Annotated in this window: 824 protein-coding genes, 23 tRNA genes, 1 other RNA gene, 6 pseudogenes and 2 riboswitches (2 of these 856 cut by a window edge); of the genes and pseudogenes, 388 read left to right on the forward strand and 466 right to left on the reverse strand. The window is 66.8% G+C overall.

What is annotated here, in order from left to right; all coding sequences use genetic code 11:
* On the reverse strand, positions 1-1,554 hold the 5' portion of the coding sequence (gene parC / locus P7644_RS13090) for a DNA topoisomerase IV subunit A (protein ID WP_404299706.1). It extends 792 nt beyond the left edge of the window; the window shows 1,554 of its 2,346 coding nt (coding positions 1-1,554); the start codon lies at positions 1,552-1,554; the stop codon falls past the left edge of the window.
* A gap of 295 nt (positions 1,555-1,849) precedes the next feature.
* Between parC and mutS the strand changes: the two genes are divergently transcribed.
* From mutS to P7644_RS13195, 21 genes and pseudogenes are all read left to right on the forward strand, one after another.
* Complete coding sequence (gene mutS / locus P7644_RS13095; RefSeq protein WP_404299707.1) at positions 1,850-4,465, forward strand: DNA mismatch repair protein MutS; 2,616 nt, start codon at positions 1,850-1,852, stop codon at positions 4,463-4,465.
* Between the two features lie 191 nt (positions 4,466-4,656).
* Positions 4,657-6,546, forward strand: coding sequence for a phage tail sheath family protein (locus P7644_RS13100; RefSeq protein WP_404299708.1), 1,890 nt, complete (start codon positions 4,657-4,659; stop codon positions 6,544-6,546).
* Positions 6,547-6,561: 15 nt separating this feature from the next.
* The gene (locus P7644_RS13105) at positions 6,562-7,086 is read left to right on the forward strand and encodes a phage tail protein (RefSeq protein WP_404299709.1); all 525 of its coding nucleotides are present in this window, start codon (positions 6,562-6,564) and stop codon (positions 7,084-7,086) included.
* 16 nt (positions 7,087-7,102) lie between these two features.
* Positions 7,103-7,822 carry a hypothetical protein gene (locus tag P7644_RS13110; RefSeq protein WP_404299710.1) on the forward strand — a complete coding sequence of 240 codons (720 nt, stop codon included), beginning with the start codon at positions 7,103-7,105 and terminating at the stop codon, positions 7,820-7,822.
* Positions 7,819-8,553: a hypothetical protein gene (locus P7644_RS13115; RefSeq protein WP_404299711.1), complete on the forward strand. Its 735-nt coding sequence runs from the start codon at positions 7,819-7,821 to the stop codon at positions 8,551-8,553. Before P7644_RS13110 ends, P7644_RS13115 begins: the two co-directional genes overlap by 4 nt.
* Entirely contained in the window at positions 8,550-9,887 is a 1,338-nt protein-coding gene (locus tag P7644_RS13120; protein WP_404299712.1) for a DUF4255 domain-containing protein, read from the forward strand. Before P7644_RS13115 ends, P7644_RS13120 begins: the two co-directional genes overlap by 4 nt.
* The gene (locus tag P7644_RS13125) at positions 9,884-11,860 is read left to right on the forward strand and encodes an ATP-binding protein (protein WP_404299713.1); all 1,977 of its coding nucleotides are present in this window, start codon (positions 9,884-9,886) and stop codon (positions 11,858-11,860) included. Before P7644_RS13120 ends, P7644_RS13125 begins: the two co-directional genes overlap by 4 nt.
* Positions 11,857-12,105 carry a hypothetical protein gene (locus tag P7644_RS13130; RefSeq protein WP_404299714.1) on the forward strand — a complete coding sequence of 83 codons (249 nt, stop codon included), beginning with the start codon at positions 11,857-11,859 and terminating at the stop codon, positions 12,103-12,105. The genes P7644_RS13125 and P7644_RS13130 overlap by 4 nt, the downstream gene beginning before the upstream one ends.
* 14 nt (positions 12,106-12,119) lie before the next feature.
* Positions 12,120-12,872: a hypothetical protein gene (locus P7644_RS13135; RefSeq protein ID WP_404299715.1), complete on the forward strand. Its 753-nt coding sequence runs from the start codon at positions 12,120-12,122 to the stop codon at positions 12,870-12,872.
* A 26-nt stretch (positions 12,873-12,898) separates the two neighbouring features.
* Positions 12,899-13,126: a hypothetical protein gene (locus P7644_RS13140; protein WP_404299716.1), complete on the forward strand. Its 228-nt coding sequence runs from the start codon at positions 12,899-12,901 to the stop codon at positions 13,124-13,126.
* Between the two features lies 1 nt (position 13,127).
* Positions 13,128-13,781, forward strand: coding sequence for a hypothetical protein (locus P7644_RS13145; RefSeq protein WP_404299717.1), 654 nt, complete (start codon positions 13,128-13,130; stop codon positions 13,779-13,781).
* 2 nt (positions 13,782-13,783) lie between these two features.
* Positions 13,784-14,146: a LysM domain-containing protein gene (locus P7644_RS13150; protein WP_404299718.1), complete on the forward strand. Its 363-nt coding sequence runs from the start codon at positions 13,784-13,786 to the stop codon at positions 14,144-14,146.
* A 2-nt stretch (positions 14,147-14,148) separates the two neighbouring features.
* Positions 14,149-15,291: a hypothetical protein gene (locus tag P7644_RS13155; RefSeq protein WP_404299719.1), complete on the forward strand. Its 1,143-nt coding sequence runs from the start codon at positions 14,149-14,151 to the stop codon at positions 15,289-15,291.
* A gap of 18 nt (positions 15,292-15,309) precedes the next feature.
* Positions 15,310-15,819 carry a phage baseplate assembly protein V gene (locus tag P7644_RS13160; RefSeq protein ID WP_404299720.1) on the forward strand — a complete coding sequence of 170 codons (510 nt, stop codon included), beginning with the start codon at positions 15,310-15,312 and terminating at the stop codon, positions 15,817-15,819.
* A 1-nt stretch (position 15,820) separates the two neighbouring features.
* A complete protein-coding gene (locus P7644_RS13165; protein WP_404299721.1) occupies positions 15,821-16,141 on the forward strand; it encodes a hypothetical protein in 321 nt (106 codons plus the stop codon).
* Positions 16,142-16,144: 3 nt separating this feature from the next.
* Positions 16,145-16,513 carry a GPW/gp25 family protein gene (locus P7644_RS13170; RefSeq protein WP_404299722.1) on the forward strand — a complete coding sequence of 123 codons (369 nt, stop codon included), beginning with the start codon at positions 16,145-16,147 and terminating at the stop codon, positions 16,511-16,513.
* Positions 16,510-18,993 carry a putative baseplate assembly protein gene (locus P7644_RS13175; protein ID WP_404299723.1) on the forward strand — a complete coding sequence of 828 codons (2,484 nt, stop codon included), beginning with the start codon at positions 16,510-16,512 and terminating at the stop codon, positions 18,991-18,993. Before P7644_RS13170 ends, P7644_RS13175 begins: the two co-directional genes overlap by 4 nt.
* Positions 18,990-21,923 carry a putative baseplate assembly protein gene (locus P7644_RS13180; RefSeq protein ID WP_404299724.1) on the forward strand — a complete coding sequence of 978 codons (2,934 nt, stop codon included), beginning with the start codon at positions 18,990-18,992 and terminating at the stop codon, positions 21,921-21,923. Before P7644_RS13175 ends, P7644_RS13180 begins: the two co-directional genes overlap by 4 nt.
* Positions 21,920-24,229, forward strand: a complete 2,310-nt coding sequence (locus tag P7644_RS13185) for a hypothetical protein (RefSeq protein ID WP_404299725.1) — start codon at positions 21,920-21,922, stop codon at positions 24,227-24,229. The genes P7644_RS13180 and P7644_RS13185 overlap by 4 nt, the downstream gene beginning before the upstream one ends.
* Positions 24,230-24,244: 15 nt before the next feature.
* On the forward strand, positions 24,245-27,664 hold the full coding sequence (locus P7644_RS13190) for a DUF6519 domain-containing protein (RefSeq protein ID WP_404299726.1): 3,420 nt from the start codon (positions 24,245-24,247) through the stop codon (positions 27,662-27,664).
* A gap of 204 nt (positions 27,665-27,868) precedes the next feature.
* Positions 27,869-27,983: pseudogene (locus tag P7644_RS13195) on the forward strand (IS5/IS1182 family transposase); the annotation flags it as partial.
* A 92-nt stretch (positions 27,984-28,075) separates the two neighbouring features.
* On the opposite strand, the gene P7644_RS13200 reads toward P7644_RS13195, so the two are convergent.
* Positions 28,076-28,984, reverse strand: a complete 909-nt coding sequence (locus P7644_RS13200) for a LysR substrate-binding domain-containing protein (RefSeq protein ID WP_404299727.1) — start codon at positions 28,982-28,984, stop codon at positions 28,076-28,078.
* 132 nt (positions 28,985-29,116) lie between these two features.
* Between P7644_RS13200 and P7644_RS13205 the strand changes: the two genes are divergently transcribed.
* The 5 genes from P7644_RS13205 to P7644_RS13225 all read left to right on the forward strand — a co-directional run bounded on the left by P7644_RS13205 (position 29,117) and on the right by P7644_RS13225 (position 34,333).
* Complete coding sequence (locus P7644_RS13205) at positions 29,117-29,500, forward strand: VOC family protein (RefSeq protein ID WP_404299728.1); 384 nt, start codon at positions 29,117-29,119, stop codon at positions 29,498-29,500.
* Complete coding sequence (locus P7644_RS13210) at positions 29,497-30,420, forward strand: NAD(P)-dependent oxidoreductase (protein ID WP_404299729.1); 924 nt, start codon at positions 29,497-29,499, stop codon at positions 30,418-30,420. The genes P7644_RS13205 and P7644_RS13210 overlap by 4 nt, the downstream gene beginning before the upstream one ends.
* Complete coding sequence (locus P7644_RS13215) at positions 30,413-32,119, forward strand: IlvD/Edd family dehydratase (protein WP_404299730.1); 1,707 nt, start codon at positions 30,413-30,415, stop codon at positions 32,117-32,119. The genes P7644_RS13210 and P7644_RS13215 overlap by 8 nt, the downstream gene beginning before the upstream one ends.
* A 22-nt stretch (positions 32,120-32,141) precedes the next feature.
* A complete protein-coding gene (locus tag P7644_RS13220) occupies positions 32,142-33,491 on the forward strand; it encodes an NAD(P)H-dependent oxidoreductase (protein ID WP_404299731.1) in 1,350 nt (449 codons plus the stop codon).
* Positions 33,492-33,577: 86 nt separating this feature from the next.
* On the forward strand, positions 33,578-34,333 hold the full coding sequence (locus tag P7644_RS13225) for a Bug family tripartite tricarboxylate transporter substrate binding protein (RefSeq protein WP_404299732.1): 756 nt from the start codon (positions 33,578-33,580) through the stop codon (positions 34,331-34,333).
* Here P7644_RS13225 and P7644_RS13230 read toward each other — a convergent pair.
* A protein-coding gene (locus P7644_RS13230) for an IS3 family transposase (RefSeq protein WP_404299148.1) occupies positions 34,305-35,401 on the reverse strand; the annotation gives its coding sequence in 2 pieces (ribosomal slippage) (positions 34,305-35,149 and positions 35,149-35,401; 1,098 coding nt in all). The two genes, P7644_RS13225 and P7644_RS13230, sit on opposite strands and share 29 nt — an antisense overlap.
* Positions 35,402-35,494: 93 nt before the next feature.
* On the opposite strand from P7644_RS13230, the gene P7644_RS13235 reads away from it, so the two are divergent.
* The 3 genes and pseudogenes from P7644_RS13235 to P7644_RS13245 all read left to right on the forward strand — a co-directional run.
* Positions 35,495-35,740 carry a tripartite tricarboxylate transporter substrate-binding protein gene (locus tag P7644_RS13235; RefSeq protein WP_404299733.1) on the forward strand — a complete coding sequence of 82 codons (246 nt, stop codon included), beginning with the start codon at positions 35,495-35,497 and terminating at the stop codon, positions 35,738-35,740.
* 157 nt (positions 35,741-35,897) lie between these two features.
* Positions 35,898-36,668: pseudogene (locus tag P7644_RS13240) on the forward strand (esterase); the annotation flags it as partial.
* A 93-nt stretch (positions 36,669-36,761) separates the two neighbouring features.
* Positions 36,762-36,855, forward strand: a pseudogene (locus tag P7644_RS13245) (LysR family transcriptional regulator); the annotation flags it as partial.
* Between the two features lies 1 nt (position 36,856).
* Here P7644_RS13245 and P7644_RS13250 read toward each other — a convergent pair.
* From P7644_RS13250 to P7644_RS13265, 4 genes are all read right to left on the reverse strand, one after another.
* A complete protein-coding gene (locus P7644_RS13250; RefSeq protein WP_404299734.1) occupies positions 36,857-38,281 on the reverse strand; it encodes an efflux transporter outer membrane subunit in 1,425 nt (474 codons plus the stop codon).
* 33 nt (positions 38,282-38,314) lie between these two features.
* The gene (locus P7644_RS13255) at positions 38,315-41,374 is read right to left on the reverse strand and encodes an efflux RND transporter permease subunit (RefSeq protein ID WP_404303199.1); all 3,060 of its coding nucleotides are present in this window, start codon (positions 41,372-41,374) and stop codon (positions 38,315-38,317) included.
* 474 nt (positions 41,375-41,848) lie between these two features.
* Positions 41,849-45,049 carry an efflux RND transporter permease subunit gene (locus P7644_RS13260; protein WP_404299735.1) on the reverse strand — a complete coding sequence of 1,067 codons (3,201 nt, stop codon included), beginning with the start codon at positions 45,047-45,049 and terminating at the stop codon, positions 41,849-41,851.
* Positions 45,050-45,073: 24 nt separating this feature from the next.
* On the reverse strand, positions 45,074-46,393 hold the full coding sequence (locus tag P7644_RS13265; RefSeq protein ID WP_404299736.1) for an efflux RND transporter periplasmic adaptor subunit: 1,320 nt from the start codon (positions 46,391-46,393) through the stop codon (positions 45,074-45,076).
* Between the two features lie 444 nt (positions 46,394-46,837).
* Between P7644_RS13265 and P7644_RS13270 the strand changes: the two genes are divergently transcribed.
* Complete coding sequence (locus P7644_RS13270; protein WP_404299737.1) at positions 46,838-47,644, forward strand: alpha/beta hydrolase; 807 nt, start codon at positions 46,838-46,840, stop codon at positions 47,642-47,644.
* Positions 47,645-48,239: 595 nt separating this feature from the next.
* On the opposite strand, the gene P7644_RS13275 is transcribed toward P7644_RS13270, so the two are convergent.
* Both P7644_RS13275 and P7644_RS13280 read right to left on the reverse strand, forming a co-directional pair.
* Positions 48,240-48,467: a hypothetical protein gene (locus P7644_RS13275; protein WP_404299738.1), complete on the reverse strand. Its 228-nt coding sequence runs from the start codon at positions 48,465-48,467 to the stop codon at positions 48,240-48,242.
* 194 nt (positions 48,468-48,661) lie between these two features.
* The gene (locus tag P7644_RS13280) at positions 48,662-49,615 is read right to left on the reverse strand and encodes a LysR substrate-binding domain-containing protein (protein WP_404299739.1); all 954 of its coding nucleotides are present in this window, start codon (positions 49,613-49,615) and stop codon (positions 48,662-48,664) included.
* A 159-nt stretch (positions 49,616-49,774) separates the two neighbouring features.
* Here P7644_RS13280 and P7644_RS13285 point away from each other — a divergent pair, with 159 nt between their 5' ends.
* From P7644_RS13285 to P7644_RS13305, 5 genes are all read left to right on the forward strand, one after another.
* Positions 49,775-50,971, forward strand: a complete 1,197-nt coding sequence (locus P7644_RS13285; RefSeq protein WP_404299740.1) for an acyl-CoA dehydrogenase — start codon at positions 49,775-49,777, stop codon at positions 50,969-50,971.
* A 60-nt stretch (positions 50,972-51,031) separates the two neighbouring features.
* Positions 51,032-52,273, forward strand: a complete 1,242-nt coding sequence (locus P7644_RS13290; protein ID WP_404299741.1) for a CaiB/BaiF CoA transferase family protein — start codon at positions 51,032-51,034, stop codon at positions 52,271-52,273.
* Positions 52,274-52,355: 82 nt separating this feature from the next.
* Positions 52,356-53,324, forward strand: coding sequence for a tripartite tricarboxylate transporter substrate binding protein BugE (locus P7644_RS13295; RefSeq protein ID WP_404299742.1), 969 nt, complete (start codon positions 52,356-52,358; stop codon positions 53,322-53,324).
* A gap of 208 nt (positions 53,325-53,532) precedes the next feature.
* Positions 53,533-54,135, forward strand: coding sequence for a hypothetical protein (locus tag P7644_RS13300; protein WP_404299743.1), 603 nt, complete (start codon positions 53,533-53,535; stop codon positions 54,133-54,135).
* 18 nt (positions 54,136-54,153) lie between these two features.
* A complete protein-coding gene (locus P7644_RS13305) occupies positions 54,154-54,798 on the forward strand; it encodes a DUF4124 domain-containing protein (protein WP_404299744.1) in 645 nt (214 codons plus the stop codon).
* On the opposite strand, the gene P7644_RS13310 is transcribed toward P7644_RS13305, so the two are convergent.
* Positions 54,786-55,733 (reverse strand): NAD-dependent epimerase/dehydratase family protein, encoded by a 948-nt coding sequence (locus P7644_RS13310; RefSeq protein ID WP_404299745.1) that lies wholly within the window; start codon positions 55,731-55,733, stop codon positions 54,786-54,788. The genes P7644_RS13305 and P7644_RS13310 overlap by 13 nt on opposite strands.
* Positions 55,734-55,803: 70 nt before the next feature.
* On the opposite strand from P7644_RS13310, the gene P7644_RS13315 reads away from it, so the two are divergent.
* Both P7644_RS13315 and P7644_RS13320 read left to right on the forward strand, forming a co-directional pair.
* Positions 55,804-56,865: a CDP-6-deoxy-delta-3,4-glucoseen reductase gene (locus tag P7644_RS13315; protein WP_404299746.1), complete on the forward strand. Its 1,062-nt coding sequence runs from the start codon at positions 55,804-55,806 to the stop codon at positions 56,863-56,865.
* Between the two features lie 64 nt (positions 56,866-56,929).
* Positions 56,930-57,901 carry a Bug family tripartite tricarboxylate transporter substrate binding protein gene (locus tag P7644_RS13320; protein WP_404299747.1) on the forward strand — a complete coding sequence of 324 codons (972 nt, stop codon included), beginning with the start codon at positions 56,930-56,932 and terminating at the stop codon, positions 57,899-57,901.
* A gap of 85 nt (positions 57,902-57,986) precedes the next feature.
* Here the strand turns inward: P7644_RS13320 and P7644_RS13325 are convergent, their stop codons facing one another.
* The 7 genes from P7644_RS13325 to P7644_RS13355 all read right to left on the reverse strand — a co-directional run bounded on the left by P7644_RS13325 (position 57,987) and on the right by P7644_RS13355 (position 65,840).
* Positions 57,987-58,811 (reverse strand): undecaprenyl-diphosphate phosphatase, encoded by an 825-nt coding sequence (locus P7644_RS13325; RefSeq protein WP_404299748.1) that lies wholly within the window; start codon positions 58,809-58,811, stop codon positions 57,987-57,989.
* Positions 58,812-58,863: 52 nt separating this feature from the next.
* Entirely contained in the window at positions 58,864-59,616 is a 753-nt protein-coding gene (locus tag P7644_RS13330; protein WP_404299749.1) for an aspartate/glutamate racemase family protein, read from the reverse strand.
* Positions 59,613-61,061, reverse strand: coding sequence for an amidase (locus P7644_RS13335; protein WP_404299750.1), 1,449 nt, complete (start codon positions 61,059-61,061; stop codon positions 59,613-59,615). Before P7644_RS13335 ends, P7644_RS13330 begins: the two co-directional genes overlap by 4 nt.
* Positions 61,058-62,506 (reverse strand): dihydropyrimidinase, encoded by a 1,449-nt coding sequence (gene hydA, locus P7644_RS13340; RefSeq protein WP_404299751.1) that lies wholly within the window; start codon positions 62,504-62,506, stop codon positions 61,058-61,060. The genes P7644_RS13335 and hydA overlap by 4 nt, the downstream gene beginning before the upstream one ends.
* Positions 62,507-62,516: 10 nt before the next feature.
* Complete coding sequence (locus P7644_RS13345; RefSeq protein ID WP_404299752.1) at positions 62,517-63,347, reverse strand: polysaccharide deacetylase family protein; 831 nt, start codon at positions 63,345-63,347, stop codon at positions 62,517-62,519.
* A gap of 65 nt (positions 63,348-63,412) precedes the next feature.
* Entirely contained in the window at positions 63,413-64,414 is a 1,002-nt protein-coding gene (locus tag P7644_RS13350) for a tripartite tricarboxylate transporter substrate binding protein (RefSeq protein ID WP_404299753.1), read from the reverse strand.
* Positions 64,415-64,469: 55 nt separating this feature from the next.
* Entirely contained in the window at positions 64,470-65,840 is a 1,371-nt protein-coding gene (locus P7644_RS13355) for an amidohydrolase family protein (RefSeq protein WP_404299754.1), read from the reverse strand.
* Positions 65,841-65,984: 144 nt separating this feature from the next.
* Between P7644_RS13355 and P7644_RS13360 the strand changes: the two genes are divergently transcribed.
* The 7 genes from P7644_RS13360 to P7644_RS13390 all read left to right on the forward strand — a co-directional run bounded on the left by P7644_RS13360 (position 65,985) and on the right by P7644_RS13390 (position 72,116).
* Positions 65,985-66,728: a GntR family transcriptional regulator gene (locus P7644_RS13360; protein WP_404299755.1), complete on the forward strand. Its 744-nt coding sequence runs from the start codon at positions 65,985-65,987 to the stop codon at positions 66,726-66,728.
* Between the two features lie 47 nt (positions 66,729-66,775).
* Complete coding sequence (locus P7644_RS13365) at positions 66,776-67,474, forward strand: aspartate/glutamate racemase family protein (RefSeq protein WP_404303201.1); 699 nt, start codon at positions 66,776-66,778, stop codon at positions 67,472-67,474.
* Positions 67,431-68,168 carry a DUF6622 family protein gene (locus P7644_RS13370; protein ID WP_404303202.1) on the forward strand — a complete coding sequence of 246 codons (738 nt, stop codon included), beginning with the start codon at positions 67,431-67,433 and terminating at the stop codon, positions 68,166-68,168. Before P7644_RS13365 ends, P7644_RS13370 begins: the two co-directional genes overlap by 44 nt.
* Before the next feature lie 23 nt (positions 68,169-68,191).
* On the forward strand, positions 68,192-69,262 hold the full coding sequence (locus P7644_RS13375; protein WP_404299756.1) for a sensor histidine kinase: 1,071 nt from the start codon (positions 68,192-68,194) through the stop codon (positions 69,260-69,262).
* Positions 69,234-70,043 carry a LytR/AlgR family response regulator transcription factor gene (locus P7644_RS13380; protein ID WP_404299757.1) on the forward strand — a complete coding sequence of 270 codons (810 nt, stop codon included), beginning with the start codon at positions 69,234-69,236 and terminating at the stop codon, positions 70,041-70,043. The genes P7644_RS13375 and P7644_RS13380 overlap by 29 nt, the downstream gene beginning before the upstream one ends.
* Positions 70,044-70,064: 21 nt before the next feature.
* Positions 70,065-71,336, forward strand: coding sequence for an MFS transporter (locus tag P7644_RS13385; protein WP_404299758.1), 1,272 nt, complete (start codon positions 70,065-70,067; stop codon positions 71,334-71,336).
* Between the two features lie 165 nt (positions 71,337-71,501).
* Positions 71,502-72,116, forward strand: a complete 615-nt coding sequence (locus P7644_RS13390; RefSeq protein WP_404299759.1) for a c-type cytochrome — start codon at positions 71,502-71,504, stop codon at positions 72,114-72,116.
* Positions 72,117-72,300: 184 nt separating this feature from the next.
* Here the strand turns inward: P7644_RS13390 and P7644_RS13395 are convergent, their stop codons facing one another.
* The gene (locus P7644_RS13395; protein ID WP_404299760.1) at positions 72,301-72,729 is read right to left on the reverse strand and encodes an Hsp20/alpha crystallin family protein; all 429 of its coding nucleotides are present in this window, start codon (positions 72,727-72,729) and stop codon (positions 72,301-72,303) included.
* Positions 72,730-72,910: 181 nt separating this feature from the next.
* Between P7644_RS13395 and P7644_RS13400 the strand changes: the two genes are divergently transcribed.
* Positions 72,911-75,502 carry an FtsX-like permease family protein gene (locus P7644_RS13400; RefSeq protein WP_404299761.1) on the forward strand — a complete coding sequence of 864 codons (2,592 nt, stop codon included), beginning with the start codon at positions 72,911-72,913 and terminating at the stop codon, positions 75,500-75,502.
* 2 nt (positions 75,503-75,504) lie between these two features.
* Complete coding sequence (locus P7644_RS13405) at positions 75,505-76,626, forward strand: lipocalin-like domain-containing protein (RefSeq protein WP_404299762.1); 1,122 nt, start codon at positions 75,505-75,507, stop codon at positions 76,624-76,626.
* A gap of 77 nt (positions 76,627-76,703) precedes the next feature.
* Here P7644_RS13405 and P7644_RS13410 read toward each other — a convergent pair whose 3' ends face one another.
* The 7 genes from P7644_RS13410 to P7644_RS13440 all read right to left on the reverse strand — a co-directional run bounded on the left by P7644_RS13410 (position 76,704) and on the right by P7644_RS13440 (position 83,637).
* A complete protein-coding gene (locus tag P7644_RS13410; RefSeq protein ID WP_404299763.1) occupies positions 76,704-77,705 on the reverse strand; it encodes a branched-chain amino acid ABC transporter permease in 1,002 nt (333 codons plus the stop codon).
* A gap of 18 nt (positions 77,706-77,723) precedes the next feature.
* Complete coding sequence (locus P7644_RS13415; RefSeq protein ID WP_404299764.1) at positions 77,724-78,608, reverse strand: branched-chain amino acid ABC transporter permease; 885 nt, start codon at positions 78,606-78,608, stop codon at positions 77,724-77,726.
* A gap of 48 nt (positions 78,609-78,656) precedes the next feature.
* Positions 78,657-79,853: an ABC transporter substrate-binding protein gene (locus tag P7644_RS13420; RefSeq protein WP_404299765.1), complete on the reverse strand. Its 1,197-nt coding sequence runs from the start codon at positions 79,851-79,853 to the stop codon at positions 78,657-78,659.
* A gap of 87 nt (positions 79,854-79,940) precedes the next feature.
* The gene (locus P7644_RS13425; protein WP_404299766.1) at positions 79,941-81,143 is read right to left on the reverse strand and encodes an ABC transporter substrate-binding protein; all 1,203 of its coding nucleotides are present in this window, start codon (positions 81,141-81,143) and stop codon (positions 79,941-79,943) included.
* 55 nt (positions 81,144-81,198) lie between these two features.
* Entirely contained in the window at positions 81,199-81,912 is a 714-nt protein-coding gene (locus P7644_RS13430) for an ABC transporter ATP-binding protein (RefSeq protein ID WP_404299767.1), read from the reverse strand.
* 1 nt (position 81,913) lies between these two features.
* Positions 81,914-82,684, reverse strand: coding sequence for an ABC transporter ATP-binding protein (locus tag P7644_RS13435; RefSeq protein ID WP_404299768.1), 771 nt, complete (start codon positions 82,682-82,684; stop codon positions 81,914-81,916).
* A gap of 164 nt (positions 82,685-82,848) precedes the next feature.
* On the reverse strand, positions 82,849-83,637 hold the full coding sequence (locus P7644_RS13440; protein ID WP_404303203.1) for a TOBE domain-containing protein: 789 nt from the start codon (positions 83,635-83,637) through the stop codon (positions 82,849-82,851).
* Positions 83,638-83,703: 66 nt separating this feature from the next.
* Between P7644_RS13440 and modA the strand changes: the two genes are divergently transcribed.
* From modA to modC, 3 genes are all read left to right on the forward strand, one after another.
* Complete coding sequence (gene modA / locus P7644_RS13445; protein ID WP_404299769.1) at positions 83,704-84,471, forward strand: molybdate ABC transporter substrate-binding protein; 768 nt, start codon at positions 83,704-83,706, stop codon at positions 84,469-84,471.
* 91 nt (positions 84,472-84,562) lie between these two features.
* Positions 84,563-85,246, forward strand: a complete 684-nt coding sequence (gene modB, locus P7644_RS13450) for a molybdate ABC transporter permease subunit (protein WP_404299770.1) — start codon at positions 84,563-84,565, stop codon at positions 85,244-85,246.
* Positions 85,243-86,319: a molybdenum ABC transporter ATP-binding protein gene (gene modC, locus P7644_RS13455; RefSeq protein ID WP_404299771.1), complete on the forward strand. Its 1,077-nt coding sequence runs from the start codon at positions 85,243-85,245 to the stop codon at positions 86,317-86,319. The genes modB and modC overlap by 4 nt, the downstream gene beginning before the upstream one ends.
* Positions 86,320-86,428: 109 nt before the next feature.
* Here the strand turns inward: modC and P7644_RS13460 are convergent, their stop codons facing one another.
* The 3 genes from P7644_RS13460 to P7644_RS13470 all read right to left on the reverse strand — a co-directional run bounded on the left by P7644_RS13460 (position 86,429) and on the right by P7644_RS13470 (position 90,276).
* Positions 86,429-88,429 carry a TRAP transporter large permease subunit gene (locus P7644_RS13460; RefSeq protein WP_404299772.1) on the reverse strand — a complete coding sequence of 667 codons (2,001 nt, stop codon included), beginning with the start codon at positions 88,427-88,429 and terminating at the stop codon, positions 86,429-86,431.
* Positions 88,426-89,046 carry a TRAP transporter small permease subunit gene (locus P7644_RS13465; protein ID WP_404299773.1) on the reverse strand — a complete coding sequence of 207 codons (621 nt, stop codon included), beginning with the start codon at positions 89,044-89,046 and terminating at the stop codon, positions 88,426-88,428. Before P7644_RS13465 ends, P7644_RS13460 begins: the two co-directional genes overlap by 4 nt.
* 114 nt (positions 89,047-89,160) lie before the next feature.
* Positions 89,161-90,276: a TRAP transporter substrate-binding protein gene (locus P7644_RS13470; protein WP_404299774.1), complete on the reverse strand. Its 1,116-nt coding sequence runs from the start codon at positions 90,274-90,276 to the stop codon at positions 89,161-89,163.
* A gap of 423 nt (positions 90,277-90,699) precedes the next feature.
* On the opposite strand from P7644_RS13470, the gene P7644_RS13475 reads away from it, so the two are divergent.
* Positions 90,700-91,752 (forward strand): Ldh family oxidoreductase, encoded by a 1,053-nt coding sequence (locus P7644_RS13475; protein ID WP_404299775.1) that lies wholly within the window; start codon positions 90,700-90,702, stop codon positions 91,750-91,752.
* 63 nt (positions 91,753-91,815) lie between these two features.
* Here the strand turns inward: P7644_RS13475 and P7644_RS13480 are convergent, their stop codons facing one another.
* Positions 91,816-93,024, reverse strand: coding sequence for a Bcr/CflA family efflux MFS transporter (locus P7644_RS13480; RefSeq protein ID WP_404299776.1), 1,209 nt, complete (start codon positions 93,022-93,024; stop codon positions 91,816-91,818).
* 49 nt (positions 93,025-93,073) lie between these two features.
* Positions 93,074-94,726, reverse strand: coding sequence for an acyl-CoA synthetase (locus tag P7644_RS13485; protein WP_404299777.1), 1,653 nt, complete (start codon positions 94,724-94,726; stop codon positions 93,074-93,076).
* A gap of 84 nt (positions 94,727-94,810) precedes the next feature.
* Between P7644_RS13485 and dnaG the strand changes: the two genes are divergently transcribed.
* The 3 genes from dnaG (at position 94,811) to P7644_RS13500 (ending at position 100,574) form a co-directional block, all read left to right on the forward strand.
* Positions 94,811-96,763, forward strand: a complete 1,953-nt coding sequence (dnaG, locus tag P7644_RS13490; protein ID WP_404299778.1) for a DNA primase — start codon at positions 94,811-94,813, stop codon at positions 96,761-96,763.
* Positions 96,764-97,022: 259 nt separating this feature from the next.
* Positions 97,023-99,431, forward strand: coding sequence for an RNA polymerase sigma factor RpoD (rpoD, locus tag P7644_RS13495; RefSeq protein ID WP_404299779.1), 2,409 nt, complete (start codon positions 97,023-97,025; stop codon positions 99,429-99,431).
* Between the two features lie 201 nt (positions 99,432-99,632).
* Positions 99,633-100,574 (forward strand): ketopantoate reductase family protein, encoded by a 942-nt coding sequence (locus P7644_RS13500; RefSeq protein ID WP_404303205.1) that lies wholly within the window; start codon positions 99,633-99,635, stop codon positions 100,572-100,574.
* A 12-nt stretch (positions 100,575-100,586) separates the two neighbouring features.
* Here the strand turns inward: P7644_RS13500 and P7644_RS13505 are convergent, their stop codons facing one another.
* On the reverse strand, positions 100,587-101,795 hold the full coding sequence (locus P7644_RS13505) for a CaiB/BaiF CoA transferase family protein (protein WP_404299780.1): 1,209 nt from the start codon (positions 101,793-101,795) through the stop codon (positions 100,587-100,589).
* A 285-nt stretch (positions 101,796-102,080) separates the two neighbouring features.
* Between P7644_RS13505 and P7644_RS13510 the strand changes: the two genes are divergently transcribed.
* Positions 102,081-102,386, forward strand: a complete 306-nt coding sequence (locus P7644_RS13510) for a winged helix-turn-helix transcriptional regulator (protein ID WP_404299781.1) — start codon at positions 102,081-102,083, stop codon at positions 102,384-102,386.
* 115 nt (positions 102,387-102,501) lie between these two features.
* Positions 102,502-102,861 carry an FKBP-type peptidyl-prolyl cis-trans isomerase gene (locus P7644_RS13515; RefSeq protein WP_404299782.1) on the forward strand — a complete coding sequence of 120 codons (360 nt, stop codon included), beginning with the start codon at positions 102,502-102,504 and terminating at the stop codon, positions 102,859-102,861.
* A 79-nt stretch (positions 102,862-102,940) separates the two neighbouring features.
* Here the strand turns inward: P7644_RS13515 and rimO are convergent, their stop codons facing one another.
* Entirely contained in the window at positions 102,941-104,332 is a 1,392-nt protein-coding gene (rimO, locus tag P7644_RS13520; protein ID WP_404299783.1) for a 30S ribosomal protein S12 methylthiotransferase RimO, read from the reverse strand.
* A 39-nt stretch (positions 104,333-104,371) separates the two neighbouring features.
* Positions 104,372-104,911 (reverse strand): polyhydroxyalkanoate synthesis repressor PhaR, encoded by a 540-nt coding sequence (phaR, locus tag P7644_RS13525; protein ID WP_404299784.1) that lies wholly within the window; start codon positions 104,909-104,911, stop codon positions 104,372-104,374.
* Positions 104,912-105,385: 474 nt separating this feature from the next.
* Here phaR and P7644_RS13530 point away from each other — a divergent pair, with 474 nt between their 5' ends.
* Entirely contained in the window at positions 105,386-105,898 is a 513-nt protein-coding gene (locus P7644_RS13530; protein ID WP_404299785.1) for a GNAT family N-acetyltransferase, read from the forward strand.
* Between the two features lie 120 nt (positions 105,899-106,018).
* Here the strand turns inward: P7644_RS13530 and P7644_RS13535 are convergent, their stop codons facing one another.
* From P7644_RS13535 to P7644_RS13545, 3 genes are all read right to left on the reverse strand, one after another.
* A complete protein-coding gene (locus tag P7644_RS13535) occupies positions 106,019-106,516 on the reverse strand; it encodes a hypothetical protein (RefSeq protein WP_404299786.1) in 498 nt (165 codons plus the stop codon).
* A complete protein-coding gene (locus tag P7644_RS13540) occupies positions 106,516-106,947 on the reverse strand; it encodes a Panacea domain-containing protein (RefSeq protein WP_404299787.1) in 432 nt (143 codons plus the stop codon). Before P7644_RS13540 ends, P7644_RS13535 begins: the two co-directional genes overlap by 1 nt.
* A 133-nt stretch (positions 106,948-107,080) precedes the next feature.
* Entirely contained in the window at positions 107,081-114,742 is a 7,662-nt protein-coding gene (locus P7644_RS13545; protein WP_404299788.1) for a PLxRFG domain-containing protein, read from the reverse strand.
* A 102-nt stretch (positions 114,743-114,844) separates the two neighbouring features.
* On the opposite strand from P7644_RS13545, the gene P7644_RS13550 reads away from it, so the two are divergent.
* Both P7644_RS13550 and P7644_RS13555 read left to right on the forward strand, forming a co-directional pair.
* Positions 114,845-115,183, forward strand: coding sequence for a toxin (locus tag P7644_RS13550; protein WP_404299789.1), 339 nt, complete (start codon positions 114,845-114,847; stop codon positions 115,181-115,183).
* Complete coding sequence (locus tag P7644_RS13555) at positions 115,180-115,494, forward strand: helix-turn-helix domain-containing protein (RefSeq protein WP_404299790.1); 315 nt, start codon at positions 115,180-115,182, stop codon at positions 115,492-115,494. Before P7644_RS13550 ends, P7644_RS13555 begins: the two co-directional genes overlap by 4 nt.
* Before the next feature lie 46 nt (positions 115,495-115,540).
* Here the strand turns inward: P7644_RS13555 and P7644_RS13560 are convergent, their stop codons facing one another.
* Positions 115,541-115,819, reverse strand: coding sequence for a hypothetical protein (locus P7644_RS13560; RefSeq protein WP_404299791.1), 279 nt, complete (start codon positions 115,817-115,819; stop codon positions 115,541-115,543).
* A 120-nt stretch (positions 115,820-115,939) separates the two neighbouring features.
* Between P7644_RS13560 and P7644_RS13565 the strand changes: the two genes are divergently transcribed.
* Complete coding sequence (locus P7644_RS13565; protein WP_404299792.1) at positions 115,940-116,119, forward strand: hypothetical protein; 180 nt, start codon at positions 115,940-115,942, stop codon at positions 116,117-116,119.
* A gap of 109 nt (positions 116,120-116,228) precedes the next feature.
* Here P7644_RS13565 and P7644_RS13570 read toward each other — a convergent pair whose 3' ends face one another.
* The 18 genes from P7644_RS13570 to P7644_RS13655 all read right to left on the reverse strand — a co-directional run bounded on the left by P7644_RS13570 (position 116,229) and on the right by P7644_RS13655 (position 132,512).
* Positions 116,229-118,250: a hypothetical protein gene (locus P7644_RS13570; RefSeq protein WP_404299793.1), complete on the reverse strand. Its 2,022-nt coding sequence runs from the start codon at positions 118,248-118,250 to the stop codon at positions 116,229-116,231.
* 18 nt (positions 118,251-118,268) lie between these two features.
* Positions 118,269-118,928 carry a DUF6682 family protein gene (locus P7644_RS13575; protein ID WP_404299794.1) on the reverse strand — a complete coding sequence of 220 codons (660 nt, stop codon included), beginning with the start codon at positions 118,926-118,928 and terminating at the stop codon, positions 118,269-118,271.
* Between the two features lie 6 nt (positions 118,929-118,934).
* Entirely contained in the window at positions 118,935-119,288 is a 354-nt protein-coding gene (locus tag P7644_RS13580) for a hypothetical protein (RefSeq protein WP_404299795.1), read from the reverse strand.
* Positions 119,289-119,368: 80 nt separating this feature from the next.
* Positions 119,369-119,770 (reverse strand): hypothetical protein, encoded by a 402-nt coding sequence (locus P7644_RS13585; protein ID WP_404299796.1) that lies wholly within the window; start codon positions 119,768-119,770, stop codon positions 119,369-119,371.
* A 66-nt stretch (positions 119,771-119,836) separates the two neighbouring features.
* A complete protein-coding gene (locus P7644_RS13590; protein ID WP_404299797.1) occupies positions 119,837-120,937 on the reverse strand; it encodes a N4-gp56 family major capsid protein in 1,101 nt (366 codons plus the stop codon).
* A gap of 168 nt (positions 120,938-121,105) precedes the next feature.
* A complete protein-coding gene (locus tag P7644_RS13595; protein ID WP_404299798.1) occupies positions 121,106-122,095 on the reverse strand; it encodes a hypothetical protein in 990 nt (329 codons plus the stop codon).
* A 31-nt stretch (positions 122,096-122,126) separates the two neighbouring features.
* Positions 122,127-122,303, reverse strand: coding sequence for a hypothetical protein (locus P7644_RS13600; RefSeq protein WP_404299799.1), 177 nt, complete (start codon positions 122,301-122,303; stop codon positions 122,127-122,129).
* A gap of 10 nt (positions 122,304-122,313) precedes the next feature.
* Positions 122,314-124,419 carry a genomic island protein gene (locus P7644_RS13605; RefSeq protein ID WP_404299800.1) on the reverse strand — a complete coding sequence of 702 codons (2,106 nt, stop codon included), beginning with the start codon at positions 124,417-124,419 and terminating at the stop codon, positions 122,314-122,316.
* A 2-nt stretch (positions 124,420-124,421) separates the two neighbouring features.
* Entirely contained in the window at positions 124,422-125,930 is a 1,509-nt protein-coding gene (locus P7644_RS13610; RefSeq protein ID WP_404299801.1) for a terminase, read from the reverse strand.
* Complete coding sequence (locus P7644_RS13615; RefSeq protein WP_404299802.1) at positions 125,902-126,549, reverse strand: hypothetical protein; 648 nt, start codon at positions 126,547-126,549, stop codon at positions 125,902-125,904. The genes P7644_RS13610 and P7644_RS13615 overlap by 29 nt, the downstream gene beginning before the upstream one ends.
* A 50-nt stretch (positions 126,550-126,599) precedes the next feature.
* Positions 126,600-127,124: a YfbU family protein gene (locus P7644_RS13620; RefSeq protein ID WP_404299803.1), complete on the reverse strand. Its 525-nt coding sequence runs from the start codon at positions 127,122-127,124 to the stop codon at positions 126,600-126,602.
* A gap of 159 nt (positions 127,125-127,283) precedes the next feature.
* Positions 127,284-127,859: a hypothetical protein gene (locus tag P7644_RS13625; protein WP_404299804.1), complete on the reverse strand. Its 576-nt coding sequence runs from the start codon at positions 127,857-127,859 to the stop codon at positions 127,284-127,286.
* 305 nt (positions 127,860-128,164) lie between these two features.
* Entirely contained in the window at positions 128,165-128,464 is a 300-nt protein-coding gene (locus P7644_RS13630) for a hypothetical protein (protein ID WP_404299805.1), read from the reverse strand.
* On the reverse strand, positions 128,433-130,295 hold the full coding sequence (locus tag P7644_RS13635) for a toprim domain-containing protein (RefSeq protein ID WP_404299806.1): 1,863 nt from the start codon (positions 130,293-130,295) through the stop codon (positions 128,433-128,435). The genes P7644_RS13630 and P7644_RS13635 overlap by 32 nt, the downstream gene beginning before the upstream one ends.
* The gene (locus P7644_RS13640; protein ID WP_404299807.1) at positions 130,292-131,248 is read right to left on the reverse strand and encodes a DUF1376 domain-containing protein; all 957 of its coding nucleotides are present in this window, start codon (positions 131,246-131,248) and stop codon (positions 130,292-130,294) included. Before P7644_RS13640 ends, P7644_RS13635 begins: the two co-directional genes overlap by 4 nt.
* Positions 131,245-131,802: a hypothetical protein gene (locus P7644_RS13645; protein ID WP_404299808.1), complete on the reverse strand. Its 558-nt coding sequence runs from the start codon at positions 131,800-131,802 to the stop codon at positions 131,245-131,247. Before P7644_RS13645 ends, P7644_RS13640 begins: the two co-directional genes overlap by 4 nt.
* Before the next feature lie 111 nt (positions 131,803-131,913).
* On the reverse strand, positions 131,914-132,042 hold the full coding sequence (locus P7644_RS13650) for a hypothetical protein (RefSeq protein ID WP_404299809.1): 129 nt from the start codon (positions 132,040-132,042) through the stop codon (positions 131,914-131,916).
* Entirely contained in the window at positions 132,039-132,512 is a 474-nt protein-coding gene (locus P7644_RS13655) for a transcriptional regulator (protein ID WP_404303206.1), read from the reverse strand. Before P7644_RS13655 ends, P7644_RS13650 begins: the two co-directional genes overlap by 4 nt.
* A 37-nt stretch (positions 132,513-132,549) precedes the next feature.
* On the opposite strand from P7644_RS13655, the gene P7644_RS13660 reads away from it, so the two are divergent.
* Positions 132,550-132,762 carry a hypothetical protein gene (locus tag P7644_RS13660; protein WP_404299810.1) on the forward strand — a complete coding sequence of 71 codons (213 nt, stop codon included), beginning with the start codon at positions 132,550-132,552 and terminating at the stop codon, positions 132,760-132,762.
* 81 nt (positions 132,763-132,843) lie between these two features.
* Complete coding sequence (locus P7644_RS13665; RefSeq protein WP_404299811.1) at positions 132,844-133,089, forward strand: KTSC domain-containing protein; 246 nt, start codon at positions 132,844-132,846, stop codon at positions 133,087-133,089.
* Between the two features lie 148 nt (positions 133,090-133,237).
* Here P7644_RS13665 and P7644_RS13670 read toward each other — a convergent pair whose 3' ends face one another.
* Together P7644_RS13670 and P7644_RS13675 are read right to left on the reverse strand one after the other, a co-directional pair.
* Positions 133,238-133,510 (reverse strand): hypothetical protein, encoded by a 273-nt coding sequence (locus P7644_RS13670; RefSeq protein ID WP_404299812.1) that lies wholly within the window; start codon positions 133,508-133,510, stop codon positions 133,238-133,240.
* A 181-nt stretch (positions 133,511-133,691) separates the two neighbouring features.
* A complete protein-coding gene (locus P7644_RS13675) occupies positions 133,692-133,904 on the reverse strand; it encodes a hypothetical protein (protein WP_404299813.1) in 213 nt (70 codons plus the stop codon).
* 83 nt (positions 133,905-133,987) lie between these two features.
* Between P7644_RS13675 and P7644_RS13680 the strand changes: the two genes are divergently transcribed.
* The 6 genes from P7644_RS13680 to P7644_RS13705 all read left to right on the forward strand — a co-directional run bounded on the left by P7644_RS13680 (position 133,988) and on the right by P7644_RS13705 (position 137,813).
* Positions 133,988-134,434: a hypothetical protein gene (locus tag P7644_RS13680; protein WP_404299814.1), complete on the forward strand. Its 447-nt coding sequence runs from the start codon at positions 133,988-133,990 to the stop codon at positions 134,432-134,434.
* A 263-nt stretch (positions 134,435-134,697) separates the two neighbouring features.
* Entirely contained in the window at positions 134,698-135,120 is a 423-nt protein-coding gene (locus P7644_RS13685) for a hypothetical protein (protein ID WP_404299815.1), read from the forward strand.
* Between the two features lie 54 nt (positions 135,121-135,174).
* Complete coding sequence (gene tnpA / locus P7644_RS13690; RefSeq protein ID WP_404299151.1) at positions 135,175-135,603, forward strand: IS66-like element accessory protein TnpA; 429 nt, start codon at positions 135,175-135,177, stop codon at positions 135,601-135,603.
* 7 nt (positions 135,604-135,610) lie between these two features.
* Entirely contained in the window at positions 135,611-135,943 is a 333-nt protein-coding gene (gene tnpB / locus P7644_RS13695; RefSeq protein WP_404299152.1) for an IS66 family insertion sequence element accessory protein TnpB, read from the forward strand.
* Between the two features lie 82 nt (positions 135,944-136,025).
* Positions 136,026-137,540 carry an IS66 family transposase gene (gene tnpC / locus P7644_RS13700; RefSeq protein ID WP_404299153.1) on the forward strand — a complete coding sequence of 505 codons (1,515 nt, stop codon included), beginning with the start codon at positions 136,026-136,028 and terminating at the stop codon, positions 137,538-137,540.
* 9 nt (positions 137,541-137,549) lie between these two features.
* Positions 137,550-137,813, forward strand: coding sequence for a hypothetical protein (locus P7644_RS13705; protein WP_404299816.1), 264 nt, complete (start codon positions 137,550-137,552; stop codon positions 137,811-137,813).
* Positions 137,814-137,869: 56 nt separating this feature from the next.
* Here the strand turns inward: P7644_RS13705 and P7644_RS13710 are convergent, their stop codons facing one another.
* From P7644_RS13710 to P7644_RS13730, 5 genes are all read right to left on the reverse strand, one after another.
* Entirely contained in the window at positions 137,870-138,181 is a 312-nt protein-coding gene (locus P7644_RS13710; RefSeq protein WP_404299817.1) for an addiction module antidote protein, read from the reverse strand.
* A gap of 3 nt (positions 138,182-138,184) precedes the next feature.
* The gene (locus P7644_RS13715; RefSeq protein WP_404299818.1) at positions 138,185-138,499 is read right to left on the reverse strand and encodes a type II toxin-antitoxin system RelE/ParE family toxin; all 315 of its coding nucleotides are present in this window, start codon (positions 138,497-138,499) and stop codon (positions 138,185-138,187) included.
* Between the two features lie 99 nt (positions 138,500-138,598).
* Positions 138,599-138,796, reverse strand: a complete 198-nt coding sequence (locus tag P7644_RS13720) for a hypothetical protein (RefSeq protein WP_404299819.1) — start codon at positions 138,794-138,796, stop codon at positions 138,599-138,601.
* Between the two features lie 15 nt (positions 138,797-138,811).
* Positions 138,812-139,267: a hypothetical protein gene (locus P7644_RS13725; RefSeq protein WP_404299820.1), complete on the reverse strand. Its 456-nt coding sequence runs from the start codon at positions 139,265-139,267 to the stop codon at positions 138,812-138,814.
* Positions 139,268-139,339: 72 nt separating this feature from the next.
* Complete coding sequence (locus P7644_RS13730; protein WP_404299821.1) at positions 139,340-139,768, reverse strand: Arc family DNA-binding protein; 429 nt, start codon at positions 139,766-139,768, stop codon at positions 139,340-139,342.
* A gap of 83 nt (positions 139,769-139,851) precedes the next feature.
* Between P7644_RS13730 and P7644_RS13735 the strand changes: the two genes are divergently transcribed.
* The 6 genes from P7644_RS13735 to P7644_RS13760 all read left to right on the forward strand — a co-directional run bounded on the left by P7644_RS13735 (position 139,852) and on the right by P7644_RS13760 (position 143,509).
* Complete coding sequence (locus P7644_RS13735) at positions 139,852-140,040, forward strand: Arc family DNA-binding protein (RefSeq protein WP_404299822.1); 189 nt, start codon at positions 139,852-139,854, stop codon at positions 140,038-140,040.
* Between the two features lie 150 nt (positions 140,041-140,190).
* A complete protein-coding gene (locus tag P7644_RS13740; protein WP_404299823.1) occupies positions 140,191-141,027 on the forward strand; it encodes a hypothetical protein in 837 nt (278 codons plus the stop codon).
* Positions 141,024-141,446 (forward strand): hypothetical protein, encoded by a 423-nt coding sequence (locus P7644_RS13745; RefSeq protein WP_404299824.1) that lies wholly within the window; start codon positions 141,024-141,026, stop codon positions 141,444-141,446. The genes P7644_RS13740 and P7644_RS13745 overlap by 4 nt, the downstream gene beginning before the upstream one ends.
* Positions 141,439-142,119 carry a hypothetical protein gene (locus P7644_RS13750; protein WP_404299825.1) on the forward strand — a complete coding sequence of 227 codons (681 nt, stop codon included), beginning with the start codon at positions 141,439-141,441 and terminating at the stop codon, positions 142,117-142,119. The genes P7644_RS13745 and P7644_RS13750 overlap by 8 nt, the downstream gene beginning before the upstream one ends.
* Positions 142,116-142,334: an excisionase gene (locus P7644_RS13755; protein WP_404299826.1), complete on the forward strand. Its 219-nt coding sequence runs from the start codon at positions 142,116-142,118 to the stop codon at positions 142,332-142,334. The genes P7644_RS13750 and P7644_RS13755 overlap by 4 nt, the downstream gene beginning before the upstream one ends.
* On the forward strand, positions 142,310-143,509 hold the full coding sequence (locus tag P7644_RS13760; protein ID WP_404299827.1) for an Arm DNA-binding domain-containing protein: 1,200 nt from the start codon (positions 142,310-142,312) through the stop codon (positions 143,507-143,509). The genes P7644_RS13755 and P7644_RS13760 overlap by 25 nt, the downstream gene beginning before the upstream one ends.
* A gap of 75 nt (positions 143,510-143,584) precedes the next feature.
* Here the strand turns inward: P7644_RS13760 and P7644_RS13765 are convergent.
* The 3 genes from P7644_RS13765 to P7644_RS13775 all read right to left on the reverse strand — a co-directional run bounded on the left by P7644_RS13765 (position 143,585) and on the right by P7644_RS13775 (position 146,903).
* Positions 143,585-143,661 (reverse strand) — tRNA-Val (locus tag P7644_RS13765).
* Positions 143,662-143,718: 57 nt separating this feature from the next.
* Positions 143,719-145,932, reverse strand: a complete 2,214-nt coding sequence (locus P7644_RS13770; RefSeq protein WP_404303207.1) for a RelA/SpoT family protein — start codon at positions 145,930-145,932, stop codon at positions 143,719-143,721.
* A 29-nt stretch (positions 145,933-145,961) separates the two neighbouring features.
* Positions 145,962-146,903: an alpha/beta fold hydrolase gene (locus tag P7644_RS13775; protein ID WP_404299828.1), complete on the reverse strand. Its 942-nt coding sequence runs from the start codon at positions 146,901-146,903 to the stop codon at positions 145,962-145,964.
* A 69-nt stretch (positions 146,904-146,972) separates the two neighbouring features.
* On the opposite strand from P7644_RS13775, the gene P7644_RS13780 reads away from it, so the two are divergent.
* Positions 146,973-147,755: a 3-hydroxybutyrate dehydrogenase gene (locus P7644_RS13780; protein ID WP_404299829.1), complete on the forward strand. Its 783-nt coding sequence runs from the start codon at positions 146,973-146,975 to the stop codon at positions 147,753-147,755.
* 69 nt (positions 147,756-147,824) lie between these two features.
* On the opposite strand, the gene P7644_RS13785 is transcribed toward P7644_RS13780, so the two are convergent.
* Positions 147,825-148,499 carry an SIMPL domain-containing protein gene (locus tag P7644_RS13785; protein ID WP_404299830.1) on the reverse strand — a complete coding sequence of 225 codons (675 nt, stop codon included), beginning with the start codon at positions 148,497-148,499 and terminating at the stop codon, positions 147,825-147,827.
* Between the two features lie 252 nt (positions 148,500-148,751).
* Between P7644_RS13785 and ompR the strand changes: the two genes are divergently transcribed.
* The 4 genes from ompR (at position 148,752) to P7644_RS13805 (ending at position 152,894) form a co-directional block, all read left to right on the forward strand.
* Positions 148,752-149,483, forward strand: a complete 732-nt coding sequence (ompR, locus tag P7644_RS13790) for a two-component system response regulator OmpR (protein WP_404299831.1) — start codon at positions 148,752-148,754, stop codon at positions 149,481-149,483.
* Positions 149,484-149,568: 85 nt separating this feature from the next.
* Positions 149,569-151,071: an ATP-binding protein gene (locus tag P7644_RS13795; RefSeq protein WP_404299832.1), complete on the forward strand. Its 1,503-nt coding sequence runs from the start codon at positions 149,569-149,571 to the stop codon at positions 151,069-151,071.
* 262 nt (positions 151,072-151,333) lie between these two features.
* Complete coding sequence (locus P7644_RS13800) at positions 151,334-151,717, forward strand: Zn-ribbon domain-containing OB-fold protein (protein ID WP_404299833.1); 384 nt, start codon at positions 151,334-151,336, stop codon at positions 151,715-151,717.
* Between the two features lie 19 nt (positions 151,718-151,736).
* Positions 151,737-152,894 (forward strand): thiolase, encoded by a 1,158-nt coding sequence (locus tag P7644_RS13805; protein ID WP_404299834.1) that lies wholly within the window; start codon positions 151,737-151,739, stop codon positions 152,892-152,894.
* A 10-nt stretch (positions 152,895-152,904) separates the two neighbouring features.
* Here the strand turns inward: P7644_RS13805 and P7644_RS13810 are convergent, their stop codons facing one another.
* The gene (locus tag P7644_RS13810) at positions 152,905-153,867 is read right to left on the reverse strand and encodes a LysR substrate-binding domain-containing protein (protein ID WP_404299835.1); all 963 of its coding nucleotides are present in this window, start codon (positions 153,865-153,867) and stop codon (positions 152,905-152,907) included.
* Positions 153,868-154,098: 231 nt separating this feature from the next.
* Between P7644_RS13810 and P7644_RS13815 the strand changes: the two genes are divergently transcribed.
* Genes P7644_RS13815 through P7644_RS13835 form a run of 5 tightly spaced genes read left to right on the forward strand, consistent with a single transcriptional unit; the run spans position 154,099 to position 158,762 of the window.
* A complete protein-coding gene (locus tag P7644_RS13815; protein WP_404299836.1) occupies positions 154,099-155,286 on the forward strand; it encodes an acyl-CoA dehydrogenase family protein in 1,188 nt (395 codons plus the stop codon).
* Positions 155,287-155,293: 7 nt separating this feature from the next.
* Positions 155,294-156,385 (forward strand): acyl-CoA dehydrogenase family protein, encoded by a 1,092-nt coding sequence (locus P7644_RS13820; protein WP_404299837.1) that lies wholly within the window; start codon positions 155,294-155,296, stop codon positions 156,383-156,385.
* 44 nt (positions 156,386-156,429) lie between these two features.
* Positions 156,430-156,891, forward strand: coding sequence for a MaoC family dehydratase (locus tag P7644_RS13825; RefSeq protein WP_404299838.1), 462 nt, complete (start codon positions 156,430-156,432; stop codon positions 156,889-156,891).
* Between the two features lie 43 nt (positions 156,892-156,934).
* Complete coding sequence (locus P7644_RS13830) at positions 156,935-157,711, forward strand: SDR family NAD(P)-dependent oxidoreductase (RefSeq protein ID WP_404303209.1); 777 nt, start codon at positions 156,935-156,937, stop codon at positions 157,709-157,711.
* 40 nt (positions 157,712-157,751) lie between these two features.
* Positions 157,752-158,762, forward strand: coding sequence for a Bug family tripartite tricarboxylate transporter substrate binding protein (locus tag P7644_RS13835; RefSeq protein ID WP_404299839.1), 1,011 nt, complete (start codon positions 157,752-157,754; stop codon positions 158,760-158,762).
* Positions 158,763-158,764: 2 nt separating this feature from the next.
* Here P7644_RS13835 and ispF read toward each other — a convergent pair whose 3' ends face one another.
* Together ispF and ispD are read right to left on the reverse strand one after the other, a co-directional pair.
* Entirely contained in the window at positions 158,765-159,250 is a 486-nt protein-coding gene (gene ispF, locus P7644_RS13840) for a 2-C-methyl-D-erythritol 2,4-cyclodiphosphate synthase (protein WP_404303210.1), read from the reverse strand.
* Between the two features lie 17 nt (positions 159,251-159,267).
* Positions 159,268-160,110, reverse strand: coding sequence for a 2-C-methyl-D-erythritol 4-phosphate cytidylyltransferase (gene ispD / locus P7644_RS13845; RefSeq protein ID WP_404299840.1), 843 nt, complete (start codon positions 160,108-160,110; stop codon positions 159,268-159,270).
* Positions 160,111-160,191: 81 nt separating this feature from the next.
* Here ispD and mfd point away from each other — a divergent pair, with 81 nt between their 5' ends.
* From mfd to kdpE, 10 genes are all read left to right on the forward strand, one after another.
* On the forward strand, positions 160,192-163,665 hold the full coding sequence (mfd, locus tag P7644_RS13850) for a transcription-repair coupling factor (protein ID WP_404299841.1): 3,474 nt from the start codon (positions 160,192-160,194) through the stop codon (positions 163,663-163,665).
* A gap of 7 nt (positions 163,666-163,672) precedes the next feature.
* Positions 163,673-164,347 carry a hypothetical protein gene (locus tag P7644_RS13855; protein ID WP_404299842.1) on the forward strand — a complete coding sequence of 225 codons (675 nt, stop codon included), beginning with the start codon at positions 163,673-163,675 and terminating at the stop codon, positions 164,345-164,347.
* Between the two features lie 41 nt (positions 164,348-164,388).
* Positions 164,389-165,114: a phosphoserine phosphatase SerB gene (serB, locus tag P7644_RS13860; protein ID WP_404299843.1), complete on the forward strand. Its 726-nt coding sequence runs from the start codon at positions 164,389-164,391 to the stop codon at positions 165,112-165,114.
* Between the two features lie 142 nt (positions 165,115-165,256).
* A complete protein-coding gene (locus tag P7644_RS13865) occupies positions 165,257-166,042 on the forward strand; it encodes a MetQ/NlpA family ABC transporter substrate-binding protein (protein ID WP_404299844.1) in 786 nt (261 codons plus the stop codon).
* Between the two features lie 336 nt (positions 166,043-166,378).
* Positions 166,379-166,471 (forward strand): K(+)-transporting ATPase subunit F, encoded by a 93-nt coding sequence (gene kdpF / locus P7644_RS13870; protein ID WP_404299845.1) that lies wholly within the window; start codon positions 166,379-166,381, stop codon positions 166,469-166,471.
* Positions 166,468-168,261: a potassium-transporting ATPase subunit KdpA gene (kdpA, locus tag P7644_RS13875; RefSeq protein ID WP_404299846.1), complete on the forward strand. Its 1,794-nt coding sequence runs from the start codon at positions 166,468-166,470 to the stop codon at positions 168,259-168,261. The genes kdpF and kdpA overlap by 4 nt, the downstream gene beginning before the upstream one ends.
* A gap of 10 nt (positions 168,262-168,271) precedes the next feature.
* Complete coding sequence (kdpB, locus tag P7644_RS13880) at positions 168,272-170,350, forward strand: potassium-transporting ATPase subunit KdpB (RefSeq protein WP_404299847.1); 2,079 nt, start codon at positions 168,272-168,274, stop codon at positions 170,348-170,350.
* Positions 170,351-170,374: 24 nt separating this feature from the next.
* Positions 170,375-170,992 (forward strand): potassium-transporting ATPase subunit KdpC, encoded by a 618-nt coding sequence (gene kdpC / locus P7644_RS13885; protein ID WP_404299848.1) that lies wholly within the window; start codon positions 170,375-170,377, stop codon positions 170,990-170,992.
* A gap of 54 nt (positions 170,993-171,046) precedes the next feature.
* Positions 171,047-173,740 carry a DUF4118 domain-containing protein gene (locus P7644_RS13890; protein WP_404299849.1) on the forward strand — a complete coding sequence of 898 codons (2,694 nt, stop codon included), beginning with the start codon at positions 171,047-171,049 and terminating at the stop codon, positions 173,738-173,740.
* Positions 173,741-173,757: 17 nt separating this feature from the next.
* Complete coding sequence (kdpE, locus tag P7644_RS13895) at positions 173,758-174,456, forward strand: two-component system response regulator KdpE (protein ID WP_404299850.1); 699 nt, start codon at positions 173,758-173,760, stop codon at positions 174,454-174,456.
* A gap of 86 nt (positions 174,457-174,542) precedes the next feature.
* Here kdpE and P7644_RS13900 read toward each other — a convergent pair whose 3' ends face one another.
* Genes P7644_RS13900 through P7644_RS13910 form a run of 3 tightly spaced genes read right to left on the reverse strand, consistent with a single transcriptional unit; the run spans position 174,543 to position 179,402 of the window.
* Entirely contained in the window at positions 174,543-176,171 is a 1,629-nt protein-coding gene (locus tag P7644_RS13900; protein ID WP_404299851.1) for a SpoVR family protein, read from the reverse strand.
* Positions 176,168-177,436 carry a YeaH/YhbH family protein gene (locus P7644_RS13905; protein WP_404299852.1) on the reverse strand — a complete coding sequence of 423 codons (1,269 nt, stop codon included), beginning with the start codon at positions 177,434-177,436 and terminating at the stop codon, positions 176,168-176,170. Before P7644_RS13905 ends, P7644_RS13900 begins: the two co-directional genes overlap by 4 nt.
* 43 nt (positions 177,437-177,479) lie before the next feature.
* A complete protein-coding gene (locus P7644_RS13910; protein ID WP_404299853.1) occupies positions 177,480-179,402 on the reverse strand; it encodes a PrkA family serine protein kinase in 1,923 nt (640 codons plus the stop codon).
* 155 nt (positions 179,403-179,557) lie between these two features.
* Here P7644_RS13910 and P7644_RS13915 point away from each other — a divergent pair, with 155 nt between their 5' ends.
* Positions 179,558-179,707, forward strand: coding sequence for a hypothetical protein (locus P7644_RS13915; protein WP_404299854.1), 150 nt, complete (start codon positions 179,558-179,560; stop codon positions 179,705-179,707).
* A gap of 64 nt (positions 179,708-179,771) precedes the next feature.
* On the opposite strand, the gene P7644_RS13920 is transcribed toward P7644_RS13915, so the two are convergent.
* Complete coding sequence (locus tag P7644_RS13920) at positions 179,772-180,245, reverse strand: RrF2 family transcriptional regulator (RefSeq protein ID WP_404299855.1); 474 nt, start codon at positions 180,243-180,245, stop codon at positions 179,772-179,774.
* Between the two features lie 91 nt (positions 180,246-180,336).
* On the opposite strand from P7644_RS13920, the gene ytfE reads away from it, so the two are divergent.
* The gene (gene ytfE / locus P7644_RS13925; RefSeq protein ID WP_404299856.1) at positions 180,337-181,038 is read left to right on the forward strand and encodes an iron-sulfur cluster repair protein YtfE; all 702 of its coding nucleotides are present in this window, start codon (positions 180,337-180,339) and stop codon (positions 181,036-181,038) included.
* A 212-nt stretch (positions 181,039-181,250) separates the two neighbouring features.
* Here the strand turns inward: ytfE and P7644_RS13930 are convergent, their stop codons facing one another.
* The 6 genes from P7644_RS13930 to P7644_RS13955 form a co-directional block, all read right to left on the reverse strand.
* On the reverse strand, positions 181,251-181,505 hold the full coding sequence (locus P7644_RS13930; protein ID WP_404299857.1) for a DUF3820 family protein: 255 nt from the start codon (positions 181,503-181,505) through the stop codon (positions 181,251-181,253).
* 70 nt (positions 181,506-181,575) lie between these two features.
* On the reverse strand, positions 181,576-182,577 hold the full coding sequence (locus tag P7644_RS13935; RefSeq protein ID WP_404299858.1) for an aldo/keto reductase: 1,002 nt from the start codon (positions 182,575-182,577) through the stop codon (positions 181,576-181,578).
* Between the two features lie 121 nt (positions 182,578-182,698).
* Positions 182,699-182,911 carry a SlyX family protein gene (locus P7644_RS13940; RefSeq protein ID WP_404299859.1) on the reverse strand — a complete coding sequence of 71 codons (213 nt, stop codon included), beginning with the start codon at positions 182,909-182,911 and terminating at the stop codon, positions 182,699-182,701.
* A complete protein-coding gene (locus P7644_RS13945) occupies positions 182,908-184,107 on the reverse strand; it encodes a PLP-dependent aminotransferase family protein (RefSeq protein WP_404299860.1) in 1,200 nt (399 codons plus the stop codon). Before P7644_RS13945 ends, P7644_RS13940 begins: the two co-directional genes overlap by 4 nt.
* Before the next feature lie 64 nt (positions 184,108-184,171).
* On the reverse strand, positions 184,172-185,158 hold the full coding sequence (locus P7644_RS13950; RefSeq protein ID WP_404299861.1) for a Bug family tripartite tricarboxylate transporter substrate binding protein: 987 nt from the start codon (positions 185,156-185,158) through the stop codon (positions 184,172-184,174).
* A 35-nt stretch (positions 185,159-185,193) separates the two neighbouring features.
* A complete protein-coding gene (locus P7644_RS13955) occupies positions 185,194-186,657 on the reverse strand; it encodes an amidase (RefSeq protein ID WP_404299862.1) in 1,464 nt (487 codons plus the stop codon).
* 110 nt (positions 186,658-186,767) lie between these two features.
* On the opposite strand from P7644_RS13955, the gene P7644_RS13960 reads away from it, so the two are divergent.
* Positions 186,768-187,730, forward strand: coding sequence for a LysR family transcriptional regulator (locus P7644_RS13960; RefSeq protein WP_404299863.1), 963 nt, complete (start codon positions 186,768-186,770; stop codon positions 187,728-187,730).
* Positions 187,727-188,365 (forward strand): endonuclease III, encoded by a 639-nt coding sequence (gene nth, locus P7644_RS13965; RefSeq protein WP_404299864.1) that lies wholly within the window; start codon positions 187,727-187,729, stop codon positions 188,363-188,365. The genes P7644_RS13960 and nth overlap by 4 nt, the downstream gene beginning before the upstream one ends.
* A 370-nt stretch (positions 188,366-188,735) precedes the next feature.
* Here the strand turns inward: nth and cobT are convergent, their stop codons facing one another.
* The 5 genes from cobT to cbiB form a co-directional block, all read right to left on the reverse strand.
* Positions 188,736-189,797: a nicotinate-nucleotide--dimethylbenzimidazole phosphoribosyltransferase gene (gene cobT, locus P7644_RS13970; RefSeq protein WP_404299865.1), complete on the reverse strand. Its 1,062-nt coding sequence runs from the start codon at positions 189,795-189,797 to the stop codon at positions 188,736-188,738.
* Between the two features lie 101 nt (positions 189,798-189,898).
* Positions 189,899-190,660 (reverse strand): 5,6-dimethylbenzimidazole synthase, encoded by a 762-nt coding sequence (gene bluB, locus P7644_RS13975; RefSeq protein WP_404299866.1) that lies wholly within the window; start codon positions 190,658-190,660, stop codon positions 189,899-189,901.
* Between the two features lie 45 nt (positions 190,661-190,705).
* Positions 190,706-190,897, reverse strand: a riboswitch (cobalamin riboswitch).
* Positions 190,898-190,918: 21 nt separating this feature from the next.
* Complete coding sequence (locus P7644_RS13980) at positions 190,919-192,409, reverse strand: cobyric acid synthase (RefSeq protein WP_404299867.1); 1,491 nt, start codon at positions 192,407-192,409, stop codon at positions 190,919-190,921.
* Positions 192,406-193,404, reverse strand: coding sequence for an aminotransferase class I/II-fold pyridoxal phosphate-dependent enzyme (locus P7644_RS13985; RefSeq protein WP_404299868.1), 999 nt, complete (start codon positions 193,402-193,404; stop codon positions 192,406-192,408). Before P7644_RS13985 ends, P7644_RS13980 begins: the two co-directional genes overlap by 4 nt.
* On the reverse strand, positions 193,397-194,371 hold the full coding sequence (gene cbiB, locus P7644_RS13990; protein ID WP_404299869.1) for an adenosylcobinamide-phosphate synthase CbiB: 975 nt from the start codon (positions 194,369-194,371) through the stop codon (positions 193,397-193,399). Before cbiB ends, P7644_RS13985 begins: the two co-directional genes overlap by 8 nt.
* A gap of 130 nt (positions 194,372-194,501) precedes the next feature.
* Between cbiB and P7644_RS13995 the strand changes: the two genes are divergently transcribed.
* The 6 genes from P7644_RS13995 to P7644_RS14020 all read left to right on the forward strand — a co-directional run bounded on the left by P7644_RS13995 (position 194,502) and on the right by P7644_RS14020 (position 201,789).
* Positions 194,502-195,104 (forward strand): GspH/FimT family pseudopilin, encoded by a 603-nt coding sequence (locus P7644_RS13995; protein ID WP_404299870.1) that lies wholly within the window; start codon positions 194,502-194,504, stop codon positions 195,102-195,104.
* Positions 195,095-195,745: a type IV pilus modification protein PilV gene (gene pilV / locus P7644_RS14000; RefSeq protein WP_404299871.1), complete on the forward strand. Its 651-nt coding sequence runs from the start codon at positions 195,095-195,097 to the stop codon at positions 195,743-195,745. The genes P7644_RS13995 and pilV overlap by 10 nt, the downstream gene beginning before the upstream one ends.
* Before the next feature lie 62 nt (positions 195,746-195,807).
* A complete protein-coding gene (locus tag P7644_RS14005) occupies positions 195,808-196,677 on the forward strand; it encodes a PilW family protein (protein ID WP_404299872.1) in 870 nt (289 codons plus the stop codon).
* Positions 196,678-196,835: 158 nt separating this feature from the next.
* Positions 196,836-197,528: a pilus assembly protein gene (locus P7644_RS14010; protein WP_404303211.1), complete on the forward strand. Its 693-nt coding sequence runs from the start codon at positions 196,836-196,838 to the stop codon at positions 197,526-197,528.
* Between the two features lie 106 nt (positions 197,529-197,634).
* A complete protein-coding gene (locus P7644_RS14015; RefSeq protein WP_404299873.1) occupies positions 197,635-201,333 on the forward strand; it encodes a pilus assembly protein in 3,699 nt (1,232 codons plus the stop codon).
* A 30-nt stretch (positions 201,334-201,363) separates the two neighbouring features.
* On the forward strand, positions 201,364-201,789 hold the full coding sequence (locus tag P7644_RS14020) for a type IV pilin protein (RefSeq protein ID WP_404299874.1): 426 nt from the start codon (positions 201,364-201,366) through the stop codon (positions 201,787-201,789).
* 93 nt (positions 201,790-201,882) lie between these two features.
* On the opposite strand, the gene P7644_RS14025 is transcribed toward P7644_RS14020, so the two are convergent.
* From P7644_RS14025 to P7644_RS14045, 5 genes are all read right to left on the reverse strand, one after another.
* The gene (locus P7644_RS14025; protein ID WP_404299875.1) at positions 201,883-203,793 is read right to left on the reverse strand and encodes a polysaccharide biosynthesis protein; all 1,911 of its coding nucleotides are present in this window, start codon (positions 203,791-203,793) and stop codon (positions 201,883-201,885) included.
* Between the two features lie 221 nt (positions 203,794-204,014).
* Complete coding sequence (locus P7644_RS14030) at positions 204,015-205,259, reverse strand: DegT/DnrJ/EryC1/StrS family aminotransferase (RefSeq protein WP_404299876.1); 1,245 nt, start codon at positions 205,257-205,259, stop codon at positions 204,015-204,017.
* A 111-nt stretch (positions 205,260-205,370) separates the two neighbouring features.
* Positions 205,371-207,632, reverse strand: a complete 2,262-nt coding sequence (locus P7644_RS14035) for a polysaccharide biosynthesis tyrosine autokinase (protein WP_404299877.1) — start codon at positions 207,630-207,632, stop codon at positions 205,371-205,373.
* A gap of 52 nt (positions 207,633-207,684) precedes the next feature.
* Positions 207,685-208,125, reverse strand: coding sequence for a low molecular weight protein-tyrosine-phosphatase (locus P7644_RS14040; protein WP_404299878.1), 441 nt, complete (start codon positions 208,123-208,125; stop codon positions 207,685-207,687).
* A 3-nt stretch (positions 208,126-208,128) separates the two neighbouring features.
* A complete protein-coding gene (locus P7644_RS14045; RefSeq protein WP_404299879.1) occupies positions 208,129-209,229 on the reverse strand; it encodes a polysaccharide biosynthesis/export family protein in 1,101 nt (366 codons plus the stop codon).
* Between the two features lie 302 nt (positions 209,230-209,531).
* Between P7644_RS14045 and P7644_RS14050 the strand changes: the two genes are divergently transcribed.
* Positions 209,532-211,823, forward strand: coding sequence for a YjbH domain-containing protein (locus P7644_RS14050; protein ID WP_404299880.1), 2,292 nt, complete (start codon positions 209,532-209,534; stop codon positions 211,821-211,823).
* A 137-nt stretch (positions 211,824-211,960) separates the two neighbouring features.
* On the forward strand, positions 211,961-212,593 hold the full coding sequence (locus P7644_RS14055; protein ID WP_404299881.1) for a hypothetical protein: 633 nt from the start codon (positions 211,961-211,963) through the stop codon (positions 212,591-212,593).
* A gap of 261 nt (positions 212,594-212,854) precedes the next feature.
* Here the strand turns inward: P7644_RS14055 and P7644_RS14060 are convergent, their stop codons facing one another.
* The 8 genes from P7644_RS14060 to ahpC all read right to left on the reverse strand — a co-directional run bounded on the left by P7644_RS14060 (position 212,855) and on the right by ahpC (position 222,192).
* Complete coding sequence (locus tag P7644_RS14060; protein ID WP_404299882.1) at positions 212,855-213,250, reverse strand: hypothetical protein; 396 nt, start codon at positions 213,248-213,250, stop codon at positions 212,855-212,857.
* A gap of 31 nt (positions 213,251-213,281) precedes the next feature.
* Positions 213,282-216,401 (reverse strand): efflux RND transporter permease subunit, encoded by a 3,120-nt coding sequence (locus P7644_RS14065; protein ID WP_404299883.1) that lies wholly within the window; start codon positions 216,399-216,401, stop codon positions 213,282-213,284.
* Positions 216,402-216,411: 10 nt separating this feature from the next.
* Positions 216,412-217,530 carry an efflux RND transporter periplasmic adaptor subunit gene (locus P7644_RS14070; protein ID WP_404299884.1) on the reverse strand — a complete coding sequence of 373 codons (1,119 nt, stop codon included), beginning with the start codon at positions 217,528-217,530 and terminating at the stop codon, positions 216,412-216,414.
* Positions 217,527-218,069, reverse strand: coding sequence for a hypothetical protein (locus tag P7644_RS14075; RefSeq protein ID WP_404299885.1), 543 nt, complete (start codon positions 218,067-218,069; stop codon positions 217,527-217,529). The genes P7644_RS14070 and P7644_RS14075 overlap by 4 nt, the downstream gene beginning before the upstream one ends.
* A gap of 90 nt (positions 218,070-218,159) precedes the next feature.
* Positions 218,160-219,386 carry a TolC family protein gene (locus P7644_RS14080; protein WP_404299886.1) on the reverse strand — a complete coding sequence of 409 codons (1,227 nt, stop codon included), beginning with the start codon at positions 219,384-219,386 and terminating at the stop codon, positions 218,160-218,162.
* 160 nt (positions 219,387-219,546) lie between these two features.
* A complete protein-coding gene (locus P7644_RS14085) occupies positions 219,547-219,900 on the reverse strand; it encodes a hypothetical protein (protein WP_404299887.1) in 354 nt (117 codons plus the stop codon).
* Between the two features lie 47 nt (positions 219,901-219,947).
* Positions 219,948-221,510 (reverse strand): alkyl hydroperoxide reductase subunit F, encoded by a 1,563-nt coding sequence (gene ahpF / locus P7644_RS14090; protein WP_404299888.1) that lies wholly within the window; start codon positions 221,508-221,510, stop codon positions 219,948-219,950.
* Between the two features lie 106 nt (positions 221,511-221,616).
* Entirely contained in the window at positions 221,617-222,192 is a 576-nt protein-coding gene (gene ahpC / locus P7644_RS14095) for an alkyl hydroperoxide reductase subunit C (RefSeq protein WP_404299889.1), read from the reverse strand.
* A 195-nt stretch (positions 222,193-222,387) separates the two neighbouring features.
* On the opposite strand from ahpC, the gene bfr reads away from it, so the two are divergent.
* The 3 genes from bfr (at position 222,388) to flhC (ending at position 224,014) form a co-directional block, all read left to right on the forward strand.
* Positions 222,388-222,864: a bacterioferritin gene (gene bfr / locus P7644_RS14100; protein WP_404299890.1), complete on the forward strand. Its 477-nt coding sequence runs from the start codon at positions 222,388-222,390 to the stop codon at positions 222,862-222,864.
* A gap of 232 nt (positions 222,865-223,096) precedes the next feature.
* Entirely contained in the window at positions 223,097-223,426 is a 330-nt protein-coding gene (gene flhD, locus P7644_RS14105; protein WP_404299891.1) for a flagellar transcriptional regulator FlhD, read from the forward strand.
* A gap of 48 nt (positions 223,427-223,474) precedes the next feature.
* On the forward strand, positions 223,475-224,014 hold the full coding sequence (flhC, locus tag P7644_RS14110) for a flagellar transcriptional regulator FlhC (protein ID WP_404299892.1): 540 nt from the start codon (positions 223,475-223,477) through the stop codon (positions 224,012-224,014).
* An 83-nt stretch (positions 224,015-224,097) separates the two neighbouring features.
* On the opposite strand, the gene P7644_RS14115 is transcribed toward flhC, so the two are convergent.
* On the reverse strand, positions 224,098-224,640 hold the full coding sequence (locus P7644_RS14115; protein ID WP_404299893.1) for a FlgO family outer membrane protein: 543 nt from the start codon (positions 224,638-224,640) through the stop codon (positions 224,098-224,100).
* Complete coding sequence (locus P7644_RS14120) at positions 224,637-225,365, reverse strand: hypothetical protein (protein ID WP_404299894.1); 729 nt, start codon at positions 225,363-225,365, stop codon at positions 224,637-224,639. The genes P7644_RS14115 and P7644_RS14120 overlap by 4 nt, the downstream gene beginning before the upstream one ends.
* Positions 225,366-225,502: 137 nt before the next feature.
* Here P7644_RS14120 and P7644_RS14125 point away from each other — a divergent pair, with 137 nt between their 5' ends.
* Positions 225,503-226,723 carry a spherulation-specific family 4 protein gene (locus tag P7644_RS14125; protein ID WP_404299895.1) on the forward strand — a complete coding sequence of 407 codons (1,221 nt, stop codon included), beginning with the start codon at positions 225,503-225,505 and terminating at the stop codon, positions 226,721-226,723.
* A gap of 36 nt (positions 226,724-226,759) precedes the next feature.
* Here P7644_RS14125 and ppc read toward each other — a convergent pair whose 3' ends face one another.
* The gene (gene ppc, locus P7644_RS14130) at positions 226,760-229,609 is read right to left on the reverse strand and encodes a phosphoenolpyruvate carboxylase (protein WP_404299896.1); all 2,850 of its coding nucleotides are present in this window, start codon (positions 229,607-229,609) and stop codon (positions 226,760-226,762) included.
* Positions 229,610-229,724: 115 nt separating this feature from the next.
* On the opposite strand from ppc, the gene hemC reads away from it, so the two are divergent.
* The 11 genes from hemC to galU all read left to right on the forward strand — a co-directional run bounded on the left by hemC (position 229,725) and on the right by galU (position 242,312).
* Complete coding sequence (gene hemC, locus P7644_RS14135; protein ID WP_404299897.1) at positions 229,725-230,654, forward strand: hydroxymethylbilane synthase; 930 nt, start codon at positions 229,725-229,727, stop codon at positions 230,652-230,654.
* 8 nt (positions 230,655-230,662) lie between these two features.
* A complete protein-coding gene (locus P7644_RS14140) occupies positions 230,663-231,472 on the forward strand; it encodes a uroporphyrinogen-III synthase (protein WP_404303212.1) in 810 nt (269 codons plus the stop codon).
* Positions 231,462-232,547 carry a uroporphyrinogen-III C-methyltransferase gene (locus P7644_RS14145; protein WP_404299898.1) on the forward strand — a complete coding sequence of 362 codons (1,086 nt, stop codon included), beginning with the start codon at positions 231,462-231,464 and terminating at the stop codon, positions 232,545-232,547. Before P7644_RS14140 ends, P7644_RS14145 begins: the two co-directional genes overlap by 11 nt.
* Before the next feature lie 24 nt (positions 232,548-232,571).
* Positions 232,572-233,834: a heme biosynthesis HemY N-terminal domain-containing protein gene (locus P7644_RS14150; RefSeq protein ID WP_404299899.1), complete on the forward strand. Its 1,263-nt coding sequence runs from the start codon at positions 232,572-232,574 to the stop codon at positions 233,832-233,834.
* Positions 233,835-234,132: 298 nt separating this feature from the next.
* Entirely contained in the window at positions 234,133-235,788 is a 1,656-nt protein-coding gene (locus tag P7644_RS14155; protein ID WP_404299900.1) for a cbb3-type cytochrome c oxidase subunit I, read from the forward strand.
* Positions 235,778-236,425, forward strand: a complete 648-nt coding sequence (locus tag P7644_RS14160) for a cbb3-type cytochrome c oxidase subunit II (protein ID WP_404299901.1) — start codon at positions 235,778-235,780, stop codon at positions 236,423-236,425. Before P7644_RS14155 ends, P7644_RS14160 begins: the two co-directional genes overlap by 11 nt.
* A gap of 13 nt (positions 236,426-236,438) precedes the next feature.
* A complete protein-coding gene (locus P7644_RS14165) occupies positions 236,439-237,035 on the forward strand; it encodes a c-type cytochrome (RefSeq protein ID WP_404299902.1) in 597 nt (198 codons plus the stop codon).
* A 7-nt stretch (positions 237,036-237,042) separates the two neighbouring features.
* Positions 237,043-237,675, forward strand: a complete 633-nt coding sequence (locus tag P7644_RS14170; RefSeq protein WP_404299903.1) for an SCO family protein — start codon at positions 237,043-237,045, stop codon at positions 237,673-237,675.
* Positions 237,672-238,271 (forward strand): hypothetical protein, encoded by a 600-nt coding sequence (locus P7644_RS14175; protein ID WP_404299904.1) that lies wholly within the window; start codon positions 237,672-237,674, stop codon positions 238,269-238,271. The genes P7644_RS14170 and P7644_RS14175 overlap by 4 nt, the downstream gene beginning before the upstream one ends.
* Before the next feature lie 192 nt (positions 238,272-238,463).
* On the forward strand, positions 238,464-241,334 hold the full coding sequence (locus tag P7644_RS14180; RefSeq protein WP_404299905.1) for a valine--tRNA ligase: 2,871 nt from the start codon (positions 238,464-238,466) through the stop codon (positions 241,332-241,334).
* A gap of 93 nt (positions 241,335-241,427) precedes the next feature.
* Positions 241,428-242,312: a UTP--glucose-1-phosphate uridylyltransferase GalU gene (gene galU / locus P7644_RS14185; RefSeq protein WP_404299906.1), complete on the forward strand. Its 885-nt coding sequence runs from the start codon at positions 241,428-241,430 to the stop codon at positions 242,310-242,312.
* 612 nt (positions 242,313-242,924) lie between these two features.
* Here the strand turns inward: galU and P7644_RS14190 are convergent.
* The 3 genes from P7644_RS14190 to P7644_RS14200 all read right to left on the reverse strand — a co-directional run bounded on the left by P7644_RS14190 (position 242,925) and on the right by P7644_RS14200 (position 245,254).
* Entirely contained in the window at positions 242,925-243,239 is a 315-nt protein-coding gene (locus P7644_RS14190; protein WP_404299907.1) for a single-stranded DNA-binding protein, read from the reverse strand.
* A gap of 76 nt (positions 243,240-243,315) precedes the next feature.
* The gene (locus P7644_RS14195) at positions 243,316-243,990 is read right to left on the reverse strand and encodes a hypothetical protein (RefSeq protein WP_404299908.1); all 675 of its coding nucleotides are present in this window, start codon (positions 243,988-243,990) and stop codon (positions 243,316-243,318) included.
* Positions 243,991-244,066: 76 nt separating this feature from the next.
* A complete protein-coding gene (locus P7644_RS14200; protein WP_404299909.1) occupies positions 244,067-245,254 on the reverse strand; it encodes a hypothetical protein in 1,188 nt (395 codons plus the stop codon).
* 877 nt (positions 245,255-246,131) lie between these two features.
* Between P7644_RS14200 and P7644_RS14205 the strand changes: the two genes are divergently transcribed.
* Together P7644_RS14205 and P7644_RS14210 are read left to right on the forward strand one after the other, a co-directional pair.
* Positions 246,132-246,755 (forward strand): hypothetical protein, encoded by a 624-nt coding sequence (locus tag P7644_RS14205; protein WP_404299910.1) that lies wholly within the window; start codon positions 246,132-246,134, stop codon positions 246,753-246,755.
* 532 nt (positions 246,756-247,287) lie between these two features.
* Positions 247,288-248,384 (forward strand): IS3 family transposase gene (locus P7644_RS14210; RefSeq protein WP_404299148.1). Its coding sequence is split into 2 segments (ribosomal slippage): positions 247,288-247,540 and positions 247,540-248,384, totalling 1,098 coding nucleotides; the frame shifts between segments, so codons are not numbered across the junction.
* A 753-nt stretch (positions 248,385-249,137) separates the two neighbouring features.
* Here P7644_RS14210 and P7644_RS14215 read toward each other — a convergent pair.
* Positions 249,138-249,782: a hypothetical protein gene (locus P7644_RS14215; RefSeq protein WP_404299911.1), complete on the reverse strand. Its 645-nt coding sequence runs from the start codon at positions 249,780-249,782 to the stop codon at positions 249,138-249,140.
* Between the two features lie 477 nt (positions 249,783-250,259).
* Between P7644_RS14215 and P7644_RS14220 the strand changes: the two genes are divergently transcribed.
* Complete coding sequence (locus P7644_RS14220) at positions 250,260-250,415, forward strand: zincin-like metallopeptidase domain-containing protein (protein WP_404303214.1); 156 nt, start codon at positions 250,260-250,262, stop codon at positions 250,413-250,415.
* Between the two features lie 19 nt (positions 250,416-250,434).
* Here P7644_RS14220 and P7644_RS14225 read toward each other — a convergent pair whose 3' ends face one another.
* Positions 250,435-251,649 carry a site-specific integrase gene (locus P7644_RS14225; protein ID WP_404299912.1) on the reverse strand — a complete coding sequence of 405 codons (1,215 nt, stop codon included), beginning with the start codon at positions 251,647-251,649 and terminating at the stop codon, positions 250,435-250,437.
* A gap of 59 nt (positions 251,650-251,708) precedes the next feature.
* On the opposite strand from P7644_RS14225, the gene tnpA (P7644_RS14230) reads away from it, so the two are divergent.
* The 3 genes from tnpA (P7644_RS14230) (at position 251,709) to tnpC (P7644_RS14240) (ending at position 254,074) form a co-directional block, all read left to right on the forward strand.
* Positions 251,709-252,137: an IS66-like element accessory protein TnpA gene (tnpA, locus tag P7644_RS14230; protein ID WP_404299151.1), complete on the forward strand. Its 429-nt coding sequence runs from the start codon at positions 251,709-251,711 to the stop codon at positions 252,135-252,137.
* Between the two features lie 7 nt (positions 252,138-252,144).
* The gene (gene tnpB, locus P7644_RS14235; protein WP_404299152.1) at positions 252,145-252,477 is read left to right on the forward strand and encodes an IS66 family insertion sequence element accessory protein TnpB; all 333 of its coding nucleotides are present in this window, start codon (positions 252,145-252,147) and stop codon (positions 252,475-252,477) included.
* A gap of 82 nt (positions 252,478-252,559) precedes the next feature.
* The gene (gene tnpC, locus P7644_RS14240; protein WP_404299153.1) at positions 252,560-254,074 is read left to right on the forward strand and encodes an IS66 family transposase; all 1,515 of its coding nucleotides are present in this window, start codon (positions 252,560-252,562) and stop codon (positions 254,072-254,074) included.
* Between the two features lie 48 nt (positions 254,075-254,122).
* On the opposite strand, the gene P7644_RS14245 is transcribed toward tnpC (P7644_RS14240), so the two are convergent.
* The 19 genes from P7644_RS14245 to P7644_RS14335 all read right to left on the reverse strand — a co-directional run bounded on the left by P7644_RS14245 (position 254,123) and on the right by P7644_RS14335 (position 272,233).
* On the reverse strand, positions 254,123-254,722 hold the full coding sequence (locus P7644_RS14245) for a DUF6538 domain-containing protein (protein ID WP_404299914.1): 600 nt from the start codon (positions 254,720-254,722) through the stop codon (positions 254,123-254,125).
* Positions 254,723-254,836: 114 nt separating this feature from the next.
* Positions 254,837-254,912, reverse strand: a tRNA-His gene (locus P7644_RS14250).
* A gap of 46 nt (positions 254,913-254,958) precedes the next feature.
* Positions 254,959-256,881, reverse strand: a complete 1,923-nt coding sequence (locus tag P7644_RS14255; protein ID WP_404299915.1) for a SurA N-terminal domain-containing protein — start codon at positions 256,879-256,881, stop codon at positions 254,959-254,961.
* A gap of 59 nt (positions 256,882-256,940) precedes the next feature.
* Positions 256,941-257,016: transfer RNA gene (locus P7644_RS14260), tRNA-Val, on the reverse strand.
* Between the two features lie 14 nt (positions 257,017-257,030).
* Positions 257,031-257,303, reverse strand: a complete 273-nt coding sequence (locus P7644_RS14265; protein ID WP_404299916.1) for an HU family DNA-binding protein — start codon at positions 257,301-257,303, stop codon at positions 257,031-257,033.
* 352 nt (positions 257,304-257,655) lie between these two features.
* The gene (pgsA, locus tag P7644_RS14270) at positions 257,656-258,225 is read right to left on the reverse strand and encodes a CDP-diacylglycerol--glycerol-3-phosphate 3-phosphatidyltransferase (protein WP_404299917.1); all 570 of its coding nucleotides are present in this window, start codon (positions 258,223-258,225) and stop codon (positions 257,656-257,658) included.
* 47 nt (positions 258,226-258,272) lie between these two features.
* Positions 258,273-260,222 carry an excinuclease ABC subunit UvrC gene (gene uvrC, locus P7644_RS14275; RefSeq protein WP_404299918.1) on the reverse strand — a complete coding sequence of 650 codons (1,950 nt, stop codon included), beginning with the start codon at positions 260,220-260,222 and terminating at the stop codon, positions 258,273-258,275.
* Between the two features lie 116 nt (positions 260,223-260,338).
* Positions 260,339-260,968 (reverse strand): DUF6806 family protein, encoded by a 630-nt coding sequence (locus P7644_RS14280; protein ID WP_404299919.1) that lies wholly within the window; start codon positions 260,966-260,968, stop codon positions 260,339-260,341.
* 13 nt (positions 260,969-260,981) lie between these two features.
* Positions 260,982-261,074: transfer RNA gene (locus tag P7644_RS14285), tRNA-Leu, on the reverse strand.
* A 123-nt stretch (positions 261,075-261,197) separates the two neighbouring features.
* A tRNA-Gly gene (locus tag P7644_RS14290) sits at positions 261,198-261,273 on the reverse strand.
* A 125-nt stretch (positions 261,274-261,398) separates the two neighbouring features.
* Positions 261,399-261,472: transfer RNA gene (locus tag P7644_RS14295), tRNA-Cys, on the reverse strand.
* A gap of 53 nt (positions 261,473-261,525) precedes the next feature.
* A tRNA-Gly gene (locus tag P7644_RS14300) sits at positions 261,526-261,601 on the reverse strand.
* Positions 261,602-261,696: 95 nt separating this feature from the next.
* Entirely contained in the window at positions 261,697-264,117 is a 2,421-nt protein-coding gene (lon, locus tag P7644_RS14305; protein WP_404299920.1) for an endopeptidase La, read from the reverse strand.
* Between the two features lie 129 nt (positions 264,118-264,246).
* Positions 264,247-265,512: an ATP-dependent Clp protease ATP-binding subunit ClpX gene (gene clpX / locus P7644_RS14310; RefSeq protein ID WP_404299921.1), complete on the reverse strand. Its 1,266-nt coding sequence runs from the start codon at positions 265,510-265,512 to the stop codon at positions 264,247-264,249.
* Positions 265,513-265,612: 100 nt separating this feature from the next.
* Complete coding sequence (clpP, locus tag P7644_RS14315) at positions 265,613-266,221, reverse strand: ATP-dependent Clp endopeptidase proteolytic subunit ClpP (protein ID WP_404299922.1); 609 nt, start codon at positions 266,219-266,221, stop codon at positions 265,613-265,615.
* Positions 266,222-266,346: 125 nt separating this feature from the next.
* Positions 266,347-267,657, reverse strand: coding sequence for a trigger factor (gene tig / locus P7644_RS14320; RefSeq protein ID WP_404299923.1), 1,311 nt, complete (start codon positions 267,655-267,657; stop codon positions 266,347-266,349).
* A gap of 54 nt (positions 267,658-267,711) precedes the next feature.
* Positions 267,712-267,798, reverse strand: a tRNA-Leu gene (locus tag P7644_RS14325).
* Between the two features lie 103 nt (positions 267,799-267,901).
* A complete protein-coding gene (locus tag P7644_RS14330; protein ID WP_404299924.1) occupies positions 267,902-271,036 on the reverse strand; it encodes an efflux RND transporter permease subunit in 3,135 nt (1,044 codons plus the stop codon).
* Positions 271,037-271,045: 9 nt separating this feature from the next.
* The gene (locus P7644_RS14335; protein ID WP_404299925.1) at positions 271,046-272,233 is read right to left on the reverse strand and encodes an efflux RND transporter periplasmic adaptor subunit; all 1,188 of its coding nucleotides are present in this window, start codon (positions 272,231-272,233) and stop codon (positions 271,046-271,048) included.
* A gap of 85 nt (positions 272,234-272,318) precedes the next feature.
* On the opposite strand from P7644_RS14335, the gene hpnC reads away from it, so the two are divergent.
* The 4 genes from hpnC to P7644_RS14355 all read left to right on the forward strand — a co-directional run bounded on the left by hpnC (position 272,319) and on the right by P7644_RS14355 (position 277,482).
* Positions 272,319-273,197, forward strand: a complete 879-nt coding sequence (gene hpnC, locus P7644_RS14340; RefSeq protein ID WP_404299926.1) for a squalene synthase HpnC — start codon at positions 272,319-272,321, stop codon at positions 273,195-273,197.
* 115 nt (positions 273,198-273,312) lie between these two features.
* Complete coding sequence (gene hpnD / locus P7644_RS14345) at positions 273,313-274,152, forward strand: presqualene diphosphate synthase HpnD (protein ID WP_404299927.1); 840 nt, start codon at positions 273,313-273,315, stop codon at positions 274,150-274,152.
* On the forward strand, positions 274,149-275,438 hold the full coding sequence (gene hpnE, locus P7644_RS14350; RefSeq protein ID WP_404299928.1) for a hydroxysqualene dehydroxylase HpnE: 1,290 nt from the start codon (positions 274,149-274,151) through the stop codon (positions 275,436-275,438). The genes hpnD and hpnE overlap by 4 nt, the downstream gene beginning before the upstream one ends.
* 10 nt (positions 275,439-275,448) lie before the next feature.
* Entirely contained in the window at positions 275,449-277,482 is a 2,034-nt protein-coding gene (locus P7644_RS14355) for a DUF2868 domain-containing protein (RefSeq protein ID WP_404299929.1), read from the forward strand.
* A 17-nt stretch (positions 277,483-277,499) separates the two neighbouring features.
* On the opposite strand, the gene P7644_RS14360 is transcribed toward P7644_RS14355, so the two are convergent.
* Positions 277,500-278,789, reverse strand: coding sequence for a YihY family inner membrane protein (locus tag P7644_RS14360; protein ID WP_404299930.1), 1,290 nt, complete (start codon positions 278,787-278,789; stop codon positions 277,500-277,502).
* 21 nt (positions 278,790-278,810) lie between these two features.
* Between P7644_RS14360 and P7644_RS14365 the strand changes: the two genes are divergently transcribed.
* The 6 genes from P7644_RS14365 (at position 278,811) to P7644_RS14390 (ending at position 284,472) form a co-directional block, all read left to right on the forward strand.
* Entirely contained in the window at positions 278,811-279,230 is a 420-nt protein-coding gene (locus tag P7644_RS14365; protein WP_404299931.1) for a DUF2069 domain-containing protein, read from the forward strand.
* Entirely contained in the window at positions 279,227-280,651 is a 1,425-nt protein-coding gene (locus tag P7644_RS14370; protein WP_404299932.1) for an FAD-binding oxidoreductase, read from the forward strand. Before P7644_RS14365 ends, P7644_RS14370 begins: the two co-directional genes overlap by 4 nt.
* Before the next feature lie 51 nt (positions 280,652-280,702).
* Positions 280,703-281,518: a thymidylate synthase gene (locus tag P7644_RS14375; RefSeq protein WP_404299933.1), complete on the forward strand. Its 816-nt coding sequence runs from the start codon at positions 280,703-280,705 to the stop codon at positions 281,516-281,518.
* A 76-nt stretch (positions 281,519-281,594) separates the two neighbouring features.
* The gene (gene fusA / locus P7644_RS14380; protein ID WP_404299934.1) at positions 281,595-283,643 is read left to right on the forward strand and encodes an elongation factor G; all 2,049 of its coding nucleotides are present in this window, start codon (positions 281,595-281,597) and stop codon (positions 283,641-283,643) included.
* Between the two features lie 92 nt (positions 283,644-283,735).
* On the forward strand, positions 283,736-284,227 hold the full coding sequence (locus tag P7644_RS14385) for a dihydrofolate reductase (RefSeq protein ID WP_404299935.1): 492 nt from the start codon (positions 283,736-283,738) through the stop codon (positions 284,225-284,227).
* 17 nt (positions 284,228-284,244) lie between these two features.
* Positions 284,245-284,472, forward strand: coding sequence for a hypothetical protein (locus P7644_RS14390; protein ID WP_404299936.1), 228 nt, complete (start codon positions 284,245-284,247; stop codon positions 284,470-284,472).
* A gap of 1 nt (position 284,473) precedes the next feature.
* On the opposite strand, the gene lipA is transcribed toward P7644_RS14390, so the two are convergent.
* Positions 284,474-285,523, reverse strand: coding sequence for a lipoyl synthase (gene lipA, locus P7644_RS14395; protein ID WP_404299937.1), 1,050 nt, complete (start codon positions 285,521-285,523; stop codon positions 284,474-284,476).
* A gap of 318 nt (positions 285,524-285,841) precedes the next feature.
* Between lipA and P7644_RS14400 the strand changes: the two genes are divergently transcribed.
* The 3 genes from P7644_RS14400 (at position 285,842) to xth (ending at position 288,547) form a co-directional block, all read left to right on the forward strand.
* Positions 285,842-287,170 carry an NAD(P)/FAD-dependent oxidoreductase gene (locus P7644_RS14400; RefSeq protein WP_404299938.1) on the forward strand — a complete coding sequence of 443 codons (1,329 nt, stop codon included), beginning with the start codon at positions 285,842-285,844 and terminating at the stop codon, positions 287,168-287,170.
* 13 nt (positions 287,171-287,183) lie between these two features.
* Complete coding sequence (locus P7644_RS14405; protein ID WP_404299939.1) at positions 287,184-287,540, forward strand: DUF5368 domain-containing protein; 357 nt, start codon at positions 287,184-287,186, stop codon at positions 287,538-287,540.
* A 230-nt stretch (positions 287,541-287,770) separates the two neighbouring features.
* The gene (gene xth, locus P7644_RS14410) at positions 287,771-288,547 is read left to right on the forward strand and encodes an exodeoxyribonuclease III (protein ID WP_404299940.1); all 777 of its coding nucleotides are present in this window, start codon (positions 287,771-287,773) and stop codon (positions 288,545-288,547) included.
* Positions 288,548-288,658: 111 nt separating this feature from the next.
* Here the strand turns inward: xth and ntrC are convergent, their stop codons facing one another.
* The 9 genes from ntrC to P7644_RS14455 form a co-directional block, all read right to left on the reverse strand.
* Entirely contained in the window at positions 288,659-290,077 is a 1,419-nt protein-coding gene (gene ntrC / locus P7644_RS14415; RefSeq protein WP_404299941.1) for a nitrogen regulation protein NR(I), read from the reverse strand.
* A gap of 28 nt (positions 290,078-290,105) precedes the next feature.
* Positions 290,106-291,128 carry a nitrogen regulation protein NR(II) gene (gene glnL / locus P7644_RS14420; RefSeq protein ID WP_404303215.1) on the reverse strand — a complete coding sequence of 341 codons (1,023 nt, stop codon included), beginning with the start codon at positions 291,126-291,128 and terminating at the stop codon, positions 290,106-290,108.
* 87 nt (positions 291,129-291,215) lie between these two features.
* The gene (locus P7644_RS14425; RefSeq protein WP_404299942.1) at positions 291,216-291,725 is read right to left on the reverse strand and encodes a hypothetical protein; all 510 of its coding nucleotides are present in this window, start codon (positions 291,723-291,725) and stop codon (positions 291,216-291,218) included.
* 166 nt (positions 291,726-291,891) lie between these two features.
* A complete protein-coding gene (glnA, locus tag P7644_RS14430) occupies positions 291,892-293,307 on the reverse strand; it encodes a type I glutamate--ammonia ligase (RefSeq protein ID WP_404299943.1) in 1,416 nt (471 codons plus the stop codon).
* A gap of 117 nt (positions 293,308-293,424) precedes the next feature.
* Entirely contained in the window at positions 293,425-294,246 is an 822-nt protein-coding gene (locus P7644_RS14435; protein WP_404299944.1) for a competence/damage-inducible protein A, read from the reverse strand.
* Positions 294,243-295,142 carry an EI24 domain-containing protein gene (locus tag P7644_RS14440; protein ID WP_404299945.1) on the reverse strand — a complete coding sequence of 300 codons (900 nt, stop codon included), beginning with the start codon at positions 295,140-295,142 and terminating at the stop codon, positions 294,243-294,245. Before P7644_RS14440 ends, P7644_RS14435 begins: the two co-directional genes overlap by 4 nt.
* A 27-nt stretch (positions 295,143-295,169) precedes the next feature.
* A complete protein-coding gene (locus tag P7644_RS14445; protein WP_404299946.1) occupies positions 295,170-296,168 on the reverse strand; it encodes a sterol desaturase family protein in 999 nt (332 codons plus the stop codon).
* Positions 296,169-296,189: 21 nt separating this feature from the next.
* Positions 296,190-297,002 carry a polysaccharide deacetylase family protein gene (locus tag P7644_RS14450; protein ID WP_404299947.1) on the reverse strand — a complete coding sequence of 271 codons (813 nt, stop codon included), beginning with the start codon at positions 297,000-297,002 and terminating at the stop codon, positions 296,190-296,192.
* Positions 296,989-297,957 carry a YncE family protein gene (locus tag P7644_RS14455; RefSeq protein WP_404303216.1) on the reverse strand — a complete coding sequence of 323 codons (969 nt, stop codon included), beginning with the start codon at positions 297,955-297,957 and terminating at the stop codon, positions 296,989-296,991. Before P7644_RS14455 ends, P7644_RS14450 begins: the two co-directional genes overlap by 14 nt.
* 274 nt (positions 297,958-298,231) lie before the next feature.
* Here P7644_RS14455 and ribD point away from each other — a divergent pair, with 274 nt between their 5' ends.
* Positions 298,232-299,347, forward strand: coding sequence for a bifunctional diaminohydroxyphosphoribosylaminopyrimidine deaminase/5-amino-6-(5-phosphoribosylamino)uracil reductase RibD (ribD, locus tag P7644_RS14460; RefSeq protein ID WP_404299948.1), 1,116 nt, complete (start codon positions 298,232-298,234; stop codon positions 299,345-299,347).
* On the opposite strand, the gene P7644_RS14465 is transcribed toward ribD, so the two are convergent.
* The 7 genes from P7644_RS14465 to moaE all read right to left on the reverse strand — a co-directional run bounded on the left by P7644_RS14465 (position 299,344) and on the right by moaE (position 307,252).
* The gene (locus tag P7644_RS14465; protein WP_404303218.1) at positions 299,344-300,282 is read right to left on the reverse strand and encodes a tRNA dihydrouridine synthase; all 939 of its coding nucleotides are present in this window, start codon (positions 300,280-300,282) and stop codon (positions 299,344-299,346) included. The two genes, ribD and P7644_RS14465, sit on opposite strands and share 4 nt — an antisense overlap.
* Positions 300,283-300,379: 97 nt before the next feature.
* The gene (locus P7644_RS14470) at positions 300,380-301,534 is read right to left on the reverse strand and encodes a methyltransferase (protein WP_404299949.1); all 1,155 of its coding nucleotides are present in this window, start codon (positions 301,532-301,534) and stop codon (positions 300,380-300,382) included.
* Between the two features lie 23 nt (positions 301,535-301,557).
* Positions 301,558-302,079: a GNAT family N-acetyltransferase gene (locus tag P7644_RS14475; RefSeq protein WP_404299950.1), complete on the reverse strand. Its 522-nt coding sequence runs from the start codon at positions 302,077-302,079 to the stop codon at positions 301,558-301,560.
* Positions 302,080-302,220: 141 nt separating this feature from the next.
* Entirely contained in the window at positions 302,221-303,666 is a 1,446-nt protein-coding gene (locus tag P7644_RS14480; RefSeq protein WP_404299951.1) for an aldehyde dehydrogenase family protein, read from the reverse strand.
* A gap of 53 nt (positions 303,667-303,719) precedes the next feature.
* Complete coding sequence (locus P7644_RS14485; protein WP_404299952.1) at positions 303,720-304,034, reverse strand: hypothetical protein; 315 nt, start codon at positions 304,032-304,034, stop codon at positions 303,720-303,722.
* Between the two features lie 70 nt (positions 304,035-304,104).
* Entirely contained in the window at positions 304,105-306,708 is a 2,604-nt protein-coding gene (gene clpB / locus P7644_RS14490; protein ID WP_404299953.1) for an ATP-dependent chaperone ClpB, read from the reverse strand.
* A 67-nt stretch (positions 306,709-306,775) separates the two neighbouring features.
* Positions 306,776-307,252, reverse strand: a complete 477-nt coding sequence (gene moaE / locus P7644_RS14495) for a molybdopterin synthase catalytic subunit MoaE (RefSeq protein WP_404299954.1) — start codon at positions 307,250-307,252, stop codon at positions 306,776-306,778.
* A 54-nt stretch (positions 307,253-307,306) separates the two neighbouring features.
* Between moaE and P7644_RS14500 the strand changes: the two genes are divergently transcribed.
* The 3 genes from P7644_RS14500 to P7644_RS14510 all read left to right on the forward strand — a co-directional run bounded on the left by P7644_RS14500 (position 307,307) and on the right by P7644_RS14510 (position 308,224).
* A complete protein-coding gene (locus tag P7644_RS14500; protein WP_404299955.1) occupies positions 307,307-307,561 on the forward strand; it encodes a hypothetical protein in 255 nt (84 codons plus the stop codon).
* A 135-nt stretch (positions 307,562-307,696) separates the two neighbouring features.
* Positions 307,697-307,840 carry a DUF3149 domain-containing protein gene (locus P7644_RS14505; RefSeq protein ID WP_404299956.1) on the forward strand — a complete coding sequence of 48 codons (144 nt, stop codon included), beginning with the start codon at positions 307,697-307,699 and terminating at the stop codon, positions 307,838-307,840.
* Positions 307,841-307,906: 66 nt separating this feature from the next.
* Complete coding sequence (locus P7644_RS14510) at positions 307,907-308,224, forward strand: hypothetical protein (protein WP_404299957.1); 318 nt, start codon at positions 307,907-307,909, stop codon at positions 308,222-308,224.
* Positions 308,225-308,230: 6 nt separating this feature from the next.
* On the opposite strand, the gene P7644_RS14515 is transcribed toward P7644_RS14510, so the two are convergent.
* From P7644_RS14515 to P7644_RS14540, 6 genes are all read right to left on the reverse strand, one after another.
* Entirely contained in the window at positions 308,231-308,494 is a 264-nt protein-coding gene (locus P7644_RS14515; protein WP_404299958.1) for a MoaD/ThiS family protein, read from the reverse strand.
* The gene (gene glp / locus P7644_RS14520; RefSeq protein WP_404299959.1) at positions 308,491-309,723 is read right to left on the reverse strand and encodes a gephyrin-like molybdotransferase Glp; all 1,233 of its coding nucleotides are present in this window, start codon (positions 309,721-309,723) and stop codon (positions 308,491-308,493) included. Before glp ends, P7644_RS14515 begins: the two co-directional genes overlap by 4 nt.
* On the reverse strand, positions 309,720-310,271 hold the full coding sequence (gene mobB / locus P7644_RS14525) for a molybdopterin-guanine dinucleotide biosynthesis protein B (RefSeq protein WP_404299960.1): 552 nt from the start codon (positions 310,269-310,271) through the stop codon (positions 309,720-309,722). Before mobB ends, glp begins: the two co-directional genes overlap by 4 nt.
* Positions 310,272-310,350: 79 nt before the next feature.
* Entirely contained in the window at positions 310,351-311,781 is a 1,431-nt protein-coding gene (gene thrC, locus P7644_RS14530; protein WP_404299961.1) for a threonine synthase, read from the reverse strand.
* Positions 311,782-311,795: 14 nt separating this feature from the next.
* A complete protein-coding gene (locus P7644_RS14535) occupies positions 311,796-313,133 on the reverse strand; it encodes a homoserine dehydrogenase (protein ID WP_404299962.1) in 1,338 nt (445 codons plus the stop codon).
* A gap of 71 nt (positions 313,134-313,204) precedes the next feature.
* Positions 313,205-314,437 carry a pyridoxal phosphate-dependent aminotransferase gene (locus P7644_RS14540; protein ID WP_404299963.1) on the reverse strand — a complete coding sequence of 411 codons (1,233 nt, stop codon included), beginning with the start codon at positions 314,435-314,437 and terminating at the stop codon, positions 313,205-313,207.
* A gap of 119 nt (positions 314,438-314,556) precedes the next feature.
* Here P7644_RS14540 and P7644_RS14545 point away from each other — a divergent pair, with 119 nt between their 5' ends.
* A complete protein-coding gene (locus P7644_RS14545) occupies positions 314,557-314,928 on the forward strand; it encodes an Mth938-like domain-containing protein (protein WP_404299964.1) in 372 nt (123 codons plus the stop codon).
* 113 nt (positions 314,929-315,041) lie between these two features.
* Positions 315,042-315,129, forward strand: a tRNA-Ser gene (locus P7644_RS14550).
* 178 nt (positions 315,130-315,307) lie between these two features.
* Here P7644_RS14550 and P7644_RS14555 read toward each other — a convergent pair.
* Positions 315,308-316,222, reverse strand: coding sequence for an SDR family NAD(P)-dependent oxidoreductase (locus tag P7644_RS14555; RefSeq protein WP_404299965.1), 915 nt, complete (start codon positions 316,220-316,222; stop codon positions 315,308-315,310).
* A gap of 172 nt (positions 316,223-316,394) precedes the next feature.
* Here P7644_RS14555 and P7644_RS14560 point away from each other — a divergent pair, with 172 nt between their 5' ends.
* Together P7644_RS14560 and P7644_RS14565 are read left to right on the forward strand one after the other, a co-directional pair.
* Entirely contained in the window at positions 316,395-318,182 is a 1,788-nt protein-coding gene (locus P7644_RS14560; protein ID WP_404299966.1) for a peptidase M14, read from the forward strand.
* A 230-nt stretch (positions 318,183-318,412) separates the two neighbouring features.
* The gene (locus P7644_RS14565; protein ID WP_404299967.1) at positions 318,413-319,276 is read left to right on the forward strand and encodes a TIGR00730 family Rossman fold protein; all 864 of its coding nucleotides are present in this window, start codon (positions 318,413-318,415) and stop codon (positions 319,274-319,276) included.
* 230 nt (positions 319,277-319,506) lie between these two features.
* Here P7644_RS14565 and P7644_RS14570 read toward each other — a convergent pair whose 3' ends face one another.
* The 6 genes from P7644_RS14570 to P7644_RS14595 form a co-directional block, all read right to left on the reverse strand.
* Complete coding sequence (locus P7644_RS14570) at positions 319,507-320,688, reverse strand: MFS transporter (RefSeq protein WP_404299968.1); 1,182 nt, start codon at positions 320,686-320,688, stop codon at positions 319,507-319,509.
* 173 nt (positions 320,689-320,861) lie between these two features.
* Positions 320,862-322,403 (reverse strand): DNA recombination protein RmuC, encoded by a 1,542-nt coding sequence (rmuC, locus tag P7644_RS14575; protein WP_404299969.1) that lies wholly within the window; start codon positions 322,401-322,403, stop codon positions 320,862-320,864.
* A 61-nt stretch (positions 322,404-322,464) separates the two neighbouring features.
* Positions 322,465-323,445: a 2-hydroxyacid dehydrogenase gene (locus P7644_RS14580; protein ID WP_404299970.1), complete on the reverse strand. Its 981-nt coding sequence runs from the start codon at positions 323,443-323,445 to the stop codon at positions 322,465-322,467.
* Between the two features lie 17 nt (positions 323,446-323,462).
* On the reverse strand, positions 323,463-324,878 hold the full coding sequence (locus P7644_RS14585; protein ID WP_404299971.1) for a sodium:proton antiporter: 1,416 nt from the start codon (positions 324,876-324,878) through the stop codon (positions 323,463-323,465).
* Between the two features lie 61 nt (positions 324,879-324,939).
* Positions 324,940-326,139 (reverse strand): nicotinate phosphoribosyltransferase, encoded by a 1,200-nt coding sequence (gene pncB, locus P7644_RS14590; protein WP_404299972.1) that lies wholly within the window; start codon positions 326,137-326,139, stop codon positions 324,940-324,942.
* A gap of 119 nt (positions 326,140-326,258) precedes the next feature.
* The gene (locus P7644_RS14595) at positions 326,259-326,735 is read right to left on the reverse strand and encodes an acyl-CoA thioesterase (RefSeq protein WP_404299973.1); all 477 of its coding nucleotides are present in this window, start codon (positions 326,733-326,735) and stop codon (positions 326,259-326,261) included.
* Between the two features lie 223 nt (positions 326,736-326,958).
* Here P7644_RS14595 and P7644_RS14600 point away from each other — a divergent pair, with 223 nt between their 5' ends.
* The 3 genes from P7644_RS14600 (at position 326,959) to P7644_RS14610 (ending at position 329,704) form a co-directional block, all read left to right on the forward strand.
* Complete coding sequence (locus P7644_RS14600; protein ID WP_404299974.1) at positions 326,959-327,513, forward strand: phasin family protein; 555 nt, start codon at positions 326,959-326,961, stop codon at positions 327,511-327,513.
* A gap of 273 nt (positions 327,514-327,786) precedes the next feature.
* Entirely contained in the window at positions 327,787-328,836 is a 1,050-nt protein-coding gene (locus P7644_RS14605; RefSeq protein WP_404299975.1) for an extracellular solute-binding protein, read from the forward strand.
* A gap of 109 nt (positions 328,837-328,945) precedes the next feature.
* The gene (locus P7644_RS14610) at positions 328,946-329,704 is read left to right on the forward strand and encodes a 3-hydroxyacyl-CoA dehydrogenase (protein ID WP_404299976.1); all 759 of its coding nucleotides are present in this window, start codon (positions 328,946-328,948) and stop codon (positions 329,702-329,704) included.
* Between the two features lie 113 nt (positions 329,705-329,817).
* Here P7644_RS14610 and P7644_RS14615 read toward each other — a convergent pair.
* From P7644_RS14615 to folC, 12 genes are all read right to left on the reverse strand, one after another.
* A tRNA-Asp gene (locus P7644_RS14615) sits at positions 329,818-329,894 on the reverse strand.
* 49 nt (positions 329,895-329,943) lie between these two features.
* Positions 329,944-330,019: transfer RNA gene (locus P7644_RS14620), tRNA-Glu, on the reverse strand.
* Between the two features lie 22 nt (positions 330,020-330,041).
* Positions 330,042-330,117, reverse strand: a tRNA-Ala gene (locus tag P7644_RS14625).
* A 17-nt stretch (positions 330,118-330,134) separates the two neighbouring features.
* Positions 330,135-330,211, reverse strand: a tRNA-Asp gene (locus P7644_RS14630).
* Between the two features lie 49 nt (positions 330,212-330,260).
* A tRNA-Glu gene (locus tag P7644_RS14635) sits at positions 330,261-330,336 on the reverse strand.
* A 17-nt stretch (positions 330,337-330,353) separates the two neighbouring features.
* Positions 330,354-330,429, reverse strand: a tRNA-Ala gene (locus P7644_RS14640).
* 64 nt (positions 330,430-330,493) lie between these two features.
* Positions 330,494-331,894 (reverse strand): glutamate--tRNA ligase, encoded by a 1,401-nt coding sequence (gltX, locus tag P7644_RS14645; RefSeq protein WP_404299977.1) that lies wholly within the window; start codon positions 331,892-331,894, stop codon positions 330,494-330,496.
* Positions 331,891-333,105: an O-succinylhomoserine sulfhydrylase gene (locus P7644_RS14650; RefSeq protein ID WP_404299978.1), complete on the reverse strand. Its 1,215-nt coding sequence runs from the start codon at positions 333,103-333,105 to the stop codon at positions 331,891-331,893. Before P7644_RS14650 ends, gltX begins: the two co-directional genes overlap by 4 nt.
* Positions 333,106-333,234: 129 nt before the next feature.
* On the reverse strand, positions 333,235-334,743 hold the full coding sequence (purF, locus tag P7644_RS14655; protein WP_404299979.1) for an amidophosphoribosyltransferase: 1,509 nt from the start codon (positions 334,741-334,743) through the stop codon (positions 333,235-333,237).
* A gap of 82 nt (positions 334,744-334,825) precedes the next feature.
* Positions 334,826-335,314: a CvpA family protein gene (locus tag P7644_RS14660; RefSeq protein ID WP_404303220.1), complete on the reverse strand. Its 489-nt coding sequence runs from the start codon at positions 335,312-335,314 to the stop codon at positions 334,826-334,828.
* Between the two features lie 36 nt (positions 335,315-335,350).
* Positions 335,351-336,193: an SPOR domain-containing protein gene (locus tag P7644_RS14665; protein WP_404299981.1), complete on the reverse strand. Its 843-nt coding sequence runs from the start codon at positions 336,191-336,193 to the stop codon at positions 335,351-335,353.
* 13 nt (positions 336,194-336,206) lie between these two features.
* Positions 336,207-337,532: a bifunctional tetrahydrofolate synthase/dihydrofolate synthase gene (folC, locus tag P7644_RS14670; RefSeq protein WP_404299982.1), complete on the reverse strand. Its 1,326-nt coding sequence runs from the start codon at positions 337,530-337,532 to the stop codon at positions 336,207-336,209.
* 48 nt (positions 337,533-337,580) lie between these two features.
* On the opposite strand from folC, the gene P7644_RS14675 reads away from it, so the two are divergent.
* The 5 genes from P7644_RS14675 (at position 337,581) to P7644_RS14695 (ending at position 341,182) form a co-directional block, all read left to right on the forward strand.
* Positions 337,581-337,973 (forward strand): ArsC family reductase, encoded by a 393-nt coding sequence (locus tag P7644_RS14675; protein WP_404299983.1) that lies wholly within the window; start codon positions 337,581-337,583, stop codon positions 337,971-337,973.
* A gap of 113 nt (positions 337,974-338,086) precedes the next feature.
* Positions 338,087-338,758: a glycine zipper 2TM domain-containing protein gene (locus P7644_RS14680; RefSeq protein WP_404299984.1), complete on the forward strand. Its 672-nt coding sequence runs from the start codon at positions 338,087-338,089 to the stop codon at positions 338,756-338,758.
* A 117-nt stretch (positions 338,759-338,875) separates the two neighbouring features.
* Positions 338,876-339,193 carry a pyrimidine/purine nucleoside phosphorylase gene (locus tag P7644_RS14685; RefSeq protein ID WP_404299985.1) on the forward strand — a complete coding sequence of 106 codons (318 nt, stop codon included), beginning with the start codon at positions 338,876-338,878 and terminating at the stop codon, positions 339,191-339,193.
* A 27-nt stretch (positions 339,194-339,220) separates the two neighbouring features.
* Positions 339,221-340,564, forward strand: coding sequence for an argininosuccinate synthase (gene argG / locus P7644_RS14690; protein ID WP_404299986.1), 1,344 nt, complete (start codon positions 339,221-339,223; stop codon positions 340,562-340,564).
* 252 nt (positions 340,565-340,816) lie between these two features.
* Positions 340,817-341,182 carry an SPW repeat protein gene (locus P7644_RS14695; RefSeq protein WP_404299987.1) on the forward strand — a complete coding sequence of 122 codons (366 nt, stop codon included), beginning with the start codon at positions 340,817-340,819 and terminating at the stop codon, positions 341,180-341,182.
* Between the two features lie 68 nt (positions 341,183-341,250).
* On the opposite strand, the gene P7644_RS14700 is transcribed toward P7644_RS14695, so the two are convergent.
* The 8 genes from P7644_RS14700 to P7644_RS14735 all read right to left on the reverse strand — a co-directional run bounded on the left by P7644_RS14700 (position 341,251) and on the right by P7644_RS14735 (position 351,478).
* Positions 341,251-342,303: an adenosine deaminase gene (locus tag P7644_RS14700; protein WP_404299988.1), complete on the reverse strand. Its 1,053-nt coding sequence runs from the start codon at positions 342,301-342,303 to the stop codon at positions 341,251-341,253.
* A 57-nt stretch (positions 342,304-342,360) separates the two neighbouring features.
* Complete coding sequence (locus P7644_RS14705) at positions 342,361-343,521, reverse strand: BMP family ABC transporter substrate-binding protein (RefSeq protein WP_404299989.1); 1,161 nt, start codon at positions 343,519-343,521, stop codon at positions 342,361-342,363.
* A 37-nt stretch (positions 343,522-343,558) separates the two neighbouring features.
* Positions 343,559-344,710, reverse strand: coding sequence for a BMP family ABC transporter substrate-binding protein (locus P7644_RS14710; RefSeq protein ID WP_404299990.1), 1,152 nt, complete (start codon positions 344,708-344,710; stop codon positions 343,559-343,561).
* A 20-nt stretch (positions 344,711-344,730) separates the two neighbouring features.
* The gene (locus tag P7644_RS14715; RefSeq protein WP_404299991.1) at positions 344,731-345,651 is read right to left on the reverse strand and encodes an ABC transporter permease; all 921 of its coding nucleotides are present in this window, start codon (positions 345,649-345,651) and stop codon (positions 344,731-344,733) included.
* Positions 345,651-346,724, reverse strand: coding sequence for an ABC transporter permease (locus P7644_RS14720; RefSeq protein WP_404299992.1), 1,074 nt, complete (start codon positions 346,722-346,724; stop codon positions 345,651-345,653). The genes P7644_RS14715 and P7644_RS14720 overlap by 1 nt, the downstream gene beginning before the upstream one ends.
* Entirely contained in the window at positions 346,711-348,312 is a 1,602-nt protein-coding gene (locus P7644_RS14725; RefSeq protein WP_404299993.1) for an ABC transporter ATP-binding protein, read from the reverse strand. Before P7644_RS14725 ends, P7644_RS14720 begins: the two co-directional genes overlap by 14 nt.
* Positions 348,313-348,488: 176 nt before the next feature.
* Positions 348,489-350,597, reverse strand: coding sequence for a diguanylate cyclase domain-containing protein (locus tag P7644_RS14730; protein WP_404299994.1), 2,109 nt, complete (start codon positions 350,595-350,597; stop codon positions 348,489-348,491).
* A gap of 257 nt (positions 350,598-350,854) precedes the next feature.
* Complete coding sequence (locus P7644_RS14735; protein WP_404299995.1) at positions 350,855-351,478, reverse strand: Crp/Fnr family transcriptional regulator; 624 nt, start codon at positions 351,476-351,478, stop codon at positions 350,855-350,857.
* Positions 351,479-351,718: 240 nt separating this feature from the next.
* Between P7644_RS14735 and P7644_RS14740 the strand changes: the two genes are divergently transcribed.
* The 5 genes from P7644_RS14740 (at position 351,719) to P7644_RS14760 (ending at position 357,199) form a co-directional block, all read left to right on the forward strand.
* Entirely contained in the window at positions 351,719-352,741 is a 1,023-nt protein-coding gene (locus tag P7644_RS14740; RefSeq protein ID WP_404299996.1) for a porin, read from the forward strand.
* Between the two features lie 220 nt (positions 352,742-352,961).
* Positions 352,962-354,830 carry an EAL domain-containing protein gene (locus P7644_RS14745; RefSeq protein ID WP_404299997.1) on the forward strand — a complete coding sequence of 623 codons (1,869 nt, stop codon included), beginning with the start codon at positions 352,962-352,964 and terminating at the stop codon, positions 354,828-354,830.
* 116 nt (positions 354,831-354,946) lie between these two features.
* Complete coding sequence (locus tag P7644_RS14750; protein WP_404299998.1) at positions 354,947-355,384, forward strand: HIT family protein; 438 nt, start codon at positions 354,947-354,949, stop codon at positions 355,382-355,384.
* Positions 355,385-355,526: 142 nt separating this feature from the next.
* Positions 355,527-356,498, forward strand: coding sequence for a tRNA (adenosine(37)-N6)-dimethylallyltransferase MiaA (gene miaA, locus P7644_RS14755; protein ID WP_404299999.1), 972 nt, complete (start codon positions 355,527-355,529; stop codon positions 356,496-356,498).
* Complete coding sequence (locus P7644_RS14760) at positions 356,495-357,199, forward strand: ABC transporter ATP-binding protein (protein ID WP_404300000.1); 705 nt, start codon at positions 356,495-356,497, stop codon at positions 357,197-357,199. The genes miaA and P7644_RS14760 overlap by 4 nt, the downstream gene beginning before the upstream one ends.
* A gap of 47 nt (positions 357,200-357,246) precedes the next feature.
* Here P7644_RS14760 and P7644_RS14765 read toward each other — a convergent pair whose 3' ends face one another.
* The 3 genes from P7644_RS14765 to P7644_RS14775 form a co-directional block, all read right to left on the reverse strand.
* Complete coding sequence (locus P7644_RS14765; RefSeq protein WP_404300001.1) at positions 357,247-358,443, reverse strand: FAD-dependent monooxygenase; 1,197 nt, start codon at positions 358,441-358,443, stop codon at positions 357,247-357,249.
* A gap of 18 nt (positions 358,444-358,461) precedes the next feature.
* Positions 358,462-361,374: an aconitate hydratase gene (locus P7644_RS14770; protein WP_404300002.1), complete on the reverse strand. Its 2,913-nt coding sequence runs from the start codon at positions 361,372-361,374 to the stop codon at positions 358,462-358,464.
* Between the two features lie 303 nt (positions 361,375-361,677).
* Entirely contained in the window at positions 361,678-361,974 is a 297-nt protein-coding gene (locus P7644_RS14775; RefSeq protein ID WP_404300003.1) for an H-NS histone family protein, read from the reverse strand.
* 329 nt (positions 361,975-362,303) lie between these two features.
* On the opposite strand from P7644_RS14775, the gene P7644_RS14780 reads away from it, so the two are divergent.
* Entirely contained in the window at positions 362,304-363,149 is an 846-nt protein-coding gene (locus P7644_RS14780; RefSeq protein ID WP_404300004.1) for a symmetrical bis(5'-nucleosyl)-tetraphosphatase, read from the forward strand.
* Positions 363,150-363,247: 98 nt separating this feature from the next.
* On the opposite strand, the gene P7644_RS14785 is transcribed toward P7644_RS14780, so the two are convergent.
* Together P7644_RS14785 and P7644_RS14790 are read right to left on the reverse strand one after the other, a co-directional pair.
* Positions 363,248-364,288, reverse strand: a complete 1,041-nt coding sequence (locus tag P7644_RS14785) for an FAD:protein FMN transferase (protein ID WP_404300005.1) — start codon at positions 364,286-364,288, stop codon at positions 363,248-363,250.
* Positions 364,289-364,305: 17 nt separating this feature from the next.
* Positions 364,306-364,713 carry a c-type cytochrome gene (locus P7644_RS14790; RefSeq protein ID WP_404300006.1) on the reverse strand — a complete coding sequence of 136 codons (408 nt, stop codon included), beginning with the start codon at positions 364,711-364,713 and terminating at the stop codon, positions 364,306-364,308.
* A 225-nt stretch (positions 364,714-364,938) separates the two neighbouring features.
* Here P7644_RS14790 and P7644_RS14795 point away from each other — a divergent pair, with 225 nt between their 5' ends.
* The 8 genes from P7644_RS14795 to P7644_RS14830 all read left to right on the forward strand — a co-directional run bounded on the left by P7644_RS14795 (position 364,939) and on the right by P7644_RS14830 (position 374,192).
* Positions 364,939-365,307 (forward strand): DUF2946 family protein, encoded by a 369-nt coding sequence (locus tag P7644_RS14795; RefSeq protein WP_404300007.1) that lies wholly within the window; start codon positions 364,939-364,941, stop codon positions 365,305-365,307.
* Between the two features lie 11 nt (positions 365,308-365,318).
* Positions 365,319-367,250: a TAT-dependent nitrous-oxide reductase gene (gene nosZ, locus P7644_RS14800; protein WP_404300008.1), complete on the forward strand. Its 1,932-nt coding sequence runs from the start codon at positions 365,319-365,321 to the stop codon at positions 367,248-367,250.
* 65 nt (positions 367,251-367,315) lie between these two features.
* Positions 367,316-369,937 carry a 4Fe-4S binding protein gene (locus P7644_RS14805; RefSeq protein ID WP_404300009.1) on the forward strand — a complete coding sequence of 874 codons (2,622 nt, stop codon included), beginning with the start codon at positions 367,316-367,318 and terminating at the stop codon, positions 369,935-369,937.
* The gene (locus P7644_RS14810; protein ID WP_404300010.1) at positions 369,934-371,202 is read left to right on the forward strand and encodes a nitrous oxide reductase family maturation protein NosD; all 1,269 of its coding nucleotides are present in this window, start codon (positions 369,934-369,936) and stop codon (positions 371,200-371,202) included. Before P7644_RS14805 ends, P7644_RS14810 begins: the two co-directional genes overlap by 4 nt.
* On the forward strand, positions 371,177-372,112 hold the full coding sequence (locus P7644_RS14815; RefSeq protein ID WP_404300011.1) for an ABC transporter ATP-binding protein: 936 nt from the start codon (positions 371,177-371,179) through the stop codon (positions 372,110-372,112). The genes P7644_RS14810 and P7644_RS14815 overlap by 26 nt, the downstream gene beginning before the upstream one ends.
* A 25-nt stretch (positions 372,113-372,137) precedes the next feature.
* Positions 372,138-372,953 carry an ABC transporter permease gene (locus P7644_RS14820; RefSeq protein ID WP_404300012.1) on the forward strand — a complete coding sequence of 272 codons (816 nt, stop codon included), beginning with the start codon at positions 372,138-372,140 and terminating at the stop codon, positions 372,951-372,953.
* A complete protein-coding gene (locus P7644_RS14825; protein ID WP_404300014.1) occupies positions 372,950-373,498 on the forward strand; it encodes a nitrous oxide reductase accessory protein NosL in 549 nt (182 codons plus the stop codon). The genes P7644_RS14820 and P7644_RS14825 overlap by 4 nt, the downstream gene beginning before the upstream one ends.
* 73 nt (positions 373,499-373,571) lie before the next feature.
* Positions 373,572-374,192 carry a nitrous oxide reductase accessory protein NosL gene (locus P7644_RS14830; RefSeq protein ID WP_404303221.1) on the forward strand — a complete coding sequence of 207 codons (621 nt, stop codon included), beginning with the start codon at positions 373,572-373,574 and terminating at the stop codon, positions 374,190-374,192.
* Positions 374,193-374,266: 74 nt separating this feature from the next.
* Here P7644_RS14830 and P7644_RS14835 read toward each other — a convergent pair whose 3' ends face one another.
* From P7644_RS14835 to xdhC, 5 genes are all read right to left on the reverse strand, one after another.
* Positions 374,267-375,712, reverse strand: coding sequence for a DEAD/DEAH box helicase (locus P7644_RS14835; protein ID WP_404300016.1), 1,446 nt, complete (start codon positions 375,710-375,712; stop codon positions 374,267-374,269).
* An 80-nt stretch (positions 375,713-375,792) separates the two neighbouring features.
* Positions 375,793-376,659: a neutral zinc metallopeptidase gene (locus tag P7644_RS14840; RefSeq protein WP_404300017.1), complete on the reverse strand. Its 867-nt coding sequence runs from the start codon at positions 376,657-376,659 to the stop codon at positions 375,793-375,795.
* A 153-nt stretch (positions 376,660-376,812) separates the two neighbouring features.
* Entirely contained in the window at positions 376,813-377,379 is a 567-nt protein-coding gene (gene dcd, locus P7644_RS14845; protein WP_404300018.1) for a dCTP deaminase, read from the reverse strand.
* 113 nt (positions 377,380-377,492) lie between these two features.
* Positions 377,493-378,701 (reverse strand): urate hydroxylase PuuD, encoded by a 1,209-nt coding sequence (locus tag P7644_RS14850; RefSeq protein WP_404300019.1) that lies wholly within the window; start codon positions 378,699-378,701, stop codon positions 377,493-377,495.
* Between the two features lie 203 nt (positions 378,702-378,904).
* Positions 378,905-379,732 carry a xanthine dehydrogenase accessory protein XdhC gene (gene xdhC, locus P7644_RS14855; protein WP_404300020.1) on the reverse strand — a complete coding sequence of 276 codons (828 nt, stop codon included), beginning with the start codon at positions 379,730-379,732 and terminating at the stop codon, positions 378,905-378,907.
* A gap of 131 nt (positions 379,733-379,863) precedes the next feature.
* Between xdhC and P7644_RS14860 the strand changes: the two genes are divergently transcribed.
* The gene (locus P7644_RS14860; protein ID WP_404303222.1) at positions 379,864-380,328 is read left to right on the forward strand and encodes a hypothetical protein; all 465 of its coding nucleotides are present in this window, start codon (positions 379,864-379,866) and stop codon (positions 380,326-380,328) included.
* Between the two features lie 3 nt (positions 380,329-380,331).
* Here P7644_RS14860 and uraH read toward each other — a convergent pair whose 3' ends face one another.
* Positions 380,332-380,682 carry a hydroxyisourate hydrolase gene (gene uraH, locus P7644_RS14865; protein WP_404300021.1) on the reverse strand — a complete coding sequence of 117 codons (351 nt, stop codon included), beginning with the start codon at positions 380,680-380,682 and terminating at the stop codon, positions 380,332-380,334.
* 135 nt (positions 380,683-380,817) lie between these two features.
* Between uraH and ggt the strand changes: the two genes are divergently transcribed.
* Positions 380,818-382,590 (forward strand): gamma-glutamyltransferase, encoded by a 1,773-nt coding sequence (ggt, locus tag P7644_RS14870; RefSeq protein WP_404300022.1) that lies wholly within the window; start codon positions 380,818-380,820, stop codon positions 382,588-382,590.
* Positions 382,591-382,656: 66 nt separating this feature from the next.
* Here the strand turns inward: ggt and glxR are convergent, their stop codons facing one another.
* From glxR to gcl, 3 genes are read right to left on the reverse strand one after another with little or no spacing between them, the layout of a single operon-like run.
* Entirely contained in the window at positions 382,657-383,571 is a 915-nt protein-coding gene (glxR, locus tag P7644_RS14875) for a 2-hydroxy-3-oxopropionate reductase (protein WP_404300023.1), read from the reverse strand.
* Positions 383,572-383,625: 54 nt separating this feature from the next.
* The gene (gene hyi / locus P7644_RS14880) at positions 383,626-384,426 is read right to left on the reverse strand and encodes a hydroxypyruvate isomerase (RefSeq protein WP_404300024.1); all 801 of its coding nucleotides are present in this window, start codon (positions 384,424-384,426) and stop codon (positions 383,626-383,628) included.
* A 29-nt stretch (positions 384,427-384,455) separates the two neighbouring features.
* Positions 384,456-386,246, reverse strand: coding sequence for a glyoxylate carboligase (gene gcl, locus P7644_RS14885; protein WP_404300025.1), 1,791 nt, complete (start codon positions 386,244-386,246; stop codon positions 384,456-384,458).
* Between the two features lie 109 nt (positions 386,247-386,355).
* Between gcl and P7644_RS14890 the strand changes: the two genes are divergently transcribed.
* On the forward strand, positions 386,356-387,273 hold the full coding sequence (locus tag P7644_RS14890; protein ID WP_404300026.1) for a LysR substrate-binding domain-containing protein: 918 nt from the start codon (positions 386,356-386,358) through the stop codon (positions 387,271-387,273).
* Between the two features lie 103 nt (positions 387,274-387,376).
* Here P7644_RS14890 and P7644_RS14895 read toward each other — a convergent pair whose 3' ends face one another.
* Positions 387,377-388,699: a glycerate kinase gene (locus P7644_RS14895; protein WP_404300027.1), complete on the reverse strand. Its 1,323-nt coding sequence runs from the start codon at positions 388,697-388,699 to the stop codon at positions 387,377-387,379.
* Between the two features lie 117 nt (positions 388,700-388,816).
* On the opposite strand from P7644_RS14895, the gene P7644_RS14900 reads away from it, so the two are divergent.
* The 6 genes from P7644_RS14900 to P7644_RS14925 all read left to right on the forward strand — a co-directional run bounded on the left by P7644_RS14900 (position 388,817) and on the right by P7644_RS14925 (position 397,867).
* Positions 388,817-389,497, forward strand: coding sequence for a GntR family transcriptional regulator (locus P7644_RS14900; protein ID WP_404300029.1), 681 nt, complete (start codon positions 388,817-388,819; stop codon positions 389,495-389,497).
* Positions 389,494-390,453, forward strand: a complete 960-nt coding sequence (puuE, locus tag P7644_RS14905) for an allantoinase PuuE (protein ID WP_404300030.1) — start codon at positions 389,494-389,496, stop codon at positions 390,451-390,453. Before P7644_RS14900 ends, puuE begins: the two co-directional genes overlap by 4 nt.
* Positions 390,454-390,517: 64 nt before the next feature.
* Positions 390,518-392,290 (forward strand): 2-oxo-4-hydroxy-4-carboxy-5-ureidoimidazoline decarboxylase, encoded by a 1,773-nt coding sequence (uraD, locus tag P7644_RS14910; RefSeq protein ID WP_404300031.1) that lies wholly within the window; start codon positions 390,518-390,520, stop codon positions 392,288-392,290.
* A gap of 9 nt (positions 392,291-392,299) precedes the next feature.
* Positions 392,300-393,553 (forward strand): M20 family metallopeptidase, encoded by a 1,254-nt coding sequence (locus P7644_RS14915; protein WP_404300032.1) that lies wholly within the window; start codon positions 392,300-392,302, stop codon positions 393,551-393,553.
* Positions 393,554-393,867: 314 nt separating this feature from the next.
* Complete coding sequence (locus P7644_RS14920) at positions 393,868-395,355, forward strand: nucleobase:cation symporter-2 family protein (protein WP_404300033.1); 1,488 nt, start codon at positions 393,868-393,870, stop codon at positions 395,353-395,355.
* Between the two features lie 202 nt (positions 395,356-395,557).
* Positions 395,558-397,867, forward strand: coding sequence for an NADP-dependent malic enzyme (locus tag P7644_RS14925; RefSeq protein ID WP_404300034.1), 2,310 nt, complete (start codon positions 395,558-395,560; stop codon positions 397,865-397,867).
* Between the two features lie 244 nt (positions 397,868-398,111).
* On the opposite strand, the gene P7644_RS14930 is transcribed toward P7644_RS14925, so the two are convergent.
* Genes P7644_RS14930 through P7644_RS14940 form a run of 3 tightly spaced genes read right to left on the reverse strand, consistent with a single transcriptional unit; the run spans position 398,112 to position 399,934 of the window.
* The gene (locus tag P7644_RS14930) at positions 398,112-398,687 is read right to left on the reverse strand and encodes a YceI family protein (RefSeq protein ID WP_404300035.1); all 576 of its coding nucleotides are present in this window, start codon (positions 398,685-398,687) and stop codon (positions 398,112-398,114) included.
* Positions 398,688-398,731: 44 nt separating this feature from the next.
* The gene (locus tag P7644_RS14935) at positions 398,732-399,313 is read right to left on the reverse strand and encodes a YceI family protein (protein WP_404300036.1); all 582 of its coding nucleotides are present in this window, start codon (positions 399,311-399,313) and stop codon (positions 398,732-398,734) included.
* Between the two features lie 54 nt (positions 399,314-399,367).
* Positions 399,368-399,934, reverse strand: a complete 567-nt coding sequence (locus tag P7644_RS14940) for a cytochrome b (protein WP_404300037.1) — start codon at positions 399,932-399,934, stop codon at positions 399,368-399,370.
* A gap of 222 nt (positions 399,935-400,156) precedes the next feature.
* On the opposite strand from P7644_RS14940, the gene P7644_RS14945 reads away from it, so the two are divergent.
* The 3 genes from P7644_RS14945 (at position 400,157) to P7644_RS14955 (ending at position 403,441) form a co-directional block, all read left to right on the forward strand.
* Entirely contained in the window at positions 400,157-400,846 is a 690-nt protein-coding gene (locus tag P7644_RS14945; protein WP_404300038.1) for a DUF3334 family protein, read from the forward strand.
* Between the two features lie 166 nt (positions 400,847-401,012).
* Positions 401,013-401,501 (forward strand): peroxiredoxin, encoded by a 489-nt coding sequence (locus tag P7644_RS14950; RefSeq protein ID WP_404300039.1) that lies wholly within the window; start codon positions 401,013-401,015, stop codon positions 401,499-401,501.
* A gap of 155 nt (positions 401,502-401,656) precedes the next feature.
* Positions 401,657-403,441 (forward strand): PhoH family protein, encoded by a 1,785-nt coding sequence (locus P7644_RS14955; protein ID WP_404300040.1) that lies wholly within the window; start codon positions 401,657-401,659, stop codon positions 403,439-403,441.
* Between the two features lie 214 nt (positions 403,442-403,655).
* Here the strand turns inward: P7644_RS14955 and P7644_RS14960 are convergent, their stop codons facing one another.
* The 6 genes from P7644_RS14960 to rpsF form a co-directional block, all read right to left on the reverse strand.
* Positions 403,656-405,188, reverse strand: a complete 1,533-nt coding sequence (locus P7644_RS14960) for an aldehyde dehydrogenase family protein (RefSeq protein ID WP_404300041.1) — start codon at positions 405,186-405,188, stop codon at positions 403,656-403,658.
* A gap of 81 nt (positions 405,189-405,269) precedes the next feature.
* A complete protein-coding gene (gene dnaB, locus P7644_RS14965; RefSeq protein ID WP_404300042.1) occupies positions 405,270-406,682 on the reverse strand; it encodes a replicative DNA helicase in 1,413 nt (470 codons plus the stop codon).
* 187 nt (positions 406,683-406,869) lie between these two features.
* Complete coding sequence (gene rplI, locus P7644_RS14970; protein WP_404300043.1) at positions 406,870-407,322, reverse strand: 50S ribosomal protein L9; 453 nt, start codon at positions 407,320-407,322, stop codon at positions 406,870-406,872.
* 14 nt (positions 407,323-407,336) lie between these two features.
* Positions 407,337-407,618, reverse strand: coding sequence for a 30S ribosomal protein S18 (rpsR, locus tag P7644_RS14975; protein ID WP_011794373.1), 282 nt, complete (start codon positions 407,616-407,618; stop codon positions 407,337-407,339).
* A gap of 19 nt (positions 407,619-407,637) precedes the next feature.
* Positions 407,638-407,928 (reverse strand): primosomal replication protein N, encoded by a 291-nt coding sequence (priB, locus tag P7644_RS14980; RefSeq protein ID WP_404300044.1) that lies wholly within the window; start codon positions 407,926-407,928, stop codon positions 407,638-407,640.
* A 25-nt stretch (positions 407,929-407,953) separates the two neighbouring features.
* The gene (rpsF, locus tag P7644_RS14985) at positions 407,954-408,328 is read right to left on the reverse strand and encodes a 30S ribosomal protein S6 (protein ID WP_317703211.1); all 375 of its coding nucleotides are present in this window, start codon (positions 408,326-408,328) and stop codon (positions 407,954-407,956) included.
* A 231-nt stretch (positions 408,329-408,559) separates the two neighbouring features.
* On the opposite strand from rpsF, the gene grpE reads away from it, so the two are divergent.
* The 3 genes from grpE (at position 408,560) to dnaJ (ending at position 412,349) form a co-directional block, all read left to right on the forward strand.
* Positions 408,560-409,096: a nucleotide exchange factor GrpE gene (grpE, locus tag P7644_RS14990; protein ID WP_404300045.1), complete on the forward strand. Its 537-nt coding sequence runs from the start codon at positions 408,560-408,562 to the stop codon at positions 409,094-409,096.
* 75 nt (positions 409,097-409,171) lie between these two features.
* The gene (gene dnaK, locus P7644_RS14995) at positions 409,172-411,115 is read left to right on the forward strand and encodes a molecular chaperone DnaK (protein ID WP_404300046.1); all 1,944 of its coding nucleotides are present in this window, start codon (positions 409,172-409,174) and stop codon (positions 411,113-411,115) included.
* A 100-nt stretch (positions 411,116-411,215) separates the two neighbouring features.
* Positions 411,216-412,349 (forward strand): molecular chaperone DnaJ, encoded by a 1,134-nt coding sequence (gene dnaJ / locus P7644_RS15000; RefSeq protein WP_404300047.1) that lies wholly within the window; start codon positions 411,216-411,218, stop codon positions 412,347-412,349.
* Between the two features lie 49 nt (positions 412,350-412,398).
* On the opposite strand, the gene P7644_RS15005 is transcribed toward dnaJ, so the two are convergent.
* A complete protein-coding gene (locus P7644_RS15005) occupies positions 412,399-413,769 on the reverse strand; it encodes a tryptophanase (protein WP_404300048.1) in 1,371 nt (456 codons plus the stop codon).
* Positions 413,770-414,110: 341 nt separating this feature from the next.
* Here P7644_RS15005 and P7644_RS15010 point away from each other — a divergent pair, with 341 nt between their 5' ends.
* The 28 genes from P7644_RS15010 to P7644_RS15145 all read left to right on the forward strand — a co-directional run bounded on the left by P7644_RS15010 (position 414,111) and on the right by P7644_RS15145 (position 441,350).
* Positions 414,111-415,103 (forward strand): peptidase U32 family protein, encoded by a 993-nt coding sequence (locus P7644_RS15010; protein WP_404303223.1) that lies wholly within the window; start codon positions 414,111-414,113, stop codon positions 415,101-415,103.
* Positions 415,104-415,120: 17 nt separating this feature from the next.
* Positions 415,121-416,020, forward strand: a complete 900-nt coding sequence (locus tag P7644_RS15015; protein ID WP_404300049.1) for a U32 family peptidase — start codon at positions 415,121-415,123, stop codon at positions 416,018-416,020.
* Between the two features lie 21 nt (positions 416,021-416,041).
* On the forward strand, positions 416,042-416,560 hold the full coding sequence (locus P7644_RS15020) for an SCP2 domain-containing protein (RefSeq protein WP_404300050.1): 519 nt from the start codon (positions 416,042-416,044) through the stop codon (positions 416,558-416,560).
* On the forward strand, positions 416,557-416,955 hold the full coding sequence (locus tag P7644_RS15025) for a putative zinc-binding protein (protein ID WP_404300051.1): 399 nt from the start codon (positions 416,557-416,559) through the stop codon (positions 416,953-416,955). The genes P7644_RS15020 and P7644_RS15025 overlap by 4 nt, the downstream gene beginning before the upstream one ends.
* Positions 416,952-417,539: a UbiX family flavin prenyltransferase gene (locus tag P7644_RS15030; RefSeq protein ID WP_404300052.1), complete on the forward strand. Its 588-nt coding sequence runs from the start codon at positions 416,952-416,954 to the stop codon at positions 417,537-417,539. Before P7644_RS15025 ends, P7644_RS15030 begins: the two co-directional genes overlap by 4 nt.
* 85 nt (positions 417,540-417,624) lie before the next feature.
* Complete coding sequence (ubiD, locus tag P7644_RS15035) at positions 417,625-419,109, forward strand: 4-hydroxy-3-polyprenylbenzoate decarboxylase (RefSeq protein WP_404300053.1); 1,485 nt, start codon at positions 417,625-417,627, stop codon at positions 419,107-419,109.
* 17 nt (positions 419,110-419,126) lie between these two features.
* Positions 419,127-420,278 (forward strand): cytochrome P450, encoded by a 1,152-nt coding sequence (locus P7644_RS15040; RefSeq protein ID WP_404300054.1) that lies wholly within the window; start codon positions 419,127-419,129, stop codon positions 420,276-420,278.
* Between the two features lie 62 nt (positions 420,279-420,340).
* Positions 420,341-421,705, forward strand: a complete 1,365-nt coding sequence (locus tag P7644_RS15045; RefSeq protein ID WP_404300055.1) for an MBL fold metallo-hydrolase — start codon at positions 420,341-420,343, stop codon at positions 421,703-421,705.
* A gap of 185 nt (positions 421,706-421,890) precedes the next feature.
* Positions 421,891-422,838 carry a LysR family transcriptional regulator gene (locus P7644_RS15050; RefSeq protein ID WP_404300056.1) on the forward strand — a complete coding sequence of 316 codons (948 nt, stop codon included), beginning with the start codon at positions 421,891-421,893 and terminating at the stop codon, positions 422,836-422,838.
* A 37-nt stretch (positions 422,839-422,875) separates the two neighbouring features.
* Positions 422,876-424,297, forward strand: coding sequence for a 3-isopropylmalate dehydratase large subunit (gene leuC, locus P7644_RS15055; RefSeq protein ID WP_404300057.1), 1,422 nt, complete (start codon positions 422,876-422,878; stop codon positions 424,295-424,297).
* 24 nt (positions 424,298-424,321) lie between these two features.
* Positions 424,322-424,447, forward strand: a complete 126-nt coding sequence (locus P7644_RS15060; RefSeq protein ID WP_404300058.1) for an entericidin A/B family lipoprotein — start codon at positions 424,322-424,324, stop codon at positions 424,445-424,447.
* 20 nt (positions 424,448-424,467) lie between these two features.
* Positions 424,468-425,121: a 3-isopropylmalate dehydratase small subunit gene (gene leuD / locus P7644_RS15065; RefSeq protein WP_404300059.1), complete on the forward strand. Its 654-nt coding sequence runs from the start codon at positions 424,468-424,470 to the stop codon at positions 425,119-425,121.
* Positions 425,122-425,260: 139 nt separating this feature from the next.
* Positions 425,261-426,331 (forward strand): 3-isopropylmalate dehydrogenase, encoded by a 1,071-nt coding sequence (gene leuB / locus P7644_RS15070; protein ID WP_404300060.1) that lies wholly within the window; start codon positions 425,261-425,263, stop codon positions 426,329-426,331.
* 265 nt (positions 426,332-426,596) lie between these two features.
* Positions 426,597-427,727, forward strand: coding sequence for an aspartate-semialdehyde dehydrogenase (asd, locus tag P7644_RS15075; RefSeq protein WP_404300061.1), 1,131 nt, complete (start codon positions 426,597-426,599; stop codon positions 427,725-427,727).
* A 271-nt stretch (positions 427,728-427,998) separates the two neighbouring features.
* A complete protein-coding gene (locus tag P7644_RS15080; RefSeq protein ID WP_404300062.1) occupies positions 427,999-430,674 on the forward strand; it encodes a FimV/HubP family polar landmark protein in 2,676 nt (891 codons plus the stop codon).
* A 70-nt stretch (positions 430,675-430,744) separates the two neighbouring features.
* Positions 430,745-431,569: a tRNA pseudouridine(38-40) synthase TruA gene (gene truA / locus P7644_RS15085; RefSeq protein WP_404300063.1), complete on the forward strand. Its 825-nt coding sequence runs from the start codon at positions 430,745-430,747 to the stop codon at positions 431,567-431,569.
* Entirely contained in the window at positions 431,566-432,300 is a 735-nt protein-coding gene (locus P7644_RS15090) for a phosphoribosylanthranilate isomerase (RefSeq protein WP_404300064.1), read from the forward strand. Before truA ends, P7644_RS15090 begins: the two co-directional genes overlap by 4 nt.
* Positions 432,293-433,561: a tryptophan synthase subunit beta gene (trpB, locus tag P7644_RS15095; protein ID WP_404300065.1), complete on the forward strand. Its 1,269-nt coding sequence runs from the start codon at positions 432,293-432,295 to the stop codon at positions 433,559-433,561. The genes P7644_RS15090 and trpB overlap by 8 nt, the downstream gene beginning before the upstream one ends.
* Complete coding sequence (gene trpA, locus P7644_RS15100) at positions 433,558-434,367, forward strand: tryptophan synthase subunit alpha (protein ID WP_404300066.1); 810 nt, start codon at positions 433,558-433,560, stop codon at positions 434,365-434,367. Before trpB ends, trpA begins: the two co-directional genes overlap by 4 nt.
* A 56-nt stretch (positions 434,368-434,423) precedes the next feature.
* The gene (accD, locus tag P7644_RS15105) at positions 434,424-435,296 is read left to right on the forward strand and encodes an acetyl-CoA carboxylase, carboxyltransferase subunit beta (protein WP_404300067.1); all 873 of its coding nucleotides are present in this window, start codon (positions 434,424-434,426) and stop codon (positions 435,294-435,296) included.
* A 192-nt stretch (positions 435,297-435,488) separates the two neighbouring features.
* Positions 435,489-435,857 carry a hypothetical protein gene (locus tag P7644_RS15110; RefSeq protein WP_404300068.1) on the forward strand — a complete coding sequence of 123 codons (369 nt, stop codon included), beginning with the start codon at positions 435,489-435,491 and terminating at the stop codon, positions 435,855-435,857.
* Positions 435,858-435,965: 108 nt separating this feature from the next.
* Positions 435,966-436,880: a helix-turn-helix transcriptional regulator gene (locus tag P7644_RS15115; RefSeq protein ID WP_404300069.1), complete on the forward strand. Its 915-nt coding sequence runs from the start codon at positions 435,966-435,968 to the stop codon at positions 436,878-436,880.
* Positions 436,881-436,921: 41 nt separating this feature from the next.
* On the forward strand, positions 436,922-437,260 hold the full coding sequence (locus P7644_RS15120) for an SHOCT domain-containing protein (protein WP_404300070.1): 339 nt from the start codon (positions 436,922-436,924) through the stop codon (positions 437,258-437,260).
* Positions 437,257-438,825, forward strand: coding sequence for a hypothetical protein (locus P7644_RS15125; RefSeq protein ID WP_404300071.1), 1,569 nt, complete (start codon positions 437,257-437,259; stop codon positions 438,823-438,825). The genes P7644_RS15120 and P7644_RS15125 overlap by 4 nt, the downstream gene beginning before the upstream one ends.
* A gap of 44 nt (positions 438,826-438,869) precedes the next feature.
* Positions 438,870-439,487 (forward strand): hypothetical protein, encoded by a 618-nt coding sequence (locus tag P7644_RS15130; RefSeq protein ID WP_404300072.1) that lies wholly within the window; start codon positions 438,870-438,872, stop codon positions 439,485-439,487.
* A 12-nt stretch (positions 439,488-439,499) separates the two neighbouring features.
* Positions 439,500-440,495, forward strand: a complete 996-nt coding sequence (locus tag P7644_RS15135; RefSeq protein WP_404300073.1) for a hypothetical protein — start codon at positions 439,500-439,502, stop codon at positions 440,493-440,495.
* A gap of 60 nt (positions 440,496-440,555) precedes the next feature.
* The gene (locus tag P7644_RS15140) at positions 440,556-440,825 is read left to right on the forward strand and encodes a YkgJ family cysteine cluster protein (RefSeq protein ID WP_404300074.1); all 270 of its coding nucleotides are present in this window, start codon (positions 440,556-440,558) and stop codon (positions 440,823-440,825) included.
* 213 nt (positions 440,826-441,038) lie between these two features.
* The gene (locus P7644_RS15145) at positions 441,039-441,350 is read left to right on the forward strand and encodes a hypothetical protein (protein ID WP_404300075.1); all 312 of its coding nucleotides are present in this window, start codon (positions 441,039-441,041) and stop codon (positions 441,348-441,350) included.
* Positions 441,351-441,452: 102 nt separating this feature from the next.
* On the opposite strand, the gene P7644_RS15150 is transcribed toward P7644_RS15145, so the two are convergent.
* Entirely contained in the window at positions 441,453-442,001 is a 549-nt protein-coding gene (locus tag P7644_RS15150; protein ID WP_404300076.1) for a YggT family protein, read from the reverse strand.
* Positions 442,002-442,073: 72 nt separating this feature from the next.
* Between P7644_RS15150 and P7644_RS15155 the strand changes: the two genes are divergently transcribed.
* From P7644_RS15155 to P7644_RS15190, 8 genes are all read left to right on the forward strand, one after another.
* Entirely contained in the window at positions 442,074-442,244 is a 171-nt protein-coding gene (locus P7644_RS15155) for a hypothetical protein (protein ID WP_404300077.1), read from the forward strand.
* Positions 442,245-442,349: 105 nt separating this feature from the next.
* Positions 442,350-443,897 (forward strand): lysine--tRNA ligase, encoded by a 1,548-nt coding sequence (gene lysS / locus P7644_RS15160; protein ID WP_404300078.1) that lies wholly within the window; start codon positions 442,350-442,352, stop codon positions 443,895-443,897.
* 7 nt (positions 443,898-443,904) lie between these two features.
* Positions 443,905-444,561, forward strand: coding sequence for a mechanosensitive ion channel domain-containing protein (locus tag P7644_RS15165; RefSeq protein ID WP_404300079.1), 657 nt, complete (start codon positions 443,905-443,907; stop codon positions 444,559-444,561).
* A 197-nt stretch (positions 444,562-444,758) separates the two neighbouring features.
* Positions 444,759-445,877: a branched-chain amino acid ABC transporter substrate-binding protein gene (locus P7644_RS15170; protein ID WP_404300080.1), complete on the forward strand. Its 1,119-nt coding sequence runs from the start codon at positions 444,759-444,761 to the stop codon at positions 445,875-445,877.
* A 165-nt stretch (positions 445,878-446,042) separates the two neighbouring features.
* Complete coding sequence (gene livH / locus P7644_RS15175; RefSeq protein ID WP_404300081.1) at positions 446,043-446,969, forward strand: high-affinity branched-chain amino acid ABC transporter permease LivH; 927 nt, start codon at positions 446,043-446,045, stop codon at positions 446,967-446,969.
* The gene (locus P7644_RS15180) at positions 446,969-448,228 is read left to right on the forward strand and encodes a high-affinity branched-chain amino acid ABC transporter permease LivM (RefSeq protein ID WP_404300082.1); all 1,260 of its coding nucleotides are present in this window, start codon (positions 446,969-446,971) and stop codon (positions 448,226-448,228) included. The genes livH and P7644_RS15180 overlap by 1 nt, the downstream gene beginning before the upstream one ends.
* Entirely contained in the window at positions 448,228-449,004 is a 777-nt protein-coding gene (gene livG / locus P7644_RS15185; RefSeq protein ID WP_404300083.1) for a high-affinity branched-chain amino acid ABC transporter ATP-binding protein LivG, read from the forward strand. Before P7644_RS15180 ends, livG begins: the two co-directional genes overlap by 1 nt.
* A complete protein-coding gene (locus tag P7644_RS15190) occupies positions 449,004-449,714 on the forward strand; it encodes an ABC transporter ATP-binding protein (RefSeq protein WP_404300084.1) in 711 nt (236 codons plus the stop codon). Before livG ends, P7644_RS15190 begins: the two co-directional genes overlap by 1 nt.
* A 91-nt stretch (positions 449,715-449,805) precedes the next feature.
* Here P7644_RS15190 and P7644_RS15195 read toward each other — a convergent pair whose 3' ends face one another.
* The 24 genes from P7644_RS15195 to P7644_RS15310 form a co-directional block, all read right to left on the reverse strand.
* The gene (locus tag P7644_RS15195; RefSeq protein ID WP_404300085.1) at positions 449,806-450,096 is read right to left on the reverse strand and encodes a DUF2249 domain-containing protein; all 291 of its coding nucleotides are present in this window, start codon (positions 450,094-450,096) and stop codon (positions 449,806-449,808) included.
* Between the two features lie 49 nt (positions 450,097-450,145).
* The gene (locus P7644_RS15200; protein WP_404300086.1) at positions 450,146-451,342 is read right to left on the reverse strand and encodes an NnrS family protein; all 1,197 of its coding nucleotides are present in this window, start codon (positions 451,340-451,342) and stop codon (positions 450,146-450,148) included.
* A 130-nt stretch (positions 451,343-451,472) separates the two neighbouring features.
* On the reverse strand, positions 451,473-452,525 hold the full coding sequence (locus P7644_RS15205) for a 6-phosphofructokinase (protein ID WP_404300087.1): 1,053 nt from the start codon (positions 452,523-452,525) through the stop codon (positions 451,473-451,475).
* 17 nt (positions 452,526-452,542) lie between these two features.
* A complete protein-coding gene (gene nagZ / locus P7644_RS15210; RefSeq protein ID WP_404300088.1) occupies positions 452,543-453,625 on the reverse strand; it encodes a beta-N-acetylhexosaminidase in 1,083 nt (360 codons plus the stop codon).
* 67 nt (positions 453,626-453,692) lie between these two features.
* Positions 453,693-454,085, reverse strand: a complete 393-nt coding sequence (gene acpS, locus P7644_RS15215; protein WP_404300089.1) for a holo-ACP synthase — start codon at positions 454,083-454,085, stop codon at positions 453,693-453,695.
* A 57-nt stretch (positions 454,086-454,142) separates the two neighbouring features.
* The gene (locus P7644_RS15220) at positions 454,143-454,910 is read right to left on the reverse strand and encodes a pyridoxine 5'-phosphate synthase (RefSeq protein WP_404300090.1); all 768 of its coding nucleotides are present in this window, start codon (positions 454,908-454,910) and stop codon (positions 454,143-454,145) included.
* Positions 454,907-455,686: a DNA repair protein RecO gene (gene recO / locus P7644_RS15225; protein ID WP_404300091.1), complete on the reverse strand. Its 780-nt coding sequence runs from the start codon at positions 455,684-455,686 to the stop codon at positions 454,907-454,909. Before recO ends, P7644_RS15220 begins: the two co-directional genes overlap by 4 nt.
* Positions 455,687-455,745: 59 nt before the next feature.
* On the reverse strand, positions 455,746-456,678 hold the full coding sequence (era, locus tag P7644_RS15230) for a GTPase Era (protein ID WP_404303224.1): 933 nt from the start codon (positions 456,676-456,678) through the stop codon (positions 455,746-455,748).
* Positions 456,679-456,755: 77 nt separating this feature from the next.
* Complete coding sequence (gene rnc, locus P7644_RS15235) at positions 456,756-457,442, reverse strand: ribonuclease III (RefSeq protein ID WP_404300092.1); 687 nt, start codon at positions 457,440-457,442, stop codon at positions 456,756-456,758.
* Positions 457,442-457,807, reverse strand: a complete 366-nt coding sequence (locus P7644_RS15240; RefSeq protein WP_404300093.1) for a DUF4845 domain-containing protein — start codon at positions 457,805-457,807, stop codon at positions 457,442-457,444. The genes rnc and P7644_RS15240 overlap by 1 nt, the downstream gene beginning before the upstream one ends.
* Positions 457,808-457,821: 14 nt before the next feature.
* Positions 457,822-458,799, reverse strand: a complete 978-nt coding sequence (gene lepB / locus P7644_RS15245; RefSeq protein WP_404300094.1) for a signal peptidase I — start codon at positions 458,797-458,799, stop codon at positions 457,822-457,824.
* A 6-nt stretch (positions 458,800-458,805) separates the two neighbouring features.
* Positions 458,806-460,614: a translation elongation factor 4 gene (gene lepA / locus P7644_RS15250; protein ID WP_404300095.1), complete on the reverse strand. Its 1,809-nt coding sequence runs from the start codon at positions 460,612-460,614 to the stop codon at positions 458,806-458,808.
* A 422-nt stretch (positions 460,615-461,036) separates the two neighbouring features.
* Positions 461,037-462,461 carry a DegQ family serine endoprotease gene (locus tag P7644_RS15255; protein ID WP_404303225.1) on the reverse strand — a complete coding sequence of 475 codons (1,425 nt, stop codon included), beginning with the start codon at positions 462,459-462,461 and terminating at the stop codon, positions 461,037-461,039.
* 158 nt (positions 462,462-462,619) lie between these two features.
* Complete coding sequence (locus P7644_RS15260) at positions 462,620-463,246, reverse strand: sigma-E factor negative regulatory protein (protein WP_404300096.1); 627 nt, start codon at positions 463,244-463,246, stop codon at positions 462,620-462,622.
* A gap of 38 nt (positions 463,247-463,284) precedes the next feature.
* Positions 463,285-463,920 (reverse strand): RNA polymerase sigma factor RpoE, encoded by a 636-nt coding sequence (rpoE, locus tag P7644_RS15265; RefSeq protein WP_404300097.1) that lies wholly within the window; start codon positions 463,918-463,920, stop codon positions 463,285-463,287.
* Positions 463,917-464,441 (reverse strand): hypothetical protein, encoded by a 525-nt coding sequence (locus P7644_RS15270; protein ID WP_404300098.1) that lies wholly within the window; start codon positions 464,439-464,441, stop codon positions 463,917-463,919. Before P7644_RS15270 ends, rpoE begins: the two co-directional genes overlap by 4 nt.
* Before the next feature lie 48 nt (positions 464,442-464,489).
* A complete protein-coding gene (fabF, locus tag P7644_RS15275; protein ID WP_404300099.1) occupies positions 464,490-465,734 on the reverse strand; it encodes a beta-ketoacyl-ACP synthase II in 1,245 nt (414 codons plus the stop codon).
* Positions 465,735-465,798: 64 nt separating this feature from the next.
* Positions 465,799-466,038 carry an acyl carrier protein gene (gene acpP, locus P7644_RS15280; protein ID WP_003058049.1) on the reverse strand — a complete coding sequence of 80 codons (240 nt, stop codon included), beginning with the start codon at positions 466,036-466,038 and terminating at the stop codon, positions 465,799-465,801.
* Between the two features lie 104 nt (positions 466,039-466,142).
* Positions 466,143-466,883 (reverse strand): 3-oxoacyl-ACP reductase FabG, encoded by a 741-nt coding sequence (gene fabG, locus P7644_RS15285; RefSeq protein WP_404300100.1) that lies wholly within the window; start codon positions 466,881-466,883, stop codon positions 466,143-466,145.
* Entirely contained in the window at positions 466,880-467,833 is a 954-nt protein-coding gene (gene fabD / locus P7644_RS15290; RefSeq protein WP_404300101.1) for an ACP S-malonyltransferase, read from the reverse strand. The genes fabG and fabD overlap by 4 nt, the downstream gene beginning before the upstream one ends.
* A gap of 55 nt (positions 467,834-467,888) precedes the next feature.
* Positions 467,889-468,866: a beta-ketoacyl-ACP synthase III gene (locus P7644_RS15295; RefSeq protein WP_404300102.1), complete on the reverse strand. Its 978-nt coding sequence runs from the start codon at positions 468,864-468,866 to the stop codon at positions 467,889-467,891.
* Between the two features lie 20 nt (positions 468,867-468,886).
* Positions 468,887-469,918: a phosphate acyltransferase PlsX gene (gene plsX, locus P7644_RS15300; RefSeq protein WP_404300103.1), complete on the reverse strand. Its 1,032-nt coding sequence runs from the start codon at positions 469,916-469,918 to the stop codon at positions 468,887-468,889.
* A gap of 113 nt (positions 469,919-470,031) precedes the next feature.
* Positions 470,032-470,214 (reverse strand): 50S ribosomal protein L32, encoded by a 183-nt coding sequence (gene rpmF, locus P7644_RS15305; RefSeq protein ID WP_011794326.1) that lies wholly within the window; start codon positions 470,212-470,214, stop codon positions 470,032-470,034.
* A 132-nt stretch (positions 470,215-470,346) separates the two neighbouring features.
* Positions 470,347-470,898 (reverse strand): YceD family protein, encoded by a 552-nt coding sequence (locus P7644_RS15310; RefSeq protein ID WP_404300104.1) that lies wholly within the window; start codon positions 470,896-470,898, stop codon positions 470,347-470,349.
* A gap of 26 nt (positions 470,899-470,924) precedes the next feature.
* Here P7644_RS15310 and P7644_RS15315 point away from each other — a divergent pair, with 26 nt between their 5' ends.
* Entirely contained in the window at positions 470,925-471,524 is a 600-nt protein-coding gene (locus tag P7644_RS15315; protein ID WP_404300105.1) for a Maf family protein, read from the forward strand.
* A complete protein-coding gene (locus P7644_RS15320; RefSeq protein ID WP_404300106.1) occupies positions 471,521-472,303 on the forward strand; it encodes an SAM-dependent methyltransferase in 783 nt (260 codons plus the stop codon). Before P7644_RS15315 ends, P7644_RS15320 begins: the two co-directional genes overlap by 4 nt.
* A 2-nt stretch (positions 472,304-472,305) precedes the next feature.
* On the opposite strand, the gene P7644_RS15325 is transcribed toward P7644_RS15320, so the two are convergent.
* The 7 genes from P7644_RS15325 to P7644_RS15355 all read right to left on the reverse strand — a co-directional run bounded on the left by P7644_RS15325 (position 472,306) and on the right by P7644_RS15355 (position 477,327).
* Complete coding sequence (locus P7644_RS15325; RefSeq protein ID WP_404300107.1) at positions 472,306-472,740, reverse strand: hypothetical protein; 435 nt, start codon at positions 472,738-472,740, stop codon at positions 472,306-472,308.
* A complete protein-coding gene (locus P7644_RS15330; protein ID WP_404300108.1) occupies positions 472,740-473,162 on the reverse strand; it encodes an SNF2-related protein in 423 nt (140 codons plus the stop codon). The genes P7644_RS15325 and P7644_RS15330 overlap by 1 nt, the downstream gene beginning before the upstream one ends.
* The gene (locus tag P7644_RS15335) at positions 473,105-474,133 is read right to left on the reverse strand and encodes an SNF2 helicase-associated domain-containing protein (RefSeq protein WP_404300109.1); all 1,029 of its coding nucleotides are present in this window, start codon (positions 474,131-474,133) and stop codon (positions 473,105-473,107) included. The genes P7644_RS15330 and P7644_RS15335 overlap by 58 nt, the downstream gene beginning before the upstream one ends.
* 106 nt (positions 474,134-474,239) lie before the next feature.
* Positions 474,240-475,280 (reverse strand): S49 family peptidase, encoded by a 1,041-nt coding sequence (locus P7644_RS15340; RefSeq protein ID WP_404300110.1) that lies wholly within the window; start codon positions 475,278-475,280, stop codon positions 474,240-474,242.
* A 4-nt stretch (positions 475,281-475,284) separates the two neighbouring features.
* A complete protein-coding gene (locus tag P7644_RS15345) occupies positions 475,285-475,662 on the reverse strand; it encodes a Rieske (2Fe-2S) protein (RefSeq protein WP_404300111.1) in 378 nt (125 codons plus the stop codon).
* The gene (locus P7644_RS15350; RefSeq protein WP_404300112.1) at positions 475,662-476,330 is read right to left on the reverse strand and encodes an HAD family hydrolase; all 669 of its coding nucleotides are present in this window, start codon (positions 476,328-476,330) and stop codon (positions 475,662-475,664) included. Before P7644_RS15350 ends, P7644_RS15345 begins: the two co-directional genes overlap by 1 nt.
* Positions 476,323-477,327 (reverse strand): RluA family pseudouridine synthase, encoded by a 1,005-nt coding sequence (locus P7644_RS15355; RefSeq protein ID WP_404300113.1) that lies wholly within the window; start codon positions 477,325-477,327, stop codon positions 476,323-476,325. Before P7644_RS15355 ends, P7644_RS15350 begins: the two co-directional genes overlap by 8 nt.
* 557 nt (positions 477,328-477,884) lie before the next feature.
* On the opposite strand from P7644_RS15355, the gene P7644_RS15360 reads away from it, so the two are divergent.
* The 4 genes from P7644_RS15360 (at position 477,885) to queF (ending at position 483,617) form a co-directional block, all read left to right on the forward strand.
* Positions 477,885-480,905, forward strand: coding sequence for an Rne/Rng family ribonuclease (locus tag P7644_RS15360; RefSeq protein ID WP_404300114.1), 3,021 nt, complete (start codon positions 477,885-477,887; stop codon positions 480,903-480,905).
* 156 nt (positions 480,906-481,061) lie between these two features.
* Complete coding sequence (gene yaaA, locus P7644_RS15365; RefSeq protein ID WP_404300115.1) at positions 481,062-481,838, forward strand: peroxide stress protein YaaA; 777 nt, start codon at positions 481,062-481,064, stop codon at positions 481,836-481,838.
* Positions 481,839-481,856: 18 nt separating this feature from the next.
* A complete protein-coding gene (locus tag P7644_RS15370) occupies positions 481,857-482,711 on the forward strand; it encodes a 2OG-Fe(II) oxygenase (protein ID WP_404300116.1) in 855 nt (284 codons plus the stop codon).
* 60 nt (positions 482,712-482,771) lie between these two features.
* Positions 482,772-483,617 (forward strand): NADPH-dependent 7-cyano-7-deazaguanine reductase QueF, encoded by an 846-nt coding sequence (gene queF, locus P7644_RS15375; RefSeq protein WP_404300117.1) that lies wholly within the window; start codon positions 482,772-482,774, stop codon positions 483,615-483,617.
* Between the two features lie 15 nt (positions 483,618-483,632).
* On the opposite strand, the gene P7644_RS15380 is transcribed toward queF, so the two are convergent.
* The 5 genes from P7644_RS15380 to pbpC form a co-directional block, all read right to left on the reverse strand.
* A complete protein-coding gene (locus P7644_RS15380) occupies positions 483,633-485,192 on the reverse strand; it encodes a methyl-accepting chemotaxis protein (RefSeq protein WP_404300118.1) in 1,560 nt (519 codons plus the stop codon).
* Between the two features lie 150 nt (positions 485,193-485,342).
* Positions 485,343-486,551, reverse strand: a complete 1,209-nt coding sequence (dinB, locus tag P7644_RS15385) for a DNA polymerase IV (RefSeq protein ID WP_404300119.1) — start codon at positions 486,549-486,551, stop codon at positions 485,343-485,345.
* Positions 486,552-486,564: 13 nt separating this feature from the next.
* Entirely contained in the window at positions 486,565-487,497 is a 933-nt protein-coding gene (locus P7644_RS15390) for a DMT family transporter (protein WP_404300120.1), read from the reverse strand.
* A gap of 171 nt (positions 487,498-487,668) precedes the next feature.
* Positions 487,669-488,841 (reverse strand): L-lactate dehydrogenase, encoded by a 1,173-nt coding sequence (locus P7644_RS15395; RefSeq protein WP_404300121.1) that lies wholly within the window; start codon positions 488,839-488,841, stop codon positions 487,669-487,671.
* Between the two features lie 119 nt (positions 488,842-488,960).
* On the reverse strand, positions 488,961-491,180 hold the full coding sequence (pbpC, locus tag P7644_RS15400) for a penicillin-binding protein 1C (RefSeq protein WP_404300122.1): 2,220 nt from the start codon (positions 491,178-491,180) through the stop codon (positions 488,961-488,963).
* A 128-nt stretch (positions 491,181-491,308) separates the two neighbouring features.
* On the opposite strand from pbpC, the gene P7644_RS15405 reads away from it, so the two are divergent.
* On the forward strand, positions 491,309-491,725 hold the full coding sequence (locus P7644_RS15405; RefSeq protein ID WP_404300123.1) for a hypothetical protein: 417 nt from the start codon (positions 491,309-491,311) through the stop codon (positions 491,723-491,725).
* 270 nt (positions 491,726-491,995) lie between these two features.
* On the opposite strand, the gene P7644_RS15410 is transcribed toward P7644_RS15405, so the two are convergent.
* From P7644_RS15410 to argH, 4 genes are all read right to left on the reverse strand, one after another.
* Positions 491,996-493,102 (reverse strand): metallophosphoesterase, encoded by a 1,107-nt coding sequence (locus P7644_RS15410; RefSeq protein WP_404300124.1) that lies wholly within the window; start codon positions 493,100-493,102, stop codon positions 491,996-491,998.
* 70 nt (positions 493,103-493,172) lie between these two features.
* Complete coding sequence (locus P7644_RS15415; protein ID WP_404303226.1) at positions 493,173-499,088, reverse strand: MG2 domain-containing protein; 5,916 nt, start codon at positions 499,086-499,088, stop codon at positions 493,173-493,175.
* A 37-nt stretch (positions 499,089-499,125) separates the two neighbouring features.
* Positions 499,126-500,100, reverse strand: coding sequence for a Bug family tripartite tricarboxylate transporter substrate binding protein (locus P7644_RS15420; RefSeq protein WP_404300125.1), 975 nt, complete (start codon positions 500,098-500,100; stop codon positions 499,126-499,128).
* 23 nt (positions 500,101-500,123) lie between these two features.
* Complete coding sequence (argH, locus tag P7644_RS15425; RefSeq protein ID WP_404300126.1) at positions 500,124-501,584, reverse strand: argininosuccinate lyase; 1,461 nt, start codon at positions 501,582-501,584, stop codon at positions 500,124-500,126.
* 48 nt (positions 501,585-501,632) lie between these two features.
* Here argH and P7644_RS15430 point away from each other — a divergent pair, with 48 nt between their 5' ends.
* Positions 501,633-502,694 (forward strand): sensor histidine kinase, encoded by a 1,062-nt coding sequence (locus P7644_RS15430; RefSeq protein ID WP_404300127.1) that lies wholly within the window; start codon positions 501,633-501,635, stop codon positions 502,692-502,694.
* Positions 502,695-502,703: 9 nt separating this feature from the next.
* Positions 502,704-503,447, forward strand: coding sequence for a LytR/AlgR family response regulator transcription factor (locus P7644_RS15435; protein ID WP_404300128.1), 744 nt, complete (start codon positions 502,704-502,706; stop codon positions 503,445-503,447).
* 11 nt (positions 503,448-503,458) lie between these two features.
* Here the strand turns inward: P7644_RS15435 and P7644_RS15440 are convergent, their stop codons facing one another.
* A complete protein-coding gene (locus P7644_RS15440) occupies positions 503,459-504,280 on the reverse strand; it encodes a ZIP family metal transporter (RefSeq protein ID WP_404300129.1) in 822 nt (273 codons plus the stop codon).
* A gap of 229 nt (positions 504,281-504,509) precedes the next feature.
* On the opposite strand from P7644_RS15440, the gene P7644_RS15445 reads away from it, so the two are divergent.
* Positions 504,510-506,843 (forward strand): xanthine dehydrogenase family protein molybdopterin-binding subunit, encoded by a 2,334-nt coding sequence (locus P7644_RS15445; RefSeq protein WP_404300130.1) that lies wholly within the window; start codon positions 504,510-504,512, stop codon positions 506,841-506,843.
* A 3-nt stretch (positions 506,844-506,846) separates the two neighbouring features.
* On the opposite strand, the gene P7644_RS15450 is transcribed toward P7644_RS15445, so the two are convergent.
* Genes P7644_RS15450 through P7644_RS15460 form a run of 3 tightly spaced genes read right to left on the reverse strand, consistent with a single transcriptional unit; the run spans position 506,847 to position 509,841 of the window.
* Positions 506,847-507,611: an enoyl-CoA hydratase/isomerase family protein gene (locus P7644_RS15450; RefSeq protein ID WP_404300131.1), complete on the reverse strand. Its 765-nt coding sequence runs from the start codon at positions 507,609-507,611 to the stop codon at positions 506,847-506,849.
* A 19-nt stretch (positions 507,612-507,630) separates the two neighbouring features.
* Entirely contained in the window at positions 507,631-508,839 is a 1,209-nt protein-coding gene (locus P7644_RS15455) for a CaiB/BaiF CoA transferase family protein (RefSeq protein ID WP_404300132.1), read from the reverse strand.
* Positions 508,840-508,866: 27 nt separating this feature from the next.
* Positions 508,867-509,841, reverse strand: coding sequence for a Bug family tripartite tricarboxylate transporter substrate binding protein (locus P7644_RS15460; RefSeq protein WP_404300133.1), 975 nt, complete (start codon positions 509,839-509,841; stop codon positions 508,867-508,869).
* Between the two features lie 134 nt (positions 509,842-509,975).
* On the opposite strand from P7644_RS15460, the gene P7644_RS15465 reads away from it, so the two are divergent.
* The 5 genes from P7644_RS15465 (at position 509,976) to P7644_RS15485 (ending at position 514,936) form a co-directional block, all read left to right on the forward strand.
* On the forward strand, positions 509,976-510,938 hold the full coding sequence (locus P7644_RS15465; RefSeq protein WP_404300134.1) for a LysR family transcriptional regulator: 963 nt from the start codon (positions 509,976-509,978) through the stop codon (positions 510,936-510,938).
* Positions 510,939-511,079: 141 nt separating this feature from the next.
* Positions 511,080-511,568 carry a hypothetical protein gene (locus P7644_RS15470; RefSeq protein WP_404300135.1) on the forward strand — a complete coding sequence of 163 codons (489 nt, stop codon included), beginning with the start codon at positions 511,080-511,082 and terminating at the stop codon, positions 511,566-511,568.
* Positions 511,550-512,191 (forward strand): helix-turn-helix transcriptional regulator, encoded by a 642-nt coding sequence (locus P7644_RS15475; RefSeq protein WP_404300136.1) that lies wholly within the window; start codon positions 511,550-511,552, stop codon positions 512,189-512,191. Before P7644_RS15470 ends, P7644_RS15475 begins: the two co-directional genes overlap by 19 nt.
* A 135-nt stretch (positions 512,192-512,326) precedes the next feature.
* On the forward strand, positions 512,327-513,457 hold the full coding sequence (locus P7644_RS15480) for a PEP-CTERM sorting domain-containing protein (RefSeq protein WP_404300137.1): 1,131 nt from the start codon (positions 512,327-512,329) through the stop codon (positions 513,455-513,457).
* An 87-nt stretch (positions 513,458-513,544) separates the two neighbouring features.
* On the forward strand, positions 513,545-514,936 hold the full coding sequence (locus tag P7644_RS15485; RefSeq protein ID WP_404300138.1) for a hypothetical protein: 1,392 nt from the start codon (positions 513,545-513,547) through the stop codon (positions 514,934-514,936).
* Positions 514,937-515,176: 240 nt separating this feature from the next.
* Here P7644_RS15485 and P7644_RS15490 read toward each other — a convergent pair whose 3' ends face one another.
* The 5 genes from P7644_RS15490 to polA all read right to left on the reverse strand — a co-directional run bounded on the left by P7644_RS15490 (position 515,177) and on the right by polA (position 519,634).
* Positions 515,177-515,482 (reverse strand): AzlD domain-containing protein, encoded by a 306-nt coding sequence (locus tag P7644_RS15490; RefSeq protein WP_404300139.1) that lies wholly within the window; start codon positions 515,480-515,482, stop codon positions 515,177-515,179.
* Positions 515,479-516,195 (reverse strand): AzlC family ABC transporter permease, encoded by a 717-nt coding sequence (locus tag P7644_RS15495; RefSeq protein ID WP_404300140.1) that lies wholly within the window; start codon positions 516,193-516,195, stop codon positions 515,479-515,481. The genes P7644_RS15490 and P7644_RS15495 overlap by 4 nt, the downstream gene beginning before the upstream one ends.
* A 35-nt stretch (positions 516,196-516,230) precedes the next feature.
* On the reverse strand, positions 516,231-516,551 hold the full coding sequence (locus tag P7644_RS15500) for a BrnA antitoxin family protein (protein ID WP_404300141.1): 321 nt from the start codon (positions 516,549-516,551) through the stop codon (positions 516,231-516,233).
* Positions 516,511-516,789: a BrnT family toxin gene (locus tag P7644_RS15505; RefSeq protein WP_404300142.1), complete on the reverse strand. Its 279-nt coding sequence runs from the start codon at positions 516,787-516,789 to the stop codon at positions 516,511-516,513. The genes P7644_RS15500 and P7644_RS15505 overlap by 41 nt, the downstream gene beginning before the upstream one ends.
* An 85-nt stretch (positions 516,790-516,874) precedes the next feature.
* The gene (polA, locus tag P7644_RS15510; protein ID WP_404300143.1) at positions 516,875-519,634 is read right to left on the reverse strand and encodes a DNA polymerase I; all 2,760 of its coding nucleotides are present in this window, start codon (positions 519,632-519,634) and stop codon (positions 516,875-516,877) included.
* A 104-nt stretch (positions 519,635-519,738) separates the two neighbouring features.
* On the opposite strand from polA, the gene P7644_RS15515 reads away from it, so the two are divergent.
* The 4 genes from P7644_RS15515 to P7644_RS15530 all read left to right on the forward strand — a co-directional run bounded on the left by P7644_RS15515 (position 519,739) and on the right by P7644_RS15530 (position 522,447).
* Positions 519,739-520,158 carry a hypothetical protein gene (locus tag P7644_RS15515; RefSeq protein WP_404300144.1) on the forward strand — a complete coding sequence of 140 codons (420 nt, stop codon included), beginning with the start codon at positions 519,739-519,741 and terminating at the stop codon, positions 520,156-520,158.
* Positions 520,159-520,191: 33 nt separating this feature from the next.
* Positions 520,192-520,557 carry a hypothetical protein gene (locus P7644_RS15520; RefSeq protein WP_404300145.1) on the forward strand — a complete coding sequence of 122 codons (366 nt, stop codon included), beginning with the start codon at positions 520,192-520,194 and terminating at the stop codon, positions 520,555-520,557.
* A gap of 68 nt (positions 520,558-520,625) precedes the next feature.
* Positions 520,626-521,576, forward strand: a complete 951-nt coding sequence (locus P7644_RS15525) for a homoserine kinase (RefSeq protein WP_404300146.1) — start codon at positions 520,626-520,628, stop codon at positions 521,574-521,576.
* Between the two features lie 49 nt (positions 521,577-521,625).
* Positions 521,626-522,447, forward strand: a complete 822-nt coding sequence (locus P7644_RS15530; RefSeq protein WP_404300147.1) for a BPSS1780 family membrane protein — start codon at positions 521,626-521,628, stop codon at positions 522,445-522,447.
* Between the two features lie 32 nt (positions 522,448-522,479).
* On the opposite strand, the gene P7644_RS15535 is transcribed toward P7644_RS15530, so the two are convergent.
* From P7644_RS15535 to P7644_RS15545, 3 genes are all read right to left on the reverse strand, one after another.
* On the reverse strand, positions 522,480-524,012 hold the full coding sequence (locus tag P7644_RS15535) for a diguanylate cyclase (protein WP_404300148.1): 1,533 nt from the start codon (positions 524,010-524,012) through the stop codon (positions 522,480-522,482).
* 213 nt (positions 524,013-524,225) lie between these two features.
* A complete protein-coding gene (locus P7644_RS15540; protein ID WP_404300149.1) occupies positions 524,226-526,370 on the reverse strand; it encodes a PhoX family protein in 2,145 nt (714 codons plus the stop codon).
* A 151-nt stretch (positions 526,371-526,521) separates the two neighbouring features.
* The gene (locus tag P7644_RS15545; RefSeq protein WP_404300150.1) at positions 526,522-528,900 is read right to left on the reverse strand and encodes a UvrD-helicase domain-containing protein; all 2,379 of its coding nucleotides are present in this window, start codon (positions 528,898-528,900) and stop codon (positions 526,522-526,524) included.
* A gap of 228 nt (positions 528,901-529,128) precedes the next feature.
* On the opposite strand from P7644_RS15545, the gene P7644_RS15550 reads away from it, so the two are divergent.
* Together P7644_RS15550 and P7644_RS15555 are read left to right on the forward strand one after the other, a co-directional pair.
* Positions 529,129-530,106: a GMP reductase gene (locus P7644_RS15550; RefSeq protein ID WP_404300151.1), complete on the forward strand. Its 978-nt coding sequence runs from the start codon at positions 529,129-529,131 to the stop codon at positions 530,104-530,106.
* Between the two features lie 84 nt (positions 530,107-530,190).
* Positions 530,191-530,266, forward strand: a tRNA-Lys gene (locus P7644_RS15555).
* A 226-nt stretch (positions 530,267-530,492) separates the two neighbouring features.
* Here the strand turns inward: P7644_RS15555 and P7644_RS15560 are convergent.
* On the reverse strand, positions 530,493-532,469 hold the full coding sequence (locus P7644_RS15560) for a DNA topoisomerase IV subunit B (RefSeq protein WP_404300152.1): 1,977 nt from the start codon (positions 532,467-532,469) through the stop codon (positions 530,493-530,495).
* 94 nt (positions 532,470-532,563) lie between these two features.
* Between P7644_RS15560 and P7644_RS15565 the strand changes: the two genes are divergently transcribed.
* From P7644_RS15565 to bamC, 5 genes are all read left to right on the forward strand, one after another.
* Positions 532,564-533,781 carry an MFS transporter gene (locus P7644_RS15565; protein WP_404300153.1) on the forward strand — a complete coding sequence of 406 codons (1,218 nt, stop codon included), beginning with the start codon at positions 532,564-532,566 and terminating at the stop codon, positions 533,779-533,781.
* A 2-nt stretch (positions 533,782-533,783) separates the two neighbouring features.
* Positions 533,784-533,912: a hypothetical protein gene (locus P7644_RS15570; protein WP_404300154.1), complete on the forward strand. Its 129-nt coding sequence runs from the start codon at positions 533,784-533,786 to the stop codon at positions 533,910-533,912.
* The gene (locus P7644_RS15575; protein ID WP_404300155.1) at positions 533,912-534,463 is read left to right on the forward strand and encodes a class I SAM-dependent methyltransferase; all 552 of its coding nucleotides are present in this window, start codon (positions 533,912-533,914) and stop codon (positions 534,461-534,463) included. Before P7644_RS15570 ends, P7644_RS15575 begins: the two co-directional genes overlap by 1 nt.
* A gap of 34 nt (positions 534,464-534,497) precedes the next feature.
* Positions 534,498-535,409: a 4-hydroxy-tetrahydrodipicolinate synthase gene (gene dapA, locus P7644_RS15580; protein ID WP_404300156.1), complete on the forward strand. Its 912-nt coding sequence runs from the start codon at positions 534,498-534,500 to the stop codon at positions 535,407-535,409.
* Between the two features lie 62 nt (positions 535,410-535,471).
* Positions 535,472-536,560: an outer membrane protein assembly factor BamC gene (gene bamC, locus P7644_RS15585; RefSeq protein WP_404300157.1), complete on the forward strand. Its 1,089-nt coding sequence runs from the start codon at positions 535,472-535,474 to the stop codon at positions 536,558-536,560.
* 149 nt (positions 536,561-536,709) lie between these two features.
* Here bamC and P7644_RS15590 read toward each other — a convergent pair whose 3' ends face one another.
* From P7644_RS15590 to P7644_RS15600, 3 genes are all read right to left on the reverse strand, one after another.
* On the reverse strand, positions 536,710-536,952 hold the full coding sequence (locus P7644_RS15590; protein WP_404300158.1) for a hypothetical protein: 243 nt from the start codon (positions 536,950-536,952) through the stop codon (positions 536,710-536,712).
* A gap of 201 nt (positions 536,953-537,153) precedes the next feature.
* Positions 537,154-537,666 (reverse strand): hypothetical protein, encoded by a 513-nt coding sequence (locus tag P7644_RS15595; RefSeq protein ID WP_404300159.1) that lies wholly within the window; start codon positions 537,664-537,666, stop codon positions 537,154-537,156.
* A 1-nt stretch (position 537,667) separates the two neighbouring features.
* Positions 537,668-538,792 (reverse strand): JmjC domain-containing protein, encoded by a 1,125-nt coding sequence (locus P7644_RS15600; protein WP_404300160.1) that lies wholly within the window; start codon positions 538,790-538,792, stop codon positions 537,668-537,670.
* A 52-nt stretch (positions 538,793-538,844) separates the two neighbouring features.
* Between P7644_RS15600 and P7644_RS15605 the strand changes: the two genes are divergently transcribed.
* On the forward strand, positions 538,845-539,369 hold the full coding sequence (locus P7644_RS15605) for a peptidylprolyl isomerase (protein WP_404300161.1): 525 nt from the start codon (positions 538,845-538,847) through the stop codon (positions 539,367-539,369).
* A 31-nt stretch (positions 539,370-539,400) separates the two neighbouring features.
* Here P7644_RS15605 and dut read toward each other — a convergent pair whose 3' ends face one another.
* The 8 genes from dut to P7644_RS15645 all read right to left on the reverse strand — a co-directional run bounded on the left by dut (position 539,401) and on the right by P7644_RS15645 (position 547,599).
* Entirely contained in the window at positions 539,401-539,847 is a 447-nt protein-coding gene (gene dut, locus P7644_RS15610) for a dUTP diphosphatase (protein ID WP_404300162.1), read from the reverse strand.
* Between the two features lie 18 nt (positions 539,848-539,865).
* Positions 539,866-540,261, reverse strand: coding sequence for a hypothetical protein (locus tag P7644_RS15615; RefSeq protein ID WP_404300163.1), 396 nt, complete (start codon positions 540,259-540,261; stop codon positions 539,866-539,868).
* Positions 540,258-541,490, reverse strand: a complete 1,233-nt coding sequence (coaBC, locus tag P7644_RS15620) for a bifunctional phosphopantothenoylcysteine decarboxylase/phosphopantothenate--cysteine ligase CoaBC (protein ID WP_404300164.1) — start codon at positions 541,488-541,490, stop codon at positions 540,258-540,260. Before coaBC ends, P7644_RS15615 begins: the two co-directional genes overlap by 4 nt.
* 137 nt (positions 541,491-541,627) lie before the next feature.
* Positions 541,628-541,852: a formate dehydrogenase subunit delta gene (locus P7644_RS15625; RefSeq protein WP_404300165.1), complete on the reverse strand. Its 225-nt coding sequence runs from the start codon at positions 541,850-541,852 to the stop codon at positions 541,628-541,630.
* Positions 541,834-542,685, reverse strand: a complete 852-nt coding sequence (gene fdhD, locus P7644_RS15630) for a formate dehydrogenase accessory sulfurtransferase FdhD (protein WP_404300166.1) — start codon at positions 542,683-542,685, stop codon at positions 541,834-541,836. The genes P7644_RS15625 and fdhD overlap by 19 nt, the downstream gene beginning before the upstream one ends.
* A complete protein-coding gene (fdhF, locus tag P7644_RS15635) occupies positions 542,682-545,540 on the reverse strand; it encodes a formate dehydrogenase subunit alpha (protein ID WP_404300167.1) in 2,859 nt (952 codons plus the stop codon). The genes fdhD and fdhF overlap by 4 nt, the downstream gene beginning before the upstream one ends.
* A gap of 8 nt (positions 545,541-545,548) precedes the next feature.
* Entirely contained in the window at positions 545,549-547,105 is a 1,557-nt protein-coding gene (locus P7644_RS15640; protein WP_404300168.1) for a formate dehydrogenase beta subunit, read from the reverse strand.
* Positions 547,102-547,599 (reverse strand): formate dehydrogenase subunit gamma, encoded by a 498-nt coding sequence (locus tag P7644_RS15645; RefSeq protein ID WP_404300169.1) that lies wholly within the window; start codon positions 547,597-547,599, stop codon positions 547,102-547,104. The genes P7644_RS15640 and P7644_RS15645 overlap by 4 nt, the downstream gene beginning before the upstream one ends.
* Before the next feature lie 240 nt (positions 547,600-547,839).
* Here P7644_RS15645 and P7644_RS15650 point away from each other — a divergent pair, with 240 nt between their 5' ends.
* From P7644_RS15650 to ftsB, 4 genes are all read left to right on the forward strand, one after another.
* The gene (locus P7644_RS15650; RefSeq protein WP_404300170.1) at positions 547,840-549,486 is read left to right on the forward strand and encodes a CTP synthase; all 1,647 of its coding nucleotides are present in this window, start codon (positions 547,840-547,842) and stop codon (positions 549,484-549,486) included.
* Between the two features lie 5 nt (positions 549,487-549,491).
* A complete protein-coding gene (gene kdsA, locus P7644_RS15655; RefSeq protein WP_404300171.1) occupies positions 549,492-550,349 on the forward strand; it encodes a 3-deoxy-8-phosphooctulonate synthase in 858 nt (285 codons plus the stop codon).
* Between the two features lie 101 nt (positions 550,350-550,450).
* On the forward strand, positions 550,451-551,737 hold the full coding sequence (eno, locus tag P7644_RS15660) for a phosphopyruvate hydratase (protein WP_404300172.1): 1,287 nt from the start codon (positions 550,451-550,453) through the stop codon (positions 551,735-551,737).
* 24 nt (positions 551,738-551,761) lie between these two features.
* Entirely contained in the window at positions 551,762-552,049 is a 288-nt protein-coding gene (gene ftsB / locus P7644_RS15665; protein WP_404300173.1) for a cell division protein FtsB, read from the forward strand.
* A 239-nt stretch (positions 552,050-552,288) separates the two neighbouring features.
* On the opposite strand, the gene P7644_RS15670 is transcribed toward ftsB, so the two are convergent.
* From P7644_RS15670 to P7644_RS15695, 6 genes are all read right to left on the reverse strand, one after another.
* Positions 552,289-553,068, reverse strand: a complete 780-nt coding sequence (locus tag P7644_RS15670) for an ABC transporter ATP-binding protein (protein ID WP_404300174.1) — start codon at positions 553,066-553,068, stop codon at positions 552,289-552,291.
* Positions 553,069-553,076: 8 nt separating this feature from the next.
* Positions 553,077-553,790, reverse strand: coding sequence for an ABC transporter permease (locus tag P7644_RS15675; RefSeq protein ID WP_404300175.1), 714 nt, complete (start codon positions 553,788-553,790; stop codon positions 553,077-553,079).
* Positions 553,787-554,476, reverse strand: coding sequence for an ABC transporter permease (locus P7644_RS15680; RefSeq protein ID WP_404300176.1), 690 nt, complete (start codon positions 554,474-554,476; stop codon positions 553,787-553,789). Before P7644_RS15680 ends, P7644_RS15675 begins: the two co-directional genes overlap by 4 nt.
* Before the next feature lie 58 nt (positions 554,477-554,534).
* Positions 554,535-555,296, reverse strand: a complete 762-nt coding sequence (locus P7644_RS15685; RefSeq protein ID WP_404300177.1) for a transporter substrate-binding domain-containing protein — start codon at positions 555,294-555,296, stop codon at positions 554,535-554,537.
* Between the two features lie 105 nt (positions 555,297-555,401).
* Positions 555,402-556,388 (reverse strand): Hsp33 family molecular chaperone HslO, encoded by a 987-nt coding sequence (locus P7644_RS15690; RefSeq protein WP_404300178.1) that lies wholly within the window; start codon positions 556,386-556,388, stop codon positions 555,402-555,404.
* Positions 556,389-556,397: 9 nt separating this feature from the next.
* Positions 556,398-556,922 (reverse strand): gamma carbonic anhydrase family protein, encoded by a 525-nt coding sequence (locus P7644_RS15695; RefSeq protein WP_404300179.1) that lies wholly within the window; start codon positions 556,920-556,922, stop codon positions 556,398-556,400.
* 40 nt (positions 556,923-556,962) lie between these two features.
* Here P7644_RS15695 and P7644_RS15700 point away from each other — a divergent pair, with 40 nt between their 5' ends.
* From P7644_RS15700 to P7644_RS15710, 3 genes are all read left to right on the forward strand, one after another.
* A complete protein-coding gene (locus P7644_RS15700; protein WP_404300180.1) occupies positions 556,963-557,775 on the forward strand; it encodes a ferritin-like domain-containing protein in 813 nt (270 codons plus the stop codon).
* Positions 557,776-557,855: 80 nt separating this feature from the next.
* The gene (locus tag P7644_RS15705) at positions 557,856-559,124 is read left to right on the forward strand and encodes an EAL and HDOD domain-containing protein (RefSeq protein WP_404300181.1); all 1,269 of its coding nucleotides are present in this window, start codon (positions 557,856-557,858) and stop codon (positions 559,122-559,124) included.
* A gap of 205 nt (positions 559,125-559,329) precedes the next feature.
* Positions 559,330-560,604 carry an EAL and HDOD domain-containing protein gene (locus P7644_RS15710; protein WP_404300182.1) on the forward strand — a complete coding sequence of 425 codons (1,275 nt, stop codon included), beginning with the start codon at positions 559,330-559,332 and terminating at the stop codon, positions 560,602-560,604.
* 11 nt (positions 560,605-560,615) lie between these two features.
* Here P7644_RS15710 and xerD read toward each other — a convergent pair whose 3' ends face one another.
* On the reverse strand, positions 560,616-561,515 hold the full coding sequence (gene xerD, locus P7644_RS15715; RefSeq protein WP_404300183.1) for a site-specific tyrosine recombinase XerD: 900 nt from the start codon (positions 561,513-561,515) through the stop codon (positions 560,616-560,618).
* Between the two features lie 88 nt (positions 561,516-561,603).
* On the opposite strand from xerD, the gene P7644_RS15720 reads away from it, so the two are divergent.
* Positions 561,604-562,521, forward strand: a complete 918-nt coding sequence (locus tag P7644_RS15720) for an AEC family transporter (RefSeq protein ID WP_404300184.1) — start codon at positions 561,604-561,606, stop codon at positions 562,519-562,521.
* 57 nt (positions 562,522-562,578) lie between these two features.
* Here the strand turns inward: P7644_RS15720 and queG are convergent, their stop codons facing one another.
* Positions 562,579-563,643 (reverse strand): tRNA epoxyqueuosine(34) reductase QueG, encoded by a 1,065-nt coding sequence (queG, locus tag P7644_RS15725; protein WP_404303228.1) that lies wholly within the window; start codon positions 563,641-563,643, stop codon positions 562,579-562,581.
* 12 nt (positions 563,644-563,655) lie between these two features.
* Between queG and tsaE the strand changes: the two genes are divergently transcribed.
* The 7 genes from tsaE to guaD all read left to right on the forward strand — a co-directional run bounded on the left by tsaE (position 563,656) and on the right by guaD (position 573,388).
* Positions 563,656-564,165 (forward strand): tRNA (adenosine(37)-N6)-threonylcarbamoyltransferase complex ATPase subunit type 1 TsaE, encoded by a 510-nt coding sequence (tsaE, locus tag P7644_RS15730; protein ID WP_404300185.1) that lies wholly within the window; start codon positions 563,656-563,658, stop codon positions 564,163-564,165.
* Complete coding sequence (locus tag P7644_RS15735) at positions 564,162-565,556, forward strand: N-acetylmuramoyl-L-alanine amidase (protein WP_404300186.1); 1,395 nt, start codon at positions 564,162-564,164, stop codon at positions 565,554-565,556. Before tsaE ends, P7644_RS15735 begins: the two co-directional genes overlap by 4 nt.
* 157 nt (positions 565,557-565,713) lie before the next feature.
* Positions 565,714-567,291 (forward strand): xanthine dehydrogenase small subunit, encoded by a 1,578-nt coding sequence (gene xdhA, locus P7644_RS15740; RefSeq protein ID WP_404300187.1) that lies wholly within the window; start codon positions 565,714-565,716, stop codon positions 567,289-567,291.
* Positions 567,288-569,717: a xanthine dehydrogenase molybdopterin binding subunit gene (gene xdhB / locus P7644_RS15745; protein ID WP_404300188.1), complete on the forward strand. Its 2,430-nt coding sequence runs from the start codon at positions 567,288-567,290 to the stop codon at positions 569,715-569,717. Before xdhA ends, xdhB begins: the two co-directional genes overlap by 4 nt.
* A 3-nt stretch (positions 569,718-569,720) precedes the next feature.
* Complete coding sequence (locus P7644_RS15750) at positions 569,721-570,710, forward strand: LysR family transcriptional regulator (RefSeq protein ID WP_404300189.1); 990 nt, start codon at positions 569,721-569,723, stop codon at positions 570,708-570,710.
* Positions 570,711-570,742: 32 nt separating this feature from the next.
* Positions 570,743-572,098: an NCS2 family permease gene (locus tag P7644_RS15755; protein WP_404300190.1), complete on the forward strand. Its 1,356-nt coding sequence runs from the start codon at positions 570,743-570,745 to the stop codon at positions 572,096-572,098.
* A 9-nt stretch (positions 572,099-572,107) separates the two neighbouring features.
* Positions 572,108-573,388, forward strand: coding sequence for a guanine deaminase (gene guaD / locus P7644_RS15760; protein ID WP_404300191.1), 1,281 nt, complete (start codon positions 572,108-572,110; stop codon positions 573,386-573,388).
* A gap of 107 nt (positions 573,389-573,495) precedes the next feature.
* On the opposite strand, the gene P7644_RS15765 is transcribed toward guaD, so the two are convergent.
* Positions 573,496-574,140 carry a DedA family protein gene (locus P7644_RS15765; protein WP_404300192.1) on the reverse strand — a complete coding sequence of 215 codons (645 nt, stop codon included), beginning with the start codon at positions 574,138-574,140 and terminating at the stop codon, positions 573,496-573,498.
* A gap of 213 nt (positions 574,141-574,353) precedes the next feature.
* Between P7644_RS15765 and P7644_RS15770 the strand changes: the two genes are divergently transcribed.
* The 7 genes from P7644_RS15770 (at position 574,354) to gdhA (ending at position 584,008) form a co-directional block, all read left to right on the forward strand.
* On the forward strand, positions 574,354-574,608 hold the full coding sequence (locus P7644_RS15770) for a glycine zipper domain-containing protein (protein WP_404300193.1): 255 nt from the start codon (positions 574,354-574,356) through the stop codon (positions 574,606-574,608).
* A gap of 37 nt (positions 574,609-574,645) precedes the next feature.
* Positions 574,646-576,568, forward strand: coding sequence for a DNA mismatch repair endonuclease MutL (gene mutL, locus P7644_RS15775; protein ID WP_404300194.1), 1,923 nt, complete (start codon positions 574,646-574,648; stop codon positions 576,566-576,568).
* Between the two features lie 193 nt (positions 576,569-576,761).
* Positions 576,762-577,889, forward strand: a complete 1,128-nt coding sequence (locus tag P7644_RS15780; protein WP_404300195.1) for an efflux RND transporter periplasmic adaptor subunit — start codon at positions 576,762-576,764, stop codon at positions 577,887-577,889.
* On the forward strand, positions 577,890-580,949 hold the full coding sequence (locus P7644_RS15785) for an efflux RND transporter permease subunit (protein ID WP_404300196.1): 3,060 nt from the start codon (positions 577,890-577,892) through the stop codon (positions 580,947-580,949).
* Positions 580,946-581,275, forward strand: a complete 330-nt coding sequence (locus P7644_RS15790) for a DUF3240 family protein (protein WP_404300197.1) — start codon at positions 580,946-580,948, stop codon at positions 581,273-581,275. The genes P7644_RS15785 and P7644_RS15790 overlap by 4 nt, the downstream gene beginning before the upstream one ends.
* A complete protein-coding gene (locus P7644_RS15795) occupies positions 581,272-582,555 on the forward strand; it encodes a TolC family protein (protein ID WP_404300198.1) in 1,284 nt (427 codons plus the stop codon). Before P7644_RS15790 ends, P7644_RS15795 begins: the two co-directional genes overlap by 4 nt.
* A 109-nt stretch (positions 582,556-582,664) precedes the next feature.
* Positions 582,665-584,008 carry an NADP-specific glutamate dehydrogenase gene (gdhA, locus tag P7644_RS15800; RefSeq protein ID WP_404300199.1) on the forward strand — a complete coding sequence of 448 codons (1,344 nt, stop codon included), beginning with the start codon at positions 582,665-582,667 and terminating at the stop codon, positions 584,006-584,008.
* Between the two features lie 21 nt (positions 584,009-584,029).
* Here gdhA and P7644_RS15805 read toward each other — a convergent pair whose 3' ends face one another.
* On the reverse strand, positions 584,030-584,689 hold the full coding sequence (locus tag P7644_RS15805; protein ID WP_404300200.1) for an ATP-binding cassette domain-containing protein: 660 nt from the start codon (positions 584,687-584,689) through the stop codon (positions 584,030-584,032).
* An 87-nt stretch (positions 584,690-584,776) separates the two neighbouring features.
* Between P7644_RS15805 and P7644_RS15810 the strand changes: the two genes are divergently transcribed.
* Positions 584,777-585,091 carry a hypothetical protein gene (locus tag P7644_RS15810; protein ID WP_404300201.1) on the forward strand — a complete coding sequence of 105 codons (315 nt, stop codon included), beginning with the start codon at positions 584,777-584,779 and terminating at the stop codon, positions 585,089-585,091.
* Positions 585,092-585,126: 35 nt separating this feature from the next.
* Here the strand turns inward: P7644_RS15810 and P7644_RS15815 are convergent, their stop codons facing one another.
* From P7644_RS15815 to rpsO, 22 genes are all read right to left on the reverse strand, one after another.
* Complete coding sequence (locus tag P7644_RS15815; RefSeq protein WP_404300202.1) at positions 585,127-585,579, reverse strand: DUF1178 family protein; 453 nt, start codon at positions 585,577-585,579, stop codon at positions 585,127-585,129.
* Positions 585,580-585,590: 11 nt separating this feature from the next.
* Positions 585,591-585,914 carry a DUF2818 family protein gene (locus P7644_RS15820; RefSeq protein WP_404300203.1) on the reverse strand — a complete coding sequence of 108 codons (324 nt, stop codon included), beginning with the start codon at positions 585,912-585,914 and terminating at the stop codon, positions 585,591-585,593.
* Positions 585,915-585,933: 19 nt separating this feature from the next.
* A complete protein-coding gene (gene nuoN / locus P7644_RS15825) occupies positions 585,934-587,427 on the reverse strand; it encodes an NADH-quinone oxidoreductase subunit NuoN (RefSeq protein WP_404300204.1) in 1,494 nt (497 codons plus the stop codon).
* 25 nt (positions 587,428-587,452) lie between these two features.
* On the reverse strand, positions 587,453-588,928 hold the full coding sequence (locus P7644_RS15830; protein ID WP_404300205.1) for an NADH-quinone oxidoreductase subunit M: 1,476 nt from the start codon (positions 588,926-588,928) through the stop codon (positions 587,453-587,455).
* Positions 588,929-588,941: 13 nt separating this feature from the next.
* Positions 588,942-590,975: an NADH-quinone oxidoreductase subunit L gene (gene nuoL / locus P7644_RS15835; protein ID WP_404300206.1), complete on the reverse strand. Its 2,034-nt coding sequence runs from the start codon at positions 590,973-590,975 to the stop codon at positions 588,942-588,944.
* Between the two features lie 32 nt (positions 590,976-591,007).
* On the reverse strand, positions 591,008-591,316 hold the full coding sequence (gene nuoK / locus P7644_RS15840; RefSeq protein WP_404300207.1) for an NADH-quinone oxidoreductase subunit NuoK: 309 nt from the start codon (positions 591,314-591,316) through the stop codon (positions 591,008-591,010).
* Positions 591,313-591,981, reverse strand: coding sequence for an NADH-quinone oxidoreductase subunit J (locus P7644_RS15845; RefSeq protein ID WP_404300208.1), 669 nt, complete (start codon positions 591,979-591,981; stop codon positions 591,313-591,315). Before P7644_RS15845 ends, nuoK begins: the two co-directional genes overlap by 4 nt.
* Positions 591,982-592,024: 43 nt before the next feature.
* Complete coding sequence (nuoI, locus tag P7644_RS15850) at positions 592,025-592,537, reverse strand: NADH-quinone oxidoreductase subunit NuoI (RefSeq protein ID WP_404300209.1); 513 nt, start codon at positions 592,535-592,537, stop codon at positions 592,025-592,027.
* Positions 592,538-592,552: 15 nt separating this feature from the next.
* Positions 592,553-593,629 (reverse strand): NADH-quinone oxidoreductase subunit NuoH, encoded by a 1,077-nt coding sequence (gene nuoH, locus P7644_RS15855; RefSeq protein ID WP_404300210.1) that lies wholly within the window; start codon positions 593,627-593,629, stop codon positions 592,553-592,555.
* Complete coding sequence (gene nuoG / locus P7644_RS15860; protein ID WP_404300211.1) at positions 593,626-595,746, reverse strand: NADH-quinone oxidoreductase subunit NuoG; 2,121 nt, start codon at positions 595,744-595,746, stop codon at positions 593,626-593,628. The genes nuoH and nuoG overlap by 4 nt, the downstream gene beginning before the upstream one ends.
* 14 nt (positions 595,747-595,760) lie before the next feature.
* Positions 595,761-597,110, reverse strand: coding sequence for an NADH-quinone oxidoreductase subunit NuoF (gene nuoF, locus P7644_RS15865; RefSeq protein ID WP_404300212.1), 1,350 nt, complete (start codon positions 597,108-597,110; stop codon positions 595,761-595,763).
* Complete coding sequence (gene nuoE, locus P7644_RS15870; RefSeq protein ID WP_404300213.1) at positions 597,107-597,598, reverse strand: NADH-quinone oxidoreductase subunit NuoE; 492 nt, start codon at positions 597,596-597,598, stop codon at positions 597,107-597,109. Before nuoE ends, nuoF begins: the two co-directional genes overlap by 4 nt.
* A complete protein-coding gene (locus P7644_RS15875) occupies positions 597,595-598,848 on the reverse strand; it encodes an NADH-quinone oxidoreductase subunit D (protein ID WP_404300214.1) in 1,254 nt (417 codons plus the stop codon). The genes nuoE and P7644_RS15875 overlap by 4 nt, the downstream gene beginning before the upstream one ends.
* 27 nt (positions 598,849-598,875) lie before the next feature.
* Entirely contained in the window at positions 598,876-599,484 is a 609-nt protein-coding gene (locus P7644_RS15880) for an NADH-quinone oxidoreductase subunit C (RefSeq protein WP_404300215.1), read from the reverse strand.
* Positions 599,485-599,494: 10 nt separating this feature from the next.
* On the reverse strand, positions 599,495-599,974 hold the full coding sequence (locus P7644_RS15885; protein WP_404300216.1) for a NuoB/complex I 20 kDa subunit family protein: 480 nt from the start codon (positions 599,972-599,974) through the stop codon (positions 599,495-599,497).
* A 25-nt stretch (positions 599,975-599,999) separates the two neighbouring features.
* A complete protein-coding gene (locus tag P7644_RS15890) occupies positions 600,000-600,359 on the reverse strand; it encodes an NADH-quinone oxidoreductase subunit A (protein WP_404300217.1) in 360 nt (119 codons plus the stop codon).
* 74 nt (positions 600,360-600,433) lie between these two features.
* A tRNA-Leu gene (locus P7644_RS15895) sits at positions 600,434-600,518 on the reverse strand.
* A gap of 128 nt (positions 600,519-600,646) precedes the next feature.
* Positions 600,647-601,021, reverse strand: a complete 375-nt coding sequence (gene secG, locus P7644_RS15900) for a preprotein translocase subunit SecG (protein WP_404300218.1) — start codon at positions 601,019-601,021, stop codon at positions 600,647-600,649.
* Positions 601,022-601,050: 29 nt separating this feature from the next.
* Positions 601,051-601,821: a triose-phosphate isomerase gene (tpiA, locus tag P7644_RS15905; protein ID WP_404300219.1), complete on the reverse strand. Its 771-nt coding sequence runs from the start codon at positions 601,819-601,821 to the stop codon at positions 601,051-601,053.
* Positions 601,809-602,801 carry an NAD(P)H-quinone oxidoreductase gene (locus P7644_RS15910; protein ID WP_404300220.1) on the reverse strand — a complete coding sequence of 331 codons (993 nt, stop codon included), beginning with the start codon at positions 602,799-602,801 and terminating at the stop codon, positions 601,809-601,811. Before P7644_RS15910 ends, tpiA begins: the two co-directional genes overlap by 13 nt.
* 118 nt (positions 602,802-602,919) lie before the next feature.
* Entirely contained in the window at positions 602,920-605,115 is a 2,196-nt protein-coding gene (gene pnp / locus P7644_RS15915; protein ID WP_404300221.1) for a polyribonucleotide nucleotidyltransferase, read from the reverse strand.
* A 216-nt stretch (positions 605,116-605,331) separates the two neighbouring features.
* Positions 605,332-605,598 carry a 30S ribosomal protein S15 gene (rpsO, locus tag P7644_RS15920; RefSeq protein ID WP_404300222.1) on the reverse strand — a complete coding sequence of 89 codons (267 nt, stop codon included), beginning with the start codon at positions 605,596-605,598 and terminating at the stop codon, positions 605,332-605,334.
* A 226-nt stretch (positions 605,599-605,824) separates the two neighbouring features.
* Here rpsO and P7644_RS15925 point away from each other — a divergent pair, with 226 nt between their 5' ends.
* From P7644_RS15925 to greB, 3 genes are all read left to right on the forward strand, one after another.
* Positions 605,825-606,100: a hypothetical protein gene (locus P7644_RS15925; protein ID WP_404300223.1), complete on the forward strand. Its 276-nt coding sequence runs from the start codon at positions 605,825-605,827 to the stop codon at positions 606,098-606,100.
* Between the two features lie 148 nt (positions 606,101-606,248).
* Positions 606,249-606,325, forward strand: a tRNA-Arg gene (locus P7644_RS15930).
* A 59-nt stretch (positions 606,326-606,384) separates the two neighbouring features.
* On the forward strand, positions 606,385-606,939 hold the full coding sequence (greB, locus tag P7644_RS15935; protein ID WP_404300224.1) for a transcription elongation factor GreB: 555 nt from the start codon (positions 606,385-606,387) through the stop codon (positions 606,937-606,939).
* 6 nt (positions 606,940-606,945) lie between these two features.
* Here greB and P7644_RS15940 read toward each other — a convergent pair whose 3' ends face one another.
* The 4 genes from P7644_RS15940 to P7644_RS15955 all read right to left on the reverse strand — a co-directional run bounded on the left by P7644_RS15940 (position 606,946) and on the right by P7644_RS15955 (position 611,082).
* Positions 606,946-609,210 carry a RelA/SpoT family protein gene (locus P7644_RS15940; protein WP_404300225.1) on the reverse strand — a complete coding sequence of 755 codons (2,265 nt, stop codon included), beginning with the start codon at positions 609,208-609,210 and terminating at the stop codon, positions 606,946-606,948.
* Between the two features lie 100 nt (positions 609,211-609,310).
* The gene (gene rpoZ, locus P7644_RS15945; RefSeq protein WP_011804389.1) at positions 609,311-609,514 is read right to left on the reverse strand and encodes a DNA-directed RNA polymerase subunit omega; all 204 of its coding nucleotides are present in this window, start codon (positions 609,512-609,514) and stop codon (positions 609,311-609,313) included.
* Between the two features lie 20 nt (positions 609,515-609,534).
* Positions 609,535-610,155 carry a guanylate kinase gene (gmk, locus tag P7644_RS15950; RefSeq protein WP_404300226.1) on the reverse strand — a complete coding sequence of 207 codons (621 nt, stop codon included), beginning with the start codon at positions 610,153-610,155 and terminating at the stop codon, positions 609,535-609,537.
* A 33-nt stretch (positions 610,156-610,188) separates the two neighbouring features.
* Complete coding sequence (locus P7644_RS15955; protein WP_404300227.1) at positions 610,189-611,082, reverse strand: YicC/YloC family endoribonuclease; 894 nt, start codon at positions 611,080-611,082, stop codon at positions 610,189-610,191.
* 94 nt (positions 611,083-611,176) lie between these two features.
* On the opposite strand from P7644_RS15955, the gene P7644_RS15960 reads away from it, so the two are divergent.
* From P7644_RS15960 to hemW, 5 genes are all read left to right on the forward strand, one after another.
* Complete coding sequence (locus P7644_RS15960) at positions 611,177-612,193, forward strand: serine/threonine protein kinase (protein ID WP_404300228.1); 1,017 nt, start codon at positions 611,177-611,179, stop codon at positions 612,191-612,193.
* Positions 612,190-613,095, forward strand: a complete 906-nt coding sequence (locus tag P7644_RS15965) for a PP2C family protein-serine/threonine phosphatase (protein ID WP_404300229.1) — start codon at positions 612,190-612,192, stop codon at positions 613,093-613,095. Before P7644_RS15960 ends, P7644_RS15965 begins: the two co-directional genes overlap by 4 nt.
* Positions 613,096-613,166: 71 nt before the next feature.
* On the forward strand, positions 613,167-613,913 hold the full coding sequence (rph, locus tag P7644_RS15970) for a ribonuclease PH (protein ID WP_404300230.1): 747 nt from the start codon (positions 613,167-613,169) through the stop codon (positions 613,911-613,913).
* A gap of 45 nt (positions 613,914-613,958) precedes the next feature.
* Positions 613,959-614,576, forward strand: coding sequence for an RdgB/HAM1 family non-canonical purine NTP pyrophosphatase (rdgB, locus tag P7644_RS15975; RefSeq protein WP_404300231.1), 618 nt, complete (start codon positions 613,959-613,961; stop codon positions 614,574-614,576).
* Positions 614,577-614,668: 92 nt separating this feature from the next.
* A complete protein-coding gene (hemW, locus tag P7644_RS15980) occupies positions 614,669-615,895 on the forward strand; it encodes a radical SAM family heme chaperone HemW (protein ID WP_404300232.1) in 1,227 nt (408 codons plus the stop codon).
* Between the two features lie 7 nt (positions 615,896-615,902).
* On the opposite strand, the gene P7644_RS15985 is transcribed toward hemW, so the two are convergent.
* The 4 genes from P7644_RS15985 to hrcA all read right to left on the reverse strand — a co-directional run bounded on the left by P7644_RS15985 (position 615,903) and on the right by hrcA (position 618,594).
* Positions 615,903-616,226, reverse strand: a complete 324-nt coding sequence (locus P7644_RS15985) for an I78 family peptidase inhibitor (protein WP_404300233.1) — start codon at positions 616,224-616,226, stop codon at positions 615,903-615,905.
* 78 nt (positions 616,227-616,304) lie between these two features.
* Positions 616,305-617,369: an SPOR domain-containing protein gene (locus tag P7644_RS15990; protein WP_404300234.1), complete on the reverse strand. Its 1,065-nt coding sequence runs from the start codon at positions 617,367-617,369 to the stop codon at positions 616,305-616,307.
* A 103-nt stretch (positions 617,370-617,472) separates the two neighbouring features.
* Positions 617,473-617,549: transfer RNA gene (locus P7644_RS15995), tRNA-Ile, on the reverse strand.
* 52 nt (positions 617,550-617,601) lie between these two features.
* Complete coding sequence (hrcA, locus tag P7644_RS16000; protein ID WP_404300235.1) at positions 617,602-618,594, reverse strand: heat-inducible transcriptional repressor HrcA; 993 nt, start codon at positions 618,592-618,594, stop codon at positions 617,602-617,604.
* A 28-nt stretch (positions 618,595-618,622) separates the two neighbouring features.
* On the opposite strand from hrcA, the gene P7644_RS16005 reads away from it, so the two are divergent.
* Genes P7644_RS16005 through rapZ form a run of 3 tightly spaced genes read left to right on the forward strand, consistent with a single transcriptional unit; the run spans position 618,623 to position 622,062 of the window.
* Positions 618,623-619,519 (forward strand): NAD kinase, encoded by an 897-nt coding sequence (locus tag P7644_RS16005; protein WP_404300236.1) that lies wholly within the window; start codon positions 618,623-618,625, stop codon positions 619,517-619,519.
* A gap of 2 nt (positions 619,520-619,521) precedes the next feature.
* Positions 619,522-621,195 (forward strand): DNA repair protein RecN, encoded by a 1,674-nt coding sequence (recN, locus tag P7644_RS16010; protein ID WP_404300237.1) that lies wholly within the window; start codon positions 619,522-619,524, stop codon positions 621,193-621,195.
* Positions 621,196-621,198: 3 nt separating this feature from the next.
* Positions 621,199-622,062 (forward strand): RNase adapter RapZ, encoded by an 864-nt coding sequence (gene rapZ, locus P7644_RS16015; RefSeq protein ID WP_404300238.1) that lies wholly within the window; start codon positions 621,199-621,201, stop codon positions 622,060-622,062.
* A 132-nt stretch (positions 622,063-622,194) separates the two neighbouring features.
* On the opposite strand, the gene mutY is transcribed toward rapZ, so the two are convergent.
* From mutY to mutM, 3 genes are all read right to left on the reverse strand, one after another.
* On the reverse strand, positions 622,195-623,253 hold the full coding sequence (mutY, locus tag P7644_RS16020; RefSeq protein ID WP_404300239.1) for an A/G-specific adenine glycosylase: 1,059 nt from the start codon (positions 623,251-623,253) through the stop codon (positions 622,195-622,197).
* Positions 623,250-625,139 carry a dynamin family protein gene (locus tag P7644_RS16025; protein ID WP_404300240.1) on the reverse strand — a complete coding sequence of 630 codons (1,890 nt, stop codon included), beginning with the start codon at positions 625,137-625,139 and terminating at the stop codon, positions 623,250-623,252. The genes mutY and P7644_RS16025 overlap by 4 nt, the downstream gene beginning before the upstream one ends.
* A 225-nt stretch (positions 625,140-625,364) precedes the next feature.
* The gene (gene mutM, locus P7644_RS16030; RefSeq protein WP_404300241.1) at positions 625,365-626,180 is read right to left on the reverse strand and encodes a bifunctional DNA-formamidopyrimidine glycosylase/DNA-(apurinic or apyrimidinic site) lyase; all 816 of its coding nucleotides are present in this window, start codon (positions 626,178-626,180) and stop codon (positions 625,365-625,367) included.
* Between the two features lie 29 nt (positions 626,181-626,209).
* Here mutM and P7644_RS16035 point away from each other — a divergent pair, with 29 nt between their 5' ends.
* From P7644_RS16035 to P7644_RS16095, 13 genes are all read left to right on the forward strand, one after another.
* Positions 626,210-627,994 (forward strand): tetratricopeptide repeat protein, encoded by a 1,785-nt coding sequence (locus P7644_RS16035; RefSeq protein ID WP_404300242.1) that lies wholly within the window; start codon positions 626,210-626,212, stop codon positions 627,992-627,994.
* Complete coding sequence (locus P7644_RS16040; RefSeq protein ID WP_404300243.1) at positions 627,991-628,506, forward strand: lipoprotein insertase outer membrane protein LolB; 516 nt, start codon at positions 627,991-627,993, stop codon at positions 628,504-628,506. The genes P7644_RS16035 and P7644_RS16040 overlap by 4 nt, the downstream gene beginning before the upstream one ends.
* A 6-nt stretch (positions 628,507-628,512) precedes the next feature.
* Positions 628,513-629,379 (forward strand): 4-(cytidine 5'-diphospho)-2-C-methyl-D-erythritol kinase, encoded by an 867-nt coding sequence (gene ispE / locus P7644_RS16045; RefSeq protein ID WP_404300244.1) that lies wholly within the window; start codon positions 628,513-628,515, stop codon positions 629,377-629,379.
* Between the two features lie 25 nt (positions 629,380-629,404).
* Positions 629,405-629,481 (forward strand) — tRNA-Gln (locus P7644_RS16050).
* A gap of 47 nt (positions 629,482-629,528) precedes the next feature.
* Positions 629,529-630,488, forward strand: coding sequence for a ribose-phosphate pyrophosphokinase (locus P7644_RS16055; protein WP_404300245.1), 960 nt, complete (start codon positions 629,529-629,531; stop codon positions 630,486-630,488).
* 99 nt (positions 630,489-630,587) lie between these two features.
* Positions 630,588-631,211: a 50S ribosomal protein L25/general stress protein Ctc gene (locus P7644_RS16060; protein ID WP_404300246.1), complete on the forward strand. Its 624-nt coding sequence runs from the start codon at positions 630,588-630,590 to the stop codon at positions 631,209-631,211.
* 103 nt (positions 631,212-631,314) lie between these two features.
* Positions 631,315-631,938, forward strand: a complete 624-nt coding sequence (gene pth / locus P7644_RS16065) for an aminoacyl-tRNA hydrolase (RefSeq protein ID WP_404300247.1) — start codon at positions 631,315-631,317, stop codon at positions 631,936-631,938.
* Between the two features lie 72 nt (positions 631,939-632,010).
* Positions 632,011-632,973 (forward strand): ABC transporter permease, encoded by a 963-nt coding sequence (locus tag P7644_RS16070; RefSeq protein WP_404300248.1) that lies wholly within the window; start codon positions 632,011-632,013, stop codon positions 632,971-632,973.
* Complete coding sequence (locus tag P7644_RS16075) at positions 632,970-633,842, forward strand: ABC transporter permease (protein WP_404300249.1); 873 nt, start codon at positions 632,970-632,972, stop codon at positions 633,840-633,842. Before P7644_RS16070 ends, P7644_RS16075 begins: the two co-directional genes overlap by 4 nt.
* A complete protein-coding gene (locus P7644_RS16080) occupies positions 633,842-634,828 on the forward strand; it encodes an ABC transporter ATP-binding protein (protein ID WP_404300250.1) in 987 nt (328 codons plus the stop codon). Before P7644_RS16075 ends, P7644_RS16080 begins: the two co-directional genes overlap by 1 nt.
* Positions 634,825-635,685 (forward strand): ATP-binding cassette domain-containing protein, encoded by an 861-nt coding sequence (locus tag P7644_RS16085; RefSeq protein ID WP_404300251.1) that lies wholly within the window; start codon positions 634,825-634,827, stop codon positions 635,683-635,685. Before P7644_RS16080 ends, P7644_RS16085 begins: the two co-directional genes overlap by 4 nt.
* A gap of 48 nt (positions 635,686-635,733) precedes the next feature.
* A complete protein-coding gene (locus tag P7644_RS16090; protein WP_404300252.1) occupies positions 635,734-637,224 on the forward strand; it encodes an ABC transporter substrate-binding protein in 1,491 nt (496 codons plus the stop codon).
* The gene (locus tag P7644_RS16095) at positions 637,221-638,624 is read left to right on the forward strand and encodes an amidase (protein WP_404300253.1); all 1,404 of its coding nucleotides are present in this window, start codon (positions 637,221-637,223) and stop codon (positions 638,622-638,624) included. Before P7644_RS16090 ends, P7644_RS16095 begins: the two co-directional genes overlap by 4 nt.
* 62 nt (positions 638,625-638,686) lie before the next feature.
* Here P7644_RS16095 and P7644_RS16100 read toward each other — a convergent pair whose 3' ends face one another.
* Positions 638,687-639,334, reverse strand: coding sequence for a LysE family translocator (locus P7644_RS16100; protein ID WP_404300254.1), 648 nt, complete (start codon positions 639,332-639,334; stop codon positions 638,687-638,689).
* An 81-nt stretch (positions 639,335-639,415) separates the two neighbouring features.
* On the opposite strand from P7644_RS16100, the gene P7644_RS16105 reads away from it, so the two are divergent.
* On the forward strand, positions 639,416-640,018 hold the full coding sequence (locus P7644_RS16105; protein ID WP_404300255.1) for a hypothetical protein: 603 nt from the start codon (positions 639,416-639,418) through the stop codon (positions 640,016-640,018).
* 4 nt (positions 640,019-640,022) lie between these two features.
* Here the strand turns inward: P7644_RS16105 and P7644_RS16110 are convergent, their stop codons facing one another.
* From P7644_RS16110 to serA, 19 genes are all read right to left on the reverse strand, one after another.
* Entirely contained in the window at positions 640,023-640,904 is an 882-nt protein-coding gene (locus P7644_RS16110; protein ID WP_404300256.1) for an EamA family transporter, read from the reverse strand.
* Positions 640,905-641,117: 213 nt separating this feature from the next.
* The gene (locus P7644_RS16115; RefSeq protein WP_404300257.1) at positions 641,118-641,540 is read right to left on the reverse strand and encodes a BLUF domain-containing protein; all 423 of its coding nucleotides are present in this window, start codon (positions 641,538-641,540) and stop codon (positions 641,118-641,120) included.
* Between the two features lie 3 nt (positions 641,541-641,543).
* Positions 641,544-642,269: a GTP cyclohydrolase I gene (gene folE / locus P7644_RS16120; RefSeq protein ID WP_404300258.1), complete on the reverse strand. Its 726-nt coding sequence runs from the start codon at positions 642,267-642,269 to the stop codon at positions 641,544-641,546.
* 97 nt (positions 642,270-642,366) lie between these two features.
* The gene (gene clsB, locus P7644_RS16125) at positions 642,367-643,593 is read right to left on the reverse strand and encodes a cardiolipin synthase ClsB (RefSeq protein ID WP_404300259.1); all 1,227 of its coding nucleotides are present in this window, start codon (positions 643,591-643,593) and stop codon (positions 642,367-642,369) included.
* 4 nt (positions 643,594-643,597) lie between these two features.
* Positions 643,598-644,365 carry an endonuclease/exonuclease/phosphatase family protein gene (locus P7644_RS16130; RefSeq protein WP_404300260.1) on the reverse strand — a complete coding sequence of 256 codons (768 nt, stop codon included), beginning with the start codon at positions 644,363-644,365 and terminating at the stop codon, positions 643,598-643,600.
* A 2-nt stretch (positions 644,366-644,367) separates the two neighbouring features.
* Positions 644,368-644,832, reverse strand: a complete 465-nt coding sequence (gene nudB, locus P7644_RS16135; RefSeq protein ID WP_404303230.1) for a dihydroneopterin triphosphate diphosphatase — start codon at positions 644,830-644,832, stop codon at positions 644,368-644,370.
* Positions 644,833-644,836: 4 nt separating this feature from the next.
* Positions 644,837-644,959 carry a hypothetical protein gene (locus P7644_RS16140; RefSeq protein WP_404300261.1) on the reverse strand — a complete coding sequence of 41 codons (123 nt, stop codon included), beginning with the start codon at positions 644,957-644,959 and terminating at the stop codon, positions 644,837-644,839.
* Between the two features lie 65 nt (positions 644,960-645,024).
* Complete coding sequence (gene aspS / locus P7644_RS16145) at positions 645,025-646,833, reverse strand: aspartate--tRNA ligase (protein ID WP_404300262.1); 1,809 nt, start codon at positions 646,831-646,833, stop codon at positions 645,025-645,027.
* A 47-nt stretch (positions 646,834-646,880) separates the two neighbouring features.
* Entirely contained in the window at positions 646,881-647,507 is a 627-nt protein-coding gene (locus P7644_RS16150) for a DUF502 domain-containing protein (protein ID WP_404300263.1), read from the reverse strand.
* Between the two features lie 14 nt (positions 647,508-647,521).
* Positions 647,522-647,815: an FmdB family zinc ribbon protein gene (locus tag P7644_RS16155; RefSeq protein ID WP_404300264.1), complete on the reverse strand. Its 294-nt coding sequence runs from the start codon at positions 647,813-647,815 to the stop codon at positions 647,522-647,524.
* A gap of 70 nt (positions 647,816-647,885) precedes the next feature.
* Complete coding sequence (locus tag P7644_RS16160; protein WP_404300265.1) at positions 647,886-649,337, reverse strand: sodium:solute symporter family protein; 1,452 nt, start codon at positions 649,335-649,337, stop codon at positions 647,886-647,888.
* A gap of 32 nt (positions 649,338-649,369) precedes the next feature.
* Entirely contained in the window at positions 649,370-650,935 is a 1,566-nt protein-coding gene (ubiB, locus tag P7644_RS16165; protein WP_404300266.1) for a ubiquinone biosynthesis regulatory protein kinase UbiB, read from the reverse strand.
* Positions 650,932-651,492 (reverse strand): hypothetical protein, encoded by a 561-nt coding sequence (locus P7644_RS16170; protein ID WP_404300267.1) that lies wholly within the window; start codon positions 651,490-651,492, stop codon positions 650,932-650,934. Before P7644_RS16170 ends, ubiB begins: the two co-directional genes overlap by 4 nt.
* Positions 651,493-651,580: 88 nt before the next feature.
* Entirely contained in the window at positions 651,581-652,567 is a 987-nt protein-coding gene (locus P7644_RS16175; protein ID WP_404300268.1) for a Tim44 domain-containing protein, read from the reverse strand.
* A gap of 44 nt (positions 652,568-652,611) precedes the next feature.
* Positions 652,612-653,343 carry a bifunctional demethylmenaquinone methyltransferase/2-methoxy-6-polyprenyl-1,4-benzoquinol methylase UbiE gene (gene ubiE / locus P7644_RS16180; RefSeq protein ID WP_404300269.1) on the reverse strand — a complete coding sequence of 244 codons (732 nt, stop codon included), beginning with the start codon at positions 653,341-653,343 and terminating at the stop codon, positions 652,612-652,614.
* A gap of 135 nt (positions 653,344-653,478) precedes the next feature.
* Positions 653,479-653,895, reverse strand: a complete 417-nt coding sequence (locus tag P7644_RS16185; RefSeq protein WP_404300270.1) for a gamma-butyrobetaine hydroxylase-like domain-containing protein — start codon at positions 653,893-653,895, stop codon at positions 653,479-653,481.
* 73 nt (positions 653,896-653,968) lie between these two features.
* Complete coding sequence (locus P7644_RS16190; protein WP_404300271.1) at positions 653,969-654,409, reverse strand: HIT family protein; 441 nt, start codon at positions 654,407-654,409, stop codon at positions 653,969-653,971.
* Positions 654,406-658,326: a DUF3683 domain-containing protein gene (locus P7644_RS16195; RefSeq protein ID WP_404300272.1), complete on the reverse strand. Its 3,921-nt coding sequence runs from the start codon at positions 658,324-658,326 to the stop codon at positions 654,406-654,408. The genes P7644_RS16190 and P7644_RS16195 overlap by 4 nt, the downstream gene beginning before the upstream one ends.
* A 113-nt stretch (positions 658,327-658,439) precedes the next feature.
* Positions 658,440-659,669, reverse strand: coding sequence for a phosphoglycerate dehydrogenase (gene serA / locus P7644_RS16200; RefSeq protein WP_404300273.1), 1,230 nt, complete (start codon positions 659,667-659,669; stop codon positions 658,440-658,442).
* 77 nt (positions 659,670-659,746) lie between these two features.
* Between serA and P7644_RS16205 the strand changes: the two genes are divergently transcribed.
* The 9 genes from P7644_RS16205 (at position 659,747) to P7644_RS16245 (ending at position 667,899) form a co-directional block, all read left to right on the forward strand.
* Complete coding sequence (locus P7644_RS16205; RefSeq protein ID WP_404300274.1) at positions 659,747-659,944, forward strand: hypothetical protein; 198 nt, start codon at positions 659,747-659,749, stop codon at positions 659,942-659,944.
* 54 nt (positions 659,945-659,998) lie between these two features.
* The gene (gene ugpB, locus P7644_RS16210) at positions 659,999-661,312 is read left to right on the forward strand and encodes a sn-glycerol-3-phosphate ABC transporter substrate-binding protein UgpB (RefSeq protein WP_404300275.1); all 1,314 of its coding nucleotides are present in this window, start codon (positions 659,999-660,001) and stop codon (positions 661,310-661,312) included.
* A gap of 70 nt (positions 661,313-661,382) precedes the next feature.
* On the forward strand, positions 661,383-662,264 hold the full coding sequence (gene ugpA, locus P7644_RS16215) for a sn-glycerol-3-phosphate ABC transporter permease UgpA (protein WP_404300276.1): 882 nt from the start codon (positions 661,383-661,385) through the stop codon (positions 662,262-662,264).
* Between the two features lie 7 nt (positions 662,265-662,271).
* A complete protein-coding gene (gene ugpE, locus P7644_RS16220; protein WP_404300277.1) occupies positions 662,272-663,120 on the forward strand; it encodes a sn-glycerol-3-phosphate ABC transporter permease UgpE in 849 nt (282 codons plus the stop codon).
* Between the two features lie 5 nt (positions 663,121-663,125).
* Complete coding sequence (locus tag P7644_RS16225; RefSeq protein WP_404300278.1) at positions 663,126-663,362, forward strand: DUF4160 domain-containing protein; 237 nt, start codon at positions 663,126-663,128, stop codon at positions 663,360-663,362.
* Entirely contained in the window at positions 663,343-663,618 is a 276-nt protein-coding gene (locus tag P7644_RS16230) for a DUF2442 domain-containing protein (protein WP_404300279.1), read from the forward strand. Before P7644_RS16225 ends, P7644_RS16230 begins: the two co-directional genes overlap by 20 nt.
* Positions 663,619-663,639: 21 nt before the next feature.
* Positions 663,640-664,647, forward strand: coding sequence for a sn-glycerol-3-phosphate import ATP-binding protein UgpC (locus tag P7644_RS16235; protein WP_404300280.1), 1,008 nt, complete (start codon positions 663,640-663,642; stop codon positions 664,645-664,647).
* Entirely contained in the window at positions 664,647-665,405 is a 759-nt protein-coding gene (gene ugpQ, locus P7644_RS16240; RefSeq protein WP_404300281.1) for a glycerophosphodiester phosphodiesterase, read from the forward strand. The genes P7644_RS16235 and ugpQ overlap by 1 nt, the downstream gene beginning before the upstream one ends.
* 31 nt (positions 665,406-665,436) lie before the next feature.
* On the forward strand, positions 665,437-667,899 hold the full coding sequence (locus P7644_RS16245) for a DUF3772 domain-containing protein (protein WP_404300282.1): 2,463 nt from the start codon (positions 665,437-665,439) through the stop codon (positions 667,897-667,899).
* A 55-nt stretch (positions 667,900-667,954) separates the two neighbouring features.
* On the opposite strand, the gene P7644_RS16250 is transcribed toward P7644_RS16245, so the two are convergent.
* Together P7644_RS16250 and P7644_RS16255 are read right to left on the reverse strand one after the other, a co-directional pair.
* Positions 667,955-668,854 carry an N-formylglutamate amidohydrolase gene (locus P7644_RS16250; protein WP_404300283.1) on the reverse strand — a complete coding sequence of 300 codons (900 nt, stop codon included), beginning with the start codon at positions 668,852-668,854 and terminating at the stop codon, positions 667,955-667,957.
* Between the two features lie 10 nt (positions 668,855-668,864).
* Complete coding sequence (locus tag P7644_RS16255; protein WP_404300284.1) at positions 668,865-669,851, reverse strand: tripartite tricarboxylate transporter substrate binding protein BugE; 987 nt, start codon at positions 669,849-669,851, stop codon at positions 668,865-668,867.
* Between the two features lie 121 nt (positions 669,852-669,972).
* Here P7644_RS16255 and P7644_RS16260 point away from each other — a divergent pair, with 121 nt between their 5' ends.
* Positions 669,973-670,863, forward strand: coding sequence for a LysR substrate-binding domain-containing protein (locus tag P7644_RS16260; RefSeq protein WP_404300285.1), 891 nt, complete (start codon positions 669,973-669,975; stop codon positions 670,861-670,863).
* A 1-nt stretch (position 670,864) separates the two neighbouring features.
* Here P7644_RS16260 and P7644_RS16265 read toward each other — a convergent pair whose 3' ends face one another.
* Positions 670,865-671,143 (reverse strand): hypothetical protein, encoded by a 279-nt coding sequence (locus P7644_RS16265; RefSeq protein ID WP_404300286.1) that lies wholly within the window; start codon positions 671,141-671,143, stop codon positions 670,865-670,867.
* Between the two features lie 73 nt (positions 671,144-671,216).
* On the opposite strand from P7644_RS16265, the gene hemA reads away from it, so the two are divergent.
* The 6 genes from hemA (at position 671,217) to P7644_RS16295 (ending at position 677,510) form a co-directional block, all read left to right on the forward strand.
* The gene (gene hemA, locus P7644_RS16270) at positions 671,217-672,539 is read left to right on the forward strand and encodes a glutamyl-tRNA reductase (protein ID WP_404300287.1); all 1,323 of its coding nucleotides are present in this window, start codon (positions 671,217-671,219) and stop codon (positions 672,537-672,539) included.
* A 99-nt stretch (positions 672,540-672,638) separates the two neighbouring features.
* Positions 672,639-673,718 carry a peptide chain release factor 1 gene (gene prfA / locus P7644_RS16275; protein ID WP_404300288.1) on the forward strand — a complete coding sequence of 360 codons (1,080 nt, stop codon included), beginning with the start codon at positions 672,639-672,641 and terminating at the stop codon, positions 673,716-673,718.
* Positions 673,719-673,775: 57 nt separating this feature from the next.
* Positions 673,776-674,627: a peptide chain release factor N(5)-glutamine methyltransferase gene (prmC, locus tag P7644_RS16280; RefSeq protein ID WP_404300289.1), complete on the forward strand. Its 852-nt coding sequence runs from the start codon at positions 673,776-673,778 to the stop codon at positions 674,625-674,627.
* Positions 674,628-674,675: 48 nt separating this feature from the next.
* The gene (grxD, locus tag P7644_RS16285; protein WP_404300290.1) at positions 674,676-675,005 is read left to right on the forward strand and encodes a Grx4 family monothiol glutaredoxin; all 330 of its coding nucleotides are present in this window, start codon (positions 674,676-674,678) and stop codon (positions 675,003-675,005) included.
* Positions 675,006-675,138: 133 nt separating this feature from the next.
* Positions 675,139-676,146, forward strand: a complete 1,008-nt coding sequence (locus P7644_RS16290) for an AAA family ATPase (RefSeq protein ID WP_404300291.1) — start codon at positions 675,139-675,141, stop codon at positions 676,144-676,146.
* Positions 676,147-676,184: 38 nt separating this feature from the next.
* Positions 676,185-677,510, forward strand: a complete 1,326-nt coding sequence (locus P7644_RS16295; RefSeq protein ID WP_404303231.1) for a hemolysin family protein — start codon at positions 676,185-676,187, stop codon at positions 677,508-677,510.
* On the opposite strand, the gene P7644_RS16300 is transcribed toward P7644_RS16295, so the two are convergent.
* The gene (locus P7644_RS16300) at positions 677,486-678,130 is read right to left on the reverse strand and encodes a lytic transglycosylase domain-containing protein (RefSeq protein ID WP_404300292.1); all 645 of its coding nucleotides are present in this window, start codon (positions 678,128-678,130) and stop codon (positions 677,486-677,488) included. The two genes, P7644_RS16295 and P7644_RS16300, sit on opposite strands and share 25 nt — an antisense overlap.
* Entirely contained in the window at positions 678,127-679,872 is a 1,746-nt protein-coding gene (locus tag P7644_RS16305) for a proline--tRNA ligase (RefSeq protein WP_404300293.1), read from the reverse strand. Before P7644_RS16305 ends, P7644_RS16300 begins: the two co-directional genes overlap by 4 nt.
* A 90-nt stretch (positions 679,873-679,962) precedes the next feature.
* Here P7644_RS16305 and P7644_RS16310 point away from each other — a divergent pair, with 90 nt between their 5' ends.
* Positions 679,963-680,634, forward strand: a complete 672-nt coding sequence (locus tag P7644_RS16310) for an RNA pyrophosphohydrolase (RefSeq protein ID WP_404300294.1) — start codon at positions 679,963-679,965, stop codon at positions 680,632-680,634.
* 62 nt (positions 680,635-680,696) lie between these two features.
* Here the strand turns inward: P7644_RS16310 and proB are convergent, their stop codons facing one another.
* The 4 genes from proB to rplU all read right to left on the reverse strand — a co-directional run bounded on the left by proB (position 680,697) and on the right by rplU (position 683,719).
* Positions 680,697-681,830 (reverse strand): glutamate 5-kinase, encoded by a 1,134-nt coding sequence (proB, locus tag P7644_RS16315; protein ID WP_404300295.1) that lies wholly within the window; start codon positions 681,828-681,830, stop codon positions 680,697-680,699.
* 76 nt (positions 681,831-681,906) lie between these two features.
* A complete protein-coding gene (gene cgtA / locus P7644_RS16320; protein WP_404300296.1) occupies positions 681,907-682,980 on the reverse strand; it encodes an Obg family GTPase CgtA in 1,074 nt (357 codons plus the stop codon).
* Positions 682,981-683,129: 149 nt separating this feature from the next.
* Complete coding sequence (rpmA, locus tag P7644_RS16325) at positions 683,130-683,387, reverse strand: 50S ribosomal protein L27 (protein ID WP_404300297.1); 258 nt, start codon at positions 683,385-683,387, stop codon at positions 683,130-683,132.
* Between the two features lie 20 nt (positions 683,388-683,407).
* Positions 683,408-683,719, reverse strand: a complete 312-nt coding sequence (gene rplU / locus P7644_RS16330) for a 50S ribosomal protein L21 (RefSeq protein WP_367066026.1) — start codon at positions 683,717-683,719, stop codon at positions 683,408-683,410.
* Positions 683,720-683,887: 168 nt separating this feature from the next.
* On the opposite strand from rplU, the gene P7644_RS16335 reads away from it, so the two are divergent.
* Both P7644_RS16335 and P7644_RS16340 read left to right on the forward strand, forming a co-directional pair.
* Positions 683,888-684,871 carry a polyprenyl synthetase family protein gene (locus P7644_RS16335; RefSeq protein WP_404300298.1) on the forward strand — a complete coding sequence of 328 codons (984 nt, stop codon included), beginning with the start codon at positions 683,888-683,890 and terminating at the stop codon, positions 684,869-684,871.
* 23 nt (positions 684,872-684,894) lie between these two features.
* Positions 684,895-684,971 (forward strand) — tRNA-Pro (locus P7644_RS16340).
* A gap of 230 nt (positions 684,972-685,201) precedes the next feature.
* Here the strand turns inward: P7644_RS16340 and P7644_RS16345 are convergent.
* From P7644_RS16345 to P7644_RS16360, 4 genes are all read right to left on the reverse strand, one after another.
* Positions 685,202-686,194, reverse strand: coding sequence for a Bug family tripartite tricarboxylate transporter substrate binding protein (locus P7644_RS16345; protein ID WP_404300299.1), 993 nt, complete (start codon positions 686,192-686,194; stop codon positions 685,202-685,204).
* Between the two features lie 53 nt (positions 686,195-686,247).
* Entirely contained in the window at positions 686,248-687,450 is a 1,203-nt protein-coding gene (gene pcaF, locus P7644_RS16350) for a 3-oxoadipyl-CoA thiolase (RefSeq protein ID WP_404300300.1), read from the reverse strand.
* 77 nt (positions 687,451-687,527) lie between these two features.
* Positions 687,528-688,184: a 3-oxoacid CoA-transferase subunit B gene (locus P7644_RS16355; protein ID WP_404300301.1), complete on the reverse strand. Its 657-nt coding sequence runs from the start codon at positions 688,182-688,184 to the stop codon at positions 687,528-687,530.
* A 30-nt stretch (positions 688,185-688,214) separates the two neighbouring features.
* A complete protein-coding gene (locus P7644_RS16360; protein ID WP_404300302.1) occupies positions 688,215-688,907 on the reverse strand; it encodes a 3-oxoacid CoA-transferase subunit A in 693 nt (230 codons plus the stop codon).
* 102 nt (positions 688,908-689,009) lie between these two features.
* On the opposite strand from P7644_RS16360, the gene P7644_RS16365 reads away from it, so the two are divergent.
* Both P7644_RS16365 and P7644_RS16370 read left to right on the forward strand, forming a co-directional pair.
* On the forward strand, positions 689,010-689,807 hold the full coding sequence (locus tag P7644_RS16365; RefSeq protein ID WP_404300303.1) for an IclR family transcriptional regulator: 798 nt from the start codon (positions 689,010-689,012) through the stop codon (positions 689,805-689,807).
* Between the two features lie 11 nt (positions 689,808-689,818).
* Positions 689,819-690,253 (forward strand): DUF1841 family protein, encoded by a 435-nt coding sequence (locus P7644_RS16370; protein WP_404300304.1) that lies wholly within the window; start codon positions 689,819-689,821, stop codon positions 690,251-690,253.
* Here the strand turns inward: P7644_RS16370 and P7644_RS16375 are convergent.
* Positions 690,214-691,110: a universal stress protein gene (locus tag P7644_RS16375; RefSeq protein WP_404300305.1), complete on the reverse strand. Its 897-nt coding sequence runs from the start codon at positions 691,108-691,110 to the stop codon at positions 690,214-690,216. The genes P7644_RS16370 and P7644_RS16375 overlap by 40 nt on opposite strands.
* 456 nt (positions 691,111-691,566) lie before the next feature.
* Positions 691,567-692,226 (reverse strand): c-type cytochrome, encoded by a 660-nt coding sequence (locus P7644_RS16380; RefSeq protein ID WP_404300306.1) that lies wholly within the window; start codon positions 692,224-692,226, stop codon positions 691,567-691,569.
* A 108-nt stretch (positions 692,227-692,334) separates the two neighbouring features.
* Here P7644_RS16380 and P7644_RS16385 point away from each other — a divergent pair, with 108 nt between their 5' ends.
* The 7 genes from P7644_RS16385 (at position 692,335) to P7644_RS16415 (ending at position 701,442) form a co-directional block, all read left to right on the forward strand.
* Complete coding sequence (locus P7644_RS16385) at positions 692,335-693,177, forward strand: AAA family ATPase (protein ID WP_404300307.1); 843 nt, start codon at positions 692,335-692,337, stop codon at positions 693,175-693,177.
* Between the two features lie 16 nt (positions 693,178-693,193).
* Complete coding sequence (locus P7644_RS16390; RefSeq protein ID WP_404300308.1) at positions 693,194-693,418, forward strand: hypothetical protein; 225 nt, start codon at positions 693,194-693,196, stop codon at positions 693,416-693,418.
* Positions 693,419-693,423: 5 nt separating this feature from the next.
* The gene (locus P7644_RS16395) at positions 693,424-694,026 is read left to right on the forward strand and encodes a GNAT family N-acetyltransferase (RefSeq protein WP_404300309.1); all 603 of its coding nucleotides are present in this window, start codon (positions 693,424-693,426) and stop codon (positions 694,024-694,026) included.
* A gap of 18 nt (positions 694,027-694,044) precedes the next feature.
* On the forward strand, positions 694,045-695,232 hold the full coding sequence (locus P7644_RS16400) for a VWA domain-containing protein (protein ID WP_404300310.1): 1,188 nt from the start codon (positions 694,045-694,047) through the stop codon (positions 695,230-695,232).
* Positions 695,233-695,237: 5 nt separating this feature from the next.
* Complete coding sequence (locus tag P7644_RS16405) at positions 695,238-697,088, forward strand: autotransporter assembly complex family protein (protein ID WP_404300311.1); 1,851 nt, start codon at positions 695,238-695,240, stop codon at positions 697,086-697,088.
* A 106-nt stretch (positions 697,089-697,194) separates the two neighbouring features.
* Positions 697,195-701,265: a translocation/assembly module TamB domain-containing protein gene (locus P7644_RS16410; RefSeq protein WP_404300312.1), complete on the forward strand. Its 4,071-nt coding sequence runs from the start codon at positions 697,195-697,197 to the stop codon at positions 701,263-701,265.
* A 102-nt stretch (positions 701,266-701,367) separates the two neighbouring features.
* A tRNA-Arg gene (locus P7644_RS16415) sits at positions 701,368-701,442 on the forward strand.
* 65 nt (positions 701,443-701,507) lie between these two features.
* Here P7644_RS16415 and P7644_RS16420 read toward each other — a convergent pair.
* Genes P7644_RS16420 through P7644_RS16430 form a run of 3 tightly spaced genes read right to left on the reverse strand, consistent with a single transcriptional unit; the run spans position 701,508 to position 704,937 of the window.
* Complete coding sequence (locus P7644_RS16420) at positions 701,508-702,902, reverse strand: phosphatidylserine/phosphatidylglycerophosphate/cardiolipin synthase family protein (RefSeq protein ID WP_404300313.1); 1,395 nt, start codon at positions 702,900-702,902, stop codon at positions 701,508-701,510.
* Positions 702,899-704,284: an ATP-binding protein gene (locus P7644_RS16425; protein WP_404300314.1), complete on the reverse strand. Its 1,386-nt coding sequence runs from the start codon at positions 704,282-704,284 to the stop codon at positions 702,899-702,901. Before P7644_RS16425 ends, P7644_RS16420 begins: the two co-directional genes overlap by 4 nt.
* On the reverse strand, positions 704,281-704,937 hold the full coding sequence (locus P7644_RS16430; protein ID WP_404300315.1) for a response regulator transcription factor: 657 nt from the start codon (positions 704,935-704,937) through the stop codon (positions 704,281-704,283). Before P7644_RS16430 ends, P7644_RS16425 begins: the two co-directional genes overlap by 4 nt.
* A 346-nt stretch (positions 704,938-705,283) precedes the next feature.
* Between P7644_RS16430 and P7644_RS16435 the strand changes: the two genes are divergently transcribed.
* The 8 genes and pseudogenes from P7644_RS16435 to P7644_RS16470 all read left to right on the forward strand — a co-directional run bounded on the left by P7644_RS16435 (position 705,284) and on the right by P7644_RS16470 (position 711,326).
* On the forward strand, positions 705,284-706,258 hold the full coding sequence (locus P7644_RS16435) for a MerR family transcriptional regulator (protein ID WP_404300316.1): 975 nt from the start codon (positions 705,284-705,286) through the stop codon (positions 706,256-706,258).
* 27 nt (positions 706,259-706,285) lie between these two features.
* Positions 706,286-706,876: a lipocalin family protein gene (locus P7644_RS16440; RefSeq protein WP_404300317.1), complete on the forward strand. Its 591-nt coding sequence runs from the start codon at positions 706,286-706,288 to the stop codon at positions 706,874-706,876.
* Positions 706,877-706,899: 23 nt separating this feature from the next.
* Positions 706,900-708,447 carry an FAD-binding domain-containing protein gene (locus tag P7644_RS16445; protein WP_404300318.1) on the forward strand — a complete coding sequence of 516 codons (1,548 nt, stop codon included), beginning with the start codon at positions 706,900-706,902 and terminating at the stop codon, positions 708,445-708,447.
* Between the two features lie 136 nt (positions 708,448-708,583).
* The gene (locus tag P7644_RS16450) at positions 708,584-709,087 is read left to right on the forward strand and encodes a fasciclin domain-containing protein (RefSeq protein ID WP_404300319.1); all 504 of its coding nucleotides are present in this window, start codon (positions 708,584-708,586) and stop codon (positions 709,085-709,087) included.
* Positions 709,088-709,203: 116 nt separating this feature from the next.
* On the forward strand, positions 709,204-709,311 hold the full coding sequence (locus P7644_RS16455; protein ID WP_404303233.1) for a DUF2256 domain-containing protein: 108 nt from the start codon (positions 709,204-709,206) through the stop codon (positions 709,309-709,311).
* A gap of 50 nt (positions 709,312-709,361) precedes the next feature.
* Positions 709,362-709,769 (forward strand): annotated as a pseudogene (locus tag P7644_RS16460) (deoxyribodipyrimidine photo-lyase); the annotation flags it as partial.
* Positions 709,770-709,997: 228 nt separating this feature from the next.
* Positions 709,998-710,378: pseudogene (locus tag P7644_RS16465) on the forward strand (C-factor); the annotation flags it as partial.
* A gap of 48 nt (positions 710,379-710,426) precedes the next feature.
* Positions 710,427-711,326: a TIGR01777 family oxidoreductase gene (locus P7644_RS16470; protein WP_404300320.1), complete on the forward strand. Its 900-nt coding sequence runs from the start codon at positions 710,427-710,429 to the stop codon at positions 711,324-711,326.
* A gap of 120 nt (positions 711,327-711,446) precedes the next feature.
* Here the strand turns inward: P7644_RS16470 and P7644_RS16475 are convergent, their stop codons facing one another.
* From P7644_RS16475 to P7644_RS16485, 3 genes are all read right to left on the reverse strand, one after another.
* The gene (locus P7644_RS16475) at positions 711,447-712,967 is read right to left on the reverse strand and encodes a DegQ family serine endoprotease (protein WP_404300321.1); all 1,521 of its coding nucleotides are present in this window, start codon (positions 712,965-712,967) and stop codon (positions 711,447-711,449) included.
* A gap of 148 nt (positions 712,968-713,115) precedes the next feature.
* A complete protein-coding gene (locus P7644_RS16480) occupies positions 713,116-713,910 on the reverse strand; it encodes an EAL domain-containing protein (protein WP_404300322.1) in 795 nt (264 codons plus the stop codon).
* A 5-nt stretch (positions 713,911-713,915) separates the two neighbouring features.
* Entirely contained in the window at positions 713,916-714,857 is a 942-nt protein-coding gene (locus P7644_RS16485) for a LysR family transcriptional regulator (RefSeq protein ID WP_404300323.1), read from the reverse strand.
* A gap of 98 nt (positions 714,858-714,955) precedes the next feature.
* Here P7644_RS16485 and P7644_RS16490 point away from each other — a divergent pair, with 98 nt between their 5' ends.
* Both P7644_RS16490 and P7644_RS16495 read left to right on the forward strand, forming a co-directional pair.
* A complete protein-coding gene (locus P7644_RS16490; RefSeq protein WP_404300324.1) occupies positions 714,956-716,503 on the forward strand; it encodes an NADH-quinone oxidoreductase subunit L in 1,548 nt (515 codons plus the stop codon).
* An 18-nt stretch (positions 716,504-716,521) separates the two neighbouring features.
* Entirely contained in the window at positions 716,522-719,056 is a 2,535-nt protein-coding gene (locus P7644_RS16495; RefSeq protein WP_404300325.1) for a YbcC family protein, read from the forward strand.
* A 5-nt stretch (positions 719,057-719,061) separates the two neighbouring features.
* Here the strand turns inward: P7644_RS16495 and P7644_RS16500 are convergent, their stop codons facing one another.
* From P7644_RS16500 to P7644_RS16545, 10 genes are all read right to left on the reverse strand, one after another.
* A complete protein-coding gene (locus tag P7644_RS16500) occupies positions 719,062-719,751 on the reverse strand; it encodes a glutathione S-transferase family protein (protein WP_404300326.1) in 690 nt (229 codons plus the stop codon).
* Entirely contained in the window at positions 719,729-720,211 is a 483-nt protein-coding gene (locus P7644_RS16505; RefSeq protein WP_404300327.1) for a nuclear transport factor 2 family protein, read from the reverse strand. Before P7644_RS16505 ends, P7644_RS16500 begins: the two co-directional genes overlap by 23 nt.
* Positions 720,212-720,214: 3 nt before the next feature.
* On the reverse strand, positions 720,215-720,997 hold the full coding sequence (locus P7644_RS16510; protein ID WP_404300328.1) for an SDR family NAD(P)-dependent oxidoreductase: 783 nt from the start codon (positions 720,995-720,997) through the stop codon (positions 720,215-720,217).
* A 4-nt stretch (positions 720,998-721,001) separates the two neighbouring features.
* The gene (locus P7644_RS16515; RefSeq protein WP_404300329.1) at positions 721,002-721,538 is read right to left on the reverse strand and encodes a DUF3833 domain-containing protein; all 537 of its coding nucleotides are present in this window, start codon (positions 721,536-721,538) and stop codon (positions 721,002-721,004) included.
* On the reverse strand, positions 721,535-722,848 hold the full coding sequence (locus P7644_RS16520) for an MFS transporter (protein WP_404300330.1): 1,314 nt from the start codon (positions 722,846-722,848) through the stop codon (positions 721,535-721,537). The genes P7644_RS16515 and P7644_RS16520 overlap by 4 nt, the downstream gene beginning before the upstream one ends.
* Complete coding sequence (locus tag P7644_RS16525; RefSeq protein ID WP_404300331.1) at positions 722,845-723,441, reverse strand: chalcone isomerase family protein; 597 nt, start codon at positions 723,439-723,441, stop codon at positions 722,845-722,847. The genes P7644_RS16520 and P7644_RS16525 overlap by 4 nt, the downstream gene beginning before the upstream one ends.
* Positions 723,442-723,475: 34 nt before the next feature.
* Complete coding sequence (locus P7644_RS16530) at positions 723,476-725,146, reverse strand: methyl-accepting chemotaxis protein (RefSeq protein WP_404300332.1); 1,671 nt, start codon at positions 725,144-725,146, stop codon at positions 723,476-723,478.
* Between the two features lie 75 nt (positions 725,147-725,221).
* Positions 725,222-726,445 carry a class I SAM-dependent methyltransferase gene (locus P7644_RS16535; RefSeq protein ID WP_404300333.1) on the reverse strand — a complete coding sequence of 408 codons (1,224 nt, stop codon included), beginning with the start codon at positions 726,443-726,445 and terminating at the stop codon, positions 725,222-725,224.
* A 40-nt stretch (positions 726,446-726,485) separates the two neighbouring features.
* Positions 726,486-727,307 (reverse strand): DUF1365 domain-containing protein, encoded by an 822-nt coding sequence (locus tag P7644_RS16540; protein WP_404300334.1) that lies wholly within the window; start codon positions 727,305-727,307, stop codon positions 726,486-726,488.
* The gene (locus tag P7644_RS16545; RefSeq protein WP_404300335.1) at positions 727,304-728,608 is read right to left on the reverse strand and encodes an NAD(P)/FAD-dependent oxidoreductase; all 1,305 of its coding nucleotides are present in this window, start codon (positions 728,606-728,608) and stop codon (positions 727,304-727,306) included. The genes P7644_RS16540 and P7644_RS16545 overlap by 4 nt, the downstream gene beginning before the upstream one ends.
* 178 nt (positions 728,609-728,786) lie before the next feature.
* Here P7644_RS16545 and P7644_RS16550 point away from each other — a divergent pair, with 178 nt between their 5' ends.
* Positions 728,787-729,740, forward strand: coding sequence for a MerR family transcriptional regulator (locus P7644_RS16550; RefSeq protein ID WP_404300336.1), 954 nt, complete (start codon positions 728,787-728,789; stop codon positions 729,738-729,740).
* 5 nt (positions 729,741-729,745) lie between these two features.
* Positions 729,746-729,850 (forward strand): annotated as a pseudogene (locus tag P7644_RS16555) (lipocalin); the annotation flags it as partial.
* 25 nt (positions 729,851-729,875) lie between these two features.
* Here P7644_RS16555 and arsC read toward each other — a convergent pair.
* Both arsC and P7644_RS16565 read right to left on the reverse strand, forming a co-directional pair.
* Positions 729,876-730,241: an arsenate reductase (glutaredoxin) gene (gene arsC, locus P7644_RS16560; protein WP_404300337.1), complete on the reverse strand. Its 366-nt coding sequence runs from the start codon at positions 730,239-730,241 to the stop codon at positions 729,876-729,878.
* 59 nt (positions 730,242-730,300) lie between these two features.
* Positions 730,301-731,890 carry an ABC transporter permease gene (locus P7644_RS16565; RefSeq protein WP_404303234.1) on the reverse strand — a complete coding sequence of 530 codons (1,590 nt, stop codon included), beginning with the start codon at positions 731,888-731,890 and terminating at the stop codon, positions 730,301-730,303.
* 152 nt (positions 731,891-732,042) lie between these two features.
* On the opposite strand from P7644_RS16565, the gene P7644_RS16570 reads away from it, so the two are divergent.
* A complete protein-coding gene (locus P7644_RS16570; protein WP_404300338.1) occupies positions 732,043-733,107 on the forward strand; it encodes an ABC transporter ATP-binding protein in 1,065 nt (354 codons plus the stop codon).
* 2 nt (positions 733,108-733,109) lie between these two features.
* On the opposite strand, the gene P7644_RS16575 is transcribed toward P7644_RS16570, so the two are convergent.
* The 12 genes from P7644_RS16575 to P7644_RS16630 form a co-directional block, all read right to left on the reverse strand.
* Entirely contained in the window at positions 733,110-733,850 is a 741-nt protein-coding gene (locus tag P7644_RS16575) for a lysophospholipid acyltransferase family protein (RefSeq protein ID WP_404300339.1), read from the reverse strand.
* A 22-nt stretch (positions 733,851-733,872) separates the two neighbouring features.
* On the reverse strand, positions 733,873-735,168 hold the full coding sequence (locus P7644_RS16580; RefSeq protein ID WP_404300340.1) for a dihydroorotase: 1,296 nt from the start codon (positions 735,166-735,168) through the stop codon (positions 733,873-733,875).
* A 67-nt stretch (positions 735,169-735,235) separates the two neighbouring features.
* Positions 735,236-736,198, reverse strand: coding sequence for an aspartate carbamoyltransferase catalytic subunit (locus P7644_RS16585; protein WP_404300341.1), 963 nt, complete (start codon positions 736,196-736,198; stop codon positions 735,236-735,238).
* A 2-nt stretch (positions 736,199-736,200) separates the two neighbouring features.
* On the reverse strand, positions 736,201-736,737 hold the full coding sequence (gene pyrR, locus P7644_RS16590; RefSeq protein WP_404300342.1) for a bifunctional pyr operon transcriptional regulator/uracil phosphoribosyltransferase PyrR: 537 nt from the start codon (positions 736,735-736,737) through the stop codon (positions 736,201-736,203).
* Positions 736,734-737,144, reverse strand: a complete 411-nt coding sequence (ruvX, locus tag P7644_RS16595) for a Holliday junction resolvase RuvX (protein ID WP_404300343.1) — start codon at positions 737,142-737,144, stop codon at positions 736,734-736,736. The genes pyrR and ruvX overlap by 4 nt, the downstream gene beginning before the upstream one ends.
* A 103-nt stretch (positions 737,145-737,247) precedes the next feature.
* Positions 737,248-737,862 (reverse strand): YqgE/AlgH family protein, encoded by a 615-nt coding sequence (locus tag P7644_RS16600; RefSeq protein WP_404300344.1) that lies wholly within the window; start codon positions 737,860-737,862, stop codon positions 737,248-737,250.
* A 97-nt stretch (positions 737,863-737,959) separates the two neighbouring features.
* A complete protein-coding gene (locus P7644_RS16605) occupies positions 737,960-743,929 on the reverse strand; it encodes an Hpt domain-containing protein (RefSeq protein ID WP_404300345.1) in 5,970 nt (1,989 codons plus the stop codon).
* A 47-nt stretch (positions 743,930-743,976) separates the two neighbouring features.
* A complete protein-coding gene (locus P7644_RS16610) occupies positions 743,977-746,220 on the reverse strand; it encodes a methyl-accepting chemotaxis protein (RefSeq protein ID WP_404300346.1) in 2,244 nt (747 codons plus the stop codon).
* Between the two features lie 18 nt (positions 746,221-746,238).
* A complete protein-coding gene (locus P7644_RS16615; RefSeq protein WP_404300347.1) occupies positions 746,239-746,766 on the reverse strand; it encodes a chemotaxis protein CheW in 528 nt (175 codons plus the stop codon).
* A 181-nt stretch (positions 746,767-746,947) separates the two neighbouring features.
* A complete protein-coding gene (locus P7644_RS16620) occupies positions 746,948-747,313 on the reverse strand; it encodes a PleD family two-component system response regulator (protein WP_404300348.1) in 366 nt (121 codons plus the stop codon).
* A gap of 11 nt (positions 747,314-747,324) precedes the next feature.
* Positions 747,325-747,717 carry a PleD family two-component system response regulator gene (locus P7644_RS16625; RefSeq protein ID WP_404300349.1) on the reverse strand — a complete coding sequence of 131 codons (393 nt, stop codon included), beginning with the start codon at positions 747,715-747,717 and terminating at the stop codon, positions 747,325-747,327.
* A gap of 52 nt (positions 747,718-747,769) precedes the next feature.
* A complete protein-coding gene (locus tag P7644_RS16630) occupies positions 747,770-747,943 on the reverse strand; it encodes a rubredoxin (protein ID WP_404300350.1) in 174 nt (57 codons plus the stop codon).
* A gap of 133 nt (positions 747,944-748,076) precedes the next feature.
* Here P7644_RS16630 and P7644_RS16635 point away from each other — a divergent pair, with 133 nt between their 5' ends.
* Both P7644_RS16635 and hemL read left to right on the forward strand, forming a co-directional pair.
* Complete coding sequence (locus P7644_RS16635) at positions 748,077-748,976, forward strand: hydroxymethylpyrimidine/phosphomethylpyrimidine kinase (RefSeq protein WP_404300351.1); 900 nt, start codon at positions 748,077-748,079, stop codon at positions 748,974-748,976.
* The gene (hemL, locus tag P7644_RS16640) at positions 748,960-750,270 is read left to right on the forward strand and encodes a glutamate-1-semialdehyde 2,1-aminomutase (RefSeq protein ID WP_404300352.1); all 1,311 of its coding nucleotides are present in this window, start codon (positions 748,960-748,962) and stop codon (positions 750,268-750,270) included. Before P7644_RS16635 ends, hemL begins: the two co-directional genes overlap by 17 nt.
* Before the next feature lie 87 nt (positions 750,271-750,357).
* On the opposite strand, the gene purH is transcribed toward hemL, so the two are convergent.
* From purH to dusB, 3 genes are all read right to left on the reverse strand, one after another.
* Complete coding sequence (gene purH / locus P7644_RS16645; RefSeq protein WP_404300353.1) at positions 750,358-751,959, reverse strand: bifunctional phosphoribosylaminoimidazolecarboxamide formyltransferase/IMP cyclohydrolase; 1,602 nt, start codon at positions 751,957-751,959, stop codon at positions 750,358-750,360.
* Positions 751,960-752,041: 82 nt separating this feature from the next.
* Positions 752,042-752,278 (reverse strand): Fis family transcriptional regulator, encoded by a 237-nt coding sequence (locus P7644_RS16650; RefSeq protein ID WP_404300354.1) that lies wholly within the window; start codon positions 752,276-752,278, stop codon positions 752,042-752,044.
* Positions 752,256-753,314: a tRNA dihydrouridine synthase DusB gene (dusB, locus tag P7644_RS16655; protein WP_404300355.1), complete on the reverse strand. Its 1,059-nt coding sequence runs from the start codon at positions 753,312-753,314 to the stop codon at positions 752,256-752,258. Before dusB ends, P7644_RS16650 begins: the two co-directional genes overlap by 23 nt.
* A 145-nt stretch (positions 753,315-753,459) precedes the next feature.
* Here dusB and P7644_RS16660 point away from each other — a divergent pair, with 145 nt between their 5' ends.
* Positions 753,460-753,990, forward strand: a complete 531-nt coding sequence (locus P7644_RS16660; protein ID WP_404303235.1) for a YqaA family protein — start codon at positions 753,460-753,462, stop codon at positions 753,988-753,990.
* Between the two features lie 21 nt (positions 753,991-754,011).
* Here P7644_RS16660 and P7644_RS16665 read toward each other — a convergent pair whose 3' ends face one another.
* Positions 754,012-754,974 (reverse strand): LysR family transcriptional regulator, encoded by a 963-nt coding sequence (locus tag P7644_RS16665; protein WP_404300356.1) that lies wholly within the window; start codon positions 754,972-754,974, stop codon positions 754,012-754,014.
* A gap of 252 nt (positions 754,975-755,226) precedes the next feature.
* Here P7644_RS16665 and P7644_RS16670 point away from each other — a divergent pair, with 252 nt between their 5' ends.
* Positions 755,227-756,195 (forward strand): tripartite tricarboxylate transporter substrate binding protein BugE, encoded by a 969-nt coding sequence (locus P7644_RS16670; protein WP_404303236.1) that lies wholly within the window; start codon positions 755,227-755,229, stop codon positions 756,193-756,195.
* 12 nt (positions 756,196-756,207) lie between these two features.
* A complete protein-coding gene (locus tag P7644_RS16675; RefSeq protein WP_404300357.1) occupies positions 756,208-757,626 on the forward strand; it encodes a M20 family metallopeptidase in 1,419 nt (472 codons plus the stop codon).
* Between the two features lie 54 nt (positions 757,627-757,680).
* On the opposite strand, the gene rarD is transcribed toward P7644_RS16675, so the two are convergent.
* The 5 genes from rarD to ychF all read right to left on the reverse strand — a co-directional run bounded on the left by rarD (position 757,681) and on the right by ychF (position 764,481).
* Positions 757,681-758,562, reverse strand: coding sequence for an EamA family transporter RarD (rarD, locus tag P7644_RS16680; protein ID WP_404300358.1), 882 nt, complete (start codon positions 758,560-758,562; stop codon positions 757,681-757,683).
* Positions 758,563-758,677: 115 nt separating this feature from the next.
* On the reverse strand, positions 758,678-759,922 hold the full coding sequence (locus tag P7644_RS16685; RefSeq protein ID WP_404300359.1) for an efflux RND transporter periplasmic adaptor subunit: 1,245 nt from the start codon (positions 759,920-759,922) through the stop codon (positions 758,678-758,680).
* Positions 759,923-759,935: 13 nt separating this feature from the next.
* Positions 759,936-762,314, reverse strand: coding sequence for an ABC transporter permease (locus P7644_RS16690; protein ID WP_404300360.1), 2,379 nt, complete (start codon positions 762,312-762,314; stop codon positions 759,936-759,938).
* 22 nt (positions 762,315-762,336) lie between these two features.
* Positions 762,337-763,095 carry an ABC transporter ATP-binding protein gene (locus tag P7644_RS16695; RefSeq protein ID WP_404300361.1) on the reverse strand — a complete coding sequence of 253 codons (759 nt, stop codon included), beginning with the start codon at positions 763,093-763,095 and terminating at the stop codon, positions 762,337-762,339.
* Positions 763,096-763,386: 291 nt separating this feature from the next.
* Positions 763,387-764,481, reverse strand: a complete 1,095-nt coding sequence (gene ychF, locus P7644_RS16700) for a redox-regulated ATPase YchF (protein ID WP_404300362.1) — start codon at positions 764,479-764,481, stop codon at positions 763,387-763,389.
* Between the two features lie 144 nt (positions 764,482-764,625).
* Here ychF and P7644_RS16705 point away from each other — a divergent pair, with 144 nt between their 5' ends.
* From P7644_RS16705 to P7644_RS16745, 9 genes are all read left to right on the forward strand, one after another.
* On the forward strand, positions 764,626-765,753 hold the full coding sequence (locus P7644_RS16705) for an FAD-dependent monooxygenase (RefSeq protein ID WP_404300363.1): 1,128 nt from the start codon (positions 764,626-764,628) through the stop codon (positions 765,751-765,753).
* A 46-nt stretch (positions 765,754-765,799) separates the two neighbouring features.
* Positions 765,800-766,516 carry a DsbC family protein gene (locus P7644_RS16710; RefSeq protein ID WP_404300364.1) on the forward strand — a complete coding sequence of 239 codons (717 nt, stop codon included), beginning with the start codon at positions 765,800-765,802 and terminating at the stop codon, positions 766,514-766,516.
* A 143-nt stretch (positions 766,517-766,659) separates the two neighbouring features.
* Entirely contained in the window at positions 766,660-768,480 is a 1,821-nt protein-coding gene (locus tag P7644_RS16715; RefSeq protein ID WP_404300366.1) for a M61 family metallopeptidase, read from the forward strand.
* Between the two features lie 49 nt (positions 768,481-768,529).
* Positions 768,530-769,309, forward strand: coding sequence for an enoyl-CoA hydratase (locus P7644_RS16720; RefSeq protein ID WP_404300367.1), 780 nt, complete (start codon positions 768,530-768,532; stop codon positions 769,307-769,309).
* Between the two features lie 27 nt (positions 769,310-769,336).
* Positions 769,337-769,413: transfer RNA gene (locus P7644_RS16725), tRNA-Met, on the forward strand.
* Between the two features lie 77 nt (positions 769,414-769,490).
* On the forward strand, positions 769,491-769,898 hold the full coding sequence (locus P7644_RS16730) for a hypothetical protein (protein WP_404300368.1): 408 nt from the start codon (positions 769,491-769,493) through the stop codon (positions 769,896-769,898).
* 10 nt (positions 769,899-769,908) lie between these two features.
* On the forward strand, positions 769,909-771,246 hold the full coding sequence (gene miaB / locus P7644_RS16735) for a tRNA (N6-isopentenyl adenosine(37)-C2)-methylthiotransferase MiaB (protein WP_404300369.1): 1,338 nt from the start codon (positions 769,909-769,911) through the stop codon (positions 771,244-771,246).
* A 129-nt stretch (positions 771,247-771,375) separates the two neighbouring features.
* A complete protein-coding gene (locus P7644_RS16740) occupies positions 771,376-771,687 on the forward strand; it encodes a type II toxin-antitoxin system Phd/YefM family antitoxin (RefSeq protein ID WP_404300370.1) in 312 nt (103 codons plus the stop codon).
* Positions 771,688-771,695: 8 nt separating this feature from the next.
* Positions 771,696-772,109 (forward strand): type II toxin-antitoxin system VapC family toxin, encoded by a 414-nt coding sequence (locus P7644_RS16745; protein ID WP_404300371.1) that lies wholly within the window; start codon positions 771,696-771,698, stop codon positions 772,107-772,109.
* Between the two features lie 61 nt (positions 772,110-772,170).
* Here the strand turns inward: P7644_RS16745 and tfpZ are convergent, their stop codons facing one another.
* Both tfpZ and P7644_RS16755 read right to left on the reverse strand, forming a co-directional pair.
* Positions 772,171-772,938 (reverse strand): TfpX/TfpZ family type IV pilin accessory protein, encoded by a 768-nt coding sequence (gene tfpZ, locus P7644_RS16750; protein WP_404300372.1) that lies wholly within the window; start codon positions 772,936-772,938, stop codon positions 772,171-772,173.
* 105 nt (positions 772,939-773,043) lie between these two features.
* Positions 773,044-773,529 (reverse strand): prepilin-type N-terminal cleavage/methylation domain-containing protein, encoded by a 486-nt coding sequence (locus tag P7644_RS16755; RefSeq protein WP_404303237.1) that lies wholly within the window; start codon positions 773,527-773,529, stop codon positions 773,044-773,046.
* 230 nt (positions 773,530-773,759) lie between these two features.
* Here P7644_RS16755 and P7644_RS16760 point away from each other — a divergent pair, with 230 nt between their 5' ends.
* Complete coding sequence (locus P7644_RS16760) at positions 773,760-774,311, forward strand: hypothetical protein (RefSeq protein WP_404300373.1); 552 nt, start codon at positions 773,760-773,762, stop codon at positions 774,309-774,311.
* Between the two features lie 338 nt (positions 774,312-774,649).
* Here the strand turns inward: P7644_RS16760 and ffh are convergent, their stop codons facing one another.
* Positions 774,650-776,029: a signal recognition particle protein gene (gene ffh / locus P7644_RS16765; protein ID WP_404300374.1), complete on the reverse strand. Its 1,380-nt coding sequence runs from the start codon at positions 776,027-776,029 to the stop codon at positions 774,650-774,652.
* 95 nt (positions 776,030-776,124) lie between these two features.
* Between ffh and P7644_RS16770 the strand changes: the two genes are divergently transcribed.
* The 8 genes from P7644_RS16770 to P7644_RS16805 all read left to right on the forward strand — a co-directional run bounded on the left by P7644_RS16770 (position 776,125) and on the right by P7644_RS16805 (position 786,378).
* Positions 776,125-776,922 (forward strand): inner membrane protein YpjD, encoded by a 798-nt coding sequence (locus P7644_RS16770; protein ID WP_404300375.1) that lies wholly within the window; start codon positions 776,125-776,127, stop codon positions 776,920-776,922.
* A gap of 7 nt (positions 776,923-776,929) precedes the next feature.
* A complete protein-coding gene (locus P7644_RS16775; RefSeq protein WP_404300376.1) occupies positions 776,930-777,157 on the forward strand; it encodes a PP0621 family protein in 228 nt (75 codons plus the stop codon).
* A gap of 33 nt (positions 777,158-777,190) precedes the next feature.
* Entirely contained in the window at positions 777,191-778,888 is a 1,698-nt protein-coding gene (locus tag P7644_RS16780; RefSeq protein ID WP_404300377.1) for a sensor histidine kinase, read from the forward strand.
* A 210-nt stretch (positions 778,889-779,098) separates the two neighbouring features.
* Entirely contained in the window at positions 779,099-780,562 is a 1,464-nt protein-coding gene (locus tag P7644_RS16785) for a sigma-54-dependent transcriptional regulator (RefSeq protein WP_404300378.1), read from the forward strand.
* Positions 780,546-781,139: a 1,6-anhydro-N-acetylmuramyl-L-alanine amidase AmpD gene (ampD, locus tag P7644_RS16790; protein ID WP_404300379.1), complete on the forward strand. Its 594-nt coding sequence runs from the start codon at positions 780,546-780,548 to the stop codon at positions 781,137-781,139. Before P7644_RS16785 ends, ampD begins: the two co-directional genes overlap by 17 nt.
* Positions 781,140-781,489: 350 nt before the next feature.
* Positions 781,490-784,300: a ribonucleoside-diphosphate reductase subunit alpha gene (locus tag P7644_RS16795; protein WP_404303238.1), complete on the forward strand. Its 2,811-nt coding sequence runs from the start codon at positions 781,490-781,492 to the stop codon at positions 784,298-784,300.
* Positions 784,301-784,438: 138 nt separating this feature from the next.
* The gene (locus P7644_RS16800) at positions 784,439-785,602 is read left to right on the forward strand and encodes a ribonucleotide-diphosphate reductase subunit beta (protein WP_404300380.1); all 1,164 of its coding nucleotides are present in this window, start codon (positions 784,439-784,441) and stop codon (positions 785,600-785,602) included.
* Positions 785,603-785,781: 179 nt separating this feature from the next.
* The gene (locus P7644_RS16805; protein ID WP_404300381.1) at positions 785,782-786,378 is read left to right on the forward strand and encodes a histone; all 597 of its coding nucleotides are present in this window, start codon (positions 785,782-785,784) and stop codon (positions 786,376-786,378) included.
* Between the two features lie 70 nt (positions 786,379-786,448).
* Here the strand turns inward: P7644_RS16805 and P7644_RS16810 are convergent, their stop codons facing one another.
* The 7 genes from P7644_RS16810 to P7644_RS16840 form a co-directional block, all read right to left on the reverse strand.
* Positions 786,449-787,345 carry a carbohydrate kinase family protein gene (locus P7644_RS16810; RefSeq protein ID WP_404300382.1) on the reverse strand — a complete coding sequence of 299 codons (897 nt, stop codon included), beginning with the start codon at positions 787,343-787,345 and terminating at the stop codon, positions 786,449-786,451.
* A gap of 27 nt (positions 787,346-787,372) precedes the next feature.
* Complete coding sequence (locus tag P7644_RS16815; RefSeq protein WP_404300383.1) at positions 787,373-788,659, reverse strand: zinc-ribbon and DUF3426 domain-containing protein; 1,287 nt, start codon at positions 788,657-788,659, stop codon at positions 787,373-787,375.
* A 46-nt stretch (positions 788,660-788,705) separates the two neighbouring features.
* Positions 788,706-789,605, reverse strand: a complete 900-nt coding sequence (gene prmA, locus P7644_RS16820; RefSeq protein WP_404300384.1) for a 50S ribosomal protein L11 methyltransferase — start codon at positions 789,603-789,605, stop codon at positions 788,706-788,708.
* 86 nt (positions 789,606-789,691) lie between these two features.
* Positions 789,692-791,041 (reverse strand): acetyl-CoA carboxylase biotin carboxylase subunit, encoded by a 1,350-nt coding sequence (accC, locus tag P7644_RS16825; RefSeq protein ID WP_404300385.1) that lies wholly within the window; start codon positions 791,039-791,041, stop codon positions 789,692-789,694.
* Between the two features lie 15 nt (positions 791,042-791,056).
* A complete protein-coding gene (gene accB, locus P7644_RS16830) occupies positions 791,057-791,506 on the reverse strand; it encodes an acetyl-CoA carboxylase biotin carboxyl carrier protein (RefSeq protein WP_404300386.1) in 450 nt (149 codons plus the stop codon).
* Between the two features lie 110 nt (positions 791,507-791,616).
* Positions 791,617-792,192: a TlpA disulfide reductase family protein gene (locus P7644_RS16835; protein ID WP_404300387.1), complete on the reverse strand. Its 576-nt coding sequence runs from the start codon at positions 792,190-792,192 to the stop codon at positions 791,617-791,619.
* The gene (locus P7644_RS16840; protein ID WP_404303239.1) at positions 792,189-792,806 is read right to left on the reverse strand and encodes a hypothetical protein; all 618 of its coding nucleotides are present in this window, start codon (positions 792,804-792,806) and stop codon (positions 792,189-792,191) included. The genes P7644_RS16835 and P7644_RS16840 overlap by 4 nt, the downstream gene beginning before the upstream one ends.
* 211 nt (positions 792,807-793,017) lie before the next feature.
* Between P7644_RS16840 and prsT the strand changes: the two genes are divergently transcribed.
* Positions 793,018-795,747 (forward strand): XrtA/PEP-CTERM system TPR-repeat protein PrsT, encoded by a 2,730-nt coding sequence (gene prsT / locus P7644_RS16845; RefSeq protein WP_404303240.1) that lies wholly within the window; start codon positions 793,018-793,020, stop codon positions 795,745-795,747.
* A 67-nt stretch (positions 795,748-795,814) separates the two neighbouring features.
* On the forward strand, positions 795,815-797,206 hold the full coding sequence (gene mpl, locus P7644_RS16850; RefSeq protein ID WP_404300388.1) for a UDP-N-acetylmuramate:L-alanyl-gamma-D-glutamyl-meso-diaminopimelate ligase: 1,392 nt from the start codon (positions 795,815-795,817) through the stop codon (positions 797,204-797,206).
* Positions 797,207-797,255: 49 nt separating this feature from the next.
* Here the strand turns inward: mpl and P7644_RS16855 are convergent, their stop codons facing one another.
* The 5 genes from P7644_RS16855 to P7644_RS16875 all read right to left on the reverse strand — a co-directional run bounded on the left by P7644_RS16855 (position 797,256) and on the right by P7644_RS16875 (position 804,146).
* The gene (locus P7644_RS16855) at positions 797,256-797,567 is read right to left on the reverse strand and encodes a hypothetical protein (RefSeq protein WP_404300389.1); all 312 of its coding nucleotides are present in this window, start codon (positions 797,565-797,567) and stop codon (positions 797,256-797,258) included.
* 42 nt (positions 797,568-797,609) lie between these two features.
* Positions 797,610-798,728, reverse strand: a complete 1,119-nt coding sequence (locus P7644_RS16860) for a 3-deoxy-7-phosphoheptulonate synthase (protein ID WP_404300390.1) — start codon at positions 798,726-798,728, stop codon at positions 797,610-797,612.
* Positions 798,729-798,976: 248 nt separating this feature from the next.
* Positions 798,977-800,437, reverse strand: a complete 1,461-nt coding sequence (gene tldD / locus P7644_RS16865) for a metalloprotease TldD (RefSeq protein WP_404300391.1) — start codon at positions 800,435-800,437, stop codon at positions 798,977-798,979.
* 50 nt (positions 800,438-800,487) lie between these two features.
* The gene (rodA, locus tag P7644_RS16870) at positions 800,488-801,660 is read right to left on the reverse strand and encodes a rod shape-determining protein RodA (protein WP_404300392.1); all 1,173 of its coding nucleotides are present in this window, start codon (positions 801,658-801,660) and stop codon (positions 800,488-800,490) included.
* 59 nt (positions 801,661-801,719) lie between these two features.
* Positions 801,720-804,146, reverse strand: coding sequence for an HDOD domain-containing protein (locus tag P7644_RS16875; RefSeq protein WP_404300393.1), 2,427 nt, complete (start codon positions 804,144-804,146; stop codon positions 801,720-801,722).
* A gap of 97 nt (positions 804,147-804,243) precedes the next feature.
* On the opposite strand from P7644_RS16875, the gene P7644_RS16880 reads away from it, so the two are divergent.
* Complete coding sequence (locus P7644_RS16880) at positions 804,244-804,831, forward strand: YqiA/YcfP family alpha/beta fold hydrolase (protein ID WP_404300394.1); 588 nt, start codon at positions 804,244-804,246, stop codon at positions 804,829-804,831.
* A 3-nt stretch (positions 804,832-804,834) separates the two neighbouring features.
* Here P7644_RS16880 and P7644_RS16885 read toward each other — a convergent pair whose 3' ends face one another.
* The 4 genes from P7644_RS16885 to P7644_RS16900 form a co-directional block, all read right to left on the reverse strand.
* Positions 804,835-806,376, reverse strand: coding sequence for a Wzy polymerase domain-containing protein (locus tag P7644_RS16885; protein ID WP_404300395.1), 1,542 nt, complete (start codon positions 806,374-806,376; stop codon positions 804,835-804,837).
* Between the two features lie 160 nt (positions 806,377-806,536).
* The gene (locus P7644_RS16890; protein WP_404300396.1) at positions 806,537-806,956 is read right to left on the reverse strand and encodes a c-type cytochrome; all 420 of its coding nucleotides are present in this window, start codon (positions 806,954-806,956) and stop codon (positions 806,537-806,539) included.
* A complete protein-coding gene (locus P7644_RS16895) occupies positions 806,953-807,540 on the reverse strand; it encodes a ferritin-like domain-containing protein (RefSeq protein WP_404300397.1) in 588 nt (195 codons plus the stop codon). Before P7644_RS16895 ends, P7644_RS16890 begins: the two co-directional genes overlap by 4 nt.
* Before the next feature lie 41 nt (positions 807,541-807,581).
* Positions 807,582-808,301, reverse strand: coding sequence for an RNA polymerase sigma factor (locus tag P7644_RS16900; RefSeq protein WP_404300398.1), 720 nt, complete (start codon positions 808,299-808,301; stop codon positions 807,582-807,584).
* Between the two features lie 157 nt (positions 808,302-808,458).
* Here P7644_RS16900 and P7644_RS16905 point away from each other — a divergent pair, with 157 nt between their 5' ends.
* From P7644_RS16905 to mtgA, 4 genes are all read left to right on the forward strand, one after another.
* A complete protein-coding gene (locus P7644_RS16905; protein ID WP_404300399.1) occupies positions 808,459-810,540 on the forward strand; it encodes a ribonuclease catalytic domain-containing protein in 2,082 nt (693 codons plus the stop codon).
* A 79-nt stretch (positions 810,541-810,619) separates the two neighbouring features.
* Positions 810,620-811,480: a TonB family protein gene (locus P7644_RS16910; RefSeq protein WP_404300400.1), complete on the forward strand. Its 861-nt coding sequence runs from the start codon at positions 810,620-810,622 to the stop codon at positions 811,478-811,480.
* Between the two features lie 19 nt (positions 811,481-811,499).
* Positions 811,500-812,348 (forward strand): shikimate dehydrogenase, encoded by an 849-nt coding sequence (gene aroE, locus P7644_RS16915; protein ID WP_404300401.1) that lies wholly within the window; start codon positions 811,500-811,502, stop codon positions 812,346-812,348.
* Between the two features lie 13 nt (positions 812,349-812,361).
* Positions 812,362-813,078: a monofunctional biosynthetic peptidoglycan transglycosylase gene (gene mtgA, locus P7644_RS16920; RefSeq protein ID WP_404300402.1), complete on the forward strand. Its 717-nt coding sequence runs from the start codon at positions 812,362-812,364 to the stop codon at positions 813,076-813,078.
* A gap of 22 nt (positions 813,079-813,100) precedes the next feature.
* Here mtgA and P7644_RS16925 read toward each other — a convergent pair whose 3' ends face one another.
* The 7 genes from P7644_RS16925 to P7644_RS16955 are packed head-to-tail and all read right to left on the reverse strand — an operon-like array spanning position 813,101 to position 818,815.
* Entirely contained in the window at positions 813,101-814,285 is a 1,185-nt protein-coding gene (locus P7644_RS16925; protein WP_404300403.1) for an MFS transporter, read from the reverse strand.
* Positions 814,275-815,309, reverse strand: coding sequence for an ACR3 family arsenite efflux transporter (arsB, locus tag P7644_RS16930; RefSeq protein WP_404303241.1), 1,035 nt, complete (start codon positions 815,307-815,309; stop codon positions 814,275-814,277). Before arsB ends, P7644_RS16925 begins: the two co-directional genes overlap by 11 nt.
* Positions 815,310-815,356: 47 nt before the next feature.
* Positions 815,357-815,860: an arsenate reductase ArsC gene (locus P7644_RS16935; protein WP_404300404.1), complete on the reverse strand. Its 504-nt coding sequence runs from the start codon at positions 815,858-815,860 to the stop codon at positions 815,357-815,359.
* A gap of 1 nt (position 815,861) precedes the next feature.
* On the reverse strand, positions 815,862-817,637 hold the full coding sequence (arsA, locus tag P7644_RS16940; protein WP_404300405.1) for an arsenical pump-driving ATPase: 1,776 nt from the start codon (positions 817,635-817,637) through the stop codon (positions 815,862-815,864).
* Positions 817,638-817,652: 15 nt separating this feature from the next.
* Entirely contained in the window at positions 817,653-818,018 is a 366-nt protein-coding gene (arsD, locus tag P7644_RS16945) for an arsenite efflux transporter metallochaperone ArsD (protein ID WP_404300406.1), read from the reverse strand.
* A 49-nt stretch (positions 818,019-818,067) separates the two neighbouring features.
* Positions 818,068-818,472, reverse strand: a complete 405-nt coding sequence (locus tag P7644_RS16950) for a DUF2703 domain-containing protein (RefSeq protein WP_404300407.1) — start codon at positions 818,470-818,472, stop codon at positions 818,068-818,070.
* Between the two features lie 19 nt (positions 818,473-818,491).
* Positions 818,492-818,815, reverse strand: coding sequence for an ArsR/SmtB family transcription factor (locus P7644_RS16955; protein ID WP_404300408.1), 324 nt, complete (start codon positions 818,813-818,815; stop codon positions 818,492-818,494).
* 359 nt (positions 818,816-819,174) lie between these two features.
* Here P7644_RS16955 and ruvC point away from each other — a divergent pair, with 359 nt between their 5' ends.
* A complete protein-coding gene (ruvC, locus tag P7644_RS16960) occupies positions 819,175-819,723 on the forward strand; it encodes a crossover junction endodeoxyribonuclease RuvC (RefSeq protein ID WP_404300409.1) in 549 nt (182 codons plus the stop codon).
* A gap of 1 nt (position 819,724) precedes the next feature.
* On the opposite strand, the gene P7644_RS16965 is transcribed toward ruvC, so the two are convergent.
* Positions 819,725-820,204 carry an RcnB family protein gene (locus P7644_RS16965; RefSeq protein ID WP_404300410.1) on the reverse strand — a complete coding sequence of 160 codons (480 nt, stop codon included), beginning with the start codon at positions 820,202-820,204 and terminating at the stop codon, positions 819,725-819,727.
* A gap of 78 nt (positions 820,205-820,282) precedes the next feature.
* Complete coding sequence (locus P7644_RS16970; protein WP_404300411.1) at positions 820,283-820,447, reverse strand: hypothetical protein; 165 nt, start codon at positions 820,445-820,447, stop codon at positions 820,283-820,285.
* 80 nt (positions 820,448-820,527) lie between these two features.
* Here P7644_RS16970 and P7644_RS16975 point away from each other — a divergent pair, with 80 nt between their 5' ends.
* On the forward strand, positions 820,528-822,153 hold the full coding sequence (locus tag P7644_RS16975; protein ID WP_404300412.1) for a methyl-accepting chemotaxis protein: 1,626 nt from the start codon (positions 820,528-820,530) through the stop codon (positions 822,151-822,153).
* A 21-nt stretch (positions 822,154-822,174) separates the two neighbouring features.
* Here P7644_RS16975 and thiC read toward each other — a convergent pair whose 3' ends face one another.
* The 18 genes from thiC to mraZ form a co-directional block, all read right to left on the reverse strand.
* Positions 822,175-824,052 (reverse strand): phosphomethylpyrimidine synthase ThiC, encoded by a 1,878-nt coding sequence (thiC, locus tag P7644_RS16980; protein WP_404300413.1) that lies wholly within the window; start codon positions 824,050-824,052, stop codon positions 822,175-822,177.
* Between the two features lie 82 nt (positions 824,053-824,134).
* Positions 824,135-824,244, reverse strand: a riboswitch (TPP riboswitch).
* Positions 824,245-824,295: 51 nt separating this feature from the next.
* Positions 824,296-824,472, reverse strand: coding sequence for a hypothetical protein (locus tag P7644_RS16985; protein WP_404300414.1), 177 nt, complete (start codon positions 824,470-824,472; stop codon positions 824,296-824,298).
* Positions 824,473-824,481: 9 nt separating this feature from the next.
* Positions 824,482-825,405, reverse strand: coding sequence for a UDP-3-O-acyl-N-acetylglucosamine deacetylase (gene lpxC / locus P7644_RS16990; protein ID WP_404300415.1), 924 nt, complete (start codon positions 825,403-825,405; stop codon positions 824,482-824,484).
* Between the two features lie 131 nt (positions 825,406-825,536).
* Positions 825,537-826,769, reverse strand: a complete 1,233-nt coding sequence (gene ftsZ, locus P7644_RS16995; protein WP_404300416.1) for a cell division protein FtsZ — start codon at positions 826,767-826,769, stop codon at positions 825,537-825,539.
* 162 nt (positions 826,770-826,931) lie between these two features.
* Positions 826,932-828,161, reverse strand: a complete 1,230-nt coding sequence (gene ftsA / locus P7644_RS17000) for a cell division protein FtsA (protein ID WP_404300417.1) — start codon at positions 828,159-828,161, stop codon at positions 826,932-826,934.
* Positions 828,162-828,180: 19 nt separating this feature from the next.
* A complete protein-coding gene (locus P7644_RS17005; protein WP_404300418.1) occupies positions 828,181-829,053 on the reverse strand; it encodes a cell division protein FtsQ/DivIB in 873 nt (290 codons plus the stop codon).
* Positions 829,050-830,048 carry a D-alanine--D-alanine ligase gene (locus tag P7644_RS17010; RefSeq protein ID WP_404300419.1) on the reverse strand — a complete coding sequence of 333 codons (999 nt, stop codon included), beginning with the start codon at positions 830,046-830,048 and terminating at the stop codon, positions 829,050-829,052. The genes P7644_RS17005 and P7644_RS17010 overlap by 4 nt, the downstream gene beginning before the upstream one ends.
* The gene (gene murC, locus P7644_RS17015) at positions 830,045-831,478 is read right to left on the reverse strand and encodes a UDP-N-acetylmuramate--L-alanine ligase (RefSeq protein ID WP_404300420.1); all 1,434 of its coding nucleotides are present in this window, start codon (positions 831,476-831,478) and stop codon (positions 830,045-830,047) included. Before murC ends, P7644_RS17010 begins: the two co-directional genes overlap by 4 nt.
* Positions 831,475-832,539: an undecaprenyldiphospho-muramoylpentapeptide beta-N-acetylglucosaminyltransferase gene (gene murG / locus P7644_RS17020; protein ID WP_404300421.1), complete on the reverse strand. Its 1,065-nt coding sequence runs from the start codon at positions 832,537-832,539 to the stop codon at positions 831,475-831,477. Before murG ends, murC begins: the two co-directional genes overlap by 4 nt.
* Before the next feature lie 79 nt (positions 832,540-832,618).
* Positions 832,619-833,845: a putative lipid II flippase FtsW gene (ftsW, locus tag P7644_RS17025; RefSeq protein WP_404303243.1), complete on the reverse strand. Its 1,227-nt coding sequence runs from the start codon at positions 833,843-833,845 to the stop codon at positions 832,619-832,621.
* A gap of 41 nt (positions 833,846-833,886) precedes the next feature.
* Entirely contained in the window at positions 833,887-835,686 is a 1,800-nt protein-coding gene (gene murD, locus P7644_RS17030) for a UDP-N-acetylmuramoyl-L-alanine--D-glutamate ligase (protein WP_404300422.1), read from the reverse strand.
* Positions 835,683-836,861 carry a phospho-N-acetylmuramoyl-pentapeptide-transferase gene (gene mraY / locus P7644_RS17035; protein ID WP_404300423.1) on the reverse strand — a complete coding sequence of 393 codons (1,179 nt, stop codon included), beginning with the start codon at positions 836,859-836,861 and terminating at the stop codon, positions 835,683-835,685. The genes murD and mraY overlap by 4 nt, the downstream gene beginning before the upstream one ends.
* The gene (gene murF, locus P7644_RS17040; RefSeq protein ID WP_404300424.1) at positions 836,852-838,258 is read right to left on the reverse strand and encodes a UDP-N-acetylmuramoyl-tripeptide--D-alanyl-D-alanine ligase; all 1,407 of its coding nucleotides are present in this window, start codon (positions 838,256-838,258) and stop codon (positions 836,852-836,854) included. The genes mraY and murF overlap by 10 nt, the downstream gene beginning before the upstream one ends.
* Entirely contained in the window at positions 838,255-839,754 is a 1,500-nt protein-coding gene (locus P7644_RS17045; protein ID WP_404303244.1) for a UDP-N-acetylmuramoyl-L-alanyl-D-glutamate--2,6-diaminopimelate ligase, read from the reverse strand. Before P7644_RS17045 ends, murF begins: the two co-directional genes overlap by 4 nt.
* A 2-nt stretch (positions 839,755-839,756) precedes the next feature.
* The gene (locus P7644_RS17050; protein WP_404300425.1) at positions 839,757-841,505 is read right to left on the reverse strand and encodes a peptidoglycan D,D-transpeptidase FtsI family protein; all 1,749 of its coding nucleotides are present in this window, start codon (positions 841,503-841,505) and stop codon (positions 839,757-839,759) included.
* Positions 841,502-841,819 carry a cell division protein FtsL gene (ftsL, locus tag P7644_RS17055; protein ID WP_404300426.1) on the reverse strand — a complete coding sequence of 106 codons (318 nt, stop codon included), beginning with the start codon at positions 841,817-841,819 and terminating at the stop codon, positions 841,502-841,504. The genes P7644_RS17050 and ftsL overlap by 4 nt, the downstream gene beginning before the upstream one ends.
* Positions 841,816-842,742, reverse strand: a complete 927-nt coding sequence (gene rsmH, locus P7644_RS17060; RefSeq protein WP_404300427.1) for a 16S rRNA (cytosine(1402)-N(4))-methyltransferase RsmH — start codon at positions 842,740-842,742, stop codon at positions 841,816-841,818. Before rsmH ends, ftsL begins: the two co-directional genes overlap by 4 nt.
* Positions 842,743-842,751: 9 nt before the next feature.
* On the reverse strand, positions 842,752-843,180 hold the full coding sequence (gene mraZ / locus P7644_RS17065; protein WP_404300428.1) for a division/cell wall cluster transcriptional repressor MraZ: 429 nt from the start codon (positions 843,178-843,180) through the stop codon (positions 842,752-842,754).
* Here mraZ and P7644_RS17070 point away from each other — a divergent pair.
* Positions 843,172-843,456 (forward strand): hypothetical protein, encoded by a 285-nt coding sequence (locus P7644_RS17070; protein WP_404300429.1) that lies wholly within the window; start codon positions 843,172-843,174, stop codon positions 843,454-843,456. The two genes, mraZ and P7644_RS17070, sit on opposite strands and share 9 nt — an antisense overlap.
* On the opposite strand, the gene hslU is transcribed toward P7644_RS17070, so the two are convergent.
* The 6 genes from hslU to P7644_RS17100 all read right to left on the reverse strand — a co-directional run bounded on the left by hslU (position 843,444) and on the right by P7644_RS17100 (position 849,517).
* Positions 843,444-844,787: an ATP-dependent protease ATPase subunit HslU gene (gene hslU / locus P7644_RS17075; protein ID WP_404300430.1), complete on the reverse strand. Its 1,344-nt coding sequence runs from the start codon at positions 844,785-844,787 to the stop codon at positions 843,444-843,446. The genes P7644_RS17070 and hslU overlap by 13 nt on opposite strands.
* Before the next feature lie 70 nt (positions 844,788-844,857).
* Positions 844,858-845,403, reverse strand: a complete 546-nt coding sequence (gene hslV / locus P7644_RS17080; RefSeq protein WP_404300431.1) for an ATP-dependent protease subunit HslV — start codon at positions 845,401-845,403, stop codon at positions 844,858-844,860.
* Positions 845,404-845,468: 65 nt separating this feature from the next.
* A complete protein-coding gene (locus tag P7644_RS17085; RefSeq protein WP_404300432.1) occupies positions 845,469-847,223 on the reverse strand; it encodes an STAS domain-containing protein in 1,755 nt (584 codons plus the stop codon).
* 45 nt (positions 847,224-847,268) lie between these two features.
* Positions 847,269-847,760: an RNA polymerase-binding protein DksA gene (dksA, locus tag P7644_RS17090; protein ID WP_404300433.1), complete on the reverse strand. Its 492-nt coding sequence runs from the start codon at positions 847,758-847,760 to the stop codon at positions 847,269-847,271.
* 341 nt (positions 847,761-848,101) lie between these two features.
* Positions 848,102-849,202: a CobW family GTP-binding protein gene (locus P7644_RS17095; RefSeq protein ID WP_404300434.1), complete on the reverse strand. Its 1,101-nt coding sequence runs from the start codon at positions 849,200-849,202 to the stop codon at positions 848,102-848,104.
* An 84-nt stretch (positions 849,203-849,286) separates the two neighbouring features.
* On the reverse strand, positions 849,287-849,517 hold the full coding sequence (locus P7644_RS17100; protein ID WP_404300435.1) for a hexameric tyrosine-coordinated heme protein: 231 nt from the start codon (positions 849,515-849,517) through the stop codon (positions 849,287-849,289).
* A 279-nt stretch (positions 849,518-849,796) separates the two neighbouring features.
* Between P7644_RS17100 and P7644_RS17105 the strand changes: the two genes are divergently transcribed.
* Entirely contained in the window at positions 849,797-851,509 is a 1,713-nt protein-coding gene (locus P7644_RS17105) for a methyl-accepting chemotaxis protein (RefSeq protein WP_404300436.1), read from the forward strand.
* Between the two features lie 15 nt (positions 851,510-851,524).
* Here the strand turns inward: P7644_RS17105 and P7644_RS17110 are convergent, their stop codons facing one another.
* Genes P7644_RS17110 through dapF form a run of 3 tightly spaced genes read right to left on the reverse strand, consistent with a single transcriptional unit; the run spans position 851,525 to position 854,087 of the window.
* Complete coding sequence (locus tag P7644_RS17110; RefSeq protein WP_404300437.1) at positions 851,525-852,481, reverse strand: tyrosine recombinase XerC; 957 nt, start codon at positions 852,479-852,481, stop codon at positions 851,525-851,527.
* A 38-nt stretch (positions 852,482-852,519) separates the two neighbouring features.
* A complete protein-coding gene (locus tag P7644_RS17115) occupies positions 852,520-853,212 on the reverse strand; it encodes a DUF484 family protein (RefSeq protein WP_404300438.1) in 693 nt (230 codons plus the stop codon).
* Complete coding sequence (gene dapF, locus P7644_RS17120; RefSeq protein ID WP_404300439.1) at positions 853,209-854,087, reverse strand: diaminopimelate epimerase; 879 nt, start codon at positions 854,085-854,087, stop codon at positions 853,209-853,211. The genes P7644_RS17115 and dapF overlap by 4 nt, the downstream gene beginning before the upstream one ends.
* Before the next feature lie 54 nt (positions 854,088-854,141).
* Between dapF and P7644_RS17125 the strand changes: the two genes are divergently transcribed.
* The gene (locus tag P7644_RS17125) at positions 854,142-855,836 is read left to right on the forward strand and encodes an MBL fold metallo-hydrolase (protein ID WP_404300440.1); all 1,695 of its coding nucleotides are present in this window, start codon (positions 854,142-854,144) and stop codon (positions 855,834-855,836) included.
* The gene (locus P7644_RS17130) at positions 855,829-856,611 is read left to right on the forward strand and encodes an rRNA pseudouridine synthase (protein ID WP_404300441.1); all 783 of its coding nucleotides are present in this window, start codon (positions 855,829-855,831) and stop codon (positions 856,609-856,611) included. Before P7644_RS17125 ends, P7644_RS17130 begins: the two co-directional genes overlap by 8 nt.
* A 5-nt stretch (positions 856,612-856,616) precedes the next feature.
* Here the strand turns inward: P7644_RS17130 and rnpB are convergent.
* Positions 856,617-856,954, reverse strand: an RNA gene (gene rnpB / locus P7644_RS17135) — RNase P RNA component class A.
* 15 nt (positions 856,955-856,969) lie between these two features.
* On the reverse strand, positions 856,970-857,140 hold the full coding sequence (locus P7644_RS17140; protein WP_404300442.1) for a hypothetical protein: 171 nt from the start codon (positions 857,138-857,140) through the stop codon (positions 856,970-856,972).
* 162 nt (positions 857,141-857,302) lie between these two features.
* Here P7644_RS17140 and cysK point away from each other — a divergent pair, with 162 nt between their 5' ends.
* The 3 genes from cysK (at position 857,303) to P7644_RS17155 (ending at position 861,344) form a co-directional block, all read left to right on the forward strand.
* A complete protein-coding gene (gene cysK, locus P7644_RS17145) occupies positions 857,303-858,223 on the forward strand; it encodes a cysteine synthase A (protein ID WP_404300443.1) in 921 nt (306 codons plus the stop codon).
* Positions 858,224-858,263: 40 nt separating this feature from the next.
* Positions 858,264-859,418, forward strand: a complete 1,155-nt coding sequence (locus tag P7644_RS17150; protein ID WP_404300444.1) for a J domain-containing protein — start codon at positions 858,264-858,266, stop codon at positions 859,416-859,418.
* 168 nt (positions 859,419-859,586) lie between these two features.
* Complete coding sequence (locus P7644_RS17155) at positions 859,587-861,344, forward strand: NAD(P)/FAD-dependent oxidoreductase (protein WP_404300445.1); 1,758 nt, start codon at positions 859,587-859,589, stop codon at positions 861,342-861,344.
* A gap of 12 nt (positions 861,345-861,356) precedes the next feature.
* On the opposite strand, the gene P7644_RS17160 is transcribed toward P7644_RS17155, so the two are convergent.
* Positions 861,357-862,334: a Bug family tripartite tricarboxylate transporter substrate binding protein gene (locus P7644_RS17160; protein ID WP_404300446.1), complete on the reverse strand. Its 978-nt coding sequence runs from the start codon at positions 862,332-862,334 to the stop codon at positions 861,357-861,359.
* A gap of 171 nt (positions 862,335-862,505) precedes the next feature.
* Complete coding sequence (locus P7644_RS17165; RefSeq protein WP_404300447.1) at positions 862,506-863,579, reverse strand: PLP-dependent cysteine synthase family protein; 1,074 nt, start codon at positions 863,577-863,579, stop codon at positions 862,506-862,508.
* 167 nt (positions 863,580-863,746) lie between these two features.
* On the opposite strand from P7644_RS17165, the gene P7644_RS17170 reads away from it, so the two are divergent.
* The 4 genes from P7644_RS17170 to P7644_RS17185 all read left to right on the forward strand — a co-directional run bounded on the left by P7644_RS17170 (position 863,747) and on the right by P7644_RS17185 (position 867,676).
* On the forward strand, positions 863,747-864,646 hold the full coding sequence (locus P7644_RS17170) for a LysR substrate-binding domain-containing protein (RefSeq protein ID WP_404300448.1): 900 nt from the start codon (positions 863,747-863,749) through the stop codon (positions 864,644-864,646).
* Positions 864,647-864,779: 133 nt separating this feature from the next.
* Positions 864,780-865,772 (forward strand): uroporphyrinogen decarboxylase family protein, encoded by a 993-nt coding sequence (locus P7644_RS17175; protein ID WP_404300449.1) that lies wholly within the window; start codon positions 864,780-864,782, stop codon positions 865,770-865,772.
* 35 nt (positions 865,773-865,807) lie between these two features.
* The gene (locus P7644_RS17180) at positions 865,808-866,791 is read left to right on the forward strand and encodes a Bug family tripartite tricarboxylate transporter substrate binding protein (RefSeq protein ID WP_404300450.1); all 984 of its coding nucleotides are present in this window, start codon (positions 865,808-865,810) and stop codon (positions 866,789-866,791) included.
* 9 nt (positions 866,792-866,800) lie between these two features.
* Positions 866,801-867,676: an NAD(P)-dependent oxidoreductase gene (locus P7644_RS17185; RefSeq protein WP_404300451.1), complete on the forward strand. Its 876-nt coding sequence runs from the start codon at positions 866,801-866,803 to the stop codon at positions 867,674-867,676.
* 60 nt (positions 867,677-867,736) lie between these two features.
* On the opposite strand, the gene P7644_RS17190 is transcribed toward P7644_RS17185, so the two are convergent.
* From P7644_RS17190 to P7644_RS17245, 12 genes are all read right to left on the reverse strand, one after another.
* The gene (locus tag P7644_RS17190) at positions 867,737-868,717 is read right to left on the reverse strand and encodes a tripartite tricarboxylate transporter substrate binding protein (RefSeq protein WP_404300452.1); all 981 of its coding nucleotides are present in this window, start codon (positions 868,715-868,717) and stop codon (positions 867,737-867,739) included.
* A gap of 82 nt (positions 868,718-868,799) precedes the next feature.
* Positions 868,800-869,729, reverse strand: coding sequence for an electron transfer flavoprotein subunit alpha/FixB family protein (locus tag P7644_RS17195; RefSeq protein WP_404300453.1), 930 nt, complete (start codon positions 869,727-869,729; stop codon positions 868,800-868,802).
* 19 nt (positions 869,730-869,748) lie between these two features.
* Positions 869,749-870,498, reverse strand: coding sequence for an electron transfer flavoprotein subunit beta/FixA family protein (locus P7644_RS17200; RefSeq protein WP_404300454.1), 750 nt, complete (start codon positions 870,496-870,498; stop codon positions 869,749-869,751).
* A 126-nt stretch (positions 870,499-870,624) separates the two neighbouring features.
* The gene (locus P7644_RS17205; RefSeq protein ID WP_404300455.1) at positions 870,625-871,599 is read right to left on the reverse strand and encodes an NAD(P)H-dependent flavin oxidoreductase; all 975 of its coding nucleotides are present in this window, start codon (positions 871,597-871,599) and stop codon (positions 870,625-870,627) included.
* A 7-nt stretch (positions 871,600-871,606) separates the two neighbouring features.
* Positions 871,607-872,602 carry a Bug family tripartite tricarboxylate transporter substrate binding protein gene (locus P7644_RS17210; protein ID WP_404300456.1) on the reverse strand — a complete coding sequence of 332 codons (996 nt, stop codon included), beginning with the start codon at positions 872,600-872,602 and terminating at the stop codon, positions 871,607-871,609.
* Positions 872,603-872,673: 71 nt separating this feature from the next.
* The gene (locus tag P7644_RS17215) at positions 872,674-873,906 is read right to left on the reverse strand and encodes a CaiB/BaiF CoA transferase family protein (protein WP_404300457.1); all 1,233 of its coding nucleotides are present in this window, start codon (positions 873,904-873,906) and stop codon (positions 872,674-872,676) included.
* A 25-nt stretch (positions 873,907-873,931) separates the two neighbouring features.
* Positions 873,932-874,354 carry a PaaI family thioesterase gene (locus tag P7644_RS17220; protein WP_404300458.1) on the reverse strand — a complete coding sequence of 141 codons (423 nt, stop codon included), beginning with the start codon at positions 874,352-874,354 and terminating at the stop codon, positions 873,932-873,934.
* Positions 874,355-874,389: 35 nt separating this feature from the next.
* Positions 874,390-875,226 (reverse strand): oxepin-CoA hydrolase, alternative type, encoded by an 837-nt coding sequence (locus P7644_RS17225; protein WP_404300459.1) that lies wholly within the window; start codon positions 875,224-875,226, stop codon positions 874,390-874,392.
* A 110-nt stretch (positions 875,227-875,336) separates the two neighbouring features.
* Positions 875,337-876,467 (reverse strand): acyl-CoA dehydrogenase family protein, encoded by a 1,131-nt coding sequence (locus tag P7644_RS17230; protein ID WP_404300460.1) that lies wholly within the window; start codon positions 876,465-876,467, stop codon positions 875,337-875,339.
* Positions 876,468-876,477: 10 nt separating this feature from the next.
* Positions 876,478-877,674, reverse strand: a complete 1,197-nt coding sequence (locus tag P7644_RS17235) for an acyl-CoA dehydrogenase family protein (RefSeq protein WP_404300462.1) — start codon at positions 877,672-877,674, stop codon at positions 876,478-876,480.
* Positions 877,675-877,685: 11 nt separating this feature from the next.
* Positions 877,686-878,885 carry an acetyl-CoA C-acyltransferase gene (locus P7644_RS17240; RefSeq protein WP_404300463.1) on the reverse strand — a complete coding sequence of 400 codons (1,200 nt, stop codon included), beginning with the start codon at positions 878,883-878,885 and terminating at the stop codon, positions 877,686-877,688.
* Between the two features lie 199 nt (positions 878,886-879,084).
* A complete protein-coding gene (locus tag P7644_RS17245) occupies positions 879,085-881,199 on the reverse strand; it encodes a 3-hydroxyacyl-CoA dehydrogenase NAD-binding domain-containing protein (protein ID WP_404300464.1) in 2,115 nt (704 codons plus the stop codon).
* Positions 881,200-881,308: 109 nt separating this feature from the next.
* On the opposite strand from P7644_RS17245, the gene P7644_RS17250 reads away from it, so the two are divergent.
* Positions 881,309-882,220, forward strand: coding sequence for a LysR family transcriptional regulator (locus tag P7644_RS17250; protein WP_404300465.1), 912 nt, complete (start codon positions 881,309-881,311; stop codon positions 882,218-882,220).
* On the opposite strand, the gene P7644_RS17255 is transcribed toward P7644_RS17250, so the two are convergent.
* Positions 882,217-882,570, reverse strand: coding sequence for a hypothetical protein (locus P7644_RS17255; protein ID WP_404300466.1), 354 nt, complete (start codon positions 882,568-882,570; stop codon positions 882,217-882,219). The two genes, P7644_RS17250 and P7644_RS17255, sit on opposite strands and share 4 nt — an antisense overlap.
* 254 nt (positions 882,571-882,824) lie before the next feature.
* On the opposite strand from P7644_RS17255, the gene P7644_RS17260 reads away from it, so the two are divergent.
* The 4 genes from P7644_RS17260 to P7644_RS17275 all read left to right on the forward strand — a co-directional run bounded on the left by P7644_RS17260 (position 882,825) and on the right by P7644_RS17275 (position 887,161).
* Positions 882,825-883,667: an IclR family transcriptional regulator gene (locus P7644_RS17260; protein ID WP_404300467.1), complete on the forward strand. Its 843-nt coding sequence runs from the start codon at positions 882,825-882,827 to the stop codon at positions 883,665-883,667.
* A gap of 184 nt (positions 883,668-883,851) precedes the next feature.
* Entirely contained in the window at positions 883,852-884,826 is a 975-nt protein-coding gene (locus P7644_RS17265) for a tripartite tricarboxylate transporter substrate binding protein (RefSeq protein WP_404300468.1), read from the forward strand.
* A 31-nt stretch (positions 884,827-884,857) separates the two neighbouring features.
* Positions 884,858-885,652: an SDR family NAD(P)-dependent oxidoreductase gene (locus P7644_RS17270; protein WP_404300469.1), complete on the forward strand. Its 795-nt coding sequence runs from the start codon at positions 884,858-884,860 to the stop codon at positions 885,650-885,652.
* A gap of 30 nt (positions 885,653-885,682) precedes the next feature.
* Positions 885,683-887,161 (forward strand): aldehyde dehydrogenase, encoded by a 1,479-nt coding sequence (locus tag P7644_RS17275; protein WP_404300470.1) that lies wholly within the window; start codon positions 885,683-885,685, stop codon positions 887,159-887,161.
* A gap of 126 nt (positions 887,162-887,287) precedes the next feature.
* On the opposite strand, the gene P7644_RS17280 is transcribed toward P7644_RS17275, so the two are convergent.
* The 5 genes from P7644_RS17280 to P7644_RS17300 all read right to left on the reverse strand — a co-directional run bounded on the left by P7644_RS17280 (position 887,288) and on the right by P7644_RS17300 (position 892,369).
* Positions 887,288-888,190, reverse strand: a complete 903-nt coding sequence (locus P7644_RS17280; RefSeq protein ID WP_404300471.1) for an alpha/beta hydrolase — start codon at positions 888,188-888,190, stop codon at positions 887,288-887,290.
* 77 nt (positions 888,191-888,267) lie between these two features.
* A complete protein-coding gene (locus P7644_RS17285; RefSeq protein ID WP_404300472.1) occupies positions 888,268-888,966 on the reverse strand; it encodes an alpha/beta fold hydrolase in 699 nt (232 codons plus the stop codon).
* A complete protein-coding gene (locus tag P7644_RS17290; protein WP_404300473.1) occupies positions 888,963-890,480 on the reverse strand; it encodes a carotenoid oxygenase family protein in 1,518 nt (505 codons plus the stop codon). Before P7644_RS17290 ends, P7644_RS17285 begins: the two co-directional genes overlap by 4 nt.
* A 43-nt stretch (positions 890,481-890,523) precedes the next feature.
* Positions 890,524-891,495, reverse strand: coding sequence for a Bug family tripartite tricarboxylate transporter substrate binding protein (locus P7644_RS17295; RefSeq protein ID WP_404300474.1), 972 nt, complete (start codon positions 891,493-891,495; stop codon positions 890,524-890,526).
* Between the two features lie 67 nt (positions 891,496-891,562).
* Entirely contained in the window at positions 891,563-892,369 is an 807-nt protein-coding gene (locus tag P7644_RS17300) for an alpha/beta fold hydrolase (RefSeq protein WP_404300475.1), read from the reverse strand.
* A 356-nt stretch (positions 892,370-892,725) separates the two neighbouring features.
* Between P7644_RS17300 and P7644_RS17305 the strand changes: the two genes are divergently transcribed.
* Positions 892,726-893,817, forward strand: a complete 1,092-nt coding sequence (locus tag P7644_RS17305; protein WP_404300476.1) for a porin — start codon at positions 892,726-892,728, stop codon at positions 893,815-893,817.
* Positions 893,818-893,929: 112 nt separating this feature from the next.
* Here P7644_RS17305 and htpX read toward each other — a convergent pair whose 3' ends face one another.
* The 4 genes from htpX to pyrC all read right to left on the reverse strand — a co-directional run bounded on the left by htpX (position 893,930) and on the right by pyrC (position 897,603).
* A complete protein-coding gene (htpX, locus tag P7644_RS17310) occupies positions 893,930-894,808 on the reverse strand; it encodes a protease HtpX (RefSeq protein ID WP_404300477.1) in 879 nt (292 codons plus the stop codon).
* Positions 894,809-894,907: 99 nt separating this feature from the next.
* A complete protein-coding gene (locus P7644_RS17315; RefSeq protein WP_404300478.1) occupies positions 894,908-895,681 on the reverse strand; it encodes a DUF3025 domain-containing protein in 774 nt (257 codons plus the stop codon).
* On the reverse strand, positions 895,678-896,538 hold the full coding sequence (locus P7644_RS17320; protein WP_404300479.1) for an NYN domain-containing protein: 861 nt from the start codon (positions 896,536-896,538) through the stop codon (positions 895,678-895,680). The genes P7644_RS17315 and P7644_RS17320 overlap by 4 nt, the downstream gene beginning before the upstream one ends.
* 21 nt (positions 896,539-896,559) lie before the next feature.
* Positions 896,560-897,603, reverse strand: coding sequence for a dihydroorotase (pyrC, locus tag P7644_RS17325; RefSeq protein ID WP_404300480.1), 1,044 nt, complete (start codon positions 897,601-897,603; stop codon positions 896,560-896,562).
* Positions 897,604-897,708: 105 nt separating this feature from the next.
* Here pyrC and P7644_RS17330 point away from each other — a divergent pair, with 105 nt between their 5' ends.
* The gene (locus P7644_RS17330) at positions 897,709-898,095 is read left to right on the forward strand and encodes a DUF488 domain-containing protein (protein ID WP_404300481.1); all 387 of its coding nucleotides are present in this window, start codon (positions 897,709-897,711) and stop codon (positions 898,093-898,095) included.
* Between the two features lie 54 nt (positions 898,096-898,149).
* Here the strand turns inward: P7644_RS17330 and uvrA are convergent, their stop codons facing one another.
* The 3 genes from uvrA to P7644_RS17345 all read right to left on the reverse strand — a co-directional run bounded on the left by uvrA (position 898,150) and on the right by P7644_RS17345 (position 907,077).
* Positions 898,150-903,915, reverse strand: coding sequence for an excinuclease ABC subunit UvrA (gene uvrA, locus P7644_RS17335; RefSeq protein ID WP_404300482.1), 5,766 nt, complete (start codon positions 903,913-903,915; stop codon positions 898,150-898,152).
* Positions 903,916-904,181: 266 nt separating this feature from the next.
* Complete coding sequence (locus P7644_RS17340; RefSeq protein WP_404300483.1) at positions 904,182-905,180, reverse strand: porin; 999 nt, start codon at positions 905,178-905,180, stop codon at positions 904,182-904,184.
* Positions 905,181-905,394: 214 nt separating this feature from the next.
* Entirely contained in the window at positions 905,395-907,077 is a 1,683-nt protein-coding gene (locus P7644_RS17345; protein ID WP_404300484.1) for an MFS transporter, read from the reverse strand.
* 313 nt (positions 907,078-907,390) lie between these two features.
* Between P7644_RS17345 and P7644_RS17350 the strand changes: the two genes are divergently transcribed.
* Together P7644_RS17350 and P7644_RS17355 are read left to right on the forward strand one after the other, a co-directional pair.
* Positions 907,391-907,699 (forward strand): DUF485 domain-containing protein, encoded by a 309-nt coding sequence (locus tag P7644_RS17350; protein ID WP_404300485.1) that lies wholly within the window; start codon positions 907,391-907,393, stop codon positions 907,697-907,699.
* Positions 907,696-907,925, forward strand: the start of a protein-coding gene (locus P7644_RS17355; protein WP_404300486.1) for a cation acetate symporter. It continues 1,507 nt past the right edge of the window; the window shows 230 of its 1,737 coding nt (coding positions 1-230); it begins with the start codon at positions 907,696-907,698; the stop codon falls past the right edge of the window. Before P7644_RS17350 ends, P7644_RS17355 begins: the two co-directional genes overlap by 4 nt.

The following is a 907,925-nucleotide window of genomic DNA, read 5'->3' on the forward strand; positions in this document are numbered from 1 at the left end:
CTGGATGAGGGTGCGGCGCGCATCGGCAAACAGCTTGGCGTCGCCCTCGATCTCCTTGACCATCAGGCGGCGCAGCGAGGCCGGGTTGGCCAGGATGTCCTCCAGCCGGCCCTGCTCCTCGCGCAGCTCCTTGAGCTCCTGCTCGATCTTGATCGCCTCCAGCCGCGCCAGCTGGCGCAGGCGGATTTCCAGGATGTCCTCGGCCTGGCGCTCCGACAGGTTGAAGCGCGCCATCAGCGCCGCCTTGGGCTCGTCGCTGGCGCGGATGATGGCGATCACCTCGTCGATGTTGAGCAGCACCAGGGCGCGCCCTTCGAGGATGTGGATGCGGTCCAGCACCTTCTGCAGCCGGTGCTGGCTGCGCCGCGTGATCGTCGCCTGGCGGAAGGCCACCCACTCCACCAGCATCTGGCGCAGCGACTTCTGCGTCGGCTTGCCGTCTATGCCCACCATGGTCAGGTTGATGGGGGCCGAGGTCTCCAGGCTGGTATGCGCCAGCAGCGCGGTGATCAAGTCCTGCTGCGGCACCTTACCCGTCTTGGGCTCGATGACCAGGCGCACGGGGGCGTCCTTGCTCGACTCGTCGCGCACCCCATCGAGCAGCGCCAGCATCACGCCCTTCAACTGCGTCTGCTCCTGCGTGAGCGCCTTCTTGCCGGTCTTGACCTTGGGGTTGCTGATGTCCTCGATCTCCTCGAGCACCTTTTGCGTGGACACGCCCGGCGGCAGCTCGGTCACCACCAGTTGCCACTGGCCGCGCGCCAGCTCCTCGATCTTCCAGCGCGCACGCACCTTGAGGCTGCCGCGCCCGCTGCGGTAGGCGTCCTGGATGTCCGAACTGCTGCTGATGATCTGCCCGCCGCCGGGGTAGTCCGGGCCGGGGATCAGGGCGAACAGCTCCTCGTCGGCGAGATTCGGGTTCTTCACCAGCGCCACGCAGGCGCCGGCCACCTCGCGCAGGTTGTGGCTGGGGATCTCGGTCGCCAAACCGACTGCAATGCCGCTGGCGCCGTTGAGCAGGGAAAAGGGCAGGCGCGCGGGCAGCTGGCAGGGCTCCTGCGTGCTGCCGTCGTAGTTGGGCTGGAAGTCCACCGTGCCCATGTCGATCTCGCTCAGCAGCAGGCTGGTGATCTTGGCCAGGCGTGCCTCGGTGTAGCGCATGGCCGCCGCGCCGTCGCCGTCGCGCGAGCCGAAGTTGCCCTGGCCGTCGATCAGCGGGTAGCGCTGGTTGAAGTCCTGGGCCAGGCGCACCAGCGCGTCGTAGGCCGACTGGTCGCCATGCGGGTGAAAGCGCCCCAGCACATCGCCCACCACGCGCGCGCTCTTCACCGGCTTGGGCGGCGTGTTGCCGCCGGGCCCGCCATAGGACAGGCCCATGCGCTCCATGGCGTAGAGAATGCGCCGCTGCACGGGCTTGAGCCCGTCGCACACATCGGGCAGGGCCCGGCCCTTGACGACGGACAGGGCGTACTCCAGGTAAGCGCGCTGGGCGTAGCTGCCCAGGCCATCGTCGGCTACAGGATCGGGGAGGTCGTGGATGGGTTGGTCGTTCATGCTATAAAAATACTAGCCTATGGCGATTTATGGATAAGCGCCAGACGCCAAAAAAACCTGATTAGCGGCACGGCTTCGATGCCCGTGACTCTCAGCCTCTCAAACGGCATCTACTACTGGCGCAAGCTCATAAAGCGCCATCCAATGCGAGCACGGATTGTCGCCGCAGAAATTTGCTGGAACCTGCCGGGCTCCGGGCGCCGAAAGCGTGAGAGAGGCCGTACAGAATCTGGAAAAATTTGGCACACACCTTCTCCAAAGAAGCCGGAGAAGAAACTGTAATTTACTGATTTATATGGAAAAACTAGAAGTTTCTGCGCACACGCCGATGATGGCCCAGTATCTGGCCCTCAAGGCCCAGCACCCGGACACGCTGCTGCTGTACCGCATGGGCGACTTCTACGAGCTGTTCTACGCCGACGCCGAAAAGGCCGCGCGGCTGCTGGACATCACGCTCACGCAGCGCGGCCAGTCGGCCGGCCAGCCCGTGACCATGGCGGGCGTGCCCTTCCATGCGCTGGAGAACTACCTCGCCCGGCTGATCCGGCTGGGCGAGTCGGTCGCCATTGCCGAGCAGGTGGGCGAGGTGGGCGCGGCCAAGGGGCCGGTGGAGCGCAAGGTGGTGCGCGTGGTCACCCCCGGCACCCTCACCGACAGCGAGCTGCTGTCCGACAAGAGCGAGTCCGTGCTGCTGGCCCTGCACCAGGGCGCGCGCGCGCGCTGCGGGCTGGCCTGGCTCTCGGTCACGCAGGGCGTGGTGCACCTGGCCGAATGCACGCAGGCCGAGCTGGGCGGCTGGCTGGCGCGCATTGCGCCCAGCGAGCTGATCTACAGCGCCGGCATCACGCAGCGCTTCGAGGAGCAATTGACCGGCCTGCGCCAGGGCGGCCTGTTCGCCTGCCCCATGAGCCTGCGCCCCGACTGGCAGTTCGACGCTGCTTTAGGCGAGCGCAAGCTGCTCGAACACCTGGGCGCGGCCGGCCTGCAGGCCTGGAACGCGGAGGGCCTGCACGACGCCCATGCCGCCGCCGCCGCGCTCTTGCAGTACGCCGAGCACACCCAGGGCCGCGCCCTCACCCATGTGCACGGCGTGCGCGTGCAGCAAAGTGGCGAGCTGATCCACCTGCCGCTGGCCACGCGGCGCAACCTGGAGCTGGTCAAGACCCTGCGCGGCGAGGACGGCCCCACGCTGTTCTCGCTGCTCGACACCTGCATGACCGGCATGGGCAGCCGCCTGCTCAAGACCTGGCTGCTGGAGCCCGCACGCGAGCGCAGCGACGCGCGCCAGCGCCTGGCCGCGACGCAGGCCCTGCGTGGCGCGGGCAGCCGCCAGGGCCCCTGGCAGCTGCTGCGCGCCGAACTCAAGGGCGTGAGCGATGTGGAGCGCATCACCGCGCGCATCGCGCTGCGCCAGGTGCGCCCGCGCGAGCTGGTGGCGCTGTGTAATACACTACAAAAAGCAGAGCTGCTGGCGCATAACAGTCAAGCGCCAGAGCCGTTTTTGGCTGAAATCTTCAGCCGGCTGCAGCCGCCCGCGGATTGCACGGCGCTGCTGCGCGCCGCCATCCAGGAGGAGCCCGCCGCGCTGGTGCGCGACGGCGGCGTGATCGCCCCGGGCTTCGACGCCGAACTCGACGAGCTGCGCGCCATACAGAACAACTGCGACGACTTCCTGCTGGAACTGGAGACGCGCGAGAAGGCGCGCACCGGCATTCCCAACCTGCGCGTGCAGTTCAACAAGGTGCACGGCTTCTACATCGAGGTCACCAGCAGCCATGCGGACAAGGTGCCGGGCGACTACCGCCGCCGCCAGACGCTGAAGAACGCCGAGCGCTTCATCACGCCCGAGCTGAAAAGCTTCGAGGACAAGGCCCTGTCGGCCCAGGAGCGCGGCCTGGCGCGCGAGAAATGGCTCTACGAGCAGGTGCTGGATCAGTTGCAGCCCCATGTGCCGCAACTCACGCGGCTGGCGCAGGCGCTGGCCACGCTGGATGTGCTCTGTTGCCTGGCCGAGCGCTCCCTCACGCTCGACTGGTGCGCGCCGCAGTTCGTGGATCATCCCTGCATCGACATCGAGGCCGGCCGCCACCCGGTGGTGGAAAGCAGGCTGGCAGAGACATCCAGCGGCGCCTTCATTCCCAACCACACGCGCCTTCATGCGAACACGCGCATGCAGATCATCACCGGCCCCAACATGGGCGGTAAATCGACCTATATGCGCCAGGTGGCGCTGATCGTGCTGCTGGCCAGCATGGGCAGCCACGTGCCGGCCACGGCCTGCCGCCTGGGGCCGATCGACGCCATCCACACGCGCATCGGCGCGGCCGACGACCTGGCCAACGCCCAGTCCACCTTCATGCTGGAGATGACCGAGGCGGCGCAGATCCTGCACGGCGCCACGCCGCACAGCCTGGTGCTGATGGACGAGATCGGCCGCGGCACCAGCACCTTCGACGGCCTGGCGCTGGCCAGCGGCATCGCCACGCACCTGCACGACAAGACCCGCGCGTTCACGCTGTTCGCCACGCATTACTTCGAGCTCACCGAACTGGCGGCGCGCCACCCGCACGCCATGAACGTGCATGTGGGCGCCACCGAATCAGGCCACGACATCGTCTTTCTGCACGAGATCCAGCCCGGCCCAGCCAGCCGCAGCTACGGCATCCAGGTGGCGAAACTGGCCGGCGTGCCCGCCGCCGTGCTGAACCACGCGCGCCACACGCTGGCCGCGCTGGAGGAGCGCGCCCGCGAAGATGATTTGCAGGTAGACCTGTTCGCCCCGCCGCCCGCACCCGAGATCCAAGCGGTGAGCCCGGTGGAATCGGCCCTGGCGCAGATCAACCCCGACGCCTTGAGCCCGCGCGAGGCGCTGGATGCGCTCTACCAGCTCAAGCGGCTGACCATGCCCTGACCCAAATTGTTAGGCACCGCCAATTGATGTCAGCAAATGCAAGCATCCATTGACTTGCATTGGCAGGACTAGAGAATCAGAGCCAGTGTTTACTTACATTGAAACAAAAGAACGGAACCAAAACAAATAACCGGAGGGCATGAGCGCAGCCGCATGGCGCGCTAATCGTCGATTGACCGATTGGAGGATATATGCCGAGTGCGCTCAGTTATCCAGGGGTCTATATAGAGGAACTGCCCAGCGGCGTACGCACCCTGACCGGGGTGGCGACGTCGATCACCGCCTTCGTGGGCTACACGCGCAAGGGCGTGCCCGACAAGGCGGTGCCGGTGACGAGCTTCAGCGACTTCGAGCGCGCCTATGGCGGACTCGACAGGGACAGTCCCGTCTCCTACGGCGTACGGCAGTTCTTTGCCAATGGCGGCGCGCAGGCCATCATCGTGCGCGTGGCCACGGGCCATGCCTCTGCCGCGTGGACGCTGCAGGATGCCTCGGTCGCGGTACTGGACGTGACGGCAGCCAACCCGGGCACCTGGGGCAACGACCTGCGCATCACCGTCAGCCGTGCCGGCGCACTCAACCCCGATGCCCAGTTCAACCTCGTCGTCTCGCAGCTGCAGGCCGACGGCGTGACGCTGCTGCCCCTGGAAACGCACCGCAACCTGGACATGAACTCCGCATCGCCCCGCTACGTGGAGGCGGTGGTGAACAATGCGTCGGCGCTCGTCAGGGCCAAGCGCAAGGGCGGACTGACCTTCAATCAGGCGGGCTTTGCGGTAAGTACCGCCATCACCTTCCCGCTCACGGCCACGGACCTGGTGCTTGCCGGCGTAGTCGACGGCAGCACCACCTTCCGATTGACACTGACCGGGCCGGCGCCCGCCAACATGGCGGCCCTGGTCACCGCAGTGAACACGGCCATAGGCACGGCCGGCTTGACCGCCATGCTGCAGGCAGCCGAATCCCTGGCCGACGGCAGCGCCGGCAGCGGCTGCCTCAAGCTCTCGTCGCTCACCAGCGGTGAATCCTCGAGCGTGGTGATCGCAGGGGGCGCATTGGGCGGGCTGTCGGGCAGCATCCACCTGGGTTTGGCCAACGCAGGCCGTGAGTTCACGGGCAACGCCCAGCACCGCCCCGTGGACACCGCCAATCTGGTGCCCCCGACCAAGGGTAACGATGGCGCGCGCGCCGGCGCCAACGAAATCGTCGGCAGCGCCAGCGGCAAGACCGGCATCCACGCCCTGCAGGACGTGGACCTGTTCAACCTGCTGAGCATCCCCGAGACCTACGACATGACGGACCTGCAGGCCGCGGCGGTGATTCCCGCGGCGGTGGATCTGTGCGAGAAGCGCCGCGCCTTCTATATCGTGGACGCGCCCTCGGGCAAGAACCTGTCCAACATCGCCAGTTGGGCCAACGGCGTCACGCAATCGCGCAACGCGGCGGTGTACTTCCCCGCGGTGAAACTGGTCGATCCGCTCGACGAACTGCGCCCGCGCGCCATGGCGCCCTCGGGATCGATGGCCGGGGTCTACGCGCGCACCGATGCCAACCGCGGCGTATGGAAGGCGCCCGCGGGCACCGATGCCACGCTCAACGGCGTGCTCGACCTGGCCACGCCACTCAACGATCTCGAAAACGGCCAGATCAACCCCAAGGGCGTGAACGCGCTGCGCAACTTCCCGGCCTATGGCCGCGTGGCCTGGGGTGCACGCACGCTCAAGGGCTCGGACGCGCAGGCCGACGAGTACAAGTATGTGCCGGTGCGCCGCCTGGCGCTGTTCCTGGAGGAAAGCCTGTACCGCGGCACGCAGTGGGTGGTGTTCGAGCCCAACGACGAGCCCCTGTGGGCGCAGGTGCGGCTGAACATCGGCGCCTTCCTGCAGGGGCTGTTCCGCCAGGGGGCCTTCCAGGGGCGCTCGCCGCGCGAGGCCTATTTCGTCAAGTGCGACAGCGAGACCACCACGCAGGCCGACATCAACCTCGGCGTGCTGAACGTGGTCGTCGGCTTTGCCCCCCTCAAGCCCGCCGAATTCGTGGTCATCAAGATCCAGCAGATGGCGGGCCAGATCCAGGCCTGACGAAGGAGAACCGACATGGCACAGTTCAGCGTCAACGCCACCCGCTTCGATCCGTACAAGAACTTCAAATTCCGCGTCAAGTGGGACGGCAAATATGTGGCCGGCATCTCCAAGGTCGGCGCCTTGAAGCGCAGCACCGAGCCCGTGGAGCACCGCGAAGGGGGCGATCCATCAACCTCGCGCAAGTCGCCCGGGCGCACCAAGTACGAGGCCATCACGCTGGAGCGCGGCGTCACGCACGACACTGAATTCGAGAAATGGGCCAACAAGGTCTGGAACTTCGGCTCGGGCCTGGGCGCCGAGGTTTCGCTGAAGGACTTCCGCAAGGACCTCATCATCGAGGTCTACAACGAGGCCGGCCAGCTCGCGCTGGCCTACAAAGTGTTTCGCTGCTGGGTGTCGGAGTACCAGGCGCTGCCGGACCTGGACGCCAACGCCAACGCCGTGGCCATCCAGCACATCAAGCTTGAAAACGAGGGCTGGGAGCGCGACTACGACGTAGGCGAACCGTCCGAGCCCAGCTTCACGGAACCGGTGTGAGCACGGAGGTCCTGTCATGCGCGTGCTGGGCGCCGCTGAACTGCTGTCGCTGTGGGAGCGCGGCATGCCGCGCCACATGCTCGATCGTGCCGCCCTGCTGACGGCCACTGCCCGCCCCGACTGGCCGGCCAAATCAATAGCCGACCTGCCGCTGGGCACCATAGGAGCCAGCCTGCTGCGCCTGCGCGCCGCCAACTTCGGCCCGCACATTGAAGCCCATGCCGACTGCCGCCACTGCGGCCAGCGGCTGGCCTTCTCGCTGGATGTGGCAAAGCTGCTGCAAGGCGCGCCGCCCGAGGACGACGCCCCGCCCTGCGCGCCGACTGCCGCTGTCGCCGGCCTGCAGGTGCGCGCCCCCAGCCTGCGCGACCTGGCCGCCGTGACCGATCTGCCACCCGACGCCGCGGCCCAGGCGCTGCTCGCGCGCTGCACGCTCACCGGCCAGAGTGCCGGCCTGGACGCGGCCGCGCGCACGCAGGTCGAAGACGCGCTGGAGGCGCTGGACCCGCAGGCCGATCTCGCCTTCACCCTGAACTGCGTGGCCTGCGGCCAGGAAGACATGGCACAACTGGACATGCCCACCCTGCTGTGGGACGAAATCACCGCCCGCGCGGGGCTGCTGCTGCACGACGTGCACAGCCTCGCCAGCGCCTATGGCTGGAGCGAGGCGCAGATCCTGGCACTGTCGCCAGCGCGGCGCGCGCACTACCTGGCCCTGGTGGAGGGCATGTCATGAGCGGCCTGCTGCAGCGCCTGGCCGCACGCGCCACCGGCAGCGCCTGGGCACTGCGCAGCGATGCGCGCCTGCCGTTTGCCGGCAATGCGGCGGGCATGGCCGAGGCCTCTCCCCAGGTACCTGACGCACGCACCGCGCCGCCGCCCTCCAGGAAAACGGGCGCAGGCCAGCCCCCCGTGGCAAGGCACACGCAAGCCCCTGCACCCATGGCGGCAGACGCACCGCTGAGGGCAGACATGCACAGCCACCAACCCACCACCACGCCATCCCGGCCGCAGCACACACCCGTCACGACCATCGGTGCAAAGGCCGCGAGCATGGGGCGACCAGGTACGGATGGCGTACCGCAGGTGATGCGATCCGACACCCCTTGCGCCGCCACGGCCAACACCCCGGCGCCGGGCCCATTGGCAGCGACCGACCCGGCGCCGCTGCTGCCTTTGCAGCGCGGGCGCGGCCCTGCCGGCACAAGCGCCGCCGCATCGGCTTCGCAGGGCAAGCTGCATCCCGAGGCAGCCGATGCGCCGGGAGCGCTGACGCCACTGCCACGGCCCCAGCCATTCACCGCGCCGCTCAAGCGCGCCGATGCGGCCGAGGTGCATATCCACATCGACCGCATCGAAGTCACCACCGCCGCTCCCGAGCCCCAGGCACCCAGACGCCAGGCACGCGAACGCACGCAGCCGCTGTCGCTGGACGCCTACCTCGCCAGGCGCAAGGAGCCATCATGAGCACGGCCCTGGCCATCGCCGGCGTGACCGCGGTGCTGCGCGACCTGCTCAACGACGGGCTGATCAACCACAACATCAGCGGCGTGCTGGGGTCGAGCGTCAGCGTGAGCGTGCAGGCTCCCGACCGCGTGGTGACGGCCAGCACGCCCGAGGCCTCGCAGCTCAACCTGTTCCTGTACATGGCCACGCCCAACCCGGGCTGGCGCAACGAGGGCCTGCCGGGGCGCGACGGCAGCGGCCGCACGCGCCTGGCCAACCCGCCGCTGGCGCTGGACCTGCATTACCTGCTGTCGGCCTACAGCGGCGCCGATCTGCATGCCGAAATCCTGCTCGGCTACGCCATGCAGTTGCTGCACGAGACGCCGCTGCTCACGCGCACCGCCATCCGCACCGCACTCAACCCATCGCCTGCGGTCGGTGCGAGCCTGCCCCCGGCACTGCGCGCGCTGGCCGACGCGGGCCTCGCGGATCAGGTCGAACTCATCAAGCTGACCCCCAACATATTGAGCAGCGAGGAAACGTCGCAACTCTGGACCGCCACGCAAAGCCATTTGCGGCCCAGCATGGCCTACATCGCCTCGGTGGTGCTGATCCAGGCGCAAAGGCCGGCCCGCACGCCCCTGCCGGTGCTCACCCGGGGCCCGCTGGACAGCGCCACCGGCCGCGACGCCGGCATCGCCGTGCAGGCCGACCTTGAACCACGCACGCCCCTGCTGACGCACGTCGCCCCCCCGCTGGGCCAGCCGGTCGCGGCCATCGGCGACACCGTGTTGCTGCACGGCAGGCTGCTCGATGGCGCCAACCGCCAGGTCGTGCTGCGCGAGGATCGCCTGGGCATCGAACACATCCTGCCGGCGCTGCCACCCGCGCCGAATATGCCAGCCGGCCAGGTGGCGGCATTCTCTCTGGCGGGGTTGCAGGCAGCGTTGCCCGCCGGCGCATACCGGGTGGCGTTGCGCGTGACGCGGCCCGACCTGCAGGGCCGGATGCGCGACCACGAGACGCCACCGCTGCCACTGACGCTGGCGCCCCGCATCACCAGCACGCCGCAAAGTGTGGCCCGCGCGCCCGACGGCTCCGCCAGCGTGCCCATCACGTTCACGCCGGACCTGCGCGCCGACCAGCGCGCCGTGCTGGTGCTGGACAACGACGAATACCTGCCGCAGACCGCCGGCGCCACGCCCAGCAGCCGCATCTTCCCCGTGGCCCAGGCGCGCCCTGGCGTGCACCTGGCGCGCCTGCGCATCGACGGCATAGACAGTCCCATCGTGGACATGGATTACGAGCCGCCGGCGCTGCCACACTTCCTGAACCGGACGGTGGAGTTCACATGAACGCCGCTTTGCTGCCGCAGCCCCCAGCCGACGCCATCGGCCTTGATGCGCCGGATGCCACTGCCGCTGCGCCTGCGGCCCTGGACTGGGGCGCAGCCAACCAGCAGCTGCTCGGCGCCGAATTCCAGCGCCTCGGCGGCTTGCTGGAGGGGCGCCCAACCGAAGCGGGGACTGCCGACAGCGCACGGTTGCGGGATGCGCTGCGCATCAGGGCAGCGATTGATGTGCTGTGCGATGCCTTCGATCTCAGCCATTTTGAGCGCGACCTGCTGCTGCTCGCCGCCGGCGCCGACATGGATGCGCAAGTCGCCAGCGCCTGCGCGCGCGCGCAACCCGACCGCCCCTGGCCCAGCTTCGGCCTGGCCCTGGCGCGGCTGCCAGATGCCCATTGGAGCGCGCTGGCGCCCGTGGGCCCGCTGCGGCGCTGGCAACTGCTGCAGCCGCTGGGCGACGACAACATCCTGCAAGCCCGGTTGCGTGCCGACGAACGCATACTGCACTATCTGGCCGGTGTGAACCATCTGGACGCACGGCTGCAGGCACTGCTGCGGCCCGTGTCGCCCCACCCCCTGGCGCCCAGCCATGCGGCCGATGCGGCACATATCGCGCAAACGCTGCGCGCTGGCCCGGCGCCGCCGCCTATCGCCGTGCTGCTGGGCGAGGCCCCCGAGGATCTGGCCGACATCGCAGGCAACGTCGCTAGCGCGCTGGGCTACCGCCTGTACCGGCTGCACGCTGCGGACCTGCCGCAGGACGGCGCGACGCTGCAATGGCTGGCGACGCTGTGGCAGCGCGACGCCGCGCTGATGCAGGCTGCGCTGCTCGTGCAGATGGACGAAGACACAGTGGCCGGGGCACGCTTTGTCGCCCGGATCGGCGGGCTGGTGTTCCTCGCCGCGCGCCAGCCGCCAAGCACCGAGCGTGCCCAGCTGCGCTTCAATATTGCCATGCCAGCCGCGGCCGAACGCCTGGCGCTGTGGCGGCAGGCGCTGCCGGCCATCGCCGACAACCAGCACTGCAGGCTGGCCGCCGCGGCCTACCAGTTCCGCATGAGCGCCGCCAGCATCCGTGAGGCGGCCGACGGGCTCGCGCCGGCGCTGGCGCGTGGCGATGCGGACGTCGAGCAGGTCTGGGAGCATTGCCGCAAACAATTGCGCAACGGCCTGCAGGGCCTGGCCGAGCGCATCGAGACCCGCAGCGGCTGGAGCGATCTGGTGCTGCCCGCGGCCCAGATGGCCACACTGCGGCAGATCGTGGCCCATGTCAGGCACCGCGAGCAAGTCCACCAGTCCTGGGGCTTCGGCCCGCCAGGCACGCGCGGCCTGGGCATCGCAACGCTGTTCTGCGGCGAGAGCGGCACCGGCAAGACCATGGCGGCCGAAGTGCTGGCACATGCGCTGCGGCTGGACCTGTACCGCGTGGATCTTTCCGCAGTCGTGAGCAAATACATCGGCGAGACCGAGAAGAACCTGCGCCGGGTGTTCGATGCCGCCGAGGGTTCCGGCGCCGTGTTGTTGTTCGATGAGGCCGATGCGCTGTTCGGCAGGCGCAGCGAGGTCAAGGACAGCCACGACCGCTATGCCAACGTGGAGGTCAGCTACCTGTTGCAACGCATGGAGAGCTACCAGGGCCTGGCCATCCTGACCAGCAACTTCAAGGCCGCCCTGGATCCTGCCTTTCTGCGGCGGCTGCGCTTTGTCGTGAACTTTGCCTTTCCCGACCTGGCGGAGCGCGAGGCCCTGTGGCGCAAGGTGTTTCCGGCCACGGCCCCGACGGACACGCTGGACTTTGCCGCGCTGGCCCGGCTGCAGGTGGCCGGCGGCAGCATCCGCAATATCGCGCTGCACGCGGCATTCCACGCGGCCGAGGCGGGTTGCGCTATCGGCATGGCGCATTTGCTGGGCGCGGCACAGCAGGAAATGGCACGCCACGACCGCTCCTTCACGCCACTGGCGCTGCGAGGCCTGCCATGACACGCGTGCTGCTGCACATCGACAGGCTGTCACTGCCGGCCATGACGCCTGCGGAGCAACGCGCGTTGCTGCAGGCGCTGCAGGAAGGCCTGCAGACGCGGCTGGCATCGGTCCCGGCGCAGGCCTGGAACGCATGCGCCACGCACTGCACGCCCCGGCCGCAGGTGCTGACCGGCGCAAGTGGCGCTGCCATGGGCCGGGAGCTTGCGCAGGCCATCGTCCAGGCCCTGCAGATGGCGCAATGACACAGGAGCCGAACATGCAACACACACAGGCCACCAGGACCCACGGCGACTTGCCTGGCCCGTCTGCACAGGCTGCGGCGCGCAAGGCTGCGCCCCCCGCGGCGCTGGGCGTGTCCAGCACATCACCGGACCAGGGGGCGGCACGGCTGGATTTCGCCCGCATCGGCGCCCAGGCCGGGCCTGCGGCAAGCACGGCCGTTTTTGGGCTGCATTGGCTGCTGGAGCCGGCCATGGGCCCGCTGCGGCAGGCGGATGCCGGCACGGACGCCGGCATGGACGCCGGCACCCCCGCGGCCCCCACCTTTCCGACCTACGCCCAGATCATCGGCAACGCCACGGTCACCACGGCCATGGATGCCGCGTGGACGGAAACCAAGGCCGCCACCACCGCCACCAGCCGGCGCGAGCAGGGGTTCTGGATCAAGTACGACACGTCCAGCTCCGACTACACCTGCGCGCCGACCTTCACCGGGCCCTCGGTGGGGCCGGACGAGACCGGCGCCGCAGACCCCGGCAGCAAACCCGCCGACAGCGGCACGGTGTTCGCCGTCGGGCTGTTCCACACGCACACGCCCATGACGCACCGCACCGGTACGCGCGGCGTGGGCCCGAGCGGCGCCGACAACCGCTTTCACAACAGCAACAACGTCGTCGGCGTGATCTACGACTACGTGGAATCGCCCGCCGGCTCCGGCACGATACCTGGCGGTCACCCGCTGAATTCCGCGGCCACGCGCTATCACTCCGGCCCCAACCAGCGCAGCTGAGCCGAAAGAACAAGGAGGAGGACATCATGGCGGAGCTCAGCAACACCCAGGCCCTGGCCATTGCCCGGGAGGCCATCGCCGGCAAGGCCCGGCCCGTACCAGGCGCGCCGATCGACATCACGCGCACAGAGGGGCGCATCACCGTGACCTTCGTGCATGAGACACCACCACACATGCTGGGCGCCGACTATGACGCACGCGTGGTCATCGATGCTGCCAGCGGCACCGTGCTGCAGCTGCTGGTGGGGGCATGACATGAGCACCCCCTTCTCCCCCCGGCTCATCAAGGGCGGCCTGGTGCTCGTCGATCCGGACACCGCCCAGGTGCAGCGCGTGATCGCGCTGCAATACAACGCCGAATCGCTCAGGCGCGAGCTGAAAGGCCAGGAAAGCGGCGAGGCCGGCACGGACCGCGCCGAACCCACGCGCTTCAAGGGGGTGGCGCTGGAGACCATCAGCTTCGAGGCGGACCTGGACGCCACCGACCAGCTGGAGTTTCCCGATCAACATGCCAGCGCCGTGGCCCACGGCCTGGCGCCGCAGATCGCGCTGCTGGAGTCGCTGTCGCAACCCAGCAGCGCGCAGCTGCGCAAGGTGAACAGCCAGGCCAGTTCGGGCATGCTGGAGATCGCGCCCATGCTGGCGCCGCTGCTGCTGCTGGTGTGGGGCGCGGGCCGGGTGATTCCGGTCAAGCTGGCCAGCTTTTCGGTGACCGAACAGGCCTTCGATCCGGCGCTGAATCCCATCCACGCCAAGGCTTCGTTCGGCCTGCGCGTGCTGACGGTGGACGACCTGGGCTTTGCCTCCAAGGGTGGCGCCCTGTTCATGAGCCATCTGCAAAACCGTGAGCAGCTTGCGGCCAAGGCCCAACCGGTCTCGCTTGCCACGCTGGGCGTGACGGGAATCTGACCATGACCGACCCTATCGCAGCCTTCCTGCAGGCCAACGGCCTGGCCCAGCCGGCCTTCGCGCCGGACAGCCGCTACCACGGCCTGCCCACGGCCCAGGCCCGCTTGCCCGATGGCCGTACCGTGGCCTATGTCACGCGCCGCTTTCTGCCGCCGCCCGGGAACTTCGCCACCGTGCAGACCGTGACGCTGGCCGCCGGCCAGCGCGCCGACCAGCTGGCTGCGCAATACCTGGGCGTGGCCGAGCAATGGTGGCGCCTGGCCGATGCCAACGGCGCCATGCTGCCCGAGGCCATGGTGGCCCAGCCCGGCACGCGCGTGCGCATCACCCTGCCCGAGGGCGTGCCGCCCCCCGCCGATAGCTGACCATGTTCACCCAGGGCATACAGCTCACCCTGCTCGTCGGCCCCATGGTGCCGCTGCCGGTGCCGCGCGTGGTGCTGGACGCGCTGCAGAGCGTGGAGGTGCGCACGGCCGCCGGCAGCGCCTCGGGCTTTCAGCTCACGTTCACGATCACCGCGCGCTCGCCGCTCAACACCATCTTCCTGCTCGCGGCCGCCGGCAACACCGGCATGGCCACGCCGCCGCTGCGCGTGCTGCTCATCGTCAGCATGAACGGCAGCGCCCAGCCGCTGTTCGACGGCGTGATGACCCATGTGGAGGTGCAGCCCGGCGGCCGCGGCCAGGCCGGCACGCTCACGGTAACGGGCGAGGACGTCACCAAGGCCATGGACATGCAGGACTGGAGCGGCCTGCCGTTTCCAGCCGTGCCGGTCGAGGGCCGCGTGGCGCTGCTGTGCGCCAAGTACGCGCCCTTCGGCCTGATACCGATGGTGATCCCGGTGCTGTTCCCCGACGTGCAGATCCCGATCGACAAGATACCGGCGCAGAAGGGCACGGACCTGGCCTACATCCAGGAGCTGGCGCGCCAGGTCGGCTATGTGTTCTATGTGGAGCCCGGCCCTGCCGCGGGCAGCAACATTGCCTACTTCGGTCCCGAGATCAAGCTCGGCGTGCCGCAGCCGGCGCTGAACCTGGACATGGACGCGCTGACCAACGTGGAGTCGCTGTCGTTCTCGTTCGACCCGACCAAGGGCGTGCTGCCGCTGGTCTACATCCAGAACCAGCTGACGCGCGTGCCGATACCGATACCGATTCCGAACCTGAACCCGCTGCAGCCGCCGCTGGGCCTGCTGCCCACGCCGATTGCCAACCTCAAGCTGCTCAAGGACACGGCCAAGATGAGCCCCATGCGCGCCATCTCGGCCGGCCTGGCCGAGGCCGCCAGGTCGCAGGATGCCGTGAGCGGCAGCGGCAGCCTGAACGTGCTGCGCTACGGCCGCATGCTCAAGGCGCGCGGCCTGGTGGGCGTGCGCGGCGCGGGCGTGGCTTATGACGGCCTGTACTACGTCAAGAGCGTGACCAGCAGGCTCAAGCGCGGCGAGTTCAAGCAGAGCTTCGAGCTCACGCGCAATGGCCTGGTGTCGATCACACCCTCGGTGCCGGCCTGACAGAGAAGGAGGATGACGATGAGCGACAAGTTCTACGGCAAATACCGCGGCATGGTGCTCAACAACATCGACCCCCTGCAGATCGGCCGGCTGCAGGTGCAGGTGCCCGACGTGGCCGGTCTGCTGCCCGTCACCTGGGCCATGCCCTGCGTGCCCGTGGCCGGCATGCAGAACGGCATGTTCGCGCTGCCCATGATCGGCTCGGGCGTATGGATCGAGTTCGAGCAGGGCGACTCCGACCACCCCATCTGGGTCGGCTGCTTCTGGGGCAGCGCGGCCGAGGTGCCGGCGCTGGCGCGCGCCACGCCGCCCGGGGTGCAGGCCTTCACGCTGCAGACCACGCTGCAGAACGGCCTCACAGTCAGCGACCTGCCCGGCCCCACGGGCGGCATCATGCTCAAGAGCGCCACCGGCGCCACGCTGATCGTCAACGACACCGGCATCTACATCCAGAACGGCAAGGGTGCGTCGCTGATCATGACCGGCCCCACGGTGAACATCAACGCCGGCGCGTTGACGGTGGTCTGACATGCCCGGCCCCCTGCTGCACCTTGGCGCCACCGTGCTGTGTGCCCATGGCGGCCAGGCCACGCCCAGCGCGCCCGTGCCGCGCGTGCTGGTCTCGGGCCAGCCCGTGGCCACGCAGGCCGCACCCTGGCTGGTGGCCGGCTGCGCGTTCTCGCCGCCGCAGGGCAACGGCCCCTGCATCACGGCGCAATGGGTGGTGGCGGCCACGCGCGTGTTCGCCGCCGGCCAGCCGGTGCTCGTGATGAGCGGCCAGGCCATCTGCACGCCCACGGGCACGCCACTCATGCCAGTGGCCGCACAAACCCGCGTCATAGGAATGTGAACCATGAGCTCTTATGCCGCCTTTCCCTACCGCACCGATGGGCGTGGCCGCACGCATGAGGCCACGCGCGAGGCTTGGCTGCACGGCCTGATCGAGCAGTTGCTGTTCACCGTGCCGGGCGAGCGCGTGAACCGGCCCGATTTCGGCTGCGGCCTGATGCAGCTGGTGTTTGCGCCCAACAGCCCGGAGCTGGCCGTGACCGTGCAGGCACTGGTACAGGCCTCGCTGCAGCAGTGGCTGGGGCATCTGCTGCGTATCGATGAAGTCGCCGCCAGCAGCGAGGACGCCACGCTCAGGGTGAGCGTGCGCTACACCGTGCTCGAGACACAGCAGCCCGGCGAGGCCCAATTCACCAGGCGCCTCGCATCATGAGCACGCAGCAATATCTCTGCCAGAACCCGCGCCGCGTCGCCGCCCTGCGCGCCGCCGCGCAGGAGTTGCCGCCGCGCTGGTTCAATGGCATCGAATACCTGGAGGTCATTCACGGCCAGCCGCGCCTGGTGCTGCACTTCGTGCACGACCTGGCCAAGGCGCCCAGCGCGCCGCTGACAGCCGGCAACGTCGAGGTGCGAGGCGGCCAGCGCGTGCGTGACCCGCGCGTGCTGGAGGTAAGCGTCAGCGGCAAGCAGCTGACGGTGGAGCTCGATGCCAGCGGCGATTTCTCGCGCTACCAGTTGCGCCTGGTGGCTTCGGCCGGTGCGGATCAGCCTCCCGACGGCATAGACCCGGCCCTGGCGCAGATCACGTTCGGCTTCAAGGTCGATTGCCCCAGCGACTTCGACTGCCGCGAGGCCAGCCCCTGCCGGCCCGAGGCCCGGCCAATCCCCGACATCGACTACCTGGTGCGCGACTACCCAAGTTTTCGCCGCCTGGCGCTGGACCGGCTGTCGGTGCTCATGCCCGACTGGCGCGAACGCAACCCGGCGGACCTGCTGGTCACCCTCGGCGAGGCCCTGGCCTGGCGCGCCGACGAGATCGCCTACTTCCAGGACGCGGTGGCCACCGAGGCCTACCTGGGCACGGCGCGCCAGCGCATCTCCGTCAAGCGCCACACCAGGCTGCTGGACTACACGCTGCACGAGGGCCGCAACGCGCGCGCCTGGGTCGCCTTCGAGATAGCCGCCACGGCCGATGGCCGGCAACTGGCCGCCTGCGACGCGGCGACCGGCCTGGACGGCACGCTGCTGCTGACCCAGGCGGCCGGCACCGGCCGGCGCCTGGCCTCGCGCACACAGGCCGGCGAACTGGTTGCGGCCGGCTCCCAGCCGTTCGAGCTGCTGACGCCGCTCACGCTCTACAGCGCGCACAACGACCTGCGCTTCTACACCTGGAGCGACGAGGCCTGCTGCCTGCCGCGCGGCGCCACACGCGCCTTCCTGCGCGACAACATGGCGCGGCGCCTGCGCCTGCGCGCCGGCGACCTGCTGCTGCTGGAGGCCCGAGCCGGCACCAGCAACGGCCTGCCGCAGGACGCCGACCCGCTGCAGCGCCATGTGGTGCGGCTCACCCATGTCGATCCCGAGGCCGATGCCAGCCGCACGCCCGCGCCCACACCGCGGCGCGACCCCGTGACCCGGCAGCCCATCGTGGAGGTGCAATGGGCGGCGGGCGATGCCCTGCCGTTCGACCTGTGCCTATCCAAAGTGATCGGCGGGACGCTGGTGCAGGACATGGCCGGCGCCTGCGCGAATGTGGCGCTGGCAGACCATGGCATGAGCCCGGCCGGCACCCAAAAGCTGCTGCCCGTGCCCGGCGGGCGCGTGCCGCGCCTGCGGCCGGCCAATGAAAGCCCTCGGCCGCTCACGCGCCAGGGCCTGGTACGCGATGCGCACGACCAATGGACGCTGGTCGATGCCGCGGCACCGGCCACGGCAGCCCTGCGGCGCGAGCTGGCCGAGCAGCGCGAGGCCCTGCGGGTCACGAGCGACGGCGACGGCCGCATCTGGACCGTGCAGCGCGACCTGCTGGGCAGCGCTGGCCAGGCGGCCGACTTCGTGGTCGAGACCGAGGCCGACGGCAGCGTGCTGCTGCGCTTTGGCGACGGCATCAATGGGCGCAGCCCGGGCACGCTCGACACCCTGTCCGTGCGCATGCGCGAGGGCAATGGCAGCGCCGGCAACGTCGGGGCCGACGCCATCGCCCATGTGCTGTGCGACTTCGACGGCATCACGCGCGTGCGCAATCCCCTGGCCGCCAGCGGCGGTGCCGAGCCCCTGGCGCTGGCGCGCGCACGCATGGAAGCGCCGCAGGCCTTTCGCCGCCAAGAGCGCGCCGTCACGCCCGAGGACTATGCCGCCATAGCCATGCGCGACGCGCGCGTGCAGCGCGCCGTGGCCACAAGGCGCTGGACGGGCAGCTGGCACACCATCTTCATCACCGTGGACCGGCGTGGCGACGCGGGCGTGGATCCGGACTTCGAGGACAGCATCAGCACCTTCATCGACCGCTTTCGCCTGGCCGGCCATGACGTGGAGATAGACGCACCGGCCTACGTGGCGCTGGACCTCGCGCTGCATGTGTGCGCCAAGCCGGGGTATTTCACCGCCGACGTCGAGCAGCGACTGCTGCAGGTGTTTGGCACGGCACCCGGCGGATTTTTCCACCCCGACCAGTTCAGCTTTGGCGAGCCGGTCTACCTGAGTGCCGTGGTCGCCACAGCCATGGCCGTGCCGGGCGTGGCCTTGGTGCAGCCGCAGCGCTTTCAGCGCCTGGGCCGCGCCGCCGCGGGCGAGATGGCGGCGGGCCGTATCGGCATGGCGCGCCTTGAGATCGCACGGCTGGACAACGACCGCAATGCGCCGCAGAACGGCAAGCTTGCATTCGAGGTACACGCCATGGGAGGCAGGCCATGAACGACGACACCCTGCCCGGCTGCCACTGCTGCGAAGGCCAGCAGCCGCGCCCGGCCATCTACAACGCCCCGGGCCTGCCGGCCCTGGCCTGGCGCATCGACACCCAGCCCGGCTTCAACCAGCGCATGCTGGCCGAACTGCCGCTGTGGCGCGACCCGGCAACCGGCAGCGCCGCGCCGCGCCCGCTGGCGGCGCTGACCACGCGCGAGGCCAGCGACGCCACGCTGGCCCTGGTGGACGCCGCCGCCTGCGTGGCCGACGTGCTGAGCTTCTACCAGGAGCGCATCGCCAACGAAGGCTTTCTGCGCACCGCGACCGAGCGCCGCTCGGTGCTGGAGCTGGCGCGCGCCGTGGGCTACGAGCTGCGCCCCGGCGTGGCCGCGGGCGTACATCTGGTGTTCACCGTGGAGGACGCGCCCGGTGCGCCCGGCGTATGCACCATCGCCGCCGCAAGCCCCATCCAGAGCGTTCCGCCACAGGGCAAGCTGCCCCAGGTGTTCGAGACCACCGATGAGCTGCTGGCGCGCGCCGAATGGAATGCGCTGCGCCCGCGCCTGACCCGGCCGGCCGACATGGCGCTGCTGGACATCAGCGGCGGCGCCAATCCGCTGGTGCTGCGGCTGGTGCTGCTGCTGCCGCAGGGCAGCGTGCCTGCCAACACCGACGGCCTGCACCAGGGCCTCGCCAGCGGCGACCTGTACCGGCTGGATCCGGGCCTGCCGGTGGACGCCACCGTCGATGCGCTGGAGGTGGCCCGCGTGTACCTGGGCGCAGACGCCAACACCATCCAGGCCGGGGAGTTGCTGCTGTTTGTCGGCAAGAACGGCGGCAAGCTGCGCCAGCTGGTGCTGCGCGCCACCGAGGTCAAGGAGGAAAAGGCGCTGCAGCGCGTGCGCATAGCGCTTGAACCCCTGCCCGACCCCGTCCAGCCGGCCGCGCCGCCGCAGTTGCAGTGGTATCTGCCGGTAGGCATGCTGTCTGTCGGCAAGTATGCGCAGGCCCAGGTGGAAAACGTCTCCTTCACCAGCGGCAACATCGCCACCACCTTCGGCGGAAAGGCCTGGCAAGAATCCGAATTGCAGGCCATGCTCGCCATCCAGGGCTGGAGCGGCCAGCAACTGGTGCAGGCCATCAGCGCCAGCCTGCAGCCGCCGGCCCAGCCGGTCGCGCCCGAGGCCGGCGCCTTCAGTTTTGGCGCGCGGCTGGGCTTCTTTGGCCACAACGCGCCGCAGTGGAACTCCCTGCCGGCCAGCAACACCAAGGGCGGCGCAGCCTACTACCCGAAAAACTGGGACGGCACCAACCCTGGCATCTGGACCGACTCGCAGGGAGGCACCATCGCGCCCCACCATGCCTACCTGGAGCGGCCGCTACCCGGACTCGCCCCTGGCGGCTGGATGGTGTTCGACGCACCCGGAGCCAAGGCCAGCACCTATGTCCTGTACGACGCCCGTGAAGCCGCGCGAGCCGACTACGGCCTGTCCGGCCGTGCGATGGGATTGCGCATCGCCGGCAGCGACGGCAAACCACTCGCATCGGCGCCCACGGAGGGCTTCACGTTCCGCGACACCACGGCCCATGTGGCCAGCCGGCGCCAGCCGCTGGTGGAGCTGCCCATAGACGCCCCCGTGGCGGCCGGCAGCCAGCACGTGGAGCTCTCCGCCATGGTGCTGGGCCTGGCGCGCGGCAGGCCGCTGGCCTTCGTCGGCCCGCGCAGCGACATTCCCGGCGTGGATGCGGCCGAGATTGTGCTGCTCGACGACGTGGTGCACGCCAACGGCCGCAGCACGCTGGTGCTCAAGGGCAACAAGGGCCTGCAATTCAGCTATCTGCGTGAGGGCCTGCGCATCCATGCCAACGTGGTCGCCGCCACGCATGGCGAAAGCGTGCAGGAGGTGCTGGGCAGCGGCGACGCGTCCCGGCCCTTCCAGCAGTTCACGCTGCGCCGCCCGCCCACCACCCATCTGTCGGCCGCGAACAGCAGCGGCGCGCAGAGCACGCTGGCGCTGCGCGTCAACGGCCTGCTGTGGAACGAGCGCCCCTCGCTGTATGGCGCCGGGCCCGACGAGCATGTGTTTGCCACGCGCATAGACAACGAGGCGCGCATGACCCTACTGTTTGGTGACGGCCGCCAGGGCGCGCGCCTGCCCACCGGGCAGTTGAACCTGCGCGCCAGCTACCGCACCGGCATGGGTGCAGACGGCGAGGTGGCGGCAGGCAGCCTGACCATGCCGCGTGCCATGCCCCTGGGCCTGCGCGGCGTGAGCAACCCGCTGCCGGCCGGCGGCGCCCAGGACCCGGAGAAGCTGGAGGACGCGCGCCGCAACGCACCGCTGACGCTGCTGACCTTCGAGCGCGTGGTCTCCCTGTCCGACTACCAGGACTTTGCCCGGGCCTTTCCCGGCATAGGCAAGGCGCGCGCCGACCTGGTCAGCGTGGCTGGTGCCCCGCGCGTACTGGTTTCGGTGCTCGGCGCGACCGGCGGCGCGCCGGGTGCCGAGCTGCTCGACAACCTGCGCCAGGCGATCACCGACCAGTCCGACCCTTCGCAGCACTTTGCGCTTGCCGCCGCCGCGCTGCGCCACTTCCGCTGCACAGCCGCCCTGGTGATAGACCCGCAGTACACGGCCGATGCCGTGCTGGCCGACGGCAGCACGCGGCTGCTGCAGGCCTATGGCTTTGAGGCGCGCGACCTGGCGCAGCCGGTCACCGCCGCGGCCGTGCTGGCCCTGCTGCAACAGGTGCCGGGCGTGGTGGCGGTGCAGCTGACGGTACTGCAGCCCTACGGCGCGGCCACGGGCGGCGATACCGCCCAGCAGGTGCTGCCGGCCTTCGGCGCGCGATGGGACGCGGCCACAGGCGCCATGCAGCCGGCCGAGCTGCTGCTGCTCAACCCCGCCGCAGTGCAACTGCTGGAGGCCAAGCCATGAGCCTGCTCACCCCCGAACGGCTGTACCAGCTGCTACCCGCCATCCACCGCCTGCGCGATGCCGAGCAGGGCCAGCCGCTGCGCGCGCTGCTGGCGGTGATCGAAGAGGAACTCACGGCGCTCGAGGCCGACACCGCGCGCCTGTATGACAACTGGTTCATCGAGACCTGCGACGAATGGACCGTGCCCTATATCGGCGACCTGGTGGGCGCACGGCCGATCCGGCCCGTGCCCTCGGCCGGCGTCAGCATGCGCGGCTGGGTCGCCAACACCCTGGCCTACCGGCGCCGCAAGGGCACGGCCCTGGTGCTGGAGCAGCTGGCGCGCGACGTGACCGGCTGGCCGGCAGTGGCCGTGGAGTACTTCCAGCGCCTGGCAACCACGCAGCACATGAACCATGTGCGCCGCGCGCCGCAAGCCACGGCCGGCGTGCGCGACGCGGCAGGCGCCGAGCTGGCCCAGGCGTATGGCAGTGCCTTCGATGCCTTCGCGCACACCCTGGAGGTGCGCAACGCCGACCCGCGCGGCGGGCGTTTCAACATCTCCAATGTAGGCATCTTCCTGTGGCGCCTGCGCGCGCAGCCGCTGGGCCAGGGCGCGCCCGGCGAAGCGGACGCCGATTTCTTCAGCGCCCGCGACAGCGGCGCGGGCTTCTGGCACATGCACCCGGCCGGGGTGGATGCACCGCTGTTCAATATTCCGCGCACCGAATCGGGCGGCGCCGTGACCCAGGCCGCGCGCGAGCAGCATGTGAGCGCCCCCCTGCGCGCACTGGCCCTGCATGCCGAGCTGGAACGGCTGCGCGCCGGCAGCGCGCAGCCCGCGCCCGTGTTCATGACCCAGGCCGCCCCGGTGCTGCGCGTGTTCGCCCGGCTCGCGGGCGAGACACTGCCGGTGGAGGTGGCGCGCGAGGGCCTGTGGATCTGCGAGATTCCCGACGCCGTGGAACAGGCCCTCCCCACGCCGCGCGTGGCGGCCCTGGATGTGCGGCGCGGGCGCATTGCCTTTGCGGCCGGGCTCAACGTGCAACAGGTCTGGCTGCAGGCCGCGCATGGCAGCGTGGCCGACATCGGCGGCGGCCCCTACGACCGCGGCGACGCGCTGCGTGCAGCAAGCCGCAGCCTGTCCCAGGGCCAGGCGACCGAGGACGATGCGGGTGGTTTCTTCGACCCCACGGTCTGGCAGGCGGGCGTCACCCACCTGCTGCCGCTGGGCGGCACGGGCCAGCTGTTTGCCACGCTGCGCGACGCCGTCGCGGCCTGGAACGCACAGCCAGCCGGCCGCACCGGTGTGATCGTGCTCATGGACAGCCTGAGCGAGACCGACGCCGCGCCGCTCTCCATCCACATCGCCGAGGGCTCGCGGCTGATGATCGTCGCCGGCCAATGGCCGCTCGTGCCCATTCCTGGCGCGCTGCCGGGCACCGTGGGGCGCCTGCCGGGCCGCTTCGAGGCGCGCGACGTGCGCGCGCACTGGCACGGCAAGCTGCAGGTGCTCGGCACGGCGGCGGCGGGCTCCAGCAACCCTGGCGCCCTGTTCCTCAACGGCCTGCTGCTGCAGGGGCCGCTGCAAATCTCCGGCCCGCTGGGCCAGGTGGAGCTGGCGCACTGCAGCGTGCTGCCCGGCGGCAGCCACATCACGGTGGCGGGCGACAGCCCACGCCTGGCGCTGCGCGTGCTGGCCAGCCTCTGCGCGCCCATCGCGGTCGCGGGCCCGGTCACCAGCGTGAGCGTGGCGGACAGCATCATCGGCCTGCTGGACGACGGCGCGCCGCCCGCGCCGGCGCTGCATGCCTCCCAGGCCGCGCTGGACCTGCAGCGCGCGAGCTTCTTCGGCAGCGTGCATGGCCTCACGCTCGCGGCCAGCGACTGCATCTTCGACGCCCCGGTCACGGCCGAGCGGCGCCAGACGGGCTGCGTGCGCTTTTGCTACGTGCCGCCGGCATCCGCCGTGCCGCGCCGCTACCGCTGCCAGCCGCAATTGGAGATCGACACCCGCATCGCAGCCCTGCGCACGGCGGCGCTTGCCGCCGGCCTGCCGGCGCCGACCGGCGCCCAGGAGGCGGCCTTGCGCGCCGAGGCCGAGGCCACGCTGCGCCCGCTGTTCAGCGCGCGCCGTTATGGCGACCCAGCGCTGGGCCAGCTCGATGAGCGCTGCGCCGTGCAGATCCGCACCGGTGCCGAGAGCGGCGCCGAGATGGGCGCCTACGAGCAACTACGCCAGCCCCAGCGCGAGGCCAACCTGCGCGACGCGCTCGCCGAATACCTGCGCCTGGGCCTGAGCGCCGGGCTGCATTACGCCAATTGACGAGGAGGCACCAACATGCAAGGCGATCTCTCCCGCGAAACCTTCGACCCACGCCAGCACTACACCGCCGTGCGACTGCAGCAGGGCCGCGTGCTCACCGATGCGGACTTCAACGAGCAGGGCGACATCACGCGCCGGCGCCACGAACAGCTGGCCCGGGATGTGATAGGCGCCAGCGGCGCCCCCGCCGAGGGCGCCGGCTTTGCGCTCTCGGGCGGCATGGCCGCGCTGGCCGTGCACGCCCAGGACGCCAGCAGCATCTGGATCGCCGGCGAGGACGGCGTGCTGCTGGTCAGCGGCAACGGCGGCGCCAGCTGGACCGTGGCCCACACCGGCAGCACGCGCCACCTGCGCGCCCTGGCCCGCGCGAGCGCCAGTGGCTGGGCCGTGGGCGACGGCGGCACCCTGCTGCGCACCAGCAACGCCGGCAGCACCTGGACGGCGCAGGCCGGCGGCACGCTGCAGACCCTGCGCGGCGCCGCCGCGACCGACGCCCAGCATGCCTGGGCCGTGGGAGATGGCGGCCTGGCCCTGCGCACCGTGGACGGTGGCGGCACCTGGACGCAGCACGCCACCGGCGTGGCGCGCCTGTATGCCGTGGCCTTCACCAGCGCCCAGAACGGACTGGCCGTGGGCCGGGGCGGCGCCATCGTGCGCAGCACCGATGGCGGCCAGAGCTGGGCCAAGGTCGACAGCGGCACCACGGCCACCCTGCGCGCCGTGGTCTTGAATGGCGCCCAGGCCCTGGCCGCGGGCGACGGCGGCACGCTGCTCACGAGCAGCGATGGCGGCGCCACCTGGAGCACGGCAAACAGTGGCAGCACGGCCCGGCTGCGCGCGCTGCGCATGCGCGACGCCAACACCGGCTGGGCCGCCGGCGACGGCGGCACCCTGCTGGTCACGAGCAACGGTGGCGCGAGCTGGACGGCGCAGCCCGTGGCCGGCGGCCCGCAGCTGGCCGGCCTGTCCGTGGCGGGCACGGCCGACGCCTGGGCCGTGGGCGGCGGCCAGGCCTGGCGCGTGGCGGCCGCAGGCGCCGGCGCCCCGGCTGCCCTGCCCGCGGCCAGCCTGCTGGTCAGCGCCGGCGGCTACTACGTGCAGGGCCAGCATTGCGTGTGGGAGCAGGCCGCATCGCTGGCCAACCAGCCCGATGGCGGCGTGGCCCTGCGCCTGGCGCCGGGCCAGCACCTGATCTACCTGCGCGCCTGGCAGCGCCACATCGGCGCGCTGGAAGACCCCGCCATCCGCGAGACCGCCCTGGGCGGAGCGGACACGGCCACGCGCTCGCGCCAGATCGCCCAGGTGCGCGCCCTGGCACTGCCGCCCTCGCCCAACAACACGCCCTGGCATTGCAACGCCCAGGTGGCGCTCTGGAGCCAGCTGACGGCGCCCCCCGGCGCGCGCCTGGCCGCGCGCGCCGAGCCCGAGCTGGCCGCCACGGGCGTGTGCGAGCTGGCCGCCAGCGCCGGCTATCGCCGGCTGGAAAACCAGCTCTACCGCGTGGAGATCCACAGCGTGGACGCCGGCACGGGGGCCGCCACCTTCAAGTGGTCGCGCGAGAACGCCTGCGTGGCCTACGCCGTGCAGTCCGTGAGCATCGACACCGTGGCCAACCGCACCACCGTGCGCGTGGCCGCGCGCGGGCGCGACGCCAACCTGGACCTGGCGCCGCACGACCGCGTGGAGCTGCTGGACGACATGGCCGCGCTGCAGCAGCGCGCGGGCCAGTTGTTCGAGTACCTGAACGACGGCGACGACGCCCTGGAGCTGGTGCTGGCCGGCCTGCCCACGGGCAGCCTAGGGCAGGACGGCAGCCTGCACCCGCTGCTGCGGCGCTGGGAGCAGCGGCCCACTGCCGCCGGCCAGAACGCGCTGGACCTGGTGGAAGACAGCTGGATCACGCTGGAAGACGGCGTGCAGGTGCGCTTTGCCCCCGGCGGCAGCTACCGCGTGGGCGACTACTGGCAGATACCGGCACGCACCGCCACGGCCGATGTCGAATGGCCACGGGACGAAGACGGCGCGCCGCTGCCCTGCCCGCCCGCCGGCGTGGGCGACGGCTGGGCGCGCCTGGGCCTGGTGACGGTGGACGCCGCCGGCCTCATCAGCGCCATCACCGACTGCCGCGAATGGTTCCCGCCGCTGACCCAGCTCACGCAGCTGCTGTACGTGGGCGGCGACGGCCAGCAGGCCGCGCCCGGCGCCGCGCTGGCCGAGCCACTGCGCCTGCGCGTGGCGCGCGGCGCGCTGCCCGTAAAGGGGGCGCACGTGCGCTTCACGGTGGAGGCCGGCGGCGGCGCGCTCAGCCCGGCCGAGGTCAGCACCGATGCCGCAGGCCTGGCCCAATGCGCCTGGCAGCTGGGCAGCGCGGCGCAGCAGCGCGTGCGCGCCAACCTGCTCACCAGCGGCGGCGACCCGCTGGCGCAGCAGACCCTGGTGTTCTCGGCTACGGCCCAGGCCCCGGTGCAGCAGGGTGGCGGCTGCTGCGTCACCATCGGCAAGGGCGGCGACTTTGAACAGCTGGACAGCGATCTGCTGCAGAAACTGCTCAAGGAACGCGGCCAGCTGTGCCTCTGCTTTCTGCCCGGCAGCCATGAGCTGAAAGGCCTGGGCGTGAATCAGGTCGATCCCGCATCCAGGCTGTCGCTGCACGGCTGCGGACCCACGGCCACCATTGCCGTGCATGGGCCGCTGGCGCTGGGCGGGTTTGCCGCGCTGGAGTTGCACGACCTGCACCTGGCCATGGATCCCGGCACCGCGCTGCAGCTGACGGGCAACAGGGAGCTGGGCCTGCATGGGCTGCGCATCGTTGGCAAGCAGGACCTGCCCCAACCCTGGATCGTGGTGGACGGTGCGGGCGAGTTGCGCATGCACCAATGCGAAGTGGCCGCCGCGGCGCCGGCCTCGGTGGTGGTACAGAGCGTTACCGGCCTGTGCGAGGTCATGCACAGCCAGATCGCTGGCGACCTGGCGTTCTACGGCATGCCCGACCCCGACCCGGCGAGCGCCAACCAGGCCGCCGCGGCCCTGGTGAACGCGCTGGTGAACGGCGACTTCCAGGTGCCGGCCGGCCGCGGCCAGCTGGTGCTGGGGCATAACCGGCTGCGGCGCCTGAATCTGGGCGTGGAACTGCTCAAGCTGCTGACCGCCCGGAAATTCGACGGTCTGTTCCACACCGTGGTGCTGCAGGGCAACAGCTTCAGCGCCGCCCCCAGCCTGTGCGCCGGCGTGCTCATCGGCGTCAACGGCAACCATTTCACGGCCGCCCAGACGCCGGACAACCTCCATGGCGTGATGGTGGGGCGGCGCGCCGCCGCCAGCGGCAACGTGAGCGACCTGCTGAATGACAAGATGACACTGCAATTCCTCCTCGTCAACCGGTCCCAGTTCCGCGGCGCAGCGAATATCGTGAACACCTTTCCGCCATCGAATTGACGGGAATATTGATAAGAAATAAGGCTACAGCGCCCATCCATCAATCGTGAAAAGCTATGGTTTTTACTAGTCTGAAGTTCCCCTGCCCCGTCGTCACCCATACACTCGCAAGTCGTTAGTCTTACTGTGTCATAAAAGTAGTTTTTTGCTTGCTCGTCCGCAACAAGGACCATCGACCTGTCATCGAACAAGGATTGATTGAGCATGCTCGGAGTAAACGGGTACAACGAATCGCTGTTTACCACCGTCAGGCTTGAGAACTTCGTGCTGGCTGACCACTCGCTGCGCCCGATCCGGCGGTGGATCAACGATGCCCTGGCCAAGATGGATGCCCGCTTCTCGGCGATGTACGAGGCCGGCGTCAAGGATGAGCGCCTGCGGCAGCGGTTGTCTCAAGTCGTTCACTGAACATCACGCCCGCGTCAGGTGTTCGACAAGGAGTGCTGCCGAGGTCGAGAGCGTGCGGTTCGCACTTGTTGCTATCAGAAGTTCACGCCTTGCCCAGGCATCTCGCAACCGTATCGCCTTGAGCCCCCACGGCTTCAGTTTGCGTGCACAGGTACCCAAGGGCAGCACACCGACCCCCAAGTTGGCCGCGATCATTTCGCACATGGCGTCGAAGCTGCGCACCTGCACGCGAAGTCGCAGCGGAAAGCCAGCCTCTTGCGCCGCCGTGGCGATAGCATTCAACAGCGAACTTCCCCGGTTCAGCCCCACGAAGTCATGGGTAAGGCAATTCTTGAAATCAATCTCGTCGTGCTCGGCCAGGGGATGAGACTGTGCGCACAGCACGACGAGCTGATCGGTTTGGTAGGGCCTCACATTCAACCCATGGGCGGGCGCTCCGGCGACGAAGATGCCGACATCGGCCACACCTTCAACCACCGCACGCACGATATCGCCTGTCAGTTGCTCTTCGACCTCTACCCGCGTTTCTGGATAGCGTTTTAGAAAGCCGGCCAGCGCGGTCGGCAGGAACTCCACCAACGCAGACATATTGGCCCACAGACGCACGTGGCCACGGGAGCCGCTGGAGTATTCGCTCAGCTCATTGCTGAACAGTTCGAACCCCTGGAACAGTCGCATGGCGTGCTGAAGCGCCACGTGCCCCGCCGGCGTGAGGCGAACACCCTGCGCCGTGCGTTCCATCAGCATGGCCTTCGAAGCGGCCTCGAAGTCCGACATTCGCCTGCTGGCTGCCGAAAGAGCTAGATGGCAGCGTTCCGCCCCCTTGGTAATGCTGCCTGTCTGCGCGACGGCACAAAACAATCGCAGCGTCACGAAGTCGATGCGGGCGGGATTGATAAGGTCGGTTGCCATTGGGTTGTATCTCCTTTTATCCATCCTTCGCATTATGCGAAGGATGGATGTGAAATTTGGATTTCTCATTGGAAATGTTGCTACTTAATATGCAAGCATTCTCAAAACGGCAATTCAACCCATGGAGGACTCATGATTCACCATCTGGATCATCTGGTGCTGACCACCACCGACGAGCAAGCTTGCGTCGATTTCTACGTCGGCCTGCTGGGCATGACGCTGGAGACCTTCGGCCAGGGCCGCAAGGCGTTCAAGTTCGGCGAGCAGAAGATCAATCTGCACGTGAAGGGCAGCGAGTTCGAGCCCAAGGCGCACCTGCCGGTGCCGGGCGCGCTGGATTTGTGCTTCATCGCGGCACGGCCGCTGGATGAGGTCATTGCGCACCTGCGCGAGCGCGGCGCGCAAATCATCGAAGGGCCGGTGCGGCGCACGGGGGCCAACTGGCCGCTGCGCTCCATCTATCTGCGCGATCCGGACCTGAACCTGATCGAAATCTCTGAAAGGGCCGACGCATGAACGCGCCCCTTTCGCCAACCAAAGTAGGTTTCATCGGCCTGGGCCAGATGGGCAAGCCCATGGCGCTGCGCTTGGTGCAAGAGGGCACCGACCTGTGGGTGACCTCCAAGATCCAGAACGCCTACCCCGCCTTGCGCGCGCAGGGTGCCACCGCGGTGGAGACGCCCGCCGAATTGGCAAATGCGCAAATCATCTTCCTGAGCCTGCCCGGCGTGGCAGTGATCCGCGACGTGCTGTTCGGCCCCGAAGGGCTGGCGCAGCGGCTGCGGCCCGGCACCATCGTGGTGGACACCAGCACGGTGGAGCATGGCGCAACGCTGGAATTCCATCAACGGCTGTCCCAGCTCGGTATCGACTTTCTCGATGCGCCCGTGTCCGGAATGCAGTCCCGCGCCGAGGCGGGCACGCTAACCATCATGTGCGGCGGCGAGCGGCGCGTGTTCGACGCCGTGCACCCCTGGCTGGAGCGCATGGGCAACAACGTGCTGTTCATGGGGCCTGCGGGCAGCGGGCAGCTCACCAAGCTGGTCAACCAGCTGCTGTTCGACATCCACTGTGCAGCGCTGGCAGAAATCCTGCCCATGTCGCGCCGCATGGGGCTGGACCCGGCCCAGGTGGCCTCGGTCATCAATAGCGGCACGGGGCGCAGCTATGCCTCGGAATTCTTCCTGCCGCGCATTCTGGAGCGCAACTTCGGCGACGGCTACCCGCTGCAGGCGGCCTACAAGGATCTGGTGAGCGCGGCCGAACTGGGCGCGCGCCACTGCGTGCCCATGCCAGTGCTGGCCGCCGCCACGGCCACCTACCAGATGAGCCTGCTGGCGGGCCACGGGGCCAAGGACAAGGGCGCGATGGTCGCCTTCTACGAAGACCTTCTGAACGTCACCTTCCAAGCAGATACGGGAGCAAACCATGGCTGAACACGGCACCAAACCCCTCGGCCTGGACAATGGCCTGACCAACTACGGCGACCGCGACTTCGCGCGCTACCTGCGCCGCTCCATGGCGCATTCCATGGGCATCTCGGGCGAGCTGCTGTCGCGCCCGGTGATCGGCATTGCCGCGTCGCCCAGCGACTTCAACAACTGCCACCGCTACATGCCGCAACTGGTGGAGGCGGTCTCGCGCGGCATTCTGGCGGCAGGCGGCCTGCCGCGCGCCTTTCCCACCGTGTCGCTGGGCGAGGTGTTTTTGAACCCGACCAGCATGGTCTACCGCAACCTCATGTCCATGGACGTGGAGGAAATGGTGCGCGCCCAGCCCATGGACGCGGTGGTGCTGATCGGCGGCTGCGACAAGACCGTGCCGGCGCAACTGATGGGCGCAGCCTCGGCTGGACGGCCTGCCATTCAATTGGTGACCGGCCCCATGTCCACCGGACGCCACAAGGGCGAACGCCTGGGCGCATGCACCGACTGCCGGCGCTTCTGGGGAAAGTTCCGTGCGGGCGAGATCGATCAGTGCGAGATCCAGACCGTCGAGACCCGTCTCGCGACCACCGCCGGTACCTGCGCCGTCATGGGCACGGCCAGCACCATGGCCTGCCTGACCGAAGCGCTCGGCATCGCCTTGCCGGGCACTGCGGCCATTCCGGCTGTGGACTCGCAGCGCCTGGTGGCCGCCGAGGAAACCGGCAAGGCCGCCGTGCGCCTGGCGCACCAGCCCATACTGCCCGCACAGATCATCACCGGGCAGTCGGTAGAAAATGCCTTCCGCGTGCTGATGGCGCTGGGCGGCTCCACCAACGCCATCATCCACCTGACGGCGGTGGCCGGGCGGCTGGGCATCCGCGTCAGCCCCGAGCGGCTGAACCAGATCTCCGACGAAACGCCGGTGCTGGTGGACCTCAAGCCCGTGGGCGAGGGCTACATGGAAGACTTCCACGCCGCGGGCGGCATGGGCGCGGTGCTGCGCGAACTGCGCCCGCTGCTGCACCTGGATTGCCTGACCATCGACGGCCGCACGCTGCGCGAGCGCCTGGATGAACCCCAAGGCTGGGTAGACCGCAAGGTCATCCGCAGCTTTAATGCCCCCGTCTCCCCTGTGGGCGGGCTGATTGCGCTGCACGGCAGCCTGGCACCCCAAGGGGCCATCTTCAAGCGCGCCGCCGCCACGCCGGCCCTGTTCGAGACCGAGGGCCGAGCCGTGGTGTTTGAAGACCTGGAAGACCTGTCCGCCCGCATCGACGACCCCGATCTGGACGTGAACGCCAACGACGTGCTGGTGCTGAAAAACGCCGGGCCGCTGGCCGCCGGTATGCCCGAGGCGGGCTACCTGCCCATCCCCGCCAAGCTGGCGCGCGCCGGGGTCAAGGACATGGTGCGCATCTCCGACGCGCGCATGAGCGGCACGGCCTACGGAACCATCGTGCTGCACGTTGCGCCCGAGGCGGCCGCGGGCGGGCCTCTGGCCGCCGTGCACAACGGCGACCGCATCCGCCTGTCGGTGGCGAACAAGAGCATCGACCTGCTGGTGCCCCCTGAAGAAATCGCGCGCCGTCTGGCCACCGTGAAGCCCCCGCCGCCCAAACAAGGCGGCTACCAGGGCCTGTACCAGCGCACCGTCACCCAGGCCCCCGAAGGCTGTGACCTCGACTTCCTGGCCCAACCACGCACCTGATTTTTGACCGAGACATATCACCATGAACTTCCACCTCCAACTCCTGCAACGCGCCGAACAAGGCAAGCCCCTGCGCGTCGGCCTGATCGGCGCGGGCAAATTCGGCTCCATGTACCTGGCCCAGGTGCCGCGCACGCCGGGCGTGCATCTGGCGGCGATTGCCGACCTCTCGCCCGCCAACGCCCATGCTGCCCTGGCCCGCGTGCATTGGGAGCCCGAGCGCGCCCAGGCCGCATCCATTGATGAGGCCCTGCGCAGCGGCACCACCCACGTGGGCGACGACTGGCAAGTGCTGGTGGCGCACCCGGGCATCGACATCGTCATCGAATGCACCGGCAACCCGATTGCCGCCGTGGACCACTGCCTGGGGGCCTTCGGCCACGGCAAGCACGTCATCAACGTGACCGTGGAGGCCGACGCCTTCTGCGGTCCGCTGCTGGCCCACCGCGCGCGGCAGGCGGGCGTGGTGTATTCGCTGGCCTATGGCGACCAGCCCGGCCTGGCGTGCGAGTTGGTGGACTGGGCGCGCACCTGCGGCTTCCCCATCGTGGCGGCGGGGCGCGGCCACAAGTGGCTGCCGCAGTTCCGCGAATCCACGCCCGACACGGTGTGGGACCACTGGGGCGTGACCGCTGAGCAGGCGCGCATCGGCGGCATGAACCCCAAGATGTTCAACGCCTTCCTGGACGGCTCCAAGCCGGCCATCGAAAGCACGGCCATCGCCAATGCCACCGGCTTACTGGCGCCTGACGAGGGCTTGAGCTTCGCACCCGCGTCAGTGGAGCATATTCCGACCGTGATGCGTCTGCGTGCCGATGGTGGTGTGTTGTCGAAGAAGGGTGTGGTCGACGTCGTCTCCTCGCTCAAGACCGACGGTAGTTCAGTGGGCTATGACATCCGCAAGGGTGTTTGGGTGTGCGTGGAAGCGCCCAATGAGTACATTCGCCGTTGCTTCAAGGAGTACCAGGTGTTTACTGACCCGAACGGCCAGTGCATGGTGCAGTACAAGAAGTGGCACCTGATCGGGCTGGAGCTGGGCATTTCCGTGGCTAGCGTGGGCCTGCGCGGCGAACCCACCGGCGTGGCGCGGCACTTCAATGCCGACGTGGTGGCTACGGCCAAGCGCGATCTGAAGCCGGGCGAACTGCTCGACGGAGAGGGCGGCTACACGGTCTTCGGCAAAATCTCCTCGGCGCGCGAGTCCCTGCGCCGCGGCTGCCTGCCGCTGGGTCTGGCGCACCACCTCAAGCTGCGCCGGCCTGTCGCCAAGGACCAGTCCCTGACTTGGGACGACATCGAGATCGACCGCAATCTCTCGGCCTTCAAGCTGCGGCAGGAGATGGAGTCGCTGTTCGCACAGTCGGCCGCCTGAAGCCTGCATCTGTTACCCAATCACTTTCCCCGCAATCTGACAGGGCGGTGGATTGCCGCTGCCCGCCAACACTCAAGGAGACAAGCATGAAAAGAAACGGTATGGCCGCTCTAGCGGCGCTCTGCATCTCGGGCGTTGCGTCTGTGGCATGCGCGGCAGATGCCTATCCCAACCGCCCGATTACGATCGTCGTTCCCAGCGCACCAGCCGGGTCGACAGACATCGTGGCGCGGCTGATTGGTGAGCAACTCGCCAAGAATCTTGGCCAGCCAGTGGTCGTGGAAAACAAGCCGGGTGCCAGCGGTAACATCGGGACTGAGGCGGTGGCGCGTGCCAAGCCGGATGGCTACACCTTGCTGCTTCAATACTCGGGCTACCACGTCGGCAATCCGGCACTGTTTCCTCAGGCACGCTGGAAGCCTTCGGACTTCAGTTCAGTGGCCCTGGTCATGCGCGCGCCTCACATCGTGGCCGTGTCCGGCAAGGTTCCGGCACGTAACCTTAGCGAACTCATCGCTTATGCCAAGAAGGATGAGCGTGGCTTGTTCTACGCTTCCTCCGGTAATGGCTCCATCCAGCATATCGCTGGGGCGCTTTTCGGCAAGCAGGCGGGGGTGTCGATGACACATGTCCCCTACAAGGGGGCCGGCCCCGTTATCGCCGACTTGATCAGCGGACAGGTGGATCTGTTTGTGACTACTCCGCCATCGATCATTGGCCAGGTGCGCTCAGGAAACCTGAAGGCTTTGGCCTATGCAGGCCCAAAACGGCATCCTTCCCTACCGGTGAAGTCCCCTCGAATTCCTGAGCCAGTCAGAAGTAGAGGTTGGGGAACAGTTTGACACGGTACTCGACCGGGGGGATTCGGCCTAGGGATTCATGTGGTCGGTAGTGGTTGTAACGGCGCAGCCAGTCGGCCGTCATGTCGCGCACTTCCTGCAGTGACTCGAACACGTAGCAGTCCAGCACCTCGGTGCGGTAGGTCTTGTTGAATCGTTCCACATAGGCGTTCTGCGTGGGCTTTCCAGGCTGGATGTGGTTGAGGGCAATGCCCTTGGACTGCGCCCATTTCGCCAGCGCATCGGCGATGAACTCGGGCCCGTTGTCCAGGCGAATCGACAGCGGCGCACCTCGGACTTCCACCAACTCGTTCAAGGCGCGGATGACCCGCGCAGCGGGCAGGCTCGTATCGACCTCGATGCGCAGCCCTTCGCGGTTGAACTCGTCGATGACATTGAAGGTTCTGAAGCGCCGGCCAGACCACAAGGCATCGGACATGAAGTCGCAGCTCCAGCCCTGATTGGGCTGGCCCGCAGCCACTAAAGGCTGTTTGATGCGCGACGGCAGTCGTTTCTTGCCCCGCCGGGGCAGGTTCAGCTTCAGCTCGCAATACACGCGCCACAGCACCGTCTTGCCCCAGGGTTTGCCTTGGTGGCGGGCACTGTCGTACAGCAGCCCGAACCCGTGACGCGGATTGAGCGCCATGTAGGTCTGGATGAAGGTGATGACCCCGGAGTCGTCGCGTGGCACAGGCCGGTAGCGCAGCGTGGAGCGGGCAATACCGCTGGCGGCACAGGCCCGGCGCTGGCTCATGCCATGTTCGGTCATGAGGCTTTGAACGACCATCTCGCGACGCTCCGGGGTCAGAGCTTTCGGTCAACGACATCCTTGAGCACGTGGTGCATCAGCGCCAGGTCGGCGTACATGCGCTTGAGCTTGGCGTTCTCTTCCTGCAGCTCGCGCAACTGGGCCAGGTGTGAGACCGTCATGCCCGAGAACTGACTCTTCCACTTGTAGTAGGTCGGTTCGCTGATGCCGTGCTTCCTGCACGTCTCGCCGACCTTGGCGCCCATCTCGACCTCCTTGAGGAGGCCGACTATCTGGGTTTCACTGAATCTGGATTTCTTCATGTAGAGACTCCGGCTGGGGGAATTCTCTACTTCCGGGTGGTTCAGGTTTTCGAGGGGACTTCACCGGAAGTACCGACTGCCGCCGAGACAGGCATGCCCAACTATATGGTGGAGTCCTGGTTCGCGGTGTTCGCACCTTCCGGAACGCCGCAGGATGTTGTCGAGAAGCTGACTGCTGCAGTCGCGAGGATTGTTGATAGCGATGCCTACCGGAAAAAGATCGAAGAGCAGGGCGCGTTTGCTATCTACATGAACCCACAGGCTCTGGACAAGTTCGTCGCCAAGGAGCTCGCCGAATGGAGACAGGTCATTCAAGACAACGGCATCAAGGCGGAATGACTCGTCGGGGAAAAGTTACCTACAGAGTCAGCTAGAAAATTTGGATGGTATTCGCACAGCGTATCGATGCCCCACTTTACGAACAGCAGGTCTGAGTCAGTGTGATTAAGAGTGCCAACATCAAGGCCGAGAAACGAAAACATATCAGGAGACTGACATGCACAAACAAATGATGATCGCCGTCGTGACAGCCAGCGCGGTGGGACTTTTAGGGTGCGTCAGCGGATCCATGACACCGGTGGCGGTGGCCGAGATCGGCAGCTTTCACACCGGCGGGCGCTCGGTCGTGCTGAGCGGAATGCCGAAGAAGGATGTGCGCTTCACACCCACCTCACCGCCCACGCTGCTCGATCCGAACGGCGAGTTCGAAGTCGATCAGATGTACACGCAGTACGTCAAGCTCGCCCCACAGTCCCGGCGCGCGCACTATCCGATGCTGATGTGGCACGGCGGCGGCCTGACGGGCGTTACCTGGGAGACCAAGCCCGACGGGCAGCCGGGCTGGCAGACGTACTTCGTCGCCGCCGGCCACGATGTCTACGTCTCCGACGCGGTGGAGCGCGGCCGCGCCTCGTGGGCGCGCTATCCGGAAATCTTCAAGAGCGAGCCGGTGTTCCGCACCAAGAAGGAGGGGTGAGAGCTGTTCCGCATCGGCCCAGCCGACAGCTACGACAGCGCCGCCAGCCGGCGCGCCTATCCCGACACGTAGTTTCCCATCGCCTCGTTCGACCAGTTCATGAAGCAGGGCGTTCCGCGCTGGGTCACCAACGACGAGCCCACCCTGCGTGCCTACGACGCGTTGGTGAACAAGGTCTGCCCCTGCGTCATTACCGTGCACAGCCAGGGCAGCACCTTCGCGTACACGCTGGCCAACCGGTATCCGGACAAGATCAAGGCGGTTGTCGGCGTCGAGCCTTCCGGCGCGCTCATCGAACATTTCGGCAGGTGTTCTGTATCCCAGAGTTTTGCGTGAGCGTTGATTGAGTTGCCTTGCAATGGCGTCCAGGCTGTCTTGTGAGTAGAAGAACTCCACTTTGGCCGTGCCGCAGACAAAGCTGCATATCGATCAGTCCCCCTTGTCGCGCACCATCAAGGAGTTGGATGAGGAACTCGGGACTAGCCCTCGGTGTACGCCCAACGCCCCGCCACGTTCTTCAGAAGCGTGTTCACCGCCGTCAGGCGGCGGTTTTGCACGTCGATCAGGCTGCGCCGGGCGGCGAGCACCGTGGCCTGGGCCGAGAGCACGTTGAGATAGCCCACGGTGCCGGCCTGGTACTGGTTGGTGACGATCTGAAGCGCCCTTTGCGCGGCGGCGACGGCCTCGGACTGCAGCTGCTGCTCCTGCGCCAGCGCCGTGGCGGCCACGAGGTTGTCCTCCACCTCCTGCAGCGCCGTGATCACGCTCTGGCGGTAGCCGGCCGAGGCCAGGTCCAGCGCGGCGCGGGCCGACTCCACGGCGGCGCCGCGCGCGCCGCCATCGAACAGCGACAACGCCAGCGCCGGGCCCAGCGACCAGAACAGATGCGGCGCGCTCACCAGGTCGCGCAGCTGCGCCCCGCGGTAGCCGGCAGCGGCCGACAGGGTGAGCGCCGGGAAGTACGCGGCCTGGGCCACGCCCACCTGGGCATTGGCCGCGGCCACGCGCAGCTGCGCGGCGGCGATGTCGGGGCGCTGCTGCAGCAGCTGCGCGGGCAGTTCGGCCGGCACCGCGGGCGGCGCGGGCAGTGCGCCCGTGGCCTGCAGATCAAACGCGCCGGGCGCCAGGCCCAGCAGCGCCGCCAGCGCGTGCTCCAGCTGGGCGCGGCTGGTGGCCGCTTCGAGCAGCTGCGCCTGCGTGCTCTTGTACTGCGCCTCGGCCTGGGCCACGTCGGCGGGCGAGGCGACGCCCGCGCGCTCGCGGTTGCGCGTGAGCTGCCAGCTTTGCTCGTAGGCGTTCAGGGTGTCCTGCAGCAGCAGCCCCTGAGCCTCGGCGGCGCGCAGCGCGAAGTAGGTCTGCGCCAGCAGCGCCTGCAGCGACAGGCGGGCCGCCGCCAGGTCGGCGCTGCTGGCCTGGGCGCTGGCCACGCTGGCATCCACCGCGCCCGACAGGCGGCCCCACAGGTCCAGCTCCCAGCTGGCATTCAGGCCCAGGGTGTAGCTGCTGGCGGCCGCCCCGCCGCCCGTGCCGGTGCCGGCCGCGCCGCGTGCGCGGGTGGCGCCGCCGCTGGCCCCCAGCGCGGGCAGCAGGCCGGCGCGGCTGCCGGCCACCGCGGCCTGGGCGGCGCGCAGCCGCGCCACGGCCTGGGCGATGCCGGGGTTGCCCAGGCGCTCATCGGCGGCCTGCTGCTGCAGGCGGTCGAGCTCGGGGTCGCCAAACAGCCGCCACCACTGCTGGGGCAGCGCCGCGTCCTGCGGCTGGGCCGGGCGCCAGATGCCGGCAGCCTGGGCCGCGGGCGTGGCGCGCTTGAACTGCGCGGGCGGCGCTATGGCGGGGCGCTGGTAGGGCGGCTGCGCGGCGCAGCCGGCCAGCATGGCCAGGGCCGCCAACCCGAAAAATTTCATATTTAATAGCTGCATGCGCTTGTCCTGTAAGCGTTAGAGCCCTATTTCACTAAAAACCGCCGGTCTGCTCTTGCGCAGTGCCTGCAGGCGCCGGCGCAGGCGTTCCAGCAGCAGGTAGACCACGGGCGTGGTGTAGAGCGTGAGCAACTGGCTCACCAGCAGGCCCCCGACGATGGCAATGCCCAGCGGCTGGCGCAGCTCGGCGCCTATGCCGCGGCCCAGGGCCAGCGGCAGCGCGCCGAAGATGGCGGCCAGCGTCGTCATCAGGATGGGGCGCAGGCGCAGGTGGCAGGCGCGGTAGATGGCCTGCACGGGCGTGGCGCGGCCGCTTTTCTGGCGCTCCAGCGCAAAGTCGATCATCAGGATGGCGTTCTTCTTCACGATGCCGATGAGCAGCATCACGCCGATGAGCGCGATCAGCGAGAACTCGGTCTTGAACAGCATCAGCGCCAGCAGCGCCCCCACCCCGGCCGAGGGCAGCGTGGACAGAATGGTGATGGGGTGCACCAGGTCCTCGTAGAGCACCCCCAGCACCAGGTAGATGGTGAGTATGGCCGCCAGTATCAGCAGCGGCTGGCCCGCCAGCGTCTGCTGGAAGGCCCCGGCCGTGCCGCTGAAACTGCCACGCACCGACACCGGCACCCCCAGGCCGGCCACCGCGCCGCGTATGGCGTCGTTGGCCTGCGACAGCGATACGCCCGGCGCCAGGCTGTAGCTGATGGTGCTGGCGGGTGTGCCGCCCTGGTGATTCACGGCCAGCGGCGTGCTGGTGCTGCTGATGCGCGCAAACGCCGTCAGCGGCACCTGCTGACCTGCACGGTTGACGAAGAAGAAGCCGCGCAGCGTCTCCGGGCTTTGCAGGTAGCGCGGCGCGGCCTCCATGACCACGCGGTACTGGTTCAGCGGGTTGAAGATCACGCCCACCTGGCGCTGGCCGAAGGCGTTGTTCAGCGTGGCGTCGATCTGCGCCACCGTCAGGCCCAGGCGCGTGGCGGCGTCGCGGTCGATCTCCAGCGTGGTTTGCAGGCCGTAGTCCTGCACATCGCTGTTCACGTCCTCCAGCTCGGGCAGGGTCGACAGCACCTGGCGGATGCGCGGCTCCCAGGCGCGTAGGTCCTGGATGTCGTCGGCCTGCAGCGTGTAGTCGTAGGAGGCGCTGCTTTGGCGCCCACCTATGCGTATGTCCTTTTGCGTCATCATGAACAGGCGCGCACCGGGCTCGTTCCTGAGCTTGTCGCGCAGCCGGGCGATGACCGCGTCCGACGACACCTTGCGCTCGGACAAGGGCTTGAGCGTCATGAACATGCTGGCCGCGTTGCGCTGGCCGCCGCCGGTGAAGCCGGTGACGTATTCCACGGCCGGGTCCTCCTGCACGATGGCCAGGAAGCGCTTCAGGCGCTGCTCCATGGCCTGGTAGGACGTGGCCTGGTCGGCGCGTATGAAGCCCAGCACTCGGCCCGTGTCCTGGTCGGGCATGAAGCCCTTGTCGATGCTCACGTACAGTTGCACGTTCAGGGCCACCACGCCGGCGAGCGCCAGCAGCACCAGCGGCTGGTGGCGCAGGCACCAGGCCAGGCTGCGGCGGTAGCGGCGCTGGGCGGCCGCACCCAGGCGCGCAAGCCGCGTGCGCCAGGGTCCCGGCTGCGCCTGCGCCCGGGGCGGGCGCAGCAGCGCCGCGCACATCATGGGGGTGGTGGTGAGCGAAACCACCATGGACACCAGGATGGCCGAGGACATGACGACCGCGAACTCGCGAAAGAACCGCCCCACGATGCCGCCCATGAACAAAATCGGCACGAACACCGCGATCAGCGACAGGCTCATGGAGACCACGGTGAAGCCGATCTCGCGCGCGCCGTCCAGCGCCGCCTGCAGCGCGCTCTTGCCGCGCTCCATGTGGCGCATGACGTTCTCCAGCACCACGATGGCGTCGTCCACCACGAAGCCGGTGGCCACCGTCAGGGCCATGAGCGAGAGGTTGTCCAGCGTATAGCCCGCCAGGTACATCACGCCGAAGGTGCCCGCCAGCGACGCCGGCACGGCCACGGCCGGGATCAGCGTGGCGCGCAGGCGGCGCAGGAACAGGAACACCACCAGGATCACCAGGGCCACGGCGATGAGCAGCGCGCGCTGCACCTCCTGCACCGAGGCGCGCAGCGTGGGCGTGCGGTCGGAGACGATCGTGATGTCGATGGCCGCCGGAATCGACGCCTGCAGCTGCGGCAGCAGCGCGCGCACGCGCTGCACCGCGTCCAGGATATTGGCGCCCGGCTGCTTGTAGATCTGCAGCAGGATGGCCGGCTTGCCGTTGGCCACGCCGTAGTTGCGCACGTCCTGCACCGAATCCGTCACCCGGGCCACGTCCGACAGGCGCACGGCGCTGCCGGCGCGCCAGGCCAGCACCAGCGGCGCATAGTCGGCCGCCACGCGCGCCTGGTCGTTGGTCGCCACCTGCCAGTAATGCTGGCCGCGCTCCAGCGCGCCCAGCGGGCGGTTGGCATTGGTGCTGGTGATGGCGCCGCGCACCTGCTCCAGCGAGATGCCGTGGGACGCCAGCCTGGCGGGATCGAGCTCCACGCGCACCGCGGGCAGCGCGCCGCCGCTGATTGCCGCCTGCCCCACGCCCTCGACCTGCGAGAGCTTTTGCGCCAGCACGGTGGAGGCCGCGTCGTACATCTGCCCGCGCGTGAGGCTGCCCGAGGTGAGCGCCAGGATCATGATGGGCGCGTCCGCCGGGTTCACCTTGCGGTAGGTGGGGTTGCTGGGCATGCCGGTGGGCAGCAGCGTGCGCGCGGCGTTGATGGCGGCCTGCACGTCATGCGCGGCGCTGTCCACGGTGCGCGACAGGTCGAACTGCAGCGTGATGCGCGTGTTGCCCAGGCTGGAGCTGGAGGTGATCTCGTTCACCCCGGCGATCGCGCCCAGCGCCCGCTCCAGCGGCGTGGCCACCGTGGCGGCCATGGTGTCGGGACTGGCGCCAGGCAGGCTGGCGCTGACGGAGATGGTGGGGTAATCCACCTGCGGCAGCGGGGCCACGGGCAACAGGAAGTACGACACCGCCCCGGCCAGCACCAGGCCCAGGGTGAGCAGCATGGTGGCGATGGGGCGGTGGATGAAGAGGGCGGAGGGGTTCACGCTTGCTCCCCTTGCCTGTTATCCGTTTTATGCCCCGGCTGCGTGCTTCCATGTCGCTGGCCGGGATATGCGCCCGGCGGCGCACTCACTTTCTTTTGCTTCGCCAAAAGAAAGTAAGCAAAGAAAAGGCGCGCCTGCGCCATGCGAGGCCGAGCGCAGCGATGGCCCGTGTCGGGCTGTTCAAACCCCTGGGGCTGCGCCTGTGTCGGGGCGCTTGCGGGGTGGCATGCGCGTCGCAGCGCGCATGCCACCCCGCAAGCGCCCCGACACAGGTTTGCCCCGTAGCGCAAGCGAAGGGGGCGCAGACTTGGGGTCGCCTTTCTTTTGGGTACTTTTCTTTGGCGAAGCAAAGAAAAGTACCTCGCCCGCCGGGGCGAGTCCCGGCCAGTCACATCAAAAAGAAGAGCTACCAGCGCTTGACAACGAAGGGCTTCAAGCATTTTTCGCCCCAACCCCACGCCACCTCTGCGCCCACCCCTCAAACGTCAAATAAATCACCGGCGTAGTGAACAAGGTCAGCAACTGACTCAGCAGCAAGCCCCCCACCAGCGTCACCCCCAGCGGGTGGCGCAGCTCGCTGCCCACCCCCTGGCCCAGCATCAAAGGCAAGGCCCCGAGCAGCGCCGCCAGCGTGGTCATGAGGATGGGCCGAAAGCGCAGCAGGCAGGCCTGGAAGATGGCCTCGCGCGCGCTCAGGCCCTGGTCGCGCTGGGCCTCGAGCGCGAAGTCGATCATCATGATGGCGTTCTTCTTCACGATGCCGATCAAGAGCACGATGCCGATGATGGCGATGATGTCCAGCTCCATCCCGGCGAGCAGCAGCGCCAGCAGCGCCCCCACCGCCGCCGACGGCAGCGTGGACAGGATGGTGATGGGGTGGATGGTGCTCTCATACAGCACACCCAGCACGATGTACATGGTGATCACCGCCGCCAGGATCAGCAGCAGCGTGTTCGACAGCGAGGCCTGGAACGCCAGCGCCGCCCCCTGGAACTGCGCGTCCACCGACAACGGCAGCTCGCCCGCATCGCGCGCAGCCTGCATCTCGGCCTGGATTGCCTTCACGGCATGGCCCAGGGCCACGCCGGGCGCGGTGTTGAACGAGAGCGTGGCCGCCGGCAGCTGGCCCACATGGTTCACCGCCAGCGCCATGCTGCGCACCTGCACCTGGGCCACGGAGGACAGAGGCACCGGCGGCCCGCTGATCGAGGCCACGTGGATGGCCTGCAGCGCCTCGGGCCCCAGCTGGAACTGCGGCGCCACCTCCAGCACCACGCGGTACTGGTTGGACTGCGTGAAGATGGTGGAGATGAGGCGCTGGCCGAAGGCGTTGTACAGCGCCGTGTCCACGGCCGCCACCGTCACGCCCAGGCGGCTGGCCTGGGCGCGGTCGATCTCCACATAGGCCTGGCGGCCGTGGCTCTGCTGGTCGCTGCCCACGTCGATCAGTTCGGGCAGCCGGCGCATGCGCTCCAGCAGTGCGGCAGTGCTACGTTCGAGTTGCGCCATGTCGGGCGAGGACAGCAGCAACTGGTATTGCGTGCGCGCCACGCGCTCCTCGATGGTCAGGTCCTGCACCGGCTGCGCAAACAAGCGTATGCCCGGCAGGTCGCGGGTGTCGTCCGACAGGCGGCGCAGCACCGTGGCCGCATCGTCGCGCTGGCCATGGGGCTTGAGGTCGATGAGCAGGCGGCCGGTGTTCAGCGTGGTGTTGGTGCCGTCCACGCCGATGAAGGAGGAGATGCTCTGCACCGCCGGATCGCGCAGCAACCGCTGCACCAGCGCCTGCTGGCGCTCGGCCATGGCGGCGAACGAGATCGACTGGTCGGCCTCGGTCGTGGCCTGCAGCGTGCCCGTGTCCTGCGTGGGAAAGAAGCCCTTGGGAACCACCAGGTACAGCAGCACGGTGATGGCCAGCGTGGCCAGGAACAGGCCCCAAGTCAGCGCGCGGCGGTCCAGCACCCAGGCCAGCAGCCGGCCGTAGCCGGCAATCATCCCGTCCAGAAAGCGCCCCGTGGCGTGGTACAGCCGGCCATGGCTTTGCTCGGGCGTGCGCTTGAGCAGCCGCGCGCACAACATGGGCGTGAGCGTGAGCGACACCACGGCCGAGATCAGGATGGCCACCGCCATGGTGATGGCGAATTCGCGGAACAGCCGCCCCACCACGTCGCCCATGAACAGCAGCGGTATCAACACCGCGACCAGCGAGATGGTCAGCGAGATGATGGTGAAACCGATCTGTTTGGAGCCCTTGAGCGCAGCCTCCAAAGGGGTCATGGCGAACGGCGGGGTGTTTTGGCTTCGGCCGGACGCATCCGCGTCCTTCACGGAGCCTTCGGCTCCATGAGCCTGCGCCGAAACATTGCCCGGCATCTCAAGATGCCGGGCAATGTTTTCGATCATGACGATGGCATCGTCCACCACGAAGCCCGTGGAGATGGTGAGCGCCATCAGCGTGAGGTTGTTGATGGAAAAGCCCGCCAGGTACATCACGCCGAAGGTGCCCACCAGCGACAGCGGCACGGCGAAGCTCGGGATCAGCGTGGCCGTGCCGCTCCTCAGGAACACGAAGATCACCGCCACCACCAGGGCGATGGCCAGCATCAGCTCAGTCTGCATGTCGCGTACCGAGGCGCGAATGGTCACAGTGCGGTCGGTCAGCACCTGCACGTCCAGCGATGCCGGCAGCGTCTCCTTCAGTTGGGGCAGCAGCGCCTGGATGCGGTTCACCGTGTCGATCACGTTGGCGCCGGGCTGGCGCTTGATGTTCAGGATGACGCCGGCGCGCACGCCGCTGTCCGGTGTGCCGGCCCAGGCGGCCAGGCGGGTGTTCTCGGCATCGTCCACGGTGGCGGCCACGTCCGAAAGCCTCACCGGGCTGCCGTTCCTGAAGGCGATGATCAGGTTGCGGTACTCGGCCGCGGACTGCAGCTGGTCGTTGGCATCAATGGTGGATGCGCGCTCGGGCCCGTCGAAGCCGCCCTTGGCCGCCTTGACGTTGGCGGCGGCGATGGCGCTGCGCAAGTCCTCCAGCGTCAGGCCCAGGCCCGCCAGCGCCGTGGGGTTGGCCTGTATGCGCACGGCCGGCCGCCGCCCCCCGCCGATCGCCACCAGGCCCACGCCCTGCACCTGCGACAGCCTGGGCGCCAGGCGGTTCTCCACCAGGTCGTTCACGCGTGTCACGGGCAGCGAGGGCGAGGTAATGGCCAGCGTGAGGATCGGCGCGTCCGCCGGGTTCACCTTGCTATACAGCGGCGGCATGGGCAGGTCGCCCGGCAGCAGGTTGGCGCCGGCGTTGATAGCCGCCTGCACCTGCTGCTCGGCCACGTCCATGGACATGTCCAGCGCAAAGCGCAGGCTGATGACCGAGGCCCCGCCCGAGCTGGTGGACGACATCTGCGCCAGGCCCGGCATCTGGCCGAACTGGCGCTCCAGCGGCGCGGTGACGTTGGAGGTCATCACGTCGGGGCTGGCGCCGGGGTATAGCGTGGTGACCTGGATAGTGGGGTAGTCCACCTCGGGCAGCGCCGAGATGGGCAGCAGGCGATAGGCCAGCACGCCTGCGATCAGCACCGCCACCATCAGCAGCGACGTGGCGATGGGCCGCAGGATGAAGAGGCGCGACAGGTTCATGGCGGGGCTGCGCGGCGGGGCGCTTCAGCGCGCGGCGGATGCGGCGGGCGCTGCGGCGCCACCCTGGCCTGCCGGCTGTTTGGCCGCGCGCTCGGCGCGCAGCTTCTCCAGGTAGGCGCGGCGCTCCTCGGGCGCCATCGTCGCCAGCTTGGCGCGCAGCTCGGGCGGCAGGTTGCGCGCGCCACGCGGGCGGGCGGCCGCGTCGCTCACCGCCTGGTCCACCTGCTGCACCTTGTCCGCGGCGATCACGCTCACCCGGGCGCCCTCGCGCAGGCGATCCAGCCCGTCGGTGACCACCCGGTCACCCGGCTCCAGCTCGCCGCGCACGCTCACCCGGTCGCCATCCGTCACGCCCACGACCAGGCGCCGCTGTGTCACGGTGCCATCGTCCTTGAGCAGATACACATAGTTGTTCTGGATCGCGGAGGCCGGCACCGTGAGCGCCTGCTCTATCAGGTCGACCTGCAGCTTCACGTTCACGAACTGGTTGGCAAACAGCCGGCCTTGTGCGTTGTCGAACGCCGCCTTGGCCTTGACGGTTCCGGTCGTGGCGTCGATGGCGTTGTCCAGCGCATTCAGGCGCCCCCGGGCCAGCAGGTTTCTTTGCTCGCGGTCCCACAGCTCCACCGGCATGTCGCGCTTCTCGGCCAGGCGCCGGGCGATCGCATCCACATGGGCCTCGGGCACGGCAAAAAGCGCGTCTATGGGCCGGACCTGCGTGATGCTCACGATGCCATTGGCGTCCGAGGGATTCACCACGTTGCCCAGGTCGGCCTGGCGCAGGCCCAGCCGCCCGGCAATCGGCGCGGTGATGCGCGTGTACTCCAGTTGCAGCCGCGCCGCATCCACCTGTGCCTGGTCAGCGGTCACCGTTCCCTGGTACTGCTGCACCAGGGCCGCCTGGGTGTCCACCTGCTGGCCGGCAATGGAGTTCTGCGCCTGCAGCTCCTGGTAGCGCTGCAGGTCCAGCTGGGCGTTGCGCAGCAGCGCCTGGTCGCGCTGCAGCGTGCCCTGGGCCTGCTGCAGGGCCGCACGGTAGCTGCGCGCGTCGATCTGCGCCAGCAGCTGACCGGCGTGCACCTCGTCGCCCTCCTTGAAGAAGATCTTCTGCAGCTCGCCCGCGACACGCGCGCGCACCACGGTGGTGGCGCGGGCGTTCATGCTGCCTATGCTGCTCACCAGCACGCGCATGTCGCGCCGCTGCACCTCGCCCACCGACACCGGCTGCGCGAGCGGCCCGCCACCGGGGCGGCCCGTGGCTGCGCCGCGCACAGCCTGGCTCTTCACATACCACCAGCCACCCGCCGCCGCGAGCAGGGCCAGCACCAGCAAGATGGCCAGCACCACCGGCCGTACGCGCCCCGCCCATGGCTGTACGTGGGGGGCTTGGTGCCTTGGGCAACTCAGGAAAGCAGGCAAGAGGGGGCTCCTAGACTGAGCAAAAGATCATAGCTGTCCATGGCCTGGCAGCAGGAAAATCCAGGTAAAGACCGTGCGAAGATCTGCTGCCAGTGTGGTGCGCCGCTATTCTTTGTACTTTCAGAGCCCCCAGAAGGCGTCCAGGCAAGGCGCAGCCAGCAGCCAGCAGCCAGCAGCCAGCAGCCAGCAGCCAGCAGCCAATGGTCGATCCCTTGGCAAGGGCTGCAACGCGGCATGGGCGCCTTCTGGGGGCTCCCTTCGGGCGAGCCGCTGAGCGGCCCGCTGCGGCGTTGCGCACGCTTGAAAGGCGCACGCATTTCGGCGCGTGCGCGAATAGCGGCGCACCACACTAGACAGCGAGCGATCTCCATGACCCCCATCATCTTTTCACACGCCAACAGCTTTCCCGCCAGCACCTACCGCGTGCTGTTCGAGGAGCTGCGCACGCGTGGCTTTTCGGTCAGCGCCGTGGAGCGCTACGGCCATGACGCGCGCTACCCCGTCAGCAACAACTGGCCGCACCTGGTGCAGCAGCTGGCCGACTTCGCCGCCGAACAGCAGCAGCGCACGGGAATGCCGGCCTATCTGGTGGGCCACTCGCTGGGCGGCTTCCTGAGCGTGATGGCGGCCGCGCGCCACCCCGAGCTTGCGCGCGGCGTGCTGCTGATCGACTCGCCTCTGATCGGCGGCTGGCGCGCCGGAGCGCTCGGCATAGCCAAGCAGGCCCAGGTGGTGGGCGCCGTCTCGCCCGGCCGCATCAGCCGCGCGCGGCGCAACAGCTGGGCCAGCACCGGGGAGGCGCTGGAGCACTTTCGCCGCAAGCAGGCCTTCGCCCGCTGGGACCCGCGCATACTGCAGGATTACGTGACCCATGGGCTGCAGGATCAGAACGGCAAACGCGTGCTGAGCTTTGACCGGGCCGTGGAAACCCAGATCTACAACACCCTGCCGCACAACCTGGGACGGCTGCTGCAGGCGCATCCGCTGCAATGCCCCGCGGCCTTCATCGGCGGGCGCGACTCGGTGGAGATGCGCCAGGTAGGCATGGCCCTGACGCAGCGCATCACCCAGGGGCGGGTGATGATGCTCGATGGCAGCCACCTGTTTCCGATGGAGCAACCCCTGGCCACGGCGGCGGCCATCGAGGCGGCCTTGCTGAACCTGCAGACAATTTGAGGAGTGCTCCATCCGCCCTGCACACATACGAAAAAGCCCCGCGAACACGGGGCTGGATGGCTCAGCAGTTTGTCCCTCACGCCACATGGGGTGGCGTATCCGCTGGCTCGGGGGGCGGCGCGGGAACATCGGGCTCCACGGGCGGCTCCGCCGGCTGGCGGGATATGGGTGCAATGCATGCAATCATGGTCATCGGCCTCCTCGCCCACGTTCTGCGTCTCTCCTCTGCGCGGCAGCGGCAATGTGCCTCACGCCCTTCGCCAATCGAAGTGCGGTCCCCGCAGATACGCTGCCTGCAGGGGTGCTGCCGACCGCTGCGGCACCTGCATGCGCATGGGGGCTGCATTGTCCGCACGCTGACGGGGCCTTCGGCCAAGCCAGGGCGCGGCATGAATCCAGCCCAGGCAGGCGAAACCGCAACCCACGCCTGTGCACCCGCAATAGGCACCGCCCGCGCGAGTCCGTCTCCGCCGCCCGACACCGCACCCAGAAGCTCCAGGACACCAGTGCCTGCACATCTGGCAATTGCCGCAGTGGCTCACCTTAAAACTGGGCGGCGCACAGGCGTGTAGGACGACGGCGAGTCCGGCACTGGTCAGTTGTCCTGGCGCCTGATGAGTTTGCGCCCGGTATCGGTGATATGAAAAATACCGGCCGGCGATTTGCCGATATAGCCCCAGTCCAGCAAGCGCCCGGACAGGTGATGCTTGAGCGCATCCGGCACTCCGATGGCTTCGCCCATCTCAAGCTGCTTGAGCGTGGCGATCTCGTCCACGGTAGGCTCGAATGTGGGTGCGTGGTACATGGGCTGAGCGGTGGCCATAAGTGGTACTCCTTGTAGAGAGTGGATTGCGCGGCGCCCAAAGCGTTCCATGACCACATTGTCCGGCGCCGCGTACATGCCAGCGTATTGCGAGCGGGCGCCGCGCGCAATGGGCCAAGCACCCGAGACCGGATCTCCGAGCGCTCCATCAACGACATGCGCCGCATGGCCGCCGGCGCGAGCGCCGACACGCCCTAGGCCACTGGCCCGGCCGCAGCCATGTCCTGCAGCCAGCGCGCAAACGCCGCCAGCACCGGCGGCTGGGGCTGGGCCGGGCTGACCAGGTAGTAGCCGCGCTCGCCGCGCAGCGGCTGGGCACAGGCCACGACGAGCTCGCCGCGCGCGATCTCGGCCTCGATGAGCATGGGCGGCATCAGCGCCACGCCCAGGCCATGGGCCGCCGCCACCGCCGTCATGGAAAAGAGTTCGTAGCGCGGCCCCTCGAGCGCGCGCGGCGCGTCCTGGACGCCCATGGCATCGAACCATTGGCGCCAGCCATAGGGCCGCGTGCTCTGCTGGAGCAGCGGCAGCCGCGCCAGCACCTGCGGCGGCACGCCCTGGTGTGCGCGCCCAGTGCCGCGCGGCATGCCCGACCGCTGCGCGGCCTGCTCCAGCAGGCGCGGGCTGCACACGGGCAGCACGTCCTCGGGCATCAGCAGCAGCGCCTGCACGCCGGGCCAGTTGGCCACCTGCTCGGGCGTACCGGCGTACAGAGCTGCATCGAAACCCGTGTCTGTGAACAGAAAGGGCCGGGTCTGGGTCTCGATGTGCACCACGATCTCCGGATGACGCTCGGCCAGCAGCGGCAGGCGCGGAATCAGCCAGCGCGTGGCAAAGGTGGCCACGGCCGCCAGCGACAGCGCGCCGCCGTGGCCCTGGTGCGCCATCACGTCCAGCGTATCCCGCTCCAGCCCCTGCAGCCAGCGCGCCACCTGGCGCCCGTAATGCCGGCCCGCGGGCGTGAGCACCACGCCGTGGCGCGTGCGCCGAAACAGCTGCACGCCGAGCTGGTCTTCGAGCGCCAGGATCTGGCGCGAGACGGCGCTTTGCGTGAGCGAGAGCTCCTGCGCGGCGCGGGTGTAGCTCTCGTGCCGCGCCGCGGCCTCGAAACAGGCCAGGGCCTGGGTGGATGGCAGTTGTCGTCGCATCGGCACATCTTAGCCATATATTCGAAATACTCATTTCTGAATGCAAACAACTCGCTTGCACTACCCCGTTGAGCAGGGATACGATGCCGCTCATCCCCATGCCATGCTCACAATGCATGCATAGGTTCCATCCCCGCCATCATTTGCACTGGAAACACCATGACCCGCGCCGCCTTCCAATGGGACGACCCCTTCCAACTCGACCAGCAGCTCACTGAGGACGAGCGCGCCGTCCGTGACGCGGCCCGCGCCTACTGCCAGGACAAGCTCAGCCCCCGCGTGCTGGAGATGTTCCGCCACGAAAAGACCGACGTGAGCATCTTCCGCGAGATGGGCGAGCTGGGCCTGCTCGGCCCGACCATCCCCACCGAATACGGCGGCGCCGGCCTGAACTACGTGAGCTACGGCCTGGTGGCGCGCGAGATCGAGCGCGTGGACTCGGGCTACCGCTCCATGGCGTCCGTGCAGTCCTCGCTGGTAATGGTGCCGATCAACGAGTTCGGCTCCGAGGCGCAGAAGCAGAAATACCTGCCCAAGCTGGCATCCGGCGAATACATCGGCTGCTTCGGCCTGACCGAGCCCGACCACGGCTCCGACCCCGGCAGCATGGCCACGCGCGCCTACAAGGTCGATGGCGGCTACCGCCTCAAGGGCAACAAGATGTGGATCACCAACAGCCCCGTGGCCGACGTGTTCGTGGTCTGGGCCAAGGAGGTCGAGGCATCCGGCACCGTGGGCCAGATCCGCGGCTTCATCCTGGACAAGGGCATGAAGGGCCTTTCCGCCCCGGCCATCCACGGCAAGGTGGGCCTGCGCGCCTCCATCACCGGCGAGATCGTCATGGACGACGTGTTCGTGCCCGAAGAAAACGCCTTCCCCGAGATCCGCGGCCTGAAGGGCCCGTTCACCTGCCTGAACAGCGCCCGCTTCGGCATCGCCTGGGGCGCCATGGGCGCGGCCGAGGCCTGCTGGCACACCGCGCGCCAGTACACGCTGGACCGCAAGCAGTTCGGCCGCTCGCTGGCCGCCAACCAGCTGATCCAGAAGAAGCTGGCCGACATGCAGACCGAAATCACGCTGGGCCTGCAGGCCGCGCTGCGCGTGGGCCGCATGAAGGACGAGCACCAGAACGTGGTGGAAGTCACCTCGCTGATCAAGCGCAACAACTGCGGCAAGGCCCTGGACATCGCCCGCCTGGCGCGCGACATGATGGGCGGCAACGGCATCAGCGACGAGTTCGGCGTGGCGCGCCACCTGGTGAACCTGGAGGTGGTGAACACCTACGAGGGCACGCACGACGTGCACGCCCTCATCCTGGGCCGCGCGCAGACCGGTATTGCGGCCTTTGCCAACTGATGAAAAGAATAGCTGACAGCGCTTACCATACAAGCTTTTTCAGCATTTTTTGCATCAACAATGAGCACACCTAGCCATGGCGCCCTGGCGGGCATCAAGGTGCTGGACCTGTCGCGCGTGCTGGCCGGCCCCTGGTGCACCCAGATGCTGGCCGACCTGGGCGCCGACGTGGTCAAGGTCGAACGCCCCGTGGCCGGCGACGACACGCGCCACTGGGGCCCGCCCTTTCTGCAGGACGATGCGGGCCACGACACGCGCCAGGCCAGCTACTTCACCGCCTGCAACCGCAACAAGCGCAGCATCACCGTGGACATGGCCCACCCCGAGGGCCAGGCGCTGCTGCGCCGCATGGCGCAGCAGGCCGACGTGGTGGTGGAGAACTTCAAGGTCGGCGGCCTGGCGCAGTACGGCCTGGACTACGCCAGCCTGAAGACCCTGAACCCGCGCCTGATCTATTGCTCCATCACCGGCTTCGGCCAGGACGGGCCGTATGCCGAGCGCGCCGGCTACGACCTGATGGTGCAGGCCGGCTGCGGCCTGATGAGCATCACCGGCCATGCCGACGGCGAACCCGGCGGCGGCCCGCTGAAGGTGGGCGTGGCCGTGGTGGACGTGTTCACCGGCCTGTATGCCAGCAACGCCATCCTGGCCGCACTCAACGCGCGCAACTCCAGCGGCGAGGGGCAGTACATCGACATGGCACTGCTGGACGTGGGCATGGCGGTGCTGGCCAACCAGGCCGCGGGCTTCCTGGCCACGGGCCAGGCGCCGGGCCGCGCCGGCAACATCCACCCCAGCCTGGCGCCCTACCAGGACTTTGCCACGCGCGACGGCAATGTGCTGCTGGCCATAGGCAACGACGGGCAGTTCGCGCGTTTTTGCGCCGCCGTAGGCCATGACGCCTGGGCGCAAGACGAACGCTTTGCCACCAACACCGCGCGCGTGCGCCACCGCGCCGCCCTGCTGGCGCTGATGGAGCCGCTGATGCGCACGCGCGGCACGGCCGAGTGGATTGCGCTGCTGGAGGACAAGGCCGTGCCCTGCGGCCCCATCAACACCATCGCCCAGGCCTTCGACGACCCGCAGGTGCGCGCGCGCGGCATACGCCTGGAACTGGCGCGCGACGCCGGCGACGGCATTGCCAGCGTGGCCAGCGTGGCCAACCCCATGCGCCTTTCCGCCACACCCGTGAGCTACCGGATTGCGCCGCCCGCCCTGGGCCAGCACACTGACGAAGTCCTGCGCGAGCTGGGCCTGGACGCACAGGCCATTGCCGCACTCAAGGAGAGCCGGGCCGTCTGATTTTCCGCGCCGCCACGGCGGCGCACCTTCCCGCCATCACTGGCATTCGCTTGCTTGCATATTTCATAACAGGAGATAAAGCATGATCCGTCGCAGCGCCCTCACCCTGGGCATCCTGGCATTGTTCGGCACCATCGCCCACGCCCAGTCGGGCTACCCCAACAAACCCATACGCCTGCTGGTGCCCTTTGCCGCCGGCGGCACCACCGACCTGATCGCCCGCGTGCTGGCCGAACCGCTGGGCCGCGAGCTGGGCCAGGCCGTGGTGGTGGAGAACAAGGGCGGCGGCGGCGGCGCCATCGGCGCGGCGGAGACCGCGCGCGCCGCGCCCGATGGCTACAACCTGGGCATGGCCACCGTCTCCACCACGGCCACCAACCCGGCCATCAACCCCAAGATTCCCTACAACGTGTTCACCGATTTCACGCCCGTCGTGAACATCGCCGCCACACCCAATGTCATTGCCGCCAACCCGCAGTTCGCCGGCAAGGACTACAAGGGCTTCCTGGCCGAGGTCAAGAAGAACCCCGGCAAGTACTCGTTCGGCTCGCCCGGCACCGGCAGCATCGGCCACCTGATGATGGAAATGTTCATGCTGGAGACCGGCGCCCAGTTGATCCACGTGCCCTACCGCGGCTCCGGCCCGGCCCTCAACGACGCCGTCGCCGGCCAGATTCCGCTGATCTTCGACAACCTGCCTTCGGCCCTTCCCTTCATCAAGGACAAGCGCCTCACCGCCCTCGTGGTGGCCGCGCCCCAGCGCCTGGCCGTGCTGCCGGACGTGCCCACGCTGGCCGAAGTGGGCGCGCCCAACGTGAACCGCATGGCCTACTACGGCATCATCGGCCCCAAGAATCTGCCCAAGGACATCGTGGACAAGGTGAATGCCGCCGTGCACAAGGTGCTGAAGGACCCGGCAGTGCGCAAGCGCATCGAGGACACGGGCTCGCTGATCGTCGCCGACACGCCCGAGAAGTTCGCCCAGGAAATCAAGGCCGAGTACACCGCCTACAAGACCGTGGTGGACAAGCAGAAGCTCACGATGGACTGAAGCGCCCTCCCATTGGCACAGCTCCAAGCCCCGCCCCTCGGCGGGGCTTTTTGCTGGTGCATGGTGAAACACGGCGACACGATCGTGAAGAATGCGCAAAGAGCGGCAAATCAGGCCACGCCGGGTCAACCAAAATACCCGTATGTGCGTCTCACAAGCAGGCGCGGCCGACTCTTCGGCGTCCTCACCACTACCCCGGGATCTCTTTATGCCCCTGTTACGCCCGTCCTTTTTGCGCATTGCCACCGCAGGCATGCTCGCCTCGCTGGCCGCGGGCTGCGTCACCGCGCCGGGCGATCCCTACTATGACGGCGGGGGCGGCGGCTACTACCCAGGATCGCCGGTGACCGTCTATGAGCAACCCGGCGTGATCTACCCCCCGCCACCCGTGGGCTGGCGCAATTACCCGCCACCACCACCCGGCTGGCGCGAGGACGCCTGGCGCGAACGCCAATGGCGCGAGGCCCGGGAGCGCGAGGCGCGCGAACGCCGCGAGATGGAACGCCAGCGTGACGCGCAGCGCTGGGAGGCCGAGCGTCGGCGCGACAGCGAGCGCCGCGAAGCCGAACGCCGGGAGGCCGAGCGCCGCCGCGACGCCGAGCATCGGGATGCCGAGCGCCGCCGTGAAATGGAACGCCGCGCGCGCGAGGAGCGACTGCTGCAGCACCCCAACCCCGACGTGGTGCGCGCACGCCGCGAGCAGTTCGAGCGCGACCGCCGCGCCGAGGCCGAGGCCGAGCGCGAACAGCGCCGCCAGGAGCACGACCGCCAACCCGGCGGCCGCCCCAACCCGCGCCCCGATTGGCGCTGAACCGCTCCGCCCTGGCCCATGCCGCTATCGGCTCATCACACCGCGGGCGTGGTTCTGGGCCTGGCGATTGCCGCCTGCAGCACCCTGCCCGCCGCGGCCCAGGTGCTGCGCTGCACCGATACGGCCACCGGCAAGGTCACCTATACCGACGGTGACTGCCGCCGCGGCGAGGCGGCGCGCGAGGTCGAGGCGCGCAGGAGCGCGCAGGAGATCGCACAAGAGAGAGAACAGGCGGCCGAGGCCCTGGAGCGCAAGCAAGAGCGCCAGCAGCTGGAGGAGCGGCAGCGCCGGTTTGCCGAGCGTGCAGAACGCGCCGCGCGCTCCAGCAGCGCCGCGGCAACCGACAACGCCCGCGCGCACTCGCCCGATTGCCTGCGCGCGCGCAAGCATCTGCAGGACGTACTGGCCACCCTGGGCCAGGGCATGTATGACGAGCAGACAAGGCTCTACGCGGCCCAGCGCCAGGCCGACCTGGCCTGCCTCAGCCCCGCCGACTACGCGCGCACCGAACGCAGCCACGGCTACCGCCCGGCCTATACAGCCCCCTACTACGGCCCGCCAGCGGCGGGCGTTGCGCCACGGCCCGCACCACCGCGGCGCGAGATCAGCAACTGCAACGTGTTCCGCTGCTACGACGCACAGGGCAATACCTATCCACGCTGATGCGGCGCAGCGGCAAGTCCCTCGCGCACCGTGGGATAGCGCAGCCGCAGGCGCAGTTCGCGCGCCATGCGCGTGGTGAGCAGCCGACGCGACTCACCCATGAAGCTCAGCAGCGACAGCGGCAGCTGCTCTTGCGCCAGGCTGCGCGGCACGCGCGGCGGGCGCTGCAGGCCATACAGGTCGGCCGCCAGGTCGAAGTAATCGCCCATCTTCAGCTGGCTCTCGTCGGCCACGTTGTAGGCGCGCTGCGGCCGCGCGCGCCACAGGGCCGCCACGCAGGCGCGCGCCAGGTCATCGGCATGGATATGGTTGGTGTAGACATCGTCCGGCTCTGCCAGCACGGGCGTGCCGCGGCGCAGTCGCGCCTCGGGCGTGCCGCCCTCGCGGTCCGGGGCGTAGATGCCGGGCACGCGCAGGATGCTCACGCGCACGCCCGCGTGGCCCAGGTGGCGCATCGCGCCCTCGGCATTCACGCGGCGCTGGGCGCGCGGCGTGGCCGGAGCCACGGGGCGCGACTCGGCCACCCAGTCGCCCGCGCAGTCGCCATACACGCCGCTGGTGGAGGCATAGACCAGGGCCTGCGGCAGCGCGCGCCGGCGCAGCGCGCGCGCCAGCGCCGTGCTGCGCGGATCCAGCCACCAGCGAGTGCCGGCCTCGGCCTGGCCCGGCGGTGGCGCCAGGTGCAGCACGCGCGTGGCCAGGCCGCCCAGGCGAGCGAGCGAGGCCGCGGCGTCCAGGTTCCCCACCAGGGGGGTGATGCCGGCGGCGCGCAGCTCGCTCACGCGCGCGGGCGACGAGGTCAGGGCCAGCACCCGCAGGCGCGCATTGAAGTTGCGCGCCACGCGCAGGCCCACATCGCCACAGCCGATGATGAGCAGGCGCTGGCGCCGAAAGCGCGCCGGCAGGGCGCCGAGAGGGTTTTGGTTTGAGGGCAAAATCGGCTCCGTCGAGCAAGGCGGGGATACAGTTCCCCCGCACAGAAAAGAACGCCAAGGATACCCATACATGACCAGCACACAGACCGCGGCAGCGGCCTTCCAGATCAGCGTGCAGCCCAGCGGCCGCGCCTTCGAGGCGCAGGCCGGCGAGGCCATCCTCTCGGCCGCCATCCGCAGCGGCGTGGGCCTGCCCTACGGCTGCAAGGACGGCGCCTGCGGCTCGTGCAAGTGCAAGAAGCTCAGCGGCTCGGTGGTGCATGGCGAGCACCAGCACAAGGCGCTGAGCATCGAGGAGGAAGAAGCCGGCTATGTGCTCACCTGCTGCGCCAGGCCTTTGAGCGACGTGGTGCTGGAGTCGCGCCAGGTGACGGACGAGAGCGCCTACCCCATCAAGAAGCTGCCGGTGCGCGTGTCCTCGCTTCAGCGCGCCACGCACGATGTGATGCAGGTGCAGCTGCAGCTGCCGGCCAACGACAGCTTCCGCTACCACGCGGGCCAGTACATCGAGTTCATCTTGCGTGATGGCGCGCGCCGCGCCTACTCCATGGCCACGGCGCCGCACATGCAGCAGGGCACACCCGGCGTGGAGCTGCACATACGCCACATGCCGGGCGGCAGGTTCACCGACCATGTCTTCGGCGCCATGAAGGAAAAGGAAATCCTGCGCGTGGAGGGGCCGTTCGGCAGCTTCTACCTGCGCGAGGACTCGGACAAACCCATGATCTTCCTGGCCTCGGGCACGGGCTTTGCGCCCATCAAGGCGCTGATCGAGCAGATGCAGCACAAAGGCATCACGCGCGCCGCCACGCTGTACTGGGGCGCTCGCCGCCCACAGGACCTGTACATGGACGGCTGGGTGCGCGAGCGCCTGGCCGCCATGCCCCAGCTGCGCTACGTGCCCGTGGTCTCCGACGCCCTGCCCGAGGACGGCTGGACGGGGCGCACCGGCTTCGTGCATCAGGCCGTCATGGACGACTTTGCCGACCTCTCGGGCCACCAGGTCTATGCCTGCGGCGCGCCCATCGTGGTGGACTCGGCGCGCGTGGCCTACAGTGCCGAGCGCGGCCTGCCGAGCGACGAGTTCTACGCCGACGCCTTCACCTCCGAAGCCGACAAGCACGGCGGCTGACAAAGCCTTCTCACTGCCTGGCGCATGCCCCCGCGCGCCGGCGCACTTTTCACCACGGATGTCTATGAATCGCAGAAACCTCCTCTTCACCGCCGCCGCCATCGGCACACTGCTCGCCGCCCCCTTGAGCCACGCGCAGGATAGCCCCATCCGCCTGGTCGTGCCCTACGCGCCCGGCGGCCCGCTGGACGTGACGGCGCGCGCCCTGGCCGAGCGCGTGCGCGACACGCTGGGCGTGGTGATCGTGGACAACAAGGCCGGCGCCGGCGGCAACATCGGCGCCGACCTGGTGGCCAAGTCCGCGCCCGACGGCCTGACCATTGGCATCGCCGCCACGGCCACGCATGCCGTGAACCCCTGGCTCTACAGCCGCATGCCCTACGACGCGGCCAAGGACTTCGCCGGCATCACCCAGATGGTGCGCGTGCCCAACGTGCTGGTGGTGAACGCCGCGCGCGCCGAGCAGCTCAAGATCCACAGCCTGCAGGACCTGATCGCCTACGCCAAGGCCAACCCCGGCAAGCTCAACTACGGCAGCGGCGGCAACGGCAGCGCCGGCCATCTGGCGGGCGAGATGTTCAAGCAGAAGGCCGGCATCTACGCCCTGCACATCCCCTATCGCGGCGCCAGCCCGGCGCAGCTGGCGCTGCTGGCCGGCGAGGTGGACTTCAACATCGACAACCTGGCCGCCGCCGCGCCCAACATCAAGGCCGGCAAGCTCAAGGCGCTGGCCGTGACCTCGCTGGCCGCCAGTCCCATGCTGCCCGGCGTAGCGCCGCTTTCCAACACATTCAAGGGCTTTGCCATCGACACCTGGTGGGGCCTGGTGGCGCCAGCCGGCACACCCCAGCCGGTCATCGCCAAGCTCAACAAGGCCTTCACCGATGCCCTCAAGGCGCCCGAGACGCAAACCCGTTTTGCCGCCCTGATGGCCGAACCCGTCCCCACCACGCCCGAGCAGTTCGACGCCTTCATGGCCGCCGAGCGTGCCAAGTACCAGCAGGTGGTGAAAAGCTCGGGCGCCAAGGTGGATTAAACCAAAATCACCTTGATTTAACCCAGAAACCGTTGGCCGGATTGCGCAAGGAGCTATCTTTTTTGATAGCGAAACCGGCCGACGTTCACTCCACCCAGCGCACCATTCCCGTCCAGGCCGTGAGCAGAACCACCACGCCAAACACGATCCGGTAATAGGCAAACGGCACAAAGCTGTGCGAGCTGATGTAGCGCAGCAGCCAGCGCACGCACAGCCAGGCGCTGATGAACGAGAACACCAGGCCCACGGCAAACAGCGGCACGTCGGTCGCGGAGAGCAGCGCGCGCTCCTTGTACAGGCTGTACGCGCCCGCGCCTATCAGCGTAGGGATGGCCAGGAAGAACGAATAGTCGGTCGCCGCCTTGCGCGACAGGCCCAGCAGCATGCCGCCGATGATGGTGGCGCCGCTGCGGCTGGTGCCCGGCACCATGGCCAGGCATTGCACCAGACCCACCTTGAGCGCGTCCCACGCTCCCATGTCGTCCACCGACTGGATGCGCACCGCCTGCTGCTGGCGCCGCTCGGCCCACAGGATGATGAAGCCGCCAAGAATGAAAGTGGAGGCCACGACGGTGGGCGTGAACAGATGCGCCTTGATGGCCTTGCCCAGCAGCAGGCCCAGCAGCACGGCCGGGAAGAAGCCGATCAGCACATTCAGCGCAAAGCGCTGCGCCTGGCGCTGGGTCGGGAGCTGCACCAGCGTGTCGCGTATGCGCTGCCAGTACACGAGGATGACGGCGAAGATGGCGCCGGTCTGTATCGCGATGTCGAAGACCTTGGCCTTGGCGTCGTCGAAGCCCAGCAGCGCGCCCGCGAGGATCAGGTGGCCGGTGGAGGAAATGGGGAGGAATTCGGTCAACCCTTCGACCACGCCCATGATGGTGGCCTTGAGCAGCAAAACAATGTCCACGCGCACTCCAAGAAAACGCGGATTATTGCAGGGCCGCCATGCGGCCCGCGCGTCATTGCCGCTGCACAAGCGCGAGCAACGCCGCCACCTCGTCCGAAAGTCCCTGGTGCGCCTTGGCCGGCGGGGCGGCAAAGCTGCCGGCGCGCGCGCGGCCCGCCCCCATGCGCACCAGCGTTTCCGCATGCCGCACGGCACTGGAGACGCCGTCAACCACCGGCACGGGAATGCGCCCGGCAATGGAGCGCGCCAGCCCGGCGAGCGGGGCGCCGGCCAGGACGATCACGTCCGCCCCATCCTCGCGCACGCACCGCTCGGCCAACTGCACCAGGCGCTCGCCCTGGTTGCCCTGGACATTGCCGATGTCGGCCAGCGGCTCGTCCAGCCCGCGGATGCTGGCCAGCCGGCCATCGAGCCGGTAGGCATGCACTGTCTCGGCGTACCAGGCGCGGATGCGCTGCGAGATCGCGACGATCGAAAAGCGCTGGCCCAGCAGGCAGGCGCTCGCCAGCGCCGCCTCCGTCAGGCCCGTGACCGGGCAGGGCAGCACCTCGCGCAGCGCTGTCAGGCCCGGGTCGCCGAAGGCGGCGACGATCACGGCGTCGGCCTCTGCCACATGCTCCGCCGCCAGCTGCGCCGCCGCATGGGCGCCCAGCATGGCCTCGAAGCGCGTCTCGATGTAGGCAACGCCCGCGCGCGCCGTGACCACCTCGATGCGGGTGTCCGCCGACGCGCTGCGCACGGCCTCGTCGTGGATCAGCTGGGACACGCTGGCCGAGATGTTGGGATTGATGACGAGCAGTTTCATGGGATCAAGGAGGGGGTGTTGCCTGGAAACTGGTCCCAGAGCGCGCAGCGCGCAGCCGGGCCGCCCAGGCGCTCCAGGTGGGCCGCCATGGCCAGCACCGAAGCGTCCGCATAGCGCGGGCCGACCACCTGCAGGCCGACGGGCAGGCCGCGCACCAGTCCGGCTGGCACGGAGCACGCGGGCACCTGGGCGAAGTTGAACAATGGGGTGAAGACGGCATGCCCGCGCGGGCCGGCGGGCAGGCCGCCGATCTCGGGCGGGCCCAGCCGCTCCACGGGCCACGAGACCGTGGGCGTAGTGGGGCACAACAGCAGGTCGAACTGTTCGAAGAACCGCGCGCAGGCCGCATGGATGCGCTCGCGCATCAGCAAGACCTGGGCGATCTCCACACCGCCGTAGCCCCGGCCCTGGCGCACCTGGGCCGCAAGATCGGAGTCGAGCGCGTCGCCATCGGCATCCAGCGCCGCGCCATGCAGCGCGGCCAGGCCCGCGTGCTGCAAGGCCAGAAGCGCGGTGGAGGCCAGATCGGCGGGCCACTGCGGCGCGGCGTGCGCGACGCTGTAGCCGTCGCGCTCCAGGCCACGCACGCGCTGCTCGAGAGCTGCGAGCACGTCGCCATCGACCGGGTAGCCACAGCCCAGGTCCGCACTCCAGGCTACGCGCAGCGTGCGCGGCGGCGCCTCGCCCAGCCGGGGCGGATCGAGCGGCGCGCAGCGCTGCGCGCCCCAGTCGGCGCCGTCGTAGCCTAGCAGGCATTGCCACAGCCAGGCCACGTCGGCCACGTCGCGGCCGACCTGGCCGATCACGGACAACCCGAAGGTCGGCTCCTCGAAGCCGGGGCCGCAGGGAATCACGCCGAAGGTCGGCTTCATGCCCACCAGCCCCGCATGCGCGGCGGGCCGGCGCGTGGAGCCGCCGGCATCCGTGGCCAGCGCCAGGGCGCCGATGCCGGCGGCCGTGGCGCTCACGGCGCCGCCCGAGGAACCGCCGGGCGTGAGCCGCAGGTCCCACGGGGAGCGCGTCGCCCCGTACACGAGGTTGCTGGTCACGCCCTTGCAGGCGAACTCGGAGCAATTGGTGATGCCGACGATCACCGCGCCCAGCGCCCGCAGCCGGGCCACGGCCCAGGCATCCTGCGGCGCGATGAAGTCGCGAAACAGGCGCGAGCCCTGCGTGACGCGCCAGCCGCCCACCCACAGGTTGTCCTTGACGGTGACCGGCACCCCGGCCAGCGGCAACGCCTCGCCGCGCGCCAGGCGGCCATCCACCTCCCGCGCCTGGCGCAGCGTCTCCCCGGCATCGTGGCAAACCACGGCGTTCAGGAGGGGGTTCACCTGCTCCAGGCGGTCGAGCACGCTGCGCGCGACCTCGGCCGCGCTGCACTCGCGCGCCGCCACCGCCCGGGCCACCTCGCGCGCCGACAGGCGCCACGGCGCCTGCGTCATGCTTGCCACAGCGGCCCCCGATAGCCGCGCCCGCGCACCTGGGCGGGCGCGGGCCGGTCGCAGCGCAGGAACTGGCCGTGGCCCTCGCGGCCCAGGTAGCGCCCGTCCTGCCACACCACCACGCCGCGCGACAGCGTCACCGCGGGCCAGGCCTTCACCTCGATGCCCTCGTAGGGGGTGTAGTCCACCGCGTGATGCAGTTGCTCGTTACGGATCGTGCGCGGCTGGCCCAAGTCCCAGATCACGAGATCCGCGTCGGAGCCGATGGCCAGCGTGCCTTTGCGCGGAAACAGTCCGTAGATCCTTGCGGCATTGGTCGCGGTGAGCGCGACGAACTGGTGGATGTCGATGCGGCCGTCCATCACGCCGTGCGACATCAGCAGCGGCATGCGCGTCTCCAGGCCGGGAATGCCGTTCGGAATCCGGTCGAAGGAGGCATCGCCGCCATGGGCCTGCTTGCCGTGCGGCCCGGCGAAGGCAAAGGGCGCATGGTCGGACGACAGCAACTGGAACGTGCCGTTGTCCAGGCCGCGCCAGATCACCTCCTGGTTCGCGCGGTCGCGCGGCGGCGGGCTGCAGATGCACTTGGCGCCCTCGAAACCCTCCTGCTCCAGGTGCTCCGCGGTCAGGAACAGGTACTGCGGGCAGGTTTCGCCGTAGACCTTCAGACCCATGCCCTGCGCCTGGCGGATCTGCTCCACGGCCTCGCGCCCGGAAACGTGGACGATGAGTATCGGCACGTCCGCCAGTTCCGCCAGGGCGATGGCGCGGTGGGTGGCCTCGCGCTCGACCAGCATGGGCCGCGCATGCGCGTGGTAGCGCGGCGCGGTCAGGCCCGCGTCGAGCATCTGCTCCGTGAGCCAGGCGATGCAGTCGGCATTCTCGGCATGCACCATCACCATCGCGCCCTCGCGGCGCGCCACCGCCAGCAGATCGAGCACCTGGCGGTCATTGAGCTTCAGGTCATCGTAGGTCATGTAGACCTTGAACGAGCTGCAACCCTCGGCCACCAGCCGGGGCAGCTCTTCGCGCAGCACCGAGGGGGTGGGATCGGCGACGATCAGGTGGAAGGCATAGTCGATCGCGGCCTTGCCGTCGGCGCGCCGATGGTAGTCGTCCACCGCGGCCTGCAGCGACTGCCCCCTGGACTGCGCCGCGAAGGGAATCACGGTGGTGGTCCCACCGCAGGCGGCCGAGCGCGTGCCAGTGATGAAGTCGTCGGCCATGCGCGAGCCGTCGCCCATGGGCTGGTCAAGATGGCAATGGGCGTCCACGCCGCCCGGCGTGACCAGCCGCCCGCGGGCATCGATGGTTTCGCGCCCCGGCCCGATGCCCGCGCCGATGGCCGCGATGCACCCGCCGCGGATACCGATATCGGCCCGGTAGCGGTCGGATGCCGTCGCCACGTCGGCGTTGAGGATCACTGTGTCGAATGGGGTCTGCACGTCGAGTCTCCTATGCGTGATGGGCCACGGTGGCCAGCCAGTGGCGCGCGATGGCGTCGCGGCGCGCGAACCAGACCTGGCCGCGCGACAGCATGTGCTCGAGCATCTGTTCGAGCGCCGGCATGCGGCCCGGCCGCGCGAGCATGCGCAGATGCAGCCCCACCGACATCATGCGCGGCGCGGTCTCGCCCTCGCGCCAGAGCCAGTCGAATGCGTCATTGACGTAGCCGGAAAAATCGTGCGCGCGCACGAAGCGGTGCGTGTGCTGGAACTGCATGTCGTTCGTATCGAAGGCATAGGGCAGCACGGCGTAAGGCCGTCCCTGCGAGCCCGGCATGGTGAGAGGCAGGTCGTCGCCGTAGTAATCGCTGTCGTAGATAAAGCCCCCCTCCTCCATGAGCAGCCGGCGCGTGTTCGGACTGGCCGCCGAGCGGGTGTGCCATCCGACGGGCCGCACGCCGGTGGCGCGCTCTATCGCGGCCACCGTGCGCGCGATGGCCTCGCGCTCCTCGGCCTCGCCCATGCGGGCATGGCTCTCCCAGCGCCAGCCATGCGCCGACACTTCATGGCCGCGGCGCACGGCGTCCTGCGCCAGCTGCGGCGAACGCTCCACCGCGCGGCCGCAGGCGCTGACCGTGCACGGCACGCCGTAGCGCTGCAGCACGTCCATGATGCGCCACCAGCCGACGCGCGTGCCGTAGTCGAAATGCGATTGCAGGCAGGGGTCGGGAATGCCGTCGAGCCGGTCGATCACCTCGTAGACCGCCTCGTTGCGGTCGTCGCCCTCGGCGATCGCGTACTCGGCGCCCTCCTCGAGATTGAGCACCAGGGACACCGCCACCCTCGCGCCGCCCGGCCAGCGCGGGTGCGGCGGATTGGCGCCATAGCCAGTCAGGTCGCGCTGCATCAGTCGACTCGCATTCCCGCGGCCTTGGCCACGTCGGCATAGCGCTTCACTTCCGAAGCCAGGAAGGCCTGCAGCTCGGCCGGCGTTCCACGCCCCGGCTCGGCCCCGAGCTGGACGAACTTCTCGCGCGTCTCCGGCTGCGCCAGGATGCGCGCGACCTCGCCGGTGATCTTGTTCACGATGGGCGCTGGCACGCCCGTGGGCGCCAGCATGATGAACCATGATGAAAAGTCGTAGCCCGGCACGCCCGCCTCGGCCAGGGTCGGCAGGTCGGGCGCCAGTGGCGAGCGCTGGGCGGTGCTCACGGCCAGCGCCCGCAGCTTGCCGGACTGGATGTGCGGCCCGGAGGAAACCAGGGGGTCGATCATCATGTCCACCTGCCCCCCGATCAGGTCGGTGATGGCGGGGGCCGATCCCTTGTAGGGGACGTGCATCAGCTGGATCCTGGCCTGGCTTGTGAACAGCGCCCCGGCCACGTGACTGGTCGTCGCGTTGCCGGACGAGGCATAGGTGAGCTTGCCCTGGCGCTCCCTGGCCAGCGCGATCAGCTCGGCCACGTTGCGCACGGGAAGATTGTTGTTGACCACCAGCACGCTCGGCAGCGTGGCGATGCGCGCCACCGGCTGCAGGTCCTTCAGCGTGTCGTAGGGCAGCTTGGCCTGGATGTGCGGATTGACCGCGTGCCCCACGGTGACCACGAGCAGCGTGTAGCCGTCGGCAGGCGCCTTCACCGCCACCTGCGTGGCCACCACCCCGCCGCCGCCGGGCCGGTTCTCGACGATGACCGCCTGCTTCCAGCTCTGCGCCAGCCGGTCGCCGATGAAACGGGCAAAGACGTCGGCCGCGCCGCCCGGCGGGAAGGGCACCAGCAGGCGCAGCGGCTTGGTCGGGTAGGACGCCGCATCCTCGGCCATCGCGGCACACGGCATGGCGGCCGCGGCGGCGAAGGCAATGGACAGGCCGATGCGGCGGATGAAGCCGGCGCGGGTAGTGCGTTTCATAAATGCTCCATTCAGACAACTAAGATCATCGACACATGCAGACACTGCGCCAGGCTCATGCCGCGGCCGTTTGCCAATAAGGCTTGCCCTCCGCGCCCCACAGCTCGCGCGAGGCCTGCTCCGCCTCGGCGCAGATTTCGTCCAGGTCCACGCGCGTGGGGCGACCGTCCTCGACCAGCACCTCGCCCGCCACCAGCACCATGCGCACGTCGCGCCCCTGCCCCGTGTGCACCAGCGTTCCCAGCGGGTCCACGTGCGGACGCAGGTGCGGGCGTGCCGCATCGAATACCACCAGATCGGCCTGCTTGCCGACGGCGAGGCTGCCGATCTCAGCGTCCTGCCCCAGCGCCTTGGCGCCGCCGAGCGTGGCCATGTGGAGCACATGGTGCGGCTGCCATTCGGCATCGACGCGCTCCTCCTGCACACGCGCCGTGGCCAGCGCCCAGCGCATGAGTTCCACCATGTCGCCGTGCTGCGTGTCGGTGGCCAGCGCGATATTCACGCCCGCGCGCTTGAGCGCCGGCGTGGGCGCAAGCCGCCCCGAGGCCGCGTTGCACTTCGGGATGTGGACCGCATGGGCGCCGGCGCGCGCAAGCCGCGCGATGTCGCTCTCGGTCACGTAGATGCAGTGGCCGCCCATCAGGCGCGCATTGAGCAGCCCGGTTTCCTCCAGCACCTCGGTGCTGGTGCGGCCCGTGCGCTCGCGCACGCGCTCCACCTCCACCTTGCTCTGGCCCAGGTGGGTGGAAACCACCATGCCGTACTCCGTGGCCACCTGTGCGATCTCGCGCAGGAAGCCGTCCGAGCAGGTATCCACCGCATGCGCTGCCAGGTTCACGCGCACGCGCGGGTGGTCCTTCCAGCGCTCGCGCAGGGCGAGCCCGGCCTTGAGCGTGCGGCTGCCAATGGCCGCGTCGTAATGCCAGTCCCCATGCGCCACGCGCGCGAAGTCCACGTCGTGGATGCGCCAGCTCGGGCACAGCCGCACGCCCAGCTCCTCCATGGCCTCGGTGGTGACATCGGCATGGACGAAGTTGTCGCCGATCACCGTGGAGCCGAACAGCAGCGCCTCCAGCGCGCCCAGCCGCGCGAGTGCGCGGGCCTGCCAGGGATTGACCTGCGTCCCTTTGGGAATACCTGGCGTGTACGAGGGCGCGAACCCCAGGTCGGCGGCCACGCCGCGCACCATGGTCAGGATTGAATGCAGGTGCACGTTGACGAAACCCGGGGTGACGAAGTGATCGCCCAGGCGCAGCGTGCGGCTCGCTTGGTAGGCCTGCGGCGGACGGTCCGCCAGCCAGGCGATGCGGCCGCCCCGAATACCCAGAGCGCCGCCGCGCACCAGGGGCCGGGCCGGATCGGCCGTCAGGAAATGCGCGTCAAGCAGCATCAGGTCGAACGGTTCGGCGGTAGTGGAGGTAGTCATTGCGTCAGGGTCCTCGAAAAATCAGTTCTGGTGCGAGCGCACCCAAAAGGTACGCCAGAACGATTATTTTTGTCAACCATAAAATTATTAAATGGTTAACCATTATTGAACCGCGCCTATCCAAGTGCAAGCACAATCCATCGCATGAAGAAACTTCGTGCCGAATCCGCCGCAGCGCCCGCCCTCGCCCAGGAGGAAGGCGCCGAGACGTACACCGAGGAAAGCCTCTACCAAGCCATTGCCGGTTCGCTGCTGAAGGGGCGGCTGCGGCCGGGCACGCCGCTGCGGGAGCGCTACCTCGCCGAGGAGTTCGGCGTGACCCGGGGCCTCGTGCGCAAGGTGCTGCTGCGCCTGGGCCAGGAAGGCAAGCTGGAGCTGCACGCCAACCGCGGGGCCTTCGTGCCGCATCCCACACGCGAGCAGGTGCTGGAGGCCTATCAGGCCCGCAAGGCCCTGGAGGCCGGCATACTGGCGCTGCTGGCGCGCGACATCACGGCCACGCAGGTCCTGCGCCTCAAGACCCACCTGCAGGCCGAGCGCAACGCCAGCCGGCTGGCACGGCGCGACGAGTCGGTCAAGCTGGCCGGCGACTTCCATCTGCTGGTGGCCGAGATGCTGGGCAATGCCCGGCTATGCGAGATGCTCGAGCTGCTGATCGCCAGGACGCAGATGTACGTGGCCCTATTCGAGCCCGCTCAGGCATCGGGCTGTGCACCCGAGGAACACGAACCGGTGATGGCGGCGCTAGCCAGGCACGACGCGGCCGAGGCCGTGCGCGCAATGCTGGACCATCTCACCCAGGTCGAGCAGCGGGTGCTGTCGCGCATCGCCGACGAGGAGCCGCAGGTCGCGGACATCCTGCGCTCGGCCCTGAAGGAGAACCTGTGAAGATCCTGCTAGCCAACCCCAATACCAGCGGCTTCATCACCGACCGCATGCTGCGCGTCGCGCAGGCCGCGGTCGGCAGCGCCGCGACCCTCGTCGGCGTGACCGCCCCACACGGCCCGGCCGTGGTCGGCAGCCGGACGGAAAACACGCTGGCCGCGTCGGCGGCCCTGGAACTGGGCGCCGCCCACGCCGAGGGATGCGACGCCATGCTGCTGGGCATCTCGACCGATGCCGGCCTGGAGCCGCTGCGCGAACTGCTGGACATTCCGGTGGTCGGAATGCTGGAGGCGGCGCTGCTAACGGCCTGTCAGCTGGGGGGGCGCATCGGGCTGCTCACGCTAGGCGAGCGCATGTTGCCGCTGTACCAGGAACAGGCCCGGCGCATGGGCATAGCCGGCCGCATGGCGGGCTGGGCCGGCATCGAACTGCCGGCTGCATTCACGCCGCAGTCCGGCGACGCACCCGAGCCGGCCGTGGCTGACGCGCTGGCGGAACACGCGGCCCGCCTCGTGCAGGACCAGTGCCTGGACGTGCTGGTGCTGTCGGGTGCGGTGTTGGCCGGGTATCGTCCGGCCGTCCAGCCGCGGCTACCGGTGCCGGTGATCGACGGCATCGAGGCCGCAGCCTGGCAGGCCGTCGCGCTGGGCGCACAGAAACCCGCCGCGCACCGTGCGGGCAGCTACGCGCCGCCGCACGGACGCCGTGTCACCGGCACCGGCGCACCGCTGGCCCGGCGCCTGGCGTAGCCGCGGCGGCCCCGGCCGCGCCATCCGCGCCGCCAGCGCCGCATCTCGCACCACGGCAGCTGCCATCCGTCGCACGGCCCTGGCGGGCGCGGGCGGCGGCGCGCACAGTGCGCTCCATCCCCACACCGCACAGGAGCCCACCATGCTGATCCAGATCGCCACGCACCAGCCACAGATGCTGCTCTCCATCGTCCAGGGCACACCCGCCTGGGTCTGGGGCCTGCTGGCCGCCCTGCTCTGGCTGGGACTGTCGCAAATGCTGCCGCGGCACGCCGGGCCGCGCCGCGTGCTGCTGATGCCGCTGGCGCTGAGCGCATTCTCGGCCTGGGGCCTGCTGTCGGCCTTTGGCGCCGGCGCGGGCGGCCGCGCCCTCGCCGCCTGGCTGCTGGCCACGGCGGCGGCCACGCTCGCCAGCCTGGCGCTGCGCGCCGCACCCCCCGCGGGCGTGCGCTTTGACGCACAGACCCTGCGCTTTCGCCTGCCCGGCAGCCCCATGCCCCTGCTGCTGATCCTGGCCATCTTCCTGACCAAGTACCTCGTCGGCGTGGAGCTGGCGCTACAGCCCCAGCTGGCACATGACAGCCACTTTGCCCTGCAGGTCGCCGCGCTCTACGGGCTGTACAACGGCCTGCTGCTGGCGCGTGCGGCACGCCTGTGGCGCCTGGTGCAGGGCATGCGGCCAGGTATCGCCTGACTACGCATTTAAGATGCCCGACCATGCAGCGCCCCGACGTCCGCTCCCTCCTGCGCCACGGCCTGGTGACGGCGGTGTTTTGCTGCACGATTGCGCTGGCGCTCACGCTGACCGGTCAGGGCCCGTGGGATGTACAACTGGCCTACTCGCTGTCCATCGGCCTGGTGGCCTGGGCCGTGATCGATCTGGGGCGCATGCTGCTGCCGGCGCCCGAGGGCCGGGCCTGGCCCGCGGGCTGGCGCGGCGTGCTGCTGATTACACTGGGCACGACCTGCGGCTTTGTACTGGGCTCGCTGCTGGGCGACACCTACAGCGGCCGCCCGCGCCTGCTGTGGCAGCAGGCCAACCTGCCCGCGGCGCTGGTCATCACCGTGCTCGCCACGGGGGCCATTTCGTTCCTCTTTGTCAGCCGCGGCCGGGCCCAGCTGCTGCAGCTGCAGATGGCGCAGGCCCAGCGCGACGCGGCCGAGGCACGGCTCAAGCTGCTGCAGGCGCAGCTGGAGCCGCACATGCTGTTCAACACCCTGGCCAACCTGCGCGCGCTGATCGCCGCCGACCCGGTGCGCGCCCAGGCCATGCTGGACCACCTGATCGCCTACCTGCGCGCCACGCTGGGCGCCTCGCGTAGCACGCTGCACCCGCTGGCCGAGGAGTTTGCGCGCCTGGCCGACTACCTGGCGCTGATCGCCGTGCGCATGGGGCCGCGCCTGCGGTACAGCCTGGACCTGCCCGATGCGCTGCGCGACATGCCGGTGCCGCCGCTGCTGCTGCAGCCGCTGGTGGAAAACGCCATCCGCCACGGGCTGGAGCCGCAGCTGGCGGGCGGCAGCATCACGGTGCAGGCGCGGCTGCTACAGGAACCGGGCCAGGCCGCGCGCCTGCGGCTGAGCGTGCACGACACCGGCGCCGGCCCCGGGGCCGCAGCCGCGACGGCCGGCACGCAGTTTGGACTGCGGCAGGTGCGCGAGCGCCTGGCCACGCTGTATGGCGCCGCGGCAACTCTTGAATTAATAGCTGCCAGCGCAGGTGACACAAGCGTTACAGTCACTTTTCCCTTGGAATACCATGCCGAGTGCCCTGATCGCCGAGGATGAACCCCTGCTGGCCGCAGCCCTACAGCATGAGCTGCAGCAGGCCTGGCCCACACTTGACATCGTCGCCAGCGTGGGCGATGGCTTGTCGGCCGTGCGCGAGGCGCTGCGCCTCACGCCCGAGGTGCTGTTCCTCGACATCCGCATGCCGGGCCAGAGCGGCCTGGAAGCCGCCGTGGAACTGGCCGACGCCTGGCCCGCGGATGCGCCCTTTCCGGTGCTGGTCTTCGTCACCGCCTACGACCAGTACGCCGTGCAGGCCTTCGAGGCCCAGGCCGTGGACTACCTGCTCAAGCCGGTGCAGCCCGAGCGGCTGCGCAAGACCGTGGCCAGGCTGCAGCAGGCACTGCAGCTGCGCGGCGCGCCGGCCGCGCCGCCGGCGCTGGAGCAGGCGCTGGCCCAGCTGCGCCAGCTGGTGCAGGTACCCGGCCTGGCGCCGGCCCAGCCGTCGGCCAGCGCGCCGCTGACCGTGATCCAGGCCAGCCGCGGCAACCAGATCCTCATGGTGCCGCTGGAGGAGGTGCTGTACTTCGAGGCCGCCGACAAATACGTGCGCGTGCTCACGGCGCGGCAGGAATATCTGATCCGCACCCCGCTCAAGGAGCTGCAGCCCCGGCTCGACCCGGCCGTGTTCTGGCAGGTACACCGCGGCACGCTGGTGCGCGCCAGCGCCATCGCCAGCACCTGGCGCGACGAGGCCGGCCGCCTGCAGCTGCAGCTGCGCGAGCGGCCCGAGCGCCTGGCCGTGAGCCGGCTCTACGCGCCGCTGTTCAAGGCCATGTAATTCCCGCTAGCCTTGGCACCCATGCCCGACACCAGCAGCAGCCCAGCCACCGCACCCGCCGCGATCACATCGATGCCCTCCCGCACGGCACTGCTGATGCTGGTGGCGCTGACCTCGGGCTTTGCGCTCAGTTCGGCCTTTCGCACCGTGGCCGCCATCCTGGCCGCGCCGCTGCAGTCGGAGTTTGTGCTCTCGCCCCAGGCGCTGGGGCTGTTCGCGGCGACCTTCCACTTCAGCTTCGGCGCCATGCAGCTGTTCATGGGCATTGGCATCGACCTGTACGGCGTGCGCCGCACCATCCTGGCGGCGTTTCCGCTGTGCATCGCGGGCGCGCTGCTGTCGGCGCTGGCGCCGGGCTTTGGCCTGCTGGTGCTGGGGCAGGCGCTGATCGGCGTGGGCTGCGCACCGGCCTTCCTGGTGTGCACGGTATTCATCGCGCGGCATTTCGCGCCGCAGCGCTTCGCAGCCATGTCCGGCGTGGCCATGGCGCTGGGCACGCTGGGCATGCTGTTCACGGGCACGCCGCTGGCCTGGCTGGTGCAGCAATGGTCGTGGCGCGCGGGATTCTGGGTGCTGGCGCTGATGGCGCTGCTGGCCTGGCTGTGGATCTGGCGCACGGTGCACGAGCCCGCCGGACACGGTGCGCAGAATGGCGCGCGCGAATCCGTGCGCGAAGCGGTGCTGCGCTTTGCCGCACTGTTCACGCTGGCGCATACCTGGGGCATCGTGGTGCTGGGCGCCGTGAGCTATGCCGCCCTGATCTCCCTGCGCGGTCTCTGGCTCGGGCCCATGCTGATTGAGCGCCATGGCTTCTCGCTGGTGCAAAGCGGCAACGTGGCCCTGGCGCTGTCCCTGGTGGCGCTGTGCGGCCCGCTGCTGTTCGGCCGCATCGATCCCGGCCCGGCCGCGCGGCGGCGCTGGATCGTGGCCTGCACGCTGCTGATGGGGCTGCTGTTTGCGACCATGGCATTGCTGCATTCGGCCTGGCTGGATGTGGCCTGCATGCTGGCCACCGGGCTGCTGTCAGGCTACCTCATCCTGCAGTACGCGGACGTGCGCGCGGCCTACCCGGCGGCGCTCACGGGGCGTGCCATGGCGGTGTTCACCATGGCCATGTTCCTGGGCGTGGCGGCCATGCAGTGGTTCACGGGCTGGGTGGCGTCGCTCGCCAAGGAGCAGGCAGCCGCCGACCCCTTCATGGCCGTGATGGCCAGCATCGCCGCGCTGCTGGTGCTGGCGGCCCTGGGTTTTCGCCTGCTGCCGCAGCCGCCGCGCGACACGGGCGCGGGTTAATCATCCGCTTCAATCACGTACGCAAAAGCCAAGCGCAGGCCGTGCTGTAGCATGGCAAGCAAAGCCGTCAAAGTAATTGAGGAATGGAATAAACCCTACCTTACCCACTGCCCCGGGGTGCCCAGCGCCCCTTTTTTCATGACTCGAGCAAAGGGAATGCCTTTCATGCGCACACCACAGATTTGCCGCAGCCTCGTGGCCCTGGCCTTTCTCAGCCTGACAGGAGCCGGCACCGCACAGAGCAACGACGACGAGGCACGCGCCAAGAAAATCATCGGCGGCTCATGCTATCTGTGCCATGGCGCCGAGGGGGAGTCGGCCAGCGCGATCTACCCCCGCCTGGCCGGACAGAATGCCGACTACATCGCCAAGCAGCTGGAGAATTTCAAGAACGGCCAGCGCAAGAGCACGGCCATGGCGCCCATGGCGGCCAATCTTTCCCCCGAGGACATGGTGGCCCTGGGCAAGTACTACGCCAGCCGCCCGCCCCGCCAGAAAAACGCCAGGGATCAGGATCTGGCGGCCGTGGGCAGCTACATCTACCACAAAGGCAACAAATTCAGCGGCGTGCCGGCCTGCGCCTCCTGCCATGGACAGGAAGCGGCCGGCAGCTCTGCCCTGCCACGCCTGGCAGGCCAGCATGCGGCTTACACGGAAGAGCAGCTCAGGCAGTTCAACAAGCGCGAGCGCACCAACGACAACGCCGTGATGCACGCCGTGGTGGAAAAGATGACCCCCCTGGAAATGGCCGCCGTGGCCGAGTACCTGAGCGGCAAATAGCGGCCAGGGCGCCTGCGGCTCTACGACCGGGGCGCCCGGCAGCGAAGCTGAGAACATGGCGGGCAGCATGTCGGCATCAAAGCCGAAGGCCGGACCGGAACTGGCGCGCACAGGCATCCGCCAGGCGGCCGCGCCTGGATGGGATGCCAGGGCCGGCCGCCACCCAGGCATCCCATGAGCAGCGTCACTCAATCGCCAGGCGCTGCGTCTTGTTACCCAGTTTCTTGGGCAGCGTGAGCGTAAGCACGCCGTTGTCGTACCTGGCCTTGGCCTGGGCGGCGTCCACGTCCACGGGCAGCTGGAAGCTGCGTGCCACGGCGCCGTAGTAGCGCTCGCTGCGCAGCAGCTTCTCGCCGTCCTTCTTCTGGTCATGTTGGCGCACCTCGGCGCGCAGGCTCACCACATTGCCGTCAATGGAGACGTTGATGTCCTCCTTGGGTACGCCCGGCACCTCGGCCTGTACGGTGTAGGCGGCGTCGTCCTCCTTCACGTCGATCTTGATCTGAGAGGGCTCTGGCAGCGCGTCGCCATGCAGCGGGCGCACATAGAAACCGGGCGCGAAGTCCTTGAAGAAATCGTCGAACAGACTGCCGCGGCTGACCAGTGAATTCATGATGAAACTCCTTCCTTGACACAAGTGAAATGAAGCGCCCCAGAGGGGCTACCAGGCAAGTTGAAACCGCCTGCCTTTATCTATATAGGCCTCTGCCCCCCGGGATTCAAGGGCCACGGTTCATGGAGTTTGATGTGGCGCAAACCCGGCGCAGGCGAGCGCGGCGCCGCACAATCGGCCCATGCTTATCGCCCTGCTGCGCACCTTTTCCTGGCGCGCGCTGCGCCACCACCCCTGGCGCAGCGCGGCCGCCGCGACCGCCGTCATGCTGGGCGTGGCTCTGGGCTTTGCGGTGCATGCGATCAACGCCTCGGCGCTGGACGAATTCAGCCAGGCCGTGCGCGCCGTGGGCGGCCAGCCGGACCTGGAGCTGCGCGCCACGCGCGGCACGCTGCCCGAGTCGCTCTACGGCCTGGTCGCGGCCCAGCCACAGGTGCAGCTGGCCAGCCCCTGGTTGGAGCTGCCCGTGCGCGCGCGCAGCGATGCGGCGCAGGCGGACGTGCCGCTGCGCGTGCTCGGCGCCGACGCGCTGCTGCTGCCCGCCATGGCACCGGCCCTGGCGCCGCGCGCGTTCGACGGCAGCGACCGGCTGGCCATGCTGGCGCCGGCCACGGTATTCCTCAACCCGGCCGCGCAGCAGGCGCTGGGCTTGGCAAGCATCGACGCGCCCACAGCGCCGCTCACGCTGCAGGCGGGCCTGGCCACACACAGCGTGCGCGTGGCCGGCACGGTGGCCGCGGGCGGCCCGCCGCTGGCGCTGATGGACATTGGCGCGGCGCAGGACCTGTTCGGCCGTGCCGGCCAGCTCACGCGCATCGAGCTGCGGCTGCGCGCAGGCACCACGCGCGCACAGTTGCAGCAGGCACTCACCGCCCTGCCCGGCTGGCCCCCGGGCGTGCAGTTCGCCGCGCCGCAGGACGCCGTGCAGCGCGTGGACAGTCTCTCGCGCGCCTACCGCGTGAACCTCACGGTGCTGGCACTGGTGGCGCTGTTCACCGGGGCCTTCCTGGTGTATTCGGTGCTGGCGCTCAGCGTGGCGCAGCGCGCGCCGCAGCTGGCGCTGCTGGCCGTGCTGGGCGCCACACCGCGCGCGCGCCTGGCGCTGGTGCTGCTGGAGTCCGCCGCGCTGGGCCTGGTGGGCAGCGTGGCCGGCATTGCCCTGGGCACGCTGCTCGCGGCACTGGCGCTGGCGCTGCTGGGCGGCGACCTGGGCGGGGGCTATTTCACGGGGGCACAGCCGGCATTGCAATGGAGCGCGACCGCCGCGATGACCTATGGCCTGCTGGGCGTGGCGGCCGCCCTGATCGGTGGCTGGTGGCCCGCACGCCAGGCCCAGAGGCTGGCACCGGCGCAGGCGCTCAAGGGATTGGGCGCCCAGAGCGGGCGCGGTGGACGCCCCTGGATAGGTATTTTTTTGATAGCTTCTAGCGCTTTATTGGCGAGCGTTCCACCCATTTTTGACCTTCCACTGGCCGCCTATGTCGCGGTCGGCCTGCTGCTGATCGGCGGTATGGCGCTGCTGCCTTCTCTGGTGCGGGCCCTGCTGCAGGCGCTGCAGCCGCTGGCCACGGGCAACGCCCTGGCCCTGCTGGCGCTGGAGCGGGCGCGGCGCATGCCCGGCAGCGCGGCCGTGGCCGTGGGCGGCGTGGTCGCGGCCCTGAGCCTGGCCGTGGCCCTGACGGTGATGGTGGGCAGCTTTCGCGGCTCGGTCGGCCAATGGCTGGACAGCGTGCTGCCCGCCCCCCTGTACCTGCGTGCCGCCGCTGGCGCGAGCGGTGACGAGGCCGCCGTGTTCCCGCCCGGCTTCGCCGCCACCCTGGCCCGGCTGCCCGGCGTGGCGCGCGTGCAGGCGCTGCGCACCAGCAGCCTGCAGCTGCAGCCGGATCGCCCGCCCGTGGGGCTGCTGGCACGTCCCCTGGGCCCGGACGTGGCCCAGGCCCTGCCGCTGGTGGGCCCGGCCCTGCCCGTGCCAGCGGGTCGCGTGGGCGTGTATGTGAGCGAGGCGGTGCGCGACTTGTACGGCGCCAGGCCGGGTGCGGACTGGCCATTGCTTTCAGATGCTTTTAGGCCTTCAAGCCAATATGGACAAGCGCAAGAGGCTATTTTTTATGTAGCTGGCGTATGGCGCGACTATGTGCGCCAGCATGGTGCCGTCGCCCTGGACGGCCAGGACTTCGCACGCCTGACGGGCGATGCGCGCGCCAGCGACCTGGCGCTGTGGCCCGCGCCCGGCGCCAGCGCCGAGGAACTGCAGGCCCAGGTGTTGCAGCAGGCCCGCGAGAGCCTGGGTGGGGAGGCCGCTGCGGCCCTGGCCTTCACCACGGCCGAGACGATACGCGCGCGCTCGATGGCGCTGTTTGACCGCAGCTTCGCCATCACCTACTGGCTGCAGGCCGTGGCCATTGCCATCGGGCTGTTCGGCATCGCCGCCAGCTTCAGCGCCCAGGTGCTGGCGCGGCGCAAGGAATTCGGCCTGCTGGCGCACCTGGGCCTGACGCGCCGGCAGATACTGGCCGTGGTGGCGGCAGAGGGCACGGCCTGGACGGCCGTGGGCGCGCTGGCCGGCCTGCTGCTGGGCCTGGCGGTGGCGGTCGTGCTGGTGCATGTGGTGAACCCGCAAAGCTTTCACTGGAGCATGGACCTGGCCCTGCCCTGGCCGCGCTTGGCCGCCCTCGCCGCCACCGTGATCGCCGTGGGCACGCTGACGGCCTGGCTGGCCGGCGCCAAGGCCGCAGGGCAGGATGCGGTGCTGGCGGTGAAGGAGGATTGGTAGCCATGGTCTTGCCTGCTGTTTCCCTGCCACGCCGGCGCTGGCTGATCGGCCTTGGCGCCCTGGCCTGGGGCGGGCGCGGCGCGGCGCTGCCGGCACGCGCCCTGGCTTTTCCGCACGACCATGGCAGCCATCCGCAGCTGCGCACCGAGTGGTGGTACCTCACCGGCCAGGCGCGCACCGGCCCTGCGCCCGGGCGGCTGTGGGGCTTTCAGATCACCTTTTTCCGCTCGCGCGTGGATGCCGCGCAAGGCCTGCGCTCGGCCTTCGCAGCACGCCAGCTGATCTTTGCCCATGCGGCGCTGACCGACGTGCAGGGCGGGCGCCAACTGCACGACCAGCGCATCGCGCGCGCGGGCTTTGGCATTGCAGAGGCGCTGGAGGGCGACACCCACATCCGCCTGCGCGACTGGTCGCTGGTGCGCCAGCCCAGCAGCACGCCAGGCAGCAGCCGCTACGAGATTCGCGCCCAGGCCGGCGGCTTCGCCCTGGAGCTGGACTGCACCAGCACCCAGCCGGTGCTGCTGCAGGGCGACGCCGGCCTGTCGCGCAAGGGGCCGGATGCAAGCCAGGCCAGCTACTACTACAGCCAGCCGCAACTGGCCGTGACGGGGGCCGTCACCGTGCAGGGCCAGCGCATGGCCGTCACCGATGCCCCCGCGCCCGACAACCGCGCCTGGCTGGACCATGAGTACAGCCAGGCGCTGCTGCACCCCGACGCCGTGGGCTGGGACTGGATCGGCATGAACCTGCACGACGGCAGCGCGCTCACGGCCTTCCAGCTGCGCCTTGCGAACGGCGGCGCGCTCTGGGCGGGTGGTTCCTGGCGGCGGGCAGGTGCATCTGATGCCCGGGCCTTCGAGCCGCAGGCGGTGCGTTTCACGCCCTTGCGCCATTGGCGCAGCGCCAGCAGCGGGGCGCGCTACCCCGTGCAATGGCGTGTGGACACGCCCGTGGGCAGCTTCACCGTGCAGGCGCTGCTCGATGCCCAGGAGCTTGACAGCCGCGGCTCGACCGGCACGATTTACTGGGAGGGATTGAGCGAGCTGCAGGATGGCGCCGGGCGCGCGCTCGGGCGCGGTTACCTGGAAATGACGGGCTATGCCCAGCGGCTGCGTCTGGGCTGAGCATGAAAAGGCCATGCGGGGCATGGCGCCGCGCATGGCCGTAGCGCACCGCATGGCCGCGTGCCATGCGGATCAAGTCAATGCGAGCCGCCGTCCCCTGCTCCGCGCCGCTGCAGCCAGGCAATGATCTCGCCCATGATGCCGCGGCGGAAGGCCAGCACGCAGATCACGAAGATCAGGCCGGTGACGATGGTCACCGACTCGCCCAGGGTGTTGAACCAGTCGATCGTCGTCAGCTTGGCCAGAAAGGTGCCCAGGTCGCCGATCTTGTTCTCCAGCGCCACCACCACGGCCGCGCCGACCAGCGGGCCACTGAGCGTGCCCATGCCGCCCACCAGCGTCATCAGCACCACATGGCCCGAGGCGCTCCAGTGCACGTCCGACAGCGTGGCAAAGCCCAGCACCAGGGTCTTGAGCGAGCCCGCCAGGCCAGCGATGGCGGCCGAGATCACGAAGGCCAGCAGCTTGAAGCGGTTGGTGTCGTAGCCCAGCGAGGTGGCGCGCGGCTCGTTTTCCTTGATGCCGCGCAGCACCTGACCGAACGGCGAGTCGATGGTGCGCACGATGAGCAGGAAGGCCAGCACCACGATGGCCAGGCATACGTAGTACATGGTCAGGTCGCTGGACAGGTCGAGCAGGCCGAACAGCTTGCCGCGCGGCACGCCCTGCAGGCCGTCTTCGCCGCCGGTGAAGGGCATTTGCAATGCGGCAAAGAACAGCATCTGCGCCAGGGCCAGCGTGATCATGGTGGCGTAGATGCCCTGGCGGCGGATGGTGAACCAGCCCATCACCAGGCCCAGCAAGCCACCCGAGAGCAGGCCCGCCAGCAGGCCCAGTTCGGGCGTGGCGCCCCAGACCTTGACGGCATGGCCGGTGACATAGGCCGCGCCGCCGAGGAAGGCCGCATGGCCGAAGGACAGCAGGCCGGTGTAGCCCAGCAGCAGGTTGAAGGCCGTGGCAAACAATGCGAAGCACAGCAGCTTCATCACGAACACCGGGTAGGCGCCCACAAAGGGCGCGGCGATCAGGCCCAGCAGCAGCAGGCCGTAACCGATGGGGGCAAATTTCTTGACGTTCATGTGGTTCACCCCTGCGGCTTATTTCTCTTTGCCGAACAGGCCGGCGGGGCGGATGAGCAAAACGATGGCCATGATGACGAACACCACGGTGGAAGACGCCTCGGGGTAGAAGACCTTGGTGAAACCCTCGATCACACCCAGGCCCAGGCCGGTGAGGATGGAGCCCATGATGGAGCCCATGCCACCGATGACCACCACGGCGAACACCACGATGATCAGGTTCTGGCCCATCAGCGGCGTGACCTGGTACACGGGCGCTGCCAGCACGCCGGCAAAGGCCGCCAGCGCGGCGCCGAAGGCGTAGGTCAGCGTGATCATCACCGGCACGTTGACGCCGAAGGCCTCGACCAGGCGCGGGTTCTCGGTGCCGGCGCGCAGGTAGGCGCCCAGCTTGGTCTTCTCGATCACATACCAGGTGGCGATGCACACCACGATGGAGGCCAGCACCACCCAGGCGCGGTAGTTGGGCAGGATCATGAAGCCGAGGTTGGTCGCGCCCTCGAGCAGCTCGGGGGTGTCGTAGCCCAGACCCGAGACACCGTAGATGGAGCGGAACACGCCCTCGATGATCATGGTCAGGCCAAGCGTGAGCAGCAGCCCATACAGATGGTCGAGCTTGTAGATCCAGCGCAGGAACAAGCGCTCTATCACCACGCCCAGTATCCCCACCACCAGGGGCGCGGCGATCAGCATCACCCAGTAGTTGACACCGAGGTAGCTCATGGCCATCCAGGTGATCAGCGCCCCCAGCATGAACAGAGCGCCGTGCGCGAAATTGATCACGTTGAGCAGGCCGAAGATCACGGCCAGGCCCAGGCTGAGGATCGCGTAGAACGAACCATTGACCAGCCCCAGCAGGAGCTGGCTCAGCATGGCCGGCATTGAAACACCAAAGATTTCCATTTGAACTAAACGCTACGGGTGGTGGGAGTGGAACCGGTCAGCGCGCCATTACTGCCACAGCGCGCACTTGCTCTCGGCCTTGGTGGTGAACACCTCTTCGCCGGGCAGCTTCTTGACGATCTTGTAGTAGTCCCAGGTGCCCTTGGACTCGGCCGGGCTCTTGACCTGCACCAGATACATATCGTGCACGTAGCGGCCGTCGGGACGCAGGGTGCCCTTGGCGAAGAAGTCATCCATCTTCATGCCGCGCCACGCCGCCATGACCTTGTCGGCGTCGATGCTGCCTGCGGCCTGCACGGCCTTGAGATAGTTCATGGTGGCGGAATAGTCGGCGGCCTGGATTTCCGTCGGGCGGCGATTCGTCTTCTTCATGAAGGCGTCGGCGAATTTGCGCGATGCGTCGTCCATGTCCCAGTACCAGCTGGTGACGAACTGCATGCCCTCGGTGTTCTTCAGTCCCAGGCTGTGCACGTCGCTGTAGAAAACCAGCATCGGCGCCAGCTTCATCGTCTTGCCAATGCCGAATTCCTTGGCTGCCTTGATGGTGTTGATGGTGTCGCCGCCCGCATTGGCCAGCGCCAGCACCTGGGCCTTGGAGTTTTGCGCCTGCAATAGGAACGAGGAGAAATCCGAGGCGTTCAGCGGATGGCGCACCGCATTCACCACGTTACCGCCCTTGGCCTTGACCACCTTGGAGGCATCGGCCTCCATGGCGTGGCCAAACGCATAGTCGGCCGTCAGGAAGAACCAGGTCTTGGCCCCGCCATCGACCATGGCACCCGCCAAGCCTTTGGAGAGGGCGACGGTGTCATAGGCATAGTGCACGGTGTAAGGCGTGCACTGCTCATTGGTCAGTGCGGACGAGGCCGCACCGTTGTTGACCATGACACGCTTTTTCTCTGCGGCAATCTTGGCCAGCGCCAGGGCGGTGCCGGAGTTGGTGCCGCTGAAGATCATCGTCAGCCCCTGGGTGTCGATCCACTCGCGCGCCTTGCTGGCGGCGATGTCGGCCTTGTTCTGGTGGTCGGCGCTCATCAGCTCGATGGGCATGCCCAGCACCTTGCCGCCGAAGTCGTCGATGGCCATCTGGATGGCCGTCGCGCCATGCTTGCCCTCAAGATCGGCATACAGGCTGGACATGTCCGAGATGTAACCGATCTTGACCTTGTCCTGCGCATGCGCCGGCGCCGCCATGAATCCTGCAACCCCGAGCACAGCTGCCAATGTCGTGAGTTTTGCCTTCATGTCATGTCTCCCGTGTCTTTCATGTTTTTACCTGCAACGCCAGCGCATGGCCCCCTCCGCTCTCAGGCTTGGGGGCCATGGCTCAACTCACTTCCAAAGGGCGCACTTGCTCTCGGCCTTGGTGGTGAATACCTGGTCGCCGGGCAGCTTGGCCACGACCTTGTAGTAGTCCCAGGGCTCCTTGGATTCGGCCTGCGACTTCACCTGCATCAGGTACATGTCGTGCACGAAGCGGCCGTCGGCACGGATCGTGCCCTTGGCGTAGAAATCGTCGATCGGGGTGGACTTGAGCTGGGCCATCACCTTGTCGGCATCGACCGTTCCAGCGGACTGCACGGCCTTCAGGTAGTTCATCGTGGCCGAGTAGTCGGCGGCATGGATGTCCGTGGGCATGCGCTTGGTCTTGGCGAAGAACTTCTTGCCGAACTCGCGCGTCTTGTCGTTCAGGTTCCAGTCCCAGCTCGTGGTCAGCAGCAGGCCTTCCGTGTTGCGCAGACCCAGGCTGTGGATGTCGGTAATGAACACCAGCAGGCCGGCCATCTTCATGGTCTTGGTGATGCCGAATTCCTTGGCGGCCTTGATGGCGTTGATGGTGTCGCCGCCCGCGTTGGCCAGGCCCAGGATCTGGGCCTTGGAGTTTTGCGCCTGCAGCAGGAAGGACGAGAAATCCGAGGCGTTCAGCGGATGCTTGACCTGGCCCAGCACGCGCCCGCCGTTTTCCTTGACGACCTTGGCCGTATCGGCCTCGAGGGCGGCGCCAAAGGCATAGTCCGCGGTGAGGAAGAACCAGTCCTTGCCGCCCTGCTTGACCACGGCGCCGCCCGTGCCCTTGGCCAGGGCCACGGTGTCATAGGCATAGTGCACGGTGTAAGGCGTGCACTGCTCGTTGGTCAGCGCCGAGGAGCCGGCGCCATTGACCATGAAGACGCGCTTTTTCTCGTCCGCGATCTTGGCCATGGCCAGGGCCGTGCCCGAATTGGTGCCGCCAAACAGCATCGTCAGCCCCTGGGTGTCGATCCACTCGCGCGCCTTGCTGGCGGCGATGTCGGCCTTGTTCTGGTGGTCGGCCGAGAGCAGCTCGATGGGCTTGCCCAGCACCTTGCCGCCGAAGTCGTCGATGGCCATCTGGATGGCCAGCGCGCCGTTCTTGCCTTCGACGTCGGCGTAGAGGCTGGACATGTCGGTGATGAAGCCGATCTTCACCTTATCCTGCGCCTGCGCCGGCATGGCCGCCAGGCCCATGCCTGCAGCACCGAGCACGGCAACCAGGGTTTTGAGTTTGCGGTTCATCTATCTCTCCTTCTCTCGGTGGTCAGAAATCAAAACTGTGCTGCCAGGCCCAGGCTTAAACGCCCAGCAGCTGATGGAGCACGGGCATCTTGGCCTGCAGCTCGGCGGCCTCGAAGCGCAGGGCGATGCGGCCATGCTCCATGACGTAGAAACGGTCGGCCAGCGGCGCGGCGAAGCGGAAGTTCTGCTCCACCATGACCACGGTGTAGCCCTTGGCACGCAGCGTGGTGATCATGCGCGCCAGGGCCTGCACGATGACCGGGGCCAGGCCTTCGGAGATTTCGTCAAGCAAGAGCAGCTTGGCGCCCGTGCGCAGGATGCGCGCCACGGCCAGCATCTGCTGCTCGCCGCCGGACAGCCGTGTGCCCTGGCTGCTTTTGCGCTCGGCCAGGTTGGGGAACATGGCATAGATCTCATCGACCGACATGCCGGCCTGGCCGGTCTTGAGCTCGGGCGGCAGCATCAGGTTTTCTTCGCACGACAGGCTGGAGAAGATGCCGCGCTCCTCCGGGCAGTAGCCCAGGCCCAGGTGGGCAATGCGGTGCGTGGGCATGTCTATGGTCTCGGTGCCATAGACCTTGATGGAGCCCTTGCGCGCGCCGGTCAGCCCCATGATGGCGCGCAGCGTGGAGGTGCGGCCGGCGCCGTTGCGACCCAGCAGCGTCACCACCTCACCGGGCTGCACCAGCATGTCCACGCCGTGCAGCACGTGCGACTCGCCATACCAGGCCTGCAGGCCCTTGATTTCCAGAGCGGGGGTGCCGGCCATGTCAGTGCGCCCCCTGCAGTTCGCCATCGGTCGTGCCCATGTAGGCTTCCATCACTTGTGGGTTGTTCGAGACTTCTTCGTAATTGCCTTCGGCCAGCACTGCGCCGCGCTGCAACACAGTGATGCGGTCGGCGATCGTGGAGATGACCTTCATGTTGTGCTCCACCATCAGAATGGTGCGGCCGGCCGACACCTTCTTGATGAGCTGCGTGACGCGGTCCACGTCCTCGTGGCCCATGCCCTGCGTGGGCTCGTCCAGCAGCATGAGCTCGGGCTCCATGGCCAGGGTGGTGGCGATCTCGAGTGCGCGCTTGCGCCCATAGGGCAGGTTCACCGTGACCTCTTCGGCCATCTCCTCGAGGCCGACCTCGGCCAGCAGCGCGCGCGCCTGGTCGTTGAGCTGATTCAGCGATTTCTGGCTGCGCCAGAAATGAAACGAGGTGCCGAGCTTGCGCTGCAGGCCCAGGCGCACGTTCTCCAGCAGCGTGAGGTGCGGGAACACGGCCGAGATCTGGAACGAGCGGATCACGCCGCGGCGCGCAATCTGCGCCGGCTGCTCGTTCGTGATGTCGTGGCCGTTGAAGTGGATCGTGCCCGAGGTCGGCACGAGGAACTTGGTCAGCAGGTTGAAGCAGGTGGTCTTGCCCGCGCCATTGGGACCGATCAGGGCATGGATGGATCCGCGTTGCACGCTCAGGTTCACGTCGCTCACGGCGGTGAAACCCTTGAATTCCTTGGTGAGGTGGGATGTTTTCAGTATGACGTCGCTCATTGCCACCAAGCACGCACGGCACGGATGTGCGGTACGGCTTTACTCCTTTATATGTTGCAGCGCATCGTAGAAGGCCGGACCTCGCCTGATGAACGGGAGAAATGCCTACGTACAAACGCCTAAGCTCGCCCAACACGCAATAAGCACGGGCATTTTGTGTTAGATCAGACACCAGCGACGGCCAGCACAATGGCCGATTCATCGGCCGCCAGCAGCACGCGCGAACGCGCGCGCAGGCCCGAGGCCGGCGCGGCAAAGCCCACCATCTGCATGCCGGCGTCAAGCTGCGCCGCCACTTCATCGCCAAGCTCGCCACGCGACACGCGCGTGGCCCGGCCCGGCCACCGGTTGCAGCCCGGACCGACCGGCTCCTTGCCCAGCGGCAGCACGCGCACCGCCGTGGCCTTGCACAGGGCCTGCACGTGCACCCCGGTGCGCAGGCCCAGCAGCTCGGCGCTTTCGCGCGTGATGCGTGCGAACACCTCCAGACCTGCGGCAGCATCGCCAGCACCGCGCAGGTGTACGCGCACGATCTGTCCGCGCTCATCCATGCCCTGGACGATGCAGGGCCATTGGTTGCGCATGCTGGTGCGCACCGACAGGCGCGCCACGGCCAGGTCTGCGTCGCCGCCTTCGCCCAGCTGCGCCAAGGCCGAGGTGCGCGCCTGCTGCACGGCATCGGCCGCGGCCAGCAGTTGCTGGCCGGCTGGCGTAAGCCGCGCGCCACCGCCGCCCACGCCGCCCACCACGCGCTCCACCAGCGCCACGCCCGCCAGGTTGGTGAGCGTGTCCAGCGCCTGCCACGCGGCCTTGTAGCTCACGCCCACGGCGCGTGCGGCCTGCGAGATGGAGCCGCCCTGGCCGATCTGGCGCAGGATGTCGATGCGCTTGTCGGCCATGCCATGGCCCAGGGCATCCAGAAACGATTGGGATTGCTGCATGGCGCGCATCATGCCGCCCGCGACCAGGCGCTGGCTATACTCACCGCTATTCACATCTGGAATAGCGAGGTCGTTTCCATGCTTGGTTTTTCTTCTGGCAAGACCCTCTTGGTTGCTGCTCCGGTTGCTGCATTGCTCGCCGCGTCGGCAGCCCAGGGCGCCGAGGTCTCCGTGGCCGTGGCGGCCAACTTCACCGCACCCATGCAGAAGATCGCCGCCGCCTTCGAGCAGGACACGGGGCACAAGGCCCAGCTGTCATTCGGCGCCACGGGCAAGTTCTACGCACAGATCGCCAACGGCGCGCCGTTCGGCGTGCTGCTGGCGGCCGATGACAGCACGCCCGAAAGAATAGCCAGGGAAGGCCTGGGCGATGGCGCCACGCGCTTCACCTACGCCATCGGCCAGCTGGTGCTGTGGAGCAAGCAGGCCGGCTACGTGGACGCCGACGGCAAGGTGCTGAACAAGAGCGACTGGAAGCACATCGCCATCGCCAACCCCAAGCTGGCCCCCTACGGCCAGGCCGCCATGCAGACGCTGGACAAGCTGGGCCTGAGGGCACAGGTGCAGCCGCGCATAGTGCAGGGCGAAAACATCGCTCAGGCCTACCAGTTCGCCGCCTCGGGCAATGCGCCGCTGGGCTTTGTGGCGCTGTCGCAGGTCATGGAGGGCGGCAAGCTGCGCGAAGGCTCGGCCTGGGTGGTGCCCGCCGGCATGCACGAGCCGATCCGTCAGGACGCCATCGTGCTCAAGCCGGCCCAGGGCAACGCCGCCGCCGCCGCGCTCATGGACTACCTGCGCGGCGAGAAGGCCCGCGCCATCATCCAGTCCTACGGCTACTCTTTTTGATAGCGCTTTGCGCTCTGTTTTCCTTTACTTCAGTAGTATTAACGCCTGAAATCAAGTAAAACAAACGTTTACAGCTCTCGTTTAAATAGCATTGACTCCCCCCCTGCTAAGTCCCGAAGACTGGGCCGCCATCACCCTGACGCTGGAGCTCGCCGGTATCACTACCGTGCTGCTGCTGGCCTTGTGCACGCCTCTGGCCTGGTGGCTGGCGCACACGCGCTCGCGCTGGCGCGGCCCGGTGGGCGCGGTGGTGGCCTTGCCGCTGGTGCTGCCGCCCACGGTGATCGGCTTCTATCTGCTGGTCACCATGGGCCCCCATGGCCCCATCGGCCAGCTGACCGAAGCGCTGGGCCTGGGACGGCTGCCATTCACCTTCCCCGGTCTGGTGATCGGCTCCATCGTGTATTCCCTGCCGTTTGCCGTGCAGCCGCTGCAGCGCGCCTTCGAGGCCCAGGGCCGGCGCCCGCTGGAGGTGGCAGCCACGCTGGGCGCCGGCCCGCTGGACCGCTTCTTCACCGTCGCCCTGCCCCTGGCGCGCCCGGGCTTCGTCACCGCCGCCATCCTGAGCTTTGCGCACACCGTGGGCGAGTTCGGCGTGGTGCTCATGCTCGGCGGCAATATCCCCGGCGTGACGCGCGTGGTCTCGGTGCAGATCTACGACCATGTGGAGGCCATGGAATACGCCCAGGCCCACTGGCTGGCCGGCGGCATGGTGGTGTTCGCCTTCATCATCCTCATGCTGCTGCACTGGCTGCAGCCCAAGGGGGCGCGATGAGCGGCATCCAGGCCCGGCTGCGGCTCACGCGCCCGGACTTCACGCTGGACATTTACCTCGAACTGCCCGGGCGCGGCGTGACGGCGCTGTTCGGCCCCTCGGGCTGCGGCAAGACCAGCTGCCTGCGCGCGCTGGCGGGGCTGGAGCGCGCGCAGGGCAGCGTGCGCGTCAACGGTGAGCTCTGGCAGGACAACGCCAGCGGCCACTGGCTGCCCACGCACCGGCGCGCGCTGGGCTATGTGTTCCAGGAGGCCAGCCTGTTCGCGCACCTGAACGTGCGGCGCAACATGGAATATGGCCTGCGCCGCCAGCCGCCCGCGCGCCGGCGCGTGTCGCTGGAGCAGGCCGTGGAGCTGCTCGGCCTGGGCGCGCTGCTCACGCGCATGCCGCACACCCTGTCGGGCGGCGAGCGCCAGCGCGTGGCCATCGCCCGGGCCCTGGCCACCAGCCCGCGCGTGCTGCTGATGGACGAGCCCCTGGCCGCGCTGGACGCCGCGCGCAAGGCAGAGGTCATGCCCTACCTGGAGCGCCTGCAGCGCAGCCTGGACATTCCCGTGCTCTACGTGAGCCACTCGCCCGACGAGGTGGCGCGCCTGGCCTCGCACCTGGTGCTGCTGCAGGCCGGCCGCGTCACGGCCCAGGGCCCCACGGCCGAGCTCATGGCGCGGCTGGACCTGCCGCTGGCGCACGGCGACGCCGCCGCCGCGCTGGTGCAGGGGCGGGTAGCGGCGCACGACGTGCACGATCACCTGCTCACCGTGGCGATCCAAGGCGGACAGTTGCAGCTGATCACCCACAGGCCGCGCATGGTGGGCGAATCCGTGCGCCTGCGCGTGCTGGCGCGTGACGTGAGCCTGGCGCGCACGCACGCGGGCGACAGCAGCATCCTCAACCTGCTGCCCGCACGCATCACGCAGTTGGCCGACGACGAGCCGGGCCAGGTCCTCGTGGCGCTGGACGCAGCGGGCACGACGCTGCTGGCGCGCATCACCCGGCGCTCGTGCCAGAACCTGGCACTGGCCGTCGGTGACGCGGTTTTTGCCCAGGTCAAAGGGGTCGCACTGATGGATTGAGCTGATGCTGATGGCGGGGCCGTATTGCGCCGCAAGGCCGCGGGCGGCCCCCGCGGCGGCGCAGCTTGCTCGCGATCACCGCCTCATGCCGCCGCCGGGTCCACATCATTTATTTGTAGAGCAACTGCGGCAGCCACAGGCCGATCTGCGGCCACACGTACAGCAGCACGATGGCTAGCACCTGGATGCCCATGAAGGGCAACATGCCCAGGAAGATCTGGTTGAGCGTCACATGCGGCGGCGCCACGCCCTTGAGGTAGAACGCCGACATGGCCACCGGCGGCGACAGGAAGGCCGTCTGCAGGTTCAGCGCCACCAGCAGGCCGAAGAACAGCGGGTCCACGCCGAAGTGGCTCAGCAGCGGAATGAAGATGGGCATGAAGATCACGATGATCTCCGTCCATTCCAGCGGCCAGCCGAGCAGGAAGATCACCACCTGCGACAGCACCATGAACTCGATCTTGGTCAGGTTCATGGACAGCACCCATTTCTCGATCAGCTCCTGCCCGCCCAGCAGTGCGAAGGCCGCGGAGAAGATGGCCGAGCCCACGAACAGCCAGCACACCATGGCCGAGGTCTTTGCCGTGAGGTAGACCGATTCGCGCAGCACATCCATGTTCAGCCGCTTATAGGCGGCCGCCAGCAGGAAGCCGCCCAGCGCACCCATGGCGGCCGCCTCGGTCGGCGTGGCCAGGCCGAAGACGATGGAGCCCAGCACCGCCAGGATCAGCACCATGAGCGGGAAGAACGAGCCCAGCAGCATCTTGAAGATTTCCAGGCGCGCAAAGCTGAGGAACAGATAGAAGCCCGCCGTGGCCGCACCCAGCACGGCAAAGCCCACCCACCACCAGGTCGGCGCGGGCTGCGTGCCGGCCTTGGGCGCCGCATCGCCGGGCACGGGCGGTGTGGCCGGGCCCGGGGCGGGCGTCGCCGAGGCCGATGGCTCTGCGCCCGGGGGCTCCGCCAGGGCGCCGCCAGTTTCCGCGCCCGGGGGCTCCGCCAGGGCGCCGCCAGTTTCCGCGCCGGGGGGCTCCTGCAGGCCGCCGTCATCTCGTGGCGGCTCCTGCAGGCCGCCTTCGACCGGGGGTTCCTGCAGGCCGAAATCCGAGGCCACCCTGGCCTCTTCGCCGAAGCCGATGGGCTGAAGCTCGTAGACCGCCTCGGCAGGCACCGTGGTGACCATGCGCCAGCTGCTGGCGGCCAGCAGCACGAACAGCAGCCCCGGCAACACCACCAACACCAGTTGGCGCACTACATAGTCCAGCGGCACCTGCGCATTGCGCTTGCCCTTGAGCGCGCTCAGCAGGCGCAAGGGGGCATGCTGTCGGGTCTCGGCGGGCAGTGCCGCCGTCATGGCCGGCAGCGCCACCTGCCGGTCCTGTGCCGACAGCGGCGGCGCCCAGGCGGGCTTGATCTTGGCCACCACGATCACATAGATCACATACAGCCCCGCCAGCATCACGCCCGGAAAGAATGCGCCGGCATACAGCTGCACCACGGACACGCCGGCCGTGGCACCGTAGAGGATCAGCAGTACCGAGGGCGGAATCAGGATGCCCAGGCAACCGCCCGCCGTGATGGCGCCGGCCGACATGGGCGTGCTGTAGCCCGCGCGCAGCATGGCCGGCAGCGCCAGCAGCCCCATGAGCGTGACCACGGCCCCGACGATGCCCGTAGCCGTAGCGAAAATGGCGCAGGTCACCAGCGTGGCCACGGCCAGCGAGCCGGGCACGCGCGCCATCGCCAGGTGCAGGCTCTTGAACAGCTTCTCGATGAGGTTGGCGCGCTCAACCAGGTAACCCATGAACACGAACAACGGGATGGCGATCAGCACATCGTTGGCCATGCTCTTGTAGGCCGCCTGCACCATCAGGTCCAGCGTGCGCGTGATGTCGCGGTCGTAGGCCAGCCAGGTGAAGATCATGCCCATGCCCATCAGCGTGAACGCCGTGGGAAAGCCCAGCATGATGGCCACCACGACCAGCGACAGCATCAGCAGGCCCAGGTGGCCGCGCGTAACGGTCTCCACGCCCAGCAGCAGCCACGCGGCCGCGCCCACCACCAGCGCCATGATGGAGAAGCCGAACCACAATTCCTTGCGCATCTTCATGCCTTGCCCCCTTGCGCGCCCGACGCCACCGCGGGCACCTGCAGATCGCTGTCCTTCACGTGCACCATCTCCTTGAGCTTTTCTACATCCACCTCCTCCACGTCCTCACCGCGCCGCGGCCAGGCGCCCTGGCGCAGGCAGATCACGCAGCGCGCGATCTCCGCCAGGCCCTGCAGCAGCAGCACGGCACCCGCCACGGGGATCACGAACTTGAAGGGATACAGGGGCAGCGGCGTGGCGGAGAAGGTCTGCTCCCGGATGGCCAGCGATTCCTGCGCATATGTCCAGCCGGCCCAGGTCATCGCCAGCACACCCGGCAAAAAGAACAGGATGTAGAGCAGCAGGTCCAGACCCGCCTGCACGCGCGGGCTGAAGAACCCGTAGAGCACGTCGCCACGCACATGCCCGTTCTTGGCCAGCGTGTAGGCGCCGGCCAGCATGAACATGCTGCCGTACAGCATGATCTGCGCGTCCAGCACCCAGGCATGGGGGTTATTCAAGGCATAACGAGAGAAGACCTCCCAGCAGATCAGCACGGTCAGGCCCACGACGGCCCACGCGGCCGCCTTGCCGATGAAGGTCGACACGGCATCGACCCCAAGTAAGAGCTTTTTCATGGCTAAGGAACTCTGCGGCCCCGGGGGCCGGAAGGGATTGGCGCCGGCCACGGGCATCGCGCCCGGGCCAGCCGTGAACCAAGCGGGCCCCTGCGCAGCCCGCTCGCCTGCGCATCAGCCCTTGCGCTGCGCGAAGTAGTGGCTCCAGGCCATCTTGAAATCCACGTCGGTGTCGTTCTTCCAGCGGCCGCTGCGCTGCGCGAAGGCGCGCATGGAGTCCATGACCTTCTTGAACGTCGGGTTTTCGGCCGACTTCTTGGCCGTCACCTTGTCCCAGGCCGCGAGCTGCGCACGCAGGATGGCGTCGGGCGTCTTGTAGAACTTGACCCCCTGTTCGGCCTGCATCGCCGCATAGTCCTTGGCGTAGCGGTCGGCGGCCTTCCAACTCATGTCGGCGCTGGCGGCCTGCACCGCGTAGTCGATGACCGCCTTGAGTTCGGCCGGCAAGGCGTCGTACTTGCTCTTGTTGAACAACACCTCGAACTGCTCGCTGCTTTGGTGAAAGCTGTGCAGCATGCAGTTCTTGGCTACGTCCGGAAAGCCCAGCACGCGGTCGCTAGAGGCGTTGTTGAACTCGGCCGCATCCAGCAGGCCGCGGTCCAGCGCAGGCACGATCTCGCCGCCGGGCAGCGGGTTCACGGCCACGCCCATCTCGGTGAACACGTCCACCGCCAGTCCCACGGTGCGGAACTTCAGGCCCTTGAGGTCTTCCACCTTGGCCACCGGCTTCTTGAACCAGCCCAGCGGCTGCGTGGGCATGGGGCCGTAAAGCTTGGACACCACGTCCAGATTCAGGCTCTTGTAGATCTCGTCGAGCAACTCCTTGCCGCCGCCGTAGTAGTGCCAGGCCAGCACGCCATTGGCGTCCAGGCCGAAGGCCGGGCCCGAGCCCCACAGCGCCACGGCCTGGTTCTTGCCATACCAGTAGGCCACCACGCCATGGCCGCCATCGAGCGTGCCCTTGGCCACGGCATCCAGCAACTGGAAGGCCGGCACCACGGCGCCCGCGGGCAGCACCTCGATCTTCAGGCGGTTGCCCGCCATGTCGTTGATCTTCTTGGCCAGGTCTCCCGCGAATTCGTGAAAGATATCCTTGGCCGGCCAGGTGCTCTGGAAACGGAACACCGTGGTCTGGGCCGTGCTGATCATGGGCACGGACATGGCACCAGCGGCGACCGCAGCTCCCTTGAGTAGGTTACGGCGGCCTGTGGTTTGGGTCTGCTCTGTCATCTACTTCACTCCTTGGTTGGGATGCCTGGACAATCCAGACCCGCATCTTTGGCTGGTTGCAAATGCTCACAGAAGAGGGTTTACGCGAAGCATCCGCCCACAAAGTGCATCAACCCAGCCCATTGGTGCGGTGCACATAACCCCAAGCCATACAGTCCAGTCCCGTACACGACCATGCATATCAGGCGTTATGCGCTATGAATTGCATAGTCGTACGACTCCGCCTGCCGCCCTCTTCTATTGCGCCGCAACAAACTTCGATACCGGCCATGTATTGAGGAATGCCTGATGCACTGCAGCCGCTGCGGCGGCGGCCTTAAGCACACGGCTTCAGACAAGAATCGGGGCCTGAATAAGATCCGATTGACGCAAGAAGCTGTTTTCATCGCAAACGCATCCTCAACCGCAACACGGGAGCCCCGAATGACCGTGCCCCATACCGCCGAAGCCGGCGTGCAGCACATTCCCTTCGACACATTGCAGGCCACGCTGGCGCGCATCTTCGAGCGCCATGGCACCAGCGCCGAGGTGGCAGCGGTGCTGGCCCGCAACTGCGCCAGTGCCGAGCGCGACGGTTCCCACAGCCACGGCGTATTCCGCATCCCTGGCTATTTGTCCACCCTGGCCAGTGGCTGGGTGGATGGCCACGCCATCCCCCGCGTACAAGACGTGGCGCCCGGCTACCTGGCGGTGGACGCATGCAACGGCTTTGCCCAGCCGGCCTACATGGCGGCCTACGACGCGCTGGTAGCCAAGGCGCGCGCCAACGGCATCGCGCTGCTGGCCATCCACAATTCGCACCACTTCGCCGCCCTGTGGCCCGACGTGGAGCCCCTGGCGCGCGACGGCCTGGTGGCGCTGGCCCTGGTCAACAGCATGGCCTGCGTGGTGCCCAGCGGCGGCACCAGGGCGCTGTTCGGCACCAACCCCATCGCCTTTGCCGCGCCGCGTGCCGGCCACGACCCGCTGGTGTTCGACCTGGCGACCAGCGCCATGGCCCATGGCGACGTGCAGATCGCCGCACGCGAGGGCCGCCTGCTGCCCGAAGGCTTTGGCGTGAACCGCCACGGCCAGCCCACGCAAGACCCGCGCGCCATCCTGGACGGCGGCGCGCTGCTGCCGTTTGGCGGCGTACACAGCAGCTACAAGGGCTCGGCCCTGTCGATGATGGTGGAGCTGCTGGCCGCCGCGCTCACGGGCGGCCACTTCTCATTCGAGTTCGACTGGAGCGGCCACCCGGGCGCGCAGACGCCGCACACGGGCGAGCTCATCATCGCCATCGACCCGGCCAAAAACTGCGGGCGCGGCTTTGCCCAGCGCTGCGAAGAGCTGGTGCAGGCCATGGCTGGCGCGGGCCAGGCGCGCCTGCCCGGCGAGCGCCGCTACCGCCAGCGCGCCCTGGCGCTGCGCGGCGGCATTGCGCTGCCGGCCGATACCTGGTGCGAGCTGCAGCGCCTGGCGGACATGCAGGCCTGAGAAAATCAGTAAAAACAGCCTATAACGCCCATCAGTCAAGCGTTAACAGCTATCAAAAAATACTCACCCCGCAGCCGAGGCAGCACGCCCCCGCCTGCCGCGGCGCAGCGCAAACTGCAGGCAGCCCTGCCCGACCAGCGCCGCGCCCAGCAGCACGCACGACGATGCCAGCGCCGGGTTGGAACCCCAGCCCACCATCATGGTGAACAGCGCTCCCAGCGCCATCTGGGCGAAGCCATATAGCCCCACGGCCGAGCCTACGCGGCGGGAGTCCACGGTCAGCACCTTGGACAGCACCGCCGGGCTGACCAGGCCCGCGCCCAGCACGAACACCAGCATCAGCCCCACGGTGGCCGCAAGTGTGAGATGGCCCGCGAGCTCCAGCAGCAGAAACACCAGAGCGCTGGCCACGCTCAGCGCATTGCCCCAGACCAGCAGCCGGTCCAGCCGCACGGACAGCGCCAGACGCCGCGTGAGCGCGTTGCCCAAGGCCATGCCGATCATCACCAAGCCCAGCGATATGCCCACGTCGCGCAGCGGCCGCTGCAACTGCCCGGTGATGATGAATGGCGCCGCCGCGATGAAGGCATACGCGGACGTGGTGGCGCAGCCGCCCCCCACCGCATAGGCCAGGAAGCTGTGCGAGCGCAGCAGCGCCGCATAGTCGCGCGCCAGCGCGCCGGGACTCACGCGGCCCGTGGGCGCGCCGGTCTCGGGCACCATGCGCCAGGCCAGCAGCAGCGTCGCCGTGCCGGCCAGGGCCAGCGCCACGAACACCGCACGCCAGCCCCCCAGCGCCACCAGGCCCGAGCCCAGCAGCGGCGCCATGCCGGGGCCCACCATCATCATCAAATTGAGCAGCGCCAGCGTGCGCACGGCCTCCTGGGGGGCGTTGGTGTCCTGCACCATGGCGCGCCCCAAGGCCAGGCCGGCGCAGCCCCCCAGTGCCTGGATGAGCCGCGCCACGATGAGCATCGTGGCGCTGTGCGCCAGCATGGCGGCGATGCTGCCCGCCGCATACAGCGCCAGCCCGGCCAGCAGCAGCGGGCGCCGCCCCAGCGCATCGGACAGCGGGCCATAGATGAGCTGCCCGAGCGCCAGCCCCACGATGTAGAGGCTGATGGTGGCCTGCACCGCCGCCGCGCCCACGCCGAAGGAACGCGCCGCGTCCGGCAGCGCCGGCACGAACATGTGCATGGCCAGCGTGCCGCTCAAGGTGATCAGCACCAGCAGCCACAGCGGTGGCGCCACGGCGGTGGGCGGGGCGGGCATGCGTATCGGAATGGCGAGAAAGTGAGGGGAGGCGGCAGGATGCAGGCTGTCAGACGTCAATGGCCGCAGCCGATCCCGCCTGCTTGCGCAGCTCGAACTTCTGGATTTTGCCCGTGCTGGTCTTGGGCAGCTCGCCAAACACCACGGCGCGCGGCACCTTGAAGCCTGCCAGGTGCTTCTTGCAGTGCGCCACGATGTCCTCGGGCGTGGCCTGGGCTCCGGCCTTCAGCTCAACAAACGCACAAGGCGTTTCACCCCATTTCGGATCGGGCCTGGCAACCACGGCGGCGGCCAGCACGTCGGGGTGGCGATACAGCACGTCCTCGACCTCGATCGAGGAAATGTTCTCGCCGCCCGAGATGATGATGTCCTTGCTGCGGTCCTTGATCTTGATGTAGCCGTCCGGGTACTGCACGGCCAGGTCACCGCTGTGGAACCAGCCGCCCGCGAAGGCCTCCTCCGTCGCCTTCGGGTTCTTCAGGTAGCCCTTCATGGCGATGTTGCCGCGGAACATGATCTCGCCCATGGTCTCGCCGTCCTGCGGCACGGGCTGCATGGTCTCGGGGTCCAGCACGGCGGCGGCGCGCTGCAGGTGGTAACGCACGCCCTGGCGCGCGTTCAGGCGCGCGCGCTCGCCGATGTCCAGCGCGTCCCAGGCATCGTGCTTGGCGCACACCGTGGCCGGGCCATAGACCTCGGTCAGGCCATAGACATGGGTCAGGTCGAAGCCCATCTGCTCCATGCCCTCGATCATCGAGGCCGGCGGTGCGGCGCCAGCCACCATGGCCTTGACGCCGGCCGGCACGCCCTGCTTCATGGCCGCCGGCGCATTCACCAGCAGGCCATGCACGATGGGTGCGCTGCAGTAATGCGTGACACCATGCTCGCGTATGGCATCAAAAATCGCCTGGGCCTCCACGCGCCGCAGGCACACGTTGACGCCCGCGCGCGCCGCCACCGTCCAGGGGAAGCACCAGCCGTTGCAGTGGAACATGGGCAGGGTCCACAGGTAGACCGCATGCTTGGGCATGTCCCATTCCAGCACGTTGCTGATGGCGTTGATGGCCGCGCCGCGGTGGTGGTAGACCACGCCCTTGGGGTTGCCGGTGGTGCCCGAGGTGTAGTTGAGCGCGATGGCGTCCCACTCGTCGCCAGGCAGCTGCCAGGCGAACCGCGGGTCGCCCTGGGCCAGGAATTCCTCGTAGGTCTGTGTACCCACACGCTGCCCGGCCGGGCCATAGACGGCGTCCTCCACGTCGATGAGCAAGAGCGGCGCCTGCGACCGGCGCAGCGCCAGCGCCCTGGCCATGGTGGGCGCGAACTCCGGGTCCACGATCACGGCCTTGGCCTCGCCGTGGTCGAGCATGAAGGCAATGGTCTCGGGGTCCAGGCGCGTGTTCAGCGCATTCAGCACGGCACCCGCCATGGGCACGCCGAAATGGGCCTCGACCATGGGCGGGGTATTGGGCAGCATCACCGCTACGGTGTCGTTCTTGCCAATGCCGGCGCGGCGCAGGCTGCTGGCCAGGCGGCGGCAACGCGCGTAGGTCTCGCCCCAGGTCTGGCGCAGCTCCCCATGCACGATGGCCAGACGCTCCGGGTAGATCTCGGCCGTACGTTCTATAAAGGACAAGGGCGACAAGGGGGCGTGGTTGGCCTCGTTGCGCGGCAGATCCTGGTCGTACATGGTGTGGGTATTCATGAAGGCTCCGTGAAAGATGTTCTGCACGGCCGATTACAGCAAAGCCGGCTGACGCCTGACTGAGCACTGAGAGAAAATACCCCCGTGTCCATTCCCCAGTCGTTCATCCAGGAGCTGCTCGCGCGCGTCGATGTGGTCGATATCGTCGGCCGCTACGTGCAGCTGAAAAAGAGCGGCGCCAATTTCATGGGGCTGTGCCCCTTCCACGGCGAGAAATCGCCCTCGTTCAGCGTCAGCCCCTCCAAGCAGTTCTTCCACTGCTTTGGCTGCGGCAAGAACGGCAATGCCATCGGCTTCCTCATGGACCACGCGGGCATGGGCTTCGTCGAGGCAGTGCAGGACCTGGCCCAGCAGGCCGGCTTGCAGGTGCCGCAGGACGACATTCCGCCCCAGGAGCGCGAGCGCGCCGCCGCCCAGCGCCAGAAGCAGGCCACTTTGAGCGAGGTGCTGGAAAAGGCCGGCGAGTCCTGGCGCCGCCACCTGCGCGAGTCCCCGCGCGCCATCCAGTACTTCAAGGGCCGGGGCGTATCGGGCCAGGTCGCCAAGCGCTACGGCCTGGGCTACGCACCCGAAGGCTGGCGTGGCCTGGCCAGCGTGTTCCCCGAGTACGACAGCCCGCTGCTGGAGGAAAGCGGCCTGGTGATCGTGAACGCGGAGGACGGCAAGCGCTACGATCGTTTTCGCGACCGCGTGATGTTCCCGATACGCAATGTCAAGGGCGAGTGCATCGGCTATGGCGGGCGCGTGCTCGGCGACGACAAGCCCAAGTACCTGAACTCCCCCGAGACGCCGGTGTTCCACAAGGGGCGCGAGCTCTATGGCCTGTTCGAGGCGCGCGGCGCCATTCGCGAAATGGGTTATGCCCTGGTCACCGAGGGCTATATGGACGTGGTGGCCCTGGCCCAGCTCGGCTTTGCCAACGCCGTGGCCACCCTGGGCACGGCCTGCACCCCCGAGCACGTGCACAAGTTGTTCCGCTTCACCGACCAGGTGGTCTTCAGCTTCGATGGCGACGCGGCCGGGCGGCGCGCCGCGCGCAAGGCACTCGACGGAGCCCTGCCCTACGCCAGCGACACGCGCAGCGTGAAATTCCTGTTCCTGCCGCCAGAGCACGACCCCGACAGCTTCATCCGCACCTACGGACCCGAGGCCTTCGCGCGCCATGTGGGCGAGGCCATGCCGCTGTCGCGCTTTCTGCTGGAGGCCGCGCGCGAGGGCTGCGACCTGGGTACGGCCGAGGGCCGCGCCCACATGCTCAGCAACGCCCAGCCGCTGTGGGCGGCGCTGCCCGACGGCGCCCTCAAGCGCCAGCTGCTGGGCGAGCTGGGCGAACTGGGCCAGTTGCCATCCCAAGAGCTCGCCGCGCTGTGGGCGCAGGAAGGCGCACGTCATGCCGGGACGGCCAGCACGCCACAAGACGGCGCCCCGTTCGGCGAGGAGCCGCCCTGGGGCTACCAAGCCGCCGACCCATGGCATGGCAGCGCCGCCGCCGGCCAGCCCGCCCGCAGCTGGCGCAAGGGCGGCGACTGGAAAGGCAAGGGCGGCCGTTGGCGCCGCGATGACCAGCGCCCGGCGCAGCCGCCGCTGCCGCGCACGCCGCTGGCCGGCCGCGCCGACCATGCGGCGCGGCTGCTGCTGTCGCACATGCAGTTTCTGGAGGAACTGTCGCACGAAGACCATGGCCTGCTGCGCGAGCAGCCCGCACCCCATGGCGCGCTGTTTCTGTGGCTGGAGGGCCAGCTGCACGAGCACGGCCCCCAGTCCTGGGCGGTGCTGCGCGAGGCGCTGGCCGGCCGCGACTGCCAGGCCCTGGCCGAACGCGTGATGAGCGGCGCACACGCCCAGACCGAGGGTGACGAGGCCGAGCTGCGCGCCGAGCTGCGCGGCCTGCTCAACCGCATGCTCATCGACGCCCTCAAGCAAGAGCAAAACGCCTTGATCGCCGCCGCGGCCCAGGATCCAACGGCCCTGGAGCGCTACCGCCAGCTGCAGGAGCGCCGCCGCGCCCTGGAGGGAAGTGGCCGCGACGGATCTTGAATTCTGGCAAATCGGTATAATTTAAGGTTTGTCGGCAAGAGCGACAGCAGCACCTCCGGACCCGGGCAACCGTGACAACAGCGCACCACCGTCCCATCTCACCGCAAGGACTGCACACCAAATGTTCGCCCAGACATCTTGCCCCTGAGGGCCAGCCCCTCGAACCGCGAAGACCCTGGCCTTCGCCGTGCCTCTTTGCGCCGATCCCCATGGCGCTTGTGTTTTCTTTGTGTGTCCGTTTTTGACCCTGAGGTTGTCCATGCCCGCTCAAAAGTCCGCGAAGTCACCCAAGCCCGCCTCTGGCACCGCTGCAAAGGGCGCTTCGAAAGCCACAACCACCGTGAAAACTGCCGCCAAGGCGCCTGCGCAAGCTGCCACACCCAAGGCCGCCGCCGCACCCGAGGCTGCGACGAAAGTCAAAACCGTGCCATCACCAAAATCCTCTGCCGAGCTGGAAAAAGCCGCCGACGAACTGTTGAAGAAAAAGCCTGCACGCGCCGCCAAGGCTGCAACAGCCGACGCCGACGCCACTGCCGACACGCCCAAAAAGAAGCCCGGCCGCAAGCCCAAGGCCGCCGACGCCGAGGCGACCAGCGCCAAGGCACCTGCCAAGCGCGGCCGCAAGCCCAAGGCCAAGGAAGAGGGCCTGGATGATGACGCCGACCTGTCCGACATCGAGGCCGACCTCGAGGGCGAGCTCGAGCCTGAGCCAGCGGCCAGCGAGGCCGCCGCCCCGGCCGAAAAGGTCAAGCCCCTGCGCATGAAGATCAGCAAGGCCAAGGAACGCGCCTTGATGAAGGAGTTCGGCCTGGACGAGACGGTTTTGTCCGAAGAGGACATGGCCAAGCGCCGCGCGCAGCTGAAGAAGCTGATCACGCTGGGCAAGACGCGCGGCTATCTGACGCAGGTCGAGATCTCCGACCACCTGCCCGACAAGCTGGTGGACGCCGAAACCCTGGAAGTGGTCGTCTCCATGCTCAGCGACATGGGCGTGGCGGTGTACGAGCAGACGCCCGATGCCGAGACCCTGTTCCAGAACAACGTCACGCCCACGGCCACCACCGTGGAAGAAGCCGAGGAAGAGGCCGAGGCCGCGCTGTCCACCGTGGACAGCGAATTCGGCCGCACCACCGACCCGGTGCGCATGTACATGCGCGAGATGGGCACGGTGGAGCTGCTCACGCGCGAGGGCGAGATCGAGATCGCCAAGCGCATCGAGGGCGGCCTGATGGACATGATGGAGGCCATCAGCGCCTCGCCCGCCACGATCGCCGAGATCCTCAACATGGGCGAGGAAATCCGCGAGGGCAAGGTGGTCATCTCCACCGTGGTCGACGGCTTCTCCAACCCCGAGGAGGCCGACGACTATGTGGCCGAGGAGGACTTCGACGAATACGACGAAGAGGACGATGACGACGGCAAGGGCGGCTCCAAGGCCATGACGCGCCTGCTGGAGAAGCTCAAGACCGAGGCGCTGGAGCGCTTCGACGAGCTGCGCACCCTGTTCGAGAAGATGCACAAGATCTACGACAAGGAGGGCTACGGCAGCCCGGCGTACATGAAGGTGCAGCACGAGATCTCGGCCAAGCTGATGACCATCCGCTTCACGGCCAAGACCATCGAGAAGCTGTGCGACATGGTGCGCGCCCAGGTGGATGACGTGCGCAAGAAGGAGCGCGAGCTGCGCCGCATCATCGTGGACAAGTGCGGCATGCCGCAGGAAGTCTTCATCAAGGAATTCCCGCCCCACCTGCTCGACCGCACCTGGGTCGAGAAGCAGGCCGCCGCGGCCAAGCCCTGGAGCGCCGTAATGCAGCGCAACATCCCGCCCATCCAGGAACTGCAGCAGCACCTGATGGACCTGCAGTCGCGCGTGGTGGTGCCCCTGGCCGAGCTGAAGGCCATCAACAAGCGCATGAACCAGGGCGAGGCCAACTCGCGCGACGCCAAGAAGGAAATGATCGAGGCCAACCTGCGCCTGGTGATCTCGATTGCCAAAAAGTACACCAACCGCGGCCTGCAGTTCCTGGACCTGATCCAGGAGGGCAACATCGGCCTGATGAAGGCCGTGGACAAGTTCGAATACCGCCGCGGCTACAAGTTCTCGACCTACGCCACCTGGTGGATCCGCCAGGCCATCACGCGCTCCATCGCGGACCAGGCGCGCACCATCCGCATCCCGGTGCACATGATCGAGACCATCAATAAGATGAACCGCCTCTCGCGCCAGCATCTGCAGGAGTTCGGCTTCGAGCCCGATGCGAGCATCCTGGCCGAGAAGATGGAGATCCCCGAGGACAAGATCCGCAAGATCATGAAGATCGCCAAGGAGCCGATCTCGATGGAAACGCCCATCGGCGACGACGACGACAGCCACCTGGGCGACTTCATCGAGGACAGCAACAACACCGCACCCGTGGACGCCGCCATGCAGGCCGGCCTGCGCGATGTGGTCAAGGACATCCTGGACGGCCTGACACCGCGCGAGGCCAAGGTGCTGCGCATGCGCTTCGGCATCGAGATGACCTCCGACCACACACTGGAAGAAGTCGGCAAGCAGTTCGACGTGACGCGCGAGCGCATCCGCCAGATCGAGGCCAAGGCACTGCGCAAGCTCAAGCACCCCAGCCGCTCGGACAAGCTGCGCAGCTTCATCGACTCGCTGTAAGCCGCGCGCACTCGCGCACAGCCAACGCCCCCGCCCCACGGCCGGGGCGTTTTTTATTGCGCTTGCTGAATTCATGCAAAAACCAGCTTCAGCGCTTTTGCAGAAAGCGCAATAAGCTATTTTTTAAATAGCAAACATAAAGCCCTCTGCCGGGGGAAAATAGCTGTCCCGCCATCCGCCATGCTTGAAAGCGTCCCCGCCATGCCGCTGCACACCACTTCCCCCAACGACCGCCTGCACTTCGCCGTCATGGGCGCGGGTGCCGTGGGCTGCTACTTCGGCGCGCTGCTGGCGCGCGCCGGGCATGGCGTCACGCTCATCGGGCGCCAGGCGCATGTGGATGCCATTCGCGCCCACGGCCTGCGGCTGCAGACCGCCACGCAGGACAGCCACTTGCCACTGGCAGCGAGCACCGATGCCAGCGCGGTGCAGGGTGCCGACGTGGTGCTGCTGTGCGTGAAATCCACCGACACCGAGGCCGCGGCGCGGCAGATGCTGCCGCACCTGGCGCCAGGCGCGCTGGTGCTGACGCTGCAGAACGGCGTGGACAACGAAGAGCGCGTGCGCGCCGTGCTGGGCCCGGCGCAGCCCGTGGCGGCGGCCGTGGTGTATGTGGCCACGGCCATGGCGGGGACTGGCCATGTGCGGCATTTCGGGCGCGGCGAGCTGGTGCTGGCACCCTCGGCGCAAGCCGGGCGCCTGGTGCGCGAGCTGGCGCAGGCCGGCATTCCCACCGAGGTGTCGGACAACGTGCGCGGCGCGCTGTGGGCCAAGCTGGTCATCAACTGCGCCTACAACGCGCTGTCGGCCATGGTGCAGCGGCCCTATGGCTGGCTGGTGCAACAGGACGGTGCCACCGCGGTGATTGCCGACCTGGTAGCCGAATGCCTGGCCGTGGCGCAGGCGGACGGGGTGCGGCTGCCCGGCGACATCCACACCGCCGTGCGCGGCATTGCGGAAAGCATGCCGGGCCAGATCTCGTCCACCGCGCAGGACCTGGCGCGCGGCCACCCCACCGAGATCGCGCACCTGAACGGCTATGTGGTGCAGCGCGGCGCGGCCCTGGGCGTGGCCACGCCGGTGAACCGCGCGCTGCTGGTGCTGGTGCGCATGGCCGAGGCGGCCCGCCTGGCTACGCTTTAACCATAAAACCAATCAGGCCACGGCGCGGGCGGCGCGCAGCGCGTCCACCTGCTCCGCGGTATAGCCCAGGCCCGCCAGCAAATCCTGCGTATGCTGGCCCAGCCGCGGCGGATCCAGGCGCACGCCCATGCGCCGGCCGCCCAGGCGCAGCGGCATGAGCGTGGTGCGTGCCGTGTCGCCGGCGCACTCGCCGTCGGGCAGGGTGATGTCGGCCAGGCCGCCGGTGGCGTTGAGATGCGGGTCGTCAAACAGCTGCTCGGGCCGCAGGATGGGCGCGAACGGCAGGCCGTGGCGCTCGAAGATGGCGGCCAGCGCCTCGGCCGTGTGCGCGGCCAGGCGCCGGCGCAGCTCTGGGACAAGCGTGGCGCGCGCGCGCACGCGGTCGTTGTTGCTGGCGTATTGCGGCTCGGCCTTCAGGTCGGCGTAGCCCATGGCGTCGCAGAAGGTCTGCCACTGCGCATCGCTCACGGCGGCCAGGAAGATCTGCCCGCCGTCCTTCACGCTGAACACGTCGTACACCGCCCAGGACGAGATGCGCTCGGGCATGGGCGCGGCGGGCTGGCCCGTCACCGCGTACTGCATCATGTGCTGGCCGACCAGGAACACGTTGTTCTCGAACAGGGCCGAATCCACCTCCTGCCCGCGCCCGGTCTGCTGGCGCTGCATCAGCGCCGCCATGGCGCCGATGGCGCCGAACATGCCGCCCATGATGTCGTTCACGCTGGTGCCAGCGCGCAGCGGGTCGCCTGGGCGGCCCGTCATGTAGGCCAGTCCGCCCATCATCTGCACCACCTCGTCGAGCGCCGTACGGTGCTCGTAGGGACCGGGCAGAAAGCCCGTGTGGTTCACGTAGATCAGGCGCTCGTTCAGGCGCGAGAGGGCCGCGTAGTCCAGGCCGTACTTGGCCATCACGCCGGGCTTGAAGTTCTGCGCCACCACGTCGGCGGACAACGCCAGGCGGATCGCCACCTCCAGCCCCTCGGGGCTGCGCAGGTCGATGGCGATGCTCTTCTTGTTGCGGTTGAACATCGGGAAGAAGCCAGCACCCGCGCCCAGCAGGTGGCGCGTACGGTCGCCCTCCACGGGCTCGACCTTGATGACCTCGGCCCCCAGGTCGGCCAGCACCATGCCGCAGGTGGGGCCCATGACCATGTGGGTGAACTCCACCACGCGCAGGCCTTCGAGCGGCAGGCGGGCGGGAGCGGATGCATTGGTATTCATAGCGTACAAATAAGCAAGAAAAGTATCAGGCCGGCAATGCTGCCGAGGATGCCATGGCGTGGCCCAGCAGCCCGGCCTGCTGGTGCAACACCTGGCAGACTGTGCAGGGCAATATGCCAAATCGCAGGTTTTCTGACACTGGCGCAAGTCAGACATACGCCTTGAGCTACCAAACTTGTAGCAATTCCATTTCCGCGCTATATTGCTATCGTTTTTTCAACCTCGCCGCCCCGCCGCTTGCGGTGCGGCGTTCATCATCCACCCCAAGCGCAAGGAGAAGCGTTCATGAGCTCCAAGGAAAACGCCGCCGTCTTTCAGCTGTTCGAGAAACTCGAATGCCGCTACGCGCTGCGCGTGCTGTGGGCCCTGCGCGACGGCCATCCGCAGACCTTCCGCCTGCTGCAGGACAGCGTGGGCGGCATCACGCCCAACACCCTCAACACCCGCATCAAGGAACTGCGCGAGGCCGGCTTTCTGGACCACGGCAGCGACGGCTATGTCGTCACCCCCGTGGGGCAGGATCTGCTCAAGCGCCTGTCCGACGTGCAGGCCTTCGCCAACCGCTGGACTGCGGCGCGCGCAAAGAAGTAAACCACCTGCACGACCCCACCATCCCGCCCCGCGCGGGTTTTGGTGTTTTAAGGCTCCAACGCTTGCTGGACAAGCGCTGACAGCTCTTGTTTTTGAATCAACTCAAGGAATTACCATGGCATTTACCACCACCGCCTCCGGCCTGCAGTACGAAGACACCGTCGTCGGCACGGGCGCACAGGCCGCACGGGGCCAGTCGGTGCGCGTGCACTACACGGGCTGGCTCTACCAGGACGGGAAGCAGGGCGCCAAGTTCGACTCCAGCCGCGACCGCAACGACCCGTTCGAATTCCCCCTGGGCGCGGGCATGGTCATCAAGGGCTGGGACGAGGGCGTGCAGGGCATGCAGATCGGCGGCCAGCGCACGCTCATCATTCCGGCCGAGCTGGGCTATGGCGCACGCGGCGCGGGCGGCGTAATCCCGCCCAACGCCACGCTCAAGTTCGACGTGGAGCTGCTGGCCGTGGGCGGCTGATAGCGCCCTGCCCCGCCGAAGGCATCACACTGACAAAAAAGGAGCGTGGTTCACACGCTCCTTTTTTTGTGGAAAACGGTCACACCGGCAGGCCGACGAGGTCATGCCCCTGCGTGCCGACGATGCGCGCCTTGACGAAGTCGCCCACCTTGTAGGTCTTGCTGATCTTCTCGGGCGGCAGCAGGTGCACGAGGCCGTCGATCTCGGGCGCATCGGCCCAGCTGCGGCCCACGCCGCCCTTCTTGCCCAGGCCCAGGGACTTGTCCACCAGCACCTGCAGGGTCTGGCCCACGCGCCGCTGCAGCCGGGCGGTGGAGACCTCCTCGGCCACGGCCATGAAGCGCGCGCGGCGCTCCTCGCGCAGCTCCAGCGGCAGCATGCCCGGCAGGTCGTTGGCGGCGGCGCCCGCCACGTTGCTGTAGGCAAAGCAGCCGGCGCGGTCGATCTGCGCCTCGCGCAGGAACTGCAGCAGATGCGCGAACTCTTCCTCGGTCTCGCCCGGAAAGCCGGCGATGAAGGTGCTGCGGACCACCAGTTCGGGGCACATCTCGCGCCAGCGCTGGATGCGCTCCAGGTTTCTCTCACCGCTGGCCGGGCGCTTCATGCGCTTCAGGACATCGGGGTGGCTGTGCTGGAAGGGCACGTCCAGGTAGGGCAGCACCAGGCCCTGCTGCATCAGCGGGATGATGTCGTCCACGCTCGGGTAGGGGTAGACGTAGTGCAGGCGCACCCAGGCGCCGTAGGCCCTGGCGAGCTCGCCCAGGGCCTGCACCAGCTCCAGCAGGCGCGTGCGCACCGGCTTGCCGTCCCAGAAGCCCGTGCGGTACTTCACGTCCACGCCATAGGCCGAGGTGTCCTGGCTCACCACGAGCAGTTCCTTGACGCCCCCCTCGAACAAGGCCTTGGCCTCCTTGAGCACGTCGCCGATGGGGCGCGAGACGAGATCGCCGCGCATCGACGGGATGATGCAGAAGGTGCAGCGGTGGTTGCAGCCCTCGGAAATCTTCAGGTAGGCGTAATGGCGCGGCGTGAGCTTGATGCCCGCCTCGCCGAAGCCGCCGGGCACCAGGTCCAGGAAGGGGTCGTGCGGCTTGGGCAGGTGCTGGTGCACATGCTCCATCACCTCCTGCGCGGCATGCGGGCCGGTGACGGCCAGCACGTTGGGATGCACGCCCTTGACGAGATTGCCGCCGCCGTCATCCGCACGCGCGCCCAGGCAGCCGGTGACGATCACCTTGCCGTTATCGGCCAGCGCCTCGCCGATGGTGTCCAGGCTCTCGCGCACGGCATCGTCGATGAAACCGCAGGTGTTGACGATAACCAGATCCGCGCCCTGGAAGGTCTTGGAGGTTTCGTAGCCCTCGGCGGAGAGCTGCGTGAGGATGAGTTCGGAGTCCGTCAGGTTCTTCGGGCAACCCAGGCTGACGAAACCGATTTTTGGGGTTTTTGTGGGGGAGAGTGCTTGGCTCATCCCTGTATTGTCCCAGTTCGGCCGAAACCGACATTTTTATCAGCGTTTTTTGATGCCAAAGGCGCCCAGCATCTGTTCGGTCTGCTTTTGCATCTGCTCCTGCATCTGCTGATACATGCTTTGCGACTGCTCCATGTAGTTGCCCATCAGCCCCTTCATCATGGGCGACTGCAGGTTCATGAACTGCGACCACATCTCCGGCGTCAAGCCTGGCGTCTGCTCGGCCAGCTTGGCCTGCATCTCGGTGAACATCTGCACATTCTTTTCGAGATAGGCCCCCATGAAGCCCTGCATGGCATGGCCGTAGAAGCGGATGATGTTGGCCAGCGCCGCCTCGCTGAACATGGGCGCACCGCCGGCCTCCTCCTCCAGGATGATCTGCAGCAGGATGCTGCGCGTGAGGTCCTCGCCGCTCTTGGCATCGCGCACCGCTACGGACTCGCCCTTCATCACCAGCTGCTTGACCTCTGCCAAGGTGACGTAGGTCGAGGTGGAGGTGTCGTACAGACGGCGATTGGGGTACTTCTTGATCACGCGCTGCGTGGACTTGACTTCTGGCGCGGTGTTGTTGTCTGGCACTTGCGGCTCCTCGGGTCCCTTGCCCGTTTTGTATTGCAGTGCAGCAGATTCTAGGCAGGCCGCGCCAGCCCCACGGACAGGAATACCCTGATCGCACTATGGCGGTGGATGAGCGCCGGCATCAACATCTCTTGTCGGCGGCCTTGAATACCGAGCTGGCCGAAATCCGAAGGATGAATTTGCAACGAGCCCAAGAAAAAAGCACTTACGTTTTACCGTAAGTGCTTGATTTCATTGGTAGGCGCGATTGGACTCGAACCACTTTTGCAGGGGATTTCAGTCCGAGGCTGTCGGGTCTACAGAGTGAGCGCCCCGCCCCATTCCGACAGCAATCCCCGCCAAGTTCCCTGGAGAGTTCCCCGGAGCATCGCGTCCGACACCGCACTACTGCACCGCCCCACTGAGTTTGGGCCAGAAGCCTTCGTACACTGTTCACTGCAATATTCAACCGACGGGTGACACATGAATAGACAAATGGCAGATCCTCATATTGGAATGGTGTCTTTCCAAGATGCGTTGCGAAAGGGCAGCTTGAAGCTTGGCCCGGTCGCGGGGCACGCCGACCTTTTCAGCCATTTCGATATGCCTGCACCTGGTGAAGGCCGACTAACCTTCGTCAGGTTGGCAGACGATCGCCGCACCGTGAGGGCATTTTTATCCTGCCTCTGGAATGGCGAAGTCGAGGGCTGCCCATGCATGGCCGTTGGGTACGCGGTACCTATGGATCTACGCAACCAGGGCCTCGCCAAGAGAATCTTGCAGGACGTTATCAGTGAGCAAGCAGCTCAGGCTGGGAAGCGCGGACTCTCTGCGATCTACGTCGAGGCCGTTATCGACGCGGGCAATATCCCGTCTCAACGCGTTGCCGAGGCAGTCTTAAAAGTGGAGCGAGAAAGTCTTACCGATGAGGCTTCCGGTCGTCCAGCGTATCGCTATACGAAGCGGGTTGATTGCCAACCTACAGAACCAGCAGAGCGAGGAAGTTGAGGCTCTGGCCCGGCCGCTGGGCGAGGCACGCGCTACGGCATCCCTTGGTGGTGTAGTCGCCCCCCGGCGCAAGGGGGCGCCAGACTTGATTGGCGTGAGCCGCCCCACAGAAGACTACGCTTATCGCGCCACGGGGTAGACCGTGTGATTCGGATCGTGCCAGAGGAACCGAAGAACGCGACCTTCGCGCACCCCGAATAGCCGGATGGTGTTAGTCAGCCTGAGCGAGAACACCTCGTCGACGTCGTCGGCCATCAACTCTGCAAGCCTCCGCTGAGCTTCTTTGCTGCACTTGCTGATCGGGATGTTGTGGTGCTTGTTTCCACTCCGCCTATCGCCGGTATCTTTGGCAATGTCAGCCCAAGTCATCGACTCGAAGCTGCACAGCTTATCGTGCACAAGTGCATGGAAGTCATCGACTGATAGCTTGTCCCAACCCCACTCAGCATGATCGCGGTCTCGGCGATGGAACTGCCAAGCAGGCGTCTGCTTGTCGAATGACTCCGGGTTTGCGCCGTAGTTGACGCGCTTTTGGTCACTACCACCAGCACCCTTGACGGATTTGCCAGAACTTGGGGCGCCCCCGAATAAGACTTTCTTACCGCCGTTTTTTGCCATTAGAGTGCACTGTAGTACTCAGACATGGACTCGAGTGAGATCACGTTGTTGCAGCGATCACCATCTGCAACCCCACTACGAGCACGACGCCAAGGGGCTTCCATATGAGTCAGATCACTGAGCCATTGCGAGGACTTGTCCCCGTAAGCTTCGAGTACCCGTTGAACCGAATCTTTCTCATCCGCGCTCAGCGCATCCGCGTCGCCTTTGAACGTATCTGAATCTACGATGAATTCGCCTCGATGCTGGAGGTAAAGCGAGGGAACAACTGGTCCATGTGCCCATGCTTCAATCCGCTCGGGGAACAGCTGCGCATCCGACCACACGGCATGCCATGCCTGTGAGTAATAGACGAGTTTTTGCAGTTTCATGGCCGAGGTCGGGCCAGTCTGCTGGAGGATGTAGCTAGCGACGTCAGAAGCGGTTGCCATGGTGATCTCCGATAGTGCAGTCGACTTCGGGTAGAAGACTAGTGGGCAAAATGGGAAGGACTGGTTGCACAACCAGTTCTTCCAGTTCTTGTAGTGTATCCAATTTGATTCACAACTTGATCCTGCCCTTCCCTCAGTCACCCACCGCAAACCTCCCCTGCTCCACCGCACCCCGTCGCTTAGCCGGCAGGTACACCCCTTCCTGCGCCTCACGAATCCGCTTCTGCCGCGCGGCCACGCTCTGCGCCAGCTGCATCGGCAGAATGCGCCGGCTCGGGTTCTTCTCGTTGAACCTGGCCACCGCCTCCCGCGCCTCGGCCTTGCCCTCCTCGTCCCCAGCCATGGCCGCCATGGCGAACTGCTCCACCAGGGCGCTGCGTCGCGCCATGAGCGCCCGGTCGTGCCCCACGATTGCGGCCTTGCCCTCGTAGGCATTGCGCACGCTCGAAGGCGAGAACCCGGCCGCCTGGCCCCACAGCGCCGCGGCATCCACCTCGTCCTGCACCACGATGCCGGTCTTGTCCTTCACCCCCTCGGTGCCGTAGCGCCAGGCCTTGAGCGGCCCGCGCAGCACGCTGGGCGCCATGGCCTCCAGCCCGCGCGCATAGCGCCCCTCGCTCATCTCCTGCACGCCCTTGAGCACGTTGATAGCGATGGCGGCCACCGGGCCCAGGGCCGCTGTCATGGCGGATTCGCCCAGGCGCTGCCCCTCCAGCCCTTCCTGCACGTCCGGGAAGATCAGCTTGTCCAGGGCCACGCGCCCCGAGACGTCCCAGGGCGTGAGGCGCGACAGGCCGTGGGCCAGCACCTCGCCGGCCTTCTGGCCGAAGGTGTCGGCCAGCAGGTTGCGCAGGGCCACCTCGGCGTCCCAGGGCTCGTCGTCGTCTCCGCCCAGCATCGAGGCGGCAGCCAGCAGCGTGGTGACCATGGGCAGGCCCAGCACGCCGGCCGCCATGGCGTGGGTCGTGAGCAGGCCGGCCAGCGCCTTGCGGGCCTCGGCGCGCGCCTCGGGCGTGGCGCCCTTGAGGGATTGTTGGGCGTTGCGCGCCAGGGTGTAGACCATGTTCTGGCTGTACTGCTTGAACAGCAGCACCACCCGGGCCACATTGCCCTGCATTACGCGCGGGCGGTTGTTGGCCGAGTAATCGAAATGCCCGTCGTAGGTGGCCTGCACGGCCTGCTGGTAGGCCTGCTTTTGCTCGGCGCCCGCCTCGCGCGCCAGCCGGTAGGCGGCGACGAAGGTGACCTGGCGGTTGAACTTCTCGGCGTGGTGGAACAGAAAGCTGGCCGCGCGCATCACCGGCTGCAGCTTGTAGGAGACGTTGCGGTCCTCGCCCTGTGCGATGCCGGCCAGGTCGTGGGCCATGGTCACGTCGATGACGCCCGAGCGCACGGCCTCGTCGTAGGCGGCCTTCTCGTCCTGGCTCAGGCTGGCGGTGATGTCGTTCCTGCCACGCGCCGCCTCCTGGCTGGCCTTGAGTAGCGCGGCGCTGGACTTGGCGAAGCCCCAGCGCGCGCCCATGATCGGGTAGGCCACCAGGGCGGTCTGGGTCAGGTTGACCATGGCCGAGGCCGGCGACAGGCCCAGGTGGAACATGAAGCCCAGACTGGTGAAGAAGGTAGATAACCCGCTCGTCTTGGGGTTCATGGCCGCGTCGTGGCGCTTGACCATCTCGCCCACCACCTGCTGCGCCTTCACCGAGTCGAAGTCGGCACTGGTACTGCCGGCGTCCACGCGGCGCTGCATCTCGGCGAGTTCGTCCTGCAGCTGGTCGCCGTAGCGCAGCTTGGCCAGGTAGCTGGCGCCGTGGAACACGTTCTGCGCAAACGCCCGGCGCGCGTCCTGGCTGAAGCCCGGCGTGCCCTTGCGGTGGATTCCATGCTTGGCCCACGAGAGGTCCGGTAGCGACGACAGGTAGAGCTGGCCCAGGGCGTCCTCCAGCTCGGCACGCTGCTTGGCATCCATGCCCTGCTTGTCCAGCACGCCGTAGAGCTGTTCCATGAAGCCGCGGCCCACGCTGTCGCGCTCGGCCACGAAGTCCTTGGCCTTGAGCACCTTGCCCACCGTGAAACCCTTGGCCTGCGGGAAGGCGGCCAGCAGCTGGCGGCGCATCTCATCGGCCTCGCCCATGCCTTCGGCGCGGCTCACGTTGGCCACCTTGCCCTCGGCGTCCTTGACCACCACCACGTACTGGCCGAAGCGCGCCAGGGGGAAATACACGCCCTTGATGTGGCCGAAGAACTCATCGTCCATGCGCTTGAGCAGGGCCGCGCGGCGCTCGCTGCTCATCTCGGCGCGCTCAATGCGCTCCTTGATGGCGGCGCGCACGTCGCGCATGTGCTGGCGGTAGGTGTCGCGCGCCCGGGCATAGACCTCCTTGGCAGCGGGCGTGAGCGCCTGGTGCTTTGCGCGCAGCCGCGTCCAGTCGGTCTTGTTGTCGCCGTCCACGAAGTCCTTGGCTGGGTCGATCTGCGCCAGGGTGGCGTCGTGCATCAGCTCGGCCAGTTGGCGCTCGTCGGTCAGCTTGGCCCAGTCCTTGGCCAGCTGGTCTGCGCCGGCGCCCGCCTCGTTCTTGTCCGCATCCATGCGCGCCATCAGGTCGCTGTAGCGGCGCAGCTCGGGCAGCATGCCGCCGTACACGTCGACCAGCTGGCGGCGCCCCAGGAACTGCAGGCCGATTCCGCGGTAGTCGGCGGCCTTGAAGCCGGCCTGCTGCTTAAGGTGGGTGACGGTCAGGCCCTGCAGGACCTCCCCCACGCGCTGCGCGGCGGTGGCGCTGCTCCGCGTGCGAAAGCGTGTCACGTCGCCCGGGCTCCGCGGCTCCAGCGGCGCACGGCCGGCGTTGTCGATCGCACGCAGCACGAAGCGCTCGGCCTCGCTGTAGGTCATCTTGCGGATGCGCTCCGCCAGGCCCTGCATGCCCATGCGCTCGGCCACGCTGGCCAGCCAGTTGGCCAGGGTGCGCACGCGCAGGCCCAAACGGGTGCCGGCCTGCTTCTGGGCGCGCAGTTCCTCGGCCACCACGGCCAGGCCTTCCTCAATGGCCAGCGCCTCATATTGCGCCGTCAGTTCGCTGCCAGTGTGCCCCTGGTCGCGCAGGGCCTGCAGCTGCTGGGGTGCATCGGGCGCCTCCTTCTTCCACTGGTTGGCGTATTCCTGCACACGGCTGTCCCGCTTTGCCAAGTCCAGCATGGACTGCACATAATCAGGGGCCGGCAACACATTGCGCACCCCCAGGTGGAACATCTCATGGAAAACCGTCTCGATGACAGCGTCTGCACTCCCGTGAGCGGAGGCCACAACGACGATGCGACCCTCGCCTGGTATCGCCGCCCCCATTACGCCATCCGGCGCACTGACCCCAAGCTCCTCGCTCCGGCTCACGACGTCGACTGGTGGCGGGTTGCGCAGCCCCGCAAGGGCCTGCTGCACCGCCTGCTGGGCGTCTTGAAGCGATAGGCCGCTCGCGGGCGGCGCTTCATCGCTGGTGTTGTAGAGCACCACAGCCCCGCCCTCTCCCTCCCGCGTCTCCGCCGTCTGGAAGAACGCATCGAACGCCGCCCGGATCTGCGGCAGCTCACCAGCCGTAGGGTACGGGTAGGCGCCTTCCAGCGCGAACACCACATCCCCCACCACGTTGGCCAGGTAGTCATTGCCGGCGTTCTGGTCCTGCAGCTTGGAGATCACGTAGCTCTCGAAGGCCCGGGCCGACATCTCCGGCTTGGTGGTCCAGTAGGCCGTGGTGCGCCGGTCGTCCAGCTTTCGGCTGCGCTCCTGCATGCGGGTGAGGTTGATCGCCCGGTTCACCTCCCGGAAGGCAGCACGCATTTCCTCGCGCACGCCCTGGCCGCCCTGCTCCCGCTCGGTCATGTAGGAGCCGCCGTCGCCGCGCTGGTGCGAGAAATAGTTGTCCAGGCTGTGCCACCACTCGTGCGCCAGGCTGCCGGCGCCCTCCCGCTTGGTCAGGTTGATGACCACGTTGCCGCGCTCGTAGTGGGCGGCTGCAGCGTCAGTGCCACCGGTTCCGCGTGCACCGAAGGCCAGTCCCAGGCGCCCGCCCAGCGACAGCGCCCGGGGTGGAAGGCCCAGCACGCCAGCCAGGTCCATCAGGGCATCGAAGGCGCGGTTCAGATCCTGCTGACGGCGCGCGCCCTCCACGTAGTTGCCGAACTGCACGCCCCGGAAGCCGAAAGCCTCCTGGAACTGCTCGGGGGTCACGTCGGCGCCCTTGCGGTAGTCCTCACCGATGCGCGGCGCGTTCTGCGTGTTGCGCACGGGCGGCACGGCTTTGTACTTGGCCAGCAGGTCTTCCAACTCGCCCTGGTGGTCGGCCTTGTACTGGCGTGCGGCCTTCAGGTCGGCGAAGCCCGCCTTCAGCTCGGCGACATTGCGACCGATTTTCTTGCCGATGAAGAACTCACGGGCGCCCCCGGCGCGCTTACTGTAGATCTCGAAGGTCGCCCCCTTGGTGGGCGCCTGCTCCTCGGCCAGCAGTTCGGCCGCGCGCTGCTTGAAGGCCGCGATGGCCTGCTCGCGCGTGTCGCCCTTGGCAAGTTCGCGCGGCCAGCTCCCGAATGCGCTGCCCTTGGCCTCGCGTTCCACGGTCCAGATGGTGCGTGGCGGGTCGTAGTTCACGCCCTCGTACATCGAATAGCGGCCGGCAGACAGGTCGATCCCCTTGAGGGAACGCTCATGCCCCACGGCCTCATACAGCGCCGCCTTGTCCGCCACGCTGCGGATCTTGGCGCGCTCCATGTCGCGGGCAGCGGCCTGCGCGTCACTGCGCCCGGCCAAGATGTCCTCGGCGAATCCACGCAGCGCCTCGACATTGGCGGACCAGCCCTTGAGCTTCCAGTCCTTTTGCGGTTTGGTCGGAACGGCGTCGCGCATGGCGCGCACCATGGCCACCGCCTGCTGCGTCGCGCCGCCCTCCAGCAGCTTGGCGTAGTCCGGCTCGGGCCAGGTCTTGGACAACGGGTGCACCTTGGTGTCCAGCTCCTTGGCCTGGGCCATGCCGTCGGCGTAAGCCTCGGCATAGAGCATCTTGCGCGCACCTTGCAGGGTCTCGCCGAAGTCCTCGATCCTGGTGCTGGGTCGTGGTGCGGCAGCGCGGGCGTCGCGCGGGGCTTTAGCGGCGAAATTCGCTACGGTTTCTGTAGCCTCCTGCGCTTGCGGTGCTTTAGCTGGAGCGCCATTTTGTTCTGCCCCATGGCGTGGGCGCGGTGCTGGTGGGCGATCCTGCCGCTGCGCGCCACTCGATTGTTGAGCAGATACTGCTACAGCGCTTTGTGCATCAGCGGTTTCAGCTACCAATTCTGGAGCGCTGATGGTGCTGGTCGACGTGGTGCTGCGCGCGCCGCCACTGCTCATCGTGCTCGGGAACTCCGCCATCTGGGCGAGAACCTTCCGGATCGACGCCTGCAAGCGGATCACCTTCACGGGCTCGCCGTTGGCGCGCTTGGCCAGCCACTGGTGATGGCCGTCCACCACGTAGCCGTCAGCCGACACCAGGATGGAGCGATCGCCACCCTGGAAGGCGCGGGCCTTCTCCACCTTGGCCGGCGAGAACTCCGCCTGCGTCGGCTTGAGATCGTTCGCGGGCACCTCGGCGGCGCGACTCGTGATGCCCCGCGCGTTGAGGAAATTCACCAGGGCGCCGCGGTGCTCGGCACGGATCTGCGGCATCTCGGCGCGCGGCACGCCCAGGGTGCCCGTCTCCGGCGCGAAGGCACTCCACTGCGCATCGATCTGCCCGGCGGCGAGGTCGGCGCCGTCCTGCGCCACACCAGCGCGCGGCGCATCCGCCGCGTCGATCTCGGCCACCACCTGCGCCAGCCGCATGCCCTGGGTGTCCAGACCCATGGCGCGCGCCACGCGGTTGGCCTGCATGGCGTTCGTGCGCCAGTTGGGGGCGCGCTGCGCTCCTGCTTCGATAGCCGTTTGCACCTGCCCCTGCTGCGCTGGCGGCATGCTCTGGCGCCGCTCTTGAAGCACGAAGCCAAGGGACCCGTCACCGCCAGCTGCTGCCACCTCATGCGTGCCGGCCAGTTGCTGGCGCTGCAGTTCAGCCTGCGCGGCGGCGCGCGTGGCGAAGGGTGCGCCGCCAGGTGCGGCCACCATGCCCGGCACGGTCTGGGCGGCTGGAGCCGGGAGTTGCGATACCACGTCGTAGCCGCGGCCACTGGCGTGCGGCACCACCGCCGCCGCAATGCCAGCCTCGTGCGCCTGGTTGCGCAGCGCATGCGCCATGTCCAGGCGCAGCGGCTCGCCAGCGCGGTTGATGGGCGCTGATGCTTCGGCGTTCACCGGCTGGCCAGCGGTCGCGCTCGCGGTCAGGCCCAGCGGCGTGCCGACGGCACGGTCATCCACCACACGGCCCTGCACGTCGATGACATTGCTCTGATCGCTCACGCCCTGCCCGGTGCGGCGCACCTGCAGGCCACGGCCCGTGGCGCCCAGGAACTGCGCCTCCTGCACCTGCTGCGCAGCCACGGAATCAACTGCGGTGGCCGCGGCCTTGGACAGTGGGCCAGCGGCCGGATCAAGGCCCATGCGCACAGACGGCGGGCTGGTATCGGGCAAAACCGGCTCCGCGCCGATTTGGGTGGCGGCTCGCTCCCATTCGGTGTACGGATCCACCTGCGGCTCCACGGCCGCCCGGACAGCGCGCGGCGTGTCGCCCACGTTGCCCTCGCGGTCGGCGTAGAGCGTCTGCCGGTCAGGCTCTGCAGGTCGCGCCGCCTGCCGATCCCAGGCCGTGTAAGGATCAGGCTCGGGCTGCGGCCGGTCGCTCACCAAATCCTCGAACGTGGCAGGCTCGCCCCGATCGATGGGGCTGATCGGGTTTCCGGCCAGATTCTGCGCCTGCGCTTCTGCGGCCTGGATCTCGGCGTCTGCCGCCGCTGCGTCTGTCTTGGCCTGGTCGTCTGCTGCCGCGGCCTCCGCCGCCTGGCGGGCCTGGGCATCCGCGCGCTCCTGCGCTCGGCGTCGCGCGCCATCGACCGCCCCCGCCGCGCCACCCATCACCCCGCCACCAATGCCGCCCATGGCCGCCGACAGCGCGGTGTCTTCCAGGTTCTCGCCCGTGGTGGGGTCCTTGAACGCCCCCCACTGCTCGATGACGTTCTGCGCCCCTTCGGTCGCACCTTCCTTGAGCACGCCCTTGCCGGCTTCCTTGAGGACGGTCCCCGCAGCACCGCCGGGAACGCCCTTGAGCACGTTGAGCGCCTTGCCCATGCCCACGCGCTCCAGCGCCGCTGCCGGCACGGTCGCCAGCAGCGCGCGAGCCTTGTCCTCCTGGCCAGCCTCCTGCTGCTCCTGGCGGATACCGCCGTATGTCTGGGTGACGATCGGCAACGCGGCTCCGATGGCGCTGCCTACCGCCGCGCCAGCTGGGCCTGCGAATGCACCCAGCTTCGCGCCGGCCGCGCCGCCCGCGACCGCCGCCGCGATCTGCGGGGCGAACTGGCCCACCGACTCCTTCACCGCGAGCCACGGGCTGTCCACCAGGTCGCGCAGACTGCGGATGCCGGCGGGGTTGCGGTCGATGATGCCCTGGCCGGCGTCGTGCACGGCGCGCGTGACGGCGTTCGGGCCCACCACGTCCTCGGCCGCCGTGGCCGCCGTGGTGAGCATCTGGCCGCCGGTTCGCTTGATGGTGGGAATGAAACCAGGCTTGGCAGGAGCAGGCGGACCGAAAGCCTCTTCGAAGCTGAAGCTACCACCTGGCTTAGTGCCAGAGGAATCTGGAGAGAGGCCGAAGGCCTCTTCGTAGGAGAAAGACTCGTTTGCCATCCTCCCACTGTTCACGCGCGCGCACGATCAGTCGAACCCTATGCGGGGCGCACATGACGCCCCTGAGTTCGCATTTGTACGTAACTTGCGTATAATTCCCATATGAAAGCTGTCTTCGTCGAACTGCCCGCCTTCGCTCGCTACCGGGCAGACTACCTAGACGACGACGGCTTTCGCGGCCTACAGGTTTCCATGATGAAGAACCCCGAGGCAGGCGACGTGATCGAAGGCACGGGCGGCCTGCGCAAGCTGCGGCACGGCGATCCCCGCCGCGGCAAGGGTAAGCGCGGAGGCCTGCGGGTGATTTACTACTGGTGGGATGGCGGCCTGCAGTTTTGGCTTTTCACCCTGTACGACAAGGACGAGATGGGCGACTTGAGCTCCGACGAGAAGAAGGCGCTCAAGAGCATGTTGAAGATGGAATTGGAGGCCCGCCGATGAAAAAGCGAAACCTGTTTGCAGAACTGACCGAAGGCTTCGAGGCCTTGTCGAGCGAGCGCCTGGGCAAGCAAACGCTGCGCACGCACGAGGTGGAAGTGAAGGCCGCCCCCGATATCACGGCGGCCGAGCTGCTGGCCCTGCGCGAGCGCCTGCACCTGTCGCGGCCCGTGTTCGCGGGCTACCTGCGCACCAACCCCCGCACCCTGGAAAATTGGGAGCAAGGCCGTGCCAAGCCCAACGCTCAGGCGGCCTTGCTGATTCGCTTGGTCGAGAAATTTCCTGACACTATGCAGCGGCTGGCAGTAGTCTGAGTGATCGCCCTGCTCTCTTGCAAGAGGCCCGCTTAGGCGGGCTTTCTCACGTCTTCTGTGCCCACTTCCCTGCAAAAGCCAGCGCCAGCCCAAGCACTGCACCGAAAGCCGCCAGAGCGACCCCTTCGGCCGAAGTCGGTATCGGCAGAGATTCCAGCGCCTTATCCAAATCGATGAATACACCGGTCTTGCGCTCAACACGCTCAACACGCAGTTGCAAACGCACCCCAGCAATGGCTAACAGACCACAGACGGTAAACATCGCGCGGCCCAGACTTCTCCAACAGCTTGGGCACCAGAACAGAGCTTGCAGGAAATATTCCATGCGTTGATTTTGCCCGTCGAACACCGAAAAGAGTCACCTGCTCACCTGCCGATGTAACTTGGATAAAAGACAGGCCGAATAGGATGAAGTCCTCGCAACTGCACCAGAGAGGAATAAGCCATGACGCAGCCGGACAATACCACCCGCGCCCATGAACTCGCAGATGAGTGGATTGGCATCATCTTGTCGACCGATCCAGAACTGCTGGTCAGCAAAGTGAATCCGACCAAGTTTCCTGGGGACGGCAAACCGGCTGAGTTCAATTTTGAGGATGCAGCGCATCGCGCGCGCGCTTGCTGAGTTCCGACAGCAACTTGCCAACGCCCTGAGCGCACAACAGTTCCCACCGTCTCCATACGAAGACTGATTCGAAAGTTCTAACCTGCTTCGCGCGGGTTTTTTTCGGCTCTCACCGCACCAGCTGGAACTGTCCACCATCCCACCGCGCCGGCCCGCGCGCAGTCTGGTACACCTGCCCCTTGACCATTGCATCGCGGGATGACGGCATAGCCTGCGCGGCGTCCTGTCCACCAGCATCTGCCCGCGTCTCTCCCGTGCGCCGGTTGTAGATCACCCCTGGCTGCGTGATGAGCTGCTGCGTCTTCGGATCCACCACTTGGCCGCCGGGCGAATGTGCCCACAATTCACCCTCAGACTTGCCACTCAGCGCCAGCAATCGCTCACGCGCACTGCGCTGCTGCTCGGGCGTGCTGGCATTTTCGAAAGCCACCTGGGCATTCTCAATGCGCTGCGCGGTTCGATTCTGGAACCCGGCCGCCGTCTGCTCCATGGCCAGCCGGCCGCGGGCGATCTGGTTGCGCTCTGCATCGGACATTGCTGAGAAGGCCGCCCGGGTGTTCGCGCCTGCCTGCTGCAAGTTTTCAGCCTGCAGGGTGTTGTCGCTCTGATAGCGACGGGTAGCGTCGTCGCGGTCACCTGCGACCATGCCGAAGTGCTCTTTTTGCAGGGTGTTGTAGGCAGCCAGCCGTCCTGCCTGCAGCGCTTCGCCCGGACCACCTTTGCCTCGCAAGTGATAAGGCGTCATGCTGCCCAGCGAGACCTCCATATTGCGTCGTGCCTTGCCGACACCACTGAATGGGTCGTCCCACTGCGCCACACGACTCTCCCAACTCTTGCGCTGCTCGGCCTGAGCCCGGTTGATAGCCTGCGCTCCGCGTACCTCAGATGCATACTGGGCCGCCTGGGAGGGATTCAGCCCACGCACGTCGATGCCGTCGGCGGTATAGCCACTGCTACCTGAGCCTCCACCTGCGCTGGTGCCTTGCGGCAATCTATCCGCCACGCCGCGCAGCCCAGCGCTGCTGTCGGCTACGCTACCAGGTGCTGGCCCGCCCGAAGCTTGCTGCTGTATGCCACGTTCGGCAAATGCATAGCTCCCGTTGGGGCCCGTGGCCACGTTCGTGCCCGCCGGCGCCACATCAAATGCAGAGAAGCCTCGGCCGTTCAATCCACCGCCAGGCAGCGCCTTGCCGCTGGGATCGTTGTACGACACCTGTCCACTCACGTTGCCGCCGCTGAATTCCATCGTGCCGTTGGCGCCGCGCGTGACCGTGATGCGCCCGGCGGGGTTCATGGTGGCCGCCTGCTCATTGGTCAGCGTGGTGCGGTCGCCAATAGGGCCGTAGCCGGACAGGGTGTCGGTGGTGGGCGGCGCCGCTGGGGACTGCAGGGGGCGCGATGGATCCACCGCCAGCGGGTTAATCGAGCCGCGCCCAGCACCCGCAGTAGAGGGCGTCACGCCCTCCGGCAATGGGCGCTGGCCTGCAGGCGCTGGCGCCGCACTCGCGAGCATGGGCACAGCCGATGCACCAGCGGTAGCCGCGCCCACGTTCATGAGACGTGACACCACATTGAGGCCCGAGCTGATCGCGCCGCCCGTTTTGGCAACGGCAGGCACAGCGCCGGCAACGCCCGGCAACGCGGCCGCTGCATTTGTCAGGTTGCGCCCTGCTTCGGTGTTGGCCCAGCTATTCTGCGATCCGTCGGCGGCCGGTGCTTTCGGGCCTTCGGTGGGAATCTGTGAAACGCGGTCAGCCACGCCTTGCAGCCCTGCTGCGGTTGCAGGCGTATGCGCTGGTGCGGGGTTGATCTGGGAGACGGTGCTGTCCTGCGCGGCCGCTGCCGCATCGCCAAAGCTGTTGGGGCGCTTGAGCTGATCGTCTTCGACCAGCCCGCCGTCAGCGAAGCGCGCGGTATGCGCTGGCTGGCCGCTCGGCTTGTGGGTCATGCGCACCAGGTCGCGCAGGCTCTTCACGCCCACCTTGCGCACGGTGTCCGCCGGCAGTACGAACTCGCCATCGGACAGGCGGGCATGGATGGAGTCGGAAGTCGCGGTGCCAGGGCCGCGGACATGGCCGCCATCAGCCAGAGCCATCATGCGGCGGCGGAAATCGGGGTGCTTCGTGGGCATGGGAATCTCTCTGTGGTGCTACCAGTTGCAGTGCACGATGGGCGTCCGGCGGTCCCGCTGCTTGCGCTGCACATTGGCATCGGGCCGCTCACCGAAGGCCTGCACGAACAGGGCCATGGATGTGGCGGCCTTGTTGGGGTCGAAGGTGTCCGAGTCCTGTTTCAGGTAAGCGCGGTGCATTACCCAGTCCAGCAGGCGCTCGTGGAAGCGCACGGGGATTTCGGGCTGGGCGCTGGAGATGTCCTCGCTCAACGGCTTGAGCGCGCCGCGGTAGACGGTCAGCCCGGCGGCTTCGGCCGTCACCGGCGTTGGCACCAGCCGCACCCTGGGCGGCAGCACGCCGCTGGCCTGCTCGAAGATGAAGCAGCGTGGCTCGCCAGAGCGCAGCTCCCAGCCGGGCGCATCGCAATCCAGCTCCTCCACGCTTGCCTCCGACAGAGGTCGACCACGGAAGGTGAGCCGCTTGATCTCGAAGACGCTGGGGTGCAGGTGGTAGGTGTCTTGGCCAGGCACGAGGGCCAGGGGCATGGAGCGGTCCTCGATCAGATTGGCCCGCTCGCATGCCTCCTGCACTGCCTCATTCAAGTAGGAGACGATCTCCTCATCCGACCAGAACAGCGGCTCGGCATCATCGAACGCAGCCGCCCGGAAGCGGGCGATGAAATCCTCCACCTTCATGGCCGCTTACCCCTGCTGGGTCAACTCCGCGAAGACGGCATCGGCCTCTTCGCGCGAGACCTGAAAGCCTGTCTTGGCTTTGAGCTTGACCAGGTTGGGCTTGCCGTCGCCGGTGAAATCATCCTTGTCCTGGCCCGCGATCATGGCTTCGATGGCTTCGCGGATCACGAGTTGGCGATTGAAGACCTGGGTTTGATCCTCGGCAGTTGCCCCCTCGGCCAGCACCGCGCCGCGCGCGATGGCTTCGCGGTGGAACGCGGGAGCCAGCTCGATGCCTTCAGGGGGAATGACAGCCGTGTGGCCCGAGGTCAGGGCAACGTGCAGCGGGGTGTCGGTGGGAGAGCGAAAACGCTTGGTCATGATGATGTCCTTGAGAAAGAGCCCGGCAGCGCATGGCCGCCGGGCGAATGGGCCGCGGTGGCCCGCCCACTGAACTCAGATCAGCCCTGCGTGAAAGCCGAGCGGCCTTCCACGTAGTAGAGGATCGAGATGCGCGCCTGGCCGGCCGTGGCCGCGGCGCCCGTCTGCGCCACCAGCGCCTTGAGCGCTTCGGCCACGGGGTGCTTGTGTCCCGTGAGGGTCAGCGCCGTGCGGCCGGCGGTCTTGAGGTCGATGGCGGCCGCGGTGTAGCGGTCATCGTCCGTGGCGTCGCCCAGCTTCAGCGTGGCCGTGGTGGCGCTGTTCCAGGGCGTGAGCACCGTCACGTCGCCGCCGGCCAGCACCGCATTGCCGGGCAGGTCGAACGCAGCCTCGGCCGTGCCGTAGGTGGTGATGTCGGCAAAGCCGATGGTGAGATGCGCAGCGATCAGTTCCTGGCGCGCGGGGTTCTTTTTGATGGGCATGGTGTGCTCCGTACAACAACAAGGGGAGGAAGGAGCGGGACCCGCAGGCCCCGCCCGCGAGGCTGCTTACTGGATGTAGTGGTCGATGGTCAGCAGACCGAAGTCCTCGATGGACTTGTCGTAGATCGAGTAGAACTGGGGCTTGAGCAGGCCCAGGATCTTGTCGATGTTCAGGCCCACCTGACTGTCGTACTGGAAGAGCTTTTCCACCCAGTCGCCGGGGCCCAGGTCGGCCATGCCCAGTGCCTGCGCACCGCACAGCAACGTGCGGGTGCCGTTGACGTTGCCGCCCGCGCCCCACTTGGCACCGGACGCAGCGCCCTTGGTCGTGTAGACCAGGTTGTGCTCATGCAGCACCGCGCCGTCCACCGTCACAGTCGCGCCGGTGAACCAGGGCGAGTCCATGCCAGCCTTCGTGGCGACAGCCACCACTGCGCGCTGATAGTCAGGGTCCTTCTTCAGTGCGGCCAGAGAGCCGGGCGCAAGGAACATGACGTAGTACGGCTTGCCGCCGCTCATCAGCGGCTTGATGCGGTGCTCCTTCGCATAGGCGATAGCGTCCACGATCATGCTGTACTTGGGCACGTAGGCGCTCGTGATGCTGCCGGTGTTGGACACTGCCAGCGTCGAGCCATCCCACATCAGCGAGCGCTTGGCAGACGGTGCGCGCACGTCAGCAGCGAAGGCCAGACTCGGGAACGGCGATCCAACACGCGGAGATCCGTCGTTGTTGAAGGCATAGCCGATGCCGGACATCGACAAGAACGCCAGTTGGTCGCAGCGATTGGCCAGCCAGTAGGCCAGCTTGTCGCGGCCCTGCTCGCGGAAATTGATCACCGTCTTCTGATCGGCCAGCTTGCCCTTGTTCTTCACGCCATGGCTGATCTGGTCGATGGTGATGATCTGGCTGTGCGACTGCATCGCCTCTTCGTTGCCCTCGCGCTCGTTGTCGCCGATGACGCCATCGCCCACCAGGTCGGCCACGAGTTGGAAGATGCACTGCTCACCCTTCTCCGTCTTGGAGAGTTCTGTGATGCGCTGGATGACGTTGTTCTCGCCCTTGCCCATGAAGTGCTTGATGAACATCTGGTCACGGGCAGCGCTCCAGGTCTCGCGTGCCCAGTTGACCTTCTGAATGGGCGTCAGCCCTGCAAAATTGGTTTCCATGTCTAACTCCAAAAAGTTCGGTTTCTTCTCGGGACATGACGCCGCCCAACTGCGAGAACATGGCTTCGGCGGCCAAGAGCGCCAGACCGTTTAACGCCTGCCCAGGGCGACAACCCGTTGAGTTACGGGCCGGCAAGGTGGGTGATTCCTCGCAGGCCCGTGCGACCATCAGTCGCCGCGCGCCTTCTTGCGCTCGGCCTCCGGCAGTGCCATGTACTCGTCGTCGCTGAGCTGGGAGGTGTCCACCCGCACAGGTGTGGCCCGGTTGCCCATACCCGCCTGTGGCAGCGGAGGCTGCTGCAGGGAGTGCGCGGCGCCGCGTTCGTTGGCTCGCTGGGTACGCATATCACCAGATGCCCCGCCCTCCTGTCGAACCCCATACGGGGGCGCAAACCTCGGGGCAATGGCCAGGGTGGCCTCGCTGATGGCCTGAGCCTTCGACATGCCACGCTGCATCTTCATTGCGGCAGACGCCTCGATCAGCTCCAGCGCCTCAGCCCCCTCGGGAGATTCGAGCCACGGGAACTGGCCGAGCAACTGCTCAACCGTCGCGGCGGTCTGGGTCTGCGCCCTCTCGCTGGCGCTGGCCTGATTGAAGCGTGCGAGCGCAGCCTCCTCGATGGCGGCATTGATCTGCAGTCGCAGCGCCGCGGCCGCCTTGGTATCGCCATCCAGCATGAGTTGGGCGTACTGCTCCTCGGCGTCCTGGATGCTGAACGACTGTGCAGCCGGCGGCGCTGCGGGTGCCGGAGCTGCAGCGCCATTGCGCGCCGCGAGCTGGGCACGCAGCTCCTCGACCTCCGTCTCCAACGCCTTGCGCCGGTCGTTGACCTCGTTGAAGCGTGCGCGCGGGATACCGTTGCCGCCCTTGTCGCCGCTGGCGTCGTCCGTGTCGGCAGCACCTGCGGGCGCCTCACCCTGGCCAGGCTGCTGCGCACCTGCAGCAACCAGCGCGGCCAGCGTGTCCACGCTCGGGTCATCGGTGGCGTTGTCACCGCGCAGGCGGCGGCGCTCTTCCTCTGACTGGGCCATGTAGGCATCGTCATCGTCCAGGTGGGCCTCGTCCGTGTCGGCAGTGCCGGCGCCACCCGTGTCGGCGCCTTCATCGCCAGCGGGAGCCATGTAGCGGGCCAGGAGTTTCTTGAGCATAGGGGTCATGGTGCTTATGTCCTTCAGTGGAATGCAGTGGTCACTTCTTCGCCGGCGTCTGCAACTGCTGCAGCTCGGCGATCTTTTCCTTGGCCTTGGCCAGGGCGGCCTTTAGGCGCTTGGGGTCCTTGCGGATCTCCTCGGCCTCGGCCAGCGTGCGCATGTCGTGCTCGGCCTGCCAGTCCTTGTCCATTCCAATGGCGGTGTTCTTGGCCATGTCGTTCTCCTCAGGGTTGGGTGAAGTCCCGGACGCCATCGGCGCCGAGGGTTTCAATGCCCGCCTCCTGGCCGCGCGCCGGGCTGGCGGGCGTCAGTGGGTCGGTGTTATTGGGCATGTCCAGTGCCGGCACGCCTGCGGTCAGCTGGGGCACGATGGGCGCCGCGTCGTGGTCTACTGCGCCAGCCGATCGGAGCAGGCCATCGGCAAGCGGTGCGGTCTGGGGCGTCTGAGCAATAACCTGGGCGGTCTGGGTCGCGCTGTACTGGCTCTTGACCTGCACGTCCGTGGCCTGCACATCTGCCTTGCGAGCCTGCGCATCGAGCAGTCGAACGCGCGCCTCGATAGTCGGATCGGCCGGCGGCTGGTTGCCCTGCATGCTGGCCAGGATCTCGTGCTTGTCGGCCAGGTTGGAATAGCGGATGACCTGCGGGTCGGGGATGGAGATACCCGCCTTGCGCATCTCCAGCGCCTGCTGGAACTGGCTGTTCTGGAAGGTGACCTGCATCGGCTGCTCGGTCACCACCACGTCATAGGTGCCGATGGTCACGTCGTTAAGGTAGCCGCCCGATGCCGGGTCGAACTTGTTGATCTCCAGCGTGTCCTCCACCTGCTTTCCCGTCAGCGGGTCGGTCTCGGTGATGCGGAAAATGCGGTGGCTGTCGTAGTAGGTCTGGACCAGCTTCAGGATGCGCTTGGCCAGCAGGCGGCGCGTGTAGGCCAGGTTGTCCAGCGGCACCGCCAGCTGCTGCTGGGCCGCGAACTGCTTGGACTGAATGGCCACGCCCGAGGTCTCGGGCCCCTGCTGGCCGCGCATGGCTTCGGGTACGGTCACATCCTTGAGCGCCTTGTCGGCCCGGTCGATGATCCGGTCGACACCGGTGGGCACCTGGTTGGGCTGGATCTTCTGCGGTGGCGTCGTGCCCTTTTTGTACTCGACCACCAAGCCCGTGCGGGCCCCCACCTGCTCCAGCTCCTCCATGGTCATGTTGGTCAGCGAGTTCTCCTCCACGATCCAGCCGCTGTTGGCTGCCGTGTTGACCACATGCACGTACTGGCTCACGGCCTTGTTCAGCGCCTCCTGGGGGCCCATGGCGTCATCGACCATGCCGCCCGTCTTGCCGCGTCGGAAATAGGCGAAGTACGGCACCACCGTGAAATGCTCATAGGGGCTGTAGCCATCGAAGAGCGTGGCGGTGAGCGTGGTCACGGTCCACTTCACACGGCGGCGCATGCGCTTGCCCCGTACGGCACCCTGGGCCAGGGCGTCAGCGATGGAGTCCTGGGCCAGTTCGGCCTCGGCGCGCACGTCGCCCGTCATGGGCCAGACGATGCAGGGCGTCAGCTCATAGACGAAACGCTGGCGGTCGATGATCCGGTAGCGCTGCAGCCCGTCCTCCTTCTTGAGGCAGGCATCGAAGGCGCCGATGTTGTCGCGGCTGGCAAACTTGCTGCGCGCCTCCTCGTCATCCAGCTCGCCGAAGTCCACGCCAGCATCGTTGCTCTCCTCGGCCGCCTTGCGCGCCTTCTGGCCGTAGAGCTGGGCGATCTCGTCCAGGGTCAGCCAGCGGGTGATGAGCACGTCGCCCCACTTGTCCGGGTCGTAGGCCTTGGCGTCCGGGTCGGGGATCACGTCCATGGGGTCGAGGTCGCTCACCACGATCTCGCCCTGGATATTGTTGTCGAAGCTCACCCGCACGTCGAAGTAGCCGCGCTGCTGAATCACGCCATCGCTGAACACCTGGGTCTCGTGCCAGTGCAGGTTGCACATGTCCACCACCTGCATGGCCACCTTGGAGAGGATCGTGGCCCGGTTCAGGTCCGCATCGCCGCCGCGCGGCTTGAAGGCGATGTCCATGCGGTTGTGGATCTGGTAGCCGATGGTCGCGTTGACGCTGGGCTTGATCTCGTTGAACTCGTAGCAAGGCCGGCGCTCCTGGGCGAGCTGCGCGCGCGCCTCGGGCGTCCACTGCCGGCCGCCGCCCATGTACATGTCCTCGCAGCGCGCGGCATGTGGCAGATAGTCTCGGTGGCCGCGGTCCTTGGCGTACTGGTAGCGGACCCAGTTCTCGCGCGCGGCCTCGTCGCCGATGGATGTCAGGGTGGTGCTGGTCATGATCATGCGGTGGATTGGTCCCAGTGTCGAGAGGAGCCGACACTCAGGCGATCGCGCCAGCCCTTGGCGGGCGTGGCTGTGGTGCTCGCGACAGGAGACGCGAACGTGAGCAGCAGCGAGTCAGCGCAGTCCGGACTGGGAAGCCCGCGCGCCTTCATGTCGTCCTTGCTCTCGATGACGATGCGCATGCGGCGGTCATAGCCGTATTGCGGCCCGGTGAGATCGGCTTCCATCTCCGGGTCATCCGGTAGGCAGCCGCCCTCCTCCAGCCACGTCTTGCCCTGGTCCCACAGTTCAGAACGCTTGTTCCAATAGCGCGATTCGTCGGTCGCTTTCTCACCCACCTGAACAGGGAAGATCAGCTTGCTAAAGCCCATCTGGCGAAGGCGGTCGATCACTCCCCACCCCAAGCCTGTCGCATCCACGAACACGGCATCCGGCTTGAACTCGTGGATCTCGAACGCGATCAGGTCCGCGAGCCTCATCAGGTCAGGCTCGCGCAGCTTCTTCTGCGGCCAGACGTGGTTGCCCTGGCGCCGCGTGAATACGGACTGGTCATCCCCGTGGCGTGCCACGTCCACACCCAGCACCTTGGCGAAGCCCCCGTAGCCCTCCGCCTTGCGGCGCTGCGCCCTGGCTACCGTGTCGAGGCTGATGAACTGCAGGCTGCCGGCGCGCGGGAAGACGCCACGCACGCGGACACGCACGAAGTCGTGGTCTTCGCCGTAATCGTCAATCCACTTCTGGATCTGAGCCTTGTTGGCCATCTTGGCCGTGCGGCTGTCCACCTGGCGCGTAATCCAGCGGTGCTTGAACTTGCCGAAGCACTGAGCGAAGCGGCCTGTGGTCTGGGTCGGGTTGCCGAAGGCCAGCCACATCGCCCCCGCCGTGGTCATTGCGCCCTCGGTCACCTCCCAGATTTTGTCCGCGATGGCCGAGGCCTCGTCGAAGATCACCAGGACATGCTTCTCATGCGTGCCCGCGAAGGCTTCGGAGTTGTGCTCGGTCCAGGGGATAGCCGCGGCAAACCACACTTCGGGATACAGGACGTGGTTGAACTTAGTCGCTGACCAGTCGAACCAGTGGGCGTGAATGCTGAGCTTGTGCCACTTTGACAGCTCTCGCCAGGTCTTGGTTGTGAGCTGGGTCTTGGTGTTGGCCGTGACCACCACCTGCGGGAAGTCCCGCGTGCTCATGAACCACAGGATGATCCAGGCCACGAGTCCGGTCTTGCCAATGCCGTGACCACTGGCCACCGCGATCTGGATGGCAGTCTGCACATCTGCCCCGCTTCGCAGCGCCTGGCGAACTTCCCCCATCACTTCACACTGCCAAGTGTCGGGACCAGCTTCGGCGGCCAATGGCGTCCCGGCCTGGCCCCACGGAAAGACGTAGCGGACGAAGCCCTCCGGGTCGTCGTAGAACGCCCCGATGTCGTCCACCAACTGCGCCTCGACCTGGGCGGGCCGGGCCAGGCGGCCTTTAGCGGTTGGCTGCGCGGGCGCGGGCATTCAGCAGCCTCTCCAGAAAGTCCTTGTCGCCTTCACCACCCGCATCGGGGTGGGCGTCGATCCCGAAGGCCTCACGTTCCATCGACACCAGGATGCGCAGCGCCTCGGCCAGCGCCTTCATGGTCTTGGTGCGCTCAGGCAAGCTGATCACCGCCTGGTAGATGTCGTTGAGCTTGTCCTGGCCCTTGTCGTCGGGTCTGCGCAGGATTTCCCCCAGCTCTCCCAGCTCGGGCACCTGGTCGGTCTGCTGCTCCAGCTCTGCCAGCAGCTTCATGCACAGCGCACGAGCGCGCCGGATGTCTGCGCGTTCACCCAGTCGGATCTCCTTCTGGATGTTGGCCTCGACCTCGATCTGCCGGTTCTCGGTCAGTCGCTGGTCTTCTCGTACTTGGGCTCGTACCTCGGCCTTTCGTACCAGGTCGTCTGCCTTGGCGCGTACCTTGGCGTTGAGGTCACGCACCCACCCGTCACGCTTGGCGCGCTTGCGAATGGCGCCTTCGGTGATGCCATGCTCCTGGGCAATGGCCGTTACCGCGCGGACTCCCATGCGGAAGTCGCGCTCGATGACCTCCCAGTTGGGTGGAGCTTTGTCTTGGGGGGAATGCTGTGGGGAAGACATTCCCGGCAGGATGCCGGGAAGTGGTACGAAGTACGAACCCTATACGGGGGCTACGCCGAGAGGATCTCGGACAACTCGCCTTGCGTCAGAGGCCGTCCTAGGCCAAGTCGCTTCCTCATCGGCTCGAACACAGCATACATCGCCTCGTAGCGGTAAAGCGTGGGGTGATGCGAGTTCAGGTCTCGGTCGGCGAATCGAGCAAAGCGTTTCAAAGGCCCCACCAAGAAGCCTGCGATGCTGTAGTGCTCTGATTCGTCGTTGCCATCGAATCCTGGGAAACTTTTCGCCCCAAGAACGGCAGCATCCAGTTCGGCACGCACCTCTGGCGAAAGTGCCGCCACTCCCTCCTCAAGGAAGCTCCACATGTCGAGGTAGTTCGCCACCTCGGTGACCGCTGGTGGATTGGGATCAGCGTTGTCTCCAACGATTCCCGTGAGTTCCCAACTCAGCGCCCATGTGTTGCCGGTGTAGATCGCATCCGATATCAGCTTGGCGGTTTCGGTCTCTATCTCCAGCCGTTCATGCAGCGATGCCAACATCGAAAGGATCAGCTTTTCAGGATTTGTCAGTTTCATAGGCTTGCCTCCTTACGACAGCCTACGGCCTACCTCTTGCAGTGCGCTTACAGCTGGTTTCCAAGATTTTGCCGCTTACAGGCGTGCTTGATGCCGCTCAGTCAATTGACCGGGAGCCCGGAACCATCCCCAGCTGAGAGAGATCCTCCTGCGTCCACTTCACCTTGCCTGGCATGGCTCACCTCGCTCATTGAGCGCCCCGCTACCGTCGAAAACCGAGCGTGTCACGCGCTCCAGCCGCTCCAGCACCAACCCCATCTCTGTGGAGCGGATGGCCATCGCGCGACTGCTCTCGATTGCGGCGGCCTGGGTGGCGGCGCCAGACTGGAGCTGGGCCAGCATGCGATCCTCCCTCGGGGTCAGTTCCAGAACCTGGTCACCGATCTCGATCTTGACCATGCCATCGGGAAGTAGAGTCTTGCTCATCGAGCGCGCAGGCGGGTGCCTCTCGACAGGCAAGAACACGCCGCGCAAAACACGCTTGATCTTCTCGTCGTCCATCAGTGCACGCAGGCGGTCATCTACCACGGTCAGCTTCAACCCGGTGAGTTCCGCCACCGTTTCCCTGGTGGCCACCTGCTCGAGCGCATGCAGCTCGCACACGGCGTCGTAGATGCGCTGGGTGCTGGGGATCTTCGGGCTCTGCCTGAGCTCGTCGAGCGTGGGAGCGCTCGAAACTAGCCGGGTAGCCTGGCCTGCCCCCAGGCCGTCGGCTTGTGTTGGTGCATCAGTCATCGGCATGCTCTCTATTGCCACAGCGGCTGCGCCCGAAGCATCGCTCGACCGAGCGCCGCAGCATAGCCCCATACCGGGTGCTGGTGACGGTGGACGGTCATTGGTAGGTCTCCTCAAAATGCTGAATCAGGTCCGCGCGCAGATGGGGCGGCGTAGCCAGGCAGTCCGCCCGCATGGCCCGGCGTGCCTCTGGGCTGTCGCCCCAGTGGTCGCAGGCCCGCTGCGCTGCCGCGAGAAGATCGCGCAAAGGTGGAACGGCTGGTGAATCCGACGTTTGGGGTAGGGCCGACATCTTGGTGCTCCTGCTAAGGAATGCAGGCGTAGGGCGGGATGGCTGAATCACCAGCGCGCCAAGCCTCGTACCTTGCCTCCATGGTGGGCCGGATCGCGTCAGCAGCACGCTCCACCACGTCCTCATCGCCGATCACCAGCGGGATGTATTCGGTCGCGAGGTCTCGCCGGAATGCCTCCCGATGATTCGCCAGCATGGATTCCAGCGTCTCGATGTGCAGCATCTTCTGCTGCTGACTCCAGAGCAGTACCCAGACCTTGGACGGGTTAAACGTCGGATGCTCAGCGAGCAAAGGCGTTGTTGAGTTGGTCATGGAAAGATTCCTCGGTTGAGAACTCCACGAAGGAGAACGGGTGGCGGCGAGATTGGGTGCGGTACTGCATGGACTCCTTGTGGAACCACAGCGGCTGCGTGTAGTCCTGAAAGTCTCCATGGCGGTACTTGGAGAGAATCAATCTCCCGTCTGGCTCATCTCGCTGAGTGTTCCACTTGGCCACGGCAACCTCATCCGTGGGATCAGGGGATGCTTCATCCTTCTTGTTGCGCCACACGGCGAATACGTTGTCCGCGGCATTGATGATGTCCAGGCTGCCGGCGACATCCATCTTGGTTGGCGGCTGGCTCTCGTCCCGGCCCTTGCGCGGGTGCGCTACAAGGTGGACATGCACGCCATGGCCACGCGCGAACGCCGCGATCTTCTGAGCGGCGATCTTTTGGGCTGACAGCGCGCCAGGGCCGTCAGCAGGAACGTCCAGCATCATCAGGCTGTCGATGACGAAGTGGTTGGCGCCATACCGGCGGGCGGCGTACTCGAAGACCTCCAGCAAGCGTCCAAGCTTTGCATTGCCCACCACATCGAAAACCCACAAGCGATCGCGCAGCCACGATCCAATGGCCCGCATGTAGGCAGCGGAGGGGCGATCCAGTCCCGCCGCCTGCTTGTGAATGCGCTTGAGATGTCGAACGGCTGTCAGTTCGCCGGAGAACACCACTACGCGCTGGTGCTGCTGCATCAGGCCCAGCAACACCTGGTCGAGAAACAAACTCTTCCCGTGGCCGTTCCAGCCAGTCCAAGCGGTGTACTCGCCCGGGTGGAACGCAAACCAGTCGAGGCGCCTGTCCACGTACAGCGATGGATGCTGCTGGCTTTCCGCGCTCGGGTAGAACTCGGCGATCACGGCCTCTGTGCGGTCATCCGCGCTGACAAGCTCCTCCGGGTCCATGGGCTTGGCCGCGTCCACCGCCTGCTGGAAGTCGTAGGCTTCCGCCCCGTACTGGAGCCACGCATTCGGATCCTTCATCGGCAGCATCACGCGCTTGCAGCGCTCGATACCCAGTCGGCGCATCACCTCCGGCGCCGCCTTGTCCCCCGCCTCATCGTGGTCGTAGCAGATGATGATGTCGCTGAAGCGCTCAAGTCGCTCCCAGTCGGCTTCAATCCACTGGTGGTTGCCAGCGCCCTGGTTGATCGACAGTGCCGGGATGCCCATCTGATGCAGCGTCATCGCATCGATTTCGCCTTCGGTGATGACCACCATGCGCGCCTTGGGGTCGATGAGATGCCACCCAAAGAGGCAGGGTATGGCTCCAGCCTCCTGGCGCATGTCGGCCTTCACATCCGGATTGCGATACTTGACGTTCAGAAGCTTCTCGTCGGTTTCATCGAAGTACGGGAACACCGCGTAGGTCTTTCCGTTCCTGATCTGCTCGGCAACCTTGAAGGCCTTGAGAGTTTCTACCGTCAGGCAGCGGCCATTCGGCGCAGGGCCGGTCAGCCATTCCAAGACTCGCTCCTTCGGCGTCTTGCATTGCGGTTTCTCGGGGAGGCGGTAGCTGCGCTCGGGCGGCTTGGGCGCGATCTCCCGGATACCCAGGTAGTCCTTCGCCTCGCGCATGGCATCCGCGAGCGACACACCGCGGCAAGCCATCCACAGGTCAATCAGGTCACCGCTCGCGCCCGTGGCGAAGTCGCTCCACACCCCTGCTTTGGCCCCTGCGATGCACACCGACAGGCTGCTGCCCTCCTCGCCGCCAACGCTGCCGGCTTTCCACTCGCGACCGGCCTTGCGGCCTCCCTTGAGCAGGTGGCTCGCCACGTCGGCCGCGCGCTGGGCCAACTGGTCCTTGATCTCGCCAACGTTCATGCGGTCGCGCCCTCAGGTGACACCATGCGCTTGCGGTCACGGAATTCGGTGTAGTTCATCCAGTTGCACCGAGAGGCCTCCGCGTCCCACTTCGACTCAAAGCCGGCGAGCCTCCACCAATCGGGAGGCAATGCGGCGATCTGAGCCCGCAGCGGATCGTCGACCGCAAGGGCTGGTGCACCGGTGGCAGTGCCGCCAACTTCGTCCTGCCAACGGCCTTCGTTGAGCCATGTCGACGGGTGCGGGATGTACTGCCCGCCTTCACGCAGCCACTGCGCCGATTTCGCCTGCTCCGCGATTGCCGCCAGCATCCTCGTCAGCAGGCCACTGTCCGGAGATCGTTTTTCGAAAGCATTGCGAGCCGCATCCTTCCCGACCTTTCGCGGATAGGCCGCCCAGAAATCGGCAAAGCCTTCCGGCTCCACCTCAGACTTGCGAGAACGCCTTTTGCCCCCGCTGGGGGGTTGGGGGGTATTTATCTGGTTATTGGTGTCTGGAGTCTGGGGACGGGCGCGCGGTGCATTGCCTTCGCAATGCGTTCGCATATCTGTTTCTGATGCGTTCGCATTGCCTTCGCAGTGCGTTGGCATGTCAGCAGATGATGCGTTCGCATTGCCATTGGAATGCGCTCTCTGTGCGCTCCAGCGTGCGTTTGCACTGCGCGTGGCCTTCGCTTGCTTGTCCTTGAAGCGTGCGATTTCTTCATCTGCTCGGTTCTGGTGGTGCCCGTCATCGCGCAGCAGGAAAAAATCCTTCAGAACATCTCGCACAGCGTCACGCTCTGCCTTCGTAGTGGCACGGGCCAGCTTGCAGCACTCACGCACGTCTGCCGGCAGCGGTTGCTCGGTTGTGTAATACCGATCCAGCAAGCGGCGGTACACACCCTCCTCCACCGCGCTGAGATGCACAGTCTTCTTGAGGTGGTCGCCGATGTGATGCTCGTAGTAGTTCAATTAGCCCCCTCCTTTTCGAGCGCTTCAGCCGCAGCGACATACTCCGCATAGCGAGGGGGTCGACGGGAAATGGCGGCGATCTCGTCGGCGAGTTGCACACGCGCGCGGACAGTATCGGCATGCCGCTTCGCCAAGTCGTTAAGGTGGTTGCGGCCGTCGGCTTCGGCCATCACAAGAGTTGACCTGGCAATCGGCATTTCTCCGCTCAGTTGCTTACCGAGCATGGAAATCGTGACGCTCATACCGCCAAGACGGCCCCACATGCTTTGGAGTTGGCGTTCCTTTTGAAGCTCCTCAGGAGTCAGCTCGCGCACACGAAACGTTCGCTCCAGGCGCTGCAGCTCAGCGAACTTGACTTCGATTTGCTCCAGATGCCGCATCAGGCTATCGACATCCGCGAAAGCATGGAAGATCGAGTCATTCCATGAGCATAGGTACGTGCACGCCCCGTCTGTTGGGTCGGTCCTCAAGATCCTCGCGCGGCAGGCCTCGCCGCGCGCCCGAATGGTGTGCCAGTCGGCGCTGGTTTTTGGCGATTGGTGTTTGTTCGTCACGTATTCACCCACAAATACTGGCTCATCTCCCACAAAGAAACCAACGGCAGGCAGGTGGGGGAACTGCTTTTCGGCTTGGGGAGCTACCCCTCACCTAGCCGTGGCTCAAACTCAACCTGCCGGCGCGCTCTCGTAATCGGCGACCCACTCCGCGTGCTTCAGCTGCTGGCGCAGGCGGGCTGCTTCAGCCTCAGCGGCCGCAAGCTGGCGGCGCAGCTCTTCAACTGTTGATTCGGTCATGCGACAGCCCTCCCCTGCACCAACTGCCGCAGCAGGCGGTTCTCGGCCTCCGCAGTCTTCGCGCGCTGCTCTGCCTCTTCGGCGCGGCGCTCGGCCTCGGTCTTGATGACCACCAGGGTGCAGCCGATCTGATAGACGAGCCACTCGGGATAGATCCGGTTGGCCACCACTTCGCAGAACGGGCGCACCAAGTCGGCCTGCAACGTCGCTGTGCCCGCCTTGATGCGCGAGAAGTACCCTGCGTCAATGCCCAGCGCCAAGTAGATTTCCTTGTCCTCCAGGCCCGACGATTGGCAGGCTAGAGAGAAGGCTGCGGCAGCGCTGCGCTGGCGCCGGATCATCTCGATGGGAACCTCATTCGGCTCCGCACGCCGCGCCAAGGAGAGCTCCCCCTGGTCGTCAATCCGCGTCAAATTTTTTGAGGCCACTTGACTACCTCCTGCTGGCAAAAAAAACGACGATGCAGGCATGAACACGTCACGCCCTACCTCATTCGCAGGCCCGGCTATGCCGTTGCCCTTCCATGCTTCGACGCGCACTGCGCTGTCGCAGAACCTCGACCCAGCGTCCGGACTGCGCACGCGAGTGCTGACCACCTCCAAGCTCGAGCTGGCCTGGCAGGCTGGGGAACTGGTGGTCCGCTGTGCTGTTGCCCGGGCCGTCATCAGTGGCCACCAGGAACCGGCGCGCACGCGGCGCTGGGCGCGCGGAGAGCAGTGATGTCGCGCGCATGGGGTGCCCGCCCTCTCCCGGGCTACGATGGAAGCTCCTACACAACCATCACCGAGAGGGGCAGACAAAATGGTCGAATCGCGCTCGTTTCCAGGTTCCAAAGCCCTGGTCAAGGCAACGTACGATCCAGACAGTCGGCTGTTGCGCTTGTGGTTCACGAGCGATCCCCAGCAGCCGTACGACTATCCAGGTGTGCCGGCACATATCTGGTCCGGGCTGATATCGGCAGGGTCGGCTGGCTCGTACCACAACCAGTACATCCAGGAGCAGTACGGCGATCCGCGCCAACCACCAGGTCGATTGCGTCGTCGATAGCCTCCACAACCCGAGAGAAGTCCGTCGTCCAACTCGTTTCCTGCGAGAGCGGAAGGTCGGGGCGGTCGGTCATGACACACCCACCGATGAACAGGAATTCGCGCTTGGCGAGTTCTAGGGTGTCCAGGAGAGAGCGGCACTCCACCATCTACCACTCCCGCTTCGGCGCCGGCCCGAAGCCAGCCTCGAGTTCGCGCAGCGCAGCCAGGTACACCCTAGCGACCGCTGCGCCGAACTCCTCCGGCGAGCCATCGATTCCTTTGCCCGAGATCGCTTGTGTTCGCGTCCACTGGCTCGCAGCATCCATGGCCACGGTGCGCAGATCGCGCGTCAGCTCGGGCTGGCAACAGCCAGCACCGGCAACGAGCGCGGAGCGGGGAATGGGAGCGGCCTGCGCCGCAGCAGATTCATGCGTGGACATGGGGGACCTCCTTGTGCGCAGCGGACTGCTGCACCTGCTGGGCGCGGAACTGTTCGTGGAAAACCTGTGCCGCCGCGGACTCGGGCGGCCAGGGGCATGTGGTATGTGGGCAGTGGCCGGCTGCAGCGGCGGCACGGGCGCGGCGATGGATGGCCGCGAGGGAGACGACGGGCTCCATGGGTCAGGCTTCCGATTTCACGACATCAACGTCAAGCTTGTTGCCAATAGCTTCAGCGCTGAGGAACAGATCTGCGTATGCCAGCTTCACCCGCGCTGGGATGCCACGCTTCTTCCAGTTATGGATTCGCTGGACCGCCCACTTCTCTGTGAGAGCCATCTTTTTGGCGAGCTTTGAAGGGCCGCCGTGTTTCTCGATGAGTTCTGCATCAGTCATGAGCCACATTATTACACTTGGCGTTTACTTATTGCAAACTTCATGTGTAACAACACTTCGTTTAGTCGCAAGAAAATGGCCGCATGACTGAACGAACACGCCACGAATCACTGGAAAGACTGCTGCACGCCGCACAAGAGCAAGGCGTTGTCGGTCCATCGGCTCTTGCCAGGGCGCTCAACGAGTCGGACCAAGTAGTGACCAACTGGGGCAAGCGAGGGGTGTCCAAGGCTGGGGCCTTGAGCGCCCAGCGGAGATTTCACATCTCGTCCAACTGGGTTCTGGATGGCTCAGAGCCAAAGATGGTTGGGGATAGCGTCATCACGTCTATGGCACCGATGGCCATGCAGGCAGGGAACTACCCGCCCCCAGCGCTTCATCAAGCACTGGATGTACTTGCCGACACCCTGGGGACACTGCCTGAAGCCGCCCGCCAGGATGCCGCCCCCCTGCTCCAGGCACTGACGTTGGCGCCCGACAGCAAGCTGCTCAGGAGCAATCTGCTGGCTGTGCTCATGAAGCGTGCGTGAGCGGACTGGCGGCCGCGCCCGAGCTCCAGCGCGTGGTTGCAGACTGGGCATCTGCGACACCAGAAGTGAAACGGGCCTGGATCTTTGGCAGCAAGAGACGACATCACTCCCTTTCCACACCATCCGCAGGTGATTTTCTGCTGCCAACCATCTGGCGACCCACATGGAGTGTAAATGACCCGGGAAAAAATACACATTGCGTTTGACTAACGCATAAACATAAAGTGTAATTACTCCATCGCCAACACGGCATGGAGTGAATGATGCAACCCACCGAAACCGCCGCCCTGCTTGAAGCGGCTCCTGAACGCAACAGCCGTCGCTGCGCGCTGACCAGCCGACCCGACAACCAAGCATTCCGCGCCCTCTTCACCCTGCCGCCCGTCCAGACCAGCGCCGGCACGGCGCTGACGGTGCCCGAGATGCCTGCGGCCAAGGTCGTCACTGGCGATCGCGAGGTGGACGCCGTGCTCTGGCTGCAGGAGTGCGTGCGCACCGGCCACCAGGTTCTAATCGACAAGGCGCTGGAGGCAGCCAAGAAGATCACGACACCGATGGAAGACTTGGGCCGGCGCTACGGGCAGTACCTGGCGCGCCAGAACGGCAGCACTTTCGCGGCAGCATTTGGCTCCATGGGCTTCGGTGACCTGGAGGCTCAGGGTATGCGGCTGGCGAACCCATCTTGAATGAGGTGGTAAGGCTGAGCAAGATCGTGTGCACGCAACATTGGCGTGGACACGATGCTCAAAGACCCTCAGACCCCGCGCTATGCGCAGCGGCGTACGCACCGCACCTACACCCCGCAATTCAAGGCCGAGCTGGTGGCTGCCTGCCGACAGCCAGGCGCATCGGTCGCGGCGGTGGCCCTGCAACATGGCATGAACGCCAACGTGCTACACCGCTGGCTCAAGGAATGGGCGCAGGGACTTCACCGTCTTGAAGTTGGCGTCAGCACTGCGGTCGTTGCTTCCCAACCCCCGGCCTTTATCCCCATCGACCTGAGCGCAGTACCGCAGGCGTCTGCTGGTGAGCTACCATCCGCGTCCTTGCCAACGCCAGCGGATGGCATCCGCATCGAATGCCAGCGCCCCGGCATGTCCGTGACCGTGCACTGGCCCTTATCCGCTGCGACCGAGTGCGCCCAGATGCTGCGCGAATTACTGCGGTGATTCGCACATGATCAGGATCGACGCGGCCTGGCTGGCCACCACCCCGCTGGACATGCGCGCGGGCACCGACACCGCCCTGGCGCGGGTGATCGCCACCTTCGGCGCGGCCCAGCCACATCATGCGTACGTCTTCGCCAACCAGCGCGCCAACCGCCTGAAAGTCCTGGTACATGACGGCGTGGGACTGTGGCTGGCCGCGCGCCGGCTGCACCAGGGCAAGTTTGTCTGGGCACCTGCGGGCAGTCCGAACGTGGCGTTGGAACACGCCCAGCTCAACGCCCTGGTGCTGGGCCTGCCCTGGCAGCGTGTGGGCTCGCAAGGTGCCATCACCGTGGTCTGAATCGTCGGCGTAAGGGCGTGGCCGTGGCAATCGGGAGATGCGTCAATGGCTGGACCCAGGGTGAGCGGGCACACTGCCAGCCATGGTGATCGACGAGCAAGCCCTGAGCGAGCTGGACGCAGAGCAACTGCGCGAAGTGACCCAGCGCCTGCTGGCCGAACTGCGTCACCAGCGCGCGCTCAACGAGAAGCTCACCTATGAGTGCGCGCTGCTCAAGCGGCTGAAGTTCGCCGCCCAATCCGAGCGGCACAGCGCCGATCAGAGGAGCCTGCTGGAAGACGAGATCGATGCCGACCTGGCGGCGGTCGCCGTCGAGATTGAGCAACTCCAGCCGCTTGCGGCTGCGCCCGAAGCCAAGCAACAGCCCAAACGCCAGAGCCTGCCTGCCCACCTGCCGCGCCGCGAGATCCGCCACGAGCCTGAGTCGACCACCTGCGCCTGCGGCTGCCAAATGAAGCGCATCGGCGAAGACGTGGCCGAGAAGCTGGACTACGTGCCGGGCGTGTTCACCGTGGAGCGCTACATCCGTGGCAAGTGGGCGTGCACCCAGTGCGAAACCATCACCCAGGCGCCGGTCGAGGCCCATGTGATCGATAAAGGCATCCCGACTGCCGGCCTGCTGGCCCAGGTGCTGGTGGCCAAGTACCAGGATCACCAGCCCTTGTACCGGCAGGAGAACATCTTTGGTCGCGCCGGTCTGGCGATTCCAAGATCCACCCTGGCGCAGTGGGTGGGCACCTGCGGTGCGCGGCTGCAACCGCTGGTCGATGCCCTGAAGGCCGAGGTGCTCGGCCACCGGGTGTTGCACGGTGATGAGACCCCGGTGGCCATGCTCAAGCCGGGCAACGGTAAAACGCACCGGGCCTACCTGTGGGCCTATGCCCCGGGAGCGTTTGAAGCCACGCGGGCCGTGGTCTATGACTTCTGCGAGTCCCGCGCCGGAGAACACGCCCGCGCCTTCCTGGGTGAGTGGCGCGGCAGCCTGATCTGTGACGACTATGCCGGCTACAAGGCCAGCTTTAGCCAGGGCGTGACCGAAGCCGGTTGCCTGGCACACGCCCGGCGCAAGTTCTTCGACCTGCACGCGGCGGGCAAGAGCGAGATCGCCGAATTGGCCCTGGCGCAGTTCGCCCGGGTCTATGAGATCGAACGGCAAGTTCAGCCCCTGGCGGCACCAGAGCGGCTGCAGGTGCGCCAGCAGCACAGTCGGCCCATTCTGGACGCGTTGCACCAGTGGATGGTGCTGCAACGCCAGCAGGTGGCGGGCAACTCGGCGACGGCCAAGGCGCTGGACTACAGCCTCAAGCGATGGGCTGCGCTCACGCGCTTCGTTGATGACCCGCAGCTGCCGCCGGACAACAATTGGATCGAAAACCAGATCAGGCCTGTGGCCCTGGGGCGCTCGAATTGGTTATTCGCAGGAAGCCTGCGCGCGGGCCAGCGGGCGGCCGCCGTGATGAGCCTGATCCAGTCAGCGCGCATGAACGGGCACGACCCATATGCCTATCTCAAGGATGTGCTGACCCGGCTGCCCACGCACAAGGCCAGCCGGATTGAAGAACTGCTGCCGCATCGCTGGCAACCCATCGACATCTGATCATCAGCCATGGCCGCCAGCGGCGGTCAACATGGGTTTGCCGCGCGCTTACATCAGCTGTACCGTCTGCGCACGTCATTCGAAGGCTGCGGGGATGGGCCGACCTACGCCACGGCCCATGACGACCACTGCTTCGTCATGCTGGCCAAGATCGCTCCACGCTCCAAGGAAGAGTCATTGGCCGTCCTGGAGTACATCGAGGAGCATGACGGTGCCGACCGCAAGGAAACCCCGGCCATCTTGCGCAACCTGGCCGCCGGAGGCTGGGCGTGAGTGCACCCGTTGCGGCTGCCACCACGGCCAACGCCCTCAGTTCTGAGGCGGCCGACTCAGGCGTGCGCCGCCGGTTGCACGCTGACCTGCAGGCCCAGCGCATGCAGCACCTTCATCACTGTGGCGAAGCTGGGGTTGCCCTGGCTGCTCAGCGCCTTGTACAAGCCCTCACGGGTCATGCCGGAATCGCGGGCAACCTGGGACATGCCGCGGGCCTTGGCCACGTCACCCAGGGCGGCAGCCAACAGTGCCGGATCGCCATCTTCCAGCACAACCGAGAGGTACTCTGCGCAGTCCTGCTCCGTCTTCAGGTAGTCAGAGGCATCGAAGGGTTTGATGCCGAGTTTCTTGGCTGCTTCGGGGTTCATCGTTCACTCCTTCAACATTTCGACCATGGCCTGCGCGGCTGCGATATCGCGCGACTGAGTGGACTTGTCACCGCCACCGAGCGCGATAACCACCGTCGCGCCATCCTTCCAGCAGTACACACGGTAGCCGGGACCAACGTGGATACGCAGTTCGACCACCTCGCCACCAACCGGCTTGCAGTCGCCCCAGTGACCCAGGGAAAGACGAGCCAGCCGAGCGAGTATCTGCTTCTGACCAAGCCTGTCCTTCAGGGAGCCCAGCCACTCATCAAACAGGGCCGTTCGCTGGATCTCGAACATAAGCGAACTGTAAACCATAGCTCACAACATAACAAGCGCCTCAACCCTGCAACGGGAAAACGGAAGCTCCCTTTTTTGGGCGAAGCTCAGCATCACTACGAAGATTTCGTAGTGGAATCAGTAGCGGTCTTGAATCCAGGTTTTTACCGTTTGCCACTTGTCGCCCGCCGCGCGGAACGACAACGTGTGCGGTTGCCGGCTCCGAAGGTGGGAATAGAACACCTGCATGTCCTGCGACAGCGTGGTTCGTTCCCTGGCCGCAAGCCAGTCCACCCACAGTCTGATGATCTGAGCCTTTGCGTCATCTTTGGTCATAGTCATCTCAGTGAATCAGCGCGTGGTATCAGCCACGTTGAATTCGCGGCCCGCAAATGGCCCTGTCATCTGCTCGCGGATGTCCATAGCATCAGCGTCATGCAATGCTTTCTCAGCCGCCATCACCGTGTACGTCTTGCCGTGGACCCATGCGTATGCACAGTCGCGCAGGGCCGCGGAAGACTCTTGATCGCGCATAAAGGCCTTGCGACGGAACAGCTCGGCGGTACCCTCATCCAGCCACGTCTTGAGGGGGGTATCCAGCTTTCCCAGGGGGCCGGATGGACGCCCGCGGGCGTACATGATGCGATCCCCCGTTTGATCTGCAGCCTTCGAAACGGCCAGTCTCCGCTGAACATGGTCCAGCACCCGCTCCAGTTCAGCAACATCCAAGTCCTCAAAGAGTTCGTGCGCTTGCTCGGCTATGTTTTTTTCGTGTGTGGAGAGTTCCTTGGCAGGCGGTTCGCTCATGCGATGCTCCTCATGTTTTTTTCAAAACCAATGAACGAAATCGTTGTACAGCCATGTTGTTCGAGGGGCGTATCAGGACTTGGGTTGACGCTTAATCGGCCACTTCCCTGCAGCCTTCAACTCGGCTGCAGCCCGGCGCGCCGCTTCGATGGTTTCCCCTGCTTCGGCATACAGGTGCTTGAGTGCTTCAGCCGCAAGCGCCTTGCTTTGAGCCTCAAGCTCCTGCTGGGATCTCGTCTTTTGCGCCTCCAACAGTTTGCTCAGCCGCTCGATCTCCAGCTTCAGGCCCGTCGCTTCAAAGCCATGCTCAAAGGCTACCTGCTCTATCGCGCTATCGGTCTCAAAGGACTGCTGCAAGCGAGCCGTGATCTCGGCATTCATAGATCGCCCGTTGGCTCTTGCTGCTTCTTCGATCTTCTCCTTCAACTCGGGAAGCATCCGCAAACCAAATGGGGCAATGCTGCCTGTAGGAGCGGTGGTGGTTTTAGGGGGGCGAGCCATAACTACGCAGTGTAGTAAAAAAACTCTTGCAATCAATAACTACACCGCGTAATAATTACGCCGCGTAGTCATAAGGAGTAAAAATGCAAGGAAACGGAAAGTTGGCGCCGTCCCCGATCCGGTTGCCGCAAGACTTGAAAGATTGGCTCAAGCATCGAGCGATTGACAACCGACGTTCATTCAACAGTGAGGTAGTTGCCCGCTTGGAGGAGTCTCGGAGCCGCGAAGAGGCTCCCTACGTCGAAGCCCCGCCGCCCGACTGGCGCCTCTGATTCCAGACAAGACGACAGCATGACCACTGCGACAGCACCACCAGAAAAGCAAAAGGCCAGCAGCGCCAACTGCCAGCCTTTGCCCGAAATCCGCACGGCGCCAACCGCGCGATCTCTTAGCCCGAACCCCTTTAGCCAAGGAAACGAACCATGACGAACTGTACCGTAGCTGCGCCGGTGCGCGCAACCAAGGCCCCTGCACGCAAGAAGGCCGTCCCTGCCCTGCCCCCCACTAAACCGTTCCAGAGCGAGGGCGATGTGCTGGCCCTGCAGGTTGCCGAGATGCTGCAGACCTTAGTGATGGATGTTGTGTATGACCACAACAATGGCCACCGAGGCCTACAGAACTCCCATCTCAACGAGGTTGATCACCTCCTTGGCCGCCTTCTTGCGCCGGACTACCACGAGCGAAACGGCGACGATCCAGCAGAGGGGGACATCCTTGGCCACCTAGCTGAGATCAGGTGTGAACTGGAATTTGCGCTTGACCTCCTCGACGAGCGCGAGATGCCTGGCATCACCGTGCCAGTTCAAGTAATTCTTGTGAACACCACACGCCACGCATCTGATCTGGCCAACCGGCTCTTCCTGGCCTACAGGGGCCTGCCAGGCACCATTGAACACCTGCGCGCGCTGACCACCTATCGGGGCGCCAAGCCTTTCCGCGGCCAGCCGAATCCGCCGATCCAACGCTCGAGCCACGAGCAAGAGCCTGCACGGAAATTACGTGCCTTCGAGCTCCGCGACATGGCCATTGATGCAGAAAAGCTCGGCATGCTGATCGAATGGACGGTGACCGCGCACGGGATCCTCGACAGCATTGAGTTCTGTGCGCAGAGATCCCCGGCTCTTGAGAAAGCGCTGATCGAAAACGATATTCGGTTCCGCTGCGTCAATTGGCTGGATTGCAAGATGGACGAGAACATCGTCTATGTGCTCAACCAGCAGAACCGCATCATCCAACAGATGGCTGGAGGTGCAGCATGAGTGCCGTCGCCACCCCCGCCCAGCCGAGAGCGAAAAAAGCGGCGCCTGCAACAGTAGAGTTTGTTGCCGTCATTCCTGCAGCGGTACCCGGCCGGGACACTTTCGCGTCACATGCCTTCTACCGCGCCAGCGAAGCCGAAGCGGTTCTGCGCACAGCCGCCGAGGATGGAGACGACAGCGCCAGCAGCAACGCGCTGTGGGGCGTGATGACCCTGGTCGGCCAGGCACTCACCGAGCTGGAGATGTTCCACATAACTCCAACCTACGATCAGTGCTTCAATGTCCGATGCCTGATGGACCAAGCCATCGGCATCCTGGTTTTCTTTGACGACGACCTCGTTGTGGATGCTGGCGGCACTCTGCTCGTGATGGCCAGAGACATGCTGGTCAAGGGCATGGAGGGCTTGAGCCATGGCTGACCACTTGCTCACCGCGAAGCCCGGAAGCCTGGTCGCGCGCATGCTCCAGGATGAGGCCCAAAAGCGCGCCCAGAGCGCCCACGCCGTGCTGGCCGAGGCTCCCCAGATGCTTGACCTGTCGGCCTGGTACGAGCAGCACATCGCCCTGCTTCACCAGTTCCTGCACCGCGCCCTCGGTGCCATTGCGAACACCCCTGCCAAGCGCAACACCAAGCTGGTGCAATGCCTCGGAGAAGCTCACTCGGAGCTCAAGCGGCATGCTGCCCTCGTGGCAGGAGACGCCATTCCCACGGTGCTGTCGCGCGATGGCCAGTACCCGATCCCCTACGAGAAGCTGGCCGAGGCCCGGGCGAAGGTGCGGGTACTGACCGCAGAGCTCACCCAGGCCCGCGAGGAGATCGCCGCCCTGAAGCTCGAAGGATGGCATCCCGAGTTCGACGCCATGAGCCCGCAGCAGGAAGAACTCGTCGTCCAGTTCTGCCAGGAGATTGCCGGCGCGCGCGGTAAGCCAGGCAGCCCACCTGACCCTGTGCGCCTGCTGGAGATGGCCGAGGCGTTGTACGAGGCCGAGCGCGACACGTTTTGTAGTGCCCCAGGCAAGCACATGCAGCAGCCCGCCGATGTGCTGGAGCTGCAGGAGCAACACAAAAGTGCAGGAGGCGCAGGAGCATGAGCACGGCAGATAACACGCAGCCCTTCGTGCAGTCGGCACGCTTCGTCACGATCAAGCTGTGCGCGACCATGACAGGTCTGTCGCCTGCTGCAATCGAGAAGCGCATCGAGCGCGGTCACTGGCTTGAAAACAAGGAATGGCGCCGCGGGCGCGATGGTCGCATTTGGATCGACACCAAGGGGATCGAGGCATGGGTGCTTCAGGCAACGGAGTAGAGATCCGGGAAAAGAGCATCCGCCTGTTCTTCGTCCACGAGGGCCAGCGGTGCCGCGAAACCCTGACGGTGGCCGGCAAGCCCGCCGCGCCCACGGCAGCGAACGTCAAATACGCCCATCGGGTAGCCGCCGAGATCCGGGACAAGCTCAGGCTCGGCACGTTCAAACTGGAGGACTACTTCCCCGACAGCCCGCGCGCCAAAGCAGGCCAGACGGCGAACACGTCGAGCACTTTCGGGGCCATGTGCACGATGTGGCTGCAGACGAAGGGCCGCTTGGCCAAGAACACCCTGGAGCAGTACACCAACGCCCTGAACGTGTGGAAGACGCTGCTGGGCGACGAAACGCCCATGGTGAAGATCACGCATGGAACCGTGGCCGCGAAGGTGGGCAGCTACCCGTGGAAGTCGGCGAAGCTCCTGAACAACTACCTGATCCCGCTGCGAGGTGTATTCGCGCTGGCCGGGCGTGAGATGAAGATCGACAACCCCATGGAGGGCATCGAGAACAGCAAGCACCAGGCCCAGCCACCCGACCCTCTGAGCCCACAGGAGATGGAACAGGTGCTGGAGCACCTGCACCAGCACTGCGATATCCGCGCCTGGGCTTACTTCGAGTTCGCCTTCACGACAGGCATGCGCCCGGAGGAGTTGATCGAGCTGCGCTGGGGCGACGTGGACTGGACGGCCGGCACGATCCGCGTGCAGCGCGCGCGCACCGCCGGCGAGGTGAAACCCCTCAAGACCTACAACGCCCGGGACGTGGACCTGGTGGCGCGCGCCGTAGCAGCTATCGAAGCGATGAAGCCGTGGACGATGGTGGGCAGCAGCGACAAGACGGACCAGGAGTTGGGGCGCCGCATCTTCGAGAACCCGGTGACAGGCCGGCCCTGGCACGACGAACGCAGCCAGCGGGATACCTTCTGGCGCCCTGCCCTGCGCACCTGTGGCATCCGCTGGCGCCGGGCCTACCAGACGCGCCACACCTATGCGACGAATGCGCTAGCCGCGGGCGTCAACCCGACCTACATCGCCCGCCAGATGGGCCACAAGAACGCCAAGATGCTCTTCACCGTCTACGCCAAGTGGATCGACGGGGCGGATCGCGGGCGAGAAAAGGCAAAGCTGGAAGCGGCGCTCAGAAACGAAAAAACCGCCCAACGCGGGGCGGCTTGATCAGTACGGGGTTCAAAAAAGTACCCCGGAAGTTCCCTGAAAGCCTGAAGTCTGGTGTTCTTCAGAGGGGAAACTTGGTAGGCGCGATTGGACTCGAACCAACGACCCCCACCATGTCAAGGTGGTGCTCTAACCAGCTGAGCTACGCGCCTGTGTTTGTTCGAGAAAGCGAAAGTATAGCAGCAAAAAACTGCTCCAGAAAAATTGCTTCACCGCCGGCGCGCCGATCGCACCCCCTGCACGCTGGCGACTATGCCCAGAACCTTGCTCAGCCGCCCGGCATCGGAAACTTCCACGGTGAAGGTCATCCAGGCCGTGCCTTTCACGGATTGGGTCTGCACGCCGATGACATTGGTCTTCTCGCGCGCAAACACCTCGGAGATGTCGCGCAGCAGGCCCTGGCGGTCCGAGGCCTCCACCGCCACGTCCACCGGATAGACGGCCGCTCCCGGGGTCTGGCGCTGCGGCTTGCCCCACTGCACCTCGATCACACGCTCGGCATTGCGCACCGCCATTTCGCGAAAGTTGCGGCAATCCGCGCGATGCACGCTCACCCCCTTGCCACGCGTGACGAAGCCGCGAATGTCGTCGGGCGGCGCGGGCTTGCAGCATTTGGCCAGCTGCGTCATGAGCGAATCCACGCCGACCACCAGCACCCCGCCCTTGTGCGCGCCGTCGCTTGCGCGCGCCTTCCTCACCAGCAAGTCGGGCGCAGGCGCCACAGGCTCCGGCGGGCGCAGCAGGGATTCTATGGAGCGCAGCGACAGCTCGTCTTTGCCCACCATCTCGAACAGCGCCTCGGCCGATTTGAAGCCCAGCTGCGCGGCCAGATCGTCGTGCTTGAGCGCGGTCTTGCCCTCACGCTGCAGCAGTTTCTCGACCAGCTCGCGCCCGCGCGCGACCGTCGCGTGGGTGGCCTGGGCATTGAACCAGGCGCGCACCTTGGCCTTGGCGCGGTGGCTGACGAGGTAGCCAAGCTCTGGATTGAGCCAGTCGCGCGAGGGGCGGCCCTCTTTCACGGTGGAGATTTCCACCGTCTGGCCATTCTGCAGCGGCGTGTTCAACGGCACCATGGCGCCATCGACACGCGCGCCGCGGCAGCGATGGCCGACGCTGGTGTGGACGGCATAGGCGAAGTCGACGGGCGTTGCGCCCTGGGGCAGCTCGACCACCGAGGCTTCCGGCGTTAGCACGTAGATGCGATCCTCGAACAGGCTGCTGCGGCTGGCCGAGCCAACCAGGTCGCGCTCCCAGGCCAGCAGCTGGCGCAGCACGGCGATCTTGGCGTCGTATTCGCTGGCGGCCGACACACCGGCATAGCCCTTGGTGCCGGCCTCCTTGTAGGCCCAGTGCGCGGCCACGCCATGCTCGGCATGGTCGTGCATGGCCTGGGTGCGGATCTGGATCTCGATGGCCCTGCCCGCCTCGTCGCGCACCACGGTGTGCAGCGACTGGTAGCCATTGGGTTTGGGGCGGGCGATGTAGTCGTCGAACTCGGCCTCGATGGAGGCGAACTGGCTGTGCACCCAGCTGAGCGCGGCATAGCAGTCCTTGACGCTGGGCACGATCACGCGCAGCGCGCGGATGTCGAACACCTGGTCGAAGTCGAGCGACTTGCCACGCATTTTCTTGACGATGCTGTAGATGTGCTTGGGCCGCCCCGTCACGCTGGCGCTGATGCTGTGCGCGCGCAGCTCGGACTCCAGCCGGGCGCGCAGCTGCTCCATGTACAGCTCGCGCTCCACGCGCTTTTCGTCGAGCAGACGCGCCACTTCCTTGTAGGTGTCGGGCTCCAGGAAGCGAAAGGCCAGGTCCTCCAGCTCCCACTTCATCTGCCAGATGCCCAGGCGGTTGGCCAGCGGGGCGAACACCTGCTGGGCCTCGCGCGCAATGGCCGGCGATACCGGGCGTTTGGTGGCCGCGTAGTAGCGCAGCGTCTGCAGGCGCGATGCCAGGCGCAGCATGACCACGCGCAGGTCGCGCGAGAAGGCCAGCAGCATCTTGCGCACGTTCTCGTTCTGCGTGGCCGCGTCGTCCACCTGCAGGCCCGCCACCTGGGCCTCGCGCGCCTGGGTCTGCACTTGCATGAGCTTGGTGGTCTCCACGGCCAGGGCAGCGAAGTTGCTGCCGAAGGCCTTGGCGATCACCTCCTCGGGTTTGTTCAGGTGGGCGCAGGTGTAGACCAGATAGGCGGCCGCCTGCATGGTCTCCGAGCCCCCCAGCTGCTTGAGGATGGCGGCCACGGCGTCCGCATGGGCCAGCGTGTTTTCTCCGGTCTCCAGCGCCTCGCCGACGAGCAGGGGTTCGGCAAAGGCGCGCGCACGCACCAGGGCATCGGCATGGCCGGGCTCGGTCTGTGCCGTGGCGGTAATCAGCTGCGGCACGGCGTCGGGCCGAGCCCCGGTGCCTACCCCCAGCATCATGGGTGCCTGCTGACCAACGGGACTGCTCCTCATGCTGCCTGCTCCTGCGGCCCCTCGATCAGGAAGCCGGCCACGACCTCGACCTGCTCGTCGCAGACCAAGGTGGGCGCATGTCCGACACCGGCAAACTCCACCAGGCGCGCGCGCGGGCCGCGCTCCATCATCTCCTGCGCCGTCTGCGGCGACAGCAGATCCGACTGCGCGCCGCGCAGCAGCAGCACCCGCGCCGTGATCTGGTCGTACAACTGCCACAGCTGTTGCTCGCCCGCGCTTGCGGTCTCCTGCGTCAGGGCGTTGAAGGCCTTGGCGATCGCCAGGTCGTAGTGCAGCCTCAGTCCCCCTTGCGGGGCGGGGCGCACCATGGCCCGGGACAGATCCAGCCACTGCGCCGGCGTGTGCGGCCCGAAGGTGCTGGACGTCGCCCACAACGCATCGGCGGCCTGCTGCAGCGAGTCGAAGTGCGCAGGCTGGCCCAGGTACTGGCCGATGCGCTGCACTGCCGACCATTCAATGCGCGGCCCCACGTCGTTGAGCACCAGGCGCCGCACGGGCACGGGCAGCGGCAGGTCGGGCAGGCCGCAGACCCCGATGCCGATGAGCCCGCCCATGCTGGTGCCCACCCAATCCAGCGTCACCAGGGGCGCCTGCCGATGCAGTTGCTGCAGCAGGGCCAGCATGTCGGCCGCGTACACCGGCACCTGGTAGGCCATGGGGTCGGCCAGCCAGTCGCTCTCGCCCCGGCCCGCCACGTCGGGGCAGACCACGCGTGCATGACGGCTCAGGCGGCGCGCCAGATGGTCGAAGTCGCGCCCCTGGCGCGACAGGCCGTGCACACACACGATGACATGCGGATGGGCCGGGTTGCCCGTGTCATTCCACTCCCAGTAGGCCATGCGGTGGCCTTGCTCGGCGGTGCCACCTGCGGCCGCGGGGCCAGGGCACGGTACGTATTTCAGCGTAGGTTGAATCATGGGAACAGTACCGTCATGCGGCACTCGATAATGCCTCGACTGCATCGTAATTCATTCGGAGAGACTCTCATGCTGAACGGCAAAACCGCCCTCGTCACCGGCTCCACCAGCGGCATCGGCCTAGGAATAGCCAAGGCCCTGGCGCGCCAGGGGGCGAACATCGTGCTCAATGGCTTTGGCGATGTGGACGGCCCGCGCGCCGAGGTGCTGGCCGCCGGCCAGGCGCATGGCATGCGCGTGGACTACCACGGTGCGGACATGAGCCGCGCGGCCGAGATCGAGGACATGCTCAAGTACAGCGCGCGCCAGTTCGGCCGCGTGGACATCCTGGTGAACAACGCCGGCATCCAGCATGTGGCCAGTGTGCAGGATTTCCCCGTGGAGAAGTGGGACGCGATCATCGCCATCAACCTCAGCAGCGCCTTCCACACCACGCGCCTGGCGCTGCCGGGCATGCTGGCGGCCAACTGGGGGCGCATCATCAACGTGGCCTCGGTGCACGGCCTGGTGGCCTCGGCGCAGAAATCGGCCTATGTGGCGGCCAAGCACGGCATCGTCGGGCTGACCAAGGTGACGGCGCTGGAGAACGCCACCACGGGCGTGACCTGCAACGCCATCTGCCCCGGCTGGGTGCTCACCCCGCTGGTGCAAAAGCAGGTGGACGCCAAGGCCGCCGCCTTGGGGGTCTCGAACGAGGAAGCCAAGAAGCTGCTGCTGGGCGAGAAGGAGCCCTCCATGCAGTTCACCACGCCCGAGGAGCTGGGCGAGCTGGCGGTGTTCTTCTGCTCGCCAGCCGCCAACAACGTGCGCGGCGTGGCCTGGAACATGGATGGCGGCTGGGCCGCGCAGTAAGGCTTACGCTACAATAAACGTAGCTTATAGCGCCTATCCACAGGGCGCTACAAGCCAAAAACGCTTGAATCAACGCAACTGCACCGAGCCCGAGATGGTCACCACCACCTGGGCCTTTCCGGCCTCGACCGGCAGCGGCGCATCGGCGGCCATGGATGCGCTCTTGGCCTCCATGGCCAGCATGCGCGGTCGCGGGCCGGGTGCCGTCTCGTTGCTGTGCATGGCCACCTCGCGCAAGGCGTAGCCGGCAAAGCCGAAGCCGCGAGCCAGCTCGGTGGCGCGCGCCTTGAAGGCCTCGATGGCCTTGCCCTGGGCCTCGCTCTCGACCTTGGCGCGCGCCTCGCTCGACAGGTCGAACGCGACCTGGCTGATGGACATGCCCTGAATCTTGCCCGCCGTGCCGGTGATGCGCGCAAAGTCGCGCCCCTGCAGCACCAGCTCCGCACGCCCCTGCCAGCCGTTGATCTTGCCGTCCTTGCCATAGCGCGGGGACATCCCGAAGGCGCCGGTGCGCACATCCATCTGCAGCGGCTGGGCTGCGGCGCGCGCCTCGGCCAGGGCCGCCTCCAGCACCTGCTTGAGCTGGGCCTGTACCGCCGCCGCCTCCGGCGCCTCCCTGGTGGCGCTCAATGTCAACACCAGCAGATCCTGCTGCACCTGTACCGCGCCAGAGGCCGACAATTGCAGCACATCCTGCGGCGGCACGGCCAGGCAAGTTTGGGAAAAAGCGGTTGAAACGCCCATCAATAAAGCGCAAGATGCTATTTTTTTAAGTGCAAGTTTCATATCCATCCTTTTCATGGCACCAGGGCGCGATACCCGCATGCGGAAATGCACAGCGTTGGAGTGCCAGCCTATTGCCGAATGCTGGGGAATGCCGTTGCTAGGCCGGGCAAAACCTGTAACAGTTGGTCAGACCCCGGGAGAAAACGCGGATTTTCGCCGGCAAGCTGGTCAGAATCGGCACTGTTACAAATTGGACTCGGGAAAGAAGTCATGGCTCCAACACCCAACCGCACCGACAAGATCCTCGTGGTGGACGACGATGCGCGCATCCGCGACCTGCTGCGCCGCTATCTCACGCAGGAAGGCTTCGAGGTCATGGTGGCGGAAGACGGCAAGGCGCTCAACCGCATTTTGCTGCGCGAAACCGTGGACCTGATCGTGCTCGACCTGATGATGCCCGGCGAGGACGGCCTGTCCATCTGCCGGCGCCTGCGCGCCGCCAGCGACCGCACGCCCATCATCATGCTCACCGCCAAGGGCGAGGACGTGGACCGCATCGTGGGCCTGGAGGTGGGCGCCGACGACTACCTGGGCAAGCCCTTCAACCCGCGCGAGCTGCTGGCGCGCATCCACGCCGTGCTGCGCCGCCGCCCGCCGCAGGAGGCGCCGGGCGCCCCCTCGGGCGACAACGAGGTCGTGACCTTCGGCCCCTTCACCTTCGACATGGGCACGCGCGCCCTGCAAAAAAATGGCGAGGAACTGCCGCTGACCACGGGCGAATTCGCCATGCTCAAGGCCCTGGTGCGCCACCCGCGCCAGCCGCTGTCGCGCGAAAAGCTGGCCCTGCTGGCGCGCGGCAGAGAGTTCGAGCCGTTTGACCGCAGCCTGGACGTGCAGATCTCGCGCCTGCGCAAGCTCGTCGAGGTGGACGCCGCCGCGCCGCGCTACATCCAGACCGTCTGGGGCGTGGGCTATGTCTTCGTGCCGGACGGCACGAACTAAAGCCTCCAGTCCGCACCATTTTTGAGCCCTGGACGCGCTGCCCATGGGCAGCGCGTGCACCGTCTTCTTGCATGCCGCCACAGCCATGAGCGCCACCCACGATGCGCCCTCCGAAGCCACCAGCCCGGCGCCGCTGGAGGCACCCTCCAGACGCAGCCCCCAGCGCCCGCGCATGGGGCTGAATCTTTTCTGGCGCACCTTCTTTCTGCTGGCGCTGCTGCTGGTCGGCTGCATCCTCGCCTGGCTGCAGACGCTGCGCGCGCTGGAGCTGGAGCCGCGCACGCTGCAGTCGGCGCAGCAGATTGCCTCCATGGTCAACCTGAGCCGCGCGGCGTTGGTCCACTCCGATGCCATCGCCCGCGTGTCCCTGCTCAAGACCATGGTGGACCAGGAGGGCGTGCGCATACTGCCGCGCGAGCCAGGCGACAAATTCGAGCTGCTTGCGCCCTCCCCCCTGGGCACGCGCCTGAGCGCGGAACTCACGCGGCGCCTGGGCCCCGGCACCATCGTGGCCAGCAGCGTGAACGGCGAGAACGGCCTGTGGGTGGGCTTCACCATCAACGGCGACCCCAACTGGCTGCTCATGGATCGCTCGCGCCTGACCGCAGCCGGCGGCAAGACCTGGCTGATCTGGCTGATCATCGTGGGCACGCTGTCGCTGGCCGGTGCCGCCCTGATCGCACGCCTGATCAACCATCCGCTCAAGCAGCTCAGCGACGCCGCCAACCGCGTGCGCGACGGCGACTTTGCCGCCGGCCAGCTCGACGAGGAGGCGGTGACCAGCGAGATCCGCGAGGTCAACATCGGCTTCAACCGCATGGCGCAAAAGCTCGCCAAGCTGGAGCAGGACCGCGCCGTGATGCTGGCCGGCATCTCGCACGACCTGCGCACCCCCCTGGCGCGGCTGCGCCTGGAGACCGAGATGAGCGTCAGCGACGAGGTGGCGCGCGAGCACATGGTGGCCGACATCGTGCAGCTCGATGCCACCATCGACAAATTCCTCGACTATGCACGGCCCGATACCGTGACCCTGGCCCCCGTCAACCTGCACGGCGTGGTGTCCTCCTGCGTGTATGCGGTGCAGGATCACCGGGAGTTGCAGATCACCATGAGCGTGCCCGAAGACCTGATGGTGCTGGCCGACGAGGTGGAGCTGGCGCGCGTGATCTCCAACCTGCTGGAAAACGCGCGCCGCTATGCCAAGGACCGCGACACCGGCATCACCAAGGTGGACATCGCCGCCAAGGCGCGCGAGAAATGGGTGCTGGTCAAGCTGCGCGACCATGGTCCGGGCGCGCCGCCGGAGCAACTGGCCAATCTCACGAAGCCATTTTTCCGCGGCGACTCGGCGCGCACGGCAGCCGCCGGCGCGGGCCTGGGCCTGTCCATCGTGGACAAGACCGTGCAGCGCATGGGTGGCATCTTCGCGCTCGCCAACTCGGCCTCGGGCGGGCTCGTGGCCCATATCCAGCTGCAGCGCGCCACCGACCTGCCCGAGGGGCAGGACCCGCAGAACCGCCTGCAACGCCCGCAGGTCAAGCGCCACCTGCCGCCCCGGGACAGTGCGCGCCAGACACATCAAAAATAATAGCTTTTCGCTCTTGACAGCCGAGGGCTCAACGGCAGTTTGCACCGCCAACAGAAGGAACAGCGCAAACCTGCCGCGTGCTGTCCCAGCTCTGGCGCTCATCGGCGTGCCGGAGAAACGGATCGGATTGGCATCCATCGGTGTTTACTAGCGCTTAGCACTTGCGGGTCGTGCCTGGCTGCCCAGACCGTCCTGCGCGCCCTAGGATCCGGCGCGAAGAGGTTCGACGCCTCGGACCCTACCCGTTTCTGGAGACAAACCCATGACGATGCATCCCCCGCTGCCCCAGCCGGAAAAAGAGTACCTGCACCACCTTGCCCAAGGGGCCTTCAAGATCCAGCGCTCGCGCAGCACCGGTCAACATGTTTTCTACCCGCGCGTGGCAGCCCCCGTGACGGGCGAGACCGACCTGGAATGGGTGGAACCCAGTGGCCGTGGCGTGGTGTATGCCGTCACGGTGATCAACCAGCGCCCGCCCGCCCGGCCCTACAACGTGGTGCTGGTCGATCTGGCCGAGGGGCCACGGATGATGTCCCGCGTGGACGGCATGGCGCCCGAAGCCGTGCACATCGGCATGGCCGTGCAGGCCCGGGTGATCAATGAAGACGGCAAACCCCTCGTGGTCTTCGTGCCGGTAGCGCAATAAAAAAGCAGGAGGAAACCACATGACTTTGGACCGTTTTCCCCGCGGCAAGACCGCCATCGTGGCCGCCAGCACCCATGGCATGGGTGAGGCCCCTGGCTACAGCTCGATGGACCTGGCCACCGCCGCCAGCCTGAAGGCGCTGGCCCAGGTGGGGTTGAAGCCCGCCGATGTGGATGGCCTGTTCATCGGCCTGCCGGACGATTTCCTCTCGGGTCTGGGCTTTGCCGAGTACCTGGGCATCCAGCCTCGCGTCACCGACAACAACCGCACCGGCGGCTCGGCCTTCCTGACCCATGTGATGTGGGCCGCGCTGGCGATCGAGGCCGGGCAATGCGATGTGGCACTGATCGCCTATGGCAGCAACCAGCGCAGCGCCGCGGGCAAGCTGGTCTCGTCGATGAAGCAGGCGCCCTGGGACGCACCCTACAGGCTGACCCGTCCGGCGGGCGCGTACGCGCTGGCCACCTCGCGCTACATGCACGAATACGGGTTGCGACGCGAGCAGCTCGGCGAGGTCGCCCTGGCAGCACGCCAGTGGGCGCAGCGCAACCCGGACGCCTTCCTGCGCGACCCGCTCACCATGGACGAATACCTGGCCTCGCGCATGGTGGCCTCGCCCCTGAGCGTGCGCGACTGCTGCCTGGTGACCGACGGCGCGGCCGCCATCGTGATGGTCAGCGCCGCGCGCGCCAAGGACCTGGCAGCCCGGCCGGCCTACGTGCTGGGTGCGGCGGCGGCCACCGACCACCGCGACATCACCGCCATGCCGGACCTGACCCGCACCTGCGCCGTCGATTCGGGGGCCCGTGCCTTTGCCCAGGCGGGCCTGAAGCCCGCCGACGTGGACGTGGTGGAGCTATATGACGCATTCACCATCAACACCCTGCTGTTCCTGGAAGACCTGGGCTTTTGCAAGAAGGGCGAGGCCGGCGCCTTCGTGCAGGGCGGGCGCATCGCACCGGGCGGCGAGCTGGCGGTCAACACCAATGGCGGCGGCCTGTCCTGTGTGCACCCGGGCATGTATGGTCTGTTCACCCTGGTGGAGGCCACGCAGCAACTGATGGGCGTGGCGGGCGAGCGCCAGGTACCAGGTGCCAGGGTCGGTCTGGCCCATGGCAATGGAGTGGAGCTTTCGAGTCAGGCCACGGTGATCCTGGGCACGGCAGACACGCTGTAATCGCACTGATCTATGCGCCCCCCGGCCGGCCCTGTTCCCTGTCAGGGGCGGCCTGCTTTTCCCGGGCCTGCATGAAGTAATGCGCGTGGCGCTTGATCAGCGTGGTCAGCAACTCCGCCGCCGGTGACAGGGGATAGTCCGCACGGTAGAACATGCTGATGGTGTAGCTGGGCAGCTTTTCGCGCACCGGAATCTCCACCAGAAAGGGCTGCAGCCAGGGCGAATGGATGAACTCCCGGGGTAAGGCGCACACCATGTCGGAGGCCATCATCAGCGTCTGCACCACCGACAGCGACGAGGATTGCACACGGATGTTCGGCGGCGCCAAATCTGGATACTGGGCGAACAAGTCCCGGATGGCCGCCCCGGGCCCCTGAACCGCGGGGCTGCTCAGGATCCATTCGGCGTGTTGCAATTCCTGTAGCGAGGTCGCATCGGCGAGTGGGCTTCCACGGCGCACGGCCAGGATCAGGTTGTTCTCAAACAGCGCCTCCACCGCGAAGTCTGCGCCAATGCCCGCCGCAGGCAGGGGACCGATGGCGAACTCCATTTCACCGGATCGAATCAGCGGCATGTGATCGCGGTACAGGCCGCCCAGGATGTTCAGGTTCACCTGCGGCATGCGCTTGCGGAAGTCGGCGATCGCATCGGGCACCAGCGTGGTCGTAGGCGTGGCCGAGGTGCCAAAATACAGCATGCCCTGGCTGCTGTCACCCCGCATGTGGGCCAGCTCGTTGACCGACTTCTGCACCTCCGCCGTGATGGCCCTGGCGCGCACCAGGAAGGCCTTGCCGTAGTCCGACAGCTGCGCCCCCTTGGTCGTGCGCAGCAGCAGCGGCACATGCAGCTTGGCTTCCAGCCGGGCCATGCTTTGCGTCATCGCCGGGGCAGTGATCTGGCGCACGCGCGCGGCAGCACGGATGCTGCCGCTGTCGGCCACGGCCAGAAAGTCCTGAATCTCGCTGAGGGTCATGCCGGCTTCCATGGTCGAACCGTGTCTCCTGGTGTCTGGGTTGTTATGGCTGCCCGCCGTGCCTGCGTTGCACGGAAAGCAAACTGCAGTGCGTTAAGGCGGGCTTAGCACTCTGCATTATCCCGAAGCTGCCCAAAGCCTCCCCGCCTCCCTACGATGCAGCGCACCCTCAGGAGACAAGCCGGCCACGGGGGGAGACCGGCACACAAAACGGCACACCAAGGACATGCCATGAACCTCTCGGAAAACGCAGCGGATCGGGAATTCCGCGCGCAAGTGCGCCAGTTTCTGGCGCAGCATCTGCCCGACGACCTTCGCCAGAAGGTAATTAACTTCGTCTGGCTCAACAAAGCGGACTACGAATGTTGGCACAACCTGCTGGCCGACTACGGCTGGCAGGGCCCGGCCTGGTCCAGGGAATATGGCGGCCAGGGCTGGTCGGCCCTGCAGCGCAAGATCTTCGACGAGGAATGCCAGCTCGCCTGCGCGCCGCGCACCGTACCGCACCTGAACATGATCTGCCCGGTGCTCAATGCCTTTGGCACGCCGGCACAAAAGCAGCGCTTTCTGCCCGACATGTTCCGGCTCAAGACCTGGTGGTGCCAGGGCTATTCCGAGCCCGGCGCCGGCTCCGACCTGGCCGCGCTGCAGACCAGTGCGGTGCGCGAGGGCGATCACTACGTCATCAACGGTCACAAGATCTGGACCACCTGGGCGCATTGGAGCGACTGGATGTTCGCGCTGGTGCGCACCAACCGGGAGGTGAAGGCGCAGGAGGGCATTTCCTTCGTGCTGATCGACATGAAGAGCCCGGGCATCACGGTGCGGCCCATTATTTCCGCCGATGGCTGTCACGACCTGAACGAGGTCTTTCTCGACAACGTGAAGGTGCCGCTGGACAACCTGGTCGGAGAAGAAAACAAGGGCTGGACGATTGCCAAGTTCCTGCTTGGCTTCGAGCGCGCCGAAATGGCGGCGGTGGGCCTGTGCAAGCGGCTGCTGCAGTTCTGCCGCAAGGCCACGCAGAGCCATTACCTGGAGGGCCGCCCCCTGTGGGACGACGCCCTGATCCGCCACCGTCTGGCCGAGCTGGAGATGCGCGTCAAGGTGCATGAATGGACCACCCTGCGCGTGCTCGCCAGCGAGGAGGCAGGCACTACGGCCAGCGCCGCACCCTCGATGCTCAAGCTGGCCAGCAGCGAGCTGCAGCAGGACCTGACCCGACTGCTCAGGGACTGCACCGGGCCGCGCGGCACACAGTACCTGCGGGCGCTGCGCCAGGGCGAGGCCGTCGAGCTCGAAGACCTGCGCGCCTTTGACAACGCCCTGGTCGCCAACTACATCGACTGGCGCAAGGTCACCGTCTATGGCGGCACCACCGAAGTGCAGAAAACCATCACCGCCAAAACCTTTGCCTGAGCACAGCATGAACTTCGAACTCAATGACGAACAGCGCATGCTGGAAGAGGCCGTCAGCAAGCTGGTGGCCGGCAAGTTGCGCAGTGAGCCCCCCGTCTTCACGGTCAGCGATGCCACATGGCAGCAACGCTGGCAACAACTGGCCGAACTCGGCGTTGCCGGCCTGCTGGTCCACCCCGAGCATGGCGGCGCCGGCATGGGCGTGCTGGACGCCGTCGTGGTGGCGCGCGCACTGGGCCGGGGCAATGCACGGCAGCCCTTTGCCGTCTGCGCCGCCAGCGCCCTGTGGCTGCTGGACCAGGCCGCCGCGCCCGCCTTCAAGGCGCAATGGCTGGCCAAGGCCTGCGCGGGCGAGGTGCTCGTCACTCTGGCGGTGGACGACGACAACCACCGGCCCCAGCCCCCCGGCGTGCGCCTGGAAGGCGGGGCCCTGCATGGGCGCAAATCGGCTGTCGTGGCCGCAGGCCTGGCGCAATGGCTGATCGTTGCGGCGCAGGATGCGGCAGGCGCCACCCAACTGCTGGCGGTGCCTGCGGACCATCCGGCGGTGCGCATCGACAGCGTGCCGCAGCTCGATGGCCACAACTCCGCCGAAGTGCAGTTCAACGGCGTGCCGCTGGCCGAGGTGGAGCAACTGGGGGCCGGGGCCGATGCCGACGCCCTGCTGGCTCAGGCCCTGGACATCGGCCGCGTGGTGCTGTGCGCGGAAGCGCTGGGCCTGATGGAGTCGCTGTGGCGCCAGACGGTGGACTACCTGAAGGAGCGCCGCCAGTTCAAGCAGCCGCTGATCCAGCTCCAGGTATTGCAGCACCGGCTGGTGGACATGCTGATGGCCGTGGAATCGGCCCATTCCGCCACGCTGCTCGGGGCCGCCAGCCTGCATGAAGCCGCCGCCGAGCGCAGCCAGCAAGTGGCGCTGGCCAAGTGCCGCATCGGCCGCTATGCCGTGCAGGTGGCCGAACAGGCCACGCAATGCTTTGGCGGCATGGGCGTCACCGACGAGTTCGAGTCATCCCACTACACGCGCCGCCTGCACACCATCGACATGACCTGGGGCAATGCCGACGAGCAGTTGCGCCGCTACGCCGCGCGGATGTGAGCCCTGCCCGCAGCCTGCCAGAACCCACAACCGAAGGAAACATGATGCAGAAAATTCTGGAATCCATCGAGGCCGTGAAGGCCTTTGCCGGACAGCCGGGGGTGGAGAGCGATGTCATCACCATCACCCAGGACATGATCAATACCTTTGCCGAGGTCACGCACGACCCGCAATGGATCCATGTGGACCCCGAACGCGCCGCCAAGGAATCGCCGTTCGGCACCACCATCGCGCACGGCCTGCTGACCCTGTCGCTGCTGACGGGCTGGTACCACCAATGCTTTGCCTTTCCCAACCGCAAGCTGGGCCTGAACTACGGTTTTGACAAGGTGCGTTTCACCGGGCCCGTGCCCTGCGGTTCGCGGCTCAAGGGGCGCTTCGCCCTGGCCCGGGTCGAAGAGGTCAAGCCGCAGGAGCTGCGCTGCTACTGGGACGTGGAAGTGCGCATCGAAGGCCAGGACCGGCCGGTGCTGGTCGCCGAATGGATCATGCAGATCCGCTACTGAACAAGGCAAAAACCCAACGTTGAACGGAGTGACGACGATGACGATGCAAACCCCTCAGTTTTCCCTGCAGGACCGCACCGTGCTGGTCACGGGCGCGGCCCAAGGCATTGGCCGGGCGATCGTGGACCAGGTGCTGGCCACCGGCGGCAATGTGGTGGCGGTGGACCTGAACACCGGCAAGCTGCAGGCCCTGCTCGACGAAGTGGGCCCCAGCCGCCTGCTGCTGCAGGAAGGCAGCGTGGCCGACCCCGCCCTGGCCGAGCAGGCGGTGTCCGCCGGTGTGCGGCAGTTTGGCGGCGTGGAGGGCCTGGTGAACAACGCCGGCATCACCCGGCCCGCCATGATCGACAAGATGACGGCCAGCGAATGGCAGCAGGTGATCGACGTGCACCTTTCCGGCTCCTTCTACTTCCTGCAGGCCGTGGGGCGCCACCTCATCGCCCGCGCCAAGGCCGGCGAAGCGCATGGCGGCGCGATCGTCAACATCTCGTCGGACGCCGGGCGGCGCGGCACCATCGGCCAGATCAACTACAGCGCTGCCAAGGCCGGCGTGCTGGGCCTGACCATGAGCGCCGCGCGCGAATGGGGCCGCCACCAGATCCGCGTGAACACGGTGGGCTTCGGCGTGGTGGAAACACCGATGACCGAGACCATCCGTGGCGAAAAGTTTGCCGACACCTACAAGGCGCAGATTCCGCTGGGCCGCTGGGCGCAGGCCGACGAAGTGGCGCGGCCGGTGTGCTTTCTGCTATCGGGCGCGGCGTCCTACATCAATGGCCAGCATATTTCCGTCAATGGTGGCTACACCATCGGGATGTGAACGCTGGCGAAAACGACAAAACCATCAGGAGACCAACACCATGCGCATCCGATCCTCCCTCTCCCATGCACTGCTCAAACCCCTGGCTGCCGGCGTACTGCTGGCCTGTAGCCTGACCCAAGCCCAGGCCCAGGCCCAGGGCGGCAAGTACCCCGAAAAGCCCGTCAACATCGTCGTGTCCTTCGCCCCCGGCGGGGCCACGGACCTGATTGGCCGCATCATAGGCACCGAGCTGACGCAGCGCCTGGGGCAGAGCTTCGTCGTCACCAACAAGCCAGGCGCCGCCGGGCAACTGGGCACCGAGTTCGTGGCCGCACAGAAAGGTGATGGCTACACCCTGCTGATCAGCGCCACCGGCCATGTGATGGCCCCATCGCTGCAGCCCGGCAAAATCCGCTACGACCCTAACAAAAGCTTCGAGCCCATCGCACTGCTCATGACCATGCCCAACGTGCTGGTCACCAAAGGCGACGGGCCGTACAAGAACTTCCAGGACTTCCAGCCCTGGGCGCGTGCCCAAGCCTCGGTGCCCGCCGGATCAGCGGGCAGCGGCGGCTCCACCCACATCTCGGGGGAGGTGGCCAAGCAGATTACGGGCATCAAGTTCACGCATGTGGCCTACAAGGGCAACGGCCCGTCCCTGACCGATGTGATCGCGGGCCATATCCCCACGGCATTCGTTGACACCGTGAGCCTGGGCGACATGGTGAAGTCCGGCAAGCTCAGCGCCATCGCAGTCACCAGCAAGCAGCGCAGCAAGCTTTACCACCAAGTACCCACTTTTGAGGAACTGGGCTTCAAGGGCATGGACCTGAACAATTGGGTTGGCCTGTATGCCCCAGCCGGCACGCCCAAACCCATCGTCAATTTGCTCAACAAACACGTGGCAGAAATCCTCAACACCCCGAAGATCAAAGAACGCCTGGAAAGCCTGGGCGCCGACGTGCCCGGCAACATGAACGCCGCAGCATTCCAGGACTTTGTCGGCGCCGAGGTCGCCAAATGGAGCCAGGTGATCAAGCAGACAGGCGTGACGATCGAAGAGTTCTAGGTTCAACCAGCAACTCTGCGCAGCAGCACGGCGGCGCGCGCCTCGATCGCCAGGCCCTGGCCCACGGGGCCCAGGCGCTCGGCCGTCTTGGCCTTCACGTTCACCTGGCCGTCCTGCAGGCTTAAAGCGCCGGCGATGCGTGCGCGCATGGCCGGTATGTGGGCGGCCAGGCGCGGTGCCTGCGCCACCACGGTGCTGTCCACATTGCCGATCTCGTAGCCCGCCGCGCGCACGCGCTTGGCAGCCTCGGTGAGCAGCACGGCCGAGTCGGCGCCACGAAAGCGCGCATCGGTGTCGGGAAAATGGCTGCCGATGTCGCCCAGGGCCGCCGCGCCCAGCAGCGCGTCGGTGATGGCGTGCAGCAGCACGTCCGCATCCGAATGGCCCAGCAGGCCCATGCTGTGGGGAATGTCCACACCGCCGATGACCAGGCGCCGCCCGGGCACCAGCGCGTGCACATCCCAACCCTCGCCAATCCTGAAATCCATAACGGTTGCCTTCATGCTCAGCGCGGCGGCGTGCGCGAAAAAAAAGGGTTGATGGGGTCGCTCGCCGCGGCGCCGCGCTCGCCGCCGAAGCGCGCCACAGTGGCGCCGTGCATGCGCTGGGCGAGCACGGCCTCGGCCAGGGCGAAGTCGTCCGGATAGGTGACCTTGAAGTTCTGCGCGCTGCCCGGCACCAGCCGTGGGCGCAGGCCCATGGCCTCCATGGCGCTGGCCTCGTCGGTGGCCCCCGCGCCGACATATTCCAGCGCGCGGCACAGCGCGCCCAGGCGGAACATCTGCGGCGTCTGCGCCAGCCACTTGTCGCTGCGGTCCACGGTGGCGGCCACGCGCACGCCGCCCGGGCCATCGGTGGCGGTTTTCAGCGTGTCGGCCAGCTTGTGCGCCAGCAGGCCGCCCACGCCGTCGTGCTGGCAGGCGTCGATGAGCGCGTCGATCTGCGCCGTAGTCACCAGGCAGCGCGCGGCGTCATGCACCAGCACCCAGTCCTCATCCAGCGCGCCGCGCGCCTGCAAGGCCTTCAGGCCGCCCAGCACCGTGTCGGCCCGCGTGGGGCCGCCGCAGGGTACGGCAAAGTAGCCGGGGTGCGGATGGCTGTCGAAGAAGCCGTCGCCCGGCGCCACGGCCACCAGCGTGCCCGCCAGCCGCGCCACGCCGGCAAAGGCCGCCAGCGTGTGCAGCACCATGGGCTGGCCGGCGACCGCCTGGTACTGCTTGGGCAGGGCAGCGCGCGCACCCGGCTGCGCGCGCAGTGCCCGCGTGCCCGTGCCCGCGCAGGGCACCAGGGCCCAGAAGCGGCCGGGCACATGGCGGGCAGGGTTGTAGGCGGGCAGCAGATCGGTCATGGGTGGGCATTCTAGAATCGCCGCTTACCGCTCCGAGCCTGCCTGCGCGCACCGCGCAGCGATCCAGGCGCCACCACCCGCATGCAGCTGCCCAAACTCTCCCCCGGAAAACGCTTCACCCTGCCCCGTCCCGTGGGCAGCAGCGACGCCCTGCTGCTGGCCCGCCTGGGCGAACGCGAAAAGGCCGCCGGCCGCGTCACCGCCATCGTCACGGCCGACGCCGCCGACGCGCAGCGCCTCATCGACGAGATGGCGTTTTTTGCCCCCGAGCTGCGCTGCGCGCTGTTCCCGGACTGGGAGACGCTGCCCTATGACAGCTTCTCCCCGCACCAGGACCTGATCAGCGAGCGCCTGGCGACGCTGTGGCGCATCTCGCAGGGCGAGGCCGACGTGGTGCTGGTGCCCGCCACCACGGCGCTGTACCGCCTGGCGCCGCCCGCGTTCATGGCCGGCTACACCTTCCACTTCAAGGTCAAGCAAAAGCTCGACGAGGCCAGGCTGCGCGCCCAGCTCACGCTGGCGGGCTACCAGCATGTGTCGCAGGTGGTGGGCCACGGCGAATACGCAGTGCGCGGCGGGCTCATCGACCTGTTTCCGATGGGCTCGCTGCAGCCCTACCGTGTGGATCTGTTCGACGACGAGATCGACTCGATACGCACCTTCGACCCCGACAGCCAGCGCAGCCTCTACCCCGTGCCCGAGGTGCGCCTCTTGCCCGGGCGCGAGTTCCCCATGGACGAGGCGGCGCGCGCCAAGTTCCGCCAGCGTTGGCGCGAACTGCTGGAGGGCGACCCCACGAGGAGCCGCATCTACAAGGACATGGGCAACGGCGTGGCCACTGCCGGCATTGAGTATTACCTGCCACTGTTCTTCGACGACACGGCCACCGTGTTCGATTATCTGGGCGACGCGGCCACGGTGGTGCTGCACGGCGACCTGGAGGACGCCTTCCAGCGCTTCTGGCAGGACACGCGCGAGCGCTACCGCCTGATCCAGGGCGACCCGGACCACCCCACCCTGCCGCCCGAGGCACTGTTTCTGTCCGCCGACCAGTTCTACGGCCAGGCCAAGCCGCACGCCCAGCTGTCGCTGCGCCCGGGCGTGGAGGACGTGCAGGACAACGCCCAGTTCCAGAAGCTGCCCGACCTGTCCGTGGTGCGCGGCGCCGACGACCCGCTCGCCAGGCTGCAAAAACATATAGCAGACAGCGCTCATCGAGTCTTGCTATTGGCCGAATCCGATGGCAGACGCGAGAGCCTGCTGGACTTTCTTCGCGCCTCCGGCCTGAACCCACCGGCCTTCGATTCGCTGGCCGAATTCCAGGCCACGCCCGCCGAGCGCGTGGGCATCGCCACGGCGGCGCTGGCCACGGGCTTTGCCTGGGTGCAGGAAGGCCTGGACCTCGTCACCGAGACCGAGCTCTTCGCCGCCGGCACTACGACGCGTCGGCGCAAGAAGCAGGAGCAGGCCAGCGATGTCGAGGCCCTGATCAAGGACCTGTCCGAGCTCAAGGTGGGCGACCCCGTGGTGCACAGCCAGCACGGCATAGGCCGCTACCGTGGCCTCATCCACATGGACTTGGGAAGCAAGAACCCCGACGGCAGCCCGGCCCTGCAGGAGTTCCTGCACCTGGAATATGCCGACAAGGCCGTGCTTTACGTGCCCGTGAGCCAGCTGCAGCTGATCGGCCGCTACACCGGCGTATCGGCCGACGAGGCGCCGCTGCACAAGCTGGGCAGCGGCCAGTGGGAGAAGGCCAAGCGCAAGGCGGCCGAGCAGGTGCGCGACGCGGCGGCCGAGCTGCTCAACATCTACGCCCGGCGCGCCGCGCGCCAGGGCCACGCCTTCCGCTACGCGCCGCAGGACTACGAGCAGTTCGTCGCCGACTTCGGCTTCGAGGAAACCGCCGACCAGAACGCCGCGATCCACGCCGTGGTGCAGGACATGATCTCGCCCCGCCCCATGGACCGCCTGGTCTGCGGCGACGTGGGCTTCGGCAAGACCGAGGTCGCGCTGCGCGCCTGCTTCGTCGCGGTGACGGGGGGCAAGCAGGTGGCCTTCCTCGCGCCCACCACGCTGCTGGCCGAGCAGCATTACCGCACGCTCTGCGACCGCTTTGCCAAATGGCCGGTGAAGGTGGCCGAGGTCTCGCGCTTTCGCTCGGGCAAGGAGATCACGGCGGCCGTCAAGGGCATCGCCGACGGCACGGTGGACATCGTCGTCGGCACGCACAAGCTGCTCAGTGAATCGACCAAGTTCCACAACCTGGGCCTCTTGATCATCGACGAGGAGCACCGCTTCGGCGTGCGCCACAAGGAAGCCATGAAAGCCATGCGCGCCGAGGTGGACGTGCTCACGCTCACGGCCACGCCGATTCCGCGCACCATGGGCATGGCGCTGGAGGGCCTGCGCGACCTGTCGGTGATCGCCACCGCGCCGCAGCGCCGCCTGGCCATCAAGACCTTTGTGAGGAACGAGGGCCAGGGCGTGATCCGCGAGGCCGTGCTGCGCGAATTGAAGCGCGGCGGCCAGTGCTACTTCCTGCACAACGAGGTCGAGACCATAGAGAACCGCAAGCAGAAGCTGGAGGAAATCCTGCCCGAGGCGCGCATCGCCGTGGCCCACGGCCAGATGCCCGAGCGCGAGCTGGAGAAGGTCATGCGCGACTTCGTGGCCCAGCGCTACAACATCCTGCTGTGCTCGACCATCATCGAGACCGGCATCGACGTGCCCACGGCCAACACCATCCTCATCAGCCGCGCCGACAAGTTCGGCCTGGCCCAACTGCACCAGCTGCGCGGGCGCGTGGGCCGCAGCCACCACCAGGCCTATGCCTACCTGATGGTGCCGGACATGGACGGTTTAACGAAGCAGGCGCAGCAGCGCCTGGACGCCATCCAGCAGATGGAGGAACTGGGCAGCGGCTTCTACCTGGCCATGCACGACCTGGAGATACGCGGCGCCGGCGAGGTGCTGGGCGAGAGCCAGAGCGGCAACATGCTGGAGGTGGGCTTCCAGCTCTACAACGAGATGCTGGCCGAGGCCGTGCGCTGCCTCAAGGCCGGCAAGGAGCCCGACCTGCTCGCGCCCCTGTCCGCCGCCACCGACATCAACCTGCACGCCCCCGCCCTGCTGCCCGACGACTACTGCGGCGACGTGCACCTGCGCCTGTCGTTCTACAAGAAGCTGGCCACGGCCCGCACCAGCGAGCAGATCGACGCCCTGCTCGAAGAGATCGTGGACCGCTTCGGCAAGCTGCCCGCCCAGGCGCAGACGCTGATCGACGTGCACCGCCTGCGCGTGCTGTCCGCGCCCTACGGCGTGGTGAAGGTGGATGCCGCGCCCGGCGTGATCCACATCACCTTCAAGCCCCAGCCACCCATCGACCCGATGAACATCATCCACCTGATCCAGAAGAACAAGCACATCAAGCTCGCCGGCAACGAAAAGCTGCGCATAGAGCGCGCACTGCCCGAACCGGCGGCGCGCGCGCAGCTGGTGCGGGACGTGCTGCGCAGCCTGGGCCAGCCCCTGGCTGTGGCCACCGCAGCCTGAGATAGCTATGTTTTTGGAAGCTGCCATCGCTTTACTGTCAATGGCTACAGCCCTATTTATGCAACCATGGCGGTTATTGGCCAGCCAACGCCCCCTGGCGCATGAAACCCATGGCCGCGCCTCGCCGCTATGGACGCCGCTGCTCGCCTCCTTGGTCGTGCTGCCCTGGGCCTGGGCCCTGCCCACACTGCACCACATGCCGCTGCAGCTGCAGTGGTCGGGCGCCTGCCTGGTGCTGCTGACGCTGGGCTGGCCGCTGGCCGTACCGGTGCTGCTGGCCGTGGGCGCCATCGCCGCGCTGGTCTCGCCCGGCCTGTCCTGGGCCGACGCCCTGGGCCTGGCCGTCTGGCAGGGCGTGGTGCCGGCCACGCTGGCGCTGCTGCTGGGCTGGCTCATGCGGCGCCTGATCGCCGCACGCGCCTTCATGGGCGCGCGCATCTTCGTCTACGTGCTGGGGCGCGGCTTTCTGGGCACGGCGCTGTGCATCTTCCTGGCCGGCAGCCTGTCGCAATGGGCCGGCCATGTGCTGCCGGGCGTGGGCGAGCAGCTGTCCCTGGTGGCGCGCTGGCTCATGGCCTGGGGCGACGCCGTGGTCACCGGCATGCTGTGCGCGGTGTTCGTGGCCTTCAAGCCGCAGTGGCTGGCGACCTGGTCCGATCAGATCTACCTGTCCGGGCACTGAACGACAATGCCTCTTTTTCTGCTTTCTGTTCTGTTGTCTCCATGTCTTCCACCACCGAATTCGCCCCCGGCCTCATCCTGCAAGGCATCACCCCCCCGCTGGCATTGAAGAACTACAAGCTCATCGCCTTCGACATGGACTCCACGCTCATCAACATCGAGTGCGTGGACGAGATTGCCGACTTCGTCGGCTGCAAGGCCGAGGTGGCCGCCATCACCGAGGCCGCCATGCAGGGCGTGATCACCGACTTCAAGGACAGCCTGCGCCAACGTGTGGCGCTGCTCAAGGGCGTGACCATGGCCGACCTGGAACGCGTCTACGGCGAACGCCTGCGCATCAACCCCGGCGCCGCCGAGCTGGTGCGCGCCTGCCGGGCGGCGGGGCTCAAGACCCTGCTGGTCTCGGGGGGCTTTACCTTCTTTGCGCACCGCGTGCGCGAGCAGCTGGGCATCGACTTCGTGCGCGCCAATGTGCTGGAGCTGCGCTCCAGCACCAACTGCGGCGAGCTCACCGGCCGCATGCTGGATCAGGCCTGGGGCGACATCTGCGACGGGGCCGAGAAGCGCCGCACCATGCTGGAGGTCGCCTCGCTGCTGGGTATTGAGCCCGAGCAGTGCATCGCCATGGGCGACGGCGCCAACGACCTGCCCATGATGCATGCCGCCGGCCTGTCCGTGGCCTACCACGCCAAGCCCGCCGTGCGTGCCCAGGCCCAGGTGGCTATCAACCAGGGCGGGCTGGACCGCCTTTTGGAAGTGCTGAGGTAAACATAAAAAACCACTTCGTTATATCGATATGAATTTAATTACGTCGTAGTCCTGGGTACAAACCCGTAAACTACGCCGCACGCCGCGCCCACACCAACCCGGTCTGGGCGCTTTTTCATGGACCCACCCAAGGTTGCATTTGATGTTGAAACACACCCTCTCCGCCCTGGCGATCGCCGCCCTGGCCTTTTCCGCACAGGCTGCCGACGTGCTCAAGGTGGCGGCCACGGCCGTGCCGCACGCCGAGATCCTGAACTTCGTCAAGCCCCAGCTCAAGGCGCAAGGGCTGGACCTGCAGGTCAAGGAATTCAGCGACTACGTGCAGCCCAACATGGCCGTGGAGGACAAGCAGCTGGATGCCAACTTCTTCCAGCACCAGCCCTACCTGGACAGCTTCAACAAGGACCGCAAGACCAGCCTGGTGATCGTGCCGAACGGCAAGGTGCATGTGGAGCCCTTCGGCGCCTATTCCAGCAAGATCAAGAACGTCAAGGACCTGAAGGATGGCGCGACCATCGCCATCCCCAACGACCCCTCCAACGGCGGCCGCGCCCTGATCCTGCTGGCCAAGCAGGGCCTGATCGAGCTCAAGGATCCCAAGAGCCTGACGCCCACGCCGCTGGACGTGGTGAAGAATCCGAAGAAGCTCAAGTTCAAGGAGCTGGAGGCCCCGCTGCTGCCGCGCGCCCTGGCCGACGTGGATCTGGCCCTGATCAACACCAACTACGCCATCGAGGCCAAGCTCAACCCGACCAAGGATGCGCTGTTCATCGAGGGTGCGGACTCGCCCTACACCAACATCGTGGCCGCCCGCGCCGACCGTGCCAACGACGCCAACATCGCCAAGCTGATGAAGGCCCTGCACCAGCCCGAGGTGAAGAAGTTCATCCAGGACAAGTACAAGGGCGCCGTGGTGCCGGCATTCTGAGCAAACGCCTGGCCCCGCACAGAAGCGCTGCCCACGGGCAGCGCTTTTTTTTCGATCAAATACTATTATTTTTATAGCTTTTGGCGCTTTATTCAAGACGCAAGCGGGCTATTTCACTCACAAACCGGGGCTGCCGCCGCCCCGTCTTGATGTATTCTTGATACCGCCCGCGCCAGTCTTGAGCCCCTTTTGACGCGTCGCCTCCTAGCATCCGGGTCATCAACCACGGGAGTCAGAGATGGATCTTGCGTACGTTGCTGGCATAGGCCTGCTGGGGCTGGCCGTCTGGGCCTTGGCCCAGGGCTGCGCCCGTCTGCAGGCCGGGGGAGAGCGCTCATGACCGGCTGGCTTTTCACCGCTGCAGCGCTGGCCGCAGGCCTGCTCATGTACCTGGTGGCCGTGCTGCTGCGGCCGGAGGACTTCTCGTGAACGCCCCCGCCTGGATGCTGCTGGCGGCCTACCTGGCAGCGTTGCTGGCGCTGGCCTGGCCGCTGGCGCGCTGGATCGACGCCGTGATGGAGGGGCGCGTCGCCTGGCTCGCGCGCCTCGAAGCCCCGCTGCTGCGCGCAGTCGGGATGCGCGCCGACCAGGAAACGGGCTGGCTGCGCTACTGCCTGGGGCTGCTGGCCTTCAACCTGCTGGGCCTGTGCGCCCTGTACAGCCTGCAGCGCCTGCAAGCCTGGCTGCCGCTGAACCCGCAGGGCTTCGGCGCCGTCGCGCCCGAACTGGCCTTCAACACCGCCGTGAGCTTTGTCACCAACACCAACTGGCAGAACTACGGCGGCGAGACGACGATGGCCTACCTCACGCAGATGCTGGGGCTGACGGTGCAGAACTTCCTCTCGGCCGCGACGGGCCTGGTCGTGGTGCTGGCGCTGATGCGCGGCTTCGCGCGCCATTCGGCCCAGGTCATCGGTAATGTGTGGGCCGACCTGCTGCGCGCCACGCTGTGGGTGCTGCTGCCGCTGTCCCTGGTCTTCTCGATCGTGCTCGCCAGCGAAGGCGTGGTGCAGAACCTGGCGCCCTACCAGCAGGTGCAGACGCTGCAGGCCGTGCACTGGCAGCAGCCCCGGCTGGGCGCAGACGGGCAGCCACTCGAAGACTCCCAGGGCCGGCCCGTGCTGGAGGACAAGTCCAGTACCGCCCAGACCCTGGCCATGGGCCCCGTGGCCTCGCAGGAGGCCATCAAGATGCTGGGTACCAACGGCGGCGGCTTCTTCAACGCAAACTCGGCACACCCGTTCGAGAACCCCTCGGCGCTGAGCAATTTCTTGCAGATGCTCGCCATCTTCCTGATCCCCGCCGCGCTGTGTTTCGTGTTCGGCCGCATGGTCGGCGACATGCGCCAGGGCTGGACGGTGCTCGCGGCCATGGCGGCGCTGTTCGTCGTCTTCGCGGCGGCCGCCACGGCGTTCGAGCAGCAGGGCAACCCCGCCCTGGCCGCACTGGGCGTGGATCAGACGCCGAGCCTGGCGCAATCGGGCGGCAACATGGAAGGCAAGGAGCTGCGCTTTGGCATCAACGCCTCGGCCCTGTTCGCCACCATCACCACGGCCGCGAGCTGCGGCGCCGTGAACGCCATGCACGACAGCTTCACGCCGCTGGGCGGCATGGTGCCGCTGGTGCTGATGCAGCTGGGCGAGGTGGTGTTCGGCGGCGTGGGCGCGGGCCTGTACGGCATGCTGCTGTTCGCCATCCTCGCGGTGTTCATCGCGGGGCTGATGATCGGGCGCACGCCCGAGTACCTGGGCAAGAAGATCGAGGCGCACGAGATGAAGCTGGTGGCCATCGCCATCCTCGTCACGCCGCTGCTGGTGCTGGGCGGCACGGCCGTGGCCGTGCTCGCCGAGGCGGGGCGCGCGGGCATCCTGAACCCGGGCCCGCATGGCTTTTCGGAGGTGCTGTACGCGCTCAGCTCTGCCGCCAACAACAACGGCAGCGCCTTCGCCGGCCTGTCGGCCAACACCCCCTTCTACAACCTGCTGCTGGCGCTGGCCATGTGGCTGGGCCGCTTCGGCGTGCTCGTGCCCGTGCTGGCCATCGCCGGCGCGCTGGCCGCGAAAAAGCGCCTGGCCGCCACCGCGGGCACGCTGCCCACGCACGGCCCGCTGTTCGCCGCTCTCTTGATCGGCTGCGTGCTGCTGGTCGGCCTGCTGAGCTACTTGCCCGCGCTGGCCCTGAGCCCCGTGGTCGAGCACCTGATGCTGTGGACGCATTGAGGAATCCGCCATGCCCCGCAAAACCCTGCCCCTGTTCGACCCGGCGCTGGTACGCCCCGCCCTGGCCGATGCCTTCAAGAAGCTGGATCCGCGCGTGCAATGGCGCAACCCGGTGATGTTCGTCGTCTACGTGGGCAGCGCCTTCACCAGCACGCTGGCGCTGGCCCAGCCCACGCGGTTCAGCGCGCAAGTGGCGCTGTGGCTGTGGTTCACCGTGCTGTTCGCCAACTTCGCCGAGGCCCTGGCCGAGGGCCGCAGCAAGGCCCAGGCGGCCTCGCTGCGCGGCCTCAAGAAGGCGACCTGGGCCAAGCGGCTGCAAGGCACCTATGACCAGGCTCTCGACCATGCGCCGCCGCGCACGCAAATGCAGTGGCTGCCGCTCGAGGCCGAGAACCTGCGCAAGGGCGACATCGTGCTCGTCGAGGCCGGCGAGACCATTCCCGCCGACGGCGAGGTGATCGACGGCGTGGCCTCGGTGGACGAAAGCGCCATCACCGGCGAATCGGCCCCCGTGATCCGCGAATCGGGCGGCGACTTCTCGGCCGTCACGGGCGGCACGCGCGTGCTGTCGGACTGGATCGTGGTGCGTGTCGCCGTGAACCCCGGAGAGACCTTCGTGGATCGCATGATCGCCATGGTCGAGTCGGCCCGCCGCCAGAAGACGCCCAACGAGATCGCACTGACCATCCTGCTCGTGGCGCTGACCATCGTGTTCCTCGCCGTGGTGGCGACGCTGCTGCCGTTCTCGGCGTTCGGCGTGCAGGCCAGCGGCGCGGGCGCGCCCGTGGATCTGGTGGTGCTCGTGGCGCTGCTGGTGTGCCTGATCCCCACGACCATCGCGGGGCTGCTCAGCGCCATCGGCGTGGCGGGCATGAGCCGCATGATGCAGGCCAACGTGATCGCCACCTCGGGCCGCGCCGTCGAGGCCGCGGGCGACGTGGACGTGCTGCTGCTGGACAAGACCGGCACCATCACGCTGGGCAACCGCCAGGCCAGCGCCTTCCTGCCCGCACCGGGCGTGCCGGAGGGAACGCTGGCCGACGCCGCACAGCTGGCCTCGCTGGCCGACGAGACGCCCGAGGGCCGCTCCATCGTGGTGCTCGCCAAGCAGAAGTTCAACCTGCGCGAGCGCGACGTGGCGGGCCTGGGCGCGCATTTCGTGCACTTCACGGCCCAGACGCGCATGAGCGGCGTGGATCTGCCGGGCCCGCGCCTGCTGCGCAAGGGCGCGGCCGAGGCCATCCGCCAGCATGTGCAGGCGCTGGGCGGCAGCTTCCCCAGCGCGCTGCAGGCCACGGTGGACGATGCGGCGCGGCGCGGCAGCACGCCGCTGGCCGTGGCCGACGGCACGCGCGTGCTCGGCGTGGTGGAGCTCAAGGACATCGTCAAGGGCGGCATCAAGGAGCGCTTCGCCGAACTGCGCCGCATGGGCATACAGACCGTGATGGTGACGGGCGACAACCGGCTCACGGCCGCCTCCATTGCGGCCGAGGCCGGCGTGGACGACTTCCTCGCCGAGGCCACGCCCGAGGCCAAGCTGCAGCTCATCCGCGCGCACCAGGGCGCGGGCCGCCTCGTCGCGATGACCGGCGACGGCACCAACGACGCCCCCGCGCTGGCCCAGGCCGACGTGGCCGTGGCCATGAACACCGGCACGCAGGCCGCCAAGGAGGCCGGCAACATGGTGGACCTGGACAGCAACCCCACCAAGCTGATCGAGATCGTCGAGACCGGCAAGCAGATGCTGATGACGCGCGGCGCGCTCACCACCTTCAGCATCGCCAACGACCTGGCCAAGTACTTCGCCATCATTCCGGCCGCGTTCGTCGGCACCTACCCGCAGCTCGCGGCGCTCAACGTCATGCAGCTGGCCAGCCCCGCCTCGGCCATCCTGTCGGCGGTGGTCTTCAACGCGCTGGTCATCGTCTTCCTGATCCCGCTGGCGCTCAAGGGCGTGCGCTACCGCGCCGTGGGTGCGGCCGCGCTGCTGCGCCGCAACCTGCTGCTGTACGGGCTGGGTGGCGTCATCGTGCCCTTCATCGGCATCAAGGTCATTGACCTGGCCGTGGCCGCGCTCGGCCTGGCCTGAGCTGGCATTGCAAGGAGTCCCCAGATGTCCATCCTCCATCCCCGCCAAGAGCAGCCCGGGCGCACGCCGGGCCTGCTGCGCCCCGCGCTGGTGCTGTTCGTGCTGCTGTCGGCCGTGACCGGCCTGCTGTACCCGCTGACCGTCACCGGTCTAGCCCAGGCATTGTTTCCCCAGCAGGCCAACGGCAGCCTGGTCATGCACAACGGTCATGCCGTCGGCTCGGCGCTGATTGGCCAGTCGTTCACCGAGGCCAGGTACTTCTGGGGCCGTCCCTCGGCCACCGCGCCCATGGCGTACAACGCCGAGGCTTCCGGCGGCTCAAACCTGGGCCCCTCCAACCCCGCGCTCGCAGCCGCGGTGCGCGCGCGCGTGCAGGCACTGCGCGCGGCCGATCCCGGCAACCTCGCCCCCGTGCCCGTAGACCTGGTCACGGCGTCGGCCAGCGGGCTGGACCCGCACATCAGCCGCGCTGCCGCCGACTACCAGGCGGCGCGCGTGGCCCGCGCGCGCCGCCTGCCCGAGACTCAGGTGCGCGCGCTCGTCGCGCGGCACAGCGAAGGCGCGCTGCTGGGCTTGCTGGGCGAGCCGCGCGTCAACGTGCTGCGGCTGAACCTGGCGCTGGATGCGCTATCACAAAAATAGCGTATTGCGCTTCATCCCATTGGGTTGAAGGCCGATTTGATCTATAACCCCCTGATGCAGGACCGCCCCGACCCCGATGCGCTGCTGCAGCGCGTGCAGCAAGAAGAAGCCTTGCGGCAACGCGGCCGACTGAAAATCTTCTTCGGCGCGTCGGCCGGTGTGGGCAAGACCTACGCCATGCTCGCGGCCGCGCGCGCCGCGCAGGCGCAGGGCATGCCTCTGATCGTGGGCGTGGTCGAGACCCACGGCCGCCCCGAGACCGAGGCCATGACGCGGGAACTGCCGCGCCTGGCCGCGGCGCGCGTGCCCTACCGCGGCCGGGAGCTGGCCGAGTTCGACCTCGACGCCGCGCTGCGCTTTGGCGCGGAGCACCCGGGCGCGCTGGTGCTGCTCGACGAACTCGCCCACAGCAACCTGCCCGGCACGCGCCACCCCAAGCGCTGGCAGGACGCCGAAGAGCTGCTCGCGGCCGGCATCGACGTGTGGACCACGATGAACGTGCAGCACCTCGAAAGCCTCAATGACATCGTCAGCGGCATCACCGGCATCCGCGTCTGGGAGACCGTGCCCGACCGCGTGTTCGACGAGGCGGACGAAGTCGTGGTCGTCGACCTGCCGCCCGATGAGCTGCTGCAACGCCTCAAGGCCGGCAAGGTCTACCTGCCCCAGCAGGCCGAGCGGGCCGCCGCGCACTTCTTCCGCAAAGGCAACCTGTTGGCGCTGCGCGAGCTGGCCCTGCGCCGCACCGCCGACCGCGTGGACGAGCAGATGCAGGCCTACCGGCGCCGCAGCGCCGTGCAGCCGGTCTGGCCCACGCGCGAGGCGCTGCTGGCCTGCGTGGGTCCGGACGAACAAGGCGAGCAGGTGGTGCGCAGCTGCGCGCGCCTGGCGGGCCAGCTGGAGGTGCCCTGGCATGCCGTGCATGTGGAGACACCCGCCGTGCTGCGCAAGCCCCCGGCCACGCGCGAGCGGCCGCTGCGCGTACTGCGGCTCGCGCAGGAGCTGGGGGCCACCACCACGGCGACGCTGTCGGCGCCCGACGCCGCCACGGCGCTGGCGCGCTATGCGCGCGAGCACAACCTGGCGCGCCTCGTCCTGGGCCGCGCCGCGCCGCGCTGGCCCTGGCAGCACCCGCTGGCCGCGCGCATCGCCGTGGAGGGCGGCGAACTCGACCTGCTGCAGGTGGGCCGGCGTGCCGCGGCCCGCCCGGCGACCGCGCCGGCGCAGCCGCGCACCGGCGGCTGGCCCTGGCAGGGCTTCGCGGCGGCCGTGGCGGCCTGCGTGCTCATGGCGCTGCTGGCGACGCCGCTCAAGGACGTGCTGGAGCTGAGCAACATCGTCATGCTGTTCCTGCTCGCCGTGGTCGGCGTGGGGCTGCGTTACGGCCGCGCGAGCGCCGTGCTCGCGGCCTTCCTGGGCGTGGGGCTGTTCGACTTCTTCTTTGTGCCGCCGCACTTTTCGTTCGCGGTGAGCGATGTGCAATACCTCGTCACCTTCGGCGTAATGCTCGTGGTCGCGCTGGTCATCGGCCAGCTCACGGCCGGGCTCAAGGTGCAGGCGCAGGCCGCAACGCTGCGCGAGCACCGCGTGCGCAGCCTCTACGAGATGGCGCGCGACCTGTCCGCCGCACTGCTGCCCGAGCAGGTGGCCGAGATCGGCGCGCGCTTCCTGGCGGCCGAATTCGGCGCCCCGTCCACGCTGCTGGACGCCGATGAACACAACCGGCTGCAGGCCCTGCCCGGCGGCCAGGCGCCGCTGGATATGGCCGTGGCGCAATGGGCGTTCGAGCGCGGCGCGGCCGCGGGCCCCGGCACCGACACCCTGCCCATGAGCAGCTGCCTGGTGCTGCCGCTCAAGGCGCCGATGCGCCTGCGCGGCGTGCTCGCCATCGCGGCCGAGCCGGTGCGCCTGCTCAGCCCCGAGCAGCGCCGCCTGCTCGACACCTGCGCCTCGCTACTGGCCATCTCGCTGGAGCGCATCCACTACATCGAAGTGGCGCGCCAGAGCACGGTGCAGATCGAGTCGGAGCGCTTGCGCAACTCGCTGCTCTCGGCGATCTCGCACGACCTGCGCACGCCGTTGGCCTCGCTCGTGAGCCTGGTCGACACGCTGGGCCTCATCCCCCCGCCGCTGAGCGGACCACAGCGCGAAGTGACCGACGCGATCCGGCAGTCGGCCCTGCGCATGAACGCGCTGGTGGGCAACCTGCTCGACATGGCCCGGCTCGAAGCCGGCGCCGTGCAGCTGCACCGCGCCTGGCAGCCGCTCGAGGAGGTGGTGGGCAGCGCGCTCGCGGCCTGCGCCGGTTCGCTGGCGGGCCGTCCGATCGACGTGCAGCTGGCCGACGACCTGCCGCTGCTGCACCTGGACGCCGTGCTGTTCGAGCGCGTGCTCGTCAACCTGCTGGAAAACGCGGCCAAGTACACGCCTGCCGGCAGCCCCATCGCCATCGCAGCGCAAGCGGCCAGCAGCCAGGTGGTGCTGACCGTGGCCGACTGGGGTCCGGGCCTGCCCCGCGGCCGCGAGGAACTGGTGTTCGAGAAGTTCGAGCGCGGAGCGCGTGAAAGCGCCACGCCCGGCGTCGGCCTGGGGCTGGCGATCTGCCGCGCCATCGTGCAGGCCCATGGCGGCACGATCCGCGGGCACAACCGCAGCGCCCCCGCCCAGGGCGCGGTCTTCACCATCACGCTGCCGCGCGGCACCCCACCGCCGGACGATGGCGGCCAGGCGCCCCTGCCGCCCACATAGCCAGAATGAATAGCCCCATGAGCGAACCCGGCACCCGCATCCTGATCGTCGAAGACGAGGCCGACATCCGCCGCTTCGTGCGCCTCACGCTCGAGGCCGAAGGCCATGCGGTCTACGAGGCCGAAGACCTGCGCCGCGGCCTGATCGAGGCCGGCACGCGCCGCCCCGACCTGGTGGTGCTCGACCTGGGCCTGCCCGACGGCGACGGCGTCGACCTGATCCGCGACCTGCGCGGCTGGTCTGCCATGCCGGTCATCGTGCTGTCGGCGCGCAGCGGCGAGGCCGACAAGATCGCTGCGCTGGATGCCGGCGCCGACGACTACCTGGTCAAACCCTTCGGCGCGGGCGAGCTCATGGCGCGCGTGCGCGCCCAGCTGCGGCGCAGCCAACGGCAGACGCAATCCGGCGAGCCGGTGGTGCGCTTTGGCGTGGTCGAAGTGGATCTGGTGCGCCGTAGCGTGCAGCGCGCAGGCCAGCCCCTGCACCTCACGCCCATCGAGTACAAGCTGCTCACGCACCTGATCGCCCAACCCGACCGGGTGCTCACGCACCAGCAGCTGCTCAAGGTGGTCTGGGGTCCGGGCCACGCCGATGACCAGCACTATGTGCGCGTGCACATGGCCAACCTGCGCAAGAAGATCGAGGACACCCCCTCCATGCCCCGGCATCTGCTGACCGAAGCGGGCATAGGCTATCGCTTCGTGTCCCAGGCTTGAATACAAGAGAAAATAGCCTTCATCTCCCGTCAATCAAGCGCAAATAGCTATTAAATATATAGCAAAATAAACTAAAATGACTGCCCTTAGGCCGCCGGCGCCGGCACGCTGTGCAGCAGCACCGGCAGCTCGCCGTCGCTGCCCACGCTTTCCAGCTGCACGCCAAAGCCCCACAGGCGCGCCACATGCTTGAGCACCTCCAGCGCATCGCCCGCCAGGGGGCGGCCCTGGTACTGGGTGTGGCGCAGGGTAAGGCAGCGGTCGCCGCGCAGGTTCACGTTCCACACCTGGATGTTGGGTTCGCGCACGCCCAGGTCGTATTGCTGCGACAGGGTCTGACGCAGGATGCGGTAGCCGTCCTCGTCGTGGATGGCGCTGACCAGCAGCTCGCGCTCGCTGGCATCGTCGTGGATGGCAAACAGGCGCATGTCGCGCATCAGCTTGGGGCTCAGGAACTGGCCGACAAAGCTCTCGTCCTTGAAGTTCTGCATGGCGTGGTGCAGCACCGGTAGCCAGGGCGTGCCGGCCATGTCGGGGAACCAGCGCCGGTCCTCCTCGGTGGGCTCCTGGCAGATGCGCCGGATGTCGCGGTACATGGAAAAGCCCAGCGCATAGGGGTTGATGCCGCTGTAGGCGCGGTGCCCGACGGGCGGCTGGTAGATCACGTTGGTGTGCGAGGAGAGCCACTCGATCATTGCGCCGTCGGTGAGCCAGCCCTCGTCGTACAAGGTGTTCAGCAGCGTGTAGTGCCAGAAGGTGGCCCAGCCCTCGTTCATCACCTGGGTCTGGCGCTGCGGGTAGAAGTACTGCGCGATCTTGCGCACGATGCGCACGATCTCACGCTGCCAGGGCTCCAGCAGGGGGGCATTCTTTTCGATGAAGTACAGGATGTTTTCCTCGGGCTCCTTCGGAAAACGCTCGCTCTCCTGCGCCGCGCTGCCCTTGCCCGGGCGCGCCGGCAGGGTGCGCCAGAGCACGTTGACCTGCTGCTGGGCGTAGGCCTCGCGCTGCTCGCGCTCGGCGCGCTCGCGCGCCAGGGTCTTCTTGGTCGGGCGGTGATAGCGGTCCACGCCCAGGGTGGACAGCGCATGGCAGGAGTCGAGCCACTGCTCCACGGTATCGAGGCCGTGGCGCTCCTCGCACTGGGCCACAAAGTCCCGGGCATAGACCAGGTAGTCGATGATGCTGCCCGCGTCCGTCCACATGCCGAACAGGTAGTTGCCCTTGAAGAAACTGTTGTGCCCGTAAGCCGCGTGGGCAATCACCAGCGCCTGCATGGCGGTGGTGTTTTCCTCCATCAGGTAGCAGATGCAGGGGTTGGAGTTGATGACGATCTCGTAGGCCAGCCCCATGTGCCCGCGCCGGTAGCGCCGCTCGGTGGCCAGGAATTCCTTGCCATAGCTCCAGTGGCGATAGCCCACCGGCATGCCGACGCTGGCATAGGCGTCCATCATCTGCTCGGCCGAGATCACCTCCAGCTGATTCGGGTAGGTGTCCAGGCCATAGCGCTCGGCCGTGGCGGCAATGACGGCGTGGTAGCGCTCGATGAGCTCGAAGGTCCAGTCGCTAGGATCAGGCAAGGGCTGGGCCGGGCGTTTGCCGGCCGGCAGGGGAGCACGGGGCACGCCGCGCTGCTGGCGTTCGCCCGAGACGGCCAGCTTCCAGTGGTGCGAGCCCGCACGGCGTGCCAGCGCGGGGTATTGGGAAAGGTTCATACCGACACCCCCTCTTTCTTGAACAGGTCGCGAAACACGGGGTAGATCTCGCCCGGCCCGGAGACCTTGCGCATGGCGAAGTGGGGGAACAACCGCGGCAGCTGGCTGTATTCGTCCCACAGGTTCTGCTCCTCCTGCGCCACCTGGACATAGGCAAAGTAACGCACCAGGGGCAGGATCCTTTCGGCCAGCAGGCTGCGGCAATTGCCGCCATCGTCGTGGAAGTTGTCGCCGTCGCTGGCCTGGGCGACGTAGATGTTCCAGTCGCCCACGGGGTAGCGCGTGCGCATGATCTGATCGAGCAGCACCAGGGCGCTGCTGACCACCGTGCCGCCGCTCTCGGTGGAGTGGAAGAACTCGTCCTCGCTCACCTCGGCGGCCTGGGTGTGGTGGCGTATGAAAACGATGTCGATCTTCTCGTAGTGGCGCGTGAGAAACAGGTACAGCAGGATGAAGAAGCGCTTGGCCAGGTCCTTGCGCTCCTGGTCCATGGAGCCGGACACGTCCATCACGCAGAACATCACCGCCTGGCTGCTGGGCACGGGCACCTTGGTGCGGTTGCGAAAGCGCAGGTCGATGGGATCGAGGAAGGCGACTTTGTCCACGCGTGCCTTCAGGGCGTCGATGCGCTGCTGCAGCTCGGCCACGGCTTCGCTGGTGCCGTCGTCCTGCGCCAGCAATTCATCGAGCTGCTTTTGCAAGACCTGCAGCTCGCGGTGCGGCGCCTTGGTCAGGGCCAGGCGCCGGCCCAGGGCGCCGCGCATGGTGCGCAGCACCGCCAGGTTCTGCGGCGTGCCGTCGTGGCTGTAGCCGGCGCGGCGCGTCTTGTATTGCGGGGTGTCGCCGATATGGGTGCGCATCAAGCGCGGCAGGGCCAGGTCTTCAAAGAAGAGCTGCATGAACTCTTCCTTGGACAGGGTGAAGGTGAAGTCGTCCTCCCCCTCCCCGCTATCGCTGGCCTGCGAGCCCGCCCCGCCCGCGCCACCCTGGGGCCGGGCAATGCGGTCGCCGCGCACATGATCGGTGTTGCCCGGGTGCACGGTGTCGCGCACGCCGCCCTGGCCGTGGTGGAACACCGGCTCGTGGATGTCCTTGCGCGGAATGGTGATGCTCTCGGCCTGCTCGATATGGCGAATGTCGCGCTGGCTCACGGCGCGGCGCACCGCCTCGGCGATCTGCTGCTTGTAGCGGCGCACGAAACGCTCGCGGTTGCCCACCGACTTGTTCTTGCCAGCGAGCCTGCGGTCGATGATTTGCATTGCCATCTATATCCCCCATGGCCCGGTACCGGCGCTGCCGCCGGGCCGGTCAGCTGCTCTTGCGCACGCGCAGGTACCACTCGCACAGCAGGCGCACCTGCTTGGAGGTATAGCCCTTGGCCACCATGCGGGTGACAAAATCCTCGTGCTTGCGCGCGTCCTCGGCGCTGGCCTTGGCATTGAAGCTGATGACGGGCAGCAGCTCCTCGGTGTTGGAGAACATCTTCTTCTCGATCACCAGGCGCAGCTTCTCGTAGCTGGTCCAGCTCGGGTTCTTGCCCTGATTGTTGGCGCGCGCACGCAGCACGAAGTTGACGATCTCGTTGCGGAAGTCCTTGGGGTTGGCGATGCCCGCGGGCTTCTCGATCTTCTCCAGCTCGGCATTCAGCGCGTTGCGGTCGAACACCTCGCCGGTGTCGGTGTCGCGGTACTCGCTGTCCTGGATCCAGTAGTCGGCGTAGGTGACGTAGCGGTCGAAGATGTTCTGGCCGTACTCGCTGTAGCTCTCAAGATACGCAGTTTGAATCTCTTTACCGATGAACTCGGCGTAGCGCGGCGACAGGTATTCCTTGATGTAGCCGGTGTACTTGGTCTCCAGCTCGGCGGGGAACTGCTCGCGCTCGATCTGGCGCTCCAGCACATACATCAGGTGCACGGGGTTGGCCGCCACCTCGGTGCTGTCGTAGTTGAAGACCTTGGACAGGATCTTGAAGGCAAAGCGCGTGGAGATGCCGCTCATGCCCTCGTCCACGCCGGCGTAGTCGCGATACTCCTGATAGCTCTTGGCACGCGGATCGGTGTCCTTCAAGCTCTCGCCGTCATAGACCTGCATCTTGCTGAAGATGCTGGAGTTCTCCGGCTCCTTCAGGCGCGTGAGCACCGAGAACTGCGCCATCATCTTCAGCGTGCCGGGCGCGCACACGGCCTTGGCCAGCGAGGACTCGCGGATCAGCTTCTCGTAGATCTTCATCTCCTCGGAGACACGCAGGCAGTAGGGCACCTTGACGATGTAGATGCGGTCCAGGAAGGCCTCGTTGTTGCGGTTGTTGCGAAACGCCTTCCACTCGCTCTCGTTGCTGTGCGCGAGCACGATGCCATCGAACGGAATGGCGCCAAAGCCCTCCGTGCCCTTGTAGTTGCCCTCCTGGGTGGCGGTAAGCAGCGGGTGCAGCACCTTGATCGGCGCCTTGAACATCTCGACAAATTCGAGCAGCCCCTGGTTGGCCAGGCACAGGCCGCCCGAGTAGCTGTAGGCGTCGGTGTCGTCCTGGGCGAAGTTCTCCAGCTTGCGGATATCCACCTTGCCCACCAGGCTGGAGATGTCCTGGTTGTTCTCGTCGCCCGGCTCGGTCTTGGCGATGGCCACCTGCTTCAGGATGCTGGGATAGCGCTTGACGACGCGGAACTGGCGTATGTCGCCGCCATATTCCTCCAGGCGCTTGACGGCCCAGGGCGAGAGCACATGCTGCAGGCAGCGCCGGGGAATGCCGAACTGCTCCTCCAGCACCGGTCCGTCCTCGGTCACATCGAACAGCCCCAGCGGCGACTCGTTCACCGGCGAACCCTTGAGGGCGTAGAACGGCACCTTCTGCATCAGGTGCTTGAGGCGCTCGGCGATCGAGCTCTTGCCGCCGCCCACCGGGCCCAGCAGGTACAGGATCTGCTTGCGCTCCTCCAGCCCCTGGGCCGCGTGGCGAAAGAAGCTCACCACCTGCTCGATCGCGTCCTCCATGCCGTAGAACTCGGCAAAGGCCGGATAGCGGCGGATCACCTTGTTGGCAAACAGGCGCGACAGGTGCGGCTCGTTGCGCGTATCCACCATCTCCGGCTCGCCTATCGCAGCCAGCATGCGCTCGGCAGAACTGCCATAGGCCATGGGATCGCGCTGGCAAAGGGCAAGGTATTCGTCGATCGACATTTCCTCTTCGCGCAGGCGGACATAGCGTGCGGCAAAGTTGCTGATGGCATCCATAAGGGCCTCCTATGGCGGCACCCCGGGGGGCGGACAGTGCCGCAGAGTTGCAAGACATCGACCAGCCGTGCGAGCTCGTTGTAACACCTTGCCCCGGCTTTGAACAGGTGCATAAATCCCGCACTGGCACACAACACGAGTGATCACGATCACCGGTGTCGGGTTCCCTGCCACCAGGCCAGCACCAGCAGCCCGCCCGGCCGGTGCGCGCCTGCGAGGGCGGCATGGGCCGGCATGCCACGGCGCTGAGCGGCCCGCAGCAGGCCGACGGCAGCCGATGGAACCGCTCGGAAAATGCTATTTAAACAATAGTTACAGACGCTTTACACGAAAGCGTTATGGCCGCATTTTGCTGATAATTCAGCGGGTCTATGGCAGGCCGGGCACCCAGCGCACGGGCTGGCCAGCCGCCGCGGCGCCGTCCTTGCCCGGGGGCGGCGGCGCCACCAGGTCGGCCACGCTCAGGCCGTCGAGCACGGCCAGATAGGCCCGCGTCGCGTCCGAGAGCACGTTCTGCAGCCGGCAATGGTTGCTCATGCGGCATTGGTTGAGATCGGCGTTGAAGCACTCGACCATGTCGAAGTCAGTCTCGGTCATGCGCACTATCGCTCCCAGGTTGATCTCACTGGCAGGCTTCATCAGCCGCATGCCACCGCCGCGCCCGCGCGTGGTGTCCAGCAGGCCCTGGGCGGCCAGCTGCTGCACGATTTTTGTCAGATGGCTACGCGAAATGCCATGCGCCTCAGCCACCTCGCTGATGGTCACGGGCTGCTCGCGCTCCTGGCTGGCGGCGCAATACATCAGCACGCGCAACGCGTAGTCGGTCCACTGTGTCAGTCGCATGGGGTTTCCGCGGTCATTACAAAAGATTCACACAGAGTGAAGTTTAAAGAATAAAATATGCAGATCAAATGTATCTTTGAAAACCCCCACCATGAGCTCCATCGACTCCAGCCAGGCCATTGGCCAGATTGCCGTGCAGCTGCCCGGCGCCACCGCCGTGTTTCGCCGCCTCAAACTCGATTTTTGCTGCGGCGGCCATGTGAGCCTGCACCAGGCGGCCAGCGACAAGGGGCTGGACCTGCAGGCCGTGGTGCGGGAGCTGTCGGCGCTGCAGCGCCCCAATGAGCTGCCCGACACGGGCACGCCGTCCGAGTTGATCGACCACATCATCGCGCGCTACCACGAGGTGCACCGCGTCCAGCTGCCCGAGCTGATCCGCATGGCACGCCGCGTGGAGGCCGTGCACCGCGACAACCCCAACACCCCGCATGGCTTGGCCGACGCGCTCGAAACCATGGAGCAGGAGCTGCTCACCCACATGCACAAGGAAGAGGCCGTGCTGTTCCCGATGCTGCGCGCCGGCGGCAACAGCTTCGTGAGCCAGCCCATCGCCATGATGCGCCACGAGCACACCGACCACGGCCAGGCGCTGGAGCACCTGGCCCAGCTGACCAACGACATCACCCCGCCGATGGGCGCCTGCAACACCTGGCGTGCGCTGTACACCGGCCTGGCCCAGCTGCACGAAGACCTGATGAACCATATCCACCTGGAAAACAACGTACTGTTCCAGCAGTTCGAAGCCAGCGCGTCGCAGGGCTGCGGCAGCGCCTCGGGCTGCGGCTGCAGCTGAGAGTCTGAGAAAAAAATTTCCCATGCCCGCTTTGCACGCCAAAGCCCCCCCACCCATCGTTGCAAATACTCGCCATAGCCCGAGCTATGGCTGCGTTTTGCGCCTCGATTGATGGCGTTTTGGCGCACCTCTCGGGCACGGCCAATTTATTCTCAGCCTCTGATGCCCGGCCCCGGCATGGGCCAGGGCATTGCGCGCAAGCCGTGGCGCGGCTATTTCAGCTGCCGATTCTGTCGCTGCGCCGTAGCGCGCAGCGGCGCCAGCAGCGCGCGCAGGCCGTTGTGATCAATCTCGTACATCAGCGCCAGCAGCTGCCCGGTCTCACCGCGCGGAAAACCCTCGCGCGCGAACCACTGCAGGTAGTTGGCGGGCAGGTCGGCAAGCACCGTGCCGCGGTGCTTGCCGAACGGCATTTCGCGTTCCAGCAGCAGTTGCAGTCGCTCCACGCTGCAGCCGGCAATCTCCATCACAGCCCCTTTATCGACAGCAGCGTCTGGGCGCTCAGCAAGGCCGGTATCACGCTGCAACAGTAGATGCTCAAGCCCTGCGCGCCTGCAGCGGGTAGGCCGGGTCGGTATAGCCGGGCGTGGACGGATGGCCGGGCGCGACCAGGCCGTCGATGAGCGCCTCGTCCTCGGGCGTGACGGCGTAATCCAGAGCGGGCAGGTAATCCTGCCACTGCGCCAGCGTGCGCGGGCCGGCGATCACGGAGCTGACGGCGCGGTGCGCCAGCACCCAGGCGGTGGCGAACTGCGCCAGCGTCACGCCGCGCGCCTCGGCGTGACGCTTGAGCGTCTGGGCGATGGCCAGCGACTCCTCGCGAAACTCGGTCTGGCCCATGCGCCGGTCGCCGCGCCCGGCGCGCGTGCCCTCCTGCGGCGCCTGGCCCGGCAGGTACTTGCCGGTGAGCACGCCGCGCGCCACCGGGCTGTAGGGCGTCACGCCCAGCCCGTAATGCTGGCAGGCGGGCAATATCTCCACCTCGGGCATGCGGTTGAGCAGGTTGTAGTACGGCTGGCACACCACGGGGCCGGGCATGGCGATGCGGCGCGCGCCATGCACCAGCTCGGCGATGCGCCAGGCGCGGAAGTTGGACACGCCCCAGTAGCGGATCTTGCCCGCGCGCAGCAGCGCGTCGATGGCGTAGAGCGGCTCCTCCAGGTCCATGCCCTCGTAGTCACGGTGCAGGTAGAGTATGTCCACATGCTCGGTCTGCAGGCGTGTGAGGCTGGCCTCCACCTCGCGCAGCATCCAGGCACGCGAGTAACGCCCCTCGTTGGGCCGCTCGGACATCTTGTTGCCCAGCTTGGTGGCCAGCACCCAGTCGTGGCGCTGGCCCTTGAGCAGGCCGCCCAGCATGGCCTCGGACCCGCCCTTGGTGTACACGTCGGCCGTATCCATGTAGTTCACGCCATGCTCGCGCGCGTGGGCAATGATGGAGGCGGCCTCGGCCGCGTCCGTCTGGTCGCCGAACATCATGGTGCCCAGGCACAGGGAGGAAACTTGCAGCTGGCTCTTGCCTAGTTGGCGGTATTGCATGGTGTATCTTTCACTATAGAAAAAAGAGCTACTTGCGCTTTAATAGCGGGCGTTAGCGGCAAATTTCTCTCAAATCCTCTTAGCGCAAGCCAGAGCGCCGGCATCTTGCCCGCAGCAACCCTCAGTAATGCGGCGGCAGCTCGTCGCGCAGGTTGCGCACCGCCGCGCCGCCGCCCTCGGGCTGCTGCTGGCGCAGCTGCAGCACTTCGCGCACCAGCGCGTCGATCTGTTGCTGCTGGCGGTAGATGGTCAGGTTCAGCTGATCGAGCAGGTCCTCGGTAAACGCGGCCTTGACCTCCAGAGCCTCCAGGCGCTCCTGCGTGCTCATGCTCATCGCCCCGCCACCGCCTGTCCCAGGCGCGCCACGCCCTCGCGGATTTTGGCCACGTCGGCCGTGGCGAACGACAGGCGCAGCGTGGCCGGATCCGGGTTGGCGCAGAAGAACGGCGCGCCGGGCACGAAGGCCACGCCCTTGTCGATGGCGCGCTTGGCAAGGACATTGCCATCCGCCACCGCGCCGCCCGCGCCCGTCAAGCGCGCCCAGACGAACAGCCCCCCCTGCGGCTGCACAAACTCGATGGCCGCGCCCAGTTCCTGGCGCAACACATCGCCCATGGCCTGGGCGCGCTCGGCGTACACGGCGCGCACATGGGCCAGCGTGCCCGGCATGCGCCCGGCCTTGAGGTATTGCGCGGCCGTGGCCTGGGCGAAGGTGCTGGTGTGGGCGTCGGAAAACTGCTTGCACATGGTGGCCTTGGCCAGCAGCTCGGGCGGCGCGATGAGCCAGCCCACGCGCAGGCCGGGCGAGAGCACCTTGGAGAGCGACCCGCAGTGCGCCAGCAAGTCCCGGCTGCCCGGCACCTGGGGCGAGAGCGCGAGCAGGCTGGGCGGCGGAGCCTCGCCAAAGTACAGGTCGCCATAGGGGTCGTCCTCGACGATCAGGGTCTGGTACTTCACGGCCAGCTCCAGCACCTTCTTGCGCCGCGCGAGGCTCAGCATGGCGCCGCTGGGGTTGCCGAAGGTGGGGATCAGGTAGACGAACTTGGGACGATGCTCGGCAATGAGCTTTTCCAGTTCATCGGTTTTCACACCATCGCCGTCGATGGGTGCGCTGATGAGCTGCGCGCCATACAGGCGAAAGCACTGGATGGTGGCCAGGAAGGTCGGGCCCTCGACGATCACCTTGTCGCCGGGGCTGATCATGGTCTTGCCCAGCAGGTCCAGCGCCTGCTGGCTGCCGGTGGTGACGATGAGCTGCCCAGGCGCCACGTCCTGCGCACCCTTGGCGGCCATGAAGGCCGAGAGCTGCTCGCGCAGCGGCTCGTAGCCCTCGGTGGCGCCGTACTGCAGGGCAGCGCCGGGCTCCTCGGCCAGCGCACGCTGGCTCGCCTCGCGGATGCCGTCCACGTCGAACATGGCGCTGTCGGGGAAGCCCCCGGCGAAGCTGATGATGCCGGGCTTGCCCAGCAGCTTGAACAGCTCGCGGATGGCGGAGGTTTCAACGTTGTTCAGGCGGTCGGCGAATTGCATGGGGTGTTAATGGCGGGTCGGAAAAATCGCCATTGTCGCCAATGCGCCGCGCCCTTGCTCGATCTCAGTCCACACGGATACCCGAGCGCGCGGCCACGGCGCGCATCTGCGGCAGCTCGCGTTCCACGCGCTCCGTCACCACGCTGCCCGGGCCCCATGCGGGCGCGAGGCCCACGTCCACCAGCTTGGTGCGCACCGCTGGGTCGGCCATCACGTCGGCCAGGGCCTTCTCGATCTTCTGGCGCACGGGTGCGGGCAGGCCGGCGGGCGCGAGTAAGGGGAACCAGGTGTCCGCGCTGAAGCCGGGGTAGCCGCTCTCGGCCACCGTGGGCACCTGCGGCAGCAGCGGCAGGCGCTGCGCGCCCAGCGTGGCGATGGCGCGGATCTTGCCCGCCTTGATGAGCGGCGTGGTGGCCACCACCGTGTCCACCGCCAGCTGCACCTGCCCGCCCATGAGCGCGGTCAGGCTCGGCGAGCTGCCGTTGAACGGCACGTGCATCGCCTTGAGCCCCGTGGCGGCCTTGAGCATCTCGCCGCCGAAGTGCACCGACGAGCCCGTACCGAAAGAGCCATATGAAAACTTGTCCGGTTCGGCCTTCGAGAGCGCCACCAGCTCCTGCAGGGTCTTGCCCGGCGTGGCGTTGTTCGCCACGAGCACCAGGCCCATATCGGCCACCATCCCCAGCGGCGTGAAGCTGTGCAGCGGGTCGTAAGGCAACTGCGCGCGGATCGCCGGGTTGTAGGTGAGCGTGGAGCTGCCCCCGAGGAACAGCGTATAGCCGTCCGGCGGTGCCTTGGCCACGAGGCCGCCCGCCACCACCGTGCCCGCGCCGGGGCGGTTCTCGACGATCACCGGCTGGCCCAGCTTGTCCGACAGCCCCGCGGCGAGCAGCCGCCCCAGGATGTCGGTCGCGCCTCCGGGCGCGAAGGGCACGATGAGCTTGATGGGTCGGTCGGGATAGCCCTGCTGCGCGAACGCGGCGGGCGCGGCCAGCGCCGCGGCGCCCGCTGCGAGGCACGACAGGAAGCGGGAACGGGTGAGCGAGGTCATGGTTGTCTCCTTTTTTGTGTGGACGGATAAGTTGTTCAGCCCAGCAGCGGGCTGCGCTGGCGCGCGTAGCCGCTGGCCTGGTCATAGGCATGGCCGATCTGCAGCACGGCCAGGTCGGCCTGGGCGGGGCCGATGATCTGCAGGCCCGCGGGCAGCCCCTGCGGGCCGAAGCCCGCGGGCGCGGCCAGCGCGGGCAGGCCGGCCATGGTGGCGGGCACCACGGCCTGCATCCAGCGGTGGTAGGTGTCCATCTCGCGCCCGCCCACGGCGTGCGGCCAGTCGAGCGCGGCGTCGAACGGGAATACCTGGGCCGCGGGCAGCACCAGGAAATCAAAGCGCTCGAACAGGCGGCACAGCGCCTCGTACCAGGCCGAGCGCACGCGCGCGGCGTCGTACACCTGCATGGCGGAGAGGACGCGGCCGCGCTCTATTTCCCATAGCGCCTCGGGCTTGAGCAGTGAGCGCTTCTCTGGGTTTTCATAGAGAGCGCTATTCGCGCCCGCCACGCTGAAGCTGCGCAGATCGAGCCAGGCGCGCCACAGGCGCTCAAGGTCGAACACCGGCAGCGCCTCCTCCACCAAGCAGCCGATGTCGGAAAAATGCCGCAGCGCCGCGCGGCAGGTGTCGATCAGGCCGGGCTCGGTGGGTAGGTGGCCGCCCAGGTCGCCCAGCCAGCCGATGCGCGCGCCGCGCCAGTCGCGCTGCAGTTCTGCGCCCCAGTCGCGCGGCGCCTCGCCGCGGCGCGTGAGCGGCAGCCGCGCATCGAACCCCGCCTGCACCGACAGCAGCAGCGCCAGATCGGGCACGTCGCGCGCCATCGGCCCAGCCACGCTGAACTGCTGGAAGAACACCTCCTCGCCCGGCCCGTGCGGCACGCAGCCCACCGAGGTGCGCAAGCCGTAGACGTTGTTGAACGCGGCCGGCGTGCGCAGCGAGCCCATCATGTCCGAGCCGTCCGCCGCGGGCAGCATGGAAAGCGCCACGGCCACGGCCGCGCCGCCACTACTGCCGCCAGCCGAGCGCGTGGCGTCCCAGGCATTGCGCGTGGTGCCGTAGACGGGGTTGTAGGTGTGGCCGCCCAGGCCGAATTCGGGCGAATTGCTGCGCGCCACGAACAGGCAACCACCGGCGCGCATGCGCTCAAACACCACGCAGTCGGCCTGCGAGACCTGGCCCGCGAAGATGGGCGAGCCCTTGGTCGTCACCATGCCGGCCGCGGGCATGATGTCCTTGGGCGCCTGCGGAAAGCCGTGCAGCGGCCCCAGGCTTTCGCCGCGCGCGAGGCGCTCGTCCAGCGCGCGCGCCTGCCGGCGCATGGCATCGCGGTCGGCGAACGCCACGAGCGCGTTGACCACGGGGTTGAGCCGGTCGATCTGCGCATAGCAAGCGTCGAGCACCTCCACGCAGGACACTTCGCGCGCATGAATCGCGTGCGACAGCGCCACGGCGCTCATCCCGGCAATGCCGGCCGCGGCGGGGGACTGGGGTTGCTGTGGCATGGAAATCTTTCGGTCGCGTGACGGAACGGGGCAGGATACACAGCCGCCCCTCTTTCAACAATCGCCGATTTCTTGATTTATCGTTGCGTTTTTCGCAAACCTGGCTGCCCATGATCTCCCATCGCCTGCAAGACACCGCGCTGCGCTACTTCCTCGAAGTGGTGCGCAGCGGCTCGGTCAGCGAGGCCGCCGCACGGCTGAGCGTCTCACCCTCGGCCGTGAGCCGGCAGGTGACGGGGCTCGAAGACCTGCTCGGCCTGCCGCTGTTCGAGCGCCGCCCGCGCGGCATGGTGCCCAGCGCCGCAGGCGAGCTGCTGGCCGCCCACGCGCGGCGCGGCGCGCTGGAGGCCGACCGCGTGGTCTCCGACATCCAGGCGCTGCGCGGACTGCGGCGTGGGCTGATCCGCTTGTGCGCCTCGGGAGGTTTCGTGGTGGAGTTCCTGCCGCGCGCCGTGGCGCTCTTTCGCGCCAGGCACCCGGGCATGCAGTTCCACATGCGCGCGGCCGCGCCCGCGGCGGTGACGCAGGTGGTGCTGGACGGCGACGCCGACATCGGCCTGACCTACAGCCGCGCGGCCGAGCGCGACATCGAGGTGCATCACCGCCAGGTCTCGCCCGTGATCGCCATCATGCGGCCCGACCACCCGCTGGCGCGCCACGCGAGCGTGACGCTCGCGCAGATGCACCCCTACCCCATCGCGCTGCCCGACGGCAACAACACCGCGCGCCAGCTCTTCGACATCGCGTGCAGCCAACGGCGCCTGGTGTTCGAGCCCGCGCTGGTCACCGGGCAGTTCGAGGCGCTCACGCACTTCGTGCTGCACGGCGGCGGCCTTTCGATCGCGGGCGAGGTCACGGTGCGCGAGCGCGTGCGCCGCGGCGAGCTGCATGCCGCGCAGATCCGCGAACGCGCGGTGAACGGCCGCGCGATCGAGCTGCAGACGCTCGCAGGCCGCACGCTGCCCGAGGGCGTGCACGCCTTCCTCGGCCACCTGCGCGCGCTGCTGCCCGCGCCGCCCGCGCAGAGGGCGGCGACAATCGCGCCCGACCCAAAGAACGACACCCCGCCATGAAGACAGAAGACATCGAACCCTTCTTCGCCACCCTCAAGGCCGCCAACCCGCAGCCCAACACCGAGCTGGAATACACCAGCGTCTTTGAGCTGCTCGCGGCCGTGCTGCTTTCGGCCCAGGCCACCGACGTGGGCGTGAACAAGGCCACGCGCCGGCTGTTCCCGGTGGCGGGCACGCCGCAGGCCATGCTGGATTTGGGGCTCGACGGCCTGCAGGGCTACATCAAGACCATAGGCCTGTACCCCACCAAGGCGCGCAACCTCATGCAAACCTGCCGCATCCTGGTGGAACAGCATGGCGGCCAGGTGCCGCGCACGCGCGAGGCGCTGGAGGCCTTGCCCGGCGTGGGCCGCAAGACCGCCAACGTGGTGCTGAACGTGGCCTTCGGCCAGCCAACGATGGCGGTGGATACGCACATCTTCCGTGTCAGCAACCGCACCGGCCTGGCGCCGGGCAAGAACCCGCTGGAGGTGGAAAAGCGGCTGCTCGAGCGCGTGCCCGCGCAATACGCCGTGGATTCGCACCACTGGCTGATCCTGCTCGGCCGCTACGTCTGCCAGGCGCGCAAGCCGCGCTGCTGGGAATGCGCAGTGGCGCCGTATTGCGACTACCGGCCGAAGACGCCGGCGTCTTGACCGCTTCAATTTTGATAGCATTTAGCGCTTGCCTGTTAAGCGCTAAAGGCCAAAAACAGCAAAATCCTTAATCACGGGCCACGGCATGCGTGCGCAGCCAGGCGGCGAAGGTTTCTGCGGAGATGTCGCCGGCGGCGAGCATGGTGTGACGCCTGCATTGGCGCATCGCAAGTTGCAGATCAAGTGGCCGCAGGCGGTGTGATCGGGCCGCCAGCATTCGGCACCGGTCGCCGCACCTTCACATCCGCTCGCGCAGATTCACAACCAAATCATCCTGTAACGCATATCCCACAAGCGCAAGCAGCTATTGATTAAATAGCTTTTTGCGCATTCCGCTTCCACAAACTGGCGGCACCGCCAGGGCCCTCCATCAGGCTGCGCTTTGCTCCGACACCCCCGCCGCCTCAAAGCTCGCCATCTCCTGCAGGATGGCGCAGGCGGACTGCAGCAGCGGCCAGGCCAGCGCGGCGCCGGAGCCTTCGCCCAGGCGCAGGTCGAGTTGAAGCAGCGGCTCGGCCTGCATTTGCGCGAGCATGAGCTGGTGGCCGCGTTCGCCCGAGCGGTGGGCGAACACGCAGCGTTGCAGCACCAGGGGCTGCAGGCGGCTGGCGACGAGCACGGCGGCGCTGGTGATGAAGCCGTCCACCAGGATCACGCGGCGCTCCTGCGCGGCCTGCAGCACGGCGCCGACCATGGTGGCGACCTCGTAGCCGCCCAGCGCGGCCAGGGCTTCGAGCGGCGTGGTGGCGGCGGCGTTGGCGTCCAGCGCCTGTTGCAGCACGGCGCGCTTGCGCTCGATGCCGGCGGCGTCCAGCCCGGTGCCCGCGCCGGTGCAATCCTGCAGCGAAAGGCCGCACAGGCGCGCCAACAGCAGCGAGGCCACCGAGGTGTTGGCGATGCCCATTTCGCCCAGCAGCAGCACGTTGCCGGGCAGCTCGCGCACCAGTTCGACACCGTGGTTCAAGGCCTGGGCGCACTGCGCGGCGCTCATGGCCGGGCCTTGACTGGCGTCATTCGTGCCGGGCGCCACCTTGCGCAGCAGCAGGCGTGGCTGGCCGGGGGCGGCTTCGCGCGGGGCGATGTCGCGCGCCACGCCGCAGTCCACCACGGTGAGCGCCAGGCCGTGCTGGCGCGCCAGCACGCTGACGGCGGCGCCGCCGGCGAGAAAGTTTTCCACCATCTGCCAGGTCACGTCGCTCGGAAAGGCCGAGACGCCTCGCGCGGCCAGGCCGTGGTCGCCCGCGAAGACGACCATCTGCGGCTGCTCCAGCCGGGGGGATGCGGAGCCCTGGATCTGACCCAGGCGCAGCGCAAGCTGCTCCAGGCGGCCCAGCGAGCCCAGGGGTTTGGTCTTGTGGTCCAGCTTGTGCTGCAGGGCCTGGGTGAGCTGCGGGTCGGTGATGTCGGCAATCAGGGGCAGGTGGGCATTCATGGCTTGTTCAACTTTCCATCGGGGTGGAGCGCGGCCCGCACACGCAGGCCCGCGCGATCAATCAATGACGGTGCACGCCAAGTCGGCGCGTGGTGGCGGGGTCAGGCGATGGCTTCGCGCCCGCGCCGGGCGGCGGCCTGGTCGCGCTGCAGGTGGGCGATGAGCGGCTGCTGGTCGTCGCGCTGGCCCCATTGGTCGAAGTACACGAGGTCTTCCATGGGCAGGCGCGGCAGCCAGCCGGCGGTTTCCAACTCGGGCTTGTCACAAAAGTGGCTCACGTAGCCCACGCACAGGTAGGCGACGGGGGTGATGCCCTTGGGGATGCCCAGGGCCTGCTGCAAATCGGCCTGGTGGAAGATGCTGACCCAGCCCACGCCCAGCCCCTCGGCGCGCGCGGCCAGCCACAGGTTCTGCACGGCGCAGACGCTGCTGTACAGGTCCATGGTCTTCATGTGGGTGCGGCCCACCACCACCGGGCCGGTGCGCTCGCGGTCGCAGGTGATGCAGATGCCGACCGGCGACTCGATGATGCCTTCGAGCTTGAGCTTTTGGTAGGTGACGCGCCTGTCGCCCTCGAACATGCCGGCGGCCTCGGCATGGGCCTTGGCGAAGGCATCGTGCACGCGGCGCTTGGTGCCCTGCGAGCGCACCACGAGGAAGTTCCAGGGCTGCATGAAGCCCACCGAGGGCGCGTGGTGCGCGGCGGTGAGGATGCGGCTGAGCACCTCGTCGGGCACGGGCGTGGGCAAAAACTGCCCGCGCACATCGCGGCGTGAAAAGATGGCGTGGTAGATGGCGTCGCGCGCTTCTTGCGTGAAGGCGTGCGCGCTGGGCGTGGCTTGCGCCACCGCGCTGGTATTCATGGCAGTCCCCTGTGCGTGAATAGTGGCAGCGCTGCCCGGCCTTGCAGCGCCAAGAATGGCTCAGGCCGGTCTTCTGGCTCGGAGTCGTCTGCCTTGGCACACCTTCCCGGCTGGGCAGCCAGTGGCATTTGTGCGCGGCATCGTCCTTACAGCGTTGGGCACGCGGCGGAGTTGCACCGCCTTCCCGATTCTCCCTTTGCCATCATGGCATTGGGCACCTGAGGGGCGGGATGATAGCAGCCGCCCTATGCGGAATGCTTACGCGATCAGCGCGTCCAGCACGCCCGGATCGAAGTGCCGGGCCACGCCCTCGGCTAGGCCGTCGAACACGGTCTCCAGCGTGGGCGCCTGGGCACCAAACAGGGCATGCAGCACGGCGGCGTCCTCGAACAAACCGTGCAGGTACACGCCCAGCACATTGCCCGCCGGGTTCTGCCAAGCGATGCCGGGCATGACCTCGCGCGCCACGTCGCCCTTGGCGGCCATGGCGGGGTGCTGGGCCGTCTGGCCGTGGTGGATTTCGTAGCCCTCGGCACGCACGCCCGAGAGCGGCGCCCAGGCGCCCGCCAGCGCCCCGAACGCCGCGCTGGTGTGCCGCACGGTCTTGGCGGGCTCGAACACGGTGACCAGGGGCAGCAGGCCCAGGCCGGGGCCGTTGCCGTCGATGCCCTCGGGGTCGATCAGCGCCTCGCCCAGCATCTGCAGGCCGCCGCACACGCCCAGCACGGTGCCACCCTGCCCCGCGTGCGCGGCGATGGACTGGTCCAGGCCCTGCGCGCGCAGCCAGGCCAGGTCGGCGGCGGTGGCTTTCGACCCGGGCAGCACGATCCAGTCCGTTGGCCGTAGGCCCGCCACGTCGGCCGGGCTGCGCACCCACTGCAGGCGCAGGCCGGGCACGTTCTTGAGCGGCTGGAATTCGTCGAGGTTGCTGATACGCGGGTAGGCCACCACGGCCACCGTGGTGTGCACGGCGCCGGGCGTGGTGCTGCGGTCGTCGAACACCCCATCTTCCTCGGGCAGACCGTGGTGCCACTGCATGGGGATGGTGGCCACGGTGGGCACGCCGGTGCGCTCCTGCAGGTGCTGCGGCGCGGGCGCGAGCAGGCTGGCGTCGCCCCGGAACTTGTTGAGCACGAAGCCGTGGATCAGCGCGCGCTCGTCCTCGGGCAGCAGCGCCCAGGTGCCGTAGAGGTGGGCAAAGGCGCCGCCCCGGTCGATGTCGGTCACCAGCAGGCAGCGCGCGCCGGCATGGCGCGCCACGCTCATGTTCACGATGTCGCTGGCGTGCAGGTTGGTCTCGGCGGGCGAACCGGCGCCCTCGATCACCACCACGTCGTTCTCGGCGCGGAGCTGGTCCAGCGCGGCGGCGATCTGCGGCCACACCATCTGGCTGCGACCGCGCCAGGGCAAGTCGGTCAGCTCGGCGCTCACCTGCCCCAGCAACACCACCTGGCTGTGCGTGTCGGCCTCGGGCTTGAGCAAGAGCGGGTTCATGCTCACCTCGGGCACGGCGCGCGCGGCCAGTGCCTGGAAGTACTGCGCCGAGCCGATCTCACCCCAGGCGCCGTCGATACCCTCGACCACGCGGGCGTTGTTGCTCATGTTCTGCGCCTTGAACGGCGCCACCTTCAGGCCCAGGTTGCTGTAGTAGCGGCACAGCGCGGTGGTGAGCCAGCTCTTGCCGGCGCCGCTGGTGGTGCCGAGCACCATGACGCAGCGCGCCGGGCCGGGAAATGTCTTGTTCGTCATGTGGTGCATTGTCGCCAGATCAGCGCCAGCGCCTGCTGCGCCTGGGGCGCGAGCACGCCCAGGCGCACATGGCCCGGCAGTCCAAACGACGCGCAGTCGCGCAGCTTGATGCCCTGCCCGCGCAGCGCCTGCAGCACGGCCGGCAAATCCTCTACCAGCGGCCGGGCGGTGAAAAAATTGGCCAAGCTGCCCGGCAGCACGGCCCAGCCTAGATGGGCGCATAGGCGCAGCTGCGCCGCCTTCCAGTCGCGCAGTGTGACGAGCGACTGCGCCAGCCAGACCTGCGTATCGCCGCGCACCCAGGCCGTGAGCAACGCCACGCCGTCCGCCCCCACGGGCCAGGAAGGCGCCAGCGCCTGCAGCGCCGCCACACTGCCGTCCGCCACGGCCGCGGCCGGTGCAATGGCATAGGCCGCGCGTACCCCGGTGAGGCCCAGGGCCTTGTTGGGCGACCACAGCTGCCACACATCGTCGGGCGGCGCGGCCGCGGCGCCCTCCAGGCGCAGGGGCGCATAGGCGCGGTCCAGCACGCGCAAGCCACCCGGCGCGCCGGGGGACTGCGCCCAGGCGGCCAGGGCCGTATCCGCCCGGCCCAGCGGGCTGGCGGGCTCGCAGGCCCAGCGCAGGGCCGGTGCCTGCGCTGCCTCAACCACCGCCAGCCCCCAGACCCGGGCGGCGCGCGCGTAGTCGCCATAGCCATGCATGGGAACGACGGCGTGGCGCAGGCCGCCGCGCGCGGCAAATGCAGTGATGCGGTGGATGAACTCGCTGGCGCTGGCGGCGATCACGATGCGCCCTGCCACCACGCCGTGGAACGCGCCGAGCCGCGCGCGCAGCGCCGTGTAGCCTGGGTCGGGGTAATGGCGGCGGTCGGCCTGCACCAGCGCGGCGAGCGCCTGCGGACAGGGCCCGCAGGCGTTGGCATTGGTGGAAAAGTCGTGCAGCGGCACGCCCAGCGCATCCGGGCCGCCGTGCAGCGCAACAGGGTCAGACATGGGCGCGCACTATAGCTATCGATACAAGAGCTGCCAACGCAAAAGGGATAAGCGCCGCAATCGATTTTGATGCCAAATCCACGGCGCGCCGCGTGTCCGCCGCCCGGGCCGCGCGGCCCGTGGCGTTCAGCGCATACACCCCGGGCTTGGCCAGCCGCACGCCCAGCGCCAGCGCCATGGCGCCCATGGGCCAGCCGCCGTTGGGCGACGGTGTGGCGCGCGCCTGCACATGCAGCGCACCAAAGCGCACGCCGCCGCGCGCCGCCAGCCACAGCAGCAGCGCCGTCAGCCGCGCGGGCAGCCAGGACAGCACATCGTCCGCGCGCGCCGCCCATTTGCCGGCCCATTGCCAATAGCGCCCGCCACGCATGCCGGGGTAGCCCCACATGGCATCGGCCGTGTTGGCAAAGCGGTACAGCGCCGCGCCCGGCAGACCCAGCAGCACGAACCAGAACAGCGGCGCGACCACCGAGTCGCTCAGGTTCTCGGCCAGCGACTCGATGGCGCTCTCGCGCACCGCCGTGGCGTCCAATTGCTGCACGTCGCGGCTCACCAGCCAGGCCAGGCGCGCGCGCCCGGCAGCGAGCGATTCGCCCAGCGCCGCCTCCACCGCCAGCACCTCGGTGCGCAGCATGCGCCAGGCGAGCAACGGTTTCAGCAGCAGCCCCAACACCAGCGCCGCGCCCCAGGCCGGCAGGCGGTCCATGGCGGCCCATTGCAGCGCCGCAGCAAGCAAGAAAACCATAGCTGCCAGCACACACCAGGTAATCGTTGCAAGCCAAAAAGACCATAGATCACGCCCCGTGGCCTGGGCCGGCGCCACACGCGCGCCGCACCAGCCCAGCGCCCGCCCCATCCACACCACGGGGTGCCAGCGCGCGGGCGGCTCGCCGCACCAGCGGTCAATGGCCAGGGCCAGCAGCAGGGCGGCGACGGGTACGGCCGCATCGAATATCCAGAACAACATGCGGCGAGCCTACCGCGGATGAGATCGACTGACGCCCAGACGCGACACCGACAGGCCGCTTGTCGCCATTCGGACTCCACTCGTCCGGTCGGCTGGCGTCAAACCGTTTCGTTACAGGCAGCATCAAAACATGCAACACCCGCACGTTCGTTACCTATTCCGTACGCTTTCTCGCGTGGGGAGAGTCTGCCCCATCGGCGCATCCCAGCGCGGCTTCACGGCCATCGAGCTGATGGTGGTGATCGCCATAGTGGCCGTCCTCGCATCGCTGGCCGCGCCCAGTTTTACGTCCACGATTGAGCGTTGGCGCGTACGCCAGGCGGCAGAAGAGCTGCAATCCTCTATTTATTACGCGCGCTCAGAGGCCATCAAGCGAGGGGGCAATGTCACTATGCGCAAGCATCCGCAAGGCACTGATGGCTGCCAAGAGGCAGGCACTACCCAAGAATGGGGTTGCGGCTGGTTCATCTTCGTGGACAGCAATAACGACGGCACCCGACAAACCTCCGAAGAGCTGCTGCAAACGATACCGCCCCCCAACAGACTAAACATCATGCGCAAACCGACAGGAAACTTCCTACGTTTCGATCGCTATGGAATGACGGGAGGCAATATGTTGAGCTTCACGCTGTCTCCTGCTGGACCGGGCGTCACATCACCCGCCACGCGCACGCTGTGCATGAGCAGCGGTGGCCGCATACGAATTCGTGAAGGAGAAGTGATATGCGATTGATGTCGCCCGGCCGCCAGCGCGGCATCACGCTGATTGAATCCCTGGTTGCCATCGTCATTGCGGCACTGGGCATTTTGGGCATTCTGGGCGTACAGATGCGCACCCTGACCGACACCCAGACTTCCGTGCGCCGTGCCCAGGCGATACGTCTGATTGAAGACCTAAGCGAACGCATGAGGGTTAGCCCCAATGCATTACTGAGCATCGAAGAATACGCGTCTGGTTACAGCGAAAAGGGGAGCGACCTAACCGTCACCGACTGCAGCAGCAAGATCTGCACCCCGGCGGAGCAGGCTAAGTACGACCTGAAGCAATGGAAAACAACCGTGGCGGGAACGCTTCCGCTAGGGCAAGCGAGCATCTTCTTGGCGCCGGGCGAGACCGTTGACACCAACCGCCGCCAACTCGGCGTAATCATCGCCTGGCGCGAAAACGAGCATGAAGGCACCAAAACCGACGACATCGATGCCAGCAAGATTCGCTCTGTCGACAGCTCCGGCACCGTCACCTTTGCGGCTGGAACCGACACCACCAACGCCTGCCCCGCAGACACAACCTGTCACTTGCAGTACATCCCCGTCGCAGCCCGCTGCGCACCCCACGACAACGGCAGCGGCACAAAGATGCTGTATTGCTCGTAATGGAAACCATCCCATGCTGTCGAAAAAATAGCAACAAGCGCCTATCTGGCTTGGCATACAACATGAAAACTCCCCCCCCCCTCCTGCAGCAGCGCGGCGTAACCCTGATCGAGCTGCTGGTAGGCCTATCGATCGGCCTGCTGGTCGTTGCGGTCGCCATGGGCGCGCTAATGGTCTCGCGCGGCGTATCTGGCACCGTGAGCGACGCCAGCAGCATCCAACAACAGGGCGCTTACATCCTGCGGACGATCGGCCTGCAACTGCGCCAAACCAGCTCGCTTTATCTAAACCCTGACCCTATTGGTGATGCCAGCACCGACGTACTTAGCGCCGTGGTTTTTGAAATCAAAGCCGATGCACAAGGCAGCGGAAACAGCTTCGATCACCAAGACACCCTCAAGGGAGGTAGCGATTCCGTGACCATCGGATTCAGACGCTACCAAGACAACGTGTTCTTTGCCAACAACGCCACCAGCACCGTCACCGGCACTGATTATCTGGCGCGCAACTGTGTGGGCGCCCCGGGCAACACCAGCACCGACCAACGCGTCGAGAGCGTCTTTACCTTCACAGATGGAAATCTCCGATGCGGCGGCAACGGAGCCGCAGCCCAGCCAATCGCGCAAAACGTCGCGCAGTTCCAACTCACCTACCTGGTGCAAACCACCAGCACCACCGGAACCACGGTGCAATACACCAAGGGAAGCGACATGCCAGCCGACGCCACTGATCCCACATGGCGTCGCGTGCAGGGCGTGCAGGTGTGCTTGGTGCTTTACGGCAGCGAAACCATCGACATGCCCTCCGGCAGCAGCTACACCAACTGCGAGGGCGACAGCGTTGATATGACCACCCTTACCGGCACACGCAAAAACCGCATGCACCTGCTGTTTCGCAACACCTTCCAATTGCGAAGCCAGGGGCTGATCTGATGCGTGCCTCGCCTGAACACCGCAAATTAGCCACCATGCTGACCCATTCGCGTCCCATTGCCCCCCCCTCCCCCGCCAATGGTGGGCATGGGCAATTCTTGCCAGCCGTTGCCGCACACCAGCGTGGCGTGGCTCTGTTCGTCGTCATCATCTTTGTCATGCTCTCCATGTTGCTGGCGCTGTGGGCGTCGCGCACATCGCTGTTCAATGAAATGGTGGTGAGCAACGATGCAGACTACCAACGCGCCTTCGCGGCTGCCCAGGCGCTGCTGCAAGACGCTGAACTCGACATCCGCGGGGAAATGGCCGATGGCTCCCCATGCAACGGCCCCCCGTGCCGGGCGTACTCCAGCGCATTGAAGTTCCCGGGCGACACAAACGAAATCAACCCCTTGATCACCCTGCTTGAGAGCGAGTCCACTCGTTGTAAAGATGGCCTATGCGCGCGGCGCGTGGGGCGGCAGGACTTCTGGAATTACGCCAAGGCGGACACCACCATCACGCCCGCGGCCAACACCGCCCTGGGCGAGGTACCGCTGACCGACCTGATGGCCGTGGGCGCCCGTTATGGCCAGTTCACCGGGGCCGCCAATACCAACACCTCTGGCCCACTCAACCCCATCCTGACCGAAACTGCGGCGGGACGCGGCGGCTGGTACTGGATAGAAATCTTGCGCTACAGCGAGAAAGCCAAAACCGCCAATTTGATCGTGGATTCCAGCACTAACCAGTTACCGCTGAACCTTGACGTTTACGTCGTCTTCCGCATCACGGCGCTGGCCATGGGGCTCAAGCCCGGCTCCACCGTCGTTCTGCAGGAAACCTATGCACGCCAACGGACAAAGGATTGAAATTCTGCGCTAAATAGCTATTAAATAAATAGCTTTTAACGCACGCCACACAAGCATTTCAAGCCATTTCACTTAATTTTCTGAATCCATCGCCAAGGAGCACACCATGCCCCGCACCCAGAACCGCCCCTTCCAGAAGAACCTGCTGGCCATCGCCATTGGCGCCGCGCTGACCCCCGCCTGGGCGCTGGATCTGGTGCAGGAGCCACCGCTGCCCACCTCCAAATCAGCCTTCGTAGCGCCGAACGTGATTATTTCGATTGACAGCTCGGGAAGCATGGATGACGGTGTAAAAACCGAAAGCACGGGATCAATAAATACTGGAAAAGGTTACACCGAACCCTATGACAATGGAACTTGGGAAAATACTGCCAGACGAATTAATGTTCTTAAATATTCCCTTGACACTGTATTTAGAGATACAGAATTAATACCTGACAAAAAAATTCGCCTAGCCTGGCAAAGTTTCGCTAGTAATGTTGACAGCAGCACTATGCAAACCAATTCAATGCGACCATTGCCTGAAAGCACTACCACAGGCCATCGAAAAAATTTCCTTGATTTTGTCAAGAACGTGAAGCCAAGTGGCTACACCCCTTCTCACAAGATGTTCAAGCAAGCCGATGATTACATGCGTCGACCTGTAAGCGGCAACAAAAACAGTCCATGGTCGACGGACCCAGGCGGAACAGGCAGCAAGGCCGAAGAATATCTCGGCTGCCGTAGAAATTACCACATCATAATGACTGACGGACGATGGAACAGTCTAACCAACACTTATCGTATTGGCGAAATAGATTATAAGAACACCACTCTTCCAGACGGAAAATCTTATGACATCACCTCTGATCAAACCAACATTTATAAAAGCGATGACCCTAGCACACTCGCCGACTGGGCATTCCAAAGCTGGGCTGTTCCACTTCAAGATGCTAGCAAGTTAAAGGAGGCCGATAAACTCAAGCCTTCCAAAGTTTATGAAGATGCTCCTGCCACCGAAAGCTTCACAGGAAGCAAAACAGTGGATATTTATGAAGAACAGCCTGTATATAGGGATATCCCTCCATGCCTAAGGTGGAGCAAAAATGGAAAGAATTGCTTGGAATGGACCCAAGGTCAGACCGGCACCACCCAAGTAAAAGTGGGAACCAGAGAAGAAACAAAAACGGTTGACCTCGAAAAATACTGGAACCCCAAATACAACCCTGCTACTTGGCCGCATATGGTTACTTACACCATCGGATTCAGTAATGCTGCCATTACTTGGCCAAGCAGCACCGGCATTATTTCACCATCCGAAAAAACACCATTTAACTACAACGGCAGTTTTCCAGAGTTAGTCACGGGATTGCAGAAGTGGCCATCGATGGACACTACGAACTCGGACACTGACGTAGAACAGCGCTCACTGGATCTTTGGCACTCTGCGATCAATGGGCGGGGGTTGTTTTATGCCGTCACAGAAGCCGAAGACCTCGCCAAAGCCTTCCGCGAAATCATCGGAAAAATCAACACCGAAAGCGCCCCCTTACCCGACGAAATTGCCGGTGGCGGCAGCACCAGCGGCTACAACGTTTCGCAAAACAATGCCGGAATTTTTGCATCGATCTATAGCCCCAAAAGGGGCTGGAGCGGATCCATCACTGCCACGCGGGCTGTTGAACCCGAAGAATATGCCTGTCCCACAAAGGACGACGCGACTCTCAAGTGCATCCGCTTTCCTGACACCACTTCCGGATGGGAAGGCAAGTCCACGGCAGACCGGCTTGACGAACTGGCATCGGTGGACAACCGGCTGGTGCTGAGTTGGAGCGACGACACCAACAACGGCATCCCATTCAAGTGGGATAGCACAACCGGAATCGGTTACAGCACTGCCCAGAAGCTGGCACTGCTCGGTGTTACCTCGGGCGACACCAGCCTGGACCCTCTGAAGACCCAGGGGCTAAACATCGTCAATTACATCCGGGGCGACCGGTCTCTGGAAGGCACCACTACCGACAAGCCGCTGCGCGTGCGCTACAGCCGACAGGGCGACGTGGTCAACTCCGAAATCTGGTACACCGGCCGCCCTTCCAGCAACTATGCGATGGGCTATTCGGCCTTTGTGACGACCCAGAAGAACCGCACACCCGTTATTTACGTCGGTGGCAACGACGGCATGCTGCACGGTTTCTCGGCGACCGATGGCAAGGAGTTGATCGCCTATGTGCCGCGTGGCGTGGTAGGCGGGCTGAAGGCACTGACCGACAAGGATTACCAGCACCGCTATTACGTCGATGGCTCGCCCATGACCGGCGACATCAAGGACGGCAGCACCTGGAAGACCATGCTTGTGGGTTCACTGGGTGCCGGTGGCAAGGGCTACTTTCTGCTGGATGTGACCAAACCCGGCAGCTTCGGCACCACCGCTGCGGCCGATCTGGTGGTGCTGGATCGCACCCGCGGCAACAGTGAGGCCGCCCCCAACTGCGCTGCGCTGGCAGGTGCGGCACAAACTGCCTGCAACGCTGCCGTGGAGGAGAACAAGGACATCGGCAACATCGTCGCCAAGCCGGGGCGCAACCCCGCCAACCTGCAGGAGGCCACGCAGATCACGCGCATGAACAATGGCCGCTGGGCGGTGGTGATGGGCAATGGCTACAACAGCACCAATCAGCGCCCGGTGCTGCTGGTGCAGTACCTCGATGGCGATAAGGCGCTCAAGCGCATACAGGCCACCACCCAGGCCACGGGCACAGGCAACGCCGCTGACAATGGCCTGGCATCGCCCGCACTGGTGGATCTGGATGGTGATGGCAAGACCGATGTAATCTATGCGGGCGACAACCTGGGCAATCTCTGGAAGTTTGACGTGACCAGCGCTACCGAGAGTGATTGGAAGGTAGCGTTCGGCGACAACAAGCCGCTGTTCACCGCGCGTGGCCCCGCCACGCTGACCGGCAGCACACGCGACAAAGTGCAGCCAATCACGGCCCCGCCCATCGTGCGCCCCAATGATCGCGTAGTGACCGTGGGCACGGGCGACAGTGCCAAGACCGTTCCCATCGGCGGCATGATGGTTGCCTTTGGCACGGGCCGTAACCTCACCGCGAACGACCGCCGCACCGATATTGCGCAACCAGTGCAAACGCTGTACTCCGTGCTGGACAACACGCGCTATCGCATGAAGTCCGACAAAACCTCACTGGAAGTTCACCCAGGCGCGGGCGACTGCACGAGCGCGCCCGCCACCTGCGTACCCACTCCTACGCCCGTAGGCGCCATAGCCAACGATGGCAAGCCCTTGGCCAAACAAAGCATCACCACAGTGTCCGGCGACTTCGCCACGGTGACTGCCACTCAGGAGCTAAAAAAAGAAACCTGGAAGGACTACAAAGGCTGGTACCTGGACTTGCCGTTTGGCGGCGAGCGGCTGCTCAAACCCATGCAGTTCTTTGATGGCAGCAACATTCTTGCGGTTTATAGCGAATCGCCCTCGGGCACCAAGAACAGCGAGAGCGACAACATCAACGAAAGCTGCGTCCCGGTGAAGGTGGACACCAGCGCTGGCAGCCAGTTCCGAACGCTGATTAACATCATGGATGGCAAACTTCCCACGGTTCAACTGGTGGACTACGACAACAATGGCATCTACAACGCCGACGACTTGAAAGTAGCCCGGGCACCTGTAAAGACCGGTACGCCGATTCTGATCACTAAGCCCAATCGCATCGTGGACCTCACCGGGGGGGGCGGTGCCCGGGACACTCTGAACCGTATGCCTGAACAATCCGTGCGCCCCAGCTGGCGTCAACTGCGCTGACCCAGGGCGCGCACAGGAGCACATTTTTCTATGAAGCATGCACAACAAGGCTTTACCCTCATCGAGGTGATGATCGTGGTGGCCATCGTGGGCATCCTCTCGGCCATCGCCTACCCCAACTACACCGAGTACGTGCGCCGCGGCCACCGCGCCGAGGCGCGCGCCGGGCTGCTGCAAGCGGCGCAGTGGCTGGAGCGGGCGGCCACAGCCACGGGCACCTATCCAGCAAAAGCAGCCTTCCCTGCGAATCTGGCAAAAGTGCCCAACGATCGCTACGACATCGGCTACGAACCCAATGGCAACCCAGTAATCGGCTTCACCCTGACCGCCACCCCCAAAGGCGCCCAAGCCACCGACAAGTGCGGCAACTACACGCTCACCAACACAGGCTTGCGCGGAGCCAATGGCAAGACGGCCGGCCAGAGCGGCTACAACCCCGACTGCTGGGGCAAGTAACCTTGCTCTTGTAGCGTGGCGCGATGCCCAAGCCGACCATCGAAGGAGTGCCGCACATTAAACGATCTGCAAAGGCCAGCGGATGGCAGGCTCTTATGCCCGGGCAAGCTCAATGAGTTGCTCCTCGGCGGCGGGCTGCTGAACGCTGGCAGCTGCGTGTCTTGCCACCTGCGCCTGGTACACCCAATCCACCACCGGGTTGCGAGGGTGATAACCTTCTACCAACTGCTTGAGCAAAGTGCGCACGCCAGCATGATTGCCTGCATCCATCTGGTCGGCGAGCAGTTGTAGAGAGTTTTGCAACTCATGCCAGGGCAGGAAGCGCTCATGGGCTTTCAGAATGCGGGGGTGATTGGTGGGGTGCGTGTCTTCGCCGATCAGCAGTTCTTCATAAAGCTTTTCGCCCGGGCGCAGGCCTGTGATCTTGATTTCTATGCTGCCCCACGGGTTTTGGGCATCGCGCACGCGCTGGCCCGTGAGTTCCACCATACGGCAGGCAAGATCGTATATGCGCACCGGCTCTCCCATGTCGAGCACGAAGACATCCCCCCCCCGGGCCATGGCGCCCGTCTGAATGACGAGCTGGGCGGCCTCTGGAATGGTCATGAAAAACCGGGTGATGTCGCGATGCGTCAGGGTAATGGGGCCGCCTGCGGCGATCTGGCGCCGAAACAGGGGCACCACCGACCCTGACGAGCCGAGCACGTTGCCAAAGCGCACCATGGTGAAACAGGTGGCGCTTGGTGCATGATCGGCCAGCGCCTGCAGCACCATCTCGGCCAGGCGCTTGCTGGCACCCATGACATTGGTGGGACGCACTGCCTTGTCGGTGCTGACCAACACAAAGCGCTCTACTCCACACCGGACCGCGGCGCGTGCACACACCAGCGTGCCCCAGACGTTGTTGCGCAGGCCCTGCAGGGCGTTGTGCTCCACCAGGGGAACATGCTTGTAGGCTGCAGCGTGATAGATGATGTGCGGGCGCCAGGCTTGCAGGATTTCATCCACACGCGCCGCATCTTGCACCGAGCCCTGCAGCGGCACGATCTCTACGGGGGCGACGCCAGGCCGGCTGGCTGCCAACACCTGGAGTTCATGCTCGATTTCATAGAGCCCATACTCACTCAGTTCCAGTAGCAACAGGGTTTTCGGCCTCCATTGCATGATTTGGCGACACAATTCGCTGCCGATAGAGCCGCCTGCGCCTGTGACCATCACCGTCTTGCCGCCCAGGTGTTGTTCCATGAGGGATTCATCTGGTGCCACAGGATCCCGACCCAGCAGATCCTCGATGTCCAGTTCATGCAGGTCACTCGGACTCACCCCTCGGGTCATCAGGCTGGCCAGGCTAGGCAATGTGCGCACATGCACGGGGTAAGGTCGCATTTGCCTCAGGATTTCCTTTCGTCGTGCCGGGCTGGCCGACGGTATGGCAAGCAGCATGTGATGGATCTTGTATTGCTGGACTATGCGGGGCAGGTCAGCCGGGGCATGGACGGGTATGCCGTTGAGCCGGCGGCCTTGCAGCTGCGGATTGTCATCGACAAACCCCATCAGCCTTTGGTCACTGATTTTCAGCATCCCCGCCGCAAGTTGCCGGCCTGCTGTGCCAGCTCCGTAGATCAGCACCCCCGGAGCATTCAGCCGCTTGAGCAACTCGCGATAGAGGCCACCTAACCACAGGCGCACGGCCAAACGGCTCAAGCCAAGCGCCACAAACATGAGCAAAGGCTGGATGATGCCTACCGACCGGGGAATGCCCTTGACACCTATCACGGTGAATACCAAGGCGTAGAGCACTCCATACACTGCAGCGGCCTTGCCCAGCGCCAGCATGGCATTCCACCCCGCATATCGAAAAATGGCGGCATAGAGCCCGTAGCGCCAGAACACCGGCAAGCCTATCACCCATGCACCCACCGTGGCCCAGACCTCCGTGGCACCGAATGGCACCCATATTTCCAGCCGCAGGCACCAAGCCATCCACACGGTCAGCGCACACATCAGGGCATCCAGGGATAGCGCCAGTAAGCGCTTTCCAAGCCTGGGCAGATGTATGAGCCCGCGATTGAGTTGTCTAAATGCCATATGAAGCGAGTGGTTAGTTGTCACATCCCGGACGAGCATATGGATGCTTGTGAAGCAGATGTGAATGGGGTTGATCCCAGTCCTTCATCTCCTGCATAGACGACTCATTCTTGAGTGTTGGCAGCGGCAACGGGTGGTCATACAAGGCCACCCGCTGCCTGGGTCAGGGTCGCCCTGATCGCTTTACAAGTCTGCTCAATCTCTTGGGCAGTGAGGGTGGGGTGGACAAGGAACATCAAGGAGTTTTCTCCCAGGTCCCGGGCCACACGCAGGCGTTCCTTGGGGCGGTACCCTGTACCGTCAAAGGCTTTTTCCAGATAGACCTCTGAACAACTGCCCTGGTAGCAGGGCACGCCTTCGGCGTTTATCGCGGCAACAATGCGGTCCCGAGTCCAACCAAGAGCCAGTCGGTCAGGTCGCGTGTATGCATAGAATTTGTATTGCGCATGCAGGCTTTCTTGCCCAATGGAGCCGCAGGCATTGGGAGTATGCGAGGCTTGGCCATCGCATGCGAACTCCGGCAGGCGTACAACCCCATCTTGCCCTGCGAACTGCGACAAGGCACCATGCACAGTTGCGGCATTGTCATGACGTGCTTGCATCCATTGCGTCATGCGGCGTAGCTGGATACGTCCAATGACCGCCTGTATTTCCATCATGCGCCAATTGGAACCAAAGCTTTCATGTACCCAGCGAAAGCCTGGTGGGTGCTGGCGTTCGTATACAGCCTCATAGCTCTTTCCATGGTCCTTGTAGCTCCACATGGTCCGCCACAATGCTTCATCATTGGTTGTGACCATTCCACCTTCGCCACCGGTGGTCATGATCTTGTCCTGACAAAAGCTCCACGCGCCCACATGGCCGATACTGCCAACGCTACGGCCCTTGTAGCGCGCACCATGGGCCTGGGCACAATCCTCAACCACCTTGATGCCATGTTGCTGTGCCAAGGCCATGATGGGGTCCATATCGCATGGCCATCCAGCAAGATGCACGCAAATGATCGCGCGCGTACGGGCGGTCAGCACTTTAGCGATGGTATCTGCGGAGATGTTGCCGTTGTTGGGATCCACATCGGCAAATACCGGTGTAGCCCCGGCATTAACCACACATGAAACCGAGGCCATGAAGGTCCGCGGCGTCACCACTACCTCGTCACCGGGGCCAATGCCCAGGGCGGTGAGGGCCAGATCCAGCGCCAAGGTGCCATTGGCCAACGCCACGGCATGGCGCACGCCACACCAGGCTGCAAATTCCTTCTCGAATTCACGGCATTCCGTACCCGTCCAGTAGTTCACCCGGTTGGAAAGCAGGACGTGCTGCACAGCTTGCGCTTCTTCCAGCGTAAAGCTGGGCCATGGTGAAAAGGTGGTATTCAACATCTCAATATCCCCCATGCGTTTTATTGCTTAGCACTGCGTCCTGAGTTTTATCTTTCCCACACCAAACCCTGGATTCAAATAAACAATTTATTATTTGCTCGAATAAAAAATTCAAGAAGAAGATTGCGACGTATATTTATACGATTGATAGCGATAACCATACTTTTTATATTTATAACCATAGCCATAACCATAGCGGCGACGGTCGATATTAAATCCATTAAAAATAGCCCCTTTGACGGCAACACCGCCTTGCGCCAAGCGCTTGATCGATTCTTGCATTTCACCAAGATTGGTTACCTCGGCGCGTGCCACCATGAAAACAGTGCCTGCCTGTGGCGCCAATACGGTGGTGTCAGCCACCGCCAGCACGGGTGGACTGTCAACTAAGACAATGTCATACTGGGCCGATAATTTTTGCCACAAGGTGGATTTGCTGGCACTCATCAGCAATTCTGCCGGGTTGGGTGGCATGGTTCCGGTGGAAATGAAATCCATATTCGGCAAGACACCTTTGTGCAGTACGTCTTCCAGTTTGGCACTGCCTGCAATGAGTTCGCTCAGGCCGAGACCACGCTGTAATCCCAGGAATTGATGCAAATGGCCTCGACGCAAATCCGCATCCACCAGCAAGATGCGTTGATTGGCAGCCGCCAATACGGCAGCAAAGTTGGTACTGGTAAAGGATTTTCCAATCCCTGGTGTAGGGCCAGTCACTAGGACGATGTTGTTGGCTGCATCAAGCATGGCAAATTGCAGCGCGGTGCGCAGGCTGCGCAGGCTTTCAATGGCGGGCTCGTCTGGTTTGACATGCGCGAGTACATGCAAGCCGGGTTGTTTGGCTGCAATGGCGCTGGCAATTTGTGTTTGGACGTCTGATAGCGGCACAGTGGCAAACACATGCAGGCCCAGCTCATGCTCCAATTCATCTGCATGGCGGATACCGTGGCGCAGGCTGTTGCGCACGAAGGCCAACCCCAAACCAAACAACAGGCCAAGGACGCCGGCCAAGGCCAATACCAAGGTTTTTTGGGGTTTTACGGGGCGCTCGGGTATAGCGGCCACATCAACGATGCGCACATTACCCACCTTGCCCTCTTTGATTAGGCGCAACTGCTGCAAGCTATTGAGCAAGTTCGTGTAGAGCTCGTTGCTGACTTTGACGTTACGGGTCAGGCTGAGCATGTCTTGCTGAACCAGCGGAAAAGACTGGGCCTTTCTTTCCAAACTATTGATTTGATCACTGAGTGAAGCGATTTGCTTGGTGAGCACCTGTACGCTGGCGTGCTCTTCCGTAAATCGGCCAAGCAATTCCTGGCGTTTTTGCTGTGCCTCCAGCAGTTTTATTTTCAGGGAAACACCTTGATTCAATAATGTTTTGGCCTCTTCATCCAGATCAAAAGTGCCACGGGCAGTACGAAATTGGTTGAATTTTTTCTCGTTGGTTTCAAGCTCTTGCTTCAATTGGGGCAACTGAGTATTCAGGAAATTAATGGTTTTTTCCGCCTCGGCAGCTTTGCGCTCAACATTTTGCCGCACATATAATCCACCCACCTCGTTCAATATGGCAGTGATTCGCTGAGGGTCCGCTCCTTCCAGGTTGGCCCGCAGCACGCCTGATTGTTTCCCTTGCTCGGTAATTTTTAGCTGTTTTTGCAATTCTTCTGTCACAGCCAGCATCGAGCGCGCAACCAAATAAAATTGCGCCCCTGGCAAGCCGATGGCACTGGCAACCTCTAGCTGCCCAGCATTGCCTTCCCATGCAAACTCCATGGGCGCTCCAAAGGCGGCTTCGCCGAGCTTTTCCCCATCGGGGGACAGCAGGGCATAGCCCTGTGGCGTGAGTTCCACCACAAACCGATCACCCAGGCCATCGGCGGGAGGGGTGAAGCTGACAACCTGCAGTGCTTCATTGCCGCGAACATAGCCCCGCATGCCGAGGAAACCGGGAGTGGAGGGTTTTTCGGCCTTTCGTGCCAGCCAGCGGCCAAAAATGGGCACGTATTTTGGCCTGACCTGCAATTGCAATTGCAAATTACGTACGGCCTGGCCGATGACCAGGCGGGAACGCAAAATTTCAATTTCCGCCGTCGCGGGGGTTTTTATATCAAACAAGGTTCCCGCTTCGCCCATCAGGTTGCCCAGGGGGTTGCCCTTGGCGTCCTCTACCTGAATCAGGGTATTGGCATCGTAGATGGGGGTGGCGACGACGGCGTATGTAGCGCCTATGGCCAGGGTGGCGGCAGTGGCTGCGGCGATCCACCATTTATGGTCTAGCACGACGTCCAGCAATTCCAGCAGGTGGATGCTGTCGTCATCGTTGCTTGCAGCGATCTGGGGCGCGGGTTGGGAAGAGGTTGCAGGAAGGTTCATGGTGGAGAAAAAAAGCGCCTTCTTGTGCCTGGCGGTAAAGAAGGCGGGGAGATCAGCGGCGGCTCAGCTGGCGGATGCGTGGTACCCAATCGGCGACTCCCTGGCTTATGCCTTCCCATGCATGGTCAAAGGCTTCTCGGGGCTGCCGGTAGGGGTCGGCTACGTCAAATTGCCCGTAATGGCCTATGCGAAAGACTTTGCCGCGCACCAGTGGGAACTGGCCTTCGAGTTGGACTTTGTGCGCCTGCTCCATGACCAAGATCATGTCTGCTTGCTGGCACAGCCAGGTGTTGATTTGCTGGGCGCTGTGCTGGGATAAATCGAGCTGGTTGTCGGCCGCAATGGTGATGGACAGCGGATCGGCAGGGTAGCCCACCAGAGCCCCCAGGCCGGCGGACCAGACCTTGGCGTGGGGCAGTTCCCGCTGCAGCAGCACCTGCGCCAGCGGGCTGCGGCAGATATTGCCAATGCAGACGCAGAGGATGTGCTTCATGGCTTATCTGTTAACGGCGTCTCTGCTCACGTTGACGGCTTGGGCGCTTGGCAGCAGCAGGCTGATCACGCGGTTCCAGCGCACCAGTGCGGTGGGATCGACAAATACGACATCGCGCGCCTTGAGCTCAAACCCTTCGGCCAAGGCGTAGGCCACGCCGTTGCTCGCGTTAAGGTGGAAGACTTGCGGCTGCGCGCCGCTCTGGCTGCGGATCACGTAGACCTGCTGCGGGTTGCCGGAAACGGGGTTGATACCCCCGCTTTCACCCAGGGCCTGATTGAGGTTGAGTTTGCCGTCGCGCAATTGCAAGGCGCTGGGGCGCAGCACTTCGCCCATGACGTAGACCTTGGCATCCTCCAGGCTGCCTACACGCACCATGTCCCCGGGGGCGAGCATGATCTGGTTGGGGTTGACGCCATCGGCCACCAATTGGTTGAGGTTGATGACGGTAGTGCGCTCTCCCCGGGTGAGGATGATGTTGGAACGGTCTGCCGTGGGTAAAAGGCCACCGGCACGCGCCAGGGACTCCGGCAGTGTCAGGGGAACATCGTTGAGGGTTTGCAGACCGGGGGCACGCACCTGCCCATCCAGGTAGATCCGGCCACTGCGATAGGCTTGGACGCGCACGGTGAGCTGCGGGTTTTTGAGGTAACGGGCCAGTTTCCGAGTCAAGAGTTCACGAGCCTGATCTTCGGTCAGGCCATTGAGCGCGATGGTGCCAACGTACGGGAACTGAATGCTGCCCTGGTTGTTGACGTTGTAGCCATTGCCCACCTGAGACACCAAGTCAGGGCTCATGGTAGTGCCTGCGCTGCCGGCAGGCACAAGGTTGAACTCAGGGTGGTCCCAGACAACGATGTTGAGCACATCCCCGGGCCCAATGGTGTAGGGACGTGGTGCATCGAAAAGGTGCTGCACCATGGCTTTGCTGCGTGGTGCGTGTACGGACTTCTGGCGCTGGATCAGTTCCGCAGTAATAGCAATGCGCTGCACTTCAGGGACCACACTGCCATCGCCTGCGGCTCCATCAGTCGATGCAGCGCTGCCCGCCTGGGCCGCAGGCGCCACAGGCGCCGCCGAGGACTGATTCCACAGCGACAGCAAGGTAACTTTTCCGTTGCTGCTGCCCCCGCTGACCTGGCCGGGCTCAAGGATGAGGCCAGGTGCGTAAGCGCAGCCTGCGAGGGCCAGCGCGGCACCCCCGGCACTGGCATAGTGCCATAGGCTTGAAAGTAGGAAACGAGAGGAAAAAGGGAGGGTCATAAAAAATGGCCGACCCCATTGGTAGGGGTCTTCTGCGCGAGCGCCATGGCCAGGGAGTCAACATGCACCGCCCCTGCAACCACTGCAAAAATCCAGGCTTGTAAACTAGTAAAGTTCATTAGTTTACAACTGTCACTTCTGTCATGATTTCCCCCCCCCGCACCCTGAAAGAGGACACTGGTTTGTCTTATTTGCCTTTTTCGCGGGCTGGGCTCAGCGTGGTGGTGGGAATATCGCTTGGTTGCGCTGCCAGTACGGCCTGGGCCGATGAGGGGGCCTGGCCCAGCGGCTCGCTATCCCCCAGCGGTTACACGGGTGCGATCAACGTACCCACCGCTGATGTGCTGCCCTGGGGCGGGGCTGGCATTGGGTTGACGAACAACAACCCAGAAATCCGACGCAGCATCCATGCAGGAGGATTTGGCAGCTTGAATGCAGGCCTGGGCTTGCTGCCCGGCCTGGAAGTGGTCGCTCGATTGGCTTTTGAAGGGGATCTGCAATGCAGCACATATGACCGCCCTGCATGCCAAGGAGGGCAGCGTGATTTATCGGTAGGCGCTAAGTACCAACTGCCTCTGGAATTACCCTGGGGCACACGGTTGGCCTTGGGCTTTACCGACTATGGCGGTGCTGCGACCACTTACCGGCAGATCTACGGCGTTGCCACCAGCACCTGGGGGCCGGTGGACATGAGCCTGGGCTATGGCCGTCCCAAATCGCGATTGGCCTTGCTGGATGGCCCTTTTGGCAGCGCCTACCTGCGCGTTTCCGACCATTGGGCAGGGGTGGTCGAATATGACAGCCGAACCTGGCGCGCAGGAGCGCAATACCGCCAACCGCTGGGCAAATCTGCACAATTGGAGTTTGGCGTGAGCCGCGCACTCAACGATCCGGCGATGCTGCAGCGTTGGCAATGGACGGCAGCATTGCACATCATGCTGGGGAAGCCCGAGGAAGCGCTGCGCCCAGCAACGGCAGGCTACCTGCAGGCAGAGACAACAGCCTTACCGCAGCAACCTGCGGTTCAGCCGGCCATACCCTCTCGTTCCTCTTTGGCCGTGGCCACTGCCTCTTCCCAGGCCCAGGCCACCGCAACGGCGGTGGCACAGCGGCCTACGGCAGCACCTACTTTGGCCAATCCGCCGGCCTTGGTGCAGCAACTCCAGGCCAAGGGATTTGCACATATCGAAGTTCGCTATTGGCCTGCGGATGCCCAGCACTCCCAAGCCTTGTGGGTTGTGCAAGCCGAGCCACGCCGCTGGCGCCAGAGCCAACTGGATGGCGCCGGCGCTGCACTGGCATCGTGGTTGCAACAAGTGGGCACCGCATCGACCGACGAAGTGGCAGTGACACTGACCTACCAAAAAATACCGGCTTTGCATGTGCGCACCAGTGCAAACTGCTTAGCCCGGTGGCTGGGCCACGATGTGGGCTGTGAGCAGGCGGCCCTCCCCGTTGCCATGCGTCGTGTCCAGGCAGGCGCTTCGCTTCCGGTGGTGCAGCGCCAGTCCGCGCCCCTGGTGGCCACTGGCGCGAACAATGCGGCCTGGGCACCGCAGATCGAAGTCGGCCCTTCGTTGCGCACCACGGTGGGCACGGAGTTTGGATTGGCCGATTATTCGTTGGCACTCGAGATGGGGGCAGAGGTGCATTTGGCCAAAGGCCTGTTCTGGCAGGGCACCTACCAGATACCGATAGCTCATTCCGGGGATTTTTCCGACGGACATGTGTTTGCCAGCAACCGCCATCCCGCGGCCAGCTTTGATATGGCCATGCTCAGCTATATCCATCCCCTATCCCGGGGAGTGGCAACGCAGTTGAATGCTGGCTATATCAACCGCCGCTATCTGGGTGCGCAACTCGATGCCTCGTGGCTTCCGGGTGATGGCCGCTGGCGCATTGCAGGTACCTTGGGGCGCTACAGGCATGAAACAACGCATATCGCCCGTACCCCAGTCATGCTGGAAACGCAATACAACCTGGTACCCGGCCTGTGGAACCTTGAGGCTGTGGTTGGGCGCTTTCTGGGTGGGGACAAGGGCTATCGCCTGGCCAGCAGCCATTGGTTCGGCGACCGGCAGGTACAACTTTTTTACCGATCCAGCCAAGGCGAGGCCGGCAGCTTGTTGGGGCAACGCGTCAAGGCGCTGGGCGTGACGCTGACCTTGCCGCTAGGCTCCAAAGAAGCGTTGGCGTTGGGCTCTGGCACCACCGTACGCGGAACCGATCGCTGGAATTGGGGATTGCAAACCAAGGTGGGCGGTACGGACAACGCATTGCTTTACGGCTATGGCGAAATGCCCCGCGTACGCCACGGGTTGCTGACCGATTTGTCCGACAATGGCCGTAACAGTGATATGGATTTGCAGGCTCGCCTGCCATCGTTGCGCCGAGTAGTGCAAGAGCAATGGCGTAACGAAAAGGCAGATAAGTAAAAGTCACCCAGATTTGGCGCCTTGAGTTGCGTTCATGGCAGTTCATGTCCGCACGCAAGCAATTGCTCTATATTTGTAAGTTATATTAGTTTGTGTAATCCGTCTTTTTTACCCACCCATTCCGGAGGAGTTTCAGCATGACTTTTCGTTTTTCCCGTAACGCGCGTATTCTGGTAGTTTCGATGGTTGCTGCGGCAGCTTTGGCGGCTTGCGGTGGTGGTAGCGACCCAGCACCGGTCAAGGTAGCCTCGTCCAATGTGTCTAAAACGCTGAACAAAGACAGCAACACTGATGGCACCATGACGACCTTGCAGACTGTGAGCAGCGGTTTCAGTTTCCCCAGCGGGACGGCAGAGTTGGGCACGACAGAAGCTACGACCTTGGCCATCAAGGGCACGGTCGCCGCACCAGAGTTTGAAGTGAAGACCAGCGCCAACAAAGCTACTGGCAAGTTTTCTTTTGGTTCGTGTGTTTTCACGATCACCGCAACCGATTTCCCCAGCGGTCCCCTGGCTGCACCTCTGACAACCGCTGAGCTGGCTGCGGGCGGACGTGTGATCACCATCACGCCTTGCGAGACCGGCGTGAACACGGCACAAAAAACAGCCGATGGCACGGAGCAAAACACCACCGCCACGCTGAAATTGGGTGCAACCCTTGGCTCTGCCCCCGTGAAAGTGGTCATTGCACAAGATGGTACTGTGCGCGTGAACGGCAGCACCGCCCCCATTGGTCAAGTGGAAACCAAGCCGGGTACGGGTGCTAATTAAGTGAGAACTCTTCTGGACTGCTCTTGAAAAACCCGCCTTGGCGGACAATGACAGTCAGATAAACATCTCAACTGGCCTGATTGATCGGCATAGGGGGCCTCCACCAGAAGGCCCCCTGCCATACCGCCCGGCATGCGTGTTCGCACCGGGGAATTCAAGAGCTTGAGGTCATGACAGCAGTGGCACTCCCAACTGAAGTCAAAGCTCGGGATTCGCAACTGAAGCCGTCACGGAAGATGGGTTTGCGGAACGCTTAGAGCCTCACTTCACCGCAAAGCGCACATTCGCCACCTTCCTGCTCGGCAGCATTACCAGTGCCACCACCTTGGTGCCGGGGGACACTTTGAACGCACCCTTGGCTTCGAGCGTGCCCGCACCGGAGGGAGCCAGTGTGGCCTCGGTTTTATCGCTGCCGCTCAAAAGGGTGAGCCTGGCACTGGCGCCGTCGGTTTTGGCCAGCTGGCCGTGGGCGCGCAGGTATAGCGTGATCCGGTCGGGCCGGGCCACCAGTTCGTACTCCATGTCGCCCACCTCGGTCACCACGCCACCATGCTGTGGCGTGTGGGCATGGTTGTCGCCGTGGGCGTAGGCCGGGAGGGCCGAGCCCAGCGCGAGCGCGAGGGCAGCCAGGGCGGCGCGGGTCGTTGCGTGGTTCATGGAATAGATCCTTTCATGAGACGAAGTGAACTCAGAATGCGCCGGCACTGTCGGCATGGAGCAGGCGCTCGGCATCACGCCGGCCAAAGAGCCAAAACAGGGCCGGGGTGAGGAAGGTGTCGAGCAGCGTGGAGCTGACCAGGCCCGAAAAGATGACCACCGCCACCGGGTGCAGGATCTCGGTGCCCGGGCGCTCGGCCTCCAGCAGCAGCGGGGCCAGGGCGAAGGCCGTCACCAGGGCCGTCATCAGCACCGGGCTCAGGCGCTCCAGACTGCCGCGCAGGATCATGGCGTGGTCGAAGTTCTCCCCTTCGGTGCGCATCAGGTTCAGGTAGTGGCTCACCTTCAGGATGCCGTTGCGCACCGAGATCCCCGCCAGGGTGATGAAGCCGATCAGCGCCGCCACCGACAGCGGCTGGCCCGAGAGCCACAGCCCCAGCACCGCACCCACCAGGGCCAGCGGGATGTTGACCATGATGAGCGCCGACAGCCGTGCCGACTGGTAGCGCGTGTAGAGCACGACGAACATCAGCGCCAGCGACACCAGCGACAGCAGCCCCACCAGGCGGCTGGCCTCCTCCTGGGCCTGGAACTGCCCGCCCAGGGTGATGAAGTAACCCTCAGGCAGGCGGGTGTCGGCGACCACGGCGCGGATGTCGGCCACCACGTCCGACAGCGCCCGGCCCTGGGCATTGGCTGACAGAACGATGCGCCGACGGCCATCGTCGCGGCTGATCTGGTTCGGGCCGTCGCCCTCCTCGATGCTGGCCAGGCGCGACAGCGGCACGCGCCCCTGGGGCGTGTCCAGCAGCAGCTGCGACAGGCCTTCTATGCCGCGCGCACTGTCGGGCAGGCGCAGCACCAGGGCAAAGCGCCGCCCGCCTTCGACGATCTGCGCCACCCTCTCGCCCTCCACCAGTCCTTGCAGCGTGGCCAGTACCTGCGACGCGGGCACGCCGTATTGCGCGGCTGCGGCGTAATCCACGCGCACGGTGATTTGCGGCGCAAGCACCTGCTTTTCCACCTCCAGGTCGGCCAGGCCTTCCACTCCCGCCAACCGCGCGCGCAGGCTTTCGGCCTGGCCGCGCAGGGTGTCCAGGTCTTCGCCAAACAGCTTGATGGCGATCTGCGAGCGCACGCCCGAGAGCATGTGGTCTATGCGGTGCGAGATCGGCTGGCCCATGGAGATGGCGGCGGGCAGCGGCGCCAGGCGCCCGCGGATATCGGCCTGCACCTCGGCCATGCTGCGGCGCATTGCGCTGGCGGGCAGCAGACCCACGTCCAGTTCGCTCACATGGACGCCCTCGGCGTGCTCATCGAGCTCGGCACGGCCGCTGCGCCGGCCCACATGGGTGACCTCGGGCACCTCGCGCACCAGGCGCTCGGCCTGGCTGGCGAGCCGTGTGGATTCGGACAGCGTCACGCCCGGGTTCAGGCGCATGCCAATGAGCAGCGTGCCCTCGTTGAAGGGCGGCAGGAAGGTGGTGGGGAAGAGCGGCACGGCCGCCGCCGCCAGCAGCACGGCCACGGCGCCCGCCGCCACTGCCTGCCTGGGGTGCTGCAGCACGCGCGCCAGGCTCGCGCGATAGCGGCGTTTAAGCCAAGCCAGCAGGCGCGTGTCGCCATGCTCCAGGCTCTTCATGCGCGGCAGCAGGTAGAAGGCCAGCACCGGCGTGACGGTGACGGATACCAGGAGCGAGGCCAGCGTCGAGACGATGAAGGCCACGCCCAGCGGCACGAAGAGTCGCCCCTCTATGCCCGGCAGCGCGAACAGCGGCAGGAACACTAGCACGATGATGGCCGTGGCGTAGACGATCCCCGAGCGCACCTCCAGCGAGGCAAGCTTCACGATCTCCAGCGGGTGCAGGCGCGCGCCGCCCTGCTTCTGCCGGTCCATCTTCAGACGGCGCAGCACGTTTTCTACGTCCACCACGGCGTCGTCGACCAGGCCGCCGATGGCGATCGCCAGGCCGCCCAGCGTCATGGTGTTGATGGACAGGCCGAAGTAGCGAAACACCAGCGCCGTGAGGAAGATGGATACGGGAATGGCCGTGAGCGCAATCACCGTGGGCCGCAGCGTGCCCAGGAAGACGAAAAGGATCACCGCCACGAACACCGAGGCACCTATGAGCTTGCCCTGCAGCGTGGTGACCGAGGCCTCGATAAAGCTCGCCTGGCGGAAGGTGACGCGCGGCTTTTCCATGCCCGCGGGCAGGGTTTGCGCAAGCTGGTCGAGCGCCGCCTCTATGCGTCCGGTGAGCGCCATGGTGTCCGCCGTGGGCTGCTTCTGCAGCCCCAAGATAACGGCCGGCTGCCCCTCGAAACCCGCGTCACCACGCCGGGTGGCGGGGGCAAAACTGACCTGCGCCACCTGGCGCAGCAGGATGCCTTGGCCATTGCGCGCCGCGAGCGCCAGGTTCTGCAGGTCATCGAGCCGCGCCGTGCGCCCCAGGTGGCGGATCAGCAGCTCGCGCCCGTTGGCCTCCAGGAAGCCGCCCGAGGTGTTGGCGGCAAAGCCCTTGAGCGCGTTTGACAACTGTTCGGGCGTGATGCCCAGCTGCGCCATGCGCGCCGTGTCGGGCTGTACCTGAAACTGGCGCACCTCGCCGCCAATCGGTATCACCTGCGCCACGCCGGGTATGGCCAGCAGGCGCGGGCGCAGCACCCAGTCGGCGTATTCGCGCACGGCCATGGGCGTGGTGCGCGTCGCGTCTATCGGTATCGCCACCTGCATGATCTCGCCCATGATGGAGCTCACCGGCCCCATGCGCGGCGTGACGCCGGGGGGCAGACCGTCCTCCATCGACGACAGCCGCTCGGACACCATTTGCCGTGCGCGAAAGATGTCCACGCTCCAGTCGAAGGTGACGTAGATGAAGGACAGACCGGCGCTGGACGTGGAGCGTACGCTCTCCACGCCGGGCAGGCCGTTCATGCTGGTCTCCAGCGCGAAGGTGATGAGCTGCTCCACCTCCTCGGCGGCCATGCCGCCGGCCTCGGTCATCACCGTGACCGTGGGCTTGTTCAGGTCGGGGAACACATCCACCGGCATGCGCGACAGGGTGTAGGCGCCATAGGCCATGAGCACGGCGGCGGTGACCAGCACCAGCAGGCGGTGGGTCAGACTTTTTTCCAGAAGCCACTTGAACATTGCGGTCCCTTCAGCGGATCTGGTTGAGCAGTGACGCGCCCTGCGTGGCCACGCGCTCGCCGGGCTGCAGGCCCCTGGTCACGGCGACATGCACGCCGTCGAGCGGCTGGTAGTGCACCACGCGCGGCGCATAGTGCTCGGGCGCGGTCTTGACCCAAACGATGGCCTGGTTGGACGAGTTTTTCTGCAGCGCGATCAGCGGAATCCGCACCCCGGCCACACGCGTGCGCGTCTGCACCACCAGGCGCACGCCCTGCCCCAGGGCCAGCTGCGCCAGCGCCTGCGCGTCGCCGGCAAAGGACAGCGGCAGCGCCTGCTCGCGCAGGCTGCGCGCCGCGCCGATGAAGCGCAGCGGCACGGCCTGCCCGCCCGGCAGCGCCAGGCTGGCAGAGGCCACGTCCTGCGCCTGCGCCGGGTCGTAGGCCAGGGCCTCGATGCGCAGACGGGTCGGATCCACCACCTCGAACACCTGCTCGCGCGCGTCCAGCACCTGCCCTGCCACGGCGTTGCTGGATGCGATGACGCCCGTCACCGGCGCCACCAGCGCATCGCGCTGCGCCAGGCCCGCGCCCACGGCGGCCAGGCGCGCGCTCAGGCTTTGCAGCTCGCTTTCGGCCGCCTCGATGTCCTTGCGCGCCACGGTGTCGGCCAGCTCACGCAGGCGCGCCACGCGCCGCTCTGCCAACCCTTTAGCGGCGCGCAGCTCGGCCTGCTGGGCGAGCTGGCTGGAGCGCTCCAGCACCCCGGCCGTGGGCACCACGTAGGCCAGCACCTGGCCCTTCTTCACGGCCTGGCCCAGGCTGGGCAGGCCCTGGGGGCCGGCCTCCAGGCGCCCGGCAAGGGCTGCCTGCACCTTGCCGCCGGCGTTGGGATCCATGGCCACGCTGCCCGCCAGCTCAAAGGAACGCGGGTGCTCGCCCGCAACCGCCACCAGGGTGCGCAGGCCGAGCTGGCGCTGGGCCGGCTTGGGGATGAAGACGCTGCCATCGCTCTGGCGGCGCGGGCTCTCGCCGCTGACGGCGGGAGGAGGCGCGTCGTCGTGGCCTTCATGGGCCTGGGCGGCCAGGGGCAAGGCCAGGACCAGGGTCAGAGCCAGGGCATTCAGGTGATTGGCGGGGCGGCGGCTCATGCTGCACCTCCCATGCGCAGGCTGGCGGCGCGGCGGCTGCGCCAGGCCCACAAGGCGGCCAGGGCCAGCAGCGCTGCCGCGGCGCTGGCCAGGATGCTCTTGCCGCCCCAGGCAGGTGCTTGCGCGGCTGCGGCGGGGGCATGCCAGTCGATGTCGGTGGCCAGCAGGTCACTGTCCGCACCCGCGATCACGGTGGCCGTCACCGGCGTCTCGCCATCGGCCAAGGGCTGGGCCAGTTCTGCCTGGTACTGCCCCTCGGCCACCTGGGTTACGGCCAGGGGCTTGCCGCCCACCTCCAGCTCCAGCCGCGCCTCGCGCACGGGGCTGTTGTCAGGCGCATGGTCGAGAAATAAGGACAGCCTGCGCCCATCGATGACGCCGATCAACTCGAACTGCTCGGACACCGCGGCAAAGCGCGGCGCGGCACCGGCCTGCGCGGTGGCGGGCGCGTCGTCATGGCCCTCGTGGGCGCTGGCGGCGAGCACAAACACCCCCAGCAGGCAGGCCAGGGCACGGGAAAGAAAACCTTGGTGGTACATATCAACCCCAAAAATGGCTTATCGACTAATTTTTGATAGCTTTCAGCGCTTACCAGTAAAGCGTTTCAGGCCTTTTTATTAAAAAATGGCTTATTGAGGCAGCAGACCCAGTGCCTGGCGCAGGGTGGAGACGGCGGCGGCGGCGTCGATGCGTGCGCGCAGCCACTGGCGCTCGGCCAGCACGGCGTCCTGTTCCACGCGCAGCCGCGTGGGCCAGTCGGCCTCGCCCAGGGCAAAGGCCTTGGCGACAAAGCCGCGCGTGGCACGCGCCAGCTCGGCGTTGCGCGCCATGGCCTGCTGCTGTGCGGCGGCGGCCCGGGCCTGGGCGGCGGCGGCACGCAGATCGGCAGCCAGGCGCTCGCGCTCGCGCTGCACGCGCGTGTCGGCCTCGAGCGCCTGGGCCAGGGCCGTCGCCTCGCGCGCCTGGGCACGCACGCCAGCACCCAGCGGCAGGCGCACGCCCACGGTCACGGACTGCTGGTAGCTCTCCCCCGCCTGGCCGCGCGCGCTGGCGGCCGACAGCGTCAGCTCGGGGTTGGCGCGCGTTTGCACGGCCACCAGCTCGGCCTGGCGGCGTGCCACGGCGGCCAGGCGCTCGCCCTCGGCCAGGGCCGGGTGCGCGGGTGGCACGGACAGGGGTTGATCCAGCGCCGGCTCGGGCTCGGCGGCCAGGGCCTGGCCCGTGGCGTGCAGGTCTTGCGCACCACCCCATACGGACAGGGCCGCGCGCGCCGCATCGCAGGCGCCTTGCGCCTGGGCCGCAGCGGCCTGGGCCTGGGCCACGCCCGCCTGGGCCTGGTAGAGGTCGGCGCGCGCCATATCGCCCACGGCAAAACGCCGTGCCACGTCGGCCTCCAGGGACTGGGCGCTGTCCATCTGGTCTTGCGCCAGCGCCAGATCGCCGCAGGTGCGCTGCCACAGCCACCAGGCTTCGCGCACACGCGCGGCCAACGCCAGCTGCGCCGCCTGGCTGCTGCTGTGCACGGCCTGCAGCTCGGCATCGCCCAGCGCCGCCCTGCGCGCACGCTCGCCGGGTAGCCACAGCGGCAGGGCCACGCCGACGGTGTGTTCGCGATTGCCGAGGCGGCTGCCCGGGCGGTCGGTCTTGGTTTGCAGCTCCAGGGCGGCGGGCTCGGCCGTCCAGGCATCGGCGCCGTCGCGCTGGGCCTGGGCGGCCTGGCGGCGTAGCGCAAGCGCCTGTGCCTCGGGCTGCAACCGCCAGGCCTGCGCGAACAAGGCCTGCAGCGCTGACGTGTGCGGCGGCGCGGTGGGCTGGGCCACGGCAGCCGTGGCCGCCAGCGCCCAAATACAGGCCACGAGCCCAATGCGCGGCCGTGGTCTCGGGGGATTCGATTGCATCCGATATTGCTCCTATGGCAAGGCCAGGTGGTGAACATCGGCAAGACGCAATGCGCCCTACGGCTTATGCCGCGGGAGTCATGAAGAGGGAAAGGGCTGCCCTGCCCCGCCTTGCCGCTCAGGCAAGGGGCGGCCAGTTGGGGCGTTCGGGCCGCTGGGGGCTGGGGGTGGGGAGCGTAAAGCGTAGGGGCGGCGCCAGCTGCATGTCTTGCACCCACAGGGGGGTGGCACTGGCGTCCTGGTGCAGGGCGTTGGCCATGCTGTGGCAGGCATGGCAGTCCATATCCAACGCGGTCTTGGCCAGGCTGGTGCCGGCCTTATCGCCGTCATCGTCGCCATGGTGCTGGTGCACATGATGGCCAAAATGCACCGCGCTCGGTGCCGCCTCGTGGCTGCAATAGGCCGCCGCTGCGGCCCAGACGGACTGCAGCGGTATGAACACCAGCAAAAGAACGAGCAGCAAACGGCGCATGAAGAGCGCGCATTCTATAGCGCGCCCTGCATGCTCAAGACCATGCTTCAGGCCGAGGTGCGGATCAGGTGGTCAAACGCGCTGAGCGCCGCCGTCGCACCCGCTCCCGCGGCAATCACGATCTGCTTGTACGGCACCGTGGTGCAGTCGCCGGCCGCGAACACTCCGCTCGCGCTGGTCTGACCCTTGGCGTCGATCACGATCTCGCCGAACTTGGACAGCTCGACCGCGCCCTTGAGCCAGTCGGTGTTGGGCAGCAGGCCGATCTGCACGAAGATGCCCGCCAGCTCGACCTGCCTGTCCTCGCCCGTGGCACGGTCCTTGTAGGCCAGGCCGGTGACCTTGCTGCCGTCGCCCAGCACCTCGGTGGTCTGGGCGTTGAGGATCACCTCCACGTTGGGCAGGCTGGCCAGCTTCTTTTGCAGCACGGCATCGGCCTTGAGTTGCGGCATGAACTCGAACACCGTCACATGCTCCACCAGGCCGGCCAGGTCGATGGCGGCCTCCACGCCGGAGTTGCCGCCGCCGATCACCGCCACGCGCTTGCCCTTGTACAGCGGGCCGTCGCAGTGCGGGCAGTAGGCCACGCCCTTGGTGCGGTATTTATCCTCGCCGGGCACGTTCATGTTGCGCCAGCGCGCGCCGGTCGAGAGGATGACGGTTTTGCTTTTCAACACCGCTCCGTTGTCCATCTCCACCTCGATCAGGCCGCCCTCGGTGGCGGCCGGCCTCAAGACCGTGGCGCGCTGCAGGTTCATCACGTCCACCTCGTAGTCGCGCACATGACGCTCCAGGGCGGCGGCGAACTGCGGCCCCTCGGTGTGCGGGATGGAAATGTAGTTGTCGATGTCCAGCGTGTCATTGACCTGGCCCCCGAGGCGCTCGGCCGCCACGCCCGTGCGTATGCCCTTGCGCGCCGCGTACACCGCGGCGGCCGCGCCGGCCGGGCCACCGCCGACGATGAGTACGTCAAAGGCCTCCTTGGCCGAGAGCCTGGCCGCCTCGCGCTTGGCCGCGCCGGTGTCCAGCTTGGCGATGATCTTCGCCAGCTCCATGTGGCCGGCGGCAAACTCCTGGCCATTCAGGTAGACCATGGGCACGGCCATGATCTCGCGCTCGGTGACTTCCTTTTGAAAAGCGCTGCCCTCGATGACCGTCGTCCTGATGCGCGGGTTGAGGATGGCCATGAGCGACAGCGCCTGCACCACGTCGGGGCAGCTGTGGCATGTCAAACTCATGTAGACCTCGAAGTCGTAGTCGCCCTCCAAGGCCTGCACCTGCTCGATCAGGTCCTGCTCCACCTTCGGCGGGTGGCCGCCCGTCCACAGCAGCGCCAGCACCAGCGAGGTGAACTCATGGCCCAGTGGCAGGCCGGCAAAGCGCAGGCTGGTGTCCGTGCCCAGGCGCTGCAGCGTGAACGAGGGGCGGCGCGCATCCTGGCCGTCGGTGCGCAGCGTGATCTTGTCGCCGCGCAGCTGCTGGATTGTCGTGAGCAGCTCGCGCATCTGCGCCGAGGTTTCGCCATCATCCAGGGAGGCCACCATCTCGAACGGCTGCGTCACACGCTCCAGATAAGCGGCGAGTTGGGATTTGAGTTGGTCGTCAAGCATGTGGTGTCCTCCTTGGGCGTATGCAAAAAATGGGCGTGAAAAAGCCGGACAGCATGGCGCGCACGCCATGCAGGTGTCCGGCTCGGAGCTGCGGTTGAGCCGTGACTTAGATCTTGCCGACCAGATCCAGCGAAGGCGTCAGCGTCTTGGCACCTTCATGCCATTTGGCGGGGCACACCTGGTCAGGATGCGCTGCGGTGAACTGGGCGGCCTTGAGCTTGCGCAGGGTTTCCGACACGTCGCGGGCGATTTCGTTGGAGTGGATCTCCAGCGTCTTGATCATGCCATCGGGGTTGATCACGAAGGTGCCGCGCAGGGCCAGGCCTTCTTCGGGGATGTGCACGCCGAAGGCGTTCGTCAGCTGGTGCGTGGGGTCGCCCACCAGCGGGAATTGGGCCTTGCCGACGGCATGCGAGGTCTCGTGCCACACCTTGTGCGAGAAATGCGTGTCGGTGGTCACGATGTAGACCTCGGCACCGGCCTTCTGGAACTCGGCATAGTGCTCGGCGGCGTCTTCGATCTCGGTGGGGCAGTTGAAGGTGAAGGCGGCCGGCATGAAGATCAGCACGGACCACTTGCCCTTGAGGCTCTGCTCGGTGACTTCAATAAACTCGCCCTTGCCGCCGCGGTTGACGAAGGCGGTGGTCTTGAAGGGCTGCACCTGGGTATTGATCAAGGACATGGATGTTTCCTTTCGGTTGCGTTGTTGAAGTGATAACGGAATGAAGTCTAGTGCCTTGGCACACATGAATCCAATCAATTGAATTCATTGATTTGATTGTGCAAAACTATAAAAGTTCCCCGTCATGGGTGACCATAGCAGCCCCGCGCGAAGTGGACCACAATGCAGGCCTTGTCCAGTCAACCAGGAGCCCCCATGAAAGGCGACGCACAAGCCATTGCCCACCTGCAGGCCCAGCTCAAGAACGAGCTCACCGCGATCAACCAGTACTACGTGCATTACCGCATGCTCAAGCACTGGGGCTTCGACAAGCTGGCCAAGAAGGAATATGAGGAGTCGATCGACGAGATGAAGCATGCCGACAGGCTCATGGAGCGCATCTTCATGCTCGACGGCCTGCCCAATCTGCAGGACCTGGCCAAGCTGCAGATCGGCGAGGACGTGCCCGAGATACTGGAATGCGACCTGCGCGCGGAGCGTGATGCGCAGCTCACCCTCAAGGAAGGCATTGCCTACTGCGAGTCGGTACGCGACTATGTCTCGCGCGACCTGCTGCAGGACATCTTGGAAGACACCGAGGAACACATCGATTTTCTGGAGACCCAGATCGGGCTCGTGGACAAACTGGGCCTGCACAACTATCTGCAGTCGCAGATGGGCGACGCCGACTGACAGCGCACACACCTCGATACACAACGGGCCTCGGCCCGTTTTTTACGCCCGCAAGCCGACTGCGATGTAAGGCAAATTCCTACAGACCCCGTCAGGCAACGAGACAACACGCAGCGCCGAAGCCCGACTTAATTTCCTTTTGGCCAGGTTTCACAATCCATTTCAACGGATCACGCAACACATGCAACAACTTGCAAGCAAGCGAGATCCCTCCACTGGAAAGGATTGACCCATGACCACCGAACAACTGCTCGCCGAAATCCGCGAAGCCAACCTCACCTACCTGATGCTGGCCCAGACCCTGATTCGCCAGGACAAGGCCGAAGCCGTGTTCCGCCTGGGGATCAACGAAGAGGCCGCCGACATTCTGGCCTCGCTGTCCGCGGCCCAGGTGCTCAAGCTGGCCTCGCGCAACACGCTGCTGTGCAGCTTCCGCGTGGACGACGAGCTGGTGTGGAGCTTGCTGACCAACCACAACACGCCGCGCAAGTCGATCAACGAGGCGACGAACACGCTGCACGCCAACATCCTCATGGCCAGCCGCGTGTCCGAAGTGCTCTAAACCAAACGCCCGCACCCTGCCCCGCCCGTTAGCTACCGAAAGCCCGCCATGTCCGCACCCGCCAAAAGCGTCCTCAACGAGTCCAAGCAAATCGCACGCGCCGCCATGCTGATCGAGATGGGGGCCCGCATGCAGGTGCTGGAGTCCGAGACCACGCTGTCGTACGAGCGCCTGATCCGCCTGTACAAGGAAATCGCGGGCAAGTCGCCTTCCAAGGGCCAGTTGCCGTTCTCCACCGACTGGTTCCTGACCTGGCAGGAAAACATCCACAGTTCGCTGTTCCTGAACATCTACGAATACCTGTCCAAGGGCGTGAGCCTGGACAGCGTGGAACTGCTCACCAAGGCCTACCGCCTGTACAACGAGCAGGTCGCGGCCGCCGAGATCGAGCCCCTGCTGTCTTTCACGCGCGCCTGGCGCTTGGTCAAGTTCGTCGATGCGGGCATGCTGACCCGCACCAAGTGCTCGCAGTGTGGCGGCCAGTTCGTCACCGAGCTGTACGAGAACCGCCACTACACCTGCGGCCTGTGCAACCCGCCGGCACGCGCGGGCAAGAGCAAGAGCGCAGGCGCCCTCACGCTGCATTGAATTTGTAGCCCAAATAGCCTCTAGCGCCCATCCAACAGGCGCAAGAAGCTATCAAACAAAGAGCAACTGTAGACCCACAGGCGTCACAAGCCAGCCGCCAGCAGGCCACGCACATTGCCATCCATGGGCAGCACGTAGTCGTGCGCCGCGAGCACCGCATTGCCCATCCCCACGAGCTTGAGGCTCACAAACACCGCCTGCGGCGCCGTCGCATAGGTGCCCACCAGCACGGCCTGCGCCGCCTGGGCGCGCGCCACCTCCAGCACCTGGCGCGACAGCAGCAACTCGCCCTGCCCGGGCCGCAGCGCCAGGCTGTCGCGCATGCGCAGCTCGGTGACGCGCAGACCGCGTTGCACGAACCGGCCACCCACCTGTTCGGAGACCAGGCGCCCCAGGCGCGAGGAGGCGTCCAGCCGATCCAGTTGCACCACGGTGGACACGATCACCGGCTGGGCTGGGTCGAGCACCACCTGCGCCAGCAGTGCATCAGCCGCGTCCCGGCTCAGGGCCAGCAGATCCTGGGCCACGGGCGCCGCCGCCGATGGGCCGTAGTAGTACTGCGCGCAACCCGCCAGCACGCCGGCGCAGGCCAGCCCCATGAGCGCCATGGCGTGGCGCCGCTTCATGGCGCCACCACCTTCCAGGTGCGCAGCGGCGTGGGCGCGGGCAGTGGCGGCTCCGGCTGATAGAGCACGGCATCGTCGCGTTCTATGTAATACATGTCTGCGGAGCCCGCCAGGTAGCGGTCAGGAGTTTTCAAGATGGTCGTGACCAGCACTTCGGTGCGTGTCGGCCCGCCCGCTGCGGCGCCCTGGGTATGGCGCTGCGCGATATCGATCGCCAGGCCGGCCCCCACCCCGATGGCCGTGGCCACGCCCGGCAGCAGCACGCGGTCCGAATAATGCGTTTCCCAATCGCGCCACACGCCTACACCGGTGCCCAACAAGGTCCAGGGCGTGGGAATGGGCAGATTGCTGGGCACGGACGCCCGGTGCTGCACCACCTGGGTCTGCAGCTCCAGCTCAACGCCCGTCGGTACCGTAGACAGGGCGACGCCCCTGTCCAAAAGGCGCACCCTCAGCAGCTTCAGAAAGCCCTGGTTGAAGCTGGAGCCGTCCGCCACCGTGAGGTGGATCGGGTGTTCGCCCGCAGGCCAAGCGGCGATCTTCTCGGCCACGCGCGCGGCCACATCGTCCGCCAGCAAGTCCCAGTGATGCACCGCCCGCGCCTTTTTCTGGCCCGTGGCGGGGTAGTTGTCGGCGCGCGGCACGTCCAGGGTGCCGCAACCCGCCAGCAGGGCCGCAGCCAACAAGGCCGCGAGGGCCGGAGCACAGGAAATGGAAGAAGACATGCTCCCGATGATAGGCAGGCAGGCCGCGTGCAATCGATGCAACAGCGCCGGATTTCCCGCCCAAAGCCTAGGTTTCGCCATCATGGCCATGATTAACATACCGTGACAATTGCAACACCAAGCCCGATATGAAACCGATGCGCACCACACACCCACTTGCGTTCCTGCTGGCCATGAGCGCCACCCTGGCAGGCTGCGGCGGCTCGACGGACAAGTCCACCTCTGCGCCGCCACCCCCGCCGCCGCCGCCCGGGGTTGTCAGCCTGCAGTTTCTGAACCATGCCCATGCCAACGTGTTCGACCAGGGCTCGACCACGAACACCCTGTCCGTGCAAGCCACCAGAGATGGCGGCAACGCGGACAGCATCCCCGTCATTTTCTCCGCCGCTCCTGGGACGGTAAGCCCGACCTCCATCCTGCCGAAGGGCGGGGTTGCCTCCACGACACTGAGCGTGCCCGTTGCAGCCGCCACGGGCGCCATGTCGATCACGGCCAGTGCCACGGCCACCAACAAGGTCACGCAAACCTTCCCGGCCTACATACGCCCCGCTCCCGACAGGCTGCAAGTGCTGGTGCCCGCTTATTTCAGCGCCAGCAACGCGGCCGCCTGGACTGCTCTCACCACGGGCGCCCAAAGCTATCCGGACGTCAAGATCAACGTCGTCGTGAAACCCGACAACGCCGCCAGCGGCATCATCCCCGCAGGCACCTACACGCCGGACAGCGCGCTCGTCACCGCAATCGACGCACTCAAGGCCGCACACCCCAACACCAAGGTGTTTGGCTATGTCGCCACCGGCGGCGGCACCAACGGCACGATTTCATTGACCGATGTCAAAACCACCATCAGCCAATACGCCACGCACTACAACACCAAGATCGATGGCTTTTACCTGGACGGCATGGCAGTCGAGCGCAACCTCATCGCGTCGTTCTACCAACCCCTCTCTGCCCACATCGCGGCGACCACGGGCCTGGGAACAACGCCTCCTCTCGTGGTCGGGAATCCCGGCGCCTATCCCCACAAGGACTATGCAGGCCTTGTCAATGTGCTGGTGACTTACAACGGCTCCGCCACCAACTACCAGACCACGGATCCACAGACCTCCAGCGCCTCGTGGGTCTACGACGGGCAGAACGCCGCGCAGGCCATGCAGGTGCATACGGCCAGCACCTGCTCTGACATGAAGGCAGCCGTGGCCCGGGCCCATTTGCCACGCATGAATACCGGCTGGGTCTTCGTCACCGACCAGACCATTAGCGCCCCCTGGTCTGCGCTGCCTGCCACCGCCTACTGGAAATCCTTCCTGGGCACGGTGGACGCCACCAACAAGGGCAACTCCCTGCCCACCTGCTGACGGCCTTGGGCGGCACCTGGGGTGCCGCCCAGCCTGTCAACCCGTATTGCGCAGCCCCGCCGCAATGCCGTTGATGCAGATGTGGATGCCGGTCTGCACGCGCTCGTCGTCCTGGCCGGCACGCCAGCGGCGCACCAGTTCCACCTGCAGGTGGTGCAGCGGGTCGATATAGGGGAAGCGGTGGCGTATGGAGCGCGCCAGCGCGGTGTTCGCCGCCAGGCGCTGCTTTTCTCCCGTGATGCGCGTGAGCGCCTCGGCCGTGCGCTGCCATTCCTGCTCGATGGCCGAAAACACCTTCTTGCGCAGGCGCGCGTCGGGCACCAGTTCGCTGTAGCGGGACGCCAGCGCCAGGTCGCTCTTGGCCAGCACCATGTCCATGTTGGACAACAGCGTGCGAAAGAACGGCCATTGGCGGTACATCTTGCGCAGCAGCGCCAACTGGGTCTTGGGGTCCTTGCCCGGCGCATGCATGAAGTCCTGCACCGCGGCGCCAAAACCAAACCAGCCCGGCAGCGTCAGGCGGCACTGGCCCCAGCTGAAGCCCCAGGGAATGGCGCGCAGGTCCTCGATTTTTTGCGTCGCCTTGCGCGATGCGGGGCGCGAGCCGATGTTGAGCTGGGCGATCTCGCGGATCGGGGTCGAGTTGAAGAAATAGTCGGTGAAGCCCGGGGTCTCGTACACCAGCGCACGGTAGGCCGCCATGCTGGCCCGCGACAACTGCTCGGCCGCCTCCAGGAAGGCCTTGGTGGCCGGCTTGGTGGGCTGCAGCAGCGTAGCCTCCAGCGTGGCGGCGACCAGGGTTTCCAGGTTGCGCCGGCCGATCTCGGGGTTAGCGTACTTGGAGGCGATGACCTCGCCCTGCTCGGTCAGGCGGATCTGGCCGCGCACCGTCCCCGGCGGCTGCGCCAGGATGGCCTGGTAGCTCGGGCCGCCGCCGCGCCCCACGGTGCCGCCGCGGCCGTGGAACATGCGCAGCCTGATGGGCGCGCCGGCCTTGGCGGCGTTCATTTCGTCGAACAGCGCCACCAGCGCGATCTCGGCGCGGTACAGCTCCCAATTGCTGGTGAAGATGCCGCCGTCCTTGTTGCTGTCGCTGTAGCCGAGCATGATGTCCTGCTCGGCGCCACTGGCACGCACCAGCGCGGCAACGCCGGGCAGGGCATAGAACTCGCGCATGATGTGCGCGGACTGCTCCAAGTCCTCTATGGTCTCGAACAGCGGCACGACGATCAGGTCGGCGCGGGCGGCCGCATCCAGCGTGCCCTGCATCAAGCCCACCTCCTTTTGCAGCAGCAGCACCTCCAGCAGGTCGCTCACCGTCTCGGTGTGGCTGATGATGTAGTGGCGTATGGCCTCCTGCCCATAGCGTTCGCGCATGAGCCGCGCGGCCTCGAAGATGGCGATCTCGCTCCTCGCCAGCTCCGAGTACTGCGCGCCCACCACGCGCAGCGGCCGCGCGTCGCACAGCAGGCCCAGCAGCAGACTGCGGCGTTCGGATTCGGACAGGGCCGCATAGTCGGCGTGCACGCGCGCCGTGGCCAGCAGCTCGGCCACTACGCGCTCATGCTGGTCCGAACTCTGGCGCAGGTCCACCGTGGCCAGGTGAAAGCCGAACACCTCCACGGCGCGAATGAGGGGGTGCAGGCGCTCGCCGGTGAGTGCCGCGCCCCTGTGCGAGTGCAGCGAGGCCTCGATCACACGCAGGTCGGCCAGAAACTCCGCGGCGCTGGCGTAGGCGTTTTGCGGCGCCACGGCGTGCAGCGCGGCCTCGCCGCCCGTCAGCTCCGTGAGCGTGGCGGCCAGGCGCGCATAGATGCCGGTGAGAGCGCGGCGGTAAGGCTCGTCCTGGCGGTGCTCGTTGGTGTCGGGCGAGCGCTCGGCCAGCTGCCGCATCTCGGGCGAGACCTGCACCAGGTTGCTTGAGAGCGACAGCTCGCGCCCCAGGTGGTGCACCTCGGTCAGGTAGTGGCGCAGCGCCACCTCGGCCTGGCGGCGCAGGGCCAGGGCCAGGGTGTCGGCGCTGACGTTGGGATTGCCGTCGCGGTCGCCCCCTATCCACTGGCCCATGCGCAAAAAGCTGGCCACCTCCTGGCTGCCACCCAGCTCGCGCTCCAGATCTGCGTAGATGCGCGGGATCTCCTGCAGAAAGGTCGATTCGTAGTACGACAGCGCGTTCTCGATCTCGTCGGCCACGGTCAGCTTGGAATAGCGCAGCAGCCGCGTCTGCCACAGCTGGGCCACGCGCGCGCGCAGCTGCGCCTCGTTGGCTGCCAGCTCGCGCGGGCTCAGGGTGTCCTTGGCGCTGTTGTACAGCTGGGCACGCGCCTGGATGTCGTCGCGCTGGGCGAGCAGCTGCGCGATCCCACGCTCTGCGTCCAGGATGCTCTTGCGCTGCACCTCGGTGGGATGGGCCGTGAGCACGGGCGCCACATAGCTCGTGGCCAGTGTCTGCGCCACGGTGCTCGGCGCAATGCCGGCCCAGCGCAGGCGCGCCAGCGCCACCTCGATGCTGCCCTCCTGGCTGCTGCCAGCGCGCTCATGCACGGCGCGGCGGCGGATGTGGTGGCGGTCCTCGGCCAGGTTGGCCAGATGGCTGAAATAGGTGAAGGCGCGGATCACGCTCACCGTCTGGTCGCCCGTCAGGCCCTTGAGCAGCTTCTTCAGGGCGCGGTCTGCCTCCTGGTCGGCATCGCGGCGGAAGGCCACCGACAGCTGGCGGACCTGCTCCACCACCTCATAGGCGGCCACGCCCTCCTGCTCGCGGATCACGTCGCCAAGGATGCGCCCGAGCAGGCGAATGTCCTGGATCAGCGGAAAATCCTTGTCCGTCTTGCGCACGGAGGGTGTGGTGGCTGGGGCATCGGTGTTGCGAACGGGGGCGGTCATGCGTTGGTGTCTCCTGATACCCATCAAAGTAATCGCCAATGGGTGTTGCAGCGCAGCATGCTAGCATCTCCTGTTGCCCTGCCATTGAGTGCGCAGGGACCGCAAGATTGCCGATATGACCCACTCCAGTGCCCTCACCCCCATCGTCATCGCCACGCGCGAAAGCCAGCTCGCCATGTGGCAGGCCGAGCATGTGCAGGCCCTGCTCGCCGCGCGCGGCCACGCGGTCAGCCTGCTGGGCATGACCACGCGCGGCGACCAGATCCTGGACCGCACGCTGTCCAAGGTCGGCGGCAAGGGGCTGTTCGTCAAGGAGCTGGAGGTGGCGCTGGAGGAAGGCCGCGCCGACATCGCCGTGCACTCGCTCAAGGACGTGCCCATGGAGCTGCCCGAGGGCTTCGCCCTGGCCTGCGTCATGGAGCGCGAGGACCCGCGCGACGCCTTCGTCTCGCCGCGCTACGCCACGCTCGACGAACTGCCGCAGGGCGCCGTGGTCGGGACGTCGAGCCTGCGCCGCCAGGTGCTGCTGCAGGCGCTGCGACCCGACCTGCGGATAGAGCCGCTGCGCGGCAACGTGCAGACGCGCCTGCGCAAGCTCGACGAGGGCCAGTACGCCGCCATCGTGCTCGCCGCCGCGGGCCTGAAACGCCTGGGCCTACGCGAACGCATCCGCAGCATCTTCGAGCCCGAACAGATGCTGCCCGCCGCCGGCCAGGGCGCCTTGGGCATCGAGATCCGCAGCCAGCGCCAGGACCTGCGCGAGGCGCTGGCTCCGCTGGCACATGAACGCACCTGGCTCACGGTGACGGCCGAGCGCGCCGTGAGCCGCGCCATGGGCGGCAGCTGCTCCATGCCGCTGGCCGCCCATGGCCAGTGGAGCGACGACCAGCTGCAGCTGCAAGCCGCCTGGGGCGACATCGAAGGCCGGCTGCCGCTGGTGCGCGCTGCAGGAGCAGCCCGCGTGCGCACGCTGGACGAGGCCGACGCGCTGGGCCTGGCCGTGGCCGCCAAGCTGCGTGCCGCCGGCGCCATCGGGGCCGGCTGAGCATGGCCATGACCGCGCGCGCCATCGTCACCCGCCCGGCGCGCGAGGCCGCCCAATGGGTGGCCGACCTGCAGGCGCGCGGCATTGCGGCCCAGGCACTACCGCTGATCGCCATCGGCGCGGTGACCGACCCCGCGCTGCGCCAGGCGCTGCGGCAAGCACGTGAACGCTTCGCCAGCTACCGCGCCGTGATGTTCGTGAGCGGCAATGCGGCCCAGTATTTTTTTGAAGAAAATCAGCCCCAATCGCTTACCCAGCAAGCGCAAACAGCTATTAATACAAGAGTATGGGCTCCCGGCCCGGGCACGGTCGCGGCGCTGCGCCAGGCAGGACTGCCCGGGCAGCGCATCGACGCTCCCCGGGCCGACGCCGAGCAGTTCGACTCCGAGGCGCTGTGGCAGGTCGTGGCGCCACAAATCGACCGGGGCGACCGCGTGCTCATCGTGCGCGGCACGAATACGCCCGGCGCCGAGGGCGGCAACGGCCGCGAATGGCTGGCGCGCCAGATCGCTGCGGCCGGCGGCGCCGTGGACTTTGTCGCCGCCTACGAACGCGGCGCGCCCCGGCTCGATGCCGGGCAGCTGACGCTGGCGCGCGCGGCCGCCGGCGACGGCTCCATCTGGCTGCTCAGCAGCTCCGAGGCCGTTGCCCATCTGACCGGCGCCCTACCCGAGCAGGACTGGGGCCGGGCGCGCGCCCTGGCCACCCACCCGCGCATTGCGCAGGCGGCGCGCGCGGCCGGCTTTGGCAGCGTCACGCAATGCCGTCCGGCATTCAATGAAGTGGCCGCGTCGATAGAATCGCCGCATGAGCACTGAGCCTGCACCCGAGCTGTCCGACACCACGCCGTCAGCGGCCCGGACATCCCCCCCCGCCAGCCACAGCGGCGGCGGCGCGGCGCTCTACGCGCTGGGCATCGTCATGATCGCCGCGCTGGTCAGTACGGTGCTGCTGTGGCAGCGCCTGGCCTCCATCCAGGAACAGCTGGCACGCCAGTCGGCGGACTCCGGCGCCCAGGCCATAGAAGCGCGCACCGTGGCCCAGCAGGCGCAGGATCTGGCGCGCGAGACCTCGTCCCGCCTGGCCGTGGCCGAGGCGCGTGTGGGCGAGGTGGCCCTGCAGCGCAGCCAGCTCGAAGAGCTGATGCAAAGCCTGTCGCGCTCGCGCGACGAAAACCTGGTCGTGGACATCGATGCCGGCCTGCGCCTGGCGCAGCAGCAGGCACAGCTCACCGGCAGCCTGCAGCCGCTGGTGGCGGCGCTCAAGAGTGCCAGCCAGCGCATAGAGCGCGCCGCCCAGCCGCGCCTGGCGCCCGTGCTGCGCGCCATGGGCCACGACCTGGAACGCCTGGAGCAAGCCTCCGTCACCGACACCGCCGGCCTGCTGGCGCGCATTGACGACCTGGTGCGCCAGGCGGACGAGCTGCCGCTCGTCAGCCAAGTGGCCCAGGCCGCCGTGATGCGCCGCCAGGCGGGCAGCGAGCCAGCCCCCGCAACGCCCGCCGACAGCGCCAGCGAGCCCGCCTGGCAGGCCACGCTGCGCCGCGGCTGGGAGGCCGTGCGCGACGAAATCCGCGGCCTGGTGCGCGTGAGCCGCATAGACCAGCCAGACGCCATGCTGCTCGCACCCGACCAGGCCTTTTTCCTGCGTGAAAACCTCAAGCTCAAGCTGCTCAACGCGCGCCTGGGGCTGCTCGCGCGCCGCATGGACTCGGCACGCACCGACCTGGCGAGCGCCAACGCGGCGCTGAACAAATACTTCGACCCCGCATCGCGTCGCACGCAAAATGCCGCTACGGCCCTGCAGCAGCTTCAGTCCCACATGAAGACCGCCGAGATGCCCCAGCTCGACGACAGCTTCGCCGCACTGGCGACAGCCGCGGCCGGCCGCTGACCCGCCGTAGGACCGACACACACCATGCGCGCAGCACTCTGGTTTCTGGCACTGTTCGGCGCGGCCGTCGCCGTGGCGCTGTTTGTGGGGGACAACCAGGGCACGGTGACGGTGTTCTGGCCGCCCTACCGCGTGGATCTGTCGCTCAACCTGGTGGTCGTGCTGCTGCTGGGCGGATTTACCCTGTTGTATGCAGCGCTGCGCGGGGTCTCCGCACTGCTGCAGCTGCCGGTACGGGCGCGGCGCTGGCGCCTGCTGCAAAAGGAACGCGCCATGCACGGCGCGCTGCTCGACGCGCTGTCGCAGATGCTGGCCGGGCGCTTCCTGCGTGCGCGCAAGGCGGCAGAGTCGGCCATCGCCCAGGAGCAGGCGCTGGAACAATCCAGGCAGGCCCTGCCCCACGGCCGCCAGTTACGCACGCTGGCCCATCTGGTGGCGGCGGAAAGCTCCCACGCCCTGCAGGATCGCGGCACACGCGAGGAGCATTTGCAGCAGGCGCTGGACAACATCCCGGAGCGCGTGCCCGCCTCCATGCTGGAGCTGCGCGAGGGCGCGCAACTGCGCGCCGCACGCTGGTCGCTCGACGAGCGCGATGCCAGCACCGCCATGGAGCGCCTGTCCGCCCTGCCCGCGGGCACGGCGCGGCGCACGCTGGCGCTGCGCGCACGGCTGAAGGCGGCGCGCCTGTCGCACCAGACGGAGCAGGCCCTGGAAACCGCGCGCCTGCTGGGCAAGCACCGCGCGTTCTCCCCGGCCGCGGCCGAGAGCATCGTGCGCGGCCTGGCCGTGGAGCTCATCAACGATGCGCATGATCCGGCCCAGCTGCAGCGCATCTGGCTGGGCCTGGAGAGCGGCGAGCGCGCCATGCCCGAAATCGCCGTGCAGGCGGCGCAGCGCCTGGCGCAGCTGGGCGGCCCAGCCACCCAGGTACGCGCCTGGCTGCTGCCCGTGTGGGAGCGCATGGGCGAGCTACCCGATGGGCAGCAGTTGAAGGTGGTGCGCGCACTGGCGGCCAGTCTTGAAGGCCTGGACGCGCATTGGCTCGCACGCATCGAAGCGGCGCAGCAGGCCGATCCACGCAATGCGCGCCTGCAATTCCTGTCGGCCATGGCCTGCGTGCAGCGCGAGCTGTGGGGCAAGGCACAACAGCTGCTGACCCAGGCGACACAGCACCTGAGCGATGCGCCGCTGCGCGCCAGCGCCTGGTGCCACCTGGCGCAGCTGGCCGAGCGGCGCGGCGACGCCGAGGCCGCCGCGCAGGCCTGGAAGCAGGCGGCGCAGCAATAGCCGCCAGCCAAGGCCGGAGGCCTTTTGCCCCAGCCCGCTCGCCAGGCCAAAACGGCTGCGCTCGGCCAAGGCCGAAACTCACGCACTGAAACCACACGCATAGAACCCGCCCCGATGGCGCTGCTTGCCATCGGGTAACAACGCTGCAGGCATGGGTTTGCATGCCAAAAAACATTCATTAAAAATGAACTTTAAGATTGCGAACATTCGCCTTTAGCACGACGCTGCAGGAAGGCGCTTGCGCCTCATCAATCAATAGGTGTATAGATATGCCACCAGATCCGAAAGGGAGCCAGCCATGGACAGTGCCGTTTTAAGCCTGCTGGGCGCCTTCCTGCTGTCCATCATTGGACTTTTCGTCTTCATATGGTCTCTGCGCAAAGGCCTGCTGGTAGAGAACCCCAAGGCCGCCTCGGCGATTTTTGCCAGGGGCGAAATCGGCCACATTGACGATCCGGCGCTGGGTCAGGCCGGGCAGCAGCACTTTCAGGCCGCGGCCGCCGAGCCCGGAGACTCCACCCATCTTCCCGATGCCCAGGAGATCCAGGACCGCATTGCGGCCGACCGCTCCAGCGCCTTCCCGGTCTTCATGTTCATCGCCTTTGCCTGCATGTGGCTGCTGTTTGGCGGCATCGCCGGGCTGACGGCCTCGCTCAAGCTGCACTGGCCCGACTGGCTGGTGAGTGAGGCCTGGATGACCTTCGGGCGCATCCGCACCGTGCACCTCACGGCCGTGCTCTATGGCTGGATCACCAACGCCGAGCTGGCCATCATCATCTGGCTCATGCCGCGCCTGCTGCGCCGGCCGCTGATTGGCCCGATGTGGATCATGATGGGCGGCGCCCTGGTCAACACCGCCATTGCCAGCGGCATCGGCGCCATCGGCGCGGGCTGGACGGACGGCCTGGAATACCTGGAAATGCCCTGGCAGATCGGCATCTTCTTTGCCGCCGGCATGGTCTGCATCATTGGCCCGGTGATGTACACGCTGGTGAACCGCAAGGTCGAATCGCTGTACGTGACGACCTGGTACCACACGGCAGGCCTGCTGTGGATCACGCTCTTGTTCATTGTCGGCAAGATGCCCGGCGTGCACTTCGGCGTGCAGCAGGCGGCGATGAACTGGTGGTACGGCCACAACGTACTGGGCCTGTGGTTCACGCCCGTGGCCGTGGGCGCCATCTACTACTTTCTGCCCAAGATCATCGCGCGGCCGATCCGCTCGTACAACCTATCCATCCTGGGCTTCTGGACGCTGGCCTTCTTCTACGCCCAGGTCGGCGGCCACCACCTGGTCGGCGGCCCGGTGCCGGGCTGGCTGGTCACGCTGTCCATCGTGCAGAGCATGATGATGATCATCCCGGTGCTGGCCTTCTCCATCAACATGGGGCTGACCATGAAGGGGCGCATGCGCCTGGGACGTTATTCGCCCACGCTGCGCTTCATGATGTTTGGCGGCTTCATGTACCTGCTGTCATCGCTGCAGGGTTCGTTCGAGGCGCTGCGCTCGGTGCAGCAGGTGGCGCACTTCACGCATTTCACCGTGGCCCACGCCCACCTGGGCGCCTATGGCTTCGTGACCATGGTGCTGTTCGGCGCCATCTATTTCATGATGCCGCGCATCATGAATTGGGAGTGGCCTTTCCCCAGGCTGATTTCCTGGCATTTCTGGCTCGCGGCCATCGGCATCATGATTTATTTCGTGGGCCTGACCTACGGCGGCTGGCTGCAGGGCCTGGCCATGCTGGACGAGTCCCGCCCGTTCATGGATTCGGTGGCGGTGACGATTCCGTGGCTGCAGTGGCGCAGCGTGGGCGGCGGCCTGATGGTCGCCAGCCACCTGGTCTTCGTCTTCCACTTCCTGGCCATGGCCCTGCGCTTCGGACCCGATCGCGCCGGCGCCGCACTGTTCTCGAACCAACCCAAGGCGGTGGAGCTCGCTCATGGAGAATGAAACCAAACTCACCGCGGGTGCCATGGTGACCTTTGCCATCGCCGTCTCGGCGCTGGTGATCCTGCCCTATGTCCAGGTGCGCGACGTAAAGCCGCCCGAAGGGCTCAAACCCTACACCAGCGCCGAGCTGCGCGGGCGCGCCAGCTACATCGCCAACGGCTGCGTCTACTGCCACAGCCAGCAGCCGCGCTCCGAGAGCTTTGCGCCGGACGCCAAGCGTGGCTGGGGCCGGGCCTCGGTGCCGGGCGACTATTTCTACGACAAGCCGCACCTGCTGGGCAGCATGCGCACCGGGCCCGATCTGTTCAACATCGGCGTGCGCCAGCCCAGCAAGGACTGGCACCTGGGCCACCTGTACCAGCCGCGCGCCTATGTGCCGGGCTCGATCATGCCCTCCTACCCCTATCTGTTCGACATCAAGGACCAGGCCGAACCGGGTGAAGAGCCGCTCAAGCTGCCGTCCGGCCACACCCCGGCGGGCAAGGTCGTCGTGCCCACGCCCGAAGCACTGGATCTCGTGAAGTACCTGCAAGCGCTCAAGCGCAACTACCCGGTGCTGCCGCCCGAGCCGCACGAGGCCGCGGGCGCCAAGACCTCTTCCGCGTCACCGGCCCCCAGGCCGACGCCCGCCTCATGAAAGGACTGTGAGCATGAGCCAAGACCCGGTTACACGCGCACAGCAGCGCGAAAACGAAGACCCCGAAGAAGCCGTCCGCCCCATGCCCCTGGTCGTCCTGCTGGTGGCGGCCGCCATGGTGGTGTGGGCGGTGGTCTACATCCTGAACACCGAGCCTCTGAACCTGTCCCAGTATGGCGACCAGCGCACGCGCACCGAGCTCTCGGGCCCGGTGGCCGCTGCCGCCGGAGCGGCCGTCGACGGCAAGGCGATCTTTGCCGCGCAGTGCGCCGCCTGCCACCAGGCCACGGGTGCTGGCCTGCCGGGCGTGTTCCCGCCGCTCGATGGCTCGGAATGGGTGCAGGGCGATGCGCGCGTGCTGGCCAACATCCTGCTGCACGGCGTCACGGGCGAGATCACCGTCAAGGGCAACAAATACCAGGGTGCGATGCCCAGCTTCGCGCAGCTCTCGGACGCCGAGCTCGCGGGCGTGGCCAGCTACATCCGCAATAGCTGGTCGAACAAGGGCGAGGCGCTGGATGCCAAGCTGTTCGAAGACGAGCGCAAGGCCGGCGCCGAGCGCAAGACCCCGTTCGAGGGCGAGGCGGCCCTCAAGGCCTTGCTGAAATGACCCAGCCATGTGGCGCACCGCGCTGCTGAGCGCCCTGCTGGTACTCGGCGGCTGGGCCGCCGCACGTTGGCTGACCTACGATTTCCAGGTCTGGACCGACGAGGGCGCGCGTCGCCTGGAGGTGGCGTTGCGCCCCATCGAGGCACCGTCCGTTGCCGTACAAGGCACGGCCATCAACGCCAGCCTGCCGGCGCTGCTGGCCGCGGGCGGCGGCACCACGGTAGTGGATTTTTTCTACACCCGCTGCGAGACCGTGTGCCTGTCGCTCGGCAGCAGCTTCCAGCAGCTGCAGGCCGCACTGCAGGCCGACCGGGCAACCGGCCATGTCCCCAAGGTCCGGTTGCTGTCCATCAGCTTTGACGGCGCACGCGACGACCCTGCCGCCCTGGCTGCCTATGCACAGGGCCTGCGCGCCGACTTCGACCTGTGGCGCTTCGTGCGCGTGCCCGATGCGACGCAGCAAGCCGCACTGCTGCAGCGCCTGGGGGTGGTGGTGGTGCCCGATGGCCGCGGCGACTACGAGCACAACGCCGCGTTGCTGGTGTTTGACGCACATGGGCGCATGGTGCGCATTTTCGATCTGGCCGAGCAGCAGCTGGCGCTGGACTACGCACGCCACCTGGCAAACACACCGCCATGAAACTGCCCTGCCGCCAACCCAGACACCAGGCTGCCCTGGGGCTGATCCTGCTGGCCGTGCTGGCCTGGCCGGGTGCGCGCCAGTGGCTTGAAGCCACCATGTGGCGCCACATGCTGCTGCAGTTCCCGCTGTGGCTGCTGGCCGGCACGCTGCTTGCCTCGGCCCTGCCGCGGCGCGCACGCAGCGCCATCGCCAGCTGCAACGCCCATGGCATCGCCGGCCTGGTAGGGGTGGGCGTGGTGCTGTCGGTGCTCATGGTGCCGCGCGTGCTCGACCTGGCGCTGCGTGACCTGGGCATCGAGGCCGCCAAATGCGCCGCGTTGCTGCTCGCCGGCGCCCTGCTGCGCCTGTCCTGGCGCCCGGCAGGGCTGGTGGTGCAGAGTTTTTTCCTGGGCATGCTGCTGCCCATGATGGTTGTCGTCGGGCAGCTCTACATCGACTCGCCCCTGCGCCTGTGCAACGCCTACCTGCAGGACGACCAGGAGCGCCTGGGCCGCTGGCTCATCGCCCTGGGGACCCTGCTGGCCATCGCCTGGCTCGCACATACCGCCTGGCGGCTGGTGCGGCGCGAAGATGCGCGGCTGGTGCCGCCCTAGAAACGCTCTCTTTACGATAGCTTCCAGCGCTTGCCAGACATACGTTTTTGGCCTAAATTGATTAATATATTGCCTTACTACAAGGCGCTTATAGCTATAAAACAAGGAGCATCCAGTAAGCGAATAAAATGCCCCATCCTCCGAACCATTGCCACCCAAGCGGCATCCCACGGGATGCCGTTTTTCATTGCCATGAGCGACACCCCTGCACAACCCGGTCTGCAATCCCTGTCCAAGTCCTTTGACCCCGCCCCGCTGGAAGCGCACTGGGGTCCCGAGTGGGAACAGCGCGGCTATGGCCGCGCAGGCGTGCGTGGCACGGGCCAGGCCGATGCGCAGCAACCCGCCTTCGCCATCCAGCTGCCCCCACCCAATGTGACCGGCACGCTGCACATGGGCCACGCCTTCAACCAGACCATCATGGACAGCCTCACGCGCTACCACCGCATGCTGGGCTGCAACACGGCCTGGATTCCGGGCACCGACCATGCCGGCATCGCCACGCAGATCGTGGTGGAGCGCCAGCTGCAGGAACAGGGCGTGAGCCGCCATGACCTGGGCCGGCCCGATTTCGTGAAGAAGGTGTGGGAGTGGAAGGAGCAGTCGGGCAACACCATCACCACGCAGATGCGCCGCCTGGGCGACACAGTGGACTGGAGCCGCGAGTACTTCACCATGGACGACAAGCTCTCCAAGGTCGTCACCGAAACCTTCGTCAAGCTGTATGCACAAGGGCTGATCTACCGCGGCAAGCGCCTGGTGAACTGGGACCCGAAGCTGCAGTCCGCCGTGTCCGACCTGGAGGTGGAGAACGAGGAGAAGGACGGCTCGCTCTGGCATATCGCCTATCCGCTGGCCGACGGTTCGGGCCAGTTGGTGGTGGCCACCACGCGGCCCGAGACCATGCTGGGCGACGTGGCGGTGATGGTGCACCCCGAGGACGAGCGCTACCGGCATCTGATCGGCAAGATGGTCAAGCTGCCGCTGTGCGAGCGCGAGATCCCGGTGATTGCCGACGCCTACGTCGATAAGGAATTCGGCACCGGCGTGGTCAAGGTCACGCCCGCGCACGACCAGAACGACTACGCCGTGGGCCAGCGCCACCAGTTGCCGATGATCTGCGTGCTGACGCTCACGGCCACCATCAACGACAACGCACCCGAGAAATACCGCGGCATGGACCGCTTCGCCGCCCGCAAGGCCGTGGTGGCCGACCTGGAGGCCCTGGGCCTGCTGGTCGAAACCAAGAAGCACAAGCTCATGGTGCCGATCTGCACCCGCACCGGCCAAGTGATCGAGCCCATGCTGACCGACCAGTGGTTCGTCGCCATGAACAAGGTGGGCCAGGGCGACGCCACGGGCAAGAGCATCGCGCAAAAGGCGATCGATGCGGTCGCCAGCGGCCAGGTCAGCTTCGTGCCCGAGAACTGGGTCAATACCTACAACCAGTGGATGAACAACATCCAGGACTGGTGCATTTCGCGCCAGCTCTGGTGGGGCCACCAGATCCCCGCCTGGTACGACGAGGACGGCCAAGTCTATGTGGCACGCTCCGAGGCCGAGGCACAGGCCCAGGCCCCCGGAAAAGTCCTGCGCCGCGACGAGGACGTGCTCGACACCTGGTACTCCTCCGCCCTCGTGCCCTTCTCCACCATGGGCTGGCCAAACCAGACGGATGCGGCCACCGACGACTACAACCTCTACCTGCCCTCCTCCGTGCTGGTCACGGGCTACGACATCATCTTCTTCTGGGTCGCCCGGATGATCATGATGACCACGCATTTCACCGGCCGCGTGCCGTTCAGGCATGTCTATATCCACGGCCTGGTGCTGGACGCGCACGGCAAGAAAATGAGCAAGAGCGAAGGCAACGTGCTCGACCCGGTGGACCTGATCGACGGCATTTCCCTCGAACCCCTGCTGGACAAACGCACCCAGGGCCTGCGCCGTCCCGAGACCGCGCCCACGGTGCGCAAGAACACGCAAAAGGAATTCCCCGACGGCATTCCCGCCTACGGCGCCGACGCGCTGCGCTTCACCTTCGCCGCGCTCGCCAGCCTGGGCCGCTCCATCAACTTCGACAGCAAGCGCTGCGAGGGCTACCGCAACTTCTGCAACAAGCTCTGGAACGCCAGCCGCTTCGTGCTGATGAACTGCGAGGGCCAGGACTGCGGCCTGGACAACACCCAAGGCTGCGAAGAGGCCTACCTCAGTTTCAGCCAGCCTGATCGCTGGATCGTCTCGCGGCTGCAAAAGGTCGAGGCCGAGGTCGCCAAGGGCTTTGCCGAATACCGCCTGGACAACGTCGCCAACCAGATCTACGACTTCGTCTGGAACGAGTTCTGCGACTGGTACCTGGAGATCGCCAAGGTGCAGATCCAGACCGGCAGCGTGGCCCAGCAGCGCGCCACGCGCCGCACGCTGATCCGCACGCTGGAGGCCATCCTGCGCCTGGCACACCCCATCATCCCCTTCGTGACCGAGGCGCTGTGGCAGGTGGTGGCACCGGTGGCAGGATTGAAAGGCGCATCCATCGCCATCGCCGCCTATCCACAGGCACAGCCCGCCAAGATCGACGAAGCCGCCGAGAGCTATGTCGAGCGCCTCAAGCAGATGGTGGACGCCTGCCGCACCCTGCGGGGCGAGATGGGCGTCTCGCCCGCGCAGCGCCTGCCGCTGCTGGCCGTGGCCGACACCGACGAGGATGCCGCCTTCCTGCGCGCCAACGCGGCGGTGCTGCAAAACCTGGCCAAGCTCAGCGAGGTCAAGGTGTTTGACGAAGACGCCGCCTGGGCCCAGGCCGCGCAAAACGCACCGGTCAACATGGTCGGCGGCGCGCGCCTGGCGCTGTTTGTCGAGGTCGACGTCGCCGCGGAGAAGGTCCGACTGTCCAAGGAGGCCGCGCGCCTGCAAGGCGAAATCACCAAGGCCAACGCCAAACTCTCCAACAAGGCCTTCGTCGCCAAGGCGCCGCCGGCGGTGATCGAGCAGGAAAAGAAGCGCCTGGCCGATTTCGGCGGCACGCTCTCGCGCATCCAGGAGCAACTCGCCCGCCTGGGCTGACTGCCCCCCTGGGAGCGCTGGTATCTTGCCGGCCAGGGCGCCCCTCCCACAGGGGACAGGAAAACAGACTAAAACCCAAAGACCAGGAACCGTATGACCACCACCCGCGTCCGTAAAGCCGTTTTCCCTGTCGCCGGTCTCGGCACCCGCTTTCTGCCCGCCACCAAGGCATCCCCGAAGGAAATGCTGCCCGTGGTCGACAAGCCGCTGATCCAGTACGCCGTGGAGGAAGCCTACGAGGCCGGTATACGTGACATGGTGTTCGTCACCGGCCGCAGCAAGCGCGCCATCGAGGACCATTTCGATACCGCCTACGAGCTGGAAAACGAGCTGGAACAAGCCGGCAAGCAGGAGATGCTGGCGCTGGTGCGCAGCATCGCCCCTGCCGACATGAACTGCCTGTTCGTGCGCCAGCCGCGCAGCCTGGGCCTGGGCCACGCAGTGCTCTGCGCCGAGCCCCTCGTCGGCAATGAGCCTTTTGCCGTGCTGCTGGCCGATGACCTGATGGTGGGCGACAACGGTGGCCCGGGCGTGATGGCGCAGATGACGACGGCGTTTGAAAAACAGGGCCGATCCTTGCTGGCGGTGCAGGAGGTGCCGCAGGAGCACACGCGCCGCTACGGCATCGTCAGGGGCGAGCCGGCCGGCGGCCCGCTCTTGCGCGTGGATGAAATCGTGGAAAAACCGGCACCAGAGAAGGCCCCCTCGCGCATGGGCGTAGCAGGCCGCTATGTGCTGACCCCGCGCATTTTTGAAGAAATCCGCAACCAGCCACGCGGCGTGGGCGGCGAGATCCAGCTCACCGACGCTATCGCCCGCCTGATGACCCATGAGGCCGTCTACGCTTACCAGTACAGCGGAAAACGCTACGATTGTGGTAGCAAAGAGGGGTTTCTCGAGGCCTCTGTGGAGCTAGCCCTGCAGCACCCCCAGGTGGGTGAATCATTCCGCCAGTATCTCAAGGGATTGGCGCTGTAATAGCCAGCCACTCTTTCGTGCGCCGTTTGATCCGGCGCTTCCTGCTGTGGCGGGGATAGTCGCCTGCCCTCCGGCGATCTGACACGCCAAATGTTCCAACACATCCAAGCCGGATGCGCGGGCACGCGTCCATACGAAGCTGTTGCCGAGCACGAAGCAATCTCGCGAAAGTCGGCCGGGAGCACAGGCAGGCAATTTCTGCTTTCACCCCTGACACCCCCCTAAAACGAAACAAGGACCCAAGGGTCCTTGTTTTTAGCGTTTTTGGGGTGGCTGATGGGAGACCAATAGCCACAGAAAAAACCACTAAAAAATCAATAACTTACAGAAATCTGTTACACAGCCCAAACGAACAGTTTGTGTAACACGTCGCTACTCCAAACTGAGCTTAATGCTAGCATTAAAAACTCCAAAACTCGTGGGTTTTCAGCCATCTTCCGTGCCTATCTCGGTTGCAGCAGAGCTACCTCGCTCAGCCACCGACCGGCATCGATTGATGGGTAAAGAAGAAAAGCCCCCACAGCATGGCTGCAGGGGCTGAAATCATCGTTGCTGGTTGTTGCCTTGCGTCAGGGGGGAGGTCGCAGCACCTTTGTTACCCCGTTACCTCCGTTACCCTTCTTCCGCGACAGAGAGAGCCTGTGGCCGTGCAATCTTTGCTGCTTCGAAAGCAATGATGAGCAGCGTGCCGGTCGGCTTGCCCTCCCTGGACAGGTAGAAATCTGCTTTCAACTTGCCTGTCACTTTCACAAAGTCCCCTTTGTTCAACTCCGGATTGGCTTCTTTCATGACTCGAACGGTGAACCAACACGGGGCCTCACTGGCTCCCCGCTGGCTCTCGGCCACCCGGAACTCGTAATACGCCTTACCAGTGGATTTGGAGGTCTTGCGCTCAGGCTGGGTCGCTACGTTTGCGAAAACTTGCATGTCTTGTGTCCTTGTCTGTGAGCGCAGCGAACGATTTCGATGCGTCTCACAGTCGTGTAGCAACCGATGGCGTTTTTCAGTGCAGGGTGGCACCGTTGGCCCCAACTTTGTTCACCAGCAATTTGCTGAGGTTGGGCAGCATGGCGTCGAACACGATGGAGAGACTGACGTCTGTGACCTTCACCCCCTCCATCAAGTTGGGGAAATGCTCGGGTTCGGCCGCCGTCTCCATGAACCGCGGCAGCGCTCGCAACAGCGCCTGCAGTTGCGGCGTGTCAGGAGTGGGCATGTCCAGATGCTTTTGCAACTCTGCGGCCAACGGAGCATTTGCAGCGGCGGACAAGACCAGGGCTTGCGTGTCCCCCTTGCGTGCCAGCGAGATGGAGTAGCGCCCCAGGCTCACTGCGTCCAACAAGTCGGGCACTCTGGGGTCCCACATCGGCACCAGGAAGCGGTGCTGAGCGTTCCCCAGCTGGTGGGTAACGACCAAGAACTTGGTGCCATCGTCTCGCTGGATTACGCCCAGCGCGTGGCGAAGTGCTACGTCACCCTGCCGGGCAATGTCGTCAAACATTTCTTGGCTGCAATCACCGCAGAGAAACCAGTGACCTCTGACACGCTGGCGGGTCCGTTGGTCATGGTCTTTGGCGGCCTCTTCAACTTCCTGGGGCGACATGAGCCGAGCCATGGTGTATTGGGCTCGGTGGCTTGTTTTTTGGCTTTCAAAAATGGTGTGGTCTGTGATGTTCATGGATGTCCTTGTCGCGGTGGATTCCGCATGACGTATAGACACCGGCCGACAACGGCGAACATGACAGCGCGTCGATTCAATCGAGCCTGCGGGGCGGCTGTAATAAGGGCGACTTCAGTTGTGTCCACGGCGCCGTGGCCGCCGGTCTGCGGTAAGGCAGGTAGTTGTCGTCAAACCACCCTCGCATCGACCAGTCTCCGCGTCCGTCGAGTCTCACCCGGGGCAGCCAAATCGGGAGCTCTTGCACGATGACGTGACCTGCGAGCTGGTCCTGCAGTCGTGTACGACCGTCACGCAGCCTTACCTCGATGGTCTGATGCACCTCGTAGCAGCCGGACTCGACCGGCTTGAGCTGACGCCGACCCTCCATAAACCCCACCGTCGCGCTGTCCTTGACCAAGCCATCCAGCGTGGCCAGCACACGTTGGTGGATGCGGCTGGTGCGGCTGAACACCATGACGCGCCGTAGTGGTTGCCCCAAAGTGGTCTTGGCGCCCATGGACAGTACCAACGCCCTCAAGGACGCCGCACGGTCTGAGCCACGCGCGCTGCGGTCCACCTCAAACCAGGTGATGCCGTCGGGTTCCATCGCTAGGGCGTCGGGTCGCAGCGTCAGGTGATGGCGTTTGCCCGCAGAGCGGGTCGTCACGTGCAGCAACCCTTGCACAGGGCTCTGGCCGGGCTTGAGGTCATGGTTGAGGGCAAGCAACAACTCTTGTTCTGTCATTGCTTGCAACCCCCGCGCCTCGGCACACAGCGTCAGGAACTGCGACCAAAGTCGATGCTCGGGGTTCGTCATGTCAGTCACCCGACGCACTGAAGCTGAGGCTTCAAACCCGCGGTCTTCCAGCCACTGAGCACCCACCTGGGTGAGCCCGTAGACGGTCATGAACCGGTCTGTGCGGTACCTTGCAAGCAAATGGGCTTTGACCATGCCCCTAACGGCCCGTTGCGCTGCACTGAGCGCTGCTTTGAACGGCCGCTCGGCAAAGCAGTGGACGGCGATGTCTATCGTGCGGATGACCCGGAACCGGTCCACCAGCAGCAGTGAGCGGCTCCAGATGCGGTCCTGCAGTGCCAGTGTGCCGACTTGGGCCGTGAGCCCTCGAGGCACCGGACACCTCGGTGTCTGTCCTGCTGACAAGGTGCGCGCCCCCCCAGGGGCAGGCTGCTCGGCGTCCGAGGGGCAATGCGTTTCTGCCCCTGGGTCAATCTGGGTGTAGTCCCGGGATGCGGCGGGTCTGTCTTCGTGCGTGTTCTTCATGGCTGGGTCTCCCTCCGTGGGTTCGTCCGGCATCCCAGGCCACCGTTGGTGACCCGCTGGCTTTTGCCGGCTCTACCTTCGTGTAGGTACTGCCCAGAACGACTGTGCTACCCAAGGGCAACACCCAGCACACCTCGCTGGCCAGGCGGATGTTGGGCGTGCTCGATGGCCCACCGACCGGTCTTCACAGGGCATAGGGCAACTGTTCTTTCCCCTGTGAAAACCTCACCCGCGCGGGGGCGGGTGTCAGTGGCGTTTTCGTCGCGACGTCCCTCAAAGCGGCTGTACTCACTGCCCGGCTGCGCCGGTGCGAACCGCCGCCGTCCCCAACCGTTATTTCGAGGGAGGATGTGTCTTCGGACGGCTTGCGCAACTGTTCTCTCTGCGTGCCCTGCGGTCCCGGCTGACCCCAAGTCCGCCAACAGCATGCGTTCTTTCGGGTGGCCCCGGGGACCCCGGCCGGAGCAGGGTGCTGCGCACCCCGTTCATCCAAGGTCGGCACGCGCGGGGAAGGCGGCGGTTCGCACCGCCTTGCCGTGCCCAGTCGCGAGCAGCTGTACACCCACACCCGTGACCCGGGGACAACTGCGACCCCAACACGCAGCAGCTGACTGACGAGGGCCCGGGCTGGACGCCCGACCGTCCGCCCGCTGGTGCCATCGAGAGCATCCTGCGGTGTCCTCGGGCCAGTCGTTTCTGGATGCCGTTCGGACCGATGCCATGGGTACACCCAGCCTTCGACCCGACCTGGGTGCAGCCTGGCTGCACCTTGTGGTCAGGCTCCCAGCTGTCTCCAGTGTGCAGGCCTATCTGTCCCCAGGGGCAGGCGCACGGTGTCTATACGACACAACCCACCTGTCCACAAAGGAGCCCCTTCATGAAAATCAACCTCCGCGGCCGCCGCGCTTACCTCTACCGCCGTCGCTGGGTCCCAGCAGGCCCCGGCGTTCCCCACGCCCACCCGACCGAGGACTACCTCGGCGTCATCGACGCCGATGCCGAGGTCATCCCGCCCCAGCTGCTGTCTCTGCTAACAACCGCCGAGCAGGCCCAGCTCAGAGAAAAAGTCCTTCTGCCAGCAACTCAGGCGCGTACCGCTTCAGCAAAGCGTGAGCAGGACCCCATGTGGCGCATCGCTGAAGCCAGTCGTTTGTTGACAGAGGCTGCGCACTGCAGCCAATCCGCTTTGGTGCCAGGCTCCAGTCTCACTGCTGCCAGGAAGGCAATTGAGAGCATCCGCTTGATTGACCACATGCCCACGCGGCCTGCGGTACCGCCGCCACGGGCCACTGATGACAAGTTGGCGGACGCCCTGGTTGCCATCAAAGCGGCCGCAGAGGCTGTGCGCAATGGAGACTATGGAAAAGCACCTGTCGAAGGTGCTCGCAGCACCCGAGCTTACCGTTTGTGGTCAGAGCTGTACCGGGCCGTTGAAGGGGATGAGCGCAGCTTGCTCAGGGCGCTTCAGGAAAAGGGTTTTGTGAAATGGCGCAAGGGCTGAGGTTTATGAAGGCTGCTTGAGCTAGGGTAAGAGTATGCGCATTCCAGTTATGCAGACCAGCTAGCCCAGCATCGTGAACGCTCCCGAAGGCGCCGCCTCGCATTCGGCTGCTCGCGGCCCTAAACAGAAGCGGACAGACACAATGCACCTCCGCACGCCGGGTCCAGGCTGATTGCCGCCATTCGATAGCTTCTGTCTGAACTGTTGAGTCCAGTCCGAGGAAGGCGTAGTTAAACGCTCCTTGAATGGCCGCTTTGTATGTTAGCTTGAACACTTTGCGGAAGCCTGTACCGCCTGCCACTCCGCGCGGTGGTACCACGTATCCCGACTCAATAAGGTTGAGTTGAGATGAATACCCCGAGGCACCTCGGCGCCAAGCACTATAAAAGTGAGACGCTCCGCCAAGCGTGCAAAGTGCCACTGCGCCACGGCAATCGCTTGGTTGCTGTATTCGTGCCTCAGTCCATGTTGAAGTCCCCTCGAAAACCTGAACCACCCGGAAGTAGAGAATTCCCCCAGCCGGAGTCTCTACATGAAGAAATCCAGATTCAGTGAAACCCAGATAGTCGGCCTCCTCAAGGAGGTCGAGATGGGCGCCAAGGTCGGCGAGACGTGCAGGAAGCACGGCATCAGCGAACCGACCTACTACAAGTGGAAGAGTCAGTTCTCGGGCATGACGGTCTCACACCTGGCCCAGTTGCGCGAGCTGCAGGAAGAGAACGCCAAGCTCAAGCGCATGTACGCCGACCTGGCGCTGATGCACCACGTGCTCAAGGATGTCGTTGACCGAAAGCTCTGACCCCGGAGCGTCGCGAGATGGTCGTTCAAAGCCTCATGACCGAACATGGCATGAGCCAGCGCCGGGCCTGTGCCGCCAGCGGTATTGCCCGCTCCACGCTGCGCTACCGGCCTGTGCCACGCGACGACTCCGGGGTCATCACCTTCATCCAGACCTACATGGCGCTCAATCCGCGTCACGGGTTCGGGCTGCTGTACGACAGTGCCCGCCACCAAGGCAAACCCTGGGGCAAGACGGTGCTGTGGCGCGTGTATTGCGAGCTGAAGCTGAACCTGCCCCGGCGGGGCAAGAAACGACTGCCGTCGCGCATCAAACAGCCTTTAGTGGCTGCGGGCCAGCCCAATCAGGGCTGGAGCTGCGACTTCATGTCCGATGCCTTGTGGTCTGGCCGGCGCTTCAGAACCTTCAATGTCATCGACGAGTTCAACCGCGAAGGGCTGCGCATCGAGGTCGATACGAGCCTGCCCGCTGCGCGGGTCATCCGCGCCTTGAACGAGTTGGTGGAAGTCCGAGGTGCGCCGCTGTCGATTCGCCTGGACAACGGGCCCGAGTTCATCGCCGATGCGCTGGCGAAATGGGCGCAGTCCAAGGGCATTGCCCTCAACCACATCCAGCCTGGAAAGCCCACGCAGAACGCCTATGTGGAACGATTCAACAAGACCTACCGCACCGAGGTGCTGGACTGCTACGTGTTCGAGTCACTGCAGGAAGTGCGCGACATGACGGCCGACTGGCTGCGCCGTTACAACCACTACCGACCACATGAATCCCTAGGCCGAATCCCCCCGGTCGAGTACCGTGTCAAACTGTTCCCCAACCTCTACTTCTGACTGGCTCAGGAATTCGAGGGGACTTCACGCGCTCGAAGTTCTCGCGCAGCACGGCCTCGCGTCTGATGACGGCATACAGCGAGGTTATCCGTCGACGAGGGAGATGAGGTGCGTGCAGCCATCAGCCTGGCCGAATCCCTGGTTTGCTCCGGCGCTCCAATGCGACGCACCCGTGATGCTTCTGCGCTCAAGGATGTAGCGACGTCGCTCATGCAACTAGAGGACGTCCGTAGCAGTCTCCAACCTCGAATTGACGGCGCATTGGCGCCCACACTGGCGCTAGAGGCGATTGCCCGAGCAATCGTGGGCACCTTTGAGGAGGGCATGGAGTTCGAGCTCCAGTCCTTCAAGCAGTGCTTGAATAGCCCTGAGCGAGAAAAGCTTGTCCAAGTCTTCTTCGCGGAAAGGCGTAGCCGCAGTGGCTCCCAAGCGCAGGCAGAGTAGGTAGTGGCTGCACGGCGACGTGTTCACCACCTTCGAGTATTGGTACAACGCCTCGCATCAAGCAGTGATTCCTCATTTCGAAGGGCTTTTGCAGGCCCACACTGAACTGAGGGATGACCCTGTCGCCAAAGACCTGTGGCCTGTGGGTAGGCGGTACCACCATTGAAATCCAAGCCTCTCACTGTCGTCAAAAACGGGTAACCGGGGTAACGAGGTAACAACGGCCACCGACTCTATGCGGCCAATCCGCATCGGGTGCACAAAAGAAAAGAGCGAACCCTTTCGGGTCCGCTCTCCCATGCTCACCGCTTACGCAGCAAGCAACATGTCGCTCTCATCGTTGGTCGGCAACCAATGCGCAGGCACATCGATGGCCGTGACCTTCCCCGGGGCAAAGCCAGCCCCAATGCGTTGTGTGGACTCTTCGCCGCCGGGCAGGCGACGCAGTACCACAGACCAGCCACCCGCCGACCATTTGGTATCCGCGAACAGTCTGCGCAGTTCGTGGTGCAACGGAGAGTTGCTCACGTACAGCACCCACTTTCCACGGTTCATCGCGACCCGCAGGCCCAGTTGGGCCAAGCGCACCACGACATCAGGCTGCCCGGTCGGGTCTTTGCAGACCAGTTCGATAGCCTGACCAATGGTCAACGAACGTGCACACAGCACGTGGCTATTCAACACTTTGAACGGCACCACGCGGCTGGTCAACGCTTCCAGGCATTGTTCCTCATCGCTGGGCTGATTGAACGCAAGACGTTCCTCAAGCCCCAACTTGCCAATCAGTGCATCGGCATCCTGCTCCGTTGCCGGAGTGGCAGACACAAATGCCCAGTAACTGGCCAATAAGGTGCCGATGGTGTCGGCCATCCCCAGTGCCAGGAAACCCCCTGCGGGGCCTTCCGCGGTCTGGTTCAGGGGGGTGCCTTCGGTGTTCAGAATGATGTTTGACATTTGAGATTCCTTCTTTCGTGGCCCGCCGTCATCGACGACAGGCCTGGTTAATGGGGTTGGAAGCCTCGGAGAGAGGCAGACCCAGCCGTGGGTCGGCCGCCAGTAAAGGCGGCACGAAGCACTAACAAGGAAACACCGGCCCAGCGGTTGCCCACTGAGCTAGGGCACCCCAACGAGTTCACATCGCTGGTGTGTTTGAGAAGGTCAGGTTTTGAAAGAGCGACACAAGCAGTGGCACAAACGGAAACTGCTTGATACATCGTATTACAAAATGAACAGTCAGTGTTCATGACCTCTTCGAATTGCTGTGAATGTCATGACCCATACTTGCGCAAGAGTTGGTGTTGAAATGTGCTGGAACAGGGCACCCAAACTGACTGGCGCGCCAGTTCGGACAGCGTTTTGGCGACCATGCCTGCGCAATGGAAGAACTCGTTGCAGAGCTGGAGGAGGATTTTGTCTGCGCTGGTTTGGGATGTGACTGCGGAGCCCCGAGACGACCACGCCGCCTATTTGGCCGAGTGGCTGGTCGTTCTGAAGTCGGACAAGCGTGCCTTGTTGACCGCAGCATCTCAAGCTCAGCGTGCGGCTGATTTTTTGCATGAGTTGCAGAAAGCAGCGATGGCAGACTGACGCCACCGCTCAACTCTTGTCAAGCGCGTGCTGACTTGTGGCGTTTGATGGTGGTCGTCTCGCTAAGGTGCGGAAATTGCACGATACCTTTGCCAGGCTGCCACGGCTTGGCCGGAATCGGCGGGAATTTGACTTCCTTGAAATGCCGGACCAGCACGTCGAAGGGCAGGTCACTGCCATAGCCATCGGTAATTTGCCCGTCGCCGCTGGTGTGTCCCATCAAGCGCTTCAGGTACCGAGCTGGCATTTCGGCTCGGTTCAGCGTGTCCTTCAGAGTATGACGGAATGAGTACAGCACCTTGCGCTCGTCGTCGATGCCGAGCTTCTTCTTCAGGCGGCCAAAGAATTTCGAGAACGACCCGGACAGCTTTTCGTGAAAGTCTTTCTTCAAGGTCGGAAACAGGGCTTTTGCGCCTTGCGCACGCACCCAGTCGACGTAACGCAACAAGCCAAGGTCCAGCAGCTCTCGGGCTACCGGCACTCTGCGGATGGATGCCGCATTCTTCAGGGTGCGGGCATGGGTCCCCTTCACCCCATCTTCATCGGATGCGTCCTCAAACAAATCGACATCGTCTGGCTCCGGTCGGTCGATGATGTTCAGAAACCAGCAGTCCAGTGCATCGTCCCGCACCAGGTCTTCCAGGGCCAAGCCCGCCACTTCCTCTGTACGGGCACCTGTGTAGTACATGAGCAGCGGAATCCAATAAGTGGCTTCTTTGAGGCTACCCCTGGAGCGCTCTTGCAAATCGTTGTAAATCGAACAGCTGAAAATCGTCTGCAGGTCGGCGTCGCTGAAAGGCAGGCGCTTCTTGCGACGACGGTCCAACCCGCTTTTGCCGCGTCCAATGACGTCTTTGGCCGGGTTTTCAGACAAGAGCAGCTTGCCCACGGCCACTTTGTAGATGGCACGCACCTTGGCCAACCGGTCATTGATGGTTTCCGTGGACAGACCACGCTCTTCCATCCCCTCCACGAAGCGGTTGACCAGCTCACGCGTGACCTGGCCAGGGTGGCGGATACCTGCCGCCTTGGCCACGCGCTCAAGCTCGCGCCAGGGTGTTTGGGCAGCAATCAGGGTGGGTTTTGGCCGGTTGGCCACGAAGTGGTTCCACTTGTTGAACACCTCATCCCAGGTCGGCGCCGACTTTGCTGGAGCGAGCGCGCTCTTCAAGTCTTTAATGGACTGACGAGGCGTGAGCGCGGCTGTTGGATTGTATGCGGCTGGCGAACCCATCTTGAATGAGGTGGTAAGGCTGAGCAAGATCGTGTGCACGCAACATTGGCGTGGACACGATGCTCAAAGACCCTCAGACCCCGCGCTATGCGCAGCGGCGTACGCACCGCACCTACACCCCGCAATTCAAGGCCGAGCTGGTGGCTGCCTGCCGACAGCCAGGCGCATCGGTCGCGGCGGTGGCCCTGCAACATGGCATGAACGCCAACGTGCTACACCGCTGGCTCAAGGAATGGGCGCAGGGACTTCACCGTCTTGAAGTTGGCGTCAGCACTGCGGTCGTTGCTTCCCAACCCCCGGCCTTTATCCCCATCGACCTGAGCGCAGTACCGCAGGCGTCTGCTGGTGAGCTACCATCCGCGTCCTTGCCAACGCCAGCGGATGGCATCCGCATCGAATGCCAGCGCCCCGGCATGTCCGTGACCGTGCACTGGCCCTTATCCGCTGCGACCGAGTGCGCCCAGATGCTGCGCGAATTACTGCGGTGATTCGCACATGATCAGGATCGACGCGGCCTGGCTGGCCACCACCCCGCTGGACATGCGCGCGGGCACCGACACCGCCCTGGCGCGGGTGATCGCCACCTTCGGCGCGGCCCAGCCACATCATGCGTACGTCTTCGCCAACCAGCGCGCCAACCGCCTGAAAGTCCTGGTACATGACGGCGTGGGACTGTGGCTGGCCGCGCGCCGGCTGCACCAGGGCAAGTTTGTCTGGGCACCTGCGGGCAGTCCGAACGTGGCGTTGGAACACGCCCAGCTCAACGCCCTGGTGCTGGGCCTGCCCTGGCAGCGTGTGGGCTCGCAAGGTGCCATCACCGTGGTCTGAATCGTCGGCGTAAGGGCGTGGCCGTGGCAATCGGGAGATGCGTCAATGGCTGGACCCAGGGTGAGCGGGCACACTGCCAGCCATGGTGATCGACGAGCAAGCCCTGAGCGAGCTGGACGCAGAGCAACTGCGCGAAGTGACCCAGCGCCTGCTGGCCGAACTGCGTCACCAGCGCGCGCTCAACGAGAAGCTCACCTATGAGTGCGCGCTGCTCAAGCGGCTGAAGTTCGCCGCCCAATCCGAGCGGCACAGCGCCGATCAGAGGAGCCTGCTGGAAGACGAGATCGATGCCGACCTGGCGGCGGTCGCCGTCGAGATTGAGCAACTCCAGCCGCTTGCGGCTGCGCCCGAAGCCAAGCAACAGCCCAAACGCCAGAGCCTGCCTGCCCACCTGCCGCGCCGCGAGATCCGCCACGAGCCTGAGTCGACCACCTGCGCCTGCGGCTGCCAAATGAAGCGCATCGGCGAAGACGTGGCCGAGAAGCTGGACTACGTGCCGGGCGTGTTCACCGTGGAGCGCTACATCCGTGGCAAGTGGGCGTGCACCCAGTGCGAAACCATCACCCAGGCGCCGGTCGAGGCCCATGTGATCGATAAAGGCATCCCGACTGCCGGCCTGCTGGCCCAGGTGCTGGTGGCCAAGTACCAGGATCACCAGCCCTTGTACCGGCAGGAGAACATCTTTGGTCGCGCCGGTCTGGCGATTCCAAGATCCACCCTGGCGCAGTGGGTGGGCACCTGCGGTGCGCGGCTGCAACCGCTGGTCGATGCCCTGAAGGCCGAGGTGCTCGGCCACCGGGTGTTGCACGGTGATGAGACCCCGGTGGCCATGCTCAAGCCGGGCAACGGTAAAACGCACCGGGCCTACCTGTGGGCCTATGCCCCGGGAGCGTTTGAAGCCACGCGGGCCGTGGTCTATGACTTCTGCGAGTCCCGCGCCGGAGAACACGCCCGCGCCTTCCTGGGTGAGTGGCGCGGCAGCCTGATCTGTGACGACTATGCCGGCTACAAGGCCAGCTTTAGCCAGGGCGTGACCGAAGCCGGTTGCCTGGCACACGCCCGGCGCAAGTTCTTCGACCTGCACGCGGCGGGCAAGAGCGAGATCGCCGAATTGGCCCTGGCGCAGTTCGCCCGGGTCTATGAGATCGAACGGCAAGTTCAGCCCCTGGCGGCACCAGAGCGGCTGCAGGTGCGCCAGCAGCACAGTCGGCCCATTCTGGACGCGTTGCACCAGTGGATGGTGCTGCAACGCCAGCAGGTGGCGGGCAACTCGGCGACGGCCAAGGCGCTGGACTACAGCCTCAAGCGATGGGCTGCGCTCACGCGCTTCGTTGATGACCCGCAGCTGCCGCCGGACAACAATTGGATCGAAAACCAGATCAGGCCTGTGGCCCTGGGGCGCTCGAATTGGTTATTCGCAGGAAGCCTGCGCGCGGGCCAGCGGGCGGCCGCCGTGATGAGCCTGATCCAGTCAGCGCGCATGAACGGGCACGACCCATATGCCTATCTCAAGGATGTGCTGACCCGGCTGCCCACGCACAAGGCCAGCCGGATTGAAGAACTGCTGCCGCATCGCTGGCAACCCATCGACATCTGATCATCAGCCATGGCCGCCAGCGGCGGTCAACATGGGTTTGCCGCGCGCTTACGTTGGATTGACTCGCCCTTGCTGACGGTCCAGCCGAATATCCAGCGTCTGGACCACGGCTTCCAGGAATTTGTAGCCGGCTCGGCGTTCCTGCTCCGGCTCAAGGCTGACTTCGGTGCCAAGGAGGTGCAGAAAACCATGCATGGCCGGCAGAATTTTTTCAACACGGCCCTGGGACAGCATGCGGCCCAATTCCTTGCGCTGCTCTTGGAGCTGGGCGTCCAGGTTGTCAAAGTCTTCGTCGTCCAGACCTTGGCTGCGCATGTAGTCGTCACCCAGCAAAGCCTGGTGAACCCAGTTGCTGGCAATGGAATTGACTTGCTCGTCCGTGAGCGTGGTCAAGCGCTGCGCAGAACGCTCCGCTCGCTGGGCCGACTGGATGACCAGCTTTTTCTCTCTGATTGAGAACTCTTGGTAGATGGATGCCAACTCGGTCACGAGCAGGCGCTTGCCTTCACGGACGTCAGAGGTGCCCAAAGACCGGACGATTTCGGCCTTGCGAGGGTAAGCCTTCAGGAGCTTTTGGGGGATGCGAACACGGCAGTAGAGGTTGCCGGCCTTGCCGCGAGCATAGAGATGGTTTGCGATTTGTTTCATGGTCCTGTACCACAAGTTTGTGTGACAGGCTGTGTAACAACTGCATCTTATACGCCGCTCTAAGTTGTTAATTTTCCTATGAAAACAAGCACTTAGAGGGCTTTTGGAGTGATTTGGGGTGGCTGATGGGACTCGAACCCACGACGACAGGAATCACAATCCTGGACTCTACCAACTGAGCTACAGCCACCGTAGCCTTGAATTATAGCCTGATAAATACCCTCGTACGGAAAAAATCAGTTCTGCAACTCGCTTTGCGCAGTTGGGTGTGGCACCTTGATCTGAACCTTGAAGCGTTGCTTGAGCAGCTCATAGTAGGCCTGCGCTTCGGCCGCTCCCCAGGCCTGCATGTACTGCTGCCGTTCCATGCGCGCCTTGGTGTCATCCACTGCATCACGCGCCACCACACGATTGACCTTCACCACCGCATAGCCCTGGCTGGCCAGATCCACGCCAACCCAGGCGGGCAACTTGTCTACGGGAGCATGGAGAACGCTATCAACCACAACACGCGGTTGGTCTTGCAGTCGATCACGCGATACCGTCACTACAGCCGACAAACCAACGGCGCTGTCAGGAGCCGCCTTCCACGCGTCGAGCTTGGCTAATCCTTCCTGACGCGCCAGTTCTGCGGACTTGTCTGCAACATAAAGGGCTCGCACTTGGTCACGCGCCTTGTCCAGCGGCAAGGTCATTGCTGCTTGGTAGGCTGTGACCCGGCCTGCAGCAAGCATGCTGGTACCGATTTCGACGGCCTCGGTATTGCGCTTGTTCTGCAACGAGTCAGGCTGAAACAGCGCCTCCAGGAAACGCGGGTTGGCCAAAGCCCCTTGCATCGCCTGAGCGGGAGTGCGCGTCACACCCACAGCGGTGTGGATCTTGAGCTTGAGTTTGTCTGCTACAGGCTGCAAGCTGTCAGGCTGCTCATAAACTGCGTTGGCAAAGGTTTCGGCCACCTCAGCAAATTTGCGCTGTGCCTGTTGCTGCCTAAGCTCCACCTCCAGAGAGGGGCGTAGCTCATCAAAGCTAGGCTGGCGCGGCGCCTTGATGTCAGTCAGCATGATGATGTGGTAACCAAAGTCGGTTTCCACCACATCACTGATATCCCCCTTCTTCAGCGCAAATACAGCATCTTCGAAGGGCTTGACCATGGCGCCATGACCGAAGAAACCCAGATCACCACCAACCGGAGCAGATCCGGAGTCTTGCGACTCCTTCTTGGCCAGTTCAGCAAAACGGCCAGGGGCCTTGCGCAGCTCGGCCAGCAGGTCCTGAGCCTTGGCCTTTGCCTTTTCGCGCTCGGCTCCAGGCGCTTCCTTGGCGACACCAATCAGTATGTGGCTTGCGCGACGCTCTTCCTTGCCGGCCAGGCGGTTGAGGTTTTCCTTGTAGTAGGTGCGCAAATCGTCTTCGTTGAGCGTGATACCAGCCTTCACCGCATCTAGGTCCAACACCACATACTCCACGGCGGCCTGCTCGGCCTGCTGAAACTTGGCCGGATGGGCTTTGTAGTAGGCATCCAGGTCGGCATCTGTCACCGTGACCTTGGAGACAAAGGTCGAGGCGTTAAATCGTGCAACCTGAATCTCTCTGCGCTGGAAGATGGCATCAAGCGCGAGCTTGGATTCAGCCGAGCCTGCGAACGCCGAAGCCATCACACTGCCCATGACCTGGTTAACCGAAATATCGTGACGGATACGCGCCTCAAGACCTTCCGGAGTCAGGCCTTGGGAGCCAGCCAAGGCACGATAGGCCTCGGCGTCCAGAGTGCCATCGGAGCGCTTCAGGGCAGCAATCTGGGGAATGCTTTGCAGCTCGCGCGCCAGGCGTGCGTCACTGGTCAGCATGTGCATCTTCTGCGCTGCGACCTGCAGCACCCGATCACGCACCAAGCGCTCCAGCGTGGCATAGCGGGCCTGTGGCGAATCCAACAGCTTGGCATCGATGCCCGGCGACTGGGCACGGATACGGTCGCTCTCCATGCGGTGGGCATTATCCCAATCCGCCTGTGTGATGTCCTTACCATCCACCCGCGCCACGACGGGGCTGCCGCCGCCAAAGTAGTTTCTGTCAATCCCCACTAGGACAAATGAGGGAATGATCAACAAGAACAGCAAGCCCATCACCCACTTGGTGTGCTTGCGGATGGATTCCAACATGGTCGATCTTTCAACGGCTGCAAAAGAAAAGGCGAACTCGCGTTCGCCTTTGTCTGGGGTGGTGGGTGCTAACGGGCTCGAACCGCTGACCTACGCCTTGTAAGGGCGCCGCTCTACCAACTGAGCTAAGCACCCCCCATATCTTTGAGTCAGTTCAGGGCATCCTTCAATGCCTTGCCTGGACGGAACTTTGGCACTTTAGCAGCTTTGATTTTAATCGAGGCCCCGGTACGGGGATTACGACCAGTGCGTGCTGCACGCTTACCTACGGCAAAAGTACCAAAACCAACTAACGAAACCGTGCCACCCTTTTTCAGGGTTTTCTTGACCGCATCGATCGTGGACTCGAGTGCTCGCGCTGCGGCTGCCTTGGAGATGTCTGCGTTGTTGGCAATGTGCTCAATCAGTTCGGTTTTGTTCACAAGAAGCCTCTCGGGATATGAGTGGATGAATGTCTTATGCAAATCTGGTCTTCACAATTGTGCGTCCACAACGAACGGTCTGGAGCGGGAAAATTGAGAAGAGGCCGCAACAGCAACGGGAATTGCTCTTGCAGATTAAAACCATCGCTCTATAGGGTGTCAACAAGACGTACCGCATGGGCGACATGCATGGTGGCGAATTCTAGACGCATTTGAACCACACCCCGGGGCTTGTGAAGCGTTTTGTCTCGCAACCGCTGGCGCTGGGTGGACTCCGTATTGACAGTCGCTACTTGATGATGAGCTTCGTCCTCATCCTTGCAGGGCCGCTGCGCGGAAGTGGATCCGCCAGCTATTTGGCAACGCGGGCGCGTATCTCGGGCAGCGCCTTTTGCAGGTAATACACCATAGACCAGACGGTCAACACCGCAGCAAGCCAGATCAACCACGCCCCCCACACGCCGGTATCGATAGTGCCGAACAAGTGCCCGTCATACAGCAGCAATGGAATGGCAACCATCTGCACCGTGGTCTTGAGCTTGCCCAGCATGTGCACTGCCACGCTTTTGCTTGCGCCGATTTGCGCCATCCACTCGCGCAGCGCACTAATGGCGATCTCGCGGCCGATGATGATGAGAGCCACGAACACATCGGCCCGCTGCAGATGCACCAGCACCAGCAGCGATGCACAGACGAGAAACTTGTCTGCAACGGGATCGAGAAAGGCTCCAAAGGCAGACGTTTGGTTGAGTTTGCGCGCAAGAAAGCCATCCAGCCAGTCCGTAGCCGCAAACACTATGAACATCACAGCGGCGATGAGGTTGCGCGTGCTCGGCTCCAGCGGAGCATAGAACACGCCCACGATCAAGGGTATCGCGACGATGCGCGTCCAGGTCATGATCGTGGGGATGGTGAAAAACATTGCTAGTGATTGTGGCATGCGTTGCAGTGCCCCGCAGCTATCCGGCTTCAGCGCAGCGCGCGGTAGATCTCTTCAGCCAGGCTGTGAGAGATTCCGTCGACAGTGGCCAAGTCTTCGATACTGGCATCGACCACGCCACGCACGCCCCCAAAACGCTGCAGCAGGCGTGCCCGCTTCTTAGGGCCCACGCCAGGAATGTCCTCCAGCCGGCTGCCGCCCACGCGCACCTTGGCGCGCGCTGCTCGCATGCCGGTGATGGCGAAGCGATGCGCCTCGTCACGAATCTGTGCCACCAGCATCAGGGCGGCCGAATCCCGCCCCAGGTAAACCTTTTCGCGTCCATCGGCAAACACCAATTCCTCCAGCCCCACCTTGCGCCCCTCTCCCTTTTCCACTCCCACGATGCGCGAGATATCTAAACCCAGTTCGGTGAATACTTCGCGCGCCATGCTTACCTGGCCCTTGCCTCCATCGACCAGCACCAAGTCCGGCAGGCGCACACGAGCATTCGACACCTCGGCACCACCTGCCTCGCGCTGCGCTTCGGCCACCTTGCTGTAACGCCGCGTGAGCACTTGACGCATGGCGGCGTAGTCGTCTCCACCGGTGATGCCATCGATCTTGAAACGCCGATATTCACTGCTCTGCAGCTTGTGATCATGAAACACTACGCACGATGCCTGGGTGGCCTCGCCTGAAGTGTGCGAAATATCGAAGCACTCGATGGTGAGCCGATCCAAATTCTCAACATCCAGATCCAGCGCCTCTGCGAGGGCGCGCGTGCGCGCCTGCTGCGACCCCTCCTCGGCCAGCAAGCGGGCCAGTTGGATCTCAGCGTTCTGTTGTGCCATTTCCAACCATGCACGGCGCTGTTCACGCGGTTGATTCACCACATTCACGCGCACGCCGCTTTGCTGCTCCAAGGCATCCAGCAGCCTCTGCTCCACGAGCTCACTCGTGATCAGCGTGGGCGGAACGGGCACCCCCAGGTAGTGCTGTGCCATGAAGGCAGCCAGCACCAACTTCTCCACGGAGCAATCCGGTGGCACCACATCCCCACCATCTTCCAAGTGAAGCACGCTAGCTGCAGCCTCCACATGCACAGGGAAATAAGCTCTGTCGCCCAGATGGCGACCACCACGCACCATGGCCAGATTCACGCAGGCGCGCCCTCCTGCTACCTTCACGACAAGAATGTCCACATCCTTGTCCGACACGGTATCCACCGCCTGCTGGTGCAGCACGCGTGACAGGGCCGTGATTTGGTTGCGCACCTCTGCAGCCAGCTCAAACTCCAGGCGCTCGGAATGCGCGAGCATGCGCCGCTCAAGTGCCTGTAGCAGCTCCTGTGTTTCACCACGCAACAGCGCTTGTGCGCCGTGCACGTCTGCGGCATAGACCTCGCGCGAAATAAATCCCACACAAGGCGCAGTGCAACGCTTGATCTGATAAAGCAGGCAGGGACGCGTGCGGTTAGCGAAGACCGTATCTTCGCAGGTACGCAGGCGAAATACTTTTTGTAGCAGCTGAATCGTCTCCTTCACTGCCCACGCACCAGGATAAGGCCCGAAATATCGATGGCGCTTACCCACCGGGCCACGATAGTACGCAATGCGCGGATAGCACTGGCCCGGGACATCACCTATGCCATCCTTTGTGGCAACACCCGTGATTTTGAGATAGGGGTAGCTTTTGTCGTCGCGAAACAGGATGTTGTATTTAGGCTGCAGCGACTTGATGAGATTGTTTTCAAGCAACAGCGCCTCAGCCTCGGAACGCACCACCGTCGTCTCTAGCCGAGCAATCTTGCCGACCATATGACCTATGCGTGTGCCCCCGTGCTGCGCGCTGAAGTAGCTGCTGACGCGCTTTTTCAGATTGCGCGCCTTGCCTACGTACAGCAACACACCCTGGGCATCAAAATAGCGATACACCCCAGGAAGTGGGGGAAGTGCCGCCGCCTGGGCGAGCAATTCTTCCGAGTGAATTGCGGGCATGGCTCAATTGTGGGTGCTCACAAGCGGGTACTTTGGCACTGTGGTTGTATTTGGGCGAAACCCACCACCATGCAGGCACTGGGCAGCCGTGCGCTGCCATCAGCCCGAGCCAGGAATTAATGAAGATGGCGTGGGCGGCGCCCGCCACCATGACCACTACTGCCCGCCCCTCCAAGTCCCCGCGGTGGCTTGCCAATTTCCAGCGAGCTCACCAAAGCATCAAAGCGTTGCGAGAACAGTTTGTCGATTTCCGACACTACTCCTCCGAGCTCCGACCCATCAAAGTGTCGTTCCATGAGATTGACCACATCCTGCACCAGCAAGTCACGCTGCACCTGCATGATCGCCGCAGGAGTGGGACCAACGAACAGCATCACGAAATCGTCGCGCGCCTCCTCGTCCTCAGGGGCATCCTCTTCATCGAACTCGGTGTCATAAAAAGTCACCTCGATGGCGGCGCCCTGCTCAGCCAACTCGTTGAGGCTCATGCACATCTCATCAAGTGACTGACGGAAATCCTCATCACCGCGCACTGTCCAGCACATCTGCAGCACATGTTCTTTGGCGTCGAACTGGATGCCCGGCTCCTCCTCATAGGCGCTGGTTGCACCATCAGCCAGCGAGCGTGCCCCTGCATACTTCCACAGCGGTTTGAGCGCCTCCTGGAGTTGACTGAAGTCCACATCGGCCCGCAGCTGCACTTGGCCGTGGACATGGATTTCAAAAGGAGCGTTGTAATGTGACATATCGAACTCTTCGTGGTGCCCCGAGCCGGGGTCGAACCGGCACGCCCCTTTGCAGGAAAGCGGCGGATTTTAAGTCCGCAGTGTCTACCAATTTCACCATCGGGGCGCCGACAGCACGGCTGGCATCGAGGCAGCGTAACCGCAGCAGCAATTCAGCGCAATGCCTCGCCACCATCCGGCCATTTCATGGCAATAAAAAAGGGAAGCCTTGGCTTCCCTTTGCGACGCTTGGAGCGGGAAATCGGTCTCGAACCGACGACCTCAACCTTGGCAAGGTTGCGCTCTACCAACTGAGCTATTCCCGCATCTTCCAAAATACAATTAATGCATTTTGAAAACTCAATAATTCTAACATTGAATTTTGACCAACCACATCTACAGCAATCAAAATTCCCGGCACACAACAACACTTGTTGCATCGCCTGCAAACTGGAGGCGCGGGCCGGAGTCGAACCGGCCTCAACGGATTTGCAATCCGACGCATAACCGCTTTGCTACCGCGCCAAACCCTTCCTCTTGGCAAAAAGGGAAGCAAAGCTTCCCTTTTTGCTTTAACCTGGAGCGGGAAATCGGTCTCGAACCGACGACCTCAACCTTGGCAAGGTTGCGCTCTACCAACTGAGCTATTCCCGCATTTACCGAAGCCTTCTATTGTACATCGTCTGGCATCGATGAAGTGAATTGTAGCCCATTTTTTCGACTCAGAAATCAATCACGCAATTTTTTCTTCAGTGCTTTATGGAACCGCGCTCGACCTCGCCACCGGTTGCCACCGGCACGGAAGGAGTCACTTCGTCGTCAGTCAGTGGCGCAGGCTTGCGCTCTAGCGCCACCTCGAGCACTTTGTCGATCCATTTGACGGGAACAATCTCCAGGCCGCTCTTGACGTTGTCCGGTATCTCCTGCAGATCTTTCACGTTGGTCTCTGGAATCAGCACTGTCTTGATACCTCCGCGCAGTGCAGCCAGCAGCTTTTCCTTCAGTCCGCCAATCTCCGTGACCTCGCCGCGCAGCGTAATCTCACCGGTCATGGCCACGTCGGCACGCACGGGTATGCCGGTGAGCGCAGAGACGATGGCAGTGGTCATGGCGATGCCTGCACTGGGGCCATCCTTGGGCGTAGCGCCATCGGGGACATGCATGTGCAGATCGCGCTTTTCAAACGCCTCGTCACGAATACCCAGGGCATGCGAGCGACTGCGCACCACCGTACGCGCAGCCTCAACAGACTCCTTCATCACATCGCCAAGCGAGCCCGTACGCGTGATGTTGCCCTTACCCGGCATAGTGGCCACCTCAATGGTCAGCAAATCGCCACCCACCTCGGTCCATGCCAACCCCGCCACCAGCCCCACCTGGTTCTGCTTTTCAGCATGCCCATAGCTGAATTTGCGCACACCCAGGTAGTCTGACAGGTTGTCCGCTGACACCTCGACCTGTGGCTGCAGCTTCTTGAGTTGCAAGCCCTTGACCACCTTGCGGCAGATTTTAGAAAGCTCGCGCTCGAGCGAGCGCACACCCGCCTCGCGTGTGTAGTAGCGCACGATGTCACGCACGGCGGATTCGGCTACGCGCAGCTCCTCGGCCTTCACTCCATTGTTGGTCATCTGCTTGGGCAGCAGGTACTTGATGGCGATGTTGGTCTTCTCATCCTCCGTATAGCCGGAAAGACGAATGACTTCCATGCGGTCAAGCAGGGCTGGCGGGATATTCATGGAGTTGGAAGTGGCGACAAACATCACGTCTGACAGGTCGAAATCGACCTCGACGTAGTGATCGCCGAATTTGTGGTTTTGCTCGGGGTCGAGCACTTCCAGCAACGCGCTTGACGGATCGCCACGGAAGTCCGTGCCCAGCTTGTCAATTTCATCGAGCAGGAACAGCGGGTTGCGTGTGCCCACCTTGTTCAGGCTTTGCAATACCTTGCCCGGCATGGCACCAATGTAGGTACGTCGGTGGCCACGGATTTCGGCCTCGTCGCGCATGCCGCCCAGAGCCATGCGCACGTACTTGCGTCCCGTGGCCTTGGCAATGGACTGACCTAGCGAGGTCTTGCCTACGCCCGGAGGACCGACAAGGCACAGGATAGGGGCCTTCACCTTGTCCACACGTTGCTGCACCGCAAGGTATTCCAAAATCCGGTCCTTGACCCTGTCCAAGCCGTAATGGTCCTCGTTGAGAACGCCCTCGGCATACGCCAGGTCATGCTTGATCTTGGTCTTCTTGCTCCACGGCAGGCCTGTCAGCACGTCGATGTAGTTGCGCACCACCGTAGCCTCGGCCGACATGGGCGACATCAGCTTGAGCTTTTTGAGCTCGCCTTCCGCCTTTTTGCGCGCTTCAGCAGGCATCTTGGCGGATTTGATTTTTTTCTCGATTTCATCGATGTCCGCCCCCTCTTCACTCTCGCCGAGTTCCTTCTGAATGGCCTTGACCTGCTCGTTGAGATAGAAGTCGCGCTGGCTTTTTTCCATCTGGCGTTTCACGCGGCCGCGGATACGCTTGTCCACGTTCAGGATGTCAACCTCGCGTTCAAGTTGCTCGAAGAGGTTTTCCAGACGCTGCTTCACGCCTGCCAGGTCGAGCACGCGCTGCTTGTTTTCAAGCTTTAAGGGCAAGTGGGCAGCGATGGTGTCTGCCAGGCGGCCAGGGTCATCGATGCTTGCGATCGAGGTCAGGATTTCCGGCGGAATCTTCTTGTTCAGCTTTACGTATTGATCAAACTGCTGCATCACGGCGCGCCGCAGTGCTTCGATTTCACTCGACTGGTCGTCCTCAGCCTCTGCCTGCACGGGAGTCGCTGTGGCGGTGAAGTGCGTCTCGGCCTCATGCACAGCATCGACCTGGGCGCGCTGCTGGCCTTCAACCAGCACCTTCACCGTGCCATCAGGGAGCTTGAGCATCTGCAAGATGGTGGAAATGCAGCCCACCTCAAACATGTCCGACACTTGGGGCTCGTCCTTGGCAGCGGCCTTCTGGGCCACGAGCATGATGCTGCGGTCGGCATCCATGGCCAGCTCCAGGGCCTTGATGCTCTTGGGGCGGCCAACGAACAGCGGAATCACCATATGTGGAAAGACCACCACATCGCGCAATGGCAGCAATGGCAGATCTAGGGGTGTGGCGGGCAGGGGTGTATGTCCGGACATGGGCGTTCCTCAGATAAGTCCATGGCATATGGTCCACGGACAGCGTTTTTCAACCCGACGCCCACGCTGCGAAAGCAAGCGGCGCCAGCTGGTCACCACGGGCAGGTGACCTTTGTCAGCCTCTCAGCCTCAGGCCGTCTTGACAGCCTCACGATAAAGCAGCAGGGGCGCCTTGTCCTCTTCAATGGTGGCCTCATCGACCACCACCTTCTCCACATTGGACACATTGGGCAGATCGAACATCGTGCCGATCAGGGACTGCTCCAGAATCGAGCGCAGCCCCCGCGCACCGGTCTTGCGCGCGATGGCCTTGCGGGCGATGGCCTTGAGCGCTGCGGGGCGTATCTCCAGATCGACCCCCTCCATAGCCAGCAGCTTGCTGTACTGCTTGACCAGGGCATTCTTGGGTTCGGTGAGGATTTGCACCAGTGCGTCCTCGCCAAGCTCGGCCAATGCCGTTACCACGGGCATGCGCCCCACCAGCTCGGGGATCAGGCCGAACTTGATGAGATCTTCAGGCTCGATGTCCTGGAACACCTCGGTGAGCGAACGCTGCTTCTTGCTGCGCACGGCAGCGCCGAAGCCTATGCCCGAGGCCTCGGTGCGGTTCTCGATGACTTTCTCCAGGCCCGCGAACGCGCCACCGCAGATAAACAGGATGTTGGTGGTGTCGATCTGCAGGAAGTCCTGGTTCGGGTGCTTGCGCCCGCCCTGCGGCGGCACGCTGGCCATGGTGCCCTCGATGAGTTTGAGCAGCGCCTGCTGCACGCCCTCGCCCGAGACGTCGCGCGTGATGCTGGGGTTGTCGGACTTGCGCGAGATTTTGTCGATCTCATCGATGTAGACGATGCCGCGCTGGGCGCGCTCGATCTCGTAGTTGCAGCTCTGCAGCAGCTTCTGGACGATGTTCTCCACGTCCTCGCCGACGTAACCGGCCTCGGTCAACGTAGTGGCGTCGGCCATCACAAAGGGCACGTCGAGCTGGCGCGCCAGGGTCTGTGCCAGCAGGGTCTTGCCCGAGCCCGTGGGGCCGATGAGCAGGATGTTGCTCTTGGACAGCTCCACATCGTCCTTGCCGGCCTTGTCCTTATGGCGCAGGCGCTTGTAGTGGTTATAGACCGCCACGGCCAGCGTGCGCTTGGCGCTTTCCTGGCCGATCACATAACTGTCGAGGTTGGCCTTGATCTCGGCAGGTGTGGGCAGGTCGCCGCGCCCCTCACGCGCGGCCTCGCCCGCGGGCTGTTCGTCACGAATGATCTCGTTGCACAAGTCAATGCACTCGTCGCAAATAAAGACGGACGGACCGGCGATCAGCTTCTTCACTTCATGCTGGCTTTTGCCGCAAAAAGAGCAGTAAAGGGTTTTTTCGCTGGAGGAGCCTTTTTTATCGGCCATGGAAGCAGTGCCTTATGACAGGGGATGTTGTCAAGATGATAACGAAATAAAAACGGCGTTTCCCGCAGGGGAAACGCCGCGCCAGGGGCCGGCCAAACCCTCAGGGACGCTTGGAGATCACCTGGTCAACGATGCCATAGTCCCTGGCCTCGTCGGCAGTCATGAAGTAGTCGCGCTCGGTATCGGCCTTGACCTTCTCGATCGACTGACCGGTGCGCTCGGCCAGGATGCGGTTCATCTGGTCCTTGGTGCGCAGAATGTCGCGCGCGTGGATCTCGATGTCGGTCGCCTGGCCGCGCGCGCCGCCCAGCACCTGGTGGATCATGATCTTGGAGTTGGGCAGCGAAAAGCGCTTGCCCTTGGCACCGGAGGCCAGCAGGAAGGCGCCCATGCTGGCGGCAAAGCCGCAGCACAGCGTGGACACGTCGGGCTTGATGAACTGCATGGTGTCATAAATCGCCATGCCTGCCGTGACGCTGCCGCCGGGAGAGTTGATGTAGAACGAAATGTCCTTGTCCGGGTTCTCGCTCTCCAGGAACAGGAGTTGCGCCACCACCAGGTTGGCTGTCTGGTCGTTGACCTCGCCCACCAGGAAGATCACGCGCTCCTTGAGCAGGCGCGAATAAATGTCGTAGGACCGCTCCCCGCGGCCCGATTGCTCGATGACCATGGGAATCATGCCCAGGGCCTGCGTTTCCAGTGCGCTCATGTATTTCTCCAGTCAGGCGGATACTGTAGCCAGAAAAAAGAAGTTGGGGCTTGTGCCACAAAGCACAAGCCCCGCAAGTTTCAGCCGCAGCGCCCCGATGCTCAGGGCGTGGCGCCTGCCGTGTATCAGGCCTGGCCCATCAGTTCGTCGAAGGACACAGCCTTCTCGTTGACCTTAGCCTTGGCCAGCACGAAGTCGGTCACGTTGTTCTCGACGACCACGGCCTCGACCTCGGCCAGGCGCTGGCGGTCGCTGAAGTACCAGCGCACCACGTCCTCGGGTTTTTCATAGCTGGCGGCCAGCTCATCCACATGGGCCTTGAGCTGCTCGGGCTTGGCCTGCAGCTCGTTGGCGCGCACCAGCTCGGCCACCACCAGGCCCAGGCGCACGCGGCGCTCGGCCTGGGGACGGAACACGTCCTCGGGAATCTCGGCCTTGTCGGCGTCCTTGATGCCGCGTGCTTTCAGGTCGGCGCGGGCGGATTCCAGCAGGCGCGCAATCTCGGCCTGCACGCTGGCGTTGGGCAGGTCCAGTTCGGCCTTGGCCACCAGGGCGTCCATCACGGCGGCCTTGTTGCGGGCCAGCAGGCGGAACTTGACCTCGCGCTCCAGATTTTTCTTGATGTCGGCGCGCAGGCCTTCGACGGTACCGTCGGCAATGCCGAGCGACTTGGCCAGCTGCTCGTTGACTTCGGGCAGGTGGGCGGCCTCGATTTTCTTCACGGTGACCAGGAAGTCAGCCGTCTTGCCGGCCACGTCCTTGCCGTGGTAGTCCTCGGGGAAGGCCAGCGGGAAGGTCTTGCTCTCGCCAGCCTTCATGCCACGCACGGCGTCTTCGAATTCCTTGAGCATCTGGCCTTCGCCGACCAGGAACTGGAAGTCCTCGGCCTTGCCACCCTGGAAGGGCTCGCCGTCGATCTTGCCCTCGAAGTCCACGGTCACGCGGTCGCCGTCCTCGGCGGCTGCGCCTTGGGCACGCTGGGCAAAGGTGCGGCGCTGCTTGCGCAGGATGTCCACGGTCTTGTCGATGGCAGCGTCTGTCACCTCGGCAGAAATCTTCTCCACCTCGGCGCTGGACAGGTCGCCGATCTTGACTTCGGGGAACACCTCGAACACGGCATCGAAGCTCACCTGACCTTCGGGGGCGCCATCCTTCTCGGTGATGCGCGGCTGGCCAGCCACACGCAGCTGCGCTTCATTGGCAGCCTGGGCAAAGGCCTCGCCCACCTTGTCGTTCAGCACCTCGTACTGCACCGAATAGCCATAGCGCTGGGTCACGACGCTCATGGGCACCTTGCCGGGGCGGAAGCCGTCCATCTTCACGGTGCGCGCCAGGCGCTTCAGGCGCGCATCGACTTCGCTCTGGATGGTGGTGACGGGCAGGCTCAGCGTGATCTTGCGCTCGAGCTTTTCAAGGGTCTCAACAGTGACGGCCATGGTTGTTCCTAGTGATCAGGGATGTGTGCCGGGCTGTGCCTCGGTCTTCGCTTGTGGTGCGCGGGGGGGGACTCGAACCCCCACACCATTGCTGGCGTCAGGACCTAAACCTGGTGCGTCTACCAATTTCGCCACCCGCGCAGTTCTTTAAGCCACCCGATTGGCTTGAGCTCAGGCCACCCGGGTGAAATAGGTCAAACGGCAGATTTTACTCTGTCGCGAACCGCCTGCCGTTTCAGCCGCCTCATTCGTCCTCCGGCTCGGGCTTTTGCACCCTGAACCAGGCGGCATACATGGCGGGCAAGGCCAGCAGCGTGAGCACGGTCGCCACGATCAGCCCGCCCATGATGGCCACGGCCATGGGCCCCCAGAACACATTGCGTGACAGGGGGATCATGGCCAGCACCGCGGCTGCGGCGGTGAGCGCGATCGGACGCAGGCGCCACACGGCGGCAGTGACGATGGCATCCCAGGTGGATCGCCCGGCATTGCGGTTGAGCTCGATCTGGTCGATGAGGATGACCGAGTTGCGCTGGATCATCCCCATGAGCGCGATCACCCCCAGCAGCGCCACGAAGCCGAACGGCCTCTCCAGCAGCAGCAGCGCCGCCGCCACGCCGGCGATACCCAGCGGCCCGGTCAGGAACACCAGCACCGAACGGCTGAAGCTGTGCAGCTGCAGCATGAGCAGCGTGAAGACGATGAACAGCATGATGGGCACCCCGACCACGATGGAAGACGCGCCCTTGCTGCTCTCTTCCACCGCACCCGCCACCTCGATGCGCACGCTGTCGCCCGCCGTCTGCCAGCGCGCCTCCAGCGCTCGCAGCTCGGGCAGCAGTTGCTCGGTGACGGTGGCGCCCTGCATGCCCTCCACCAGATCGCCCTGCACGGTGATGGCGTAGCTGCGGCCCGAGCGCCACATCACGCCCGGCTCCCAGGTGAATACCGGCTTGGCGATCTGCGTGAGCGCAATGCTGCGCCCCGAGGCCGTGGGCAGGTAGGCGTTGGCGATGCCGGAGATGGTCTCGCGCTCATCGGGCGTCTGGCGCAGCACGATATCGATGAGCCTGTCGCCCTCGCGGTACTGGCCCACGGTGGTGCCGCTGAACATGGTGCGCGCGGCCTGGGCGATGGACTGGCTGCTCACGCCCAGGGCGCGCGCCTTGTCCTGGTCCACCTCCAGGCGCACCGTCTTCACCGATTCATTCCAGTTGTCGTTCACGCCCAGCGTATGGACATTGGCGCGCAGCACGGCCTTGACCTCGTCGGCCCGCTGGCGCAGCACGGCCGGGTCGCTGCCGACGACGCGAAACTGCACCGGATAGGGCACGGGCGGGCCATTGGGCAGCAACTTCACACGGCCGCGCGCCTCGGGGAATTCCTCGGCCAGCAAGGCCGGCAACTGGCGGCGCAGCCTCTCGCGCTCGGGCAGGCTCTTGGCCAGCACGATGAACTGCGACACATTGCTCTGCGGAAACACCTGATCGAGCGGCAGATAAAAGCGCGGCGTGCCCGAGCCCACCCAGGTGGCCACGCTCTGCACACCCGCCTGCTGCTGCAGGCGCTGCTCCACGCGCAGCGTCACCTCCTCGTTGGCGGCAAACGAGGTGCCCTCGGGGAACCACAGGTCCACCATCACCTCGGGCCGGCTCGAATCGGGAAAGAACTGCTGCTGCACCCGCCCCATGCCGACGAGCCCCAGCGCGAAGATCGCCAGGGTGGCGCCGATAGTCAGCCAGCGGTGGCGCACGCACCAGTCCACCGTCTTGCGAAAGCGCGCATAGAACGGTGTGTCGAAGACCTCATGGGGTGGCGCATCGGGATCATGCGGCTTCACTGTCAGCAGCAGCGTGCCCAGGTAGGGCACGAAGTAGACGGAGACGATCCACGACAGCACCAGCGCGATCACCGTCACGGCAAAGATGGCGAAGGTGTACTCCCCCGTCACCGACCTGGCGATGCCGATCGGCAGAAAGCCCGCCGCCGTGATCAGCGTGCCGGTGAGCATGGGCATGGCCGTGATGTCATAGGCGAAGGTGGCGGCGCGCATCTTGTCGTAGCCCTCCTCCATCTTGCGCACCATCATCTCCACCGCAATGATGGCGTCGTCCACCAGCAGCCCCAGGGCGATGATGAGCGAGCCCAGCGACACCTTGTGCAGCCCTATGCCGAAGTAATGCATGGCCAGGAAGGTCACGGCCAGCACCAGCGGGATGGTGATGGCCACGACCAGGCCCGGGCGCCAATCCACATACCAGCCAAAGCGCCCGCCCTTGTGCAGGCCCAGCGCGATGAAGCTCACACCGAGCACGATGATCACGGCCTCGATCAGCACCATGACGAAGTCGTTCACCGACCCGGCCACCGCCGCCGGCTGGTCCTGCACCTGCGCCAGCTGCACGCCCGCGGGCAGGCGCTGCTGGATGTCGGCCACCGCGGCATGCAGGGCCTTTCCCAGCGCAATGATGTCGCCGCCCTTGGTCATGGAGATGCCCAGCGCAATCACCTCCTGCCCCTGAAAGCGCACCTTGACCTGGGGTGGATCGACATAGCCCCGGTGCACCTGGGCAATGTCGCCCAGGCGCAGCTGGGCCACGGACTGCGCGCCGCGCAGGGGCATGGCGCGCAGCTGCTCCACGCTGGTGAACTGCCCGGCCACGCGCACCTGCACCACATCCTGCGGGGTGTGGATTTCGCCCGCGCTCACCACGGCGTTCTGGCTGCCCAGCTGCTGCAGCACGGTCTGCATGTCCAGCCCCATCTGGGCCAGGCGCTTTTGCGAGACCTCGACCCAGATGCGCTCGTCCTGCACGCCAAACTGCTCGACCTTGGCCACATCCTTGACGCGCAGCAACTGCTGGCGCACGTCGTCGGCAAAGTCCTTGAGCTCGGCGTAGCTGAATCCCTTGCCCTGCAGCGCGTAGATCACGCCATACACATCGCCGAACTCATCGTTGAAGAACGGGCCCTGGATGTTGCCGGGCAGCTGGTAGCGCATGTCGCCTATCTTCTTGCGCACCTGATACCAGATGTTGGCCACCTCCGCCGGCCTGGAGGAATCCTTGAGCTCGAAGATCACCTGCGACTCGCCGGGCTTGCTGTAGCTGCGGATCTTGTCGGCGTAGGGCACCTCCTGCAGCGTGCGCTCGATCTTGTCGGTCACCTGCTCGGCCACCTGCTGGGCCGTGGCGCCGGGCCAGTAGGTGCGCACCACCATGGCGCGGAAGGTGAAGGGCGGGTCCTCGTCCTGCCCCAGCTGAAAGTAGGCGGCAAAGCCCAGCAGCATCAACACCACCATCAGGTAGCGCGTGAGCGCCGCGTGCTCCAGCGCCCAGCGCGAGAGGTTGAAGCCCTTCTTGGGTTCGATCAGCGACATGGCAAACCCTCAACGCGTCGTGGCCGGCCCCGCCGGAACTTCTTTATTGATAGCTGCTTGCGCTTTATCTACGGGCGTTTCATCCGATTTTGGCTTATAAACCATGACCTTTTGCCCCGGCGTCAGCACATGCACGCCCGTGGCCACCACCTGCATGCCGGGCACCAGGCCCGCGGCAATCACGGCCTCGTTGCCGTCGGCCGTGGCCACCTGCACCGCCTGCGAGCGCACCGTGCCGCCGCCGCCCTCGCCCGGCTCAAACACCCATACCGCCGTCTCGCCGCCCTCCTGGCGCAGGCTGCTCGTGGGCAGCTTGATGAGCGGCACGCCCGCACCCGCCGGCCACTGGGGCGTCACATAGACGGTGGCGCCCAGGGGCGGCACGGCCTCGCCCGTCACCGCCACCTTCACCAGAAAGGTACGCGTCACGGGATCGGCGCTGGCCGCCACCTCGCGCACCTGGCCCGGCATCAGCGCATTCGCCGCCCAGGCGCGCACCTGCACCGGCTGGCCCACGCGCAGCTGGCCGACCCTGTCCTCGGGCACGTAGAACACCGCGTCACGCGGGCCATCGCGCGCAATGCGCACCACCGGCGCACCCACGGCCACCACCTGGCCGGGCTCGGCATCTACGCCCGTCACCACGCCCGCCGCGTCTGCCAGCAGGCGCGTGTAATCGGCCTGATGGCCCTGGGTGGCCAGCTGGGCGCGCGCCTGGTCCAGCGCCGCCTGGGCCGACTTCAGCTGGGCCTCGCGCCGGTCCAGCTCGGCGCCGCTGATGAAGTTCTGCGCCTTGAGCTTGGCAAAGCGCTCGAAATCCGCCGCCGCCAGGTCGCGCTGCGTGGTGGCGGCCGCCACCTGGGCGCGCGCGGCCTGGGTGGCCAGCGCGTAGTCGCGCACATCCAGCTGCGCCAGCACCTGGCCCGCCTGCACACGCTGGCCCAGTTCGGCCTGGCGCTGCACGATCTTGCCGGCCACGCGAAAGGACAGGCGCGACTCCACGCGCGCGCGCACCTCGCCCGAGTATTCAAGCCGCATCTGCATGGGAGACGGCCCCACGGTGATGAGCTTGACCGAGCGCAACGGCTCGGGCGCAGGCGCAGGCCGCGAACAACCCGCCAGCAAGGCCGCGCAGGCCGCAAGAGCGCACAAAAAAAGCCCCCGACGGGGCCGCACAAGGGCAGGAAAGCTGGACATGGGCGCACGCCAGAAGGCGCTTAATGACTCATGGGTTAGTAATCTATGTGAAACCCGTTTTCACTGTCAAGCGACAATCCCCGCCGTGACTCCCACGCCCTCCTCGCCCTCCGCCGGCGCGCCCACTGCGGCAGCGCCGGTCACGCACTACGAAAACTTCCCCGTAGCCTCGCTCCTATGCCCGCCGCAGCTGCGCCAGCCGATTGCCGCCCTCTACGCCTTCGCGCGCACGGCCGACGACATTGCCGACGAGGGCCAGGCCACGGCAGCCGAGCGCCTGGCCGACCTGGCCGCCTATCGCGCCGAACTGCGCTCTGTGGCCGCAGGCCAGCCCCCCGGCGTACGCTGGGCCGCCGTGTTCGGCCCACTGCAGGCCGTGCTCGGCAGCCACCGGCTGCCGGTGGCCCTGCTCCAGGACCTGCTGGACGCCTTTGCCCAGGACGTGGCCATGACCGAGGCCGGCGCCAGCTACGCCGACCGCGCGCAGCTGCTCGACTACTGCCGCCGCTCCGCCAACCCCGTGGGCCGGCTGCTGCTGCACCTGTACGGCGTACAGGACGAGGCCGCCCAGCACGAAAGCGACGCCATCTGCAGCGCCCTGCAGCTCATCAACTTCTGGCAGGACCTGAGCGTGGACCTGCCGCGCGGCCGCCACTACCTGACGGACGCCGACTGCGCCGCCCACGGCGTGGCGCGCGCCGACCTGGCGGCGCAGCGGCGCAGCCCCGCCAGCGACCGCCTGATCCTGGACTGCGCCGCCTGGGCGCGCGCCCTCATGCTGCAGGGCGCGCCGCTGGTACGCCGCCTGCCCGGCCGCGCCGGCTGGGAGCTGCGCCTAGTGGTGCAGGGCGGCCTGCGCATTCTGGACAAGGTGCAGGCGCTGGGTGGCGCCAGCCTGCTCACGCGGCCCCGGCTGGGCGCAGCAGACTGGTTGCTCATGCTGGCGCGCGCCCTGCGCATGTAGTCTCACTGCAGCATTGATAGCTGGCTGCGCTTTATAGACGGGCGTTACAGGCTTTTTTGACTCAAAACCGCCACGCCCCGGCCGGCCGCGTGCGCCATGGGACAATCACGCCCCCATGAGTCCCGACCAGTATGTCCAGCAAAAGGCCGCCGCCTCCGGCAGCAGCTTCTACTACGCCTTCCTGTTCCTGCCACGCGCGCGGCGCGCGGCCATCACGGCCTTTTATGCCTTCTGCCGCGAGGTGGACGACGTGGTGGACGAAGTGTCGGATGCCGGCGTGGCCCAGGCCAAGCTGGCCTGGTGGCAGGACGAGGTCGCCAAGTCCTTCGCCGGCCAGCCCAGCCACCCGGTGATGCAGGCGCTGGTGCCGCATGTGGCCGCCTATGGCATTGAGGAGCGCCAGCTGCAGGCCGTCATCGAAGGCTGCCAGATGGACCTGGAGCAGGCACGCTACCCCGACTTTCGCAGCCTGCAGCGCTACTGCCACCTGGTGGCCGGCGTGGTGGGCGAGGTGGCGGCGCGCATCTTCGGCCAGACCCATGAAGCCACCACGCAATATGCGCACAAGCTGGGCCTGGCCTTCCAGCTCACCAACATCATCCGCGACGTGGGCGAGGACGCCATGCGCGGGCGCATCTACCTTCCCGTCAGCGAACTGCAGCAGTTCGACGTGAAGGCGCAGGAGATCACCCAGCGCGAATACTCGGACCGTTTCGCCACCCTCATGCGCTTTCAGGCCGAGCGCGCCCACATGTTCTACGACGAGGCCCTGGCCCTGCTGCCCGATGTGGACCGGCGCGCGCAAAAGCCCGGCCTGATGATGGCCAGCATCTACCGCACGCTGCTGCGCGAGATCGAGGCCGATGGCTTCCAGGTGCTGCACCAGCGCATCAGCCTGACGCCGCTGCGCAAGTTCTGGCTGGCCTGGAAGGTGCAGGCGCTGGGCATGCTGTGAGGCTCGCCATCGTCGGCGCCGGCTGGGGCGGCATGGCCGCGGCCGTGCAGGCCGCACAGGCGGGCCACGCGGTGACCGTGTTCGAGGCCGGCCGCACCCTGGGCGGGCGCGCGCGCGCCGTGGCGGCGCAGCGGGCCGACGGCAGCGCCGTGACCTTGGACAACGGCCAGCACATCCTCATCGGCGCCTACGCCGAATGCCTGCGCCTGATGCGCAGCGTGGGCGTAGACCCGTCCCAGGCCCTGCTGCGCCTGCCGCTGGCCCTGGTCTTCGCCGACGGCACGGGCCTGGCCCTGCCCGACGCGCCGCCGCCCTGGGACGCGCTGGCCGGCATGGCCCGCGCGCGCGGCTGGAGCGCGGGCGAGCGCTGGGCCCTGCTGGCACGCGCGGCGCGCTGGCGCCTGGGCGGCTTTACCTGCGCAGCAGGCACCAGCGTGGCCGATCTATGCACCGGCCTGCCCGAGCGGCTGCTGCGCGAATTCATAGACCCGCTGTGCGTCTCGGCCCTGAACACCCCGGCGCATGAGGCCTGCGGCCAGGTGTTCCTGCGCGTGCTGCGCGACGGCCTGTTTGCCGGGCGCGGCGGCTCCAACCTGCTGCTGCCGCGCCGCGACCTGGGCGCGCTCTTGCCCGAACCCGCGGCGCATTGGCTGCAGGCGCACGGCCACGCCGTGCACCGGGGCCGGCGCGTACAGCAGCTGCTGCGGGACGGCTCGGGCTGGCAGGTGGACGGCGAACGCTTTCACGCCGTGCTGCTGGCCACCGGCAGCCACGAGGCCGCGCGCCTGGTGGCCGGGGCCGACACACCCGATTCACAGGCCCTGCAGGCCTGGGCCGCCACCGCCCAGGCCCTGCGCTTCGGCGCCATCGCCACCGTCTACGCCGAGCAGCCCGGCGCCCGCGCGGCCCTGCTGGCGCGCCCCATGCTGGCGCTGCGCCCGCGCCCGGGCCGGCCCGCGCAGTTCGTGTTCGACCGCGCACGGCTCGATGGCAATTCCGGCCTGCTGGCCTTCGTGGTCAGCGCCTTCGAGGGCGAGCGCGGCCAGCTGGAGCGCGAGGTGCTGGCCCAGGCCGCCGAGGACCTGGGCCTGGCCGGCCTGCGCGTGCTGCAGACCGTGGTGGAAAAGCGCGCCACCTTTGCCTGCACCCCCGCCCTGGCGCGCCCGCCGCGCCTTATCGCACCAGGCCTGCAGGCCTGTGGCGACTATGTGGCCGGCCCCTATCCTGCGACACTCGAGGGCGCCGTGCTGCATGGTGTGGCCGCGGTGCAGGATTTGATGCCATGAAAGAGAACCGATGCGCCTGAGCTGGCAAGAGTTGCGCAGCGTGACGCTGGCCCAGGCCATCGCGCGGGCCGACGGCGAGCGCACCCTGGTCAGCCAGACCGAGTGGGACGAGGCCACGCGCCAGGCCGTCGAGGCCGCGCGCGGCCGCGGCGTGCAGCGCGTGGGCGTGGCCGACGTGGTGCTGGAGCGCTCCGCCGCCATCGTCGCCCGGGCCGCCGGGCGCGATGCCACGGTCGCCGCGCTGCAGCAGGCGGGCGCGCAGGGGCGCTGGCTGTCCCGGGGCCTGCCCCTGCTGGCGCTGCTGCTGGGCCTGGTGCTGGACCGCTTCGCCAACGCGCACCGCGTGGACCTGCTCTCGCCCCCGCTGCTGCTGGTGTTGGGCTGGAACCTGGCCGTGTATGCGCTGCTGCTCTGGCACGCCTGGCGCGCCCGGCGCGGCCCCGATGCCGAGAGGCAACAGCCCCCGTCCGCACTGCAGCAATGGCTGCTGCGCCCCCAGGCAAGCGCCGGCCACGGCGCACGCCGGGGCCTGGCGGCCCGCATTGCCGCCGACTTCGTGGCGCACTGGTCGAGCCTGACGCGCGCGCGCTTTGCCCAGCAGGCCGCTGGCGTGCTGCACCTGTGCGCCGCCGCCTGGGCCGCGGGCATTGCGCTGTCGCTGCTGCTGCGCGGCCTGGTGGTGAGCTACCGCTTCGGCTGGGAAAGCACCTTTCTCGACGCCGCCCAGGTGCACGCCATCGTGAGCCTGCTGTTCGCGCCGCTCACCCTGCTGTTCGGCCTGGCGCCGTTCTCGCTGCCGGAGGTCGCCGCCACGCAGAACTTTGCCGGCGAGGGCGCGGCCGGCGCCCGCTGGGTATGGATGTATGTGGGCCTGCTGGCCCTGGTGGTGGTGCTGCCGCGCCTGCTGCTGGCCGCCTGGGCCGGCTGGCGCCAGGCACGGCTGGCGCGCCAATGCACGCTGGATACCGATGGCAGCGACTTCGACGCCCTGCGTGCGGCGCTGCCCGGCGACCTGCTGATCGGCCTGCTGTGCACCGCACCCGCCCAGCAGCAGCAATTTGCCGCCCTGCTGGCGCTGCATGCCGAGCATGGCGCCATGGCCAGCACCCAGGGCGACCGGCTGCGCCTCATCGACCCCACGCAGGCGGCCACCCCCGTCGATGTCGTGCTTGCGTGGGGCGATGGGCCGGCCCCCCAGTTGCCGCACGCCTGGCACCCGGCCCCCATGCTGGCGCTGGGCAGTGCGGAATTTGGCGCCAGCTGGGTGCGGGACGGCGTGCTGTTCGAACGCCTGGCCGCCCTGCTGCCCACGCAGCAGCACGCGCTGCAACGGCTGGGCCAGGCCTGGCAGGCGCGCAACGAGGCCATCTTCAGCCAATCGCTGCAGGCGCTGGCCGAGCACCTGCACGCCTGCGCCGCCCTGGCAGGAAGCGGGCAAAGCGCCGCCCACTACGCCAAGCTGCTGCAGGCGCTGGACACGGCGCTGCAAGACCTGCACGGCCTGCACGGCCAGAAGGCGGCAGTGGCGCAGGCGCCCAGGCAGCTGCCGCCGCCCGCACAGGGCGACACAGCAGCGCGCGCCGGCGACAGCAAGGCCCTGGCCGTGGGCACATCCGCCGGCGCCGCCGCGGGGGCCGCGGCCGGTGCCAAGGTGGGCGCCATGATCGACGTGGGCACGGGCGGCCTGACCCTGGGCGTGGGCACGGCGCTGGGCGCGCTGCTGGGCGGCACCACGGCCTGGGCCATGCGCGCCCTGCAGAAAAAAGGCGAGCAAAAGGACAGCACCGACGAACTGCTGCGCCACATGGTCGAGGCGGCATGCACGCGCTACCTGGTGCTGGCCCACCTCGGGCGCATGCCCGCGCCGCAGGCAGGTGAACTGGGCGCACGCTGGCATGCAGAGGTCACGGGCACCGTGGCGGCGCATTGGGATGCACTGGCCGATGCCCTGCGCGCCGAGTCCGCGCCCACTGATGGCTTGCAGCCGCTGCTGCGCACCATGCTGCAGGGAATTTTATTGAGAAAAATGGCAGATAAGGCTTGATTAGACTACGCAGGACGCTATTTTTTTAATAGCTCATCCGACATCACCCCCAGCGCCACCGGCGGCTCCAGCACATCCGCCAGCCGCAGCACCTCCAGCCCCGTGTGCGCCCAGAAGCGCGCCAAAGGCGCGCTGCGCGTGAGCAGCAGGCGCTGCACCAGCGGCTCCATGTGGGTCGTCGCGGGGTCGGCCAGCAGCAGGTAGCGCGCGTCCACCGAATCGGGCGCGCCGGCGGCGGCCTCATTGACCTGCACCACCCAGTCCAGACCCTTGAGCGCATCCAGCACCGGCTCCAGCTGCAGCACATCCACGCGCAGCAGTTGCGCCAGCTGCACCGCCGTGAGCCCGTGCGCGGCCTGCCCGCGCGCGCCGTGCAGCTGCTGCAGCGCCTCCACGGCCAGCAGAAAGGGCCAGCCCTGCCCGCCCGCATGCCGCGCCACGCCGGCCAGCAGGCTGGGCAGATAGGCCGCGACCACGGCGCCCAGCAGCACGATGACCCAGGCCACGTAGATCCACAGCAGCAGGATGGGCAGCGTGGCAAAGGTGCCGTAGATCACCGAATAGGTGGGCACCGAGGCCAGGTACAGGCCCAGGCCCTTCTTGGCCAGCTCCATGCCCACGGACACGAACAGGCTGCCCGCCCAAGCGTCGCGCCAGTGCACCTGGGTGTTGGGCACGTAGCGGTACATGGCGGCCACGCCGGCCGCCAGCAGCAGGAACTCGATCGCATCCAGCAGCAGGCGCGCGCCGCCCGGCAGCGTGGCGCCCAGGCCGCGCGAGGCGGCGCCGGCGATGGAGGCGCTCAGTGCCAGGCTGGCCGCCAGCACCAGCGGGCCCAGCGTGATGGCGGCCCAGTAGATCAGCACGCGCTGGCCCAGCGGGCGCAGGCGGCGCACGCGCCAGATGGTGTTGAGCGTGCGGTCTATGGTCAGGATCAGCGCCAGCGCCGTGAGCATGAGCACCGAGAACCCCGCCACGCCCAGGCCGCTGGCCTTGGCCGAGAACTGCGTCAGATAGCCCAGCACCGGGCGCGAGATGCTGTCGGGCACCAGGCTGTCGATGAGCCAGCGCTGCAGCATCTGCTCCATCTTGCCGAAGATGGGAAAGGCCGCGAACACCGCCAGCGCCACCGTGAAGAACGGCACCAGCGCCAGCAGCGTGGTGAAGGTGAGGCTGCTGGCGGTGATGCCCAGCCGGTCCTCGCGAAAGCGCTCGCGCAGCATGTGCGCGGTGGTGCGCCAGGGGAAGTGGGAAAGCTGCACCAACCAGGTTTCGAGACGCTGCGCAAAGGGTGGGGACAAGGGCATGGCCGATATGATGCCAGCCCCATGCATTCCGAAATCCCCCCTCCGCCCACCCCAGTGACCACCGATGTGGCCGCCACGCGCTGGCTGGCCGTGGGCAGCCTGCTGGGCCTGATCGTGCTGTGCCTGGCCTGGGAGCTGTGGCTCAGCCCCCTGCGCCCCGGCGGCTCGTGGCTGGCGCTGAAGGCACTGCCGCTGGCCTGGCCGCTGGCGGGCCTGCTCAAGCGCCGCATGTATACCTACCGCTGGGTCAGCCTGCTGGTGTGGCTGTACTTCACCGAAGGCGTGGTGCGCGCCTGGAGCGACCCGGCCCCCGGCAACTGGCTGGCCGGCATCGAGATCGCGCTGTGCCTGCTGCTGTTCACCGCCTGCGCCCTGCATGTGCGCCTGCGCCTGGCCGCCGCCAAGGCGCGCCCATCCACCCCTGCTGCCGATCCGACATGACCACCACCCTGCTCGACACCCTGCGCCAGATCGTCGGCGCCGACCATGTGCTTACCGAGGGCGACCTCACGGCCTATGAACAGGACTGGCGCAAGCGCGCCCGCGGCAAGGCCCTGGCCGTGGTGCGCCCCGCCTCCACGCCGGAGGTGGCCGCCGTGGTCAAGGCCTGCGCCGCCGCCGGCTGTTCCATCGTGCCGCAGGGCGGCAACACCGGCCTGTCGGTGGGCAGCACGCCCGACGACAGCGGCACCCAGGTGGTGCTGAGCCTGACGCGCATGAACGCGGTGCGCGCCATGGATCGCGACAACCTGACCATGACGGTGGAGGCCGGCTGCATCCTGCAAAGCCTGCAGGAAACCGCCAACAAGGAAGGCCTGCTGTTCCCCTTGAGCCTGGCGGCCGAGGGCAGCTGCACCATTGGCGGGAATCTCTCCACCAACGCCGGCGGCACCCAGGTGGTGCGCTACGGCAACGCGCGCGAGCTGTGCCTGGGCCTGGAGGTGGTCACGCCGCAGGGCGAGGTGTGGGACGGCCTGTCCGGCCTGCGCAAGGACAACACCGGCTACGACCTGCGCGACCTGTTCATCGGCAGCGAGGGCACGCTGGGCATCATCACCGCGGCCACCATGAAGCTGTTTCCGCAGCCGGCCGCCCGGCTCACGGCCTGGGCCGCCGTGCCGTCGATGGCGGCGGCGGTGCGCCTGCTGGGCCTGGCGCACCAGCACCTGGGCGCGGGGCTCACGGGCTTCGAGGTCATGGGCCAGTTTGCGCTGTCGCTGGTCACCCGCCACATGCCGCAGCTGCGCGTGCCCTTCGCGGGATTGAAGGGCGCCCCGCCCTACTACGTGCTGCTGGAGAACAGCGACAGCGAGTCCGAGCAGCACGCGCGCGAGCGCTTCGAGGCGCTGCTGGAATTGGCCTTCGAGGACGGCTGCATGCTCGACGCCGTGGTGGCCGAGAGCCTGTCGCAGGCGCAGGAGCTGTGGCATATCCGCGAGAGCATCCCGCTGGCCCAGGCCGAGGAAGGGCTGAACATCAAGCACGACATCTCCATCGCCGCCTCGCGCATCCCGGCCTTCGTGGAACATGCCGACGCGCTGCTCGCGCGCGAGATCCCCGGCGTGCGCCTGGTCAACTTCGGCCACCTGGGCGACGGCAACCTGCACTACAACGTGCAGGCGCCCGAGGGCGGCGATGCGGGCGAATTCCTGCGCACGCAGGAGGCGCGCGTGAACCAGCTGGTGTATGACGCCGTGGCGCAGTTTGGCGGCAGCTTCTCGGCCGAGCATGGCGTGGGCCAGCTCAAGGCCGACAAGCTGGCGCAGTACAAGTCGCCCGTGGCCCTGTCCATGATGCGCGCCATCAAGCAGGCGCTGGACCCGCAGGGCCTGATGAACCCGGGCTGTGTACTTCAAAAATAAGAGCTGCCAGCGCTTGCCAAATAAGCGCTGCAGCCACTTTTCATTCAAACCATGACACAACGCCCCATCCGCCACCAATACGAAGACCTGATGCGCCACGTGTTCGAACACGGCACGCCCAAAGGCGACCGCACGGGCACGGGCACGAAGAGCGTGTTCGGCCACCAGATGCGCTTTGACCTGGCCGAGGGCTTTCCACTCGTCACCACCAAGAAGGTTCACCTCAAGTCCATCATCCTGGAGCTGCTGTGGTTCCTGCAGGGCAGCAGCAACGCACGCTGGCTGCAGGAGCGCGGCTGCAGCATCTGGGACGAATGGGCCGACCCGCACACCGGCGACCTGGGCCCGGTGTACGGCGTACAGTGGCGCAGTTGGCCCACGCCCGATGGCGGGCACATCGACCAGATCCAGCAGGTCATCGACACACTGCGCCAAAACCCCGACTCCCGCCGCATCATCGTGAGCGCCTGGAACGTGGCCGAACTGGACAGGATGGCCCTCATGCCCTGCCACGCCTTCTTCCAGTTCTACGTGGCCGAAGGGCGCCTCTCCTGCCAGCTCTACCAGAGGAGCGCCGACATCTTCCTGGGCGTGCCATTCAACATCGCCTCCTACGCGCTGCTCACCCACATGCTGGCCCAGCAGTGCGACCTGCAGGTGGGCGACTTCATCTGGACCGGCGGCGACTGCCACATCTACAACAACCACTTCGATCAGGTGCAGACCCAGCTGGCGCGCCAGCCCTATGCCTACCCCCAGCTGCAGATCAAGCGCCGCCCGGCATCCATCTTCGAGTACCAGTACGAGGATTTCGAGGTGCTGGGCTATGAGCACCATCCGGCCATCAAGGCGCCGGTGGCTGTCTAGGCGCCACGGGCTTGCGCCCCCGTAGACATCGCTCCAACTACCTGCGAAGCTGTCCACCTTCGAGGAGGAATGAACGATGACCCCACCCGGCGCGACACCCATCGAAAACATCCGCAACCTGACCCTGGTCGGCCCGGCGGCGGCCGGCAAGACCACCCTGGCCGAGGCCCTGCTGCAGCACACGGGCGCCATTGGCGCGGCGGGCAGCGTGGAGCGCGGCACCACGGTGAGCGACCATGACCCGCTGGAGATCAAGACCCAGCACTCGCTGCAGTCGGCCGTGATGCATGCCAGGCATGGCGGCTGCCTTATCCACCTGATAGACACGCCCGGCCTGCCCGACTTCATCGGCCAGAGCCTGGCCGCGCTGGAGGCGGTGGAGACGGCGGCCATCGTCATCAGCGCCGCGGCCGGCATCGAGCCCATGGCGCGGCGCATGATGGAGTACGCGGCCGAGCGGCAGCTCGATCGCCTGATCATCGTCAACAAGATCGATGCCGAGGGCGCCGACCTGCCCGCGCTGCTGGCCGACATCCAGGCGACCTTCGGCAAGGAATGCCTGCCGCTGAACCTGCCGGATGCGGGGGCAAGCCAGGTGGTGGACTGCTTCTACAACCGCGCGGGGCACAGTGATTTTGGTGCCGTGGATGACGCCCACCGCGCGCTGGTGGAGCAGGTGGTGGAGGTCGATGCGGCGTTCGTCGAGCGCTATCTGAACGACGGCGATATCGACCCCGACGAGCTGCACGCGCCTTTGGCCCAGGCACTGCGCGAGGGGCATCTGATTCCGGTGTGCTTCGTCTCGGCGCGCACGGGCGCGGGCATGGGCGAGCTGCTCGACGTGATCGCCAGGCTGCTGCCCAACCCCACCGAGGGCAACCCGCCCGACTTCCTGAACGGCGAGGGCGACACCGCTCAGGCCATGCGCGCCAGCCCCGATGCCGCGGCCCATGTGCTGGCCCATGTGTTCAAGCTCAGCGTAGACCCCTACGTGGGCAAGCTGGGCTTTGTACGCGTGCACCAGGGCACGATCACGCCGGGCACCCAGCTCTACGTGGGCGACGGGCGCAAGCCTTTCAAGGTGGGCCACCTGTACCTGCAGCAGGGCAAGAACCATGTGGAGCTGGCGGGTGCCGGGCCGGGCGCGATCTGCGTCATCGGCAAGGTGGACGAGCTGCATTTCGACGCCGTGCTGCACGACGCCGCAGAGGACAACCACATCCACCTGAGGCCCCTGCCCTTGCCCGTGCCGGTGCACGGCATTGCCATCGCACCCAAGCGGCGCGGCGACGAGCAGCGCATGTGGGAGATCATGAACAAGCTGGTGGCCGAGGACCCCTGCCTGCTGATCGAACATGTGCCGGCCACCAACGAGACCATTGCCCGCGGCCTGGGCGAGCTGCACCTGCGCGTGCTGCTGGAGCGGCTGCGCGAGGTGTACAAGTTCGAGGTGGACACGCGCGCCCCGCGCATCGCCTACCGCGAGACCATCACCCGCGGCGCTGCCGCACAGTACCGCCACAAGAAGCAGAGCGGCGGCGCCGGCCAGTTTGGCGAGGTGCACCTGCGCATAGAGCCGCTGCCGCGCGGCGCGGGCTTCGAGTTTGTCGACCAGGTCAAGGGCGGCACCATTCCCGGCCAGTTCATGCCGGCCGTGGAAAAAGGCGTGCGCGAGGCGCTGACCGAGGGCGTGATTGCCGGCTACCCGGTGCAGGACGTGCGCGTGATCGTCTACGACGGCAAGCACCATGCGGTGGACAGCAAGGAGGTGGCCTTCGTCACCGCGGGCAAGAAAGCCTTCCAGGCGGCCATCCGCGAGGCCGGGCCGGTGGTACTGGAGCCCATCGCGCGCATGCAGGTCAGCGCGCCCGAGGGCGCGATGGGCGCCATCACCGGCGATCTGTCGGCGCGGCGCGGCGTGGTCAGCGGCACCGACAGCGACCGGCTGGGCCAGCTCACGGTGACTGGCGAGGCCCCGCTGGCCGAGCTGACCGACTACCAAAGCCGCCTGAACGCCATGACCGCCGGCCAGGGCAGCTACGCCCTGGCCCTGTCGCACTATGAGGTGGTGCCGCCCGGGGTGCAGCAGCAGCTGGTGGGCCAGCACAAGGTGCAGGACGAATGAGCCCCGGTGCCTGACGGGGCATGGACGAGGATTCGTCGCGCCAAACCCTCTGCGCCAGGCGGCTGGAGCACCGGCGTTATGCTCCTGGGTCTATGGAAATCGCCCTCATCTACGCCCGCGCCGCCAACGGCGTCATAGGCCGCAACGGCACCATGCCCTGGCACCTGCCCGAGGATCTGGCGCACTTCAAGCAGCTCACCCAGGGCCACCCGGTCATCATGGGGCGCAAAACCTGGGACTCGCTGCCGGCACGCTTTCGCCCGCTGCCCGGGCGCGCCAACATCGTCGTGACGCGCCAGGAAGATTGGCATGAAAACGGTGTGCAGCGCGCATCCAGCCTGCGCGATGCGCTATCAATGGTTGAGCAAGACAACTCCGTCGCTTGGATCATGGGCGGCGCCCAGATCTACGCCCAGGCCCTGCCCCTGGCGACGCGCGTGGAGGTGACCGAGATCGGCCAGGACTTCGAGGGCGACGCCCACGCCCCAACCCTCGGGCCCGAATGGCAGGAGGTGGCGCGCAGCAGCCATGTCAGCGCCGGCGGCCTGCCCTATGACTTCGTCAGCCTGCGCCGGCGCGCCTGAAGCACCGCGGATCCACCATGCGCACATTTGCAACCCCCGACGGCCGACGCTGGCACGCGGCGCTGCTGGAGGCCTCCTACGGCCAAGTGCTGCTGATCTTCAGCCCCGAGCAGGGCGAGGGCCTGCGCCAGCACCCCATGCCTGCGGAGCACCTGGCGCAAGCCACCGGAGAGCTGGCCGCCATGGGCGATGCGGTCCTGGCCAACCTGCTGGCCCAGGCCACGCCCTGGCAGCCGGGCGCGTAACTCAACAGCGCAGCGACGCGCCGGCCGAATCGCGAATACCTTCGAGCACTTCGGGGTTGACGGGATCCAGCCCCAGGTTGTTGCCCTCCAGCACGCGCTCGGCGCGGTAGCTTGAGCGCACAAAGGGACCGGCCACGGCCTCGACGAAGCCCAGGCCCAGGGCGATCTCGCGGTATTTCTTGAACTCGTCGGGCGTCACGTAACGCTGCACCGGCAGGTGGTTCTTGGTGGGGCGCATGTACTGGCCCATGGTCACCACATCCACGTTAGCGGCGCGAATGTCGTTCAAGGCGCGCTCGATCTCGTCATCGGTCTCGCCCAGGCCCAGCATCAGGCTGGTCTTGGTGATGGTCTGGGGGGCGTGGCCCTTGGCAAACTTCAGGATCGCCAGCGTCTGCGCGTAGCCGGCACGCGCGTCGCGCACCGGGTGGGTCAGGCGCTCCACGGTTTCCAGATTTTGCGCATAGGTGGCCAGGCCCGCATCCAGCACCTGCGCCACACATTCGAGCCGCCCCTGGAAGTCGGGCGTGAGCGCCTCCACCGCGGTATCGGGCATGCGCTCGTGGATGGCACGCACGCAGGCCGCGTAATGCGCGGCGCCGCCGTCAGCCAGGTCGTCGCGGTCCACCGAGGTCAGCACCACGTACTTGAGGCCCATCAACGCCACGGCCTCGGCCACCTTGGCGGGCTCCTCGTGGTCCAGCCACCCCTGCGGGTTGCCGGTGGAGACCGAGCAGAACTTGCATGCGCGCGTGCACACCGAGCCCATGAGCATCAGCGTGGCCGTGCCGCGGCCCCAGCATTCGGAGATGTTGGGGCATTTGGATTCGGCGCAGACCGTGGACAGCTGGCGGCTGCGCACGATCTCCATGACCTCCTGGTACTTGGCGCCCGAGGGCAGGCGCATGCGCAGCCATTCGGGCTTGGCCTGCATGTCGGGCACCAGGGTGATGGGGCTGACCTTCACGCCGTCCTTGATGGCACGCGTGCCCTGCGGGCTGACAAACTTGGCGCCCGGCGTGGGGCGCGGGCTGCTCTGGGATTCACTCATGGTCTGACGGTCCTTGCACCGTGGATCGGCCAATCACGGCGGCGATCGTGATGAAAACGGCACCCGGGCCAGGCCGCGCTGGCCGGGGCAAGGGGCACATTATCGGGGCTCGTGCAATTCTCGCCCTGGCCAAAGGCCCATGAGCGACGTGACGCGCGGCTGACTGCCGCATGCCGGCGGACGTGCTTGATGCGCTTGGCCACGCCCGTCCCGACACGGGCGCCGTGCGGTGGAACAACCTGTTTCAATTTTTCTTTGAATGCACTACCATGGCAAATATTAGATTTTTCTAAATTTAGAACTATCGGAGATAAGCCCATGCCACTACCATCCCCGCAACGCCGCAAGCTGCTGGCGCTGGGTGCCGCCAGCACCGCTACCGCAGCCACGCTGCGCCCCCCGGCCGCACAGGCCGGGCAGCCGCACAAGACCCAGGCGCGCATCGTGATCGCGGGCGCGGGCGCCGCGGGCCTGGCTGCGGCGTCGCGCCTGTCGAGCATGCTGCAGGGGGCGCACATCACCCTGATCGACGCGCGCCGGGAGCATTTCTACCAACCCGGCTTCACGCTGGTGGGTGGTGGCATCAAGCCTGCGACCTATGTCACCTCCCACACCACCGACTATCTGCCCCGGGGCGTGGAACTGCTGACCGAGCGCGTGGCGGAGTTCGACCCCGATGGCAATCGCGTGGTGACCGAGGGCGGCCAGTCCATCGCCTACGACTTCCTGATCGTGGCCGTCGGCCTGACGCTGGAGTACGGCCTGATCGAGGGCATGAGCCCGGCGCTGATCGGCAAGAACGGCATTGGCAGCATCTACCACAGCCCGGCCGCGGCCGAGGCCACATGGCAGGCCATGTCCAGCTTTGCCGACCAGGGCGGGCGCGGCGTGTTCCTGCGCCCGGCCACCGAGATGAAATGTGCCGGCGCGCCGCTCAAGTACACCTTCATCACCGAGGACCACCTGACCCAGCGCGGCAACCGCGGCAAGGCCGAGCTGGTCTACAACGCGCATAACAACGCGCTGTTCAGCGTACCCATCGTCTCCGAGAAGGTGCGCATGCTCTACCAGGAGCGCGGCATTCAGGTGAATTACGGGCGCGTACTCAAGTCCATAGACCCGGGCCGGCGCATCGCCACCTTCAAGACGGCCGAGGGCAGCGAGGAGCAACCCTACGACTTCATCCATGTGATCCCGCCCATGCGCGCGCCAGAGGCCGTGCGCAACAGCCCCCTGCCGTGGGCCGCCGACAAGAACAAGGCCTGGGCCGCAGAGGGCTGGCTGGAGGTGGACAAGGGTACGCTGCGCCATACACGCTATGCCAACGTGTTTGGCCTGGGAGATATCGCCGGCGTACCCAAGGGCAAGACGGCTGCCAGCGTGAAATGGCAGGTGCCCGTGGCGCTGGACCATCTGGTGGCGCAGATTGCGGGCAAGACATCTGATGCGCTGTACACGGGCTACACCTCGTGCCCGCTGATCACGCGGCTGGGCCGGGCCATGCTGGTGGAGTTTGACTACCAGAACAATCTGGTGCCTTCGTTTCCCGGTGCAATTGCGCCACTGGAAGAACTGTGGGTGAGCTGGGTGATGAAGACCATGGCCCTCAAGCCCACCTATATCAGCATGTTGCGCGGGCGCGCCTGAAAGGAGTTTGGCCATGAAAGAACTCGACCCCTTGGTGCTCCTGGCCGTGTTCCAGGAAATGCTCGGCCCGCTGCTGTGGGTGCTGCTGGGCCTGGCGGCCCTGACCACGGCGGCCTTCGTTGTGCTGCTGCTGCGCCAGCGCACCATCGTGCCCCGCCTGCTGGTGCGTGCCCAGCTGTTGGGCCTGATGGGCGGCGGCCTGGCCCTGGTGCTGATGGCTAAGGTGTCGTCCTCGGGCTTCACCGACGCCGCCGGGCCGGCCGACTGGATCTTGATCGCCCTGGTCTTTGCCCTGGGGGCCATTGGTGCGACCATCGTCACCTACACCGCCCTCGGCTGGTGTGGCCGCTGCCGCAGGCAAGCCGGCTAAATGCCTGCCTCCCTCCCCTCATCACCAGGCGCGCTTTCCCATCATCACCGCGTCCGATGTGATCGGCCCGTTGATGAACGCCAAGGGTCCGCTGCAGGTCACCCAAGAGACTGAGCACCAGGCATCCACCATAATCGGGCCCCTTCGCCGGGGGGCCTGCATGCATCAGGCATGCCGCCAGATGGTTCTGGAGCCCCTCTCCTGCCCCACAGCCATCGCACTCAAGAACCATGCAAATCGCCACCTGGAACATCAACTCCCTGTCCGTGCGCCTGCCCCAGGTACTGGCCTGGCTGGCCGCCAACCCTGTGGATGCCATTGGCCTGCAGGAGCTGAAGCTGGTGGACGAGAAGTTCCCGCATGACGCCTTCCAGGCCGCGGGCTACCACGCGGTGTGCTTTGGCCAGAAGACCTACAACGGCGTGGCCATCATCAGCCGCACGCCGGCGCACGACGTGGTGCGCAATATTCCGGGGCATGAGGACGAGCAGGCGCGCGTGATCGCCGCCACGCTGGATACCGCAGAGGGCCCGCTGCGCCTGATCAACTGCTACTTCGTGAACGGCCAGGAGCCGGGCAGCGACAAGTTTGCCTACAAGCTCAAGTGGCTGGCCGCGCTGCACGACTGGCTGCGCCAGGAGCTGGCGGCGCACCCGCGCCTGGCGCTGGTGGGCGACTTCAACGTCGCACCCGAGGACCGCGACTCCTACGACCCCGTGGGACTGAAGGGCACCATTCACCACACAGCAGAGGAGCGCCAGCATTTCCAGGACCTGCTGGCACTGGGCCTGACCGACGCCTTCCGCCTGTTCGAGCAGCCCGAGAAGAGTTATTCGTGGTGGGACTATAGGCAGCTGGGCTTCCAGAAGAACCGCGGCCTGCGCATAGACCACATCCTGGTCAGCCAGGCGCTGTGCGCCGGCGTGACGGCCTGCCTGATCGACCGTGCTCCGCGCAAGAACCCGCAGCCCAGCGACCATGCGCCGGTGGTGGTGACGCTGGGGTGAGTGCAGCCTGGCCGGCTTCACTATGCTTTACATAGATTAATAGGGGGTCAGATTCCAATTTTCTTCGGGAAATTGGAATCTGACCCCTATTAATCGGAAGCCGACCCCCCATTAATCCTGCGCATCCAGGCCCAGCTCCTGGATCTTGCGCGTGATGGTGTTGCGGCCTATGCCCAGGCGCTGTGCGGCCTCCATGCGCCGGCCGTGCGTGGCCGCGAGCGCGGTGCGGATCAGGCGTGACTCGAAGCGGCGCGTGAGCGCATCCCACAGGTCGGACCGGCCATCGCGCAGCAGCCTTTGCGCCTCGCTCTCCAGCGCCGCCTCCCAGCCCTCATCGGCGGCCACGGCTGGCGCATGGGCGGGCATGCCGGCCTGCAGCACCTCGGGCGGCAGATCCTGCGCCGAGATCACCTGCGCCGGCGCCATGACGGTGAGCCAGTGACAGATGTTTTCCAGCTGGCGCACGTTGCCGGGGAAGGCAAAGCGCTGCAGCCGCTCCAGCGCCGCGTCGGAGATGCGCTTGGGCTCCACGCCCAGCTGGCGCGCGCTGCGCAGCAGGAAGTGGCGCGCGAGCATGGGCACGTCCTCGCCGCGCTCGCGCAGCGCCGGCAGGCGCAGGCGGATGACGTTGAGGCGATGGAACAGGTCCTCGCGGAACACGCCGTCCCGCACGCGCAGCTCCAGATCCTGGTGCGTGGCGGCAATCACGCGCACATGGGCCTTGACGGCGGTATGGCCGCCCACACGGTAGAACTGGCCATCCGAGAGCACGCGCAGCAAGCGCGTCTGCAGGTCGAAGGGCATGTCGCCAATCTCGTCAAGGAACAGCGTGCCGCCCTCGGCCTGCTCGAAGCGTCCGCGCCGCTGCGCCTGCGCGCCGGTGAAGGCGCCGCGCTCATGGCCGAAGAGTTCGCTCTCCAGCAGGTCCTTGGGGATGGCGGCGGTATTGATGGCCACGAATGGGCCTCCCGCCACGGGCGAGTGCCTGTGCAGGGCGCGCGCCACCAGCTCCTTGCCGGTGCCTGATTCGCCCGTGATCAGCACCGTGACCACGCTCTGGGACAGGCGACCAATGGCACGGAACACCTCCTGCATGGCGCCTGCCTGGCCCAGCATCTCGGGCGCCTCGGCCTGCTGCTGTTCGGCCACCTGCTCGCGCTGGCTTTCCTCCACAGCGCGGCGGATCAGCTCCACGGCCTTGGGCACGTCGAAAGGCTTGGGCAGGTACTCGAACGCGCCGCCCTGGAAGGCGGACACGGCGCTGTCCAGGTCGGAATAGGCCGTCATGACGATGACCGGCAGGCCGGGCTGCTGCGCGCGCACCTGCTCCAGCAGCTGCAGGCCCGATCCACCGGGCATGCGGATGTCGCTGATCAGCACCTGCGGGCCCAGCTGGCCTTCGTCCGCCAGCGCGTCCAGCACCTCGCGCGCCTGTGTGAAGCTGCGCGTGGGCAGGCCCTCGCGCGCCAGCGCCTTTTCCAGCACAAAGCGGATCGAGGCATCGTCGTCCACTATCCAGATCGGCTTCATGGGCCTGCGCTCCCGTATGTCTTGGTCATCATGGCAATGGAATGAGGATGCGAAAGTCCGTGCGGCCCGGTTCGCTGTGGCAATCAATCAGGCCCTGGTGCTGCTGCACAAAGGTCTGCGCCAGCGGCAGCCCCAGGCCCGATCCTCCCTCCCGACCCGTCACCAGGGGGTAGAAGATCCGTTCCCGGATGGCTTCGGGCACGCCCGGTCCGTTGTCGATGACATGCAATTCCAATGCCAGGCGGTAGCGCTGGCGCCCGAACGTGACCTGCCGGGCCACGCGCGTGCGCAGGATGATCTGGGCATCGCCCGCGGCAATGCGCTCGGCGAGCGCCTGCGCGGCGTTCTGCACGATGTTGAGCAGCACCTGTATCAGCTGTGCGCGGTCGCCGCGGAACTCCGGGATGGAGATGTCGTAGTCGCGCAGCACGGCAAGGCCTCGGGGGTATTCGGCCAGTACCAGGCGGCACACATGCTCGCAGACCTCGTGGATGTTCACTTCGCCCACCAGATGCGGCTGGCGGTGCGGCGCCAGCAGCCGGTCCACCAGGCCCTGCAGGCGATCGGCCTCGTGGATGATGACCTGGGTGTATTCGGCAAGCTCGGGGGCGGCCAGTTCCATTTGCAGCAGCTGCGCGGCGCCGCGAATGCCACCCAGGGGGTTCTTGATCTCGTGCGCCAGGTTGCGGATCAGCTCCTTGTGGGCCTGTGCCTGCTCCAGAAGGCGCTCTTCGCGGTCCTGGCGCGCCTGGGCCTGCAGGGGCCACAGCTCCACGATGAGCTCGCCCCCCTGCTCGGCCGGGGCTATGCTGGCGTGCACGGGCAGCGGCTCCTGCGGCGGGCGGTGCAGCACGGCCTCGAAGCGCAGCGCCGCAAAGTCCTGCCCGCGTGCGCCGGCCAGGGCGGTCTGCAACAGGGCAGGCTCGGTCAACAGGGCGGAAAGATCCGTCCCCTGGAGCATGCGGCGCGATAGGCCCAGGGTGCTTTCCAGCGCGGCATTCACGTACACCACGGCGCCATGGGTATCCACGACGGCCACGAGCGTGGACAGCAGATCGAGCGCCTGGTAGCGCTGCGGGTCGGGGAGCGTCTGAATGATGTGGTCCTCCCGCGCGGCTTGGCTTTAACTAACTTAGGTTTAGTTGGTCAGGCGCCCGATCTCGCGCTTGATGCCGGCCACGTCGGCCTCGGCGCGGGTCACGGCGGCCTTGAGCTCGGCCGTGCGCTCGATATAGCCCTGCGGATTGCGCAGTTCCAGGGCCGAACGCTGCGGAGCGCCGTCGTTGTACTCCTTGCGCAGATCGGCCAGGCGGGTTTCGGCCTTGCGCAGCTCCGCCTCCAGGATGGCGCGCGCATCGGCATCGCGCGCGCGCTGGTCTGCCGCGCCTACGCGCGGGGCATTGGCGGGCGAGCTGCCCGCCTTGCTGCCCGAGGGCGCAGCACCGGCGCTCCCGCCGGAGGCGGCCGCCGCAGGGCGCGTACCCTCGACCACCGTCACATTGCCGCCTTCCACGAGCTTGCAACCACGCTCCTTGGCCTGGGCGGCGTTGTTGGTGTATTCGTTGCCGCAGCGGTAGATGCGGTCTTGCGCCCAGGCGGGCTGCAGCAGCGCGGCAATGGCGGTCAGGGCGAACAGGCTGTATTTCATACAAAAGACCCTCAGTCTCTCAGACATGCGCGGTGGCGGCGAGTATCACCGAATCACCACATGGCGCAATTGTCGCCGTCTCATGCGGGCCATGCACAAAAGGCAAAGGCGGCCGAAGCCGCCTTGGTGCCAGTTGCCGGGGTGCCGAGGCGCCGGCCTTTCGCGGTTACAGCGAGTAATACATGTCGTACTCGACCGGGTGCGGCGCCATGCGGAAGCGTTGCACCTCGCCCATCTTGAGCTCGATATACGCGTCCAGCATGTTGTCGGAGAACACGCCGCCCTTGGTCAGGAAGCCGCGGTCGTTGTCCAGCGCCTCCAGCGCCTGGTCCAGGCTGTGGCACACGGTGGGCACCAGCTTGTCCTCTTCGGGCGGCAGGTGGTACAGGTCCTTGGTGGCAGCCTCGCCGGGGTGGATCTTGTTTTCCACGCCGTCCAGGCCCGCCATCATCAGTGCCGAGAAGCACAGGTAGGGGTTGGCCAGCGGATCGGGGAAGCGCGCCTCGATACGGCGGCCCTTGGGGTTGGCCACGTAGGGAATGCGGATGGAGGCCGAACGGTTGCGCGAGCTGTAGGCCAGCTTCACCGGCGCTTCATAGCCGGGCACCAGGCGCTTGTAGCTGTTGGTGCCGGGGTTGGTAATGGCGTTCAGGGCGCGCGCGTGGTGAATGATGCCGCCGATGTAGTAGAGCGCGAAGTCGGACAGGCCGGCGTAGCCGTCGCCCGCGAACAGGTTCTTGCCGTCCTTCCAGATGGACTGGTGCACGTGCATGCCCGAGCCGTTGTCGCCCGCATAAGGCTTGGGCATGAAGGTGGCGGTCTTGCCGTAGGCGTTGGCCACATTCCAGATCACGTACTTCATGACCTGTGTCCAGTCGGCGCGCTCGACCAGGGTGGAAAAGCGCGTGCCGATCTCGTTCTGGCCGGCGCCGGCCACCTCATGGTGGAACACCTCGACCGGAATGCCCAGTTGCTCCAGGATCAGCGCCATCTCGGCGCGCATGTCCTGCGTGCTGTCCACCGGCGGCACGGGGAAGTAGCCGCCCTTGGTGGTGGGACGGTGGCCGCGGTTGCCGCTGTCGAACTTGGTGCCGCTGTTCCAGGGAGCTTCGTATTCCTCGATCTCGAAGAACACCTTGCCGGGCTCGTTGCTCCAGCGCACGCCGTCGAAGATGAAGAACTCGGGCTCAGGGCCGAAATAGGCCGTGTCGCCCAGGCCGGAGGCCTTCAGGTAAGCCTCGGCGCGCTTGGCGATGGAGCGCGGGTCGCGGTCATAGGCCTTGCCGTCGCCGGGCTCGACCACGTCGCACTGCAGGAACAGCGTGGTTTCCTCGAAGAACGGGTCGATGTTGGCCGTGTTCGGGTCGGGCATGAGTTGCATGTCCGAGGCCTCGATGCCCTTCCAGCCGGCAACCGAGGAGCCATCGAAGGCATGGCCGGAACTGAACTTGTCTTCGTCGAAATGCGAAACCGGCACGGTGACGTGCTGCTCCTTGCCGCGGGTGTCGGTGAAGCGCAGGTCCACGAACTTGACTTCGTTTTCCTCCACCATCTTCATCACGTCTGCAACGGTTTTGGCCATCAGGGTTCTCCAGAAATAGAAAGCTCATCAACAACGATGAGCAAATATAAGCAGCTTGCGTGCCAGCCTGGCTCCCGGTGATTGAGCCAAGCCTGTGATTCTAAGTGGCGCACCGGATCACAAATGGCGCACCATTTCGGGGCCCAGGACGGCACCAAATTGGTGCAATGCCTGGTGCAGCTCTTGCCACGCCGCCGGCACCAGCGCGGCCGCGCCTTTCACACCCAGCTCCACATGCCGGCCATGCACCGGGTGGTCCACGCTGGGCAGGCTGAACACCTTGATGCCCGGGTGCGCAGCCTCGATGCGCTCCATCAGCGGAGTCAGCGCGGCCTCCATGGCCCCATACAGCACGATGGAATGCTCGGTCTGAGGCTGGCGGTTGAACCACTGGGCGCAGTAATGTTCCAGCGCCCACTCCACCATGGGCCAGGCCATGACCGGGAAACCAGGCACGAAATGCACCATGCCCCCGCCCGGGCCAGCACAAGAAAAGCCTGGGATCTTGTTGTAGGGGTTGGGAATGATGCGCGCACCTTGCGGGAACACTCCCATGTTCAGACGGTGCAGGTTGTCGGCGCGCCCGGGCTCATAGGGCTGGCCCTGCTCGCGCGCCACGTCCTGCATGCGCTCGCGGATCAGGGCCGCGGCCTCCGGGTGCAGTTCCAGGGGCAGCCCGAGCGCGGCCGCCGCGCATTGGCGCGTGTGGTCATCGGGTGTGGCGCCTATGCCGCCGCAACTGAAGACCACATCGGTCGAGGCAAACGCCCGCTGCAGGGCCGCGGTGATGCGCGGACGGTCGTCACCCACATAGTCCGCATAGCCCAGCGCCAGCCCGCGCGAGGCCAGCAGTTCGATGACCTTGGGCAAATGCTTGTCCGCGCGCTTGCCGGAGAGGATTTCGTCGCCAACGATGATGAGGCCGAAGGTAGGTGTCATGGAAGGGATGCGTCGGAAGAAGGCGGGCCGGCAAGCGCCGGTGCTGCGGCAATGGTGGCGATGGCAGGCGCGCCCGGCACGGGTTCAGCTCCACCATCGCCGCGCCGCTCGCGCAGCCGCTGCAGCGCCGCCAGGCAAAAATGCGTGAACCAGAGCGAAGAGAAGGCGAACACCAGGGTGTAGATCCAGATGGCCACAGGCACCAGCACGAAGAAGGCGGCCGCAAACACCACGCCCGAGGCCCAAACGATGGCAGGGGCGGCGCCCAGGAAGCCGGTCAGAACGCCAATGAGCAGCAGGCTCAGCCTGTGGATCTTGAAGACCTCCTGCCGTTCGGGCTTGCTCGCGTGCTCGGCCAGCGCATCAAAGGCCATGACGCGGTAGGTCAGCCAGCCCCAGATCAGCGGGGGCAGCACCAGCACCAGGGGGGGAATCAGCCACAGCGGCATGGACAGAATCAGGACCAGGAGAGCGGCGAGCGTAGAGCCCAGCGACCACAGCAAGCTAGCGAGAAAGCCGCCGCCGCGTTTGCGCTGCAGCTGTGCAAAGCGCCGCTGCGCCACCAGATCCACGATGGCCGGCGCCATCAGCACGGCCACCGCCAGCACACAGACGATGACAACCACCGGCATGGCGAACATCAGCACCAGCAGCGGCGCCAGCACCACCGGCAGGTTGTCCACGCCAAAGCCATGCAGCCAGCCCCAGAGCATTTGGAGCCAGCTCGAGCCTTCGAGCATCGCCTGCATCCAGGCCACGGCCGCGGCCCAATACAGGTAGGCGCCGCCCGCGGCGACCAGGGAGATCAAAACCAGTGGCAGCAGCGACAGCGCAATCACGCGCGGCATCAGGCAATAGCCCGCGGCGCGCCAGAAGGAATCAAGAAGAGGCCCCATGCATACAAGCATAGCGCGGTTGCACCATCAGCCGCGCCCCGCCAGGCGCAGCAGGCCGCGCCACTGCTGGGCCCAAAAGCCCCGGCCATAGTCGCGCATGCGGCCATCGGGGCCGGGCTCGACCTGATCGCGCACGCCCGTGGGCTCGTAGCGCTGCTGGAAGTTGGCCGTGCCAAACAGCATGTCCCACCAGGGCAGCAGCACACCGAAGTTGTGCCCCCCCAGCGCCGGGGCACCAGGACGATGCCCCCTCGCCGATTCATGCCCTATGCCGATGGCGTGGTGCAGGCGGTGAAAACGCGGGCTGACCCATAGGCGCTCACCCCAGCGGCCAAACCACAGGCGCAGGTTGGCGTGGTGCAGGTTCTCGCTGAGCTGTGTGAGCGCCACGATGGCCACGAACTGCCCCGGCGCCACGCCTATGCATTGCGCCACGACGACGATGATGGCGTCGCGCAGCAGGTCATCCAGCAGGTGGTTGCGGCTGTCGCTCCACTGGGTCATCTGCCGCTGTGAATGATGCAGGGAGTGCAGGCGCCACCACCAGTCGAAGCGGTGCTGGCCACGGTGGATCCAGTAGTCCACGAAGTCGAAGGCCAGCAGGTACAGCAGCAGGCTCACGAGCGGCTGATCCGTCACGCCGGGCCATAGAGCGTCGAGCTGCCAGGTTTGCCAGCCATGGATACGCAGCATGCCGAACAGGCCATCCCACAGCGGGGTGACGGAGAAAAACAACGCCAGGCGGAACAGACCCAGGCGGTGAATCAAGGTGTAGAGCATGTCAACACGCACCGCCGCCCGATCGCGCACGGGCTCTACGGGGCGCCAGCGCTCCAGGGGGGCAATCACGAGCAGCATCACGAGCAACTGCAACAGGCCGACCAGCAGCCAGCCCGTGGCCGCGTAGGCGTCCTCCAGCACGCTGGCCAGGCCGAGGGCGAACAGCAGCGGCTGCACCACGGCCTCAAACAGCCATTGCTGGGCGGCATCAAAGAATTGGGTCAGCCAGGGCAAGGGATTGAACATGGCATTGCGCTCTATCTCTATCTACTTTGCTCTCTGTCCGTAGCGGGGATGCTCACGCAAGGTGCGAAAACACAGTCCGCGCTCCTTCAGCCCTTTGATCAGCGGCTCCAGCACCGCAGGCGCCCATGGATCCTTGCGCGACCAGATGCCCAGATGGGCCAGCAAAATGTCGCCATCGCGTATGTTGTGCAACGCTTGCCCCAGCAGCCACTGGTTGCTGTAGCGCTCGCTGGCCAGCTCATCCCCCAAAAAGCCCGCCGGGGTCCAGCCCACATGCCCATAGCCACAAGACCGGGCCGCCCGCAGCAAGCTTGGCGAGGTCTTGCCGCCAGGCGCACGGAACAGCGGCAGCGGCTCCTTGCCGGTGATGGCACGCAGGCGCTGCGCTGCCGCCTCGATCTCGGCACAGTACTGCGCGGCGGTCATCGTCAGATCCTGCCCCGCCTGAAGGCCCGCAGTCGGCCTGACCTTGAACGATGGCTGCTCGGGCGAGCCACTGTCGGCGCGCCAATACACATGGTGCAGCGTGTGTGATGCGAACTCATGTCCTTCCACAGCGCGCGCGCGCCACCACGGCGCCCACTGCGCGTCGAGGCTGGAGCCGCCGCTCAGCGTGCGCTCATCGGCGGCAAAAAAGGTGGCCCGCACGCCCTGGCGCTGCAACACCTCGGCCACCAGTGGAGCAATGCCCATGTGGCCCGTGTCAAAGGTCAGATAGATCGATTCCTTACAGTCATTTTCGGCCTTTACGCTTGATGGATAAGCGCCAACAGCTATCAATATAGAAGCAAAAAAAGCACGCCGCATCACCTCGGCAGATTTAGCGCTTGGCATGCTTGAGTGTCCAGACGCCATGGGGCGACTTGCCTACCGGAATGGAACGCACCACCTTGCGCTCCAGCGTGTCGATCACCAGCAGCTTGCGCGCCCAGCGCGCGCTGACGTAGATCCAGCGGCCATCGGCTGACACATCCATGCAGTCGGGCCCGCCCGGCGCGGGGTAGGAATCCGTCACGCGCAACGCCTGCATGTCTATCTTGCTGATGGTATTGGCCACGCGGTTGCTCACGAACAAATGGCGCCCATCGCCCGCCGCACGAAAGGCATGGGCGCCCCGCCCGGTCTGGATGCGCTGCACGCTGCGCGGCTGCGGGCCCGAGATGTCGAACACCTCCACGCTGTCGCTGCCGGTGAGGCCCACGAACAACAGCTTGCCATCCGGGCTGCCATACACGTCCGCCGGCATGGCCCCCGTCTTGGCGCGCCACAGGATCTTCTGCGTCGCCATATCAATGGCCACCAGCTCATCGCTGTCCTGCATGGTCGAAAACACGGTGCGGCTGCCGGCATCTATCCACAAATGGCTGGGCGTCTTGCCCGTGGGCACACGCTGCACCAGGGTCAAGTCCTTGCCGTCCCAGCGATAAAAATCCACATGGTTGAGCCGGTTGGCCGCCGTCACCAGCCATTGCATGTCGGGGGAGAAGCGCAGGTGATACGGATCGACGATGCCACGCACCGTGCGCTGCACCTGCGCCGTGCCCGGATCCACAAACGTCAGGCTATCACCCAGGGCGTTGGCGACAATGAGCGATTTTTCATCGGGCGTCAGGTACAGGTGGTGCGGCTCCTTGCCGGTTTCAATGCGTGCCGACTCGGTCCAACTCACCGGATCGATCACGCTGATATCGGCCTGCAAGGAGTTGAGAACGAATACCGGCGGCTCCGCGGCCCGAGCCCCGACACCCAGGCTCGCGGCCAGCAGGGCGCCAGCAATGCGCCACATCATCAGCTTTTTCACCCCAACTCCCTTCGGTGTGACACGCCCTCGAGATGAAACGTGCATTTTTGCGCCTCGTACAAAGGCCTTGGGGTCAACGCTCACAAAGCACCTGGCGTTGACACGAGCCCCCGATTGAGCACCTTTTCGCCCCAAGCTGACGGAATCATACGAATCAAGCCCGTGCCTGCGCTGCGCAGGCTTTTTTTCGGTTCCGTGCTGTGCCTTCAATGCCCGATGAAAGCACCTTGCACCGACCCGGCGCGCTACCATCGCCAGCGCCATGACAACCGCCACCTCCCCCTTCATCGCCCAGGCGCTTGGGCTTGCCGCCCAGGCGCTTTTTCTTTCCAACCCCAATCCGCGCGTGGGCTGCGTCATCGCCAGCAGCGCGGGCGATGTGCTGGGCCAGGGCTTCACCCAGCAGGCCGGCGGCCCGCATGCCGAGGTGGTGGCGCTGCGCGACGCGGCGGCCCGCGGCCATGACGTGCGCGGCGCCACGGCCTATGTGACGCTGGAGCCCTGCGCGCACCAGGGGCGCACGGGGCCGTGCTGCGACGCGCTGATCCAGGCCGGCATAGGGCGCGTGGTGGCCTCCATCGCCGACCCCAATCCGCTGGTAGGCGGCCAGGGCTTTGCGCGGCTGCGCGCGGCGGGGGTCGAGGTGCAGGTGGGGCCGGGCGCGGCCGAGTCGCGCGAGCTCAACATCGGCTTCTTCAGCCGCATGGTGCGCGGCATACCCTGGGTGCGCATGAAGGCCGCTGCCTCGCTCGACGGGGTGACGGCGCTGGCCAATGGCGCCAGCCAGTGGATCACCGCGCCCGCCGCACGCGCCGATGGCCATGCCTGGCGCGCGCGCGCCTGCGCCGTGCTGAGCGGCATTGGCACGGTGCTGGAGGACGACCCGCTGCTCAACGTGCGCGAGCTGGCCACGCCGCGCCAGCCGCACCTGGTGGTGGTGGACAGCCGGCTGCAGACGCCGCCCACTGCGCGGCTGTTCGACGTGCCCGGGCGCCAGGTGTTCATCTACGCCGCCCATGACCACAGCGGCAGGGCGCAGGCGCTGCAGGCGCGCGGCGCCACGGTCACCCTGCTGCCCAACGCCCGTGGCAAGGTGGACCTGCCCGCCCTGCTGCGCGACCTGGGGCAACGTGGCGTGAACGAGCTGCACCTGGAGGCCGGGCACAAGCTCAACGGCTCCTTCCTGCGCGAGGGCCTGGTTGATGAGCTGCTGCTGTACCTGGCGCCCCTGCTGCTGGGCAGCGGCGCGCACGGGCTGGCCAGTTGGGGGCCGCTGCAGGCGCTGTCGGAAGGCGTGCGCATGGAGTTCCACGCCATGCAGCAGATCGGCCCGGATCTGCGCCTCGTCGCCCGCGTGACGGGGCGGGCGGATTTTTAGCCGGCGCAGCCCGCGGCCTGCCGCACCCACGCGCTGATGGCGCGCTGCTCGGTCATCACGCGCACCTGGTCGAAGGCCTGTTGCGCCTCGGGGTAGCGCCGGCGCAGCAGGTTCAGCCATTGCTTGAGCCGGCCGGCGCGCTGGGGCGGATCCAGGTCTGCGCAGACCAGCTCCCAAAAGCGCGCGATCTGCGGCAGCAATGACTGCCAGGGCAAGGGCTCATGGGCCAGGCCAGCGTCGTGCGCGCGTATGGCCAGCGCCAGCCCGGGGTCGGCCACCATGCCGCGGCCCAGCATCAGGGCGTCGCAGCCCGACACGCCGCGGCAGCGCAGCGCGTCGGCAACGCTCCAGATCTCGCCGTTGGCCACCACGGGGATGGTCACCGCCGCACGGATCGCGGGAATCTGCTCCCAGTACGCGGGCGGCCGGTAACCGTCCTGCTTGGTGCGCGCATGCACCACCAGCTCGCAGGCGCCGCCCTGCTCCATGGCCTGGGCGCATTCGCGCGCCAGGCTGGCGTCGTCATAGCCCAGGCGCATCTTGGCCGACACCGGCAGGTGCGCGGGCACGGCGCGGCGCACGGCCGCCACCACGGCGGCGATGCGCTCGGGCTCGCGCAGCAGGGCCGCGCCGCCGCCGTGGCGGTTGACGGTCTTGGCGGGGCAGCCAAAGTTCAGGTCAATGCCCTCGGGGCCCAGCGCGGCCAGGCAGGCGGCGTTCTCGGCCATGCTGACCGGGTCCGAGCCCAGCAGCTGCGCCCGCACCGGCACACCGGCCAGGGTGCGACCGCCGTGCTTCAGCTCGGGGATGTAGCGCAGAAACACCTTGTCGGTCAGCAGGTTGCCCGAGACGCGTATGAACTCGGACACGCAGCGGTCCACGCCGCCCACGCGGGTCAGCACGTCGCGCAGCACGAAGTCCAGCAGCCCCTCCATGGGGGCCAGCAGCAGGGGCTTGGCGGCGGTGATATTTGCAGTCAAATCGGCCTCCAGCGCTTTACCATCAAGCGCTAGTAGCTATTATTTATATAGCTTACAGCGAAGCGGCGCCCAGGCGCCACAGCGAGGTGACCTCGGCCGCCCGCGCGGCATGCAGGGGATCGCTCGCGTCCTGCGCCTTGCCGTGGCGCGCTCGCGTGTCCTGGCGCCCGAGCACGCGCAGGCCGGCAGCGGCGATCCAGCCGAGCAGCTCCTCGCGCGAGCGCAGGCCCAGGTGTTCCGCCAGGTCCGACAGCACCAGCCAGCCCTCGCCGCCAGGCTCCAGGTGCTCGCGCAGCCCGGCCAGGAAGCCCTTGAGCATGCGGCTGCCCTCGTCGTACACGGCCTGCTCTATGGCCGAGCTGGGCCGCGCCGGCACCCAGGGCGGGTTGCAGACCACGAGCGGCGCGCGCCCGGGCGGGAACAGGTCGGCCGCCAGCAGCTCGACCCGACCAAGCAGGCCCAGGCGCCGCAGGTTGTCCCCGGCGCAGACCAGGGCGCGCGGCGCCAGCTCGGTGGCGACCACGCGGCGCACGCCGCGGCGCGCCAGCACGGCCGCCAGCACGCCGGTGCCGGTGCCGATATCGAAGGCCAGGCCCGTGCCGGGCAGCGGCGCCTGCGCCACGAGGTCTATGTATTCGCCGCGCAGCGGCGAGAACACGCCGTAGTGCGGATGGATGCGGTTGCCCGGCGCGCTGCCCAGCGCGGGGATTTCCACGCCCTTCTTGCGCCATTCATGCGCGCCGACGATGCCCAGCAGCTCGCGCAGCGCGACCACGCTGGCCTGGCCGTCGGCCGGGCCCCAGGCCTCGGTGCAGGCGGCACGCCAGTCGGGCGCGCGGCGCAGGGGTATGGAGTAATCGCCCTCGACCGGGATGAGCAGCGCGCCGAGGGTGCGCGCGCGCTGCGCCTGGGCCTGGCGGTGCAGGTGAAAGCGCTCGGCCAGGCCGGCGCCGGCGATCTTCTGCGCTGCCCGGGCCGCCGCCTTCGCGGGTTTGCGGTCGGCGCGGCGCATCAGGGCCTGCAGCAGCTGGCGCGCGTTCTGGAAGTCGCCGCGCCAGAGCAGGACCGTGCCCTCGCAGGCCAGGCGGTAGGCGGTGTCGGCCGGCAGGGTGTCGTCGGCCGGCTGCACGCGACGCGGCGCCGGGGCGCCGCTCTCGGAGCGCCAGAGCGCGCTGCGCGGCTCGCCGTGCTCGCTCCATTCGATCATTGCCGCGGCCGCTGCATAGCGCTTCAGTTGACGGAGCGCTTGAGGCGCACTTCCTCGATCTTCACGCCGCCGACCACGGCCGTCTTGGCGGTGGTCATCTCGCGCTTGAAGCCGGCCATCTCGTGAAAACGCAGGGCGCGCTCGTTGCGCAGCGGCACCCAGGCCGTGACGGTGGTGCAGCCTTCCTCTTGCAGGCCGTCGCGCGCGGCGTCCCACAGGGCAACGCCCACGCCCTTGTCCCAATGCGTGGGAGCGGCGTAGATGGCCCAGATTTCGCCGGTGGTGTTACGGGTTTTTTCATCGCGCGAGCGGTCGAAGCCGACGAAGCCGACGATCTTGTCGCCGTCCACCGCCACCTGGACCTGGGGCTCGCAATACTCGATGGCCTCGCGCCAGTAGGCCTGGCGCTTCTCGACCGAAGACATGGATTTCAACTGATCATCGGGCACCAGACCTCGGTAGGCTTCCATCGCGGCGGTGGTGTGGACCTGGGCAATGGCTTTGGCATCGCGAAGTGTGGCGGGACGAACCTGGATACTGGACATGGGAAAACGAAAACCGATAATTTTGGAAAACCCAGCATTCTCGCTCAATTGCGTTTTTAGCTCCTACGGCTGCAAGTTTCCTTGCTTCTAGCCCCGTCATTTCACGCAAACCCACTCATCTGTGGCATGCACGCGGACGGACTACATCAGGCGGCGCAACAGCCTCACCGCCTGCTCGAAGCGTGCGCCGTAGGGCGGGTACAGCAGGCGCCCCATGGACCAGCGCGATTGCGCCAGCACGGCCTTTTGGTGGCAAAAGCGCAGAAAACCGATCTCGCCATGGTAGGCACCCCAGCCGCTGTCGCCCACGCCGCCAAAGGGCAGGTTGTGGTGCGCGATGTGCATCAGCGTGTCGTTCACCGACACGCCGCCGCTCACGGTGCGGCGCAGCACGTCGTCACGCACGGCCTCGCTGCGGCCGAACCAGTACAGCGCCAGCGGGCGCGGCCCGGCGTTGATGTGGGCGATGGCGTCGTCAAGCCGCTCGTAGCCGAGCACGGGCAGCACCGGGCCGAAGATCTCCTCCTGCATCAGCTGCATGGCCTGCGTGGCGCCGAACACCAGCATCGGCGCCATCTGACGGCCCACGCCGTCGCCGATGCCCTGGGGCGGCGGCGCGGGCGAGCCGGGCACGGGTTGCAGCACCTGCAGCTCGGCGCCCAGGGTCTGGGCCTGCTGCAGCAGGGTGCGCAGGCGCGCCAGGTGGCGCGGGCTGATGATGGAGGCGTAGTCCGGGTTGCCCTCGAAGTACGGAAACAGCCGCGCCACGGCGGCGCGATAGGCCTCGGCAAAGACGGCCTCGTTGCCGCGCGGCAACATCACATAGTCCGGTGCGATGCAGGTCTGGCCGGCATTGAACAGCTTGCCGTGGGCGATCTTGAGCGCTGCGTCCTGTATGTCGCAGTCGGCGTCGATGATGGCCGGCGACTTGCCGCCCAGCTCCAGCGTGGTGGGCGTGAGGTTGGCCGCCGCCGCCTGCGCCACCCTGCGCCCCACGGCCGTGGAGCCGGTGAACACCAGGTGGTCGAACGGCAGCGAGGCCAGCAGCGCGGCACTGGCGGCGTCGCCCTGCACCACGCAGAACTCGTCGGGCGCGAAGAACTGCGACACCAGCGCCGCCAGCTGCGCCGCGGTGTGGGGCGTGAGCTCGCTGGGCTTGAGCATGACGCGGTTGCCCGCCGCCAGCGCGCCGATAACAGGCGCCAGGGCCAGTTGCACGGGGTAGTTCCAGGGCGCGATCACGCCCACCACGCCCAGCGGCTGGCGCTCGATCCAGCCGCGCGCGGGCTGCAGGAACAGGGGCGTGCGCACCCTCTTGGGCCTGCTCCAGCGCGCCAGGTGGCGCAGGGTGTGGGCGAGCTGCGTGCGCAGCACGAACAGGTCGGCCACCTCGGTCAGGCGTGGCGAGCGCATGCCGAAGTCGGCCTGCACCGCGGCCGCGAGCAGCGGGCCATGCTCGTCGAGCAGCTTGGACAGGCGCAGCAGGCGCTCGCGCCGCAGCGTCAAGGGCACGTCGGGCTGCGCCCGGCTGGCTTGCCGCTGCAGCTCAAAAAGATGGCGAATGTCGTCCGGCGGGGTGGCGCGCATGATGAAAGACCGCGCAATTCTTGCGAACTACGCGGCGGGGCTGGTCGAAAGTTTCAGCGAATTTCGCGTGGCACCACGTCGGTGATGTCGTGCGCCGGCGTGCCCTCGCCGCGCCGCGGCTGATCCGGCCTCTGGGCCGTCCAGCGGGCCGTGCTGCGGTAGACCGTGCTCCAGCCGGCGCGCGGATCCATGCGCATGGCCCAGGGCGTGACGGGCTTGCCCGTCAGCCGCGCCCACAGCGCGCGCGCGCCCCAGACCAGAGCCAGCACCGCCACGGCGGCCACCAGACTCAGGAAGAAGAGCACCCCACAGGCAAACACCACGAGACGCAAGCTCCAGCGGATCATGCCGGTAACGACTTCATTCAAACCATGCACCTTTCTGACAGTTGGGCGCGCGGGCCTGCCCGCGCTTCACATTCCAGGCCAATGGTAGGGCTCAACCCTCGGCATGGCCCGCGCCAAAGTGGAATACCCCTGGCTCCTGCACCGGATCCACATCCACGGTAATCACGCTCTTGGGCGCATAGTGCCCCTGCAGCAGCAGCTTGGACAGCGGGTTTTCGATGCGCTGCTGGATGGCCCGCTTCAGCGGGCGCGCGCCAAACACCGGATCGAAGCCCACCTTGGCCAGCTCTGCCATGGCCGTCTTCGACACCTGCAGCGCCAGTTCCATCTTCGCCAGGCGCGCTTCGAGCAGCTTGAGCTGGATGTGCGCAATGGCTTCGATGTGCTTGGCGTCCAGGCCATGGAACACCACCGTCTCGTCGATACGATTCAGGAATTCGGGTCGGAAATGGTTTTTTAGTTCCCCCCACACCGCCTCCTTGATGTCCTCGGCGCCCTGCCCCACCATGGCCTGGATCAACGGCGAGCCGATGTTGCTGGTCATGACGATAACCGTGTTCTTGAAGTCCACGGTGCGGCCCTGGCCATCGGTCAGGCGGCCGTCGTCGAGCACCTGCAGCAGCACGTTGAACACGTCCGGGTGGGCCTTTTCCACCTCGTCGAGCAGCAGTACGGAATAGGGTTTCCTGCGCACGGCCTCCGTCAGATAGCCGCCCTCTTCATAGCCCACATAGCCTGGAGGCGCGCCAATCAAGCGCGCGACGCTATGCTTTTCCATGAATTCGCTCATGTCGATGCGCACCATGTGGTCGTCGCTGTCGAACAGAAAGCCCGCCAGCGCCTTGCACAGCTCGGTCTTGCCCACGCCCGTGGGGCCCAGAAACAGGAAGCTGCCCAGCGGCCGGTTCGGGTCCGAAAGCCCTGAGCGCGAGCGGCGGATGGCATTCGCCACGGCGCTAATCGCCTCGTCCTGGCCCACCACGCGCTCGTGCAGCTTGTCCTCCATGTGCAAGAGCTTGTCCTTCTCGCCCTGCATCATCTTGGCCACGGGAATGCCGGTGGCGCGGCTGACCACCTCGGCGATCTCCTCGGCGCCCACATGGGTGCGCAGCAGTTTGTGCCGGGGCGCGCCGCCGCCGGCCTCGCTGTCCTGCGCCTCCTTCAAGCGCTTTTCAAGTTCGGGCAGGCGGCCGTATTGCAGCTCGGCCACCTTGTTGAAGTCGCCCTTGCGCTTCAGGTCGTCGATCTGCGTGCGGATGACGTCGATGTCCTTGCGGATCTGTTCGCTGCCCTGGGCGCTGGCCTTCTCGGACTTCCAGACTTCCTCCAGGTCGGCGTACTCGCGCTCCACGTTGGCGAGTTCTTCCTCAATCAGCTGCAGGCGCTTTTGCGAGGCCTCGTCCTGCTCCTTCTTCATCGCCTCGCGCTCGATCTTGAGCTGGATCATGCGGCGTTCGAGTCTGTCCAGCGCCTCGGGCTTGGAGTCGATCTCGATCTTGATCTTGGCCGCGGCCTCGTCGATCAGGTCGATGGCCTTGTCCGGCAGGAAGCGGTCGGTGATGTAGCGGTGGGACAGTTCTGCTGCAGCAACGATGGCGGGATCCGTAATGTCCACGCCGTGATGTGCCTCATAGCGCACCTGCAGGCCGCGCAGGATGGCGATGGTGTCCTCCACCGTCGGCTCCTGCACCAGCACCTTCTGGAAGCGCCGCTCCAGCGCCGCGTCCTTCTCGATGTACTTGCGGTACTCGTCAAGCGTGGTCGCGCCTATGCAGTGCAGCTCGCCGCGCGCCAGGGCGGGTTTGAGCATGTTGCCGGCGTCGATCGCGCCCTCGGCCTTGCCGGCGCCGACCATGGTGTGGATCTCGTCGATGAACAGGATGATGCGCCCCTCCTCGTGCGCCACCTCTTTCAGCACCGACTTCAGGCGCTCCTCGAACTCGCCGCGGTACTTGGCACCGGCCAGCAGGCCCGCCATGTCCAGCACCAGCACACGCTTGTTCTTCAGCGACTCGGGCACCTCGCCCTCGACGATGCGCTGCGCCAGGCCCTCGACAATGGCCGTCTTGCCCACGCCGGGCTCGCCGATCAGCACCGGGTTGTTCTTGCTGCGCCGCTGCAGCACCTGGATGGCGCGGCGGATCTCGTCATCGCGCCCGATCACCGGATCGAGCTTGCCCAGGCGGGCGCGCTCGGTCAGGTCCAGGCAGTATTTCTTCAGGGCTTCGCGCTGGCCCTCGGCCTCGGCGTTGTCCACCTTCTGGCCGCCGCGCACGGCGTCGATGGCGGCCTCCAGGCTCTTGCGCGTGAGGCCGTTGTCCTTGGCCAGCTGGGCGGCATCGCCCTTGCTGTCCACCAGGGCCAGCAGGAACAGCTCGCTGGCGATGAATTGGTCGCCACGCTGGATCGCCTCCTTCTCGGTGGCCTGCAGCACGCGGCCGAGCTCCGGGCTGGCCTGCACCTGCTCATGCCCCTGCACCTGGGGCAGGCGCTTGATCGCGGCCTCGGCGGCCTTGAGCAGGCCGGCCACGTTGGCGCCGGCACGCTCCACGAGCGCACGCGGGCCGTCCTCCTGGCGCAGCATGGCGGCCAGCAGGTGCACCGGCTCGATATAAGCGTTGTCATGGCCCAGCGCGAGCGACTGGGCATCGGACAGGGCTTCCTGGAACTTGGTAGTGAGTTTGTCGAGACGCATGTAAAACCTCCAACTTGCTGCTAGCTAGGGCTTGCGCGCCTCGATTTCAAGCCATGGCGCGACAAATTCAGCCCACCTGCGGCGGCGCGGCAATGCCCCAGCGCGCCAGCGCCGCGTCGTCGGCAACGCGCGCATCCACCCAGCGCGCGCCTTCGGGGGTCTGCTCCTTCTTCCAGAACGGCGCCTGGGTCTTCAGGTAGTCCATGAGGAATTCGCAGGCCTGGAAGCTCTCGCCGCGGTGCGCGCTGGTGACGGCCACCAGCACGATCTGGTCCAGCGGCTGCAGCAACCCCACGCGGTGGATCACGCGCACGCCATACAGGTCGAAGCGGGCCAACGCCTCGTCGATCATGGCCGCTATGGATTTTTCCGTCATGCCGGGGTAATGCTCCAGTTCCATGCTGGCGACGGCGTCGCCCTCGTTCCTGTCGCGCACCGTGCCCACGAAGCAGCAGACGGCGCCCACGCGCGCATCCCCGGCGCGCAGCAGGGCCAGTTCGGTGGAAACATCGAAGTCCTGAGTCTGGATGGAAACGCGAGTCATGGCGGCAGAAAAGGAGTAGGCGGCAAAATGGCCACTTTAACGCCCCCGCACGCCATGGCCCAGCAAACCATCACCACTGCCGACTACATGCTCTACCCCTCGCCGCGCAACGTGCACCGCGTGGTGTTTGAGTTCCAGACCTTCGTACCCCAGCCCTATGCGCTGATCGACCTGCCCAGCTTCGACCTGACGGGCCGCCACAGCCTGTTTTCCGCCCAGCGCCGGGCCGACGGCAAGATGGGCCAGCTCGTGACCTTCGAGCTGGAGAGCGACCAGCAGCGCTTTGAGCGCCTGTTCGTGCCAGACTGAAGGCCACGACCTGCGCCCCGCCAATGCCCGACGGCCATACTGTGGCATACCCTTGGGCCTTGACCTTAATCAAAGTGATTCCCCCCTGCCTGCGCTGCAATGGAACGCAGCAGTCAACAACAGAGGGAAAGCACCATGCAATTACTCAAGCAACTCTTCACCACCGAGGTGGGCCTGTTCAGCGCCGTGGGCATCGGCTTCATGCTGGGCATGTCGGGTTTCTTCATCTGGCTGTTCACGCGCAACGATGCGCCGCAGGCCGAGCACAACAAGCCCTGAGCACCGCCCCGCGCCAGTGGCGCCGCATCCGTCGGGAGCGGCGCCTTTGTTTTTGCACAATGGCGCATGCAAGACGACAACCAAATCCTGGTCCCACCCTCCTTCATCGCGCTCTACAGCGACGCGCGCCAGCGCCTGCTGACGCCAGCGGGCGAGGTGCGCGCGCGCTACGAGCTGTGCGAAGACCTGGCCTGCCACCTGGTGGAGCAGGCGCAGCAGCTGTACCACGGCGGCGCCCGGTCAGAGGAAGGCGTGCTGCTGGGCATGCATGCCGCTCTGGCGGGCCCCGATAGCGGCGTGAGCGCCCCGGAGGCGCGCTGGATCACGCTGCGCCTGGCCGAGCTGCTGGGCTGGCGCAGCCCGGCGCTGCCGACGCAGGATTGATGGCCGTCAGCCGCCGGTGACGGGCGGAAAGAACGCCGCCTCGGCACCATCGGCCAGGGGCGTGGCGTCCTGGCCCATGACCTGGTTCAGGGCCATGCGCACGGCGCGCCCGCGTGCCAGGCACTGGGCCCAGGGCTGGCCGCGGGCGATGAGCTCGTCGCGCAGCGCCCCCAGCGTGGCGGCACCGGTCTGCACGGTTTCCTGGCCCGTGCCCACGGCCTCGCGGATGGAGGCGAAATAGCGCACCGTGATCGTGAGGGGGACGGTCATGACAGCAACTCCGCAAACGGCAAAAAGCGCACGCGGTCACCGCGCGCAATGGTCTGACCGGCGGGATTGTCCACCACGCCGTCAGCCCAGGCCGCCGAGGTAAGCACCCCCGAGCTTTGGTTCGGAAACAGCTCCAGCGTGCCGTCCGCCCCCTGGCGCACGCGCAGGAATTCACGGCGTTTGTCGGCCTTTGGCCAATCGAATCCAGCGGTAGCAGCTATCGCTTTAGGAGCGACATCCTGCACCCCCTGCAACCGCAGCAGGAAGGGGCGCACCAGCAGGCCGAAGGTGACGAAGCTCGACACCGGGTTGCCCGGCAGGCCCATGAAGTGGGCGCCGGCTATGCGGCCATAGGCGAAGGGCTTGCCCGGCTTCATGGCGATCTGCCAGAGATCAAGGCGCCCCAGGCTCTCCACGGCGGGCTTGATGTGGTCTTCCTCGCCCACCGAAACGCCGCCGCTGGTCAGGATCAGGTCGTGCCCCTGCGCGGCGCCCTGCAGCGCGGCCAGGGTGGCCTCGCGCCGATCCGGCACTATCCCCAGGTCGCTCACCTCGCAGCCCAGGCGCCGCAGCATGGCGCGCAGAAAGAAGCGGTTGCTGTTGTAGATGGCGCCCGGGCGCATCTGCGCGGGCGCCACCTCGCCGGGCATGACGAGTTCGTCGCCCGTGGAGAACAGCGCCACGCGCGGCCGGCGTGCCACCTGGAGTTCGGCCAGGCCGATGCTGGCGGCCAGGCCCAGCTCGGCGGGGGTGAGGCGCGTGCCGGCGGCCAGCACCTCGGCGCCCAGGGTGATGTCCTCGCCGGCGCGGCGGATCCACTGGCCCGCGGCGGGCACGGCGTTCACGCGCACGCGCTCGCCGTCGAGCGCCTCGCAGTCCTCCTGCATCACGATGGCGTCGGCCCCAGCGGGCACGGGAGCACCCGTGAAGATGCGTGCCGCCGTGCCGGCCGCCAGCGGCGCGCCGGCCTCGCCCGCGGCAATGCGCTGGGACACGGACAGCGCCACGCCCGCGGCGGTGATGTCGGCGCGGCGCACGGCGTAGCCGTCCATGGCGCTGTTGTCCTGCGGCGGCACCTGCAGCGGCGAGATGGCCGGCTGCGCCAGCACGCGGCCGTCGGCGTCGAAGGTGTCGACGGTGTCCGTGCCAGCCAGGGGGGCGGCCTGCGCGAGCAGTTCGGCCAGGGCCTCGTGCAGGGGTTTGAGGGGCGCACGCGCCTTCGATGTCATTCGCAAGCCTCCAGGGGTTGGGGCAGATAGTCAAAACGCGCACCCTGCTCCAGCAGCCACTGCACGACCGCAGGCGGGTCGCCCAGGTGCAGCACCGGCAGCGCCGTGGCTGCGGGCAGCTGCGGCGCGTCGGTGGCCACGGCGACGATGTGGGGGTCGTGCGGGTAGAGCGCGAGGCGCTCACGGTATTCGGGCGTGGCGGCACGCCAGATCTCGATCTTGGGCAGGTCGCAGTCCTTGAAGCCCTCCACCAGCACCCAGTCCACCCGCGGGTCCAGCTCGGCCAGCAGCTCGTGCACGCCGGGCTGGTGCTGCTGCTCGAACTCGCGCATCAGCGCCATGCGCCGGTCGGAGGCCACGACGACCTCGTAGGCCCCGGCCTCGCGGTGGCGCCAGCTGTCCTTGCCCACATGGTCGATGTCGAACTTGTGGTGCGCGTGCTTGACCACCGATACGCGCAGGCCACGCAGGCGCAGGTCGGGAATCAGCCGCTCGAGCAGCGTGGTCTTGCCGCTGCCCGAATAGCCGGCAAAGCCAACCACCTTCATCGCGCCACTCCTTTGGTTCCGCTCATCAATTAATAGCTTCCAGCGCTTGATGGATAAGCGCCGAAGGCCAATTTATCCCTTAATCGCAATGGGCGGCGATGTAGGCCTTGACCCGCGCGACGTCGGCCGGCAGCACCTGCACACGCTTCGGGAGCTGCTCGATGCCCTCGAACTTCGCCGGGCGCTCGGGCGCTCGGCCCAGGGCCTCCTCTATGGTTTCGGCAAACTTGATGGGCAGCGCCGTCTCCAGCACGATCATGGGCACGGCCGGGTCGCCGCGCAGATCGCGCGCCACCTTCACGCCGTCGGCGGTGTGGGTATCGATGATCTGGCCGAAGCGCTCCCAGGTGTCGCGGATGGTGGCCAGGCGGTCCGCGTGCTGGCTCTTGCCGCTCTCGAAGCCGTATTTGGCGTGGGCGTCCTGGAACACCGGGTCGGCCCCCAGGTCGAAGAAGCCCTGCTGGGCCACGCCCTCGGCGAACAGCTGGCGCGTGCGCCCGGCGTCGCGCCCCACCAGGTCGAACACGAAACGCTCGAAGTTGCTGGCCTTGCTGATGTCCATGCTGGGGCTGCTGGTCTCATGCGTATCGGCCGCGCCGCGCACGCGGTAGGCGCCGGTGCGGAAGAACTCGTCGAGCACGTCGTTCTCGTTCGTGGCCACGACCAGGCGGTCGATCGGCAGGCCCATCTGGCGCGCCACATGGCCGGCGCAGATGTTGCCGAAGTTGCCGCTGGGCACGGTGAAGCTGACCTTCTGGTCGTTGGACTCCGTGGCCTGGATGTAGCCCGCGAAGTAGTACACCACCTGCGCCAAGAGGCGCGCCCAGTTGATGGAGTTGACGGTGCCGATCTTGTAGCGGGCCTTGAACGCGTGGTCGTTGGAGACGGCCTTGACGATGTCCTGGCAGTCGTCGAACACGCCTTGAATCGCCAGGTTGTGGATGTTCGCGTCCTGCAGGCTGAACATCTGCGCCTGCTGGAACGGGCTCATGCGGCCATGCGGGCTGGTCATGAACACGCGCACGCCCTGCTTGCCGCGCATGGCGTATTCAGCCGCGCTGCCGGTGTCGCCGCTGGTGGCGCCCAGGATGTTGAGCTCTTCGCCGCGGCGCGCCAGCTCGTATTCGAACAGGTTGCCCAAGAGCTGCATGGCCATGTCCTTGAAGGCCAGCGTCGGGCCGTTGGACAGGGCCTCGATCCACAGGCCGTCTTCCAGGTGGCGCAGGGGCACGATCTCGCGCGTGCCGAAGACCTCGGCGGTGTAGGTCTTCTCGCACAGGCGCTTCAGGTCGGCAGGCGGAATGTCGTCGATGTACAGCGACAGGATGCGAAAGGCCAGTTCGGCGTAGCCTTGCATGTGGTACGCCTGGCGCAGCTCGGTGAGTTGCGCGTCGCTGATCTTCGGGTAGTGCTCGGGCAGGTACAGGCCGCCGTCGGGCGCCAGGCCTTCGAGCAGGATGTCGCAGAAATGCTTGCGGTCCGGGTGGCCGCGGGTGGACAGGTACAGCATGGCTCGCGCAATCCTCAGTTGTTCAGCTCTTCCTTGCGGATGCGCGTGATCGGCGCCAGCACCGTGGGCAGGCCCTGGATCTGGGCCAGCGCGGCGTCCATGTCGCCCTCGCGCGTGTCGTGCGTGAGGATGATCAGGTCGGTCTGGGTGCTTCCTTCGCCGCCGACCTCGTCGGCCTCGCGCTGCAGCATGGCGTCGATGCTGATGCCCGCGCCCGCCAGGATGCCCGTGACCTTGGCCAGCACACCGGCCTCGTCGGCCACGCGCAGGCGCAGGTAGTAGCTGGTGACCACCTCGGCCATGGGCAGCACCGGCAGGTCCTGGCCGGCCTCGCGCAGCGTGTGGCTCTGGAAGGCCAGCGGCGGCACGCGGTGCGCGGGGTCGGCCTCGATCAGGCGGGTGATGTCCACCAGGTCGGCGATCACGGCGCTGGCCGTGGGCTCGCTGCCCGCGCCCTTGCCGTAGTACAGCGTGGTGCCCACGGCGTCGCCGTGCACGACCACGGCGTTCATCGCGCCCTCGACGTTGGCGATCAGGCGCTTGGCCGGCACCAGGCTGGGGTGCACGCGCAGCTCCACGCCCTTGTCGGTGCGCTTGGTGATGCCCAAGAGCTTGATGCGATAGCCCAACTGCTCGGCGTAGCGGATGTCGGCGGCGGACAGCTTGGTGATGCCCTCCACATGGGCCTTGTCGAACTGCACCGGAATGCCGAAGGCGATGGCGCTCATGATGGTGGCCTTGTGCGCGGCGTCCACGCCCTCGATGTCGAAGGTCGGGTCGGCCTCGGCGTAGCCCAGGCGCTGCGCCTCCTTCAAGACCACGTCGAAGTCCAGGCCCTTGTCGCGCATCTCGGACAGGATGAAGTTGGTCGTGCCGTTGATGATGCCGGCAATCCACTGGATCTGGTTAGCGCTCAGGCCCTCGCGCAGCGCCTTGATGATGGGGATGCCGCCGGCCACGGCCGCCTCGAAGGCCACCACCACGCCCTTCTCGGCCGCGGCCTTGAAGATCTCCGTGCCATGCACGGCCAGCAGGGCCTTGTTGGCCGTCACCACATGCTTGCCGGCGGCAATCGCCTCCAGCACCAGTTGCCTGGCGATGCCGTAGCCGCCGATGAGCTCGACCACGATGTCGATGTCGGGGTTGGCGATGATCTCGCGCGCATCGCCCACCACGCGGGCCTGCTCGCCCACGATGGCGCGCGCGCGCGCGGTGTCCAGGTCGGCCACGCAGGCGATCTCGATGCCGCGGCCGGCGCGGCGGCGGATCTCCTCCTGGTTGCGTTGCAGCACGTTGAACACGCCGCTGCCCACGGTGCCGATGCCGAGCAGGCCAACTTGGATGGGTTTCATATCAGAATTACCAGTCAAAAAAGGCTGTAGCGCTTTTGCATCAAGCGCTGGCAGCTATCAAAAATAGAGTTTTACGCCGCCTTGGCGTGGCGCTGCCGGTAGGCCGCGAGGAAGCCCGCCAGGCGCGCAACCGCCTCGCGCAGGTCGTCCTCGTGCGGCAGGAAGACGATGCGGAAATGCTGGTTGTCCGGGTAGTTGAAGCCCGAGCCCTGCACCAGCATGACGCGCGTGGCGCGCAGCACCTCCATGAAGAACTGGCGGTCGTCGGCAATCGGGTACACCTCAGGATCGAGGCGCGGGAACATGTACAGCGCCGCCTGGGGCTTGACGCAGGTGACGCCGGGGATCTGCGTGATCAGCTCATAGGCCAGGTCGCGCTGGCGGCGCAGGCGCCCGCCCTCCTTCACCAGGTCGTTGATGCTCTGGTAGCCGCCCAGCGCCGTCTGGATGGCCCACTGGCCCGGCACGTTGGAGCCGAGCTTGAGGTTGGCGAGCATGTTCAGGCCCTCGATGTAGTCGCGGGCGTCCTGCTTGGGTCCGGATACCACCATCCAGCCCGCGCGGTAGCCGCAGCTGCGGTAGGCCTTGGACAGCGAGTTGAAGGTGAGCGTGAGCACGTCGGTGCAGAGGCTGGCCATGGACGTGAACCTGACGCCGTCGTACAGCACCTTGTCGTACACCTCATCGACCATCAGCACCAGGTTGTTCTCGCGCGCGATCTGGACGATGCCCTGGAGCAGCTCCACGGGGTAGAGCACGCCGGTAGGGTTGTTCGGGTTGATGACCACGATGCCGCGCGTGCGCGGCGTGATCTTGGCGCGCATGTCCTGGAGGTCGGGCAGCCAACCCGCGTCCTCGTCGCAGCGGTAATGCACGGGCGAGCCGCCCGAGAGCGAGGTCGCCGCCGTCCACAGCGGGTAGTCGGGCGTGGGCACGAGCAACTCGTCGCCGTCGTTGAGCAGCGCGTTGGTGGCCATGCAGATCAGCTCGCTGGCGCCGTTGCCCAGGTAGATGTCATCCAGCGTCACGCCCTCGATACCGAGCTGCTGGGTGTAGTGCATCACCGCCTTGCGCGCCGCGAAGATGCCCTTGCTGTCCGAGTAGCCCGCCGAATTCGGCAGGTTGCGGATCATGTCCTGCTGAATCTCCTCGGGCGCATCGAAGCCGAACGGCGCCATGTTGCCGATGTTGAGCTTGATGATCTTCTGGCCCTCGTCCTCCATCTGCTTGGCCGCGTCCACGATGGGGCCGCGGACGTCGTAGAGGACATTGTTGAGCTTGGCGGATTTGTGGATGGGCTTCATGCGCGGGCTAGTCGTCAGGAGCTGGCACTGCAAAGAACCAGGGGGCCAGTCGGTGAAACCTATAATTTAAGCACAGTTCCCATCCGCAGGCCGCCCACGACCAGGGTTGCACGGCACACATGAAATTCCAACCCGACCGCTTCGACGTCCAGACCATCACCGCCTACGGGCCGGGCTGGGTCAGCGTGGACACCGACAAGATCACCGCCAGCGTCATCGTCGGCTCGCGCGGCCAGCGCATCGCCTGGGACTGCAGCCGCTTCGAGGACCTGACCCCCGCGCACTTCGCACAACTGGCCGCGCTGGACGCCGAGGTCGTGATCTTCGGCAGCGGCACGCGCAACCGCTTCCCGCCGCCGGCCTGGCTGCAGCCGCTGATGGCCAGGCGCATCGGCCTGGAGACCATGGACACGCAGGCCGCCTGCCGCACCTACAACATCCTGGCCGGCGAAGGCCGCAACGTGGTCGCGGCCCTGCTGCTGGAGGCGTAAACCCATCCGCGCCTTGGGCACCCGCACCGTCCGCTTAGAATCCTCGGTTGTCCGACGGCTTGGGGGCGAGTGGTTCAAACCGGCAGCCTTGAAACCCGCCACAGGAAGAATTTGGAAGCTTGGCAGAGTGGTCGATTGCACCGGTCTTGAAAACCGGCAACCCGCAAGGGTTCCAGGGTTCGAATCCCTGAGCTTCCGCCAATAAAAACAAGCACGTAGCGCAACCTCAACGAGTGCGCGGCAGCTTGAAGATGGCGACAAAAGGCCCCGCGAGTCGGGGCTTTGTTGTTGGCGGCGACCCGTCCCGCCCAGCGTTGACACCTTTGCCCAAGAGTAAGGAAGCACACGCTGGGTCTTGGTGCTGCCAAGCGCCCCTGGATCAGGTGCGTGCTGCAGCGGCCATGGCCTGCCGGAGCTCGTTCTCGCCCTGGGCCGCGCCGCTGCCGGGCACCTGCTCACCCGCGCGCGCGCACACCTCGGCCAGACGCGCTGCCAGTTGCTCGGGCACGTCGGCGCCCAGCCCCAGGTGCAGGCCCTGGGTGAGCGTGATGTGCGCCGCCTCGAAGGTGCCCGCGCCGGCGCACAGAATGCTGCGCGTGGGCGCGCGCTCGTGCGCCAGCACCAGCATGGCAGGCACCACGGCCTCGGGCGCCAGCCGTGCCAGCACCTCCTCGGGCATCAGCCCCGCGGTCATGCGCGTGGCGGCCGTGGGCGCCAGCGCGTTCACATGGATGCCGTACTTGGCGCCCTCGATGGCCAGGGTCTGCATCAGCCCCACCTGCGCCAGCTTGGCCGCGCCGTAGTTGGCCTGGCCAAAATTGCCGTACAGGCCCGTGGACGAAGTGGTCATGACGATGCGCCCGTAGTGCTGCGCCTGCATCAGCGGCCACACGGCCTTGCAGCAATGCGCCGCGCCCATCAGGTGCACCTGCACCACCAGGGCAAAGTCGGCCATGTCCATCTTGGCAAAGCTCTTGTCGCGCAGGATGCCGGCGTTGTTCACCAGGATGTCCACGCGGCCCCAGGCATCCGCGGCCTGCTGCACCATGGCCTGCACGGCGCCGAAATCGGTCACCGAGGCCGTATTCGCCAGCGCCTGGCCGCCCGCGGCGCGGATCTCATCGGCCACGGCCTGCGCCGCCGTGCCGCCCGCGCCCCTGCCATCCACCGCCCCGCCCAGGTCGTTGACCAGCACCTTGGCGCCGCGCGCCGCCAGCGCCAGCGCATGCTGGCGCCCCAGGCCGCCACCGGCGCCCGTCACGATGGCCACCCGGCCTTGGAAGTCGAGGCTCATGTCCACAGTCTCCTGATGAATAAAAACAAAAAGTAGAGCTGCCTGCGCTTGCTGCATAAGCACTTTGCGCCCATTTGCCATCAAATTATTGCAGGCCAGCGAAAGTCCGCAGCGCCGGGCGGCGCACGGCTGCCGATAATTTGCCTCCCTCCCCTCCTTGCCAGGTACGCCCATGACCAACGCCAACACAGGCAACACGCTGCTCGACCTGAGACTGGAGCGCACGCTGGATCTGTGGGTGCAGCGCTTCTCGCAACCCGAATGGCGCGGCCGCCATGTCGAGGGCTGGCTGTTTGAAGGCCAGGCCGAGCGCCGCGCGGCCGAGCGGCAGCTGGCCGCCGTGGGCGTGCAGGCGCGTTTTCACAGCGCCTACAAGCCGCTGGTGCAGCATTTCATCGACAACGTGGACTGCGCGCGGCTGCGCGCGGCCCATATCCGCTACCCGGCGGCGCAGGTCGGGCCGGAGCAGCGCTTTCGCCTGGAGGCCTACCCGCTGGCAGCCCTGCTGGAAGGCGCCGCCCTCACGCTGGAGGCGCGCGCCGACGCCCTGCCCTGCTACGACGTGGAGCTGCAGCTGCAAGGCGGCGAGCACATCCGCCAGCAGGTCTGGGCGCCCAACCGCAGCCATGGCGACGCCACGGGCGCCACGGTGCTCTCGCCCACCGGCTGGCTGCGCGTGGGCACGCGCGCGGGCGCGGCCGATCTGCTCGACTGCGCCGTCAGCACCGACTACGAGCAGACCTTCGCCCAGGCGCTGCAGGCCGTGCGCGGCCACCCCTGGCCGGAGCAGGAGCCGTATTTCGAGCGCCTGCAACTGCGCGTGGAATTGGCCGGCTATGAGCAGCCCGTGGCCTGGGCGGGCGAGACGATCAGCACGGCCGAGGCGCTGCACGAGGACCTGTACTTTTCGCTGCTCGAATTCTTCCAGCAGCACAGCGGCCGCCCCCTGGGCGACCGGCGCCTGCAGCCCGGCCAGATCGTGCCCGACGTGCGCCTGGGCGCCGCCGCACCGCGCGTGCATGTCAGCCTGCAGCCCTTCGACGCCGCGGCGCAGGACGCGCTGGCCGCGGCGCATCTGCCACAGCAAGCGCCGCAGGAAGCGCTGGATGAGCTGGGCCACGCGCCTGCGCCCGCATACATCGTCCAGACCATGCACGCCTGGCCGGGCCAGCGCTTCAGCGCCCGCACGCGCCAGGGCCGCACGGTGTGGGGGCAATACCAGCGCGGCACACAGCGCCCGGTGTTCATCAGCGGCGGCCAGCACGCCAACGAGACCTCGGGCGTGGTCGGCGCGCTGCGCGCGGCCCAGGCGCTGCTGCAGCAGCCGGACGCGCATTTCGCGCTGATCGCACTCGAAAACCCCGACGGCTACGCCCTGCACCGCGAGCTGTGCTGCCAGCACGGCGGCCACATGCACCATGCGGCGCGTTACACGGCGCTGGGCGACGATGTCGAATACCGCGAGAGCGCACCCTGGTTCGAGCGCGAGGCGCGCCAGATGGCGCTGGCGCTGTCCGGCGCGCGCCTGCACGTGAACCTGCACGGCTATCCCGCGCACGAGTGGACGCGGCCACTGTCGGGCTATGTGCCGCGCGGCTTCGAGCAGTGGATGTGCCCCAAGGGCTTCTTCCTGATCCTGCGCCACCACGCCGGCTGGGAGCCACCGGCGCGCGCGCTGCTGGCGGCGGTGTGCGCGCGCCTCAAGCAGGTACCGGGCCTGGCCGAGTACAACGCGCGCCAGCGCGCCCTCTACGAACGCCACGCCGGCCCCCTGCCCTTCGAGGTGATCGACGGCATTGCCTGCATGCAGACGCAGACCGCGCACGATGCGCCGGTGACGCTGGTCACCGAGTTCCCCGACGAAACGGTGAGCGGCGACGCCTTCCGCTTTGCCCACCTGGTGCAGATGCAGACCGTGCTGGCGGCCGTGCAGGCCTGGCAGGACATAGATCCGCGGTGACCCGCAGAAGCCGCACACGCTCTTACCTACAATGCCGCCACTGTGCATGCTGCATGTGGCGGACCATGGCTGCAAAGCAAGGTCAGGCCTTCACCTATTCACTACCATTTAAATAGCTGATTGCGCTTGATACATAAGCGTCACCAGCCAGTTTAAATAAAATCCACCTCCACCCACCGGCCCTGCATCGCGGCCCAGGCTGCCGGCCTTTTTCCCGACACTTCCCCATCATGCAAGCGAATACCGATCTCCAAGACAGCCGCCTGGCCAATGCCTGGGCCGAGCTGCACAACTACGCCGTGGCGGGCAACCCGCTGCACCCCGATTCGTACCGCCTGGCCTTTACCGACCCGGAATTCATGCTGCGCCGCGAGACACGCGGCATACGCTTTCAGCTGGAGTTGCTCAAGCCCGAGTTGGAGCAGGCCGAGCAAGGCATAGAACACACCGTGGTGGTGTATGGCAGCGCACGCTTCGTCTCCCCCGAGGCCGCGGCCGAGCAGTTGGCCGAGGCCCAGGCCAGCGGCGAGGCCGAGCGCATCACGCGGGCCGAGCGCGCCGTGAAGAATGCCCACTACTACGACCAGGCGCGCCGCTTTGCGCGCCATGTGGCCGAATACGGCCAAAGCCGCCCGGCCGCCGAGCGCATGTACATCTGCACCGGCGGCGGCCCCGGCATCATGGAGGCCGCCAACCGCGGCGCGCACGAGGTCGGCGCGCCCAACATCGGCCTGAACATCACCCTGCCGCACGAGCAGAGCGGCAACCGCTACATCACGCCCTCGCTGTCCTTCAAGTTCCACTACTTTGCGCTGCGCAAGATGCATTTCATGATGCGCGCCAAGGCCCTGGTGGTGTTCCCCGGCGGCTTTGGCACGCTCGACGAGCTGTTCGAGGTGCTGACCCTGGTGCAGACCGGCAAGGCCAAGCCGGCGCCCATCGTGCTGTTCGGCTCGGCATTCTGGAAGCGCATGTTGAACTTCGACGCCCTGGTGGAACAGGGCACGGTCTCGGCCGAAGACCTCAAACTGTTCCACTACACGGACGACCCGGCCGAGGCCTGGGGCATCATCCGCGCGTTCTACGAGCTTTAACCTAGATCCGGCAGTTGGATGCACCCGTCAGTGCCGTGATGGGTGTGCAAGGCAAGGCGTGAGGACGCCTGTGCGCAAGGACGAACAACGCAGCATGGCGCGTCCAGCGCGGTGCTGGCGGGTGCATAGCGCTGTCACCCAACAGGTGAACGATGCCGAAGCCGAAATGGCTAATCCCCATAAGGCTTTATTGAAGATCACAAGCGGTCAACTGCCGGATCTAGGTTTAATCAATGGCGGGGCGCTGAGGCATCACCCCCCAGCCGCCAGGCCACGCGCGCGCCCAGGCCCACCGCGGCGCCCACCGCCCAGAACAGGCCCCCCACACCGATCAGCGCACTGGCCGAGCCGAACAGCAGCGGCATGACCACGCTGGAGCCGTTGATGGCCATGAGGCGCAGGCCCAGCGCCTCGCCATGGCGGTGCGCCGGCGTGAGCTGGTGCAGCATGCTCATGACCATGGGCTGCACCGAACCGAGCGCAAAACCGAGCAGCACCGAGCAGCTGCCCAGCGCCAGGGCCGTAGGCAACAGCGGGTAGACGGCAAACAGCAGCGCCGTCGCCACCATGGCCCAGGTGACCACGGTTGCCTCGTGCAGGCGCTCGGCGATGAACGGCATGAGCACGCGGATCAGGGCCGCGGCCATGGCGAAAGCGCCCAGGATGGCGCCTATGACCGAGGCCGACAGCCCGCGCTCGTAGCCCAGCAGCGGCACGACGAAGGTGTGCACGTCCCAGCAGGACGACAGCAGCCAGTTGACGATGAGCAGGCGGCGAAAGCCGGGCGCGGCGAGCAGGTCCCAGGCGCGCCCACGGCCGCCGCCCGCGGCCGCCGTGACGGGCGGCAGCTCCTGCGCGCCGCGCACCCACAGCCAGGTAGTGAGGGGCAGCAAGGCCAGCAGCGCAAAAGCGGCGCGGAACCCGGCGGTGGCCCCGGCCTGCGCGCCCGCATGGTCTATCAGCAGCCCGGCGCAAAACGGTCCCAGGAAATTCGACAGCGCCGGCCCTATGGCGAGCCAGCTGAACACCCGGCGCAGTTGCGTGCCGCCCTGCGCCGCGCGGCCCACATGGCGCTGCAGCGCAATCGTGGCCACGCCCGTGGCGCCGCCCGTGAGCAGGGCCGACAGGCACAGCACCGCAAACACCGGCCAGACCACGGCCGCGCCCGCACCCAGCACGGCCGCCACCACGGCGCGGCGCACCGGGCGTTTCAGGCCATGGCGGTCCGCATAGCGCCCCGCCGGCAGGGCCAGGAACACCTGGCTGAGCGCGAACAGCGCCAGCAGCACGCCCACGGCCGCCGCGCTGTGGCCCTCGCGCAGCGCCAGCAGCGGCGCCGCCATGCGCATGCCGGCCATGCTGGCGTGGATGCAGATCTGTCCCAGGATCAGGCGCGCCAGGGACCAATCCATTTCAGTGATCCATAGCGCTGCGCATCGCGCGCAGCCCATGAAACTGGCACGACCCAAGCCAGGGCCGCCGTGCAAGGGCCGCCCCGCCGCACGGGCGGCGTCCCCCTGCCCGCGTAGCGCAGCAAAGCGAGAGCGGGGGGAAGGCGCGAAGCGCCTCAGGGGGGTGTTTCATATCACTCGCCCTCGTCCTCTATCAGCAGGCCCGATGCGGGCACGCCTGCCTCCTGCTGTGACGGCGCTTCGGGCGCCGGCAGCTCCTGCACGCCGCGCAGGCGCCGCTGGATGGCGCGCGTGCGCACGTCCACCTGCTCGAACTTCTTGGCCGCCGCGTCGATGGAGCGGCGCGTGGCCTCGACCACCTCGCCGAACTTGGCGAACTCGGTCTTCACCTGGCCCAGCACGCCCCAGACCTCGGAGGAGCGCTTCTCGATCGCCAGGGTCTTGAAGCCCATCTGCAGGCTGCTGAGCATGGCCGCCAGGTTGGCCGGGCCGGTGATCATCACGCGGCAGTCATTCTGCACCGCCTCCACCAGGCCGGGGCGGCGCATGACCTCGGCAAACAGCCCCTCGGTGGGCAGGTAGAGCACGGCAAAGTCGGTGGTGTAGGGCGGGGCCACGTATTTGCTGAAGATCTTCTTGGCCTCCAGCTTGATGGAAGACTCGAAGGCATTGCCGGCCGCGGCCATCGCCGCCTTGTCCGCCTGTTCCTGGGCGTCCAGCAGGCGCTGGTAATGCTCCACGGGGTACTTGGAGTCGATCGGCAGCCACACTGGCTGCTCCTCGCTCCTGCCCGGCAGGCGGATGGCGAATTCCACCAGCTCATCGCTGCCGGGCTGGGTCTTGACGTTCTTCTCGTACTGGCCCGGCGTGAGCACGTTGTCGATGATGGCGCCCAGCTGCATCTCGCCCCAGGTGCCGCGCGTCTTCACGTTGGTCATCACGCGCTTCAGGTCGCCCACGCTGCCGGCCAGGGTCTGCATCTCGCCCAGGCCCTTGTGCACCTGCTCCAGCCGCTCGCTCACCAGCTTGAAGGAGTCGCCCAGGCGCTGCTCCAACGTGGCGTGCAGCTTTTCGTCCACCGTGCGGCGCATTTCCTCCAGCTTGGCAGCATTGTCCTGCTGTATGGCCGCCAGGCGCTCGTTGAGCGTGCCGCGCAGCGCCTCGGCGCCCTGCTGGCTGCTGGCGACCAGGCCCGCGAGCTGCTGCGACACCGCCTCCTGCAGCCCCGAGAACTGGTGGCGCTGCTGCTGCGTGTGCGCCTCAAGCTGGCCCTGGACATCGCCCTTGAGGGCCTGGGCCGTCTGCGTGAGTTCGGCGCGAAAGCCCGCCAGGGCGTCGATCTGCTCCTTGCGCGCCTGGGCCTCGTCGCTGCGCGCCTGGCCCAGGTGCTGCTCCAGACGCGACTGCAGCGCGCCAAACGCGGCCTGCAGCTCGCCGCGGCTGGTGCGCGACTCCTGCGCCGCGAGCTGCAGGCGCTCATCGAGCAGCGCCTGCGTGCTCTGCGTGAAGCCGCGCAGCTGCTGGCCCATGGCCTGCAGCGCTCCGTCGTTCCTGGCCACGGCCAGCTGCGTGGCCTGCACCGAGGATTCCAGCGCCTGCAGGCGCGCCAGCCACTCGGGCGGCAGGTCCACGCGCGGGCGGCGCAGCAGCAGCGCGCACAGGAGCAGCACGGTCAGCGCCAGCAGGGCCAGTGCGGCGGTCATTTCCAGGGTCATAAAATACTATCAATTCAGTAGCTGTTAGCGCTTTACGCATAAGCGCTACAGCCATATTTTCTTATTTCTTCAACGGAGTATTCACGGGCGTGAGCGGGCCGCGTCCGTCAAAGAAGGCGATCAGGTTGTCCGCCGCCAGGCGCGCCATGGCCAGGCGCGTGGCCACGGTGGCGCTGGCGATATGGGGGGTGAGCACGACGTTGGGCACTTCCAGCAGCCCAGGGTGCACGGCGGGTTCGCCCTCGAACACATCCAGGCCCGCAGCGGCGATGCGCCTTTCCTTCAAGGCCGCGGCCAGCGCCGCATCATCCACGATGCCGCCGCGCGCGATGTTCACCAGCGTGGCCGTGGGCTTCATGCGCGCCAGCTCGGGCGCCCCAATCGCATGGTGCGACTCGCTGGTGTAGGGCAGCACCAGCACCAGGTGGTCGGCCTGGGCCAGCAGCTCGTCCTTGCTCACGTAGCGTGCCCTGCACTCGGCCTCCAGCTCGGGGGCAAGACGCGAGCGGTTGTGGTAGATCACCTGCATGCCAAAGCCATGCGCGCCGCGCCGCGCAATACCCTGGCCGATGCGGCCCATGCCCAGAATGCCCAGGGTGCTGCCATGCACCTCGCCGCCGGCGAACATGTCGTAGCGCCAGCTCTTCCACAGGCCGGCACGCAGGTAATGTTCGGCCTCGGCCATGCGCCGGGCCGTGGCCATGAGCAGCGCAAAGCCGAAGTCGGCCGTGGTCTCGGTGAGCACGTCCGGCGTGTTCGTGCCCTGCACGCCGGCGGCGCTCATGGCATCCACGTCGAAGTTGTTGTAGCCCACGGCCATGTTGGCCACGATTTTCAGGCGTGGGCAGGCGGCCAGCAGCGCGGCGTCCACGCGGTGGCTGCCGGTGGTGAAGGCGCCGTCCTTGTCCGCCAGGCGCTGGGCCAGCTCGGCCTGGCTCCACAGGGCGTCGTCGGGGTTGGCCTCGACCTCGAAGTGCCGGGACAGCAGATCGATGATCTCGGGGAACACCTGGCGCGTCACCAGAATGCGGGGCTTGGACATGGGGGAACTCCTTTGTTTCAACGCAGCCAGATAAAGGTCATGACGACGAACAGCGGCACCAGGATGCCGAACGACCACAGCATGTAGCCGAAAAAGCTCGGCATCTTCACGCCGCGGTCCTCGGCAATGGCCTTGACCATGAGGTTGGGCGCGTTGCCGATATAGGTGTTGGCACCCATGAACACGGAGCCGGCCGAGATCGCCGCCAGCGTGGTCGCATACGTGGTCATGAGCGTGGCCGGGTCGCCCCCCGCGGTGTTGAAGAACACCAGATAGGTGGGCGCGTTGTCCAGGAAGGACGACAGCAGGCCGGTGGCCCAGAAATACATGGCCGGGTCGGGCGCTCCGTCGGGCCGGGTGACGGCGGCGACGATGGCGCCGAACGGCCCGTTCACCCCCGCCTTGAGCATGGCAATCACGGGAATGATGGTCAGGAAGATGCCCGCGAACAGCTTGGCCACCTCCTGCATCGGCGCCCAGCCGAACTGGTTGTCGGCATGCACCTGACGCGGCGTGAGCGCCAGCGAGGCCAGTGTGACCGCGATCAGCCCCAGGTCGCGCACCAGGCCCGGCAGGCCCACGGGGGTGCCAGCCACGTCCCACTGCACGGGCGACTGCCAGATGCCGCTCATCAGCACCAGCGCCACCACGGCGAGCAGCAGCACGAAGTTGATCTTGCCGTCAAAACCCAGCGCCGCGGGTGGCGAGTCGGGCGTGGGGTCGCTGCGGCTGATCTCGCCCGCCTGGCGGAAGTACCAGCTGTCGAGCACATAGAACAGCGCCAGCAGCACACCGACGAGGAACAGTGTTTCGGGAAAGATGTGGCGCACGGTCCAGAAGAAATCCACGCCCTTCAAGAAGCCCAGGAACAGCGGCGGATCCCCCAGCGGAGTGAGCGATCCGCCCGCGTTGGAGACGATGAAAATGAAGAACACCACCACATGGGCCACATGCCTGCGGTTGTCGTTGGCGCGTATCAAGGGGCGAATCAGCAGCATCGACGCGCCCGTCGTGCCCATGAAGCTCGCCAGCAGCGCGCCCAGGGCCAGAATGCCGACGTTCAATGCCGGGCTGCCATGCAGGTTGCCGCGGATGTAGATGCCGCCGGCCACGGTGAACAGCGCCGCGAGCAGGATCACGAAGGGGATGTACTCGGCCACCAGCGCATGCACCAGGCCCGCCCCCGCCACCGCCGGCCCGAACACCACGCCGAACGGCAGCAGGAAGGCCAGCGCCCAGAACGCCACCACCTTGCCGAAATGGTGGTGCCAGAACAGCGGGGCCAGCAGCGGTAGCAACGCGATCGACAGCAGGATGCCGGCAAACGGCACGCCCCACAGCAACGACAGCTGGCTGCCGTCGATGTCTGCGGCTGCGGCCAAGGTCGGCATCAGGCTAATGGCAGCAAGTGCCAGGGTGCGAGTAGGTTTCATGAAACAGTCTTCCTTGGTTCCTTGGTTTTTTGATTCTTTCGCTGATGGCGGGCTGCGCCGCTCAAGCCGGGCCGGGGATGTCGAACACCTGGCGCAGGTAGGCCAGGTATTTCTCGTCGTCGCACATGTTCTTGCCCGGCGCATCCGACAGCTTGGCCACGGGCTGGCCGTTGCAGCGCGTCATCTTGATGACGATCTGCAGAGGCTCGCAGCCCAGGTCGTTGGTCAGGTTGGTGCCTATGCCAAAGGCCAGCTGACAGCGCCCATGGAAGCGCTGGAACAGCTCGATGATGCGCGGCACGGTGAGCGCGTCGCTGAAGATCAGCGTCTTGGTCAGCGGATCGACACGGTTGTCGCGGTAGTGCTGCAGCAGGCGCTCACCCCAGGCGAAGGGGTCGCCGCTGTCGTGGCGCGCACCGTCGAACAGCTTGCAGAAATACAGGTCGAAGTCGCGCAAAAAGGCATTCATGCCATACACATCGGACAGCGCAATGCCCAAGTCGCCGCGGTATTCCTTGGCCCACATCTCGAAGCCGAACACCTGGGTGTCGCGCAGCCGCGGGCCCAGCGACTGGCAGGCCTGCAGGTACTCGTGCGCCATGGTGCCCAGCGGCGTGAGCCCCAGCTGCATCGCATACAGCACATTGCTCGTGCCCGCCAGCTGCCCGGCTGCGCCGTTGTGGCGCCCGTCCACGCCCAGGCCGGTGCACAGCGTGCGCAGCACCTCCTCGTGCCAGGCGCGCGAGAAGCGCCGGCGCGTGCCGTAGTCGGCGATCTTCAGGCTCTCCAGCCCGCTGCCTTGCAGCTGCGCGATCTTGGCCTGCAGGCGCCTGCGCCCCTCGGGCTGGGGCGACGCCTTTTGCGTGTTGCGAAAGTACACCTCGTTGACGATGGCCAGCACCGGGATCTCGAACAGTATGGTGTGCAGCCAGGGCCCGGTGATGGTGATGTCGATCTCGCCCGAGGGCAGCGCGCTCACCTGTATGTATTTCTCGTTGAGCCGGAACAAGCCGAGGAAATCGACGAAATCGCTCTTGATGAAACGCAGCGAGCGCAGGTAGGCCAACTCGGCATCGTGGAAGTGCAGCGTGCACAGGGCACGGATCTCGCTACGGATCTCGTTCACATAGGGCGACAGCTGCACGCCCGGGTTGCGGCACTTGAAGCGGTATTCGACCTGGGCCCCGGGAAACTGGTGCAGCACCACCTGCATCATGGTGAACTTGTACAGGTCGGTGTCGAGCAGGCTGGTAATTATCATGAAAGCGCACGCGCCAAGGCCAGCGCGGGTCGTGGGCGATGGGGCACCGCCTGGGGCTGAAAGGTTTTTGTCTCGGCCGCGATTCTGGCATCAACGGCAATACCCATCGACGCCCTGACCTAAGACAGCGGCTCGAGCGCCTGGCGCAGGCGCTGCGGCAAGGCGCGCGGACGGCGATCATCACGCCCCACATAGACATGCACGAAATGGCCGCAGGCCGCGCTCATCTCCTGCCCCTGCGCAAACAGGCCCACCTCGTAGCGCACGCTGCTGCCCCCCAGCCGCGCCACGCGGATACCGGCATCGATGCTCTGCGGAAAGGCCAGCGGGGCAAAGTAGTTGCACTGCGTCTCTACCACCAGGCCAATGGTCTCGCCCTGATGGATGTCCAGAGCGCCCTGCTCGATCAGATAGGCGTTCACCGCCGTGTCAAACCAGCTGTAGTACACGACATTGTTCACATGGCCGTAGATGTCGTTATCCATCCAGCGCGTGGAGATGCTTCGAAACACGCGGTAGGCCTGCCGGGGCAGCGGCCCGGGGCGCTGCGGCGTGCCTGCAGCCGTCGAGGGAGAAGAGGCATGGGTCGCATTCATGGGGCCGCAATTTTGCCAGCAGCCCTCGGGTCATCGAGGCAAACGTAACAAACAGAATACGAAGTAATAGACAATAAAAATGCTGCAATGCAGCAAAAAAGACTTGCATCCCGTTCCAGGATCCTTAGAATTCACCCCATGCTGCACTGCAACATGACTTAGAGGTCGGTCAGAGCAGACCTCTTAACCCGCCCCCCAAGGGCATTTCAATTGGAGCAATGACATGACACTGACCCCCGAGCAAATCCTCGCTTCCCACAAGGCCAACATCGAAACCCTGTTCGGCCTGACCAACAAGGCCTTCGAAGGTGTGGAAAAGTTCGTTCAGTTGAACGTGGCTGCCTCGCGCGCCGCCCTGACCGAAGCCGCCACCCACACCCAGGCCGTGCTGTCCGTCAAGGACGCACAGGAACTGCTGGCCCTGCAAGCCGGCCTGTTCCAGCCCATGGCCGAGAAGGCAGCCGCCTACAGCCGTCACGTGTACGAAATCGCCTCCGGCACCGGCGCCGAGTTCGGCAAGGCCTTCGAAACCCAGGCCGCAGAAGCCCAGCGCAGCTTCAGCAACCTGGTGGACACGGCCGCCAAGAGCGCACCCGCCGGTTCTGAAACCACGGTCGCCGTGTTCAAGAGCGCCGTTTCAGCCGCCAACAATGCCTTCGAATCCGTGCAAAAGGCAGTGAAGCAAGCCAGCGACGTGGCCGAGGCCAACTTCAACGCCGTCGCCAACTCGGCCGCCAACGCCGCCAAGACGGTCGAAGTCGCTGCCCGCAAGCGCTGATCACCGGGCTGCGCTCCAGGAGAGCACACCCTAGGGTTTTCACTTATAATTCGCATATTCGCCTTGTCGTCATAGATAGCAAGGCACTCCAGTTGTCTCCTTGGATCCTCTCGAAACTCCGCGTTTCTTGGATCCCTTCAAGCCCGGTCTCTGACTGGGCTTTTTTTTTGCCTGCCGACAAAGATGGACCCTCGGGAGCACAATTTTATTTAAGAACAATTCTCGTTTGCTTTATCATCCAGGAATTCCCTCTCCGAGAAAGATACGACTCCCATGTCCAAATCCATGAAATCCCTGCTGGCCATCGGTATGTTGACGGCAGCGGGCCTTGCCTGCGCCCAGGAGCAGGTGCTGAACCTGTATTCGGCGCGCCATTACCCCACGGACGAAGCCCTGTACAGCGGCTTCACCAAGGCCACAGGCATCAAGGTGCAGCGCGTGGACTCCGACGACGCCGGCATCATGGCGCGCCTGAAAGCCGAGGGCTCGGCCTCGCCCGCCGACGTGATCCTGCTGGTGGATGCGGCGCGCCTGTACCGCGGTGAGGTCGATGGCCTGTTCCTGCCCGTGCGCTCCAAGGTGCTGGAGGACGCCATTCCCGCCAACCTGCGTGCCACGCCCGCGGCGGATGGCGGCAGCGCCTGGTTCGGCCTGTCCACCCGTGCCCGCGTCATCGTCTACAACAAGGCCAAGGTGAACAAGGACGACGTGGATACCTACGAGGAACTGGGCGATCCGAAGAACAAGGGCAGACTGTGCATACGCTCGGGCTCGCACCCCTACAACCTGAGCCTGTTCGGCGCCATCACGGAGCATATGGGCGAGCAAAAGGCCGAGGCCTGGCTCAAGGGCGTCGCGGCCAACCTGGCCCGTGCACCCAAGGGTGGCGACACCGACCAGATCAAGGCCGTGGCCGCCGGTGAGTGTGATATCGCCGTGACCAACAGCTACTATCTGGCGCGCCTGATGCGCTCGGAAAAGCCCGAGGACAAGGCCGTCGTGGACAAGGTCGCCGTAGTCTTCCCGAACCAGCAATCCTGGGGTACGCATCTGAACATCGCCGGCGGCGCCGTGGCACGCCACACCAAGCACCAGGCGAATGCGATCAAATTCCTGGAATACCTGGCCAGCCCCGAGGCGCAGAACCATTTTGCGAACGGCAACAACGAATGGCCCGCAGCCAAGGGGGTCGAACTGGACAACCCGGCACTCAAGGCCATGACCGGCGGCAAGCCCTTCAAGAGCGAGACCATTCCCATCGGCGCCGTAGGCGCCAACACCACCAAGGTGCAGCAGATGCTCGATCGCGTCGGTTTCCGCTGATCTTCAGCAAACCGCGTACAACCCGGCTCCGCCGGGTTTTTTTGACCACGCCCGCCCCGACACCTTCATAATTGACGCTTACGTCAACGTTATCTATAGGAGACAGCGAATGGAAATCAAGGGCAAGGTATTCATCGTCACGGGCGGCGCATCCGGCCTGGGCGAGGGCACGGCGCGCATGCTGGCCGCCGAGGGCGGCCAGGTGGTGATTGCCGACATGCAGGCGGACAAGGGCGAGGCCGTGGCGCGCGAGATTGGCGGAGTTTTCGTGCGCTGTGATGTCGCCAGCGAGGCCGACGGCCAGGCGGTGGTGGCCCGGGCCGTGTCCATGGGCAAGCTCATGGGCCTGGTGAACTGTGCCGGCATCGCCCCCGCCGAAAAGACCGTGGGCAAGAACGGCGCCCACGCGCTGGCAAGCTTCAGCAAGACCATCACGGTGAACCTGATCGGCAGTTTCAACATGATCCGCCTGGCGGCCGAGGCCATGAGCAAGAACGAACCCGAGGCCACGGGCGAGCGCGGCGTACTGATCTCCACCGCCAGCGTCGCCGCCTATGACGGCCAGATTGGCCAGGCCGCCTACTCCGCCTCCAAGGGCGGTGTAGTGGGCATGACATTGCCGATTGCACGCGACCTCGCCCGCAGCGGCATTCGTAACATGACCATTGCCCCCGGCATCTTCGGCACACCCATGCTGTTCGGCATGCCCAAGGAAGTGCAGGACGCACTGGCCGCCGGCGTGCCCTTCCCCAGCCGCCTGGGAACGCCCGAGGACTACGCCAAGCTGGCGCGCCACATCTTTGAAAACGACATGCTCAACGGCGAGGTGATCCGCCTGGACGGCGCCATACGCCTGGCACCGAAATGATGCATTTTTAAGAGCTGCAAACGCTTGCCACGCCTGCCTTGCAGGCGTTTTTTGCATGCCATTGCACAAAAATAAATGGGCTGCACCTTGCGATGCAGCCCATTTTTAAAGATTGGCGGAGTGGACGGGACTCGAACCCGCGACCCCCGGCGTGACAGGCCGGTATTCTAACCGACTGAACTACCACTCCGCGTCGGTAGCTGCGTTGCGATTCTTGCGAATCCAAGTGCAGCCAAACTTGGCGACCCTACGGGGATTCGAACCCCGGTACTCACCGTGAAAGGGTGATGTCCTAGGCCTCTAGACGATAGGGTCAAAACCTAGAATCTCTTCGATTTGGTGGAGGTAAGCGGGATCGAACCGCTGACCTCTTGCATGCCATGCAAGCGCTCTCCCAGCTGAGCTATACCCCCAAACCTTGCGAAAACTTTGGCGGAGTGGACGGGACTCGAACCCGCGACCCCCGGCGTGACAGGCCGGTATTCTAACCGACTGAACTACCACTCCGCGTCGGTAGCTGCGTTGCGATTCTTGCGAATCCAAGTGCAGCCAAACTTGGCGACCCTACGGGGATTCGAACCCCGGTACTCACCGTGAAAGGGTGATGTCCTAGGCCTCTAGACGATAGGGTCAAAACCTAGATTCAGTATGGTGGAGGTAAACGGGATCGAACCGATGACCTCTTGCATGCCATGCAAGCGCTCTCCCAGCTGAGCTATACCCCCATGACTACAGCATTTATTTTCATATCTGCCGCAATCTACTGAGCCTCAAATTATAGACAGGTTTTTAGCGATTTTTCAAACGTGCGAGGATTTTTTCACGTCCGAGCAATTCCAACACCGCATCCACCGAGGGCGTGTGGGCCGTGCCCAGGGTGAGCACGCGCACGGGCATGGCCAGCTGCGGCATCTTCGCGCCCTGCTCTTTGAGCACCTCCTTGATGGCGGCGGCGATCGCCTCCTTGTTCCATTGCACCTGCTCCATGGCGGCGGCGAAGGCGTCGAGCAGCGGCACTGCGGCCACGGTCACATGCTTGGCATAGTCCTCGGCGTTGCGCTCCAGGGCGTCGGCGTAGAACAAGGCGATCCAGCGCGCCAGATCGACCAGGGTTTCGCAGCGGTCCTTGAACAGCGCGCAGATGCGCGGCAGGCGCGCGTCGAGCTGGCCCTGATCCACGCCTGCTTGCAAAACAAAGGGCGTGACCGCGTGCGCCAGCGCCGCGTCGTCCATGGCCTTGAGGTGCTGGGCGTTGACCCAGCGCAGCTTGGCCTCGTCGAACTGGCCGGCGCTCCTACCCAGGTGGTCCAGGTTGAACCATTCCAGGAATTGCGCGCGCGAGAAGATCTCGTCGTCGCCGTGGCTCCAGCCCAGGCGCGCCAGGTAGTTGACCATGGCGTCGGGCAGGTAGCCGGCGTCGCGGTACCAGGTGACGGGCTTGGCGCCGTGGCGCTTGCTCATCTTCTCGCCCTGCTCGTTCAGCACCGTGGGCAGGTGGGCGAACACCGGCACGGCGGCGCCCAAGGCTTCAAAAATGTGGATTTGGCGCGGCGTGTTGTTCACATGGTCGTCGCCGCGGATCACATGGGTGATCTGCATGTCCATGTCGTCCACACAGACGCAGAAGTTGTAGGTGGGCGTGCCGTCGGGGCGGGCGATGACCAGATCGTCGAGCTCGCTGTTCTGGAACTCGATGCGGCCCTTGCACTTGTCGTCCCAGGCGACCACGCCGTCCTTGGGGGTCTTGAAGCGCAGCACGGGCTGCACGCCCTCGGGCACGGGCGGCAGCTGCTTGCCCGGCTCGGGGCGCCAGGTGCCGTCGTAGCGCGGCTTTTCCTTGTTCGCCATCTGGCGCTCGCGCAGCGCGTCGAGCTCGGCCACGCTCATGTAGCAGGGGTAGACATGGCCACTCTCCTGCAGCCGGGCCAGCACCGCACGATAACGCTCCATGCGCTGCATCTGGTAGTACGGGCCCTCGTCATGGTCAAGCCGCAGCCAGGCCATGCCCTCCAGGATGACATCGACCGAGGCCTGGGTGGAGCGCTCCAGGTCCGTGTCTTCGATGCGCAGGATGAAGTCGCCACCGTTGGCGCGGGCGAAGGCCCAGGGGTAGAGCGCCGAGCGGATATTGCCCAGGTGGATGAAGCCCGTGGGCGAGGGGGCAAATCGGGTGCGTACTTTATCGGTCATTGCAAGGTATCCAGGCCGCGCAGGAGGTCGGCCTTGAGGTCGTCGAGGTGTTCGAGGCCGACGGAGATGCGGATCAGGCCCTGGCCTATGCCGGCGGCCTGGCGCTGGTCTTCGGTCAGGCGCCCGTGCGAGGTGCTGGCCGGGTGGGTGATGGTGGTCTTCACATCACCCAGGTTGGCGGTGATGGAGCACACGCGCGTGCTGTCGGCCACGTGGAAGGCATTGGCGCGCAGCTGCTCGGCGCCCTGCCCCACCACGTCGAAGGACAGCACCGTGCCGCCCATGCCGCCCTGCTGGCGCATGGCGAGCTCGTGCTGGGGGTGGCTCTTGAGGCCGGGGTAATAGACGCGCGCGACCTTGGGGTGCGCCTGCAGCCAGGTGGCCAGCTCCAGTGCCGCGGCGCTTTCGGCCTTGACGCGCAGGGCCAGCGTCTCCAGTCCCTTGAGCACCACCCAGGCGTTGAACGGCGCCAGGTTCAGCCCGCCGCTGCGCATGAAGGTGCCCATGACCTTATCCACCAGCGCCACCGTGCCGCACACGGCGCCGGCCATGACGCGGCCCTGGCCGTCGAGTAGTTTGGTGCCGGAATGCACGACGATGTCGGCACCAAAGCGCGCGGGCTGCTGCAGCACGGGCGAGGCGAAGCTGTTATCCACCGCCAGCAGCGCGCCCTGCGCATGCGCAAGCTCGGCCAGGGCGGCGATGTCGCACAGGTCGGTGAGCGGGTTGGTGGGGGTCTCGGCAAACAAGAGGCGCGTGTTCGGACGCATCGCCGCGCGCCAGGCCTGCACATCGGTCTGGGATACGAAGCTGGCCTCCACGCCAAAGCGCGCCATCTCGGTGCCCAGCAGCCTGATGGTGGAGCCGAACATGGACTGCGAGCAGACCACGTGGTCGCCCGCCTTCAGCACCGTGAGCGCGACGAGCAGGATGGCCGACATGCCGGTGCCGGTGGCCACGGCGCATTCCGTGCCCTCCATGGCCGCCAGGCGGCGCTCAAAGCTCGTTACCGTGGGGTTGGCGGTGCGGCTGTAGGTGTAGCCCGGCTCCTCGTTGGCAAAGCGCCGCGCGGCGCTGGCGCAATCGCTCTGCACGAAGCTGCTGGTCAGGTACAGGGCTTCGCTGTGTTCGCCCCACTGGCTGCGCTCCACGGCCTCGCGCACGGCAAGGGTGTCCGGATGCAGGCCGGCAGGCAGGGTTTTGTCGGTCACGATGACTATCCTTGTTTCAAAAATAGGAGCTGTTTGCGCTTTATTTACGGTATTTTCAACATCTTTTATAGCCAAAACACCATAAAGATAAGCGCAGGATGCTCATCTTTTCGATGCGCATGGTCGCACTCACTGCTCCTGCGCGTTCGGCAGGGACAGGCGCGAGGTGTCCTCGCCCTCTTCCTCGCCGCCGCGCTCGCGCCCTTCGTTGAGCGCCGTCACCTCCTCGTCGGAGATGTCGCCGGTGATGTAGACGCCGTCGAAGCACGAGGCCTCAAAGCCCTCGACCTTGGGGTTGACCTTGCCCACGGCCTGCTTCATGGCCTCCACGTCCTGGTAGATCAGCGCGTCGGCGCCGATCACCTGGCGGATCTCCTCCACCGTGCGGTCGTGCGCCACCAACTCGGAGCGCGTGGGCATGTCGATGCCGTAGACGTTGGGATGGCGCACCGGCGGCGCGGCCGAGGCCAGGTAGACCTTGGTGGCGCCGGCGTCGCGCGCCATCTGCACGATCTCCTTGGACGTGGTGCCGCGCACGATGGAATCATCGACCAGCAGCACGCGCCGGCCCTTGAATTCGCTGGCAATCGCGTTGAGCTTCTGGCGCACCGACTTCTTGCGCGTGGACTGGCCCGGCATGATGAAGGTGCGGCCCACGTAGCGGTTCTTCACGAAGCCCTCGCGGTAGGGCAGGCCCAGCAGCTGCGCCAGCTGCATGGCGCTGGGGCGGCTGGATTCGGGGATGGGGATGATGGCGTCGATCTCGCTCGGCGGCACGGTGGAGATGACGCGCTTGGCCAGGGTCTCGCCCATGTTCAGGCGTGCCTGGTAGACCGAAATGCCATCCATCACCGAATCGGGGCGTGCCAGGTAGACATATTCGAACACGCAGGGGTACAGGCGCGGGTTGTCGGCGCACTGCCGCGTATGCACGCTGCCATCGAGCTGCACGAACACGGCCTCGCCCGGTGCGATGTCGCGCTCAAGCCGGTGCAGCGTGCCCTCCAGCGCCACGGATTCGCTGGCCAGCATGACCGTGCCGTCGGCCCCCCTGCCCATGCACAGCGGGCGGATGCCGAAGGGGTCGCGGAAAGCCAGCAGACCATGGCCCGCAATCAGCGCAATGACGGCGTAGGAGCCCTTGATGCGCTGGTGCACGGCGCGCACGGCGGCGAACACATCCTCGGCCGTGAGCGGCGCGCCGCTGCTGGCGCGGCCGATTTCGTGCGCCAGCACGTTGAGCAGGACCTCGGAGTCGCTCTCGGTGTTGGTATGGCGGTGGTCGGTGTCGGCCAGCTCGCGGCGCAGCTGCTTGGCATTCGTCAGGTTACCGTTGTGCACCATGACGATGCCGAACGGCGCGTTCACGTAGAAGGGCTGCGCCTCCTCCTCGCTGGAGGCATTGCCGGCCGTGGGGTAACGCACCTGGCCCAGGCCGATGGCGCCCGGCAGCGCACGCATGTTGCGCGTGCGGAACACGTCGCGCACCATGCCCTTGGCCTTGTGCATGAAGAACTTGCGCCCTTCCTGGGTGACGATGCCCGCGGCGTCCTGCCCCCGATGCTGCAACAGCAGCAAGGCGTCATAAATCAGCTGATTGACAGGGGTCTTGCTGACCACACCGACGATTCCACACATAGTTCGCGTTCCATTTACGAAGGCGGGACCCATCCCGCCGAAAAACATTCATTGGCCACTGCGCGCAGCGGCCCGGACCAGCTCACGAAGGCAGATACTGCCCCCATTGCGCGGGCAACACGGCGCCCAGGCTCTTGAGCGCCGCCTGCAACCAAGGCACGATCTGCGACTGCTGCCACCACGGCGCCTCCTGCACCTGCATCCAGCCGGCCACGAACACCGCTGCCAACAGCAACACCAGGCCGCGCAGCACGCCAAACAGCGCACCCAGCGCCCGGTCGGCGGGCCGCAGGCCTACGGCGGCCACGAGCTTCTTGAGCAGCCAGGCCAGCAGGCCACAGACAAACACCGTCGCCACAAACACCACCACAAGTCCGGCCACGTAGCGCCAGGCGGCATCCACCGGCCCCATGGGCAGCCAGGCGCCCGCGTCGTCGGCAAACCACTGGGCGGCAAAAAAAGCCGCCACCCAGCCCGCCAGGGACAGCAACTCGAACATCAGGCCACGCCACGCCCCGATCGACAGGGACGCGGCCAGCACCGTCAGGAAAATCCAGTCCAGCGCCGCCATGCGCAGTCCGTCGAGCAACAGCTGCCTCCGCCCCGGCTACAGCGCCAGCACCGACGCCGACAGCCCCGCACCCTTGACACGCCCCACCGCCTTATCGGCCTCGGCACGGCTGTCGAACGGGCCCAGACGCACGCGCGTGCGCTTGCCGTCCTTGGTGTCGACCAGCTGGGTATAGGTCTTCAGGCCCGAGCGCTCCAGCCGCTGGCGCACCTCGCGCACCTTGTCCGCGTCGGCAAAGGCGCCCACCTGCACGATGAAGCGCCCCTGATCCGCCGCCGCAGGGCCTGCAGCCTGCGCCTGCGGGCCACGGCCTTCGAGCAGGGCGCGCGCGCGCGCCGCTTCCTCCATGCGCAGAGGCTTGGCCTCGGTCTTGGGTTCGGTCTTGGGTTCGGGCTTGTGTTCCGGCTTGGCTTCGGGTTTGGGTTCCGGTTTCGCCGCCGGCTTGGGCTCAGGCTTGGCGTCGATCTGCACCTGGGGCTCCGCGGGCAGGCGCGGCGGCGATGGCGGCGTGGCCTCGCTGCCGGCACGAGTGCTCAACACCTCCTCCCCCTCATCCAGCCCGGCTGTGGGCGATTCCTGCCTGGGTGCGGGCTCGGCCGCGCCCTTCTGCGGCAGCACCAGCGGCGCCACCTTGTTGCGATCGGGAATGTCTATGGCCACGTTCACGGCCACCGGCCGCGGCTGGGTGTCAAAAACCAAGGGAAAGCCCACCACCCCGGCCAGCACCAGCACGGCGGCACCGATCAGGCGGTGGCGCGCGCGCCGGCGCATCTCCTCGATGCTCTCGGCCTGGGCGTTGCCGCGCGCGCGCCTGGCGGGCTTGCTGCTGTCGCCCTGCGGCTCGGCGCTGCCGGGCCAACGAAACTTGAAAAATGCCATGGGTGTGGACTTGTTATGCGTCCAGATGCTTGGCCTGCAAGCGGGGCACTCCGTCTTTGAGCACGCCGCCCACCGTGTAGAACGAGCCAAAGACGACGATTCTATCAGCGGGGTCGGCGGCCGCCACGGCGGCGCGCAGCGCCTCCTCGGGGCTGGCGTGCAGGCTGGTGGCGGCCTGGCGACGCCCGCCAGCGACCATCTGCAGCGCATTCCATTTCTGCTGCAGGCCGGCGGCCGTTTCGGCGCGTGGCGTGGGCAGGTCGGTGAAATACCAGCGGTCTATGAGGGGCGCAATCTTGGCCAGCATGGGGGCCAGGTCCTTGTCGGCCATGGCGCCAAACACGGCATGCGTGCTTGGAAAGTAGCCCATGGCATCCAGATTGGCCGTGAGCGCCGCCACCGAGTGCGCGTTGTGCGCCACGTCCAGCACCAGCGCCGGCTGACCCGGCACAACCTGGAAGCGCCCGGGCAGATCCACCAGCGCCAGCCCCGTGCGCACGGCCTGCGCGGTGACAGGCAGGCGTTCGCGCACCGCCTCCAGAGCCGCCAGCGCGCCCGAGGCATTCAGGAGCTGGTTGGCCCCGCGCAGCGCCGGGTAGGACAGCCCGGCATAGCGGCGCCCGCGCCCGGCCCAGGCCCATTGCTGCTTGTCGCCGGAATAGTTGAAATCATGGCCGAAGCGCCACAGGTCGGCGCCGATCTCGCGCGCGTGGTCGATCACGCTCTGCGGCGGCACGGGGTCGCTGACCACCACGGGGCGGCCGGTGCGCATGATGCCGGCCTTCTCGCGGCCAATCGTTTCGCGGTCCGGGCCGAGGAATTCCACATGGTCTATGTCCACGCTGGTGATGACGGCGCAGTCGGCATCGATGATGTTGGTGGCGTCCAGCCGCCCGCCCAGACCCACCTCCAGGATGGCCACGTCCAGGCGCGCCTCACTCATGAGGCGCAGAATGGCCAGCGTGGTGAATTCAAAATAGGTCAGCGACACCTCGGCGCCATCCTGGGTTCTGGCGCGCTCCACGGCTTCGAAGTGCGCTATCAAGGATGCAGCATCGACGATCTCGCCATGGATGCGGCAGCGCTCCTCGAAGCGCACCAGGTGCGGCGAGCTGTACACCCCCGTGCGGTAGCCGGCCTGCTGGGCCACGGCCTCCAGCAGGGCGCAGGTCGAGCCCTTGCCGTTGGTGCCGGCAACGGTGATCACCGGGCAGTCAAAGCGCAGCGCCAGGCGGCGGGCCACCTCGCCCACGCGGGCCAGGCCCATGTCGATGTTCTTGGCGTGCAGCCGCTCGCAGTGCTCGAGCCAGCCTTCCAATGTTTGGGGGAGATGTTGCATAGAGCCTCGGATTGTCGCCGAGCCGCACATGGGCCATGATGCGCGCCCATGAGTACCCCCACCACCACCATCATCCTCTACGGCATTCCCAATTGCGACACGGTCAAGAAGGCGCGCGCCTGGCTGGGTGAGCAGGGCCTGGACTACCAGTTTCACGACTTCAAGAAACAGGGCGTGCCCGCCGATCGCGTATCGGCCTGGATGGCCGCCGTGGGCTGGGACAGGCTGCTCAACCGCCAGGGCACCAGCTGGCGCCGGCTGGACCCCGCCGTGCAGGCCCGTGTCAGCGATGCCGCCTGCGCCGCGGCGCTGATGCAGGAGCACCCCTCGGTCATCAAGCGCCCCGTGGTGGAGTGGAGCGGCACGCCCACGGGCCGCGTGACGGTGGGCTTCAAGCCAGAGGCGTGGAACGAGCTGGCGCGCGAACACTCCAACCGGTAGGCAGTTGGCGGCTTTACGCAGCTTTACGCTCAGGCACTGCTGAATTGACACCCGGCGGCGAAACCAAATCCTCGCCTGCCGCGTTGTAGACCGACCCAAAGGAGTTTTGCACCATGCACAAGATCTTCGTCCTCGCTGCACTGGCTGCGGCGGCAGTCGCCACCCAGGCGCAGGAGCTGGGCCGCGTGCTGTCGTCCACGCCAGTCACGCAGCAGGTGGCGATTCCGCAGCAGGTCTGCGGCAATGAAACCATTTACAGCGGCGCGCGCCCGACGACCGGTGGCGGCGCCGTGCTGGGCGCCATTGCCGGAGGCGCGGCGGGCAATGCCATAGGCGGTGGCAGCGGCCGCGCGGCGGCCACGGCCCTGGGCGTGATCGGCGGCGCGTTGCTGGGCAACCAGATCGAAAGCGGCCGGCCCGGCTACCAGAACGTGCAGCGCTGCACCACCGAGACCTATTATGAAAATCGCGTGATCGGCTACGACGTGGTCTACGAATATGCGGGCCGCAGCTACACCACGCGCACGCAGACCGACCCGGGGCAATGGATCCCGGTAACGGTGCAGCCGGCCGTGCCAGGCATGTCCAGCTACCCGCCGGGCTACTCGTCCAACACCCCCTCCAGCTATGGTCCCGAGGGCGGCGGCTATGCCCCGCCGGGCGTGGTGCTCTCCACGCCGCCCGGCCCGCCCGCCTACATAGTGGAGCAGCCCCCCACGGTGATCGAGTACCGCGGCCCCTACGGCCACCCCTATCGTCCACAGCGCTACTACGACCGCTACTGACGCCAAATGAAACAGCCGCGCAAAGGAGCTCCCCGGGGCTCCTTTTTGCATGGCGTGGCACACGCCGTCGCCGGCGTGCCTAAAATCGCCGGTTTGTCCCTCCTACCCACTCCTCCCATGACCACCGAGAAGATCGCCGGCGTCAGCGTCGCCACCCAGGCCAACGTGTACTTTGACGGCAAATGCGTGAGCCACGGCATCACCTACCCCGACGGCACGAAGAAGTCGGTCGGCGTGGTGCTGCCCGCCACCCTCACCTTCAACACCGGCGCGCCCGAGATCATGGAATGCGTGGCAGGATCGTGCGAATACCGCCTGGCGGGCAGCGATGCCTGGCTCAAATCCGGCCCCGGCGACAAATTCAGCATCCCGGCCAACTCCAGCTTCGACATCCGCGTGGCCGAGGCCTACCACTACATCTGCCACTTCGGCTGATCCGTTCCTTCTTTCATTGATACCGCCATGGCAACCATCCTGCAAAACCTCCCCGTCGGCCAGAAGGTCGGCATCGCCTTCTCCGGCGGCCTGGACACCAGCGCCGCGCTGCGCTGGATGAAGAACAAAGGCGCCCTGCCCTACGCCTACACCGCCAACCTGGGCCAGCCCGACGAGGAGGACTACGACGCCATCCCGCGCAAGGCCATGGAATACGGCGCCGAGAAGGCGCGCCTGGTGGACTGCCGCACCCAGCTGGCGCACGAGGGCATTGCGGCCATCCAGGCCGGGGCCTTCCACATCTCTACCGGCGGCATCGCCTACTTCAACACCACGCCGCTGGGCCGCGCCGTGACCGGCACCATGCTGGTGGCCGCGATGAAGGAGGACGACGTGCACATCTGGGGCGACGGCTCCACCTTCAAGGGCAACGACATCGAGCGCTTCTACCGCTACGGCCTGCTCACCAACCCGTCGCTGCGCATCTACAAGCCCTGGCTGGACCAGGCCTTCATCGACGAGCTGGGCGGGCGCGCCGAGATGTCGGCCTTCATGACCCGCGAAGGCTTTGGCTACAAGATGAGCGCCGAGAAGGCCTACAGCACCGACAGCAACATGCTGGGCGCCACGCACGAGGCGAAAGACCTGGAGTTCCTGAACAGCGGCATCCGCATCGTCAACCCCATCATGGGCGTGGCGTTCTGGAAGCCCGAGGTGGAGGTGCCGGCCGAGGAGGTCTCCGTCACCTTCGAGGAAGGCCAGCCCGTGGCCATCAACGGCAAGGAGATCGCCGACCCGGTGGAGCTGTTTTTGGAGGCCAACCGCATCGGCGGGCGCCACGGCCTGGGCATGAGCGACCAGATCGAGAACCGCATCATCGAGGCCAAGAGCCGCGGCATCTACGAGGCCCCCGGCATGGCGCTGCTGCACATCGCCTACGAGCGCCTGGTGACCGGCATCCACAACGAGGACACCATCGAGCAGTACCGCCTCAATGGCCTCAAGCTCGGCCGCCTCTTGTACCAGGGCCGCTGGTTCGACCCCCAGGCCATCATGCTGCGCGAGACGGCCCAGCGCTGGGTGGCCCGCGCCGTCACCGGCACCGTGACGCTGGAACTGCGCCGCGGCAACGACTATTCGCTGCTCAATACCGAAAGCCCCAACCTGACCTACGCGCCCGAGCGCCTGTCCATGGAAAAGGTGGAGGACGCGCCGTTCAGCCCGCTGGACCGCATCGGCCAGCTGACCATGCGCAACCTCGACATCTCCGACACGCGCGACAAGCTGGGGGTGTACGCGCGCGCGGGCCTGCTGTCGCTGGGCGGCAATGCGGCGCTGGCGCAGCTGGAAGACGGCAGCGCCAAGAAATAAGCAACAAATTGGCTTCCAACGCTTGATAAACAAGCGCTGTAAGCTATCAAAAAGAGAGCCGCCCCGCTGGCCAGCCGGGCGGCTTTTTTACATTTGCTGCGCCGTCCCTGGGCCCAGCCCGGGCAGCGGCATGCTGGCGCTCGCGGTGCGAAATTATCGGCGGTATCCGGCTTAGCCATGGAACCCTGGACCCATCGGGCTCTCTAACGGATTGCCACAGTCCGGTCGGTATTGCGGCAGGAGGTTACAGCCATGAGGAACGTGAAACATTGGCAGGATCCGCTCAATGCGCTGGTCGGAGCCTGGCTGGTTCTATCGCCCTGGGTCATGGGGTTTCAGGAGCAGATGGCGCCCACGGCCAGTAGCGTGATCGTCGGGCTCGCCCTGATCGCCGCATCATTGGGGGCCGTATTCATGCCGCGCGCCTGGGAGGAATGGAGCCAGGCGGGACTGGGCCTGTGGATGGTCGTCTCGCCCTGGGTGCTGGGCTTTAGCAGCCAGATGGGCATCATGCGCGTGGCCGTCGCCTCGGGCATCGTCGTGCTGGCCCTGGCCCTGTGGGTGCTGTTGACAGACAAGGATTACAGCGCCTGGATGCACGGCCATACGGCGCAATAAGCGCCCTTGGCCAAGCACAAAAACCGCCTCCGGGCGGTTTTTGCGTGTCCCCGCGCTGCCAGACGCGGTCAGCCGCGTTCTGCATGGCTTTCGAAGCATTCGTCGAGCCGCTGCTGCCAGGCGCGCTTGTCAGATTCGGCGGCAAAGCTGGCCTCGAAGCTGTTGCTGGCCAGCTGCCAGGCGTCCTGCGCCGTGAGCGCGGGCAGCGCGGCGAAGGTCTGGCTGAAGTTGTCATTGATGTAGCCGCCAAAGTAAGCCGGGTCGTCGGAGTTCACGGTCGCCACCAGGCCGGCATCCAGCAGCTGCTTGAGGCTGTGCCGGGACAGGTCGGGGAACACACACAGCTTCTGGTTGGACAGCGGGCACACGGTGAGCGGTATGCGCTCATTGGCCAGGCGGCGCATCAGCGCCGGGTCGCGCACGGCCTGCACGCCGTGGTCTATGCGCTCGGCCTTGAGCACGTCGAGCGCGCCCCAGATATAGGCCGGCGGCCCCTCCTCGCCCGCATGGGCCACCACATGCAGGCCCAGCTGCCGGCAGCGCGCGAACACGCGCGCGAACTTCTCGGGTGGGTGGCCCAGTTCGCTGCTGTCCAGGCCCACGCCGATGATGCGGTCCAGAAAAGGCATGGCCTGCTCCAGCGTGGCGAAGGCGTCATCCTCGCTCAGGTGGCGCAGAAAGCACAGGATCAGCGAGGCCGAGATGCCCTGCTCGGCGCGCGCATCGGCGCAGGCGCGGTGCAGGCCGTCCACCACCGTCTCCAGCGCCACGCCGCGCGCGGTATGCGTCTGCGGGTCGAAGAAGATCTCCGCGTGCACTACGTTATCCATAGCAGCCCGCGCAAGGTAGGCGCGGGTCATATCGTAGAAATCCTGCTCATGCAGCAGCACGCTGGCGCCCGCGTAGTAGATGTCCAGAAAACTCTGCAGGTCGGTGAAGGCGTAGGCGCGGTGCAGTTCCTGCACGCTGGCATAGGGCAGCGCCACGCCGTTGCGCCGGGCCAGCGCAAAGATCATCTCGGGCTCCAGCGAGCCCTCGATGTGGATGTGCAGCTCGGCCTTTGGCAGCGCCGCCAGCAGGGCCGGCAGGCGCTCTTGGGGAATGGGTGGCAGCTTGACCATCAGCGGACTCCGAAGGTGATGCCGCCGGCCAAGCGGCAGGTTGCGTACGACAGTGGCTTACTTCTTGTCGCCCCCAGGCACCTGCCCTTCCACGCCCTTGACGTAGAAGTTGATGCCGGTGAGGAACTTGTCGTCGGCCACGGCGTCCTTGTCCAGCACGACCCGGCCGGTGTTGTCCACAATCGGGCCCTTCCAGATGGAGAAGCTGCCATTCTTCAGGCCGGCCTTGGCCTCATCGACCTTGGCCTTGATCTCGGCGGGCACGTCCTCGGCGATGGAGACCAGGTCGATCGCGCCCTCCTTCACGCCCCACCAGCTCTGGCCCGCGGCCCAGGTTCCGTCCAGCACGTCGCGCGTCGCCTTGATGTAGTACGGAGCCCAGTGGATGACGGCCGAGCCCAGGTGGGCCTTGGGACCGTAGGCGGTCATGTCAGAGTCCCAGCCGAAAGCGCGCTTGCCCTTCTCCTGCGCGGTCTTGAGTACGGCGGGCGAGTCGGTGTTCTGGAACAGCACGTCGGCGCCGCCGTTGATCAGGCTGGTGGCGGCCTCGGTCTCCTTCGGGGGGCTGAACCACTCGTTGACCCAGACCACCTTGGTCTTGATCTTGGGGTTCACGCTCTGCGCGCCCAGCGTGAAGCTGTTGAGGTTGCGCAGCACCTCGGGGATGGGCACCGAGCCCACCACGCCCAGCGTGCCGGTCTTGGTCATGGCACCGGCGATGATGCCGGCGAGGTAGGCGCCCTCGTAGGTTCGGCTGTCATAGGTGCGCACATTGGCACTGGTCTTGTAGCCGGTGGCGTGTTCGAACTTCACGTCCGGAAATTCGGCACCCAGCTTCTGCATCACGTCCATGTAGCCGAAGGTGGTGCCGAAGATGAGCTTGTTGCCCTGCGTGACCAGGTCGCGCAGCACGCGCTCGGCATCGGGGCCTTCGGGCACGCTTTCGACGTAGGAGGTCTGGATCTTGTCGCCAAACTCGGCCTCCAGCTTCTTGCGCGCCTGGTCATGCGCATAGGACCAGCCCCCATCGCCCACCGGGCCGACATAGGCAAAGGCAATCTTCAGGGGCTCGGCCTTGGCGGCAGGCGCCGCGGCGGGCGCGGGCGCGGGCGCGGCGGGTGCGGCTTCCTCCTTCTTGCCACAGCCCACCAGGGCCGTGGCGGCAACAGCGGACAGGGCCGCGAGCTTGAACAGGGAACGCTTGTGCAAATCAGTCATAAAACCAGTCCTTCAGGGGTTTGACGGGAAACCTTGCTCACTTGCCCTCGGCACCGGGCACCTTGCCCTCCACGCCGGCCACGTAGAAGTTGATGCCGGCGAGGAACTTCAGGTCTGCCACCTGGCCCGCTGCCAGCAGCTCCTTGCCGGCGTTGTCCTTGATGGGACCGGTCCAGACGGCAAAGCTGCCGTCCTTCAGGCCCGCGCGGGCCTTGGCGACGCGATCCTTGATGTCCTGGGGCACATCGTCGGCGATTTTCAGCAGGTCGATCGCGCCTTCCTTCACGCCCCACCAGAAGGAGCCGCTTTGCCATTGGCCCGCCAGCGTATCGCCGACTACCTTGGTGTAGTACGGCGCCCAGTCGATGACGGCCGAGCCCAGATGGGCCTTGGGCGCGAAGGCGCTCATGTCGCCGTCCTTGCCAAAGGCGCGCGCGCCGCGCTCCTCGGCGGTCTTGAGCACCGCAGGCGAATTGGTGTTCTGGTACATCACGTCCACGCCGCCGTTGATGAGCGAGGTCGCGGCCTCGGCCTCCTTGGGCGGGCTGAACCATTCGTTGACCCACACCACCTTGGCCTTGATGGACGGATCCACGCTTTGCGCGCCCAGCACGAAGCTGTTGATGTTGCGCACCACCTCGGGGATGGGCACGGAGGCCACCACGCCCACGGTCTTGGTCTTGCTCATGCCGCCGGCGACGATGCCCGCGAGGTAGGCGCCCTCGAAGGTCTTGGTGTCATAGGTGGCCACGTTGTCGGCCAGCTTGTAGCCGGTGGCGTGCTCGAACTTCACGTCCTTCAGGTCGGCGGCGGCCTTCTGCACGAACTCCTGGTAGCCGAAGCTGGTGGCAAAGATCAGCCTGTTGCCCTGGGCCGCCATGTCGCGCAGCACACGCTCGGCATCGGCACTCTCGGGCACGCTCTCCACGAACGAGGTCTCGACCTTGTCGCCAAACTTTTCCTGGATGGCCTTGCGCCCCAGGTCATGCTGGAAGGTCCAGCCACCATCACCGATGGGGCTCACGTACATGAAGGCGATCTTGAGCTTGTCGGCCGCCGGTGCCGCAGCAGCAGGTGCGGCGGCCGGTGCCGCGGCCTCTTCCTTCTTGCCGCAACCCGCGAGTGCGGCCAGTGCGATGGCCGACAGCGCGGCGGTTTTGAGCAGGGTGCGTTTGTTCAAGTTATGCATGGTGTCAATGGGGTAAAAAATCAGCCGCCGGGGTGGAAAGGCTTGCCCAACGAGGCCGGCATATTGGCACGGATCCAGGTCGGATTGCGCGAGATCACGACCAGCACCACGATGGTGGCCACATAGGGCAGCATCGACAGCAACTGGCTCGCCACCTGCACGCCCGAGGCCTGCAGGTGGAACTGCAGCATGGTCACGCCGCCAAACAGATACGCGCCCAGCAGCACGCGCGCCGGCCGCCAGGTGGCAAAGGTGGTCAGCGCCAGAGCGATCCAGCCACGCCCGGCCACCATGCCCTCCACCCACAGCGGCGTGTAGACGGTGGACACATAGGCCCCGGCCAGCCCGCACAGCGCACCGCCGGCCATCACTGCGCCCAGGCGGATGGCACGCACCGGATAGCCCAGGGCATGGGCCGAATCGGGCGCCTCGCCCACCGAGCGCAGCACCAGGCCGGCGCGCGTGCGGTACAGGAACCAGACCATCAGCAGCGCCAGCACCATGGTCAGGTAGACCAGCGGATGCTGCCTGAACAACGCCTGCCCCACCACGGGCAGATCGCCCAGCAGGGGCCAGGAAAACTTGGGCGTATCGGGCAGCTTGGCCTGCACATAGCCGATGCCCACGAAGGCTGAAAAGCCCACGCCGAACAGCGACAGCGCCAGCCCCGTGGCGTACTGATTGGTGTTGCACCAGATTACCAGCCAGCCGAACAGCGCCGCCAGCAGCGCGCCCGCGGCCATGCCGGCGAGCAGGCCCAGCGTGAAGCTGCCGGTGTGCACCACGGCGGCAAAGGCGGCGACGGCCGCGCACAGCATCATGCCCTCGGCCCCCAGGTTGACGATGCCGGCCTTCTCGTTGATGAGCAGGCCCAGCGCAGCAATGGCCAGCACGGTGCCGGCGCTCAGCGTGCTGCCCAGCAGCAATGCATACGATTCCATCAGCCCAGCCCCTTTTGCGAACCCATCCAGCGCACGCGGTAGGCGATCAGCGTGTCGCAGGCCAGCAGCGTGAACAGCAACAGGCCCTGGAACACGCCAGTGAGCGACTTGGGCAGGCCCAGGCGCGATTGCGCGAGTTCGCCGCCGATGTAGAACATGCTCATGAGCAGGGCCGAGAACACCATGCCCACCGGGTGCAGCCGCCCCACGAAGGCCACGATGATGGCCGCAAAGCCATAACCCGCCGGCACAAAGGGGGTGAGCTGGCCGATCGGCCCGGCCACATCCAGTGCGCCGGCAAGCCCGGCCGTGCCGCCAGAGATCAGCAACGCCATCCACAACGCGCGCCGCGACGAAAAACCCGCGTAGCGCGCCGCCGCCGGCGCCAGCCCACCCACCTGCAGCGCAAAGCCCGCACGCGTGCGAAACAGGAACACCCACAGCAGCAGCACACCGATGAGCGCCAGCGGCAGGCCTATGGTCACGCGCGATCCGGCGAACAGCCTGGGCATCTGCGTGACGCGCTCGAACATCTTGGTCTGCGGAAAGTTGTAGCCCATGGGATCCTTCCACGGCCCATAGACCAGGTAGCCCAGCAGCAGCGTGGCCACGTAGACCAGCATCAGGCTGACCAGGATCTCGTTGGCATTGAAGCGGTCGCGCAACAGCGCCGTGATGCCGGCCCAGGCCATGCCGCCGAGCATGCCGGCCAGCAGGATCGCAGGCACGATCCACGGCCCGGTGGTCTTGTCGGCCAGCAGGGCCACGCCCCCGGCGGCCACGGCGCCGATCACGAACTGCCCCTCGGCGCCGATGTTCCAGACGTTGGAGCGAAAGCACACGGCCAACCCGAGGGCGATGAGCAGCAGCGGCGTGGCCTTGAGGGCCAGCTCGCCCAGCGCGTACGGCGACTTGATGGGTTCCCAGAAAAACACCTGCAGGCCGCGCACCGGGTCCTTGCCCAGGGCCGCGAACAGGGCCACGCCGATCAGCACCGTGATCGCCAGCGCCAGCAGCGGCGAGCCATAGGACCACAGCTGCGATGCCTGGGGCCGCGCCTCAAGCTTGAGCATGCTCGCCCTCCCCATGCCCGTCCGTGGCGCACAAATGCGCCTGCACCTCGGCATGCCACAGGCCGCTCATCCACTCGCCGATGCGCGCCACCGTCGCCTCGGCACGCGGCACGCTGGGCGACAGCCGCCCCTTGGCCAACACATGCAGCCGGTCACAGATTTCGAACAATTCGTCCAACTCCTCGCTGATCACCAGTACCGCACAGCCCTGGTCGCGCAGCTGCAGTATCTCGCCGCGGATCTGCGCTGCCGCGCCCACGTCCACGCCCCAGGTGGGCTGCGAGACGATGAGCAACTTCGGCCCCGCGTCGATCTCGCGGCCCACGATGAATTTTTGCAGGTTGCCGCCCGACAGCGACTTGGCCGGAGCCTCGGGCCCGCCGGCCTTGACCTGAAAGCGCTCGATGATGGCGCGTGCCTGATGCTCCAGCCGCCCCATGCGCAACCAGCCGCCCGCACCCACGGCATCCGAGCGGGTCAACAGCAGGTTGTGCGCCAGGCTCATGCCGGGCACGGCGCCACGGCCCAGGCGCTCCTCGGGCACGAAGTGCAGGCCGAGTGCCCGCCTGCGGCGAGGGCCCAGGTGCCCGGCATTCTTGCCGGCCAGCTGCACCATGGCGGCATCGGCGCACCGGTCTTCACCCGACAGGGCGTAGAGCAGCTCCTTTTGCCCATTGCCCGAGATGCCGGCAATGCCCACCACCTCGCCGGCGCGCACGGTCAGGTCGATGTCGACGAGAGGCACGCCGAACGGGTCGGCCGTCGGCAGGCTCAAATGCCGCGTGCCCAGCACCACCTCGCCCGCGGTCACCGTGCGGTGCGCCAGCTGCGGCGGATCGGCGCCGATCATCAGGCGCGACAGCGAGGCGTTGGACTCCTGCGAGGGGTCGCACACGCCCGTGACCTTGCCCGCGCGCATCACCGTGCAGGCGCTGCACAGCGCGCGGATCTCGTGCAGCTTGTGGCTGATGTAGAGGATGGAGCAGCCCTCGGCGGCGAGCTTCCTGAGCACCACGAAGAGCTTGTCCACCGCCTGCGGCGTGAGCACCGAGGTGGGCTCATCCAGGATCAAGAGCCTCGGGGCAGTGAGCAACGCGCGGATGATCTCCACGCGCTGCATCTCACCCACGCTCAAGGTGTGCACGGGGCGCAGCGGATCGATGTCCAGCCCGTACTCGGCCGCCGTGGCGTTGATGCGCCGCACCACCTCGGCCAGCGGCACCCTCCTGTCCTGGCCCAGCCAGACATTCTCGGCCACGGTGAGCGTGTCGAACAGGCTGAAATGCTGGAACACCATGGCGATGCCGAGCTGGCGCGCCTCCTGCGGGTTCTTCACCTGCACGGGCCGGCCGTCGAACAGCATCTGCCCGGCGTCGGGCTTGACGGCACCGTAGATGATCTTCATCAGCGTGGACTTGCCGGCGCCGTTCTCGCCCAGCACCGCATGCACCTCGCCGGGTTGCACGCTGAGCGAAATGCCGTCGTTGGCCACAACGGATGGATAGCGTTTGGTGATGCCCGTCAACTGCAGCCGCGGCGGCACGCCCGCGACAGGGCCTGCGGAGGCAGACTGGGGTGTGGGGTTCATTGCCCGATTGTCTCCTAGTTTTTCGAATTGTTAGTTTGTAGCAAAATGGCATGCAGCACTCGTCCAATGTGCGTCAAGAGCTAGCTTATTGATAGTGCCTGCCCGCACTGAATGCTCACGCGGCCAAGAGGTGCACAGGTTGAACTTGCGCAGGCCCATGGCGCGCTCCAGCCGCATCACACCGTCATGCGCACCTCGCCCAGGTGTACGCGGTTGCGCCCCGCACGCTGGGCCTCGTAGCAGGCCATGTCGGCCGCATGCAGCACGGCCGCCCCGTCGCGCAGCCCCGGCGCCATGGGCACCAGGCCAATGCTCAGGCCCAGTGAGAAGCTGCGCCCCTGGTAGGCGGGCTCCCAGGCCTGTACCGCGGCGCGCAGACGCTCGGCCGCGGCCTGTCCACGCTCCAGGCTGCTGCCGGGCAGCAGCACGGCGAATTCGTCCCCTCCCAGGCGCGCCGCCCAGCCGCTATGGCGGACCTCGGCCTCGAGCAGGCGTGCGAGGCGGCGCAGCACATCATCGGCCACGGCTCGCCCGGCCAGGTCGTTGACCACGGTGAAATGGTCCAAATCAAGGAATAGCAGCACCCCGCTGCCCTCTTGCGCCGCCTCTTCGGGCTGTGGATCGCGCTGCGCTCGCTCGGCCAGCAACACCTGAAGCCGGCGTTCGAACTCGGCGTGATTGAGCAACTGGGTCAGCGCATCATGCGTGCGCTCCCAGGCCTGTTGCGCCCGGGCCTCACGCACGGCTGTGCCATCCTCCAGGATCCAGACCACGCCGCGCTCAGACTCGCCCGGCTGCACCAGCTGGCCTTGCACGCGGCCCCACAGCGTGCTGCCGTCCTTGCGCAACAGTGGCAGCTCGCCGTCGAAGGCGCCATGCGCGGCAAACGCGTCATGCACCTGCCGGGCCACATCCAAGCCATCCTCATGCGGCGCCAGCAGCTCGACCAGGCTGCGGCCCTGCAACTCCTGCGGCGTATAGCCCAGCAGTCTGCAGATCTGCTGGCTCACGACCTCCACCCGCTCGGCGCGCGTAACCGCAATGCCCAGCGGCACATGCTCGAGCACGGCCTGTAGCTGGCGCCGCAGGGTCTCGCAGTCCCGTTGCCATCTGCGCCCGCCCTCCAGCAGCCGGGTGCACGTCCGCACCACGTCATCGACCTCGCCCCTAGAGCGGGGCCAGGCCTCTTCATCGGCGGCGTGCTCCTGGAGCGTAGCCTGAGCCTGCGCCGCGTCATCCTCCAGAACCGCCCTGGCGCGCTGGCGCAACAGCGCCAGTGGCCGCGCCAGCCACAGCATGCCCGCCACGGTCAGCAGGCAGACCACTGCCGTGGCACCAGCCACCAGCCACCAGGTGCGGTGCTGCGCGCCCTGCAGGGGTTCGAGCATGGCCTGCGCATCGCTCACGCGTGCCACGACCCACTGGGGCATGGGCACGCTGGCCAGGCTGACCACATGCCCCCCCTGCAGCTGCGTCACGCCACCGCCCGTGGGTGGCTGCTCCGCGCTGCGCCAGCGCGCATACACCCGGGCCAGTCCGGGCTCGTCGCTGACCTGGCCCAGCACGCGCTCCAGGTTGGGGTGCGACAGGATCACCCCATCGCGCGTGAACACGATCAACCGTGATTCGCTGCGTACCGGCAGCGCCAGCGAGTGCGGCAGCAAGCCCTGCGACTGCAGGCGCAGCACGCCGGAGACGGCACCTGTCACCCGGCCCTCGCCGCGCAGCAGCGGCATGGTGAACATCACGCGCGCATCCGCAGCGGTGCTGCCGATGAGGCCCGAGACCAGCGGCTTGCCGTTGACCAGGGTGCGCACCAGATAGTCGCGCTCGGTCGGGTCGAGCTCTGAAGCCTTGGCAAACTTGCCATAACGCAGGTTCACGCTCAAGGTGCCGTCCTTGCGTGCCACCTGGATGGCATCAAAAAACCGTACCGCCGGCAGCCCCTGCTGCAGCAGCCACTCCAGCCAGGCGGGCGAGTCCAGGATCTCGGGCGTGATGCCATCGGCCACCGTGGAGAGCACCTTCTGGCTTTGCTCGATCTTGCTCGCCAACAGGCGCGCCACCAGCTCCACCTCGTCGTTTTGCTGGCTCACCAGGCGATCCATGGCCTCTTGGCCCATGGTGTGCGACACCCACCACGCGGCCAGGGCGCCAGACAGTGCGATCGCCAGCACAGGCACCAGAAGCAGCTTGCGCACCAGCGGCCCGGGAAACCATCCCGCGCCCTCGGCTTCATCGGTTTCCGGCCCCCACAATCGGGCCTCATGCGCGGGCAGCGTCATGCCCGCTCCACAGTCGAAGCGCCCGATGCAGGCAAACGGAGGATGGCGCGGCTCATGGTGGATGGCTGATGGCGGCTGGGCAAAGAGTCCAGCCCAATATACGCAGCGCCCCCATGCCCGGCCCTGGGTCGAACCCTGTGAGCCACACAGGAAAACCCTGAAACGCCTACTCAGCGAACCAAAATTTAAACGAATAGATGCAAATACGTCGAATTAGCCGCTGTTCGACGCGTTTCTTTACATGCCGCCGACAACCCTTAAAAACCCGCCACCATCTGCAGCGCACGCGGCTGCGGCAGATTCAGCACGTTGCCCGTGCCGGCAATCAGGCCGTGCTCGCGCAAGTGGCGCAGCACGCGCGACAGCGTTTCGGGCGCAATGCCAAGCTGGGCGGCGATCAAGCGCTTGCGTTGGTGCAGCGTGACACGCAGCCCACCATCCTCGGCGTTGTATGCATGGCGCAGCAGCCATTGCGCGCAGCGCGCCTCGGCGTCCTGCGCCAGGCGGCTCACTGCCAGCTCGGTCTGCTGGCAGTAGCCGGTAGCCATGTCGCGCAGCAGCGTCTGCGCCGCCTGCGGCAGGTCTTCGAAGCTGCGCTTGAAGTCCTCCACCGGCATGCGGCGCAGTTGCACGCGCGTGTCGGCCACCATGTCCACGGCGCAGGGCTGGTCCAGCAGGGCCGTGGCGGCATCGAGCCAGAACGGCCCTTCGACCACGCCCAGCTGGTGGCGCATCACGCCGTCCTCGCGCACGCCCAGCAGCACGCGGCCGCTGTCCAGATACAGGACGGATGCCGGTTGTTGGTGGCGCTCACGCAGCACCTGGCCCGCGGCAGCCACCTCGATCTGCACGGACTGGTCAGGGGAAGGAGTGGGGAACATGGCGCCACTGTGCCGGGCGCACGCGGCATCTGCTTTGAGGGAAATCAAACCAGAGCCACTACCTCATTTGTGTCTATTGACACAACAGGCGTCGTTTGAATGATGCAAAAAACCCCGGCAAAACCCTTTCCAATCTATGCACGAGCGGCAAATTTTTGGATGATTAACAGTGTACGCAGATATTGCATACAAAATTCAGCCAAATGCCGACCTTTGTCGGCTGAACCACAAGGAACACACATGCCCAAGAAACTCATTGCCCTGGCCGCGGCAGCACTGTGCTGCGCTGGAGCCTATGCCCAAAGTTCGGTACAGGTCACCGGCCTGGCCGACCTCTACGTCGGCTCCATGAAGATGGCCGGCGATGTCGGCCGCAAGTCCGTCGTCAACAGTGGCGGCATGACCACATCGTGGTTTGGCTTCAAGGGAACGGAAGACCTGGGCGGCGGGCTGAAGGCCAACTTCCAGCTCACCTCGTTCATCCAGGTCGACAACGGCACGCAGGGACGCTTTCCCAACGATACCTTTTTCTCGCGCGACGCCAATGTGAGCCTGTCGGGCGGTTTTGGCTCCGTGCTGCTGGGCCGCTGGATGGCGCCCAACTTCCTGTCCTCGGTGGTGGGCAATCCCCTGGGCGACTCGTTCGTGTTCTCCCCGCTGATCCTGCACAAGAACGTGCCGCTGTTCAACGCCTCGGGCTGGAAGGCCACCACGCCCTCGGACACGGGCTGGAGCAACCAGATCGCCTACAGCACACCCGACATCGGCGGCTTCAAGGCCAACCTGCAGTACCAGTTCGGCGAGCTGCTCGGCGACAACGGCAAGAAGAACGTCGGCGCCAACTTCTTCTACTTCGGCAGCCCGCTGCTGCTCACCGGCTACTACGAGCGCGACCAGATCAGCAACCCCGGCCAGGGCACCTACCTGGGCACCACCAAGAAGGACTGGATGCTGGCCGCGGCCTACGACTTCAAGGTGCTCAAGCCTTATCTGGGCTACGGCCAGACCAAGGCCGACAACAACCCCAACAAGGCCAAGACCCTGCAGGTCAGCGCATCGGCCCCACTGGCGGGCGGCAGCCTGCTGGCGTCCTGGGTCAAGACCGAGCTGTCGGCCTCCAACCTTGACCGCAAGACCTTCACGCTGGGTTACGACTACTACCTGTCCAAGCGCACGGACGTGTATGCCATGTACATGAACGACAGGATCACGAACCAGCCCACGGGCAACAGCGTCGGCGCGGGCATCCGCCACCGCTTCTAACCTGGCAGATCCTCCCCGGAGGGCACGCGGGCGCAAGGGCGCCGCGTGCCCTTTTTCATGCCCATTGGATTTATACAAAAAATGGCGTAACCGCTTACAGGCAAAGCGCAGTCAGCTATTAATTGTGAGATACGATGCCTGTCTGCAGCGGGCTTGTGCGTCATGGATTTGTCATCCGCGCAGCATAAGCTTCCCGCCCGATCGTTACCAATTGCCATCAATGCACCAAGCCAAGCGCCTGCCCATGCGCGCCCTGCTGCACACGCTGTCGCCCGCGGTACGGCAGGGTGCTGGGCCGCTGGCGCGGCTGCTGCGCGCGTGCGACCTGCGCTGCGTCTTCCAGCCGCTGGCGGACCTTCGCGAAGGTGGCATCTATGCGCACGAGGCCCTGATTCGTGGCCCGGCGGGTACGCCGCTGGAGTCGCCCGATGCCTTGCTGGCGCAGGCGCGCGGCGAGAACATGCTGCACGACTTCGAGCTGCTGTGCGTCGCCCAGGCCCTGACGCAATGGGGCCGCCAGGCCACCCCGGGCCGGCTGTTCGTCAACATCAGCGCCGACGCGCTGGTCTGGGGCGTGGGGCTGTGCGGCGCCGAGCCGCTGGCCAACGTGGTGCGCCAGCTGGGCGTGCCCCCGCAGATGGTGGTGCTGGAGATCACCGAGCACGAGCGCGTGCCCGACCTGCTGCCGCTGCGCGATGCGCTGCGCCAGGTACACGCCTGCGGCATGCGCCTGGCGCTGGACGATTTTGGCGACGGCCACTCCAGCCTGCGCCTGTGGTCCGAGGTGCGCCCGGATTTCGTGAAGATCGACAAGTACTTCACGCGCGACATAGGCCAGCACCCCGAGAAGCTGCAGGTGCTGCAGGCAGTGCGCGGCATCGCGGACATCTTCGGCACCACGCTGGTGGCCGAGGGCATAGAAACCAGCGAGGAGCTGCGCGCACTGCGCGACCTGGACATTCCCTACGGCCAGGGCTATCTGCTGGGCCGGCCCGCCACCGAGGCGCGCGAGGCCATAGAGCCGCCGGCGCTGGCCGTGCTGCGCGATCGCCGCGTGGCTGTGCTGCCCCACAGCGGCCAGCATGTGCGCCCCGGCATCCTGCGCCACCTGCTCATGGTGCAGGCGCCCACCGTCACGCCGCAGACCAGCAACGACAGCGTGGCCGCGCTGTTCCGCGCCCATGCCGAGCTGCACGCCCTCGCGGTGCTCGAGGACAACCGCCCCGTGGCGCTCATCAACCGCCAGCAGTTCATGAACCACTACGCCACGCTGTATTTCCGCGAGGTGCACGGGCGCAAGCCCTGCAGCGCCTTTGCCGACGATGCGCCGCGCGTGGTGGAAATCGACTGCGACGTGGATGACCTCGTCGCCATCCTCACCTCGCAGGACCAGCGCTACCTGAACGACGGCTTCATCGTCACCGACAACGGGCGCTACGTGGGCCTGGGCACGGGCGAGCAGCTGGTGCGCGGCGTGACCGAGGCGCGCATCGAGGCCGCGCGCCATGCCAACCCGCTCACCTTCCTGCCCGGCAACATCCCCATCAGCCTGCACATGCAGCGGCTGCTGGACCACCGCGCCGAGTTCGTCGCCTGCTATGCCGACCTGAACCACTTCAAGCCCTTCAACGACCACTACGGCTACTGGCGCGGGGACCAGATGATCCGCCTGGTGGCGCGCCTGGCCCTGACCCACTGCGACCCGCGCACCGACTTCGTCGGCCATGTGGGCGGCGACGACTTCATGCTGCTGTTCCAAAGCAGCGACTGGCTGCAGCGCTGCGAGCGCATCGTGAGCGAGTTCGCGCGCGAGGCCATGGCGCTGTTCGACGAAGCGGAACGCCGCGAGGGCGGCATCTGGGCCGAGGACCGTCACGGCGTGCGGCGCTTCTTCGGCTTCACCACGCTGGCGATCGGCGCGGTGCGCGTGGCCCCCTGCAGCATGCGGCAGGCCGAGGAGGTCGCCAACCTCGCCGCCCTGGCCAAGCGCGACGCCAAGCAGTCCCACACCGGCATCGCCTGGCGCGACAGCGGCCCCAGCGCCGCCGGCCTGCGCCAGGCCTCTCCGGTGGCCGCCCTGGCGCAATAGGCTGCCAGCACCGGAGCAGCGCCGCGGCTCCCATGCTCCTAAACTCGCGGGCTGCGGCCACCCCTTTGGGGCTGCACGCACAAGCCCCATCACGCCGGAAAAAGGAAAACCCGCCCATGCCCATGTTCGTCGATACCTCGCCGCCCGGCCAATGCATCTTCTGCCGCCTGGTGGCCGGCGAGATCCCCGCGGCCCTGGTGTACGAGGACGCGCTCACCATCGCCTTCATGGATATCGGCCAGGTCACGCCGGGCCATGTGCTCGTGGCCACCAGGCGCCACGCGGCCACGCTGCTGGACACCACGCCCGAGGAGGCCGCCGCCGTGATGCAGACCGCGCGCCGCGTGGCGCTGGCGGTACAGGCCGCCTTCGCCCCCCCCGGGCTCACGCTGCTGCAGGCCAACGGCGCCCTGGGCGGGCAGACCGTGGCGCACTTCCACATGCACGTGGTGCCGCGCCACGAGGCCGACGGCATCACCCTCAGCTGGCCGCGCAAGGAGCCGCCCGCGGCCGTGCTCGCCGGCTACGCCGAGCGTCTGCGCGCAGCGCTGTAACCCGCCGTATCGGCACCGCGCCGGGGTGCCGAGCCCGCCTTTGCCTCGGTGCGTAACTCGGCCTGGCCCCGGGCAGACTCTGCTACCCTCGTACGCATCATGTTCGTCCCGTCCGCCGCCATCGGTCCGCAGGAGCCCGCCCATGCGCGCTGACCACATCCCCGCCATCGCGCTGGCAGGCCCCACGGCCTCGGGCAAGACGGCCGCGGCCTTGGCCATTGCCGAGGCCCTGGCGCCGCACCTGCCGGTGGAGATCATCAGCGTGGACTCGGCCCTGGTGTACCGCGGCATGGACATTGGCACGGCCAAGCCCACACCTGAGGAGCAGGCCCGCGTGCCGCACCACCTGATCGACATCCGCGACCCTTCGCGGGCCTACAGCGCGGCCGAGTTCGTGCAGGACGCCACGCGGCTGATCCAGGAGATCCGCGCGCGCGGCGCGCTGGCGCTGCTGGTGGGCGGCACCATGCTGTACTTCAAGGCGCTGTTCGACGGCATTGACGACATGCCGCCCGCCGACGCCGCGGTGCGCGCGCGCCTGGAACAGCAGGCCGCCGCCATCGGCTGGAGCGGCATGCATGCCGAGCTGGCGCGCGTGGACCCCGTGACCGCGGCGCGCCTGGCGCCGGGCGACAGCCAGCGCATACAGCGCGCGCTGGAGGTGTGGCATGTGTCGGGTCGGCCGCTGTCGAGTTTTCACACCACCAAAACAATAGCTCCCAGCGCACGCCCCATAGGCGTTACAAGCCTTTTTTCCTTGGAACCGCAGGACCGCGCCTGGCTGCATGCGCGCATCGCCCAGCGCTTTCACGCCATGCTGGCCGCGGGCTTTTTGGACGAAGTGCTGCGCCTGCGCGCGCGCGGCGACCTGCATGCCGACCTGCCCAGCATGCGCTGCGTGGGCTACCGCCAGGCCTGGGAGTCGCTCGATGGCCTGCACCCCCTCTCCAGCCTGCCCGAGCGCGGCATCGCCGCCACGCGCCAGCTGGCCAAGCGCCAGATCACCTGGCTGCGCGGCATGCCCGAGCGCCACACCATCGCCTGCAACGCACCCGATGCCACGGCGCAACTGGTGCGTGCCGTGCAGGCCCGCGTGCTGGGCGAGAGCGCATGAGGGGCGTCGCCGCGGACGCCCTGCTGCAGGTGCGCGGGCTGGCCAAGCGCTACGGCGCGCAAAGCGTCTTCGAGAACGTACAGCTTGAGGTGCGCCGCGGCGAGTTCCTCGCCATCGTCGGCGACTCGGGCGTGGGCAAGTCCACGCTGCTCAACTGCCTGGCCGGGCTGGACCGCTGGGACGCGGGCCAGGTGCTGCACGAGGGCACGGACCTGGGCGCATTGGATGATCGCCGGCGCGCCCTGTGGCGCCGCGCCCATGTGGGCTTCGTGTTCCAGGCCTTCCATGTGTTGCCGCACCTGGATGTGGCGCAGAACGTGGGCCTGCCGCTGCTGCTGCTGGGCCGCCCAGACGCGGCGCGCGTGGAGCAGATGCTGGACGCCGTGGGCCTTGCCGGCCTGGGCGGGCGGCTGCCGCAGGAGCTCAGCGGCGGCCAGCTGCAGCGCGTGGCCATAGCCCGCGCCCTGGTGCACCGCCCGGCGCTGCTGCTGGCCGACGAGCCCACCGGCAACCTCGACCCCGGCACGGCGGCACGCATCATGGACGCGCTCATCCAGCAGACCCGTGCGCATGGCGCGGCGCTGGTGCTGGTCACGCACTCGGGCGCCGCAGCGGCACGCGCAAGCCGCGTGCTGCAGCTGACCGCCCGGGGCATGCATGCGCTGCCACCGACTTCAGGCGATCCCATGACGCCCGCATGAACCCCGGGGGTGAGCCACCGCACGAATGGCCATGCAGCGCCGCTCCATCAGCCGCGATAGAGCCAGGGCTGATCGAGCAGGCGCTCACCCAACACGCGCATGGCGGTATCACGCCCCCAGCGCCGCAGGCCGCTGGCATGAAAGATGGCTCCGTTGCGCTGCGACCGGGCCTGCACGCGGGCGTTGCGCTGCCAGCGGTTGAGCGCGTAGCGACGCAGGCACAGGGGCACCTCCAGGTCGTGCATGGCCAGGGATTTTTCCAGCTCGGCCGCATCTTCGATCGCCATGCCCGCGCCCTGGGCCAGGTAGGGGCGCATGGGATGGGCCGCATCGCCCAGCAGCGCCACCAGGCCGCGCGCCATCTCCTGCGGGCCGGCGACGGGCGGGCGATCGAGCAGCGGCCACAGACGCCACCCGTCCCCCAACTGGGGCACGGTGCGGATCAGATCCTGCAGCGGCGTGCAGGTCTGCGCCAGCGCGGCCTCCAGGTCGGCGGCGTTGGCGCCATGGTCCCAGGAGTCCAGATCGGCCGGCGGCCGGCCATGGCGTATGGCCACCAGGTTGAGCAGCTCACCTCGGCGCAGCGGGTACTGCACCACATGCAGGCCCGGCCCCAGCCACACGGTGACCTGCTGGCTGCGCAAGGCCTGGGGCAGCGCATTCTGGCGCAGCACGGCGCGGTAGGCCAGGTGGCCCGACACCCGCGTGGGCGCCTCGCCCAGCAACTGCGCACGCGTGCCGCTGCGCAGCCCGTCGGCACCTATCAGCGCATCCCCCTCCACCTCGATGTGCGTACCGTCGCCCCGCAACAGGCGCACGGTGACGGCGCCGCCCTGCTCCGCATGCCGCTCAACCCTGTGGTTCAGGTTCAGGTGCACCAGGGACGACTTGCGCGCCACATCCAGCAGCAGGCCATGCAGGTCGGCCCGGTGAATGGTGGCGTAGGCCGCGCCGTAGCGTTCAATCACCGTGGCGCCCAGGCGCAGCGCGCCCAGCTCGGCGCCGGTGAGCGCGCTGCGCACCTGCAGCCGCTCGGGAAAGGCCGCCACCGCCTGCAGCGCCCTCTGCAGGCCCCAGGCCTGCAGCCGGCGTACCACGTTGGGGCCGATCTGCACCCCCGCCCCCACCTCGGTGAACTCGCTCGCGCGCTCGAACAGCCGCACCTCCCAGCCCGCGCGCGCACCGCCCAGGGCCGCGGCCAGTCCGCCTATGCCGCCGCCGGCAATCAAGACTTGTTTTTGCATGCCCCCGATTGTCGGCTTTCAGGCCGCCAGCAACTGGCGCAGCACGTAGGGCAGGATGCCACCGGCGCGGTAGTAGTCCACCTCGATGGGGGTGTCGATGCGCAGCGTCACCGCCACCTCGCGCCGCGAGCCGTCGGCGCGCTGGATCACCAGGCGCGCCTCGCTCTGCGGCGTGAGCGCGGCATCGGGCAGCACGTCGATGACCTCGTCGCCCTTCAGGCCCAGGCTCTCCCACGAGTCATTGCCGCGCAGCTGCAGCGGCAGCACGCCCATGCCGACGAGGTTGGAGCGGTGGATGCGCTCGAAGCTCCTGGCCACCACGGCCCTGATGCCCAGCAGCTGCGTGCCCTTGGCCGCCCAGTCGCGGCTGGAGCCGGTGCCGTATTCCTCGCCGGCGAAGATCACCGTGGGTGTGCCGCTCGCCATGTACTGCATGGCGGCATCGAAGATTGGCAGCTTCTTGCCGCGCTGCGCACCCTCGCCCTGGTACAGGGTGACGCCACCCTCCTCGCGCGAGCCGTCGGCCTGCGGCGGGATCATCAGGTTCTTGATGCGCACGTTGGCAAAGGTGCCGCGCATCATCACCTCATGGTTGCCGCGGCGCGCGCCATAGCTGTTGAAGTCGGGCCTGGCCACGCCGTGCTGCAGTAGCCACTGGCCGGCGGGCGAGCTCTCCTTGATCGAGCCGGCGGGCGAGATATGGTCGGTGGTGATCGAGTCGCCGAACAGGGCCATGATGCGCGCGCCGTGCACGGATACAGGGTTATTTTGGCCCTTAGCTCCCGCCCCATATGCGCCGGCAGCTCCTGTATCAAGAGCAAAATCGGCAAAGAACGGCGGCTCGGCGATGTAGGTGCTGGCCGGCCAGGCATACACGTCGCCGCTCACGCCATGCACCTTGTCCCACAGCGCGCCGGGCTCGGTCTTGACCTTGGCGTAGTTCTCGCGGAAGGCCTTGCCGTTCATCGCGCTGTGCATCAGGGCCTGCACCTCCTCGCTGCGGGGCCAGATGTCACCCAGGAACACGTCGCGCCCGTCCCTGCCCTGGCCCACGGGCTCGGTCATCAGGTCCTTGAGCATGGTGCCGGCGATGGCATAGGCCACCACCAGCGGCGGGCTGGCCAGGAAGTTGGCCTTGAGGTTGGGGTGGATGCGCGCCTCGAAGTTGCGGTTGCCCGAAAGCACGGCCGCGCACACCAGGTCGTTCTTGGTGATGGCCTCGTTGAGTTCGGCCGTCAGGTCGCCCGCGTTGCCGATGCAGGTGGTGCAGCCATAGCCGGCGACGGCGAAGCCGAGCTTCTCCAGGTAGGGCAGCAGGCCGGTCTCGGTCAGGTATTCGGTGACGATGCGCGAGCCCGGCGCCAGCGAGGTCTTGATGTGTGGCTGCACCCTGAGGCCCGCCTCCACGGCCTTCCTGGCCAGCAGGCCCGCGGCCAGCAGCACGCTGGGGTTGGAGGTGTTGGTGCAACTGGTGATGGCTGCGATCAGCACGTCGCCGCTGCCCACCGTGGGGCTGGCGCCCCTGGGCGCATGGTGCATGGGCGCGTCGATGTGCTGCACCTCCAGGCGCGGCTTGTTGTGCACCATCTCGGCCTCGGAGCGCGGCGCCCCTTCGACGGCCTGGCGCTCGTCGGGCACGGCCGGGGCGGCGGCGTGGTGCGGCAGGGCGTGGCGCTGATGCAGGCGCTCGGGCGCCTGGTTGAAGCCCGCCTCTGCCACGGGCTTGGAGAACAGGCTGGTGAACTGCTGCTTTACCTGGCCCAGCTCGATGCGGTCCTGCGGCCGCTTGGGGCCGGCCAGGCTGGGCGTGACATCACCCAGGTCCAGGCGCACGACCTGCGAGTAGTCGATGTCGCCCGCGCGCGGGATGCCGAACAGGCCCTGGGCCTTGAAGTAGGCCTCCAGGGCCTCGATCTCGGCCTCGCTGCGGCCCGTGCCGCGCAGGTAGGCGATGGTCTTTTCATCGACCGTGAAAAAACCCATGGTGGCGCCATACTCGGGCGCCATGTTGCCGATGGTGGCGCGGTCGGGCACCGACAGCGTGCGCGCGCCCTCGCCGAAGAACTCCACGAACTTGCCCACCACCTTGGCCTTGCGCAGCAGCTCGGTCACGGTGAGCACCAGGTCGGTGGCCGTCACACCCTCGCGCAGGCGCCCGGTCAGCTCCATGCCCACCACGTCCGGCGTCAGGAAGTACACCGGCTGGCCCAGCATGGCGGCCTCGGCCTCGATGCCGCCCACGCCCCAGCCGACCACGCCGATGCCGTTGATCATGGTCGTGTGGCTGTCGGTGCCCACCAGCGTATCGGGGTAGTACACGCCGCCCGCACCCTGGTGCACGCCGCGCGCCAGGTATTCCAGGTTCACCTGGTGCACGATGCCAAAGCCCGGCGGCACGACGCCGAAGGTGTCGAAGGCCTGCATGCCCCATTTCATGAACTCGTAGCGCTCGCGGTTGCGCTGGAATTCGAGCTTCATGTTCAAGTCGAGCGCCTGCTTGCTGCCGTAATGGTCCACCATGATGGAGTGGTCCACCACCAGGTCCACGGGCACCAGGGGCTCGACCTTCTTCGGGTCGCGGCCCAGGCGCTGGGCCACGCTGCGCATGGCGGCCAGGTCGGCCAGCAGCGGCACGCCCGTGAAATCCTGCAGCACCACGCGCGCGACCACGAACGGGATCTCGTCCTTGCGCGGCGCCTTGGCGCCCCAGTGGGCCAGCTGACTGACATGCTCGGCCGTGACCTTGCGCCCGTCGCAGTTGCGCAGCACGGATTCGAGCACGATGCGGATCGACACCGGCAGGCGGCTCACGCCCGGATACTTGCGCGCCAGCGCCGGCAGCGAATAGAACTTGCCCGTCTTGCCCGAGGCCGTGGAGAAGGTCTTGAGCGTGGAAGCAAAGGCGTGGCCTGGGGTGGTGGATGCAACCATACAGCGACTCCGGTGAGGTGACGACAACGGCCCATTCTGGCAGCGCCACGCATTAACACCAACTTTGGCCGGCAATAACCTTTTTGCCATGCCCCGAAGTACCACGAACCGGTTCTTTGACGAACCATTCGATATCCGGCGCCATGCATGCCCCACATATTGAGGAGCATGTCGCGCGCAAGTCCACATTTACAGCAACAAAAAACCCGCCAAAGGCGGGGTTTTTGATGGCCCGAGTCGCACTGACCCGGAATTGATGGCATGAGTCACTGACCGGCGCTGCGGGTCATTCATGCCAATGGCTTAAATGGCGAATTTTTCGCGATCCTGATCCTGAATCCACTTTGGTGCCTTGCCGCGGCCGGTCCATGTCTGGCCGGTCGCCGGGTCACGATATTTGGGGGCGACCTTGACGCCGCTGGTAGCCGAGACTCGAGTACCACGCCCGGCAGGGAAAATGTCCTGTTGCGTCAAACCATACTCGGCAACCAGTCCGCGCACCTGAGCCACGGCTTGCGCCAATTCACGGTTGCGCGCCTCGTTGATCTGCAACTCAAGCGCTTCGCGCTGCTTCACCAGTTCCTTGTAGCTTGCGGTCATGATAGTAAATAGAAAGGGTTGAAAACGAATAAAACGACGCGATTATAAGGAAACAATCCAAGCAGCGTTACAAGTCCGTCAACTTTGTTTTTGTTAATCGCACACCGCTCCAAAGCCATGCATCTTGCGTCGCTGCCCATTCTTGAGCGCGAGAGACGAAGGGTTTCTCAAAACCCCATGCCGGCCGCCATTGATTCAACTAGTTACTAATAGTTCAGCCATGCCAGCACAGCCACGCCAACGCGCCACATGCGCGCGGTGATGCCATCACATGGCCGCCCAGGCGGGACAATCGCGTCTTCCGACACCACCATCGAAGATAAGAAAACATGGCACTTTATTGCGTGGGCGACATCCAGGGCTGCGACGATGCCTTCGAGCGACTGCTTTCCCTGATTGGTTTTTCTCCCAGCCGCGACACCGTTTATCTGCTGGGCGACCTGGTCAACCGCGGCCCCGGCTCGGCCGCCGTGCTGCGCCGCTGCATGCAGCTGGACGGCAGCGTGCACGCGCTGCTGGGCAACCACGATCTGCACCTGCTGGCCACGGCGCACGGCGTGCGCCCCCCATCGCGCCGCGACACGCTGCAGGGCATCCTGCAGGCGCCGGACCGCGAGGCCATGCTCGACTGGCTGCGCCAGCAACCCCTGGCGCGCCAGTTGGAGCATGGCGGGGAGACGCTGCTCATGGTGCATGCCGGCGTGCTGCCGCAATGGTCGGCCGACGATGTGCTGGCGCTCGCGGGCGAGGTACACGCCCTGCTACGCGGCCCGGCAATCCCCCATTTTCTGCAGCAGATGTATGGCAACACACCCGACCTATGGGACGCGGACCTGCAGGGCGCGGACCGCCTGCGCATCATCGTCAATGCGCTCACGCGGCTGCGCTTCTGTTCGCCCGGAGGGCGCATGGATTTCGACAGCACCGAAAGCGCCGCGCACGCGCCAGCCGGGCTGGTGCCCTGGTTCGATGCACCGCAGCGGCGCACCAGCGGCACGCTGATCGCCTTCGGCCACTGGTCCACGCTGGGCTGGTTCGAACGGCCTGACGTACTGGGGCTGGATACCGGCTGCGTCTGGGGCGGTGCCTTGAGCGCCGTGCGCTTTGGCGCCACGCTGGCCGAGCGCGAGCACTGCAAGGTGCCATGCGCGCAACAACAGCAACCCGGCAAGTAGCTTGCTATAAAAAATAAAGCTGCTTGCGCTTTTCAGACAAGTTTTCAAACGCAATATCGTCTGAAACCCTTATCCAAGAAGCGCAAACAGCTATCGTTTTAGATGGCTACCGGCTTGAGAGCGGCCGTCATGCCGCTCGACTGCCACAGCGCACCATCGCTGCCGGCGGCCAGCACGGCAACGCCGGGGTGGCGCGCGCTCCAGGCGGGCACGGCGGCCATGCCCTGCACCATGAGTGCCGTGCCCCAGCCGTTGACGGCCTGCACATCACGCGCCAGCAGCGCCACCCCATGCACACCCTGGGTGGGCCAGCCGGTCTGTGGATCGAGCACATGGTGCAGGCGCCGGCCCTGGTGCACGAAACCACGCTCGTAGTCGCCCGAGGACGCGACCACGCCAAAGCCCTCCAGCGCAATCGCACCCAGCAGCTTCTCTGGCGCACGCGGATCACGCACCCCCACGCGCCAGGGTCGACCCTGCAGGCGGCCGCTGGCAAGCACATCGCCGCCGCCGTTGATGAGGGCGTTGGCCACGCCTTCACGCTCGAGCACGCGCAGCCCCGCCGCCAGTATCGGCAGCTTGGCGATGCCGCCCAGGTCGAGCAGCATGCCGCGCGCGGCCAGATAGGCCGTACCCGCATGCTCATCGAGGTGCAACTGGCGTGCGTCCACATGGCGCAGCGCTGCGGTGATCTCGGCCGCCGCCGGCATGGCCTGTTGGCCAGGCTCGAAATGCCAGCCCGACAACGCCCCTACCGTGGGATCGAAGGCGCCCGCGCTCTCACGCCAGACCCGCTGGGCGCTGGCCAGTACGGCCATGGCCTCGGGGGGGACGGCCACCGGGTGGCGCCCGGCCGCCTGGGCTATGCGCCGCACCACGCTGTCTTCGCGGTAGCGGCTCAGCATGGCTTCCAGGCGCTGCATCTCCCCAAAGGCCAGGTCGATCGCGACCTGCAACTGGGGGCCATCGGCACCGTCGGCGACGATGTCCACGCGCGTGCCCATGAGGTTGCGGCTTGCGCGCTGCGGCCCCGTGGTCCGCGCCAAACCCGGGGTGGCCCAGGTGACGGCGCCCAGCAGGGGCAACGCCAAGGCGAAGCGCCGCCGCGACAGCCGTCCGCCTTGCCATCCGTTGTTCATGGCACGCCCTCCTTGCATTACATCGACTGGTCGGCCATGAAGTCCACGGCCGCCTTGACCTCGTCATCGCTGAGCGAGGAGGCACCACCGCGCGCGGGCATCATGCCCTTGGAGCCGGTGAAGCCCTCGATGGCGTGCTTGTACAGCGTGTCCTTGCCCTGGGCGATGCGCGGGCCCCAGTCGGCCTTGTCGCCAGGCTTGGGAGCACCAGCCACGCCGGCGGCGTGGCACATGGCGCAGGTCTTGCCGTACACGCTCTTGCCGGCGGTGTTTTCCGCAGCCGGAGCGGCGGGAGCAGGAGCGGGAGCCTCTGCGGCCGGTGCCGGTGCCGGTGCCGGCGCGGATGCGGGTGCCTCGCTCTTGCCACAGGCGGCCAGCACCAGGGTTACGGCGGCCAGCGCCATCGTGAGAGATGTCTTATTCATTAAAAGCCTTTCTTGCGTCTAAACGTCTAAGCCCAGAGGGTATTGCAGCCTGCGCCCCATGCGACGAGCCTGCCTTCCGGCACGGGCGCCAGTTTGGTAGTTTCCAGAATCGCCCAGTTGATGTAAATCAATATCAAAAGAAACATTTGGAGTGACTATTTGCCCGCCATTGCTACCATCAGGGCAGTGCGCATTTTGTAGCCCCCCAAAACCCTTGCCTCTAACATGGACACCCTTCGATCACTGAACCGCCTGCGCTGGTGGGTAGTGGCGTGGCTGGTCTTCAGCATGGGAGCCACGCTGGCCTCGCCGCTGGTGCAACCCCGCACCATGGAGCTGATCTGCTCCAGTGGCAGCAGCATGACCCTGATGGTGCACGCCGGCGGCGGCAATGCCGTTCTCGACACGCTGGACCGGGACTGCGTTTTGTGCCTGCTGGGCGCCGCGCCGCCGCCGCCCGCCGCCCGCATCCTGCCGCCCCTGGCGGTCACCGATTTCACCCCGCCGCCGCCGCCCGACGTGCCTACCCTGCCGCCCATGGCAGCACCGCCGCCGGCGCGTGCTCCCCCTGTGTTTTTCGTTTTCCACACCTGAAAGAGGACATCATGAGCAACAAGAGAGAAGCCCTGAGCACCGAAACCGCCGGCATGGGCCGTCGCCGTTTCATCAATACCGCCGCCCTGGCCGGCCTGACCGTGGGCGTTGCCGCATGCAACGACAAGCCGGCAGCCGCCCCAGCCGCATCGGGCACCCCGGCTCCCGCACCGAAGGCCGACGCCCACGCCGGCGCCAGCGTGCACCTCAAGCCCGGCGAACTCGACACCTACTACGGCCTGTGGAGCGGTGGCCATACCGGCGACATGCGCGTTCTGGGGCTGCCCTCTGGCCGTGAAATCCACCGTATCCCCTGCTTCACGCCGGATGCGCTGGTCGGCTGGGGTGTCACCAACGAATCCAAGAAGGTCATGGGCACCAAGGCCGACGGCAGCCTGCGCTACACAGTGGCCGATACCCACCACACGCACGCCTCGTACAAGGACGGCAACTACGACGGCCGCTACGCCTGGATCAACGACAAGATCAACAGCCGTATCGCCCGTATCCGTCTCGATTACTTCGTCTGCGACAAGATCACCCAGTTGCCCAACGTGCAGGGCTTTCACGGCATCTTCCCGGACAAGCGTGACCCGGTCGATCCGGCGATCAACTACACCACGCGTGTGTTCTGCGGCGGCGAATTCGCCATTCCCCTGCCCAACAACACCGGCATCGAAGACCACACCAAGTACCGTTCGCTGTTCTCGTGCGTGGACGCCGAGACCATGGAAGTGCGCTGGCAGGTGCTGATCGATGGCAACTGCGACCTGGTGGCCACTTCGTTCGACGGCAAGCTCGCCGCAACCAACCAATACAACATCGAGATGGGCGCGCACTACGAGGACATGATGTCCGCCGAGCGCGATGCCTGCCTGTTTTTCAACGTGGCCCGCATCGAGGAAGCCGTCAAGGCCGGCAAGTTCAAGACCATTGGCACGTCCAAGGTGCCCGTGGTGGACGGCACGCGCGAAGCCAACAAGGACGCCAAGACCGCGCTGACGGCCTATGTGAGCGTGCCCAAGAACCCGCACGGCGTGAATGCCAGCCCGGACCAGAAGTACTTCATCTGTGCCGGCAAGCTCTCGCCCACCACCACCACCATTGAACTGGCCAAGGTGCTGGACTGGTTCGACGGCAAGATGGAAAAACTCGACGACGCCATCGTGGCAGAAGTCGAAGTGGGCCTGGGCCCCTTGCACACTGCCTTTGACGGCCGCGGCAATGCCTACACCACGCTGTTCCTGGACAGCCAGATCGTCAAGTGGAACATCGAGAAGGCCATTGCCTTCCACAAGGGCGACAAAAACGCCAAATACGTGGTCGATCGCATCGACGTGCACTACCAGCCCGGCCACATCAACGCCTCGCAGTCCGAGACCATTGCCGCCGACGGCAAGTACCTGGCCGTGGGCTGCAAGTTCTCCAAGGACCGCTTCCTGCCCGTGGGCCCGCTGCACCCCGAGAACGAGCAGTTGATCGACATCTCGGGCGAGAAGATGGTGCTGCTGGCCGACCACCCGGTGCGCGGCGAGCCGCATGACTTCATCATCTTCAAGCGTGACCTGCTCAAGCCCAAGCAAGTCTATGACCTGGACGAGTCGCCACTGGCCATCAAGGATCCCAAGGAGTCCGGCGTCACACGCAATGGCAAGAAGGTCACGGTGAAGATCACCTCGCAGGCACCCGCATTCAGCCTGCGCGAGTTCAAGGTGAAGAAGGGTGACGAGGTCACGCTGATCCTGACCAACCTGGACAAGATCGAAGACCTGACGCACGGTTTTGCCATCCCGAACTACAACGTCAACTTCATCGTCAACCCGCTGGAGACCAAGTCGGTGACCTTCATCGCCGATCAACCCGGCGTGTTCTGGTGCTATTGCACGCACTTCTGCCATGCGCTGCACCTGGAGATGCGCACGCGCATGATCGTCGAGGCCTAAGGCCCCTTGCCAACAGTGGGCGCTGCGCTGGTGGCGCAGCGCCCACTTTTTTTCAGGATAGTGTGATGTTTGCTTTTGGCCAGCGTTTTTCGTTTTTCTGGGCCGTCCTGCTTCTCGTTGTTTCCCTGGCGGCCCAGCGCGCCCACGCAGGTGCCTATGAGGCGGAATTGCCGGCCAACCTGGCCACCACGCCCGACATGTGCTCGCTGCTGCCCTGCGGCGAGGTGTTTCCCGGCGCCAAGCATTTTTCCGAACGCAAGGGCCAGCCCCCCTACGCCGAGGCCTACGACGGCGACGGCGCCAACAAGAAGCTGCTGGGCTATGTGATGCTGTCCACCGACATCACGGACACGCCGGCCTACTCAGGCAAGCCCGTGGTGACGCTGATCGGCATGGACAAGAACGGCCACTTCGTTGGCATCAAGGTTCTCAAGCATTCCGAGCCCATCCTGCTGCTGGGCATTCCCGAGTCCGCTCTCGTCAATTTCAACAACCAATACCTGGGCAAGTCGGTCACCGACATCATCGAGGTCGGCCCATCGCGGCCCGATGAGAACGTCATCGGCGTGGATGCCATCTCGGGCGCCACCGTCACCGTCGTCGCGCAAAACCAGGTTGTCATGGCCTCGGGTGCGGCCGTGGCACGCCAGACCGGCATCATCGCCCCCACGGTGCGCGAGCCAGCGCGCTTTGCCGCCAGCGGCCAAACCTATGACTGGGCGCAGCTCGTGAAAATGGGCGTGGTGCAGCCATTGCTCGTCAAGCCCGAACAGGTAGGCCTGCCGCGCGGCCCCGAGCCATTCATCGAGCTGTGGTACGGCGACCTGAACCACCCCGACGTGGGCACCAGCCTGCTGGGCAAATACAACTACGAGCGCCTGCACTCCAGCCTGAAGGAAGGCGAGAGCGCGCTCTTCGTGATCCGCTCCGCCGGCCAGGAATCCTTCAAGGGATCGGGCTTCGTGCGCGGCGGCATTTTTGACCGCGTGCAGGTCAAGCAGGGCGCGGATTCCTTCACCTTCCGCGACCTTGATTCGATGAACCTCTACGGCCTGGAGGCAGCGGGCGCACCGCGCTACACCGAATCGGCGATCTTCATCATCCGCTCGCATTCCTTCTCGGCCGCCTACCCCTGGAAGTTCGCCTTCCTGGGCAACCGCGTCGATCGCGCCACGGGCCAGCGCAGCTTTGCCGTGTTCGAGTCCAAGTACTGGCTGCCCGCCGCGCTGCTCGAAGGCGGCCGCCCCAAGGTCGAGGAGCCCGCAGCTCCCTGGGTGCGCATCTGGAAATCCCAGGCCCTGCCCATCAGCCTGTTCGCCCTGCTGCTGGTGGCCGTGACCGTGGTCTACGCCTTCCGTGAAAAGCTCACGCGCCTGTCCACGCACAAGAACAAGTGGCCGGTCAACGCCTTCAAGTACAGCTTCTGGGCCATCAGCATCTTCTGGATCGGCTTTGGCTACATGGCCCAGCCCTCGATCACCCAGGTGCTGACCTGGTTCCATTCGCTGCTGTTCCAGTGGACCTGGTCGCTGTTCCTGTCCGATCCGTTCATCTTCCTGTTCTGGATCTTCATCATCGTCACGGTGTTCCTGTTTGGCCGCGGCCTGTTCTGCGGCTGGATGTGCCCGTTCGGCTCGCTGCAGGAAGGCATCTACAAGATCGCCAGGGCCATAGGCCTCAAGCGCTTTCAAACGGCATTGCCACAGAAATGGCACGACCGCCTGAAGTGGCTCAAGTACGCGGTCTTCTTCTTCCTGCTCGCCGTGTCCATGTTCTCCATGGGCCTGGCCGAAAAGCTGGCCGAGGTCGAGCCCTTCAAGACCACCTTCCTGGTCGGCGTGATGAACCGTGCCTGGCCCTACGGCCTGTTCGTGGCCGCCATCCTGGGCGTGTCCATCTTCATCGAGCGGCCGTACTGCAAGTACATCTGCCCGCTGGGGGCGTCGCTGGCCATGCCCAGCACCTTCCGTTGGTTTGGCCTCAAACGCAAGCAGGACTGCAACAGCTGCAAGGCCTGCGCCGTGGGCTGTGGCGCCCAGGCCATCGATGTCAATGGCCGCATCGACCACCGCGAGTGCCTGCACTGCCTCGATTGCATGATCCTGTACACCGACACCAAGGGCTGCCCGCCCCTGGCCATGGAGCGCAAGCGCCGCGAGAAGGACGGCCTGGAGATCACGCCCATCGGCAAGAACGGCTACTTCATCCCCATCCACCCGGCCAAGGTGGAAGACCAGATTGCGCTCAAGGCCAAGAATGGCGTCGATCCGCGCATGCCCACCGACCGCACCCTGCCCGCGCACAAGGAGGATGTGGGCCTGATCGAATGGCTGTGGCTGGAACTGCGCGACCACCTGTGGCCCTGGAGCCGCGAGGGCTGGCGCAGCCAGAGGACGCTGCAGATCGCCGGCCTGGCGTTGGCCGTGGCGGCCACCATCGCCTGGGTGCAGGCGGCCCTTGGACACCTGTCCTCGGGCGCTATCATCGGCTGGTGGTTCGGCTGGAGCGTGTACGAGGTGTTGATCCGCCTGTCCGGTCGCCGTTATGTGAAGGATGGCCCGTGGTGGCGTGACCAGTACCGCGTTGCTGGTGTGATGGACATGATGAGTTACGTAGGATTCAAAAACCTGATGATTGGCGCTGCGCTGTTCCTGGTGCTCAAGACCATGGGCTGGCTCATCGCATGACGTCCCTGCCCCACTTAAGTGCGGCCCTGGCGCTGGTCATCGCCGGGGCCTGCCAGGCGGCCACCATCACGGTGCGCCCCGGTGACGATCTGGCGGCCGCCGTCGGCAAAGCCCAGCCAGGCGACGTGATCGAGGTGGCGCGCGGCCAGTACCGCGCCAACCTCCTGATCGACAAGCCACTCACGCTGCGTGGGCTGGATCGCCCCACCCTCTCGGGCGGCAACCAGGGCGACACGATCCGCGTCACAGCGCCCAACGTCGTCATCGAAGGCCTGATCGTGCGCGACTCGGGCGACAGCCTGAAAGACCAGAACGCCGGCATCTACCTCTATCCCGGCGCGCACCGCGCCATCGTGCGCCGCTGCGACCTGACCTATAACCTGTTCGGCCTGTGGATAGAAAAGGCCAACGACGTGCTCATAGAGCACAACACCATCACCGGCAAGCGCGAGTACGCCTCGCCCCAGCGTGGCAACGGCGTGCAGCTGTACAACACCAAGGGCGCGAAGATCCTGAACAACAACATCAGCTTCGTGCGCGATGCGCTGTACGTGGACGTCTCGCACAACGCGCTGTTCAAGGGCAATCAGTTGCACCACAGCCGCTATGGCACGCACTACATGAACTCCTACCACAACCTGTGGGAGGACAACGATACGTTCTACAACCGTGGTGGCCTGGCACTGATGGAAGTGCGCCACCAGGAGGTGCGCAACAACCGCGCCTGGGGCAATTCCGATCACGGCATCATGCTGCGCACCCTGCAGGACTCGGTCATCTCGGGCAACGTCGTCGCCGGCAACAACCGGGGCTTCTTCATCTACGACGTGGAGTACATCCAGCTCAACGACAACCTGATCGTGGACAACACCGTGGGCGTACACCTGTCGGCGGGCTCGAAGAACAACGAGGTCGAGGGCAACGACATCATCGCCAACCGCGAGCAGGTGCGCTACGTGGGTGCACGCGACGAGCGCTGGGGCCAGAAGCGTGGCAACTACTGGAGCAACTACCTGGGCTGGGACCGCGACAATGACGGCAAGGGCGACGTGCAGTACGAGGCCAACGACATGGTGGACCGCCTGACCTGGCGCCACCCGAGCATCAAACTGCTGCTGGCCAGCCCCGCCGTGCAGGCACTGCGCCTGGTGGGCCAGCAGTTTCCCGTTTTGCGTGTGCCCTCGGTGGTCGATCCCCACCCGCGCATGCGCCCTCATCATCAAGATTGGAGTCAGTGGCGTGGCAAGCATTTCCCCGGCCAGTAAGCCGGGCACGGCGATTTCCCTGCGCGGTGTGCGCAAGCACTTCGGTGCCCTGCATGCCGTCGATGGCGTGGATCTGGACATCCCCCAGGGCGAGATTTTTGGCCTGATCGGCCACAACGGCGCGGGCAAGAGCACGCTCTTCAAGATGATGCTGGGCCTGCTGACCCCTACCAGCGGCAGCATCCTGGTGGCTGGCACCCCCGTGGGCGGGCGCAACTTTCGCGCCGCGCGCCGCCAGCTCGGCTACCTGCCCGAAAACGTGGTGCTCTACGACAACCTGGACGGCCTGGAGACGCTGCACTTTTTTGCGCGCCTGAAGGGCTCCCCGCTGGCCGAATGCTCCGCCATGCTGGACAAGGTGGGCCTGGCACATGCCGGCAAGCGCCCGGTGCGCGAGTACTCCAAAGGGATGCGCCAGCGCCTGGGTTTTGCGCAGGCGCTGCTGGGCAGGCCGCGCGTGCTGTTCCTGGACGAGCCGACCAACGGCCTGGACCCCCAGGCGATTCGCGACTTCTACACCACGCTGCGCGACCTGCAACAGCAAGGCGTGACGATCATCATCACCTCGCATATCCTGGCCGAGCTGCAGGAACGGGTCGATCGCCTGGCGATACTCGTGTCCGGCAAGGTCGAGGCCCTGGGCAGCGTGCATGAGCTGCGCGAGCACACCGGCCTGCCCCTGGTGGTGGAGATCGACCTGGCCCCCGAGGACTGCCACGAGGCGCTGCATGCGCTGCATGTGGCCACGGGGGTGAAGCCCTCGCAAACCGCGAGCGGACTGCAGCTGCAATGCCCGCGCGAGCGCAAGATGGCCGTATTCGCAGCCCTCGCCCCCCTGGGCACGCGCGTGCAAGACCTGCGCCTGCACGAGCCCTCGCTCGAAGACATGTTCTTCGGCATTTCCGCTTAAAGCCCGCTCTCGGGCACTGCTATCCATGGAACTGACCCCCATCTTCACCGTCGCGGCCAAGGAATTCCGCGACCGCATGCGCAACCGCTGGGTGCTGGCCGTGGCGCTGGTCTTCACCATCTTCTCGCTCGTCATCGCCTACTTCGGCGGCGCCCAGCAAGGCCAGGTGGGCTTTCGCTCCATCGAATTCACCATCGCCAGCCTGGTGAGCCTGGTGATCTACCTGATCCCGCTGATTGCCCTGCTGCTGGGCTTTGACGCCATCGTCGGCGAGCGCGAGCGCGGCTCGCTCGACCTGCTGCTGGCCTTGCCGATCACACGCCTGGAACTGCTGCTGGGCAAGTACCTGGGTCTGGCGCTGGCGCTTACGCTGTCCACCGTGGCCGGCTTTGGCCTGGTGGCGGTGCTGCTCTACAAGCACATGAACGCCAACGCGCTGTTCCACTACGGCGGCTTCATGTTCAGCTCGGTGCTGCTGGGCCTGGCCTTTTTGAGCCTGGCGGTGCTGATCTCGGTGCTGGCGCGCGAGCGCACGCGCGCCTCGGGCCTGGCCATTGCCACCTGGTTCTTCTTCGTGCTGGTGTTTGACCTGCTGCTGCTGGGCCTCTTGGTGACCACCGGCGGGCAGTTTGCGGGCGACAGCTTCGCCTGGCTGCTGCTGGCCAACCCCGCGGATGTATTCCGCATCCTCAATGTGTTCTCGCTCGAAGACGTGCGCACCCTCTACGGCCTGGCCAGCGTCGTGCCACAGTCGCTGGGCAATCCCCTCACCATGGGCGGCGTCATGGCCATCTGGATCGTGGTACCACTCGCCCTAGCCAACTGGAGATTCAAGCCATGACCTGCTCCTGCATCACCCGCCGCCGCGCCCTGGGGCTCGCCACGCTCGCCGCACTGTCCACCGCCGGCCTGCTGGCCGGCTGCGGCGACAAGGCGGCCGAGCAAGCCTCGCTCGCCCCTGTGGAAATCGACCGCAGCACCTCCTGCGAACTCGACGGCATGCTGCTCGCCGACTACCCCGGCCCCAAGGCGCAGATCCACTATGCGGGCCAGGACAAACCCTCCTTCTTCTGCGACACGGTGGAACTGTTCAACACCCTGTTGGCCGCAGAACAGGTGCGGCCCCTGCGCGCCGTGTACGTGCAGGACATGGGCCAGACCAGTTGGGACGAGCCCAAGGGCCACTGGATAGACGCCAAGACGGCCGTCTATGTGCTCGGCAGCAAGCGCCACGGCTCCATGGGCCCGACGATTGCCAGCTTTGCCCAGGAGGCGGACGCCACCAAGTTCGCCGCCGAATACGGCGGCAAGGTGCTGCGCTTTGGTGACATCAAGCTGGACATGGTGGACCTGAGCGGCGGCGCGCTGCACGACACGCGCATGTAGCCACCGCCCTCGCGCCATGTACTTGCCCACAACCACTCCTCTTGCCTCGCCGCCGCGGCAGCGCCGCAGGCGCATGCTGGCCCTGGGCATGCTGGCGGGGCTGGGGGCACTGGCCGCCAGCAGCCCATGGAGCATCCCGGCCCTGCGCGCGGCGCTGTCGTCGCAGACGGCACCGGCGCCGGAATCCGACGTGTGCATCGTCGCCCCGCCCACCCCCTATGACCCGGCCACAGGCCTGGCGCCGACGGCGGCGCGCGCCATACCCGCCGATGCGCGCTGCCCCGTCTGCGGCATGTTCCCCACGCGCTCGCCGCAATGGGCGGCGCAGATCATCTTCACCAATGGCGACGCACAGTTCTTCGACTCGCCGCTGTCGCTGTTCATGTACCTGCAGGACGTGGCCCGCTACAGTCCCGGGCGCAGCGCCGGGCAGATCGCGGCCCATTACGTGACCGACGCCACGGCGCCCAAGGCGGACACGGGCGCGCAGTGGATCGACGCCCTGTCCGCCTACTATGTGCACGGCTCCTCGGCCAAGGGGCCGATGCGCGCAGGCAACCTACCGGCCTTTGCCACGCGCGAAGCCGCCCAGGCCTTCGCCGCACAGCGCGGTGGCACGGTGCTGGCCTTTGGCGCTGTCGATGCGGATCTGATCGCGCAGCTGGCGGGCCAAGGCGGACACAGCCACCACTAAAAACAATAGCTGTTAACGCTTGCCAGCCAAGCTTTAACAGCTATTTTTGCGATAACTACTGCACCCGTGCGGGCTTACTGGGTAGCCGGCTCCGCAGTGGGCGCAGGCGCCTTGAACAGCGCCGCCAGCTTGCGCTTGGGCTTGATGTTGGCCGAAATACTGCCGCGCACCGGTGTGGCCTTGGGCGCCACCTCCCAACTGGGGGCAACGCTGTCGGAGGCACTGGCCTCGTAGGGCTTGTCGAAGAACGGGTCTCGCGCCACGGCCGACACCGGACGATAGGCGCTGCGCTCGCGGCCGGCGCGCGGTGCCGGGGCATCCTCGGCCGGTTCGCGCCAGGCGCGGCGGCCGTCGTTGATGCGCCCGCGCGGACGGTCTTCGTCGTATTCGAGCGCCTCGATCTCGATCTTCTTCTTCAGCAGCTTCTCGATATCGGCCACCAGGCGCGCATCACTGCTGGACACCAGCGTGACCGCCAGGCCCGAGGCACCCGCACGGCCGGTGCGGCCGATGCGGTGCACATAGTCTTCGGCATTGAAAGGCACGTCGTAGTTGAACACCGCCGGCACATCCTTGATGTCCAGGCCACGTGCGGCCACGTCGGTGCACACCAGCAGATCCACGGCCCCCTGTTTGAAGGCGTCAAGGGCCTTCAGGCGCTCGTCCTGGCTCTTGTCGCCGTGCAGCGCAGTGGTCTTCAGGCCGTCGCGCTCCAGGCTGCGGGCCAGGCGCGCGCAGCCAAGCTTGCTGTTGACGAAGATGAAGGCCTGCTTGATGCCCCGGGACTTGAGCACCTGGTGGATGGCGTGGCGCTTGCCGTCGTCGTTGGCGCCGTAGAAGTGCTGCTCCACCGTGGAGGCGGTCTCGTTGGGCCGAGCCACCTCGATGGTGACGGGATCCTGCAGGTAGCTGCCGGCCAGGCGCTTGATCTCGGGCGAGAAGGTGGCGGAGAACAGCAGCGTGGTGCGCTGTTTCGGCAGGTAACTCAGGATGCGCTGCAGGTCCGGCAGGAAGCCGATATCCAGCATGCGGTCGGCCTCGTCGAGCACCACGTACTCGACCTGGTTCAGCACCGCGTTCTTGGCCTCGATATGGTCCAGCAGGCGCCCCGGCGTGGCCACCAGCACCTCGACGCCCTTTTTCAGTTCCAGCGTCTGCGGCTTCATGTCCATGCCGCCGAAGACCACCGTGCTGCGCAGCTTGGTGTACTTGGCGTACAGGGCGATCTGCTGCGCCACCTGGTCGGCGAGTTCGCGCGTGGGCAGCAGCACCAGGGCGCGCACCGGGTGGCGCGCGGGCGAAGCCGAGCTGTTCTCATGCTTGAGCAGGCGCTCAAGCAGCGGCAGCGAAAACGCCGCCGTCTTTCCGGTGCCGGTCTGCGCCGCGCCCATCACGTCCTTGCCAGTCAGCACCACAGGGATCGCCTGCGCCTGGATCGGCGTCATGTTCTCGTAGCCCATGTCGGCTACGGCGCGCTTGAGCGGTTCGGCAAGCGCAAGAGTGGAGTAGGGTTGTGTCATCAAGCCGCTATTGTCGCACTGCAGCAGACACAGGGCCAAGGCAGGCCCTGCCGGCATGCATGGGGTACGCCGCAAAAAAACTACAACGCCTGGGCCCTGAAGGTGTCGCAGGCCTGCACGCTGCCGCTCTTCATGCCTTGGGTGAACCAGCGTATGCGCTGCGCGCTGGAGCCATGGGTGAAGGCATCGGGCCGCACGCTGCCGGTCTGCCGGCGCTGCAGCGTGTCGTCGCCGATCTGCTCGGCGGCATTCACCGCCGACTCGATGTCGCCCTGGTCCAGCCAGTTCTTGGCCTGCTGCGAGTGGTGGGTCCAGACGCCGGCATAACAGTCAGCCTGCAGCTCCAGCCGCACCGACAGGGCATTCTGCTCGCGCTGGCTGACGCGCCCGCGCATGCCATCAACCTTGGCCGTGGCGCCCAGCAGGGTCTGCACATGGTGGCCCACCTCATGGGCGATGACGTAGGCGCGTGCGAATTCGCCGGGCGCACCGAGCTGATGGCTCATGGTGTCGAAGAAGTCCATGTCCAGGTACACCTTCTGGTCGCCCGGGCAGTAGAACGGCCCCATGGCGCTTTGCCCCGTGCCGCAGGCCGTGGGCGTGGCGCCGCGGTAGAGCACCAGCTTCGGGTCGCGGTACTGCGCCCCGCCCTGGCGGAAGATCTGCGCCCAGACATCCTCGGTCGAGGCCAGCACGGTGGAGACGAAGACGGCCTGGCGGTCGCTGCCCGGTGGCCGCTGCCCCGGCGCCTGCTGCACCTGGGGCGCGCCGCCCCCCGACAGCAGGCCTATGGTGGTGAGCGGGTTGATGCCGAACACGCCCCAGCCGATCAGCGCCAGCACCACGGTGCCGATGCCGATGGAGCGCCCGCCGACGAAGCCGCCCCGGCCACCACCGTCACGGCGGTCTTCCACATTGTCCGACTCGCGGTTGCCTTCCCACCTCATGGCCTATTCCTCCAGTGCGCGCCACGCGCCAGCGACGCATGTTACGCCCGCCTTCGGCGTGCATGAGGCGTGCGCGCGCACGGCTGGAACCTTTGGATGCAAGCTTCGACAAGTTTCACATTTACGTTACGGTGCGGGGCCGCGGTGCACGAATCAGGCCTTGGGCAAGGTCACGCCATGCTGGCCCTGGTACTTGCCGTTGCGATCCTTGTAGCTGACGGCGCATTGCTCGTCGCCCTGAAAGAACAGCACCTGGGCGCAGCCCTCGCCGGCGTAGATCTTGGCCGGCAGCGGCGTGGTGTTGGAAAACTCCAGCGTCACGTACCCCTCCCACTCGGGCTCGAAGGGCGTGACGTTGACGATGATGCCGCAGCGCGCGTAGGTGCTCTTGCCCAGGCACACGGTGAGCACGTCGCGCGGGATGCGGAAATACTCCATGGTGCGCGCCAGCGCGAAGCTGTTGGGCGGGATGATGCAGTAATCGCCCTCGAAGTCGACGAAACTCTTCTCGTCGAAGTTCTTCGGGTCCACCACGGTGCTGTGGATGTTGGTGAAGACCTTGAATTCGCGCGCGCAGCGGATGTCGTAGCCGTAGCTGCTGGTGCCGTAGCTGATGATCTTGCGGCCGTCGGCCTCACGAACCTGGCCGGGTTCGAAGGGCTCGATCATGGCGTGCTGCTCGGCCATGCGGCGGATCCATTTGTCGCTCTTGATGCTCATGGGTAAAGACTCCTGGCGCGCATTCTGCCACCACGGCCAGCACGCTCATAAAAAAAGAGCTGCCAGCGCTTGACTGGAAAGCGCTGCAGCCCTTTTTCACTAAAAACCCCTAGTCAGGGCGTGACCGGCGCCCCGCCCTCGTACCAGCGCTTGACGGTATCGACCTCCTCGGCCGACAGCGCGCCCGGGTTGCCGAAGGGCATCTTGCGCAGCTGCACCACCTGCTGGTAGACCTGCTGGGCGTGGCCCTTGACCTCCTCCGGGGTGTCGAACTTCACGTTCTTCTGCGCCACCGTACCGCCGCTGTGGCAGACCACGCAGTGCTTGTCCATGATGACGCGCACCTGGGCATAACCTGCGGGGGCTTGCATCGCAGCGGCCTGCGCGGCTTGGGGCACGGGCCTGAGCCAGCCCAGCACGCCCAGCAGCAGCACCACGCCCACGGCCGCATAGGGCCAGGGATGGGCATTGCGGCCCAGCTTGAAGCCATGGCGCATCACGAAGAACTGGCGGATGGCGGCGCCGGCGAACATCATGAGGATCAGCACCAGCCAGTTCTGGGGGTGGTTGTAGAGCCAGCCGTAATGGTTGGAGAGCATGGCGAACAGCACCGGCAGCGTGAAGTAGGTGTTGTGCACGCTGCGCTGCTTGCCGCGCTTGCCGTGGATCGGGTCCACCGGCTGGCCGGCCTTGAGCGCCGCCACCACCTTGCGCTGGCCAGGAATGATCCAGAAGAACACGTTCGCGCTCATCGAGGTGGCCAGCATGGCACCCATCAGCAGGAAGGCCGCCTGGCCGGGGAAGATGTGGCAGGCGAGGTACGCCGCGATGCACACCAGCACCAGCACGAGGGCACCCACGATGGCGTCGCCATTCTCCTTCTGGCCGAAGACCCGGCAGATGGCATCGTAGAGCAGCCAGAACACCACCAGGAAGGCCAGCGCCGCGACGATGGCCATGGAGGACGACATCAACGGGTTGCTGGGGCTTACCAGGTAGATGCCGGCATTCCACAGGTAGGACACGGTGAGCAACGCAAAGCCGCTGAGCCAGGTGGTGTAGCTCTCCCAATAGAACCAGTGCAGGTGGTCTGGCAGTTTCGGGGGCGAGACGTTGAACTTGACCGGGTGGTAGAACCCGCCGCCATGCACGGCCCAGAGTTCGCCATTCACGCCCTGGCGCTTGAGGTCTTCATCTACCGGCGGCGTGAGGCTGCTGTCCAGGAACACGAAATAAAAGGACGATCCCACCCAGGCGATGGCGGTGATGACATGCAACCAGCGCAACAGCAGGTTGGCCCAATCCAGAAGGTAGCTTTCCATGGTATTTCCAACTCGGCAGCGCGCATGCGCCGCCTGCAAGCTGCTCACCACTGCGGGTGCTCTGAGCAGAAAACAATGGGCCGCGCACCTTGGCATGAAGCTACCGGGACACCGCTGCGACCAGTTTTGTGGACATTAAGTGTATGCAATTTTTGCCGCCAACTCCACGCGCCGGCACCCGGGATTTCCCCAGGCTGATGGCTTCAAGCCGCTTGCAGCCGCTGCAGCAGCTGTGCCGCCACCGCCACGGCGATCACCTCGGGCTCTTTCCCCGTGATGCCGGCAACGCCTATGGGGCAGGTCACATGGGCCAGCTCCGCGCCGGAAAACCCGCGCGCCTGGAGGCGGTGCGAGAAAGTGGCCCATTTGGTGCGGCTGCCTATCAGGCCGATGAAGGGCAGGTCGCCACGGTCCCGCTGGCGTGCCAGGCAGGCGGCCACGATGTCCAGGTCTTCCGCATGGCTAAAGCTCATGATGAGCACGAAGGACTGGGGTGCCAGCAGGGGCACGGCGGCCTGCACCGGGTCCGAATGCTCGCACAAGGTATAGCCATCCACCTGCGGCGGAAACACGCCATCGCGGCTGTCTATCCAGTGCAAGGCGAAGGGCAGCGGCGCCAGCGCACGCGCCAGCGCATGGCCCACATGGCCGCCGCCAAACAGGGCCACCGGCTGCAGCCGCGGCGCCAGGCGCTGGCGCAGCGCCGGGACATCGGCCGCAGTCACGCATTCAAAGCGCAAATGCACCACACCACCGCAGCACTGGCCCAGGCTGGGGCCCAGTGCCTGGCGCAGCACGGCCGCTCGCGCCGGCCGGCCTGCCAGGTGGTCGGCCAGGCGCAAGCGCGCCTCCTGCATGGCCTGCAGTTCCAGATGACCGCCGCCAATCGTGCCCAGCGGGTCTGACTGCCCTGCGCACAGGGCCATCCAGGCCCCGGTCTCACGTGGCACCGAGCCTTGGGTAGACTCCACCGTCACCAGGCAGGCGGGTGCGGCCTGGATACGCTCCAGCAAGCAATTCAATACCTTCACTCGCTCTCACCTCCCCAGATTCCTTGCGCGCCAGCCACCGGCGGCGCAGCATAGCCAAACCCACCATGTCCCGAGAAGCCCCGAACACCCCACCCCAGGCCAAGCGCTCCTGGTGGCAGCCCGCCGGCCTCATGGCCCTGGTGGCAGCCATTGTCGCCGCATGCAAATCCGGCCCCCAGGCGCCATCGCCGCAAGACGCTCAGCCAGCGCGCAGCGACCAGCACCCCGCCGGCTCCGCGACGGGCCCGGTGCGCAGTTCGGCCGCCACCACGCCACGCGCCTATCGCCGGGACGCGGCCGGCCACATCTACGGGCTGAACGCGCAGCGCATCTACAAGGGCAAGCTGCCGCCGCTGCTGTACGCCATTGGCGTGCTGGAGGTGGACATAGACCGCAGCGGCCGCGTGTCCGCCCTGCGCTGGATGCGCGCGCCACGCCATGCGCCCGAGGTGGTCAAGGAGATCGAGCGCACGGTGCGCGCCGCGGCGCCCTTCCCCGTGCCCGCGCATATGCAGCGCGTGACCTATACCGACACCTGGCTGTGGGACAAATCGGGCAGTTTTCAACTTGATACGCTGACCGAGGGGCAGCTTTGAGCTTTAAGAGCCGCGGTAGGTGGAATAGCTCCACGGGCTGACCAGCAGCGGCACGTGGTAATGCTGGTCGGTATGGGCCACGCCAAAGTCCAGGCTGACCTGGTTCAGGAAATTGGGCTCGGGCAGTTGCACGCCGCGCGCCTTGAAGTAGGCGGCCACGTCGAAAGTCAGGCGGTAGGTGCCGGCCTTGAGGCTGTCGTTGTCAAACAGCGGCGCATCCGTGCGCCCGTCGTGATTGAGCACCAGGCGCTTGATCAGCGTGGCCTGCTCGCCCTGGGTGGAATACAGCGCAACCGCCATGCCCGCAGCGGGGCAGCCATGCATGGTGTCTAGAACGTGGGTGCTGAGGCCCATGGATATCTCCTGAATCGTTGGCCGCGCCAGGCTGGATGATGATGGCGCCAGGCAAAGTGTATACAAATTTTGTACGCGCTTGTCAGCATCCCATCAGGCGTTTACCCTGCTGTCCCTAACCACCAGGAGACACAGATGCACTTTCGTTCGACCTTGCTCGCTGGCAGCCTTGCGCTGGCCCTGGCCAGCCTGGTGGCATGCAGCAGCCCGCAGCCACTATCGCCCCCCGCGGCGCAGACCGGCGCCGCACAGGCCGCCGCCGCGGCCTACGACTTCGGCATGGACGTGTTCCACCCTGTGGCGGCCAGAAACGGCATGCTGGCCAGCGAGCAGGCACTGGCCTCGCACATCGGCCTGGAGGTCCTCAAGAGCGGCGGCAACGCCGTGGATGCCGCCGTGGCCATGGGCTTCGCGCTGGCCGTGGCGCTGCCCAATGCGGGCAACCTCGGCGGCGGCGGCTTCATGATGGTGCACGACGCCAGGACGGGCCAAAGCGTGGCCCTGGACTTCCGCGAGGTGGCCCCTTCCCAGGCCACGCGCGACATGTATCTGGACGCCAAGGGCAACGTCATAGACGGCAAGTCGCTCTACACCCACTACGCCGTGGGCGTGCCGGGCACGGTGGCCGGCATGGAGCACGCCTTGAAGCGCTGGGGCACGCTGCCGCTGTCCAAGGTGGTGGCACCGGCCGCGGCGCTGGCCGAGAAGGGCTTTCCGGTCAGCGAGACCCTGGCCAAGGTCCTGCAGCAGGAGCAGAAAAACATGGGCCGCTGGCCCGCCACCCAGGCCATCTTCTGGAAGAACGGCCGGCCGCTCCAGCAGGGCGACACGCTGGTGCAGAAAGACCTGGCCCAGTCGCTGCGGCTGATCGGCGAACAGGGCGCCAAGGCCTTCTATGAAGGCGCGATCGCGCAAAAGATCGCGGCCGAGATGGCGCCGCACGCGGGCGCCATCACGCTGCAGGATCTGAAGAACTACAAGGTGGCCGAGCGCGAGCCCGTGCGCGGCAGCTACCGCGGCTACCAGATCGTGACCATGCCGCCGCCGTCCTCGGGTGGCGCGCACCTGGTCCAGATCCTGAACATGATGGAGCGCTGGCCCATGAACCAGTGGGGCGCCAACAGCGCCAACAGCGTGCATTACATGGCCGAGAGCATGAAGCTGGCCTACGCCGACCGCGCCGAGTACCTGGGCGACCCGGACTTCGTGAAGGTGCCGCTCAAGGGCCTGACCTCCAAGGGCTACGCCGACCAGCTCGCCGCCGGCATCCACCCCACCCAGGCGCGCACGGCCAGGGACATCAAGCCCGGCAAGCCCCAGCCCTACGAGAGCGACCAGACCACGCACTACTCGGTGGTGGACAAGGCCGGCAACGCCGTGGCCGTGACCTATACGCTGAACACCAACTTCGGCAGCGGCATCGTCGCCCAGGGCACGGGCATCCTGCTGAACAACGAGATGGACGACTTCTCGGCCAAGCCCGGCGTGGCCAACGCCTACGGACTGGTGGGCGGCGATGCGAATGCCGTGGCCGCGGGCAAGCGCCCGCTGTCGTCGATGACGCCGACCATCGTGCTGAAAGACGGCAAGCCCTGGCTGGTCACCGGCAGCCCCGGCGGCGCGCGCATCATCACCACGGTGCTGCAGACGGTGGTCAACAGCATCGACTTCGGCATGAACCCCTTTGAAGCCGCGGCCACGCCGCGCTTTCACCACCAGTGGACGCCCGACGAACTGCGCATAGAGAAGGGCTTCTCCAACGACACGCTGGCGCTGCTGCGCCAGTGGGGGCACAACGTGGCGCTCAAGCCCTCGATGGGCCGCACGCAGACCATACAGATCCGCGACGGCATGCTCTACGGCGCATCCGACCCGCGCAACCCGGACGGCCAGACACTGGGCTATTGAAGCGCGGTCGTCCGTAACAAAAAGGCCGCGCTCAACGGGCGCGGCCTTGTTTGTGCGGGGCAAGGCTCAGGAGGGAGCCTTCTGGCCGACCTCGAAGTTGGCCATCGTCTCCAGCGCGCGCACCATGCCCGAATGGTCCCAGCCCGCGCCGCCGTGCGCCACGCAGGCGCTGAAGAGCTGCTGCGCGGTGGCCGTGTTGGGCAGGGCCACGCCCAGCTCCTTGGCGGCGGACAGGGCCAGGTTCAGGTCCTTCTGGTGCAGCGCGATGCGAAAGCCCGGCTCGAAGGTGCGGCGGATCATGCGCTCGGCATGCACCTCCAGGATCTTGGACGAGGCGAAGCCGCCCAGCAGGGCCTCGCGCACGCGGGTCGGGTCGGCGCCGGCGCGCGAGGCGAACAGCAGCGCCTCGGCCACGGCCTCGATGTTCAGCGCCACGATGATCTGGTTGGCCACCTTGGCGGTCTGGCCGTCGCCGTTACCGCCGACCAGGGTGATGTTCTTGCCCATGCGCTCGAACAGGGGCTTGACGCGCTCGAACACCGCCTCGGGACCGCCCACCATGATGGACAGCGTGGCGTTCTTCGCGCCCACTTCGCCGCCCGAGACCGGCGCATCCAGGTACCGGGCGCCCACGGCTTCTATGCGCCGGGCGAAGTCCTTGGTGGCCACGGGCGAGATCGAGCTCATGTCCACCACCACCTTGCCTTGGGCGCCCTTCAGGCCCGCCGCCACGCCGTCCTCGCCGAACAGCACCTGCTCCACGTCGGGCGTGTCGGGCAGCATCAAAAAGACGATGTCGGCACGCTCGGCCACGCCGCGCGCCGTGGTGCATTGCGTGGCGCTGCTCTCGGCGATGGCGGCCGGCACCTTGCTGCGGGTGTGTATGAAAAGCTGGTGGCCGGCGGCAATCAGGTGGCCGCACATGGGCGCGCCCATGATGCCCAGGCCGATGAAACCCAGCTTGAGGGGCGATGCGTTCATGGTGTTTTCTCCTTGTCTCTTTGAATAATCAAAATTTGTAGCTTCTGACGCTTATCAGGCATGCGTTAAAGCCTTTTTTCCTGCTATTTTTTCAAGCCAGACCAGACCGGATTCGGTGTCCCTGGCCGGCTTGTATTCGCAGCCCACCCAGCCGCCATAGCCGATGCGGTCCAGGTGCGCGAACAGGAAGGGGTAGTTGAGCTCTCCGCTGCCGGGCTCGTTGCGCCCGGGGTTGTCGGCCAGTTGCACATGGGCAATGCGCGCCAGGTGCTTTTGCAGCGTGTTGGCGATCTCGCCCTCCACGCGCTGGGCGTGGTAGATGTCGTACTGCACAAAGGCGTTGTCGGCGCCGACCTCGTCCAGAATGGCAACCGCCTGGTCCGTGCGGTTCAAGTAGAAGCCCGGGATGTCGAACGGGTTGATGGGCTCGATCAGCAGGCGCAGGTTGGCCATCTTCAGCGCCGCCGCGGCAAAGCGCAGGTTGTCGACAAGGGTGCGGCGCAGCACGGCCGCATCCACGCCGGCGGGCGCCTTGCCGGCCAGGCAGTTGAGCTGCGGCACGCCCAGGGCGTGGGCATAGGTCACGGCCTTGGCCACGCCGGCGCGGAATTCATCGACGCGCCCGGGATCGCAGGCGATGCCGCGCTCGCCGGCGTCCCAGTCGCCCGCGGGCAGGTTGTGCAGCACGATCTTCAGGCCGGTGGCGTCCAGACGCTCCTTGATCTCCTGCGCCGCAAAGGCGTAGGGGAAGAGAAATTCCACGGCTTCAAAGCCGGCCTGGGCGGCGCGCTCGAAGCGTTCGAGGAACGGCACCTCGGTGAACAGCATGCTGAGGTTGGCGGCAAAACGGGGCATGGGAAAACTCCAGTCAAAAAGGGAAACGATCAATCCAGCATGGCCAGGGCGCTGGGCACATCGGCGCCGCTGTGCGCCAGCTCTTCGAACTCGACGATGTTGTCGATTTCGGTGCCCATGGAGATATTCGTCACACGCTCCAGGATGCACTCGATGACGACGGGCGTCTTGTACTCGGCCATCCAGGCCTCGGCCTGCTGCATGGCGGGGGCGAAATCCTCGGGGCGGTGCACGCGGATGGCCTTGCAGCCCAGGCCTTCGACCACTTTCACATGGTCCACGCCGTAGCCGCGCGACGCTTCGCCCTCTTCCATGTTGATGTTGTCGAAGGCCAGTTGCACGCAGTAGTCGATGGAGAAGGCGCGCTGCGCCTGGCGGATCAGGCCAAGATAGCTGTTGTTAACCAGCACATGCACATAGGGCAGCTTGAACTGCGCGCCCACGGCCAGCTCCTCGATCATGAACTGGAAGTCGTAGTCGCCCGACAGGGCCACGATCCTGCGCTGCGGATCGGCCACGCGCACGCCCAGGGCCGCCGGCACGGTCCAGCCCAGCGGGCCGGCCTGGCCGCAGTTGATCCAGTGGCGCGGCTTGTACACATGCAGGAACTGCGCGCCGGCGATCTGCGACAGGCCGATGGTGGACACATAGGTCGTGTCCTTGTCCAGGTTGCGGTTCATGCACTGGTAGACGCGATGGGGCTTCATCGGCACGTTGTCGTAGTTGGTCTTGCGCAGGTATTCCACGCTGTTCTTGCGCCCCTGGCATTCGGCCACCCAGGGGCCGCGGTCCTTGAGCCTGCCGGCGGCCTTCCATTCGCGCGCCACCTCGACGAAAAGCTTGAGCGCGGCGCCGGCATCCGAGACGATACCGAAGTCTGGCGCGAACACGCGGCCGATCTGCGTAGGCTCGATGTCCACATGCACGAACTTGCGGCCCTTGGTGTAGACCTCGACCGAGCCCGTGTGCCGGTTGGCCCAGCGGTTGCCGATGCCAAGCACAAAGTCCGACGCCAGCATGGTCGCGTTGCCATAGCGGTGGCTGGTCTGCAGGCCGCACATGCCGGCCATCAGCGGATGGTCGTCGGGGATGCTGCCCCAGCCCATGAGCGTGGGAATCACGGGCACGTTGAGGACTTCGGCCAGCTCGACCAGCAGGTCGGACGCATCGGCATTGATCACGCCGCCGCCCGAGACGATCAGCGGGCGCTCCGATGCGTTGAGCATTTCAATCGCCTTCTCGGCCTGCCTGCGCGTGGCGGCGGGCTTGTAGGCGGGCAGCGGCTCGTAGGTGTCGATGTCGAACTCGATCTCGGCCAGCTGCACGTCGATCGGCAGGTCGATCAGCACCGGTCCGGGGCGGCCCGAGCGCATCAGGTGGAAGGCCTGCTGAAAGGCGCGCGGCACCTGGGCCGGCTCCAGCACCGTGGTCGCCCACTTGGTCACGGGCTTGGCGATCGACGCGATGTCCACGGCCTGGAAATCCTCCTTGTGCAGGCGCGCGCGCGGCGCCTGGCCGGTGATGCACAGGATGGGAATGGAGTCGGCGCTGGCCGAGTACAGGCCGGTGATCATGTCCGTGCCGGCCGGGCCGCTGGTGCCAATGCACACCCCGATGTTGCCAGCCACGGCGCGGGTGTAGCCCTCGGCCATGTGGCTCGCACCCTCGACGTGGCGCGCCAGGATGTGGCCTATGCCGCCATGCGCCTTCATCGCCGCGTACAGCGGGTTGATGGCCGCGCCAGGCACGCCGAATGCCACGCTCACGCCCTCCTTTTCCAGCACGCAGACCGCGGCCTCGATCGCTTTCATTCTTGCCATCGGTTCATCTCCTTGAAGTTGGAGCAACTTTAGGCAAGCCGGGGCGGCAGCGGAAGGCGGCTGCAGGCCATAAAATTTATTCCATACAGGAATGAACAGGAGACAGGCCATGGACAGGCTCGATGCCATGCAGATGTTCGTGCGCGTGGTGGAGACCGGCAGCTTCACCCAGGTGGCGCGCGAATTCGCCACCACCCAGCCCACGGTGACCAAGCAGATCGCGGCCATGGAGGCGCGCCTGAAGGTGCGCCTGTTGAACCGCAACACGCGCGGCGTGAGCCTGACCGAGCCGGGCACGCTGTACTACGAGAAATGCAAGGCCATCGTGAGCGACGTGGCCGAGGCCGAAAGCGTGGTCCAGGTGCGTCAGCACCAGGTGCAGGGCCAGCTGCGCGTGGGCAGCTCGGTGGCCTTCGGGCGGCGCGTGGTGGTTCCGCTGGCGCTGGAATTCATGCAGCACAACCCGCAGGTCGAGCTGGACCTGAGCTTCGAGGACCGCTACACCGACCTGGTGGCCAACGGCATCGACGTGGCGCTGCGCCTGGGCAAGCTGGCCGACTCCAGCCTGGGCGCGCGCACGCTGGGCGTCAATCCCTGGGTGCTGGTGGCCTCGCCCAATTACCTGAAGAAGCATGGCACGCCGCGCCGCCCCTCGGACCTGAAGGAACACGCCACGCTGATCTACAGCAGCGTGCAGGGCAACGACCTCTGGCGCCTGCGGGGCGCCAGCGGCGAGGCGGTCTCCGTGCCGGTGACGGGGCGGCTGCGCTCGAACAACCTGTCGGCCCTGCTGGCCGCCGCGCGCGCGCACATGGGCATCGCCGCCCTGCCCTGCTACGTGGCGCACGAATCGCTGAAGGCCGGGCGCGTGGTCGAGGTGCTCAAGGCCTGTCGCCTGCCGGAGCAGGAGATCCACGCCGTCTACCCCTCGCCGCGCCTGGTGCCGCAGAAGGTGCAGGCCTTCATCGCCTTTTTGCAGGGGCGCTTCGGCAAGGACTGGTGGGAACAGCTACCGCGCAGCGGCTGAAATCCGCTCACGCGGATCGAAAAAAAGAGAGCAGATGCCGCTTGCCACGCTTAAGATTCCACTCATTAGCGCTATCAAATGACCGCAGTACAAGCGCCAGTCGCTACAGAATCAAAAGCGCCCGGAAGTCGTTCACATTGGTATTCGTCGGCCCCGTGAACACCAGATCGCCCAGCGGCTCGAAGAAGCCGTAGGCGTCGTTGCGGTCCAGGTGCTCACTGATGCGCCGGCCCGCGGCGGCCGCGCGCGCCAGCGTGTCGGGCGCCACGCGGGCGCCGGCGTTGTCCTCCACGCCGTCGATGCCGTCGGTGTCGGCCGCCAGCGCCCACACGCCCTCCTGGCCCTGCAGCGCCTGGGCCAGGCCCAGGCAGAACTCGCCGGCACGCCCGCCACGGCCCCGGGGCGTGCCGGTGGCCTGCGGACGTATGGTCACCGTGGTCTCGCCGCCCGACAGGATCACACAGGGGCGTGCGAACGGCTGGCCGCGCTGGGCCACGGCGCGCGCCAGCGCGGCATGCACCTTGCCCACCTCGCGCGACTCGCCCTCGATCTCGTCGGACAGCACATGGGCGGCGATGCCGGCGGCGCGCGCCGCCGCGGCCGCGGCCTCCAGCGACTGCCGGGGCGTGGCGATCAGGTGCACCTCATGGCCGGCAAAGCAGGCGTCGCCCGGCTTGGGCGTTTCCAGCGCGCCGGACTGCAACGCGGCGCGCACGGCATCGGGCACGCCGATCTGGTAGCGGTTCAGGATCGCCAGCGCATCGGCGCAGGTCGAGGCATCGGGCACCGTGGGGCCGCTGGCGATGATGGAGGGGTCGTCGCCGGGCACGTCGCTGATGGTCAGCGTGACCACCTTGGCCGGGTGGCAGGCCGCGGCCAGGCGCCCGCCCTTGATGCGCGAGAGGTGCTTGCGCACGCAGTTCATCTCGCCAATGGCCGCGCCGCTCTCCAGCAGGACCTTGTTGATGCGCTGCTTTTCTGCCAGGTCAATGCCATCGGCCGGCAGCGTCAGCAGGGCCGAGCCGCCGCCCGAGATCAGGCACAGCACCAGGTCGTCCTCGGTCAGGCCTTCGGTCAGCGCCAGGATGCGCTCGGCAGCAAGCAGGCCGGCGGCGTCGGGCACGGGGTGGGCCGCCTCGACGAGCTCGATGCGCTGCGCCAGTCCCTCGGGGCGCGGCGGGACATGGTGGTAGCGCGTGACCACCAGGCCCGACAGCGGCGCATCCTGCGGCCACAGGGCTTCGAGCGCCTGGGCCATGGAGCCGCCGGCCTTGCCCGCGCCCAGCACCAGGGTGCGGCCCTTGGGTACCGGCGGCAGGTGGGCGGCCATGCTGTGCAGCGGCTGGGCGCGCTGCACGGCCACGCGGTACAGGTCGAGCAGGAAGGCCCGGGGGTCGTTCAAAGAGGGGGCTGGCGTTGCATGCATGCGTGTCGTCTCCTGTTCCTGGTTTTCCTGGAATCGTAGCCGGATGGCGGGTTTTTCCCAAGCATAGTCCACAGAAAGTGTATACAAATACTGTCACCAAAGGCTATCATGGCGTCCATGGAAACCACCTCCACCACCGATTTCATCGTCGACAACCTGACCCGCGCCATCGTCGAGCACCGCCTGCAGCCCGGCACCAAGCTGGCCGAGCAAAAGCTGGCGGACCATTTCGGCGTCTCGCGCACGCTGGTGCGCCAGGCACTGTTCCAGTTGTCGCAAAACCGGCTGATCCGCCTGGAGCCGGCGCGCGGCGCCTTTGTCGCCACGCCCTCGGTCGAGGAGGCACGCCAGGTGTTCGCCGTACGCCGCATGCTGGAGGCGGAGATGGTGCGCGCCTTCATGGCGCAGAAAACGCCGGCCAAGATCCGCGCGCTGCGCCAGCACATGGCGGCCGAGCAGAAGGCCATGGACCGCGAGGACGTGGGCCAGCGCACCGAGCTGCTGGCGGACTTTCACGTGCGCATTGCCGAACTCATGGGCAACGAGGTGCTGGCCCAGTTGCTGGGCGAGCTGCTCTCGCGCTGCGCCCTGATCACGCTGATGTACCAGTCCACCACGGCGGCCGCGCATTCGCATGAAGAGCACGAAGCCATCGTCACCGCCCTCGCGGGCGAGGACACGGATGCCGCCGTGCTGCTCATGAAACAGCACCTGGACAACGTGCAGGCCGGCCTGGCCTTCGACCGCCAGCTGCCCAGCAACGACCTCTCAATGGCCCTGTCCTCCGTATCGCCATGACCTACGACGCCTGCGCCCCCTACCCCCGCGACCTCATTGGCTACGGCCGCCGCACGCCCCACCCGCACTGGCCGGGCGGCGCGCGCGTGGCCGTGCAGTTCGTGCTGAACTACGAAGAAGGCGGCGAGAACTGCGTGCTGCACGGCGATGCCGCCAGCGAGCAGTTCCTGTCCGAGATGTTCAACCCCGCGGCCTATCCCGAGCGCCACATGAGCATGGAGGGCATTTACGAATACGGCGCGCGCGCCGGCGTTTGGCGCCTGCTGCGCGAGTTTGAAAGGCGCGGCCTGCCGCTGACCGTGTTCGGCGTGGCCACGGCCCTGCAAAAACACCGCGAGCTCGCCCAGGCCTTCCACGAGCTGGGCCACGAGGTGGCCTGCCACGGCCTGAAGTGGATCCACTACCAGGGCGTGCCCGAGGAGGTCGAGCGCGCCCATATGGCGCAGTGCCTGGAGATCTTCGGCGAGCTCTACGGCCATGGCGGCGACCACGGCCTGGGCTGGTACACCGGGCGCGACAGCCCCAACACCCACCGCCTGGTGGCCGACGACGGGCGCTTTGCCTACGACAGCGACTACTACGGCGACGACCTGCCGTTCTGGATGAAGGTGGGCAGGAGCGACGGCGGCACGCACCACCAGCTCGTCGTGCCCTACACGCTGGACGTGAACGACATGCGCTTTGCCCTGCCCCAGGGTTACTCGCACGCCGACCCGTTCTTTCAGTACATGAAGGACACGTTTGATGTGCTCTACGCCGAGGGCGACCCGGCCGGCGACAACGCCCCCAAGATGATGAGCATCGGCATGCACTGCCGCCTGCTCGGACGGCCCGGCCGGATCACCGCGCTGCAGCGTTTTCTGGACCACATCCAGGCGCATAACAAGGTCTGGATCTGCCGGCGCATCGACATTGCGCGCCACTGGGCGCAGCGCTTCCCGCAGCCCACCATATAAGACAAAACAGCCTCCAGCGCTTTACACACAAGCGCCGGCAGCTCACTTTTTGATAGGAGACACCATGGCCCTGACCCTGGAACAACTGAATGCCGCCCCCGCCGCCGAGGCCGTGGCCCTGCTGGACGGCCTGTACGAGCACTCGCCCTGGATCGCCGAAGCGGCCCTTGCGCAGCGGCCCTTTCGCTCCCTGGCCCACCTCAAGCACGCCATGGTGCAGGTGCTGCAGCAGGCCGGGGTTGAAGCGCAATTGCAGCTCATCCGCGCCCACCCGGAGCTGGCGGGCAAGGCCATGGTCAGCAAGACGCTGACCACCGAGTCCACCAACGAGCAGAACAAGGCCGGGCTGACCGATTGCACGCCCGAGGAGTTCGCGCACATCCAGCGGCTCAACCAGGACTACAACGCGCGCTTCGGCTTTCCGTTCATCCTGGCCGTGCGCGGGCCGCGCGGCCTGGGGCTCTCCAAGCAGGAAATCATCGCCACCTTTGCGCGCCGCCTGGACAACCCGGCGGACTTCGAGCTGGCCGAGGCGCTGCGCAACATCCACCGCATCGTCGAGATACGCCTGAACGACAAGTTCGGCTACGAGCCGCTCCTCGGCAACGACGTCTGGGACTGGCACGAGAAGCTGGCCCAGCACAGCGACCCCGGCTTTGCCGAGAAGGGGCAGCTCACCGTCACCTATCTCACCGATGCGCACCGCGCCTGCGCCCAGCGCATCAGCCACTGGATGCGCGACTGCGGCTTTGACGAGATCGAGATTGATGCCGTGGGCAACGTGGTGGGGCGCTACCGCCCGGCCGCAGAAGGCGGCAGGTACCTGATGACCGGCAGCCACTACGACACGGTGCGCAACGCAGGCAAGTACGACGGGCGTCTGGGCATCTTCGTGCCCATGGCCTGCGTGCGCGAGCTGCACCGGCAACAGAAACGCCTGCCCTTCGGCATCGAGGTCATAGGCTTTGCCGAGGAGGAAGGCCAGCGCTACAAGGCCACCTTCCTGGGCTCGGGCGCGCTCATCGGCCACTTCGACAACGCCTGGCTGGAGCAAAAGGATGCCGACGGCATCACCATGCGCGCCGCCATGCAGCACGCGGGCCTGTGCGTGGACGACATTCCCAAGCTCCAGCGCGACCCTGCGCAGTACCTGGGATTCATCGAGGTGCATATCGAGCAGGGCCCGGTGCTCAATGAGCTGGACATCCCCCTGGGCGTTGTCACCTCCATCAATGGCGGCGTGCGCTATGTGTGCGAGATGCAGGGCATGGCCAGCCATGCCGGCACCACCCCCATGGACCGGCGCCGCGACGCGGCGCTGGGCGTGGCCGAACTGGCGCTGTACATGGAGCAGCGCGCCGCGCGCGATGGCGACAGCGTGGCCACCGTGGGCATGCTGCAGGTGCCGGGCGGCTCCATCAACGTCGTGCCCGGCAAATGCCTGTTCAGCATGGACATGCGCGCACCCACCAATCCCCAGCGCGATGCCATGGTGGCCGACGTGCTGGCCAAGCTGGAAGAAATCGCCCGGCGCCGCGGCCTGCGCTACCAAACCGAGCTGACCATGCAGGCCGCCGCCGCCCCCAGCGCCCCCGAGTGGCAGACACGCTGGGAGAAGGCCGTCACCGCCCTGGGCGTGCCGCTGCACCGCATGCCCAGCGGCGCCGGCCACGACGCCATGAAGCTGCACGAGGTCATGCCCCAGGCCATGCTGTTCACGCGCGGCATCAACAGCGGCATCAGCCACAACCCGCTGGAGGGCACCACCAGCGACGACATGCAATTGGCCGTCGATGCCTTCACCCACGTCTTGAACCAACTGGCCCAGGAGGCCTGAAAGAGTCCCATGAGCAACTACGAACAACTCGACGCCTGGATCGACCAGCATTTCGACGAGCAGGTGCGCTTCCTGCAGGCCCTGGTGCAGGTGCCCACCGACACCCCGCCCGGCAACAACGCGCCGCACGCCGAGCGCACGGCAGAACTCATCCGCGACTTTGGCTTCGAGGCGGAAAGGCATAGCGTTCCAGAGCAGGACGTCAAGGCCTACGGCATGCAGAGCATCACCAACCTCATCGTGCGCCGCCCCTATGGCAGCGGCGGGCGCACCGTGGCCTTGAATGCCCATGGCGACGTGGTGCCGCCGGGCGAGGGCTGGACGCACGATCCCTACGGTGCAGAAATCGTCGACGGCAAGATGTACGGCCGCGCCACCGCCGTGAGCAAGAGCGACTTCTCCACCTTCACCTTCGCCGTGCGCGCGCTGGAGGCAGTGGCCCGGCCCACCCAGGGCGCCATCGAGCTGCACTTCACCTACGACGAGGAGTTCGGCGGCATCCTGGGCCCGGGCTGGCTGCTGGAGCAAGGGCTGACAAAGCCCGACCTGATGATCGCCGCCGGCTTCAGCTACGAGGTGGTCACCGCGCACAACGGCTGCCTGCAGATGGAGGTCACCGTGCACGGCAAGATGGCGCATGCCGCCGTGCCGCACACCGGCGTGGACGCGCTGCAGGGCGCGGTCGCCATCATGAACGCGCTGTACGCCGAGAACCTGAAATACCAGCAGGTGACATCCAAGGTGCCGGGCATCAAGCACCCCTACCTCAACATCGGCCGCATCGAAGGCGGCACCAACACCAACGTCATCCCGGGCAAGGTGGTCTTGAAGCTTGACCGCCGCATGATCCCCGAGGAGAACCCGGCCGAGGTTGAGGCCGGCATCCGCGCCGTGATCGACCAGGCGGTGGCGCAGTTCAACCAGCAGCGCGGCTACGCGGGCGATGACGCCGTGCGCGTTCAAATTAAGCGCCTGCTGCTGGCCAACGCCATGACGGCCCTGCCCGGCAACGCACCGCTGGTGCAGGCTATCCAGACCCATGGCGAGGCAGTGTTCGGCCACAAGCCCCCGGCCGTGGGCACGCCGCTGTATACCGACGTGCGCCTGTACGTGGAGCGCGGCATTCCCGGCGTGATCTACGGCGCCGGCCCGCGCAGCGTGCTGGAGAGCCACGCCAAGCGCGCCGACGAGCGTGTGGACCTGGAGGACCTGCGCCGCGCCACCAAGGTCGTGGCACGCGCGCTGCACGACCTGTTGGCATAACCGCAACTCTGCTTTAAAAAACAAAAACCATAGCTGCCAGCGCTTGCTGCAGCTTGATTTCGGCGGTTTTCGCCGAAACAAGCTCCATCGAGACTGGCAGTTCCTTTTGCCCGCGCCAGCCGATCGCCCGCCACACCCAGCAGCCGCAGCGAATACCAGGCCGAAGGTATCGGTTTGTGAGGCGCACGGGTTTTCACTGAATCGCCAAGTCTTATAGCTTGTATACACTTTTTCCATACTAAAAGACGCGACTCCCGTCATTGCCGTAACGCTGCGTCCGATCATTCTTCCGCCCATTTCCTGGAGACAAGCCCATGAGCACTGCCGTTCACCCCGTCGATGAATCACTGCCGCTGGGGCGCCTCACGGCCCTGGGTCTGCAGCATGTGCTGGTGATGTATGCCGGTGCCGTTGCCGTGCCCTTGATCGTGGGGCGCGCACTGAATCTGCCGCCCGAGCAGGTGGCGCACCTGATCTCGGCCGACCTGTTCGTCTGCGGCCTGGTGACGCTGATCCAGGCCTGGGGCGCCACGCAGTGGTTCGGCATCAAGCTGCCGGTGATGATGGGCGTGACCTTTGCCGCCGTGGCGCCCATGGTGTCGATGGCGCAGAGCACGGGCGGGCAGGCCGGAGCCGGCCTGATCTTTGGCTCGGTGATCGGCGCGGGCGTGATCTCGATATTGATCGCGCCTTTGATGAGCCGCATGCTGCGCTTCTTTCCGCCGGTGGTCACCGGCACCATCATCGCGGTCATCGGCATCAGCCTGATGCGCGTGGGCATCAACTGGATCTTCGGCAACCCGGTGGGCCCCACCGCACCCAACATACCCAACCCGGAGCACCTGAAATGGCTGGCCGAGGCCCAGGCCGCCGCCGGCGCACCGGGCTCATCCCTGGCTCCCGTGCCCAAGGGCTTTGCCATCGTGCCCACGATTCCCAACCCCAAATACGCGGACCTCACCGGCGTGGGCATCTCGGGCATCGTGCTGCTGACCATTTTGATGATTGCACGCTTTGGCAAGGGCTTCTGGGCCAACATCTCGGTGCTGCTGGGCATTGCGGTGGGTGGTGTGATCACCGCCGCCATGGGCCTGATGGATTTTCACAAGGTAAGCAAGGCGCAGTGGTTTGACATCGTGCTGCCGTTCGAGATCGCCATGCCCACGTTCGATCCCATCCTGATCCTGACCATGACCCTGGTGATGATCGTGGTCATGATCGAATCGACCGGCATGTTCCTGGCGCTGGGCGAAATGACCGGCAAGGAGATCACACCCGAAGACCTCAAGCGCGGCCTGCGCACCGACGGCCTGGGCACGCTGATCGGCGGCATCTTCAACACCTTCCCCTACACCAGCTTCTCGCAGAACGTGGGCCTGGTGGCCGTCACCGGCATCAAGAGCCGCTGGGTGTGCGTGGCCGGTGGCGTGATCCTGATCGTGCTGGGCGTGCTGCCCAAGATGGCGGCGCTGATCGAGTCGCTGCCCACTGTGGTGCTGGGGGGCGCGGGCCTGGTGATGTTCGGCATGGTCGCCGCCACGGGCATACGCATCCTGTCCAAGGTGGACTTCCAGCACAACCGCAACAACGCCATGATCGTTGCCGTCTCCATCGGCGTGGGCATGATCCCGCTGGTGGCGCCCAACTTCCGCCAGTGGATGCCGCATTCCATCCACCCGCTGATCGAATCGGGCATCTTGCTGTCCTCGCTCGCCGCCGTGGCACTGAACGTGTTCTTCAATGGCGCCAAGCACGACGCCCAAGCCGCCATCGAAGCCGCCCGGCAGGCCGAGGCGCACTGAACGCCCTGCCCCATGACAGGCCCCACAGGGCAATTTCGTGCGGGGCCTGGCCCCGCGCAACGCGTGAACGCCATGCAGCGATGCCTGACAGGCAACATCGGCGCACATGCAGATTTGCCCGCAACCCTCTTCATGCCTGCCCGCTTGCAGTAAGCTTGCGCGCCCTGCAATCGCGCTCCATTCGCACCTTATTGGATTTCGTATGAACCAGCCACTGTCCGCCGCCGAAGCCGCTCTGCGCGAAGCCGCTCTGGAATACCACCGCAACCCGAGCAGGGGCAAGATTTCCGTCACCCCCACCAAGCCACTGTCCAACCAGCGCGACCTGTCGCTGGCCTACTCCCCCGGCGTGGCCTATCCCTGCCTGGACATCCAGGCCGACCCGGCCAAGGCCTTCGACTACACCTCGCGCGGCAACCTGGTGGGCGTCATCACCAACGGCACGGCCGTGCTGGGCCTGGGCGACATCGGGCCGCTGGCCGGCAAGCCGGTGATGGAGGGCAAGGGCTGCCTGTTCAAGAAATTCGCCGGCGTGGACGTGTTCGATATTGAGCTGGACGCGCGCGACCCCGACAAGATCATCGAGATCGTTGCCGCACTCGAACCCACGCTGGGCGGCATCAACCTGGAGGACATCAAGGCGCCCGAATGCTTCTACATCGAGCGCGAACTCTCCAAGCGCATGAACATCCCGGTGTTCCACGACGACCAACACGGCACGGCCATCATCTCCAGCGCCGCGCTGCTCAACGGCCTGGAACTCGTGGGCAAGGACATAGCCGCCGTGAAGGTGGCTGTCTCCGGCGCCGGGGCCGCGGCCATCGCCTGCCTGGACGTGATGGTGGGCCTGGGCGTGAAGCGCGAGAACATCTACGTGGTGGACTCCAAGGGCGTGATCCACGAGGGCCGCCCCGGCGGCATGGATGAATCCAAGGCCCGCTACGCACAAAAAACCGATGCGCGCACGCTGGCCGACGTAGTCCATGGTGCGGATGTGTTCCTGGGCTGTTCGGCCCCCGGCGTGCTCACGGCCGAGATGGTCAAGACCATGGCGGACAAGCCCATCATCCTGGCGCTGGCCAACCCCGAGCCGGAGATCCGCCCCGAACTCGCCAAGGCCGTGCGCCCGGACTGCATCATCGCCACGGGCCGCTCGGACTATCCCAACCAGGTCAACAACGTCCTGTGCTTCCCCTATATCTTCCGCGGCGCCCTGGACTGCGGCGCCACCAAGATCACCGAGGCCATGAAGCTGGCCTGCGTGCGCCAGATCGCCACCCTGGCCAAGGAGAACATCAGCGAGGAAGTCGCCAACGCCTATGCCGGCAAGGAGCTCGCCTTCGGACCCGACTACCTGATCCCGACGCCGTTCGACTCACGCCTGATCCTCAAGATCGCGCCCGCCGTGGCCCAGGCGGCGCTGGAGTCCGGCGTGGCCACGCGCCCCATCACCGACATGGATGCCTACCGGGCACACCTGACGCGCTTCGTCTACCAGACGGGCCTGCTGATGCGCCCCGTGATCAACGCCGCCAAGTCGCTGCCCGAGGCGCAAAAGCGCGTGGCCTATGCCGATGGCGAGGACGAGCGCGCACTGCGCGCAGCGCAGTTCGCGATTGACGACAACATCGCACGCCCCATCCTGATCGGCCGCCCCGCCGTGATTGCCGCGCGCATCGCCAAGGCCGGCCTGCGCATGCAGCCGGGCAAGGACGTGGAGGTCTGCGACCCCTCGGACGATCCGCGCTTTCGCCAGTACTGGGAGACCTACCACCAGCTCATGAAGCGCGACGGCGCCACCCCCGAAATGGCCAAGGCCGCCGTGCGCCGCTCCAACACCATCATCGCCTCGCTGATGGTGAAACTGGGCGACGCCGACGCCATGCTCTGCGGCCTGGTGGGCACCTATGAGACGCACCTGGAGCGCATCCACAACATCCTGGGCCATGAGCCGGGCACCAAGCAGTACGCGACGCTGAACGCGTTGATGACGCCCAACAATGGCACGCTGTTCATCACCGACACCTACGTCAACGAGGATCCCACGGCCGAGGAGCTGGCCGAAATCGCCTGGGCCGCCGTGCAGGAGGTGCAACGTTTTGGCATTCCGCCCAAGGTGGCATTCCTGTCGCACTCCAGCTTCGGCTCGTCCAAGCGCAGCTCGGCCCGCAAGATGCGCGCCGCGCGCGACCTGTTCGTGGCTCGCCATCCCGACATCGAATGCGATGGCGAACTGCACGGCGACGCCGCGCTGGAGCCCAAGATCCGCGGCAACTACCTGCAGGATTCGACGCTCACCGGCGCGGCCAACCTGCTGGTCTGCCCGAACATCGACTCGGCCAACATCCTCTACAACGTGCTCAAGACCACCACCAGCGGCGGCGTGACCGTGGGCCCCGTGCTCATGGGCACCTCGGCCACGGCCTACATCCTCACGCCCGCGGCCACCGTGCGCCGCGTGCTGAACATGACGGCCCTGGCCGTGGTCAGCAGCGCCACGCGCCGCAAGTAAGGAATGGAAAACACGGCTGCCGCACACACCCCTCCCACCATGCCAACCCCAAGCGTCTTCTGTGCATGCGCCTGTCCGGCCTGGGCAGGCCGTACTGGCCGCGCTGTTCGGGCACACCGCAGAGGCATCGTGCTCACGGCCGGTGTACTGCCGGTCATGTTTCAATAGCAAACGCCGGCCCCAAGGCCGGCGTTTGCATCGTCGCCCGCGGCACGAGGCCGCGCGGCACAGCGCAGCAGTGCGATTACTGCTTCACGGCCTCGATCTGGGCCACGATGCGCACATTCTTGGGAAAGCCATACTGCACGCCATAGTCCACGCCGAAGGCCGTACGGTCGATGGTGGTCTCGAAATCACCGCCGCACACTTCGCGCTTGAGCATGGGGTTGTCGTAGCAGGTGAATTGGTTGGCCTTCAAGGTCACGGGCTGGGTCTTGCCCTTGATGGTCAGGTTGCCGGAAACGGACTCCAGCTTGTCGCCGTTGAACGTGAACTTGTCGCCCACGAACTTCGCCGTGGGGAACTGGCCCGCATCAAAGATCTCGGCGCTTTGCAGATGCTTGTCGAACGGCGCCGTGCCGGTGTTGATCGAGCCGATGTGCAGGGTAAGCTCCACCTTGCCGGTCTTGGCGGCCTTGTCGAACTGCACCGAGCCCTCCTTCTTGTCGAAGCGGCCACGGTTGACGCTGGCGCCGAAGTGGCTGATCTCGAACGTGGCGAAGGTGTGCGTGGGGTCCACGGCATAGGTGGCAGGCTGGGCGTGCACGGCACCGGCGGTCAGGGCAGCTGCTGCGGCAATGGCCAGAAAGGTCGAACGCATGGGTTTGGTACTCCGTAGGGGTGATGAAAAAGTGGGATATGCCATCAAAGCTTGGGCACGCCAGCCAGGGCCAGCTTGAACTTGACCTGCACCTCGTCGGCCACCATGGACGTGTCCGCCCATTCGTTCTCGCCGATCTTGAAGGCCAGGCGCTTGATGACGAAGCTGCCGGCGGCCGTGGTGGTGGCGCCGCTTTGCGTGAGCGTGACGGGCACCACCACATCCTGCGACGCGCCCTTGATGCTGAGCTTGCCCGCCACCTCGTACTTGCCCGCGCCCACGGCCTTGATGGCGCTGGATGCAAAACTGGCCTGAGGGAACTTGGGCACGTTGAACCACACGGCCTTGGGCAACTCGGCATCGGTTTCGCGCACGCCCAACGTGGCGCTGCCCGTGTCCACCGTGAATGCCACCTTGCTCGTAGCCAGTTTGGCGGGATCGAACGCAACCTGCGCGTCAAATTTCTTGAACTTGCCCTCCACCGGCACGCCCATCTGCCTGCTGACAAAGGCGATCTCGCTGCCTTCGGCAATCAGTTTCTGCTGTGCCAGGGCGGGGCCGGCGGCCAGGCAAGCGGTACCAGCGAGTGCCAGCGCAATACGCCTGGAAAAAGTGAATCCGGTCATGGCGAGATGCTCCATTCGTTGAGCTTGAAGGAAACCAAAAAAACTGCGCGCCCATCAGGCGCGGCCTGGCAGCATGCGCGCCATCAGGCCATCACGGTCAATCAGCTGATGCTTGAGGGCGGCAGCCACATGCAACACGATCAGCGCCGTGAGTACATAGGCCGTCAGCCCATGCCATGGCTTGAGGGCGTCTGCCAGTGCGGGGCTGACGGGCACGAAATCCGGCAACGGCAGCAGCCCCAGGAAAACGATGGGGAAACCTGCGGCCGAACTGTAGGCCCAGCCCAGCAGGGGCACGGTGAAAAACAGGGCATACATCAGGTGGTGCGTGCCATGATGGATACGCTGCTGCCAGCGTGGCATGGCCACCTGCAAATCCGCGGGCAAGGCCGGCGGTTTCTTGACGAGACGCCACACCAGGCGCAGCACCGACAACGCCAGCACCGCCATCCCGGCCCACTTGTGCCAGTTGTAGAGCTTCAGGCGCTGAGGCGAAAACGGCAACCCCGTCATGTACCAGCCCATGCCCAGCATGGCCAGAATGGCCAGCCCCAGCACCCAGTGCAGGGCGATGGCGGTTGCACCATAACGGGTAGGGCGTTGCGTGAGGACAGGGTTCATGGGATATGTACAAAAAAACTGAATGTGGGCTTTGTGACTCAAAGCCACTGCATTCCAGGCGTAGCGAAACAACAATGCGTGCAGTTTAGAACCTGGGCCAGGCGTCAGGTTTCAACCAAATTGTTGTTTTCATTCGAATTTTTTGCCGTCGCATTGGCTATTCCATAGCGGATGCAGGTCATGTCATGATTGGCCTTGCGCAATTACGCTTGGATACAACCCATGAACCCGCCAGCCCCCTCCGTCGTCCACGGCACCGAAGACCTGCTGGTCTCCCTGTGCAACTCCGTCACCCGCGTGTTGTCCGTTGCCACGCAAGGGCCGGTGCACTATTCCGCCATGGTGCAGCGCATCACCAAGACCTGCCTGAAGCCCGACATCGGCTGCTTCGTCCTGTTTGACGGCGGCTTTTCGGGGCTGGTCATCATCAATTTCTCGGCCGCCGCGGCCATGGAAATCTACGAGCGCTACATGCTGAGCATGGGCATGTCGCGCAATGACCTGGCCAGCTCCTTTACCTCTGACGAGGTGAGCAACGTCATGGGCGAACTCATGAACCAGGTGGTGGGGGACTTCACGGGCAAGGTACGGCGCGAACTGCAGACCCACATCACGCAAAACCAGCCCAAGATGCTGGTGATCAACCAGCAGGTGATGCTGAGTGTGGACGCCAACCTGGATCAGCCCGAGGCGCGTCGCGTGTCCTTCTACACCAGCAACAACAACATCTTCTACCTGGAGCTGGCAATCGATCGCACACAGTTCATCAAACTCTACGACTTCGAGCCCCAGGATGCGCCCGATCCCGACGCCCTGATGGCGCAGGCCACGACAGCCGCACCTGCCGCGGCAGCAGCGGTCTCGGCCACCGATGAAGACACAGAGGCCCTGCTCAAGTCCCTGGGCATGTAGCGGGCGCCAGCTTGCACCTTGGGGCGGCACGCCCCAAAGTAACCCTAGCAGGTACTCGAAGGGGTTTGCGGGTAAAATAGCCGGTTGCGGTCGGGGGCACCATGCCTAGAGTCCACCACCCCACTCCCCCGGCTTTTCGTCGTAATTCCTGAGAGATAGAAGTGCCATGGCGATCGTTGTCAACAAGCCCCTTCCCGAATTTGAAGCCAATGCGACCGGCGGAATCAAGGTTTCCAACGTATCGCACCAGGGCCAGATCCTGATCCTGTACTTCTACCCCAAGGACAATACCCCCGGCTGCACCACCGAGGCCATGCAGTTCCGCGACAAATTCAAGGATTTCGAAAAGGCCGGCGCCGTGGTCTTCGGCGTGTCGCGCGACAACATGAAGTCCCATGACGACTTCAAGGAAAAACTGGAACTGCCCTTCGAGCTCATCGCCGACACGGAAGAGAAAATGTGCCACATGTTCGGCGTTGTCAAGAACAAGATCATGTATGGCAAGAAGGTCAAGGGCATCGAGCGCAGCACCTTCCTCATCAACCCCGAAGGCATTCTGGTACAGGAATGGCGCGGCCTGAAAGTGCCAGGCCATGTGGATGACGTACTCAAGGCCGTCAAGTCGATCAAAACTCCCGTGAAGAAGGCCGCGTAAACCCGATCAGGTCCAGCCAAGGACCGTCACATGGGGCATGCATAATGGGTTCATGCGGCTGAAAAACGCAACCCACCCCGCTCCATACAAAGCCGCCTCGGTCTCCAGGCGGCTTTGTGCTTTTTGAATGTCTCTCCAGCAAGGCTTTCTGCACCATGCCCCTGCCTCCAGCCCCGACCAAGCGCGCCGCCCTGCTCTCTCCCGAGGCCTATCGCCTAACACCCCACCAGGACGAAGCGCAAGCAACCGCCGACACCGAGACGCCGCCTGCGTCCGGCGCCGCACGCAAGCGCAGCAAAGCCAAGGCCAAGGCCAAGGCCACGGCCACGGCCACGGCCACGGCCAAGGCCACCAGCGTGGCGAGCACTGCGCTCGTCGGCACCATCGCAGCAACGCCCGCTGCCGCAACGCCCATCCCCGTCCCGCAGGCACGCAGCCGGCCAGCGCAGCACAAGCCCGCCAATGACGGTGGCGCCGTCGAGCCAAGCAACGTCACGCCCCTGCGCGCGCCTGCCGCAAGCGCCACGCGCAAGCGCCGCAGCACGGGCCCGAAGAAGATGTTCGTGCTCGACACGAATGTGCTGCTGCACGACCCGACGAGCCTGTTCCGCTTCGAGGAGCACGACATCTTCCTGCCGATGATCGTGCTCGAGGAGCTCGACGCCCATAAGAAAGGCATGACCGAGGTGGCGCGCAACGGCCGCCAGGCCAGCCGCACGCTGGACACGCTGGCTGCGGCCCATGGCGCGGTCGACATGGCCCACGGTCTGCGGCTGGACGCCACGGGCCAGCGTGCGGCTACGGGCAGCCTGTTTTTCCAGACGGCGCCGCTGTCCTACCAGCTGCCCTCCAGCCTGCCTCAGGGCAAGGCGGACAACCAGATCCTGGGCGTGGTGGAGGCCCTGCGCAAGCTGCATGCGCCGCGCGAGGTGGTGTTGGTGTCCAAGGACATCAATATGCGCGTCAAGGCCCGCGCCCTGGGGCTGGCGGCAGAGGACTACCAGAACGACAAGACGCTGGAGGACGGCGATCTGCTGTACTCCGGCAGCCTGGCCCTGTCCGCCGACTTCTGGAGCAAAGCCGGCAAGAATGTCGAGAGCTGGCAGAGCGGCGTCCACATGTACTACCGCATTGGCGGGCCGGTGGTGTCCCAGCTGATGATCAACCAGTTCGTGTACTTCGAGGCGCCGGGCGAACCCAGCCTGTATGCGCGCGTGACCGAGATCCGCGACAAGGCGGTGGTGCTGGAGACCCTGAAGGACTACGGCTCCTCTAAGAACGCCGTCTGGGGCGTGAACACGCGCAACCGCGAGCAGAACTTCGCCATGAATCTGCTGATGGACCCCGACGTGGACTTCGTCACGCTGACCGGCACGGCCGGCACGGGCAAGACGCTGATGGCGCTGGCCGCGGGCCTGACCCAGGTGCTGGACGAGCGCCGCTACACCGAGATCATCATGACCCGCGCCACCGTGAGCGTGGGCGAAGATATCGGCTTCCTGCCCGGCACCGAGGAGGAGAAGATGGGCCCGTGGATGGGCGCGCTCGACGACAACCTGGAGTTCCTCGCCAAGGGCGATGGTGGCAACGCCGGTGAGTGGGGCCGCGCCGCCACCAACGAGCTGATCAGGAGCCGCATCAAGATAAAGAGCATGAACTTCATGCGCGGCCGCACCTTCCTGAACAAGTACGTCATCATCGACGAGGCGCAGAACCTGACGCCCAAGCAGATGAAGACCCTGATCACGCGCGCCGGCCCCGGCACCAAGATCATCTGCATGGGCAACCTGGCACAGATCGACACCCCCTACCTGACCGAAGGCAGCTCGGGCCTGACCTACGCCGTGGACCGATTCAAGGGCTGGCCCCACAGCGGCCACATCCTGCTAGCACGCGGCGAGCGCTCGCGCCTGGCGGACTTCGCCAGCGAGGTGCTGTGAAGCTGACGGACATGGCAGTTTCGCCATCCCCGCAAAATGAAACCCGTCACCCCGGCGGAGGCCGGGGTCCAGGGGCGCGTCCTCTGGATTCCGGCTTGCGCCGGAATGACATGGTGCGATCGTCCATTGTTTTACGCTAAAACGATAGCTGCTTTCGCAGCATCCAAGGGTGATAAGGCGGGTTTTATGCAAAACTCGCCTTTTTTGTACGCCCTCAAACGTCGAAGCGCACGCCCTGCGCCAGCGGCAGCGCGCCGCTGTAATTGATGGTGTTGGTGGCGCGGCGCATATAGCCCTTCCAGGCGTCCGAGCCCGATTCGCGCCCGCCACCGGTTTCCTTCTCGCCGCCAAAGGCCCCGCCGATCTCGGCGCCCGAGGTGCCGATGTTCACGTTGGCGATGCCGCAGTCGCTGCCGGCGGCCGACATGAAGCGCTCGGCGTCGGCCAGGCTCTGCGTGAAGATGGCCGAGGACAGGCCCTGCGGCACGGCGTTCTGCAGCGCGATGGCCGCGCCGGTGTCGCCGCCATAGCGCAGCACGTAGAGGATGGGGGCAAAGGTCTCCCGCTGCACCACCGCCGACTGCCCGGGCATCTGCACCAGCGCCGGGCGCACGTACCAGGCGTCCTGGCCCAGGTCCGCGCGCACGCGCTCGCCACCCAGCACCTGGCCGCCCTCGGCGCGGGCCTGCTCCAGCGCGCGCTGCATGGCGTCGAAGGCCGCGCGGTCGATCAGCGGGCCGACCAGCGTGCCCTGCTGCAGCGGATCGCCGATGGCGATGCTCTGGTAGATCTGCGCGAGCCGCGCCAGCAGCGCGTCGGCCACCGAAGCATGCACGATCAGGCGCCGCAGCGTGGTGCAGCGCTGGCCCGCCGTGCCCACGGCGGCGAAGGTGATGGCGCGCGCGGCCAGCTCCAGGTCAGCCGTGGGGGTGACAATCATGGCGTTGTTGCCGCCCAGTTCCAGGATGGCGCGGCCAAAGCGCTCGGCCACCTTCACGGCCACCTGCCGGCCCATGCGTGTCGAGCCCGTGGCGCTGAGCACGGGCACGAGCGGGCTGGCCGCCAGCGCCTCGCCCAGCTCGCGCCCACCGATCAGGAGCTGGCTCAGGCCCTCGGGCACGGTGCCCGGTTGGTCTGCATTGAAGGCCTCCATGGCCTGGCGCAGCAGCTGCTGGCAGGCGATGGCGGTGAGCGGCGTCTTCTCCGACGGCTTCCAGACGATGGCATTGCCGCACACCAGCGCCAGGGCCGCGTTCCACGACCACACCGCCACCGGGAAATTGAAGGCCGAGATGATGCCCACCACGCCCATGGGGTGCCAGGTTTCCATCATGCGGTGGCCGGGCCGCTCGCTGGCTATCGTCAGGCCATGGAGCTGGCGCGACAGGCCGAGGGCGAAGTCGCAGATGTCGATCATCTCCTGCACCTCGCCCTGCCCCTCGGCGGCGATTTTTCCCGCCTCCAGCGACACCAGCTCGCCCAGGGCCGCCTTGTGCCGGCGCAGCAGTTCGCCGAAGCGGCGCACCAGCTCACCACGCACCGGGGCCGGCACCCCGCGCCAGCCCAGCCAGGCCTGGTGCGCCTGTGCTAGCGCCGCCTGCGCCTGTTCGGCGCTATGCGACTTCACGCCGGCCAGCACCACACCGTCGCGCGGCGCGCGGATGCTCCAGTCCTGGCCCTCAAAAGCCCCAAGGTCCAGGCCCAGATCCTGCAAGACCTGCTGCAAACGCGTACGGGAATCCGACATTGCCTGCCTCCTAGGATTAAAAAGGCCTTTGACGCTTATGTATCAAGCGCCTGTAGCTATTAATTTAATAACACACCAGCATCAATAGTCATCACCCGAGCCCATGGCCAGGTTCTCGAAGCGCGTCTGGTTCTTCTGGAAGAACAGCTTCACCGTGCCCGTGGGGCCGTTACGCTGCTTGCCGATGATGACCTCGGCGATGTTGGGCTCCTTGGAGTCCTTGTTGTAGTAGTCGTCGCGGTAGATGAACATGATGATGTCCGCGTCCTGCTCGATGGCGCCGGATTCGCGCAGGTCGCTCATCATGGGGCGCTTGTCGGTGCGCTGCTCCACCGAGCGGTTGAGCTGCGAGAGCGCGATCACCGGGCATTGCAGCTCTTTCGCCAGCATCTTCAGGCCGCGCGAGATTTCGCCCAGCTCGGTGGCGCGGTTGTCGGAGCTGCTCGATCCCGAGCCGCTCATCAGCTGCAGGTAGTCGACCACGATCAGGCCCAGCTTGCCGCACTGGCGCGCCAGGCGCCGCGCGTTGGCGCGCAGCTCCGACGGCGTCAGGCCGGGCGTCTCGTCGATGTGCAGGCTCACCGTGCGCAGCCGCTCGATGGCCTCGGTCAGGCGCGGCCATTCCTCGTCGCTGAGCTTGCCGGTACGCAGGTTGCCCTGATTCACGCGGCCGATCGAGCCCACGATACGCACGGCCAGCTGGGCCGCGCCCATTTCCATGGAGAAGATGGCCACGGGCAGGCCCTCGTTGAGCGCCACATGCTCGGCAATGTTCACCGCGAACGAGGTCTTGCCCATGGACGGGCGCGCCGCCAGCACCACCAGGTCGCCCGCCTGCAGGCCGCTCGTCATGCGGTCCAGGTCGGCGAAACCCGAGGGCACGCCGGTCACATCCATGGGGTTGTCGGCCATCTCCTGCACGCGGTCGAGCAGGTCGATCACCAGGGTGTCGAGCGACTGAAAGCCCTGCTTCATGCGCGAGCCCTCTTCGCCGATGGCGAAGATCTTCTGCTCGGCCTCGTCCAGGATGCGCTCGACCGGCTTGCCCTGGGGGTTGAAGGCGTTGGTGGCGATCTCGTCGCTGGCGGTGACCAGCTTCCTCAGGATGGCGCGCTCGCGCACGATCTCGGCGTAGCGCCGGATGTTGCTGGCGCTGGGCACGTACTGCGCCAGGCTGTTCAGGTAGGCCAGGCCGCCCGTTTCCTCGGCCTTGCCCAGACCCTGCAGCTGCTCGTAGACCGTGATCACGTCGGCCGGCTTGCTGGCGTTGATCAGCGCGCCGATGGCGGCGTAGATCTGCTGGTGCTCGTGGCGGTAGAAGTCGCCATCCACCAGCAGGTCGCCCACCCGGTCCCAGGCCATGTTGTCCAGCAGCAGGCCGCCGAGCACGCTGGATTCGGCCTCTATCGAATGCGGCGGCACGCGCAGCTGGGCCACCTCGCGATCGGGCGTGGGAACATAGCCGTCAATGGGCAGGGGCAAAACGGCAGACATGGGGAGAATGGCTTTCGAGGAAGGGCAAGCGTGGAATGCTAACGGCCGAGGCGATGGCCGTCACTGCACAACCCTGTGGATAAGGTGTGCGCAAACGGTGGCCTCCCCGTGCACAACGCAGGGGGAGAAAAAACAAAAGCCGCCCCAGGGGCGGCTCTCGTCAAACAAGCGCCGGGGCGCTTGGGCGTCAGGCGGTTTCGCCGTAGACCGAGACGGTGACGTCGACGACCACGTCGGTGTGCAGGGCCACCGAGATGGTGTTGTCGCCGACCACCTTGATGTGGCCGTTAGGCATGCGCACCTGGGACTTCACCAGGTTGTAGCCCAGCTTGTTCAGCTCTTCGGCGATGTCCTGGTTGGTCACGGAGCCGAACAGGCGGCCGTCCACACCGGCCTTCTGCGTCAGCTTGACGGCGGAGCCGGCCAGCTTCTCGCCCTGGGCCTGGGCGGCTGCCAGCTTCTCGGCGGCGGCCTTTTCCAGTTCGGCGCGGCGGGCCTCGAACTCGGCCTTGGCGGCCTCGGTAGCACGGCGGGCGCGGCCGGTGGGGATCAGAAAGTTGCGGGCGTAACCGTCCTTGACCTTGACGATTTCGCCGAGGCTGCCGAGGTTGACGACCTTATCGAGCAGGATGACTTGCATGGGAATCGTGCTCCTTAGATCTTGTGCTGGTCGCTGTAGGGCACCAGAGCCAGGAAGCGGGCGCGCTTGATGGCGGTGTTGAGCTGGCGCTGATAGATGGCGCGCGTGCCGGTCAGGCGCGCGGGGATGATCTTGCCGTTCTCGGCGATGAAGTCACGCAGCGTGTCCACATCCTTGTAGTCGATCTCTTCGACGCCGGCGACGGTGAAGCGGCAGAAGCGCTTGCGCTTGAACAGCAGCGACTGGGTGTTGCGCTTGGGGCGCTTGTCCTTGTTGAATTTCTTGAACGTGGCCATATGTAAAGCCTCTTGAAAATTAATCTTGTTGAATATCCTGGATGTGAAACACCAAACCCTTGCCGCCCCGCCCCGTGGCCAGAAAGCCCTGGAATGCCCAGAGGCTTCCGAGTGCCTGCCGTGCCAGCCGCTCGGCCAATGTGCCGAAGGCGACCGCCTTGACGCTGGCCTTGACCTGGCGCGCAGCGCCTGCCTCTTGCTGCTGCGACTCGTGCTCGAGCCGCAGGTCCAGCGCCGGCAGGCCGGCGGGCGTGTAGCGCAGGGGCTGTGTCTCGGCGATACAGGCCGTCAGGGTCCAATGGTTGTTCACACCTCCCGGCTAATCGGCTGGGCGATCAGCGCTCGGTGGCAGCAAACTCGGCCTGGCTGGCCTTGCGGGCTTCTTCGCGCTCGACGGTCTTCATCATCGAAGAGGGGCCGGTGTCGGCCTTCTTCTTCTGCACCGTCAGGTGGCGCAGCACGGCGTCGTTGAACTTGAAGGCGTGCTCCAGCTCGGCCATCACGGCCTGGTCGGCTTCAATGTTCAGGCACAGGTAGTGGGCCTTGGCGAGCTTGTTGATCAGGTAGGCCAGCTGGCGGCGGCCCCAATCTTCCACGCGGTGCACCTGGCCACCGCCGGCGGTGATCATGCCCTTGTAGCGCTCCAGCATGGCCGGAACCTGCTCGCTTTGATCCGGGTGGATCAACAAAATGATTTCGTAGTGACGCATGCAAACTCCTTTTGGATGACACCACCCGCCGCGTCGTGTAGCAGTGTGGCAAGGCAAAGCCGGGCATTATAACCATTAGCGCCAAGCCTGTACACTGCGGGTCGGCGCGCGAACGGCACTGAGCAGGAGTCAAGGCAACAAATGGCGGCAAATACCGCTTTTTTGCTTGAAGTCCACCGACCCGCCCTTATCTGGCGCGCATCCAGCATTGCAAACTCAACCGTAGCCGACATGTCTGACATCCAGAATTCCGCCCCCGCCCCCGAAGAGATCGAAGCCGCATTGGCGGCCAATGCAGCCGACGAACTGGCCCGCCTCGAGGTCGAGCTCGCCGAGCTCAAGACCAAGAGCGCCGAGCTGGCCGACCAGTTCCTGCGCGCCAAGGCCGAGGCCGAAAACGCCCGCCGCCGCGCCGAGGAGGAGGTCTCAAAGGCACGCAAATTCGGCATCGAGAGCTTTGCCGAAAGCCTGCTGCCCGTGTGCGACAGCCTGGATGCGGCCCTGTCCATAGAAAGCGCAACCGCCGAGCAGCTACGCGAGGGCTCTGATGCCACGCTACGCCAGCTGGTGACGGCGCTGGAGCGCAACAAGGTGGTGGTGATCAATCCCGCTGCCGGCGCCAAGTTTGACCCTCACCAGCACCAGGCCATCAGCATGGTGCCAGCCGAGCAGGAGCCCAACACGGTGGTCAGCGTGCTGCAAAAGGGCTACCTGATCGCAGACCGCGTGCTGCGCCCGGCCCTGGTCACGGTGGCGGCACCAAAATAAGCGCCACCCCCTTGAAACGGCGCAAGTCATTCACAGTTAAGACGCATCCAAACATTCCAGCATTCGGAGAAAAACATGGGAAAAATCATCGGCATCGACCTGGGCACGACCAATAGCTGCGTGTCCATCATGGAAGGCAACACCACGCGTGTGATTGAGAACAGCGAAGGTGCACGCACCACGCCCTCCATCATTGCCTACCAGGAAGACGGCGAGATCCTCGTCGGCGCCTCCGCCAAGCGCCAGGCCGTGACCAACCCCAAGAACACCATCTACGCCGCCAAGCGCCTGATCGGCCGCAAGTTCGAAGAGAAGGAAGTGCAGAAGGACATCGACCTGATGCCCTTCACTATCACCCGCGCCGACAACGGCGACGCCTGGGTGGAAGTGCGCGGCCAGAAGCTGGCGCCACCGCAGATCAGCGCCGAAGTGCTGCGCAAGATGAAGAAGACCGCCGAGGACTACCTGGGCGAGCCCGTGACCGAGGCCGTGATCACCGTGCCGGCCTACTTCAACGACAGCCAGCGCCAGGCCACCAAGGACGCCGGCCGCATCGCGGGCCTCGATGTCAAGCGCATCATCAACGAACCCACCGCAGCGGCCCTGGCCTTTGGCCTGGACAAGCAGGAAAAGGGCGACCGCAAGATCGCCGTGTATGACCTGGGTGGCGGCACCTTCGACGTGTCCATCATCGAGATCGCCGACGTCGATGGCGAGAAGCAGTTCGAGGTGCTGGCCACCAACGGCGACACCTTCCTGGGCGGCGAGGACTTCGACCAGCGCATCATCGACTACATCATTGGCGAGTTCAAAAAGGAACAGGGCGTGGACCTGTCCAAGGACGTGCTGGCCCTGCAGCGCCTGAAGGAAGCCGCCGAGAAGGCCAAGATCGAGCTGTCCAACAGCGCGCAGACCGACATCAACCTGCCCTACATCACGGCCGACGCCACCGGCCCCAAGCACCTGAACATCAAGCTGTCCCGCGCCAAGCTGGAAAGCCTGGTGGACGACCTGATCGAGCGCACGATTGCCCCCTGCCGCACGGCCATCAAGGACGCCGGCATCAGCGTGTCCGATATCCACGACGTGATCCTGGTCGGCGGCATGTCGCGCATGCCCAAGGTGCAGGACAAGGTCAAGGAATTCTTCGGCAAGGAGCCGCGCAAGGACGTGAACCCCGACGAGGCCGTGGCCGTGGGCGCAGCCATCCAGGGCCAGGTGCTGTCGGGCGACCGCAAGGACGTTCTGCTGCTGGACGTCACCCCGCTGTCGCTGGGCATCGAGACCCTGGGCGGCGTGATGACCAAAATGATCACCAAGAACACCACGATCCCGACGAAGTTCGCCCAGACCTTCTCTACGGCCGAGGACAACCAGCCCGCCGTGACCATCAAGGTGTTCCAGGGCGAGCGCGAGATCGCCAACGTCAACAAGCTGCTGGGCGAGTTCAACCTGGAGGGCATCCCTCCGGCCTCGCGCGGCGTGCCGCAGATCGAGGTGAGCTTTGACATCGACGCCAACGGCATCCTGCACGTGGGCGCCAAGGACAAGGGCACGGGCAAGGAAAACAAGATCACCATCAAGGCCAACTCGGGCCTGTCGGAAGACGAAATCCAAAAGATGGTGAAGGACGCCGAGCTCAACGCCGCCGAGGACCACAAGAAGCTGGAACTGGTGCAGGCGCGCAACCAGGGCGAGGCCGCCGTGCACAGCGTGCACAAGAGCCTGACCGAGCATGGCGACAAGCTCGACGCCGGCGAGAAGGAGAAGATCGAGGCCGCGGTGAAGGACCTGGAAACCGCACTCAAGGGCGAGGACAAGGCAGCCATCGAGGAAAAGACCACGGCCCTGATGAACGCCAGCCAGAAGCTCGGCGAGAAGATGTACGCCGACGCACAAGCCTCCCAAGGCGCGGGCGCTGACGGCGCGGGTGCACAAGCCGCAGCCGGCGGCGCCGGCACCGCCGCACAGGACGACAACGTGGTGGACGCCGAGGTCAAGGAAGTCAAGAAGGGCTGACGACGCAGCGTCTGCGCTGACGCGCTGACGCCATCGCCGCGCCGCGTCCCATCGCCGGGGACGGCGCGGCGCAATCACTTCCACGGCCCCACAGACCACCATGTCCAAGAGAGATTTTTACGAGATCCTTGGCGTTCCCAAGAACGCCTCGGAGGACGAGCTCAAGAAAGCCTATCGCAAGCTCGCGATGAAGTATCACCCTGACCGCAATCAGGGTGACGCTGCCAAGCCCGCCGAGGAGAAATTCAAGGAGGTCAAGGAGGCCTACGAGATCCTGTCCGACGCGCAAAAGCGTGCCGCCTACGACCAGTACGGCCACGCGGGCGTGGACCCCAACATGCGTGGCGGCATGGGTGGCACCGAGGGCTTTGGCGGTTTTGCCGAAGCCTTTGGCGACATCTTTGGCGACATGTTCGGCGGTCAGCGCGGCGGACGTGGCGGCCGCCAGGTCTATCGCGGCAACGATTTGTCCTATGCCATGGACATCTCGCTAGAGGAAGCAGCCCATGGCAAGGAGGCGCAGATCCGCATCCCGAGCTGGGAGGCCTGCGACACCTGCCATGGCAGTGGCGCCAAGCCCGGCACCAGCGCCAAGACCTGCGGCACCTGCAACGGCGCCGGCGCGGTGCAGATGCGCCAGGGTTTCTTCAGCGTGCAGCAGACCTGCCCGCATTGCCGCGGCACGGGCAAGATCATTCCCGAGCCCTGCACCAGTTGCCACGGCCAGGGCAAGGTCAAACGCCAGAAGACGCTGGAGGTGAAGATCCCCGCCGGCATCGACGACGGCATGCGCATCCGCTCCACCGGCAACGGCGAGCCGGGCACCAACGGCGGCCCGCCGGGCGACCTGTACATCGAGATCCGCATCAGGAAGCATGACATCTTCGAGCGCGACGGCGACGACCTGCACTGCCAGGTGCCGGTGAGCTTCATCACCGCGGCGCTGGGCGGCGAGATCGAGGTGCCTACGCTCGCCGGCAAGGCCGCCATCGACATCCCCGAGGGCACGCAGGCCGGCAAGCAGTTCCGCCTGCGCGGCAAGGGTATCAAGGGCGTGCGCGCCAGCTACCCCGGCGACCTGTACTGCCACATCGTGGTCGAGACCCCGGTCAAGCTGACCGAGCACCAGCGCAAGCTGCTCAAGGAGCTCGACGAGTCGCTGAAGAAGGGCGGGGGCAAGCATTCGCCCTCCACCGAGAGCTGGACCGACCGGCTCAAGAGCTTCTTCAGCTGAGCCTGAAGCCCCAAAACGGCACGCCATGCGTGCCGTTTTTTTTATGTGCTTACACCCACGCGCACTCGCAGGTGAAGTGGCGCAGGAACCGGGGCTGCTTGGTGATCTTCACGCCGCGGATGCTCGCGGCCTTCTGCTTGACCTCGGCGATCACCTCGGCCGCGTAGTCGAAGTGGCTCTGCGTGTACATGCGGCGCGGAAAGGCCAGGCGCACCAGCTCCATGCTGTGGTAGGTCTCTGTGCCATCCTGAAGGCGCTTGCCGAACATCACCGAGCCGATCTCCACACCGCGTATGCCGCCCTCCAGGTACAGCGCATTGCACAGCGCCCAGGCCGGGTAATGTGCAACGGGCATGTCGGGCAGCACGGTGCGCGCGTCGATGTAGACGGCGTGGCCGCCCGTGGGCTTGACGAAACCCACCCCGGCGGCCTCCAGCTTTTCACCCAGGTATTCGGCGGTGCGCAGGCGGTAGCGCAGATAGTCCTCCTGCAGGCCCTCCTCGAGCCCCACGGCCAGCGCCTCCAGGTCGCGCCCGGCCATGCCGCCGTAGGTGGGAAAGCCCTCCATCATGATCAGGTCGTTGCGCACTTCGTCCAGCCATTCGTCGCTCCTGAGCACGATGAAGCCGCCGATGTTGACCATGCCGTCCTTCTTGGCGCTCATCGTGGCGCCGTCGGCGTAGGAGAACATCTCGCGCGCGATGTCCTTGATGGACGTGTGCTCGTAGCCCGGCTCGCGCATCTTGATGAACATGGCGTTCTCGGCAAAGCGACACACGTCCATGATGAAGGGCTTGCCGTATTTTTTGAGCAAGGCGGCATAGGCGCGGATGTTGGCCATGGACACGGGCTGGCCGCCGCCGGTGTTGTTGGTCACCGTCAGCATGCCAAAGGGGATGCGCGCCCCTTCCTTTTGCAGCAGGGCCTCGGCACGCTCCAGGTCGATATTGCCCTTGAAGGGGTGGATGGTGGCCGGCTGCAGGCCCTCCGGGATGACCAGATCAACGGCCTCCACCCCTAGGTATTCGAGGTTGCCGCGCGTGGTGTCGAAGTGGCAGTTGTTGGGCACCAGGTCGCCCTTCTTGCACACCGCCGTGAACAGCACCTTCTCGGCCGCACGGCCCTGGTGCGTGGGCACGAAATGCGCCATGCCGGTGATGTCCTGGATCACCTTCTCCAATCGAAAGAAGCTGCGCGCGCCGGCGTAGCTCTCGTCGCCCTCCATGATGGCACCCCACTGGCGTGCGGACATGGCGCCCGTGCCCGAATCGGTGAGCCAGTCGATGAGCACGTCCTCGGCACGCAGCTTGAAGACGTTGAGTTTTGCCTCTTCCAGCAGGCGTTCGCGCTCCGGGCGTGTGGTCATGCGTATGGGTTCGATGCTCTTGATGCGAAACGGCTCGATCAGGGTCTTGGGCATGGTCTTTCTCCGCGAATCAGCGTGGATGAATGCGCGAAGGTAGCTGCGCGCCAGAAACCATGGTGTCGGTCTTTTCCAACATTCAGCTAAAAAATTGTCAATACATACCAGGTGCACATTTCCGATAGTTTTTCTCGGAAACACCCCTCTCTTGACAAAAATCATGCTGTGGTCTTTCGCATCGTCCTAAGGTACGCGGCCTGCAGGCTCATGCCAACGCATTGATCGCTTCGAGATACACAGTGAACGCCATATTGAACGCCGCAGTGAACGCAACTGCCAGCCCCAGCACCACTCCCCCCACAGCGACGGCGACCAGCGCCGCCCGCAACGCGCCCGAACTGGTCTGCCCCGCCGGCAGCCTGCCCGCGCTGAAAACCGCCATCGACCATGGCGCCGACTGCGTCTACCTGGGCCTGCGCGACGCCACCAACGCGCGCAACTTTGCCGGGCTGAACTTTGACGAGACCGCCATCCAGAACGGCATTGCCTACGCACACGCGCACGGCGCCAAGGTGCTGATGGCCCTCAACACCTACCCGCAGGCCAGCAACCCCGCGCCCTGGCACTCGGCGCTGGATCGCGCGGCCGCCTGGGGCATTGATGCCGTGATCCTGGCCGACCCAGGGTTGATGCGCTATGCCTGCGACAAACATCCCGACCTGCGCCTGCACCTGTCGGTGCAGGGCTCGGCCACCAACCACGACGCCATCAACCTGTACCACCAGCAATTCAACATCCAGCGCGCGGTGCTGCCGCGCGTGCTGTCGCTGGAGCAGGTGCGCCAGGTGGTGCAGCGCACCCCTGTCGAAATTGAAGTCTTTGGCTTTGGCAGCCTGTGCGTGATGGTCGAGGGGCGCTGCGCGCTGTCGTCCTACGCCACGGGCGAGTCGCCCAACACCCACGGCGTGTGCTCGCCGGCGAAGTTCGTGCGCTGGCAGGAAACGCCCAAGGGGCTGGAATCGCGCCTGAATGGCGTGCTCATCGACCGCTACGGATCGGGTGAGAACGCCGGCTACCCCACGCTGTGCAAGGGGCGCTTTGATGTGGGCGAGGAGAGCAACTACTACGCGCTGGAGGAGCCCACCAGCCTGAACACCCTGGAGCTGCTGCCCCAACTGGTGAAGATGGGCGTGCGCGCCTTCAAGATCGAGGGCCGCCAGAGGAGCCCCGCCTATGTGGCCCAGGTCACCAAGGTCTGGCGCGAGGCCATAGACCACTGCATGGCGCAGGGCCACCTGTACGCGCCCAAAACCGCCTGGATGGCCAGCCTGGACCAGGTGGCCGAGGGCCAGCAGCACACGCTGGGCGCCTATCACCGCCCCTGGAAGTGATTCGGATGAGCACGATGATGAAATTAGCCCTGGGCCCGCTGCAGTACTACTGGCCGCGCGACACCGTTTTTGAGTTTTATCAGGCTGTTGCCCAGACTCCGGTGGACATCGTCTACCTGGGCGAGGCCGTGTGCTCGCGCCGCCGCGAGCTGCGCCAGAGCGACTGGATGGACATCGCGCGCATGCTGCGGGACGCGGGCAAGGAAGCCGTCATGTCCACCATGGTGCTGCTGGAATCGACCAGCGACGTGGCCGACATGCACAAGATCGTGCGCGATGAGGAATTCCTCATCGAGGCGAACGACATGGGCGCCGTGCACAACCTGACCGGCAAGCGGCCTTTTGTTGCCGGGCCGCAGCTCAACGTATTCAACGCCGACACGCTCTCCTGGATGGCCAGCCTGGGCGCCAAGCGCTGGGTGATGCCGCTGGAGATGCGCCAGAGCGACCTGGCCGCGCTGCTGCAAGCCAAGCCCGCCGGGCTGGAGACCGAGGTGTTCGCCTACGGCCGCATGCCGCTGGCTTTCTCTGCGCGCTGCTTTACCGCGCGCCACTACAACCTGCCCAAGGACGACTGCGGCTTTCGCTGCATCGAGCATCCGGACGGGCAGCTGCTGCAAACGCGCGAGAAGGAATCCTTCCTGGTCATCAACGGCATCCAGACCCAGTCGGCCAAGGTGCACAACCTGGTGGGTGACATTCCCTCGCTGCGCGCCGCTGGCGTGGACGTTCTGCGCATCTCCCCGCAGTCCCAGCACACCGAGAAGATCATTGCCGCGTTTGACGCAGCGCGCCAGGCCGCACAGCCCAACCCGGCCGCGCTGCAAGCCATGCGCCCCTTCATGCCCGAGGCGTCATGCAATGGATACTGGCATGGTCGCCCGGGCCTGGACCTGATCGAGCCCGCCCTGGCCTGAAGCTTTGCAAGGATGGACACCATGAACCCCTCCCCGCCCGCCCCGTTCACCCTGCCCCGCCCCGTGGGGGCCCTGCTCTCGCGCCTGCCGGCCTACCCCGGCTCCATGCTGCTGGTGGCGGCCATCAACTTCGCGCTGGCCAAGCAGCTGCCGCAGGACGTGAAGGACATCCTGCAGGGCAAGCGCCTGGCGATCCGTGTGCGCGATGCGCGCGTGGGTTTTGACTTCAGTTGGAATGGCCAGCGTTTTGCCCCCAGCAGCCCGCAGTCCAACCCTGATCTGGCCATCAGCGCCAATGCGCAGGACTTCCTGCTGCTGGCGCAGCGCCGCCAGGATCCTGACACCCTGTTCTTCAACCGCCGCCTGGTCATGGAGGGCGACACCGAGCTCGGCCTGGTGGTGAAGAACGCCCTGGACGCCCTGGAGCTGCCCGTGCTTGACCCCAGCCACTGGAGCCCGCGCGCCGTGCTGGAGCGCAAGGCCCCCCACCTCGCGCGCCAGCTGCCGCCGCTGCCTGGGTTCCTGAGAGCCAGGCCATGAGTGACGATGGCGGCGCAGAAGACCTCCCGCCACTGGTCTACTCCTGCTCGGGCTGCTCCAGTGCGGCACAACTGGCCAATCATGTGGCCGTACAGATGGACCGGCGCGGCAGCGCCGAAATGTCGTGCATCGCCGGAGTCGGCGGCGACGTGCCCAAGCTGGTCCGGCTTGCCAAGAGCGGCCGCCCCATCCTGGCGCTGGACGGCTGCCCGCTGGTGTGCGTGAAAAGCGTGCTGGCGCGCCATGGCCTGAACCCCGCGCGCCACTACCAGCTGCACGAATACGGCGTGAAAAAGCGCACGCACCAGGACTTCGATCCCGCCCAGGCCGCCGAGGTACTGGATCGCATCCAGGCCGACCTGCACGAGCACCCATTGCATAAGACAGGCACATGAGCACCACCCCCAAGCGCATCATCGTCGGCATCTCGGGCGCCAGCGGCGCCGTCTATGGCACGCGCCTCCTGCAGGCCCTGCACGAGATCGGCGGCATCGAATCGCACCTGGTGGTGTCCGAGGCCGGCTGGCGCAACCTGCGCCACGAACTGGGCATGGAGCGCGCCGAGGTCTGCGCCCTGGCCGATGTGGTGCATGACCTGCGCAACGTGGGCGCCAGCATTGCCAGCGGCTCGTTTGTCACGCACGGCATGGTGGTGGCGCCCTGCTCCATGCGCACGCTGGCGGCGATTGCCCACGGCCTATCGGACAGCCTGCTCACGCGCGCGGCCGACGTGACGCTCAAGGAGCGCCGCCGCCTGGTGCTGCTGACGCGCGAAACGCCCCTGCACCTGGTACACCTGCGCAACATGGTCGCGGTGACCGAGATGGGCGCCATCGTCAGCCCGCCCGTGCCCGCGTTCTACAAGCGCCCGCGCACCGTCGACGACATCATCGAGCACAGCGTGGCGCGGGCGCTCGACACGCTGGGCATAGAGCATGGGCTGGACACGCGCTGGCCGGGACTGGCCATGGACGCCTGATAGACTACTTTATTTGTAGCATTTAGCGCTTACCAGACAAGCCTTTGAGCCCGTTTTAGCGCATACACCCAGGTTAGAACTCCCAATGCACTATCGCGACCTGCGCGACTTCATCACCCAGCTGGAGGCCGCAGGCGAGCTGCGCCGCATCGGCCAAAGCGTCTCGCCGCATCTGGAGATGACGGCGTTCAGCGACCGCGTGCTGCGCGCCAAAGGCCCGGCCCTGCTGTTCGAGAACCCCACGGGCCACCGCATGCCGGTGCTGGCCAATCTGTTCGGCACACCCGAGCGCGTGGCGCGGGCCCTGGGCGTGGCAGGCCTGCCTGCGATACGCACCTTTGGCGAGGTGCTGGCATCCCTGAAAGAGCCCGAGCCGCCGCGCGGCATGAAGGACCTGTGGGGCCGGCGCGAGCTGGTGAAGACCCTGTGGAGCATGGCGCCCTCGATGGTGCGCCGCCCGCCCTGCCAAGAGATCGTCTGGGAAGGCGACGAGGTCGATCTGGGCAGACTGCCGATCCAGCACTGCTGGCCCGGCGACGTGGCACCGCTCGTCACCTGGGGCCTGACGATCACGCGCGGGCCCAACAAGCAGCGCCAGAACCTGGGCATCTACCGCCAGCAGGTGATAGGAAAAAACCGGCTCATCATGCGCTGGCTGGCACACCGCGGCGGGGCGCTGGACTTTGCCGAACACTGCCGGCAAAACCCCGGCCAGCCTTACCCCGTGGCCGTCGCCATTGGCGCCGACCCGGCCACCATCTTGGGCGCCGTCACGCCCGTGCCCGACACGCTGTCGGAATACCAGTTCGCCGGCCTGCTGCGCGGCGCGCGCACCGAGGTGGCGCCCGCCATCGGCGTGCCGCTCTCGGTGCCGGCGAACAGCGAGATCGTGCTCGAGGGCCATATCCACCCCGACGCCACGCACAAGAGCGGCTGGCAGCATGCGCTCGAAGGGCCCTACGGCGACCACACCGGCTACTACAACGAATGCGCCGAATTCCCGGTGTTCACCGTGGAGCGCATCACGCTGCGCGAGGGCGCGCTCTACCACAGCACCTACACCGGCAAGCCGCCCGACGAGCCCGCCATGCTGGGCCTGGCATTGAACGAACTGTTCGTGCCGCTGCTGCAGCGCGCCTTCCCCGAGATCATCGACTTCTACCTGCCGCCCGAGGCCTGCAGCTATCGCATGGCCGTGGTGCGCATCCGCAAGGCCTACGCCGGCCACGCGCGGCGCGTGATGATGGGCGTGTGGAGCCATCTGCGCCAGTTCCTCTACACCAAGTTCATCGTCGTGGTCGACGAGGACGTGGACGCGCGCGACTGGAAGGAAGTCATCTGGGCCATGACTACGCGCATGGACCCGGTGCGCGACACCATGCTGATCGAGAACACCCCCATCGACTACCTCGACTTTGCTTCCCCCGTGGCCGGCCTGGGGGGCAAGATGGGGCTGGACGCGACCAACAAATGGCCCGGCGAGACCCAGCGCGAATGGGGCCGCACCATGGCCATGGATGCCGATGTGAGCCGGCGCATGAATGCCCTGGCCGATGACCTGGGTCTGTAAGCCCGATGGAGCAGAGCATGAGCCACACCACCCCCACGCCATGGAACCCTCAGGCCCCCGAAGTCCTCGCCGACCAGCGCGCCGCCTACGACAGTCTGCGCGAGCGCTGCCCGCTGGCGCACAGCGACTCGCAGCACACTTCGGTGCTGCGCCATGCCGAGGTCATGCAGGTGCTGCAGGATCACGCCACCTACAGCAGCGCCGTATCGGCGCACCCGGCCGTGCCCAACGGCTACGACCAGCCCCAGCACACGCAGTACCGCCGGGCGCTCGACCACTTCTTCGCGCCCGAGCGCATGGCGCACTTTGAACCCGTCTGCCGCGCCCTCTCCATCGCCACCGCGCAGGAGGCCCTGGCCCTGGGCGGCGCGCTGGAGATCACCCAGGAATTCGCCCTGCCCTTTGCCGTGCGCGTGCAGTCGGCCTTCCTCGGCTGGCCCACGCTGCTGCAGGACGAACTGCTCGGCTGGCTGCGCCGCAGCCACGCCGCCACGCGCTCGGGCGACCGCGCCCAGACCTCGGCCGTGGCCCGGGAGTTCGAAGACCTGGTCGAGCGCGTGTGCCAGGCGCGGCGCGACGCGCCGCCCACGCAGGACATCAGCAGCGAGCTGATGCACACCCGCGTCGACGGCCGCCCGCTCGACCTGCGCGAGCTGGCCAGCGTGCTGCGCAACTGGACGGTGGGCGAGGTCGGCACCATTGCCGCCTCCATCGGCATCCTGCTGCACTGGCTGGCCAGCCACCCCGACTGGCAGCAGCGCCTGCGCGAGCAGCCCGCGCTGCTGCCCACGGCCATCGACGAGGTGCTGCGCATCGACGGCCCGCTGGTGGCCAACCGCCGCATCACCAGCCGGCCGGTAGAGCTGGGCGGCTGCCCGCTACCGGCGGGCGAACGCCTGTCGGTCAACTGGATCGCCGCCAACCGCGACCCGCGCGTGTTCGGCGATCCGGACGAGTTCCGCATGGACCGCGACCCCGCGCTCAACCTGCTCTACGGCGCCGGCATCCACGTCTGCCCCGGCGCGCCGCTGGCGCGGCTGGAGCTGCGCGTGCTGCTGGAGGAAGTGCTGGCGCGCACGCGCCTGATCCGGCTCAGCCCCGATCACGCCCCCGTCCGCGCCGTCGCCCCGGACGCCGGCTACGCCACACTCCGGGTTCAGTTGCGCTGACAACGCGCGACAACCCGCGTACGAGCCTGCTACGCTGGCAGGCATAGCACCACGGAGGGCCTATGTCCGTCAGCATCACTTTCCTCGGCGGCGCCGGCACCGTCACCGGTTCCAAGTACCTCGTGCGCCATGGCGGCCAGGCGCTGCTGGTGGACTGCGGCCTGTTCCAGGGCTACAAGCTGCTGCGCCAGCGCAACTGGCGGCCGCTGCCGGTGGCGCCGCACGAGATCGACGCCGTGCTGCTCACCCACGCCCACCTGGACCATTCGGGCTACCTGCCGCTGCTGGCGAAGGGCGGCTTTGGCGGGCCGGTGTTCTGCACCTCGGGCACACGCGACCTGTGCGCCATCCTGCTGCCCGACAGCGGCCACCTGCAGGAGGAGGAAGCGGCCTACCTCAACCGCCACCACCTGAGCAAGCACGAGCCCGCGCTGCCGCTGTACACGCGCCTGGACGCGCAGCACAGCCTGGCGCTCTTGCGCGTGCAGCCCATGCGGGCGGAGTTCGAGCCCCTGCCCGGCTGGCGCGCCAGCTTCACGCGCGCCGGCCATATCCTGGGCGCGGCCAGCGTGCTGCTGGAGGTGGGCGGGCGGCGCATCCTGTTCTCGGGCGACCTGGGCCGCCCGGACGATCTCTTGATGTGCGCGCCCGACGCGCCGCCCGCGGCCGATACCGTGCTGGTCGAATCCACCTACGGCGACCGCAGCCACCCGCCGGGCTCGGTCGTCGACGAACTGGGCCCGCCCCTGGCGCGGCTGGCCGCGCGCGGCGGCGTGGCCGTGGTGCCGGTATTTGCCGTGGGGCGGGCGCAGACGGTGCTGCACGCCATCGCACGGCTCAAGGCCCGCGGGGATCTGCCCCCGGGCCTGCCGGTCTACCTGGACAGCCCCATGGCCGTGAGCGCCACGCAGCTGTTCCAGGACCATGTCGGCGAACATTGCCTGAGCCACGCCGACCTGCGCGCCATGGCGCACGGCACCACGCTGGTGCACAGCGTGGACCAGTCCAAGGCCCTGGCGCGCCTGCATGGGCCGCGCGTGATCCTGTCGGCCAGCGGCATGGCCACGGGCGGGCGCGTACTGCACCACCTGCAGCTCCATGCGGGCAACCACCGCAACATGATCATCCTCACCGGCCACCAGGCCGGCGGCACGCGCGGCGCGCGCATCGCCGCGGGGGAAAAGAGCATACGCATCCTCGGGCGCGAGGTGGAGATCCGCGCCGAGGTGGTGCAACTGGCCACGGCCTCGGCCCATGCCGACGGCAACCAGGTGCTGGACTGGCTGCGCGCCATGCCTACGGCGCCGCGCCGCGTGTACGTGGTGCATGGCGAGCTGCCCGCGGCCGACATGCTGCGCCAGCGCATCGACCATGCCCTGGGCTGGTCCGCCGAGGTGCCGGAGCATGGCGACACCGTGACGCTGTAAAAATTGATTGAAAAACGGCTTTATCGCTTACAGGCAAAGCGTTAGCAGCTCTTCTTTGAGGAGCAAAATCACCTCGATATTACGCATGCCGGCATGCATGCCATCGTTTTTCACGATGACAAAACTCCTGCATCAAGGGGAAAATACAGGTCTTGCCTCTCCAAACGAGAAGTCACCACCTTCCAATGAAAAGCTCCGAGCGCAGTTTTGCGCGCCGTATCGACCTGACCTCGCTGCAACTGTTCGTCGCCGTGTGCGAGCTGGGCAGCATCGGCCGCGCGGCCGAGCGCGAGTTCATCGCCGCCTCGGCCGTGAGCAAGCGCCTGTCCGACCTGGAGGCCGCGGTGGACACCGCCCTGCTGTACCGTCACAGCCGCGGCGTGACGCTGACCCCCGCGGGCGAAAGCCTGCTGCACCATGCGCGCACCGTGCTCTTCGGCCTGGAGCGCATGCAGGGCGAGCTCTCCGAATACGCCGAGGGCGTGCGCGGCCATGTGCGCATGCATGCCAACATCTCGGCCATCGTGCAGTTCCTGCCCGAGGATCTGGGGCAATTTGCGCGCACACACAGCCAGATCAAGATCGACCTGCAGGAGCACCTGTCGCCCGACGTGCTGCACGCGGTGCACGAAGGCGCGGCCGACCTGGGGATCTGCAACCTGGGCAGCGGCAACGGCGCCAGCGGCGCGCAGCTGCAAAGCCGCCCCTATCGCAACGACCGATTGATGCTTGTCGTGCCGAAAACGCACACCCTGTCTGCGCGAAAAGCTATCAAATTTGAAGAAGTGCTGGACTGGGACATCGTCGGCCTGCATGCCGGCAGCAGCATCAGCCTGGCCATGCGCCAGGCCGCGGCGCAGGCCGGGCGACCGCTGCGCCAGCGCATCCAGGTCACGAGCCTGGACGCCATGTGCCGCATGATCGACAACGGCCTGGGCGTGGGCCTGCTGCCCGACCGCGCCTTTGCCCTCATGCGGGGCCTGGGGAGCCTCGCCGCCGTGCGCCTGGACGAGCCCTGGGCCGAGCGCGAGCTGCGCCTGGTGGCGCGCGACTTCGACGCCCTGCCCGTCACGGCGCGGCTGCTGGTCGAGCACCTGACGGCCGCCACCGAACCACTTGCGGCCACCGCCTAAAATTTTCATCTCACCTGTCCAACGAAACGAGACCGCCATGGGACGCACCCTGTACGACAAGATCTTCGACGAGCACGTCGTCCACACCGAGGAGGACGGCACGGCCGTGCTCTACATCGACCGTCACCTGGTACACGAGGTGACCAGCCCCCAGGCCTTCGAAGGCCTGCGCGAGGCCGGGCGCAAGGTGTGGCGCACCAGCTCCATCGTCGCCACGGCCGACCACAACACACCCACCACGGGCTGGGAGCGCGGCTACGACGGCATTGCCGACCCGATCAGCAAGGAGCAGATCGTCACGCTCGATAAAAACATTGCCGAATCGGGCGCGGCCGCGTTCTTCCCCTTCCTGTCCAGGCGCCAGGGCATCGTGCACGTGATCGGCCCCGAGAACGGCGCCACCCTGCCCGGCATGACCGTGGTCTGCGGCGACAGCCACACCAGCACGCATGGCGCCTTCGGCGCGCTGGCGCACGGCATCGGCACCAGCGAGGTCGAGCATGTGATGGCCACCCAGACCCTGCTGGCCAAGAAGGCCAAGAACATGCTGGTCAAGGTCAACGGCAAGGTGGCCCCCGGCATCACGGCTAAGGACATCGTGCTCGCCATCATCGGCAGAATAGGCACCGCCGGCGGCACGGGCTACACCATCGAGTTTGCCGGCCAGGCCATCCGCGACCTGAGCATGGAAGGCCGCATGACGGTGTGCAACATGGCCATCGAGGCCGGCGCGCGCGCCGGCCTGGTGGCCGTGGACGACAAGACCATCGCCTACGTCAAGGGCCGCCCGCTGGCGCCCACGGGCGTGGAATGGGACCAGGCCGTTGATTACTGGAGGACGCTGCACTCGGACGCAGACGCCAAGTTTGATGCCGTGGTGGAGCTCGACGCCGCAGCCATAGTGCCGCAGGTCACCTGGGGCACCAGCCCCGAGATGGTGCTGGGCGTGGATGCCAGCGTGCCCGATCCGGACAAGGAAAAGGACGCCAACAAACGCGGCGCCATGGAACGCGCGCTGAGCTACATGGGCCTCACGCCCGGCAAGCCCTTGAGCGACATCTTCGTGGACAAGGTGTTCATCGGCTCGTGCACCAACAGCCGTATCGAGGACATGCGCGAGGCCGCCGCCGTGGTCAAGAAGCTGGGCCAGAAGGTCGCCAAGAACATCAGGCTGGCCATGGTCGTGCCCGGCTCGGGCCTGGTCAAGGAACAGGCCGAACGCGAGGGCCTGGACCAGATCTTCAAGGCCGCGGGCTTCGAATGGCGCGAGCCCGGCTGCTCCATGTGCCTGGCCATGAACGCCGACCGCCTGGAGCCCGGCGAGCGCTGCGCCTCGACCAGCAACCGCAACTTCGAGGGCCGCCAGGGCGCGGGCGGGCGCACGCACCTGGTCAGCCCGGCCATGGCTGCGGCGGCGGCCATCCACGGCCATTTCGTCGATATCCGCAAGTTCGCCTAACCCTTGATTTCAGCGAGCCCCACCATGAAGCCCTCCTTCTCCATCCTGCTGATCGGCCTGGCCCTGACCCTGGGCGCCTGCAACACCATCAAGGGCATTGGCCAGGACGTGCAAAGTGCCGGCGGCGCCATAGAGCGCGCCGCTCGCTGACAACCCCATACTCAACCGCCATGCAGAAATTCACCATCCACCAGGGCCTGGTCGCCCCCATGGACCGCGAGAACGTCGACACCGACGCCATCATCCCCAAGCAGTTCCTGAAGTCCATCAAGAAGACGGGCTTCGGCCCGAACCTGTTCGACGAATGGCGCTACCTGGACCAGCCAGGCGAGCCCGGCGTGCCGGAAGAAAAGCGCAAGCCCAACCCCGACTTCGTGCTGAACCAGGCGCGCTACCAGGGCGCGTCCATCCTGCTGGCGCGCAAGAACTTCGGCTGCGGCTCCAGCCGCGAGCACGCCCCCTGGGCGCTGGATCAGTACGGCTTTCGCGCCATCATCGCACCGAGCTTTGCCGACATCTTCTTCAACAACTGCTTCAAGAACGGCCTGCTGCCCATAGTCCTGCCCGAGGCCGTGGTCACCCAGCTGTTCGACGAGGTGGCGGCCTTCCCCGGCTACCAGCTGAAAATCGACCTGGAGCGCCAGGTGGTGATCCGCCCCCAGGGTGAGGAGATCGCCTTCGACGTGCTGCCGTTCCGCAAGTACTGCCTGCTGGGCGGCTTTGACGACATCGGCCTGACCCTACGCCACAAGGACAAGATCGCCGCCTTCGAGGCCGAGCGCCTGGCGACCAAGCCCTGGCTGGCGCATACCATGGCATCCTGAAATCGCCCGCCGTCATCCCCGCGAAGGCGGGGATCCAGGTTCTTCCAAACGTTCTCCCTTCACGGCTGTGGATTCCCGCTTTCACGGGAATGACGCGCCAATAAAACGCCAGCAGCTATCAATTTAGAAAGTCCACGCCATGAAAATCGCAGTTCTCCCCGGTGACGGCATTGGCACCGAAATCGTCGCCGAGGCCGTCAAGGTCTTGAAGGCCCTGGACTTGAAGTTCGAGCTGGAAACCGCCCCCGTCGGCGGCGCCGCCTACGAGGCCGCGGGCCATCCCCTGCCCGATTCCACCCTGAAGCTCGCCCGCGAGGCCGACGCCATCCTGTTCGGCGCCGTGGGCGACTGGAAGTACGACAAGCTCGACCGCCCGCTGCGCCCCGAGCAGGCCATCCTGGGCCTGCGCAAGGCGCTGGGCCTGTTCGCCAACTTCCGCCCGGCCATCTGCTACGAGCAGCTCACGCACGCCTCCAGCCTCAAGCCCGAGCTGGTCGCGGGCCTGGACATCCTCATCATCCGCGAGCTCACCGGCGACATTTACTTCGGCCAGCCGCGCGGCCGCCGCGTTGCCACCGACGGCCATTTCCCCGGCGCCGAGGAAGCCTTCGACACCATGCGCTACAGCCGCCCGGAGATCGAGCGCATCGCCCGCGTGGCCTTCGAGGCTGCCAGGAAGCGAGGCAAGAAGGTCACCAGCGTGGACAAGGCCAATGTGCTGGAGACCTTCCAACTATGGAAGGACGTGGTCACCGAGGTGCACAAGGACTACCAGGACGTGCAGCTGGATCACATGTACGTGGACAACGCCGCCATGCAGCTGGTGAAGGCGCCCAAGGCCTTCGACGTCATCGTCACCGGCAACATGTTCGGCGACATCCTCTCGGACGAGGCCTCCATGCTCACCGGCTCCATCGGCATGTTGCCCTCGGCCAGCCTGAACGACAAGAAGCAAGGCCTGTACGAGCCCAGCCACGGCAGCGCCCCCGACATCGCCGGCAAGGGCGTGGCGAATCCGCTGGCCACCATCCTGTCTGCGGCCATGATGCTGCGCTTCTCTTTGGGCCAAGCCGAGGCCGCAGACCGCATCGAGGCCGCCGTGAAGCAGGTGCTGGCCCTGGGCCTGCGCACACCCGACATCTACAGCGAAGGCACGACCAGGGTGGGCACGGTGCAGATGGGCGACGCCGTCGTCAACGCCCTGCGCTGATGCCGCGTTAGCCATAGGATGCAGTGCCCAGCGCTGCATCCTCTACAATGTTTTTCCATGTTTGCCGCCCGCCCGTTTCCGCTGAAGAACAAGCCTGCCCCCACGGCAGCGCCGGCCGCGCGCGCAATCACCAAAACCACGACCATTAAGGGCTGATCCAGCTCCGGCATCGTCGTGCGCCCTCCCTGGCCCAGACGAGCCGGGGGTGAACAGAAAAGCCCCCCCGCGGTCGGGCACTGTTTCTTAAACTGAAAGGGCGTTGAAAATGAGCAAGTTGGTAGGTTTGGTCGGCTGGCGCGGCATGGTCGGCTCGGTCCTCATGGACCGCATGAAGCATGAGAAGGACTTCGATCTGATCGAGCCCCTGTTCTTCTCCACCTCGAACGCGGGCGGCAAGGCCCCGGCCATGGCCAAGAACGAGACCGCGCTGAAGGATGCGTTCGACATTGAGCAGCTCAAGCGCTGCGACATCATCATCACCGCCCAGGGCGGCGACTACACCAGCGAGGTCTTCCCCAAGCTGCGCGCCGCCGGCTGGAAGGGCCACTGGATCGACGCCGCCTCCACGCTGCGCATGAAGGACGACGCGGTCATCATCCTCGACCCCGTCAACATGCCCGTAATCAAGAACGCGCTGGCCAAGGGCGGCAACAACTGGGTGGGCGGCAACTGCACCGTGTCGTGCATGCTGATGGGCGTGGGCGCGCTGTACAAGGCCGGCCTCGTCGAATGGATGAGCACCCAGACCTACCAGGCCGCCAGCGGCGGGGGCGCGCAGCACATGCGCGAGCTGCTGGCGCAGTTCGGCACGCTGAACCACGAGGTGCGCGATCTGCTGGCCGACCCGACCAGCGCCATCCTGGAGATCGACCGCAAGGTGATCGGCAAGCAACGCGGGCTCGAGGACGCCGAGAAGGCCAATTTCGGCGTGCCGCTGGGTGGCTCGCTGATTCCCTGGATCGACAAGGATCTGGGCAACGGCATGAGCCGCGAGGAATGGAAGGGCGGCGCCGAGACCAACAAGATCCTGGGCCAGGGCGAGGGCTTCGGCACCCCGGCCGTACCGGTGGACGGTTTTTGCGTGCGCATTGGCGCCATGCGCTGCCACAGCCAGGCGCTGACCTTCAAGCTCAAGAAGGATGTGCCCGTGGCCGACATCGAGGCCATGATCGCCGCCGACAACGACTGGGTGAAGGTGGTGCCGAACAACCGCGAGGACACCATGCGCGACCTGACCCCCGTGGCCGTGACCGGCACGCTGACGATTCCCGTCGGCCGCATCCGCAAGATGGCCATGGGCCCCGAGTACCTGGGCGCCTTCACCATCGGCGACCAGCTGCTGTGGGGCGCGGCCGAGCCCCTGCGCCGCATGCTGCGCATCCTGCTGGACGCCTGATGCCCGCGGACGGCGCCACCGCGGTGGCGCCGCTTATCATCGGCGGCGGCTCCATGCCCTGTTTGCCCATCGTTGCCTGTTACCAACAGGCCGGGCCGCTTTTCATTCCTTCCAACAGGGCAGGGAGAGGCGCTCCATCGCCTCGGCTTGTCAGTGCAAGTCGTTGATGCTATGGTGCTTTTACACATTTTCACGCTCTGGAGCAGATCTTGACATGACGTCAAAAGCACCGCTCCACACGACTGCACCCATATCCTCATTCGTCGCACACATGCATCGCTGGAAATTTTCTGTACTGGCCACCGCGGCCATTCTGTCGGCCGGCCTGTTCAGTACCGATGCCCGTGCCCTGGCGCTGGGGCGCGTGAACGTGCAGTCGGCGTTGGGTGAGCCGCTGCGCGCCGAGATCGAACTGCCGCAGATCACGGCCGCCGAGGCCGAATCGCTGCGCGTGAGCACCGCACGCCCGGAAGCGTTCCGCGCCCAGGGCCTGGAATATTCGCCGGTGATTGGCAACGTGCAGGTGCAACTGCAGCGCCGCGCTGATGGCTCCATGGTGCTGCGCTTGAGCAGTGCCCGCCCCATCAACGAGCCCTTTGTGGACATGGTGATCGATGCCACCTGGAGCTCCGGCCACATCATGCGCAGCTACACGATGCTGTTCGACCCGCCGGCACAAAGTCGCACGCCAGCCGCTGTCACGGTGGCACCGCAGGTGACCGCCCCGCGGCCCGAAGTCGCCCAACCCGCACCGCGCCCAGCTGCGGCGCCTTCGGTCGCTCCGGCCGCGCCCGCCGCGGCCGCACCCACACCCCGTCCCGCCCCGCAGGCCGCACCCACACCCCGCCCTGCCCCGCAGGCGGCACGCGCACCCAGTCGCCCAGCCACGGCCGAAACCCCTGCCGCTGGCAGTGATTCACTCAAGGTGCGCCCCGGCGACACTGCCGGTCGCATTGCCAACGCCCACCGCCCGGCCAGCGTTTCGCTCGATCAGATGCTGGTCGCCATGGCCCAGACCAATCCCCACGCCTTCATCGACGGCAACGTCAACCGCCTGCGCTCGGGCGTGGTGTTGCAAATGCCCGATGAGGCCAGCGCACAGGCCACCCCGGCCGCCGAAGCGCGCCAGATCGTCGCCGCACAAAGCCAGGACTTCAACGAATACCGTCGCCGCATGGCCAGCGCCGTCCCCAGCGCCGAGGTGGCAGCCGCCAAGCGCTCTGCCCGCGGCACCGTGCAGGCGCAGGTCGACGAATCCAAGCCGGCAGCAGCCAGCCCCGACAAGCTCACCCTGTCCAAGGGCGGCGTGCAGGCCCGCAAGGCTGACGAGCAACTGGCCCGCGACAAGCAGGCAGACCAGAACACGGCCCGCCTGGCCGAGTTGTCCAAGAACATCACCGAGCTCAACCAGCTCAGCGGCGCATCGGCGCAGGCCGGCGCCCCCGCAACCGCCAGCCCCCCCGGGATTGCCATGCCCGCACCTGCAGGGCTGCCGGCAACCACTACGCCAGCGCAGTCCAGCACCGAAGCGCCCCCCGCGCCCGCAGCGGCTGCCCGCGTAGCCTCGGAGGCCGTGGCGCAGGCATCCCCCCCCGCACCCGCTGCAGCCGCCGCACCCAAGCCTGCCGTGCAACCAGCAACGCACGAAGAACCCAGCTTTTTCGACTCGCTCACCGAAGACCCGCTGCAGACGGGTGGCGCTCTTGCCCTGGTGCTGGCATTACTCGGCTATGGCGGCTACCGCGTCGCCCAAAGCCGGCGCAAGCAGGGCGCCGTAGACAGCTCCTTCCTGAGCAACAGCGCTCACCCGGACTCCTTTTTCGACGCCAGCGGCGGCCGACATGTGGACACGGCCGACAGCCGCCTGACCACGGGGGCATCGTCCATGATCTACTCGCCCAGCCAGCTCGATGTGGGAGGCGACGTGGATCCCGTAGCCGAGGCTGACGTGTACCTGGCCTATGGCCGCGATCTGCAGGCCGAGGAAATCCTCAGGGAGGCCATGCGCCACAACCCCGAGCGCGTGCAAATCCCTGCGAAACTGGCCGAAATCTACGCCAAGCGCCAGGATCACAAGGCACTGGAATCCGCTGCGGCGGACGTGTTCCGCCTGACCAACGGCCAGGGCACCGAGTGGGCACGCGTCTCGGAATTGGGCCGCACACTGGATCCTGGGAATGCGCTGTACCAGCCAGGTGGCCGTCCGGCCACATTGGCGGATGCCGACCCGCCAGCCACCTCGGCCACCACTTTCCCCAGCACCCTGCCGGTGGCACCGGCCATAGCCATCACCACCGACCCCGATTCCGTACTGCCGGATCTGGATCTCGATCTGGACTTGGATCTGGATCTGCACGAAGCGCCGCCGGCCTCGGCCCCTGCACCCAGCGCCTTCGCCATGGCCGCAGCCGCCAACGAACAGGCAGCAACCCAAGCCGCCGCAGCAGAGCCAGCCACCAGCCTAGAGCCCCTCCCTGCGCTGGATTTGGCGGACCTGGATTTGGGTGACCTGGAACCAGGCCAGCAAGAGCCGGTGACTGAGCCTGCCGAGGGCGCGCCCGAGCCTGACGAAATCGCCCCCCTCACGACCGAGCCTACGCCACTGGAGTTCGAGGCCGATGCGCTGGCGCTGATGGACCCGGTCGCTGCCCCGCTTGCCGATAACGACGTCAAGGACTCGTCCCCGGCACCTTTGGAGTTCGACCTGGGCGATCTGACGCTGGATCTCAGCGTGCCCGCCGAGCCCACTCCCCCGCCGCAGACGGAGGCAAGTGCCGCCACCGAGGCCCTGCCCGACAACCCTCTGGCCACCAAGCTCGCCCTCGCCGAAGAGTTCGACACCATTGGCGACAGCGAGGGCGCACGCACCCTGGTGGAGGAGGTGATCGCCGAGGCCTCGGGCGAGCTCAAGGCCCGTGCCCAGCGCCTGCTGGCCCAGCTCGGCTGATGCGCGCCCATGCACGCGCGCACGGCCCGCGCCGGGCCGACGCAGCACTTGAACCCCTGGGGGGCATGCCATGAGGGTGGCCCTGGGCGTCAGCTACAACGGCCAGGCCTATAGCGGCTGGCAAAGCCAGCCCGGCGGCAACACCGTGCAAGACCATCTCGAAGCGGCCCTGGGCCGCTTTGCCACTCACAAGGTGGCCACCCTTTGCGCCGGCCGCACCGACGCCGGCGTGCACGGCCTGATGCAGGTGGTGCACTTCGACACCGAACTGCAGCGCGCGCCGTTTTCCTGGGTGCGCGGCACCAACACCTTCCTGCCACGCGACATCGCCGTGCAATGGGCCCAGAGCGTGCCCGACGCCTTCCACTCGCGCGCCTGCGCCGTGGCGCGCCGCTATGCCTATGTGCTGCTGCAGTCGCCCGTGCGCCCCAGCGTGGACGCGGGACGCGTGGGCTGGGTGTTCCACGCGCTCGATGAAGACGCCATGACGCAGGCCGTGCAGCACCTGCTGGGCGAGCACGACTTCAGCTCGTTTCGCGCCAGCGCCTGCCAGGCCAAGTCGCCCGTCAAGACGCTGCAACGCATCGCCATCACGCGCCGCGCCCCGCCCGCCGGCGAATCGGCCGGCAACCATGGCTGCACGCCCTGCTACTGGCGCTTCGAGTTCGAGGGCAATGCCTTTTTGCACCACATGATCCGCAACATCATGGGTTGCCTCGTCGCTATAGGCCAGGGCGCGCACCCACCCGAGTGGATGCGCGAGGTGCGCGAGGCGCGTTCGCGCGACGCCGCGGCGCCCACGTTCTCGCCGGACGGCCTGTACTTCCTGGGGCCGGTGTATGGCCCCGAGTGGGGCCTGCCCACGCGCACGGCTGCGTATGATTGGCTGCCATGAGCAGCCCCTCCCCCATTACCTCTGCCACCCGCACCCGTATCAAGATCTGCGGCCTGACGCGCGAGCAGGACGTGGACGCCGCCGTGGCCGCGGGCGCGGATGCCGTCGGCTTCGTGCTCTACGCGAAAAGCCCGCGCGCCGTCACGCCCGGGCGCGCGGCAGAGCTGGCTCGGCGCCTGCCGCCCTTTGTCACGCCGGTGCTGCTATTCGTGAACGCAAAAGCTACTGAAGTGATAGCTGCAAGCGATTGCGTACCGGGCGCTACAGTGCAATTTCATGGTGAAGAATCAGCCGAGGACTGCTGGGCCGCCAGCGACAGTGGGCGCATTCCCTACCTGCGCGCGGCGCGCATTCCGCTGGGTGATGAGGGCCTCCAGTTCGACCTCGTAGAATATGCCCATGTTCACTCCCGCGCCCGTGCCATCCTGCTCGACGCCCATGTCGACGGCTATGGCGGTGGCGGCAAGGCATTCAATTGGTCACTCCTTCCACCAAGCGTCGACTCTCACCTCGTTTTAAGTGGTGGACTCACGCCTGCAAACGTGACCGATGGCATCTTGCAGGTGCGCCCGCGAGGCCTCTCGCTGGCGGTTGACGTCAGTTCCGGCGTGGAGCTTGACGGCCCCGATGGCAGGCTGCTGCGGGGCATCAAGGACGCCGACAAGATCCAGCGCTTCGTGGCCGCCGTGCGCGCGGCCGACGAGCAACTTGGCAAAGAATTCCATGTTTGAGTACCACCAACCCGATACCTCGGGCCACTTCGGCCCCTACGGCGGCAGCTTCGTCAGCGAGACGCTGACGCATGCCATCGATGAACTGCGCCAGGCCTACGCGCGCTACCAACACGACCCGGAGTTCCTCGCCGAATTCCGCTACGAGCTGGCGCACTTCGTCGGCCGCCCCTCGCCCATCTACCATGCCGCACGCACCAGCCGCGAGCTGGGCGGCGCGCAGATCTACTTGAAGCGCGAGGACCTGAACCACACCGGCGCGCACAAGATCAACAACGTCATCGGCCAGGCCATGCTCGCCAAGCGCATGGGCAAGCCGCGCATCATCGCCGAGACCGGCGCCGGCCAGCATGGCGTGGCCACGGCCACCATCTGCGCGCGCTACGGCCTGGAATGCGTGGTCTACATGGGCGCCGAGGACGTCAAGCGCCAAAGCCCCAACGTCTACCGCATGAAGCTGCTGGGCGCCACCGTGGTGCCCGTGGAGTCGGGCAGCAAGACGCTGAAGGACGCGCTCAACGAGGCCATGCGCGACTGGGTGGCGAACGTGGACAACACCTTCTACATCATCGGCACCGTGGCCGGCCCCCACCCCTACCCGATGATGGTGCGCGATTTCCAGAGCGTGATCGGCGAGGAATGCCTGACGCAGATGCCCGCCATGCTGGCCGAGCAGAAGCTCGCCGCCGAGCAGCCCGACGCCGTGGTCGCTTGCGTGGGCGGCGGCAGCAATGCCATGGGCATCTTCTACCCCTACATCCCGTTCGAGAACACGCGCCTGATCGGCGTCGAGGCCGCCGGCGAGGGCCTGGACAGCGGCAAGCATTCCGCCAGCCTGCAGCGCGGCAGCAGCGGCGTGCTGCACGGCAACCGCACCTTCATCCTGCAGGACGAGAACGGCCAGATCACCGAGACACACAGCATCAGCGCCGGCCTGGACTACCCCGGGGTGGGCCCCGAGCACGCCTGGCTGCAGGAGATCGGCCGCGCCGAATACGTGGGCATCACCGACCGTGAGGCGCTGGAAGCCTTCCACCACCTGTGCCGCACCGAGGGCATCATCCCGGCGCTGGAATCCAGCCACGCCGTGGCCTACGCGATGAAGCTTGCCAAGACCATGACGCCCCAGCAATCCATACTCGTGAACCTGTCCGGCCGCGGCGACAAGGACATTGGCACCGTGGCCGACCTGTCGGGGGCCGATTTCTACGACCGCCCCTCCATGCGGGGATTGACCGTCAAGGGAGGGCCCGCCGCATGAGCCGCATTGCAGACACCTTCGCCGCACTGCAAGAAAAGGGCCGCAAGGCGCTGATCCCCTACGTGACGGCGGGCTTCCCGTTCGCCGACATCACGCCCGCACTGATGCACGGCATGGTCGAGGCCGGCGCCGACGTGATCGAGCTTGGCGTGCCCTTCTCCGACCCCATGGCCGACGGCCCGGTGATCCAGAAGGCGGGCGAGAAGGCCCTGTCCCTGGGCATTGGGCTGACCCAGGTGCTGGACATGGTGCGCAGCTTCCGCCAGCGCAACCAGACCACGCCCGTGGTACTGATGGGCTACGCCAACCCCGTGGAACGCTACGAGCAGCGCCACGGCCAGGGTGCGTTCGCGCGCGATGCCGGCGCGGCCGGCGTGGACGGCGTGCTGGTCGTGGACTACCCGCCCGAGGAATGCGAGCAGTTTGCCGCCGAGCTGCGCGCGCACGGCATCGACCTGATCTTCCTGCTCGCCCCCACCTCCACGCCCGAGCGCATGCAGCAGGTAGCGCGCGTGGCCAGCGGCTACGTGTACTACGTCTCGCTCAAGGGCGTGACGGGCTCGGGCGCGCTCGATACCGCCGCCGTCGAGGCCATGCTGCCGCGCATCCGCGAGCATGTGAAGATCCCCGTCGGCGTAGGCTTCGGCATCCGCGACGCGGCCACGGCCCAGGCCATAGGCCGCGTGGCCGACGCCGTGGTCATAGGCAGCCGCATCATCGGCCTCATCGAGGACCAGCCACACGAGAAGGTGGTCGGCATCACGGTGGACTTCCTGCGCCAGGTGCGCAAGGTGCTGGACACATAATTGCACCCCGGCGCGCGCTACGGCCCGCGCCGGCTGAGACCCCAGAAAGAAAATCCATGTCCTGGCTCGAAAAACTCCTGCCCTCCAAAATCCAGCAGACCAACCCCACCGAGCGCCGCCAGATGCCCGAGGGCCTGTGGGTCAAGTGCCCCAGCTGCGATAACGTGCTCTACAAGACCGACCTGGAGCACAACCAGAATGTCTGCCCGAAATGCGGCCACCACCACCGCATTGGCGCGCGCGCGCGGCTCAATGCCTTCCTTGATGGCGAAGGCCGCTACGAGATCGGCCAGGAGGTGCTGCCCGTCGACGCCCTCAAGTTCAAGGACAGCCGCAAATACCCCGAACGCCTGAAAGAGGCGCTGGAGAACACCGGCGAGACCGACGCCCTCGTGGTCATGGGCGGTGCCGTCAAGAGCATCAACGTCGTGGCGGCCTGCTTCGAGTTCGACTTCATGGGCGGCTCCATGGGCTCGGTCGTGGGCGAGCGCTTCGTGCGCGGCGTGGAGACCGCCATCGAGCAGAAGGTGCCCTTTATCTGCTTCACCGCCACCGGCGGCGCGCGCATGCAGGAAGGCCTGCTGTCGCTGATGCAAATGGCCAAGACCAACGCCGCGCTCACGCGTCTGGCCAAGAAGGGCCTGCCCTACATCAGCGTGCTGACCGACCCGACCATGGGCGGCGTGTCGGCCGGCTTCGCCTTCGTGGGCGACATCGTGATCGCCGAGCCCAAGGCCCTGATCGGCTTTGCCGGCCCGCGCGTGATCGAATCCACCGTGCGCGTGACCCTGCCCGAGGGTTTCCAGCGCGCCGAATTCCTGCAGACCAAGGGCGCCGTGGACTTCATCTGCGACCGCCGCGAGCTGCGCCAGACCATGGCGCAATGCCTGTCCATGCTGCAGCGCCTGCCGGCGGATGCCGTAGCCTGAACAAGCCAAAAACCATAGCGCCAAGCGCCTGATGGACAACGTCCACAGGCGCTTTTTTCATTCCCTTGTGCGCGCACGGCACCTGCGCCCACAACACCTGATGCACGCGAAACCGCAAGCCCTTCGCGATCGCCCAAGCATCGCGACACAACGTGTCGCCCCTTCTGCCTACAGTCCTCCTCGCACCAACGCATGGCGCTGGAAACCCACCAGAAAGCATCAAAAATGATAGCTGCATACGCTTGCAACAAAAGCATTACAAGCGCATTCAGTACAAATCAGAAAGGGACCCTCATGAGAGGACAGGTTCTCGCTTTCAGCGAAGAGAAAAAAATCGGCGTCGTCGCAGCGGCCGACGGCCCGCACCGGCTTTTCCACGTCAACGACTGGCGGGGCATGGCGCCGCCCCAACTCGGTATGGCCGTGAACTTCAGCATCGATGAAGACGGCCGCGCACGCCAAGTCCAACTGATTGGACTGCCCGAGTCCGCAGCCACCACTGCTGAGTCGGCCCAACGACTCACACAGTCGACCAATCCGCACACAAATGCTGCGGAATAAATATCACACATATTTACATATACTCACAAAAAGCTCTTTCGCGCATCGACACAACCAGTCGCACACCGCTCCTACAGTCCCCATCACCACCCTATCTGCCCTTCGCACATGCCCCCTACCACCGCCAAGCAAGCCGACTCCAAGGGTGAAAAGCTAGCCCAGCGTCTGTCCGGCATCCTGGCCCGCCTGCACCAGGGCGAAGCCCTGGACAAGCACCAACTGGCACAGCAGTTCGACGTGGACGTGCGCACCATCGAACGTGACCTGGGCCAGCGCCTGCGCGGCATTGCCGAGCGCAACGGCGAGGGGCTCTGGCAGCTCACCCGCACGGCACGCGACACCATTCCAGCCAAGCGCCTACACGACTACGCCAGGGTGGCAGGCACCGAGCACCTGTTCCCCGACCCCAGCCTGCGCTACCTGCTGGAGCAACTGGAAACGCCGGAACCCCGCCGCACCACGCACGTACAGCCTACGCCCCACGAAGACCTGCGTGCGCAAAGCCCGCTGTTCACCCAACTGCAAGCCGCTATCGAGCAACACTGTGAATGCCACTTCACCTACAAGGCAAAACCGCGCCATGCACAGCCCTACCGCCTGATCCACAAAAGCGGCGTGTGGTACCTGGCGGCGGAAGAAGCAGGCCGCCTGAAGAACTTCAGCGTGGCCTTGATCGAAGACCTGCAGGTTCATGAGGCCAGCCGCTTCGTGCCCAAGCGCGCACACAAGGACTACATCGACGCCAAGGACGACGTGTGGTTCACCGAAGGCACCACTGAAGTGCTGCTGCGCGTAGCGCCCGAGGTGGCCCACTACTTCGCCCGCCGCCAACTATTGCCCCGACAGCAGCAACGGGCGGACAGCGATGGCTCGCTGCTCGTCACCACGCACATCAACCACATCAACCAACTGCTGCCTGTGGTGCGGTATTGGTTGCCGGAGGTGCGGATCGTCAGGCCAGTTGAGTGGCATGAGGCACTGCTGGATGGGCTCCAACACGCGCTGGCGCAATGGGGTCGCTGACTCCATCTCTTGCGTCTTCATCAACCCAAGGACTACGCACCATGCAATTCATCCTCTTTTTGCTGGGCCTTTTTGCCATTGGCTGCGTGCTTTATGGAGTATCGGCAGGAGTGCAGATCATTCAGCGCGGCTTCTCTCGGCTTGCGAATACAGCCCATACCTCAGAGGCGAATGCACCCAAGCAACGACTGCAAACACCGCCACTACCTTCCGAACTACCCACGCCTTCACATGGACAGCGCTACCTTGATGAATTGAATGAACTGTACGGGCTGTACCAGAACGGGGCACTGACCCGGGAGGAGTTCGCGCAGCTCAAGCGGCATCTCTTGTCCCTGATCGCCCCACCCACCACTCGTAGCAGCCAGGAGAATCCATGAAACCCCATGACACGACCTCGTCTCACCTCGCCCGTGATGATGGCAGGAAAGCGGAAATCAAGCGAGACATGGCTCAAACCGGCGCAGTGCTTTCCACCAGCGAGACGGTGAGCCGCTTCGGCAGTGCCAATGCAGAGTACATCAAGGGCTACACCGGCATCGACAACGAGACCGGCCAAAATTTCGCCAAGGGACTGGCGGGCATTGCCCAACACAAGGTTCACCCGGACTACGTCAATGCCAACCTTAAGCAACAAGCTGGCTTCTGCGCCGAGGTGGCGGCCACTAGCCGCGACAACGCAGAGGCCATCATTGCCCGCTCCGAGGTACGCACCGCGCGCAGCGACGACCTTCCGCAACATTACCCTAAGAACCACAACGTCGTGGATCGGGTGCAGATACTGGACGGCCAAATCATCGAAGGCAGCCAAACCCAGATGAAGTTCGTGGGCAATCCCCGTCAATTGCTCAAGGACATCGCGAAGGAAGATGGCAAGTTTGCCCGCTACCGTGGCACCAGGATCGAACTGCCGTCCGAACAATACAAAGACGCCGCCCAGCACTGCCGTGACCAGGCCCAGCAACTGCGCATCAACGCCCAGCATGCCGAACTCCACGGCAAGGCCGATGCAGCCGCCAAGCTGCGCCGCGAAGCCAAAAACTACGAGCGACTCGCCAGTGATGTATGCGACAGCGGCATGACTACTGAACAAGCCATGTTCTACCGCAAGCACCCCGAGATCGCCACCGCACTCGACATCGCCCACACCAGCCACCGCGCAGGCGGGGAAGGAGCTCGGTACGGCGCAGTCATCGGTAGTTGCATCTCGCTGCTACAAAATCTACTGGCCACCGCGCAGGGAAAACAAGACCTGCGTGGAGCAGCCCAAGCCGTTGCCGCGGACACAGCCAAAGCGGGCGCTATCGGCTATGGCACGGCCTTCGCGGGCTCAGCGATCAAGGCATCCATGCAGCAGTCGGGCTCGCAAGCCCTGCGAACTCTCTCAAGAACCAACGCACCGGCATTGGCACTCAACATCTGCCTGTCGTTGGGCGGATCCGTCAAGCGCTTCGTCACTGGCGAAATCACCGAATCGCAACTGCTGGTGGAAGTGGGCGAGAAGGGTGCAGGCATGCTTTCGGGCAGCATGATGGCTGCGCTGGGGCAGTTGGCGATTCCCGTCCCCTTCGTCGGGGCGGCCGTTGGCGGTCTGATTGGCTACAGCCTGTCATCGCTGTTCTACCAAAGCGCGCTGGATGCCGCGCGTGGCGCGGAAGTCTCGCGGGAACTGCTGGCACGCACGCAGGCCATCGAGTCCTCCGCCCGCGCTCGGATCGCCGAAGAGCGGCTAGCCCTGGACGAATTCTTCGCCCGCGAAATCCCCGATCTGTGCCAGGAAACGCAGCGTCTCCTGGCCGCCATGGATGCCTCTACCAATAGCCCACCCGACGCACTGATCGCCGCTATCGACCAGTACGGCACCTTGCTGGGCAAGCGCCTGCAGTTCCAGTCGATGGCGGAGTTTGACGACTTCATGCTTTCCGACCAGCCACTGCGGCTGTGAAACACCTTTCCCCATTCCCGTAACCAGCACTTGAAAGTAAAAACATGCTGACAAAACTGCTATCTGACGAAGACAAGAAGCGTTTCCTTCTGTTCGCCGAACTGTTGAGTCTTGCCGACAAACCCCTGCTCTGGGATGGCAAGCCAAAAGAAGAAATCACCGCACAGACCGACATTAATAAACTCACCATCCAGAAGGGTGCCGCTGAAACACAGCTGCTCGCGGAATGGGGGTGGAAAAATGCTACACCAGCATTGGCCACCTTTGCGACGCTACTATCGACCTCTCCGTATGAGACGAACCTCAAAGGGCTTCTGACATCGCCCTCTCAGGCTGAGACGAGCCTCATAAAGCTTCTGAAATGCCTCCCTCTCCTAGAGGACACTGAAGACCCCGCCGTCCGATGGAATGCCGTTTCTGCGGTGCTTCGGGAGCTTCTGGATGAGCACGCCTTCACCAATCCGTACGCCATCCGGATCGCGCTCTACGAACTCATGCTGCTGGCGCTGGCAGACGGAATACCTTCTCCCGTCGAATATCGTTTCCTTGAAGAATTCCAGCGCCACCATCGCGTAGAAGACGACGCCTTCCGGGAAATCCTGGAACGCGCAGAAAACATGTACCGCGAAACCCAAAAAACCATCGCCCTCGTTCTTGAATAGGGAGAAAAAACCATGCCAGTTCCCATCATCCTCGGTGCAGTTGCCCTCGGCACTGGAGCTTACGGCGTCTACAAAGGCCTAAGCGGCGCTATCGACCAAAGCAATGCAGGCGATATCAATAACAACGCACAATCCATGGTCAGTGCGGCCCGCAAACAAGTGGAAACGCAACGTCAATCCACCAACGACTTGCTGACGGACTATGGCGCGCGCAAGCTGCGCGCCTTCAATGGCGTCATTCCCGAGTTCATTCAGACATTCAGCCGTTTGAAGAACATCGAGATCGCACAAACATCCGGACTGGACAAACTTAATTTGGGTGAATTTTCCACGCAAACGCTCGAAGGCCTGCGCAAGGACTACCAGGCATTCAAGGACGCCGGCCTTGGCGTTGGTGCAGGGCTGGGCGGCGGCGTAGCCTTAGCCTTTGGCGCCTACAACGGCACCATGTTGCTGGCAACGGCCGGAACCGGAACGGCCATATCCACCCTCAGCGGCGTTGCAGCCACCAATGCCACCCTGGCGTGGCTGGGCGGTGGCTCGCTAGCAGCTGGCGGCTATGGCGTGGCTGGCGGCATGATGGTTCTAGGCGGCATCGTCGCTGGACCTGCCTTGATGATCTTCGGCCATATCGTGGGCAACAAGGGAGAAGAGGCCCTCAACAACGCACTCAGCAACCTCGAACGAGCTAAGACCGCGCGTGACGACGCAGGCAAGTTGGTAGCCCAGCTCGATGCGATTGGGCAAATCACTTCGCTGGCAAACAGCACTTTCTCCAGTATCACCGCCCATCTGCGCCGCAACGTGAGCGAACTGGAAAAGGTCATCAAGAACGAAGGCGAGGACTGGCGCGCCTTCTCCCCCGAAAGCAGCGAAACGGTTGTGCGCACAGTAAAGTTCGCCCAGTTGATCAAGGCCATGATCGATACGCCCATCCTTGACAAGGACGGCAAGCTTGTTCTGTCCACAGAAAAACGCCTGAACGACATCGCAAGAGCCGCAGACTAATTACATCGCAATGAAAAAAGCCTCAGCGTGAAAGTGCTACGGCTTTCTTCTCTATATCTGATGACGAAGCCTTTCCCCTGTACCCAGTGTGGCTTGTGCTGCCAGCATGTCCACCTGAGCAACGAAACACATTTCCTGGATCGTGGCGACGGAATCTGTAAGCATTACGACATGGCGAGCAAAGCTTGCTCTATCTACACAGAACGCCCCGACATTTGCAGAGTGGATCGGATGTATAGCTTGCGATATGTGCAACAGCACACTTGGGATGAATTCGTGACCATGAATCTTAAGGTGTGTACCCAACTTGGATCGGGATCGCCGCGATAAAGCGCGGGTTCGATTTCACCTATGCCGCCAGGGCATTCTGAGACCGAATCACCTCATTTAGGCAGACACCCTACACAGCTATAGCGAAGACTGAACTGCTACCAATTGATGAGCAGAATCGAGAGCGACTATTCATAGTGGTGTAACCAGCGAGGCTTGGTGCCATACGCAGCATCGCTGCCCGCAAAGCCAACCAGCGTGAGATCAAGCTCTATGAACAAGCCCTCCAAGCTCAGTAAAGCGGGCATCGTCATTCCCACAGCGGAAGAAGACGAAGCCATCAACCGGTGCATTGCGGCAGACACGTATATGGTGGAACTGACGGCGGAGCTAGCTGCGCGCCTGTACACCCTGCGCAACCAGTTGATGCACGGCGGCGCGACCTGGAACAGCTCGGTCAACCGCGCCCAGGTGCGCGACGGCCGTGCGCTGCTGGCGCGGGTGCTGCCGGTGATGCTGGGGGTGATGATGGACTGCCCGGAGCGCTTCGAGGGGCGGCCGTTTTACCCGGTGGTGGCAGATTGAGCCAGGGCCTCGGCTGTCATTTCAATCAATTTTGCTATTTAATAGATAGCTTCTTGCACTTGATACACAAGCGTTAAATACTGTTTTTAGCAAAAGCCGGCATCACATCATCACGCTGGCCTGCAGGTGCCCAAGCACGATGGACAGCACCTGCAGTAGCACCAGCAGCACCAGCGGCGACAGGTCCAGCCCACCCACCAGCGGCAGCAGGCGGCGCACGGGGCGCAGCAGCGGCTCGCACAGGCGCGCGATCACGTCGCTGATGGGCGAACGCGTCTGCATCCAGGACAGCACGGCATAGACGATCAGCAGGCCCATCAGGCCCGAGACTGCCACCCGCGCCAGGCCAAAAATGGCCATCCACGGCAGCCAGGCCAAGCCCATCTCCGGCCCCAGCAGCAGCCACAGAAGCAGGTACTGCACCAGTTGCAGCAACAACGCTGCGCTCAGGCATGACAGGTCCCAGCGCCCCACAGCCGGCACCAGCCTGCGCAGCGGCAGCACCAGCCAGTTGGTCAGCGCAAACACCAGCCGCCCCACGGGGTTGGCGAACGACACACGCTGCCACTGCATGTACAGGCGCAGCAGGCAGGCACCGGTCAGCAAACCGCTGGCCACGTCAAGAAGGAAGGAGATGATCTGGAACAGCATGGGAAAGTAATAAAAAACACCCACCAGGAGCGCAGTGCAAAGCCGGCGACGGCACTGCACGGGATGATAGCGATGCCACCGGTGCACGGCCCCATATCCCAATCCCTGTCCCTGACATCGCTGCCGCTGTTTCCGGGAGAGCGTGCTGGCGCCCAGCGCGAGCACCTGATGACACGCGACAGCCCGCTCGTGCGGCTGGAGCTGGAGGGCGGCCTGCTCGATCGCTTGGGGAACGCCTTGTGAACGCCATGCAAGCGGCCGGTGCATCCGCATTCATCCAACGACAAGCCCCAGTCACTCGCGAAAACCCTAAAATCGCCGGTTTGCCCCTTCCTGCCCCACGGCATCATGTCTGAACAAAACCACGCCCCCTCCCCGCCCCAGGACGAAAACCAGCTCATCGCCGAGCGCCGCGAGAAGCTCAAGGCCCTGCGAGATAGCCAGGCCCAGGGCCAGGGCGTGGCCTTCCCCAACGATTTCAAGCCGCGCCACCACGCCGCCAGCCTGCAGCAGCAATATGGCGCGCTGGAAGGCGAGGCGCTGGAGGCGCAAGGCGTCCAGGTCAGCGTGGCCGGCCGCATGATGCTCAAGCGCGTCATGGGCAAGGCCAGCTTTGCCACGCTGCAGGATGGCTCGCTGGGCGACACCGGCGGGCGCATCCAGCTCTACGTAACGCGCGACGGCATTGGCGAGCAAGCCTACGCCGACTTCAAGCGCTGGGATCTGGGCGACATCGTGGGCGCCGAAGGCACGCTGATGAAGACCAAGACGGACGAGCTATCGGTCAAGGTGACCACCCTGCGCCTGCTCACCAAGAGCCTGCGTCCCATGCCTGACAAGTTCCACGGCGTGGCCGACCAGGAGGTCAAGTACCGCCAGCGCTATGTGGATCTGATGACCGACGAGGCCGCGCGCCGGCGCTTCGTGGCGCGCAGCAAGGCCGTCGGCTCGATCCGCAACTTCATGATGGAGCATGGTTTCCTGGAGGTGGAGACGCCCATGCTGCACCCCATCCCCGGCGGCGCCAACGCCCGGCCCTTCGTCACGCACCACAACGCGCTGGAGCAGGAGATGTTCCTGCGCATCGCGCCCGAGCTGTACCTGAAGCGCCTGATCGTGGGCGGATTCGAGCGCGTGTTCGAGATCAACCGCAGCTACCGCAACGAAGGCATCTCGGTGCGCCACAACCCCGAGTTCACCATGATGGAGTTCTACGCGGCCTACTGGAACTATCTGGACCTGATGGACTTTACCGAGACGCTGATCCGCGACGTGGCGCTGAAGGCCACCGGCTCGCTGCAGCTCACCTACCAGGGCCGCGAGGTGGACTTGTCCCAGCCCTTCAAGCGCCTGACGATCCGCGAAGCCATCTACCAGTACACCGAGGCCGGCGCGCATGTGGACGACGCCGCATGGCTCGTCAGCGCGCTGAAGAAGTTGGGCATGAGCGAGGAAAAGGACCGCCTGTCCACGCGCTCGCTGGCCAGCCTGCAGGTGCTGTACTTCGAGGAGACGGTGGAGGACAAGCTCTGGCAGCCGACCTTCATCATGGAGCACCCGACCGAGATCTCGCCGCTGGCGCGCGCCAACGACCAGCGCCCCGAGGTCACCGAGCGCTTCGAGCTCTACATCACCGGCCGCGAGTTCGGCAACGGCTTCTCCGAGCTCAACGACGCCGAGGATCAGGCCGCGCGCTTCAACGCCCAGGTGGCGGCCAAGGACAGCGGCGACGACGAGGCCATGCTCTTCGACCACGACTTCGTGCGCGCGCTGGAATACGGCATGCCCCCCACAGGCGGCTGCGGCATCGGTATCGATCGCCTGATGATGCTGCTCACCGACAGCCCCAGCATCCGCGACGTGATCCTGTTCCCGGCGCTGCGCCGGGAGCAATAACCGCCCCATGCTGGAGCGCCTGAAACTTATCCTGCCGCCATGGATGCACGACTGGCTCGACGTCATCGTGCCCGGCGTGCAGATCGCGCTCATCGTGCTGGCGGCGCTGCTGCTGCAGCACCTGGTGCGCCGCATCATCCGGCGCGCCAGCGATCACTATCAGTTTCCGCACGAACTGTTGGCGCCCATCAACGGCGTGGTGCGCTGGCTCATCCTGGGTGGCGCCGGCCTGCTGGCGCTGGAGCGCCTGGGCGTGTCGGCCGCCGTGCTGTGGACGGCCTTCACCGGCTTTGCCACCGTGGGCGCGGTGGCGTTCTTTGCCGCGTGGAGCGTGCTGTCCAACCTGTTTTGCGCCTTGCTGATCTTCACCGTGGGGCCGTTTCGCGTGGGCGACCATATCGAGTTGCTGGACACGGCCGAAAAGCCCGGCGCCCTGGGTCGCGTGGTGGACATCAACCTGCTGTACACCACCCTCGAAGACGTCACAGCCCCCGCGCCAGGAGCCCGGCTGCAAATTCCCAATGCGTTGATCTTCCAGCGCGTGCTGCGCCGCTGGCCAGCGGGAGTCGACGTGCCCGCATCCAAACTGCGCCCCGTCGCATCGGCCCCTGCGCTCACCAGTGCCGAGCCCGCTCCAGCCCCCAAGGGTGCTAGTTTTCCCTGATATTTCCACCACCTTGCGCGGGCGGCGGCCTGTCACAATCGCGCCCTAGCCGTAGCAAAAAAAAGGCAGCAGCGCCAGCCTTGCTTACCCTGTTGTCGATTTAACGCTCTCGGTCAATCATGGCGGTCTTGATCGCAGGCCCCTACCGGGGCCTGATGATTTTTCAGACCGCTTTACCCAAAGTTGGAGATCGTTTTATGAACATTCCGTTCCGCATGCATTCCGTCGTCGCCGCACTGGGCCTGGCCAGCGCCGCTTTGTTCTCCACCGCGCATGCGCAGATCAAGATCGCCATGGTCATCCCGGCCACCGGCCCTGTCACCCAGTACGGTGACATGATCAAGGAAGGTGCCAACACCGCCGTGGAGCAGGCCAATGCCGCAGGCGGCATCAACGGCAAGAAGATCGAGCTGGTCACCGTGGACGACGCCTGCGAGCCCAAGCAGGGCCCCGTCGCCGCCAACCGCGTGATCAACGACAAGATCCACTATGTGGTCGGTCCCGTGTGCTCGGGCGCAGCGATTGCCGCAGCCCCGATCTACAACAACGAGGGTGTGGTTGTCGTGACCCCCTCAGCCACCTCGCCCGCGCTGACCGAGGGCAAGAACTTCCACTTCATCTTCCGCACCATCGGCCGCGACGACCAGCAGGGCCCGGCCGCCGCCAAGTTCATCGCCGAGAAGATCAAGCCCAAGAAGGTCGCCATCCTGCACGACAAGCAGTCCTACGGCCAGGGCATTGCCGCCTCGGTGCGCGACGACCTGAAGAAGGCCGGGGTCAACGTGGCGCTGTTCGAGGGCATCAACGCCGGCGACAGCGACTACTCCGCCGTCATCACCAAGCTCAAGAGCGCGGGCGTCGATTTCGTCTACTACGGCGGCTACCACCCCGAGATGGGCCTGCTGCTGCGCCAGGCCGGCGAGCAGGGCCTGAAGGTCAAGATGATGGGCCCCGAGGGCGTGGGCAACCCCGAGGTCAACGCCATCGCCGGCCCCGCCGTCGAAGGCATGCTGCTGACCCTGCCCGCCGACTTCTCGGCCAACCCCAAGAACGCCGCCATCGTGAAGGCCTTCAAGGACAAAAAACGCGACGCCAGCGGTGCCTTCCAGATGACCGCCTACGCCGCCGCGCAGGTCATCATCGACAGCATCAAGGCCGTGGGCGACAACCCCGCCAAGGTGGCCGATCACATGCACAAGACCACCTTCGAGACGCCCCTGGGCGCCATCGGCTGGAACAAGAGCGGTGACCTGAAGTCCTTCGACTTCCAGATCTTCGAGTGGCACAAGGACGGCAGCAAATCCGTCGCCAAGTAAGTCCGTAGCGACTCCCCCCGACGCCCTTTCCCCATCAGGAACCCGGGCGATCGGGGTTTTTGCCGTTTGCCCTAGTGGCTGTGAAAATCGCCGGCATCCATCGTCGGATGGACTCGCCTGAACGGCACCCCTTTTTGTTCCCATCTCTTTATCGAGAGGCCCAGGATGTCTGAATTCCTGCCGCAGCTGATACAGCAGCTCTTCAACGGCCTGTCGCTCGGAGCGATCTACGCGCTGATTGCCATCGGCTACACCATGGTGTACGGCATCATCGGCATGATCAACTTCGCGCACGGCGAGATTTACATGATCGGCGCCTATGCCGGCCTGGTCACCCTGGCTGCTATAGGCACGCAAAGCGGCCTGCCGGTGGCCGTCCTCATTGCCCTCATGCTGCTGGTGGCCGTGCTGGTCACGGGCACCTACGGCTTCGTGGTCGAGCAGGTGGCCTACAAGCCGCTGCGTAGCGGCCCGCGCCTGGTGGCACTGATCTCGGCCATCGGCATGTCCATCTTCCTGCAGAACTGGGTGGCCCTGGGCCAGGGCGCGCGCGATATGGCCGTGCCCGCACTGTTGCCCGGCGCGCTGCGCTTTGGTGATGAAGGCGGCTTTGAAATCTTCGTGCCCTACACCCGCGTGCTGATCATCGTCGTCACCGTGGTGCTGATGATCGCCCTCACGCTCTACATCAAGCATTCGCGCATGGGCCGCGCCAGCCGTGCCTGCTCGCAGGACATGCACATGGCTGGCCTGCTGGGCATCGACGTGAACCGCGTGATCTCCTTCACCTTCATCCTGGGCGCGGTGCTGGCGGCCGTAGGTGGGGTGCTGATTGCGCTGGCCGTGGGCAAGCTCAATCCCTTCATCGGCTTCATCGTCGGCGTGAAGGCCTTCACGGCGGCCGTGCTCGGCGGTATTGGCTCCATTCCCGGCGCCATGCTGGGCGGTGTGCTGCTGGGCGTGGCGGAAACCTTCGCCGCCGCCTATATCTCGTCGGAATACAAGGACATCGTGGCCTTCGGCCTGCTGGTGCTGATCCTGCTGTTCCGCCCCACGGGCCTGCTCGGCAAACCTGAAGTGGAGAAAGTCTGATGAGCGCCGCTATCACCTCAGCCGCCCGCCCCGGCTGGCGCCAGAACCTGGGTCACGCCCTCACCGCCACGGTGCTCACCGCCGTGGTGGTCACCCCCATCTTCGGCCTGCACCTGGAGCGCGCGGGCGTGCGCACCATCATTGCGCAGCAATGGAGCAACGTGGCCTGGGCCTGCCTGCTGGTCTTCATCGCGCAGATGCTGCGCCCGTTATTGGCAGGCAGCGGCGTGCGCCTGCCCTGGCCCAAGCTGCCCGCCATCCCCGCGCGCCAGCGCGGGGTGTGGATCGCCGCGGCGTTGCTGCTGGCCGTGATCTGGCCTTTCTTTGCCGGACGCAACGCCGTCGACATCGCCACCCTGGCCATGATCTACGTGATGCTGGGCCTGGGCCTGAACGTGGTCGTGGGCTTTGCCGGCCTGCTGGACTTGGGGTTCGTGGGCTTCTACGCGGTCGGCGCCTACACCTACGCGCTGCTGTTCCACTGGGCCGGCTGGAGCTTCTGGGAAGCGCTGCCGCTGGCCGGCGCCGCCTCGGCGCTGTTCGGCTTCGTGCTCGGCTTTCCGGTGCTGCGCCTGCGCGGCGACTACCTGGCCATCGTGACGCTGGGCTTTGGTGAAATCATCCGCCTGCTGCTGGTCAACCTGACGGACTTCACCGGCGGGCCGGACGGCATCTCGGGCCTGCCCAAGCCCTCGGTATTCGGTCTGGAGCTGGCGCGCAGCCCCTCGGCCGAAGGCGCCACCACCTTCCACCAGTTCTTCGGACTGGAGTTCAACTCCATGCACATGGTGATCTTCCTGTACCTGATGGCGCTGCTGCTGGCGGTGGTCACGCTGTTCATCAGCAACCGGCTGATCCGCATGCCCATCGGCCGCGCCTGGGAGGCGCTGCGCGAGGACGAGATCGCCTGCCGCTCGCTGGGCCTGAACCCCATGAAGATCAAGCTCTCGGCGTTCACGCTGGGCGCCATGTTCGCGGGCTTTGGCGGCGCCTTCTTCGCCGCGCGCCAGGGCATCGTGAACCCCGAGTCCTTCACCTTCATCGAGTCGGCCCTGATCCTCGCCATCGTGGTGCTGGGCGGCATGGGCTCGCAGCTGGGCGTGATCCTGGCGGCCATCCTGCTCACCGCCCTGCCCGAGTTTGCGCGCGAATTCGCCGAATACCGCATGCTGATCTTCGGCCTGGTGATGATTCTGATGATGATCTGGCGCCCGCAGGGCCTTCTGCCCATGCAGCGCCACCATGTGGAGGTGAAGTGATGGCCGGCAGCAGCAACAGCTTTCTGCATGTCGAGGGCCTGAGCATGCGCTTTGGCGGCCTGCTGGCCGTCGACGGCATTGCCTTCGATGTCAAGGAACGCGAGATCTTCGCCATCATCGGCCCCAACGGCGCCGGCAAGACCACCGTCTTCAACTGCATCAGCGGCTTTTACCGCCCCACCACGGGCGCCATCCGCCTGCAGGGGCAGGACATTGCCGGCCTGGGCAGCCATAGCGTGGCGTTGCATGGCCTGGTGCGCACCTTCCAGAACGTGCGCCTATTCAAGCACATGACGGCGCTGGAAAACCTGCTCGTGGCCCAGCACCGGCACCTGTCCACCAACCTGCTGTCGGGCCTGTTCAAGACACGCGGCTATCGCGAGAGCGAAGAAAAGGCCTTGCAAAACGCCTTGCACTGGCTCGATTACATGGGCCTGCGCGAGTTTGCCAACCGCCAGGCGGGCAACCTGGCCTACGGCCATCAGCGGCGCCTGGAGATCGCACGCTGCATGGTGACCAAGCCGCGCGTGCTCATGCTCGACGAGCCCGCCGCAGGCCTGAACCCGCAGGAAAAGAAGGACCTGCAGGGCCTGATCGAAAAACTGCGCCAGGAATACGGCGTGGCGGTGCTGCTCATCGAGCACGACATGAGCCTGGTGATGGGGGTGTCCGAACGCATCCTGGTCATGGAATACGGCCGCCCGATCGCCCTGGGCACACCCGACGCCATCCAGAAGGACGAGCGCGTGATCAAGGCCTACCTGGGAGAAGAATGATGCAAGCCATGCTGGAACTCAAGGGCATCAGCACCCACTACGGCGCCATCTGCGCCGTCAACGACGTCAGCCTGCATGTCAACCAGGGCGAGATCGTCTCGCTCATCGGCTCCAACGGCGCGGGCAAGACCTCGCTGCTCATGACGCTGTGCGGCAATCCGCGCGCCAGCAGCGGCCAGGTGCTGTTCGAGGGCGAAGACATCACCAACGCCCCCTCGCACCTCATCATGCGCAAGGGCATTGCGATATCGCCCGAGGGGCGGCGCATCTTCCCGGCGCTCACGGTGGTCGAGAACCTGCAGATGGGCGGGTTCTTCCAGTCCAAGGACGCCATTGCCGAGGGCATGGAATACGCCTTCAAGCTGTTTCCGCGCCTGAAGGACCGCGCCAACCAGCGCGCCGGCACCATGAGCGGCGGCGAGCAGCAGATGCTGGCCATAGGCCGCGCGCTGATGAGCAAGCCGCGCCTCTTGCTGCTCGACGAGCCCACGCTGGGCCTGGCGCCGCTGATCATTGCGCAGATCTTCGAGATCATCCAGGCCATCCGCGCGCAGGGCGTGACGGTGTTCCTGGTGGAGCAGAACGCCAACCGGGCGCTCTCGATTGCCGACCGGGGTTATGTGCTGGAGACGGGCCGCCTGGTGCTCGAGGACACGGGAGCCAACCTGCTCATCAACCCCGACGTGCGCAAGGCCTATCTGGGGCATTGACTCCGCTTCGCACCCGTAAAAAAGGGGAGCGTGCCAAGCACGCTCCCCTTTGTGTTTCAGCGGGCCGCAAGCCCGCGGCATGGGCCATGCCTCAACCGCAGCAGGCACCACCCGAGCAGCAGGAGTCTTCGGCCGCTTCCTTGGACGCGGCCTGCTTGCCGATCTGCACGCGCCACAGATCCGGGCCCTGTTGCAGGTAGGTCCAGGCCACTTGGCCCGGCGTGCGGCCCTCCAGCTGCATGTGCAGCGGCACGGGGTTGTGGTCGTTCACGATCACGAAGGCCTCGCCCGGCTGCAGGGCGTCGAAATGGCCAAAGATCTGCGCGTGGCGTTGATAGGGGGGAATCGTGCGCACGTCGATTTCGGCAATGGTGGAGCTCATGGTTCAACCTTTCAGGTAAAGAGAGAGTCGGAGAGGAAAGAAAAACGGCTCAACCATCCTTGCCGTCGAGGCGGGTTTGCGTGAGCCAGGGGGTGTATATCACCAGATAAATCGCGAAGGCCACGGCCCACAGGCAGGCCGCCGCCTCCACCGCATAGGCATACCAGGCCGGCTGTAGCGCGGGCACCAGCACGCGCGCCACGGCGGCCAGCAGCACCAGGGCATAGGCCGCCACCTCGGCGCGCGAGGCCAGCAGCGGCCGCCCAGTGTGTCCGCGTGCCGTACGCGTCACCATGCCAATGATCAGCCCGCCAATCACGCCCACGGCAAAGGCATGCACGGCCAGCGACACGCCCACCAACCCCCACTGCGCCAACGCCAGCAGTGCAAAGCCGATCGGCAGCCAGGCGTAGGAGGCATGCAAGACCCACAGAATCGGGCGCTTGAGCGTCACCAGCGGATGCCATTTCCACAGGCGCAGGGCATGAAAGACGGCCGCCAGGGCGCTGAGCAGGCCCACCAGCGGCGCAGGCGCGCCCAGCACCCACAGCGCCAGCGTGGCCGCGGTCACGGCCAGCAACGCCAGTTCAAACCTGCGCGGCACATTGATCACCAGGCCCGGCGTGACGTTCTTGGTGAACATGGGCACCACGCGTCCCGTCATCACGCACACCACCATGATGATCAGCGCCAGCTGTGCATACAGCGCCGCCACGGCGGGCACGGCAATGGCGCCCAGCACCGAGAGATGGAACGCCAGGTTGGCGAGCGTCATCAGCACCAGAAGCGAAACCAGGGGGATGTTGCGCTTGTTGCCGGCCTTGATGAGCACGCGCAGCAGCACCAGGGCCACGGCGGGCAGCAGCGCCATGTCCAGCCCCATGAACACCGGGTAGGGAGCCCCCAGCGCCGCGATGCGTGCGGCCAGCCACAGCAGGGCCAGCGTGCCCAGGAGCGGCCCGCGCGCGGTCTCCAGGCCCGTCCAGGCCTTCACGGCTGTGAGCAAGAAGCCCGCCACCACGCCGGCCGCGAAGCCGAACAGCATCTCGTGCCCATGCCACAGCAGGGGCGAGATTTCCAGCTTCAGCTGGAAGTAGCCGAGGAACACCGCCGCCCACACCGGCACCGACAAACAGGCCAGCAGCGCCGCGCCCAGGTAAAACGGCCGGAAGCCCAGGCGCAGCACGGGCCAGCCCTGCAGGACGACGGGCGGCTGCGACTTGTCGGAGATTTGGTGGAGTTGCATCACGAAACTTTAAGAAGCGGCAAAAGGCCCGGAACGGGAACCGCCTATAAGTTTCATTTTACATGACTCTTTATAAAACCGGAACCCAGGGCAGGCAAGACAGGATGGATGGATGGTCCCAGCCCGCCGCTCAATCCCCGAAGCACACGCCGATGTCGCGCGCCATGGCGATCAGCTCATCGTCGGGCGCCACCGTGCGCTGGGTATTCGCCACCTGGGCGATTTCCACGCTGCCGATGCGCCCCTGGCGCAGGGTCACCATGCGGTCCAGGCGTCCTTCGATGACCAGCTGCGCCGCATGGTGGCCAAAGCGCGTGGCCAGCACGCGGTCGAACGGCGTCGGGTCGCCGCCGCGCTGCACATGGCCCAGCACCGTGGCGCGCACCTCGCTTTTCAGGTGCGGCTGCAGCTGCTGGCGCAGCACATGGGCCACGCCGCCCAGGCGCACCGGGTCGGGGCTGCCGGCGACGCGCTCGCGCACGGTGAGGCTGGCGCCGCGTGCCTTGGCGCCCTCGCCCATGCAGATGATGGTGTAGCGTTGACGCTGCTCGCGCTCGCGGCAGCGGCGCGCGATGGCCTCCAGGTCATAGTCGATCTCAGGCAGCAGGATGATGTCGGCCGCGCCGGCGATGCCCGCCTCCAGCGCCAGCCAGCCCGCGTGGCGGCCCATGGTCTCGACGATCATCACGCGGTGGTGGCTGTTGCCCGTGCTCTCGATGCGGTGCAGCGCCTCGGTCACCGTAGCCACCGCCGTATCGAAGCCGAAGCTGCGCTCGCACAGCGCAATGTCGTTGTCTATGGTCTTGGGCACGCCCACGCAGGCCAGGCCAATCTGGCGCAGGCCATGGGCCAGGCTCATGGTGCCATCGCCGCCGATGGCGACCACCACATCCAGGCCCAGGGCCTGCACATTGCGCCCGACCTGCGCCAGGGTGGCCTCGTCGCGCAAGGGGTTGGCGCTGTTGCTCGTGCCCAGGATGGTGCCGCCCATGTGCAGGATGCCCGAGACCTGGTCCCAGGCCAGCGGCTGCGTGCGCGGCGCATCGCCCATCAGGCCCTCGAAGCCGTCGGCAATGCCCAGCACCTCGCAGTGGCCATGGTGGATCAGCGATTTGGTGACGGCACGGATCACCGCATTCAGGCCCGGGCAATCGCCGCCGCCGGTCAAGACTCCTACGCGCATGCTCACTCCTCCGTCATTTATGGCAGCAGGTCCAGCGCGTGCATGTAGGCCGGCTGCACCATCAGGTCGTCCCAGGGCTGGGGCAGAGTCTCGGGCAGCAGCGCCAGGCGGCGCGCCTCGCTGGCGGGGTTGGCCTGCCAGCGGCCCGCGGCCTGGGCTGCGGCCAGTCCGTCCATGAGTTCATCCACGGCACTGCCATCGCCCAGGCTCTGGTTGCACAGCAGCACCAGGTCGCAGCCGGCATTCAGCGCGGCCACGCCGGCGTCGGTGTAGCTGACGACCCGGCCATCAATGCGCCGCGCGCCTTCCATGCTCAGGTCGTCGCTGAAGATGGCGCCGTCAAAGCGCAGCCGGCCGCGCAGGATGTCCTGCAGCCATTTGGCCGAGAAGCCCGCCGGGCGGCCGTCCACCTTGGGGTAGATGACATGCGCCGGCATGACGCTGGTGAGCACCGTGGACAGCCAGGGGTACGGCGCCGCGTCGTCGGCCAGGATGGCCTTGAGGCTGCGCCGGTCCACCGGGATCTCGGTGTGCGAGTCGGCCTTGACGAAGCCGTGGCCCGGGAAATGCTTGCCGCAGTTGGCCATGCCCGCCTGCAGCAGGCCCTGCATCAGCGCGCGCGCCAGCATGGCGACCACGCGCGAGTCGCGGGCGAAGGCGCGGTCGCCGATCACGCTGCTGGCACCGTAGTCCAGGTCGAGCACCGGGGTGAACGAGAAATCCACGCCGCAGGCGCGCAGTTCGCTGCCCAGCACATAGCCCGCCGCCGTGGCCGCGTCCATGGCGCGCAGCGCGCCGCTGCCTTGGCCCGCCTTGCCGTCGTTCATCCAGAGTTCGCCCAGGGCGCGCATGGGCGGGATGTGGGTGAAGCCGTCGGTCTTGAAGCGCTGCACGCGCCCGCCCTCATGGTCCACGCAGATCAGCAGGTCATGGCGCACGGCCTTGATGGCGGCCGTCAGCTGCAGCAGCTGGGCCCGGTCCTGCCAGTTGCGCGCGAACAGGATGATGCCGCCCACCAGCGGATGGGCCAGGCGGCGGCGGTCCACGTCAGTCAGCTCTTTGCCGGCGACGTCGATGATGAGGGGAGCGTGTTCTGTCATGCGTTTTTTGCTTTCTTTTTAATAGCTTAAAGCGCTTTATGAATAAGCGCTGGAGCCGCTTTTTACTTCAATCCTTCTCGACCACGCAAAAGCTCGCGGCGTAGTCGCTCTCGTCCGTCACGCTCAGGTGGCAGCGCAGGCCGCGCGCCTCGAACCAGTCCTTGAGGGCGCCATGCAGCACGATCTGCGGCTGGCCGCTGGGCAGCTTGGCCACCTCGCAGCGGCGCCAGGTCATGGGCATGGTCATGCCCAGCCCTATCGCCTTGCTGAAGGCTTCCTTGGCGGAAAAGCGTGTCGCCAGATAGCGCAGGCCGCGCTCGGGCCAGCGCGCCGAGCGGGCGCGCCAGGTGGCGAGCTCGCCGTCGGCCAGCACTTTTTCGGCAAAGCGCTCGCCGTGGCGCTCCAGGCTGGCGCGGATGCGGCGCACGTCGCAGATGTCGGTGCCTATGCCGTAGATCATGGTTTCAGTTGAAATAGAACTCAAACGCTTGCGCAGAAAGCGTTAGAAGCTATGAATTCAGGAGTCGCGTTCGGCCATGCCCTGGTCTACGCAGCGCTGGTAGGCACGCACCGTGTCGCCATAGCCCAGTTCCAGCGCGTCGGCGATCAGGGCGTGACCAATCGACACCTCCAGCACGCCGGGAACGCCAGCCAGGAAGTCGGCCAGGTTGTCGCGGTTCAGGTCGTGCCCTGCGTTCACGCCCAGGCCCACGGTCGCGGCGGCCATGGCGGCCAGGCGGTAACGCGCCAGCTGCGTGGCCTGCTGCGGCGTGCCCCAGGCGGCGGCGTAGGGCTCGGTGTACAGCTCCACCCGGTCGGCGCCCACGGCGCGGGCGGCGGCCATCTGCTCGGGGATGGGGTCCATGAACAGGCTGACGCGCACGCCCAATGCCCGGCATTCGGCAATCAAGGGGGCCAGCCGTTCGGCATCCTCGGGAAAGCGCCAGCCATGGTCGCTGGTGAACTGGCCCACGCTGTCGGGCACGAAGGTGGCTTGGTTAGGAAGCACCTGGCGTATGAACTCCATCAGGTTGTGCGTGGGGTTGCCCTCGATGTTGAACTCGGCCTGCGGCCATTGCTGCAGCAGCGTGGCCAGCTCGTACACGTCCTGCGCGCGGATATGGCGCTCGTCGGGGCGCGGGTGCACGGTGATGCCCTGTGCGCCGGCCTCCAGGCATAGCTGCGCGGCGCGCGTGACGCTGGGAATGCCCAGATGGCGCGTGTTGCGCACCAGGGCGACCTTGTTGACGTTGACCGAGAGGGCGGTGCGGGGGTGTGAGGTCATAGCGATTGCAGGTCCATCATGAGCTGGCGCGTGCGCAGCAGCGGGCTGCCGCAATGGTATTGCAGCAGCGCACGCAATTGTGCTTTGAGCTCGGTCGCGGCTGGGGCTCCGGCCACGGCGCGCAGCACCGCCGTGTAGCCCGCCGCCCCGCCCTCGTCCAGCGCCCGCTGCAGGGCCAGCCATTGGGCGCCGGCGAGGGCCGCGCGCTCGCCATCGGCGGCGGCGCGCAGGCCGCCTTCGGCCACCAGGGCGTAGCGCGCCTCTGGCGCCAGGGCGCTCAGCGTGGCGGTCTCGGTATCGAGCGCGGGCAGCAGGCCGACCTCGCGCAGCAGCAGCAGCTCGAAGGCGCGCAGCACGGGTTCGAGCGCGTCGCCATGCGCGCCGCTGCCGAGCACGCGCACCACGCCGGCGTACAGGTCGAAGAGCTGGGCATGCGTGTCCTCGCGTGCCAGCAGGCGCATGAGCAGCTCGTTCAGGTACAGGCCCGCCAGCAGCGCATCGCCCCCGGGCAGCACATGGCCGCCGACCCACTCCGCCCCCTTGAGCGTGTGGATCTCACCTCGCCCCAGCTCGCCGCCCAAGCCCCAGGCCAGGCGCAGCGGCAGCAAAGGCAGCAGCACCGGGCGGAAGTTGGAGGTGGGCTTCTTCGCCCCCTTGGCGACCAGGGTCACGCGACCGTAGTGGCGCGTGAACACGTCCAGGATCAGGCTGGACTCGCTCCAGTCATAGCCGTGCAGGATGTAGGCGGGCTCGTCGGCAATGCGGCGCGTGGCCATGATGCAGCTATTCTTTCAATAGCTGTTAGCGCTTTCTGGATAAGCGCTGGAGGCCCATTTCATTCATAGCCGAAGGAACGGACGCGCGCCTCGTCATCGGCCCAGCCGGAGCGCACCTTGACCCAGACCTCCAGGAACACCTTGGCATCCATGAGCTTTTCCAGCTCCTGGCGCGCCTCGGTGCTGATGCGCTTCAACTTCTCGCCCTTCTCGCCGATCACCATGGCCTTGTGGCCGTCGCGCTCGACCACTATTGTTGCGGCGATGCGCAGGAAGCGCTTGTGCTGCTTGCTCTTTTCCTCGTCCCACTTGTCGATGACCACGGTGGAGGTGTAGGGCAGTTCGTCGCCGGTGAAGCGGAACAGCTTCTCGCGCACGGTCTCGCTGGCCAGGAATTTCTCGCTGCGGTCGGTCAACTCGTCCTCGGCATACCACCAGGGCTGCTCGGGCAGGTATTTCTCGCAAATGCCATACAGGCGTTCGATGTCGCCCTTGTTCTTGGCCGACATGGGCACGAACTCGGCAAACGGGTGCCTCTCCTGCATGCCCTTGAGCCAGGGCGCGATCTCGGCGCGGCGGTGCACGGTGTCGAGCTTGTTGGCGATGAGCAGCGTGGGAATGCCGGGCTTGAACAGCGACAGCACCTTGGCGTCGGCCAGCGTGAAGTTGCCGGCCTCGACGACGAACAGGATCAAATCGACATCGCCGATGGCGCCCATCACGGTCTTGTTCAACGATTTGTTCAGCGCCGTGCTGTGCCGGGTCTGAAAACCCGGCGTATCGACAAACACGAACTGCGTCTGGCCCCGCGTGCGTATACCGGTGATGCGGTGGCGCGTGGTCTGGGCCTTGCGGCTGGTGATGCTGATCTTTTGCCCCACCAGCGCATTCATCAGCGTGGATTTGCCCACGTTGGGCTTGCCGACGATGGCGATCAGGCCGCAGCGCTGGCCCTCCTGGCCACTGCCTGCGGGGCGCGATGCGGCCAGCATGGCCTCCAGGTCATTTTGGTCTTTTTGGCCGCCAGCACCCGGCTCATCAGCGCCACCAGCTTCAATATTAATAGCATTCATGCCTGTTTCGCTTTCAATTGGGCCAGTATGGCGCCGGCGGCGGCCTGCTCGGCCGCACGGCGCGATGCGCCACTGCCGCGCGCAGCCAGTTGCAGCTCGGCCACCAGACATTCCACATGGAACACCTGATTGTGCGCCGCCCCGGTGGTGTCCACCACGCGGTACTGCGGCAGGTTCATTTTGCGGCCCTGCAGCCACTCCTGCAACGCGGTCTTGGCGTCCTTGGCGGCCTCCTGCAGGCGCGGACTCAGCTCCACGCCCTCAAACAATCGGTGCACCAGGGCCTCGGCACGCTCGTAGCCGGCGTCCAGGTAGACGGCACCGATGATGGCCTCCAGCGCATCGGCCAGGATCGAGGGGCGCAGCTTGCCGCCGGACTTGGACTCGCCCTCACCCAGGCGCAGCACCTGCGGCAGCTGCAGGCGCATGGCGATGCCATGCAGCGAATCCTGCTTCACCAGCAGGGCGCGCACGCGCGAGAGTTCGCCCTCGGGGAGATCACGCATGCGCCTGAACAACAGGCTGGAGACGGCCAGGCTCAGCACCGAGTCACCCAGGAATTCCAGGCGCTCGTTGTGCTCTGAGGAAAAGCTGCGGTGCGTGACGGCACGCTGCAGCAGCGCGGGGTCGGAGAAAGGGTGCTGCAGCCGCTGCTGCAGCACCGAGAGACTGTCAGTTGGCACTAATTCGTCGATTCTTTGAAACGGTAGAGCAGGTAAACCGGCCCCGCCAGCGGTATTTCACGCGCGTAATTGAACTCGATGACGACCTTGTCGTTGTGCTTGGAGATCTCCAGGTCCTTGCCGGAGATGGAGTGGATGTCATCGATCTGCGCGCTGCGGTCGAACGCTGCGCGGATTTCCGGCACCGTATGGCCATCATGTGCAGCCTTGGCCACCGCCTTCTTGATGGCCATGTATTCGAGGAAGATGGGGATGGACTGCCCGCCGATGGCGAATGCCCCGACGGCGATCAGTCCCAGAAAGATCACGCCGAAGAACGATAAGCCGCGCTGGCGCGACCGTGCTGCCGTGCGTTGCAGACCCATACCTGTCTCCTCCCTCAATTGAACGAGCCTATGCGTTTCAGGTCACCAAAATTCATCCACACGAAGAAGGCCTTGCCGACGATGTTCTGGTCCGGCACAAAGCCCCAGTAGCGCGAATCGAGCGAATTATCGCGGTTGTCGCCCATCATGAAGTAGTGCCCCTCGGGCACCTTGCAGGCCACGCCCTCGACGCTGTAGCGGCACAGGTCGCGGAACTGGAAGTTGCTCGCCCCTTGCACGAAGGCAGGCACCTCGGGGCTGTTCAGGATGCGGTGCTTGTGCGTGCCCAGCTGCTCCTCGAACTGCTTGAAGTAGCGCATCACGTCCTTTTCAAAAAAGTCGGGCAGCCCCGTGGTCTGCACGCTCTGGCCATTCACGGTGAGGCGCTTGTTCAGGTAGGCCACCTCGTCGCCGGGCAGGCCGACCACGCGCTTGATGTAGTCCATGCTGGGCTGCGGCGGGTAGCGGAACACCATGACGTCGCCGCGCTCCACCGGCTTGCCCTGCGTGATCTTGATGTTGAGGACTGGCAGGCGCAGCCCATAGGTGAACTTGTTCACCAGGATCAGGTCGCCCACGAGCAGCGTCGGAATCATCGATCCCGAGGGGATCTTGAACGGCTCGAACAAAAACGAGCGCAGCAGGAACACCACGGCGATCACGGGGAACAGGCCCGCCGTCCAATCGAGCCACCAGGGCTGCATGAGGATGCGGCCCTTGGCCTCGGCCAGGTCGCCGACGTCCACCTTCTGTATGCCCATCCGGTCGAGCTCGGCGCGGCGCTGGGCTGCAGCGTCCTCCAGCGCCTGCGCGGCCTTGCGCCGGCGCGGCAGGAACACCAGCCGCTCGGCCAGCCAGTAGACGCCCGTGACCACGGTGGCCAGGAACAGCAGCAGCGCAAAATTGCCCTCCAGGACGCCCAGGTACCAGGCCCCGATATAGCCCACGAAGGCCGCGAGCACGGCGCCCGTGATGTATTGCATGGCTTGCATCGCTGATCAATCCTCCACTTGCAGGATGGCGAGGAAGGCCTCCTGCGGCACTTCCACCGAACCGATCTGCTTCATGCGCTTCTTGCCGGCCTTCTGCTTTTCCAGCAGCTTGCGCTTACGCGTGATGTCGCCACCGTAGCACTTGGCCAGCACGTTCTTGCGCAGCGCCTTGATGGTCTCGCGCGCGATGATGTTGGCGCCGATCGCCGCCTGGATGGCCACGTCGAACATCTGGCGGCTGATGATCTCGCGCATCTTGGCGGCCACGGCGCGGCCACGGTACGCGGCCTGGGTGCGGTGCACGATGATGGACAGCGCATCGACCTTCTCGCCGTTGAGCAGGATGTCCACCTTCACCACGTCCGACGGCCGGTATTCCTTGAACTCGTAGTCCATCGAGGCATAGCCGCGCGAGACGGATTTGAGCTTGTCGAAGAAGTCGAGCACGATCTCGCCCAGCGGCAGCTCGTAGGTCAGCATCACCTGGCGGCCATGGTACTGCATATTCATCTGCACGCCGCGCTTCTGGTTCGCCAGCGTCATCACCGGGCCCACGTAGTCCTGCGGCATGTACAGGTGCACCGTGACGATGGGCTCGCGCACCTCCTGGATCTTGCCCTGGTCGGGCATCTTCGAGGGGTTCTCCACCATGATGACCTCGCCGTCGCCCTTGACCACCTCGTAGACCACGCTGGGCGCGGTGGTGATCAGGTCCTGGTCGAACTCGCGCTCCAGGCGCTCCTGCACGATCTCCATGTGCAAGAGGCCCAGGAAGCCGCAGCGAAAGCCGAAACCCAGCGCCTGAGATACCTCGGGCTCGAAGTGCAGCGAGGCGTCGTTGAGCTGCAGCTTCTCCAGCGCATCGCGCAGCGCGTCGTACTGGTTGGCCTCGGTCGGGTAGAGACCGGCGAACACCTGGGGCTGGATTTCCTTGAAGCCGGGCAGCGCTTGGGCTGCCGGACCCAGGTTGTTCGGCAGCTTCTTCTCCAGCGTGATGGTGTCGCCCACCTTGGCGGCCTTCAGCTCCTTGATGCCGGCGATGATGAAGCCCACCTCGCCCGCCCGGAGCGCATCGCGCTGCACGTTGGCGGGGGTGAAGACGCCGAGCTGGTTGGCCTCGTAGGCGGCCCCCGTGGCCATCATCTTGAAGCGCTCGCCCTTCTTCAGCTCGCCATCGACCACGCGCACCAGCATCACCACGCCGACGTAGCTGTCGAACCAGCTGTCGATGATCATGGCGCGCAGCGGCGCGTCGGGTTTGCCGCGCGGCGCCGGCACCTTGGCGACGATCTGCTCCAGCACATCGTCGATGCCCATGCCGGTCTTGGCCGAGATGGGAAGAGCCTCGCTGGCGTCGATGCCGATCACATCCTCGATCTCGGCCTTCGCGTTGTCCGGGTCGGCCTGGGGCAGGTCCATCTTGTTGAGCACCGGCAGCACTTCCACGCCCAGATCGAGGGCCGTGTAGCAGTTGGCCACCGTCTGCGCCTCCACGCCCTGGCTGGCGTCCACCACCAGCAGCGCGCCCTCGCAGGCCGACAGCGAGCGGCTGACCTCGTAGGAAAAGTCCACGTGGCCGGGCGTGTCGATCAGGTTCAGGTTGTAGACCTGCCCATCGCGCGCCTTATACGAGAGCGCGGCGGTCTGCGCCTTGATGGTGATGCCGCGCTCCTTCTCGATATCCATCGAGTCGAGCACCTGGGCCTCCATCTCGCGCTCGGCCAAGCCGCCGCAGCGCTGGATGATGCGGTCGGCAAGCGTGGACTTGCCGTGGTCGATGTGCGCAATGATCGAAAAATTTCTGATGTGGTTCATCAACGAGGTACGACAAGTGATTGAATGGCAAGACCCAGGACAAGAAAAAAGGGCGCGTCAAACAAGCGACGCGCCCTGAACCAACAATCTTTGGCAACTGCGATAGTTGGAGCCTCATTGTAGGCAAAAAGGCCCTTCCGCAAAGGCCAGCCCACCGACGTCAAGGGCCGTTGCCATGGTGCAACGGATATTTATCAACAATTAATCCACAGGACTGCAATACCCTCCGGCAAAAACAGTGCGCAAGCTGTGGAAAACATGCGTGCGGTTCCATGTATTTTCGCATGGCGGGCGAGTTTATAACGGCCTCTTTAGATCCAAGGGCGTCATTCTATCGAAACAGACCCATAGGCCTTTTTTGCAACGGGAAACCCCGGCACCAAAGGCCCCGCGGCTACCCCCAGGATGCTCGCCTGCGAGTGTCAGCGCGACGGACGGATCAGCGTGTACTGCGCCCATTCCCCGCGCCGCAGCAGCACATTGATGGGCTTGCTCTTGTCGATCTTGGCTAGCACGGCCTCGAATTCCTTGAGATTGCGCACCTCGGTGTTGGCCAGCGCGACGATCACATCGTCCGCTCGCAGGCCGGCACGCGCGGCCGCATCATCGGCCGACACCACGCGCACACCACCCTTGATCTTGAGTTCCTTGGCCTGCGCGGGAGTGATCTCCGCCATCACCAGGCCGAGCTGCTGGGCCGCCGTCGAGGGCTTGCTCTTGCCCTCCAGGTCGGCCGCCTTGGCGACAGTTTTCTCATCGGACTCCACCTCGGCGATGGTGATCGATAGATCCCGCGTGGCGCCGCGGCGAAACACCGTGATGCTGGTCTTGGTGCCCGGCTTGGTGTTGCCCACCAGGCGCGGCAGGTCGGCCACCTTGTCCACCGGCTTGCCGTCGTAGCGGGTGATGATGTCACCTGCCTCTATGCCGGCCTTCTCGGCGGGCGAGCCCGTCTCCACGCCGCGCACCAGGGCCCCCTGCGACTTGGCCAGGCCAAGCGATTCGGCCACATCCTTGGACACGGCATCGATCTGCACGCCAATGCGGCCGCGGCTCACGCGCCCGCTGGCGCGCAGCTGCTCGCTCACGCGCATGGCCTCGTCCATCGGTATGGCGAACGAGATACCCATGAAACCGCCGGAGCGCGAGTAGATCTGGCTGTTGATGCCCACCACCTCGCCGCGCATATTGATCAGGGGGCCGCCGGAGTTGCCGGGGTTGATGGCCACATCGGTCTGGATGAAGGGCAGGTAGTCGCCGGTGTCGCGCTGCTTGGCACTGACGATGCCGGCCGTGACCGTGTTCTCCAGCCCGAAGGGCGAGCCGATCGCCATGACCCATTCGCCGGCCTTCAGGCGGCTCACGTCACCCACGCGCACGGCCGGTAGGCCCGTGGCATCTATCTTCACCACGGCAACATCGGTGCGCTTGTCGGCGCCGATGATCCTGGCCTTGAACTCGCGCTTGTCAGCCAGCGTCACCAGCACTTCCTCGGCGCCGTCGACCACATGGGCATTGGTCATCACATAGCCGTCGCTGCTGAGAATGAAGCCGGAGCCCACGCCACGCGGCTGCTCCTCGGGCTGCTGGCGCTGTGGCCCCTGCTGGCGCGGGATCTTGGGCACGGGTATGCCAAAGCGCTTGAAAAACTCCAGCATTTCCTCGTCCATGCCATTCATCGACGGACGCGCACTCACTTTCTCCGTAGTGCGGATGTTCACGACCGAGGGCCCCACCTGCTCCACCAGCTCGGTGAAATCGGGCAAGCCGCGCAGGGCCGGCGCAGACTGGGCATGCACCGGCGCCGGGCTTGCAAGCATGCCGGTAGCACCCACACATGCCACCATCAGTGCCAAGGCGCCAGAGTGCAGCCCTTGTTTCCAATCCATGCTGGATATCATCAATCTATCCCTCCGAAAAAACGCGCCCCACTCCCGTGGGAAATTCGGCTCGAGAAACCGCTTTGTGCGGCAACCATCACAAAACCCGGCGGCAGCTTGCCCCATCAACGCTTGGGCGCATCGAAGGTAGCGTTACGCAAAAAGCCTGCCGGCATCTGCAGCGCAGTGGTCTTGCCGAACTGCTGCGCAGCAAGCAGTTCATCCAGACGCGGGTCGCGGATCATGACCGGCGGCTCCTGAGGGGCATTGGCCGTGGCCACAAAGGCCGGCGCAGCCGCCGCAGGTGGCTGGACCACAGCCAGTTGCGCGCCTTTTGGTGCGGCGCTGCCAGCCAGCCCCGGGTAGGTGTTCCAGCCCAGTGCGGCCACGGCCGCCAAGGAGGCAAACCCTGCGGCAAGCTTCCAGCGAAAGACCGCGGCGTTGGCCGCCTCTCGCGCCTGGGATGCTGCAGGGACGCGCTCCACGGCCGCTTCGCTGAGTGGCACCGCTATCACGGCACCGGGCTGTGGCTCCAGCGCAAGCTGTTCGCGCAACCGCCCCAGCAAGGCCGGATCGGAGACATGCGCCACCTGGGCGCTGCGCAGGGTATCGCCAATCAGGTGATACATGCGCCAGGCCGATTGCCCCTCTTGCGTGCCGGCATAGGCCACGGCATGGGCGAACTCCTCGCCCTGCAATTCGCCGTCGGCCAAGGCCGACAAATGCTCACGCTTCATGTCCTCGTCGTTCATGTGCCACCTGCCATCGCGTAGAACTCTTGCCATACTCACTACCACCGCTTGCCCGTTTGCTTTTCCAGCAAGGGCCTGACCTTCGCCGATATGGCCTCGCGGGCCCGAAAGATACGCGAGCGCACAGTGCCTATCGGGCAGGCCATGGCGACGGAAATTTCCTCATAACTCAAGCCTTCGATCTCCCTGAGCGTGACCGCCTGGCGCAACTCTTCGGGCAATGCCTCCATGGCAGCATTGACTGCGGCTGCAACTTCCTGAGCGGCGAGCACGGTTTCGGGAGTTTCATCGGTGGTTAGTTCGCGATCGAACACGGAAGTTTCATCTTCCTCATCACCGGCACCACGCAGGCTGCTTTCCGCAATCACCGGGTTGCGCTTGATATCCATCAAGGCCTTCTTCGCAGTATTCACCGCAATCCGGTACAACCAGGTGTAGAACTGTGCTTCCCCGCGAAACTGGTGCAGTGCGCGATATGCGCGCAAGAAGGTTTCCTGCGTGATGTCGGGTATCAGGTCCACGTCACGCACCATGCGCCCCACCAGGCGCTCGATGCGGCGCTGGTACTTGATGACCAGCAGCTCGTAGGCACGCTGATCACCGGCAACCGTGCGCTCAACCAGGCGCAGGTCACTGTCGGCAGTTTCAGGAGAGGCTGGGAAGGGTGCTGTCATGTCTGGGTGGGTGCTCCGTCATCCCGCCGGGAGGGTGTTGCGCTCATTGTCTCAGTCATGCCCGGTGCTTGAACTCGGGCGGGGGAATATATTGCACGCCGCAACGCCGGCCACTGCAGAGGATCCGCGCGGCGCTCCAGCCACAGCCATGCAGTGCGCCCCTGCTCTGGCTGCAGGGACAGCAAGATACCCGCCTGCAGATCCAAATGGGCTTGCGGCCCGCCCTGCACGCCCCGGTGGCGCCCTGGCGCAGGATCCTCCAGCAGCCATTGCGCCCCGTCCCAGGCCAAGTGGCCCACGGGCATGGAGCGCCACCCATGCCAGGCTACTGCAGAACAAAAAAACCAGAGTGCCAGGCCTGCAGCGGCCTTGATGGCCACAGCCGCGTTGGCCGTGCCGAACAACAACCAGGCCACGATGCAGCCAAGCCCGCAGGCGGCCACGGCCGCCAGGAAGCAGCCCAGCGCCCGCGAACGGCCATAGGGGTAGCGTACGGCGGGCGCATGCGATGGAGCGCGCATCGCTGCCGCCCTCAATGCGGCCTAAAGTGAGGCCAAGGCGTCAGGCAATCAGATGCGCTGGAATACCAGCGTGCCGTTGGTGCCGCCAAAGCCGAAATTGTTCTTGACGGCGACATTCAGCTTCATGTCGCGCGCAGTGTTGGCGCAGTAATCCAGGTCGCACTCCGGATCCTGCTCGAAGATGTTGGTCGTGGGCGGCACCTTCTGGTGGTGCAGCGCCAGCACGGTGAATACGCTCTCGATGCCGCCAGCGCCGCCCAGCAGGTGGCCGGTCATGGACTTGGTGGAACTCACCACTATCTTCCTGGCATGATCGCCCAGGGCGGCCTTGATAGCATTGGTTTCGTTCAAGTCACCCAGCGGCGTGGAAGTGCCATGGGCATTCAGGTAGTCCACCTGATCGGCATTCAGGCCGGCGTTGCGCAGCGCAGCCTGCATGGCGCGGCGCGGGCCGTCCATGTTGGGAGCCGTCATGTGACCCGCATCGGCACTCATGCCATAGCCGGTGATCTCGGCATAGATGCGGGCGCCGCGTGCCTTGGCATGCTCGTATTCCTCGACTACGAGCACGCCAGCCCCCTCACCCAGCACGAAGCCATCGCGGTCCTTGTCCCAGGGGCGCGAGGCCGTCTTAGGATCATCGTTGCGCGTGGATAGCGCACGCATGGCGGCAAAGCCCCCCACCCCCAGCGGTGACACGGTGGACTCAGTGCCACCGGCGACGATCACGTCGGCATCGCCGTACTCGATCTTGCGGGCGGCCTCGCCAATGCAGTGCAGGCCGGTGGTACAGGCCGTCACTACCGAAAGATTCGGCCCCTTGAAGCCAAAACGCATGGACACATGGCCGGCCACCATATTGATGATGGACGCCGGAACGAAGAACGGCGTGATACGGCGCGGACCGCGGCTTGCCAGCTCGGCATGGGTGTTCTCGATCAGCGGCAGGCCGCCGATACCGGAGCCGATGATGCAGCCTATGCGTGTGGCCAGTTCTTCATCCAGAGCCTCGCCCGTGGGCAGGCCCGCATCGCGCACCGCCTCCTGGGCCGCGGCAATGCCGAAATGGATAAAACTGTCCATGGTGCGCGCATCCTTGGCGCTGATATAGGACTCCAGGTCAAAACCCTTGACCTCACCGGCAATCTTGCAGGAAAAGTTCGATGCATCGAACTTGGTGATGAGGTCAATGCCGGACTTTCCGGCGAGGATATTGGCCCAGGCGTCCTGCACCGTGTTGCCCACGGGGCTGACGCAACCCAGGCCGGTCACGACAACGCGACGACGGCTCATGCGTTAAACCTTTGCTGATCGGATGCTGCGCCCCTGATGTCCCGGGGCTGCGGGCGACGGCGGCTTAGGCCTTCTGATGGGTGTTGGCGTAGTCGATGGCGTTTTGCACCGTGGTGATTTTCTCTGCGTCTTCGTCAGGAATCTCGATGCCGAATTCGTCTTCCAGTGCCATCACCAGTTCCACCGTGTCCAGAGAGTCGGCGCCCAGATCGGCCACGAAGGCCTTTTCATTGGTGACTTGAGACTCTTCCACGCCGAGTTGTTCGGCAATGATTTTTTTGACACGTGCTTCGATATCGCTCATGGTTTCCCTCTGGGGGTTGTGAATGAATCCGCGATTCTAGCCGCTTAAAGACAAAGCTCCCTAGCAGCCCGCCGCACGGATGATCCGGCGAGAACTTGTCTGAACTACATATACATGCCGCCATTGACGTGCAATTCCTGCCCCGTCACATAGCCGGCTCCCGCCGATGCAAGGTATGCCACGGCATGGGCGATGTCGCTGGGCTGGCCCAGGTCGCCCATGGCAATCTGGGACTTGAGCGCCTTCTTCTGTTCTTCGGGAAGGTCGGCCGTCATGTCGGTGGCAATGAAGCCCGGAGCCACGCAGTTCACAGTGATGCCGCGGCTGCCGAGTTCGCGCGCCAGCGCGCGCGTCATGCCGGCCACACCGGCCTTGGCGGCCGCGTAATTGGCCTGACCCGGATTGCCCGAGGCACCCACCACGCTGGTGATGCTGATGATGCGTCCGAAGCGCTGCTTCATCATGGGACGGATGGCGGCACGGCTGACGCGGAACACGGCCTTGAGGTTGGTGTCGAGCACGGCATCCCAGTCGTCATCCTTCATGCGCATGGCCAGCTGGTCGCGCGTGATGCCGGCGTTGTTCACCAGCACATGCAAGCCGCCATATTCCTTGACGATGGCGTCCACCAGCGCGTCCACGGCGGCGCCGTCGGTCACGTTCAGCTTCACGCCCTTGCCGCCCTGGGCCGCCAGCGCCTGGCCGATGCGTGCGGCGCCCTCGTCGCTGGTAGCGGTGCCGATCACGCGCAGGCCGCGCGCGGCCAGCTCGGCGGCGATTGCGGCGCCAATGCCGCGCGTGGCGCCGGTGACCAGCGCGATCTGAGGTTGGGTCGTCTCACTCATGCCAGCAGCTCCTTGGTTTCGGCCAGCGTGGCCGGGTCATACACAGAGGCACCGAGCAGTTCGGGGGCTATGCGCTTGGTCATGCCGGCCAGCACCTTGCCGGGGCCGCATTCGATCACATGGGTCATACCGCGGGCCTTGAGGGCCTGCACGCACTCCACCCAGCGCACGGGGCCAAAGGCCTGGCGGTACAGGGCGTCACGAATGGCGTCGGCATCCTGCTGCACGGCCACGTCCACGTTGTTCAGCACAGGAATCTGCGGCGCGGCCAATGGCAGCGCCGCCAGGGCCGCACGCAGCTTCTCGGCTGCGGGCTTCATCAGGCTGGAATGGAACGGCGCCGACACGGGCAGCGGCAGGGCGCGCTTGGCGCCTGCGGCCTTGAGCAGTTCGCAGGCCTTGTCCACGCCGGCCTTGGTGCCGGCGATCACGGTCTGCGCGGGGTCGTTGAAGTTCACGGCCTCGACCACCTCGGGCGAGCCGGCGCCAAAGCTGGCGGTGGCCTGGGCGCAGCCGGCAATGACCTTGGCGGCGTCCAACCCCAGGATGGCGGCCATGGCGCCAACGCCCACGGGCACGGCCTCTTGCATGGCGGCGGCGCGCAGACGCACCAGCGGAGCGGCCTGGGCCAGCGTCAGCACGCCAGAGGCGACAAGCGCGGAATACTCACCCAGCGAATGCCCGGCCACGAACGCCGGCAGCGCGCCACCCGCGGCGCGCCACGCGCGCCACGCGGCCACGCCAGCCACCAGCATCACGGGCTGGGTGTTGGTGGTCAGGGCCAGAGCCTCCTTGGGGCCGCTGTGAATCAACGCAGCCACATCCTCGCCCAGTGCGTCGGATGCTTCGCGTAGCGTCTCAGCCACCACGGGGTGGTCACCCCAGGCGTCCAGCATGCCCACCGACTGCGAGCCCTGGCCAGGAAACACAAAAGCAAAAGTTTTAGACATGGTCAACTAATTTGATAAAAAGTGGCTGTAACGCTTATAGAACAAGCGTTACAAGCTACATTTTCAGGAGTACCGCGCCCCAGGTAAAGCCACCGCCAACGCCTTCGAGCATCACAGTCTGGCCCGGCCGGACCTGGCCAGCGCGCACGGCATGGTCCAGCGCCAGCGGGATGGAGGCCGCCGAGGTGTTGCCATGCTGGGCCACCGTGACCACCACCTTGTCCATGGGCAGCTTCAGCTTGCGCGCCGTGCTCTGCATGATGCGGATATTGGCCTGGTGCGGGATCAGCCAGTCGATGTCGGCATCGGTGAGCCCCGCCTTGTCCAGCGCGGCGCGCGCAGCCTTTTCCAGCACGCCCACGGCCAGCTTGAAGACCGCCTGGCCATCCATCTTGAGCAGCGGATCGCCCAGAATCTGCCCGCCATAGACATTGCCCGGCACGCACAGAATACCCACATGGCTGCCATCGGCATGCAGTTCGCAGGCCAGGATGCCCGGCTCATCGGACGCCTCCAGCACCACGGCGCCGGCGCCGTCGCCAAACAGCACGCAGGTGGTGCGGTCCTGGAAGTCCAGGATGCGGCTGAACACCTCGGCGCCCACCACCAGCGCGCGGCTGGCGGCACCGGACTGGATCATGGCGTCCGCCACCGTCAGCGCATAGACGAAGCCGCTGCACACGGCCTGCACGTCGAAGGCCGGGCAGCCGCTCACACCCAGCTTGTGCTGCAGGATGCAGGCGCTGGAGGGGAACACCATGTCCGGCGTGGACGTGGCGACGATGATCAGGTCAATGTCCTTGGCCTCGCGGCCGGCAGCCTCCAGCGCTCGGCGCGCGGCCTGCAGCGCCAGGTCGCTGCTGGTCACATCGCGTTCGGCAAAGTGGCGCGCACGAATACCCGTGCGCTCCACTATCCAGTCGTCAGAGGTCTCGACACCCTGTGCGGCCAGCTGGGCCACCAGATCGTCATTGGTCACACGGCGCGGCGGCAGATAGCTGCCGGTGCCGGTAATGCGGGAATAGCGTCTCATCGATAGGGGGCCGTGGCCGGTCAGGGTGTGGGCTGGGCGTCTGCAGCCGCCAACAGAGGGGCCGCATGCGCAACCCGCGCCCGGACGCGGTCGAGCAGGTTGTTGCGGGCCGCATCATACGCCCGGTTCAAGGCCTGCTCGAAGGCCAGCACGTCGGCCGAACCATGGCTCTTGAACACCAGGCCGCGCAGGCCCAGCAGCGCGGCGCCGTTATAGCGCCGGTGATCCATGCGCCGCATCAGCGCTGACAGCACAGGATAGGCAACGATGGCTGCCATTTTCGTGAAGATGCTGCGCGAAAACTCCTGTTTGAGCCCGCCGACAATCATTGCGGCGACTCCTTCGCTGGCCTTCAGGGCCACGTTGCCGACAAAGCCATCACAGACCACGATATCCACCGTGCCCTTGAAGATGTCATTGCCCTCGACATTGCCATGGAAGTTCAAATCACCCACATTGGCAGCAGAACGCAGCAGTTCGCCGGCCTTCTTGATTTCTTCGCTGCCCTTGATCGCCTCTTCGCCAATATTGAGCAGCCCCACCAACGGTTCGTCGCGCTCCTGCAGCACAGACACCAGGGCCGAGCCCATGACGGCGAACTGCAGCAGGTGCTCGGCCGTGCAGTCCACGTTCGCGCCCAGGTCCAGCACCGTGGTGGCGCCGCCCTGGGCATTGGGCAACTGGGTGGCAATCGCCGGGCGGTCTATGCCCTCCAGCGTCTTGAGCAAATAGCGCGCGATCGCCATCAGCGCACCGGTATTGCCCGCCGACACGGCGGCCTGCGCCGTGCCGTCCTTGACCTGCTGGATGGCCACGCGCATGGAAGAGTCCTTCTTGCGCCGCAAGGCCACCTCCACCGGATCGTCCATGGCCACGACCTCGGAGGCCGCGATCACCGAGGCGCGCTCATGCACCAGGCCCTGCAGGCTGGCGGGCTGACCCACGAGCAACAGGCGGGCGTCAGGATGGTGCTCCAGGAACTGGCGGCACGCGGGAAGCGTGACGTCGGGGCCATGGTCGCCCCCCATGCAGTCAACAGCCAGTGTGATCATCGGCGCAGAGTCGGTCCGTCAGGTGGTCTATGAAAAACTGTGGCACAGGCCCAAACAACAAAGGCCCGCGCTACATTATATGTAGCAACGGGCCCGAGGTTGCGCAGTCTGAATCAGGCTTCGGACTTGTTCTTCAGCACCTGGCGGCCACGGTAGAAACCATTGGGGCTGATGTGGTGGCGCAGGTGGGTTTCGCCGGTGGTGGGCTCCACGGCAATGCCGGGCACCGTCAGGGCGTTGTGCGAACGGTGCATGCCGCGCTTGGAGGGGGACTTCTTGTTTTGCTGAACAGCCATGGTTGGCTCCTAGGGTCTTGAAAGGGTTGGTAAAAACGCGATCAGCCCATTAAAGACACGAGGGATTTCGCGCGAAGCCTGTGATTATATGACAAATGCGTTTTCACCCCAGGCACAGCGCAAACCGGGCGATCATTGCTCCGGCTTGTCCTTGTGCAGCCCCGCCAGGGCCGCAAACGGATTGGGCTTCTGCGCACTGGCCTGCTCAAAGTCTGCATCGCTTGACGCGAGCCGGACCTCGGCGGGGCATTCGTCATGGCGCGGCACCACGGGCAGGGCCATGATCAGTTCATCCTCTATCAGCTCGCGCAGGTTGAACTCACGGCTGAGCGCCAGCAGGTCTTCCTCGCTGTCGCTGTCGAGCGCCTCGGCTGTAGCCTCGTCGGCGACGAAGCGGAACTCGCGCTCCACCTCCAGCGGCACATCCACCGTGTGCAGGCAGCGTTGGCAGGTCAAAGGCAGGCTGGCACTGGCCTTGATCCGCAACCAGATCTGGGCGTCCATGCCATGGATGGTGCGCACCTCGCCATCGACCATCCAATCCACGCGCAGGTCGGGGTGCAGGCCCTTGGCCTCCTCAGCCAGACGCTGGTACTTCAGCAGCGTGTCATGACCGGACAGGTGAGCGCCGGCCTGGGCGAAGGCCTTGACGTCCAGCCGGTCGGGGGAATATTCCTTGGTCATGGCGGTCAGTGTAAGAGAATCGGCGCATGCTGCAATCCTCCCCCCTGCCTCGCTCCCTGGTATTGGGATCGACCTCGCGCTACCGGCGCGAACTCCTGGCACGCCTGGGCCTGCCGTTTGAAGTGGCCGCTCCCGCGGCGGATGAAACCCCACTGCCCGGCGAAGACCCGCGCACCCTGGCGCTGCGCCTGGCACTGGCCAAGGCCCGCGCGGTCGCAGCGCAGCACCCCGATGCCGTCGTCATCGGCTCGGACCAGGTGGCCGACCTGGATGGCCAGCCGCTGGGCAAGCCCGGCAACCACGAGCGCGCCACGGCGCAGCTGCGCCGCATGAGCGGCCAGACCGTCATCTTCCAGACCGCCGTGGCCGTGGTCTGCCAGGCCGCGGGCTTCGAGCAGGTGGACCTGGCCCCGGTGCGCGTGCGCTTTCGCGAACTGTCTGACGCCGAGATCGAACGCTACCTGCGCTCCGAGCAGCCCTACGACTGCGCCGGCAGTGCCAAGAGCGAGGGCCTAGGCATTGCCCTGCTGGACGCCATTGACAGCGACGACCCCACGGCCCTGATCGGCCTGCCGCTGATCCGCACCTGCCGCATGCTGCGCGCCGCGGGGCTGGTGCTTCCATGAGTAGTGCGCCCCCTCCCGGTACGCTGTATCTGGTGCCCGCACCGCTGGACTTTGGCTGCGACGGCGAAACCGCGCTGGCCGAGGTGCTGCCCGAAGGCACGCTGCGCCGGGCGGCACAGCTGACGCACTGGATCTGCGAGAACGCCAAGAGCTGCCGCGCCTATTTGAAGCGCATAGACGCCCTGTACCCGCTGGCCGCGCCCCTGCAGCAGCAGCAGATTGCCGAGCTGCCGCGCGAGGTGCACAAGAAGGGCGACCACGGCGGCAAGGGCCATGCCAGTTTTGACGCCAGGCCCCTGCTCGCCCCGCTGCTGGCGGGCCATGACATGGGCCTGACGAGCGAAGCCGGCATGCCCGCCGTGGCCGACCCGGGCAGTTCGGTGGTGCGCGCCGCGCACGAGCTGGGCGCGCGCGTGCTGCCGCTGGTCGGCCCGGTGTCGCTGCTGCTGGCGCTGGCGGCCAGCGGTCTCAATGGCCAGAATTTTGCCTTCGTCGGCTACCTGCCCCAGGATGCGGACGACCGCAGCCAGCGCATACGCCAGTTGGAAGCCCTGGCGCTGAAGACCGGCCAGACACAGCTCTTCATCGAGACGCCCTACCGCAATGCCGCGCTATGGCAGGCGCTGCTGCACACCCTGCGACCGGACACCCGCCTGGCCGTGGCCGCGGGACTGACACTGACCCAGGGCCAGGTGCAAAGCCGCAGCGTGCGCGCGTGGCAGCAGCAGGCGCTGCCTGCCGACAAGCACACGCCCGTGGTGTTTGCCGTCGGGGCATAGCCTCAGGCGCTCGTCTTCCTGGGGGCGGCCTTTTTTGCTGCCACCTTCTTTGCCGGTTTGGCCGGGGCTGGCGCATCAGGCTTCGCCAACGCAGCCTTGGCCGCCGCAGTCCGCCGCTTGCCCGGCGCAGATTCGACGAACACCTCTGCCGCCGCCAGCGCGATACCAAACACGTCTGCGAGGGCGGCATCCTCCAGCACCCTGGCCCTGGCCGGCTTTTTCTTCGGGGCGGAAAGCACGGTGGCCTGGGCCGTGAGCAGGTCGTTGGCGTCCACCTGGCGCAGCACGAACTGGGTGAAGACCAGCATCTTTTCCTGCCGCGCGGCCACGGTCTCGGCGATCTCGCGCAGGCGCGCGAACTTGCCGCTGGCCTCGGGCAGCCAGGCGCCGTCGCCCAGCCACTGCGAGGGGTGGTTGCAGATCTGTTTCAGGCGCATCAGAAACGAGAGCGTTCCATGCCCTCTGATCGCTCCAAAGCCTGCTCCAGCGCCTTGACGGCCTGCTGGTAATGCGTGGCCTGCACGACCGTGAGGTGGCACCAGGCGGCGACCTCGGTCTTGTCGGGCAGGTCGGCAATGACGCGCTTGTCGCTCTTCAGGCGCCGCAGGATGTAGGGCCCCACCAGCTGGCGCAGCGGCGCGTACTGGCCCGTTGCCGCCAGCCGTTTGGCAAAGCTGGCAAACACGCGCTCGCTGCCCAGCAGGCCGGGGTGGGTGAAGTCGAAAAACGACCACAGATCGGACAGGCGGTTCTCGACCGGCGTGCCCGTGAGCGCGATGCGCGTAGCGGCCTGCAGCTTCTTCACCGCGCGCGTCTGCTGGGCCACCGGGTTCTTGATCGCCTGGGCCTCGTCCAGCACGGCCAGGCGCCAGCGCTACGCGCCCAGGGCCGGGGCGCGCGACAGCTGGCCGTAGGTGGTGATGACCAGGGCATGGCAGAGAGCCCCGCACCGCCCGCCAGCTGGCTGCCCAGCGCCGCACGCACCCTGGGCCGCGCCGGGCGTCCGCCGCGCCACTGGGCGGGCATGCGCACGACGATGCCCGCGGCCTCCATGCGCGGAGAATCGGTGAGAAAGCGCACGGCGTCCGGCACCTCCCAGCGCAGCGGGTGGTAGATCTCGCCCGCCTCCACCATCTCGGCGATCCAGGCGCAATCCGCCGCGGCGCGCTGCACCGGCATCAGCAGCGACAAAGGCTGCGCCTTCTTGCGCGTACCGGAAAACTCCTTGAGCGCCTGCGACAGCGGCACATGCTGGGCCTTGCCATGCGCCGACAACCGGGTGGTGTAGGTGGCGAGGAAGGCAAAGGGCGCGTCCGGATCCTTGCGGTTTTCCGCCAGGTTGAAATGCACGCGGCCCACCAGCTTCCAGGCGGGGTAATGGCTCGCGAGGAATTGCGGCAGGGGTAGCCCGGACGCCGCGCAGCCCGCGTGCAGCGCGGCTTTGATGCTCTGCCACAGCGCCAGCAACACCTCCACGCTCAGGTACTCGGCCCCGGCCATGGGCGGCGCGTTCAGCAGCTGCGCCCGCAGCGCGGCGGCGTCGGGCGGGGGCACGGCCGCTGTCGCACCCTCATCGCCCGGCTGCGTGGTGCACAGGGCCGTGAAGTAGCGCACGGCCCAGTCCCGCCACCAGGCCCAGGCCGGCGGCAGGGCGCTGGCCACGCACACCCCGCCCAGATGCAGCAGGCCCGGCCCCGCACCTTGCGCGAAGGCGGCGGCAATGCCGTCGTGCAGGGCTTCGGGCAGAGGGGCGGCCTCGGGCTCAAGACGGCAGGACAGATGGCCCGCCGGGGACAGTGCAAGGGCCAAGAAGGCGGCAGGGGGCTTCATATCGCGGGAAGTGCCGCAGGCAGGCAATTTATGGGAAAAATCGGCTGCAGCCCAATACCATAAAACGCTGGTAGCTATGATTTTTTAAAACTGCCGCGCGCAAACCTCAGCGCAGCGCCGGCGCCGCCCGCATGCCGTGCAGCACCACCTCGCCGAACGTGGCGCCGAACTTGCGCACCAGGCGCTCGGCCACGTTGTCGCGGCGCGTGTAATCGATCACGTCCTCGGCCTTGACGATCTCGCGCGCCACATAGTCCAGGCTGCCGAACTGGTCGGCCAGGCCCATGTCCACCGCCTGCTGTCCGGTCCAGAACAGGCCGCTGAAGGTCTCGGGCGTGGTCTTCAGGCGCTCGCCCCGGCCCTTCTTGACCGCGGCGATGAACTGCTGGTGGATCTGGTCCAGCATCTGCTGCGCGTAGCCGCGCTGCGTCGCGGACTGCGGACTGAAGGGATCCAGAAAGCCCTTGTTCTCGCCCGCGGTGAGCAGGCGACGCTCCACGCCGAGTTTCTCCATGGTGCCGGTGAAGCCAAAGCCGTCCATGAGCACGCCGATGCTGCCCACGATGCTAGCCTTGTCCACGAAGATATCGTCGGCCGCAGCGGCAATGTAGTAGGCGGCCGAGGCGCAGGTTTCCTCCACCACGGCATACAAGGGCTTGTTGTGCTTGGCCTTCAGGCGCACGATCTCATCGTTGATGATGCCGGCCTGCACCGGGCTGCCGCCGGGCGAGTTGATGAGCAGCACCACGGCCTTCGAACCCGAGTCCTCGAAGGCGCTCCTCATGGCGGCCACGACGAACTCGGCGCCGGCCTCGGCGCCGGCGGCAATCTCGCCCTTGACGTCCACCACCGCCGTGTGCGGCGCGCTCTTGGCGGCACTGGTGATGTCGCGCTGCATGGCCATCCAGACCAGCAGCGCAACCAGGGCTATCCAGCCAAAGCGCCAGAAGTTGCGCCAGCGCCGCGCCGCGCGCTGTTCGGCCAGGGTGCCCAGGACGAGCTTTTCCAGCAGCTCGCGCTCCCAGCCAGGGGCCGAGGACATGGTTTTTTTTGCTTCTTTTTCGGTAGCTGTCCGCGCCCACAGGTCGCTGGGTTGAGGCTGATTTCCCTCGAATCCAGTGGGTTCGGTGCGGGTGGGATCGGTCATGGTGTCAGAACGCTACGGTGTGCAGATCGGGGGCAGTATGCCAGTACACCGTGCCAGCTTCCTCACTCAAAAACACCTTCACCAGCGGCCCGCGGGCCGGACCGCCAAGGCATTCCCCGGTGTCGGGAGCAAACACCGCGCCATGGCTGGCGCAGATGAGCAGGCAGCCGCTGTCGTCAAAGAAATGTCCTTCCCGCAAGTCCATTTCCATGGCCACATGGGTGCAACGGTTCAAATAGGCATGGACCCGCCCTTCGAAACGCACGGCAAAGGCGCGCAGGTTCTGGCCGCGGTGGCAGACCTCGAAGGCCACTGCCAGGCCGCCGTCGACCAGCGCCGCGCTGGCGCACAGCACTATGCGCTGCGTATCGGGCGTGGCCATCAGGCATGCTCCAGCAGCCAGCGGTGCAGCTCGGCCACGGAAGGGAGCACGCACAGCGGGCCCAACGCGGCAAATTCCGCCTGGTCATGCGCGCCATAGCCCACGCCCAGGCTGGCGCAGCCGGCCGCGCGTGCCATCTCCAGGTCATGCGTGGTGTCGCCGATCATCAAGAGGCGCTCGGGCGCCACGCCGAACTCGGCCATCAGCTCCTGCAGCATCAGCGGGTGCGGCTTGCCGGCGGTCTCGTCGGCCGTGCGCGAGCCGTCGAACATGCCGCGCAGCTGCACCAGCTGCAACACCTGGTCCAGGCCGCGCCGGCTCTTGCCCGTGGCCACGGCCAGCAGGTGGCCGCGCGCGCGCAGCGCCTGCAGCATGGGCAGTACGCCGGGAAACAGGGTCACATCGTCCTGGTGCTGCAGGTAGTGGTAGCGGTAGCGGTTGCCAAGCTCGGTGTAGCGCTCGCGCGGCACATCGGGCGCGGCATGGGCCAGGGCCTGGGGCAAGGCCATGCCGATGACCCAGGCGGCAGCCTCGTCGCTGGGCACGGCGCCGCCGACATCGCGCACCGCATCCTGGATGCTGCGCACGATGATGGCGGTGGAGTCGAACAGCGTGCCGTCCCAGTCGAAGGCGATCAGGTCGAAACGGCGCGGGCGAAATTCAGGCATGGGAGGGCTCGGTCAAAAAAAGAAAATCCGCCAGCTCGGGCGGCAGCTCGGCACGCAGTTCCAGGCGCTCGCCGCCGGCCGGGTGGTCGAACTGCAGGCGCCAGGCGTGCAGGAACATGCGCCTCAAACCCCGCTTCTGCAGCCGCTTGTTCAGATCGAAGTCGCCGTATTTGTCATCGCCCGCGATGGCGTGGCCCTGGGACGCCAGGTGCACGCGGATCTGGTGCGTGCGTCCGGTCTTGATGGTCACCTCCAGGAGGCTCATGGCCGGCAGGCCCTGCCGCGGGCGTGCCGGGAGCTGCTCGCGCACCTTGACCAGGGTGATGGAACGCATGCCATCCGGGTCGTCCGGTGTGGTCACGCGCACGCGGCGCTCGCCGTCGGCCTGCAGGTATTTGTGCAGCGGCAGGTCGATGACCTTCTTGTTGGCCGGCCACTGGCCCGTGACCAGCGCCAGGTAGGTCTTGCCCGTCTCGCGCTCGCGGAACTGGTCCTGCAGGTGGGTCAGCGCCGAACGCTTCTTGGCCACCAGCAGGATGCCCGAGGTCTCGCGGTCCAGCCGGTGCACCAGCTCCAGAAAGCGCGCCTCGGGCCTGGCGCGCCGAAGCTGCTCGATGACGCCAAAGCTCACGCCGCTGCCGCCATGCACGGCCACGCCGGCGGGCTTGTCCAGCGCAATCAGGTGCTCGTCTTCGAGCAGGATGGGGAACTCGCGCGCGGGCGCGGGGCGCTCGGCCTTCTCGGCCACCTTGTCGGACACGCGCACGGGCGGCAGGCGCACCAGGTCGCCCGCGGCCACGCGCGCGTCGGCGCTGCTGCGGCCCTTGTTCAGGCGCACCTCGCCGCTCCTGATGATGCGGTAGACATGGGTCTTGGGCACGCCCTTCAGGTGGCGTATCAAAAAGTTGTCCAGGCGCTGGCCTGCGGACTCGGCGTCGACCTCGACGGTGCGGGCCGTCGGGCCCGGGCTGGGTTTGCCCTCTATAATCTGTTTCACCTGCGCGACGGATGTGTAAGCGGTTGATGTGTCTGGAGTTTAGTGGACACGCACCCGGCTCGACGCGCAGTCTGGTGAATGCCCAGGCGCATAGTGCGCGGTTTCTAGCGCCGCTCCTTGCACCAGAGGCTGACGCATCGAACGACTGAAACACGGAATACAAGCCGACACCGCCTCCACCAGAGTGCGGCGCTCGGCGGATCAAAGCGAAATCATGTGGGTTGTACTGGCTTGGATTGTGTCCTTTTGGCAAGAGCGCCAGCGCTTGCCTATGGCACAAAAACCGGCTGAAACGCCCAACCGGAAAGCGCAAGCAGCTCCTTTTTTTGAAGCCGCACTCCCCGCAATCCGGCTCGCCCCCATCCACGCCCCTCCTCCCTGCCCGCGCAGCTGACCCAGCCGCGCGGCCGTGGTGCGACCCGGCCTTTCCTTCTTTGGTTTCGATGCGCCAGTCCAGGCATTGACGGCCCCCTCCAGGGGTGTTTGTTTGGATATGAGACGCGGGCAGCGCTGTGCTGCGCCCGCACAAGAACAACGCATTGAAAAGGACACGCATCATGAAACGGATGCTCATCAACGCCACGCAGCCCGAAGAGCGCCGCCTGGCCATCGTGGACGGCCAGAAGCTGCTGGACTACGAGATCGAAATCGAAGGGCGCGAACAGCGCAAGGGCAACATCTACAAGGCCGTGGTGACGCGCGTGGAGCCGTCGCTGGAGGCCTGCTTCGTCGATTACGGCGAGGACCGCCACGGCTTCCTGCCGTTCAAGGAAATTTCCAAGCAGTACTTCGCCGAGGGCGTCTCGCCATCCCAAGCGCGCATCAATGACGTGATCAAGGAAGGCCAGGAACTCATCGTCCAGGTCGAGAAGGAAGAGCGCGGCAACAAAGGGGCGGCGCTGACCACCTTCATCAGCCTGGCCGGCCGCTACGTCGTGCTGATGCCCAACAACCCGCGCGGCGGCGGCGTCAGCCGCCGCATCGAGGGCGAGGACCGCGCCGAGCTGAAAGAGGCCATGGACCAGCTCGAATACCCCAAGGGCATGTCCATCATCGCGCGCACGGCCGGCATCGGCCGCAGCGCCCCCGAGCTGCAGTGGGACCTGAACTACCTGCTCAAGCTGTGGAGCGCCATCGACGGCGCCGCCAAGGCCGGCAGGGGCGCCTTTCTGATCTACCAGGAATCGAGCCTGGTGATCCGCGCCATCCGCGACTACTTCAACGCCGACATCGGCGACATCCTGATCGACACCGACGACATCTACGAGCAGGCGCAGCAGTTCATGGCACATGTCATGCCCGAGCAGGCCGCCCGCGTCAAGCGCTACCGTGACGACGCGCCGCTGTTCTCGCGCTTCCAGATCGAGCACCAGATCGAGTCGGCCTACGCCCGCACCGTGCAGCTCCCCTCGGGCGGCGCCATCGTCATCGACCATACCGAGGCGCTGGTGAGCGTGGACGTGAACTCGGCGCGCGCCATCAAGGGCGGCGACATCGAGGAAACCGCCACGCGCACCAACCTGGAGGCCGCCGACGAGGTGGCGCGCCAGATGCGCCTGCGCGACCTGGGCGGACTGATCGTGATCGACTTCATCGATATGGAGGAGTCCAAGAACCGCCGCGAGGTCGAGAACCGCCTGCGCGACGCCCTGCGCCAGGACCGCGCACGTGTGCAATTCGGTTCGATTTCCAAGTTCGGCCTGATGGAGATGAGCCGCCAGCGCCTGAAGCCCTCGCTGTCCGAGGGCGCGCATATCCGCTGCCCCCAGTGCGACGGCACCGGCCATGTGCGCGACACCGAGGGCTTCTCGCTGCAGATGCTGCGCATGATCCAGGAAGAGTCCATGAAGGACAGCACCGCCGCCGTGCACTGCCAGGTGCCGGTGGAGGTGGCCAGCTTCCTGCTGAACGAAAAACGCAACGAGATCGCCAAGATCGAGCTGCGCAAGCGCGTCTCGGTGATGCTCATCCCCAACAAGAGCCTGTCCACGCCACACTACAAGCTCGAGCGCCTGAAGCACGACGACCCGCGCCTGGAGCACCTGGACGCCAGCTACAAGCAGGCCGACACGGTGGAAGAGCCCACCAGCGTCACGCGCCGCTCACAGGAACCGACGAACAAGCAGCAGCCCGTGATCAAGGGCGTGCTGCCCGACGCGCCTGCCCCCGTGGCCGCGCCACGCCCCGAGGGCGCCGCCCGCGGCCAGAGCCAGCCGCGCACGGCCGCACCCGCGCCGCAGCAGCCGCGTCCGGCACCGGCACCCGCCCCGGAGCAAGGCTTCTTCGCCTGGCTCAAGAGCCTGTTCGGCTTTGGCCCCGCCCCCGCACCCGTGGCCACACCGGCGCCGCAGCCCAGCGAAACCGCTGCACGCCCGGAAGGGCGCCGTGACAGCCGCAGCGGTGAGCGCGGCAATCGCCGTGGTGGCGAACGCAGCGGTGAGCGCAGCGGCAACCGCGAAGGCGGCAATGGCGAAGGCCGTGGCCGCCGCGGCGAGCGCCCAGCCGCCGAAGGCCGCGACAACCGCGAGGCGCGCAGTGGCCGCGACGGCGAGCGCCGCGGCGAGCGTGCCGAAGGCGAGGGCCGCCGCGAACCACGTGAGGGTCGCAGTGGCCGCGAGCGCGGCGAACGCGCCGCGCAACAGCCAGCCACCGACCTGGCCGCGGTGAATGCCCCGGCAGTTGCCGTCGACAGCATCGAGACTCCGGACACGCAAGAGCGTGCGCCGCGCAGCGGCGAGCGGCGTGAGCGTGGCGAGCGTGGCGAACGCCGTGAGCGCACTGGCGAGCGCCGCCCGCGCGGCACCGACGCCCATGCCGCCGTGCCGGCCGCAGACTTTGCTGACACCGCGCCGATAGCCTCGCTGCCCGACCTGGACCTGACGGCCACCGAGATCGCTCCCGCCGCGCCCGAGACCGCCAACGGCGGCGAGGAGCGCCGCGAACGCCGCTCACGCGACCGCTATGGCCGTGACCGCCGCGAACGTGGCGAGCGCGCCGAGCGCGGCCCGCGTCCGGGCGATGCCAACGAGAGTGCCGCCCCGGCCCCGCTGATGGAGTTCGACCTTTCCGCCGCCCCGGCCCCAGCCGTGGCCGAAGAGCCTGCGCGCGAACCCGCACGCCGCAGCTACTTTGCCGGGCCGGCTGCCGAGCCCGCTGCCGCTCCGGTGGCTCAGCCCGTCACGCCGCCCGCAGCTGCAGAGGCCAGCCCGGCCCCTGCCGCCGCACCCGCCGTGGCCGAGGCACAGCAGGCGCCCGCCGCAGCCGACCTGTCCCCGGCACCGATCGCACCGGCCGAAGCTGCGACGGCCACCGGCATGCCAGCCGTGCAGGCCTTCACGCTGCCCGTCGAGGCGCTGCAGCAAGTCGCCCGGGCCTCGGGCCTGGAGTGGGTGAACTCCGACGCCGACAAGATCGCCGCCGTGCAGGCCGCCATCGCCGCCGAGCCCAAACCCGTGCATGTGCCGCGCGCACGCCCGCCCGTGGTGGTACTGGACAACGGCCCGCTGGTGCTGGTGGAAACCCGCCGCGACCTGCGCGAGTTGCAACTGCCGTTCGAGAAGGAAGGCACCTCCGCCTAAGCTGCGAAGGCCTGTACGGCCTCACGCCATGGCACCGGGGGCAATCGCCCCCGGTTGCGTTTTATCTATGTAAAAAACATAGCTGCCAGCGTTTGAACCATAAGGGTTAGATCCCGATTTGGCTTGAAAAGGCAGCTCGGATTCTGGGAGTCATGGATGCTGTTCCTGCTGTCGCCCGCCAAGTCGCTGGACTACGACACCCCCCTGCCCGCCGGCCTGGCGCACACGCAGCCGGCCTTCATGCCCGAGGCCGGGCAGCTGATCGCCGTGCTGCGCGAGAAATCGCCGCAGGAGATCGCCTCGCTGATGTCGCTCAGCGACCCGCTCGCCGCCCTGAACGTGGCACGCTACGCCGCCTGGCGGCCGCGCTCCACGGCGGCCAACGCGCGCCAGGCCGTCATGGCCTTCAACGGCGATGTGTATGAAGGGCTGCAGGCGCACCAGCTGTCGCTGCAAGACCTGGACTGGGCGCAGCAGCATCTGGCCATCCTGAGCGGCCTGTACGGCGTGCTGCGTCCACTGGACTGGATGCAGCCCTACCGCCTGGAGATGGGCACACGCCTGGCGACGGACGCCGGCGCCAACCTCTACCAGTTCTGGGGCAAGCGCATTGCCGAGCACCTGAACCGGCAGCTGGCGCAGGACGCCACGCCCGTCATCGTCAACCTGGCCTCGCAGGAATACTTCAAGTCCGTCGAGCGCAAGACGCTCAAGGCGCGCGTGCTCGAGTGCGTGTTCGAGGATTACAAGGGCGGGCAGTACAAGATCATCAGCTTCTACGCCAAGCGCGCGCGCGGCCTCATGGCACGCTACGCGATACTGCAGCGCGTCACAACCCCGCGCCAGCTCGAAGGTTTTAACCTGGAGGGCTATGCTTTCGCATCCGGCGCCAGCACGCCAGAGCGGCTGGTATTTCGCCGCAAGGCCCTCTGATCCAGGAGCACGATCACCATGAGCACCTCCCAGACCATCACCCCAGAGCTGCGCCAGTGGATCATCGACCAGGCCAGCGCCGGCATCACCGGACCGGCGCTGATCGAGGCCATGGGGGCATCCGGCTGGGCCGAAGAGGTCGCCATCCAGGCCGTGGAAGAGGTGCTGCGCGCACATCTGGACGCGTTGGCCCAGGACAAGAACCTGCCGCCCGCCCGGCCCGTGCCCGAGCCGGCGATCACCGATTCGCCACTGTTCATCGACGTGGGCGACCGCCAGGTCGAGGTGCTGCTGCAAATGGCCAACCCGCGCGTGGTGCTGTTTGGCAACCTGCTGTCGCCGGACGAATGCCAGGCCATCATCGATGCCGCAGGCGCGCGCATGAGGCGCTCGCTCACGGTGCAGACCGCCACCGGCGGTGAGGAGGTCAACGCCGACCGCACCAGTGACGGCATGTTCTTCCAGCGCGGCGAGAACGAGGTCGTGGCCCGCCTGGAGCGGCGCATCGCGCGCCTGGTGAACTGGCCCATAGAGAACGGCGAGGGGGTGCAGGTGCTGCATTACCGCCCCGGCGCCGAGTACAAGCCGCACTACGACTACTTCGACCCCGCCGAGCCCGGTACGCCCAGCATCCTCAAGCGCGGCGGCCAGCGCGTGGCGACGCTGGTGATGTACCTGAACAACCCCATCAAGGGCGGCGGCACCACCTTTCCCGACGTGCCACTGGAGGTCGGCCCGCGCCAGGGCAATGCCGTGTTCTTCAGCTACGACCGCGCCCACCCCAGCTCGCGCACCCTGCACGGCGGCGCGCCCGTGACCGAGGGCGAAAAATGGATCGCCACCAAGTGGCTGCGCGAGCGTGAATTCAATTGAAATCAGGCTGTAACGCTTGACAGACAAGCGATAAAAGCTATGTTTTCAATAGCAAAACACATGAGTACGCCAGAACAATCCCAACTCGGCAAGGCGTCCGCCTATGCCGACCAGTACGACGCCACGCTGCTGTTTCCGATCCCGCGCCAGGGCAAGCGCGCCGAGATCGGCATTGCCGGCGCCCCGCCCTTCTTCGGCGCCGACCTGTGGACGGCCTACGAGCTGTCCTGGCTGAACCTGCGCGGCAAGCCCCAGGTGGCCATCGCCCACATCACCGTGCCCTGCGAGACGCCGAACATCGTGGAGAGCAAGTCCTTCAAGCTCTACCTGAATAGCTTCAATGGCACGCGCTTTGCCAGCGCTCATGATGTGCGCGCGCGCATCCGCCAGGACGTGAGCGCGGCCGTGTGGCGCGGCGCCGGGCATCCCGGCAGCGTGGGCGTGCGCCTGGTCACGCCGGACCTGTTCGAGCAGGAACGCGTGCACGAGCAGGACGGCCTGCTGCTCGATCGCCTGGACATCGAATGCACGCAATACCAGCCCGCGCCCGAACTGCTCAAGGCCAACCACGACGCGGCCCCGGTCACCGAGACCCTGGTGAGCCACCTGCTCAAGAGCAACTGCCTGGTCACGGGCCAGCCCGACTGGGGCAGCGTGCAGATCAGCTACAGCGGCGCGCAGATCGATCAGGAGGGCCTGCTGCAGTACCTCGTGAGCTTTCGCAACCACAACGAATTCCACGAGCAGTGCGTGGAGCGCATCTTCATGGACCTCTGGCAGCGCTGCCGCCCCATCAAGCTCGAGGTCTACGCGCGCTACACGCGCCGCGGCGGGCTGGACATCAACCCGCTGCGCACCAGCCACCCGCAGCCCATGCCGGCGAATGTGCGCACGGCGCGGCAGTAATCAGCCGGGCAGCGCTCACAGGCGGAACACCGCCAGCGTACGCCCCAGCACTCCGGCATTGCCGCTCATGGCCCGGGCCGAACCGGCCGACTCTTCGGCCAGGGCAGCGTTTTGCTGGGTCACGCGGTCCAGGTCGGTCACGGCCTCGTTGACCTGGGCGATGCCCTGGGACTGCTCGCGCGCCGCCACCCCCATCTGGCCCATGAGCCGGTTCACGTCGGCCACCGCGTCCACCACCTGGCCAATGGTCTGTCCGGCCGATTGCATGAGCTGGGCCCCGCGCGCAATGCTGGCGTTGGAGCTGCCGATCAGGGTCTGAATCTCCTTGGCCGCGCCCGCGCTGCGCTGCGACAGCGCGCGCACCTCGCCGGCGACCACGGCAAAGCCCCGGCCCTGCTCGCCGGCGCGGGCGGCCTCGACGGCGGCATTGAGCGCCAGGATGTTGGTCTGGAAGGCGATGCCATCGATGGTGGCGATGATCTGCCCCATCTGGCGCGAGGACTGCTCGATCTCCTGCACGATGTCCCCCACCTGCGCCACGGCCTGCCCGCCCTGGTGCGCCAGCTGGGCACTGTGCTCGCTGGCGCGCAGCACCTTCTGCGCCGCTTCGGCCGACTGCGCCACGGTGCTGGCCAGCTCCTCCATGGCGGCGGCCGTCTGCTGCAGGCTGCTGGCCTGCGACTCGGTGCGCGCCGAGAGGTTTTCCGAACCCTGGGCGATGTCGGCGGAGATGCCGCCAAAGGCCTCGATCTCGGCGCGCGCATCGCCCACCACGGCACGCACATTGAGCTGCACGCGCTGCAGGCGCGCCATCACCGCGCCCAGCGGGTGCCTGTGCGGCAGGCCGGGCTCCTGGTGCATGAGCTCGCCGCTGGCCATGCTGGCCAGCAGGCGCTCGATGCGGCGCAGCGGCTGGCTCACGCGCATGTGGTAGCGCCCCAGGATCAGTGCCGCGAGCAGCAGCCACAGCAGCGCCTGCAGGGCCAGCGCGGTGGCATCGCTCCAGCCCATCCAGCCCGGCAGCAGCGACACCAGCATCAGCGGCAGCAGCATGCCCGCCAGGCGCAGGGTGTAGCCCGCGCGGTGGAGCTTGTCCCAGTGGTTGCGCCAGCCCAGGCGGCGCACCCCGCCCGCGTGCAGCACCAGCGTGCTGCGCCCGCTCTCGCGCTCCTGTTTCACCCGGGCGTACAACGCCTGGGCCGCTGCCACCTCCTCGCGCGTGGGCTTGGTGCGCACCGAGAGATAGCCGCGCGGCTTGCCATTCTCCATGATGGGCGTGACATGCGCATGGACCCAGTAATAGTCGCCGTTCTTGCGTCGGTTCTTGACGATGCCCGTCCAGCTGCGTCCGTGGCCTATGGTGGCCCACATGTCCTTGAAGGCCTCGGGCGGCATGTCGGGGTGGCGGATCAGGCTGTGCGGCTGGCCCATGAGCTCGTCCATGGAGTAGCCGCTGACGCGGGCAAACGGCTCATTGCAGTGCGTCATCACGCCCTTGGTGTCGGTCGTGGACATCAATAGCTCATTCGCCGGGAAGTCGTATTCGTTATCGGTTACCGGGTGGTTGAGGCGCATGGCGGTGGCTGCAGGGAATGGAGCGAATCCGCGCCTGAATGCAAGCAGGCGGGCTGACTGATTGAAAAACCCAATCGAAATCAGTATAGGAATCGGAAATGACTGTTTGTTGTCGTTTTTGTTACGTTTTGATCCAGGGCAAACAGAAATTCAGAGCAACAGTGGTGCGCCAGCCACACCATCGCCCGCCTGCGCGTCGCCATCCTCCGGCTGCAGCTTGCCCACGCGCACGCCCAAGAGGCGCAGGCGCTTGGTCAAAGGCACGCGCTTCAGGCACTGGCCCGCCACGCGGCGTATGGTGGCGGCGTCCTGCGTGGGCAGGGCCAGCGTCTGGTCGCGCGTGGCGGTCTGGAAGTCCTCATAACGCAGCTTGATGCCTATGGTGCGGCCACGGTAGCCCGCGCGCTGCAGGTCCTGCGCCACGCGCTGGCACAGCTCGGTAAAGATGGCCCCGAGCAGCGCCTTGTCGTGCACCGCGTGCAGGTCGCGCTCGAAGGTGGTCTCGCGGCTCATGCTCACCGGCTCGCTCTCGGTCACCACCGGGCGCACGTCGCGGCCCCAGGCGGCGTCGTGCAGCCAGGCCCCCGTGGACTTGCCGAAATGCGCCAGCAGCCAGTCGCGCGGGCACGCCGCCAGCTCGCCTATGGTGTGTATGCCCTGCGCCTGCAGCCGCTCATTGGTCTTGGGGCCTATGCCGTTGATCTTGCGGCAGGCCAGCGGCCAGACCAGGGCCTGCAGGTCTTCGGGTTGCACGACGGAGATGCCGCCCGGCTTGCGGAATTCGCTGGCCATCTTGGCGATGAGCTTGTTGGGCGCCACGCCGATGGAGCAGGTCAGGCCCGTGGCGTCGAAGATGCATTTCTGGATCAGCCGCGCCAGCACGCGCCCGCCCTCGCGCTGGCCGCCGGGCACCTGCGTGAAGTCGATGTAGACCTCGTCCACGCCGCGGTCCTCCATCACCGGGGCGATGGACAGGATGACCTCCTTGAAACGCTGCGAGTAGCGCCGGTATTCGGCAAAGTCCACCGGCAGCAGGATGGCATCGGGGCACAGGCGCGCGGCCTTCATCAGCCCCATGGCCGATCCCACGCCAAAGGCGCGCGCGGCATAGGTGGCGGTGGTGATCACGCCGCGGCCCACATAGCCCGACAGGCGCGGGAACGCGGCCAGCGGAATCTCGGCCAGGCGCCCGGCATAGGCTTTGACCAGCGCATCGTCCTCATGCCTGCGCCCGCCGCCTATGACCACCGGCAGGCCCGTGAGCTGCGGGTAGCGCAGCAACTCGACGGAGGCGTAGAACGCATCCATGTCGAGGTGGGCGATGCGGCGGGGCGGTGCGGCGGCAGTCACGGCCACCATTGTGGCCCGCGCCTCACACCCCTTGCAGCGTGATCAGCACCAGCCCCACCAGCATCAGCACCATGCCGATCTTCTCGGGCCGGGTGAAGGATTCGCTCAGCAGCCGGCGCGACACCAGGTAGCTGAACACCACCTCCACCATGCCCAGGGTGCGCACCGCCGCCGCGCCCTGCATGGCGTAGGCGGTGAACCAGGCCAGCGATGCGGCCGCGCCCATGCTGCCGGCCAGCAGCGACAGGCGCCAGGCCGGCCACAGCGGCGCCAGGCCCTTTTCGGTGCGCAAGGCCACCCAGGCGCCCAGGCCCAGGGTCTGCAGCGCCTGGGCGATGAGCACGCCCCAGGCGCCGGACAGCCAGGGCGTCTCGGCCCCCAGGGCCAGCGCGGCGCCGCGAAAGCCTACCGAGGCAATCGCAAAGCTGGCGCCGCAGGCCAGGCCGTAGAGCGCCGGCCGGCTGGCCCAGGCCGACAGCGACAGCAGCTGTCCGCGCGGCGGCAGCGACAGCATGAGCACGCCCAGCGTGGCCACCACCATGGCCAGCAGGGCGAGCGGCGTGGGCAGTTCGTGCAGCAGCACGCTGGCGAACAGCGCCACCTGCAGCACCTCGGTCTTGGACAGGGTCACGGCCACGGCAAAGTTGCGCTCGGCCATGGCCAGCAGCAGGAAGGCCGTGCCGGCGATCTGGAAAAACGCCCCCAGCGCAATCCAGCCCAGGTAGGCAGCGCTGAAACTCGGCCAGGCCGGCATCTGGTCCGGCAACCAATAGAGCAGCGCCAGCCACAGTGCGGCAAACGGCAGGCCGTAGAGAAAGCGCACCAGCGTGGCGGGCAGCGTGCCCAGCTCCTGGGTCAGCGTGCGCTGGGCCGTGTTGCGCGCGGTCTGGGCCAGGGTGGCGAACAGCACCACCGGCACCCAGAGCCAGGCGAGCGTGTCAGTAGAAAGAGGCATGGGAGGGCGGCAGGACGGAGGCCCTGGAGCATAGCCAGCGCCGCCGGCGCGGGCCGCGCCCATTGGCGAGGGCCGCCCGAGCGCATGGCGATGGCGCCTGCGCAATTTTGATTAAAAAAGCCTGCAACGCTTATCTAATAAGCGCCTCAAGCTATCAAAACAAAAGCGCTATCAGGCCTGCGGCGCCGTGGGATAGGTGCCGGGCACGAGGATGGAGCGGTCCACGTTCAGCAGCTGGGTATGGCCGCAGAAGGCCATGCTCACGTCCAGCTCCTTGTGGATGATTTGCAGCGCCTTGGTCACGCCGGCCTCGCCAAACGCGCCCAGGCCATAGGCCATGGCGCGGCCGATCATGGTGCCGCGGGCGCCCAGGGCCCAGGCGCGCAGCACGTCCTGGCCGCTCCTAATGCCGCCGTCCATCCACACCTCCAGCCTGCCGCCCACGGCATCGACGATGGCCGGCAGCGCGGCAATCGACGAAGGCGCGCCGTCGAGCTGGCGCCCGCCGTGGTTGCTGACCACGATGGCGTCGGCGCCGTTGTGCACGGCCAGCCGCGCGTCCTCGACCTCCATGATGCCCTTGAGGATCAGCTTGCCGCCCCATTGCTCTTTGACCCAGCGCACGTCCTCCCAGGACAGGCGCGGGTCGAACTGCTCGTTGGTCCAGGCGGCCAGCGAGTTCATGTCGGACACGCCCTTCACATGGCCCACCAGGTTGCCAAAGCTGCGCCGCCGCGTGCCGGCCATGCCCAGGCACCAGCGCGGCTTGGTCATCAGGTTGAGGATGTTCTTCAGCGTGGGCCGCGGCGGCGCCGTCAGGCCGTTCTTGATGTCCTTGTGGCGCTGGCCGATGACCTGCAGATCGAGCGTCAGCACCAGGGCGCTGCACTTGGCGTCCTTGGCGCGCTGGATCATGCGCGCCATGGCGTCGCGGTCGCGCATCATGTAGAGCTGGAACCAGAACGGCGCGCTGGTGTGCTCGGCAATGTCCTCGATGGAGCAGATGCTCATGGTCGAGAGCGTGAACGGAATGCCGAATTTTTCCGCGGCGCGCGCGGCGTGGATCTCGCCGTCGGCATGCTGCATGCCGGTCAGGCCCACGGGCGCGATGCTCACCGGCATCCGGGCCTGCTGGCCCACCATGGTGGTGGCGGTGCTGCGGCCCTCCATGTTCACGGCCACGCGCTGACGGAATTTGATGGCGTGGAAGTCGCTTTCGTTGGCGCGGTAGGTGCCCTCGGTCCACGAGCCCGAGTCGCAATAGTCGTAGAACATGCGCGGCACGCGGCATTCTGCGACCTGGCGCAGGTCTTCGATGCAGGTGATTTTGGAAAGATCGGCCACGGCGGTTCCCCTGTGTTGTGCGTCAACGCTTGCAAACCGTGCATCGTAGTGCCAGGCACGTCGGCCCGGCTTGAAGGCTTTTGTGCAGCGTTTGAAATTTTTGCGGCTCTGGCCGCCTCTCAGCGCCGCACGCCCGCGCCGCGCACCTCGATGTGGACCTGGTCCAGCCGCTGGCCGCGCACGTCCAGCAGCTCCACGCGGTGACGTCCGGGCCAGGGCAGCCAGGCCAGCGCGGCGCCCTGCCCGGCCGGCCTGCCGTCGATGCGCCAGCGCAGCCCCGGCCCGCCCGTGGCCTGAAAGTGCAGGCGCTGGTGCGCGGGCGGTATGTCGGGGTCCAGCGCAATGATGCTGCCCGGTGCCGGCGCCAGGATGCGCGCCGGCACATCAGGATTTGAATGTTTTTGGGCTCCAGCGCTTTGCGTATGTGCGCTGACAGCTTCTTTATCAATAGCAAACACCGCCTGCTGCGTGCCGCGCACAAACCATTCCTGGCGCGCGGCCTCGGGCCTGTCGCCACCGGCAAAGGCCACCTGCTGGCGCAGCACGCCGGCCGGCGGCCGGGGCGCGCGGCTGGGCTCATGCGAGTGCAGGAACTGCATCACGGCGGCCCAGATGGGCGCCGCGCCGCTGGTGCCGCTCACGTCGTGCATGGGACTGCCGCTGGCATTGCCCACCCACACGCCCACGGTGTAGCGCGCCGACCAGCCCAGCGCCCAGTTGTCGCGCATATCCTTGCTGGTACCGGTCTTGGCCGCCGTCCAGAAGCGCGTGTTCAGGACGCTGTCCGCGCCGAAGGTGGGCACGCGCGCGTTGGCGTCCGAGAGGATGTCGCCCACGATGAAGGCCGCCCCCGCGTCCAGCGCCTGGGTGAACGCGGGGCGCGGCGTTGGTGCATAGGCCACGGGGCTCCAGCGCCCGCCATTGGCCAGCGCGCGGTAGGCATTCGCCAGGTGCAGCAGCTGCACCTCGCTGCTGCCCAGCGCCAGGCTGTAGCCGTAGTAGCCGCCCGACTCGGGCAAAGGCAGGCCCAGGCGGCGCAGCTGCTCGAAGAAGGCATCGGGCGTGACCATGACCAGGGTGCGCACCGCCGGCACGTTGAGCGAGGACGAGAGCGCGGTGCGCACCGACACCCAGCCCTTGAACTGGCGGTCGTAGTTCTGCGGTATGTACAGGCCGCCGGCGGTGGCGATCTGCGCGGGCGCGTCGTGCACCAGCGAGGCGGCGGTGAGGCGCCGCTCGGCAAGCGCCTGCGCATACAGGAAGGGCTTGAGCGTGGAGCCGGGCTGGCGCGCGGCCAGCACTCCGTCCACCTCGGCCGCCTGGCTCAGGGCGCCGGACGAGCCCACCCAGGCCAGCACCTCGCCACTGGCGTTGTCCAGCACCACCAGGGCGCCATCCTCCACGTTGCGCCCGCGCAGCTCGCGCAGGTGATGATTCAGCGTTTCCAGCGCCAGGCGCTGCAGCGGCGCTTTCAGCGTGGAGCGCAGGCGCTGCGGCGCGCCGCCCTCCTCCCGCATGGCCCGCTGGCGCAGCAGCTGGCGCGCGAAGTGGGGGGCGATGCCCGCGCTCGCGTCATAGGCGCGGCGCTGCAGGGCGGCGGCGGTGAACAGGTCAAGGGCTTCGCAGTCCGCCCGGCCCTGGCCCATGTCGCGCAGCACGCCGCAGGCGCGCCGCGCCACCAGGGCCGGCCGGGCATTGGGCGCACGCACCAGGGCCGCGGCCACGGCCGCCTCGCGCGCATCCAGGCCATGGGCGGCCTTGCCGAACAGGGTGCGCGACAGCGCATCTATGCCCACCAGCTCGCCACGGAACGGCACCAGGTTCAGGTAGGCCTCCAGGATCTGGTCCTTGCGCCAGAGCCGCTCCAGCCGCTGCGCGGCCACGGCCTGGCCGAGCTTCTGCGTCGCCGTGCGCCCGCTGTTGCCAGCACGCCAGTCCTCGTCAAGCAGGCCGGCGAGCTGCATGGTGAGGGTGCTGGCGCCGCGCGTGCGCTGGTTCCACAGGTTGGCCCAGGCGGCGGCCGATGCGGCGGCCCAGTCCACGCCGCTGTGCTCGTAGAAGCGCCGGTCCTCGCTCAGCACCAGGGCGCGCCGCAGCGCGGGCGACATGTCGGCCAGCGTCAGCCACTGGCCGCGGCGCACCGTGGCGTCGGTGCGCAAGCGCTGGAGCACCTCGCCCTCGCGCGAAAGCACCAGGGTCTCGGAGGAGCGGTAATCGGCGCGCACCGCGTCGAAGGTGGGCAGGGCCAGCGCGGGGGTGGCCGCCAGGGCCAGCGCCGTCACACAGGCGCGCAGCAGCCCGCGCGGCAGGAAAAACAGAAATGCAGATGGCACGGGCATGGACGCGACAGCTTGGCGGCCCAAGGGTACTTCATTGCCCCCAGCCCCTGGACGGCATGTGCAACTGCCCGTAGATTGCCATCACATCTTGATACAGATGTAATTCATTTCGAAGAAAGGAGTCCCTCATGCACCGCTCCCTGTACGGCCTGGCCCTGGCCTGCGTCCTGGCCCTACCCGCCTGGGCGCAAACCCAGGTCTGGTCCGAAGCGCCCAAGACCCAGCGCTGGTCCGAGGCACCCGCGCCGTCCACACCGCCGCCCGCCTCCACCAGCACGGCGCCGGGACGCACCCAGCAATGGGCCGCGCCCACGTACACCCAGCGCCGCTCGGACGCCGACATCCAGCGCCAGGTGGACGCGATCTCACGCGATGCCGAGCGCGGCGCACGCGCCGGACGGGGGTACTGGAATGGCGGACAGGGCGGCGCCCAGGTGCCCGACCAGGCCTGGCGCGAGCACATGGAGCGCAGCCGCGCGCAGGACCAGTTCCAGCGCGAGCAGGACGAGCATTACCGGCGCCAGCGCGAGTTCAACCCGCGCTAACGCGCCGCTGCACCGCGTCGCACCAACGCTGCACCATGGTGCACATGGCGTCATGTGTGGCCACGGCGCCGGCCGCCCCAGGGCCGGTCCGGCATGCAGAGGGTGCCTGGCCCAATGCACAGGCACATGGACTGCAATGCCGCACAGCCCTCGGGGTCTGGCCGCGTATTCACATCCGGTCAGGACCTGCGGGCTACTGTAGGGCCGGCCTGTGACGGCCATGTGACTGCCCGCAAGCCTGCCGGCCAGGCCCGCGCTCAACCCAGGCGATCAGGCTCCGGCATGCGCATTGGCGGCCACGCCAAAGCCTTCCGTAGCCACCTGCACGCCATCGTCGAACACCAGCTGGCGCTCGGGCCAGCGCATGGCGGCCAGCTTGAAGCGGCGCCCGGGCTCTTCGCCGTTGCGGCGCGCCGCCCAGCGCGCACCCACCGAGTAGTCCACGCAAAACACATTGCCGCGCAGGCCGTGCCAGGCCAGCGGCCCCGTGTGGCCGAACAGGTTTTCGGCCTGCGGCCCATGGGCCGCGGCGTCGCCCGCCAGCAGGCGGCGCCAGTAGTGGCCGACGATGACGGCCGGGGCCTCGGCGTATTCGTTCCACCAGGCCACGCGCTGCACGAAACGCCATTTGCCGCCCGCGTAGAACGGCGTGCGGCATTCGCACTCCACGCCCGTGGTCAGTACCTTCAGCGGGTTGACCATGGCCTTGCCCAGTTCGCGCTCGCTATGCGCGCGCAGAAACGGCGGGCGCTGCTGCGCGTCCTCCAGGCTATGGGGCCAATGCTCGCGCTCCTCGGCCATGCGTTGCAGTACGCGGCTGGTGCGCGCCTGCTCGGCCGCCTGATCCTCATAGCGGTCGTAAGTGCTGCGCACATCGCCCGCAGGCGCCATGCTCGCCATGGCAATCTGCGGCGCACGCCAGGCCGCATGCACCACACGCAGGTCGTCGCGCTCCAGAGCAATCGGCAACCGGCCCAGCTGGGTCAGCATGGCCGCCGCATCGTCCTTGGACAGGCGCGCAAACGGCCCGTATTTGGGTTCGTCGGAGGCACGCCGGCTGTCAAAGAACCAGCCCGATCCGTCCTTGGCGTCCTCACGCAGCAGGTTGATCTCGTGGTTGCCCAGGACGCCCAAGGCCTGGCCGCTGGCGAGCATGGGCATGATGAGACGCAGCACCGCGGGGCTGTCGGGGCCGCGGTCGCAGAAGTCGCCGACAAAAACCAGACGGCGGCCTTCGGGGTGATGGCCTTGCGCGTCATAGCCGAGGTGGGCCAGCAACTGCTCCAAGGCCGCAATCTCACCGTGGATGTCGCCGACGATGTCGAGTGGGCCCTCAGGCAGGCGCTGGACAAGGCTTAAGGCTTGGGAATTTGGCATGGGATACGGACGCATGATGCCATGTGAAAGCGATTGCGTGATGGCGCGCCTTGTGCAGACCCTCAGCCCCTCAAGGCAGCACGACCTTGACCCGTGCATTGGGCGACTCGCCGAACATCTCGGGCGCATACAGCGCCTCGACCCGGCTCGCCGGCAGGGCAAAGTCGCCCGCGCTGTTCAGGCGCACGGTGTACTGCAGGGTCACCGTGCCCTTGGGCAGGTATTCGTAGTAGGCGCGCAAGGACTCGAAGCCGCGCTCCTCGAACGCGGGCCAGCCACTGCCTGCGCGCTTTTCGCCCTGGGTGGCGATTTCCGAATCGCGCCCCAGGCCGCTGCCCAGGATGGTGGCGCCGGCCGGAATGGGATCGGTGATGACGACCCAGCTCATGTCGGCCGCGCCCGTGACCTCCAGCGTCACGCGCAGCACGTCGCCGCGCGTGTAGCTGCCCGCAGGCAGGCCCTTGTCGGCCTGCGCTACGGGCGTGACGCTGCGCTTGATGGCATAGCCGGCGCTGAACGGCTGCTGAACCGGGACGGCGGCCACCGACTGCAGCGTGAGCCAGGGCCTGCCCGGCCCCTGGTGCGTAACGCCGAGCTGCTGAGCGCCGCCCCAGGGCAGGAACATGCTGTTGTTCATGAGCATGCCGGGCGCGGCGGGCGCGCCAAACCAGCTGCCCTGGTGCGCGGCGCCCGTGGCGTCGCCGGCCGTGGCGCGCACGACCTTGGCCCAATCCACGCTGGCGGCCTCACTGCCCATGCGGGCGCGCGTGCTGCCGGCCACGGGCGTAGCCTCCAGCCTGGCGCTGAACTGCGCCAGCGCCAGTGCACCCCACAGGTTGGCCGTGGTGGTGCGCCAGGCGCCGCCCTGCTGGCGCGCGATGAGGCCGCTGGCCAGGCGCCCCGGATCGTCCTTCGACGCGGGGTCGTCCAGCATGGCCAGCAACAGGCGTGCGCCATTCACGTCGCCGCCCTGCATCAGCCACCACCAGGCGTCGTCCTGCTCGGTGCTGAAGGCCAGCCGGCTGCCCTGGTAGGACAGGCGCGCGCGCAGGATCTGCGTGGCCTCCTGCAGGCGCTGGGCGCGCTGGGGCAGGTCCGGCATGCGCCTGAGGATGTTGAACCAGTCGATCACCGCATGCGTGGGCCATTGATTCGGCGCGATGGACAGGCTGGTGAGCCAGCGCGCCTGGGCCTTGCCGTAGCGCGACAGGGCCTCTATGGCGGCGAGCTTGCGCATGTCCAGATCCTTGCGCGGGGCCCAGAAGTCGCGCTCTATGCGGCCCTCGACGAAGGCGGCGAGGCCACGCACCAAAGGCGCGCGCGCCTCGGGCGGCAGGGCGAACTCGGGCGACAGGCGCGCCGCCTCGTGCGCCGCCGCCAGCAGGTAGGCGCTGAGCGTGTCGCTGCCACGGTCGGCGCTGCCGCCCTGCGGCGGGAAGTAGTAGGCCAGGCCATCAGCGTCCAGGTAGGTGGGCAGCTTGGCGACTATGGCCTGCCACTGTTTGACGTCGGCCATGCCTATGGCCTTGCTGGCCTGCTGCTCCAGGCAGGCATAGGGGTAGCGCGCCCACCAGTCGCGCACGCCCGGCAGGCCCTCGGCCAGGCTGGGCTGCAGCGCCAGCCTGAGCCCCCCGCGCCCGGGCAGCGCGCCGGCGGGCGGCGCCACGTCCACGCGGTAGGCCGCATCAACCTGCACCAGCGTGGCCTGCTGCACCGTGAGCGGCACGGCCGGAATCAACCGCTGGCTGGCCTTGAGCGCATCGCGGGCGCCGCTGACGGTGTCGCGCGCCGCTATCTCCCACAGGATGGCCTGGGCGCGCGTTGCGCCAAGCTGCGCGGGGGCGGTGACGCTCCAGGCCACCTCGCGCGCCTCGCCCGCGGGGATCTCCACGGTCTGCTTCTCCAGGTTCAACAACGTGGCGCGCGGCGCCACCTCCACCTTCATGGCCTTGGCCGTGGTGTTGCGCAGCGTGAGCTGGGCGCGGAACTGGTCGTCCTCGCGCACCAGCGGCGGCAGGCCGCTGATGATCTGCAGGTCCTGCGTGGCGCGGATTAAGACAGCGCCGGTGCCGAACAGGCCCAGCCCGGCATCGGCCACGGCCACCACCTTGAAGGTGGTCAGCGCATCGTTGAGCGGCACCGTCACCTTGGCCTGCCCCTGCGCATCGAGTTTGATCGCCGGTTGCCACAGCAGCAGCGTGTCCAGCAGCTCGCGCGTGGGCGCGCGTCCGCCGCCGCCGCCCGCGGGAACGGCCTTCTTGCCATAGTGGCGCCGGCCGATGATCTCCATTTGCGCAGTAGATGTGGCCACGCCCCAGGCGCGGCGCTGCAGCATGGCGTCCAGCAGGTCCCAGCTGCGGTTGGGCATGAGCTCCAGCAGGGCCTGGTCCACGGCGGCCAGCGCCACCTCGGCACCCGCGGCGGGCCTGCCGTCGGGCAGCCGCGCTTGAATAGTGACCTGGGCCTTGCCACGCACGGGGTAGCTGTCCTTGTCGGCCTGGACCTGCACGGCGATCTGGTGCGCCTGGTGGCCCACGCGCAGCTCGGCCAGGCCCAGGCGGTAGGCCGGCCTCGCCAGATCCACCATGGCCGTGGGCGCCCGGTATTCGCGGCCCTCGTACCAGAAGGCGTCCCACCACTCGCGCGGCGCCTTCAAGCCCCAGGTGAAGAGGCTGTACCAGGGCACCTCGCGCAGGCGCCCGCGCAGCACCAGCACGCTCACGTAGACGTTGGGTGCCCAGCCCTCCTCGATCTTGACTTCGATGGTCGGGTCCTGGCCCGAGAGCTGCACCACGCGCGTGGCGATGATGCCCTCGCGCTCCACGCTCACCAGGGCCGTGGCCTGGCGGAACGGCATGCGCAGCTGCAGGCGCGCGGTCTCGCCACTCTGGTAGCTCTTCTTCTCGGGCAGCAGGTCGATGCGGTCATGGTCCTCGCCGCCAAACCACAGCTCGCCGCGCCGCGTGACCCAGACGGAGGACGCCGCCTGGGCCTCGTTGCCGTCCTTGTCGCGTGCGGTCACGACCAGCTCCACCTCGCCCGCCTCATCGAGCCTGGCGTCGCACAGCAGCAGGCCGCGCGCGTCGCTCTTGCCGGTGCACAGGGTTCCCAGGTCGCGGGTGGTGGTCTTGTTGTCGTAGCTGTAGAAGCCGCCCACCATGCGCTTTCTGCTGCTGGTGGTGCTGCGCGCAATGGCCTGCACGGCCAGCGGCACACCCGCTTGCGGCCTGCCATCGAGCGACAGGGCCAGGGCCTGCAGGCGCAGGCGCGCGCCGCTGGACACCCAGCCCTCGGCCTTGATGCCCGCCACCACGGCCGCGGGCCACAGCATATGGCTGCTGCGCAGGGTCTGCAGCTCGCCATTGGGGTCGGCGTAGCTGGCCTCCAGCACCAGCTCCTGCGCCTTCGGCGCACGGGGCACCTCGTCGATGACGATGCGGCCCGTGCCGTTCTTGTCCAGCAGGAGCGGCAGCTTGTCGGCGATCACGCGTGCGTCCTGGCTCGCGGCGCCCTCCTCCTCGTCGCCGTGGTCGGGCGCGTCGCGCTTGCGCGCGGGCTGGAAGCCGAAGGCCTCGAAGTCGGCAAACTGCAGCGGCTTGGCGCGCACCATGGCCGACACGCGCACCGGCAGGCGCGCCGCAGGGCCGCCAGACACATAGTTGACCTGCACGTCGGCAGGCACGCTGCGCGCGCGCACCAGGGGCTTGTCGTCCACGGGGGCAATGCGCCCTTCCAGCACCGGCAGGCGGAACTCCTCCACGCGAAAGCTGCCGGACTCCAGCGTGCGCTGCCCACTGCCATCCGCACCCGCGTGCAGCTCCACCTGGTACTGGCCCAGCCTGGCGGCGGGCGGCACGGCGAAGCTGCTCTCGGCGGACAGCCCCCCGGTGGCCGTCTTGCGCCATGCCAGGGCCTGCGTGAACTGCTGGCCGCTGCCCGCATGGGTGATGACCAGGGTATCGGGGCGCAGCCGGGGCAGCGCAAAGCCGCCACCCGTCTGGGTGCGCAGCAGGTGCTTCATCGACAGGGTCTCGCCCGCGCGCAGCAGCGTGCGGTCGAAGAGGGTGTGGGCCCGCTCGTCGGGGCGCGGCGCGCTGCTGGTGGGCACGTTGAAGCGCCAGGGCTCGATGCCGCGCTGCCAGTCGCTCCAGGTGAAGGCCAGCTCGTCCTGCGCACGCGCGCTCACGAAGTAAGCGCTGCGCCATTCGTCATCGTCACGGCAGGCCGGCGGCTCGCTGGACAGGCCCTCGAACCGGGCCACGCCATCGGCGCCGGTGCTGGCCGTGGCGAGCAGCCTGCCGTCGCAGCCGGACACGCGCACCTGCGCGCCGGCCACGGGCCGGCCCCTGTCCAGCGTGGTCACCCAGGCCACGGCGTTCTCGCGCCCGAGCTTGAAGTGCACGCCCAGGTTGGTGACCAGGGCGCTGGTGCGCACGTACATGCTGCGCCCTGCGCCGTAGCGCTCATCGAGCAGCGACCGGCCCAGCAGCGGCGAGGCGATCTCCACCACCGAAAAGCCCGGCGGCAGCGGAATGCCCACCACCTCGAAGGGGCGCGGGTCGTCCTTGGATGCTTGGGGCAGGTCCAGCCTCTTCACGCCGGTCTGGCCTTCGAGCAGGGACAGCATGCGCGTCTGCACCCGCTCGCCATCGCGTGCATCGAGCGCCGCGGGCAGCGGGCCCTGCACGTCACGCTGGGCCTGCTTGCGCTCGATGGTGTGGCCGTCGTAGCGCTGCAGCTTGCGCAGCCAGGCAATGATGTCGGCGTCGCCCTCCGGCCGCAGCGTGCTCACCTTGCCGGCCCCGGGCTGCAGGCCCTGCACGTCCAGCTGCGCCTGCACCTTGCGCAGCGTGACGGGCAGCAGCGCCGGGCCATCCGGCCCCTCGGCAAAGCGCTCCACCACGCCAAAGGGTGCGGCGGCGAACTTGGCCAGCGGCGGCATGGCGCCGGTCGCCACCTTGAGCGGAAAGCTCTGCGCATTCGCCAGCCCGCGGCCCGATGCGTCCTTGAAACCCGCGGGCAGCTCCAGCAGGAATTGCGTCTGCGCCGCCAGCGGCGCGGCGAAGTGCACGCCATTGACCAGGGCGTCGCCGTCCCCCTCGCCATCGACCTTCGGCACCAGCGTCTGGTCGCCGCCCTTCAGGCGTATGTCCTGCGCCAGCTTGCGCGCCACGGGCGCGCTGAACGTCAGGCGCATGGGGCGCACGGGCAGGCAGGCCGACTGGGCGTTCTCGCGCTCGCAGGCAAACTCGGCGGCAAACGGCTGGCGCACCTTGTAGGCAAAGCGCTTTTCCACGGTATTGGCCACGCCGCTGGGCGTGGCCACGCCCTGGCCGTACACCAGCTGCATCTGGCTGCCCGCGGTGAGGCGGCGCCCGCAGGTGAGCGTGGCGTAGCGCAGCGGCTGCCTGGCCGCCGCCTTGTCCAGGTGCAGCGCGCGCAGCAGCTCGGCGCGCTGCGTGCCCTCGACCAGGCGCACGGGCACGCGCTCGCCCACGCCCTCGGCCAGGCACCACATGTGCTGCAGCAGGCTGACCTGGGTGGCCGGGCCATTGAGCTGCAGCACGAAGAACTGCTCCTCGTCGATCTCCTGCCAGGTGCCGGGGCGCAGGCTCTGCACGAACGGGCCACCGGTATTGAATTGATAGCTGCTAGCGCCCGTCAATTGGGCGCCAGAGGCCGATTTGAATCCATTTTTTACACCGACTGTGCAGCGCACGCCGGGCGGCAGGTCCTGGGCAAATTCAAAGACCCACTCGCGCTCGCCGCTCCAGCGGCCCTGGCCCCTGGCGGCATCAAGGTCGCTGCAGGACACGGTGAACGGCGCGCCCGCCTGCGGGTCGCCCAGGCGCACGGCTGCCTCATCAAACCTGGCCACCACCTGGCGCACGCGCGCCACCTCGCCCTGGGGCGACAGGCTGGTCACGGTAAGCGCCTGCGCCGCCCCCGTGGCCAGCAGCAGCAGGGCCGCTATCGCCCCGCGCATGCCAGGTGTCGTCGTCATGCCGGGGTCCGCCGCAGATTCACTGCGGCTTGAAGCCGCTGTCCTGGATGATGCGCTGCCACACCGCCGTGTAGGCCCGCTCGCGCGCGCTGAGCTGCGCGGGCGTCATGAAGCCCACGGCAAGGCCCATGGCGATGAGCTGCTCGCGCACCTCGGGGATGGCAAGCACCTGGGCCAGCGCCTCGGAGAAGCGCTCGATGAAGGGCTGGGGCGTGCCCGCGGGTGCGTAAAAGCCGTAGTACGGCGTGTCCTCGAAGCCGGCCAGGCCCAGCTCGGCAAAGGTGGGCACGTCGGGCAGCGCCGCCTGGCGCCTGGCGCCGAGCACGGCCAGCACGCGCAGCTTGCCGGCGCGGTGGTTCTCGATGAAGTCCTGCACCGAGCCGATGCCGGCCGGTATCTGGTTGCCCAGCATGTCGCCGACCATGGGCGCGCTGCCGCGGTAGGGCACGGCGACCAGGTCCAGGCCGTAGCGCCGTCCCAGCAGCCGGACCAGGAACTCGGGCGTGGAGGCCGGCGCCGGGATGCCCACGGCGCTCTTGCCCGCCTTGTGTTGCTTCACCCATTGCACGAACTCGCCAAAGCTGGCCGCCGGCGTGGCCGCGGGCACGGCCAGGCAGTTGACGAAAGTGGCAAAGCCGCCCGCGGCCATGAAGTCGCGCGCAGGCTCGAAGCCCGGGTTCTTCACCACCTGCGGCAGGATGGAGATGGTGTGGTCGTGCGTAAGGAACAGGGTAGAGCCATCGGCCGGCGCGCTCTTGAGCACCTGGGCGGCGATCTGCCCACCCGCGCCGGGGCGGTTGTCCACCACCACGGGCATGGCGAGCACGTCCTTGAGCTTGTCGGCCAGCAGGCGCGCGATGGCGTCCGAGCCGCCGCCGGGCGGGAAGCCCACCAGGACGCGCAGGGTCTTGGGCGCATCGGCCCGGGCGGGCAACGCGTACAGGGCGCCAGCGGCAAGGGCGCTGGCCAGCAAGTGGCGGCGGTTCAGGGTCATGATGGCTTGCCTATGCAATGGGATCAGGCCGCCAGGCGCGCGCGGTGGCGCGCCAGCTGCGCACGCACCTGCGCGGGGGCCGTGCCGCCCAGGGTGTTGCGCGCGTTCAGCGAGCCCTCCAGACTGAGCGCGTCGAACACGTCCTTCTCGATCGCGGGGTGAAAGCCCTGCAGCACGGCCAGCGGCAGCTCCGACAGGTCCACGCTGTGCGCCTCGGCGGCCTTCACGGCGTGGGCCACGGTCTCGTGCGCGTCGCGAAACGGCAGACCCTTCTTCACCAGGTAGTCGGCCAGGTCGGTGGCCGTGGCGTAGCCCTTCTGCGCGGCGGCGCGCATGGCCTGGGCGTTGACGCTGATGCCGCCCTCCTTGGCGCCGGTGGCGGGGTTCACCTGGCCGCCAATCATCTCGGCAAAGATGCGCAGCGTGTCCTTCAGCGTGTCCACGGTGTCGAACAGCGGCTCCTTGTCCTCCTGGTTGTCCTTGTTGTAGGCCAGGGGCTGGCCCTTCATCAGCGTGATCAGGCCCATCAGGTGGCCGACCACGCGACCGGTCTTGCCGCGGGCGAGTTCCGGCACGTCGGGGTTCTTCTTCTGCGGCATGATGGAACTGCCGGTGGTGAAGCGATCGGCGATCTTGATGAAGCCGAAGTTCTGGCTCATCCAGATGATCAGCTCCTCGGACAGGCGGCTCACATGCACCATGCACAGGCTGGCGGCGGCCGTGAACTCGATGGCGAAGTCGCGGTCGCTCACGCCGTCCAGGCTGTTCTGGCACACGCCGTCCATGCCCAAGCTGCGCGCCACGCGCTCGCGGTCCAGCGGATAGGTGGTGCCGGCCAGGGCCGCGCTGCCCAGCGGCAGCAGGTTCACGCGGCGCCTGGCGTCGCGCATGCGTTCGGCGTCGCGGCTGAACATCTCCACATAGGCCAGCAGGTGGTGCGCAAAGCTCACGGGCTGGGCCACCTGCAGGTGGGTGAAGCCGGGCAGGATCACCTCCACGTTGCGCTCCGCCACCTCGACCAGGGACAGTTGCAGTTCCTTGAGCAGGCCGTCGATGAGGTCGATCTCGCCGCGCAGCCACAGGCGCACGTCGGTGGCCACCTGGTCGTTGCGGCTGCGGCCGGTGTGCAGGCGCTTGCCGGCGTCGCCCACGAGCTGCGTGAGGCGCGCCTCGATGTTCAGGTGCACGTCCTCCAGGTCCAGCTTCCAGTCGAACCGGCCGGCCTCGATCTCGGCCGCGATCTGGGCCATGCCGCGCTCAATGTCGGCATGGTCCTGCGCGCCGATGATGCCCTGCGCGGCCAGCATCTCGGCATGGGCCAGGCTGCCCGCGATGTCGGCCTGCCACAGGCGCTTGTCGAAGAACACGCTCGACGTGTAGCGCTTGACCAGATCGCTCATGGGCTCGGAAAACAGCGCCGACCAGGCCTGGGCCTTGGTGGCGAGCTGGTCGTTGGAAGGTTGCGATGCAGTGGTGTGGGGCATGGGGGCAAAATTGAAGGGTTACGACAGCCGGAACGCCCGGATGCCGCGATGCAAGAAACACAAATTTTATCGACCCGCCCCGCCCTCCTGCCCGAGCCCGTGCCGCGCGGCGCCAGCGTGGGCCGCGCGCTGGTGTTCGACGCCTGCCGGGTGGGCGTGGTGCTGCGCGCCGTGCTGTTCGTGGAGGCCGTGCTGGGCGTGGGCGCGATGTTCGGCGCCGCCACCCCCGGCGACTGGCTGGCGCGGCTGGCCCTGCTCACGGGCGGCGCCCTGCCGGCCACGCTGGCCTGGCTGATCACGGCCTGCAGCCTGAAGAAAGCCCTGCAGCGCCTGAAGGAGCCGCTGCAATACGTCGCCGGCGTGCTGCTGGGTATGCTGGCCGGCCTGTATGCCTGCGCCATGCTGGTGCTGTCCGGCACCGCGGAGGGCAGCCCGCCCTGGCTGGCCTGCGCGGCCAGCGGGGCGCTGCTGTCTGCGCTGCTGGTCACCGCCCTGCGGCTGCGTGCACGCGCACGCGCGCCGGCCGCCACCACGGCGCGCCTGGCCGAGCTGCAGTCGCGCATCCGCCCGCATTTCCTGTTCAACACGCTCAACAGCGCCATCGCCCTGGTGCGCGATGAGCCGGCCCGCGCCGAGGCCCTGCTGGAAGACCTGAGCGACCTGTTCCGCCACGCCCTGGTGGAACAGGGCGAATCAGCCACGCTGAGCGACGAGATCGCGCTGGCGCGGCGCTACCTGGACATAGAGCAGATACGCTTTGGCGCGCGCCTGGGCGTGCAATGGCAGCTCGACCCGCGCGCGGACGGCGCACATCTGCCGCCGCTCTTGCTGCAGCCGCTGGTGGAGAACGCCGTCAAGCATGGCGTGGAGCCCAGCGCCGGCGGAGGCAAGCTGCGCATCACGACCGAGCGGCGCGGCAGCCGCGTGGTGCTGACCATCACCAACACCCTGCCGCCGAACCTGCACCCGGATCAGCGCCCGCGCGGCCACGGCATCGCCCAGGCCAATGTGCGCGAGCGCCTGCGCCTGCTGCACGACGTGGACTGCGATTTCAGTGCCGGCATGCACAATGGCCTGTACCAGGTGCGCATCGCAATACCCGCCTCCTGATCAAGACGCATGCATATCCTCATCGTGGACGACGAGCTTCTGGCACGCAGCCGCCTGCGCACCCTGCTGGGCGATTGCGACGCACGCCATCAGGTGACCGAGGCCGCCCACGCCGGCGACGCGCTGACCCAGCTTGCCATCAGCGGCGGCCGCGCCGTGGACCTGGTGCTGCTGGACATCCACATGCCGGGCCAGGACGGCCTGGCGCTGGCGCAGCAGATCCAGGGCCTGCCGTACCCACCGGCCATCGTTTTTGTCACCGCGCACGCAGACCATGCACTGAGCGCCTTCGAGCTGGACGCCGTGGACTACCTCACCAAGCCCGTGCGCCTGCAGCGCCTGCAGCAGGCGCTGGCCAAGGCGCAGCGCGCCACGGGCCAGGGTGTTTCGTTGCCGTCCACGCCACCGGCCGAGGGCGAGGCGCTATTGATACAGGAGCGAGGCCGCACCGAGCGCGTGCCGCTGGCCGAGGTGCTGTACCTGCGTGCCGAGCAGAAGTACGTGACGGTGCGCACCACCACGCGCAGCTTTATCGTGGACGATGCACTGGCCGACCTGGAGGCGCGCCACGCCGCGCATTTCCTGCGCGTACACCGCAGCACCTTGGTGGCGCGCCGCGCCATGCGGGCGCTGGAGCGGCACTACGACGCCGCCGAGGGCGAGGGCTGGGCCGTGCGCCTGCATGGCCTGGCCGAGCCCCTGCCCGTCTCGCGCCGCCAGGTGGCCGCGGTGCGCGAGGCGCTGGCCGCCTGAAGCTCTGTGCGTCAATGCCCGTGGTGCGCCAGCGCGCCCACCACGGTCACGGCCAGGATGCCGGCCGCGAGCCAGGCGATCTGCACCAGTGTCTGCGCGGCAGTCAGGCGCTTTTGCAGCTGCGGGATCAGATCGGCCAGGGCCACATAGATGAAGCTGCTGGCGGCAATGGTCAGAAAGTAGGGCAGCGCCCCGTCCCACAGCCCCACCAGGTAGTAGCCCACCAGCCCGCCCAGGGCCGTCACGGCGCCGGCCAGCGACACCTTGAGCACGGCCGCGCTGCGGTGGTGACTGCTGTGGCGCAGCACCACCAGGTCGCCGATATGGTGCGGCACCTCATGCGCCAGCACCGACAGCGCGGCCATCGCGCCCAGGCGCATGTCGGCAATGAAGGCCGAGGCGATCAGCACCCCGTCGCCAAAGCAGTGCACGCTGTCGCCCGTGAGCAGGGACCAGCCGCCATGCCCGTGGTGGTGGTGGCCGTGGTGCTGCTCGTGGTGATGCCCGTGCGCCCCATGGCCGTGGATATGCCGCTCGGCCGCGCTGTGCTCGTGGCCGTGGTGCCACAGCTCGGCCTTGTCCAGCAGGAAGAAGAACACCAGGCCCAGCAGCAGTGTGACGAACAAATCATGCGCATCGACCGACCCCTCGAAGGCCTCGGGCAGGATGAGCGTGAAGGCCGTGGCCAGCAGCGCGCCGGCCGCCAGGCTCAGCAAATGCTGCGGTCCGACGCGCCCACGCCCGCCCAGACCCACGCGCAGCAGCGCCGCCGCAACCCACACGCTGCCAATGCCTGCGGCCAGGGTGGCCAGAATGATTGCTACCAATGTCATAGCTTTTCGCGCCCTACCCTATTGGGTTTAAGGCTTATTTTTAAAAAACACCATCAAAAAAAGCCCCGAAGGGCTTGCGGTCGCTGCGGCAGGGCCGCCAACCAGTACAGCCTTCATCTTATCAACCGTGTCAAGCGGCAGGCTGCTCGGCGCCGAGTGTAGGCCCCGGGCGGATTGGCTACAGTGCCAGCATTCCCGCGGGCACGCAAACATATAGGAGACACCCGCCTTGACCACCGCATCCACCCTGGACACCACCCGCTTCGGCAGCGGCCAGGCCGTGCAGCGCCTGGAAGACGCCCAGCTGCTGCGCGGCGAGGGGCGCTTTGCCGACGACTTCGCGCCGGGCGGCCTGGCGCACCTGGTCTTCGTGCGTTCGCCCCATGCGCATGCGCGCATTACCCGCATAGCCCTGGACGCCGCGCGCGCCCTGCCCGGCGTGCTGGCCATCTACACCGGAGCCGACCTGGTGGCCGCGGGCGTGCAGCCCCTGCCCGGCCCGGGCATGAAGCGCGCCGACGGCAGCCCCGGCGCCAGCCCCGCACGCCACGCGCTGGCGCACGAGGTGGCGCGCTTCGTCGGCGAGCCGGTGGTCGCCGTGGTGGCCGAGTCCCTGCAGCAGGCCAGGGACGCGGCCGAGGCCGTGTGGGTTCAGTATGAGGAACTGCCCGCCGTGGTCGACGTGCAGGACGCACTGACCGCCGGCGCGCCGCTGCTCACGCCCGCCGCGCCGGACAACATCGCCGCCGAGATGCGCCACGGCGACGCCGCCGCCAGCGCGCGCGCCTTTGCCCAGGCCGCGCATGTGGTGCGCCTGGATCTGACCAACCAGCGCGTGGCCGCGGTGACGCTGGAGCCGCGCGCGCTGCTGGCCTGGGTGGCACCCGAGGACGGGCGCCTGACGCTGCGCATAAGCACGCAAATGCCCAGCGGCGTGAAGAAGCAGGTCTGCGCCTGCCTGGGGCTGGCCAGCAGCCAGGTGCGCGTGGTCGTGGGCGACGTGGGCGGCGGCTTTGGCATGAAGACCTCGGCCTACCCCGAGGATGTCGCCACCGCCTGGGCCGCGTGGCAACTGAAGCGCCCCGTGAAATGGGTGGCCGAGCGCGGCGAGGAGTTCCTCTCGTCCGCCCATGGCCGCGACGTGCGCAGCCAGGCCGAGCTGGCGCTCGATACAGAAGGCCGCATCCTCGCGCTGCGCCTGCATTCGCAGGCCAACGTAGGCGCCTACGCCACGCCCACAGGCGTCGCCATCCAGCTCTTGATCGGCCCCTGGGTGCAGACCAGCGTGTACGACATCGCGCCTATCGACTTTCACTTCCAGGCCGTGCTGACGAACACCGCGCCCACCGGCGCCTACCGCGGTGCGGGCCGGCCCGAGGCGATCTACCTCATGGAGCGGCTGATGGACGAGGCCGCGCGCCAGACCGGCATGGACCGCGTGCTGCTGCGCCGGCGCAACCTCATCCGCCCGGAGCAGATGCCCTACACCAACGCCATGGGCCAGACCTATGACTGCGGGCGCTTCGAGCAGGTGATGGACCAGGGCCTGGCGCTGGCGGACTGGGACGGCTTTGAGGCGCGCGCCGCCGCCTCGCTTGCGCGCGGGCTCTGGCGCGGCCTGGGGCTGGCCACCTTCCTGGAATGGACCGGCGGCAACGCCTTCGAAGAGCGCGTCACCGTCACCATCGGCGCCGACGGCGTGGTCGAGGTGTTCTCGGCCGTCAACGCCATGGGCCAGGGCATTGCCACGTCGCTCGCGCAGCTGGTGGTGGACGCCTTCGGCATCCCCCTCGCACAGGTGCGCGTGGTGCTGGGCGACACCGACCGCGGCGACGGCTTTGGCAGCGCCGGCTCGCGCTCGCTGTTCACCGGCGGCTCGGCCGTGCGCATCGGTGCGGAGCGCACCATAGAGCATGGCCGGCAACTTGCCGCCGAGGCGCTGGAAGCCTCGGTGCACGACGTGCAATACCAGGCCGGGCGCTACCAGGTCGCGGGCACGGACCTGGGGCTGACACTGGCGGAGCTGGCCGCGCGCCAGAGCGACGCGCGCATCTTCATGGACAGCACCAGCGCCGTGGCCGGCCCCTCCTGGCCCAACGGCTGCCATGTGTGCGAGGTGGAGCTCGACCCCGCCACCGGCGCCTTGCGCGTCCTGGACTACGCCAGCGTCAACGACGTGGGCCGCGTGGTGAATCCGCTCATCGTGCGCGGGCAGCTCGACGGCGGCGCGGTGCAGGGCCTGGGCCAGGCACTGTGCGAGGCGATAGCCTACGACCCGGCCAGCGGCCAGCTCATCAGCGGCAGCCTGATGGACTACGCGCTGCTGCGTGCCGAGGGCGCGCCGCCGTTTCGCCACCTGCTGGACGAAACCACCCCCTGCCTGAACAACCCGCTGGGCGTGAAGGGCGTGGGCGAGCTGGGCACGATCGGCGCCGCGCCCTGCGTGGTCAACGCCGTGGCCGACGCCCTGGCGCGCGCCGGCCGGGCCGACCTGGCGCCGCGGCTGCAGATGCCGCTAACACCCGGCCGGCTGTGGCAGCTGCTGCTGCAGCCCAGGGTCTGAACCTCACCAGCGCGGCTTGCGCTTCTCGACGAAGGCGGCAATGCCCTCGCGGGCGGCATCGGTCAGCGCCACGTTGCAGAAGCTGTCCGCCGCGGCCGCCACCGCCTGGCGGTAGCCGTTGTCGTTGGCCAGCACGAAGGCATTGCGCCCAAAGCGCACCACCTCGGGCGACTTGCCGCACAGCGTCTGCGCCAGCACCCGCGCGCCCTCAAGTGCCTGGCCGGGCTCAGTCAGGCGCGACACCAGGCCCAGCGACTGCGCCTCCTGCGCGTCGAAGGCGCGCCCGGTGAACAGCAGCTCGAAGGCGCGGTGCTTGCCCACGATGCGCGGCAGATGGGTGAAGTGGATGGAGGGCAGCACGCCGGCGTCGATCTCGGGGTAGCCGAAGGTCGCATCGGACGAGGCGACGATCATGTCGCAGGAGATGGCGATCGTCATGCCGCCGCCGCGCGCCGTGCCGCCCACGGCCGCGATCGTCGGCTTGCCCATCTGGAACTGCACCTCGGTCATGCGCACATACAGCCGGTCGAGCAGCGCCCGCACCTTCTGGTGCGCGCCCGCATGCACGGCCGAAAGATCCAGGCCCGCCGAAAAACGGCCCGGCACCCGGCTGCCGATGATCACGGCGCGCACCTCGGGATCGCGCGCGGCGCGCTCCAGCGCGTCCAGGAAATCCCCCAGCATGGCCTCGGTCAGGGCGTTGACCGGCGGGTTGTTGAACAGGATTTCCGCCACCCGGTTGTGGACTTCATAGCTGAACAAAGACATGGCTTTTCCTTTTCTTGCTTCAAACCTGAGACTCATTTGACTGCCCGGCCCCGACCACGCCCTGCTGCGCCAGGCCGGCGATGTACTGCGCGTCATAACCGAGCTGCCGCAGGATCTCCTGCGTGTGCTCGCCCAGCAAGGGCGCGGGGCGCGAGGCGCTGCGCGGCCGATGCTGGAACTGCACCGGATGGCCAATGTTGCGCACCCGCCCGAGCACGGGGTGCTGCGTCTCGGCGACGATGGCGCGGGCCTGCACCTGCGGGTGGGCCAGCGCCTGGCCCAGCGTATGGATGGGCGAACAGGGGACGCTGGCCTGCTCCAGGCAGGCCATCCACTGGGCGACGGTCTTGCGTTTCATCACGGGCCTGAGCAGCGCCACCACCTTCTCGTGGTTGGCCACACGCAGGGCGTTGGTCGCAAAGTCCGGATGCTCCACCCAGTCCTGCAGATCCGCCACGACGCAAAAGCGCCGCCACTGCGCATCATTGCCCGCGCCCAGCATGATGGCGCCATCCTGTGCGTCAAACGCCTGGTAGGGAACCATCGACGGGTGGGCCGTGCCCATCGGCCTGGGGTTGATGCCGGTCTGCCAATAGCTTTGCGCCATATAGGTCATGAAGCCTAAAGCGGTATCGAGCAGCGACACCTCCAGGTACACCCCCTTGCCGCTGCGCCCGCGCTCGATCACCGCCGCCAGCACCCCGCTGAGCGCATTCATCGCCGAGCCTATGTCCACGGGCGAAAAGCTCGCGCGCGCATAGTCGCCACCGGGCTGGCCCATGGTGCTGAGCATGCCGCTGAAGGCCTGCAGCATCACGTCGTAGCCGGGAGCGCTGCCCAGGGGGCCATTGCGCCCGTAGCCCGAGATTTCGCAGTAGATCAGCCGCTCATTCAGCGCGGACAGCGTCTCGTAGTCCACCCCCAGTTTTTTTGCCGTGCCGCCGCCAAAGCCCTGCAGCACGATGTCGGCGTCCTTGACCAGGCGCTGGACGATTTCGCGGCCCTGCTGCGACTTCAGGTCGACCGCGATGCTGCGCTTGTTGTGGTTGACGGCGACGAAGATCGCCGACTCTCCCTGCGTCTGGGGCAGCCAGCGGCGCGTGTCGTCCCCGTCCACGGTCTCCACCTTGATCACGTCGGCGCCATACTCGCCCAGGTATTGGCCGCACAGCGGCCCGGCCAGCACCTTGGTCAGATCGACCACCTTCATTCCCCGTAGCGGCTGCATAGGTCTCTCCTGCACTGCGCGTCTGCCTTATTCGGCCTTGATGCCGATGGACAGCGCGGTGTCGCGCCATTTCCTGGTTTCGCTGGCGACGAAGGCATCAAGCTTGTCGGGCGCCACGTAGAGGTTGTCAACCCCGCGGGCCGCGACGTTCTGCTTGTACTCGGGGTCCTGCACCGCCTTGGACACGGCCTGGCGCAGCCCCTTCACCATCTCGGGCGGTGTCTTGGCGGGCACCTGCAGCATCAGCCAGAAGTTCACATCCGCCGTGCCATAGCCCAGCTCCTTGAGCGTGGGCACATCGGGCAGCAGCGGCGAGCGCTGGGGCGAGGTGATCGCCAGCGCCACGAGCTTCTCGGCCTTCACATTCGCAATCGCGGTCGTCATGCTGTCGAACATGTAGTCGATGCGACCGGCCAGCATGTCCTTGGCCGCATCACCGCTGCCCTTATAGGCAATGGGCTCGGCGGCGACCTGGGTCGCCTTTCCAAACAGCGTGCCGTAGAAATGCGGCGAGCTTCCCGGCCCGAAGGTCGCGAAATTCAGCTGCGCATTCTTTTGCTTGCCCTTGGCGACCAGTTCGGCAAGGGTCTTGATGCCCGATGAGGGATGGACGACCAGCACATTCGGCAGGGCGCCGGTAATGCCCACCGGCACCAGGTCGCGCGCGGGATTGAAGTCCTGGTCCGGATACATCAGCGGGTTGATGGCCTGCATGGCGATCGTCGTATGCACCAGGGTCAGCCCGTCGGGCTTGGACGCCATGACCTGCTTGGCACCGATATTGCCGCTGGCGCCCGGACGGTTGTCGATGATGACCTGCGTGCCCAGCTCGCGCCCCAGCGGCCGGGCCAGCAGGCGCGCGATGAAGTCCGTCGGACCGGCCGCGGCAAAGGGCACGACCAGTGTGGTTGTTTTTCCGGCGCCCGATTGCGCTGCCGCCTGCAAAGACAGGGTTGCGGCCAAGACTGCCGCCACCCAGGCCCAGCGCGTCACTTGATGCATAGCCATCTCCTTGAAAAGCATCTCTCGAATCACGATGGCTGCAGTCTGCGTGCCCGGGAGATATTTGACAAAGACATGTTTCTTATCTCACGCATAATGAAAAAATATGGGCAAGACACTCTTTCACGCCGGCCATGCGCCTTGACCTTCGCGCCTTGCGCAGCTTTGTCACGGTCGCCTCGGCCGGCTCGATCTCGTCGGCAGCGCACAGCCTGCACATCGCCCAGCCTGCGCTGAGCGTGCAGATCAAGCAACTGGAGGAGCAGCTGGGCGCGGCACTGTTCGACCGGCATCCGCGCGGCGTGGTGCTGACGGCCGTGGGCGAGCGCCTGCTGGGCCATGCGGTGGAAATCCTGCGGCGCGTGGACGTGGCCTACGACGACGTGCGCCAGGCGGTAGACCAGCCCAGCGGCCGGGTGGCGATCGCGCTGCCGCAATCGGTGGCCAAGTTCGTGACCGTGCCGCTGGTGCAGGCGGTGGTGCGCCAGTGGCCCATGATCCAGCTGCAGATGGTGGAGATGAGCTCGGGCTACATCCCGCAGCAGCTGCTGCACGGCCTGGTGGACATCGGCATGACCTTTGGCACGGAAGACGACGCGCGCATGCGCTTCATGCATGTGCTGCAGGAGGAGCTGGTGTTCGTTACCACGGCGCAGCAGCTGGCGCAGTACCGGGACGGCTCGACCGGCGACGCCGCCCACATGGCCCTGCAAGACGCGGCGCGGTTTCCGATGGTGCTGCCCACCACGGCGCAAAGCCTGCGCCGCGTGATCGACGCCTATATGGCCAAGGCCGGCGCAGCGCCTCGCATCGTGGTCGAGGTCAACACCATCCACGAAATGCTGGCCCTGGTGGCCGCGGGCATCGGCTCGACGATCTTGTCGTTTGCGGCCGTCAGTGATCTGCTGGCGGCCCGGCAACTGCTGGCGCTATCCATCGTCCGCCCGGCGATGTCCCGCTCCATCTACGCCTGCCGCTCGGCCACCTTGCCGATGTCGATCGCGGCGACCAAGGTGTACGAGCAATTGCTCGCCACCATCGTCTCGCTGGCGTCCAACCGGCGCTGGCCCCAGTCCACGCTGGCGCCAGCGCACTGAAAACCAGGACTTACATCACAACATCCGCACCAGCGCCGCGCAGCATGAACGCGTTCCACAGCACGAAAGCGCCGCACCTGGATTGACAACGCCCATCCAAATACCGATAGTCAAAAGCAATGCCGCCCGGGGGTAGGAGCCATGAACAACATCGTTGCGTTCCAAAGAGCCATGGATGCATTGCAGCAGCTGGCCGCACCCACGCCACCGTGGCACGACATCCTGGCTACGGCACGGGATTTCATAGGGGCCGATGCAGGCAGTTTCTTGATGTTTGGCCCAGACCAGGATCTATGGATGCTGGAGCAAACCGGCATCGACACCGCAGCCGAGCGCGAGTACCGGGATCATTTCCACGCCCTCGACCCCCTGGTCAAGCCCGCGCTCGATGCGCCCCCGGGCACATGGTTCGACAGCCTGCAGCTTCCCCCACCCCCCTCCCCCCACCCCACTTCACACACAACCAGGGCCAGGGCCTTGCCTTCCACGCGGACTACTTTGGCAAACACCGCATCGGCCAGGTGCTGGCACTCGTCGTCGCAAACGATGGGTTCGCGAAAGCCGGCTTCAGCTTTCAAAGAAGCACGGCGCAACCCAGGACACGCTCGGGCATGGCGCAGCAGGCGCTGACCCAGTACACCCAGGCCTTGGCGCATGCCTTCAGCCAGCGCCGCAAGGCCGTGCACGCACGCCTGGACGCGATAGAAGCCACGCTGGCGGGCTTTGGCGAGGCGAGCTTTCTGGCGACGCGGCGCGGCCTGGTGTGGCGGCTGTCGCCCCTGGCCGCCGAATGGCTGCGCGGCGCGCACATGCTCTGCCCCCGCGATGGCACACTCACCCACGCCAACCCCGTGGTGGCGCGGCGCCTGCGCCTGGCCCTGGAGCAGGTGGCCCATACCGGCCGCGGCGCCACGCTCGCCGTGCCCGCCGGCTGGGGCGAGGCCCTGCGGCTGGACATAGGGCCGGCGCACGCCTCGCTCAGGCTGGGGTCTGAAAACACCCTCTTTGCCCGCCTGCGCAGGAACAGCGCCTTTGCCCAGCCCGACGTGGAGGAGCTGTGCGCCCACTTCGGCCTGCCCCCCGCCGAGGGCCGGGTGCTGGCGGCCCTGGTCAGCGGCCATGCGCCCAATGAATATGCCAGCGTCGCGGGGCTGGCGCAGCACACCGTGCGCAACCAGATCGCCGCCCTGATGCGCAAGATGGGCTGCAGCCGCCAGTCCGAGCTGGTGCGGCTGGGGGCACTGCTGCGCTAGTGGTTGGCATCGGCGCCGCGCGACTGCTGCCGGCCCATGGTCAATTTTGCCCATGGCGCCGAGCCCGCGGCCGCCCGACACTGGGGGCCCCATCTGCGCCCCTGCGCTCCACCGTCACTGCTCCATGGAGGCCCTATGCTGAAACTGAAACGGTTCGTGCTCCGCCTGGGCCTGCTGGCCGCGGCCTGCTTGCCCGCACTCGCCCTGTCCGTGCCGGTCTATACGGCGGTCGACCTGGGCACCCTGGGCGGCAGCTACAGCTACGGCTGGAGCATCAACGACAGCGGCCAGGTCACGGGCGTTTCCTCCATCGCCGGCAACGCCGCAACCCACGCCTTCCTGTATTCGGCGGGCGCCATGACCGACCTGGGCACCCTGGGCGGCGATAGCAGCAGTGGTTATGGCATCAACAACAGCGGCCAAGTCACCGGCCTGGCTTTCACCGCCGGCAACGCCGCCGCCCACGCCTTCCTGTATTCGGCGGGCACCATGACCGACCTGGGCACCCTGGGCGGCAGCTACAGCTACGGCTGGAGCATCAACGACAGCGGCCAGGTCACGGGCGTTTCCTCCATCGCCGGCAACGCCGCAACCCACGCCTTCCTGTATTCGGCAGGCACCATGATCGACCTGGGCACCCTGGGCGGCGGCAACAGCTATGGCGTGGGCATCAACGATAGCGGCCAGGTCACCGGCGAAGCCTCCACCGCCGGCAACGCCGCAAACCACGCCTTCCTGTATTCGGCGGGCACCATGATCGACCTGGGCACCCTGGGCGGCGATAGCAGCAGTGGTTTTGGCATCAACAACAGCGGCCAAGTCACCGGCCAGGCTTTCACCGCCGGCAACGCCGCCGCCCACGCCTTCCTGTATTCGGCAGGCACGATGACCGATCTGGGTGCCCTGGGCGGCGGCAACAGCTTTGGCGTGGGCATCAACGACAGCGGTCAAGTCATAGGTTCCTTCTTGGCCATCGGCGCCCCCGGTTGGTATCCCTTCCTTTATACCGACGGCACCATGCATGACCTCAACAGCCTGCTGGCACCCGGATTTGGCACCACTTTGCATGAGGCACGCAGCATCAACAACTCCGGCCAGATCATTGCCAATGGGGTGAATGGCCGCGCCTACCTGCTGACCCCCGAATCCTTTGCCGGCACCGTGCCGGAGCCGGGCAGCCTGGCACTGCTCGGTATAGGTATCGCGGGCCTGGCCCTGGCGTCAAGAAGGCGGCGCAGGTTGCATGGGGCATGCCGGCGCATTTAGCCATATGCGCGGGCGCAGTAGCCACGCAAAGCCCGATGCGGCCAGCCAAAGACGCGAATTCGAATACACCGTTTCCGTGGAGCAGTCATGAGAATAGCTTTCGCCATTGGCGCAGTCCTGTCGGCACTCATGCTTTCGGCCTGCGCCTCGAGGATCCCCGTCCGCACCGAAGGTTTCAAGGAAGCACCTGATTGCCAGGCCATCTACGAAGCCCCGGCGCAAAAAGGCGACGCCATTGCATACCCGGAAAGCGATTGCTGGCTGCGCGCGGTGGAGGAGCGCCAGGCCTACGACCTGCTGTTCATCGAGTTCGACGACCAGGGCTGGATACAAGGGTCATCGAAGGTGCGAGATGGCCGTCCGGATCACCTCGACCAGCTGTTCCAGCAGTTGAACCGCCTGGTCGAGAAACACAGGCAAGAGGGTATCTCTCTGGTTCTTTTCATCCATGGATGGCATAACGACGCCTCTGCGAACAACGACAAACTGAGGGACTTCAGGGTCATGCTGCGCGACTTCAACGACCTGGAAACCATGAATGGCGGACGGCGCGTGGTGGGGCTGTATGTAGGTTGGCGCGGCGACTCCATTACGCTGTCCGGGTTAAAGGAATTGACTTTCTGGGATCGGAAGAACACGGCCGAGAAAGTGGCACAGGGCTCCGTGCGCGAGCTTTTCGCGCGTCTTGGCGTGCTGCGGTACAAGACGGGCGCACGCGACAGCAAGCGCCTGCGCATGCTCTCCATAGGCCACTCCTTCGGCGGCCTCATCATGTACGAGGCGTTGAGCGGCGAGTTCATCAGAAGCGCCGCCAACCACCGGGACGCGGCGGGCGGTGAACAGGATTGCCCGAAGAATCGCGACTTTTTCTCTCGCACCAGCGACCTGGTGATCATGGTCAACCCCGCCTACGAGGGCACGCGGTACGAGGCCCTGTGGAAGGCCATGCGCTCCAAATGCATTCATGACGATCAATGGCCCATGGTGATCACCGCCACGTCTACCGCAGACCAGGCAACCAAGACATTTTTCCCCCTCGCGCGCACGTTCAACACGATTTTCGAAAGCGACCCCGGCGATGAGCGCATCGCGAACATCCATACGGTCGGCCACAATGAGCGCTACACGACCCATATCTTGAGCCGCTGCACCGAGGACGACCCCAAGTGCAATAGCACCTGCGCCGCCGCCCCCAAGTCCTTACAAGCTGAAGCGACAGACATGGAGCGAACCCAGCATCTCCGTGCCGAATCGGACTACATCAAAATGAAAGGGCGCATGCTTTTCGGAAAAGATGACTACCTCTGCGACGGCTTGCACATCAAGATGAGGCCGCAATGGCAGCCAGTAGGCAATCCGTTCTGGGTGATGCAAACCACGGGCGAAATCATTGAGGATCACGGCGACGTGTTCAACCCTAGCTTTCAGGCCTTCATTCGCCAGGCCTATCTGGGCCTGCGGTACGACATGGGCGACTGATCAGCTTTCTCATGGCTCAAGTAGCGTTTTCTGTTGAAGAGGAAACCACCGTCATCCCCGCGAAGGCGGGGATCCACAGCAACGACGCATCAACGGCTTGGGTTGCACTTGGATCCCCGCCTTCGCGGGGATGACGGGCTCCGCGTACATCGCATGCCCTGTAAGGGCCAATCAATAGATATCACTACTTGATCGCCTATCGAATGCTTGGCCCAGCAAATGGCCTTGCGCAAGGCCGCCTCAGCCCCACCAGCGCAAGGCTGCCGCAGCCGCCGCGCCCAGCACCACCACCAGCAGGAACGGCAGCCGCGCCCACAGCGCCAGCGCCGCCACGGCCAGGGCCGCCAGGCGCGCATCCAGCACCAGCGCCGCCCCGCTGGCAAACGTGTTCATTACCGTGAGCGATGCCAGCAGCGCCACGGTCAGCGCGCCGGCCACGCGGTGCATGCGCGGGCTGTGCAGCCAGCGCGCCGGCACCGCGTAGCCCGCCAGCTTGGTGGCAAAGGCGCAGGCGCAGGCCAGCAGGATGGCCGCCCACAAGGTCATGACGGATGCCCCTCCCCGGCCGCCGGCGGCGCGGGCCGCAGCCAGCCCCAGGCGGCGCCCACGGCGGCCGCCAGCAGGATGGGCAGGCCCGGCGGGACCAGCGGGATGGCCAGCGCGGTCACCAGGCCGCAGGCCAACGCCAGCACGATCGGCTCGCGCGCCTGCAGGCGCGGCCACAGCAGGCCCAGGAACGCCGCCACGGCCGCGCCGTCGAGCCCGAAGCGGCGCGGGTCGCCCAGCGCGTCGCCCAGCAGCGCGCCGAGCAGCGTGAATGCATTCCACAGCACGAAAACGCCGACGCCGGCGGTCCAGAAGCCGCGGCGCTGCTCGTCGGGCGCCTGCTGCGCCAGGGCGGTGGCGGCCGATTCGTCGATGGTCAGCTGCGCCATGCACCAGCGCCACCGGCCGCGCGGCGCCAGCAGCCGCTGCATCTGCATGCCATAGACCGCGTTGCGCACACCCAGCAGCGTGGCCGCGCCCACGGCGGCCGACGCCGCGCCGCCGCCCGCGATCACGCCGATGAAGGCGAACTGCGAGCCGCCGGTGAACATCAGCAGGCTCAGCGCCATGGCCTGGGCCACGCTCAGGCCCGCGGCGACGGCCAGCGCGCCAAACGAGATGCCGTACAGCCCCGTGGCCACGGCGATCGACAGCCCCATGCGCACGGCGGGGGTGAGCCGCCGTGCGAGCCCCTGCTTTTTGTCGTGCCACACGAGGGACTCAAGCTCAGGCCGCCTGTCGCTGCCGCTCATTTCGCGTGTGTCTTATGCGCCTCAACGTAGGAGCGCAGCACGGCATTGATGCGGGACTGATAACGCTTGCCCGTGTGCCTGAAGAACTCCAACACTTCGGTATCAATGCGCAGCGTGATTTGCTGCTTGGTGTGGGGCAGCTCCGCCGCTGCCTTCATCCAGACGGCATCTGGCAAGCTGGGCGCGTCGCTGTAGTCGATCTGCTCATCCGGCATGGCGGCCACGGCATCCAGCCGGGCCTTCTGCCCGGCGCTCAGGACGGGTGGCTTTTTCAGGTCAAGCGTTCGCTTCACGGTATTGCTGTCTTTCGTTGGCATTGGCTTTCCTTGCAGAGATGAGGCGGATGGCGTCCTCGTGTCGGACGGTGTAGACCACATACAGGACGGCGGAGTAAGCAAGGCCAATCGTGGCCCAACGATCTTCGCCGTAGTCCTCGCGTCCGTCGTAGGCTTCGATCCGCCCGGCGTCGTAAAAAACAAGCGCGGCATCCTCGAAGGAAACGCGGTGTTTTTGCAGGTTTTGTGCCGCTTTGCCGGCATCCCATTCAAGTTCCATCGAGGTTTTATTGTAATCTCATTTTGTAGTTACATTGACCCTTTTGCCGGATTTGCAGGTCGCCAAATGCGCTCTCAGTGCGCCCTCAATGCGCCTGTTCCCAATTCGGCCCCACGCCCACCTCGGCCAGCAGCGGCACCTTCAGTTCGGCCACGCCGGCCATCAGGCGCGGCACCTCAAGGCGCAGCCAGTCCACATCGGACGCGGGCAGCTCGAACACCAGTTCGTCGTGCACCTGCATGATCATCAGCACCTCGCTCTTGTGCGCGTCCAGCTCGGCCTGCACGGCCACCATGGCCTTCTTGATCAGGTCGGCGGCCGTGCCTTGCATGGGCGCGTTGATGGCGGCGCGCTCGGCCGCGCTGCGGCGCGGGCCGTTGGGGGAGTTGATCTCGGGCAGGTACAGGCGCCGGCCAAACACGGTCTGCACATAGCCTTGCGCCTTGGCCTGGGCCTTGGTGTCCTGCATGTACTGCCACACGCCGGGGTAGCGCTGGAAGTAGCGGTCGATGTAGTTCTTGGCCGCGGTGTTGTCTATGCCAAGGCTCTTGGCCAGGCCGTAGCTGCTCATGCCGTAGATCAGGCCGAAGTTGATGGTCTTGGCATAGCGGCGCTGCTCACTCGTCACCTGGTCCAGCGCCACGCCGAAGACCTCGGAGGCCGTGGCGCGGTGCACGTCCAGGCCGTCGTGGAAGGCCGCGAGCAGGGCCGCGTCGCCGCTGATGTGGGCCATGATGCGCAGCTCGATCTGGCTGTAGTCGCAGCTGGCGATGACGCGGCCCGGCGGGGCCACGAAGGCCTCGCGCACGCGCCGGCCCTCGGGCGTGCGGATGGGGATGTTCTGCAGGTTGGGCTCGTTGCTCGACAGCCGGCCCGTGACGGCCACCGCCTGGGCGTAATGCGTGTGCACGCGGCCGGTGCGCGGGTCGGCCAAAGCGCTGAGCTTGTCGGTATAGGTGCCCTTGAGCTTGGACAGGCTGCGGTGCTCCAGCAGCTTGGCGGGCAGCGGGTAGTCCTCGGCGAGCTTTTCCAGCACCTCCTCGTCGGTGCTGCGCGCGCCGGTGGCGGTCTTCTTGACCACGGGCATGCCGAGCTTGTCGAAGAAGATCTCGCCGAGCTGCTTGGGACTGCCCAGATTGAACGGCTGGCCGGCGATGGCGTAGGCCTCTTGTTCCAGCTGCAGGATGCGCTGGCCCAGCGCATGGCTCTGGCTGGCGAGCTGCTGGGCGTCGATGAGCACGCCGTTGCGCTCGATGCGAAACAGCGTCTCGCTGCAGGCGATCTCCAGCTCGTAGATGGCGCGCAGCTTCTCGTCGGCCGCTAGCTGCGGCCAGAGCACGCGGTGCACGTCCAGCGTCTGGTCCGAGTCCTCGCAGGAATAGGCCGCGGCCTTGTCCACCGGCACCTGCGAGAACGGTATCTGCTTGGCGCCCTTGCCGCACAGGTCTTCGTAGCTGATGCCGCTGCGGCCCGTGTGGCGCTCGGCCAGGCTGGCCAGGCCATGGGGCTTGTGCACCTCCAGCACATAGCTCTGCAGCATGGTGTCGTGCGCGTAGCCGCGTACCTGTATGCCATGGTTGGCCAGCACATGGCGGTCGTACTTGATGTGCTGCCCGAGCTTCAGGCAGGCGGGGTCTTCCAGCCAGGGTTTCAGGCGCGCCAGCACCTCCGGCAAAGGCAGCTGCGGCGGCGCGTCGGGGCCGTTGTGCGCCAGCGGTATGTAGGCGGCGGCGCCGGGCTCCACGCTGAAGGAAATGCCGACGATCTCGGCGCGCAGCTCGTCGAGCGAGGTGGTCTCGGTGTCGATGGCCGCGAGCGGCGCGGCCTTCAGGCGCGCCAGCCAGTCGTCGAGCTGCTCCCAGGTCAGGATGATGTCGTAGGCCACGGCGCGCTGCTGGGCCTGGGCGGCGACGGCGCTGGCGTCGGGCTGGGCGAACAGGTCGCCGCTGGCCGCCTCGCCCTCGGGCTGCAGCGCACGGGCCAGGCTCTTGAAACCGTATTTTTGATAAAAATCGGCTAAATCGCCTGTCTGCTCTGCGCCAACAGCTATGGCATCCATAGCAGGCAGACCCGCCACATGGTCGCCCAGGTCGCAGTCGGTCTTGATGGTGACGAGCCGGCGCGCCGTGGGCAGCCAGTCCAGCGCGCCGCGCAGGTTCTCGCCGGCCACGCCCTTGATGGCGCCGGCGTTGGCGACGAGCGCATCGAGCGAGCCGTATTCCGCGAGCCACTTGGCGGCGGTCTTGGGGCCCACCTTGGGCACGCCCGGCACGTTGTCCACGGTGTCGCCCACCAGGGTCTGGAAGTCCACCATCAGCGCGGGCGGCACGCCGAACTCCGCCGTCACGCCGGCCACGTCGCGGCGCTTGCCGTTCATGGTGTCGATGATGGTGATGCGCTCGTCGACCAGCTGGCTCAGGTCCTTGTCGCCGCTGGAGATGACCACGCGCAGCCCCTGGCCGGCCGCGGCCCGGGCCAGGGTGCCGATCACGTCGTCGGCCTCCACGCCGGCAATCGCCAGCACCGGCCAGCCTAAGAGGCGCACCACCTCGTGGATGGGCGCGATCTGCGCGCGCAGGTCGTCCGGCATGGGGGAGCGGTTGGCCTTGTACTCGGCGTAGATGTCGTCGCGGAAGGTGGGGCCGGGCGCATCGAACACGCAGGCCGCGTAGTCGGCAGGCACCTCTTTCTTCAGCGCCTGCAGCATGTTGATCATGCCGCGTATCGCCCCCGTGGCCGCGCTCTTGGGATCGCCCGGCACGGCGCGCAGGTCGGGCATGGCATGGAAGGCGCGGTAGAGGTAGCTGGAACCATCGACTAGCACCAGGGTTTTGATGTCGCTCATGGGGCGATTGTGCACATAAGCCGGCGTCAAAGCCGGCACAATTGCAGTCCTAAAAGGTTGCGCCACAAGACCACTGCACCTCACCCCCCTCGCTTAATCGCCTTATGAAATACCTCGTTGCACTGCTGGCCCTCGCCGCCTCCACCCTGACCCTGGCCGACACCGGATTCAAGAATGTGCCGCCGCTGCTGCACAAGTCCATCAAGTCCGGCGGCGTCACGACGGCGCAGTTCAACGGCGGCGTGCTGCGCGCGCAGGTGAACAAGCCCGAGCTCAGCGAGGCGGTGTACGACACCTTCATCTTTCACAACATCTGCGCCAGACAGTGGCATGAGCCGCAGCAGTTTGCCGGCCTGGGCCTGAACCGCGTGGAACTGCTCAACGCCACGGGCACCCAGGGCTTTGCCTTCGACGCACGCGGCGAGGTGTGCGCCGAGATGGGCAGGCTGGGCAAGAACTTCCGCAGCTTCATCGCCCAGTACACCGTGGCCTGCACGGCCGGCAGTTGCCCGGCGCAGCGCTGAAGCCGCACGCTCCCAAGACCTACAATCGGCGCCATGCGCGCCGTTCATTCCTTTTTGCTGCTGGCCCTGGCCAGCGCCCCTGCCCTGGCCCAAAATACGAGCCAAAACCCGCAGCAACCCAATACTGGCGAGCGTGCACAGCTATCAATAAACGAGCAAAAGACGGATGACCGGCACGATCAGCGCGTGCAGCGCATCGTGGTCGAGGATGCCGGCAGCCGCGTCGATGAACTGCGCGTGGGCGGCCAGACGCAAAGCATCACCGTGCAGCCCAAGACCGGCACGCCCATGCCCGCCTACGAGGTACAGTCCAACGACGGCGCACGCGCCAGGCCCGGCAGCTTCAACGACGCCGACTCCGTGACCGCACCACGCGTGTGGAATTTGCGCAAGTTCTGAACCCCGCCTTCGGCGCCGCCCTGCGAGCGCCCGATCCACGCTTTTACCGCCTGTTTTCCCGCTGACCCATGGCCGTTTTCACCGAAGTCTCCACCAAAGAGGCGCGCGAGCTGCTGCGCCGCCTGCAGCTGGGCAAGCTGCTCACCCTGCGCGGCATCGAGGGCGGCATAGAGAACACCAACTATTTCCTGACCAGCGAAGAGGGCGAATATGTGCTCACGCTGTTCGAGCGCCTGAGCGCCGAGCAGTTGCCGTTCTACCTGCACCTGATGAAGCATCTGGCGCATGCCGGCATTCCCGTGCCCGACCCGCAGGCCGACAAGTACGGCGAGATCCTGCACCGCGTGGCCGGCAAGCCCGCGGCCCTGGCCACCAAGCTGCGCGGCAAGAGCCAGCTGGCGCCACAGGCCCCGCACTGCGCGGCGGTAGGCAGCCTGCTGGCGCGCATGCACCTGGCGGCGCGCGACTACGAGCGCCAGCAGCCCAACCTGCGGGCCTTGCCGTGGTGGAACGAGACGGTGCCCGTGGTGCTGCCGCACATAGGCGCCGAGCAGGCCGCCCTGCTGCAATCCGAGCTGGCCTACCAGAATCATGTGGCGGCATCCAGCGCCTACGCGGCGCTGCCGCGCGGCCCCATCCACGCCGACCTGTTCCGCGACAACGTGATGTTCGAGGGCGAGGAGCTCACGGGCTGCTTCGACTTCTATTTCGCCGGCGTGGACAGCTGGCTGTTCGACCTGGCCGTGTGCCTGAACGACTGGTGCGTGGATCTGCCCACGGGCCGCCACGACGGCGCGCGCGCCGCCGCCATGCTGGCTGCCTACCAGGCCGTGCGCCCGCTCACCGCCGCCGAGCGCGAACTGCTGCCGGCCATGCTGCGCGCCGGCGCGCTGCGCTTCTGGATCTCGCGCCTGTGGGACTTCTACCTGCCGCGCGAGGCCAGCATGCTCAAGCCCCACGATCCCACGCATTTCGAGCGCGTGCTGCGCGAACGCGTGCAGCACCCCATACATCTCTGATCGTCCGGCCGGAAAGAGCCACTCTCCCCTGGGGTACAGTCGCCGCACCATGAAACTGCACATCGTCCCCGCGCGCACGGGCCTGGAATGGGTACGCCAGGGCATCACCGTGTTCTGGCGCCAGCCCATGGCCCTGGCCGCGCTGTTTTTCATGACCATGGCCGCCATGTCGCTGGCCACCATGCTGCCGCTGGTCGGCCCGGCCGTGGCCCTGTCGCTGCTGCCCTCGGCCACGCTGGCCATGATGGTGGCGGCCGCCGAGGCCAGCCAGGGCCGCACGCCCACGCCAGCCCTGCTGCTGGTGGCCTTTCGCACGGGCAAACAGCGCCTGCACGCCATGATGACGCTGGGCGCGCTCTATGCGCTGGGCTTTCTGGGCGTGATGGCGCTGTCGGCGCTCATCGACGGCGGCCAGTTTGCACAGGTGTACCTGGGCGGCGCGCCGCTCACGCGCGAGATGGCCGAGGCCGGCGACTTCCAGGCTGCCATGTGGCTGTCGCTGTTCTTGTACGTGCCGCTGTCGCTGCTGTTCTGGCACGCGCCCGGCCTGGTGCACTGGCACAACGTGCCGCCCGTGAAGGCGCTGTTCTTCAGCATCGTGGCCTGCTGGCGCAATTTTGGCGCCTTTACCGTGTATGGCCTGTCGTGGCTGGGCGTATTTCTGGCCGCGGGCCTGGTCATCAGCCTGCTGGTGACGCTGCTGGCCGCGATAGGCCTGGGCGCAGCCATGGCCGGCGGCACCATGGTGGCCACGGCCATGATGCTGGCCGCCATGTTCCTGACCTCGGTGGTATTCACCTTCCGCGACAGCTTCGAGCCGCCTGAACAAGCCGGCGCTCAGGCCGAGCCGCCCCAGCCTTCCCCTGACTGATTCGTCACTGCTGCGGTGCTGCTGCGGTGCTGCTACCGCAGCACCACGCCATGCACCCGGTCACGCCCCGCGCGCTTGGCGGCATACAGCTGCTCGTCGGCCTGGGCCAGCAGCTGCGCCGCGCTGCTGTGGCCGCCCTCCAGCGTGGCCACGCCTACGCTGACCGTGAGCCGCCCGCCATCGGCCAGCGCATTGGGCAGGCCCAGCTCGGACACGCCCTGGCGTATGCGTTCGGCCAGCATATGGGCGTCCTCGGCCGAGGTATCGGGCAGCAGGCAAATGAACTCCTCGCCGCCATAGCGTGCCGCCAGGTCGGTGACGCGGGGCACCGAGGTCTGCAGCACGCGGGCCACGGTTCGCAGATAGTCGTCGCCAATCGCGTGGCCATAGTGGTCATTGACGTACTTGAAGTGATCCAGGTCGGTCATCAACAGGCTCAGCGGCGAGCCCGTGCGCTGCTGGCGCGCATGCTCGCGCAGCAGCGCATGGTCAAACTGGCGGCGGTTGGCCAGCCCCGTCAGGCCATCGGTCTGGCTGAGCTTTCGCAGTTCCTGGTTGGCCTGCTCCAGCGCGTGCTGCTGGAGCAGGATTTGTTCGTTGCTCTGCGCCAGCCGAAGCAACATGCGGTGGTATCTGCGCAGCGCCAGGAACAGCACCAGCACCAGCAAAACGGCAGCCCCGACGGCCATTTGCCAAAACAGGTGCTGGCTGCGCTGTGCCACATAGCGTTCGATGAACTGGCGCTCGCCGTCCTCATGCGCCGCCACCGCCCCGGACAGGTCCAGCACCGCCAGGTGGCGATTGAAGGCTTGCACGATGCGCTGGTTGCTTGGCGACGGGTTGAAATAAAAACCGTAGGCACGAGGGGCATCGTGCAGGGTGTGGACGACCTCCAGGTCAAAGTACTCGTGCAGGTAGCGCTTCTCGTCAAAAATGCTCTTGCTGAACACGGCCACATCGACGACGCCATTGCGCAGGGCCTGGAACAGGCCCGCACTGGATATGTCGTCAAAGGCCATCAGGCGATCTGCTGCAACCACCTCGTTGAGGAGGGCCTCGAACGCCACGCCCTTGATCACGCCCACGCGAAATGGCGCCAGATCGGCCATGCCGCGGATCTCCGGGCGCCAGCCCTTGCGCGCAATGACGGCGTAGTGGCTTTCATAAAACGGCCGAGTGAAGAGGCCCCGCTCGGCACGCTCGGCGTTCTCGCTCAGCGGTATCAGAACATCCGCCCTGCCGTCCTGCACCTGCCGGATTTTTTCAGCTACGGTCAAATCCTGCGGCTGCAGGATTTCGTAGCGCAAGCCGAGACGCTGGGTGATGAAACACAGCACATCCACGCCAATGCCCGAGTGCTGGTCCTTGCGCCTGTCGTAGCGCGCCATCGGCGGCGCATCGACCGACAGCACGCGCAGCGGCGCCATGGCACGAAACGCGGCCAGCTCCTGGGCCTCGATCTCCACGGGCTGTGTCAGGCGCACATGGTCGCCACCCTCGCATGCCAGGGCCGGCGACAACGCCGCCAGCCAGGCAGCACACAGCGCCAGTCCCAGGCGCCGCAACGGCGCATCCTCCCAAGATCGCCATTCACCCATCGGATTGCTTGCCCTGAATTGAGAACGACAAGCGGAGATTATCAAGGGTGCAGCAGGCCTGGGAACTTGACCCCTGTCACGCGAAGGCAGCCCCAGCCGGAACGCGCGCTCAGATCACTGGACACAGCCGTGCTGCCAACCAGCGAGCCGCAGTGGGCGGCTGGAGCCTGCCTCGCGCAGTCAGATGGCGATCGTGCCGCCGTCCTTGCGCGTCACCACCACGGTGGCCGAGCGCGGACGCTTGTGGCCCTTGTGGCTGCTGCTGATTCCCGGCTGGTTGCCGGGCCAGTGGCTGGTGAAGGTGTTGGTGGCGAAATCGGCCGTGTCCTCGCCCGGGTGCTGCACGTTGAAGAACAGCGTCTTGCCATCGGGCGTGCTCACCACCCCCGTGATCTCGCAGTCGAACGGACCGACCAGGAAGCGGCGCACGTTGGCCTCGGTGGGCTTGGCACCCATGATGGTGGCCTGGCCGTCCTTGGTGGTGACCTTGCCGCCGTCGCCCACCTTGCCGGGAATGGCGGCGAGCATCATGCAGTTGGTCACGTCGGTGTAGGAGCCGTCGTCGGTCTGGATCCACAGCAGGCCACCGGCGTTGCCCGAGCGCTGGTCAAAGTACAGGCCGTCGGGGCTGGAGAAGTCGTTCACCGCGGTCAGGCCCGACAGGTTCTGGCTCTGCTTTTCGTCCACGCGGGCACCGAACAGGTACACGTCCCACTGGAACTTGCTAGCTGCCTGGCCGCCCTCTTCCTTCCAGCGGATGATGTGGCCGTTGGTGTTGCCCACGCGCGGGTTGGCGGCGTTCAGCGTGGCGGCGGTGCGCTGCGAATTGTTGGTCATGGTCATGTAAACCTCGTTGTTCAACGGGTTCACGCCACCCCACTCGGGACGATCCATCTTGGTCGCGCCGCGGAAGTCGGCGGCCAGGCGGCAGTGCATCACCACGTCGGCCTGGTCGGCGAACGGGTACAGCGCGTTGCCCGCGTCGATGCCGTTCTTGCCGAAGGTCAGTTCCAGCCATTCACCGGTGCCGTCGTTGTTGAACTTGGCGACATACAGCGTGCCCTTGTCCAGATACTTGGCGCCAGCGGCGGTGCCGCCGTTGATGTCCTTCGGATCCCACTTGGCGTCGGACACGTACTTGTAGACATACTCGTTGCGTGCGTCGTCGCCCGAGTAGATCACGATAGGCTCACCCGCCTTGGCCGGCGCAGGCCATGCGCCCTCGTGGTTGAAGCGGCCCAATGCCGTGCGCTTGACGGGCTTGCTTTCGGGGCGGAAGGGGTCGATCTCGACGACCCAGCCGAACGTATTGAAGCTGTTGCGATGGTCGTCGGCAGCCGTTGCGCCGCTGACCTTGCTGTTCCAGCGCTCGTACTGCTCGCCGTCAGCGGTATCCCACAGATAGGGGCTCTTGCGGTTTTCCGGCAGGCCGTAACGCTTGAGGGCCACGATCTCAGCGGCGCTGCGCTTGGCATCGTCGCCGGCGGCGCGGCCGATGACGTTCAGGAAGTTTTCCTCGCAGGTCAGGTAGGTGCCCCAGGGCGTGTAGCCGTTGGCGCAGTTGTTGTTCATGCCGAAGGCCTGCCTGCCGTCCGGCGAGAGCTTGTTGAACAGCTTGGCATTGCCTGCGGCCGGGCCGCCAAAGTCCATCGGCGTGGCCGAGGTGATGCGGCGGTTGTACCTGGAGCCGCGCACCATCTCCATCTCGTTGCTGCCGGTCTTGCGCTTGACCTCGACCACGCTGGCGCCATGCGCGCGGATTTCCTTCTCGACCTGGTCGGCCGGGCGCTTGCCGTCCACCGTGATCCGGCCCGTGGGGTGCAGGCCGTAGGGGGCCACCACATACTCGTGGTTCACGCACAGCAGGCCGCGGTCGGAGCGGCTGGCGTCGAACTTGCCATCGTCGGACATGCCGAAGTAGTACATGCCGTCATGGCCGTCGCCGATGCGCCGGTCGTAGGACTCGGCAGTCTCGGAGCCATTGTCCTTCCAGGACTCGTCGCCATAGTGCATCGGGTCGCCCAGCGCATGCAGGATGCTGACCTGGTAGCCCTCGGGCACCGTCACCAGGTCCGCACTGGTCTTGGCCACGGCACTGAAGTTGAGACGGACCGGCTCGTCGGGAGTGACGTGATCATCGTCGCTGCCGCCGCCACAGGCGCTCAGGCCCACGCCGCCCAACAGCGCTGTGGTGGTGGCGCCGACGCCACCCTTGAGGGCACTGCGACGGCTCAGGCGCGCGGCCAGAATGCTATCCATATGCAGGTTGGACGAATGATTGACGATCTCGTTGTCGTCGTACTCAGAAGCGATCGTGGTATTCATGGACCGTTGGACTCCGTAGTGGGCAATCAAAGTCCTGCGATGCTGAATGCTTCATGTTGCACCGCCGTGACGCATGCATGACACTTTGACGATGTCACGGTGCATGCGTCGCGGGCGCCAACCACCATGCGGGGCCCAAGGCCCGCGGACCTCACTCCACCACGGTGAGCTTGGCCACCGACAGCGCCAGCCACTTGGTGCCGTGGCGCGGAAAGTGCACCTGAGCGCGCGCGTCGTCGCCCGAGCCTTCGATGGCCAGCACCTTGCCCTCGCCGAACTTGGTGTGGAACACCGCCAGGCCCGCGCGCAATCCGTGCGAAGGGGTCTGCTTCTGGGGCGGCACAGGCGGGCTGGCAAAGCTTTCAGACTTGAAGCCAAATCGACCTCCAGCGCCCGACCCATAAGCGCCAACAGCTCCTTTATTTGGAGCAAAAGTGCCAAAACCCTGCTGCTTGGGCGTGAGCCACTTGAGCGCTTCCTCGGGCAGCTCATCTAAGAACCGGCTCTTGACGTTGTAGCGTGTCTGGCCATGCAGCAGGCGCGTCTGGGCGTGGCTCAGGTACAGGCGTTTTCTGGCGCGAGTGATGGCCACGTACATCAGGCGCCGCTCCTCTTCCAGACCGCCCTGGTCGCTCATGGCGTTCTCGTGCGGGAACAGGCCCTCCTCCAGCCCGCCGATGAACACGCAGTCGAACTCCAGGCCCTTGCTGGCGTGTACGGTCATGAGCTGCACCGCATCCTGCCCGGCCTGGGCCTGGTTGTCGCCGGCCTCCAGCGCCGCGTGCGTCAAAAAGGCCGCCAGCGGCGACAGGGTCTCGCCCGTGTCCACGTCCACCATGGGCTGCTGCAACAGCGGCTGGTTCGGGTCCAGCCCCTGGCTGGCCGGACCTTGCGTGAGCGGCGCGCCGGTTTCATCGATCGGCAGGGCCACGGCGTCGCGGCCAAAGCCCTCCTGGGTGACGAAGCTCTCGGCGGCGCTGATGAGCTCGTCCAGGTTCTCCAGCCGGTCGGCGCCTTCCTTCTCGTTGCGGTAGTGCTCCAGCAGGCCGCTGGCTTCGAGCACCTGGCCAATGATGGTGCGCAGGTTCTGGCCCTGCGTCTGCTCGCGCAGCACATCCACCATGGCCACGAAGGCGCCCAGGTTGGCGCCCGCCTTGCCAGGCACGGCGCTCACCGCGTCGTGCAGCGAGCAGCCGCTGGCGTGCGCCGCATCCTGCAGCACCTCCAGCGTGCGCGCACCGATGCCGCGTGCGGGGAAGTTGACCACGCGCATGAAGCTGGTGTCGTCGTGCGGGTTCTCCAGCAGGCGCAGGTAGGCCAGGGCGTGCTTGATCTCGGCGCGCTCAAAGAAACGCAGGCCGCCGTACACGCGGTAGGGCACGCCGGCATTGAACAGCGTGGATTCGATCACGCGGCTTTGCGCATTGCTGCGGTAGAGCACGGCAATCTCGCTGCGCGCCATGGCGCCGCCCTGCACCAGCTGCTTGATCTCATCGACCAGCCACTGCGCCTCGGCGATGTCGCTGGACGCCTCGTACACGCGCACGGGCTCGCCCGGGCCCTGCGTGGTGCGCAGGTTTTTCCCTAAGCGCCGGCTGTTGTGGGCGATCAGCGCATTGGCCGAATCCAGGATATTGCTGTAGCTGCGGTAGTTCTGCTCCAGCTTGATCTGTCGCTCTACGGCGAACTCGCGCACGAAGTCCTGCATATTGCCCACGCGCGCGCCGCGGAAGGCATAGATGCTCTGGTCGTCGTCGCCCACGGCGATGACGCTGCCCTGGGTGACGAGACGCCCGTCCACCACGTCGCCCGCCAGCTGCTTGAGCCAGGCGTACTGCAGCTTGTTCGTGTCCTGGAACTCGTCCACCAGGATGTGCGCAAAGCGCCGCTGGTAGTGCATGCGCACCGGGTCGTTGTCACGCAGCAGCTCGAAGCTGCGCAGCATCAGCTCGCCAAAATCCACCACGCCCTCGCGCTGGCATTGCTCCTCGTACAGCTGGTACAACTCCACCTTCTTGCGCGTGTCGGCGTCATGCGCCTGCACGTCGCGCGGGCGCAGGCCCTCCTCCTTGCAGCCGGCGATGAAGTACGCCAGCTGCTTGGGCGGAAAGCGCTCCTCGTCCACGTTGAACTGCTTGCACAGCCGCTTGACGGCCGAGAGTTGATCCTGCGTGTCCAGAATCTGGAAGGTCTGCGGCAGACCCGCCAACTTGTGATGCGCGCGCAGCAGCCGGTTGCACAGGCCGTGGAAGGTGCCAATCCACATACCGCGCACGTTGACGGGCAGCATGGCCGACAGGCGCGTCAGCATCTCCTTGGCCGCCTTGTTGGTGAAGGTGACGGCCAGGATGCCGCCGGGCGTGGCATGGCCATGCTGCAGCAGCCAGGCGATGCGCGTGGTCAGCACGCGCGTCTTGCCCGAGCCCGCGCCGGCCAGGATCAGCGCATGGCCCGCGGGCAGGGTGACGGCGACGAGCTGCTCGGGGTTCAGACCCGCGAGCAGCGGCGAAGAAGAGAGGGAGGAATGCATTGGCACGATTGTAGAAACCCCCCTGTCGTCATGAACAAAGCCGATTGCACGGCGGCCGGTACAATCAGTCACCGGGCCCAAGTTTCTTGCGCCCGGTTTTTTGTGCCTGTGCAAACAGGGTTCGGCGCTGCCTGCCACGACAGCGCCCACACAGCCGGAGCCCAAGCCAAGCGCCCTTTTCGCCCGCGAAATCCCTCGCGCGCGAGCCCTACAGGAGCTTGGAACCTCATGGAAATCTTCGACTACGACAACATCCTGCTGCTGCCGCGCAAGTGCCGCGTGCAAAGCCGTTCGGAATGCGATGCCAGCGTGGAGCTGGGCGGGCGGCGCTTCAAGCTGCCGGTGGTGCCGGCCAACATGAAGACGGTGGTGGACGAGAAAATCTGCATCTGGCTGGCCAAACATGGCTACTTCTATGTGATGCACCGCTTCGACCTGGACAACCTGCAGTTCGTGCGCGAGATGCAGGCGCAGGGCTGCTTCGCCTCGATCTCGCTGGGCATCAAGCAGGCCGACTACGACACCGTGGACCGCCTCAAGGCCGAGGGCCTGACGCCCGAGTACATCACCATCGACATCGCCCATGGCCATGCCGACAGCGTGCGCGACATGATTGCCTACCTCAAGGCACACCTGCCCGCGGCCTTCGTGATCGCCGGCAACGTGGCCACGCCCGAAGCCGTAATCGACCTGGAGAACTGGGGCGCCGACGCCACCAAAGTGGGCGTGGGCCCGGGCAAGGTCTGCATCACCAAGCTCAAGACCGGCTTTGGCACGGGGGGCTGGCAGCTATCGGCCCTGAAATGGTGCGCGCGCGTGGCCACCAAGCCCATCATTGCCGACGGCGGCATCAGGAGCCACGGCGACATCGCCAAGAGCATCCGCTTTGGCGCCACCATGATCATGATCGGCTCGCTGTTCGCCGGCCACGAGGAATCGCCCGGCAAGACCGTGGAGGTGGATGGCGAGCTGTACAAGGAGTACTACGGCTCGGCCAGCGACTTCAACAAGGGCGAATACAAGCATGTGGAAGGCAAGCGCATCCTCGAACCCATCAAGGGCAAGCTGGCCGACACGCTGACCGAGATGGAGCAGGACATCCAGAGCTCCATCAGCTACGCGGGCGGCAGGAAGCTGATGGACATCCGCAAGGTGAACTACGTGATCCTGGGCGGCGACAACGCGGGCGAGCATCTGCTGATGTGATTTTTTTGTGGCAGTTTTCTGGACACCCGGAAAATTGGTGCATAATTCATGGCTGTGCTGCAACGCAGCGCCTCTGAAAAGAGAGGGCTCTTAGCTCAGTTGGTAGAGCAGCGGACTCTTAATCCGTTGGTCGAAGGTTCGAATCCTTCAGGGCCCACCAAGCTATACAAAAAAGCGCGCTATCAAATAGATAGTGCGCTTTTTTCATTCCGGACTTGGACCGCGATTTACAAACTGCGGCACGGGTTGAGGTGAATTGCCTTGATGTGAGCCCAGTCGCGGGGCTCGCCAGACCATCGATTGGGGCGAGCGATGCGGGCGCGTTCGTAGACCTGACGGCCCTGTTCGAGCAGCCACTCCTTGGCCTTGGCGGTTGATTGCCCTCTTTACACATCCACCTCGATGGCATCCCCGTGCAGCTCCATCAGTTCGCGCCGCGCGGCAGCTTCGCCCTTGCCCATGAGCCTGGTGATCAGCCCCTCGGTGGCGGCAAAGTCCATGCCTCCCAGTTGCACCGGCATGAGGCGCCGGGTGTCGGGATTCAGCGTGGTTTCCCACAACTGCTCGGCGTTCATCTCGCCCAGGCCCTTGAAGCGGCTGATCTGGCATTTCTCGCGCGCCACTCCGTCCTTGGCGGCCTTGTCGAGGATGGCCTCGAGCTCGCCCTCGTCCAGCGCGTACAGCTTGGCGGCAGGTTTCTTGCCGCGTGCAGGCACATCCACGCGGTACAGGGGCGGGCGGGCGACGTAGATGTGGCCGGTTTCGATCAACCGGGGGAAGTGACGGAAGAACAGCGTGAGCAACAACACCTGGATATGGGCACCGTCCACGTCGGCATCGCTCAGGATGCAGACCTTGCCGTAGCGCAGGCCGGAGAGGTCGGGGTCGTCATTCGGCCCATGCGGGTCGACGCCGATGGCGACTGAAATATCATGGATTTCGGTGTTGGCAAACAGGCGGTCGCGCTCGACCTCCCAGGTGTTGAGCACCTTTCCGCGCAGCGGCAGCACGGCCTGGGTTTCCTTGTCGCGGCCCATCTTGGCGCTGCCGCCGGCGCTGTCGCCTTCCACCAAAAAAACCTCGTTGTAGGCGGTGTCGCGGCTTTCGCAGTCCGTGAGCTTGCCGGGCAGCACCGCCACACCCGAGCCTTTTTTCTTCTCCACCTTCTGGCCGGCGCGCTGGCGCGTCTGCGCGGCCTTGATGGCGAGTTCGGCCAGCTTCTTGCCATAGTCCACATGCTGGTTCAACCACAACTCCAGCGCGGGCTTGACGAAGCTGCTGACCAGGCGCACGGCATCGCGCGAGTTGAGCCGCTCCTTGATCTGGCCCTGGAATTGCGGATCCAGCACCTTGGCCGAGAGCACGTAGCTGGCGCGCGCAAACACGTCCTCGGGCATGAGCTTCACGCCCTTCGGTAAAAGCGAATGCAGCTCGATGAAGCCCTTGACGGCCTGGAACAACCCGTCCCTCAGGCCGCTTTCGTGCGTGCCGCCGGCACTGGTGGGGATGAGGTTGACGTAGCTCTCGCGCACCGGCGCGCCTTCCTCGGTGAAGGCCACGGCCCAGGCCGCGCCCTCGCCTGCCGCAAAACTATCGTGGCCGGCATCGGCAAAGCCCTCGCCTTCAAACAGCGGAATCACCGGGTCCACGGGCAGGGTCTGCGTCAGGTAGTCCGACAGGCCGCCCTTGTACTGCCAGGTCTGCTGGTCCTTGGTTTTTTCGTTGATGAGCGACACCGACACGCCGGGCATCAGCACGGCCTTGCTGCGCAGCAGGTGGGTGAGCTCGCCCATGGGCAGCAGCGCCGATTCAAAGTATTTGGCGTCGGGCCAGACGCGCACCGTGGTGCCCTGCTTGCGCTCGCCCGCCTGCAGGGTGCGCGCTACCAGGGGCTCGACCACGTCGCCGGCGGCAAAGGCCAGGCGCGCCACCTGCCCCTCGCGGTGCGTGGCCACCTCCAGGCGCGTGGACAGCGCATTGGTGACCGACACGCCCACGCCGTGCAGGCCGCCCGAGAAGCTGTAGGCGCCGCCCTGGCCCTTGTCGAACTTGCCGCCCGCGTGCAGGCGGGTGAAGACGAGTTCGACCACCGGCGCGCCCTCCTCGGGGTGCAGGCCGAAGGGGATGCCGCGCCCGTCATCCTCCACGCTGACCGAGCCGTCCTGGTGCAGCGTGACCCTGATCTTCTTGCCATAGCCGGCCAGCGCCTCGTCGGCGGCGTTGTCCAGCACCTCCTGGATGATGTGCAGGGGGTTGTCGGTGCGGGTGTACATGCCCGGGCGCTGCTTGACGGGTTCCAGGCCCTTCAGCACGCGGATTGAGCCTTCGGAATACGCAGGGGGAGTGGTGGGTTTGACTGCCATGGCGGCGCATTGTAGTGCTGGATATAAAGCCAGTCTTTTGTCCTTTTCAACGATGCGGCAAGCAGCGGCTACGGGTTTTCGCTACATTCACCCGATGCACGACGCGTCCCGAAAACTCTCCATGGCCCAGGTGCTGATCTGCGGCGCCACCATCGTCACCTTGTCCATGGGCATTCGCCACGGCTTCGGCATGTGGCTGCAGCCAGTCACACAGGATATGGGCTGGACGCGCCAGACCTTTGCCCTGGCCATGGCCATCCAGAACCTGTCCTGGGGCCTGTTCGGCATCTTCGGCGGCATGCTGGCCGACCGCTTCGGCGCCTTTCGCGTACTGATCCTGGGCGCCCTGTTGTACGCGCTGGGCCTGGCCGGCATGGCGCTGTCGCCCACACCGCTGCTGTTTTCGCTGACCACGGGCGTGCTCATAGGCGCGGCCCAGGCCGGCACGACCTACGCCGTCATCTACGGCGTGCTGGGCCGGCAGATTGCGGCCGAACGACGCTCCTGGGCCATGGGTGTGGCGGCGGCCGCGGGTTCGTTCGGGCAGTTCCTCATGATGCCGCTGGAGGGCCAGCTCATCCTGCGCCTGGGCTGGCAGGATGCGCTGCTGGTGCTCTCGGCCATGGTGCTGCTCATCGTGCCGCTGGCCTTCGGCCTGCGCGAGCCGGGTTTCCATGGCAGCGCGCCCATCAAGCGCACGCAGTCCGCAGGCCATGCCTTTGCCGAGGCGCTGCGCTACCCGAGCTTTCTGCTGCTCACCGCGGGCTACTTCGTCTGCGGCTTCCAGGTGGTGTTCATCGGCGTGCACATGCCCAGCTACCTCAAGGACCACGGCCTGTCGCCCCAGGTGGCCAGCTATGCGCTGGCGCTGATCGGGCTGTTCAACGTGTTTGGCACCTACATTGCCGGCACGCTGGGCCAGCGCATGCCGAAGCGCCACATCCTGGCCTTCATCTACTTCGCACGCGCCGTGGCCATCAGCGTCTTCCTGCTGACGCCGCTGTCGTCCATGTCGGTGTATGTGTTCTCGGCCGTGATCGGTGCGCTGTGGCTGTCCACCGTGCCGCCCACCAACGCCGCCGTGGCGCAGATCTTTGGCGTGCAGCATCTGTCCATGCTCAGCGGCTTCGTATTCTTCAGCCATCAGATTGGCAGCTTCCTGGGCGTATGGCTGGGCGGCTACCTGTACGACACCACCGGCAGCTACGACATCGTCTGGTATCTGGCCATCGCCCTGGGCGTGGCCGCGGGCCTGATCAACCTGCCGGTGCGCGAGGGCGCGATTGCCCGGCCCGCGCCCCAGGCCGCCTGAGCATGCGCACCGTACACAAGCGCTGGATTGCCTTTGCGGCCACGCTGACCGTGCTGCTGACCGTATTCGCCCTGTACCTGGAGCCAGATTTCATGCGCACGCTAGCCGATCAGGTCTGGGCCTGCTTCTGATGCGCTCCAGCATCGCCCCTTCGGACTGGATCCGGCGCTGGTCGCACCTCGTGCCCGCCGGCGGCAAGGTTCTGGACGTGGCCTGCGGCCAGGGCCGCCACATGCGCTGGTTCTTTGAGAGAAATCACGACGTAACCGGCATAGATAAAGCGCCAGAAGCTATTGAATCAGTAGTAAATCTGGGCCAAGCGATCCAGGCCGACATCGAGGACGGCCCCTGGCCCCTGCCTGGGCAGCGCTTTGCCGGCGTGGTGGTGACCAACTACCTGTGGCGCCCCCTGCTGCCCACCCTCGTCGCCAGCGTGGCCCCCGGCGGCGTACTGCTGTACGAGACCTTTGCCCAGGGCCACGAGACCGTGGGCCGGCCCGCACGGCCGGAATTTCTGCTGCGCCCCGGCGAGTTGCTGCAGGCCTGCCAGGGGCTGCGCGTGGTGGCCTATGAAGATGGCTTCCTGGAAGACCCCGCGCGCTTCGTGCAGCGCATCGCCGCCGTGCGCGAGCCAATGTCGACCAGCGTGCCTTTGCGCCTGTCGCTTTGTGGCGCAGCCTAGTTAGAATGCCCTTTTACCGTTTTTGTACGCGGACATGACCTCTTCCAGCGCCACCCTCACCGGCAGCATCGTCGCCCTCGTCACCCCCATGCACGACGACGGCAGTGTGGACTACCCCACGCTGCGCAAACTCATCGACTGGCATATCCAGGAAGGCACCGACTGCATCGGCGTCGTGGGCACGACGGGCGAATCGCCCACGGTGAACGTCGAGGAACATTGCGAAATCATCCGCGTGTCTGTCGAGCAGTCCGCCGGGCGCGTGCCCATCATGGCCGGCTGCGGCGCCAACTCCACCTTGGAAGCCATCGAGCTGGCCAAGTTTGCCAAGAAGGTCGGCGCCGACAGCCAGCTGCAGGTCGTGCCCTACTACAACAAGCCCACGCAGGAAGGCCAATACCGCCACTTCAAGGCGATTGCCGAGGCCACGGGCGACCTGCCCATGGTGCTCTACAACGTGCCCGGCCGATCGGTGGCCGACATGCTGCACGAGACCGTGCTGCGCTTGACACAGGTGCCCGGCATCGTCGGCATCAAGGAGGCGACGGGCAACATCGAGCGCGCGCAATGGCTGATCCGCGACGTGCCCAAAAGCTTTGCCGTGTACTCGGGCGACGACCCCACGGCCGTGGCCCTGATGCTGTGCGGCGGCCAGGGCAATATCAGCGTCACGGCCAACATCGCCCCGCGCCTGATGCACGAGCTGTGCGTGGCGGCCATTGCCGGCGACACGCGCCGCGCCATGGAGATACAGCTGCGTCTGCTGCCGGTGCACAAGCAGTTGTTCGTCGAGGCCAACCCCATCCCCGTTAAATGGGCCATGCAGCGCATGGGCCTGTGCGGCGGCGCCATCCGTCTACCGATGACGCCCCTTTCCCAGGGCAACGAGGCCGTGGTCGAAACCGCCCTGCGCGCCGCTGGGTTGCTGGCGGCCAACAACGCCTGAAGCCACCACCTCACCGGGCGCGCCCACACGCCCGGTTCGTCTTGGATCCGAAGGATTTTCGCGTGAACGCTACCACCCGCCTGGGCCTGCTAGGCCTTGCCGTGACCTTGTCCGCCTGCTCCGTACTGGAGAACGACAAGATCGACTACAAAAGCGCCACCAAGGGTGCGACGCTAGAGGTCCCCCCAGACCTCAACCAGCTCTCTCGCGAGACGCGCTACACCGTGCCTGGCGGCGCAGTGTCGGCCGCCGCCTTCGAGGCCGGGCAGGCGCAGCAGCCGCGCGGCGCAGCCAGTGCCGCGCCCCAGACCATAGGCGACGTACGCATCGAGCGCGACGGCAACCAGCGCTGGCTGATCGTGAACCGCCCCGTTGACCAACTGTGGGATCCGGTGCGTGACTTCTGGCTGGAAAACGGCTTTGTCTACACCCTGGAGCAACCCAAGCTCGGCATCCTGGAAACCGACTGGGCCGAAAACCGCGCCAAGCTGCCCCAGGACATCATTCGCTCCACCATCGGCAAGGTGTTTGACTCGCTCTACTCCACGGGCGAGCGTGACAAGTTTCGCACCCGCCTGGAGCGCACGGCCAGCGGCGCCACCGAGATCTTCATCACCCATCGCGGCATGCAGGAGGTCTACACCTCGGCCCAGAAGGACAGCACGGTGTGGCAACCGCGCCCGGCCGATGCGGAACTGGAGACCGAATTCCTGCGCCGCCTGATGGTCAAGCTGGGCGTGAGCGAGGAGCAGTCCAAGGCCGCCGCGACCACCCCTGTGCCGACCACGCCCGGCGCACGCATGGCCACGCTGAACGACGTGCCCGTGGTGCAACTCGGCGAGGGCTTCGACCGCGCCTGGCGCCGCGTGGGCGTGTCGCTCGATCGCACGGGCTTCACGGTGGAAGACCGCGACCGCAGCCAGGGTGTGTATTTCGTGCGTTATGTGGCGCCAGGCGACAAGAAGGAGAAGGGGTTCTTCAGCAAGCTGTTCTCAAGCTCGCCCGACGCCGCCGCCCCGCTCAAGTACCGCATCGTGGTGCGCAGCGAGGGCAACCAGAGCACGATCTCGGTACTGAACGCAGCCGGCGCACCCGAGACCTCGGCCAACGCCCAGCGCATCATCCGCGTGCTCGCCGACGACCTCAAGTAAGCCCGGCACGGCCCGCCCCTGCACGGGGCACCGGTGCGGTGACGCGCATGAGGCCAAGAGCGGCCTACGCAGCAACAAAAAACCCCGGCCTGAACGACCGGGGTTTTTTGTTGGCGTGTGCCGGGCCCGATAGCCCGGCGAGCCCGTGCTTACTTGGCTTCGGAAGCAGCGCTGGTGGCAGCGCCAGCGGCCGCATCGGCAGCTGCCTTGGCTGCGTCGGTGGCGGCAGCGGCAGGAGCCTCCGCGGAGGCAGGAGCTTCTGCGGGAGCGGCTGCAGGCGCTGGTGCCTCTACGGGAGCAGGTGCGGGCGCCGGTGCGGGCTCTTCCTTCTTGCCGCAGGCAGCAAGTGCGGCAGCAGCGATCAAGGCAGCCAGGACGACGGAGTTCTTCATTTCAGTTTCCTATGGGAACAAGTGATAGTCATGAAAAGCCGCGGCATCCGCCTCTTGCAGCGGTAGACCCGGCGACGGCGCATTGCTTGATATAAAGCAAAAAACCAGACGGAATACCAGCTGAATATTATAGAAAGTTTTCGTCAATAGTGGATAACACGAAGGAATCAATACCCTCGTTACAACACATGGTTTCGCCTGTCACAGGCCCAGAGTGGATGCTGGAAAGCCTGGGCTGCTTTTGCGCTCCAGCCACTCATTGATGGCTTCGCGCAGCAGGATGCACCGCTCGGGCTCGACGCCCGTCACCCCATTGCAGCGCAGCGGGTCGTGGCGCTGCAGCACCCAGTGCGGCGACCAAATGGCACTGGGCAGGTCCTGCGGGTCGGCCGCACCAGCGCGGCGGCAGACGACGATGTGATCCCAGCGCACGCGCCATTGCACAAAGCGTGCATGCCTGCGCACCACCTCGGCATAGTCGGCTGCCAACATGGTCAGGCGCCGCCCGGTGCGCGCCCATTGCTGCAGCGACTCGGCCACCGCACGCTCGCCTAGGGGCCAGTCGTGGAAATTCGCGTCGCACAGGATCAGCTCGGACCAGCCCTCGCGCGCCGCACAGGCGAGCGCATCGCGCACCCGCTGCTGGAAGGCCTCGCGCCCCTCGAAACGGCCACCGGGCAGCTGGGGCACTGGGGCCATGGTGGTGTCGTTCATTTCAAGCCGCAGGGCCGGCATGGGCCCAGCCGGCCTCGCACCATGACGACAGCAGCTCCAACGCCGCATCACTGGCATGCGCCAGCTCGCGCGCGTCCAGCCGGCGCTGGTCGGCCAGGCGCCGCATCAGCGTGGCATCGCGCCCCGCGGCGCGGTAGCTCTCGCCGTTAATGAAGACATGCTTGTCGTCATACATCATGCGCGTGCGCCGGTCGAGCGCCACGCTCTCCAGCATCACGCCCACCTGCGCGGGCTCGAACCAGACATTCGGCTTGGGTTCGGTCAGGGCCTCGCCCAGCGCGCATTCCAGCGCCTGCGGCTGCTCCAGCGCCAGCCGCACGGCCTTGCGCGCAAAGTCCTGCAGCGCGGCGGGAATGGCGCCCGGGCCGGCCACGGCAGCTTGCTTCGGGTCGCGGTAGATGGCACCCTCCTCGTCGGCCGCGGCCTCGGCCATGCGCTGCAGCACCTCGTGCGCCAGCTGCGCGCCGTTAGGCGAGCGAAAGCCTATGGAGTAGGTCATGCACTCGCCCTCGGCAATGCCGTCATGGGCCCAGCCGGGGGGCAGATAGAGCATGTCGCCAGGCTCCAGCACATGCTCCTCCTCGGGCTCGAAGGCCGCGAGGATTTTCAGCGGCAGGTCGGGGCGCAGCGTCTTGTCCTTTTGCCGGCCTATGCGCCAGCGCCGCCGCCCATGGGCCTGCAGCAGGAAGACATCGTAATTGTCGAAATGCGGCCCCACGCCGCCGCCATCGGTGGCGTAGCTGATCATCAGGTCATCGAGCCGCGCCTCAGGCACGAAGCGGAACTGCTGCAGGAGCGCGTGCACGGCCTCGTTGTGCAGGTCCACGCCCTGCACCAGCGCGGTCCAGCGCGGCGTGGCCAGGGAGGGCAGCGAGCGGCGCGCCAGCGGCCCGTGGCGCAGCACCCACTGGCCGGCCTTGTCCTGGATGAAGCGCGACTCCACGCCGTCCCGCCCGGCCAGGTCGAGCAGCTCGGCGCGGGAGAGGAGCGGCTTGAAGCCGGGAATGGCCTGCCGCACCAGCAGCGGCTTCTTGTGCCAATGGCGGCGCATGAACTGCGCCGGGCTCAGGCCCCCGAGCAGGGCCAGTGGTTGTTGTACGTCCATGGGATAGTTTCAGGCCGCGCGCGGCAGGGCAACGAACTGCGACAATTGTCCTATGGAAATCACCGAACAATGTGTGGCTGCCCTGACCTGGGTCCTAAAGGACACGCTGGGCGAAGAGCTTGACGTACTCGACGATCCCGTGGAGTTCCTGGTCGGCGGCGACGATCTGCTCGCGCGCATCGAGGAGGCCCTGCAGGGCCATGGCGTGGGCGCCGAACTGGCGCTGCACCTGGAGCCCGAGGACGCCTTTGGCGACTACCAGGAGCAGCTGCTGTTCCTGGAGCCGCGCCAGCTGTTCCCGGCCGACCTCGAGGAAGGCATGACCTTCGACGGCTCGGCCCTGCCCGAGGGCGTCAACCCCGAGGCGCCGCGCGATGCCCTCTACACCGTGGCGCAGATCTATCCCGAGCATGTGGTGCTCGACGGCAACCACCCGCTGGCGGGCATCGCCCTGCGCCTGCTGCTCAAGGTGCATGGCGTGCGCGAGGCGACCGAGGAGGAAATCGGCCGCGGCACGGCCGGCACGGGGTTCTTCCGCATCCAGCCACAGGCGCCCGGCAACGACCTGCTGCATTGACCAACGGGGCCGCCAGCGGCCGCTTGCCGGCTCAATGCTTGCCGGTGGAGCCGTAGCCGCCCTCGCCGCGTGCGCTTGCGGGGAAGTCCGTCACCACATTGAACCGCGCCTGCACCACCGGCACGATGACCAGTTGCGCCAGCCGCTCCATGGGCTGCAGCGTGAAGGCCGTATCGCTGCGGTTCCAGGCGCTGACCATGAGCTGGCCCTGGTAGTCGCTGTCGATCAACCCCACCAGGTTGCCCAGCACGATGCCATGCTTGTGCCCCAGGCCCGAGCGCGGCAGGATCATGGCCGCATAGCCCGGATCCTTCAGATAGATGGCGATGCCCGTGGGCACCAGCTGCCAGGCGTTGGGCGCCAGCTGCAGCGGCTCATCAATGCAGGCGCGCAGGTCCAGCCCGGCGCTGCCGGGCGTGGCGTAGGCAGGCAACTGATCCGCCATGCGCGGGTCGAGAATCTTGACGTCTATCTTCATGAGAACAAGGGTTACAAATCAACGGTCATTGGCGCCAGGGCCGCGCCTGGACTTCCACACGCCGTAGCCCACGCCGGCCACCACCACCGCCCCGATCGCCAGGGGCAGCAGCGCGGGCGCGAACCACATCAGCAGCGCAAACAGGATCCACAGCAGCAGTGGCCATCTGGCCAGCATGGCACGCGCCGCGGCCGGGCCTGCCGGGTGAGCCTGGCGTTGCCGGCTGGCCTTAGTACCGGTGGTTTTGGCAATGCTGGTCGCGGCAGTCACGGCGGCGCCTGCCTTGGCGAGAGCCCCGGCCGGCACGGCAGCGCGCTGCGGGCCACGGTCTTGCAGCAGGCGCTCCACATAGCGCGCATAGTCGCCATCGGGCGGCTCGCCATAGTCACCGAGATGGGGGTATGAGTCGCTCATGGCGTGGGCGCTGGCGCCTCACGCAGGCGCCGCGCGATCTCGGCCACCAGCTGTCGGCCCAGCTCGGCCTTGGACGCGCGCGCCAGCTCGCGGTGGCCTTGGGCGTCGACCAGCAGCAGCGCGTTGTCATCCTGCCCGAAGGTGGCCGGGCCGATGTTGCCCACCAGCAGCGGCACGCCCTTGCGCACGCGCTTGGCGCTGGCGTGATCAAGCAGGTTCTCGCTTTCGGCCGCAAAACCGACGCAGTACAGCTGGCCCGCGCGCGCGCGTTCGGACTGCGCCACCGTGGCCAGGATGTCGGGGTTCTCCACAAAGGCCAGTGCCGGCATCTCGCCCGAGCCATCCTTTTTGATCTTCTGCTCGGCGGCATTCGCCGGTCGCCAGTCAGCCACGGCCGCCGTAGCTATAAAAATAGAAGCATTCTGCGCTTGACCCTCAACCGCTTGAAGCATATTTCGTGCAGAACGGACGTCGATGCGGCGCACGCCACGCGGCGTAGGCAGATGCACCGGGCCGGCGACCAGCGTGACCTCGGCGCCGGCCTGGCGCGCCGCGCGGGCAACGGCAAAACCCATCTTGCCGGAGGATAGATTGGTGATGCCGCGCACCGGGTCTATGGCCTCAAAGGTGGGCCCGGCGGTGATCAGCACGCGCTGGCCGGCAAGCAGCTTGGGGGCAAAGAACGCCACCAACTCCTCATAGATTTCCTCGGCCTCCAGCATGCGGCCGTCGCCCGTCTCGCCGCAGGCCTGCTCGCCATGGCCCACGCCCAGCACCGTGGCGCCATCGCGTGCCACCTGGGCCAGGTTGCGCTGCGTGGCCGGGTGGGCCCACATCTCGCGGTTCATGGCCGGCGCGATCAGCAGCGGCACACGCTCCATCGGCCGAGCCAGGCACAGCAGGCTCAGGAGCTCGTCGGCGCGCCCCTGCACCAGGCGGGCGATGAAGTCCGCGCTGCACGGCGCAATGAGGATCGCATCCGCCTCGCGGCTCAGGTTGATGTGAGGCATGTTGTTGGCCTCGCGCGCGTCCCACTGTGAGCCGTAGACTGCCCGCCCCGACAATGCCTGCATGGTCACGGGCGTAATGAACTGCTCGGCCGCCTCGGTCATCACCACCTGTACGGTGGCGCCGGCCTTGGTGATCAGCCGCGCCAATTCGGCGCTTTTGTAGCAGGCGACGCCGCCGCTCAAACCCAAAACGATATGTTTGCCTGCGAGTTCCATCATGGGTTGGCAATGTAGCAGACCGCTTTGTTGCGGGCCGGTGGCGCTCGGTATGTGGGGGGCCACCACGGCAGCACTGGCCTGCCCGGCCATCTGGGCATTGCGGCGGTGGCCGCGGCTACTTGCCAGGCCGAAAGCCGCTATTCGAGTAAATCCCGATGCATTTGCACGGCCGACACCAGCAGACGGTGCGCCTGCTCTCCCTGGCCGGTATCCAGCAGCGACAGCAGTGCGCGCCGCATCTGCGGGGGCCAAAATTTCTTCAAGTGCAGGGCCAGTTCCCTCAAGGCCTCCTGTTGATCCGGAAAGCTCTCAAAAAAAATGGCGATCTGGTTGCCCATCCGAATCAGGTGGCTGTCTTGCATGGCACCGTTTCCCATATGAACCTCTGTGCATGGGTATAGACGTTGCAGTCCTGCCCGCGCACAAAACCGAGCAGGGTCAGGCCGCAAGCCTCGGCGACCTCGATCGCCAGACTGGTGACGCCCGATACCGCGGCCAGCAGGCCCACCCCCGCATGGGCGGTTTTTTGCACCATCTCATAGCTGGCGCGGCTGCTGATGGCGATGAAGCCGCCATCGAGTGGCGCACCGGTGCGCGCCATGGCACCAATCAGCTTGTCCAGCGCGTTGTGTCGCCCGACGTCCTCGCGCACCAGGCAGATGTCTCCCGCAGGGGTACACCAGGCGGCCGCATGGGTGGAGCCAGTCAGCGCCAGTAGCTCTTGTCGCTCGCGCATGGCCTCCATCGCCTGGCTGACGGCCCTGGCCGAAAAAAGCACCTGCGACCGCACCGGCTCCGGCAGGCGCACGGCATGCGCCAGGCTTTCAGTGCCACACAGACCACAGCCTGTGCGCCCGGCCAAGACGCGCCGCATCTCCTTGAGGCGTGCAAAGCAGGCGCCGGCGATCTCCAGCTGCACGGTGCAGCACTGCTGCCCGACATCGATTTCCACGCCGTAGATCTGGCCTGCTTGCTGCACTATGCCCTCCGACAGGGCAAACCCATAGGCAAAGTCCTCCAGGTCCTCGGGCGTGGCCATCATCACGGCATGCGCCACGCCGTTGAACTCCAGGGCCACCGGCAGCTCTCGCACCACCCAGTCCTGGCGTTGTACCGGCATGCCGGCCCTCAAGCCCTGCACGGCGACCGCCTTGCAGGACCGTGGCACGGGCTGCGCTGGGTTGGGAATGCTCATCGCCCATCCAATCCTGCCAGCGCCCATTGCTCGCTGTGCTGGCGCTGCTGGTTGGCCTGCCAGGGCGCGATTCTCTGCACGGGCAGGACCTGCACCGCCGTGACCTTGTACTCCGGGCAGTTGGTGGCCCAGTCGGAGCTGTCGGTGGTGATCACGTTGGCGCCCGACTCGGGAAAGTGGAAGGTGGTGTAGACCACTCCCGGCGGCACACGCTCGGTGATGCAGGCACGCAACGTGGTCTGGCCGGCGCGGCTGTGCACGCCCACGCGCTCACCGTCGCGTATGCCACGCTCCTGGGCGTCGTGCGGGTGGATTTCAAGCACATCTTCGCTGTGCCACTGCACGTTGTCGGTGCGCCGCGTCTGCGCGCCCACGTTGTATTGCGACAGGATGCGGCCAGTGGTCAATATCAAGGGGTATTTGCGTGTCACCTTCTCATCCGTGGCCACGTACTGGGTGATCATGAAGCGCCCCTTGCCGCGCACAAAGCCCCCGACATGCATGGTCTCGGTGCCGTTTTCGGGCGTGGACGCATTGCACGGCCATTGCACGCTGCCCAGGCGGTCGATTTTTTCGTAGCTCACGCCGGCAAAGCTAGGGGTCAGGGCGGCAATTTCGGCCATGATGTCGCGCGGGTGCTGGTAGGGCATGGCGCAGCCCAGCGCCCGGGCGAGTTGGGCGGTCACCTGCCAATCGGCATAGCCGGCCAGCGGCGCCATGAGCTGGCGCACGCGCGAGATGCGGCGCTCGGCATTGGTAAAGGTGCCGTCCTTTTCCATAAACGACGAACCGGGCAAAAACACATGCGCGTATTTGGCGGTTTCGTTCAGAAAGATATCCTGCACGATGACGCATTCCATGGCTCCCAGCGCCGCCTGCACATGCTGGGTGTTGGGGTCGGACTGGGCGATGTCCTCACCCTGGCAGTACAGCGCCTTGAAGCTGCCGGCAATAGCGGCGTCAAACATGTTGGGGATGCGCAGTCCCGGCTCGGGGTCCAGCACCACGCCCCACGCGGCTTCAAAGTCGGCGCGCACGGTGGCATCCGAGATGTGGCGGTAGCCCGGCAGCTCATGCGGGAAGGAGCCCATGTCGCAGGCGCCCTGGACGTTGTTCTGCCCGCGCAGCGGGTTCACGCCCACACCTTCACGCCCGACGTTGCCGGTGGCCATGGCCAGGTTGGCAATGGCCATCACCGCCGTCGAGCCCTGGGCATGCTCGGTCACGCCCAGGCCGTAGTAAATGGCGGCATTGCCGCCGGTAGCGTACAGGCGGGCAGCGGCGCGCAGCATGTCGGCGGGCACGCCGGACACCGCCGCCAGCGCCTCGGGGCTGTTCTCGGGCCGGGCGACAAACCCGCACCACTGGGCAAAAGACTTGGCATCGCAGCGCTCGGCGATGTAGTCGCGCGCCAGCAAATCTTCGGTGACGATGACATGCGCCAGCGCGCTGAGCACCGCCACGTTGGTGCCGGGGCGCAGTTGCAGGTGGTAGTCGGCCTTGACATGGGGAGCATCGACCAGATCGATCTGGCGCGGGTCGATGACGATGAGCCGCGCGCCCTGGCGCAGGCGCTTCTTTAAACGCGAGGCAAACACCGGGTGCGCGTCCGAGGGGTTGGCACCCATGACGACGATGACGTCCGCCTGCTCGACCGAGCGAAAGCTCTGCGTGCCCGCCGAGGTGCCGAAGGTCTGCCCCAGGCCATAGCCGGTGGGCGAATGGCAGACGCGTGCGCAAGTGTCCACGTTGTTGTTGCCAAAGGCGGCGCGCACCAGCTTTTGCACCAGGTAGGTCTCTTCGTTGGTGCAGCGCGATGAGGCGATGCCGCCCACCGCGTTGCGCCCGTATTGCGCCTGGATGCGGCGCAGCTCGGTCGCGGCGTAGGCAATGGCCTCGTCCCAGCTCACCTCCTGCCAGGGGTCGGTTGTCTTGCGGCGGATCATGGGCTTGAGCATGCGATCCTGGTGCGTGGCGTAGCCCCAGGCAAAGCGCCCCTTGATGCAGGCGTGGCCCTCGTTGGCCCGGCCGTCCTTCCAGGGGACCATGCGCACCACCTGGCTGCCCTTCATCTCGGCCTTGAAGCCACAACCCACGCCGCAGTAGGCGCAGGTGGTGATCTTGCTGTGCTCGCCCTGGCCCCATTCAAGCACGCTCTTTTCCTGCAGGCTGTCCGTGGGACAGGCCTGCACGCAGGCGCCGCAGCTGACGCAGTCGGACTCCATGAACGGCTGGTCTTGCCCGGCGGAGACATGCGAGGCAAAGCCGCGCCCGCTGATCGTCAGCGCAAAGGTGCCCTGGACCTCGTCGCAGGCGCGCACACAGCGGCTGCAGACGATGCACTTGGCCGGGTCGAATGCGAAATAAGGGTTGGACTCGTCCTTGGCACTGTCCAGGTGGTGCGCGCCGCCGTATTGCCCCCCCACGCCGTAGCGCACGGCACGCAGACCGGTCACACCGGCCATGGCCTGCAGTTCGCAGTCGCCATTGGCCGAGCAGGTCAGACAATCCAGCGGGTGGTCGGAAATGTAGAGCTCCATCACCCCCTTGCGCAGCTCCTGTAACTTGGGGCTTTGCGTGCGTACCTGCATGCCCTCGGCCACCGGAGTGGTGCAGGAGGCCGGGTAACCCTTGCGCCCCTCGATCTCCACCAGGCACAGCCGGCAGGAACCAAAGGGCTCCAGGCTGTCGGTGGCGCAGAGCTTGGGGATTTGCACACCGGCCTCCACCGCGGCACGCATCAGCGAGGTGCCGGCGGCCACGGTGACACGCGTGCCGTCAATCTCCAGCGTGACCTGCTCGGTGGCCGCGCTGGCAGGCGTGCCATAGTCGATTTCAGGGTATTGATCCAGCATGGTGAACCTCATGAATGGCTGGTGGCGGCAGGCTGCAGTCCAAAATCCTGCGGGTAATGCGCCAGCGCCGAGAGCACCGGGTAGGGCGTCATGCCGCCCAGGGCGCACAGGCTGGCGTGCAGCATGGTGTCGCACAGGTCGCGCAGCAGCACTTCCTGCTGCTGGCGCTGGTCGCCGCGCAGCAGGCGGTCTATCACCTCCACGCCCCGGATCGAGCCGATGCGGCAGGGCGTGCATTTGCCGCAAGACTCCACAGCGCAAAACGCCATGGCATAGCGTGCCAGCTGCGCCATGTTGGCGCTGTCGTCATGCACCACGATGCCGCCATGGCCCACGCTGGCGCCAACGGCGGCGTAGGCTTCGTAGTCCAGCGGCAGGTCCCAATGCGCCTCGGGCACATAGGCGCCCAGCGGCCCGCCCACCTGGATGGCCTTCACGGGCCGGCCCGAGGCCGTGCCGCCGCCCCAGCCATAGACCAGCTCGCGCAGACTGACACCAAAGGCCTTCTCAATCAACCCGCCGCGTTTCACGTTGCCCGCCAGCTGAATCGGCAGCGTGCCCTGCGAGCGCCCCACGCCATAGCCACGATAGCACTGCGCACCGCGCGCCAGGATGGTGGGCACAGACGCCAGGGTGATGACGTTATGGACCAGGGTGGGGCAGCCCCACAGCCCGCTGTGCGCCGGCAGCGGCGGCTTGGCGCGCACCACGCCGCGCTTGCCTTCTATGCTCTCCAGCATGGCGGTTTCCTCGCCACAGATATAGGCGCCGGCGGCCTTGCGGATTTCCAGGTGAAAGCCTGTGCCCGATTGCAGGATGTCATCACCCAGCAACCCCGCCTGTTCTGCCTGCCGCACGGCCTGCTCCATGGTGGCGACGGCGTGCGGGTATTCCGAGCGGATATAGACATAGCCCTGGCTCGCGCCCACGGCCAGCGCGGCAATCACCATGCCTTCGATGAGCAGGAAGGGGTCGCCCTCCATCAACATGCGGTCGGCAAAATTGCCCGAATCGCCCTCGTCCGCATTGCACACCACATATTTTTGCGCCCCGGCAGCCTGCGCCACGGTGCGCCACTTGATGCCCGCGGGAAACGCGGCGCCACCGCGCCCACGCAGGCCCGAATCGAGCACCTGCTGCACCACGGCGACTGGCGCCATGGCCAGGGCCGCGCGCAGGCCCGTCCAGCCGCCATGCTGGGCGTAATCCTCCAGCGACAGCGGGCGGGTGATGCCCATGCGGGCAAAGCACAGGCGCTCCTGGGTTTTCAGGTAGGCGATGTCCTCGGTGAGGCCCTGGCACAGCGGGTGGGCAGCGCCCTGGTGAAACCCGGCGTCGAACAAACCCGGCACATCGGCCACGCCCACCGGCCCATAGGCCATGCGGCCGGCCGGGGTCACCACCTCCACCAGCGGCTCCAGCCAGAACAGGCCGCGCGAGCCATTGCGCCGCAGTTCCAGCACGATGCCGCGCGCCTGCGCCTCGCGGACCATGGACTCGGCCACGGCGTCGGCCCCCACGGCCAGGGCGGCCGAATCACAAGGAACAAAAATCTGCACCGTCATACAGCCTCCTGGGGACGGCCTAGCAATCGTTCGAAATCCGCCGCCTGCACGCGCCCATGCACCTGGCCGTCGATGGCCATGGCCGGTGCGCAGGCACACAGGCCCAGGCAATACACGGGCTGCAGGGTCACGCCCTGGTCTGCCGTGGTGGCGCCATGCGCGCCGGCCTGCTCGTCCAGCCCCAGGCTTTGGCAGGCGTGCTCCCAGAGCGCCTTGCCGCCCATCGACTGGCAGGCTTCGGCGCGGCACAGCTGCACCACCCGGGCGCCCGGCGGCCGGGTGCGGAAATGGTGGTAGAAGCTCACCACGCCATGCACCTCGGCGCGCGAGAGATTCAGCGCCTGGGCGATGCGCGGCACGGCAGCCGGGGGAATATGGCCGAGCGCATCCTGCACGGCATGCAACACCGGCAAGGTGGCTCCGGGCAGATGCCGGTACTGGGCAATCAGCTCGTCCAGAAGCCTGTCAAGCTTGGAAAGCGTCGGCTCTGTCATGTCGTCTCCTGGTTCTCTCGAGACTGAGAGTGTCCGGCAGATAGCGCAGGAGTGGCAAACTGCGCCTGCACATTTATATACCCGTTGACTGAATGCCCCACTCTCCCGGCCGCGGGTGCGCAGCCGAGTCACCCGGGTTAAAATTGGCGGTTTCAACCGAGCTGCGTCTGCACAACGCCAGTCGCAGACCCGGCTTGCGGTGGGTGGAGCAGCCACCTACCCTCCTCCAGCTTCTAAGACATGACCAAATTTGTCTTCGTCACCGGCGGCGTGGTGTCCTCCCTGGGCAAGGGAATCGCCTCCGCCTCCCTTGCCGCGATCCTCGAATCGCGCGGTCTCAAAGTCACCCTCATCAAGCTCGACCCGTACATCAACGTGGACCCGGGCACCATGAGCCCGTTCCAGCATGGCGAGGTTTTCGTGACCGATGACGGCGCCGAAACCGACCTCGACCTGGGCCACTACGAGCGCTTCATCGAGACGCGCATGAAGCAGGCCAACAACTTCACCACCGGCCGCATCTACCAGAGCGTGCTGGAAAAAGAGCGCCGCGGCGACTATCTGGGCAAGACCGTGCAGGTCATCCCGCATGTCACCAACGAGATCCAGGAATTCATCAAGCGCGGTGCCGGCATCGGCACACCCGATGCGGTCGATGTGGCCATCTGCGAGGTCGGCGGCACGGTGGGCGACATCGAGTCCCTGCCCTTCCTGGAGGCCGCGCGCCAGCTGTCGCTGAAACTGGGCCCGAACAACTCGGCCTTCGTGCACCTGACCTACCTGCCCTGGATCGCCACGGCCGGCGAGCTCAAGACCAAGCCCACCCAGCACACGGTGCAGAAGCTGCGCGAGATCGGGATTCAGCCCGACGCCCTGCTGTGCCGCGCGCACCATGCCGTGCCCGAGGAGGAGCGGGAAAAGATCTCCCTGTTCACCAACGTGCAGGAATGGGGCGTGATCAGCATGTGGGACGTGGACACCATCTACAAGGTGCCGCGCATGCTGCACGAGCAGGGCCTGGACGGCCTGATCTGCGACAAGCTGCGCCTGAACACGCCGCCCGCCAACCTGAAGCGCTGGGACGACCTGGTACGCGAGTACGAGCACCCGCAGGGCGAGGTGCAGATCGCCATGGTGGGCAAGTACGTCGAGCTGTCGGACGCCTACAAGTCGGTGAACGAGGCCCTCAAGCACGCGGGCATGCAAAGCCATGTGCGCGTGAAGATCACGCATGTGGACTCCGAGACCATCACCGACGCCAACGCCGCCGCGCAGCTCTCCCAGTACCACGCCATCCTCGTGCCCGGCGGCTTTGGCAGCCGCGGCGTGGAGGGCAAGATCTCCACGGCGCGCTATGCGCGCGAGCACAAGGTGCCGTATCTCGGCATCTGCTTGGGGATGCAGGTGGCCACCATCGAGTACGCACGCCATGTGGCGGGCCTGAAAGATGCCAACTCCACCGAGTTCGACCCCGCCACGCCCCACCCGGTGATCGCCCTGATCACCGAGTGGAAGGACGAGGACGGCAGCATCAAGACGCGCGACGAGAACTCCGACCTGGGCGGCACCATGCGCCTGGGCGCGCAAAGCTCCGACGTGCAGGCCGGCACGCTGGCGCACAGCATCTATGGCAGCGTGGTGACCGAGCGCCACCGCCACCGCTACGAGGCCAACGTGCAGTACCTGGACCAGCTGCGCGCCGCAGGCCTGGTGATCTCGGCGCTCACGCAGCGCGAGCAGCTGACCGAAATCGTGGAACTGCCGCAGGCCGTGCACCCCTGGTACATCGGCGTGCAATTCCACCCTGAGTTCAAGTCCACGCCCTGGAACGGCCACCCGCTGTTCAACGCCTTCGTGAAGGCGGCCCTTGCACATCAAAAGGCCTGACCACCATGAAACTCTGCGGCTTCGACGTTGGCCTGGAGCGGCCCTTTTTCCTCATCGCCGGCACCTGCTCCATCGAGGGCCTGGACATGTCGCTCGACGTGGCCGGCCAGCTCAAGGAAACCTGCGCGGCCCTGGGCATCCCGCTGATCTACAAGGGCTCGTTCGACAAGGCCAACCGCTCGTCGGGCAGCAGCCAGCGCGGCGTGGGGATGGAGGCGGGGCTGAAAATCCTTGATGAAGTGCGCCGCCAGCTGCAGCTGCCCATCCTCACCGACGTGCACGAGGCCGCGCAGGTGGCCGAGGTGGCGAGCGTGGTTGATGTGCTGCAAACGCCCGCCTTCCTGTGCCGCCAGACCGATTTCATCCGCGCCGTGGCGCAGTCGGGCAAGCCGGTGAATATCAAAAAAGGCCAGTTCCTCGCCCCCTGGGACATGAAGAACGTGATCGACAAGGCCCGCGCCGCCGCCGCCGAGGTCGGGCTGTCCGAAGACCGCTTCCTGGCCTGTGAGCGCGGCGTGAGCTTTGGCTACAACAATCTCGTGGCCGACATGACCAGCCTGGCCGAGATGCGCAAATCCGGCGCGCCGGTGGTGTTCGACGTCACCCACTCGGTGCAAAAGCCCGGCGGCCTGGGCGCGGTGAGCGGCGGCGCACGCGAGATGGTGCCGGTGCTGGCCCGCGCCGGCGTCGCTGTGGGCGTGGCGGGCCTGTTCATGGAAGTGCATCCCCGGCCGGCCGAGGCCTGGTCCGACGGGCCCAATGCCGTGCCGCTCAAGCACATGCGCGCGCTGCTGGAGAACCTGGTCGCGCTTGATGCCGTGACGAAAAAATCCGGCTTTCTGGAAAACGACTTTGCGGCCTGAGGAGGCTATCACTTCGATAGCTGCTTGCGCTTGATAGGCAAAGGCTGTAGGCCATTTTCATTCACAAAACACCCCGATCTCAAGCAACCTAAGGAAACACCATGAGTGCAATTGTTGACATCGTAGGCCGCGAAGTGCTGGACAGCCGTGGCAACCCCACCGTCGAATGCGACGTGCTGCTCGAATCGGGCGTGATGGGCCGCGCCGCCGTGCCCAGCGGCGCCTCCACCGGCTCGCGCGAGGCCATCGAGCTGCGCGATGGCGACAAGGCACGCTACCTGGGCAAGGGCGTCTTGAAGGCCGTGGAGCACATCAACACCGAGATCTCCGAGGCCGTGCTGGGCCTGGACGCCTCCGAGCAGGCCTTCCTGGACAAGACCCTGATCGACCTGGACGGCACCGAGAACAAATCGCGCCTGGGCGCCAACGCCATGCTGGCCGTCTCCATGGCCGTGGCCCGCGCCGCCGCTGAAGAGGCCGGCCTGCCGCTGTACCGCTACTTCGGCGGCATGAACGGCTGCCAGCTGCCCGTGCCGATGATGAACGTCATCAACGGCGGCGCCCACGCCAACAACACGCTGGACCTGCAAGAGTTCATGATCATCCCCGTGGGCGCGCCGAGCTTCCGCGAGGCCCTGCGCTGGGGCGCCGAGGTGTTCCACGCGCTGAAGAAGATCATCCACGACAAGGGGATGAGCACCGCCGTGGGCGATGAGGGCGGCTTTGCGCCTTCCGTGGAGAACCACGAGGCGGCGATCCAGCTGATCCTGGAAGCCATCGACAAGGCCGGCTATACCGCGGGCGAGCAGATCGTGCTGGGCCTCGATTGCGCGGCCAGCGAGTTCTACAAGGACGGCAAGTACGTGCTCGAAGGCGAAGGCGGCATCCAACTGACGGCCCAGCAGTGGACCGACATGCTGGCCACCTGGGTGGACAAGTACCCCATCATCTCCATCGAGGACGGCATGGCCGAGGGCGACTGGGACGGCTGGAAGATCCTCACCGAGCGCCTGGCCGACAAGGTGCAGCTGGTGGGCGACGATCTGTTCGTGACCAACACCAAGATCCTGAAGGAAGGCATCGACAAAAGAATAGCCAACTCCATCCTCATCAAGATCAACCAGATCGGCACCCTGACCGAAACCTTCGCCGCCATCGAGATGGCCAAGCGCGCCGGCTACACGGCGGTGATCAGCCACCGCTCGGGCGAGACCGAGGACAGCACCATTGCCGACATCGCCGTGGGCCTGAACGCCGGCCAGATCAAGACCGGCTCGCTCTCGCGCTCGGACCGCATCGCCAAGTACAACCAGTTGCTGCGCATCGAGGAAGACCTGGGCGACGTGGCCGAGTACCCGGGCCGCGCCGCGTTCTACAACCTGCGTTAAGCCACCCCAGGCTGCTGTGCCGCCATGGCCAACCGCATCGTCCCGCTGTTCCTGCTGCTGCTGCTCGTGGCCATCCACGCGCAGCTGTGGACGGGGCGCGGCAGCGTCGGCCATGTGCAGGAGCTGCGCCGGCAAATTGCCCAGCAGCAGGCGGCCAACGCCCAGGCGCGGGCGGCCAACGAACGCCTCGCCGCCGAGGTCGGCGACCTCAAGAACGGCCTGGAGATGGTCGAGGAAAAGGCGCGCAGCGAGCTGGGCATGGTCAGGCCGAGCGAGATCTACGTGCAGGTGGTGCGCCCCGCTGGGAAGTGACATCCCCCTGAGCGGCTACGCCGCTTCCCCCCCTTCTCTCTACGCGCTGCGCGCTACGGGAAGGGGGACGACGCCAGCGCAGCGGGGCGGCCCTTGCGCGGCGTCCGCTAACCTGGGACGCGCCAGTTTCGTAGGTCGCGGATGGTGCAACGCCCGGAGAAAGACCGACTGCACTTAATACAAAAAGAGCTGCCAGCGCTTACCCATAAAGCGCTGGCAGCTCTTTTTTTATGAGCAAATTACTTCAAGTTGCCTGACAGGAAGCGCGCCAGGCGCTCGCTCCTGGGGTTGGCCATGACCTCGCGCGGGTCGCCCTGCTCTTCAATCAGGCCCTGGTGCAAAAAGATCACCTGGTTGGAGACCTCGCGCGCAAAGCCCATCTCGTGCGTCACCACCAGCATGGTGCGCCCTTCCTGCGCCAGCAGCTGCATCACACGCAACACCTCGCCGACCAGCTCCGGGTCGAGCGCGCTGGTGGGCTCGTCGAACAGCATCACCTCCGGCTCCACGGCCAGCGCCCGGGCAATGGCCACGCGCTGCTGCTGGCCGCCGCTCATGTGGTTGGGGTAGGCGTCCTCGCGCCCCTCCAGTCCCACCAGGCGCAGGTATTTGCGCGCGCGTTCTACCGCCTCGTCGCGCGGCAGCCCCAGCACATGCACCGGCACCTCGGTGATGTTGGCCAGCACCGTCATGTGCGCCCACAGGTTGAAATGCTGGAACACCATCGCCAGGCGCGTGCGCAGGCGCTGCAGCTGCTTCTGGTCCGCCGCCTCCAATGCGCCATCGCGTGCCGGGCGCAGGCTGAGCTCCTCGCCCGCCACCAGGATGCGGCCCTGCTGCGGGCGCTCCAGCAGGTTGATGCAGCGCAAGAGCGTGCTCTTGCCCGAGCCCGAGCTGCCGATGATGCTGATCACGTCGCCCGCGTGCGCGGTCAGCGACACGCCCTTGAGCACCTCGTTGGCGCCGTAGCGCTTGTGGATGTCCAGGGCCTGGAGTTTGACGGGGGTGTTGCGATTCATGAAATGGCTCATGCTCTGCGCGGCGCCAGATAGCCCAGAAAACGCCGCTCCATGAGCTTGGATACGGCGATCAGGCACAGGGTGATGCACAGGTAGATGACGGCGGCAAACAGATAGGCCTCGAACGGCAGGTAGAAGTCGGCATAGACGCGGCTGGCCGCGCCCGTCAGGTCCAGGAGCGCCGGCACGGTGCTGGCCAGGCTGGAGCTGTGCAACATCATCACCACCTCGTTGCCATAGGCCGGCAGCATGCGGCGGATGGCGCTGGGCAGCACGATGCGGCGCATCAGCAGCCACGGGCCCATGCCCATGGCGCGCGCGGCCTCGACCTCGCCCTTGGAGGTCTCGCGGATGCTGCCCGCCAGGGTTTCGGCCGTGTAGGCCGCGGTGTTCAGGCTGAACGACAGCAGGGTGCAGAAGAACGGCTCCTTGAAGTTCGTCCAGGGCCAGACATCGTCCCAGCGCGCCTGCACCCATTCGAGCTGCGCCACGCCGTAGTAGATCAGGTAGACCTGGATCAGCAGCGGCGTGCCACGCATGAAGTAGGTGAAGGCCTGCGCCGGCCAGCGCAGCCAGGCATTGCTGCTGACCAGCGCCAGCGCGCAGGCCAGCGCCAGCACGGCACCCAGCCCCAGGCTGTACAGCGTCAGCTGCAGGGTGACGAGCAGGCCCTCGCCGTACAGCGCCAGGGTGTCGGGTTCGAGGATGACGGCCCAGTTCATAGCAGCTGCACCTTGTCCGTGCCCAGGCTGTAGCGTGCGCTCACGCGCCGCAGCGCCCACAGCGACAGCGAGGTGAACACCAGGTACAGGGCGGCGGCAAACAGGAAGAAGGCAAAGGGCTCGCGCACCGCGGCGCTGGACTGCTTGGCCAGGTAGGTCATGTCATGCAGGCCGATCAGGCTCACCAGGGCCGTGGCCTTGATCAGCACCAGCCAGTTGTTGGTGAAGCTCGGCAGCGCGTAGCGCACCATCTGCGGCAGGGTGATGCGCACAAAGGTCTGCAGGCGCCCCATGCCGAAGGCCCAGGCGGCCTCCATCTGGCCGCGGGGAATGGCCAGGATGGCGCCGCGGAAGGTCTCGGTCATGTAGGCGCCGTAGATGAAGCCTATGGTCAGCACGCCGGCGACGAAGGGATCCAGGTCCACGCCCTCCTGGTTGCCCCACAGCTCCAGCAGGTGGTTCAGGCCGATGGCTCCGCCATAGAAGATGAGCAGCATCATGAGCAGTTCGGGGATGCCGCGCACCACGGTGGTGTAGAGCTGGGCCAGCCACACCAGCGGACGGCTGCCCGAGAGCTTGGCCGCCGCGCCAGCCAAGCCCAGCAGCGTGGCAACGGCGAGCGAGGCCAGCGACACGCCGACGGTCAGCAGCGAGCCATGAAGAATGGCCAGGTAGTAATCACTCATGGTTGAAGGCTGGGCGTTTGGCCAGCGTGGTGCGCGCCCGCCCAACGCCCAACAAACATCACTTGCCGTAGGGATCGAAGTCGAAGTACTTCTTGGCGATCTTGTCGTAGGTGCCGTTGGCGCGGATGGTGTCGATCGCGTCGTTGAGCTGCTGCTTCAGGTCACCCTGGCCCTTGCGCAGTGCGATGCCTATGCCCTCGCCGTAGTACTTCACGTCGTACTGGTCGGCGCCCACATAGCCATAGTCCTTGCCCTCGGGCTTGCGCAGGAAGCCGCCGTTGACCTCGACCTTGTCGGCCACCGTGCCGTCGATGCGCCCGGCCTGGATGTCCAGGTAGACCTGGTTCTGCGACTGGTAGGGCACGACGGTGACGCCGGCGGGCTTGAGCTCGCCCAGCGCCCATTTCTCCTGCGTGCTGGCCTTGAGCACACCGATCTTCATGCCCTTGAGCGATGCCGGCCCCTCGTACTTGACACTCTTCTTCACCACGATGGCGCTGGGCGTCTTGTAATAGCGCTTGGTGAAGTCCACCACGCGGGCGCGCTCGGGCGTGATCGACATGGAGCTGACGATCACGTCGAATTTCTTGGCTTGCAGGCCGGGGATGATGGAATCCCACTCGGACTCGACGAACACGCACTTGCGCTTGATCTGCTCGCACAGAGCGTTGGCGATATCCACGTCAAAACCGACGATCTCGCCCGTGGCGGTCTTGGACTCAAAAGGTTCGTAGGCCGGATTCAGGCCGACGCGCAGGTCGGCGGCAAGGGCCGAGCCCGCCAGGCCGGCGAGCGCCAGGGCAATGATGCTTTTGCGCATGGGTTGGTTTCCTTGAACGGAGGACAAAGGGCGTATTGTCGCCGCTGCGCGCGGCCGGGCCGGCAGGAAACCCTGGCCCTGCCCCATGGCAGCGCGATGAGATGGCTATTGCACGGACGAGGAGACCGGCGGCTGCTGGCCCGGCGCGGTGAACAGCTGGGCCGCATCCACGGCGTCGAAATGGTATTGCTGGCCGCAGTATTCGCAGCCCACCTCGATGTTGCCGCGCTCTGCCAGCACGCTCTGCACCTCATCCTGGCCCAGGCTGCGCAGCATGTTGCCCACGCGCGTGCGGCTGCACGAGCACGCAAAGCGCGGGCCGCTCTCGCCCTGCTGGGGCACGAAGCGCAGCAGCTTCTCCTCCCAGAACAGGCGGCGCAGTATGGTCTCCACGTCCAGGGTGAGCAGTTCCTCGCGCGTGAGGCTGGCGGCCAGCGTGGCAATGCGGTTGTAGTCCTCGTTGTGGCCGATCTGGTCCTCGTCAGCCTGGCCCGCACCGCCCGCCAGATTGCCCTCGCCCTTGATGGGCATGCGCTGGATCAGCAGGCCCGCGGCCACCTGGTCGTTGGCGGCCAGCACCAGCGTGGTGTCCAGCTGCTCGGACTGCAGCATGTAGTGCTGCAGCACCTCGGAGAGGCGCGACAGCTTTTCCTTGTGGTCGCCATGCAGTGGCACCACGCCCTGATAGGGCTGCTGACCCGGCAGGCGGTCCTGGGGGTCGAGCGTGATGGCGCAGCGCCCGCCGCCGCCCACATTCACCATATCCGGCAGGCGGGCACCCGCCGGCAGTTCGCCCACCACCGAGGCCGTGGCACGCAGGCTCAGGTCGGACTGCACCTCGGCCACGGCCAGCTTCACCGGGCCGTCGCCAAAGACCTGCAGCACCAGCGCGCCGTTGAATTTGATGTTGGACTGCATCAGCACGGCGGCGGCCGCCATCTCGCCCAGCAGTTCGCTCACGGGCCCGGGGTAGGGCCCGGTCTCGGTGTTGCCGGCACGGCGCGCGAGCAACTCGGTCCAGGCCTCGGTCAGGCGCACGACCATGCCGCGCACGGGCAGGCCATCAAACAAGAATTTGTGCAGTTCAGACATCCAGTCGCATCAATCCAGTTGGCGCAGTCCCGCCTTGAAGCGGCGCGCGTTCTCCATATAGTGCCGCGCGCTTTGGCGCAGCCCCTCGATCTGCTCGGGCGTGAGCTGGCGCACGACCCGGGCGGGACTGCCCAGGATCATGGAGCCGTCGGGAAATTCCTTGCCCTCGGTGACCAGCGAACCGGCGCCCACCAGGCAGTTCTTGCCGATCTTCGCGCCGTTGAGCACCACGGCGCCGATGCCGATCAGCGACTCGTCGCCAATCGTGCAGCCATGCAGCATGACCTTGTGGCCCACGGTGACGCGCTCGCCGATCACCAGCGGCTGGCCGCGGTCGGCATGCAGCACGCTGGCATCCTGCACGTTGCTGCCGGCGCCAATGGCGATGCTCTCGGTGTCGCCGCGCACCACCGTGGCAAACCACACGCTGGCCTCCTCGCCCAGCACCACCTTGCCCATGACCTGGGCACTGTCGGCCACCCAGGCCGAGCCCGCCAGCTGCGGCGCCACGCCATCGAGTTCATAGATCGCCATTGCCCACTGCCCCCGTTGTTCGAAACCTACAATTGTAGGTATGGAGCTTCGCCAACGTGCCCTGGAGGTCTTGCGCCTCTCAGACCCAGAAGAAAAATCGGCTGCGGCGCTTAGTATGCAAGCGCAAGCAGCTTCTTTTTCAATAGCATTGCAAACCCCCATCCCCCTCCCGGATGCGGATGCGCACACCCTGCCAGGCCGTCCCGCACGCCCCGAGCTGCGGCACCACACGGCCGTGGCACGGCGCTCGCCGGCCACGGCGCAGGGGCGGGCCGTGCTGATCCATGCCATTGCGCATATCGAGTTCAACGCCATCAACCTGGCGCTGGACGCCATCTGGCGTTTTGCCGGCATGCCCGAGCAGTTCTACCTCGACTGGCTGCGCGTGGCCGCCGAGGAGGCCAAGCACTTTCGGCTGCTGCGCGACCACCTGCGCCAGCACCTGGGACAAGACTATGGCGACTTTCCCGCGCACCAGGGCCTGTGGACGATGTGCGAGAAGACGGCGCAGGACATCGTGGCGCGCATGGCCCTGGTGCCGCGCACGCTGGAGGCGCGCGGCCTGGACGCCACGCCGCTGATCCAGCACAAGCTGCGCAGCGTGGGCACGCCCGACGCACTGGCCGCCGTGGCCATCCTGGACATCATCCTCGCCGAGGAAGTCGGCCATGTGGCCATAGGCAACCACTGGTACGGCTGGCTGTGCGCGCGCCAGGGACTGGACCCGGTGGCGCACTACGCCGGGCTGGTCGAGCGCTACGAGGCGCCGCGCCCCAGGCCGCCGCTGAACGAGGCGGCACGCCGCGCCGCAGGCTTCAGCGAGGCGGAGATACTCTGGCTGCAGCACGGCTGAGCGAATCGGCGGGCTTGGGTCGCACTTGGGCCCCATGACAACCGGCTTACCTACAATGAGGGATCAGCCCCCACCCCGTCATGTCGATCCCTCTTCCCGCTCACCACAGCACGAGCACGGCCGCCGCCGCGCCGGGCGGCGGCGCCATGATTGCACGCCAGGCCATCATGAACGACCAGCAGGCGGTCATCGGCTACGAGTTGCTCAACCGCTCGCGCGCCCATGCCGAGCACACGGCCGCCAGCGATGTGCTGCTGGTCTTTACGGCGCTGTCGCATGCGGGCGCAGAAGAGCTGTTCGGCAAGATGCTGATCTTCGTCAACTGCACCCATGAGAGCCTGAGCGGCGGCCACCTGGAGCTGGTGAGCCCCGACAAGGTGGTGCTGGAGATCCCACCGCTGGGCCATGCGGCCATGGAGGAGGTGCAGGCGCGCAGACCGATTCTGGCCGACCTGCGCGAGCGCGGCTTTCACCTGGCCTTCAGCCACCAGGTGCTGGAATCGGCCTATGCCCCATGGCTCGCCCTGGCGGACTACATCAAGCTCGACATCAGCCTGCTGCCTCCCGACCAGCTGGCCGTGCTCGTCAACTACGCCGGGCGGCACTCGCAGGCCCGACTGATCGCCGAGAAAATAGAAACCGCGCAGCAATACCAGCTGGCGGCATCACTGGGCGTGCAGCTGTTCCAGGGCTACTGGTTTGCCCGCCCGACGCTGGTGCAGGCCAAGCTGCTGCCCCCCGCGCAGGCCAGCATCGTGCAGTTGCTGAACCTGTTGCGCCGCCAGGCCGCCACCACAGAGATCGAGGAAGTGCTCAAGAAGGATGCGGGCCTGGCCTTCAACCTCATGCGCCTGATCAACTCCGCCAGCCTGGGGCTGTCGCACGAGATCACTTCCTTGCGCCAGGCGGTGCTGCTGCTGGGCCTGAAGAAGCTGTTCCGCTGGGCCGCACTGCTGCTCACGGCGGTGCGCAGCGGCGGCACGCCGCCCGCGGTGGGCCAGACCGCGGTGGTGCGCGGCCGGTTCATGGAGCTGCTGGCACGCGAATTCATGTCGCCCGAAGAGGCCGACCAGGCCTTCGTGATCGGCATCTTCTCCCTGCTCGACCAGATGCTGGCCATGCCCCTGGCCACTGCCGTGGGATTGCTCCATCTTCCAGACGAACTCTCCGCCGCGCTGCTGCAGCGCGACAACATCTATGGCCGGCTGCTCACCCTGGTGGAAACCTGCGAAAGCGGTGACGACGGCCGCTTTGACGAGGCCGTGCAAACACTGCCGCTATCGGGCCAACAGATCAACTGGGCCCACCTGCAGGCCCTGGCCTGGGCCGACCAGGTCACACAGGCCTGAGACTGAGAGGCTGAGAGTCTTTTGCCCATGCCCGCCTTGCACACCAAGACACCCTCGCTTTTCGTTGCAAATGCTCGCCATAGCCCACGCTATGGCTGTGCTTTGCGCCTCAATCAAGGGCGTTTTGATGCGCCTTTCGGGCACGTCCCAAAAAACTCTCAGCCTCTGAGACTTTTGTCGCCCACACCCAAGAATTGATTGCCCCATGTCCAGCACCGCAGATTCCGCTACTGAAGCGCTACCCGGCACGGAAGACGCAGACGATCTGGTCGTCCTTGCCCGCCAGGCCATTTTGGATGACAAGCGCGCCGTCTTCGGCTACGAGCTTTTCGACCGCTCCACCTCCTCCAGCTCCCACACCGCGGCCAGCGATGCGGCAATGCTGTTCAACGCCTTGTGCTATGCCGGCGCCGAAGTGCTGGGCAACCAGAAGGTCGTCTTCATCAACTGCACCCATGCCAGCCTGGCCGGTGGCCACCTGGAGCTCATCCACCCCGAAAAGGTGGTGTTGGAAGTGCCGGCGCTGGCCGCCAACGCCACGCCAGAACAGATCGAGCAGCTGCTGCCCACGCTGCAGGCACTGCGCGCGCGCGGCTTTCGCCTGGCCTTCAGCCAGGACGTGCTGCGCCGCGCCTACGGCAATTGGCTGCCGCTGGCCTCGTTCATCAAACTGGACATGCTGGCCATCAAGCCGCAACTCATCGAGCCGCTGGTGAAATATGTGCAGGCCAACTCTCAGGCCACGCTGGTCGCCGAGAAGGTGGAGACGGCCGAGCAGCACGCGCACATGGCCTCCCTGGGCGTGAAGCTGTTCCAGGGCTACTGGTTCGCCCGCCCCTCGATGGTCAAGGCGCAGACCATACGCCTCGCGCAAGCCAACATCATCCAGCTCATCAACCTGGTGCGTCAGCAAGCGAGTACGGCAGAGATCGAAGATCTGCTGAAAAAAGACCCCACGCTCTCCTTCAACCTGCTGCGCTTCATCAACTCCTCGGGGTTCGGGCTGTCGTGCGAGGTCACCTCGTTCCGCCACGCGGTGATGATCCTCGGACTGAAGAAACTCTTTCGCTGGGCGGCGCTGCTGCTCACCACCTCGCGCAAGGACGGCGCGCCACCGGCCGTGGGCCAGACCGCCGTGGTGCGCGGCCGGCTCATGGAGCTGCTCGCCGCCGAGCTGCTGCCCAAGGAGGAATGCGACAACGCCTTCGTGGTGGGCGTGTTCTCGCTGCTCGACAGCATGCTTGGCATGCCCATGGAGCAGGCCCTGGAGAGCGTGGCCCTGCCCGAGTCCGTGCAGGACGCGCTGCTGCACAACCAGGGGGTGTTCGCGCCCTTTCTTGAACTCACCAAGGCCTGCGAAAGCGGCGACGACGAGGCCTTTGCACGCACGGCCGAGGCGCTGCACCTGTCCAACCGCCAGGTCAACTGGGCCCACCTGCAGGCCCTGGCCTGGGCCGAGAGCCTGACCGCCGAGGCATAGCATCCGCCCTCTTACCCGCGCGGATGGTGCTGCGCATGCAGCTGCTTCAGGCGCTCGCGCGCCACATGGGTATAGATGGTGGTGGTGGAAATATCCGCATGGCCCAGCAGCAGCTGCACCACGCGCAGGTCCGCGCCGTGGTTCAGCAAATGCGTGGCAAACGCATGGCGCAGCGTGTGCGGCGACAGCGGCGCGGTGATGCCGGCGATCCGCGCGCATTTCTTCACGATGACCCAGAACATCACGCGCGACATGGCGCTGCCGCGCTGGGTCACGAACAGGTCATCGGTCTGCTGGCCGGCGAGGATGGCGCCGCGGCCCTCGGCCAGGTAGCGCTCCAGCCAGCGCCGCGCCTCCTCGCCGAAGGGCACGAGCCGCTCCTTGCCGCCCTTGCCCATGATGCGCAAGACCCCCTCGGCTAGGCCCAGGTGGAAGGTCTTGAGCGTGACCAGTTCGCTCACGCGCAGGCCGCTGGCATACATCAGCTCCAGCATGGTGCGGTCGCGCAGGCCCAGCGGCATGGCCGTGTCGGGGGCGTGCAGCAGCGCCTCGACCTGCGCCTGCGTGAGTGTCCCCGGCACGCGCAGCGGCTGGCGCGCGGCCAGCAGGCGCACCGTAGGGTCCTGCACGATGCGCCGCTCGCGCAGCGCCCAGTGGAAGTAGCGGCGCAGCACCGTCAGGCGCCGGTTGGCGGTGGTGACCCGCGTCTGGGCATGGCGCGCGGCGAAGTAGCCCTGCAGGTGGTGCTCGGCCGTGGCGTCCAGGGCCAGCGGCGGCGCCTGCGCGCCCAGCCACTGGGCGTACAGCGTCAGGTCGCGCCGGTAGGCGGACAAGGTGTTGCGCGACAGGCCGTCCTCCAGCCACAGGGCGTCTAGAAACAAGTCGATGGCGTTCTGGCTTTCGGGCAACATGCTCAAAAAATGGTTTTTGCGCGATTGTGCAAGCGTTCGTCACGCCCGATGACGCCCAACCGATCAAAGCCGCGCTAGGCGCTGCGCTATGCTGCGCGCCGTGAATTACGCGCAGCTCCTTTTCCCCGACTTCTCCCTGATCCTGTGCGGCTACCTGATCTGCCGCTACACGCCACTGAACCGCAGCGTCTGGCAACCGGTGGAGAGCCTGGTGTACTACCTGCTGTTTCCGGTGCTGCTGTTCCAGTCCATCGTCAAGAGCCCCATCGACATCGGCGAGGCCGCCGGCCTGATCGCCGCCGGCGTGGGCACCGGCCTGTGCGGCGTGGCCCTGGCCTACAGCCTGCCGCACCTGCCCTGGCTGGGCCGGCACATCGACCGGCGCGACCACGCGGCCGCGGCCCAGGTGGCATTTCGCTTCAACTCCTTCATCGTGCTGGCCCTGGCCGAGCGCCTGGCCGGCACCCAGGGCCTGCTGATGGTGGCCGTGCTCATCGGCGTATGCGTGCCGATGTTCAACGTGGCGGCCGTCTGGCCCATGGCGCGCGGCGGGCAGCGGGGTTTTCTGGGCGAGCTGCTGCGCAACCCGCTGATCATCGCCACGGCCACGGGGCTGGCCGCCAACCTGCTGGGCCTGCGCATACCGCCATGGCTGGAGCCCTCGGTGAGCCGCATCGGCGCCGCCTCGCTGGCCCTGGGGCTGATGGCGGCCGGCGCCGGCATGCAGTTCGGCCTGCTCACGCGCAGCAAGCTGCTGTCGGTGTCGGTGCTAGCCATACGCCACCTGGTGCAGCCGCTCATCGCCTGGGGGTTTGCACACCTGCTGCGGCTCGATGCCACGCAGACCACGGTACTGATGGCGTTTTGCGCCGTGTCCACGGCCTCCAGCTGCTATGTGCTGGCGGCGCGCATGGGCTACAACGGCGCCTATGTGGCGGGGCTGGTCACGCTGTCCACAGTGCTGGGCGTGGTGAGCCTACCGTTTGCGCTCGGCCTGTTGCGTTAACACTATTTTGTTGATAGCTATCAACGCTCTATCCGAGCGCGATTCAGCCTGTTTTATCTAAATTCCTTGGGTCAATGCCCAGGCCACATGCTCACGCACCAGGGGGCTCGGGTCTTCGGCGCGCGCGGCCAGCGCGGCCCGCAGGGCCAGCTGCTCGCCAGCATCCGCCGTGGCGCGCAGCGCATTGCCCAGCGCCACGGCGATGTTGCGCAGCCAGCGCTCATGCCCTATACGGCGTATCGGCCCGCCCTCGGTCAGGCGCAGGAAGGTGGGCTCGTCCCAGGCGAACAGCTGCACCAGTGACTGGCCCACCAGGCCCGCACGCGCATCGAAGTCGGGCAGGCTGCTGGCGTGGGCATATTTGTTCCAGGGGCAGACGAGCTGGCAGTCGTCGCAGCCGTAGATGCGGTTGCCCATGAGCGGGCGCAGCTCCAGGGGAATCGGCCCGGCATGCTCTATGGTCAGGTAGGAGATGCAGCGGCGCGCGTCCACGCGGTGCGGCGCGACGATGGCCTGGGTGGGGCAGACGTCCATGCAGGCCTGGCAGCTGCCGCAGTGCGCGGTGACGGGCGCCGTGGGTTCCAGCGCCATGTCCAGGTAAATCTCACCCAGGAAGAACATCGAGCCCGCCTCGCGCGAGAGCACCAGCGTGTGCTTGCCGCGCCAGCCCTGGCCGCTGCGGCGCGCCAGCTCCGCCTCCAGCACGGGCGCCGAGTCGGTGAACACGCGGTGGCCGAAGGGGCCCACGGCCTCGGCGATGCGCTCACTCAACTTTTGCAGGCGCGCGCGCAGCACCTTGTGGTAGTCGCGTCCCCGGGCATAGACGGAGACGATGGCCTCGGTGGGACGGGCCAGACGGTCGAATTCGATGGCCTGCCAGCCCCCGGGCGTGTCCATGGGCGTATCGCGCGGCAGGTAGTCCATGCGCGCGGTGATCACGCTCACCGTGCCCGGCACCAGCTCGGCCGGGCGCGCACGCTTGAGGCCGTGCGCCTGCATGTAATGCATCTCGCCATGGAAACCTTCGGCCAGCCATTGCATCAACCCCTGCTCGGCGGCGGACAGGTCCACACCGGCCACGCCGATTTGGGAAAATCCCAGTTCGCGCGCCCAGCCCTGAATTTGAGGAATAAGTTGACTGCTGCCGATCATCACCACCCGATTGTAGAAACGCCGCACCGCCTGTCACTGCACTGGCAGGGCGAGGACGATACGGCGCGCTTTGCCGCGCGCCTGGCCGCGCAGCCGGGACTGGCCAATGCCTTCATCGCCCTGCATGGCGACCTGGGCGCGGGCAAGACCACGCTGGTGCGCCACCTGCTGCGCGCCCTGGGCGTGGCCGGGCGCATCAAGAGCCCGACCTACGCCGTGGTCGAGCCGCACCAGGCGCCGGGCCTGGCCATCTGGCATTTCGACTTCTACCGCTTCCATGACCCGCGCGAATGGGAGGACGCGGGCTTTCGCGACATCTTCGCCGGCCCCGGCCTGAAGCTGGCCGAATGGCCAAACAACGCAGCAGGCCTTACCCCACCAGCGGATATTGCTATTTACATTGAAGCAGAGGATGATCAGGCCCGGCATGTGACACTGCAGGCGCATACGCCGCCAGGCTGCGCCATCCTGCAAGGACTCGACCACCCATGAGCGCTGTGCCTTCCCCCCACCCGCACCACACCCGGCGCCGGATGCTGCAGGCAGGCAGCCTGGTGCTGCTGCTGGGCGCGCAGCAGATCGCGCGCGGCGCCGCCATCGTCGCCGTGCGTGTCTGGCCCGCGGCCGACTATTCGCGCGTGACCATAGAGTCCGACCGCCAGCTCGTCACCAAACAGACCTTCGTGCCCACGCCGCCACGCCTGGCGGTGGACATCGAGGGCATAGACCTGGACCCCTCGCTGCGCGAATTGGTGGCCAAGGTGCAGCCCGACGACCCCAACATCGCCGGCATCCGCGTGGGCCAGAACGCCCCCGGCGTGGTGCGCCTGGTGGTGGACCTGAAGCAGGCGGCAAGGCCCCAGGTGTTCAGCCTGCTGCCAGTGGCCGCCTACCAGCATCGCCTGGTGTTCGACCTCTACCCCGCCGCCCCAGCCGATCCGCTGGAGGCCCTGATTGCCGAGCGCCTGCGCGATGCCAACGCGCCCACGCCCGCGCCGCCGCCCGCACCGGAGACCGCCAGGGCGCCCACCACCGCCGACCCGCTGGGGGATTTGATTGCACAGCGCAGCCAAAAACCCGAATCCCCCCCCCCGGCTGCGCCGCCCCAGCCACGCAACGCCACGCCCGCACGCGCACCCACCAGCGTGGCGCGCGCCACAGACCGCCTGATCATCATCGCCCTCGATCCCGGCCATGGCGGCGAAGACCCGGGCGCCATAGGCCCCGGCGGCACACGCGAGAAGGACGTGGTGCTGAAGGTGGCGCGCCAGCTGCGTGACCGCATCAACGCCTCCCAGGTGGGCGGCAACCCCATGCGCGCCTTTCTCACGCGCGATGGCGACTACTTCGTGCCCCTGGGCACGCGCGTGGAGAAGGCCAGGCGCGTGCAGGCCGACCTGTTCGTCTCCATCCATGCCGACGCCTTCACCAACCCCGATGCACGCGGCGCCAGCGTGTTTGCGCTGAGCCAAGGCGGCGCCTCCAGCTCGGCCGCACGCTGGCTCGCCAACAAGGAGAACGAGGCCGACCTGATCGGCGGCGTGAACGTGGGTGGCCAGGACCGCCATGTGCAGCGCGCCCTGCTGGACATGAGCACCACGGCGCAGATCAACGACAGCCTGAAGCTGGGCAGCGTGCTGCTGGGCGAGATCAAAGGCATGGCCAGGCTGCACAAGCCGCGCGTGGAGCAGGCCGGCTTTGCGGTGCTGAAGGCCCCCGACATTCCCAGCGTGCTGGTGGAGACGGCCTTCATCAGCAACCCCGAGGAAGAGGCCAAGCTGCGCTCGGCCGCCTACCAGGAGCAGCTGGCCGACGCGCTGATGCGCGGCATCCTGCGCTACTTCGCCAAGAACCCGCCGCTGGCACGCAGCCGGTCGGTGTAATGGGGGTTGGGCGCGCCGCGGGTTAACCCAGGCCTTATAAGATTTATTGCATATCAAATATTGAGGCCCCAGAATGTTCCGGGGCCTCACCTCGGTGCACCATAGATGCAACGACGGCGCCCCGCCAGCCCGCCCCATTGCACATATGGATTGCCCCATGACAGACACCGCCCCGCCCCCTGCCAACGCCAGGCCCATCCGCTTCTACCACCGCGGCGCGATCGTCAGCATCCAGGGGCCGCACAGCACGCGCACGGTGCTCGACTGGCTGCGCGAGGACGCACGCTGCAGCGGCACCAAGGAAGGCTGCAACGAGGGCGACTGCGGCGCCTGCACCGTGGTGCTGGGCGAGCTCGGTCCCGACGGTCAGTTGCGGCTGGCAAGCGCCAATGCCTGCATCCAGTTCCTGCCCACGCTCGACGGCAAGGCCTTGTTCACCGTGCAAGACCTGCAGGGCCTGGCGCCTGCCGCTACGTCTGGTGGCGCCGGCTCGGCTCAGCCCCTGCACCCGGTGCAACAGGCCCTGGTCGAATGCCACGGCTCGCAATGCGGTTTTTGCACCCCTGGCTTTGCCATGTCGCTGTGGAACAGCTACGAGCGGCACCAGCAGGCCGGCACCCGGCCCACACGCCAGCAACTGGCCGACGAGCTCTCGGGCAACCTGTGCCGCTGCACCGGCTACCGCCCCATCCTGGACGCGGGCCAGCGCATGTTCGACCTGCCCACGGCCCGGCTCGACCGTGCGGCCATCACCCAGGCGCTGCAAGGCCTGGCGCGGGAACCAGCGCTCACCTACAGCGCGCCCGGCCCCACCACCGGCCAGGCGCGCGCCGCCCGCTTCCACGCCCCGCGCAGCATCCAGGAGCTGGCCGCGCTGCGCCTGGCCTTGCCCCAGGCCCGGCTGCTGGCGGGCGGCACCGACATAGGGCTGTGGGTGAACAAGCAGTTTCGCGACGTGGGCGAACTGATTTACCTGGGCCCTGTGTCCGCGCTGCGCGCCGTGCAGGAGCGCGGCCAGGAGCTCTGGATAGGCGCGGGCGCCACGCTGGAGCAGGCCTGGGCCGCGCTGGCCGCACGCGCGCCGGCGCTCACCGATGTCTGGCTGCGCTTTGCCTCGCCACCCATACGCCACACGGGCACCATGGGCGGCAACCTGGCCAACGGCTCGCCCATCGGCGACGCGGCGCCCATCCTGATGGCGCTGGACGCCGAGCTGGAGCTGCGCCGCGGCGATGCCCTGCGCCGCCTGCCCCTGCCCGCGTTCTACCTGGGCTACATGCAGAACGCGCTGCAGGAGGGCGAATTCGTGCAGGCCATCGTCGTGCCGCAGGCGGCCTTTGCGCGCCAGCTGCGCGGCTACAAGATCAGCAAGCGTTTTGACTGCGACATCTCGGCGCTGTGCGCGGGCATGGCCATCGAGCTGGATGGAGAGACGGTCGCCAGCGTGCGCCTGGCCTACGGCGGCATGGCGGCCACCGTGCGGCGTGCGGCGCAGGCCGAGGCCGCGCTGCTGGGCCGGCCCTGGAACGAGGACAGCGTGCGCGCCGCGCAGCAGGCGCTGGCGCAGGATTTCCAGCCCCTTACCGACATGCGCGCCAGCAGCGCCTACCGCCTGCAGGTGGCGCAGAACCTGCTGCGGCGCCTGTGGCTGGAGACCCGCCCCGACGATCCGCTGGACACCGGCGCCACCAGCGTTTTCAGCGTGATGCCGCACGCTCAGGAGAACCCATCATGAACAAGCCCGTTGCCAGCGAACTGCTGCAGCGCCCGGCCGCCTTCGCCCCTTACCAGGACAACCAGCAGCTGCGCCTGGACGCCGCTGCCGAGGCTGGCGCCCACCAGGCGGGCGCACGCGTGGGCATCAGCCAGGCGCATGAATCGGCCAGCCTGCATGTGACGGGTGCCGCCACCTATACCGACGACATTCCCGAACTCGCGGGCACGCTGCACTGCGCGCTGGGCCTGGCCCCGGTGGCCGCGGGCCGCCTGCTGTCGATAGACCTGGACGCCCTGCGCGCCCAGCCCGGCGTGGTGCATGTGTTCACCGCCGCCGATATTCCCGGCAGCAACGACTGGGGCTCCATCGTGCACGACGACCCCATCCTGTGCATGGGCGAGATCCGCTACCTGGGTCAGCCGGTGTTTGCCGTGGTGGCCGAGACCCGGGCCCAGGCCCTGCGCGCCGCCGCCCTCGCCAAGAAGGTGGTGCGGGTCGAGGCGGCGGCGCCCGTGCTCACGCCGCAGGAGGCGCATGCGCGCGGCCAGTACGTGGTGCCGCCCATGCATTTGACGCGCAGCGAGAGCGGCCTGGATGAGGCCGGCATACGCGCGCGCATCGCCGCCGCGCCACACCGGCTGCAGGGCCAGCTCGACGTGGGCGGGCAGGAGCAGTTCTACCTGGAGGGCCAGATCAGCTACGCCATCCCGCGCGAAGGCAATGCCATGCATGTCTACTGCTCGACCCAGCACCCCAGCGAGATGCAGCACCTGGTGGCGCATGCGCTGGGCGTGCAGGCGCATGCGGTGCAGGTGGAATGCCGGCGCATGGGCGGTGGCTTTGGCGGCAAGGAGTCGCAGTCGGCGCTGTTCGCCTGCATGGCCAGCGTGGCGGCGCGGCGCCTGGCGCGCCCGGTGAAGCTGCGCCTGGACCGCGACGACGACTTCATGATCACCGGCCGGCGCCACTGCTTCTGGTACGAGTACGACGTGGGCTACGACGACGCCGGCCGCATCCTGGGCGCCGCCATCATCATGGTCTCGCGCGCGGGCCATTCGGCCGACCTGTCGGCCCCGGTGATGACGCGCGCGCTGTGCCACTTCGACAACGCCTACTGGCTGCCCGAGGTGGCCATGCACGGCTACTGCGGCAAGACGAATACGCAGAGCAACACCGCGTTCCGCGGCTTTGGCGGGCCGCAGGGCGCGATCGCCATCGAGTACATCCTCGACAGCATTGCGCACGATCTGGGCCAGGATCCGCTGGCCGTGCGCCGCGCCAACTTCTACGGCAAGAGCGAGCGCAACGTCACGCCCTACCTGCAGACGGTGCGCGACAACGTGATCCACGAACTGGTGGACCAGCTGGAGGAGCAGAGCGGCTACCAGGCGCGCCGCGCCGCCGTGGCCGCGTTCAACGCGCAAAGCCCGGTGCTCAAGCGCGGCCTGGCGCTCACGCCGGTGAAGTTCGGCATCAGCTTCAACGTCAAGCATTTCAACCAGGCGGGTGCGCTGGTGCATGTCTACACCGACGGCTCCATCCTCGTGAACCACGGCGGCACCGAGATGGGCCAGGGCCTGAACACCAAGGTGGCCCAGGTGGTGGCGCACGAGCTGGGCGTGGGCTTCGAGCGCGTGCGCGTCACGGCCACCGATACAGCCAAGGTGGCCAACACCTCGGCCACCGCCGCCTCCACGGGCACGGACCTGAACGGCAAGGCCGCGCAGGATGCCGCACGCCGGATCCGCGAACGCCTGGCGGCCTGCGCCGCCGCGCGCCACGGCGGCAGCAGCGGGGAGGTGCGCTTTGCCAACGACCGCGTCGAAGTGAACGGCCAGACGCTCGCGTTCGAGGCCCTGGTGGGCCAGGCCTACCTGGACCGCGTGCAGCTGTGGTCCGACGGCTTCTACGCCACGCCCGGCCTGTCCTGGGACAAGGACAGGATGCAGGGCAACCCGTTCTACTATTTCGCCTACGGCGCCGCCGTGAGCGAGGTGGTCATCGACACCCTGACCGGCGAATACAAGCTGCTGCGCGCCAACGTGCTGCACGACGTGGGACGCTCGCTGAACCCGGCCGTGGACATAGGCCAGGTCGAAGGCGCCTTCATCCAGGGCATGGGCTGGCTGACCATGGAGGAGCTGGTCTGGCACCCCCAGACCGGCCTGCTGATGACGCACGCGCCCAGCACCTACAAGATTCCCACGGCCAACGACTGCCCGCCGGAATTCAACGTGCAGCTGTTCCAGGGCGCGAATGTCGAGGACTCCATTCACCGCAGCAAGGCCGTGGGCGAGCCGCCGCTGCTGCTGCCGTTCTCGGTGTTCTTTGCCATTCGTGACGCCGTGGCCGCCGCCGGCGGGCACCGCACACCGCCGCCCCTGCAGGCGCCCGCGACCAGCGAGGCGATCCTGCGCGCCATCGCGGCCGTGCAAGCCGCCTGAGCCATGCCTGCGCACGGCCCTTCAACGCCCCCACCCGGGGTGCCCGGCGAACGCCATCTGTTCGACCGCATCGACCTGCACCTGATACGCGTGCTGCACCAGGTGCTGACCGAGCGCAGCGTCTCGCGCGCGGCGCTGCGCTTGGGCATGCACCAGCCGGCCGTGTCCAGCGCGCTCAAGCGCCTGCGCGAGCTTGCGGGGGACCCGCTGCTGGTGAGAAACGGCGCGCACATGGTGCCCACCGAGGCCGGGCAGCGCATGCTGGAGCCGGCAGCCAACGTGCTGCGCGCGGCCGAGACGCTGTTCACCGAGGCGCGCAGCTTTGACGCACGCACCAGCTGCCAGACCTTCCGCATCGCGGCCAGCGACTACCTGGATCCGCTGTTCCTGCCACGCCTGGTGGCCGACATACAGCGCCAGGCACCGCTGGCCAAGGTCGAGATCCATGCGCTCACGCGCGAAGGCGACTACCGCGCGCAGCTGGCCCTGGGCGAGATCGACCTGGTCATAGGCAACTGGCTGCAGCCGCCCGACGAGCTGCACCTGGCACGCCTGTTCAGCGACGAGGTGGTGTCGCTCGTCAGCCGCCATCACCCGGCCGTGCGCCGTGGCTGGGACGAGGCCGCCTGGCTCTCTGCCGAGCACATTGCGCCTATGCCCACGCACGCCGGCGCGCGCGGCATCATCGACCAGATGCTCGACGGCCTGGGGCTGCAGCGCCATATCGCCGTGCGCAGCGCCTATTTCAGCCTGATACCGGAGATGGTGGCCGGCACCCGGCTGGTGCTGACCACGGGGCGCCGCTACTGCGAGCGCGTGGCCAGCCGCCTGCCCCTGGTGATGCTGCCCTGCCCCGTCGCCATGCCGCCGCTGCTGTACTACCAGCTATGGCATGCGCGCAGCCAGCATTCCAGCAGCGCGCGCTGGCTGCGCGAGCGCACGCGCGAGGCCATAGCGGCCCTGCAGGCCGAGCCCCCGCCCCAGCATCCCTGACCCCAGCCGCAACAAGCAAGGAGACAAGCACCATGAACGCCAATGACCTGTCGGGCGTGCCAGCCACGCCCACGTCACCCCCATCCACGGGCCTGACGGAGCGCCTGTTCAAGCTGCATGAGCACGGCACCACCGTGCGCACGGAGCTGATCGCGGGCCTGACGACCTTTTTGACGATGGCCTACATCATCTTCGTCAACCCCTCCATCCTCGGCGACGCCGGCATGCCCAAGGACGCGGTATTCGTCGCCACCTGCCTGATCGCCGCGCTGGGCTCGGCCATCATGGGCCTGTATGCCAACTACCCCATCGCCATGGCGCCGGGCATGGGCCTCAACGCCTATTTCGCCTACGCCGTGGTGCTGCACATGGGCTTCACCTGGCAGGCGGCGCTGGGCGCGGTGTTCATCTCGGGCTGCCTGTTCCTGGCCGTGACGCTGCTGGGCCTGCGCGGGCTCATCATCCGCGGCATTCCGCAGTCGCTGCGCAATGCCATCACCGTGGGCATAGGGCTGTTCCTGGCGCTGATTGCGCTCAAGAGCGCCGGCATCGTCGTGGGCGACAAGGCCACGCTGGTGACGCTGGGCGACCTGCACTCCGCCCCCGTGATCCTCGCCGTGCTGGGCTTCATCGCCATCGTGGCACTGGACAAGGCGCGCGTGCCCGGCGCCATCCTGATCGGCATCGTGGGCGTGACCATTGCCTCGTTCTTCTTTGGCGGCAACCAGTTCCACGGGCTGTTCTCGGCACCGCCCTCGATCGCACCCACCTTTTTGCAGCTCGACATCCACACCGCGCTGACCAAGGGCCTGCTCAACGTGGTGCTGGTGTTCTTCCTGGTCGAGCTGTTCGACGCCACCGGAACGCTCATGGGCGTGGCCAAGCGCGCGGGCCTGCTGGTGCCCGGCAAGATGGAGCGGCTCAACAAATCGCTGCTGGCCGACAGCAGCGCCATCTTCGCCGGTGCGCTGCTGGGCACGTCGAGCACCACCGCCTATGTCGAGAGCGCCTCGGGCGTGCAGGCGGGCGGGCGCACCGGGCTCACGGCGCTGACGGTGGCCGGGCTGTTCCTCGCCTGCCTGTTCATCGCCCCGCTGGCGGGCGTGGTGCCGGCCTACGCCACGGCCCCCGCGCTGTTCTTCGTCGCCTGCCTGATGCTGCGCGAGCTCACCGAGCTCGACTGGAACGACTCCACCGAGACCGTGCCCGCCGCCGTCACCGCGCTGATGATGCCCTTCACCTACTCCATCGCCAACGGCCTGGCCTTTGGCTTCATCACCTACGCCGGCATCAAGCTGTGCACCGGCCGCGTGCGCGAGGTGCATCCCATGGTGTGGCTCATCGCCGGCGTGTTCCTGTTCAAATTTTTCTACATAGGAGGGCACTGAGCCATGCCCATGTCGATGCAAGCCTGGCGCGGCCAACTGCTGCGCTTCGATAGCGAAGGCCGGCCCGCCTACGACAGCGACGGCCTGCTGGTGACCCGGCAGGACGCCGACGGCGTGCGCCGCGTGCTGGACGCCGGCGCCCACGGCGCGGTGGCCGCACGCCATCCAGGGTTGCCGGTGGAGCACCTGCCCGGCCGGTTGATTGCGCCCGGCTTCATCGACATGCATGTGCATTACCCGCAGCTGGATGTCATCGGCTCGCCCGCGGACGGCCTGCTGCCCTGGCTGGAACACTACACCTTCCCGGCCGAGGCGCGCTTTGCCGACCCGGCGCACGCCGCCGAGGTGGCGCGCTTCTTCTTCGACGAGCTGGCGCGCAACGGCGTGACCACGGCCCTGGCCTTTGCCACCTCGCACCCGGCCTCGGTGGATGCCTTTTTCACCGAGGCGCAGCGGCGCGGCCTGCGCATGATCGGCGGCAAGGTGCTGCAGGACCGCCACAGCCCCGACGGCGTGCGCGACCAGACCGAGCAGAGCCTGCTCGACTCCGAGGCGCTGATCCAGCGCTGGCACGGCCAGGGCCGGCTGGGCTATGCCATCACGCCGCGCTTTGCCCCGTCCTGCTCGGACGCCCAGATGCACGGCGCCGCCGAGCTGGCGCGCCGCCACCCGGACACCTGGATTCAATCGCATGTGGCGGAGAACAAGGACGAGGTGCGCTGGGTGCGCGAGCTGTATCCACAGGCGCGCTCCTACCTGGACGTCTACCAGCGCTTCGGCCTGCTGCGCCCGCGCGCCGTGTACGCGCACTGCATCCACCTGGACGCGGCAGACCGGCTCTTGATGCACGAGACCCAAACCGCCGCCGCCGTCAGCCCGACGAGCAACCTGTTCCTCGGCAGCGGCTTCTTCGACTATGCCGCCGCCGCGCGCCACGGCATGCTGCACGGACTGGCAAGCGACGTGGGCGGCGGCACCAGCTTCAGCCCCTTCCACACCATGCTCGCCGCCTACTACGTCGGGCGCGAGGGGCAGAGCAAGCCGGGCCTGAGCCTGGCGCCTTCGCAGCTGTGGTGGCAGCACACGGGAGGCGCCGCGCGCGCGCTGGGCCTGGGCGGCGTGGTCGGCACGCTGCAGCCGGGCAGCGAGGCCGACTTCGTCGTGCTCAACCCCCAGGCCACGCCGCTGCTGGCGCGCAAGACCGCGCAGGCCAACAGCCTGGAGGAGCTGCTGTTTGCGCTCATCGTGCTGGGCGACGACCGTGTGGTCGAGCAAGTGGTGGGCGCATAAGCCCGCGCCCTCTGCGCCGCTGCGTCATCCCTGCCCAGCGAAGGCCAGGGCCTGGATTCCCGCTTTCGCGGGAATGACGGGGGTTCAAACATCCCGCAGAAATGCCATCAAACCGGCTGCTGCCGCCCGGCGCGCCAGGCGCCGAAGATGGCGATCAGCCCCGGCACCAGGATCAGGCCCCAGATGATTTTCTCCAGGTGCTGGCGCACCCAGGGCAGGTTGCCGAAGAAATAGCCCGCCGTGCCAATGCCCAGCACCCAGACCAGGGCCCCCAGCACGTTGTAGGCCGTGAACTTGGCACGGCCCATGGCCGCGACCCCCGCCACAAAGGGCGCAAAGGTGCGGATGAAGGGCATGAAGCGTGCCAGCACGATGGTGATGCCGCCATAGCGCTCGTAGAACGCATGGGCCTGGTCGAAGGCCCTTTTGTTGAACCAGCGCGAGCCCTCCCACTGGAACACCTTGGGGCCCAGATAGCGCCCTATCTGGTAGTTGCACTGGTCGCCCAGGATCGCCGCCACCACGAGCAGCGCGCAGGCGAGCGGAAAGTTCAGCAGCCCCGCGCCGCTCAGGGCGCCGACGATGAACAGCAGCGAATCGCCGGGCAGGAAGGGCATGACCACCACCCCGGTCTCCACGAACACGATGAGGAACAGCAGCGCATACACCCAGGCCCCATAGCTGGCGACGAAGGCCTCCAGGTGCTTGTCCACATGCAGGATGAAGTCGATCAGAAACGCAATGATGTCCACGGAACAGGCCTTTGGTTTTACGGCGCGTAATGTACCCGCGCCGGCCCTCTGCGCGCACCGCGCCACGTTCGGAAGATGCTGGCAATTGCTCACACTTGCTCGCAATCGGCAACCAAAACGCAGCACACACTTCACCCTATCACGGCACAGTGCAGGCATGCACGCTTGCGCCTGCACTGCGCTATCAATCATCACAGATCAAGGAGAGAGACCATGACCTCGTATCGCACCCCATCCATCCGCGCCCTGACCGTTGCCGCCGCACTGGTGGCTGCATTCGCGCTGGGCGGCTGCGCCCACCACCCCAGCAATGCCCAGATCGGCACGGGCGTGGGCGCGGTGGCCGGCGGCCTGGTGGGCAATGCCGTGTTCGGCTCCACGCTGGGCACGGTCGGCGGCGCGGCCGCCGGCGCCCTGATCGGCAACGAGGTGGGCAAGGACAACGACCGCCGCTACCGCCGGCGTTGAGAAACTTGCGCATGGACCCGGCACCTACAATCGCCGCGTGACCGCCCTGCCTCCCGACTCCGCCGCTCCCTCTGCCCCCGCCCCGCGCCGCCCGATACGCGACCTGCCCGACGAGCTGATCAGCCAGATTGCCGCGGGCGAGGTGGTCGAGCGCCCCGCCTCCGCCGTGCGCGAGCTGGTGGACAACGCGCTCGATGCCGGCGCCACACAGGTCACTGTACGCCTGCTGGCCGGCGGCGTGCGCCTGATCGCGGTGGAGGACGACGGCGCGGGCATCCCGCGGGACGAGCTGCCCGTGGCCCTGCGCCGTCACGCCACCAGCAAGATCACCAGCCTGCACGACCTGGAGTCGGTCGCCACCATGGGCTTTCGCGGCGAGGCCCTGGCGGCCATTGCCTCGGTGTCCGAGATGGCGCTGCTGTCGCGCACCGCGCTGCAGGCCAGCGCCTTCATGCTGGACGCGCGCAGCGGCGAGCTGCGCCCCGCCGCACGCAGCCAGGGCACGACGGTGGAGGTCAAGGAGCTGTTCTTCTCCACGCCCGCGCGGCGCAAGTTCCTCAAGACCGACGCCACCGAGCTGGCCCACTGCGTGGAGGCCGTGCGCCGCCACGCGCTGGCGCGGCCCGACGTGGGCTTTGCCATCTGGCACGAGGGCAAGCTGGTGGAGCAGTGGCGCGCCACCCTCTCCGCCGAAGCCGGCGCAGACGACGGCGCCCAGCAGCAGGCGTTGGAACGCCGCCTGGGCGACGTGCTGGGCGAGGACTTCATCCGCGACTCCGTGCCCGTGCAGCTGCGCCTGGGCGCCGTCACCGTCACCGGCCGCGCCGGCCTGCCGGACGCGGCGCGCTCGCGCGCGGACCAGCAGTTCTGCTACGTGAACGGCCGTTTCGTGCGCGACAAGGTGCTCACGCACGCCGCGCGCAGCGCCTACGAGGACGTGCTGCACGGCCAGAAGCAGCCGGTGTATGCGCTGTACCTGCAGATCGACCCGCTGCGCGTGGACGTGAACGTGCACCCGACGAAGATCGAGGTGCGCTTTCGCGACAGCCGCGAGGTGCACCAGGCCGTGCGCCACGCCGTGGAAAACGCCCTGGCGGCCCCGCGCGCGCAGGCGCTTGCTTCTATTCCTGTAGCCCCTACCGCTGTATCTACGGTAAGTTCAGACATAAAACATCTTCAAACTCCCATATGGCAAGCGCAAGCAGCTATCAAGTTTGAGGAACGTGCCGGGCACAAGGTCTCCGACCTGCAGGCGCTGTGGGGCACGCCCGCACCGCAGCCCGCCATGCCAGTGGCCGCCCCGCCGTCCGCGGCGGCCGAGGCACCCCCCTCCCACACCGCCGCCAGCCTGGCCGCAGCCCCCGCCGAAGGCAGCTGGCCGCTGGGCCGCGCCGTGGCGCAGCTCCATGGCGTCTACATCCTGGCCGAGAGCGCCCAGGGTCTGGTGCTGGTCGATATGCATGCGGCGCACGAGCGCATCGTCTACGAGCGGCTCAAGGCCCAGGTGGAACAGGGCGCGCGCCTTGCCAGCCAGCCGCTGCTGATCCCCGCCACCTTCGCCGCCACGCCCGAAGAGGTGGCCACGGCCGAGTCCCATGCCGACACTTTGGCCCTGCTGGGGCTGGAGGTCGTGCCGTTCTCGCCGCGCACCCTGGCCGTGCGCGCCGTGCCCAGCACCCTGGCCCAGGGCAACCCGGTGGAGCTGGCGCGCAGCGTGCTGGCCGAGCTGGGCCAGCATGACGCCAGCACCGTGGTGCAGCGCGCGCGCAATGAAATCCTGGCCACCATGGCCTGCCACGGCGCGGTGCGCGCCAACCGCCGGCTCACCATCGACGAGATGAACGCCCTGCTGCGCCAGATGGAGGTCACCGAGCGCAGCGACCAGTGCAACCACGGGCGCCCCACCTGGCGCCAGCTCAGCATGAAAGAGCTGGACGCGCTGTTCTTGCGCGGGCGCTGAAAACCCTGCCTGCGGGCGGATGAGCCAGTGCGGCACTGGCGGGTTGCGGCCATGCGCATGGTTGCACCGGGGCGTGAGCGTTGATCCTTCGCAACAGCGCTGCCAGCCACGGCCCTTGTTCATCTGCCGTTCACCCCCTGTTGCCTAAGCTGGTTGCCAATCACTCCCCAATGGCGCCCCCACGGACAACACTATGCACCTGTCTAGACCACCCCGCAGCACTACGGCGCTGCGCCTGGCCGGCCTGCTCGCCAGCGCGCTGCTGGCCGCGCCCGCCCTGGCCGCCGACACGCCGGCCCCCATCGCCTGGACGGCGGCCCGGATCGAGGCCGCCGGCGTGCGCACGCAGCAGCTCAGTGCCGGCGCCGGCCAGGCCGGCGCCGGCCTGGTGCTGCAAGGCCAGGTGGAGCTGCCGCCCCAGGCCACCGAGCTCCTGAGCAGCCCGCTGGCGGGCGTGGTGCAGCAGGTGCTGGTGGCGCCCGGCCAGCGCGTCAAGGCCGGCGAGGTCGTGGCGCGCCTGACCAGCCCGGAGCTGCTGAGCTGGCAGCGCGAGCTGCTGCAGGCGCAGTCGCAGGCGCGCCTGGCCGCCAGCAAGCTGGCGCGCGATGAGCAGCTGTACGCCGAGGGCATCATCCCCGGACAGCGCCTGCAAGACAGCCGCGCCGCCAGCGAGCAGGCGCAGCTAGCGTTGCAGGAACGCCGCCAGGCACTGCAGGCGCTGGGCCTGGCGGGCGGCGCGCTGCAGGCGCAGCTGGCGCTGCGCGCCGCTGCTGCGGGCACGGTGCTGGAACTGTCGGCCCTGCCGGGGCAAAGACTGGAGGCCGGCATGCCGGTGGCCCGAATCGCCCGCAGCGGCCAGCTGGCCCTGGTGCTGCAGGCCACGCCCGAGCAGGCCGGCCGGCTGCGCGTGGGCGATACCCTGAGCATCGCCGGATGCACCAGCCCGGCACGGCTGACGGCCATCACGCCGCAGCTCAACAGCGCCAACCAGTCGGTGCAGCTGCGCGCCGATTTCACGGCCGCGGAGGACTGCCTGCGGCTGCAGCAGTTCGTCCAAGCCACCGTGCAGGCCGCACCGGCCCAGGCCGGGGCGGCCACGACGCTGAGCGTGCCCGCCCAGGCCGTGGTGCGCCAGGAGGGCAAGGCCTATGTGTTCGTGCGCACCCACCAGGGCTTTGTGCCCACCGCCGTGGAGCTGGGGCCGCAGGGCAACGGCGCCTGGCAGGTGCGCAGCGGCCTGAAAGCGGGCGATGAGGTGGCCGTCTCCGGGACTGCCGCGCTCAAGGGCGCCTGGCTGGGCCTGGGCAGCGAGGGCAAGTAAATGCTGCGCCGCCTGATTGCCTTTGCACTGGCGCAGCGCCTGCTGGTGGCGGTGCTCACGCTGGGCCTGGTCGGCGCGGGCTGGATGGCGCTGCAGAAGCTGCCCATCGACGCCTTTCCCGACGTTTCCACCACCCAGGTGAAGATCATCCTGAAGGCCCCGGGCATGACGCCCGCCGAGGTGGAAACGCGCATCGTCGCGCCCATCGAGCAGGAGCTGCTGGGCATCCCGCACCAGGTCATGCTGCGCTCGCAGGCCAAGTACGCGATCGCCGACATCACCCTGGACTTTGCCGACGGCACCGACATCTACTGGGCGCGCCAGCAGGTCACCGAGCGCCTCTCGGGCGTCATGGGCGACCTGCCGCCGGGCACCAGCGGCGGTCTGGCGCCCATCACCACGCCGCTGGGCGAGATGTTCATGTTCACCGTCGAGGGCCAGGCCAGCCTTGCCGAAAAGCGCCGCCTGCTCGATTACGTGGTGCGCCCGCGCCTGCGCGGCATTCCCGGCGTGGCCGATGTGAACACGCTGGGCGGGCTGGTGGAGAGTTTCGAGGTCGTGCCCGACGTGGCCGCCATGGCGGCGCGCCGCGTGTCGCTGCAGCAGCTGCAGGAGGCACTGGCCACGAACAACAAGAACGACGGTGCGGGGCGCCTGGTGAGCGGCGAGGAGGCGCTGCTGGTGCGCAGCGACGGCAGCATCACCAGCCTGGACGATGTGCGCGCAATCGCCATCACCCAGCAGGGCGGCATGGCCGTGCACGTGGGCGACGTGGCCCAGGTGCGCCTGGGCGCGCTCACGCGCTATGGCAGCGTGACCCAGGACGGGCAGCAGGAGGCCGTGCAGGGCCTGGTGCTGGGCCTGCGCGGTGCCAACGCCCGCCAGCTGGTGCAAGACGTGCGCGCCAAGCTGCAGGAGATCGAGGCCAGCCTGCCCGCGGGCATCACTCTTCGCCCCTTCTACGACCGGGGCGCCCTGGTCGAGCGCGCCGTGGGCACGGTCTCCAAGGCCCTGGCCGAGGCGATTGCACTGGTGCTGGTACTGCTGCTGCTATTCCTTGGCAATCTGCGCGCCGCCCTGGTGGTGGCGCTGATCCTGCCGCTGTCGGCGCTGGCGACCTTTGTGCTGATGCGCCAGTGGGGGCTGTCGGCCAACCTGATGTCGCTGGGCGGGCTGGCGATTGCCATCGGCATGCTGGTGGACGCCGCCGTGGTGGTGGTGGAGAACATCGAGGCGCGGCCCGCCGAGCCCGGCACGCCGCGCCTGCACCAGCTCTACCGCGCGACCCAGGAAGTGGCCACGCCCGTGGGCGCGGGCATGGTCATCATCATGATCGTCTTTCTGCCGCTGCTGACGCTGCAGGGGCTCGAAGGCAAGCTGTTCGGGCCGGTGGCGCTGACCATCGTGTTTGCGCTGGGCGCATCGCTGCTGCTCTCGCTCACGGTGATCCCGGTGCTGGCCTCGCTGCTGCTGCGCCCGGGCCACCATCAAAACCCGTGGCTGGTGCGCAGGCTGGAGGCCGCCTACGCGCCGCTGCTGGACAAGGCCTTGGCGCACCCACGCACCGTGGGTCTGGCGGCACTGCTGGCCCTGGCCGGGGCGCTGGCGCTGTTTCCCTTCATCGGCAAGTCCTTCATGCCCTCGCTGGACGAGGGCGACATCATCATGCAGGTGGAAAAGCTGCCCTCCATCAGCCTGGCACAGTCCGCCGCCACCGACCTGGCGCTGCAGCAGCGCATCCTCAAGGCCGTGCCCGAGGTCGAGCGCATCGTGGCGCGCGTGGGCTCGGACGAGTTGGGGCTGGACCCCATGGGCCTGAACGAGACCGACAGCTTTCTGGTGCTCAAGCCCCGCGCCGAATGGCGCTTCGCCACCAAGGAAGCGCTGATAGACGCCATCCGCGAGGCGGCCGAAGGCATCCCCGGCGTGAACCTGGCCTTCACCCAGCCCATAGAGATGCGCACCTCGGAGATGCTCTCGGGCGTGCGCGGCGACCTGGCGGTGAAGGTGTTCGGCGCCAATGGCGAAGAGCTCTCGCGCCTGGCGGGCGAGATCGTGCAGGTGCTGCAGGGCATCCCCGGCAGCGAGGACGTGCTGACCACCAAGAACGACGGCGTGCAATACCTGCGCGTGGCACTCGACCGCCAGGCCATAGGCCGCCTGGGCCTGTCGGTGGAGCAGGTGCAGGCCGATCTGCGCGCCCTCGTCGAAGGCCAGCGCGCCGGCGTGGTGGTGCAGGACGTGCGCCGCGTGCCCCTGGTGGTGCGCGGCAGCGACGCGCTGCGCCTGTCGCCCGAGCTGTTTGCCGGGCTGCGCCTGCCCACGCCGGGCGGCCAGCCCATGGCACTGTCGCAGCTGGCGCGGCTGGAGGTCATCGACGGGCCGGTGAAGGTCGAGCGCGAGCAGTCCTCGCGCATGGCCGTGGTGCGCGCCAACGTGCGCGGGCGCGACCTGGTCGGCTTCGTCGCCGAGGCGCAGGCGACCGTGGCGCAAAAGGTGCCGCTGCCCCCAGGCTACCGCCTGGCCTGGGGCGGACAGTTTGAAAACCAGCAGCGCGCCGCCGCACGCCTGGCGCTGGTCGTGCCGGTGGCGCTGGCGCTGATCGTCGGCCTGCTGTTTGCCACCCTGGGCAGCCTGCGCCAGGCGCTGCTGGTGTTTGCCAACATTCCGCTGGCCCTGGTGGGCGGCGTGGTGGCGCTGGCCGCCAGCGGCGAGTACCTGTCCGTGCCGGCCTCGGTGGGCTTCATTGCGCTCATGGGCATTGCCGTGCTCAACGGCCTGGTGCTGGTGACCTGCTTCAACCAGCTGGCCGCACGCGGCCTGGCCCTGCCCGAGGTGGTACGCCAGGGCTCAATGCGGCGCCTGCGCCCGGTGCTGATGACGGCCAGCATCACCGCACTGGGGCTGGTTCCGCTGTTGCTGGCAACCGGGCCGGGCTCGGAGATTCAGCGCCCGCTGGCCATCGTGGTCATCGGCGGCCTGGCCAGCTCCACCCTGCTGACCCTGGTACTGCTGCCTATTTTGTACCGCCGCTTCGGCCAACCCAGGCTATCCAAATGACCGACACCATTGCACCCGACTGCCTGCTGACGCTGGTCGTACCCAGCGCGCTGGAAGAAGACCTGCTCGACCTCCTGCGCAGCCAGCCGCGCCTGGCGCCGGGCTTCACCCTGGTGCCCGCGCAGGGTATGGGCACGCACATCCATCTGGCCTCCAGCATGGAACAGGTGCAGGGCCGCGCGCGCCGCGTGCTGGTGCATCTGGTGCTGGCACAGGCACAAGTCCAGCCCTTGATCGCCTTGCTGCGTCAGGCCTTGCCGACGCCGCAGATCACCTATTGGGCAACACCGCTGCTGGCCTTTGGCCGGCTGGGAGAGCTTGCATGAAGCGTACACACCCTTGGATCACGGCCCTGGCCTGTGCCGCCGCCATGGCGGCCCAGGCACAGGACGAATCGCACCTGCCGCTGCTGCCGCCCACGGCCTCGGTGCAGCAGGTGCTGGAACAGTTGCCCCAGGTGCGCGCGGCAGGCGCCGCCGTTGCGCTGGCCCAGGCACGCAGCCAGCGCCTGCAGGCCGGTCCCCACGACTGGGTGGCCAAGGCCGGGGGCAACCGACGCAGCGAACAAACCGGGCCGCGCTACCGCGAGAGCGAAATTGGCCTGGAAACGGGCCTGCGCTGGCCTGCCAAGGTGACGGCCGACCGGCAACTGGGCGCAGTAGAGGAGCGCCTGGGCCACATCGGCTACGCCGATGCCTGGCATGAGGCCGCGCGCGGCCTGCTGGCCGACTGGTTCGAGGTATTGCGCGACATGCGCGGCGCACAGCTGCTGCAGGCGCAGGACACGCTCATGCAGCGACAACTGCAGGTGACGCAGCGCCGCGTGGATACCGGCGATGCCGCCGCCCTGGATCTGCTCGCCGCGAACGCCGAGCGCGCCCGCGTGCAGGCCCAGGCCACACGCACCCGCGCCCAGGCCGAGCTGCGCCGCTACTCCCTGCTACGGCGCTACCCGGGCCTGGCAGACCCGGCCGACCTGCTAGCCGCACGCCCGCCCAATGCCTGGCTGGCGCCCGCGCCGCTGGCCGATGGCACGGACTCGGCCAGCGCGAGCAGCTGGGTGGAGCGCATGCTGGACGACAACCACGAGCTCGAGCGCGCCCAGGTGCGCGCCGAGCAGGCACGCCTGCAGGCCGAGCGCGCACGCCTGGAGCGCCAGCCCGACGCCACCGTGGGCGTGCGCGCCACGCGCGAGCGCGGCGGCCAGGAGCAGGTACTGGGCGTGTACCTGTCACTGCCCCTGGGCGGTGCCGGCCGCGCCGCCGATGCCCGCGCCGCACTGGCCCAGGCCGACATCGCCGATCAGGACCTCGCCCAAACGCACCAGCGTGTGCAGGCCGAGGCGTGGCGCACGGCCAGCGAGGCCCAGCAGACACTCGCCACCCTGGTGTCACAGCGCCACGCCCTGGAGCAGCTGGAAAAAAACGCAGCCCTGCAGGAGCGCGCCTACGCACTGGGCGAGAGCCCACTGGTTGACCTGCTGCTGGCGCAACGCGGTGCACTGGAGGCACAGCTGATGGCCGAAACATCCGCCCTCGATGCCATGCAGGCACAGGCCCGGATGCTGCTGGACGCACACCGCCTGTGGAGGCCGCCGGGACACTGATGTCAACGGACAAAATCAGGCGCATGACTACATGCTTTTTTGGCATAATCACGTGCCGCACTGCAGCATTGACTCGCATCCCCCAGTTTCCCCAGCAGAGAGACCGTTTATGAAGTACCAATCCGTGGGCCAATTCCTTGAACAGATCGCCCAGCGCAACCCAGGCCAGCCCGAGTTCCTGCAGGCTGTGACCGAGGTCATGGAAAGCCTGTGGCCGTTCATCGAAAAGCACCCACGTTACGCCGAGCAAGCGCTGCTGGAGCGCCTGGTGGAACCCGAGCGCGTGGTGATGTTCCGCGTCTGCTGGCAGGATGACCATGGCCAGGTGCAGGTCAACAAGGGCTACCGCATCCAGCACAGCATGGCGATCGGCCCCTACAAGGGGGGCTTGCGCTTTCACCCCTCGGTGAACCTGTCGGTGCTCAAGTTCCTGGCCTTCGAGCAAACCTTCAAGAACGCCCTGACTACCCTGCCCATGGGCGGCGGCAAGGGCGGCTCCGACTTTGATCCCAAGGGCAAGAGCCCGACCGAGGTCATGCGCTTCTGCCAGGCCTTCGCCAGCGAGCTGTTCCGCCATGTCGGCGCCGACACCGACGTGCCGGCCGGCGACATTGGCGTGGGCGGGCGCGAAGTCGGCTACATCGCCGGCATGGTCAAGAAGCTCAGCAACCGTGCCGACTGCGTGTTCACCGGCAAGGGCCTGTCCTTCGGCGGCTCGCTGATCCGTCCCGAGGCCACGGGCTACGGCACGGTCTATTTCGCCCAGGAGATGCTGGCCACACGCGGACAGGGTTTCGAGGGCAAGACGGTGTCGGTCTCGGGCTCGGGCAACGTGGCGCAATACGCGGTCGAGAAGGCCATGCAGCTGGGGGCCAAGGTGGTGACGGTGTCGGATTCGTCGGGTACGGTGTACGACCCGGCCGGCTTCACGCCGGAGAAGCTGGCCATTCTGATGGACGTGAAGAACCACCACTACGGGCGCGTCGGCGACTACGCCAAGCAAGCCGGCGTCGAATTCCTGGCCGGCAAGACTCCTTGGAGCATCAAGGTCGACGTGGCCCTGCCCTGCGCCACGCAGAACGAACTGAATGAACAGGACGCCCGCACCCTGATCGCCAATGGCGTGTTGTGCGTGGCCGAGGGCGCGAATATGCCCTCGACCAACGAAGCCGCCAAAACATTCGAGGAAGCGGGTGTGCTCTACGCCCCAGGCAAGGCCAGCAACGCAGGTGGCGTGGCCACCTCGGGCCTGGAGATGAGCCAGAATGCAATGCGCCTGTCCTGGACGCGCGACGAGGTGGATGCGCGCCTGCTGCAGATCATGCAGGGCATCCATGCGGCCTGCCTGCAGCATGGCAAGCGCGCCGATGGCAGCGTGAGCTACATCAACGGCGCCAACGTGGCCGGCTTCGTGAAGGTGGCCGACGCCATGCTGGCACAGGGCGTGATCTGACCCACTGCAGGCGCCACACGGTCATAACTGAATCTTGTGGCGCCAGGGCAGGCCGCCCAGCTCGTCGTAATGGGCCACGATCACCGCACGCTGCGGCAGGCGCAGCGTTCGCGCCTCACGTTCAAGGGCTTGCAGCAGGTAGGTGATGGATGCTTTGTCCAGCGCCGCCACTGGCTCATCCAGCAAGGTCAATGCAGCACCACTGGCCAGTGCTGCTGCCAGCAGCAGCTTGCGCTGGCTGCCACTGGAAAGCTGGTACACGGGCTTATGCAGGTGCTGCGCCAGGCTGAAACCCGCCACATGGCTACGCCAATCCTCATCTGACCAGCGTGCGTAACGTGCAGCGACATCGTCCACCCATGCCTGCGGGGTCAAGTCCTCTGGCCAGGGTGCACGCGGATCACGCCAGAACACCTGCGCTCGGTAGTCATTGCCCTGCACAGTGGCATCCACGCCAAGCAGAATCATCCGCCCTGCTTGAGGCGCACAATCACCAGCGAGCAAGCGCAGCAGACTGGTCTTGCCTGCGCCATCGCCCCCTGCAACCAGTGACAATCCGGCAGGGAAATCTGCCTCCCAGTCGGTGAACAAGTGCTGCCCGGCAAAGCCGAAGTGAAGGCCCCGAACCTGCAGTACAGGTGCATGGCCGCTGGCTGGTTTTGACGACATGACGATATCCACTCCCTGATTCGCCCATCTCACTGGGCAATGCTTAGCATGGAACTACATTTTCTGGATTTTGACTGTAGCGACGATGAGGAAGGCACGATGACCTGGGATGCCGCGGCCCGCGTACCCGCCGATCGCCTGCCGGAGTTGCTGCGCGAAATCACCACCGTGCTGGCCTGGGCCCATGCGGAATTTGGCCCGCTGCGCGGACCGGTGGAGTCCGGTGGATTGTGGGACTATGACCTGCAGTGCGAGCGCGATGGGCAACTGTTACAAGCACTGCACTATGACCCTGATGCAAGGCAGCTGTCCCCCCTACCAGGGCGGTTGTCCGGTGAGCACGTGAGCCTGACGCTCTCACTGAGCGGCAGCCCGACATTCGCCGAGGCCTTTACGGAGCATTTTGGCCTCTGACACAGTACCCAACGCGATAACGCGGTAGGTGCTGCTTATTGCAACGACTCCTTCGCGGCTTCGGGCAACGGCAGGTTCAGCACCGCAATGCCTTCATCGAGAAGCTCAGCCGTCTGCTCGGGTGTGGCTTGGCCGCGGATGGCCCGTTCTTCGATCTCGCCGTAATGCATGCGCCGCGCCTCTGACGCAAACCGTGGGCCCACATCCTCGGTGCGTGCCATGATCTGCCGTGCCACATGCAGCCAGGCGGCCTGCATGGCCTGGGGTGTCATGTCGCTGTCTGCGGTTGCCTGTGAACTGGTAACGGCAGCGCCGGAAGGCGTATGCAAATTCAAGCGCGGGGCACTCAGGCCCTTGCGTATCTCGGCATTGCCGCACATCGGACATTGCACCAGCCCACGCGCAAGCTGACCCTGAAAATCATCCTCGCTGCCAAACCAGCCCTCGAACGCATGGCCATGGGCACAAAACAGATCCAGGACTTTCATCTCCGCCCCTGTCAGCCCTCGCCCGCATGCCGTCCGCCGCGGCGCATCAGGTAGCGGTAGACAAAGCCAGGAAACGCCAGCGTGATGAACAAGGCGGCGGTAACGGCATAGAACTCCCAACCCTGGGGCGCTATTTGCCCAGCGCGCTTTTCGATCAGCAGCGCGAGCGCCCCCACCACGAAGTACAGCAGCAACAACTCCAGCGCACGCGCAAAAAACGGCTTGCCCTTGGAGGCCGGCCGCCCAACGATCAACCAGCGGTCGTTAAGAAATGGAAGGTTGGCCGCCAGCAGGGCGGCCAGGATCACGAGCCAGATGGCTGCAGTCTGGGTCATGAATAGAACAATGCCTTCATCAGGTGGCCAGTGCGCGCACGATGGCGTCGGCGCACAAGGCCATCAAGCCACCGGGCACCAGGCCCAGAATCAGAACCAGCGCTCCATTCACGGTGAGCACGACACGCGCATCAAACGGCGCGGAAACGGTACCGGCCGTGAGCGGTGCATCGAAATACATGACCTTCACCACGCGCAGGTAGTAGAAAGCGCCAATCAGCGACATGAGCACGGCAAACACCGCCAGTGCCACATGCAGGCCCTGGCCCGAAGCCAGCAGCGCCTGAAGCACCGACAACTTGGCGTAAAAACCAACCAGCGGCGGAATGCCGGCCAGCGAGAACATGCACACGGCCATCACCCCGGCATAGAGCGGGCTGCGCTGGTTCAGACCCGCCAGATCGGCGATCTCCTCGCTTTCGAAACCCTCACGCGCCAGCAGCACGATCAAGCCGAAGGCTGGCAGCGCCGTCAGCACATAGGTGACGATGTAGAACATCGCAGAGCTGTAGGCGGCTTCGGCAGCATTCGCATCCACGGTGCCATTGACGACACCCGACAACAAGCCCAGAAACAGAAAGCCCATGTGCGAAATCGTCGAATAGGCAAGCATGCGCTTCAAGTTGGTCTGCAGCACACCGGCGACGTTACCCACAAGCAGCGAGGCAATGGCCAGGACAGCCAGCATCTGCTGCCAGTCAATGGCCAACGGCAACAAACCATCGACGAGCAGGCGCATCGCCATGCCGAAGGCCGCCAGCTTTGGGGCACTGGCGATGATCAGCGTCACCACCGTGGGAGCGCCTTGGTACACGTCGGGTATCCACATGTGAAAGGGAACGGCACCAAACTTGAAAGCCAGTCCGGCGACGATGAAGACCACGCCGAATACCAGCACCTGGTGACGAATCTGGCCCGCATTGATGGCCTTGAAGACCTGGCCGATATCGAGTGAGCCCGTGGCGCCATACACCATGGACAGTCCATAGAGCAGGAAACCGCTGGCCATGGCACCGAGCACGAAATACTTCATCGCCGCTTCAGTCGCGGTGGTGTGGTCACGGCGCAGCGCAACAAGCGCATAGCTCGACAGAGTGAGCAACTCCAGCCCCAGGTAGATCACCAGGAAATTGTTCGCCGAGATCAGCACACAAATGCCCAGCAAGGCCAGCATGGTCAACGTGAACAATTCGCCGCCGCGCAGCATGCCTCGGTCGGCCGCATAAGGCCGGCCGTAGACCAGGGTCACCATCAGGGAAACAGTGGCAAAGCACTTGAGCCAGTTGCCCATGGCATCACTGACCACCATGTTGTTCCAGCCGTAGAAGGTGCTACCGCTGCTGGCGTACATGGCCTGCAGCACCGCCACCACTGCCAAGGAAAGCATGGTCAAAACATAGGTGCCGGTGCGCCGGGCACTGCTCACCCCCAGATCCACCAGCGCAATCACGCAGGCCATGACCAGCAGCACGATCTCGGGGTAAATCGCCAACCAGCTGATGTTGTCAATCATCTTGTATCTCTCGCTTGCAGTCTGGTCAGTTCAGCTTGGATTGCGCCACATGCTTGAGCAGTTCGGCCACGGACACATCCATCACATCGGTAAAGGGCTTGGGATAAATGCCCATGTACAGCACCGCGATCGCCAGCACGCCCAGCACCAGAAATTCACGCGCATTGATGTCGCGCATCTCGCGCACATTGTCATTGGTCACAGAACCCAGATAAACGCGCTTATACATCCACAGCGAATAGCTGGCGCCCAGGATCAGGGCCACGGCCGCCCCCAGTCCGACCCAGAAATTGAAACGCACCGAGGCAACGATCACCATCCATTCGCCTACGAAACCCGCCGTCGCAGGCAAGCCACAGTTGGCCATGGAGAACAGCAGCGCAAACGCGGCAAACTTGGGCATGGTGTTGACCACCCCACCATAGTCGGCAATCTGCCGCGAGTGCACGCGGTCGTACAAAACGCCGATGCACAGAAACATTGCCCCCGAAACGAAACCGTGGGCGATCATCTGCGCCAGGCCACCTGAGACGCCCAGATCATTGAAGATGAAGAAACCGAGGGTGACGAAGCCCATGTGTGCCACGGACGAATAGGCCACCAGCTTCTTCATGTCCTTTTGTACGATCGCCACCAGGCCCACGTAGATCACGGCGATCAGTGACAGAGTGATCATCAGCCAGGCCCACTCATGCGCTGCATCGGGAGCGATGGGCAGCGAGAAGCGCAGGAAGCCATAGGCACCCAGCTTGAGCATGATGGCGGCCAGCACGGCAGAGCCACCCGTAGGGGCTTCGACGTGCACGTCAGGCAACCAGGTGTGCACTGGCCACATCGGCACCTTCACGGCAAAGGCAGCGAACAGTGCAAAGAACAGCAATGTCTGCGCCGTGCCACCCAGCGGCAGCTTGTGCCAGGCGGCGATGTCGAAGCTACCGCCTGACTGGTTGTACAGGTAGATGAAGGCAACCAGTGTCAGTAACGAACCCAGCAGCGTGTACAAGAAGAACTTGAAGGCTGCGTAGATCTTGTTCGGGCCACCCCACATACCGATGATCAGGTACATCGGAATCAGCGTGGCCTCAAAGAAGACGTAAAACAGCATGCCGTCCAGCGCCGCGAACACACCAATCATCAGGCCCGACAGGATCAGGAAGGCGGCCATGTACTGATAGACGCGTTCGGTGATCGACTCCCACGAGGCAATGATCACGATGACGGTGATGAAGGCCGTCAACGGCACGAACCACATGGAGATACCGTCCACGCCCAGGTGATAGTGCATGTTGAAGCGCGCAACCCAGGGCGCCTTCTCGACGAACTGCATGGTGGCCGTGCCGGTATCAAAACCGCTGATCAGCGGAATGGTTACGGCCAGCCCCAGCAAGGCCCCGATCAGCGCCAGCCAGCGCACAGCACGCGCATGCCTGTCACAGCCGAACGCCAGCAGCAGGACGCCAAAAACGATGGGCGTCCAAATGGCAAGACTCAACAAACCCATTTGTTATTTGCTCCTATTTGTTGAGCCACACGAAATACGTCATGAGTGCAAACACACCCAAAATCATGAACAGTGCGTAGTGATAGAGGAAACCGGACTGCACGCGCCGCACCACGGCAGAGATGCGCGCGACCAGTTTCCACGAACCATTGACCATGGCGCCATCGATCACCGCCTGATCGCCGCCCTTCCACAACGCAACGCCCAGGCAGCGCGTGCCAGCGGCGATGATGTTCTCGTTAATCCAGTCCATGTAGTACTTGTTCTCAAGCAAGGTATAGACGGGCTGGAATGCGCGCTTGATCGCCGCAGGCAATGCCGGATTGACGATGTACATGTAGTAAGACACGGCGACACCTGCAAGAGCCAGCCAGAACGGCGCCGTCTGCAGAGCATGCAGGGCCATGGCCACGGGTCCGTGGAAGGCCTGAGCCAGCTGGGCCATCGCTGCGTGCTTGGAACCATCAACAAAGATCACTCCCTTGAAGAAGTCACCGAACAGCATAGGCTGGATATACATAAAGCCAATCACCACTGAGGGAATAGCCAGCAGCACCAGCGGTACCGTGACTACCCACGGCGACTCATGCGGCTTGGAATGATCGTCGTGGTGATGATGTGGATCGGGCTCTTCCTGCTCGTCGTGGTGGCCATCTGGGTTTTGGTCGTAGCGCTCCTTACCATGGAAAACCAGGAAGTACATGCGGAACGAGTAGAAAGCGGTTACGAAAACACCGGCCATGACGGCGAAATGCGCGAAACCGGCAGCCGGCAACTGGCTGAAGCGCACGGCCTCGATGATGTTTTCCTTGGAATAGAAACCCGAGAACAGCGGCGTGCCGATCAGCGCCAGGGAGCCCAGCAGCGAGGTGATCCAGGTGATGGGCATGTACTTGCGCACACCGCCCATCCAGCGGATGTCCTGATTGTGGTGCATGCCCATGATGACCGATCCGGCCCCCAGGAACAGCAGGGCCTTGAAGAAGGCATGCGTCATCAGGTGGAACACCGCCACCGAGTAGGCCGAAGCGCCCAAGGCTACCGTCATGTAACCGAGCTGCGACAGGGTCGAATAGGCCACCACGCGCTTGATGTCGTTCTGGATGATGCCTAGAAAACCCATGAACAGTGCAGTAATGGAGCCAATCACCAAAATGAAATTCAGCGCAGCATCCGACAACTCGAACAGCGGTGACATGCGCGACACCATGAAGATGCCGGCCGTCACCATGGTGGCGGCGTGGATCAGCGCAGAAATCGGGGTCGGGCCTTCCATGGAGTCCGGCAGCCACACATGCAGCGGGAACTGGGCCGACTTACCCATGGCGCCGATGAACAGGCAGATGCAGATTACGGTGATCAGGAGCCAGTCGGTACCGGGGAAAAGCAGCGCACCCAGTTCCTGCTTCTTGGCAAAGATTTCCGCATAGTCGAAGCTGCCAGCATAGGCGGCGATCAGGCCAATGCCCAGGATAAAACCAAAGTCACCCACGCGGTTGACCAAAAATGCCTTCATGTTGGCGAAGATGGCAGATGGCTTGTTGTACCAGAAGCCAATCAGCAGATAGGACACCAGGCCCACGGCTTCCCAGCCAAAGAACAACTGCAGCATGTTGTTGCTCATTACGAGCATCAACATGGAGAAGGTAAACAGCGAGATATAGGAGAAGAAACGGTTGTAGCCCTCGTCTTCCTCCATGTAGCCAATGGTGTAGATATGCACCATGAGCGACACAAAGGTCACCACACACATCATCATCGCGGTCAGGCCATCGATCAGAAAGCCGACTTCCATCTTCAGGCCGCCGACGACCATCCAGGTGTAGAGAGTCTGGTTAAGCCGAGCCCCGTCCACCGCCACGCTGTACAGCGTGGATGCAGATATCAGGAAGGACACCAGCACGCCCAGGATGGTCAGCGTGTGCGAGAGGCGGCGGCCGAACCAGTTGCCACCGAATGCCGTGCCAAAAAGACCGGCCAGCAGGGAGCCAGCCAGCGGCGCCAGTGGCACCGCCAGCAGGGTCGAAGCAGAAAGGGTTTGACTCATTCTTGAGAACCTTGCAAATACCGGTTAGCCCATCACCCCTTGAGGGTGTTGAGGTCTTCCGCATTGATGCTGGTCTTGTTACGGAACAGCAGCACCAAGATGGCCAAGCCAATAGCCGCCTCGGCGGCCGCCACGGTGAGAATGAAGAACACGAACACCTGACCGTGCATGTCGCCCAGGTAGTGCGAAAACGCGACGAAGTTCGTATTCACCGCCAACAACATCAACTCGATCGCCATCAGCAGAACGATCAGGTTCTTGCGGTTCAGAAAAATACCCACCACCGCCAGGGCGAAAAGCATCGCCCCCAGTGTCAGGAAATGGCCCAGGGTCAATGTCATGCTTTTTTCTCCTGTGCACTGGCGTCGTTATCGGCTGGCGGCTGGGGGGGCTGTGTGACTGGCATCTTCACCACCACCAGACGCTCGCTGGCGCGCGCGCGGATCTGCGCAGCGGCATCGCTGACCTTGACGTCCTTGCGCTGGCGCAGGGTTAGTGCAATCGCGGAAATCATGGCCACCAGCAGGATCACCGCCGCAATTTCGACCGGATACAAATATTCGGTGTACATCAGCTTGCCCAATGCCTGGGTGTTGGAATACGGCACCACCTGGCCAGCCGCGTTCAGCAACGTTGCCACGGCCTTGGGTTCTTCCACTCCGCGGAATCCGGTCATCACCACCGCTGCCATCTCGAACGCCACCAGAGCGCCAATAAAAACAGCCAAGGGAAAATGTTTCCAGAACCCGCGCCGCACGGTGTCGATGCGGATGTCCAGCATCATCACCACAAACAGGAACAGCACCATCACCGCCCCCAGGTACACCAGTACCAACGCGATGGCCAGAAATTCGGCCTTGAGCAGCAACCACACACCGGCGGCTTGTGAAAACGCCAGAATCAAATGCAACACGGCATGCACGGGATTGCGCGCCGTGATCACCCGGAAGGCCGCATACAGCAGCACCGCCGAGAACAGGTAGAAGAATCCGGTTTTGACGTCCATGGATCGGGTCTTTTCAAAAGTTCAGGTGTGATGCGCCACCCGATCAACGGTATTTGGCGTCCGCAGCCTTAGCTGCCGCAATCTCGGGCTCGTAACGGTCCCCCACGGCCAGGAGCATTTCCTTGGTGAAGTAGAGATCACCACGCTTCTCGCCGTGGTATTCGAGGATCTGCGTTTCCACGATCGAATCCACGGGGCAGCTTTCTTCGCAGAAGCCGCAAAAGATGCATTTAGTCAGATCGATGTCATAGCGCGTGGTGCGGCGCGTACCGTCTGCACGCACATCGGACTCGATGGTGATGGCCATCGCCGGACATACGGCTTCACATAGCTTGCAGGCAATGCAACGCTCTTCGCCATTGTCGTAACGGCGTAGTGCATGCAGGCCGCGAAAGCGCGGTGACAACGGAGTTTTTTCTTCTGGAAACTGGACCGTGACCTTGCCACGGAAGGCATAGCGGCCCGTAAGCACCATGCCCTTGGCCAATTCCCAGAGCATGAAACTCTTGAAGAAATCCTTGATAGAAAAGGATGCAGGAGCAACAACAGCAGACATGAATGGTGTCCCCGCTTATTTCCAAATATTCCAGGGCGACAACAGCCAGGCGCCCACCACCAGCACCCACACCAGGGTGACCGGAATGAAGATCTTCCAGCCCAGACGCATGATCTGGTCATAGCGATAGCGCGGGAAGGTTGCGCGAATCCAGATGAACATCGACACGACCACGAAGGTCTTGATGCCAAGCCAGATCCACCCCGGGATGAAGTCAAGCGCCTCGACTGGCGGCAGCCAGCCGCCCAGGAACATGATCACGGCCAGAATCGAGACCAGCCACATGGCGGCGTATTCAGCCAGGAAGAAGATGGCAAAGCCCATGCCGGAATATTCGACCATGTGGCCAGCCACAATCTCGGCCTCGCCTTCAACCACATCAAACGGATGGCGGTTGGTTTCCGCCACGCCCGAGATCAGATACACCAAGAACACCGGCAGCAAGGGCAACCAGTTCCATGACAGGAAGTTCAGGCCCATGCCCGCCATGGCACCACGTGCCTGCCCCAGGACGATCTCGGTCAGGTTCATGCTGCCGGTCACCATGATCACCACCACGAAGCAAAAACCCATGGCGATTTCGTAGCTGACCATTTGCGCCGAGGCACGCAACGCCCCCAGCAAGGCATATTTGGAGTTCGAAGCCCAGCCCGCGATGATCACACCATAGACCTCGATCGACGCAATGGCCATGACCAGCAATAAGCCGGCGTTGATGTTGGCCAAGGCAGTATCAGGGGCAAATGGCACCACCACCCAGGCTGCGAGGGCGGGCATGATGGCCATGATGGGCCCCAGGATGAACAAGCCCTTGCTCGCAGCAGTGGGCTGGATCACCTCCTTGGTCAAGAGCTTGAGGCCATCCGCCAGGGGCTGCAACAAACCCATGGGACCAACCCGGTTGGGACCCAGGCGTACTTGCATAAAGCCCAGCAGCTTGCGTTCCCATAGGGTCAGGTAGGCCACGGCCCCCATCAGCGGAGCGAGTACGCAGACAATCTTGATCAGGCTCCAGATCACCGGCCAGGCCATACCGGTCCACCAGCTTGCTGCGACCATGTTGAGGCCGCCGTTATAAATGGCGTCGATCATGCAACGGCTCCTTCACGTGCCGCACGCGCGTCGGCGGTCAGTTGCAGCGCTGATGCACGGCGCACCAGGCCGTCGAGCTGATAAATGCTGGCCACTACGGGCGCAGCCTGCGGCCCTTGAGCAACGGTGATTGGCGCCTTGGTAATGTTGGACAACTGTCCTGCCGTCAACAGCTCGGCACCTGCCGTAACCTGAGCCAGTACGTCCTGTGAAGACTCGAAGTCAACCCCTGACAGTCCCATGATATTGGCCAACACACGCAGCACCTTCCAGGCGGGACGCGTCTCACCCAGCGGACGCACGACGGCGTGGAAGCTCTGCACCTTGCCCTCGGCATTGACGAAACTGCCCGATGTCTCGGTGAATGGAGCGATCGGCAGCAGCACGTCGCTCACGTCCATATTCGTCTTGAAAGGGCTTAACGTGACGACCATGTCCACGTCGGCCAGGCCCTGCGCGGCACTCGCACCTGCGGCGGTATCGAATTCGGGCTCCGTATTCAGCAGGAGCAGCGCCTTCACCTGGCCGGCCAGCATTTGCGCGGCGTTAAGGCCACCTTGGCGCGGCTGTGCACCCACAAGCTGAGCGCCAACCGTATTGGCAGCCTCGGTCAGATAACCAAAAGCCGCGCCCGTTTCCTGTGCAATCCACTGCACGAGGGCCAGCAGGCTACTTGCCTGGGCATGGTGGGCAGCAGCGTTACCCAGCAGCACGGCCTTGCGCTCACCCGCGAGCAAGGCGCGAGCAATGGACAGGGCCTCGGCGTTCGCCTTGCTGGCAGAGACAGGCGCAGCAACACCCTTTTCCTGCGCCACGGCTGCAGCCACATCGGCCAGAGCCTGCGTCCAGTCGGCGGCCCCCACTACGGAATGTGCAGCAGGAAGGGCCCAGTCGTAAGCCTGGGCATTGATGGCAAAGACCTTGCAGCCCTTGCGCGCCGCCTGGCGGATGCGCTGTGCAAACAGCGGATGATCCTTGCGCAGGTTGGAGCCGAGCACCAGTACCGACTGCAGTTCCGACAAAGCGGCAATGGGCATGCCGAGCCAGCGAACCCCCTCTTGTGCGGCAAATTCAGCATTGCGCAAGCGGTAATCAATGTTCTCGCTACCCAGGCCTCGCACCAGGGTCGCGGCGAGATGCAACTCTTCCAGCGTGCTGTGGGGGCTGGTCAATGCGCCGATAGCCGAAGCACCATGCTTGTCGCGCACGCACTTCAGGCCATTGGCCACATATTCCAATGCGGTCTGCCAGTCGACCTCCTGCCACTGCCCACCCTGCTTGAGCATGGGGTGTGTCAGGCGATCTTCGCCATTCAAGGCCTCGTACGAGAAACGATCCCTATCAGCGATCCAGCACTCGTTGACAGCCTCATTCTCCAGCGGCACGACGCGCAACACCTTGTGGTTCTTGACCTGCACGACAAGATTGGCACCTGTGGAGTCGTGTGGCGACACCGACTTGCGACGCGACAGCTCCCAGGTACGCGCGCTGTAGCGGAAAGGCCGGCTGGTGAGCGCGCCCACAGGGCAGATGTCGATCATGTTGCCCGACAATTCCGAGTCGACCGTGTCGCCCTTGACCGTAGTGATCTCCGAGTGCTCGCCCCGGTTGATCATGCCCAGCTCCATGTCGCCGCCGATCTCCTGACCAAAGCGCACACAGCGCGTGCAGTGGATGCAGCGCGTCATCTCGTCGGTGGAGATCAAGGGACCAATGTCCTTCTTCAGCACCACGCGTTTTTCCTCGCCATAGCGCGAGGCTGACGCGCCGTAGCCCACGGCCAGATCCTGCAGCTGGCATTCGCCACCCTGGTCGCAGATGGGGCAATCGAGTGGATGGTTAATAAGCAAGAACTCCATCACCGACTGCTGGGCCTTCATAGCCTTGTCGCTCTTGGTGCGCACGATCATGCCCTGGGTCACGGGCGTGGCGCAGGCGGGCATAGGCTTGGGCGCCTTTTCGATGTCCACCAGGCACATGCGGCAGTTGGCCGCAATCGACAGCTTCTTGTGGTAGCAGAAATGCGGAATGTAGGTGCCAGCCTTCTCGGCCGCATGCATGACCATGCTGCCTTCGGCGACCTCCACCTTCTGACCATCCAGTTCAATTTCAACCATATCTTTTCTCGCGATCAGGCAGCAGCGGCCTCGGATGCCGCCTGGATCTTGGCCTCAAACTCGTGCCGGAAATGCTTGATCATGGCGCGCACCGGCATGGCCGCCGCATCACCCAACGCACAGATGGTGCGGCCCATGATGTTGAACGCGACCGAATCAAGCAGTTCGATGTCCTCGGGGCGGCCCTGGCCATGCTGTATGCGGTTGACTACACGCCACAACCAGCCCGTACCCTCGCGGCAGGGCGTGCACTGTCCGCAGGACTCATGTTGGTAGAAGTAGGACAGGCGCAGCAACGATTCGACCATGTCACGCGAATCATCCATGACGATCACTGCACCCGAACCCAGCATGGAGCCCGCCTTGGCGATGCTGTCGTAGTCCATGGTGCATTCCATCATGATGGAAGCGGGCAGCACCGGGGAGGACGAACCGCCCGGGATCACCGCCTTGAGTTCGCGCCCCTTGCGCACACCACCGGCGAGTTCGAGAAGCCTGGAGAACGGCGTGCCCAGCGGAATCTCGTAGTTGCCCGGACGCTCCACGTCACCCGAGACCGAGAAGATCTTGGTGCCGCCGTTGTTGGGCTTGCCGCATTCGAGGTAGGCCTGGCCGCCGTTGCGGATGATCCAGGGGACGGCCGCGAAGGTTTCGGTGTTGTTGATGGTAGTGGGCTTGCCGTACAGACCAAAACTTGCCGGGAACGGCGGTTTGAAACGAGGTTGACCCTTCTTACCTTCCAGCGATTCGAGCAGCGCGGTTTCCTCGCCGCAGATATAGGCGCCAAAGCCATGATGGGCATGCAGCTGGAAACTGAAGGTGCTGCCCAAGATCTTGTCGCCCAGGTAGCCTGCAGCGCGCGCCTCTTCCAAAGCCGCCTCGAAGCGTTCGTAGACCTGGAAGATTTCGCCGTGAATGTAGTTGTAGCCCAGCGAAATCCCCATCGCATACGCGGCAATGATCATGCCCTCGATGACGATGTGCGGGTTGTACATCAGGATGTCGCGATCCTTGCAGGTACCGGGCTCACCCTCGTCGGAGTTGCACACCAGGTGCTTCTGCCCCGGGAACTGGCGTGGCATGAAGCTCCACTTCAGACCCGTAGGAAAACCCGCGCCGCCACGGCCGCGCAGGCCCGATTCCTTGACGGTGGCAATGACCTGATCCTGGGTCAAACCCTCGCCGCCATCCTTGCCCAGGATCTTGCGCAGCGCCGCATAACCGCCACGCGCCTCATAGTCCTTGAGGCTCCAGTTGCCGCCGTTCAGACCCGCATAGATCTGCGGGTCAATATGGCGGTCATGGAAACAGGTCTGGACACCCGTGGCCTGAAACTGCGACAAAACTTGCGAGGCCTTGCTCATGGCTGGCCCTCCACCATACGTAGCCCATCCACCAGCTGATCAAGCTTGTCGTTCGCCATGAAGCTGCACATGCTGCGATCGTTGACGAGCATGGCGGGCGCATCGGCGCAAGCCCCCAGACATTCGCACTGCTGCAGCGTGAACATGCCGTCTGCCGTGGTCTCGCCCATCTTGATGCCGAGCTTGGCCTCCAGGTGATGCAGAGCCTCATTGCCGCCGCGCAACTGGCAAGGCAGGTTGGTGCAGACGGCCAGCTTGTATTTGCCGACGGGCTGCTGGTTGTACATGTTGTAGAAGGTCGTGACTTCATGCACGGCGATCTCGGGCATGCCCAGGTACTCGGCGATCACGGCCTCGCTCTCCTGGCTGACCCAGCCCTGCTCCTGTTGCACGATCGACAGGCAGGCCATCACGGCGGACTGCCTCTGCTCGGGCGGGTATTTGGCCACTTCGCGCGCAAAACGCGCCTTGGTCGCTTCGGTAATCATCGGTCAATCTCTCCGAATACGATATCCATGGTGCCGATGACAGCGACGGCGTCAGCAATCATGTGGCCACGTGTCAATTCGTCATATGCCGCCAAATGGGCAAAGCCGGGAGCGCGGATCTTCAGGCGATAAGGCTTGTTCGCACCATCGCTCACAAGATAGATGCCAAACTCGCCCTTGGGGTGCTCGACTGCCGCATAGGCCTCGCCCGCCGGCACGCGGAAGCCCTCGGAAAAGAGCTTGAAATGGTGGATCAGATCCTCCATCCCGGTCTTCATACGCTCACGCGATGGGGGCGCCACCTTGTGGTTATCGGTAATCACCGGGCCGGGGTTGGCACGCAGCCATTTGACGCACTGCTGGATGATGCGGTTCGACTGGCGCATCTCCTCGACACGCACCAGATAGCGGTCGTAACAGTCGCCGTTCTTGCCCAGTGGAACGTCAAAGTCCACGCGATCGTAAGCATCGTAGGGCTGCTTCTTGCGCAAGTCCCAGGCCACGCCCGAACCACGCAACATCACGCCCGACATGCCCAGGTTCAGGGCGCGCTCGGGCGAGACCACGCCAATGCCTACGGTACGCTGCTTCCAGATACGATTGTCTGTGAGCAGGGTTTCGTACTCATCGACATAGCCGGGGAAGCTGGCGCAGAAGTCGTCAATGAAGTCCAGCAGCGAGCCCTGACGGTTGCGATTGAATTCCTCCACCGCCTTCGCATTGCGCACCTTGCTGGGTTTCAACTGCGCCATGGTGTCAGGCAAATCGCGATATACGCCACCGGGACGGAAGTAGGCCGCATGCATGCGCGCCCCGGAAACCGCCTCGTACATGTCGAACAAGACCTCGCGCTCGCGAAAGGTGTACATCAACACCGTCGAGGCACCCAAGTCCATGCCGTTGGAGCCCAGCCACATCAGGTGATTGAGCAATCGCGTGATCTCGCCGAACAGGGTGCGGATGTACTTGGCGCGCAGCGGCACCTCTATGCCCAGCATTTTCTCGATGGCCAGGCAGTAGGCCTGCTCGTTGCACATCATGGACACATAGTCGAGCCGGTCCATGTAAGGCAAGGACTGGATGTAGGTCTTATGCTCGGCAAGCTTCTCGGTGGCACGATGCAGCAGGCCCACATGAGGGTCGGCACGCTGCACCACTTCGCCGTCGAGCTCCAGCACGAGACGCAGCACACCGTGTGCCGCGGGGTGCTGCGGCCCGAAGTTCAGGGAGTAATTCTTGATATCAGCCATGATCAGGCACCTTGACGGGAGACCGCCTCAGTGCAGGCCTCCGTAATGCTCTTCGCGAATGATGCGCGGCGTGATCTCGCGCGGCTCTATGGTCACGGGCTCGTAGATGACGCGACGCTGCTCGGGGTCGTAGCGCATCTCCACATGCCCCGACAAGGGGAAGTCCTTGCGGAAAGGGTGGCCGATGAAGCCATAGTCGGTGAGGATGCGGCGCAGGTCGTTGTGGCCATCAAAGACGATGCCGAACAGGTCGAAAGCCTCGCGCTCAAACCAGTTCGCCCCGCTCCAGATGTCGGTAACCGAAGGAATCACCGGGAAATCATCATCGGGGCAAAACACCTTCACGCGCAGGCGCTGGTTCAGCGACACCGACAGCAGGTGTGACACCACGGCGTAACGCGGTCCATCCGCGCCCACATCGCCATAAGCGGAGTAGTCCACGCCGCACAGGTCGATCAACTGCTCGAATCGGCACTGGGGCCCATCGCGCAAGATCTCCATCGCGGCAAGGTAATCGGAGGCAGCGACCACTACGGTGAGCTCGCCCAGAGCCAGCGTGATGTCTCGCACCTTCTCGCCCAGCGCACCAGCCACGGCGTCGCGCAGCTCTTCCGGGTGAATGGCAATGTCGGTCATCTCAGTCCCCTCAAACGCGCGCAATGGTGTGGGTGCGGCGAATCTTCTGCTGCAACTGGATGATGCCGTAGATCAGCGCTTCGGCCGTGGGCGGACAGCCCGGCACGTACACATCCACCGGCACCACTCGGTCGCAGCCGCGCACCACGGAGTAGCTGTAGTGGTAATAGCCGCCGCCATTGGCACAAGAACCCATGGAAATCACCCAGCGCGGCTCGGCCATCTGGTCATAGACCTTGCGCAGCGCTGGCGCCATCTTGTTGCACAGCGTGCCGGCCACGATCATCAAATCGGACTGACGCGGACTCGCACGGAACACCTCGGCACCGAAGCGCGACAGGTCATAGCGGGCCGCGGCGGCATGCATCATCTCCACCGCACAGCAGGCCAGCCCGAAGGTCACGGGCCAGAGAGATCCGGTTTTGGCCCAGTTCACCACGGCGTCATAGCTCGTAGTGACAAAGCCTTCCTTCATCACACCTTCAATCATTGCATCATTCCTTGTGCAGCGCCGCTCATTCCCAATCCAGGGCACCTTTTTTCCACTCGTAGACAAAACCTATGACGAGGATGGAGAGGAAGATCACGACGGCAACAAAACCCGTCACACCCACATCCTGCAAGGCTACTGCCCAGGGGAAAAGAAAGGCGATTTCCAGATCGAACAGAATGAACAAGATGGCCACGAGGTAGTAGCGCACATCGAACTTCATGCGCGCGTCATCGAAGGCCTCGAAGCCACATTCGTAAGGGGAGTTTTTTGCCGGATCGGGACGATTGGGGCCAAGCACATACCCCAACACGAGAGGCACGACACCAACACCGATGCCGACCAAGATGAACAAGAGAACTGGAAGGTATTGATCGAGGTTCATCTATGCCGCACTCACCGGTGAAAAACCGCCTCACACGCCGCGCATTGCGGGCCCGTGAGGCGGTTTTTTTGTTTTGGTGCCGTCGGCGAGACTCGAACTCGCACAGCTTTCGCCACTACCCCCTCAAGATAGCGTGTCTACCAATTTCACCACGACGGCTGCTGTATGCATCTGGATGGCATGAGGACCAGAACTTGGCTTTGGCTTTCCAGACAATTGATTATTTTACTCCGGAAAAACCCTGTCACAAAGCTAAGCGGCGTTTTTTTGCCACGCCTCTTGCCTGCTTACTTTGTAGGGATTTGCGCGGCTCCCGATGCAGGCTCCGCGGCCGAGGCGGGCACGGACGCATCGGCCGCGGTACCGGCGGCGGCCGGCACTGCTGCCGCCGGCCTCTCCAGCACGCTGCCCGTGCTCGCGGGACGCTGATTGCCGAAATATGCCAGGGCCAGTGTGGCCACAAAGAACACGGTCGCCAGGACCGCCGTGGCACGCGAGAGGAAGTTGGCGCTACCGCTGGCGCCGAACAGGCTGCCGGCGCTGCCGCTACCAAAGGCCGCCCCCATATCGGCGCCCTTGCCATGCTGGATCAGGATCAGACCGATCATGCCCAGGGCGGTCAGCATCTGCACCGCCAAAATCACATTTACGATTGCATTCATGCTTTGTCAGCTCCTAACTTAATAGCTGCTCACGCTTGACAGTTATGCGCTGCAGCAATAATTTGCAAAAAGTCTGCCGCCTTGAGCGAAGCACCGCCCACCAGGCCGCCATCAATATCCGGCTGGGCCAGCAATTGCGCCGCGTTGGCTGCGTTCATGCTGCCGCCATACAAGAGTGGTATGCGGTCGGCACGCTCGGTGGCCGCAGCCAGTTGGGCCCGCAGTACGGCATGCACGGCTTGTGCCTGCTCAGGACTTGCCGTACGGCCCGTGCCTATGGCCCAGACAGGCTCGTAGGCGACCACAATCTCGCTGATGCAGTGGCCGTTGGCGTGGATCACCGCGGCCAGCTGGCGCTTGACCACGGCCTCGGTCTGCCCCGCTTCGCGCTGCTCAAGTGTCTCGCCCACGCACACGATGGGGGTGATGCCAGCGGCCAGCGCGCGCTGTGCCTTGGCCGCAACCACGGCATCGGTCTCGCCGTGGTATTGGCGGCGCTCGGAGTGGCCCACCAGGGCATAGCGCGTACCGAAGTCGCGCAGCATGGCAGCGGAGACCTCGCCGGTGAAGGCGCCCGACTCGTGCTGCGACACATCTTGCGCGGCCAGCGCAATTGCCGAGCCCGCAACCAGTGCCTGCACCTGCGCCAGATACGGCGCCGGCACGGCCACGGCCACGCCACATGCAGGCGTTCCCATGCCTTCGCGCAGCGCCTGCAGCAGGGCAGCGTTGGCCTGCAGGCCGCCGTTCATCTTCCAATTCCCGGCGATGAGTTTCTTTTTTTGCGTCATGTCGTCCATGTCAAAACAATCTTGCCCACATGTTGGTTCGACTCCATCAGCGCATGCGCCCGGGCCGCGTCGGCGGCGGCAAATGTGCTGTGGATAACCGGTTTTACCGCACCCGATGCGAGCAGCGGCCAGACCTGCTCGCGCAGCGCCTGGGCGATCGCCGCCTTGAAGGCCACGGGACGCGGGCGCAGCGTGGAGCCGGTGATGGTCAGGCGCCTGCGTAACACCAGCCCGGCATCGAATTCGGCCTTCAACCCGCCCTGCACGGCGATGATGACGATGCGCCCATCCTCGGCCAGACATTCAACCTCGCGCGCCACGTACGGGCCCGCCACCATGTCGAGCACCACGTCCACGCCGCGCCCGTCGGTGATGCGCCGCGCCTCGGCCACGAAGTCCTGCGTCTTGTAGTTGATGGCGTGGTGCGCGCCCAGCGCCAGGCAGGCGGCACACTTTTCATCCGTGCCGGCGGTGACGATGACCGTAGCGCCACGCGCGCGCGCCAGCTGTATGGCCGTGACGCCGATGCCGCTGCTGCCGCCCTGCACCAGCAGGGTTTCGCCCGCCTGCAGGCGCGCGCGGTCGAACACATTGCTCCACACGGTGAAGAAGGTCTCGGGCAGCGAGGCCGCCTCGACATCGCTCAGACCCTGCGGCACCGGCAGGCACTGCGCCACGGGTGCCACGCAGTACTCGGCGTAACCGCCGCCGGCGACCAGTGCGCAGACACGATCGCCCACGCGGATGCCGGCCTGCGCCATGGCGGCGGCATCGCCGGATTCAACGACACCAGCCACCTCCAGGCCCGGCAGGTCAGACGCACCCGGCGGCGGCGGATAGTGCCCCTTGCGCTGTATCACGTCGGGCCGGTTCACGCCGCTGGCCGCGACGCGGATCAGCAGCTCGCCCGCGGCCGGCTGCGGCAAGGGACGCTCGACCAAGCGCAGCCCATCGGGCGGGCCAAACACCGCGACCTCTACCGCACGCATCACATTCTTCATCGCAATAATGGGTATTTTCGGGCTCTAGCGCTTATAGGAAAAGCGCCAAAAGCTCTTATTTCAATAGCAAACAAGCATTTGCCGCGCCCCGAGGCGCGGCGCGTCCTTACTGTTGCTGCGACTCCGCCGCGTCATTGTCGCGGCGTTCCTCGCGGCGCTCACGGCGCTCGCCGCGGGGCTCGCGCGGCTCGCGCTCAGGCATGCCGGCGGGGCGCTCGATCAGCGCCTTCATGGACAGCTTGATGCGTCCCTTGTCGTCGGTCTCCAGCGCCTTGACGCGGACAACCTGGCCTTCCTGCAGGTAGTCGGTGACTTTTTCCACGCGCTCGTGGGCGATCTGGCTGATGTGCAGCAGGCCGTCCTTGCCCGGCAGCACGTTGACCAGGGCACCGAAATCCAGGATCTTGACGACCGGGCCTTCGTAGATCTTGCCGACTTCCACCTCGGCCGTGATCTCTTCGATGCGGCGCTTGGCCTCGTCGGCCTTGGCGGCCTCGGTGGCGGCGATGGTGATGGTGCCGTCTTCCTCGATGTTGATCTGGCAGCCGGTCTCGTCGCACAGTGCGCGGATGGTGGCGCCGCCCTTGCCGATCACGTCGCGGATCTTCTCGGGGTTGATCTTCATGGTGAACAACTTGGGCGCGAAGCTGGAAATTTCGGTCTTGGCCTCGCCCATGGCTTCCTGCATCTTGCCCAGGATGTGCATGCGCGCTTCCTTGGCCTGGGCCAGGGCGACCTGCATGATTTCCTTGGTGATACCCTGGATCTTGATGTCCATCTGCAGCGCGGTGATGCCGGCGGTGGTACCAGCCACCTTGAAGTCCATGTCGCCGAGGTGGTCCTCGTCGCCCAGGATGTCGGTGAGCACGGCAAACTTGTTGTCTTCCTTGATCAGGCCCATGGCGATGCCGGCTACATGCGCCTTCATCGGCACGCCGGCGTCCATCATCGACAGGCAGCCGCCGCAGACGGAGGCCATCGACGAAGAACCGTTGGACTCGGTGATTTCCGACACCACGCGGATGGTGTAGGGGAACTCTTCCTTGCTCGGCAGGCAGGCCACCAGGGCGCGCTTGGCCAGTCGGCCGTGGCCAACTTCGCGGCGCTTGGTCGAGCCCATGCGGCCCACTTCGCCGGTGGCAAAGGGAGGCATGTTGTAGTGGAACAGGAAGCGGTCCTCGAACTCGCCGGCCAGCGCGTCGATGCGCTGCGCGTCGCGCTCGGTGCCCAGGGTCGAGATGACCAGCGCCTGCGTCTCGCCGCGCGTGAACAGCGCCGAGCCGTGGGTGCGCGGCAGCACGCTGTTGCGGATCTCGATGGGACGCACGGTGCGCGTGTCGCGGCCGTCGATGCGCGGCTCGCCGGCGAGGATCTGCGAGCGCACGATGCGCGCCTCGATGTCGAACAGCATGTTGTCCACCTTGACGGCGTCGAACGCTACGCCCTGCTCCGTCAGGCCGGCCTTAACAAAGGCGTAGGCCTCGCGGCAGGCATGCGTGCGCAGCTGCTTGTTGCGGTTCTGGTAGGCGGCGCGCAGCTTGTCTTCGGCCAGCGCGGTCACCTGGGCAATCAGGGCTTCGTCCTTGGCCTCGGGCTGCCAGTCCCACACCGGCTTGCCGGCATCGCGCACCAGCTCGTGGATGGCGTTGATGGCGATCTGGCTCTGCTCATGGCCATAGACCACGGCGCCCAGCATGACATCTTCGGGCAGTTGCTGCGCTTCGGATTCGACCATCAGCACGGCGGCCTCGGTGCCGGCGACGACCAGGTCCATCTGGCTGCTCTTGCGCTGCGTCTGACCGGGGTTGAGCACGTACTCACCGTTGATGTAGCCCACGCGCGCAGCGCCGATGGGGCCGTTAAAAGGGATGCCGGAGACGGACAGGGCCGCGCTGGTGGCGATCATGGCGGCGATATCGGCATCGACCTCGGGGTTCAGCGAAATGGTGTGAATGACCACATGCACCTCGTTGTAGAAACCCTCGGGGAACAGCGGGCGGATCGGGCGGTCGATCAGGCGGCTGGTCAGCGTCTCCAGCTCGCTGGGCTTGGCCTCGCGCTTGAAGAAGCTGCCGGGAATCTTGCCGGCGGCGTAGGTCTTCTCGATGTAATCGACGGTGAGCGGGAAGAAGTCCTGACCGGGCTTCGGCTGCTTGGACGCAACCACGGTGGCCAGCACCACGGTGTCGTCGATGTTGACCAGCACGGCGCCGCCAGCCTGGCGCGCGATCTCGCCGGTTTCCATGGTCACGGTGTGCTGACCCCATTGGAAAGTCTTGGTGACTTTGTTGAACATCGTCATAGATTTGCTCCTGAAAAATGAGCTGCTAACGCTTTAGCAGCCTTGATACAGAGTTCAAACAGACAGCGATGCCATTCCAAAAAAGCGCTAACAGCTATAAATTTAGAAGCAAACGCAGATATGGAATGACACAGCTTCGCTCTGTTTTCTCCGGGGTTGAAGTAAAAAACGCCTGAGCTAGCAAGCTAACTCAGGCGTTTTGATCTTGCACTAGGCTTACTTGCGCAGGCCCAGTTTGGCGATCAGGGCGGTGTAGCGCTCTGCGTCTTTGGCCTTGAGGTAGTCGAGCAGCTTGCGGCGGCGGCTCACCATGCGCAGCAGGCCGCGGCGGCCGTGGTGGTCCTTGGCGTGTTGCTTGAAGTGGGGAGTCAGCTCGTTGATGCGTGCCGTGAGCAGGGCCACTTGCACTTCAGGACTACCGGTATCGTTTTCGGCGCGTTGGTTGGCTTTGACAACTTCGGCCTTGATGGAAGATGCGATCATGCTTTTTTCCTTGAGCGGGGCGCCATGACAAGCGACCCCTGGTTTTACTTGCGCCAGCGGCTGGAATGACCACAGGCGTGCGTTCTGCACCATGCAAAACCCGCCAATTATATCGCGTGTCGCTCTTGATGCCCACCCGGGAGGTTCCGAATGCCCAGCGTACCCGACGTCACCCGATGATCCGTGCCTGGACAAAGAGACACCGACACCGCAAGGAGAAGCCACCGTGGACACACCGCCCCAGTCCCGATGCATCACCCTCATGGCCATAGGAGCCGCGGCCCTGCTCCTGGCAGCTACGCCCTGCCTGGCAGCCAACACCCAGCCCGCGCCGCAAGCCAATGACAGCGCCAACCGGCCAGCGAAAAAATCCCGCTCCGTCAAGATCAAGCATCAACAGAACCACTCCGGCGAAAGCACAGCAGAGCGCGACCGCAGGCTCTACCGCGAGTGCCGGGGCCTGCCCAATGCCGGCGCCTGCCTGGGCTACACGCGCCGTTGAAACCGCAGCCAAACTTTCAAGAACAGCACAAAAACTCCGCTACAATCTCGGAATCGCCAACAAGGCTGACCGGCAAATTGATGACGGCAACCAAAAAAGGCGATTTTTTGAATCAGCATGGATTTTTCATGCTAAAATTCAAAGCTTGGCGGCTGTAGCTCAGCTGGATAGAGTACTTGGCTACGAACCAAGGGGTCGTGGGTTCGATTCCTGCCAGCCGCACCAAACGCAAAGCCCTGAGTCCGAAAGGATTCAGGGCTTTTCCGTTTGTGCATCATTGCCGCATGAGCAAAGCATTCACCAAAGAAACCGACTCCGATGAGGACGAACCGGCACTGCCGGCCAGTATGCAGGGCGGTGGCAAAAACTACATCACACCCCAGGGCTATGCGCGCCTGCGCTCCGAGCTCTTGTCGCTGATCGACGAGGAGCGCCCCAAGGTGGTCGACATCGTCCACTGGGCCGCCAGCAATGGCGATCGTTCAGAAAATGGCGACTATCTCTATGGCAAGAAAAGACTGCGCGAGATCGATCGACGCATCCGCTTTCTCACCAAAAGGCTGGAAATTGCCGAGGTCGTGGATCCTTCCACGCATGCGGGCAGCGACCAGGTCTTTTTTGGCGCCACCGTCACCTACGTCGACGATGAAGATGTGCGGCGCACGGTGACCATACTCGGCGTGGATGAGGCAGACAACGCCCGGCAACAGATCAGCTGGATCTCTCCCGTGGCGCGGGCCCTGCTCAAGGCACGCGAGGGCGACGAGGTGGCTCTGCAGACACCGGCAGGCACACGCACCCTGGAAATTGTGTCCGTGAACTACCCCACTGCGCAGTGAGGTTTGTCAGGAGGGCTGCGGCAGCACGCGAAATGCCCGCAGCACGGGATGCGTGCGGCGCAGGTTGCGCAGCACGGCCTCCACATGGGCAAGATCACGCACGGTGACGACGAAGCGCAGGTCCGTGGCGTCCATGGCGTCATCCATATCCACGCGCACGATGTCCGCCTCACAAGCCGCAAACTCCGACGCAATACGGGCCAAAACGCCCTTGCCATTGGCCACGGTGACGGTAATGCCCGTCTCGAAACTGCGCGCGGGCTCATCCGCCCAGTCCACGGCGATGAAACGCTCGCCATCCTTGTGCTGCAGCTTCTTGGCCACCGCGCACTGCGCATGGTGCACCACGAGCCCCTCGCCGCGGCCAAGATAGCCGACGATGGGATCTCCAGGCACGGGGCGACAGCAGGTCGCGTATTGCACCGATGCACTTTCGCTGCCATCCAGCGTGATGCCGCCCTGCGACACCTTTTCATGGGCGCCAAAGCGCTCGCGCGAGAGCAGCAGCGCATCGGGGCGCAGACCATCCTCGGCCAGCAGCAGCACCAGCCGCTTGGCCACGATGCTGGCTATGCGCTTGCCCAGGCCAACATCGGTCATGAGCTCCGCACGCGTCTTGCTGCCGGTAAAGCGCAACAACTTGTCCCAGATCGCAGCATGTGTCTGGCCGTCGGGCAACTGCTCCATGCCCTCGGCACGCAGCGCCTGGGTCAGCAGCTTTTCGCCCAGGCCTGCGGATTCGCTCTGCGCCAGGGTCTTGAGGTAATGGCGGATCTTGGAGCGCGCACGCGCCGTACGCACAAAGGCCAGCCAGGCCGGATTGGGCTTGGCACCATCGGCCGTGATGACCTCCACCACGTCGCCGTTCTTGAGCTCCGTGCGCAGGGGCACCTGCTCGTCATTGATCCGGACGGCGGTGGTCTTGTCACCCAAGTCGCTGTGAATGGCGTAGGCAAAATCCACCGCCGTGGCGCCCCGCGGCAGGGCCAGGATCTGGCTTCTGGGCGTGAACACATAGACCGCGTCGGGAAACAGATCCACCTTGACGTGATCCCAGAACTCGGCGGCATCACGGGTCTCGTTCTGGATGTCGAGCAGTGATTGGAGCCACTTCGTGCCCATGCGCTCGGCAGCGGCACCGTCGGCATCCTGCGCCTTGTAGAGCCAGTGCGCCGCCACACCGGCCTCGGCCACGACATGCATTTCCTCGGTGCGAATCTGGAACTCTATATTCAGACCCGCAGGCCCCACCAGCGTCGTGTGCAGCGACTGATAGCCGTTGAGCTTGGCGATGGCGATATGGTCCTTGAACTTGCCAGGCGCCGGCTTGTACAACTGGTGCAGCACACCCAAGGCGGTGTAGCAGTCGATCACCGAATGGACGATGACGCGAAAGCCGTAGAGGTCGCTCACCTGAGCAAAGCTCAGGTTCTTCAGGTTCATCTTCTGGTAGATGGCGTACAGGGTCTTTTCGCGCCCCGCCAGGCGCACGGGCATGCCCAGGCGAGCAAAGGCAGCATCCACGTCGGCCTGCACCTTTTGCACAATGTCGCGGCGGCGATTGCGCGACCTGCTGACGGCCTTGGACAGCGTGGCGTAGCGCCAGGGGTGCAGGTGGCGAAACGCCAGGTCCTGCAGTTCGCGATAGGTCTGGTTGAGCCCCAGGCGGTGTGCGATGGGCGCATAGATCTCCAGGGTCTCCGACGAAATGCGCCCCCATTTGCTGCGCGGCATGTCGGAGAGCGTGCGCATGTTGTGCGTGCGGTCTGCAAGCTTGATGAGGATGACGCGCACATCGCGCGCCATGGCCAGCAGCATCTTGCGAAACGACTCGGCCTGGTTTTCCTCGCGCGTATTGAATTGCAGCTTATCGAGCTTGGTCAGCCCGTCGACCAGCTCTGCCACAGGCGCGTCAAAACGGTCTATCAAGTCCGCCTTGGTAATGCCGCAGTCCTCCATGGCATCGTGCAGCAGGGCTGCCATCAGCGCCTGAACGTCCAGCTTCCAGCTGGCACACAGCGCGGCTACGGCGATCGGATGCGTGATGTAGGGCTCGCCGCTGCTACGCAGTTGTCCCAGGTGCGCCGTATCGGCATAGCGATAGGCCTGGCGCACCAGTTCAATGCTGGAAGCATCGAGATAGTCGAGCTTTTCAAGCAGCGCAGCAAAGCTCGCAGCAGCGGCATTGGCCACCGCCGTCGACGCCTTGCCGGACACTGCAGAACCGACCTGCGAGCCGGGTGCAACCGCTTTTTTCAACCCACCATTCATGGCTCAAATGTATCGTGCCCCGCCACCAATGGTGTGCGCGCAAAAAAAAGCACCGCATGAGCGGTGCTATTGGCCATACCGGCCGGATGCCGGCGAACGCTCAGCCCGGGACTTTCTTCAACATTTCCAGGCCCACCTTGCCGGCAGCGATTTCGCGCAGGGCCGTGACGGCGGGCTTGTTGCGGCTTTCGATCTTCGGCGCGTGGCCCTGGCTGAGCATGCGGGCACGGTAGGTGGCGGCAAGCACCAGCTGAAAGCGATTGGGAATCTGCTCGAGGCAGTCTTCCACGGTAATGCGGGCCATGGGTTTTCTCCGGTGGGGAATCAGGGGATGTTGAGCGATTCGAAGGTCTGGGCCCGGGCGCGGCGCTGGGCGGCGTACTTCAGGCGCTGGGCGTGAACAATGGTTTTCAGGTCGAAAAGCGCTCGCTCAAAGACTTCGTTGATTATAACGAAGTCGAATTTGCAGGCCTCAGCCATCTCCTGGGCAGCATTTTTCAGGCGCAGGTCGATCACATCGGCCGTGTCTTCGCCGCGCCGCTCCAGGCGCGAGCGCAGCTCGTCCCAGCTCGGGGGCAGGATGAAGATCAGCACCGCATTCACGAAGGCCTGCTTGATCTGCAGCGCACCCTGGTAGTCGATCTCCAGCACCACATCGGCGCCCTGCGCCACGCGCTCCTCGATGGCCTTGCGCGAGGTGCCGTAGCGGCGCCCATGCACGTTGGCCCATTCCACAAAGCCATTGGCCTGCACCATGGCGTCGAATTCCTGCTCGGAGGCGAAGAAATACTCACGCCCGTGCTTTTCCTGCCCGCGCGGCGCGCGCGTGGTGTGCGACACCGAGGGCTGCACGCGCGCGTCCAGCTCCATCAGCGCCTTGACCAAGCTGGACTTGCCTGCCCCGCTGGGGGCAGAGACTACAAATAAATTTCCAGGGTAATCCATATGCGGTAAGCGCTTGGCGCTATCAAAATTGGTTTACTCGATATTCTGCACCTGCTCGCGCATCTGCTCAATCAGCACCTTCATGTCCACGCTGATGCGCGTGAGCTCCATGGCCGCGGACTTGGAGCCCAGGGTGTTGGCCTCGCGGTGCAGCTCCTGGATCAGAAAGTCCAGGCGCTTGCCGACCTCGCCGCCCTTTTTCAGCAGGCGCTCGATCTCCTCCAGATGCGACTGCAGCCGCGTGATTTCCTCGGCCACGTCGATGCGTATGGCAAAGGCCGTGGCCTCCGTCAGCGCCCGGTCTTGCGCGGCCTGCGGCACGGCCGTGCCCTCGGCCAGCTGCATGGCCTCCTTCCAGCGCTCCATGAAGCGCTGGCGCTGCTGCTCGACTAGTTGCGGCACCAGAGGCCCGGCCTGCCCGGCCAATGCGCGCAGCTGCCCCAGGCGGTCGTGCAGCATGGCCGCCAGGCGCTCGCCCTCGCGCATGCGCGCGGCGACCATGTCGTCCAGCGCACGCTGCGCCAGCTCCAGCACCGGCTCGCTCCAGTCCTGTTCGGGAGCACCGGCATTCGCGCACAGCCGCAGCGCCTCGGCCACGCTCAGGGGGGCGGCATCGGGCAGCCAGGAGCGCACCGCATCCTGCACCGCTCCCACGCGCTGCAGCAGCCGCGGTGTGGGCTCGGCCAGGATCGCGGACTCGTCGCTATCGACAAAGGCGCGTACCTCGACCTTGCCGCGCTTGAGGCGCTGCGTGAGCAGGGCGCGCAGCGCCGGCTCTTGGGCGCGCAGCTCGTCGGACAAGCGCAACGACAAGTCCAGGAAGCGGCTGTTGACGGAGCGTATTTCCAAGCCCAGACGGCGTGCATTGCCGGGCCTGCCCTCCCCTGCTGCGGCCACGCCCAGCTGCACGCTGGCGTATCCGGTCATGCTGTAAACTGCCATGAGACTTTCGGTGGTTGGTTGCTTGCAATCCGGCGATTATCCGGGTTCCCACCCGTGACCGTGTCCGCTCTTGCTGCCCATGTCCAAAATCAAGCCTGCCCCACTGCCCTGCGACACCATGATTGGCGGCTACCGTGTGGTGCGCAAGCTGGCTGCGGGTGGTTTTGGCGTGGTGTATCTGGCCATCGATTCCGAAGGCCAGCAGGTGGCGATCAAGGAGTACCTGCCCGCCTCCCTGGCCACGCGCGCGCCGGGCGAGCTGCTGCCCCAGGTGCAGCCCGAAAAACTCTCGCTCTACCGCCTGGGCCTGAAGAGCTTTTTTGAAGAGGGGCGCTCGCTGGCACAGATTTCGCATGCCTCCGTGGTGAGCGTGCTGAATTTCTTTCGCGAGAACGAAACCGTCTACATGGTGATGAATTACCTGGAGGGAGCCTCCCTGCAGGATTTCATCGTCACTGCGCGCGAGCTCAAGGCGCAAAAGGTGTTCCGCGAATCCACCATACGCTCGTTGTTCGACGAGGTGCTGCGCGGCCTGCGCATCGTGCACCAGCACAAGATGCTGCACCTCGATATCAAGCCGGCCAACATCTTCATCACCGACGACAACCGCGCGGTGATGATCGACTTCGGCGCTGCGCGCGAGGTGCTGTCCAAGGAGGGCAACTTCATCCGCCCCATGTACACGCCGGGCTTCGCCGCCCCCGAGATGTACCGGCGCGACGGCATGATGGGGCCGTGGACCGACATCTACGCCATAGGCGCCTGCATCTATGCCTGCATGCAGGGCTTTCCCCCGGCCGAGGCGCCGCAGCGCCAGGACAAGGATCGCCTGACGCTGGCGCTGAACAAGCTGCGCGGCATTTATTCCGACAACCTGATCGAGGTGGTGGAATGGTGCATGGCGCTCGATCCGCTGTCACGCCCGCAGTCGGTGTTTGCGCTGCAAAAGGAACTCAGCCGCGAAGGCGAGCGCCGCTACACCAAGCTGTCAGTGGCCGAGAAAATGCGCATGCAACTGGACTCGCTGGTGTCGGACACCAGGAAGGGCGTGCAAAAAGCAGCCGAAGCCACGGGCCTGGGAGCGCGGCCCAAATGAAGTTCTCCGTCTTCCAGCTCAGCCGCCGCGGCGGGCGCGAGAACAACGAGGACCGCATGGGCTACAGCTACACGCGGGAGTCGGCCTTGTTCGTGCTGGCCGATGGCATGGGCGGCCACCCCAAGGGCGAGGTTGCCGCACAGATCGCCATACAAATGGTGTCCGCCATGTTCCAGCACCGGGCCAGGCCCGCGCTGAAGAACGTGCCCGAATTCCTTTCCGCCGCCCTGCTCACTGCACACCACCAGATCCTGCGCTACGGCAACGACAAGGGCATGCTGGACACGCCGCGCACCACGCTGGTGGTGGCCGTGGTGCAGGCCGGCTGCGCCTACTGGATTCACTGCGGCGACTCGCGCCTGTACCTGGTGCGCGGCGGCGAGTTGCTCATGCGCACACGCGACCATTCCTATCAGGAGCTGCGCGGCTCCTCCGTGCCCGGCCTGGAGAGGGTGAACCGCAACGTGCTGTTCTCCTGCCTGGGCTCGCCCACCAAGCCGCTGTTCGACCTGGCCGGCCCGCTGCTGCTGGAGCAGGGGGATCGCCTGCTGCTGTGCTCCGACGGCCTGTGGAGCCAGCTGAGCGATGCGGCGATAGCGCGCGAGCTAGGTCGCCAGGCCGTGTCGCATGCCGTACCCGACCTGGTCCAGGACGCCCTGCGCAAGGCCGGCAACACCAGTGACAACGTCACCGTCGTGGCCATGGAGTGGGAGACGCCAAACGTTTTCCAGGACTCCTCCGAGGGCGTATCCACCGACAGCATCAACGACGAGGTGTTTGCCTCCACCATCCAGGCCGGACCACTGGAAGGCTTCGTGGATGACCTGGACGACGAGGCCATAGAACGCTCGATCGCCGAGATCAACGAAGCCATCCGGCGCACGGCCGCGCGCAAGCCGTAGCCGCGCCCATCCCCAGCCACCCGACACGCGCCCCGATGGCGCGCCAGCCTTTTCGAACCAGATCCGACCTTATGAGCCCCACCCCCTTTGCCCGCAGCGGCGGCCGCGCCCCGGACCAGCTGCGCCCGATCCGCATCACACGCCACTACACCATGCATGCCGAGGGCGCGGTGCTCATCGAGTTCGGCAACACGCGCGTGCTGTGCACCGCCTCGGTCGAAGAAAAGGTGCCGCCGCACAAGCGCGGCAGTGGCGAGGGCTGGGTGACGGCCGAATACGGCATGCTGCCGCGCGCCACCCATACGCGCAGCGACCGCGAGGCCGCGCGCGGCAAGCAAAGCGGACGCACGCAGGAGATCCAGCGCCTGATCGGCCGCAGCCTGCGCGCGGTGTTCGACCTTCGGCTTCTCGGCGAGCGCACCATACAAATCGACTGCGACGTGATCCAGGCCGACGGCGGCACGCGCACCGCCGCCATCACCGGCGCCTGGGTGGCGGCGCAGGATGCGGTGGCCACGCTGCTGGCCGCCGGCAAGATCGCCGCCTCGCCCATCACGGGTGCGGTGGCCGCGGTGTCGGTGGGCATCGTGCAGTGCCAGCCGCTCTTGGATCTCGAATATGTGGAAGACGTCGCCTGCGACACCGACATGAATGTCGTCATGACCATGGATCAAGCAGGAGTGGGCCACTACGTGGAGGTGCAGGGCACGGCCGAGGGCGCGGCCTTCTCGCGCAGCGAAATGGACCAGCTGCTGACCCTGGCCGAGAAAGGCATCGCCGAGCTGGTGCTGCTACAGCAGAAATCGCTACGTAATTAATAGCTACTAACGCTTTATAAAAAAGCGCAAAAGACCATTTTGACCATGAAACTCGTGCTTGCATCCAACAACCGTGGCAAGCTCGCCGAGCTGCAGGCCATGCTGGCCCCGCTGGGCGTGGAGCTGATCGCCCAGGCCGAACTGGGCGTGGGCGAGGCCGAGGAGCCCTTCCACACCTTCGTGGAGAACGCCCTGGCCAAGGCCCGCTTTGCCAGCGCCCACACCGGCCTGCCGGCACTGGCCGACGACGCCGGCCTGTGCGTGGCGGCCTTCGGCGGCCTGCCCGGCGTGCAGACGGCCTACTACGCCACGCAGTTCGGCTACGAAAAAAGCGACACCAACAACGTACGCGCCCTGCTGGAGCAGATGCAGGGCATAGCGGACCGCCGCGCCGCCATGGTCAGCACCCTGGTGGCCGTGCGCAGCCCGCAGGACCCCGAGCCACTGATCGCCGTGGGCCGCGTGGCCGGCGAGATCGCGCCCGCGCCGCGCGGCAGCGGCGGCTTCGGCTTCGACCCGGTGATGCTCCTGCCCGCCTTCGGCAAGACCTTTGCCGAGCTGCCCGTCGAGGTGAAGAACGCCCACAGCCACCGCGGCCTTGCGGCCCAGCAGATGCTGGCGCTGATGCGCACGCACTGGTTTGCGGATACAGCAAAAAAGTGAGCTGCTTGCGCTTGCCAAAGCATGTTTTCAAATAGTTTTTTATTTGAAAACTAGATACAACAAGCGTCAGTCGCTATTGTTTTCATATCACCATGAGCATCCCCATCATCCCCGCCGCACAGCCCGGCAGCGCCCCGCGCGACGTGCAGCACTACATGCGCGCCGGCCTGCTGCAGCTCGCCAGCCTGCCGCCGCTGTCGCTGTACGTGCACCTGCCCTGGTGCCTGAGCAAATGCCCGTACTGCGACTTCAACTCGCACGAATCACGCGGCGAACTGCCCGAGGCGCGCTACATCGCCGCGCTGATGGCCGACCTGGAGGCCGCCCTGCCCCTGATCTGGGGCCGCACGGTGCACAGCATCTTCATCGGCGGCGGCACGCCCAGCCTGTTCTCGCCCGAATCCATCGACCGGCTGCTGGGCGACATCCGCGCGCGCCTGCGCCTGGACGCGGGCTGCGAGGTCACGTTGGAGGCCAATCCCGGCACGTTTGAAAAAGAGCGCTTTCGCGCCTACCGCGGCGCGGGCGTCACGCGCCTGTCCATCGGCGCGCAAAGTTTCAACGACCGCCACCTGCAGGCCCTGGGCCGCGTGCACGACCGGGCCCAGGCCCTGGCCGCGGTGGAGGAAGCCGCCAGCGCGTTCGAGACCTTCAACCTCGACATCATGTACGCCCTGCCCGGCCAGACGCCGGCCGAGCTGGAAGAGGACATGCGCACCGCGCTGGCCCTGGCGCCGCCGCACATTTCCATCTACCAGCTGACGATAGAGCCCAACACCTACTTCGCCAAATACCCGCCGCGCCTGCCCGAGGACGACGCCGCCTACGCCATGCTGGACCGCATCACCGAGATGACGGCCGCCGCGGGCCTGGCGCGCTACGAGGTCTCGGCCTATGCGCGGGGCGGCCACCAGTGCCAGCACAACCGCAACTACTGGCAGTTTGGCGATTACTTGGGGCTGGGCGCGGGCGCGCACAGCAAGCTCAGCTTCGCGCACCGCATCGTGCGCCAGGTGCGCCTGCGCGACCCGCAGCTCTACATGGCGGGCGCCCTGGCTGGCCGCGCCATCGCCCAGGACGAGGACGTGCGCCGCGCCGACCTGCCGTTCGAATTCATGTTGAACGCGCTGCGCCTGCGCGAAGGCTTTGCGCTGCAGGAATTCACCGAGCGCACCGGGCTGGCCATCACCGCCATCGCCAAGGGACTGCAAGAGGCCGAGGCCCGGGGCCTGATCACGCGCGACATGGAGCGCGTGCGCCCCACCGAGCGCGGTTTCGATTTCCTGAGCGACCTGCAGGCGCTGTTTCTCGCGGATTGAGCATCCCTCAACCGCAGCGCGCGGCAATCACCTTGCCGCTGCCATCCACCTCCAGGCTCAGGCGCTGGGCGTCGAACGCCTGGCCGGCCGACGGCCCCTGGCGCACCACGCGCGCCATGCGCGCTCCGGCGCGCACGCGCGCCTCCTCCACCACCCTGGCCGTGCCGCTCTTGCCCACGGCCCATTGCGCGCCCTGCGCATCACAGTTGCCGCCCACCGGCGCCGTGCCCGCACCGAGCGGCCTTGCGGGAGCGGAAGGCCCCAACTGTGCACAACCAGCCAGCAGCGCCAAGATGCCAGCCAACGCGCCCGCGCATGAGAAGTACCGCATGTCCATCCCTCAACTCAACAAAAGCCGGCACCATAACGCGACCCACGCGCCGCCGCCGTCACCATAGGTAACGCCCCATCATTGCGCCGCAGCCACGGCCTCCAGCCCCATGGCTCGCACCCTGGCCAGCGCCGCATTGGCCTGCGCCGCCGAACTGAACGGCCCCACGCGCACACGCTGCAGGCGACGGCCGTCGGCGCGCACCAGCGGCTCCACGCTGGACGGCAGGCCCGCCTGCCGCAGGCGCGCATGCACACGGCCTGCGTTGGCCGCGTCTGCAAACAGACCTGCGTTGATGTACAGCCTGCGCAGCGCCGGCTTTTGCGGCGGGCGTTCATTGGGTGGCGTTGCCCCTTGCGTCCGAGGGACAACCGGCACCTGCTCAGCCTCGGGCATGGGCTCGGGCATGGGCGGCTGCACCTGCTCTTGCGCGGTAGAAGACTCTTCGGTGACCACCGTGGATGGTTCCCGCGTCTGCGCGAGCAGCGCTTGCTCGTTTTCCGGCCTGGGTAAAGGCCCCACTGATGCGGCAGGCGCCGTCACCACCACGTCCTGCACGGGCTTGCCACGCATCTGGGCGGCAAACGCCAACCACACCGCGGCAGCCACCAATACCAGCGCCACACCCCACAGCACCGGCCACCACAACCGGCGCCTGCTGCTGCGGCGGCCCTGCAGCAACTCAATGGCCTCGCGCATGGTGGACGCGGCCGACACCGTCCTGACAATGCGCCGCTGCACATCGGCATGCACCAGCGCATCGCCATACAGCCCCAGTGCGCCGCACAACATCAGCCACACAGCCAAAGCCAGGCCGACCAGCATGGGCCGCGGCAAGGCCAGCCATTGATGACCCAGCGCCCACAGCGACAGCGCCACCAACGCCAGCCCCACCACCACCCACAGCGCCTGTTGCCACAGCCGCCGGAAAACGAGCCAGCCCAGAGGGCACAGGGCTGCGGCCAGGTTCCACCCCGGCAGCACACGCCCTACAGCGTCCAGCCGCTCGAACGCGGCCAGATAGTGTTCCTGGTTCACAGGCCCCAACGCAGCCCGATACAGCGCCGGTGCGACGCTGGCGTACTGCGCAGCCGTGCCGGGCTGCTCGGCGGCATGCGCCGCATAGGCGGTGTGGGCTGGCATGCGCGCCATTCTGGCATGCGGCCCCGTACGCAGGCCCTAGGACACAAACCGTGCGGCCAACAAAAAACCCGCCACGGCCATGCCATGACGGGCTTTGTAGGACTGGTAGGGCGTGGCGGACTTGAACCGACGACCAAAGGATTATGAGTCCTCTGCTCTAACCAACTGAGCTAACGCCCCAGTGCGTGCCACCCGCGCCTGATGCGCAGGGCACAGCCGCGCATTGTATGTGCTACTTGTGGTGGCTTAGCGCGTTGGACACCAATTTGGAGGTGATGTCCACGATCTGGATCATGCGGTCATAGGGCATGCGCGTGGGGCCGATCACGCCCAGGGTGCCGACCACCTGACCATCGACCTCGTAGGGCGCGCTGACCACGGACAGCTCTTCAAACGGCACGACCTGGCTCTCGCCGCCGATGAAGATGCGCACCCCCTCGGCGCGGCTGGAGATGTCCAGCAGCCGCAGGATCTGGGTTTTCTGCTCGAACAGGTCGAAGGCCCGGCGCAGGTGGCCCATGTCACCGGAAAAGTCGCTCACCGCCAGCAGGTTGCGCTCACCCGAGAAGACCACCTCGTCCTGCGACTCGGAGCCGACATTCACCGCTGCCTGCATCAGCACCGCGATCTCGCTGCGCAGCTTGTCCACCTCCAGCTTCAGGCGCTCGCGCACCTGCTCCATGGTCAGGCCCGCGTAGTGGGCGTTGAGGAAGTTGGCCGCCTCGACCAGCTGCGACTGGGTGTAGTCGGATTCGGTGAAGAGCACGCGGTTTTGCACGTCGCCATCGGGCGAGACGATGATCACCAGCAGCCGCCGCTCCGACAGGCGCAGGAATTCAATATGCCGGAACACCGAGGCGCGGCGCGGCGCCATGACCACCCCGACGAATTGCGACAGGCTGGACAGCAGCTGCGCGGCATTGGTGATCACTTTTTGCGGCTGCTCGGGCTTGAGCTGCAGGGCCGGCAACTGCTCCTGCTGCACGGTGAGCATGGTGTCCACGAACAGGCGGTAGCCCTTGGCCGTGGGCACGCGGCCAGCGGAGGTGTGGGGGCTGGCAATCAGGCCCAGCTCCTCCAGGTCGGCCATCACGTTGCGTATGGTGGCGGGAGACAATTCAAGGCCCGATGCCCGCGACAGGGTTCTGGAGCCCACCGGCTGCCCTTCGGCGATGTAGCGTTCCACCAGCGCCTTGAGCAACAACTTCGAACGGTCATCGAGCATCAGGTCATTTTAATGATGTAATTTCCGCATGAAGCCCATCTTCCGCCGCATCGCAGTCATAGGCAAGTACCGGGAGCCCGTTGCCGGTGCGGCCCCCGCCAGTGCGCAGCAGATCATTGAGGGGATTGTCCAGTTCATCATCCGGCAGGGCTGCGAGCCCACGCTGGAGGCAGAAACGGCCGCCAGCATGGGACTGGACGGCTATCACACCCTGGACGTGGATGGCATTGGCGGGCATTGCGACCTGTGTTTGGTCGTGGGCGGCGATGGCACCATGCTCGGCGTGGGTCGCAGGCTGGCCGGCTACGGCACGCCGCTGGTGGGCATCAACCAGGGGCGGCTGGGCTTCATCACCGATATTCCGCTACAGGGCTACGAAGCCGCCCTCACGGCCATACTGCATGGCGAATACGAGGAAGACGTGCGGCCGCTGATGCAGGCGCGCGTGATGCGCGGCGACACCTGTGTGTTCGAGGCCCTGGCGCTCAACGACGTGGTGGTCAACCGCGGCTCCACCTCCGGCATGGTGGAGCTGCGCGTGGAGGTGGATGGCGTGTTCGTCTCCAACCAGCGCGCCGACGGCCTGATCGTCGCCTCACCCACCGGCTCCACGGCCTATGCGCTGTCGGCGGGAGGTCCCATGCTGCACCCGTCGATTCCGGGCTGGGTGCTGGTGCCCATCGCGCCGCACATGCTGTCCAACCGGCCCATCGTGCTGCCCGATGCCTCTGAAATCGCCATCGAGATCGCGGGCGGGCGCGACATCAGCGCCAACTTCGACATGCAGTCACTGGCCTCGCTGCAACACGGCGACCGCGTCGTGGTGCGGCGCTCGGCCCATCGCGTGTGCTTTTTGCACCCGCGTGGCTGGAGCTATTTTTCCACCCTGCGCAAGAAGCTGCGCTGGAACGAGGGAGGGTCCTGAGCATGGCCCTGCGACGCATCGCGCTGCGCGACTTTGTCATCGTGCAGGCGCTGGACCTGGACCTGCACGCCGGCTTCACGGTGCTGACCGGCGAGACCGGCGCGGGCAAGTCCATACTGATAGACGCGCTGCAGCTGCTGCTGGGCGCACGCGCCGACACCGGCGTGATCCGCGAAGGCGCGCAGCGCACCGATCTCTGCGCCGAGTTCGATGCCGGCGCGCACGCGCTTGCCGCCTGGCTTCATGAAGCCGGCTTTCCCGGTGATGACACCCTGCTGCTGCGCCGCACCATCGATATACAGGGCAAGAGCCGCGCCTGGATCAACGGCATTGCGGCCACGGCGGCGCAGATGCGCACCCTGGGCGAGCAGCTGCTGGACATCCACGGCCAGCATGCCTGGCAAAGCCTGACGCGGCCCGAGGCCGTGCGCGGCCTGCTCGACGCCTATGCCGGCGTACAGGCACAGCCGCTGACCGCGCTGTGGGCGGCCTGGCGCGACGCGCAGAAGGCCCTGGTCCAGGCCCGCACCGCGCAGGACACGCTGCAGCAGGAGCGCGAGCGCCTGCAGTGGCAGATCGCGGAGGTGGACAAGCTCGCCCCACGCGAGGGCGAATGGGACGAGCTCAACACCCGACACGCGCGCCTGTCCAACGCCCAGGCGCTGCTGGACAACGCACAGGGCGCCCTGGGCGCACTGCAGGGCGATGACGCGGGTGGCGCCCTGAGCGCGCTGGCCCAGGCCCAGCACCTGCTGCAGGACTACGAACATGTGGACGAGTCTTTCCGCGCCATGAACGAGGTGCTGGCCGCGTGCATCGCCCAGGCGGGGGACGTGGCGCATTCGCTGCAGGGCTATCTGCGCCACGCCGAGCCCGACCCCGAGCTGCTGGAGCGGCTCGATGCCCGCCTATCGCAATGGATGCAGCAGGCACGCCGGTTCAAGCGCACGCCGGCGGAGCTACCCGCGCTGCTGGAGGGCTGGAAGGAGGCGCTGCGCCGCCTGGACGACGCGGCCGACCTGGACGCGCTCGAAGCAGCCGAGCAGGCCCAGGCCGCAGCCTACCACAAGGCCGCGCGCGCCCTGTCGCAAAAACGCGCCAAGGCCGCGCCGCGACTGGCGCAGGCCATCACCCAGGCCATGCAGGGCCTGGGCATGACGGGCGGGCGCTTCGAGGTGCAGGTGGACAAGGCGGCAGAGCCCGGACCGCACGGCGTGGACCAGGTGGTCTTCCTGGTCGCCAGCCACCCGGGCATGACCCCGCGCCCCGTCGGCAAGGTGGCCTCGGGCGGCGAGCTGTCGCGCATCGCGCTGGCGATCTCGGTCACCACCAGCGAGCTGGGCGCGGCGCCCACGCTGATCTTCGACGAGGTGGACTCGGGTGTGGGCGGCGCCGTGGCCGAAACCGTGGGGCGCCTGATGCAGCAGCTTGGGCGTGCGCGGCAGGTGCTGGCAGTCACCCACCTGCCCCAGGTGGCGGCCTGCGCGGACCACCACCTGGTTGTCTCCAAGCACAGGCGCGCCGAAGGCACGAACAGCACGGTGGCCGCCGCCGACGCCCAGGAACGCGTCGCGGAGGTCGCCCGCATGCTCGGCGGCGAGCGCCTCTCCCCCACCACCCTGGCGCATGCGCGAGAGATGCTGGATGGCGCGCGCACGCCCACCACAGCAGGCTGAACCATGACACTGGAAGTCGTCGTCATCACCGGCATGTCCGGCTCGGGCAAGTCCCTGGCGCTGCGCGCGCTGGAGGATTCTGGCTACTACTGCGTGGACAACCTGCCGCCGGAGCTGCTGGCATCCTTCGTGGCGCTGGAGCATGCGCACCACGGCCAGCGCGTCGCCGTGGCCATGGACGTACGCAGCGCCACCGCCCTGCCCCTGGTGCCGCAGCAGCTCAAGCGCCTGCGCGAAGAAGGGGTTCAGGTGCGTTCGCTGTTTCTGGACGCGACTACCGGCACCCTGGTGCGGCGCTTTTCCGAGACGCGCCGGCGCCATCCACTGTCCCAGGACAAGCTGCTCGAAGGCCGGCGCGCCCTGGTGCAGACCATTGAGCTGGAGCGCCAGCTGCTGGCCGAGCTGCGCGAGCAGTCCTATGTCATAGACACCAGCGTACTGCGCCCCGCCCAGCTGCTGAGCTACGTGAAGGAGCTGCTGTCCGTCAAGCCCGGTCAGCTCACCCTGGTGTTCGAATCTTTCGCCTTCAAGCACGGCGTGCCATTCGACTCGGACTATGTCTTTGACGTGCGCATGCTGCCCAATCCGCACTACGAGCCCGCGCTGCGCGCGCTCACCGGCAGGGATGCGCCGGTAGCCGAATACCTGCGCGAGCAACCCGAGGTGGCGCTGATGCTCTCGCACATCAGCCAGTTTCTGGAGCATTGGCTGGACGCGCTGGCGCAAAACCACCGCAGCTATGTCACCGTGGCCATAGGTTGCACGGGCGGGCAACACCGTTCGGTGTATCTGGTGGAGCAGCTCGGCGCGCACTTTGCCGACCGCTGGAGCACGCTGCGCCGCCATCGCGAGCTCAATGGCGTCTGATGGCAAGACGCCATTCACTATCTAATTCATAGCTTCTGGCGCTTTTTTTGCGGCAAATTCAGAATTAAATACTTCTGAAAGCCATGAATAATAAGCGTCAGAAGCTATCAATTTAGCGTATCAGATCCATGACTACAACCCCTCCAGCAGCTTGCGCACGGGCGCCGGCAGCCCCAGGCCCTGCCACTGCTGCGGCGTGAACCAGCCGCCCGCCGACGGCTCGGCGCACTGCGCGTCCGGCGCAAGCACCTGGCCCCGCGCCAGCACCGGGTGCAGGTGCAGGTCGCGGTGCGTGAGCACATGGGTAAAGGCCGGCAGGTCTTGCGCGCCGCGCATGGACTCTGGCGCCAGGGTGGCCTCCAGGTCGTGCCTGCTGGCATGGACGGGCGGACAGTACAACCCGGCCCAGATGCCCGCAGGCGGGCGCCGCTCCAGCCACAGACGGCCGGCGTCATCCCGGCACAGCAGCAGCCACCAGGCCTGGGCACTGCGCTTGAGCCGACGCGTGCGCACCGGGTAGTCCTGCGCATTGCCATCGCGCCGCGCCACGCAGGCCTGTTGCAGCGGGCACAGCATGCAGCTCGGGTTCCTGGGCAGGCAGATGCCGGCGCCCAGATCCATCAGCCCCTGGGTATAGCGCGGCATGGCGACGTCCAGGTCGTCGTGGGGCAGCATGGCGTCGGCCAGGCTCCACAGCTCGCGCTCGTTGCGCGCCTGCGCCAGGTCCGCGCCAAAGCCCAGCACGCGCGTGAGCACGCGCCGCACATTGGCATCCAGGATGGGGGCGCGCACGCCAAAGCAGAACGCGGCGATGGCGCCGGCCGTGGAACGGCCAATGCCCGGCAGGGCCGCCAGCTCATCCACGGTACGCGGAAACTCGCCGCCATGCTCGCGCACCACGATCTGCGCGCAGCGGTGCAGGTTGCGCGCACGGCTGTAGTAGCCCAGGCCGCTCCACTGGGCCAGCACCTCGTCCTGTGGTGCCGCGGCCAGCTGCCGCACGTCGGGAAAGCGCGCCAGGAAGCGCGCGTAATAGTCCAGCACCGTGGCCACCTGGGTCTGCTGCAGCATGATTTCGGACAGCCACACGCGATAGGCATCGCGCGTGTTCTGCCAGGGCAGCTGGTTGCGGCCATGTCCGGCCTGCCAGCGCACCACCTGCGCGGCGATCTGCGGGGGCGCCGAGCTCATGCCGTTGCCAACGGCGTCAAGGGCTGGGCTACGGCCTGAGCCATGTCCCCGACAGGGGCGCCATCGTCGGCGGCCGGTGGCTGCACAAGCTCCGCCGTCAGCTCGAGCAGGCGCTGCTCCAACTCGGCCAGGTTGCGCTCGGCCGCTTCAACCTCCGCGATGCGCTCCAGCAGGCCGCTGGTCGCCTGCTGAATGCGCTTCACGGCCTCCATGCGCCGCGCAAAACTGCGCTGGCGCTCGCGCAGCTGCGCGTCGAGCTGCCCCATGACCGTCTTGCTCCACAGCTCCAGCTCATTCGCCACGGCCTCGAACACCGTGCGCAGTCGCAGGTCCAGGGCGCGCAGCAGGCGCTGTGCATGCTCCCTCTGCGCCAGGCGCAAGGTGTTGGCTACGGCCACATACTGCAGATGGCGCTGCTCTATGGCCGTGATGTCCTGCGCGTAGGCGCCCAGCGGCGGCGCGGGCGGCACCTGTAGCGAGAAGCCGAAATCAGAATTGAGCTGACGGAAAGTTCCGCCCAGCATGGCCTGCATCTCGACACCCGAGGCCTGGGCCGCCTCCATGGCGGCGCGCACACGATCAAAGGTCTCGCCATACACCTTGCGCACGCCCAACTTGACCCCCGCAGGCTCCAGGGCCGCGCTCAGCTCCTCCAGATGCGCCCTGAGTCCACGCGGCCCGAGCCGCTGAAACAGCACGCGCAGCATCTTCAGGTGCACGGCCCGCACGGCCTGGATCTTGGCTGCGCTGGCCTCGAATTCCTGCTGCTCGATCTCAATGCGCGCACGCATGGCCTCGATCACGGACATGTTCTTGCCGCGCAGACTGCGCAGCTCCAGCATCTGCTCATCCAGGTCGCGGCGACGGATGTTGATCACGCGCCGCGTCTCGTTTTGCAGGCTGGCCACAGCGCTTGCCACGGTCGCCCGCAAGATGTCCTGGCGCCGGCTCATGATGCCCCTGCCCAGGGCGACCTCCAGCTGCGGCAGGCCGCTGGCCTGCAGCAGCTGGTCATCGCAATGGATCTTGGCCAGCAAACCCTTTTGCGCCGATACCGCCACCACATGACCGAGCGGCACGCCCAGCATCTCGGCCGAGGTATGGCGTTGGCGCTCGATCTGCGCCTGCACCTGCGCGGGCGAGTTCAGCGCGTCCCACAGCGTATCGATCTTGTTGAGCACCACCAGGCGCGCATCGGCCGCATCCTCGGCCGCGCCCAGGTGGTCGCGCCAGATCGACAGATCCGAGCGCGTCACGCCCGTGTCCGCCCCCAGGATGAAAACCACGGCATGTGCCTGCGGTATCAGGTTGATGGTCAGCTCGGGCTCGGCGCCCACGGCATTCAGGCCCGGCGTATCCAGAATCACCAGTCCCTGCTTGAGCAGCGGATGCGGCAGATTGATGATGGCGTGGCGCCACATGGGCACCTGCACCATGCCAGCGGCGTCCGGCAGGGGATTGTCGGCATCCGCTGCTTCGCTCCAGAAGCCCAGCGCGCGCGCCTCGTCCACGCAGACGCTGCGCATTTCGGACACTTTTTCGAGTGCCTTTGCCATCTGCTCGGGATCGTCGGTGTTCAGCGCCAGCTTGGTCCAGCCGCCTGGCCTGAGCCGCCACTCTGCCACCCCGAGCGCTTGCAGGCGCGTCTCTATGGGCAGCAGGCGCAGGCTGGGTTCCATGCCGCTCTCAAAACCCAGCTCGGTAGGGCACATGGTGGTGCGCCCGGCACTTGCCGGCATGATGCGCCGCCCATAGCCGGCAAAGAAGATGGCGTTGATGAGCTCGGACTTGCCGCGCGAAAATTCCGCCACGAACGCCACGGTCACCTTGTCGCTGCGCACCTGCTCCTCAAGGCGCTGCAGGCGCTCCAGGACGACCGCGTCCATGAGGTCATGCGCCCCCATCCACTGGCCCAGCCGCTCAAGCCGGTACGCAAACGCCCGCCGCCAGACGCCATGCTGGTCAAACCGCTGGTTGAATGAGGGTGAGGGCCCCACGTCGCTCCCAAAATGTCAATGCGTCCATGCGCGCGCGCCCGTAGGGGCGGGAAGGTGCAATATAGCACCCCCCGTCCGCGCCGCCCGCCGCCGCCATGCCCCCCGGCACGCCGCTCAAGGCCGCTGGCAATGCGGGCAGAAATAGCTGCTGCGCTGCCCCTGGCGCAGCAGCTGCACGCTGGTGCCGCACAGCCTGCATGGCAGGCCGTCACGGCCGTAGACATTGGCCTGCAATTGAAAATGCCCGGCGCTGCCATCGGCACTGGAAAAGTCCCGCAGGGTGCTGCCACCCTGCTGCACGGCACGCGCCAGCACCTCGCGGATCGCGCCATGCAGGCGCCGCGCGCGCTGCTCGCCTATGCGGCTGGCGCGCACCGTGGGCCGTATGCGCGCCAGGAAAAGCACCTCGGACGCATAGATGTTGCCCACGCCCACGACCAGCTTGCCTGCCAGCAGCAACTGCTTGATGGGCATGCGGCTGGCACGCAGGCCCGCATGAAATGCGGCAAAGCCAAAGCCCTCGCCCAGGGGCTCCACCCCCAGCCCCGCGAGCAGCTTGCGCGCCCGCGCATCGTCCTCGCCTGACGCCCATACCACGGCACCGAAACGGCGCGGATCATGCAGGCGCAGGGTGCCGCGATCGGTCACCAAGTCGAAATGGTCATGCACGCCGCGCGCCGGCAATGCCTGGGCAAAGCGCAGGCTGCCCGACATGCCCAGATGCACCAGCAACAATCCATCCTGCAGATCCAGCAACAAATACTTGCCGCGCCGGCGCACCGCCAGCACCCGCTGCCCCACCAAGGCATCAGGCGCAATGCCCAAGGGCCAGCGCAGGGGCTTGCCAAGCACCACGGTGCGTATCGTCGCGCCGGCAATGGCATCGGCAAAGCTGCGCCGCGTAACCTCCACCTCGGGCAGCTCAGGCATGGCGATGTGTGTCTAGAAGTCTCAATACCATGGATTATTATGAGCCGATGGAGCTATCTCAGCGTTTTTGGCGGGCGGCCTTGGTCTATGTGATTGCAGCCGCCGCATGGCCAGCCCAGGCCCAAACCAGCGAGCCAGCAGCGCCGGCCGAATCCTCGGTCGAAGCCGAGGACAGCGATGCCAATGCCGCACTCAATGCCGAGCTGTTCTACGAGCTGCTGCTGGGTGAAATGACGACCAGCGCGGGCGACCCGGGCACGGGCTACAACCTGATACTGGATGCGGCCCGCCGCAGCGGCGACGCACAGCTGTATCGCCGCGCCACCGACATCGCGCTGCAGGCGCGCTCCGGCGAATCCGCACTGGCGGCCGCACGCGCCTGGCAGCAGGCGCTGCCGCAGTCGCGTGACGCCAATCGCTACCTGCTGCGCATCCTGGTGGCGCTCAACCGCATCGCCGACAGCGCCGCGCCCTTGCGCCAGGAGCTGGCCAGCTCCCCTACGCGGGACAAGATTTCCACGATACGGACACTCCCCCTGCTGTATGCGCGCGCAAGCGACAAGGCCCTGGCCGCACGCGTAGTGCGCCAAGCCCTCGATGGCGAGCTCAACCACCCGGCCGTAGCACCCACGGCCTGGACCACCATAGGGCGCATGTACCTTGCGGCAGACGACAAGGCGCGCACGCTGGAGGCCGTAAGCAACGCCATGGCGCAGGATTCCCGCGACGACGGCGCTGCCATGCTGGCGCTACAGCTAATGGAGGGCGGCGTCATACAGGCCGAGCCCCTGCTGACACGCTATCTGGCCGGCAAGCCCCTGCCGGAGGTGCGCATGGCCTATGCGCGCCTGCTGATCAATGCACAGCGCCTGACCGATGCGCGGGCGCAGGTACAGGCCGTCACCAGCGAGCACCCGGACCAGGCCCAGGCATGGTTGATCCAGGCAACGCTGCAACTGCAGGCCAACCAGCTGGATGAAGCCGAGGCTGCCCTGCAACGCTTCGTCGAGCTGCAAGACAGCCTGCCGGCCGGCGAGCAACACAAGCATGCCTTGACGCAGGCCTATCTGATGCAGGCGCGGATTGCCGAAAAGCGCGGCAACCTGGCGCAGGCCCAAGCCTGGCTGGAACGCATTGATGACGCCGCCGAATTGCTATCCGTCCAAAGCCGGCGCGCCTCGCTGCTGGCGCGCCAGGGCCGGCTGGCAGAGGCACGCGCCCTGATCCGCGCCACGCCGGCCACAGGCCCGGACGACGAGCGCCTCAAGCTCCAGGCCGAGGTGCAGCTGCTGCGCGAAGTCGGCCAATACCAGCAGGCCTATGAGCTGCAGGCCAAGGTGGCGGCACTGGCGCCGCAAGACAACGACCTGGTGTACGACCAGGCCATGCTGGCCGAGAAGGCCGGCCGCACCGAGGATATGGAGCGCCTGCTGCGCAGCATCATCGCGCGCAAGCCGGATCATCACCATGCGCTCAATGCCCTGGGGTTTTCGCTGGCCGACCGCGGCGTGCGCCTGCAAGAGGCCAAGGCGCTGATCACCAAGGCCCTGGAACTGGCACCCGAAGACCCCTTCATCACCGACAGCCTCGGCTGGGTCGAATTCCGCCTGGGCAACCGCAAGGAGGCGCTGTCCATTCTGGAGCGCGCATTCAAGACACTGCAGGATGCGGAAATCGCAGCCCACTTGGGCGAGGTTTTGTGGAGCCTGGGCCAGCGCGAGCGCGCACTGTCCATCTGGCGCGAGGGTCTGCGCATCCACAAGGACAACTCGACGCTCCAAGACACGCTCAAGCGCTTGGGAGCGCGCCCTTGACACGGCCGCCCCCCCCCTCCCGCGCTCGCCCCAGGCGCGGCCGCCTGGTACTTGCGGCGCTCTCGGTCGCGCTGCTTGCAGGCTGCGCCCAACCACCCCGCCCCGCCAGCGGGGCCACGGACCACTGGAGCGGGCGGCTTGCCGTGCAGGTCGAAGACGGCAGCGCGCAGTCGTTCAGCGCCGGCTTTGAACTCAAGGGCAGCCCGGCAATGGGCGCGCTGACCCTGTTTAACCCCCTGGGCAACGTGATCGCCGAGCTGCAATGGTCCCCAGGGCGCGCCGTGCTGAACAATGGCAGCGAGACCAGGCAATCCATATCGCTGCAAACGCTGGTACACGAGTTGACGGGCAGCGCCCTGCCAATTGACGCACTCTTTGGCTGGCTCAAGGGCGAGCAGGTTCAGGCCACGGGCTGGCAGGCGGACCTGAGCGCACTGGACAAGGGCCGCCTCACGGCCACGCGCCACACGCCCGCGCCGCACACGGTGCTGCGCGTCATCCTGAGTCTTTGAACCCGCATGCAAACCCTGTACGACGTGCCGGCACCGGCCAAGCTGAACCTGTTTTTGCATGTCACGGGCCGCCGGCCCGATGGCTACCACCTGCTGCAGTCAGTGTTCATGCTGATCGACTGGAGCGACACCCTGCATTTCGAGTTGCGCGCCGATGGCGCCATCACGCGCGAGGACCTGACGCAACCCCTGCCCGCGAACGACCTGGTGCTGCGTGCGGCACGCGCGCTGCAGGCTGCCACCGGCTGCCGCCTGGGCGCACACATCGGCGTGCACAAGCGCGTGCCCGCTCAGGCCGGGCTGGGCGGCGGCTCCTCCGACGCGGCCAGCACGTTGCTGGCCCTGAACCGGCTGTGGGGCCTGCGCCTGCCGCGCACACGCTTGCAGGCCATAGGCCTGACCCTTGGCGCCGACGTGCCATTTTTTTTATGCGGCAGAAATGCTTGGGTGGAGGGGATTGGTGACATAATCCGGCCCCTTGAGTTGGAGCAGCGACTGCCAAGCGCAAGTTTTGCAGTGGTCAAGCCCGAAGCGGGACTGGATACGAAAGCCATTTTTTCGCATCCTTTGCTGAAACGCGATTCAGGCAATGCTACAATCCAAGGCTTTGCTGCAGCACCCTACCAATTTGGTGGCAATGACCTGCAGCCGATCGCACAGACCTTGTGCCCAGAAATAGACCAGGCCATCACATGGCTTGCATCCAAGGGCTTACAAGGGCGGATGACCGGCTCGGGCAGCGCGGTGTTTGCGCAAGCAATGCACGCAGTTGATCTGCATGATGCACCAGCAACATGGCAGGTAAAAATGTGCGATAATTTGAAGCTTCATCCGCTGCTGGATTGGGCTTCGGATGGAGAGATAAAAGGCTGATTGCCAAGCGGCAGTCAACCTGCGTAGGGGAGTAGCCAAGTTGGTTAAGGCACCGGATTTTGATTCCGGCATGCGAGGGTTCGAATCCTTCCTCCCCTGCCAAGACCCATTGCCCGCGCGGGATCTCAATTCAGACTGCTGAGTCACTCATGCAAACCAATTCCCCCGATTTCTTGGTATTCACGGGCAATGCCAATTCCGGCCTGGCTGCCGAAATCGTCCAGCATCTCGGCACCAACCTGGGCGCCATCGATGTAGGACGCTTCTCTGACGGTGAAGTCACTGTCGAAATCAAACAAAGCGTGCGCGCCCGCGACGTATTCGTGGTGCAGCCCACCTGCGCGCCGACCAACGAGAACCTGATGGAACTGTTGATCATGGTCGATGCGCTCAAGCGCGCGTCGGCAGAGCGCATCACGGCCGTGATCCCCTACTTCGGCTATGCGCGCCAGGACCGCCGCCCGCGCTCCACGCGCGTGCCGATCTCCGCCAAGGTGGTGGCCAACATGCTCCAAGCCGTGGGTGTGGCACGCGTGCTGACCATGGACCTGCACGCCGACCAGATCCAGGGCTTCTTCGACATTCCGGTGGACAACATCTACGCCTCGCCGGTGCTGCTTGGCGACCTGAACGAGAAGAAGTACGAGAACCTGGTGGTGGTCAGCCCCGACGTGGGTGGCGTGGTGCGCGCGCGTGCGCTGGCCAAGCAATTGGGCTGCGACCTGGCCATCATCGACAAGCGCCGCCCCAAGGCGAACGTGTCCGAAGTCATGCATGTGATCGGCGACATCGACGGTCGCAACTGCGTGATCATGGACGACATGATCGACACCGCCGGCACGCTGGTCAAAGCCGCCGAGGTGCTCAAGGAACGCGGCGCCCAGAAGGTCTACGCGTATTGCACGCACCCGATCTTCTCCGGCCCCGCCATTGACCGCATTACCCAGGGTGCCGCGCTCGACCAGGTGGTGGTGACCAATACCATTCCCTTGAGCAATGCTGCCAAGGACTGCGCCAAGATCCGCCAGCTCTCCGTGGCGCCGCTGATCGCCGAGACGATCCAGCGCATCTCCACGGGCGAGTCGGTATCGAGCATGTTCTCGGACTGATCCGGGAGCGTCACGCAGACCTCATGCCCGGCGGCGGGTGTGGGGTCTTTTTCAACAGTGGGCCAGGCTGGTCGCGGCCGGCCCCATTAGGAGTTAACTATGCAATTCGTCGCTTTTGAGCGCGCCAAGCAAGGTACGGGTGCGAGCCGCCGTCTGCGCATTTCGGGCAAGACCCCCGGCATCGTCTATGGTGGTTCCGCCGAACCCCAACAGATCGAACTCGATCACAACGCCCTGTGGCATGCCCTGAAGAAGGAAGCCTTCCACTCCAGCATTCTGGACATGGAGCTGAACGGCCAGGTCTCCAAGGTGCTGCTGCGCGACGTGCAATACCACCCCTTCAAGCAGCAAGTGCTGCATGTGGACTTCCAGCGCGTGGACGACAAGACCCGCGTGCACCTGAAGGTGCCGCTGCACTACGAAGGCCTGGAAGGCTCGCCCGCCGTGAAGGCCGAAGGCTGCACGGTCACCCCGTTGATCCACGAAGTGGACGTGATGTGCATGCCCTCGCAGCTGCCCGAGTTCATCAAGGTGGACCTGAGCGGCCTGACCTCCAAGTCCACCCTGGGCCTGCAGTCGCTGACGATTCCCCACGGTGTGCAGCTGGTGGTGCGCGGTTCCAACAAGAACCCCGCCCTGGTGTCCATCAAGCTGCCCGAAGTGGTGGCCGATGTCGCCGCCGCCGCACCTGCAGCGGCCCCCGCCAAGAAGGGCAAGAAGTAAGCACTGCTTGCCTGCCGCCTCGCCCGGGGCGGCACCTCTTGCATCCCGACGGCCCACCCTTGCGTGGGCCGTTGGCGTTTTTACGGGGCCGATAATCACGGCCATGATCAAACTGTTTGTGGGCCTGGGCAATCCCGGGCCGGAATACGAGGCCACACGCCACAACGCCGGTTTTTGGTGGATAGACGCGCTGGCGCGCGAGCTGAAGGTCACTCTGGTACCAGAGCGCGCCTACCACGGCCTGGTGGCGCGCAGCTCCGTCGCCGGCCACGGCGTCTGGCTGCTGCAGCCGCAGACCTTCATGAACCTGTCGGGCAAGTCGGTGGCCGCCCTGGCACGCTTTTTCAAGATACAGCCCGAGGAGATCCTCGTGGTGCACGACGAGCTGGACCTGCCGCCCGGGCAGGCCAAACTCAAGCGCGGCGGCAGCCACGCGGGGCACAACGGGCTGCGCGACATACATGCCCAGCTGGGCAGCAGCGACTATTGGCGGCTGCGCATAGGCATTGGCCACCCCGGCGTGAAGTCCGAGGTCATCCACTGGGTGCTGAAGAAACCCGCGCCCGACCAGCGCACGCTGATCGAAGACAGCGTCGCCCATGCGCTCAAGGCCTACCCTGCCATGCTGGCCGGCGACATGGACAAGGCCACGCTACTGGTGCATACCACCAAGCCGCAACGCCCCAAGCCGCCCCGTCCATCTGCGTTGCAGGACGGCGCCGCATGACTATGTTTTTCATAGCTTATAGCGCTTTACAGTAGAGCGTTACAGCCCATTTTGCCGCTATAAATTGTCTGCATGACCTGGTTTGTTCTGCAACGCCTGCTGACCCTGATCGCGACGCTGCTGGGCGCCTCGGCCGTGGTGTTCTGGGTGCTCGAGGTGCTGCCAGGCAACGCCGCCGAGGTGCTGCTCGGCCCCGACGCCGCGCCCGAGGCCGTGGCCGCGCTGGCCGCGCAGCTTGGGCTGGACCAGCCGGCCCTGGTGCGCTACGGCCAGTGGCTGGCCGGCCTGCTCACGGGCCGCCTGGGCGACAGCCACGCCTACAGCGCGCCGGTGCTCCATCTCATCGCCGAGCGCCTGGCCCTGACCATTCCGCTGGCCCTGCTGTCCATGGCCCTGACCTGCGTGCTGGCGCTGGCCGCCGGCGTGTATGCCGCCGCACGCCACAGCCGCCTGGGCGACTGGGGCGTGATGGGGCTGGCGCAGTTGGGCATCGCCATTCCGAACTTCTGGTTCGCCATCCTGCTGATCCTGCTGTTCTCGGTAAAGCTGCAGTGGTTCTCGGCCGGGGGCTTTCCGGGATGGACGGCGGAAGCGGGCGGCGGCGTCCTGCCGGCGCTCAAGGCGCTGCTGCTGCCGGCCGTGGCGCTGGCGGCGGTGCAGGCCGCCATATTGGCGCGCATCACGCGCTCTGCCGTGCTCGACGTGCTGCGCGAGGACTTTGTGCGCACCGCGCGCGCCAAGGGGCTCACGCGCCGCGCGGCGCTGTGGCGCCATGTGCTGCGCAACGCCATGATCCCCGTGGTCACGGTGATGGGCCTGCAGTTCGCCAACCTGCTGGCCGGCACCATCGTGGTGGAAAACGTGTTCTACCTGCCGGGCCTGGGGCGGCTCATCTTCCAGTCCATCGCCAACCGCGACCTGGTCGTGGTGCGCAACTGCGTGATGCTGCTGGCGGCCATGGTGGTGCTGGTGAACTTCGTCGTCGATCTGCTGTACGCGGCCATAGACCCGCGCGTGAAGGTGGGCAGCCCATGAGCGCCGTGCCCACCGTCACCGCGGCACTGCCCGCGCCCGGCTTCTGGCGGCGCGCGCGGCACCACCGCAGCTTCGTGATCGGCGCGCTGCTCACGGCGCTGCTGCTGGCCGCTGCCCTGCTGTCTCTGGTATGGACGCCCTGGCCGCCCTACGAGATGGCCATGGACGCCACGCTGCAGCCTCCGAGCACACAACACTGGCTGGGCACCGATGCCTACGGGCGCGACCTGGCCTCGCTGCTGCTGGTGGGCGCACGCGCCTCCATCCTGGTGGGCGTGATCGCCGTGGGCATCGGCCTGGCGCTGGGCGCGGCGCTGGGCCTGCTGGCGGCGGCGCGCGGCGGCTGGGTGGAGGAGGCCGTGATGCGCCTGGCGGACTTCACCTTCGCCTTTCCGGCGCTGCTGCTGGCCATCATGCTCACGGCGGTGTTCGGCCCCGGCATCGTCAACGCCATCATCGCCATCGGCATCTTCTACATACCGACGTTTGCCCGCGTCACGCGCGCCTCGGCCAAGGCAGTCTGGGCGCGCGAGTACATCCTGGCCGCGCGCGCCTGCGGCAAGGGGCCGTGGCGCATCACGCTGGAGCATGTGCTGCCCAACATCGCCTCGGTGCTCATCGTGCAGGCCACGATCCAGTTCGCGCTGGCGATCCTGGCCGAGGCCGCGCTCTCGTACCTGGGCCTGGGCACGCAGCCGCCCCAACCCTCCTGGGGGCGCATGCTGGCCGAGTCGCAGACCCTCATGTTCCAGGCGCCGCTGCTGGCGGTGTGGCCGGGCCTGGCGATCGCCCTGGCCGTGCTCGGCCTGAACCTGCTGGGCGACGGCCTGCGCGACCTGCTCGACCCACGCATGGCGCGCCAGAGATGATGGCCACCACCACCCCGCTGCTCGAAGTACGGCAACTCGCCATCACGCTGCAGACGCAGCGCGGCGCGGTGCGCGCCGTGCATGACGTGGACTTCACGCTGGCGCGCGGCGAGACGCTGGGGCTGATCGGCGAATCAGGCTGCGGCAAGTCCCTCACCGCGCTGGCCCTCATGGGCCTGCTGCCCGAGGGAGCGCAGGCTGCGGGCAGCATCCGTTTCGATGGCCAGGAGCTGCTGGCCTTGAGCGACAAGGCGCTGTGCCGCCTGCGCGGCAACCGCATAGGCATGGTGTTCCAGGAGCCCATGACCGCGCTGAACCCCGTGCACACCATAGGCCGCCAGGTGGCCGAGCCGCTGCGCCTGCACCAGGGCCTGACCTTCGCCCAAGCGCGCGCCGAGGCCATCGCCCTGCTGGAGCGCGTGGGCATAGACCAGGCAGCGCAGCGCTTTGACGCCTACCCGCACCAGTTCTCGGGCGGGCAGCGCCAGCGCATCACCATCGCCATGGCGCTGGCCTGCGGGCCCGACCTGCTGATCGCCGACGAGCCCACCACGGCGCTGGACGTGACGCTGCAGCGCCAGATCCTGGAACTCATCAAAGGCCTGGTGGCCGAGCGCGGCATGGCGCTGATACTGATCTCGCACGACCTGGGCGTGATCGCGCAGAGCGTGCGGCGCACCCTCGTGATGTATGGCGGCACGGCGGTTGAATGGGGCCCCACGCGCGCCGTATTCGGCGCCCGCGCCCACCCCTACACGCAGGGCCTGTTTGCCGCGCGCCCGCAACTGGGCACGGCGCGCGCGGCCGGCGCGCGTCTGCCCACCATTGCCGGCACCGTGCCCGAGCTGGCCGACCTGCCGACGGGCTGCCCGTTTGCCGGGCGCTGCCCCTTCACCGAGCCCGCATGCCACGCCGCACTGCCGCCCGCCGTGGCGCTGGACGCGGATCACGAGGCGCGCTGCATACGGCTGAAAAAGGCGCCATGAACACTATCGATACCGTAGCTTCAAGCGCTTTACCCACGGGCGCTGGAGGCCAATTTGACCCCGCCCCCCTGCTGCTGCGCGTGCGCGACCTGCAGCACCACTACCCGCTGCCGCGCACGCGCCTGCTGGGGCCGCGCGCGCGGGTAGCGGCGCTGCAGGGCGTGAGCTTCGACATCCGGGCCGGCCGCAGCCTGGGCGTGGTCGGCGAATCGGGCTCGGGCAAATCCACGCTGGCGCGGCTGGTGATGGCGCTGGACACGCCCAGCGGCGGCACGGTGGAGCTGCTGGGCCGCGACCTGCACCGCCTGCCCGCGCGCGAACTGCGCGCCGCGCGGCGCGACTTCCAGATGGTGTTCCAGGATCCGTACGGCTCGCTGGATCCGCGCCAGACGGTGGAGCGCATCGTCACCGAACCGCTGCAGGCCCTGGACAGCGCCACCGGGGCCGAGCTGCGCGAGCGCGCCGCCGAGGTGCTGGCCCAGGTGGGCCTGCGCCCGGGCGATGCGCTGAAGTACCCGCACGAATTTTCGGGCGGCCAGCGCCAGCGCATCGCCATCGCCCGCGCACTCATCACGCGCCCGCGCCTGATCGTCGCCGACGAGCCGGTCAGCGCGCTGGATCTGTCGGTGCAGGCCCAGGTGCTGAACCTGCTGGCCGACCTGCAGGAGCAGTTCGGCGTCACCTACCTGCTCATCAGCCACGACCTGGCCGTGGTGCAGCACCTGTGCGACGAGGTGCTGGTGCTGCACCAGGGCCGCATCGTGGAGCGCGGCGCGCCCGAAGACCTGTTCAGCGCCCCCCGGCACCCCTACACGCAGGCCCTGGTGGCATCCGTGCCGCGCATCGACGCGCTGTAGTAAAAAAGAGGCACACCGACAACACATTCAAACGAGGAGATACCGTCCATGTTCACCCGCCGCACCGCCCTCGCCTCCGGCGCCCTGGCCACCGCCGTACTGGCCACGCCGCTGCACGCGCTGGCGCAGGGCAAGAAGGACTCCGTCACCCTGGCGCTGACGCTGGAGCCGCCAGGCCTGGATCCGACGGCCGGCGCCGCCTCGTCGATTGCCGAGGTCACGCTCTACAACATCTACGAGACGCTGACCAAGATCAACCCCGACGGCAGCGTCTCGCCCCTGCTGGCCGAGAGCTGGGAGGTGTCGCCCGACCTCAAGACCTACACCTTCCGATTGCGCAAGGGCCTCAGCTTCCACAACGGCGAGCCGTTCAACGCCGCGGCCGTCAAGTTCTCGTTCGACCGCGCCGGCGGCGACAAGAGCACCAACAAGGACAAGCGCCTCTTCGCCAGCCTGACGACCCAGGTGGTGGACGACTACACGGTGGTGCTGCTGAACAAGGACATCGAGCCCGACCTGCTGTTCCTGCTGGGCCAGGCCACGGCCATCATCGTCGAACCCAAGAGCGCCGACACCAACGCCGCCAAGCCCGTGGGCACCGGGCCCTACCAGCTCACGGCCTGGAGCCGCGGCGCCTCCATCACGCTCACGGCCTGGCCCCAGTGGCGCCAGGCGGCGGCGATCAAGATCCGCCGCGCCAGCTTCCGCTTCATCCCCGACTCGGCCGCCCAAGTGGCCGCGCTGCTGGCGGGCGACGTGGACGCGTTCGCGCGCGTCACGCCGCGCAGCATGGCGCAGTTCAAGGACAACCCGCGCTTCCAGGTGGTCGTGAGCGGCTCGCGCGCCAAGACCATACTGGCCATCAACAACGCCAGAAAGCCCCTGGACGACGTGCGCGTGCGCCGCGCCATCGCCGCCGCCATCGACCGCAAGGCCGTGATCCAGGGCGCGGCCGACGGCCTGGGCGTGCCGATTGGCAGCCACTACGTGCCCGGCGCCTTCGGCTACGTGGACACCACGGGCATCAACCCCTACGACCCCGAGAAGGCCAAGCGCCTGCTGGCCGAGGCCGGCGTGAAACTGCCGCTGACGCTCACCATGACGCTGCCGCCCGCGCCCTACGCGCGCCAGGGCGGCGAGGTCATCGCGGCGCAGTTGGCCAAGGTGGGCATCGTTTCGAAGCTGCAGAACGTGGAATGGGCGCAGTGGCTGTCGGGCACCTACGGCGCCAAGAACTACGACCTGACGCTGATCTCGCATGTCGAGCCCTTCGACCTGGGCAACTTCGCCAAGCCCGACTACTACTGGGGCTACCGCTCGCCGCAGTTCGACCAGCTCTACGAGAAGATCAAGCACGCCGCCCGCCCCGCCGACCGCGCGCGCCTGCTGGGCGAGGCCCAGCGCCTGCTGGCCGAGGACGCGGCGCACGGCTTTCTGTACCAGCCGCAATGGGTGACCGTGGCCCACAAGAACCTGCGCGGGCTGTGGAAGGACATGCCGATCTTCGTCAACGACCTGTCGGCGCTGTCCTGGTCATGAGCGCGCTGCACGATCTATCCGCCGCCGAGCTGCTGGCCGGCTACCGCGCACGCAGCCTTTCGCCCGTCGAAGCCACGCAGGCCGTGCTAGCCCATATCGCGCACTGGGAGCCGCACCTGCACGCCACGTACTTGCTGCGCCCCGATGAGGCCCTGGCCCAGGCACGCCAGAGCGAGGCGCGCTGGCTGCGCGGCGCGCCCTGCGGGCCGCTGGACGGCGTGCCCGTGACCATCAAGGACAACATCGCCACCCGGGGCGACCCCACGCCGCTGGGCACGGCCGCTTCCCCCCTGGTGCCCGCAGCCGCCGACGCCCCGCCCGCAGCACGCCTGCGCGAGGCCGGCGCCGTGCTCGTCGCCAAGACCACCATGCCCGACTACGGCATGCTGTCCTCGGGCCTGTCGAGCTTTCACGCGCTGGCGCGCAACCCCTGGGATCTGACGAAGGGCCCGGGCGGCTCCAGCGCCGGCGCGGGCGCGGCCGCCGCGGCCGGCTACGGGCCGCTGCACGTCGGCACCGACATCGGCGGCTCGCTGCGCCTGCCGGCGAGCTGGTGCGGCATCTTCAGCCTCAAGCCCAGCCTGGGGCGCATCCCCATCGACCCGCCCTACACCGGCCGCGCCGCTGGCCCCATGACGCGCACGGTGCAGGACGCGGCGCTGATGATGCAGGTGCTGTCCCAGCCCGACACGCGCGACAGCATGAGCCTGCCGGCGCAGGACATCGCCTGGGACCGGTTCGACGCCGGCTCGGGGCACCTGCGCGGCCTGCGCCTGGGCCTGCTGCTGGATGCCGGCTGCGGCCTGAGCGTGCAGCCCGAGGTGCGCGCCGCCATCGAAGCGGCGGCGCGGCTGTTCGAGCAGGCCGGCGCCACCCTCGTGCCCATGGCCCCGTTCCTCACGCGCCAGATGCTCGACGGCATGGACCATTTCTGGCGCATGCGCTCGCTGATGGACCTGCGCACGCTTGCCGCCGAACAGCGGGACAAGGTGCTGCCCTTCATCCGCGCCTGGGCCGAGAGCGCCGCAGGCCTGGACGGCGCACAGGTGTTCGAGGCCAGCCAGCAGTTCCACGCCACGCGCGTGGCCACGGTGCGCGCCTGCGCGGGGTTCGACTACATGCTCTCGCCCGTGGCGCCCATCACTGCGTTTGCCGCCGAACTGCCCGCGCCGACCAACGACCCGCTGCGACCGCTGGAGCACATCGCCTTCACCGTGCCGTTCAACATGTCGGAGCAGCCCGCCGCATCCATCAACTGCGGCTACACGGATGGCGGCCTGCCCATCGGCCTGCAGATCGCGGGGCAGCGCTTCGACGATCTGGGCGTGCTGCAACTGGCCCATGCCTTCGAGCAGCTGCGCGGCCCGCAGCGGCCATGGCCCCGGCCGCCCGCGGCATGAATATGGGTCAAATAGGGCTCCAGCGCTTATTCAGCAAGCGCTGACAGCTATCAAATTGAGAATCAGCGCTGTGCCGTCGCCAGCCGCACGGCCAGCCCCAGGAACACCAGGCCGGCCACGCGGTTGAGCAGCCGCTGGGCGCGCGCCGAGCGCTGCAGCAGTGCGCCGAACGCCCCCGAAAAGCAGGCAATGGCGCCAAACACCAGGAAGGTGGCCAGCATGAACACCAGGCCCAGCAGCATGATCTGCTGCGCCATGGCGCCGCGCGCCGGATCGGCAAACTGCGGCAGAAAGGCCAGGAAGAACACCAGCACCTTGGGGTTGGTGAGGTTCATCACCACGCCGCGCCCCACCATGCTCAGCGTGCCGCCATGGCCACGCCGCTCCCCCGCCGCGTCGCCGGGGGGCGCCTCTGGCACGCTGGCCGGCGCGCGCAGCGCGCCCCAGGCCAGCCAGGCTAGATAGGCCGCGCCGCAAATTTTGAGCACGGTGAACGCCATGGCCGACGCGGCAAACACCGCCGCCAGCCCCAGCGCCACGGCCGCCGTGTGCCCCACCAGCCCCAGGCACAGCCCCAGCACCACGCACATGCCGGCGCGCCAGCCGCGCTGGGCCGACTGCAGCAGCACGAAGATGTTGTCCGGGCCCGGGGTGAGGGCCAACAGGACGCAGACACCAAAGAAGGCAACAAGGGTTTCGATAGCAGGCATGGTTCATCCAACGAGTGGGAGGCCGGCGCGGCCAGTGGCGCCACAATCGGTGCTTTCGCCCGATTTCGCTCAGTTTACGCAATGGACCTTTTTCTCGTGCTGATCCTGGCCGCCACCGCGGCCCACCTGCTCAATCTTCAGCAGCAGCGCAGGCGCATCGCCCTGCTGGCGCAGCAGCTGCAGCCCTACCAGATCGAACGGCTCATGGAAACGCTCACGCAAGGCTACCTGCGCGCCATGGGCGAACAGGGCGACGAGCGCCGCCAGCAGGTGCTGGGCCTGCTGGCCAGCAGCGAGGCGCAGCTCTCTGAGCAGTTCGAGCGCTTTGTGGCCGACTTTCGCCGCATTCCAGCCCAGCAGGCACGCGTGAGCCGTCTGCCGCTGGGCCTGCCGTTTGCGACGCAGCTGCTCCCAGGCACCACCTTCGACATGCGCGAGGTGCTGGAGATACACGCCGGCGGCATTGCCCGCGCCTGGCGCAACGAGGCCGGCCTGGCGCCGCGCGAGCGCGCCTTCGTGATGACGGCCGAGCTGCTGCTGATGCAGCACAGCTGCCACTGGTTCTGCAAGTCCAAGGTCGTGGCCTCGGCGCGCATGCTGGCGCGCCACCAGACGCCGCATGCCCAGCTCGTGGCCTCGGTCTCGCCCGAGACGCGCAAGGCCTATCTCGCCCTGACGGGTTAGCCCGTCACCCCAGCGCCAGCGCCACCACGCCCACCGCAATCAGCAGCGCCCCGGCCAGGCGCGCCGCGCGCTCGCCCTCGCCCAGCAGGTGCCCGCCGAGCAGTGCCGCGAACAGCATCGACACCTCGCGCGCCGGTGCCACATGGGACAGGGGCGCGCTCTGCATGGCAAACAGCACCAGCACGTAGGCCACGGGGCTCACGGCCGCCACCAGCAGCGCAAAGCGCCACTGCGCGGCCCACAGGCGGCGCAGCTCGGCGCGGTCGCGCAGCGCCACGGGCGCCAGCACCAGCACACGCACGAAGTTGCCCATGTAGTCCACCAGAATGGGCGACAGCAGCATGACCTTGACCGCGTAGCCATCGACCACCGTGTAGCTGGCGATGAACACGCCGGTGAGCAGGCCGTACAGCATCCCCTTCTTCACGCGCCGGCGCGCCTGCGCATCGTGCGCGGCGCGCAGCAGGCCGGGCCCGCCGGCAATCAGGAACACGCCGCCCACCACGCCCGCGATCCCGAGGGCACCCAAGGCCGACAGCCGCTCGCCCAGCAAGGTCACGGCCACCAGTGCCGACAGCAGCGGGCCCGTGCCGCGTGCCAGCGGGTAAACGACAGTGAGGTCGGCCTTGCGGTAGCCGCGCAGCAGCACCACGTAATACAGCACATGCAGCACGCCGCTCAGGGCCACGATGGCCCACTCGCGCGCGCCCCACAGCGGCACGGCGGTGCGCCCCAGCCACCAGCCCAGCGGCGCCCAGACCAGCATCATCAGCACCGCGGTGAAGAAGGCAAAGCGCGCGTCGCCCCCGGCCTTCTTGGCGGCGATGTTCCAGGCGGCGTGGATCAGCCCCGCGACGATGATCAGGGCGAAGGCGTTGAGCGGCATGCAAAACAAGCAGCCGCAGCGCCCGGAAGGCGGGCTGCGGCATTCAAAAGTGATCTGTCTCAGCAGTCCATGGCGCAGGGCGCTACCCATGCAACTGGCGTGCGCCAGGCCAGGGCCGCCGTGCAAGGGCCGCCCCGCCGCACTGGCGGCGTCCCCCTGCCCGCGAAGCGAGAGCGGGGGGAAGGCGCGCAGCGCCTCAGGGGGGTGTTCACCTCATGCCCGGCCGATGATGCTCGCCGTGGCCATGAGCTCTTCGAGCAGCGCGAACGACACCTTGCCCGAGGTCATGTAGGGGTCGAACTCGGGCTTCTCGGAATACTTGAGCACGATGGAGTGGTTGAGCTTGGCCAGGTTCACATGGCCCATGGTCCAGCCGCCGAAACGGCGCTCGCAGATTTCCTCGAAGGCCAGCAGCTCCACGTCCTTGTGGCGCGCGTCGCGCTGGATATGGCCGTAGAGATCGCTCACGGCCGCGCGCCCGCCCTCTATGGCCTGCAGGAAGATGCCGCCGCCATAGCACAGCACGCCGGTGATGCCACTGGCCGGGTTGTGCAGGCGCGATTGGGTGAGGATGGCCTCGATGGCCGCGGGCGAGGTGTCCACCGCGCGGCTGACGTAGAGCAGGCGAACCAGCATGGATCAGTTCCTTCCAGGGATAAGGGCCAAAAACTCGCGGCGCAGCGTGGAATTGGTGAGGAACACGCCGCGCATCACGGAGTTGATCATCTTGCTGTCCATCTCGCGCACGCCGCGCCAGGACATGCAGAAGTGGCTGGCCTCCATGACCACGGCCAGGCCGTCGGGCTGGGTCTTTTCCATGATCAGGTCGGCCAGCTGCACCACGGCTTCCTCCTGGATCTGCGGCCGGCCCATGACCCAATCCACCAGGCGCGCGTACTTGGACAGGCCGATGACGTTGGTGTGCTCGTTGGGCAGGATGCCGATCCAGATCTTGCCGATCACCGGGCAGAAATGGTGGCTGCAGGCGCTGCGCACGGTGATCGGGCCGACGATCATCAGCTCGTTCAGATGCTCGGCGTTCGGGAACTCGGTGATCGCCGGGCCGTGCACATAGCGGCCCTTGAACACCTCGTTAAGGTACATCTTGGCCACGCGGCGCGCGGTGTTGCGCGTGTTGTGGTCGCCCGCGGTGTCGATGACCATGCTGTCAAGCACGCCCTGCATCTTGACCTCGACCTCATCGAGCAGTTTCTCCAGCTCACCGGGGTGTATGAACTCGGCAATGTTGTCGTTGGCATGGAAGCGCCGGCGCGCCGCGGCCAGCCGCTCGCGGATCTTGACGGAAACAGGCGTGCCCTCCTCGGGTGCGCTGGCGTTCGTGGGTGCTGCGGATTCTGAAGACATGGCGGCATGGTACCAGCGAATGGCCATCCTGGTTTTATGACTGATTTATGGTCTTTTCGCTTATCTGGCAAGCGTAAACAGCTATATAAATAGTAGCTCAATAGCGATTGCCCGTGACCCACAGTGCCGCGCGCATGAGGCCGAAGGCCATGCGGTCCAGCACCCGTTCGCGCCAGGGCCGCGCCGCGTATTCGTGCGGATCGAGCGGCCGGCCGCCCTCCTCCCGGGCGCGCATCAGGCGCGCGCGCAGTTGCTGGGCGAAGGCCGCGTCGCGCACCACCACGTTGGCCTCGCGCGCCAGCAGCAGCGACAGGGGATCGAGGTTGGATGAGCCCACCGTGGCCCAGGCACGCCGGCCCTGCGCATCCACCACCGCCACCTTGGCATGCAGGAAGCTGGGCTCGTATTCGTAGATCTCCACGCCCGCGGCCAGCAGCGCGCCGTACACCGGCCGCGCCGCATGGTATTGCATGAAATATTCGTAGCGCCCCTGCAACAGCAGCTGCACACGCACGCCGCGGCGCGCCGCCAGCACGAGGGCACGGCGCAGCTTGCCGCCGGGCACGAAGTAGGCGTTGGCAATGATGATCTCGCGCCGTGCCTGGGCGATGGCGCGCAGGTAGGCGCGCTCGATGCGGGTACGGTGGCGCACGTTGTCGCGCAGCAGCAGCGCCGCGCGCATGCCGCGGCGCTCTTGCGCATGCCGCGCGGCCAGGCGCGCCGCACTGGCGGCGCGCAGGTCGGCCAGCGCCAGCGACAGGCGGCGGTGGCGCACGTCGCTCACGGCGCGCATGCGCCACCACAGCTGCTCCATGGTGTCGCTGGCCTGCTGTACCAGGCTGCCCACGGCGCGCACGGCAAAGTCAAAGCGCGGCGCCGCGAGCGCGCCATGATTGGGGTCGTGAAAATCGTCCAGCACATTGATGCCGCCGCAAAACAGCACGCAGCCATCGATCACGCACAGCTTGCGGTGCAGGCGGCGCCAGCGCATGGGCAGCAGCAGCCCGAGCGGCCCCAGCGGCGAGTACACCTCCAGGCGCACGCCCGCCTTGCGCAGGCGCGTGCGCCAGGGCTCGGGCAGGCGGCCCGTGCCCACGCCATCGACCACCAGGTGCACGCGCACGCCGCGCTCGGCCGCGCGCATCAGCGCCTCGGCCACCTGGGCGCTCGCGCCGGTGCAGTCGAAGATGTAGGTCTCGAACTGGATATCGGACAGGGCCGCATCCATGTCGGCGATCAGGGCCGGGAAGAACTCCCGCGCCCCCTCAAGCAGCTGGATCTGGTGGTCTTTGGCTGGTTTAGTCTGGCGCGCCGAGGTGCCCATACTTTCAGAGCCTGAACTCCGCAATCAGCGGCAGGTGGTCCGACATGCGCCACCAGATGCGCCCACGCGGCACCTGCAGGGAGAGCGGCGTGAGCCCGCGCACGTAGACATGGTCCAGCTGCACCATGGGCAGGCGCGCCGGGTAGGTAAGGGTGCGCGCGGTGTCTTCGTGCTCATATAGGCCAAAGCCCGCAAGCATGCGCTTGATCTGCGGCCCCCAGTCGTTGAAGTCGCCGGCCACCACCAGCGGAGCGCCGCCCGGCACCTCGCGCTCTATGAAACGCTGCAGCTGCACCACCTGGCGCAGGCGGCTGCCCGGAATCAGGCCCAGGTGCACGACGATGGCATGCACGCGCCGGCCCTGCACCTCCACCTCCACATGCAGCAGGCCGCGCTGCTCGAAGCGGTGGTCGGATATGTCCTCGTGCTGGTGGCCAATCACGGGCCAGCGCGACAGCAGCGCATTGCCATGCTCGCCATGGCGCGTCCAGGCATTGGTGCGGTAGACGGAGTCATAGCCCTCGGGCGCCAGGTATTCGGCCTGCGAGACACGCGGCCAGCGCTTGAAGTAGGCGGCCTCCTTGCGGTTGAGCCTGCGCACCTCCTGCAGGCAGACGATGTCGGCATCGAGCTGCTCCACCGCCAGGCCCAGGTTGTGGATCTCCAGCCGGCGCACAGGCCCCAGCCCCTGCACACCCTTGTGAATGTTGTAGGTGGCAACGCGCAGGATGCCCGAGTGCTCGGCGGGTAGTTCTATGGGTAGCGCAGTCATCGTCAAACGAAGCGTGGCAGCCAGAGTATGGCCTCGGCATTGGATGGTGAGAAGCAGCGACCCGCCGCGTCGCGCCATGCCATCCAAGCATATGACGTGTGCTCGCGCGGATTCAAGACCACGGGCGTCTCTGGCGGGACGCACAGGCCAAAAACATGCTCGGTGTTCAGGTATACACCGGGCGCATAGCGATGCCGCCACTGGGGGTAAATGGCGTAAACGTTCTCCAGCCCCCAGTCGCGCAGCCGGCAGCCGGGGGCGGCGGCGTCAATGCCGGTCTCCTCCCGCACCTCGCGCGCGGCGGTGGCCGCCAGGTCCTCGGCCAGACTGTCCTTGCTGCCGGTGACCGACTGCCAGAACTCCTCGGCCGCATCGGCGCGGCGGATCAGCAGCACCTGCAGGTCGGCGGTGTGGATCACCACCAGGACCGACTGGGGAATCTTGTACTGCCCGCCCTGCCGCGCCATGGTGTCACTCATCGGCGAAGAAGTCCGGGTCAAGGCGCCTGCACCACCAGCTCGCCGCCACCGAGCCCCCATGCTCGATCATCGGGGCGGCCGGCCGCGGGCGGCAGCTGAGCAGTGGTTTTGCCATGGGTTGACTTTCAAAAAATCAAAGGGCACCCGCGGGCGCCCTTTGATTCTGCAGCAAAGCCAGCCTTACGCCGCAGCCACCGGGTTGCGCAGCCGGATATGCAGCTCGCGCAGTTGCTTCTCGTCCACCGGCGACGGGGCCTGGGTGAGCAGATCCTGCGCACGCTGGGTCTTGGGGAAGGCGATCACGTCGCGGATGGAATCGGCGCCGGTCATCAGCGTGATCAGGCGGTCCAGGCCGAAGGCCAGGCCGCCGTGCGGGGGCGCGCCGTACTGCAGCGCGTCGAGCAGGTAGCCGAACTTGGCGCGCTGGTCCTCGGGGCCGATGTTGAGCGCGGCGAACACCTTGGCCTGCACGTCGGCACGGTGGATACGCACCGAGCCGCCGCCCAGCTCCCAGCCGTTGAGCACCATGTCGTAGGCCTTGGCCAAGCATTTGCCGGGGTCGGTGTCCATCAGGTCCTCGTGGCCGTCCTTGGGTGCGGTGAAGGGGTGGTGCACGGCCACCCAGCGGTTGTCTTCCTCGTCATGCTCGAACATGGGGAAGTCCACCACCCACAGCGGCGCCCAGCGGTCTTCGAACAGGCCGTTCTTCTTGCCGAACTCGCTGTGGCCTATCTTCAGGCGCAGCGCGCCGATGGCGTCGTTGACCACCTTGGCCTTGTCGGCGCCGAAGAACAGCAGGTCGCCGTCCTGCGCGCCGCTGCGCTTCAGGATTTCGGCCAGGGCGGCGTCATGGATGTTCTTCACGATGGGCGACTGCAGGCCGTCGCGCCCCTTGGCCACTTCGTTCACACGGATGTAGGCCAGGCCCTTGGCGCCGTAGATCTTCACGAACTCGGTGTACTGGTCGATCTCGCCACGGCTGATGCCGCCGTTCTCGGCCGAGCCGCCGGGCACGCGCAGGGCCACAACGCGCCCGCCCTGCATGTTGGCGGCGCCCGAGAAGACCTTGAAGTCCACGTCCTTCATCACCTCGGTGAGCTCGGTGAATTCAAGCCGGACGCGCAGGTCGGGCTTGTCCGATCCGAAGCGGGCCATGGCCTCCTGGTAGGCCATGGTGGGGAATTCGCCCAGATCCACCTGCAGCTGCTGCTGGAACACTTCCTTGATCATGCGCTGGAAGATGGCGCGGATCTCCTCCTCATCCAGGAACGAGGTCTCGCAGTCGATCTGCGTGAACTCGGGCTGGCGGTCGGCGCGCAGGTCTTCGTCGCGAAAGCACTTGGTGATCTGGTAGTAGCGGTCGTAGCCGGCCACCATCAGCATCTGCTTGTAGAGCTGGGGCGACTGGGGCAGCGCGAAGAACTGGCCGTCGTGCACGCGGCTGGGCACGAGGTAGTCGCGCGCGCCTTCGGGCGTGCTCTTGCCGAGCATGGGGGTTTCGATGTCAATGAAACCCTCTTTGTCGAGGAAGTTGCGCACCTGGATGGCGGTCTTATAGCGCAGCATCATGTTGCGCTGCATGTGGGGGCGGCGCAGATCCATCACGCGGTGCGTCAGGCGCGTGGTTTCCGACAGGTTCTCGTCGTCCATCTGGAACGGCGGGGTGACGGAGGCATTGAGCACCGTGAGCTCATGGCACAGCACCTCGATCTGGCCGCTTTTCAGCTTGTCATTCGTGGTGCCGGCGGGGCGCGCGCGCACCAGGCCCTTGACCTGTACGCAGAACTCGCCCCGCACGTCCTCGGCCACCTTGAACATCTCGGGGCGGTCGGGGTCGCACACCACCTGCACATAGCCCTCGCGGTCGCGCAGGTCGATGAAGATCACGCCGCCATGGTCGCGGCGACGGTTCACCCAGCCGCACAGGGTGACGGTTTGGCCCATCAGGGCTTCGGTCACAAGACCGCAATATTCAGAGCGCATGGCCATGGTGGATTCTTCCTGCGCCCGCCGTGGGGCGCTGTCGTTCTGGGGGTTTATCGGTCGGTCGCATCCGGGGTGAGCAGGGACGGCGGCGCCACCACACCCATGGACACGATGTACTTGAGCGCGGCATCCACGCTCATCTCAAGCTCGATGCAGTCGCTCTTGCGCACGATGACAAAGTAGCCGCTCGTGGGGTTGGGCGTGGTGGGCACATACACGCTCACGAATTCGTCGCGCAGATAGGCCGCCACCTCGCCGTTGGGTGTGCCGGTGACGAAGGCCACCGTCCACACGCCCTCGCGCGGCCACTGCACCAGCACGGCGGTGCGAAACGCGTTGCCGCTCTCAGAGAACAGCGTGTCCGACACCTGCTTGACGCTCGAATAGATGGAGCGCACCACGGGAATGCGGCTGACCAGGGCATCGCCCCAGGTCACCATCTTGCGTCCGGCGAAGTTGCTGGCAAATGCCCCGACGATGAGCAGGATGGCCAGCGTGAGCAAGACACCGAAGCCCGGGATATGAAAGCCGAGCAGCTTGTCCGGATGCCAGTCCACGGGCAGGATCTGCAGCGTCTGATCGAGCGTGCCCACGATCCAGTTCAGCACCCAGGCGGTGATGACGCCGGGCACGATGACCAGCAGGCCGGTAAAAAGCCATTTGCGCAGTGCAGCCATGGAAATTTTCAGCCTTATGCGTCGGAACTGGCTGTAGCGCTTGCTGGCGCAGCGCTTGAAGCTTCTGTTTTAGGAGCATCCTGCCCTGCAGGTGCGGCGCTGGCCGTGTTGCTGGCACCGCCGCTGCCGCCACGGAAGTCGGTCACATACCAGCCCGATCCCTTGAGCTGAAAGCCCGCCGCCGTCACCTGTTTGGCAAAGGTCTGCGCGCCGCAGGCCGGGCAGTCGGTCAGGGGGGCATCGGACATCTTTTGCAGCACGTCCTTGGCATGGCCACAGGTGCCGCATTGGTAGGCGTAAATAGGCATTGCGAGGAAACGCGAAAAATGTGCAAAGCCGGCGATTATAGGTAGACGCGACCAAATCGGTTGGCGCGCCTTACTCCACCCCCACCACGCGGTGATGGGGCGCGCGCGTGCTGCGCACCATCTGCGGCGCCAGCGAGCCAGCCACCATGCCGAACACGGCGGACAACAGGCCGGCCAGCTGCTGCGGAAAGGCCTCATGCAGCGCGGGCGTGAGCATGAACACCAGCCACACGCCAATGCCCAGCGCCACGGCGCACACCGCGCCCTGGGTGTTGGCGCGCTTCCAGTACAGGCCGAACACCAGGGGCACGAAGGCCCCCACCAGCGGCACCTGGTAGGCGCTGGATACCAGTTCATAGATGGGCGTGCCCTCCATCTTGATGGAATAGAGCAGCACACCCGCGGCGAAGACCAGCACGCTGATGCGCATGGTCAGCAGCTTTTCCCGATCGCTGATGTGCTCGGGACGGAACTGGCGCCAGATGTTCTCGGTAAACGTCACGCTGGGCGCCAGCAGCGTGGCCGAGGCGCAGGACTTGATGGCCGACAGCAGGGCGCCGAAGAACAGCACCTGCATGGTCAGCGGCATTCTTTCCATGACCAGAGTGGGCAGCACCTTTTGCGGATCTTCCTTGAGCAGATCGGCGGTCTGCTCGGGCATGATGAGGAGCGCGCTGGCCACCAGGAACATGGGCACGAAGGCAAACAGGATGTAGGCCGAGCCACCGATCACCGTGCCATGCGTGGCCGCCTTTTCGGTATTCGCCGACATCACGCGCTGGAACACGTCCTGCTGCGGGATCGAGCCCAGCATCATGGTGATGGCGGCGCCGAAGAAGAACAGCACCTCATGCCAGGTCGGCTCGGGCCAGAAGCGCAGCATGTCGCGGCTGGTGATCAGGTTCACCACCTTGTCCGCCCCGCCCGCCATGTCGGCAGCGAACCAGGACAGGATCACCAGGCCCAGCACCAGGATGATCATCTGGATGAAATCGGTAACGGCCACCGACCACATGCCGCCCCACAGCGTATACACAAGAATGGACAGCACGCCAATGACCATGCCCCAGGGAATGCTCACCGCACCACCCGACAGCAGGTTGAACACCAGGCCCAGCGCCGTGACCTGCGCCGACACCCAGCCCAGGTAGCTGAGCATGATAATCAGCGAGCAGATGATCTCCACCACCCGGCCATAGCGCTCGCGGTAGTAGTCGCTGATGGTCAGCAGCGTCATGCGGTAGAGCTTGGCCGCAAAGAACAGGCCCACGAGGATCAGGCACATGCCGGCGCCAAACGGGTCCTCGACCACGGCATTCAGCCCCCCCTTGATGAACTTGGCCGGCACGCCCAGCACGATCTCGGAGCCGAACCACGTGGCGAAGGTGGTGGTGATGATCATGTACATGGGCAAGTGGCGCCCGGCGATCGCGAAATCGGCCGTGTTCTTCACCCGCTGGGCGGCCCACAGGCCGATACCGATGGTGACAAACAGATAGGCAATCACCATGAAGAGCAACACGTGGCAACTCCTGAGGAAGAAAGTGGGAGGGGTTAAATGAAATGCACGCGCACGTACAGCTGCATGGCCAGCAGGCCCAGCACGAAGCCCAGGCTGCCATAGATGATGCCTTGCAGCAGCCGGTTGGTGCGCCTCTGGGCAACGAGCAGCTCCTGCAGCTCGACCCGGTTGTCATGCGGGCGCTGGCGCAGGAAGTCGTGCAGCAGGCGCGGCAGGTCGGGCAGGATCTTGGCGTAGTGCGGCGCCTCGGCCTTGAACTCGCGCCACAGGCGCTGGGGGCCTAGCTGTTCCAACATCCACTTTTCCAGGAACGGCTTGGCCGTGCTCCACAGGTCCAGGTCCGGGTCGAGCTGGCGCCCCAGGCCCTCGATGTTGAGCAGGGTCTTCTGCAGCAGTACCAGCTGCGGCTGGATCTCCACCTGGAAGCGCCGCGAGGTCTGGAACAGGCGCAAGAGCACCATGCCCAGCGAGATTTCCTTGAGCGGGCGGTCGAAGTACGGCTCGCACACCGTGCGTATGGCCGCCTCCAGATCGGTCACGCGCGTATTCGCGGGCACCCAGCCGCTTTCTATGTGCAGCTCGGCCACGCGCTTGTAGTCGCGGCGGAAGAAGGCCGTGAAGTTCTGCGCCAGGTATTCCTTGTCGAATTCGGTCAGCGTGCCCACGATGCCGAAGTCGAGCGAGATGTAGCGCCCGAAGTGGGCCGAATCCAGGCTGACCTGGATGTTGCCCGGGTGCATGTCGGCATGAAAGAACCCGTCGCGGAACACCTGGGTGAAGAAGATCGTCACACCATCGCGCGCCAGCCTCGGAATATCGACGCCGGCCGCGCGCAGGCGCTCTACCTGGCTGATGGGCACGCCGTTCATGCGCTCCATCACCATCACGTCGGCATGGCAGAGGTCCCAGAACACCTCGGGGACGAGCACCAGATCCAGCCCCTCCATGTTGCGCCGCAGCTGGGCCGCGTTGGCGGCCTCGCGCACCAGGTCCAACTCGTCGTGCAGGTAGTTGTCGAACTCCGCCACCACCTCGCGCGGCTTCAGGCGCTTGCCGTCGGCCGACAGGCCCTCGACCCAGCCGGCCATCATGCGCATCAGCGCCAGGTCCTTGTCGATCACGGGCAGCATGCCCGGGCGCAACACCTTCACGGCGACCTCGCGCTCGCGGCCGCCCCGGTCGCGGATCACCGCGAAATGCACCTGGGCGATGGAAGCGCTGGCCACCGGCTCGCGCTCGAAGGACACGAAGATCTCGCCTATCGAGCGGCGAAACGAGCGCTCAATGGTGGCGATGGCGATGTCCGAGTCGAAGGGCGGCACGCGGTCCTGCAGCAGCGCCAGCTCGTCGGCGATGTCGGGCGGCATCAGGTCGCGCCTGGTGGACAGCACCTGGCCGAACTTCACGAAGATCGGCCCCAGGCGTTCCAGCGCCTCGCGCAGGCGCTGGCCGCGCGGCGCATCCAGCCTGCGCCCGATGGTGATCACGCGCGTGAGGACGCGCAGCCACGGGTGCTTGAAGCTGGACAGCACCAGCTCATCGAGCCCGTAGCGCAACACCACCCAGACGATGGCGATGCCCCGAAAAACGCGGCTCATAGACGCATGCGATCCGAAGAGCCAGGGCCCTGGCCCGCCATGCGCCCACCCACGAAGCGGCTCAGCGCATCCGCGATCCGGGTGGCCACCGAGGCCACGGCCCGCGCCGGCACATCGCCGATCACGCGCGCCAGGTCTTCCTCCACATCCCAGCGCACATGGTCCACGAGCCAGTTGATCTCGCCGGCCAGCTGCACGTCGCCTTCGATGCGAATGGTGGGCTTGTCGCCGCGCAGGGCGCCCCTGGCCAGCGACAGCGGCGAGGTCTCGGACACCTCCAGCCGCAAATCGGGCGCCACGCCCTGCGGCGCAAGATCGAGCAGCCCGGCGGGCGTGACCTGCAGGGCCATGGAATACGCGCGCCACTGCACCAGCGACACACGGCCGCGCTGGCGCTCCAGGCGCTCCATGGCCTCTCTTTCCTGCATCAGGACATGGTTGAGGAACAGCACCACGCGGTGCTGCAGCTCATGCACCAGCCATGCGGGAGGCTGGGGGCCGGCCAGAACGCGCTCGAGAAACCCGTTCAGGAAAGAAAAAGGGGACTGTGTTGCCATAGTCCCCGATTATCTGATCATTCGCCAAGGCAGCTGCCGCACGGCGGTTTTTCCACCGCCCGCGGCGCCACGCTGGCACTGCCCCGGCTTACTGCAGCGCCTGCAGGCCGGCGACCAGCCAGCCGCTCGCGCCGCTCTTGGGCTTGGTCATGTTCCAGACCTCGCGGAACGGGCTCGGGCCGGCCGAGGGCTCCTCGCGGATCATGCCGGAGAACTCCACGCTGGCCATGTAGCCGTCACCCAGGTCCTCGATGCCGAGCAGTTGCGCCTCCAGGATCACCACCTCCGTGTGGTTGGGATGTGCGTCACCGCGGTGCGATTCGCGCTCGTTCAACTGCGAGCGGATCTCGTCGAGCATGCTGTCGGTCATCATGGAGCGCAGCGTGGCGATGTCGGACTTGTCCCAGGCGGCCTGCAGCGTGGTGAAGTTGCGCTTGGCGGCGGCCAGAAAGCCCTCGGCATCGAAACCCTCGGGCACGCCCCAGTTCTGCGAGCCGGCCAGGGCCGAGCCGATCATGCTGGCTCCGCCCTGCTGCGGGCTGGCAGAAAACTGCTCCCACGGGCGTGCGGACGCGTCGTTGCCCACCTTCTCGGGGTTGTACTGGCGCGGCATCTGCACATCAACAGGCGCCGGCGCGCCCGCGCCCTGGAAGGCAAACGGCGCACCGCCGGCCGCTGCCGCCGCAGGCTTACGCGCACGCATCACCATGCCGATGACGACAAAGGCCAGCAGAGCCAGCAAGGCGATCAGGAGGAAGTTGCCGAACGCCGCGCCCAGGCCCAGCGAGTTGGCCAGCCATGCCAGGCCCAGGCCCGCGGCCAGGCCGCCCAGCATGGCGCCCCAGGGCTTCTTGGGCGCCGCCGCCGCGGCGTTGGGCGCGGCTGCGGGCTTGGCTGCGGCGCTGTTGGTGGCGTTCTGTGCCGGTGCGGCAGGTGCTGCGGGGGACGCAGCCTCGCGCTGGGTCACATTGCTGGACTGCTTGCCTATGGATTTACCTCCGCCCATGCGACGGGCATCGGCATCCAGATGCACGACCGACAGCATGGCGACCAGGATGACTGACCACAGTTTCATGGCGTTACTCCAAAGTATTGATGGTTTTGAAAATTGATCGCGCCTCAGCACTTGATTCCAACATGCAAGGCGGCAATGCCGCCGGTCATGTTGTGATAGTCCACATGGCCAAAGCCACTTTGCTGCATAAGGGCTTTGAGCTCCTCCTGGCCCGGATGCATGCGGATCGACTCGGCCAGGTAGCGATAACTGGAGTCGTCCCCCGCCACCAGCTTGCCCAGGCGCGGCAGCACCTGGAAGGAATACCAGTCGTAGGCCTTCTCCAGCGGCTTGGCCACCCTGGAGAACTCCAGCACCAGCAGGCGCCCGCGGGGTTTCAGCACGCGGCACATCTCGCGCAGGGCGGCGTCCTTGTGCGTCATGTTGCGCAGGCCGAAGGCCACGCTGACCAGATCGAAATGATTGTCAGGGAACGGCAGCTGCTCGGCGTCGCACACCAGCGTGGGCAGCACCACTCCCTGGTTGATCAGGCGGTCGCGCCCCACGCGCAACATCGCCTCGTTGATGTCGGTGTGCACCACCTGGCCCGTGGCGCCGACCTTTTTGGCGAACGCCAGCGACAGGTCGCCCGTGCCGCCCGCAATGTCCAGCACCTGGTCGCCCTCGCGCAGGTTGGCCACCATCACGGCGTAGGCCTTCCAGGCGCGGTGCAGCCCGGCCGACATCAGGTCGTTCATCAGGTCGTACTTGGGCGCCACCGAGTCGAACACGCCGCGCACATGGCGCGCCTTGTCTTTTTCGTCGACGGTTTCAAATCCGAAATGCGTGGTACTCATACAGCGATGCATCCTATGGGCGTGCGCGCCCGCAGTACAGCGACAACCCCGCGCCTGCGTAGGACATGTGTCGCAAAAAAGAAAAGACTTACAGCGCTTACAGATCAAGCGCAAGCAGCTATGGCGAAGATAGCACTAATGGCCGGAGCAGGCCGATTTCTGCGCCTTGGGCAGCATGGGCGCATCGCGCTCCAGGCCGGCATCCTGCAGGCGCTGCAGGTAACGCTGCCACAGGGCATCCTGATCCCGCCCAAGCTCGTAGAGATAGGCCCAGGTATAGATGCCGCTGCCATGCCCGTCGGAGAACGTCGGCTGTATGGCGTAGTTGCCCACGGGCTGCAGGTCCACCAGGCAGACGTCGCGCTTGCCCGTTTGCAGCACCTCCTGCCCGGGGCCATGGCCCATGACCTCGGCCGAAGGGGAATACACGCGCATCAGCTCGAAGGGGATGCGCAAATGCGCACCGTCGGAATACACCAGTTCCAGCACGCGCGACTGCTCATGCACGGTGATGGATTGGGGTGTGGGCGCGCCAGCCGTCAGTCCTGCCATGGATTTCATCCTCATGCCTTTTTGGCATCAAACGCCCGCACAACAAGCGCGAGCAGCTATCAGTTCAATAACATCATGCGACGGCCTGCCCAGCCCAGCGCTCCAGGCGCTCGCGCATCAACCGGTGCAGCGCCGGCAGCTGAGCGACCACCTGGGCCTCGCGCGCGGTGTCGCGCTCGCGCTGCGCCGCAGCCCACACGGGCGCCGGGAAATGGCTGTCCCAGGCGAAGCGCGCAATCACATGCCAATGCAGGTGCGGCACCACGTTGCCCAGGGCAGCCAGGTTGATCTTGGTGGGCTGCAACTGCTCACGCAACACCTGCTCGACCAGGCTGACGGCTTGCATGCAGTGCTGACGCTCATCGCCGGACAAGTCTGAAAACTCCGCCGCATGCGCATTCCAGATGACGCGGTAGAAGGCCGGGAAGCCCGCCTCATCGGCGCGGATCACGCGCAAATGTGCGCCGCGCCAGACCGGCTGGCCGCCGTCGGTGTCGCACAGCACGCAGCTCACACGAGAACCCTTTCAATGCCGCCGGCGTTGGCGCGCGCCACGTATTCGGGCAGCCAGTTCTGGCCCAGGATCTGCTTGGCCATCTCGACCACGATGTAGTCGGCCTCCAGCAGGCCCGTGGATAGATCGTTCTCGTAGCGCGAGATGCCCTGCAGGCAGCTGGGGCAGCTGGTCAGGATCTTCACGTTGTCCTGCGCGCCCACGGCGCCCGTGCTGCGCAACTGCGCCTCGCCCTTCCTGATCTCCTCGGTCTTGCGGAAGCGCACCTGGGTGGACACGTCCGGGCGCGACACGCCCAGCGTGCCCGATTCGCCGCAGCAGCGCTCGCTCTTCAAGACCTTGTCGCCCACCAGCGCGCGCACGGTCTGCATGGAGTCGCCCTGCTTCATGGGGTTGTGGCAGGGCTCGTGGTAGAGGTAGCCGCCCTGGCCCGCCGGGAGCGTGATGCCCTTTTCCAGCAGGTATTCATGAATGTCGACGATGCGGCTGCCGGGGAAGATCTTGTCGAATTCGTAGCCCTGCAGCTGGTCATAGCAGGTGCCGCAGGAGACGACGACGGTCTTGATGTCCAGGTAGTTCAGCGTGGTCGCCACACGGTGGAACAGCACGCGGTTGTCGGTGATCATCTTCTCGGCCTTGTCCGAGAGACCGTTGCCGCGCTGCGGGTAGCCGCAGCACAGGTAGCCCGGCGGCAGCACGGTCTGTACGCCGGCATGCCAGAGCATGGCCTGCGTCGCCAGGCCCACCTGGGAAAACAGCCGCTCGGAGCCGCAGCCGGGGAAATAGAACACGGCCTCGGAATCCGCGCTCGTCTGCGGGTCGCGGATGATGGGCACGTAGTCCTTGTTCTCGATGTCCAGCAGCGCGCGTGCGGTCTTCGTCGGCAGGCCGCCAGGCAGCTTCTTGTTGACGAAGTGGATCACCTGCTCCTTGATGGGCGCGCGGCCCACGGTGGCCGGCGGGCGCGCCGTCTGCACGCGGCTCACGCTGCGCAGCGCATCCACCGCCAGGCGCTGAGCCTTGAAGCCGACATTCACCATGCCCGCGCGCAGCACATTGATGGTGCCGGGGTTGGTGGCGTTGAGCATGGCCATGGCCAGCTTGTTGCCCGGGCGCCAGCTCTTCTTGTCCATCTTCACCAGCAGGCTGCGCATGGCCATGGTCACGTCGCCAAAGTCGATCTTCACCGGGCAAGGGTTGTAGCACTTGTGGCAGATGGTGCAGTGGTCGGCCACGTCCTCGAACTCCTGCCAGTGGTGGCTGGAGATGCCGCGGCGCGTCTGCTCCTCGTACAAAAAGGCCTCGGCCAGCAGCGAGGTGGCCAGGATCTTGTTGCGCGGGCTGTACAGCAGGTTGGCGCGCGGCACGTGGGTGGAGCACACGGGCTTGCACTTGCCGCAGCGCAGGCAGTCCTTGACGCTGGCGACAATGTCGCCGATGTCGCTCTGCTGCATGATGAGCGACTCGTAGCCCATCAGGCCGAAGCTGGGCGTGTAGGCATTGGTCAGGTCGGCGAACAGCAGCGAGGTGCGCGCACCCTTATGAGCCGTATTGGCCTGCAGCGCTTGCTGGCTCTGCGCCAGCAGCTCCTGATTTCGTAGCAGCTTGCCTCGATTGAAGCGCCCGTGCGGGTCCACCTTGCGCTTGTATTCGGCAAACGGCGCCAATTCCTCGTCGGTCAGGAATTCCAGCTTGGTGATGCCAATGCCGTGCTCGCCCGAGATCACGCCGTCCAGGCTGCGCGCCAGCACCATGATGCGCGCCACCGCCTCGTGCGCAGTCTGCAGCATGGCGTAGTTGTCGCTGTGCACGGGGATGTTGGTGTGCACGTTGCCATCGCCCGCGTGCATGTGCAGCGCCACCCACACGCGGCCGCGCAGCACGCGCTGCTGCACCTCGCCCAGGGCCTGCATCAGCGGCTCGAAGTCGCTGCCGGTGAAGATGTTGCGCAGCGGGTCGCGGATCTGCGTCTTCCAGCTGGCGCGCAGGCGGTGGTCCTGCAGCTGCGGGAACAGCTCCTGCACGCGCCGCAGCCAGTCCTGCCAGAGCGCGCGCGTCTCGCGCACCAGGGCCAGTGCCAGCGTCAGCTTTTCCTCCAGCAGCTCGGGGGAAGGCAGCTCGCCGCTCGCCCCGGGCTTGCCCAGCGGCAGGTTGCCGCGGGTCAGGAAGTCCTCCAGCGCATCGGCCAGCTCGATCTTGTTGCGCAGGCTCAGCTCGATGTTGATGCGCTCGATGCCGTCGGTGTACTCCGCCATGCGCGGCAGCGGGATCACCACGTCCTCGTTGATCTTGAAGGCGTTGGTGTGGCGGCTGATGGCCGCGGTCTTCTTGCGGTCGGCCCAGAACTTCTTGCGCGCCTCGGCGCTCACCGCCGTGAAGCCCTCGCCCGAGCGCGAGTTGGCGATGCGCACCACCTCGGCGGCGGCGCGGGCCACGGCGTCGGGGTCGTCGCCCACGATGTCGCCCACCAGCAGCATCTTGGGCAGGCCACCGCGCTTGGACTTGGTGGTGTAGCCCACGGCCTTGAGGTAGCGGTCGTCCAGATGCTCCAGGCCGGCCAGCAGCACGCCCGAGCGCTTTTGCTCGGCGAACATGAAGTCCTTGATCTCCACGATGCTGGGCACGGCGTCCTTGGCATTGCCGAAGAACTCCAGGCACACGGTGCGTGTGTGCTCGGGCATGCGGTGCACGATCCAGCGCGCGCTGGTGATCAGGCCGTCGGTGCCCTCCTTCTGCACGCCCGGCAGGCCGGCGAGGAACTTGTCCGTCACGTCCTTACCCAGCCCCTCCTTGCGGAAGGTCCTGCCGGGGATGTCCAGGCGCTCGGTGCGGATGGGTGTCTTGCCGTCGGCCTGGAAGTACTGCAGTTCAAAGCTCGCCAGCTCGGCGTCGTGGATCTTGCCCAGGTTGTGCTGCAGGCGCGTGACCTCCAGCCACTGGCCCTCGGGCGTGACCATGCGCCAGCTCGCCAGGTTGTCCAGCGCCGTGCCCCACAGCACGGCCTTCTTGCCGCCGGCGTTCATGGCGATGTTGCCGCCGATGCACGAGGCCTCGGCACTGGTCGGGTCCACGGCGAACACGAAGCCGGCTGCTTCGGCCGCATCGGCCACGCGCTGGGTGACCACGCCGGCCTCGGTCCAGATGGTGGCCACTTCCTGCTCCACGCCCGGCAGCCGGCGCATCTGCACCTCGGTCATGGCCTCGAGCTTCTCGGTGTTGATGACGGCGCTGCGCCAGGTGAGCGGAACCGCGCCCCCCGTGTAGCCGGTGCCGCCCCCGCGCGGGATGATGGTCAGCTCCAGCTCGATGCAGGCCTTGACCAGCGCGGCCATCTCGGCCTCGGTGTCGGGCGTGAGCACGACGAAGGGGAACTCCACGCGCCAGTCGGTGGCGTCGGTGACGTGGCTGACGCGCGAGAGCCCGTCGAACTTGATGTTGTCTTTCGCCGTGTGCCTGCCCAGGCGCTTTTCCACCTGCCGGCGCAGCCCGGCGATCTCCACCAGGGTGGCGTCGAACTCGGCAATGGCGCGGTTCGCGGCCTCGACCAGCTGGCCCACGCGGCGGTCGCGCGCGGCATCTTCCTGCGGCTGGCGGCGTTTTTCGATCTCGCCCATGCGGTGCCGCATGGCGTCCACCAGCATCCTGCGCCGATCCGGGTTGTGGATCAGGTCGTCCTGCAGGTAGGGATTACGCTGCACGACCCAGATGTCGCCCAGCACCTCGTAGAGCATGCGCGCCGAGCGGCCCGTGCGGCGTTCGCGGCGCAGCTGGTCGAGCACGCCCCAGGCATCGTGGCCCAGCAGGCGGATGACGATTTCCCGGTCGGAAAACGAGGTGTAGTTGTAGGGGATCTCGCGCAGGCGCACGGGCTCTGGGCCCGCCGCCTGCAGCGCGGCCAGCGCTATCGGTGCATTCATGGGAGTCAACCTGGGTTGGGCGCGTTGCGCCCTCATGCCTCGGGGCCGGGAATTCTATGCCAGGGCCCTTGGGCCTGCCGCCCAAGGGCAAGTGCCATTACGCCCCGTCGGGATCAGAACAGCACGCGGCAGCGCATGGTGCCGGGCACCTGGGCCAGCTTTTGCAGCGCCAGGTCGGAGGAGCGCGCATCCAGGTCGATCACCACATAGCCCACGGCCTCGTTGGTCTGCAGGTACTGGGCCGCAATATTGATGTGGTTGTCCGACAGGATGCCGTTGATCTGCGACAGCACGCCCGGCACGTTGCGGTGGATGTGCAGTATGCGGTGCTTGCCAGGGTGGGCCGGCAGCGCCACCTCGGGGAAGTTCACCGAGGTGGTGCTGGTGCCGTTGTCGCTGTACTTGACGAGCTTTTCCGCCACCTCCAGGCCAATGTTGGCCTGCGCCTCCTGCGTGGAGCCGCCGACATGCGGCGTGAGGATGACGTTGTCCAGCCCGCGCAGGGGGGATTGGAATTCATCCTTGTTGCTCCTGGGCTCGACCGGGAACACGTCCACGGCCGCGCCCAGCAGCTTCTTGTCGCGCAGCGCCTGGGCCAGCGGCTCGATCTCCACCACCGTGCCGCGCGAGGCGTTGATGAGGATGGCGCCGGGCTTCATGGCGGCGATCTGCTGCGCGCCCATCATCCACTGGGTGGAAGGCAGCTCGGGCACATGCAGGCTCACGATGTCGCTCGCCGCCAACAGAGCGTCCAGGCTGGGGGCCTGGCGCGCATTGCCCAGGGGCAGCTTGTTGACCACGTCGTGAAAAATCACCTGCATGCCCAGGCTCTCGGCCAGCACCGACAGCTGCGAGCCGATGGCGCCATAGCCCACGATGCCCAAGGTCTTGCCGCGCGCCTCATAGGCGTTGTCGGCACTCTTGAGCCAGCCGCCACGGTGCGCCACGGCGTTCTTCTCGGGCACGCCGCGCAAGAGCAGGATGGCCTCGGCCAGCACCAGCTCGGCCACCGAACGGGTGTTGGAGTACGGCGCGTTGAACACCGCAATGCCGCGCTCGCGTGCGGCCTCCAGATCGACCTGGTTGGTGCCAATGCAGAAGCACCCCACGGCCACCAGCTTGTGCGCATGCGCAAACACCTCGGCCGTGAGCTGGGTGCGCGAGCGTATGCCCAGGAAATGCACGTCCGCGATCTTCTTGCGCAGCTCCTCGCCCTCCAGCGCACCGGCCAGCACCTCGACCTGCATGTAGCCAGCGGCGCGCAACACCTCCACGGCACGCGGGTGCACGCCTTCGAGCAACAGAAACTTGATTTTGCTTTTTTCCAGGGATGTCTTGGTCATAAAAGGGCAATCCAGGGCAGGCGCCTGCGGCAAGGCATGCAAAAAGAGTGTGCCGCGAAGGAAACAGGCTGCTTATTGTGCAGCGCACCATCGCCATCGACCTGCAGGCGATGGCATATCCATGTTTGCGACAGCGCCATAAACCGCGCCAAAACGCGCAGATTCGCACACAAAACGTCACAGCAATGTCACAATTTGGCCTTCCCGTCCGCTGGCGGGTTTCCCCGGTTGTTGCTGTTTTTTCGGCATGCGACAACGACACCGTGCTGTCATGAACCGCCCGCACCATTGCGGCCTTTATGACTTTCGTCCATCAACGAGGAGTACCCATGCAATTCAAACAACTGGGATTGGCCGCATGCTTGCTTGCCACCGGCCTGACCGCACAGGCGCAAACCGAGATCCAGTGGTGGCACTCGATGACCGCCGTGAACAACGAATGGGTCAACGATCTGGCCAAGGAATTCAACGCCAGCCAGAAGGATTACAAGATCGTGCCCACCTTCAAGGGCTCGTATGACGAATCCATGACCGCCGCGATTGCCGCTTTCCGCTCGGGCAATGCGCCGCACATCCTGCAGGTGTTCGAGGTGGGCACGGCCACCATGATGGCCAGCAAGGGCGCCACCGTCCCCGTGGCCAAGGTCATGAAGGACGCGGGCGCCGACTTCAACCCCGCCGCCTACATCCCCGCCGTGGCCGCCTACTACACGGCGCCCGACGGGCAGATGCTGAGCTTTCCGTTCAACAGCTCGACCACCATCTTTTATTACAACAAGGACGCCTTCAAGAAGGCCGGCCTGAACCCCGACAAGGCACCCGCCACCTGGCCCGAGGTGTTCGAGGCGGCCAAGAAGCTCAAGGCCAGCGGCCACAGCTGCCCCATGACGCTGGCCTGGAACGGCTGGACCCAGCTCGAGTCCTTCTCCGCCTGGCACAACGTGGAATTTGCCACCGAGAAGAACGGCCTCTCGGCCAACGGCTACAAGGCACGCATGAAGATCAACTCGCCCCTGCATGTGCGCCATATCGACAACCTGGCCCAGGCGGCCAAGGCGGGCGAATATGTCTACAAGGGCCGTGGCTCGACCGCCCAGGCCTCGTTCACCGCGGGTGAATGCGCCATGATCCAGACCTCGTCGGGCTACTACGGCGATGTGGCCAAGAACGCCAAGTTCGCCTACGGCCTGGCCCCCATGCCCTACTACCCGGACGTCAAGGGCGCGCCGCAGAACACCGTCATCGGCGGCGCCTCGCTGTGGGTCATGTCCGGCAAGAAGGCCGAGGAATACAAGGGTGTGGCCCGGTTCTTCGAGTTCCTGTCGCAGACCAAGGTGCAGGCCGCCAGCCACCAGCGCACGGGCTATCTGCCCATCACCATGGGCGCCTACGAGCTGACCGACAAATCCGGCTTCTACCAGAAGAACCCTGGCACCGACGTGGCCGTGAACCAGATGGTGCGCAAGGTGACGGACAACTCGCGCGGCATCCGCCTGGGCAACTACGTGCAGATCCGTACCATCGAGGACGAGGAGCTGGAGCAGGTCTGGTCCGGCAAGAAGTCGGCCAAGGAGGCGCTGGACGCCATCGTGACCCGCGGCAACGAGCTGCTGGCACGGTTTGAGAAGTCGTACAAGAGGTAAGCCGCACGCAGTCCCGAACCACCGCACGCAGGCCAAACGGCCTGCGGCGGTTTTTTGTTGGTGAACCCCCATGGAAAAACGTGTCCTCTTTCGTTCCACCTGGCTGCCCTGGGTGCTGATCGCGCCGCAGCTGGCCATCATCGGCATCTTCTTCTTCCTGCCGGCGGGCCAGGCCGTGCTGCAGTCCTTCCAGGTGGAGGACGCCTTTGGCATGAGCCGCGAATGGGTGGGGCTGGACAACTTCCGTCAGCTGCTGGACAACCCGGACTACCTGGGCTCGTTCCAGCGCACGGCCCTGTTCTCGGTGCTGGTCGCCAGCATAGGCATCGTGGTGTCGCTGGCGCTGGCCATCTATGCCGACCGCATCGTGCGCTTTGCCATGGTCTACAAGACTCTGCTCATCGTGCCCTACGCCGTGGCGCCGGTGATCGCCGGTGTGCTGTGGGTGTTCCTGTTCTCGCCCTCGATCGGCGTCGTCACCCACTACCTGGGTCGGCTGGGCTACCAGTGGAACCACCTGATGAACGAAGACCAGGCCATGGCGCTAATCGTGCTGGCCTCGGTGTGGAAGCAGATTTCCTACAACTTCCTGTTCTTCCTGGCGGGCCTGCAGTCGATACCCAAGGCGCTCATCGAGGCCGCCTCCATCGACGGCGCCGGCCCCTGGCGGCGCTTCTGGAACATCCAGTTGCCGCTCTTGTCGCCCACCACCTTCTTCCTGCTGGTGATCAACATCGTCTACGCGTTCTTCGACACCTTCGGCATCATCGACGCCGCGACCCAGGGCGGGCCGGGCCAGTCCACCTCCATCCTGGTCTACAAGGTGTACCTGGACGGCTTCAAGGCGCTGGACCTGGGCGGCTCGGCCGCGCAGTCGGTGGTGCTGATGTGCATCGTCGTGGTGCTGACGGTGATCCAGTTCCGCTACGTGGAAAAGAAAGTCCAATACTGAGGCCCCCATGGTTGACCGCAATCCCTGGCTGACTTTTCTCTCCCACGTCGTGCTCATCCTGGGCGTGGCCATCGTGGCGTTTCCGCTCTACCTGGCGCTCGTCGCCTCCACGCACACGGCCGAGGCCATCGTGCAGTCGCCCATGCCGCTCTTGCCCGGCGTACACATGTGGGAGAACTACCGCGACGCCCTGCTGGGCTCGGGCAAGCTGGGCTCCAACACCAACGTGGTGCACATGATGTGGGTGAGCTTCGTCGTGGCCATCACCATCACGCTGGGCAAGATCGCCATCTCGCTGCTGTCGGCGTTCGCCATCGTCTACTTCCGCTTCCCGTTCAAGATGCTGTGCTTCTGGGCGATCTTCCTCACGCTGATGCTGCCCGTGGAGGTGCGCATCCTGCCAACCTACAAGGTGGTGGCCGACCTGGGCCTGCTCAACAGCTACGCCGGCCTGTCGCTGCCGCTCATCGCCTCGGCCACGGCCACCTTTTTGTTCCGCCAGTTCTTCCTCACCGTGCCCGACGAGCTGGTGGAGGCCGCGCGCATCGACGGCGCCGGGCCCATGCGCTTCTTCAAGGACATCCTGGTGCCGCTGTCGCGCACCTCGATCGCGGCGCTGTTCGTGATCCAGTTCATCTACGGCTGGAACCAGTACCTGTGGCCGCTCCTGATGACCACCAGCGAGGACATGTACCCGGTGGTCATCGGCATCAAGCGCATGCTGGCCGGTGGCGAGGCCGCGGTGGACTGGAATATCGTCATGGCCACCGCCATCCTCGCCATGCTGCCGCCCACGCTGGTGGTGATCCTGATGCAGAAGTGGTTCGTCAAGGGCCTGGTGGATACCGAAAAGTAACCCCCATGCCCACCGTTCTACGCATAGGCGCTTACCGTTTCTTCTTCTATTCCAATGAAAAGGGCGAGCCGCGCCACATCCATGTACAACAGCAAAATATGCTGGCCAAATTCTGGTTGCAACCCGTCGCTCTTGCCAACAGCAGCGGCTTTTCTGCGCAAGACCTCAGAAAACTCAGCGAGCTGGTCACCACGCACCAAACCACATTCACGGAGGCCTGGAATGAATTCTTTGGCGCTTGAATTCTCCCCTCATGCCGTCGCCCTGCGCTTTACCAGCGACAGCCTGGTGGTCACTTTGCACGATGGCCGTGAACTGTCCGTGCCGCTGGCCTGGTTTCCGCGCCTGGTGCGCGCCACGCCAGAGCAGCTGGCCCAGTTCGAATGGCTAGGCATGGGCGAAGGCATCCACTGGCCTGCGCTCGACGAAGACATTTCCGTCCTGGGCCTACTCGAAGGCCGCCCCAGCACCGAACTGCGGCCCACGCCCAACCCATAACGCTCAACGCACAACCTGACAATGGCATCCATCTCCCTCAAGAACATCGTCAAGCGCTATGGCAGCGGCAAATCCGCCGTGCCGGTGATCCACGGCGTGAACGCCGAGATCGGGGACGGCGAATTCATCGTCCTGGTCGGGCCCTCGGGCTGCGGCAAGTCCACGCTCCTGCGCATGATCGCGGGACTGGAGGAAATCACCGGGGGCGATCTCTTCATCGGCGACAAGCGGGTCAACGGCCTGGAGCCGGCCAGGCGCAACATCGCCATGGTGTTCCAGAACTACGCGCTCTACCCGCACATGAGCAACTACGAGAACATGGCCTATGGCCTGAAGCTCGCCAAAGTGCCCAAGGACGAAATCAAGCGCCGCGTGGACAAGGCCGCCAAGATCCTGGAACTGTCGCACCTGCTCGAACGCAAGCCGCGCGAGCTCTCGGGCGGCCAGCGCCAGCGCGTGGCCATGGGCCGCGCCATCGTGCGCGAGCCGCAGGTGTTCCTGTTCGACGAACCGCTGTCCAACCTGGACGCCAAGCTGCGCGGCCAGACGCGCATCGAGATCCAGAAGCTGCACGCCGAGCTGGGCATCACCAGCCTGTTCGTCACCCACGACCAGGTCGAGGCCATGACGCTGGCGCAGCGCATGATCGTCATGAACGCCGGCAACGTGGAGCAGTTTGGCACGCCCGAGGAGGTCTACCACGCGCCGGCCTCCACCTTCGTCGCGGGCTTCATCGGTTCACCGCCCATGAACCTGCTGAAGAATGCCCCCGGCGGCCAGGCCGGGCGCATCCTGGGCATCAGGCCCGAGCATATTGACCTGTGCGACGGCGGCGGCTGGCCATTCCAGGTGGAAACCGTGGAGCTGCTGGGCGCCGAGCGCCTGCTATACGGCAAGGTGGGCGGCGAGGACGTGACGGTGCGCGTGGAAGAAGGCAACGCCTACCCCCGCCCCGGCGAGACGGCGCGGATCCTGCCGCGCGAGGACCGCCTGCACTGGTTCAGCCAGGAAACCGGCAAGAGGATCTGATGAGCGCCCCCCTGTCCCCCTGGCCCTACCCACGCTGGATCGCCCACCGCGGCGCGGGCAGGCTCGCGCCCGAGAACACCCTGGCCGCCTTCCGCCTGGGCGCGCGCCACGGATACCGCATGTTCGAATGCGACGTCAAGCTGTCGAGCGACGGCGTACTCGTACTGCTGCACGACGCCACGCTGGAGCGCACCACCAGCGGCCATGGTCTGGCCGGCGCGCAGCCCTGGCGCGAGCTGGCGCAGCTCGATGCCGGCGGCTGGCACTCGCGCCAGTACGCGGGCGAACCCCTGCCCACCCTGACCAACGTGGCGCGCTGGTGCATCGCCAACGGCTACCACCTGAACATCGAGATCAAGCCCACGCCCGGCACCGAGCCGGAAACCGGCCGCGCCGTGGCCCAGCTCGCGGCACAGCTGTGGCAGGGCCAGGCCGCGGCGCCGCTGCTGACCTCGTTCAAGGCTGCCGCCCTGGCGGCTGCGCGCGAAGCAGCGCCGCAGCTGCCGCGCGGCCTGCTGGTGGACAAGCTGGCCGAGGGCGACGCCGACATGCAGACGGCCTTGCAGCTGGCCTGCCAGGCCATGGTGCTCAACCATGGCCTGTGGGACGCGGCCCTGGTCGCCCAGGTGCATGGCCGCGGCATGCGCTGCCTGAGCTACACCGTGAACGACGCATGGGCCGCCGAGCGCCTGATCGCGCTGCGCACCGACGGCATCATCACCGACCGCGTGGATCTGTTCAGCCCCGCGGCAGGCTGAACGCGGCGCGGCGCGAGCCGACAATGCGCCCATGAATCGCAGCCATCGCCCCTGCCCGTCGCCACTGCCGCCCCCGTTGCTGGCCTGGCTGCTGGCACTCTGGCTCGCCTGCCTGGGCATCCCCGCCGCGCAGGCCCAGCCCCTGCCGGCGGCCGCCCCCGCTGCCACGGCCCCCGAAGACAACAGTCCCCTGCCCCAGGTCGATGAGCTGCGCAAGCAGCTCGATGCCATACCGCAAAAGCTCGGCGAGCTTGACGACGGGCGCAAGCTGCTGGCCGATGTCAACTCCATCGGTCAGGCGGCCGAACGCGTCGTCGCGCGCCGCGGCCTCGAGCTCGCCGATGTGGACCAGCGCCTGGCGGGCCTGGGCCCCGCGCCCGAAAAGGGCGCACCCGCAGACGCGCCCGATGTGGCGCAGCAGCGCACAGCCCTGAACAAGCAGCGCACGGCCATCGATTCCGAGCTCAAGCTGGCGCGCCTGATCGCCGTCGATGCCGAGCAGCGCAGCGCGGACCTGCAGCGCCAGTGGCGCGCGCAGTTCCAGGCCCAGCTCACCTCGCGCACCGACTCGCCGCTCGCCCCCAGCTTCTGGCGCAACCTGCGCTACGCCCTGCCCGGCGACTACGCGCGCCTGAAGGGCTTGGGCGCAGACCTGGCCGGCGCCGTGGACACCGGCCTGCAGTCGCCCCGCGGCAACCAGTTCCTGGGCTATCTTGGGCTGGCGCTGCTGCTGGCCGTGGGAGGCACCTGGCTGGCCAAGCGCATCCTGGTGCGGGCGCTGCCGCACCGCTTGCCAGCGGCGCGGCTGCGGCGCTCGCTGCTGGCGGCCGCCGCCATCGTGGCCAACGTGCTCATCATCGGCACTGCACTGCAGCTGGCCTGGAGCGGCATCCAGCCCGGCGGCGTGCTGGACGAGGACATGCTCGCGCTGCAGCAGGCCAGCCTGCGCGCCGCCGCCTACGCCACCTTCGTGATCACGCTGGGGCAGGCGCTGCTGTCGCGGCGGCACAGCTCCTGGCGCCTGCTGCCCATCTCCGATGCGCTGGCGCGGCGGCTGAGCCCCTTCCCCTGGTGGATCGCCCTGCTCTCGGCCCTGGGCGGGCTGGTGACGGACGTGAACGCCATCGTGGGCGCCAGCCTGGCGACCGAAGTCCTGGTGCATGCGCTGTTCGCGCTGCTGATGTCCATCACGGTGGCCGCAGCGCTGGGCCACCTGCGCGCCACGCCGGCTGCGCCCGCCGGCGGCGAGGGGGCCGCAGCCGCAGGCGAAACCGGGCGCCCGCTGTGGCTGGGCCTGATCCTGGCTGGCGCCGGCCTGGCCGTGGCCATCACGGTGCTGGCCGTGGCGCTGGGCTATATCGCGCTGGCCGGCATGCTGGCGCGGCAAATGGTCTGGTCGGGCGTGGTGTTTGCCGCCACCTACCTGCTGATCCAGCTGGTGGACGACCTGTGCGAGGCGTTGCTCTCGTCCAAGGGCGATTTCGGCAGACGCATCCACGCCACGCTGGGCATAGAGGCCCGGCTGCTGGACCAGACGGCGGTGCTGACCTCGGGCGTGCTGCGCGTGCTGCTGTTCTACTTCATGGTGATCGCGCTCATGGCGCCGCTGGGCACCCATCCGGACGAGCTGTTTCGCCGCGGCAGCAACGTGGACCGCAGCCTGAAGATCGGCGACTTCACGCTCGCGCCCCAGGCGCTGTTCACGGCGCTGGCAGTGATCTGCGCGGGCTTTCTGACGATCCGCATCGTCAAGCGCTGGCTCAGCGACCGCTACTTCCCACACACGGCGCTGGAGCCCGGCATGCGCAGCTCCATCGTCACGCTGCTGGGCTACGTGGGCGGCGTGGTGGTGATCGCGGTGGCGCTGGCGGGCCTGGGCATCAGCGTGGAGCGCATCGCCTGGGTCGCCAGCGCGCTGTCGGTGGGCATAGGCTTTGGCCTGCAGGCCATCGTGCAGAACTTCATCTCCGGGCTGATCCTGCTGGCCGAGCGCCCGGTGAAGGTTGGCGACTGGGTAGTGCTGGGCGAGACCGAGGGCGACGTGCGCCGCGTGAACGTGCGCGCCACCGAGATCCAGCTCTGGGACCGCTCCACGGTGATCGTGCCCAACTCCGAATTCATCACCAAGACCGTGCGCAACATGACGCTGGGCAGCGCCCAGGGCCGCGTGCTGCTGCGCCTGCCCGCGCCGCTGGACGCCGATGCGCGGCGCCTGCGCGCGCTGGTCCTGCAGGCCTTCGAGGCGCACCCGGACATCCTGGAGACACCCGCCCCTTCGGTCACGCTGGAGGGCATACAAAACGGCACGCTCACCTTTCTAGCCATCGGCTACGTGGGCAGCCCGCGCCAGGTCTCGGGCGTGAGGAGCGAGCTGCTGTTCGCCATCCTCGACGCGCTGCGCGAGGCGGGCCTGGCCTTGTCGCCGCCGGCCACCATTTCGGTGGCGCAGACCCAGCGCGCGCCGGCGCAGGAGCCAGCGCCGAAAGAGGCCTGATGCTTTTTTTATTGATAGCTATCAGCGCTTATCCAGTAATCGCTGAAGGCGTTTTTCACTCAAATTTCGGCAACTGCGTGCGCACATGGCCCGCCACCACGCCCAGCAGCTGGTCCAGGTGCCGCTGCAGCGGCACAAAGCCGGCGTTGGGCGCGCGCGTGTCCTCGTCCATGTAGACCGGGCGGCGGATCTCGATCTGCAGGCTGTGGCGCCCCAGCTGCGGCTGGCCGATGCGGCCGATCAGCTCCACGCCCTTGTAGGGCTCGTTCAGCGCCACGCTGTAGCCAAAGCCGCGCAGCGTATCGGCGATCAGCTGCACGAAGTCCGGCGCGCAGGTCGTGCCGTCGCGGTCGCCGAGCACGAAGTCGGCCAGCGGCGGCGCATCCTGGCGGCCCAGGCGGCGGTACACGTCGCTGGGCATGGAATGCAGGTTCAGGTGCCACACGGCGCCAAAGCGCCGCACGCTGGCGTCGATCGCCTGCTGCAGCTGCGCATGGTAGGGGCGCCAGTAGCGCGCGATGCGCTGCTGCACCTCGGCCACGGTACGCCGGCGCGCATACAGCGGCGTGGCCACGCCGTCCTTGACGATCTGCTGCCAGACCAGGCCCAGGCCCTGGCGCGTCTTGGGGCCGGGGGCCAGCGGCACGGGCCAGTCGCCCTCGATCTGCGCCGGGTCCAGGTCCGTCTCGCTGCGGTTCACGTCGATGTAGGTGCGCGGGAAGGTCGCCGCGATCAGCGTCGCGCCATGCGCCGGGGCGCTGTGCCAGAGGCGGTGCACATGCGTGTCCTCGCCGCGGCGCAGCAGGCTCATGGGCACGGCGTGGCCGAAGTCGGCCGGATAGGCCGTGCCGCTGTGCGGCGAGTCGCACACCAGCGGCAGCGGCTGCCCCGTGGGCTGCCAGACCTCGACCGGGCGGTCCGGCCGGGGGCTCAGGTCGTCTTGCGGGAATGTCAATCGCGCACCATCAGTCCATCTTGATGTTAGCGCGCTTGGCCACGGCCGTGTAGCGCACGATGGCGGCGTCGATCTGCTTGGCGAACTGCTCGGGCGTGTTGGCCATGGATTCGCCGGAGATGCCCTTTTGCTTTTCCACGTAGTCGGGCATGGCCATGGCCTTGTGCGCGGCGGCGTTCAGCTTGGCGATGATCTCCTTGGGTGTGCCCGCGGGCGCCACCAGGCCGAACCAGCCGCCATCGCCCATGCCGGCGTAGCCCAGCTCGGTATAGGTGGGCACGTCGGGCAGCACCGGGCTGCGCTTCAAGGCCAGCACCGCCAGCGGGCGCAGTTTGCCCGACTGAATGTTGGCCAGCGTGGAGGGCAGGTTGTCCGTCATGGCGTTGACTTGGCCGGCCAGCGCATCGGTGGCGGCCTGGCCCGCACCCTTGTAGGGAATGTGCAGCAGGTCAATGCCCGCCAGGTTCATGAAGTTCTCGATGTTGGCATGGCCCAGCGAGCCCGTGCCCGGCGAGGCGAAGGTGTACTTGCCCGGATTGGCCTTGGCCAGGGCCACGAACTCCTGCATGGTCTTGGCCGGCACGCTGGGGTGCACCACGAACACGCTGGGTACGCTCATCACGTTGGTGATGGGAGCGAAGTCCTTCACCGCGTCGTAGGGCAGCTTGGCGTAGATGGCCGGATTCGCGCCGTGCGTGCTCACCGTGGCCATGCCGATGGTGTAGCCGTCGGGGGCCGACTTGGCGATGGCGTCGGCGCCGATGGAGCCGCCCGCGCCGCCCTTGTTGTCCACCACCACGGCCTTGCCCAGGATGGGGCCCATCTTGTCGGCCAGCAGGCGGGCCACCATGTCGGTGGAACCGCCGGGCGCGAACGGCACGATCAGCTTGATGGGGCGGTTCGGGTAGTCACCCGCCTGCGCATGGACCAGGGGCGCGAAGGCCGCGGCGGCGGCGCAGGCGGCCAGGGTGGACAACAGGGTACGGCGCAGTGTCATGGGTTTCTCCTCGTCGATAGGTTATGAAATACGTGGCGCCGATTCTTGAGCGCAATGCCGCGCGCGAAAAGCGACAAAATGGCGCCCATTCATTACCAACGCTCATACATAGTCACCGCCCATGCGCATCCACTCGCCCTCCCTGCCTGAACTGCACGCCTTTGCCGCCGCGGCGCGGCTGGGCAGTTTCTCGCAGGCGGCGGAGGAACTGAGCGTGACCCAGGGCGCCATCAGCCGCGCCATCGCCCGGCTCGAAGACCACCTGGGCGTGGCGCTGTTCGCGCGCGAAGGCCGGCGCAGCGTGCTCACGCGCGCCGGGGCCGACTACCTGGGCGCCGTGGGACCGTCGGTGGCCACCATCGAATCGGCCACGCTGGCCCTGCGCACGCGGCGCAGCGCGCAGCAGCTGCGCCTGTCGGTGGCGCCCACGCTGTTCAGCCACTGGCTGATCCCGCGCCTGCCCGACTTCCATGCGCGCCACCCGGGCATCGCCCTGTCGTTCGCGCCCTACCGGCGCGACGACCCGCTCACCGCGCCCGAGATCGACGCCTGGATCCGCGTCGGCCGCGCCGACTGGCCGGCAGGCATGGCGGCCGACTACCTCGTGGGGCGCGAGCTCGTGCCCATCTGCCGCCCGGCCGACCTGCAGGGGCCGCAGGCGATACGCACCCCGGCCGACCTGCTGGCGCGGCCGCTGCTGTTCCACACGAATTACCCGGACAACTGGGCGCACTGGTTCGCCGGCGTGGACTGCACCCACGGGCCGCTCGTGCCGGCGGCGGACTTCGAACTGGTGTCGCTGCTGGTGCAGGCGGTGATCGCCGGCCTGGGCGTGGCCGTGGTGCAGCGCGCCCTGGTGGAGCCGGAGCTGGCCGCCGGGCGCATCGCCCTCGCCATCGACCGGCCGGTGCTGCTGGACCGCGGCTACCACCTGTGCCTGCCCACGGGGCGCGCGCCCCAAGCGGCGCTGCAGGCGCTGCGCGCCTGGCTGCTGGAGCAGGCAAACGGCTGATTCAGCCGCGCCAGGCGCGCAGCAGCAGCCACTGGCAGCTGGCGCTGGCGAGCACCAGCGCGGCGTAGGTGACCATCCTGCCGTCGCGCCCCAGCAGCACCAGGCCGGCGCCCAACACGGCGCAACCGACCGCAAAATTGATAGCTATTGACGCAATCCAGTGCTGCTTTTTAGCCATTTTTCGCATGAACATATGGCTGGCCAGCACCAGCAGCAGCGCCAGCGCCAGCGCAGGGGCGACAAAGTTCAGAAGATGATTCAAGGCGGCCAGCAGGCTCATACGAACATGATGCAAATCAAGCATTTGTACCGTAGCGTGCCCGATTGCACGGTCGATTTTATAATCCCCGGTTATGGCAGTCTGGGCTCTCGGCATCAATCACCACACCGCACCGCTGGATCTACGGGGACGGTTCGCCTTCGCCGTGGACCAGATGGCACCCACGCTGCACGGCCTGCGCCAGTCGCTGTCCCAGGGCGCGGGGCGCCACCCCAGCGTGGAGACGGCCATCATCTCCACCTGCAACCGCACCGAGATCTACTGCGCCGCCCCCATGTCCACGCCCGGCCCGGCGCTGGACCACACGCTGGACTGGCTCGCCGCCAGCGGCGGCGTCAGCCCGGCGCTGCTGCGCTCGCACTCCTACAGCCTGGAAAACGGCCTGGTCGCGCGCCACGCCTTTCGCGTGGCCAGCGGGCTCGATTCCATGGTGCTGGGCGAGGCCCAGATCCTGGGCCAGATGAAGGACGCCGTGCGCGCCGCCGAAGGCGCCGGCGCCCTGGGCACCACGCTGAACCAGCTGTTCCAGCGCAGCTTTGCCGTGGCCAAGGAGGTGCGCACCAGCACCGACATCGGCGCCCACAGCATCAGCATGGCGGCGGCCGCCGTGCGCCTGGCGGGCCAGCTGTTCGAGGACCTGTCGCAGATCCGCGTGCTGTTCGTGGGCGCGGGCGAGATGATTGAGCTGTGCGCCACGCATTTCGCGGCCAAGAACCCGAAGCAGATCGCGATCGCCAACCGCACGCTGGAGCGCGGCGAGAAGCTCGCCACGCGCTTTGGCGGCGAGGTCATGCGCCTGGCCGAGCTGCCCGAACACCTGCATGAATTCGACGCCGTCATCAGCTGCACCGCCTCCAGCCTGCCCATCATCGGCCTGGGCGCGGTGGAGCGGGCCCTGAAGAAACGCCGCCACCGCCCCATCTTCATGGTCGACCTGGCCGTGCCGCGCGACATCGAGCCCGAGGTGCAGCAGCTCGAAGACGTGTACCTGTACACCGTGGACGACCTGGCCGGCGTGGTGCAGACGGCCCAGGCCAACCGCCAGGCGGCAGTGGCCCAGGCCGAGGCCATCATCGACGCCGGCGTGCAAAACTTCATGCACTGGATGGAGCTGCGCAGCCCTGCCAGCCAGTCCGGCGCCGTGGTGCCGCTGATCCGCCAGCTCAACAGCCAGGCCGACGAATGGCGCGCCCTCGAGATCGCGCGCGCCAAGAAGCTGCTGGCCAAGGGCGAGGACATCGACGTGGTGCTGGAGGCCCTGTCGCGCGGCCTCACGCAGAAAATGCTGCACGGCACCATGGCCGAGCTGCGCGCCGGCGACGCCGACGCGCGCGCCCAGACGGCCCAGGCCGTCTCGCGCCTGTTCCTGCGCTCGCAAAGCAAGAACGGGCTGTAGCGGCGCCCGCCGCTGCATTTCAAGCCAAATCGGCAAATAGCGCTTTACCAGAAAGCGCTAACAGCTACATAAACAGTAGCAAACCCTTATTCCTACCCGATGAAACCCTTTCTCCGCAGCCAGTTGGAGCGCTACGCGCAGCGCCTGCAAGAGCTTGATTTCCTGCTCTCGCGCGAGGACATCATGGCCGACATGCAGCAGTACCGCAGCATCTCGCGCGAGCATGCCGAGGTGACGGCCGTGGCCGGCCGCTACGCGCGCTACCGGCAGCGCGAGGCGGACCTGCAGGGTGCCCAGGAAATGCTTGACGACCCCGACATGGCCGAGATGGCGCAGGAGGAAGTCAGCGCCGCCGCCGCCGAGCTGCTGCAGTTGGAGGACGAGCTGCAGCGCCTGCTTTTACCGAAGGACCCGGACGACGAGCGCAACGCCTTCATCGAGATCCGCGCCGGCACGGGCGGCGACGAGTCCGCCCTGTTCGCCGGAGACCTGGCGCGCATGTACACGCGCTACGCGGCAACGCAAGGCTGGAAGGTCGAGGTCATGAGCGCCAACGAGAGCGAGCTGGGCGGCTACAAGGAGGTGGTGCTGCGCATCGAGGGCGAGCATGTGTATGGCGCGCTGCGCTTCGAATCGGGCGGCCACCGCGTGCAGCGCGTGCCCGCCACCGAGACACAGGGCCGCATCCACACCAGCGCCTGCACCGTGGCCGTGATGCCCGAACCCGACGAGACCCAGGCCATCACGCTGAACCCGGCGGACCTGCGCATCGACACCTTCCGCGCAAGCGGCGCGGGCGGCCAGCACATCAACAAGACCGACTCCGCCGTGCGCGTAGTGCACATTCCCACCGGCATCGTCGCCGAGTGCCAGGACGGGCGCAGCCAGCACAGCAACAAGGCCAAGGCGCTGCAGGTGCTGCAGGCACGCATCCAGGAGAAGGAGCGCAGCGAGCGCGCCGCCAAGGAGGCCGCGCTGAGGAAGGGCCTGGTAGGCTCAGGCGACCGCAGCGACCGCATCCGCACCTACAACTTCCCGCAGGGGCGGCTCACCGACCACCGCATCAACCTCACGCTGTACAAGCTGCTGGCCATCATGGAGGGTGATCTGGGCGATGTGCTGCAGGCCCTGCAGCATGCGCGCGAGGCGGAACTGCTGGCCGAGTTGGGTTTGGATTGATTTCCGGCTATAACACCCGCCAGTAAAGCGCAACCAGCTATTGATAACAGAGCATCAATGCCTTCGACCACCATCGCCCAGGCACTCGCCCAGGCCCAGGCCGCGGGCCTGGCGCGCATCGACGCGCAGATGCTGCTGCTGCATGTGCTGGACCGGCCCAGCCACGACCGCGCCTGGCTGCTCATGCACGACGGCGACGCCATGGATGAGGGCGCGCTGGCGCGCTGGCACGCCCTGTGCGCGCGGCGTGCGGGCGGCGAGCCGGTGGCCTATCTCACGGGCCGCAAGGAATTCTTCGGCCTGCCGCTGCAGGTCGATGCGCGCGTGCTGGACCCGCGCCCGGACACCGAAACCCTGGTGGAATGGGCGCTGGAGCTGCTCGCCCCCTGCCCGGCCCCGCGCGTGGCCGACCTGGGCACGGGCAGCGGCGCCATCGCCCTGGCCATACAACAGCAGCGCCCCGACGCCCGCGTGCTGGCCGTGGACGCCAGCGCCGGCGCCCTGGCCGTGGCCCGCGCCAACGCGCTGCGGCTCGGCCTGCCGGTGCAGTGCGTGCAGGGCGACTGGCTCGCGGGCCTGGCCGGTCCGTTCGACGCCATCGTCAGCAACCCGCCCTATATCCCCGCCGCCGACCCGCACCTGGCCGCGCTCACGCACGAGCCCCTGTCGGCCCTGGCCAGCGGCGCCGACGGGCTTCAAGATATCCGCAACATCATCGCCCAGGCACCGGCCACGCTGGCTCCGGGCGGCTGGCTGCTGCTGGAGCATGGCTGGGACCAGGCGCAGGCGGTCCAGGCGCTGTTGCGCGCGGCGGGCTTCGATCAGGTACAAAGCCGCATGGACCTGGCCGGCATAGCCCGATGCAGCGGCGGGTCAATGCCAGTAGGGCTATCGCCCACAGTGAAATAATCACCGGCTAGCCGGCCTGTCGGGCCGCCCCCATTTCAGGAGAATCCCATGAGCGACGCCAAACAACGCATTGAGCAACTGGTCAAGACCAACGACATCCTGCTGTTCATGAAGGGCAACACCAACTTTCCCATGTGCGGCTTCTCGGGCCGCGCCGTGCAGATCCTCAAGGCCTGCGGCGTGGACCCCAAGGACATCGCCTCCGTGAACGTGCTGGAGGACGACGAGATCCGCCAGGGCATCAAGGACTTCAGCAACTGGCCCACCATCCCCCAGCTGTATGTGAAGGGTGAATTCATCGGCGGCTCGGACATCATGATGGAGATGTACGAGTCGGGCGAGTTGCAGCAGGTGCTGGGCACGTCCAGCCAGGCCTGATAGTCCACCGCCACGCCGAGAGCCGCTCCCAGGAGCGGCTTTTTTGTGCCCGCCGTCCTACGGGATTTATCCGACAAACGCCGGCGCCGCACTGTGCTTGAATGGGCCTGTCCACTGCCTACGGGAGCATGACATGACCAGCCACAGCCTTGTACCGCAAGCCCCCGCCCTGAGCCTGCCCGTGGCCCAGATGCGCAACGTGTTCCGGCCAGCGGATGTGGCGCGCAAGCTCGCACGGCTGCAGGAGGCCGGCGCCCAGCGCGACCATGAGCAGCTGCGCTCGGTGTATGAGCGCATGCTCGAGCGCGGCCCCGAGCGCTTCCAGGTCAAGCCCGCCGGCCTGCCCGACATGGCCGGCCTGTATGAGCAGCTGCCCAACTTCATCGAGGTCCTCGACGACGTGCGCCGCCAGGTGGCCCTGGCCCAGGACAGCCGCGACGGCCTGGAGGTCACGCCCATGCTGCTGCTGGGCGCGCCCGGCATAGGCAAGACGCATTTCGCGCGCCAGCTCGCGGCCCTGCTGGGCACGGGCATGAACCTGGTGCCCATGAGCTCGATGACGGCCGGCTGGCTGCTGTCGGGCTCGTCGTCGCAGTGGAAGGGCGCGCGCCCGGGCAAGGTGTTCGAGACCCTGGTGGAGGGCGAATACGCCAACCCGGTGATCGTGGTCGACGAGATCGACAAGGCCGCGGGCGACGCGCAATACGACCCGCTGGGCGCGCTCTACGCGCTGCTGGAGCACGACACGGCCCAGAGCTTCACCGACGAGTTCGCCGACGTGGCCATAGACGCCAGCCAGGTCATCTGGATCACCACGGCGAATGACGAGCGCGCCATTCCCGACCCGATACTGAACCGCATGAACGTCTTTGCGGTGCAGCCGCCCACGCCGTCCCAGGCGCGCGCCATCGCGCAGCGGCTGTACCAGTCCATACGCGCCGAGCATGACTGGGGCCGCCTGTTCGAGCCCGAACCGCGGTCCGACGTGCTGGACCTGCTGGCCCGGATGCCCCCGCGCGAGATGCGGCGCGCGCTCATGACCGGCTTTGGCAATGCCCGCCTGGAGCAGCGCGAGCGCGTGGAGACGGGCGACCTGCCGCGCATGTCCTGCGGCAAGGGACACATCGGCTTCATGCAATAAGCGCCGGCTACACTGCCCGTCATGGTGCGCCCATGACCTTGACACTGACCCACAGCCTGCTCCTCATTGCCCTGCTAATCGCCGCCAGCGCCTTTTTCTCGATGGCGGAAATTTCCCTCGCCGCATCGCGCCGCCTGCGCCTGCGCCAGCTGGCCGACGAAGGTGATGCGCGCTCCGAACGCGTGCTGCAGGTGCAGGACCAGCCCGGCGAATACTTCACCGTGGTGCAGATCGGGCAGAACGCCGTCGCCATCCTGGGCGGCATCGTCGGCGAGGGGGCACTGAGCCCCCACTTCGGCGCCCTGCTGGCGCTGTGGCTGCCCGAGAGCACGGCCCAGACCCTGGGCTTCGTGGGCTCCTTCCTGGCCGTGACCTCGCTGTTCATCCTGTTTGCCGACCTGCTGCCCAAACGCCTGGGCATGGCTCACCCGGAGGTGGTGGCGCTGCGCGTGGTGCGCCCCATGCAGGGCTGCATGGCGTTGTTCCGCCCCATTGTCTGGTTCTACAACCGCAGCGCCGACCTGCTGCTGCGCCTGACCGGCCTGCCCAGCCAGCGCGACGACCGCATCACGCCCGAGGACATCCTGGCCATGACCGAGGCCGGCGCGCGCGCCGGCGTGCTGGCCGCGCCGGAGCAGCAGGTGATCGCCAACGTGTTCGAGCTCGATTCGCGCAGCGTGACCTCGGCCATGACGCTGCGCGAGCGCATCGCCTTCTTCCGGCGCGACGACACCGACAAGCTGATCCGCGCGCGCATCGCCGCCGAGCCCTTTTCCACCTACCCCGTGTGCGACGGCGACATCGACCATGTGGTGGGCTATGTGGACGCCAAGGACCTGTTCCAGCGCGCGCTGAACAACCTGCCCATCTCGCTGGCCGACGAGGGCCTGGTACGCAAGGTGCTGATCGTGCCCGACCGCCTGTCGCTGGCCGAGGTGCTGACGCATTTCCGCCAGGTGCACGAGGACTTCGCCGTCATCGTCAACGAGTACAGCCGGGTGGTGGGCGTGGTCACGCTGAACGATGTGATGAGCACGGTGATGGGCGACCTGGTTGGGCCGGCGGACGAGGAGCAGATCGTGCGCCGCGACGAAAACTCCTGGCTCATCGACGGCACGGCCCCCATCGAGGACGTGCTGCATGTGCTGCAACTCGACGAGCTGCCGCATGCCGAGGACTACGAAACCCTGGCCGGCTTCCTGATGGTGATGCTGCGCCGCGTGCCGCGGCGCACCGACAGCGTGACCGTTGGTGGCTACAAGTTCGAGGTGCTGGACGTGGATAGCTACCGCATTGACCAGGTCATGGTCTCGCGGCTCGTCGCTGCACCGGCCGAGGCTCAGGCCGACGCGGCGCGATCCTGAAAGTCCCAGCGGCGCTGCGCCGCGAACACCGCGTTCGGATAGGGTGGCTTGCCACGGCTGCCGTTGTAGCGGCCCAGCGCCATGTACAGGTCGCCCCCCTCGCGGTCCAGGTAGTGGCGCAGGATGACGCAGCCAAAGCGCAGGTTGGTCTGCATCTGGAACAACTTGCCTGCGTCGCCATCGCCGATCACGCGCGTCCAGAACGGCATGACCTGCATATAGCCGCGCGCACCCACGCTGGAGACGGCGAATTTGCGAAACGCACTCTCCACCTGGATCAGGCCCAGGACCAGGGACACATCCAACCCTGCGCGCTTGGACTCATACCAGACGGTCTGCAGGAAGTCGCGCCGCAGCTCCCAGTCGGGTTTTCTGGGGCGCAGACGCTCGCTCATGGCGCCCAGCCAGCGCAGGTAGGCCAGACGCGCCTCGGTGCTGGCAAACAGCGGCTCGGGCGGCCCCAGGTCGGCCACGGCGGAGCTGAGCGCGGTGCGCACGGAATCCATCAGCGGCTCTTCGAGCTGTCCGCCGGCATGCGCCGCCGTCGGCAGGCCCAGCCAGGCGGCGGGGCCTGCGGCCAGTGCCGCCAGGCAGGCGCGGCGCGGCAAACCCGCCGTCATGCCGCCACGCGCTCCTTCACATGGGCCAGGATCTCGGCCACGCCCACCTTGGTGGCGCTGGCGTCGCGGCGATGCTGGTATTCGACCTGGCCTTCCTTGAGGCCCTTGTCGCCAATGGTGATGCGGTGCGGCACGCCGATCAGTTCCCAGTCGGCAAACATGGCGCCGGGACGCTCGCCGCGGTCGTCCAGGATGACGTCGACCCCGGCGACCAGCAGTTCGCCATGCAGCTTCTCGGCCACGGCCTTGACCTCGGCGCTGCGGTCCATGCCGATGGGGCAGATCACCACGGTGAAGGGCGCGATCGCATCGGGCCAGATGATGCCGCGCTCGTCATGGTTCTGCTCGATGGCGGCGGCGGGCAGGCGGGTGATGCCGATGCCATAGCAGCCCATCTCGAAGAAGGCCGGCTTGCCGTCCTCGCCCAGGAAGGTGGCGTTCATGGCCCTGGAATACTTGGTGCCCAGGTAGAACACATGGCCGACCTCGATGCCGCGCTCGATGGCCAGCACCCCCTTGCCGTCGGGCGACAGGTCGCCCGCAACCACGTTGCGCAGGTCGGCCACCAGCTCGGGCTCGGGCAGGTCGCGGCCCCAGTTCACGCCGGTGATGTGGAAGTCTTCCTCGTTGGCACCGCAGACCCAGTCGGCCATCAGCGCCACTTCGCGGTCGGCGACGATCTTGACCGGTTGCAGCAGGCCGATGGGGCCGAGGTAGCCGGGCCTGGCACCGAAATGCGCCTCGATCTCGGCCACGGTGGCAAAGCGAAAGCCCTTGTCCAGGCCAGCCACCTTGGAAACCTTGATCTCGTTCATGTCATGGTCGCCGCGCAGCAGCAGCAACCAGACCTGGGACCGGGTGATCTCGCCTGCCTCGTTGGTCTCATCGGTGGCCAGCACCAGCGACTTGACGGTGGTGCACAAGGGCACGCCCAAAAGCTCTGCCACCTCGGCGCAGGTGGCCTTGCCGGGCGTCGGCGTCTTGGTCATGGGCGCGGCCGCGGCCGGGCGCGGGCCGGCGGGCGCCAGGGCCTCGGCCTTTTCCATATTGGCCGCGTAATCGCTCGCTGGGCAGTAGACGATGGCGTCCTCGCCCGTGGCGGCGATCACCTGGAACTCCTCGCTCAGGTCGCCGCCAATGGCGCCAGAGTCGGCCGCCACGGCACGGTAAGAGAGGCCGAAGCGGTCGAAGATGCGCCGGTAGGCCTGGGCCATCACCTGGTAGCTGGCCTTGGCCGCCGCCTGATCGCGGTCGAAGCTGTAGGCGTCCTTCATCGTGAACTCACGCCCGCGCATCAGGCCAAAACGCGGACGGCGCTCGTCGCGGAACTTGGTCTGGATCTGGTAGAGGTTCTTGGGCAGCTGCTTGTAGCTGCGCAGCTCCTGGCGCGCGATGTCAGTGACCACTTCCTCGCTCGTGGGCTGGATGATGAAGTCGCGCCCGTGGCGATCCTGGATGCGCAGCAGCTCCGGGCCCATCTTCTCGAAACGCCCGGTCTCTTGCCACAGCTCGGCGGGCTGCACCACGGGCATGGTGCATTCCACGGCGCCGGCGCGGTTCATCTCCTCGCGCACTATGGATTCGACCTTGCGGATCACGCGCAGCCCCATGGGCATGTAGCTGTAGATGCCTGCCCCCAGCTTCTTGATCAGGCCGGCCCGCATCATGAGTTTGTGGCTGACGACTTCGGCGTCCGCCGGAGCCTCTTTCAAGGTGGAAATGAAGAATTGGGAAGCTTTCATCGAACGCGCTCGGCAACTGTGGGCGCTTCGCTTGCCGCGTGCGGGGCAGCGTGCATAATGACCACAGTTTTAAAGAATTGGGGTTAGATTATGCTTGACCGGGACGGCTTCCGCCCAAACGTCGGCATCATCCTGCTCAACCAGAAAAACCAGGTATTCTGGGGCAAGCGCATACGCACCCACAGCTGGCAGTTCCCTCAAGGCGGCATAGACCGCGGAGAAAACCCGGAGCAGGCCATGTTCCGCGAACTGCACGAAGAGGTGGGACTGCAGCCCAATCAGGTACGTGTGATTGCCCGCACTCGGGACTGGTTGCGCTACGAGGTGCCTGACAGGTACATCCGCCGCGACGCGCGCGGCCACTATCGCGGACAGAAACAGATCTGGTACCTGCTGCAGCTGTTGGGTCACGACTGGGATCTGAACCTGCGCGCCACCGACCACCCAGAGTTCGACGCCTGGCGCTGGAACGACTACTGGGTGCCCCTGGATGTGGTGGTGGAGTTCAAGCGCGGCGTCTACGAGATGGCGCTGACCGAGCTGGCGCGCTTTCTGCCGCGCTTTGAACAGCGCAACCGCTACCTGCGCAGCGGCATGCGTGCACGCGACCCCGAAGGCAGCCAGGCATTGATGCATCGCGCCGGCTCGCTGCTGGTCAAGCCGGGCATGGAGTTGCCGCCCGGGGCGAGCTTTGATCCCGATCCGCAAAACAGCATGCCTGCGCCGCTGGCAGATACGCCGCACACCACACCGCGCAAGTAAGATCGTAAACACGCCCTAAGAGCCTGTTCAAAGTCACGACAGTCGGCGCGGCGCAGCCGCTGTCAGGACACCACCATGTTGTCGCGGTGCACCATTTCCGGCTCGGCCGCATAGCCCAGCAGACGCTCGAATTCTGACGAGGGCTTGCGGCACAGCAGGCGCGCCTCGGCGCTCGCGTAGTTGGCCAGGCCGCGGGCGATCTCGGCACCGCCCGCGTCGCGCACGGCGATCACGTCGCCGCGCACGAAATCTCCTTCCACGGCCACCATGCCTATGGGCAGCAGGCTCTTGCCCTCATCGCGCAATTTGACCGCCGCACCGGCATCCACGGTCACCGCGCCACGCAGCTGCAAATGGTCCACCATCCATTGCTTGCGCGCCTGCTGTTTCTGTGTCTGCGCCACCAGCAGCGTCCCTATGGCCTCGCCGCGCGCCAGGCGCAGCAGCACGTCGGGCTCACGCCCCCAGGCGATCACGGTGGAGGCACCCGAGCCCGCCGCACGCTTGGCCGCTACTATTTTTGTCAGCATGCCGCCCTTGCCTATGCTGGAGCCCGCGCCGCCGGCCATGACCTCCAGCGCCGGGTCGCCGGCCTTGGCCTCATGCACGAACTGCGCCTGCGGATCGCGCCGCGGGTCGGCGGTGTACAAGCCTTTCTGGTCGGTCAGTATGACCAGGGCGTCGGCCTCCACCAGGTTGGCCACCAGGGCGCCCAGGGTGTCGTTGTCACCGAATTTGATCTCGTCCGTGACCACGGTGTCGTTTTCGTTGATCACCGGCACCACGCCCAACTGCAGCAGGGTCAACAGGGTGGAGCGGGCATTCAGGTAGCGCTCACGGTCGGCCAGGTCGGCGTGGGTCAGCAGCACCTGGGCGCTGCCCATGGCCTGCTCGCGCAGCTTGGTCTCGTACATCTGCGCCAGGCCCATCTGCCCCACGGCGGCGGCGGCCTGCAGTTCATGGATTTCGCTGGGGCGGCTGGACCAGCCCAGGCGCTTCATGCCCTCGGCGACGGCGCCGCTGGAGACCATGATGACCTCTCGCGGCGCACCACCCTCGCCGCGCACCAGGGCCGCGAGCTGGCGGCTCCACTCGCCAATGGCGACCTCGTCCAGGCCGCGCCCCTCATTGGTGACAAGGCTGGAGCCCACTTTAACCACGATGCGACGTGCGTCGCGCAAGACACTGGAAACCATTTTGATCAAAATATTGCTCTAGCGCTTATACAAAAAGCGCATAAAGCTATTGAAAATATAGCAAATCAAACAAGCATCAGCCTTGGGAATCTTGTCCGGCAAACCTGGGGTCTATCTCGGCCGGGGCATTTTGCGCCAGTTGCTGGGCATGTACATGCTGGTAGATCGCCTTCACCAGGGGATCGCAGCCCTCGCGCGTCAGGGCCGAGATCTCAAACACCGGCCCCTTCCACTTGAAGCGCTTGACGAAGTCCTTGACGCGCGCGGCGCGCTCCTCGGCGGGCACCATATCCAGCTTGTTGAGCACCAGCCAGCGCGGCTTCTCATAAAGCTGGGCATCGTACTTCTTGAGCTCGGCCACGATGGCCTTGGCCTGCGCCACGGGATCGATGGCGTCATCGAAGGGCGCCATGTCCACCACGTGCAGCAGCAGCCGCGTGCGCTGCAGGTGGCGCAGGAACTGGTGGCCCAGACCCGCGCCCTCGGACGCGCCCTCGATCAGGCCAGGGATGTCGGCGACCACAAAGCTTTGCTCGGGCCCCACACGTACCACACCCAGATTGGGGTGCAGCGTGGTGAACGGGTAGTCGGCGATCTTTGGCCGCGCGTTGGAAACCGCGGCGATGAAGGTGGACTTGCCGGCATTGGGCATGCCCAGCAGCCCCACGTCCGCCAACACCTTCAGCTCAAGCTTCAGATTCTTGCGCTCGCCGGGCCAGCCCGGCGTCTTCTGGCGTGGCGCGCGGTTGATGGCACTCTTGAAGCGCAGGTTGCCGAAACCGCCGTCACCGCCCTTGGCAATAGTGACCACTTCGCCCGGCGTGAGCAGTTCATATAGCAGCTCGCCGGTATTCGCATCGCTGATGATGGTGCCCACCGGCATCTTGAGCGTGATGTCGCTGCCTGCCGCACCAAACATGTCCGAACCCTTGCCATGTTCGCCGCGCTTGGCCTCGTGGCGGCGCGAGAAACGAAAGTCCACCAGGGTATTGAGATTGGGGTCGGCAACGGCAAACACATGGCCGCCCCGCCCGCCATCGCCGCCATCGGGCCCACCGAATTCCTTGTATTTTTCATGCCGAAACGACACGCAACCATTGCCACCGTCACCGGCGGCAATGTCGATAAAGGCTTCATCGACGAACTTCATGGGTATCCAGTTTACAAAACCGCCCCCACGCTGCCCGATGGGCCGTGGGTGCTATCGCCGGGTGTCTTCACTGAAGCCGCACCCGCGCTGAAAACAACAAAGCCCCGACAAGTCGGGGCTTTGCAATCGCATCAATGATGCAGCAGGCCTTAGGCCTGTGTCACGCTGACCGTGTGCTTGGACAATGCGCCCTTCGTGCTGAAGGATACATGACCGTCCACCAGGGCGAACAGCGTGTGATCCTTGCCCACGCCGACGTTCACGCCAGGGTGGATGCGCGTGCCGCGTTGACGCACGATGATGGAGCCTGCGCTGATCAGCTCACCACCGTAAGCCTTCACACCAAGCATCTTGGGCTTGGAATCGCGCCCGTTTCGCGTAGAGCCGCCGCCTTTTTTCTGTGCCATGACTAAAGCTCCTTAGCTGTTCAAGCGGCAATCGCCTGGATCTGCAGCTCGGTGAACTGCTGGCGATGGCCTTGGTGCTTTGCGTAGTGCTTGCGACGACGCAGCTTGAAGATGCGCACCTTGTCGTGCTTGCCATGGGCCACGACCGTGGCCTTCACCGTTGCGCCGGACACCAGGGGCGTGCCCACCTTGAGTTCAGCGCCGTTGCCGACTGCCAAAACCTGGTCGATCACGATTTCCTGGCCCACTTCCGCAGCAATCTGTTCTACCTTAATTTTTTCGCCGGCAGCAACGCGATACTGCTTGCCACCGGTTTTTATGACCGCGTACATGTAAACCTCATCTGAGTTGGAATTCTGTAAGACGAATTTCTACAGAGCCCGTAATTCTACTACGTTCGAAACGAACACGCTACACCATGGTACACCGGCCCTGTGCACTCCAGGAGCGCCACAACCACTTCATATAATCTCCGATTTCCCTTCACACCAACAAACACCTTGGCCGCCAACTCCCCCAGCACCGCCGCCACCCTCGCCCTGATTGCCGACGACATGCGGGAGGTGGACAAGGTCATTGCATTGCGCCTTCAATCGTCCGTTCCGCTGGTGGGTGAAGTGGCCCGCTACATCATTTCGGCCGGCGGCAAGCGCCTGCGCCCGGCACTCTTGTTGCTGATGAGTGGCGCCCTCGGCTACCAGGGGGCACAGCGCTTCAACCTGGCCGCCGTGGTGGAGCTTATTCACACTGCCACCCTGCTGCACGACGATGTGGTGGATGAATCCACCCTGCGCCGCGGCCGCCCCACGGCCAACGAAAGCTTCGGCAATCCCGCCAGCGTGCTGGTGGGTGATTTTCTACACACCCGCTCATTCCAGATGATGGTGGACACGCATAGCCTGCGTGTGATGGAAGTGCTGGCCGACGCAACCAACGTGATCGCCGAGGGCGAGGTCCAGCAGCTCATGAACGCCCATGATGCATCCCTGGACGAGGCAGGATACCTCAACGTCATACGCTCCAAGACCGCCAAGCTGTTCGAGGCCAGCGCACGGCTCGCCGCTATCTTGGCCGGCAGTACACCCGACATCGAACAGGCCTGCGCCGACTACGGCCAGGCTCTGGGCACAGCCTTCCAGGTCATCGACGATGTGCTTGACTACGACGGCGACGCCCAGGAAATGGGGAAAAACCTGGGTGACGACCTGCGCGAAGGCAAGGTGACGCTGCCGGTCATCATCGCCATGCAGCGCTGCACTGCCGAGCAGCGGGAACTGCTGCGCAACGTGATTGCGACCGGCTCCACCGATGAACTGCAACGCGTCGTGGCCATCATCCGAGACACGGGCGCCCTTACCGCCACCCGCAAAGCCGCCGCCACACAGGCCCAATTGGCGATGGATGCCGCAGCCAAGCTGCCAATCAATTCATACAGCGAAGGTTTGCTACAATTGGCGGCTCAGCTTCTTGAGCGCCGAACTTGAGTTTTGGTCGCTCAAAGACACATCGGGGTGTAGCTTAGCCTGGTAGAGCGCTACGTTCGGGACGTAGAGGCCGGAGGTTCGAATCCTCTCACCCCGACCAGAAATACCTTGCAAATCAAGGACTTAGAACAGCCGCCACGACGCGGCTGTTTTGCTTTCTGGCGCTTCTGTGCCAATTCTGCGCCAAACGGCCGGGATTCAACGGCACCGCAAGCGGGTCCGTATAAGCACACTGCCTACAAATGAAAGAGACACAAAATAAAAGCCTGTACCGCCCATGTGATGGGCGGTACAGGCTCTCATATCGATAGTGGCAGGGTCAATCGACAATCAATCGACCGTGGCGCCCGACTCCTTCACCACCTTGCCCCACTTGGTGCTTTCGCTCTTGATGAAGGCAGCAAACTGCGCCGGCGTCTCGGCCACTACGTCGCCACCCTGCTCGGCGATCTTCTTCTTTACGTCGGCCTGATTCAGCACCTTGATCAGCGCGGCGTTGAGCTTGTCCAGCACCGGCTTCGGGGTGGCGGCCGGCGCGAACATGCCAAACCAGGAGGTGGCCTCGTAGCCCGGCACGCCGGCCTCGGCGATGGTGGGCACGTCGGGCAGCTCGGGGGAGCGCTTGGCCGTGGTCACGGCGATGGGGCGCAGCTTGCCCGAGCGCACATGCTGGATGGCCGAGGGCATGTTGTCGAACATGATGGAAGTCTGGCCGCCCAGCAGGTCGGTCATGGCCGGCGCGCTGCCCTTGTAGGGCACATGCAGCAGGTCGGTGCCGGTCATGCTCTTGAACAGTTCGCCCGACACGTGCGGCGACGCGCCGCTGCCGGGCGAGCCAAAGGTGATCTTGCCGGGGTTGGCCTTGGCGTAGGCAATCATTTCCTTGACGGTCTTGAAGGGCTGGCTCGGGTGGGCCACCAGCAGGTTGGGCACCGTGGCCACGCGCGACAGCGGGGCAAAGTCCTTCACCGGGTCGAAGGGCATCTTCTTGTACAGCGCCTGGTTGATGGCGTGCGTGCCCACCGTGCCCATGAACAGGGTGTAGCCGTCGGGCGCGGCCTTGGCGGCCAGCGATCCACCAATGTTGCCGCCCGCGCCGGGCTTGTTGTCCACCACGACGGGCTGGCCCAGCTCGGCCGTCAGGCCCTGGCCGACGATGCGCGCCAGGATGTCGGTGGTGCCGCCGGCCGAGAACGGCACGATGATGGTCACGGGCTTGGTGGGGTAGTTCTGCGCGGCGGCGCCCAGGGGCAGCGCGCCGGCGGCGGCCACGGCCAGGCTGGCCAGCAGGGTGCGGCGTGCGATGTAACGGTGTTGGGTCATGGTGTTTCCTGTGTCGGTCAAATGAAATGAAAGGGTGGCGGCACCGCCTGCGCTCACACGCGCTCCAGCACCACGGCAATGCCCTGGCCCACGCCTATGCACATGGTGCACAGCGCATAGCGCCCACCGAAGGTATGCAGCTGGTTCACGGCGGTGCTCGCCAGGCGCGCACCCGAGGCGCCCAGCGGGTGGCCCAGGGCGATCGCGCCGCCCCATTGGTTCACGCGCTTGTCATCGTCGGCAATGCCCAGATCGCGCAGCACGGCCAGGCCCTGGGCGGCGAAGGCTTCGTTGAGTTCGATCACGTCCATTTGTGCCAGGCTCAGGCCGGTAAGTTCCAGCACCTTGCGCACGGCCGGGGCGGGCCCGAAGCCCATGATGCGCGGCGCCACGCCGGCCGTGGCCATGCCGACCACGCGGGCGCGCGGCGTCAGCCCGTATTGCTTGGCGGCCGCCTCATTGGCCAGCAGCAGGGCGCAGGCACCGTCGTTCACGCCGCTGGCATTGCCTGCCGTGACCGTGCCGTCAGGACGCACCACGCCCTTGAGTTTGGCCAGCGCCTCCAGCGTGGTGGCGCGCGGGTGCTCGTCCTGGCTGACGACGATGGGCTCGCCCTTCTTCTGCGCCAGCGTCACGGGCACGATCTCGCGCGCCAGGTGGCCGGCGGCGATGGCGGCGGCGGCCTTTTGCTGGCTCGCCAGGGCCATGCGGTCCTGGGCCTCGCGCTCGATCTTGAAATCGTCAGCCACGTTCTCGGCCGTCTCGGGCATGGAGTCCACGCCGTACTGCGCCTTCATCAGCTTGTTGACGAAGCGCCAGCCGATCGTGGTGTCGTACACGGCGTTGCTGCGGCTGAAGGCCGTGTCCGCCTTGGGCATGACGAACGGGGCGCGGCTCATGCTCTCCACGCCGCCGGCAATCATCAGGCGCGCTTCACCCGACTTGATGGCACGCGCGGCGGAGCCCACGGCGTCCAGGCCCGAGCCGCACAGGCGGTTGATGGTGGCGCCGGGCACGGCTATGGGCAGGCCCGCCAGCAGGACCGCCATGCGGGCCACGTTGCGGTTGTCCTCGCCGGCCTGGTTGGCGCAGCCGTAAAGCACGTCGTCCACCGCCTTCCAGTCCACGCCGGGGTTGCGCTCCATCAGCGCCTTGATGGGCAGGGCGCCCAGATCGTCGGTGCGCACGCCGGCGAGCGCACCGCCGTAGCGGCCGAAGGGGGTGCGGATGGCGTCGCAGATGAAGGCTTGGGTCATGGTGTCTCGCAGGAGGTGAATTTAAAAAAGTGAGCTGCCAACGCTTTATGGACAAGCGCTGGAGGCCTATTTGATACTTATTGCTGAATAGCGGGCTGGATCGGCAGGCCGACGATGCGCTCGAGCTCCTCGTGCGACAGGCCCGGCACGGTGTCGATCAGGCGCAGGCCTTCGGCAGTGCATTCCAGCGTGCACAGGTCGGTGTAGATGCGCTTGACGCAGGCCAGGCCGGTGAGCGGGTAGCTGCATTCCTTGACCACCTTGCACTCGCCGGTCTTGGTCAGCAGGTCCATCATCACCCAGGTGGACTTGGCGCCCACGGCCAGGTCCATGGCGCCGCCCACGGCGGGAATGGCGCCGGGCTCGCCCGTGCTCCAGTTGGCCAGGTCGCCCGTGCTTGATACCTGGAAGGCACCGAGCACGCAGATGTCCAGATGGCCGCCGCGCATCATGGCGAAGCTGTCGGCGTGGTGGAAATAGCAGCCGCCGGGCAGCAGCGTCACGGGCTGCTTGCCGGCATTCGTCAGGTCATAGTCCTCCTGGCCCGCGGCAGGCGCCGGGCCCATGCCCAGGATGCCGTTCTCGGAATGCAGCACCACCTCGCGCCCGGCCGGCAGGTGATTCGCCACCAGGGTCGGCTGGCCAATGCCCAGGTTCACATAGGCACCGTCGAAAATGTCCTGGGCCACGCGTGCGGCCAGTTCGTTCTTGCTTCGTTTTTGATAGTTGCTCACGCTTTTATCTCCTGCGCTTGAGGCGTTTTATTACCTGATACCACCGGCCTTGGTGGCGACACGCGGCACCTTGACCACCTGGCTCACGAAGATGCCGGGGGTGACCACGGCCTCGGGGTCCAGCTCGCCCAGCTCCACCAGCTCATGCACGGTGGCCACGGTGTGCTTGGCGGCCATGGCGCACACGGGGCCGAAGTTGCGCGCCGACATGCGGTAGATCAGGTTGCCCCAGCGGTCGCCCTTTTCGGCCTTGACCAGCGCCACGTCGCCGTAGATGGGGTACTCGAGCACATAGTGCTTGCCGTTGATCTCGCGCGTCTCCTTGCCCTTGGCCAGTTCGGTGCCATAGGCCGTGGGGCAGAAGAAGGCGCCCACGCCGGCGCCGGCGGCGCGCATGCGCTCAGCCAGGTTGCCCTGGGGCACGAGTTCGAGTTCGATCTTGCCGCTGCGGTAGAGCTCGTCGAACACATAGCTGTCGGCCTGGCGCGGAAAGCTGCAGATGATCTTGCGCACCTGGCCGCTTTTCAGCAGCGCCGCCAGGCCCGCGTCGCCATTGCCGGCGTTGTTGTTGACCACGGTGAGCTCGCGCGCGCCATGGGCAATCAGGCCGTCGATCAGCTCGATCGGGTTGCCCGAAGTACCAAAGCCGCCAATCAGCACCGTGGCGCCGTCCTGCACGCCCGACAGCGCCTGGGCGACCGAATCCGCAATCTTGTTGATCATGTCTCGTCGTGTAGTGAAGAAAAGAGAAGCCGGCCCGGGGCCGGCGTGATTTGTTCGTATATAGAACAAATGTTCGTATAATGAATTCTAGGACAAATCGCCATGATTGACACCCCCCTCCCCATCCGTAATCCCCACAAACCAGGGGACAACTACGTGCAATCCTTTGCGCGCGGCCTGGAGGTGATCCGCTCCTTCAGTGCCAGCGCGCCGCAGCAGACGCTGAGCGAGGTGGCCGCGCGCACCGGGCTCACGCGCGCCGGGGCGCGGCGCATCCTGCTCACGCTGCAGACCCTGGGCTACCTGGAGAGCGACGGCCGGCTGTTCCGACTCACGCCGCGCATCCTGGACCTGGGCTTCGCCTACCTGAGCTCGATGCCGATCTGGGACCTGGCCGAGCCGCTGATGGAGGCCCTCACCGACCGCGTGCGCGAGTCCTGCTCGGCCGCCGTGCTCGACGGCCTCGATATCGTCTACGTGCTGCGCGTGCACACCCACAAGATCATGAGCACCAACCTGGCCGTGGGCTCGCGCCTGCCGGCGTTCTGGACCTCCATGGGCCGAGTGCTGCTGGCCGCCCTGCCCGAAGACGAGTTGCGCGCGCGCCTGGCCCGCCTGCCGCGCCAGCCGTTCACGCGCCACACGGCGCTGGACGACGAGACGCTGCTGGCGCGCATCACCGAGGCGCGTGTCCAGGGCTGGTGCCTGGTGGACCAGGAGCTCGAGGAAGGCCTGATCTCGGTGGCCGCGCCGCTGAAGAACCGCGCGGGCGCCGTGGTCGCGGCGCTGAACATCAGCGGCCAGGCCAACCGCACCAGCATCGAGCTGCTGCGCGAGCAGCTGCTGCCCGAGCTGCTGGCCACCGCCCAGACCATCTCACGCATGCTGGGCACGCGGTAAGCTTAGCTCCCATGTTCAACCCCACCCAAGCCGACGTGCGCCGCTTTTTTTGCGCCGCCCATGCCAAGCAGCAGGCCGGCCAGCCCATGGACGCCATGGAGACGCTGGCCGCCCTGTGGATCGCCGAGCATCCCGAGTACCACGCCGAGCTGGCCGACGTGGACGCCGCCCTGGTGCGCAACTACGACGAGACGCCGACGCGCACCAACCCCTTCCTGCACCTGTCCATGCACCTGTCGATCAGCGAGCAGTGCAGCATCGACCAGCCGCGCGGCATACGCCAGGCCGTGGAGCTGCTCAGCCGCCGCCTGGACTCACTGCACGACGCCCACCACGCGGCCATGGAATGCCTGGGCACCATGCTGTGGGAGGCGCAGCGCGCGGGCCGCGCGCCCGACGGCGACGCCTATGTCGCATGCGTGCAGCGCCGCGCCACGCGCGACTGAGCCTCCTGCCCGCGCTGGACGGCCTGGGGTGCGTCATGCGGGTAGACCAGCACATCGCAAGCCACGCCGGCCAACAGGCGCCGCACCATGCCACCCCGCAGCACATGGCCCAGCCAGCCGCGGCGCTGCTGCGCGAGCGCCACCAGGTCCGCACCCGAGCGATGCTGCTGCACGGCCAGTTGCCGCGCCGCATCCTGCGCGCTCATGCGCAGTTTCAAGCCAACGCGATTGCGCCGCGCATCGAACACGTCCGACAGGCGCACGCGTCGCTCCCGCCCCAGACGGCGCAGCTCGTCGCGATAGGCCTGCAGCATATCGGCCACACCCGACGCAAGCTGCTCATGCATGCCGGGTTTATGAAACAGCTCCACCCCGGCCGCCGCGTCCAGCGCCCCGGCATAGCGCACCAGTGCCCTGGCAGCGGGCGACGCATCCACGTCCACCAGCACATGGGCGTAGGCGCCCTGCGCGTCCTGCCGCACCACCAGCACCGGGCAGGGGCTCGAGTGCAGCAGTTGCGCCAGGATGCCGCCGCGCCACCAGACGGCCAGACCCGCAACCAGGCCTCCATGCAAGACCAGCAGATCGGCATCCCGCGCCGCATGCAGGACGACTTCGGCCACGCCCACGTCACCATGGTCCAGTGCCGTCACGGGCACATCGTGGCGGCGCGCCAGCTGGCGCGCACGCTGCTCCAGCCGCGCCTGGGGATCGACGAACTTCGGATCCCGCACCTCGGCGCCATACAGGATGTGCAGCCGCGCCTGGTGCGCAACCGCCAGCAGCGCGGCGCGCTCCAGCGCCTGCTCGGCGACAGAGGAAAAATCGGTGAGGGCCACAATGGTGTGAAGGCGCATGCTGCAAGACTCCTGTTCGCTCAGACGGGGACGATGGCAGGCCGCAAGGCATGCCGTGGGCAAGGCGTCGACGACGAAAGTGGCGCATCAAGAATGGCCGGGCGCATGGCGCGCACAAGACCCTGGCACACCCATGCGGTGAGCCCGGCGGTACTGCGTGACGCTTGAGATCGGGACAGGAGAGGAACCGCCGGGCCTAGGGATGCGGGGCCGGCGCCGCGGGCTTCAAGGCACCGTCCCTGCGCATGGCGCGCGCCATCGCCGCGACTGCCGATGCAAGCCGCGCGATACGCACACAGGGGGTGGAAACCAGAAAACGCATGGGCGCTATTGTAAAAAATAACCCTATGAGCGACAAGGATTCCAGCATGCTTCGTGCCAGATAAGCGCGTGCATTTGACAAAACTGCAAATGCGCCAGCGGGCCTTGGCTACGCTGCGGCGCAATGCCGCCGCCTCAACGGAACCGCCGCTCGGGCACCACCTGCAGGCTGCCGTCCAGCGAGCCCACATAAGCCGCCAGGGCCTTGAGCTCGGCATTGGTGAACTGCTTGGCAATGCCGGCCATCACGCCATTGGAGCGCCCCACATAGGCGCCCTGATCGCCCTTGTAGGACTTCAGGGCCACGAACAGGTAGTCGGCATATTGACCCGCGATCTTGGGATAGGACGGATCGATGGGCTTGGAGAAGTTCTCGCCATGGCAGGACACGCAGGCGCCCTTTTGCAGCAGCTGCGCCACCTGGGCATCGGGCTCGCGCGCGGGCCTGGGCTGCAGCTCGCCCGGCTTGCCATGTTCGGCGTAGTAGGCGGCCAGGTCGGCAATGTCCTGCTCGGTCAGCGTGTCGGCAATGCCGCGCATGGTGGGGTGCTTGCGCTCGCCCTTCTTGTAGGCCTGGAGTGCCGATTCGATATATCTGCCACCCTGGCCCGAGATCATCGGCACCTTGTGCACCTGCGGAAAGGTGGCCTGATAGCCCGGAATGCCGTGACAGCCAATGCACATGGCAATCTTGCCCGCGCCGGCCTTGGCATCGCCCTTGATCTCCTGGGCGCCAAGCAAGCCGGTCGCACAAGCGACAGACAGGCCCAGTAGGGTGGTCAGTGTTTTATTCATTTTGCGCGCACAATCAGACGATTGGTTGTCTCCGCGATCCTGGTCGCAAATGATTATAGGTAGTGCTTGTCAAGCCTTTTCATCAACGATTTCCCTATCCCAAGGCCCATGAAGTTCCAAGGTTCACAGAATTACGTTGCCACGCAAGACCTGATGCTGGCCGTCAACGCCGCCATCAAACTGCAGCGTCCGCTGCTCGTCAAGGGCGAACCCGGCACGGGCAAGACCATGCTCGCCGAGGAGGTGGCGCAGGCGCTGGACATGCCGCTGCTGCAATGGCACATCAAGTCCACCACCAAGGCGCAGCAGGGCCTGTACGAATACGACGCGGTAAGCCGCCTGCGCGACTCGCAGCTGGGCGACGAACGCGTCAAGGACATCCACAACTACATCGTCAAGGGCGTGCTGTGGCAGGCGTTCACGGCCGATGAGCCCGTGGCGCTCTTGATCGACGAGATCGACAAGGCCGACATCGAATTCCCCAACGACCTGCTGCGCGAGCTCGACCGCATGGAGTTCTACTGCTACGAGACGCGCGAGATGGTGCGGGCCAAGCACCGGCCGCTGGTCTTCATCACCTCGAACAACGAGAAGGAACTGCCCGACGCCTTCCTGCGCCGCTGCTTCTTCCACTACATCAAGTTCCCCGAGGCCGAGACGATGAAGAAGATCGTCGACGTGCATTTCCCCACGCTCAAGGCCGAGCTCCTCGCGGTGGCCATGAAGACCTTCTACGACGTGCGCGGCCTGCCTGGGCTGAAGAAGAAGCCCTCGACCAGCGAGCTCATCGACTGGCTCAAGCTGCTGGTGGCCGAGGAGATCCCGCTTGAGGCCCTGCAAAGCCAGGACAACAAGGTCAGCGTGCCGCCGCTGGTGGGCGCGCTGCTGAAGAACGAGCAGGACGTGAGCCTGTTCGAGAAGCTGGTGTTCATGAACCAGCGCAACCGCTGACCCTTGGTACACAGGCATGAGCGCAGCACAACGCTTGTTGCTGGAAGGCTTGTCCGATGCCGCAGGCTTCGTGGTCGGCGCGCTCGCCGGCTACGGCGCAGGCCTGCTGCTGGGTCTGGACATCTTTCATGAAGGCTATGGCATGGCCAGCATCGCGGGCATCGCCCTCGTAGGCCTGGGTGGCGGCCTGGGGCTGCATGCAGCACGGCGCTGGCGCGCATCCCGCGCCGTCAAGGAATAGCCACCATGGCCTTTGTCGAACCCATCACCCTGCGCCGCAACGGCGTGCTCCTGGAGCCGCTAGCCCTGGCGCACGAGGCCGGCCTGGCCGCTGCCGCGACCGACGGCGAACTGTGGAAGCTGCGCATCACCTCGGTGCCCGAGCCGCAGGACACGCGCGCCTACATCGAAGCCGCACTGCAGATGCGCGCGGACGGCAACCGCTTCGCCTTCGCGGTGCTCGACGACGCCACGGGCCGCGTGCTGGGCAGCACCAGCTACCACGACATCCTGCCCGCAGTGAAGCGCGTGGAAATCGGCTGGACCTGGTACGCCCGCAGCGTGCAGCGCACGCATGTCAACACCACCGCCAAGCTGCTGATGATGGGCCACGCCTTCGATACGCTGCAATGCCATGTGGTGGGCTGGCGCACAGACAACTACAACTTTGCGTCACAGCGCGCCATCGAGCGCCTGGGAGCGAAGAAGGACGGCGTGATCCGCGGCCACGCGCTGCGCCGCGACGGCACCATCCGCGACACGGTGATGTACAGCATGCGCGCGGGAGAATGGCCCGAGGCTCGCGCCCAATTGCTATACCTTCTGAAGCAGCATGCGCAGACGGAATAAGCGCTAGAGGCCTATTTCATGTTGATCGACTTTTTTTACACCCTGCGCGCCGGCAAGCTGCCGGTGTCCGTCAAGGAATTCCTCACCCTGCTCGAAGCCCTGCAGGCCGGCGTGGTCGGCCCCAAGTCCGACGATGCCTGGAGCCTGGACGACTTCTACTACCTCGCGCGCACCGCGCTGGTCAAGGACGAAAAGCATTTCGACAAGTTCGACCGCGCCTTTGCCGCCTACTTCAAGGGCGTGGAGATGCTGGCCGACTTCAGCAAGGAAATCCCCGCCGACTGGCTGCGCAAGATGCTGGAGCGCGAGCTGACGCCCGAGCAGAAGGCCGCCATCGAGAAGATGGGCTGGGACGAGCTAATGGAGACGCTGAAGAAACGCCTGGAAGAGCAGAAAGGTCGGCACGAGGGCGGCAGCAAGTGGATCGGCACGGGCGGCACCAGCCCCTTCGGCCATGGCGGCTACAACCCGCAGGGCATACGCATCGGCGGCGCCGGCAAGAACAAGAGCGCGGTCAAGGTCTGGGAGCAGCGCGCCTACCGCGACTACGACGACAGCCAGGAGCTGGGCACGCGCAACATCAAGGTGGCGCTGCGCCGGCTGCGCAAGTTCGCGCGCGAGGGGCATGAACTGGAGCTGGACCTGCCCGACACCATTCGCGCCACGGCGGCCAATGCCGGCTACCTAGACATCAAGATGGTGCCCGAGCGCCACAACAACGTGAAGGTGCTGCTGCTCATGGACGTGGGCGGCACCATGGACGAGCATATCCAGCGCGTGGAAGAACTGTTCAGCGCCGTGAAGAGCGAGTTCAAGCACCTGGAGTTCTATTACTTCCACAACTGCGTCTACGACTTCATGTGGAAGAACAACCGCCGCCGCTTCGCCGAGAAGTTCCCGACCTGGGACATCATCCGCAAGTACAACAAGGACTACAAGCTGATCTTCGTGGGCGACGCAACGATGAGCCCCTACGAGATCCTGCAGCCCGGCGGCAGCGTGGAATACAACAACGAGGAGCCCGGCGCCGAGTGGCTGCAGCGCCTGACGCACGCCTTCCCCAAGTTCGCCTGGATCAACCCCGAGCCGCAGGGCGTGTGGCAGTACCGCCAGAGCATCAGCATCGTGCAGCAGCTCATGGGCCAGCGCATGTACCCGCTGTCGCTCAAGGGCCTCGAAGAAACGATGCGGCTTTTGTCAAAATAGCCCGCATGATCCACAAGCCTTCAGCGCCGGCCCGGTGGCCGGCGTTGCTGTTTTTGCCCCTCATCGTCATGCTGCTGCAGGGCTGCAGCGTGCTGTCGCCGGAGCCCGCAGCAGCCGCGGCGCAAGACAGCGAGCGCGATGCCTTCGCGCTCGACATACAGGCCGAGGACGACGACATCCGCGCCTACCTGGGCCAGCACCTGGAGCTGCAGCGCTTTCGCAAGCTGCCCGACCTGCAGGCCAGCGAGCTCGCCCGCCTGCTGCAGGCGGCCGACGCCAACGCACGCGAGCTGCTGGCCACGCTGGGCTATTTCAGCCCCGAGATCACCCTTGCGCTGCACCAGGAGCTGCCGACACGCCGCGTGCAGGTGCGCGTGCTGCCCGGCCCGCGCACGCATATCGCCAGCGTGGACATCGCCCTGGCCGGCAGCGGCGCGCCCACCGAGGACCTGGCGCGCCGCCAGGCCCAGCTGCAGCGCGGCTGGGGCCTGCCGGCGGGCGCGCCCTTCACCCAGCAGGCCTGGGACGAGGCCAAGACCCAGGGCCTGCGCAGCCTGCAGGCACGCCGCTATCCGACCGCGCGTATCACCGAGAGCCGCGCCGATGTGGACGCCGACAGCGCCCAGGCGCGCCTCTCGGCGCAGTACGACAGCGGCCCTGCCTACCGCTTCGGCCCGCTGCAGATGCGCGGCGGCGAGCGCTACGACAGCCTGGGCCTGGCCCGCATCGCGCTTCTGCCCACGGGTGCGGACTACAGCGAGGCCCGGCTGCTCGACGCCCAGCAGCGCCTGGCCGCGAGCGGCTACTACGACGCGGTGTTCCTCACGCTGGACACCGGGGCCGCCGACCCGCAGGCCGCGCCCGTCATCGCCCAGGTGCGCGACGCGCCGCTGCAAAAGCTGGTCTTCGGTGTCGGCATCTCCACCGACAGCGGGCCGCGCCTGTCCATGGACCATGTCCACAACCGCCTGCCGGCCTTGGGCTGGCGCGCCGTGAGCAAGGTGAGCCTGGACCGCAACCTCGGCCTGATCTCCACCGACTGGACCGCACTGCCCTCGGCCAGCGGCTGGCGCTGGTTCACCGGCGCGCAGCTGCAGCGCGAGGCCACGGGCAGCTTCGACGTGGACAGCACGCGCCTGCGCGCCGGGCGCACGCAAAACGGCGACCACATCGACCGCAGCTATTTCCTGCAGCACGACACGGCCAAGAGCCGCGACCCCGGCGCGCCGCCATCGAGCAGCGCCATCAGCGGCAACTTCGGCTGGACCGGGCGCTACTTCAACAACAACACCGCGCCCACGCGCGGCTGGGGCCTGGCCGGCGAGATCGGCCTGGGCAGCACGCTGCGCCCGTTCGGCGCTCCCTTCGTGCGCACGCAGCTGCGCTGGCAGTCCTTCATCGACCTGGGGCGCGTGGACCTGGGCGAGCAGGTGCGCCGCGCTAGCCGCCTGTCGTTGCGCCTGGAGGGCGGCGCGGTGCTGGCGCGCGCAGATGCCGACATCCCCGTGACCCAGCTGTTCCTGACCGGCGGCGACACCAGCGTGCGCGGCTACGGCTACCGCAGCATAGGCGCGGGCATCAACAACGGCCAGTTGTTCGGCGGGCGCTACATGGCCGTGGGCAGCGCCGAGTGGCAGCGCCCCATCACCGTGCGCGGCAACCGCACGGACTTTGAAGGCGCCCTGTTCGTGGACGCCGGCGCCGTGGCCGACAAACCCGGCGAAATGAGCGCGCGCGTGGGCCTGGGCGCGGGCCTGCGCTGGCGCAGCCCGGTGGGGCCACTGCAGGCCGACCTGGGCTATGGCCTGCAGTCGCACGAGCTGCGCCTGCACCTGCGGCTGGGCTATACATTTTGATTTATAAATTTATGAGCTATTCGCGCTTACTACATATTGGTTTCAAGCATTTTTTATAGATAAACCCAGTAGATTCAAGCGCAAACAGCTATCGTTTTTGCAATCCATGACATCGCCCTACGACCCCCAGCCCTACGCCGCGGCCGCCGCGCCGCAGCCGCAAGCACCGCGCCGCGGCCGCTGGCGCATGGTGCAGAGCCTGGCCGCAGGGCTGCTGGTCCTGGCTCTGGCGCTGGCCGGCGCGCTGTGGTGGTGGGCCGGCAGCAGCGGCTCGCTGGCCGCCACGCTCACGCGCGCGGCGCAGTACCTGCCCGAGGGCCAGAGCCTGCAGGCGGGCGAGGTCAGCGGCTCGCTGCGCGCCGGCGGGCGCATAGGCTGGCTGCGCTGGAGCAGCCCCCAGCTGGCCGTGGAGGTACGCGACGCCCAGATCAGCTGGCGCCTGGCGCCGCTGCTGCGCCGCGAGCTGCGCATAGACAGCCTGGAGCTGGCGCGGCTCACCCTCACGCCGGGCGCGCCCAGCAGCGAGCCCAGCGCGCCGCTGGAGCAGCTGTTACTGCCGCTGCAGGTGGCGCTGCCGTTTCGCGTGCAGCACATCACCTGGGCCGGCCCCAGCCCCATCGCCATCGACGGCCTGACCGGCAACTACCGCTACGACGGCGCGCAGCACCACCTGACCGTGGACCAGGTCGCGCTGGCCCAGGGCCGCTATGCGCTGCAGGCCCGGCTGCAGGCGGCCGCGCCCATGGCGCTGTCGGCCCGCCTGAGCGGCAGCCTGCAGACCGAGGTGCCCGGCAGCGCGCAGCCGCTGCAGGCCCAGGCCCAGGCCGAAGTACAGGGCCAGCTCGCCACGGCCGACGCCCGGCTGGAGGTGACGGCCCGGCTGCGCGGCGCGGCAGACACCCAGCCGCCGCTGAGCGCCGACCTGCAGGCACGCATCGCCCCCTGGGCCAGCCAGCCCCTGCTGCAGGCCGCCGCCGATCTGCAGGGGCTGGACCTGGCGGCGCTCTGGCCCCAGGCACCGGCCACGCAGCTGAGCGGCAGCGCCAGCGTGGAGCCCACCGCCCATGGCTGGGCCATGCAGGCGCGGCTGCACAACGCCGCGCCCGGCCCCTGGGACAGGCAGCGCCTGCCGCTGGACAGCCTGCAGGCCCAGGCCAGCTACGACGGCCAGGAATGGGCCGTGACCGAGGCCCGGCTGCAGCTGGGCAAGGGCAGCGCCAGCCTGCAGGGCAGCTACCGGCCCGCCACGCAGACGCTGCAGGGCCGCGCCGAGCTGCGCGCACTCAACCCCGCGGCCCTGCACAGCCTGCTGGACGCCGCGCCGCTGAACGGGCAGATCAGCGCCGACGGGAGCGATGACGGCGCCGTGCGCTTTGCCGTCGACCTGCGCGCCGCAGCCGCACGCGCCACAGCCAGCAGCGGCGCGGCACTGCGCCTGGACCGGCTGACCGCCCAAGGCCAGTGGCAGGACGGCAGGCTCGCCATCGCGCGCCTGCAGCTCCACGCCCTGCAGGCCCGGCTGCAGGGGCAGGATCTGCACATCAGCACCGCCGCACCGTCGCTGCAGGGCCGGCTGCAGGCCAGTCTGCCCGGAGCCACGGCGCAGTTCGACGGCCAGATCGCGCCCCAGAGCGGCAAGGGCCGGCTGGCCCTGGATCTGCAGGACGCACAGCGCAGCCAGCGCTGGCTGCAGGCCCTGCCCGGCATGGCCGGGGCCAGCGCCGGCTGGGGCCTGGAGGGCAATGCTGCCTTCAGCGCCGACTGGCAGGGCGGCTGGCAGCAGCTACAGCGCCAGCTGCAGGCCGCCGGCCTGCTGGCCGGCGATGGACAGAAAGCCACGGCGGGCGATGGCGGCTTTGCGCTGCAGGCCCGTCTGTCGGCGCCGCGCCTGCAGATCAGCCAGCCCGGGCCAGAGGGCGCGGCGCCGCTGGCGCTGGAACTGCAGCACACCAGTGCCACCCTGTCCGGCACGCTGGCCCAGGCCAGCCTGCAGTGGGACGGCACGCTGCGCCACGTGCAAGGGCCCGGCCAACCGGAGCTGCGCGCCCGGCTGCAGCTGCGTGCAGAGGCAGGCCAGCGCGGCGCAGGCCGCTGGCAGGCGCAGGTCAACGCCCTGCAGCTACAGGCCAGCGCCACCGGCCAGCCCGGCCCGTGGGCGCTGCACCTGGCCCAGCCCCTGGCCATCACCCTGCGCCAAGCGCCGCAGCTGGAACTGGAGGCCACGGCCGGCCAGGCCGAGCTGAGCGGCCCCGCGCCCGGCAAGGTGCAGCTGCGCTGGCAGCCGCTGCACTACGCGCAGGGCGCAGCAGGCACGCAAGGCGCGGCCCGGCTGCGCAGCCAGGGCGAACTGATCGGCCTGCCGCTGGCCTGGGCCAGGGCCTGGCAGATAGACGGACATTCGGACGGGCAGGACGCCCTTGCGCGCCTGGGCCTCAGCGGCGACCTGGTGCTCAACGGCCGCTGGGACATAGACGCCGGCGAGCACCTGCGCGCCAGCGCCACGGTGGAGCGCGCCAGCGGCGACCTCAGCCTCCTTACCGGCGACGCGGACGCCCCCAGCGTGGTGCACAGCAGCGGCCAGGGCCAGGCCGCGGCCCTGCCCCGGGTGGGCGCCAGCACCCCCGCCGGCCTGCGCCGGGCAGCGCTCACGCTCAGCGCCGATGGCGACGCCCTGCGCGCAGAGCTGGACTGGGACAGCGAACGCGCCGGCCGCGTGCAACTGGCTGGCCGCACCAGCCTGGCACGCACCGCAGGCGGCTGGACCTGGCCCGAAGACGCCCCGCTGGCCGCCAGCGTGCGCGCCGAGCTGCCCGACGTGGGCGTGTGGTCCACGCTGGCGCCGCCCGGCTGGCGCGTGCGCGGCACCCTGAGCGCCGATGCGCGCCTGAGCGGCACGCGCGCCGCACCGCGTTGGAGCGGGCAGCTGGCGGCCGAGCAGTTCGGCGTGCGCTCGCTGCTCGACGGCGTGGACCTGCAGGGCGGCCGCCTGCGCGCCACGCTGCAGGGCCAGCAACTCAGCATCACCGAGCTGAGCCTGCACGGCGGCCAGGGCGGCCGCGCGCGCATCGCCGGCTACAGCGGCAACCGCACGGCCGCACCGCAGGACGGCGGCACCCTCAGCGGCAGCGGCAGCATCACCTGGGGCAGCACGGGCGAGGCGGGCGCGCCCGGCCTGTCGGGCATCACCATGGATCTGCGCGCCAGGGCCCAGGCGCTGCAGCTGCTGGTGCGCGCCGACCGGCAGCTCAGCGTCTCGGGCGATCTGCAGGCGCGGCTGCAGGGCGGGCAATTCACGCTGCGCGGCCGGCTCAAGACCGACCGCGCCACCATCATCCTGGCCGAATCGGGCGCGCCCCGGCTGGGCGCCGACGTGGTCGTGCACTCGGCCGCCCTGCGGCGCGCGGCCGCGGCCCGGGCCGACAAGGCCAGCCAGGCATCGGGCCAGGTGCAGGCCGCCAGGCCGCCCGACATCGCCATCACGCTCGATCTGGGCGAGGACTTCGCGCTGCAGGGCCACGGCATCAGCACGCGCCTGCAAGGCCAGCTGGAGATACGCAGCAGCAGCGCCACCGGCGGCCAGCCGCGCGTCACCGGCGAGCTGCGCACCGTGCAGGGCCGCTACCGCGCCTGGGGCCAGGCGCTGGACGTGGAAAGCGGCCTGCTGCGCTTCAACGGCCCGTACGACAACCCGGCGCTGGACGTGCTGGCACTGCGCCCCAACATCAGCGTGCGCGCCGGCGTGCAGGTCACGGGCACGGCGCGCGCGCCGCGCGTGCGCCTGTATGCCGACCCAGATCTGCCCGACGCCGAAAAGCTCTCCTGGGTGGTGCTGGGCCGCAGCGCCAGCGCCGGCGGCGCCGAGGCCGCCCTGCTGCAGCAGGCCGCCCTGGCCTTCCTGGGCCGCGGCGGCGGCGACGGCACGGCGGGCATCGCCCGGCACCTGGGCCTGGACGAAATCGGCTTCAAGGGCCCGCAGGCCGGCGCCGACGCCAGCGAGGCCGCCCTCACCCTGGGCAAGCGCCTGTCCAAGGACTTGTACGTGACCTACGAGCGCAGCCTCTCGGGCGTGCTGGGCACGCTCTACATCTTCTATGACCTGTCCAAGCACCTCACGCTGCGCGGGCAGACGGGCATGCAAAGCGCGGTGGACCTGATCTACACCGTGCGCTATGACTGAATTCAAACCAAATCAGCCCGCAACGCTTATTCAGCAAGCGTTAGAAGCTATTATTTTGATTGCGAAATAACCCTGCCGCCAGGCCCTTACAATCTGGCCTCCCTCCCCGTAGTTCAATGGATAGAACGAGCGCCTCCTAAGCGCTAGATACAGGTTCGATTCCTGTCGGGGGGACCACTTTCAAGGCCGCCGCTTCCAAAGGAAGGGGCGGCTTCTGGTTTCATGGGCCCATGGGCGCCGCGCTATAGCTGGAACCCCAGCGCCCGCACCATTCCTTCCGTAATGTCGCGCGGCCAGGAAGGGCGGCGCGCGTGGTAGGGGCGGGCCTGGGCGATGAGCCCTGCGCACCATTGCGAGAGCCAGCGCAGTTCCTCGGCGCCATAGAACGCGGTCATGGCCTCGTAGTTCAGGAACAGGCTGCGCGCGTCCAGATTCAGCGAGCCCACCAGGGCCAGGTCGTCGTCTATGAGCACGGCCTTGGCGTGCACCATGGCAGGGGCCAGCCACACCTGGGCACCGGCGGCACTCAGGTCGCGCAGCGCGCGCTCGCGCGCCATGTCGGCCAGGCGGTGGTTGGAGCGCGCGGGCAGCAGCAGGCTCACGCGCACGCCGCGGCGGCAGGCCAGGCACCAGGCGTCGAGCAGGGCCTGGTCGGGCACGAAGTACGGCGTGACGGCCACGATGCGCCGCTGGGCGTGGTAGGCCGCGGCCAGCAGCAAGGCGTGCACGGTGTCGTCGGCATGGTCGGGACCGCTGGCCACCCACTGCGCCAGGGGGCCACGAGCGGGCGCATGCAGGCCGGGCGTGCCGTGCGGCCGGCGCGCCTTGCGCAGGGCCAGGCCCCGGGCCACGCGCCAGTCGGTGTTGAACTGCGCCAGGGCCTGGGCGGCCAGGGGGCCGTGCACCTCGTAGCTCAGGTCGATCCACGCCGGCCGGCCGGGCCGATCAATGAAATACTCGCTGGCCAGGTTGCGCCCGCCGCTCCACAGGCGCTGGCCGTCGGCCACGGCCAGCTTGCGGTGGTTGCGCAGGTTGACGCGCCCGTGCAGCGGGTTGTGCAACAGCGGCATGAAGCGGCGCACCTGCACGCCCTGGCGCTTGAGGCTGCGCAGCATGCCCCCCGGCATGCCCATGCCGCCCATGGCGTCCACCAGCAGGCGCACGCTGACACCGTGGCGCACGCGCTCCAGCAAGGCCTGGGCGATCTGGCGGCCGGTGTCGTCATTGGCAAATATGTAGGTGCAGACGTCCAGCCGCTGGCGCGCCGAGGCAATGGTGGCCAGCAGCGACTGCAGGGATTGGGCGCCATCGGCGTGCAGCAGCACGCGCACATTGCGCACGGCAGGCGCCAGCTCCATGCCGGCCAGCAGGCGCGTGGCCCAGGGCGGGCCGCCATCGGGCAGCTGCAATGCCTGCACGCGCACCCGGCGTGCGGGCCGCACGAACTTGCGCGCGCCGAACAACAGAAACAACGGCAGGGTCAGGTAGGGAAAGGTGAGCATGCCCAGCACCCAGGCCATGGCCGCCGAAGGGTGGCGGCGCTGCTGGCCGATGCGCGTGCCCAGCACGTACACCAGCAGGCCGGCGGCCACGAGCAGCGTGTGGCCCAGGCCCGAGAGCAGGGTCACGCGGATCATGCGCCGGCGCTCTCCTCTTGCGCCCGGCTGCGCGCCAGGCTCACGCTGACGCGCAGCCCCCCCAGCCCCGGGGCGCTGCCCAGCACCAGCCGCGTGCCATGCATGCGCGCGATGCTGTCGGCAATGGCCAGGCCCAGGCCGCTGCCGGCCACCGGCGTGCCATCGGCCTGCGCCTGCGGGCCGCGGTGAAAGCGCTGCAGCACGCGCTCGCGCTCCGCGGGGGCGATGCCGGGGCCGCTGTCGTCCACCTGCAGCGTCAGCTGTCCGGGCGCGGCCTGCAGCGCCACATCCACCTGGCCGCCCCGGGGCGTGTACTTGATGGCGTTGTCCAGCAGGTTGCGCAGCAGTATCGCCAGCGCCTGGGCATGGCCGGGCACGGTGGCGCGCTGCACATCGGCAGTCAGGGGCGCCAGGCCCAGGTCCAGGCCGTGCTGCCGGGCGGCGGGCGCGGCTTCCAGCACGGCCTGGCGTGCCAGGTCGGCGAGTGGCACCGGCTCCAGCGGCGCGCCCGATGCGGCCTGCGCCTCCTGGCGCGCCAGGACCAGCAGCTGCTCGACCAGGCGCGTGGCGCGGTCTATGCCGCCGGCCAGGCGCGCTATGGCCAGCGCACGCGTATCGGCATCAACGGCGCGCTGCAGTCCCTGTATCTGCAGCTTGAGTGCGGCCAGGGGCGAGCGCAGCTCGTGCGCGGCGTCGGCCACGAAATGCTGCTGCGCCTCGAAGGCCTGCTGCACGCGCGTGAGCAGGGCGTTGAATTCATGCACCAGGGGCTGCAGCTCGCTGGGCAGGCCGGTGTCGCTGACGGGCACCAGATCATCGGCCTGGCGCTGCGCCAGCTGGCCGCGCACGCGCTCCACGGGCGCGAGCAGGCGGCCCACGGACCACCACACGGCCAGCGCCAGCAGCGGCGCCATCAGCGCCAGCGGCAGCAGCGAGCGCAGCGCCAGCGCGCGCGCCATGGCGCGGCGGGCGGCCATGTCCTGCGCCACCTGGATCACCTGCGAGCGCGTCTGCAGCGAAAACACGCGGTAGGTGATGCCGCGCGCCTGCACCTCGGTGAAGCCGAGCACCGCCTTCTGGGGCAGGGCCGCGCCCACAGCCGACTCGAAGATGCGCAGGCCCTCGTTGGTCCAGACCTGGACGATGAGCTCGTCGTTCTGGTACTCGGGCAGCGCGCTGCCGCTGGCGCGCGCATCGGGCGGCAGGCCGGCGCGCAGCGCAAACGCGGTCTGCTGCATCTGGTAATCGAACAGCGTATCGGCCTCCTGCAGGGCGCTGCGGTAGGCCAGCATGCCCTGGACAAAGGCGGTGAGGACAATGGCGGTCAGCAAAAACGCCAGCAGCCGCAGGCGCAGCGACGAGGGGCGGGGCAGCTGGCTCATTTGGGCACCATATAGCCCAGGCCGCGCACGTTGAGCAGGAGCTGCGCGCCAAGCTTCTTGCGCAGGCCGTGGATGTAGACCTCGACGGCATTGCTGCTGACCTCGTCGCCCCAGCCGTAGAGCTTGTCTTCGAGTTGCTGGCGCGACAGCACCATGCCGGGGCGCGCCAGCAGGGGTTCGAGTACCGCCCATTCGCGCGCCGACAGCACCACCGGCCGCCCCTGCACCATGGCCTCGCGGGTGCTCGGGTTGAGCGTGACGCCCTTGTGTTCATACACGGGCTCGGCCCGGCCGCTGGCGCGGCGCAGCAGTGCGCGTATGCGCGCCAGCAATTCGTCCAGGTCATAGGGCTTGAGCACATAGTCGTCTGCGCCCGCATCCAGCCCCTCGACGCGCTGGGCCACGCCATCGCGCGCCGTGGCGATCAGGACCGGGGTGCGGTCCTTGCGCGCGCGCAGGGCGCGCAGCACCGCCAGGCCATCGCGGCGCGGCAGGCCCAGGTCCAGCAGCACCAGGTCGTAGCGCTGGGTGGCCAGGGCAGTGTCGGCCATGTCACCATCGGTGGCCCAGTCGACGGCGTAATGCTCGGCGCGAAGCAGGTCACGCACGGCCTCGCCGATCATGGGGTCGTCTTCTACCAGTAGCAGGCGCATGGGCGGATTCCGTAACGTGACCGTGTCATAGGGCAAGTGGCTCGCTTGCGCAGCCGCGGCGGGCACGGTGCCGTTGGTTCCGCCGGCCACACGGCGCAGGCGCGCATGGCGGTGACATCCTCGAAGAACGCTGCTTGCACCGGTCCACCCGTTCACTCGCACTCCTGGCCCCTCGCAACAAGAGTTCAGATGAAGCCATCGTGCCATGTTTGTCTTCATGACACCGCAGGGTCGAAATGGTTCATCCCTTCACGCGGCGGGCAGCCGCTGCGAAGAATTTATCGTCACATCATAGACAAAACCATTTTTGTCTTGGACAATTAATGCCGAACGGCAAAATTTGTCCATGAAGTCCATGCGCTCCACCCCACTCCAGACACCGCCCTTGGGCGGTGACCCGGACTTGTCGATAGCCGCCGTGGAGCGCGAAACCGGCCTGGCCAAGGACACCCTGCGGGTCTGGGAAAGGCGCTACGGCTTTCCCCAGCCCCTGCGCGATGCCGTGGGTGACCGACTCTACCCGCCCGAGCAGGTGCAGCAGCTCAAGCTCATCCGCCGCCTGCTGGATGCGGGGCTGCGCCCGGGCAAGGTGGTGGGCCTGGACCCCAGCGCCCTGCAGGCCCTGCTGGCCCGGAAAGGCTCTGCGTCGCCCTCAATTTTGTCCAGGACAAATATCCACACGGCCTCACCCCCCGCGGTGCTCGGCCCGCTGCTCGACGCCATCGGCGCGCACGATCCGCAGGCGCTGCGCCATGCGCTCAGCCATGCCCAGCTACGCATGGGGCTGGCGCCCTTTGTCACCGAGCTGGTGGCGCCCCTGGCCACGGCCGCGGGCGAGGCCTGGGCGCAGGGGCGCTTCGAGGTGTTCGAGGAGCACCTGTTCACGGAGGTCATCACCGGCGTGCTGCGCCACGCCATCGCCTCGTTGGCGCCGTTGCCGGCGCCGCAGCGGCCCAAGGTGCTGCTGACCACCCTGCCCCAGGAGCTGCACGGCCTGGGGCTGCTGATGGTCGAGGCGTTGTTGGTGCTGGAGGGCTGCACCTGTGTCTCGCTCGGCACGCAGACGCCGGTGGGCGATGTGGTGCAGGCCGCCCAGGCCCACCGCGCCGACGTGGTGGCACTGAGCTTCAGCAATGTGCATAGCGGCGCACTGGTGCATGCCAGCCTGCGCGAGTTGCGCGGCCAGCTGCCGCCCGCCACCGCGTTGTGGGTCGGGGGGGCATGTGCGGCGCTGTACCAAAAACCGTTGGATGGCGTCACGGCGCTTGCGCAGCTGTCGGGGCTGCAGCCCCTGGTGGCGCAGTGGCGCCATCTCCACTGAACCCGTGCACTGCTGAAAGACCCTGTTATGCCCACGTTCGCGCTTGCCTTGGTCCGTGCATCGTGCCGTCCGTTGCGTCCGCTGCTGCTGGTGCTGTGTATGGCGGGCGTCGCCGTGCTCGCAGGCTGCTCCAGCACCCGCCCGCCTGCGGGGGTGGAGGCTGTCACGCCGTTTGACCTGGCGCGCTACCAGGGCCGCTGGTATGAGCTGGCACGGCTGGACCATGCCTTCGAGCGCGGCATGACGGATGTGTCGGCGACCTACACCGCGCAGCCCGACGGCAGCGTGCGCGTGGTCAATCGCGGTTTCGCCCCGGCAGCGGGCCTGTGGCGCGAGGCCGTGGGCAAGGCCTGGTTTACCGGCGCACCCACCACCGGCTCACTCAAGGTCTCGTTCTTCGGGCCGTTCTACGGCGGCTACCACGTCGCCGCGCTGGACCCCGACTACCGCTGGGCCCTGGTGCTCGGGCCCGATACCGGCTACTGCTGGATCCTGGCGCGCGACAAGCAGCTCGATGCCGCGCAGCGCACGGCCATCGTGGCCCGCGCACATGCCCTGGGCGTCGACACCTCGGCACTCATCTGGGTGTCGCACACCCGGCAGGACCCCGCGTTCTGAAGCGGCACCGGAGGCACTGCGCCATGGACTACACCGTCGTCTGGTTCAAGCGCGACCTGCGGGTGCACGACCATGCGCCCCTGGTGCACGCGGCCCGGCGCGGCCCGCTGCTGTGCCTGTACGTGGTGGAGCCAAGCCTCTGGGCGCAGCCCGACTGTGCGCTGCAGCACTACCGCTTCCTGCAGGAAAGCCTGCGCGACCTGGCTGGGCAGTTGCGCGCCTGCGGTGCCCCGCTGCACCTCGCCGTGGGCGAGCTGCCCGATGTGCTGGCCAGGCTGCATGCGCTGCAACCCTTTGCACGACTGGTGTCGCACGAGGAAACCGGCAACGGCCACACCTACGCCCGCGACCGCGCCGTGGCCCGCTGGTGCCGCCAGCAGGGCATTGCCTGGCAGGAATGGCCCCAGCACGGCGTGGTGCGCCGCCTGCCCTCGCGCGACCGCTGGCATGCCTGGTGGCGGGCGCATATGCAGGCCGCCTGCCTGCCGGCACCGGCGCCGGGCAGCCTGCGCCCCATGCCCCTGCCCTGGCGGGATTGGCGAGATGCCTGGCCCGCGGCCCAGGCACTGGGGCTGGACGCGCATGACCCGCCCCAGCGCCAGCGCGGCGGGCGCACCCTGGGCTGGCAGCTGCTACAGGACTTCCTGCTTGCCCGCAGCGGGGGCTACCGGGGCGGCATCTCCTCGCCGCTCACGGCGACCACGGCCTGTTCGCGCCTCTCGCCCTACCTGGCCCTGGGGTGCCTGGGCATGCGTGAGGTGGTGCAGGCCACGCGGCAACGCCAGGAGCAGCTGCGGGGCGCCGACCACGCCATGGCATCGCGCCAGCGCCAGGGCCTGGCCGCGTTCATGAGCCGCCTGCACTGGCACTGCCATTTCATCCAGAAGCTCGAATCCGAGCCCGCGCTGGAGTTCCACAACCTGCACCGCGGCTACGACGGCCTGCGCGAGGACGACTGGAACGCCGCACACTTCGCTGCCCTGCAGGCGGGCCGCACCGGCTGGCCCATGGTCGATGCCTGTGTGGCCATGCTGCGCGAGACCGGGTGGCTCAACTTCCGCATGCGCGCCATGCTGGTCTCGGTGGCCTGCTATCCGCTGTGGCTGCATTGGCGCCCGGTGGGGCTGTGGCTGGCGCGGCAGTTTCTGGACTATGAGCCCGGCATCCACTGGAGCCAGATGCAGATGCAGGCCGGCACCACCGGCATCAACGCCGCGCGCGTCTACAACGCCGTCAAGCAGGCCCAGGACCATGACCCGCAGGGCCTGTTCGTGCGCCGCTGGCTGCCCGCGTTGCAGCGCGTGCCCGATGCCTGGATCTTCGAGCCCTGGCGCATGCCGGCGGCCGTGCAGCAGCGCTGCGCGGTGCATGTGGGCCGGGATATCCCGGCCCCTCTCGTGGACCTGACCGACTCCACGCGCACCGCCAAGACCCGGGTATATGCCCTGCGCGCCCGGCCCGAGGTGCTGGCCGCCAAGGCCGCCATCGTCGCGCAGCACGGTTCGCGCCTGCGCCGCGGCCCGCCCCGCGCGCCGCAGCACCCTCCGGTGCAGCAATCGCTGGACTGGTGAACCCATCCCAGGCAGCGGCACATCTTCCCCCCCCAGCGCAAGGAGGCAGCACGACGAGGACACACGACACCCCGCATCCGGTCGGCGTGCCTTGGGGCGCGCCAACGCTCTGATTTCATCCAGCAGGAGACGAAACATGTTGAACTGGCTCAAGAAGGTTTTAATGCTGTCGCTGGTGGCCTTGGTGGCGGCTTGCGGCGGGGGCGATGACGATGGCCCCGGCAACATCGTGCAGGTGGCCAAGGGCGACGCCCGCCTGGGCATTCTGGTGGAGGCGGTCACCGCCGCGCAGCTCGCCGACACCCTGTCCGGCCCCGGCCCGTACACCGTGTTCGCGCCCACCAACGACGCCTTCGCGGCGCTGCTGGCCGAGCTAGGCGTGACCAAGGAGCAGCTGCTGGCCAACAAGCCGCTGCTGACCCAGGTGCTGACCTACCACGTGGTCCCCGGCCTCGTGCTCAAGGCCGAGGTACCGGTGAACACCCCCATCAAGACCGTGCAGGGCGGCAGCTTCACGGTGACGCCTGCGCTCACGATCACCGACCAACGGGCGCGCTCGGCGGGCATCGTCGCCACCGACGTGTTCGCCAGCAATGGCGTGGTGCACGTGATCGACAAGGTGATCCTGCCCGCTCCATGAGCGGCCCTGCGGCGCACGGCCAACGCGCCGTGTGCCGCGCCCCGAGACACTGAGCCATGCGCGCCCGCCGAAAGAACGAACTGCCCGTGAAAGTCTGCGCCTGCTGCCAGCGCCCCATGGTGTGGCGCAGGCGCTGGGCCCGCGTCTGGGACACGATCCAATACTGTTCCGAGCGCTGCCGCCGCAATCGCCCTGCGGCACCATCCCCCGGGCACATGCCATGAGACACCCTGTGTCAACCCCCCGCTGTTTTGAGCAAGGTTTGATAGGCGCCATGGCGAGCCGGATCGTAGGGCGTGCGCTCAGTCCAGGCACGCCAGGCACGCGCCACCTGCTGCCCGTGGTCTGCCTGCCCGATGTCCAGGCCACCAGCCCCTGGGGCTTTGCACGCATCGGCCGGCACCGCCATGCCTGGCTCGCAAATGCCATTCAAAACCTGCTCCAGGCCTTTCCAGTACTGCGCAGACAGCTATTGATTTTGCGAGCACCTGACACCCAGACCCTGCCGGCGCTGGCGCGTGCCGTGGGCGCCAGCACCGTCGTCTGCGAGGAGATCGCGGCACCCGAGGAACAGGCCGAAGTCGCCGCCCTGCGCGCCGCAGGCCTGCAGGTGCGGACCGTGTGGCACAGCTGCCTGCTGCATCCCGACCAGTTGCCCTGGTCGGTGCAGCAGTTGCCTGGCTTGTTCACCCCCTTTCGCCAAGCCGTTGAGGCAATGGGGCTGCAACCCCCAGCGCCCCTGCCACCGCCCGCCGAATTGCCCGCCTGGCCACCCGGTGTGCCCGAACCATCTCCGGACGACCAGGCCCAGGCCTTGGCCGCTTTGGCCGCTTTGGCCGCTTTGGCCGAGGGGCCTGCTGCGGCCGATGCGCGCAGCGCCTTCCCCTACCTGCAAGCCGGACTGCAAGGCGGTGAAGCGGCGGCGCTGGCCCACCGCACGCACTACCTGGCACGCGGCGAGCGCAGCCTGTGCGCCGTGCTCTCGGCCAAGGTGGGCAGCATCGGTGACAACCGCCTGGGCGGCTGGTACGGCTACCGCGCCTCCAAGGCGGCGCTGAACATGCTGCTGAAAACCGCGGCCATCGAGATCGCCCGCACCCACCCGCAGGCCGTGCTGGCCGCGCTGCACCCGGGCACGGTGGACTCGGCCCTGTCGGCGCCGTTTCGCGGCGCGCAGATCGGCCGGCCCGCCGCCGATGCGGCGCGCGACCTGCTGGCCGTGCTCGATGGCCTGCAACCCGAGGACAGCGGCGGCTTCTGGGCCTACGATGGCCAGCGCCTGCCCTGGTGAGCCCGCCCCTGCCAGCCCGTCCCCCGCATTCATCCCAGGAGAAACCACATGCGCATTCTGCTCACCGGCGGCACCGGCCTGATCGGCCGCGCCCTGTGCCAGCACTGGCACCAGCAAGGCCACCAGCTCTGGGTCTGGAGCCGCGACCCGCACCTGGTGCCCGCCCTGTGCAGCGGCGCGCAGGGCATTGCCCACCCGCAGGAGCTCGACGGCGCCGCGCCGCTGGACGCCGTGGTAAACCTCGCGGGCGCGCCCATCGCCGACCGCCCCTGGAGCGCGGCGCGCCGCGAGCTGCTGTGGCGCAGCCGCGTGGACCTCACGCGCACGCTGGTGGACTGGATGGGCCGGCAGCCCACGCCGCCGCGCACGCTTCTTTCAGCATCCGCCGTGGGCTGGTACGGCGACCGCGGGGATGAGGCGCTGGACGAGAGCAGCCCGCCCGGGGGCCAGGACTTCGGCAGCCGCCTGTGCATGGCCTGGGAGCAGGAGGCCGCGCGCGCCGGGCAGGCCGGCACGCGCGTGGCCGTGCTGCGCATCGCCCCGGTGCTGGCGCCGCAGGGCGGCATGCTGGCACGGCTGCGGCTGCCGTTTCGCCTCGGGCTGGGGGGGCGGCTGGGCAGCGGCCAGCAATGGATGCCGTGGATCCACCTCGACGACCTCGTCGCCCTGTTCGACCACCTGTTGCGGCACGCCGAGTGCAGCGGCGCCTTCAACGCCTGCGCACCCGAGGCGCTGCGCAATGCGGACTTCACCCGCGCCCTGGCGCGCGCCCTGCACCGCCCGGCCGCTCTGCCCGCCCCGGCCTGGGCGCTGCGCCTGGCCCTGGGCGAGATGGCCGTGCTGCTGCTGGGCGGCCAGCGCCTGGCGCCGCAGCGCACGCGCGCCGCGGGCTTTGCCTGGCGCTACCCGACACTCGCGCCCGCGCTGACGCAACTGCTGCAACCCTAGCCCTGCTTCTTGCAGCCGGCTGCGTCAGCGGCCTGGGAAAAATTCCCAGACCGCACCGGCCACGCTCGTGCGGACAGCGTCGCCGCACTTCAGTCCCCGTGCCCGCGGTTCACGCGGGGCTCATCCCAAGCGCACCGGCACGAAGATCTTGTCGCCGTCACGCTCGATGAGCAGCGCCACCGACTTGCCCGCATGGGCGATGGCGGCGCACACCTGCTCCACGCCCCTGACCGGCGTGCCGTTGATGGCCAGCAGCACATCGCCGCTTTGCACGCCCGCCAGGGCAGCCGGGCCGCGCACGTCCTCAATCAGCAGGCCCTGGCCCTTGTCCACGCCGGCGGCGCGGGCTTCGTCGGGCTGCAGCGGTCGCAGCGTCAGGCCGAGCTGGCCCTTGCCCACGACCTCATCGCTGCCGGCGACCTTGGTGGTCTTGTCATTGGCGTTGCCCAGGGTGGCGGCCAGGGTTTCAGTGCGACCCTTGCGCCAGACCTCCATCTGCACCTTCGCGCCCGGGGCCTGCTGGCCGACATAGGCCGGCAGATCACCCGAGGCCACGATGGGCTGGCCGTTGATCCTGAGGATCACGTCGCCCACGCGCAGCCCCGCCTTGTCGGCCGGTCCACCGGCATCGACATTGGCCACCAGCGCGCCCTCGGGCCGGGGCAGCTTGAACGAGTCGGCAAAGGTCTGGTTGACCTCCTGCACCGCGACGCCCAGGCGTGCGTGCTCGACATGGCCCGTGCTCACGATCTGCCGCTCCACGCGCGTGGCAACCTCGATGGGGATGGCAAACGACAGGCCCTGGAACCCTCCCGAGCGGCTGTAGATCTGCGAGTTGATGCCCACCACCTGGCCGCGCACGTTGAACAGCGGACCACCGGAATTGCCGGGGTTGACCGCGGCATCGGTCTGGATGAAAGGCACGTAGCTGTCATCGGGCAGCGAGCGGCCCTTGGCGCTCACCACGCCGGCGGTGACGCTGTTTTCAAAGCCGAAGGGCGAGCCTATGGCCAGCACCCAGTCGCCCACCTTTAGGTCGTTCGAGTTGCCCAGCTTCACCGTGGGCAGGTCATGGGCGTCGATCTTGAGCACGGCAATGTCGGTCTTGGGATCCATGCCCAACACCTTGGCGCGGAACTCGCGCCGGTCGGTGAGCTTCACGGTCACGTCGCTGGCGCCCTGGACCACATGGGCGTTGGTCAGGACGATGCCGTTGGGGTCGATGATGAAGCCCGAGCCCTCACCGCGCATGGGTACGTTGCGCTGGCCCGGCCCGCCCATGTCGGGTACGGGTATGCCAAAGCGACGGAAAAATTCGAAGAACGGGTCGTTCGGGTCCAGGCCCTGGGCGCCGCGCTGGCGCGCTGTGGGGCTGCCAGCGCCGTCGTCGCCCGAGACCTTGCGCATCCCGCTGACGCTGATATTCACCACGGCCGGGCCGTACTGTGCAGTGATGGCCGAAAAGTCGGGTAACGCGACGGGGGCGGGAGCCGTGGCCGGCGCTGGGGCAGCCGCAACCGCCGCGGCCTGCTGCGCGCGCGCCTCATGCGCGGTGATCAAGCCCGCACCCGTGGCGCCCAGGGCGCCTGCGGCTACCAGGGCCAGGACGAGGCGGCGGGGAGAGGTGAGTAAGGTGTTCATGGTCTGCCTTTCCAAAGCGGGAACGCTGATGGAACGCAGTGTGGACACGCCGGCTTAGATGATTCTTAAGACACCCACCAGGGCATTCGCCATCGCGGCTGGCCGGCCGGCACGCCCCCGGGCGCCTGCCCGGGCGACGCAGATGGCATTAGCACGCGAGCGCAACCGGCGCGTCCACATCCTCAGCGGGCCAATGCACCTGCGGCAACTCCTCAAACGCCGGCCGTGCGAACATGTAACCCTGGAAGTAGTAGATGCCGAAGGAGCGCAGCGACCGGTATTCGGCTAAGGTCTCGATGCCTTCGGCCACCACTTCAATGTTCAAGGCCTTGCACACGCCCATGATCCCCTGGACGATCGCCTGGCGCACCGGGTCGGCGTCGATCTGGCGCACCAGCTCCATGTCCAGCTTGATGATGTCGGGCTGGAATTCGGCCAGCAGGTTGAGCCCCGCGTAGCCGGCGCCGAAATCGTCGATCGCCGTCTTGAAGCCCTGGCGGCGGTACTCCTGGATGATGCGCTTGAGGTGCTCCTTGTCCACCACCTTCTCGTTTTCCGTGATCTCGAAGATCAGGCGCTCGGTGGGGAACTGGTGCCGCCGCGCGGCCTCCAGCGTGGCGCGTATGCAGGTGGCCGCCTCGTAGACCGCGTTGGGCAGGAAGTTGATGCTCACATGGCTGTCCACGCCCAGCCGCGCGGCCAGGTCCACGGCCTTGACGCGGCAGGCCTGGTCGAACTGGTAGCGGTTGTCTTCCGTGACCCGGCCCAGCACCTGCGCCGCCCCGCCGCCATCGAGCCCGCGCGCCAGGGCCTCGTAGGCAAACACCGTGCGGGTGCGCATGTCCACGATGGGCTGGAAGGCCATGCTGAATTCGATGCCCAGCGGCGGCCGGTCCTGGCAGGCCCGGCAGGGCGGAATGGGCGATGGCGCGGTTGTGCTCATGGGGCTTATCGTAAGGCACCGGGCGCCGCCGCGCCCGCGCCGCCCGGCGCCGCCAGCGCCAGGGCCGGGGCCGCCTGCAGCAGGGCTTCCAGCCGCTCGATGCGGTGGCGGTGCGGCGTGGTGATGGCATAGAAATGCTCATGCAACTGCGGGCATTGCCCCACGATGCACAGCAGGCCGCTGCGCAGCTCGTCCTGCACCACCACCTCGGGCAGCACGGCCAGCCAGCCGCTGTCGCGCGCGATCAGGCGCAGCATGGCCATGTCGTCCACCTCGGCGCGCACCTGGGGCTGGACCTGCGCGGCCATGCACAGGGCGTCGAACTGCGAGCGCACGGCATGGCGCGGCCCCGGCAGGGCGATGTCCAGCCCGCCCAGGTCCTGCGGCACGCGCAGGCGCTGCCCGCCCCAGCGCCGCGCCGGGCCGATCAGGGAAATCGGCTGGCTGCCCAGGAAGCGGCTGTGCAGCGGGCGCCGGGGGTCGGCAGCCACGGCCTCGTTGGCCAGCACCAGGTCCAGCTGGTGCTCGGCCAGGCGTTCGAGCAAATGCTCCAGCGGACCGGACTCCAGCGTCAGGGCCACCGCGGCATCGCCCAGCAGGGGCCGGAACAGGTTTTCCTGGTAATTGCGCGACATGGTGGCCACGCTGCCGATGCGCAGGCGCACCACGCCCTCGCTGCGCCCCTGCAGCCGCCCAAGCATTTCCTGGCCCAGGCCGAAGATGTTCTCGGCATAGGCCTGCACCAGATGGCCGGTTTCCGTCAGCACCAGGCGCCGGCCCTCGCGCACGAACAGCGCCTCGCCCAGGCGCTCCTCCAGTTGCCGGATCTGCGCCGACAGCGAGGACTGCGAGGTATGCAGCTCCTGCGCGGCGCGCGTCAGATGGCCCAGGCGCGCGACACGCCAGAAATAGAACAGGTGATGGAAGTTGAGTTGCTCAAGCTGCACTGTTCTATTTTATGAATTGATTTGTTTTTATCAATGTATTTTACAGAACGTATTTGACACTGCAACATGGCGTCCGCTGACCTCCACACCGAACGCCCATGTCTTCCCTCCCCCTCCTCCCCCTGGCCCCCGCCGCCCTGATGGCGGCGGCGCTCCTGCTTCTTTGCCTGCCCGGGGCGGGCCGCCAGCCCTGGCGCCTCTTCATGCCGCTGTGCGCACTGGCCCTGCTGGCCAGCCTGCCGGGCGCCTGGCCCGGCGCACAGCCCGCGCTGCCCGCATCGGCCTGGCTGGCGCTGACGCCGCTGGGCGGCGTGCTGGCCGCGCTGGTGCAACTGCTGGGCACGGTGATCGGCGCTTTTTCGGCGCGCTACCTCGACGGCGAGGCCGGCCAGCAGCGCTACGCCGCCGCCCTGGCGGGCGTGCTGGCCGCCGTGCACGCCCTGCTGCTGGCCGACCACTGGCTGGTGCTGGTCCCCGCCTGGGCCCTGGTGGGCGTGGCGCTGCAGCACCTGCTGTGCTTCTACCCAGAACGCCCCTTCGCCCGCCTGGCGGCGCACAAGAAGCATCTGGCCGACCGCCTGGCCGACGCCCTGCTGCTCGCCGCGGCCGGCCTGGCCTGGTCCGCGACGGGCAGCGGCTCCTTGAGCGATCTGGCCGTCCACGTGGCCGCCCAGGGCGCTGGCGCCGCCCTGCAGGCCAGCGCCCTGTGCCTGGCGCTGGCCGTGGTGCTGCGCACGGCTCTGCTGCCGGTGCACGGCTGGCTGATCCAGGTCATGGAGGCGCCCACCCCCGTCTCCGCGCTGCTGCATGCCGGCGTGGTCAACCTCGGCGGCTTCGTGCTGATCCGCTTTGCCACGCTGCTCGAACACGCCCCCGCCGCGCGCTGGCTGCTGGTGACCCTGGGCCTGGCCACGGCCGTGCTGGCCGGGCTGATCATGCTCACACGCATCACCATCAAGGTGCGGCTGGCCTGGTCCACCGTGGCGCAGATGGGCTTCATGGTCATGGAGTGCGGCCTGGGGCTGTACACCCTGGCCGCCCTGCACCTGCTCGGGCACTCGCTGTACAAGGCGCACCACTTCCTGTCGGCCTCTAGCGCCGTGCGCGCCACGCGCCTGCAGGCCCTGCATGCGGGCGCCACCGCCCACCCCGCCAGCCTGCTGCTCGCCCCGCTGGGCGCGGCGGCCACGCTGGCGCTGCTGCAGGCCGCCCTGGGCAGCGCGCCCTGGCCCTGGTGGTGGACCGCGCTGCTGGCCCTGGCCTGGGCACCGCTGCTGTGGCTGGCACGCACGGACACGAGCGCCGCGCTGCTGCGCCCGGCCGCCGCCGGGCTGGCCATGACCGCCGGCCTGGGCGCCGCGGCCCTGCTGGCCCACACCCTGCCGCTGGGCCTGCGCGACGCCCCCGCCAGCGCGCCCGGCCTGCTGGCCCTGCTGGGCCTGGCCGTGCTCTATGCGAGCCTGGCCTGGCTGCAATGGCGCCCGCACGCCCTGGCCGGCTGGCGGCGCTGGAGCTATGCCGGCTTTTATGTCGACGAGTACTACACCCGGCTGGCCCTGCGGCTGTGGCCTGCCCACCGGGCACTGACGCCCGCCGCTGCCGCGCCCTTGCCGATGCGCACCTGGGCCGCGGCCCGCCCCCACTAAACCCCGGAGCCCTGCACCATGCCCACCCTCGCCCCTTTTCCCGAAGCTCCTGCCGCGGCGCCTGCACACGCCGGGCACGCCGCCTGGCAGGCCCGCGTGGAGTCCGCCTGCGCGCAGGCCTGCCAGGCCATTGCGCCCGCCTGGCCGCTGGACCGCGCCATCGCCGTGAACCCGCACTGGGAGCGCGCCCACCTGCCGCTGCGCCGCGTGGCCGCGCGCATGGCCGTGCTGGGCCGCATCCAGGTGTTGGCGCCGCGCAGCCTGCTGCGCCAGGCCTGGCAGCAAGGCCGCATCCAGGCCGCCGACCTGGCCCATGCGCGGGCGCAACTGCCGTCCGCGCTGGCCGCGCCCTGGACGCCGGAGCGCCTGCAGCACATCCTGGAGACGGAACTGCAGACGCCGCAACTGCCGCTGCTCATCGACCTGCTGGACCAGGACCCGCAGCGCCACACCCGCCTGCCCTGGCGGCAGGCCATCACGCACCAGGTCAGCCAGACCTGCGCGGCCTATTTCGACACCCGGCAGGCCGACTGGCAGCCCGAGCGCCGCCAGGGCCTGTACGCCTTCTGGCGCGACACCCTGCGCCACGACCACGGCATCGGCACGCTGATGGGCCTGCCCGGCCTGGGCCGGGCCCTGGGCGCCCTGCCCGCCACGCGGCAGGACGCCGAGCGCTGGGTGCTCGAGCGCCTGCAACTGCCCCCCGCCGTCTGGGCCGACTACCTGGAGGCCGTGCTGCTCACGGTGAACGGCTGGGCCTCGTGGTGCGCCTACCTGCGCTGGCAGGCCGGCCTGGAAGGCCGCGCCGACGAACACCTGCGCGAGCTGCTGGCCATCCGCCTGGCCTGGGGCGCGCTCCTGCTGGACGGCCAGGACGATGCCGCCACGCGCCAGGCCTTCGCCACGCTGCAGCAGGCCTGGCGCCAGGCCCCGGCCCTGCTCGCGCAGTGCGAGGACGAACTGCACGCCGACGAGATCTGGCAGGCGGCGCTGGAGGCCGGCTACCAGCGGGAGCTGGCCGCGCGCCTGGCCGGCGCCCGGCCGCCGGCCGGCGCACAGCCCGCGCCCCAGGTGCAGGCGGCCTTTTGCATCGACGTGCGCAGCGAACCCCTGCGCCGCGCCCTGGAGAGCGCCCACCCCGGCCTCCAGACCCTGGGCTTTGCCGGTTTCTTCGGCCTGCCCGTGGCCTACACGCCGCTGGGCACGGCGGCCCGGCGCCCCCAGCTGCCCGGCCTGCTGGCGCCCGCGCTGGAGCTGACGGAGCAGATCATCCCCGCCACCGGCGCGCCGGACCCGGCCGGGCAGGATGCCGCACGCCAGGCCCGGCACGACCGCCTGGCCCTGGCGCAGCAGTGGCTGGGCGCCAGCCGCTGGCCGGGGGCGGCGTTCTCCTTCGTGGAGGCCGCGGGCGTGGGCTACCTGGGCGCGCTGGGGCAGTGGCTGCGCCCCTCGGCCGCGCCGCGCGCCAGCGACGACCACGCCGGCCTGCCCACCCGCCTGCGCCCCCTGTGCCGCCCCGGGCTGCACGGGCTGGCGCTGGAGGACAAGGTGGCGCTGGCCGCCCGCGTGCTCCAGGCCATGGGGCTGGCGCAGGGCCTGGCGCCGCTGGTGCTGTTCGTGGGCCATGGCAGCCAGACGCGCAACAACGCCCAGGCCGCCGCCCTGGACTGCGGCGCCTGCTGCGGCCAGACGGGCGAGGCCAATGCGCGCGCCCTGGCGCGACTGCTCAACGAGGACGCCGTGCGCGCCGCACTGGCGCGGCAGGGCATCGCCATCCCGGCGGACACCTGGTTCGTCGGCGCCCTGCACAACACCACGACCGACGAGATCGAGGGCTTCGACCTGGACCTCCTGCCCGGCGCCGCACGCGCGCGCTGGCAGGCGCTGCTGCCCGCGCTGCAGCAGGCGGGCGCCCAGGTGCGGCGCGAGCGCGCCCCCCGCCTGGGCCTGGACCCGCAGCAGGCGCCGGAGCGCCTGCTGGCGCAGTTGCGCCGCCGCGCCAACGATGGCGCGCAGAACCGCCCCGAATGGGGCCTGGCGGGCAACGCCGCCTTCCTCATCGCGCCGCGCTGGCGCAGCCAGGGGGTGGACCTGCAGGGGCGCAGCTTCCTGCACGACTACGACGCGCGCCAGGACCCCGCAGGCGCCCTGCTGGAGCAACTGATGACCGCGCCCATGCTGGTCACGCACTGGATCAACTGGCAGTACCACGCCAGCACCTGCGACCCCGAGCGCCTGGGCAGCGGCAACAAGCTGCTGCACAACGTGGTGGGCGGGCACATCGGCGTGTTCGAGGGCAATGGCGGCGACCTGCGCATCGGGCTGTCGCGCCAGTCGCTGCACGACGGCACGCGCTGGGTGCACGAGCCGCTGCGGCTGACGGTGGCCATCGACGCGCCGGCCGCCGCCATCGAGCGCGTGCTGGGCGCGCACGCGGTGGTGCGCCAGTTGGTAGACAACGGCTGGCTGCACCTGTGGCGCTGGGCCGAGGACGGCCGGCTGCGGCGCTACGCGCAGGGCCAGTGGCAGGACCTGCCCTGGGCAGGTGCCTGAGGCCGTCAGGCCTGCATCACCACCGGCCCGCCCTTGTCCAGCGCGCGCTGGTAGGCGGGCCGCGCCTGCATGCGCTGGCGGTAGGCGGCCAGGTGGGGCCAGGCGGCCGCATCGGCGCCGCGCGTGAGCACGGCCTCGACGGCAAAGCTCATCTGGAAGTCGGCCATGGTCAGGTGCTCGCCCGCAAACCAGCGGTGCTGGGCCAGGTGCGCCTCCATGAAGGCCAGGGCGGCCTGCACGTTGGGGGCGATGAGCTTGCGCTGCACCGTGGCGCACAGGGTGCGGGCGATGGGGCGCACGAAGAACGGCATGGGCTGGCGCGGGATGGTGTCGAACACCAGTTGCATCACCAGCCAGTTCATCAGCGAGCCCTCGGCGTAGTGCATCCAGAAGCGGCACTGGCGGTGCGCGGCCGTGCCGCGCGCGGGCTCCAGGTGGGCCAGCTCCGCCGGGGCCTGGGCGCCGTAGCACTCGGCCAGGTACTCGATGATGGCGCCCGACTCGGCGATCACCAGGTCCCCGTCGGTGATCACCGGCGACTTGCCCAGCGGGTGCACCTTCTTGAGCGCCGCCGGCGCCAGCCGCGTGGCCGGGTCGCGCCGGTAACGGCGGATGTCGTAGGGCAGGCCCAGTTCTTCGAGCAGCCACAGGATGCGCTGGGAGCGCGAGGTCTCAAGGTGGTGAACGGTCAGCATGGGATGGCATGGTAGGCGCTGCGCCGGCTTTGCGCAGCCAGCGCATCAGAGCCCCCAGAACCGGCAGCTTCGCGTACAGCTCCTCGGCCGCGTCCCAGTAGTCGCGGTGCAGCGCCACACGGCCCTGGGCATCGAAATGCACCAGGGTGGCGCCATGGATGCACTGCGGCACCTGCGCGCGCCAGCGCTTCATGCGGAAGTGGAACTCCCAGGCCAGAAAGGCCTGGTCGCCCTGCACGAGCTGCTGCGTCACCACGAAGCGGGGCTGCTCCAGGCTGTCGAACATGTGGGCAAAGATCTGGCGGATGGCGGGCACGCCGCGCACCTCGTTGAAAGGGTCCTTGAAGCGCGCATTGGGGGCGTAGTAGTCGCCCAGCCGCGCCAGATGCGCGGGCGTGAGCTGCTCGTAGAGCTGCACCAGCCGGGCGGCGGCAGCCGGGGTGTCGGGAAGGTCGGTCATGCGTCACAGCCCCGTCATGCGGTGCACCAGGGGAAAGTACCAGCGGTAGGGCAGCACGCGCAGCAGCTTGAGCCAGAGCGTGAAGCGGCGCGGGAAATGCAGCTCGAAGTCGCCGCGCGCCCAGCCGCGCAGCATGGCCTGGGCCGCCTGCTCGGGGGTGAGCAGCGCGGGCATGGCGAAGTCGTTCTGGCGCGTCAGCGGCGTGTCCACGAAGCCCGGGTTCACCACGCTCACGCCCACGCCCTGCGGGCGCAGGTCCAGGAACAGGGTCTCGGCCAGGTTGATCAGCGCCGCCTTGGTAGGGCCATAGGCCAGGCCCTGGGGCAGGCCGCGCCAGCCGGCCACACTGGCCACCAGGCTCAGGTGGGGCATGCGCCCGGCCTGGGCCGACGCCAACAGGCCCGGCACCACGGCGGCGAGCACGTGCAGCGCCCCGGTCAGGTTGACCTGCTGGTGGCGCAGCAGCTCGGGCAGGTCCAGTGTGTCGGCGCGCATGGGGGCGTAGTGGCCGGCGCAGTAGCACACCAGGTCCAGCGGCGCCTGGGCCTGCAGGTGCGCAGCCGCCTGCTGCACGGCCTGGGCGTCGGTCACGTCCAGCGCCAGGGCCTGGCTGCCCGGGTGGGCCTGGGCGAAGGCCTGCAGCAGCGCCTGCTGGCGCGCCGACACGATCACCTGCGCGCCCCGGGCGTGCAACTGCCCGGCCAGCGCCCGGCCGATGCCGCTGGAGGCGCCGACCAGCCACACGCGCTTGCCGCGCCAGTCGCTCAGGGGCGGGTTCAGGGGCACGGGCTCACTCCTTGGTGAAGGACAGCAGCACCTCGCCCAGCGTGACGCCAAACTTGCTCATGGTCGCGCGGTTGAGCATCACCCGCTCGTCGACCAGGAACATCCAGTCGTCGAACTGCACCTCGTACTCGCTGCCGTCCACCGGCAGGCGCAGCGTGTAGTTCCAGCGGAAGGCGTTGCCGGAAGTCTGGCCCTGGGCCTCGCCCACCACATCGTCGGCGCGGCCGGTGTAGCGGCCATGAGCGTGCTTGGTCAGGCGCCAGACGCGGCGCTGGGTGCTGCCGTCCGCGTAGGTGAAGGCCTCGTCCAGCACGCCCTGGTTGCCCTCCCAGCGGCAGTCCATCACCACGGTGAAGCGGCGCACCACCTCGCCGCCGCGCTGCTGGAAGATGCCGTGGGCCAGGACACGGCCGTTGAAATAGCGGTCCAGCTCCAGCAGCGGGCGCTGCTGGGCATAGTCGGTCACCTGCGGGCTGGCACAGCCCGCGAGGACGGCAGAGCCTGCCAGCAGGGCCAGCAGGGCATGGCGGCGGGTGTTCATGGGGTCGCTCCTGGAGTAGGGGTTGGTGGGCGGATCAGCAGCCGGTGCAGCAGCGTGGCCGCCAGCAGCTTGAGCGCGCAAGGCAGCAGCGCGTAGGCCCAGGCCAGGCGCTGCAGGGCCTGGGCGTCCTGGGTGCCGGGGGTGTAGCCGCCCCACTGCAGCAGCGGCAGCGCGGCGCCCGCAGCCAGGGCCAGGTTCAGCTTGGTGGCTAGGTTCCACCAGCCCAGGTAGGCGCCTTCGCTGCGCCCCTGGGCGCCGTGGCGCTCGACCAGCCGGGCCAGCAGCGCCCCGGGTAGGGCGAGATCCGCACCGAGCGCCATGCCCGACAGCGCGCAGATCACGGCAAACGCGGCCGCCTGGCCGCTGCCCAGCCCCACCGTCCAGCCAAAGCAGGCCACGGCTAGCAGCATGCCGCCCAGCCAGGCGCGCTCCAGCCCCCAGCGGCGCACGGCGCGCAGCCACAGCGGCATGGACAGCGCGCCGCAGACGAAATACAGCACCAGGAACAGCGCGGTCTGCGCCTGCGTGGCCTGCAGCCGGTCCTGGGCAAAGAACAGCATCAGGGCCGCGGGAATGGCGCTGGCAATGCCGTTGCACAGGAACACCGCCAGCAGGCGGCGAAAGCCGGCTTGCACCAGCGGCTGCCAGACGGCGGCCCAGGGCAGCGCGGCGGGCCGCGCCGGGGCCGATGCCGATGGCGCGGGGCGCGGCGCCCACCACAGGGCCAGCCAGCCGACCAGCAGGGCGAGCGCAAACACCGCCAGCATGGGCCCGGCGCCCCAGGCCACCGACAGGGCGCTGGCCGTGACCACGCCGATCAGCCCCGGCCCCTCGCGCCAGGCCACTACGCGGCTGCGCTGCAGCGCGTCGCCCCCGAGGCGCACGCCCCAGGCCTGGTGGGCAATGACCAGTTGGCTGTGCGCCAGGCAGGTCAGCAGCAGGCCCGCCACCATCCACACGGCCAGCGCCTGCGGCTCCTGCACCCGCGGGAAGAACAGCCCTGCCAGCCCCAGCACCTGCACCATGGCCGAGCCGCCGGCCACCCCCAGCACCGCGCGCAGCGGCCCCTGGTACAGGCGGTCGCTCAGGCGCCCGAGCAGCGGCTCGGCCGCGGCGTCCAGCAGGCGCACCAGCATCAGCAGGGCGCCCACGCGGGCCAGCGGCAGGCCCAGCACCGTGGCGTAGTGGTGCGGCAGCACCACGTACAGCGGCAGGGCCACAAAGGCCAGCGGCAGGCCCAGCAGGCCGTAGGCCGGGCCCGACCACCAGCGCGGCAGCGGGGCGGCCGGCGGCGGCAGCACGGTGCTCATGGTGCGGCTCCGCCCGGGCTGCGTGCCAGCAAGGCGCTGCGCAAACCGGGCTCGGAGGTGCGCGGCGAGAGCCAGATGCCGAAGAACAGGCGCGCCAATGCGGCATCGTCAATCGTGCCCAGCGCCTGGCTGCCACGCCACAGGTGCATGCCCTGGCCCGGCTGGTACAGGCCGATGAGCCGATCGCCGGGCTGCACATCCGGGAGCAAGGCCGCCAGACGCTGCTGCCAGCGCTCGGCCTGGGCCGGCTCCAAGGGGGCCTGGCGCTGCATTTCCTCCACGGAGCGCTGGGCGATGGCCGCGCCGCTGAAGGCCCGGTGGTAGGTGAGCTCCAGCGCCAGCGCGTGGGCGCCAAAGCGGCTGGCGTCAAAACCGGGCGTGACCCACAGCCGTGCGTCGTAGATGCGCAGACCGAAAAAGCGCAATTGCCCCTCGCCCGCCAGCGCGGCGCCGGGCAGGGCCTGGTGCAGCCAGGGGGGCGGCGCGCTGCCGTCGCGTGCCAGCGCCGGATGGCCCGCAGCCGCCGCCAGGGCCACGGCAGCTCCGGCAGCCACAGCCCAGCGTTTCACATATGAAAATTGGCTCCAGGGCATATCCAGCAAGCGCAATCAGCTCTTCTTTTGATAGTCAACCGGCGGCTGCACGCAGGCGCGGCGCCAGCGGCGCGGCGGCGCGCTGCGGCAGTGCAGGCCCACGCGCCGGGGCGGCCCAGGCCTCGCTGCCCGCCGGCGCATCGAGCGCCAGGCGGAACACGCTCACCGCCTCGGCCAGCTCTGCCGCCTGCTGCTTGAGGGTTTGCGCGGCGGCGGCGCTTTGCTCGACCATGGCGGCGTTCTGCTGCGTGGCGCGGTCCAGGTGGGCCACGGCGTCCCCCACCTGGGCAATGCCGTCGGTCTGCTCGGCAGTCGCGGTGCTGATTTCGGCAATCAGCCCGGCCACACACTGGGCCTGCTCCACGATGTCGGTCATGGTGGCCCCGGCGTCGCCCACCAGGCGCGCGCCCTGCTCCACCTTGGCCATGCTGCCGTCGATCAGGCCCTTGATCTCCTTGGCGGCCTCGGCACTGCGCTGGGCCAGCGCACGCACCTCGCCCGCCACCACGGCAAAGCCGCGCCCCTGCTCGCCGGCACGCGCGGCCTCGACGGCGGCGTTGAGCGCCAGGATGTTGGTCTGGAAGGCGATGGAGTCGATCACGCCGATGATGTCCGCCATCTTGTGGCTGCTGGCGGTGATCTCGTCCATGGTGCTGACCACCTGGGCCACCACCGTACCGCCCTTGTGCGCGGCCTCGCTGGCCGAGGCCGCCAGTTGCGTGGCCTGGCGCGCCGAATCGGCGTTGTTCTTCACCGAAGCCGTCATCTGCTCCATCGACGAAGCCGCTTGCTGCAGGTTCGAGGCCTGCTCTTCCGTGCGCTGCAGCAGCCCGGCGTTGCCCCCAGCGATCTCTTCGGCGCCCACGGTAACTGCGTTCGATGCCTGGCGCACCTGGCCCACCACACGCGCCAGGCTGGCTTGCATGGCCCCCAGTGATGCCAATACGCTGCCCGGCTGGGCCTGGGCGGCGCCAGTCACCGGCTGCAGGTTGCCCTGCGCCACGAGGCTAGCCACATCGGCCAGCGCTACGGGCTCGGCCCCGAGCTGGCGCACGATGCTGCGCGCCACGTTCCATGCCACGGCCACGCTCAGCACCAACGCCAGCAGCAGTGCCGAGAACATCACGCCCAGGAAGCTGCCCGCCTCGTCCATGGCGCCCTGGTTGGTTTTCTGGATGCGTGCTTCCTTGAAGTCAATGAGCTTGTTGATCGCTGCCAGCCATTGCACGTATTGCGGCTTGGCCTGCGTCCACAGGGTCTGTGCCGCAGCCATATCACCCGCCTGCACCTGGGCAATGATGGCCTGCGTGGTGGCCACGGCCTTGGATTCCACGCTGCGGATATCGGCATACAGCTGCCCCAGCTCGGGTGCGGCTCCCTCCCGGGTGATGAGCTTTTCCAGCGGCGCAGCCGACTGGGCGTAGAAGTCCGCCAGCGCGGCAATGGTGGCGATTTCCTTGTCCCGCTCGGCGGGTGTGGGGCTAAGCACCACGTCACGCACGGCGATGGAGCGGTCATGCGCCGAGCCGCGGAAATTGATGGCGTAGCGCTGCACCTGCACGTGGATGTCGTTGTTGGCGCGCAGTGCCTGGTTTATTCGGTCCACCTTGACCAGGGCGATGCCGGTAAGCACCACCAGGAGGGCCAGAATCAACCCAAACCCCGCATACAAGCGGGCGGCAACGGTCATACGGGAAAAAAACATGGATGCATCCTTGGGCGGCAAATGGGAGAGGGGTGGGGTGGGTCCTGTCAGGCGCAGTGCCGGGGCGCGGTGGCCTCAGTCCTTGACCAGCGTGTACTGCATCACGTCGATGCTCCTGGTATCGAAGGCGGCCTCGCAATAGGCCAGGTAGAACTCCCAGGTGCGCTGGAAGGCGGGGTCGAAGCCCTGGGCCTGCACCTGGGCGCGCTGCTCGGTGAACTGCCGGCGCCAGCGGCGCAGGGTCTCGGCGTAGTCGGCGCCGAAGGCGAACTCCTCGGCCACGCGCAGGCCCGCCTGCTCGGCCGCGGCGCGAAAGCGCGCGGGACTGGGCAGGCAGCCGCCCGGGAAGATGTACTGCTGGATGAAGTCCGTGCCGCGCACGTAGCGCTCGAACAGCGTGTCGTGGATCACGATGCTCTGCACGCAGGCGCGGCCGCCGCGCTTGAGCAGGCGTGCCAGCGCGCCGAAGTAGTCCGGCCAGTAGTCCTGGCCCACGGCCTCGACCATCTCGATGGAGCAGATGGCGTCGAAGGGCGCGTCCTGGATGTCGCGGTAGTCCTGCAGGCGCAGGTCCACCCGCGGCGCCAGGCCGGCGGCCTGCATGCGTGCGCGGCCCCAGGCGAGCTGCTCGGTGGACAGGGTCACCCCCGTCACCTGCGCCTTGAACTCACCGGCCGCCATCTCGACCAGGGCGCCCCAGCCGCAGCCGATTTCCAGCACGCGGTGGCCGGGCTGCACGCCCGCGCTGTGCAGCGCACGGCGCAGCTTGGCGTTCTGCGCCTGGGTCAGGTCGCCGGCCAGGTCGCCCTGGAACCAGGCGCTGGAGTAATTCATGCTCGGGTCCAGCCAGAGCGCGTAGAAGGCGTTGCCCAGGTCGTAGTGCGCGTGGATGTTGCGCCGGCTGCCCGCGCGCGTGTTGCGGTGCAGCAGGTGGCGCAGGCGATAGGCCAGGCGCCCCCACCAGCGGCCATACACCAGCGACTCCAGCGCCTCGCGGTTGCCCATGAGCAGGCGCAGCAGGTCGGCCAGGTGCGGCGTGCTCCAGTCCTGGGCGATGTAGCCCTCGGCCAGGCCGATGTCGCCCGAGCGCAGCACGGCGCCGAAGACGCGCCAGTCGTGCACGCGCATGCTGGCGTGGGGCTGGCCGCCCTGGCCCAGTTGCAGGATGCATCCGTCGGGCAGCTCCAGGTGCAGGGTGCCGTAATGCAGGCGCTGCAGCAGGTGCAGCGCGCTGCGCGCCACGGCGGGCATGCCGGCGCTCGGGCGCAGCGGGGTGGGTGTCGCGGTGGTGGTATTCATGGTCTGAGGCCTTGGGTGCAGGAGCGGGTCAGGACGGAAATCACAGCGGCGGGCGCGCGCGCGAGACGGGCCGCGCCGGCGGCTGCGGCTTGGTGTGAAAGGGCGCGCGCTTGAGCCACAGCAGCAGCGCATGCCAGTGGATGCGGGCGATGACGCCCAGCGTCAGCAGCGGGTAGTGCCACAGGGCGCGGCGGCGGCTGGCGGCGTCCAGCGGCTGCAGGCGGCCGGCCACGCCCGTGAGCACCAGCGGGCCCTGGGCGTCGTGGTAGTCGATGCGCACGCGCGTGGACTGCAGGCCCTGCGCGCCGCTGCGCCGGAACTCGAAGCGGTAGCCGCCTTCGACCGGGCAGAAGGGCGAGACGTGGAACACCTTGCGCGCCTGCAGCTCCTGGCCGTAGCGCGGCTGGTCCAGCACATAGGCGTGGCGCTCGCCAAAGGTGTTGTTCACCTCGGCGACGATGGCGCGCAGGCTGCCGTCGGGCCGGTGGCAGTACCAGAAGCTCACCGGCTTGAAGCTGTAGCCCAGCACGCGCGGGTAGCAGTGCAGCCAGACCTCGCCCAGCGCGTCGGTGATGCCCTCGGCCAGCAGCAGCTCGTCCAGCCAGGCCAGGGCGCCGCCCTGCTGCGGGCCGCGCCCGTCGCCGTGGTCGGCGTCGCGAAAGGCCAGCGCCCCGGCGCGGTTGAGCGCCAGCACGCCCGCGGCCTGGGGCTGCACGCGCAGCGTGCGCATGGGCAGCAGCAGGAAGAAGGTCGGCACGATGAAGCGGTGGCGGCGCGGGCGCAGGCGCGTGTGCCACACATGGCCGAAGCCGATGTGCGGCACGGGGCCCCGGGGGGCACTGGCGCCTGCGCCGGGGTTCATGCGGCCTCCCGGCGGCGCAGCTGGGCCAGCAGCAGATCGGCGGCGCGGTAGCCGGACTGCAGGCCGTCCTCGTGGAAGCCGTAGCCCGTCCAGGCGCCGGCAAACCAGGTGCGCTGCACGCCCTGCAGCTGCGGCACGCGGCCCTGCGCGGTCAGGGCGCCGAGGTCAAACACCGGGTGGTCGTAGTCGAACTCGGCCAGCACCTGCGCCGGGTCGATGGGGCGCGCGGGGTTGAGCGACACCAGCACAGGCTGGGCGAAAGGCAGGGGCTGCAGGCGGTTGAGCCAGTAGTGCAGGCACACGCGCGCAGCCTCCTGTGCGCCCTGGGCGGCGCGCTCGTAGTTCCACGCGGCCCAGGCGCTACGGCGGCGCGGCAGCACGCGGGCATCGGTGTGCAGCACGGCGCGGTTGGGTTGGTAGCGGATGGCGCCCAGCACCTGCTGCTCGGCCGCCGTGGGCCGGGCCAGCAGGCGCAGGGCCTGGTCGCTGTGCACGGCCAGCACCACGGCGTCGAAGCGCTCGCTCTGGTTGGCCGTCTGCACGCGCACGCCCGCGGCGTCGCGCTCGATGCGCTGCACCGGCACGGCCAGGCGCGCGTCCAGCCCGCGCAGCAGCTTGTCGACGTACTGGCGCGCGCCCCCGGCCACGGTATGCCACTGCGGCCGGTCCTGCACCTGGATCAGGCCATGGTTGTGGCAGAAGCGCACCATGGTGGCGACCGGAAAGCGCAGCATCTGGTCCGTGGGGCAGCTCCAGATGCAGCCCAGCATGGGCAGGAAATACCAGTCGCGGAACGCGGCGCCAAAGCCGTGCGCGTCCAGGAACTCGCCCAGCGGCTGCTGCAGCGCAGCCTCGGCGCCGCTCTCGGCCAGCACGGTGCACAGGCGGTTGAAGCGCAGCAGCTCGCGCAGCATGCCCCAGAAGTGCGGGCGCAGCAGGTTGCGGCGCTGGGCAAACACGGCCGCCAGGCTGGCGCCGCTCCACTCCAGCGCCCCGGCGCCCCAGGCCCCGGCGCCGGGCACCTGCACGGAAAACGACATGTCCGAAGGCGCCGTGGGGACGCCCAGCTCGGCGAACAGCGCGATCAGGCCCGGGTAGGTGCGCTCGTTGAACACCAGGAAGCCGGTATCCACCCCGTGGGTCACGGCCTGGCCCTGCGCGTCGGGCAGGCACACGTTCACGGTATGGGTATGGCCGCCGAAGTAGTCCCCCGCCTCGAACACGGTGACGCGCACCTCGCCGCGCAGGCGGTGCGCGGCGGCCAAGCCGGAAATCCCGGAACCGATGACAGCAATTTTCATGAGCACTCCCGATCTGCGGTGCGATGCCTGGGCCCAGGAGCTGGGCTGGTACGATCGATACTGTACTAGACAAATTTAATTTTGTCCTAGACAATTTACACCAATACCGAGATTTGTCCATGACAACCTGCGTTCTGGCCCCCGTCCCACCCCCTGCCTGCTGCCCGGAGGCTGCCGCATGAGCGCCCTGCCGTCCGGCACCGAGCCTGCGGGCCTGCCCATAGCCGCCGTCGAGCGCGAGACCGGCCTGGCCAAAGACACCCTGCGCGTGTGGGAAAAGCGCTACGGCTTCCCCCAGCCGCTGCGCGACACGGCGGGCGACCGGCTCTACCCGGCCGAGCAGGTGCAGCAGTTGCAGCTCATCCGCCGCCTGCTCGACGCGGGGCTGCGCCCGGGCAAGGTGGTGGGCCTGGACCCCAGCGCCCTGCAGGCCCTGCTGGGCGCCCAGGCCGCCAGCGCACGCGCACCCTTGTCCAGGACAAAGCCCACCTCCAGCCCCCCCTCGGCGTCCCTGGCGCCGCTGCTCGACGCCATCGGCGCGCACGATCCGCAGGCGCTGCGCCATGCGCTCAGCCATGCCCAGCTGCGCATGGGGCTGGCGCCCTTTGTCACCGAGCTGGTGGCGCCCCTGGCCACGGCCGTGGGCGAGGCCTGGGCGCAGGGGCGCTTCGAGGTGTTCGAGGAGCACCTGTTCACGGAGGTCATCACCGGCGTGCTGCGCCACGCCATCGCCTCGTTGGCGCCGTTGCCGGCGCCGCAGCGGCCCAAGGTGCTGCTGACCACCCTGCCCCAGGAGCTGCACGGCCTGGGGCTGCTGATGGTCGAGGCGTTGTTGGTGCTGGAGGGCTGCACCTGTGTCTCGCTCGGTACGCAGACGCCGGTGGGCGATGTGGTGCAGGCCGCCCAGGCCCACCGCGCCGACGTGGTGGCACTGAGCTTCAGCAATGTGCATAGCGGCGCACTGGTGCATGCCAGCCTGCGCGAGTTGCGCGGCCAGCTGCCGCCCGCCACCGCGTTGTGGGTCGGGGGGGCATGTGCGGCGCTGTACCAAAAACCGTTGGATGGCGTCACGGCGCTTGCGCAGCTGTCGGGGCTGCAGCCCCTGGTGGCGCAGTGGCGCCATCTTCACTGAACCCTCGCGGATTCTCCCCGGCGGCGGACCCATGGCGCGAGGCGGTGGGTCGTGCCCTGTTTGCCGGCGCGCCCATCACCGGCGCACTCAAGGTCTCGTTCTTCGGGCCGCTCTAGCGCGGCACCGTCTTGGGACTCACACCGGTGGCAGCAGCTCCAGCACCCGCTCCGGCGGGCGGCACAGCAGTGCCCCGCGCGGCGTGACGACGATGGGACGGTTGAGCAGCACCGGGTGTGCGGCGATGGCGGCGATGAGTTCGGCCTCGGTGCGCTGCGGATCTTCCAGGCCGAGTTCCGCGTAGGCCGCCTCCTTGGTGCGCATCAGCGTGCGCACGGGCACTCCCAGGCGCGCCACCAGCGCGGCAAGCGCGGCGACATCCAGCGGCTGGGCGATGTAGTCCACGATGGTCGGCTCGATGCCGCGTTCGCGCAGCAGCGCCAGCGCGCCGCGCGAGTTGCTGCAGCGGGCGTTGTGGTAGATGGTGATATCGGCGTAGGTCATGCGCGGCAGTGTAGGCGCACGCGCCATGTCCTGCGGTCCATGGGACCAACGCGCGAATCTCAGCGGGAGCTCGCGCGCAGCGTGCGGCTGAGCAGGATCACCGGCACCAGGCCCACGGCCACCAGGGCCAGCGAGGGCAGCGCGGCCTCGCCCAGGCGCTCGTCGCGCGCCAGCTGGTAGGCCACCACGGCCAGGGTGTCGCTGTCGAAGGGGCGCAGCACGATGGTTGCCGGCAGCTCTTTCATCACATCCACGAATACCAGCAGCGCAGCCGCCGCCGTGGAGCGTTTCAGCAGCGGCCAGTGCACCCGCACCAGCAGCCCCATGCCGCCCACGCCCAGCATGCGCGCCGAATCGTCCAGGCTGATAGGCACGCGCGCATAGCCGCTTTGCACCGACTGCAACGCCACGGCGCAAAAGCGCACCAGATAGGCCCAGACGATGCCCACGGCGGTAGTGGTCACGAGGGCGCTCAGGCCCCAATCCGGTGCCGCGGCCTGCAGCCAGCCCACGGGCAGCAGCAGGCCCACCACGATCACGGCCCCCGGCACGGCATAGCCCAGGCTCACGAGCTGCACCACGGCGCGCATGAGCGCGTCGCGCCGGCGGCGCACGGCGAAGGCCAGCGCCAGCGCAATGCCCACGGCCAGCACGGCGGTGATGGCGCCCAGACGCACGCTGTTGCCCGCCCATTGCATGAACCGGTCCCAGGGCAGCACCGACCAGTCGGCCAGCAGCGGCCGCAGCATGAACAGCACCGGCGCCACAAAGCCCATGAGCACCGGCAGCGCGCACACCAGCCAGGCCGCCCCACAGTGCAGGCCGCGCAGCTGCGTGGGCTGTGCCTCGTTGGAGCCGGCACGCCCCACGCCGCCCGTGGCAAAGCGCATGCGCCGCTGCGCACGCAGCTCCAGCTGCAGCAGCAGCAGCACCAGGGCCAGCAGGAAGGTGGCCAGCTGCGCCGCGGCCAGCCGGTTGTCCATGGACAGCCAGGCCTTGTAGATGCCCGTGGTGAAGGTCTGTATGCCGAAGTACGACGCCACGCCGAAGTCGGCCAGCGTCTCCATCAGCACCAGGGCCACGCCCGCGGCCACGGCCGGACGCGCCAGCGGCAGGGCCACGGCGCGCAAGCGCCGCGCGGGCGAGGCGCCCAGCAGGCGCGCCGCCTCCATCAGGTGCGCCGCGCGCTCGCCCAGCGCCGTGCGCGCCAGCAGGTAGACATAGGGGTAGAGCGAGAAAATGAACACCCACACGGCGCCGCCCAGGCTGCGCACCTCGGGCAGCAGGCGGCCTTCCAGCCCGAAGGTGGCGCGCAGCCAGACCTGCAGCGGGCCGCTGAACTGCAGGAAGTCGGTATAGGCATAGGCCGTCACATAGGCTGGCATGGCCAGCGGCAGCAGCAGCAGCCATTCGAGCTGGCGCCGGCCAGGAAATTCGAACAAGGTCACCGCCGCCGCGCTGGCCGTGCCCACCACGGCGGCTCCAATCGCCACGGCCAGGGCCAGCCACAGCGTGGTCCACAGGTAATCGGGCAGCACGGTGGCCGCCATCTCGCGCAGGATGGCGCCGGACTGCGCGCCGCCCTCGCCCCAGGGCAGCCACGCGCCCAGCACCGCCAGCACGGGCAGGGCCAGCAACAGGGCCAGCATGAGGGGAGCGATGGAGCGCAGGGCGCGTTGGATTGGCGGCAAGGGACGGCCCGTGGCGGAATACAGTGACGAGAAAGCGCGCATCGCACAGGGTGCTACGGGCGCGATGCAAATGGGAACGATTCTACGCAAGTGACTTCTACAATCGCATCATGTTTCTTGAAGTATCTCAACTGGACGTGCGCTATGGCAGCAGCCAGCACGCCGCCGTACAGGGCGTGGCCCTGGGCCTGGCGGCGGGCGAAATCGGCGTGCTCATCGGCCCCTCGGGCTGCGGCAAGACCACCCTGCTGCGTGCCGTGGCCGGCCTGGAGAGCGTGGCCGCGGGCAGCATACGCCTGGGCGGCGAGCTGGTAGGCGCCCCGGGGCGTTGCCTGCCGCCCGAACAGCGGCGCATCGGCATGGTGTTCCAGGACTATGCGCTGTTCCCGCACCTCTGCGTGGGGCGCAACGTGGCCTTTGGCATCCACGACCTGCCGCGGGGTGAGCAGCAGCAGCGCGTGCGCGAGGCCCTGGCCCTGGTGGGCTTGGGCGGCAGCGAGGAGCGCTTTCCGCACGAGCTCTCGGGCGGCCAGCAGCAGCGCGTGGCCCTGGCGCGCGCGCTGGCGCCGCGCCCGCGGCTGATGTTGCTGGACGAGCCGTTCTCCAACCTGGACGTGGACCTGCGCGAGCGTTTGGCGCACGAGGTGCGCGCCATCCTCAAGACCGCCAACGCCACCGCCCTGTTCGTCACGCACGACCAGCTGGAGGCCTTCGCCATCGGCGACCGCATCGGCGTACTCGACGGCGGCCGCCTGCACCAGTGGGACGACGCCTACGCGCTCTACCACCGCCCGGCCACGCGCTTCGTGGCCGACTTCATAGGCCACGGCGTGTTCGCCCCCGCCACCCTGGTGCAGCAGGGCAGCCATGTGGTGGCGCGCACGGCCCTGGGCGATCTCACGGACATCGACGGCTGCCTGCTGCCGTCGAGCTACCCGCGCGGCGAGTGCGACGTGCTGCTGCGCGCCGACGACGTGGTGCACGACGATGCCGCACCGGTGCGCGCACGCATCGTGCGCAAGGCCTTTCGCGGCTCGGAGTTCCTGTACACGCTGGAGCTGGAGGGCGGCCTCAGCGTGATGGCCCATGTGCCCAGCCACCACGACCACGCCATGGGCGAGTGGATAGGCATTCGCGCGCAGGTGGACCACGTGGTGACCTTCCCACGTGGCTGAATTCAGCCCCGCCTCAACTCATCCACGGCTGAATGCAGCGCCTGGCTCCAGGCGCGCCGGTCGCGCCCCTGGGCGTACTCGGGCCGGCCGAAGTGCACCACGGCGGTAATGCCCGGCGCCGCGAGCGTGCGCCAGATGGAGCCGAGCAGAGTTTCATCGCCGACGAAGCTCGGCGCAAAGCTGGTGGCGCCGCTGCTGCTATCAATAAAGCGCAGGCCCACGGGCTGCACGGGCGCATCGGCGGCCAGCGCGGCCTGCAGCAGGTTGGCGTGAAAGGGCAACAGCGTGCGCCCGTCGCCCGTCGTGCCCTCGGGGAACACCGCCAGCACCTCGCCCGTAAGCAGCGCGTCGTGCATGCTGGCCACCATGCGCAGCGCGTCGCGGCGCGATTCGCGCCGGATGTAGAGCGTGCCCGCGGCCGTGGCGAGCGTGCCCACGATGGGCCAGTCCTGCACGTCCGACTTGCTGATGAAGCGGCAATAGCGCGCCGCATGCATCACGGGAATGTCGAGCCACGAGAGGTGGTTGGCCACCAGCAGCACCGGCCCCGCCTGGGGCGGCCGGCCACGCAGCTCCAGCGTGACGCCGGCGCAGGCCAGCAGGCCCAGCGACCAGGCCTGCACGTGCGCCTGCTGCTGCTCGGCGGACAGGCGCGGAAAGCGCAGCGCCACGAGCCACAGGCCCAGCAGGGCATGCAGCAGCAGGCGCAGCACGCGCCAGCAGGCACGCAGTGCGTGCAGCATGGGGGCCGGCCGGCGCGCGCGCTCAGCCGCGCTCGAAGGCCACCTGGCCGCCGACCAGGGTGCAGCGCACGCGGCCCGGCAGCTCGTAGGACGAGAACGGCGTGTGCTTGCCCTGGCTCACCAGCGCACCGGCCTGCACGGTCCAGTCGGCAGACGGGTCGAACACGCACAGGTCCGCCACCCCGCCCACGGCGATGCGGCCCACGCTGGCCTGCAGCGTGCCCAGGGCGCCGCCCAGCACGCGCGCCGGCTCGCTGGTCACCGTGGCCAGCGCGCGCGCCAGCGGCACGCCGCCATCGCGCGACCATTTCAGGGCGATGGACAGCAGCAGCTCCAGCCCGGTGGCGCCAGGCTCGGCCTCGGCAAAGGGCACGGCCTTGGCGTCTTCGTCCACGGGATTGTGGTCGGAGACCAGCGCGTCTATGGTGCCGTCCATCAGGGCGGCGGCCAGCGCATCGCGGTCTCTGCTCTGGCGCAGCGGCGGCATGAGGCGTGCGCGGCTGTCGAAGTAGCCTATGTCCAGGTCGGTGAGCAGGAGGGAGTTGATGCTCACGTCGCAGCTGACGGCCAGGCCCGCGGCCTTGGCGCGCCGCACCAGCTCCACCCCCGCACTGCTGGAGATGCGGCACAGGTGCACGCGCGCGCCCGTGGCGCTCTGCAGCTCGAAGATGGTGTGCAGGGCGATGGTCTCGGCCGCCACGGGGATGCCCGACAGGCCCATGCGCGTGGCCAGCGGGCCGCTGGCGGCGACGCCCTTGCCCAGGTGCAGCTCCTGCGGGCGCAGCCACACGGTGTAGCCATAGGTGGCGGCGTACTGCAGCGCGCGCTGCAGCACCTGGGTGCTGGCCAGGGCCACATCGGCCTGGCCAAAGCCCACGCAGCCCGATTCGGTGAGCTCGGCCATCTCGGTCAGCACCTCGCCGGCCAGGCCGCGCGTGAGCGCGCCCAGCGGGAATAGCCGCGCCTGGTGCAGCTTCTCGGCGCGGAACTTGAGCATCTCCACCAGGCCGGGCTCGTCGAGCACCGGGTCGGTGTCGGGCGGGCAGACCAGGCTGGTCACGCCGCCGGCGACGGCGGCGGCCATTTCCGATTCCAGCATGCGCTCGTGTTCGTGGCCGGGTTCGCGCAGGCGCGCCGCCAGGTCCACCAGGCCGGGCAGCACCAGGCAGCCGCTGGCGTCGATCACGCGGTTGGGCGCGAAGTCGGCGGGCGCGCCATCCAGGGCAATGATGCGGCCGGCCGCCAGGGCGATGTTGCAGACCTTGTCGAGCCCGCTGGCGGGGTCGATGACCCGGCCGTTCTGGATGAGTATCTTCATGGTTTCAAGCCAAATACGCCTCTAACGCCCGTCCATCAAGCGCAAGCAGCTATGAATACAATAGTTATCAAGCCTCGTTGCCGGCCACGATGGACATCACCGCCATGCGCACCGCAATGCCGAAGGTGACCTGCGGCAGGATCACGGCCTGCGGGCCGTCAACCACGGCGGAGGCGATCTCCACGCCGCGGTTGATCGGGCCGGGATGCATGACGATGGCGTCCGGCTTGGCCAGGCGCAGCTTCTCGGGCGTCAGGCCGAAGCTCTTGAAATACTCCTGGCTCGACGGCAGCAGCGCACCGCTCATGCGCTCGTTCTGCAGGCGCAGCGTGATGACCACGTCACAACCCTTGATGCCCTCCTCCAGGCTGTGGAACACGCGCACGCCCATGTGCGACAGGTCCGACGGCACCAGGGTGCGCGGCCCCACCACGCGCACCTCGGCCGCGCCCAGGGTGGTCAGCGCATGGATGTCCGAGCGCGCCACGCGCGAATGCAGCACATCGCCCACGATGGCCACCGTGAGGTTGGAAAAATCCTTCTTGTAGTGGCGGATGGTGTACATGTCCAGCAGGCCCTGCGTGGGGTGCGAGTGGCGGCCGTCGCCGGCGTTCACCACATGCACATGCGGGCCCACATGCTGGGCAATGAGGTAGGGCGCGCCCGACTCGCTGTGGCGCACGACGAAGATGTCGGCCGCCATGGCCGTGAGGTTGTCTATGGTGTCCAGCAGGGTCTCGCCCTTGGCCGTGGAAGAGCGCGCGATGTCCAGGTTGAAGACATCGGCCGACAGGCGCTTGGCCGCGATGTCGAAGGTGGTGCGCGTGCGCGTGCTGTTCTCGAAGAACAGATTGAACACGCTCTTGCCGCGCAGCAGCGGCACCTTCTTCACCTCGCGCGCATTGACGCTGGTGAAGTTGGTCGCCGTGTCCAGGATATGCGTGACGATGTCCTTGGGCAGGCCCTCGATGGACAGCAGGTGGATCAGCTCGCCGTGCTTGTTGAGTTGGGGGTTGCGCTTGTACAGCACCGTCAGACCTCTTTGACGTCGAAATGGAAGGCGCCATCCACGGCGCGGGCCAGCGACAGCGATTGCGTGGGCGGCAGCAGCACGCGCGCCGCGGCGAATTCGGCCTGGATCGGCAGTTCGCGCCCGCCGCGGTCCACCAGCACGGCCAGGCGCACGCTGGCCGGGCGGCCGTAGTCGAACAGCTCGTTGAGCACGGCGCGGATGGTGCGGCCGGTGTAGAGCACGTCGTCGAGCAGCAGGATGTCGGCGCCGTTCACGTCGAACGGCAGCGTGGTCTGCGCGCTGCAAGCCAGGCCGCGCTGGGCGAAGTCGTCGCGGTGCATGGCCGACGAGAGCACGCCCGCCGGGCCGGCCAGGCCCAGGTCGCGCTGCAGGCGCTCGGCCAGCCAGGCGCCGCCCGAGGCGATGCCCGCAAGCTGCGTTTGGGGGCCGCGCAGCGCACGCACGCCGCGCAGCAGCTCGGCGTAGAGCGCCTCGGCGTCCAGCGCCAGGTGGCCCTGGCGTACGGCGCCCGGCGCCGCGGAGGGAGCAGAACTCATGGCAGATTCCTCAAAAACTGTTCCAGGATGATGCAGGCCGACGCCGCATCGGCGTCCGCCGCGCCGGCGGCCAGGGCCTCGGTGGTGCTGTAGCGCTCGTCCACCTCGAACACCGGCAGGCGAAAGCGCGCGCGCAGCTGGCGCGCGAATTTCTGGGCGCGGGCCGTGTTCTCGTGCGGCGCCCCGTCCGGGTGAAACGGCACGCCCACCACCAGCGCGTCGGGCTGCCATTCGCGGATGCGCTCGGCCATCTGGGCCAGGCGCGCGTCGCCCTCGGCGCGAATCGTGCCCTGCGGCGTGGCCGTGCCCAGCATGCGCGTGCCCACGGCGACGCCGGTGCGCTTGAGGCCGAAATCGAAAGCCAGGAAGGATTGGAAATGCGCGGGGACGGCGGCTGTGCCTGTCATACGAGTTCGCAATCAATAAGAGAACAAGGCGCGAAGCCGCAGACAGTACAGGTGGTACGGCAAGGCGAAGCAACGCCGTTATCTTGTTGATAGCGGACTCGTATCATGCGTGCCCCGCGTCGCGCGACAGCATCCACGACTGCAGGCCCAGCAAGCCCAGGGCGCGCTCGTAACGCTCATCGACCGGCGTGTCGAAGATGATGGACGCGTCGGCATCCACCGTGAGCCAGCTGTTCTCGGCCAGCTCGGACTCCAGCTGCCCCTCGCCCCAGGCCGAGTAGCCCAGCGTGACGAGCACGCGGCGCGGTCCCGCGCCATGCGACAGCGCCTCCAGCACGTCCTTGGAGGTGGTCATCTCCAGGCCGCCGGGAATGCTCATGGTGGAGGCATAGGGCGATTCGTCCTCGCCCTCCTTGGGGGCGCCCTGGTGCGTGCCGCGCATGGGGTCGTGCAGCACGAAGCCGCGCTCGGTCTGCACCGGCCCGCCCAGGAACACGGGCTGGCGCGTGAGGTCCGCGCGCCCCAGGGTCAGGTCCACCTTCTCGAACAGGCCTTCGAGGCTGATGTCCGTGGGCTTGTTGATGATCAGGCCCAGGGCGCCGCGCTCGCTGTGCTCGCACAGGTAGACCACGCTGCGCGCAAAGGACGCATCCTCCATGCCCGGCATGGCAATCAGGAAATGGTGCGTCAGGTTCATGGGCGCGGGCTGGTCAGACATACCAGGATTTTACGGCCAAGCCGACAAGGAAAAGACCCGGCGGGCGGCGAGCCGGCCGGATCCTTTTTGTGCGGGCGCACGCATGCGCCGCCCGTCGTCAGGCGTTTTCCATGGCCACCGTCAGCCGGGCATAGTGGCGCACCAGGCTCATGAGTTCCTCGTCGGAATAGGGCTTGCCCAGGTAGTGGTTCACGCCCAGCTGCGCGGCATGGTCGCGGTGCTTTTGCGCGATGCGCGAGGTGATCATGATGATGGGCAGATCCTGCAGCGCCGCATCGGCGCGGATGTTGCGCGCCAGGTCGAAGCCATCCATGCGCGGCATCTCGATATCGGACAGCACCACCGCCGGCCGCTCCTGCTGCAGGCGCTCGAGCGCCTGCAGCCCGTCGGCCGCCAGCGCCACGCGGTAGCCCTCGCGCTGCAGCAGGCGCTGGGTGACGCGGCGCACGGTGATGGAATCGTCCACCACCAAGACCAAGGGCACCTGGTCTGCGGCCGTGATGGGCGCAGCCCCTGAGCCGCCGCCCGCCACCCTATCCGAGGCAGCGCCCGCTTCTCGCGCGGCGGGCGCCAACATGGCGGCATGCGCCTTTTCACCATGCACGGTGGCCAGGGCCACGGGGTTGTAGATCAACACCACGGCACCCGAGGCCAGCACGGACATGCCCGCCACCCCCGGCAGGCGCGACAGCTGCGGCCCCAGGTTCTTGACCACCACCTCCTGGTTGCCCAGCACCTCGTCCACATGCAGGGCGATGCGCTGTGCGGCACTGTGCAAAACGACCACGGGCCTGGTCTTGCCCGCCACCTCGGCGCTGCGTGGCGACGATTGCAGCAGGGCGCCGGCCCAATAAAAAGGCAGCCGGTCCTGTCCCTCGACAAACACCTGGCTGGCGTAGGCCGCATCAATGTCGGCGATCGGGCTGCGGCGCACGATCTCCACCAGGTTGACGGGCACGCCCAGCGTCAGCTCGCCGGCACGCAGCATGACCACCTGGGTCACGGCCGTGGTCAGGGGCAGCACCATGCGAAAGGACGAGCCCTGGCCCGCTGTGGTCTGCGTCTCTATGCGCCCGCCCAGGGCATTGAGCTCGGAGCGCACCACGTCCATGCCGATGCCGCGGCCCGACAGGCCCGTGACCTCGCTGGCCGTGGTAAAGCCGGGTCTGAAGATCAGGTTGGCGGCCTGCGCCTCGGTCAGCGGCTCGTCTTCTGCAATCAGACCCTGGGCCACGGCCTTGGCACGGATGCGGCCAATGTCCAGGCCCGCACCATCGTCGTGGAACTCCACCGACACGTCGTTGCCCTCGTGGCGCAGGGCGATGGTGATGGTGCCCACGGGCGGCTTGCCGGCGGCCACGCGCTGCTGCGGAGCCTCGATGCCGTGGCCGGCACAGTTGCGCAGCAGGTGCTCGAAGGCCGGCGCCATGCGGTCGAGTACGCCGCGGTCGATTTCAATGGAACCGCCCGAGATGTCGAGTTTGATCTGCTTGCCGGTTTCCTTGGAGGCCTGGCGCACCACGGCATACAGGCGCTCGGCAATGCTTTCGAACTCCACCATGCGCGTGCGCAACAGCTCACGCTGCAGCTCGCGCGCCTGGCGCCCCTGGGCGATCAGATCGTCTTCCGCGCCTTCCATGCTGCGCTGCAGGTTGCGCTGCACCGTGGCCACGTCGTTCACCGACTCGGCCATCATGCGCGTCAGCTCCTGCACGCGCGTGAAACGGTCGAACTCCAGCGGGTCAAAGCCTGCCGCCGAATCCTTGGACAGCGCCAGACGCGACTGCATCTGCGACTCGGCCTGCACCTCGATATCGCGCAGCTGCTGGCGCAGGCGCTCCAGGTTGCCCGTGAGATCGCCCAGCGAAGCGCGCATTTGCCCCAGGCGCGCATCCAGGCGCGAACGGGCAATCATCACCTCGCCCGCCTGGTTCACCAGGCGATCGAGCAGCTGCGCGCGCACGCGCACCGTCTGCCCCGACGCCGCGCGCTGCGGCTGTGCGGCAGCAGCGCCCCCGGCAGGCACGCGCCAGGACAACGGCGCGGCCACTGGAGCGGCGGCCGGCTCCTGCGCAGGAGCCACCTGCCCCGTGCCGGCCCCGGGTGCGGCAACGACCATGGCCTCCGTCAGCGGCTGGGCGCCAATGGTGCGCAAAACATCGAAGTCGGCCTGCAAGGCGTCGAGCCGGGCCAGCAAGGGCTCCACATCTGCCGTCGTGACGTCGTTCATGCCGATCCGCTCGACGTCCGTCTCCATGCGATGGGCCAGCTCGCCCAGCCGCATGGCGCCTGCCAGGCGGGCGCTGCCCTTCAAGGTGTGCAGCGCGCGCAGCAGCTCGTTGCGGGCGCTCAGGTTCTCCGGGCGGGCCGCCCATTGGCGCAGCGCAGCGCCCAGGGCTGGCAACAGCTCGGCCGCCTCATCCTCGAAGATGGGGAACAGGTCGGGGTCGATGACGTCCAATGCGTCGATGCCATCGTCGCCATCACCCGTTGCCGCGGCCGCTTGGACAATCGGCGCGTCAAGAGCCTGCGCGTCGGAACACGGCTCAGCGCCCGCATCTTGGGCCGAGGCCTGTGGCCTGTCGAGCGCCATGCCATCGGCCAGCGCCTGGGTCGGCGACGGCGCGCAGGCCATGGTGTCCAGCGGCATGGGGCCGCTGGTGACATCGGTGCGCAGGATGGCATCCAGGCGCTCTCGCACCAGGGGGCTGGGCTCCTTGAGAAAACCGGCCGCAAACTGGTGCAGCAGGCGGCGGATATCGTCGGCCGCCGCGTTGAAGGTCTTGGCCTGCTCGGGCAGGCCGCATGGCAGCAGCTGCACATGCTGCAGCGCATGCTCCAGTGTGCGCGCCAGGTCCGACAAGGCCGTGAAGCCCACGGTCGCGGAGCTGCCGGCCAGCGAATGCGCCAGCGCCACGGCCGGCTCCGGCAGCGGCTGGTGCAGCTCCAGCGACCACTCCTGCAGCTCCACCGCCAGGCGTCGCGACCATTCGTCGGCCTCATTCAGATACACGTTGTACAGCGGGATGGCGATGCGCAGGTGCTCGATTACCTTGACCGCCTCATCCATAGGCGCCAGCGCCTGGCGCGTATGGAGTTCCACGATCTCGCCGCCACTGGCCACGGGCGGCTCGGGGGCGGGCACAGGCGTTGACTCTGCGCGCTGCGGTTCGCTCTCTGCCGCCTGCAGCCGTTCAGGGCCGAGCGCCTCCGCAAGCGGCTGCATGGGTACCCCGGCCTCATGGAGAGCAACCGTGCCATCGACCGGATCGGGCTGCGGCTCGGCTTCGGCGGGAACCTGCAGCGCCTGCTCGAAAAGTGCAAAGTCCAGCTCCTCGACGCATACGGATTCGGACTCCACTACAGGCTGCGGCACGGACGTATCGAAATCCGGGTGCTCGATGCAGGTGTCTGCAAAGTCCGGCTCGCACGCGCTGTCCTCGCCCGGCAAGGCCAGATCGAAGTCGATGCTCGGCACTGGTTCGGCCATGTCTTGCGCTTGCGGCAGCACTTCTTGAACCAGCGCCTGCAGATCCGGCAAGTCGTGCGACCCGGTCGTCGCCAGGGCCGCGGCCTGCTCCCCCTGCTGCACCACGGACGGGGCCTCGCCAGGCATGGAGATGGGCAGCAGCGTGCCATGCGCGCGCATGGCAGCAGCGGCCACGCCGAAGGCCTGCGCCTGCCAGCCCTCGGACGCGCCGGCCTCGATGTCGTCGACCCAGCGGCCAAAGGCCTGCAACGCCTCGCTCGACAGCTGCAGCAAGGGGGGCTGCATGGGCTTTTGCTCGGCCAGCCAGGCATTGAGCGTCTGCTCCATGGACCATGCGGCCTCGCCAAACTCGCTCAAACCCACCATGCGGGAACTGCCCTTGAGCGTATGGAAGGCACGGCGCAGCGTGGTCTGCTCGCTCAGCTCGCCAGGCGCGGCGCGCAGCGCATCAATGGCGGCCAGCCCGCTGGCAATCACTTCACGCGCCTCCTCCAGGAAGATGGCGCACAGGTCGTCGTCGTCCCCGGCATCGGTCGCAACGGCTGCCGCAGTGGTTGCCATGGGCAGCTTGGGCTGAACCGGGTCTGGCATCGCCCGTTCGGGCTCGGTCGGCGGCTCGGCGGCGGGCACGGCTCTGGCTGCAGCCACTGGCGCATCGATGCCGGCGAGCAGGGGCGGCGCCTCGCTTGCGAGCGCAGTCGACGCAGAAGGCTGCGCCAGGGTGGACTGCGCCTCGGGAGTGCCCTCCCCCACCCCCGGCCCAGGTGGCGCTTGCTCGATCATTGCCGGCCGCTGCGTGCCCACGCGCCCCATGAGAATGCGCAGCTCGCCCAGCTCTTCGTCATAGACAAACAGCTTGCGTGCCAGGGCACGCTGGTAGCTCAGCATGTCGATGAGGAATCCCAGCGCCCCCAGGCTGTTGCCCAGCTTCTCGAAGACCGTTTGCCGCTCGCCAGGCGCCACCTCGCCCACGAGCAAGCGCTCCACCATGTCTCGCATGCGCACCACGGCCAGCGATGCCTGGTCCAGCCCCAGCACCGAGAGCACGCCACGCATTTGCTGCAGGCCGCCGGGCACGGAGCGAAGCGCCTGCAGGTCCTGCGGGTTGCGGAAAAACTGGTCCATGGACTTTTCGGCTTCCGCCATCGTGGCGCGCAGTTCACCCACCACGCTGCCCATGGTCTGGTGGTCGCTGACACGGCGGTACAGCTCCTCCATCCAGGGTTCCAGTGGCTGCGGCTCCCCCCCCGCAAGCACGCCATCAAGGCGCTCGGCCAGACGCTCGGCACGCTGCGCCATGGTTTGCCGGGAGGCGTCGAGCTCCTCAAACGATGCCTGCAGATACAGCACCGAGGTCGCCACCTCCATGGCCAGGGCCGCCGAGGGGGGCTCGCCGCCGCGCAGCGTGGCATCCAGCGCGCGCGTCAGCGCCTGCGCCAGGCTCTCGCTGTCCGGATGCAGCTTGCGCAGCGAATCGCACACCAGGCTGAATTGGTCTGCCGCGGGTTTGAGCCTGTTGCGATCCCCCCCGGCCAGGGCCGACCAGGTTTCGGTGGCTGCGGCAATGCGCTTGCGCGCCTGGGCCAGAACAGCCGGGTCGAACAGGCCAAAGCGCGCCTGGTCATAGTCCACCGGCGGATAACGGTTGAGGCCAAAGGCCTCGCGCACGGCCCGCAGTACCGGCGTTGGCGCATCGCCCGCAGCCGCATCGGGCACGGCCTGCGCGCAAAAGAAAAGCAGGTCCTGCACCAGGCGCTCGCCGATGGCGCTGTCGCCCTTGGCGAGGCTTGCATACTGCATCAGCACCCGTGATGCGACACGCTTGGCGTACAGGTCGGGCTTGAGCGCCTGCCCGGCCAGGGCCTCGAAGAAGCCGGCGCAAATCGTCCAGAACGAGCGCACCTGGCGCTCGGACTGCGCGGCGGCAAAGCCCTGGCAAGTGGCCTGCATGTCTGCCGCCGCTTGCAGGTCGGCATTCTTGACGATGCGCAGCACGGCACTGTCCAGGCGCGCACGCGCCTCGGTGCCGTAGGGCAAGGGCATCACGGCCGCGGACACCGCGGGCTCAGCCGTGCGATGCTCCATCGGCCACAGGTCGGCGGGGTGCACGCGGTCCACCCCCGCCAGCGCCTGCACCTCGCGGTACTGCGGAAACAGCGCCACCGGCGAGACGTTCTTGCCCGTCAGCACGCACTCCAGGTATTCGATCAACGCGAAGCTTGCCCGCTCGGTGGCGCGCGCCGCATCGTCGCTGCACAGCTCGGGGCGCTGCACGAAGCGTTGCACGGCGGCCTCCATAGCGCGCAGCAGCAGGGCCGGCGCCGGCATGCCCACCATCTCCAGGGCACCGCCGGCCTGGTGCAATTGCTGGCGCGCAATGCGCAGCCCGGCCGCATCGAGCGCGGCCAGATCCGATCCGCGGGCCATCTCGGCATCGCGCACGAAGCGGCGCATGGCCTTGACGGATCCTTCCAAGGATTTGCGCAATTCATCGAGCACCCATGCCAGTGGCCCGAGATCTTGCTCGTTCTGAGCCCAATCGGCGCCCGATGCGGTTGCGGCGTCAACAGTTGACATGGATTCGTCCCCGGCTGCTTGCGAGCCAGTGCGTTAATGAAAGGACCTCAGGCAATCTTGAACCGGGCCACTGACTGGCGCAGTTCCTCTGCCACCTGCGACAGCGCGCGCACCTGCTGCGCCGTGGTGCGGGTGCCCTCTCCGGTCTGCTCCGTCACGGCAAAGATATGCTGAATGTTGTCGGCAACACCGTTGGCCAGCTCCGCCTCACGCGAGGTGGACGAGGAGATCTGCTCGATCAGCTCGGCCAGTCGCCGCGAAACGCGGTCGATTTCGGTCAGGGCCGTGCCTGCACTGTCGGACAGGCGCGCACCTTCGACCACGCCCAGGGTGGAGCGTTCCATGGCGGCCACGGCGTCTTGCGTATCGGTCTGAATGGCCTTCACGAGTGCCGAGATCTGGCGCGTGGCGTCGGCAGAGCGCTCGGCCAGGCGCTGCACCTCCTCCGCCACCACCGAGAAACCCCGCCCTGCCTCGCCGGCCGAAGCGGCCTGGATGGCGGCGTTCAGGGCCAGCACGTTGGTCTGCTCGGTGATGTCGGAAATCAGCTCGGTGATTTCGCCAATCTCCTGCGACGACTCGCCCAGGCGCTTGATGCGCTTGGAGGTGTCCTGGATCTGGTCACGAATGGCGTTCATGCCACCGATGGTGTTCTGCACCGCCTGCAGGCCCTGGTCGGCCGCCTGCAGCGATTGGCGCGCCACCGCGGCCGATTCCTGCGCCTGGGAAGAGACTTCGTTGATGCGCGCGGCCATGTCCAGCACCGAGCGGCCGGTCTCGCGGATCTCGCGCAGCTGCTCGGTGGAGGCCGCCAGCAGTTCGGTGGAGGTATCGTCCACCTGGGCCGTGGTGTGCGCCACGCGCGCCGCCGTGTTTTGCACGCTGCCCACGAGCAGGCGCAGCTCTTCCACCGTGTAGTTCACCGAGTCGGCAATGGCGCCCGTGATGTCCTCGGTCACCGTGGCCTCCTGCGTCAAGTCCCCTTCGGCCACCGACTGCAGTTCGTTCATGAGCCGCAAGATGGCGGCCTGGTTGGCGTCGTTGACACGCTTGGCCTCTTGTTCCTGACGCTTGGCGTCGCGCTGCAGCGCCTCGGCAGCCACCTGACGGCTGCGGCTGTCAAGCAACTGCAAACGGGATATGCCCACGCCGCACAGCAGCACGAAAAGACTGGCCACGGCCAGCGCCGCAATCTGTCCAGCCCCCATGCCCGATTGGGCGGACAACTTGCCCTGCAGGCTCTCGAGCTGGTGACGCAGCGGCTCGCTGTCGGCGACGATGGCCAGTTGCGCCTGCCGCGCCGATGCCAAAGCCTGCAGGTTGCCCAGAATGGCGCCGGCTTGCGTGCGTGTCTGGTCGTAGAGCTTGATCAAGGCCTGCAGTCGTTCGCGCGTCTGGGCATCACGGCTGCTGGCCAGCAGATCCTGGGCGATGTCCCTGAACGCATTCAGGTCCTTGCCAAGCAGTGACACCGTCTCGGGGCTCACGCCCGCGGCGGCCTGGAATTCATTGGCCGACTTGCCTATGCGTTGCGTCAACATGGCCAACTGGCCAGCCGCCGCAATGTCTGCGGCGGGCGCGTTGTTCTGCAGCTTCAGCGATAGCACGGTCTCGGCCAGCTCCAGCAGGGCGGCGGACTGCTGGTTGATGGTGTGCAAGGCATCGCCCACCTGGGCGAGGATCTTTTTCTGCTCCAGGATCAGGCCGGCATTGCGCTCGGCGCGCTCCACCAGAGGCGTGATGGCATCCAGTTCGGGCTTGAAAGGCCCGTCCAGCGCCTGCACGTCGAGTACGTCATCGCCCGTACCGAGTGCCCGCAGGTTGCGCACCAGCACGCCCGCGCTTTCCTGCACACCCGTAAACGCCTGGGCCTGGCCGGACAAGGCCTGCGTCACCGATTTGGCCAGGCGCTGCGACTGCATCAGCGACTGACCCGTGGCCGCCAGTTGCTGCGCCGAACGCTTGGACTGCTGCAGCACCCAGCCGGCAATCAACGCCAGCAGCACCAGGCCTGCGGCCAGCAGGATCAGCAGACGGCGCTGATGCGCCGCCGTAGTGGCGCTGCCAAGCAAGGGCAGGCTGACCCGATCATCATCGCCCAACCCGAGATCCTGCAGCTGTGATGTCGCCTCGACATTCCCCAGGACGCTGGGCATGCCGTCGGCCTGGTAAGCCTGCGACAGCGGGCCGGCGGATATGGAGTCCTGGGCCGCGTCAGACTGGTTCCATTCAGCATCTCGATCGACAGGCTGGCGCTGAAACAGTTTTCCCGATGGATTGACGACGGACATGTGCTGCCTCACAAAAAATCAAACGCTGATGCTGAGAAACGCGGGGTGCTGGGACAGGGCCTGCAGGTTCAGTTCCTGCCAGAGCATGCCCTGCGCATCGATGTAGGTGGTTCCAAAATAGGCCGGCGCCTCGTCGCCTGGCGGCTCGGACGCCACGAACGCCTGGGCACTGCGCAGGCCCACGAGCCGGTCCACCAGCAGCGCCGCGTTGACCTCCAGCGCCGCATTCAGGACCAGCAGGCTGGACTCGAGCAGCGCCTGCTCCGAACGCGGCTGTACCGCGCCCAGCAATCCCGCCAGATCCACCACGCCAGTGAGCGTGCCGCGCAAATTGGCCACACCCAGAAACCAGGGCTGGGTATAGGGGACGGACTGCACCCCGCCCCACGGAAAAATCTCCCCCGACTGCGCCAGGGGCAAGAGGAAATGGCGGCCGCCGGACTGCACCGCCAGCCAGGACGCGACGGCCATGTCCCGGACCTTTGCCTCCTGCAAGCGGGCGGCAAGCCGGGTCTGCAACTCTTTCAGGGCTTCGCGCTGGGCCATGGCAGACGCAGCCGCCTCAGAGGCTGAGAGCTTTTTGTCTACGCCCGAGTAACGCGCCAAAACCCACCCAACCCATGGCTGGAGAAGCACAGCCATAGCTCGGGCCATGGTGCGCATTTGCAGCGACGAACGGGGGTGTTTTCACGTGATAAGCGGGCATACGCAAAAGACTCTCACCCTCTCAATTCAGCGCGTCGATCTTGGCCTGCAGCTCCATGGGATCGACCGGCTTGGTGATGTAGCCGCGCGCGCCCTGGCGCATACCCCACACGCGATCGGTTTCCTGGTTCTTGCTCGTGCACATGATGATGGGCACATCGGCATACTGCGGGTTGCGCGTGATGGTGCGCGTGAGCTGAAAGCCGTTTTGTCCGGGCATGACGACGTCCATCAGGACCAGGTCCGGCTTCTCCTCGGCCAGACGGCGCAGGGCCTCATCACCATTCTCGGCCGTGCGCACCTGCATGCCTTTTTTTTGCAGCAAGTCGGTCAGGTACATCAACTCGGTCTTCGAGTCGTCCACGACCAGCACTTTGCGAATCGGCATTCCATCGCTCCTTATTGCGCATGTCCGAATTGCTGCACGGCCTGCAGCAATTGATCTTTGGTGAATGGTTTGGTGAGGTATTCCTGGCAACCGACCATGCGCCCGCGCGCCTTGTCGAAAACCCCGTCCTTGGACGACAGCATCACCACCGGCGTGTCGGCAAAACGCGCATTGCGCTTGATAATGGCGCAGGTCTGATAGCCATCGAGCTTGGGCATCAGGATGTCGCAGAAGATCAGCTGGGGCTGGTAGTCATTGACCTTGGCCAGGGCTTCGAAACCATCGTCGGCGAGCAGCACTTCATGGCCGCCCTGCTTCAAGAAGATTTCCGCACTGCGCCTGATGGTGTTGCTATCGTCCACCACGAGCACTCTGAAAGTAGGATCGCTTGTCGTCGTAGCCAATTTTCACTGCTCCTCTGAGGGACCGAAAAACCACACCGGCCGCTGCCACACCTCACATCTCGACCATCTCGAAATCCTGCTTTCCCGCCCCGCATTCAGGGCATGTCCAGCTTGCGGGGATGTCCTCCCAGCGGGTGTTGGGTGCAATGCCGTGCTCGGGCGAACCCTCGGCCTCGTCGTAGATCCAACCGCACACCATGCACATCCAGGTCTTGAGGTCGGTCACAGCTTAAAGGGCCTTCACATAGAATGCAACGATTGTATCTAGTCATGACCACGAGATGCAGCTTTCGTGCCACCGGTTACGCTGACACTCCTACATGAGCATGAACACCACTTCATCACCTGGCGCCCCGGTCATGGCAATGCAGGATGACGAGTCCGCGCCGCCTGCCATCTGCGTGATGGCCTTCAACGCCAACGACCCCAGCGGCGCCGGAGGCCTAGCGGCCGACATCGCCGCCGTGGCCTCGGTGGGCGGGCACCCCGTGCCCGTGGTCACCGGCGCCTACACGCGCGACAGTGCCGAGATCCATGACCACTATGCTTTCGACGACGAGGCCGTCACCGAACAGGCCCGCGCCGTGCTCGAGGACATGGCCGTGCAGGCCATCAAGGTCGGTTTCGTGGGCAGTCCCGAGAACCTGAGCGCCATCGCGGAGATTGCGACCGACTATCCCGAGATTCCGGTAGTCGCCTACATGCCCAACCTGTCATGGTGGCGCGACGACCTCATCGACCAATACCTCGACGCGTTTGAGGAGCTGCTGCTGCCCCAGACCTCGGTACTGGTTGGCAACCACAGCACGCTGTGGCGCTGGCTGCTGCCCGACTGGGGCAGCGAGCGAGCGCCATCGGCGCGCGACCTGGCCCTGGCGGCCGCCGACAGTGGCGTGCCGTATTTGCTGGTGACGGGCATTCCCGCGGCCGAGCAGCATATCGAGAACACCCTGACCTCGGCCCAGACCGTCCTGGGCAGCGGGCGCTTCGAGCGCTTCGAGGCCACCTTCGTGGGTGCGGGCGACACCTTGTCGGCCACCCTCGCCGCCCTCATCGCCAGCGGCAACGACCTGGGCCAGGCCACGAGCGAGGCGCTCACCTACCTCGATGGCTGTCTGGAGCATGGCTTTCGCCCCGGCATGGGCCATGTATTGCCCGACCGCATGTTCTGGGCCGAGCCCGACGACGACGACAATGACGATGCCCTCTCCCCCGGTACGGAGGGCTTTGACATCCCACCCCATGACACACAGCACTGACCCCAATCTCTCCCTGTTCGAACGCGCCAAGGCGCTGATCCCCGGCGGCGTGAACTCCCCCGTGCGCGCCTTTCGCGCCGTGGGCGGCACGCCGCGCTTCATCGCCCGCGCCCAGGGCCCTTACATGTGGGACGCAGGCGGCAAGCAGTACATCGACTACATCGGCTCCTGGGGCCCGATGATCCTGGGCCACGGCCACCCGGCGGTGCTGGAGGCCGTGCAGAAGGCCGCGCTGGACGGCTTTTCCTTCGGCGCCCCCACCGAGCGCGAGGTCGAGCTGGCCGAGGAGATCATCCGCCACGTGCCCTCCATGGAGATGATCCGCCTGGTCAGCTCGGGCACCGAGGCCGGCATGAGCGCCATCCGCCTGGCGCGCGGCGCCACCGGGCGCAGCAAGATCATCAAGTTCAACGGCTGCTACCACGGCCACGCCGATTCGCTCTTGGTCAAGGCCGGCTCGGGCCTGGCGACCTTCGGCCATGCCACCAGCGCCGGCGTGCCGCCCGAGGTGGTGCAGCACACCCTGGTGCTGGAATACAACGACGTGGCCCAGCTGGAAGAAGCCTTCGCGCTGCACGGCAAGGAGGTGGCCTGCGTGATCATGGAGCCCATCGCCGGCAACATGAACTTCGTGCGTGCCAGCGTGCCCTTCATGCGCCGCGCACGCGAGCTGTGCACGCAAAACAGCGCCCTGCTGGTCATCGACGAGGTGATGACCGGCTTTCGCGTGGCCCTGGGCGGCGCGCAAAGCGTCTACGCCCAGGCCATCCCCGGCTTCCAGCCCGACCTGACGGTGCTGGGCAAGGTGATCGGCGGCGGCATGCCGCTGGCGGCCTTTGGCGGCCCGCGCGCCATCATGGAACAGCTGGCGCCGCTGGGCCCGGTCTACCAGGCGGGCACACTCTCGGGCAACCCGGTGGCCACGGCCTGCGGCCTGGCGACGCTGCGCGAGATCAGCCAGCCCGGCTTCTACGAGCAACTGGCCACGCGCACGCGCCAGCTGACCGACGGCCTGGCAGGTGCGGCCAAGGCGGCGGGCGTTCCGTTCTGCGCCGACAGCCAGGGAGGCATGTTCGGCTTCTTCCTGCTGCCCGAGCTGCCGCAGAACTACCCCGAGGTGCTGAAGACCGAGGGCGCGCGCTTCAACCAGCTGTTCCACGGCCTGCTCGAGCGCGGCGTGTACATCGCGCCGGCGCTGTACGAGGCCTGCTTTGTCAGCGCCGCGCACAGCGCCGAGGACATTGCGCAGACCGTGGATACAGCCGCACAGGTCTTCCAGACGCTCACAAAATAAGAGCTTCCAGCGCTTTACCAGAGCGCGTTACAGCTATTTTTCATTAAAAAAGGCCCTTGCGGGCCTTTTTTCTTGCCGCTGCAGCGTTCAATGGCGGAAGTGGCGCACGCCCGTGAACACCATGGCCACGCCGCGCTCGTTGGCGGCGTCAATCACCTCCTGGTCGCGCATCGAGCCGCCGGGCTGGGCCACGCAGGTCGCGCCCGCGTCCACCACCACGTCCAGGCCGTCGCGGAACGGGAAGAAGGCGTCGCTCGCGACCACGGTGTTCTGCAGCGACAGGCCGGCCGCCTGGGCCTTGATGCTGGCGATGCGCGCGGAATCCAGGCGGCTCATCTGACCCGCGCCCACGCCCATGGTCATGCCGCCCTTGCAGAACACGATGGCGTTGCTCTTCACGTACTTGGCCACCTTCCAGGCGAACATCAGGTCCTGCATCTCCTCCTGCGTGGGCTGCTTGAGGGTGACGACCTTCACGTCGGGCAGCTGCAGCTCGTGGTTGTCGGCGGTCTGCAGCAGCAGGCCCGAGCCCACGCGCTTGGCGTCCATGGCGTTGCGGCCTTGCTCCCAGGCGGTGGCGCCGGCGGCGGCGGGAATGGCGATCTTCATCAGGCGCACATTCGCCTTGGCCTTGAAGACTTCGAGCGCCTCGGGCGTGAAGTCGGGCGCCATCAGCACCTCGACGAACTGCTGGGCTATTCTTTGCGCCGCCGCGCCGTCCACCGCGCGGTTCAGGGCGATGATGCCGCCGAAGGCGCTCGTGGGGTCGGTCTGGAAGGCCTTGGAATAAGCCTCGAGCGCGCTCGTGCCCACGGCCACACCGCAGGGGTTGGCGTGCTTGACGATGACGCAGGCGGGCAGCTTGAAGCTTTTCACGCACTCCCAGGCGGCATCGGCGTCGGCGATATTGTTGTAGGACAGCTCCTTGCCCTGCAGCTGCACGCCGGTGGCGATGGAGCCGGGCGCGGGGTACAGGTCGCGGTACCAGGCGGCCTGCTGGTGGCTGTTCTCGCCGTAGCGCAGGTCCTGTACCTTGATGAAGTGGGCGTTGCTCTGGCCCGGGAACAGGTGGCGCTCGGGCACATAGGCCTCGGCGAGCTTTTCTTCCTCGAATTTCACCGACGACAGGTAGTCGCTGATGGCGCCGTCGTACTGCGCGATGCGGTTGAAGGCCGCCACCGACAGCGCAAAGCGCAGCTTGTCGCTGAGCTTGCCGCTGGCCTTGAGCTCCGCCAGCACGGCCGGGTACTGGTCGGCGGCGGTGACCACGCCCACGTCCTGCCAGTTCTTGGCGGCGCTGCGCACCATGGCGGGGCCGCCGATGTCGATGTTCTCTATGGCGTCGGCCAGGGTGCAGCCGGGCTTGGCCACGGTGGCCTCGAACGGATACAGGTTGACCACCAGCAGGTCGATGGTGTCAATGCCATGCTCGGCCAGCGCCGCCATGTGTGCCGGCAGGTCGCGGCGCGCCAGCAGGCCGCCATGCACCTTGGGGTGCAGGGTCTTCACGCGGCCGTCCAGCATCTCGGGGAACTGCGTCACCTCGGCCACCTCGGTGACGGGCAGGCCGTTGTCGGCCAGGAGCTTGGCGGTGCCGCCGGTGGAGAGCAGGCGGATGCCCAGGGCATGCAGTGCCTGGGCGAATTCGACGATGCCGGTCTTGTCGGAGACGGAGAGGAGTGCGTTCATGGTGGCTCGCAATGGTTTGGATTGAAATCGGCAGCTAACGCTTGTTTGAAAAGCGTTAGCAGCTATATAAAAAGAAGCGTCTTCAGAGCAGCTTGTGCTCCACCAGCTTCTTGCGCAGGGTATTGCGGTTCAGCCCCAGCCATTCGGCGGCGCGGGACTGGTTGTGGTCGGCCTGGCTCATCACCACTTCCAGCAGCGGTTTTTCCACCAGGCGCACGACCATGTCGTACACGCCGTCGGGTGTCTCGCCGTCCAGATCGTGAAAGTAGCTCTGCAGGCTTTCGCGCACGCATTGCTCAATGCTGTTGTTCTTGCTCATATGTCCATTCCATCGGCAGCGGATCCGCGTCGTCGCGTGCGGGAGGCAGCCGATCCATTTGTGCGCCCAGGACGCCAAAGTAGTCAGCCACCGCCTGCCACTGCGCCGTGCAGTCCTCAATGGTGTTGATGTGTTGCCTGAAGGCCTCGCCGCCGGGCAGGTCGCGCACATACCAGGCGATATGCTTGCGTGCGCTGCGCACGCCGCTGGCCTGGCCATACAGGCCATAGTGGTCCTGCAGGTGCTCCAGCAGCAGGCGCCGCACCTCGGCCACCAGCGGCGGCGCCAGCGGCTCGCCCGTGGCCAGGTAATGGGCGATCTCGCGGAAGATCCACGGCCGGCCCTGGGCCGCGCGGCCGATCATGATGGCGTCGGCCCCGGTGTGCGCGAGCACCGCGCGCGCCTTGCGGGGCGAGGTGATATCGCCATTGGCCACCACCGGCACGCGCACCGCGGCCTTCACGGCGGCGATGGTCTCGTACTCGGCCTGGCCCTTGTACCCCTGCTCGCGCGTGCGGCCGTGCACGGTGAGCATCTGCACGCCCACGTCCTCGAACTGGCGTGCCAGCTGCACGGCATTTTTGTGCTGCTGGCACCAGCCGGTGCGCATCTTCAACGTCACCGGCACGCCGCGCGGCGCGCAGGCCGCCACCACGGCCGCGGCGATCTGCACCGCCAGGGCCTCGTTCTGCATCAACGCCGAGCCGGCCCATTTGTTGCACACCTTCTTGGCCGGGCAGCCCATGTTGATGTCGATGATCTGGGCGCCGCGGGCTATGTTGTAGAGCGCCGCCTCGGCCATCATGGCCGCGTCGGTGCCGGCGATCTGCACGGCGATGGGTCCGGGCTCGCCTTCGTGGTTGGCGCGGCGGCTGGTCTTCAGGCTGTCCCACAGGTCGCGGCGCGAGGTGACCATCTCACTGACCGCGTAGCCCGCGCCCAGGCGCTTGCACAGCTGGCGGAACGGCCGGTCCGTCACCCCCGCCATGGGGGCGACGAACAAACGGTTCGCCAGGGGGATATGGCCTATGTGCATGGGGCGGATGCGGTCGCAGGGGGAGTGGGGGTGAGGGGCAAGATTTTACCTGCTCAAAATTTCAGCAAATGAAATGGCGCCACGGCCGGCTCGCGGCCTGCGGCGTGCAAGCCTCTACACTCGCAGCCCTGCCATGGAAATCTGGATGCAACAACTGCTGGACCTGCTGGCCTTGCCGCAGTTCGGCCTCAGCACGGTCTTCATCGTGGCCTTTGTCTCGGCCACGCTGCTGCCAATGGGTTCGGAGCCGGCGGTGTTCGGCCTGGTGCAGCTCAACCCCGCGCTGTTCTGGCCCGCCGTGCTCGTGGCCACGGCCGGCAACACGCTGGGCGGCGCCGTGAGCTGGTGGATGGGGCTGGGCGCCCACCGCGCCTGGGACGCCGCGCGCCGCCACCGCGGCAACGGCCATGCGGCCACGGCCAGGCCCGCGCGCGAACTGACACGCGCCGAGCGCCGCGTGCGCGTGTGGCTGCGCAAATGGGGGCCGAAGACCTGCCTGCTCGCATGGCTGCCCGTGGTGGGCGACCCGCTGTGCTCGGTGGCCGGCTGGCTGCACCTGCCCTTCTGGCCCTGCCTGGTGTACATGGCCATCGGCAAGTTCTTCCGCTATCTGATCATGACCACCACCCTGCTGCACCTCGTGCCGGGCGACTGGACGCGCTGGCTGCACGGCTGACTCCCGGGCGGAGCGCAGGCGCTAGGCCGGAGCACTCCATAGTCCGAGCATCTCCCGCAGCAGCGGCGGCACGGGCTCGCGGCGGTGCACCACCCCAAGGTGCGCCAGCGCAAAGGCCGTGCGGTCCACCTCCATGTCCAGCATGCAGACCCCCGCGGATGCGCGCGCGTGGCTCAGCCCGGGCACGATGCTGCGCGGCGCCAGCACCACGGCCTGGGGCTGGCCGAGCAACCCCTGCAGCACCGGCAGCGACACGGTGGACACGGGAAACCACTGCGCCCGGGGCAGTTGCGCCAACACCTCGCGCTCGAAGATGTCGCGCACGGCAATGCTGGTCGTGGGCAGCACCCAGCGTGCATCGGCCAGCGCGGCCAGCGGTACGTGGGCGGCCGCGGCCAGGGGGTGGGTGCCGGCGGCGACGAACACCGCCTCGTCGGCCAGCAGCGGCGCGAAGGCAAAGCTCTCGGGCAGCAACGCGGGCCGGCGGCAGAACACGGCGTCCAGCCCGCCGCCGATCAACAGCGACAGCAGCCGCGCGCCCTCGTCCTCCTGCACATCGACATGCACCTGGGGCCGCAGCGCATAAAAGCGCGCCAACAGCGGCGCGAGGATGGAGTACGCGGCCGCCGGTATGGCGCCCAGGCGCAGGGCCGCCGAGGCGCCCAGGCGGATGGCGGCCAGCGTTTCCGACGCATCCTCCAGCTCGTGCATCACGCCGCGCGCCGCATCGATCAGCGCCTGGCCGGCCTGCGTCGGGCGGATGCCGCGCGCATGGCGCTCGAACAGCCGCATGTCCAGCACGCGCTCGAGCTCGGCCAGCGCCTGTGTGGCCGCGGACTGGCTCATGTCCAGATAGGCTGCCGCCTTCCCGATGGAGCCGCATTGCTGCAGCGCCAGCAGCAGCTGCAGCTGGCGCAGGCGCACATGCTTGGCGAGCCGCGAGAACAAAACCCGGCCTTCCGGGAAGCTATTGGATTCGTGCATAGGTCCCGTGCTGCGTGGTGGGATATCGAGCGACAGCGGGAGTATGCAGCCATCGGAATCGCTTATGGGTCACCCTAAAAACGGTGTGCCCCGGCAGCCCGATTTTTCTATAGTCGCCCACCCATGCGGTGCGTTGTACGAGAGGCCAAGGCGCACGCATTTCTCCCAGTTTCGCGCCTCTACGTCTGAACCCCAAGGACACCCACCATGCGCACCAGCCGCACCCATGCCAGCCGCCTGAGCCTCAAGGCCATGGCCATCGCCACCCTGACTGCCGCCGCCGCCCTAGCGCTGCCCCATGGCGTGCATGCGGCCGACGCCTACCCGAGCAAGCCCGTCAAGCTGGTCGTGCCGTTTGCCGCCGGCGGCTCCACCGACATCGTGGCCCGCGTGCTGGCCGAGGGCATGCGCACCACGCTGGGTCAGCCCGTCGTGGTGGACAACAAGGCCGGCGCGGGCGGCCTGATCGGCACCGAGGCCGTGGCCCAGGCCGCGGCCGATGGCTACACCGTCGGCATGGCCACGGTGAGCACCATGACCATCAACCCGCTGCTGTACACGCGCGCCGCGGGCCTGGGCGCCAAGCTCACCCCGGTGGCCAACCTAGTCACCATGCCCTCGGTGTACATGGTGCACCCCAGCCTGGGCGTGAACAGCTTCGACGCCTTCGTGGCCAAGGCCAAGGCACAGCCGGGCAAGATCAGTGGCGCCGTACCCGGCCCGGGAACGTTGGGCCACCTGATGCTGGCGTCGTTCAACGAAACCCTGAAGACCGACATCCTGATCGTGCCCTACCGCGGCAACGGTCCCGCCCTCAACGACGCGCTGGCCGGCATGGTGCAGGTCATGCCCGACCAGTTGCCCTCGTCCATGGCCCACATCAAGAGCGGCAAGCTTATCCCGATCGCGCTGTCCGCCAACGCCCGGTCGGCGGAACTGCCCAACGTGCCCACCTTCAAGGAACTGGGCTACAACGAGCTGAACCAGCTGGGCATCAGCTGGTTCGGCATCGTCGTGCCCAAGAACACACCCGCTGCCATCGTCAAGCAGCTGCAGGAGGCCGCCGTCAAGGCAGCGCACCTGCCCGATGTGCAAAAGCGTCTCAAGACCCTGGGTGCCGCGCCCACCGACATGGATCAAGGCCAGTTTGCGGCCCAGATCACGGCACAGACGCAGCGCCACAAGATCCTGCTGGACAAGGCCGGCGTGAAGCCCGAGTGAGCGGGAGGGCCCATGGAACAGCTGCAGGAATTCTTCAGGCGCGAGACGCCGCGCATGACCGCGCTGGCCGACCAGATCTGGTCGCTGGCCGAGCTGCGCTACGCCGAGACGGCCTCGGCCCGGCTGCACATGGATGCACTGGCCGGCTCGGGCTTTCGCATCACGCGCGATGTGGCCGGCATCCCCACGGCCTTCATGGCCGAATGGGGCGAGACCGGCCCGGTGATCGCCTTCCTGGGCGAATACGACGCGCTGTCGGGCCTGAACCAGCAAAGCGGGGCCCTGGTGTGCACGCCCTCGGTCGATAGCCCCGGCCTGGCGGGCCACGGCTGCGGCCACCACCTGCTGGGCACCTCGGCGCATTTCGCGGCCATCGCGCTGCAGGCGCACCTGCAGGCCGGCGGCGGCCAGGCGCGCGTGCGCTACTACGGCTGCCCGGCCGAGGAAGGCGGCTCCGGCAAGACCTTCATGGCGCGCGCCGGCGTGTTCGACGACGTGGACGCGGCCCTGACCTGGCACCCGGGCAGCTTCACCGGCGTGTTCAGCCAGAGCACGCTGGCCAACATCCAGGCCAAGTTCATCTTCCACGGCAAGGCCTCGCACGCCGCCCACTCGCCGCACCTGGGGCGCAGCGCGCTGGATGCGGTGGAGCTCATGAACGTGGGCGTGAACTACCTGCGCGAGCACATGCCGTCCGACGCGCGCGTGCACTACGCCATCACCGACTCGGGCGGCCTCTCGCCCAACGTGGTGCAGGCGCGCGCCGAGGTGCTGTACCTGATCCGCGCGGCGCGCAACCACGAGGCCGCCGAGCTCTACGAGCGGGTGCAGAACGTGGCCCGCGGCGCCGCGCTGATGACCGACTGCAAAGTCGAGATCGTCTTCGACAAGGCCTGCTCCAACCTGCTGCAGAACCGCACGCTGAACCAGGTGCTCTACGCCAAGCTGCAGGCCGAGGGCGCGCTGACGGTGGACACCGGCGAGCAGGGCCAGGCCGGGCAATTCCAGGCCACGCTGAGCAAGAACGACATCGACGCCGTGAGCCGCCCGCTGGCCAGCGTGCTGCGCGGCCAGGTGCCGGCGGTGTTCGAGGGCGTGGCGCCGTACGACCCGGCCGCCGAAGAGATCCTGTTCGGCTCCACCGACGTGGCCGACGTGAGCTGGATCACGCCCACGGTCCAGGCCTGGGTGGCCTGCTACGCCTTCGGCACGCCCATGCACTCGTGGCAGATGGTGTCGCAGGGCCAGTCCGGCCTGGCCCACGCCGGCATGGTGCGCGCGGCCCGCGTGCTCACGGCCACGGCCATCGAACTGGTGCAGCGGCCCGAGCTGATCGCCCAGGCCCAGGCGGAGCTGCTGGAGCGGCGCCAGGGCAAGCCCTACGCATGCCCGATACCGGCGGACGTGCCACTGCCGTTTCTGCGCACCTGATACCAATTTGATAGCCGCCAACGCCCGCCAATCGGGCGTTACCTGGCATTTTCTTCAGGAAACAGGCCTGGCCATGCGCTGCCGCCACAGGCCCTCTGCGGAGTAGCACAGCAGCGCCGCCCAGATCAGGCCAAAGCCCACCAGGCGCGCGGGCGACGCCGTCTCGCCCAGCAGCCACACGCCCAGCACGAACTGCAGCATGGGCGAGATGTACTGCAGCAGCCCCAGCGTGGCCAGCGGAATGCGCCGCGCGCCGGCGGCAAACAGCAGCAGGGGCACGGCCGTGATCGGCCCCACGGCCAGCAGGCTGGCCAACAGGCCCGGGCCCGCATGGGGCCAGGCTGCCTGGCCCGTGCTGCCCGTCCATGCCAGATAGCCCAGTGCCAAGGGCAGCAGCAGGGCCGTCTCCAGCGACAGGCCCTCCAGCGCCCCCAGCGGCGCCGTCTTGCGCAGCAGGCCGTAGAAGCCAAAGCTCAGGGCCAGCGCCAGCGCCGCCCAGGGCAGGCGCCCGGTCTGCCAGGTAAGCCAGGCCACGCCCGCCGCCGCCAGGGCAACCGCCAGCCACTGGCCTGGCCGAGGCCGCTCGCGCAGGAACACCGTGCCCAGCGCCACGCTCACCAACGGCAGCATGAAGTAGCCCAGGCTGGATTCCAGCACCTGGCCATTGGTCACGGCCCAGACGTACACCAGCCAGTTGCCGGCCAGCAGCAGCGCCGACAGCGCGAACACCCCCAGCACGCGCGGCTGCCGCGCCAGCGGCCGCAGCCAGGCGAGCTGGCGCCGCGCGAGCAGCACGCCCGCCAGGAACACCAGCGACCACAGCGTGCGGTGCGCAATGATCTCCACCGGCGACACGGCCGCGAGCAGCTGGAAATACAGCGGGAACAGCCCCCAGGCGATGTAGGCGAGGGTGGCGTAGGCAATGCCTGGATGCATACGGAGAAATGGCTAGGAACGGATGGAAACGGAAGCCGACGCCCGTGGATGCGCGGGCGCTGAGCTGGAGGCGGGTTGACCGCGATCGGCGCGCGCTCGACGGCCGCTGCAGGCATCATGGCGCACGGATGGCGATGCGCGCGCCATCGGTCAGCGTGGCTGGCGGGTATACCACGACCTGATCGCCGGCTTGCAGCCCCTCCTTGACCCAGGCGTGCGTGTTGCCACGGGCCTCCAGCACCACCGGCACGCGGCGCGCGCGCCCCTCCCGCACCACGAACACGGCCATGCCCGGCGCGTCACCGGTGGGCGCCGCCGCGCTGGCAGCGGCCTGCGCGCCCTGCCAGGGGAACAGCGCGCTCAGCGGCGCCAGCAAGACATCGTCGGCCTGGCGCGTGAGCACGCGCACCACCACGCGGTAGCCGTCGCCCAGGGCGGCCCATTGCGCGCCGGGGCCGACCAGGTCGATGAGCACGTTCACGCGCTGCTCCTCCACGCCCAGCGCCGAGACCTTGGTGAACGCGCCGGGCTCCACGCTGCGCACGCGCCCGTGCAGCACGCCGGGGCCGCCCCAGCGCTCGATGCGCACGGGCGCCCCGGGGCGGGCCTGCAGGGCGTCGGTGGTCAGCAGCGGCGCCACCACTTCCAGCCGGCTGGTGTCGCCCAGCTCCAGCAGCAACGCGCCCAGCGCCACCTGGCCCTCGCTGACCTGGGGCACGCGCAGCACGCGGCCCGACACGGGTGCGAGCACCTCGAACGCCGCGGACGCACCGGCACCGGCGGGACGGCGCACCAGTGCCAGCGCGGCGCGGGCCTGGGCGGCATCGAAGCGCGCGGCCTGCTGCTCTTGCCGCGCGGCGTCGGCGTCGGCCTGCGCGGCGCGCACGGCCAGGCGCTCTGCATCGAGCCGCGTGGGCGCCACAAAGCCCTGCTGCGCCAGGGGCTCGCTGCGGCGCAGGTCATTCGTGGCCTGGGCCAACGCCACCTGGCTGCGTTCCAGGCGCGCCCCCGCCGCCTGCACCCGGGCCTGCGCCGCTTCCACGCGGGCCTGCTGTTCGCGCAGGCCGCGCTCGTCCAGCAGCGCGGGCAGCGCCGGCGTGATCCGGGCCAGCACATCGCCCGCCTGCACCCTGTCGCCCTCGCGCAGGGCTATGCGCTCCAGGCGCCCTGCCAGCGGGGCCGAGACGCCGTAGCGCTCGCGCAGCCGGGTCCTGGCGTCTTCATCGATGCCGGCCTCGAAATAGCCCTGCGCCACCGTGGCCACCTCGACGCCGGTGGGCCGGGGCGCAAATGCCCAGGCCAGCAGCGCGGCCAGCGCCAGCGCCGTGGCGCCGCCATAGATCCATGTCTTTTTCTGCATTGCGCTCCCTTGCCTATTCGCGCGTCTTGAGCGCGGCCACCATGTCCAGCCGGTCGATCCGCCGGCGCACCACCAGCGCGCTGGCCAGCCCCGCCGCCACCACGCACAGCCCGGCCCAGGCATAGGTGCGCGGGCGAATCACCACCGGGAACAGGAACTGGTCGTTCTTGAGCAGGTCCACCACCAGGTGCGTCAGCCCCCAGCCCAGCGCCATGCCCAGCGGCAGCGCGATGGCGATGCCGATGGCCAGCTCGCCCAAGAGCAGCGCCGAGACCTCGCCGCGCGAAAAGCCCAGCACGCGCAGGCTGGCCAGCTCCCAGGTACGCTCGGCCAGCGCGATGCGCGCGTTGTTGTAGACCACGCCCACGGCGATCACCGCCGCGAACAGCGTCAGGATGGTGCTCATGATGCGCACGTTGCGCGCGCTCACGTCCTGCATGTTGCGCAGCAGCGTGGCCTTGCTGAAGGCGCCCGCCACGCGCGGCAGGGCCTTGGTGGCCTGCAAGAAGCGCGCCTCGGAGCCGGGCTCCAGCGCCACGGCGAACTGCGAGGCCAGGTCGCCCTCCTGCAACCAGCGGTTGAGCGTGCCGCGCTGCACGTAAGCGTTCAGGCCCATCATCTCGCGCACGGTGGCCTGCACCGGCACCTGCAGGCTGCGCTGGCGCCCCTCGAGCACTTCCAGCAGCACCATGTCGCCCACGCGGATGCCCAGCTTGTCGGCCAGGCGGTCGGTCAGCAGCAGGCCCGCGGCCGGCGCCGGGTTCTGGCGCCCGTCCACGTCGATGGTGCGCTGCAGCTGCGCGTGCGGCTCCACCCCTTGCAGGCCCACGCGCTCGCTGCGCTGGCCCGCGCTCAGGCGCACGGCCACGGTGCGCGAGGGCTCGACCCCGGTCACGCCCGGCAGGCGCGCCAGCTGCAGCGCGGCCAGCGCATCGACCGGCTCGGCCATCCAGACGTTGACGTCGCTGCGCATGGCCAGGTGGAAGGCGCTGTCGACGATGTGGTCGATGGCATCGCGGAAGAAGTTGCCCATGACGACGATGGCCACCGCCGCCGCCGTGCCGCCGATGGTGAGCGTGGTGCGCAGCGGGCGCCGCTCCATGTTGCGCAGCACCATGCGCAGGCTCGCCGGAAGGCCGTGCACACCCAGGCGCTCGAGCAGCGTACGCCGGTAGCGGCCGGGCGCGGGCGGGCGCATGGCCTCGGCCGGGGCCAGGCGCACCGTGGCGCCCACGGCGCCGAGCGTGCCCAGCAGCGCCGTCGCGCCGGTGGCGCCCGCGCCCACCAGCACCAGCCAGGGCGCGATGCGGTGCTCGAACACCGGAAAGCGAAAGAACTCCGCATACAGCCCCGTCAGCAGCGTGCCCAGCCAGTCGCCCAGGGCCACGCCCAGCGCCAGCCCCGCCAGCACGATCAGCGCCACCAGCTGGAGGTAATGCGCGGCGATGGCCGCGTTGGCATAGCCCAGCGCCTTGAGCGCGGCGATCTGCTCGCGCTGCGTGGCCACCAGGCGCGACAGCACCACGTGCAGCAAAAACGCCGCCACGGCCAGAAAGATGGCGGGCAGCACCGTGCCCATCACGCGCTGCTCCTTGATCTCGTTGTCCAGCATGGCGTGCGAGGCCTGGTCGGCGCGGCCATGCACATCCCGCCCGCCGTAGGGCGCCAGCAGGCGCGAAAGGCCATCGAGCACGGCGCTCTCGCTGCCCTGCGGCGCCAGCTTGACGGCCACATGGTTGAACGCGCCCTGCATGTCGTAGGCGGCGGCCAGCGCCTCGCGGTCCACCCAGAACACGCCAAAGCCACGCATGTCGGGCATGCCGGCCAGGCCGGCAAAAATGAACTCGGGCGACAGCGCCGTGCCCACGATGCGCAGCGTGCGGCGCTTGCCGTTGACCAGCGCCACCAGTTCGTCGCCCGGGTGCAGGCCGCGCACGCTGGCAAAGCCGTCCGACACCAGCGCATCGATGGCCGTGTCGCTGCGCCCCTGCCCCGCGCCGGCCGGCGCCAGCGCGCGGCCGCTGCGCACCGTGACCCGGTTCATGCGCGGCGGCTGGCGCAGGTCCACGCCGATGAGCTGGCCCAAGATGGGGTCGGCCAGCCCGGCGATCTCCACGCGCACCACCTGCTCCACCGTGACCTGCACATCGGCCACGCCGGGCACGGCGCGCAGCACCTCGGCCAGCGCCAGCGGCGCGCGCTTGACCACCGCAAAGACATCGGCAAAGTGGCCCTGGGCATAGAAGCGCTCGCGCGCCAGCGCCAGCGAGTCCACCGCCGACAGGCTGGTGATGAAGCCCCCGAGGCCGCTGGCCACCACCAGCGCGATCGTCAGCGCCTGGCTCCAGAGCCGGCGCAGGTCGCGCAGCAGCTTGCGGTCGAGGGCTTTCATCTTTTTTTGCCGCCGGGCTGCATCACCACGACAGCTCCGACGGCGAGAGCCGCCGCGCATTGCGTTCGGTGCGCGCGATAGTGCCGTCGGCCAGGTAGACCACGCGGTCGGCCATGGCGGCGATGGCGGCGTTGTGCGTGATGACCACGGCCGTCGTGCCCAGCTCGGCGTTGATGCGCGCGATCACCTCCAGCACCCTCTTGCCGGTCTGGTAGTCGAGTGCGCCCGTGGGCTCGTCGCACAGCAGCACCTCGGGGCGCTTGACGATGGCGCGCGCAATCGCCACGCGCTGCTGCTCGCCGCCCGAGAGCTGGGAGGGGAAATGGTGCTGGCGCGCGGTGAGCCCGACGAGCGCGATGGCTTCGTCGATCGGCATGGGGTGCGCCGCGATGTCGGTCACCAGCGCCAGGTTCTCGCGCACCGTGAGGCTGGGAATGAGGTTGTAGAACTGGAACACGAAGCCCACATGCTCGCGCCGGTAGGCCGTCAGCTCGGCCTCGCTGGCGCCGCTCAGGCGGTGCTCGGCAAACCAGACCTCGCCCGTGGTGGGCACGTCCAGCCCGCCCAGGATGTTCAGCAGCGTGGACTTGCCGCTGCCCGAGGCGCCCAGCAGCACGATGAACTCGCCGCGCCAGATGTCCAGGTCCACGCCGTGCAGCGCACGCACCTCGACCTCGCCGGTGCGATAGGTCTTGCACAGGCCCCGGGCGCGAAATACCACCGGCGCACTGTCGGCAAGCGCCTGTACGGGTACCGGCACGGGATCGAGGGAATGGGCCATGGGCTGGGGTGACGCAAAAACCCCAGTGTGGCGCAGCCGGGGCGCGCGTCAACCGGCGCAGCCCTGCAGCCCTCGCCGGCCGCCCGGTTGAGCCCAGGCCAGAAACTATTTAATTTATAGCTTTTAACGCTTACCAGATAAGCGCTGGAGCCGAAAAACGCTGATTAGCGACATGCCTCAGGCCAAGCCGCCGGCTCTCAGCCCCGCCCTCTCCCAGAGGGAGAGGAAGTAAAACCGGCGCGGCCGATCGCCCTCGCCCCTTTTGAGGGGCCTCTGCGGCATGTACGACAGTCAGACGTTGAACAAGAAATTCATCACGTCGCCATCCTTGACGACATATTCCTTGCCCTCGGCGCGCATCTTGCCCGCGTCCTTGGCGCCCTGCTCGCCCTTGTACTGGATGAAGTCGTCGAAGGCGATGGTCTGCGCGCGGATGAAGCCGCGCTCGAAGTCGCCGTGGATCACGCCGGCCGCCTGGGGCGCGGTGTCGCCGACGTGGATGGTCCAGGCGCGCACCTCCTTCACCCCGGCGGTGAAATAGGTCTGCAGGCCCAGCAGCTTGAAGCCGGCGCGGATCAGGCGGTTCAGGCCCGGCTCCTCCAGGCCCATTTCCTCAAGGAACATGTCGCGGTCCTCGTCGCTCATCTCGGCCATCTCGGCCTCGATCTTGGCGCAGATGGCGACCACGGGCGCGTTCTGCGCGGCGGCGTATTCCTTCAGGCGGTCGAGCAGCGGGTTGTTCTCGAAGCCGTCCTCGGCCACGTTGGCGACGAACATCGCGGGCTTGGCCGTGATCAGGCAGAACTGCTTGAGCAGCGGCGCGTCCTCCTTGGCCACCGGCACGCTGCGCGCGGGCTTGCCCTCGTTGAGCGCGGCCTGGATGGGCGTGAGCACTGCAACCAGCTTGGCCGCTTCCTTGTCGTTGCCGCTCTTGGCGGCCTTGCTGTAGCGGTTCAGCGCCTTCTCGACGGTGGCCAGGTCGGCCAGGCAAAGCTCGGTCTGGATGACCTCGATGTCGGAGATCGGGTCCACGCGGCCGGCGACGTGGATCACGTTCGGGTCCTCGAAGCAGCGCACCACGTTGACGATGGCGTCGGTCTCGCGGATATGGGCCAGGAACTGGTTGCCCAGGCCCTCGCCCTTGCTCGCGCCGGCCACCAGGCCGGCGATGTCCACGAACTCGACAATGGCGGGCACGGTGCGCTCGGGCTTGACGACCTCGGCCAGCTGGGCCAGGCGCGGATCGGGCACCTCGACCACGCCGGTGTTCGGCTCGATGGTGCAGAAGGGATAGTTCTCGGCGGCGATGCCGGCCTTGGTGAGGGCGTTGAAAAGAGTGGACTTGCCCACGTTGGGCAGGCCCACGATGCCGCATTGCAGGCTCATGGCAGGGCTTTCGTAAGATCGGGAGACAAACCGGCCATTTTAAGAGCCCCGGCAAATCCTGCCCATTGGCGGCCATCGCCGGTGCGACGGCTGCGCCGACCATCGCACCGCCAGGGCCGGCGGCAGCCTCCCTACAATTCGCCCATGGCGCAGACTTTTGACGTATGTATCCGCGGTGCGGGCGTGGTGGGCCGCACCCTGGCTCTTTTACTGGCGCGCGAGCGCCTGCGCGTGGCCCTGGTCACGCCACCGGCGGGCACGCAGGCCGCGCCCGACGTGCGCGCCTACGCGCTCAACGCCGCCTCGCGCGCGCTGCTCGAGTCCGTGCGCGGCTGGCCCGACGCACAGCACGCCACAGCCCTATTGCAGATGCAGGTGCATGCCGACCAGGACGGCATGGTGCGCTTTGATGCCGCGCAGCAGGGCTGCGAGGCGCTGGCCTGGATCGTGCATGTCCCCGCGCTGGAGGAGCGCCTGCAGGATGCCGTGCGCTTTCAGCCACTGGTGGAGCAACTCACGGAGCCCGTGGCCGCGCCGCTCACCGTGGTCTGCGAGGGCCGCGCCAGCCGCACGCGCGCCGAGTTCGGCGTGGAGTTCGACGTCACCCCCTACGCCCAGCACGCCATCGCCACGCGCCTGGCCTGCGAGCGGCCGCATGGCCAGGTGGCGCGCCAGTGGTTTTTGCCCGATGGCAGCATCCTGGCCTTTCTGCCGCTCGATGGCGCGCAGGGGAACTCCGTGGCCGTGGTGTGGTCTGTTCCACAGGAGCGGGCCGCAGATTGGCTGCAGGCCGATGCGCAGGAGTTCACGCAGCATCTGCGCGAGGCCAGCCGCGACAGCCTGGGCGCGCTGCAGCAGCTAGGCCCGCGCGCCAGCTGGCCGCTGCAACAGGCGCAGGCACGCCACTGGTGCGGCGCGCTGCCGGACCAGGGCGGCATGAGCTGGGCGCTGGCCGGCGACGCGGCGCACAACGTGCATCCGCTGGCGGGCCAGGGCCTGAACCTGGGGCTGGGCGATGCGCGCGTGCTGGCGCGGGTGCTGCACGAGCGCGCCGTCTGGCGCGGCGTGGGCGACCTGCGCCTGCTGCGCAGCTATGAGCGCGAACGCAAGGCCGCACTGCTGCCCATGGGCATGACCATGGACGGCCTGCAACAGCTGTTCACGCGGCGCGAGGGCGCGCTGGCCGCGCTGCGCAACTGGGGCATGAAGGGCTTCGAGCACAGCGGCCCGCTGAAGGCCTGGGTGGCGCGCCGGGCCATGGGCACCGATTGACCGCATGCGGCGACGCACACCAGAGATGAAAGAACGGAAGCACGCAATGAAACTTGTCCCCACCCTGCTGGCCTCGGCCACCCTGTGCCTGGGCCTGAACGCAGCGGCGCAAGAGGCGGCGATACGCAAGACCCTGGCCGAGCGCATTCCGCAGCTGCAGCAGATCGACGAGGTGCGCACCACGCCCATGAAGGGGCTGTACGAGGTGCGCATGGGCACGGACCTGTTCTACACCGACGCCCAGGGCAACTACCTGATCCAGGGCGAGCTGATCGACACCAAGGCCAGGCGCAATCTGACCGAGGACCGCCTGAACAAGCTCACCGCCGTGGACTTCAAGGCCCTGCCGCTGCAGGACGCCTTCACCATCGTGCACGGCAAGGGCGAGCGCAAGCTGGCCGTGTTCGAGGACCCGAACTGCGGCTACTGCAAGCGCTTCGAGCGCGACATGCAGAACGTGGACAACGTGACGGTGTACCTGTTCCTCTACCCCATCCTCAGCCCCGACTCGGCCGAGAAATCGCGCAACATCTGGTGCGCCAAGGACCGCGCCGGCGCCTGGTCGGACTACATGCTGCGCGACAAGGCCCCGGCCGCCGCAACCTGCGACACGGCCGCGCTGCAGCGCAACCTGGCCTTCGGGCGCAAGCACAAGATCACCGGCACGCCCACGCTGATCTTTGCCGACGGCTCGCGCGTGCCCGGCGCCATCGGCGCGCAGGACCTGGAAAAGCGCCTGACCGCAGCCACGGCCGACAGGTAAGGGCCTGCCGCACGCCAGCTGCCGCTCCTGATATATGAGCTGCCTGCGCTTATCAATAGATTGATTTCAATATTTTCAATGTTGAAATCAACGTGCGGCAAGCGTTAGCAGCTATTTTTTTGATACTGCCGTCCGCATTCTCCATGCCCTCCTCTGCGCCCTCCTCTGCGCCCGCCACACCCCCGGTCCACTACCGCATCGACCCCACGCAAACCCACGCGCGCCTGTACCAGGTCACGCTCACGGTGGCCGCGCCCGCGGCGCGGCAGGAGCTGTCGCTGCCGGTGTGGATCCCGGGCAGCTACCTGGTGCGCGAGTTTTCCAAGAACCTGCAGTCGCTGCGCGCGCGCCAGGGCGGCGCCGAGCTGCCGCTCGCGCAACTGGACAAGCACCGCTGGCTGGCAGCGTGCCAAAGCGACACCCCCCTGGTGCTGACCTACGAAGTCGCGGCCTACGACAATTCGGTGCGCACGGCCTGGCTGGACGGCACGCGCGGCTTCTTCAACGCCACCAGCCTGTGCCTGCGCGTGCACGGCCAGGAGGATGCGCCGCACGGCCTCGAAGTGCTGCGTCCCCCGGCCCTGGCCGGCTGGTCGCTGGCCACGGGGCTGGCGCCCGTGCAGGCGGACGCCGCGGGCTTCGGCAGCTACATCGCGCACGACTACGACGAGCTGGCCGACTGCCCCGTGGAGATGGGCCCGCTGTGGAGCACGCAATTTGTCGCCTACGGCGTGCCGCACCGGCTGGTGGTGGCGGGCGCCGCGCCATCGTTTGACGGCGAACGCCTGGCGCGCGACATGCAGCGCATCTGCGAAGAGGCCATCCGCTTCTGGCACGGCACGGAGCCGCCGCCGTTCAACGGCTACCTGTTCATGCTCAACGCGGTGCACGACGGCTACGGCGGCCTGGAGCACCGCAACTCCACGGCCCTGATCTGCAGCCGGCGCGACCTGCCGCGCCTGGGCCAGAGCGACAAGGACATTTTGGCCAGCGAGGGCTACACCACCCTGCTCGGCCTCATCAGCCACGAATACTTCCACGCCTGGAACGTCAAGCGCCTGCGCCCGGCCGAGTTCGCGCGCTACGACTACGCGCAAGAAAACTACACAGAACTGCTGTGGTTCTTCGAAGGCTTCACCAGCTACTACGACGACCTGCTGCTGCGCCGCGCCGGCCTGATCGACCACGCCACCTACCTGAAGCTGCTGACCAAGACCATGAACCAGGTGCTGCAGACGCCGGGACGCCTGGTGCAGTCGGTGGCCCAGGCCAGCTTCGACGCCTGGGTCAAGTACTACCGCCAGAACGAGAACACGCCCAACGCCACGGTGAGCTACTACACCAAGGGCTCGCTCGTGGCCCTGTGCCTGGACCTGGCGCTGCGCCGGGGCGGCCGCTGCACGCTCGACGACGTGATGCGCGCGCTGTGGCGGCGCACCGGCGGCGGCCCCATGGCCGAGGCCGACGTGCTCGCCGTGCTGCAGGAGCTCTCGGGCCGCGACTGGTCGACCGAGATCGCGCAATGGGTACACGGCACCGCGGAGCTGCCGCTGGCCGAACTGCTCGCCGCGCACGGCATCACCGTGCAGGCCGAACCCGCGCAGGCCGCCCAGCGCCTGGGCCTGCGCGTGGCCGAGAACGGCGGCGTGCAAATCAAAACCGTGCTGCGCGGCGGCGCGGCCGAGGCTGCCGGCTTCATGGCCGGCGACGAATGGCTGGGCCTGGAGGCGCAGGGCCAGGCCTGGCGCCTGCTCAAGCTCGACGAGCTGGCCCTGTACGCGGGCAGCGGCGCCGTGAACACCGAAGTCACGGCCCTGGTGGCCCGCGACCGGCGCCTGCTGCGCCTGCCGCTCACCCTGCCGGCCACGGGTCCGGCGGCCGACACGGTGCGCCTGGACGTGCAGGACGCCGCCGTGGCGCAGCGCTGGCTTGGGGTCGCCAACCCAGCGCCGGCGGCGGCTTGAGGTTGGTTATAGTCATCGGGTTTGACTTCACAACACACTGGAGATCACCTTGGCCTACGAATGCATTGAAGTCCGCACCGAGGCGGACAAGGTCGGCGTCATCACGCTCAACCGCCCCAAGCAGCTCAACGCCCTGAACGGCCAGCTCATGGACGAGCTGGGCGCGGCGCTCAAGGCCTTCGACGCCGACGAGAAGATTGGCTGCATCATCGTCACCGGCAGCGAAAAGGCCTTCGCCGCCGGCGCCGACATCGGCGCCATGGCCAAGTACAGCTTTGCCGACGCCTACAAGGGCGACTACATCACGCGCAACTGGGAAACCATCCGCACCATCCGCAAGCCCGTGATTGCCGCCGTCAGCGGCTTTGCCCTGGGCGGCGGCTGCGAGCTGGCCATGATGTGCGACTTCATCATCGCCGCCGACAACGCCAGGTTCGGCCAGCCCGAGATCAAGCTCGGCGTCATCCCCGGCGCCGGCGGCACCCAGCGCCTGCCGCGCGCCGTGGGCAAGTCCAAGGCCATGGACATGGCCCTCACCGCGCGCATGATGGACGCCACCGAGGCCGAGCGCGCCGGCCTGGTCAGCCGCGTCGTGCCGCTCGACAAACTCATGGAGGAAGCCCTGGGCGCCGCCATCATCATCAGCGGCTTCTCGCAGATCGCCGTCATGGCGGCCAAGGAGTCGGTGAACCGCGCCTTCGAGGGCACATTGAGCGACGGCGTGATGTTCGAACGCCGCCTGTTCCACGCCCTGTTCGCCACCCAGGACCAGAAGGAAGGCATGGACGCCTTCGTGAACAAGCGCGCCGCGGTTTTCACGCACCAGTGATTTTTTTGTTCTATAATTTGTGGCTTCGGTGGTATAGCTCAGTTGGTTAGAGCGCAGCATTCATAATGCTGATGTCCCAGGTTCAAGTCCCGGTACCACCACCAAACAAGAAAAACCCGCAGTGCCACAGGCGCTGTGGGTTTTTTGCTTGTGCCTCATCAGTAGCCCCTGGATACACACCATGCAACGCTGCACCTATCTGCCGGCCATGGCGCTTGCCGCCATGCTGGCCCTGCCCCTGGCCGCCCAGGCGCAACAGGCGCCCACGCCCGCCGGCCAGCGCTACTTCCCCGAGGCCGCGCTGCGCGGCCAGCTGACCATCACCAACAGCGCCGAGGCACGCCTGAACAACCAGGCCGTGCGCCTGGCGCCGGGCCTGCGCATCTTCAACCCGCAGAACGCCCTGGTGTTTGCCCACAGCCTGATCAACCAGCCTTTGAGAGTGAACTACGTCATCGAAGCCAGCACCGGCATGCTGCTGACGGCCTGGATCCTCTCCGAGGACGAAGCCAGGCAGCCGCGCAAGGGCAGCGACACCGTACAGACCAACATCCGCACCGAGTCGGACACCCCGAAAACCACACGCTAAGGGCCAGGCCATGACGAAAAAAGTCTTCATCAAAACCTTTGGCTGCCAGATGAACGAGTACGACTCGGCCAAGATGGCCGACGTGCTCGGCGCCGCCCAGGACTACCAGAGCACCGACAACCCCGAGGAGGCCGACCTGATCCTCTTCAACACCTGCTCGGTGCGCGAGAAGGCGCAGGAGAAGGTCTTCAGCGACCTGGGCCGCGTCAAGCACCTGAAGGAAAAGGGCGTACTCATCGGCGTGGGCGGCTGCGTAGCCAGCCAGGAGGGCGCGGAGATCATCAAGCGCGCGCCCTTCGTGGACGTGGTCTTCGGCCCGCAGACCCTGCACCGCCTGCCCGAACTGCTGAACGCCCGCCAGAAACAGCACAAGCCGCAGGTAGACATCAGCTTCCCCGAGATCGAGAAGTTCGACCACCTGCCGCCCGCGCGCGTCGAGGGGGCCAGCGCGTTTGTGTCGATCATGGAAGGCTGCAGCAAATACTGCAGCTACTGCGTCGTGCCCTACACCCGCGGCGAAGAGGTCAGCCGCCCGTTCGAGGATGTGCTGGTGGAAGTCGCCGGCCTGGCCGACCAAGGCGTGAAGGAGGTCACGCTGCTGGGCCAGAACGTCAACGCCTACCTGGGCGCCATGGGCGACACGGCGGAGAAGGCCGACTTCGCCCTGCTGCTCGAATACGTGGCCGAGATCCCGGGCATAGAGCGCATCCGCTACACCACCAGCCACCCGAACGAATTCACGCCGCGGCTGATCGCGGCCTACGAAACGATCCCCAAGCTGGTCAGCCACCTGCACCTGCCCGTGCAGCACGGCAGCGACCGCATCCTGATGGCCATGAAGCGCGGCTACACCGCTATGGAATACAAGAGCACGGTGCGCAAGCTGCGCGCCATCCGCCCCGACATGGCGATGAGCAGCGACTTCATCGTCGGCTTCCCCGGCGAGACCGAGGAAGACTTCCAGAAGATGATGAAGCTGATTGCCGACGTGCGCTTCGACAACTCTTTTAGCTTCATCTTCAGCCCCCGCCCCGGCACGCCCGCCGCCAACCTGGCGGACGACACGCCGCACGAGGTCAAGCTGCGCCGCCTGCAGGAGCTGCAGGCCGTCATCAACCGCAACATCCAGGAGATCAGCCAGGAGCGCGTGGGCACGGTGCAGCGCCTGCTGGTGGAGGGCGTGTCCAAGCGCGACGGCAGCGAGCTGATGGGCCGCACCGAGTGCAACCGCGTCGTCAACTTCCCCGGCGATGCGCGCCTCATCGGCCAGATGGCGGACGTGAGGATCACCGAGGCCCGCACCTACACGCTGCGCGGCGAGGTGGTGACGGCAGGCGCTACGGCCTGACGATTAGAAAGCTTCTGCGCAGCCTGTTGCCGAATTCAAAATCCATAGCTGATAGCGCAGGTGTAACAAGGGCTTGACCCTGATTTGACCAAGTTAATTGGAATCTGACCCCCATTAACTCTGGTCAGCATGACTAGATTCATAGAGCCCAAAACCCCGCAACCGAAGCGTGCAGCCCCGGCACCGGGGCACTGGCTGCTTCAGGATGCCAAGGCGCGTTTAAGCGAGTTGGTGCGGCGTGTCCACAGCGACGGGCCGCAGCATGTCACCGTGCATGGGCGAGATGAAGTCGTCGCCATTGCGGCAGAAGACTTCCGGCGTTTGCAAGGAGAGCGCACGGGCAAGGCGCTGGTAAATGTCCTCCAAGCCTCGCCTTGCCGGGACATTGAGCTTGCGCTGGCACCGTCCGTGACCGCACCTGTCCGGGATGTGGAACTGTGAAAGGCTTTTTGCTCGACACCAACATCCTGTCCGAGCTACGGCGTCCTCGCCCGGAGCCCCAGGTAGTTGCTTTCGTCAGTGCGCAACCGCTGGAAAGTCTCTTCGTCAGCTCCGTGACCTTTGCTGAAATCCGTTTCGACATCGAGCGGATCGAAGACCTTCACAAACGCTCCGTCCTCACGGATTGGCTGAATCTTGAACTGCGCCCGATGTTTGAAAACCGGGTGCTTCCGGTCAGCGAAGATGTCATGTTCAGGTGGCGGCTGCTCGTGAAGGAAGGGCGCAAAACGGGACATACGTTCCCGCAGCCCGATCTCATCATCGCCGCCACGGCATTGCACTATGGCCTATCTGTCGTGACCCGCGATACAGGCGGCCATGACAAGACTGCTGTTTCATTGGTCAATCCTTGGCGGCTTTAGCCAGGCTCTTAAATTGGAATACGACCCCATTTTTACCGATTTAATTGAAATCTGCTTCCTATTAATCAAAGGAATCAAACGGCAAGTAGCCCAGAGGTTCGGCAGATTTCCGATCCAAAAGCAGAGTCCAAACCACGGCATTTCGACCTTGCAGGGGTAAACACACAAAATCGGCAACGGTCTTCCCCAATGTTTGCGCGCTCTCTTCGATTTGATTTTTATACTGTGGCATCTGCTCTATCAACTGAGTGAGCGGCCGTGCCGCATGCAAGATGGCTTGGCGCCCCTTCTCGTAGTCTTGCCATAATTCTGGTCGCGCCGAAAGCGGCACACCACCGATAGCCGCCATGGTCATCTCCACACTTTCATCGGCCCGCATTGGCCGCAGTGAAAGCAAAGTGGGACCGGTCCATGGCAACACACGCAAGCCGGGCGGTGCTTTAAGCAACAAATCGTCTGGAACCTCCAGCGCCGACACCACGCGAAAGCGGTCGTACTCAAAAACGGTATGAACGGGGCGTGCTACGGCCATCGTCCAAAGGCCATACAAAAGCGCACCCAACTGCAACACTCCAATGACGCTGAAATCAAGCATTTTTTCGTTTCGCGATTTATCCCGGTTATAGACAATCAGAGTAATTAGTGGCCCCAATACCACATCCACCTGCACGAGCAGCAAAAACAGTTCACGCCCGCCGAAGATTTGACGATAGGGATATGGATACCACAGCCCGAAAACCAACCATGCTGCCAGTCCGGCTACCACCAGACTCGTGCACAGGTGTATGGCACAAGCCTTTATTTTGTCTAGGTACGCTTTTTTTTGCATTTACTCTGCGCCTTTGCCATGCAGGCTTCCTCAACGAATCCGATGCAAACCAGCAGCAAAAAAGGCGGCACATGGCCGCCTTTTCGGGTTTAACCCCAGCTTCTATCAGGTGGTGGACTTGCAGGAACCCGGCAGGTACTTCAGCGGCATCCCCTTAGCACTTGCAGGGCCGCACTTCCACTCGGTGATGGTCGAACCCCCACCTGTCTTTCCAACAAGTGCAGCATTGCCGACATAAGGCACCATGGAAATTGAATTCGCAGCGTTTGTAATATCACCCTTAAGGTTGGTTTCATTTCCAACCACCGTGATGACACCATTGGCGTCAGCACTGCCAGAAGCAACCATCTTGGTCGGAGTCACCGAGCACGAAGCCGCCAGCGCCGCCTCGACATCCGCGCCCGGAGCGTTTTGTACGGTGTCAGTGATGGAGGTGCGGCAAGAAGACGCCGCGAGAATCACTTCAGACACACGGCCACGCACCGTGTAATCTTGATAAGCTGGCAGTGCCACGGCCGCCAAAATACCAATGATCGCCACGACGATCATCAGTTCGATCAGGGTAAAACCTTTTTGCAGATTTGCTTTCATTTGAAATCCCTCCGTTGAGAAAAACAGGCACCGGGCCTGGGTAAAGAACTCAATGCAAGCGGCGTGCCAACCCCAAAACCACGCAGAAGCGGCAAGAAACATCGCCTTGTCGTCGTAACACATGGACACCCAAAGTTACGTCGCTGCCATATGGCGACACTTAGGTACTGCTTGTCGCACGCTTGGCGCGACACGGGCACCGTGGCCGGTGGGGCCCATAAAATCGGCACATGCCTGCACACCCTCCCGCCCCCTGCATCAGCCTGAACACCGCCGCCGTCCTGACGGGGCGCAGCATTCGCACCTGGCAGCGGCGCATCGAGGAGGGGCTGGTGCCGCGCCTGGGCGACGAGCGCGGGCGGGCGCTGGTGGCGTTCGAGGCGGTGCGGCCGGCGCTGGCGCTGGCGCTGGACGAGTCAGAGGTGGACATGCTGGTGCGCGCCGACCAGGGCGAGGCCGGGCCCCAGGCCGAGGTGGGCGCGCTGTTTGCGCTGACGGCCTTGCGCGAGGCGCAGGGGGCCGCGCCTGCCGCCCCGGGCGGGGCGGGCAGCGTGATGCCGGCGCTTTACTTTCTGACGCGCTCCGCCGAGCAGGGCGAGGCCGACGCCATGCACTGGCTGGGCCTGCTGCACGCCGCCGGGCTGGGCGATGCGGGCGGCGGCGACGCCCAGACCCTGATGTGGGTGGCCAAGGCCGCGGCCCATGGACATGCGATTGCGGCGCAGCAGGTGGCAGCGCTGTTGCCGGGTGCGGGTGACGGCAAGTTTGAACAGCAAAATTAATAGCTGTTTGCGCTTGATAAATAAGGCTTAGTGCCGCATTTTTCTTATATTTTGGCAACGCTTGCGCGGATCGCGGCGCTGGCGGCTTTGCCCCTTTGCGGGGGCTGGCGTTTGCACATATCGCCCTTGGCTGGCGGGCTACCCCGACCTACAGAGCCGGGAGACGGCCGGAATGGGACCGGAACGCCGGCATCTTGCCGGCATCAAGGCCCCAGCGTCGCCGGCCACCCCCCCTGCCCCCAGAGGGGAGGGAGTTAGGTAGCGACTGCCTGAGGTATATCAACAAACAGAAAAAAACCGGCAAAACCCTTGCCGATCAAGCGTTAACAGCTATTCTTTCAGAAGCGCGGCATGCCGCCCATACCGGGCAGGCCGCCCTTCATGCCGCCCATTTTCTTCATGAGCTTCATGAGGCCGCCGCCCTTCATCTTCTTCATCATGCCCTGCATCTGCTCGAACTCGTTGAGCAGGCGGTTGACCTCCTGCACCTGCACGCCGGCGCCATTGGCGATGCGCTTCTTGCGCGTGGCCTTGATGAGTTCGGGCCGGCGGCGCTCTTGCGCCGTCATGCTGCAGATGATGCCTTCCTTGCGGCGGATGTCGCGCTCGGCCTTGTCCATGTCCATCTGGCCGGCCTTGGCGGTGAGTTGCGCGGGCAGCTTGTCCATGAGGCTGGACAGGCCGCCCATTTGCTTCATCTGCTGCAGCTGGGCCAGAAAGTCGTTCAGGTCGAAGCCGTCGCCGCTCTTGACCTTGGCGGCGAGCTTTTGCGCCGCCTCCATGTCCACGCCGGCCGTGACCTGCTCCACCAGGGCCACGATGTCGCCCATGCCCAGGATGCGCCCCGCGTGGCGCTGGGCGTCGAACACCTCCAGGCCGTCGATCTTCTCGGACACGCCGGCAAACTTGATCGGTGCGCCGGTGATGGCGCGCACCGACAGCGCCGCGCCGCCGCGCGAGTCACCGTCCAGTTTGGTGAGCACGATGCCGGTGAGCGGCAACGCCTCCTTGAAGGCGCGGGCGGTGTTCACCGCGTCCTGGCCCTGCATGGCGTCCACCACGAACAGGGTCTCGACAGGGTTCAGCACGGTATGCAGGTCCTTGATTTCCTGCATTAAGAGCTCGTCGATGGCCAGGCGACCGGCGGTGTCGACCAGCAGCACGTCGAAGTAGTGCTTCTTGGCGTAGTCCAGCGCGGCCAGGGCGATGTCGCGCGGCTTCTGGTCGGGCGTGCTGGGGAACCATTCGGCGCCGGCCTGCCGGCTCACGGTCTTGAGCTGCTCTATGGCCGCGGGGCGGTACACGTCGCCGGAGACGGTGAGCACCTTCTTCTTGCGCTTCTCGATCAGGTGCTTGGCCAGTTTGGCCGTGGTGGTGGTCTTACCCGCCCCCTGCAGGCCGGCCATCAGGATCACGGCGGGCGGCTGCGCGGCCAGGTTGATGTCGGCCACGCCCTCGCCCATGGTGGCGGCCAGTTCCTGGTTGACGATGCCCACCAGCGCCTGGCCGGGCTTGAGGCTGCCCAGCACCTCCTGGCCCAGGGCCTTTTCCTTGACGCGAGCGATGAAGTCGCGCACTACGGGCAGGGCCACGTCGGCCTCCAGCAGTGCCATGCGCACCTCGCGCAGCATGTCCTGCACGTTGGATTCGGTGATGCGGGCCTGGCCGCGCATCTCCTTGACGAGACGGGTGAGTTTTTCGGTGAGTGCGGAGGCCATCGTGCCAAGTGCTCCAGATGCATCGGCTAAAGGCTGCACCGCCTGCCGACGGCCCGGCCCTGGGGACCAGGAGCGAGGGGCTAAACTTCAAACCTATGATTTTACTCAGTGCTTCCCCGTCGGCATGGCTGCTGGCCTTGGTGACCGCTGCCGCCTATGCGCTGGGCGCGGCCGTGGCCTCGCGCAGGGAAGGGGGGCGCAGCCACCTGGCGATGGCGCCGGCCTGGGCGCTGCATGCGCTCAGCCTCGCCTGGGGGCAGCTGGGCAGCACGCCTCATTTCGGCTTTGCCGCCGCGCTGTCGATGACGGCCTGGCTGGTGCTGACCATTTATGCGCTGGAGCGCGAGCTGTTCCCGCAGATGCGCACGCGCTGGATTCTGGGCGCGCTGGGCGGTGCGGCCGTGCTGCTGGCGGCGCTGTTCCCGGGCCGGCCGCTGCATGTGCCGGCATCGCCCTGGCTGCCGCTGCACCTGACGCTGGGCATTGCCTGTTATGGCCTGTTTGCCGCCGCCGTGGTGCACGCCTGGCTCATGAGCCGCGCGGAGCGGCAGATGCGCCTGGCGGCCCAGCTGCACGGCAGCCTGCCGCTGCTGACGCTGGAGCGCCTGACCTTCCGCTTCGTGCGCTGGGGCTTTGTGCTGCTGTCGGCCACGCTGGTGGCGGGCTGGCTGTTCAGCGAGCAGCTCTACGGCCGCGCCTGGCTATGGGACCACAAGGCGGTGTTCTCGGTGCTGGCCTGGGTCACCTTTGCCGTGCTGCTGCTGGGCCGTGCGCGCTTTGGCTGGCGCGGGCGCAGCGCGGTGCGGGTGCTGTATGCGGGGGCCATGCTGCTGCTGCTGGCCTATGTGGGCTCGCGCTTCGTGCTGGAAGTGGTGCTGGGGCGAGTGGGATAGGCGAGCCATGAAATACCTCATCGTGCTGGCGGTGATCGCCGTCGTTTATGCCCTGTGGCGCAGCCAGCGCGGCACCGCTGCACGCCGGGGTGGCACCCCACGCCCGCGCATTGCGCCACCGCAGGACATGGTGCGCTGTGCGCAGTGCGGCGTGCACCTGCCCCAGGGCGAGGCCCTGTGGAAAGATGGGCGCAGCTATTGCTGCAGCGCGCACCGGGATCAGGGGCCCGCCTGAGAGGCTGAGAGTCTTTTGCCCATGGCACGCAGCATGCCCTTAGCCACCGCCCACGCGGCAAGCCGCCAGCCCTTTCAGCGCCTGTGGAAGACCTTCTTGACGGCACGCGTCATGGTGGCGCTGGCCCTGGTGCTGCTGCAGCTGCTGACTATGGCACTGAGCCAGGCCAGCGAACTGGCGCCGCTCGGTATCAGCCTGGGCTATCTGCTGGCCACGGTACTGCTGCGGATAGTTGCAGCAGGCGTGCCGCCCGCCCCGCAACCGGGCATTCATTGGCTGCCTTCGATCGGTCTGGACATCGCCCTCATCGCCCTGCAGCAACTGCTGCACCAGTCGGGCAGCATGAACTTCACGGCCTTGTTTGGCCTGCCCATCCTCATGGCCGGGGTGCTGGGCACGCTGACGCTGGCCCTGGGGACTACCGCGGGCGTGACCCTGCTGCTGTTGGCCTGGTCCTGGTGGCTGGGCGAGCACGGCGGCGGCGACGCCGCCCAGCGCTACCTGCAGGCGGCATTGACCGGCACGGGCTATTTTCTGGTGGCCTACCTGGTGCACCAGCTGGCCTCCAGGCTCACCAGCGAGCAGCAGATGGCGCAACGCAGCCGGATGGATGCGCGCACGCAAAGGGCCGTGAGCGCGCTGGTCATGCAGCATCTGGCCGATGGCGTGCTGGTGCTGGATCGCCAGGGCCAGGTGCACCTGGCCAATCCGGCGGCCCTATTGCTGCTGGGCCCGGATGCCAAGACCACCCTGCCCTTCATGCTGGCCCACGCTCAGGCCTGGAAGCCGCTGATGGAGCTGGCGCAATCCTCGTTCGCGCAGGCGCAGCCCCAGCATGCCGACGTCAACATCCTGCACGAGGGGCAAAGCCCCATGGGGCTGCGCATACGCACCTGGCTCACGCATACGCCGGGCGCGGCAGGCGCCATGGACGAAGAGCCGCTGTGCGTGATGTTTGTGCACGACCTGCGCGAGATGGAGGCACGCCTGCGCACCGAGAAACTCGCCTCCATGGGGCGCATGTCGGCCGCGGTGGCGCACGAGATACGCAACCCGCTGGCGGCCATCGCCCAGGCCAATGAGCTGCTGGCCGAGGATTTGAGCGATCCGGGCCACAAGCGCCTGAGCCACATGATTGCGCAGAACGCCGATCGCTTGGTGCGCATCACCGAGGACGTGCTCGACATCGCCCGGGTGCAGCACCAGATCGGCTATACGCCCTCGTCCATGCTGGCGCTGGACGCCACCGCAGCGCAGGTCTGGCGGGACTGGCAGGCCCACGACCCGGCGCGCCGCCAGGGCCGGCTGCTGCTGCATGCGGGCGCCGCGCAGGTGGAGTTTGATGCCGAGCACCTGCGCCGCGTGCTGGTCAACCTGCTGGACAACGCCCTGCGCTACAAGGGGCAGCAGGCCGACTCGCTGCTGCTGAGTACGCGCGCCCCGGCAGACGGGCCGATCGGCCTGCAGGTCTGGAGCGACGGCGCGCCACTGGACAAATCGGTGGAGCGCCACCTGTTCGAGCCCTTCTTCTCCTCGGAGAGCCGTTCCAGCGGCCTGGGCCTGTACATTTGCCGCCAGCTGTGCCAGCGCCATGGCGCCACCATCGGCTACCAGCGCAGCACGCGCATGCTCGATCGCGGCGCAGTGGCAGGCAACGCCTTCACGGTGAGCTTTCGCAGCACCACCCGCCCCGCCGAAACCGGCTCACTGTTTGACACCATCGTGGTCTGAGAAACCCGGATTCAAGATGACTCAAGTAGTGATGTCTGTTGATGCGCATGGCCACGGCATGGAATGTCTACAGGGCCCGTCATCCCCGCGAAAGCGGGGATCCAAGTGCTACCCAAGCGGTCGCTTCGTCGCCGCTGTGGATTCCCGCTTTCGCGGGGATGACGGCGGTTTTCTCTTCAACAGAAAAAGCTACTTGAGCCTTCAGGATTCATGAACGCTACCGCCGCCTGCATTCTTGTCGTCGATGACGAACCCGACCTGCGCATGCTCTATGAGCTGACGCTGCTGCGCGAAGGCTATCGCGTGGAGACGGCGGGCAGCGTGGGCGAGGCGCGCGAGCTGCTGCAAAGCCAGACCTTCGACGCCGTGATCACCGACATGCGCCTGCCCGACGGTTTGGGCATGGAGCTGCTGCATGACCTGCGCGAGCAGCAGCGGCCCGAGCGCTGCGTGGTCATGACGGCCTACGGCTCGGCCGAGAACGCCGTGGAGGCGCTGCGCTCGGGCGCCTTTGACTACCTGACCAAGCCCGTGGACCTGAAGCAGTTCCGCTCCGTCGTGGCCTCGGCCATACAGGGCACTGGCGGGGTGCTGCCGGCTGCCAAGGCGAGCCGTGTCGGCCTATCCGCAGCCCCCGATGCAGACAACCCGGTGCTGGCGCGCCTGATCGGCGAATCCGAGGTCATGCGCAATGTGAAGCAGCGCATCGCCAAGGTGGCGCGCAGCATGGCTCCGGTGCTGATCCACGGCGAATCCGGCACGGGTAAGGAGCTGGTGGCGCGCGCCCTGCATGCCAGCAGCCAGCGCGCCGGCGGCCCGCTGGTGGCGGTGAACTGCGGAGCCATTCCCGAGAACCTGCTCGAGGCCGAGTTCTTCGGCGCGCGCAAGGGTTCCTACACCGGCTCTGCCAGCGACCGCGAGGGCTACTTCCAGGCCGCACGCGGCGGCACGCTGTTTCTGGACGAGATCGGCGACCTGCCGCTGGCCATGCAGTCCAAGCTGCTGCGCGCCATTCAGGAGCGCAGTATCCGCCCGCTCGGCTCCACCCAGGAGGAGACGGTGGACGTGCGCATCGTCAGCGCCACGCACCGCGACCTGGCGGCCGACGTGCAGGCCGGGCGCTTCCGCCAGGATCTGTACTACCGACTGAACGTGATCGAGCTCGTGATCCCGCCGCTGCGCGAGCGGCGCGAGGACCTGCCGGCGCTGTGCCAGGCGCTGCTGGCCCGCATCGAACAGGAGTCGGGCTTCACCGTGCCGCGCCTGAGTGACGCCGCGCTACAGCGTATCGCCCAGCATCCGCTGACGGGCAATGTGCGCGAGCTGGAAAACCTGCTGCACCGCGCCGTGGCCCTGAGCGACGGGCATGAACTGCAGGTAGAGCACCCCGCCGCCACCGCCGTGCCAGATGGCGCCACAGCCCCGGCGTCACCCACGCCATCGATGGCAAGCGCGCAGACCGGCACGCACCCGGCGCCGCTGCCCAGCGACCTGCAGGCCTGGCTGGACCAGCACGAACGCGAGATTCTGGTGCGCACCCTGCGCGAGACGGGCTTCAACCACACGGCCACGGCGACACGCCTGGGGCTAAGCCCGCGCCAGGTCCGCTACCGCATCGAGCGCCTGCGCATCGCCATGTCGCAGGGCGACGACAAGCATGGTCAGGCGCAGTAGGCCGGCTGCGCCATGGCGCGGCGGCTGGTATCTGCCTGCGCGCCCCATGCACTCGCCCAACCACGGCGAGCGGCCGGCCGGCGCCGTCGTCGACCTGATCGTCGTGCACTCCATCAGCCTGCCGCCGGGTGAGTATGGCGGCACGGCGGTGCATCAGCTGTTCACCAACCGCCTCGACTGGGATGCACACCCCTATTTCCGGCAGATCCGCGGGCTGGAGGTTTCGGCCCATTTCTTCATCGCTCGCGGCGGCCAGCTATGGCAGTTCGTGGATACCGACCGCCGCGCCTGGCATGCCGGGCGCTCGCACTACCGTGGACGCGACGCCTGCAACGACGATTCGATTGGCGTGGAGCTCGAAGGCCTGGAGGGCCAGGAGTTCGAGGAGGCACAGTACCGCGCCTTGACCGGCCTGTGCACCGCGCTGTCAGGCCGCTATCCCATCCGCTACATCGCCGGCCATGAGCACATTGCGCCCTATCGCAAGAACGATCCTGGCCCCGGGTTCGAGTGGCGGCGGATGCGCTCGGCCTTTGCCGGTTCAGGCATCGTTTTTCCACCAGCAGCGCAGCCATAGGCCTTGACCGCTGGCGGGCTAAGAGCGCTGCAAGCGCGCGCCACCATTGAGGCGCACCATCACCGGCCCCATGCGGCAAACCCTGGCGGCGGTTTCGCGCTTTCGGCGCTACGTTCTCGCAAAACATCCCATACGGATATACACTACCTATAGTGTCTTTTACCATTAAGACACCACATATATAGTGTGCAAACTTCCCAAGCCGACGGCCTGCGACAAGTGCCCGCCGGCAGTTTTTGCCCGGTGCGCACCACCTTCCAGCAACACCCCCAACAGAGGATTCCATGCCAGCTGCATCCATTCACGCTGACTCCATTTCGCCCCCTCAGGCCCTTGCCGCGGGGGTACCCATGCCGGCCAGCGCATCCAGCACCCTCAGCCACTACCAGATCATCCGGCGCAACGGCGCCGTTGTGCCCTTTGAGCCACAGAAGATCGCCGTGGCCATGATGAAGGCCTTCCTCGCCGTACACGGCACGCAGGGCGCCGCCTCGGCCAGCGTGCGCGAGGTGGTGAACCAGCTCACCCAGGCGGTGGTGCGCGCGCTGATGCGCTCGCGCCCCAGCGGGGGCACCTTCCACATCGAGGACGTGCAGGATCAGGTGGAGCTGGGCCTGATGCGCGGCAGCCACCACGAGGTGGCGCGCGCCTACGTGCTGTACCGCGAGCGCCGCACGCAGGAGCGGGAGCAGAAGAAGGTGCAGCTACACCCCCAGATGCCGGCGCTGTACGTGCAGGACCATGGCCAGCGCGTGGAGCTGGACGTGCTGCGCCTGCAGGCCCTGATCGAGTCGGCTTGCGCCAACCTGGGCCAGGACGTGCAGGCCGCACCCATCGCCGCCGAGACCCTGCGCAACCTGTACGACGGCGTGCCCATGGACGAGGTCTACAAGGCCTCCATCCTAGCGGCGCGCACCCTGATCGAAAAGGACCCCGGCTACACCTACGCCACGGCGCGCCTGCTGCTGCATACCATCGTGCGCGAGGTGCTGGGCCAGGGCGTGCAGCCCGCCGAGATGCAGGCGGCGTACACGGGCTACTTCCCGGGCTTCATCCAAAAGGGCGTGGATCACGAGCTGCTCAATCCCGATCTGCTGTCGTTCGACCTGCCGCGCCTGGGCGCCGCCCTGAAGGCCGAGCGCGACCAGCAGTTTGACTATCTGGGCCTGCAGACGCTGTACGACCGCTACTTCCTGCACGTGAACAAGACGCGCATCGAGCTGCCCCAGGCCTTCTTCATGCGCGTGGCCATGGGCCTGGCGCTGCGGGAGGCAGACCGCAATGCCCGCGCCATCGAGTTCTACGAGCTGCTCTCGTCGTTTGACTTCATGAGCAGCACGCCCACCCTGTTCAACAGCGGTACGCTGCGCTCGCAGCTGTCTTCCTGCTACCTGACCACGGTGCCCGACGAGCTCAGCGGCATTTACGAATCCATCAAGGAAAACGCCCTGCTGTCCAAGTTCGCCGGCGGCCTGGGCAACGACTGGACGCGCGTGCGTGCGCTCGGCGCGCACATCAAGGGCACGAATGGAGAGTCGCAGGGCGTGGTGCCGTTCCTGAAGGTGGTCAACGACACGGCCGTAGCCGTGAACCAGGGCGGCAAGCGCAAGGGCGCCGTCTGCACCTACCTGGAGAGCTGGCACCTGGACATCGAAGAATTCCTGGAGCTGCGCAAGAACACCGGCGACGACCGGCGCCGCACGCACGACATGAACACGGCCAACTGGATTCCCGACCTGTTCATGAAACGCGTGCTGGACAAGGGCCCGTGGACGCTGTTCTCGCCCTCGGACGTGCCCGAGCTGCACGACCTGTACGGCCAGGCCTTCGAGCGCGCCTACACCGCCTATGAGGCCAAGACCGACAGCGGCGAGATCAAGCTATTCAAGCGCGTGCCCGCCGTGGACCTGTGGCGCAAGATGCTGTCCATGCTGTTCGAGACCGGCCACCCGTGGATCACGTTCAAGGATCCCTGCAACATCCGCTCGCCCCAGCAGCATGCGGGCGTGGTGCACTCCAGCAACCTGTGCACCGAGATCACGCTCAACACCAGCGACAGCGAGACGGCCGTGTGCAACCTGGGCTCGGTGAACCTGGCACGCCACATCAGGGATGGGCGCATAGACCACGACAAGCTGCGCCAAACCATCACCACGGCCATGCGCATGCTGGACAACGTCATCGACATCAACTACTACGCCGTGGACAAGGCGCGCGACGCCAACCTGCGCCACCGTCCCGTGGGCCTGGGGCTGATGGGCTTCCAGGATGCGCTGTACGAACTACGCATCCCCTATGCCAGCGACGCGGCCGTCGAATTCGCCGATGCATCGACGGAGGCTCTGTGCTACCACGCCTACTGGGCCTCGACCGAACTGGCCCGCGAGCGCGGCCAATACTCCAGCTACCAGGGTTCGCTATGGTCCCGGGGCATCTTGCCGCTGGACTCGCTGGAGCTGCTGGCGCGCGAGCGCGGCGGCCATGTCGAAGTGGACCGCAACACGCGCCTGGACTGGAAGGCTTTGCGCCAGAAGATCGCCCGTGACGGCATGCGCAACTCCAACTGCGTGGCCATAGCGCCTACGGCCACCATCTCCAACATCGTGGGTGTGGATGCGTCCATCGAACCCTCGTTCGGCAACCTGTCGGTCAAGTCCAACCTGTCGGGCGAGTTCACCGTCATCAATCAGTACCTGGTGCGCGACCTGAAAAAGCTCGGTCTGTGGGACGACGTGATGCTCATGGACCTGAAGCACTTCAAGGGTTCGCTGCATGCGATCGACCGCGTGCCGCAGGACATCAAGGCCCTGTACTCCACGGCCTTCGAGGTCGCGTCCAGCTGGCTGGTGGAGGCCGCAGCCCGCCGCCAGAAATGGATAGACCAGGCCCAGAGCCTGAACCTCTACATGGCCGGCGCCTCTGGCAGGAAGCTCGACGAGACCTACAAGCTTGCCTGGCTGCGCGGCCTGAAGACTACCTACTACCTGCGCACGCAGAGCGCTACGCATGTGGAGATGAGCACCGTGAATACGCGCCAGCTCAACGCGGTTTCAGCGGGTGCCGAGCCTCAGTCCAACGCGCTCGATGCGGCAGCGGCAGTGCCTGCCACAGACGTGAAGTTCTGCGCCATCGACGATCCGGGCTGCGAGGCCTGCCAGTGAAAAACGCACATCGGCGGACTGGCGCATGTTCATGCGCCTCGCTCGCTGGTGTGGTGGAGCAACAAATCACGGCGCAGCAACGCTTCAGTGCTTTTCATTTTGGAGCACTGCTTCCATAATCCAGCCACGGGAAATCCTATGCTTACCTGGGACGACGAAGTCAAGCCCTCATCGCGAATACTCTTGGATGGCAGCCTCGCAAACGGCCGCCCGGTTGAGTCGCCGTCAATGGCTTTCAAGCCCCCCGCGCTGCAGCCCAGCACAAGCGCCGCAGCCCCCCGGCCCCGCCGCGTGGCCGCGGTCGATAAACGCATCATCAACGGCCAGACCGATGTGAATCAGCTGGTGCCGTTCAAGTACAAGTGGGCCTGGGAAAAATACCTGGCCACCTGCGCCAACCACTGGATGCCGCAGGAAATCAACATGACGCGCGACATCGCGCTGTGGAAGGACCCGAACGGCCTGACCGAGGACGAGCGCCGCATCGTCAAGCGCAACCTGGGCTTCTTCGTGACGGCCGATTCCCTGGCCGCCAACAACATCGTGCTCGGCACCTACCGCCACATTACGGCGCCCGAGTGCCGCCAGTTCCTGCTGCGCCAGGCCTTCGAGGAGGCCATCCACACCCACGCCTACCAATACATCGTGGAGTCACTGGGCCTGGACGAGGGCGAGATCTTCAACGCCTACAACGAGATCCGCTCCATCCGCGAGAAGGACGAGTTCCTGATCCCCTTCATCGAGGCGATCATGGATCCGAGCTTCAAGACCGGTACGCCCGAGAGCGACCAGACGCTGCTCAAAAGCCTGATCGTGTTTGCCTGCCTGATGGAGGGCCTGTTCTTCTACGTGGGCTTCACGCAAATCCTGGCCCTGGGCCGGCAGAACAAGATGACGGGCGCGGCCGAGCAGTACCAGTACATCCTGCGCGACGAGTCCATGCACTGCAACTTCGGCATCGACCTGATTAACCAGCTCAAGCTAGAAAACCCGCAGCTGTGGACGCCCGAGTTCAAGCAGGAGGTCACCGCCCTGTTCCACAAGGCCGTGGACCTGGAATACCGTTACGCCGAGGACACCATGCCGCGCGGCGTGCTGGGCATGAACGCCTCCATGTTCAAGGGCTACCTGCGCTACATCGCCAACCGCCGCGCCACGCAGATCGGGCTGGAGGCGCTGTTTCCGAACGAAGAAAACCCCTTCCCCTGGATGAGCGAGATGATTGACTTGAAGAAGGAGCGCAACTTCTTCGAGACGCGCGTCATCGAGTACCAGACCGGCGGCGCACTGTCCTGGGATTGAATCCCGATTGACCTAGCCATGATTTTTCAACCACGCTCCTCGCACTCTGCGCCCAACGGCGCTGCGGCGCTGGAGCGTCCCCGCATTCGTGGTGACGAGCATTGTGTCGTTGCCATGGATCGCTCCGCGCCCAATGCAGGCGCAGAGTGCTCTCTGCAAATCGACCCAAGGAGAAAATGATGGCAACTGCGAAGAAACCCGCTGCAAAAAAGGCAGCCCCTGCGAAGAAGGCTGCAGCACCGGCCAAAAAGGCTGCGGCACCCGCCGCCAAGAAGGCCGTAGTGGCGAAGAAGGCCGCTGCGCCCGCGAAAAAGGCTGCAGCACCCACCGCCAAGAAGGCCGTAGTGGCGAAGAAGGCCGCTGCGCCCGCCAAGAAGGCTGCAGCACCCGCCAAGAAAGCCGCCGCACCGGCGAAAAAGGCTGCGGCACCCGCCGCCAAGAAGGCCGTAGTGGCCAAGAAGGCCGCTGCGCCCGCCAAGAAGGCTGCAGCACCCGCCAAGAAAGCCGCCGCACCGGCGAAAAAGGCTGCGGCACCCGCCAAGAAGGCCGTAGTGGCCAAGAAGGCTGCGGCACCCGCCAAGAAGGCTGCCGTGGCCAAGAAAGCCGCACCAGCCAAAGAGACCGTGGCACCCGCCAAGAAGGCCGTCACGGTAAAGAAGGCGCCTGCCGCCAAGAAGGCCGCCGCCAAAGCGCCCGCCGTGGCGCCTACGCCTGCGGCGCAAACCACGCTAAATCCCCAGGCTGCGTGGCCTTTCCCCACGGGTGGCAAACCGTAAGGCCCAGGCAATCACCGCCATGCTCCCCGGTGCTTGCACCGGGGTTTTTTGATGCTCTGCCCCTCGCAGATCAGTCGGGCGTGAAATCCAAGACGTAGTTCTGTGGCCCACGCTGCGCGATCTTCTGCGCGCCAAGACGGTTACCCAACTCTGCACAGCGCACCAGAGACCAGCCCTTCTCCAGGCCATACAACAGCCCCCCGCGCCAGGCGTCGCCACAGCCCGTGGGGTCGACCACCTGGGTGGGTTTGACCGGCGCCACCCGGGTGCTGGAGCCCTGCTCCCAAACCTCGCAGCCCTCGGCACCCAGCGTGACGATCAGGCCGCGCACTTGCTGCGACAACTCGGCCAGCGTCCAGCCCGTGCGATCGCACAGCATCCTGCCCTCGTAGTCGTTGACGGCAATCCAGCTGGCCTGCGCTATGAAGCGGCGCAGTTCGTCGCCATTGAACATGGGCAGGCCCTGTCCCGGGTCAAATACGAAGGGAATGCCCGCCGCGACGAACTCCGCGGCATGCTGCAGCATGGCATCGCGCCCGTCCGGCGCAATGATGCCGATCTGCACCCCGGCATCCGGTTCTATGCGGTTGCGGTGCGCCTGCATCATGGCGCCCGGATGAAAGGCCGTGATCTGGTTGTTGTCACGGTCGGTCATGATCATGGCCTGGGCGGTATAGGTGTCGTTCACCGTTCCCACGAAGCCGGTATCTATGTCCAGCTGCCGCAGCCGCGCCAGATAGTCGCCGCCATCGGCGCCGAGCATGGCCATGGGTTTGGGTTCGCCTCCCAACAGCTTGAGGCTGTAGGCAATGTTGCCGGCGCAGCCACCAAAGTCGCGGCGCAGCGTGGGCACGAGGAAGGACACGTTCAGGATATGCAGTTGCTCGGGCAGTATCTGCTCGGCAAACCGCCCCTCGAACGTCATGATGCTGTCGAATGCCAAGGAACCGCAGATCAGCGCAGCCATAGGGTCAAAGATTTAAATTGAGATATTTCAGGGGTAAAAAGCCAGCAAGCGATACCCGGCAACCCGGGAGGCCTCCAGCATGACCTGCATCGGCACGGTGCCGCTCCAGACAGCGCCCGGCGCTAATTGCGCAGGCGCACCCAGCTCATTGCGCAGCAGCACGCGGCGCAACAGTGTCTCATCATGGGCGTCGGTCAAGGTCAATTCCAGCGCCGGCATGGCTACCGTGAGCGTCGAGTTGTTCTTGATGCCCATCTGCAACTGGTAGGCCGAAGCACCATGGCGAGCCTTCAGAAAGGACGAACTGTCGATGACCAGCGCATCAATGCGCCTAGGCGGCTGCAGAGTACATTGCAAGGGTTGACAGAGTTGCTCCATCAGGGCTTGCGCTGCCGGGCTGCGCGCGACGATCGCATCACGCTCCTGCAGCACCATCTGCATGCCCAAGGTCAGCACCAGCATCAGGCCCGCCAGCACCAACCCGCCGCGCACCAACGGCCGTTGCCAAAACGCGCTGCGCCGGGCGGCCTTGACGAACTCAGGTTCTGCGGGCAAAGCGGCAACAGCTGCCTGCGTGCTGCCAGCCATGGCCGCAGCAGAAATGGGCGCCACCTCCTCGGCAGGGATAGGCTCGGCTTGCAGCGATTCAAGCTCCTGCTGCGCCGATGGTGCCACCGGCTCGTCGCTTGCTTCTGCTTCTGATAGAGCCGCAGTCAGCTCCGGCGATGGGGCTTGCACTGCATCCTGAACGACGGTCTCAGGCTCGGCCTGAACATCATTGGAGGCATCCGGCGGCCAGATGGAATCGCCGTGTTGCGCACCAGGCAGCTCATAGCCCGGTATTTCTTGCTGCAACGAGCCCAAGCTGGCCTCAGGCTCAGGCTCAGGCTCAGGCTCAGGCTCAGGCTCAGGCTCAGGCTCAGTCAGTACCGCACGTTTGAGCAAGGATGACAAGGGAGTGAAGCCTTGATTGCCGCCGGTATGGGTAAAACCGTCCACGCGGCCGTCCATGTCCGCACCAGCATCACTCTCTGCATTGGCACCCACGGGGGCCTCGACCAGGAAGGCTGGCACAGACGGTACGGGTGGCCCGGATTCAGCGGCGATGGGGGGCGCCTCGGACTGGTCGGTAGCATCGGGTGGGGGCTGCGACTCTGACGGCAGTGGCTCGTGCCCGCCAAGCAGCAGGTTTTCGGATGCATTAAACACTTCCTTGCATTGTCCGCAGCGCACCCAGCCATCGGATATCCGCAACTGATCGGCGACCACCTTGAAGGTCGTTGCACAAAAAGGGCAGCGGGTGATCTGGCTCATCGGCTGTGGATTGTAGGCGTGCGCCCGAGCAGCACCCAGCCTCGCCTCAGCGGCGCGCGGTCATCAGGATCCAGCCATCCTCGCTGTCGGCCACCTGCAGGCGCAGCCACGGTGCATAAGCCTCCTGCAACTCCTGTGCCTGGCGCTCCAGGATCCCGGCCAGCACCAGATGCCCGCCCTCGGCCACATGGGCACACAGCAAGGGCGCCAGCACCTTGAGGGGCATGGCCAGGATGTTGGCGATGACGGTCTGGTACTGCCCCTGCGCCTGATCGGGCAAGCCGGCTTTCAGCTGCACATCATTGGCCTGTGCATTCTCAACCGTGGCCTGCACGGCTGCGGCATCGATGTCCACCGCGTCGATGTCCTCGGCACCGAACTTGGCCGCGCCTATGGCCAGAATGCCCGAGCCGCAGCCATAGTCGAGCACGCGGCCCAGCTTCTGGCCGCCATCCCCCTCACCACACTGGCGTGCAATCCAGCGCAGGCACATGCGCGTGGTGGGATGGGTGCCCGTGCCAAACGCCAGGCCCGGATCCAGGCGTATGCTGCGCCTTGCGGCGGCGGGCAGTTCGTGCCAGGTCGGCACGATCCAGAAGTCGGGGGTGATCTCCACAGGGTCGAATTGCGACTGAGTCAGGCGCACCCAATCCTGTTCCTGCACGGCAGCAATGCCCAGCACGCTGCAGCCCTCGAAAAAATCCTGCGCCTGTAGCAGCCGCACGGCCTCTTGGGCTGCCTGCTCGGTGGCAAACAATGCCGTGACGCGGCTGCGCAGCCAGCCTTCGCGCGGAGCGGGCATGCCGGGTTCGCCAAACAAGGCCTGCTCCGCATCGGTCTGAGCGTCGGCATCCTCGACCGATACGCTCAGCGCCTCCAGGGCGTCGAAGGCATCGCTCAGGGCCTCCACCCGGTGTTCGGGACATAGCAGGCTCAGCTCAAACATGGGACATACCTCCGCGTCATGCAATCAAAGAAAAAATGCCGGCATCTGTCACCAGAAGCCAGCATTGCCATGCCTTTGGGAAAGCATCAGCGCTTGCGCTGCGCCAGCCACTCTTCCAGGTAATGGATGTTGGTGCCGCCAGCGACGAACTTGGCATCCACCAGCAGTTCGCGGTGCAAGTCCACGTTGGTGTTGATGCCCTCGATCACCGTCTCGGACAACGCCGTGCGCATGCGCGCCAGCGCCTGCTCGCGCGTATCGCCGTGCACGATGATCTTGCCTATCATGGAGTCGTAATTCGGCGGCACGTAGTAATTGGTGTAGGCATGCGAGTCCACGCGCACACCCGGGCCGCCCGGCGCATGCCACATGGTGATGCGCCCCGGCGAGGGGATGAACTTGTAGGGATCCTCGGCGTTCACGCGGCATTCGATGGCATGCCCCTGGATCTGTATCTGGCGCTGGCTGAAGGGCAGCTTCTCACCGGCCGCTACCATGATCTGGGTGCGCACAATGTCCACGCCCGTGATCCACTCGGTGACCGGATGCTCCACCTGCACGCGGGTATTCATCTCGATGAAGTAGAACTCGCCGTTCTCGTACAGGAACTCGAAGGTACCCGCACCACGGTAGCCAATCTTCTTGCAGGCCGCGACACAGCGCTCGCCAATGCGCTCGATGAGCTTGCGCGGGATGCCAGGTGCTGGCGCCTCTTCGATCACCTTCTGGTGGCGCCGCTGCATGGAGCAATCGCGCTCACCCAGGTACACGGCATTGCGATGCTTGTCCGCCAGCACCTGGATCTCGATATGGCGCGGGTTCTGCAGGAACTTTTCCATGTACACGGCGGGGTTGCCGAAGGCCGCACCGGCTTCCGCCTTGGTCATCTGCACCGCATTGACGAGGGCGGCCTCGGTATGCACCACGCGCATGCCTCGACCACCACCACCACCGGCGGCCTTGATGATCACCGGATAGCCGATGGCCTTGGCAATCCGGCGGACCTGCACCGGATCGTCCGGCAACTCGCCGTCCGAACCCGGGACGCAGGGCACGCCGGCCTTGATCATGGCCTGCTTGGCCGACACCTTGTCACCCATGGTGCGGATGTTCTCGGGCGTCGGGCCTATGAACTGAAAGCCACTCTTCTCCACGCGCTCGGCGAAATCGGCGTTTTCCGACAGGAAACCATAGCCTGGATGAATGGCCTCGGCGTCGGTCACCTCAGCCGCCGAGATGATGGCCGGCATATTGAGATAGGACAGCGGCGAGGGTGCCGGACCTATGCACACAGCCTCTTCGGCCAGCTTGACGTACTTGGCGTCGCGATCGGCCTCGGAATAGACCATCACAGCCTTGATGCCCAGCTCGCGGCAGGCGCGTTGAATGCGAAGGGCAATCTCCCCTCGATTCGCAACCAGGATTTTCTTGAACATAAGCGCTGACCCGCTTTATTCGATCACGAACAGCGGCTGGCCGTATTCGACCGCCTGGCCGTTCTCACCCAGTATGCGTGTGACGGTGCCAGACTTGTCGGCCTCGATCTCGTTGAGGATCTTCATGGCCTCGATGATGCAAATGGTGTCGCCTTCCTTGACCTGGCTGCCCAACTCGACGAAGGGCTTCGCGCCCGGGCTGGAGGCCCGGTAGAAGGTGCCCACCATGGGAGACTTGACGGTATGCCCGGCAGCCGCAGTGGGAGCCGGCAGCTCCGCCACAGGAGCGGCTACAGGTGCGGGGGCAGCAACAGGCGCCGGAACGGGAGCAGCGACAAACTGCTGTACCACGGCCGTACCGCTCTTGACGATGCGGACCTTGCCCTCGGCTTCAGTGATCTCGAGTTCGGAAACATTCGACTCGGAGACCAGGTCAATGAGGGTCTTGAGTTTTCGCAAATCCATGGGAGCTCCAACGGCTAAAAAACGGAATGGTGGGCGAATTTACCCTAATTTCGATGTACATCATCGAAATCACTACAAAAGCCACCATCTCCATTGATGATACGCAGCCTTTAGAGGCTTTTGGCCCAGCTCTGCAGATCCTGCGCCGTCAACTGTCCTATTTTACGCCTCGAAATGCTGCCATCTGCCGCAAACATCACCGTGAACGGCAGCCCCCCCTTGTCATTGCCCAACCCGCGCGACAGCTCGGTTCCACCCAGCCCGCCCAGCACCACGGGGAAATCCAGCGGCATGCGCTGCAGAAATTTTTGCACGTTGCCGGGTTGATCAATCGCCAATCCAAGGACTTGCCAGCCTTTTGCACGATTTTCATCATAAAAAGCGTTGAGCAGGGGCAGCTCCTGTACGCATGGCGGGCACCAGGTGGCCCAGAAGTTCAGCAGCAATGGGCGCCCACGCATGGAGGCCATGCGCAGCGTCTCGCCGCCCAGCCCCTCGAAGCTGGCATCCCAGAAAACAGCGTGCGAACCTTCTTGCACCGCACCGACCCGCAGGCGCCAAGCGGCCAAGCCTGCGCCACCCAGGCCAGCCACGGCCCCTGCGCCCAACAGCAGCCAGCGCCGGCGCAGGGCTTGTGCTCTCACCTGTGAAGATTCCGGATCGGTGCTCAAAGACGAATGGTTCATGGAATTGAAATGGAGGCGGGAGATGGAGTTTGCGGCAACAACCGGCGCACGGCGTCCATATCACCCCGCGGCATGCGGCCACGCGCATCGGGGCGCAGCGCCCCACGCAGGTCATCCAGGTCATAAATCAACAGGTGCACGCCGATTTCCTCATTCAGCGCGCGGCAGTGGCTGCTCAGGCTAAGCACATCGACCAACTCGCCACGCATGCCCTTGACGCTGCCGGGTTCGTAGTTCACATGGCGGTCTATGAGCGCGATTTCGGCAGACTTTGGATCATCGCAGAACAGTGAAATATAAATGTCGGACAGGCGCGTGGCCGTACCATGCCAGACAGCACCGCCCAAGTAGGGACGAAAGGCCTGCATGCGCTGCATCCACACCAAGGCCAGTTCGCGCAGGGCGTGAAGCTCAAGGGGCTGAGTATCGGCGCAAAACAAACCCAGGTACTCGCGCACCGCATCCTCGATCCGACCGTTGTCGGGAAGCGGTGTACGCGCCGGCAGGCCCAGTTCCTTGAGGGCCCGGCGCTTGGCCGGCCCCCAGTCCAGCCCCTCCTCGACCACCAGGCGGGCTGCAACATTGGCAATTTCGGCAGTGAGGGCGTTATCCATGGCAGAGGTGATACTTGGAATATGCACCGCATTGTGAATCCACCCCTCCGGCATGCCGCACCAATGGGAACAGAAACCTCAGCAGCAAAGCCAGAATCAGCACGGATCGCCGGCCAGTAAAAGCCCCTATGCCTGCCCCAGCCTCCTGGGACAAAATAGCCGCGGTGCCAAAACAGCCAAGGAGGCTGATGTGAAAGCCGCTCGTTCCATGATGCTGGCGTCCATTTTGACGTTACTGCTGTCAGGCTGTAGCGAAGACTCCTTGAAGGCCGGGCAGGAATCCATGCAAAAGCAGGACTACGCGGCCGCTGTCATCCATTTCAAAAACGCGGTTCAAGATCAGCCCAACTCGGTTCAAGCACGCCTCGCCTTGGCGGATGCACTGGAACGGGTCTTCGACCCCATAGGCGCAGAGCAGCATTTGCGCAAGGCCATTGACCGCGGCGGCAATCCGGACGAACTCGTGCCACGGATAGTGGTGCTGATGCTCGAGCGCGGCGAACTCGAGGCCATCATTCGTGAGTTCAAACAGCGGCGGCTCGATTCGCCAGCGGCCGACAGCATCCTGCGTGCGCTGGTGTCCATTGCCTACGCCAGCCAGAAGCAGCTCGCCCTGGCAGAAGCACAGATCAAAGACGCCCGCAGCGACACCACCGCCATGAGGCTGGCCAAGGCCCAGCTGTTCATGATGAATGGCAAGCCCGACAAGGCCTTGGCCGAACTCAAGGATTTGCCCGAATCTGACGCGGCTTCTTGGTGGTCACTCAGGGCCATCGCCCGCATTTACACGGCGTTGGGCGACCAGGCCAGCGCGCTCAAGGCCATACAGCGTGCCCATGCCGCCGCCCCTTGGCACCACGGCGTCATCGGTGAATATGGAGAAGCATTGATCACATCGGGCAAGCCCGAAGAAGCCGCCCCTTTACTGCAAAAGCTACGCGCACAAGCACCCAATTACTTCTGGACGCACTACCTCAATGCCATCGTGTTGTCGCGCGAGGGGCGCACAGAAGAAAGCCATGCCGCAGCGCTCAAGGTGCTGGCGGTGTCGCCAGACCATCTGCCCGCAGTGCTGCTGGCCGCCACAGCAGAACTCCAAAAGGGTGACTTGCAGATGGCCGACAGCCGGCTTGGAAAGATTCTCCAGCAGCATCCTGACTCATTGCCTGCGCTTCAATTGCAGGCGGCAACCCAACTGCGCCTGGGAAGAGTCAAGGAGGCGAGCAACTCCATCCGCCACGGACTCAGCATGCGGCCCGGCGACCTGCGGCTGCTGTCCCTCAGGGCCGATGTGGAATTGCGCGAGGGCGACCTGCAGAAGGCGGCCGCCACATTGGACGCCCTGGTGGCCGCCAGCCCGAACGATGCACACAACCTGCTGCGGCTGAGCGAGATCCGTTTGCGTCTGGGCCAGAAGAACGTCGCCACGGCACTCCTGGACAAGGCGATGGAAGCAGGCCAGGACAATCCCGCCATGCGCGATCAGATCCTGGCCCAGGCCCTCAAACGAGGCGATATCGCCCGGGTCCGCCACCTGGCAAATCATGCGCTGCAGACACGCCCCCAGGATCCCCAGTCACATTTGAGCCAAGCCGCGGCGTTAGCTGCGCAAAAGGACATGGCAGGCGCCTGGCGCGCGACGCTGGCGGCTCTTGACCTGAAACCCGGGTTCGATGCAGCATTGCGCGCCCTTGCCGGCATGGCCCGCGAGCCCCAACAACACGAGGAATTGCTCGCACGCTATGCCCGCGCAATAGAGTCGCGCCCGCAATCCCCCCACACCTACCTGACCTACGCCGCCTTGCTGGCCGCCGCCCCCAAGCCCCCCCGGGACAAAGTGGTGCAGGTGCTGGAACAAGGCCTCGCCAATCTGCCCGCGGCCACGCCCCTGCGCGCCGCCCTGATCGAGGAGCAATTGCGTGCCGGCAACCCCGATGCGGCAATGACGACTGCACAGTCTGGCGCCGCCAACAGCAATGCGCCGGCAGAGGCCGTCGCCTTGCTTGCCAGCACCTATGACCGCCTGGGCAAGACAGAACTGGCCGCCGAAAGCTACCGCAACCTGGTCGCCAACCACCCCCAACGCGCCGACTGGCGCCTCAAACTGGCCGAGATGGAGTTGGCCGCAGGACGAAAAAACGACGCCAGCACACTATTGCGTGGCTTGATTGCGGATCGGCCCTTTGACAGCACGGCCTACATTGCTCTGGCCAACATGACAGCTGCCGACAACCTGCCAGAGGCATTGACCATTGCGCGCGACCTTGGGGAGCGCACGCCACACAAGCAAGCGGCAATGCTCCTGGAAGGGGACGTGCTGGCACGCGCAGGGAAAAATGAGGAAGCCCTGAAACAATTTGCCGCGGCATCCAAGGCGGGTGCCGAACCAGCAGCCAGTTTGCGTGCCATTGCGGTGCTGGACAAAACGGCCCAGCGGCCCGCAGCCGACGAGGCACTGTCTGCCGCCCTGCGCAAGCACCCGAACCATGCCGAAGTGCTGGCGTATGCGGCGCAGCGCGCCCTGGGACAAGGCCAACCGGAGAAAGCCGTCGAATGGCTGGGAAAAGTGGTCGCACAAAACCCACGCAATCCGATTGCCCTGAATGAACTGGCTTGGGCGCAAATTCAGGCACGTCATCCCCAGGCCCTGGAAAACGCCCGCAAGGCTGCGCAATTGCTGCCCGACGACCCCACAGTGCTGGACACGCTGGGCCTGGCACTGGCGCAGGCGGGCCAACACCAGTCAGCCATCACCACACTGCGCACCGCCGTACAGCTGGCGCCCACCAAGCCGTCGGCCCGTCTGCACCTGACCGAGCAATTGCTGGCCGCGGGCGATCGTCAGGAGGCGCGCGCCATGCTGGCGCAGTTGAACGCCGGCAAGCTGAACGCTGCACAGCAGGCAGAGCATGCCCGGCTGGGACAGCTGCTCTCCAAGTGAGCCGGCACGCCATTTCCCTGCATGCCGGACAAGGACGGCGAAGAATTGCTTCATAGAATCTCTGCCCATGCATATTCACATCCTGGGCATTTGCGGCACCTTCATGGGCGGCCTGGCCGCCCTGGCCCGCGAGGCCGGCCACCGCGTCACCGGCTGCGACAGCGGCGTCTACCCCCCCATGAGCGACCAACTGCGCGCGCTGGGCATCGAACTCATCGAAGGCTATGGTGCCGAGCAGTTGGCCTTGCAGCCCGACATGTTCGTGATCGGCAACGTGGTCAGCCGCGCGCGCCTGGCCGATGGAAACCCGAAGTTCCCGCTGATGGAGGCCATTCTCGACGCGGGCGCACCCTACACCAGCGGTCCGCAGTGGCTCGCCGAGCATGTGCTGCAAGGCCGCCATACGCTGGCCGTGGCCGGCACGCATGGCAAGACCACCACCACCTCCATGCTGGCCTGGATCCTGGAATGCGCGGGCCTGACGCCCGGTTTCCTGGTGGGCGGCGTGCCCATGAACTTTGGCATCTCGGCCCGCCTGGGCGCACATGCCGCCGGACAGGAGCGGCCGCTGTTCGTGATCGAGGCCGACGAATACGACACGGCGTTCTTTGACAAGCGCAGCAAGTTCGTGCACTACCGCCCACGCACCGCTGTACTGAACAACCTGGAGTTCGACCACGCCGACATCTTTGACGACCTGGGCCAGATCGAGCGCCAGTTCCACCACCTGGTGCGCACCGTGCCGCCCTCGGGTCGCGTGGTGGTCAATGGGCTGGAGGAAAGCCTGGCGCGCGTACTGCACACCGGCTGCTGGAGCGGCGTGGCCAGCTTTGGCGCCACCGTGAGCGACTTCTGTGCGCGCGGCGAGCCACATGATTTCGAGGTGCTGCGGCAAGGCCGGGTTGTGGCGCGCGTGCAGTGGGCGCTGAGCGGCATGCATAACCAGCTCAACGCACTGGCCGCGATCGCCGCCGCCGAGCATGTGGGCGTGGCGCCCGAGCAGGCGGCCGAGGCGCTGGCGCGCTTTGAGAACGTCAGGCGCCGCATGGAGCTGCGCGGCACGGTAGCGGGCATCCGCGTGTACGACGACTTTGCCCACCACCCCACGGCGCTGCGCACCACACTCGACGGCTTGCGCAGGCGCTTAGGATCCGAGGCGCGCATCCTCGCGGCCTTCGAGCCGCGCAGCAACACCATGAAGCTGGGCACGATGAAGTCGCAACTGCCCTGGGCCCTGGAGCCGGCCGACCTGGCCTTCTGCCACACGGCGGGACTCGATTGGGACGCGGCCGAGGCGCTGGCCCCCATGGGCGAGCGCGCCTGCACGGCAGCGGACATCAACCAGCTGGTGACGCAGCTGGCGACGGCGGCCCGGCCGGGCGATCACATCGTGTGCATGAGCAACGGCAGCTTTGGCGGCATCCACGCCAAGCTGCTCGATGCTTTATCAAAAAGATAGCTTAAGACGCTTGCCTGCCAAGCGCCAGAAGCCGTTTTGACTCACATAATTAAAAAGTGACGGCCATGGCCGCCACGTCCACGCGCACCACGGGCCGGGCCAGCGCGGCCACGGTAGCGCGGGCGAACTGGGCCGACCAGGCCGGGTCGGCCAGCAACTTGGCGCCCGCGGCGCTGGCCACGGTGAGCACCTTGTCGGCCAGCAGCACCTTGCCGCTGGCGCGCAGCGGCTCGCATTCCAGGCGCACGAACTCGTCATCCAGCCAGCGGCGTGCCTCTTCGTGCGTCAGGGCGGGTGCGCCTTCGGGGTTCAGGCGGAATTCCTGGCCGGGCGACAGGGTGACCAATACTTCGCTTTGCATATGCTGTCTTTCTTGACGTAGGTGGTGATTTGCGGGCGCAGCTTACACCGAACGGCGGGCCTGCACTGCAGATGCCAGCTCGGCCAGGCAGGCCACTGAATCGTCCCAGCCCAGGCAGGCGTCGGTGATGCTCTTGCCGTATTCCAGCGCCGCGGGATCGTCCTTGCCGGGCGTGAACTTCTGCGCCCCGGCCTTCAGGTGGCCCTCGATCATCACACCGAACACGCTGCGCGAGCCGCCCGCGATCTGCGCCGCGATGTCACGCGCCACATCGCGCTGGCGCTCGTGCTGCTTGTTGCTGTTGGCGTGGCTGCAGTCCACCATGAGCGTGGCCGGCAGGCCCGCGGCCGCCAGGTCCTTGCAGGCGGCGGCGACATGGGCGGCGTCGTAGTTGGGCGCCTTGCCGCCGCGCAGGATCACATGGCAGTCCTTGTTGCCGGCCGTGCGCACGATGGCCACCTGGCCGTTCTTGTGCACCGACAGGAAATGGTGGCCGCGGCTGGCGGACTGGATGGCATCGGTGGCGATGCGGATGTTGCCGTCCGTGCCGTTCTTGAAGCCGATCGGCGCCGAGATGCCCGAGGCCAGCTCGCGGTGCACCTGGCTCTCCGTGGTGCGCGCACCGATGGCGCCCCAGCTGATCAGGTCGCCGATGTACTGCGGCGAGATCACGTCCAGGAACTCGCTGCCCGCCGGCACGCCCAGGCGGTTGATGTCGATGAGCAACTGGCGCGCGATGCGCAGGCCCTCGTCGATGCGGTAGCTGCCATCCAGGTAAGGGTCGTTGATCAGGCCCTTCCAGCCCACGGTGGTGCGCGGTTTCTCGAAGTACACGCGCATCACTATTTCCAGCTGGTCCTTGTACTGCTCGCGCACCGCTTTCAGCTTTTGCGCGTATTCCAGCGCGGCCACCGGGTTGTGGATGGAGCAGGGACCGAGGATGACCAGCAGGCGGTCATCCTCGCCGTTCATGATGCGCTGGATGCTGCGACGCGTGTTGCCGATCAGCGACTCGACCTCGGTACCGCGGATGGGAAAGAAGCGGATCAGATGTTCGGGAGGGGGAAGCACGGTGATGTCCTCGATGCGTTGGTCGTCGGTCTGGCTGGTTTTCTCGACGTTGGGATACCAGGCTTCGTGGCTGGAGGCGGGTGCAGTCATGGTGTGGTTCTCGCGGGTTGATGGTCAGGGCAGGCTCAGAAACAAAAAAACCGCCGGGCTTTTCAGCAGCGGCGGTTTTCAGGAGAAGGGGCTCGGTCAGGGTGCGCGTGTACCTCTCTCATCCGCCATGGATAGAGAACCAAAAGTAAAAATAAAACGCGCTATGGACCGACATGGTTTTCAATGTAGCACGATTTGCGGCGCTGCAACAAAACCATTTTGTTGCCATGGCACCACAACACGGCCGGTCACGCCGTGCCTCCCACGGTGATGCCGTCGATGCGCATAGTCGGCTGGCCCACGCCCACGGGCACGCTCTGGCCCTCCTTGCCGCAGGTGCCCACGCCGCTATCAAGGCGCATATCGTTGCCGATCATGCTCACCCTCTTGAGCGACTCGGGGCCGCTGCCGACTATGGTTGCGCCCTTGACGGGATAGAGGATCTTGCCGTCCTCCACCCAGTAGGCCTCGCTGGCCGAGAACACGAACTTGCCGCTGGTGATGTCCACCTGCCCGCCGCCGAAGTTGGTGGCGTACAGGCCCTTCTTGATGCTGGCGACTATTTCTCCCGGGTCCTTGTCGCCACCCAGCATGTAGGTGTTGGTCATGCGCGGCATGGGAATGTGGGCGTAGCTCTCGCGCCGGCCGTTGCCCGTGGGCTTCACCCCCATCAGGCGTGCGTTCATGGAGTCCTGGAGGTAGCCCTTCAGGATGCCGTCCTCGATGAGGACGTTCTTCTGCGTGGCGTGGCCCTCGTCGTCCACGTTCAGCGAGCCGCGCCGGTCGGCCAGCGTACCGTCGTCCAGCACCGTCACGCCCTTGGCCGCCACGCGCTGGCCGATGCGGCCGCTGAAGGCGCTCGAGCCCTTGCGGTTGAAGTCGCCCTCCAGCCCGTGGCCCACGGCTTCGTGCAGCAGCACGCCGGGCCAGCCGGGGCCGAGCACCACGGTCATCTCGCCCGCAGGCGCGGGGCGCGACTCCAGGTTCACCAGGGCGGCGTTGACGGCTTCGTCCACATACTGCGCGATCTGCGCATCGCTGAAGTAGGCCAGTCCGAAGCGCCCGCCGCCGCCGGCCGAGCCCACCTCGCGGCGGCCGGCCTGCTCGGCAATGACGGTGATCGACATGCGCACCAGCGGGCGCACGTCGGCCGCCAGCGTGCCGTCGGCACGGGCCACCAGCACCACGTCGTACTCGCTCGCCAGGCCCGCCATGACCTGCACCACGCGCGGGTCCTTGGCGCGGGCGCGCTGCTCGGCGCGCTCCAAGAGCTGCACCTTGGCCGTGCTGTCCATCGAGGCGATGGGGTCGATGTGGGGGTAGAGGGATCGGCTGGCAGCTATTTTTTTGGTAGCTACTCGCGCTTTACCACTCTTGGCCAAAGCCGAAATTGACCGCACAGTGCGCGCCGCGTCGAGCAGCGATGCCTCGGAGATGTCGTCGGAATAGGCGAACGCCGTCTTCTCGCCGCTGACGGCGCGCACGCCCACGCCCTGGTCGATGGAGAACGAGCCGGTCTTGACGATTCCCTCCTCCAGGCTCCAGCCCTCGCTGCGCGTGTACTGGAAGTACAGGTCGGCGTCATCCACGCGGTGCGCACGGATTTCCGCCAGGGCGCGGGAGAGGTGGGATTCATCCAGACCGAAGGGCGTGAGCAGCAGCTCACGGGCCAGGCCCAAGCGTTCGATGGTGGGTTCGCGGGAGATCATGCGGGCGATTGTAGGCAGGCCCCCATATCCCCGCCCTCGGATCGGGCGCGCTACAGGGGTTGCGGCTCAGATTCGCTCGGCTGGTACTGCGCACGCGCCACCGACATCAGCACCCCCAGCGCCAGCCCCAGGGTGACCATGGCCGTGCCGCCATAGCTCACGAACGGCAGCGGCACGCCCACCACCGGCAGGATGCCGCTGACCATGCCCATGTTCACAAAGGAATAGGTGAAGAAGATCATGGCCACGGCCCCGGCCATGAGGCGGCCGAACAGCGTACCGGCATTCGCGGCAATCGCCAGCGCGCGCCACACCAGCAGCACGAAGCAGACGATGAGCGTGAGATTGCCCACCAGGCCGAATTCTTCGGAGTAGGCGGCGAAGATGAAGTCTGTGGTGCGCTCGGGGATGAATTCCAGATGCGTCTGCGTGCCCGACATGAAGCCCTTGCCCCAGACACCGCCCGAGCCGATGGCGATCATGCCCTGGATGATGTGAAAGCCCTTGCCCAGCGGGTCGCGCGTGGGATCGAGCAGCGTGCAGATGCGCTGCTGCTGGTAGTCGTGCAGCACCGGCCAGCGCACGCCATCGGCGCACAGCTGGGGCTCGAACCAGACCACGAAAGCGATGCCGACCACGCCCATCAGCACCGGCGGCGCCACCAGCTTCCAGGGCAGGCCGGCGAAGAAGATCACCGACAGCCCGGCGGCCATCACCAGCAGCGAGGTGCCCAGGTCCGGCTGCTTCATGATCAGCCCCACGGGGATCATGAGCAACACGCCCGCGGCCACGAAGTCCAGCGCACGCAGCTGACCCTCGCGCTTCTGGAACCACCAGGCCAGCATCAGCGGCATGGCGATCTTCATCAGCTCGCTGGGCTGAATCACCACGCCCACATTGATCCAGCGCTGCGCCCCCTTCTTGGTGATGCCGAACAAGGCCACGGCCAGCAGCAGGACCACGCCCAGCACATACAGCGGCACGGCCAGCGTCATCAGCCGCTGCGGCGGAATCTGCGCCACCACGAACATGATGCCCGCGGCCAGCAGCATGTTGCGCCCATGGTCGTAAAAGCGCGTACCGTGGTCGAACCCCGAGGAGTACATGGCCACCAGGCCGATGCTGGAGAGCACCAGCAGCAGCGCGATCAGCGGCCAGTCAAAGCCGCGGAACAGAGGCAGGATGCGCTGCGGCAGGGAGGGCGTGTCGAAGGCAGTGGACATGGGACGCAATTATCCGGCCCCGCTCCCATGTTCTCTGGCCGCAAGGCCATGTCCATGCCTCAGCCCGCCTGGCGAAAGGCCATCACCATCTGGTTGCGCAGCGTGCGCAGCTGCCCCTGCACCTTGTCGTCCACCGCCAGGCTGCCGGGCTGCTCGTGATCGGCATAGACCAGGGCAAAGGGGCGCTCCTTGATCAGCACCGGCAGCAGCAGAAAACTGGCGGCATCCAGGCCGCTGCGGTACCAGGACGGCAGGCGCGAGCGCATGCGCTGCTCGGCGGCATCGGCGATCAGGGTGTCGGCGCCGCGCTGGCACACCACGGCAAACAGGTCGCCCGTATCCTTGAGCGGCACGGCCAGGGCGCGCACGGCCTCGGCGCTGCCTTCGCCCAGGCCGAAGCGCCCGGTCATGCGTTCGGTTTTGACATCGCGCAGGCAGAACACGATGCGCCGCGCACCCAGGGCGCGCAGCATGGTCTCCAGGATCATGCGCACGATGTCGTTGAGGCGAAAGTCCTCCACCATGGCGTTGCTGACCTCCTGGATGCCGCCGGCCAGCACCTCGGCGGCCTGGGCGGTCGAGGGCCGCGCATGGGCGGGCAGGACCAGCGTGATGGGCAGGGTCTGCGTGGCGTCGTAGTGCAGCTCATGCACGGCGACCAGGTCGTCCGCCGCTGGCAGGACATCGACGGCCGCGGGAGGCGCCAGCAGGCGCGCGGCCGGCGAGCCCTTGTCCGCGCGCAGATCCAGGGCATGGGCCATGGCGATGAACTGCTCGCGCGCCTGCAGCGTGGCCTTGTCGATCTCCTGCCGTGTCATCGACAGCACCGGCGCGTACTGCGTGGCCAGCCGCTGCAGCAGTGCGCCGGCCGGCCCTCGCTCCTGCTGCAGCATGATGGTGGTGGCCTCGTTGGCCACGCGCGCGGCCCAGCTCAGACGCTCCACACCCTCTGGCGGGCGCTGCGGTGGCTTGCCCTGCGGCGAGCGGATGCAGCGCTGCAAGGTCTCGGGCAGGCTCCACACGCGCGCCACGCCAACGCCCAGCTCCTCCAGGCTCAGCCCCAGCACCTGCACCGCAGCCGCTTCCTCCCCCCCCGGCAGCCGGCCCGAGGCCACCAGGGCACGGATCTGGACCGCCTCCTCGGGAAAGTAATAGGTGCACAGCATGCGTCCCAGGCCCTGGAACATGGCACCCAGGAACGCCTCCTCGCGTTTTTCCCCGGGCCTGCACAGCTGCACCGCCATGGTGCCGGCCATCAGGGTGCGCATGAACTCCTCGCGCATCTGCCGGGCGTGCCCTGCGTCCTGCATATGCTCCAGCAGCACCAGCGACAGGGCCATGTTGCGCACCTTGTTGAAGCCCACCAGGCTCACGGCGCGCGAGACGGTGCCAATGCTGCCCCCGCCCAGGTGCAAAAAATTGACGCTGTTGACCAGGCGCAGCAGCTTGTTGGTCAGCGCGACGCTCTTGAGGATCTCGTTGGTCAGGTCGGCAATGCTGTCGTCCTCCGAGTTCGTCACGCGCTGGATGCGCGCCACCGAATCGGACAGCGCCGGGAAGTCGCTCTTGTGGCGCATGCGCCGCAGCAAAAAGTCCAGCGCGGCATTGCTGGCCGCCGTAGGCGCACTCGCCGGCGCGGCCCAGGTGCGCAGGGCATGACACAGCTCCTGGGCGCTGGCGTGGCGCTGGGCCGGCTCGCGCGCCAGGGCCCGGTGCAGGATGGCGCGCAACCCGTCGTCCACGCCCGCCCCCAAGTCCTGGGGCAGCTCCACGGCTTGCTGGGCCACGCGCGCCAGGGCCTGCATGGGATCGCGCTCGGCAATCACGCGCCGGCCCGTGAGCAGCTCCACCAGCACCAGCGCTGCGGCATAGATATCCATCGATGGCGCGGGAGCCGCGCCGGCCACGGCCTCGGGCGCCATGTACGCGGGCGTGCCGCACACCATGTGCGCACCCGCTGGGCCAACCATGGTGGCGGCAACGCCAAAATCCATGACCCGCCCATGGCGCTGGGCATCGACCATCACATTCGAAGGCTTCAGGTCGCGGTGCACGATGCCAGCGTCATGCGCGGCCTGCAGGCCTTCGAGCACGTCGATCATGATCTCCACGGCGTCATGCACCGCGCAGCGCCCCTGCTGCGCCAGGTGCTCGGCCAGCGTGCAACCCGGCACGTACTCGAACACCAGGTAGGGCTGGCCTTGGTGCACGTCGGCCTCGAACACCGGCACGATGCACGGATGCGACAGCTGTCCCACATGGCGTGCCTCGCGCAGCCATTGCTCCTGCACCGGCGCATCCTGCCCCGCCTCCAGCAGCTTGAGCGCCACCTGACGCTGCAGGCGCGTGTCCTGCGCCAGCCACACGGTCGCCTGCGCCCCCTTGCCCAGCACGCGCAGCAGCTCGAAGCGCCCCAGGTGCTGCGGGGCAGCCTGGGCACCAGTGGCGGCACCCTTGGTGGCAATGCGGGGGACAGAATCGGACATGGAGTAAGCTGACTTCTTTGCTACAACAGCCGCGCATCATCCCAAAAAATGGCTGCAGGGCCGGCAATTGCCCGCCCGCAGCCTCCGGCGATTCGTCATGCCCACCACCCATCTGCTCTACCTGCACGGCTTTCGCTCCTCGCCCCAGTCCGCCAAGGCACGCCTGGTGGCGGAGCATGTGGCCGCACACCACCCTGACGCATTCCTCTGGTGCCCGCAACTGCCGCCTTCGCCGCGCGCGGCCATGGCGCTGGTGGCCGAGGGCATTGCGAAGTGGCCGCAAGGCGCTCACATGGCGGTCATCGGCTCGTCGCTGGGTGGCTACTACGCCAGCTGGGTGGCGCAGCAGGCGCGCTGCAAGAGCGTGCTGCTGAACCCCGCCGTGCAGCCCGCGCGCGACCTGGCGCGCCATATCGGCGAGCAGACCAGCTGGCACGACCCCGAGGAGCGCTTTTTCTTCCGGCCCGAATTCATCGCCGAGCTGCAGGCGCTGGACGTGAGCCAACAGCCCCCGGCCGCCCCCGAGCTGCTGATCGCCGCCCAGGGCGACGAACTGCTGGACTGGCGCGAGATGGTGGCCCGCTATCCGCAGGCGCAGCAGTGCGTGCTGCCGGGTGGCGACCATGCGCTGAGCAGCTTCCCCGAGCACCTGCCCGAGGTGCTGCGCTTTTGCGGCCTGGTGTGAGGGCTATTGCGACCCGGCCTGCCCGCCGCCCTGCCAGCGCTCGAAGTCGCGCGGATAGGCACGGCGGTAGCGGTCGGTGTGCAGGGCCAGCTCGTCCTGCAGGCCCAGCAGCCGGGCACTGTCGATGAGCCGCTCGATCACGCGCGGCTCGGGCGAGTAATGCAGCAGGCGCAGCGCCAGCTCGTGCATCTGCCGCGCATTGGCCGGCGTGACCTGGGTGCTGGTGAGCTGGGCGAATTGCGCCGATAGGCGAAAGAACCGCACCTGGCGCGCCACCTCGGCCGCCGTGAGTGAGCGCAGGGTGGCGGGGCGATCTGCCGCGGGACGGTACAGCAGGCTCACGCGCCCATAGTCGCGCACCAGCACCAGGCCCAGCACCGGGGCGGCCAGCAGCGCGGCGCCCAGCAGCCCGCGGGCAAGCGCACGCCAGCCTCGACCAGCCGTCGCCGTTGGCGCCAGCAGCAGCCACAAAGCCAGGGCCGTGGCCAGCTGGAACGGCCCATACCACAGCGGAAACTCCAGCAGGCTGTGCAGGCCGACGATGGCCAGCACGCCCCAGGCCAGCTGGCGCGCAGGATCGGCCTCGCGCCAGGGGCGAGCGCGCAGCACGGCCCAGAGCAGCAGGCCGCACAGCAGCAGCGCCACGGGCAGGCCCAGTTCCACGGCCAGGTGCAGCGGCAGGTTGTGGGCGTTGTTCAGCAGATTGCAAAAGCGCTCGCCCGCAAACGGGGTGATGTAGTGGGCGTAATCCAGCTCGCCCCAGCCCCAGCCCGTCCAGGGCCGCGCGGCAATCAGCTGCAGCACGTTGGACCACAGCGCCAGGCGGCTGCCGCAGGGGTAGGAGTCGTCGCCCAGGCGCACGAACAATCCGTCCATGCGCACTCCCTGCCATTGCTGCAGCAGCTGCGGCAGGCCCCAGGCCGCCAGCAGATAGGCGAGCAGCCCGGCGCCGCCCAGGAGCAGCGCCAGCCTGCCGCTGCTGCGCCGCCACAGCAACAGCAGGGCCAGAACCAGCAGCCACTGCAGCGCCCCCGTGCGCGAGGCCGTGGCCGCACCGCCCAGGGCCAGCAGCACCAGGGCCCAGGGCACCATCACCGCCAGCAACAGCGGCCCCCAGCGGCCGATGCCGCGCTGTCCGGACAGCGCCTCGCCCCAGGCCTGCAGCCGCGCCAGCCACCACAGCAACGCCCACACGCCCAGGGCCAGCAGCGTGGCCTGCTGGTTGCGCTGGCGCAGGTTGCCCATGGCCAGCCCTGGCGTGGAGGCATGCACCCAGGGCGCCCAGCCGGGATCGCCCACGAAGAACTGCACCAGGCCGATGGCCGCCGCCACGAGCGCCGCCAGCAGCAGGCCCGCCGCCAGGCAGCCGCCCAGGCGCGTGCCGCCCGTGCGCCAGGCGCCGCACCAGGCCAGGGCGGCGATGAGCCAGGCGCAGGCGGCGCTGGCCATCAGGGGCCAGAAGTTGGTGTACGGCGCCTCGGTGATGCCGAAGACGAAGGGCAGCGCGAGCGCCAGTGCCGCCAGCGGCGCGAAGTCAGGGCGCATGGCGGGGCGGCGCAGGAAGGGCAGGCGGAAGCGGCATGGTGGCGCCATCATAGGCGCGCCCGCCCGGCCCGCAACCATTGGCGTCAAATGCGGCTCCAGCGCTTACCCGTCAAGCGCCAACAGCTATCAAAAGCAGAGTTCAATACCCTGCCCTGACGGGCTAGCGGAGCGTGCAGCTCACGCCCGGCCGCGTGGCCTCGCGCAGCCAGGCGATGAGCGCGGCGCGCTCGCCGTCGTCCTTGACGCCGGCGTAGCCCATGGCCGTACCGGGCACGGTGGCCGGCGGGTCCTTGAGGAAGCGGTCCAGCGTGCGCGCGTCCCAGACGATGCCGCTGGCGCGCAAGGCGTCGGTGTAGCCGTCGAAGCCCGGCGCCGTGCCCGCGCGGCGGCCGAACAGTCCGCAGTGCTGCGGGCCGGTGCGGTTGCCCTCGATGGCGTGGCAGGCGGCGCAGCGCGCATAGACCTGCGCGCCGCGCGCGAGCCGGTCCGCGTCGGGCGCGCCCTGCACGGGCGGCGCCGCGGCCGCCGCCAGCGGCAGGCCGCAGGCCAGCGCCCGGCACAGCCTGGCGCCCCAGGTCATGACATGAACGCCGACGGCACCGGCGCCTCGCCCAGCGCCTGGCGCAGCACGGCCCAGTGCATGGCCTCGTCGCCGAGGATGCTGGCCGCCACCTGCGCCAGGGCGCGATCGGCAAACAGCGGTACGGCGCCCAGGTAGGCCGACACGGCGCCGCGTTCCAGGCCCGCGGCAAAGCGCAGCACGTCGGCCTCGGCCTTGAGCGTGTCGGTCGGGAAGCTGTACCGGGCCTTGGCCTCCACGGGCTTGCCGCCCATCTTCTGCACGGCGCCGGCGATGGCCTGCGCATGCTCCTTGTGGTGGCCCTGGAACTGCTGGGCCAGCGCCAGCACGCCGCTCGTGAGCAGGCCGCTTTCGGCGCCCACCTGGTAGGCGGCGATGGCCTCGTACTCGGCCCCGAGGGCGGTGTTGAGGATGCGCATGTCGGCCTCGTGCTGCTTGGCCGTGGTCTTGGCGGCGCCGGCGGCCAGCGCATCGCGCCCGCCCAGCAGGGCCACGGCCGAGGCCGAGAGCATGGCCAGGCCGAAGCCGCGACGGCGCGGCAGCCAGGGGCTGGACGGGGGCAGGATGAGTGGGAAGCGGTTCATGGCGTTCTCCTGTGGGTGGACAAAAAAATGAAAAGGTGTTCTCAGCCCAGGCGCCCGCGCCGCCGCAGCTCGGCCAGCACCTGGTGCACGACCGCATCACAGCGCCTGCCGGCGAACGGGAAGGCACTCTCGGTGCAGGCCTCGACGCGCGCGCCCAGCGCATCGCGCAGCATGGCGCGCGCGCGCAGGTAGCGGGTGCGCACCGCCTCCTCGCTGATGTCCAGGCAGAACGCGGTCTCCTGCACGCTCATCTCCTGCACGGCGCGCAGGATGAAGACGCTGCGGTACGGCGGCGGCAGGCTTTGCACGGCCGACTCCAGCAGCGCGCGCAACTGGCCGCGCGCCAGCGCCTGGTCGGGCGCGTCGTCGGGTGGGGCGAAGAAGGGCATGGCGAGCTCCGGCTGCGGCTCCTGGTCGGGCGCCAGCGCGGCGTCGATGGCCACGCTGCGCGCGCGCCGGCGCAGCACATCCAGCGCGGCGCGGATGCAGATGCGTGCCAGCCAGGTGCCCAGCGCCGCATCGCCGCGAAAGTCCTGCAGCTGCGTGAAGGCGCGCAGGTAGGCCTCCTGCACCACGTCCTGGGCCTCGGCGTCGTCATGCACCACGCCGCGCGCGGCCCGGAACAACAGCCGGTTGTGGCGGCGCATGATGGCCTCGAAGGCCGCCGCCTCGCCGCCCAGGGCGCGCGCCATCAGGGCCGCGTCCTCGGCACGGCCCGCGGCGGGGGGCGCCGCCTGCGGCCAATCTTCCGGTGTCTGCATGGCCCGCCTCGCTTTCCGTGATGAGACCGTCTTGCCCATTGGACGCACGCCGGCCGCTGCGCGTGACAAGCACCTACCGCGCGCAGGGATGCTCGGTGGCCTGCTCAATGTCTTTTCACGGGGCCCGCAGGCGCCGCCATGGGAAAATCGCCCCCCTATGCATGCACTGTTCGACGACGCCGGCAAATTCCTGGCCGGCCGCATCCTCTCCGAAGCCGACACCTCGGCGCAGATCGAGCTCGACTCGGGCAAGCGCGTCAAGGCCAAGAGCGCCAATATCCTGCTGAAATTCGACAAGCCCGCCCCGGCCGAGCTGCTGGCGCAGGCGCGCGAGATCGCCGCCAGCATCGAGCTGCCGCTGGCCTGGGAGTTCGCGCCCGAGGACGAGTTCGGCTTTGCCGAGCTGGCGCGCGACTACTTTTCCGCCAGCGCCCCCGTGACCGAGCAGGCCGGCATGCTGCTGGCGCTGTTCGAGGCGCCGCACTACTTCCGCCGCGCAGGCAAGGGCCGCTTCAAGAAGGCCCCGGCCGAGATCCTGCAGCAGGCGCTGGCCGCGATCGAGAAGAAAAAGCAGGTCCAGGCGCAGATCGAGTCCTGGGCGGCCGAGCTGGCGGCCGGCAGCTGCCCGCAGCCCATCCGCGAGCAGCTCTACAAGATCTTGTTCAAGCCCGACAAGAACGCGCCCGAGTACAAGGCCGTGGTCGAGGCCAGCCGCGCCGCGCACCAGGCGCCGTTGGCGCTGCTGCAGGCCGCGGGCGCCATCGATTCGCCCTACCAGTTCCATTGGAAGCGCTTTCTGTTCGAGAACTTCCCCAAGGGCACGGGCTTCCCCCCGCTGGCCGCGCCGCAGCCGCCGCAGGACCTGCCGCTGGCCGAGGTGCAGGCCTATTCCATCGACGACTCGGCCACCACCGAGATCGACGACGCCCTGTCCGTGCGCGGCCTGGGCACGGGCACCGTCACGCTGGGCATCCACATCGCGGCGCCGGGCCTGGCCATCCAGCCCGGGGGCGAGCTGGACAAGCTCGGCCGGTCGCGCCTGTCCACGGTCTACATGCCGGGCTACAAGATCACCATGCTGCCCGACGAGGTGGTGCAGATCTACACCCTGGACGAGGGCCGCGCGAATCCGGCCGTGTCGCTCTACGTGACCATCGACGAGGCCACGCTGGCCATCACCGGCACCGAGACGCGCCTGGAGCGCGTGCCCGTGACCGTGAACCTGCGCCACGATCAGCTCGACCACATCGTCACCGAGGCCTGGCTGCAGGATCCGTCGATTCAGCATGAAAATACGCCTGAAGCCTTATTGAAACTGCGTGAACAGCTATCTTTTTTACATAAGTTTGCGCGGCAGCTGAAGGCCGGTCGCGAGCAGGTGCGCGGCAAGCCCGAGACCTTCAACCGCCCGGACTACAACTTCCGCCTGGAAGGCAACGGCAAGGCCGAGCCCACGGGCAGCGAGACCGTGCGCATCAGCACGCGCCAGCGCGGCGCGCCGCTGGACCTGATCGTGGCCGAGGCCGCCATCGTCGCCAACAGCCACTGGGGCCAGATGCTGGCCGAGCACGGCGTGCCCGGCATCTACCGCAGCCAGGCGAGCCTGGCGCCCGGCATCAAGGTACGCATGGGTACCAAGGCGCTGCCGCACGCCGGCATTGGCGTGAAGAGCTACGCCTGGGCCACCTCGCCGCTGCGCCGCTACGTGGACCTGGTGAACCAGTGGCAGATCATCGCCTGCGCGCGCCACGGCAAGACCGCCGCGCTGGCCGCGCCCTTCAAGCCCAAGGATGCGGAGCTGTTCTCCATCATCAGCGGCTTTGACGCCACCTACGGCGCCTACAACGGCTACCAGGCCGGCATGGAGCGTTTCTGGACGCTCAAGTACCTGCAGCAGAACCAGATCACCGAGCTCGACGCCACGGTCATCAAGGAGGGCATGCACGGCGACTTCCTGGTGCGCGCCGACCACCTGCCCCTGGTCCTGCCCGTGCTGGGCGCCCAGGGCCTGCCGCGCGGCGCGCGCGTGCGCGTGAAGCTGGGCACCATTGACGAGATCACGCTGGACGTGAACGGCACGCTGCTGGCGCGCCTGGACGACCCGGCGGACGCCAGCGACGACGGCCCCGTGGACGAGGACGAGGAAGACACCGTGGCCGGGCCCATCGCCATTGCGGTGGACATCAACGAAACCGATGGCGAAGGCGCCGGAGCCACCCCGGATAATCGGGCGCCGTGAAAATAGCCCCCACGCTCCACCGCTACGCGGGTCGCTGCCCCCCAGGGGGGCCGCATTTTCATCTTGGGGCGGCCCTGCGATGAAAATCCCCGCCCCCCTCCGGCGCCTGAGCACACTGCAGATCGCGCTGGCCCTGTCCATCACCGTGCACGCCCTGCTGCTCACGGTGCGCTTCGTCGATCCCGAGCGCTTCAACCGCGTGTTCCAGGACACGCCGCTGGAGGTCATCCTGGTCAACGCCAAGTCCAGCGAACGCCCCGACAAGGCCCAGGCCATCGCCCAGGCCTCGCTGGCCGGCGGGGGCGATGCCGCGCAGGGCCGCGCCACCAGCCCCCTGCCCTACTCGGCCCTGACCTCCATTGGCGAGGACCTGGAGGAGGCGCAGCGCAGGATGGACCAGATGCTGGAGCAGCAGACCCAGCTGCTGGCCCAGGTGCGCCAGCAGCTCGCCGTGCTGCCCCAGCCCGATCCGCGCAAGGCCAGCGCCAGCAGCGAGCGCGAGCAGCAGGACGAAAAGCGCCGCCAGCTGGTGAAGCTGCTGGCCGAGATCGAGAGGCGCATCGACGAGGAAAACGCCCGCCCGCGCAAACGCTACATCAGCCCCGCCACGCGCGAGGAGGTGTACGCCGTGTACTACGACCAGCTGCGCCGCCGGGTCGAAGACAAGGGCACGCAGAACTTCCCCGAACAGGGCGGCAAGAAGCTGTATGGCGAGCTGATCATGATCGTCACCGTGAACCACGACGGCCGCGTGCTGGAGACCGAGGTGGTGCAAGGCTCGGGCAACCGCCTGCTGGACCGCCGCGCCCAGGCCATCGCCCGCGCCGCCGGCCCCTTTGGCCATTTCGGTCCGGCCATGCGCGCCAGGGCCGACCAGATCGCCGTGGTCTCGCGCTTCAAGTTCACGCGCGAGCAGACCCTGGAAACCGCCGTGCGCTGAAAAGGCGCGCACACATCCCATGACCGCAAACCCCGATCTTTACTGCGTGATGGGCAACCCCATCGCCCACAGCCGCTCGCCCTGGATACACACGCGCTTTGCCGAACTGACGGGCGAGCCGCTGCGCTACGAGCGCCGCCTGGTGCCCCTGGACGGCTTTGCCCAGGCGCTGCAAGACTTTGCCGCCGAGGGCGGGCGCGGCTGCAACATCACCGTGCCCTTCAAGCTGCAGGCCGCCGCGCTGGCCACGCACCGCAGCGAGCGCGTGCAACTGGCCGGCGCGGCCAACACCCTCACATTCCGGGACGGCGCCATCCACGCCGACAACACCGACGGCCTGGGCCTGGTGGCCGACATCGAGCAAGGCGCCGGCGTGGCGCTGGCCGGGCGCGACCTGCTGCTGGTCGGCGCGGGCGGCGCGGCCGCCGGCGTGCTGGGCCCGCTGCTGCGCCAAGGGCCGCGGCGCATCGCCGTCGTGAACCGCACGGCCGCGCGCGCCCAGGCCCTGGTCGCCAGCCATGCGGCGCTGGCCTCACTACAAAAAACAGAGCTACTGGCGCTTGACATACAAGCGCCAGAGGCCGATTTTGATGTCATCATCAACGCCACCGCCAGCAGCCTGGAGGGCGCCGCCGCCCCCGTGCCCGCCAGCGTGCTGCGCCCCGCCAGCCTGGCCTACGACATGATGTACGGCCCCGCCGCCCAGGGCTTTCTGGACTGGGCAACGCAGCACGGCGCCCGGCCGCGCGACGGCTTAGGGATGCTGGTGCAGCAGGCGGCCGAGGCCTTCCTGATCTGGCGCGGCCTGCGCCCGCCCGCGGCCCAGGTGCTGGCCGAGCTGCGCGCCGCCATCGCCGCCGGCGCCTGAATCCTTCCCATTCATGCGTGCCCTGCTGCGCTGGATCGCCCTGGTGCTGCTGGCCCTCGCGGCGCTGCAGCTGTTCTTCGTGGCGCGCATCGCCGCCATGGCCATGCTGGACCCGCAATCGACGAGCTTCCAGCGCTCCGAGGCCTGGGCCCAGCTGCGCCAGGACGACGGCCTGCGCTGGCGCCAGCAATGGCTACCCTATGCGCAAATCTCCGACCACCTGAAACGCGCCGTGATCGCCTCGGAAGACGACAACTTCATCAACCACGACGGCGTGGACTGGGACGCCATCGAAAAGGCCTGGGAACGCAACGCCCGCGCCGAGGCCCAGGCCGCCACCCGCCCCAGCGCGCGCGCACCGCGCATCCGCGGCGGCTCCACCATCACCCAGCAGCTGGCGAAGAACCTGCTGCTGTCGGGCGAGCGCAACCTGGTGCGCAAGGGCCAGGAATTCGTGCTCACGCTGCTGCTGGAGCAGTTGCTGAGCAAGCAACGCATCCTGGAGATTTACCTGAACAACGTGGAATGGGGCACGGGCATCTTCGGCGCCGAGGCCGCCGCCCAGCACTACTTCAAGAAGAGCGCCAGCCGGCTCACCGCCGCCGAGGCCGCCCGCCTGGCCGTGATGCTGCCGGCGCCCAAGCGCTTTGAGAAGACGCCGAATTCGGCCTATCTGGCCGGGCGCACGCGGACCATCGTGGTACGGATGGGGAGTGCGGAGCTGCCTTGATGCGCGCCGCGGGGATGCTTGTTCACAGCCTCTCAGCCCGGTTCATGTCCGCAGCCAGCACGGCCAGGGCGGAACACGCCACGACGCCCAACGCACCGGAGAGCCACAGCACGCCAGCGCCCCAGCGCTCCACGGCCAGCCCGAACACGAACGGAGCCCCCGCCTGGACGATGCGCGCCGGCACCATCAGAAACCCCTGTCGCTGCCCATAGCCCTGGGCGCCAAAAATCAGCAGCGGCAGCGTGCCAATGGCGATGGTCAGAATCCCGTTGCCCAGTCCGTGGAGCACCGCAAATGCCGCAGCCGCATGGCTGCCCGCCAGCGCCAGCAGCACGACGCCCACTGGATGGGCTAGTGTGGCCAACCGCGCCGACAGCAGTGGGTGTGCCCGCTTGAGCAGGGTGAATTCGATCAGGCGCCCCGCGACCTGGGCCGGCCCCACCAGTGCCGCGATGCCGATGGCTGCAGCCAAGGCCACGCCCGAGGCCTGCAGGACCTGCGGCAAATGCGCCGCCATCGCCGTGCTGTTGAACCACGCAATGGCAAACACGCAGGCCATGAGCAGAGCCGCCCGGCGCTGCCGTGCCGGCGCCATGCCTGCTGCCGCTGCTGCTGGGCGGGTTGTGGCAAGGGCCTGTCTGGCACCCGAGGCCTCCTTGGGCAGCATGGCATTCAGCGGAAGTCCAATGCACAGCTGCAGCGCCGCCCACACCATGCATGCACCCCGCCAGCCAAGCGTCGCCTCCAGATAGGCCGTGAGCGGCCAGCCGATGGTGCTTGCAAAGCCCGCCAGCAATGTGATCCCGGTGATCGCTCCCCGCGCCTCTTGCCCATGCAGCCGGACCACCGTGGCGAACGCGGCTTCGTAGAGCCCGCTGCCCATGGCCAAGCCCAGCACGGCCCAGGCCGCAAAAATGTGCAACGGCTGGGACGCTTGGCTCAACCCCATCAGGCCCAGGGCGAACAGCACATTGCTGGTGATCAGCACCGGGCGACCGCCCACGCGGTCGATGGCGCGCCCTGCCCAGGGGCCGATGGCCGCCGAGAACAGCAGTGCCAGCGAGAAAGCGCCGAACACCGCCGAGGCGGACAGGCCGACCTCCTGACCCATGGCCCCGGCCAGCACCGCAGGCAAGTAATACGACGATGCCCAAGCCAGCGTCTGGGCCACGCCCAGTATCAGCGTGATGGTGGTTCTACGTTGCACGTGCCGCGCCCGCGTCGTACCAGCCTCTGGATGCATTCACGACCTTGACGACCAGCAGCATCACCGGCACCTCGATGAGCACGCCCACCACGGTGGCGAGCGCCGCGCCCGACTCGAACCCAAACAGGCTGATGGCGGCAGCCACGGCCAGTTCAAAGAAGTTGGATGCCCCAATCAGGGCGGACGGACAGGCGACCGCATGCTTTTCGCCCACGGCCCGGTTGAGCCAGTAGGCCAGCGCCGAGTTGAAAAACACCTGGATCAGAATGGGCACGGCCAGCAGCGCGATGACCAGGGGCTGGCGCAGGATGGCCTCTCCCTGGAAGGCGAACAGCAGCACCAGCGTGAGCAGCAGCGCGGCGATGGACCAGGGCCCGATGCGCTGGAGTGCGGCATCGAACGCGGCCTGTCCCCGTGCCAGCAGGGCCCGCCGCCACCACTGGGCCAGCGCCACCGGGATGACGATGTACAGCACCACCGAGGTAAGCAGGGTGTCCCAAGGCACGGTGATGGCCGACAGACCGAGCAGGAAGGCCACCAGCGGCGCGAACGCCACGATCATGATGCTGTCGTTCAACGCGACCTGGGACAGCGTGAACAGGGGATCTCCGCCGGTCAGGCGGCTCCAGACGAACACCATGGCCGTGCATGGGGCCGCCGCCAGCAGGATCAGTCCGGCGATGTAGCTGTCGAGCTGGTCCGCAGGCAGGTAGGGGGCGAACCACTGGCGGATGAAGAGCCAGCCCAGGAAGGCCATGGAGAACGGCTTGACCAGCCAGTTCACGAACAGCGTGACCCCGATGCCGCGCGTGTGCTGCCGCACCTCGCCCAGTGCGGAAAAATCCACCTTCAGCAGCATCGGGATGATCATCACCCAGATGAGCAGGCCCACCGGCAGGTTCACGCGGGCCACTTCCCACGCGCCAATGGTCCGCGCCGCGCCGGGGAAGGCCTGGCCCAGTCCGATGCCCACCACGATGCACAGCACTACCCACACGGTGAGATAGCGCTCGAACACGCTCATAGTCGCGGGTACCGTCGCGTCGCACACGAGATCACGCGCGGCGGTGCTCATGCTGTCTTGGCCAGTTCGCGGGCCGTGCGTTCGATGGTGAGCTTGTCCAGGCTAGAGGTCGGTAGGTTGGCGAAGATCTCCAGCCGTTTGCCCATCAGGTGCAGCGTCTGCCGGAAGGCCTCACGCTTGCCGTCCTCGCCGCCCGGGGCCTCGGAGGGGTCGGCATAGCCCCAGTGCGCAGTGGCGGGCTGGCCCGGCCAGAAAGGGCAGACCTCGCCCGCGGCGTTGTCGCACACGGTGATCACCAAATCCATTTTGGGTGCGTCTGGATGGCCGAACTCATCCCAGCTTTTGCTGCGCAAACCTTCGGTGGCGATGCCTGCCTTGGCCAAGGTCTCCAGCGCCAGCGGATTGGGTTGCTGGCTCTCCCGCGGACTGCTGCCCGCCGACCAGGCCTTGAAGCGCCCCTTGCCCAAGTGATTGAGCAGGGCCTCGGCCAGGATGCTGCGGGCAGAGTTGTGGGTACACAGGAACAGGACGTTGTAGGTTCTTTCGGACATATCAAGCTTTCTCGGTGGGATGGCCCGCCAGGGTCAGCAGGCGCTGGACGCCGACGGGTTCGTCTTGCAGCAAGGGCACAAGCGCGTAGCGGCGTGCATGGCGGGTAGCCACGGCGTCGATCTCGCGCAGTTCGTTGCGCGCGCGCTGGCGCAGCAGGGGGGAGGCCGGCGCGCAGGCGGCCAGGCTGTTGTTGATCACCCAGGCCCAGGGCTCGATGCCGGCGCGACGCAGGTCGGACTGCAGGTTGGCGGCTTCCAGCACGGGCGTGGTCTCGGCCAGCGTGACGATCAGGACCTTGGTCTGCTTGGGGTCCTGCAGTTGCATCATCGGTGTGCGAAAGTGCACGCCCTTCTCGCCCATCTGGCGCACGATGTCGCGGTGATAGGCGCCGGTGGCGTCCAGGAGCAATAAGGTATGCCCGGTGGGCGCGGTGTCCATCACCACGAACTTGCGGCCGGCCTCGCGGATGATGCGCGAGAAGGCCTGGAACACCGCGATCTCCTCGGTGCAGGGCGAGCGCAGGTCCTCCTCCAGCATGGCACGGCCTTCGGCGTCGAGCGCCGCCCCCTTGGTCGCCATCACCTGCTCGCGGTAGCGGGCGGTGACCTCGTGCGGGTCGATGCGGCTGAGGGCAAGGTGCTCCAGCGTGCCCTCCAGCGTTTGTGCCAGGTGGGCTGCCGGGTCGGAGGTGGTCAGGTGCACGGGCAGGCCGCGATGCGCCAGTTCGACCGCTACGGCGGCGGCCAGGGTCGTCTTGCCGACACCGCCCTTGCCCATGAGCATCACCAAGCCGTGGCCGTCGGCCGCTATTTCGTCGACCAGCTCTGACAAGGTGGGCGCCGTGGGAACGGTGGGCGCTGTCGCATCGGCGGCGGTGATCCCGGGCCGCGCCGGGTCCTTGAGCAGGCTGCGCAATGCCGCCAAGCCAACCAGGTCGAAGGGCTGCAGCGCGATACGGTCCTGCGCCAGGGCCTGAAGCACGGCGGGCATGCCGTCGAGGCAGGCCTGTTCACGGGTGTGGATCGCACGGGCGAGGGCATCCTGCCCCACGGCGTCACCAGGCAGCAGGCCATTGAGGACCAGGTGCTGGCGTGCCAGGCCAATCCCGGCCAGTTCCTCGTGGGTGCGGGCCGCCTCACGCAGCGTCGCTGCCTGGGCGCGGGCCACCAGCACGAGCCGGGTGCGTTGCGGGTCGGACAGGGCCTGCACAGCGGCCTTGTACTGGGAGCGTTGCTTTTCCAGTCCGGCCAGCGGGCCAAGGCAGGAGGCATCGCCCTTGCCGGCCTCCAGGAACCCGCTCCAGGCGCCGGGCAACTGCAGCAGGCGGATGGTGTGGCCGGTGGGTGCGGTGTCGAAGACGATGTGATCGAAGCCGGCGGTCAGCTGGGAGCCGACCAGCAGCTCGGTGAACTCGTCGAACGCCGCGATCTCGGTGGTGCAGGCTCCCGAAAGCTGCTCCTCGATGCTCTTGACGACTTCATCCGGCAGCACACCGCGCACCGGCCCCACGATGCGATCCCGATAGGCCTGGGCGGCGCCCTGCGGATCGATCTCCAGCGCACTGAGGTTGGACACGCTCGGGATGGCGGTCACGCGGTTACCGATAGCCAGCCCGAAGACCTGCCCCACGTTGGAGGCCGGGTCGGTGCTGACCAGGAGGATCTTGCGGCCGGCATCGGCCAGTTCGACGGCGCTGGCGCAGGCGATGGAGGTCTTGCCCACGCCCCCCTTGCCTGTGAAGAACAGGAAGCGGGGCGGGTTCTGGAGGAATTGCATCACGCGCTCCCGACTTCAGCCGCAGCGGCCGCCTGAGCAGCACGAGCCAGCGGAAGCCTCCACGGGAGTGACCGCGGGCGCGATGCCGGCCCAGCGGGCCAGGTCGTCGCGCGAGGGGTAGCGCCCGGCAAGGGCGAGCTGCCCCTGCACCAGGGTGACGGGCAAGGCCGCCTGCCCAGTGCGCTCCAGCAGTCCCTTGACGATGTCGTTCTGCGCGAACGCCAGGGGTTGCTGCGACAGGTTGAAGCGCTCGATCTGCACGCCTTGGCGCTGGGCCCACTCTACGTCGGCGGCGAAGGTCACGAGGTGCTGGTCCACTTCGACGCCGCACACGCCGGTGCTGCAGCAAAGGGCCGGATCAAAGATCTGGATGGTGGTCATGTGGGCTCCTGGGGGGATGGGTCTGTCGGTGAAGGGCCTGCGCGGCATGTCACGCCGGCAAGGCCGGATCGAGCATCCGGGTGGCGGCAATGAGTCCTGCGCGCACCAGCAGCTCCTGCGGGATCGCCTCATGGACCTGGCCATCGACTTCGACGGTGCGGCACTCGTTGGCGCCGCACTCGTTGCAGCAGCGGCTGCTGCCGGTGGCGGCGCCGAGCCAGTGCTCCATGGGGCGGCCAGCGATGAGGACCTGGTTGGACTGCAGCGGGTCGCGCAGGAACGCGGCGGCATCGATCGCCTGGACCTGCAGCTCAGGCTTTATGCCCAGGGGTTCGAGGGCCTGCCGCAGTTGACGGACCGCCTGCTGCACGGCTTCTCCGGTGTCATGGCAGCGCGGACAGGTCGATCCCTGTTCGCTTACGAGGCGTTGCCAGACGATGGGTAATGGCTTCATGGGGGCCCCTCCAGCCGGGTCAGCAGTCGCAGGATTGAGCCGCCGGGTCCAGGCAAGGCTCGCCCTGACAGCAGTTGGCGGTCAGGTAGGTGAGCAAGCCGTTCATGCACTCGAACTCGGCGCGGTAGATCAGGTTGCGGCCGCTGCGCTCCTGCGAAACGAGGCCTGCTCCGAGCAGCTCCTTGAGGTGAAACGAAAGCGTGGCCGCGGGCATGGCCAGCGATTCGGCCAGGGTGCCCGGGGTGGCCCCGCCCTTTCCGGCAACGACCAGCGCCCGGAAGATCTGCAGCCGGTTGGGCTGCGCCAGGGCGGCCATGGCCTTGATAACATCTTTTTCATCCATAGTTCCAATTATATGGAATTATTTGAAAGTTTGATGACGCAGGACCGTGGTGACAAGGGGTGGCGGCTAGCCAGGGAGGCAGCACCGCTAACGACCCGCCGCGATCGATAGGCCCAAACGGATCGAAACCTGTCATGACCGCAGTCCACCGATCCTCCGACCGCCACCCCGTATCATCCCCGCCATGCCAGCCCAGTTGATGCGCCTCCCTCTGCCGGGCTTGGCGCATTTTTTGGCATATACCCCCGCACCTGGCAACACCGGTGTTCTTCCATGCCGTACGCAGGCACTCCGGCTTATAGTCAAAACAGCTTCTAACGCTTATCCATAAAGCGTCAAGAGCTATATTTTTTATAGTAATGAGAATCCTGGGAATCGACCCCGGCCTGCAGACCACGGGCTTTGGCGTGGTGGACGTTCATGGTCAGCGCCTGACCTATGTGGCCAGCGGCACGATACGCACGACGGGGCTGGCGCTCGGGGACCTGCCAGGGCGGCTGAAAATCTTGTTCGACGGCATCAGCGAGGTGGCGGCGCGCTATCAGCCCAGCACGGCGGCGGTGGAGATCGTGTTCGTCAACGTCAACCCCCAGTCCACGCTGCTGCTGGGCCAGGCGCGCGGCGCCGCGCTGACGGCGCTGGTCAACGCCAACCTGCCGGTAGCCGAGTACACGGCGCTGCAGATGAAGAAGGCCGTGGTCGGCCACGGCCGCGCGGCCAAGCCGCAGGTGCAGGAGATGGTGCGCCGCCTGCTCAACCTGCCCGGCCTGCCCGGCACCGACGCGGCCGACGCGCTGGGCCTGGCCATCACCCATGCGCATGCGGGCACGGCCATGGCGCGCGTGGGCCAGGTGGCGCAGCTGCAGCGCCGCCAGCACGCGATGTACAAGGCGGGCCGCAGCTACTGAATCACTGGCTCAGGATGAGCTGCACGATCACCCCCGTGGCAATGGCCACCAGCAGGTAATCGCCCCCGTACTGTACCCAGTGGTAGCCACGCGGCGGCGGGCTCAGGCGGTGCACGCGCCAGTCGTCAACGACGTAGTGGCGGCTGCGGTACATCGGTGGCAGGCGGTCGCCGCGGTGCCAGCGATGATCCGGCCCCGCGCCACGCCAGGGGCGCTGGCCGTATGCCTGGGGCGGTGGGCCAGGGTTCGGGCGCATCTGTGGCGGCCGGGGCTGTGCGTAGCCGGGGCGGTGTTGCTGTTCATAGCGAGGGCCCTTGCGCTGGTCATGGCGCTGCTCATAGCGCTGGTCGTGGCGCTGATCGCGCGGCTGGGCCTGCGCACCCATGGCCGACAGGCCCATCGCCAGTGCCGTGCAGGCGGCTGCCCACGCCATGAAGGAGCTTCGGGGCGCGCGCAGGTTCGCGGTGGTGGTATGGGGCATGTCTCGTCCTTTCATGGCATTGAACACGCCCCTATGGTGGCCCTTTTAGTGCTGCACCGCAGCCCTTGTACGGTGGTTTTACCCGAGATTTGCCACGAAATTACCTGCGCTTTGCATGTGTTGCACGACGCCTATCCGGCGCACGCCGCCATGGAGGGCGCACGTGATCTGGTCGAGGATGGTCATGAGGCAGCCCTCGGCCTGCGTCTCGGCGACGCCGCTGCCCGCAAGGCCGTACGCCATGTCCGGTTGCAAACATATTGTCACAATCTTGCCGCAGAGTGCGTTCAGCCCCTTCCGACTTGGTGTTTCCTGAGCCGCACATGCCTCTGTCCTCCTCCGCTTCCCGCTCCCTGTCCATCGGCCCGCTGGGCCGCCGCCTGCTGGGCCTGTTCCTGACCGTGCTGGCGCTGAGCCTGGTGGGCTCGGCCATTGGCGTGTGGTCGCTGCGGCACATCGGCCAGTCCACCGACGACATGGTCCAGCGCAGCGTGGCCAACGAGCGGCTGGTAGCCGACGCCTACCGCCTGCAGGCCATCAATGCCGAGCGCTACAAGGCCGTGGCGCTGAGCTCGGAGCCCGAGGTGGGCGAGGCCATAGGCGCCGACATCGCCGCGACCCGGCAGCAGTACGACGCACTGATCGCCACCCTGGCACAGCGGCTGGCCGGCACGGCGGACGAGAACCTGCTGGCGCAGGTGAACCAGCGCAGCGCCGATTTCCACGAGGCCCAGGCCGCGCTGGTGCAGGCGCGCGACTTCGGGCTCACCGCGCGCATCCAGCAGGTGTATGGCGAGCGCTTCCTGCCGGCCTCCCAGGCGCTGCTGGGATCGCTGGATGCGCTCACCCGGTCGCAGCGCCAGTCCATCGACGCGGCGGCGCTGGCGGTGGGCGACTGGAGCCAGCGCGCACGCTGGTCGCTGCTGGCGTTCGGCGCCCTGTCCGTGGTGCTGGGCACGCTGCTGGCGCTGTGGCTCATGCGCAGCATCACGCGGCCCATCGCCCTGGCCAGCGATACCGCGCAACGCGTGGCGGGCCTGGACCTGCGCCAGGACATCGTGGGCCACGAGCGCGACGAGACCGGGCACATGCTGACCTCGCTGGCGCTGATGCAGGGCGCGCTGCGGCGGCTGGCGGGACAGGTGGGCCGCTCCGTGCACGGCCTGCACCTGGCCTCGACCGAGATGGCCAACGGCAACGCCCACCTGTCCAGCCGCACCGAGGAGGCCGCCGCCAGCCTGCAGGAGACCGCGGCCGCGCTGGAGCATGTGACGCGTGCCGTGCAGCAGTCGGCCGAGACCGCGCAGCACACCGAGGCACGGGCCGTCCAGGCCGCCGCCGCCGCGCGCGAAGGCAGCAGCGTGGTCACGCGCGTGGTGCAGACCATGCAGCAGATCGCGCATGGTGCGCACAAGATCGGCGACATCACGGGCGTCATCGACGCCATCGCCTTCCAGACCAACATCCTGGCGCTGAACGCCGCCGTGGAGGCCGCACGCGCGGGCGGCCAGGGCCGCGGCTTTGCTGTGGTGGCGGGGGAGGTGCGCAGCCTGGCGAATCGCTCGGCCGAGGCGGCGCGCGAGATCAAGGCGCTGATCACCGCATCGGTGCAGCAGGCCGACGCGGGCGCCAGCCTGGCGGCCAACGCCGGCCGCACCATGGAACAGGTGGTGGCGGCCATCCAGGATGCCGCCGGCACCATGGCCGGCATCCGCGCGAGCCACCATGCGCAGCAGCAGGACATTCTCGCCATCCACCAGGCCCTGTCGCGGCTGGACCAGATGACCCAGCAGAACGCGGCCCTGGTGGAGCAGTCCGCCGCCGCCACCGAGAGCCTGCGCGGCCAGGCCCATGAGCTGGCGGCGCAGGTCAACCAGTTCCGCCTGCCGGGGGATGCGGCGCAGGCTGCCCCCACCCTCCCCCCCGCACTGCGGCTGGCGCCCGCCTGAAGCCCCAAGCGCCGCGCGCCGTCAGTCGGCGCGGTGGATGGGCACGTAGAACTCCCCGCCCGCGCGGTTGAACTCATTGGCTTTTTGCGCCATGCCCGCAGCCAAGGCGGCGTCCTCGGCCACGCCCTTGGCGGCGGCGAATTCGCGCACCTCCTGCGTGATCTTCATCGAGCAGAACTTCGGCCCGCACATGGAGCAGAAATGCGCCACCTTGGCGCTGTCCTTCGGGAGCGTCTCGTCGTGGTACTCCTGCGCCGTCTCGGGGTCCAGGCCCAGGTTGAACTGGTCCTGCCAGCGGAAGTCGAAGCGCGCCTGGCTCAATGCGTCGTCGCGCGCGCGGGCGCCCGGGTGTCCCTTGGCGACGTCGGCGGCGTGCGCGGCGATCTTGTAGGCGATGATGCCCTGCTTCACGTCGTCGCGGTCGGGCAGGCCCAGGTGCTCCTTGGGCGTCACGTAGCACAGCATGGCCGTGCCCATCCAGCCGATCATGGCGGCGCCGATGGCGGACGCAATGTGGTCGTAGCCCGGCGCGATGTCGATGGTCAGCGGGCCCAGGGTGTAGAACGGCGCCTCGTGGCAGGTCTTGAGCTGCTCGGTCATGTTGGCCTGGATCATGTGCATGGGCACATGGCCGGGGCCTTCGATCATGGTCTGCACGTCGTGCTTCCAGGCGATCTGGGTCAGTTCGCCCAGCGTGTGCAGCTCGGCGAACTGGGCCTCGTCGTTGGCGTCGGACGCGCAGCCGGGCCGCAGGCCGTCGCCCAGGCTGAAGGACACGTCGTACTGCTTCATGATGTCGCAGATGTCCTCGAAGTGCGTGTAGAGGAAGCTCTCCTTGTGGTGCGCCATGCACCACTTGGCCATGATGGAGCCGCCGCGCGAGACGATGCCGGTGCGCCGCTGCGCGGTGAGGTGGATGTAGGCCAGGCGCACCCCCGCGTGGATGGTGAAGTAGTCCACGCCCTGCTCGGCCTGCTCGATCAGCGTGTCGCGGAAGATCTCCCAGGTGAGGTCCTCGGCGATACCGCCCACTTTCTCCAGCGCCTGGTAGATCGGCACCGTGCCGATGGGCACGGGCGAGTTGCGCACGATCCAGTCGCGCGTGGTGTGGATGTTCTTGCCGGTGGACAGGTCCATCACGTTGTCGGCGCCCCAGCGGATGGCCCAGACGAGTTTTTCCACCTCTTCCTCGATGCTCGACGTGACGGCCGAGTTGCCGATGTTGGCGTTGATCTTGACCAGGAAGTTGCGCCCGATGGCCATGGGCTCGACCTCGGGGTGGTTGATGTTGGCGGGGATGATGGCGCGGCCGCGCGCCACTTCGTCGCGCACGAACTCGGGCGTGATGATCTTGGGAATCATGGCGCCCATGGGGTTGCCGGCCAGGCGCTTTTCGCGCTCGGCGTCTGCCATGTACTGCGCCATCCACTCGCGCTTGCCGTTCTCGCGCAGCGCCACGTATTCCATCTCGGGCGTGATGATGCCCTTGCGCGCGTAATGCATCTGCGTCACGTTGGCGCCGGCCTTGGCGCGGCGCGGCTGGCGCTGCAGGGCCGCGGCTTCCAGACGCAGCTGGGCCAGGCGGGCGGCATCTTCGCTCTTGCTGCCATCGTCCAGCGCCACTGCCTTGCGGCCTGCGTAGAGTTCGCTGTCGCCGCGCTCGGCGATCCAGGCGCCACGCACGCTGTCCAGACCCTTTTTCACGTCGATGACGGCCTGCGGGTCGGTATAGGGGCCGGAGGTGTCGTAGACACTCACCCGCTCGCCATTGGTGAGCGCAATGTCGCGCACCGGCACGCGCAGATCGGCTCGGCTGCCGGTGATGTAGGCTTTGCTGGAGGCAGGAAAGGGCTCGCGCGTGCGGGCCAGCAGATGGGCAAAGGTGTCGGGGGCGTTCATGGCGTGCATTCCTCAAAGGTTCTGGATGGAATGCTCCGCAATCGGCGGGACGGCAGGCGTGCATGCTTCACGGCACACTCCACCATCCCACTGCAGCTCTTCTTACGCTGGTACTAACCAGATCAAGTTCGCGGTTTTGGCGGGTTGGCCCGCCATCTCAGCACGTCGACACGTGCACCCCGGAGCAGGGCTTAGTATAGGTCAAGGCCGCAGAAAACCTGTAAGTGCGTGTTCACGACAGCACTAAAGCACCCGCTCCAGGATCAGCACCAGGAAGAACATGGCCGCCGCGATGATGGTCCACTTGACGATCACCAGACCAAAGCGCTTGTAGCGTTGCTGACCCGTGGCGGCGAAGAAGCCGAACGAGACCGCCGCCGCAAGCAGCAGCAGCATCACGGCCCAGCGAAAGAGCAGCATGACGGCCGCCTACCACGCACGCGCCGGCTGGGCAAAGCCGGTGGGCGCCTGGCGCTCGTTGTCGAAACTCACGATCTCCCATGCGTCCTCGTGCGCCAGCAGCTCGCGCAGCAGCTGGTTGTTCATGCCGTGCCCCGAGCGGAAGGCGCTGTAGGCCGCCAGCAGCGGCTTGCCCACCAGGTACAGGTCGCCCATGGCGTCGAGGATCTTGTGCTTGGCAAACTCATCGTCGTAGCGCAGGCCATCGGCATTGAGCACCTTGTAGTCGTCCATGACGATGGCGTTGTCCAGCCCGCCGCCCAGGGCCAGGCCATTGGCGCGCAGCATTTCCACATCCTTGGTGAAACCGAAGGTGCGTGCACGGGCGATGTCGCGCGCGTAATTGCCCCCCCCCAGATCGAACTCCACGCTCTGGCCCGTGGAATCCACCGCCGGGTGGGCAAAGTCGATCTCGAAGCGCAGCTTGAAGCCGTGGTAGGGCGTGAGGCGTGCCCACTTGAGGTTCTGGCCCTCGCCCTCGCGCACCTCCACGGGGCGCTTGACGCGGATGAAGCGCTTGGGCGCGTTCTGCAGCTCCACGCCGGCGCTCTGCAGCAGGAACACAAAGGACGCCGAGGAGCCGTCAAGGATGGGCACCTCCTCGGCCGTGATGTCGATGTACAGGTTGTCCAGCCCCAGGCCGGCGCAGGCCGACATCAGGTGCTCCACCGTGTGCACCTTGGCCCCCCCCACGCCAATGGTCGAGGCCATGCGCGTATCCACCACGGCCGTGGCGGTGATAGGAATGTCCACCGGCTCGGGCAGGTCCACGCGGCGGAACACGATGCCCGTGTCCGGCTGGGCCGGGCGCAGCGTCAACTCGACCCGCTGGCCGCTGTGCAGCCCCACGCCGACGGCGCGGGTCAGGGTCTTGATGGTGCGTTGCTGGAGCATTGCGTAATTTTAGTGGGCACTACCCCGTGCTGCCGGCTGGCGCAGGCTATGGCGACCATAGGCCACGGGAAATGGAAAAGCCGGCAGGCGGCCCCATCCGAGCCTGCCGCCGGCCTCTGCTGCGGTCTCCGTCAATCCGCCTGCTTGCGCAGGAACGCCGGGATCTCCAGCTCGTCCATGCCGCCCGAGGACAGCGCGTCCACGCGTGCCGTGGCCGCCGTGCGGTTGGTGCGCCAGACGCTGGGCACCTGCATGTTGCCGTATTCGGCCTGGGCCGCGGCGCTGCCGATCACGCCGCCGGGCACGCCCAGCGCTGCGCCGGCCATGGGCATCTGGTAGGCCACGTTGTCCGTGCCGGTACGCAGGCTGCCCTGCACCACCTGCATGGTCTGGCGGCGCGCGTTGGCGCGCGACAGGCCGGTGGCCACCACGGTCACGCGGATCTCTTCGCCCAGGCTGTCGTCGTAGGCGGCACCGAAAATCACATGCGCGTCGGGCGAGGCGTAGGCGTTGATGGTGTTCATCGCCAGGCGCGACTCGGACAGCTTCAGGCTGCCCTTGCTGGCCGTGACCAGCACCAGCACGCCCTTGGCGCCCGACAGGTCGATGCCCTCCAGTAGCGGGCAGGCCACGGCCTGCTCGGCGGCGATGCGCGCGCGGTCCGGACCACTGGCGGTGGCCGTGCCCATCATGGCCTTGCCGGGCTCGCCCATGACGGTGCGCACATCCTCGAAGTCCACGTTCACCTGGCCGTACTCGTTAATGATCTCGGCGATGCCGCCCACGGCGTTCTTCAGCACGTCGTTGGCATGCGCGAAGGCCTCGTCCTGGGTGATGTCGTCGCCCAGCACGTCTAGCAGCTTTTCGTTGAGCACCACGATCAGCGAGTCGACGTTGGCCTCCAGCTCGGCCAGACCCTCGTCGGCATTCTTCATGCGGCGGCCGCCCTCCCAGTCGAAGGGCTTGGTGACCACGCCCACGGTGAGGATGCCCATCTCCTTGGCCAGGCGCGCGATCACGGGCGCGGCGCCCGTGCCCGTGCCGCCACCCATGCCGGCGGTGATGAACAGCATGTGCGCACCGGCAATGGCCTGGCGGATGTCCTCCTCGGCGGCCTCGGCGGCCTCGCGCGCCTTCTCGGGCTTACTGCCGGCGCCCAGGCCGTTGGTGCCCAGCTGGATGGTGCGGTGCGCGCTGCTGCGCGTCAGTGCCTGCGCATCCGTGTTGGCGCTGATGAACTCCACGCCCTGCACATTGCGCGAAATCATGTGCTGCACGGCGTTGCCGCCGCCGCCGCCGACACCGATCACCTTGATCTGCGTGCCCTGGTTGAACTCTTCGGACTCGATCATTTCGATGGTCATGATGCTGCTCCTGTAACTACGTTGTGATTTGCCATTGCCAAAGGTTTTGTGTTCTTCTTGTGTCGGGTGACCCCGTCGGGAGGCGGTGCCGTACTGCGCCACCGGCCCCGCTTCTTGCGCGGGGGGCCGGCGCGGGCCAGCCAGAGCAGTGGGGTGGTCATGTCAGAAGTTCCCCACGATGAAGTCCTTGAAGCGGCCGAAGGCGGTCTTCACCGAGCCGCTCTTGGCCGCCACCTTGAAGCCGCGCAGGCGCGCCAGGCGCGCCTCCTCCAAGAGGCCCATGACGGTGGCCGCGCGCGGCTGGGCAATCATGTCGGCCAGCGCGCTCGAATACTTCGGGATACCGCGGCGCACGGGCTTGAGGAAGATGTCCTCGCCCAGCTCCACCATGCCCGGCATGACGCAGCTGCCGCCCGTGAGCACGATGCCTGAGGACAGCACCTCCTCGTAGCCCGACTCGCGTATCACCTGCTGCACCAGCGAGAAGATCTCTTCCACGCGTGGCTCGATCACGCCGGCCAGCGCCTGCCTGGAGAGCATGCGCGGGCTGCGGTCGCCCAGGCCCGGCACCTCGACCTGGGCCTCGGGGTCGGCCAGCAGCTGCTTGGCGTAGCCGCTTTCCACCTTGATGTCCTCGGCGTCCTTGGTCGGCGTGCGCAGCGCCATGGCGATGTCGCTGGTGATCAGGTCGCCGGCGATCGGCAGCACCGCCGTGTGGCGGATGGCGCCGCCGGTGAAGATGGCCACGTCGGTGGTGCCCGCGCCGATATCGACCACGGCCACGCCGAGCTCGCGCTCGTCGTCGGTGAGCACGGCCTGGCTGCTGGCCAGCGGGTTGAGCATGAGCTGCTCGACCTCCAGGCCGCAGCGGCGCACGCACTTGATGATGTTCTCGGCCGCGCTCTGCGCGCCGGTGACGATGTGGATCTTGGCCTCCAGGCGGATACCGCTCATGCCGATGGGCTCCTTCACGTCCTGCCCGTCGATCACGAATTCCTGCGGCTCCACCAAGAGTAGGCGCTGGTCGCTGGAGATGTTGATGGCCTTGGCCGTCTCCACCACGCGCGCCACGTCGGCCGGCGTGACCTCCTTGTCCTTCACCGCCACCATGCCGCTGGAGTTGAGCCCGCGGATGTGGCTGCCGGTGATGCCGGTGTAGACGCGCTGGATCTTGCAGTCGGCCATCAGCTCGGCCTCTTTCAGCGCCTGCTGGATGCTCTGCACCGTGGCGTCGATGTTCACCACCACGCCGCGCTTGAGGCCGTTGGAAGGCGCCACGCCCAGGCCGGCGAGCTTGAGCTCGCCGCCGGGCAGCACCTCGGCCACCACGGCCATGACCTTGGCGGTGCCAATGTCCAGCCCCACGACCACATCCTTGTACTCTCTTGCCATAGTTCTTCCGTCCTGCCCCTCAGTTGTTCTTTGCCGCCGTGCGGGCCCGAGCCGCCGCCGCCCGTGCCGCCGCGGCCGCCGCGCGCTCGGCCGCACGCTGCGCGGCGACGCGCTGCGCCTCGGTGGCCACCGTGGTCACCCCGCGCAGGCGCAGCGCATAGCCACCCTCGTGCCGCAAGTCGGCGTACTCCAATGCATCCACGCCGCGCCCCTGCTGCTGCGCCACGTCGGGCAGGGTGCTGGCCAGGCGCTGCACGCGCTCGAGCACCTCGCCTGGCGTACCACCGCCGAGCTGCAGCACGGCGCCACTGGCCAGCAGCACGCGCCAGCCGTTGTTGCCCGTGAGCTCCAGCGTGTCGATGGCCGAGCCCAGCGGCGCCAGCGCGGGCGCCAGCCGGCGCGCCATGTCCAGCATCTCGGCCGAGTGCGCGGGCGCTGCGCCCAGCAGGCGCGGCAGGCCATCCTGCTCCACGTCCTCGGCATCGGCCTCGAAGACCTGGCCCTGGCTGTTGACCAGCGTGGGGCTGCCCTCGGCCCCCCAGTAGGCGGCCACGTCGTGCTCCTGCAGCTGCACGCGCAGGCCGCTCGGGAATTCGCGCCGCACATGGGCGCTGCGCACCCAGGGCACCTGCTCGAAGGCGCGGCGCGCGGCCTCCAGGTCCACGGTGAAGAAGTTGCCCACGAGCTGCGGCGCCACGTTGGCGCGCAGGCTCAGGGCGCTGGTGTGCACCAGCTCGCCCTCGACGGCGATATGCCCGATGGCAAACGCCGGCTGGCGCAGCAGCCAGGCACCGCCCGCCACCAGCACGCCCACGGCGCAGCCCACGAACAGGACCGTGGCGGTCATGTTCATGAGGCGCACGTCCAGCGGTGCGGGCAGCGTGGCGGTCATGCGTGCTCCTGTGCTCCTGCCGCGCCGCCCCGGCCCTGCAGCGCATCCAGCGAGGCGCTGGCCAGGATGCGCAGGCACAGCTCGGGATAGCCGATGCCGCTGGCCTTGGCCGCCATGGGCACGAGCGAATGGCCGGTCATGCCCGGCGAGGTGTTGATCTCCAGCAAAAACGGCTGGCGGTCGCTCTTGCGGATCATGATGTCGGCACGCGCCCAGCCGCGGCAGCCCAGCGTGCGGTAGGCCTGCACCACGATGCGCTGGATCTCGCGCTCCTCGGCCTCGGGCAGGCCGCTCGGGCAGTGGTACTGCGTGACGTCGGTGAAGTATTTGTTCTGGTAGTCGTAGTTGCCTTCCGGAGCCACGATGCGGATCACCGGCAGCGCTGTGGCGCTTGCGCCCTGGCCCAGCACCGGGCAGGTGGTCTCGTCGCCGTCGATGAACTGCTCGCACAGCACCTCGGGGTCGTAGCGCGAGGCCAGCAGGTAGGCCTGCTCGCACTGCCCCAGCGAGGAGACCTTGGTCAGGCCCAGCGTGGAGCCCTCGCGCGCAGGCTTGACGATCATCGGCGTGCCCAGCTCGGCAAAGGCCTGGGCCGTCTCGGCGCTGCTCGCCACCAGGCGCCAGTCCGGCGTGCTCAAGCCCTCGAAGCGCCAGATGCGCTTGGTCATGATCTTGTCCATGGCGATGCTCGACGCCATCACGCCGGGCCCGGTGTAGGGGATGCCCAGCAGCTCCAGCGCCCCCTGCACCGTGCCGTCCTCGCCGTGGCGGCCATGCAGGGCGATGAAGCAGCGCTGGTAGCCATGGGTCTTGAGCGCCGACAGGTCACCGTTGGCCGGGTCAAACGCATGCGCATCGACGCCGCGCGCGCGCAGCGCCTGCAGCACCCCGCCGCCGGACATGAGCGAGACCTCGCGCTCGGCCGAGGTGCCGCCCATGAGCACCGCCACCTTGCCCATGGCCTTCACGTCAATATTCAAGTCGTTTTGGCTCATTGCGCGCGTCCTCCCTGCGCCTTCAGCTCGTTATTTTGTAGCAACTCGACAATCTTCGCAGGTACGCCGCCGATCGAGCCAGCGCCCATGCACAGCACTACGTCGCCGTCCTTGGCGCCGGTGGCGATGCGCTGGGGCAGGTCGGCGATATCGTCGATGAACACCGGCTCCACGCTGCCGGCCACGCGCAGCGCGCGCGCCAGCGCGCGGCCGTCGGCGGCCACGATGGGCGCCTCACCCGCGGCGTAGACCTCGGTGAGCAGCACGGCGTCGGCGCCGCCCAGCACCTTCACGAAGTCTTCGAAGCAGTCGCGCGTGCGGCTGTAGCGATGCGGCTGGAACACCAGCACCAGGCGCCGGCCCGGATAGGCGCCGCGCGCGGCCGCCATGGTGGCCGCCATCTCCACCGGGTGGTGGCCGTAGTCCTCGATCAGTGTGAAGCGCCCGCCGTCCTGCGTGGGCAGCTCGCCATGGGGCTGAAAGCGCCGACCCACGCCGGTGAAACCAGCCAGGGCGCGCAGCACGGCCGCGTCGGGCACGTTCAGCTCGGTGGCCACGGCGATCGTGGCCAGGGCGTTGAGCACGTTGTGCTCGCCCGCGAGGTTCAGCACCACCTCCAGGTCGGGCAGCGTGACGCCGTTGCGCCGCTGCACGGTGAAGTGCATCTGCGTGCCCACGGCACGCACGTTGACGGCACGCACCTCGGCGTCCTCGGCCAGGCCGTAGCTGGTCACGGGGCAGGTCACGCGCGGCAGGATGTCGCGGATGGCCGGGTTGTCCACGCACAGGATGGCCGTGCCGTAGAACGGCATGCGGTGCAGGAAGTCCACGAAGGCCTGCTTCAGGCGGCCGAAGTCGTGGCCGTAGGTCTCCATGTGGTCGGCGTCGATGTTGGTGACCACGGCCATCACGGGCAGCAGGTTCAGGAACGAGGCGTCGGACTCGTCGGCCTCGACCACGATGTACTCGCCCTGGCCCAGCTTGGCGTTGGTGCCGGCGCTGTTCAGGCGCCCGCCGATGACGAAGGTCGGGTCGAACCCTCCCTCGGCCAGCACGCTGGCCACCAGGCTGGTGGTGGTGGTCTTGCCGTGCGCGCCGGCAATGGCGATGCCCTTGCGCAGGCGCATCAGCTCGGCGAGCATCACGGCGCGCGGCACGACCGGAATCTTCTTCTCGCGCGCGGCCAGCACCTCGGGGTTGTCCTGCTGCACGGCCGTGGAGGTGACCACCGCATCCGCCCCCGCGATGTGCGCGGCCGCATGGCCGACATGGGTGGCCACGCCCAGCGAGCGCAGGCGCGCCAGCGTGGCGCTGTCGGCCAGGTCCGAGCCGGACACGCGGTAGCCCAGGTTGTGCAGCACCTCGGCAATGCCGCACATGCCGGCGCCGCCGATGCCGACGAAGTGGATGTGACGAATGGCCTGCTTCATGATGCGAGCTCCTCACAGGCGGAAACCACCTCGCGGGCGGCCTGGGTTTTTTGCATGTTTTTTGCCTTCAGCGCCCGATCCATAAGCGCGGGTCGCTCCATATTCAATAGCATATCAGCCAGACCTCGGGCGGTGAGGTCGGCCTGCTGCACGAGCCAGCCGCCGCCCGCGTCCACGAGGAAGCGGGCGTTGCTCGTCTGGTGGTCGTCCACCGCATGCGGGAAGGGCACGAACACCGCGGCCGCGCCCACGGCGGCGATCTCGGTGACGGTGCTGGCGCCGGCGCGGCAGACGATCACATCGGCCTCGGCAAACGCGGCGGCCGTGTCGTCGATGAAGGGGGTCAGCTCGGCCTGCACACCGGCGGCCTGGTAGTTGGCGCGCAGCTGCTCGATCTGCGCGGCCCCGCTCTGGTGCGTGACGCGGGGGCGCTCGCCCTCGGGGATCAGCGCCAGCGCCTGCGGCACGATGTCGTTGAGCGCGCGCGCGCCCAGGCTGCCGCCCACCACCAGCAGCTTCAAGGGGCCGCTGCGGCCGGCAAAGCGCTCGGCCGGATCGCCCTGCTGCGTGAAGGCCGCGCGCAGCGGGTTGCCCACCCACTGGCCCTTCCTGAACACGCCGGGGAAGGCCGTGAAGATGCGGTCGGCCATGCCGGCCAGCACCCGGTTGGCCATGCCGGCGACCGAGTTCTGCTCGTGCAGCACCAGCGGCTTGCCGGCCGCAACGGCCATCACGCCGCCGGGAAAGGTGACATAGCCGCCCATGCCGAGCACCACATCGGGCTTGACGCGCCGCACCACGGCCAGCGCCTGCCAGAAGGCGCGCAGCAGCTTCAGGGGTAACAGCGCCAGCGTGATCAGGCCCTTGCCGCGCACGCCGGAAAAGTCGATGGTCTCCAGCGCAATGCCATGCTGCGGCACGATGCGCGACTCCATGCTGCCGGGCGTGCCCAACCAGTGCACACGCCAGCCGCGCGCGGCGAGCTCCTGGGCCACGGCCAGGCCCGGGAAGATATGGCCGCCGGTGCCGCCGGCCATGATGAGGGCTGTTTTCTGGCTCATACGCGCCCGCCCCTCATCGGCGCTATGCGCCCGGCTGTGCTTGCGCACAGCCAAACTTTATTCTGGTGAAACAAGCTCCTCATACGCGGCCTCCGCGCATGAGGAGCTTGTTTTCATAGTCCACCCTGAGTACCACCGCGATGGCGACCAGGTTCATCAGGATGGCCGAGCCGCCAAAGCTCATCAGCGGCAGCGTCAGCCCCTTGGTGGGCAGCGCGCCCAGGTTCACGCCCATGTTGATGAAGGCCTGGAAGCCCACCCAAATGCCCACGCCCTGGGCCACCAGGCCCGAGAACACGCGGTCCAGCGCAATCGCCTGGCGGCCGATCTGCATGATGCGCCGCGTGAGCCACAGGAACAGCACGATGAGGGTGAGCACGCCCACCAGGCCGAACTCCTCGCCGATCACGGCCAGCAGGAAGTCGGTGTGCGCCTCGGGCAGCCAGTGCAGCTTCTCCACGCTGGCCCCCAGGCCCACGCCGAAGATCTCGCCGCGCCCGATGGCGATCAGCGCGTGCGACAGCTGGTAGCCCTTGCCCAGCGCGTGCGCCTCGCTGAACGGATCGAGGTAGGCAAAGATGCGCTCGCGCCGCCAGGGGCTGGTCATGACGATGACGGCAAACGCCGCCACCAGCACCGCGGCGATGAGGAAGAACATGCGCGCGTTCACGCCGCCCAGGAACAGGATGCCCATGGCGATCACGGCGATCACCATGAAGGCACCCATGTCGGGCTCGGCCAGCAGCAGCGCGCCCACCACGGCCACGGCCGCGCCCATGGGCAGCACGGCGCGGAAAAAGCGCTCCTTGACCTCCATCTTGCGCACCATGTAGTCGGCGGCGTAGATCAGCACGGCGAACTTCGCCAGCTCCGAAGGCTGGAAGTTCATGACCCCCAGGCTGAGCCAGCGCCGCGCGCCATTCACCACCACGCCCACATGCGGAATCAGCACGGCGATGAGCAGCACGATGGAGGCCACGAAGAGCCAGGGCGCCGCACGCTCCCAGGTGTTCATGGGCACCTGGAAGGCCAGCAGCGCGCCCACGAAGCCCACGCCGATGGCGATCACATGGCGCAGCACGAAATGCGTGGGCGCGATGTTGCCAAAGCGCGGGTTGTCCGGCATGGCGATGGAGGCCGAATACACCATCACCACGCTGAAGGCCAGCAGCAGCACCACCACCCACAAGAGCGCCTGGTCAAAGCCCAGCACATGCGCGGGCGTGGCCGCGGTGCGGCGGTACTCGGTGCCGCCCACGCGCACGGGCAGCCGGTCGGCGGCCTCGGGCGCGGTCGCACCCATCATGGCGCGCAGGCGCTGCCACGGTCCGGGGCGTACGGCCTCGCTCATGCCGGCCCTCCTTCCAGGCTCTGGCCCGCATCCTCGGCCAGGGCCTGCACGGCGTCGCAAAACACGCGCGCCCGGTGGGCGTAGTTGTCGAACATGTCCAGGCTGGCGCAGGCCGGCGACAGCAGCACGGCATCGCCCGCATGGGCGCGCTGGCTGGCCAGCTGCACGGCCTCGGCCAAGGTCGTGGCGTCCAGCAGGGGCACGCCGCTGCCCGCCAGCGCGGCGTGGATCTGCGGCGCGTCGCGGCCGATCAGCACCGCCGCGCGCACATGGCGCGCCACGGGCGCGGCCAGCGGCGAGAAGTCCTGCCCCTTGCCATCGCCGCCCAGGATCACCACCAGGCGCCGATCCGCGCCCAGCCCGGCCAGCGCCGCCACCGTGGCGCCCACGTTCGTGCCCTTGCTGTCGTCGAAATACTCCACGCCCTGCACCATGCCTATGGACTCGACGCGGTGCGGCTCGCCGCGGTATTCGCGCAGGCCGTAGAGCATGGGCGCAAGCTGGCAGCCCGCGGCCTGGGCCAGGGCCAGCGCGGCCAGGGCGTTGCAGGCGTTGTGCCGGCCGCGGATGCGCAGCGCATCGGCGGGCATCAGGCGCTGGATGTGCAGCTCGGCCTCCTGCACGTTCCTGCCGCGCCTGGCGGTCTCATCGGCCTCGTGCGCGCGCACCAGCCAGGCCATGCCGCTCACGACCTCGATGCCGAAGTCGCCCGGGCGCTGCGGCATGTCGGCGCCAAAGGTCACATGAGCGCGCGGTTGCGGTTTTTGCAGCTTCACGCGCACCGGCGGGGGCAGCATGGCCATGACCACAGGATCCTCGCGGTTCAGCACCATCAGGCCCGTGGCGCCAAAGATGCGCGCCTTGGCCGCGGCATAGGCCTGCAGGCTGCCGTGCCAGTCCAGGTGGTCCTGGCTGATGTTGAGCACGGCGGCGGCCGTGGGCTCGAAGCCCGTCACGCCGTCGAGCTGGAAGCTGGACAGCTCCAGCACCCAGACCTCGGGCAGGTCGCCCGCGTCCAGGCGCTGGCCCAGGGTATCGAGCAGCGTGGGGCCGATGTTGCCGGCCACGGCCACGCGCTTGTCCGCGCATTCGACCAGCCGGGCCGTGAGCGAAGTCACGGTGGTCTTGCCATTCGTGCCCGTGACGGCCAGCACGGCGGGCGCATAGCCATGGCTGGCGCGCAGCTCGCGCAGGGCCATGAAATACAGATCCAATTCGCCTCCAACGCTTATCTGCAAAGCGCTGGCAGCTATCACTACAGGAGCAATCTCGGCCGGACTCAGGCCGGGCGAGCGGTACACGGCATGCAGGCCGCTACCCTCGACCAGGCGCGCATCGAAGGCCCCGGCGATGAACTGCACCTGGGGCAGCTCGGCCTGCAGCGCGGCCAGCTGCGGCGGGTTCTCGCGCGTGTCGGCCACCAGCACCTGGGCGCCGCAGCGCACGCACCAGCGCGCCATGGCCATGCCGGATGCGCCCAGGCCCAGGACCAGCACGCGCCGGCCGGCCAGCGGCGCCAGGCCCTCGCCGGGGTGGGTGACAGGCGCGGCGAGGGGCGGCTCATCGGCCGCTGCGGCGGCGGCCGCATCGACCGCCTCAACGCCCGTCACGGTCACGGGCGCGCCGGCCTCGGGCTCGTCGGCGGCACCCACGTCGGCAAAGATGCGCGCCACAAACTCCTTGGCCTGCGCGGCGGCGGACACCGCCGGTGCCTGGTAGTCGAACGCGGGCGCGGCCACCGGGGCCGGCGCAGGCTGCGCCATCGGTTGCTGGGAGTCGTGGTGTTCGGTGTTCATCGCAGTTTCAGCGTGGACAGGCCCACGAGGCACAGCAGCATGGTGATGATCCAGAAGCGCACGACGACCTGCGTCTCCTTCCAGCCGCTCTTCTCGAAATGGTGGTGCAGCGGCGCCATCTTCAACAGGCGCCGGCCCTCGCCGTAGCGGCGCTTGGTGTACTTGAACCAGGCCACCTGCAGCATCACCGACAGGGCCTCGACCACGAAAATGCCGCCCATGATGGCCAGCACGATCTCCTGGCGCACGATGACGGCGATGGTGCCCAGGGCGCCGCCCAGGGCCAGCGCGCCGACGTCGCCCATGAAGACCTGGGCCGGGTGGGCGTTGAACCACAGGAAGGCCAGGCCCGCGCCGGCCATCGCCGAGCAGAAGATCATCAGCTCGCCAGAGCCCGCGATGTAGGGGAACAGCAGGTACTTGGCAAAGCTTGCATTCCCCGTCACATAGGCAAAGATGCCCAGGGAGGCGCCCACCATGACCACCGGCATGATGGCCAGGCCGTCCAGGCCGTCGGTCAGGTTCACGGCATTGCTTGCGCCCACGATCACCAGGTAGGTCAGGATCACGAAGCCGAGCACGCCCAGCGGGTAGCTGACCTCCTTGAAGAAGGGCAGGAGCAGGCCGGCCTTCGGGGGCAGGTCCAGCGCAAAGCCGGACTTGATCCAGGTGACGAAGAGCTCGAACACGCGCGCGTTGGAGTTCTCGGAGATGCTGAACACCAGGTACAGGGCGGCGGCCAGGCCGATCGCCGACTGCCATAAATACTTCTCGCGCGAGCGCATGCCCTCGGGGTCCTTGTTCACCACCTTGCGCCAGTCGTCCGCCCAGCCTATGGCGCCAAAGCCCAGCGTGACGATCAGCACGATCCACACGAAGCGGTTGGACAGGTCGAACCACAGCAGCGTGGAGATCGCAATGCACAGCAGGATCAGCACCCCGCCCATGGTGGGCGTGCCGCTCTTGGACAGGTGCGACTGCATAGCATAGCCGCGGATGGGCTGGCCGATCTTGAGCGCCGCCAGCATGCGGATGACCCTGGGGCCGGCCACCAGGCCGATGAGCAGCGCCGTCAGCGCCGCCATCACCGCGCGGAAGGTGATGTACTGGAACACACGCAGAAAGCCGAACTCGGGCGACAGGCCCTGCAGCCATTGCGACAGCATCAGGAGCATGCGCCCTCCTCTTGAATGGCCTGCACCACCTGTTCCATCCTCATGAAGCGCGATCCCTTCACCAGCACGCTGCCCACCTCGGGCAGCCGTGCACGCACCGCCGCCAGCAGCGATGCCATGTCCTCGAAATGCCGCGCCGCCGGCCCGCAGGCGCGCACGGCGTGGGTGCTCAAATGCCCCAGGGCAAACACCTGCTCTATGCCGCGCTCGCGCGCCTGCGCGCCGGCCTCGGCATGGAACTGCGGCCCCTGGTTGCCCACCTCGCCCATGTCGCCCAGCACCAGCAGGCGCGGGCCCGGCAGGTCGGCCAGCACCTCGATGGCGGCGCGCACCGAGTCGGGGTTGGCGTTGTAGCTGTCGTCCACCACCGTGATGGCGCGGCGCTGGTGGCGCACGGCAAAGGCGCGCGAGCGTCCCTTCACCGGCTCGAAGGCCGCCAGGCCCTGGGCGATGGACTGCAGCGGCACGCCCGCGGCCAGGGCGCAGGCGGTGGCCGCCAGGGCATTGGTGACGTTGTGGCGGCCGGCAATGGCCAGGCGTGTGTCGAACCCGCCCTGGGGGGTGTCCACGCGCACCTGCCAGGCGCCGTCGTCCCAGCGCGCGGCGGCGCAGCGCACCTCACCCACGTCATCGCCGAACGTGAGGCAGCGGCGCCCGCCCGCCAGTTCGCGCCACAGGGCGGTGAACGGATCGGCAGCGGGAAACACCGCCACGCCATCGGCGGACAGTGCCCCGAGCACGCTGCCGTTCTCGCGCGCCACGGCATCCACCGTGTGCATGAACTCCAGGTGCTCGCGCTGGGCGTTGTTGACCAGGGCCACCGTGGGCTGCGCGATGTCCGCCAGGTAGGCGATCTCGCCCGGGTGGTTCATGCCCAGCTCGACCACCGCCGCCTCGTGCGCGGCAGACAGGCGCAGCAGCGTGAGCGGCAGGCCCACGTCGTTGTTGAAATTGCCCTGCGTGGCCAGGGCCGCATTGCCCTTCCAGGCGCGCAGCACGGCCGCGATCATCTGCGTGACCGTGGTCTTGCCGTTGCTGCCCGTGACGGCGACGAGCGGCAGGGCGAACTGCGCGCGCCAGCCCGCGGCCAGCACACCCAGGGCCGCCAGGGTGTCGGGCACCTCTATGCCGGGCAGGCCCGCGGCCTCCAGGCCGCCATGGGCCATGGCGGCAGCGGCACCGGCCGCGCCCGCCTGGGGCAAAAAGCGGTTGGCGTCAAAGCGCTCGCCCTTCAGCGCGACGAACAGGTCGCCCGCGGCCAGCGTGCGCGTGTCGGTGTGCACGCGCGCGAGCGGCGTGGCGCCGTCGCCGACCAGGCGCGCCGCGGGTATGCGCGCGCGCAGCAGTTCATGGGCCTGCTGCAGGCTCATCATGGGGGGGGTATCGGTGTGGCTCATGCCACGGCTCCTCTGCGGGCGAGCGCTGCGCGCGCCTGCGCCATGTCGGAAAACGGCTGGCGCCGGCCGGCCGTCTCCTGGTAATCCTCGTGGCCCTTGCCGGCGATCAGCACCACGTCGGCGGGGGCGGCCTCGGCCACGGCCTGGGCAATGGCAGCGGCGCGGTCTTGCTCGGCGCTCACGCTGGTGCCGGCAATCATGCCCTGCAGGATCTGGTGGATGATGGCGCGCGGCTCCTCGCCGCGCGGGTTGTCGCTGGTGACGATGACGCGGTCGGCCTCGCGCTGCGCCACCGCGCCCATCAGCGGGCGCTTGCCGGCGTCGCGGTTGCCGCCGCAGCCAAACACGCACCACAGCCGTCCGCCGCGCTGCGCCGCCATGGGCCTGAGGGCCGCCAGCGCCTGGTGCAGCGCGTCGGGCGTGTGGGCGTAGTCCACGGCCACCAGCGGTTGCCCGGCGAAGGCCAGCTGCTGCATGCGGCCGGGCACGGGCGCCAGGCGCGCGCAGGCCGCGAGCGCCGACACCAAGGGCACGCCCAGGGCGCGCAGGCCGGCGATCACGCCGAGCAGGTTGGACACGTTGTACAGGCCGATGAGCTGCGTCTGCAGCGGCCGGGACTCTGCGCCCTCGACCACGGTAAAGGCCAGGCCCGCACCGCGGTGCACGATGTCTTTGGCCTGCAGCCGCGCCGGGCCCTGGATGGAAACGCTCCACAGATCCAGGCTGCCGCCCTGCAGCTCGGCGTGCAGCTTTGCGCCCTGCGCATCGTCGATGTTGAGCACGGCCACGCGCAGGCCCGGCCAGTCGAACAGCATGCGCTTGGCCTGCCAGTAGGCAGCCATGTCGTGGTGGTAGTCCAGATGGTCCTGGGTGAAATTGGTGAACAGCGCCACGCTGATCTGCGTGCCGGCCAGGCGCCGCTCGACCAGGCCTATGGACGAGGCCTCTATGGCGCAGGCCCCCAGCCCCGCCTGGGCAAACTCGGCAAAGGCGCGCTGCAGGCGCACGGGGTCGGGCGTGGTCATGCCCGTGCTGCTGAGGCCGGGCGGCACGCCAACACCCAAAGTGCCCACCAAGGCACAACCAGCAAGCGCTGGAAGCTCCTGTTTTGATAGTTGATTCAGGGCATCGGCCAGCCACCAGGCGGTGCTGGTCTTGCCGTTCGTGCCGGTCACGGCCAGCACCTGCAGGCGTTCGCTGGGCTGGCCGAACCATGCGGCCGCAATCAGGCCCGTGGCCGCCTTGAGGCCACGCAGCGCCGCGATCTGCGAGCCGCCCAGGGCAAATGCCTCGACGCCATCGCACTCCACCAGGCAGGCGACTGCGCCACGCGCCATGGCGTCGCCCACATGGGCCCGCCCGTCGGTGGCCGCGCCGGGCCAGGCAATGAAGGCGTCGCCGGGCTGTACCAGGCGGCTGTCGGTTTGCAGCGTGCCGGTGACGCGCGCACGCAGCCAGGCCACGGCTTGGTCCACGGATGCCAGCTGATGCAGCATGCTCACAGTGATTCCTCCACGGCGTTGGTGACGATCAAGGGCTTGACGGCCATGTCGGGGGCCTCGCCCATCATGCGCAGCGTCTGCTGCACCACCTCGCTGAACACGGGCGCGGCCACGGCGCCGCCGTAGATCACGCCATTGCTGGGCTCGTCGATCATCACGGCGACGATGATGCGCGGCTTGTCCACCGGCGCCAGGCCCGTGAACCAGGCGCGGTACTTGCCCGCGGCGTAGCTCTTGCCCACCTGCTTGCGCGCCGTGCCCGACTTGCCGCCCACGGAGTAGCCCACGGTCTGCGCCTTCTGGCCCGTGCCGCCGGGGCCGGCGGCCATCTGCAGCATCTTGCGCACTTGGGTTGAGGTGCGCTCGGAGAACACCGGCACGCCCACGGCGCTCTGGTCGGTCTTGAGCATGGTGGCCTGTATCACCTTGCCGCCATTGGCGAACACGGTGTAGGAGCGCGCCATCTGGAACAGGCTGGCCGACAGACCGTAGCCATAGGACATGGTGGCCTGTTCGATGGGGCGCCAGTTCTTGTAGGGGCGCAGGCGGCCGCTCACGGCGCCGGGGAAGGCGATCTGGGGCTTCTGCCCGAAACCCAAGGCGGAGAAGGTCTCCCACATCTCCCGCGCCGGCATCTGCATGGCTATTTTTGTCGTGCCCACGTTGCTCGACTTCTGCACCACCCCCTCCACGGTCAGCGCGCCATAGCTGTGCGTGTCGCTGATGGTCGAGCCGGTGATGGTCAGGCGCCCGGGGCTGGTGTCGATCACCGTCTCGGGCCGCACGCGGCCGCTGTTGAGCGCCAGGCCGATGGTGATGGGCTTCATGGTCGAGCCAGGCTCGAACACGTCGGTGAGCGCGCGGTTGCGCAGCTGCTCGCCCGTCAGGTTCACGCGCCGGCCGGGGTCGTAGCTGGGGTAGTTGGCCAGGGCCAGCACCTCGCCGGTGTGGGCGTCCAGCACCACCACGCTGCCGGCCTTGGCCTTGTGCTCGGCCACGGTGTCGCGCAGCTTCTGGTAGGCAAAGAACTGCACCTTGCTGTCGATGGACAGCTGCATGTCGCGTCCGTCGACGGGCGGCACCTCGGCGCCCACGCCCTCGACCACGCGGCCCAGGCGGTCTTTGATCACGCGGCGCGAACCGGGCTTGCCGGCCAGCTCCTTGTCGAAAGCCAGCTCCATGCCCTCCTGGCCATGGTCCTCCACATTGGTGAAGCCCACCACGTGGGCGGCGGACTCGCCCTCGGGGTATTGGCGCTTGTACTCCTTGCGCTGGTAGATGCCCTTGAGCCCCAGGGCGGCGATCTGCTGGCCCACCTCCCAGTCGAGCTGGCGCTTGATCCAGACGAAAGTCTTGTCCTCATCGGCCAGCTTGGCCATGAGGGCCGGCAGCGGCATGCCCATGAGGCGCGCCAGCTCCTTGAGCTTTTGCTTCACCTCGGGCTTGTCCTGCTCCACATCCTCGGGGATGGCCCAGATGCTGGCCGCCGGCACGCTGGAGGCCAGGATCAGGCCGTTGCGATCCAGGATGCGGCCACGGTTGGCCGGCAGCTCCAGCGTGCGCGCAAAGCGCACCTCGCCCTGGCGCTGGAAGAAGGCGTTGCCGAACACCTGCACATAGGCGGCGCGCCCGGCCAGGCCCAGGAAGGCCAGCGCCATGCCGGCCACGATGAACTGGCTGCGCCACAGCGGCGTGCGGCTCGCCAGCAGCGGGCTGGAGGTGTAATTCACGCTGCGGCTGCTCATGGCCTGCCTTTCACCGGGGCAGGAGCGGCCTGCGGCGCGGCAACGGGCCCGCCATCGGCCGTCACGTAGTGCGTGATGGCCGGCGTGGCCGTGCGCATCTGCAGCTTGTCGCGCGCCAGGCGCTCCACGCGCAGCGGCGTGGCCTGGGCACGCTTTTCCACCTGCAGGCGCTGGTGCTCGGTCTCCAGGCGCCGCGACTCGGCCAGCGCGCGATCGAGCTCGGTGTACAGGCGGCGTGACTGGTACTGGGTGTGCACCAGATACAGCGCGCTGGCCATCACGGCCAGCAGCAGCACGGCACTGACTCTGGTCATGCCGGCACCTCGGTGCGCTCGGCTACGCGCATCACGGCGCTGCGCGCGCGCGGGTTGGCCGCCACCTCGGCCGCGCCGGGCTTGATGCGCGCAAGGGCCTTCAGGCGCATGGGCTGGGGCGCGGCAAACGGCGCGCGGCGGTCGAACACCTCCTTGGAGTGCTGGGCGATGAACTGCTTGACGATGCGGTCTTCGAGCGAATGAAAGCTGATCACGACCAGGCGGCCGCCGGGCGCCAGCACCTGCAGGCTGGCCTCTAGCGCGTGCTGCAGTTCCTCAAGCTCGGCGTTGATGAAAATCCGGAGCGCCTGAAATGTGCGCGTTGCAGGGTTCTGGCCCGGCTCGCGGGTCTTGACCGCGCCAGCCACGATGTCGGCCAGCTCGGCAGTGCTGCCAATGGGGCCGCGCTGCGTGCGCCAAGCAACAATCGCCTTTGCAATGGGGCCAGCAAACCGTTCTTCGCCGTAGTCACGTATCACCTCCGCAATTTGTGCCGCCTCGGCATCTGCCAGCCAATCGGCCACGCTCTGGCCGCGCGTGGTGTCCATGCGCATGTCCAGCGGGCCGTCGAATCGGAAACTGAAGCCGCGCTGCGGATCGTCGATCTGCGGGGAGCTCACGCCCAGGTCCAGCAGCACCCCGGCGGCGCTGGCGGCAGGCAGTTCGCCCAGGTGCGAAAAGCCCTGGTGCCGAATGGAAAAGCGCGCATCCTTGATGCGCGCCGCCTCCTGGATGGCTGCCGGATCCTTGTCGAAGGCCAGCAACCGCCCCTGGGGCCCGAGCCGCTGCAGTATCAGCCGCGAATGCCCGCCGCGCCCGAAGGTGCCGTCGACAAAGCAGCCCGTCGGCGCGGCAGCGCCGCCGAGCAGGGCGTCGACCGCCTCGTCGAGCAAAACCGTGGTGTGTTGCAGGGACTGGTTCACGCGCAGCCCTCAGAAGGAGAAATCTTTGAACACGTCGGGCATCTCGGCCTGCATGGCCGCGGCCTCCTTGGCCTCGTAGCTCGCCTTGTCCCAGAGCTCGAAGTGGTTGCCCATGCCCAGCAGGATGGCGTCCCTGGCCAGGCCCGCGGCCTCGCGCAGCTCGGGCGAGATCAGCACGCGGCCCGTGCCGTCCATCTCCACATCCATGGCGTTGCCCAGAAAGATGCGCTTCCACCACTGGGCAGACATGGGCAGCTGGGCGATGCGCGCGCGGAACTTTTCCCACTCGGGGCGCGGAAAGACCATCAGGCAGCCATCCGGATGTTTGGTGATGGTCAGCTGGCCGGCGGCCATTGCGCTCAGGGCGTCACGATGCCGGGTCGGCACTGATAGCCGCCCCTTGGCATCCAGACTCAGCGATGACGCCCCTTGAAACACGAACCCAGCCCCCTGCTTGGACTACCCTTTCGGCTCCGATTCTGGGGCGCGAAGGGCACTTTTCACCACTTAATTGCACTTTTTTGCACTGTAGCAGGAAAAGCACGCCAGCCAATAGGGGAATCGACAAAATTTTGCAATGAAATCAATGACTTAGCGCCTTATTTGAAGGCAAAAATCAAGTGGAATCCTTTATTGATTAAGTACTTAGATGCAGGTATGCAAGTGATTCATGAAGGCTTGGCGCAGACGGCCCATCATCGTCACAAAATGTAGCGCGACAGATCCTCATCCTGGCTCAGGGTCTGCAGGCGCGCGTTGACGTAGTCGGCGTCCACCAGCACCGTCTGGCCCGAGAGCCGGGTGGCGTCGAAGCTGACCTCGTCGAGCAGCCGCTCCATCACCGTGGACAGGCGGCGCGCGCCGATGTTCTCGGTACGCTCGTTCACGTCATAGGCAATATGCGCCAGGCGCGTGATGCCCTCGGGCGTGAACGCAAGCTGCACGCCCTCGGTGGCCAGCAGCGCCTGGTACTGCTTGACCAGGGAGGCATGGGTCTGGGTGAGGATGGCCTCGAAGTCCTGCACCGACAGCGAGCCCAGCTCCACGCGGATCGGAAAGCGCCCCTGCAGCTCGGGGATCAGGTCGCTGGGCTTGGCCAGGTGGAAGGCGCCCGAGGCAATGAACAGGATGTGGTCGGTCTTGACCATGCCGTACTTGGTGGACACCGTCGTGCCCTCCACCAGCGGCAGCAGGTCGCGCTGCACGCCCTGGCGCGAGACATCGGCCCCGCTGCTTTCCTGGCGCGATGCCACCTTGTCGATCTCGTCGATGAAGACGATGCCGTTCTGCTCGGCGTTGTGCAGGGCCCGGTTCCTGACCTCTTCCTCGTTCACCAGCTTGGCCGCTTCCTCATCGGTGAGCAGCCGCAGGGCCTCGGCGATCTTGAGCTTGCGCGAGCGGCGCCGCTCCTGGCCGAGCTGGCTGAACATGCCGCGCAGCTGCTCGGCCATTTCCTCCATGCCCTGCGGGCCCATGATCTCCAGCTGCGGGCGCGCATCGGCGAGATCGACCTCGATCTCCTTGTCATCGAGCAGCCCCTCGCGCAGCTTCTTGCGGAACACCTGGCGCGCCGTACCGTCGCTGGCCGCACCCTCGCTGCCGCGCGGGGCATCGAAGCCGGCGCTGCGCGGTGGGGGAATCAGCACGTCCAGGATGCGCTCCTCGGCCGCGTCCTCGGCGCGCGCGCGCACCTTCTTCATGTCCTGCTCGCGCGTCTGCTTCACGGCCACCTCGACCAGGTCGCGCACGATGGAGTCCACATCCTTGCCCACATAGCCCACCTCGGTGAACTTGGTGGCCTCGACCTTGATGAAGGGCGCATCGGCCAGGCGCGCCAGGCGCCGCGCGATCTCGGTCTTGCCCACGCCGGTGGGGCCGATCATGAGGATGTTCTTGGGCGTGATTTCCTGGCGCAGGCTGCTATCCACCTGCTGGCGGCGCCAGCGGTTGCGCAGCGCGATGGCCACGGCGCGCTTGGCGGCCGCCTGGCCCACGATGTGGTGGTCGAGCTCGGAGACGATTTCCTGGGGGGTCATGGAGGACATTTTTGAACCAATTAAGGCTTCAACGCCTATCAGACAAGCGCTGGCAGCTACAAAATAAATAGTGCAACGCTCACAGCGTTTCGATGGTGTGGTGCATGTTGGTGTAGATGCACAGCTCGCCCGCGATCTCCAGCGACTTCTTGACGATGTCCACGGCTGGCAGCTCGGTGTTGTGCAGCAGGGCCTTGGCGGCCGAATGCGCATAGGCGCCGCCCGAGCCGATGGCGACGATGCCCTCTTCGGGCTCCAGCACGTCGCCGTTGCCGGTGATGATCAGCGAGGCGGAATGGTCGGCCACGGCCAGCATGGCTTCCAGGCGACGCAGCACGCGGTCGGTGCGCCACTCCTTGGTGAGCTCGATGGCCGCGCGCGTGAGCTGGCCCTGGTGCTTTTCCAGCTTGGCCTCGAAGCGCTCGAACAGCGTGAAGGCGTCGGCCGTGGCGCCGGCAAAGCCCGCCAGCACCCGCCCCTGGTAGAGCTTGCGCACCTTGCGCGCCGTACCCTTGACGACGATATTGCCCAGGGTGACCTGGCCGTCGCCCCCGAGGGCGACCTGGATACCGTGCGCCGTCTGGCGGCGAACGCTGAGAATGGTGGTGCCGTGGTACTGTTCCATGGGGATGGCATGTGGGGGCCGCGGCCCCGTTTGCAAGCCGTGCCAGGCAACGCGGCCCAAAAAATTCAATCCCTGCGGGGCGTGACGCGGGCGTGCTCGTTGAGGCCGATCATGTTGAATAGCACCGCCACCAGGCGGTGCAGCTGCGAGAAATGCACCGCCCGCCCCTGCGCCTGCTGCTCGGCGGCCCAGTTCAGCGCCGAACCCACCGCGGCAAAGTCCATGCGCACCAGGCGGTCGCAAGACACCACCAGCGGCACCCCCGGACGCGCCAGCGCCTCCAGGGGCTGGAGCGCCGGCCTGGCATCGCCGTCGATGGTCCCTTGCAAAGCAGCCACCGGACCTTCTTCGGCGCGCGCCGGCTGCGACGGGGTAAAGCCCGACATGGGCAGATCGCTGTCCACCCCATCCAGCATGAGCGCCGTCTGCGCGCCATCGTCGCCGCTGTAACCGCAGCGTGGCGACATCCAGGACGGCGGCGACACCTCATAGGTCACGCAGTAATCCAGGGCCACGAACTCGAATTCGTCATGCAGCCCCATCAGGCGCAAGGCGGCCAGGCGCAGCCGCCACCACTGCGGATCGGCCGCGCGCTCGCCCGATACGGTGCGCGATTGCAGCAGGCTTTGCAACACCTGCACACCCGCAAAGCGGATCTGCACATCGCGCTCCGCCCAATCCTCGAACTGCTGCGCCAGGAGCGCGACGGCCTGCGGCTCGATCTCGGCCAGGCGCGTCCAGTTCAGCCTCCACGGCGGCATGCTGCGTCCCAGCGCGGCCTGCAGCGCGGTCAGAGACTGCTGGGTCAGGGCCGGTGGTGCGCCCCAGCTGAATTCGCGCTGCACGGCCACCGCTGCGGCAGGGTTTGACTGCGCCTGCAGGCCCAGCCGCTCGGGCAGCGAGAACCACTGCGGCGCCGACCGGCCAAAGTGCGCCGCATAGTCGATGGCCAGCACGTCAAAGGGATCTTGCCGGCCAATGGCGCGATAGAAATCGAACAGCGTCATCCAGGTTTCGTGCTGCTGCGCAGCGCCCGGCTGCTGCTGCGCCAGGACCTCCCGCAAGCCCGCCTCGGCGCCGTCGTAGTCGCCGCTGGCGAAGCGGATCGCGGCCTCTTCGAGGTCCGGGTCATGCACGAAGGGCTCCTGCTCCAACACCCTCGGCTGTGCCTCCTCGGCCTGGGCAAGCAGAGGCTCGGCCAGCAACGCGCCTGCATCGTCCCGCGGCGATGCCCGCAGGGTCATGTCGGCCATGGCGGGCAGGCCTAGCTGTGCCGTGGGGGCAAAGGCGGGCGCCTGCTCCGCGATCCGCCCCTGCGCCCCAGACATGGCTGCGGACTGTGCCGGGGCAAACGGCGACGGCGCAGCAATGGTGCGCTGCGGCTCACTGCCGCCCCCTGCAGCGGGCGGCGGCGGCGCAAACGCGGGCGCCTGCGTGGATGCCAGACCCGGATCCCTGCCCTTCCACCACTGCTGCGACATCTGGGCTTCGATCTCGTCGATCTTCTTGAGCGTATCCGCCCGGTCGTCAGGCCCATTCATGCTGGTCGAGAAGAACGAGGCCCGCGCCAGCGTATCTTCCAGGCGCTGGCCCTGCTGCGCCTCGCGCTGGCGCAGCTTGCGCAGCTGGTCGAACTCGCGGCGGCGCACGAAATCGTTGCGCCGCTTGCGCTCGATCATTTCCTTGAGCATCTGCTTGCTGTACTGGCTGTCGCGATCGGCGTCGAGCGAATCCAGGTCCGACCAGTTGACCGTTGGATTGCGCACGAACTTCACCACCTTGGACAGCAGTCCGCCGCTAGGGGTTTCTTCCTTGCTCATGGATTGACGCCGTGCCTGTGCAAGCCTGGTGAGCGGCTCTCAGGCTCAGTCGCCAAACATTTTCTGCTTCAGCTCGCGGCGCTGCTGCGCCTCCAGGGACAGCGTGGCCGTGGGGCGGGCGAGCAGGCGGCCTACGCCTATGGCCTCGCCGGTTTCGTCGCAGTAGCCGTAGTCGCCCGCGTCGATGCGCGCGATCGACTGCTCGATCTTCTTGAGCAGCTTGCGCTCGCGGTCGCGCGTGCGCAGCTCCAGCGCATGCTCTTCCTCGATGGTGGCGCGGTCGGCCGGATCGGGCACGACCACGGTGTCCTCGCGCAGGTGCTCGGTGGTCTCACCGGCGTTGTTGTGCATGTCCTGCTTGAGCTGCACCAGCTTGTGGCGGAAGAACGCCAGCTGTTTCTCGTTCATGTACTCGCTGTCGGGCATGGACAGCACCTCGGCATCCGACAGCTCTTCAACAGGCTTGGTCTTCCAGTTGTTGGCCAGCTTGGGATCTTTCTTGGCGGCCGCCACAGGGTTTTGCAGGGTCGTGTTCATGGTTCTAAATAAAGCTGGCTGTGAAGGCGCGGTGCGCCTGCGTATGGGCCGAGGATGGTACGTGCAATTGCCCGCAGGCGCCAAGCCAAAGGCCTGGCGCGGCCAATGGCCAGCGTCGCGGGTGCGGCGCGCTGTGCCTTGGCTTTGTGGACTGTGCAGTCACTTCCTGGCTCCTCGCGATGGGTACGGATCCGGCCATCCACGGGCTTCTAGGGCCTGTGGCGGCGCGGTGCGAATGGCATGGCCTTTTTACCGGGGCGCGATTGTATAGACCCAGGCCAGCCACGGGCAAAACGTTGCAGATACCACACAGGCGCAGTGCGCTTTGCCCGTGACCGGACTCATTGCGCCAGGCATTGCTCCAGCCCTTGCAGGAAGATGTCCCGGGGCAGGTCGATGCCGATGAACACCATCTTGCTCTGGCGCTTTTCATCGGCGCCCCACTGCGGCCCCAGGTCGCTGCCCATGAGCTGGTGCACGCCCTGGAAGATCACCTTGCGCTCCGTGCCCCGCATGTGCAGCACGCCCTTGTAGCGCAGCATGCGCGGGCCATAAATGTTGACGATGGCGCCCAGGAAATCCTCCAGCTTGGCCGGATCGAAGGCGCGCTCGGCGCGGTAGACAAAGCTCTTCACATCGTCGTCATGGTGATGATGGTGCGGGTGCTTGCAATGCTCGCCATGGTCATGGTGCTCATGGCCGCAATGTTCGTCATGCACATGGCCATGGTCGTGGTCGTGGTCGTGGTCGTGGTCGTGGTCGTGGTCGTGGTCATGCGCCTCCTCTTCCTTGAGGAAATCGGGGTCTATGTCGAGCTTGGCGTTCAGGTTGAAGCCGCGCAGGTCCAGCACCTCGGACAGGGGAATGTCGCCGAAGTGCACGGCGCGGATCGGCGCGCGCGGGTTCATGTGCTTGATGCGGTGGATCAGGTCGTTCTTCTCGCCCTCGCTCACCAGGTCGGTCTTGGACAGGAAGATCTGGTCGGCAAAGCCCACCTGGCGGCGCGCCTCCTGGCGCTCGTCGAGCTGCTGCTGGGCATGCTTGGCGTCCACCAGGGTGAGGATGGAGTCGATGAGGTAGGTCTCGGCGATCTCGTCGTCCATGAAGAAGGTCTGGGCCACGGGGCCGGGGTCGGCCAGGCCCGTGGTCTCGATGACCACGCGGTCGAACTGCAGCAGACCCTTGCGGCGCTTGGCGGCCAGCAGCTGCAGGGTCTCACGCAGGTCCTCGCGGATGGTGCAGCAGATGCAGCCGTTGCTCATCTGCACGATCTGCTCCTGGCTGTCGGTGACCAGGATGTCGTTGTCGATGTTTTCCTCGCCGAATTCGTTTTCGATCACGGCGATCTTCTGGCCATGGGCCTCCGTCAGCACGCGCTTGAGCAGCGTGGTCTTGCCCGAGCCGAGGAAGCCGGTGAGGATGGTGACGGGAATCAGGGACATGGGGGGGCTTTCCAAATGCAAAGCGGCGACCGGGTGGCCGCCGCGAAACAAACCAGGGTCCAGTGTAGCGAGAGCGTCAAGCCATTACTTGCGCCAGTAATTGTTGGCCGCGGCCACGGTCTGGAAGTTCAGCGCGATGACCTGCGACGCGGCCGTCAGCGCCGCATGGTCATTGGCGTATTCGGGGCGCAGCTTGTGCAGCACCTCAGAGTCGGGCTGGGTGTACTTGACGCCGCGCCGGCTCAAGGTGATGGCCAGCTCGTAGCCTTGCTGGGGCGTGTCGGTGATCAATGTGGGGAGCCAAGCATCTGCCATGGTGTGTGCCTCCTTGCAAAAAAGAGGCCCACTATCCCACTGCCGCACGGACGAGGCAACCATAGACATTTTGGAGGGCGCCCCGGGCGCGCACGGCCACGGAGTCGGGCCGGGTGCAGGTTTTTATGCAACATAAAATTGCAAAATGTAAAATTAAACAAATCAATCAGGTTTACTACCTATTAGGTGAAATCCGACAACCCCTGATTCAGCCCGCACGGCCCAAACGCCTGCGCGCGCAAACCCTGCGCTCCCATTGACCCTCCCCTGCGATTCACCATGACAATCCGAACCCGCCTCATCCTGGGCTTTGGCCTGATGGCATTTATGATCATCCTCATGGGCGCCGTGGCCCTGCTCAAGACCACGACGGTGCATGACAGCCTGCGCTCCGTGGTCCACGACCAGTACCCGAAAATCAGCAAGCTGCGCGACATCAAGGACCTGCTGGGCACAAACGAGGTCGCGCTCAACAGCATGCTGCACGAGCCCGATACCAACCGCTTCGAGAGGGATATCGCCGCCGTGCTCGAGACCCGCAAACGCATCGGCGAGCTGCTGGAGACGCTGCAGACGCTGATCACCTCGGGGCAGGGCAAGGCCGGCATGGAGAATTTCAAGGGCCCGCGTGCGCAGTACATCGCGCTGCAGAACCGCTATATAGAGGCCATCAGGGCCGGCCGCATCGACGACGCGCGCGCCATCGTGATCGACGAGATGCCGGCCGTGCGCACCCGCTACCACGATGGCCTCAACGGCCTGGTGCATGACCAGAACAACCACATGGACGCTTCCATCGCCGTGGCCACGGACGCGGTGCGCAGCATCCAGTGGGCCATAGGCCTGGCCACCGCCGTGGCGCTGATCGCGGCGCTGCTCTTGGCGCGCTGGATCATCCGCTCCATCACCCGCCCGATCTCCGAGGCCGTAGCGATCGCCGATGCCGTGGCCGCGGGCGACCTCACGCGCAGCATCGAGGCCAGGGGCTCGGACGAGACCGCCCACCTGCTGCAGGCCCTGCAGGGCATGCAACAAGGCCTGGTGAATGTTGTGCGCAAGGTGCGCGAGGGCTCCGAGAGCGTGGCCACCGCCTCCGCCGAGATCGCCCAGGGCAACCAGGACCTGTCGGCACGCACCGAGAGCCAGGCCAGCGCGCTGGAGGAAACGGCCGCGTCCATGGAGCAGTTGGGCACCACCGTGCGCCAGAACGCCGACAACGCGCGCCAGTCCAACCAGTTGGCTCAGAGCGCCAGCAGCATCGCCGCGCAGGGCGGAGAGGTCGTGGCCCAGGTGGTCGAGACCATGAGCGGCATCAACGCCTCCAGCAAAAAGATCGCCGACATCATCAACGTCATCGACGGCATCGCCTTCCAGACCAATATCCTGGCGCTGAACGCCGCCGTCGAGGCCGCACGCGCCGGCGAGCAGGGCCGTGGTTTTGCCGTGGTCGCCAGCGAAGTGCGCAGCCTGGCCGGCCGCAGCGCCGAGGCGGCCAAGGAGATCAAGGCCTTGATCACCGACAGCGTGCAGCGCGTCGAGCAGGGCTCGCAGCTCGTGGACCGGGCCGGCGCCACCATGCAGGAGGTGGTGGGCAGCATCCGCCGCGTCACCGACATCATGGGCGAGATCAGCGCCGCCAGCAGCGAGCAGAGCGCAGGCGTCGCCCAGGTCGGCGAGGCCGTCACGCAGATGGACCAGGCCACGCAACAGAATGCAGCGCTGGTGGAGCAGATGGCCGCCGCAGCCTCCAGCCTGAACGGACAGGCGCAGGACCTGGTACAGGCCGTGGCCGTATTCAAGCTCACCCAGGGCAGCAGCCCGGCCCCGCGCCGGGATGTGGGCCGCCCGCTGCCCCACCCCATCGCCCCGGCACCGCTGCCGCGCCCCGCAGCTCCCGCCCGGCCGGCGACGGCCAAGCTGCCAGCACTGCCCCCCCGCCCCGCCAGCCAGCCCAAGGCAACGGAGCCCGAGAGCGAGTGGGAAAACTTCTGACCCCAGGGCTGCGGCTTACTTGCGTCGCGCCCGCGGGTGCGCCTGGTCGTACACCCGGGCCAGGTGCTGGAAATCGAGCCGCGTATAGACCTGGGTGGTGGTGATGCTGGCATGGCCCAGCAGCTCCTGCACGGCGCGCAGGTCGCCGCTCGATTGCAGCAGGTGGCTGGCGAAGGAGTGGCGCAGCATGTGCGGGTGCACGGGCGTGGTCAGGCCCGCGAGCTGGCTGCGCTGGCGCAGGCGCGCCCAGACCGACTGCGCCGTCAGGCGCGCACCGCGCCGGCCGATGAAGAGCGCCGCATCGGCCGCCTGCCCGCGCACGGCAAGCCACGCGCGCAAGGCCTCGGCCGCCGCCCGGCCCACGGGCACGCTACGGCGCTTGGCACCCTTGCCGAAGACATGGGCCTCGCCCGCCTGCAGATCAACCCAGCCGCGCCCCTGCTGGTGCGCCGCGGGGCTCGCCGCCAGGTCCAGACCCACCAGTTCGCCCACGCGCAGGCCGCAGCCGTAGAGCAGCTCGACTATTGCCGCGTCGCGCGCCTCCAGCCAGGGGTCGGCGCCGGCCTGCTCATGCTCGGCCAGGCGCACGGCGTCGTCCACGCCCAGGGCCTTGGGCAGCGGCTTGGGCGCCTTGGGCGCACGCACGTCCTGCACCGGGTTGTGCGGCACCAGCCCCTGGCGCGCGGCCCAGGCGTAGAAGCCACGCCAGCCCGAGAGGATGAGCGCGATGCCGCGCCCGCTGCGCCCGCCCGCATGCATCTGCGCCACGAAGCGGCGGATATGCGCGCTCGTCAGGCGCAGCAGCGGCAACTGCACGTCCGCGGCCAGGGCCGTCAGGCGCTGCAGGTCCAGGGTGTAGAGCGTGAGCGTGCGCGCCGCCAGGCGCTTTTCCACGCGCACATGCTGCAGGTACTGCAGGGCCTCGGGCGGCAGCTGCGGGGCGGGCTGGCCCTGTTTTGCGTCGAAATCCATTCAAACGCCCTGCACACAAGCGCCAGCAGCTCTGTTTTTCAGAGCAGTCGAGACAATGCCGCGCTGGCCAGCTCGGCTATGCGCGTGAGGAAGTCCGTGCCCATGGTGGCCTCGAAACGGTGCGGATCGTGCGAACCCAGCACCAGCAGGCCGAACGCCGGCTGCTCGGCGCTGTCGATGGCGCCGCGCCGCAGCGGCAGCAGGGCCAGCGACTGCACCTGACCGGCCTGCGCCAGCCAGGCCGTGGCCTCGAAGCCGAGGTTGGGACCGCAGAACGGCATGGTCAGCGACGAGGCGAAGGAGCGCACGTCCTCGCTCGCGCCCCGGGCAAACGCCGCCCCGGCATGGGCGCTGGCCGTACCCCACAGGCGCAGCGCGACCTGGGGCACGTCGAACAGGGTCTGCATGCCCTGCTCCACGGCCTGCGGCAGCAGGGCCGCATCCTGCACGGCCAGCAGGTCGCGCGACCACTGGTGGATCTTCTGGCCGATGGCGGCGTTTTCATGGCCATTGCGCACCATGTCCATGACGCGGTGCTCCAGGCCCTTGATCTTCTCGCGCAGCATCTCGGCCTGGCGCTCCTGCAGGCTCACGGCGCGCTGGCCGTGCGGGCTGGCGATGCTCACGCTGGCCAGCAGCTCGGCGTGGCGCTCGAAGAAGCCCGGTGTGCTGGCCAGGAACTGGGCAATGTCGTCTTCGGTGACGGGGGAAACGGAAGCAGAATGGGTCATGGGAGGTCGGGAATGTCGATCTGGCCTTCGAAAACGGTGCTGGCGGGGCCGGTCATGAGCACCGGGTCATCCGGTCCGCCGGCCCAGGCAATGGTGAGCAGGCCGCCGCGCGTGTGCACGTCGACGCGCGCATCCAGCAGCCCCAGGCCTATGCCCGCCACCACGGCGGCGCAGGCGCCGGTGCCACAGGCCAGGGTCTCGCCCACGCCGCGCTCGTACACGCGCAGGCGCACCTGGCTGCGGCTTTGCACCTGCAGGTAGCCGGCGTTCACGCGCTCGGCAAAACGCGGGTGGCTCTCGATCAGCGGGCCGGTCAGGGCCACAGGGGCGCGGTCCACGTCATCCACGAGCTGCACGGCATGCGGGTTGCCCATGGATACGGCAACTATCATTACAGTAGCTTCCGGCGCTTGCCCATCAAGCGTCAGAGGCCATTTTTGCACCAAACCCTGCGGCACGGGCGCAAGGCCCTGGGTGTCGAACGGCAGACGCGCGGGCTCCAGCGCCGGGCGGCCCATGTCCACGGTCACGCGCCCGTCGGATTCCAGCCGTGGCGCGATCACGCCGGCCAGGGTCTGCACGCGGATCTGCTCCTTGGCCGTCAGCCCCTTGTCGCGCACATAGCGCGCAAAGCAGCGCGCGCCGTTGCCGCACTGCTGCACCTGGCCGCCATCGGCGTTGTGGATCAGGTATTCGAAGTCGATGCCGTCTGCCAGCGAGGGGCGCACGGTCAGGATCTGGTCGGCCCCCACGCCAAAGTGGCGGTCGGCCAGGAAGCGGTATTGCGCGGGCGTCAGGCCCAGGGCGCCCTGGGTTTCGTCGAGCACCACGAAGTCGTTGCCCGCGCCCTGCATCTTGGTGAAGCGGATCTGCATGGCCGCGATTATCGGCGCACCGCACGGGGCGCCGCACTTGTCGATAATGCCCCGATGCCACGCCAAAGCCAACAACTCCACCCCCACCGCGAACCCGTCACCCCCCTGGATGCCGCCACCGTGCTGCTGCTGCGCGATGCGCCAGCGCCGGACGGCACGACCCGGCTGGAGGTCTTGATGACGCGCCGCTCCGACAAGGCCAGCTTCGTGCCCGGAGCCTATGTCTTTCCCGGCGGCGGCATCGAGGCGCAGGACGGCGACGCCGCCACCCACGCCCTGGCCGACCAGCGCCCGGCGCAGAACGCCGCGCGCCTGACCGATGCCATGGCCGCCATCCGCGAGAGCTTCGAGGAGCTGGGCGTGCTGCTGGCGCGCCGCGCCGACGGCCGCTGGGCCGACGCCGCCGACATTGCCGCCATTGCCCGCCAGCTGCCGCCGGGCACCACCTTTGCCGCCGAATGCGCGGCGCGCGGCCTGCGCCTGGCGGCCGACAGCATCTATTGGCTGGCCCACTGGACGGCCGACCGCAATCTGCCCAAGCGCTTCGCCGTGCCCTTCCTGGTGGCGCGCATGCCCGAGGGCCAGGAGCCCGTGGCCGACGAATCCGAGCAGTTCGAGCCCGTGTGGGTCAGCCCCGCCGACGCGCTGGCGCGCCACGAGGCGGGGCAGTTCTTCATGATCTTCCCCACCATCCGCACGCTGCAGCGCCTGGCGCAGTTTGCCGATGTGCAAGCCGTGCTGGCCGCCGTCGCGCACGAGCAGCCGCTGTGGGTCAGCAGCCCGCGCTCGGGCTTTGTGAACGGCACGCGGGCGCCCCACATGGAGCACGAGCCGCCCTACGGCGAGCTGGCCCTGGTCTGCCCCGACGGCCAGGTGGCCCACACGCTGGACTGGCAGAGCGAGACGCCGGTGCCGCTGCTGAAGAACCTGCAGCGCCTCACCGCCCCGAACCCCGGCGTGATGACCGGCCCCGGCACCAACAGCTACCTGGTGGGCGACCCCGGCACGGGCTACATCGCCATCGACCCCGGCCCGGCCGACACGGCGCACCTGGAGCGCCTGTGGCGCGCGGCGGGCGGCAACATCCGCATGATCGTCTGCACCCATTCGCACCCCGACCACTCGCCCGGCGCCGCGCCGCTGCAGGCCATGGTGCTGGCGCATGGGCGCGCCAAACCGCCCATCCTGGGCCTGCCCTCACAGCCGACGGCACGCGCGCACAGCCAGTTCACACCCGACCGCGCGCTGCAAAATGATGAGCTGTTAACGCTTGCAGGACAAGGAATGGATGGCAAAATCACCCATACCCTGCAGGTCATCCACACCCCCGGCCACGCCGCCAACCACCTGTGCCTGCTGCTGCGCGAGGACGGCCTGCTGTTCTCCGGAGACCACATCCTGAACGGCAGCACCACGGTCATCGACCCGCCCGACGGCAACATGGCCGACTACCTCGATTCGCTGGACCGACTCGACCGGCTCTGCGCCGAGCACGGCGTGGAGTTCATCCTGCCGGCGCACGGCTACGTGCTAGGCGAAGCGCGCACGGCCATCGCCCGCCTGAAGGCCCACCGCCTGGCGCGCGAGGCCAAGGTGCTGGCCGCCATGCAGGCCCAGCCCGAGGGCAGCATGGAAGACTGGGTGCGCCTGGCCTACGACGACGTGCCCGAGCGCATCTGGCCCGTGGCGCAGCGCTCGCTGCTGGCGCACATCGAACGCATCCGCATGCTGGAGCCGGGCAATGACTGAGCATGCCGGCGGCGAGGCCGTGCGCCTGGCCAAGCGCGTGGCGCAGCAGTTTGCCTGCTCGCGCAGCACGGCCGAGCAGTACATCGAAGGCGGCTGGGTGACGGTGGACGGCCGGGTCGTCGAGTTGCCCGGCGCACGCGTGGCGCCGCGGCAAAGCGTGCTGCTGGCGCAAGACGCCAACCTGATGGAGCTGACCCCCGTCACCCTGCTGCTGCACAAGCCGCCCGGCTACGAGGCCGGGCTGGGGCTGAGCGCAGCGGCGGCATCCCACGGCAGCCGCAGCCAGGGCGCGCCGCAGGCGGTCACGCTGCTGAATATGCAAACCCACCTGCCCGAAGACGCCGCCGGCATCCGCGTGCTGCTGCGCCACTTCAAGCAGCTGGAATGCTTCACGCCCCTGCCCACCGAGGCCAGCGGCCTGGTGGTCTACACCCAGGACCGGCGCGTGGCGCGCAAGCTGCAGGAAGACATAGAAACGCTGGAGCAGGAATGCATCGTCGAGGTGGCGGGCCAGATTGCCGAGGGCGGACTGCAAAAACTCTGCCATGGCCTCTCCTTCAACGGCCGGCCGCTGCCGCCCATCAAGGTCAGCTGGCAAAACGAAACGCGCCTGCGCTTTGCCCTGAAGAGCATACGTCCCGGGCAAATCCCGGCCATGTGCGCGGCCGTGGGCCTCTCGGTGGTGGCCCTCAAGCGCATCCGCATCGGCCGCGTACCGCTGGCCAAGGTGCCCGAAGGGCAGTGGCGCTACCTGCAGCCGTGGGAGCGGTTTTGAAGAAAGTGTGAAGCGCGCCGATAAGCCGGATTCTGTGCATGCGGTTGCCCGCATGTGACCGCCATTACTCTGGGCCGGGTGTCGCCACCGCGGCTCGATGCCACCTACCCGCCAGCTCCGCGGAACCACGTCAACGCTGGCCTACTTGGTGTTGCTGCGCGTAGAGATTGCCCGTTTCACCCCCAGTGGTCTACCTTGCGGCACTCCCCCGGGACTCGTCTCTGTTGCTCTGATCCTCACCTCACGGTGGGCAGCCGTTAGCTGCTACGCTGTCCTGTGCAGTCCGGACGTTCCTCCAGTGCGGCCTTTCGGCACATGCACCAGCGGCGGTCTGGCGTGCTTCACGGGCGTGATTGTCTCATTGTGCGTGCACCAACTGGAAGATGTTGTAGGCAATGAGCAGCAACGCGCCCACGATGCCCAGCATCATCAGCGCCGGCCCCCAGCGCGAGGCGCGCGCCGAGAAGCCTATGAGCAGCAGCGCGCAGCTTACGGTGAGCATGAGCATGGTGGACTGCAATAGGGTCATGGGGCCAACCTGTGGATGACGATGGCACCATTGTGCGGCGCATTCGGCACGCGCATATCACGGCCGCGGCATATCGATATCGCGACGCGGCACGACAAGTCCCCCACAATGGGCGGCTGCACTACTGCCTGCTGTATTCCCACCTCTCTTCCTGGAGACACCATGCGAGCCGACAACGTCCTGCAAACCATTGGCAACACGCCCCACATCCGCATCAACCGCCTGTTCGGCGCGGCGGCCCAAGTCTGGATCAAGTCCGAGCGCAGCAACCCCGGCGGCTCGATCAAGGACCGCATCGCGCTGGCCATGGTGGAGGCGGCCGAGCAGTCCGGCGCCCTGAAACCCGGCGGCACCATCATCGAGCCCACCAGCGGCAACACCGGCATCGGCCTGGCGCTGGTGGCGGCCGTCAAGGGCTACAAGCTGGTCCTGGTGATGCCCGACAGCATGAGCATCGAGCGCCGCCGCCTGATGCTGGCCTATGGCGCGCAGTTCGACCTCACGCCCAAGGAAAAGGGCATGAAGGGTGCCATCGCCCGCGCCGAGGAGCTGGCCGCGCAGACGCCCGGCGCCTGGATTCCGCAGCAGTTCGACAACCCGGCAAACGCCGATGTGCATGCGCGCACCACGGCGCAGGAGATCCTGGCGGACTTTCCCGAGGGCATCGACGTGCTCATCACCGGCGTGGGCACGGGCGGGCACCTGACCGGCTGCGCACGCGTGCTCAAAGCCAAGTTTCCCCAGCTGAAAGTCTTTGCCGTCGAGCCCTCGCTCTCACCCGTGATCTCGGGCGGCCAGCCCGGCCCCCACCCCATCCAAGGCCTGGGCGCGGGCTTCATCCCCAAGAACCTGGACACCAGCCTGCTCGACGGCGTGATCCAGATCGACGCCGAACCCGCGCGCGAATACGCGCGCCGTGCCGCACGCGAAGAGGGCCTGCTGGTGGGCATCTCCAGCGGCGCCACGCTGGCCGCCATCGCGCAAAAACTCCCCGAGCTGCCCGCCGGCAGCCGCGTGCTGGGCTTCAACTACGACACGGGCGAGCGCTACCTGTCGGTCGAGGGTTTCCTGCCCACGGCCTGAACGAGCCCGGGGGCGCGGCGAGGCACAATCCCGCCCCACCATGGCTGCCAAACACCACACCCCCGTCCACATCCCCACGGCGCACGCAGGTGCGCCGCTGAGCGCGCAGCAGAAGAAGTTCAACCGCCACATCGAGCGCATCGCGCAGCAGCGCGAGCTGCTGGCCGACTGGCAGCTGGCCATTGCCAACTATCGCGAGCGCCACGCACGCGAGGCCGTGCCGCTACAAAAAACGCACTGTGATTTGCTGGTCGAGCTGGTGCAGCACCTGGATTCGGCCAGCGACAACAAAAAACTCACCAAGGCCGATCGCCGCACGCTGAGCGAGGCCATCACCGACCGGCTCGCCGTGCTGATCGACGTGGTGGCCGACGAGGCCATGCGCGCCAGCCTCAAGGAGATCTACAACCGCCACAGCGGCAGCGACTACGACGCCGAGGAGGCCGAGGGCGACGACATCGCCAGGCAGATGGCGCAGGGCATGGCGAAGGACTTCTTCGGCGTGGACGTGGACCTGGAGGGCGCGGACATGGACTCGCCCGAGGACTTTCTGCGCCGCCTGCAGGAGCAGTTGCAGGCACAGCAGGAACGCCAGGAACAGGCCGAACAGCAGCGCGAGGCCCGCCGCGCCGCACGGCCGCGCAAGCCCAGCGCGCGCGAGCGCAAGGCGCAGGAGGAAGCCAGCCAGGCGACGCAATCGGTGCGCGAAATCTACCGCAAGCTCGCCAGCCACCTGCACCCCGACCGCGAGACCGACCCCGCCGAGCGCGAGCGCAAGACGGCACTGATGCAGCGCGTGAACCAGGCCTATGCCGAGAACAAGCTGCTCGACCTGCTGCAGCTGCAATTGGAGATCGAGCAGATCGACCCCGAGCACATCGCCGGCCTGAGCGAAGAGCGCCTCAAGCACTACAACCGCGTGCTGGCCGAGCAGCTCAGGGAGCTGCAGCAGGAGGTGCGGGAGGTGCAGGATCACTTCCAGATGGCGTTCGGAATCGACCCCTACCGCAGCGCCAAGCCCGCGGGCATCATGCGCGAGCTGCGCTCACACCTGCAGCTCATCGAATACGAAACCCTGCAGCTGCGCCGGCAGCTGGGCGCCCTGCGCGCCGACCCGGCCGCGCTCAAGGCCTGGATCAAGGCCGAGCGCCAGCAGCTGAAGGCGCAGCAGCAGGACATGGACGACTGGTTCTGACGCGGCCGTCTCGCTCCTCCCCATTCCATCCCATCCCATCCCATCCCAAACTAGCGATTTTGATAGCTTACAGCGCCCTACAGTAAAGCGTTACAGCCATATTTCATATCAAATCACCCTGGACCAGGGTGCTACCATTGCGCCCCTTTTGCTTGATCGTCACAAGCCATGCTGAGACTCTCCGAACTGCGCCTGCCCCTGGCAGCCCTGCCCCTGGAACCCGAACAACACCCCGAGGCGGCGCTGCGCGCCCTGGCCGCGCAGGCGCTGGGCATCGACGGCAACGCCATCGCCACGCTGCAGGTGCACAAGCGCAGCTTTGACGCGCGCAAGGCCGAGCTGCTGGCCGTGTACATCGTCGATGTGGCGCTGGCCGACCCGGCACAGGAAGGCCCGCTGCTCTCACGCCACGCCGGCAACCCGCATATCCAGCCCACGCCCGACATGGCCTGGCACCCCGTGGGCCGGGCCCCGGCCAGCAGCGCCGAGCGCCCCGTGGTCGTGGGCTTCGGCCCCTGCGGCATCTTTGCCGCGCTGGTGCTGGCGCAGATGGGCTTTCGGCCCATCGTGCTCGAGCGCGGCAAGGCCGTGCGCGAGCGCACCCAGGACACCTGGGGCCTGTGGCGCAGGCGCGAGCTCAACCCCGAATCGAACGTGCAGTTCGGCGAGGGCGGCGCCGGGACGTTTTCCGACGGCAAGCTCTACAGCCAGATCAAGGACCCGCGCCACCTGGGACGCAAGGTGCTGCAGGAGTTCGTCGCCGCGGGCGCGCCGCCCGAGATCCTGTACACGGCGCACCCGCACATCGGCACCTTCCGGCTGGTGAAGATGGTGCAGGCGCTGCGCGCGCAGATCATCGCCCTGGGCGGCGAGGTGCGCTTCGAGCAGCGCGTGACCGACCTGGTGCTGCAGGGCCGTCAGCTGCGCGCCCTGCGCGTGCTTGATTTGCGCACCGGACAGGAGAGCGAGCTGGCCACGTCGCACGCCGTCATCGCCCTGGGCCACAGCGCGCGCGACAGCTTCGCCATGCTCTACCAGCGCGGCGTGGCCATGCAGGCCAAGCCGTTCTCGGTGGGCGTACGCATCGAGCACCCGCAGGGCGTGATCGACCGCGCGCGCTGGGGCAGGCATGCAGGCCACCCGCTCTTGGGCGCGGCCGACTACAAGCTGGTGCACCACGCCAGCCAGGGGCGCACCGTCTACAGCTTCTGCATGTGCCCCGGCGGCACCGTGGTGGCCGCCACCAGCGAGCCCGGGCGCGTGGTCACCAACGGCATGAGCCAGTATTCGCGCGCCGAGCGCAACGCCAACGCCGGCATGGTGGTGGGCGTGGAGCCGCGCGACTATCCGCGCGACCCGGCGGCCTTCGAGGCGATGCTGGGCGCCGCCCATGGCGTGCAGGCGCTGGCGCAGGATCAGACGCACCCGCTGGCCGGCATCGTGCTGCAGCGCCAGCTGGAATCGCGCGCCTTCGTATTGGGTGGCGGCGACTACAACGCCCCTGCGCAACGCGTGGGCGACTTCCTGGCGCGCCGCGCCAGTACCGCGCTGGGTGAGGTGCAGCCGTCCTACCAGCCCGGCGTGACCCTGGTCAGCATGGACGAGGCACTGCCCGCCTATGCGACAAAAGCCATGCGCGAGGCCCTGCCCGCATTCGCGCGCAAGATCCGCGGCTACGACATGGCGGACGCGGTGCTCACGGGCGTGGAGACGCGCACCTCGGCCCCGCTGCGCCTGGACCGCGGCGACGACTTCCAGAGCCTGAACACGAGCGGCCTGTACCCCGCCGGCGAAGGCGCGGGCTACGCCGGCGGCATTCTCTCGGCCGGCGTGGACGGCATCAAGGTCGGCGAGGCCGTGGCCTGCGCCCTGCTGGGCGCGCCCCTGCCTTCGTCGGGTACGCGCGGCTCGGGCGGGGCGGCATAGCGCCGCCACCCATCAATTGATCTTGAACCCGGTCTCGGCGACGATGCGCTGCCAGCGCTTGTTGTCCGCATCGATCAGCTTGGCGAATTCCTCGCGCGTGGTGCGGCGCGGGAAGTAGTCGTAGGACTTGAGCTTGGCGATCACCTCGGGCATCTGCATCACCTTGTCCATCTGCTGCGCCAGGTAGTCGACGATCTCCCTGGGCGTGCCCTTGGGCGCGAGCAGGCCGGCCCAGGAGGCGAAGTCCATGCCCTCGACGCCCTGCTCCTTGAGCGTGGGCACGTCGGGGAACGAGGCCGCACGCTGCGGCGACAGCACGCCCAGCGCCTTCACGCGGCCGGCGCGGATCATCTCCACCGAGGCGAAGGAGTCCAGCGAGAAATCCACCTCGCCCGCCACCACGGCCTGCATCTGCGGCGCCGTGCCTTTGTACTGGGCGTTGATGGTCTGCGGCGCCTTGATGAGGCGTTTGAACTCCTCGCTCATCAGGTTGATCATGGCGCTGCCCGAGGAGATGGACAGGGGCTTGCTGCCCTGCGCCAGCTTGATCAGCTCCTGCATGTTGTTCACCGGCAGGTCCTTGCGCGCGATGACGATGAAGCTCACGTCGCAGATATGGGTGATGGGCTCGAAGCTGCCCAGCGCCTCATAGTTGGCCTTGTAGATCACCGGACTCAGGGTTTGGGCACCGGCGGTGTTGAGCAGCAGCGTATAGCCATCGGGCGCGGCGCGCGCGGCCTCGGCCGTGCCGATCATGCCGTTGGCGCCGCCCTTGTTGTCCACGATGAAGGACTGGCCCGCCAGCTCGCCGAGCTTTTGCAGCACCAGGCGCGCCACAATGTCGGTCGTGCCACCGGCCGGGAAGGGCACGATGACGCGCACCGGTTTGCTGGGGTATTTGCCCTGGGCAAAAGCCCATTGCGGCGCGGCCAGGGCAGCGGCGGCGCCCAGGCCCTGGGCCATCCACTGGCGGCGGGATGCATTGATCATGGGAGGTCTCCTGTAGTTATGCATGCGTCGCGGCAAAGGGGGCCCGTCCTCGGGCCGCTTGCCTCATCGCCTGCTGTGAGGCCCGCCATTGTGGAAGGGGGTTGACATGCTCGTCCAATAGCAAAAACCACTTCAACAAGTGCTTTTATGTATCGGACGAAGCATGTTTTCTCAGGCGCCGATCTCGGTCCAGCGGCCGGTTTGCACCGCCTGATGGATCTGCGCCTCGTAGGGGCGGATGTCGTAGCCCGACTTTTCAAGCCAGGCGTCGTTGTAATAGGTGTCGAGGTAGCGCTCGCCGGGGTCGCATGCCATCGCGACGATGGAGCCCTGCTGGCCCTTTTCCTTCATCTCGCACGCCAGGCGCAGCGCGCCGTAGAAATCGGTGCCGGTGGAGGCACCGTAGCGACGGCCCACCATCTTGTGCAGATAGCGCATCGCGGCGTACGACCCCTCGTTGGGCACGACCATCATGCGGTCGATCACGCCGGGGATGAAGGACGCCTCGACGCGCGGGCGACCAATGCCCTCGACATCCGAGCCTGCATCCAGCGTCACGCTGGCGTCGCCGCTTTCGTAATAGCGGTGGAAGACCGAGTTCGGTGGATCGACCACGCACAGCTTGGAGTCGAACTCCTGGTAGCGGATGAAGCGGCCTATGGTCGCCGAGGTGCCACCGGTGCCGGCGCCCACCACGATCCAGCTGGGCAAGGGGTGGGGCTCGGACTTCATCTGATTGAAGATGGACTCGGCAATGTTGTTGTTGCCACGCCAGTCGGTGGCCCGCTCGGCGTAGGTGAACTGGTCCATGTTGTGGCCCTTGCGCTCGCGTGCAATACGCTCGGCCTCGGCATAGACCTGGGCGGGATCGTCGACGAAGCTGCACTGCCCGCCGTAGAACTCAATCTGCGCGATCTTGGCCGGCGAGGTGCTGCGCGGCATCACGGCGATAAAGGGCAGGCCCAGCATGCGCGCGAAATACGCCTCGGACACCGCGGTGCTGCCAGATGAGGCCTCGACAACGGTCGTGCCCTCGCGGATCCAGCCATTGCACAGGCCGTACAGGAACAGCGAGCGCGCCAGGCGGTGCTTGAGGCTGCCCGTGGGATGGCTCGACTCGTCCTTGATGTACATATCTATGCCCTTGCACCCGGGCAGCTCCAGCGGGAACAAGTGTGTATCGGAGGTGCGCTGGTAATCGCGCTCGATGCAGGCAATGGCCTGCTGTGTCCAGGTACGGGTCATGCGGGTCTCTTTCTTGAGGAATGACGGTGGGGGAATGAAGAGGGGCCGATGCCCTGCTCATCCCGTAGCGATGCGCCATCAACGGCAGTGAACCCTTTCATTGTTTCTTCTCGGCCGCAGGACAGCAAACGGGTTCTTTAGAATTGAGCATTTGTCTGCGACAAACAATGCGCTACAACCTGACCGATCTGAAATTGTTTGTCGCGGTGGCCGATGCCGGCAGCGTCTCGCGGGGTGCGCAAGCCTGCTTTTTGTCGCCTTCCTCGGCCAGCCTGCGCATCAAGGCCCTGGAAGAATCGCTCGGCGTGCCGCTGTTCCTGCGCGAACCACGCGGCGTGGCGCTCACCCGCGCCGGGCAGATCATGCTCGAGCATTGCCGCCGCTGCCTCGCCGAGCTCGAGCAAATGCACGCCAGCCTGGCGCCTTACGCGCATGGGGTCAAGACCCAGGTCACCGTGTTTGCCAACAGCACCGCGATTGCGTCCTTTCTCCCCGGTGACCTGCAGGTATTTTTGCGCCTGCACCCCGATGCACGCATACAGCTGGAGGAGCGCCTGAGCCGCGACATCGTCACGGCCGTGGCCGAGGGACGCGCCGACCTGGGCGTCGTGACCTGGAACGAACCCCATCCCTTGCTGGAGTTCAGGGACTACCGCGCGGACGAGCTGGTCGCGATCGCGCCACGTGACAGCCCACTGGCGCAGCAACGCAGCGTCAGCTTCGACGAATGCCTGCGCCACCCCTTCATCTGCCTGCACAACGGGGCGGCCATTCTCACCTTCCTGATAGGCAAGGCGGCGTTGCTGGGGCGCGCACTGGACATTCGCGTGCAGGTGGCAAGCTTTCCTGCGGTGCTGGCGCTGGTCGAGTCGGGCGCGGGCATCAGCATCGTCCCCCATTCGGTGCTGCGCCACCAGCACCACTCTGCTCTTGCAGTGATGGCACTGGACGAAAACTGGGCGCAGCGATCTTTGAGCGTTTGCGTGCGCCGCGAGGACGCACGGCTTTCACATCCCGCCCAGGCACTGCTGACCTTGTTGACACGCGAGCGCCGGCAAGCGTCTTGATTTGCGCATACTGGGTTTGTGATACGCAAAACCAACCATTGTCACAAACCGTTTGTATTCATGTCAGCCCCATGAAAAACTAAATACAGCCCGCGGGGCTCTTCTTTTGCAGACAACACACAAGGACAAGGACATGGCAGACATGAATCACTGGGAACGGATCGAGGCGGCCCTCGCCGGCCAGGCAACGGATCGTGCACCGGTCGCGCTCTGGCGACATTTTCCGGACGACGATCTGGATCCGCTCAAGCTGGCCGAGCACAGCGTGCGCTGGCAGCGCCGCTGGGAATGCGATCTGGTGAAATTCATGCCCTCGGGCATGTACGGCGTCGAAGACTGGGGCACGCAAACCGCGTTCAAGGGCACGCCCAATGGCGCGCGCGAAAGCACACGCCCCGGCGTGAACAGCGTGGACGATTGGCGCCGCCTGCAGCGCCTGGATGCACGCCAGGGCAGCTATGGCCGCCAGAACGAGGCGCTGGCGCTGACGACGCGCGAGCTCGGGGGCAGCGTGCCGGTGCTGCAAACCGTGTTCAGCCCCCTGACGACGGCGCGCAAACTCTCCAGCGAACGCCTGTTTGCCGATATGCGCCTGGCACCGGATGCGGTCGAGCACGCACTGCAAGTCATCACCGACGTGACCATAGACTTTGCACTGCAGGCGCTGGAAGCGGGCGCCCATGGCGTGTTTCTCGCAACGCAGCTGGCCTCGTACCGGCTTACCACTGCCGCCGAATACGAGCGCTTCGGACGCAAGTACGACCTGCAGATTCTGGATGCGCTCAAGGGCAAGGCCAGGTTCAACATGCTGCACATGCATGGCGACGACATCATGTTCGACATGCTGAGCCAGTACCCCGTGGAAATGCTCAACTGGCATGATCGACTTACCACGCCCAATCTGCGCGAGGCATCGCAGCGCTTCAAGGGCTTGCTGGTCGGCGGCCTGAGCGAGCACGGCACCTTGATGCAAGGCACGCACGCCGATATCGAAGCCGAGGTGCGTGAGGCGCTGGAGCAAACCGGCGGCAGGCGCCTGATGATTGGCCCGGGCTGCGTACTGCCCATCCGCGTGACCGATGATCGGCTGGAGGCCGTCATGCGCGGTGCGCGCAGCGCGGCCTGAATAAAGATTCAACCCCACCTAGGAGACTCAGCATCATGCGAACGACATTCAAACATATCGCTCTGGCCGGCATTGCATCCATGGCTTTGATGGCCAACGCTCAGGCGCAGGACTGGCCTGCGGCAGGCAAGGCCGTGCAAATCGTCGTGCCCGCCCCGGGCGGCGGCGGAACCGGCGATACGATTGCGCGCATCGTTGCCGAAGAATTGTCCAAGTCACTCAAGGGCAACTTCATCATCGACAACAAGCCTGGCGCCAATGGCAATATCGGCGCCGCCAGCGCAGCGTCGGCTGCACCCGACGGCTACCGGCTGCTGTTCTCCTGGGCCGGCACGCTGGCCGTCAACCCCAACCTGTACAAGAAGCTGAGCTTCGACCCGATCAAGGATTTCGAGCCCATAGGCCTGATTGCCGACGTGCCCAACATCCTGGTCGTCAATGACAAGCTCCCCACCAAGAGCCTCAACGAGTTCATCCAGTACGCCAAGGCCAGCCCGGGCAAGATCAATTTCGGCTCCACCGGCACGGGCAGCTCCATGCACCTGGCAGGTGAGCTGTTCATGCGCGAGACCGGCACCAGCATGATTCACGTGCCCTACAACGCACCGGGACAGGCCACGACCAACATGATCGCGGGCGACATCCAGGCCATGTTCCAGCTGGTGCCGGGCATCGCCGGCCAGGTCAAGGCCGGACGTGTGCGCGCGCTGGCGCTGATGGCCGACCAACGCTCGCCGGCCCTGCCCGATGTGCCCTCGATGAAGGAACTGGGCCATCCTGATCTGATGTCGTCCACCTGGTTTGCGCTGCTCGCCCCCAAGGGCACCCCGACGGCCGTTCTCGACAAGCTGAACAAGACGCTCAACGAGGTGCTGACCAAGCCCGAGGTGCACCAGCGTCTGGCCGACCTGGGCGCAAGCACGCTGACCGGCTCACGCGATGACCTGCGCAAGCACCTGGCGGCTGAAACCGCCAAGTGGGGCAAGATCATCCGCGAAGCCAAGATCGAGCAGCAGTGAGCACCCGCGATGGCGGATGCTGATGGCGTTGCGGGGAACCGCCGCGTAGGCTGGATAGGGCTGGGCAGCATGGGCCAGCCCATGGCGGCACGCCTGCTCGCCGCAGGCTGGCCGCTCACCGTGTGGGCACGCCGCGAGGAACATGCCCGCCCCCTGCTGGAGCAGGGCGCCCGCTGGGCGCCCGACCTGGCTGAGCTTGCGCGCCACAGCACGCATGTGGTCACCATGCTGCGCAGCTCGGACGACGTGCAGCAGGTCTGGCACGCCTTGCTGCCGCACCTGGCAGCCGGCACCCAGGCGATAGACATGACCACCGCCGCACCCAGCGTGGCCGCGCCGCTGGCCCAGGCCTTGCAGCAACGCGGCGCGCACTGGCTGGACTGCCCGGTCACCGGTGGCTTGGCGGGCGCGCGCCAGGGAACCCTCACCTTGTTTGCCGGGGGTGAGGCGTGTGCGCTGCAAGGCAGCCAGGCGCTACTCGCGCAGCTCTCCCGGCGCGTCGTCGCCTGCGGCGCGGCCGGCAGCGGCTACCGCACGAAACTGATCAACCAAACCATGATGGCCGGCGCCCTGCTGGGCGTGGCCGAAGGCGCAGCGTTGGCGCGCGCGGCTGGCATGCAGGGCGATCCACTGCGCGACGCGCTCAGCGACGGCACAGGTTCTGGCTGGATGTTCGACGCCTATGTGCAGCGCATGGTCGATGGCGACGGTGCCGTAGGCTTTACGCTGGCCATGCTGCGCAAGGACCTGGAGCTGGCCCTGCTCGCCGCGGCCGAACTCGGGCGCCCTGGCACATTGCTGCTGCGCCATGCGCTGGCCACTGTCGAAGCAGCCTGCGAGCGCCATGGCGCGCAGGCCGGCGTGCAGGCTCTCGCATGGAGTTGATGCGGGATGCGGGTTTGCACTCTTCAAGGCAAGGTGCAAACTCACTCCTTCAGCCGCACTTCATTTAGCCATCAGACCCAGGCGCTCGATCAGCAGCTTGTCCTTGGCGAATGCCTCCTTGGCCCACTGGGCATAGTCGGCGCCCGAGCGGTACCAGGCATCCTGGTTCAGCTGGGACATCAGCTCAGCGTGGCGCGGGTCGTCCATGGCCTTCTTAAAGGCATCGTGCAGCCTCTGCGCCACGGCCGGGTCCATGCCCTTGGGCCCGACAATGCCATAAGGCGAGGTGGAGACCACGCCATAGCCCAGCTCCTTGGCAGTGGGCACCTCGGGCCAGCGCTGGGTGCGCTTTTCGCCAAAGGTCAGCAGCAGGCGCATCTGGCCACCATCCACATACTTGTCCCAGCCCGTGGCATCGCTTTGTGCCGACACATGGCCGCCCAGCAGCGCTTGCTGCAGGTCGGCGTTACCCTTGAACGGCACATGGTTGAACTTGACCTTGGCGTTCTCGGCCAGCTCTTCCATCAGCAGGTGCGGCGAGGTGCCCGCGCCGGTCGAACCATAGTCCACCGCGCCGGGGCTCTTGCGCGCGGCGGCAATGTAGTCGTTGAAGCTCTTGTAGGGCGAATCGCCGCGCACCGTGAAGCCGAAGGTGTAGCCCGAGACACCGATGATGTAGCTGAAGTCCGTGAGCGGGTGCCAGGCCGTCTTCTGCATATGCGCCATGCGCAGCATGGACATGGGGTACTGCGAGATGGTGTAGCCATCGGGCTTGGCCGTGCGCGCCATGGTGCCGGGGCCCAGCGTGCCGCCGGCGCCGGGCTTGTTGTCCACAATGACGGGCTGGCCCAGCTGCTTGCCGGCCAGCTCGGCCAGTAGGCGCATGTGGCGGTCGGTGGAGCCGCCCGCCGGGAAGGGCACGATCAGTGTGATGGACTTGTTCGGGAAGCTCTGGGCCTGGGCCCAGGTGGGCGCGGCGTTGGCGGCCAGGGCCACAGTGGCCAGGCCCAGCCAGCGGCGGCGCTGGAATGTCGTTTGCATAGGTCTCCCTCGTGGGCAAAAGATGGTTGCGTGTCAGGAAAATTAAAAAAGGCCAGCCCCATGCGGAACCGACCTTCTGGACTTACAGCGCCTTGACCAGCTCCGGCACCGCCTGGAACAGATCCGCCTCCAGCCCATAGTCGGCCACGCTGAAGATCGGCGCCTCGGGGTCCTTGTTGATGGCCACGATGACCTTGCTGTCCTTCATGCCCGCCAGGTGCTGGATGGCCCCGGAGATGCCGCAGGCGATGTACAGCTGCGGCGCGACGATCTTGCCCGTCTGCCCCACCTGCAGGTCGTTCGGGGCGTAGCCCGCGTCCACCGCCGCGCGCGATGCGCCGATGGCCGCGCCCAGCTTGTCGGCCAGCGGGGTCATGACCTCGTTGAACTTCTCGCTGCTGCCCAGCGCCCGGCCACCGCTGACGATGATCTTGGCGGCCGTCAGCTCGGGGCGGTCGTTCTTGGTGACCTCGCGGCCCACGAAGCCGCTCTTGCCGCTGTCGGCGACGGCGGCCACACTCTCCACGGCGGCGCTGCCGCCGGTGGCGGGCGCGGCGTCAAAGCCCGTGCCGCGCACGGTGATGACCTTCACGGCGTCGCTCGATTGCACGGTGGCAATCGCGTTGGCGTAGATCGGGCGCTCGAAGCTGTCGGGGCTCACCACCTTGGTGATGTCGCTGATCTGCGCCACGTCGAGCTTGGCGGCCACGCGCGGGGCCACGTTCTTGCCGCCGGCGGTGGCGGGGAACAGGAGGTGGCTGTAGTTGGCTGCGATGGCGAGAACCTGGGCGGCGAGGTTTTCCGCCAGGCCGTCCTTCAGGGCGGCGCCGTCGGCGTGCAGGACCTTGGCGACGCCGGCGATCTGGGCGGCGGCGGCTGCGGCGGCTTGTGCGCCTTCACCGGCCACCAGCACATGCACCTCGGCGCCGCAGGCGGCGGCGGCGGTGACGGTGTTCAGGGTGGCCGCCTTGAGGCTGGCGTTGTCGTGTTCTGCAATGACGAGTGCGGTCATGTTGTGTTCTCCTTCTGCCTTAGATGACCTTGGCTTCGTTCCTGAGTTTGGCCACCAGCGTAGCCACGTCGGGCACCTTGATGCCGGCGCCGCGCTTCGGGGGCTCGGCCACCTTCAGGGTCTTCAGGCGCGGGGCCACGTCCACGCCCAGGTCCTCGGGCTTGACGGTCTCCAGCGGCTTCTTCTTGGCCTTCATGATGTTGGGCAGCGTGACGTAGCGCGGCTCGTTCAGGCGCAGGTCGGTGGTGATCACGGCCGGGGTGGTCAGCTGCAGGGTTTCCAGGCCGCCGTCGACTTCGCGCGTGACGTTGACCTTATCGCCGGCCACTTCGACCTTGTTGGCGAAGGTGGCCTGGGGCAGGTCGGCCAGGGCGGCAAGCATCTGGCCGGTCTGGTTGGCGTCGTCGTCGATGGCCTGCTTGCCCAGGATGATGAGGCCGGGTTGCTCTTTGTCCACCAGGGCCTTGAGCAGCTTGGCCACGGCCAGGGGCTGCAGTTCTTCCGTCGTCTCCACCAGGATGCCGCGGTCGGCGCCGATGGCCATGGCGGTGCGCAGGGTTTCCTGGCATTGGGCCACGCCGCAGGAGACGGCGATGACCTCGGTGGCCACGCCCTTTTCCTTCAGGCGCACCGCCTCTTCGACGGCGATTTCGTCAAAGGGGTTCATGCTCATCTTCACGTTGGCGATGTCTACGCCCGTGCCGTCCGATTTCACGCGGACCTTCACGTTGTAGTCCACCACGCGTTTCACGGGGACGAGGATTTTCATGGGAGTTCCTTTCTACAAAAGGCTGGGTTTGATTCGTCATTCCCGCGCAGGCGGGAATCCGGGGCGGTGTGGTGAGGCCCCTGGATCCCCGCGTTCGCGGGGATGACGATGGGGGTGCAAGGGAGCTTATCGGAGCATGCCGGTCAGGCGGTCTGCAATCAGCGCCTGGGCCTCGGCCATGATGCGGTCGATGAGCTGCTGCACGGTGGGCACATCGTTGATGAGACCGGCGACCATGCCGCAGGACCAGACGCCGGACTCCATCTCGCCGCTCTGCATGATGCGCGGGTAGACGCCGGCCACCTCGGGCGCGATGTCGGCGAAGGCGATGGCGCTGCCGAGTTCGCGCTCCTTCTGCAGCACGCGCTCGGTGGCGGCGTTGGTCAGCACGCGCTCGGTGTTGCGCAGCGGACGCATGATCAGGCGCGTGTCGAGCTCGCTGGCGGCGACGATGGCCTGCTTGACGTTGTCATGCACCGGCGCTTCTTTAGTGGCGATGAAGCGCGTGCCCATGTTCATGCCCTCGGCACCCAGCGCCAGCGCGGCCACGAGCGAACGCCCGTCGGCCATGCCGCCCGAGGCGACGAACGGGATCTTCAGCTCCTCGGCCGCGCGCGGCAGCAGGATGAAGTTGGGGATGTCGTCCTCGCCCGGATGGCCGCCGCATTCGAAGCCGTCCACGCTGATGGCGTCGCAGCCAATCGCCTCGGCCTTGAGCGCATGGCGCACCGAGGTGCACTTGTGGATCACCTTGATGCCGGCCTCTTTCAGCGCGGGCAGCCATTTCTGCGGGTTGTTGCCCGCCGTCTCGACGATCTTCACGCCGCCCTCGATGATGGCCTTGATGTAGCCCGGGTAGTCGGGCTGGCTGACCGCGGGCAGGAAGGTCAGGTTCACGCCGAAGGGCTTGTCGGTCATCTCGCGGCAGCGCGCGATTTCCTGGGCCAGCAGCTCGGGCGTGCGCTGGGTCAGGCCGGTGATGATGCCCAGGCCTCCGGCGTTGGAGACGGCCGCGGCCAGCTCGGCGTAGCCCACATGGTGCATGCCGCCCTGGATGATGGGGTGCTGGATGCCGAACAGTTCGGTGATGCGTGTCTTCATGTGCGCCTCAATCCTGGGAGATGCCCTTGTCGCGAATGATCTGGCCCCAGCGCTGGTAGTCACTCTGGATGCGCTGGCCCATCTGGGCCGGATCCTGGAAATGGGCGATGGCGCCCGCGCCCAGCAGCTTGTCCTGCACCTCCTTGTCGGCCAGGATGGCCTTGACCTCGGCGGCGACGCGGTCCACCACGGCCTTGGGCGTGCCCACAGGCGCCAGCAGGCCGCCCCAGGACACGGCGTCATAGCCCTTGATGCCCTGCTCGGCAATGGTCTTCAGGTCGGGCAGCATGCTCACGCGCTGGGGCGAGCCCACGGCAATGGCGCGCAGCTTGCCGGCCTGGATGTGCGGCAGCGCGGCCACCAGGTCGGCGTACATGATGGGCACCTGGCCACCGATGGTGTCGGTGATGGCGGGCACACCGCCCTTGTAGGGTATGTGCTGCATGTCAAAGCCAGCCAACTGCTTGAGCAGTTCCATGCTCAGGTGGCCAAAACTGCCCACGCCCGAGCTGGTGTAGCTGAGCGGCGTCTTTTGCGTCTTGGCGTAGGCGATCAGGCCCTTGAGGTCGGTCACGTCAGGCAGCAGCTTGGGATTGACGACGATGACGATGGGCAGGTCATACACCGTGGCCACGGGGGTGAAGTCTTTCACCGTGTCGTAACCCGCGCTCTTGTACAGGTGCGGCGCCAGCAGCGTGGGCGTGGCCAGCATCATCAGCGTGTAGCCGTCGGCCGGGCTCTTCTTGACCTGGGCTGCGGCGATGGAGCCTGACGCGCCGGCCTTGTTCTCGACCACCACCGCTTGCTTGAGGCGCTCGCCCAGCTTCTGGCCCAGGATGCGCGAAGCCGTGTCGGTGGGCCCGCCCGCCGGGAAGGGCACGACCAGCTTGATCATCTTATCGGGCCAGGCGCCCTGCGCCAGCACCGTGCCGGCCATGCCCGCGAACAGCGGTGCGGCAGCCAATGCCAGGGCGGTGCGGCGGGTCATTGCGGAAAATTTCATCGTGCTTCCTTTAAACAACAAAAATGGCTGCAACCCTTATAAATCAAGCGCCAGCAGCTATCTTTTTAAAATCATGACTGCGGCAGGGTCAACACGCCCTGCGCCTGCAGCGCCTCCAGCTGCGCATCACTCATAGCCAGCAGCTGCTGCAGCACCTCGCGCGTGCCCTCGCCCAGCGTGGGCGGGGCGTTACGGATCGGCAGGCGCTGGCCGTCCAGGCGGTAGGGCGGCGCGAACACCGGCGTGGTGCCCACCACAGGGTGGGGCATGTCCTGCACCAGGCGGCCGCGGCGGGTGCGCTCGCTGGTCAGGGCCTCGTGCAGGCCGGCCACGCGGCCGCAGGGAATGCCGGCCTTGGTGAGGCGCTCGAGCAGCAGCTCGCGCGGGAAGGTGTGGATCAGCTCCTTGAGCATGGGACCGAGCTCCAGGCGGTTTTTTGCGCGCTCCACGTTGGTGGCGAAGCGCGGGTCCTCCACGATGTCCGGGCGCATGATGACCTGGCGGCAAAACTTCTCAAACTGGGCGTTGTTGCCGACGGCGATGATCAGCGGGCCGTCGGCGGCCTGGAACATGCCATAGGGCACGATGGAGGGATGGGCGTTGCCGTAGCGCTCGGGGTCGTGGCCGAGCTTGAGCGCGTCCAGCCCGTAGTAGCCGGCAACCATCAGACCGCAGTCGTACAGCGCCATCTCGATATGGCGGCCCCGGCCGGTGCGCGTGCGCTGGAACAGTGCGGCCAGCACGGCCTGGGCGGCGTACATGCCAGTCATCAAGTCCACCACGGCCACGCCGAACTTGAGCGGCGGCGTGTTCGCCTCGCCGTTGAGCGCCATCAGGCCCGCCTCGGCCTGGATCACCAGGTCGTAGCCGGGGCGCTTGGCCTCGGGGCCAGAGCTGTCATAGCCCGCCACCGAGCAGTAGATCAAGCCGGGCTTGATGGCCTTGAGCTGTTCATAGCCCAGGCCCAGCTTCTCGGCGCCGCCGGTCTTGAAGTTTTGAATGACTACGTCGCACTGGGGCAGCAGATCGTGGATGATTTTCACGCCCTCAGGCGTTTGCAGATCGACGGTGATGGACCGCTTGCTGCGGTTCATGCTGTTGTAGTAGGTGGTCTCGGTCTTGCCGATGCGCAGGCCCCAGTCGCGCGTGTCGTCGCCGCGGCCGGGATGCTCCACCTTGATGACGTCTGCGCCAAAGTCGGCCAGAACCATGCCGCACATGGGGCCGGCAAAAACACGCGAAAGATCCAGCACGCGCACGCCTTGCAGCGGCAAGTCTTGGTCGGACGGATTGGTCGATGCCATGGCTCGCACTCCTATGTTGCTCAAGTCAGTCGGTTTTCTTCGCGCCCATCAGGGCAATCGTTCCCTGTGCGACAGCGCACAGCTTTTCAGTGCCGCCAGCGAGCACATAAACATCGCAACGACAGACAGCCTGTGTACGGCCTGCATGCACCGCCGTGGCGCGTGCGGCAAGCCAATCGCCGACGGCGGGACGCACATAGTTGATCTTGTATTCGGAGGTCACCACACCAGGCCCCAGCGCCATACCACCCGCAAAGGTGAGCGCGTTATCCGCCAGGTACGAAACCACACCGCCGTGCACAAAGCCGTGTTGCTGTTGGATCTGTTCGGTGATAGGCACACGCAGCTCCACCACCTGCGTCGTGTACTGCGTCACTTCTGCCCGAACCAGGCGACTGAACGGCTGCGCGTCCAGTGCCCGTCGTGCGTCTTCAATGGATCGGCTCATACGTCCATGCTTCCCTACGCAAGGCGCACCAGCGCTCAGCCCTGCTTGCTGTTGCGCAGCTTGGCAAAGTCGGACGCGCGCTTTTCCAGGAAGGCGCCTATGCCCTCGCGCGACTCCTCGGTCTCCTGCGACAGCGGCATGTACAGCGCCTCCAGCTCCAGCTGCTGCTCCAGCGTGTTGCGCGGCGCCACGCGGCACAGGTGCTTGATGCGCGCCGTGGCCAGCTCGGGGCCGGCGGCCACCTGCTGCGCCAGCGCCAAAGCCGCGGCCAGCGCCTGGCCGGGCTCGACGAGGCGATTCACCACGCCAAGCTGGTGCATGCGCTCGCCGCTCAAGCGCTCGCCGGTCAGGCACAGCTCGGTGAGCACCTGGCGCGAGACGAACTCGGACAAGAGCGCGGTGGCGCCGCCGTCGGGCGTCAGGCCCACCTTGACGTAGGCCACCGAGAACTGCGCGTTCTTCGCCGCCACCAGCATGTCGCCGGCCAGCGCCAGCGACAGGCCGGCACCGGCGGCCGCGCCCTCCACGGCCATGATCACGGGCTTGGGGCAGTCGCGCAGCGCGCGCACCAGGTTGTGCAGGCTTTCGAGCCTGAGGCGCCGCTCGGCGATCGGCAACTCGCGCCGGTGGATGAGCTGGCGCAGATCGCCGCCGGAGCAGAAATGCCCGCCCTCGCCGGTGAGCACCACGGCGCCTATGGTGGTATCGCAAGCGGCCGCGTGCAGGGCTGCCGTGAGGCCGGCGTAAAAGCCCGGCGTGAGCGCGTTGCGCGCGCCGGGGTTGTTGTTGGACAGCACGAACACGGCGCCTTCGCGGCGAGTGAGCAGGGCGCTGTCCGGCGCGTCATCCAGGGCGTTGTCGGTCACGGGCATCTCCTATGCTATTTATTTTCTAGCTATTAGCGCTTGCTACGCAAGGGCTAGGTGCTATTTTTATCTTTAACCCCCTCTTCAAACGAAGAAGGGAGCTAAAGAGATCAGCCTCAGGCAGCCAGTGCCATCCAACGCGCCAGGTGGTGGTCCATGTCGCCGAGCTGGTGGTCGATCATCACCAGGCGCTTGGCGTAATGAGCCAGCGGCAGTTCCCAGGTCACGCCGATGCCGCCGTGCAGCTGGATGGCCTCCTCGGCGATCAGCGTGCCGATCTTGCCCACGCTGTACTTGGCAGCAGACAGCACCTTCTCGCGCGCCACGCGGTCGGTCTCGTCGATGGCGGCGGCGGCGTTGATCACGGCCGAGCGCGCCTGCTCCACCTCCAGCAGCATGTCGGCCATGCGGTGCTGCAGGGCCTGGAAGCTGCCGATGGGCACGCCGAACTGCTTGCGCGTGCGCAGGTATTCCAGCGTGTCGCCCTTGGCCTTGTCCATGGCGCCCAGGCTTTCGGCGGCGAGCGCCAGCAGGCCGAAGCCCGTGATGCGTTCGAGCAGCGCATGGCCGGCTCCTTCGGCGCCCAGCAGCGCATCGGCACCGACCTGTACGCCGGTCAGGACGAGCTCAGCCGCATGGCCGCCGTCGATGCGGCCATAGCCGCGCGCCGCGATGCCGGCGGCATTGCCCGGCACCAGGAACAGCGAGATGCCGGCCTCGTCGCCCACCGCACCGCTGGTGCGTGCGCTGACCAGCAGCAGCTGCGCCTGGTCGCCGAACAGCACCACGGCCTTGGCGCCATCCAGCACCCAGCCGTTGCCGCTCTTCTTGGCGCTGGTGGCGACGCGGTTCAGCTCGTAGTGGTTGGCCGGCTCGTCATGCGCCAGCGCGGCCAGCGTGCTGCCGGCGATGATGCCTTCAAGCTGCGCCTTCTGCGCCTCGGTGCCAGCCTCGGCCAGCGCGCGGCCCACCAGCAGCGCGCCCAGCAGGGGTTCGGCCAACAGGTGGTTGCCCAGGGCCTCGAACACCAGGGCGATGTCCGGGCCCTGGCCGCCAAAGCCGCCATCGGCCTCCTTGAACAGCGCGCCGATGGCGCCGATCTCGGCCAACTTGGCGTAGGTCTCGGCGCTGTAGCCGGCCTGGCCGTAGGCCGTCTGGTTGCGGTAGTCCGCCGGATATTGCTCGCTCAGGTAGCGGTTCAGCGCGTCCGCCAGCATGCGGCGGTCTTCGTTGTGTTCAAAGTTCATGGCGATTCCTTCACAGCCCCAGGATCATCTTGGAGATGATGTTGCGCTGGATTTCGTTGGAGCCGCCGAAGATCGACAGCTTGCGGTAGTTGAAGTAGGCAGCGGCGGCAGTGGCGGCCTCCTTCGGGCCGACCGGCGGCTGGTCGTACTCGGCAAACTGCGCCTCTTCGATGTAGGGCAGCGCGTACGGCCCCATGGCGCGGCGGATCAGCGACAGCAGCTCCTGGCGGATCACCGTGCCACGGATCTTGAGCATGGAGCTCTCGGCCCCCGGCACGCCGCCGCCGGCCACCGCCGCGATCACGCGCAGGTTGGTCGTGGCCATGTTGTTCAGGTCGATCTCCACCTGCGCCATGCGCGTGGCGAACTGCGGGTCCTGGTTCAAGGGCTTGCCATTGCGCTGCACGCGGCTGGCGATCACCTTGAGCTTTTCCAGCGCGGCCATGGAGAAGCCGACGCCGGCGATGCCCGTGCGCTCATAGGTCAGCAGGTACTTGGCGTAGGTCCAGCCCTTGTTCTCCTCGCCCACCAGGTTTTCCAAGGGCACCTTGACGTCGGTGAGGAAGACTTCGTTGACCTCGGCGTCGCCGTCCAGCGTGCGGATCGGGCGCACCTCGACGCCGGGCTGGTTCATGTCGATGAGCACGAAGCTGATGCCCGACTGCGCCTTGGCCTGCTTGTCCGTGCGCACCAGGCAGAACATCATGTTGGCGTGCTGGCCCTGGGTGGTCCAGGTCTTCTGGCCGTTGACGATGTAGTGGTCGCCCTGGCGTACGGCCGTGGTCTTGAGCGAGGCCAGGTCGGAGCCGGCGCCGGGCTCGGAATAGCCCTGGCACCACCAGTCCTCGCCATTCAGGATGCGCGGCAGCCAGTGCTTTTTCTGCGCCTCGTTGCCAAACTTGATCAGCACCGGGCCCAGCATGGACAGGCCGAACGGCACCAGGCGCGGGCAGCCGGCCATGGCGCATTCGTCATCGAAGATGAACTTCTGGATCGCCGACCAGCCGGTGCCGCCATGCTCGCGGGGCCAGTGGTAGGCCAGCCAGCCCTTCTGGTTCAGGATGGCGTGCCAGCCCTCCTGGTCAGCGCGCGTCAGGCGCTGGCCGGCCTTGACCTTGGCGGCCAATGCGGGCGGCAGGTGGTCCTTGAGAAACGCGCGCACCTCGGCGCGGAACGCCTCTTCTTCGGGAGTGAATTGCAGGTCCATGGAATCAATCCTCAGAAAATTTCAAACAGCCCGGCCGCGCCCTGGCCGCCGCCGATGCACATGGTCACCACGCCCCACTTGACCTTCTCGCCGCGCGCCTTGCGGCGCTGACCTTCGAGCAGGATGTGGCCCGTCAGGCGCGCACCCGTCATGCCGAAGGGGTGGCCGATGGAGATGGCGCCGCCGTTGACGTTCAGGCGCTCCATGGGAATCTCCAGGCGGCGCTGGCAGTACAGGGCCTGGGAGGCAAAGGCCTCGTTCAGCTCCCACAGGTCGATGTCCTGCACCGTGAGGCCCGCGCGCTCCAGCAGGCGCGGCACCGCGAACACCGGGCCGATGCCCATTTCGTCGGGCTCGCAGCCGGCGATGGCAAAGCCACGGAAGGCGCCCAGCGGTTGCAGACCGCGGCGCTCGGCCTCCCTGGCCTCCATCAGCACGCAGGCGGCGGAACCATCGGACAGCTGCGAGGCGTTGCCCGCAGTGATGAACTTGCCCGCGCCCTTGACGGGCTCAAGCTTGGCCAGCCCCTCCAGCGTGGTGCCGGGGCGGTTGCAGTTGTCCATGGTGGCGACCGCCTCGCGGTAGGTCACCTCGCCGGTTTCCTTGTTCTTCTCGGCCATGGTGGTGGTGCAGGGCACGATCTCGTTGTCGAACACACCGGCCGCCTGGGCCGCGGCCGTGCGCTGCTGGCTTTGCAGCGAGAACGCGTCCTGGTCCTCGCGGCTGATGCCATAGCGCTGGGCCACGACGTCAGCGGTGTCGATCATCTCCATGAACAACTCGGGCTTGTGCTCCACCAGCCAAGGGTCCAGGTGCGCGGCGCCGCTGCGGCCGGCGGGGTTCATCAGCGAGATGCTCTCCACGCCGCCGGCGACCATGGCCGGAACGCCCTCCAGCACGATGCGCCCCGCCGCCACGGCAATCGCCTGCAGGCCCGAGGAGCAGAAGCGGTTGATCACCGTGCCGCCCACCGTCACCGGCAGGCCGGCGCGCAGCGCGGTCTGGCGGCCGATGTTGCGGCCCGTGGTGCCCTCGGGGTAGCCGCAGCCCCAGATCAGGTCCTCGATCAGGCCGGGCTCGATGCCGGCGCGCTCGACCGCGGCGCGCACCGCATAGGCGCCAAGCTGGGGGCCGGGGGTGATGTTGAATTCGCCGCGGTGGGACTTGGCCAGCGGCGTGCGGGCGGTGGAAACGATGACGGCTTCGCGCATGGGAGGCTCCTTGGAAATACTTTTGTTTCTATTAAATTAATAGCTGCTTGCGCAGTGTGGACGCGCGTTTTATGACTTCCTTCTCCCTCCCCCTCTGGGGGAGGGTTGGGGTGGGGGCCGCCGCGGCGGGTTTCACCAACGTCACGTCATAGCCCACTGGCCCCCATCCCTGCCTTCCCCCAAAGGGGGAAGGAGTGGGTCAGCGCTGGTTCAGGCTGGCGAAATTCCCGCCCTCGGCCACCAGCTTCTTCAGCAGAGCGGCGGGCTGCCAGAACTGCGCGTCTTCCTTGGCAAAGGCCTCAATGTCGGCCAGCACCTTGGGCAGGCCCTGCATGTCGGCCCATTGCATCGGGCCGCCGCGCCAGCGCGGGAAGCCGTAGCCGAACAGGAAGGTCACGTCGATGTCCAGCGGACGCAGCGCAATGCCCTCCTCCAGCACCTTGGCGCCCTCGTTGACCATGGCCGCCATGTAGCGGCGCATGATTTCCTCGTGCGTGAAGGCGCGCGGCGTAATGCCTTTCTTGGCGCGCTCGGCATCCACGATGGCCAGCACCTCGGGGTCTTGCTGGCCCACGCGCGCGCCCTCGGGGTACAGATACCAGCCGCGGCCGGTCTTCTGGCCGTACCAGCCGCGCTCGGCGATGCGGTCGGCGATCTCCACATAGCGCGCCTGGGGGTCGCGCGTGGCGGCCTTGCGCTTGCGCGTGGCCCAGCCGATGTCGCCGCCGGCCAGGTCCGACACCTGGAACGGCCCCATGGGATAGCCGAACTCGCGCACCGCGGCGTCGATCTCGTAGGGGCTGGCGCCGTCCTCCAGCACATGGTTGGCGGCCTCGCGGTACACCGACAGGATGCGGTTGCCGATGAAGCCGTCGCACACGCCGGCGCGCACCGGCACCTTCTTCATGCGCTTGGCCAGCTCGAAGGCCGTGACCACCACGTCGGGTGCCACCTTGGCGGGCACCACGATCTCCAGCAGCTTCATGATGTTCGCCGGGCTGAAGAAATGCAGGCCAATCACGTCCTGCGGACGGCTGGTGACGGCGGCGATGGCGTCGATGTCCAGGTACGAGGTGTTGGTGGCCAGCACCGCGCCGCTCTTGCACACGCGGTCGAGCTCCTTGAACACGGCCTTCTTCACCTCCAGGTCCTCGAACACGGCCTCGATCACCAGGTCCACGTCGGCGATGTCGTCATACGAGGTGCTGGGCTGGTAGCGCGCCATGGTGGCGGCCTTGGCCTCGGCCGTCATGCGGCCCTTGGCGATCAGGCCGTCGTAGACCTTCTCGACGTTTTTCTGGCCGCGCGCTATGGACTCGGCATCGCGCTCGATCATCACCACCGACAGGCCCGCGTCCAGCGCCGACACCGTGATGCCCGCGCCCATGGTGCCGCCGCCGATGATGGCCAGCTTGGCGAAGTGGCGCGGCGCGGCGGCCTTGGCCTCGGGGATCTTGGCGGTCTCGCGCTCGGCGAAGAAGGCATGCACCAGGCCGGCGCGCTGCGGGCTGTTCAGGCATTCCAGGAACAGCTCGCGCTCGCGCTTCGCTCCTGCAGCAAACGGCAGCTGCACGGCGGCCTTGACGCATTCGATGATCTTGCCCGGCGAGAACAGGCCGCGCGTCTTCTTGGCGGTATCAACGGCCAGTTGTTCCAGCGCCGCCAGTGCGGCGGCCTTGTCGGCCACCTCCAGGTCGCAGGTGCGGCGCAGCGGCGCGCCATTGGCAAGCAGCTCGCGCACGCAGGCCAGGCCGGCGGCCAAGGGGTCGTCGCCCTCGACCAGCTTGTCCACCAGGCCGGCGGCCAGCGCGGCCTTGGCCGACAAATGCTTGCCGCTGAGCATCAGCTCGGCCGCGGGCAGGGCGCCCATCAGGCGCGGGCTGCGCTGCGTGCCGCCGGCGCCGGGCAGCAGGCCCAGGTTGACCTCGGGCAGGCCCAGCTTCGCTCCAGGCAGGGCCAGGCGGTAATGCGTGGCCATGGCCACCTCCAGCCCGCCGCCCAGCGCCGGGCCGTGGATGGCGGCCACCACCGGCTTGGCGGCGGCCTCCATGCGGTTGAGCACCTCGGGCAGGAAGGGCGCCAGCGGCGGCTTGCCGAATTCACGGATATCAGCGCCGGCGATGAAGGCCTTGCCCTGGCCCACGATGAGCATGGCGCGCACGGCCGCGTCCCGCTCCAGTCGCTCCACTGCCTCCTGCAGGCCGGCGCGCACGGCCTGGCGCAGCGCGTTGACGGGGGGGTTGTCGATGCTGACGACCAGTACCTCGCCATCAAGGCGGATGTGGACGGGGGAATCGCTAGCTTGCTCGCTCATCGTGCTGTCTCCGGGTGAAATGGAAATACAGGCATTCTGCATAGCTAGGCAATTTTTACAATCACATGATTCATTGACAAAGCGTCAAACAAACTTTGACAATCTATCTATGGATCTGCAATCGCTCACCCTTTTGGTGGAAATCATCGACAGCGGCAACCTGAGCCAGGCGGCGCGCAAGCTGAAGATGACGCGCGCCAACGTCAGCTACCACCTGACGCAGCTGGAAAAATCCGTGGGCGTACAGCTCATCCGGCGCACCACGCGCATCGTGGAGCCCACCGAGGTCGGCCTGCGCCTCTACGAGCATGGCCGCGCCATACAGAACGAGATGCTGGCCGCGCGCGAGACCGTGACCAGCCTGGGCCAGGGCCTGCTGGGGCGGGTGGGCATCAGCGTGCCCAGCAGCTACGGCCAGATGGTGATGAGCGACTGGCTCATCGAGTTCAAGCGCCTGTACCCCGGCATCGTGCTGGACGTGCTGTTCGAAAACCGCACGGATCACCTGCGCGACGAGGTGGACATCGCCATCCGCGTGATTCCCGAGCCGCCCCTGTCGGTGATCGCGCGCAGCCTGGGCCCCGTGCACTTCGTGGCCTGCGCCTCACGCGCCTACGTGGCCGAGCATGGCCTGCCCAAAACCCTCTACGAGTTGCGCAACAGCCCGGTGATCACGGCGGGCATGATCGGGCGCCAGCTGCGCCTGTCGGCCTACCAGGGCGAGGAGCGCCAGGAAGTGCTGCTGGAGCCCACGCTCAGCTCCGAACATTTCCCGTTTTTACGCCAGGGCATCCTGGCCGGGCTGGGCGTGGGCCTGGTGCCCGACTACGTGGTGCAGGCCGAGGTGGCCAGCGGCGAGGTGCTGCTCACGCTGCAGGAATACCGCCTGAGCATCTTCGGCAGCCACATGTACCTGATGTACCTGCCCGACCGCCACCAGACGCGCGCCGTGCGCACCTGCATCGACTTCCTGCTGGCCAAGGCGGGGCATGGCGCGCCACCCGCGGCGCAGGACAGTTAACGAGGACCCCAGCGACCACCGTGTTGCTGCCAGCCGCGCGGCCCATGCTCCCAGCGGCGCGGATGCCAGGCATAGCCAGGGCGCGGCGGCACGGCCCAGTAGCCAGGCGTCCAGGCATAGCGCCCACCACCCCAGCCCCAGTAGCCGTTGATCCACACATGCACCGGCGAGGGCGCGACGGGGATCACCTCGGCCTGCAGCGGCGGCGGCGCGCTGGGGGCATACACCACGTCGCCCACCGGATAGGCCGGAGCCACCACGCAGCCGGTCAGCGCCAGGCCGGAAACGGCCAATGCCAAGGCCGGCAGCACGCGGCGCAGGCCCGTAGAAAACGTCGATATGAAAATCATGAAGCACTACTCCTGTCAGCCATACCCCTACAACGAAAAAGCCCCTGCCGGATGTTGACAGGGGCTGGTGAAGGCACAGTAAAGAAGCGCAGCCAGACGTAGTCGCGCTAACCGCAGTGCACCGCGCCATCGCATCACCAGTCTCCCTGCATTGCACTGGGACTAAGAACTGCGTCCCAGCGAGACCGACAAGCCCGCAGTAACCTGCAGCGGGCATGCCATCTCAGCCCCTACGCCCACAACGACACATCATCTTGAAAGCCCCCTCGGAAATCTCAACACAGCCCCAAAAATCAGACCCCAACTTCGTCCACTCCCTCGCAAAGGGGCTGGACATCCTTTCGATCTTCGCCGAAGGCGACATGTTGGGAAACCAACAACTGGTGGAGCGAACGGGACTGCCCAAGGCGACGATCTCGCGCATCACATCCACACTGGTCGCGTTGGGCTACCTGCGAGTTGATACGCGCACACGCAAATTGCAGATGGGGTCTCGCCTGATAGGCATGGGCGCCAGCGTACAACGCCGGATCGGGCTGCAACGCATTGCGCGCCCCATGCTGGAAAAGCTTAGCGCCGACACAGGGCTCTCGCTCATCATCGGCACACGGGATCGCCTGGGGCTGGTCGTGCTGGAAGCCATCCGTCCGCCCACTGACAGCCGGCTGGTGACGAACGTGGACGCGGGCACGGTGCTCCCCATCGCCGGGACTGCCATCGGCCTCGCGTACATCGTCGCCTGTCCGGTAAAGGAACAGGCCATCATTTTCGACAAGCTGGCCCAGCGATTCCCAGCGGAGTGGCCCAATCTGCGCCAGCGCATCGAGCTGGCCCATGCGGAATACAACCGCACAGGCTTCATCACCACCCAGCGATCATGGGAACGCGACGTGAACGGCGTCGCCATTCCGTTCGCACCCAACGCACGCAACGCGCTGTACACCGTCAGCTTCGCCGGCCCCGCCACACGTATGCCCCCCACCCGCATGCGCAAGGAGCTGGGCCCCATGTTGCTGCAGTTCGTAAAGGAATTGCACGAGGCAATGGCCAAATCAGCCGGCCCTTACCTCCTGCCGCCGGAAATCTATACGCCATAGGGTTGCAACCAAGCAGACGCCCCGTGGCGAGGTTTACGCGCGGGAGAGTGCAGGCAGGCTATAGGCTCTTCATTTCGGATAGTTCCGGCATTCGGAATATATATTCAATGATGTTTTGATTTACATCAGAACGTTTTAAAAATCTCTGGTTGCGTTCATATTGACCTACAACCAGGAGATACCCATGCACCGCCCATTGCCGCGCCGCAGCTTCTGCGCCCTCGGCCTTGCTGCCTTCGCATCGATCGCGTCGGCGTCCAGCGCCAACTATCCGTCCCGCCCCATTACGCTGGTCGTGCCCTACCCCGCAGGCGGCAACGGCGACAACATCGCCCGCGTCTTCGCCAAGAAGCTCTCCGACCTGTGGAACACCCCGGTGGTGGTGGACAACAAGCCGGGCGCATCGGGCACGATCGGTGCCGGCCAGGTGCACCGCGCGGCGCCTGACGGCTACACCCTGCTGCTCACCGTTACCACCCAGCTCACCAGCCGCGTGCCGGGCGTCAAGCCCAGCTACAACGCCACCGAGGACTTCGTGCCGCTGGTGGGCCTGACCGTGGCCCCGCTGGCGTTCGTGGTGCCGGCGCGCCTGAACGTGAAGAACATGAAGGAGCTGGAGGCACTCGCACGCCAGCGCCCGCTGTCCTATGGCTCGTACGGCACCTCCACCTCCACGCACATCGTGCAGCACCTGCTGCTGTCCCAGATCAAGGCCGTGAACACCGTGCACGTGCCCTACAAGGGCGAGAGCCCGATGGTGGTCGACATGCTGGGCGGCCAGATCGACATGGGCCTGGTCGGCATCGGCCAGGCGCGCGAGATGGAGAAGTCGGGCCGCATGCGCACGCTGGCCGTGCTCGGCACCCAGCGCAGCGAGTTCCTGCCCGACGTGCCCACCCTCACCGAACTGGGCTACAAGCAGATGGATTGGGCCTACGGCACCGCCCTGTACGGCTCCTCGCGCCTGCCGGTGGAGGTGCAAGCCAAGCTGCGCGAGGCCGGCAAGACCATCATGGCCGACCCCGACACGCAGGCGCAGTACCGCAACCAGTCCAACCAGCCCTGGGTGAACGCCCGCATCGACGAGCTGAGCCGGCGCCTGGTGGTGGACACGAACAACTGGAACAAGGTGCTGGCGGACGTCGGCGCCCTGGAATGAACACGCTCGGCGCGCACAGGATCTCTTCGCCATGACCACAGAATTCACCCTCCCCTCCTTCACGCCCGTTGCCGGCCAGCGCCTGCTGGTCATCGGCGGCTGCGGCGGCATGGGCCGCGCCCTGGTGCAGGCCGCCGTGGCCCTGGGCCTGCGCGTGGCCGTGCTCGACATAGCGCGCTCCATCGCCCAGTTCCCGCCGCCCGCCGGCGTGCTGACGATCGCCTGCAACGTCTCGCAGGAAGACGCCGTGCAGGCCGCCTTCGCGCAGATCGCGGCCGAGTGGGGCGCCATCGACGCGCTCGTGAACCTGGCCGGCTACACCGGCGAGCGCGTGCGCGTCGAGGACATGAGCACGCAGGAGTGGGACGACATCGTCAACACCGACCTGCGCGGCATGTTCCTGGTGGCGCGCGCCGGCGCCCCGCTGCTGCGCGCCTCGGCCGCCGCCGGCCATGCGCCTGCCGCCGTGCTGGTGTCCTCCACCTTCGGCGTGCGCGTGCCGCATGTGGGCTACGGGCCGTACGCGGCCTCCAAGGCCGGCGTGATCAACCTGATCCGCGCGCTGGCCACCGAGTGGTCGCCCGAGATCCGCGTTAACGGCGTGGCACCCGGCGTGATCGACACCGCCTTCCTCAAGGGCGGCACGGGCCGCGACACCAAGCAGACCGGCCTGGACATGGCCCGCTTCGTGCAGGGCGTGCCGCTGCAGCGCCTGGGCCAGCCGGCCGAGATCGCCCACACCCTGCTGTTCCTGCTCAGCCCCGCGGCCAGCTACATCACGGGCCAGACCGTGCATGTCAACGGCGGCAGCCACATGGCGGGCTGAGCACCCCAGAACGCCCGCAAGGACCTCCCCATGAAGACCATCACCAGCTACATCAACGGCCAGTGGCAGAACGCCAGCGCCACCCTGCTGCCCGTCATCAACCCGGCCACCGAAGCGGTCGTGGCCCAGCTTTCGGAGGCCGATGCCGACGAAACGGCCCGCGCCGTCGCCGCCGCCGAAGCCAGCTGGAAAAGCGGCGTCTGGGCGAACAAGCCCGCGGCCGAAAAGCGCCGCATCTTCCAGCGCATCGTGGCGCTGACGCTGGAGCACATCGAAGAGCTGGCCCAGCTCGAATGCCTCAACAGCGGCCTGCCCCTGAACTACCTGCGCGCGCGCCAGCTGCCGCGCATCACGCGCAATTTCGAGTTCTTCGCCGACTGGCTGTCGCAAAACGTCGAGAAGGCCGGCATGACCGACCAGGACTACCTGCGCTTCGTGGTGCGCGAGCCCGCCGGCGTGGCCGCGCTGATCTCGCCCTGGAACGCGCCGCTGGCCCTGGCCTCGACCAAGATCGCCGCCGCCCTGGCCTTCGGCAACAGCTGCGTGCTCAAGACCGCCGAGACCACGCCGCTGGCCGTGGCGCGCTTCATGGACATCCTGAGCGAAGCCGGCGTGCCGGCCGGCGTGGTCAACCTGGTCAACGGCCGCGGCCAGGTCACGGGCGACGCGCTGGTGCGCCACCCGGCCGTGCGCGTGGTCTCGTTCACGGGCGGCACGCAGACCGGCCGCGCCATTGCCGCGGCGGCCGCGCCCGGCCTCAAGCGCGTGGACCTGGAGCTGGGCGGCAAGTCGGCCAACATCATCACGGCCACCGCCAACCTCGACGACGCGCTCGACGGCGCGCTGACCTCGATCTACACCAACAACGGCCAGCAATGCTTTGCCGGCTCGCGCATCCTGGTGCAGCGCCAGGTGGCCGACGAGTTCATCGCGCGCTTCGTGCAGCGCGCGCGCGCCATCCGCGTGGGCGACCCGCTGGACATGGCCACCGAAGTCGGCCCGCTGTCCAACGCTGCGCACTATGCGCGCGTGTGCTCCTTCGTCGACATCGCGCTGCAGGACGGCGGCCAGCTGCTGTGCGGCGGCAAGCGCCCGGCCCATGTCGGCGACAAGGGCTACTACCTCGAACCCACGGCCGTGCTCATGCCCAGCAACAGCGCGCGCGTCTGCCAGGAAGAGATCTTCGGCCCGTTCGCAGCCTTCCAGATCTTCGACGAGTTCGACGAGGCGATTGCCATCGCCAACGACTCGGAGTTCGGCCTGGTGTCCTACCTGTGGAGCAACGACCTGACGCAGGCGCACCGCGCGGCGCGCGAGATCCAGGCCGGCGTGGTGCTGGTGAACACGCCCATGATCCTGGACCTGCGCTTCCCGTTCGGCGGCTACAAGACCTCGGGCGTGGGCCGCGAAGGCATCGACGGCATGCGCCATTTCTACACCGAGGAAAAGACGGTGACCATCGCGCTCAAGCGCCCCGCCATGGCGCGCCTGGGCGCCCACGCGGACTGAGCCCGGCCGCCATGCCCGCCATACGGGCAGCCCATAAAAAAAGAGCGCCTGTCGCTCTTTTTTATTGGCTTTCAGGATGATTTCATTCTGAAAACCATGGCTATCAAGCGCTAGCCGCTCCTGTTTTCATTGCGATGCCCCCAGGTGTGCGACCAGCCAGTCGCGCGCGGCGCTGCTGGCGCGCTCGAATTCGCGCTCGTAGGGCACGAAATGGTCGCCCGGCAGCAGCACCAGCCGCTTGGGCTCGAGCGCGCGCTGGTAGGCGGCCAGCGCCAGGTCGGTGGGCGTGATGCTGTCGTCGGTGGCGACGATCATCAGCAGCGGCGTGGGGCTGATGGCCTCGATCTGCGCGCCGGGCTCGTACTCGGTGGAATGGGCCACGGTGGACAGCGTGACCGCGTTCACGAAGCTGCCCGGCGCCAGCCGCTCGCCCTGGGCGTAGAAGGCCACGGCCTCGGGCGCGTCGTAGACGCTGGGCGCGCCGTCTTGGGTGGGAATCAGCGCGCGCAGCCGCGGCGCCTGGCCCGCGGCGAGCCGGTCGCGCTCCTCGTGGAACAGCCCATGCATGGCCGCCATGCGCGCCGGGTGCACGCGGCGCTGGGTCTGGGCCCGGCCGCTGACCATGGGCACCTGGGCGACGGCGCAGCGCACGCGCCGGTCCACGGCGGCCACCTGCAGCACATGGCCGCCGCTGTAGCTCGTGCCCCAGATGCCGATGCGCCCGCGGTCCACCTCGGGCCGCGCGCACAGCCAGGTGATCGCATGGCGGTAGTCGCGTGTCTGCAGCACCGGGTCGGCCTCCTGGCGCGGCATGCCGCCGCTGGCGCCAAAGCCGCGGTGGTCAAAGACCAGCACGGCCAGCCCAGCCTGCGCAAAGCATTCGGCAAAGCGGTCGAGGAACATTTCCTTCACGGCGCCGAAGCCATGGGCCATGGCCACGGCCGGATGCGGGCCGGGGCCGCCCGGGACATACCACCAGGCCGCCAGGGTGGCGCCGGGCACGGGAATTTGCAAATCGATGCGCTGCATGGGGGACGATCTTCAAAAGCAAAAAAACCTGCCGGCGCTCGGCACCGGCAGGCAACCTGGGAGTAATCCACCTGGCGTCAGCCCGCCGCGCCCATCCACTGCGCCAGCGCCTCGGCCACGGCACGCGGCTGCTCCATGGGCGCCAGATGGCCGGCCGGGCCGACCACGCGCTGCTGCGCGCCCGCAATGCGCTCTGCATAGGCGGCCAGCGCCTCGGGCGGGAACAGCTTGTCGTGCGAGGCCGCGAGCACCAGGGTCGGGCGGCTGCCGTCGAGCAGGTGGCTGCGGTCGGGCCGCGCGGCCGTAGCGCGTACATGGGCCGCATAGCGCTCGGGGCCGTAGTCGCGCACCATGGCCTCGCGCGCCGCCATCAGCGGCGCGTTGGCCAGACTGTCAGGGTGGAAGGTGTTGGCCACGCCGGCCGCCACCATCTCGAAATAGCGCCCCTGGGCCACGGCCTCGAGCGCGGCCAGGCGCTTTTGCGCGGCGGCCTCGCTGTCGGCGAACGGCGCGGTGCACAGCATGGCGATGCCCTGCACCCGCTCAGGCGCCTGCGCCAGCATGGCCAGTGCCACATAGCCGCCGAACGAGAAGCCGGCGAGCCAGAAGCGCTCGGGCAGCCGCGCCAGATGCGCGGCGGCGATCGCCTCCACCGTCTCCAGCGGCGGGTTGTCGAGGGCCGTGGCCTGCACCGCCGCAGGCAGCGCGGCCACCACGCCGTCGAACACGGCTCGGGTGTTGTTCAGCCCCGGGACCAGGACCAGCTGCGCTGTCATGCCGGCACGTAGCGCTGGTCGCGCTGTTCGCCGTGAATGCGGTCGCCTTCGACCCATCCCGAGTGCGTTCCCGCCGAGATGCGGTGCGGCAGGATGATGCGCGCCACCGGGCCGCGCGTGATGTCCTCGGCGGGAATCACCCAGCATTCGGAGCGCTGGTCCACCAGGTTGTTCACAAAGGTGAGCACATAGCCATCGTCCTCGGCCACCGCGCCGATGCGGCGTGCCACCTGCGGCTCGCTGCCGTAGCAGCCCTTGCCGTATTCCAGCGTCTGCGTCTGGCGCGTGAGCATGTCGTAGCGCTTGAGGCCGCGGAACAGCCACTCGCCCTTCTCGTACAGCACGTTGAAGCTGTAGCGGTAGGCGCGGCCCACATAGTCATTGCTGACCATGGGGAACTCGGTGATCTCGTCGTCGATCTGCTCCTCGCGCGTCTCGCCGGTCTTGAGGTTGAAGCGCCAGCGGTACATCAGCGTGGGGTTGTTGTGCTTGTCCAGGTGGGCGCGGATCTTGTCGTAGGCCGCCTGGCGGCCTTCGGACATGGACTGGCCGACGTTGGGCTTGTGCGGGTTGGGCATGATGCAGCCGTCCATCACCACCTCGTCGCCGTCCTCGTAGCAGTTGGCGATGTGCAGGATGTGGCAGGGCGTGCCCTCGAACCAGCGCACCGAGGCCGAATCGCCGTGGCGCGGCAGGATGCCGAAACGCGCGGGCCGGTCGCTGTAGAAGCGCATCTTGCGCTCGCCCTTGGCCAGCAGCTCGGGGTCGAAGTGGAACGGCAGGTCGTGCAGGATGGTGAAGTTCTTAGTGATGCCCAGGTCATGTGGCCAGCGGGCGCCAGGCAACTCGATCGGCACGTAGTGCACCAGCCGGTTGTTGCGGTCAATCACGCCATAGTTCATGTATGGCGGCTTTTCCGGGTAGTTGAAGAACATCATCTCGCCGGTGGCAGGGTCCACCTTGTAGTGCGAGGCCACGCCATCGGGCACGAAGCGTGCCCAGTTGGCATCGGGACCAAGGGTTTCGAGCGTGATCGGGTCCAGGCGCCACGGCTCACTGCCCTGCGACATGGCGGCCAGCAGCTTGCCCGCGTGGATCTTCACGTCGGTGCCGGCGTTGTCCTTCATGGCGCCCATCGACCCCCAGCCGCGGCGCGCCTGCAGCTGCGGCGAGAGGATGCCGGGCCACAGCGAGCGGCCCGCGGCCTGCTCGGCCAGAAAGCCCGTGGTCTGCACGAAGCGGTTGCGGTAGGTGGCCTTGCCGTCCTCGAAATGCATGGCGTGCAGCATGCCGTCGCCATCGAACGGATGGTAGATGCCCAGGGACTCATGCACCTGGTTGTGGGTGTTGCGCACGTAGATGCCGTGCAGGTCTTTCGGGATCTCACCGATGACCTGCATGCTGTCCGTGTCGGCCACCCACTCTTCCATCGCGGGCGTGAACGGACCGCGTAAGAACGGATGGTCCGAGTCCTCGGAAATGGTGGATTGATAGGTACGGAGGATTTTCTGCATGGTTGCTCCTTGGAATGAGGGGTTTCGGGGGGATTTCGGCGTGTCAGTCGAGCCTGACTGCGCCCGACTTCAGGAGATCGCTGTAGCGCTTGGTGCTTTCTTGGACGATCTTGTGGAACTGATCGGGCTGGTTGCCTACCACCTGATATCCCATGTCGGAGAGCTTCTGCTGGACCGCGGGCGACTTGAGTGCGCGGACAAAGGCATCGTTGAGTTTGGCCATGATGGGCGCGGGTGTGCCCTTGGCAGCGACATAGCCGACCCACCCATCCGAAGCAAACTTCACCCCTGCTTCCTTGAAGGTGGGAACATCGGGCAAGGACCGCACGCGCTGGTTGGAAGTCACGGCCAGGGCGGTAACTTGGCCGTTGTCGATGAACGCCTTGCCCGCGCCAGATACCAGCGCGTATTGCAACTGGCCTCCTGCAATGTCATTGAGGATCTGCACCTCGCCCGCGTAGGGCACGTGCTGGGCCTGGATACCAAGCTTTTGCATCATCATCACGTTGTTGAAGTGAAAGCTCGTGCCGGTACCCGGGATGCCGTAGTTCAACTTGCCCGGATGCTTGCGGGCGTAGTCCGTGAAGTCCTTGAGCGTCTTGACGCCCAGTTTCTGATTCACCACCAGGGTCAGAAACGTATCCACCGCGATGGTGATGGGCTCGAACTGCTCCAGCGGCTTGATCTTGTAATTGGGGTTGGTGAGGGGCAGCGTCACCATCGTGGCGGGCACCACCAGCGCCACCGTGTAGCCGTCCTTGGGTGCCTGCAGCAGGGACTGCAGCCCGATCTGCCCGCCGGCGCCGGGGCGGTTGTCCACCACGATGGAGGTACCGAGAATCCTGCCGAGCTCATCGCTGAGCAGGCGCGAGACGATGTCAGTCAACCCGCCAGCGGGGTACGGAACGATCAGCCTGATGGGACGCTCGGGCCATTCACCCGCCATCACGGGCAGCGCGCCGCACAGCGAGAGGGCAGCGGCAGACAGGCCGTGCAGCAGTTGTCTCTTGTTCATCTTCATCATGGGGATGGAAAGCTCTGGTTCTGGTTCAAATGCAATGAAGAAACTTGCGGACGGGTGCTCAACGCAAGGCCATCACGCGCTCGCGGATGAAGCGCAGCAGGTGGTCGTTGAAAACATCGTGCTGCTCCGCGAAGGCGTAGTGGCCCGCATCCGGAATGCAGGCATATTCGGCATGGGGCATGAGTTGCGTCTGCACGCTCTTCATGCCTTCAGGGCGGCCCACCTTGTCGTGTTCGCCCGCCAGAAGCAGCGCGGGCACCTTGACGTTCTTCAGGTTGGGCTCGCCGTCATAGAGCGTGATAGCGGTGATGGCCGCGCAGAATGTGTCAGCGTTGGTGCTCAACGCCACTTCGCGCACCAGGTCGACCATGGGCCCCTTGGAGCCGGGCGCAAACATGGAGTCAATCACCGCGCCGGCCGTATCGCGGAAGCTGTTGCCCGCGCGCAGCGGCTCCACGCGCTCTGCCAGGAAGGTTTTCCGATCCTCTTCACTCTTCTGCGAAAACGAGCCCACCGTGGCCGAGATCACCAGGCCATGCACCTTGTCGGGGCGCGCCGCATACACGGCTGGCGCCGTGATGCCACCCATGCTGTGGCCGAGGACGATGTTCGTCCCCGTGCCACAGCGGTCGATCAGGCACGCCGCCGTCTCGCCGAGGCGCTCGATGCTCAGGCCATCTTCTGGCAGCGGGCTGAGGCCGTACCCAGGCGCATCCCAGGCCACCACCCGCAGCCCCGCACGCACCAACGTCGCGATTTCATGGCGGAAATAGTCCTTGCTGCCGTAAGCGCCATGCAGCAGGAACACAGTGGTATCGCCTGAACCCGACACTTGGTAGTCAGGGAAGCGGTATGCAGTAGTCATCGATGAACTCCAGGGATTACGTCAAATACGGGGGCTGCCTAGAAACGCAGCATTGGTTGCGTCAAATCAAACATTGCAAATTCATTCTGTGGCCTACTTTGCGCACAGCCAAGTTGGACCCGCGACTCTTCCGGATGCCGGAACACGCCTACGGGGCGTGCGTTTTGCCCGCACCGCTTCCAATATCACCGTTCCGGATCACGGAACTTTCGTCTTTTCGTCTCCCCCCTCCTCGCGCTTCTCTCCGACATTACCGTCCGCTTCCGGATGCGAACGGTGGTGGTTCGTAGTGGTGATTTGCATCGCCGGCCTCCTCGTCGTCTGGAAGCAATTCCCCTTAACGACGAGGAGACGACTTGAAACATTCACCCTCACGCGGCATTGTTCCGCGCACCCTGAAAATTTCCGTAGCCGCATGCCTGGCGGTGCTGGCCTGCACCAGCCATGCGCAGTCACGGGTAACGCTGTTCGGTGCCGTCGACCTCGGTGTGCGCACGGTGCACAACGACGCAGGCACCAACACCGGCATGTACAGCGGCAACAACTACACCTCGCGCCTGGGCTTGCGGGGCGAGGAAGACCTGGGCGGCGGCATGAAGGCCAGCTTCTGGTTGGAAGGCACGCTCAATGCGGACACCGGCGCCATGCCCACGCAGTTCTTCGACCGGCGCAGCACGCTGTCGCTGTCGGGCCGCATGGGCGAAGTGCGCCTGGGCCGCGACTACACGCCAGTCTTTCGCGGCTACGCCACGGCTGAGGTGTTCGATTTCGCTGGCGCAGCCAGCATGACGACGCTGTACAGCGGTACGGCCTCCACGGTGCTAAGCCGCGCCTTCAAGGGCAAGACCAGCAGCAACGGTCGCACCAACGGGTCGGTAGGCTACTTCACGCCGGATTCATTTGGGGGGTTCTACCTGAACGCCATGGTGTCGCAAAGTGGCGATGGCAACGTCTCCGGAGACTTCGACTACCGCGGCCTGCGCGTCGGCTACAACAAGGGGCCGCTGCACGTCAACGCGTTCGTCGGCACCACCGACATCAAGCCTGTTGGAGACAACTATCGCATCCACGGCGCAGCCGTTGCCTACAAAGCCAGCCTTGCCAAGGTGACCGCGGCGCTGGTGGATATGCGCTACCAGGACGCGCGTCAGACGAACTACACCCTGGGCATGATCTGGCCCGTGGGGGCGCACGAGGTCAAGGCCACCTGGCACCATATTGACCAAGCCGGCAAAGCGGCCAATGCTGCCTCCATCGACGCCAACGACGCCGACCTGCTCGCCATCGGCTATGTGCACAACCTGTCCAAGCGCACCGCGCTCTACGGCACCCTGGCCTACCTGAACAACAAGGGCAAGGCAGGCTTCAGCATCTCTGGTGCCACTCCAGGAGCTCCCGCCGGCGGCTCCTCTCGCGCCGCGGAATTCGGCATTCGCCACTTGTTCTAAAACAGCACGTCGCATCAAAAAGCCCTCGCAAACGAGGGCTTTTTTTGGAGCTACCGCATCGGCAGCAAGCCAATCCAACAGAGCCCGCCAAGAGGCGTGCTCACGCCAAGGTTTACAGCCCCCGGGCCTCCTGCAGCGCGGCCACGCGCTCTTCGATGGGCGGGTGCGAGGAGAACAGCTTGCCGATGTTGCCCGTGATGCCCATGGCCTGCAGGCTCTGGGGCATCTCGCCGGGCTGCATGCCGCCCAGGCGATACAGGGCGTTGATCATGGGCTGCCTGCGGCCCATGAGCTGGGCGGCGCCGGCGTCGGCGCGGAACTCGCGCTGGCGCGAGAACCAGGCCACGATGATGGCCGCCAGGAAGCCCAGCAGGATGTCCAGCACGATGGTTGTGACCATGTAGCCGATGCCGGGGCCCGAGCTGTTCTCGTCGTTCCTGCGCAGGAAGCTGTCCACGGCGTAGCCGATCACGCGCGACAGGAACACCACGAAGGTGTTCATCACGCCCTGGATCAGCGCCATGGTCACCATGTCGCCGTTGGCCACGTGCGCCACCTCGTGGCCGATGACGGCCTCGACCTCCTCGCGCGTCATGCCCTGCAGCAGGCCGGTGGAGACGGCCACCAGGGCCGAGTTCTTGAAGGCGCCGGTGGCGAAGGCATTGGGCTCGCCCTCGTAGATGCCAACCTCGGGCATCTGGATGCCGGCCTTGTCGGCAAAGCCGCGCACGGTCTCCACGATCCAGGCCTCGTCGGCATTGCGCGGTGCGTTGATGATTTGCACGCCCATGCTCATCTTGGCGATGGGCTTGCTCATCAAGAGCGAGATGATGGCGCCGCCAAAGCCCATGATGAAGGCAAAGCCGAGCAGCGCGCCCAGGTTCAGGCCGTTGGCCGTGAGGAAACGGTTCACGCCCAGCAGGCTGGCGACGATGCCCAGCACCACCACGACGGCGACGTTGGTCAGCAAAAAGAGCGCAATGCGTTTCATCGAGAATTTGCTCCGAACAAAGAGACAGGTTTGCACGCGCCAGCGCGCGCGCAGGAAGACAAGGTGGGGATGGCGCGCGGCCCTTCAAGTACCCCGGGGTCAGGGCCTCATCGGGCGCACGCCGCGGAAAACGAGAGAGTCATCATAAAAGCAAAAGTTCTCGTTCTCGGGCCACCAACCCGGCACGCCCAGCACCGGCAGGGGGCAAAAGGGCTTGGCCGCCAACCACTCGGGCGCCATATCGGTGGCCAGCCCATGGTCTACATTCACTACACAATCAATAGCTACTTGCGCTTTATATACATGGGCTGTGATCGGTTTTCTTGGTAAAACCAATTTTTCCAGCAGCGCATGGCCCAGGAGCAGCAGCCGCGCCTGGCGCCACAGCGGGCGCAGCTCCACGCACAAGCTGCGCCACTGGCGCGCGGCCAGCGCGGCGTGCAGCTCGGGCGGGGCCAGCAGCACGGCGCCGTTTTCGTCGAACAGCGTGAGCGCATCGCGCAGCGGCCCGCGCCGCGCGCCCACGCCCTCGGCCGCGATCACCTGGGCCTGCAGCCGGTTGAAGCGGCGCTTGGTGGCCGGGTAATGCAGCCAGACCAGGCCGTTGAAGAAGTCGTGCAGGTTGTCGCGCGTGGGCACCCGGCTTTCGGCGCAGATGAACTGCTCATAGGCCATGCCCGGCGGCAGCGCCGCCTGGGGCACGAAGCGCACGCCGGGGTCGGGGGCTTTGCCGGCCTCGATCAGCAGATTCAGCGCATCGGCCACGCTGGCGCCGGCCTGCACGTGCTGCGCCGCGCCCTGCCCGAGCAGCGCGAGCGGCGCGAGCCAGGGGCGCTGCCAGTCGATGGTCGCCAGCGCCTGCGCACCGTTCATGCGGCGGCCGGCCCGCCCAGCGGCGGCGGTGCCTGCCGCGCCGCGCGCTTGTCGCGCACGGCCACGCGGGAGCTGCCCTCATCGCGGAACTCGAAGGCCTGCGTGGCCGCCAGCAGCTTGGACAGCGAGGCGTAGCCGTAGTTGCGCGCGTCAAACGAGGTCTTGTTGCCGATCTGCGTGCCCACGGCGCCCACACGGGCCCAGCCGGTTTCGTCCTGCGATGCATGCACGGCGTAGCGCAGCAGGTTCATGAGCCGCGAGTCCTGGCGCAACTGGGCCGTGGGGACGCGCAGCGTGGCCGGGCACAACGGCACGCCGGGCGCCGGCACGTCCTCGGTCTTGCCCGTGGCGGCGCGCGCGGGCTCTGCCTTCGCCGCAGCGGGCGGGGGCGGGGCCGCGGCTTCGGCCTCCTCCTCGCTGACCAGCGACTCCAGGTACAGAAAGCGCGAGCAGGCGTTCACGAAGGGCTTGGGCGTCTGCGCCGCGCCAAAGCCGTACACCGCCGAGCCCTTGGCCCGCAAGTGCATGACCAGCGGGGTGAAGTCGGCGTCCGACGAGACAATGCCGAACGCGTCGGGCCGCTCGGAGTAGAGCAGCTCCATGGCGTCCACGGTCATGGCCATGTCGGTGGCATTCTTGCGCTTGGAATAGTCGAACTGCTGGATGGGGCGGATGGCGAACTCCAGCAGCCGCTGCTGCCAGCCGCCCAGGCCGGACTTGGTCCAGTTGCCGTAGGCCCGCCGCACGTTGATCTCGCCCAGCGTGGACAGCTCGGTGAGGATCTCGTCGATCTTCTCGGCCGGCGCATTGTCGGCGTCGATCAGCAGGGCGATGCGCAACTGGCGTTCCGCGGACATGGGAGATTTCCTCTCAGGCGCTCAGGCCACGAGACGCCAGGGCAGCGCCTCGCCGGCGCGCAGCGGTTTCAGGTCGGCCTCGCCGAAGGGGAAGCTGTCGGGCGGTGTCCAGCTTTCGCGGCGCAGCGTGATTTGGCCCTGGTTGCGCGGCAGGCCATAGAAGGCCGGGCCGTGGAAGCTGGCGAAGGCTTCGAGCCTGTCCAGCGCGCCGGCGTTGTCGAAGGCCTCGGCATACATCTCGATGGCCGCGTGCGCGGTGTAGCAGCCGGCGCAGCCCGTGGCGTGCTCCTTGAGGTGGGCCGGGTGCGGCGCGCTGTCGGTGCCCAGGAAGAACTTGTCGCTGCCGCTGGTGGCCGCCTGCACCAGCGCCTGGCGGTGCAGCTCGCGCTTGAGCACCGGCAGACAGTAGTAATGCGGGCGGATGCCGCCGGTGAAGATGGCGTTGCGGTTGTACAGCAGGTGGTGCGCGGTGATGGTGGCGGCGGTGAAGCGGTCCGCGGCCTGCACGTACTGTGCGGCTTCCTTGGTGGTGATGTGCTCGAACACGATCTTCAGTTCGGGGAAGTCGCGGCGCAGCGGGATCAGCTGCTGCTCGATGAACACCGCCTCGCGGTCGAACAGGTCGATGTCGGGGCTGGTCACCTCGCCGTGCACCAGCAGCAAGAGGCCCGCCTTCTGCATGGCCTCCAGGGTCTTGTAGGTCTTGCGCAGGTCGGTCACGCCCGCGTCGCTGTTCGTCGTGGCGCCGGCCGGGTAGAGCTTCGCGGCCACCACGCCGGCCTCCTTGGCCCGGGCGATTTCCTCGGGCGGCAGGTTGTCGGTGAGGTACAGCGTCATCAGCGGCTCAAACGCCACGCCAGCAGGCACGGCCGCCAGGATGCGCTGCTTGTAGGCCAGCGCCTGCGCCGCCGTGGTCACCGGCGGGCGCAGGTTGGGCATGATGATGGCGCGGCCGAACTGGGCGGCGGTGTGCGGCACGACGGTGTGCAGCGGGTCGCCGTCGCGCACGTGCAGGTGCCAGTCGTCGGGACGGGTGAGGGTCAGGGTGTCGGTGATGGCGGTCATGGGCGTGATTGTCCCATTGGCCGGCGCCAATACCCATGCTGATGGGCGCAGACGCAGCGGGGCGTATCCTGCCCGCATGTTGGGCTATGCGCACAGGACCATGCCATGGACAAAATCATCCCACCCCACCATGTCCGCATCAAGCGCGCCTACGAGCCGCCTGTTTCGGAAGACGGCGCGCGCATCCTGATCGACCGGCTATGGCCGCGCGGCGTGAAGAAGGAGGCTCTGGCGCTTGCCGAGTGGTCCAAGGCGCTGGCGCCGAGCACCGCGCTGCGCCAGTGGTTCAAGCACGACCCCGCCTTGTGGGAGGAGTTTCGCCGCCGCTACGCCGCCGAGCTGCGCCAGCAGCCCGAAGCCTGGGAGGCGCTGCGCCAGCGTGCGCTGCATGGCGTGGTGACGTTGGTGTATTCGGCACAGGATGAGGCGGTGAACAACGCCGTCGCCATGCGCGGCTTTCTGCTGCAGCGCGGCGGGCTGGACGTTGATTGACGCCAGCCCGGCCAGCCCTGGCGAAGGAGGATCTCGCTCCAAGGTTGCAGGGATTTACGTGCGCGCAAGCACCGGCGCCAGCGCCCGGCCCGTGTGCGTGCCCAGGCGCACCAGGTCTTCGGGCGTTGCCGCGGCCACGATGGCGCCGCCGTCCTTGCCGCCCTCGGGCCCCAGGTCGATGATCCAGTCGGCCTCGGCGATCACGTCCAGGTCGTGTTCGATCACCATCACGCTGTGGCCGCCGTCCACCAGGCGGTGCAGCACCTTGATGAGCTTGTGCACGTCGGCCATGTGCAGGCCCACGGTGGGCTCGTCCAGCACGTAGAGCGTGTGCGGGCTTTTCTGCCCGCGTCGCCCGACCTCATCCCTCACCTTGGTCAGTTCAGTGACCAGCTTGATGCGCTGCGCCTCGCCGCCGCTGAGCGTGGGGCTGGGCTGGCCCAGCGTGAGATAGCCCAGGCCCACGTCCTTCAGGAGCTGCAGCGGGTGGGAAATAGCGGGCATGCTGGCAAAGAACTCCACCGCCTCGTCCACCTCCATCTGCAGCACGTCGCCAATGCTCTTGCCGCGCCAGGTGACGGCCAGCGTCTCGGGGTTGAAGCGCGCGCCGTGGCAGACCTCGCAGGGCACCTTCACGTCGGGCAGGAAGCTCATCTCGATGGTGCGCACGCCCTGCCCTTCGCAGCCCGGGCAGCGGCCCTCGCCGGTGTTGAAGGAAAAACGCCCGGGCGCATAGCCGCGCGCCTTGGCCTCCAGCGTCTCGGCGTAGAGCTTGCGCACGGTGTCCCAGAAGCCGATGTAGGTGGCGGGGCAGCTGCGCGGTGTCTTGCCGATGGGGGTCTGGTCCACCTCCAGCACGCGGTCGATGCTCTCGAAGCCCGACAGGCCAGTGCAGCCGGCCAGCGGCGGCGCGTTGCCCGCGTCCATGGCCTCGCGCCCGGCCTTGGTACTGCGCTGCTGCACCCATGCGGCCACGTTGGCCAGCAGCACGTCGCGCGCCAGCGTGGACTTGCCCGAGCCGCTCACGCCGGTGACGGCCACCAGGCGCTGCAGCGGCACGCGCGCGGTGACCTGCTGCAGGTTGTGCAAATGCGCGCCATGCACGCTGAGCCAGCGCAGTGGTTTTGAGTCATTTTGGCCTTCAGCGCATATGGGACGGGCGCCAACAGCTATATTTTCAGCAGCATTCACCGGCCGCCGCTCCTGCAGCGGATGGCGCATGGCATGCAGCAGGTAGCGGCCGGTCTGCGAGTCCGCGGCCGCCTGCACATCCGCCACCGTGCCCTGGGCCACCAGGCGCCCGCCGCGCTTGCCGGCGCTGGGGCCGATGTCGATGATGTGGTCCGCGCGGCGGATGGTGTCCTCGTCATGCTCCACCACCACCAGGGTGTTGCCCTTGTCGCCGAGCTTGTGCAGGGCGTTCAGCAGGATCTGGTTGTCGCGCGCGTGCAGGCCGATGGTGGGCTCATCCAGCACGTAGCACACGCCCTGCAGGTTGCTGCCCAGCTGCGCCGCCAGGCGGATGCGCTGCGCCTCGCCGCCGCTGAGCGTGGGCGCGCCGCGGTCCAGCGTGAGGTAGGACAGGCCCACCTCTTCCAGGAACTCCAGCCGGCTCTGGATCTCGGGCACGAGGTCGCGCGCGATCTCGGCCTCGCGCCCCGTCAGTTGCAACCCGGCGATCCACTGCCGCACCTCGCTCACCGCCAGGTGCGCCACCTCGGTGATCGGCGTGCCGGCGAACAGCACGGCGCGCGCCACCGGGTTCAGGCGCGTGCCCTGGCAGCTGGGGCAGGCCACATCGGCCATGTCCTCCACCTCGGGCTCGGCAAAGGTCTGCTCGCGGCCGCGGTCGTCCGACTGCACCGAGTCGTCGAAGACCTTGCGCTGCGCCGATGTCAGCCTGACGCCCGTGCCCACGCAGTCCGGGCACCAGCCGTGCTTGCTGTTGTAGGAGAACAGGCGCGGATCCAGCTCGGCATAGCTGGTGGCGCACACCGGGCAGGCGCGCTTCGTGGAGAACACCTGCAAGCGCCCGATGTGCGCCGTGGGCGCGCCGTCCTGCAGTGCCTCCTGCAAACCATCGAGGGCGCTCAGCACATGCACCACGCCCTTGCCCAGCTCCAGCGCCTTGGCCAGTTGCGTGCGCAGTGCATCCTCGTGCTGCGCCGACACGTCCAGGCTGGCCACGGGCAGCTCGATGGTGTGCTCCTTGAAGCGGTCGATGCGCGGGAAACCCGAGGTCGGCAGGAAATTGCCGTCCACGCGCAGGTGCGTGTAGCCGCGCGGGCGCGCCCAGTCGGCCAGCTCGGTATAGACGCCCTTGCGGTTCACCACCAGCGGCGCCAGCAGCCCGATGTGCTGGCCCCTGAACTGCGTGAGCAGTTGCGCGGCGATGCTCTCGGCCGTCTGCGGCTGCACGGCCGCGCCGTCGTGCACGCAGTGCTGCACGCCCAGCTTCACGTACAGCAGGCGCAGGAAATGCCATACCTCGGTGGTCGTGCCCACGGTGCTCTTGCGCCCGCCGCGCGACAGGCGCTGCTCGATAGCCACGGTGGGCGGTATGCCGTACACCGCGTCCACCTCGGGGCGGCCGGCGGGCTGCACGATGCTGCGCGCGTAGGCGTTGAGCGATTCCAGGTAGCGGCGCTGGCCCTCGTTGAACAGGATGTCGAAGGCCAGCGTGGACTTGCCCGAACCGGAAACGCCCGTGATGACGTTGAACTGGCCGCGCGGGATATCCAGCGTGAGGTGCTTGAGGTTGTGCTCGCGCGCGTTCACGATCTCTATGGCGTTTTTGGCCTCTGGCGCTTTCCCCCCCTGCGCGAGCAGCTTCTCTTTTCGTAGCACGGCCTGCTGCTCGTGCACCGCATGGCCGCCCTCGCCCAACGCCTGCTCGTACTCGCGCAGTGCCTGCGCGGTGTGCGAGGCCGGGTGCTGGCGCACCTCCTCGGGCGCGCCCTCGGCCACCAATTGCCCGCCGGCGTCGCCGCCCTCGGGGCCCAGGTCGATGAGCCAGTCGCTGGCGCGGATCACGTCCAGGTTGTGCTCGATGACGATGAGCGAGTGGCCCGCGTCCAGCAGCTTGCGTAAGGCACGCATGAGCTTGGCGATGTCGTCGAAGTGCAGGCCGGTGGTGGGCTCGTCGAACAGGAACAGCGTGCCCTTCCTGGCCAGCGGCTGGCGCGACTTGGCCTGGCTCTTCGCCGCCTCGGCCAGAAAGCCTGCCAGCTTCAGCCGCTGCGCCTCGCCGCCCGACAGCGTGGGCACGGGCTGGCCCAGGCGCACATATTCCAGCCCCACGTCCACGATCGGAGTCAGCGCCCGTATCACCTCGCGGTCCTTGGCGAAGAGCTGGGCGGCCTCGTGCACGGTGAGTTCCAGTACCTGGGCCACGTTGAGCAGGCTGCCGCCACGCTCGATGCGCACCTCCAGCACCTCGGGCCGGTAGCGCTTGCCATCGCAGTCGGGGCAGCGCAGGTACACGTCCGACAGAAACTGCATCTCCACATGCTCGAAGCCCGAGCCACCGCAGGTGGGGCAGCGCCCGTCGCCCGAGTTGAAACTGAACTTGGCGGCGGTGTAGCCGCGCTCCCTGGCCAGCGGCGCCACGGCGAACAGCTCGCGGATGGCATCCCAGGCGCCCACGTAGCTCACGGGGTTGGAGCGCGCCGTCTTGCCGATGGGCGACTGGTCCACGAACACCACGTCGCTTAAGAAGTCGGCACCCAGCAGGCGCTCATGCGCGCCGGGCGATTCCGTGGCCTTGCCGAAGTGGCGCATGAGCGCGGGCGCCAGCACGTCCTGGATCAGCGTGGACTTGCCCGAGCCCGACACGCCGGTGACGGTGACCAGGCGCTGCAGCGGGAACTCCACGCTCACACCCTGCAGGTTGTGCTCGCGCGCGCCTTCGAGGATCAGGCGCGGCGTAGCCTGCGTCACCAGGCGCTTGAGCCCGGTGCCGATCTGCCTGTGCCCGCCCAGGTACTGGCCGGTGAGCGTGGACGCGCGGCGCAGCTCGTCCACCGTGCCGTCGAACACGATCTGCCCGCCGCGCTCGCCCGGGCCGGGCCCGAAGTCGAGGATGCGATCGGCCGCGAGCATGACGGCCGGGTCGTGCTCCACCACCACCAGCGTGTTGCCCGCATCGCGCAGGCGCAGCATGGCCTCGGTGATGCGGTGCATGTCGCGCGGGTGCAGGCCGATGCTGGGCTCGTCCAGCACGAACAGCGTGTTCACCAGGCTGGTGCCCAGCGCCGTGGTGAGGTTGATGCGCTGCACCTCGCCACCGGAGAGCGTGCGGCTTTGCCGGTCCAGCGTGAGGTAGCCGATGCCCACGTCGCACAGGTACTTGAGACGCGTGGATATTTCCTCGTGCAGCAGCTGCAGCGCCTGCCGTTCTCCCTCGCCCGGTCTTACCCCCTCCCCCTCTGGGGGACTAAAACCAAAAAACCGCCGCAACCGTTCGATCGGCAACAGCATCAGGTCATGCAGGCACAGCCCCGGCAGCGCCTCCAGCTGCGCGCGGGACCATTGAACGCCCTGGGGCATGAAGCGCCTCTCGGGCGCCAGCACGGCGTCGGCCTCCTGCTTGCCGCCCACGCGCCACAGCAGGCTCTCGGTCTTCAGGCGCGCGCCGGTGCAGGCCGGACATGGCGTGTAGCTGCGGTACTTGGACAGCAGCACGCGGATGTGCATCTTGTAGGCCTTGCTCTCCAGGTAGGCGAAGAAGCGCCGTATGCCATACCACTGCTTGTTCCAGTTGCCTTCACGGAAGCCCGGCGTGCCCTCGATCACCCAGTGCCGCTGCTCGGCCGTGAGCTTGTACCAGGGCGTGTCGCGCGGAATGCCCGCGTCTTCCGCGTAGCGCATCAGGTCGTCCTGGCACTCCTGCCACGCGGGCGTCTGTATCGGCTTGATGGCGCCGGCGCGCAGCGTGAGCTTTTCATTCGGAATGACCAGCCCCCAGTCCACGCCGATCACGCGGCCGAAGCCCCGGCAGCTGTCGCAGGCGCCCACGGCCGAGTTGAACGAAAACATGGAGGCGATGGGCTCGGCGTAGCGCAGATCGCTGTCGGGGCAATGCAGGCCGGTGGAAAACCGCCACAAGTCCGGCTCGCCATCGTCCCGCAGGCGATAGACGTTGAGCCGCCCGCCGCCGCGCTTGAGCGCGATCTCGATGGCCTCGACCACGCGCGCACGCTCGGCCTGCCCCAAGCGGAAACGGTCGGCCACCACGTCGAGCAGCTTCTTGCCATCGTGCTCGCGCTCGGCCTGCACCCGCGTGAAGCCGCTGGCGGACAGCCATTGTTCGAGCTGCTCGGCCGTGATGCCCGCAGGCAGCTCGACGGGAAAGGTCAGCACGAGGCGCGGGTCGCCCTCTGCCGCGCTGCGGCGCTGCAGCTCGGCGTAGATGCTGTCGGGCGAGTCATGGCGCACGGGCAGCGCCGTCTGCCGGTCGAACAACTGGCCGGCGCGCGCGAACAGCAGCTTCAGGTGGTCGTTCAGCTCCGTCATCGTGCCCACGGTGGAGCGCGAGCTGCGCACCGGGTTGGTCTGGTCGATGGCAATCGCCGGGGGCACCCCCTCGACCTTGTCCACGGCGGGCTTGTCCATGCGGTCCAGAAACTGGCGCGCGTAGGCGCTGAAGGTCTCCACGTAGCGGCGCTGACCCTCGGCGTACAGCGTGTCGAACACCAGGCTGGATTTTCCCGAACCGCTGGGCCCCGTGACCACCGTGAGCTCGCCCGTGCGGATATCCAGGTCCAGGTTCTTGAGGTTGTGCTGGCGCGCACCGTGGATACGGATCAGTCCCTGGGTCATGAGCGGGTCTTTCTGCTTCGAGGCCGAACATTCTAGGAGCCTGTCGGACTTTGGGCCTCGATAGCCTTCTCAAAGGGCGGCGAAACCCAAAATGCGCCGCTGCGCTCATTGGCACCACAGCGTTTTCCAAGACCGACACCCTGGCACAGTCGCGCTTTGCGCATAAAAAAAAGCCCCACACCATTGTGTGGGGCCGCTCTGACTTGATTCCAGGCCCGATTCGATGGAATCAGACCGGGGTTTCAGGCAGCTTGCGCTGCCGGCAATCAGAAGTTGTGGCGCACGCCCAGGGCCAGCGAGCTGAAGTCGGCGGTCGGAGCCTCGTTGTTCAGCTTGGTGTAGTAGGTGTAGACCTTGGTGCGCTTGCTCAGGTTGTAGTTGTAGCCCAGCGTCCACTGCGTGGCAGCGCTGTCATTCAACTTGCTCCAATCGTTGGCACGGCCCACGTTCACGTGGAACTCGGAGGCGCCCATGGCGTACATGCCGGACAGGCGGAAGTTGTTGCGCGTGCCGGCGCCGTTACCCCCGTTGAGCTGGTTGTCATCCTTGTTGCGCTGATAGTAGCCACCGACGGTGAACTGGCCGAAGGTGTACAGAGCGCGCAGGCCCAGTTGGTAGTTGCTGTTCACATAGCTGTAGCCGGCACCCAGGTGCAGCGGGCCCATGTTGTAGTTGGCAGCCAGGTCGTAGCCGTTCTTGTTGTTGGTGCCGGCAGCCTTTTCATGCAGCAGCACGGCGGCATCCACCGTCAGGCCACCCATGCTGGGGGTGCGGTAACCAATCTTGTTCTTGGTGCCGAGGCCACCAAACCACACGGGGTCGTAGTACAGGGCGTCGGACGAAGAGCCCGTGTCATGGTTGTGCATGCTCACGTAGTCGGCCGTGGCGTAGTACGACTCGGGCACGAAATTGCCCAGGCGCAGCATGCCGAAGCCGCCCGACAGGTTCACCTCGCTTTGGCGGCCAAAGTTCAGCGCGCCAGCAGCGGTCGTCAGGCCAGGCCAGCCCGTACCAGCACCGGTGTCGGAGGCGAAGCCGCTTTCCAGCTGGAAACCAGCCTTCATGCCACCGCCCAGATCTTCGCTACCCTTGATGCCCCAGCGCGAGGAATTGTTGAACATGCCGGTGGTGGAAACGCTTCCAAGCTTCTGGCGCTCCACGGTGGTGTTCACACGGCCATAGAGGGTGACGCTGCTTTGTGCGAGCGCCGCGGAGGTGCCGACCAGTGCCAGGGCGGCGAACAGCAGACGATTGGCTTTATGCATGGGATGTCCTTGAATGTTTGTGTCTATCAGGGGTAGTAGCCACCGTTTGTCTTCGGCATTTCGCCGATGAGTACGTTGCGCGTCTACGGCCCTGATTTTAGAAGCGGGGGGAGCCTGAACTCCCGGTTAAACGCCTGGGTTGATGTTTTAAAGCAACAGCCCCGTGTGGGCGGGGCCGTTGCTGCGAATGCCGGGGTCGATGCGGGCCCAGGGTTCAGTCGTTGGCGTAGATGTCCACGTCCTTGGTCTCGCGCAGGAACAGCATGCCCACCACCAGGGTCATGCCGGCGATGATGATGGGATACCACAGGCCGTTGTACATATTGCCGGTCTGGGCCACGATGGCGAACGACATGGTGGGCAGCAGGCCGCCGAACCAGCCATTGCCGATGTGGTACGGCAGGCTCATCGAGGTATAGCGGATGCGCGTGGGGAACAGTTCCACCAGCATGGCGGCAATCGGGCCGTAGACCATGGTCACCAGGATCACCAGGTAGGTCAGGATGACGACCATCATCGTCTTGTTCATCTTCGCGGGATCGGCCTTGGCGGGATAGCCGTCCGCCTTCAAGGTGTCGGCCACGGCCTTCTTGAAGGCAGCGTCCTTGGCCTTGGCTTCGTCGGCGGCGATGCCCTTGCTGGTATAGCTTTGAATCACGTGATCGCCGATCTTGATGACGGCGGGCGTGCCGGCGGGGGCCACTTCGTTGTCATAGCTGACCGAGCTGGCGGCCAGCAACTGCTTGGCGATGTCGCAGGAGCTGGTGAACTTGGCCGTGCCCGTGGGGTTGAACTGGAACGAGCATTCCTTGGGGTCTGCCACCACCACCACCTTGTTGTTGGCCTGGGCCAGGGCCAGGTCCGGGTTGGCGGCCTCCGTCAAAGCCTTGAACACGGGGAAGTAGCTCACGATGGCCAGCGCGCAGCCCGCCATGATGATGGTCTTGCGGCCGATCTTGTCGGACAGGGAGCCAAACACCAGGAAGAAGGGCGTGCCGATCAGCAGGGCGGCGGCAATCAGCAGATTGGCCGTGACGGGGTCCACCTTGAGCTGCTGCGTCAGGAAGAACAGCGCGTAGAACTGGCCCGTGTACCAGACCACGGCCTGGCCGGCGGTCAGGCCGAACAGGGCGATGAGCACGATCTTCATGTTCTTCCACTGGCCGAAGGACTCGGCCAGGGGCGCCTTGGAGGTCTTGCCCTCGGCCTTCATCTTCTGGAAGGCGGGCGACTCGGACAGCTGCATGCGGATCCACACTGAGATGGCCAGCAGCAGGATGGACACCAGGAAGGGAATGCGCCAGCCCCAGTCGTTGAACGCCGGCTCGCCCATGACGGTGCGCGTGCCTAGGATCACCAGCAGCGAAAGAAACAGGCCCATGGTGGCCGTGGTCTGGATCCAGGCGGTGTAGGCCCCGCGCTTGCCGTTGGGGGCGTGCTCGGCCACGTAGGTGGCGGCGCCGCCGTATTCACCGCCCAGCGCCAAGCCTTGCAGCAGGCGCAGGCAGATCAGGATGACCGGAGCGGCCACGCCAATGCTGGCGTAGTTGGGCAGGATGCCGACGATGAAGGTCGAGATGCCCATGATCAGGATGGTGACCAGGAAGGTGTACTTGCGCCCGATCAGATCGCCCAGGCGGCCAAAGAACAGCGCACCGAAGGGCCGGACGATGAAGCCCGCGGCAAAGGCCAGCAGGGCAAAGATGAAGGCCGACGTGGGATCGAGCCCGGCGAAGAACTGCTTGGCGATGATCGCCGCCAGCGAGCCGTAGAGATAAAAGTCATACCACTCGAACACCGTTCCGAGGGATGACGCCAGGATCACCTTGCGTTCCTCGGGCGACATGGGGCGTGCAGCCGCCTTGCCGCCCACGCCTTGCGTAGCGCTGATTGCCATTGTTTGTCTCCTATTTCATTGAAATCACAGGTGCTTGCAAATACCTGTGATGGAACTATCTGCCCGCCTACTGACGGTGCGCTGACGCATTTCTTACGCAAGCTGACGCATAACTGAACCCAGGCTTACAGACCAGGAAGAAACCCTTAGCCGCCGTTTTTTGATGTGAAAAACCGGCCAAAACGATCCAAAACCCGCGTATTTGCTGCATTGCAGCGCGTAAGCAAAGGGTCAGTAGCGGTTCGCAGAATGCGCCTCGTTTGTGCATTGCAACAGGCAATGCACGGCAACCTTCCAAACAAGGAGACAAGCCATGAGTGACCCCGTCGTTGAGAAGATTCAACGCCACCCGAAGTACCAGGAGCTGCGCGCCCGGCGCACCCCCCTGGGGGCGGTGCTGACCATCCTGATGCTGGCCGTGTATTTCGGCTACATCGGCCTGATCGCGTTCGACAAAGCCTTTCTAGCCAAGCCCATAGGCGCGGGCGTGACCTCGCTGGGTGTGCCCATCGGCATGGGCGTGATCCTGTTCACGATTGCCATCACGGTGTACTACGTGCGTGTGGCGAACAACAAGTTTGACGCTCTGACCGAGCAAATCATGAAGGACGTGGCTCCATGAAGTACGCCAAGACCTTGGCCAGCAGCGCGCTGGCACTGGCGGGCCTGACGGCCGTCAGCATCGCCCAGGCCGCCGGTGGCGACGTGGGCCAGGCCGCCAAGCAGGAAACCAACTGGGTGGCGATCATCATGTTCGGCATCTTTGTCGCCGGCACGCTGTGGATCACCAAGTGGGCAGCCTCCAAGACCCGCTCGGCCGCCGACTTCTACACCGCCGGCGGCGGCAT

This window comes from Alicycliphilus denitrificans, from assembly GCF_044792555.1.
Classification (GTDB): domain Bacteria; phylum Pseudomonadota; class Gammaproteobacteria; order Burkholderiales; family Burkholderiaceae_C; genus Alicycliphilus; species Alicycliphilus denitrificans_A.

Excerpts from the sequence above, each read along its gene's own strand:
- mutS (WP_404299707.1), top strand. The coding sequence starts at position 1,850 with ATGGAAAAACTAGAAGTTTCTGCGCACACGCCGATGATGGCCCAGTAT.
- P7644_RS13100 (WP_404299708.1), top strand. The coding sequence starts at position 4,657 with ATGCCGAGTGCGCTCAGTTATCCAGGGGTCTATATAGAGGAACTGCCC.
- P7644_RS13105 (WP_404299709.1), top strand. The coding sequence starts at position 6,562 with ATGGCACAGTTCAGCGTCAACGCCACCCGCTTCGATCCGTACAAGAAC.
- P7644_RS13110 (WP_404299710.1), top strand. The coding sequence starts at position 7,103 with ATGCGCGTGCTGGGCGCCGCTGAACTGCTGTCGCTGTGGGAGCGCGGC.
- P7644_RS13115 (WP_404299711.1), top strand. The coding sequence starts at position 7,819 with ATGAGCGGCCTGCTGCAGCGCCTGGCCGCACGCGCCACCGGCAGCGCC.
- P7644_RS13120 (WP_404299712.1), top strand. The coding sequence starts at position 8,550 with ATGAGCACGGCCCTGGCCATCGCCGGCGTGACCGCGGTGCTGCGCGAC.
- P7644_RS13125 (WP_404299713.1), top strand. The coding sequence starts at position 9,884 with ATGAACGCCGCTTTGCTGCCGCAGCCCCCAGCCGACGCCATCGGCCTT.
- P7644_RS13130 (WP_404299714.1), top strand. The coding sequence starts at position 11,857 with ATGACACGCGTGCTGCTGCACATCGACAGGCTGTCACTGCCGGCCATG.
- P7644_RS13135 (WP_404299715.1), top strand. The coding sequence starts at position 12,120 with ATGCAACACACACAGGCCACCAGGACCCACGGCGACTTGCCTGGCCCG.
- P7644_RS13140 (WP_404299716.1), top strand. The coding sequence starts at position 12,899 with ATGGCGGAGCTCAGCAACACCCAGGCCCTGGCCATTGCCCGGGAGGCC.
- P7644_RS13145 (WP_404299717.1), top strand. The coding sequence starts at position 13,128 with ATGAGCACCCCCTTCTCCCCCCGGCTCATCAAGGGCGGCCTGGTGCTC.
- P7644_RS13150 (WP_404299718.1), top strand. The coding sequence starts at position 13,784 with ATGACCGACCCTATCGCAGCCTTCCTGCAGGCCAACGGCCTGGCCCAG.
- P7644_RS13155 (WP_404299719.1), top strand. The coding sequence starts at position 14,149 with ATGTTCACCCAGGGCATACAGCTCACCCTGCTCGTCGGCCCCATGGTG.
- P7644_RS13160 (WP_404299720.1), top strand. The coding sequence starts at position 15,310 with ATGAGCGACAAGTTCTACGGCAAATACCGCGGCATGGTGCTCAACAAC.
- P7644_RS13165 (WP_404299721.1), top strand. The coding sequence starts at position 15,821 with ATGCCCGGCCCCCTGCTGCACCTTGGCGCCACCGTGCTGTGTGCCCAT.
- P7644_RS13170 (WP_404299722.1), top strand. The coding sequence starts at position 16,145 with ATGAGCTCTTATGCCGCCTTTCCCTACCGCACCGATGGGCGTGGCCGC.
- P7644_RS13175 (WP_404299723.1), top strand. The coding sequence starts at position 16,510 with ATGAGCACGCAGCAATATCTCTGCCAGAACCCGCGCCGCGTCGCCGCC.
- P7644_RS13180 (WP_404299724.1), top strand. The coding sequence starts at position 18,990 with ATGAACGACGACACCCTGCCCGGCTGCCACTGCTGCGAAGGCCAGCAG.
- P7644_RS13185 (WP_404299725.1), top strand. The coding sequence starts at position 21,920 with ATGAGCCTGCTCACCCCCGAACGGCTGTACCAGCTGCTACCCGCCATC.
- P7644_RS13190 (WP_404299726.1), top strand. The coding sequence starts at position 24,245 with ATGCAAGGCGATCTCTCCCGCGAAACCTTCGACCCACGCCAGCACTAC.
- P7644_RS13200 (WP_404299727.1), bottom strand. The coding sequence starts at position 28,984 with ATGGCAACCGACCTTATCAATCCCGCCCGCATCGACTTCGTGACGCTG.
- P7644_RS13205 (WP_404299728.1), top strand. The coding sequence starts at position 29,117 with ATGATTCACCATCTGGATCATCTGGTGCTGACCACCACCGACGAGCAA.
- P7644_RS13210 (WP_404299729.1), top strand. The coding sequence starts at position 29,497 with ATGAACGCGCCCCTTTCGCCAACCAAAGTAGGTTTCATCGGCCTGGGC.
- P7644_RS13215 (WP_404299730.1), top strand. The coding sequence starts at position 30,413 with ATGGCTGAACACGGCACCAAACCCCTCGGCCTGGACAATGGCCTGACC.
- P7644_RS13220 (WP_404299731.1), top strand. The coding sequence starts at position 32,142 with ATGAACTTCCACCTCCAACTCCTGCAACGCGCCGAACAAGGCAAGCCC.
- P7644_RS13225 (WP_404299732.1), top strand. The coding sequence starts at position 33,578 with ATGAAAAGAAACGGTATGGCCGCTCTAGCGGCGCTCTGCATCTCGGGC.
- P7644_RS13235 (WP_404299733.1), top strand. The coding sequence starts at position 35,495 with ATGCCCAACTATATGGTGGAGTCCTGGTTCGCGGTGTTCGCACCTTCC.
- P7644_RS13250 (WP_404299734.1), bottom strand. The coding sequence starts at position 38,281 with ATGAAATTTTTCGGGTTGGCGGCCCTGGCCATGCTGGCCGGCTGCGCC.
- P7644_RS13255 (WP_404303199.1), bottom strand. The coding sequence starts at position 41,374 with ATGCTGCTCACCCTGGGCCTGGTGCTGGCCGGGGCGGTGTCGTACTTC.
- P7644_RS13260 (WP_404299735.1), bottom strand. The coding sequence starts at position 45,049 with ATGAACCTGTCGCGCCTCTTCATCCTGCGGCCCATCGCCACGTCGCTG.
- P7644_RS13270 (WP_404299737.1), top strand. The coding sequence starts at position 46,838 with ATGACCCCCATCATCTTTTCACACGCCAACAGCTTTCCCGCCAGCACC.
- P7644_RS13275 (WP_404299738.1), bottom strand. The coding sequence starts at position 48,467 with ATGGCCACCGCTCAGCCCATGTACCACGCACCCACATTCGAGCCTACC.
- P7644_RS13280 (WP_404299739.1), bottom strand. The coding sequence starts at position 49,615 with ATGCGACGACAACTGCCATCCACCCAGGCCCTGGCCTGTTTCGAGGCC.
- P7644_RS13285 (WP_404299740.1), top strand. The coding sequence starts at position 49,775 with ATGACCCGCGCCGCCTTCCAATGGGACGACCCCTTCCAACTCGACCAG.
- P7644_RS13290 (WP_404299741.1), top strand. The coding sequence starts at position 51,032 with ATGAGCACACCTAGCCATGGCGCCCTGGCGGGCATCAAGGTGCTGGAC.
- P7644_RS13295 (WP_404299742.1), top strand. The coding sequence starts at position 52,356 with ATGATCCGTCGCAGCGCCCTCACCCTGGGCATCCTGGCATTGTTCGGC.
- P7644_RS13300 (WP_404299743.1), top strand. The coding sequence starts at position 53,533 with ATGCCCCTGTTACGCCCGTCCTTTTTGCGCATTGCCACCGCAGGCATG.
- P7644_RS13305 (WP_404299744.1), top strand. The coding sequence starts at position 54,154 with ATGCCGCTATCGGCTCATCACACCGCGGGCGTGGTTCTGGGCCTGGCG.
- P7644_RS13315 (WP_404299746.1), top strand. The coding sequence starts at position 55,804 with ATGACCAGCACACAGACCGCGGCAGCGGCCTTCCAGATCAGCGTGCAG.
- P7644_RS13320 (WP_404299747.1), top strand. The coding sequence starts at position 56,930 with ATGAATCGCAGAAACCTCCTCTTCACCGCCGCCGCCATCGGCACACTG.
- P7644_RS13330 (WP_404299749.1), bottom strand. The coding sequence starts at position 59,616 with ATGAAACTGCTCGTCATCAATCCCAACATCTCGGCCAGCGTGTCCCAG.
- P7644_RS13335 (WP_404299750.1), bottom strand. The coding sequence starts at position 61,061 with ATGACGCAGGCGCCGTGGCGCCTGTCGGCGCGCGAGGTGGCCCGGGCG.
- P7644_RS13350 (WP_404299753.1), bottom strand. The coding sequence starts at position 64,414 with ATGAAACGCACTACCCGCGCCGGCTTCATCCGCCGCATCGGCCTGTCC.
- P7644_RS13355 (WP_404299754.1), bottom strand. The coding sequence starts at position 65,840 with ATGACTACCTCCACTACCGCCGAACCGTTCGACCTGATGCTGCTTGAC.
- P7644_RS13360 (WP_404299755.1), top strand. The coding sequence starts at position 65,985 with ATGAAGAAACTTCGTGCCGAATCCGCCGCAGCGCCCGCCCTCGCCCAG.
- P7644_RS13365 (WP_404303201.1), top strand. The coding sequence starts at position 66,776 with ATGCTGCGCGTCGCGCAGGCCGCGGTCGGCAGCGCCGCGACCCTCGTC.
- P7644_RS13375 (WP_404299756.1), top strand. The coding sequence starts at position 68,192 with ATGCAGCGCCCCGACGTCCGCTCCCTCCTGCGCCACGGCCTGGTGACG.
- P7644_RS13380 (WP_404299757.1), top strand. The coding sequence starts at position 69,234 with ATGCCGAGTGCCCTGATCGCCGAGGATGAACCCCTGCTGGCCGCAGCC.
- P7644_RS13385 (WP_404299758.1), top strand. The coding sequence starts at position 70,065 with ATGCCCGACACCAGCAGCAGCCCAGCCACCGCACCCGCCGCGATCACA.
- P7644_RS13390 (WP_404299759.1), top strand. The coding sequence starts at position 71,502 with ATGCGCACACCACAGATTTGCCGCAGCCTCGTGGCCCTGGCCTTTCTC.
- P7644_RS13395 (WP_404299760.1), bottom strand. The coding sequence starts at position 72,729 with ATGAATTCACTGGTCAGCCGCGGCAGTCTGTTCGACGATTTCTTCAAG.
- P7644_RS13400 (WP_404299761.1), top strand. The coding sequence starts at position 72,911 with ATGCTTATCGCCCTGCTGCGCACCTTTTCCTGGCGCGCGCTGCGCCAC.
- P7644_RS13405 (WP_404299762.1), top strand. The coding sequence starts at position 75,505 with ATGGTCTTGCCTGCTGTTTCCCTGCCACGCCGGCGCTGGCTGATCGGC.
- P7644_RS13410 (WP_404299763.1), bottom strand. The coding sequence starts at position 77,705 with ATGAACGTCAAGAAATTTGCCCCCATCGGTTACGGCCTGCTGCTGCTG.
- P7644_RS13415 (WP_404299764.1), bottom strand. The coding sequence starts at position 78,608 with ATGGAAATCTTTGGTGTTTCAATGCCGGCCATGCTGAGCCAGCTCCTG.
- P7644_RS13420 (WP_404299765.1), bottom strand. The coding sequence starts at position 79,853 with ATGAAGGCAAAACTCACGACATTGGCAGCTGTGCTCGGGGTTGCAGGA.
- P7644_RS13425 (WP_404299766.1), bottom strand. The coding sequence starts at position 81,143 with ATGAACCGCAAACTCAAAACCCTGGTTGCCGTGCTCGGTGCTGCAGGC.
- P7644_RS13430 (WP_404299767.1), bottom strand. The coding sequence starts at position 81,912 with ATGGCCGGCACCCCCGCTCTGGAAATCAAGGGCCTGCAGGCCTGGTAT.
- P7644_RS13435 (WP_404299768.1), bottom strand. The coding sequence starts at position 82,684 with ATGAGCGACGTCATACTGAAAACATCCCACCTCACCAAGGAATTCAAG.
- P7644_RS13440 (WP_404303203.1), bottom strand. The coding sequence starts at position 83,637 with ATGATGCGCGCCATGCAGCAATCCCAATCGTTTCTGGATGCCCTGGGC.
- modA (WP_404299769.1), top strand. The coding sequence starts at position 83,704 with ATGCTTGGTTTTTCTTCTGGCAAGACCCTCTTGGTTGCTGCTCCGGTT.
- modC (WP_404299771.1), top strand. The coding sequence starts at position 85,243 with ATGAGCGGCATCCAGGCCCGGCTGCGGCTCACGCGCCCGGACTTCACG.
- P7644_RS13460 (WP_404299772.1), bottom strand. The coding sequence starts at position 88,429 with ATGAAGATGCGCAAGGAATTGTGGTTCGGCTTCTCCATCATGGCGCTG.
- P7644_RS13465 (WP_404299773.1), bottom strand. The coding sequence starts at position 89,046 with ATGAAAAAGCTCTTACTTGGGGTCGATGCCGTGTCGACCTTCATCGGC.
- P7644_RS13470 (WP_404299774.1), bottom strand. The coding sequence starts at position 90,276 with ATGACAGAGCAGACCCAAACCACAGGCCGCCGTAACCTACTCAAGGGA.
- P7644_RS13475 (WP_404299775.1), top strand. The coding sequence starts at position 90,700 with ATGACCGTGCCCCATACCGCCGAAGCCGGCGTGCAGCACATTCCCTTC.
- P7644_RS13480 (WP_404299776.1), bottom strand. The coding sequence starts at position 93,024 with ATGCCCGCCCCGCCCACCGCCGTGGCGCCACCGCTGTGGCTGCTGGTG.
- P7644_RS13485 (WP_404299777.1), bottom strand. The coding sequence starts at position 94,726 with ATGAATACCCACACCATGTACGACCAGGATCTGCCGCGCAACGAGGCC.
- rpoD (WP_404299779.1), top strand. The coding sequence starts at position 97,023 with ATGCCCGCTCAAAAGTCCGCGAAGTCACCCAAGCCCGCCTCTGGCACC.
- P7644_RS13500 (WP_404303205.1), top strand. The coding sequence starts at position 99,633 with ATGCCGCTGCACACCACTTCCCCCAACGACCGCCTGCACTTCGCCGTC.
- P7644_RS13505 (WP_404299780.1), bottom strand. The coding sequence starts at position 101,795 with ATGAATACCAATGCATCCGCTCCCGCCCGCCTGCCGCTCGAAGGCCTG.
- P7644_RS13510 (WP_404299781.1), top strand. The coding sequence starts at position 102,081 with ATGAGCTCCAAGGAAAACGCCGCCGTCTTTCAGCTGTTCGAGAAACTC.
- P7644_RS13515 (WP_404299782.1), top strand. The coding sequence starts at position 102,502 with ATGGCATTTACCACCACCGCCTCCGGCCTGCAGTACGAAGACACCGTC.
- rimO (WP_404299783.1), bottom strand. The coding sequence starts at position 104,332 with ATGAGCCAAGCACTCTCCCCCACAAAAACCCCAAAAATCGGTTTCGTC.
- P7644_RS13530 (WP_404299785.1), top strand. The coding sequence starts at position 105,386 with ATGGCAGATCCTCATATTGGAATGGTGTCTTTCCAAGATGCGTTGCGA.
- P7644_RS13535 (WP_404299786.1), bottom strand. The coding sequence starts at position 106,516 with ATGGCAAAAAACGGCGGTAAGAAAGTCTTATTCGGGGGCGCCCCAAGT.
- P7644_RS13540 (WP_404299787.1), bottom strand. The coding sequence starts at position 106,947 with ATGGCAACCGCTTCTGACGTCGCTAGCTACATCCTCCAGCAGACTGGC.
- P7644_RS13545 (WP_404299788.1), bottom strand. The coding sequence starts at position 114,742 with ATGGCAAACGAGTCTTTCTCCTACGAAGAGGCCTTCGGCCTCTCTCCA.
- P7644_RS13550 (WP_404299789.1), top strand. The coding sequence starts at position 114,845 with ATGAAAGCTGTCTTCGTCGAACTGCCCGCCTTCGCTCGCTACCGGGCA.
- P7644_RS13555 (WP_404299790.1), top strand. The coding sequence starts at position 115,180 with ATGAAAAAGCGAAACCTGTTTGCAGAACTGACCGAAGGCTTCGAGGCC.
- P7644_RS13560 (WP_404299791.1), bottom strand. The coding sequence starts at position 115,819 with ATGGAATATTTCCTGCAAGCTCTGTTCTGGTGCCCAAGCTGTTGGAGA.
- P7644_RS13565 (WP_404299792.1), top strand. The coding sequence starts at position 115,940 with ATGACGCAGCCGGACAATACCACCCGCGCCCATGAACTCGCAGATGAG.
- P7644_RS13570 (WP_404299793.1), bottom strand. The coding sequence starts at position 118,250 with ATGCCCACGAAGCACCCCGATTTCCGCCGCCGCATGATGGCTCTGGCT.
- P7644_RS13575 (WP_404299794.1), bottom strand. The coding sequence starts at position 118,928 with ATGAAGGTGGAGGATTTCATCGCCCGCTTCCGGGCGGCTGCGTTCGAT.
- P7644_RS13580 (WP_404299795.1), bottom strand. The coding sequence starts at position 119,288 with ATGACCAAGCGTTTTCGCTCTCCCACCGACACCCCGCTGCACGTTGCC.
- P7644_RS13585 (WP_404299796.1), bottom strand. The coding sequence starts at position 119,770 with ATGCCCATCAAAAAGAACCCCGCGCGCCAGGAACTGATCGCTGCGCAT.
- P7644_RS13590 (WP_404299797.1), bottom strand. The coding sequence starts at position 120,937 with ATGGAAACCAATTTTGCAGGGCTGACGCCCATTCAGAAGGTCAACTGG.
- P7644_RS13595 (WP_404299798.1), bottom strand. The coding sequence starts at position 122,095 with ATGACCCCTATGCTCAAGAAACTCCTGGCCCGCTACATGGCTCCCGCT.
- P7644_RS13600 (WP_404299799.1), bottom strand. The coding sequence starts at position 122,303 with ATGGCCAAGAACACCGCCATTGGAATGGACAAGGACTGGCAGGCCGAG.
- P7644_RS13605 (WP_404299800.1), bottom strand. The coding sequence starts at position 124,419 with ATGACCAGCACCACCCTGACATCCATCGGCGACGAGGCCGCGCGCGAG.
- P7644_RS13610 (WP_404299801.1), bottom strand. The coding sequence starts at position 125,930 with ATGCCCGCGCCCGCGCAGCCAACCGCTAAAGGCCGCCTGGCCCGGCCC.
- P7644_RS13615 (WP_404299802.1), bottom strand. The coding sequence starts at position 126,549 with ATGTCTTCCCCACAGCATTCCCCCCAAGACAAAGCTCCACCCAACTGG.
- P7644_RS13620 (WP_404299803.1), bottom strand. The coding sequence starts at position 127,124 with ATGAAACTGACAAATCCTGAAAAGCTGATCCTTTCGATGTTGGCATCG.
- P7644_RS13625 (WP_404299804.1), bottom strand. The coding sequence starts at position 127,859 with ATGACTGATGCACCAACACAAGCCGACGGCCTGGGGGCAGGCCAGGCT.
- P7644_RS13630 (WP_404299805.1), bottom strand. The coding sequence starts at position 128,464 with ATGACCAACTCAACAACGCCTTTGCTCGCTGAGCATCCGACGTTTAAC.
- P7644_RS13635 (WP_404299806.1), bottom strand. The coding sequence starts at position 130,295 with ATGAACGTTGGCGAGATCAAGGACCAGTTGGCCCAGCGCGCGGCCGAC.
- P7644_RS13650 (WP_404299809.1), bottom strand. The coding sequence starts at position 132,042 with ATGACCGAATCAACAGTTGAAGAGCTGCGCCGCCAGCTTGCGGCCGCT.
- P7644_RS13655 (WP_404303206.1), bottom strand. The coding sequence starts at position 132,512 with ATGCCTGCATCGTCGTTTTTTTTGCCAGCAGGAGGTAGTCAAGTGGCC.
- P7644_RS13660 (WP_404299810.1), top strand. The coding sequence starts at position 132,550 with ATGCCGTTGCCCTTCCATGCTTCGACGCGCACTGCGCTGTCGCAGAAC.
- P7644_RS13665 (WP_404299811.1), top strand. The coding sequence starts at position 132,844 with ATGGTCGAATCGCGCTCGTTTCCAGGTTCCAAAGCCCTGGTCAAGGCA.
- P7644_RS13670 (WP_404299812.1), bottom strand. The coding sequence starts at position 133,510 with ATGTCCACGCATGAATCTGCTGCGGCGCAGGCCGCTCCCATTCCCCGC.
- P7644_RS13675 (WP_404299813.1), bottom strand. The coding sequence starts at position 133,904 with ATGACTGATGCAGAACTCATCGAGAAACACGGCGGCCCTTCAAAGCTC.
- P7644_RS13680 (WP_404299814.1), top strand. The coding sequence starts at position 133,988 with ATGACTGAACGAACACGCCACGAATCACTGGAAAGACTGCTGCACGCC.
- P7644_RS13685 (WP_404299815.1), top strand. The coding sequence starts at position 134,698 with ATGCAACCCACCGAAACCGCCGCCCTGCTTGAAGCGGCTCCTGAACGC.
- tnpA (WP_404299151.1), top strand. The coding sequence starts at position 135,175 with ATGCTCAAAGACCCTCAGACCCCGCGCTATGCGCAGCGGCGTACGCAC.
- tnpB (WP_404299152.1), top strand. The coding sequence starts at position 135,611 with ATGATCAGGATCGACGCGGCCTGGCTGGCCACCACCCCGCTGGACATG.
- tnpC (WP_404299153.1), top strand. The coding sequence starts at position 136,026 with ATGGTGATCGACGAGCAAGCCCTGAGCGAGCTGGACGCAGAGCAACTG.
- P7644_RS13705 (WP_404299816.1), top strand. The coding sequence starts at position 137,550 with ATGGCCGCCAGCGGCGGTCAACATGGGTTTGCCGCGCGCTTACATCAG.
- P7644_RS13710 (WP_404299817.1), bottom strand. The coding sequence starts at position 138,181 with ATGAACCCCGAAGCAGCCAAGAAACTCGGCATCAAACCCTTCGATGCC.
- P7644_RS13715 (WP_404299818.1), bottom strand. The coding sequence starts at position 138,499 with ATGGTTTACAGTTCGCTTATGTTCGAGATCCAGCGAACGGCCCTGTTT.
- P7644_RS13720 (WP_404299819.1), bottom strand. The coding sequence starts at position 138,796 with ATGACCAAAGATGACGCAAAGGCTCAGATCATCAGACTGTGGGTGGAC.
- P7644_RS13725 (WP_404299820.1), bottom strand. The coding sequence starts at position 139,267 with ATGAGCGAACCGCCTGCCAAGGAACTCTCCACACACGAAAAAAACATA.
- P7644_RS13730 (WP_404299821.1), bottom strand. The coding sequence starts at position 139,768 with ATGGCTCGCCCCCCTAAAACCACCACCGCTCCTACAGGCAGCATTGCC.
- P7644_RS13735 (WP_404299822.1), top strand. The coding sequence starts at position 139,852 with ATGCAAGGAAACGGAAAGTTGGCGCCGTCCCCGATCCGGTTGCCGCAA.
- P7644_RS13740 (WP_404299823.1), top strand. The coding sequence starts at position 140,191 with ATGACGAACTGTACCGTAGCTGCGCCGGTGCGCGCAACCAAGGCCCCT.
- P7644_RS13745 (WP_404299824.1), top strand. The coding sequence starts at position 141,024 with ATGAGTGCCGTCGCCACCCCCGCCCAGCCGAGAGCGAAAAAAGCGGCG.
- P7644_RS13750 (WP_404299825.1), top strand. The coding sequence starts at position 141,439 with ATGGCTGACCACTTGCTCACCGCGAAGCCCGGAAGCCTGGTCGCGCGC.
- P7644_RS13755 (WP_404299826.1), top strand. The coding sequence starts at position 142,116 with ATGAGCACGGCAGATAACACGCAGCCCTTCGTGCAGTCGGCACGCTTC.
- P7644_RS13760 (WP_404299827.1), top strand. The coding sequence starts at position 142,310 with ATGGGTGCTTCAGGCAACGGAGTAGAGATCCGGGAAAAGAGCATCCGC.
- P7644_RS13770 (WP_404303207.1), bottom strand. The coding sequence starts at position 145,932 with ATGATGCTGGGGGTAGGCACCGGGGCTCGGCCCGACGCCGTGCCGCAG.
- P7644_RS13775 (WP_404299828.1), bottom strand. The coding sequence starts at position 146,903 with ATGATTCAACCTACGCTGAAATACGTACCGTGCCCTGGCCCCGCGGCC.
- P7644_RS13780 (WP_404299829.1), top strand. The coding sequence starts at position 146,973 with ATGCTGAACGGCAAAACCGCCCTCGTCACCGGCTCCACCAGCGGCATC.
- P7644_RS13785 (WP_404299830.1), bottom strand. The coding sequence starts at position 148,499 with ATGGGCGTTTCAACCGCTTTTTCCCAAACTTGCCTGGCCGTGCCGCCG.
- ompR (WP_404299831.1), top strand. The coding sequence starts at position 148,752 with ATGGCTCCAACACCCAACCGCACCGACAAGATCCTCGTGGTGGACGAC.
- P7644_RS13795 (WP_404299832.1), top strand. The coding sequence starts at position 149,569 with ATGAGCGCCACCCACGATGCGCCCTCCGAAGCCACCAGCCCGGCGCCG.
- P7644_RS13800 (WP_404299833.1), top strand. The coding sequence starts at position 151,334 with ATGACGATGCATCCCCCGCTGCCCCAGCCGGAAAAAGAGTACCTGCAC.
- P7644_RS13805 (WP_404299834.1), top strand. The coding sequence starts at position 151,737 with ATGACTTTGGACCGTTTTCCCCGCGGCAAGACCGCCATCGTGGCCGCC.
- P7644_RS13810 (WP_404299835.1), bottom strand. The coding sequence starts at position 153,867 with ATGACCCTCAGCGAGATTCAGGACTTTCTGGCCGTGGCCGACAGCGGC.
- P7644_RS13815 (WP_404299836.1), top strand. The coding sequence starts at position 154,099 with ATGAACCTCTCGGAAAACGCAGCGGATCGGGAATTCCGCGCGCAAGTG.
- P7644_RS13820 (WP_404299837.1), top strand. The coding sequence starts at position 155,294 with ATGAACTTCGAACTCAATGACGAACAGCGCATGCTGGAAGAGGCCGTC.
- P7644_RS13825 (WP_404299838.1), top strand. The coding sequence starts at position 156,430 with ATGCAGAAAATTCTGGAATCCATCGAGGCCGTGAAGGCCTTTGCCGGA.
- P7644_RS13830 (WP_404303209.1), top strand. The coding sequence starts at position 156,935 with ATGCAAACCCCTCAGTTTTCCCTGCAGGACCGCACCGTGCTGGTCACG.
- P7644_RS13835 (WP_404299839.1), top strand. The coding sequence starts at position 157,752 with ATGCGCATCCGATCCTCCCTCTCCCATGCACTGCTCAAACCCCTGGCT.
- ispF (WP_404303210.1), bottom strand. The coding sequence starts at position 159,250 with ATGGATTTCAGGATTGGCGAGGGTTGGGATGTGCACGCGCTGGTGCCC.
- ispD (WP_404299840.1), bottom strand. The coding sequence starts at position 160,110 with ATGACCGATCTGCTGCCCGCCTACAACCCTGCCCGCCATGTGCCCGGC.
- mfd (WP_404299841.1), top strand. The coding sequence starts at position 160,192 with ATGCAGCTGCCCAAACTCTCCCCCGGAAAACGCTTCACCCTGCCCCGT.
- P7644_RS13855 (WP_404299842.1), top strand. The coding sequence starts at position 163,673 with ATGTTTTTGGAAGCTGCCATCGCTTTACTGTCAATGGCTACAGCCCTA.
- serB (WP_404299843.1), top strand. The coding sequence starts at position 164,389 with ATGTCTTCCACCACCGAATTCGCCCCCGGCCTCATCCTGCAAGGCATC.
- P7644_RS13865 (WP_404299844.1), top strand. The coding sequence starts at position 165,257 with ATGTTGAAACACACCCTCTCCGCCCTGGCGATCGCCGCCCTGGCCTTT.
- kdpF (WP_404299845.1), top strand. The coding sequence starts at position 166,379 with ATGACCGGCTGGCTTTTCACCGCTGCAGCGCTGGCCGCAGGCCTGCTC.
- kdpB (WP_404299847.1), top strand. The coding sequence starts at position 168,272 with ATGCCCCGCAAAACCCTGCCCCTGTTCGACCCGGCGCTGGTACGCCCC.
- kdpC (WP_404299848.1), top strand. The coding sequence starts at position 170,375 with ATGTCCATCCTCCATCCCCGCCAAGAGCAGCCCGGGCGCACGCCGGGC.
- P7644_RS13890 (WP_404299849.1), top strand. The coding sequence starts at position 171,047 with ATGCAGGACCGCCCCGACCCCGATGCGCTGCTGCAGCGCGTGCAGCAA.
- kdpE (WP_404299850.1), top strand. The coding sequence starts at position 173,758 with ATGAGCGAACCCGGCACCCGCATCCTGATCGTCGAAGACGAGGCCGAC.
- P7644_RS13900 (WP_404299851.1), bottom strand. The coding sequence starts at position 176,171 with ATGAACCTTTCCCAATACCCCGCGCTGGCACGCCGTGCGGGCTCGCAC.
- P7644_RS13905 (WP_404299852.1), bottom strand. The coding sequence starts at position 177,436 with ATGGCAATGCAAATCATCGACCGCAGGCTCGCTGGCAAGAACAAGTCG.
- P7644_RS13910 (WP_404299853.1), bottom strand. The coding sequence starts at position 179,402 with ATGGATGCCATCAGCAACTTTGCCGCACGCTATGTCCGCCTGCGCGAA.
- P7644_RS13920 (WP_404299855.1), bottom strand. The coding sequence starts at position 180,245 with ATGCGACTGACACAGTGGACCGACTACGCGTTGCGCGTGCTGATGTAT.
- ytfE (WP_404299856.1), top strand. The coding sequence starts at position 180,337 with ATGAGCTCCATCGACTCCAGCCAGGCCATTGGCCAGATTGCCGTGCAG.
- P7644_RS13930 (WP_404299857.1), bottom strand. The coding sequence starts at position 181,505 with ATGGAGATTGCCGGCTGCAGCGTGGAGCGACTGCAACTGCTGCTGGAA.
- P7644_RS13935 (WP_404299858.1), bottom strand. The coding sequence starts at position 182,577 with ATGCAATACCGCCAACTAGGCAAGAGCCAGCTGCAAGTTTCCTCCCTG.
- P7644_RS13940 (WP_404299859.1), bottom strand. The coding sequence starts at position 182,911 with ATGAGCATGAGCACGCAGGAGCGCCTGGAGGCTCTGGAGGTCAAGGCC.
- P7644_RS13945 (WP_404299860.1), bottom strand. The coding sequence starts at position 184,107 with ATGCAATTCGCCGACCGCCTGAACAACGTTGAAACCTCCGCCATCCGC.
- P7644_RS13950 (WP_404299861.1), bottom strand. The coding sequence starts at position 185,158 with ATGACCTCGCTCACCCGTTCCCGCTTCCTGTCGTGCCTCGCAGCGGGC.
- P7644_RS13955 (WP_404299862.1), bottom strand. The coding sequence starts at position 186,657 with ATGCCACAGCAACCCCAGTCCCCCGCCGCGGCCGGCATTGCCGGGATG.
- P7644_RS13960 (WP_404299863.1), top strand. The coding sequence starts at position 186,768 with ATGATCTCCCATCGCCTGCAAGACACCGCGCTGCGCTACTTCCTCGAA.
- nth (WP_404299864.1), top strand. The coding sequence starts at position 187,727 with ATGAAGACAGAAGACATCGAACCCTTCTTCGCCACCCTCAAGGCCGCC.
- cobT (WP_404299865.1), bottom strand. The coding sequence starts at position 189,797 with ATGAATGCCCACCTGCCCCTGATTGCCGACATCACCGACCCGCAGCTC.
- bluB (WP_404299866.1), bottom strand. The coding sequence starts at position 190,660 with ATGAATACCAGCGCGGTGGCGCAAGCCACGCCCAGCGCGCACGCCTTC.
- P7644_RS13980 (WP_404299867.1), bottom strand. The coding sequence starts at position 192,409 with ATGACGAACAAGACATTTCCCGGCCCGGCGCGCTGCGTCATGGTGCTC.
- P7644_RS13985 (WP_404299868.1), bottom strand. The coding sequence starts at position 193,404 with ATGTCTGACCCTGTTGCGCTGCACGGCGGCCCGGATGCGCTGGGCGTG.
- cbiB (WP_404299869.1), bottom strand. The coding sequence starts at position 194,371 with ATGTTGTTCTGGATATTCGATGCGGCCGTACCCGTCGCCGCCCTGCTG.
- P7644_RS13995 (WP_404299870.1), top strand. The coding sequence starts at position 194,502 with ATGCAACACCCGCACGTTCGTTACCTATTCCGTACGCTTTCTCGCGTG.
- pilV (WP_404299871.1), top strand. The coding sequence starts at position 195,095 with ATGCGATTGATGTCGCCCGGCCGCCAGCGCGGCATCACGCTGATTGAA.
- P7644_RS14005 (WP_404299872.1), top strand. The coding sequence starts at position 195,808 with ATGAAAACTCCCCCCCCCCTCCTGCAGCAGCGCGGCGTAACCCTGATC.
- P7644_RS14010 (WP_404303211.1), top strand. The coding sequence starts at position 196,836 with ATGCTCTCCATGTTGCTGGCGCTGTGGGCGTCGCGCACATCGCTGTTC.
- P7644_RS14015 (WP_404299873.1), top strand. The coding sequence starts at position 197,635 with ATGCCCCGCACCCAGAACCGCCCCTTCCAGAAGAACCTGCTGGCCATC.
- P7644_RS14020 (WP_404299874.1), top strand. The coding sequence starts at position 201,364 with ATGAAGCATGCACAACAAGGCTTTACCCTCATCGAGGTGATGATCGTG.
- P7644_RS14025 (WP_404299875.1), bottom strand. The coding sequence starts at position 203,793 with ATGTGTGCGCTGACCGTGTGGATGGCTTGGTGCCTGCGGCTGGAAATA.
- P7644_RS14030 (WP_404299876.1), bottom strand. The coding sequence starts at position 205,259 with ATGTTGAATACCACCTTTTCACCATGGCCCAGCTTTACGCTGGAAGAA.
- P7644_RS14035 (WP_404299877.1), bottom strand. The coding sequence starts at position 207,632 with ATGAACCTTCCTGCAACCTCTTCCCAACCCGCGCCCCAGATCGCTGCA.
- P7644_RS14040 (WP_404299878.1), bottom strand. The coding sequence starts at position 208,125 with ATGAAGCACATCCTCTGCGTCTGCATTGGCAATATCTGCCGCAGCCCG.
- P7644_RS14050 (WP_404299880.1), top strand. The coding sequence starts at position 209,532 with ATGATTTCCCCCCCCCGCACCCTGAAAGAGGACACTGGTTTGTCTTAT.
- P7644_RS14055 (WP_404299881.1), top strand. The coding sequence starts at position 211,961 with ATGACTTTTCGTTTTTCCCGTAACGCGCGTATTCTGGTAGTTTCGATG.
- P7644_RS14060 (WP_404299882.1), bottom strand. The coding sequence starts at position 213,250 with ATGAACCACGCAACGACCCGCGCCGCCCTGGCTGCCCTCGCGCTCGCG.
- P7644_RS14065 (WP_404299883.1), bottom strand. The coding sequence starts at position 216,401 with ATGTTCAAGTGGCTTCTGGAAAAAAGTCTGACCCACCGCCTGCTGGTG.
- P7644_RS14070 (WP_404299884.1), bottom strand. The coding sequence starts at position 217,530 with ATGAGCCGCCGCCCCGCCAATCACCTGAATGCCCTGGCTCTGACCCTG.
- P7644_RS14075 (WP_404299885.1), bottom strand. The coding sequence starts at position 218,069 with ATGTACCACCAAGGTTTTCTTTCCCGTGCCCTGGCCTGCCTGCTGGGG.
- P7644_RS14085 (WP_404299887.1), bottom strand. The coding sequence starts at position 219,900 with ATGCGCCGTTTGCTGCTCGTTCTTTTGCTGGTGTTCATACCGCTGCAG.
- ahpF (WP_404299888.1), bottom strand. The coding sequence starts at position 221,510 with ATGCTTGACGACCAACTCAAATCCCAACTCGCCGCTTATCTGGAGCGT.
- ahpC (WP_404299889.1), bottom strand. The coding sequence starts at position 222,192 with ATGTCCTTGATCAATACCCAGGTGCAGCCCTTCAAGACCACCGCCTTC.
- bfr (WP_404299890.1), top strand. The coding sequence starts at position 222,388 with ATGAAAGGCGACGCACAAGCCATTGCCCACCTGCAGGCCCAGCTCAAG.
- flhD (WP_404299891.1), top strand. The coding sequence starts at position 223,097 with ATGACCACCGAACAACTGCTCGCCGAAATCCGCGAAGCCAACCTCACC.
- flhC (WP_404299892.1), top strand. The coding sequence starts at position 223,475 with ATGTCCGCACCCGCCAAAAGCGTCCTCAACGAGTCCAAGCAAATCGCA.
- P7644_RS14115 (WP_404299893.1), bottom strand. The coding sequence starts at position 224,640 with ATGAAGCGGCGCCACGCCATGGCGCTCATGGGGCTGGCCTGCGCCGGC.
- P7644_RS14120 (WP_404299894.1), bottom strand. The coding sequence starts at position 225,365 with ATGTCTTCTTCCATTTCCTGTGCTCCGGCCCTCGCGGCCTTGTTGGCT.
- P7644_RS14125 (WP_404299895.1), top strand. The coding sequence starts at position 225,503 with ATGCGCACCACACACCCACTTGCGTTCCTGCTGGCCATGAGCGCCACC.
- ppc (WP_404299896.1), bottom strand. The coding sequence starts at position 229,609 with ATGACCGCCCCCGTTCGCAACACCGATGCCCCAGCCACCACACCCTCC.
- hemC (WP_404299897.1), top strand. The coding sequence starts at position 229,725 with ATGACCCACTCCAGTGCCCTCACCCCCATCGTCATCGCCACGCGCGAA.
- P7644_RS14140 (WP_404303212.1), top strand. The coding sequence starts at position 230,663 with ATGACCGCGCGCGCCATCGTCACCCGCCCGGCGCGCGAGGCCGCCCAA.
- P7644_RS14145 (WP_404299898.1), top strand. The coding sequence starts at position 231,462 with ATGAGCACTGAGCCTGCACCCGAGCTGTCCGACACCACGCCGTCAGCG.
- P7644_RS14150 (WP_404299899.1), top strand. The coding sequence starts at position 232,572 with ATGCGCGCAGCACTCTGGTTTCTGGCACTGTTCGGCGCGGCCGTCGCC.
- P7644_RS14155 (WP_404299900.1), top strand. The coding sequence starts at position 234,133 with ATGGACAGTGCCGTTTTAAGCCTGCTGGGCGCCTTCCTGCTGTCCATC.
- P7644_RS14160 (WP_404299901.1), top strand. The coding sequence starts at position 235,778 with ATGGAGAATGAAACCAAACTCACCGCGGGTGCCATGGTGACCTTTGCC.
- P7644_RS14165 (WP_404299902.1), top strand. The coding sequence starts at position 236,439 with ATGAGCCAAGACCCGGTTACACGCGCACAGCAGCGCGAAAACGAAGAC.
- P7644_RS14170 (WP_404299903.1), top strand. The coding sequence starts at position 237,043 with ATGTGGCGCACCGCGCTGCTGAGCGCCCTGCTGGTACTCGGCGGCTGG.
- P7644_RS14175 (WP_404299904.1), top strand. The coding sequence starts at position 237,672 with ATGAAACTGCCCTGCCGCCAACCCAGACACCAGGCTGCCCTGGGGCTG.
- P7644_RS14180 (WP_404299905.1), top strand. The coding sequence starts at position 238,464 with ATGAGCGACACCCCTGCACAACCCGGTCTGCAATCCCTGTCCAAGTCC.
- galU (WP_404299906.1), top strand. The coding sequence starts at position 241,428 with ATGACCACCACCCGCGTCCGTAAAGCCGTTTTCCCTGTCGCCGGTCTC.
- P7644_RS14190 (WP_404299907.1), bottom strand. The coding sequence starts at position 243,239 with ATGCAAGTTTTCGCAAACGTAGCGACCCAGCCTGAGCGCAAGACCTCC.
- P7644_RS14195 (WP_404299908.1), bottom strand. The coding sequence starts at position 243,990 with ATGAACATCACAGACCACACCATTTTTGAAAGCCAAAAAACAAGCCAC.
- P7644_RS14200 (WP_404299909.1), bottom strand. The coding sequence starts at position 245,254 with ATGAAGAACACGCACGAAGACAGACCCGCCGCATCCCGGGACTACACC.
- P7644_RS14205 (WP_404299910.1), top strand. The coding sequence starts at position 246,132 with ATGAAAATCAACCTCCGCGGCCGCCGCGCTTACCTCTACCGCCGTCGC.
- P7644_RS14215 (WP_404299911.1), bottom strand. The coding sequence starts at position 249,782 with ATGTCAAACATCATTCTGAACACCGAAGGCACCCCCCTGAACCAGACC.
- P7644_RS14225 (WP_404299912.1), bottom strand. The coding sequence starts at position 251,649 with ATGGGTTCGCCAGCCGCATACAATCCAACAGCCGCGCTCACGCCTCGT.
- tnpA (WP_404299151.1), top strand. The coding sequence starts at position 251,709 with ATGCTCAAAGACCCTCAGACCCCGCGCTATGCGCAGCGGCGTACGCAC.
- tnpB (WP_404299152.1), top strand. The coding sequence starts at position 252,145 with ATGATCAGGATCGACGCGGCCTGGCTGGCCACCACCCCGCTGGACATG.
- tnpC (WP_404299153.1), top strand. The coding sequence starts at position 252,560 with ATGGTGATCGACGAGCAAGCCCTGAGCGAGCTGGACGCAGAGCAACTG.
- P7644_RS14245 (WP_404299914.1), bottom strand. The coding sequence starts at position 254,722 with ATGAAACAAATCGCAAACCATCTCTATGCTCGCGGCAAGGCCGGCAAC.
- P7644_RS14255 (WP_404299915.1), bottom strand. The coding sequence starts at position 256,881 with ATGTTGGAATCCATCCGCAAGCACACCAAGTGGGTGATGGGCTTGCTG.
- pgsA (WP_404299917.1), bottom strand. The coding sequence starts at position 258,225 with ATGTTTTTCACCATCCCCACGATCATGACCTGGACGCGCATCGTCGCG.
- uvrC (WP_404299918.1), bottom strand. The coding sequence starts at position 260,222 with ATGCCCGCAATTCACTCGGAAGAATTGCTCGCCCAGGCGGCGGCACTT.
- P7644_RS14280 (WP_404299919.1), bottom strand. The coding sequence starts at position 260,968 with ATGTCACATTACAACGCTCCTTTTGAAATCCATGTCCACGGCCAAGTG.
- lon (WP_404299920.1), bottom strand. The coding sequence starts at position 264,117 with ATGTCCGGACATACACCCCTGCCCGCCACACCCCTAGATCTGCCATTG.
- clpX (WP_404299921.1), bottom strand. The coding sequence starts at position 265,512 with ATGGCCGATAAAAAAGGCTCCTCCAGCGAAAAAACCCTTTACTGCTCT.
- clpP (WP_404299922.1), bottom strand. The coding sequence starts at position 266,221 with ATGAGCGCACTGGAAACGCAGGCCCTGGGCATGATTCCCATGGTCATC.
- tig (WP_404299923.1), bottom strand. The coding sequence starts at position 267,657 with ATGGCCGTCACTGTTGAGACCCTTGAAAAGCTCGAGCGCAAGATCACG.
- P7644_RS14330 (WP_404299924.1), bottom strand. The coding sequence starts at position 271,036 with ATGTCGCTGATCGAACCCAAGAAGGGCTTCAACCTCTCGCGCTGGGCG.
- P7644_RS14335 (WP_404299925.1), bottom strand. The coding sequence starts at position 272,233 with ATGTCCAGCTTTCCTGCCCTTGTGCGGCCCCGTCGGGGGCTTTTTTTG.
- hpnD (WP_404299927.1), top strand. The coding sequence starts at position 273,313 with ATGAGTCCCGACCAGTATGTCCAGCAAAAGGCCGCCGCCTCCGGCAGC.
- P7644_RS14355 (WP_404299929.1), top strand. The coding sequence starts at position 275,449 with ATGCGCCTGAGCTGGCAAGAGTTGCGCAGCGTGACGCTGGCCCAGGCC.
- P7644_RS14360 (WP_404299930.1), bottom strand. The coding sequence starts at position 278,789 with ATGCCCTTGTCCCCACCCTTTGCGCAGCGTCTCGAAACCTGGTTGGTG.
- P7644_RS14365 (WP_404299931.1), top strand. The coding sequence starts at position 278,811 with ATGCATTCCGAAATCCCCCCTCCGCCCACCCCAGTGACCACCGATGTG.
- P7644_RS14370 (WP_404299932.1), top strand. The coding sequence starts at position 279,227 with ATGACCACCACCCTGCTCGACACCCTGCGCCAGATCGTCGGCGCCGAC.
- P7644_RS14375 (WP_404299933.1), top strand. The coding sequence starts at position 280,703 with ATGACACAACGCCCCATCCGCCACCAATACGAAGACCTGATGCGCCAC.
- fusA (WP_404299934.1), top strand. The coding sequence starts at position 281,595 with ATGACCCCACCCGGCGCGACACCCATCGAAAACATCCGCAACCTGACC.
- P7644_RS14385 (WP_404299935.1), top strand. The coding sequence starts at position 283,736 with ATGGAAATCGCCCTCATCTACGCCCGCGCCGCCAACGGCGTCATAGGC.
- P7644_RS14390 (WP_404299936.1), top strand. The coding sequence starts at position 284,245 with ATGCGCACATTTGCAACCCCCGACGGCCGACGCTGGCACGCGGCGCTG.
- lipA (WP_404299937.1), bottom strand. The coding sequence starts at position 285,523 with ATGAGTGAATCCCAGAGCAGCCCGCGCCCCACGCCGGGCGCCAAGTTT.
- P7644_RS14400 (WP_404299938.1), top strand. The coding sequence starts at position 285,842 with ATGCCACTACCATCCCCGCAACGCCGCAAGCTGCTGGCGCTGGGTGCC.
- P7644_RS14405 (WP_404299939.1), top strand. The coding sequence starts at position 287,184 with ATGAAAGAACTCGACCCCTTGGTGCTCCTGGCCGTGTTCCAGGAAATG.
- xth (WP_404299940.1), top strand. The coding sequence starts at position 287,771 with ATGCAAATCGCCACCTGGAACATCAACTCCCTGTCCGTGCGCCTGCCC.
- ntrC (WP_404299941.1), bottom strand. The coding sequence starts at position 290,077 with ATGAAGCCGATCTGGATAGTGGACGACGATGCCTCGATCCGCTTTGTG.
- P7644_RS14425 (WP_404299942.1), bottom strand. The coding sequence starts at position 291,725 with ATGAAATACAGCCTGTTCGCCCTGACCGCCATTGCCGCGCTGCTGCAG.
- glnA (WP_404299943.1), bottom strand. The coding sequence starts at position 293,307 with ATGGCCAAAACCGTTGCAGACGTGATGAAGATGGTGGAGGAAAACGAA.
- P7644_RS14435 (WP_404299944.1), bottom strand. The coding sequence starts at position 294,246 with ATGACACCTACCTTCGGCCTCATCATCGTTGGCGACGAAATCCTCTCC.
- P7644_RS14440 (WP_404299945.1), bottom strand. The coding sequence starts at position 295,142 with ATGGGGCCTCTTCTTGATTCCTTCTGGCGCGCCGCGGGCTATTGCCTG.
- P7644_RS14445 (WP_404299946.1), bottom strand. The coding sequence starts at position 296,168 with ATGTTCAATCCCTTGCCCTGGCTGACCCAATTCTTTGATGCCGCCCAG.
- P7644_RS14450 (WP_404299947.1), bottom strand. The coding sequence starts at position 297,002 with ATGCCAAGCGCTAAATCTGCCGAGGTGATGCGGCGTGCTTTTTTTGCT.
- P7644_RS14455 (WP_404303216.1), bottom strand. The coding sequence starts at position 297,957 with ATGATGTGGCGCATTGCTGGCGCCCTGCTGGCCGCGAGCCTGGGTGTC.
- ribD (WP_404299948.1), top strand. The coding sequence starts at position 298,232 with ATGACAACCGCCACCTCCCCCTTCATCGCCCAGGCGCTTGGGCTTGCC.
- P7644_RS14465 (WP_404303218.1), bottom strand. The coding sequence starts at position 300,282 with ATGGAGGGGCTGCTGGACTTCGTGCTGCGCGACGTGCTGACCCGCGTG.
- P7644_RS14470 (WP_404299949.1), bottom strand. The coding sequence starts at position 301,534 with ATGATCGAATGGAGCGAGCACGGCGAGCCGCGCAGCGCGCTCTGGCGC.
- P7644_RS14475 (WP_404299950.1), bottom strand. The coding sequence starts at position 302,079 with ATGTCCAGTATCCAGGTTCGTCCCGCCACACTTCGCGATGCCAAAGCC.
- P7644_RS14480 (WP_404299951.1), bottom strand. The coding sequence starts at position 303,666 with ATGCGCGCCACCCCGCCGGACGACATTCGCCATCTTTTTGAGCTGCAG.
- clpB (WP_404299953.1), bottom strand. The coding sequence starts at position 306,708 with ATGCGTCTCGACAAACTCACTACCAAGTTCCAGGAAGCCCTGTCCGAT.
- moaE (WP_404299954.1), bottom strand. The coding sequence starts at position 307,252 with ATGACTCGCGTTTCCATCCAGACTCAGGACTTCGATGTTTCCACCGAA.
- P7644_RS14500 (WP_404299955.1), top strand. The coding sequence starts at position 307,307 with ATGGCCCAGCAAACCATCACCACTGCCGACTACATGCTCTACCCCTCG.
- P7644_RS14505 (WP_404299956.1), top strand. The coding sequence starts at position 307,697 with ATGCAATTACTCAAGCAACTCTTCACCACCGAGGTGGGCCTGTTCAGC.
- P7644_RS14510 (WP_404299957.1), top strand. The coding sequence starts at position 307,907 with ATGCAAGACGACAACCAAATCCTGGTCCCACCCTCCTTCATCGCGCTC.
- P7644_RS14515 (WP_404299958.1), bottom strand. The coding sequence starts at position 308,494 with ATGACCGTCCCCCTCACGATCACGGTGCGCTATTTCGCCTCCATCCGC.
- glp (WP_404299959.1), bottom strand. The coding sequence starts at position 309,723 with ATGACATCGAAGGCGCGTGCGCCCCTCAAACCCCTGCACGAGGCCCTG.
- mobB (WP_404299960.1), bottom strand. The coding sequence starts at position 310,271 with ATGAAGGTGGTTGGCTTTGCCGGCTATTCGGGCAGCGGCAAGACCACG.
- thrC (WP_404299961.1), bottom strand. The coding sequence starts at position 311,781 with ATGCTGTACCTGTCCACCCGCGGCCACCCGGACCGCAAGCATTTCTGC.
- P7644_RS14535 (WP_404299962.1), bottom strand. The coding sequence starts at position 313,133 with ATGAAACCCATCCAAGTTGGCCTGCTCGGCATCGGCACCGTGGGCAGC.
- P7644_RS14540 (WP_404299963.1), bottom strand. The coding sequence starts at position 314,437 with ATGAAGCCCATCCACAAATCCGCCAAGCTCAACAATGTCCTCTACGAC.
- P7644_RS14545 (WP_404299964.1), top strand. The coding sequence starts at position 314,557 with ATGAAATTCCAACCCGACCGCTTCGACGTCCAGACCATCACCGCCTAC.
- P7644_RS14555 (WP_404299965.1), bottom strand. The coding sequence starts at position 316,222 with ATGAGCCTCGACTTCCAAGGCCGGGTGGCCATCGTGACGGGCGCCGGT.
- P7644_RS14560 (WP_404299966.1), top strand. The coding sequence starts at position 316,395 with ATGACCAACGCCAACACAGGCAACACGCTGCTCGACCTGAGACTGGAG.
- P7644_RS14565 (WP_404299967.1), top strand. The coding sequence starts at position 318,413 with ATGCAAGCGAATACCGATCTCCAAGACAGCCGCCTGGCCAATGCCTGG.
- P7644_RS14570 (WP_404299968.1), bottom strand. The coding sequence starts at position 320,688 with ATGGATTGGTCCCTGGCGCGCCTGATCCTGGGACAGATCTGCATCCAC.
- rmuC (WP_404299969.1), bottom strand. The coding sequence starts at position 322,403 with ATGACCCTGGAAATGACCGCCGCACTGGCCCTGCTGGCGCTGACCGTG.
- P7644_RS14580 (WP_404299970.1), bottom strand. The coding sequence starts at position 323,445 with ATGTCCAAGCCCCGCATTCTGGTGACGCGCCAGGTGTTCCCCGAGATC.
- P7644_RS14585 (WP_404299971.1), bottom strand. The coding sequence starts at position 324,878 with ATGAAACCTACTCGCACCCTGGCACTTGCTGCCATTAGCCTGATGCCG.
- pncB (WP_404299972.1), bottom strand. The coding sequence starts at position 326,139 with ATGATAATTACCAGCCTGCTCGACACCGACCTGTACAAGTTCACCATG.
- P7644_RS14595 (WP_404299973.1), bottom strand. The coding sequence starts at position 326,735 with ATGAATGCGACCCATGCCTCTTCTCCCTCGACGGCTGCAGGCACGCCG.
- P7644_RS14600 (WP_404299974.1), top strand. The coding sequence starts at position 326,959 with ATGACACTGACCCCCGAGCAAATCCTCGCTTCCCACAAGGCCAACATC.
- P7644_RS14605 (WP_404299975.1), top strand. The coding sequence starts at position 327,787 with ATGTCCAAATCCATGAAATCCCTGCTGGCCATCGGTATGTTGACGGCA.
- P7644_RS14610 (WP_404299976.1), top strand. The coding sequence starts at position 328,946 with ATGGAAATCAAGGGCAAGGTATTCATCGTCACGGGCGGCGCATCCGGC.
- gltX (WP_404299977.1), bottom strand. The coding sequence starts at position 331,894 with ATGACCGATAAAGTACGCACCCGATTTGCCCCCTCGCCCACGGGCTTC.
- purF (WP_404299979.1), bottom strand. The coding sequence starts at position 334,743 with ATGTGTGGAATCGTCGGTGTGGTCAGCAAGACCCCTGTCAATCAGCTG.
- P7644_RS14660 (WP_404303220.1), bottom strand. The coding sequence starts at position 335,314 with ATGGCGGCGCTGGACTGGATTTTCCTGACGGTGCTGGCCGCGTCCCTG.
- P7644_RS14665 (WP_404299981.1), bottom strand. The coding sequence starts at position 336,193 with ATGGCATTTTTCAAGTTTCGTTGGCCCGGCAGCGCCGAGCCGCAGGGC.
- folC (WP_404299982.1), bottom strand. The coding sequence starts at position 337,532 with ATGCAACATCTCCCCCAAACATTGGAAGGCTGGCTCGAGCACTGCGAG.
- P7644_RS14675 (WP_404299983.1), top strand. The coding sequence starts at position 337,581 with ATGAGTACCCCCACCACCACCATCATCCTCTACGGCATTCCCAATTGC.
- P7644_RS14680 (WP_404299984.1), top strand. The coding sequence starts at position 338,087 with ATGCACAAGATCTTCGTCCTCGCTGCACTGGCTGCGGCGGCAGTCGCC.
- P7644_RS14685 (WP_404299985.1), top strand. The coding sequence starts at position 338,876 with ATGACCACCGAGAAGATCGCCGGCGTCAGCGTCGCCACCCAGGCCAAC.
- argG (WP_404299986.1), top strand. The coding sequence starts at position 339,221 with ATGGCAACCATCCTGCAAAACCTCCCCGTCGGCCAGAAGGTCGGCATC.
- P7644_RS14695 (WP_404299987.1), top strand. The coding sequence starts at position 340,817 with ATGAGGAACGTGAAACATTGGCAGGATCCGCTCAATGCGCTGGTCGGA.
- P7644_RS14700 (WP_404299988.1), bottom strand. The coding sequence starts at position 342,303 with ATGGTCAAGCTGCCACCCATTCCCCAAGAGCGCCTGCCGGCCCTGCTG.
- P7644_RS14705 (WP_404299989.1), bottom strand. The coding sequence starts at position 343,521 with ATGACTGATTTGCACAAGCGTTCCCTGTTCAAGCTCGCGGCCCTGTCC.
- P7644_RS14710 (WP_404299990.1), bottom strand. The coding sequence starts at position 344,710 with ATGCATAACTTGAACAAACGCACCCTGCTCAAAACCGCCGCGCTGTCG.
- P7644_RS14715 (WP_404299991.1), bottom strand. The coding sequence starts at position 345,651 with ATGGAATCGTATGCATTGCTGCTGGGCAGCACGCTGAGCGCCGGCACC.
- P7644_RS14720 (WP_404299992.1), bottom strand. The coding sequence starts at position 346,724 with ATGCTCAAGCTTGAGGCGCGGCCCCAGGCATCGCAGCTGTGGTCCTAT.
- P7644_RS14725 (WP_404299993.1), bottom strand. The coding sequence starts at position 348,312 with ATGAACCCCACACCCCAGTCTGCCTCCGCAGGCCCTGTCGCGGGCGTG.
- P7644_RS14730 (WP_404299994.1), bottom strand. The coding sequence starts at position 350,597 with ATGACGCTGCCCGCGCATGAGGCCCGATTGTGGGGGCCGGAAACCGAT.
- P7644_RS14735 (WP_404299995.1), bottom strand. The coding sequence starts at position 351,478 with ATGTTCCCCACTCCTTCCCCTGACCAGTCCGTGCAGATCGAGGTGGCT.
- P7644_RS14740 (WP_404299996.1), top strand. The coding sequence starts at position 351,719 with ATGCCCAAGAAACTCATTGCCCTGGCCGCGGCAGCACTGTGCTGCGCT.
- P7644_RS14745 (WP_404299997.1), top strand. The coding sequence starts at position 352,962 with ATGCACCAAGCCAAGCGCCTGCCCATGCGCGCCCTGCTGCACACGCTG.
- P7644_RS14750 (WP_404299998.1), top strand. The coding sequence starts at position 354,947 with ATGCCCATGTTCGTCGATACCTCGCCGCCCGGCCAATGCATCTTCTGC.
- miaA (WP_404299999.1), top strand. The coding sequence starts at position 355,527 with ATGCGCGCTGACCACATCCCCGCCATCGCGCTGGCAGGCCCCACGGCC.
- P7644_RS14760 (WP_404300000.1), top strand. The coding sequence starts at position 356,495 with ATGAGGGGCGTCGCCGCGGACGCCCTGCTGCAGGTGCGCGGGCTGGCC.
- P7644_RS14765 (WP_404300001.1), bottom strand. The coding sequence starts at position 358,443 with ATGCAAAAACAAGTCTTGATTGCCGGCGGCGGCATAGGCGGACTGGCC.
- P7644_RS14770 (WP_404300002.1), bottom strand. The coding sequence starts at position 361,374 with ATGGTTGCATCCACCACCCCAGGCCACGCCTTTGCTTCCACGCTCAAG.
- P7644_RS14775 (WP_404300003.1), bottom strand. The coding sequence starts at position 361,974 with ATGACCGCAAGCTACAAGGAACTGGTGAAGCAGCGCGAAGCGCTTGAG.
- P7644_RS14780 (WP_404300004.1), top strand. The coding sequence starts at position 362,304 with ATGGCACTTTATTGCGTGGGCGACATCCAGGGCTGCGACGATGCCTTC.
- P7644_RS14785 (WP_404300005.1), bottom strand. The coding sequence starts at position 364,288 with ATGAACAACGGATGGCAAGGCGGACGGCTGTCGCGGCGGCGCTTCGCC.
- P7644_RS14790 (WP_404300006.1), bottom strand. The coding sequence starts at position 364,713 with ATGAATAAGACATCTCTCACGATGGCGCTGGCCGCCGTAACCCTGGTG.
- P7644_RS14795 (WP_404300007.1), top strand. The coding sequence starts at position 364,939 with ATGGACACCCTTCGATCACTGAACCGCCTGCGCTGGTGGGTAGTGGCG.
- nosZ (WP_404300008.1), top strand. The coding sequence starts at position 365,319 with ATGAGCAACAAGAGAGAAGCCCTGAGCACCGAAACCGCCGGCATGGGC.
- P7644_RS14805 (WP_404300009.1), top strand. The coding sequence starts at position 367,316 with ATGTTTGCTTTTGGCCAGCGTTTTTCGTTTTTCTGGGCCGTCCTGCTT.
- P7644_RS14810 (WP_404300010.1), top strand. The coding sequence starts at position 369,934 with ATGACGTCCCTGCCCCACTTAAGTGCGGCCCTGGCGCTGGTCATCGCC.
- P7644_RS14820 (WP_404300012.1), top strand. The coding sequence starts at position 372,138 with ATGGAACTGACCCCCATCTTCACCGTCGCGGCCAAGGAATTCCGCGAC.
- P7644_RS14825 (WP_404300014.1), top strand. The coding sequence starts at position 372,950 with ATGACCTGCTCCTGCATCACCCGCCGCCGCGCCCTGGGGCTCGCCACG.
- P7644_RS14830 (WP_404303221.1), top strand. The coding sequence starts at position 373,572 with ATGCTGGCCCTGGGCATGCTGGCGGGGCTGGGGGCACTGGCCGCCAGC.
- P7644_RS14835 (WP_404300016.1), bottom strand. The coding sequence starts at position 375,712 with ATGACACAACCCTACTCCACTCTTGCGCTTGCCGAACCGCTCAAGCGC.
- P7644_RS14840 (WP_404300017.1), bottom strand. The coding sequence starts at position 376,659 with ATGAGGTGGGAAGGCAACCGCGAGTCGGACAATGTGGAAGACCGCCGT.
- dcd (WP_404300018.1), bottom strand. The coding sequence starts at position 377,379 with ATGAGCATCAAGAGCGACAAATGGATCCGCCGCATGGCCGAGCAGCAC.
- P7644_RS14850 (WP_404300019.1), bottom strand. The coding sequence starts at position 378,701 with ATGGAAAGCTACCTTCTGGATTGGGCCAACCTGCTGTTGCGCTGGTTG.
- P7644_RS14860 (WP_404303222.1), top strand. The coding sequence starts at position 379,864 with ATGGCCCTGGTGGCAGCCATTGTCGCCGCATGCAAATCCGGCCCCCAG.
- uraH (WP_404300021.1), bottom strand. The coding sequence starts at position 380,682 with ATGGGCCTCAGCACCCACGTTCTAGACACCATGCATGGCTGCCCCGCT.
- ggt (WP_404300022.1), top strand. The coding sequence starts at position 380,818 with ATGCACTTTCGTTCGACCTTGCTCGCTGGCAGCCTTGCGCTGGCCCTG.
- glxR (WP_404300023.1), bottom strand. The coding sequence starts at position 383,571 with ATGAACGCATCGCCCCTCAAGCTGGGTTTCATCGGCCTGGGCATCATG.
- hyi (WP_404300024.1), bottom strand. The coding sequence starts at position 384,426 with ATGCCCCGTTTTGCCGCCAACCTCAGCATGCTGTTCACCGAGGTGCCG.
- gcl (WP_404300025.1), bottom strand. The coding sequence starts at position 386,246 with ATGGCAAGAATGAAAGCGATCGAGGCCGCGGTCTGCGTGCTGGAAAAG.
- P7644_RS14890 (WP_404300026.1), top strand. The coding sequence starts at position 386,356 with ATGGACAGGCTCGATGCCATGCAGATGTTCGTGCGCGTGGTGGAGACC.
- P7644_RS14895 (WP_404300027.1), bottom strand. The coding sequence starts at position 388,699 with ATGCATGCAACGCCAGCCCCCTCTTTGAACGACCCCCGGGCCTTCCTG.
- P7644_RS14900 (WP_404300029.1), top strand. The coding sequence starts at position 388,817 with ATGGAAACCACCTCCACCACCGATTTCATCGTCGACAACCTGACCCGC.
- puuE (WP_404300030.1), top strand. The coding sequence starts at position 389,494 with ATGACCTACGACGCCTGCGCCCCCTACCCCCGCGACCTCATTGGCTAC.
- uraD (WP_404300031.1), top strand. The coding sequence starts at position 390,518 with ATGGCCCTGACCCTGGAACAACTGAATGCCGCCCCCGCCGCCGAGGCC.
- P7644_RS14915 (WP_404300032.1), top strand. The coding sequence starts at position 392,300 with ATGAGCAACTACGAACAACTCGACGCCTGGATCGACCAGCATTTCGAC.
- P7644_RS14920 (WP_404300033.1), top strand. The coding sequence starts at position 393,868 with ATGAGCACTGCCGTTCACCCCGTCGATGAATCACTGCCGCTGGGGCGC.
- P7644_RS14925 (WP_404300034.1), top strand. The coding sequence starts at position 395,558 with ATGAACCAGCCACTGTCCGCCGCCGAAGCCGCTCTGCGCGAAGCCGCT.
- P7644_RS14930 (WP_404300035.1), bottom strand. The coding sequence starts at position 398,687 with ATGCGTTCGACCTTTCTGGCCATTGCCGCAGCAGCTGCCCTGACCGCC.
- P7644_RS14935 (WP_404300036.1), bottom strand. The coding sequence starts at position 399,313 with ATGACCGGATTCACTTTTTCCAGGCGTATTGCGCTGGCACTCGCTGGT.
- P7644_RS14940 (WP_404300037.1), bottom strand. The coding sequence starts at position 399,934 with ATGAACCCTGTCCTCACGCAACGCCCTACCCGTTATGGTGCAACCGCC.
- P7644_RS14945 (WP_404300038.1), top strand. The coding sequence starts at position 400,157 with ATGAACCCGCCAGCCCCCTCCGTCGTCCACGGCACCGAAGACCTGCTG.
- P7644_RS14950 (WP_404300039.1), top strand. The coding sequence starts at position 401,013 with ATGGCGATCGTTGTCAACAAGCCCCTTCCCGAATTTGAAGCCAATGCG.
- P7644_RS14955 (WP_404300040.1), top strand. The coding sequence starts at position 401,657 with ATGCCCCTGCCTCCAGCCCCGACCAAGCGCGCCGCCCTGCTCTCTCCC.
- P7644_RS14960 (WP_404300041.1), bottom strand. The coding sequence starts at position 405,188 with ATGTCGGATTCCCGTACGCGTTTGCAGCAGGTCTTGCAGGATCTGGGC.
- dnaB (WP_404300042.1), bottom strand. The coding sequence starts at position 406,682 with ATGTCTGCCGTTTTGCCCCTGCCCATTGACGGCTATGTTCCCACGCCC.
- rplI (WP_404300043.1), bottom strand. The coding sequence starts at position 407,322 with ATGCAAGTCATCCTGCTCGATAAGGTCGTCAACCTCGGCAGCCTCGGC.
- rpsR (WP_011794373.1), bottom strand. The coding sequence starts at position 407,618 with ATGGCCACGTTCAAGAAATTCAACAAGGACAAGCGCCCCAAGCGCAAC.
- rpsF (WP_317703211.1), bottom strand. The coding sequence starts at position 408,328 with ATGCGTCACTACGAAATCATTTTGTTGATCCACCCGGATCAAAGCGAG.
- grpE (WP_404300045.1), top strand. The coding sequence starts at position 408,560 with ATGTCTGACATCCAGAATTCCGCCCCCGCCCCCGAAGAGATCGAAGCC.
- dnaK (WP_404300046.1), top strand. The coding sequence starts at position 409,172 with ATGGGAAAAATCATCGGCATCGACCTGGGCACGACCAATAGCTGCGTG.
- dnaJ (WP_404300047.1), top strand. The coding sequence starts at position 411,216 with ATGTCCAAGAGAGATTTTTACGAGATCCTTGGCGTTCCCAAGAACGCC.
- P7644_RS15005 (WP_404300048.1), bottom strand. The coding sequence starts at position 413,769 with ATGCCCAAGACCCTGATCGAGCCGTTTCGCATCAAGAGCATCGAACCC.
- P7644_RS15015 (WP_404300049.1), top strand. The coding sequence starts at position 415,121 with ATGAAATTAGCCCTGGGCCCGCTGCAGTACTACTGGCCGCGCGACACC.
- P7644_RS15020 (WP_404300050.1), top strand. The coding sequence starts at position 416,042 with ATGAACCCCTCCCCGCCCGCCCCGTTCACCCTGCCCCGCCCCGTGGGG.
- P7644_RS15025 (WP_404300051.1), top strand. The coding sequence starts at position 416,557 with ATGAGTGACGATGGCGGCGCAGAAGACCTCCCGCCACTGGTCTACTCC.
- P7644_RS15030 (WP_404300052.1), top strand. The coding sequence starts at position 416,952 with ATGAGCACCACCCCCAAGCGCATCATCGTCGGCATCTCGGGCGCCAGC.
- ubiD (WP_404300053.1), top strand. The coding sequence starts at position 417,625 with ATGCACTATCGCGACCTGCGCGACTTCATCACCCAGCTGGAGGCCGCA.
- P7644_RS15040 (WP_404300054.1), top strand. The coding sequence starts at position 419,127 with ATGAGCCACACCACCCCCACGCCATGGAACCCTCAGGCCCCCGAAGTC.
- P7644_RS15045 (WP_404300055.1), top strand. The coding sequence starts at position 420,341 with ATGTCCGTCAGCATCACTTTCCTCGGCGGCGCCGGCACCGTCACCGGT.
- P7644_RS15050 (WP_404300056.1), top strand. The coding sequence starts at position 421,891 with ATGAAAAGCTCCGAGCGCAGTTTTGCGCGCCGTATCGACCTGACCTCG.
- leuC (WP_404300057.1), top strand. The coding sequence starts at position 422,876 with ATGGGACGCACCCTGTACGACAAGATCTTCGACGAGCACGTCGTCCAC.
- P7644_RS15060 (WP_404300058.1), top strand. The coding sequence starts at position 424,322 with ATGAAGCCCTCCTTCTCCATCCTGCTGATCGGCCTGGCCCTGACCCTG.
- leuD (WP_404300059.1), top strand. The coding sequence starts at position 424,468 with ATGCAGAAATTCACCATCCACCAGGGCCTGGTCGCCCCCATGGACCGC.
- leuB (WP_404300060.1), top strand. The coding sequence starts at position 425,261 with ATGAAAATCGCAGTTCTCCCCGGTGACGGCATTGGCACCGAAATCGTC.
- asd (WP_404300061.1), top strand. The coding sequence starts at position 426,597 with ATGAGCAAGTTGGTAGGTTTGGTCGGCTGGCGCGGCATGGTCGGCTCG.
- P7644_RS15080 (WP_404300062.1), top strand. The coding sequence starts at position 427,999 with ATGCATCGCTGGAAATTTTCTGTACTGGCCACCGCGGCCATTCTGTCG.
- truA (WP_404300063.1), top strand. The coding sequence starts at position 430,745 with ATGAGGGTGGCCCTGGGCGTCAGCTACAACGGCCAGGCCTATAGCGGC.
- P7644_RS15090 (WP_404300064.1), top strand. The coding sequence starts at position 431,566 with ATGAGCAGCCCCTCCCCCATTACCTCTGCCACCCGCACCCGTATCAAG.
- trpB (WP_404300065.1), top strand. The coding sequence starts at position 432,293 with ATGTTTGAGTACCACCAACCCGATACCTCGGGCCACTTCGGCCCCTAC.
- trpA (WP_404300066.1), top strand. The coding sequence starts at position 433,558 with ATGAGCCGCATTGCAGACACCTTCGCCGCACTGCAAGAAAAGGGCCGC.
- accD (WP_404300067.1), top strand. The coding sequence starts at position 434,424 with ATGTCCTGGCTCGAAAAACTCCTGCCCTCCAAAATCCAGCAGACCAAC.
- P7644_RS15110 (WP_404300068.1), top strand. The coding sequence starts at position 435,489 with ATGGCGCTGGAAACCCACCAGAAAGCATCAAAAATGATAGCTGCATAC.
- P7644_RS15115 (WP_404300069.1), top strand. The coding sequence starts at position 435,966 with ATGCCCCCTACCACCGCCAAGCAAGCCGACTCCAAGGGTGAAAAGCTA.
- P7644_RS15120 (WP_404300070.1), top strand. The coding sequence starts at position 436,922 with ATGCAATTCATCCTCTTTTTGCTGGGCCTTTTTGCCATTGGCTGCGTG.
- P7644_RS15125 (WP_404300071.1), top strand. The coding sequence starts at position 437,257 with ATGAAACCCCATGACACGACCTCGTCTCACCTCGCCCGTGATGATGGC.
- P7644_RS15130 (WP_404300072.1), top strand. The coding sequence starts at position 438,870 with ATGCTGACAAAACTGCTATCTGACGAAGACAAGAAGCGTTTCCTTCTG.
- P7644_RS15135 (WP_404300073.1), top strand. The coding sequence starts at position 439,500 with ATGCCAGTTCCCATCATCCTCGGTGCAGTTGCCCTCGGCACTGGAGCT.
- P7644_RS15140 (WP_404300074.1), top strand. The coding sequence starts at position 440,556 with ATGACGAAGCCTTTCCCCTGTACCCAGTGTGGCTTGTGCTGCCAGCAT.
- P7644_RS15145 (WP_404300075.1), top strand. The coding sequence starts at position 441,039 with ATGAACAAGCCCTCCAAGCTCAGTAAAGCGGGCATCGTCATTCCCACA.
- P7644_RS15150 (WP_404300076.1), bottom strand. The coding sequence starts at position 442,001 with ATGCTGTTCCAGATCATCTCCTTCCTTCTTGACGTGGCCAGCGGTTTG.
- P7644_RS15155 (WP_404300077.1), top strand. The coding sequence starts at position 442,074 with ATGCCACCGGTGCACGGCCCCATATCCCAATCCCTGTCCCTGACATCG.
- lysS (WP_404300078.1), top strand. The coding sequence starts at position 442,350 with ATGTCTGAACAAAACCACGCCCCCTCCCCGCCCCAGGACGAAAACCAG.
- P7644_RS15165 (WP_404300079.1), top strand. The coding sequence starts at position 443,905 with ATGCTGGAGCGCCTGAAACTTATCCTGCCGCCATGGATGCACGACTGG.
- P7644_RS15170 (WP_404300080.1), top strand. The coding sequence starts at position 444,759 with ATGAACATTCCGTTCCGCATGCATTCCGTCGTCGCCGCACTGGGCCTG.
- livH (WP_404300081.1), top strand. The coding sequence starts at position 446,043 with ATGTCTGAATTCCTGCCGCAGCTGATACAGCAGCTCTTCAACGGCCTG.
- P7644_RS15180 (WP_404300082.1), top strand. The coding sequence starts at position 446,969 with ATGAGCGCCGCTATCACCTCAGCCGCCCGCCCCGGCTGGCGCCAGAAC.
- livG (WP_404300083.1), top strand. The coding sequence starts at position 448,228 with ATGGCCGGCAGCAGCAACAGCTTTCTGCATGTCGAGGGCCTGAGCATG.
- P7644_RS15190 (WP_404300084.1), top strand. The coding sequence starts at position 449,004 with ATGCAAGCCATGCTGGAACTCAAGGGCATCAGCACCCACTACGGCGCC.
- P7644_RS15195 (WP_404300085.1), bottom strand. The coding sequence starts at position 450,096 with ATGAGCTCCACCATTGCCGAAATCGACGTGCGCACGATTCCCCCCTAT.
- P7644_RS15200 (WP_404300086.1), bottom strand. The coding sequence starts at position 451,342 with ATGCAACTCCACCAAATCTCCGACAAGTCGCAGCCGCCCGTCGTCCTG.
- P7644_RS15205 (WP_404300087.1), bottom strand. The coding sequence starts at position 452,525 with ATGCGCGTAGGAGTCTTGACCGGCGGCGGCGATTGCCCGGGCCTGAAT.
- nagZ (WP_404300088.1), bottom strand. The coding sequence starts at position 453,625 with ATGACAGAACACGCTCCCCTCATCATCGACGTCGCCGGCAAAGAGCTG.
- acpS (WP_404300089.1), bottom strand. The coding sequence starts at position 454,085 with ATGATCTACGGCATAGGCACCGACATCTGCGACGTGCGCCGCATCCGC.
- P7644_RS15220 (WP_404300090.1), bottom strand. The coding sequence starts at position 454,910 with ATGACCTCACACCCCCGCACCGCCCTCTCGGTCAACGTCAACAAGGTC.
- recO (WP_404300091.1), bottom strand. The coding sequence starts at position 455,686 with ATGGCCACGCGCCGCATTGCCGACGAGCCCGCCTACATCCTGCACGGC.
- era (WP_404303224.1), bottom strand. The coding sequence starts at position 456,678 with ATGCTGGCCGCATCGCGCCCCGCAGGCAGTGGCCAGGAGGGCCAGCGC.
- P7644_RS15240 (WP_404300093.1), bottom strand. The coding sequence starts at position 457,807 with ATGGGTCTGCAACGCACGGCAGCACGGTCGCGCCAGCGCGGCTTATCG.
- lepB (WP_404300094.1), bottom strand. The coding sequence starts at position 458,799 with ATGCAAGCCATGCAATACATCACGGGCGCCGTGCTCGCGGCCTTCGTG.
- lepA (WP_404300095.1), bottom strand. The coding sequence starts at position 460,614 with ATGAACCACATCAGAAATTTTTCGATCATTGCGCACATCGACCACGGC.
- P7644_RS15255 (WP_404303225.1), bottom strand. The coding sequence starts at position 462,461 with ATGGTGGCATGTGTGGGTGCTACCGGCATGCTTGCAAGCCCGGCGCCG.
- P7644_RS15260 (WP_404300096.1), bottom strand. The coding sequence starts at position 463,246 with ATGAACGACGAGGACATGAAGCGTGAGCATTTGTCGGCCTTGGCCGAC.
- rpoE (WP_404300097.1), bottom strand. The coding sequence starts at position 463,920 with ATGACAGCACCCTTCCCAGCCTCTCCTGAAACTGCCGACAGTGACCTG.
- P7644_RS15270 (WP_404300098.1), bottom strand. The coding sequence starts at position 464,441 with ATGCGCGCTCCATCGCATGCGCCCGCCGTACGCTACCCCTATGGCCGT.
- fabF (WP_404300099.1), bottom strand. The coding sequence starts at position 465,734 with ATGAGCCGTCGTCGCGTTGTCGTGACCGGCCTGGGTTGCGTCAGCCCC.
- acpP (WP_003058049.1), bottom strand. The coding sequence starts at position 466,038 with ATGAGCGATATCGAAGCACGTGTCAAAAAAATCATTGCCGAACAACTC.
- fabG (WP_404300100.1), bottom strand. The coding sequence starts at position 466,883 with ATGAGTGAGACGACCCAACCTCAGATCGCGCTGGTCACCGGCGCCACG.
- fabD (WP_404300101.1), bottom strand. The coding sequence starts at position 467,833 with ATGTCTAAAACTTTTGCTTTTGTGTTTCCTGGCCAGGGCTCGCAGTCG.
- P7644_RS15295 (WP_404300102.1), bottom strand. The coding sequence starts at position 468,866 with ATGAGACGCTATTCCCGCATTACCGGCACCGGCAGCTATCTGCCGCCG.
- plsX (WP_404300103.1), bottom strand. The coding sequence starts at position 469,918 with ATGATCACACTGGCTGTTGACTGCATGGGGGGCGACCATGGCCCCGAC.
- rpmF (WP_011794326.1), bottom strand. The coding sequence starts at position 470,214 with ATGGCTGTTCAGCAAAACAAGAAGTCCCCCTCCAAGCGCGGCATGCAC.
- P7644_RS15310 (WP_404300104.1), bottom strand. The coding sequence starts at position 470,898 with ATGACCAAGGAATATTCCCCCGACCGGCTGGACGTCAAGGCCTTCGCC.
- P7644_RS15315 (WP_404300105.1), top strand. The coding sequence starts at position 470,925 with ATGCTGCAATCCTCCCCCCTGCCTCGCTCCCTGGTATTGGGATCGACC.
- P7644_RS15320 (WP_404300106.1), top strand. The coding sequence starts at position 471,521 with ATGAGTAGTGCGCCCCCTCCCGGTACGCTGTATCTGGTGCCCGCACCG.
- P7644_RS15325 (WP_404300107.1), bottom strand. The coding sequence starts at position 472,740 with ATGCGCCTGAAACAGATCTGCAACCACCCCTCGCAGTGGCTGGGCGAC.
- P7644_RS15335 (WP_404300109.1), bottom strand. The coding sequence starts at position 474,133 with ATGAAGCCCCCTGCCGCCTTCTTGGCCCTTGCACTGTCCCCGGCGGGC.
- P7644_RS15340 (WP_404300110.1), bottom strand. The coding sequence starts at position 475,280 with ATGACCGATCCCACCCGCACCGAACCCACTGGATTCGAGGGAAATCAG.
- P7644_RS15345 (WP_404300111.1), bottom strand. The coding sequence starts at position 475,662 with ATGGCCACGCCCGATACGCAGCGCATAGTGCTGTGCGCCAGCGCGGCG.
- P7644_RS15350 (WP_404300112.1), bottom strand. The coding sequence starts at position 476,330 with ATGCCTGAATTTCGCCCGCGCCGTTTCGACCTGATCGCCTTCGACTGG.
- P7644_RS15360 (WP_404300114.1), top strand. The coding sequence starts at position 477,885 with ATGAAACGGATGCTCATCAACGCCACGCAGCCCGAAGAGCGCCGCCTG.
- yaaA (WP_404300115.1), top strand. The coding sequence starts at position 481,062 with ATGCTGTTCCTGCTGTCGCCCGCCAAGTCGCTGGACTACGACACCCCC.
- P7644_RS15370 (WP_404300116.1), top strand. The coding sequence starts at position 481,857 with ATGAGCACCTCCCAGACCATCACCCCAGAGCTGCGCCAGTGGATCATC.
- queF (WP_404300117.1), top strand. The coding sequence starts at position 482,772 with ATGAGTACGCCAGAACAATCCCAACTCGGCAAGGCGTCCGCCTATGCC.
- P7644_RS15380 (WP_404300118.1), bottom strand. The coding sequence starts at position 485,192 with ATGCGCCTCAACCACCCGGTAACCGATAACGAATACGACTTCCCGGCG.
- dinB (WP_404300119.1), bottom strand. The coding sequence starts at position 486,551 with ATGGTGGCCGTGACTGCCGCCGCACCGCCCCGCCGCATCGCCCACCTC.
- P7644_RS15390 (WP_404300120.1), bottom strand. The coding sequence starts at position 487,497 with ATGCCTCTTTCTACTGACACGCTCGCCTGGCTCTGGGTGCCGGTGGTG.
- pbpC (WP_404300122.1), bottom strand. The coding sequence starts at position 491,180 with ATGCCCGTGCCATCTGCATTTCTGTTTTTCCTGCCGCGCGGGCTGCTG.
- P7644_RS15405 (WP_404300123.1), top strand. The coding sequence starts at position 491,309 with ATGCACCGCTCCCTGTACGGCCTGGCCCTGGCCTGCGTCCTGGCCCTA.
- P7644_RS15410 (WP_404300124.1), bottom strand. The coding sequence starts at position 493,102 with ATGCCAAATTCCCAAGCCTTAAGCCTTGTCCAGCGCCTGCCTGAGGGC.
- P7644_RS15415 (WP_404303226.1), bottom strand. The coding sequence starts at position 499,088 with ATGCGCGGGGCGATAGCGGCCCTGCTGCTGCTGGCCACGGGGGCGGCG.
- P7644_RS15420 (WP_404300125.1), bottom strand. The coding sequence starts at position 500,100 with ATGACCCTGAACCGCCGCCACTTGCTGGCCAGCGCCCTTGCCGCTGGC.
- argH (WP_404300126.1), bottom strand. The coding sequence starts at position 501,584 with ATGCCCCACACCACTGCATCGCAACCTTCCAACGACCAGCTCGCCACC.
- P7644_RS15430 (WP_404300127.1), top strand. The coding sequence starts at position 501,633 with ATGCAAGAAACACAAATTTTATCGACCCGCCCCGCCCTCCTGCCCGAG.
- P7644_RS15435 (WP_404300128.1), top strand. The coding sequence starts at position 502,704 with ATGCATATCCTCATCGTGGACGACGAGCTTCTGGCACGCAGCCGCCTG.
- P7644_RS15440 (WP_404300129.1), bottom strand. The coding sequence starts at position 504,280 with ATGACATTGGTAGCAATCATTCTGGCCACCCTGGCCGCAGGCATTGGC.
- P7644_RS15450 (WP_404300131.1), bottom strand. The coding sequence starts at position 507,611 with ATGTCTTTGTTCAGCTATGAAGTCCACAACCGGGTGGCGGAAATCCTG.
- P7644_RS15455 (WP_404300132.1), bottom strand. The coding sequence starts at position 508,839 with ATGCAGCCGCTACGGGGAATGAAGGTGGTCGATCTGACCAAGGTGCTG.
- P7644_RS15460 (WP_404300133.1), bottom strand. The coding sequence starts at position 509,841 with ATGCATCAAGTGACGCGCTGGGCCTGGGTGGCGGCAGTCTTGGCCGCA.
- P7644_RS15465 (WP_404300134.1), top strand. The coding sequence starts at position 509,976 with ATGCGCCTTGACCTTCGCGCCTTGCGCAGCTTTGTCACGGTCGCCTCG.
- P7644_RS15470 (WP_404300135.1), top strand. The coding sequence starts at position 511,080 with ATGAACAACATCGTTGCGTTCCAAAGAGCCATGGATGCATTGCAGCAG.
- P7644_RS15475 (WP_404300136.1), top strand. The coding sequence starts at position 511,550 with ATGGCGCAGCAGGCGCTGACCCAGTACACCCAGGCCTTGGCGCATGCC.
- P7644_RS15480 (WP_404300137.1), top strand. The coding sequence starts at position 512,327 with ATGCTGAAACTGAAACGGTTCGTGCTCCGCCTGGGCCTGCTGGCCGCG.
- P7644_RS15485 (WP_404300138.1), top strand. The coding sequence starts at position 513,545 with ATGAGAATAGCTTTCGCCATTGGCGCAGTCCTGTCGGCACTCATGCTT.
- P7644_RS15490 (WP_404300139.1), bottom strand. The coding sequence starts at position 515,482 with ATGACCTTGTGGGCGGCCATCCTGCTGGCCTGCGCCTGCGCCTTTGCC.
- P7644_RS15500 (WP_404300141.1), bottom strand. The coding sequence starts at position 516,551 with ATGCCAACGAAAGACAGCAATACCGTGAAGCGAACGCTTGACCTGAAA.
- P7644_RS15505 (WP_404300142.1), bottom strand. The coding sequence starts at position 516,789 with ATGGAACTTGAATGGGATGCCGGCAAAGCGGCACAAAACCTGCAAAAA.
- polA (WP_404300143.1), bottom strand. The coding sequence starts at position 519,634 with ATGAGCGACATCAAAACCCTGGTGCTAGTCGATGGTTCCAGCTACCTC.
- P7644_RS15515 (WP_404300144.1), top strand. The coding sequence starts at position 519,739 with ATGAAATACCTCGTTGCACTGCTGGCCCTCGCCGCCTCCACCCTGACC.
- P7644_RS15520 (WP_404300145.1), top strand. The coding sequence starts at position 520,192 with ATGCGCGCCGTTCATTCCTTTTTGCTGCTGGCCCTGGCCAGCGCCCCT.
- P7644_RS15525 (WP_404300146.1), top strand. The coding sequence starts at position 520,626 with ATGGCCGTTTTCACCGAAGTCTCCACCAAAGAGGCGCGCGAGCTGCTG.
- P7644_RS15530 (WP_404300147.1), top strand. The coding sequence starts at position 521,626 with ATGAAACTGCACATCGTCCCCGCGCGCACGGGCCTGGAATGGGTACGC.
- P7644_RS15540 (WP_404300149.1), bottom strand. The coding sequence starts at position 526,370 with ATGAATACCACGATCGCTTCTGAGTACGACGACAACGAGATCGTCAAT.
- P7644_RS15545 (WP_404300150.1), bottom strand. The coding sequence starts at position 528,900 with ATGCATTCCTCCCTCTCTTCTTCGCCGCTGCTCGCGGGTCTGAACCCC.
- P7644_RS15550 (WP_404300151.1), top strand. The coding sequence starts at position 529,129 with ATGGAAATCTTCGACTACGACAACATCCTGCTGCTGCCGCGCAAGTGC.
- P7644_RS15560 (WP_404300152.1), bottom strand. The coding sequence starts at position 532,469 with ATGGCAGTCAAACCCACCACTCCCCCTGCGTATTCCGAAGGCTCAATC.
- P7644_RS15565 (WP_404300153.1), top strand. The coding sequence starts at position 532,564 with ATGCACGACGCGTCCCGAAAACTCTCCATGGCCCAGGTGCTGATCTGC.
- P7644_RS15570 (WP_404300154.1), top strand. The coding sequence starts at position 533,784 with ATGCGCACCGTACACAAGCGCTGGATTGCCTTTGCGGCCACGCTGACC.
- P7644_RS15575 (WP_404300155.1), top strand. The coding sequence starts at position 533,912 with ATGCGCTCCAGCATCGCCCCTTCGGACTGGATCCGGCGCTGGTCGCAC.
- dapA (WP_404300156.1), top strand. The coding sequence starts at position 534,498 with ATGACCTCTTCCAGCGCCACCCTCACCGGCAGCATCGTCGCCCTCGTC.
- P7644_RS15590 (WP_404300158.1), bottom strand. The coding sequence starts at position 536,952 with ATGAAGAACTCCGTCGTCCTGGCTGCCTTGATCGCTGCTGCCGCACTT.
- P7644_RS15595 (WP_404300159.1), bottom strand. The coding sequence starts at position 537,666 with ATGAACGACACCACCATGGCCCCAGTGCCCCAGCTGCCCGGTGGCCGT.
- P7644_RS15600 (WP_404300160.1), bottom strand. The coding sequence starts at position 538,792 with ATGGACGTACAACAACCACTGGCCCTGCTCGGGGGCCTGAGCCCGGCG.
- P7644_RS15605 (WP_404300161.1), top strand. The coding sequence starts at position 538,845 with ATGGAAATCACCGAACAATGTGTGGCTGCCCTGACCTGGGTCCTAAAG.
- dut (WP_404300162.1), bottom strand. The coding sequence starts at position 539,847 with ATGAAGATAGACGTCAAGATTCTCGACCCGCGCATGGCGGATCAGTTG.
- P7644_RS15615 (WP_404300163.1), bottom strand. The coding sequence starts at position 540,261 with ATGAGCGACTCATACCCCCATCTCGGTGACTATGGCGAGCCGCCCGAT.
- coaBC (WP_404300164.1), bottom strand. The coding sequence starts at position 541,490 with ATGATGGAACTCGCAGGCAAACATATCGTTTTGGGTTTGAGCGGCGGC.
- P7644_RS15625 (WP_404300165.1), bottom strand. The coding sequence starts at position 541,852 with ATGCAAGACAGCCACCTGATTCGGATGGGCAACCAGATCGCCATTTTT.
- fdhD (WP_404300166.1), bottom strand. The coding sequence starts at position 542,685 with ATGAGCATTCCCAACCCAGCGCAGCCCGTGCCACGGTCCTGCAAGGCG.
- fdhF (WP_404300167.1), bottom strand. The coding sequence starts at position 545,540 with ATGCTGGATCAATACCCTGAAATCGACTATGGCACGCCTGCCAGCGCG.
- P7644_RS15640 (WP_404300168.1), bottom strand. The coding sequence starts at position 547,105 with ATGACGGTGCAGATTTTTGTTCCTTGTGATTCGGCCGCCCTGGCCGTG.
- P7644_RS15645 (WP_404300169.1), bottom strand. The coding sequence starts at position 547,599 with ATGACAGAGCCGACGCTTTCCAAGCTTGACAGGCTTCTGGACGAGCTG.
- P7644_RS15650 (WP_404300170.1), top strand. The coding sequence starts at position 547,840 with ATGACCAAATTTGTCTTCGTCACCGGCGGCGTGGTGTCCTCCCTGGGC.
- kdsA (WP_404300171.1), top strand. The coding sequence starts at position 549,492 with ATGAAACTCTGCGGCTTCGACGTTGGCCTGGAGCGGCCCTTTTTCCTC.
- eno (WP_404300172.1), top strand. The coding sequence starts at position 550,451 with ATGAGTGCAATTGTTGACATCGTAGGCCGCGAAGTGCTGGACAGCCGT.
- ftsB (WP_404300173.1), top strand. The coding sequence starts at position 551,762 with ATGGCCAACCGCATCGTCCCGCTGTTCCTGCTGCTGCTGCTCGTGGCC.
- P7644_RS15670 (WP_404300174.1), bottom strand. The coding sequence starts at position 553,068 with ATGAATCGCAACACCCCCGTCAAACTCCAGGCCCTGGACATCCACAAG.
- P7644_RS15675 (WP_404300175.1), bottom strand. The coding sequence starts at position 553,790 with ATGAACTGGGCCGTCATCCTCGAACCCGACACCCTGGCGCTGTACGGC.
- P7644_RS15680 (WP_404300176.1), bottom strand. The coding sequence starts at position 554,476 with ATGAGTGATTACTACCTGGCCATTCTTCATGGCTCGCTGCTGACCGTC.
- P7644_RS15685 (WP_404300177.1), bottom strand. The coding sequence starts at position 555,296 with ATGCGCAAAAGCATCATTGCCCTGGCGCTCGCCGGCCTGGCGGGCTCG.
- P7644_RS15690 (WP_404300178.1), bottom strand. The coding sequence starts at position 556,388 with ATGTCTGAACTGCACAAATTCTTGTTTGATGGCCTGCCCGTGCGCGGC.
- P7644_RS15695 (WP_404300179.1), bottom strand. The coding sequence starts at position 556,922 with ATGGCGATCTATGAACTCGATGGCGTGGCGCCGCAGCTGGCGGGCTCG.
- P7644_RS15700 (WP_404300180.1), top strand. The coding sequence starts at position 556,963 with ATGGAGCTTCGCCAACGTGCCCTGGAGGTCTTGCGCCTCTCAGACCCA.
- P7644_RS15705 (WP_404300181.1), top strand. The coding sequence starts at position 557,856 with ATGTCGATCCCTCTTCCCGCTCACCACAGCACGAGCACGGCCGCCGCC.
- P7644_RS15710 (WP_404300182.1), top strand. The coding sequence starts at position 559,330 with ATGTCCAGCACCGCAGATTCCGCTACTGAAGCGCTACCCGGCACGGAA.
- xerD (WP_404300183.1), bottom strand. The coding sequence starts at position 561,515 with ATGTTGCCCGAAAGCCAGAACGCCATCGACTTGTTTCTAGACGCCCTG.
- P7644_RS15720 (WP_404300184.1), top strand. The coding sequence starts at position 561,604 with ATGCTGCGCGCCGTGAATTACGCGCAGCTCCTTTTCCCCGACTTCTCC.
- P7644_RS15735 (WP_404300186.1), top strand. The coding sequence starts at position 564,162 with ATGAGCGCTGTGCCTTCCCCCCACCCGCACCACACCCGGCGCCGGATG.
- xdhA (WP_404300187.1), top strand. The coding sequence starts at position 565,714 with ATGACAGACACCGCCCCGCCCCCTGCCAACGCCAGGCCCATCCGCTTC.
- xdhB (WP_404300188.1), top strand. The coding sequence starts at position 567,288 with ATGAACAAGCCCGTTGCCAGCGAACTGCTGCAGCGCCCGGCCGCCTTC.
- P7644_RS15750 (WP_404300189.1), top strand. The coding sequence starts at position 569,721 with ATGCCTGCGCACGGCCCTTCAACGCCCCCACCCGGGGTGCCCGGCGAA.
- P7644_RS15755 (WP_404300190.1), top strand. The coding sequence starts at position 570,743 with ATGAACGCCAATGACCTGTCGGGCGTGCCAGCCACGCCCACGTCACCC.
- guaD (WP_404300191.1), top strand. The coding sequence starts at position 572,108 with ATGTCGATGCAAGCCTGGCGCGGCCAACTGCTGCGCTTCGATAGCGAA.
- P7644_RS15770 (WP_404300193.1), top strand. The coding sequence starts at position 574,354 with ATGACCTCGTATCGCACCCCATCCATCCGCGCCCTGACCGTTGCCGCC.
- P7644_RS15780 (WP_404300195.1), top strand. The coding sequence starts at position 576,762 with ATGCACCTGTCTAGACCACCCCGCAGCACTACGGCGCTGCGCCTGGCC.
- P7644_RS15785 (WP_404300196.1), top strand. The coding sequence starts at position 577,890 with ATGCTGCGCCGCCTGATTGCCTTTGCACTGGCGCAGCGCCTGCTGGTG.
- P7644_RS15790 (WP_404300197.1), top strand. The coding sequence starts at position 580,946 with ATGACCGACACCATTGCACCCGACTGCCTGCTGACGCTGGTCGTACCC.
- P7644_RS15795 (WP_404300198.1), top strand. The coding sequence starts at position 581,272 with ATGAAGCGTACACACCCTTGGATCACGGCCCTGGCCTGTGCCGCCGCC.
- gdhA (WP_404300199.1), top strand. The coding sequence starts at position 582,665 with ATGAAGTACCAATCCGTGGGCCAATTCCTTGAACAGATCGCCCAGCGC.
- P7644_RS15810 (WP_404300201.1), top strand. The coding sequence starts at position 584,777 with ATGACCTGGGATGCCGCGGCCCGCGTACCCGCCGATCGCCTGCCGGAG.
- P7644_RS15815 (WP_404300202.1), bottom strand. The coding sequence starts at position 585,579 with ATGAAAGTCCTGGATCTGTTTTGTGCCCATGGCCATGCGTTCGAGGGC.
- P7644_RS15820 (WP_404300203.1), bottom strand. The coding sequence starts at position 585,914 with ATGACCCAGACTGCAGCCATCTGGCTCGTGATCCTGGCCGCCCTGCTG.
- nuoN (WP_404300204.1), bottom strand. The coding sequence starts at position 587,427 with ATGATTGACAACATCAGCTGGTTGGCGATTTACCCCGAGATCGTGCTG.
- P7644_RS15830 (WP_404300205.1), bottom strand. The coding sequence starts at position 588,928 with ATGGGTTTGTTGAGTCTTGCCATTTGGACGCCCATCGTTTTTGGCGTC.
- nuoL (WP_404300206.1), bottom strand. The coding sequence starts at position 590,975 with ATGAGTCAAACCCTTTCTGCTTCGACCCTGCTGGCGGTGCCACTGGCG.
- nuoK (WP_404300207.1), bottom strand. The coding sequence starts at position 591,316 with ATGACATTGACCCTGGGCCATTTCCTGACACTGGGGGCGATGCTTTTC.
- P7644_RS15845 (WP_404300208.1), bottom strand. The coding sequence starts at position 591,981 with ATGGACGTCAAAACCGGATTCTTCTACCTGTTCTCGGCGGTGCTGCTG.
- nuoI (WP_404300209.1), bottom strand. The coding sequence starts at position 592,537 with ATGTCTGCTGTTGTTGCTCCTGCATCCTTTTCTATCAAGGATTTCTTC.
- nuoH (WP_404300210.1), bottom strand. The coding sequence starts at position 593,629 with ATGATCGACGCCATTTATAACGGCGGCCTCAACATGGTCGCAGCAAGC.
- nuoG (WP_404300211.1), bottom strand. The coding sequence starts at position 595,746 with ATGGTTGAAATTGAACTGGATGGTCAGAAGGTGGAGGTCGCCGAAGGC.
- nuoF (WP_404300212.1), bottom strand. The coding sequence starts at position 597,110 with ATGAGCAAGGCCTCGCAAGTTTTGTCGCAGTTTCAGGCCACGGGTGTC.
- nuoE (WP_404300213.1), bottom strand. The coding sequence starts at position 597,598 with ATGATTACCGAAGCGACCAAGGCGCGTTTTGCGCGCGAAGTGGCCAAA.
- P7644_RS15875 (WP_404300214.1), bottom strand. The coding sequence starts at position 598,848 with ATGGCTGATATCAAGAATTACTCCCTGAACTTCGGGCCGCAGCACCCC.
- P7644_RS15880 (WP_404300215.1), bottom strand. The coding sequence starts at position 599,484 with ATGACCGACATTGCCATTCACCCGGAAGAGCTGCGCGACGCCGTGGCT.
- P7644_RS15885 (WP_404300216.1), bottom strand. The coding sequence starts at position 599,974 with ATGATTGAAGGTGTGATGAAGGAAGGCTTTGTCACTACGAGCTATGAC.
- P7644_RS15890 (WP_404300217.1), bottom strand. The coding sequence starts at position 600,359 with ATGAACCTCGATCAATACCTTCCAGTTCTCTTGTTCATCTTGGTCGGC.
- secG (WP_404300218.1), bottom strand. The coding sequence starts at position 601,021 with ATGAATGCAATCGTAAATGTGATTTTGGCGGTGCAGATGCTGACCGCC.
- tpiA (WP_404300219.1), bottom strand. The coding sequence starts at position 601,821 with ATGGACGACATGACGCAAAAAAAGAAACTCATCGCCGGGAATTGGAAG.
- P7644_RS15910 (WP_404300220.1), bottom strand. The coding sequence starts at position 602,801 with ATGCGTGCGGTAGAGGTCGCGGTGTTTGGCCCGCCCGATGGGCTGCGC.
- pnp (WP_404300221.1), bottom strand. The coding sequence starts at position 605,115 with ATGACGATGTTCAACAAAGTCACCAAGACTTTCCAATGGGGTCAGCAC.
- rpsO (WP_404300222.1), bottom strand. The coding sequence starts at position 605,598 with ATGATCGCATCTTCCATCAAGGCCGAAGTTGTCAAAGCCAACCAACGC.
- greB (WP_404300224.1), top strand. The coding sequence starts at position 606,385 with ATGAGCAAAGCATTCACCAAAGAAACCGACTCCGATGAGGACGAACCG.
- P7644_RS15940 (WP_404300225.1), bottom strand. The coding sequence starts at position 609,210 with ATGAATGGTGGGTTGAAAAAAGCGGTTGCACCCGGCTCGCAGGTCGGT.
- rpoZ (WP_011804389.1), bottom strand. The coding sequence starts at position 609,514 with ATGGCCCGCATTACCGTGGAAGACTGCCTCGAGCAGATTCCCAATCGC.
- gmk (WP_404300226.1), bottom strand. The coding sequence starts at position 610,155 with ATGGATTACCCTGGAAATTTATTTGTAGTCTCTGCCCCCAGCGGGGCA.
- P7644_RS15955 (WP_404300227.1), bottom strand. The coding sequence starts at position 611,082 with ATGACCGGATACGCCAGCGTGCAGCTGGGCGTGGCCGCAGCAGGGGAG.
- P7644_RS15960 (WP_404300228.1), top strand. The coding sequence starts at position 611,177 with ATGTCCAAAATCAAGCCTGCCCCACTGCCCTGCGACACCATGATTGGC.
- P7644_RS15965 (WP_404300229.1), top strand. The coding sequence starts at position 612,190 with ATGAAGTTCTCCGTCTTCCAGCTCAGCCGCCGCGGCGGGCGCGAGAAC.
- rph (WP_404300230.1), top strand. The coding sequence starts at position 613,167 with ATGAGCCCCACCCCCTTTGCCCGCAGCGGCGGCCGCGCCCCGGACCAG.
- rdgB (WP_404300231.1), top strand. The coding sequence starts at position 613,959 with ATGAAACTCGTGCTTGCATCCAACAACCGTGGCAAGCTCGCCGAGCTG.
- hemW (WP_404300232.1), top strand. The coding sequence starts at position 614,669 with ATGAGCATCCCCATCATCCCCGCCGCACAGCCCGGCAGCGCCCCGCGC.
- P7644_RS15985 (WP_404300233.1), bottom strand. The coding sequence starts at position 616,226 with ATGCGGTACTTCTCATGCGCGGGCGCGTTGGCTGGCATCTTGGCGCTG.
- P7644_RS15990 (WP_404300234.1), bottom strand. The coding sequence starts at position 617,369 with ATGCCAGCCCACACCGCCTATGCGGCGCATGCCGCCGAGCAGCCCGGC.
- hrcA (WP_404300235.1), bottom strand. The coding sequence starts at position 618,594 with ATGCTCGATGACCGTTCGAAGTTGTTGCTCAAGGCGCTGGTGGAACGC.
- P7644_RS16005 (WP_404300236.1), top strand. The coding sequence starts at position 618,623 with ATGAAGCCCATCTTCCGCCGCATCGCAGTCATAGGCAAGTACCGGGAG.
- recN (WP_404300237.1), top strand. The coding sequence starts at position 619,522 with ATGGCCCTGCGACGCATCGCGCTGCGCGACTTTGTCATCGTGCAGGCG.
- rapZ (WP_404300238.1), top strand. The coding sequence starts at position 621,199 with ATGACACTGGAAGTCGTCGTCATCACCGGCATGTCCGGCTCGGGCAAG.
- mutY (WP_404300239.1), bottom strand. The coding sequence starts at position 623,253 with ATGAGCTCGGCGCCCCCGCAGATCGCCGCGCAGGTGGTGCGCTGGCAG.
- P7644_RS16025 (WP_404300240.1), bottom strand. The coding sequence starts at position 625,139 with ATGGACGCGGTCGTCCTGGAGCGCCTGCAGCGCCTTGAGGAGCAGGTG.
- mutM (WP_404300241.1), bottom strand. The coding sequence starts at position 626,180 with ATGCCTGAGCTGCCCGAGGTGGAGGTTACGCGGCGCAGCTTTGCCGAT.
- P7644_RS16035 (WP_404300242.1), top strand. The coding sequence starts at position 626,210 with ATGGATTATTATGAGCCGATGGAGCTATCTCAGCGTTTTTGGCGGGCG.
- ispE (WP_404300244.1), top strand. The coding sequence starts at position 628,513 with ATGCAAACCCTGTACGACGTGCCGGCACCGGCCAAGCTGAACCTGTTT.
- P7644_RS16055 (WP_404300245.1), top strand. The coding sequence starts at position 629,529 with ATGCAAACCAATTCCCCCGATTTCTTGGTATTCACGGGCAATGCCAAT.
- P7644_RS16060 (WP_404300246.1), top strand. The coding sequence starts at position 630,588 with ATGCAATTCGTCGCTTTTGAGCGCGCCAAGCAAGGTACGGGTGCGAGC.
- pth (WP_404300247.1), top strand. The coding sequence starts at position 631,315 with ATGATCAAACTGTTTGTGGGCCTGGGCAATCCCGGGCCGGAATACGAG.
- P7644_RS16070 (WP_404300248.1), top strand. The coding sequence starts at position 632,011 with ATGACCTGGTTTGTTCTGCAACGCCTGCTGACCCTGATCGCGACGCTG.
- P7644_RS16075 (WP_404300249.1), top strand. The coding sequence starts at position 632,970 with ATGAGCGCCGTGCCCACCGTCACCGCGGCACTGCCCGCGCCCGGCTTC.
- P7644_RS16080 (WP_404300250.1), top strand. The coding sequence starts at position 633,842 with ATGGCCACCACCACCCCGCTGCTCGAAGTACGGCAACTCGCCATCACG.
- P7644_RS16085 (WP_404300251.1), top strand. The coding sequence starts at position 634,825 with ATGAACACTATCGATACCGTAGCTTCAAGCGCTTTACCCACGGGCGCT.
- P7644_RS16090 (WP_404300252.1), top strand. The coding sequence starts at position 635,734 with ATGTTCACCCGCCGCACCGCCCTCGCCTCCGGCGCCCTGGCCACCGCC.
- P7644_RS16095 (WP_404300253.1), top strand. The coding sequence starts at position 637,221 with ATGAGCGCGCTGCACGATCTATCCGCCGCCGAGCTGCTGGCCGGCTAC.
- P7644_RS16100 (WP_404300254.1), bottom strand. The coding sequence starts at position 639,334 with ATGCCTGCTATCGAAACCCTTGTTGCCTTCTTTGGTGTCTGCGTCCTG.
- P7644_RS16105 (WP_404300255.1), top strand. The coding sequence starts at position 639,416 with ATGGACCTTTTTCTCGTGCTGATCCTGGCCGCCACCGCGGCCCACCTG.
- P7644_RS16110 (WP_404300256.1), bottom strand. The coding sequence starts at position 640,904 with ATGCCGCTCAACGCCTTCGCCCTGATCATCGTCGCGGGGCTGATCCAC.
- P7644_RS16115 (WP_404300257.1), bottom strand. The coding sequence starts at position 641,540 with ATGCTGGTTCGCCTGCTCTACGTCAGCCGCGCGGTGGACACCTCGCCC.
- folE (WP_404300258.1), bottom strand. The coding sequence starts at position 642,269 with ATGTCTTCAGAATCCGCAGCACCCACGAACGCCAGCGCACCCGAGGAG.
- clsB (WP_404300259.1), bottom strand. The coding sequence starts at position 643,593 with ATGGGCACCTCGGCGCGCCAGACTAAACCAGCCAAAGACCACCAGATC.
- P7644_RS16130 (WP_404300260.1), bottom strand. The coding sequence starts at position 644,365 with ATGACTGCGCTACCCATAGAACTACCCGCCGAGCACTCGGGCATCCTG.
- nudB (WP_404303230.1), bottom strand. The coding sequence starts at position 644,832 with ATGGCGCGGCAGGGCGGGCAGTACAAGATTCCCCAGTCGGTCCTGGTG.
- P7644_RS16140 (WP_404300261.1), bottom strand. The coding sequence starts at position 644,959 with ATGGCAAAACCACTGCTCAGCTGCCGCCCGCGGCCGGCCGCCCCGATG.
- aspS (WP_404300262.1), bottom strand. The coding sequence starts at position 646,833 with ATGGCCATGCGCTCTGAATATTGCGGTCTTGTGACCGAAGCCCTGATG.
- P7644_RS16150 (WP_404300263.1), bottom strand. The coding sequence starts at position 647,507 with ATGGCTGCACTGCGCAAATGGCTTTTTACCGGCCTGCTGGTCATCGTG.
- P7644_RS16155 (WP_404300264.1), bottom strand. The coding sequence starts at position 647,815 with ATGCCTATTTACGCCTACCAATGCGGCACCTGTGGCCATGCCAAGGAC.
- ubiB (WP_404300266.1), bottom strand. The coding sequence starts at position 650,935 with ATGAGCCGCGTTTTTCGGGGCATCGCCATCGTCTGGGTGGTGTTGCGC.
- P7644_RS16170 (WP_404300267.1), bottom strand. The coding sequence starts at position 651,492 with ATGGCAACACAGTCCCCTTTTTCTTTCCTGAACGGGTTTCTCGAGCGC.
- P7644_RS16175 (WP_404300268.1), bottom strand. The coding sequence starts at position 652,567 with ATGAAACTGTGGTCAGTCATCCTGGTCGCCATGCTGTCGGTCGTGCAT.
- ubiE (WP_404300269.1), bottom strand. The coding sequence starts at position 653,343 with ATGAGTACCACGCATTTCGGATTTGAAACCGTCGACGAAAAAGACAAG.
- P7644_RS16185 (WP_404300270.1), bottom strand. The coding sequence starts at position 653,895 with ATGGCAGGACTGACGGCTGGCGCGCCCACACCCCAATCCATCACCGTG.
- P7644_RS16195 (WP_404300272.1), bottom strand. The coding sequence starts at position 658,326 with ATGAATGCACCGATAGCGCTGGCCGCGCTGCAGGCGGCGGGCCCAGAG.
- serA (WP_404300273.1), bottom strand. The coding sequence starts at position 659,669 with ATGACCAAGACATCCCTGGAAAAAAGCAAAATCAAGTTTCTGTTGCTC.
- ugpB (WP_404300275.1), top strand. The coding sequence starts at position 659,999 with ATGCAATTCAAACAACTGGGATTGGCCGCATGCTTGCTTGCCACCGGC.
- ugpA (WP_404300276.1), top strand. The coding sequence starts at position 661,383 with ATGGAAAAACGTGTCCTCTTTCGTTCCACCTGGCTGCCCTGGGTGCTG.
- ugpE (WP_404300277.1), top strand. The coding sequence starts at position 662,272 with ATGGTTGACCGCAATCCCTGGCTGACTTTTCTCTCCCACGTCGTGCTC.
- P7644_RS16225 (WP_404300278.1), top strand. The coding sequence starts at position 663,126 with ATGCCCACCGTTCTACGCATAGGCGCTTACCGTTTCTTCTTCTATTCC.
- P7644_RS16230 (WP_404300279.1), top strand. The coding sequence starts at position 663,343 with ATGAATTCTTTGGCGCTTGAATTCTCCCCTCATGCCGTCGCCCTGCGC.
- P7644_RS16235 (WP_404300280.1), top strand. The coding sequence starts at position 663,640 with ATGGCATCCATCTCCCTCAAGAACATCGTCAAGCGCTATGGCAGCGGC.
- ugpQ (WP_404300281.1), top strand. The coding sequence starts at position 664,647 with ATGAGCGCCCCCCTGTCCCCCTGGCCCTACCCACGCTGGATCGCCCAC.
- P7644_RS16245 (WP_404300282.1), top strand. The coding sequence starts at position 665,437 with ATGAATCGCAGCCATCGCCCCTGCCCGTCGCCACTGCCGCCCCCGTTG.
- P7644_RS16255 (WP_404300284.1), bottom strand. The coding sequence starts at position 669,851 with ATGACACTGCGCCGTACCCTGTTGTCCACCCTGGCCGCCTGCGCCGCC.
- P7644_RS16260 (WP_404300285.1), top strand. The coding sequence starts at position 669,973 with ATGCGCATCCACTCGCCCTCCCTGCCTGAACTGCACGCCTTTGCCGCC.
- P7644_RS16265 (WP_404300286.1), bottom strand. The coding sequence starts at position 671,143 with ATGAGCCTGCTGGCCGCCTTGAATCATCTTCTGAACTTTGTCGCCCCT.
- hemA (WP_404300287.1), top strand. The coding sequence starts at position 671,217 with ATGGCAGTCTGGGCTCTCGGCATCAATCACCACACCGCACCGCTGGAT.
- prfA (WP_404300288.1), top strand. The coding sequence starts at position 672,639 with ATGAAACCCTTTCTCCGCAGCCAGTTGGAGCGCTACGCGCAGCGCCTG.
- prmC (WP_404300289.1), top strand. The coding sequence starts at position 673,776 with ATGCCTTCGACCACCATCGCCCAGGCACTCGCCCAGGCCCAGGCCGCG.
- grxD (WP_404300290.1), top strand. The coding sequence starts at position 674,676 with ATGAGCGACGCCAAACAACGCATTGAGCAACTGGTCAAGACCAACGAC.
- P7644_RS16290 (WP_404300291.1), top strand. The coding sequence starts at position 675,139 with ATGACCAGCCACAGCCTTGTACCGCAAGCCCCCGCCCTGAGCCTGCCC.
- P7644_RS16300 (WP_404300292.1), bottom strand. The coding sequence starts at position 678,130 with ATGACGGCGGGTTTGCCGCGCCGCGCCTGCCTGGCGGCACTGGCCGCA.
- P7644_RS16305 (WP_404300293.1), bottom strand. The coding sequence starts at position 679,872 with ATGAAAGCTTCCCAATTCTTCATTTCCACCTTGAAAGAGGCTCCGGCG.
- P7644_RS16310 (WP_404300294.1), top strand. The coding sequence starts at position 679,963 with ATGCTTGACCGGGACGGCTTCCGCCCAAACGTCGGCATCATCCTGCTC.
- proB (WP_404300295.1), bottom strand. The coding sequence starts at position 681,830 with ATGGTTTCCAGTGTCTTGCGCGACGCACGTCGCATCGTGGTTAAAGTG.
- cgtA (WP_404300296.1), bottom strand. The coding sequence starts at position 682,980 with ATGAAGTTCGTCGATGAAGCCTTTATCGACATTGCCGCCGGTGACGGT.
- rpmA (WP_404300297.1), bottom strand. The coding sequence starts at position 683,387 with ATGGCACAGAAAAAAGGCGGCGGCTCTACGCGAAACGGGCGCGATTCC.
- rplU (WP_367066026.1), bottom strand. The coding sequence starts at position 683,719 with ATGTACGCGGTCATAAAAACCGGTGGCAAGCAGTATCGCGTTGCTGCC.
- P7644_RS16345 (WP_404300299.1), bottom strand. The coding sequence starts at position 686,194 with ATGACCCAACACCGTTACATCGCACGCCGCACCCTGCTGGCCAGCCTG.
- pcaF (WP_404300300.1), bottom strand. The coding sequence starts at position 687,450 with ATGACCCAAGCCTTCATCTGCGACGCCATCCGCACCCCCTTCGGCCGC.
- P7644_RS16360 (WP_404300302.1), bottom strand. The coding sequence starts at position 688,907 with ATGATCAACAAGATTGCGGATTCGGTCGCCCAGGCGCTGTCGGGCGTG.
- P7644_RS16365 (WP_404300303.1), top strand. The coding sequence starts at position 689,010 with ATGATTGACACCCCCCTCCCCATCCGTAATCCCCACAAACCAGGGGAC.
- P7644_RS16370 (WP_404300304.1), top strand. The coding sequence starts at position 689,819 with ATGTTCAACCCCACCCAAGCCGACGTGCGCCGCTTTTTTTGCGCCGCC.
- P7644_RS16375 (WP_404300305.1), bottom strand. The coding sequence starts at position 691,110 with ATGCGCCTTCACACCATTGTGGCCCTCACCGATTTTTCCTCTGTCGCC.
- P7644_RS16380 (WP_404300306.1), bottom strand. The coding sequence starts at position 692,226 with ATGAATAAAACACTGACCACCCTACTGGGCCTGTCTGTCGCTTGTGCG.
- P7644_RS16385 (WP_404300307.1), top strand. The coding sequence starts at position 692,335 with ATGAAGTTCCAAGGTTCACAGAATTACGTTGCCACGCAAGACCTGATG.
- P7644_RS16390 (WP_404300308.1), top strand. The coding sequence starts at position 693,194 with ATGAGCGCAGCACAACGCTTGTTGCTGGAAGGCTTGTCCGATGCCGCA.
- P7644_RS16395 (WP_404300309.1), top strand. The coding sequence starts at position 693,424 with ATGGCCTTTGTCGAACCCATCACCCTGCGCCGCAACGGCGTGCTCCTG.
- P7644_RS16400 (WP_404300310.1), top strand. The coding sequence starts at position 694,045 with ATGTTGATCGACTTTTTTTACACCCTGCGCGCCGGCAAGCTGCCGGTG.
- P7644_RS16405 (WP_404300311.1), top strand. The coding sequence starts at position 695,238 with ATGATCCACAAGCCTTCAGCGCCGGCCCGGTGGCCGGCGTTGCTGTTT.
- P7644_RS16410 (WP_404300312.1), top strand. The coding sequence starts at position 697,195 with ATGACATCGCCCTACGACCCCCAGCCCTACGCCGCGGCCGCCGCGCCG.
- P7644_RS16420 (WP_404300313.1), bottom strand. The coding sequence starts at position 702,902 with ATGATCCGCGTGACCCTGCTCTCGGGCCTGGGCCACACGCTGCTCGTG.
- P7644_RS16425 (WP_404300314.1), bottom strand. The coding sequence starts at position 704,284 with ATGAGCCAGCTGCCCCGCCCCTCGTCGCTGCGCCTGCGGCTGCTGGCG.
- P7644_RS16430 (WP_404300315.1), bottom strand. The coding sequence starts at position 704,937 with ATGCGCCTGCTACTGGTAGAAGACGACCCCATGATCGGCGAGGCCGTG.
- P7644_RS16435 (WP_404300316.1), top strand. The coding sequence starts at position 705,284 with ATGAAGTCCATGCGCTCCACCCCACTCCAGACACCGCCCTTGGGCGGT.
- P7644_RS16440 (WP_404300317.1), top strand. The coding sequence starts at position 706,286 with ATGCCCACGTTCGCGCTTGCCTTGGTCCGTGCATCGTGCCGTCCGTTG.
- P7644_RS16445 (WP_404300318.1), top strand. The coding sequence starts at position 706,900 with ATGGACTACACCGTCGTCTGGTTCAAGCGCGACCTGCGGGTGCACGAC.
- P7644_RS16450 (WP_404300319.1), top strand. The coding sequence starts at position 708,584 with ATGTTGAACTGGCTCAAGAAGGTTTTAATGCTGTCGCTGGTGGCCTTG.
- P7644_RS16455 (WP_404303233.1), top strand. The coding sequence starts at position 709,204 with ATGGTGTGGCGCAGGCGCTGGGCCCGCGTCTGGGACACGATCCAATAC.
- P7644_RS16470 (WP_404300320.1), top strand. The coding sequence starts at position 710,427 with ATGCGCATTCTGCTCACCGGCGGCACCGGCCTGATCGGCCGCGCCCTG.
- P7644_RS16475 (WP_404300321.1), bottom strand. The coding sequence starts at position 712,967 with ATGAACACCTTACTCACCTCTCCCCGCCGCCTCGTCCTGGCCCTGGTA.
- P7644_RS16480 (WP_404300322.1), bottom strand. The coding sequence starts at position 713,910 with ATGAGCACAACCGCGCCATCGCCCATTCCGCCCTGCCGGGCCTGCCAG.
- P7644_RS16490 (WP_404300324.1), top strand. The coding sequence starts at position 714,956 with ATGTCTTCCCTCCCCCTCCTCCCCCTGGCCCCCGCCGCCCTGATGGCG.
- P7644_RS16495 (WP_404300325.1), top strand. The coding sequence starts at position 716,522 with ATGCCCACCCTCGCCCCTTTTCCCGAAGCTCCTGCCGCGGCGCCTGCA.
- P7644_RS16500 (WP_404300326.1), bottom strand. The coding sequence starts at position 719,751 with ATGCTGACCGTTCACCACCTTGAGACCTCGCGCTCCCAGCGCATCCTG.
- P7644_RS16505 (WP_404300327.1), bottom strand. The coding sequence starts at position 720,211 with ATGACCGACCTTCCCGACACCCCGGCTGCCGCCGCCCGGCTGGTGCAG.
- P7644_RS16515 (WP_404300329.1), bottom strand. The coding sequence starts at position 721,538 with ATGAACACCCGCCGCCATGCCCTGCTGGCCCTGCTGGCAGGCTCTGCC.
- P7644_RS16520 (WP_404300330.1), bottom strand. The coding sequence starts at position 722,848 with ATGAGCACCGTGCTGCCGCCGCCGGCCGCCCCGCTGCCGCGCTGGTGG.
- P7644_RS16525 (WP_404300331.1), bottom strand. The coding sequence starts at position 723,441 with ATGCCCTGGAGCCAATTTTCATATGTGAAACGCTGGGCTGTGGCTGCC.
- P7644_RS16530 (WP_404300332.1), bottom strand. The coding sequence starts at position 725,146 with ATGTTTTTTTCCCGTATGACCGTTGCCGCCCGCTTGTATGCGGGGTTT.
- P7644_RS16535 (WP_404300333.1), bottom strand. The coding sequence starts at position 726,445 with ATGAATACCACCACCGCGACACCCACCCCGCTGCGCCCGAGCGCCGGC.
- P7644_RS16540 (WP_404300334.1), bottom strand. The coding sequence starts at position 727,307 with ATGAACCCCGGCGCAGGCGCCAGTGCCCCCCGGGGCCCCGTGCCGCAC.
- P7644_RS16545 (WP_404300335.1), bottom strand. The coding sequence starts at position 728,608 with ATGAAAATTGCTGTCATCGGTTCCGGGATTTCCGGCTTGGCCGCCGCG.
- P7644_RS16550 (WP_404300336.1), top strand. The coding sequence starts at position 728,787 with ATGAGCGCCCTGCCGTCCGGCACCGAGCCTGCGGGCCTGCCCATAGCC.
- arsC (WP_404300337.1), bottom strand. The coding sequence starts at position 730,241 with ATGACCTACGCCGATATCACCATCTACCACAACGCCCGCTGCAGCAAC.
- P7644_RS16565 (WP_404303234.1), bottom strand. The coding sequence starts at position 731,890 with ATGCTGGCCCTGTTGCTGGCCCTGCCCGTGCTGGCGGTGCTGGGCGCG.
- P7644_RS16570 (WP_404300338.1), top strand. The coding sequence starts at position 732,043 with ATGTTTCTTGAAGTATCTCAACTGGACGTGCGCTATGGCAGCAGCCAG.
- P7644_RS16575 (WP_404300339.1), bottom strand. The coding sequence starts at position 733,850 with ATGCTGCACGCACTGCGTGCCTGCTGGCGCGTGCTGCGCCTGCTGCTG.
- P7644_RS16580 (WP_404300340.1), bottom strand. The coding sequence starts at position 735,168 with ATGAAGATACTCATCCAGAACGGCCGGGTCATCGACCCCGCCAGCGGG.
- pyrR (WP_404300342.1), bottom strand. The coding sequence starts at position 736,737 with ATGAGTTCTGCTCCCTCCGCGGCGCCGGGCGCCGTACGCCAGGGCCAC.
- ruvX (WP_404300343.1), bottom strand. The coding sequence starts at position 737,144 with ATGACAGGCACAGCCGCCGTCCCCGCGCATTTCCAATCCTTCCTGGCT.
- P7644_RS16600 (WP_404300344.1), bottom strand. The coding sequence starts at position 737,862 with ATGTCTGACCAGCCCGCGCCCATGAACCTGACGCACCATTTCCTGATT.
- P7644_RS16605 (WP_404300345.1), bottom strand. The coding sequence starts at position 743,929 with ATGTCAACTGTTGACGCCGCAACCGCATCGGGCGCCGATTGGGCTCAG.
- P7644_RS16610 (WP_404300346.1), bottom strand. The coding sequence starts at position 746,220 with ATGTCCGTCGTCAATCCATCGGGAAAACTGTTTCAGCGCCAGCCTGTC.
- P7644_RS16615 (WP_404300347.1), bottom strand. The coding sequence starts at position 746,766 with ATGGCCCAGCGCGAAGCCCTGAAAGAGTTGCAGACCCGGCTTGCCGCC.
- P7644_RS16620 (WP_404300348.1), bottom strand. The coding sequence starts at position 747,313 with ATGCCGATTCGCAAAGTGCTGGTCGTGGACGACTCGAAGACCGAGTTG.
- P7644_RS16635 (WP_404300351.1), top strand. The coding sequence starts at position 748,077 with ATGGCAATGCAGGATGACGAGTCCGCGCCGCCTGCCATCTGCGTGATG.
- hemL (WP_404300352.1), top strand. The coding sequence starts at position 748,960 with ATGACACACAGCACTGACCCCAATCTCTCCCTGTTCGAACGCGCCAAG.
- purH (WP_404300353.1), bottom strand. The coding sequence starts at position 751,959 with ATGAACGCACTCCTCTCCGTCTCCGACAAGACCGGCATCGTCGAATTC.
- P7644_RS16650 (WP_404300354.1), bottom strand. The coding sequence starts at position 752,278 with ATGAGCAAGAACAACAGCATTGAGCAATGCGTGCGCGAAAGCCTGCAG.
- dusB (WP_404300355.1), bottom strand. The coding sequence starts at position 753,314 with ATGCACATAGGCCATATCCCCCTGGCGAACCGTTTGTTCGTCGCCCCC.
- P7644_RS16660 (WP_404303235.1), top strand. The coding sequence starts at position 753,460 with ATGCAACAACTGCTGGACCTGCTGGCCTTGCCGCAGTTCGGCCTCAGC.
- P7644_RS16665 (WP_404300356.1), bottom strand. The coding sequence starts at position 754,974 with ATGCACGAATCCAATAGCTTCCCGGAAGGCCGGGTTTTGTTCTCGCGG.
- P7644_RS16670 (WP_404303236.1), top strand. The coding sequence starts at position 755,227 with ATGGCCATCGCCACCCTGACTGCCGCCGCCGCCCTAGCGCTGCCCCAT.
- P7644_RS16675 (WP_404300357.1), top strand. The coding sequence starts at position 756,208 with ATGGAACAGCTGCAGGAATTCTTCAGGCGCGAGACGCCGCGCATGACC.
- rarD (WP_404300358.1), bottom strand. The coding sequence starts at position 758,562 with ATGCATCCAGGCATTGCCTACGCCACCCTCGCCTACATCGCCTGGGGG.
- P7644_RS16685 (WP_404300359.1), bottom strand. The coding sequence starts at position 759,922 with ATGCAGAAAAAGACATGGATCTATGGCGGCGCCACGGCGCTGGCGCTG.
- P7644_RS16690 (WP_404300360.1), bottom strand. The coding sequence starts at position 762,314 with ATGAAAGCCCTCGACCGCAAGCTGCTGCGCGACCTGCGCCGGCTCTGG.
- P7644_RS16695 (WP_404300361.1), bottom strand. The coding sequence starts at position 763,095 with ATGGCCCATTCCCTCGATCCCGTGCCGGTACCCGTACAGGCGCTTGCC.
- ychF (WP_404300362.1), bottom strand. The coding sequence starts at position 764,481 with ATGAGCCTGCAATGCGGCATCGTGGGCCTGCCCAACGTGGGCAAGTCC.
- P7644_RS16705 (WP_404300363.1), top strand. The coding sequence starts at position 764,626 with ATGGCGCAGACTTTTGACGTATGTATCCGCGGTGCGGGCGTGGTGGGC.
- P7644_RS16710 (WP_404300364.1), top strand. The coding sequence starts at position 765,800 with ATGAAACTTGTCCCCACCCTGCTGGCCTCGGCCACCCTGTGCCTGGGC.
- P7644_RS16715 (WP_404300366.1), top strand. The coding sequence starts at position 766,660 with ATGCCCTCCTCTGCGCCCTCCTCTGCGCCCGCCACACCCCCGGTCCAC.
- P7644_RS16730 (WP_404300368.1), top strand. The coding sequence starts at position 769,491 with ATGCAACGCTGCACCTATCTGCCGGCCATGGCGCTTGCCGCCATGCTG.
- miaB (WP_404300369.1), top strand. The coding sequence starts at position 769,909 with ATGACGAAAAAAGTCTTCATCAAAACCTTTGGCTGCCAGATGAACGAG.
- P7644_RS16740 (WP_404300370.1), top strand. The coding sequence starts at position 771,376 with ATGACTAGATTCATAGAGCCCAAAACCCCGCAACCGAAGCGTGCAGCC.
- tfpZ (WP_404300372.1), bottom strand. The coding sequence starts at position 772,938 with ATGCAAAAAAAAGCGTACCTAGACAAAATAAAGGCTTGTGCCATACAC.
- P7644_RS16755 (WP_404303237.1), bottom strand. The coding sequence starts at position 773,529 with ATGAAAGCAAATCTGCAAAAAGGTTTTACCCTGATCGAACTGATGATC.
- P7644_RS16760 (WP_404300373.1), top strand. The coding sequence starts at position 773,760 with ATGCCTGCACACCCTCCCGCCCCCTGCATCAGCCTGAACACCGCCGCC.
- ffh (WP_404300374.1), bottom strand. The coding sequence starts at position 776,029 with ATGGCCTCCGCACTCACCGAAAAACTCACCCGTCTCGTCAAGGAGATG.
- P7644_RS16770 (WP_404300375.1), top strand. The coding sequence starts at position 776,125 with ATGATTTTACTCAGTGCTTCCCCGTCGGCATGGCTGCTGGCCTTGGTG.
- P7644_RS16775 (WP_404300376.1), top strand. The coding sequence starts at position 776,930 with ATGAAATACCTCATCGTGCTGGCGGTGATCGCCGTCGTTTATGCCCTG.
- P7644_RS16780 (WP_404300377.1), top strand. The coding sequence starts at position 777,191 with ATGCCCTTAGCCACCGCCCACGCGGCAAGCCGCCAGCCCTTTCAGCGC.
- P7644_RS16785 (WP_404300378.1), top strand. The coding sequence starts at position 779,099 with ATGAACGCTACCGCCGCCTGCATTCTTGTCGTCGATGACGAACCCGAC.
- ampD (WP_404300379.1), top strand. The coding sequence starts at position 780,546 with ATGGTCAGGCGCAGTAGGCCGGCTGCGCCATGGCGCGGCGGCTGGTAT.
- P7644_RS16795 (WP_404303238.1), top strand. The coding sequence starts at position 781,490 with ATGCCGGCCAGCGCATCCAGCACCCTCAGCCACTACCAGATCATCCGG.
- P7644_RS16800 (WP_404300380.1), top strand. The coding sequence starts at position 784,439 with ATGCTTACCTGGGACGACGAAGTCAAGCCCTCATCGCGAATACTCTTG.
- P7644_RS16805 (WP_404300381.1), top strand. The coding sequence starts at position 785,782 with ATGGCAACTGCGAAGAAACCCGCTGCAAAAAAGGCAGCCCCTGCGAAG.
- P7644_RS16810 (WP_404300382.1), bottom strand. The coding sequence starts at position 787,345 with ATGGCTGCGCTGATCTGCGGTTCCTTGGCATTCGACAGCATCATGACG.
- P7644_RS16815 (WP_404300383.1), bottom strand. The coding sequence starts at position 788,659 with ATGAGCCAGATCACCCGCTGCCCTTTTTGTGCAACGACCTTCAAGGTG.
- prmA (WP_404300384.1), bottom strand. The coding sequence starts at position 789,605 with ATGTTTGAGCTGAGCCTGCTATGTCCCGAACACCGGGTGGAGGCCCTG.
- accC (WP_404300385.1), bottom strand. The coding sequence starts at position 791,041 with ATGTTCAAGAAAATCCTGGTTGCGAATCGAGGGGAGATTGCCCTTCGC.
- accB (WP_404300386.1), bottom strand. The coding sequence starts at position 791,506 with ATGGATTTGCGAAAACTCAAGACCCTCATTGACCTGGTCTCCGAGTCG.
- P7644_RS16835 (WP_404300387.1), bottom strand. The coding sequence starts at position 792,192 with ATGAACCATTCGTCTTTGAGCACCGATCCGGAATCTTCACAGGTGAGA.
- P7644_RS16840 (WP_404303239.1), bottom strand. The coding sequence starts at position 792,806 with ATGGATAACGCCCTCACTGCCGAAATTGCCAATGTTGCAGCCCGCCTG.
- prsT (WP_404303240.1), top strand. The coding sequence starts at position 793,018 with ATGCTGGCGTCCATTTTGACGTTACTGCTGTCAGGCTGTAGCGAAGAC.
- mpl (WP_404300388.1), top strand. The coding sequence starts at position 795,815 with ATGCATATTCACATCCTGGGCATTTGCGGCACCTTCATGGGCGGCCTG.
- P7644_RS16855 (WP_404300389.1), bottom strand. The coding sequence starts at position 797,567 with ATGCAAAGCGAAGTATTGGTCACCCTGTCGCCCGGCCAGGAATTCCGC.
- P7644_RS16860 (WP_404300390.1), bottom strand. The coding sequence starts at position 798,728 with ATGACTGCACCCGCCTCCAGCCACGAAGCCTGGTATCCCAACGTCGAG.
- tldD (WP_404300391.1), bottom strand. The coding sequence starts at position 800,437 with ATGATCTCCCGCGAACCCACCATCGAACGCTTGGGCCTGGCCCGTGAG.
- rodA (WP_404300392.1), bottom strand. The coding sequence starts at position 801,660 with ATGTCCACTGCCTTCGACACGCCCTCCCTGCCGCAGCGCATCCTGCCT.
- P7644_RS16875 (WP_404300393.1), bottom strand. The coding sequence starts at position 804,146 with ATGTCCGATTCTGTCCCCCGCATTGCCACCAAGGGTGCCGCCACTGGT.
- P7644_RS16880 (WP_404300394.1), top strand. The coding sequence starts at position 804,244 with ATGCCCACCACCCATCTGCTCTACCTGCACGGCTTTCGCTCCTCGCCC.
- P7644_RS16885 (WP_404300395.1), bottom strand. The coding sequence starts at position 806,376 with ATGCGCCCTGACTTCGCGCCGCTGGCGGCACTGGCGCTCGCGCTGCCC.
- P7644_RS16890 (WP_404300396.1), bottom strand. The coding sequence starts at position 806,956 with ATGACCTGGGGCGCCAGGCTGTGCCGGGCGCTGGCCTGCGGCCTGCCG.
- P7644_RS16895 (WP_404300397.1), bottom strand. The coding sequence starts at position 807,540 with ATGAACCGCTTCCCACTCATCCTGCCCCCGTCCAGCCCCTGGCTGCCG.
- P7644_RS16900 (WP_404300398.1), bottom strand. The coding sequence starts at position 808,301 with ATGCAGACACCGGAAGATTGGCCGCAGGCGGCGCCCCCCGCCGCGGGC.
- P7644_RS16905 (WP_404300399.1), top strand. The coding sequence starts at position 808,459 with ATGCATGCACTGTTCGACGACGCCGGCAAATTCCTGGCCGGCCGCATC.
- P7644_RS16910 (WP_404300400.1), top strand. The coding sequence starts at position 810,620 with ATGAAAATCCCCGCCCCCCTCCGGCGCCTGAGCACACTGCAGATCGCG.
- aroE (WP_404300401.1), top strand. The coding sequence starts at position 811,500 with ATGACCGCAAACCCCGATCTTTACTGCGTGATGGGCAACCCCATCGCC.
- mtgA (WP_404300402.1), top strand. The coding sequence starts at position 812,362 with ATGCGTGCCCTGCTGCGCTGGATCGCCCTGGTGCTGCTGGCCCTCGCG.
- arsB (WP_404303241.1), bottom strand. The coding sequence starts at position 815,309 with ATGAGCGTGTTCGAGCGCTATCTCACCGTGTGGGTAGTGCTGTGCATC.
- P7644_RS16935 (WP_404300404.1), bottom strand. The coding sequence starts at position 815,860 with ATGTCCGAAAGAACCTACAACGTCCTGTTCCTGTGTACCCACAACTCT.
- arsA (WP_404300405.1), bottom strand. The coding sequence starts at position 817,637 with ATGCAATTCCTCCAGAACCCGCCCCGCTTCCTGTTCTTCACAGGCAAG.
- arsD (WP_404300406.1), bottom strand. The coding sequence starts at position 818,018 with ATGACCACCATCCAGATCTTTGATCCGGCCCTTTGCTGCAGCACCGGC.
- P7644_RS16950 (WP_404300407.1), bottom strand. The coding sequence starts at position 818,472 with ATGAAGCCATTACCCATCGTCTGGCAACGCCTCGTAAGCGAACAGGGA.
- P7644_RS16955 (WP_404300408.1), bottom strand. The coding sequence starts at position 818,815 with ATGGATGAAAAAGATGTTATCAAGGCCATGGCCGCCCTGGCGCAGCCC.
- ruvC (WP_404300409.1), top strand. The coding sequence starts at position 819,175 with ATGAGAATCCTGGGAATCGACCCCGGCCTGCAGACCACGGGCTTTGGC.
- P7644_RS16965 (WP_404300410.1), bottom strand. The coding sequence starts at position 820,204 with ATGCCCCATACCACCACCGCGAACCTGCGCGCGCCCCGAAGCTCCTTC.
- P7644_RS16970 (WP_404300411.1), bottom strand. The coding sequence starts at position 820,447 with ATGGCGTACGGCCTTGCGGGCAGCGGCGTCGCCGAGACGCAGGCCGAG.
- P7644_RS16975 (WP_404300412.1), top strand. The coding sequence starts at position 820,528 with ATGCCTCTGTCCTCCTCCGCTTCCCGCTCCCTGTCCATCGGCCCGCTG.
- thiC (WP_404300413.1), bottom strand. The coding sequence starts at position 824,052 with ATGAACGCCCCCGACACCTTTGCCCATCTGCTGGCCCGCACGCGCGAG.
- P7644_RS16985 (WP_404300414.1), bottom strand. The coding sequence starts at position 824,472 with ATGCTGCTCTTTCGCTGGGCCGTGATGCTGCTGCTGCTTGCGGCGGCG.
- lpxC (WP_404300415.1), bottom strand. The coding sequence starts at position 825,405 with ATGCTCCAGCAACGCACCATCAAGACCCTGACCCGCGCCGTCGGCGTG.
- ftsZ (WP_404300416.1), bottom strand. The coding sequence starts at position 826,769 with ATGACCATCGAAATGATCGAGTCCGAAGAGTTCAACCAGGGCACGCAG.
- ftsA (WP_404300417.1), bottom strand. The coding sequence starts at position 828,161 with ATGGCAAGAGAGTACAAGGATGTGGTCGTGGGGCTGGACATTGGCACC.
- P7644_RS17005 (WP_404300418.1), bottom strand. The coding sequence starts at position 829,053 with ATGACCGCCACGCTGCCCGCACCGCTGGACGTGCGCCTCATGAACATG.
- P7644_RS17010 (WP_404300419.1), bottom strand. The coding sequence starts at position 830,048 with ATGAGCCAAAACGACTTGAATATTGACGTGAAGGCCATGGGCAAGGTG.
- murC (WP_404300420.1), bottom strand. The coding sequence starts at position 831,478 with ATGAAGCAGGCCATTCGTCACATCCACTTCGTCGGCATCGGCGGCGCC.
- murG (WP_404300421.1), bottom strand. The coding sequence starts at position 832,539 with ATGAGCCAGAAAACAGCCCTCATCATGGCCGGCGGCACCGGCGGCCAT.
- ftsW (WP_404303243.1), bottom strand. The coding sequence starts at position 833,845 with ATGATGGGTGCGACCGCGCCCGAGGCCGCCGACCGGCTGCCCGTGCGC.
- murD (WP_404300422.1), bottom strand. The coding sequence starts at position 835,686 with ATGAACACCGAACACCACGACTCCCAGCAACCGATGGCGCAGCCTGCG.
- mraY (WP_404300423.1), bottom strand. The coding sequence starts at position 836,861 with ATGCTCCTGATGCTGTCGCAATGGCTGCAGGGCCTGTCGCCCGAGTTC.
- murF (WP_404300424.1), bottom strand. The coding sequence starts at position 838,258 with ATGAGCCACACCGATACCCCCCCCATGATGAGCCTGCAGCAGGCCCAT.
- P7644_RS17045 (WP_404303244.1), bottom strand. The coding sequence starts at position 839,754 with ATGCTGCATCAGCTGGCATCCGTGGACCAAGCCGTGGCCTGGCTGCGT.
- P7644_RS17050 (WP_404300425.1), bottom strand. The coding sequence starts at position 841,505 with ATGAGCAGCCGCAGCGTGAATTACACCTCCAGCCCGCTGCTGGCGAGC.
- ftsL (WP_404300426.1), bottom strand. The coding sequence starts at position 841,819 with ATGACCAGAGTCAGTGCCGTGCTGCTGCTGGCCGTGATGGCCAGCGCG.
- hslU (WP_404300430.1), bottom strand. The coding sequence starts at position 844,787 with ATGTCCTCCATGACCCCCCAGGAAATCGTCTCCGAGCTCGACCACCAC.
- hslV (WP_404300431.1), bottom strand. The coding sequence starts at position 845,403 with ATGGAACAGTACCACGGCACCACCATTCTCAGCGTTCGCCGCCAGACG.
- P7644_RS17085 (WP_404300432.1), bottom strand. The coding sequence starts at position 847,223 with ATGAGCAAGGAAGAAACCCCTAGCGGCGGACTGCTGTCCAAGGTGGTG.
- dksA (WP_404300433.1), bottom strand. The coding sequence starts at position 847,760 with ATGAACACGACCCTGCAAAACCCTGTGGCGGCCGCCAAGAAAGATCCC.
- P7644_RS17095 (WP_404300434.1), bottom strand. The coding sequence starts at position 849,202 with ATGTCCCTGATTCCCGTCACCATCCTCACCGGCTTCCTCGGCTCGGGC.
- P7644_RS17100 (WP_404300435.1), bottom strand. The coding sequence starts at position 849,517 with ATGGCAGATGCTTGGCTCCCCACATTGATCACCGACACGCCCCAGCAA.
- P7644_RS17105 (WP_404300436.1), top strand. The coding sequence starts at position 849,797 with ATGACAATCCGAACCCGCCTCATCCTGGGCTTTGGCCTGATGGCATTT.
- P7644_RS17110 (WP_404300437.1), bottom strand. The coding sequence starts at position 852,481 with ATGGATTTCGACGCAAAACAGGGCCAGCCCGCCCCGCAGCTGCCGCCC.
- P7644_RS17115 (WP_404300438.1), bottom strand. The coding sequence starts at position 853,212 with ATGACCCATTCTGCTTCCGTTTCCCCCGTCACCGAAGACGACATTGCC.
- dapF (WP_404300439.1), bottom strand. The coding sequence starts at position 854,087 with ATGCAGATCCGCTTCACCAAGATGCAGGGCGCGGGCAACGACTTCGTG.
- P7644_RS17125 (WP_404300440.1), top strand. The coding sequence starts at position 854,142 with ATGCCACGCCAAAGCCAACAACTCCACCCCCACCGCGAACCCGTCACC.
- P7644_RS17130 (WP_404300441.1), top strand. The coding sequence starts at position 855,829 with ATGACTGAGCATGCCGGCGGCGAGGCCGTGCGCCTGGCCAAGCGCGTG.
- P7644_RS17140 (WP_404300442.1), bottom strand. The coding sequence starts at position 857,140 with ATGACCCTATTGCAGTCCACCATGCTCATGCTCACCGTAAGCTGCGCG.
- cysK (WP_404300443.1), top strand. The coding sequence starts at position 857,303 with ATGCGAGCCGACAACGTCCTGCAAACCATTGGCAACACGCCCCACATC.
- P7644_RS17150 (WP_404300444.1), top strand. The coding sequence starts at position 858,264 with ATGGCTGCCAAACACCACACCCCCGTCCACATCCCCACGGCGCACGCA.
- P7644_RS17155 (WP_404300445.1), top strand. The coding sequence starts at position 859,587 with ATGCTGAGACTCTCCGAACTGCGCCTGCCCCTGGCAGCCCTGCCCCTG.
- P7644_RS17160 (WP_404300446.1), bottom strand. The coding sequence starts at position 862,334 with ATGATCAATGCATCCCGCCGCCAGTGGATGGCCCAGGGCCTGGGCGCC.
- P7644_RS17165 (WP_404300447.1), bottom strand. The coding sequence starts at position 863,579 with ATGACCCGTACCTGGACACAGCAGGCCATTGCCTGCATCGAGCGCGAT.
- P7644_RS17170 (WP_404300448.1), top strand. The coding sequence starts at position 863,747 with ATGCGCTACAACCTGACCGATCTGAAATTGTTTGTCGCGGTGGCCGAT.
- P7644_RS17175 (WP_404300449.1), top strand. The coding sequence starts at position 864,780 with ATGGCAGACATGAATCACTGGGAACGGATCGAGGCGGCCCTCGCCGGC.
- P7644_RS17180 (WP_404300450.1), top strand. The coding sequence starts at position 865,808 with ATGCGAACGACATTCAAACATATCGCTCTGGCCGGCATTGCATCCATG.
- P7644_RS17185 (WP_404300451.1), top strand. The coding sequence starts at position 866,801 with ATGGCGGATGCTGATGGCGTTGCGGGGAACCGCCGCGTAGGCTGGATA.
- P7644_RS17190 (WP_404300452.1), bottom strand. The coding sequence starts at position 868,717 with ATGCAAACGACATTCCAGCGCCGCCGCTGGCTGGGCCTGGCCACTGTG.
- P7644_RS17195 (WP_404300453.1), bottom strand. The coding sequence starts at position 869,729 with ATGACCGCACTCGTCATTGCAGAACACGACAACGCCAGCCTCAAGGCG.
- P7644_RS17200 (WP_404300454.1), bottom strand. The coding sequence starts at position 870,498 with ATGAAAATCCTCGTCCCCGTGAAACGCGTGGTGGACTACAACGTGAAG.
- P7644_RS17205 (WP_404300455.1), bottom strand. The coding sequence starts at position 871,599 with ATGAAGACACGCATCACCGAACTGTTCGGCATCCAGCACCCCATCATC.
- P7644_RS17210 (WP_404300456.1), bottom strand. The coding sequence starts at position 872,602 with ATGAAATTTTCCGCAATGACCCGCCGCACCGCCCTGGCATTGGCTGCC.
- P7644_RS17215 (WP_404300457.1), bottom strand. The coding sequence starts at position 873,906 with ATGGCATCGACCAATCCGTCCGACCAAGACTTGCCGCTGCAAGGCGTG.
- P7644_RS17220 (WP_404300458.1), bottom strand. The coding sequence starts at position 874,354 with ATGAGCCGATCCATTGAAGACGCACGACGGGCACTGGACGCGCAGCCG.
- P7644_RS17225 (WP_404300459.1), bottom strand. The coding sequence starts at position 875,226 with ATGCCCGTGACCGACAACGCCCTGGATGACGCGCCGGACAGCGCCCTG.
- P7644_RS17230 (WP_404300460.1), bottom strand. The coding sequence starts at position 876,467 with ATGAACTTTGAACACAACGAAGACCGCCGCATGCTGGCGGACGCGCTG.
- P7644_RS17235 (WP_404300462.1), bottom strand. The coding sequence starts at position 877,674 with ATGGACCTGCAATTCACTCCCGAAGAAGAGGCGTTCCGCGCCGAGGTG.
- P7644_RS17240 (WP_404300463.1), bottom strand. The coding sequence starts at position 878,885 with ATGCGCGAAGCCGTCATCGTTTCCACCGCCCGCACGCCGCTGGCCAAG.
- P7644_RS17245 (WP_404300464.1), bottom strand. The coding sequence starts at position 881,199 with ATGAGCGAGCAAGCTAGCGATTCCCCCGTCCACATCCGCCTTGATGGC.
- P7644_RS17250 (WP_404300465.1), top strand. The coding sequence starts at position 881,309 with ATGGATCTGCAATCGCTCACCCTTTTGGTGGAAATCATCGACAGCGGC.
- P7644_RS17255 (WP_404300466.1), bottom strand. The coding sequence starts at position 882,570 with ATGATTTTCATATCGACGTTTTCTACGGGCCTGCGCCGCGTGCTGCCG.
- P7644_RS17265 (WP_404300468.1), top strand. The coding sequence starts at position 883,852 with ATGCACCGCCCATTGCCGCGCCGCAGCTTCTGCGCCCTCGGCCTTGCT.
- P7644_RS17270 (WP_404300469.1), top strand. The coding sequence starts at position 884,858 with ATGACCACAGAATTCACCCTCCCCTCCTTCACGCCCGTTGCCGGCCAG.
- P7644_RS17275 (WP_404300470.1), top strand. The coding sequence starts at position 885,683 with ATGAAGACCATCACCAGCTACATCAACGGCCAGTGGCAGAACGCCAGC.
- P7644_RS17280 (WP_404300471.1), bottom strand. The coding sequence starts at position 888,190 with ATGCAGCGCATCGATTTGCAAATTCCCGTGCCCGGCGCCACCCTGGCG.
- P7644_RS17285 (WP_404300472.1), bottom strand. The coding sequence starts at position 888,966 with ATGACAGCGCAGCTGGTCCTGGTCCCGGGGCTGAACAACACCCGAGCC.
- P7644_RS17290 (WP_404300473.1), bottom strand. The coding sequence starts at position 890,480 with ATGCAGAAAATCCTCCGTACCTATCAATCCACCATTTCCGAGGACTCG.
- P7644_RS17295 (WP_404300474.1), bottom strand. The coding sequence starts at position 891,495 with ATGAACAAGAGACAACTGCTGCACGGCCTGTCTGCCGCTGCCCTCTCG.
- P7644_RS17300 (WP_404300475.1), bottom strand. The coding sequence starts at position 892,369 with ATGACTACTGCATACCGCTTCCCTGACTACCAAGTGTCGGGTTCAGGC.
- htpX (WP_404300477.1), bottom strand. The coding sequence starts at position 894,808 with ATGAAACGCATTGCGCTCTTTTTGCTGACCAACGTCGCCGTCGTGGTG.
- P7644_RS17315 (WP_404300478.1), bottom strand. The coding sequence starts at position 895,681 with ATGAACGGTGCGCAGGCGCTGGCGACCATCGACTGGCAGCGCCCCTGG.
- P7644_RS17320 (WP_404300479.1), bottom strand. The coding sequence starts at position 896,538 with ATGTCCGCGGAACGCCAGTTGCGCATCGCCCTGCTGATCGACGCCGAC.
- pyrC (WP_404300480.1), bottom strand. The coding sequence starts at position 897,603 with ATGACCGCCATCACCGACACCCTGACCCTCACCCGTCCCGACGACTGG.
- P7644_RS17330 (WP_404300481.1), top strand. The coding sequence starts at position 897,709 with ATGGACAAAATCATCCCACCCCACCATGTCCGCATCAAGCGCGCCTAC.
- uvrA (WP_404300482.1), bottom strand. The coding sequence starts at position 903,915 with ATGACCCAGGGACTGATCCGTATCCACGGTGCGCGCCAGCACAACCTC.
- P7644_RS17340 (WP_404300483.1), bottom strand. The coding sequence starts at position 905,180 with ATGCATAAAGCCAATCGTCTGCTGTTCGCCGCCCTGGCACTGGTCGGC.
- P7644_RS17345 (WP_404300484.1), bottom strand. The coding sequence starts at position 907,077 with ATGGCAATCAGCGCTACGCAAGGCGTGGGCGGCAAGGCGGCTGCACGC.
- P7644_RS17350 (WP_404300485.1), top strand. The coding sequence starts at position 907,391 with ATGAGTGACCCCGTCGTTGAGAAGATTCAACGCCACCCGAAGTACCAG.